Raw genomic sequence first — 922,746 nt, forward strand, 5'->3', positions numbered from 1 at the left:
GGGGCCGCCCGCGCGGTAAACGGCCTGCCAGGGGGGGAAGTTCGGTGGCAGGTTGCGCCATTGAGTGCCGGTCCGTAGCAGCCACAAAATAGCATCCATGACTTGCTGAAGATTGTGCTTACGCTTGCGTTGAAGCTCGAAAAAAGGCGAAATTGTGCCCCATTGGAGGTCGGTCAGTGGCTCCCACTGTTTGGTCATGACTCTGTAGTTTGGCAACCACAAAGTTGGCACGACCTTCATGCTTCTTAATTCCTCAACACGCTCTAAGAGATTATTCTAAGATTACACGTCCAATATGAGTTGTCAAAAAAGATTGAATTGTTCTTTGGAAAGGGGACAGAAGAGAATGTGTTATGTTAACTTATTATTTTTAGATGAACGCCATCATTAGAAAGTAAAGCACCTATAAAAACGACTTCTAAATAGTAACAAAGATTCCTCAATCCTATTCTATGTTGTCATTCAGAAAACTCCTGGTCGATTTACAGCTTGCTATCTTCATCTTCTCGAGTAAATATGAATCGGTTGAGCAAGCTAGACAAAATAACACCATGCGGTTCTTGCTTTTGATGTTTCTTTATTACTTCTCTTTTTCGCTTTTGACAATGGGACTAGTAATGAAAAGAGTCGGCCCACTGCATTTAAATCGCTTTCAAGCTCTGATACTGGTGGTTGGTGTGCCCTTTACGTTATACAAGATCTTTTTAGAATCTTTAATCGTCCACGAATTTGATTTTAGCCTGGACCAACTTCAGCGAGCTAAGTACATTCGGCTCTACTGGTATGGAGCAATAGGAGGATTTGGCGCTCTTATTGGTACCATAGCCCTATTGATTGTATTACAAAATGTTTGAACCTAGGTCAACATAATGCCACTTATACAACAGACGTTTGAGCAACCATGGTACCTTTGCTTTGCTCAACATTAGTATCCTACATGACCATTACACCACAAAATTTACGGTTCTGCTATCTAGTCGCTTGCTACTTCGCTACCTTCTTACCTGGTTGGGGTCAGTCTCAAAAACAAGATAGTCTTCTAAACCAATTTGAAAGGCAAACCGTCCACTATTATATCAAACCAATAATTGGAATGCACTGGTCCTCCATGACCCGCCAAGGAGACGAAGGTTTTGCTGATGCAGATGCTTTTGATTTACGTAATCCCCGTTACGGCTTCATGGTTGGTTATCATACTGGACGAGTAACAATTGAAAGTGGGGTCACTACTCTACACGTTTATACGGGGCATCTATTTGTGGCTGATCCTCGTTTTACATAAAAATAGTTATAAAACACAACTAAATTTATTGATAAAAACTACCCTGATAGACTATCTTAAATTTTTTGTATTATTTAATTTTTTGTCATCTTGTTTCAGCTAACAATTTAGGCCATGAGAATTAAATACATTACTTCTGTAGTTTTAACGGCTTGCACTTGTTTATGCTTTACTGCTTGTAATAAAGCAGGTTCGGGGATTGTGCCAGTAGCACCTTTACAGATGACAATCAACGATCAGCCTCATTCTAAAATTAAGCCGCTTATTGTAGTTGACGGTGTTGTCTTTGACGATGTTATAAAACTTAAGGTTAGCCCCAATGATATCAAAAGCATGACTGTCTTGAGGTCAAGCGCAACCAATAATCTAGTAGACACATACGGCCCAAAGGCTAAAGATGGTGTAATTCTAGTAAGTACGAAAAAAAGTAAGTGACTGGTTAAAATTCATAAAGTAAAATGCCTGGCTACAGATTCCAATAGTCAGGCATTCTACTTTATAAAGGGGAGTTTTATAACTATTTTTATGTAAAGGGATAATAGCAAGAATCAGCTTTCTTCCTTCCGCTTCAAATTTGAGTATACAATAGCACCGGCTATAGCTAAATAGGTGAAAGGTATTTTATAATGCTCAATAGTTTGTGTGAAATTTTGACCTTGAAAAAGTTTGTATCCTGATTCGATCAGCCAGTCGATGAATACGATAACAACAAAAGTTATCAAAGTCCTGATATAAAAATTCTTATTCCTCCAAATACTCATAGAGATGAACTGTTATATAAGTGGCATTATGTTAGGCAAAGTCAGCAAAAAAAGGCTTTACATCGTAGTTAGCAATAGTTAAAGCCAAATCATAAGGGCTAATACCTAAGTGATTCTTTAGATAGGGATTGGCCCCAGCTTGTAATAGCAGCTTGATCAAGTCCCCTACTCCCCTTGAGTCAAAAGTAGCTCGCCAAAGTGGAGTATTTCCATACTCGTCTTGGAGATCAACCGCCGGATGCACAGATAACAAGACCTCTAAAATTGAAGCCTGATGCCCTTGTGCAGCATAATGTAAAGCCGTCCATCCCAGTTTATCGCTATGCTCGATATTAGCTGCATTTGCAGTTAACCAGCTCACTAGAGCCAAGTGCTTAGCCAGCACTGCATGGATTAGAAGGGTTCTTCCGTCTTTATCAGTTAGAAGGATGAATTCAGCAAAAGCAGTGAAATCGGATTTGGACAAGTCTAATGCATATACTCCGCTTACGACATCATTACTAAGGCGATCTTTTTTAACTACTGGCATTTTCGTGTAACTACTGGCATTTTCGTGTTGTATAATCAAACGTTATATTATTCAAAGTACAAACTTCAGGCAACATACCGTCTCACGAAACGCCCATTCAAGGAGATTGCTGTCGGCTCTTTTGTCGAGCTATACTTTGGTATATCGATCCGTCGCAGATAGCCATCTCAATAATCAACCGCAACGGCTGCCCGGATCTTTTTTGTCACTAGCAGATGAGTATGTGAGACTATTATAACGTAAATCATCCCGGTCTGTCTTCGTCCGCTTTTAGAGACAAAATTCAGGATGATTTAGGTTATTCTTGATTCGTAGCAAACACAGTCCGAGCTATTCGTACTCGCTACGAATCAAGATCTGGTCAACGCCACAAATCCCAGGCGAAGCGCATAATTGTAGCAGCAATGACGATGAGGAAAAAGATCCGGATAAATGAATTTCCTTTCAGAATAGCCAGCCGGGCACCCAGGAACGCGCCGGTCAGATTGGCAACGGCCATCGGAATAGCAACCGAGTAGAAAATTACCCCCTTATTAACGAAAAACAACAGACTGGCCAGGTTCGTCGACGCGTTAACCAGCTTAGCATGGGCGCTGGCTTTCAAAAAATCGAAGCCAATCAACGTAATGAAGCCAAGCACCAGAAAGCTTCCAGTCCCCGGTCCGAAAAAGCCGTCGTAGAAACCAACTACAGTCCCCATCAGCCACATCCGTATCTGTTGCTGCCGGGGTGACACTACCCGCTGGGGCATCTGCCCGAAATCCTTTTTGGTAAGCGTATAAATAAAAACACCGATCAGAATAACCAGTGCCAGCGGTTTCATGAAGTAGTTCGGCACGAGCGTCAGCGTGAGTGAACCCAGCCAGGACGCGCCAAACGCAATCGCCATCATGGGTCCGATAAACCGCCCGACGACCGCTACACGTCGGCTGTATTGGAAAGCACCCATCAGACTACCCGCCAGTGACGGAATTTTTGTTGTTCCGATCAGCGTTGGCACCGGATACTGCGGCAGGCTGAACAACATAGCTGGTGTCTGAATCAACCCGCCCCCACCAATAATGGCATCAATAAAACCTGCCACAAACGCAAATCCACAAAGCGTACCAACCAACTCATAAGCCATCGGCGGCAAAAGTAACCAAAAACAGTTCAGCCCTTTTCCTTACTCTTTCCAGGTTCTGATGTAAATTTGTGGTTTGAAACAAACCAGTCTCGTGGAATCAGTACGTCAAATGGGTGCCTTGATGCGGAAGGAATTCCTGCTGGAGTGGCGGCAACGTTACGCACTCAATGGCATGCTGCTGTACATCGTCGGATCGGTGTTTGTCTGCTACCTGAGTTTCAACGCCCGGCGGGGTATTCTAACCCCCATCGTCTGGAACACGCTGTTCTGGATTATCCTGTTATTCAGCGCGATAAATGCCATTGCCAAGAGTTTTGTGCAGGAACGCGCCGGTCGCCAACTGTACTACTACACGCTGGCGAGTCCACAGCAGATCATTCTGGCCAAAATTGCCTACAATACGATTCTGATGCTGGTTTTGTCCCTGCTGGGCTTTGGGGTATATGCTTTCGTGCTGGGCAATCCAGTGCAGGACATTGGCCTTTATCTGGTCAGTCTCGTGCTGGGCGCCATCGGCTTCTCCTCATCGCTGACGCTTGTTTCGGGTATCGCCAGTAAGGCCGAAAACCCGGCGACGCTGATGGCGGTGCTGAGCTTCCCAATTATCCTGCCGCTACTGCTGATGCTGCTGGAAATTTCGAAGAACGCCATGGACGGCCTCGACCGGAGTGTGAGCTGGGACGAAGCCGGTATCGTGCTGGCGATCGATGCCATCGTGCTCACATTATCCTGGCTGCTGTTTCCGTTTTTATGGCGGAGTTAAACGATTTTCTGGACGTACTGTCCAATCAATGCATGACTGCCGGGTCACCGGCACACTGATATGAAAAAAAATTGGTGGAAGGCCTTCGCCGTCCTGATTCTAACCTACGTTGTGCTACAGGGTCTGCTGGGTACAGTTCCCCGGCAACCGATTCTGAACGAGAGTATCCGGAACGTATACTTCCATGTGCCGCTCTGGTTTGGTATGATTGTGCTGCTGCTGACTTCGGCCGTTTTTTCAATCAAGTACCTACGCTCGGGCAAGTTTGATGACGATCTGATTGCCGTTGAATTTGCTAATACGTCGATTCTATTCGGTCTACTGGGTTGCCTGACGGGTTCGCTCTGGGCAAATTTCACCTGGGGAGACCCCTGGCCAAATGACCCGAAGCTGAACAGTGTAGCCGTTGGCATGCTGCTTTACTTCGCTTACCTCATTCTGCGCGGGTCTTTCGACGACGAACAGCGCCGGGCCCGGATCTCAGCTGTTTACAACATTTTTGCCTTTGCCGTTTTCATTCCACTTATCTTCATTGTCCCCCGCCTGACGGATTCGCTGCACCCCGGTAACGGTGGCAACCCGGCCTTCGGGAAGTATGACATGGACAGCCGGATGCGGATGGTCTTTTACCCAGCCATCATCGGTTTCACGCTGCTGGGCGTCTGGATTACCGAACTACGCGTTCGGATGCGTCGTCTTCGGGCGGCCCTGGAGGAATGATTTAGTATTATTTTTCGTTACTTTATTGATTAATCCGCCCGCAAAAGCCTGGGTTGATTAACCTGACTTAGCTAAAGCCAATGAGTCTATTTATGAATGTCCTGACAGCCTTACAGCAACCCGTTGAGGAAGGCGTCGCCATGGCCGATCAACTGCGGGCCGACGGTAAGATCTGGGTTGTGGTCGCGGTGATTGCGGCCGTCTTTGCGGGTATTATCGTGTACCTGATTCGACTTGACAGTCAGCTCGGCAAGCTGGAAAAAGAAGTGACTTCTCACACGAACGATACGCGTCGTAAAACGCAGGGTATCAGCTAATAGAACTTGTCTTTCCCGTAATTCAATGAAAATCACTCATATCCTCGGTATCATCGTCATTGCGATTGCCATTGGCATCATTGTCTCAACAGCAGGTGACGCTAGTGCGTACGTCAACTTCAAACAGGCCTCCGAACTGGCAAAGGATGGCAATGATAAACTGATTCACATCGTCGGCAAAGCGCCCAAAGACGCCCAGGGGCACGTAACGGATGTCGTTTATAATCCCCAGATCGACCCGAACTACTTTGAGTTCACGCTCATCGATAATGACAACCATTCGGAACGGGTCGTCTATAACAGCCCCAAACCACAGGACTTTGATCGTTCGGAGCAGATCGTGGTAGTTGGCAACATGGAAGGTGATCACTTCAAGTGTAATAAGATCCTGCTGAAATGCCCATCCAAATACCAGGACGGCAAGCTGGAAACAACCGAACACGAAGTCAAAACGGCCCAGTTATAAAGAGTGGAAGAACAATAGAGCGATAGAGCAATACGCCAATTCTCTTTCGCTCTATCGCTCTTTTCCCCTTTCCCTCTTTACATTTATGATACACACTACAGTCGGTCAACTCGGCCATTTTTTCGTCATTCTGTCGTTTGTTACGGCATTGGTGGCAACAGTGGCTTATTTCTTATCGTCACTCGGTCTGCGCCGGGCGCTGGCGGCTCAACCTGCCGCTGAACGTAACGAGGAGGCAGCTCTGGACTACGAATCGGGCGACACGCTGACTCTACAGAAGCCCAAAGTTCGTCGGAACGTAGCGACGGGCGGAAAAGCTGGCGCTACAGCACCTCCCAAAGACGATTGGCGGACGCTGGCTCGCTGGGCGTTCTATATCCACGGCGCGGCTGTAGTTGGTATTGCGGCTTCGCTGTTCTATATCATTTACAACCATTACTTCGAGTACCACTACGCGTGGAGCCACTCGTCGTTGTCGTTACCCGTGCATTACATGATTTCGTGTTTCTGGGAAGGTCAGGAAGGTTCGTTCCTGCTCTGGCTATTCTGGAATGCGGTGCTGGGCGGCATTTTGATTCAAACCAGCGGCAGCAAGTGGGAAGCGCCCATGATGACCATCTTCGCGCTGGTGCAGGCGTTCCTGGCATCAATGATTCTGGGGGTTGTCTTCGGTGACTGGCTCAAGATCGGCTCCTCGCCGTTCCTCTTGCTGAAAGAAGCGATGCCCGATGCGCCCATCTTCACGATGAACCCTGATTATGTTCCAAAAGATGGTAACGGCTTAAACCCACTGCTGCAGAACTACTGGATGGTGATTCACCCACCCACGACATTCCTGGGATACGCCCTAACGCTGGTTCCTTTCTCGTACTGCATTGCCGGTCTGTGGCGGAATCAACCCCTTGAATGGATTCGTCCCGCGCTTCCCTGGACGCTGGCCGGCGGCATGATTCTGGGAACGGCTATCATGATGGGTGGCTACTGGGCCTACGAAACCCTGAACTTTGGTGGTTACTGGAACTGGGATCCCGTCGAAAACTCAGTTTACGTACCGTGGCTGGTGCTGGTCGGTGCTTTGCACACCATGCTGATCGCCAAGAAGAGTTCAACGGGTCTGAAAACGTCGATCATCCTGACGATTGCCACCTTCCTACTAATTCTGTATTCAACCTTTCTGTCGCGCAGCGGTATCCTGGGTAACGCATCGGTCCACTCGTTTACGGATCTTGGTTTATCGGGCCAGTTGTTGATTTACATGCTGGCGTTCCTGGTCTTATCAGTAGCGTTGGCGGTCAGCAAGTGGAAGTTTATTCCCAGCGACGAGCAGGAAGCATCAGTATATACCAAAGAGTTCTGGCTATTTATCGGCGCTACAGTACTCTGTCTGGCTGCTTTTCAGGTAACGGCGACTACCTCGATTCCCGTCTACAACAAGATTCTGGAGTCGTTCGGAAAGGTATCGAACCTAGCTCTACCCGCCGATCAGGTGGCCCATTACAGCAAATTTCAGATCTGGTTCTTTATTGTTATCGCGTTGCTAACGGGCGTTGGCCAGTACATGTGGTGGCGTAAAGTGGATAACAAAAAGTGGGATGCGCTCATTACCCCCGCTATCATTACGTTGTTGATCAGCGCGGGTGTTATTGCTTTTGGCTCAATCACGAACCCGGTTTACATGGCGTTGCTGGTAGCCGCAGTTTTTGCTCTGGTCGCCAATACAACCATTATTCTGGATATTATTCGCGGCAACTATCGCCTGTCTGGCGGGGCTATTGCTCACGTTGGGATGGCGTTAATGCTACTAGGCGTTCTTTATTCGGCGGGTTATTCGCGGATTATTTCGATCAATAATAGTGGTCTGGCCATCTCGAACCAGGCAGAGTTCACGAAGAACGACAATAAGGAAAACAAAGAGAACAAGCTTCTGTGGCTGAACCAGGGTGAGCAGATGGGTCCTTATCAGCTCACGTACCGGGGTCGCCGGATTGAGGCCCGCGACGTACCGGGTTATCTTCCGCAGAAAGCGGTTTCGGTCATCGAAGGTGACTTCCATGGTATTGCTCAGCAGAACATTGAACAAAACGGTAAGCTGTACTACAAGAAAGGTGATACGCTGGCTCTCTATCCAGAAAACACCTATTACGAGGTGGAATACCGGGAGCCCAGCGGCAAAATCTTTACGCTTTATCCACGGGCGCAGGTAAACGACCGTATGGGCCTGCTGGCATCACCTGATATTCGGCACAAAATGGACCGGGACATGTATACGTTTGTCTCATCAGTACCAGACCCAGGCTCGGAGCGAAGCTGGGGAAAAACCGAAAATTATACGATAGCCGTTAAGGATACCTTCTTCCTGAACGACTACGTCGCCATTCTGGATAACGTGACTCGGACAAATGATGTCGAAGGGATGGAGATTGGTCCCAATGATGCAGCCGTTCGCGCCCACATTCGGGTATTGGATAAAAACGGCGAACACATTCTGAAGCCAGCCTTCATCATCAAAGATCGGATGGTTGGTCGCCGGGCCGATACGAGTGACGAGTTGGGTATCCGAATTCAGCTCAATGCCATTGATCCCGCAAGCGGTAAATTTACCTTTGCCGTCAACCAGACGCAGCGCGATTATATTGTACTGAAAGCGTACGAAAAACCACTCATCAATGTTCTCTGGATTGGTACGTTGCTGGTCATTGTCGGGTTCCTATTGGCTGGCATTCGGCGGTACCGCGAATTTTCCAAAATGAAACATAAAGGTCTGGCTTAATCGAATCAAACCACCAAACGGCTAACGTAACGATTTACGTTAGCCGTTTGGCTTACTTCGCTTATGAAGCTTCCTGAAACGCTCACACTAGCCGCTGCGGTTGGCTTTCTTATTCTCTGGATCGCGGAGTATCAGCGTACAACATTCGCCGACAGTTACTGGTTGCTGATGTTGTGCCTGTCGTTTCTGCTGCTGTTCCAGTTTATTCGCAATCGACGTATCGAAAGCGATAAAGAAGTTTCGCCAACCATCAAACAAATGGCGGCTGATCGTCAGAAAAAGAAGAAAAAATAAGCAGGTATCTTGCCTGCATTTGTCAAACTACCTTACCATTTGGAAGCCTACGCCCTACTTTTCGGAGCCCTACTAACCCTGGTCCTCGCCGGGTTCTTCTCGGCGGTTGAGATGGCGTATCTGTCGGTCAACCGACTGTATTTTGAGCTGCACAGCAAACAAGGACCTTTGGGCGAAAAGCTGGTTTCCAGCTTCCTCAAAAACCCAATCCTGTTTATTGGTACGACGCTCAGCGGAAATACGCTCTTTCTGGTGCTTTATGCGGTACTCGGCGTATTGATTCTTAATCCGATTCTGATTGAGCTACTGCCCGATTCGTACACGCACCCGTTCTGGCTCATTGTGATCGAAACGGTCGTACTAACGGTCGTTTTCATGCCGCTGGCTGACTACCTGCCCAAGAGCCTGGCGTTGATCCATCCTGACCGTTTCCTTGAAAAACTAGCCGTACCGCTCTGGGTGATCTATAAGATTATTGCCCCCATCGTTCGGTTGCTGGTGAGTACGGCTCGTTTCATCATTCGCTACGTATTAGGCAAGAAAAACCCGGAAATTCGGCCTGTCTTCGGCCTAACGGATCTGAACCAGTACCTCCAGGAGCTCAACCAAACGGCTGATCCATCGGAGGAAGTTGAAGTAGATTCACGCATTTTTAACAATGCCATTGAGTTTCGGGAAGTCCGGGTGCGGGATTGCCAGGTTCCCCGAACCGAAATTGCGGCCGTCGCTATCGATGACTCTCTGGAAGAGCTCCGACAGGCGTTTCAACAAAGCGGCCACTCCAAGATCATTGTTTATCGAGACACGATCGATGATGTACTCGGCTATTGTCACGCACTGGCGCTCTTTCAGAAGCCGACCAGTCTTGAATCGATCGTAACCCCTATAATCGCCATTCCAGGAACTATGCTGGCGCAGGACTTATTGCTCCGGTTTCTGGCCGAGCGGAAAAGCCTGGCGCTCGTCGTTGACGAATTTGGCGGTACCTCCGGGTTAGTCAGTGTAGAAGACATCGTTGAGCAGATATTTGGTGAAATTCAGGATGAGTTCGATACGAACGAAGACTGGGTAGAACGGCAAATCGATGATAAGACCTGGGTGCTGAGCGCACGACACGAAATTGATGATCTAAATGAAAAATACGGCTGGAACATTCCCGAAGGCGATTATGATACGCTGGGCGGATTGATTCTGGCGGCCAATGAAGACCTGCCTCGTGTTGGCGAGGTAATTGAATTTTTCCCGTTTACGTTTACCATTATTTCGATGGACGGTACCCGGATCGATACGGTTAAAGTGCATATCTCAGGCAAGCGACCGGATTAAGTTACGAACCTTCTATCTCCCTACTACTACTGTGGATCAACTGACTACCCAACAGGCCATTGCCCGGCATCTGCTCACCGTTAAAGCCGTACGGCTCCAACCCGACAGTCCCTTTACCTGGAGTTCAGGCTGGAAATCGCCCATTTACTGCGATAACCGCGTTACGCTGGCCTACCCCGACGTACGGACGTTCATCAAAAATGCGCTGGCGGATGCGATTCGGGAGCGTTTCCCTGACGTAGAAGCCATCGCTGGTGTGGCCACGGCGGGCATTCCGCAGGGTGTTCTGGTCGCCGACGTCTTAGACCTGCCCTACTGTTACGTTCGTCCCGAGCCAAAAGCACACGGTATGGGCAAACAGATTGAAGGGCAGTTGAACGAAGGCCAGAAAGTAGTAGTCATCGAAGACTTAATTTCAACGGGTGGCAGCTCACTAAAAGTGGTGGACGCACTGCGAAAAGCGGGCGCCGAAGTGCTGGGAATGGCGGCTATTTTTACATACGGCTTCCCGGTTGCCGACCAGAATTTTGCCGAACGTAATGTCGAACTGGTTTGCCTGAGTAACTACGATGCACTTCTCCAGGAAGCCCAGGCACTCAACTACATTCCTGCCAACGCGCTGGACTCGCTGTCGACCTGGCGCCAAAACCCGGCGGAGTGGGGCAAATAATAAATTGTACTAAAGCCAGCAGGGCGCCGAAATTCTCGGCGCCCTGCTGGCTTTAGTACAATTATTCTCTCGGCAGCATCGACGACAGATTTGAGGCATGCGTTGGATAGGCCATCAATGTACTCGCCAGTTCTTTGGCTGGAATCTTATATTTTATTGCCAGCGTAAAGACGTTGATCAGCTCGTCGCTGCCGGCGCCCAGTAGATGCGCTCCTACGACCAGTCCGGTCTTTTTGTCAACCAGCGTTTTAAAACCGGAAACGGGCTCGTTGATACGTTTCGAACTGTACCAATCTTTTGTTTCCTCGCAGGTTACCGTTACGTCCAGACCTTCCTCGCTGGCCTGTTCTTCCGTCAAGCCGACAGCGGCCAGTGGGGGCAACGTAAAGACAGCCGATGGTACCGGATTATCCGTGTACGTCTTCGATTTTTCTTTCAAAACATTACTCCCGACAATACCCCCTTCGTACGAAGCCAGGGGAGTTAGCGGTTTCCCTTTGTCGTTAACGTCACCACAGGCGTAGACAGCTGGATTGGAAACCGATTGTAAGTATTCATTGACGACAACGCCCTTTTTGCTTACCTCTACCCCTGCTTTATCAAGCCCCATATCAGCGACATCAGCTACCCGGCCCGCAGCATGCACCACCAGCTTAGTCTTCACTGACTGCTTTGCTCCCTCCTGTTTAAACTGAACCGTTAGTTGATTGCCTTCGCCATCGATTCCTGTCACTTTGGCTTCCAGCAGCACCCGGATACCTAAATCTTCAGTAGCCTTGGTGAGCATCGTTACCAGGTCGGCGTCGAACTGTTCAAGCGGCCGTTTACCTTGATGGATAATTGTTACGTGAGCCCCCGCCCGGGCGGCAATGTGGGCAAACTCAAAGGCGATATAACCTCCACCAATCATTACAATCTCGTCCGGCAACTGGGGCAAGTCTAAGAACCCCGTACTATCAATTAGCTTATCTTCACCAGGAATGTTTATCGGTTGCGGGGCGGCTCCAGCTGCAATCACAAACTGCGTAGCCGTTAGTGTTTCTTCACCAACCTTCAGTTGATTCTTCGACACGAACGACGCTACGCCATGAAACCGGGCAATCCCCTGTTCCGCAAATTTCTCTTCGGTGTTTTCTGGAATAGATTCGACAAAGGTTTTCTTGAATGCCATTAGATCAGCCCAGTTAATTGCGGCTGACTGACGTATGCCTTTGCCCTGAAGGTCGGTGGAGCGACTTACGATTTCGGCGGCCCCGACCAGCACTTTTTTGGGATCACACCCGCGCTGCGAGCATGTACCACCAAAGGGCAACTTATCAATAATAGCTACGGATTTTCCAGCGGCACGGACCTCTTCGGCAACCGTTTTTCCCGCCGAACCAGTCCCAATAACAACAACGTCAAATGTTTGCATAAAAAGTGAAGCGAAGGCAGTTCATAGATGTAACCAGAATTAAGCTGCTCTAGCTAAAAAAACTGATTATTCACTGCGTGGTTGCTGACGTACTGATTATTAACAAATCAATAGGTGTATGCCGTAAACTCCACTCGTCCGTAGGTCGTGTCAGTGTGATTGGGTGGACAACGTGGCGAGAGCCCGCGTTTCCAGATTTAGAAACTGCTGAAAGCGCTCCTGTAAACTGCGGTAATACGCCAGATACCGTTCTCCTTCCGGCGTTATAACGGTTCCACCGCCCTTTTCACCACCGGTTTGGGTACTGACCAGTGGTTTGTCAGCCTGTGCGTTCATCGACTGGACCAATTCCCAGGCTCGCTTATACGACATCTGCATGGCTTTTGCTGCCTGATTAATCGAGCCAGTACTGGCGATATGATCCAATAACTCCAGCCGACCGATCCCCATAAATCGTTCGTCCGTTTCGAGCCATATTCGTCCATTTACCCGTAAATCTTTCATGCTAGTCAGTACAATAAAAAACCACCGTTCGTACCGGCGAAGGTAACAAACGGTGGCTTAAAATGAATAACGGCCGTTTACGCTACAGCTGCGTACAGTTCCTCACGCTGTTGCTTGACCCGATCGTCGGTCAGGAACTCGTCGTAGGTCATCAGCTTATCGAGCACACCAGCCGGCGTTAGTTCAATAATCCGGTTGGCAACGGTCTGCACGAACTGGTGGTCATGCGACGTGAACAAAATAGGCCCTTTGAAATCGATCATCCCGTTGTTCAGCGATTCGATCGATTCTAGGTCCAGGTGGTTGGTTGGCTCGTCGAGCATCAGGGCGTTAGCACCCGACAGCATCATTTTCGACAGCATACACCGCACTTTCTCACCCCCACTGAGCACCGTCGCTTTTTTGAGTGATTCTTCGCCCGAGAACAGCATCCGGCCCAGGAAGCCCCGGATAAAGCTCTCGTCTTTCTCTTCCGAATACTGGCGCAGCCAGTCAACCAAGTTCAGGTCGGTCTGGAAGAACTTGTCTTTCTCCGTATCGTTCGGGAAGTAGGACATCGTAATCGTAATACCCCACCGGAACGTACCAGAATCAGCTTTCCGCTCACCCGCCAGAATATCCAGCAGCGCCGAAACGGCCAGGCCATCACGGCTGTACAGGAAGATTTTGTCGCCTTTGTTTACCGTGAACGACAGGTCTTCGAATAGTTTGGTACCGTCTTCCGACGTATACGTCAGGTTTTCGACCGTCAGGATCTGATCACCGGGTTCACGCTCAGGTTTGAAGTGAACGTATGGATATTTCCGAGACGACGGCTGAATATCATCAATCGTGAGTTTTTCCAGCAACTTGGCGCGGCTGGTTGCCTGTTTCGATTTAGACGCGTTGGCCGAGAAACGACGGATGAATTCTTCGAGTTCTTTCCGTTTATCTTCGGTCTTCTTGTTCTGATCCTGGCGTTGTTTCAAAGCCAATTGGCTTGATTCATACCAGAACGAGTAGTTACCAGCAAACAGCTTCACTTTGCTGAAATCAACGTCTACAATCTGCGTGCAGACCTGATCCAGGAAGTGACGGTCATGGCTTACCACAATCACGGTATTATTGAAATTGGCCAGGAAGTTTTCGAGCCAGCTAACCGACTCTACGTCCAGGTTGTTGGTTGGCTCGTCAAGCAGCAGCACGTCAGGGTTACCGAACAGCGCCTGCGCCAGCAGTACCCGCACTTTTTCCGAACCGTTCAGGTCGCTCATCAGCGAATAATGCAGGTCCTCTTTGATACCCAGACCCGACAGCAGACTGGCGGCATCCGATTCGGCGTCCCAGCCGTTCATTTCGGCAAACTCGGATTCAAGTTCAGCGGCCCGTTCACCGTCGGCATCCGTAAAGTCAGTCTTGGCGTACAATACGTCTTTTTCCTGCATGATGTCATACAGGCGTTTATTACCCATGATGACCGTTTGCAGAACGGGGTATTCGTCGTACGCGAACTGGTTCTGGTTCAGCACCGACATCCGTTCGCCGGGGGTCATACTGACCGAGCCAGTTTGTGGTTCGATTTCGCCCGACAGTATTTTTAGAAACGTTGATTTACCCGCTCCGTTGGCGCCGATGACGCCATAACAGTTGCCGGACGTAAATTTTATGGTGACATCGTCAAACAGCACCCGCTTACCATAGCGGAGCGAGACGTTAGATACGTTGATCATTAGGTAATTTCTGTTCTAGATTAGTGATACAAAGGTACGAAATTCTTGCGGGATGCCTAGAGCGTCAGTTGCACTGACCGAACAGCTTCTCCGTAAAATATGGCGACCTGTCGATCAAAATCGGCGGTTGAGTCCGTTGTCAGAAACGTGCGCTCACCGTGTTTACTGCATTGTTGATCAATTACCGGGTGTCGTTGCAGATAATCCGCCAAACTATCCGCAACAAGTTCACCCTGGCTAACGATGGCCATACCAGCTGGAGCTGCCTGTCGGATCTTGTTGATCAATAATGGATAATGGGTACAAGCCAGGAGCAGCGTGTCGATGTCGGGCGACTTCGCCAGCAAGCGGTTAATGTGCTGGTTGACGAAGTAATCAGCTCCGGGGCTAGCGAACTCACCATTTTCGACCAGCGGCACCCACATGGGGCAGGCTTCCTGAAATACGTTCAGTTCCGGAAAGAATTTCTCAATTTCAACGACATACGATTCCGACGTAACAGTACCGCGGGTCGCTAATATACCAACATGCCCCGTCCGCGAATAGTTGCCAATGACCTCGGTTGTTGGCCGGATGACACCCAGCACGCGTCGGTCCGGTCCGTCAGATCCCATATCAGTCATTCCAGGTAAATCCAGTTGCTGAATATTACGTAATGCCTTCGCGGAGGCTGTGTTACAGGCTAGTATCACCAGCCGACAGCCGCGCGCAAACAGGTGCCGAACGCACTCCAACGTGTACTGGTAGACGGTCTCGAAGGAACGGTTCCCGTACGGCGTTCGAGCGTTATCGCCCAGGTAGAGGTAGTCGTACTCAGGCAGCTTTCGAACAATCTCGCGCAGAATGGTCAGACCACCGTAGCCCGAATCAAACACGCCAATGGGTTGATGCATACAAGTAGATTATTACTAACAGCCAGCAGTCGGCTGGAGGCTCTTCCCATAACTCAGTGCCCGGCCGGTTGAGTTCATTGGCACCGCTTATCCTTTGCATAAAAGCTCACCAGGCCATTTTTCAATCAGTAGCGAAACTAGTATCTTCGATACTCATCCTTTCACTCTTATTTTCTTAGGCCATGAAAAATTCCCTATCCCGACGTCAGTTTATGAACAGCGGCTTGACGGCAGCAACTGGTCTGGCCGTGTCGAGTCTTCTCCCCACCCTGGCCTTGGCAACCGGTTTTCCTCCCGACAAAAATTTGCTTGTCGTCGGTCCGGTAGACGGCTACTCGCCGATGATTGGCACCCTGGTTTCGATGATGCGCTACAACCGCGAAACAATTATCAATTCCATCAAGAATCTGACCGTCGCCCAGCTCGACTTTCTATTTGATGGGAATGCCAACACCATTGGCGCGCTGGTCATGCACCTTGGTGCAACGGATAAATTCTACCAAATCAACACGTTCGACGGTCGACAGGAGTTTAATGAGGTTGAAAAGAAAGAGTGGGGCTCGGCCATGGAACTGAACGATGCTGGACGGAAAGAAATCAAAGGACACGACGCGCAGTATTACATTGATAAGATCACGGCCGTGCGGGATGATACGCTGGCCAAACTCAAAACCAAAGACGATGCGTGGTTGCTGGCGCTCGACCCGATCTGGTCAAAGCAGCAGCCAGTCAATACGTACTGGAAATGGTTTCACGTCTGCGAGCACGAATCAAACCACCGGGGTCAAATCACCTGGTTAAAGAGTCGACTACCGGGCGCTAAACCGGCGAAGGACTAACGTAAAAGATGCCCGAACAACAAATGAATACAGCGTTCGGGCATCTTTGCATTGTTGTCTGGTTACCGCGTCAATCGATAGAGTAAAACGGCCGTCCGTTGAATCAGGAGCGGGTACTCTTTGCTATTCATACTTTCTTCAATGCTGTGTGCTCCTTTGCCCGATGCCCCCAGCCCATCAAGGCAGGGCAGGTATTCGGCGATGAACGATACATCGCCCGCGCCCCGTGATCCCGGATCGCCAGCAGCAACGGGACCAAGGCCCATATCCCGGCTTACTTTATCTACTTCCAGACGCAATTTGTCATTAGCTGCTGTAGGCTCCATCGACGGAATTCCGTCGGCAAACGTAATTTTTGAGCCAGTCAGCGGCAGGCTTTTGCTAACGATCTCGCGCATCCGGTCGCGGGCTTTTTCTTTCTGCGCTTCACCTAAGAACCGTAAATCGCCTTTTACCAGCGCTGAGCCAGCAATAATATTCGTTTTGCCGACAGCACGCGCTTCGGCCGTTTTATCGTCGTATTTTACGTCGGCCCCACCCACGATCAGGCCGGGGTTGAAGGTCAGATACTGCTCCTGGCCCAGCACCCGCCGAAACTCGGTCAGAATTCGGGCAGCTTCGTAGATGGCTCCGTAGCCCAGGTCACTAAAAATCCGCGACGAGTGGCCTGAGCGCGCTCGTACATCCAATGTCCAGCTACTCGATCCCCGCCGACCAGTCGTGACGAGGTTAAGTCCCTGCGCCGTTTCGAAGGCCAGTGCTAGATCACACTTTTTAGCCCGCTCGATGAAATCCAGGCGACTTGCTATGCCTCCTCCGCTTTCTTCGTCGCCTGTCAAATATACTGTGATATTGGTATCATCCAGCAACTTCTGCTGCTGCATGGCTTTCAGTGCGGCAATGATCATGACATCACCACCCTTTATGTCGTTGACTCCCTGCCCCGTCACGGTCGAATCGTTGGTGTGCGTGTACGGCTCCATCGGCAGGCTTTTTTCAAAAACCGTATCCAAGTGACCGATCAGAAACAGCTTTTTTCCTTTCTTACCGGGCCGGGTCGCCACCAGATGCCCCGCCCGGTTGAGCGAATCGGGCAGGTTTACCCAGTCAACCGTAAAGCCGAGTTTCTTAAACTCGGCCCCCATCAGGTCGCCCACTTGCCGGACGCCTTCTTTGTTGAGCGAGCCACTGTTGATGTTAACGACTTTTTCCAGGAATGCTTCGGTTTCCGGCATCTGCTTTTTCACCGTTGTAATCAGTGTCGACTCGGTTTTGGTAAGCGACTGGGCGTAGGTTGAATAGCCACCCAGCAGCAGGAACAGGATAAGTTTTTTCATAGCCAGTTGTCAAGAGGCTGTATATCTTGCTAAAATAGGGAGAAGATCATCGGCGGAAAAGCGTCGATGATAAACAGGCGTACGTTGGGAGGAGATACTTGCATACAAACAAAACCGCCAGGCAACCTAATGGCTACCTGGCGGTTTGTCGTATTTATGTAGTGAATGGTACGATTGGCAGGTGTTTATTTCCAGCCGCCCCCCAATGCCCGGTATATATTGACGGTAGCATTGATCTGCTGCATTTTGGTCTCAACCAGGTCGAAACGGGCTTCCAGGGCGTCCCGCTGGGTGAGCAGCACTTCCATGTAGTCAGCCCGGGCTGATCCAAACAACGTATTGGCAATGTCGGTCGACTGCGTCAACGCCGTCACCTCCTGCGTTTTCAGGTTATAACTATTTTCGAGGTTGCTGATATTTGCCAACTGATTGGCTACTTCTACGTAGGCGTTCAGAATCGTCCGTTCGTAGTTGTAGACGGCCTGTGTCTGCCGGGCATTAGCACTAGCATAAGCAGCTTTTATGCCGTACCGGTTAACCAGCGGTGCGGTCAAGCCACCCGCCAGCGAATATAGAATGGACTGTGGCGTCGACAGCAGGAAAATCGGATTGAAGGCTTCAAAACCTGCCCCGGCTGTAATATCCAGTCTAGGATAAAAGTTAGCCCGAGCTACCTGTACGTCAAGTTTAGCTGCCGCCAGATCCAGCTCCGCCCGCTTGATGTCGGGGCGATTCGCCAGCAATTGCGCTGGTACACCCGCCCGAACGATCGCTGGCGTCAACGTTGCAAACGACTGCGAACTACGAACGACTGGCTGTGGAAACCGACCCACCAGGAAGTTAATCCGGTTTTCTGTTTCGACGATTCGTTGCTGAACCGAGTACTGCATCTCGCGGGTATGAAGCACCTGGGCTTCGAACCGACGTACGGCGAGTTCAGTCACCCGGGCCGATTCTTTCTGCAACCGGACAATCCGCAGGGCGTTGTTCTGAATATCGATGTTCTCTTTCAGGATAGCCAATTGGTTATCATACGCCAGCAGTTCGTAATACGACGTAGCAATTTCACCAATCAGGTTGGTCATCATGAAATTACGTCCTTCGGCGCTGGACTGGTAGCGGAGTACCGCTGCCTGCTTGGCGTTACGTAGCTTCCGCCAGATATCGACCTCCCAGCTGGCAAAGGCCCCAAACATAAAGTTGGGTAATGGATCGGGAACCCGGCGCTCTTTGATAGTAAGGGCTTCTTCCGTTGCCCCTTGCAGCGTATAGCGGCCCGGGCGTTCAAGACCTGCTTCACCGCGTAGTCTCAGGAAGGGAAGATACTCCCCCTGACGAGCCTGAATCTCATTTCGGGAAATCGCAATTTCCTGCGTCGTGATGTTCAGTTCCTGGTTATTCTGTAGCGCCGTACCGATCAGCGTATCCAGGTTCGGGTCAGTAAAAAACTCTCGCCACGTCACCGGTCCTGTCGTGCGGGCCGTATCCGTTGTGTTGACATAACTCACCGGCACGGCTCTATTCTCTGTCTTCGTTACTAAAGCAGGGGTTTTGCAGGCCGTATTGATCAAGGCGACAGACAAGGTCACCCCGACCCAAGTGGCTATTTGCTTACTTCTCATTGACTTCACTTTCTTCTAGGTGGGAGAAACTGTCTACGGAATGAACCAGGTTTTCGGTTAGCGAATCGCTTTCTTCATCCCGGATCATCTTACGACCATCGGCCAGACTACCGAATATATAATATAGGCCGGGGATGATGATGACACCGAAGATGGTCCCGAACAACATGCCGCCAAGTGCTGAAGCACCGATGGTTCGATTACCAATTGCACCGGCACCAGAGGCAACAATCAACGGAATCAGTCCGGCCACGAACGCGAACGAAGTCATCAGGATCGGGCGGAAACGAACTTTAGCTCCCTCGATAGCCGCATCCAGAATTGTGGCTCCCTCCTGCCGTTTCTGTACGGCAAATTCCACAATCAGTACGGCGTTCTTACCGAGCAGACCAATCAGCATGATCAGGCCAATCTGCGCATAGATATTGTTTTCTAGCCCCATTGCCTTCAGCATGAAGAACGAGCCAAATACCCCAACCGGTAGCGAGAATACTACCGCCAGCGGAATGATGAAGCTTTCATACTGAGCGGCCAGTACCATGTATACGAAGGCCAGTACAATCAGGAACACGTAGAGCGACTCATTCCCCCGGATGGCTTCGTCATACGAAAGTCCTTCAAAGGCAATGTCGTATCCTTTCGGCAGCGTCTTGGCTGACACTTCGCGGATGGCCTGGATGGCATCGGCCGTGGTGTAACCCTTAGCTGGCTGCCCCTGGATAGCGGCCGAATTATACAGGTTGAAGCGGGTAATCTCGTTTGGCCCCTGCCCTTTCTTCAGTTTCATGAACGCCGAGTACGGTACCATTTCGCCCTCGTCGTTTTTCACGAACAGGTTCAGCAGGTCAGAAGGCAACCGCCGGAAACTAGGATCCGACTGGACGTATACTTTAAAGAACTGGTTGTACTTGATAAACCCTTGTTCGTACGTACTACCGATCAGGATGTTCAGGTTATCCATCGCTTTTCCGATCGATACGCCTTTCTGCATCGCCAGCTTGTTGTCGATCTCCAGTTCGTACTGCGGATAGTTGGCGGCAAAGAAGGTGAACAGGCCCGTCAGTTCTTTACGTTTGCTCAGGTTCGCCAGGAACTCTTTATTGATCTTGTCGAATTCGCTGTAATCCGTATCGGTGTTTTTGTCCAGCAGACGCATCGAGAAACCGCCCGACGTACCAAAGCCGGGAATCGCTGGTGGCTCGAAGAATTCAACGGTCGCGCCGAGGTTTTTCGTTTTCTCTTCCAGCTCTTCCATGATCTCTTTCACGTTCTTGTCGCGATCCGACCACGATTTCAGGTTGATCAGACAGGTACCGGCGTTGGAACCCCGACCTTCGGTCATGATCTCGTACCCCGCCAGCGACGATACCGATTCAATACCCGGCACCTCTTCGCAGATTTTCTGGAGATTGCGCGAAACCCGGTTGGTTTGTTCCAGCGTAGAGCCAGGGGGCGTCTGAATGATGGCGTAGATTGTACTCTGGTCTTCGTTCGGAATGAATCCGGCTGGTAGTATCTGGTTTTCGTACGCAATGCCCACGCAGAAAGCAATCAGAACACCAAACGTAACGACACGCCGACTAACGATTAAGCGGAGCAGGCCTACGTAACGGCCGGTCAGTTTATCGAAGCTCCGGTTGAACGCGTCGATACCTTTGTCCAGCAGGTTTTTCTTACGGGGATGTCCATGATGATTTTTTAGCAGCATGGCACACAGCACCGGCGTCAGCGTCAAGGCGATCAGGGCCGAAATCACAATGGAACTGGCCATCGTAATCGAGAACTGACGGTAGAACGTACCAACCGGACCGGTCATGAATGAGATTGGCAGGAACACCGATACCATCACCAGCGTAATCGCGATAATAGCGCCACTGATCTCACCCAGTACTTCCCGAACCGCACCGAACGGTGTCAGCCGCGGCTTTTCTTCCATCTTGGCGTGCACGGCCTCCACCACCACAATGGCATCATCGACCACGATACCAATAGCCAGTACGAGAGCAAAGAGCGTAATCAGGTTGATGGAAAGGCCAAACGCCTGAATCACGAAGAACGCCCCCACCAGCGATACCGGTACCGCGAGGATCGGGATCAGTGTTGACCGCCAGTCACCCAGGAAGATAAATACAACCAACGCAACCAGGATGAACGCATCGCGCAACGTATCAATTACCTGCTCGATCGACGCGTCCAGGAAGTTCGACACGTCATAGCTGATCTTATAGTCCATCCCCGGCGGGAACGACTCTTTCATCACGGCCAGTTTTTCTTTGACTTCGTCGATTACGTCGCTGGCGTTACTACCGTAGTTCTGGCGCAGTACGATAGCGGCCGATGCATGGCCATCCAGGTTCGAATAAATATCAAAGAATTCGCTACCCAGCTCGACCCGGGCGATGTCGCGCAGGTGGATGCTCTCCCCCGCCGAATTGGCCCGGATAATGATATCTTCGTACTGTTCCGGTTTGTCGTACCGGCCCTTGTAGGTCAGTACGTACTCAAGCGACTGAGCCGCAATACCGGAGCTTTGCCCGATCCGACCCGGACGACCGATGATACTTTGCTCACCAATGGCCTTCATCACCTCTTCCGTCGAGATATTATAGGCCCGCATACGCTCCGGATTTAACCAGACGCGCATGGCGTACCGGCGGCTACCCAGAATCTGCGCCCGGGCAATCCCTTTGGTCCGCTGGATTTCGGGGATCATCTTAACCGTCGCGTAGTTGAACAGGAATTTTTCGTCAATGCTCTTCTCTTTCGAGTAGAGATTAACGTACATCAGCATACTGGGCTGAATTGGCGTAATGACGACCCCTTCACGCTGTACCAGTTCAGGCAGCAGCGGCATAACCTGGTCTACCCGCGTTTTCACCCGGATAACGGCGTCGTTCGGATCGGTGCCCGGTTCGAAAATAATCCGGAGAGTTGCTTCACCGGCGCTGGTCGCATCGGTAGCGATGTACCGCATGTCCTGCACCCCGTTGATGGCCTGTTCCAGCGTAATCAACGTTGATTTAACCAACACGTCAGCACTGGCCCCAGGATACGCAATAAAGATATTGACCGTAGTGGGCGCAATATCCGGAAACTGAGAAATTGGTAACTTCTTGATCGCCAATATCCCGACAAAAACGATCATGATCGATATCACAATCGCGAATACGGGCCGACGTATGAATTTACTGAACATATCTTCCGCTTGTTAGAGAGTGGGATTACTCGGCATACAGCCCCAGATGGGAGATGACGGAGGCAGGCTTCTCGAAGTTGTACTGTATTTTTTCGTTTTCTTTTACCTGACGTAACCCCTCCAGCAGGATCTTATCGTCTTTATTCAGCCCAGCGCTCACTACGAAAATGTGCGGCATCTCGGCAGCTACCGTGATCTCTCTCGACCGAACTTTGCTGTCTTTGTCGATCACATAGACGTATTTCTTTTCCAGCACCTCGAACGTAGCTTTCTGTGGAATGATCAGGGCATTTTTGAGAGGTACCGTCATCCGCACATTACCCGTCTCACCGTGACGTAACAGTCCTTTGGGATTGGGGAACGTGGCCCGGAAAGCGATGTTTCCCGTTTCACTGTTGAAGTCAGCTTCGATGGTTTGCACCACGCCTGGGTACGGGAACAGCTCGTTATTCGCCATCACCAGGTGAACATTTTGTGGTCCGTTGGCGCGGGCTTTGAAATTGAGGTATTCGGCTTCCGGCACGTTGAAATACACCCACATCTTGCTGTTATCCGACAGCGTCGTCAGCAAATCGCCCTCCTCGACCATGCTACCCAGCCGCACGCGGAACTGGTCCATCATACCGCTGAAGGGCGCCTTGATCGTGGTAAATTGCAGGTGCGTCTGCGCCAGGTTCACATCGGCTTTTGCCTTGTCGAACTTCGCTTTGGATAGCGCCAGTTCGGTTGGTGCAACGATCTTACTATCAGCCAGTTTTTTGGTGTTCTGGTACTCGATGTCGGCATAGTTGGCTTCGGCCTGTGATTTTTGCAACTCGGCCTGGTACACAACCGGCGTAATCTGAAACATCAGTTGTCCCTGCCGAACGGCCTGTCCTTCGTCCACGAAAATCTTCTGGAGGTAGCCTTTTTCCAGCGCCCGTAGTTCGATGTGCTGAATGGCGTGAATCTGCGATACATACTCTTTTGTAACCGTCGTGTCTTTCTGCAAGGGACTGGTTACCGAGAACTTAACGACTTCCTCCTGTTTCTCTTCCTCGTGCTTCGTGCAGCTTGTAACGCTCACCAGAGCGCTTAGGCTCATGAGCATAAAAATTTTCTTGGCATTCATCTTAGTTGAAGCGGTGGGCGTCGGCCCTATTAATTTACTGCTGGAATAGGTTGATTGTATACTCGGCATTTGCTCGCTCCGGTCAGGCCTTATCCAGCTACCAGAACTTGTTGAAAGGGGTTTCATAGTATCACGGAGACGGTTGTTGAACGGCAATGGGTTGACCGGGCGGAACCTGTTCCAGTCGGCGAATTAGGCTATCCTGCTGGCGGTTGGTTCGTTGACAATCGGAAAGTTGCTGTTGCCAAACGATCTGCTCTACCGGATGCGCGGAGCTGCTTAATTCGTACTCATAAAGACCTTGCTGATGGCTCTGTTTATACAACAAAAACCCATTAAACACCAGCGAAAGAGCCAGTGCCAGCCCAAAGCTGTACAGCAAAATCGAGGGGAAAGTCCGGCGTTGCATAGCAGGTGTCTGTCTTAATTGACACAAATCAACTACCAGGACATTAGAACGACGTGAGAAGGAAATTTATAAGTTGTTAAAAAGGTACTATAGCCTCCCACATTTCTAAGCTTACAGACCTGCCTTATAACCAAAAAATACTATTTAAAGCTTAAATAAGTAAACTCCAGCTTGTTACTTCTTCTTCTTAATAGACTGGTTAACCTATGGTAATACTTCGCATAAATCCTCTGTTTGTACTCCTCTTTATAATCTTGTGCCGCCAGTCCATTAGCAGCGCCCAAGTAACTGACTCACTACTCAACGAGGCTCGAAAACAAGGACAGGGACGGCTGCTGCTTGTAGAAAACAAGTATCGACTTTGGGTAGAAGAAGCCGGCACCGGCGACACGGATTTACTCATTTTACCCGGCGGACCCGGTGATAGCCATAAGGGATACGTACCTTTTCTTCGTAACATGGCTGATCGGGGTGTTCGCGTCCATATTCTGGACATAGTCGATTGTGGCTTATCAGATCGAACACAAGACTCGAACTACTGGAATATAGCAAATTACATCCGGGACATAGAAAGCGTCCGTAAGCAGTTAGGTTTGAAAAAACTTTACCTGTTGGGCCATTCATTCGGTGGCTTAGTTGCTTTGGAATACGCCAAACAACATCCAACCGTTTTACAGGGTATTATTGTGTCGAATATGACCGATAGCTGGTCTGGAGTAATCCAAAATGCAGGTAACTATCTGGATAGCTTATTATTTCATAATCCTGAAGGTCAACAGATTATTCGACAAATGCAGTCGATTGACAGTACGTCAGCCATGTTTCGTCAACTGACGAATCGATATGATAGCTTATCCGGACAGTTGTTTAATCAATTTACTAACCTAGCCAAATCGGACGTAACCCCAGCGCTGCAACCGCTCTACTCCTCACCGGATACACTGATCGGAAAAAACCTAGACGTGTACCAATACTTTTGGCAATCGCAGGAGATTAACGACTGGGATTTCAGACCACATTTAAGCCAGCTCCACCTACCTGTTTTAGTAATGGGTGGCGGCCGGGACTACGCACTTACGATCAAAGACATGACTCGCATGAAGGCCAGTTTACCGAACGCTACCTTAGCTTTTTGTCCGCAAGGAGGTCATGTTCCATTTTGGACGGAGGACGACCTTTACTTCCAGCCGTTGTTGACGTTCCTAAAAACCAAAAGGTAAATCAGCGCTTACCCATCGGCACTCAGGCAATACGTTTCCCGCAAACGAGTCTGCTCGATCAGGAAGTTTGGCTGTATCGTGGCAATGTAATGGTCACTGTCGTTCCCTGACCAACGCTGGAAATAATTTGTAGGCTGCCCTGGTGTAATTCTATAATTTTCTGCGTGACCGCCAGACCAATGCCGTAGCCGGGCACACTCCCTACGTTTTTCCCCCGGTACAATGGATTTAGAACATGCGCGGCATCTGTTTCGGCAATACCAACTCCCTTATCAGTTACGACTACGGTAATCTGATCATTTTTTGTCTCCAAAAGAACTGAAACTGCATCGTTGGAATATTTACAGGCGTTGTCGAGCACGTTCAGGAACGCCGTTGTCAGCAGCATCATGTTGCCTTTTATCGTAAATGCTTCTTCTTCAGTTGCCACGAATTGAAGCGGTAGATTACGACCCGGGTATTTCGACTGCACTTGACCAATCGCCGTTAGCAGACAATCATCCACCTGCGTGCTGGTGAGCGTAAGGGTACTACCCGTGACCTTGGCGAGGCCCAGTAACCCATTGGTCAGAGCAATCACCCGTTTTAGTTCATCGACGGCAACTTCCATACTTTCCCGCCAGTCGGTTGGATTTTTGTCGTAACGCAGGGACGTTTCCAGCGTTCCCAGAATGTTGGTCAGTGGCGTGCGCAACTCATGAGACGCATGAGACACAAAACTGCGCTGAGACACAAACGCATCCTCCAGCCGAAACAGCATCTGGTTGAAGGTCATAGCCAGCTGCGCGATTTCGTCGCGCCGGTTCCGCTCATCGACGCGCTTGTCCAGCCGGGTGGCCGTAATCTGTTCTACTTCATCCACAATCTGCGAGATGGGTTTCAGCACCCGCCCCGAGAAGTACCAGCCGGCCAGCACGATCAGCGCAAACCCAAGCAGGTTAGCGAGCAGTAGAATCTGCTGCAGCGTCCCTAGTTTGGCAAAGCCGATCCGGTCGTAGCCCGAGGCAAAGATGTAAAACCGCTGACCCCGATCCTGAAAGGGCAGCATGATTGATTCGAGATGACCATTTCGGAATTCGACCAGTGAGTTACTGGTTACCAGGTTCGCAATCTTCTCTTTGTAGTACTCACTGTCCTTCAGCTTTCGATTGGTAAAGACCAGGTTATGCCGACTGTCATAAATACTAATCTGCTCCTCCACGATTGAAAGCAGGTCCGTACGAACCATATTCTTAAAGAAATCATCATGCAGATGCCGCCGGGAAATCAGAACCCGTCCCGTAACGCGCGCTTTGGCCTCTAGTCGGCTGTAGAACTCCTCCTGCCGGTACAACGAATAAAAATACCAGACCAACAGCGACAACGTCACCTGAATAGCCATTGCCAGCAACGTAAAAATAATCGTCAGTCGATTTCGAATAAGCATGGTCGCAGGCCGATTACAGCCTTTTCTACGCCTTACGGCGATTCAGGAGAAACGATCAATCTTCGCGGAGTACGTAACCCATCCCCACAATGGTATGGAGCAGTTTAGGCGAAAAATCTTTGTCGATTTTTTTTCGCAAATAGCTGATGTAGACGTCGATGATGTTGGTATTGTTATCAAAATTCAGGCTCCAGACCCGTTCGCTGATATCGACCCGCGAAATAATCTTGCCTTTGTTTAGCATCAGGTATTCGATCAGCGCATATTCGCGAGTCGTCAGATCGATTCGCTTGCCAGCCCTCGTTACGGTCTTAGCGTCCAGATTCAGCTCCAGATCAGCCAGTTGAAGGATCTGTTTCTGCTGCCGGGAACCGTTCCGACGGGTCAGCGCCCTGAGCCGCAACAGTAATTCCTGAAACTCGAACGGTTTGGCCAGGTAATCATCGGCTCCCGCGTTAAATCCGTCTGATTTGTCGGCCAGGCTATCTAGCGCGGTGAGCATCAGGACGGGGATGGATTCGTTCTCCTCCCGAATCAACCGGCACAGGTCAAACCCGTTGATGTGTGGAAGGTTAACGTCCAGAATGATGATGTCGTAGCTGTTTCGGCGAAATAGTGATAGGCCGGTACGTCCGTCGAAAGCCACGTCCACTTCGTAGCCTTCCGCCGATATACCTTTCCGAATAAAGGAAGCCAACCGCTCTTCGTCTTCAACTAAAAGGACTTTCATGAAACTGCTATGGATTGGTTCAAGCCTTCCGCCGACTTCCTGTTCGCCGTTGCCTGGTGAGCAAAGATACGTAAGATTCCTTTCCTGGTCTGGCCACCGGGGGCGGGGCTGAGTCCTTACGTGTATACAACGTCTCCTAACCAGTTTCTCCTATGGTGGTTCCTGACATTAACCCCCACACCCTATTTTACTCCTTGACTATCGCCGTATTACCGCTCGGTTAATCGGTTGAAATCGGGAATCTGTCGGTATTCCTCTTGTATCCATCTATTTCGTTTTTACTATTGATTATTGGGTAGTTGCTTTAAGGATAGGTTCAGATCAATGAACCCGTTTCTAAACGGCTTACCATCCTTTACATGACGAATCGACGCCACTTTATCCGGCAGGCTGCCGCCTTAACGTTGGGCGGCTTTGCCCTACCCCAGCTTATCAACGCGGAAGGCTTATCTTCGCTGGCACCCTATCCGATTGGCATTCAATTATTCACCTTATTCGGCGCGATGAATGAAGATCCGAAGGGAACCCTTCAGAAGGTGGCCGCTGCGGGCTACAAGGAAGTAGAATCAGCCTTTAGCTTACGGCCGGGCAAGAATTACTACGGCTACTCAGTCAACGAATTTAAAGCGCTGGTCGAAGATATGGGTATGAAATGGCGGGCCCACCACGCGGGGGGCGCTCCCTTCCGGCCCCGTCCGGCAGCCACCCCACCCGCGGGCGGACCACCTACCGGCGGAGGGCAGCAACCAGCCCGGCCAGACATGGATTTTTCTAAAATGCCGCCCATGCTCAACCTCCGCGACAACTACCAGCAGTTAGTCGATCAGGCAGCCGAGGGCGGGCTGTCGTATCTGGTCTGCGCCAGTACGCCTGTTGGCACTATGGACGAGATCAGCAAATCCATTGAGGTATTCCAGAAAACCGGTGAAGCCTGCAAAAAAGCGGGTATTGGTTTCGCCTACCACAACCACGCGACTGAATTCGACGCAGTCGAAGGGAGTAATAAAACACCTTATGAACTGATCCTGTCGCAAACGGACAAAGACCTGGTGAAGATGGAGTTGGATCTGGCTTGGGCCGTCAAGGCGGGTAAAGACCCTGTTGCCTTGTTCAATGAGCAGCCGGGCCGCTTCCCGCTCTGGCACGTAAAAGACATCAAGGATGATAAAAAGACCATTACTGAAGTGGGAAACGGTGTTGTCGATTTCAAAAAAGCCTTCGCGGCCGCAAAAACGGCGGGCCTGAAGTATTTCTTCGTCGAGCAGGACATGGCCGCTAACCCCATCGACAGCATCACAACGAGCTACAAGAACCTGAATAAAATACTGGCCTAACCTGAGTATGAACAATAACTATTACGTGCCCCGCAGCTGGTCTGCTCGTTGGCGTACCGCCTTTTCGCTGGGTGCATCAACTCTGTTGCTTACCGGCTTAGCCTCGTTTATGGTGCAGGACGACTCCGGCAAACCTGACGAAACCCGTTTTACGCCCGTTGTTGTGGCCGAAGATCTGGACGAGCCGATGGTGTTTGAGGTCGCCAAAGACGGTACAGCGTACATCATTGAGCGAAAAGGTGGTATAAAAAAATACGACCCGACCACGCAGACGGTCAGTCTCATTGGTACGATCCCGGTCAATACGAAGTACACATCCAAGGAGGGCAAGGTGTCAGAAGCCGAAGAGGGACTGATGGGTTTGTCACTTGACCCGAACTTCGAGCAGAATCACTGGGTGTATCTCTACTACGCGCATCCCACCGAGAAGAAACACCTGCTCACCCGCTGGGAATTGCGCGACGATAAACTGATGGAAGCCTCCCAGAAAGTTGTGCTGGAGGTACCGACGCAACGCGAAGTGTGCTGCCACACGGGGGGCGGTATGGTTTGGGACCGGACCGGGAATTTGTACCTAACCGTTGGCAACAATACCGGCAACCAACAGGCTGCCCAGACTGACGAACGGGAAGGCCGTAGCAGTTGGGACGATCAGGGCCACGCGGGGAATACCAACGACCTGCGCGGAAAAATCCTGCGTATCCACCCCGAAGCCAACGGTAGCTACACCATTCCGGAGGGTAATCTGTTTCCCAAAGGCACGGATAAGACCCGGCCGGAGATCTATTCGATGGGACATCGGAATCCCTGGCGTATCAGTATCGACAGCCAGACCGGCTACCTGTACTGGGGTGAGGTTGGCCCCGACGCGACCAACGACTCCGAGATTGGTCCGCGCGGGTACGACGAGCTGAATCAGGGACGTAAACCAGGTAATTTCGGCTGGCCCTGGTTTGTGGGAAACCGACAGGCGTTTCCGGTATACGACTACGCAGCCCAGAAGCCACTGGCCAAAAAAGACCCGGACAAAACCATCAATTCATCCCGCAATAACACTGGCCTGACCGAGTTGCCCCCCGTCGCGCCTTCGTTTGTCTACTATCCATACGGGACCTCGGAAGAGTTTCCGATGGTGGGCACCGGCTCGCGGTCGGCAACGGGTGGACCAGTCTACCACCAGACTGACTTCAACGGAGCGAAACGCCCGTGGCCTGCCTACTACGAAGGTAAATGGTTGGCGACTGATTTCTCGCGGGGCTGGATCATGGCCATTTCGATGGACGCTGACGGTAACTACAAGAGCATGGAACGCATTCTGCCCAGCTACCACCCCGTCGAGCCAATCGATATGAAGTTTGGACCCGATGGCGACATGTATGTGCTGGAGTATGGCAGCAACTGGTTCCGTAAAAGTGATAATGCCCGGCTGGTGCGTATCGAATATAACGGCGGCAACCGAAAACCGCTGGTGCAGGCTTCAGCCAGTAAAAAAGGCGGCAACGTTCCCCTCCAACTGAACCTATCCGCCGATGGTAGCAAGGATTTCGACGGCGATGCCCTGACCTATCAGTGGACAATTACGTCGCCCGGTCTGGCTCCTCGCAAGCTAACTGGTATGGCCCCTGCCGTTACGTTCGACAAAGCGGGTGTTTACACGGCCCGGCTAACCGTCACCGATTCGCACGGAGCGGCTAATAGCCAATCGGTCCGAATTATTGCCGGTAACGAAGCTCCAGCCGTAGCACTCAACCTGGGCAGTAATCGCACGTTCTTCTTCCCGGATCAGCCCATTCAGTACGCGGTCAATGTTTCCGATAAGGAAGATGGCAGTCTGGCGGAATCGGGCGCGTCAGCGAGCAAGGCAACAGCCGGCAAGATCAGCCCGGCGCGGGTGGCAATGAGTATCGATTATACCTCGGAAGGTTTCGATTACGCCGAAGTAATGCAGGCGCAACGGAGCGTCGATGCCTCAACACAATACGCAGTGGCGCAGTCGATCATCAACCAGAGCGACTGCAAAGTGTGCCATCAGATCGCCACCAAATCCGTTGGACCAGCCTTCACGGCGGTGGCGGCTAAATACCGGGGGGATGCCAGCGCCGTTACCCGACTGGTTACTAAAATTCGGCAAGGGGGCGTCGGCACCTGGGGAGACGTAGCGATGCCGGGTCACCCCGCTATGCCAATAGCGGATGTGCAGACGCTGGTTCATTACATCCTTAACATTGACCAGAAGACGCTCAGCAGTTTGCCCCTGCAAGGGGCCTACGCCGTTAAACTGCCCGAGGGCGATAATGGAAAAGGCTCTGTGTTGATTCGTGCGGCTTATACCGACCGGGGCGGGCTCCCTAAAGGCGCGAAACCAGTTCCCTCGCAAACGTCGGAGCAGATGATCGTGTTGCGGAGTCCTCAGGTCAACGTAACAACCGCACCCATCAAACAGGGGGTCGACGTAAAAAGCGACCGGGCCGAAAAAATCATGGCCTACGCAAATAGCTACCTGGGCTTCCGGCAGTTCGACTTAACCTCGATTAAACGTCTCCAGTTAGACGCCACCGCACAACGGCGGGAAGGCAGTACGGGCGGCACCATCGAAATTCGGCTCGACTCCCCCACGGGGCCAGTCATTGCCGAAAAAGTTATTGAGCTGGCTCCGGAAGTAGACATGGCTAAACTAATGGCTCAGATGGAGTCTGGTAACAATGCCAAACCTGCCAGTGCTAGTGCTAATGCGGGCACGACGCCAAGTGCAGCTGGCGGCAAAGCCCCTGCTCCGGCGAATCCCTTTGCTCGCCCACCGGTCTTTTTGACCCTGAAACCAACCGACGGAGTCCACGATCTGTATGTGGTATTCAAAAACGATCAGGCCAAGCCCATTCAGCCGCTTATGTCGCTGGGGAACATCAAGTTTTTGAACAGCGACAAGTAGGCTCGCTCATTACGTACTATTCTTTACTAACTCGGCCCGACGAACGTTCGTCGGGCCGAGTTAGTAAAGCTTGTTTCAATGCCCTACTGAACAGCCGCCGGGTCCATCCACATCGTTTCCCAGAGGTGGCCGTCCAGGTCCTGGAAGCCATGTCCATACATGAACTCCTGATCGATGGGTTCTTTAATGATAGTAGCCCCGGCCTCAACGGCCTTCCTGACCAGCGTATCAACCTCCTCCCGACTTTCGGCCGCCAAACTCACGATGACTTCCGTGCTTTTAGTCGCATCCGCAAGGTCCTTGTTGGTAAACGTTTTGAAGAATTCCTCGACCAGCAGCATTACGTAAATCGTGTCACTGATCACCATGCAGGTCGCCTTCTCGTCCGTAAACTGCGCGTTGAACGTGTAACCAAGTTTTGTAAAAAACTCGACCGATCTGTTCAGGTCTTTAACGGGCAGGTTTACAAAAATCATTTTAGCCATAGCTACTTGTTGTTTAACGGGTTACGTAGTAAAGGATTATGAATTTGCTAGGAAGCGCTGCGCATACTTTGTCCAGAAAAAATACTGGATAAATAGTAACACAAGCATGAACAGGGGCGGCAGCAACGTAGTCCGGTCGTCGCTCACAAACGCCCAGGATGCCATAGCTCCGATGAAGTTGATTGTGAAACCGGCAAACGCCCACTCTTTGATCGTTCGAAACCAGGGTTGCAGCAGGGCAACGACACCCAGAATTTTAGCACTCCCCACAATGGTCAGTATGTAAACTGGGTAGCCTAGCTGTCGCATGACCTGCTGACCAGTTTCTTCACGAACAAGGCCCGCAATGCCGTCCATCAGCATCGCCAGCGAAAAGAGAATCGTCAGGCTCCAGTAGACGATTTTAATAGTCCGGGGTTTCATACCGATCTGCTGATGTACCTGTTCCATTGACATTCCTACACTCGTTTCCATAGTAAATAGGGGGTTGAACGTTAGTAAATAAGCCAGTCTTGCCTACGCAGCGGACTGTTACTTTCGCATTATCTACCTGACAAAATTGGGTATTTTTCGAGCAGTAAAACGGGGGGGATTGCGACCTTTTCCGGGTGGTTTGCGACAGTCAATTTATCTACTTTTACCCGATGAAACACGTATCGATTCTGGTACCGCAAGGAGTCGTTTTAGGGAGCGTTGAAGGCCCACGCCAGGTACTCACGGAGGTCAACAAGTATCTCATAAGCGTTGGTAAGTCCGCCCTATTCAAGGTCCAGTTAGTTGGCTTAACCAACGCCGTACCAGCCGCTGGCGGCAGATACACTGTGTTTACCGACGCGCTGACAAGCGACGTCCAGCAGACCGATCTGATCATTATTCCGGCGCTGGACGGCGACCTTCAAGCAAGCATCGAAACCAATCAGGCGTTTCTTCCCTGGATCATCAACCACCACCAGCAGGGGGCCGAAGTGGGTAGTCTTTGTGTTGGAGCGTTTCTGCTCGCGTCGACGGGTTTGCTGAACGGTCGGCAGTGCGCTACCCATTGGATGGCGGCCCATCAATTCCGAAGTTTATTTCCAGCGGTGCAGTTGGTTGAAGATCGGATCATCACCGACGAGCAGGGTCTATACTCCAGCGGGGGCGCTTTCTCCTACCTGAATCTAATTCTATATCTGATCGAAAAATACGCAGGTCGACAGGTTGCGGTGTTTATGTCGAAAGCGTTCCAGATTGAGATTGACCGTAACAGCCAATCGCCGTTTATCATCTTTCACGGCCAGAAAGATCATGGCGACGAGGCCATTCGCCAAGCGCAGGAACACATCGAAAAGAACATTGAGGAACGGATTACCGTCGATCAGCTGGCCGATCTATTTGCCATTGGCCGCCGGAATCTGGAACGGCGCTTCAAGAAAGCTACCTCAAACTCGGTGGTGGAGTACATCCAGCGTGTAAAGATCGAAGCGGCTAAAATGCAGCTGGAATCATCTCGTGAGAACATCAACGAAGTGATGTACAGCGTGGGCTACACTGACCCCAAAGCCTTCCGTAGTACGTTCAAACGCATTACGGGTCTGTCGCCCATTGAGTACCGGCAGAAATATAACCGCGAAGTGTTGATCGCCTGATTTCCTTACTATTTTTTGTCAAAAGAAACACCCGGTCCGCAGCGAAACGCTGTCCAGACCGGGTGTTTACTTAGCTGCACAATAACTACTCTACCAAGCTTACTGCTTCGGGTTCTTTGTTGGCGCGCTGCCAGCCGCTGGCGGGTTATAGGCGATCTCGTTATCCGGTACATCCCAGTAATCCAAGAAACCATACGTAATGGTTGCGTTCCGGCTAACAGCCCCGGTCCGGCTCAGCGCCACGGCCCCTTTCCGGCCATTTTCCAGGACGCCCCAGCGACGTGCATCATAGAACGACAGCGCCCGGAACAAAAGACCCACCCGCCGTTCACGACGAAGTTCTTCTTTGGCTTGATCCAGCGAAAGGTTCGCCCCGGCAACAGCGGTCAAACCAGCGCCCTGGTACTTACGCACCTCGTCGATTAGTGCCAGGCCATCTTCAGTTTTACCGGTGTACAGCAGCGCTTCGGCTTTCATCAACTGGTTTTCTTCGTACGAACTAGCCAAGTACAGTTCATAGCCGCCCGCGTTCGTATTAGAATACGTAATAACCGGCAAACTACCTTCTGAGCCGGCGTTGCCCCGGTTGATGAGTTCATACCGCGTGAAGAAGGCATTTCCTCGCGATGGCTCACCGATGTAGGGCGAAGTCCGTTGTTTGAAGTTATTCGTAAAACGCAGGTCGCCCGTCTTAAACTCCTGAATCAAACGCTCGGATATTTTATACGTGTTCGTGGGACCCGTCGTTTTTCCCGATACGGTTCCGGTAGTTGGCGACAGAAAGTCGCCGGTTGCGTTCGAACGCCCCGTAAACACCAGGTCAGACGAGGTAATACCCGAGTTGGTCAGCGTCAGGATACTGGCCCACTGTGCTGCGGTCATGTCGCTCAGGCGGGTGTTCACCAAAATGCTCCGGGCTTTCATCGTATTGATGTTCCGCGTCCACATGGCAGGCGTCAGGACACCCCCTTTACCGGTCCGGTTAAAGCTTGGAATCAGCCCCTGCATGGTCGTGATGTAATCGGCGCTGGCGCTCAGACTACTCAGCGCCGTGATGGCCGCGTCAAAGTTCTTGTTGGACTCGGTGATGATGGCTTCTTTCGTTACGTAGTTACCATTGGTACCGTTCAACATCTCGCCATTTGCCTTGTCGTTGATGATACCCGCGTAGTATATCGAGCCGATCCGGGCGTAAGCGTATCCTTTCCACCAGTACGCCCACGCTTTCAGCACATTTTTCTTCGTTTCAGCTTCGCCCGAGAACGTAACGCCGTCGATGTTAGCCAGCAACGTATTGGCCGCGTTGTTCATGTTGTACATGTACGCCCATTCGTAATACGTCGAGTTCTGGAAACCCGTCGAGTTCACATTAGCCGTAATGCGCAGGAAATCGATCTGTTTATTCGGCGAGTTGGGATTTAGTACGATGGTACCATCGTCGAGCGTAATCTGATTGGGCGCGCCAATCTGATTAATGAAGACGTTGGCGATATCAGTTCCGATGACGTCACCCATCAGTTCATGGTTACCAATAGCCCCCGACCAGAAATAACCCGGAACCCCATCGTAGTATTTCACATCCCGGAAGCCCGTGATATAAAATCCTTCGCCGAAGGAAATCAGTCCCGATTCTGTTTTTAAGGCTGGCGACGATGGCTGGTTCGGGTTCTGCACATCCAGCTGCTCTTTGCAGGATGCCAGCAACCCGGTCAGTGCCAGCGCGAATGCATATATTTTTAGCGTATTCATTCGATCAATTTTTTGTAACGAGTTTCCTTAAAATCCAATGTTCAGCGTAGCCTGATACGACTTGAAGTTCGGCATCGTGCTGTGATCCGTTCCCCGGTCCCAGGCCGAGTTCGACGTACCCGAGCTGATTTCCGGATCGAAACCGGTATACTTGGTCAGCGTCCAGAGGTTACGTCCCGACAGCACCAGTTGCAGCCGCTTTACGCCCGGAATGGTGAACAGCTTGCCAAAATCGAGACCGACCGCGATGTTCCGCAGGCGAACGAACGAAGCATCTTCGTAGAAGTAATCTTTCGTTCCGTTGGCCGTCCGCTGGGCGTAAATCCCACGGTAGAAAGCCGTCCAGGCCCCCGTCTGCCCGTCGATCGTGAACGGGTTTGTGTAGTCGCTGTGAATACCATCGCGGTACATCCACTCTTTCGTCTGATTGTACAGGTGGCTGCCATATACCCAGTCGAACTGCACGTTGAACGTCAGGAAATTTTTGTAGCTCAGGTCGTTGATGAACGACATATTGAACTTCGGATTTGGATCACCGAAGCTATATTTCTCCGCCGTGAAATACGGCTGCTTGGTTGCCTTGTTGACGACAAAGCCGTTGCTGGCCACGGTATACGCTTCCTGCTGGGCTGCCGGGATAAAGAAGTTGCCGTTCTGATCCCGGGCGTCAACGCTGCCAATGGTTTTATACCCGTACAACTGACCAATTTTTTCGCCAGCTTTCAGGACGTAGTTGGTGCTACCCGCGTTCGAAGTAACGATGATCGGCGCTCCACCCCGAACCGCTAGAATTTTCGATGACTGTTTGCCAAAGTTGACCGTCGTGTTCCATTTGAACGCCGTACCATTATAGACCGTTGAATTCAACGACATCTGCAGGCCGTTCGAACCCAGCGTAAAGGCGTTGTCCGTCAGCTTACCCAGCCCGATCGACGGCGCTACGTCGACCTGATAAATGGCGTCTTTGGTTTTCCGATTCCAGTACGTAGCCGATAACGCAATGGCGTTTAGCCAGCTCGATCCTTTGAAGAGGCTGAATACCATGTCGGTCCCCAGTTCTAATTCTTCCGACACTTCTACTCCCAGTGCGGGGTTCGGCTGCTGGTTGGCGTAATAAAACGCCGTCGTGTTGCCGACCGTTGTTGGCGTGATCGTTACGTACCGGTCGAACGGCTGGGGCTGAATACCCGCCTGTCCGTAGGCCGCCCGCAGTTTCAGTTCCGGCAGGAAGTTATTAACCGTGCTGTTTCCCCAGAATCCCAGCGACGACAGGCGCAGGTACGCATCCCCACGTGGGAACGTAAAGGGTTTGGATCCCCCACCGAAGGCCGAGGAGAAATCACTCCGGAAACCGCCCGAAATACCAACGAAATCACCGTACTCGAGTCGTTGGTTAACCAAATACCCATACGTGATGAATGGCTCCGTATAGTCCCGGTAGATCCGCCAAGACGATGCGTTCGTTGCGTTATAGGGCGCGAACGCGGAGGGCAAACCAAGGGCTACGTTCGTGTATTCTTTGTTTTTACTATTCCGATAATCAAATGCAACCTGGGTCACCGATTTGATCGGCAGACGTGACGCAAAGTCTTCTTTCAGATCAAAAACTGCCGTAGCCGTGGCGATGAAGTTCTGGAACACTTTGCTGTTCGCGTACTTCGTCAGATCACCGTTGGCATTTGTGTTGTAATTGGAAATATAATTGACCGTTCCCTGCGATAACCAGTACTTGATGTTTGCGTTGTTCGATTGGTTCGCGTACTGCAAATCCTGATTCTGGGTCTGAAAGTTCAGGCCGTATTTGGCATCCAGTTCGACAAACTTGGGAAATTTGTAATTCAGGTTCAGGTTCTGAATAATGTCAACTTTGTTGTCATTGTTCCGGGTGTATGCCTGCCGGTACGACGGATTCGACGCGTTGATACCGATCGTCTGGTTCATGTTCAGCGGAATAGAACCATCAGTCGTCGTCAGCGAGAAATCAGCCAGCGGATACGCATTCAGCATATTATACAGAATCGTCCGATCGCTGGATTTCAGCGTACTTTTTGTGTAGGCTAACTGCGTGATCGAACGCAGCGACAAGCCTCTGGCCAGCTGCGCGCCGATGTTCGCCGAGAGGTTGCTCCGATCCCAGTAACCATTGTTGATGATGTTACTTTCCTGGTGGCTATTCGATACCGAAATACCAAAGTCGGCCTTCTGGTTGCCACCCGAGATAGCGATGCTATTGTTGATCGTATTCGCAGGCTTGAAGAAGTAGGCGAAATGGTCGTGATATTGTAGGTTGGCATCGTACGCCTTGCTGTTCGTCGCCGTTGGATCGGTCGAGTTGTATTGTACGTTTTCCGTATAGAACCCGTTCGTCGCATCGAACGTAATAGGCCGTCCCGACGAGCCAATGATGTTATTATTGGCATCGGTCGCGAAAGCGTGGAGTTTCGCTTTGCTCAGGCCGCCCACGTTCAGGTAGGTGTTCTGCGCGATGCTGGACGATATATCGATGTTCAGCTGACCGTTCTTACCTTTTTTGGTGAACAACTGAATAACACCGTTGGCCCCCTGCGCGCCGTAGATCGTAGCGGCAGCCGCCCCCTGTACGACCTCAACGCGCTCAATGGCGTTCAGATCGATGGTTTGCAGGCTGGTGGCTCCCATCTGGATACCATCGATCAGGATCATGGGCTGCGTCCCCCGGTTGATGGTGTTGATACCACGTAACAGAATATTTACGTCAGCTCCCGGCGTACCACCCCGGCTGGTGATCTGCGCCCCCGGAATTTTACCGATCAACGCCTGATCGACTGATGCTGATGGCGTTTGTGGCAGATCTTTAGCCGAAACGGATTCGACCGAGATTGCAATTTTCCGTTTATCCGTTGCTACCCCGACCCCGGTGACAACGACTTCAGAAAGCTGTTTGGTATCTGACCCCAGTTTTACGTCTATCACGGAACTCCCTCCTAGCTCGACCTCTTTCGTCAGCATCCCGATAAACGAAAACACCAGGTTTCCCCTTGTTGGTGCTGCCAGCGAGTAGGCACCATTGGCATCCGTAACTGCTCCTGTCGTTGTTCCTTTTACAACGACCGATACGCCCGGTAGCGGATTACCATCTTCAGCAGACGTTACCTTCCCGGTAACGGTCCGTCCCTGAGCCCAGCTTAATGCCCAGGTTGAGCAAACCAGAAATAAGCTCAACAGTAAACGTTTCGTCATATACAAGAAATTTAAACTACTTAGTCAAACAGGTTTAAACAAATGTATACCGATACCAACGCAACTCAAAGTTTTGATCAATATTTATAAAACAATATTTTATTTTGTTATATATAATTACATAAAATATTATATAATTATTATTTACAATTTCGAATTTATTTAAATAGTCAATTTTCAATCTGTTTATCGAAGTCGGCGCCATGATTTCCTCTACCCAATTCATTGGTCATGATACCTAGGCATGTCATAATCCTGGATACCCGTTCAAAGGCACCCTTACTGGCCAACTCGACAAAGCTTAGTCCCTGGCCCGACGCGAAACTGCTTCATCTGATGACTAGGAGGCAGGCGATAACAGACCTGATACCAGCCATTAAGTTTAAGTGATAACAGGGTACACGAACCGATTATCAACCGGACGACAGGGCCATCACCGCTTTCTTTTCCTCTGCGCAATCCTATCCGGACGGCCCACCCGTAACCAACAGGCAACTCCGGCAGGCCTACGAGAGCATTCAGCAGGTTATTAAACAGAAAGACAGGGCGTTAACGCCCTGTCTTTCCAGGAAACAGATCATGAAAAAGGCTACCGCAACTCACCGACCGGTTCGACTTCGGTTACGGCTGCTGCCTTATCCGCTTCGCCAGTTGTGTCATTTTCAGCAGGCGTAACCAGTAGGGCACTTTGGGCATCACGCACCCGCTTCGTGAATACGGCGGTCAGTATCAACGCCCAGGCCGCAGCCAATACCGCAACATCGTCGTTTTTGCCCCGTTGTTTTACCGCAATTCCCACAAAGGCGGTAATCAACGTAATGAGGTAGTAAGGATCGTTGAGCTGTTTGGAAACGAATATGCCCAATCCTCCCGTACCGGACAAAATAGCAACAGCCCAACGCCGGGCAACGGCCGTCGGGACCAGAACTCCCGCCTGTAACAGTAGATTAGACACGCTAACCACAGTAGCCGCGGTGAGCCAGCCGGTATACAGGCTGATCGACTTGCGAAGGGTATTTTCTGGCTCCGGTACTTCCGTCTTACCAATTTCCAGTTGCTGGTGCAGCGCCAGCGATGCAGGCAGCAAGGCAACGGTGGTCAGGCTGGCCCCTACCCGACTGCGAATGTCCTTGCGACTGAAGAAATAACCGAACAGGGCATTCAGCGTGTAATTGACAGCGAGCCACGGACGCGCCTTAGCGTAACGGGGATTGTTCTGCTGCGAAGGCAACGCCTGATGAACGGCCAAGCCCATCGTGCCGGTGTAGATAACCGGCCAGACCAGAGCGAACGTCGTATTAGCTGGCGTGGTCAGGTTTCGATCCAGCTCTTTCTGTTGCTCGTCGGCCAGGACAGCGCTGAACGATTTCCGACGTGGGCGACTCACGAAGTAGGTCCCTATAATGCTGGTGATAACGAATGTGGCAATGCCATATCGCTCTAACTGATTGTTTTTCATGACGATTGAACTAGTAACTTAACTCATTCACTAACGATTGAAAAAATAAATAACAGTCCGATTCGGCACACTGATTAAGCACCAGATCCGTGCTTAATCAGGCGCTGGTTTATATCAGGCGGAATCCTGACAGGATCAGGATAAAGTTTAAGTAGAGTTATTTTCTGCTCGCCCGGCGGGTGTAGATACCCATCAAGAATTGGCGACCAGCCCCCAGTGGCTACGGGCTGCTATCGGACCGATGAAGAATCGCATTCATGCTCATTGCAGATTGGTTTTATCTACAACAGCATACAATTCACATTGTTCAATAATGTACTACTTTTTACTATGTAATACTATTACGTACATTAACGTATTTTCATTTCCTGGATTAATGCATTTAGAGGACGGTCGCGCTGTTCCAGAAAAATTGGGTTATGAAACGTATGAAGCTTCTGGAGCAATCCTACCAGCACCATCTTCTCGGACAGGGTTAGTGTTCCGCCCATTAAAGCCGCAACCTGCCCCATAACGGGCCACATACTGTTCAAGAGCTGCTCCCCTTTTTCCGTCAGCTTTAGGCGTTTACTACGCTTGTCTACCTCATCCTTGTACTGTTCTACGAGGTTATTGGCGAGCAGACGCCGGATAATCTCAGTGCCGGTAGTTTTCTCCTGGATATTACGTTCAATGAGGTCGATTTTCGTCATCGGCTGATGCGCCCGTAGCGTAGCCAGGTACGTGAAATCATCGTAAGTGACCAAAGGTGTATTCTCAAGACCTTTCTTGGTATAAATGCGGGAGTACCGGTACAAGTACCCTATCAAAATGCCCAGCATGACATCCGGTGATTCGGCCGCGGTAGTCGTAGGTTCCTGGGGTTGCGGACGTTCAGCCACTACCTGCATAAGTTGTCCGTTCAGCCAAGTAACGAAGTTAAACAGCGTCTGCTGCTCAGCCTGAGGCTGTTCCTCTTCAAACGTTGCTACGTGGCTGATCAGATCCTGAATAAGCTGGTAGTTCTTCATAAATAGCTAGTTGCTGTCTCCGTTGATCAACAAAAGTACAAAATTGTACTACCTTATACAGACCACTCTACTAGCAATAGAATCAACAGCCGGCCCCCCCACCTGAGTGCTTTTTATTCGTTTCACCATCTAGCTATATAAGCCATTACCATTACATACCGATACGATATACGTTGGAGACAACTCTTTTCCCGTCTGGATCCGCGTATTCCAAAAAACAAATGAGAAACAAAAAAAACGTTTCTGAGTGAAATAAGACTTCACTCAGAAACGTAAACTTAGATGAATTGCAACGGCACTAAGTACCGTACACTACGCCAGTAACGCTTTCCCCTGCGCCAGGGCCGCATCCAGACCCGACGAATCAGAGCCGCCAGCAGTCGCGAAGAAAGGCTGTCCACCACCACCACCTTTGATATTTTTAGCCAGTTCTTTCACCACCTGACCAGCGTTAAGTTTTCGATCCTGAATCAGCGAATCAGGCAGCATCACGGCCAGTTGGGGTTTACCGCTGATATCGGCTCCCAGCACCAGCGCCAGGTTATCAACCTTCGCTTTCAGGTCAAACGCCAGTTGTTTCAGCGCATCGGCCGACGGCACGTCAACGCGCTCTACCAGGCGGGAATAACCCGATTCAGCCGTTTCTATTTTCGACAGCAACTGGTTTTTCACCTGCTGTACTTTCTCATTTTGTAATGTTTCCAGCTGCTTTTGCAGGGCAGTCCGCTCGGCCAGCAGATCCTGCACCGCTTTGACAACGTCCTTCGGTGCTTTCAGCACTTCTTTCAGTTCCGATACGATCGCCATCTGCTCGTTCACCAGCGTTTCGGCACCAAGTGCGGTTTTGGCCTCGACCCGACGAACGCCGGTTGACACCGACCCTTCACCCGTAAATTTGAACAGACCGATATGCCCCGTGCGATAAACGTGCGTTCCTCCGCAAAGCTCGACTGAGTAGTTAGGATCAAACGTAATGACACGAACAAAATCACCGTATTTCTCGCCGAACAGGGCTGTAGCGCCCATTTCCTTGGCCTGATCGATGGGGACGTTCCGTTTTTCGTCTAGCGGAATATCTTCCCGAATTTTCTCATTCACGATTCGTTCCACTTCGGCCAGTTGCTCGTCGGTCACTTTACTGAAATGCGAGAAGTCAAACCGCAGGGCATCGGGACCAACGTACGAACCTTTCTGGGCAACGTGCGTACCCAACACCTCACGCAGCGCCGATTGAAGCAGGTGGGTGGCCGAGTGGTTGCTGGCCGTCTGAGCCCGGCGAGCGGTGTTGATAACGGCATAAACTGATTCCGCTTCGGTCAGCAGGTCATCAATGCCCGTTACGTTCTGGACAATATGAATGACCAGATCATTTTCTTTCTTCGTGTCCAGCACCGTCAACGTACCGATCTGATCTGAACTTTTGAACAGTTCGAGTGTACCCGTGTCGCCCACCTGACCGCCGGACTCGGCGTAAAATGGCGTTTTGTCCAACACAACCTGAATCTGGGTCCCCTGCTTGTTCTGAATCTTACGATACTTGACAATCTGAGCGTATGCTTCGGGCTGATCGTAGCCAACGAACTGTACTTTATCATCCAGTTCGGCCAGTTCGATCCAGTCACCCGCCGACGAAGCCGCATCTTTCCGCGACCGGACTTTCTGCTCCTGTAAGGCTTTCTGAAATCCTTCTTCGTCAATCGACAGCCCTTTCTCGCGGGCGATCAACGCTGTCAGGTCAGCGGGGAAACCGAACGTGTCGTTCAGTTCAAACACCGTTTCTCCGGCGATCGACTCACTACCGCTAGCTTTCGTATCTGAAATGATCTGATCCAGACGACCCAATCCCGTTCCCAGCGTACGCAGGAACGCAATTTCCTCTTCCCGGATTACCGTCGCTACGAAATCGCGCTGGATATTCAGTTCGGGGAAAACATCGGCAAACTGTAGCGCCAAGGTCGGCACGAGTTTGGTCATGAACGGCTCGGTCATGCCCAGGTACGAATAGCCGTAACGAATGGCCCGGCGCAGAATCCGGCGGATTACGTAACCCGCTTTGCTGTTGCTCGGCACCAGTCCGTCGGCAATAGCGAACGACACGGCCCGGATATGGTCGGCAATCACACGCATCGCTACATCCTGCATCCCCGTTCCGGCCGAGTAATTCACGCTCGATAGTTCTTCGATGACGTTGATCGTACCCGAGAATACGTCGGTATCGTAGTTCGATTTTTTCTGCTGGATGGCCATGCACAACCGTTCAAAGCCCATACCCGTATCGACGTGGCGAGCTGGCAGCGGTTCCAGCGAACCGTCCGCTTTCCGGTTGAACTGCATGAACACCAGGTTCCAGATTTCAACAACCTGGGGATGATCAGCGTTGACAAGTTCCTTGCCAAGTTTCTCGGCTACCTCTTCGGGCGAGCGCAGGTCAACGTGGATTTCGGAGCAGGGACCACAGGGGCCCGTATCACCCATTTCCCAGAAGTTATCTTTCTTATTGCCGTAGATAATCCGGTCTTTTCCAACGATCGGCTCCCATAGATCGAAGGCTTCCTGATCAAATGGCACGTTATCCTTGGCGTCACCCTCAAAAACCGATACGTACAGTCGGTCTTTGGGAAGTTTATAGACCTCCGTCAGCAGTTCCCAGGCCCACTGAATGGCTTCTTTCTTAAAGTAATCACCAAACGACCAGTTGCCGAGCATCTCGAACATGGTGTGGTGATACGTATCGAAGCCAACGTCCTCCAGGTCATTGTGTTTACCCGATACCCGCAGGCATTTCTGGGTATCGGCAACGCGCTTTGAAGGGGGCGTACCATTGCCCAGAAAAAAGTCCTTGAACTGCGCCATACCCGAGTTGTTGAACATCAGCGTCGGGTCGTTTTTGGCGACGAGCGGAGCTGATGGCACAACCAGGTGTTGTTTCGAGCGGAAAAATTCAAGGAAATGACGGCGTATTTCGTGGGAAGTCATAGCAAACAAAACGAGCGTAGCGTTTCCTGGTTGTTAATGCATCAGTCAGCCAGAAACGACCGCTTAATAAACAAAATTAGTGTATCGCAAAATTACGGCAAAACTTGCATGTTTAGAGGAACGTCAGCAAGTTTGTCAAATGAATGGGTCGGGTAAGCTGTATTACGGCATCAAAGAAGTAGCAGACATGGTCGGCATTAACATGTCGAAGATTCGCTACTATGAGAAAAAATTTCCGTCGTTCAGCCCCAAGGTAAATCCTGACTCTGGCGAGCGTTCGTACACGCTGGCTAACATTGACCACCTCCGCGAAATTCTGGATCTGGTAGACAATCAGGGCATGACGTTGCAAGGTGCTCAGAAATTCCTGGAAAGCCGGAATGCCCGTCGTCGGGAAAACGCCCGGGTTACGGCTAAGCTGGTTGACATCAAAGATTTCCTACAGAAACTTCGCGACTCACTGGACGAGCAGCCCCAATCCGAAGATCAGCCTGCTGAGCCGTCATAACGTTTTTGAAGCACCAGTCTAACGGGGCAACCCTTTGATGACGATGATCTGGCTTGCCTGATTTTCGCCCGCTCGTTTCGAGCCGCCGTCCACCCCCCGATAGCGATTACCTACCCAGGTATGTGATTGTAGCCCAACGGTAAACGTATTGGGTACGCCAATGACGTCGGATACATCGATCATCCCGCTGATTTCCCAGCCACCAAGTCGCGAGGGTCCACCAACGTTATATTTAGCCGCGTCAGCTTCGTTTCGGCGGTGATCAATCATGAGGACCGGCTTCAATTCGCCTGTGCTCAGGTTATACTGATACAGGTAGGCATCGTGCGTTTCATTCCCGTACCCATTCGGGTCTTCCTGAATATAGGCGTAGTTTTCGGTAACGGTAATGTTGTCCGGGTCCTGAAACGTTTTAGCGACCCCGTTCCGATCGTCGCCATCGAGTACGACTTCCAGCGCGCCTTTAGTCGGGTCGGCCGCATCCAGCGTCATCCGGTAGATCCGGCCGTACATGGATCGGGAGTAATCGGCGTTGGGACCGCCAATACCCTGACCCGTTACGGTGAAAAACACCTCGCGGGCGTTGCTAGCTTTGTTGCCTTTCCGAAAGTCAACGTCCTCGACCCGGCCAAATTTAAGCGCATGCAGCTCGTTTACCCGCCCATTAATCTGATTGCCCGTCAGCGTCTTGTGGTTATCGATTTTGACAAACTCGACCGGGTATTTAGTGCCGATTTTCATGTCCATTTCCCGCTGATTCCCGTCCGTCCGTTTCAGCATGTACAGCGTTCCGTTTTCCAGATCGCCGACGGTATTTGATACGTACATCGCAACCTGGCCGCCCGTTACGTCGGCATTATCTTCACCGACCACGATTATAGTTTTACCGGGATACGCCAGTTGGGGTAAGGGAACCGCGTTTTCGGAACTCCAACGTCCTAGTCCGGCTACTTCTTTCGAGGTACCAGCCGTCGTCTTGGCATCGGCGTAGGGATTAAGTGCGTGGATCCGTGACTCCTCCCCGCTTTCGCCAGAAGTCAGAAACGTCGGTCCGAAGCCCTGCACCTCTGGAGTAGCCATTGTTGCTGAACACAGCCGCCACTGGCTCCCGTCTGAATTGAGCAGGTACTCGCCTTTGACGGGTCTGAAGGTTTTGTCCAGCGTTAGTCGCGACACGGCGAAGTTATCTTCGTGATTGACCAGCATCGTGTACGTACCGTCGGTATTTTTCAGCAGCCCTTCCCCATCTGCCGACCCGGCAAACACGTACGACGGCGACTGCTTGAGGGTATCATCGCTGCTGATGAGCGAATACAGTTCGACCTTCTCAAAGCCAGGCAGCAGCTTGGCTAATACTGGCGTTACCGACTGATTTTTCAGGATAACATCGGACTGAACAACGCCGGGCTCGGTACGGTCGGCACAGGCCGCCACACCCAATAAAATACCCGCCACGACCGACGGCAAATAAACTGATTTCAACTGCATAGTCTGATTACTGCGTCAACACCCAATGAGAGCCAGGCTACTGTACCCAACTCCCTTGCCGTTACGATCTTATCTACCCGACTGCCTTCTAATAACAAAAGAGATTGGATAGCTAATAGTACTAGTATGATGTGCCTAAATATACGTAAACTGGCTCAGTAATCCCTACCGTACGCTTCGTGACGCATAACTTACACCAGGTTGCCCTGACGCTTGTTCCCGGCGTGGGCAGTATTCTCATTCGCCAGTTGATTAGCTACTGCGGGTCCGCAGACGACGTGTTTCGGTCCCCGCTAGGTCGTTTATTAAAAATTCCGGGTATTGGCGAAGTAACCGCCCGCTCCATTCACAAACCCGATGTTCTGACAGCCGCTGAGCGGGTACTTAAGCAATTGGAAAAGCTGGACGCCCACAGTCTGTTCTTCATCGATAAAAACTACCCAGCCCGTCTCAAGAATCTGTACGACGCTCCCGCCATGCTGTACTTTCGCGGCTCCGGCGATCTCAACGCTTCTCGCACCATCGGATTAGTCGGTACCCGGCAAGCTACTGACTACGGACGACGAATTACCGCCGATCTGATTGAAGCGCTTGTTCCTTACGGCGTTACGATTTTCAGCGGTCTGGCTTACGGCATCGACATTGCGGCCCATCGGGCCAGCCTGACGAGTGGCTTACCAACCATCGGTGTTATGGCCAGTGGGCCCGATATTATTTACCCGCATGTACACCAGAAAACGGCCCAGGAAATGCTCGTCCAGGGTGGCCTACTCACCGAAAGTGTCCCCGGCACCAAACCCGACGCCCACCTATTTCCGGCTCGAAATCGAATTATTGCCGGTTTGAGCGATGTTGTGGTCGTAGTCGAAGCTGCGGCCAAAGGGGGAGCGCTTATCACAGCCGAATACGCCAACAACTACCACCGCGACGTATTTGCCGTACCCGGCCAGCTAAACCAGACGTTTTCGGCGGGATGCAATAAGCTGATTCGGGAAAACAAAGCGCAGATTTACACCAGCCCCCGGGACCTGATTGAAGCCATGAACTGGGACGCACCCGTATCCGAGCCATCGCCAAAAGGTATTCCACCGGCGCTACCACTCGACATTACAGAGGAAGAAAGCCAGATTCTGGCCCTGCTTCGCCAGTCGGCTACGTTGCACATTGACGACCTGAGCTGGCAGACGCAAATTCCAATGGGTCGGCTGGCGTCGGTGCTCCTTAATCTGGAGTTTCGGGGCTTTATTCGATCGCTGCCGGGGAAGACGTATGCACCAGTGTATGCGTAGGCATTTCGTCTTTCAGCGCAACGCCCGATAGCCGTCGCGCTTTCATTTCGGTGAGCAGGTAGAACAGTTTTTGAGCGGCCAGCTCGTAGGGATAGCCTTCCGGGCGGATGTTTGACACGCAGTTGCGTAGTTCGTCGGTCAGGCCGGGCCGGGGCCGGTACGTCAGGTAAGCCCCCAGGCTATCGGGCGAGGACAGGCCAGGTCGTTCGCCGATCAGAACAAGCAGCAGTTCGGCGCCAAAGGCGTGGCCTATTTCGTCACCCACGGCTACGCGCCCCTGCTCAACAACACAAAACGGAGCCAGTTGCCAGTTCTGCTGACGAACCAGTGGCAGCAGCGCCGTCAATAGGGGAACGACGTGCTGTTCAACCGCAAAAGCCGATAAGCCATCGGCGACAACAATGCACAAATCAATTACTGGCTGTTCATCCATTTCGGCCAGCCGCACCATCGATCCGTAAGCCAACTGTCTACCTAAATCGGGACGCTTCAGGTAGACCTGCCGATCAGCGGCCCGGCTGTGGAGTATAATGGAGTCAGCCTGAAGCGTATTCAGCTTGGTTAACAACGTATTGGCATCCAGTTGGGCGTGTACGGCATCGCGGGCGCGGGCGTGATCGAGTTGAAATTGCAGCAAGGCGTGGGTCGTCAGACTGTGGCCAGTACGTCCCTGCGCAATCCGGGCGGCCGTATGCTCGCTCAGAAAAGCCCAGGGATCACCCATGTCTTGTTTCTCGCTACCCTCGCTCATTGTTCTGTCAGTTAACGATTAGAATTCACTTGTACTGGGCGGTACCCATCGGGTCAGAGCGAGGTTACAGATTCTACCAGTCGATGTCCTGATTGTGCCGGCAGGAGTTGCAAGCGTTCGTTCATGATACCTATCTGTAGCAACCACTGCTCAAACTCGGGCGCTGGTCGTCGTTGCAGCACATTACGGAGATAGAGTGCGTCGTGGAAAGACGTGCTCTGATAGTGCAGCATCACATCGTCCGCGCCAGGTATGCCCATGATATACGTAACACCCGCGGTGCCGAGCAGCGTCAGGAGCGTATCCATATCGTCCTGATCAGCCTCAGCGTGGTTCGTGTAACAAACGTCAACGCCCATCGGTAAACCCAGCAGTTTCCCGCAAAAATGATCTTCCAGACCAGCGCGAATGATTTGCTTGCCGTCATAGAGGTATTCGGGTCCGATGAATCCAACGACTGAGTTGACCAGCAACGGCTCGAACGCCCGCGCCACAGCATAAGCCCGCGTTTCGGCGGTCTGCTGGTCCATGCCGTGGTGAGCATTGGCCGACAAGGCACTCCCCTGCCCCGTTTCAAAATACATAACGTGCTGGCCAACAGTCCCCCGATTAAGCGAGCGGGTCGCATCCAGTCCTTCCCGCAACAACGCCAGACTCACACCGAACGACGCATTGACGGCCTCGGTCCCCCCAATGCTTTGAAACGCCAGATCAACGGGAGCGCCTTGCTCAATGGCCTGAATGGTTGTAGTCAGATGGCTCAAAACGCAGGTCTGCGTCGGAATCGCAAACCGTTCCCGCACGGCGTCCAGCATCGTCAGTAATTGTACCGTTGTCTGCACATGGTCGGTGGCGGGGTTGATTCCAATCACCGCATCGCCGGAGCCGTACAGTAGGCCATCAACAAGGCTGGCGGCTATACCACGCAGATCGTCGGTAGGGTGATTGGGTTGCAGACGCGTCGATAAACAGCCGCGTAGGCCAATCGTGTTCCGGAATCGGGTAATGACTTCGCATTTGGCAGCCACCGTGATCAAATCCTGATTACGCATCAGTTTCGACACGGCCGCGACCATTTCGGGCGTCAGTCCCATCCGTAGGTTAACCAGGGTTTGTGGATCAGCTTTTTCCGAGAGCAGAAAATTACGTAGGTCACCGACCGTCTGGTGACTAATGGGCGAAAAGGCCTCGGCATTATGTGTATCAATAATCAGCCGCGTTACGTCATCCTGCTCGTAGGGGAGAACGCTCTCGGTCAGAAAGGTAGTCAGCGGCAAATTGGCCAGTGCCATCTGAGCCGCCACCCGTTCCTCGGCCGTTTCAGCCGCAACACCCGACAACTGATCACCCGACCGCAGCGGAGTCGCCCGCGCCAGCAGCGTTTTTAAATCGCTGAATACGTAATTTTTTTGGCGAACGGTATGGCGGTATGGCATACGGACGAATGAATGACGTAATGAAACGAGAGCTAGTCTTTTTTCAAATTGATGTGAATCCCACCCGGTTTCCCATTCTTCCCTTTCTGACCGTTTCCAGCTCCACTAAGACCACCATCTCCGCCGAGCCCACTGATGGATGCAGCGTGGTTCCTTTTTAGAATTTTGACCAAGTTGCTTCGCCGACTGGCAGCCCAGTGTAGCGAACACAACTCCTGGCAGTAACAGTGTTCTCATGTTGATTCCCGTTGTGATCAAATTTTCTGTTATAGCTGGCTGTCGATGCTTAAGGTACAAAAAATCCCCTGATCGAACAATCAATCAGGGAACACAAATCATTAGCGCGTTCTTGTTTTCGGCCCGACTTTCGATGGCTCCGGTGTGCTGGGAATCACCGGTTCGGGTACCAGCTCCGGCTCGGTTTGCCGGTTTCGGGTGACCCGGAAAATGACGAACGCGATCAGCGCGATCAGCAGGACGTTAAAGATCAGGTCGATGGTATCGCCAAGTTTGTTCAGCGGAGGAGCAAACGTAAATTCAATCGTGTGCTTTCCCGCCGGGATTCGCATGGCCCGCAGAACGTAGTTGGCCCGCAGGTGCGGAGCTGGCTTTCCGTCGATGGTCGCCTGCCAGTCTTCGTTACCCCGGTAATAGATTTCGGAGAAAACAGCCAGTCCATCGCGAGTAGCATTGGCCTGATAGACCAGCTTGTCCGGACGGTAGCTGGTCAGTTGAATGGCACTACCTGTATGGTCCATCACGGCAGGAAGATTACCCAGTTCTGTGGCAAACCGCTTGTCGACCACGGCCGAGTCGCGCGTACTCAGCGTTTTCATAGCCGCAATTTCGTCATCGGCGTTATTCACCTGACGCACATTGCCCACGAACCAGGCCGCGCCCATCACTTCCGGATTGGGCAGTGCTACGGGGCCCGACTGCTGTTGCGGATTAGCGGGATCCGGCTGACCTCCCTGAATCACGTATTTCGCGTTCAGCATGTTCAGGATGTTGAGCGTGTTCGGCTGGAAGGCATACGTAACGAGTTCCTGGTACCGGCGTAGTTTAGCCGCGTGGTAACCACCAATCGACCGGTGGAAATACGATGTTCGGTTGCTGTTCATGAAATCGACCGTCTGATCGAAGACACGATACCCCAATGATTTATCCCGTAGAATCTGTTCGTCAGCGGGTGTTGGCTGAAATACTTCAGCGACCTGCGTCTTGGTTACGAAGTCAGCATTGTTCAGGAATCGTTTGTCGACCCCAAACAGGTCGATTACGAGCAAGACCAGCAACACAGGATAAAAAATTCCCGCTTTGATTTTGTTGGTCACAAACGCCCAGACAACTCCAGCGGCCAGTACGATAAAGATGAATGAACGGATGGCATCGCTACGCAGCAGGGCCTGCCGATCGCGGATCAGCGCCGTCTGGAAATCTTTGGCCGCTTCGCCAAAATAACGGCTCAGTGAATCCAGATCGGTAGGCGTTTGAAACGAGAACAGTGAGCCACCCAACAATACCAGCACGAGCGCTAAACCACCCGTCAATCCGAAACTGATCAGCAGTGGTTGCTTGATTTGCACGAATGTCAGTTTTTGATTGACAATGGTCTGAATGCCCAGAGCCGCGCCAATACCCAGGAACAACTGCGCCAGACAAAGCGCCATCGTCATGGCCCGGAATTTGTTAAAATACGGCAGGTAATCAAACAAGGTATAGTTCACAATAGCCAGGTTTTTCCCCTGCGCCAGCGCGATCATCAGAACGGCCGCACTGAGCAGCCACCAGCGGATAGGGGTTCGGATCACGAACATACCCAGCACAAATAGGAACAACAGCACCGCTCCCGCGTAAGCCGGACCTCCCACCATTGGCTGATCGCCCCAGTAGGTCGGCGCACCCAACTCAGCAAACTGTTTAGCCGATGCCGGGTCAACCCCTTTTTCGGTCAGCGTTTTGTAAAATTCCGAATCGGTGGATAAGCCTCCGCCCGACGAGCCACCGAACGCATTCGGCACCAGCAGGGTCAGCGTTTCGGCTTTGCCGTAACTGTAGCTGAATGCATAATCTTTATCCAGACCACTTTTCGCTACGTTGCCCGACGATTTCCCGTCGGGATTAGTTGTCTTTTCGGTCAGCTCCGACGTACCGCGGATAGTTTCTTTCGTGTACTGATTCATGATCAGCAGCCGCTTGCCGAAACTACCGGCCGCCAGCACACCGGCCAGCACCAGAACGGTCAGCCCCATAGCCAGCTGTTTTGTCCGCCCCGCCCGAACTAAGGAGATTCCTTCGACCAGCACGTAGAGGCCGATCGCCATGAACAGGTAATACGTAATCTGGATGTGGTTGGCGCCCAACTCCATGCAGAAAAAATAGCCCGTCAGCGCAGCACCGATCCAGTAGCGTCCCCGTAAACACAGCACGACCCCGGCCAGGATACCTGAGCCAAAAGCCATAGCGTAGATTTTAGAAATATGGCCCGCTTCGAGACTGACGATACCGAACGTACCGAAGCCATATGAAATCGCCCCCAACGCTGATACCCAGGGATTACATCCCAGTACAACCAGTAGCAGATACGTACTAAGCATGAGCACGAATACTACGTTTGCGGTGTTTGGCAGTACGTTAATGACGGCCATCGTAGCCTTATATACCAGAATGTTCGGGTAATTGAAATCGATCATGTAACCGGGCATGCCACTGAAGACAGCGTCCGTCCAGAGTGGTTTTTCGCCGGTTTGCTGCGCAATTTCACGGATTTCGCGGGCTGACGCGGTACTTTGCTGTACATCGGCCATGGATAAGGTTTTGCCCTGCATGACCGGAGAGAAATAGGCAATCGCCAGCAGCAGCAGCCCCAGCACGGCAATTAGGTGCGGCAGATAGCCGCTCCGCTTTTGCGGTTGAGAAAGGGTAGGTTGATTCATACAAAAAACTGGTACGTAGCCCAAAGATAGGGGTTTACGCGCAAATGGGCAGAAGCCTTCTTCGGCTATCCAGTAGTTCTAAACGTAGCAATCAGGAAATAGATTGTCACGCCTGAATCAACTGACGTCGTTAGTTGAGGTAGGTCTGTGCGTAACCTAGCAGGAACTGCCGAATCTGACTGTCGTTGACCCGTAAGTTTTCCGCTAGTATTTGTTTTTGCATCCAGTACTTTTTCAGGGCTGGCGGTTCCGTTACGTCGATGGTCGCGATCGTCAGCTGAAGTTGCTGGACCGCCAACTCCCGATCAACTTCTTCGGCAGGTTTCAGATTCGTGCGACTGGTTTGCTCATCCAGCTGCCGACGTAACCGATTACGGTCGCGCAGCCGCTGCCGATGTTTTTTTAACTCGTCCGCATAGGCCTCGCCTATTGCCTGAATCTGCGACTGAATTTGCGCATTTTGTTGCGCCAATTGGTGACAGATAGCCTGCGGGGATATTCTTTCGGAAAAATCTCTCAAATTACTCACGACGATAGACGTATTATCCAGAGGAAACGAGTCGACTTACAGCCTGTAAACTACAAATAAACGAATAGCCGAATCCCAATGAACAGGATTCGGCTACTAAATACGTTTTTTATTGTCAGTTTTAGACCGCCAGGATGTCTTTTTCTTTCGCTGCGAAGGTTTCGTCGACCCGGGCAATGAACGCATCCGTCAATTTCTGAACACGCTCTTCGCCAATTTTCACGGCATCTTCTGATACGCCGTCTTTGGTCAGTTTACGAATACCATCGTTGGTGTCTTTACGGATGTTGCGGACGTTAACTTTAGCCACTTCAACCTCTTGTTTTACCCGCTTGACGAGGTCACGCCGACGCTCTTCGGTCAGCGGAGGAACGCTAAGCCGGATTTGTTCGCCGTCGTTGTTCGGTGACAGCCCAACGTTTGAGTTCCGGATTGCTTTTTCGACCTCGGCGATCAGTTTCCGCTCGAACGGTTTTACCACCAGCGTACGCGCATCAGGCGTCGTTACGGAGGCTACCTGATTGAGGGGCGTCGTTACGCCGTAGTATTCAACCTGAATGCCATCCAGCATCTGGGGACTAGCTTTCCCGGCGCGGATTTTAGTCAATTCAATAGATAGGTGCTTGAGCGCCTTTTCCATCGTGTCTTTTGCATCGTCGAGGTATAGCTCGATCTCTTCCATTGGTAAATACCTGATTTATTTAGTTGACGGAACGAATCGCGTTCAATAATACGAGTTTGCTTGTAACTAGTCTTTTTTCGACGAAACCAACGTGCCGGTTTCTGTATCGCCCATGATTACCTTCATCAGGCTACCCGATTCGTTCATGTTGAACACGATAATGGGCAGATCGTTTTCCTGGCAGAGCGTAAAGGCAGTCAAATCCATTACGTTCAATTTCTTCTCGTAAACGTCTTCGAACGAGATTGTCGTATAACGCGTAGCCGTTTTGTCTTTCACCGGATCGGCGGTGTAGATGCCGTCTACCTTGGTTCCCTTCAGTACAACGTCTGCTTCGACCTCAATGGCCCGCAAACTGGCCGTGGTATCGGTCGTAAAATAAGGGCTGCCCGTACCCGCGCCGAAAATCACCACGCGGCCTTTTTCGAGGTGACGCACGGCCCGGCGACGAACGTAAGGCTCGCATACCTGCTCCATCTTGATCGCCGACATAACACGGGTGTACATGCCATGTTTTTCGAGCGAACTTTGGATTGCCATCGCGTTAATTACGGTGGCCAGCATGCCCATATAGTCACCCTGCACCCGGTCAATTCCCGAGCGTTCGCCCGAAACGCCCCGGAAGATGTTTCCTCCACCAATGACAATAGCTACCTGAACGCCCAGGTCAACTACCTGCTTGATTTCCTGACTGTATTTTTCCAATACGGCTGGATCAATATTGTAGCCGCTAGGGCCAGCCAGCGCTTCTCCGCTTAGTTTAAGCAGGATTCGTTTGTACTTCGTTTGCGATGCCATGAAAGGAAATTTTGCGGCAAAGATAGGGAAAAGGCCGGAAGCTGAACAGCCATCCTGTCGGAAACCGCCGAATCTGCGCATTCTCTCCTACTCAGGGGTAACTCGCTGTCCTTGATACGGCCCTGCCCTAGATCGGCTTACCAGTTACCATCAGACGGCAACCGCTTCTGCGTATCGCTCCGCTATTTCATCTAGTACGGCGCTGGTTTCGACGTAGGTATTTGTCGTCACCAACTGTTGCCGGTATGGCTTGAAATCGGGTAAGCCTTTGAAGTAGTTCGCGTAATGGCGACGCATTTCAAAAAGACCAACGATTTCACCTTTCCAACGGATGGAAAAATCGAGGTGTTGTCGGCAAACGGCTACCCGGTCCGCAATCGTAGGAGCGCTTCGGTGTTCGCCTGTGCGGACGAAATATTTAATCTCATCAAAGACCCAGGGATGCCCAATACTGGCCCGGCCAATCATCACACCGTCAACACCGTATCGATTTTTGTACTCCAGCGCTTTTTCGGGCGAGTCAATGTCTCCATTTCCGAAGATGGGGATCTTGATCCGCTGGTTGTCTTTGATACGACCAATAAGCGTCCAGTCGGCCTCCCCCTTATACATCTGCACCCGCGTCCGACCGTGAATCGTCAGGGCCTGGATACCAATATCTTGTAGGCGTTCGGCTACGTCCTCGACGTTCTTGGTACTGTCGTCCCAGCCCAGCCGCGTTTTAACGGTTACGGGGAGATGCGTAGCTCTGACAACGGCGTCGGTCATACGGACCATCTTGGGGATATCCTGCAACAGTGCAGCGCCCGCCCCCCGGCAGGCCACGTTTTTGACGGGACAGCCGTAATTAATGTCAATCAAATCCGGATTCGCGCGCGTGGCAATTTCAGCGCAGGAACCCATTGTCTCCACATCGGAGCCGAAGAGTTGAATACCGATGGGACGTTCATACTCGAAGATATCCAGTTTCTGCACGCTCTTGGCGGCATCCCGGATCAGCCCTTCGGACGAAATAAACTCCGTGTACATCAAATCTGCCCCGTTGGCTTTGCAGACCGCCCGGAATGGGGGATCGCTGACGTCCTCCATCGGAGCTAATAACAACGGAAAATCGGGTAGTTCTATATTGCCAATTTTAACCATACTGCTTTCTATCAGTCACTATTCGAACGAATGAACGTTTGTTCGTTTATCCCTGACGCTAATGTTTTAGCACAATCCCAATGACCAAATAGTTCCTTTTTGCGGATTATGGGAATGCTTCAGTAAATTTACGCCAAATATGCCATCAATCTACGTACCACATCATACCGCTCCTCAGCCGCCAACTCTTGGTGGGCTAATCATGCTTATTGGTTTTGTGCTGGTCGGTGGCGTACTCAGTACGCTGCTGATTCTGCTGCTAGTCATGGTTAATCAAGGCATTAGCCCTGCTGAAGCCAGAGAATACATCACAACCCTAGCCGCGAATCCAGCTTCAGTCCGTGATGGATGGTACACGTTGATGATACTCCAGGCAGTCAATCACCTAGGTACATTTTTGCTTCCTGCCTTGCTGTATTGGTATGCTGTAGAACACAAAACCTGGTCCGTTTTTAATCCTCACCCGGTCACTAAGCTGACGGGACTTGTCGTTGTAGCGGCTGTCGTCATTGCTTTCATGCCGTTCGACGGACTGATTATTGACTGGAACCAGAACGTACATCTACCGCAAACACTGGCTCCGTTGGAACAATGGATTCGGGATAAAGAGAAAAGTCTGGAGGGAGTTACCAAGTACCTCACTACGTTTTCGAACACGGGACAATTACTCATCGCGATTCTGGTTATCGCTATCATTCCAGCTATTGGCGAGGAAACTCTTTTCCGGGGCATTCTGCAACGCAACCTGACGTACTGGACGGGCAACGTGCACGCGGGCATCTGGATTGCGGCCGCTTTGTTCAGTGCAATCCATGTTCAGTTTCTGGGTTTTGTTCCGCGGATGTTGCTGGGCGCGTTATTTGGCTACCTTTACCTCTGGTCGGGAAATCTCTGGATACCAATCCTGGCCCATTTCGTCAACAATGGGTTCACAGTTGTAATGGTTTACTTATACCAGCACAAACTGATCTCAATGGATATCGAAAGTCCCGATTCAGTACCTATGGCAACGGCCCTAGCGTCGCTGGCGCTCACGGCTGGTCTACTCTATTATTTTCGCCAACTCAATCAGCACAACAAGGTTCATTCCTCTGCCAATCCGTAGCAGGACAGAATTACGTTGCAACACTGACTGAATCACGTACAATCATCAATGACTGAAAACTGGGAATCTGTTTACACGACCCCCCTTCCTCACCGGGCCGAACTGGCGAAAGCGCTGTTGCTGGAACACGACATTCCGGCCGTCGTGATCAATCGGCAAAGCAGCAGTTACCCCGCCGTGGGATTGGGCAAAAGTGAAGTACACGTCATGGGCAAGGATGCGATTCTGGCCAAAGTAATTCTGGAGAATGAAGCAACGTTTAGCTAGTATGACTAACCTCCAGCAACGGGTCATTGCGGCCATTGTGGGGGTTCCGTTTATTCTTTTTATGATTTGGTATGACGCCTGGACCTTCGCGCTCCTGTTTTGCGTCATTAGCGCTCTAACCCAGCGTGAGTTCTATCGACTATTGGGCCTGGACGGCTTCGAGCCGCTGACAGCCTACGGTACGCTGGTTGGTGTCATGATCTGCGTACTGGCTTATTTTGTCGAAACCGACCAGCTCAGTACGGGCAGTTACTTTTTGATCTGTCCGGCCTCGTCAATGATCTTTCTGATCAAGCTGTACAAAAAACGCGATATGAAGCCATTCACCAACATTGGCTTCACCTTTCTGGGCATCATCTATGTCGCCATGCCCTTCGCGCTGCTAATTATTCTGGCGCTCCGCAATAGCTCATTCCATCCCATGATCATTACGGGCTGTTTGCTTTTGCTATGGGCCAGTGATATTGGGGCGTATTTTGCGGGTACATATTTTGGTCGCCGGAAGCTTTTTGAACGGGTATCACCGAAAAAATCCTGGGAAGGAGCCTTGGGTGGTGCAGCCGCTGCGGCCCTAATCGCGCTCGGTCTGGCCTTCTACGCTCCCGAGCTTCGTCCCTGGCAATGGTACTGCGTCGGTGGTATCATCGTCGTGACGGGTACCTACGGCGATTTGGTCGAATCGCTCTTTAAGCGCAGCATCGCCATCAAAGATTCGGGTAGCAGCATTCCCGGACACGGGGGCTTCCTCGACCGCTTCGACGGGCTCCTGCTGGCGGCTCCCTTCATCATTACGTTCCTGAAGCTGTTTGCCTGATTCTTGATAGACAGCAAATAGCCCTCACTGATTCTGAATCGATTCAAACGATCTGGATCAGTAAGGGCTATTTATTATCTGGTGATTGCTCAGCGTTTTTCGCCGAGTAACTCAGCAACTTTTTTGGTTAGTTCTTCTCCCCGGAGATCATAGCCCTGAATTTTCCCCGCCTGATCGATTAAAAATAACCGGGGAACGCTATGGATAGCATAGTTATTCATAATCTGGCTTTGGTCTGTCGCCATTAATTGTGTACCTACTGGTGTGTGGCGAGCGAGCGCACGCTGCCATTGGTTAGGATCTTTGTCAACGGAGATACCAACAATTTCTAATCCATCTTTAGCATACTGATTGTGAAGCGCTTTCAACGTCGGAAACTCTTTGATACAGGGGCCACACCAACTCGCCCAGAAATCAAGTAGCACCAACTTGTTATTTTTTCGAACCGACTCCAGACTACTGGTCCCCCCCTGGCTGGTCGGCAGTACAAATTCAGATGCATCCGCGCCAATAGCTATTTTTTCTCGCTCTGCTGCCCGTTTTGCCATTTCTTGTTCCAGTGCCTGAAACGTACGATACAAAGCCAACTGAGGTCTGAACTCATTGAGCATGTTCACGACATAGGCATCACCCATACCCGATGCCTGCAATAGGTATAGATTGAAAAAGGTGTAGGGTTTTTGCTCAATTGTTTTCCGCTGTTGAGTGCCAGAATAAATGCTTAACGAGTCATTCTGCTTCCTCAGTTTGTTAAATAGGACAGTATCGCCTTTTTGGGTTGCCGCCTGCCGCTGTTTAGAAAGCGATATGAGTTGCTCTCTAATCGGGTCAATAACTCCCGAGTTATAATTCTCCCACTGCTCGTGCAGCTTGGAACCAGATACCTGAGCGTTCCCTTTGTCTTTTAGTTCCACGCGGATCGGTGACGCTTCCAGAAAGACGGGGTAGCTCAGATCGTCAGTATTTATCCTGATCCAGTGCAACCCAGGATCTTCCAAGGCACCCTTGAACGTAAACTGTCCTTGCCTGATACGGGCAGAGTCGATCGCTACGTCGTTTTGCTTAAGCAAATACACGGTTCCGGTTACCGAAGGAAGAACCTCTCCAGTCAGTACAAACGTTTGCGATGGTTTTGTCTGGGCCATCGCAACATGGGCAAGCTGCCATAATAAGAGTAATGAAAACAAAGAACCTGCCCTAAACTTATTCGGGTAAAATATCGAATCAGTAGTCATTATTTAAACAGTTTAAGGTGCGTGGTACTACTAAAGCCAGAAGGCTTTGCTAAAGTAGCGAAGACCCAATTAGATTAAAATAGTTATAATTATAAATAAAAAAAGACTATCAACCGGATTACTTTGTACTATGTTCTATCGTTGCTTAGCGATGGTAATGTCGTTTAAACCCTCGGTTCATTCCTTTAATTATTCTTAAATTATTGGGGTAAATGCGGCTGACCTGTAAATCATTCGTTATTTTGTGTGGTTAAGTAGAAAAGGGCCTGTTTTCGGGCCGGTCAGCATGAAGCAATTACGAATTTATGTACTGCTGGGGCTGAGCCTGTTTCTGTTAGCGGGGCTATGTACGGAAACCCATGCGCAAGGACAGGATCGGCAGGTAACGTTTACAGGATTTATCACGGGTGGTAAATCGAACGAAGCTCTCCCTGGCGCTTATATTTACATACCCAAAGCTGGTCGTGGCGTTTTGTCAGCCCCGAATGGTTACTTTGCGTTGCCCGTATTCCCCGGCGATAGTGTTATTTTCAGCTACGTTGGCTTTCGGACCCAGTACCACGTGATCCCCCGCCGACTGACCGAACAGACGTACTCGGCCGTCGTAGCGTTGCAGGAAGACGTAAAAACGCTGGCTGAGGTAAAAGTTTACCCCTACGCTACTGAGGAATTGTTTAAAGAAGCGTTTGTCAACCTAACGTTGCCTGACGAGAAAGAACGGCAGAATTTAGCTAAGAACATGGATCCGGCGGCCATTATGCGGCAGGCGGCTACCATGCCAATGAGTGCATTGGCCAATCACCAGAACTTTGTCAATAATCAGTTCTTTGGCCGCGAGTCCATTGTTGGCCGGAGTCAGGTGCCCACGTTTGCCTTCACCAACCCGTTTGCCTGGGCAAATTTCATCCGATCCGTCAAACGAGGAGATTTGAAAAACAAGGAATGGCGAAGCGAGGTCAATAAAGCGCCCCGCGAGAACGTATCCCGAAAAGATATTTTACAGCAGGAAAATTAATCCTGGCCTTATTTACTTATCAATCCACGCAAAGTAGGCGCTCCACACGAGTTGCCTACTTTTGTTTTTATACAGATACCGGCGACCAGGTTTTTAGTGTCAGTTTGTCTCCGTCGAAAACACCGTACGTTTTAGCGTGCACCCATTCACCTAGGTTGATGTAACGACTGATGGGCGAAACAGCTAGATCGAGCGGCAAGTGTCGGTGTCCAAATACGTAATAATCGTGGTGCTGGCTGGCTTCGACTTCCTGACAGTAGAGCATAAGCCATTCCCGGTCCTCACCCAGAAACTCCTCTCCTTTTTCCTCGTTACTGATCCGGCTCCGACGCGACCAAGCCTGTGCCAGACCAATCCCCAGATCAGGATGCACGTACCGGAACAGGCGACGCGCTAAACCGCTCTCGAATACGCGTTTTAATCGCTTGTACGTAAAATCACCGGGACCAAGCCCGTCGCCATGACCAACCAGAAATTTCTTGTCACCAATGGTATACGTTCTGGGCTCACGATAAACCGGAATACCCATTTCCTGGGTAAAGTAATCGTTCATCCACATGTCGTGATTTCCCGTGAACAGTTCAATTTGCATACCAGCATCCGTCAGCTCAGCCAGTTTGCCTTGTAACCGGATAAAGCCTTTGGGAATGCTGCGCTTGTATTCGAACCAGAAATCAAATACGTCACCCACCAGAAAAATCACTCCCGCGTCAGCACTAACCTCGTTCAACCAGGACACAACCGCCTGCTCGCGGATACGGCTTTGTTCGGGAGAAGGGGTACCCAGGTGAAAATCAGACGCGAAATACGCTTTTTTATTGGGAGCGAGCGAAATGGTATCAGTCGTGGACATGCAGAAAAATAATCAGCTACAAACTTACGGAGTGATTGGTATCGTATCACGCCCACTCGCTAGCGATCTTCTGAAATTAGACGTCGGTATACAGTTTAGTCAAAATATAACGTGTTTAAACACCGAAGCAGCGAAGTTTGTATTCGATGAAATACTAATTTTGGGTTTTCGACGATACATCATGAAAATTAAAACTCTATTTCTGGTTTTACCCGCCCTTTTTCTGGCCTGTGGAACGAGCAACAATACTGATGATGCTAACGACGCAGCCGGAACGGGTGGCGCCGACCTGGCGAAACGGGTAGTAGGTGTTCAAATCCTGAGTACGGAAGGCTTTTATGACCAGCCCTGCGCCATGCTGGGCGAAGAATACATCCGTAGCACCTTCAACGTTGCTGAAGACGTTGCCATCACTGAAGGTGAAGGGCACGAAGGAAAAGGTTGTTCTTACGAATGGGCTGGAAATAAAGTAGAGTTGTCGTTTGTTGGTATTCGTCCATTCGAATCGATTTTCCGGGCCGAATACGTGTTCGACGTTCGCTATCAGAACAAGCCTAAGGTGGCTGAAGCTCCAATTGAAAAGCCAGAACCCGTAGCTACGGAAAATGCTGAACAGACGGCTACTGCCAGCGCTGAAGCAAAACCGGACGCATCGGCAAACGGATCATCCGAAGGAGATTCGGTTTCGTTACCAACGCCAATGGCTGAGCCAGCTGTTAACACAGGTCGTTTTGCGGCTGTTACGGGCTTGGGCGATAAAGCCGTTTGGGATGCCAGCACAGGTACGATGCACATTCTGTACATCAACCACATTTTCAGCGTACGCGTAGAATCGAAAGATGCAGCAGCAACGCGGAAAGACCGCGCTGAATCGATTGCGGAAGCCTTACTGGAAAAAATCTCCGAAGGCGAATACAAAAAATTCCTGTAGTAGGTAGCAGACTCTATTTCTACAAAGCCGGGATGATGTGATTTACACGTCATCCCGGCTTTTTTGTGTATCTGACCTACGTAATCTTCACCAATCCTGCCTTCAATCAAGACGCTATTGGTTTGAGATTACTTTCCCCAAAAAAGAAAAGGCCTGCGCAGAAACTGCACAGGCCTAATGGATTACAAACCAACTATTGCCGGGATATGAATCTCCACCAATTAACTAAGCAAACAATAACCTATTACTAATCAGATTATTCGCATTCTTTTATTTACCACTATTACAATTACCGAATTTTCATCTCAAACGGCAACCGGGCCTGAATACCTTCCAACGTCTTAAGCTTTTTCAGATATGTTACGTATGGCGCTAATTCGCCAACTTGTGCCTGAAGCTTGGTTTCTTCATCGCCACTGAACGAAGAAAGGATCTGCTCGATAAATGGCTTTTTGCGAGGCTGGTATTTCAGCCGGTAATCTCCTTCCTGTAGCTTTGCCGAACGAGCAGCTAGCTTGACAGCATCATCCAGGCCACCCAGTTGGTCGACCAGGCCAAGGGCTTTCCCCTGCGATCCTGTCCATACCCGGCCACCGGCAATGGCAAGAATGCTGTCGACGGGAATTTTACGTCCAGCCGCTGCCTTACTCGTAAACTCCGCGTAGATCTGCTCCGTCCGACGTTGCAGCTTCTGCTTCTGAAACGGGGTCATTTCGTGCGTTAGCGCCGGAAAATCAGCGTTTTCGTTTGTTTTCACCCGATCGAAGCTAACGCCTAGCTTGTCTTTGAAAAAGTTTTCGGTGTTAAACAGCAACGAGAACACGCCAATAGACCCCGTAATGGTGTTAGGCTGCGCTACGATTTTATTACAGCCCATCAGCATATAATACCCCCCCGAAGCTGCGTAATCTGACATGGAACCGATCACGGGTTTCGTCTTACGAGCCAGTTGGACTTCGCGGAACATTACGTCCGATGCTAAGGCACTTCCACCCCCTGAATTAACCCGCAGAACAATTGCTTTTACGTTATTATCCAGACGAGCTTTCTTCAGTTCGTCTACGATCGTTTCTGAGCCGATGCTATTATCGCCCCCTTTACCGGACACGATGTCGCCGGAAGCCACAATCACCGCAATTCGATTTTTGCTGGTATTTTCCGTTTCGTTGGTATCGTCAGCCTCTTGATAATCTTTCAACGATACGTAGTTAATTTTCTTCTTAGCCTCAACGTCCAGCTGTTTGTGCAGCAAGGCATCCAGCTCATCTTCGTAAGCTACGTTCGTAACCAGCTTTGTGCGCAGCGCATCTTTGGGTTGCTCGATCGTCAGATTATCCGCGTACCGTTTCAGCGAATCTACCCGCAGATTACGGCTTTGCGCGATCCGAACCAGCATGTGATCGTTGATGGAGTTCAGAAACGAGGTCACCTGCCGTTTGTTAGGCTCACTCATGTTTTCACGAATGAACGGCTCAACCGCGCTCTTAAACTCACCCACTCGGAAAATCTCCGGCTTCAGTCCCAGTTTGTCGAGCGTTCCTTTAAAGAACGTCAGCTCAGCATCCAGCCCGTTCCATTCCATATCGCCTGCGGGGTTGAGGTATACTTTATCGGCAACGGAGGCCAGATAGTATCCTTTTTCATCCATCGTTTCAGCGTAGGAATAAATGAATTTCTTCGACTGTTTGAAATCGATCAGCGCGTTACGTATCTCTTCGACCGACGCCCAACCGGCCTGCGGATGCTCACTCTTCAGATAAATTCCCTGGATATTATCATCCGTTTTTGCTTTCAAAAGCGCCTTTTTTATCTCGACCAGACCGATTGTGTTATTTGGTCCACTAAAGGCACCAAACCCAGCAAACGGATTTTCACTGCCGCGCTCTTCAATTGGATCGTCCAGATCAATCTTCAGTACCGAATTCGTTTTTACCTGTGTAGACCGATTCGCCGTCGACGAAATAGCCGCACTAAATCCAATCATTAGAATAAACCCAATGACCGAAAACAACACTAAGCCAACCAGCGTGGCCAGAACGTATTTAAAAAACTGTCGCATGAATCACAAAACTTGGATGTATCAATACACGGTAAACAAATTTACGTCAGAACCGGGGCAATTGGGTTCGATAAATGTTAAGTGCGCCAATGACCGGATAAATGGTCGTATAGCAAAACGACCCGGCTGGGCCAGGTCGTTTGTATTAATTGTCAGTATCTTATTAACGAGGCATCGCGTCGTAATCCTCCATCGATGCTCTGATGACATCACAAGCTTCTTCGCGGCCGTAGATCGCTGCCAGTTCCATTACAGCTGGCTCATCGGGCAACGTTTTATAGGTCAGGAAGTAGTGACGCAGGCGTTTTACGACTCCTTCTGGCAAATCAGCCAGTTCGCGAAAATGACCGAACATCGCATCCCCCTTCAGAACGGCAATGATCTTATCGTCAGCTTCGCCTTTGTCGATTAGGCGAAAACCACCAATAGGAATAGCCTGCAACAGGATGTCGCCATGAGTAATTTCCCGCTCGGTCAGTACGCAGATATCCAGAGGATCGCCGTCTCCTTCAGCAATCGTCCGTCCAGCCCGCTCCGATGCCAGTTTCGCAATCCGGTCTCCACAGAACGTACGTGGCACAAACCCGTACAGCGCTGGGATAATGTTTGAGTACTGCTGCGGCCGGTCAATTTTCAGATAGCCGGTTTCCTTATCAATTTCGTATTTTACCGTATCGGTTGGTACAATTTCAATAAACGCTGTAATAACATCGGGCGCAAATTCGCCCGGAGAGATGCCGTGCCAGGGGTGTGCTTTAGATGGAGTCTTTGCCATTTTGTCAGATTGAGTCGGCTCGGAAAAAGCTTGCATACAAGTAAAAGAAAAACCTGGAATAATCCAGTCAATGACAGATGAAATAACGATTCCGTTTTTTCTGCCGCTCTGTCTCTAGAAACACAGCAGAAAAAACGGAATGGTTGTAAATATACAATCCAAAAATCACACCAAGTATTTTTTCGCTTAAACGGACACGGACCCCGAAAAGCCAATCCGCTCGGCAATCTGGTGTTCGCCCGAGTGGTGCATACTTTGCCGAACCAGCATCTCACCGATGAAGCCTGCCAGGAAAAGTTGAACACCCAGAATGATGGCAACCAGGCCAAAGAAAAACAGAGGGTTGTCAGTCGCGTTTCTGAACTTGACGCCCTGCGAAATATTGATCAGCTTTTCAATGATCAGCCAAACAGCCAGTACGGATCCAATAAAAAACGACAGCGTGCCGAGCGTGCCGAAGAAGTGCATGGGCCGCTTACTGAACCGATGGACGAACCCAATGACCAGTACATCCAGAAAGCCGTTCACAAAGCGTTCCAGTCCGAACTTCGTCGTCCCGTACTTGCGGGCGCGGTGCTGCACGATCTTCTCGCCAATTTTGCTAAATCCATTCCAGTTGGCTACGATAGGCAGATTTCGGTGCATATCGCCGTAGAGTGATGGCGCGATGGTTTTAACCACCTTTTGCCGATACGCCTTCAGGCCGCAGTTGAAATCGTGTAATTGTACGCCCGAAATCCAGCGTGATACGGCGTTGAACAGCTTGGTCGGCAGCGTCTTCGTTAGCGGATCGTAACGTTTCTGTTTCCAGCCCGACACCAGATCATACTTGTCCTCTGCGATCATGCGGTACAACTCGGGAATTTCATCAGGGCTGTCCTGCAGGTCAGCGTCCATCGTGATAACCACCTTACCGCGGCAGGCCTGAAAACCGGTTTGCAGTGCCGTCGTCTTGCCGTAGTTGCGGGTGAACCGAATCCCCCGAACGTGCGGATTACGTTCCGACAAGCTTTCAATTACGTTCCAGGAATCGTCGGTACTACCGTCGTCCACGAACAGGATTTCATATGTATAGTTCTGTTCCGTCACCACCCGCACAATCCAATCGTGCAGTTCAGGCAACGATTCGTCTTCGTTGTAGAGTGGGATCAGAACGGTTAATTGAATTGATTCAGTCATGGAGTGTATTACCAGTTCCCCAGGTTACGCAATTTCTGGATGAGTAACGGCAGGCCAAGCACAAAGGTATTCAGAATATCAGGTAAAAATCACGGAGTAAATGCTGGAAAGCGTTCGTATACGTCCGACCGTCAAGTTCGTAAACCGCCAACGTTTCGTCCTGACAGGTATTCTGTTTGTAAGCGAAGCCAGTAAGTATCCGAAAAACCGGTTTCTGTTCATGATGCTGCAAGGCCAGCCTCCGAACGGGTAACAAGTTGTACGATCGGGCTAGTTTGGCTAATTGACCCGCTTCGTAGGGAGGGAGTAAAACCCACCATTGCCCACCGGGTTTCAATAACCGATTGACGGCCGTCAGCAAGTCGGAGAAAGATAACTCGTCGGTGTGCAACGCCCGATTCACGGCGGCATTCGGAGAACGTAGGTGATTGGTGTAAAAAGGCGGATTGGTCAGAATGTGATCGTAGCGCTGCGCTGGTTCAAAGTCTTGGATGCGGGCGTTACTTACCGTTACTCGATCAGCAAACGGACTGGCGGCTACATTTTCCGTGGCCTGCCCGGCTGCGACCGGGTCGATCTCAACAGCATCAATCAACGCTGTTGCGTTACGTTGGGCGGCCATCAGCGCCAGCAAGCCCGTTCCGGTACCGATGTCAAGAATTCGGACATTGGGGATATCAGCCAGGCCCGACCAGGCGCCCAGTACGCAGGCATCAGTGCATACTTTCATCGCCGTGCGATCCTGCTGAATGGTAAATTGCTTAAACCGAAACATTATTTTCTGCCAAAATCCGCCGGGTTTTCGCCCCAGACAGTCGTTTCCCACTTCAACACCGGGTTGGCAAACCGGTGCGTTTTCAACCAGTTTTCAGCCCGTTCGATCAAATCGAACAGCTCGGCGTTACGTCCCGTTTCTTCCAGTTTTGTATTCGCCCGCTTATTCTTCACCCAACTGATCGCCGTACGCGAATCGGAATAGATGGGAATATTGCTGTTCTTCTGGTGTAGCAATGCCAGCGCATGAACGATCGCCAGAAACTCACCGATGTTATTGGTCCCGTCGGCGTACGGCCCTTTCAGAAAGAGTTTTTGCCGGGTGGCCAGATAAATGCCCTGGTACTCCATGTCGCCGGTAGCTGTATTCCAGGCCGCATCGACGACCAGACTGTCTTCGATGGGCTGCCCAACCAGCTCCGACAGTTTCCCCTGCTTGCCAACGGGTTTAGGTCCCTGTCCAATGTGCAGGTGTGGTTTTTCTTTGAATGCTTTAAGAGCGGCAGGCTTACTATCAAAGGCTTTAAACAACGCTCCGTCGAAACCCGCCGTCTGCCGCTGACAGTCGGCCCAGGAATCAAACACACCCGCTTCCCGACCTTTCCAGACAACGTAAAATTTAGGTTTCTTCGCCCCCATACCATTTATTTTTCCGCAAAAGTAAAGACTATTCGTCTGATCAGATGATTTCTGACCAGCTTCGCTCATCTGTCTTTTACTGACAATCATACGTTGCTAACGCAGAAGCGGGTTCGACGTTTAGTGTCGAACCCGCTTCTGCATTTCTTGTTATTCGGTCTTTATCGCTTATTAGACAAGAAGAAAAAGGCTACCAAACCCAGGACCACACCTGCACCAATAGCCCTCGCTACGTTATAGGACGTTGGCGTTGGCATATCTACGATGCCCGTTTCGTCGGTTATCGCTGGCTGTTTTACGTAACGCCCCTCCGATGGAATAGATAACTTCTTGAAGTCATGCGCCAGCCTGTTCAAACCTAATTCGAGGTCAAGTCCCCGCACGGATACGCCGTGCCCTGTACCTGCGGCTTTGGGATTCAGGTTATTTAGCAGTTCGACCGATTTCTGGGCCGCTTCCCAATCGCAGGTAAAGTAAGCCGGTGGTCCGTGAAACTCTTCGCGCTGTGTGGCAACGGCTGTAACTTCATTTTGGTTCGTTGTTACAAAGGCGTCACCGGCAATGAGCGTACGGTCCCGATCCCGGAACAGCGAGACATGGCCCGGTGCGTGTCCCGGCGTATGAACTACCCGCCAGTCAGGCAGTTCCGGAATTCGTCCATTGTCGGCAATTGCTTTAATTTTATCCCCAAAATCCGTCGGTCCGATCGGGAATACCCAGGACATATAGGCCATACCGCCCCCACCAATACCTGGATCTGGTGGCGGATAACTTGATTTTCCCTGTAAGTAAGGCAGTTCAAGCGGATGGGCGTAGACTGGTACGTCCCAAGTTTCCAGGAGCGTCTTCAGGCTACCAACGTGGTCAGCGTGCCCATGCGTCAGCACAATGGCATCGGGGCGTGCGCCGGGCCCAAACAATTCTTCCGCTTTTTTCCGGATTGAGTCAGCGTAGCCAAAGAAACCAGCATCGACCAGTACCCAGGGATTTCCTATACCCGGTTCACCAATAAAGAATACATTAACAAACAACGTTTTCAGTCCAGCAACGTCTGCAGTGACATCATACGGCGACGACAGACCCGTTCCTACGGGTGTATCCAGTTCAAGTTGGCTTTCCATACGCGTTGAGATTAGTTTGCCATTCAACCTAGTCAACCGATAGATTGTTCAGTACAACCATCAAACGCCTGCTGCCCGTTAGCTACGCTCTTCCCAGACCTGCGCTACGTTGACAATCACCTCCACGGCTTTCTGCATGTCCTGTACCGATACCCATTCGAGCCGCGAGTGAAAGGCGTGCTCACCCGCAAAGATATTGGGACAAGGCAAGCCCATAAACGACAACCGAGAGCCATCCGTCCCGCCCCGGATGCTACGCCGTTCGGCGTTCAGCCCTGATCGACGTATCGCTTCCAGCGCGTTATCGACCACCGCCGGATGCTGATCCAGTATTTCTTTCATATTCCGGTACTGCTCTTTAACGGCGAACTGCGCCGACGAACCGGGGTAATTTTTCAGCACGTCGTTGAGTTGGTTTTCCAGATACGTTTCCTTCTCCTGGAGACCACCTTCGTTGAAGTCACGGATAATGAAGTCCAGCACCGCCTGGTCCTGATTGCCTTCCAGTCGGGTCGGGTGAATAAAGCCGTCCTTCTGATCGGTCGTTTCGGGAGAAATAGCGTTTTTGGGCAGCAGTGCCAGCAGATCAGCCGCAATCTTGATAGCGTTTTCCAGCTTGCCTTTGGCAAAACCGGGATGCGTGCTGACGCCCTGAATCGTGATCGTTACGCCATCAGCCGAGAAGGTTTCATCTTCCAGCGTTCCCAGCGCTTCGCCGTCGATGGTATAGCCAAAGTCGGCGGCCAGCTTTTCGATGTTAACCTTTTCGGTTCCCCGGCCTACTTCCTCATCAGGGGTGAACAGCAATCGGATTTTCCCGTGCTTTACCTCCGGATGCGTTACCAGATAATGAGCCGCGTCCATAATCTCGGCAACACCGGCCTTGTTGTCGGCACCCAACAGCGTTGTGCCGCTGGCCGTAATAATATCGTTGCCCAGTTGCTCCCGTAGATCGGGATGATCGGCAACGCGGATGACTTGCGCCGGATCGTCCGGAAGAACAATATCGCTTCCATCCCACTGGGAATGAATAATCGGCTTCACCCCCGCCCCCGTTACGTCTGGCGACGTATCGACGTGGGAGCAGAAACAGATCGTGGGAACGTTCGTTTTTTCCGTATTGGCTGGCAGGGTTGCGTACACGTAGCCCCATTCGTCCATTTCGGCATCGTCAATCCCCATGTCAATCAGCTCCTGCACCAGCACTCGGCTCAGGTCTTTTTGTTTTTCGGTACTGGGGTTCGTTATCGACTGTGGATCCGACTGCGTATCAATCTGTACGTATCGCAGGAAGCGATCGACTGCGGTAAACTGATAGTGTTGCATTTGATAAGAAAGCAATGAAGTAATTCTGGCCGATACCCCATTATTCCAGTATGCCGGCTAAATCAGCGGGTGAGTAGTTAACGCTTTTCAGCGTTTTATGGTCAGCGTCGCGGTAGACAAGGTATTTGCCGTCCGATTCGACGTAATGACAAGGAACTCCCTTCGCCTGATACTGCGCTACCGTTGCTTCAGCATCGGCTACGGTCAGGCAGGCTTTGCTCATGTTCGACCGCTGCACTTCGTCGAATAAGGTTTTGAACTTGTCTCCCAGGCCGAACTCAAGTACCGCGCCGGACAGTACATATTGTAAATCGCAGAGGGCATCCGCTACCGCAACAATATCCTTCTCGGCAATGGCGTCCCGTAGTTCGTCCAGTTCTTCGGCCAGCAGCGAAACCCGCAACTGACAGCGCGCTTCGCCCGGAATCTGTGGTGTATCGAGAACGGGGGCATGAAAGGTACGGTGAAATTCCGCTACCTGATTAAGTGAATCCAGTGGTTGCATGGGGCTAAAATAATCAAACGTCCGACAGGCTGCCCCACCGAACGTTTGGTAAACTCTTCCGGACGGACCGGTTCTAATTTTCTTCGTCTTCGCTCGTGAACGAATACAACGTATCGTCCAGCGACAATGTGTTGTTCGTAAAACCCTGAACGAACTCTTCTACTACGTCGTCCGTGATTTCTTCTACGTTAATGCACACATCCAGACTGATGCCGTATTCGAAATCGGCGTCTACGTCAATGTTTTCCTTTACTTTGACGGTTTCAGTTTCTTCGATTTCTTCGATGATTTCGGTTAGTGCGGTCTCCGCTTCCTCTTCTAATTCAGGAGAAATGGTATAACCGGGCTCCCGATCTTCGGGTGGTACGTAGGTTGGGAAGGTTTTCCGAACTTGTTCCAGCGCCATTTCATACACCAGGCTGCTGTGGTGTAAACGTAGGGTATAAACCAGAGCGTCATAAATAACTTCCTGCCCTTCATAGGTTCCAGGGAACTGAATATGAACACATTCGCCCGATTCGAGTACGTCCAGGTCGTCATCTTCAACGTAAATAAACGACTGTCCTTCCTGACGGCATTCTTCCTTCAGCTCGTTTACTTCTTTAGGATCAAATCCTGCGTTCTTGTAGTTTGCCATACGGCAAAGCTACGGCTTATTCCTTAATCAGCGACAGAAATCGTGTGGCGCATGGACGCACCAACAGGCCCGACTTTCAGGGTGATGATGAACTCTCGACGACCTCAAAAAAGGAAAAGCCTGTCTACAATAACGCAGACAGGCTTTTCTATAGTAACAGTAACTCGCTTAAGCGACTTCTTGAGCGACGTCAGCCGATTTGACAGTTTTGATAATCTGGGCTGCTACTTTGTACGGATCAGCCGCCGAGTTTGGACGACGATCTTCCAGCCAGCCTTTCCAGCCGCGCTCTACCGTAGCGATTGGGATACGGATCGAAGCACCGCGGTCAGACACACCGTACGAGAACTGATCGATCGACTGGGTTTCGTGCTTACCCGTCAGGCGCATTTCGTTATCGGCACCGTATACATCGATGTGGGCTTTAATAACATCGGGCGAGCTGCCAAATGCCTGGCAGATTGTGTCGTAGGTTGCTTTATTACCAGCCGTACGCAATGCCGTGTTCGAGAAGTTAGCGTGCATACCCGAGCCGTTCCAATCGGTGTCGCCCAGTGGTTTGCAGTGCCAGTTGATCGATACGTCGTACGACTCACCGATACGCTCCAGCAGGTAGCGCGCAACCCAGATCTGATCGCCAGCTTCTTTAGCACCTTTAGCGAAAATCTGGAATTCCCATTGACCAGCGGCCACTTCAGCGTTGATCCCTTCAACATTCAGACCAGCATCGAGACAAACGTCGAGGTGCTCTTCTACAATATTTCGGCCAAAGGCGTTCTGAGCGCCAACCGAGCAGTAATAAGGACCTTGTGGACGACTTGGGAAACCTTCAGCCGGGAAACCAAGTGGCTTGTCGATTTCCATATCCCACAAGAAGTACTCCTGTTCGAAACCAAACCAGAAATCGTTATCATCATCCTCGATAGTAGCCCGACCATTTGTTGGGTGAGCCGTACCATCCGAGTTAAGAACTTCACACATAACCAGAAACGCGTTTTTACGCTGCGGATCAGGGCAGATAAAAACAGGTTTCAACAAGCAGTCAGATGCGCCACCTGGAGCCTGTTCGGTTGACGAACCGTCAAACGACCACATAGGACAGTCTTCAAGTGCCCCAGAGAAATCGTCTTCGATTTTAGTTTTAGAACGCAGGCTTTGCGTGGGCTTATACCCATCGAGCCAAATGTACTCTAACTTCGACTTTGCCATGATGTACGGGTGAGTTATCTCTTTTTATTCGGATTGTATTGAATATCCTCAGCAAATATAAAGGCCTTGACAGATATTTCTACCTGCCAATGACTCCCTTCGCCTTATTTTTTATGGTTTCTCCGAAAATATTATACTATTTATTCGTTCGGTACACGATTCATCAGTAAAGTCAGCAAATCTACCTACCATTGGCTGATCGATGTAGTTACATTGTATCACACCTATACAGGAAGATCACTAGAACACACTACATATGCACCAGGATCAATAGACAATCTTGCTTGTGTTTCTCTACGCAGGGAATCATTCGTTGTTCAGAATGGAGGCAGGCTATCCCCCTTAGCCATCTATACCAATAGAGCATTATTAGTAACAACTAGTGAACGGCCTCTAATTGGTATACATTTTGATTTCTCAACTAGATAGAATCTTGTCTGACTGCTGCAATAATTACTGATGTTGTTCGCTTTAAAAGGAACAATACCGCTTAATCAACAAACGTCGGTATAAGCGGTTAAGCTCTGTGCAGGTTTGATTGAAGCTGAGGTAGGCAGATATACTAGAAAAAACGCAGGTTCTACCTACAATAGCACAGTTTGGTCTAATACTTGCCAACTAAGGTATAAGTTACTCATAAATGTATACTTAATCCTATTGTTATATGATCTCAACGATTATCAAGATAGTATCTGGTTGATCCCTGCGTCAGTATTGCAGGTCTTCAGAGAAATCCTTACAGCATTCAACAATGCCAAATTCACCCACGAAAACACTCACTTTTGGCCAGTACAGGGTTCTCGTCGCCATTCGACAGCTCATAACGACTGATCAGTTGGATCTAGTTACTGGCTTTCAATACCCTATGATTAAAAGTTATCTTCATTTTCTACTCAGCAACCAGTTAATAAGTGCAAGCGTTGAACCGAATAATATTCGCTACGAACTAGCAGAAGCAGGGTATCGAGCCATCATGCAATACGAAGCCAGTAATCCTGAATTAGTCATACGCCAGCAGACTGTCAGTTCTGTTCGAAACCACCATTAACTAGCAGCATTACCGAGGAGCGGCTTCAAACAATTTGTGATTCTTCGGTGCATTTCGCGCAAACGGCACTACTTCCCTGACCGAAAGTAAGATATTTGCTTTCCGTTCGACGAAGAACCAGCATGAGTAGTGACCCCAACCCACCGGCCGAAGAACTGGCTCTGGCCAGTGAACGATTTGCGTTAGTAACTAAAGCCACCCACGATGTGATCTGGGATTGGGATATATCTCGCAATACGGTCTGGTGGAACGACAATCTCTATCGTCAGTTTGGCTTCAGCCCCAACGAGGTACCGGATGGCATTGACTTCTGGTACGACCACATTCATCCCGACGATCGGGATCGGATTCGGAACGCTATTCAACAGGCAATTGACCTGAATAAGTCGGATTGGGCCGCGGACTATCGGTTTCAGCAGGCCAATGGCGCGTATGTATCCGTTCACACGAAGGTAGTGCTAGCCGGTAAATATGGGACCGTTACGCGGCTGGTTGGTGCCATAACTGATCGTTCAAAAGGGCAGGAGCCGGAAGGCATTGTCCAGGAACGAACGCTTGCCCTCGAAGGAACGGGCTTTGGCACCTGGTTCTTTTACCCGATTGACAATGTTATGCATTGGGACAGCAGTTGCCGGGCTATGTTTGGCGTGCCGGGTAGCCTACCTATAACACTAGACGTAATACTATCCTGCATCCATCCTGACGACAGAGCCGCTTTTGTCGATGCTTTTCAGGATGCGCTCAATCCCGATAAACAGGCTTATTTCAGCTTCGATTGCCGCATCATTCACCAGCAGACGGGCGAGGTGCGTTGGATTCACTCTCAGGGAAAAGCTGACTTTAACCAGCAGAACGTAGCGTATCGCTTTGCAGGCATTAAAAAAGACATTACCCACGATAAACAGCGGGACGAAGCCCTGCACAATGTCAGCCAGCGCTATCAGGTTGCATTTGATAATGCGTCGGTAGGTGTGGCAATTCTTGATTCCGATGCCCATTTTCAGCTCATCAATAAGACCTTCAGCGCCATGATTGGCTACGAGCAGGACGAGCTGGTAGGCGTCCACTTTTCGACCATAAGCCACCCGGACGAACTACCCCTCAATAGAACGTTGATCAAACAGCTTCGGGATCGCACGATTCCTTCATACGTGCTGGACAAACGCTACTTCCGCAAGGATGGTAGTATTATCTGGGCGCGCCTTAGCTCAGCCCTCGTCTGGAATTCTGACGGCACACCCAACAGCCTGATTAGTATTATCCAGGACATTACGGCCGAGATGCTGGCCCGGCAACAACTTAAAGAAACCGAGGAAAGCCTTCGGATGGCCGTTGAGCTGGCCCAGTTGGGCACCTGGCGTTTTAGTCTTATTAGCGACGATTGGTCAGTTTCCAACCGGGTAAAAGAATGGCTGGGTTTTCAGGCCAGCGAATCGATCAGCAAGGCCGACTTGCTCCAGGGCGTGCCAGACCATGAGCTTTTTGCGGAGTTCGTTGCGGATGCCAGTCAACTCCGGCAGCATCTACTGGATGTCGAGTACAAGCTTACAAACCATAGATCAAAGCAACAGCGGATTGTGCATTCGCGGGGGCAGGTGTTATTTAACGAGGACGGCCTTGCTTATGCGATTGCGGGCACGACTCAGGACGTAACGAACCAGCGCCAGACAGAGCAGGAATTGGAACAGCAGGTTCTGGCCAGGACTCAGGCGTTGCAGCAAGCAACCGACCGGGGTAATAAACAGGCCGAACAACTACGACTCGTTACGGACAGTGCGCTCACAGCTATCAGCCTGTATTTTATCGTTCGCGATGACGTAACGGGCGAGGTGATCGATCTGCGCTACGAATTAATGAATCAAATGGCGCTGCGCCTGACGGAGCGGCAATCCAGCGATCTGATCGGAAGAACAATGCACCAGGTTTTCCCGGGCATTGCCGCCAGCGGTCTGTGGTTGCAGTATAAGGCGTTGGCGGAAGGTGAAAGCGGCCGCAGCGTTCGTTTCCAGAATCACTACGAACACGAAGGCTACGACATCTGGTACGAAGTACAGGGCGTGCGCGAGGGCGAATATATTGTCCTTTCCTTCCTGGATATTACCGAGTTAAAGCTGGCCCAACTGAAGCTGGAAGCCCTTAACCTGGATTTGCTACGCTCAAACGAGAACCTGCAGCAGTTCGCCTACGTAGCTAGCCATGACTTACAGGAGCCCCTGCGTAAAATTGAAGCATTTGGCAACATTCTGAAGAGTCAGTACGCCGATACGCTCTCCGAAACGGGCGTTGACCTACTGACTCGAATGCAGACTGCCTCAACCCGGATGGCAATCCTGATCAGAGATTTGTTAGCGTATTCCCGTTTGACCAGCAATCAGCAGACTCAGAAACCCGTCGCACTGGACCGGGTACTGGATTGGGTGTTGAGCGATCTGGATGTAGCCATTACGGAGTCAGATACGGTGATCAACCGGACTCCCCTGCCCACCGTAACCGGCGACGAATCACAGCTCCGGCAGTTGTTTCAGAATTTGTTATCGAATGCCATTAAATTTCGTCGGCCGGACCAGACGCCCACTATCACCATTGCGGTCGATCAGATCCCCGCCGAGGAACTCCCAACGGCAGAACGACCGACCCGGCTTGCCGCTTCGTATTATCGAATTCGGATTTCGGACAACGGGATTGGCTTTGATGAACAGTATAGCAGTCGCATTTTCCAGGTCTTTCAGCGACTACACAGCCGTAGTCAGTACGCCGGTACGGGTATTGGACTGGCCATCGTGCAAAAGGTAGCCGAAAACCATAATGGGATGATCTCCGCTACCAGCGAACCCGGCGAGGGGGCTACCTTCTCGGTTTACCTACCCGCTTAATCCAACAAAAAAAGCAGGCTGACGGCTCCCCCCAGTTCAATTTGGTCACCATCCTGCAGGGGATAGCTTAATCCGGCAATATCAGCCCGCTCCAGTTGGTCGTTCGCGCGGAAAATCTTGGTCTTGTTACCACTGGCCGGTAAACCGCCCGGATCAACCAGTAACACGTAGCGTTGTTTGACCGCGTCGTATCGAATGGTTGCATGCGACCGGCTCACGGCTCCGTTGTTACGTCCCAGTTCCGCATCAAAACCGGGCTCGTCGGGGTTCAGAATCACAACATCGTTCGTTCGCACCCGGCCCGAAGGGGTCTCCGCGGTTTGCCCCCGGCCAATGCAAAAACTAGTCTTTTCAGCTGGGTCCAGCCGGTATTCAGGCTGAGCCAGTTGTCCTTTAAGCGCCCGAAGCCGAGCAACAGGCGTATGGCCATCGGTTGGCGTATCTTTCCTGACAACAGTCAACCCCACCTTATCCTGTTGGTAGGATACTGTTGGAAGCGATCCGGCCACTAGTTCGTGGGTCAGTGACCAATTGCCGGGTAACGTAATATAGTTGTCCAGTAAGAGTCGGTTCAATTCCTGCTGGAACCGGCCTGGTTGATTCTCCCACAGTGCCACCCGGAATTCATCAGCCTCTTCGGGAGTCTGGTAAGCAACAAACAGGCGTAAACCGGTTATCGCCGAAGCCGACTCGTTCTGGTAAGGGCGCAGCTTGTCTACGATGAAGCGAAGTATTTTATCGCGCTGTATTGCCGCCGGCGGTGGCCCCGCACTGACCTGCGTGGTTTGGGGCTGCTGCTGCCCAGTGGGTCCCGACTCAGCTGATGTCACCTGGTTAAGGTCAGTAGTATTTTGCTCGTAGGATGTAGCTGCGGGAGCGAACCCAAAAACCTCTTTTATTTTTTCCAGAATCCTCATCTCGATTTTCGGCTTAAAAAGTCCCCAGATACCCACGTTCTTTCAGAATCGGTGCAACAACGCTATTGGCTAGTTGCACAGCGTCGCCGGATGACTCACCCAGCTCGATACGTATACTTACTACCGTTCGGGAACGACCGTCTGGTGTTGGAGCAAAAAATACGTACCAGCCATCGTTTTGCCGGACGCCCCGCACCATTCGTTCTGGCGTTCCGGTTTTACCCGCTACGCGCGCGACGCTGATTTTCGAACGCCCCGTATTCGATTGATCAATCATGAACTCCGTTAGCTCCTGCGCGTAAGCCGGTTGTCTGGCCAGTCGTTCCCCAGCCGCTACCGGCTGCGCTTTCCTAGCCTGAGTCAGGACGTAACGGGAGGGCTGTAACACACCTTTATTCGCAATTGCCCCCGCCATCCGGGCCAGCGACGCGGGTGTGGCCGTTAGTTGCCCCTGCCCCCAGGCCAGTCCCGAAAACTCGCTCCGGTACCGACGCGGGTATTGCGTTCCTTTGTATAACTGTCGCCGGACAGCGAAAGCGGAATCCTGCCAGTGTTTGCGGATTTTCAGCTTCTCCTCGTCAGTATGCGTGTCTGAAAACGAGTACCCACCCACAAAGTCGATGTTCATGCCCGTGGCCAGGTACAGATCCGCCAGCTGGGTATCGAGTTTTTCTTCGTTGGCCAGGCGGATGAAATAAACGTTACTGGATCGGACGATGGCTTTCCGCATATCAACCGATTCATTGCAGGGCTCCGACTCGCGGGCACCCCGTCGAATGATCTCGTCGCAGCCAATCTGGTAACTGGTTTGGGCCGCGGCAATGCCCTCTTTATTAAATGCCGCCATGGCCGTCAGGATTTTCGCCGTCGAGCCGGGCGCTGTCGGATAGGTCATACCCAAATCCCGCTCAGTCACCAGATACGACAGTTTCTGACGATCCCGGTCGGGTAAGAGCATGGCCTCCGGCGTTTTTAGATTCGGTAGCGGGTGCATCGCCGACGCCAGTACATCTCCAGAACCCGCATCCAGGACAACCACGGAAATACGTTTGTTCCGGTAACCGGACCGGGCCAATCCCTGTTGGATAGCGACTTGGAGCTCGGCGTTGACGCTCAGTTTCATATCCCGGTTCTGCGTTTTACGCTGGGCTACCTCCCGGCTATCAAGGCCAGCGCGCAAGGCTGGAGCCAGTTCACTATAGTCGTACATCGCCAACGCTCGGGTCTGCTCTACCGACGGGCTAAACCGATCTGCCCGGTAGTCAGTTGCCACCAGTTCACTTTTACGCGGGCGACTGTTGAACCCACGTAATTCGCTCAGGTGGGTTGCTTCGGCGTAGTACCCATTGCTCTGTCCCCAGAAAAGCTGGGTATTTAGATCGCCTACCCAGAAAAACAACTGTTCACCAAATGGATAATACCGCTGCTGCCGTTTCTGAGTGAGAGTCGTCAAATCAGTTGCTTTGAGGCCGCTTTCCCGCAACCGGGGGGCCTGTCTGGTCACCTCGCCCGGTGTGCTGGTGGCCAGCACCAGTCCGTTTCGATCATAGATCGTACCGGCGGCCAGTTCGCGCACCAACCGGCCAATACGGGGATTGTAGCTGTACACAGGATCGCCATTCCGGGTAATAACCCGCGCCGGTCGAACGACGTACTCGCTGCCTTTCCAGCCAATAATGGGCAGCAATCGACCAATCAAAACCACCACACCGATCAGAAAACCAGCAATCCCAGCCATCAGCACCAGATCGTAATGTTTTTCCAGGTACTCGCGCTGAGCAGCCTGCCCCGGCCGGCTGGCCACGCCGAACACGATGCCCATCGCCACAAGATTAATGATCAGCGAGATTTTGCCGTAGCTCAGAAACGGAACGCTGATCCCCGTTAGGGGCAACAAACCAATGGAGCCACCGGCAATGATCAGGAACTGGACACCCGTCGCAATAGCGATACCGGCCACCAGGAAAAAGCTGAACGGCTGACCAGCGCGCCGGGCGTGCAGAAAGGTACGGTGCAGCAAAATACCGATTAGGATAAAGACGCAGATTACGCCCAGTCCACCCAGTTCTTCGCCCACACTTGGTAAAATCATATCGGTATGCGCGGCAGGCATGGCGTTGGCAAATCCTTTCCCCAATCCCTGCCCTGTCCAGCCGCCCGACGAGAGCGTCCAGAACCCGTGCGCCAGGTGGTCGCCACCGTACACATCGTTGTTCCAGGGACTTAGCCACATGGCCTTTCTGTCAGCAAGTCGGTCACCGACAAAAGGCAGCAAATCGCCGAACGCAAACATGGCCATCACCAGCAGCAGCAGCACGGGCGCTTCGGTCAGCAGGGCAGCCCAACCCAGGCCCGACTGAGAGCGAGCCTGCCCGGTAAAATATAAATAGCCAACCAGTGACAGCAGCGCGACCAACGTAGCAATAGCACCCGGCAGCAGCCATAAGGCCAGCCCGTACCCCAGTCCCGTTGCCAGCGTTACGGCCAGATTCCCCCGGGCAATGCTATAGAATAGCAGGAACGTAAAGCAAACGACCAGCGCCGGCCCCATATCGCCCAGCAGCAGATACAGCAGCATCAGCAGACCCGCTCCTGCCAGTGCGCCAACGCTAACCGCAAAGCGCCAGCGCAGGTCCGGCAATTGGCGTATCTGCTGCTCGTTGGCGGCAAAGAAACCCGCAAAAAAGAGGAGCAGCAGATACTTTGTGATTTCGCTGGGCTGGAACGTCAGTCCGAGAAGCGACAGATTTACACGTACACCACTACCTTCCGGGCCTGTCCCGGCGAGCAAGGTTAGTAACGCCAGTCCGATGGCCAGCACCAGCCAGGTCCAGCCCGACAATCCGACCGAATTACGGGTTCGGTACGTAGCCAGCCAGTCAAACCGCCAGTCGGCGTAGAAACGGCCAATATTCAACTGCGATACAAGCGCCATTCCTACCAACCCCAGCGCAATACCCTGCATGGTCTGGCTGGCGTACAGAATGTCCTGCAACGGGTTCTGAATAGCGAGCAGCGTCAGCACCGACAGACCCGTCAGTACCATCAGGATGGGCAGGAGCAACGGGTCGGTCTGAAACCGACGTAACGTCCAGAATCCCTGCACTGCCCAGAATAAACCTAAAAACAACGTAACAATCCCCCAGAAACGCCAGGTAAACGCACTTGGTGACCGAACCAGCAGCGCGTGATCCGTTTTAAGCTGACTGTATACGGTCGTTCCAATAAGTCGGATCTGGTGAGGGTGCGCCGTGAATGTATAGTTTTCACTTCCCATCAACCGGCTCGTCCCCCGACGGCTCCCGAACTCATGACCCGGCTTGAGCGGTACGACGCTGTACCCCGCATCTTCCGCCAGACCGGTAAAGGAAAAACGGCCTTCAGCATCCGTACGAGCGTACGTCAGCAAGTCGGGCAACGTATCGGGCTGGGCCGTGGCCGGGTGACGTTTCAATTGCACCAGTACGTCGCCCATTGGTTCATTGTTGTACTGCACCCGTCCGGTGATTTCCGCGTCGCCCTTACCCGTGCTGACGGAACTGGCGTACTGACGAGGATTTTTCCGCTCCCGGATGTACAGCACCGAGTCAAATCCCATCTGCTCGCGTGATACCTGCAACCGACTCTGAAAATCAGCACCACCGATAGTGCTGCGCCAGGCAACGGGGGCCACTATCGAAAACTGCCGTTTGTTGATCGCCCCCAGATTATCCGGTGCGTCGTTGTGAGCTAATTTCGCAGCCAGCGAATCAGCTACTAACCGGGCGTCGCGGGGATCAGTGTAGTAGTTACCCGTTAGTAGTAGCTTCTGAATGGCCTCGGGCTTGAGCGCCGGTTCCAGAATCAACGCCCGACCGGCAGCCGTGTCCTGACGGGCTTTCTGTAAATCGGGCAGTAAGTTGACGTATAAACGTACGAACAGCAGTAACAAGACAACCGTTACGGCGAGCAGATAAACGCGGTTGGACGTCGGGGGTGAATTCGTGGGCAAACCAGCTGATTAAGTTTGATGAACGTTAATGATATCACTCAACGCGGCATGTCCGTTTCCTGGACGGTGTCAGCTTTAGCGGTCGAATCAATCGATACGCTTGAATCAGTAGGCACTTCACTATCGACTTCGGGCACCGTTTGCACGTCGAGCAAGCGAGGAATACTCGGCGACTCGTAGCCAATGATTTCGCACCGAACCTTCGTACCGCGGTCGCTGTTGGGTGCGGCCCGCATGGGCGAGGAAGTCGGCTCTACGTTGTTGAAATAGACCCGTTCGGATTTGTAGACCCCTCCCTGATCTTTGATGTAGTCTACCCGCACCAGCACGTACGTAAAGGAAATCCGGCTGGGGTTACTCAATTGCAGCTGCAAGTCCTTGATGCCGCCGAATAATCCTACTTTGAAGTCTGTCGCTTTTACAGACAAGCTTTTCACGGCCGCCATAGCTTCCTGACGTAATTTCTCCTGTTCTTCGGCTTCTTCCTCCGCCCGACGTATCGAATCGGCGACGGGATCACCGGTCACCAATTCGTCGTTCACCGGGCCATTCATCAGTGTTTTCGTTTCAGCCTTGTCGGCTTGTCTGAAAGCATAGTATAGTCCGGCTACGCCCAATAATACCGCCAGCGTCAGGGCAATCAATTTCGGCGTAGTCCAGAACGGCGGGGCCTCACTAACTGGAGTAGTCGATGTGGTGGCCTGTCTGGGTTCGGACGCGGCAGCGACCGTCCGAACCGGCGCAACCTGGGTTACATTCTGCTCGATTGGGGTCGGCGACACGGATGTGCGCCGGGCCTGTAACAGTGCCAGTTCGGTTTGTTTGAGCAACCAGGTCAGTTCATCGGCGTCGCGGAGCCGGGCGTTGGCGTCTTTCACCAGCAGCGGTTCAACCGCGTTCGTAAAGGGCGTCAGCGATGGATCGACCGTAGCCAGAGGCACGGGCGTTTCGGTTAACACCTGCGTCATGAACGTAACGATGCCCGCATGCTCGGCCATGCTGAAGGGCACCCGCCCCGTCAGACATTCGTACAGCACGACGCCGAGCGAATAGTAGTCTGTGGCCAGTCCAACGCTCTTGGGGTTATTGAACTGCTCGGGCGACGCGTACTCGTAGGTTAGCAGCGATTGACCCGTAATGGTGCTGGACTGCTCATGCAGCCGGGCCACCCCAAAATCAGTCAGCAGAAAATGCAGTTCGCCACTGGGTAGCAGTCGGTAGAGAATATTTTCCGGTTTGATGTCGCGGTGAATGATCCCGGCCGCGTGAATGGCTTTGAACGAACTTGCCATCTGCAATCCCAGCCGAATAACCGTGGCATGATCGAGCCGTTCCTGTTGCTGCAACAGATTTCGTACGCTGCCACCCTCGATCAGCTCCATCACAATATACGGCATCTCGGCTTCCAGCTGCACCTCACGTACTTTCACGACGTTAGGATGCTGAATGCCGGTCATAATTTCCGATTCGCGCTGAAACCGCCGGAGCGTTTCGGCGTCGGTATTAAGGGCAAAGTGTTTGATTGCCACCAGATCGCCCGTTGCCAGATGCCGGGCTTTCAGCACTCGGGCATTGCTACGCCCCAGTTCGCCCAGGATTTCATAGCCCGGAAATAAGGTACTAAATGGAACGGTGGTCATCGTGAACGTTTTGATTTAACGGGTGCAACCACGGGCTCTTTGACCGTCAGGGAAATCACCGCATTCGGAATACTATCTTGCTGCACCGTCGCCAGCATTGGTTTGTCAACGTCAGCGAAGTACAATTTCTTGGCAATGAGCTGCCCGCCACTGGCCGCTTCGATACCAGTTCTGAAACCGCTGATCACCAGGTTTTCCAGGCGAACGGCTCCTGACCGGTTGATCTGCACGGCCACCGCAGCCTTTGTCGAGTCGATCGGCATGAGTACGGTTAGCTGCCCATCGCCAATGACGGCCAGCATCGAATCTGTCAGAATTAACGGTTCCCGGAGCCAAAACGTATCAGCGGGTAACACGAGTCGATGGTCAGTACGTTGGTAAGCGGCCAGTTTGAGCGAGTCCAGCAACGTATCGGCCGCCGTAAAGGCCGCATCCGTGGGCGTTACCGCCGTGAAGCCCGTTACGCGGGCGATACCTTCGTTACTGATCTTAATACTATCGACTGCAACGGGGCGCGGAGGTCGGCTGGTTGGTTGATTCTGGTACCAGATCAGCCCCAGAATGAGTGCCACCGCCACCAGTGCCCCCAACCCTAAACCCCAGCGCCCGGAACCAGACGCTTTTTCGGGCTCAACCGGGGTTGTTAATACGGCTGCTGTCGTATCAGCTGGCTGTGGATGTTGCTCCGCCAAGGGCGCAGCCTTATTAACCACGGGTGCGGTTACTTCGCCCATGTTTAGCGCCAGCACGATCGTAATGTTGTCCTTACCGCCCTGCTGGTTAGCGAGCTGGATCAAATCCCGAATCTGCTCCTCGGGCGATAGGGGGCGGTTCAAAATTCCCCGGATCTGCGATCGGGTTAGCATATCGGTCAGGCCATCGCTGCACAGCAGCAACAGATCGCCCGGCAAAAAATCGGTTTCGCCCGAATCCATAAACTCGGGATCGTCAATGCGATGCATCCCCGAGCCTACGGTACGCAGTACTACGTTCCGGTGGGGGTGCTCCATAGCCTCTGCTTCCGAGAGCTCATTGGCGTCTTCGCGCTCACCCACCAGCGAGTGATCCAACGTAATTTTTTCGAGTTCGTCGTTCCGGTAGCGGTACATACGCGTATCGCCCACGTGAACGTAATACACCTTTCCGGCAGCAGCGTCAGCAAAGGCCGCCGTCAGCACACAGCACATCTGATCCAGTTCCGGTTTCTGCTGCCGCTCGGCGTCAATCTGGTTATTGGCAAACACAACGGCCTCGCGCAGCATCGTCAGCGTATCGCCTTTGGGCGTTGCCATGTACTGCTGAATGGACTCCTTGGCAATTGCCGATGCCCGTTCGCCACCCGCGTAGCCACCTACGCCATCGATCACAACCAACAGCGCGCTCGTTTCTGCCCAAAGTGGAGTACAGATAAACGTATCCTGATTATCCTGACGACGTTTGCCGACATCAGTCTGGCCGGCGATGGTTAGTGTATGCATGCAGAAACAGCTAAAGTTGATCGGGTAATCTGTTGATCACAGTACCCGCTATGTTAACGGGGCAGGTCCTGAAAATGCCGGATCATCAGAACGATGACCAGCAGAAACAGCACTCCCACCAGCAAAAAGTCGATCATTGCCTTACAGGTTACGGCTGAACTGAAGCGTGACCATGCTGTTCAGCAGGATCTGCGCTTTGTCGGGCAGTTCGTGCCACTGTGGATTGGCGGGTTCGCTCCGGGGAACCACGCGCTCATTAATACGGGTCTCGTTCCGGCTGAACGAGGCCAGTTCAAACCCCTGCGTCGTTTCGTTATACCGAATCCGGGCGTGGGGGTTTGATACATAGACTGATTCCAGCAGCAGATAGTTTGAAAACTGTTGGTTGTCGGCCTCTCTACGGGCAATCACAATCTCGCGGTCACGCATCAGGTAGATTGCATCCTGATTCTTGTCGGATACGTAATACTGGATCTGCGCGAGTCCGTCTTCCAGACTGCGCGGCAGCGGTGGTCGCTGGTTTACAGTGCTGTTTGCCTGACCAATCGGTTTTACCGGTGTCTCGAACGAAAATTTAACCACGAACGCACCCGGCTCCCGAAAGTCAATGTGTTGAAACGCCCGCTGGTCGACATCAATTTTTTCGTAACGGTTCGTCTGCTGAACCCGCTGCGTTACGTGCATGGGGGCCGCTCCTGACGCCATGGCCTGATTTCCTGACAAGATTCCGGTGAGGGCACCCACTACCCGAACGTCAGCCGGCTCCACCGCTTCGCCATTGAACTCACGCCCAGCACCAAATTTAAAAAACCAGCTCGACGCAACCGGAGATACTCGACCGTAGTTGGCTTTGTAGGCATCAACAACCTGATTAAAGGCACTGACAGCTTCGTTGACAATGACCGGAAACGCGTTTAACCGATCCTCGTAGACATCCGGGTGCAGAATGATCAAGAAATGCGCGTTAAAGAGCATGCTCGCCCCTACTGATTCCCGCGAAATGGAATCCTCGAAACAGGCAACGAGTTCGTTTAAGATACGGGTGTTGGTAACGGCAGGCGCTGGGGTCGCTGTTGTCTGGCTGGGGGGAACAAGCAGGTCACCCAACTTCCGGAGCCAGCCACCGGACTGATTGGCCATATAGAATTGGATTACGGACAGATTGCCTTCCTAACGATGCACTCTTCCGGTTTCGTTTGAGGTCAGGAGTGCTTTTATTGTAAGCGTTTCAATGGGGCCTTTGTTTACCCACACCGCTCCTCTACCCAACGTACTGGCGAATCCCGACTGCTGGTTTCTTTGAATTTTGTAACTTCGTGGTATGATAAGCACCGAGTCGATCGAAGAGTTTTACCAGAAGAAGTTCAACTGGATGCCTGATAACCTCCAGTACGATCTGTCACATTTCAATGTGTTCCGGCTGGAAGACTGCTTTGTGCCGGGGGCACCACCCATGAATTACAGCCGCCGGGATTACTACAAAATTTCGCTGATCCGGGGCAAAAACGTGTATCATTACGCCGACAAAAGCATCGAGATTGAAGGCTCTACGCTGATTTTCTTCAATCCGCAGGTGCCCTACACCTGGGCATCGTTATCCGATGACAAAACGGGCTTCTTCTGCATTTTCCGAGATGCGTTCTTCAACGAGCGGATGCGGGGCAGCTTGCATGAACTGCCTATGTTTCTACCTGGTGGCAAACCGGCGTACTCGCTCACACAGGAACAGGATGAACAGATTAGCCAGCTGTTTCAGAAAATGCTGGACGAAATCAATTCGGAGTATCGCTACAAGTATGACCTCTTGCAGAGCTACCTCACCGAACTGATCCACAGCGCGCTGAAAATGCGCCCGTCGGAAACGCTGTACCAGCATCCTGATGCCAAGTCGCGGATGACAGCGGTCTTTACGGAATTACTCGAACGGCAGTTTCCAATTGAATCCCCCAGCCAGCGCTTTATGATGCGGTCGGCGAAAGATTTTGCGGATCATCTGTCCGTGCACGTCAACCACCTCAACCGCTCTATTCGGGAAACAACCGGTCGTACTACCACTGACCACATTGCCGGACGTATTCTGAGCGAAGCCAAAGCGCTGCTGAAGCATACAGACTGGAACGTTGCCCAGATCAGTTACAGCCTTGGCTTCGAGGAACCGGCCCATTTCAACAATTTCTTCAAGAAACAGACGCAGCTTACTCCTACCGCCTACCGAATTGTTTGAATTTCGCAAGTATCGGTTTGTCTGACGCAAGCCTTGCCCGTCCCGGTCCCACTACTTTTGTCGTACCAAAACGAACAGACGTATGGACAACAAAAAAGTATGGTTTATTACCGGCGCGTCTAAAGGCCTGGGCCTGTCGCTGGTCAACCAATTGCTGGCAGCGGGTTATAACGTAGCGGCCACGTCGCGAAACGTAACGGATCTTAATCAGGCCGTTGGCCAGACGACCCCTAATTTTTTAGCTCTACAAGTCGATCTCGCCAACGAGCAAAGCGTTAAGCAAGCCATCGATCAAACACAGTCAACCTTCGGCCGGATTGACGTGATTGTCAATAACGCGGGCTATGGCATCGGCGGCAGCATTGAGGAACTTACCGACGAAGAAACCCGGATCAGTTTCGACGTGAACGTCTTCGGGACGCTCAACGTCATCCGGCACGCTATGCCCCATCTACGCACGCAGGGATCGGGCCACATCATCAACATCTCCTCCATTGCGGGTATTTCCGCCAACACTGGCTGGGCCATTTATGGGGCCACCAAATACGCCATCGTAGGGCTTTCGGAAGTGCTGGCCGACGACGTAAAGCAGTTTGGTATTCATGTGACGGTGGTGGCACCGGGTGCTTTCCGAACCAGCTTTCTCACGCCCGAATCGCTGGTGCTGGCCAAACAACCGATCAATGCCTACACCGCCGTTCGGGCGTCGCACAGTAAGTACGAGCAAATGAACGGCAGCCAGATCGGCGACCCGGAAAAGGCTACGGCTGCGATGATCCAGATCAGCGAGACCCCGAATCCACCCCTGTATTTACTGCTGGGCAGCGATGCCTACAAACGGGCGATGAACAAAGTCGAGCGATTGCGCGATGAGTTTACGGCTAACGAAGTACTGACGAAATCCACCGATTTCCCCGTCTAGTCTATTTCTTCCATAACTGATTTCCAACAACAATGAGTACACAAAAAGTATGGTTTATCACCGGCGCGTCCAAAGGCCTGGGTCTATCGCTGGTTAAACAATTATTGGCCGCCGGACACAAAGTAGCGGCTACTTCCCGCCGACTTGATGACCTGAGTCGGGCCGTGGGCCCAGCTGACGATTTCTTACCACTTGCCGTTGACCTAACGACCGAAAGTAGCGTAGCGCAGGCCATCACCCAGACTATAGAGCGCTTTGGCCGAATCGATGTTGTCGTTAACAATGCGGGGTATGGCCAGCTCGGCAGCCTGGAAGAATTGAGCGATGCCGAAGCCCGGACTAATTTTGACGTAAATGTTTTTGGCCCGCTCAACGTCATCCGGCACGTCATGCCGCAGTTGCGTAGCCAGCAGTCGGGGTATATTATCAACCTATCGTCCATTGGCGGCTTTGTCGGCAACTTCCCTGGATTTGGCGTTTATTGCGCGACTAAGTTCGCGGTAGAGGGCTTCTCTGAAGCGCTGGCGGTCGAAGCAAAAGCATTTGGCATCCGCGTGACGATCGTCTCCCCCGGTTATTTCCGGACCGAGTTTCTTACGTCAGGCTCCCTCGGGACGCCCGCCAATCCCATCGACGCCTATCGGTCCGTTCGGGAATCGCAGCAGGCGCACCAGGAGCAGATCAATGGCAATCAGCCGGGTGATCCCGAAAAGGCCGTTGCCATTTTGATCCGTCTGGCCGACGAGCCAAATCCGCCCACGCATCTGTTTCTGGGTCAGGACGCCTTCGATACGGCTATGGGAAAAATTACTACGTTACAACAGGAGATGACTACCTGGAAGGACGTAACGGTATCAACCAATTTTGATACGCCAGCGACAGTTTAAGCAGACTCAACCACAACGGGCCAGCTTCAATACGAAGCTGGCCCGTTGTGGTTAGCAACTATAAGAAAATGGTCTAAGCAATAAAATTAGGCGATACGTACGGCCCCTTACACGTAGAAACAGGCTCCGAAAGTCGGAGCCTGTTTACCGGTTATTTTCTCTAACTCATGTGAGTTTGGGTCACAAATGAAGGCAAAATTGCGTAGGTAGAAAAGCAGCAGGTAACAAAAAAGGACTCCAGAAAAACCGGAGCCCTTTTACACTTATAAAATAAGCCCCTTTGCGTGGGACAGACATATAATCTAAATCGCTCGCGGTTTGTTGCGAAATTCTACCTAAGTACCAGCCTGTAAACAGCTAGAGTAATCTAGGGCTTTTTTTGTGATGTACCCCTTAAATACAGGCTAACAAATTCTTACTGACGGATGTAAAACAAAAAAGCTCTGGAAATCCAGAGCCATTTGGTATACCAAAACTGTGTTTGTACTCTATAAAGAACGAAAAGTTGTCGATCTACTTGCTTCAATGAAGCGCATTGCGGTTCGCCACCTATGACTACACGCACTTTGTTAGCTGATTCTATTTCCTGCTACGCCGAGCTGGTCAGCTGTCGCAGTCACCAGCGGCCACAGGATTGCCGAAGGTAATACCAGATAAAGTCGCGGAACTGCTACGACCGGCTCTGCGATTGGCACTCATCATTCATCATCGGCGCAAGCAGAAAGGTCACCACCGACGATGAATGGTGGGTCCACAGAAACAAGACCTTCAATGATGAGTGGCGGGGAAGGTTGTTAAGAACCCTGAGCAGTCGAAAGGATTTACTTCGACTACTGTGTTTACTCTGCGCGGAGCCTACGGCCGTGACCAGGTTAACGACTCAATACCTGAGCGCGCTGGAGATCATGCTATATCTAGAAACAAAGGCCAACAATTGCAAGCGAACTGCGGACAGCATACACCTGTGAACCCGGTGACCTGGCTAAAACGATCATTCCTGCAACTGCCTGAATCAGGACATTCTGATAACTGGTATCTATTATCTGAATGTATTCAGCGCTGATGCGATAAGCATAGGTCAGTTCATATACATGGCCCCGTCGCTGAATGAAGTTCGGCCTGGCAGAGAAGTTACACGAGTGTATACGGTATCGACTTTACCAGTCGTTTCACCAAAAGGGACTGTTTGCTGGTCGGTCAAGATCGGTCAGCAAACAAGGGACCAATATGGGATACGACTGAGGGGTAAGATACGCATGAATTCAGGACAAGCATTTGAGTTTTTAGTGAAACACTTTCCACATAAAATGCCTTTGGGGAGTGTCTCGTTTGAGTTAGAGATTGACTTTTCGATTGCCCGGCAAATATACTCCCAACCCAGTTTTTCAGAGATGGTTTCAGGAGTGGCGCAAGAGCCGAAGTATGATCAATACAGCCTATCAGCGGCAGAGAAGCATCGAATTTTTCGGTTTACGAAAGAGGGCGTTATTCCGTCCTGGCCAGTAGGCATTGATGTTGATGAGGTTATACCCTATGAGCAGCTCAAGCGAATCATACCCAACGAACAATAGCTGCTCAGCCTGTGACGAACGACGAGTTACTCAATACGCTAACGAACCATATTGACGAGATCCTGCCCCGTCTGGCCTGGCCCGTAGAACGGTATCGCCAAACAATTGATGGGCTGGTCAGCTGCAACGTGGCGACTGATCAGGCGTACCGACGTAACTTCATCCGCTTCTACCAGATGCGGTTGCCCAGAGCCAAAGCCTACGATGACTACTTCGATATATTGGAACGGCTGAAAGGTCAGCAGGATATCGATACCACGGAGGTACTGGCGGTGGTGTTGGAAGAACTGCAGATCAAGACGGGACGTATCGAGTCTTCGTTCGCGTCGAAACTGATTGCCACGCTCAATCCAAATCTGCCCGTTGTCGACAGCATCGTTCTAAGTAATATGGGAATACGGCTACCTGCTTACAATGCGTCTGCTCGTAAAGAAAAGGTGATTGCAATTTACCGAGAGCTCACTACTCGGCTTAACCAAATGATACAGGACAAGCGGTTTATTGGTCTCAAAACTCGGTTTGTCTTAGCTTATCCGGATTACAGTTTTACGGATCTGAAGATTCTGGATCTACTGATCTGGCAGTTGAGATAAGTCTACATTCTCGCTTTGCCTGGCTAAATAGTGGGAAGCTCTCTACCAATCAACCTGATACGCTGGACGAGGACTGTTTTTGCTTTTGAAGCTCTTGCTTCTGTTGTTTTATTACCTGCTTTTGTAAGGCAATGAATTCCTTCGTGCGCACTAACGTAAAACCGTTGGGGATTCCAGTCGATACTATACCGGCATCCTCCCCAATGCCGTCAACTAGCCAGGCGGCTGTAGTATCGAGTAGTTTCGCTAGCTTTCGAATATCTAAGAGGCAGGGCGCTGTTCTGTTTTTCTCCCAGGCTGAGATAACCGCTTTACCGCTTTTCTGCATCAACCCCGCTAGTTCATCTTGCGTTAGTCCTTTACTGACTCGCTTTTTCTTTAATCTGGCTCCAAACGACTCCATTACTTAAGGCATTAGGTGTACGCATTGAATCAACCGCTTGTGACGAGGGGAAGATGAATGCGCGACAAAAGGACGCGTTCTATCTCCGGTTAGTTGCACGGGTAGAGGAAGAGCGTCATATATTTTCTTCGATAGCAGCATTTTGAGCCACTTTGGCCCTTTCAAAGGCTTTCTATCCCAAAGATGCACTAGAACGTAGGAGCAGTGTGATTTGATTCTATCGGTGGTCGATGACCAGTCATTGACGGCAAAAAAACAGCGTAAGCGGTTGAGCGATCTAAAGAAAAGAGCTCTCTGAATTAATCCAATGTATAGTTCGACGTTACAATTATCATTCCGACCGTGCGGAACCACATACTAACTACTTAGTAGGACAGACAAGCCTTACTTTCTCATATCACTTACATGCGTGGGGAGGATAATTACGCTACTGTTATTTCAGTGACCGCCCGTATCAACCTACGCCTTGCCCAGTTCGCCACTCATTTGCCCGAACTGGTGCGTATTTATAAGAGCGACTTAGTCAACCCTGATTACGTCGTAGAATGCTCTCATAAACGGACGACTGAAGCGCGCGTACTGATCGGAAAGCAGTGGCTACCCATAAGACGCAGACAAGTAACAGTGGTTTGCGTAAAGCTTATGGCCAAAACTGGAGAGTATAGCTGCTAACTTATTTCTAATTAGTCAATTAGGCGTACTAATCTCTTTGTAGTAAGCCCCAGGTTTAAGTCCTGGCTGGACTGATCACTTAACCTTGCTGTCATACGTAAGATGAGTTGTTAACTCCACTAAAATGTACACCAACAAAAGAGCCGGTCAGCAATGAAGCTAACCGGCTCTTTTGTTGTGACCCCGAAGCGATTCGAACGCTTGACCGTCTGCTTAGAAGGCAGATGCTCTATCCAGCTGAGCTACGGGACCCTTTCGTTATATCTCCAGACAAAATCTGGATCAAAACGTCCGCAAAGATACAACTGACAGTACCAATATTCATACTGATCCGCGCTAAAAAACGCAATCCACTACGCTGCCAGTAGTGAGCCGTAGTTTCAGTACCTGAGCTGTCTACTGTTGGTAGAAATTTGTTGCTCCCTGACGAACGTGTTTATGGCTCATCCTGAAAGACGAAAAGTCCCTCCGGATTCAGAAGGACTTTTCAGAAATGACTTTCAGCGATCAATTCGCGATCAGCGAACACGTGTTTGTCAAGAACTGGTTATTTAGAAAATTGCAGATCTGGGATCCGTTCTCTCTGGTCAGTGGCTTTCCCGAATTGATTTGACTTACGAGCAATCCCAAACTTAACCAAGTACCCAAGCCGACCTCATCCGCAGCCTTAGCGTTCAGGGCGATGATATACGTTTCTTCCATTTTTACTCCAATTCATAAATGTTAGTGAGAATATATGTAGGTGAGGTATACATTATGGGTGTCTCATAAACCAATCGATGAATTACTTGTTGATGGCTACTTCTGTATATTTACTAAAAGGTAGATCAGGTTTTACCGCTGCCTTATTGATCACAACTTACCCAAAGCGGCTCATCAATAAGTAGGAAGAGAGTACATGAACCATTCAAGATTAGTGTCACTTATCAGCTCGTTATACGGCAACATGTTCCGGGCAGTCAAGCCGCAGCAGATCAGCTTCCAGCGGTATTTTTAACAGGCCACAATAATGAATCTGCCCATCATACTGATAGTGCAGGCACGTTTTGCACATGCGCTGTATGGTGATCAGACCGCGTTGATGCAGGCCATAAATGAGCGTAAACAAACTCTCGTAAAGCGCCGTCTTGTGCGCAGGGTCTAGTTGCCCTACCAACTGACTCATTACGTTGGCGAAGCCACTCGTCTGGTCAACCACTTGCTGCCCAGCGGGCGTCAACTGCAAACTATGACTGCGACTGTCAGTGGGATCGACGATACGGATCACCAGCTCTTTCTGAGCCAGTATCTTAACGGCATCACTAATGGTTGGTTTCGTCAGATTGAACTCAGCGGCCAGGTAACCAATTTTACACTTGGCTGGCTCATGAAAAGCCAGAAAAAGAAGGAGTTGAATCTGGATTGGACTTAGACCTGTCTCGCGACTCTGCTGCCAGAGCAGGGTTCGAAATGTTTCGCCCAGTCGTTCCAGGCCCGCCACAATCTTGGCATCGACCGAGCGGTTTTGTTGGTCTACGTTAAATACAGAATCATTCATTCAACAATCGCAGGTTTCACAATAAGGCGCGTAGCCGTCGTAGGTTGGCGCAAACTGACCACCGGCACTGACGAACTTGTTCATGGAAATCACCTCCCCCGACGAAAGGGTGACGGTGAGGGTATCACCTTCTCCAGCAAGACGAACAACGAGCGCATGCAGGGTAACCAGCTCGTGAAACTCGGTAAAATATTGGACTTTTACATACTGCCGTTGCTGAATCAGGGTAGTCAGGTAGTCGGAAAATGCTGACGTAGTTTCCATACGAATGAGTTGGTTATTTGGTTGAGTCGACCGATCGAGATCGTTTTTTACGTATAAAACTGGCGGAACGGGACAACTAATCAAGTCTCCCATTCCGCTACTCCATTCTATTTTTTGGATACGGTGTAAGGAAGCGTTAGCTTACCCGACAGAACCCCGTATACGGCATAGACACCCAGCATCGGTTTATCGGCCATTTCGTGGTGTCCACCAGCCGCTCCGTGGTTGGTATGGTGCATCTGGAGATAACAGGTAACGGCATCGAACCGAAAATCTGTGTGATGCTTGATTCGGTATGCCTGAATCGCAACTCGAATGGTCTGCCCCGACGTAACGACTCCATAGCCCGGTGAGTCAAAATACAACGGTACACCAGGGGCAGTCTTAGGCAGTACGACCGTTTTATCATCCGGGCGAAACGCCTTGACGCTCAAACCACCGGGCACCCGTTTGTCTTCCTGGAGGACAACCCAGTGGGGATGCCAGACCACGCCATCGTTATCGAAGATACCGTCGTTATTTTCATCCCACAAGGGTGTATCGTCCATATCCGGGTGGGAGGTCAGCGCCAGCGCCACAATACCTTCCGTGGGCGAAAAACCCACATCCTGCGCGTTGAGTGTCGTCGGAAATACGTAGGCCAGTACAGCTGCGTCCTGCGTACCTCCGGCTGGCTTCGGCGTAGTGCGTCCAGCCTGTCCGCTCACCTGCATACTCATGACGACCATGTCCAGATCTGATTGATAGATGGCCTGCGTCGCTGTTATTTTAAAGTCGGCGTTGTTGTACGTTGCACCCGGCTGCGCAGTCTGGGCGATTGCCAGATTTGACAAAAGTACCCCTACGGCCAGTGTCATTAGCAATAAACGTTTCATAGTCTGTGTGTTAAGTTATTGGTAGGTTCTTGACTTGGAAAGCCGATTGGACCGACTCCTTTATTGACAGCCCTGCATTTCGATGATGTAAAATCCCTGATTGGCAATGCTCGTTTTTACCGGCTCGGTGGCCTCCTCAATGTGGCAGAAACGGCATTCTTTGGCCGTCAGCGGCTGCCCGGCCTGTCCTTTTGTAGCCAGATAGATTTGGCCGTAGCCATGAATGGTATCCAGGTTCGTTAGCGCTGTTGGCACCAGAATATCGAAGTGCATTATAGCACCGTCGGTACGGGTTACGTAGGTATCAAAAACAGAAACTTGCATGATTGGATGGATTAACTGGTGAATTAAAATTCGTCCTGATAAACGTAAGGATGGCTCCACAAAACGGCGGTGATCGTGACGGCTTTGAACCACGCGGCCTGCATGCCGGATACAGTGTCGGCATTATGACCTTTGGCCGCCAGGAAATCCTTCATGGTCAGCGTAAGGGGTACGATGAAGGCTAGAATGTAGCGCAGATGGATAATTGGTTCGGCTTTGGCTTCGTCCGTCAGGTTTTTCTTGGCCGAATGATGACGTAAGGCAATCTCCTGTTGGTAGGCCAGCCAGGTTTCGTCGTAAGGCCGGGTGCAGGTGTCCTGAATCCATTGGCCGAAGCGTTGCCGCACGGCGGCCAGGTAATGCGAATCGGGATGTCCTTCCTGACTAAAGTAGCGTAACAAGTGAGGATGACTCCCCACGAATCCGTACCAGACATCCAGAATCGCATCTGTCTGATCGGCCAATACGTCACCAGCCGGCCGAAGCAAACGCTCATCTTCTTCAGAGAACAGAACGGTTTGCTTCAACAGAGCCAACTCGTCGATGGAGACCGGTGATGGTGTAACCCGCCAGTAGGTGTAACCCGGTAAGCTGTTATGTTCACTCATGAGTAATTCGGTTAGAATCCGTTACAAATATAATTAGGAATCCTAACTAAATGCATTTTGCTACTTTTTTTTACCTCTCTATTTATCGCCTAGAAATATTTATAGACGTAATGCCCGGTTCAATCAGTATTCATTAACCACTAGCTGTCAAGAGGGGGTATCTGGTCAACCGCAACGCATAGAGAGAGCGTTAACCGGACAGTTAGCAGTATATGATATGGTGACTGAACAATACAGGTGGTCTGAGGCAATGGCGCCGTTCTTCCCGTCGTTCATGGCATATGGTTCCTCCCGATTTGCTGAAACAATACGGGGCTGTTCAGCTCCACCTGCCTAAAGCCGCGATGCTTTTCAGTGAAGGAGACGAAGCCCAGTTCTACTACCAGATCATAACTGGCGAAATCAAAATGGTCAATTTTGGCGACGGGAAAGAATTTGTGCAGGGCATTTTCAGTGACGGTCATAGCTTCGGCGAACCTCCTTTCCTGGTAGGAAAATGTTATCCAGCCAGCGCGCTTACTACGCAGCCGACTTCACTGTGGCGCTGTACTCGTCATCAGTTTCAGCAGCTTCTGGCAGCTCATTTCGACGTTCATTGGCACATAACGCAACTCTTGAGCGAACGGCTTCTCAATAAAGCGCGCGTGCTCGAACAATTAGCCATCAAAGAAGCGCAGGAACGTCTGCTGAGCTACATCGATCAGCTAAAAGGTCAACATGGTCAACCCAATCAGCCGTATGCTGTGCCTTATACCCGACAGCAATTAGCCGATCTTACGGGCTTACGCGTGGAAACCGTTATTCGTACCATTAAGCGGCTGGAGCGCAATGGGGACGTTTCTATTCAATCGGGTAAAATCTGGCGTTAAGACTAACCTAGCGGTTCTTTTCATTAGAAAAGGTGTACTGAGCAACAGGGGAGTCGTTGCTCAGTACACCTTTTCGCTATTAGCTAGGCCACTTCAGACTCCAATTTCTCTTTCGCGCCGAGAACGAGTGTCTGAGGCCCAAATTCCTCGTACCGAATCGCTTCGGGCTGGACGCCTAGCGCTATTAAATCGACGAACTGTTTGCGGAGAAACGGTTCGGGGCCGCACAGGTAGTATATGGCATCGGGCTGAATAATAGAATCCGCGATACGCGGCACGGCTACCCAGCCCGGGATAATAGTCGGCCCCTGTTCAGCATCTTCGTTAAGCTGTTCGTAGAAATAAAAACACGATAGATTTTCGGTCTGCTGGCTCCACGTCGACACTACATCCCGGAAGGCGTGAACAGCCTCGTTTCGTGCCCCGTGCACCCAGCAGATAGACCGCTGGCTTTGGGTTCGGATTAGTTATTCGAGCATACTTATCAGGGGCGTTTGCCCCACTCCCCCGCTGATGAATACAACCGGCCCCTGGTGATCCACAGCCAACGTAAAACCGCCCGCCGGAGCTGTCAATTCAACCATAGAACCTTCCTGCATGCGATCGTGTAAGTAATTACTGACCAAACCGTCGGGGCGGAGGTTCGTACCATTTTCCCGTTTGACCGATATGCGATAGTACTGGCCGTTCGGCGCACTTGACAGACTATACTGACGCGGTTGAAGCAAATTAAGCGCTGGCAGGAAAAGGCGTATACTCACGAATTGACCGGGTCGATAATCAATGACCTGTCCCCCATCACTCGGGTATAGATAAAACGACGTAATCTCGCCGGACTCCCGAACCTTTTTTTGAATAACGAAAGGGCGCCAGCCACTCCAGCCTCCGGTCTGATTGATGGTCTGCCGGTATAACTGGCTTTCTACACCAGTCATTATGGCTGCTAACTGCCCGTAAGCAATTGTCCAGGCTTCCAGCAGGGGCGAATTGGCGGGCAGGTTCAGCACCTCGCCGATGGATGCCAGCAGATGGTGACCCACCACATCATACTGTTCCGGCCGAATATCAAGACTAACGTGCTTGTGCGCAATTGACGTCAAGGCTCCCACCAGCACCGATGGATCATCGATGTGCTCAGCGTAGCCCAGCACGGCCATCGCCAGGGCCATGGGCTGTTTATTGTTGTGCTGATTTCCCTGATTAAAGACGTGCTTTAGTTCTGGATTGTGCCGCAGCATTCGTTCGTAGAAATACGAGGTGAGAGCGACTCCGTTCGTGCGTAACACCGGGATTGTTGCTTTGATAGACTCTTTTTGCTGTATGGTAAGCATATGCGCAGTAGTTAGGTTATCAACCGCCCCGCTCCTACCCATCATGTAACTTATTCAGCTGACGAGTTTGTGGTTGTAGCGGGGCTGCACAAAGGTGTCTACGGGGGCTATGCTGAGTTTATGACAAAAGTCATAAGATCCCATAAGTTGTTGATTTGAGGACTAGACGAACCATTCTATCTAAACAAGAAGGGGCGCCTGTACAGGCGCCCCTTCTTGTCAATTCTTTAATTATCAATCATTAACACCATCGAACTACAGCAAATAGACTTGTATTAACTAGCTCAAGCGTCACGAAACAAACTGTCCTGCCTGTGTGAGTCACCTGACTAATTGTTACGTCTAGTAGCCAGGATTCTGTTTCAGCTGGGTAGATACATTCAGTACATTCTGACCAATTGGGAAAATGGCGGTGTGGTTGTCGGCATCCGGTTGCTTATCCCACCACGTTCCCGTATTGAACACACCCCACCGAATCAGATCTGTCCGCCGACGACCCTCAACCAGAAACTCTCGTCCCCATTCGTCCAGCATTTCCTGATCCGTTAGCTGGCTACCATCCGTTTTGTACAGACTGGTTGTGGTCGCCGGGTAGTTTCGTTTCCGAACGGTATTGAGTAATACCGCTGCGGCCGCTTTATCACCCGACCGATATTTACATTCAGCCAGCGAATAGTAGATCTCCGCTAATCGAATTTCTGCGTAGGCTGACGAAATCTTGTTCGCGTCATCACTTGGGTAATAAGGATATTTCACGGGAAAAATGCCCGAATTGTGGTCCGCGTGGTTCATATTGGATTCCTTATCGGCGATTTTGGTCCCCGGCTTGGCGTTCAGGAACATCCCTACCTGATCGCGGAAGTATAAGGCATAAGGCCCTTTGTTGCCCCGAACGGTATCGACCTTTCCGGTAGCGTTCGTGTAAGGTAGGTACCCGTACAGGAACATACCTTCCCGCTTGCTATTGCCCAGGTTACGGTATTTCTTTAGCCGTAAATCATCGGGGTATTTCTGAAACTTGATAAACGGCTTGCCCAGGCTGAACTGGTACTCAGTGCTATCAACATCACGACCGGGCTGCAAGGCGTACTTTGGATTAGCCGTACCGAAATCTGTGAACCCGAAGTAGTTGGTTGCCTGGTAAGGAAGCATCCAGAAATACATGCCACTATCGTATTGCCAGTGGGTCAGGGCGAAACTACCCGGAAACCCAAAGACCGTTTCAGCCGACGTACTGTTGGTGTAGTCAAACGGAGCGTCCCAGCGCGTTTCCAGCGCGTACTTCCCGTATTTACCCCCAATGATGTCCTGACAGATCGTGGCGCAGTCGGCGAAACGCTCGGTACCCGTGTATACTTTCGCGTTCAGATACAACCGAGACAGTAACGAAGCCGCTCCGCCCTGCGTCCAGCGTCCAACCGCATTAGCTCCCAGGCTTTGGCGGGTAGGCAGTTTGGGCAGCGCTTCCTTCAGTTCCTGCTCAATATAATCAAAGGCTTCCTGAGGGGATACCTGAGGACCTCCCTGCGATTCCCCCTTCACTTTTTTAACCAGAACGATATTCCGATAAAAGTCCAGCAACCGCAGGTTGAGCCAGGCCCGCAGGGTCCGTAATTCGGCGATCATCCCGTCCAGCTCAGCCTGGGTCATTTCGAATTTACCGGGATCGGATATTCCCTGCAAATCCTCCAGTGAGTTAGTAGCCAACGTAACACCTTGGTAAAGACCATTCCAGGCATCGTTTGTGTAGCCATCATTCGGCGTCCAGGTATGGTAATGCACGCGCTGAAACTGCCCCCCGTCGAACCAGTCCCCCTGCCGGTTGGGGGTCATCATTTCGTCGGTGCTGTTTTCCTGCAACATGAACGTAGCGCCTCCCTGGATGCTCCAGTAGCTGTGCTCGAACGCCCGTAGAAAATCCCGCGTTACGTCGGCCCGGGTTTGAAGAAAGTTTCCGGACGTAATGCGGTCATAAAGTACCTCGTCCAGATTCGTGCATCCGCTGGTCACTAAGAAAAAGAGCGAGACTGATGCACAGGTTAGGTGTTTAAAAAATTTATTTCGTTTCATGATCCGTATCGGTTAGAACGTGAGCTGAAGGCCAAGTAATAATTGAGTCGTAGATGGGTAATAGTTCAGTGTGCCGTTATTGTCACTGTTTGTTCTAATACCTGGAAACAGGCCATTCACCTGAACCAGGTCAGGGTCTCCTCCTGTGTATCCGGTGAAAGTAACCAGGTTACGGGTCGTTGCGTAAACTCTGACCGAACGCAGGAAATTGACCTTGAGCGGCTGCGTGTAGCTCAGCGTTACGTTGTCAATCTTGACAAAGTCACCGCGTTCCAGGAAATAGTCAGACAGCGACGAATACGTTGCCGTATTGGTCAACTTGGAATACTTGCTTCCATTATAGGCCGAAGTGAGCGTATTAGCATTCTGCTGCGTAGCGGGCGTACCGAGGTAAAAGGCGTAGGTATTGAAGATTTGATAGTCGAACGTACCGCGCAGAAAGACCGTCAGGTCCCATTTCCGGTATCTGAAGCTGTTCGTCAGGCCTGCCGTGAACGTCGGCAATCCGTTTCCGATGAATCGTTTATCATCGTTGGTGGCTTTGTTAGCGACGATGACGTCTCCGTTTTTATTGTACACCAGCAGCGCACCTGCTTCATTAACGCCAGCTGACTTAAGAGCGTAGAAGCTGCCGATCCGCGTATCTTCCTGCAAGCGCTGGATATTTCCGGGGCTTCCGGGAGCTGGCATACCTACTACGTCGATGTACTTCTGTCCTTTGTAGGCATCGCTGGAGAAAGAAACAAACCGGTTGCTGTTCGTCGCTCCAGCAAACGTTACGTTGTAGCTGAAATCCTTTCGGGAAACAACGGCCGCGTTTAGCTGAATCTCTAGTCCTGAATTCTGCATCGTTCCGACGTTGGCAAACGTCGATCCCTGAATGTTCGGTGGGTTTGGCACGTTGTAAGAACCCAGCAGATCTTTGTTCGTACGAACGTAATAATTTAAGCTACCTGACAGCCGGCTGTTTTTAAACACATCGAAATCAAGACCGACGTTGAAATTGATGGCTTTCTCCCAGCGCAGGTTGTAGTTGGTGTTCTGACTGGGTCCCCAGACCTGGTATGACGTGCCGTTGTACGGGTAGTACCCATAGCCATTATACGTATCGAGCGACAGGTAGTTACCGAAGTCCTGGTTACCCGTTTCCCCGTAATCGGCCCGTAATTTCAGCTCGTTCAACCAAGGAATGTTCTTCGCGAATCCTTCCTGTGTAATGCGCCAGCCTACTGACGCGGCCGGGAAATACCCCCACTTGTTGGTGTACCCGAATTTGGACGATCCTTCCCGGCGCAAACTGGCGGACAGGTAGTATTTCTGGTCAAAGTCGTAGTTGACCCGCCCAAAGAAGGCCGCTAGTTTCGAACTGTTGCGGTAAGAGCCAACGTTGTTGATTCCTTTCTCCAGATTCCACAGACCCGTTCCTAAGTTGTTATAGGTCAGTACGTCAGACGGGAAATTTTCGTTTGATGCGCTGAAACCCGAACCGGTAAAGAGCTGGTACGAGTATCCCCCCAATACTTTGATGGAGTGCTTCTGCGTATCTAATGCGTAGTTCCCAATCCATTCGAAGCTCTTCTGATCGTTTTCTTCCAGCGCCTGTCTGGCAGAGTTCCGCTTGGTTCCGTTGATGACTGTAGTCAGCGTAGAAGGCGTAAATCCTTCGTTTCGGAACGAAGAACTCACTTCACCGATGGTCACCATGGTATTCAGGTTCTCCAGCAGATTTAACTTGAAGGAACTGTTGATATCGAGGTACTTGATTTCCTGCTGCGAGAGTACATTCTTGGCCGTTTCAACGGGATTGTTGGCGAAGAAGCCCGTGGTGATGTAGGCATACCGACCTGAATTATCGTACACGTTTTGCGTCGGGTTGAGCGTCAGGGCGTAGTTGAAGCCACTGTAATCGGCCTGGTTTGTTTTCGCGTACCGGGGAGCCGCCGTAAACGTAATGGCGTACAAGTTGTTAGCCGAGGTATGATTGATGTTGACCCGGCCGCCATACTCCTGCTTCGACGAGCGCAGGTCGATACCGTTGGCGTTGCGATAATCAAGCGAGGTAAAATAGTTTGTCTTGCCATTACCACCCGAGAACTGCAAGGTGTGCTTCTGCGAAAAAGCGGGATCCCGGCTGACAACTTTCATCCAGTCCGTGTTACCACCCAGATCCACTCCTCGTTTGTTGGCGAGGAACTCATCTTTCGACAGCACCGATAACTTATTGGTAATGAAATCGAATGTGCTGTATCCGTCGTAGAAGATACGAGATTCTCCCGATCCTTTTTTAGTCGTGATAACGATAACGCCATTGCTCCCCCGCGTCCCGTAGATTGCCGAAGCAGCCCCGCCCTTCAGTACGTCAATCGATTCGATTTCATTCTGGTTGATGTTGTCCAGATTACCACCCGGCACCCCATTGATGACAAACAGAGGCCCGAGTCCGGCGTTACGCGACGAAACTCCTCGGAGCTGAATACTGGGGGTCGAATTGGGGTCACCGGCGGCCGTGTTGGTTACTGACAGACCCGCTACTTTCCCCTGAATGGCCATCAGCGGACTGTTGCTTCCGACCCGGAGCAGATCCTGGGAGGATAAATGCGTAACCGCGCTGGTTACTTCTTTCCGGTTCAAGGAACCGTAACCGACCACCACCACTTCATTAATGGACTTGATGTCGGTTTTCAGCTGGATTGCCAGTGTTGTCTGGTTTGTTACGGCAACTTCCTGCGTTTCAAACCCAACAAAGCTAAACACCAGCGTTTGGGCTCCATCCGGAATTGTCAGCCGATAAGCACCTTGCGCGTCTGTGACGGCACCACGCGTTGTTCCTTTTACCAGTACGCTAACACCCGGCAGACCTTCCCCCTTTTCATCCCGAACCGTTCCGAAAACGGTTCGGTCAAGTGGAACAGTGCCTTCATCGACCGGCTCCACGCTCTCAATGGTAATCACATCGGTTGTCGAGCGCGTTAAAATAATCTGCTCCCCGGATACACTATAACTTACCATCAGCGGAGCCAGTAGTTTTTCCAGCACATCTTTTAAGGTGCTGTTCTGAACACGCATGGAAACCAGTCGCCGGGCCGGTACAATCTGCGGACTGTACGAGAATTTTACGTTAGCGGCCTTCTCGATGCTACGAAGTGCCGCTTTGATATGCTCGCCCTGGACATTCAACGTTAGACGCCGGTTAAGAAGCTCCTGAGCCGATACGTCATTGGCCCAGGACACGCCCACAAACAGAAGCGACAACAGGATGTGCATGCAGGTAACCCGTATGCAGTTCCAAAAAAGAAGAAGTAATGGTTTCATTCGTTTAGGTTATTGGTTTAGGCAATTGATTAAATAATCCCTGGCCAGATGAGCCGGGACGGTAGCAGGGTATTCGGTTTCATCGTAAGGAATAACAATTGAGAGGGGCGTTGAAAAAGGGAATACGGTTGGCATCACTGGCAGCCAGTGCCACTTATAACCACTTGACCATCAATGATCTCATAGGTAGCCTCGACGGTCTTACAAATGATGGCGAGCTTTTCTTCAAAGGTTTCGCGGGCGAGCGATGCCGTCAGCTGGCACTGGGCAAACGCTTCCTTGTTGTAGCGGATATTGATCCCGTACGCGTCTTGCAACTCCTGAAAAACTTGCGAAATTGGGGTCTCGTTGTAATTGAATGTGGCTAGCTTCTTCCTCGGCGTAATGGGTTTTATCAGCTGCGGCAAGTCAATCAGTGTTTTGTCAAACCGCTCAGTCTGGCGCGAGAAAACCACCTGTTGATTAGGCATTAGCAGGACTCCTGTCTGCTTTGTTGGGGTAGCAGCGGTTCGAACGTGATAAACGGATACCTGACCGGTCAGCACCTGAACCCGTACTTCTTCTTCTTTGGCGAAAGCTCGCACCAGAAACTTAGTTCCGAGTACCTTCGTAACGAGTTCGTTGGCGTGAACCAGAAATGGCTTATGGGCGTCTTTGGTAACCTCGAACGTCGCTTCGCCTGACAGGTATACCTGCCGGTTCTGCTTTCCAAAGCTGCTGGGGTAACTCAACCGGCTCTCGGGCGCTAACCAGACCACGGAATTATCCGGTAGCTTGACGGTTTGGTGCCTGTCTGTCGTATTGACCGTTTCGTGAAACGATTTTTCAAATGTCGCCAGCTGCTGCTCGTACAGAGACGACTGACGGCTTGTCCATAGCCAAAAGCCAATTCCCAACAGTAACAATACGGAGGCAGCAGCTACCCAGTATATCCTGGTCAGTGAACGTACAGGCGAAAGAACTGGCGTTGGTACTGCATTGGTTTGCTTGATCCGGGTCAGCAGCTGACGAATGATCTCATCGGATACGTACGTCCGGGCATAGCTATCGAGACCCAACCGAATTGCGTCGAGCAAATCGACAGCCTGCTGCCATTCCCGTTGACGATGGGGAAAAGTCTTCTGCCAGTCGTCCCAAAAGGCTATCGACTCAGGCGTCGGAGTGAGCTGGTGATTAACAAAAAAATCGTCGGTTAGGAAATCAGCGGTTGTAAAGTTTTCGTATAGCGGGTGCACAGTCTACTGGATTTGTCAGTAGATGACACTTTTCGAAAAACGTACTCACTTAAACCTAAAAAAATATTGAAATAAGTAAAGAAATATACATAATCCAGCCTCTCAGTTTCTCAACAGCCCTGAATACCAGGTTCTTGGCCGATTGTTGGTTTACGTCCAGTATTTCGCCAATCTGGTTGTAATCCATGTTTTCGATAAAACGTAACTTAATGGCTTCCTGCTGACGGGGTGGAAGCTGGGCTATAAGACGTTGCAGACGTTCTTGTCGTGACTGAGCCGCTTCCAGCTCCTCCAGTATTTCCAGGTCGTTGGGTTCGGCCCAGAGTACTTCGTAATCGGTTTCCTCCAACGGCAAGTAGGGTCGTTCCTTACGTTCAAGCAGGTGCATGATCCGCGTCCGGAGAGCCCTTAGCAGATAATGACGGACATTGTCTGGTATAGTAAGCCGCGTTCGTTTTGCCCAGATCTCCGTGAAAACGTCGTGAACACAGTCCAGCACAAAAGCCTCTGAAGCTGATACCAGACTCATACCGTAACGGTACATAGCCCGTACGTGCAGGCGATAAAGCGCTGCATAAGCCTCCTCATCCCCTAACTGAAACGATTGCCAAAGTTGCTGTTCATCCACGTATCCGCTTAACAACAGCTTATCGTTTTATGCTCCCTATAAGGCGCAAAAAAACTTAACTCTGGTATTCGTCGCCTATGCAGATTGGTTCAGATAGAAACCGGAGTCCATCTACGGACAGTCGTATCGTGTTTGTCTTTAAGGCAGTAAGATGAAATCGCTTTCGACAGAACGCGACAAAGGCCATACTGCTCGTTAAGCAATAGGCAGATAGATGTAGAAGGTCGATCCCTGGCCGAGTTGGCTGGTAGCAGTGATGGCGCCCCCGTGGTTTTCGACAACCCGCTGGCAGATGGCTAGTCCGATACCCGTACCGGCATACTCATTTTTACCGTGCAGCCGCTGAAAAACGCGGAAAATGCGGTCGACATATTTATCATCGAAGCCAATGCCGTTATCGGCTACGGTAATTTGATAAAACCGCTGAGCTGAGCTGTTGAGTTGTAGCTGGGTGGGAATATCGTCCTTATCACGTTCTTCCGAACGAATACTGATCACCGGGGACCGGTCGAGCGGAGCAAACTTCAGGGCATTGCTCAACAAATTCTGAAACAGTTGCCCCAGTTGCGTCGCATCTCCTTTGAGACTGGGTAAGGGACGAACATCAATTTTGGCACCGGCCCGCTCAATCGCCATATCCAGCGTATCCAGCACCCGCTCCACGATCTGTTGCAGCGACACTTCGTCGAACGATTCCTGCTGTGTCTTAATTCGCGAGAACGTCAGCAGATCGCTCACCAGCTTAGACATACGACTACCGGCATCCACCATGCGTTGCAGCATGTAGTTACTCTGCTCATCAAGGGGCATAGTCGGCTGCTGCAGGAGCATATCCCCGAAGGACTGGATCTTCCGTAAAGGCTCCTGCAAATCATGACTGGCCACGTAAGCAAACTGTTGCAGGTTTTCGTTGGAGCGTCTTAAATCCTGGTTGGCCTGCGTCAACTCCTGTGTCCGCTGCGCCACCCGAACCTCTAATTCTTCGGATAACAGGCGATACTGTTGTTCACTTTGCTGTAAGGCTTGTTCGGCCTCCGCCCGCGCTACGGCAATGATCAGGCGGGCGCTAACTTCATCCAATAGGGTCAACTCATCATCCGTCCAGTCGTGCGGTTGTTGATAATGGACAAACAATACGGTCTGGGAACCCGTTGCAGCAACCAACGGTTTGTTGACGGCGGCTGCTATTCCTAGTGTTCGATACGCTTCTTTCTGTTCTGCCGTAAGTGTATGATCAGTCGCTACGTTATAGCGAACGGTATTACCTTCCTCCAGGAAATCAGCCAGTAGGTGGTTGTAATCGGCGTACTGGTGTTGGCCCTGCCAGTCGTCTACCCCGTCGGTGTAGTTACGCCGGACGGTAATTGTCTTTCCATCCGGATGTCTCTCAACGTATCCTACCCGGCTAGCCCCTAAATAGGCTCCTAACTGACGAGCGGTTTGGTAATAAACTTCGGTCGGATCGGTTAGCGCACGCAGATGATCGGTCAGTTGCAGCAAAAAGGTTTTTTGCACTTCGCTACGCTGAATCAGCTGCTGAGCCCGTACCTGCTTCGTCACGTCCGTAGCCATTACCAGAATGGCATAGACTTCACCCTGTTCGCTGAAGAGTGGTTTGGCCGTAAAATCGACGTAATACGTCCCAACGGAGTCGTCAACTAACAAATCAGCCTGAGCCCCCTGCGCTGAGTAGGGAGTTCCGGTGTCGAATATATGGTTCAGGACAGCCGGGAAAGGCTGCCCCTGTAGCTCAGGCAGAGCCTCGAGCAGGGGCAGTCCCAGTACCTTGTTTTCTTTGTGAAAGAAAGCCAGTACGGATTCGTTCGCTACCTCGATTCGCAGCTCGCGCCCCATTAGTAGACAGGTCGCCACGGGGGCTTCTTCAATCAACGCCCGAAAACGAACTTCGCTACGCTGCAATTCCTTGAGAGCCAGTACTTCCTTCGTTACGTCTGTAGCCGTGTTGATAAGGCCAATCAGCGTTCCATCCTGCGTATAAACGGGATTGTACGAAAAGTTGAACCAGGCATTCTGCCACTGACTATCGATGACCACGCCAGCTTTTCTTCCGCTGCCATGGCTATTGTAAGCTTCTCCGGTGTCGTAAACGCGCTGCAACAGATCCAGCAGGGGTTCATTCACTAGCTCAGGCATTACCTGATACAGTGATTTTCCCATCACCGACTCGTCCTTCCCCCAGATCTGTAGCATGGGATTGTTGACCGTATCGATGACCATGTCCCGGCCGACAAAGAGAACCGTGGGCGTGGGCGAGTTGAGCACGATACTACGAAAGCGAGCTTTGCTAACTTCCAGTTGTTGGTGCAACTGTACCTGAGCGGTGATGTCCCGAGCTACTCCCGACAGGCGATAGGCAGCCCCCAGTACGTCTACATAAGCTCGTCCCTGGCAATGCAGCCACCGTACCTGCCCATCCTGCGCGCTAACCGTACGAAACTGCATGTCGTAATAGCCAGCCGACGAAGGATCAAAAGCAGCTCTGAGCGCCTGATCCACCCGCTGCCAATCCTCTTCATGCACTAAGGAAATAAACTCGCTATAGGCAATGACGTCCCCCCCCCGAAAGCCGTAGAGTTCCTGGCAACGCGCATCCCACCACACCTGCTGCTGGCTGATGTCGAGATGCCAGGTACCAACCTGGGCTGCCTGAATGGCATACCGAAGTCGTTCCTGTTCGGCCTGTCCACCCAGCGAGAAGGGAAAGGGGATTGATTGATCAGTCATGAATACAGCTTAACACATCATACCACTTAATACACAAACGATCAACGACTCAGTTTAATCCCCTTTTTGCTAAAATTAGTTGACAATCAAGAATGGATAATACCGTGCACGGTACCGTATGGAGCTTTTCCCGGCTTACGGACGATGGTTTACGTCGAAGAAACGTTTTAGCATGCGTAAGATGACCGGCTGTTCTGGGTCCACAAATGCTTCCTCTTTAGGCTCGGTGGAAACAATGTTTTCTACCTCTTCGTACTGTTTAGTCGTTATCGTCTCGTAGCCCATGTACCATTTATCAAACAACCGCTGGGCGATGGGGTGGCTGATTACTGTTTTTACGTCCCGGTGGCGAGGATCGGCCTGGATGCTTTTGTATAGTCCTTCTACCGCTTCCTGCTGCCCTTCCAGTACCTGAACGATCTTACCGTTGACATATAGCAGTACGCCAGTAATACCTAGCCGGGCATTCTTGGCTCGGCTAAACTCAACGATGTCCATTATGTCCTGTTCTGTCGTTGACTCGACGGAGGTACTAAAATAAGTTATGCAATAGTCCATTCAGAGTAGACGGATAAAAGTATAATTGTTTTACTGGATGCCTGTTTGTGCTCCACAAACTTTGGGTCCCAAATTTACGTGAATCTTTTTACTTAGTGACAGACTCGACCGGCTCAGTAGATTTAACTTATTTTAGTGGCCTCTTCACTCGTTAGGTATCTCTTACTTTTCAGACCGGTCTACTTTATCTCCTTGGGGGGTCAACTAAGTAAATATCCTTATGTCGTTGAGTTTTATACAACTATTCCGTCTAAATCTTATCAAAGGACCTATTATTTACAGATTTCCCTGGTTGACAGCGCAGACAGTACTCCGCTAACTCCTTATCTCTATTACTTCTCTTTCGGGGAACAATACCTAATATACCAAGCGCGGAGGGGGAAACTCGATTAAGCCTCCCCCTCCGCGCTTGGTGGTACCTACTTAGTGACTAGACTGAGCGGATGGGCCGGTCAATCGAGCTCGCTTCGTCTTTCGATTCGGTTCCCATCTTCGCTCCGAAACCAGCGGCTACCACACCAATCAGCAGGCCAAAGAACCCGAAGATGGCGGCTTTAGATGCAGCTCCCGCTGCAGCATCCGCTGCGTGCCGTGCCTGTATGGCAGCTTCTTTCTTCGTCTGTTCAAACTTGGCGGCTGCCTGTTTGTAGGTGTTGATCCAATTGTCAACAATCTGCTCTGATTCGGCACGGCTCTTTCCGGTCCGCTTCATCACTACGTTGACTGCGTCCTCGCGGTCCACACTGCTAACAGTTGATTGTCCCTGTTTGAACAGCCGATCGAACAAACCGCCAGCGATATCATCCGCAGCCTGTGGGTTTGTTGCAGCCTGTCCAGCAGCGTTTTTTGCCTGCTGACCCGCCTGATCCGCCTTACGTTCCAGTGCGTTCGGGTTCAGGTTAGCGTTGCCCGTCTGCCGCAACAGTTTGTTTGCTTCTTCCCTCAGATCTTTCAGATCCAGATTCTTCAGGTCAATGCCGTTGTCTTTCAATTCTCCTTGCACAGCATCGCCAACCGCAGGCGCGGCAGCAGCAACGGCTGATCCTGCGGTGCTGACCAGACGACCAAGCATTCGGCTTGCCCCGCCGATAATGCTACCCAGCGTCGTCGTTAGAAAATAAATCGTTAGTAGCGTAGCTAGACACCAGGTTAGAACGCCATGAATGATTCCATCGAACAGGCGGGGGGCACTCGCTAACCGCCCAGCGATCCATCCGCCAAGAAACAAAGAAAGTAAGCTGCTGATTGCGTACCACACGGCGCTCCCCGTACCCAGCCCAGCGGCTGGATTCTTCTCCGTTACTGGATCAATAGTGCTCAATCCGATACCTAACCCCAATAGGGTGAACAGCATTTGGCTGACGATTGCTACTAATACCCCGGCGAACACGGCACTCCAGGAGATGCGTTTGATAAAGTTGTCGCGGCCGTAAATCACCTCGGTTGAATAAGAAAGTTGACGTTCCATCTTTTGTTGAGTAGTAAGAAGTTGTAAAATATAGCGTCTGGTTCGATCCTTTTAAGAACATCGTGGAGAACCAGCGTGCTCAAAGCGAATTCTTTATCCGCCCATGGACGGGAACTCTTTCATAGTTGTTGAGTAAATCAGAGTAAGCATTTCTCTTCTCAGCTAATTTTTGCTGCGCTCTCCAGGCGATCTACACCCGAGTTGACCTTATCGGCCACTTTTTCCGCCTTTGTTTCTGCTTCGTCGGCGTAGCTGTCGAACTTGTCTTTTGCTTTGTCAGCAACCGAGCTTGCGTTCGCTTTGATGTCACCTATCGTTTCCTTAGCCTGCGACTTGGTTTTATCCCACTGGTGATGAACTTCTTTTGTCTGGTCGTCTACCGTGTCGGCGATCTTCTTGCGTAACTCCTTTCCAGACCGGGGAGCAACAAGCAACGTAACGACTACACCAACAGCCAAACCTACCAGTGCCCCAGAGATGAATGATTGATCTTCTAGGTAGTCCAGTGGCTGTTTTTTTCTTCCGAGCAGTGTATTGAATGATGTAAGTGACATGATAGTGCTATGTTTTGTGACTGCCAATCTGTAGACAAATAATCATGCCACGAAACAGCCACCCCCTTAATGTACTGACTATTAGCGAACTATTAGTCCAATAAATATGTACATACATCTGTAGTTGTGGGTAATTTTACTCAATCATGTAGCAACACTTACTCATATTCTTTCTAAGTAATTTACACACAGATCGCATTGGAAACATACTTAGCCTAGTACCCTAGCCACTGAATCAGTCTGTGATGCGATTAGCGAACGGGACTAAACTGGTATTCACCGTAAAGGGATGCGCAGACGACACAGCGGATGGTTCAGCAAGTAGTTTACTCACTTGATAAACCGCGTTAGGGTGGTTAAAAGCGCATTTACGTTTACCTTAGCCTACACAAAGGCTCTTCGGCTCTTAATCAACAGACCTTTGTATAACGATGCTCGATCAGTACCAAAAACAGCAACCCATGTTGCTGGCCCTGGATTCTATCATTTTTGGGTTTGACGGTGAAGCCCTGAAAGTACTGCTTGTCAAACGGGGAGTGGAAGAAGAAACCTGGTCCCTCATGGGCGGATGGCTACAGCCCTTCGAGAGCCTGGAAGAAGCCGCAGCCCGAATCCTATACGACCTGACCGGCCTATCTAATGTGTATTTGGAGCAGCTTTATGCATTTGGTGCCCCCCATCGAGATCCAATTGTGCGGACGGTATCAGTGGCTTACTTCTCGCTGGTCAAGATAGCCGATTACGAAGCAAAAATAACGGAAGCCTTCCAGGCTCGCTGGTTCTCCATTTACGATCTCCCTCCGCTCCTGTTTGACCATGGAGATATGGTAGCTCTGGCACTTAAGCGGCTTCGTTACAAAGCCGCTCAGCATCCAATTGGCTTCGAGTTACTGCCCGAGAAGTTTACGCTCCCCCAACTTCAGAAATTATACGAGGCCATCTACAACGCCGAGTTCGACAAGCGCAACTTCAGCCGGAAAATCCTATCAATGAATCTGTTGATCAAGCTCGACGAGAAGCAGAAAGGATTTTCCAAGCGGGGAGCTTACTTCTATCAAGTTGACCACCAGAAATACCAACAGGTCAATAACGCCTTTTTGAACTTCATTCCTACGGCTGAACTCGCTCTATAGACCGGTCTCTGCGGTTCTTTCCCAGTAATTCCTGCCAGCTAACTAGTTCACATACTTTTTTAACTATTAATGAATGTCATATTGACATTTAATTAATCAAGACACATCTTTGCTCTCGCAAATAAGTGTCAAACTAACACTCATAACCATCTTCCTTACAATTCAACAAACACCTTATGAATAGAGTACGGGCATGGTTCAAGAGTAGCTGTTGACAAAACCTGCTCAGTATTGAACGGGCGAGACCAATCAACGCGCGGCCCTAACGGCCCTTGGCTTACGTTGACACATCAATGCAATGACATTATTCCTAACGATTAATAACTGAACCAATTTTCTCATGACAACGACATCTGCCATTACCCTGGGCGACAAAGAGTTTTTCCCCGGTGTGGGATCAATCGCCTACGAAGGCCCCAAATCCAAAAATCCGTTGGCGTTTAAATGGTATAACCCTGAGCTGGTTATCGGGGGCAAAACCTTACACGAACAACTTCGCTTTGCGATCAGCTACTGGCATACCTTCTGCGGAGCTGGCGGTGATCCGTTCGGCCCAGGCACTCGCCTTTTTCCCTGGGACCAGGACAACGACGCAAACGTACGGGCCCGGCTGAAAATGGATGCCGCTTTTGAATTTATCACTAAAGTGGGAGCGCCTTACTACTGCTTCCATGATATCGACCTGGTCGACGAAGGTACATCGGCGGGCGAGTACGAAAGCCGGTTGCAGAAGATTGTGGAGTACGGCCAGCAAAAGCAGCAGGCAAGTGGCGTAAAACTGTTGTGGGGCACGGCCAACGTCTTTTCGAATCCGCGCTACATGAATGGTGCCTCGACTAATCCGGATTTTGCCGTGTTGGCCTACGCGGGCACCCAGGTAAAAAACGCCATTGACGCCACGATTGCGCTGGGGGGAGAGAATTACGTATTCTGGGGTGGTCGTGAAGGCTATATGTCGCTGCTGAATACGAACATGAAACGGGAAGTTGAGCACCTGGCTCAGTTCCTGACCATGGCCCGCGATTATGCCCGTCAGCAGGGTTTCACCGGTACGTTCTTTATCGAACCCAAACCGATGGAGCCGACCAAACACCAGTACGACTACGATGCCGCTACGGTAATCGGCTTCCTGCGCCAGTACGGCCTCGATAAAGATTTTCAATTAAATATCGAAGTAAACCATGCTACCCTGGCAGGACACACCTTCGACCACGAATTGCAGGTGGCCGCCGACGCTGGTATGCTGGGCAGCATCGATGCCAACCGGGGTGATTACCAAAACGGCTGGGACACCGATCAATTCCCGATCAACCTCTACGAACTGGTCGAAGCTGCGTTGGTAATTCACCAGGCGGGCGGCATCAAGCCGGGCGGGATCAACTTTGACGCCAAAGTACGCCGGAACTCAACCGACATGGAGGATCTGTTCATCGCCCACATCAGCGGTATGGATGCCTTTGCCCGCTCGTTCATTGTGGCCGACGCCATCCTGCAGGATTCGGACTACCGCAAATTCCGCCAGGATAGGTATGCCTCGTTCGACAGCGGCCAGGGTAAAGCGTTCGAAGAAGGTAAGTTGACGCTGAATGACCTGCGCAACTACACGTTTGAACACGGTGAACCACAACTCCGCAGCGGTAAGCAGGAGTGGCTCGAAAGCATTATCAATCAGTACATCTAATTTCCCTTCTATCCCACACGTGCGATTAGTCGTGCCGCTCAGGCGGTACGGCTAATCAATTTGCCGTTTTGGCTAAGCACCCATCATTGCTTCACAGAAATTCTACCACCATGAAGTTTTTTATTGACACGGCCAATCTGGCCGAGATCCAGGAAGCCGCTGACCTGGGCGTACTGGACGGCGTAACTACTAACCCATCGCTGATGGCGAAGGAAGGAATTGCCGGTCAGGACCGCATCCTGAAACATTACGTTGATATCTGCAATATCGTTGATGGGCCGATTTCGGCGGAAGTCATCGCCACTGACTTCGACAACATCATTCGGGAAGGCGAAGCCCTGGCCGAACTGCACGACAATATTGTCGTGAAAGTCCCGATGATTCGGGATGGCGTCAAAGCCATCAAATATTTCACGAAGAAAGGTATTCAGACCAATTGTACGCTGGTTTTCTCGGCGGGGCAGGCGCTGCTGGCCGCCAAAGCGGGCGCTACGTACGTATCGCCGTTCGTTGGCCGACTGGATGATATCTCGACGGATGGGATGGCGCTGATCGCCCAAATCCGGACGATTTACGACAACTATAAATTTCCGACCCAGATTCTGGCCGCGTCGGTTCGTCACCCCATGCACATCATCCAATGTGCTGAAATCGGTGCTGACGTGATGACCGGCCCGTTAAGCGCCATCACTGCCCTGCTGAAGCACCCATTAACCGACAGTGGTCTGGCGAAATTCCTAAGTGATTATCAGAACGTAAACCAGTCCGTTGCCGCATGAAAACTCCTTCTTTAGAAAACGTAGCGTCGCAGGTACGCCGGGATATTGTGCGCATGGTCCACGGCGTAGCTTCCGGGCACCCAGGTGGATCGCTGGGTTGTACCGATCTGCTGGTCGGTCTGTATTTCGACATCATGGACCTGAAAACCGATGACCAGGGATCAGTGGTGTTCGACATGAGCGGCTCCGGCGAAGATATGTTCTTCCTGTCCAACGGCCATATCTCTCCCGTTTTGTATTCCGTACTGGCGCGCCGGGGCTATTTCCCGGTTTCGGAGCTGGCGACATTCCGTAAACTGGACTCTCGCTTGCAGGGTCACCCCGCCACGGCCGAGCATCTGCCCGGTATCCGTATCGCGTCGGGCTCACTGGGCCAGGGCCTTTCAGCCGCGGCCGGAGCGGCTTACGGCAAAAAGCTACGTAACGATCCCCACCTGGTTTACTGCCTCATGGGCGACGGAGAGCAGCAGGAAGGGCAGATTTGGGAAGCGGCCGCGTTCATTCCGCACCGTCAGCTCGACAACCTGATCGCCATTGTCGATTTCAACGGACAGCAGATCGACGGACCAACGGACGTCGTGCTGAACAACCGGGATTTGGGCAAGAAATACGAAGCATTCGGCTGGAACGTACTGCACATGGACGGTAACGATCTGAGCGACGTAACGGCAACCCTGAAAAAAGCCAAACAGGTGTCGGGCAAAGGAGTTCCTGTTTGCATCATTATGAAAACCGAAATGGGACAGGGCGTCGATTTCATGATGCATACGCACAAATGGCACGGCACGGCTCCTAACAACGAACAGTTAACGGCCGCCCTGGCTCAGCTGGACGAATCTCTCGGCGATTACTAACCCCGACGCATCATGAAGACTTACACGTTTACCGAAAAGAAAGACACCCGTTCTGGCTTTGGCGCGGGTATGGCCGAACTGGGCCGCAATAATCCCGATGTCGTAGCGCTGTGCGCCGACCTGGTCGCATCGCTCAAACTCGATACCTTTATCAAGGAAAATCCGGAGCGGTTTATCCAGTGTGGTATTGCCGAGGCCAACATGATCGGGGTAGCCGCAGGCCTGACGCTGAACGGGTTAATCCCGTACGCCACTACCTTCGCCAATTTCGGTTCCAGCCGGGTGTACGATCAGATCCGGCAGGCGGTGGCATACTCGAACAAGAACGTAAAAATCTGCGTATCGCACGCGGGCCTTACGCTGGGCGAAGATGGGGCAACGCACCAGGTCCTTGAGGATATCGGCATGATGAAATCACTGCCGGGCATGACCGTCATCAACCCCTGCGATTTCAACCAGACCAAAGCCGCCACTATCGCCATTGCCGACTGGGACGGTCCGGTCTATCTGCGTTTTGGTCGGCCGGTAGTACCCAACTTCACCCCTGCTGATCAGCCATTTGAGATCGGAAAAGCCATAACGCTGAACGAAGGTGCGGATGTGTCCATCTTTGCCACCGGTCATTTGGTATGGCAAGCGCTGGAAGCCGGCAAGATACTGGCCGAGCAGGGCGTCGACGCGGAGATCATTAACATCCACACCATCAAGCCCCTGGATAAAGAAGCGATTCTACAATCGGTTCACAAAACAGGCTGTGCCGTAACGGCGGAGGAACACCAGATGAACGGTGGCCTGGGCGACAGTGTATCGCAGGTATTGTCCCTTAATTATCCGGCTCCGCTGGAAATGGTCGCCGTAAACGATTCATTCGGCGAAAGCGGTACGCCCGATCAGCTGATGGAGAAATACGGGTTGACGGCGGCCTCCATTGTCGCCAAAGCGCTGGCCGTCATTCAACGAAAAAAATAATCATTTCCCTACCCATGAATCGAAAATTAAGAATGGGCATGATCGGTGGCGGCAAAGATGCCTTCATTGGTGCCATTCACCGACATGCCGCCAACCTCGACAGCACAATTGAGCTGGTCTGTGGTGCGTTGAGTATCAACCCGGATGTTGCCATCGACAGTGCTCAGTCCTTGTTTCTGCCTGCCGAACGGACGTACCTGACCTACCAGGAGATGCTGGAGAAGGAAAGCCAGCTACCGGCCGATCAGCGCATGGATTTTGTTACCATCGTTACGCCCAACTTCGCTCACTTCGCCCCCGCGATGCTGGCGCTGGACAAGGGTTTTCATGTGGTTATCGAAAAACCGATAACCTTTACCCTGGATGAAGCCAAACAGCTCAAACAGAAAGTAGAGGAAACCGGGCTGCTGCTCCTGCTGACGCATACGTACGCGGGTTATCCCATGGTCAAACAGGCCCGGCAGATGATTCAGGCGGGTGAACTGGGGAAAATTCGTAAGACCTGGGTGGAGTATCCCCAAGGATGGTTGAGTCAGCTGACCGAGCGGGAAGGAAACGCCCAGGCCGCCTGGCGGACCGATCCGAAACGTTCCGGAAAAAGTGGGTGCATGGGCGATATCGGTACCCACGCAGCGCACCTGGCCGAATACGTATCGGGCCTGAAGATTACGGCTCTTTGCGCTCACCTGTCGATTATGGTTGACGGCCGGGCGCTGGATGACGACGGGAACGTTCTTCTCAAATTTGGCGAAGAAACAACGGGCGTTCTCATGGCATCGCAGGTAGCAGCCGGAGAGGAGAATGCGTTGAAAATCCGGGTGTACGGCGAGAAAGGCGGACTTGAATGGGCGCAACAGGAACCGAATACCCTATTGGTAAAGTGGTACGACCAACCAACGCAGATTTACCGGGCGGGCGCGGGTTACAAAGATATTCTGTCCCCCCTGGCGCTGCATAACACCCGGACGCCAGGCGGCCACCCAGAAGGATACTTGGAAGCGTTCGGTAATTTATACCGCAACTTCGCGCAGGTCCTGACGGCTCGCATCGACGGAACCACCCCAGCCGCTGAATCGCTGGACTACCCATCCGTCGACGAAGGGATTCGTGGTATGGCCTTTATCGATAACGTTGTGAAAAGCCACCAGAGTGAGTTAAAATGGACTCCCTTTGAGGTGTAGACCAAGTTATTACGTTTGTTTTCACTGTGTTTGAGCTATCGAACGGACGAAGCCCGGATAACCAACTCTGAACTGAGAACAAGTGAGTTCGTCGTCTGACTATCGGGAACCCCGTTCAGCAGGTTGATGAGACTACGCATAGCCACCTCCCCCATTGTCTCGCCGTCATAGTGAACGGTGGTGAGGGAGGGCTCGATAACCTGTGCTACCGGATCGTCGTTAAAACCGACTACGGCTACATCGTGCGGAACGGAAACGCCCGCCTGCTTAAGCGCCGTAATGCATCCGGTAGCACAGAAATCATTGGCTACGAAAATACCGTCGGGCCGTTCAGCCAGCGCCAGCAACTGGTGGACCGCCTGAACACCAGCCTCAAAGCTTAGATCAGACTCAATAGTTAACGCATCGTCAGCGGGTAGGTTGTAGTCAGCTAACGCTCGCTGATAGCCCAGCAGGCGATCCTGATAAACGTTTCGACGTGCCGGACCCGTTACGTGAGCGATACGAGCGCACCCCTGCTCAATGAGGTGTTGGGTAGCCTGGTAGCCCGCCCGACTATTATCGATAACAACACTGGTGCATTGCGGATGAGGCATGGCCCGGTCGAAAAAAAGCACGGGTATTCCCTTGCGTACAAAGGGCTCGAAGGGCTCCGTTGAATTCGTTTCGTAAGACGTCGACACCAGCAACCCGTCAACCCGACTATCAAACAAGGTTTTTACGTTAGCCATCTCTTTATGAACCGACTCCAGCGACTGTGTGATGATCAGGTTATAGGCAACTTCGTTCGCAACCTTTTCCATACCAGCCAGTACCCTCGACATAAAGTTACTGTTGAGCCGCGGCACGATTACGCCCAAGATCGACGTTTTCTGACGGCGCAGATTACTGGCTAACCGATTGAACCGGTAGCCCATCTGCTCAGCTGTCACGCTGATCAGTTCTTTGGTATCAGGCCGAATGGCCGGGTGATCGTTCAGCGCCCGGCTGATCGTAGCGGGGGAATATTGTAAGCGTTTAGCTATGTCGTAAATGGTTATTTCCTTATGCATATTATCCGTTAGCGGCCTCTTACCATTACAGAAGCAGATCTTCTGTTAGCTCTGTCCCCCCAACTGAGCCATCCTGCCATTCTAGTAAGATATAGTACAACAATTAAGATATAGTACAACAATAGAAATAAATCAGATACATGTGGCGAAATCGTTTGACTTCGACTACATATTTCCGGCGCGAAGATCACCTATGTAATTCTGTTTTTACACGCTTGCAGTTATTTTTTGCAATCGATTGCATTTTTACATTTACTTGAAAATATTTGTACAATAATACTATCATGACCGAATTATGCCTTACGCGCTGACACGACTTTCTTTATAAAGCCTTATCAAGAAAGTTACTTAAATCGTAGCTCGGCAATTGTGAGGAATCAATAGCTAGACCTGTCAATTCGCAGTCAGAGCAATCCAATCGGATTATTCATGACGCGAATGAATTAACACCGGAGATCAATATCGTTTGTCGAATGAAACAGTTGCTGCTTGTTTTTTTGCTCTCCATTTTATCCCGTCAAAGCTTTGCCGTTGACCCTACCAGCTACGTCGCTACGCAGCCGGGAAAAGGCCGGTTTCCGCTTACCACCAACGGACAGGTAGCGTTCATGGTAACCGGTCATGACGAATATGCCGGGGTGCGTCGGGCTATGAACAGCCTGGAGGCCGACATTATCCGGGTAACGGGGGCCAAACCAGCGCCATCGCCTGATCAGAAAAACCCCAAAGAACTGATTCTGATCGGTACGCTCGGCAAAAATCCGCTGATCGACAAGCTGGTCAACGATAAGAAAATTGATCTTTCCAGTCTGTCCGGCAAGTGGGAAACGTACGTGACGCAGGTGGTCGACAAACCCATGCCGGGCGTCGACCGGGCGCTGGTCATTGCGGGTAGCGATAAACGGGGCACTATCTACGGTCTTTATGATCTGTCGGCGCAGATCGGCGTATCGCCCTGGCACTGGTGGGCCGACGTGCCGGTGCAATCCCAAAAGGCGCTGTACGTACTGCCGGGTCGGCATACGGCGGGTACGCCGGCGGTGAAGTACCGGGGCATTTTCATAAACGACGAAGCTCCGGCTCTTTCGGGCTGGACGAAAGCCAAATTCGGTGGGTTCAACCATACGTTTTACGAACACGTATTCGAGTTGATTCTGCGCCTGAAAGGCAACTACCTGTGGCCTGCCATGTGGGGAAACGCTTTTTACGACGACGATCCGCAGAACCCTAAACTGGCCGACGAATACGGCGTCGTGATCGGTACCTCGCACCACGAGCCGCTGATGCGGGCGCACGACGAATGGCGTCGGTACGGCAAAGGGCCTTGGAATTACCAGACCAACGATTCGACATTGCGGGCGTTCTGGCGCAAAAGCGTTGAGCGAATGGGTACCAACGAAAGTGTGCTGAGCGTCGGGATGCGGGGCGACGGCGACGAACCCATGAGCCGCGAAACCGCTACCGCCCTGCTCGAAAAAATCGTTGCCGACCAGCGCACTATCATCAGCGACGTAACGGGCAAACCGGCATCCGAAACACCCCAGTCATGGGCGCTCTATAAGGAAGTGCAGGACTACTACGACAAAGGCATGCGCGTTCCCGACGACGTGACGCTGCTGCTCTGCGACGACAACTGGGGTAACCTCCGCAAGTTGCCAGCCGTGGGTACGCCGAAGCGCAAAGGCGGATACGGCATCTATTACCATTACGACTATGTTGGCGGGCCCCGCAACTACAAGTGGATCAACACCAACACCATTGCCCGGACGCGGGAGCAAATGCACCTGGCCTATGAGCACGGCGTCGATCAGCTCTGGATTGTGAACGTGGGCGACATTAAACCGATGGAGTTTCCCATCGAATTTTTCCTCGACTACGCCTGGAATCCCAATGCCTGGCCCGCCGACAAACTGACGGACTATACCCGCATCTGGGCTGAAAAGCAGTTCGGGCCGAAACATGCCGACCCCATTGCCCATATCCTGACGACCTACACGCAGTACAACGCCCGGCGCAAACCCGAACTTCTCAGTCCGGATACATACAGCCTGACCCACTACCGCGAAGCCGAGCGCGTCGTGGCTGACTATAACCAACTGCTGACCGAAGCCGAGCACATCGGAAAAGACTTACCTAAATCGTATCAGGACGCTTATTTTCAGCTGGTACTGCACCCCGTCAAAGCCAGCGCGACGCTGAACGAACTTTACGTAACGGCGGGTCGTAACCGGCTGTACGCCAAACAGGGCCGGGCCGCGACGAACAGCCTTGCCGACCGGGTGAAAACGCTGTTTAAGCGGGATGCGCAGATCACACGCTTCTACAACGATACGCTGACCGGTGGCAAATGGACGCACATGATGGATCAGACCCACATCGGCTACACCTACTGGCAACAGCCTAACCAGAACACCATGCCCAAAGTCGAAACGATCAGCGTACCGACGGCGTCCGACATGGGCGTTGCCATTGAAGGCAGCGACGACTGGTTTCCCGGTAGCGCGGGCAGTGCGCTGACATTGCCGACGTTCGACAAATACAACCAGCAGACGTACTACATCGACCTCTTCAACCGGGGTCAAACACCGTTTGCGTTCCAGGTCAGCGCCGGTGCTCCCTGGCTTACGTTGTCGACGACTGGCGGAACCGTCGGTCAGGAGACGCGACTGCTTGTCGGTGTCAAATGGAAACAGGTACCCGCCGGCACGCAGCAGGTACCGATCACCCTGACCGGCCCCAACGGGCAACGGGTTGTCGTGCAGGCAATCATCAATAATCCGGCCTCCCAGCCCGATACGGCGGTTGGTTTCGTGGAAAGCAACGGCTACGTGTCCATCGACGCCGAACACCCGACGCATGTGATTGAAACCGCCACGGCCACCTGGCAGCGACTACCTGACATTGGCCGCACGGCGGGGGGCATGACCATCACGCCGGTCACAGCGCCCGGCGTTGAGCAACCCGGTGGACAGTCGCCCCGGCTGGCGTATCAGGTGGCTCTGGCCGACAGCGGTACGGTACAGGTACAGACCTACGTTTCACCAACGCTGAATTTCAACGACAACAAAGGCCTGCGTTTCGCCATCTCCTTCGACGATGAAGCGCCCCAAATCATCAACATACACGCCAACGAAACCGGGCGGGTCTGGGAGCAGTCGGTCGCCAACAACATCCGTATCCTGACAACGAAACACCGCTTAACGAAGCCGGGGGAACATACGCTAAAGTACTGGCTGGTCGATCCGGCAGTTGTCGTGCAGAAATTCGTCATCGACCGGGGCGGTGTCAAATCCAGTTACCTGGGGCCACCTGAAAGCTTCCGGCGCGATGCAAAAACCATGAGTCACAAGTGAGCCAAGCGTTTTTGCCTGTCGTCGGGATGACAGAAAATAAGAAAGTAAAGTCCAACAACAACCGCTACTATACCCATTCATGAACCGACTATTGCTGATTGGCCTGCTGCTCCTGACCCACGTCACGTTTGCCGACGATGGGTACCGGCTCTGGCTTAAATACGACCGACTTACTGATGCTACCGTCCGATCGGGGTACGCCCGTTCGGCTCAATTTATCGCGGTCACCGGCTCGTCGCCTGTCCTGAAATCGGCGACCGATGAGTTGCAGTTGGGTCTACAGGGGTTGCTCGGCACCACCGTGCCTACTCTTGCCCGCGCCGGGACCCGGCAGGGCGGTATTGTACTGACGATGGGCGCGTCTGGCGCCGATGCTAATGGCCTGAACGAGGAAGGCTATCGGATCGTCAAGCGACAGGGAAATATCGTGGTGATGGGCAAAACCGACGTGGGTGTGCTGTACGGTACGTTTGCGTTGCTCCGTCAGTTACAGACCGGCCAATCGCTCGACAACATCAATCTGGTGAGCAGTCCGAAAGTAAAGCTGCGGATACTGAACCATTGGGACAATCCAAACGGTACCATCGAACGGGGCTACGCGGGCGGTTCGCTCTGGAAATGGTCGGAATTGCCCGAAACCATCGACCCCCGCTACAAAGACTACGCCCGCGCCAACGCGTCGCTGGGCATCAACGGCACCGTTGTCAACAACGTCAACGCCAGTGCGCGGATGCTGACGGGCGAGTACCTGCAAAAGGTAGCCGCCTTGGCCGGCGTTATGCGACCCTACGGCATCAAGGTGTACCTGTCGGTCTATTTCGCGGCCCCCAAAACGCTGGGGGGTCTCAAGACGTCCGACCCCCTCGACCCGGAGGTGCGGAAATGGTGGGCGGATAAAACCGCCGAAATTCACCGCTATATCCCGGACTTCGGCGGTTTTCTGGTGAAAGCTAACTCAGAAGGCGAACCCGGCCCGCAGGACTACGGCCGTACGCACGTCGACGGAGCCAACATGCTGGCGGCTGCCATGAAGCCGTTTCCGGGCGTGGTGATCTGGCGGGCGTTCGTCTACAAGGCCGACCCGAAAGCCGATCGGTTCAAAGCCGCCTACGAAGAGTTTACCTCGTTCGACAGACAATTCGATCCGAAAGTAATTGTGCAGGTCAAGAACGGACCGATCGATTTTCAACCCCGCGAGCCCTTTTCGCCCCTGTTCGGGGCCATGCCCAAAACTCCGCTGGGTATCGAATTTCAGCTGACGCAGGAGTACCTCGGCTTTGCGACCCACCTTGTCTACGAAGCACCTTTGTTCAAAGAATGCCTGGAATCGGACACCTACGCGGCTGGCAAGGGATCGACGGTGGCAAAGGTTGTCGACGGGAGTCTGCACGGCTATTCACAAACGCTGATGGCGGGGGTAGCCAACACCGGTTCCGACCGCAACTGGACGGGTAACCCGCTGGCGCAGGCCAACTGGTACGCCTTTGGCCGGCTCGCCTGGGACCATACGCTGACTTCGGCGGCCATTGCCGACGAGTGGATAAACATGACGCTAACCCGTCAGCCACAGGCCGTTTCACACGTCAAAGCTATGCTGCTCCGCTCGCGGGATATTTACGTGGATTACAACGCACCCCTCGGCCTGTCGCGCCCCTGGACGGGCGTTCACTTCGCCCCCGAACCCTGGCAGAACAAAAGCCCCCGCCCCGACTGGACAGCCGTCTATTACCACCGCGCCGACTCCATCGGACTGGGCTTCGACCGGACGGCGACGGGCAGTAATGCGCTGGCACAGTATCGACCGGAAGTCCGTCGACAGTGGGAAAACGCGAACACCTGCCCCCTACCCTACCTACTATGGTTTCACCATGTTCCCTGGACCAAACAACTCGCGACGGGTCGCACGCTCTGGGATGAACTCTGTACCCGGTTTTACACCGGTGCCGATTCCGTACGCTGGTTGCAACAGGAATGGACACTGGCGAAACCCGCTATCGACCCGGCGCTGTACACCGACGTAGCGGGCCGGCTGGCAACGCAACACCGGGAAGCCATCTGGTGGCGCGACGCCTGGGTACTGTACCTCCAGGAATTCGCCCAAAAGCCCATACCCGCGCCGTTCAAGCAACCCGAACAGACGCTGGACGACGTAAAAAAATCAGTTGACATTTACCTATTACGCTAGATGATTACGAACGAACAGGCAGCCGACACAGCGCTGCTGACACCCACACCATCCGTTTTCTCGCTGGAAGGCAAGCGCGCCCTCATCACCGGCGGGGGCAGCGGCATCGGCTTCGACATTGCCCGGTGCATGACCCTGGCCGGGGCAGACGTCATCGTGACGGGCCGGCGGGAACAACCCCTGATCGACGCGGTCGAGACGCTGGGTTCCAAAGCGAATTATATGGTCAACGACGTGACGGTACGCGCCGAACTGGATCAACTTGTCGACACCATCGAACGTCAGTACGGCCCCATCGATATTCTGGTCAACAACGCGGGTATCAACATGAAAAAGCCCGCGCTGGAGGTCACCGACGAGGAATTCGATCGGGTCGTACACACTAACCTGAACGCCGTTTTTTCGCTGACACGCGCCTGCGCTACCCGCATGGTCGAGCGAAATAGCGGTGTCGTCATTATGATTTCGTCGATGGCGGCTTATTACGGTATCGATCGGGTCGCGGCCTACGGGGCGTCGAAGTCGGCGGTGGAAGGCATGGTCAAAATTCTGGCGTCGGAGTGGTCGGGCAAAGGGGTACGGGTGAATGCCATTGCGCCGGGTTTCATCGAAACGGCCATGAGCAAAACGGCGATGGGTGGTGACCCTGACCGCTTCGCCCGCGCCATGCGCCGGACGCCCATGGGTACGTTCGGTCAGCCGGCGGATATTGGCTGGGCGGCCGTTTTCCTGGCGTCGGAAGCGGCCCGGTACATCACCGGTGCGTCGCTCCCCGTCGACGGCGGCAACTCAATTGGCTTTTAGGCTAGGTCACTATTTTTATAGTGTTCTGTCAACGGCCCTACCCCCCGCCCCCTAAAGGGGAGTGGTTTATTTGCGGAATGCTCCCCCTTTAGGGGGCGGGGGGTAGGGCCAGCGAAAGTACCGCTGACAAAAAACACACTGACAATCAGTTATCCAAAACAACTCATTCACAGTCAAAACCCACGCATGAAACATATTCGCATTTCACTGGCGCTAGCCGCGCTGACCTGCTTTTCACTATCGGCGTTTGCCCAGACCAATAACGGTAAAAACCCCATTTCGCAGCCGCTGGTATCGCATATCTACACCGCTGACCCGTCGGCCCACGTTTTCAACGGTAAAATCTACATCTACCCGTCGCACGACATCGACGCGAAAGACGTGAAGGAAGATGACGACGGTGGTCACTTTGCCATGCGCGATTACCACGTACTGTCGATGGATAAGGTCGGCGGTCCCGTAAAAGACAATGGCGTGGCGCTCGACATCAAGGATATTCCCTGGGCGGGGCGGCAACTTTGGGCACCCGATGCTGCTTACAAAAACGGGACGTACTACCTGTATTTCCCCGTCAAAGACAAGCAGGACGTGTTCCGGCTTGGCGTCGCAACTAGTAAGAGCCCGGTTGGTCCGTTCAAGGCCGAACCGCAACCGATGAAAGGCACCTACAGCATCGACCCCTGCGTTTTCCAGGATACCGATGGCAAAGCATACATCTACTTTGGCGGCATCTGGGGTGGTCAATTGCAGCGCTGGGACAACAATCAGTACGACGCAAAAGGGGCACTGAAGAAGCCCGATGAAGTGGCGTGTCTGCCCCGCGTAGCCCGACTGAGCAACGACATGAAAGAGCTGGCCGAGCCGGTAAAAGCCATTCAGCTCCTAGACGAAAACGGCAAGCTCTTCACCGAGAAAGACAATGACAAACGCTTCTTCGAAGGGTCCTGGCTGCACAAATACAAGGGCAAATACTACCTGTCGTACTCGACCGGCGATACGCATAACCTATGCTACGCCATGGGCGACAGCCCGTACGGACCGTTCACGTACAAAGGTGTGCTGCTGAAGCCGGTACTGGGCTGGACGAACCACCATTCGATCGTTGAGAAAGACGGCAAATGGTACCTGTTTTACCACGACACGCAACTGTCGGGCAAGACGCACCTACGTAACGTCAAAGTCACCGAACTGACCTACAACCCTGACGGAACGATAAAAACAATCGACGCATACCGGTAATTTTTTAGGACAGGATTACAGGATGAACAGGATTCATCACTTAAAAAACAAATCCTGTTCATCCTGTAATCCTGTCTAGAAAAACCCCACTCAATCGTATGAAAAAACTGGTTTCCTGCTTTGTGATAGCCCTGTCGGTAGCGTTCATCGCACCAGAGAAAGGGCTGAAGGATTACTACAAAGACTACTTTCCGATTGGTGTCGCCGTGAATCCGCGCATGGTGCAGCCCGGTCCGGATGCGGAGTTGGTCAAGGCGCAGTTCAACAGCATGACACCCGAAAACGCGATGAAGATGGGGCCAATCCACCCCGAAGAGAATCGCTACAACTGGAAAGACGCCGACGCCATCGCTGACTTTGCCAAGCAGAACAACATCAAGCTCCGGGGCCACACACTCTGCTGGCACAACCAGACGCCAGCCTGGCTGTTCGTGGATTCGACCGGCAAAGCCGTGAGCCGCGACGTGTTGCTGGCCCGGCTGAAACGGCACATCACCGACGTCATGACCCGCTACAAGGGTACGATCTACGCCTGGGACGTGGTCAACGAAGCCGTCCCCGACACGAGCACGGCCATTTATCGGAAGACGCGGTTTCTGGAAATCATCGGCGAAGATTACATCGAGAAAGCATTTCAGTACGCGCACGAAGCCGACCCTAACGCGCAGTTGTTTTACAACGACTACAACACGGAAAACCCGTCCAAGCGGGAGCGTATTTTTCAACTACTGAAGAAGCTGAAGGCCAAAGGCGTACCCATCAACGGTGTAGGCTTGCAGGCCCACTGGTCGATTTACGAACCCACGCGGCAGGAGCTGGAAGAGTCGATTACGAAGTTCGCCAGCCTGGGGCTGAAAGTGCAATTTACGGAAGTCGATGTGTCGGTGTACCCCAAGGAGCACGAACGACGGGCGCGACGACCAACCGACAAAAGCGAGTTTACACCCGCCATGAACGACAAGCAGGCAGCTCAGTACAAGAGGCTGTTTGAGGTGTTCCGCAAGCACCGCAACACGATTACCGGCGTCACGTTCTGGAACCTCACCGACCGCTATTCGTGGCTGGATAACTTCCCGGTACCGGGCCGCAAAGATTACCCACTGTTATTCGACCAGAACGGTGCCCCCAAAAAAGCCTACGAAGGCGTGGTTCGCTTCTAGCGCTTTTTCTGTTTCGACCTTTCTTTATCATTCCGAGCCCACAATCTCAAGGCTTAGCCACACCCCCCGCCCCCTAAAGGGGGAGGAGCTCGTTTGCGAATTTCTCCCCCTTTAGGGGGCGGGGGGTGTGGCCAGACGAAGGTACTTTGGCAATTACCAAAGTCAATTCAAGAACTCAACCCCTTCCCCATAACCCGTCTTTCCCCGATGAAACAGTTCGTCTGGCTTTGTCTACTCCTGCTGATTAACCTGACTGCGCAGGCTCAATTGCGCTTACCCAGTCTGATTAGCGACGGCATGGTGTTGCAGCGCAACACGCCCCTCACCATCTGGGGCTGGGCCGCTCCCGGCGAAAAAATTACGGTGCAGCTGAACCGGAAAGCATACAAAACCACCACCGACGCGAGTGGGAAATGGCAGGTCAAACTCCCGCCGATAAAAGCCGGTGGACCGTTCACGATGGACATTGCAGGCAACACGCAGCTTAGCGTCAAAGACATTCTGATCGGCGATGTTTGGTTTTGCAGTGGACAAAGCAATATGGTGCATCAGCTGAACATCCACGACATCACCTACGCCAACGAAATCGCGACGGCCAACTACCCGCAAATCCGGCAGTTCTGGGTGCCCACACTAACCAACCTGCAAGGACCAAAGACCGACGTACCCAACGGACAGTGGAAAAAAGCGGTCGGTCAGGACGTCCGGCCGTTTTCGGCAGTTGCGTATTTCTTCGCGAAGAAAATTCACCGGCAGTACAACATACCGGTGGGGATCATCAACGCCAGCGTCGGTGGCACACCCATCGAAGCCTGGATCAGCGAAGGTGGGTTGAAAGAGTTTCCAGCACTAGAAGCAACGGTAGCCAAAAACAAAGACACCAGCTACGTCAACGGCCTGACGCGCCGGCAAGCGGCCATGCCCCGACCCGCTCCGCCCATTGATCTGGGCATGACGGGCGCGACGAAGTGGTACGATCCAGCCTACGTACCAAAAGGCTGGCGACCAATCAACGTGCCGGGCTACTGGGAAGATCAGGGCGTGAAAGATCTCAACGGCATTGTCTGGTACCGGCGCGAAATCGACGTCCCGGCAGCTATGGTCGGTAAACCCGCGACGGTTTTTCTAGGCCGGATCGTCGACGCCGATGAGTTGTACGTAAACGGTAAATCGGTGGGCCGAACGACGTACATGTATCCCCAGCGCCGGTACAAACTACCCGCCGACGTATTGAAAGCCGGAAAGAATGTGCTCGTTGTACGGGTCACCAACAACGGTGGCAAGGGCGGCTTCGTCCCCGACAAGCCGTACAGCCTCTTCGCCGGAGCCGACACGGTCGATCTAAAAGGAACGTGGCAGTACAAAGTCGGCGTGGCATTTCGGCCCATCGAGGGGGGCGGTTTTCCAGGCGGCATCAGCGCGCAGAATCAGCCGACGGCCCTGTACAACGCGATGGTTGCTCCCGAAATCAGGTATGCCATCAAAGGGTTTTGCTGGTATCAGGGCGAAAGCAACGCCGGAAAGCCGGCCGAATACGCCCAACTACTGCCCGCCCTGATCGCTGACTGGCGCAGTAAATGGCAGCAGGGCACGCTACCCTTCCTGTACGTTCAGTTACCCGGCTTCATGGACTACAGTTACCAGCCCTCGGAAAGTGGCTGGGCGGTGCTTCGCGAATCCCAGCTTAGTGCGCTGTCGGTACCGAACACGGCGATGGCTGTAGCAATCGACCTGGGCGAGTGGAACGACATTCATCCCGACAACAAAAAAGACGTGGGTGACCGGCTGGCACTGGCCGCGCTGAAAACAGCTTACCATGAGAACATCGTTGCATCGGGACCGCTCTACCAATCAGCCAACGTCAACGGCAACAAAATCACGATCAGCTTTACCAACACCGGCAGCGGCCTGACAACCCACAACGGCGAAGCGCCCGGCGACTTCGCCATTGCCGGTGCCGACAAGAAATTCGTCTGGGCGAAAACTAAAATCGAGGGAAACACCGTCGTTGTGTCGAGCGACGACGTACCGAACCCGCAGTACGTCCGCTACGCCTGGGCCGACAACCCGGTCAACGCCAATCTGATCAACAAAGAAGGCTTACCCGCTTCACCGTTTCGCACGGATAAGTGATGGCTCGTCGGCCCAAACCCTAAACCCCCTGAAGGACGGTCGGCCGCTGCCGGACTTTCCTCACGTTGTAAAAAAAGTCCCCTTCAGGGGATTTAGGGGTTCGCAACCCGCTGATAATAACCTCTTAACCCTATGCGCACCTACCAGTTAGCCGCTCTACTCGTTAGCTTACCCGTTTGGGTGATAGCGCAGAAGGTTGTCATTGATAGCAGCCGGTACCCGGCCCTGAAAACCATGACGGCCGCTCAGGATCAGGCAATCATGATGCAGCAACTGGGTATCAAAAAATTACGCCCTGGTCCGAGCGGCAACGAATCAGATCCTAATCATGCCAATTACGACGAGGCAACGGCAAACCCATGTCCCCAACTGCCCGACGCACTGACAACAAAGAGCGGCAAAAAAGTAACTACCCCCGCGCAGTGGTGGCAAGTGCGTCGGCCGGAGTTAATTGAGAGTTTCGAGCAGGAGATGTACGGGCGGCTTCCGAAAACCATTCCTGCCGTAACGTGGCGGGTGAAGGTGACAGACAACGAGCTGGTCGGCCGCATTCCGGTGGTGGCGAAGCAACTGATCGGCCACGTAGACAACTCGGCCTACCCGTTGATCGACGTCAACATCAATATGGTGCTGGTCCTGCCACAAAACGTAAAAGGGCCTGTGCCGGTCCTGATGATGTTCGGCTTTCTGCCCCCCGCCTTACCGGCCCCGGCTCAGCCGTCGCCCGCCGATATGGAAACGATCAACGCGACTTTCAAGGAAATGATGATCCGGCAAAACCCGGAGATGAAAGCTATTTTCGATCGGTATCCGGCCTATGCCCCGATTACGCGCCTGCCCAGTCCGAATTTCTTTGCCCCCGCGCCAACCGGCGACTCACCCCCGACGGAGCAACTGCTGGCCGCTGGCTGGGGCTATTGTCTGCTGGAAGCGGGCAGCATTCAGGCCGACAACGGCGCAGGCCTGACGAGGGGCATTATCGGCCTGACGAACAAAGGGCAAGCCCGCAAACCCGACGACTGGGGCGCTTTACGGACCTGGGCGTGGGGGGCATCCCGCGCGCTCGATTACCTGGAAACCGAACCTCAGGTCAACGCTAAACAGATTGGTATCGAGGGCGTTTCCCGTTATGGTAAAGCGGCACTGGTTACGATGGCGTTCGATCAGCGTTTTGCGATGGGCCTGATCGGCTCATCCGGGAAAGGTGGGACTACCTTGCAGCGCCGGGTCTTTGGCGAAGCCGTCGAAAGTCTGGCGGGTAGCGGAGAATATCACTGGATGGCGGGTAACTACCTGAAATACGCAACGGCGGAATCGTCATTTGGCAGCAAGACGGGTTGCGACCTGCCCGTCGATTCGCATGAGCTGCTGGCTCTCTGCGCCCCACGACCTACGTTTGTCAGCTATGGCATACCCGAAAAAGGCGACGCTAAATGGCTCGATCAGCTGGGGAGTTACAAGGCAACCGTAGCTGCCGGCCCCGTTTTTACGCTACTTGGTACCAAAGACCTGAGCGTAAACAGCGCGTACAACGCCAACCAGATGCCCCCCGTACTGACCGGCTTACTGGACGGCCAACTGGCCTGGCGGCAACACGACGGCGGCCATACCGACGCACCGAATTTTCAGTACTTCATTCCCTGGGCCAGTAAACAGCTCAGCTACACCCGAATGCCTAAATAGCCCCTCATCCTGCTTGTTAACTAGTTGGAATAAACCGCAAAAGGGGCGTCTGGAATAATTACCAAACGCCCCTTTTGTATAGCTAACTGGCCTGTTACTTATCCAGCTTCACCACGCTATAAAAAGCTGGTTCAGCTTGTCGTTACGTTCGAATCTTTCTTTGTGCCTAATCTATTTTTAAAGACAATTTGAAATTTTCCGGTTAATCAATCATCTTGACCGAACTGACGACGTCGCTCTGCTTCAGCTTCCTTTTCATGAATAGCGATGTACCACTCTAAATATTTAACATGCTCCAAGTAAGGCAACTTCTTAGGCATTTGTCGAACCTGCTGTAATACTTGCTTCAGCCGATCGGCTCGTACCTGATCAAAGTTCATTTTCCCTGAACCGGAGAGTGAGTTGGGAGCCCAGCTAATTTCCTTGAATGCTTCAACGGACTGATTATAAGTCAAAAAGTAACGAACACACATCAGCCATTCGTCATACTTGTGGCTATGTTGAAGAGCTTGCACCATACTTCCAATTTCACTCACATCATCTGCGTATGTCTTTATGTACTCATCAAGGAAGGCATATGTAAGTTCTTTATGTTCTTCGCTTACGTCTTGGAAAAGAGGTTCGTAATTATCACCATACAAGCTAAATCGTTTGTGGCTCTTCATAACGTTGACTATTTGCATAGCCCACTTAACTGCATCGGGCAGTGCCCAGACGAAAGCTAAACTTTCTATTTGGGGATGGCCTATTGAGTTTTCATCTAGAAGTTTATAATGAGCTTCTACAAAGTCGATCAAAAACGAAGGATCTCGCGACAGTAACGCTTTCAAGTTTTTTTTAGAGTAGTCAAATTCGCCCGCTGATGAGCGCTCCATTTTCAATAGCTGCAGGTAAACCTTCTTGAGCAGGAGCAAGTCTGAAATGCCGAACAAGTCGATCCGATCTTCAAAAAAATCGTGCCACAACGAATACTGTATACCAGTGCGCTCATATCTATCGGCCAAAACGGTCAGTATATCCGGGTAAATAGTTGGACGTACTGATTGATAATTCTGCCACCATTTGTCAGGCAAATAAAATCCATTAATGTTCTGTTCTTGAAAATATTGGATGAGTTTATCCGACCAATCTTTGTTCACGGTAGAGGCCGGTATCATGCTAAAGAAGTTTAGTTGCCATTCAGAATTGCGATACTTAGCACCAACAAATACTTCATACCACTCTTCAGGCACTGCAATTTCATTATCAAAAGCCTCTCTAACTACATAGCCCACCGGAACAGTTGACGGCCATTCACGTGCCGAAAACGCTATAACCGTCTCTTTGAACAAGGCAGGGTTGCGTTGTTTAATTCCGCTCAATATTGCTTCTATTGGTTCGTGAAACATAGACAAAATCTTGACCGGCTTGTTCATTAAGTCCAGAATATCATCGAATAACTGTTCCACGTCTGACAATGAATCAGTACGTATCTTTTCCAACAACTCGTTTCGTTTCTTTACCTTATACTGTTCCGGCTTTTCCCACAACTCGTCATCGATATCACGGCCTCGACGTCGACTCCAGTCAAGTAGCAGATAAAGAGAGTACTCACGATTTTGAAAGCGTTCTGCCAATTGGTCCGTTTGGGTAGATTGAAGACCGCTACGATTTAAAAAACGTACGTATTCGTTTACAAAGTGACAATCTTCAAAATCGTTTGGCGTCAAATGCTGTTCGATCAACGGGAGGATATGAGCCTTGTCGAATTCACGCAAGAGCTTGTTATCACGTGGTGAATAAGTTGAGCTATAAGAGAGTAAAATAGATCGACATTCTTCAGGATACTTTGCAAACTGGTCGCCAACAAACTTCCACAGCCTACTGCGAAATGAACTAAAGGGCTCCTGTACCGGATATGGCATTGTGGTAATCGTGATACCTCGCCCTTTTGACGTTGTACTCTGAAATTCAGAATGCAGGAATGAAGGTAAAACGGAAAAGAGCAGTAGGCGGGCAGCTTCATTTTCAGTATTCGTTTCATCAATAAGAAACTGGAGCAGCCGCTCCTGCCTCAACTCTGCATATTGAGCATCTTCCGGTCGAAACGCTAGTCTATCTTTGATTAAACTAGATAGTAATGCAACTAGATTAGGCGCACTTTCTGCGAACTTTATAAGTAATTCAAGGGCGGCATCAAAATAATCATTGAATCCACTAAAAAAATGGAACAGTAGGCGTAGCCGATCTTTTAGTGGTCCCTCCTCTGTTCTCAGCTCCCAGAAAGTATCTTTCTCACGCCATTCTTTTTGTGTAGATTCTAGATTTTCGGCTAGTGTCAATAAATAGTCGAGTGTTTCAACCGGTAAGGCTACAAAGAAAACGTCTAAAAACTGATATGCTTTATTCTCGTCTTTTTTGATTGAGTTGTAGTATTGATTTGTAATGATTTTGATATCGTTGACAATCCGTTCCTGATCGAACGCATTTATAACCCCATAAAATGCATCACGGATACGATGCGGGTAATCTTCAAAAAACTCCGCTAACAAGGCTTCTACACTAAGAAGTTTCTTGTCTACAAAAACTTGGTACACGGAGTAAATGGCCAGATTCTGATCAGATAAGCGAAAAAAGCTTTGATCGGTCATGTAGACGTCGGCCAGCTCGTCTTTTTCTAGACTTGCTAACTCGGCTGCTAGTGTATCACGGTTTAAACCAAAGGCTGCAGTTAACCGACTAACGAATGGCTCTTGTAACAAGTCAATTTGCCTGAATACAGCGAGCAGGCCAAGCACTTTCAAACGAATTGGATCAACTAGCAAGGATCTATTCTCACTGTCAGTCAGATTATCGTAATAGCTGACGTACAAATCGGTAGCATCACTGAGAGCGTATAAATTCTGCTCTTTTAAAGCCAGTTCGGCCGCCATAATTGCTAGACGAGGATTACCATTTGATAAGTCACGAATGCGCTGTTGAAATCCAGAATGTCCAATTTTGAAAGGCTCATCAGCAATCAACTGCACAATCTGTTCATCAGTAAACTTTTCAATGGAATACGAGTCCCAGCGGTAAGGTCTTAGGTGATTTCTTACCACGTCAAACGCATAATCACGAACCGTTAGAATAATTTTAAATGATATGTCCTGTCTTGCGTACAGGTTTTCTAGTGTTTCGAGCAGGATGGGCGTCTGTCTGTTTGCGTCGTCGATTAGAAAAATATATTTATTTTTTGACCGAACAAGGTCGTTCAGATCTTCGAGGAGTGGTGTGTATTTGTTGGCTATGCAGAACGGTTGATAGCCTAAGTTGGTTTGACAGTATTTCTCGAGAGCGGCCAAGGCTAAACGAGTCTTCCCTACGCCCTGGCCTCCAGTTAGAACCGTTATATCCTGCTTGCCTATTTTGTCTAACAAGAGCTGTAACTCATCTTCTCGATGTCGGAGTGGGTTGGATAGAGGATTGTTCTCTCCTACCGCTTTACGAGCTTGTTCTGCAACGAATTCGTCAGGTGTTTGTAGCTGTAACGTGTCATAAGATATGTCTAAGTAACGCCTAGCTAATTGACGAAAATCATTATGAATAGCCAGCGCTAGTGCATCTAATCCGATTACTTCCAAGTGTACAGCACAACTATCACGCAGAGTTCTATCCTCGTCGGTGGTCAGTCTTCCAGCGTGTATTATGATAATCCGCTGTATTTGATCCAGCTTTAAGCCCGTCTTGTTGAAGTCTAGACATTTAGCTACATCGCCTTGCAGCTTTTTGAGCAGATCCGTCTGTTGCTTCGTATATTCAATTAATACGTATTGATTACTGGGCAGCACCACGTAAGTATCTGGCGTTCCTTTCGTCGTCTGCATTTTGCCTGGTTGTGTTCCTGTTCGTGTTATGTGCCGAAAATCAGCTCCATATCGGCAATACAAGTATTCATCGCAGGTACGCTGGAACGTAGCTCCATCAATACGTAATAGCGCGGTTTCAATGTCAGTAAGCTTTTGTTTCATACTTTCAATTTAGCTCCGCTAGTCCATTTGATTTATATAAATACGAAAAGGTAGCCCGCTCCTATTTAAAACTAAGAGCGGGCTACCTTTTTGTATTTACTTACCCAGCTTTACCACGCTATAGAAAGCGGGTTTGGGCTGGTTCTTCCGGTCGAAGAGAAGCGGGTAGTTGGTCCGGCCGCGAACAGGCCAGCCATTCAGCCAGCTATCGCCGTCGTTGACGCCCCAGAACGTAACGCGACTAACCTTGTCCTTATGCTTGAGAAACAGCTTGAACAGGGCTTCGTAATCGGCAGCTAATTGCTGCTGTACGCTGTCGGGCAGAGCCTCAGGGTACGGGTTCGACGTGGCGTTGGCCGTCATGCGTTGACCCACGTCGGCTCCTTGGAAGTTGCGGGGCAGCACCTCGATATCTAGTTCGGTAAACATCACTTTCAGGCCCAGGGCCGCATACTGATTGATGCTTTCTTCGATCTCCGCCAGCGGTACCCGGCCGACATGCCAATGCCCCTGAATACCTACCCCGTCGATACGTACCCCGGCGTCTTTGATCTTTTTGATAATGGCGATACAGCCGGCCCGTTTGGCAGGTTGTTCGTTGTTGTAGTCGTTGTAATACAGTTCCGTACCAGGTGACGCTTCCTGCGCGAGCCGGAACGCATCGGTGATGTAGTTATCGCCCAGGTATTGCAGAAACACCGACTTCCGCAGCGTCCCGTCTTCGTTGAGCGCTTCATTTACTACATCCCACGAATAGACCTTGCCCTTGTAGCGCCCGGCTACGGTTTTGATATGACTGGTGAAGAACGTACGGAGCGAATCCTGACTGTGAATACCCCGAACGAAACCGGGCAACTGACTGTGCCAGACGAGCGTATGACCGTTGATTTTGATGTTATGCTTCTTTCCGAACTCGACCAGCTTATCGGCCATCTCGAAGGTGTACGTGTCCCAGCCCGGATGCAGCAGCGCCGACTTCATGACGTTCTCGGGCGTCGCCATGTTGAACTGGCTGGTAATGAAGGCCGTCGTTTTCGGGTCGCGCTCTTCGATCTGCGCCACGTTTAGGCAGGTACCGATACCAAAATCTTTTTTGAACGCGTCTTTCAGCGACGGAATTTTCTGGGCGAATAAACTTCCCGACTGAGCAAAGGCCGTAAGCAACAGGGCCGCTACGCGTTGATTAAATCGTACCATTTGTTGAGTAGAGGTTATGGGTTTGGCTTGAGAGGTCTTCTATTATCATTTACGCTTTTACCCCCCGCCCTGAAGGGAGCCCGCTGGCGCAAGAATATTGCTGACGCGCCAGCGGGCTCCCTTTAGGGCGGGGGGTCTTCTACTGAAACAGCAGCGGTGCGAACATGTAGAGATCGTGCCGCCAGACGGGCCAGCTATGCCCACCGGCGTATTCACTGTACTCGTATTTGATGCCCATATCGTCGAACTTTTTCAGCATAATCTGACCGTTCTGGTGGGCAATATCTTCCTTGCCTCCCTGCGAAATCCAGAGGTGTTTCAGGTTGCTGTTGATCGTGCTGGCGTTATCTTTCATGAACGCATACTGCGGGTCCGACAGCTTGGGGTTGTTGGCGAACCAGCCCGAACTGAACACGCCCAGATTCGAGAACATATTCGTGTTTCGGATACCCGCGTACAACGTCTGCAAACCACCCATTGACAGACCCGCCAACGCCCGGCTTTTAGCATCAGCGTCGACGCGGAAGTTGCTCTCGACGAAGGGGATAACCGCCCCTTTCAGCTCGTTCTCGAAGGTTTTTAGCACATTCTCGTTGAAGCCAGCCAGTCCACCGGCGTTCGCAATGTTCCCGTCCATCATCACGATCAGCATGGGCTTTGCTTTTCCGGCGGCAATCAGGTTATCCAGAATCAAATTCGTCCGGCCCTGCGTCGACCAGCCGCGTTCGTCTTCGCCCCCGCCGTGGAGCAGGTATAGCACCGGGTATTTCTGACTGGCATTCTGGTCGTAGCCCGGCGGGGCATACACGTACATCTCACGCCAGGCGTTGAGCGGTTTTGAGTAGTATCGTTTAATGCGAATGTCTCCGTGGGGTACGTCGCGCAGGGCGTAGTACGCTTCGTCGCGGTCAGGAATCTCGATGCCGCTCGCCATCCGGCCCATTCCGTAGAAGCTTTCACTGGCGGGATCGGCTACGGGTAGTCCGTCGATCAGCAGCGAATAGTAGTGAAAACCCCGGCTGATGGAATCGGTCGTGACGGTCCAGACGCCCGCCGTGTCTTTCACCATGTCGTATTTCTTGCCGAGATCTACCTGCACCTTTTGCGCACCGGGAGCTTTCGTACGAAAAACCACCCGATTATCGGGCAGAATCTGCGGGTACTTCGCCGACCGGATGTTAGACGACGCGGGCGTACCCAGCACCGTGTACTTGTTCAGCGACGCCACATCGACGGGTTTGAACAGGAACTGCGAAAACATGTACAGCCCGTTTTTCCAGACCTTGAAATCGTGCCCGCCCGGCTCCACATAGTACACGTGCGGTACGTCGTGCTGGTAGAGGTAGTCGTGCGTGCGCTTGCTGAACGAGATTAGTCCGTCGGCATCACCGCACGAAATCCAGAGCAGTTTCAATTGTTTTTTCGCGGCTTCCGGATCGGGTATCAGTTCCTGTGGCGTTTTCGTGTTGGGGGCCGACGAAAAGCCACCTACCCACGCGAACTTGTTCAGATTACCCAGTCCGAAATTGAGCGACTGCCCTCCGCCCATCGATAGGCCCGCGATGGCGCGGTGCTCACGATCTTTCAGGGCCGGGTACGTTTTCTCGACGTACGGAATCAGGTCGTTGAGCAGGTCTTTTTCGAAGGTTGCGAACGCTTCGACTTTGTCTTTGTCGAAGATGTTGCCTACCGCCCGGTCGTCTTTCATGGCGCGGCCGTTGGGCATCACCACGATCATTGGTTCCAATTTTTTGTCGGCATACAGATTGTCCAGAATCACCTGCGGATTACCACCCCGGAGCCACTCTTTTTCGTCACCACCGATACCGTGGAGCAGATACAGCACCGGGTATTTCTTCTTTTTCGAGTAGCCGGGGGGCGTGTATACCAGCGCTTTCCGGTTCGTGTCGACTGTTTTCGACGCGTACTGCACGCTATCAATCCGGCCGTGGGCAATGTCCGTGCGGGCAACATCGAAGCCCTTGGGCATTTCTTTATCCGTTGGCTGGGCGTAGACTGCCGTTCCGAACAGCAGCGCCAGACCAGCCGCTAGCGTTAGTTTTGTTAAAGGTAATTTCATCGGTATTGTGGGAAAGGGGAATGTACTTCTTTGTCATCCCTCCTGCCCGCGCCGGCGGGCAGGAGGGATGACAAAGACATATCGGTATTAATTAAACAGCATGGGAGCCAGTTCGTACAGGCTACGACGCCAGGTCTGGAACTCATGTCCTGTATTTTCGGAAACGTACGACACGGCTTTGTACCCGGCGGCTGTCAGATCGGTGGCCGCTTTTTTCACACCATCGGGCCGTTCCCGGCTGCCGCAGCTAATGAAAACAAGCTTCGGCTTAGCCTTGCCGCTGAGGTCTTCAGGATTGTAGAGACCACCACTGAGCAGGCCGTAATACCCAAACGTTTCCGGTTTGTTAAGCGTAATCATTTTGGTTTCCATACCGCCCATCGACAGGCCAGCCATTGCGCGGTTGTCGCGGTTGGCGAGGGTGCGAAAATTCGCGTCGACGTACGGGATCAGCTCGTCGGTCAGGACGGTCTGGAACGGGTCGATTTTGAACTCCCGGATCTTGCCAAATTTGACTTCGTTGGTCATGCCGTAGGTCATCACGATGATGAACGGCTTGGTCTTGTTTTCGGCGATCAGGTTGTCCATAATCAGGTTAGCGTGGCCCTGATTACTCCAGGCAGTTTCGTCTTCGCCCCAGCCGTGTTGCAGGTACAGTACCGGGTACTTTTTCGACTTGTCTTTCTCGTAGCCCGGCGGGGTGTACACAAACGCCCGGCGCGACGTACCGGTGCTTTTCGAGGGGAACAGAATCTGCTGCACGTTGCCATGCGGTACCGCTTTCAGTTCATAAAACGCCTGATCGTGGGCCGGAATCTCGATACCGCTTTCCCACCGCACCGAGCCGTAATAGTTCTGTGCACCGGGGTCGTTGAACTTGCCGCCGTCGACGGTGACGTTGTAATAGTGAAAGCCCTCGTCCATCGGCCCTTCGGTAGTGCCGGTCCAGAAGCCGTCGGCCCCTTTGGTGAGCTTCGTCCCCCCTCGTCCGCCCAGGCCCAGACTTACTTTCACGCTGTCGGCTTTGGGCGCGTTGATGCGGAATCGGGCGTACCCCTGCGAATTGACCTGCGGGTACTCCTGCCCCGGCTGATTCAGCACGGAGGGTTTGAAATCGTCGGCAATGGCCGAGGAATTTGTCTGAGCGAAGCTATTCGCGCTCAGTAAGGCAGCTGCGAACAGCAGTGCGGTTGTTGTACGTGTCATTGGTTTTTATTGATTAAGGGTGAATTAGATTCTGAGATTATAGAGATAACCCCTGAGAGGTTGTTTGGGAAGCGTCTTTGTCATCCCGACGCCAGGAGGGATCTTCGGTAATAGGCTGTTTTGAGCGTTGACTGGTTAGAGCCGACTGCTAGCGAAGATCCCTCCTGGCGTCGGGATGACAAAGACGCGGGACGACAAACATGCTGGTAAGACAGCTACCTGAATAACTGCGGCAGCGTATTCGCCAGGTACAGTTTGCAGTTCATCCAGGTGTGCCCACCGGGGACGATAAGCGGTTTGACGACGACCTTCTTCTCGTTGAACATGGCGATGTTCTGCTTCACCGGTTCGTACAGAAAATCGCCCGTGCCGACGCTGATGGTGAAGAGTTTCAATTGCTTGTTCAAGGCATTGGCGTCGGGCGACCAGTTGGCGAAGTTCTTTTTAAACTCGTCGGTGGCGGTGTAGGGCGCGTAGGAACAGACGTAGGCAAATTTATCGGGGTTCGTCAGGCCGATGTTCAGCGTCTGCCCCCCACCAACCGAAAATCCAGCCACCGCCCGATTTTTGCTATCAGCCACGACGGGGTAATTGGCTTCGATAAACGGCACGATGTCGCTCACCATATCCTTCGTGAAGTCGGCCATCGGCGCGGGGCGCACGTTGCCGTAGGGCATCACAATCAACATCGGTTTGGCCTTGCCCTGCGCGATCAGGTTATCGGCGATGAGGTTGGCCCGACCCACTTTGGTCCAGGTTTCTTCGGTGTCGGAGCCGCCGTGAATCAGGTACAGCACCGGGTACTTCGTTTTGCCGTTGGGGTCGAAGCCGGGGGGCGTGTACACCAGCAATTGGCGCGACGTACCCAGCGTTCCCGACTTGTAGAGCCGGTAGCTGATTTTGCCGTGCGGCACATTCTGCAACGAATGCACCAGCGGCTTGTCGCCGGGGATGTCGACGATACTGCGCTTAAACCGCTCGTTGGCGAAAATGTATGTGTTGTTGGGGTCGGCCAGTTCAACGCTGTCAACCCGGAAACTATACGGGTAAATATCGGGTGTAACGGGCGGCACGGTCACACTCCAGATGCCCGATGTGTCTTTCGTCAGGGCAACGGGCGCTTTCAGAAATTCGCCGTTCAGCGTCACCTTGTTGGCTTTTTTTGAAAAGTAGCGGAACGTAATACTATGGTCGGGATGTACGTCGGGCGAGCTAATGGCCGGGGGGCGCTGCGCCAGTACCGTCATCGACAGACCGAGCAAAGCTGGTAGTAGGAATAAGCGATTTTTCATGGTCGGGGCAGGTTAGCGGAAGAGTAAAGGTGCCGTGTCGGCTACGTATTTTTTAACGTTCATCCACGTATGTCCCCCGTCGGTAATCAGGCTTTTGTAAGCCACCTTTTTCGCCTTCAGGTAATCCATAAATTCAGTCGTGCCTTTGTAGAGAAAATCGTCACTTCCCACGCTGACCCATAGCAGCTTTAGTTGCTTATTCGTCCGGTCGGGATTGCCGCCGATCTGACTGAAGCTGCCGTCCATTTCCTGGGGCGACAGGTACGAACTGTAGCTGCACACCCAGGCAAACTTATCCAGATTACCGAACGCCGTACGCAGGGTTTGCCCACCGCCACGCGAGAACCCGCCGATGGCACGATTCTCTTTGTTGGCGATGGTGCGATAGTTTTCCTCGATGTACGGAATCACGTTACCAGTCAGATCCTGGCCAAAATCGTTAGCCCGTTTCACGGCATCGGCCCCGTCGCGCACGGTCGGGTCGGCGGGTTTGGCACCGCCTTTCTGCTCGGCAATCCGGGCTGCGATGTTCCCGTAGGGCATCACGATAATCATCGGTTTGGCTTTTCCAGCGGCAATCAGGTTGTCGAGAATCAGGTTCGTTCGTCCTACCTTGAAGAAGGTTTCTTCGGTATCGGTGGTCCCGCTGATGAGGTAGAAAACAGGGTACTTCTGACCCGGATTCTTGTCGTAGCCCGGCGGGGTGTACACGACTAGCGAGCCCATCGTTCCTTCCAATGAGGGATAATATTCGTAGTTCACCGAGCCGTGGGATACGTCCTGCAAGCTATGAATCAGGGGCGTATCGCCGGGGATGTCGACCAGGCTGGCTTTGAAACGTTCGTTCGGAAAAAAATCCTCGTTGGCCGGGTCCATCACCGTCACGCCGTCGACCTGAAAGCTGTACGGATAAATGTCGGGTTTGATGGGCTGCGTCGTCACGCTCCAGATACCCTGCGCGTCTTTGGCCATGGCAAGCGGGGCTTTCTCAAACTGCGCGCTCAGCTTTACGTCGGTAGCCTTCGGCGCGAGGTAGCGGAACGTGACGGACTTGTCGGCGTTGACCTGTGGCGACACGACCAGCGGGCCCCTCGGCGGCTGGGCCAACGCCAGGCTACCCAGGCAAAGCAAACACCAGACGAGCAGCCATTGCGGGCCGGAATACTGATTTACGTTCATGTTTCGAATTGAGTTTAGGCACATAAATTACTACTGATAATCAATTATTTAGCCCAAGCTTCACCTTCGGGCGTTCGTCGCCAGTTGAAGTACCTGTCCAGCACGTTCAGCGCGTCGGCACTGGGTACGGGTCCGGTATATAGTGTCTGGCTGAAGTACATCACGGCGGGATTTGCTTTTCTAAAGACAGGCCACTGAGGTACGCCCGTCCCGTTTGGATCGCCGTGTTTGGCAAAGTTGGTCCAGTACGTACCCATCGCATCCGAAATGGCGAGGTCCGTTTTGGTCGTTTGCGGATTGGTCGGGTCGATGTGCCCAAATACGTAGGACACTTCCTGCCCATGCCCGGAACCATACCCTGACCGGGGCGAATCAGCGGGGTAATCAGGATGCTGATCGAAATAATAGTAGAACACCTTCGCCTTGCTGGTCTTGGCCTGCAAGTTGGCCCAGCTCCAGGTTTGCCAGCCGAAAGCCGCATCGCGCATCAGGTCGCGGGCCGTTTTCGGAACGGTGGTCGCACCGACCGGGTAGGCCTTGATCAGCTCATCGGCGTACGGGCCGTACCGTTTCTTCGTGCTCTCGATGTATTCAGCGGGGGTTTTCGGTGGGGAAAAACTGGCTCCTTCGTCGGAGTTGTAGCCAACCAGAATAGGCGTCTGATTGTAGTTACCCGCTTCGTACAGTTTATGCTGATCGTCGGGGATTACGTAGCTGTCGACAATGGGCCAGGAAGAGCCGACGCCCCAGCCGCCCGGCAGTTTGTCGGCCTCGATCTTGCGCAGTTCGGCGAGCGACGACGCACCGGCTTTCTGCGCGTAGGCTTCACCCGCTTTTTCAGCTTCGTCCAGCCGCTTCATGTTTTCACCCGGATACGTGGTGGGGCGCGTCGGCCCGAAGGAACCCCCGCTTTGTGAAATAGCCCCGTGGAACAAGCCTTTAGCCTGTGGAGACGCGCATAACATGCTGACCGCAATACCGCCCGCCGACTCCCCGAAAATGGTCACTTTGGCAGGGTCACCGCCGAACGCGGCAATGTTTTGCTGCACCCACTTAAGCCCGGCAATCATGTCCAGCAGCCCGTAGTTGCCCGACACATGCTGCGGATTTTCGGCACTCAGCTGCGGATGCGCCAGAAAGCCCAGCGGCCCAACCCGGTAGGCGATACTGACCACCACGACGCCCTTCTGCGCCAGCTTCTCCCCGCTGTAATTGGGGTCGGAGGTGGCACCGAAACTAAAGCCCCCGCCGTAAATCCAGACCAGCACAGGTATGCGTTCATTAGCGGTTTTGGCCGGACTCCAGACATTCAGATACAGACAGTCTTCGCTCCTGCCCGACAGCGTATTGCCACCCTGCACGGCTGCGGGGGCGAACTTTTTCGTATCGCGCACGCCCTCCCATTTAGTTACCGGCTGGGGCGCTTTCCACCGCAGGTCGCCGACAGGCGGAGCCGCAAACGGAATCCCCCGGTAGACGGTCAGCCCATCTTCAACGGTTCCCCGAACCTGGCCATCCTTGATCTTGACAGGGGCAGGCTGCTGGGCGAAGGTGATAGCACTGGTCAGCAGCAACGTAAGCGCAACGAACGGATTTACTTTTTTCATAGTGTATGGATTTCTCTGTAGAAGGTGATTACCCCAAGCGAACGTCTCTGTTTTGCGATCACTTGATCAAGTTGTTCCGCTTCATCCAGTCGAAGAGCGGGTCGGTCCAGCCGGGTTGACGAAAAATGAAGCCGTGGTCGCCTTTGGGGTAGATGTGCATCTCGACGGGGATCTTCTGGTGCCGCAGTTTTTCGAAATACACGATGCTATTATCGACATCAACCACCTTGTCATCGGCCGCGTGGGTCAGGTACGTCGGGGACGTGTTGGCTCGTACCTGCAATTCGTTGGAATAAAGTTCGATGCTTTGCTGCGACGGGTTCTTGCCGAGCAGATTGTCTCGTGAGCCCCGGTGTGCCAGACTATCCCGCAGGCTGATTACGGGGTATACCAGCACCTGAAAGTCGGGGCGCAGGTTGGTGTTTTGGGGGTTGTCGATCAGCGCTTTTTCGAAATGCGTTGCTTCTGTCGACGCCAGGTGACCACCCGCCGAAAAGCCCATGATACCAATTTTTCCCGGATCGATGCCCCACTGAGCAGCGCCCTCACGCACCCGTTTTATGGCCTGCTGCGCATCCTGCAACGGCCCGATGGTTTTGTCGACCATACTGGAATCGCTGGGTAGCCGGTACTTAAGCACGAAAGCCGCCACGCCTTTCTGAACCAGCGCTTTCGCCGTACCGATTCCCTCGCCCTGGTACACCACAACGCTGTATCCTCCACCGGGAATAACGACGACCGCCGTACCGGTGGCAATGGCTTTGTCGGGCAGGTAGATTTCCAGCGTCGGCTTAGTAATGCCCCGGTACACACCCGGCGACGATTGCACTTCCTTCACCGACGATGGCTTCGCATTGGGCACGGTGCCGGGGTACAAGGGAATGATTTCCTGCGCTTGGGTAGACAACCCGGCCGCAAGCAACAATACTGAAAACAGACAGGTCTTTTCCATAGAAACAGGGTAGCTATTTATCGGCTTTGACGGTGTATCCCAGCAAGGTCAGCATTTGATTGGCGTACCGTTTCCCCAGCTCCCGATAACCGGCTGCGTCGAAATGCAGGTTGTCGGACGAATCCGTGCAACCCGCCGACGAGATGACGTGGGCCGTTGGAATGGTCTGGGGCAGCGTGGCGATGATCTTATTCATACTTGCGCAGATACCCCCCTGATCGGCGTTGACCGTTTCGCCAGCCAGCAACGGGACAGAGTTGGGCGGCAGGTTCAGATCGGCCAGGAGGTTGTCGTAGACCTTTTTCACTTTCTTTGTCCACAGCGAATCATTGGTATTCGATTCGCCCTGATGCAGCAGAATGCCTTTAATCACGCCGTCCTGCTGCGCCCGTTTCCCCATCTCGACCAGCCGGGCGTAGGGGTTACCGTCGTATTGGGAAATGAAATTCTTCATCCAGCCCGGCACCGTCGCGACATACGATTGGTACGTATCCTTATCGAACAGTTCGATTTTGCAGCCACCTATGGCCACGTCGATCACGCCCACTCGCGTGGTCGGCGGCAGGTAGGTCAGCAGGGTACGGCCGAAATAATCGGCGGGAGTCAGCCCCGTTCGGCAGCGGCACAATGGGGGAATAGCCGTGTACCAGTTGCCTTTTGTCCGGCCGAGGTCGGGGCAGTCGACGGCTTCGAGCACCTGAAACCGGGGATCGACGCCTACCGTATCCTGCGGCTCAAACCGGGCATTCCCCTCCATGTTCGACTGACCCAGGCAGAGATAAACGTGAAAATTAGGATCCTGCGCCAGGGCGGGCAGCGCCAGCAACAGCCCCATAACTAAGCATATCAGTAGTCGTGCGTTCATAAGTGAAGCGGTTAGCAGTGGTTGTACTTTTGTTGTTTGTGCTTTTTGTCATCCCGACGTTAGGAGGGATCTTCGGCAGGAACCATTAAAACTGCCTATACCAGAAGATCCCTCCTGACGTCGGGATGACAAAAACAGACTCTTTTACGTATCACATCAGCAGAAAATTAAAAACCAATCACTGCACTCGAAACCAATCAAAATCGGCGTATCCACCCGGCGTTTGCGTAGCGTAGTTGAACAGGCCGAAGCGGTAGCCCATGAAATGCGGAATGGTGTACGGCATCTTGATCGGCTCCCCAATGGCGGTCCACGTTTTGCCGTCGAGACTGTAGAAGAAACGGCCGGTGTCTTTTCGGTCGCGGAAATCGCATTCAGCTTTCAGGTAAACAACCGATGCCGACAGCGGCACCCGCTGCATCTCCACGGCTTTGCCCGACGCGGCACTGACCATCACGATGGCTCGGGTTCCGCCGGTTTGCTTCACCCCCACTAAACCGTATTGCTTCTGCAACAGGCTCAGCCCCGCGAAGTCGCCGTCACTCAGCTTCGTCACGTCGAGCCGGGTCGAACCCACGGATTGAGGGCCGATGGTTCGCTGCGTCAGCGTGTTGCGGGCCATCACGAACGAGGTATCCGTGCGGCCGGTTTTCAGGCGTAGAAAGCCCTTCCGCTCCGTTACTGACCACAGCGCATTATCGGGGTTATGATTCCACTGCCATACCAGCGGCAGTGCCGGTTCGCCCTTTTTGCGGGTAAACTCATCCGACGCGACGATACCGGGAATCAGTCCCTTGCTGGCGGGCAGGTCGAGCGTCTGCGGCACTTTCCCGTCGACACCCAGCACGGGCCAGCCGTCTTTCCACGTCACCGGCACCAGGTACGGAATGCGCCCCACGCCCCCGAAGTCGCGGAACAGGTACGAAAACCACCGACCGTCGGGCGTGTCGATCAGCCCACCCTGCGCGACGCCCAGATCCTGCAAGCCGATCCGGCCTTCCCAGGGACCGGCGAGTTGGTCGGCGCAGTGGATCACGACGGTTCGCATGCCGCCCTGTGGCCAGGTGATATTGAAGAGGTAGTATTTGCCGTTGACCTTGAGCAGTTGTGATCCTTCGGCGGGCAGCCCCCGGCCCGTACCCGACGGCTCACTGGCATTTTCGATGAGTACTCGCTCGGTACCCGGTTTCACGCCCGACACGTCGGCGGTAAGCTCGACAATGCGAAGTTTACCCGCGCCGTAGACCATATACACCCGGCCATCGTCGTCGAAAAACAGGCTGTGATCGTGGAGAGACGGCTTGAACGACACGGCTTTCCACGGGCCTTTCTCGATGTTTTTCGTGGTGTAGATGTGCGTTCTGCCCGTTGTCTGGGCGAAGGTGGTAGCGTAATAGGTACCGTTGTGAAAACGCAGGCTGCTGGCCCACGAACCCCGCCCGTAGGTACTTTGGCCGTTGGTCAGGCTCATGGCGTCGACGGTGGCCAGCGTATCGTATGCGTAGCTGACCAGCTTCCAGTTGACCAGATCCGTCGATTTCATGATCGGCAGGCCCGGACTCAGGTGCATGGTCGTACTGCTCATGTAGTAGGTCTTACCCACCCGGATCATGGCCATGTCCGGCACGTCGGCGAAAATGATCGGGTTGGTGGCTTTCTGCGCCAGGGCCGACGTACCTACCAGCAGCCCTACCCAGAGCAGCATCGTTCGGCAAAAACCGGGTTGTAGTGTGGTCATGTACTTGTGTTGGTTTAGGAAGGTGGGGTTACTCGAAAACAGCCACAAAGCCATCATTACCCGTCAGTTGCACCGGCATGACGCCGTTCGCCGGAACAGTCATCGCCCGAATATCGAAGGCAGGATTGTCGCTATCGTACGGAACCGACGTGAACACCCGGCCTTTGCGATTTTTCAGGAATGACAGATCGACCGACAGCGCCTTGTCGTTTTTTTCGCCGTTGACACCCGCTACGTACCATTTGTTGCCGGTCTTCCGGGCGATGATGAGCTGCTTGCCGGGTTCGCCGTCAATAAACCGCACGTCGTCCCAGCTATTGGGCAACTGCCGGAGAAACTCCTTCACGTCAGCCGGTACGTGCGTCATGCCGTCGGCCGTTTCGGCAAAATGCTGGATACCCGACAGGAACAGCACCGAGGTAGCCAGTTCGAACGCCGGGGTAGTGGCCCGTTTGATGCGCGGAATTTTGTAGAGGCACATGGGCGTAAAATCCATCGGGTCGAAGGCGTTGCGGATCATGGCGCAGTTGATCATGTGCGCCGGGGCCGCGTTGGCGGTCTGCTGGCTGAACGTAATCATTTCGTAGCCATGCACGGCTTCGGTCGTCATCAGGTTCGGGTACGTGCGGGCCAGCCCACGCGGCAGGGTCGCCCCGTGGAAATTGATTAGAATCTGGTACGCAGCTGCGTCGGTCAGTATGTCTTCGTAGTAGTTGATCATCGACTGACCGTCGCCCCCGAAGAAGTCGATTTTGATGCCTTTGATGCCCATGTCGCGAAGCCGGGCGAACTCCTGCACCCGGCTTTCGTGGGTCAGTAGCTTGTTGCGGGGCGTGAACGGCACCGTGTTCCAGCTCCCGGCCGAGTTGTACCAGAGCAGCATGCCGACGCCCTTCGTTTTGGCGTAATCGGCCAGCACCTTCACCGAATCGTAGCCGATGCTTTTGTCCCAGTTCGCGTCGATCAGGCAGTACTGCCAGTGCATGTCGGCGGCATAGTCGACGTATTTTTTCTGCACCGGGTAAACGGTGGCTCCGTCTTTTTCGAGCACCCAGCTCCACGACGCTTTACCGGGTTTGATAAATGACGCGTCCATTTTCCGCGCCGGCCGCGCCAGGTCGGTACCCAGCGTCGATTCCATCACTGTTCTCAGATTGCCTACCACCAGAATCCGCCAGGGCGTCTGCCACGGGAGCGTCGATTCAGGGTTCAGCGCGCCGTTCTCGATTTTCTCGGGCGTCTGTGGGAAGTTGATCCGGTACTCGCCCCCCGGCGATTGCTGTTGCAGGGCCGTGCCGCAGTAATGCCGCCCCAGGTCGGCTTCGGTCAGCATTACCCACGTCTGGTTGTGGCGAAACAGGGCCGGGTAAATCCAGCCGTTTTTGCCGGGCGCGGGCGTACCCACGGGGATGTCCATTTTGTAATGAGCCTCGTACGACGGGTTGGAATGCTCAAACCCCGACTGGGCTTCCGTTTTTTCCTGCATCCACGCTCGCGTGCCTTCGTTGAAGTGGAAGGTCGTGGTTTCAGCAGTGATCTTCTTGACGTCGGTCGACCGATCCGGGAACTCGTACCGGAAGGCAAGCCCGTCGTTCGAGACCCGGAACACGATATTCATCCGCTGCCCGCCTGCGGTCTGGGTCTCGACGGTGCGCTGGGTGGCCGTGTAGCGGATGTTTTTCTTCTTGGCGTTGACCATCGTGTAGTTGTCCGTGATGGTCGTGGGTGCCGATACGCGCAGCAGTTTCAGCCCTTTGGAAAAATCAGCGTCCTCGCGTACTAGCCCCAGCGCCGACGGCGCCAGCACCGATTCGCCTTTGTAGCTGACGGCATAAGTCAGCCGGGCCGGGTCGTAGGTGGCAACGATCTGCTTGTCGGGGCTACTGATGGTGTATGTTGCTTGTGCGTACGTTCGTGCTGCCCCACCGAGCAACAGACCCAGCGCTGCCAGTGCCAGCCAGCTACTCCGCGAGCGGAATTTATTCGTTTTACGATCTTGATAAACAGACTCTTTCATAGCGTTCAGGAATAATTTTGCCCACTTATGGCGGGGCAGAAAGCCGTTACTCAAGTGGGCCGATGAGTTCGATAAACGTACCATCGGGGTCCTGCACCAGTACGAAATGCGCCTTGTCGTTGAGGGGTATCGGCGTGCTGCCCCGGAAGGATACGTTCATCTTCGTCAGCCGGTCGATGATTGGTTTCAGCGCCTTCACGTTGATGGTGATGTACTGCATGCCGGTGTCGTCCTGAATGAATTTCGGCCTGGGGTGCCCCGCTTTTTTGCCGAAGCTCATCAGCTTCCAGTCGGTGGCATCGGGGCTGTTTTCCAGTTTCAGGATCGTCACCTGCGTCGCGGTTCCATTGGCCAGACCCGACCGTTTCGAAAACTCGTCGTTGATGGTGAAGCTCCCGGTTTTAACCATACCGATGCCGTTGACATAGAAATCAAGCGATTTGTCAATGTCAGCCACGACTACACCGACGCCGATCACTTTACTGGTAAAATTGGACTGGGCTAACCCTAAGTGACTCAGCAGTAGAGTGAGTATAAATAAAGAGACTGTTTTCATCGATGCGTTCGTTTTTGTGTTTTGGATTTACCCCCCGCCCCCTGAAGGGGGAGCGTCCCGCGAATGAGCTTTAGCCCCCTTCAGGGGGTTGGGGGTCGGCCGCTTCCGGGTAAAGCATCACTCCTTTTTCACTAACCGGACGTAATACACCGGACCGGCAGCACTTTGTGGCAGGGCCTGAAACTTCACCCGGACAGCCTTTTTTCCCTGCACCATCGACGCCGGGATGGGGTACGTTACGTCCTTGAACGCCGACTGATTCCAGCGCCCCGTATTGTCTTCCGTCACGAGTTTCTGGTCATCGATGTAGATGTCGAATTTGTGGTTGCCCCACTCCGCCCCCCAGTACCGAACCATCAGACTCAGATCCGTAGCGCCCTCGGTCGCCAGATTATAGCTGAAATAGCCGCCGTTGCTCGCGTCGCGCCAGAACGCATCCTGCGATGAACCTTTCCGCGACTTCTCACTTTGCATGGCATGGTCAACTTCGGGTTGCTGCTCACCGGGGGCGACCGCGTCGACGGTGCGTTTTTGCAGCGCCAGCTTTTCGCGTTCAATACCAGCGATGGAGTCGAGATACGTCCGGTAATTGGCGTTGCTCAAGGCCATCCAGTACATCATGTAGCGGGCGTCGTGGATACGGTAAAACGGCTCCAGCACCAGATTCGACGCGTTGACCAGTCGCTGTTTCGGCAGCGTATACGTCAGCGGCTTCCCAGCTACCGGCATCAGCTCGTCGGTAATGGCCGACGAATTATCGGCAACGAGAATCGGGGCTTTGTCGACGGGCAGTCGTTCGCCACCGGCGATGTGCCCCCACCGGCTATCATCGGCCAGCAGTCCCTTCATATTCTCGGTTCCGGTTTTGGCACCCAGCAGAATCGGGCCGTGCAGAATCGCGACGTAATTGGGTACGTTGGGCATCTGCTCCAAGGTGTTATGCATTGGTAAAGAAACCGTTAGCACATCGCCTTTTTTCCAGCTTCGTTTCACCGCAACGTATGATCCCGGCTGTGCAGAGTAGGCGACATTCTTCCCGTTGACGGCTAGTTTCAGCGCCCCGGCCTTGACCCACGACGGGTACCGAATCAACATCGGAAACGTACCAGCCCCCTCGGTGATAGTGAGTTTGGTCTGCTCTTCATCCGGGAAACGGGTCGTCTGCCGTAGTTTGATTTTCTTGTCGCGCCAGTTCAGCTCCGACGCCACGAACAGGTTCACAAACAGCGAGTCGTGCTGATGGGTGTAGATGAACTGCCCGTACTTGCCGTGGTTTTCCATGCCGCTCCCCACGCAGCACCACATGGCTTCGTCGGGCGTAGAATAGACCCGGTAATGGCGCGGCCGGGCCGGGGTAAAATACACGTATCCCCCGTTATCAGGGTGCTGCGTCGACAGGATGTGGTTGAACAGCGCGCGTTCGTAAAAGTCGACGTACCGGGCGTCCGGTTTCGCGCGAAAAACGTCCTCCGTCAGTTTCAGCATGTTGTACGTATTGCACGACTCCGGTCCTTCCACGTCGCTGACGAAATCGGTACTGGCAGCTTTGCTGGGGAAAAACTCGCGCCGACTGTTGCCGCCCAACGCCAGACTTCGGCGCTGCGTAACGGTCTCCCAGAAAAACGTACCTGCTTTGGTATACTGATCATCGTGTGCCAGCTCACCAATACGGTGAAATCCAATGGCTTTAGGCACCTGCGTGTTGGCGTGCTTATTATCCAAGTTGTCTTTACCAACGGCCATCGGGTCGAGGAGTTGATGGTGCGAAAACCGCCGGGCCGCCGTCAGGTACTTCTCGTTGCCGGTCATCTGGTAGGCGTCGGCAAACATCTCGTTCATGCCGCCATGTTCCGTGTTCAGCATCGACTCCATCTGCGCATCCGACAGCGCCGACGTAATAGCGATGCCCCAATCGCAGAAATTCAGGAATACCCTTTTGGCGGTTTCGTCGCCGGTGTAGAGCCAGGCGTCGCGCAGACCGCTGTATAGTTTATGGACGTTGTACCACGGCACCCAGGCGTTGTGGTACGCCTTGAAATCACCCGTTTTGAACGTCGACCAGACGGTTTTGCTATCGGGGACGCCCCCCACGTAGCCCACGCCCCAGCCCGGATTATTTTTCGCGCTGGCTTCCTGGCAGGCCTTTAACTCCGCCAGCATATAGGCCATACGCTTTTGGCAATCGGCATTACCCGTAGCCGCGTTCATCGCCAGCGCCGACAGGTAGTGGCCACCGACGTGCCCATCCAGCCCCGCCCAGTTTTTGTAGTCGGCGGCTTTCGATGGCAGTCCGGCTTCCTTGCGAAATGGAGCCAGCAGCCGATCGACGTCGTATTCGAGCAGCGTTTGCACGTTCAGGTCCTGGGCGTGCCTGAACGGCCCGTCGAGCAGCGTTACGTCGCGCAGCGGAAACTCGTTGGTATACAGCTTACTCTGCGCATTCGTGTCATAAGCACACAAACTAAGACAGGCACAAATCAGCCCAACAAAAGAGCGGTTCATCGTTGATTGCGTATTGGTTATTTACTGAAGAGCACTTTTTGTCATCCCGACCGGTCGGGATGACAAAAAACCACGGAGACAAAAACAATCCCCTACCTGTACATCGGGTCGTTACCGCTGTACCGCAGATAGTTAAAAGACGCACTGTTGTCTGAGTTACTTCCCGACGAGGTCGCGTACATCCCGAATACGCAACCGATGAAGCCCCCCGCCACCTGTGTACTCAGAAATTTCCCGTCGACCCTGTCTTTCAGTAGCTTCCAGTCTTTCGGTTTGTCGGCTACGTAGAAATCGTAGGCATCACCTTTGGCGTCGATACGGAGCATCACCTTCTTCGCGTCGGCGGCAACGGGCGTCTGGGCGAGCAGTTCCAAATTTTTATCGTTGGTGCTCTTGAAGAGCTGCACCACGGGCTTACCCTGATCGGTCGATTTGGCCAGGAGATAGAAGTGTTTCTCGTCCTGAAAAATCACTAATCCCGCTTTTTCGTCGGCCGACTTAGCCGTGAAATCCAGCGCGGTTTCGGCGGTACAGTTCAGGTGCTGCTGCCGCTTGCCGATGAAGGCCGGGTTGCCCATTTCCGAAATGGTTTCCGGCTTGAGCTTCATCGTCAGCCCATTGGCTTTACTGAGGCTGAACGACTTGTCGTCGCGGGTACGCAGGAACAGCAGGGCCGGATCGAGCGTCTTATCGAAGTTAATCGTGTAAGCGAAGTTGCCGTTCTGGGGACGGGCGTCTTTCTGCTTTACCTCCTTAAAGTTGCCGACGTAGCTATAGGCAATGGGTTTCTCGCCATGTTCGATCATGGGCCAGTCATTGGTCCAGGTCAGGGGAGCGATAAACGTTTCTCGGCCGGTATTGTAGAAATTACCCTCGTACGGCCGGACCGCCAGAAAAATCGAATACCACTTACCATCTGGTCCCTCCACAAACTGCGCGTGTCCCGCCGACGTGACTGGATCTTTGCGGTCGGCGGGTAGTCCTCGCTGGGTCAGAATCGGGTTCCCCTCGTAGGGAACATACGGTCCCCAAACGTCTTTACTCCGCAGCACGACCTCCGAGTGATTGACCGACGTACCGCCCTCAGCCGCATAGAGGTAGTACCAATTGTTACGCTTCATGATGTGCGGCCCCTCGATCCAGACGGGTTTCTTGCTCAGATCGACCCCGCCGTTGACGAGTTGCTTTTCCTCGCCTAAAACCTTCAGGTTTTTAGCGTCGAACTCGTACATCCGAATCGTCCGGTGGCCCGGATAGAGGGGCTTACGGTCGGGGGCGTCGCTATTATAGAGGATGTACGCCTTGCCGGTCGACTCGTCGAAATACAACGACGGGTCAATACCCTTTACCTCCGGCAGCTTCACCGGATTACTCCACGGCCCCGCCGGATTCTTTGCCGTCACGACAAAGTTGCCGTCGTGGTCGATGTCGGTGCAGGTAACGTAATAAGTGCCTTTATGGTAGCTGATGGCGGGCGCAAACAGGCCCCGCGTCATGCGTTCACCCATAAAATCCATCTGCTCGGGCCGGTCGATGACATTACCGATCTGCTTCCAGTTTTTGAGGTCTTTGCTGTGCAGCACCGGGATGCCGGGGAAGTACGAAAACGTAGAATTGATGAGGTAATAGTCGCTGCCCACCTTCACGATGCTGGGATCGGGATAAAACCCCGTCATGATGGGGTTGACCAGTGTCGTCGTTTGTGCCAGCGATACTTGGCTCATGCCGGCGAGCAGTGCCGCACAGACTGCCGTAATAATGCGTTTTTTCATAAGGGTTTGGTCAGGATTGTATGTGTTTTTGTGTCAGTTTTTTTTGTCATCCCGACCGGTCCGCCGGTGTGGCAGGAGGGATCTTCATTAGCAGGCAGGTTTATTTGCTCTTACAGAAAATACCTCCTGCGTCGGGATGACAAAAAACGCTCTCATTACAACGCAACCAGCGTGTAGGTCTTGCCACGTTGTGTGGGTATGTCGTAGAGCCAGGTTGGTTTCAGGGGCGGGGTGGCCGGGGCCGGATCAGTCAACGTGGCAACAATGGGCGTGGGCGTTTCTTCTGTCTGGTAGAACTCATTCGGGTTTGTGCCCGATGCCGTTGCCAGCGTCCCTTTGCTCCCTTTCAATTCGTTCGGCGTGCGGATGCGCAGGTTGCCGCCCAGGTTCGACCGGATTTCAATCTTCGTCAGCTTACCGCCGGTCCATTCCATTCCCACGACCTCAAAGCCGCCCCGCGCCCGTAGGCCACTGATACTGCCCGTCGGCCAGACGTCGGGTAAGGCGGGCAGCAGGTGGAGGGCACCGTCATTGCTTTGCAGCAGCATTTCGGTGATGCCCGACGTGCAGCCGAAGTTACCGTCGATCTGGAACGGCGGGTGCGCGTCGAACAGATTGTTGTACGTGCCGCCCCCTTCTTTGTTGACACCCAGCGGAGTCAGCTGATTCTGAATAAGCGTGTACGCATGGTTGCCGTCCTGCAATTTGGCCCACCAGTTTACTTTCCAGCCCATGCTCCAGCCTGTCGATACATCGCCCCGGTGGGTCAGCGTCGTGCGCGAAGCATTGAACAGGTTGGGCGTGCGGTAGGCCGAAATCTGGTTGGACGGGAACAGGCCGTAGAGGTGCGAAATGTGCCGGTGTTTGTCGTTCGGATCATCAATATCATCGAGCCACTCCTGCAACTGCCCGTGCTTTCCGATGTGCATGGGCGGCAATTTGGCCCGCATCTGCCGGAGCGAATCGGCAAAGGATTTATCGGTGTTCAGCAGATCAGCCACGCGGATGGCGGTACTGAATACATCGAATACGATCTGGTTGTCCATCGTCGTACCGGCATCCAGCGACGAGCCCCCGTGCGCCTGGGGGGCATTTTCGGGCGACGTACTCGGCGTGACGACCAGCCACTTGTACTTCGGATGCTCGACCAGGAAATCGGCATAGAACTGGGCCGCGCCTTTCAGAATCGGGTAGGCCGATGTCAGGAACGCCCGGTCGCCGGAGTAGAGATAATGTTCCCACAGATGCTGGCTGAGCCACGCGCCCCCGGCAGTCCACATGCCCCAGAATGCACCGTCGACCGGGCCGTTGATGCGCCAGATATCGGTGTTGTGGTGGGCCATCCAGCCGCGCGCGCCATACATGACCCGCGCCGTCTCCTGCCCCGTCTGCGACAGGTCGCGGATCAGGCTGAACAGCGGCTCGTGCATCTCGGGCAAGCCCGTTTTTTCGGCGGGCCAGTAGTTCATCTGTGTATTGATATTGATGGTGTACTTGCTATCCCAGGGTGGCCGCATACTCCGGTTCCAGATGCCCTGCAGGTTAGCTGCCTGCCCATTGGGCTGTGACGACGAAATGAGCAGATAGCGCCCGTACTGGTAATAGAGGGTAACCAGGTTCGGGTCATTGACCGAGCGGAAGTTTTTCAGTCGTTCGTCGGTGGGTAGTTTGGCCGCGTCGGTCGACGTAAGATCGAGACGGACCCGGTTGAAATAGCGTTGATAGGCGGCAACGTGCGGTTTCAGCAGGGCCGCGTACGACTGGCGAAACCCTTTGTCAAGCGTAGCCACTACACGTTCGCTTTCATTACCGCTCAGGTCGTTATAATTGACAAAGTTGGTGGCAATGGCGAGGTAGATAGTAGCGGTCGTGGCCCCGTCGACGACCAGCGTCTGTCCGTTGGCCGATACGGTACCTCCCTTAGTTTTGATACGGGCCAGACTCTTGAATTTCACTTTGCCCGGTATGCCTTCGTGGTCGGCGGTGACACCGGACAGCATCAGCTCGTTGCGGTTGGTAGTGTTGATGACAGCGTTGGGGTGCAGGCTGGTAAACGACGTAACGAAGGAGAGTTTGCCGGGTTTGTCGGCCGACAATTGTATCGCCAGTACGTTAGTGGGCAGCGACGTAATGACTTCACGGGTGTAGGTCACATCGCCGACTTTGTAGGTCGTTTTGGCAACGGCCCGCTCAATATCGAGTTCGCGGTAGTAATCTGTATAGCTATCGTGGCCAGCGAACGTCAGCAGCAGATTCCCCACCGGCTGAAACATTTGTCCGTGCGATTTCTTGGTCAGGATCGACTTGTTGGCCAGTTGCTCGGCTTCTTTCTGTTTCCCGTCGAAAATCAGCTGGCGAATTTCGGGGAGCACTGCTTTCGCGTTGGGGTTATCGTTCCGGTTAGGACTACCACTCCAGACGGTGCCTTCGTTGAGCTGAAGGGTTTCCTGGGGTACGTTGCCGTAGACCATCGCCCCTAGTCGACCATTTCCAACGGGTAATGCGTTCTCCCAAACGGTTCCCGACGGTTTGGTGTACCACAGCTTCAGTCCGGGTTTGTCCTGAGAGAATCCGACCGTCGTCGTAATCAGCAATAAATAAAGAAACCGTTTCATACAAATTAGACACTCTTCGTAGGCTGATAAGTAAGCTGCCTGCCAGTTCAATTGGTAGTAATTGAACTCAGGCAGGCAGCTTATGCGGCTAATATATGACTTAATATCCCGGGTTCTGCGGGAACTTAGGTCCCTCTACCACGCGGTCAATCTGCGACTGTGGAATAGGGCGCAACATGTTGAAATCCTGTACGTAAGGAGCAGCCTCTGGATTCCAGGCTTTTACGCGACGAACAAGCGAACGAGTCCGTACCAGATCGTGCCACCGTTGCCACTCACCGAAGAATTCACGGCTCCGCTCGTCGAGAATGAAATCCAACGTAACATCGGAGGGCTGGATCGTCATGGCCGTTACAGCCGCAGCATTCTGAGCCGCCGTGTTGGTTTTACGGTACGCGGCCCGTTGTCTGACCGTATTCAGCAGCGCGGCTGCTTTGGTAGCGTCACCCGCTTTGAAGTACGCTTCGGCTCCGGTCATGTACACATCCGAGAAGCGGTATAACACAGCCGGACGAGTCGATGGATCGTTGAAATTAGCTCCCCGGCTTGGATCCATAAATTTCTTCAGGGCTGGAAAAATTCCATTATCCCACAGGCTTGGTGGCACCACCAGCCCTTTGAAAGGACGCGTTCCGACAAACTGAGGAGCCCCTGCCACTTCGTAATCAGGCAACCAGACGGCGGTATCTGCCCCAACCACGGTGGTGTAGCCGATACCCCGTTTGTTATTGGCAGCCGTGGCCGTGTTGGTAACCGAAGTATTGGCAATGTAAACCGTGTAGAACGAATTCATGAATCGCGAATCGGAAGTCCGGTTCGTAAACGCCTGATCCAGGAAGTAATTCTTTCCTGAATTAGCGCCCGACGTCCACTTATAACTGTTCGGACGCATCCGGACGTAAGGCCGGCCATACTGCGAATCCCGGATCATCAAGGCCGTTCCGCTGTTCACGTAAGCTCCCGCGGCACTCTTGTACGAGTTGATACCGCTATTGTTGGGGTAATTCCAGTTCGTAAACCAGGGCGACAGGTTGTTGGCAAATCCACCTCCTTCAGCCGCGCCTACTCTATAGTAGCCATATTTAGGGTCCAAGACGTGATCGCTGACAAACATGGTTTCTTTACCGTAGTCATTGGCCGGAACGAATGCATCGCCATAATCCTGCCACAGGTCCAGTCCGTAGGTGGCTTTATTAGCAATTACCTGATCACAAAGAGTAGCGGCCTGCGTGAAATCCGATGCCGTGTTGTTGAGCCACCCACGGGTTAGATATGCCTTCGCCAGCAACAACTGCGCTACAGGTTTGGTAGCCGCTTTACCCAGAAACGGCGCCGTAGGCGTGTTCGGCAAATCAGCAGCAGCTTCGGTCAGATCTTTGATGATCAACTCATACACCTGCGCTACGGGCTGACGGGAAGCCGCCTGCGAAGGGGTTGTGATGAATTCAGTGCTGAGCGGTACGTCCCCCCAGGTCTGCACGAGATAGAAATACCAGAACCCACGTAAGAATTTAGCCTGTGCCAGATACTGCTTCCGGGTAGCTTCGGGCAAATCAATTGTCTGTCCGTACTTGAGTACCCCGTTCAGCGTGTTAATATCCTGAAATGCTGTCCCCCAAGCCGCGCCGAAGTTACTCCCGTTCAGACCGTTATACGTATACGGAACGGGTGTTCCGGCACTGGCTCCCTGCAAGAACTCGTCGGTTCCCGCCTGCATTTCCACGGTAAACCCTTCGGTTCCCCACTGCCCCCGGAGATCATTGTACACACCGGCGATTCCCCCTAGCACCCCGGAAGGGCTGTTAAAGTACGACGGTACAATCTGCGACTGCGGGTTCTCCTCCAGGATTTTTTCACAACCCGAGCTGAATGCGGCAACCAGACCGGCTGCGAACCATATTTTTATCGATTTCATCGTAGTGTCGAAAGATTAGAATTTGAGATTTACCCCCAGGGTGAATTGCCGTACGGGCGGGTTATTCAGGTTGACGGCGATCTGACGCTCTGGCGTACCGCGATCGCTGGCTCCCTGCGGGTTCAGGGTCGACTGACCACTGGCGTAGCTGTTTCCTTCCGGATCAACAGCCAGGTTCTGGCTCACCAACGGCGAGTAGATAATAAATGGGTTCGTAGCGTTGAAATAAACCCGGGCCGAACTCATCCCGATCTTCCGGACCAACTCATTGGCAAAGGTGTAGCCCAGGTTGATACTTCGGCACTTGATGAATGATCCGTCGTAATAACCCAGCGTCGAACCAAAGTAAGCAACGGCACTGGCCGCGTCAGGGGCCGGGAACGCATTGGTAGGGTTCGTGTCGGTCCAGTAATCGGTTTTAACCTGATTAACCCGACCCTGGTTGAAGAACGCAAAGCCACCCGAACCCGTCGAGTTACCCGTCAGATACGGCACGATTACCTTCATTCCCATCCGGGCAAACGTTACCACCGACAGATCGAAGTTTTTGTAGCTGAAGCGGCTGGTAAACCCACCTTCCCATCTAGGCTGGAAGTTACCCAGGATTTGGCGATCGTTGGCGTCAATTTTCCCGTCGCCGTTTACGTCTTCCACCCGAATCTGTCCGGGAAACTGAACGGGCGAGGTTTGCTTGGCCAACGTACCATTCTCCTTGTCAGCAGTTTGCCAGATACCAACCTTTCTGTAGTCGTAAATAACCGAAAGGGGTTGGCCCACAAACCAGCCAGCGCCAATGTTGGCCTGTTCGCTCGGCGTCGTTAACTGCGTAATTTTCTCGCGGTTGAAGAAATACGTAATATCAGCACTCCAGTTAAATCCTTGCGGGTTGCGCAGAATGTCAACCGTCAGCGCGGTTTCCAGACCCCGGCCTTCGGTACGACCCAGATTTTTCAGCGTTGAGCTGGCTCCATTACTTGGTGGCAGTGGAACAGATAGCAGAATGTTTTTTGTCTGCTGGTTGTACCAGTCGATCGAACCCGTAATCCGGTTATTCAGGAAGCCAAAATCGACCCCGATATCCACCTGTGAGGTCGATTGCCAACCCAGACTGGTAGCCGGCAAACTGGTAACCGTATAAGCGAGTTGCTGACCGGCAGTACCCGTTCCGAAGTTATAATAACCGGCTGAAAGTGCACCCAGGGTCGAGTAAGCCCCGACGTTTCTGTTACCGGAGAGCCCCCAGCTACCACGCAGTTTCAGGTTCGAAATAGCCGGAACGCCTTTCATAAACGGCTCTTCGATGATGTTCCAGCCCGCCCCAATAGCTGGATAGTTGAAGTACTGATTACCCGGTGACAGCGTAGACGATCCATCTCGTCTTAGCGTTAAGGTCAAGAGATAGCGATCATTGTAGCTATAGTTTACCCGACCCATGTAGGAAAGTAGACCCAGTTCCGAAAATGAGTTGCCGAAGTCCGAGTTGGCAACGGGTGTCCCGGAAGCCAGCGAGAAATTCGACGTCTTAATGTAATCGGCCGGTACGCCGGTTATCGAGAATCGGCTGCCCAGCGAGTGGTTTTTCGTGATTTCGTACAACCCCGTAAAGCCAATCTTGTGCTTACCGATTGTCTTATCGTAGTACAGCAGATGCTGGAGGTTGATATCCCAGTATTCAGTGTTTCTAATCTCGGCAGAGGACGACGACTGAACCGTAGCATTGTTGAAGTAAGTCAGTGGTCCACCGTATCCATTATAGTTCGACTGGCTGAAGTTCAACCCGGCATTGAACCGATAACGTAAACCCGGCAGGATGTTCCACTCGGCGTACAAGCTATTAAAGGTACGTAACGACCGGGTACGCCCCAGATACGCATCCTTTTTGGTGATGATCGTCAGCGGGCTGACCGAAGCAGCATCAATCGACCCTTCCGCAGGGAATAGGTTCACCGTTCCGTCTGCATTGTACGGCGCAGCCAACGGTGTCAACCGCACTAAACCGCCCGGAATACCGCCACCACCCGGTGTATTTTCGTAAGTCAGGGTATTCAGGGTGTTCAGACCAATCTTGATGTGCTTGCCGATACGTTGATCGATAGTCGCCCGGATGGTGTATCGCTCAAACTTTTGACTGGGGATAATACCCGTCTCGTTGAAATAGCCGAGTCCCAGCGAGTACTGCGTATTTTCAACCCCGCCTACCAGGCCCAATTGGTGGTTGGTGTTGAAGCCGGGCTTGTATAACAACCCTTGCCAATCGGTCGAGATACCGGCTGCCAGCGCGTCTCTTTCTTTTGGTGTCAGCGGGTAAGCGGTTGTGCCAGGGCTGGTGCGGTTGTATTTGGCGGCATCATCTTTAAACTGGGCGTACTCCGGGCCATTCATTACGTTGAATTTGCCCATGATGTTGGTTACGCCGTGGTAGCCATCGTAGCTGAACACCGGCTTCCCAATTTTACCCCGCTTGGTGGTGACCAGAATTACCCCGCCCGATCCCCTCGATCCGTAGATCGCCGTAGCCGATGCATCTTTCAGGATTTCAAGATTGACGATATCATCGGGGTTGATGTCATTCAAACCACCGTAGGGAATGCCATCAACCACGACCAGCGGACCGTCTAAGCCATCACTTGAGCCAGAGTTAGTAGTTAGTGTCCGGTTCCCCCGAATCCGGATCTGTCCCTGCGAACCAGGCGTAGATCCATTACTGATAACCGTTACGCCAGCGGCCCGGCCTTTCAGCTGGTTAACCAGGTTAGGCGCAGGCACCTCCTTCAGCGTTGCTTCATTCACCGAAACAACTGATCCGGTGATGTCGCGCTTGCGCTGTACCCCGTAGCCTACTACGACTACTTCATCGAGCGTTTTATTATCGGGTGCCAGATTAACGTTAATAACAGCCTGTGACCCGACCGTAACTTCTTTAGCTGTGTAGCCAACCAACGAAAATACCAGAACAGCACCGTTCGCTGCAGTCAGCTTATAGTTACCGTTCGCGTCCGTCGTGGTCCCCCGCGTTGTTGACTTAATCTGTACGTTAACGCCGGGTAGTCCGTCTCCTTTCTCATCAACGACGCGACCAGATACCTGCACATCCAGGGTGCCTACATCCATCGTCCGACGGGTGTGTAAGGATAAATCAGGCCAGGCGTTCAGGCGCGGTTTCGCGTTGTTAGAACTGGCGAAGCTGTTTGTTGCCAATCCCAGTAGAAGCAGGCTAGGCAACCCTACCGCCCAGGTAACTTTGCCCCATAACTGGGCAGGTTTTGATTGATAAAATAGATTCATGCGATTGATGTAATTACGTGGTTCAGGAAAATCAATGACGCAATGTCCCAGAAAAGAACAATGTGTCATAAGTACACATTTACCGATAAACGAAATTAATTACTGCCAGTAGCGATCTACCCGCAGGTGAAAAGTTCATCTAATACATGGCTGGAAACGATTAAAAGGTGATTGGACTAGTTTATACTGTTAAGCTGAGGAATCTATAAATTCATACGTTATTTTGACCTTTGCTTTCTTGCTTTATGACGTATTTATCTCATTATTATACGCAGACAGAACACATTTTGCTACTATTTTCTGCAACCGATTGCATAAAATTTAGTACAATTATAAAGGGATATAATTATAAAAGTTTAACTGTTTTTATCATAATCTGACTACATTTTGATATTTTTTCTATATCTATCAGAATATAGTTTTATAAGTGTCGATTTAACACCTGTAAAGTTGTTTTGCCGGAAAAATTACTGCGAAAAAAGAGGCAACTGATTGTCGTTTCACCACCTGTTTTGTGTACTTATTATGTAATTCAGGTGCTCCTTCTCATGCATTTGTTCACTAGGCAATCTTTCAGTAGAAAATTCTGCAAGAAGAAATCCTTCGTGCTCATCACGCTTTGTAGTGGGTCTATTTGGCTAATTGTACAAAACAAAGCCCCGACCTAGATTGCTTGTGTGCAACCAAGTCGGGGCTTAACAAACTTTGTATATTATCTTACAGATCTCGACTCACCTTATTTTCTAGACGAAAACTTGTATACGGTTGTCGTGCGATACGTTTCGCCCGGCTTTAACGTAGTCGTTGGAAAGGCTGGCTGATTAGGCGCATCTGGGTAGTGCTGGGTTTCAAGGCAAAATCCCGTCCGCTTTTTATAGACTCGTCCCTCTTTGCCCGTCAGCGTACCATCCAGGAAGTTACCGGTGTAAAACTGAACGGCAGGTTCAGTTGTGGACACTGTCATTACCCGACCTGTAGTAGGCTCATAGACCGTCGCTACCGATTTCAAACTCCGGCTGCTGTCGGCAAATACCCAGCAGTGGTCATACCCTTTCCCGTACCGAAGTTGCGTGTCGATTGTATCGTTGATCCGGCTGCCGATCACACTCGATTTAGAGAAGTCAAAAGGCGTGCCCGATACGGCTTTCAGTTCGCCGGTAGGAATAAGTGTCTGATCCACAGGGAGGAAGCGGTCTGCTTCCAAGGCCAATTCATGGCCGAGAATATCGGATGATTTTCCCGCCGACAGGTCAAAATAAGAATGATTCGTCAGGTTAACGACAGTTGGCTTGTCAGTGGTTGCCTGATAGTCGATACGCAAGGCATTATCTTTTTGCAGGGTATACGTCACTTCTACCTGTAGCGTACCGGGATATCCTTCTTCGCCGTCTTTGGCCGTATACGCCAGTTTCAGTGCCGGCTCATCGCCCTCAACGGGTGTGGCCGTCCATAGCACTTTGTCGAAGCCTTTTTTACCACCGTGCAGGCTGTTGGGGCCATCGTTGACAGGTAAGGTGTACTCCTTGCCGTCGAGTGTAAATTTACCCTTGGCGATTCGATTCCCGTACCGGCCGATTAAGGCACCGAAGTATGGATTTTTGGTCGCGTAAGTGTTCAGCGAATCAAAGCCTAGTGTTACGTCCGCAAACTTCCCCTCTCTGTCGGGAGCGGTAAGTGAAACGACAATTCCACCGTAATTTGTGATTTTAGCTTCCATACCCTCGGCGTTACGTAGTGTGTACAGGTCCGCCGACTGACCATCGGGCAGTTGACCATACGCAACTTTAGTAATACCAGGTTTAGCCTCGGAACTTTCTTCTTTTTTCGTCGATGTACACGCACTCATAGTCAGACTACCCGTCAGCAAAGTCAGGGCGATAAGTTTAGTTGACAGATTCATGAAAAGGTGGTTTATGTTGAAAGGGCAAAGTAATTGGTTCATACTATCCATTCATCAGCAACCGCTACGTCAGCACCCGTACGACGGACCGCCTTGTCCGTAGTAAGCGTCTTTGCCGTGCTTGCGCTCGTAGTGCTTCAACCGCAGCGTGTCTTTAATGCGGGGCGTATCGGGGTTGATCGCCAGCGTCATGTACGCCATACGGGCGACTTCTTCCAATACGGCTGCGTTGTAAACTGACTTCTCAGCCGTTTTTCCCCACGTAAACGGACCGTGATTTTGCAGCAGCACCATCTCGACTTCAGTGTGCGACAGCCCCTTTTCCCGGAACACGTCGAAAATCTGGTTGCCGGTCTCGTGTTCGTAGTCGCCCTGAATCATCGCGTCGGTCAGGACCGGAGCGCAGGGAATATCCTGGTGAGTGTGGTCGGCATGGGTCGTTCCGAAGATGGGAATATCCATCCCAGCCTGCGCCCAAGCTACGGCATAGGTGCTGTGGGTGTGCGTGATGCCGCCAATGTCGTCCCAGGTTTTGTACAGCAGCGCGTGCGTTTTTGTATCCGACGAGGGGCGCATGGTTCCGGCGACAATCTTCGCGTCGTAGTCGCAGATAACGATGTCTTCTGGTTTGAGCAGCGCATACGGTACCCCGCTGGGCTTAATAGCAAACACGGCTTTGTCGCGATCGACAGCGCTGACGTTGCCGAAGGTAAACAGCACCAGGCCCAACTCCGGCAACTGCATGTTAGCCTCGTAGCACTCCTGTTGGAGATTCTTGTAGGTATTCATCATTGAGAGCGGTTTCAAAGAGTGAAAGAGTGAAAGAGCGAAAGAGTGAAAGAGCGATGTTCCGGATGGCCGCTCTTTCACTCTTTCATCCTTTCGCTCTTTACATTTCCAATACCACCACCGACACGGGCGGTAGCGTAACCGTTAATTCGTCGCCGGCAAGTTTAGCACCGGAGAAAGGCGCGGGTTTCACTTTGTTCGGCTGGGTGAAGGTGTTGTAGTCCTGCACTTTTGCCGACGTCAGAATCCGGCCCGACACGCTTTTCGCGCTGATTCCTTTCAAGTTCACGGTGATGGTCTGCGGCTTACCCGCATCGATGTTGACCAGCGAAATATGCGTTTTTCCGGCTTTGTCGCGCGAAGCCGAAACCGACACGGCGGGGAGTTTGTACTCACCCACTTTGTAGTCGTCTGCTTTTACGTCGACAGGCAGCATGGTCGCATCCTGATGCACGTTGTACATCTCCAGCACGTGATAGGTCGGCGTCAGCAGCATCTTCGGCCCGTCGGTCAGGATAACCGCCTGCAATACGTTGATCGCCTGCGCCAGGTTGGCCATCCGAACCCGTTCAGCGTGTTTGTGGAAGATATTAAGCGTAGCCCCCGCTAGTACGGCGTCGCGCATGGTGTTCTGCTGGAACAGGAAGCCCGGATTTGTACCCGGCTCGACGTTGTACCATGCCCCCCACTCATCGACGACCAGCGCGACCTTCTTCTTCGGGTCGTACTTGTCCATGATGTCCGAATGCTTCTGTACAAACTCGTCCATTTTCAGGGCCTCATTCATGGTATGGGCGTAGTTGGTTTCGGTAAACTCCGTGGCCGACCCCTTCGCGTTTTCGCCCCAGCCAAACACCGAATAGTGGTGCATCGCCACGCCTTCGAGCATGTTGCCGGGAATGTTCTTCATCAGCGTTTCGGTCCAGTTGTAATCGTCTGAACTGGCTCCTGATGCGATGCGGAAGATTTTTTCCTTACCAACCTGACTATTCATGAACGTGCTGTACTGCCGGTAGATATTGGCGTAATAGTCGGGTTTCATGTTTCCTCCGCAACCCCAGGCTTCGTTGCCGACACCCCAATATTTTACGTTCCATGGTATCTGGCGCCCGTTCTGCTGCCGCAACGCCGACATGGGGCTATTGCTCGGAAAATTGACGTATTGCACCCATTCGCTGAGGTCCTGCACGGTGCCGCTACCGACGTTACCCGCCAGATACGGCTCGGTGCCCAGGAGCTCGCACATGTTCAGAAAGTCGTGCGTACCGAAGCTGTTGTCTTCCGTAACGCCCCCCCACCAGGTGTTCACGATCTTCGGGCGCTTGGCTTTTGGGCCAATACCATCTTTCCAATGGTACGTATCGGCAAAGCAGCCGCCCGGCCACCGCAGATTCGGAATTTTCATCTTCTTCAGCGCGTCGACCACGTCAAGTCGCACCCCGTTTTTGTTCGGGATCGTCTTGTTGTTATCGCCTACGTAAAAACCACCGTAGATACAGCGACCCAGGTGTTCGGCAAAGTGACCGTAGATGTGCTTGTTAATCGTGATGCTGGCTCCCTCAGCATTGATGGTAGCCTTGTTCTGCGCCAGCGTGGGTATGGCGAGGGAGGCAAGTAGTAGCGTAGTAAGCAGTTTTTTCATGGGGTAACCGATTTTTTATCTTACCGATTTACCCCCACCCCCTGAAGGGGGCTTTGCTCGCAAGTGAACTAAGCCCCCTTCAGGGGGTGGGGGGTAAATCGGCCTACAACAGTAGACATGCCTGATTCAAAAGATTGATTAGCGAAGGGTGCGTCAGCAACTATTCGCTCATTCACTCAATCACTCATTCGCAATTACTTATACGCTACTTCGCTCCAGCGAAGCTCGTTTTTGAGTTGGCGCAGGGTTGTGTTTTTGTCGATCACGACGAGTTCGACGCCAAATAGTTCGGCGAAATCTTCGACATGTTCGGTCGTCAGATTCTGGCTGTAGACGGTATGGTGTGCGCCACCCGCGTAAATCCAGGCGGCACAGCCGGTTGCCATGTCGGGCATGGGTTTCCAGAGCGCACGGGCAACGGGCAGCTTGGGTAGCGACTGCGCCACCTCGACAGCTTCGACTTCGTTAACGATCAGCCGGAAGCGATTACCCATGTCGACCAGCGAGACGTTGATTGCCGGCCCCGCGCCCGCGTTGAATACCAGCCGAACGGGATCTTCTTTACCACCGATACCCAGCGGATGAATTTCGCAGGTTGGTTTATCAGCCGCAATCGAGGGGCAAATCTCGAGCATGTGCGACCCAAGTACGAGCGGGTTCGACGGGTCGAAATGGTACGTGTAGTCTTCCATAAACGAGTTACCGCCCGGCAGACCAGCCGCCATTACCTTCATCGTACGAACCATCGCCGACGTTTTCCAGTCGCCTTCACCGGCGAAGCCAAAGCCATCGGCCATCAGCCGTTGTGACGCGATGCCGGGCAGTTGTTTCATGCCGTGCAGATCTTCAAACGTGTCGGTAAACGCGCCGAAGCCGCCGTCGGTCAGGAAAGCACGCATGCCGAGTTCAATCCGGGCGGCATCGCGCAGCGATTCGTGCTGCGCCCCGCCCTTCACGAGCGACTCCATCAGCGTGTACGTGTCAGCGTACTCCTGCACGAGTTTATCCACATCAGCGTCGGCCATTTGGTTGATAACCGCCACCAGATCGCCGATGCCGTAGGTGTTGACCGACATACCGAAGGTCATTTCGGCGGCTACCTTATCGCCTTCGGTCACGGCTACCTGCCGCATATTATCGCCGAAGCGCGCTACTTTCAGCGTTTTCAGTTCGTAACCGGCGACCGCTACCCGCGTCCAGGCACCGATTTGCGCCAGTACGGTTTCATCCTGCCAGTAGCCAACGACTACTTTCCGGTTCATGCGCATCCGAGAGACCATAAACCCGAACTCCCGGTCGCCGTGCGCCGATTGGTTGAGGTTCATAAAGTCCATGTCGATATCAGCCCAGGGAATATCGCGGTTGAACTGCGTGTGCAGGTGCAACAGTGGCTTTCTTAGGATCGTCAGGCCCCGAATCCACATTTTGGCGGGCGAGAACGTGTGCATCCAGGCAATCACACCGATGCAGTTCGGCGCTACGTTGGCTTCCTGACAAATGGCGTAAATCTCGTCGGGCCGGGTAACGGTCGGCTTGAAGACAACCCGTACCGGCACAGCCGCATTGCTGTTCAGGAATTGCGCAATCTGCGTCGAATGGTCGGCCACCTGCCGCAGGGTTTCATCGCCATAAAGGTGCTGACTGCCGGTTACGAACCAGACTTCGTACTGTTTTAAATCAAGCATTGTATTCGGTTGTAGAATGATTTTTGATGATCCGCTCTAAATTCTTTGCTGGTCGGATTACCCCAACCCCCTGAAGGGGACTCTACTTACTCGCGGTCTAAGCCCCCTTCAGGGGGTTGGGGGTAATCCACCGGTGCGGTAAAGTTTATGCACTAATGAACTCGGCGTTTTTTGCTAATTCGCCTTCCACAAAGCCACCCAGTTTCCGATATTTCTGATACAGCGTCTCATATACGGGTACCAGCTCCGGGCGGGGGTGGTATTCGGCGTCGAAGCCAGAACCCATCGCCTGCTGCGCGGCTTCCATGGTCGGATGAACGCCAGCCGCAACGGCCGCGCACATGGCAGCGCCCAGCGCACACGCCTGATCGGCCTGCGCGACCTGAATGGGTTTGTTCAATACGTCGGCCAGTGTTTGCATCACGAACGCCGATTTCTTGGCGACGCCACCGATGGCGATTACTTTCTTGATGGGGACACCTTCTTCGATAAAGCGGTCGACGATACTGCGCGAACCGAAGGCCGTGGCTTCAACCAGCGCCTTGAACACGCGGGAGGCATCGGTACCCAAGTTCAGCCCGGCAATGGCCGACTTGAGCGTGTGATTGGCGTCGGGCGTACGGCGGCCATTGATCCAGTCGAGGGCGATCAGATCGGTTGGGGTGACGGGCAACTGTTCAGCCAGTTTGGTCAGGTGCGGAATCAGTTTGGCGGCCATTGTATCAGCGGCTTCATCGCCTAGCAGTTCCCGAACGGGCTTGGTAATTAGCCGGGCAAACCAGGCATAGACATCACCAAAGGCCGACTGACCCGCTTCCAGGCCCAGCATACCCGGTGCTACCGACCCATCGACTTGCCCGCAGATACCGCGAATCAGTCGGTGACCGATCTCTTCATTAGGTGCCATCAGAATATCGCAGGTCGACGTACCGATGATGCGGACGAACGCGTACGGTTCGATCTCGGCACCAATAGCACCCATGTGTGCATCGAACGCACCGACACCCACGACCACGTCCGGCGACAGACCCAGCTTGTCGGCCCATTCCGGTGACAGCGTCCCCATTGCTTGGTCGGAAGTGTAGGTATCGTGGAACAAGCGGTCACGCTGACCGGCTAGCAGGGGATCAAGTTTAGTCAGGAACTCCTCGGACGGCAATCCATCGAAGTCGGCATGCCAGAGGGCTTTGTGCCCCGCTGCACAGCGCGACCGTTTCAGTGTCAGCGGGTTTGTGTTTCCCGTCAGTACGGCCGAAATCCAGTCGCAATGCTCGATCCACGAAAACGCTTTTTCCCGAACGGCCGCATCGACGCGAATGGTACGGAGCATCTTGGCCCAGAACCATTCCGACGAATAAATACCGCCGACGTATTTGGTGTAGTCGGTATCCCAGTGGTGCGCCAGGTTGTTGATTTCTTCCGCTTCAGCGTTGGCGGTGTGGTCTTTCCAGAGAATGAACATACCGTTCGGATTCTCGGCAAAATCAGGACGCAGTGCCAGCGGCAGGCCTGTTTCATCGACCGGGCCGGGTGTCGACCCCGTTGTATCGATAGAGATGCCGACGACCTGCCCGCGCACCTCCGCCGGAGCCTGCGCCAGCGCGCCCTTTATTGCCGCTTCGATGCCTTCGAGATAGTCGAGTGGGTGCTGCCGGAACTGCGACGTAGCCGGGTCGCAATACAGCCCCTGCTTCCAGCGGGCGTACTCGTGCACGTGTGTACCAACCGCCTGACCGGTTTGGGTATCAACGATCAGCGCCCGGACCGAGTCGGTACCGAAATCGACGCCAATTACGTAAGGATGATTCATGACTGCCTTGACTATTAATGAGGAGAATACAAATTGAGCCGTTACGTAACCTTATTCGATCAGGCGTACAAGCTCGGTTAAGTGTCACAAAGAAAAATTAGTAAACTCAGGCAGAAACGCCTGATAGCCATTTAGATAATGCTGAAATTTCTGCTGATCTAATTTATAAAGCTGTGCCTTCTTGGTCGCCGAACTCTGGTCCTTCTCGCCCGTTGCGATCAGTAGTTCGGTCCCCAGAATCTTACGGCTGAAATTTCGTCGATCAAGCTTGATGTCATAAATGGCCTCGTAAAGCTTTTGCAGCTGGGGTACCGTAAATTTTTCGGGTAAGAGCTCAAACCCAATTGGGTAGAGAGCGGCTTTGTAACGCAGTTGGCGAAGGGCTGCTTCAACCATACTATCGTGGTCGAAAATCAGGTCCGGTTTGCTGGTCAGGGCGATCCACGATGCATTGTGCTCTTTCAGCGTTACGGGGTCTTGGTCGTTTATATTGACGAGGGAGTAATAAACTACCGAAATAGTCCGCTCAACGGGGTCCCGACTGACCGTACCAAACGTCTGAAGCTGCTCCAGATAATTGTTGTGCAGGCCCGTCAGTTTGAACAGTACCCGCGTAGCCGCATCTTCCAGATTTTCCTCCACATTGAGAAAACCACCCATCAGCGACCATTTGCCCGATTCCGGCTCGAAGTTTCGCTTAATCAACAACAGCTTCAACGATTCGCCGTCAAATCCGAAGATGATACAGTCCAGAGCAACCAGTATTCGGCTATCATGGGAATAACTCAGCATAGTCAGAAACCTAGATTGTGTACAAATTACATGATTTATGTGTTAGATATACACAAATACCTGACGAGCCAAAGCCCTTTGGCTTGACTATCTACTTTTGTCCACAAGAAAACTGATAAAAATTTAAGCAGTGTTACGAGTACCACTAGTTTTGCATATAAGCTTTTCAACGATTAACTAGTTAGTAATCAGATCTAATTCGGCGTATCCAACCGCGTTATCATCCTGCGTGTTGCGTACAGCCCGTAAGCGGACGTAGCGCGCTTTTGCCGATTTGAATGTCTTTACCTGCCACAGGGGATTGTTTTTGATGTTGGCGAACTCGCCGGTGTCTACTACGTTCCACTGCTGATTATCCGGCGACACGGCAAACTCATAGCTGGTGATGATGCCAGTTGTCCGACCCTGACCGGGCAAGTATTTAAAACCGGTCAAATCTTTCTCTTCGCCCAGATCAATAATCAGGTCTACTGGCATTTTCTTTTCCTGAGGCTGATACCAGGCGGAACCTGGATTTCCGTCGATTACGGCGATTGCGCGCTCGTCCGTGCTGCTGATGACTTTCCACTTGGCGTGGGCGATATCGTATTTTTCCCGCACAGCCAGGCTGCTTTTGCCGGATTCAGCGTCGTAGGCAATGGCTTGTATATCCACTTTTCCAGTCGTTGAGATGGGCCCTGCGTACCGCTGGGAATTCTTCGTCGGAATGCTACCGTCCAGCGTATAGTAAATGACGGACTCCTTGTCAGCGGGTTTGATTAGTACGTCCCCCACTTTGTTGCGGGTGATGGTTGGCGCAACGAGCACCTGGGGCGCATTGTAGACGCTTACATTGGCAATTACCGGATTACTTTTGGCGTCGGTTATCGTAAACCGAAGCTGCGTCGCCGTCACGGTTGGGAGAACCAGAATGCGTTTGTAGCCGATGGTTGTTTGCTTGGCCAGTTCTTTCCACTCTCCATTTACCAAAGCCTCCACCGTAAAGGCCTTTACGCGCTGCCCCAGGCGGATATATTCCTGCGCCAGAAAGCGATTGAACGTCGTGGGTTTATTGAAATCGATGGTTAGAGAAGCGGTTTTTACCTGATCGTCGGTCGTCCAGCACGTATTCTTATCGCCGTCCAGCGCTTTATCAGCCCCAAACTGCTTAGCATTTCCCCGTACGTTCGACGCGCTCGCGGATTTCTTCGCGGCTAGATTGACCGCAAAGGCTTCCTTTACGGCCTTAGCCAGACCGATTGCGGCTTTTTCATCGGTTTCGTGAATGAGTCCCCGTCGGTCAATGGGGAAATTAAGCAGTAGTGTCCCGTTCCGCCCGAACGAGCTGTAATAGGTGGTCAGCAGTTGGGGCAGCGTTTTTACCCGACTGTCTTCGTATTCGTGGTAGAACCAGCCCGGCCGGATCGATGTGTTCACCTCACCCGGCACCCAGGAATCGCCGTTTTCCAGGCCGTGACGTAACATATCTTCGGGCACATCGCCCGTAGCGTTCAGCAGGCTCCAGTTGGTTTCGCCAACGTAGCCTTCTTCAGTACCCACCCAACGAAGATCGCCCCGATCTCCGCCGTCGTTCCAGATGACGATGTTCGGCTGAAGCTGGCGGATAAGCTTGTACGTGTTTTTCCAGTCATAGTAGGTAGTGCGATCAATCTTCCGGGTTTCCCGGGTACCACCGTAGTATCCCGAACCGCCGTTGGCTCCGTCAAACCAGATTTCGAAAATATCGCCGTAGTTAGTCAGCAACTCTGTCAGTTGATTTCTGAAGTACGTAATGTACTCCGGCCGGCCGTAGCCCGCGTAGTTTCTATCCCAGGGCGACAGATAGATGCCTAATTTGAGGCCATATTCCTTACAGGCATTTGCCAGATCACGCACAATGTCTCCTTTGCCGTTTTTCCAGGGCGAGTTCTTAACCGAATACTCGGTGTATTTCGACGGCCACAAGCAGAACCCGGAATGGTGTTTTGCCGTCACGATAATTCCTTTCATCCCCGCTTCTTTGCAAACCCGTGCCCACTGGCGACAATCAAGTTTGTCTGGGTTAAAAATCTTGGGATCATCATCGCCGTAGCCCCATTCCTGGTCAGTAAAGGTATTAGTCGAAAAATGGACAAAGGCGTAATATTCCATCTCCTGCCACCGCATCTGATTCTCGTTGGGTACTGGACCGAAAGGCTTGGGGGGCGTTACCTGGGCTTGTACGGTATTGATTAACCAGGCGACAAGTACGAGTGCTACGACTAGTTGTTTATTCAGTACACGAGCGACGATTGAACCGTTGCGGTTGGACTTCATGGCGATTGTCATCAAATCAGAACGTAAAAAGGCGGGGGTGACCAGCGTGTTTTTTTAGATAGCCTAGCGCCAAAGGTACAGAGCACTATACGTTCACAAGATCAAATTGCTGCGTTTATAATCCCGCAAACTTGATTTAGTGGAGATTCGGGCCCATTTGGGGTTGTAAATAGGTGAAGCGAGTCAATTTTCCGGTTTAGTAGTCCGTAGGCAACACGGTTATCCGAATGGGTCTAATGTCGCAGCTTAAACTTTCTTAATAGTAAATTAAGGTCTTACTTATTCTCGCTCCTTACCTTTCCCGCTCATGAACTGGCTAAGAAGCTATCGATACACATTTATAGGACTCTTCTGGACACTTACACTAGCTGCTCAACCTACGCAATCGCTGTCGGGGCGGGTACTGGGCTATCTGGCAAACCAGGTCGGGGACTACGATGGGCTGCGACTTCGCACGACCACCGGGGTCACGTGGTTCCACTTTCCGCCCCATACGGCTGCTCAGGTACTGAAGCTGGCCCCCGTCGGGCAGACGGTCGTTGCCACGGGAATCAGGTATTCTCCCCCGCCGGCACGGACGTCTGATGGGCAGGAAGCGGCCCCAGTGTACCGGCTGACGAGCTTAGTCAACCGATCCAGGAAAACCAGCCTGCAGATTGCCGATCTTCCTCCGCCCCCACCCGCGCAGGGGAAATTGGCGAAAGCCGAAGGTCCGCTGACCGGCGAGTTACGCGACGACGCCGGTCGCTTGTCGGCGCTCGTCACCGACCAGTACGTAATTGATTTGAAACCCCATCAGAGCGAATCCATTCAGGCACTACTGGAGGGAGTTCATCGGCTGGGTGTGGTCGGGTACGAGCGAACGGCGGTGGGGTTCGTTAACAAGACGGGGCGAAAGCTGATTCACCCAACAGCACTAACTATCAACGGACAAACTTTTGCGTTGTAAATGCGAATACTACTAATCGACGACGAAGAAAAGCTGGCATTGCACCTGCAAAAAGGCCTGAACCAGGCTGGTTATTCGGTCGATGTGGCCCTATCAGGAACTGCCGGACTAGAACAGGCAGCGCTGGGCACTCACGATTTGATTCTGCTTGATTTAATGTTGCCCGGTACCACTGGCTTTGACCTGCTGCGGAACCTCCGCGACTTCGGCATCGACACGCCGGTGATGATTCTGAGTGCCCTCAACCAGTCCCAGCACGTCGTGCGGGGGCTCGACTTGGGCGCCATCGATTACCTGCGTAAACCGTTTGAACTGGACGAATTACTGGCCCGCATCCGGACCGTACAGCGGGGGCAGGCCGGGAGCCGCCTACCCGTCTGGCGCGTGGCCGACCTGACCATGGACCTCGCCACTCGAGAAGTGAGCCGGGCCGGCAAAACGATCACCCTCACTCCCCGCGAATACCAGTTACTGGAGCAGTTCATGCGTCAGCCCGGGCGGGTATTATCCAAGGCGCAGCTAACCGAGAAAGTATGGGATTCAGACTTTGACCGGGGCAGTAACGTAGTCGAGGTCCATATGCATCAGCTACGCAAGAAAATTGACAAAGGGTTCGACACCCCACTCCTGGAAACGGTAGTGGGTGTGGGCTACCGACTGCGCGGCACGCTGACCAACGCTTAATCCGGCCTATCGATACTCATGATGACCGCCTTACGTCCGGCCCGGAGCATTCGGTTTAAAATCGGGCTGGTTTTTGGTGCTACATTTTTTCTGGGGTTTACCGGGGCCGCCGGCTACCTGTTCAGCCGGGTGCGCACGGTCCTGATCGACCAGGATAACCGGACGCTGACCGATCGGGCAGGGCGGCTTTCGGAACGCACGTCGGTCTATCCGCTGGTGATCCCCTTACCCGACCGGGGTGAGGTTATGGCACTGTGGTTTTCCAGCGGTACGTTTCGCAAACGACTGTACAAGTCGCCCCACTTCCCCGCGGATTCGTCCTTTTTAACCGCGAAAAGCGCGGTAGAAGTGGATACCTTTCGACTAACAAAATTCGTACGGCCAGCCGACGATGGATACGGCAAACTTATTACGGTAGTCGGCCACAGCAGTCGTCCCCTACACCGCGAATTGCGTGGTATAGGTGTGTTGTTATTGCTGACGCTTTTGGGAAGTATCGTTGTATCCGGAATAAGCGCCTGGTGGCTGAGCGGTTGGTTATTACGTCCGTTGCGGTCGATCATTACCTCGGCGCAATCAGTCAGCCGCGCCGAACAGACGACGCCCATTCCGATTCCTGATTCGGGCGACGAGTTACAGGAACTGGCCGAAACCATCAACCAGATGCTGGCCAGGATCGGGCAGGCGGTCGAGACGCAACACACTTTTTTTGCCGCAGCCTCACACGAACTTCGAACGCCCCTGAGCATTCTTCGAACGGAAATCGAAGTGGCCCAGCGCGAAGCTATCAATGATCGCGAGCGGAAATTTCTCCATAGCCAGCTCAGTGAATTACGTCGGCTCAGCCGCCTGGTCGACGATCTGCTGGCCATGAGTCAGCTGCGGGCGGGCACCCTGCAATTACGCATCGAACCCATCGACCTTGACGATCTGACGCTTCACTTGGTCGAACGCTATCAACGGGCCATCAACGAGCGCGATTTGTACCTGTCCATTTCACTGGATGAAACCACCGATCAGTTGACCGTTCGGGCCGATCTCGACAAGCTGACGAACGTACTACTGAATCTGCTTGATAACGCCGTCAAGTACGCTACCCCCGCTACCCGACTCGACCTGACTCTGAACAGACAGGGTCACCAAATTATCTGGTCATTAACAAATCAGACGACCGCCCCACTCCCCGATCCAAACCGGCTAAGCCGCCAATTCTACCAAGCCGATCCCCAGCACGATGGGTACGGGTTAGGTCTCTGGATTAGCCATCAGGTTACGCGGCTGATGGGCGGCACGCTCCAGGTGTCCGGTACCGGAGGAGAATTCAGGGCTGACCTTCAGCTGCCAATAAATGAGGGAAGCCCGTCAGACGGACTTCCCTCGAACTAATCACGAACGATCGGTTGGAATTAATTGCGGGCTTCGGCCATTAGCAACTCACCAGCTGACGTCAAGCGAACCTTGTATAGTTGCTTACCGACTGCGACATCAAGCATGTATTCGCCCGTAGTCCCCGTTGGCGGGGTGTTTAGCTCGGCCGCCAGGAAGGTGTACCCGCTGAAATTCGTCTGCAAATATGACCCGACAGCCGACGGTAGCTTGCTGCTATCCAGGATGAACGACCGGTTAGCTGGCGCTGGCGGAGCTGGGGGCGTTGCGGTACCTGACACGGGAGCCGTGGCCGTTCCCGATACAGGGGCCTTCGGCACGGGTGGTGCGGGCGGAACCGGGGCGTTAGTCGTACCAGACACAGGGGCAGTAGCCGTTCCCGATACAGGAGCGCCCGGACCAGCAGGGGGCGTTGGCGTAACGACGGCTCCGCTAGCGTTCAGGTGCAGGGTTGTCGGCTGGTTATTGCTAAAGAGTTTTACGTCGTACTGCGTTACGCCGTCGTGCACATGTAGCTCAGTCCAGCCGTATGTGTACGATGCGTACGTACTACTGCTGATCACACCGGCCACCGCAGCCGGAAGTTCAGATTTTGCTACGTAGCTAACCGCGTGGTCACCGGCGGGCGCAGGTGGGGGCGTTGGCCCACCCTGTGGCCCGGTGGGTTTTGCCACCAGCGCGTTGTTGGCGTCAAAATCCAGGTCAACCAGCGTTCCGTTTTGTACGAATTTAACCTTTGTCCCCTCAAAAGTTGTTGTACCAGGCTGGCGTTTGCGGTCTACTTTTATCAGCGAATAGCCAGCATACTTCTGATCCAGATACGTTTTCACGCCAGCAGGCAATGTCGACGTGGGCAGTGGAGAAATCAGCGTAACGGCTTGCGTTGATGAGCCGACACGGGCGTTAGCTACCGAAAGCTGATCGGGGCCAATTGTACCATTTTTACTGCAACTGGTCACGATCATCGTAGCCAGTACGGAGGCCGTCAAAATTATTTTCTTCATTGGATTTGTGTGTTTTACAATCCAAAAATGCCTGACCGATATGAAGAAAGGCTTAAGAAAGAATTAATTCGGCCACAGGTGCTCAACGTCGTGGCGTCCGATCTTTTTGCTGACTTACAATCTCGTTCAGCAGGATGGTCAGGTCGTTATTCATCAGCTTGATTTCGGTTTCTAACTCACCCAGCATCGTCGCGCGCAACGTCAGGGCTTCGGCGTCGTAGTCATCACCCGCACCGAAATAATCGACTTCGTGATGGAGCTTTTTCGCTCGTTTCCCGGCGGCATCGAGTGATGTTAATACCTCCCAGCGTTCCCGCAATTCGGTAACTACCGTCTGACGGTTGCCAATGCGGGGCTGATTGAGATAATACCAGACCAGCGGAGCAAACAGAGTCGATCGGGCTGTTCCATCTGAATTAGACCTATTCAGACTAGCTATATCTTGACCGGTTCTATCCTGACCAGATCCATCCGGCCCAGGTCCATCCTGACCGGGCCGCTCCCAGATGTCGCGCAGCGGATTGCGAACGTGTGAGTAATTAATACGAGGTGGTTTCTGGCGAAGGGCCAGCACACCCAGCGCGCCCTCTCCTACTCCCCCGGCAACGTGCAGCCAGTCGGCCGTTACGTGTTCTTCGTGCAGATTTAGTATACTGGCTCCGATGATGGCCACCGCCCCGATCGTGATCGCGCTGATAGTCATACGCTTCTCGCGGATGTTTTCCCGACGGGTCAGCAGGGTTGCCGTTAACGTAGCGCGTTTGGTATCGCAGTCAAGCAGGGCAGAAGCCGTAGCAATGTCAGCATTGGCGAGTTGAATCTGATCAGTAATACGTTGCCGGACGGCCAGATACGCCGTTGACGGCATCCCACTCGCTGGTGCTGCGTTGGCTTCCTCAGCTTCCAGTTTGGTCAGCTGCGCCAGCAGGGGGATCAGGCCTACCGCCTGTGCCATTCGCAGAGCCCGTGGCCCGTAGCGTCCCTGCAATAACGTTTCTTCGGCCGAACCGACCTGAATGGAAGCCGGGCGAAATACGTAGCCAGATGTATGGCTTGAATCGATCTCGCAGTGATCCTGCGCCACCCGTTGCAGGGCTTCCGACGCGCGCCGACTGCTCATACAGCCAGTTGCCAGCCAGGTAACGGAGAGGCCCAACAAAACGTAAAACCTCGATTTGTCAAGGAGCGTATTCATGAAAAGAAGTTGAGTGATTAATGGAATTAGCCCACTGAAATCAGGCCGTTTTTTTGCTGGTTTCGGGGACAAAGAACCACAGCACAGCCACGGCGGCTACGGCAATGCAAGAAAGCACCAGAAAGACCGTGTTGTAGCTACTCCGCAGCAGAATCCCTCCGGCGAAAGCATTGCTTAGTGAGGCTCCCAGCCCTACGGCGGTGGCGATAGCGCCCTGTGTGGTATTGAACAGACCACTGCCCCGCGTAAGATCAGACACTACCAGAATCGATAGTACGCCGAAAATCCCTGCGCCTACGCCGTCGAGAATCTGGATGGCTACCAGTAGCGTCGGTTCGTTGGTCAACGTGTACAATACCCCCCGAATGGGCAGCACCGCGAACGCAATCAACAGCAGCCGTTTACGTCCAGATGGTGCCAATTTCCCGGCCCAGTGACTGACAGGAATCATCACAACCTGCGCTACAATAATGCAGGCCGACATGTAGGCCGACGACGTCCCGGCGTCGATACCCTGGGCCAGTCGCTGCCCCAGCAAGGGAAGCATAGCTGCGTTAGCGAAGTGAAAAAGCACACAGGCCAACGCAAAAAAGAGGATAGAACGATTACTCAAGATAGCCCTCCAGCCCGACGGTTTATCATCCGTTCCAGCATCTTCGCCGTCGGGACAACCCCGCGCCAGATCGTGATCAATGTCTTTCTCCTGAATTCGCCAGATCGCGAAGCTGCTGATCAGCGACATCACCGACAGCAAGACGAAAATACCGGCGCTGCTGACGTAATACCCAATCAACCCGGCCAACAGAGCCGCAAATACGTTCCCGGCGTGGTTGAAGGTTTCGTTACGTCCCACCCGTCCGTCCAGGGCTTTAGGTCCCACAATCCCCAGTGTAATAGCCGCGACAGCGGGCGTAAACCAGGCGGCAGCAATACCCATCGCCACTTGTCCACCAATAATCACCCCGTAGGTAGGAAACGAGATGGTCAACAGGGCGGCCGATGCAATCAGCATGGACGCCACCACCGAAAACAGGCGTTTATAGCGGGTTCGGTCAACGAGCGCCCCCGCAGGCGTCTGCGTCGCGACGGTGGCAATACCCATCACCGACATTGCAATACCGATGCTCTGGGCGTCCCAGTGCAAGGTTGTAAGCAGGTAAATGGCCAGATACGGGCCGAGGCCATCGCGCACGTCGGCCAGAAAGAAATTAGCTGCGTCGAGCGCGCGCAGGCTTCCTTTGCCCGGTTGCCGGGTACGGGGAGCAGGTATAGTGTCAACCATTTTTCGTAACGCTGAAGTAATTAATTGAGTAAGTCTTGTTGCAACCCAAAACTGGGTGGCATGCATCGGTAATCTAGTATCGTAAAACGTGTTTCATCGGGATGTTAAGTAAGAAGAAAAACCGGAGCCAATCTGGTACGAATGACTCCGGCTCCCTCGGTTATTGAATAAGATATGACTGGCCACCCACCGTCAGCACCGACGCACGCACCGTGGCATGTTTTTGCAATTGTACCTGTCCTTCACCCAGTGGCTGGGCGTAGCCGTCGATAGTAACGGTACTGCCCTTCGGAGCCAGTGTCGCCAGTTGTCCGGCCACGTGCGGGGGCACTTTTACGACCGTCTGATCACTCATGATCAACCCATTTACCTGCCCTTCCCGGTTAAGCTGATAATCTGCCACTTTACCACTGATGCTTTGCCGCGTTGGCGTTACTGGGTTCTGGGGCTGGGATGGCGGAGCATCAACGACTTGCGCTTTGCCCGCGTCGAGCTTCACGAGTTTGAACGTCGCTTCGCCCATTGGGCTAACCTCGCTGTAGCCCGTTACGGTTACGCGGTTCCCCGCTTTAACAGCCGCGTTAACCTGCTGCCCCAGGTGCGAACCAAACCGTACGGTCTGCGGAGTGGTGTTGGCGTTTATCGTAAAGCCGTTTAGAATACCGTCCTCGTTAGCAGTCAGTTGCCCTACCGTACCCGACAACGTCGTCAGCGACGTGATGGTCTGAGCCTGAGGGCCTCGCGGTCCCCGTGGCCCACCGGGCATGGGTGGTCTTGGGCCGGCATCGGCTAGTTGAACCGGAGGAGCAGGAGTCCCGGCTGGAATCTGAGCGTGAAGCAATGGAGCGACTAACGTACCTAGCAGCAGGGCGGTGTATAGGGTTACCTGTTTCGTTTGCATGACTTTTGTTGTTTTGTTACGCTGGCAAACCTACGGGCACCAGCTAAGTGCAAACTGAAGATGGAATTAAGTTTTCTTAAGCTTCGGCGTTACGTCTCCTTACACCACACAAGGATCATTTTTGCTATTGTCACTAGAATTGATACTGTAACCACACAACGGCCAGACTCGCCAGTAAGGCAATCAGCATCACTGGTATGCCCAGTTTCAGGAATTCCCACGCACTGACCCGTATTCCCTCGCGACGTAACGCGACCAGCCACAGAATCGTAGCCAGCGAGCCGGTAACGGATAAGTTAGGGCCGAGATCGATCCCGATCAGCAGAAAGCTCTTGACCATGTCCGGAATATCACCGGTCTGCACCACCGAGCCTACGATCAGGCCTGCCGGGAGGTTATTCATCAGGTTACAGACCAGCGCCAGCCCTACCCCACTCAACCAGGCCGCCTGCGTGACTGAGCGAGCCGTTTCCTGCTGCAACAAAGTGGCTAACTGATCGACGAGTCCCGTTTTATTCAGGCCTTCGACCAGCACGAACAGCCCGGCAACCAGTGGCAGCACCGACCAGGATACTTGTTTGATAACACTCCATGGATTGGTTCTTGTCTTCACCATCACCACGATGGATGTCAGGATACCCGCAACGGCGGTTGGCAAACCTAATTCAGCGTCCAGAGCCGATGCACCCAGCAATACCAACGCCGTCAGGGCGATTCCTATCAGGGCTAATTTACCCCCCGTCGACAGGGTAGGTACGGGAATATTACACGCGACGGGCTCCTGTAAACTATCCCGCTGGGTAAAGCGAAGTACAGCGTACGTAATCCCAATCGATACGATTGAGGGCAATCCGTACTGGGCTAGCCAATGCACCAGCGACGGCATGTGCGTACCATAGATAACCAGATTGGCCGGGTTAGAAATTGGCAGCACGAACGAGGCCGCGTTCGCAATGAACGCGCAGATGAACAGGTACGGCAACGGCTTCTTTACGTCGGCTGCCTTTACCGCAGCTGCCACTGCCGGGGTCAAAACGACCGCCGTGGCGTCATTTGACAGAAAGGCCGTAACAACGATACCGACGAGATAAACCAGTCCGAACAGTCGAATGGCTGACCCGTCGGCCCGATTGGTCGCCTGAACCGCCAGCCAGTCAAACAATCCCTGATCACGGGCTGTCTCAGCCAGCAGCATCATACCGGTCAGAAAGAGGTACACGTCAGTCCCTTTCCTGACGCCCTCCAGCGCTTCGGCGGGCGTAATCAGTCCAAGAATAAGCAGCAAACCAGCCCCGGCGATGGCCCAAACAAATTCGGGCACATTGAACGGGCGAATAATAATACCGGCAATGGCAACCAGTGCAATGATCCAGATACTACTGATGACCATGTTGATTAAGAGAAACTGTCTAAAAACCCCTAAATCCCCTGAAGGGGACTTTTCTCTTGTTAGAACCAAGTCCCCTTCAGGGGATTTAGGGGTTTTTAGACCTACTGCTAGTTAACTTTTAGGCAGTTTGTAAGAATAAATAACATTACCACGCGCTACCGTTTCGATTGGGTCCCAGCTGCGTTCCCAGAATACCATTCTGAAGCCAGGCACCAACTGAGTCAGCATCGCTCCCCTGCTTGTGTCGCATTAGCTGCGACGTAAAGGGGGTTTTCAGGTCTATAGTATGACGACCGGGGTGGCCTCGCTCGTCAGCGGCCTCGACCGTGAGCATCAGGATTGGCTGATCGACGATGTCCAGTTCGGCCTCCCAGTATTTGCCATCCGGCGACATTGCCATGAGTACTGGCAACCCCTGATTTAACTGACAAGTAACGTGCCTCAGCGGCTGGTTTCCCAGCACGACAGCCCGCACTATCGTTAGCCCGCCAACAGGTGGCTGATCGTCCTCCCGCCACAGTCGATAGTCAGCGGGTGTCGTTATCAAAACGAACGGAAACGCGTCGTGCAAGCCCTTGAAGCGCCAGCTGACCTTCCCCCGATCGATACTAACGAGTGAATACCCAACGGGGCCTTCCTCAATTTGGCCGGTCGAGCGCGTTGCCGCAAAAATAGTGTGTCCGTCGTTCGCCAGCTCATTGTAATGTGTATGACCCAGGTCGACCAAGACTACCCGGTGGTCAGCAATCAGCCTATTCAGTGCATACGTTTCCTGTTCGTCTACGCAGTCAGCCGGATACGTGTGCATAAACAAAACGACCGATTCCTGCTGATCCCTTGCCTGACCGAGCTGATCGGTTAACCAGGCCAGTTGCTCCGCGCCGAATTTGAAATCGGGGCCGCCCGTCCCGCTACCGCACATATCCAGAAATACGCATCGAATGCCCTTCACGGTAACCGCCATCGGCAGCTTACGCGTCATGGGCATCGAGTAGAAAGCATCCAGGTTCCCCGACGCCATGTCGTGATCGCCCGTGATGATGTACACGGGACTGCTCAACAGTTTCAGGCCCGTCGCCACCAGCTCGTATTGTTCGGGGAGGCCATCGTCGGCATTGTCGCCGGGGAGCACCATAAAATCCGTGTACTGGCGACATTCGGTCTCCAGTTGTACCAGGATCAACAGAAAATCGAGGTAGTTCTGATCGATAGCCTTCTTGATGTGCAAATCGCCCAGATGAGCAAACAATAGTGGTTCGTCTGTATCCATCAGCAAGCGGTTCGTAGCGATCAAATTCGGGAGAGTGAACTAAATCAGTATTTAGAAACCAGATAGATCCCCCCAATTAATAGCAAGGCTCCGGCAATCCGGCCCATGCTCAGCGGATGCTGTTGCATACCAAACCAGCCGTACTTATCGATCAGCAGCGACATCAGGATGTTGGCCGTTATCGTCAGACCCGCCAGCGTTCCGGCTCCAACCTTATTGACAAACATCAACCCTACCACAACCGCCACGGCTCCTACCAGACCGCCCAGTGGTGCCCACCAGGGCATTGTAGCCAAGCCCTCTCCGGTCGGCAGGGGTTTGGGCAAACATAAAAAAACGCAGCTCAGCAAGGCTACGATCGGCAGAAATGAAATAACGCTGGACAGCCACGGATTAGTGACTGATTTAAGCAACGCCCCGTTCATGGGCGGGCCCCAGGCTTGCAGCGCGCCAGCTGCAAGAATTAGCGGGTAAAGCCAGGCTTGATTCATAATTTATGTGTCTTTTGGTGATTCAATTCGACTCGTGCGCCCCGATAGCCAGGCACGTCGTCCTCTCAATTAACTTACGCCAGATGTGGACTTCTATCTGTTTTATGAACGCAACTACTACCCTTGTTGCGCGTCTGTAACCAGGTGATTACTCTCCTTAATACCACAGTATATATACTGATTCATAAATCAAATGGTTTTTGATATCTTCGATTGGACATTCGCTCATAAGTACAGACCCAACTCAACTCAATCCTTTAATTATCAGAACTTTAAAATATAAGTAGAAATAAAAATTACTATTTCTAAACAGCGTTACTAATCCATAAATTAATCCATTTTTAACAGCTTTTACCTATACTACTTTCCTCGCTCTATAGAATGGACTAAGAAACATATATTACCGCGAAAGCCAGAATTGAACCGGATACACTATCTATAGGACGAACAAGGACAGTATCTCGCTGGGCGTTGATTAGGATACTGACTCTATCGTGGGGACGATAGCCTTTATCAGCCGTGTCAACGCACGGTCTATCCGGTGCGGTAAATAGTTTGATAGGAACTGCGCAGATCAAAAAACAGATAAAGAGCCGAGAAACCCTTATCGGCCCCTGCGGACATACAGTAACAAATGCGCAAAACGTATAAGTATAGCACAAAAATTGCAAGCTCAACTTGACGGTCAGTAAACGCAATTTGAGCTATGATACACTCTACTTTTTTACGTGTAAAATATCTATCGGCCCTGCCTTTGTTGATAGGGTTATTGAGCTTTAACGCATCAGTACCTCTCCCAGCCGGGATTAACGGCGATTTCATTGGTGATCACAACCAGCAATCCAGTATTTGTTCTCACCCGATTCAGTTTAGCCTCTCCAACAGCGACTCAACGACGTCGGATTTATTGGTAGTCAAGTTCTTGGGCAATGGCGGTAAAGCCGAAGGAATAGAAATAACGGGCGTTGACGGTGGGTCGGTTACTAAGACTAGCCGTAACGAAGTGGGAATACGCCTGGCCAGCGGAGAATATGCAACAATCAATCTTAAGGCGCACTTCACGAACGTAGAACAGCGGGTGACCGGCTACATCAACGGGGCCAACGCCGATGCCGTTAACGTTAGCTTTGGTTCACAAGCCCAAACAGCTTGTAAATAGTTAAGAAGTTATCGTAGACAACTACCGGTATGAATGAAATGCGGGGTCCAAAGTAAACGTAGATAGACCAGCTCGTTACGGTAACACCCAATTAAGCTCCCCCAGTACCCGAAACCGATATGTAATATATATACACATAGTAAGGGCGAATAGTAAGGGCGAAACATGTTACCTAACAGTGTGGCTCACCTTCGTTCACTTTGCCGAAGAGCACGGACTGGGTAGCCCGACAGTGCTTGAATACTGGATCAGTCAGACCATCGTTCAGGCCAACAACATTCGCACTTTCTTATATAAATATTCTCGAAACCAGAGTTTTTTCGAAAATCCTTGACAAACCACAATTTTTTGCTTCCTCAAACACTTCTTGTCATCGCTGCGAATTGAGACGAATTTTCGAGCTTGCAATAAAATAATAGGTCAGATCCTTTTCTATATGTTCACTAACCTACTTTGTATTCTGCATATCGTTTTAACGAATCGAAGAAATAGCTTTTACAATCTCTTTAAATACTTCTAAAAACTTTTTATCCCGATCTCCAATTACTAATGGTGGCGTCGACCCCAGATCAACATCAAATGTCTCTTCGTACTTGTTACCCAAGACGTCAGAGTATTCTAACCTTAACTTCATGTCCTTGGGGAATGATTTCCCAGATGTAGCGAAAAGGTCAACGTCAAAGAAGAAAGGGTTTTGCATGTCTATTAGGGGAATACTTATTGGGAAATCATGCGCCCGCTTTTCAAGAATTTCTGGATATGCACTTAGCGATATTGTTATGTCTGTCGCTGGTGCATTTGTTATAGCTACTACGCCAAGCTGTAGCACCTGTTGATAATCAGGTTTAAGTCTTAGTAGATAGGTTAGCTTTGGCTTTGCGTTATAGCGTTTAGCACGTATGGCTTCAACAATAAAGTGCCTAGCTGGCACCGTATGGCTTCCTGCACGTATATAATAGCAATGATCCGAAGCCATATGGGGACCTACATTACTTTCTTCAACAAATACGCACAGGACAGCATGTTCCTCTTTTAAAAATCCCCTTCCCTTTATATCTTCTAATAGTATTACGCTGTAGATAGGTCTGGGCTCGACCAGATTCATGATGTTGTCTACCCAATCCTCTATTGGTCTTTTCCCATATATCTTAGAAATTCCGCCATCAACATCGCCTGATTTATCATCTATGCCTACTACAAAGTAGCCCCCTCCTGTATTAGCAAAAGCCGATGCTGCCTTTTGTAGCTTTTCCTTTATCTTATCCCAACTGGTTAAGCTAGACTTGTATTCATAATAGTCATTTTCTTTGATGGGGAGCTGATCAATATCAATAGCCTGTGAATTCATGCCTTACAATTGCTTATAGTGGGAACCTTCCAATTATAATCATATCTATCAGGTACTCAGCCTCCCTTCCTAAACAGAAAAGTTTTGTCCCAAGCAGAAAAGTCGTTGTAGTCTGCCTTGAAGATTTCGGCAACACTAACCTCGCAACGACGGCTAGTAGATTCCGCAACGAAAATGTCCTCTAGCCAGTGTCGAAGAAAAATACCTTTTTGTGCCAAGCTTCATCCGGTGTTGTTCGCGATTTGCTGCCGAAAAACTACCAGCAATCCAGGCAAAAACAAAAAATCCTCAAATCAGATCGATTTGAGGATTTTGTTGTCGGGGTGGCAGGATTCGAACCTACGACCTCCTGCTCCCAAAGCAGGCGCGATACCGGGCTACGCTACACCCCGAATTTTGTGAGTGCAAAGGTAATCAAAATTTTTGATGTTCCTAATTACTCGTGAAAAACTTTTTTCAAGTTTCTCAGCGGAGAGAGAGGGATTCGAACCCTCGGTACCGTTACCAGTACGACAGTTTAGCAAACTGTTCCTTTCGGCCTCTCAGGCATCTCTCCAGGCAATTATCCGCTTCCGGACGATTGGGACACAAAGATATGGTGATTCGGCGTTTTCGTCAAGGGGTAAGTTCTAAAATCTTTTTTGAAGCCGTATTTTCGCCTCAGCAACGTATTCAGCCAGAATCGGCATCTGGTTCTGTTTCAGTCTGGTTAGCATCTGTATGAACTGGCTCTATCAATTTTCAACCACCGAATTTATTTTTATTGGCCTGTTCGTTCTACTGTATGTGCTCTACATAGGCCGCGTTTTCTGGGTAGCCCGTCAGCTTAACACGTCGGCCTGGGGGGTAGTCCCCAAGTTTTTTCTGCGGGGTAGTTATTTAGTGCTTCTGATTGTTGCCTTACTGGGTCCCTCCTTCGGCGAAGCCAGCGAAAAACTCGAAACCACCGCTCGCGACGTCTTTATGATCGTGGACGTGTCCCGATCGATGGCGGCCAATGATATTGTTCCTTCCCGGCTCGAGCGGGTCAAATACGACGTACAGCAACTTAGCGATACGTTGCTGGCCGATCGCTTCGGGATCATTCTAACGGCGGCCGAACCGTTCGTCCTGTCGCCCCTCACCGCCGACCATAACGCGCTTAAACAATTCGTGCAGCATATTCAGCCTAACCCAGCCTCGTCGGGAGGAACCGACCTGTGTAGCGCTGTAGCGCTGGCTCGGCAAAAATTCGTCACTGATTCAACGACCCGGCAGAGTACCCGGGCGCTTATTCTATTCAGCGACGGCGAAAACTTTGGCCCCTGCGAACGGGCTGAACTGGGGCGGCTTCGGCAGGATAATATACCACTGATCACCGTAGGGATTGGCACCGAAGCCGGCTCGTCGATTCGGGATGGAGCCGGTTTTGTACGGGACAATGACAATCAGATTGTACGCAGTCGTCTGAACCGCTCGTTTCTACAGAATCTCGCCCGCGACAGCCGGGGCCGTTACGTGGAGGCCGACGCCGACGGTCGTTACGTCTACGAATTAGCTGGTATACTACGGTCGTTGCAGGGGCCGTTTACCAACCAGCAGCAGATTGCCATTTCGACAAACAAGTACTACTATTTTCTGCTAATTGCCCTAGGACTCATTCTTATTGACCTGTTAGTTACGTTCCGAACATTTCGATTGTGAGCGCATCTCACCGATTCCGCTTAATTTTGGCGACTCGTCCGTTCATCCGTCTATGATTTATCTGTTCATTGCCGCCTGGTCCTGGCTAACCAACCCACTGTTGTCGAATCAGATTTCGCGCAACAACCAGGCACGGCAGCAGGCGCAGAAGGCCTATGACGCGGGCAATTACCAGGAAGCGCTGACGCTCTATACGTCCCTGACCCGGACAACAGCGCTCGACCCGGCGGTCCGGCTCAATATGGGCCATACGTATTTTCAGTTGAGACAATATCAGAAAGCCCGTCCCCAGTACGAGGCTTTGCTACGTTCCGATAAGACAGCTTTACGTTCGGTAGCGACTACCCAGTTGGGTGTCATTGCGTGTATGCAGGAAGACAGTGCAACGGCGTTGATTTTATTTCAGCAGGCGCTGCTTGAAGACGCAAACAACGAATCGGCCCGTTATAATTTTGAACTGATCAAAAAGACCTTTTCGGGAAAAGCTCCCGCCGGTAAGCTCCGCCAGCAGCAGGTCAGTCGGCAAAAGCAGCAAGCTAGTCCCAATCAGTCGATGAGCCAGCAACAGGTGGAGCGGTCCGACGAGCAGGACGAACTGCTCCGTCGGTTCCAGCGGCTGAACCTGAGCGAAGCCCAGGCCCTGCAACTACTCGACGCCATGCAGAACGATGATCTGCCGTACGCCCTGACCCGGTCGGCCCGCCCCACAACGACGAAAGCCGCAGCGGGTGGGAATCGCTGGTAAACTCAACTACTAGAACTTATGAACGAAGTTGTCATTGTTTCGGCCGTCAGAACCCCCATCGGGAGTTTCGGGGGCGCTCTGGCCCCGCTGTCGGCTACCGATCTGGGAGCGATTGCCATTCGGGGTGCATTGAGCCGGGCGGGTGTTCAGCCGGATCAGGTGCAGGAAGTGTACATGGGCAACGTCGTGTCGGCCAACTTAGGACAGGCCCCTGCCCGGCAGGCTGCGCTCAAGGCGGATTTGCCAGCGACGATACCCTGCACAACGATCAACAAAGTATGTGCGTCGGGCGCGAAAGCCATTATGCTGGCCGCTCAGACGATTCAACTGGGCCAGGCCGACGTAATCGTTGCCGGCGGCATGGAAAGTATGTCGAACGTACCCTATTACGTTCCCCAGGCTCGTTTCGGTTATAAATACGGCAACGCCGAGTTAGTTGACGGCCTGGCACGGGATGGGTTGGTTGATGTGTACGATCAGTGCGCGATGGGCGTTTTTGCCGACCGCACGGCTCAGGAATACAGCATCAGCCGCGACATGCAGGACGCCTTTACGGTACAGTCCTATAAACGGGCCGAAGCCAGTACCAAGACGGGGCAGTTTGGAGCGGAAATTGTTCCGGTTGACGTAGTGGGGCGTAAAGGCACGATTACGGTGAACGAAGATGAGGAGTATGCAAACGTCGTGTACGACAAAGTCCCGAAACTCAAACCAGCCTTCTCGGCGGATGGTACCGTAACAGCCGCCAGTTCCTCACCCATCAGCGACGGTGCGTCGGCACTGGTGCTGATGAGTCGCCGGAAAGCTGACGAACTAGGCGTCAAGCCGCTGGCCCGGATTCTGGCCTACGCCGATGCCGAGCAGGAGCCGCAGTGGTTTACGACGACTCCGGCGAAGGCCGTACCGCTGGCGCTGGAGCGGGCGGGTTTATCGGTAAATGACGTCGACTTTTTTGAGGTTAACGAAGCGTTTGCGGTCGTGCCGCTGGCGTTCAGTCAGCTGCTGAATGTGCCGCAGGAAAAACTGAACGTGCTGGGAGGAGCTGTAGCGCTGGGGCATCCGCTGGGTGCATCGGGAGCCCGGATCGTAACAACATTGACAACCGTATTGAATCAACATAACGCCCGCTATGGTGTAGCCGGTATCTGCAATGGTGGTGGTGGAGCCTCAGCCATTGTCCTAGAAAAACTCTAATTCGTATACTCGTGCCTATTTCTAAAACAAACTTTCAATTTCCTGGCCAGACGGCTTTTTACCGGGGTAAAGTCCGGGACGTTTACTCGTTTCCCGACAAACTGATCATGATCGCGTCGGACCGGATTTCGGCCTTCGACGTCGTACTGCCCCGGCCGATTCCGTTCAAAGGCCAGGTGTTGAACCAGACTGCCCAACATTTCCTGAAAGCCACTGCCGACATCGTTCCCAACTGGCTGCTGGACGTACCCGATCCGAACGTCAGCGTAGGGCTTCGTTGCGAGCCCTTTGCCGTGGAGATGGTCGTTCGGGGATATCTGGCTGGTCATGCATGGCGGCAGTATCGCGACGGACACCGGACGCTGTGTGGTGTTTCGCTGCCCGACGGTCTGCACGAAAATGACCAGTTGCCTCAGCCAATCATCACACCAACGACCAAAGCGCACGAAGGACACGATGAGGATATCAGCCGGGAGGAAATCTTGCGGCAGGGCATCGTTAGCGAGGACGATTACGTTCAGCTGGAGAATTACGCGTTGGCCCTTTTTGCGCGGGGTACCGAAATGGCTGCCGAGCAGGGGCTGATTCTGGTTGATACGAAATATGAGTTTGGTAAGCTGGACGGAAAAATCTACTTGATCGATGAGGTGCATACGCCTGACTCGTCACGCTATTTTTACGCGGCTACTTACGCTGAAAAACAACAGGCTCAGGAGCCCCAGAAACAGCTCTCGAAAGAATTTGTACGGGAGTGGCTCATTGCCAATGGGTTTCAGGGAAAAACGGGACAGACGATCCCTGAGATGTCCGACGAATGGCTGAATCAGATTTCGGCCCGGTACATCGAGTTATACGAAACCGTAACCGGAAAATCCTTCCAGGCGGCTGAGGATACGGCCCCGCTCCAACGAATCGAAACGAACATTCTTAAAACTCTAACGATTAATTGAGGTTCGACAGTAAGGCTTGTTGCCAGCATGCATTGTTTGACGGTGGCAACCGGTCTTCCTTTACCTGATCTACATCTTAGACACTATGAACTATTCCATCGAAAAAAACGAACAATACGCGCTGGTTCGACTCGCTGAATCGGCGTTTGAAGGCGACGTTCCCACGACCTTTGAAACGCTGAGCCGCTCGCTGTTCCGGGAAGGCTACAGCAACATCATTGTGGATGCTGCATCGGTAGAAACTATTGACGAGGACGGCATTAGCGCCATACGTAAAGTCAATCGTCAGTGCACCAACGAAGAAGGGTTACTGATCGTAGTGACTAAAAATGAAGACCTGATCGACGAGATCGACGCGTCTAACCTGGGCGACTTAACCATTCTGCCTACAGTTGAGGAAGCGGTTGATGCCGTCTTTATGAATGAATTAGAAAATGATTTCCGGAGCGAAAGCGATGACGAGTTTGATACCGGCAGCGCTTTTGGTCACGACTAAGTACACTTTTTGATGACCGACCACGAATCCGATACGCACCGATCCGCCAGTCAGCCGTTTGCCCTCACTATTCTGGGGGCCGGATCGGCTACGCCCACGCTGAACCTCCACCCCACCGCCCAGTTACTGACAATTGGCAACGACTATCTCCTGATTGACTGTGGCGAGGGGACGCAGCTGCGGCTGTTGGAAAAACGAATCCGGACGAGTCGGTTACGGTACATTTTCATCAGTCACCTCCACGGCGACCATTATTTTGGCCTGGCCCCACTCCTGTCGACCATGAACCTGGGCGGGCGCACGGAGGATTTGTACCTTTTTGGTCCGCAGGGGCTGGACGAGGTGCTGACGACGATCTTTCGCGTATCTGACTCACGGCTGGGGTATAAGCTGCATTTTCAGGCGGTCGACCCGCTCCAGTCAACGTTTCTGCTCGATCATCCGCTGTTTACCGTTACGTCGATTCCGCTCCAGCACCGGATTGCCTGTAGCGGTTATCTTTTCCGGGAAAAGCCGCACAAGCCGCATCTCCTCCGCGAGAAACTGCCCGACGACGTGCCGGTTCACTACCTGAAACAGCTCAAAAATGGACAGGATATTCTCGGAGCCGATGGTCAGATTCTCTACAGGGCGGATGAGTTTACGCAGCCTGCTCTCCCGCCCCGCTCCTACGCGTTTTGTTCCGACACCCGTTACGTAGCCGAACTAGCACCCTTACTTCAGGAAGTCAATTTACTCTACCACGAAGCAACCTTTCTGGACGACAACGCTCAGCGGGCCGCCGAGGTATACCACAGTACGGCCCGACAGGCCGCTACACTAGCGGCTCAGGCTCGGGTAGAGCGGCTGCTGATTGGTCATTTTTCGTCGCGGTACAAAGAGTTCGACAACTTCCTCGTTGAAGCTAGGTCGGTCTTTCCGGAAACGTATCTGGCCGTAGAAGGTGAGACCTGGAACGTTTGACAGCCTAACCAGTGATGGGCGGCAGATTCATCAATACCAGTGGATAGACTAACGGAGCAAACAGGCCGGATATATCTTTATATTTACCCCCGAACATTACCCATTGATGCATGCTGGCTTTTCGCCTGGGATTTTTGAATATCGGCTGGCTCGACCTGATCGATATTGGATTAGTTGCCCTGCTTATTTATCAGATTTATAACCTTGTCCGGGGTAGCGTTGCGAGCCGGGTTTTTATTGGTTACCTGCTGGTATATTTTACCTACTTGCTCGTTAAAGCATTAGGCCTGCATCTGCTCACCACCATTCTGGAGTATTTTATCAGCGTAGGAGCCCTGGCGCTGATTATTATTTTCCAGCACGAAATCCGGCGTTTTCTGCTGTTCGTTGGTAAGTCCACCAATTTCATCAACAACCGCTGGATTCGGCGGCTGGTACTCCGTCAACCTCGCCCAACCGACACTCAGACGCCCCTGAAGCCGCTCATAGAGACATGCAAAACCCTTAGCGCCGAGTTCTCGGGCGGTCTGCTGGTGCTTCAGCGGAATGACGATCTGGAAAAATTTATCCAGTCGGGCGAAATCGTCAATGCCAACGTATCAAAACTGTTGCTGCTGTCTATTTTTAGTCAGTACAGTCCACTACACGACGGAGCCGTTATCATCAGCGGAGGGAAGATTTTGGCGGCTCGCTGCATTCTGCCCGTTTCGGAAGACGACGATTTACCACCGGCCATGGGGTTCCGGCACCGGGCGGCACTGGGTATGAGCGAAGCTACGGACGCGGCTATCATTGCGATTTCAGAAGAAAGCGGTCGTCTGTCACTGGCAATCAATGGCGAGCTGCACGCCAATCTTTCCCTTACCGAACTCGAAAATCACCTGGACAATTACCTGCGCGAAGCCAAATACTAATCCTCGCTCATTCTTCCAGCAGATCGGGTAGTGTTTTGGCTTCCGCCACAAAAGCCCGAATCTGCTCCAGTGACGGAGGGCGCTGGGTGAACTGCCGGACCGCATTGACCGTAATAAGCTTCGGATGCAGCTCGTCGGCCTGCTGCTGGGCCAGCTCTTTAACAGTGTTTACGTTTATCTCTTCCAGTAAATCGCAGTATACCCGACCAATCCCTTTAATGCGGGTCAGATCGGCCCGGCGAGCTAATTGCAACAGCGTGGTTGCGTTTAGTCCCGTTGAAGCGGCCAGTTTATTCCGCTGCTGACGGGTTCGAGTAATATCCAGCAGTGCTGTCGTATCAGTTATGCCCTGTTTTTTCAGAGTCTTCTGAATGGAATCTGTCAATCCTCGGAGTTCTCCCAGTGTAGCGCTCATGGTCAAAACATTTAAAATGTCGACTGACGATTAAACGGGAGCAAAACCTACCGTCTAACATACTTGTTAGCGCACAAGATATTTTCTACGGGTATCGTTGATGAGAAATTTTTTCTGAACGGTAAAACTTTCTGGATGCACCTGCTCAAATTCTCGCTCCCACTGACTATAGCGATCTGGTTCAGCCTGTTTGAATTGGTCGGCGTTAATCTTCTTCTGGGTCAGATATTCCTCGAAACTCATCCTTTTTTGGGTAGTCGTTAACAAAACAGGGGCCGCCAAAACGGTCGCTTACGGGTCTACAAAAGTACGAAAATGTGTTACGTTCAGCTTGTTCACTTTTTCACAATAGTCATACAGTAGGTATTATTCAATTATCCCATTCAGTCACTTATCGCATCATCAATCAGTTGTTAGGGCGTATACTTGCAGCTCATTAAATCCATGTATCAATGAGACATCTTTTCCTAACGTTGTGCCTGTTAGCGGGCTTTGCTGCCCATGCGCAGACGTTCAAGCCTTTTAAGGTCAACCTGTCACTGGGGTATGCCAAGCCACTTGGCTCATCCGTTTCGGGTGGATTCCTGGCTTCAGTGGAGCCTAAATATGGTTTGAATGACAATATTGATCTGGGGCTTCGGCTGGAAGCAGCGATCGTTGCCCGGGGAGTCGTTGTTAATGGCAATACTACATCAGGCGATGTTGGCTTCTTCGGGTCCTACCTGCTAACCGGCAACTACTTGTTCGGGCAGGGAAACACACGTCCGTTTATCGGCGTTGGGGCCGGGCTCTATAACGTGGCCTCGGCGGGCACCATCGTTGTCGTTGATGGGCAAACCAGACAGGATGTTACGCTAACGGGGGCAACGAAATTTGGTTTCATGGGCCGGGCCGGCCTCAAGACTGGTCACTTCGTGGTTGGCGTTGAGTACAATGCCGTCCCTACTACCCAGAATCGGGGCACAACATCGACCATCGAAAGCCAGAATACGTATCTGGGCGTTAAACTTGGGTTCGATATTGGCGGGGGACGTCTTTAATTGCAATACGCAACGGGGCCATTCGGCCCCTTTTTTTATCCATTCGTCGGGATCAAACGGGCATTTAGCCGATAAATAGCCTGGTCGATTAAACGCAGCGGGTGATTTTGTCTCTAACGATCAGTAAACACTAAACAATACCGATCATGAAAAAGACAATCATTGCCGCCTTTGCTTTCGTACTGATGACCGCTGGTGCAACCATGGCGCAACGTGTATATTCGGCTCCTTTTGATAACCGTGGTCCTCGCGGTGGTACGTACTACGACAGGGACCAAGCTCAGGATGAATTAAAAATTGACCGGCTGGACGCCCTGGTTGGTCTAAGTCGCAAACAGCAACGCGAGCTACACCGCATCGAAGACCGGTACGATCAGCAGATTGCCCGCACCCGGATGACGCCCGAAGGCTACCGCCGGTTCAACGAGCAAAAACGCGTGGAATTTCTATCGGTACTCACCAGCTCACAACGCGAGCGGCTGTTTGCGCTGCAACAAAACAACCGACGTAACAACGCCTACGGTTACGACCGTCGGGATCGCCGGGGGTACTAAATAAAGCAAGTGACGTACATTGAGCCGGTCGGGGTTTGTGAAGTAAATGTTAATTTATGTCACAGACCCCGACCGTTTTTAATGAGGGCCGTACTTTTGGCGTAGTCATCATCAGTAGCTTGCCTGACCGAGTACGTATGCCAGTTGATACGCCCATTTTTGATCGCCATGCGTTCGGGAAGAATTTTGTGTGGGGAACAGCCACCGCAGCTTATCAGATTGAGGGCGCGGTAGACCGCGACGGGCGGGGACCATCCGTGTGGGACACGTTCTGCCACCAGAAAGGACGTATCAAAACCGGCGAACATGCCGACCAGGCCTGCGAATTCTACGACCGCTACGAATCCGATCTACAGCTCCATAAATCATTAGGTTTCGACGCCTTCCGGTTCTCCATCGCCTGGTCCCGCATTTTACCCGACGGCCTTGGCCCCGCGCAGGGCGGTCGGATAAACGAGGCAGGGCTGGCATTCTACGACCGTTTGATTGACCACTGTCTGGCGCTGGGCATGACGCCCTGGATTACGCTCTACCACTGGGATTTACCGCAGGCCCTTGAAGACCGGGGGGGCTGGCCTAACCGGAACATTGTTGGCTGGTTCGCTGAATACGTAGACGTCTGCACGAAAGCGTTCGGCCACAAAGTGAAGAACTGGATCGTGCTGAACGAACCACTGGCCTTCTCGGTACTCGGCTATTTTACCGGTCAGCACGCTCCCGGACGACGTAGCTTCCGAAGCTTATTACCAGCAATTCACCATACAACACTGGCTCAGGCAGAAGGCGGTCGGATTGTGCGGCAAAATGTACCCGATGCGCAGGTAGGCACTACGTTCTCCTGCTCGCCCGTCCATCCGTTTACGGATTCGACCCGCGACCAGGCCGCTGCTGTCCGCGTCGATGCCCTCCTTAACCGGCTCTTTATTGAGCCTTCGCTCGGCCTCGGTTATCCGGATAAAGAGCTGCCCTTTCTGGCGAATATCAAAAAGAAAGTGGCCCACCCCGGCGACATGGAGCGGCTTGCCTTCGACTTCGACTTCATCGGCTTACAGCACTATTTCCGCGCGGTCGTTGAATCTTCCTACTTCATGCCTTACCTCTGGGCTAAAGATGTGTCCCCCCTGCGCCGGGGCGTTGACAAGATTACCGAAATGGGCTGGGAAGTGAATCCGGAGAGTATGTACCAGATCATTCAGCAGTTTGCGCGGTACGACGGTGTCAAAAAGTTATACATCGCCGAGAGCGGGTCGGCCTTTTACGATACGGTTCAGAACGGTGTCGTTCACGATCCCGACCGACTGGATTACCACCGGCAATGCCTGCATCAGGTATTACGTGCCCAGCAGGATGGTGTTCCCGTCGCGGGTTATTTCGTCTGGACCTTTCTGGACAATTTCGAGTGGGCCGAAGGATACCGGCCTCGCTTTGGGCTGGTTTACGTTAATTTCCGTACCCAACAACGTATCGTTAAGGCGTCGGGGCAATGGTTTCAGCAACTATTGGCGGCTCCTAACCCAGCAACTATCTACTAGTAAGCCTACTAACTTTACCCCAATATTCTAAACCCCTGCCTTGATCAGGGAGTTGTCTGCATACTAACCAACCAAGTTGATCAACGTTATGCAGTACCCTGAATTTATTCACGCAGCCAAAGAAAAGCTCGGTGTTGAGTCCGAGCAGGAAGTACTTGATATTACCCGCGCTTTTCTGCACACGCTGACCGAACACCTAGCCGGTAATGCCGCCGATAATCTTGGCGCTCAACTGCCAGCTCCCCTGCTGGACATTATCCGGGAAATTGATCCGGAAGACCGCGACCAGGGCGAGCGCTTCAAACTAACGGAGTTTTATGAGCGGGTTGCCGATAAGCTGGGCGTCGACGACGAAACCGGCAAGCAGCGCACTCACCAGTTCATGGAGGTCTTTAGCCAGATGGTGACTGAAGGCGAGCTGCACAAGATTAAAATTACTCTGTCGGACGATTACGCCCCTTTATTTGACGGTCAGCCTTCGACCCAAAATACTCATCAGTAATCAGCACCCAATCTTTGTGTAAATCGGAGGGACTAGCACAGGCTATTCCCTCCGATTTACACATTTTTTATAAGCTCCTCTTTATGATACACCTCCCCATTACTACTCCCGAAGGGGCTGTTTCCAGCATACAGTCCGGCAATCGGGTTTTTATTCACAGCGTTGCCCAGACCCCCCATGTCCTGATCCAGGCAATGGTAGCAAGGGCCAGCGAACTGCGCGACGTCGAAATCTGTCACATGCACACCGAAGGGCCACTGCCCTATCTGGATGAGCACTATCAGGGCTCATTCAAGCCTAATTCGTTCTTTATCGGAGCCAATATGCGGAAGCAACTCAACCAGGGTATCGGTGATTACGTACCTATCTTCCTGAGCGAGATTCCGCTATTGTTTCGGCGTAATATCCTGCCCATCGACGTGGCTCTTATCCAGGTGTCGCCCCCTGACCAGCATGGCTACTGTTCGCTGGGACCGTCGGTCGACATTTCTCTGGCGGCTATCCAGATGGCTAAATACGTGGTGGCTCAGATTAATCCCAATGTGCCCCGCACCCACGGTGATGGTTTGATCCCAGTGTCGATGCTACACGCAGCCATCGAAGTAGATGAACCAATTTACGAAGTACCCTTGCCGCAGATTTCGGCTACGGACCGTAAGATCGGGCAGTACGTAGCCAGTCTGGTCGACGATGGCGCTACGTTGCAATTAGGTATCGGCGGTATTCCCAATGCAACACTAGCGGAACTGGTTCATCACAAAGGGCTGGGAATTCATACGGAAATGTTCTCCGACGGCGTCCTTGACCTGGTTGAGCGGGGCGTCATCACCGGTGAACACAAAGCTGTACTCCCTCACCGAATCGTATCAACATTTGTGATGGGCAGCAAGCGAGTGTATGACTTCATTGATGACAACCCAATGGTGACGATGAAGCAGGTAAGCTATACCAACGATACGTCCATCATCCGGCGCAATCCCAAAGTAACGGCTATCAATTCCGCCATCGAGATCGACCTGACAGGGCAGGTATGTGCCGACACAATTGGCACGTATCAGTACTCAGGAGTGGGTGGTCAGATGGACTTTGTGCGGGGCGCATCGCTGTCAGAAGGCGGTAAGCCAATCATTGCGCTGGCTTCTTCCACGAGAAATGGTCAGAGTAAAATCGTCCCCTTCCTGAAAGAAGGAGCTGGCGTAACGACGACCCGCGCCCACGTTCACTACATTGTTACCGAATTCGGTATTGCTGATCTGTACGGCCAGAATCTCCGTCAGCGGGCTCGGGCGCTCATTAACATCGCCCACCCCGACCATCGGGAAGCGCTGGAACGGCAGGCCCACGAGCGATTTGGGCGTTATTAAACTAACGTACCAATGCGGCTGCGTTATTCTCATAGCCGACTAACCGGCTGTTTTTGACCAGTCTGGCGGGCTCTTTTCAATTGCGTAGACAAATTACACAAGGCTATGAAGGATGAGATAGGGTCGTAACGTAGCTTTGTCTACTACGATCCTATTCGCTACTCTTATGTCTTCCTTCTGGCTGTTTTTAAGCTGGTTTTACGTTCCTGTCGTTACGGGTAGTCTTCCAGCTCCCGATCCACTTCAAACTTGCTGGAATAAGCAGGTCAAGCCATTACAAAATCAGTTTCTGACGCTTACTTACCAGGAGCAAAAACAGGAGATGGAACATAGTGCGGAGCCGTGGCAGCAAACGCCCTATCAGGCCACCGGAACCGTATGGGTTAACGCGTCTCAGTTCCGCCAGGCGGATACCCTTCTCAGCCCTACCCGCAACAAGACATACTACGCCAAAATCCAGGCTACTGAGCAGACGATACTGAAACTGGATCACGGTCAGGAGAAGCTGGCCTCTGTTACGCGGCAGATGCTGACCGAACAACTGCTGCACGAAGCGCGCTACTCGCCCGTTCGGCTTATCGAATACGCCTACCAGCATCACATCCGTCCCGACTCAAAACGGAGTACAGCGCAGCGTACCTGCTACCCTCTTTCCATTAATGAGACGACGGTTTGTCTCTTCATCCGCCGGTCAAATGGATTGCTTGACCAGATCACGCTTTTGGCGCCCGATGATATGCTGGGAGATTTGCTGACGACCATCCGGTATGAGAATTATACCTCAGCCAATCAGAGCTGGCAACCAACCCGGGTCACTATCGACAAAGTAAACGGGAAATTGCACGACCAGGTCCAACTCGTCCGCAGCACCATCGTTCCAACCGCGCCGAAATTACTTGATGCACCGGCTGACTATCAACTAGCTTCGAGCACTGCCCCTACCCCCACCGCCATACCGGAAAAATACAACGAGCACATCCATTTTGTTACGTTGCCCCACACCGACGACCGGGTGATGATCGTCGAATTCAAAGACTTTCTGCTCGTTGCCGAAGCTCCGCTCAGCAGCCAGAATGGCGAATTAATCATCCAGCAGGCTCGTCAGTTAGCGCCAACTAAACCCATTCGCTATTTCGTGTTTGGGCATCACCACCCGCATTATCTGGGTGGTGTGCGCCCTTTTGTCCATAAGGAGGCCACTATTTTGTGTAGTCCGGGTAACGAAGCGTACGTGCAGCAACTGGTTCAGGCGCCACACCAATTACGTCCAGACAGTCTGCAACTATCGCCCAAACCGCTTAAACTAGAGTCCGTTGGTGCGCACAAAACGATCAGCGACGGCGAATTCAGCTTGGATATTTACCACATTGGCAAGCTATCGGCGCACACGAACGATTTTTTGATTTTTCATTTTCCGAGCGAGCAGTTGCTATTTGAGGACGATCTGGTGTGGATACCCAAAACGGGCAAGCCAGCCCGGGTTAGCGCCCGGCAAACCGGATTGTATAAGGCAATTAAGACGCTGGAATTACCGGTACGGACTATCGTTCAATCCTGGCCGGTTGCTGATATGGGCGTTAAAACGACCATATCATTTTCCGAACTGGCAGCTTCTGTAGAGGGTAAGTAAGGGCGAAGGCTTCTTCAAACTGGTTTAGAGCAAGGCCTTCTGAAACGTAAAAGGGGGTGGGAGACCTATTTGATCCCCCATCCCCTTTCTACTCTTTTCCGAAAGTGACTACACTTTCAATTTCTCAATATTCTTGTAGCTGATCGCAATTGACTCCAACGGGGGCAGTTTGCAGACATCCTGTTCTACGAAGTAGTGTGTCATACCTGCTGTCTTCTTCGCGTCGAAAATGCGCTGAAAATCAATAGAACCCGTTCCAACCGGAGCGAACGCCCGTTCAGCCGTTTTTTCCATGTCTTTTACGTGCCACAGCGGGAACCGGCCCGGATGCTTTTTGAACAGCTCGACGGGGTCCTGCTTGGCAAACGTAGCCCAGTACAAATCCAGCTCGAACTGCACCAGTTTCGAGTCGGTCCCTTTAGCCAGGATGTCGTAGGGTAGTTGACCGTCCATTTCCTGGAATTCGAAATCGTGGTTGTGGTAGCAGAACTGAATACCTGCTTTTTTACACGTTTCGGCCGACTTATTAAATAGTTCGGCGAACATCTTGTAGTCGTCCAGCTTGGTACGTTCCTGTGGGAACAAGTACGCGCAGACCATGTATTTCTGCCCGATGGCAGCCGCATCGTCAACGGCCCGTTGCCATTCGTTGGTCAGCGTACCTTTCATATTCGGCATTGTTTTGCCGGACGTGTAGTGGCCGCTTGGTGCTTTTAGGCCCAGTTCTTTCAGAAGCGCCGAAAACTCTTTGGGCGTTTTTCCAAAAAATTTACCGTCGTTATACCCGAACGGTTCCACCTCCTTATAGCCAATCTCAGCAACTTTTCTCAGCGTACCGTCCGCGTCTTTCCCCATGGCTTCACGCAACGTATACAGCTGAAGGCCAACCTGCTTGGGAGCAGCCGCGAACACATTCATGGTAGGCAGCATGGCCGCCGAAGCAGCCAACGCACCCAGACGCAGAAACTCCTGGCGGGTGATTTTAGAATTGTTATTCATGTGAGAGAATCAGGTTATTCGGTACGTATCTAATGTCCATACCGTAGATGGACGAAAGGTACGTAGAGTTTAATTTCGACTCACATAAAATCGGGCAATACTGAGATTTTTTTGTCTGTTTCGGGGCAGAAATTGCGAACTGGAACGACTACACAATGCCACCCAAAGGTAGAAACGGGCAGTTTTGAGCAATAATCAACTTATCTACAACTCAGCCAGAAGGGTCTGGGCAATCATGAAATAAACACCAATACCAATCAGGTCATTGGCAGTTGTAATAAACGGCCCTGAGGCCACGGCAGGGTTAATCCCTATCTTATTGAGGAGCAAGGGCGTTACGGTTCCCATGAAGGATGCCAGCAACACAACGGCTAAAAGGGACATAGCCACAACGAAAAACAACCGGGGCTCGCCAATCAGGAAGGTGTACGTACCGGCAATCAACCCGACGACCAGTCCATTGATGATGGCTACCAGCAACGTCCGTAGTAGCCGTCGACCCAGCGTAGTACTCAGGCCGGACGTATCGGCCAGGCTTTGCAGAATCAGCGAAGAAGTCTGTATCCCGACGTTCCCACCCGTTGAGCCAATGATCGGTATGAAAGCGGCCAGCGCGGCCACTTTGCCTAGTTCACTCTGAAAACCATTGATGACGGTAGCCGCCAGCAGACTGCCCACCGCCCCGGCAACGAGCCAGGGAAGCTGCACTTTTGATCGCGCCCAGACGCTGTCGTCTTCCTCAACCTCCCCCGACAGACCGGAAATCACCTGAAAGTCCTCTTCGGCCTGCTCGGTAATGACATCGACGATATCGTCAATCGTGATCCGCCCCAGCAACCGCTGCTGAATGTTAACCACCGGAATCGCATCCAGGTCATACCGCTGCATCACCTCAGCCACTTCGTTGACGGGCCGGTACGTTTCCACGAAGACGACATCATCTTCGTAGATATCCGCAATTTTCGTTGTCTTACGGGCCAGTACGATCTTCTTCAACGAAACCAGCCCTAGGAGTTTCCCCTGATCGTCGACCACGTAAATGGCATAGACGTTTTCAACATCCTCGGCCTGCTGCCGGATCTCCTCAATACAGGCGTTGACGGTCAGATTAACGTTGATTTTGATCAGCTCTTTCTGCATTAGCCCACCCGCTACGCTGTCATCGTAGTGAAGCAGGTCAAGAATAAAGCGAGCCTGTTCGCGGTCTTCGAGTAGGCCAATGACCTCCTCCCGAATCTGAATCGGCTGTTCGTTCAGTACGTCTACGGCATCATCCGAATCCATCTGGTTGATAAACGGCGCCAGTTCTTCGGACGTAAAGGTTTTCAACAGACTGGTTCGATCAGTAGGATCAAGATTCGCCAGGATCTCCGCCCCCACCGATCGATCCAGCAGGCTCAATAAATAATGAGCGGACTGGGATTCCAACTCATAGAGAATCTCCGAAATATCGGCGGGATAAAGCTCTCCCATCTCCGCTCGAAGCTGGGCATCATCACCCGCTTCGATAGCCGTCTGGAGTTGCTCAAGATATTCTTTAGTCAGTTCGAAAGTCATTGGGGAAGGAGGAAAGGGAGAAGAAAGGGAGGAGGGGGAGGAAGGGGGCCGACTATACCCCTTTTTTCCTTCCTCCTTATTCTTTTTCTTCCATCAATTTCGTTAGTTCAACGAATTCGGCTACACTAAGTTGTTCGGCGCGTTTGTCCATAAACCGGCTGGCCAGCGCGGCCTCTGACGGGTTCAGTGGCTTCAGGGAGTTCCGCAGCGTTTTTCGCCGTTGTCCGAATCCATGCTTAACGACCTGTGTAAACTTCCGTTCATCACACCCCAGGTCAGTTACGTTATTCCGACGTAACGAAATAACGCCCGAAAACACTTTGGGGGGAGGATTAAAGACCTCGGGCGGCACGGTAAACTCGTATTTGATATCGTACCAGGCCTGGAGCAGTACGCTCAGAATACCGTAGTCCTTGTTACCCGGTCCCGATGCGATACGCTGCGCCACCTCCCGCTGAAACATTCCTACAACTTCGGGGACCCGCTCACGTATGTCCAGCACCCGGAACAAAATCTGGGTAGAGATATTATAAGGGAAGTTGCCAATCACGGCGAACGGCTCCGTACTAACCTGTTTTGTCGGCAATAAGTCGGTGCGAATATTCAGGAAATCAGATGCCAGTATCCGTCCTTCCAGAGCCGGGAAATTCTGATTCAAATAATCAACGGACTCTCGGTCGATTTCAATGACGTAGGTCTCAAACCGCTTATCCTGAAGCAGAAACTGCGTTAATACGCCCATGCCCGGACCAATTTCCAGCACTTTGGTATAGTTCTGCCCATCGGCGGTGGGGTGCCCCGTCAGCAAACCGGCGATGCGCTGGGAGATGCTGAGATCGGTCAGAAAATGCTGGCCAAGTTCTTTTTTAGGTTTTACGGACACAATCGGGCGCGTTAAATTTCTGCCGCAAAGGTACGGGGATGAAGGAAAACAAGTAGCGCTTGTTTTCTCCCGGCCCCTGTGAATTATTTATGAACAAGCTATTGCTCGATAATACGTAAAGGATAGTAGTTTGCTAAAGCGACAACAAAGCCTGTGTAAGCTATGTAATGTCAAGGCCGGACCAGCCATCATAGCCAAACCGGACTAGAATCATCATCCAGTCTGCTAGTAAGTTTACCTGTAGCTATAGAAAAATCCATGACACAACTAACAATAGACAAAGCCGATCTTAGCGACCTACCAGCTCTACAACTAATCGGAAGAGAAACATTCTTCGAAACCTTTGCTCAGAGCAATACAGCGGCCGATATGAAGACGTATCTGGAGGAAAGTTTCAGTGAAGAAAAAGTGCGGGATGAACTGACCAATCCCGACTCTATTTTCTTTATAGCTCGTGAAGCAGGAAATCCTATCGGGTACTTAAAAGTAAACGTGGGGCAGGCCCAGACAGAGCTGCGGGACGAAACCGGGCTCGAAATCGAGCGGATTTACGTGAAGAGCAGTCATCACGGAAAGAAAGTTGGTGCTCTACTCTACAAGAAAGCGCTGGCAGTTGCCCAGCTGATGAAGAAATCCTACCTGTGGCTGGGAGTCTGGGAAGAAAACCCCAGAGCCATCCGATTCTACGAAAAAAATGGGTTCATTACGTTCGACAAACATCTGTTCAACGTGGGCAACGATGAGCAAACGGACATATTAATGCGAAAATACCTGAAATGAACGATTGCCTTTCCAGAGAGGACAGCGGCCTACCGTTTATCGTCCGTCAGTTTTCTAAAGAGTACAGGCATCGTGGCGGCATCTAAGGCATTCATGTCAATTAGCTTCAACGACTTTACCATGTTGAGCGTAGTAGTCTTGTACCGTTGAAAATGGGCTGTTTTTAGGTGTTGCTCATAAGCCGCTTTGCTGGCGTAAATTTCCAGAATCCTTACCTGCGTCGGGTTTTCTTTCTGGTACATAGGAAAGATTGAAATGACGCCGGGTTCCAGCTTTACCGACGCAGCCGCTTCCTCTGTCAGTATGGCTTTGTATTCGTCCAAAAAGGACGGGACTATATCAATTTCGGCAATACGTACCATCATGTCTTTTTGCTGGGCCGAAATGGTACAGCAATTAATCAGCAACAGAACTAAAATCAGTAAGAAAGGAAGTAAGGCCTGGGCTTTCATAGAGTTCACTGGGGTGTTTGATACGATTTCCACTAGGAAGGAGAGCGACGAGATTACAAGGTCGCTCTCCTTCACAATTTATTGCGGCTTAACGCCCTACCATTTTTTGTAGTTGTTCAGGATAACGAGCTCCCTGTACATCAATCGCACCAATGGCCTGCGTGATTTCGGCCAGGTCATCCCCACTTAGCGTGATGGCAGCCGCACCAAGGTTTTCCTCCAGTCGATGCAGTTTAGTTGTACCCGGAATGGGAACAATCCACGGCTTCTGAGCTAATAGCCAGGCAAGGGCGATCTGGGCAGCTGTCGCATTCCTTTCTTTAGCCAGCTTACTCAATAAACCAACGAGAGCCTGATTGGCTTTTCGGTTCTCTTCCGAAAAACGAGGAACAACGTTGCGAAAATCGCTCTGATCGAACGTTGTGTTCTGATCAATTTTACCCGTAAGAAATCCCTTGCCCAGCGGACTGAATGGCACAAAGCCAATGCCTAACTCTTCCAGAGTTGGCAGAATTTCGTTTTCTGGCTCTCGCCACCAAAGTGAGTATTCGCTTTGCAGGGCCGTTACCGGCTGAATCGCATGCGCTTTGCGAATGGTACCGACGCCTGCTTCGGAAAGTCCAAAGTGCTTTACTTTCCCCTCTTTGATCAACTCCTGAACGACCCCGGCTACGTCTTCGATAGGCACAGCCGGATCAACCCGATGCTGATAGAATAGGTCAATAACATCGGATCTCAGTCGTTTCAGAGAAGCTTCGGCAACAGCTCGAATATTTTCTGGTCTGCTATCCGTTCCCAGTGCCGTTTTCCCTTCTTTGAATCCGAATTTCGTGGCAATCACTACGTCCTTCCGGAACGGTTCCAAAGCCTCTCCTAATAGTTCTTCGTTTTCGTTCGGACCATACGCTTCAGCAGTATCAAAGAACGTAACACCCCGCTCGAAGGCATTACGAATGAGATTAACTGCATCTTGCCTACTGGTGGCTGGACCAAGGCCAAAACTCAATCCCATGCAGCCCAGACCAAGGGCTGAAACGTTCAGGCCGCTTTTACCTAATTCTCGTTTTGGTATCATGATCTATAGTTGAGTTATCTTATTCTCTTAATTGTACATAACCATTTCTGAACGGCTTTTCCTACATCGATTGCCTTTGCGGTCGTATTCATTCTATCCATGAATGATTCAGGCGCGTGCCTTTGTTGAATCGGAATACCTATACACTCAACCCATTACTGGTATCCGTCGTTTGGCTACCTTCTAAAGTGACGATCTCCCCAATCTGTTTTTTTGATATTATTAAGCAAAGGTCCCTGCTTCTTCTTCACTGAATAGTATACAGATTACGGATTTATCTACCAAGATTCCTGATCGGGACGTAATCATCCGCAAACGGACTTATAAACGGAGCGCTTCATTTATCCGAACGTAGCAAAAGTTAATGTACGCCCGTGAGGATGACGTGACTTACGCGGAGTGGCCTATTTGTATGCCTTGTACAAGACCTAGGCAAACGGCATTACAGTCAGCCGTTCTTGGGTGAGACAATCAAGACTAAAGCATCAGACGAACAAAGCCAGACTAATGAAGTAGTCTGGCTTTATAATTTTCGGAATAGGCAACTAGGCAATACGTTAGAAATCAGTATCAGTCAACTCAAAGTTCTGTTTAAGACGAATAGAGCCATCCTCTTCAGTACCAGGCTGATAAATTATAGTTTCCGGCTGGGTCCCTTTCTGTACGTTGCCGATGTCGCGCTTACCGTTTTTGTTGGCATCCACAATCAATCGAACACGGTATTTGCCGGGTTTAAGGCGGGCGAAGCTATAACTCCCTGCTGTCCTTGACGTCCGTAGTACGGTGTATTTTTCGTCCAGCAGTTCAACTATCGTGTTTGCTCCGGGCGGTATGGCCGCCGACGGATTGATCTTGCCAGCAATCAGGCCGTAGCTATCCTCTTCAGCAATAGTGTATTTAGCAGTGTAGGCGGCCAACGTATCACCCTGCACACTAATGAACGCCCCTTTTCCTAACTTAAATAGCAAGCTATCCTTCAGGTTTGTCGACTGCTTGATTGATAACTGCGAGAAGTTGTTTGACCATCTCAAATTCTCAGCGGTCAACTGAAGTGGTTTGGTGCTATCAGTGCCAATGACAATTCGTGTCAGATCAAATTTCAGGATGGGTTTCGTAAAGGTGAGCGTAAAATCCAGGTTGTTGTCAATAGGCTCACGGGTTTGTGGCAGAACCTGAACGTTGAGCGGCCTGCGATCTTTTTCGCGCGTTTTCAGGGGCGAAAAATAGATGCGCTCTTTCAACTCAGTCCGATTACCTACCGAGTCAGCAACCGCGATAACAACATTAATCGTATCGTTAGCCGCCCGGGTAGCTGGCCGGAAAATCCGAATCATCTTGGACGACTCCAGAAACGAAATTAACGTATCACTGCTGTTCTTCGCGGTTGACGCCGACGTGGAAACAGCCGTTGTGGAAACAGCCGACGTAGATGCGGCCGTTGCTGCCCTTGTACTGTCCGTAGAAGTGGCCGACGTGGATGCGGCCGTCGTGGAAACAGCCGTCGTGGATGCAGCGTTTTTGCCAGGATAGGTTATCCGATATGAGGCAATTCCACTATTAAGCTCTAAGCCCAAGGTCTCGTCCGTCCGTTCGCGCCGGGTTACCCGCGGCTTGGTCGAACCCCGGAACGCCACCATGTTGACGTCCGTGTAGTTTCGATTCAGATTCAGTACGCTATCCCGGAACGCGACCCGCTCGTTGGGCGTATTGTTCACCAGATTCAGGTCTTTATCGTCGAAGCCATATACTTTGTACGGCCCTGCTTTGATGTTCTCAATGCGATAATTTCCGTTGCTGTCCGTCCGGGCGAAATACTGCGGTCGTTTGCGGGTGATGGGTAACGTATCAGTCGACGCAAATAAACCTACCAGAAAATTCAGCAAAGGCCGACGGGTTTCATCATCAACTACGTTACCGGTTAGATTCAACGAGTCGATCGTGCCACCCGTACTAAAAACGATTTTGGTATCCTTGGCAATGTTACGTTCCGTGATGTCTTTGATCCCATCAGCAAAGTTGATGGTGTAGGTCGTGTTTTTTTGAAACGGCCGTGAAAACGTAAGCCGAACGCCCTGTGGCAGCGACTTCGCAATAAACGTGTTGCTATCCTGGGGCGTCACCGTAACCTTTTGCTGTAAATTTTCGGTATTAACGTATTCATCAAATTCCAGCTCTACGATTTTTCCCTCGTAGTTCAGCTGGCGCATTTTGGGTACGCTACTCACAAGTTTCGGAGCAAGGGTATCTTTTTTTCCACCGGGTGGCTGGGCTACCTGCGCGCAGTTTTGTAACAGGATCGGAAGAGCAAAAAGAATGACAAAAAAGAAATGGCGGAACGTCATGTCAGTACACTAAGGCTACAAAGGTAAACGTCCGTTCATCGTTAAACTGTACCGGCTGTCATAAAATGGGTAGGGCTTTCGTTACGTTTAGAAAGAAATTTAGGAAAATTTAAGGCACCCGACAGGCTTATTGGCGCTCAACTCAGTTGTGCATGAGTAAATCCACGTTGTCTGTCACTACATAACCAACCCGTTACTACCTAAAAACCATTCATGCTTCGCATCCGCTTTTATCTCTTTTCACTCCTGATTTCTTCCGCCGTCTGGCTGACGAGTTGTTCCAGCCCCGCCGAAAAACTGGACACTCAGGTCAGCGATGCGCTCGATGATGAAAACATTGACAAAGACGAAGCCGACGCGCTCCGGGTGTACATCGAACAGGAAACAGACGCCCTCGTCGACGACAAAAAAACAAAGGCTCTGCTAACGCCTGACGGCAAAATTAATGAGTCGGCGCTGATCACTTTCGTCAAACGGAACCGAACGTATCGCAAGCTGGCCAAAGAAGGCAAGGAGCCTCCTATTGCCCTGTCAGGCGCCGTGGCCACGAGTGAGCCCCTACGGCTACGCCTGTACCTCGAAGCTAGCGGTAGTATGTTCCCCTACGATGCACCGGGCGGCAACGGCACGTTCAAACGAGCGCTCAACGACGTATTGACCGACTTTGAGGCTACTGCCCCCTACCAGGGAAAACTATTCGTCGTTAATACCGAGGTCAATCCGCTGGGCCTGTCCCTGCCGCAGTTTTTCAAGGAGAAAAATATCTTCACGATTGCCAAAACCAAAGGAAAAACGACGAGTACGGACTTCGAGAAAATCTTTCGGACGATTCTGACCGAAACGTCGGGCAGCGACTTGAGCGTCCTGGCGTCGGACCTGATTTATTCCGACCCAAGCTTAACCGGGATGAGCGCTCAGAAAACACTTGATGCCGCTAGTTCGCTGCTGACAACGGTCTTTACGCCCTTCGCCAACACCCATTCGATGCTGGTCCTAAAACTCACCGCCGATTTTGACGGAGTCTATTACAGTTCAAACAACGCCAAGCATCCCTACAAAGGGCAGCGTCCGTATTACCTCTGCCTGATTGGCCGCAACGAAGCCATGCAGAAATTCTACAGCGACCCGGCTTATCAGACGATACGTCAATTCGATCGACTGCCTGGTTACGAAAACTCCTGGTTTTTCGGTCGGGATACGAAAGCAACTACGCCGTATTATACCGTTCTGGTTAGTGATCCGGCCAAGAAAGGGCGCTTCAAAAAATCAAGCGAAGAAGTGCGGGAGAAAGCTAAAGCGATTCATTCACTTGACGATGTACAACCCGACGTATCCGATAAGCAACTGGCCATTCCCGTTGCCGTCGATCTGTCGGCTTTACGTTTGCCCGCTTCGCTGCTGACCGACCCAAGCCAGTACACCGTTGAAGGCAAAGACAATTTCAAGGTATCATCGGTACAAACGTATTCGGGCGCGAACGGTACGACGCATAAACTACTGCTTACGTCGGTGCAACCCGCCCGTGGCAAACGTACCGCGACAATTCGCTTACGTCGGCAGTTCCCACCCAAATGGATTGCGAACACCACGACAACCAATGATGCCGCGCCCGACGCTACGTCGACATTTGGCCTGCAAAACCTCTTACAGGGCGTCGAACGCGCCTACAATCCCAACAACCAAACCGAATATTTCACGCTAACACTCAATTTAGAATGAGCGAAAGAATGAAAGAGCGAAAGAGCGGCTGCACACTGCGACTGTTCTTTCACTCTTTCACTCACTCGCTCTTCCACTCTTTAAACCATGGAAGAATCGCTCTATAACTTTTATAACCTGTTCGTAAACAGCAGCCTGCTGGAAGATCTGTATCAGGAAGAACTGCTGTCGCCCCTGACCTGGACAGCGATTGGACTGGCGTTTGTTGTCGCCTTTGCGTTTTACATCTGGCCCTTTAACCGCGTTAGTTTCAGTGGGCTTGAACACTGGCTGACCATGCTGGGCGTGAGCGCCCTCCTGCTGTTCGTTATTACGTTGGTCACCTGCTATCAGAAGGCAGGTCAGGAAATTCCGCGCGACGAAGCCGATCCGGAACAGGGCTATCTGTTCGACCAGGGAGTTAGTACGTTCCTAAGTTTTTCCTTTGAAATGGCGCTACTGACGGCAATCATTTTCTTCGTAATCTCGATGGTAATGAAGAATTCCAGCAAAAACGCCAAACATCGGCCTATGCTCTGGCCATCGAAATAATACTAATCTCACCTCTGACCCTCCCGCGACGGCGGATCGCCCAAACCTGATCTTGTAGGGGCTTTGCTCTAACCACCCCCTCCTAAAACAGGGGGGGTGGTTGAAAGAATTTCTTCTAATTCTTCCCCTCCTGTTTTAGGAGGGGGCAGGGGGTGGTAACTGGCGGAAAACAGAAGGGACCGCTGCCGTGGGGTAAACCACATAAACCAAAAACTTATGGCTAAATTATTTGTGTTCGCCATTGGCGGAACCGGCTCGCGGGTGCTGAAGGCCCTAACCATGCTGCTGGCGTCGGGCGTTAAAATGAATAACACCGACGAGATCATTCCCATCGTACTAGACCCCCACGCGACGAACGATGATCTGTTACGGACGAAAGAGCTGTTACGTGAGTACGGTAATATCCGGGCGGGGCTGCAAACGAAACCGACCGAAGGATTTTTCAGCACCGAAATCAAAACGCTGAATCGGGCAATCGGCGGCAACGCAACCATCGCTGATACGTACGTCTTCGAGCTTCAGGGGGTGCAGCAGGAGAAATTCCGGGATTACATCAACTACGAAGGGCTGGACGCTCCGTCAAAAGCGCTGGCTGGTTTGCTATTCTCGGAAGAGAACCTGGAAACGAAAATGGACATCGGTTTCGTCGGCAATCCCAATATTGGGAGTACAGTTCTGAACCAGTTTCGGTACTCGGACGTATTTCAGGCGTTTGCAGAGAATTTCGGTGCCAACGACCGCATCTTTATCATCAGCTCAATCTTTGGGGGTACGGGCGCGGCCGGTTTCCCGATTCTGCTCAAAAATATCCGGGCCGCGCAGTCCATCGGCCAGATTTCAAATCCTGCCTTTCTGCGCGACGCTAAAATTGGGGCCGTTACGGTCATGCCGTATTTCAGCCTGACAACCAATGACAACAAGCTGATCGATCCGGCGTCGTTCATTGCTAAAACCAAAGCCGCGCTGAATTACTACCAGAAAGGCGTCAACCCGTCGGTCAACGCGCTATACTACATCGGCGACGACCAGACGAAAGCCTACGCTTACGACCCCGGCGCGGGCGGGCAGAAAAATGAAGCGCACTTTGTCGAAATGGCATCTGCGCTGGCCATGGTCGACTTCATGAATATGAGCGACAGCGAACTGGCCGTCAGCAACGGTCGTCCCAATAACCCGGTTTTCAAGGAATTCGGTGTGGAGCAGGACGGCACATCCTTCCAGCTCGGCAATCTGGCAGCAGCAACCCGGCAGATTATCAACCTACCGCTGGCCAAGATGGCGCTGTTCAGTACCTATCTCAACCAACGGCTGAAGTCGGCGGCCGGGAGTGTACAGTGGGCCAAAGCCAATCCGCCTATTTCGACGTCCTTCCTGAACTCGTCGTTTTTCAACAGCGTCAAAAACTTCGATACGGGCTTTCGGCAATGGCTGTCGGAGATGGGTGCCAACAAGCGGGGATTCGACCCCTTCCTGCTCGACGCGGGGAACCTGGGCCATACGGTGCGCGGCTTCGAACCCAAAAAGAAAGGAATCTTCGGTGGCGAGTCGGACGTAAAACTGGACATCGTCAACGATTTCGACCAGGTGCTTAACAAAACGGCCGAGGGCAAAGCCTACGTCAGTGAGCCCGATAAATTTATCCAGCTTTTCTCGGAAGGCACCGACCACTTCGTGCGCGAACGCCTGCCCAAAGTTATGGATTACTAACCCCCATCGCTCAGCCTTATGCCAACAACACTTAGTTTACATAACCCAACACCGGGCCTGCACTGGTACGTCAGTCGCCCGATGGGTACCGACCAGATTGCGGCCATCCGCGACCCGCAGGGCGGGCAAACCGTCAAGCAACCGACCTCCATCCCCAGCCCCTTCGCACGAATGGACCTGGTTCGGTCGGCGTTTCTGAACCTGGCCATGCGCCCGGACCTGAGCGGCACCATTAACGATCAGCGCGTGGTGTCTGACTGCCTGGATGTGGGCGAACTCTTTTTCAACTACGACAAGCTCAAAACGTTCGTAACCATTACCCCTTTCGACGTACGAACCAACCTTGATCAGCTTCGAAATTCATCGAATACCGGCCACCGACGGCTGGGTGATGCGCTGAAGTTGTTCCTGGATCAGGACGCACCGGAGTATAACTTCAACGACATCAACCGGCTGTTCATCCTCAGCTACCGGGGTCGTGTTGTGGGTGGTACCTCGCCCAAAACGCTATTTTTTAGTTCGGGCAATGACCTGAGCTGGGTAGACGTATCGATGGGCAACGACCGGCTGTTCGATCAGGCCACAACACCACTATACCAGCGCGACATCGAGTATCAGAAATTCTGGTACGCGATCAAGCAGTTCATGCCCAACTTCCGGGAGCGTTTCCGGGAGGTAGATGACTATCTGAACCGCAGCCGTGCCCTGTTGCAGCAGCACAACCCAACCCTATTCTACGAGCACATTGAACTACCAAACGGGCAACCCTTGCTGACCCGGGAGAAGTTCGACGCCGACTTCGACGAGCTAACGACTGGGCCGGGCGACATTGTGGAGGTACTGGGCTTCCCCTTGCGTAAGAAGAAATCTGACGTACGAGCCATCGATCAGGTCAGTGATTTCATTATCAAATCGGACAAGTACGCGCGGTTGCACCCGAACCAGCCGCGCCCGATGGCGTTACAGAACCGCTTTTTCCGGCAGTTCACGTATGTGCCGCAGACGCAGTGGAATCCGAATACCTCGGTACCTTATTACGTCCGCGAGTCTTGGAAGGAGAACCAGCGGTCGCTACCGGGGCAACCGGGCAACTACCCCTGGCTAACAGTCAGTGACATCCTGGAGCCGTACCTGATTCGGCTGCCATTTCCCACGGATCGGGGTCGTTTCTTCGACGGAAATTTGCAGACGCCTGCTACCGACAAAGGCTTTTTGTTGCCGCTGAAGAAAGATTTCTTCGACTTCTTCGACGTCGACGATCTGCTGACAGGCAAAGTCCGGCTGCGGATGATCCCACAGGGCAACGGCATCAACGTAACGCTCGACATTCCCGTTACGGCACCGGGGCAACCGGGCAACCAGTTCGTTACGTTCGAACGGGTGTACGCGCCCGTTGTTGGCAGCGCCACCTCGCCAAACGAGATTACGAACGAGGGGATCATTCTGGAAAACTCGTTTACGGTTAACATCTTCCCGTTCGTCCGGTCGGGTTCGGTAACCGTCCCCGCTGATTACCGGGTGCAGTTGATTGAATCCGGTTTTGACAACCAAAATCAGTACCAGCTGACGTATTTCCAGGCGTATGACAACGTAGCCGTTAAACCGGAATCAACGCACCAGCGTACGGTTCGTCAGCAGAACACGGACGGTTCGAGTGTGTACGACGTACTGCGTCAGGAGTTCGATTACGTTCAAACCAATATTCGCGCCGACGGCAAGGAGTTGAATGGCATCATCATTCCTCGCTGGAATGAGTACAACGGCGGCAGCAAGCAGTTTTCGTTCTCGGTCGACTTCGGAACGACTAATACGCACATCGAGTACAGCGTAGACGGCGGTACACCCCGCCCGTTCGACGTTGCTGACGTAACGCCCCAGGTCGCTACGCTGGTGGCCCCGGCGCAGTACAATCCGGCCCTGTTCGAGCTGTTCCTACTCTACGACCTGGAGTTTGTGCCACCAACCATTGGTCCCGGCAAGCCGGACAGTTTCCCAACGCGCACGGCCATTGCTGAACCACTGAACCTGAGTTTCAACCAGCAGACGCAGGCGCTAGCTGACTTTAACATTCCGTTTTACGTCGAACGGCAGCCCGCTGGCTCGAATCGAATTACGACCAACCTGAAGTGGGCGAAAGACAACAACCAGACTGAACGGCGGGTCGAAGCCTTCCTGGAGGAACTGTTAATGCTGATCAAAAACAAAGTACTGACCGAAGGCGGCAACCTGAATCAGACCACCGTGTACTGGTTCTACCCAGCCAGTATGACCCCCGGACGCGTCAGTCAGTTGCGTAGCGACTGGCAGAACCTGTACGAACGCTACATCGGCGGGGGCGCTGGTCGTCTTCGTGAAGTATCGGAGTCTGTCGCGCCGTTTTATTACTACAAACAAAATCCCACGCTCAGCGCATCGGCCCGGCCGGTGATCAACGTGGACATTGGCGGGGGGACCTCGGACGTGGTCGTCTACGAACGGAACGAACCTCGTCTGCTGACCTCGTTCCGATTTGCCGGCAACGCGATTTATGGTGATGCATTCAGCGAGTACGGGGCCGCTAGTCATAACGGATTTGTGCGCAAGTACGCGGATCGGATTCAGACGTTGCTGGATAGCCAGAGTCTGGGCAACCTCAGCGACAACAACCGACGCATCCTGGAGACCAACCGCTCGGAAGACATCATGGCGTTCTGGTTCTCGATTGAGAAGAGCAACGACGTAAAGGCGAAAAGTATGCTGTCGTTCAATGGCATGCTGTCGAAGGACGAAGACATGAAGATCGTCTTTGTGCTATTCTACACCGCGCTGTTGTACCACGTAGCCCGCCTGATGAAGCATAAAAACATCGGTCTGCCGGGCGCCATTACGTTCAGTGGAACGGGATCGAAGCTGCTCACCATTATCAGTTCCGACGACCAGATGCTGGGAAAACTGGCGCGCGCTATTTTCGAGAAAGTGTATGAGCAGCCGTACGACCTGAATGGCCTAACGCTGTTCTACGAACGCAAAGGGCCGAAAGAGGTAACCTGTAAAGGGGCCCTGATGCAGCCCGGTAACAGCCGCCCCGTCGATACGGAAGCGATCAGCTACATCTACCCCGCTACGTTCGAAGACGAATTTCCGGCGCTGACGTACGCCGATCTGCGCAAACCGGACGTGGTCGACTCGTTGCTGAAAGAAACCAATTCATTCATTGATTTCTTCTTCGCCCTGAATCAGCAGTTCAGCTTTATCCGGAACCTGAACGTATCGGCCCGGTCGCTGGCTATTGCGCAACAGGAATTACGGACGCACCTGGACACGTCGCTGATGGATGGTATCCAGCGCAAAGAAAGCGACGTTGCCGCCGAATACACCGGTATGGCTGACGCCCTGGCTGCGCCCATCGAAGAAACGCTGTTTTTTTACCCGCTCATCGGAGCGATTAACAAACTGGCCAACGCGCTGGCGTAATTATGCGGAAACCACCTCATACAAGTATACCGGTAGCCCTTGGATTAATTCTGTCTGCGTCGCTCGTAACGGCGCAGACACCCAATCCTAATGTGCAGGCTGTCGATACGCTGACCAAGGAAGTTGCTAAAGCCGTTTTTTCCAGAATTAACCAGCCTAAAGCGCAGGAAATTTTAACTCAGCTCGAGGACTGCGGGGATGGTTGCGATGCCCAACAAGTTATTCGCGGAGTGGGCGGCTGGGACGCCGTTGGGGTAAAAATGGAAGAGCTAAGCGTTCTGAAAAACACAGCTCAGTTTCAGGCAATGTCGCCAGCCGACGCCAATCAGGCTATCCGACGGGAACTCGAACAGTTTTATATTCGCTACAAAAGCGATCGAAACTACGGCTCCCCTCTAAGTCCCTCTGTTCGGTCAGCGATCATGACAAAAATTGACCTGCTGCTCCCGCCAGCGCCAGCAACAGTTGAGGCTCCCGCCCAGGAAAATCCAGCGTCGTCAACTGCTCTGGCTGCCCAGACCGATGGCGAAACCGTCATTGCCCCCGCCGACCTGCGTATCAGTCAGTTGGAGCGGGCCGTTAAAGACGAACAGGAAAAACAACGTTGGATGAGTATTTTGAGCGCAGTAATTGGACTTCTGGTAGGAGCTGTTGCGGCTTACCTGCTGTTGAAAAATCGGGCAAAATCAGAAATTGATGATCTGAAACGGCAGAATAGTCAGCTCAGCCAAGAGAACGATCAGCAACGCAGAGCTACGGGTAATACGGCTCGAAACGCATCGTCAGATCTTCCTCCCCAAATCAAACAAAACCTGGCGACGTACAATGCGATGCTGACCGAACTGGGCGCCGAATCTGACCCGGTTGCTGCCATTCGGAAGCTGAAACAAACCAACCAGACGAAGCCAGCCCCGGTGCCCCGGGCTCCTTCGCCACAGCCGTTACATTCCGGGGGGCCGCTTATCGAATCGGCCTCTAAACCAGCGGTACCGCAACCCTCCCAGACGCAGGCCATGCCGCCCCCGGAGCCAGTAGCTCCGGTGACTCCTCCACCAGCGCAACCATCGGCTCCGCGCAGTGAAGTGTTTTACTGCCCTCCACCTGATCCAAATGGGCAGTTCGATATCAATCAGAAAAGCGCTACGTTATCACCTGAGTCGGCCTACCGATTTAGCGTGAGCGCCGAGAAACCTGCCGTGGCTTCTTTCCGTTTTGAAGCCGAACCAGGCCGGGTCTCGCGCTTTCTGACGTATCGTAATTACATGATCGAACCCGCCTGCGATAGCGAAAACAGTTATTCGTCGTCGCATACCCGGATCATCATACGTCGGGACGGCGAAGCTGCGCTGGAGAATGGTGTTTGGCGCGTCAAAACCAAAGCCCTGATTCGCTATGAATAAATTACTGGTGCTGCTTTCGCTGATTGCCCTGCTTTACCTGTCCGGCTGCTCGGGCTGCTCGCGCTCGGGCAGCCACCAGCCCCGGCGGGGAAAACGGGCGCGTACGGAACAATCAGCCCAGACACCAGCTGCTACTCCACCCGCATCAACCAGCCCCACAATGACACAGATTGGGGACGGCCCAACGGAGGTTGCAATGGAAAAAGAGAACGGCGTGTACAAAGTACCCGTTACGGTGAATGGCGTACCGATGAATTTTATTCTCGACACGGGTGCCAGCCTTATTTCCATGTCATCCACCGAGGCTGAAAAGCTGTACCGGCAAGGGGCCATCAGCGAATCGGACATTATCGGAAAATCTCAGTTTCAGGATGCCAAAGGTGATATCTCACCGGGCGCCATCGTTCGGTTAAAATCGGTGCGAATTGGCGATCGTGTCCTGGAGAACGTAAACGCCAATATTGTCGGCAGCGCAAAAGCTCCTCTCCTGCTGGGTCAGTCTGCCTTATCGCAATTCGGTAAAATTTCGGTGGATTACCGCCGAAATGTGGTGACGTTCGATTGATCTTTGGTGTTTATCGGATAGGGTATTTGTTTTGCAGTCCCCTGAAAAAAATAGCCAAAATAACGAACGCAACCCATGACGGAAACTGAACTCACTGACCGACTCCGAGAAACCATCGTACTGGATGGTCCCGATGCCTGGCAGCGTACCAGTTACCTTCAGGATGCGCAGGCTGCGGGTATCCCCCTGGCAACAGCCCTGAAACGAGCTGCGGAGGTCAACCAGGAAGTGGCCAACAATAGTCTGTTGTACCAAAATATTCGGGCGCGTATTGCCCGGATGGCCCAGCCCTCGCGTAGTCATCTGATTGAGCAGGATCTCCACCAGATCCTCAACGCGGCCACTTCGCTGAATCTTTCGCCCGATTTCGTTCGGAATCGGTGGGTGCCGGCCGTGCTTCAGCAGCAGGCTGTGGTGTCGGCCCCCGCGAAACCTGTCATTGATGAAACCCCGGCTCCTGTCGAATCCGTTACGCCAGAGCCGAAACCCGTTTTACCCGTTCCAGAACCCACGCCCATTCCGGAGCCGGAACCCATCAGGCAACCCGATCCACCCGCGCCGAAGCCAGCGCCTGAACCGGTCATCTCGGTTACCGAACCTGCGCCAATTTATCGGCCTGAGCCGAGCCGTATCCCCGAGAACCCGCCCGTTGTCCGCACGTTCACGGCGTCGCCCGCCCGGGTATATAAAGGGCAGAGCGTTACACTTACCTGGGACGTAGCGAATTTGTTAGCGGTTACGATTGATGATCTGGGCGAGGGTCTGTCACCCCAGAATCATGGCTGGGTCAAGCCCACTAAAACAACCGAATATACCTTATTCGACGCGAACAATACACCCTTGAGTACGGTTCGCGTCGAAGTGATCAAGCGAGATCGTAGCGGTATCTATGGTGTCTTATTTGCCGTGGCGTTGCTGGCGCTGATCTATTGGTTTATCAAGAACAACAACAGCCCACAAAAGACCGAGCCGGAGCGAAAGTCGCGCAGCGAACGACTCAAAACTTCCGAAACACGAAGCCAGTGGACAGAAACATCGTTGCCAGCGCCCCCGGTCGCTGAATCACCGGATACTACTGGCAAAATAAACAATGCCATGGACCTCAAGCCCAGCCTGGCGGACGAAGCCACGCCGGACGAGACGCCTGCGGCCGATCAAGCCTCAATGAAACAGGAGGCTACCGTAGCTGATGCCAGGCAGGGTAAATACGAAGAGTCTTTTGGGAACAAACCTTACGACAAAGTAGAGCTGGGAACCGATGACCGCGGCTGGCGCCGGGCCCGCAGCAATGGCCGGTGGGGATATATTGATGCCAACGACGAGTGGGTCATTGAACCCGAGTACGAAGCCGTTACGCCTTTTCGCGGCAACACCGCCGGTGCTTTTCTGAACGGGCAGCTAATTACCATTAACCGCTCGGGCGAGCAGGTCCGTACTCCCTGATTTAGAGACCCGTTGTTACAGTTAATTTCTGAAAGGATGTCCAGTACCCGCTGGCCGTTACGCCAATCCCATTACCCGATAACATTCTGAATTCGTACGGGCTGGAGCGTATTTCCTGTTCGTTGACGTAGAAACGCAGTGCCCCCCGATTACGCCGAATGCTCAGGCGATTGCGGTTTTTAGCGAGTGGAACTCCCGGACTAACGGGTACCTCCGACATGTAGTCACTCAGTGGTCTTCCGTTCACCACCCGTACAATAGTAACCTGTCCTGCCTGATTCGTGGTGAATGCACTGTAGTTCAACGAATCTTTCACCCCAAACAAAATCCCCCCCGTTGCAACGCGGCCCGAATCGGCGACGACATCGACTTTAATCGTGAACTGGTTTGACTGATTCAGGTCAATGTTAGTAGGCAGTTCGACGTAGCTGAACGCAGCCTGCTGGGTACGCACGTCCTTCTTTTGAATTTGATACGTCCCATTACCAATCTCGTAGTAGTATCCGCCAAACCGACCCGCCTTCCAACCGTTTCGGTTCGTGACAAAATCGCCCGTAAACGCCGGGCGGTACCCTTCGGGATTGGCTGGAGCCGTGCGTGACGACCGGTAAACAGTCGATGACGTAATGGCCGATGCCGGAGCAGATCGGGCGGGGGCATCAATCTTTACGTGCTGCCACGTACTGGAGCTTGACTGGATAGTAGGCTGTGGTCCAGTTGGTAATGATTGCCCCCAGGCTGTAAGGTTGATAACGATCAACCCAAAAAGCAGCACCCACGGAACATTCCAGCCCTTACGTATCATTCACTACTATAATAATATGCTCCTCAAAAGGAGTACGTCAGCACAGCCGTTGGTTGCCCAACCTGCCAGCCCGGCCGTACGATAAGTCCGGATAACTGGTTTGGCTGCCGACCGTTACGTAGCCCCCGCACAAAGGTAAGCACTACATCGATAGCGGTAACCAGGACAGCGCCCCTCGTCGCCAGGTAATACCGCTGATGGTGTTGATTGGCGGTCTGGTAATACGGTTCACCAGCCGTCACGTTCTTTTGTTCGAGGTACGTGTCGTACACGTCCAGCGACTTCTGGCGTTCCATCAGTCCGTAACCAAGCAACCCATAACAAGTCAACGTAATTAATGGCCGAAATCCTATTCTGGGGCGGGGTGTTTGCACGAAAATATTTCCAATGCCCGGAGCCACTGCCGATAACAATGCCCAGGCCGGACCAGCGTAACGTGTGCGGTTTACAGAATTAACGACCGGCTGGTCGGCTACCGGGTACGGTTGTGGAGCCGGGCGGTTAACGGGCGGTGGTGGCGGGGGAGATTTGATCAGGACAGTTGCCCGAATCTCTTCGTTCAAACTGTAATTATTTCCCAAAACGTCCCAGACGATACGACGATCTGATCCGGCTAGTACCCGCGTCCCCACGTCCCCCCGCACGAAACGGGGCAGAATGTACAACTCTCCCCGTAGTTGACTGCGTACCTGCAGGTAAATTGAATCCCCCGGACGAGCCTCCAGTAGATCGTAGCGTATTTCGAGTTCCAGCGAATCGGTGACGCGAAGCCGCACGTTCTCGACTCGCTGCTGAGCCAGGCCAGACCGCGTTAGTAAGAGAAATAAAAAAACAATAAAAATGTGGCGCATTATTCGTTCGTTCATCGACGCTATCTGGGCGTAACCGTTACTTGCTGGCTTATGGTGTACGTGTCATCACAGGTATTGACTAATACCAGCTTAACAGTATATGTACCGGCTTCCTCGTAATTGTACGTAACGCGGGAGCCGGTTCGAATGACGTTTTTGCCGTCACCGGGGTCCCAGGTTGCAATATCAATGGTTCCTTCCGGCTCCCGGAGAAAAAACGTGACGTCCAGGCGATCCTTTGTGACCCCAATGGCAGCTCGTGGTTTGGCACAGACCGGAAAATTTTTCCGCTCCAGGTCAAACGATTCGCAGCTGGCCAGCAGCACGACAAGAAAGCACCCGATCAAACGTTGTAGCATACAGTCAGCAATAAAGTTCGTGAGACTCACGCGAGCCCGCAATCTAATAGTAGTGATCGATCCGGCCCCCACGGAGCCCCTCGCATTAAAATTGACGAAAAACTATCTTTTTTGTAAATTTACTTATTCTCTACTGGCTTCAAGCCACGGCGCATACGATGACATTGTCAAGCGTATTTTCTATATCACAAATCGCGCCACTGCTGACGCTTAGCGTACTATTTACCCACCACTCATCCAGACCGACAAATCTGGTTCAGGCTTATTATGGAACGGTCTTCCCACGATAACGACGCTTTACCCTTTTCGTCCGGTACGGATGGCCAGGCCCTGATTCAATCGGGTATTCCGGTCGACGTCCGCCAAACATACGACCAACTGAATCTAATCGTTTTTACGGTCGACCCAGATGGTACGTTGAGCTACATCAACCCGTATACGTATCGCGTAACGGCCTGGCAGGCGGAGGACATTCTTGACAAGAATTTCTTCGACATTTTTGTCCCGGCTGCTGAACGGGCTCGCCTGGAACTCGAACTAGAAGAGGCAATCAACCGCGGCACCCTGCCTGAGTCAAAGGAAGTGAATCTGCTTACTCGAAGTGGCGCCTTTCGCAATGTTCGACTCAACTCGTTCATTACGAACCGGACCTCGGCTGCGGAACCGGCGTCGTTCACCATCATCGCGGAAGACGTAACAAACAAACGGCGGGTTGCGTCGGCGCTCTCGAACACCAACGCGCAGCTACAAGACCTGGTTGATAACACGTCGGATATTATTCAGCTGCTGACCCTCGACGGTAAATTTATTTTCGTTAATCGCGCCTGGCGGGAAGCCCTGGGTTACAGCTCGGACGAAATATCAGCGCTGAACCTAAATGATATTCTGCATCCTGATGCTGTCGACAGCACCTGGGCTATGCTGAAACGGATCGAACAGGGCGAGAAGCTACCGTACGTCGAAACCGTTTTTCAGGCCAAAAATGGCAGAAGCCTCTTTCTTTCGGGTAGTATCAACTGCCGGTTCGATAACGGCCGCCCAACGGCATTTCGGTGCATCATGCACGATACGACCGAAAAGATCCGGGCCGAAAAATCGCAGAAGCTATATTACAGTATCGCCAACTGGACGATCAACGCGCCAACGCTGGACGAGCTCTATCAGAAAATTCACGAGGAGCTGGGACACATCATTGACGCCCGCAACTTTTTTATTGCCCTCTACGATTCCGGCAAATCGTACCTCTCCTTCCCGTATTACGTTGATGAATATTTCAATGGTCACATGCGGTTTACCAAACGCAAACTGGGCAATGGGCTGACCGAATACACGATCCGGGCGAATAGGCCGCTGTTTCTGTACGAAAAAGATATTCGGCAGCTCGCCGATGCCCATCATATCGACCTGTATAACCAGCTCCAGCCCGCCGTCATGTTAACGGCTCCACTCCGGATTGGGGATGAAATTACGGGGATCATCGGGGTGAAGTCGTACGACAACCCACAAACGTACGGTCCCCGCGATCTGGAATTGCTCGAGTTCATTTCGGGGCAGGTAGCGCTGGCTATTGCCCGGAAACAGTACGAAACGATTCTGGATAAGCAGAACGCCCGGCTCAACGCCATTTTTGACAGCAGCACGTACCTGATCTGGTCGGTCAATAAAGGACTTCAACTGACCTCATTCAACCGCAATTATGTCCAGATGATTGAGACGCAACTGGGCGAAGCGCCAACGCTTCAAACGAGCGCGTCGAAGCTAAGCTGGCGTATGATTGGTGTCGATAACCAGCGTTTGCTGGAAGAACGATACCGGCGGGCCTTCCGGGGCATTGCCCAAAGCTTCGAAATGCATTTTGTTACGTCCAAGGGCGAAACCTTCCTGGAATGCCATCTGAACCCTATTACGCTGGCGGGGGGCGTTATTGAAGAGGTGTCGTGCATCGCCCGGGACATTACGAATCGGAAGCGGGCCGAAATTTCCACCCGCCGGAGTGAGGAAAAATTCCGGGGCATTTTCGAGAACCTGCAGGATATCTACGCCCGCGTTGACCGGCAGGGTCGCATCACCATGATTAGTCCGTCGGTTTACAAGCGCATGGGCTACGCCCCCGACGAGGTCCTGGGTCAGGAGGCTCTGCAATACTTTGTCGACAAGCAAGTCCTGTTCCGCGCTCTCATCAAGCTCCGCAGTAACCATAGCCTGCGCAATTTTGAGGTCAGCATGCGCCGGAAAGACGGCACGGTCCGCCAGTTCATGTTCAACATGCTGATGCTCCAGGACGACCAGGGCGATTATTCCGTTGTGGCTGTGCTGGCGCGCGACATTACTGAATTGAAGCGTCAAGCGGCTGAATTGGTTAAAGCCAAAGACGAAGCCGAACGGTCGCTGAAAGTGAAAGAGCGTTTCCTGGCCAATATGAGCCACGAAATCCGGACACCAATGAACGGCGTGATCGGCATGATCGACCTGCTCAACGATACGTCCCTGGACGAGGAGCAGCGGAGTTACGTAAAAACGATCAAACGCTCTTCGGAGACGCTGCTAAACATTCTGAACGATATTCTGGATCTGTCGAAGATCGAAGCGGGAAAAATGGTGCTGCACGAAGCGCCGATTGCCTTCCGGGAAATTTTCGACAAGCTGATTGCGCTATTCGGGCAACAGGCTAATTCAAAGAACAATACGTTAACCTATCACCTTGGCCCCGATCTGCCAACCTTCGTCATTGCCGATCAAACACGGCTGCTGCAAATCCTATCAAACCTGACCTCGAACGCAATCAAATTCACCGAAAACGGAGCCGTTCGGGTAGAGGCTAATTTGCTTAGCAAACGCGGTAAATTTAATCGTATTCGTGTCGACGTAACCGACTCTGGCATTGGCATATCACCCGAAAATATTAATCTGCTCTTTAACTCGTTCAGTCAGGTCGATACATCCTCCAGAAAATCGTTTGGCGGCACAGGACTTGGCTTGTCGATTTCGAAAGAACTGGCGCACCTGATGAAAGGAGAGGTCGGCGTTGATTCGCAGGTTGGCAAAGGAAGTACATTCTGGTTTACGGTCGAGGTGAAGGAAACGGCCATCAGCCCGTCGCAACAACCAACCGAAGCTGCCGAAATTTCACTGGCCAACTTCTTCAGCGAGTATCATCCAAACGTATTACTGGTCGACGATAATGCCGTTAACCGCAAGGTAGCCAGCGAAATTCTGCGCAAGGCCGGCTGCGTAGTCACAACGGCCGACAGTGGCGCAGCGGCCATTCAGGCAGTAGAGAATCGGGGAAACGAAGTTAATCCGGTGTCCCCTGACCAATCCCCTTCGCCCCCCTTCGATGTCATTTTCATGGACATCCAGATGCCCGATATGGACGGTGTTGAAACCACGCGTCGCCTGCGCGATCAATTTGGTAAGCAATTACCAACCGTCGTGGCGATGACCGCTTATTCGATGCGTGAAGACCGGGAACGGTTCATCAGCCAGGGCTTGGATGATTACATCGCTAAACCCATTCGGGCCCAAAGTCTGATTGCGAAGGTCAAAGAAATTTCAGATGCAAGCCGGGCCAAACGTAACGCCCAGCCGGTTCCAGCTCCGAAACCAGCCGAGCCCGTTGTTGAAACAGTTTTACCCATCATTGATGAAGAAATTGTTGGCCAGTTACGCGATATTGGAGGGCAGGAGCTGGTCGACAGTATCATGGAAGAGTTCGTCACCGAGGCAACCGAACTGGTTACGGGGTCTGTCGATGCCTATGCGCTGGGCGATATACCAACCGTAAAAAGCCATTTGCATACGTTAAAGGGGAGCGCAGGCACCATTGGTGTCTCCCGCGTCGCCGACATTTCCCGTACCGCTGAGGGCAAACTCAAAGTCAATGATACCAGCGGCCTGAAAGAAGCCTTGCAGGCCCTCGAAAAAGCGTTTGCGGAATTCAAACAAGCATGGCAAAAATAAAGAGAGGGACTAAATAGTCCCTCTCTTTATTTTTTGTTCCAAAAATCGCTCGAAGGCTATAGAACAGCAAAGCCCGCTGGTGGGCGGGCTTTGTGCTTCCTTCAGTGGAATGTTAGTGACCGATACGGGAATCGAACCCGTGTTACCGCCGTGAAAGGGCGATGTCCTAACCGCTAGACGAATCGGCCGTCTTGTTAAAAGACCCACCGTTTTAGCTTTTGCAGCTGCCGTGGTGGCGAATCGTGGTGCAAAGGTAAGGCGAAGTTTTATTAATGCAATACCTGGTCTAAAAAATTCTCAAAAAATATTTCAGAGACGTTTTCGGCTTATTTTTGTCAGGATTGCTTTCTCTCTTTTACTCCATCAATTCATGAAGTACATTCCGCTGTTAGTGGGCCTCTTGTTTAGCTCGCTATCCGTGTCGGCCCAGACGCCCCCCCCAGCGGCTGGTCAACCGCGTCCCAGTGCTATTGATTCACCCGCCAAGTTTCTTGGATACCAGATTGGCGAGCGATTTACGCCCCACTATCGTGTGGTGGCTTATGCTGAGCAGGTGGCGAAGCAGGTTCCCTCAAAGGTTAAAGTACTTCCCTATGGTACTACGCACGAAGGGCGGCAAATGGCCGTCGTCATCGTTTCCTCCGAAGCGAACATAAACCGGCTGGAAGAAATCCGAACCAATAATCTTAAGCGTATTGGTATGCAGGATGGGCAACCTACCAGTGCGAAGCAGCCAGCTATTGCCTGGCTGAGCTACAACATTCACGGTAACGAAGCGGTCAGCTCCGAAGCCTTTATGGACGTGCTGTACCAATTGGTTAGTCCGACCAGTAGCCAGTCGGCCCTATCGCAGAAGATTCTGAATTCGGCGGTTATTATTCTCGACCCAGGTCTAAACCCGGATGGACATGATCGTTACGTTAACTGGTACAATCAGATGATGGGACGTAATCCAGACCCCACCCCATCGGCGCGAGAACACAATGAGCCCTGGCCGGGCGGTCGCTACACGCACTACTTGTTTGACCCGAACCGGGACTGGGCGTGGCAGACGCAGGAGATTACCCAACAGCGCATGTCAGTTTACCAGAACTGGATGCCTCAACTGCACGGTGATTTTCATGAAATGGGTTACGAGAGCCCTTACTACTTCGCTCCGTCGGCCAAGCCTTACCACGAAGACATCACGGCTTTCCAACGGCAGTTTCAGCAGATTATTGGTCAGTACTGCAGCAAAGCGTTTGACAAGAATGGCTGGCTGTACTACACCCGGGAGCGCTTTGACCTTTTCTACCCCAGTTACGGCGACACGTATCCAACCTATAACGGCGCTATCGGTATGACGTACGAGCAGGGAGGCAACAGCCGCGCGGGTCTGGCCATTCAGCGCCGGGACGGCGACACATTAACCCTGCGCCAGCGAATCGATCACCACGTAGCGGCCAGCATCGCCACCCTTGAATCAGTCGCTGACCGATCGGATGAAGTAGTAAAAGAGTTTGGGCAGTTCTTCGACAAGGCACGTAACACACCGATCGGTCCTTACAAGAGCTACGTCATCAAATCAAACGGCGATGCAGGGCGATTGAAGTCATTGCAGGAACTGCTGGAACGTAACAAGATTACGTATGGCTACGCCGATAAGGCACAGAAGCTGTCGGGCTTTAACTACACAACGCAAAAAGAAGACAAGAACGTCTCAGTGGCTTCAGGCGATATGGTCATCAGCGCTTATCAGCCCAAATCGACGCTGCTGAAAATTCTGTTCGAACCGAACTCCAAACTAGAAGACTCGGCTACGTACGACATCACGGCCTGGTCGCTGCCTTACGCGTTCGGCTTACAAACCTACGGGCTAGGCTCGCGTATCAGCGCGGGCGGTACGGCTCCGGCCGTTCCAAAGTCAACGTCAATGGCGTCGGGCACGAAGGTATACGCTTATGTAGTCCCCTGGCAGTCGGCTCCGTCGGCTCAGTTGCTGGCGGGTTTGATGAAAAAGCAAGTCCGGGTTCGGGCTGCGGAGAAACCATTCGAGCTGGAAAACAAAAATTACCCTTCCGGAACACTGATCATTGCGCGGGCGGGTAACGAGCGTTTCGGCGACCGATTCGACGCTCTGGTGCAGCAGGAAGCCAATCGCTACGGTGTTACGCTGACACCCGTTCAGACGGGCTTCGTGGCGAAAGGATCCGACTTCGGTTCTGATTTCGTAACCAGTTTAAAAGCACCCCGCGTTGGGTTGGTCATTGGCGACGGCACCCCTCCCCCATCAGCGGGCGAAGTCTGGCAGTTCTTCGACCAGGAACTAGACTATCCTATCTCTCTGTTCGATGGCAATTCGCTCGCTACAGTTGAGTGGAACAAGCTGGACGTATTGATTCTCCCAACGAACTACAGCTACGGGCGTTTCCTGAACGATAAAGTGCTGGCTTCCATTCGGGAATGGGTTCGGGCCGGGGGCAAACTCATCGCGATGGAGCGGGCCGCTTCGTTCCTGGCGGGTAAGGAAGGTTTCTCAATAAAAGAAAAGGACAACAAAGCCGCGGATAAGGACAAGCCCAAAAAGGATAATCTGGACGAGTCCACGAAGATCTACGCGGATCGCGAGCGAAGCGCTATTTCAGATGATATCCCCGGAAGCATCTATCGCGTGAACATCGACACGACCCATCCACTAGGCTTTGGTCTGGAAGGCGGTTACTACACGCTGGTTCAGAATGCCTATGATTTCGATTTCCTGAAGGACGGCTGGAATGTTGGCTATTTAAAAGATAACAACTACGTAGCCGGTTTTTCGGGAAAAAACGCCAAAGACAAACTCAGAAATACCCTGCTGATGGGTGTCCAAAGCTACGGCCGCGGCAGCATCGTATACTTAGCCGACGACCCATTGTTCCGAGGCTTTTGGTACAATGGAAAGCTTCTGTTCAGTAACGCCGTATTCATGGTTGGTAACTAAGTAAAACTACCGATAAGTCCGTATTTTTTCGTAACTATGCAGAGACGCAATGATCGCCATATCATTGCGTCTCTGTGTTATTAAGCAGTAGTAACCTGCTAATAATGAACCTCTTTCCCAAACCGAAAACTATTCTCCTTGGTGAAATCTTTACTTAACCTTTTGGTAGGGTACCTATTACTGATTCCCTTCTGTAGCCTGGCCCAAAAGAAAAATGAAAGCTACCAGCTCCACATCAGCCGTGCTACGTCACCTATCGTCCTGGACGGTGTTGTTGATGAACCAGCCTGGCGGTCAGCTGAAGTTGCCACTAATTTCTGGATGGTATTGCCCATGGATACCAGTCGCGCCAACGTACGCACGGAAGTTAAAATGGCCTATGATGCGCAGCATATCTACCTGAGTGCTGTCTGTTACCACGGCGATGTAGAGGGCCCGTACATGGTTGAATCGCTACGGCGCGACTGGTCCTTTCCCAAAAACGACAATTTTATTGTCTTCATGGATACGTTCGACGACCAGACCAACGGCTTTACGTTCGGTACCAATGCCGCCGGAGCACAGTGGGATGGCCTGATTTATGAAGGCAGTAAGGCCAATCTGAGTTGGGATAACAAGTGGGCATCGATCGTCAAAAATTATCCGGACCGCTACGTTCTGGAGATGGCGATTCCATTCAAAACCATCCGCTACAAAAAAGGCATCACGCGCTGGGGGATTAACTTTAGCCGCCAGGATCTAAAGACTACGGAGAAATCGTCGTGGACGCCCATCCAGCGGCAGTTTCCGACGGCTGCGTTGGCTTTGACGGGGGTGCTAGTTTGGGATCAGGCACCACCGCAACCCGGTCCTAACATTTCCCTCATCCCTTACGCGCTGACGGGCCTGAACCGTGACTATCAACGCGGTATTCCTACTGAGAATCGATTTGATGCGGGACTCGACGCTAAAGTAGCCGTTACGTCATCGCTGAACCTTGACCTGACGGTCAACCCCGATTTCTCGCAGGTGGACGTCGACCAGCAGGTGACGAACCTGGATCGATACGAGTTATTCTTCCCCGAAAAGCGGCAGTTTTTTCTGGAGAACGGCGACCAGTTTGCCAACTTCGGCTATTCGACCATCCGTCCATTTTTCAGCCGCCGAATCGGCCTGGGTGGGGTACCCATACGTTTTGGGGCGAGGCTTAGTGGCAAACTCAACAAGGACTGGCGGCTCGGCGTCATGGATATGCAGACGGGCCACGTTGACGCGACGGGGCTGCCCGCTCAGAACTTTGCGGTTCTGGCCCTGCAACGACGCGTATTTGCCCGCTCGAATATTGGCTTCATGTTCGTCAATAAGGAAACGATCAATTACGAATCAGTAGCCAATAAAAGCCAGTATTCCCGATACAACCGCAATTTCGGCATCGAATACAACCTGGCTTCGGCCAATAACTTCTGGAGCGGCAAAGCCCTGTATCTTAAATCGTTCAGCCCCCAGCCGGTTCGCACTACGCCCGAAACGCCGGGTTTAGCCCCGGAGCGATCAGCAGGTGACGATGCGGTCTACGCGGCTAATCTGCAATATACCAGCCGCCGATGGCTGCTCAGTGGACAGTTGGAAGCCGTTGGGCAGAATTACACCGCCGAAGCAGGGTACGTACCACGCCGGGGGTACGAGCGCGGCCTGGCTACGGTTGGGTATACTTTTTTGCCCACCGGCAGCCGTGTGTTAAATCACGGTCCAACGCTGACTTCGATGTATTTTTTCGATAAGTCCTGGAAGCAGAGTGATAACGAAAGTGTAGTTAGCTATGGAGTTACGTTCCGCAGCCGAAGCGTCCTGACGGCCTGGGCAGCCACCGATTTTGTGCGTCTTCTTCAACCGTTTGACCCCACCAACACCGGCCGAGAAACCCTGGCAACCGGTACTTTGCACAACTGGACAGCCTGGGGCACCAGCTTCGTCTCAAAACCACAAAGCGTCTTTACCTACGGTTTTTCGACTCGATACGGTGGTTATTACGCTGATGGCACCCGGCTGAACCTAACGGCCGATATTGGTTACCGCTTTCAGCCCTACGCCAGTCTGGCAGCCAGTGTGAGTTACAATGATATCCGATTACCTCAGCCCTGGGGACGCACTACGTTCTGGCTGGTTAGCCCCCGTTTTGACCTGACGCTGACCAACACGCTCTACCTGACCACCTTCGTGCAGTACAACGAGCAGCAGAAAAATATGAACCTCAACGCCCGGATTCAGTGGCGTTACAAACCGGCGTCCGACTTCTTCCTCGTCTACGCCGACAACTATTTACCCAACGCTACACAAATTGGTCAGGACGTTCCCGGTTTCTTTTCGGTAAAAAACCGGGCATTGGTGCTGAAATGGACATATTGGTGGAATTTGTGACGGAAACCGCCGAAAACAAAGCGGGCTGAACACCGGTTATTTGAGCAACCCGCCCTGATCAGCGGCATCTACTACTACACGTAAACTACTCCTGTTATGAAATCCTTATTGCGTTTTTTCCCACTTGCGTTCGTTGCCTTGTTCATGACGCTGTTTCTGACCAGCTGTGAACTAGCCGGTGATATTTTCAAAGGCGGTGTTTACACGGGTGTCATTCTGGTTGTTGTCGGCATTGGTGTCGTTATCTGGCTCGTTGCCAAGCTGTTTGGTGGAGGACGTTCCCAATAAACTATATGCACAAAAAAGCCCGGCTTTATAAAGCCGGGCTTTTTTGTTACCGAAAATTCCGGGTGGAGTTATGCCACCAGTTCCAAAAGGCTATCCCGTTGCAGAACAGCCCGCTGCCGTTCGTTCAGATCGTCAGAAGCTTTCATCAACGGCAACCGGACCTCGTTCGAAACTAGGCCCATAATATCCAGAATATTCTTCACGCCGACAGGATTGCCTTCTTCGTACAGCAACGGATCGATTCGTAAGAAATGACCCAGTTCTTTCTGCGCGAACGCGAAATCGCCCCGCAGCGCTGCGTCAATCATGCCCGAAAACTTAGCTGGCAAGGCATTGGCAATAACCGACATGACGCCAACGCCACCAATGCTGATAATGGGAATCGCTTGTACGTCATCGCCCGAGATCAGCAGGAAATCGTCGGGCTTGTCGCGCGCAATTTCCATGCATTGCTCAATCACGCAGGAGGCTTCTTTTACGCCGATAATGTTTGGGTGCTGCGCCAGTTCGCAAATTGTTTCGGCGGACATGTTGATTCCGGTCCGGAACGGAATATTATACAAAATAACGGGTACCGGGCAGGCATCAGCCACGCGCGTAAAATGCTCAATGACACCCCGTTTCCCAGGTTTATTATAATATGGACAAACCGATAGGATAGCATCGACTCCATCGAAGTCAATGTCTTTCATACCCGCTACGACATCAGACGTTACGTTGCCGCCAACACCATAAACGATGGGCAGACTCTTCGGGTTATTTTCCTTGAGGTACTGAAGCAGTTGTTTCTTTTCCTGCTTGGTCACCGTCGGCGATTCGCCGGTAGTACCCTGCAGAACGATATAACGGACGCCCCCTTCGGAAACGTGCCGGACAAGGCGGCCAAAGCCGTCAAAGTCAATGGACAGGTCGGCATTGAACGGCGTTACAATTGCGACGCCGGTGCCGTGGAAACGAGTGCTCATATTGCTGTGAACCATATTGGTACGCAAAGTTAGGGGAATTTAGCGGGGAAACCGTTACTCACCCAGCATTGCCAGAAACTCTGTTTCGTTAATCATTGGTACGTTAAGCTGCTGGGCTTTGGCCACCTTCGACGGCCCCGCGTTTTCACCAACAATCAGGTAGTTCAGCTTCTTGGAAACACCATTGAGCAGTTTGCCGCCGTTAGCCGCAATCTTGGCCTCCAGTTCCTCCCGATCGAAGCTGGCGAACGTCCCAGTGTAAAGGAATGTCTTTCCCGTCAATGCATCTCCTTCGACGGCAATCTCCTTACGAGTTCCGACAAACTGTAAACCAGCGGCCCGCAACCGCTCGACCTGTTGTACGTTATCTGCGTCTGCAAACCACTCCAGCAGGCTGTCCGCAATTCGGGGTCCGGTGTCAGGAACGGCTAATAGCTGCTCCCTGTTGGCTGCCATCAGTGCGTCCATCGACCCAAAGTAATCAACTAGCTTTTCGGCGGTCGTATTGCCAACGTAACGGATCCCTAACGCGAACAGTACATTGGCAAAGGACTGATTTTTCGAGCGTTCGATAGCCGTCAGGATATTATCGACCGTTTTCTGACCGAATTTCACCGTGCGCGTTTTGCTGGCATCATCCGGATCAACATATGTTTTTTGCAGACCCAGCAACTGTTCGTTCGTCAGGTCGTACAAATCAGCCGGGTTCAGAACTAAATTTCGGTCGATGAGCAGTTGAATTTTCCCTTCGCCCAGGCTTTCGATGTTCATCGCCCGGCGCTGGATAAAGTGTTCAAACCGAGCCTGCCGCTGGGGCGGACAGTATTTTTCGTTGGGGCAATAAAAGTGCGCTTCCCCTTCTTTGCGAACCAATGGCGTACCGCAAGCCGGGCATTCTGTCGGATAGACGATAGGCTGTGCATCGGCAGGGCGTCGGCTCAGGTCTACACTTGTGACCTTCGGGATAATCTCCCCTCCTTTCTCCACGAATACCGTATCGTGCAACATCACTCCCAGCCGTTCGATCTCGTTGGCATTATGCAGCGACGCCCGTTTCACAATGGTACCCGCCAGTAAGACTGGCGTCAGCATAGCGACTGGCGTTACAGCGCCGGTTCGACCAACCTGATACTGAATCGCGTTGAGCGTTGTACTAGCGGCCTGGGCTTTGTATTTAAAGGCAATGGCCCAACGGGGGCTCTTGGCGGTGTATCCCAATTCACGTTGCTGATCATAGCGGTTGACCTTGATCACGATCCCATCAGTTCCGAGCGGCAGCTCGAAACGTTTGGTATCCCACTCGTTGATATACGCCATTACGTCGCGAATGGTCGCGCATTTTTTCCAGGTCGGCGATACGTTGAAGCCCCACTCCCGCATGGCGACCAAACTATCCTCATGGGTGTGAAAAATAGCTTCGCCTGAGGGATCGGGATCAGCCAGGAACGAGTATAGGAAACAATCCAGTCGGCGCTGGGCTACAGCGCCGGAATCCTGCTGCTTGAACGTACCGGAAGCCGCATTCCGGGGATTGGCAAGCAAGGGTTCGCCGATATCTTCGCGTTCTTTATTAATACGATCGAACTCCGCCAACGGCAGAAAGCCTTCGCCCCGCACCTCAAACAAAGCCGGCACGCTGAGAGGCCCTTTACTCGGGCCGATACGTAACGGCATCGAGCGAATCGTGCGCACGTTATGCGTAATATCATCCCCCCGGACACCGTCACCCCGGGTAGCCCCCTGTATCAATACCCCGTTTTCGTAGGTCATACTCAAAGCTACTCCGTCAAATTTCAGCTCACAGATGTACTCGTAGGGCTCATCGCGTAATCCTTTACGCACCCGGTTGTCGAACTCAACCAGGTCCTCTTCCGAGTACGTATTACTAAGTGAAAGCATCGGAAAACGGTGATACACCGTCGGAAACTCCTTACTGATTGTGCCTCCAACGCGGGCGGTGGGAGAATCAGGCTGGCGAAATTCCGGATATTGTTTTTCAAGACCAGTCAGTTCCTGAAGCAGTTGATCGAACGTAAAATCATCGACCTCGGAAACACTGTTCTGGTAATACTGGTGATTATAGAAGGTTAACTGAGTCGTTAACTCTCGGATGCGTTCCTGGGGTGTCATATACTAAAGCCAATAAGTCGGGGAAGTAGCCGAGTTTATCAGATGATCATTACTCACTCTAAACTACCCCTAACTCCCTACCGACAATATTGGTTTTGTTTCTCCATTCGGCCAAAAAAAAGTACTTTTACGAGTTAAAAAAATAACGATCCGGTCGTCAGTGGGTTTTAACTTTCTGAAAATTCACTGATTTGGTACCGCTTCACGATTCACTAACTATGTCTCGACCACAGATCGCCCCTTCGCTGCTGGCCGCCGATTTTCTCCATCTGGAACAGGCGCTTGATTTGATTAACCAGAGTGAAGCCGATGCGCTGCATTTTGACGTAATGGACGGTGAATTCGTGCCTAACATTTCCTTTGGTTTTCCGCTTCTAAAAGCCGTGCATGCGTACTGCCAGAAGCCGCTTGACGTGCACTTAATGATTAATCAACCCGATCGGTACCTGGAAGCGTTTGCAGAAGGTGGTGCGTCAACGATCCATGTTCATTACGAAGCCTGTCCTCACCTGCATCGCACGCTGACTCGCATCCGTGAATTGGGTTGCCGGGCGGGGGTTGCCCTGAATCCACATACGCCAGTTACGTTGTTGGAGGACGTATTGGACGTCATTGATGTCGTATTGATCATGTCGGTAAATCCAGGATTTGGGGGGCAATCGTTTATACCACATACGTTGCCTAAAATTACCAAGCTGAAGCAGTTGCTGCTGACCGGGCAAGCCAGCGCGCAGATTGAGGTGGATGGAGGTGTGGGGCTCGACAATGCCCGCTTGCTGTTGAACGCTGGCGCCGATATTCTGGTGGCTGGCAGTTCTGTTTTTGGCGCCAGCGACCCGGCTGCTGTCATCCGCCAGTTAAAAGACAGTCAACAACTAACGATGGCGTGAGTTTCTAACCACTCACCGACATGTTGACTTCGTAACTAGAAATTCATGAAGAAATTCCATTTGGCTGTCATTCTTTGCCTGCTTTTCTTGGCAGCAGCCTGCAAAAGTACCCAGCAGAATCAGGATGTATCGACCACGTTCGTAGGCGATACCTCTACGTCTGCCGCCCCCCCTAACCCAGAATGGGCAAAGTCCGCGTCAATTTATGAAGTGAATGTGCGGCAGTTTTCGAAAGCAGGTACGTTCAAAGCCGTTGAAGATCAATTACCCCGTTTGAAAGAAATGGGAGTCGATATAATCTGGCTGATGCCCATCTTTCCAATTAGTCAGACCAACAAAAAAGGAACACTGGGGAGCCCTTATGCCATTGCCGATTACAAGACTGTCAATCCGGATTACGGTACCATGGCGGACTTCAAGTCGCTGGTTACCCGGGCTCACGCGCTAGGGCTGCGGGTTATTCTGGACTGGGTGGCTAATCACACGGGCCGGGACCATATGTGGGCCAAATTTCATCCCAACTGGTATACACAGATCAACGGCAAGTTTGTCGCGCCAGTCGATCCGGCGACGGGCAAGCCAACCGACTGGACGGACGTCATTGACTTGAACTACAACAACGCTGAGATGCGCATCAACATGATGGACGCCATGCAGTACTGGGTAAACGAGTATGACATCGATGGCTACCGATGCGACGTAGCGGGTTACGTTCCGAATGACTTCTGGGCCGAAATCCGTCCTAAGTTAGACAAGATTAAGCCCGTGTTCATGCTGGCCGAATGGGAAGATGACCCCGCCCAGTTCAAGTACTTTAATATGAACTACGGCTGGAGTACGTACAATATGATGAAAGCGATTGCTAAAGGGGCTCGGACGGTTGACAAGCTTGATTCACTGCGGGAGGCAAATCAGCAACGGTTTCCACCCTGGTATTACCAGATGCTGTTTACCCAGAATCACGACGAAAACTCCTGGCACAACACGCTGGAAGAAGCCTTCGGACCAGCTGCCAACGCTTTCATTGTGTTGAGTTGTACACTGGAGGGGATGCCTCTGATATACAATGGTATGGAGTCGAATCTGAACAAACGACTATCTTTTTTCGAAAAGGACACGATTGCTTGGGGAAACTACCAGAAAAATGATTTCTTTAAGGTATTACTAACCCTCAAACACAGAAATCGAGCTCTCTGGAACGGTCGTGATGGTGGTAAAGTCGTTAAAATACCAACAGATCACGACGATAAAGTGTATACATTCTATCGCCAGCGCGACAATGATAAAGTAGCTGTCATGCTCAACTTAAGTAATCAAGAACAGACGGTACACCTGTCTGGTGATGGCTACGAAGGGATGTACACCGAAGTATTTAGTCATCAACCGACCGAATTACGCTCCGACCTGACGATCACGCTTAAGCCCTGGGAATACCGGGTTTTCACCAACTAACACGACCAGAACGTACGTCTATGCTGCTTATTCCGGTTCTTTTCAGCCTTACGCTTTTCTCAGCCGGTAAGCCGTCGTCGTCCGTCTATCCTCCTGAGCGCGTATCCGTACAGTGGGCCAATCGAGTTGTTGGTGTCTCTTCGGAGAGAAAAGGCGAAACAAATGGTGAGCAGTATCGGGCTTCGCAAGCATTGGGAACGCCCAGCAAAGGTCCGCAACTGGGCGAAACCCCCTGTGCCTGGGCTCCCGCTTCGGCCGATGGGGCAACCGACGAATGGATTCGCGTGGCTTTTGCCAAACCGCAACACGTTCGGCAGGTCGTCGTTGTGGAGAACGTCAATCCCGGAGCGGTTACGCAGGTCGTGCTGATTGACGAGAAAGGCACCGAGCATGCTATCTATCAAAACCGTGGGACCGCTCGTACCGGGACGGCATTACGTATTTTCCCTACCGACTATTCGTTTACCTGTCAGGAGCTCAAAGTAGTATTAAACGGAGCCGCCATTCCCGGCCCGAATCAGATTGATGCCATCGGTATTTCTGAGGAAGCGACGCCCGTACCTATTGGGATCAACGTATCCCCCGATACTCCCAAAGATATCCAGAAGGAAAATTTGGGCACGGCGATCAATTCGCCGGGTCAGGAAGTAGCGCCGGTTATTTCGCCGGATGGGAAGACGCTTTACTTTACCCGAAATTTCAACAAGGCGAACCTCGGCGCTTACGATCATCAGGACGTCTGGTACGCCAATTACAACACTGCTACCCGAACCTGGGGGGCAGCCGTCAACATCGGCCCACCCATCAATAACGCGGGCGACAACGCGATCAGTGGCATGGCCCCCGACGGTCGGACAGCCTACCTAATTAATGTTTATCAACCGGACGGCACGTTGTCTTTCGGCATTTCCCGGTCTGTATTGACCAAAGCTGGCTGGTCGCAACCTGTCGAATGCAAGATTGCCAACAACTACAACCTCCACGACAAAAATCAGCTGGAGTTTTGTGTATCCCCCGACAATCGGGTGATTATTCTGGCGGTACAACGTAAGGACACACAAGGTAACCGTGATCTGTATGCGGCCTTCCGACGGCCTGACGGAACCTGGGCCGAGCCTGTTTCATTGGGTAAAGTTGTTAACTCGGCCGATTTCGAAAGCTCACCTTTCTTGGCTGCTGACAACCGGACGCTTTATTTCACGTCGGGAGGGCATCCGGGATACGGCAACGGAGATATTTTCGTATCCAGACGACTGGACGATACGTGGACGAACTGGAGCGAACCCGAAAATCTGGGCTCTGCGATCAACACGCCTGAGTGGGACGGTTACTTTACGATCCCGGCTTCGGGCGACTACGCTTATCTGAGTTCTCGGGCGGGCTCGATGGGTGAGGATGATATCTTTCGACTGAAATTGTACCCAGCCATCAAACCCGATCCGGTGGCTATCATTTCTGGAATCGTACTCGACGCCGAGAGCAAGAAGCCCATTGCCTCAGAAATAATCTCCAGCGTGCCGGGCGAAGATAAAGAAACAGCTAAGGTTGACTACAATCCTGAAACGGGCGAGTATAAGTTCATCGTACCCGCCAAAAAGAGCTACGTAATAAAAGCGATTAAAGAAGGGTACTTTCCTACTACCGAAACACTCGATTTAAGCCGGGAAAAACGGTTTCGCGATATCCGTAAGAACTTGTACTTGACCAAGATTCAGGCCGGAAAGAAAATTGTTATGCGGGAGGTGCTGTTTCAGCAAAGTCAGTACGAACTTTTGCCTGGTGCCGATACTGAATTAGATTATATGGTGGAGATGCTGACCAAGTACCCCGCTATGGAATTGCTTATCGAAGGTCATACTGATAACCAAGGCGATTGGGAGCCAAACATGAAGCTCTCCGAAGATCGGGTCCAGATCGTTAAGGATTATCTGGTGAAAAAAGGGGTTGCTGAAAGCCGACTTCAAACCAAAGCCTGGGGGCCCAGCAAGCCGGTAGCCAGTAATGAAAGCGAAGAGAAGCGTAAATTGAACCGGCGCGTCGAATTCACGATCTTAAAGCTGTAAAACCCAGATTTTGCCTTTAGTTTTGGGCCAATGTTTAGTTTCTCTTCCCGCAATTCCACCGTTTTATTGGGTGTACTGCTCGTTCTAGGGCTTGTACTTCGTTTGTACAGACTGGATACGTACGGCATTTATTTCGACGAAAAATCAACGCTTCTCGTCAGTCAGGGTGTTGTTTTAGAAGGCTTTAACCAGAAGGACGTTTTCGAAAAACCTTATTTCACCCCCGCCGAATTCTGGAAACCCAAAACGTTCAACGATTTCATCGAAGCGAACATTCGGGGCGATATCGGTAATAGTCCCGCTTACTACGGTGTCGTCTGGCTCTGGATGGAAATCTTTGGCCGCAGTGATGCGTCCTTACGGATGCCCTCGGTTATTTTCAGCGTATTGATTATTGGCTTATTGTTTGTCTTTGTTCGACGGCATTTTCGTTTCTTGGGCGACGAAGAATCAAATAAGCTTGCCCTACTAAGTGCCGCCATCGCGACGATCGAGCCCTTTTTTGTGGCGTATAGTCATATTGCCCGCAACTATTCGATGACGTTTTTCATGACGTTGCTGGCAACTCATCTCTTTCTGCTCATTATGGAGCGCGTTCGAGCCAGCCGACTCCTCAACCATCCTATCGTTAACTCGGGAATATCGCTATCCAGCCTTTATCTGTGCTATGGGCTGGTTTTTATCACGGCGGTCTTGTGCCATTACCTGACGGTTACCGTTTTCCTGTGTCACGGTTTGTACGCGCTGCTGTACCTACGTAACGGCCGGGCGTGGCTGACACTAGCTTTTACGTGCGCTATTGGATTAGGCCTGGTATCGCTCTGGTTTATTTTTGGCGGAGGGAAATACACGTTCTATACGCTTAATTACCAGCGTGATTTTTACCGAAACATTGCCCTTACAAACCCAACGGGAAGTTCGTTTGGAATTATCCTGCCCGCTACCCTCCCGAACATTGCGAAGCGGGCTGTTCCCATTTTTTCTGATTTATTCATCTTCACAAATGGTCTAGGAGCCGTTTTAGTAGGTATTCGTAATTCGGCGCTGGCGCTGCTTTTGGGCGTGGGGGCTACGTTCATTATTCATCGTTACGCTCCGGTTAGTCGGCCACCAGTCTGGGTATACGTTGCCGTACCTGTCCTGCTGCTGATCGGCCTTCCGATTTATACCGTCGAGCCGCTGCATTTATTGGTTCTTTCAGTAGCTATCCCATTCGTTTATTTGATTGGTCAATACTTAACGAACAAGGTTCAGGCCAAAGACAACCACCTGATTGTTCTGCTGGTCTTATTAACTTTCGTCCCAACCTTATTTCTGCTATTTATGGCCTGGCGGTCGGGACACACGTTCGGCATTACCCAGCGGTATTCGGGGTTTTCTTTCCCGTACGTCTGCATCTTGGTCGCTATGGGTTTGATCCAGTTACCCACGCTACGCCCCTGGTTTAGCTTACCAATTGCGGCCGTGCTACTTATTCAGGCGGTCTTCATTATCCTACTCCTGAAAGATATTTACGCCGACGTAGCCCCCAAGTATACGTATTTCGACAAACCGAGAATCAGCAACCCTTATTGGTCCTCAGCTCAGGAATTAAAGAGACTCTATGCGCCAGGGGATACAATCTTATATCCGAATCAGAAACGCGTCATTTACTCGGAAAAGATTGACAAAACGTATTCAAACGTTTCTTTGCTGGACGCTCAATTAGTGAACGTCTATCTACCGGAGGACGCAACCTATATTCAGCGCATTGATCCAAATGAACACGATCGAATTGTGCTGGTTAAAGGTAACTCCGGACAGAAAATCCTTATTTTTGATTTGAAAGGGACAACCTATCGCTACGGACAGTAGTGATAGTGCTTCCTTATAAGCGTATACATGTTATGGAAACAACTGATCAACACCAGTTACAGGGTCAGCTTCGGCTAAAAATTCTGGGCCTCTATAATCAGGCTAACGCCGGCCACATTGGTTGCTCACTGAGTTGCGTTGATCTGATGATTGCTTCGCTGGTGATGCGGAAACGGGAACAGGACACCTTCCTGCTGTCGAAAGGCCATGCGGCTGCCTCCCTTTACGTATGCCTGCATCATCTGGGCGAAATTTCGGACGAAGACTTGGCAACCTTCTACCAGAACGGTACAACGTTACCCGCGCACCCGGCCCCCCGAAAACACCGCGGTATTCCCTTCGCCACGGGTTCGCTGGGGCACGGGCTTCCTATTGGTACGGGCATTGCTATGGCGGGAAAACTACAGGGCGACGACTCTCGGGTCTTCGTACTCATGTCCGACGGGGAAACCAACGAAGGTACAACCTGGGAGGCCGCCCACTTTGCCATTCAGCATCAGTTGGACAATCTGATTGTGCTTATTGATAAGAATGGGCTTCAAGGCTTCGGTCAGACAAATGAAGTCATGGGTGATACCGCCGATGTACGTACTTGGGAAGCGATGGGCTTTGAGACGGCAACAGTTGATGGCCACGACATTGAGGCCGTCCTTACGACAATCGATCAGTTGACAGCGTCCACTAGCGGCAAGCCCAAAGTGATTGTTGCCCACACCGTTAAGGGCAAAGGTGTGTCGTACATGGAAAACCGGCTGGAATGGCATTACCTACCCATGACCGCAGCTCACTACGAGCAAGCGCAGCAGGATGTTCAGGAGCGTTATCTGCTCTCTTCGGTTGCCTGATTGATTCCATTCACTAGTAAACGGTCGGTTGACACAGGCACATCCGACCTTTTCTTCTAATATTGCAGCCTGAATGAATCAGTCTGCCCCCACATTGCTACCAGATAAAATTAGTCGGCTTCAGGGCCCAATCGTTGTTTTCGGCGCCAGTGGCTTCATCGGCGCTAATCTGTTCGAACAGCTTTTTCGTACGCGTCAGGATGTCTACGCCTTAACGCATGATGCCACGAAAGCCTGGCGGCTAAAGCTGCTGGATGTTCCTGCCGAAAACGTTATCCACTGCGATATTCTTTCGAATACGTCAGTTCAGGACGTTTTTGGGCGTGTTAAGCCGAAGACAATCTTTAATCTGGCGGCCTATGGGGCGTACAGCAAGCAAAAGAACGTAACCCTTACTTACGAAACCAACGTACTGGGTACTGTCAATATTCTGGAAAATTGCACGCCGGACATGGTATACATCCACGCTGGTAGCAGTTCAGAATATGGGTTTAATTGTACGGCCCCGAAAGAAAGTGATCCCGTTGAGCCCAACAGTCATTACGCCGTGTCGAAAGTATCGGCCGCTTACACGTTGGAGTTTTACGCTAAACTTCACCAGCTAAAAACGCTGAATCTGCGGCTCTACTCGATCTACGGCGGCTGGGAGGAACCCGACCGGCTGATTCCACGGCTAGTAGAAGAGACTCGAAACGGCAAGTTCCCTCCGCTGGTTTCGCCTGATATCAGCCGTGATTTTGTGTACGTTGATGACTGCGTGGACGCGTTCGTCCAGGCAGCTCTGCGCGTTAATCCTGAGATCAGCGGTCGCTCGTACAATATTGCTACAGGTCAGAAGACGACCATGCGCGAGCTAGTCGACGTAACGCGGGGTACATTCGGTATCACGCAGGAACCCGTCTGGGGCAGCATGGCTAACCGTAACTGGGACCTGGCCGAGTGGTATGGCGACCCAACCGCTGCTCAGTTGGATCTGGGTTGGCAGGCCACGACCAGCCTGAGCGATGGATTGCGTAAAACTGCCGACTGGCAGGTGACTCATCAATACGAAGAGCGAGTTATTCCAGCCTTCAAGACGCCAACGCTGAATCCAGTTATCTCGCCCATCATCGCTTGTTACCGGGATGCGCAAGCCATTCCCTACATGTACGAACGGCTGGTGAAAACCTTCAACGAAATGAAGGTTCGGTACGAGATCATTTTCGTGAATGATAACTCGCCCGACAATACAGACGAAGTACTGGAAGCCATCTGCGCCAAAGATCCGAATGTGATCGCTATTAAGCACTCGCGGAATTTCGGCTCGCAGTCGGCATTCCTCAGCGGGATGGAAATTGCGTCGGGCGACATGGTCGTGCTAATGGACGGCGACTTGCAGGATCCGCCGGAAGTGATTCCAAGCTTCTACGAAAAGTGGCAGCAGGGATTCGACGTCGTCTACGGTGTTCGGGTACAGCGCGAAATGCCCGCTCACGTTCACTTTTTCTACAAGCAGTTTTACCGGCTTTTTAAACGAACAGCTTACATCAATATTCCAGTCGACGCCGGTGATTTTTCAATCATTGACCGTAAGGTGGTGCGAGAACTGGTAAACCTACCCGAAACTGAGCAATTCCTGCGGGGCTTGCGAGCCTGGGTTGGTTTCAAGCAAACGGGCGTGGATTACGTCCGGCCGGAGCGGATGTTTGGCGTATCGACGAACAACTGGACCAAAAACATCTGGTGGGCCAAAAAGGCTATTTTTTCATTCAGCTTTGCGCCCCTGGAACTGATGACCTATGCTGGTTTCGTTCTAACAGGCTTGTCGATGTTGGGCATTATCTGGCAGATTGTGGCCCGGCTGTTGAATTTTGATCCGAATACGCCATACGGCATTTCAACCGTTCTGGTATTGATCATGTTCTTCGGTGGTATCAACTTACTGGGCATTTCGTTCCTGGGTGAATACATTAGCAAGATTTTTGAAGAAACGAAAAAGCGGCCCAAATTCATCCGGACGTCGGTTCGAAAGGGTTCAAAAACGTACCGGACGGCCGCTGAGATAAAAACACTGGTCGACCAGCGGAGTAATAAGTAAGTTTACAACAGTTACTTCATCGACTTACAAACAGATTACGGTCTGCAAGTACTATGCGTAAAGAATTTTCAGCCGCCATCGAACAACTGGCGCAGGAGGACGATAAACTGATTTTCATAACGGGCGATCTGGGATACAGTGCCCTTGAAAACGTAGCGGAGGTGCTGGGACCTCGGTTCATCAACGCTGGTGTAGCCGAGCAAAACATGGTAGGCATGGCGGCTGGCCTGGCTTATCGTGGCTACAAAGTGTTTTGCTACAGCATTGCTCCTTTTGCGGTATACCGCTGCCTGGAACAGTTTCGAAACGACGTTTGCCTGCATAACATGCCCGTTTTTCTGGTAGGCAACGGCGGTGGCTACGGCTACGGGATCATGGGTAGTACGCACCACGCTATTGAAGATCTGGCCTGTCTGAGTGGACTACAGAACGTTAATACGTATATCCCAGCTTTTGCGGACGAAGTAGCTCCGATGCTCGGTCAGATTCTGGCCGAAAGCCGCCCCGCTTACCTGCGTCTGGGTGCTGGCCCCAAAACCCCTGACGATTCGGAAACCATTGGCACCTTCAAGCATATTGTCCGTAGTCAGGAATCCTTGGGCACGGTAGTCGCTCTGGGGCCCGTAGCTGCCAACGTATTGACGGCTCTACAGGACGATCTGCTGGCGAACCAGTTCGACGTCTTCACCGCCACCAATCTCCCGCTCGATCTACCCACTGAACTCGCGCACCGCTGGGCTGGTAAACCCATGCTGGTGGTTGAAGAACACGTCTCTATAGGTGGCTTGGCACAACAGTTGTCCGTTAAGCTGCTGGCCGACGGAGCCGCCCCCAGCCATTTTGTAAGCTTATCGGCGCAAGGATACCCTAACGGGTTATACGGTGATCAAAAGTATCATCAGCAATTGTCGGGTCTTGATCCCGCCAACATAGCTCGTCAGTTAGCCGGGTTTACGTTTAATTAGGGTAATTCGTCGTTTGCAATATACTACGTCTATACCGCCCACTTATACCAGCCAGGCCCCTATCCGGACGAACGACTCGGTGTTGAGCTACTTGTTAGTAGCCTTGCCAATTCTGGTATTTACCCTAGTCTGGCAAGCCTATGCAGTTAATGTAGCTAAGTGGGATGACCATGCTCTGCGCGAATTTCTGTACAACTTCGATCAGGCTTCTGGGGTATCAGAAAAAATCTATCAGCTCTTTAAGCAACATAACGAGCACCGAATTGTCTATGATCGAATCATAACGGTGCTGGACTATTACCTAACTGGTAAGCTCAATTTTCGGCATTTGATGTTGGTCGGTAATCTGAGTTTGGTAGGCCTACTCGTTCTATTTGGGGTTATTCTTCGTCGCGAGAAACGGCCCATTTTGTACGCATTACCGGTTTCTTTGCTGCTGTTCAACCTCTCTCAGTGGGAAAATATGTATTGGGGGATGGCCGCTCTCCAGAACTTTTCGGTGGTCTTGTGGGTACTGGGAAGTCTTTATTTCCTGAGTTATACGAACTGCTGGGCGGTAGCTTTCCTGCTAGCTGTTCTGGCTACGTTAACAAGCGGCAACGGTATGCTTATCTGGCCGTTAGGCTTTATGCTGCTAGCGCTACAGATAGACGGATCACCAGCACGATTGCGCCAGTTGTTATTCTGGGCGGGGGGCGCTATTATAATCGTGGCGCTGTATTTCACTGGTTTCGCAAAACCTGAAGGTAACCCGCCCGCGCGGGGTACCGTACCGGCACTCACCAAAAGCTGGCTGGCCTTCAACGGCGCTGCCGCGGAGATTGTACCGGGGCCGGCAGCTTTACGTAATAGTATACTACTGGGAGGAGCTTTGGTCCTACTGACATCGATCTTGGTAGGCGTCTATTTCTGGAAATATCGAACAACCATCCTGGCAATACCCGGTCGCTTCCGTCGCCCATCCTTAAACACCTCCCGGCCTATTCCAGCCAGTACGTTATTCTTCTGGAGCTCGGCAGCCTTTCTGTTGTTGACAGCGGCCGTTGTCGCCTGGGCACGCACAGGTTTTGGGGCCGATTTGATTATTACCAGCCGATACAAAATTTACGCTCTTACGTTGCTGGCTCTGCTCTACACCTATAGCATTGTTCTAGCGAATAAACTACTTTCCAAACTCTTCTTCGCAGGAAGCCTGATTGCCAGCCTGGTGCTGGCTGGTTTATCGTACCTGACTGCCTTGGACGAAACTCTATGGTGGAACCAATGGCTGCTCAGTAATCAGTTTAACTGGACGCATACTGGACCGACACCTTTGTTCAGTCGCGATGCGATTAGTCAGCAGTATACCGATGTTGCACCTGCTTTTTACGATGGGCAAGCAGCGGCCTTATACCAACAAGCTACCCAATCACCCTATTACTTGTCAGTTACAAGGTCTCCGATAGGATTTCGAGTAACGAGCAAAACGGTTCCACCTTCGAGTCTATCCGAGCCTGGCAATTTTGTGGTCGCTCGCTCATCTAAACGATTCTACATGTTTCCGGTCTGGCAACAGAAACAAACCGTAATTCAGGCTCGCTTTTTGCCACAACGTCTGTTTACGGCTGGCTTCAGCGCCGATATTGTCACTGCCGACATGGAAGCGGGCGCGTATAGTCTGTTCGTGCTGACTACAACAAACGGGCAGGCGGCATTGCATCCGACAAACCGCTCAATTGTTGTAAAAACGACGCAAACAGACACGTTCAAGAAAAACTGGTAGTCATGGAAACGCAGTAGAGTGCGTATATTGTCCCTGTTTTGGTTTGTTGAAGGCTCAACCTTCGACACTACTATCCATCATCAGATCACGCGAATCACCTCATAGACAGCTTGCGGTTTTAGGGTCTACCTCTATAGATCAACCGCAGGATTTAGTGAACAATGGTAAACGAAACCTTATCTCCTACTACGTCCCGTCCCGCTTTAAATCACCTTCTGCAGCTGGACGGTGTTCGCTTTATTGCGGTTGGTCTGGTTCTATGCGATCACTGGCTGGCTGGCCGAGTTGAATTGCAATTGGAACTGGGGGCACTGGGCGTTACGATCTTTTTCGTCCTGAGTGGTTTTTTGATTACCCGGATCCTTCTGTCCAGTAAAGATAAATTCAGCCATCTACCCGGCGGAGGGCTGGGAAGGTATCTGAAGATATTTTACATCCGCCGAACAGTGCGAATTTTCCCTATTTATTACCTCACGCTGTTTGTCCTTTACGCGCTCAACGAACCCCCGGTCCGGAAAGTTATTGGCTGGCTGGCTCTTTACGCCACCAATATTTATATCGTCTATAATATGACCTGGCTCGGCACGGTCGACCATTTGTGGTCGCTGGCCGTTGAAGAGCAGTTTTATCTGTTTTTTCCCCTGCTGCTTTTTTTTGTTCCCCGGCGCTGGGTGCTGACTACCGCCATGATTATGATTGTTGGCGCAGTCGCCCTGCGCTATGCAGTCGATCAAGCCCATCTACCTTGGTTTGTAAACTACGTCAGTACGCCAACCTGCCTTGACTCCTTCGGTCTGGGGGCTATTATGGCCTACTGGTGGCTTTACCAACGGGAGCAATTCGAGCGCTTCTTCCGAAACAACATTGGTCTAATCGTGAGTATACTGCTCTTATTACTGGTCGTATACCTGGTCGATATCTTACCCGATGCGCCCAGCACCGTGCGGGTATACGGCCACCATAACGTTATGTCCAATGTATGGGAGCGGCTAGCGGGTTCGTTGGTAGGTTTTTTTCTGATTGGTCGAGCGGTACTAGGCTTTGGGGGGCCAATGAAATGGTTACTCGAAAACCCGGTTAGTCAGTACATGGGCCGGATCAGTTATGGCATCTACCTGTTCCATAATTTCGTGTACAATGCCTACCACACACAGCCAACGCATTTTACGTTACGGGCTTGGCGTCGCATCACCGACGTACTACCGGTGTTGAACAGCTCCTACTTCTTCGAATTCTGTTTCTTCCTGTTCCTGACCGTTGCGCTGGCTACGATTTCCTGGTTTGCAGTCGAAAAACCGATTAACAATTTAAAGGATCGGTTTACTTATTGAGACTATAGCTGACAAATCTTAGAGGTGATCATACTTTCTGCGTTCCCACTGAATAAAGTCCTATTCGGTTCGGCTACCGACGACTAACAATTTCCTATATTTGCAAAGTTTGCAATCATAATAAACTTCGTTGACGAAGTCATTTTGTCAACATTCATTAACACGACGGCTGATCTGTCGCCAACCTTTTAAAGTACACTGCATGAGCCTCCTGCTGTCAATTGTAATGCCGGCCTATAACGAAGAAGAAGTTATTGAAGTCGTCGTCAAGCAGTGGACTGATTTGCTGAATCGTCAGTTTCCTACGCAAAATACGCGCCTGATTGTTGTCAACGATGGCTCACGGGATAACACGGGAGCAATTCTTGATCAGATTAAAGATCGCTATCCTAAATTGGTTGTTGTTCATCAAGCCAATGGTGGTCATGGCAATGCGGTTGTCAACGGCTACTGGCAGGCAGTCGCTTTAGATTCGGAATACGTTTTTCAGACGGACAGCGACGATCAGTTCGTTGCCGATGATTTTGTCAAACTCTGGGAAAAGCGGGACGAATCACCGTTTATTTTAGGATACCGGGAAGAGCGTTACGATGCTCCAGCCCGATTAGTGATCACCCGTATTCTGCGGATGAGCATTGCGGCCATTTACGGGACGTATATTATGGATAGTAATATTCCATTCCGTCTGATTCGTGGCTCGTTCCTGCGTAAGCTGTTGAATCAGTTGCCAAAGCCAACTCCCTTCGCCCCTAATATCTTCCTGGCTGTCATGGCCAAAAAAACAGGATTCAACACATTTGACATCCCCATTACGCATAAAGAACGGCAAACGGGCACCGTCTCTATTCTCAAATGGAAGCTACTCAAAGTTTGCATTCAGAGTTTTCAGGAACTGGCCCAGTTCCGGTTTGACTTGAGCAGTAAGGTGAAAGCACTGAAAAAGCCCGAACCGATAGCCGCCTAAGTAGCAGTACATTACTCGTCTTATTTATTTTTGATTAACTCAAACGTTATACTCTGCGGTAGTCCCAATCCATGAATTATAAGTATGTCATTATTGGCTCCGGACCAACGGGCCTTGGAGCAGCGTATCGCCTGAAAGAACTGGGTATCACCGACTTTATTGTACTGGAAAAAGAAGATCGGATCGGTGGTTTGTCGAAGAGCTTTATCGACGAAAAAGGATTCACCTGGGACGTAGGCGGGCACGTTCAGTTTTCCCATTACAAGTATTTTGATGACCTAATGCATAAAGCATTGGGGGCAGATGGCTGGCTTAGCCACCAACGTGAATCCTGGGTCTGGATAGAAAAGCGTTTTGTTCCGTATCCGTTTCAGAACAACATCAAGTATCTGACGCCGGAAACCATGTGGAAATGCCTCGATGGTATTATCCAGAACTACAAGTTTCCGACCAACAAGAAGCCAGCTAACTTCAAAGAGTGGATTCTCGCGACCTTCGGACCAGGCCTGGCTGAAACGTTCATGTTCCCGTACAATTTCAAAGTGTGGGCTTATCCAACGGAGGAAATGAACGCCGTCTGGGTTGGAGAACGTGTAGCCGTTACTGACCTTGGCCGGGTAACCAAAAACATTATCTTCGATCAAGACGATTTTTCCTGGGGACCTAACAGTACGTTCCAGTTTCCGAAACACGGTGGAACGGGTGGAATCTGGGAAGCCGTTGGTGACCTTGTCGGCCGCGAAAATATCAAACTGAATACAACCGTTGAGAAAGTTATTGGTCCGGAGAAAAAGATTATTCTGGCCAACGGAGAAGAAATTCAGTACGAGTATCTGATGAGTACGATGCCGGTGGACATATTCACCAAGCGCGTAGAAGGTCTTGACCCGGAAACGGTGCAAACCGCGCAGGGCCTGAAACACTCGTCGACTAACGTAGTTGGTATTGGTCTGAAAGGCAAACCCAAAAAGAGCCTCGAAACCATGTGCTGGATGTACTTCCCCGAGTCGAACAGCCCCTACTACCGCGTCACGGTATTCTCGAATTACAGCCCGAACAACGTACCAACGGATTCGCCGGATGGCGAACAGTATTGGTCGCTGATGACCGAAACCAGCGAATCAACTGCGAAACCGGTCAACCGCGAAACGCTGATTGACGACACGATCCGGGCGCTGCTGGAAGACGAACTGATCGAGTCGGCCGACGACGTTGTCTCAACGTTCCACATGGCGTTCGAATATGGCTATCCAACACCGTCGGTTGAGCGGGATGGTATTCTGAAAGCGGTATTGCCTAAACTAGAACCGTTTGGCATTTATTCGCGTGGCCGCTTTGGTGCCTGGAAATACGAAGTAAGTAACCAGGATCACTCGTTGATGCAAGGGGTAGAATGGGCGAATCGCGTCGCTACCAACGTTCCGGAACTGACGTTGCCGTTCCCCGAAACGGCTAACGCGATGTGGGGAAAATAATCGCTTTTTTCAGTAAACTTGATGCACTGATTTGGTCGATCAGGGTGCTGTTTCCGCAGCTACCGGAGCGATCAAATCAGTGCTTCGCGTTTTAGCCCTTATGAACAAAAAGATCTGGATTGGCCTTGCTGTTGTCGTAGCCCTACTAGGTGGCTGGCTGGTTTACCGACATCTGTTTACCAACGAGCGTACTTTAGGATTGCTTGTTCCACCGGGTGCGTTGCTGGTCATTGCCAGCGACCGGTTGCAGGATACCACTTCAGGGCAGGCGTTACGTACACAGATCGCTCTACGGCAGATTCCTGTCTTTGACGAGGCCCGGCAACGGCTTGATCGGTTTCTGTACGCCACTGCTGATACGGCCACGGTTTTAAAGTTTATAACCGGCAAAGACGTTCATTACTCACTCCACTCGATTACCCGAAACAATCTCGATTTCATCTTTTATATACCGCTGGCCAACGCCGACAAACAATTTCTTCATCATCTAACGAACCCAGACCCACGGCAGTATCGGATTTTGAATCACACGTTTTCGGGGCAAAAGATTCTGGATCTGGTATCACGCTCGGGCGACCCTATTGGCTCGTTCATCCTCACCGATACGTTTTTGGTTGGCAGTACATCCGGTATTTTAACCGAAAACGTAGCCCGCAACATGAACCGGTTGTTTCCCCAGGCTCAACCGACCCCGTCGTTCAAAACGGGCACGGATTTACTGGCTGGTCTATCGGTACGTCCCGAAGTGCTGGAGTCTTTATTCAGCAACGTTGGTTCACTGGTGAAGTTATTTCTACCGGAGCAGATGAATCTGCTATTTCGCCGATCAAGTTCTCAATCTCATCTAATTGGCTACGCTGTTGATGACATTGGGGGCCGTCGTGACGTAGCGGCTCTGTTTGCGGGACAGACACCCCGGCGTATTCAATCCGCGAATCTGATCCCACGTACGACAGCAACGTTGTACCATATCGGTATCAGCGATGCATCCCGATTTGGTCGTTCGCTGAGCCGGTTACTCAGCTCTGCTTCCAGCGACTTTCTGAAAGAACGATTCAGTCAGATCGAACCGGCCACCGGCCCTCTTTATAAAGCGCTTGGGCCTGATATCATGCTCTGTCGTATGGAATCCCCAACGGGAGGGCTCCGACAGGTGCTAGTGCTTACTTCTCAAAACGGGAAGCAACTCGTAGCGGCATATCAGCAGGCTGCTTTTCTGGCAGGCGCGGGAAAACCTCAGGCTCCCCGAAATTTTCTGGGTCACAAAACCTTGTTACTTCAAGTGCCCGAGCTACCGGCCTCCTTGTTCAGTAATTTGTTCAACGGTTTCTCCCAAAGCTGGATTACCCAACACGGCTCATCCCTCATCGTGGCTAATAGCGAAGAGACGATGCTGGATTACCTACAACAAATTCAGCGCGGGGCGACCTGGGCATCTGATGAGCGCCAGGCGGATCTCTTAAAAGGTACATTACGCCCTGCTAACTTCACTGCCTTTGCTCGTTTAAACCGCTCCGAGACGGTTATTCCAACATCCTGGCCTCTAGGGTGGCAAAACCTGCTTGACCATCCGGAACCTGCCCTGACGAACCTGGAGAATATAGCGTATCAGGCCAGCTATGGCAACGCTAATATTCTCTCTACTGTTGTGCTGGGCCGAACAACTCGCCGAGCCAGTCAGGCTTTGCTGAACAAACTTCTGCTCGTCAAAAAAACCGAGCTAGATGCTACGTTAGTAGCTGCCCCGATTGCGACCGGCAGCTTGAGTGAAGGAGCGGCCCAGTTCTACGCTCACACGAATACCGGCCAGTTCTGGCTAGTCACCCCAGACGGCGAAAAAACGGGGCAATCGACTCTTGATGGTCCCATACGTAGCAATGCGCTCGCGATCGACTTTCTAAACAACGGTCGTTTGCAGTACCTGTTCATGACCGACCGGACACTCTACGCGTCCGATCCAGGAACGCAAGACGCTAAATTACAGCGCATCCCGCTGCCTCGTGGTATCAATTCAACGTATCTGATACGTCCTCGCGGGAGCCAGCAGCGAAATCTGGTCGCACTCGTGAGTCACGAAGATGGCCATATTTATGCGCTGGACCGGCAAAAGCAGGCATTTGTCCAGCTTATAACGTCGCCGAAGAAAGCACCTCTGCTTCCTCCTTTTCAGGTCGTACCGAAGCCAACGGGTATGCATATTCTGGCCGCCCAGGCCGATGGTACATTACATTTCTGGCAGGAGACTGGTGCTGAACTCCCTCATTTCCCCGTGCGTGTTGAGCGAACAAAACCCGACGAGCCCGATGTTCGGTTCGCGGGTCCGGCTCTTGTTTCGACCAGACAAACGGATAACGACATCCACACGATTACGGACGAAGGGCAATTACTGGCGCTAAAACAAACCGGAATGATTGCCAAGCGAACGCAGCTTTATCGACCCGTTCGCCAGGGTGTTTTTCAGCTCTTACCTGATGTCGATCAAACTGACTGGCTTCTGTTACGTACTACCGATACAGAAATCGCTGTTCTGGATCAGCAGGGGCGTCGCCGTTTCGAAGTGCGAGCCCTGCTGTCAGGTCAGAATGACGTACGCTACCATCGCCTGGGGGCAGGTATTGAATTGATCAGCGTAAAATCAGGTAATTTTACAAGCCTATATAATCTGAACGGGAAGCTAGCCTGTGATCGACCGATCCCAAGTGACTTTCCAATTACGTTGCAGTTCGACGAGCGTACAAATGAACTCTTCGCGTTAAGCAGCTACCGACAATCTGTTCTACTGTATAGCATCCGACTCCGGTAAGCAGCATTGTTTGTCAAATTAATTTCAAAAATATCCATGCGATTCGTTCGTTACACCGCACTACTGATTGCATTAATTCTTTGGGGAGGGGGCTTATCAACAACTGTCTCTCACTGGCTGTATGATATCGGATTTATTGCCGACGATTACAAGTTTGGAGACCTGTACCGCATGTCGGCACTTTCCCAGTTCAAAGAAGAAGCCGTTCCGCGCCCAGCCAGTCATCTAGCCAGCGACACGTCAAGTACGCATCTATACATCATTGGTGATAGTTTTACGGAGCCGCAGCGGCTTAGCAAAGATGATTTCCCCGTTAGTCACTACCAGCGTGTGGCCTGGGAGCATACGCAACGCGCTCAACTAAATCCGACCAAACGTAACGTTTTGCTCCTCGAAACGGTTGAGCGCCACTTTCGCGAACACTTTGCTCGGCCAGTTCGCGAATTGGTTGTCCAAACTGACACAACGGTCATGCCACCACCTAAGGTCACGCTGTATCGTCAGCTTGGCCAGGAGTTTCATCGAATTGATGTAGAAGAGCGATTGGAATCAACGCTGTTTAGTGGTTCGTGGGCCTTCTGGTTCAAAGAACTGAAAGCTCGCCTTACGTTAGATTGGTTCAATCGAACCACGGGTAACGTGAGCTTATCGACGGACAAGAAACATGTGTTTACCAACCTGGACACTGACACAAGTAAGAAACTCAACTCGTCATTTGCTCCGCTGTCGGATCAGGAGGTTAGTGCCCTCGTTGACAGCGTTAATGCTACGGCAGCACGTTACAAACGACTCGGCTTCGACGATGTTTATTTATCGATTATACCTAACAAAGCTACCATACTAGAGCCTGATCTGGCTGCCTATAACCACCTGATTGAGCGTGTACAGCAGCATCCAAAGCTACAGCTACCGGTGGTTGACGTTTACAACTCATTCAAAAATGCGCCCCAGTCACCTTATGCCCAGGGTGACACGCATTGGACGTGCGCCGGACGAGCTATGTGGCTTGATCAAGTACAAGCGCTTTTACTTGGGCGCGCAACTCCATCTGTAGGAACAAGGGCTTTATAGTGCCCTTGCTTAGCAGCAGATTTAACTATAGAAATATTAGCTCTTTCGCGGGTATTCTAGCCATACACCCAATTAATCAAGCCTTTTAGCATAAAAAAAAGGCTTGATTAATTAGATACACTGTATCATTTATACCAGCTCAAACAGATCCTTTACGCCCAGCATTCGTTTGGTGATAAATCCTTCGCCGAATTCCGCTCCAATCATGTGCCCGTGCTCACGGGTACGGGCTTCCAGAAACTTCATGAACGGTTCACCAGAAATATAGCTCTGTGGCTCCTCGCTGTCTGGGTTAAAAAACTGGCTTTTATATGCCTTGATTGCCGCTAATTTCTGCTCCCAGTAAGGCGTAATATCGACGACAAAATCCGGCATCAGCGCCCGATCCTGAATGAAATGGTAGATATAAATCGGGCGGTGTGCTTCCTGCGACTGACCGCTTTCGTCGGTTGTTTTAATCTGTCGTAATCCGGCATAAAAACAGGCCTCAACCACCAGTTGAGCAGCCCGGCCATGATCGGGATGACGATCGTCGGGCGTGTTAGTTAACACAATTTTAGGCCGGTATTTTCGGATTAGCGGAATAAGTGCCATCTGATGTTCCTCGTCATTGGCAAAGAAACCGTCCCGAAAACCCATATTCTCCCGAGCCGACAGCTGCATAATCCGAGCGCCTTCGGCCGCTTCCTGGGCCCGGATCTCGGGCGTACCACGAGTGCCCAACTCGCCACGGGTCAGGTCAATAGCGGCAACTGTTTTACCTTGGTTGATCAATGAAAAAATAGTCCCCGCGCTTGTCATTTCGATATCGTCGGGGTGAGCGCCAATGGCTAATACGTCAACAGTCATGTACGTGGTTCTGGAGGTATTTAATTGACCTCAATTCATTTTCTACGATAAAGCTCGTTCGAAAGTTTCGCTTTTCCAGTCAAATCCGTCTAACTCACTAAGAAAGTATCATTCAGGACCAACTCTTGCCTGACTTTACACCCTCGAAGGCGTCAAATTTGACCGAAAGTGGTATTTTGCACCCGTTCTGCCCATAAATATCCCTCGTATCTATAACCCCACTTACCTGTAGGAACGCATTAACGTATACCTCACCAATGTCATACAAAGCACTTGCTCTTCAATTAAACTGCCAGTCGATTACCAACACTCAGACTCGGGACGAAGCCGAATCGATGATGCTTCGCTCGATCGAACGAATTGAAAGTCAACTCGCAGCCTCAATTGGCCATATTGGGCGCGATACGTTGCTGGTTGTAGCACCAGAGTCCTTTCTGACCGGGGTTCCAACGCGCGAAACAATTCATGAATGGCGCGAAAAAGCGGCTTTAGAAATCAATGGGTCTGTTTACGAAGCATTAAGCGCTATGGTGCAGCGGCAGCAGGTGTATTTTTCGGGAAACGCTTACGAACAGGATCCTTTTTTTCCGGAGCTCTATTTCCAGACGAGCTTCATCATTGGGCCAAATGGAGACGTTCTGTTACGCTATCGGCAGTTAAATGCCATGTATGCCCCTACCCCGCATGATGTGTGGGAGCTTTATCTGGATGCTTACGGCTATGACTCCTTATTTCCGGTCGCTCGAACAAACATTGGGAATCTGGCCTGCCTGGCTTCCGATGATATTTTGTTTCCTGAAGTAGCCCGCTGTTTAACCATGCGTGGTGCCGAAGTCCTGTTACATTCCGCTTCGGAAATCGCTAGTCCACTTTTAACGCCAAGAAAAATAGCCAAGCAGGCACGGGCGGTCGAGAACATGGCTTACGTTGTTTCTGCCAACTCTGCCGGTGTATCAGGCAGCCTGCTCCCCGCCGAAACTACCGATGGCCACTCCCGAATCGTTGACCACAAAGGAACGGTTTTGGCTGAAGCAGCTTACGGCGAAAGCTTGGTTGCCAATGCTGACATTGATCTGGCGGCATTACGCGAGTTTCGGCAGCGACCAGCTCTGGCTAATCTACTCGCCCGACAACGGTATGAACTTTACGCCAACAGCTACGCCCAGCACAGCGTTTACCCTCCCGATACGCTCTTGAGCCAGCCTGCCGAGCGTGCCTTCTTCGTTCGCACGCAACAGGAAGTTATTAAAAAGCTGTACAACTAGCCGTTCAGCCCTTATTGAAGAATTACAGGCCCACAAGACCTATACTCCCAAGGTAGCTTCTGTCTAGTCTGTAATTCTTTACTAATACGTTGCTTTACGCCCGGCAGTGATACCTTGTCGCGTACTAGCCTCAATCTCCTGGCGGTGTTTTTATAAACTTGCTGTATTTTTGCGGGTTATTTAGCTATGACCTTAAGTATCCGCGATACCGCTTATCAGCTCCGACAGGGCTACCTGATTGCTCTTGCCGACGAAACGGGCTGGTCGATTGCCGCCGATCCAACCAACGATTCGGCAGTCGATGCGCTACTTCCGTTTTTACCGGTGGGTTTTTTCCCAACTATTGTTATTCAGAACACCGATCAGCTCGGCTTGTACGTAGCGCAGATGCCCGACGTTGCTTTCGATCTGGTGGAGTTTGCTGATAAACCCCTGACGGTTGTGTACAACCAGGGCAAAAATATTTCAGCTAAGCTGTGGGCTGCCAATGCCGATACCCCTACAGCAACCGTCGCCATCCGGCGTAGCCTGAATGGTGAGGTTCAGCGGTTGATTGGTGGTTTCGGGAGAGGTCTTCTTACGGTTCCTTTCGAATCCTTGAGCCTGCCTGAGCTGCCAGAAGGGCTGATAATCGGTCATTACGGTACGCTACCAGCAAAACTGGAACGTCCCCGTATTATGGCGCTGGAAGTCGATGGTGGCGTTCGTTTCATCAGAAAATAATTACCTGACTCCGAGGGCTGTATTTTAGTTCGGACTAGTCAGCAAGCGCATGAATTTCAGCGACACTTTACATAAAAATCCCATTTTCGACCAGATCGCCCAGGAAGCGGACGCGTTAGGCGTGGACGCTTACGTTATTGGCGGCTTCGTGCGTGATCTGATTATGGGACGTCCTTCCAAAGACATCGACATAGTTTGCATCGGTAGCGGTATTGCGCTCGCCGAGGCAGTAGGCCGTGCATTGCATACAAATGTATCAGTTTTCCCCAGTTTCGGGACGGCTATGCTCCGGACCTCTCCGGATCTTGATTCTAATACTGAACAGCCTTGGGAGGTCGAATTTGTTGGCGCTCGCAAGGAATCATACCGTAGTGATTCCCGCAAACCCATTGTTGAAGACGGTACGCTTACAGACGACCAGAACCGGCGTGATTTTACGATCAACGCCATGGGAATCAGTCTCAACCAGAAATCAGGAATTGGCTTCGGCGAACTGCTCGATCCGTTTAACGGCCTAGCTGATATTAAGCGAAAAGTTATCCGGACGCCACTTGATCCGGACGTTACGTTCTCCGACGATCCGTTGCGCATGATGCGGGCCATCCGTTTTGCCTCTCAGTTGAATTTTGACATTGAACCCGATACGTTCGATGCCGTTGTTCGCATGAACGAGCGAATCAGCATCGTTTCTCGGGAGCGGGTCACCGACGAACTCAACAAAATCATTCTATCCCCTACGCCTTCTTACGGATTCAAGCTCCTTTACCACGCTGGGTTACTCGACCGGATATTTCCGGAACTTGTTGCTCTTAAGGGTGTGGAAACTATTGAGGGAAAAGGCCATAAGGATAACTTTTACCATACCCTTCAGGTACTGGATAACGTAGCGAATAGGACGAATGCGCCCGATTCGCTACGTGCGGATGAGCTTTGGCTTCGCTGGGCAGCTTTGTTGCACGACATTGCCAAACCAGCTACGAAGCGTTTCGACCAGAAGGTGGGCTGGACGTTTCATGGACACGAAGACATGGGAGCACGTTGGACGCCGGGTATTTTCCGGACAATGAAACTCCCCCTCAACGAACACATGCGCTATGTGCAGAAGCTCGTTCGCCTACACCTCCGCCCTATTGCGCTCACGAAAGAACAAATCACGGATTCGGCGTTACGTCGACTGTTGGTCGATGCTGGGGACGATCTGGACGGGCTGATGGCACTTTGTCGGGCAGATATTACGTCGAAGAATTATGAGAAAGTACAGAAGCACCTCCGCAATTTCGACAAAGTCGAACGGAAGCTCCACGATCTGGAAGAGCGGGACAAACTTCGCAATTTTCAGCCTGTTATTACGGGCGAACTGATCATGGAAACGTTCGACCTGGCACCTTCCAAGGAAGTTGGCGAATTAAAAACCGTGTTGCGCGAAGCCATTCTGGATGGATTAGTGCCCAATACGCTCGAAGGCGCTTTTCCTATGCTTCTTGAGGAAGGCGGGAAACGTAATCTGACAGCCGTTAAAACCTTAAACGAACTTCAACTAACAGCTACTGAGAATCAGCCTAGCACATATAATGGATAACAATACCAATTTCCGACGTTTTTTTGGCGCTTCGCTCACAATCCTGGGTGTGGTCGTCATCCTCTTCGCCTTGATTGCTTTTCTATCGGACGGGAAACCTGTACTGGGTTTACGCGTCTCACATGGAGAAGCGGCTGCTCCATTTATCGTGGGAATGATTTTCCTGATTACGGGCGTAAACCTTGTCCGAGAGTCGTAAGGTCTCTGTTTACTTAGAGAGTCGAGCCGTCAATAGCCAAGGGTACGTGTTGATTGGCTCAGGCAAGCCGTTCGGCTGAATTTGAAGATACATCAGGTGTAGATGGGTTGGCGAACGGGTCTTATAAGCATTGTAGCCCGTTCGCCCCATATCCGCCAGCTTGTCACCCGCCTGTACCCACTGTCCAGGCGTTACGTAGACCTCATTGTTATGTGCATAGTAAAATAGGCCATGCAGTGTGGGATCGTACACCCATATCCAGTTTCCTCCCCGGTATTCTGAACCGGGTTTCCAGCCGGTTTCAATGGCTAGTACCAGTCCATTACTCATGGCCAGCACGTCAGCGGGTTTGCTGGTTCGATCATCCAAGGCGTCCTGATTACGGTCGGCAATGAAAATATCCTGCGCAGGGTGACTCCCCCGCACATTGTAATCAAACAAGTCGAAGCCCTTTCCCCGGTAGCCTTCGCCGTGAGTGCCGCCAATGGCACTGGTAGCATACCCCCGGATTGGAAAGGCAAAGTAATGGCCGCTACGGTACAAGCTGTCGCGCTGCATCGAATCTTGCTTTGCATTCGCGCGACTCCGAAAGCGTTCTTGGAGCCCATGCATGATCTGGCTAAATTCCAGCCGGGCTGAATCGGGCGTAATACTCTGTACCCGAATTTGGGTATATAATGTCTGAAATTGCTGGCAATATGTGTACAGGGTGGGCTCTTCCGAATGGCGGTTAATGACCTGTGACGAAGCGGCATTAAGCCCCCCGATCAACACTGCCCCTAAAATTCCCATTAACCGCATGCACGAAGTTACGTCAATCTTCACCGGATCGAATATGGCTTACTCAATGCGCCAAAATTACGCAAAGTAGCCAGACAGGCGAAAATTCACTAGTTAATACGTGATTTCTGGTCGGTAAAGTGACCGAATACGGCCAGCATCAGGGATTAAGGGCAAACTAATTTATAGAAGGTGTAACTCAGCGTAATCGCTGTGTAGGTGTAGCTATCCCGCAGAGCAGGATTTCCCTGGGCCAGTTTACCGGTCGTCGTACCAAAAGTTCGCTCACCCAGCCCATCCAGGTAATCGTTGTTGGTGAACCGTGTTCCAAACTCGACCCCAACGCTCCAAGGACGTTTTATCTCATATTTAAAACCGATACCAAGTGGGAAGTTCAGGATTCCCCTTGCCCGGATAACATCATTCCGAAAGTTACTTATACCAACCCCACCGAATACGTACGGGGTCCAGTTTTGTGCTTTAGGAGATGGCTTATAGTTCAGAAAATTATATTCCATATCAACCGTGACTTCGCCCAGGTTCGTGCGAAATGCAAAATCACGTGCCTGTTGAAACGGATCATTGCTCAGACGATCTTCAGCGCGTAGTACCCCCAAACCAACTCCCGCCCGCAGCGAGAATGATCGGGTGGCGTTATATCGAAAAAACAGATTTGCTCCTGGTGAAATAAACCGCGGATTCAGGCTTGGCGATACGTCTCCTTTGTATAGCATCCCCCCAAGACCACCGCCTACTTCTAGTTTCTGCGCCTGGGCCCCTGTGGTGATAAAAAGCCCGGCTATAAAAAGCCGGGCTAGTTTATGTCGAAATTGATTCATAAATGAGACCTAAGTAAGGACAAATGCTTACACGGAGATTACCGGATTGGAGGACATTTAATCTTACTAGGGATAACATACTGAATGGAAATATTAGTCAGCATATACCCATCATTCAAATGACCATCCGCACCACGGGCGGGCTCGGTCGTTAACGCACTCTGAACAGCAGCCTGTTGATCTGGCGTGCCATTACTAAACAAATCAGTTAATGCCTGGTAACGATTCGGCGGGTTGTTTTTGTACCGGGCAGCATTCTGCTCGAAACGCCGATCGGCCATAACACGAGCTAGGCCCTCCAGGCTAACAGGATCTGCGTAAGGACCACCAACATCGTCCAGATAGTCCGTAAAGGTGTATCGGAAACCTATTTCAAAACCAACGTTAAACATATCGTTGATCCGATAACGGGCACCAATGCCAACTGGAACAGAGGCCGTTACTAGAGAATACGGTTTATCCTTACCAGGCTGACCTTGTCCCTCCGTATGCAAAGGCTGCAACTTTACCCATTGCTGCGCTTCATACGGCTCATTATTGGGTGCTGCTGGTGTGCGGGCTTCGGGGCTATGCGCCACCAAGGCTAAACCGGCAAAAACGTACGGTGTAAACTTAGCCCGTCGCTCTGGACTGCGTCCGTCAGGAATGATATTGTAGATACCTGTTACCGCGAATTCTTTCAGGTCATTGCGAAAGTGCAGGTTTCGGGCGTATTGAACCAAGTATTTTTCAATATCGTCCCGATAGAATGTGTAGTCATCACCAACGATACGAGCCCAGGTGAACGAAGCGCGGGCGGCAAAATTAGGCGTAAACTGACGCGTGTATCCCAGGCCGACATTCCAGCGGGGCAGGATGAAGGTGGCGCGTAAAGGCCGTTTGTAACCCGCCAAGTCACCGTAGTAGTGCGATGAACCAGCACCAAATGAAACGGATGAATACGGTGTAAACTGCGTGTTAGGTTTTCGTTGAGCCAGACTGATGGTAGCCGAACCAGCCAGTGCCAGCGCTGTGGCCATGCCAGCTACCAGATACTTATATTTATTCATATGCGTCAAATACGTGAATCAACTTCGTCTGAGCCCGAAGCCAGCCATTTCCGAAACGGCCGCTGAGTATATTTTATTGGCTCAAATACGAAAATTTGTACTCCAGTTTGTGTAACTGATAGGCAAAGTACGTTACATTTTTCAATCCTGGCCTTCAGACAAAAGCTCAAATGAAAGTTTTATCCATCAATTACGAATATCCCACCCCCAGTTCAACTTACTCCGTAACGTATTCAGAAAATTATCGTCATTCAGCTTAACTAGCCGAGCTTTGAACGATTCTTTCTGTACACTGATACGTACCGACGTATCAACTGTAAACGAGCGCGAGTCCAGGGCCGCCAAAAAATTTCCACTCCGACTTTCCACTTCGAATGACAGCTTGCAGCTATCCATAACGATCATGGGCCGGACGTTAAGATTATGCGGACTGATCGGCGTAATAATGAAATTATTTGTCTGTGGCAACAGCACTGGTCCTCCGCAGCTCAGCGAGTATCCTGTCGATCCGGATGGCGTGGAAATGATCAGGCCATCTGCCCAATACGAATTCAGAAACTCGCCATCCAGATACGAATGAACCGTAATCATGGACGATGTCTGCGTTCGGGTGATGGTAAAATCGTTCAGGCCAAACGGTAGCTGACCGAAAATATCCTGGCTGGACTGGACACTCACCAAGGTTCGTTCGTCAATCGAATACTGCTCGTTAAAGAGTGAATCGATCATTAGCCGAATCGAAGCGGGGGCTACGGTTGCTAAAAAGCCAAGCCGTCCAATATTGATGCCAATAATTGGGATCTGATGCGGCCCAACATGCGTAACGGCGTCCAGAAGGGTTCCATCGCCCCCCAGGCTAAAGATAAAATCGGCATCCGATACGCCTTTATCAATGCTGTATATGTCCTGGCTGTAGTGCGTAACACCCGCATTGTCTAGAAAATCGCGGTAGTCCTGAGAGATAATGACGCTGGCCTGCCGCTTAGCCAGCTCATCAAACATAGATTGAATGTAAGGACGGGCTGATTCGGGAAAGTTGCGCCCGTGAATGGCAATTTTCATTCGTGACGTGATTAGTGCAAAGCCATTTACACAGGCCCTCTATTTATGACGCTGCGCTAAATCCAACAGGACACACTACGTACTTAAGTAACGTAACAGCGAGTCAAGCCGCTCCTGATCGATACTTTCGACAGGTACGTTGGCAAACGCGGCTTCAATCTGGTACCCGAATCGTTCGAGCGTTGATACAACCGGGGCAATTTCGCGACGATTCAGTTTCAGTGTCAAGCGGGAACGGTCGGGCATTCCGTAGGCGGCACTAGCGTAATAGCTGCTGATGATTTTAACGTTGTTAGACTCAACCAGACGGCTTATTTCGGCCATGGAGTAATCCCGCTCGTTCAGATTCAGAATCAGAATAGCACCGGCCTCCTGTACACCCAGTTCGTTGGCAAACTGTTTGAGTAATTCAGCCGTCGAAATTGTTCCCGTAAATTCACCGCCTTCGCTGAGCACAGCAATGACATCCATCCGGTTCTTGAGCGCTATACCCAGGATCTCGAACAGATGTTGTCCTTCGTATACGTACAGTTGATCGAACAGGCGCATAACACTGCCCAACGGCTGTTCGTCATTCACGACATCCATCAGAAGTTCTTCGCTGACAATACCCTGGTATCCAGTTTGATCGGTGAGCACAAGTTGTCCGATACGATGTTCCTGCATCCAGTCGAGCGCCTGTCCAACCGTATCCGTTGGTTTCAGGGCTGGGAGCATCGGGTCTATAAGTTCGGCAGCCAGCATAATCAATTAGCTTAGGAGAACGGTATATGAAAAAACTACGGATAGTCGGCCTTAGTTTCCGAAACTTAGCGAAAAAGCGGATTCCTCACCGTTTTGTGTGGTAAATCCCTTTCTTTTTGGTTATCCTAGCTCGAGCTGACCCCTATTGATTAAACGGCGAGTTCAGTTACGGGGTGCCGAACGAGCCAGTTCTCCAGCAATGCATTGAACTGGTTAGGGCGCTCCATCATGGGCGCGTGACAGCACTTATCGATAAAATGTAGCTCTGAGTCAGCGATCAGCCGATTGAACTCGTGGCCTACCTCCGCGGGAGTAATCGTGTCGTTCAATCCCCAGACCAGCAGGGCTGGGACCTGAATCTGATACAAATCTTTGGCGACGTTATTCCGTTGCGCTGATTTGGCTATCCCAACAATGCTCATACATTTAGGGATACTGCTCGTTATTTCGAAAACCTCATCGATCAATTCTTTCGAGGCTACTTTCGGATCATAGAAGGTGTAAGCAACCCGCTCGGCGATGTAGTCGTAACTCCCCCGTTTCGGGAATGAGCCACCCATGCCGTTCTCGAACAGGCCCGAGCTTCCGGTAAGTACCAGCCGCCGAACCTGATCCGGATTTTTAAAGGTATAGAGAAGAGCCAGGTGCCCTCCGAGCGAATTGCCAAGCAACGTCATGTCGGTCAGGTCTTTCTGCGTAACAAACTTCTCAATGAACGCCACCAATCCCTCCAGACTAGCCTGCCGGATGGGCATTTCGTAAATGGGAAGCATGGGAATAATTACCCGGTATCGGTCCGAAAACGTAGTGATCACGCTATCCCAGTTACTCAGGGCACCGAACAACCCGTGTAATAGCAGCAATACTTCACCCTGGCCTTCATCTACGTACCGGAAGCCAGCCTCCTCACGAATTTGATAGTTCATACTCTTCTACCTTTCTTAACGCGGTGGACACGTTTTTTCTGGTTAATAATACAATGTCAATCCAGTTTTTCAGCAGCTGAATCCCGTATTCGGTCAGGGCTGCCTCGGGGTGAAACTGCACCCCCCATATGGGAAGCGACCGGTGTCGCATAGCCATTAATTCATCTGCCTCTGTTACTACCAGCGGCACCAGTGTGTCAGGCAGGTCTCTCAGCAGCAACGAGTGATAACGCGTTACGTTGAACGTAATGGGCAAATTCCGCATTAGCTCATCCTGCGGTTCCAGCACCCGCACCGCCGATACTTTTCCGTGCATTGGCTGCGACGCCCGCTGCAGCTTTGCACCGAAAAATTGACCTAATGCCTGATGCCCCAGACAAACTCCTAATAAAGGCACCTGCCCCTGATACAGCTCAATCAAGTCAAGCAGCTTCCCCGCCTGGTGTGGTGTTCTCGGTCCGGGCGATAGCACCACACCATCAACAGGTTCTTCGACAAACGTCCTCATTGACGCATTGTTTCGTACCACCCGGCACGTAGCTCCTGCCTGGTGCAGATAGTCCACCAGCATATAGGTAAACGAGTCAAAATTGTCGACAACCAGCAGGTTCATGCCCCTATAACACAAACGAACAGCACAAAATTAATGCTTTACTAAAAAAATCAACAACCAAAGAAACTTACTAATTGACTAACAGCATATTATCTTTTTATTAAATTCAAAAAGTGCAAATTTTATAAAAAAAATACTACCTCTACCCAAATAGCTAAGTGAGTAAGGAAAGCACAGTCGCTAATTTTGGCGTTTATTCATGGTATCGAATCAAACCACTTGCCCTATGACTACCCATTACCCTGTTATCATTGTTGGCGCTGGCATGGCTGGCCTTACCTGCGCCGTATACTTAAAGCAGGCGGGTATTGATGCCCTACTTCTCGAAGCGGATGATGCAGTCGGTGGTCGGGTCCGGACGGATGTGGTAGATGGTTTTCAACTTGACCGGGGCTTTCAGATTTTATTGACGGCGTACCCGGAAGCGCAGCGACTGCTGAATTACACGGCGCTTGACCTGAAGTCATTCCGCTCGGGAGCGCTGATTCACCAACCGGATACAACTAAATCGCAACCCTGGATCAGCCTGATCAATCCATTTCAGGAGCCCACCTCCGTGTTTCAGACGCTGGCGTCACCGGTTGGCACGCTGAGCGACAAGGTGCATATTGTCGAACTACTCAGAAGAACACAGGAGCTTCCTATTGATGATCTATTCTACCAAACCCCAGCAACGACGCTAGACTTTTTGCGGTCGATTGGTTTTTCCGAACAGATTATTGATCGTTTCTTCCGGCCTTTTTTCGGGGGCGTTTTTTTGGAAGATGCACTCAACACCTCAAGTAACTTCTTTGAATTTTGCTTTCGGATGTTTTTCGTGGGTGATGCTGCCATTCCCGCTAAGGGTATTGGCGCTATTCCGAACCAACTGGCCAATCGACTTTCGCCCGATCAGATTCAACTTAACAGTCCAGTTCAGCGACTGGAGGGTCGTACCCTTACCCTCGGTAACGGACAGTCGGTTTCGGCAGATCACGTTATTCTGGCGGTGGATGCCACACAGGCTGCTCGGCTCACTGGTCATGCCACTCCAACGGATCGAGCCTTCACGCACACGACCTGTACGTATTTTGCCGCCCCAGGCAGCCCGAACGACAAACAACTGCTGATGTTGAATCCACATCGGGCTTCTGCCGTTCACAATCTGGCCGTAATGAGCGACGTAGCGCCCGCTTATGCTCCCACCGGACAATCTCTGATTTCGGTTAGTACGCAGGAACTGGAAACCATTAATGAAGAAGCTTTGACCGAGCGAATTCTACGCGAGCTAACCAACTGGTTCGGCGAGGAGGTTAGCCAATGGCGTTATCTGCGGACTTATCATATTCCCAAGGCGTTGCCCGCCTACACGCCGTATTCAGTTCATCAGCCGCTGCGACTGGGTAATAATATGTACCAGTGCGGAGACTGGACCGCTTATCCATCACTGAACGCAGCGATGCAGACTGGTCGGCAGGTTGCCGAACTGATTATTGAGAAGCAGAGTTGACGTTACGCCATCACCGCTCCGTTCCTTTGCCCACCCGATTGCTTGTTCTATGCGCGTCTTAGTTCGTTACGTTTTACCCCTGCTCATTGCGGTTCCTGTGGCATTCGCGCTGTTATATCCACATGTGATCCGTTGCATTTGGGTGAGTCAGTCGGCTGATTTTAAACGACTAACTGACTCTACCGGGCTCTACGTATCCAATACCGCAACGACTCATCAACAGGCCCAACTCAAAGCGCACATTGCAACCGCGCGGCAACGTATTCGAACGTTCTGGGGCGGCCTACGGGGACAAGCCATTTTGATCTACTGTCCGCAACAGGAGGTTTATGAGCAATATTGCCTGGGGGGCGAAGGAGCCGGTTGTAGCCTGGGAACGCCCTGGGGAACGTCTTATCTGGTGTTGGGACCCGACGGCAACAACTCGGATGTGATCGCGCATGAACTCTGCCACGACGAGCTTTTCGCTCGGCTGGGCTGGTGGCGCGTGAAGCGTCAGATACCACAATGGTTCAACGAGGGGCTGGCGCTGATGGTCGACTATCGATTTACCGACCCAGCCGTCTGGCAAACGGACAGTTTCTCAGACGAAGAGACAATTCCTCCGCCAAGACGCTACTTACACCGGGCTCCCATGCTGAAGTTAACGGAACTCGAAACAACCAAAGAGTTTTTCGGCGGCAGTTACCGGCACGTTATGCTGGCGTATCAGACGGCGGCCGACGAAGTGGCGCGCTGGTTACGTATCGTTGGCCCAATCGGTGTTACCCGGCTCAGCCAAGCGATCGTAGACGGCACGGACTTTAATACTGCCTACCGACAACTGGAACGCGACCGTCGTCAGGCGCTCAAAAGACGTCCTTAAATCAGGACAGGGCCACAACCCGGTTTGCTTTCTGCTTTTTCAGTAGTTCCTGTGGTAACCGTAATAAGATCTCGTCCCGCAAGGCATTGATCAGTCGTCGTTTCAGAAAACTCCGATGAGTAACCAGACTGACCTCCCGAACCGGCACGGGCGCGTTGAAAGACCGCAGCCGTTCTTTCCGGGTCGAATCCAGATCAAGCGTAGCCAGATAAGGTAGCAGCGTAAAGCCCTCCTGCCGATCAATTAATTTAATCAACGTTTCCAGGGAGCCCGTTTCGTAACGTAAACCAGAGTAACCGGTCGGCAGGCGGTCGGTGCCACACAGATTGATGACTTGACTACGAAAACAATGCCCTTCGGTCAGCAGCCACAGTCCATCCGTGTCCAGTGCTTCTGCGCTTACGGTTTCTTTTTTAGCCATCGGATGCGAGCCGGCCGTGTACACAACAAACGGTTCCTGAAAGAGAGGAATTTCGGTAATGCCGTTCTCCGAGAGGGGCGTAACAACCAGCCCTACATCAACCAGCCCATTTTTTAATTGATCAATGATCTGCTCCGTCACCAGTTCCTGGATCTGAACCGATACAGCCGGGTATTTCTCGACAAATTCCGTGATAAAATACGGCAGCAAATAAGGAGCCAGCGTAGGAATAACACCGATGCGCAGATCACCCCGGAAATCTTCTTTCGACTCGCTGACAATTTCAGGAATGCGCTGGGCCGCCCGCAAAACTTCCCGCGCCTGCGCCAGAATTGCTTTTCCGGCTTCTGTCGGTACAACCGGCTGTTTGGACCGATCAAATACCAACACGCCCAGCTCATCTTCCAGCTTCTGAATCTGCATGCTGAGCGTTGGCTGCGTTACGTGGCAAGCATCGGCCGCCGTAGAGAAGTGGCGGTACGTATCAACAGCTACGATATAATCAAGTTGGGACAGTGTCATCGTACAAGAATAGGTTTATGAACAGCTCCAATCGCTAACATCATCAATAAAATTGATACAAACATAGATTCTATCAAACCAAACAAGACGATTCCTGTTCTAATTTTGTCGCAGAATCGTTGACGTATATGAGAACACGGTTACTTATTCTTGTTTTCTGGGCGATTGGTAACACAGCTGCACTGGCTCAACTCGCCAACTCGCCTAATCCGGCAGCTCCGGGTTTTAACCGGGCCGGTTCAGACCACAGAGCTATTCAGATTGCCGACCAGGTCATGGCTGCCATGGGCGGACGACAGGCTTGGGAAGACACTCACCTCATTGCCTGGACTTTTCAGAACATACGCCGACTCGTTTGGGATAAGTGGAACGGCTTGGTACGAATTGACAATTTGCAGGATGATCAGACAGTGCTTTTAAATGTCAACAACGATCAGGGGCGCGTCTATCGTAACGGGCACGAAATTTTAGCGACCGATTCCCTCGGTTTTTTTCTGAGACAAGGCAAGAATCGCTGGCTAAACGATACGTATTGGCTGGTCTTACCGTTCAAGTTGAAAGATCCGGGCGTAACCCTCAAGTACCTGGGCAAACGGCCCAATCAAACGGGTAAACCAGCGGATTTGCTACAAATGACGTTCAAACAGGCGCCGGACAAATTCTGGATCTGGGTTGATCCGAAGCAGCATCTGGTAAACCAGTGGGCGCATTTTGCCAAAGCGACCGATGCGCAGCCGATGTTTACGGTTCCGTGGTTGGACTATAAGCAATACGGCAGTATTCTGTTATCCGGCGAGCGGGGGGTACGGGATATCAGCGATATCATGGTTTTTACGGGTCTACCCGGCGAGGTGTTCAGCGACTTTACCCGAACCGATTTAAGCCGCTATCCACAGGCCCATTAACATAAGGTTCATACTCCGCAACTAACTCAATTCGATCACTGTTTTCCTCGCATGGAAGCATCTGTTTTACCAGTACCTACCGTCGACCAGCCAACCCGATTCGGCAAAACGGGCGTGTTAATTGTTAATCTTGGTACCCCCGACAGTCCATCGGTTCCGGACGTTCGCAAATATCTGCGCGAGTTTCTGATGGATGGTCGCGTCATCGATATCCCATTTGTCCCTCGTTTTCTGCTCATCAACGGTATAATTGTTCCCTTTCGGGCACCGAAATCCGCTAAGGTTTACAAGCAGTTGTGGAGCGAAACTGGGTCCCCGCTGAAATATTATGGCCAAGTCGTCGAGCGGGAACTGCAAAAAGCGCTGGGCGACGATTACGTCGTCAAACTGGCTATGCGCTACCAGAACCCCAGCATCGACGTAGGGCTACAGGCGTTTCAACAGATGGGCCTGACGAATATCATCGTGATCCCATTCTTTCCCCAGTACGCGTCGGCTTCCACCGGATCCGTTTACGAGAAGGTAATGAACATTGTGAAAGACTGGCAGGTCATCCCGGAGATTCGCTTTATTAATCGTTTCCTGGAACACCCGAAGTTCATTGAGGGATTTGTCCGGCTCGGCCGCAAATACATGGACAGCTACGACTACGATCATATTCTGTTCAGCTACCACGGCTTGCCCGAGAGCCAGATCCGAAAGGGAGACGTAACGCGAAATGTCTGCAAATTCGGTGATTGCTGCGGTTCACTACACGCCACGAACCAGCATTGCTACCGGGCGCAGTGTTTTGAAACGACCCGCCGACTGGTGAAGGAACTAGGCATTCCCGAAGGAAAATACACCACCAGTTTCCAGTCGCGGCTGGGCAGCGATCCCTGGATCAAACCCTATACGGACGACGTCATCAAAGAATTAGGAGCGAAAGGAGTTAAAAGCGTACTGGCCTTCTCGCCCGCGTTCGTAGCCGACTGCCTGGAAACTACCATCGAGGTGGGCGTCGAATACAAAGAGATGTTCGAAGAACACGGGGGACAGCACTGGCAACTGGTCGAAAGCTTAAACGACAGCCCTATCTGGATTGAAACGTTGGTTGATCTGGTAAAAACGGCTTAATTATCAAAGGCACGTAACAAAAGAGGGATGATCACTAGATCATCCCTCTTTTGTTACGTGCCTTTGCAATTTATTTACCCGTAGCGGTCGTCGCTTTAGCCATTGGCTTGCCCTGTTCCATATAGTCGACAGCCAGATGACAAAGTGATTTCATACCCAGCACGAAACAGCTTTCGTCAATCTGAAAATCGGGGGTGTGGTGTGGTGCAGCATCCTCCAGCTTTTTGCCTTTGCTCATTCCGCCCAGAAAGTAGAAGAACCCTGGAATTTTTTCCTGATAGAAAGAAAAGTCCTCCGCTCCGGTCTGAGCAGGCGTAATTTTTACGTTGGCTTTACCGGCTACGGCTTCCAGCGTCGGTACCATCTGGTCAGTCAGTTTTAGATCGTTATACGTAGCCGGGTACATGATATTGATGTCTACGTCAGCTTTGGCTCCAGCACTTTCGGCAATGTTCGTAGCAATCTCATTGATTCGGCGGTGAATGGTTTTCTGCATGGTAGCGTCCAGCGATCGGATCGTACCAATCATACTTACCTCTTCGGGAATAATGTTTTGCCGAATCCCACCGTGAATAGCTCCGACTGTCACGACGGCTGCGTTTTCGGTGAGTGGCAAATTGCGACTCACTATAGTCTGAAGGCCCATTACAATCTGCGATGCGGTCACAATCGGGTCAACCCCCGACCAGGGCGACGCACCATGCGTTTGTTTTCCTTTCACCTTGATAGCGTACGAATCGACGGCGGCCATGGTCGCACCAGGGCGATACTTAATCGTTCCGACTTCGGTTTGGGAGTTGATGTGCAAACCGAAAATGGCGTCAACTTTCGGGTTTTCCAGCACGCCCTCTTTCACCATTAGGTAAGCTCCGCCTTCTTCGCCGGTTGGTGCGCCTTCTTCGGCGGGTTGAAAAATAAATTTCACCGTACCTTTCAGATCATTCTTCATGGAGGCTAGGATTTCGGCAGCCCCCATCAGCATTGCTACGTGAGTATCGTGGCCACAGGCGTGCATAACGCCCGTTTGCTGACCATTGTATTCCGTTTTTACGGCTGATTTAAACGGCAGGTCGACACGCTCCGTTACGGGCAAACCATCCATATCGGCCCGCAAAGCAACCACCGGCCCAGGGTGCCCTCCCTTCAGTAACCCAACGACGCCGGTTTTACCAACGCCCGTTTTTACGTCCATACCCAGCGATTGTAGATGAGCTGCAATTTTGGCCGCCGTCTGAAACTCTCGATTACCCAGCTCAGGGTGTTGGTGAAAGTCCCGTCGCCAAGTAACTACCTTTTGCTCAAGGCTTTCCGCTAATTTATCGATACGTGTATTTGTCGATATAGTCTGACCAAATAAATAGATAGGCGACAACCCTCCAACTAAGAAAAATGAAATACATACACCCTTTAGTATCATTTTATAAATAATTATATTTTAAGAAGTAAAGATTGAAAATTAAATATAAATCAAAATAAAATATTGACACGCATTAATACACGATTAATTTTGTAGCCTTACTTTCTTAACTCAAAACAATACATCAGCAAATCTTATGAGAAAACTTCTATTAGGAAGTTGGCTGCTATCTGTACTGTTCTGCTTACCAGTTCTGGCGCAGGATATTACAATCAGTGGTAGAGTGACTTCATCAGAAGATGGCTCAGGTCTCCCTGGCGTGAGCATCCAGGTAAAAGGGACGACTCGTGGTACGACCAGCGACGCTGAGGGTAACTACAAGATGAGTACCTCAGCAGGCAGTCGGCTCGTTTTTAGCTTTATCGGCTATCGTTCTCAGGAAGTTACGGTTGGCAATCAGTCGAGCCTTGCGGTCCAACTGGAACCTGACGCAGCTAATCTGGACGAGGTCATCGTAACCACCTTCGGTACAGCCAAGCGTGCCAATTTTACCGGTTCCGCCGGAACAATTGATGCGAAAGCGATTGCCGCCCGTCCTATATCCAACGTTGTTCAGGCGCTTTCAGGCTCAACGCCCGGTGTACAGACTACAGTTGGCAGCGGTCAGCCGGGTTCCGCTCCTGATATCCGTATTCGGGGATTTGGCTCGATTTCGTCCGGCAACGACCCCCTCTACGTAGTGGACGGCGTTCCTTATTCAGGAAACATCGGCAATATTAGCCCTAACGATATCGAGAATATCTCAGTTCTGAAGGATGCTGCTTCGACCGCTCTATACGGCGCCCGAGCTGCTAACGGCGTTGTGGTTGTGACAACAAAGAAAGGTCAGAAAGATCGTAACGTTATCAACGTTCGGTACACGAAAGGGATCAGTACCCGCGGCATTCCCGAATACCATCGTGTTGGTGTCGGCGAATATTATCCGCTGATGTGGGAAGCCTACCGGAACAGCGTTGCCTACCGGGCTACTAATCCAGTCCCACTTGCTACGGCGAACCAGCAGGCGACGGATCAATTGATTAGCCTAGTTGGGTACAACGTCTATAACGTACCGAATAATCAGGTCGTTAATACAGATGGCCAGCTTAATCCAAATGCAACGCTACTCTATTCGGCCGATGACTTCAACTGGCAGAACCCGATCATGCGGCAGGGAAACCGGGATGAGATCAACCTCACTATTTCTGGTGGTCAGAACCGGTCCGATTATTTGATTTCTGCATCTTATCTAAATGATAAGGGATATCTTATCCGCTCAGATTTTGATCGGTTTACGGGTCGCCTGAACGTCAATTCTCAGGTTAAACCATGGTTCCGCGCTGGTGCCAACATTGCCGCAACCATCACCCGGTCAAACCAGGCGGACGCCGACGGTAGTACCAGTTTTGTTAACCCTTTCTACTTCTCTCGTAATATCGGTCCCATTTATCCTGTCTACGCGTATGACCCAGCTAACCCTGGTCAATTCCTGAGGAACGCTGATGGTAGCCGCGTTTGGGATCTAGGAAACCTGACATCTCAGGGGCTACCTGCCCGCCCAGCTTTCGGTGGTCGCCATTCGGTTGGTGAAACGACGCTGAACCAGAACTACTACCGCCGGAACGTGCTTAGTGCACGTGGTTATGCCGAAGTAACTTTCCTCAAAGATTTCAAGTTTTCGACCAACGTCGGTACTGATATCACAAATTACAACGAATACACCTACGGCAACCCCATTGTTGGTGATGGGGCGCCCGCGGGTCGTGCGTCGCATGAGTTCCAGAACATTTCGAGCTTCAACCTGAACCAGTTATTAACCTACGATAAGTCAATTGGCCGTCACAACTTTGATGTGCTGGTGGGCCACGAAAATTATCAGGTGAACGATAACAACCTGACTGGCTCTCGTTCGCAGCAGATTTTGGATGGTAACTATGAACTGATCAATTTCACGACGACTACGAATCTATCATCGGTGTATAACACCCGCCGTATCGAAGGTTATTTATCTCGTTTCAATTATGATTACGACCAGAAGTACTTTGTGTCGTTCTCAGCCCGTCGCGATGGTTCCAGTAAATTCTATCGGGATGCTCGTTGGGGTAATTTCTATTCGGTCAGTGGTGCCTGGCGACTGGATCAGGAAAATTTCATCAAAGCGATACCTTCCGTCAATCTGCTGAAATTACGCGCTTCTTATGGTCAGACGGGTAATGATGGCGGAGGCAATACGGGCCAGTTCGCACAGAATAATACGATTAGCTATTACGCCTGGCAACCTTTGTTCAACCTGAACTGGAACAACGCTACAGAAGCGGGTATCCTTCAATCGAGTCTGGGGAACCGGAGTCTGGAATGGGAATCAAGCAATGCGTTTGATGTAGGTGTCGAGTTTGGCCTGTTTAACGGGCGCGTTTCTGGTTCGGTCGAGTACTTTGATCGTCGGTCTTCCAACCTGCTTTTTGCCGTTCCACTACCGCTATCGGCAGGTATCACGACCGTTACCCGCAACATCGGTACGTTATATAACCGGGGGGTTGAACTGGAACTTGGTATTGAGCCAATCCGGACGAAGTCATTCACCTGGCGATTGGATCTGAATGCAACCCGCATCAAGAACCAAATCACGAAGATGCCAGAGGAAACGCCTGAAATTATTGACGGTACCAAGAAATTGGCAGTGGGCCGCTCTATTTACGACTATTGGCTGCGAGAATTTAAAGGCGTGAATCCACAAACGGGCGAAGTGTGGTACCGGGCGATGAATTACGTTGCATCCAATTCCACGATTACCGAAGCGGGCGATACGCTGACGACCAATGTAAACAACGCTCGTTATCGTTATGCAGGCACATCAATTCCAGCCGTATCAGGAGGCTTCACAAACACGTTCCGTTACAAGGGGCTGTCTTTATCGGCGCTGTTCGTTTACCAAATTGGTGGCAAGACCTACGATGGCGCTTATGCTGCGCTAATGAGTTCCGGAGATTACGGAAACGCGAAACACGTTGATATTCTGAATCGCTGGCAAAAGCCTGGCGATCTGACCAATGTTCCTCGGATGGACGCGGCTCGTACCTCTGATTTCAACGCAGCTTCGGATCGTTGGCTGATTGATGCCAGTTACCTAAGTCTTCGTTCAATCACTTTGTCCTACCAGATCCCTAATACAATATCGCGCAAAGCCTTCTTGCAGAACGCACAAGTATACGTGAGCGGAGAAAATCTGCTTTTCCTATCACGTCGGATCGGTATGAATGTTCAACAGGCGTTCTCAGGTGTTACCAGCAATTCCTACAGCCCAGCTAAAAGCTTAGTTATGGGAATTTCCTTCGACCTATAAGCATCAACAAGACAATGAAAAAAAGATATTTATCGATACTGCTGGCGGTAGGTCTGCTGACGGCCTCATGCGAAAAAGATTATTTAGAAACGGCTCCCACCGGTAGCGTTGATGCTAATGCCGCGTACGCGACCACCAAGAATGCCACGGCGGCCATCAATGGTATCTACCGGGCTATGATCGTTCGGTACCTGAGTTCGCAAGGCCACTTCGGTCATCCAGCTATGATGATCATTCTCGACGTATTGGGTGAAGATGTTATCATACCAAACACGGCCAATAACTGGCATCTGGATGAAACCCGTTGGCAAGCGCACCGTAGCGCAACCTCTAACGGTAATCAATTACCTTATCAGTTATATTACCGTCTGATCGGTAACGCAAACATTGCTGTTGCCAATATTGACAACGCAACGGGCACACAAGCTGAACGTAACCAAATCAAAGGGGAAGCGCTTGGCATTCGGGCATTTTCTTACTTCAACCTGGTTCAGTTGTATGGCAAACGGTACGACGCCAGCGCTAAGCCAAACGCTCAGCCAGCGGTACCACTGGTTCTAACACCTATTACCGACGGACTGCCCCGTGCGACGGTGGAAGAGATTTACACGCAGATCAATAAAGATCTGGCCGAAGCGGCTACGTTGCTGACCGCTACCCGGACGTATAAATCGCATATCAATCTGGATGTGATTAAAGGATTTCAGGCACGAGTAGCGCTGGCGCAGCAGAACTGGGCCGATGCGGCTAAATACGCGAACGAAGCTCGTAAGAGCTACTCGCCGATGACGGTCGCTCAGTATCAGGAAGGCTTCTCGGATATTCAGAATCCCGAGTGGATGTGGGGCTTCGACCACCTCGAAGATCAGACAGAGTATTTCGGGGCTTTCTTCTCGTATATCTCCTCTAACTTCAACTCGACTAATATTCGGGTTGATCCCAAAGTGATTAACCGCGTTATCTACGATCAGATTCCAACGTCCGATGTTCGGTCGAAGATGTGGGTCAAAGCACCAACGACATCCAACTCCATCGTTCCGACGGGTGGCGTTCGGGTAGCGTACATGACGCAAAAATTTCGTCTGCCAGGCACACCATCAACCAGCACCATGGGTGACGTTCCCTACATGCGAGCAAGTGAAATGTATTTGATCGAAGCCGAAGCTTTGGCTCGTCAGGGCAATAGTGCCCAGGCTGCTACGGTTCTTTTCGATCTGGTCGGCAAACGTGATGCCACGTATGCGAAATCAACGAAAACGGGTACGGCGCTGGTCGATGAAATTATGTTTCAGCGTCGTATCGAACTATGGGGAGAAGGCTTCCGCTTTACGGACCTGAAACGACTGAACCAGCCTTTGAATCGAAACAATACCAACGCGAACTCAGCCGTGGCGGTTCTTTTCGACGTAGCCGCTGGCGATAAGCAGTGGGAGTTCTTGATTCCTCAACGGGAGATTAACTCCAACAAAGCGATCGTGCAGAACCCGCTGTAAATAGCCTAGGTCATAGGTATATAAAAGCCTGATTACGTGTTGTAATCAGGCTTTTGGTTTATTCCACGTTATTCCATCACTTATCCATTGGTAAACAGCGCATTAATTAACTTTTAATCAACTTATCATACTTCGTAACAATAGGATAACATATAGGCAATATTACTCAGTGACATTTGCAGCGTCAACAATTCGACTCTCGAATGAAACGCTGTAGCTTTACTCTATTTATCTGTTTATTTGTCACTACGTTAACCTGGGCTCAGGTGACGACTAGTGCCCTTAGTGGCCGCGTCACTGATGCCAAGAAAGAAAGCCTGATCGGCGCTACGGTCCAGGCGCTATATACCCCTACGGGCGCGAAGTACGCTGCCGTTACCGACGCGGATGGTCGCTACCGGATTAACAACATGAGCGCGGGTGGCCCTTACGAAGTCTCTGTTTCTTACGTTAGCTACAAAACCGCGACCCGCTCTGACGTTACGTTGCCATTGGGAGAAACGACCACGCTGAACGTTGTGCTGGAAGATGCCAGCGCCACGCTGAAGGAAGTAGTGGTAAAAGGCAACCGGGGTGGTGAACGCGAGGGCGCTGGTATCAACGTTGGCAGCGAAACCATCCGCCGACTGCCGACCATTTCGCGCAGTCTGACCGATATGACCCGGCTAACACCTCAGGTCAATAACCAGAACTCGTTTGCCGGAACCAACTTCCGCTATAACAACGTCACCATCGACGGCGCTATCAACAACGACGCTATTGGCTTCAGCCCGTCGTTAGGTGGCTCGACTGGTACATCGGGGCAACCCGGTTCGAGCACGCGGACGAACCCGGTCAGCCTCGACGCTATTCAGGATATTCAGGTAGCCGTGGCCCCTTTCGACGTTCGGCTGGGTAACTTCCTGGGTGGTTCGGTTAATGCCGTAACGCGCAGTGGTACGAATAAAGTAACGGGTTCAGTTTATGGTTTTGGTCGCAATGCCGCGCTGACGGGTACCTGGAACGGCGCAGCTGGGGCAAAAGAAAAACTACCCAGCACTTTTCACGAATACCAGACAGGTTTCCGGGTTGGTCTGCCACTGATCAAGGACAAACTGTTCTTCTTCACGAATGAAGAAATCACCAACCGCCAGGATCCCGTCCAGTTTCAGACCGGCTCTGCTTCGTCACTGATCAAAGACGTAGCCGTCGCTCAGCAGATTTCGGACTTTGTTAAAACCAACTATGGCCTCGACGCAGGTTCGTACGGGGATTACTCGATCTACTCGAAAAGCACGAAATTCTTCAACCGGCTCGACTGGAATATCAACGCCAAGAACCAGTTGAGCATTCGGAATAACACGGTCTTCTCGGAAGCTACCAATCTGGAGCGCGACGCGGCCAACTTCCGTTTCGGCAGCATCGACTTCCGGCAGAATAACAACCAGAGCAGCACGGTAGCCGAGTTGAAAACGCAGCTTGGTGGTCGCGCATCGAACAGCCTGATCATGGGCTACTCGACGGTACACGATTACCGCACGACGCTATCAAACGTACGTACGTTCCCTCAGGTAGAAATTGCCTACAACGGAGGCACGATCTTCCTGGGTAATGACCGTGAAGCTTCAGTATTCAACCTACGCCAGAAGACGTTCGAAATCACCGACAACTTTACGTTCTATAAGGGAATCAACACCTTTACGGTGGGTACGCACAACGAGTTATACACCATCGATTACGGTTTTGTCAACTCGCCTAACGGGCGAATCTCGTATGCGGGTACGGCGGCAAACACGACGACTAATACGCCCGCTCGCGATGGTGTGCAGAACTTTCTGATCAAGTTGCCCAACCGGGTGCGGGGTTCGTATCCGTTCGGGGATGCCAGCAACAGCCTGGACGCCCAGTTCAACAATCCATACGCGCACTTCAATGTCAACCTCTTCAGCCTCTACGCGCAGGACGATATTCAGCTAACCGACCGCATCAAACTGTCGCCGGGTATTCGTCTTGATTACACAGGGTTGCCCAACAAACCGACGTTGAGTTCGCAGGTAACGTCGTCGACCGGAGATCCAAATTACGGTACGACGTACACCTATACCCCACTCAATAAAATCACCAACTCGTACCTGAACAACGTACAGGTGTCACCCCGACTGGGTCTGTACATCGACGCCAAGGGCGACAAGAGCGTTGTGATTCGTGGGGGCGCGGGACTGTTCACCGGCCGAATTCCGTTCGCGTGGCTGGGCTATGCCTTTTATAACAACGGTGTTGGTTATGGAGCGTATGACTTTAACAACAACGCAACGGCATCGACCAAACTCGTTGGTGATCCATTGACACCGGGCGGTGCGCTGGCCATCAATAACAATTCGGCCAACGGTGGTGTCCGGCGGACACAGGTCGACCTGATCGACAATAATTTCAAAATGCCGCAAATGTTCCGGGCGAATCTAGCCGTTGACTACACCATCGCTGGCTACAAGCTTACGCTCGAAGGCCTATACACGAAAGTTATTCATGACCTAAAATTCCAGCAGGTCAACACGAAAGACGTGGTCCGTTACTACAGCTACGACACGCAGAAGCAGCAGCCAATCTACGTGTCATCGACGGGTGCGGCCGGTGCGCAGCGAATCGACAACAACTTCGCCAATGCCTACCTGTTGTCGAATACCAACCAGGGATACCGCTACAACCTGACGGCGCAAATCCAGAAGAACTACTCGGCGGGTTTTGGTTTCTCGGCGGCTTACACGTATGGCAAAGCGTTCGACCTGACCAACGGGATTCGTAACTCGATGGAATCGAACTGGCAGCTGAACCAAGCGCTGTCACCGAATAACCCGTCGCTGGCCTACTCGAACTTCGACATCCGCCACCGCATTGTTGGTACGGTTAACTATCGCCATACCTGGAATCCAAGCAACGCCACGACCGTTACGCTGTTCTACTCCTTCCAGTCGGGATCACCTTATTCCTGGGGTTTTGTGAACCGTACTATCGATGGGACCGGACAGGCCAACAGCCTGGCGTACATTCCGAAAGATCTGACCGAAGCGCAACGGCTAATTCCAAACAGCACACAGGCGCAGGAATTTATGGCTTTCGTTCAAAATGATAAATACTTGAGCAGCCGGATGGGACAGTTTACCGAACGTAACGGTGGCAGGACGCCCTGGAACAACACGATGGACCTGCGCTTCCTGCATGAAATCAAGCTGCAGAATGGTCATTCACTTCAGTTCTCCTACGACATTCTGAACTTTCTGAATCTGGTCGACAAGAAGCTGGGCTATTACTACTTCTCGCCCAATACGTTCAACTCGACCGCATCGATCGGTCTGACTCCGGCCAGCAACCCGACATCGGGTGATCCGACTTATACCTGGAGCCGGCCAACAACACCCTACTCGATTGATCCGCTGGGATCGCGCTGGCAGATGCAGCTTGGTGTCCGGTATTCATTCTAAGTTGACAAGAATCATTTCTCTATCCACCCAACGTAACGAGCCCCGTTCCTAATTAGGATCGGGGCTCAACGTTTACCAACGACTACACCAACTTTAGAACTGGCTACCCATGCCGATCAATACGGTCGACAGGATAATAAGCGCCAGCCCGGTGTAAACAACCCGGTACGTAGCGGGACTAGCGCCTTTCCACTCTTTCAGGGCAAGGCCCCAGATGGTACTGAACGTAATAATAAACGCCATGTGGAGCGTCCAGCCCGCAAAACGGAACTCGTCGCCCAAATAGGCGTCGCCCATACCATAGAAAAAGAATTGAAAATACCAGGTCGTTCCGGCCAGAATGGCCCAGAAATAATTACGCCCCAGCGGCTTGTCGGAGGCCAGGTAATCACCGAAGCTGTTGTTACGTCGGTTCAGAATCAGGCACCAGATCAGGTTCGTCGTGAAGCCGCCCAGCAGCAGAACCGGATAGATGGCATTGTTTTGAAACAAAGGATTAGTACCGTTCTGGAGCGCCAGCTGGGCAATGGGCTTACCCGCCGTCAGGCCAAAGGCAAAACAGGCACTCAGAATCCCCGATACGGTCGCAACACCAATACCTTTCCGTAGGTCGAACTCGGCAACGGTTTCTTTCTGCTGGTCGGCGTCCAGTTCCTTTTCTTTCCGGAAACCGGCCCGGCCGCAAACGGCAATTCCTAGCAGACAGACAGCTACCCCAGCCAGCGTAAACTGCCCGGAACGCGTATGTAGTAATTCATCGAACTTGCCTTCCCACAGGGGCGGCACCAGCGTGCCAAAGGCCGAACAATAACCCAGTGCGACGGCCATACCCAGCGAGATCCCCAGGTACCGCATCGACAGCCCAAACGTCAGTCCGCCAATGCCCCAGAGCAGCCCGAACAGGAACGTCCAGCCCAGTGTCGAACCATCGGCGTTGCTGATCGCCTGGGTCATGTTGATAACCGTCAGCGACCCCATCACCCACGGAACAATGATCCACGAAGCCAATCCGCCGACAATCCAGGCGCTTTCCCAGGACCAGCCTTTTACCCGTCGGAATGGAATATAAAACGTCCCGGATGCGTAGCCGCCGAGTGCATGAAAAAAAACGCCTAGTAATGAACTCATACAGGTTTAGGAAGTAAACGATTAAAGGGATTTTCGAACAATGAGCTGAAAAGGATTTTTGAGTTGCCGGATCGTATCGCCCCGCACGAGTTGAGCCGCCGTACGACCCATCTGAGCAAAATCAGTCGAGATAACCGTGATCCCGTCCAGGAGGACTTCTTTAAGCTGGGTTTCGTTGTACGACAGAATTCCGACCTCCTGCCCAACCTGATACGTCGTATCTTTGATACACTTGATCAGCGTGACTAAATCTTCTTCGACCAGGTTAATAAACGCATTTCCGGGTTGAACATCCACCTGTTGCAGGTCATGCACGACCCTGGCCCCAAAGCCGTATTCCGAACAGAACCGGTGGAACCCGTTCAGAATAGCCGTTGGGTGATAGGTATAGGCTGGAAAGAGAATATTGAGTGTTGTGTACTTGCTCAGCTGCGGCAACGCATCGCGGAGGGCCTGATATAGATCGTTCTCAAAGTCCTGATACACGGCTGAATACTTCCCCGTCAACCCGCCGATCAGCTTGTCCATCACGATCAGTTTATGCTTAGGCAGGGTATTTAGCAGATCAATGACTCGTTCATCGCCGTCGAAAAAGTGGGCTATGATGACGTAATGGGTGTAGCCGTGAGCGTGGTTCAGCAATAGATTCTTGAACAGCCGAAACTCATTATTGTAGATAAAAAAATCAATCGACACATCGGCACCGAGCTCGGCTACGAAGGCGTCATAGATGAGTTTTTTGTGAGCGCTGAGTTTATTGAACAGGAGAAAAACCTTGAGCTGCCGATCCAGTTCCAGGTCGTTGATGTACGAACCTTTGCCCTTCGTTGAATCAATAATTTTCTTTTCCTTCAGCAGGTCATAGGCCCGCTCCACGGTGCGCTTCGACACATCGAATTCGGCACAGATCTCAAAAATAGACGGCAGCTTATCGCCCGGCAGAATGTCTTTATTCCGAATACCCTCCACGATCGAATTGTAAATCTGAACGTACTTGGGTGTACTCGAAAAGTCATTGATAGCGATTTGCTGAAGCATATACTACTGAAGCTAGACCGGAGTACGGACCGGTAACGACTGGGACGTTGCGTACGAACGAAGCATAATCAGATCGGCGGGAACCGGCAGTGGATTCCACTCACTATGAATAGCCAGAGCCGCACCCAGCGCCGTTGCCTGCGCTACCGAGGCTGCTAAAACCGTGTGTTGCGGAAAAGCAGCCGCCAGCAGATTCATGTACAATAGGTTATGACTGAAGCCGCCATCGACGTAAATTCGCGACAGCGCAGTACTATTATCCGTTAGCACCAGCGCGACCGAAGCTACTTGCGCGGCCATCAGGTCAATCATAAACTGATGATACGCCGTTTCATAATCCGGAAACTGCTCCAGCTCCCGTTCGCCAAAACCAGAGTCACGGACGATTCCCGCCCCGTCCTTCCAACGAATTGGCTCATTCTGGCGAAGTTTCTCGACCAGTGATTCGTCGTAGCAGACCTGCTTGTAATAATCCGCCGATACGGTAAAATGCGCGGCCAGTCGTTTCGTCTGCTGCTCATGCTCATAGCCCGCAAACAACCGGCTGGCTTTAACGGGCTGACCTTTATATTGCAGGAAGCAGAGGCAATCGTTTTCCAACTCCTCGGCCGTCAGCGGATCAGCGTTGAATGGATTCAGGCTAATGCACCAGGTTCCGGTCGAAATCAGCAGAAAAGGCTCCGGAAACGAAGCCAGATACGGAATCAGGGCGGCCGACGAATCATGTAATCCCCCACCAACGCGCACCTTCTTTCCCAGCATAGTTCCCGCAACCTGATCGGCGGGAAGCAGGTTTCCGAACAGACGATCGAACCCTTCGGTCGTTACCCAGTCATGGTACCGCTGCCGGTTAAAATCCCAGAGCAGTGTATGGCAGCCAATACTCGTTACGTCCGTTACCACCTCCCCCGTAAACAGATAGCTTAAGTATTGAGGCAGGTGTAAGGCGTGCTGTATCTGGTCGAACACCGGTGGTTTGTCGTGTCTAATCCGGTACAGCATCAATCCCGAATTGAGGCTATCCATTAAGGGTGATGCCGTTTGCAGCGCCAGTTCCCCCGCCGGATCGTACTGTTCCACAAACTGTCGACGTAACGACTCAGGAAAGGGTTTCAGGTAGTTATACAGCTGACCGACTGGCTTCCCTTCAGCATCGAGATACACAAAGCTAGCCCCGTAGGTCGAGAAGTTTAATGCCCTTACGTCGAACTCGGGTAATGCCAGTACCTCATTCATCACGCCCCTCACCCACTGAGTCAACCCACCAACGTCCTCACAGGCGTCACCGTCTTCGTCCACCGTTTCGGGTAGCTGCTGACTTTTTTCCCACACGATCCGGTACTGCTGATCGAACAGAAACAGCTTCTTATTGGTCTTACCAACGTCAATTACGGCGATTACGGGAAAGGGCATAGGCGAAAGAGTGAAAGAGCGAAAGGATAAAATCAGACTATTAAAGCAGAGCGCAAAAGCGATTTATGCGTCAGCCATTTTTCGCTCTTTAATTACAGTCCCGTTGCTACGGTTTTGAGGCCGCGCTCGTTGATGAGTTGCTGACGGACATTAAGGTGGCGGAACAGACCCAGCGGATTCAATGCCCCACCGGCCCGCAAGCGCGCTTCGGCAACTAAGGGCCGAACATCCGTCCGGAAGGCTTCCTGCAAAATTTCCTGCGCTGTTACGACATCATTCGCGTCGCGAGCCTCTTCCAGCGCCGGCCGATCAACCAATAGCGCCTGGGCATAGGCCAGTTGGATGGCTTCGACACTTTGCAGCAGATCTTCCAGCGGATCTTTTACGTTATGGCTGGCATCGATCATCCAGCCCAGGTCTTTCGTATGACTCATGCCGCGGGCATCCATACCATCGACCAGTTCGTTGAAAATCAAAAAGAGCTGGTAAGGCTTGATACTGCCTGCCGTCAGATCGTCGTCACCGTATTTGGAGTCGTTGAAATGAAAACCACCGAGCTTGCCTTCATTCAAAAGGATTGCTACGATCTGTTCGATATTGGCGTTGGGCAGATGATGACCCAGGTCAACCAACGTGTATGCTTTCGGCCCCAGCTTGTTGGCATAGAGGTAGCTGCTGCCCCAGTCGCCAACCGTCATCGAATAGAAATTGGGTTCGAACGCTTTGTATTCAACGAACATTTTCCAGTCATCAGGCAGGGCGGCATAGATTTCTTGCAAGCCGCTGAGAGTTCGCTCGAAGGCTTTACGGAAGTTGAGCTGCCCCGGAAAGCATGATCCGTCAGATAACCAGACGGTCAGCGATTTTGACCCGAGTGAAATTCCATGCCGAATGACCTCGATGTTGTGATCAATAGCCTGCTGGCGAACAGCCCGATCAACGTGTTGGAGCGAGCCAAACTTATAGCTATTTGCCTGATCCGGCTGATCCTGGAACGTATTGGAGTTAACAGCATCAAACACTAACCCATGTGAAGTTGCCTGCTGTTGAATAGCAGCTACATCACCCGGAATATCCCAGGGAATATGCAGCGAAATAGCACCACTAGCTCGGTTGAGGGCATGTAGCAGCCCTACATCGTCAATCTTTTCTTCCAGACTACGCGGCTCCCCACCGCCCCCGAAGCGGCCAAAACGGGTACCGCCCGTGCCAAGCGCCCAACTGGGAATAGCGATCTGAAAGTCGATCAGTTTCTGAATAACGGGTTCTGCCGTCGCCACTTCCTGCGTCCAATAAGATAGTTTGCGTTGGTGCGCGGTCAGGTGGCGGCTATTATAATCGGCAATAAAGTTAGGATCGAGGGTCATAGGAAAAGGAAGGAAAAGGAACAGGGAGGAAAGAGGAAAGGGAAGAGGGGGCGAGTAGAGTTGAATGGAAGGAAACAGTTGCGTCTAGACTTTTCTTTGTTCCTTCCTCCTCTCCTCCTCCTTCTTTTTTTATCTCACAAACGCCATGGCGACACCACCATCGACGTTCAATACGTTACCAGTTGATTTACCAAGTAGGCCTCCCACAAAGGCGAAGCAGGCGTTGGCAATATCATCGGGCAGAATGGCCTCGTTCAGCAATGTGCGTTTGGCATAGTAGGCGGGCAGTTCCTCAACGGTAATACCGTAGGCTTTCGCCCGGCCTTCGGCCCAGCCGCCCGCCCAGATATTGGAGTCGGCAATGACAGCATCTGGGTTCACGACATTGACGCGAATACGATCGCCACCCAGCTCAGCCGCGTTCAGGCGACTCAGGTGCAGTTGGGCGGCTTTTGCCGAGCCATAACCCGCGTTATTGGGTCCTGACACCAGCGCGTTTTTACTGACAATGTTTATCACATCGCCCCCAATGCCCTGCTTACGCATTACGTCCACGGCCGCCTGCGTCACCAGGAACTGGCCTTTCACCAGAATATCATACAGTTTATCCCAGTCGGTCAGCGTGTGATTTTCAATGGGTTTAGAGATGCTGATCCCTGCGTTATTAACGATAATATCGACGCCACCAAACGCCAGCGAAGCAGCTTCCATAGCGGCCACAATACTGTCGGCGTTCGTTACGTCCAGCAGGGTTGTCGCCACGGCATCGCGACCGAATTTCTTGGTAAACTCGTCTTTTGCACCCGCCAACCGCTCTTCATTAATGTCGTTCAACACCACTACGGCTCCTTCTTCCGCAAATTTCTTTGCGATGGCTTTACCGATACCACCGGCGCTCCCCGTCACCAAAGCAACCCGGCCCGACAAGGATTTCGGCTTCGGCATCCGTTGCAGCTTGGCTTCTTCGAGCAGCCAGTACTCGATATTGAAGGCTTCCTGCCGGGGCAGGGCCGTATATTCCGACACGGCTTCGGCCCCTTTCATGACGTTAACGGCATTGATATAATACTCCGATGCCAGCCGGGCCGTGGTTTTATCCTTAGCAAAGGTGAACATCCCCACCCCCGGATACAGAATCACCACCGGATTTGGGTCGCGCATGGCCGGGCTATTCGGGTGCTTGCAGGCATTGTAATAATCCGCGTACATAGCCCGATACGTCTCGAAAGCTGGAGTCAGCTTCGCTTTCAGCGCTGCCACATCCGATAAATCCTCGTCGGAAGTCAGTTCCAGCACCAGCGGGCTGATTTTGGTACGCAGGAAATGGTCGGGGCAGCTCGTCCCCATCGGAGCCAGTCTGGCTAGATCTTCCGAGTTGATAAATTCGAGTACCCGTTCGTCGTCAGTAAAGTGGCCAACCATCGTCCGCTCGGAGGAACAAAACCCCCGAAGCACAGGAGCCAGTTGACCCGCCTGTTTCTGCCGGTTGTCAGCTGATAAGCTTTCCAGTTTCTGCCCCCCGAATACAGGGCGCTTCTTACCAAAATTACTTTCCAGGTATTCCGCGCAGAGCTCAATCACCTCCAGCGTGTTCACGTAGCTTTCGTAGGACGTATCGCCCCAGGTGAACAGGCCATGTGAACCCAACATGATACCTCGGAGGCTGACGCCCCGCGCGGCTGCTTCGTCCAGGCAGGCCCGCAGTTTCAGCCCCAGATCGAAACCGGGCCGCTGCCACTCCACCCAGCCAACTTCTCCGCCGAACAGGTCGTCAGTAATACGTTTGCCATCCTTGGCAGCCGCAATGGCAATAGCTGCGTCAGGATGCAGGTGGTCAATGTGTTTAAACGGCAGAAAACCGTGCAAAGGCGTATCGATGGACGGCGCTTTCGACGCCAGATCGAAGATCGAGTAGTTGAATAACTCAACCATTTCGTCTTCAAACTCCAGTCCCCGATATACTTTCTCCAGACTCCGCAGCCGGTCCAGATACAGAGCAGCACAACCTGCTTTTGTCAGCGTACCAATATCGCCCCCGGAGCCTTTGATCCACATGACGTCGACGTTCTGTCCGGTCAGCGGGTCTTTGTCGACAATCTTCACGGATGTGTTGCCCCCGCCGTAATTGGTTAGGCGCAGGTCGGCGCCCAGGATATTGGAGCGATAGATGAAGAGAGCGACTTCATCGCCTGCCAGCTCAGCGGCTTTAGCATCGTCCCATAAATAGCTAACATGCTTGAAATCGGAGGCTGACCGACGTTCGGCTAATGTATTGGAATTACTTATCATAGTCTCATTCTAAAGGCTCGGGACAAGCCGTCGCCGGATCTGCTATACGTTTGGGTTAAAAGTAGGTAGGGCAATTCAGACGGGTTTCCTCCACTTACCTACTTCCCTCTTACAAACTTCATGTCGGCCTAATAGCTACAAGGCTGGCCTATTCTACCTGACCCAACTACATCGATAGTGATCACCAACGGCTACTACCCATGAAAGAAATTTAACGCTCCCGCCTACTAATCAGGTCCTGGTTTGTGACACCTAACAGAAATAAATGCCCACTCACAACGATGACTAAAAACAGAAAAAGCTATCCAGGTTCGGATAGCTTTTTCTGTTACGTAAAAAACTGAATGCTATTGATTACGTGTCATCAATCTGTTCGTTGCCAGTTCCGTTGATGGGATCGGCCACACGTACAAAATATTAGATGGCGGTATGGCGCTAACAGATCCTTTTCCGGGGATCGTTGCATTGAGTCGTAGCAGATCTCCGTTCCGCAACCCTTCTCCTAAGAACTCGATACGCCGTTCTGTCAAGATAGCTGTAGCCATCGCATCAGCACTAGCAAAACTAGATGCAGTATACACGCCCGCTGAATTCGACCGCCCACGCACGGCATTCAGTAGCGCAAGTGCCTGTGCATCGACAGACGATGTAGATCGGACACGAGCTTCAGCCAGATTCAGCAGCACTTCAGCGTAGCGGATCACAGGTGCTTTGTCAAGAAAGGGCGTCCTTTCTTTGTACTTGGTCAGGTAGACTTCTGTACCAGATGTCGCAACGAAATTTACGCGTCTGGCGTCCGTAGTGGCAAAGGCGGTTGTGTTGGCCAGGATACCAGCGGGATTCAGGCTATACTCACCATTTCCACCCAACGAAGCTGGCAAATAGTAGTAGCCAAGCTGGTTTTGTGTACCGGCCGCGTTCTGCGCCGTAAACGGAAAAGACAGAATACTTTCGGCAGTCTCTTCTGGGAACGTAAATACAGCCACAATAGACGAGTTCAGTTCGTGAGCGACCCCTGAAGCCGCTCTGAACGGAGCCGTAGTCGGTACGATCTTGTTCGCTTCGGTGATTACATCCGCATAGCGGCCCATCGACAGATAGACGCGGGTTTTCAGAGCGATCGCTGTGTTACGATGAGCCCGTATAATGTTCAGTGCCGCTCCACCGTTTGTAAGCGGCAGATTCTGTTCGGCAAAGGTCAAGTCGTCCAGTATCTGGGCGTACACTTCAGCCACAGTACTTCTCGCTAGATCATTACCCGTCGCATCGATTTCGGCCTTTAACCGCAATGGCAGACCTGGCCGGCTTCCGTTACCATCGATGTACGGACGGGCATACAGCTGCAACATAGAGTAGTAGCACAGAGCCCGTAACAGACGCGCTTCGCCTTTGTAATTGTTTACTTTCGTCGTTGCAAAGTCAGATGTAAACGTTGGCACTACGTATTTAGCTGCGTTCGCATCAAGCCCCGCAAGAAATACGTTGATCTGATTGATCGCAGCGTATCCAGCCGTCCAGGTGTTAATCACGTCGTTCTGCGACGTTTCATTTATGGTATGGTTCCATACGCCCGCCCCCGTTACACCATTCGATGTACGGTTTAGAAAATCGTCGGCCCGGATATCTCCGTAAACTTGATAGCGTCCTCCCAGAAAAGAACCAGCTTTAACGTAGGTATACAGGTTATTTACCTGAAGTTCAATACGAGCGGGGGTATCAAAAACAACCTGATCCGAAAAAAGCGTCTCAGGCGTCGGATTTAGTAAGTCAGTCTGGCAGGAGAAGGATACGGCTGCTACGACTGTAGAGCAGATCGCTACCCTGACCTTCTTCATAAGTATAGTATTCATTTTAGATAAAAAGCTTTTAGAAACCAAGATTGATGCCTACTGTGAACGTTCTTGCCTGACCAACCGAGTTACGGTCAACCCCGGCTCCTGTGTTACTGGCGCTACCCGATGCGTTCGTCGATATCTCAGGGTCAATACCTTTGTATGCAGTAAGTAGGGCTGCATTTTGCACCTGGGCGTAAATGCGGGCTGTTGCTATGTTTAGCTTGTTCAGCAGGGAACGGCTAACAGTGTAGCCCAGGGACACGTTACGTAGACGGGCAAAATCACCCTTAAAGACGTTGGCAGACATAGCCAGAGCAGAGCCGTTTGATACGTTGTCCGTATAAACAACACGCGGATACGATCCATTTGGATTTTCAGGTGTCCAGCGATCCAGGATATCAACGGTGTTGTTCCAGAAGCGCATGTCTCCCAGACCAGCCCGGGTTCCGTTGTAGATGTAATTACCACCCGAGAACTGAATGAATACGCCCAAATCAAACCCCTTGTAGCGGAACGTATTGTCGAAACCACCGTACCATTTTGGCAGCGTTGGTCCGTAGAATACGCCGTCAGCCAATTGAGTTGGCGCAGATGTCGCCCGGCCTTCAAGTGTTGTCCAACCCGTCCCCAAGTGATCATACTGAACGACCGTACCATCGATTTTACGAATCAATCGGCGGCCATTGGCAGGGTTTACGCCTAATGAAGGAACCAACAATAACTCACCGACCGACCGGCCAACTTCCGTATAGTTCACGGTTTCGAGACCGGACGTAGCAGTACCAATCCGCTGTCCTTCGGTGGCGAGTGACAGTACGTTATTTTTCAGCGTCGTTACGTTCGCATTAACGGTCCAGCTGAAATCGTTGGTACGAATGGCGTTGAACTTGATATTGAACTCAATCCCCGAGTTTTCCATCGACCCGACGTTGGCCGGAATCGTATTGTTGGGAACCCCTTTCGAAGGAGCTAGAGGCACGTTTAGAATCAGGCCATCGACCAGGTTACGGTAGTACGAGAAGTCGCCCTGAATACGGTCCTGTAGAATACCGAATGTTAAACCAACATCGGTTTTCTTGCTGGTTTCCCAGGTAAGCGCCGGGTTACCGGCTCCGCTGAAGCCAAGCGTCGCATTGGCACCGTATAGTCCGGACGAATACGTTTGTAGTGAGGCAAAATCATCAATACCCTGGCTGTTACCAACCTCGCCGTAACTACCCGTAAATTTCAGGAAGTTGATCTTACTCAGGACGGCGCTGTTTTTCCAGAAATTCTCTTCCGAAATAATGTAGCCAAGCGAAGCGCCGTAGAAATTACCCCACTTGTTCGCCCAGGCCGAGTAACCATCCCGGCGTACGTTGATCGAGGCCAGATACTTCTTGCCAAAATCGTAATTCAACCGGCCGAAATAAGAGACAAGGTAGTTTTCACCCTGGAAGTTACCGGATGCCGCAATGTTGGTGAAGTTCCCCTGGAACGATTCAAAAAAGTTGTCAGCCACCGTGGTCCGGTTGGCACCCCAACGTTGTGTAACCGTATGCTGCTCTTCTGTCCCTACTAAAAGTGAGACATTATGATTCGTTGCAATAGTCCGGTCGTACTGAAGCGTGTTTTGCCAGTTCCAGCGATTATTTGTCCGAAAGAAGTTCGACGCCGAACCACCCGTTGAGAAACCGTCCCCTGCAATAGCTGTAAAGAATGATTTATCCTCGAACGAAATGTTGTTGATCCCGTAGTTTGTCCGGAGGTTCAGTCCTTTGATGATCTCCCAGTTTGCATAAACACTACCCTGTATCTCGTTGCTATTGGACGTAAAGTAGTTGTTGTCCAAATCGACAACCGGATTGTAGTAGCCAGGCAGCAACGGAGCACCCGTCGTCGACTGTGGGTTTAAGTTAGCCCCAGGACCAATCCCCGCACCGCTGATATTATAGCTTCCATCCAGATTGTAAGCAGGTACGTTCGGTGGTAAGACCAGTGGCAGGCGACCCAGACCCGCTGTTCCGAAAGCAGCATCGCCTACCGAACCCGAGTTCGGTGATGAGTTGTAGTTATTGGAGTAGCCAATTCGAGCGCCGACCGTAAAGTTCTTGTATACTTTATGATCCACGTTCACCCGGGCCGATGTCCGCTTGAATTCATTCTTCTTCAACATCCCTTTCTGGTCCGTATAGCCCAGCGACATGTAATAGGATGTCTTATCAGTACCACCCGAGAAACTCAGGTTGTTCGAACTCGAAAAGCCGGTTTGATAAATGTAATCGTACCAGCGGGTGTCAACGACGTTCCCGTTGGCGTCCAGCGTTGGGCGAAACCCTTCAACGTTTGATGCAGCCTGTCCAAGCGCGACCCGGTTTGCATTCAGGTTACGGACGGACTCGTTCTTGATCATCATGTACTGATCGGCATTCAGAATGTTATAGAGCCGAACCGGGCTGGACCAGCCTACCCATGAATCGAACGTAAAGCGTCCTTTTCCTTTTACTCCTTTTTTGGTCGTTACCAGAATAACTCCGGCACTGGCGCGTGATCCATAGATGGCGCTGGCAGAAGCATCTTTCAGCACTTCCATGCTTTCTATATCAGCCGGATTGAGGTTACTAAGCGGGTTGTTCGGTACGCTGCCAACGGCTGAGTTGTTACCGGTAAATGCCGGAATGCCATCAATAACGATAAGTGGCGACGAGCTCAGGTTGATTGAGTTAACCCCCCGGATCCGGATGACAGGCGGGTTGTTCAACACACCATTCGGTGTCGTAATATTAACCCCCGGAGCGCGGCCTTGTAATGCCTGATCGAAGCTTTGAACCGGAACGTTGGCAATATCTTTTCCGCTTACGGAAGTGATCGAGCCGGTCAACTCACGCTTCGACTGCGTACCATAACCAATGACGACAACTTCGCTCAGATCCGTTGAATTAGCGATCAGCGTTACGTTGATCTGCGATTGGTTGCCAATGACCACGTCTTTGCGGTCATAGCCGATGAACGAAAAAACCAGTGTACCACCAGAAGCTGGCGCGGCAATCGAATACTTTCCACTAGCATCAGTGGACGAGCCCTGCGTGCTCCCGCTGATAACTACGTTTACCCCCGGCAGTGGCGAACCATCATCCCCTACCACCTGTCCTGTTATAATCCGACTTTGCGCATAGAGCTCATAGCCAGTACAGGTCATCAATACAGAAAGACACAACAGTATAAACTTCCTCATCTGTAAGTTTAATTGAATTTTAATGAAGGAGTCAAATATAAGATTGCCTGATTGTGAAAGTCAAATATTATTTCTTCAAAAAACAGAATAGCTTAATAATGTACCGCAAAAATACCTTTATCTATAATTTTAATCTACTAATCAGCTTTCTAATGAAAAAATTACCATATAACTAACAAATGGTTACATAATAGAATATTAGAGTGTCTATGGTTTTAGTTCGTCAATTGCCGACTGATATACTACGAGAAGCTTGACTGCGTGATTAAATCTGTCCATTCGAAAAAGCAAATATCTTATTTTGTAAGGTCAAATTTGATTTATATAAAATACTGTATAGTCTACTTAATCTAGAATATAGAGATAATCTAATTTCTTAATTTAGATTAATAATTTATTAAATTAGGTAATGGCCCAATTTTATAGATCGGTAACGAATTTGTCACCATGGGTTACTTAACAATTATTTGAATAGTACAAAAAATTTAGTTCTAGGAATTCTTTGTAAAACAGGTAGCACCGGCTTACATTTGTTATTACGTAAGTATTATTTTCAGTATTAAGCTTAATAACAATTCCAGATGCAAAGAATTTTATTTGGAAGCTGGTTGCTTTCCATCCTGTTCTGCCTGCCTGTTCTGGCTCAGAATGGAGGAGTTAGTGGCCGCGTCACTTCATCAGATGATGGCTCAGCCCTGCCAGGTGTGAGCGTACAGATTAAAGGAACGAATCAAGGAACGACAACTGACGCTGATGGAAACTACCGCGTCAACGGAGCAGCGGGCAAGACGCTGGTATTTAGCTTTATCGGTTATGTCTCGCAGGAGGCTGCCGTTGGTAACAAATCGACGGTGAACGTCGTGCTGGTGGGTGATTCTCAACAGTTGAATGAGGTTGTCGTTACGGGTTATGGTACGCAGCAGCGTCGGGACGTAACGGGATCAGTGGGTACGATCAAAGGAGAAGGTATCAAGAACGTTGCCGTACCTAGCTTTGATAAATTCCTACAGGGACAAGTAGCTGGCGTTCAGGCTTCTGTACCAGGTGGTGTCCTTGGTCAGGCCGCTCGTGTACGTATTCGGGGGACAAACTCGATCTCGAACAGCTCTGATCCACTTTATGTTGTCGATGGTGTCCCATACATCACCGGTAACCAGGGCGCTACGGCAAACAACCCGTATAACCCACTTGGCGACATCAACCCCAATGATATCGAAAGTGTAGAGGTGCTGAAAGATGGTTCGGCTACAGCTATCTACGGTTCGCGGGCAGCCAACGGTGTAATCCTTATCACCACTAAGAAAGGGAAAAAAGGGACACCTCGCTTTTCGTATGACGGTTGGTTTGCACTGGCTCAGCCTTCGAAGCGTTTCAACCTGTTGAATGCAGACGAATTTATTACCATTGCTAACGAGAAGCTTGCCAACGCAAACATTGCTGCTGCAGCTTTCCCGACGTCAAATACGGCAACAGGTCAGAACTATAACTCGGACTGGCAGGACGTTATTCTAAGAACGGGCTTTCAACAAAACCACGCTCTTTCGTTCAGTGGGGCATCTGATCAAACCAATTATTACTTCTCGCTGGGTTATGCTAACCTGGAAGGTAATATTGCGGCCAACAACCAGAAGAAATACAGCTTCCGGGCTCGGGTTGACCAAAAAGCGTTTAACGACAAGGTTACTTTCGGTATCAACGCGTTTGCTACGCACACGACGAATACAGGTCTGAACCAAGGAACGAATGCACTTTCGGGTAATATCGCCGGTGCCATTTACGCTTTTCCTAACGTAGCCATTCAGTTTCCAGACGGCAGCTATAACATTGAAGGGCAGAGCCTGGGACGTGGTGCTAATACGCGGGCAATCTATGGTAACTATACTAACCAGAAGTTTATCCTTGACAACAACATCTACCGGAACCAGAACCTTAATCTAACGGGGAACTCGTACATAGACGTTGAAATTGCGAAAGGATTGAATGCCCGTACTCAGATTGGTGTCAACTATCTGATCAACGAAGACTTTACGTATCAAAACCCAGATCATGGCGATGGCGTGTCTGTACGTGGTTCGGTAGACCAGATTTACTCAAACCAGTTCCGTTACAACTGGCAGAATACACTGAGCTACAATCGCACGCTTGGTCAGCATAAAATTGGTGCTGTAGTTGGGTACGAAGCGCAGAAAACAAACTACCGCTTTTTCGAAGCGTATGGTACCGGCTTGTCGGATAAGTACTTCGGTGTAAACAACATCATCAGTGGATCGCTGACGAACCAGCAGATTTTCGGTACGGCTAACCAACGGGCGTTCGAATCTGTTTTCGGCCGGGCGAACTATTCGTACGGTGACCGGTATCTGATCAGTGCTACCCTGCGTCAGGACAAAATTTCGTCGCTTCCAATTGGCAATCAAGGTGCCTTACTACCCGGCGTTTCTGTGGGCTGGCGTTTATCGGAGGAAAAATTCCTGAAGTCAGCTACCGTACTGAGCGAGCTGAAACTGCGGGGGGGTTACGCCGTTGTTGGTAACGTTGAAATTGGCAACTATCCATACGCCGGTACTTTCTCGGCTACGCAGTATGGTGATGTTACTGGTATCCGTTACAACCAAGTCGGTAACAACAATCTACGGTTTGAAACCAGTAAGAAGCTGAACCTTGGCTTAGACGCTTCGTTCCTGGCTAACCGCATCAGCTTTACGGCTGAGTATTTCAGGAACAACATCGACAATCTGATTCTGCAGGCGCCAACACCACCATCACTTGGTGTGCCGTCAAACCAAATTGCGCAGAACGTTGGTAAAATGTACAACCAAGGGGTAGAGTTGTCGCTGAACACGGTTAACTTCCAGAAAAACGAGTTTACCTGGCGTACGAACTTCAACCTGACCTTTGTTCAGAACCGGATTCAGCAGTTGGTCAACGGTAGCGATGTTCCTTACACGTACAACATTCTGCGCGAAGGGGAATCCATCGGTGCGTTCTATGGCTACGTTAGCCGTGGCGTAAACGCGTCAAACGGTAACCCAATCTTCGAAAAGGGTGATGGCACGCTGGTACAATACCTGATCGGTAAGACGACGACGTCAACCAACAACTTCCTATGGGCTCGTTATGATCCAGCTAACCCAAGTGCAGTTTCGACGGCAGCAGCAGCGCTTACGAACAGCGATAAGCGCGTACTGGGCGTTGGCAACCCAACCTGGTACGGTGGTCTGAACAACTCGTTTACCTACAAAAACTTCGACGCGACAATCTTCCTGACCTTTGCTGGTGGCAACAAAATCTACAACGTTACGCGCCAAGAGCAATTAAACAACCAAGTGTTTGCGAACGCTGGCCGGGAATTGCTGAACAGATGGACGGGAGAAGGACAGGTTACGGATGTGCCTAGACTTTACTTCAACTCGGACGCTGCTGTACTGCAAAACGGTAACCTGAACAGCCGCTTCCTGGAAGATGGCAAGTTCCTACGGGTACAGAATTTGAGCCTGGGTTATACGCTGCCAAACGGCATCCGTCGTGCTGTCCGCGCAAACAGCTTCCGGGTATACGCTCAGGTACAAAACGCCTTCGTCTTTACCAAATACACTGGACTGGATCCAGAACTGGGTAGCAGCGTGACAACAAACGTTGCTCCAGGCGTGGATAACCGGACGAACCCAATTCCAAGAACGTATACAGTTGGGCTTAATCTGAACTTCTAAGTATTGAATTAATGCAGTAGCTGTGCTGGAAAGAAGCAGCGCTATGTTTTATCAACGATTCTGATAAGTACAGCGCACACTCGTTCAACACAACTACTGCTTGATTGACAGACATCCATGAAAAAGACCATAAATAAATTCTGGAGCCCGGGAAACCTTACCAAGGTTTCTCTTCTAGGAGCAATGCTCGTAGTCTCCTCTTGTAAACAGTTTACGGAGTTAAATCCATTAGCGTCGTTAGCTGAGAATACAGCCTTCAACTCAACCAACAGTATCGAGTTGGTAGTCAATGGCGTTTATCAGTCAGCAGCTATCGGTAACTATGCGGGCGGTGCTGGTCGTGGTTATCCTTTCGGAGCTGCCTCCATCGAACAGGCGGAAATGCGGGGTGAAGACATGATCAACCTGCAGGCCTTCTACGATATTACGTACCGGGCGCTTTATTCGACAACGACCGCGAATAACGTCAACCACTGGGAGCAGCTTTACGCCTTGGTCAACCAGGCTAACATCATGATCAATGGGGTTAGACAAGCCGGTACTAGCGGTGTTCTTACGGCTGCGGCTGCGGCTCAGTACGAAGGAGAAGGACGGTTCCTGCGGGCGCTTGCGCACCACGAGTTATTGATTCATTTCTCTCGTCCCTACGCAGATAACAAAGGCGCTAATCCAGGTGTCCCCTACCGCGAGAACCCGATCAACTCAGTTCCTTCTGTTCAGGAAGGACTTGCTCAGGGCCGTGGTACTGTTGCCGAGACCTACGCAAAGATTCTGGCGGACCTTGATTATGCGGAAACGAACTTGCCTGCTACGCGCTCTGTCATAGCAACATCAATCTCCCGCGCTACGTCAGGTGCAGCTATTGCCCTCAAAACCCGGGTAAAACTGCACATGCAGGATTGGGCCGGTGTCATCACGGAAGGGGCAAAACTGGGTACGTCGGGAACGTCAGGAACGTTTACGAGTCCGATTGGTAGCTACAAGCTGGAGACCAGCCCGGATGCGCCATTTGTTAACTATACCGGCAACACGGAGTCTATCTTTTCGATTGCGAACAGTCTCAACTCGAACCCCGGTGTTAACGGAGCCCTGCCTAGCATGTTTGGCCCAACCTCGTTGGGTAGCCGTGACCTGATTGCGACCAGCCCCAATCTGTACAACGCATCTTTCTGGGTAGCCGGCGATACCCGCCGTACGCTGCTCCAAGTAGCACAGACAACGGGTAGCTATCCGTTCTATTTTAACTACAAGTACCGCCAGTATACGACCCGGGCCGACTGGGCCCCTATCCTGCGCTATGCAGAAGTACTGCTGAACGTATCTGAAGCACAGGCTCGTCAGGGCAACAGCGCGCAGGCTCTGTCGCTACTCAATGCTGTTCGTAACCGTGCGGTTCCCGCAGCGTCCCGTTTTACGGCTGCTCCCGACGATCTGATTCAGGCGATTCTGAACGAACGTCGGATTGAGTTCACGGGCGAAGGTCGTCGCTGGCCAGATATCCACCGGTTGGCGCTGGATACCAAGTATTCAACGAATGGAATTCCAGCTAAACTGGATGTATCGCAAATCAGAAGAACGAGCTACGATCTGACAAGTCGTCCAACCATCAATGGTATTGTAGCCGCTATTCCGTACAACGATCCACGTTTCCTCTGGCCAATTCCTACGTCGGAAACTGCGCTTAACCCAACTCTGGCTCAACAGCAGAACCCTGGTTATTAAGCATACGTAACTTTTTAGTCAAAAAGCCCTTCGGTGAACCGAAGGGCTTTTTTCATTTCAGTCATTTTACAATTCAAGGCGTATAGACAACTTATTTTTAGACCATTAAGCAGTGTTTCTCCTCTACGTCTTGAAAATTTTTACGTAGTCTTAAAATATACCAGCCTCGTTTTGCGACTATCCTAGTAAGAGCAGCAGTTACAGCATTGGCCGACGCATGGCATGCAATCGCTAGGCCGATACTGTGATCAGCCGCTCTTCATTGATCATCTCTAAACAAGCAAATCTATGGCAATCTGGCGCATAACAGGTCTGGTTCTTCTGGCAGGGCTGGCCCTATTTCTAGTCTCACTTCTTATTAAACTATTGCTGGTAGCACTGGCCGTTGGGCTCATTGTTCGGATAGCGGGTGGTTTCATTGCTGATCGGTTCTTCGGATCTCGATTTCAGAGCCAAGGGCGGTGGCAGCAACCGCAGATTATTTCAATCGATAATCCGACGCCCACTTATCAGGCCATTCCCGTTAAAGCTGTTTATGGCCGCGTTATCCCAATCAGCTAAGTGAGCAAAACAGAGCAAAAACTAATTGAACAAACACACGTAAAGACAACAGTCATGTATAATAAACAAGCTTATCAATCTGAATTTAAAGGTAATTGTGGCCCAATGGGTCGTGGTAAATTTGGCGGTTTCTGGGCCCGACACGCAGGCAGCTTTGGTCACCCCCCGGTGAACATTGAAGAAAATGACTCTGAATACATCATTTCTCTGTTCGCAGCTGGACTACGTAAGGAACAGGTAACTCTTACGGTAAAAGATGACGTACTACGGATTGGCTACTCGGGAGATACGACTAATGGCTCCGCAAAATATACGTATCAGGAATTCAACCAGAGTGAATTTGACCGCTCGTTTCAACTGAATGGTAAAGTACTGACGGATGGTATTTCTGCCAGTTACGCCGACGGGATTCTTCGGGTTACACTCCCTAAGAACCCGGAAACCAACGCGCCAGCGCAAACGATCAACGTCGCCTGATTCTGAGTACCGGCGAGGTCTTTGCAACCTCGCTGGTACCTCTTAACATACGCTTACCAACCATCCACCCAGTTTCTACACCACCTATCCAGAAACCATCATAGCTGGGCACTCCTTACGTCTAATTTTCCTTTTATTCCTGACGATCTCCTTTTTATTCGCCAATTACCGGTGTCAGCCGTGAGTACTTTACCTGCTAACATACCGACTACCTACCGTCTGGCGCTGGCTATGAGCTCGGCCGATCAGCAATCATCTGCCCGCAACTCCAGGCCGGACGCTCGTCAACTCAGTGAAACTATTCGTCGAGAGCAGGGCCGCCTGTTGGCATTTATCCGCAAACGACTCCCAGCGCCGGAAGATGCCGAAGACATCATGCAGGACGTATTGATGGAATTGGTCGAAGCGTACGAATTGGCTAATCCAATTGAGCGCGTAGCATCGTGGCTATTTGCGGTGGCTCGAAATAAAATCAGCGACTGGTACCGACGTTCCCGCCCCAACGATGCACGTATGGTGTCGCTGGATAAACCTATTGGCGATGACGACGATCCGGAGTCTCCCGTGCTGATGGAATGGCTGGCCGTGGTTGACGAAGGTGGTCCCGAAAGCGAGTTCTTTCGGGAAACGTTTATGGACGCGCTGACAGATGCCCTGGCGGAACTTCCCAGCGATCAACGCGAGGTATTTGTGCAGCACGAACTGGAAGGAAAGAGTTTCAACGAAATGGCCGACGCCTGGAAAGTTTCCGTCAATACACTCCTTTCCCGGAAGCGATACGCTGTTCTTCACCTCCGCAAACGGCTACGTGATCTCTATGACGATTTTTTAACCGACTAATGTCACTCCTTTCAAAAGGACGTAATTTTGTCTTCCTCACTTCTTCAACAAATACGAACGCATCAATCCCCGCAATCAGATGAATCGACCTCGTTTTCGTCGGGCATTACGTATTACAGCTTTTGTTATCCTATTTGTCGGGCTGGCTGGCTTTGCCGTGAAAACGCTATGGAACGCACTTCTCCCCGACATCACGGGCGTATCAACAATTACGTTCTGGCAGGCGCTGGGCCTCTTGGCACTCAGCCGAATTTTGTTTGGCGGTTTCGGGCGGGGTCCGGGTGGCTGGCACAATTACGGAAAGTTTACGGCTGAGGGCCAGGACTTTCGGAATGGCTGGCGTCGTAAAATGGCGGAACGGTGGCAGAAAATGACACCCGAACAACGAGCCAAAATGCGACAGCACTGGTGTGATCGGTGGCAGGGCGAAGGCCACTGGGGTAATGATAAATCGGATGACAAGGAAGAAGCTAACGTTTGATGCCGACTCATACCTGTCCCCCAATCAGTATACTTCATTAAAACCATAGTCAGTTACCAGTTCTATTCATCTACAATGCCTCACGCCCTTGTCACCGTTTCCCAACGGGCCCCTTCGTTAAAATCCTCCTTGGTATTTCAGATTACAGGAACACTGCCAAATAAAGACAAGTAATTTAACAGTGACCAGGAATGAAGTAGTGACTACGGCTTCAACCAGATGGTGTGGTCACTGAACCCGATTTTCCATTTTATAGGCTTTGAGAAAAATTAGCTCGGCTAAGTTTTCCTGAATTGAGCTAATACACAGGTAACGTTCTTACTAGAAGTCATCATTGATTGTGAGAAACTTTTACATTAGATTTACAGTTGTAAAAATAAAAGCGCAATCTTATGACGTATATCAGTTCACAACCGGAGATAGCGACTAACTGGGATGACATCTGTTTTCCGATAGAGCCGGTGCTGCTTACGGATCTATTACCCGACTACGACATCATCGCTACCGATCGCCAAAAATTAATTGTGGGTCAACCGGCAGGCGGGCGCAAGACGTTGTTTGGTATTCAGAGTGCTGACTATACAATTATCCCCAATCGAGCTATTCAGGAGGTCGTTGACGAGCTAATTCCGAATTACCAGCTCCTTATTAAACACACCAACACAGGTGAGTTCAGCATCAGTATTATTCTGCCTTCATCGCTTTCGGTGGGCAGTGAGCAACTACAGCGGAGCCTGACTATTACCAATAGTTACAATGGAAAAACGCCGTTCAGTATCCAAGGAAAACCGTTAACGGCTCTGTTAGATCCATCAACGCATCTGGGCAGTAGCGTGTACCGTAACGTCTGCCAAAACGGGCTACTGGGCTGGGCTGATACCTTTGTCGATCTGACTACCTATCAAAACTGGCTGGGGCATCTCACCAAGGGACCGATCAAAACACCCTCGGTAAAGTCGCCGTCCACTTCCCGGTCACTTCGGATAGCACCGGATATCCGCAAGCTTCACCAAAGTGCGCTGACAATCCCGCTATTTCAGCAGCAACTGCGCGAATTACTGCTTGATCATCTGGCGACTGGTGTTACGCTAACGGCTGCCGTGTATGACCATTTTCAGCAAACGAACATGGTAGGAAATTACGAACACGTCCTTCGACAATTGCCCGTACCTGTTCAACTTGCTAAGCAGGCGCGCGATCGGCTGCGGCTGGAAGAGCGGCTCTTGAACAAACCAGCCTCCTACTGGCTACTGTACAATGCTGTCAATTATGCCTTGTTTACCAGCCGGAGCAGCTTAACACTCAACGATCGGTATCGTCTGGACGAGCGGGTGTTTCATCATTTGGCTACTCAGGCTTACGCCTGATCGCTGTTTCTACCCGCCGTGAATGTACCATGTTACGTACCATTTAAACTCAACCGATATGTATTCACCTGATGTAGCCCTGGGATTAGGTAGCGTCGTTTACGCGCTAGCTAAGTTGGACGGAAATTTCCACAGAAAAGAAGCCCAGACTGTTCGCGATCTGCTGGCTGATGAGCCGTATAGCGACTTAGCCATTTGTGCCTGTTTTTTACGGGATAACGCGGGTGAGTCTATTGGCGAGGCCCGTGCGTTTGGCCTGCGCCGGATGAGCGATAAACGCGTGGAATTAAACGCACAGACTAAAAAGCGGTTCATTGCTATTCTACTGCGTGTGGCTCGGGCTCATGAAGGCATATCTCGGGAAGAGCGGTCTTTCATTCGTCAGTTCTGGCGGGAATTACAACGGATTTAAGGACACCCAACTGGTTTATTAATGCCCGTTACGTAATACGTACCCAATTGACTATCAGCCATTCCACTGTACGACGACAGTGCTGGCATGAGTTCAGTCGATCCTGTTAACGTCTATCGCACATGTCAACCTTCATACATCATGACACCTTCTGCCAGTACTCGTTCGCGCACGCGCTCTGTTTTGCTGATTGTTTATTTGATCGGCCTAATTCTGACCAGTATCTTTTTGAGTCGTCGGCGGGCTCATAACGTTCAGGAAACCTCCTCATCCATCTATAAGGATCGACTGCTACCAACGAACATGCTGGTTAATCTAACGGCAACTGTCTATCGCAAACGACTCCTGTTAGAGACCTACGTGTTAGCAACTCCTCAACCGGATATAAACGCGACGGGGACATCGCTCAACCGACTCAACCGGCGAACGGATTCTTTACTGACAGAATTTAGCAAGACTTCGCTAACGGCCAAGGAAGCCGATCAGCTCCAATTATTGAAACGGCAGTTGGTCGTTTATAATCAATTAGAGAGTGAGTTAGCCACTCAATTACCTGATCAACAGACGGCCCAAAAGGCTCTGTTTGTCGGGAGTGGCAGTACGGCGTTTGGGCAGGTAGCTCAAACGCTCGATGAACTGGCTAACCTACAGGTCCAGGTTGGTGAAGAATTGCTGGCTGAATCACGCGGGGAAACCAATTACATATACGTCCTTACGGCGTTGCAGATCGGCCTAGTACTACTGATCGGGCTGAGCTTATTCTGGTACCGTTTCTAACAAGGGCATAAAAGGGAAGGCCAATGTTGGCCTTCCCTTTTTACGTACTTACAAAGTCGGATCAGGTGAAACGAGCAGTAGTGCTACCGGGTCGCATAAAAACGGGGCCTTAGTTTAGCATCCGTTCGTATTTTTGCCCTCCATGACTAGACCGTATCTCTCCTTCTGGCTGGTGTTGCTGTCGCTATGCGTCGCGCAGGCGCAGGATTTGGCCCAGCGTTACCCACTTATCCCCTACCCTACGTCGCTTACGCCCGCCCAAGGGCAGTTTTCACTAACGACACAAACGGCGTTACTGGTGCAGGATAAGCGCTTTACCAACGAGGCCGACATGCTGCAAATGCTGGTGCAGCCTAGTCTGGGGAAACGACTACCTACAACGGGAAGCAGTTCGATAATTGTGTTACGTCATGATCCGACAATCACCACGACTGAAGGGTATAAGCTAACCATTACGCCCCGACAGGTTACGCTATCGGCCAAAGAGCCAGCGGGTATGTTCCGGGCCATTCAGACAATTCGGCAACTGCTGCCCGTTTCAATCGAGCAAAAAAGCGGGAGAACAGTTTCATCGTTGGTCCTGCCAGCGGTTCAGATTCAGGATCAACCGGCTTACGCATGGCGGGGCATGCACCTTGACGTATCGCGGCACTTCTTCTCGATGGATTACCTACGTACGTTCGTTGACTGGCTGGCGCTTTACAAGTTCAACAAGTTTCACCTGCATTTGACCGACGACCAAGGATGGCGTCTGGAAATCAAAGCCTATCCCAAACTAACCAGCGAGGGGGCCTGGCGGACGTTCAATAACCAGGATTCGGTTGTGTTGAAACGGGCCGTTACCAACCCGGACTTTGACCTACCCAAACAGCATCTGCGCCAGCAGAATGGCCAAACGCAGTACGGCGGTTTCTACACGCAGGCTCAGATGCGTGACCTGATCGCATATGCAGCGACGAAACACATCGAGATCATTCCCGAAATCGACATGCCCGGTCACCTGACGGCGGCCATCAAAGCGTATCCGTTCTTAAGTTGCACAGGACAGGAAGGTTGGGGCAAGACTTTTTCGGTCCCAGTCTGTCCCTGCAATGAGCCAACGTATCAGTTTACCGAAGCCGTTCTGAGCGAGATCATCGCGCTTTTTCTCAGTCAATACGTTCACATCGGCGCGGATGAAGTGGAGAAAACGACTTGGGCCCAGTCGTCCGCCTGCCAGGAGCTAATGAAACGGGAAGGGATCAAAAACGTTGAAGAACTTCAGAGCTACTTCGTACGACGGGTAGAGAAATTCGTCCAGTCGAAAGGAAAGAAACTACTGGTCTGGGATGATGCGCTCGAAGGTGGCCTCGACAAATCGGCGACGGTGATGTACTGGCGGAGCTGGGTTAAAGATGCTCCGTTAAAGGCGGCCAAAAACGGTAATGAAGTTGTCATGACACCGGTCAGCACGTTGTATTTCGATAGTCCACCGGGCATTCAGTCGGTCGAGAACGTCTATAATCTGAACGTTGTCCCTGAAGGTATTACGTCCGAGCAACGAAATCTGTTCAAGGGGGCGCAGGCCAACATCTGGACGGAGTACATTCCCAGCCAGAACCGGGTCGAATACATGATGATGCCCCGGATGACGGCCTTATCAGAAGTGGTCTGGACCAGTAAGAAAGACTTTGCTTCGTATCAGCAACGGCTATTGCAGCATTTTCTGCGGCTGGAAGCACTGGGCATTCACTACCGGCTCCCGGACCTGACCGGCTTCGCGGAAGAGAACGTGTTCGTTGACAAAGCGACGCTGCGTATCAAGAAGCCGCTACCCAGCTACACACTCCGCTACACAACCGATGGCTCGCAACCGAAAGTCGGTTCGACCGAGCTGAAAGACGAGCTGACAATCGCGAAGCCCCAGACGATCAACGTAGCGGCCTTTACTCCGTCGGGACTACGCGGTGATGTGTATACGCTTCGCTATCAGCAGCAGGCCTATGCCGAGCCTACAACACTTTCCAGTCCCAAACCGGGCCTGCAATGCAGCTATTACAAAAAAGCGTTCAAGGAAACTAAGCTAATGAAACAGCAGCAACCAGACAGCACGTATACGATCAACAACATTGTCGTCCCTAAGTCGGTCAATGCACCCAGCTTCGGCCTTCAGTTCCGTGGCTATCTGAACGTACCAGAGACGGGCGTTTATAGCTTCTTCTACACCTGCGACGACGGAGGCATCCTGCGCATCGCTGATCGGATGGTCGTCGACAACGACGGAAATCATTTCCCCATCGAAAAAAGCGGTCAGGTTGCGTTGTCGAAAGGTGCTCATCCCTTCGAAGCTGATTTCATCGAAGGGGGCGGTGGCTTTACGCTGAAGCTGAAATACAGTCTAAACGGCTCAGCCCCGGCTGATATACCGGACAGCTGGTTCGTTCGTTAAAAGAACGTATGTTGATACGCATCCTTTCCTTTCTTAGTCTATCCATCGGCCTTTGGATTACGTCGGTCGCCAATGCGCAATCGACTCGTCCAAAGGCCGATACGATTCGGCACGACTGGTCCTACCTTGACCCCAAAACGGATTTAATAGCAGGTATCAGCCTTTACAAAGCTTACGAGCTGCTGAAAGGAAAACCATCGAAACCAGTAGTTGTGGGCGTACTGGACTCTGGTGTTGATCCAACGCACGAGGACTTAAAAAACGTGCTTTGGGTGAACCCTAAGGAAGTTGCCGGTAACCAGACTGACGACGATAAAAACGGCTATATCGACGACGTCAATGGCTGGAATTTTATGGGCGGCCCCGGTGGCTACACGTACGAATTCGGTCAACCCGAGATTACGCAAACCTATCTTAATCTGCGCGCTAAATACGACAGTTTGTCACCAGATCAGGTTAAACCGGCCGATCAGCGGCAGTATGATACGTATCAGCGTGCGAAGAAGCAGTTTTTGCAACGTTACCAGGCGGGTCAGGCCAAGCGAACAATTTTTACGGACACATCCCGGTTCTGGAACATTGCCCGGCAGCTTCAACAGCAATTACCTGATTCAGCTACCACACAACAGGCTATTCGTAGCGTTACGTTACCAGATGATACACTGGCCACTACAGTGCGCGATTTATTAGCGGGAGCTTACTTTCCACAATACGGTTCGTTCAGCGCGTATTTGGCTATTCTCCGACTCAACTGGAACCGGTTTCGGTTCGCCGTCAACAGTGATGCAGATATTGCTTTCAACCCCGCCTATAACCCACAGGCGTCCGTTGGTGATAACCCAGCCGATCCTACTGAACGGTTCTACGGCAGCCCAACCTTACAAGTACCAAAAGGCTCTGATCTAGCCGTTCACGGCAGTCATGTAGCGGGAATCATCGGCGCACAACGTAACAATGGCGTTGGTATTGATGGCATTGCCGATAACGTCCGGATTATGTCGGTCGCCGTTGTTCCGGCGAACGGAGACGAACGGGACAAAGACGTAGCCAACGGTATTCGTTACGCGGTTGACAATGGTGCCAAAGTTATTAACATGAGCTTTGGGAAACGGCTGTCTCCGTTCAAGGAGCGGGTCGACGCGGCTATCCGCTTTGCCGAAGATCGGGATGTGCTGATCGTTATTGCCGCTGGCAATAACGGGCAGACGACGGATACGTTACCCACTTACCCGTCGGCCCGCTACGCCAATGGACAAATAGCGCGGAATGTGCTGGTCGTCGGGAACAGCACGCCCTTTCTAAATGAAAAGTTAGTGAGCCGGTCGTCCAACTACGGTATGCAAACAGTCGACTTGTTCGCTCCTGGTACCGACATTTTATCGACCATCCCTGGTAACCGCTACGCCCGCTTCTCGGGCACCAGCATGGCGGCTCCCTGCGCAACGGGCGTAGCGGCTTTACTCCGATCTTACTTTCCGTCGCTGACGGCAGTTCAGATACGGACCATTTTGATGAATAGCAGTTACAAACCAGCACTGCTGGTTAACAAACCCGGCCGGATAAGCCAACAGATTTCGTTTACTACCCTCAGTCGTTCAGGCGGATTGTTAAATGCGTACGAGGCCGTTAAATTAGCGCAACGCCAATCCGCCAGGTAAACCTACCAGTCGCACTCCTGCTTATCACACCAGAATTTGCCGGTTTCTGACGCATCTATTTCGTCAGCCAGCCATACGATGGTTTCAGCCCCCTGCTCAACCGAGCGATGAGCATCAGGCCCTCCAATATTGGTACGCACCCAACCGGGGTCGGCGGCATTAACGGTAATTTTGTCTTCCTTGAGAGCCGCAGCAAACTGTTTCGTTACTGCGTTTAGGGCTGCTTTCGAAATACTATAGGCCGGATACTCATCATCCATCCGACTAATCGATCCCAGGCTGCTCGATACGTTGATAATTCGACCACCATCGGGACTGTTTTTCAGGTGGTCCAGAAAGTCCTGAATTACCATAATAGGACCGCTCAGGTTTGATTTCAGCGTGCGATCCAGCATTTCGGGGTTCAGCTTCAAAATACTCTCGCCATGATCTTCCAGAATGGCCGCATTATTAATCAGTACATCCAGATGATCGGCTTTCTGCGAGAACGTCCCACAGGCCGTTTTGATACTTACCGGGTCCGTTACGTCAAGCTGAATGAATGTGGCTTCGTAGCCATCATTGCAAAGTTCTTCGGCAGCCTCCCGACCTTTTACGATGTCGCGTGAGCCGATGAACACGGCATACCCCCGCTGCGCCAGTTGGCGAGCTGTTTCCTTGCCGATTCCTTTATTAGCTCCGGTAATCAGAGCCGTGCGTTGGTGTTCCGTTTTCATAGTAATACTCCTACTCAGCCCGCCCCCAAAATGTTTGACGAAGCCCCCTGTTTGGGTATGATTTACACTTGCCTTAGCGCTCCATCTGATGTCCTATCCCACCAAATCCGTAACAAAACCCTCTGATAGCACAACGGGGCCGTAGTTATGCTACGGCCCCGTTGGTTGTTACTATGTATGATTACGTCATAAATATTGGCTTGTTCGTTCCCAAAGCCAGGCGGCCTTCTCGTTGGTGATGTCTCGATTACGAGTTCGTTTCGGTGCGCTGTCAGCAAAGTAACCGCCGTTATTAGACGCACCGATGGACTTAAGTGGAGCCGACGCCAGGAAAACTGTCGTCTGTGCACCTTTTTCTGGTGTTCGCATAAACGGCCGGATTAACGCAAATACTTTTCCGCCCAGCCCCGCGGTATCGCTGGCGAAGTTCGTACGAACAGCGCCCGGATGCGCGGAATAAGCCGTGATGCCAGTTCCAGCCGTCTGCTTAGCCAGTTCCCTGGCGAAGAGGAGATTAGCTAATTTATCGTCACAGTAAGCTAGCAGGGTCGATAAATTATCGAGCTTCCGAAAAAATCGGGCTGTTCGTCCACCAATGTAAGCTCCTGATGACAGACTAATAACCCGGGCATCGCCCGTTGCTGCCCCAGCCGCTTTGAGCGAGTCCATGAGCCGGTCAGTCAGAACAAAATGGCCAATGTGACTAGCGAGGAACGATTTTTCGATGCCATCCACAAATTCAAGTTTTGCGGGTGTGTAGCCAGCGTTATTGATCAGTACATCAATTTTTGGGTAGGCCGCCCGGATGGTGTCTGCCACCTGCCGCACCGAATCAAGATCGGCCAGATCGACAAGAAACAAATCGACCTTGACGGCAGGATTAGCCTGTTGCACAGCGGCCTGCGCCTTCTTGCCCCGGTCTTCGCTCCGGCATACCAGGATCAAATCAAACGATCGTTGCGCGAGCGCTTTAGCGGTGGCAAGCCCTAGTCCAGCGTTGGCGCCGGTAATCAATGCTGTCTTAATTCCCATGCGTTACGTTAGTTGGTAGTGATGCGTAATGCTATAAGCAACTATTTGCCAGTACCTTTAGTTTGTACCCATCAACTAAGAGTCTGCTGACTATGTCAACTGTAGCCAGTCTTAGAACAGTAATTTCCAGCCGTTGAAGAACAGATCTTCTCCAGGCTGACCCGACCAGTGTTGATCAGATTCGACCTCCTTTGTTACCGCGGCAACCGTTTCTTTTTGTTTGATCATTACGGATACGCCCTCTTTGGCCAGCGACCGGCACAGGTCTTTAGTTGCGTTATCTCCTTTGCCTACCAAATAGCAGAGTGTTTCGTCTTTCTTTTTCATGGCTCCTTCTATTTTTGCTTGCACATACAATAAAATCAAACAAATTTTTTTTAGGCATCTCCTAATGCCTGGGCGGCTTTGAGAACCTGTTTTGTCAGCTGACACATGTTCTCTTCACCAACTAATTTCGCGCACCGATCGCCTACCCGGTCCCAGGCGCTGGCAATATCTTGCCGGAGGGACTCACCCTCACTGGTTGGGTATACCAGCGTCTTCTTCCCTTCCGACTCGCGCCGAACAAATTGTTTTTGTTCCAGCTTTTCCACCAATCGAGTTACTGTCGATGGCGTCAGATACAGGGCTGAACTCAGTTCCGTTGGCGTCACTCCCGGCTGGTCGACAACCAGACAAAGTAGATACGCGTGTGAATAGGATAGCCCGTACCGCCCAAACTCCTCATCCCCAATGGCTGTGACGGCACGCGATAGCGCATTGGCCGAAAACAGCAGACAGGCACTGAACCGTGAAGTAGCCTTCTCGCATTCTCCTGTCTTAACTATGGTATCGTCGTTCATTAGTTTATTCGGACATTAATGAGACAAAGGTACGATATGATATTTGTATGTGCAAGCAAAATTCAAATACTGAGGAATTATTTTCCTCAGTAGCTATAGTTCTTTTATCTCAGCGGTAAGTGGACTTCGGCCATCATGCAACGGGCCGAACCGCCCCCGTTAGCTTCAATGGTCGTCAGATCGAAGTGAAACAACATGCTATAATCGTCCAGTAAATCAATCTGTTTGGGCGTCAGTGAATTGAATGCCTGATCGGACAGAACGAGCACTTTTCGCCCCTGCGTCGTCATCACCAACAAGACATTTCCCGCGAAGTTAGCTATCTGCTCAGGCGTAATCTCGACCACCCGTTTGCCAAGACTCTCCAGCTCCTGACGAACCATTAGTCGTTCATCGGGATCGGCGATGGCGGCCAGACAGATAATTGCTAGATTATCAGTGATGCTCATCAGGACGTTGGTGTGGTAGATGGCCCGCCCGTTAGCATCTACCGCGTGGAAAGCAACCGTTCGGTAGCCGGTCTGACGGGCGAACTCAGCTAATACGTCGGGGTGCGTGCGGGGCGACAGGCAGGCAAAAGCAACGCGGTTCATCCGATCTAATACCAGACTCCCGGTTCCTTCCAGGAATTTCCCTTCTGCCTCAAAATACGTTAAGTCAATGATTTGCTCTATCTGGAATCGACTTTCCAGCTCACTGATCAGTTCGGGCCGCCGTTCTAATCGCCGGTTCTCGGCTTGCATGGGATATAGAATCACCTTCCCACTGGCGTGAAACGATACCCAGTTGTTCGGAAAGATGGAATCGGGTGTGTGCGGTGCTGTTGTGTCATCAAAAACCATAACATCGACTCCACTGGCCTGTAGTTGCCGAACCATATCCTCGAACTCCCGTAACGCAGTCGATTGGGCGGATTCCTGTTCCTGTGCCGTCAGTTGCTTTGTCTGAAACGCATTCGTCTCCGCCGTTTCAGGGTTGAACCCAAATTGCACCGGACGAATCATAAGAATGTGAGAAGTGGCCTGAGACTGCATAGTATCTTAAAATTTAGGGCAAATTATCACCAAACTAGTAATCGACGTAATGCCTCGTTTGTTACTGATATTTTTTTGAACCGACGACTGTTACGCTATACGTCATCCCGAAGTAGGGGTAAACTCATGCAATGCGAACCACCCCTGGCCCGGCTTAACTCGGCCGAGGGCAGCAGTATCAGCGTATTTTCAATAGTATCAGGCGACGATTCCCCCCGATCAAACCGGTCCAGCAATTGTGCCGCCCCTACCACGTCGAAACCGGCCTGCCGGAACGCGTCGGCTGTTTTCTGATTACGGTCGTACCCCACCACGACCCCGTCTTTCAGCGCCAGCAAGTTGCAGGAATCCGTCCATTGCTCGCGGGCACCAAACGGGAACTCATTATTACCCGAATAAATAAATTGAACTGGTTCGGTTGCGCTTAGGTCAGATTTGCTGATATCCGTCAGTAAGTCTTCCAGATTGTCAATTTCAATGGGTTTGTGCTCGACCCCCTTAATAAACTGCATGATTTTGAGTTCTTCGGCCAGGTCTCTGGGAGCAAAAAAATGCAGCACGTCCCGCTTTTTCATCTCATCGCCCGTGCGAGCCAGCGATCCAAGCAATACCCACACGTTTCGTTTCACCTGCGTAAAAATCGTGTCGATGTGCATGTAGTCTCGCTTCTTCGGAATCTTGATAATCGTGACTTTGTCAACCAGATTCTTGCCGAAAACCAGTTTCATTACCTGCTGAGCCGCGTACAGAGTTGTCCGCTCACTGACGCCAATCATCAGGTGCCGTTTAGCAATCATCATTACGTCCCCCCCTTCTAAGGTTGAGCGGGTTACGTCCCGGTTCGTATCGGCGTCGGGTAGCAGGAACGCGTATTCATTATCCTGAATTTCCAGAATTCGATCCTGATAGGCAGCGAACAGCGGGTGGTTAAAGAAAATGTACTGCGCCAGAAGAGCCTCGCGGGTGCGGGCTTGCTTGGCGGGTTTGTTCAGCAGGATGTGATCATTAATGACGATGCCAATGTCGCGGGTAAAGATGAAGTTGGGCAGGGGCGAAAATAGCATTGTTTGGTCGGGCAACGACCCTGAAATCATGATCTTGGCCAGCTCAGCCGGCTCATATACCTTCAGTTGCTGTTGCGTACGAAACGGGGTTCGCTCAATGCCACATATAGCAGCAATCAGCTGGCCCCGGATGAATTCATCGACTAGGACGTCGGCCAGTAACGACTGAATATCAACCACTTTGTCCGAGTGGAAATAATCGGCATGGTCAGGCTTGTAGAATGATCGATCAGTATCTTTACCTATCCGGGCAACCTTTCCCCGGATTTTGTCCGAGTCCAGAAAATATAACAGAATCTTAACGTAATAGTCGTACTCATCCCGGCGCATCATATCCAGATGCACGATATCTTCAAATAGCCAGTCCTGCGCTTTGGATGGTATTACCTTACCAAGCCCCCGATCCGGGCTGTGAATCAGCAGCCGTCGAAGCCGACCAATTTCCGACGAGACTTTAATGAGCTCAGTTGCTGTTGATTGGTTATTATCTCCTCCTTTTTCGATCGAAAAAATTTCATTTTCCATACCAGAATTGACCTGAACAAGGGCCAGGTACAGCGCACAAGGTACATTTTTGACATTGGAAATGAAATTACCGTTGCTACATACCGAACAACATTAAGCGAACGTCAACTTTTAAACCCCCGTTTTTGTTGTGCTAACAGACTAGCAATGAATTCATCTGTTACCTTTGCTGTTTAAATAAGGCTGCATACGAGACAACCTATCATGTTATCCATCAGGAATTTAAAAGCCTCAATCGGCGAAAAAGAAATACTTAAGGGACTCAACCTGGAAGTCAACCCCGGTGAGGTTCACGCAATTATGGGCCCGAACGGTGCGGGCAAGAGTACGCTGGCTTCTGTTCTGGCAGGTCGTGAAGACTATGAGGTAACGGACGGAAGCGTAACATTTGATGGACGGGATTTGCTGGACATGGCTCCCGAAGAGCGGGCAGCTGAAGGTATTTTTCTGGCTTTCCAATATCCCGTTGAAATTCCTGGTGTCAGCACCACTAACTTTCTAAAAACAGCCATGAATGAAATCCGCAAGCACCGGGGGCAGGACCCACTGGACGCGGTGCAGTTTCTGAAGCTGATGAAAGAAAAAATGAAGCTGGTTAACATCGATCAGTCTTTGTTAAGCCGCTCCCTGAACGAAGGATTCTCGGGCGGTGAGAAAAAACGGAACGAAATCTTCCAGATGGCCATGCTCGAACCGAAACTGGCAATTCTAGATGAGACCGATTCAGGGCTGGACATTGACGCATTACGTATCGTGGCCGAAGGCGTTAACAAGCTTCGCTCACCAGAGCGCTCTACGATCGTTGTTACTCACTATCAGCGCCTGCTGGATTACATCGTTCCCGATTACGTGCACGTCCTTTACAAAGGCCGCATCGTCAAGTCGGGCCCGAAAGAGCTGGCCCTCGAACTGGAAGAAAAAGGATACGACTGGATTAAAGCGGAAGCCGAAGCTGTCTAATTGCTGATTCTTTTGCGGACGTACTGTTTTTTGCAGTAACCGAATGCCTAACGTCGCAATGACACCGGTGTGAACCGTACCAGATATTTTTAACATGACTCCTTCTTTTTCATCATATACCGATTTCAAAGACCAGTTGCTAGCGGCTTTCCGCTCCAACGAGGAACTGATGAACGGAGAAAGCAAAACTCCGCTTCACCAGCTTCGCCGGGCAGCCCTGCAAAAATTTGAACAATTAGGTTTTCCAACCATTCGTCACGAAGAATGGAAATACTCGAACGTCACCAACTTCCTGAAGGAAACTTTTGAACTAGGCAACTCGTCTGCTTTGACGGCAGACGACCTGACCTCGCTACAGATCCCAAGTCTGGAAGGCAACATCCTGACGTTCGTGAACGGCATTTTTAAAGCCGAGCTGTCGCGCATTATCAGCCCAGCCGAGCAGGTTCAGATTACGAATTTCGCCGACGCACTGAAGAATAACTCGGAGCTGCTGGGAGCGAACTTTGCCCATTACGCCGATTATCAGGAGAATGCTTTCACGGCGCTCAACACGGCGCTTGCCAGCGATGGGGTGGTGATTCAGGTGCCCGCCAACGTAACGGTCGAGCAGCCAATTCTCCTGCGATTTATTACCGATGCCCGTGAGAGCAACGTAGCGTCGCAGCCCCGAAATCTGATTCTGGTTGGTAAAAACGCCGAAGTTACCGTTGCCGAATCGTTCCGGACGCTCGGTGAGCGGGCCAGCTTCGTCAATATCGTCACCGAAATCGTGGTTGAACGCGATGCCCGGATGCAGTATTACAAAGTGCAGGACGAAACGGAAAAAGCGTATCACATCGGTACAACACAAGTGCAACAGGCCGACAATAGCCATTTCTATTCGGCTACGGTTACCCTGAACGGTAACTTCGTTCGCAATAACCTGAACATCGTCCTGAACGGGCAGCATGCAGAAGCCTTCATGTACGGTCTGTACATGCCGAACGGACGCCAGCACGTGGATAACCACACGCTGGTTGATCACGCCATGCCGAACTCGTACAGCAACGAACTGTATAAGGGTATATTGGACGACAATGGCACGGGTGTTTTCAACGGAAAAATCTTCGTTCGTCCTGACGCGCAGAAAACCAATGCGTACCAGTCCTGCAAGAACGTAGTCTTGTCGTCAGGTGCGACAATGAACACCAAGCCACAGCTGGAAATCTACGCTGACGACGTAAAATGCTCACACGGCACTACGACTGGCCAGCTCAACGACGAAGCCTTGTTTTACATGCGGTCACGGGGTATTCCAAAGGACGAAGCCCGTACGCTGCTGCTGTACGCGTTCGCTCAGGACGTATTGAGTCAGATCAAGATTGAGCCAATCCGCGAATACCTTAACCAGGTAGTTACCCAGAAGCTGGCCAAATAAGAATAATTCCTTCAGTGAAGCGCCGGATGTAACAACCCGGCGCTTTTTTTTGCACCTTTCCCCGGCCTCCGTTGTTAGTTTATAGATAATCTCCCGCTTACGTATGCAATCGGCTTTAGATACTACCTTCGATATACAGCAGATCCGTCAGGACTTCCCAGTACTTCACCAGGAAATCAACGGACGACCTCTGGTCTACTTTGATAATGCCGCCACGACGCAGAAACCCTCGTCGGTTATCCATGCGCTGACGAACTATTACGAAGGTTACAACGCTAATATTCACCGGGGTATTCACCATCTGGCTGAACAGGCTACGGCCGCTTTTGAGGCATCACGTCGGGCGGTTCAGTCGTTTATTAACGCCAAACACTGGCAGGAAGTCATCTTTACGTATGGCACTACGGATGGCATTAACCTAGTCGCCCAAACCTACGGGCGCCGGTTTCTGAACGAAGGCGACGAGATTATCATCTCGGGCATGGAGCACCACTCCAACATCGTTCCCTGGCAGATGCTGTGCGAAGAGCGGGGTTGTATCTTAAGGGTCATTCCCGTTGACGACAACGGCGAATTGATCATGGAGGAATACGAGAAGATGCTATCAGAACGAACGAAGTTCGTTTCTGTCGTCTACGTATCGAATTCACTTGGCACGATCAATCCGGTCGAAACAATCATTCAAAAAGCCCACGCCGTTGGTGCTGTTGTGCTGATCGACGGCGCACAGGCCAGCTCACATCTGGATATTGACGTACAGGCGCTGGACGCTGATTTCTTTGTGCTTTCGTCGCACAAACTCTACGGTCCAACGGGTATGGGCGTGCTGTATGGCAAGCTGGACCTGCTGGATAAAATGCCGCCTTACCGTGGTGGCGGGGAGATGATCAAGGAGGTGACGTTTGAGAAGACGACCTACAATGATTCGCCCTATAAGTTTGAAGCGGGTACACCTAACATTGCAGATGTTATCGCGGTAAAATCGGCGCTGGAGTTTATCAACGGTCTGGGCAAAGAGGCTATTGCCGCTCATGAAAATGATTTGCTGCAATACGCTACCGAGCAGCTCAGTGATTTTGAAGGGTTACGGATTATCGGTCAGGCGAAGCAAAAAATTGGTCTGGTATCGTGGGTTATGGATGGTATTCACCATCAGGATATCGGCGTTATTCTGGATCAGCAGGGCATTGCCGTCCGGACGGGTCACCACTGCACCCAGCCGCTGATGCAACGCTTTGGCATTGCCGGAACTACCCGGGCTTCTTTTGCGGTTTATAACACCAAAGATGAAGTCGACCGGATGATTCAGGGTCTGCGCCGAGTTCAGAAGATGATGCTTTGATTTTAATCTTACGACTATGTCTCCTGACGAAATTCTATTGGACAAGAACCAAGTCCTCGCCAGCCTTAGTAAGCTACCAGACAGGGTATCTTCGGAAGATTTGATCGAACGTATTTTGTTCATCAAATTAATCGAAAGTAGGTTACTCGAAGCGGCCGAAATTCCTAACGAGCAGGTCATGCAGGAGTTAAAAGATCTAAAGCAAAAGAAACTGGCCGCGTTAAAGAAAAACGAATGATTGCCTGGAAAGAATCAGCAAGAGAAGAAGTCCGGGAAATTTATGAGTACTTGTTTGATCTGTCAATTGCGGTAGCCGATGAATGGTCAGACGAGTTAGAAAAGAAACTAAGCCTGATAGCTCAATTTCCAGAAATGGGGCGAATTGTACCAGACTTCTATATTTCATTTATTCGCGAAGTATTTGTGGGTAGGTATAGATTGGTTTATAGTACACAGGAAGAGACGCTAAAAATACTTGCCGTTCGTCTGATGGGACGGCCTCTAGGCAGCTTATAAGAATGACGATCAACGAAAAACAGGACGAGATTATCGAGGAGTTTGATCTGTTTGATGATCAGCTCGATAAGACACAATACATCATTGACCTGGGAAAGAAACTGCCGCCAATGCCTAAGTCAGCCAAGACGGACGAGAACCGAATCATGGGCTGCCAGTCAAAGGTTTGGGTTGATGCCGAACTAAAAGGCAATCAGCTTTATTTTTACGGAGACAGCGAACCAACGGCCCAGATTTCGAAAGGACTCATTGGCTTGTTGATTCGCGTTTTGTCGGGCGAGAGTCCCGAAGCCATTGCCAATGCTGATCTGTACTTTATCCCACGGGTAGGCATGGGCAATCTGATTACGTCGTTGCGGGCCGGTGGGTTAGCATCGATGATCGAACGAATGAAAGCATACGGGCGGCAATACGCCAACCAATCAACAACCGCGTAGCCAGGTACAATACGTAACAACCATGACGGACGAAGAATTAAAAGAACAGGTTGTGCTTGCCCTAAAAGGGGTTTATGATCCGGAAATCCCGGTCGATGTGTACGAACTGGGACTGATATATGACATCAAAATATTCCCGGTTAACAACGTGTATATCCTGATGACGCTCACTTCGCCTTCCTGCCCATCGGCGGGTTCGATTCCAGCGGAGATCGAAGAGAAAGTCCGGGCGATTGACGGGGTAAACGACGTAAGCGTTGAATTAACGTTCGACCCTCCCTACTCGACCGAACTCATGTCGGAAGTAGCGAAACTAGAACTCGGGTTCATGTAACCTTTGCCACTGCACTTAAATAGTCACGTATAAACTTCAACTATTTCATTTATGTATCCTCCACATTTGCTGGTTCCCATGCGGGAAGACCTGACGAGCGTCGGATTTGAGGAATTAACAACGGCTGATGACGTTGTCAACGCCATGGACAATGCCCAAGGTACTACCTTGGTTATGGTAAACTCGGTCTGCGGTTGCGCAGCTGGGGCAGCCCGTCCGGGCGTTAAAGCGGCACTTGCGCTCAGCGCGGCCAAGCCGGACAAACTGGTGACGGTATTTGCTGGTGCCGATCTGGACGCTACGGCCAAGATGCGGGAATACCTGCTGCCTTATCCGCCATCGTCTCCTGCAATCGGTATTTTCAAAGACGGCGAGCTGGTTCATTTCATCGAGCGGCACCACATCGAAGGCCGGTCCGCGCAGATGATCGCTCAGCACCTGGAAATGGCGCTGGACGAATTCTGCACGCCCGCTAACGCTTAATTCAGCGTTCTCACATACAAGAAAAGCCTGCTAGCTACTATACTGGCAGGCTTTTTCTTTTACATGGCATTTGGTCTTAGTTGCTCACCTTGACCAGATCAATCTCAAAAACGAGAATCGAATTGGCTGGAATACCCGATTGCTCCTGATTACCGTAGGCTAAGCTGGGCGGTAAATACAACGTAACGCTGCCGCCAGGCGCCACCAGCGGAATGCCCACTTGCCAACCCAGAATAAGCTGATTCAGGTAAAAGCTTACGCTCTCTCCATCATCAAAAGATTCGCCGTTGGTTAGTGTTCCTTTGTAGTTGACCGTTACGTTCGAACAAACCGTTGGTTTATCGCCCGAGCCGGGTTTCTGAATCGTATAGTAAAAGCCGCGTTCATCGGCCGTAGCTTTGATGCCCTTGGTGTTAATGTATTGCTTCAGCGCGGCTATTTCCGTTTGAGGAACATCCGTTACCACGGGGGCAGGATCGCAGGGCGGACGTTGGCCGAGCTGGCAACCGCTGGCAAACAAGGTTAGGAGCAACAGGAAAACGTATGGTCTCTTCATAATTCTATACGGTCGCTGGCGAACAGCGACGAAACTTACTTTGTCAGGTAGCTATAGTGAATAACGACCGGCTCTTCTTCCGGATAAAAATCGAACAGGGGCGGATTCGTTAGCTCCTCAATGTCGATGCTTACCGTATCGATTCCCTTTTTCTCAGCGGCTTCTATAGCAAAATCTTTTGCAGTCTGGTGCACAAGCGCCAACCGGGAAAGAACGCCCGTACCGACCTTGCTTTGTTCTTCCGTAATTCGATTTAGCCGCTGCTGAAATGTCGGCACCGAAACCGCTACTGTTGCCAGCAAGCGTTTGTTCTGGGACTCTTCCATTGGCAAAATGTATTTGCCAATGAACCTACGTCACGGCAAAGAGTTTGGCGAGCAAACGCGATAACGGGAGCAGGCAGAACACCAGCAATGCTAGTGGAAAGGAAGCAAAGGCCGCCACCCAGGCCGCATTCATAACAATGAGTGACAACACGCCCGCTTTTACTGCGATGCCAATGTTACGTCCAACAGGCTCAGAGACGGCCCGCCACAAAGGCGGAAAGATGTAGTAACCGAATAAAATTAGAAACGGCAGTGCTGTTCCTAATTGTTGTCTGGATTGCGCCAGAGCGGCCAGACAACCAATGACGAGCGCATACAACAAACCGGCGAGACGTAGCGTCGTCGAACTACCGCCGTGCACTTCACCCCGGCTAATCATGGTGATAGCCCCAATGTAGACAATAGGTACCAGGCCCACCCAGGCCCAGGGCAGTACCTGCTCGGGCAGAATACTAATACCCAGTAATAGATTCAAACCCCGGCATAGGCCCATATTCACCGGTCCGAACAGATTGTGGTGTTTACCATATTTGTCGTAGACGAGCGAGGCAACAGTTATAGCGATAGCGAGACCACCCGCTACCAGATTCACCCCGAAGGACGCGACAATCCCAATCCCGAATAGGATAGCCCCCAGTATCGTTGCCGCATTTTTACTGACAACTCCGCTGGGGATGGCCCGCTCGGGACGCTCTATAGCATCTAACTCTGCATCGAAAACATCGTTAAAAACGACCCCTCCCCCATACAGTCCTACCGTGGCCAAGCACAGCAGACCTACCGGAGCGGGTGCCGGATTTGGCAACAGGAAATAACCCGCAATGGCCATTCCCGCCAGTACGTCCGCAATGGCCGTAACCAGATTCGCGGGCCGCGTCAATGACAGTAGTGCTTTGATCATAATAAATCAATGGCGAATGAATGACTGATAGAATGAGTGAATAATTGATAGAGAAAGTACCGTACAACTTCTTTTTTATTCACCCATTCTATCAGTCACTCGTCCACAATTATTTGATTATCGTCGATTCTTTATCCACTCGTGGGGCCTGACCGCCACGTAATACAGAACTGCCATTGTATCGCTGGCTCTGGTCGATACCCAGGGGCTGGGTCAATTCGTCAAGACTCAACTGCCCGCTTTGGGCAAAGGCCGTAACCGCATTCGTGAACGTAACGAGTCGAATATCCTCATCAGAAATACCACGCTGTTTCATCAGAGCAGCCGTTTTAGGAACAGCCAGTGGATCGCTGATACCCCAATCGGCGGCCGAGTTGATCATGATCCGCTCTGAACCGTATTGCTTCACAATGTCAACCATTCGTTCGTTACCCATTTTGGTGAACGGATAAATGGTGAAGCCAGCCCAGAAGCCACGGTCCAGCACTTCCCGTACAGTTTCTTCATTATTGTGATCAACGATTACCATGCCGGGGTCGATCCCGTGCTCGATGGCAATGTCCATGCTCCGCGACGTTCCCTGTTTTTTATCCCGGTGGGGCGTGTGAATCTGTACGGGTAGGTTAGCTTCTTTAGCCAGTTCGAGCTGAGCGCGGTAATATTTGTCCTCGGCAGCAGTCTGGTCGTCGAAGCCAATTTCACCCACGCCCACAACCCCTTCTTTATAGATGAATAGCGGCAGAATTTCCATGACCTGCTCGGCCAGTTCTTCCTGATTGGCCTCTTTTGAATTCAATCCAATGGTGCAATAGTGCCGGATACCGAACTGCGATGCCCGGAAGCGCTCCCACCCCACCAAACTGGCAAAATAGTCCCGAAAAGAGTCAACACCGGTGCGAGGCTGACCCAGCCAGAAGGCAGGTTCAATCATAGCGACTACGCCCGCATCGGCCATTGCCTGATAATCGTCGGTGGTACGGGACGTCATATGTACGTGCATATCGAAAAACGACATACCACGAATAGAATCCATAAAATCCATAAGAACTACACGGTTAAATAGGTTACCGAAACCGCAAAGGTCCGCAAAAAGGTGATTTATGCGGACCTTATTTGATCACATTTTAATGCACAGTTGTATAACCCAAAGACGAGCCTACTCGTTTTATAAGTAACAAGACAACAAATACCGTTATGAAAACGCTGCAACAGCTAAAACGAAGTAAAGCGAGTTTATTCATCGCCTTGCTATTGACTTTGGGTGGTGGGTTATCCGCCTGTCGCGACAATGCGCTTGATAATCTAAGTCCGGAAGACAGTAAGGTCTATATCACCAACTACGACCGCTCCGTTAACTTCAGCCAATACCGGACATTCAGTATGCCGGACTCCGTCGTCATCGAATCCAACGACGGTTACCGCCCTTCGTTGGGTGCGCTTGAAGGAAGTTTTACGTCGGGCGTGGCCAGTGCTCTGACGAGCCGTGGTTTCCAACGGGTGAGCCGCGGCCAAAGCGCGGATCTTGGTGTAGCTGTTATTCGGGTTGACAACCAGTATACTGGCGTTGGCGTTGATCCATATGCGTACTATGGTGGATACTGGGGTGGCGGTTTTGGCGGCTTCGGGGGACTTGGTGGTTTCTACCCTTACTATCCCAGCTACTACACGTATCAGGTTGCCGAAAAATACTGGGAAATTCAGGTTGTCGACCTAAAAAATCGTCCAACGACCAGCACAGGCAACGGCCAGACCCAGTTGAATGTCATTTACAACGCGTCAATCCGGGGCGGTGACATTGTCGATACGCAGTCCATTAACACGGCGTTGAATGCTATTTTTTCTCAATCGCCTTATCTGACTACAACTCGTTAATACGTTATGAAACGGATCTTAATTTTATTCGCCCTTGTGCCGCTGGTAACGGTGTCCTGGGCGCAGGTCGTCACTACCCCTGATTATTCAAACGTCTTTCAATCGCCTTACGAGCAATATGTAACGTTTAATTTTTCGGCGCGCTACGGCGTTTCGTTTCCGTTCGGTGGCCAAAAAGGGTACATCGACCGAATTGGACCAGCTAATGTGGCCGTTGATGGTGAGTGGCTGTTTCCCAAACGCTTCTCAATTGGTCTGAAAACGGGGTATCAGTATACTCAACAACGGCTACCCCGCGGTTTGTACGAAGCTACGTACGATGGTAGTGGCCAGACGATTTCGGCGGTTCAGACTCGTACGCTGTCCATCATTCCAGCCATGGCTTCCTTCTCGTATTACTTTGCCGATAACGCAGCTGCGGTACGTCCATACGTGCAGATTGCAGGCGGTGGTGCATACGTAAATTACACGAACTACTTCGGAACGCTGGCCGATCAGCAGGCCAATTTCAAAGGTGCTTTTGCGCCAGCGATTGGCCTAAAATTCTACGGCAAGACGGAAAACAAACTGGGTGCAGAGATTCAGGCTCAGTACCAGAATGTGTTCTTCAACTATGATCAGTTACGGGGCAGCAGCCCATCGCTGATGCTATCGGCGGGTATCATATATCGCTGGTATTAGCAGTCAGAATAATGAGGCAAGCCGTAAGAAGAAAAATTCTATTAAGAACAGCCTTTCTTCTTACGGCTTGCCTCATTATTCGTTTATGCCATCAACTCGTCAATATGAAGTGGCAAGCTACGTCCGGCGGCCCGGCGCTCGGCAGCATAGTCAGCCAGCGTCTGCGCGAGTCGGGCGTTTTTGCGTTCCTGCCAGCCAATAATCTGGGTAATATCTTTATCCGTAAAAAAAGCTTTCAGAATCAGTTGGTTCCACGCAGCTTCGTCAAACTGATCCGCCGGATACGGATTATGGAGCATGATTGCCGATTGTACATCCGCGATGTTGTTGCGGATGCCTTCCGTAGCCTGAAACTGCCAGGCCTCCGGGTAAGCCAGTACCGGCAGCGCTGAATACAACGCTACCAGTTCATTCATTTCGGCCGCCCGAAATAGTTCGGTAATGGTTTTTACGTAGGCCGTTTTGTCTTCGATGGGCAACTGGAGTAACCACCATACCCTCGCCAATCGGTCGAATGTCCATCCTTCAACCATGAAACCCGTCCGGCTACGCTCCAACGCCAAGGCCATATCAGCGGGTACATCAAGCACCGCTTTTCCGGTAAAGCGCGGCAGGGCCGTAAACACCCGATAAAACTGAGCAGTCTGCGGATTAGCCTGAAACTGGTCGGCTTGCTGACGGAGATAAGTAGTCGCTTTTCCAGCATTCGGTTGCTGCTCCATCAGGTAGAACAGCGTCTGACTCATGGCAAGAATATTCATAGAACAAACTTACGCGAATCAGCGGGATAACGACTCGTTCCAGCTACTCCTTCTTCGCCTTTGGATGCGCCTGATCGTACGTTTTTTTCAGTTGCTCCAGGCTGGTGTGCGTATAGATCTGCGTAGCCGCCAGACTGCTGTGCCCCAGCAGGTCCTTGATGGCGTTGAGATCGGCCCCACGGTTCAGCAGGTGTGTGGCAAAGGTGTGGCGCAGGACGTGGGGGCTTTTCTTCTCCAGCGTCGTCACCAGCGTCAGGTGCCGTTTAACGATCCGCTGAATGAGGACGGGATAAGCGGCAATGCCTTTATCGCTGACAATCAAAACGGTTTGGTCAGCCTGCCCCGAGAACTCCTGTTCTTTCAAACGCTGGTATTGTTGAACCAAGTCGAGCAACGGTTGCGTCAGTGGAATGATCCGATGCTTGTTACGCTTACCCAGCACTGTAATCGTCTTGTTGTAAGGATTGATATCAGTTGTTTTCAAACCGGTCAGTTCGCTCAGTCGAACGCCCGTTCCGTAGAGCAGTTCCAGCACCAGCTTATCCCGAACGCCTTCGAACGTATCCGGAAATTCGGTCTCGCTCAGCAGCGTTTCCATGGGCTGCTCCTCGACGTACTGCGGCAAACGCTTGCTGGCTTTTAGCGCCTGTATCTTCGTTGTCGGATCGACGGCAACAACTTTATGACGTAACAGAAACCCGTAATAATTACGTAGCGTCGCAATTTTTCGGTTTACCGACGACTTATCCAGCCCGGCTTCGATCATACTGACAATCCACGACCGGATATGCCGAAAGTCAGCCTGCGCAGGTTGATCGAGGGCACATTCGGCCAGGAGAAAGGCCGTAAACTGCTCCAGGTCATTTTTGTAAGCGGTTACAGTATGGTGGCTCAGACGTTTCTCGAAACGGATGTGCTGAAGGAAGTCGTCTATCGTCATAGGGGGCGTTGTCTACTGTAAACTTACGTTGCTGCCAACAAAAAAGCAGCAAACATCGCTGCTTGCTGCTCTATATGTACTACTGATACTAGCCTTACTGACTGCGCAATCACCAAGGCACGAACCAGAATTCGTGATCCGGCAGGGCCTACTGCTCGGTATGGTTACCGTACATTCTTTCTTTGTAGGTAGCCTTGATGATCTCGGTGCGACGCTTTACCGACGGTTTTTCGAAAGCCGTCCGCGCCCGCAACTGCCGCAACACGCCCGTCTTCTCGAATTTCTTCTTGAAGCGTTTCAGGGCTTTGTCGATCGACTCGTTGTCTTTTACGTTAATGATAAGCATGTGTTAAATGTTGTGTTTTAGCTAAAACGGGTAGCAAAGGTAGTAGATTTGCCGATATGAAACAAGCCATTATTGACTTAGGTACCAATACATTCCATCTGTTGATTGCCGAAAAAGGTCCCAATGGGTATCAAACCCTGTTTCGGGAGAGCCATCCGGCGAAAATCGGGCAGGCTGGCATCAACCAGGGTATCATTACCGAGGATGGCATCAACCGAGCGTTAGGGGTATTGACCTACTTCCGAACTGTACTGGATCAGTACCAGGTACCCCAGGAACAGATTCTGGCTACCGGAACCAGTGCCATCCGGGTTGCGCGCAACCAGCAGGAATTTATTGACCGGGTCTGGGCAGCTACGCAGATTCCCATTCGGGTGATTTCAGGCGACCAAGAAGCCGAATACATTTATTACGGGGTCCGGGCGGCCGGAGCGCTTGACGATCAAACCGCGCTGATTATCGACATTGGCGGGGGCAGCGTGGAGTTTATTCTCGGCAACCAACACCGTATCTTCTGGAAACAAAGCTTTGAGATTGGTGGCCAGCGCCTGCGCGAACGGTTCATGCCTGACACAAGCGGTTTCGACGAACCAATCAGTCCCGGCAACGTGCGTCGGCTACAGAACTACGTACAGGAACAACTCTTACCGCTCGCTAACGCCATTCACCAATATCAGCCCAGTACGTTGGTTGGCTCGTCGGGCTCGTTCGATACGCTGGTCGACATGTGGTACATGCACGAACGGGGTCAACTACCTGACCCGGCAGATACAGCTTTTACGCTACCCCTCACTGAGTTTTACCGGTCCTACGAGCAGTTGCTAACCCGAAACCATGCCGAACGAATGCAACTGCCCGGCATGATAGAACTTCGCGTCGACATGATTGTCGTAGCCGTTTGTCTGATCGACTTTATTCTGAAAACGTACGGTATTCAGCACATCAAAACGTCAACGTATTCGCTGAAAGAAGGAATTCTAAGTAGTATGTCTCAGAATTAGCCTACACGGCGGTTTTTGCTTCGTTCCAGTACACGTCCATTTCGGCCAGCGTCATGTCCTTTAGGGCTTTACCGCTGGCTTTTGCCTGTTCCTCTAGGTACTGGAAGCGTTTAATGAATTTCTTGTTGGTACGTTCCAGCGCGGTTTCTGGGTTGAGATCAATGAAGCGGGCATAATTAACCAGTGAGAATAGCAGATCGCCGAACTCCCCCTCTGCCCGGTCTTTGTTGATGGCATCGTTATCCTCTACGTTAAACTCATCCCGGAACTCCTGCATTTCCTCTTCAACCTTCTCCCAGACCTGCTGTTTCTCGTCCCAGTCGAAACCGGCACCACGCGCTTTTTCCTGAATCCGCATGGCTTTTACCAGGGCGGGCAGCGAACCCGGCACCCCGCCTAGCACCGACTTATTGCCTTCTTTTAACTTTAGTTGCTCCCAGTTGGCTTTCACCTGTTCTTCGGTATCCGCCACAACGGTTTGCCCGTTTACGTCACCGTAAATATGCGGATGCCGGCTAATGAGTTTATCACAAACGCTGTTCAGCACGTCGGCCATATCAAACCGCCGGTTATCGTCCAGACCCAACTCTGACGCAATCTTCGCGTAGAACACCAGGTGCAACTGAATATCACCTAACTCCTTTTTTATCTCCGTCAGGTCTTTCTCCAGAATCGCGTCTGATAGTTCGTAGGTTTCTTCAATAGTCAGATGCCGCAGGCTTTCCAGCGTCTGCTTGCGGTCCCAGGGGCACTGTTCACGCAGCTCATCCATAATGGTCAGCAGGCGATTGAAGGCCATCAGCTGCTCCTGACGGCGGGTTGGCAATTGATCAAATGTCATAGAGTAAAGTTAAAAACAAATGCTGGAAAAGCACTTTGCTCCTAGTTTCTGATCGCTGATAGTCTCTTCTATTAGAACTGTTTCTTTTGGCAGCACCAAATCGCAGGTTTTTGCTATGCCGATGAAAGTCCGTACACAAATTTCTTGCTGAATCGCTTGTTTATACGGTTTCCATTCTATTTACTTTGCTAAACAAAGTTCTTTTTCATGAGAAATCATTTCTATTCACCCACAATTGCCTTCAGAGAACCGCGTAGCGTCAGCCGCGGGTTTGTTGCTCTACTTGGATTGACTACCGTCAGCCTCAGTCTGGTTGTGACTCGGGGAGTCGTGACTGATAACTGGTGGTTCTTTATCATGCTAACCTGGAACCTATTCCTGGCCTTTTTTCCGCTGGGCGTTGTACTGATACTCCGCGATATCCGCTCGTCAGAGGATGGGCCAAGTTGGTTTCAGAGCGGCAGACTGCTCGTGGCTGGTTTGCTGGCCTGGCTCGCCTTTCTACCCAATGCTCCTTACATTATTACTGACCTGTTTCACATCAAAAGCGTGCAACAGCCCCTGCTCTGGTTCGACACGATGACAATCTTTATGTTTGCCCAGACGGGTTTGCTGGCGGGTCTGTATTCTACGCTGGTGGTTCACCGAATGATTCGGCCGCTGCTGGGGTCGCTGGTGACCTGGAGCGTTGTTCTAGCCAGCCAGTTTCTGTCAGGCTTCGGTATTTATTTGGGTCGATTTGGCCGCTGGAACAGTTGGGACGTACTGGCAAAGCCGTCTTCCTTGTTTCAGGCAATTACTCAATCGTACCACGATCACCTCAGTATTAAACTAACTTTGGCGTACGGTTTTGTGCTGGTGGTCCTGTACGTATGTTTTCACTGGTACGTCGATTATGATAGACGTTCGTAAGGTTCTACGTAGTTTTCGGTTCGCGGCCCAGGGAATTATCGACCTATTCCGCTTCGAGAACAACGCTAAAGTTCATTTGCTGATTGCCGTAGCAGTCGTTGGTTCTGGTTTTTGGTTACGGCTCAGCGCCGTTGAATGGGCAATCCTTGTTACGCAGATTGGGCTGGTCTGGGCCGCTGAAGCGGTCAACACCGCCATTGAAAAACTTTGTGATTTTGTGTCGCCCGGCATTCACCCACAAATCAAGGCAATCAAAGATCTGGCTTCCGGCGCGGTGCTGATCCTGGCGCTTACGGCTGTAATTACAGGCCTACTTATTCTAGGCAACCGATTACTCGACACATACTATTACTAAATTATTCTTGTTCTCTACTTTCTTTTCTGGTTCCCAATGCACGAATCGAACGAGCATTTACAAACCCTGACAGAGATTCGCGGCCTGATGGAGCGGTCTTCCAAATTTCTGTCCTTAAGCGGTTTATCGGGCGTATCGGCCGGTGTGATTGCGCTGGCGGGTGCAGCTGTTGTTCATCTTCGCCTACGTACTGACTGGTTTTCGCTGATCAACTACCAGCGGCTGGAGTTATACGATAGTGCAACTCACCGGCAGATTCAGCAGTTTCTACTTTTAGTTGGTGTTACGGTGCTAACGCTGGCGTTGATCTCCGGTACGTATTTTACCGTTCGCAAAGCGCGTCGGCAAGGGCTTGGTATCTGGAACACGGCTTCCCAGCGGCTGGCCTGGGCACTGGCAGTACCTTTGGTAGTGGGCGGTCTGTTTTGCCTGGCGTTGTTTTACTACCAGCTAATTTGGCTGACGTTTCCGGCAACGCTTATTTTTTACGGCTTAGCCTTGCTGAACGGTAGTAAGTACACAATCCGTGATGTCGAGTCACTGGGCTACTGTGAGGTAATCCTAGGGCTTATTGCTCTATTCTGGCCTGGTAATAACCTCCTCGCCTGGGCACTCGGCTTTGGCGTACTGCACATTGCGTACGGCTTGGCGATGTACTATAAATACGAACAAAATACCGCATGAGAGACCTGCTTCTTCATTTTAATAAAGCCTTCGAAAGCAAAGCACGGCTCAATATCATGTCGGTTCTGATGGTCAATGACTCTATGAGTTTTAACGCGCTGAAGGAACTCCTTGGTCTTACCGATGGCAACCTGTCAACCCACCTGCGGGCGTTGGAAGAGTCGGGCTATGTACTGATCCAGAAACAATTTGTGGGCCGTAAACCGAATACAACCTACTCGGCAACCGACCTAGGGCGACAGGCCTTCACCGATCACCTGAACGCCCTCGAAGAGTTTATCAAGAATCTGTAATCTCTGTTCCCTCTTTCTCGCTAGCTGACAGCAGAGCCGTTTTTTAACGAGCCGGATAGGCCGTTTAGCTCACTAATTCATTTTTACTTTACAAAACAAAGTACTTTATGATACTTAATAATGAATCGTCTACACTATCACCCGATCAGGTCAAGCCTATCGATACGTCAGAGCCCCCCATATCGTGGAGCGATTTCTGCTCTCGGATAGCCGAGCCCTTCCAAAACCGTGTGCTCAAAACCGGTCTGATCCTGCTCACGTTTTCGGTCGTGGTCTATGCCCTATTTGAGTTAGTTGCGGATCGGGCTCGAGTTCGGGACACGGATTTTTTACTATTCATGTTTCGCTACGCACTCACGGTATCTTTTTCTATAATTCTGATTGCTCATGGCCTCTTCCGGTGGCGTTCGGCTACGTACGCAGCTATGCGCCCGGCTCGCTGGGTTGGTCTGGTCCTTTGGCTGATCAGCGCTTTTGCGCTAAATCGGAGCTTCCTGATTTTTCAGCAATCGACCGAGTGGCTTTGCTGGGCGATTGTGCTGGCGGCTGCTTCGGTAGCCGCCTATGGCTGGCGAGATATACTACCTATCCGGGGCCGACAGGTTCTTTATGCAGCCCTAGCCATCAGCTGGTGTCTATTTACCTACCAGGCCATCTACCTTGTGGAACTGTACCCAACCAGTACAATAGTGGCAGTCGTACTGGGAATTTCCCTGCACACCTTCATTCCGCTGGCTCTATCGATCGTTGTTGGCAAACGGCTCTGGCATGATGCCCAGCAAGAACCGTATCTCCGCCCGTGGATTCGTTTGGGTCTGTTAGTGCCCTTGATTGCCATTGGTTTGTTTCTTGTAGGTTGGAAAATAGCCGTAAACCGCGTCGATAAAGCTCGTATGTACGCAGCAACCCGTCGTACTACCGACCTGCCAGACTGGGTACTGGCCGCGCAGCAACTCGAAAACAACTGGCTGACGAACCGTCTGCTACGCAGTGGGCGGGTGTATGATAAAGGCCGCTTTTTTGACGGATCAGGCTGGGGGATGGGAAATTTAAGCGCTCAAGACGACACCAAACAGCATGATCCACTGGTGGTTATTGCCTCCCGCCTATTTCCACTCAGCAACACATCCGACGATGAACAGCTTAAACTACTACGGGTAATCAGCAATGAGCAACATGGTACCGAAGAAAAGTTTTGGACAGGACGACATCTGAGCGTTAAAGACATCGTTTCGCAGGTGCGTATCTGGCCACAGTTTCGGCTGAGCTACGCCGAAAAAACGATTCGCATCCGGAATCAGCAGCGATTCGGCTCCGAGGAAGCGCTGTTTACGTTTCATCTGCCAGCAGGGTCCGTTGTCTCATCCATGTCATTGTGGGTAAACGGCAAGGAAGAACCCGCCCGGCTGACAACGGTGGCAAAAGCCGACTCCGCCTACCGAACGGTCGTGAATGTTGAGTCGAAGGTCCGTACCCGTGACCCATCGGTGGTGTACTGGCAGGAAGGTAATCGCGTCACCGTCCGTGTGTTTCCGTGTCAGGCCAGCGAAGATCGACGAGTCAAGCTGGGCATTACGTCGCCATTACGTTTTGAGGAAGGCGAATTAATTTATCAGAATCCTTATTTCGAAGGGCCTGATGCCAGTTCGTCAGATGAACTCGTACACATTGACTTTGCCGAATAGCCGGCTGACCTGGACTCCCCCTGGCTGTTTGACCGACTTACGGGCAATACACTTACCCACGAAGGGACCTACGATCCCGACTGGCAGCTACGCTTCAAAGCCCCACCCATTTCCTCGGAGTCGTTCGTCTTGGACGGACGGGCTTATCAGATGGCGCGTTTTCAGCCGGACAGCGAGCGTTTTGTGCCAACCGACGTTTATCTGGACCTGAACAAAGCCTGGAAGAAGCACGAGTTCACGACCGCTTTCTGGATAGCCAAGCAACAATATAACTGTCGGGTGTGGGTCTTCGATGATGGACTCCGGCAACTGGACTCCGCCAGCCTGGATGCTACGTACCAGCAGCTGGCCAGTCAGCGTTTCAGTCTCTTCCCAATTTATCAAATTGCTCACCCGGCTACGGCGTTGCTCATCACCAAAGGCACTCCGTCATCACTGTCATTGAGCGATTTGAAGAACAGTACGTTTGCTGACCGGACGAAGCAGATGGGGTCCCAGTCGACGCCAATCCGCACGTTCTGTTACGGCAATCAGTTGTCAACTTATTTAAAAACGCTGGCCGAGTTGCAGGTTCTCAACGTAACGCAGGGGAACACCTGCACGCTGATCCATGATGTGGCCATAAAGCACCAGTTCCCCCGCCAGCCCAATCGCCCAGACCAAATTGCGTTATTGGATGCGCAGGTCAGCATCCGGACAATGCCTTCACCAGTACGTTCAGGCAAGGAGGTTCAGCAGGCGGGTATTGGTCAGCAAGCCAGCGCCCCCGATCACCTGGCGCGGCTGTTCCTCTACAATCATTTGTTAGGGCGAATTGGTCGGAATTATTTTACCAATACGCACAAAACACCCACCCTGATCGAGGAAGCGCAGCAGGCGCACGTGGTCTCTCCCCTCTCCAGCCTGATCGTACTCGAAACACAACGAGATTATGAACGCTTCGGCATTCATAAAGACAAAAATGGGCTCGATAACGCTACGTTGAAAAAAGACGGAGCTGTCCCTGAACCGCACGAGTGGGCTATGTTGCTGATGATTGTCATGCTGGTGGGCTGGCTAATTATTCAGAAACGACGTAGTACGCCAGCTGCCTCCAATCGTTGATACTTCCCGCTTCTATTCCACTATGACCATTTCGTTCGATCTGACAACCGCCCTGTCCGTAGCGCTCGTCCTCTTTGTTCTGGTGCAAAAAAGTAGCCGGAACCGCTGGGCAGGGCGGTTGATAACCCTACTTCTCCTTTCGCCCGGTCTGCGTTATTTATCCGCGCTTTTTACGTTTCCTATCCGACTAAAGCTGAGTGCCTGGGCCGGACTGTTGCTGCGGGCAGCGGGGCTAAACGTTGAGACAGTAGGTAATGCAATCATTCGCCAAACCGCAACGGGCTCGGTTGAGATGGCCGTCGATCCCGCCTGTATGGGCTTGCAGATGACGGGGGTTTCGCTGCTAGTAGCCTTGTTTTTTCTCATCTGGCAGGAGCAACAAACTCAGAGGGCAGTGCCAGCGCCCTGGATAATAGGCTACAGCCTAACAGCTTTCGGAATAACCATTCTAAGCAACCTATTTCGGATTTTGTTACTGGTCGTGTTCGGCGCTATGCCCGGCACGGTTTCTCATGAATTGATCGGCTTAGTCTGCCTGGCGGCTTACACCTGGCTACCCACCTGGTTTCTGGCAAAAGCGCTGGTATATCGATTTAGCCAGCCCGTTGGCGTGTCGGCGACTACACTGTGGCAACGGGCGTGGGGAGTTGGCGTGTTGACGATTGGTTGCGTGACCATGTTCCTGGCCGCTCGTCCCGCCGACCAGCGCAGGCTACACCCTGCTGACCACCTTAATCCGGCCGGTTATGCTCCAAAGCAACTGACCGAAGGTATTATTCAATTAGCCAAACCTGGTGTTCTCGTTTACTTAAAACCCCAGACCGATTGGTTCAGCGTGGGTCACAGCCCGGTAGCCTGCTGGACCGGCAGTGGTTACGAACTCCGGCAGGTTCGGGAAACAAGAATAAATGGCGTTCCGGTGTACGTAGGTCAGTTGAGGCAACCAGCTCGCGCCGGACAGACTCATGAACGAAACGTCTTGTATACAGCCTGGTGGTTCAGCAACGGATCGAGTATAACGACCAGCCAATTCGCCATGCGGAGCGACATGGTTCGCAACAATGCCGCTTACGTATTAGTCAATGTTACGGCTACCAGCCAGGCGTCACTGATTGACCAATTAGAGTACGTACTGGCTTCGGTGAAAAAGCCGCGGGTTTCGGCGTAACGACCAAGCTTCTTAACACGTGTAAACAAAAATCGGGGTGCCTGGTCACGTGTTACGTAACAGACACCCCGATTTTAAACTTGACTTAGCCGATTATGCCAACCGGTTGATGCAGTTCAAATCTTCGAACGCAACTTTCAGGCGCGCAACCATGCTTTCTTCACCCTTGCGCAGCCATACGCGTGGATCATAGTATTTTTTGTTCGGCGAATCTGGTCCTTCTGGGTTACCCAGCTGCGATTGCAGATAGCCTTCTTTCGATTTATAGTAATTCAGGATACCTTCCCAGGTTGACCATTGAACGTCGGTATCGATGTTCATTTTCACGGCACCGTACTGGATAGCCTCCCGGATTTCGGCGCGGGTTGAGCCCGATCCACCGTGGAATACGAAGCTGACAGGCAGCGGACCGGTACCGAACTTCTCCTGGATATGATCCTGCGAGTTTTTCAGGATGATCGGCGACAGTTTTACGTTACCTGGCTTGTACACGCCGTGTACGTTACCGAAAGCAGCCGCAATCGTGAAGTTCGGCGAAATTTTCTTCAGTTCTTCGTAAGCGTAAGCTACTTCCGAAGGCTGGGTGTATAGTTTCGAATCATCAACGTCCGAGTTATCGACACCATCTTCTTCGCCACCCGTTACGCCTAGCTCAATTTCCAGCGTCATGCCCATTTTGGCCATCCGCTCGAAGTATTTGCAGGAGATTTCGATGTTCTCTTCGATTGGCTCTTCGGACAAATCCAGCATGTGCGACGAGAACAGCGGCTTACCTGTTTTGTCGAAATGGCGTTCGCTGGCTTCCAGCAGACCGTCGATCCAGGGCAGAAGTTTCTTGGCACAGTGGTCAGTATGCAGAATAACGGGAACTCCGTACAATTCGGCTACGGTATGTACGTGCTGCGCGCCCGACACCGAACCAGCAATGGCTGCCTGTTGCTTGTCGTTCGGCAGGCTTTTACCCGCGTAAAAAATACCGCCACCGTTCGAAAACTGAACAATTACCGGCGAATTAACAGCCTTAGCCGCTTCCAGAACCGCGTTAACAGAATCAGTTCCAACAACGTTGACCGCCGGGAGGGCGTAATCGTTTTCGTTGGCATGACGGAAAATATCAGAAACGCCATCGCCAGTAATGACGCCGGGGGCGAATCGGGTTGCTACTTCGCTCATAAGTGTTATAGAAAAACGGTTTTATTGATTATCAAGAGGGGGACATTGACCGTCAATCCCTTTCAGCCGGTAAAGTTGGGGATATTATGGAATTAATGCTACTGTCTCTCTCCTCCCAAAACAACATTATGGCCGACTTCCGTTCTTCACTAGCCTGGTATATCAACCTGTTCCTCTAAATAATTTACGGTCTCGGCAAAGCCATAATTCGAAGCAGAATAGTTTGTATATTTATAATCAGGATGTTTTAGGTTCAACCTGCTTTGTCCTGCACTAAGGCTAATCAGACAGTGGTGGCATTTACGTCGCGTAAATCAGCCCCGAATTCATTGAGTCCGTTATGAAGCACGTTCTCCTATTACTCCTTCTGCTCGCAGGGCCGATGGCATTAGCACAGCTAACGCAGTCTATGCGCCTGGAAATGCCGGCAAACCCGAACGAAATCGAGTCGTTCGACGTAACACCGCTTGCCGAGCAGGGGGTGCTGGTCACGACCCAGACGGGAGGATTATTCTCAAACGCCCCCACTCAGTACCTCTACCAACGCCTGAACTGGAATCTGAAATTAATATGGTACAAAATCTATAAGCAGGATATCAAATACCGTCAGATTCAGGCATACCGCAACGAACAATATCTCTACCAGCTCTTTCGCGAATACGACACGAACAAGTATCAGTTCTTACGAATTCATCTCGATGATGGGACAATCGAAACGTTCGAAGGTGCCTTGCTTGAGCAGTTCGACATCCGCCAATTCAAGGTCATGGACAGCCAGGCATACATTGGTGGTGTTTACCACAATCGGCCTATCGTTATGGTTTTCTCCTTGTTTGATCGTTCGACGAAGGTATTGCCTGGGCTGTACGCCAATAATCTGGAACTAAGCAGTATAGAACTGGACGAAGCCCGCCGGGAGGTCAACGTATTGGTCCACTCCTCCAAGCGACGTTGTCAGTTTTCTATCCGGACGTATAATTACGATTCCCGACACCTGCGTACCATCGACTTCTCCGACGCTCAAAACAACCTTATTACCGGTAAACTTCTCCCCGTCAACGAACGCGAATCCCTGCTGGTTGGCAATTATTCCACCGATTGTACGCCCTACTCACAGGGTATCTACGTAACGCGTATTCACCACGATGAGCCCGCTACTGCCGCCGATGATGCGATCAAGGACATGAAGTTTATCGAGTTTTCGCAGCTTCAGAATTTCTTCAATTACATGAAACCCGAACGGCAGCAAAAAATACTGGCTCGGGCAAAACGTAAAAAGGAAGAAGGGAAAGATTACAAGTTCCGTTACCGACTGCTTGTCCACGATCTGCAGCCAACTCCCGACGGGCTGACGCTTGTTGCCGAAGTCTATTATCCGCAATACCGGGGCAGTACCTTAACGAATACAGCCTATGTGCGCGGAATGGACCGGTACGAAGGCTACCATTACACCCACGCCTTCGTTTGTGGATTTGATAAAACAGGCCAATTGTTGTGGGACAATTGCCTGCCGATTAAGCAGCTTCTCAGCCGGGATCTGACACAGATGGTTCAACTCTCCCAGCAGGGTGACCGTACGATTCTGGCTTATCCTAATGAGGGGGCTATCAACATGGAAGTGATTCAGGGCAACAAAATTCTGCGGGAAACGGAAAAGATCAAACTTGGTACCAGCCGGGAGAACGAGAAAGTGATGTTCTCTGCGCAGGACAACTTAATGGCCTGGTATGGGCGCCATTTTCTGGCCTTCGGTTTTCAGAAGATTACCTCCACTAATTATACAAATCCAAGAGAAGTCTTCTACCTGAATAAACTTACGTACGACCCGGATCAGCAGCCCAGCGGTACTGCTGATGCCTCTATCCGAAAAAGCGCCGGATCAGTGCGAGAATAATATTGAGGAGAATACTGACGATGATACACGTCACAATGGGAAAATAGAAGCCACCACCGTTTTTATTCTCGACCCGGATGTCGCCTGGTAGCCGCCCCAACCAACTTAGCTTATCACCGAAGAAGTAGACGATGCTTCCAATTAGTACGAGCGCCAGCCCCACCAAGAGAATGTATTTTCCAATTGCCGGATTCATCAGTTACACGTAACGGTTTCCATTAGCAACAGTGCTTGGTCGATTCCTGTTTCCATAAGGAGACAAGCTATGGCTAGACAGTGTATATCACTAAACCCGTTTTCTGCAATAAATACAATTTAATACAGCGCTGACTTGCTTTTTGCAAATAGTTTGCTTACTTTTGCACTAGATTTTACAAGCGACATCCGTCGCACTTCTGTTTCTCTCCTTTTTTACACGCTGAGTTGGGTCTGACAGAGTCCGGATGTATAGGATGGGTTTTCTGTGTGGACGCTCCTGCGGGAGCAACCGAGATTGAATTCTCGCGCGTGGGCTAATCGTCAAGTTGTTACGTAGTGCTTTCCCCTGGTTAGGTGGGGATCAGACCGTTAAATTGGGTGGTCGTTTGGGTACTCCGTCCGTTGGGCAATTTTCACAATACCGCGCTTTTACTCGCACACATATCTCGTCTTGCTTGGAGGGTTTCATGATTTATCTTTCCAATAATGCAAACGAACGAAACAAACATCGTTGACCAGGATATCGACCTGGCAACACCACAACAAGAAATTACTGTCCAGGCTGAGGACAACGCACCGGAAGTAGTAACGAGCCTCGTTGCTAACCCAAACCAAGTTCTTTTTTCTGATTTAAATATTTCGGAAGACCTGCTTCAGGCCGTTACCGAAATGGGCTTCGTTAGTCCATCGCCGATTCAGGCGGAAGCGATCCCGCCTATTCTGGCTGGTCGTGACGTAATTGGCCAGGCGCAGACGGGTACCGGTAAAACGGCTGCCTTTGGTATTCCAGCGCTTGACCTGATCGACGTACAGGATCGTGCTGTACAGGCGCTTATCCTTTGCCCAACCCGCGAACTGGCGCTACAAGTATCGGAAGAAATCCGGAAACTGGCGAAATACAAACGTGGTGTACGTATCGAAGCTATTTACGGTGGAGATTCCATTGAACGGCAGATCCGCTCGCTCAAAGGTGGTGTACACATTGTTATCGGTACACCAGGCCGCGTAATGGACCACATGGAGCGTAATACGCTTAAACTCGACCACGTTAAGATGATGATTCTTGACGAGGCTGATGAGATGCTGGACATGGGCTTCCGGGAAGATATCGAAAGCATTCTGGAAGAAATGCCCGAAGAGCGGCAGACGATTCTGTTCTCGGCGACGATGTCGAAGCCGATCATGCAGATCACCCAGAAATTCCAGAAAGATCCGGTGCTGGTGAAAGTCGTTAAGAAAGAATTGACGAACACCAATATCGAGCAGGTTTACTTTGAAGTAAAACCAAAAGCAAAAGTTGAGGTAATGTGCCGTCTGATCGACATGTACGACCTCAAACTAATGCTGGTCTTCTGTAACACAAAGCGGAAAGTTGACGAAATCGTTGAAGACCTACAGATTCGTGGTTACTCGGCCGAAGGCTTACACGGTGACCTGCGTCAGGCGCAGCGGAACAACGTAATGAGCAAGTTCCGGGCCGGTACGACCAGTATCCTGGTCGCTACGGACGTAGCCGCTCGGGGTATTGATGTAGACGACGTGGATGCCGTTATCAACTTCGACATCCCACTCGACGAAGAATATTACGTACACCGGATTGGCCGGACGGGCCGCGCTGGCAAATCAGGCCGGGCGTTCTCGATGGTTGGTCGCGACGAAAAATATCGTTTCCGCGAAATCCAGTCGTATACCAAAGTGAAAGTTGAAAAAGGCGTTATTCCTTCCTTCGAAGATATCGTTGGAGTTCGGAAAGCCCGCTTCATCGAACAACTGAAACAAACGGTTCAGGATAGCTCGGATCTGAACCTGTACGATGATATCCTGACACAACTGCACCACGCTGGCCTGTCGACCGAACAGGTTGTAGCCGCGCTGGTAAAACGCAGTATGGGTCTGGAGAAAAATGAATTCGCCGATCAGAACCTGGGTCTGGAAGATGACCGTCGTCGTGAGCGGGGTGGCGAACGTAACGATCGCTTCGGTGGCCGTTCGGATGATCGCCGTGGCTCGACGGGTTCACGCTTTGGCGACCGTGATGGTCGTGGCGAAGGCCGTTTCGACCGGGGTGGTTCGCGTTTCGGTCGGAACGAAGGTTCGGACCGGGGTGGTAACCGCTTTGGCGACCGTGAGCGGGGTGGTGACCGCAATTTTGCCCCCCGTGATGGTGGCCGTGGTGAAGGACAAGGAAAATACGTTGACCGCGATAACCAACGCGCTCCTCGCGAACGGGATGCAAACATGACGCGTCTGATGGTAAGCATCGGCCGTCGGGATTACGTTCGTCCGGGCGATATCGTGGGCGCTATTGCTGGTGAAGCCAACATTCCAGGCAACACCATCGGCAGCATCGACATCTTCGACAAATTCACGTACGTTGACGTACCGAAAGATATCGCCAACCGCGTTGTTGACGCCATGGAAGGTAACACCATCAAAGGTCGTCGCGTAAATATTGAAGTTGCCCGCTAAGGGTGACTCGGTAAAAGTCGTTCAGCGATAATAAAGAAGGCCCCGACAGCGAACTGTCGGGGCCTTCTTACGTTAAAAATTTTCAGCTCCTATTCTTCGTAATAATAGCCAAAGATAATTCCCATCTCATCTTCGCTTGTTAGTCCGAACGAGACAGCTTTCGAAGTCGTATTATTATACGTAATCTCCGAAGTCAATCCCTCTCCTTTCTGAAGAATAATTGGTGTTTTGAACGTAATAATATCAGGATGTGCCCAATCGGTTGACGTGTACACAACCTCACCATCCCGCGAGCCACCTTTGATTTTGATGACAAACTTCTCACCCAGCTTGTGCATGTGTGAGGTTAACGCCAAGACTTTAGTCAGCTTATTCCTCGTAAAGGATCTTGTCATCGTTACCCGACTATTAGCGGGAATAGCAAGATTAGTGTTACTCAAATTAAGGGTCTGAACGACATGCTTCACCGTCGACGCGTCGACGGTGTATAGGTTAATCTGAGCCTCTCCTTTTGTGGTTGTATTGGTCTTATTCACGTAGTGCGAATTCAGATCAAGCGACATTCCAGCGGGGAGCAGCAGCGCTGTTCCTTCAGGAAAGGTATAATCCTGGTACTGTGCCTGCGAACCAGCCAAGTAGATATGGTTCGACATACTCAGCGCTGTTATCCAGTTAAGTGTATTATCGGAGTTACGTAAATCCCGAATGTCGTTCAGGTTGGGAAGTATATTTTTGTCATTAAAATCATAGGCCACAAAGTGATGACTTCCCGACCGCATGTTGATTTCAAATCGATTCACATATACATCCTTCGTGTTACCTACTAACCGACGAGTAAACAGCTCCCGCTCGAAAGTTGGCGCTACGTCGAATAAGGGTATAGCGAGTTGAAATCCCTTTCCTGTAGCCGGCACAGGCAACGCTTCGTACGTAGCCTCCGTCATCTTTGTGCTACTCAGCAGAGTCATATCAGCAACCGTTCCGGTTTTAGGAGCACCTGCATCAATCCAGCGCCGAATAAACTCGATTTTTCCATCGGACAGTGGCTGCCCTCCTAACGGCATCAGATTGCCATATTGCTTGCCTGTATGGTGGCTAGCCAGCGAATTGAGCTTATGATACAGTAGGCTCTCTATCGAAGCGAAAGCCCTGACGCGTTTCAGCCCATCGGCTTTGGCGCTACTGTTTTTAGGATCGACCTCGACCAGATTCTGGTAAGCTAGTCCTGCGGCTAGAACTAACCCATGCTGAGCAAAACTAGCGTCCTTCTCGGATGCATGACAGCCCGATGTCGCACAGGAAGGCGTTAGGATTTTTTGCTGAATAAGCTCAAAAGTGGCAGCTGCCTCAGGTTCCTCCTGCGCAACTTCATTTTTTTGGCAACCTGCCAGCTGAGTTAGTATGGCGACTAAAGAAAGGATCACCAATAAATTCTTGTAAACCAGAATCTTCATACACGACAAGACTGCTAGAACGGACACAGAAAGGTAACGAAAACTTAGCTTTTTCTGGTAAGAAATACTCACTTAAAAGCGAAGTATGAAATCCTGACGAGGTTGCTCCTGGCGAAAGAATACGAGTCCGACCCAGAATAGATCAACTGTTACAGTAACAGCGGGATGCGCTTTTATATATTGCCAGGCCTGCTCCATCTCAGCCGACCAGTGAATATCGTCAAAAACGAAAATCGTATCATTTTGAATATTCGTGAGGCAGGTCTCGAAATAACGTATCGTTGGCTCGTAGCGGTGATTAGCATCAAAGAAAACGAAGTCGAGGGGCGGCAGTGAACTGACCTGCTCCACCAACGTTTCATCCAGATTCCCGACAACGATGGTCACGTTCTGAATTTTTAGCTGGTCGAAATTCTGCTGCGCCACGGCGGCCGTTTGTGGACAGCCTTCGAACGTAATAACTCGTCCGCCCGTGTTTTTTGCAGCTTCGGACAGGTGAGCTGTCGTAACGCCCAGCGATGTTCCTAAATCTAGAATAGTCCGGGCTTGAGCCCGACGGATCAGCCGGTATAGTAGACGCCCAAAGCGGGCTGGTTTCTGCGAGTTCCTGGCAATATCCTGAATCGTTCGCTGCCGGGATGCATTCACTTTCGATCCCGCACCCAAATCAGTAATATCAACCAGTTGGGTATTTCGACGCAGTTCTTTCCGTAACTGTCGGATAGGACGAAACACCTGTTCGCGCCGGTTATCCGTTCGAATCGTGTTCGTGTACAGTGAAAACAAAAAAGGGGAATGCAGCGAATGCTCGTCGCGGGCGCGACACAAGTATCGCAGGTAAGCGGAAATCAACAATTAATTCAGTTTATACGGAACAATCATCGTGAACTCAGGGATGTTCACGCGCACCTGTTTCCCGTCAATGATACGTTCAACCAGGTAGGTACCAGCCATTTTACCCATGCTAGACCGCAGGTTGCAGCCCGATACGTATTCATGGACTTCCCCCGGCTCCAGAACAGGCTGCTGCCCGACCACACCTTCTCCTTCGACTTCCCGAACGGTGCCGTTGGAATCGAAGATCATCCAGTGTCGACGAAGCACCTGGATGGTGTACTCGCTGGAGTTCTCGATAGTTATTCGGTAGGTAAACACGTAATGCGCTTGAAGCGGACTTGAGTAATCCGATTGATACTCAGTCTTTACGCTAACTTTTACGCCCTCTGTGACTGACGAAACCATATATTTAGTGTCGTTTGGCAACCTTAGAACGAAAATTAGGTTGATTAGTTTTGTTACGCAAGAACCGGTCTCAAAATATTTTATTCGAGATTGTATCCAGCATCTGTAGGCCTATAATGCCATTTTAATCTTATCAGTTCCATCCATGAATGTATCTATCGCTGAATCGTGGCAAACACGGTTGCAGCCTGAGTTCGATAAGCCTTATTTCCGCGAATTGGCCGAATTTCTCCGGCAAGAGTACAGCACGCAGCGCGTCTACCCACCCGGACGGTTAATTTTCAACGCCTTTAACACGTGTAGTTTTGATGACACGCGCGTAGTGATTCTAGGACAGGATCCGTACCACGGCGAGGGCCAGGCCAATGGGCTCGCGTTCTCCGTAGCCGACGGTATTACCAAGCCACCGTCCCTGGTCAATATTTTTAAAGAAATTCAGGACGATCTGGGTAAACCCGTCCCCAAGTCAGGTAATCTTGAACGCTGGGCAAATCAGGGTGTTATGCTTCTTAATTCGACCCTGACCGTTCGGGCGGGACAGGCGGGTTCACACCAGGGCAAAGGCTGGGAGACTTTTACGGATACCGTTATTAAGCTCATTTCCGACGAGAAGCAGCACGTCGTTTTCATGCTCTGGGGGGCATACGCCCAGAAGAAAGGTGCGGTAATTGATAACAAAAAACACCTTGTCCTCAAGTCCAAACACCCCTCTCCTATGGCCGCTCAATGGGGTGGCTGGTTCGGCAATAAACACTTTAGCCAGGCAAATGAGTACCTGGCTAGTAAAGGGCTTCCGCCGATAGAATGGTAGGGATATAATGCGTAGAGACGCAAAATTTTGCGTCTCTACAACCTACAGTCGTTTTAATCAATCGTCCGGAACAGGCGATTCCAGCGAATCTTGTTCCAGATGTTGGCTGGGTTTGGATCAAGTGACATCCAGACAAATACGGCTTTACCAACAATATGATCCTCGGGCACAAAGCCCCAGAAACGGGAATCGAGCGAGTTATCCCGATTATCCCCCATCATAAAGTAATAATCCTGCTTGAATGTGTACGACGTAATAGGCTTGCCACCAACAGTAATGCTCGTTGGCGTCACCGTTACGTTCTCATTGCCTTCGTATAGCTCAATTACCGGGCCGTACAGCGCGATCGTCTGTGCATTAATGGAAATTGTCGCTCCCTTTTTAGGAACCGTAATCGGACCGAAGTTATCGTGGTTCCACTTAAAGGTTGGCGTTCCATAAACCCCCGGCGACATTTCGCCCGGCTTATCCATCATCGGTTCAACGCCTTTTACCCAACTAAAACCTTTGAACTGGTCAATAACAGCCTTTGTCGTGTTGACGCTATAGCCGACCATCGTAGATGATTTCGTAGAGTCGTTATACTGCTCCAGCGGTTTCCAGTTTTCGGTGGGTTGGCTTGGATCGCGGTAGTCGTTGACAATGTCATACTTCCGGAAGAAGTTGGCGTCCAGTACTTCCGTCGTTTTGATGAAATACCGCTGTTCTGATCGGGGGGGCGCCGGAAAAGGTTTTCCGTTGATGAATACTTCCCGCTCCCGAACTTCCAGTACATCACCAGGGATCCCAATGCACCGTTTGATGTAGTTCGTCTTCAGGTCGACGGGGTAGTCAATATTCTCGTTCAGGTATTTAGGCGGTACGTTAAAGACGACCACATCCCCATTTTTAACGTGCGTAAAACCAGGCAGCCGGTAAGAGGGCAGCTGAATAGCCGTGCTGTAGGACGGAATGTTCGTTCCCCATATTTTCTGATGCGTCAGCGGAACCTGCAACGGCGTCCGGGGCGTCCGGGTGCCGTAATGCAATTTGCTTACGAACAGAAAATCGCCGACCATCAGACTATTTTCCATGGATGGAGTCGGAATGGTGAACGCTTCCATAAACAGCCAGCGGATCAACGTAGCGGCTACGACGGCAAACAAAACAGAATCGAACCACTCACGAATGGGCGACTTTTTGGGTTTAGCCGATCTGGTTGCGGCTTTCGTGCTTATTTCAGACACAGGAACTTCGTTAGAAAATGAGTACTCGTTACTACTTGACAGCGGCTTTATCCGATTTATAATCGGGCCTTTGTCTATTCGGCGTTTAAATTTAATAAATCATCCATCCCAAAAACACCTTCCCGGCCAATAAGCCACTCAGCGGCTACCACAGCACCCAGGGCAAATCCCTGCCGACTATGGGCTACGTGACTAATTTCAATCCGATCGACATCCGATTCATACCGGATTGTGTGCGTACCTGGGACTACGCCTTCCCGCACCGATTCGATAGCAATGGCATCCGTGGACTCAATCTGCGCGCTGGATTCTTCTTTCAACACCCACCGATTCTTAGTATCGATGTGATCCATGATCCCTTCAGCCAACGTAATGGCAGTACCACTCGGCGCATCTTTCTTTTCGGTATGGTGGATTTCCGTCATTGAAATCTCGTACGACGGATAATTATGCATGAACCGGGCCAGCACCTTGTTTAACTTGAAAAACAAATTGACACCAATGCTGTAGTTCGATGCGTAAAAGAAAGCGCCTTTTTTCTCGCGGCACAACGCTTCGATTTCAGCTCGATGACTAAGCCAGCCCGTTGTTCCACAAATCAGCGGCCAGCCCCGCTTTAGGCAGTACGTGATGTTTTCAACAGCCGCTTCAGGCGAGCTGAATTCAATGACCACGTCAACACTATCGTCGGTCAGCGCATCCAGTTCGTCACGGTTGTCAATATTAATGCGGCCAGCGATCTGATGACCACGCTCAAGGGCAATCTGCTCGATCGCTCTGCCCATCTTCCCGTATCCTAACAGAAGAATATTCATACTAAAGGAGGAAAGGAGGAAAGGGAGGAAGGAGGAAAGGAATAAGTTACCATAGTGTCAAGCAAGCAATTTTTACTCCTTTCCTCCCTCCTCCCTTTCCTCCTCTTTTTTATCATTTAAACGTAAAAGCAACCCGAACACCCGGTACAATGCCCGTACCGGGCATCGGCAGTACATTAGGGTGAACCTTCATCGAGATATCGTCCGACAAATCAAATGTTTTCATGTGAGCCGCAACATTAGCTTCAACGGCGTTCAATGCCCAGCCAACGGCCGTCAGAATAACCGTCAGATCGCGCTGCCGCTGAAACTGATCAGTAGCTCGCTTTAGTTGTTGTACTGTCAAAGGACGATCACGTACCGTGGCAACCTTGGCCTGATACAAGGGGTTGATCGTCGTTGAGTTGTACGCTTCCCGGTAACCAGCCAAGTATTGATTATACAGGTTTTGATTCCACTGAAACGAATAAACAGCGCCAATTAAGCCACCATAAATAAAGGGGAGTTTCCAGAACTGGCGATTGTATATCTGCCCGAGACCGGGAAAAATCAGTGACCGAATGGTGGCTTTACGCGGAACAATCTTGCGGATTTTGGCTTCCTGCGCGGCAGTGACCTGTCCGGTGTCCAGCGTTGCAGACCCGTTTTCGGGTGTCAGCGTAGACGTACCAACGCGAACGCCGTTACGGCGAACCGTTTCAGGGATCGTGTCGGCTGCCGAACGAATTTGCCGGGTCGAGTCCGTCGGCGCAGGAGTTACCGCTGGTGCAGCAGCCGGCTGCTGCGCCAATAAGGATCGTGCTGAACTAACGATTAACAGACACGCGATCAGGAACGTGAAAAACTGTTTCATGCTTTCGCAACGCCCAATACCCGCTGTTTGTCTTGCCCGATCAACTTTTTAGAATAATTTAACACCACTAGGCCTGCGAATTCAGCACTTCCAGGATTTTGGTAAGTTCCTCCTGCGACGTGAATGGTATTTTAATTTCTCCCTTGTGCCGCTCGTCAGCCTTGATGGACACCTTGGTGCCGAACATCGACGAGAGTTTGAACTGCAAACTGCGCATTTCCTGCTTAGGCAACGTAACGCGACGCTCAGTAGCCGTGTCCTGTAAATTGTCCGACAGATTACGTACGGCTTCTTCTACTTTACGGACCGACCAATCCTCATCAACCGTTCGGTTGAACAGGCGAATCTGCACATCCGGATTTTCGATGTTGATGATGGCACGGGCGTGCCCCATCGAAATTTTGTTATCGCGCAGCGCTGCCTGAATAACGGGCGGTAGCTTCAGCAAACGAATGTAGTTATTTACCGTAGTCCGGTTTTTTCCCACTCGCTCGCCCAGTTCTTCCTGCTTCAGACTACATTCGGTGATAAGCCGCTGGTAGCTCAGGGCAATCTCGATTGAGTTTAGATTTTCTCGCTGAATGTTCTCAATCAGCGCCATTTCCAGCATCTGCTGGTCATTAGCCGTGCGAACGTAAGCGGGAATATGAGTCAGCCCGGCAATTTTAGACGCCTGCAAGCGTCGTTCTCCCGAGATAAGCTGGTAACGATCTTTACCCTGTTGCCGAACAGTAATGGGCTGAATAATACCCTGCGTCCGAATCGAATCGGCCAGTTCCTGCAGTGCTTCCTCGTCAAAGCGGGTACGTGGCTGAAACGGATTTGTTTCAATGTATGACAACCCAATCTCGGTCATCGTACCAATTGACTCAAACGGCGACGATTTTGTCTGCCGGTTGACGGCTTCGCTGTCATGCAGCAATGCACCTAAGCCTCGGCCCAGTCCAATCATCTTCTTATTCGGCGCTTTGGCGTTTGCGTTATCCATGAGCAGTTTTTTTTAGCGATTGACCTATGCTATATGGTGAGCAAGGACACCCAATCAGGAACATCCCAGTTGTCCATCAAGTAGCCCGGATTATGTACGCTTGATTATACTTCGTGGGGCATCAAGCCATTTTTGGCAAGAATCTCGCGGGCCAGGTTCAAATAGCTTACAGCCCCTTTACTGTCGGCATCCTGCGCCAGCGCGGGCACGCCAAAACTTGGTGATTCGCTGAGTCGGATATTTCGTGGAATAATGGTACTAAAAACCATTTGCTGGAAATGGCTTGTTACTTCACCCACGACCTGGTTCGACAGACGCACCCGGAGGTCATACATTGTCAGCAGGATTCCTTCGATCGCTAGGCTCGTGTTCAGCCGTGACTGAATAATCTTGATCGTGTTCAGCAGCTTACCCAGCCCTTCCAACGCAAAATATTCACATTGAACTGGAATAATGACGGAATCAGCGGCTGTCAGGCTGTTGATTGTGATCAGTCCAAGCGATGGTGAGCAGTCGATAATGACGAAATCGTAACTATCCCGAATTGAATCCAGCGTTACTTTCATTTTATCTTCTCGATTCTGCAGGTTGATCATTTCGATCTCCGCTCCTACCAAATCGATGTGCGATGGTAACAGATCAAGATTCGGAAAATCCGTCTGAATGATAGCATCCTGCGGCCGAATTCCTTCAACCATGCATTCGTAGATGCTGTACTCGATTTCTTTTGGATTATACCCCAAGCCTGACGTCGAGTTTGCCTGTGGATCGGCGTCGACTATCAGTGTTTGAAATTCGAGAGCGGCCAAACTAGCGGCCAGATTAATCGTTGTTGTTGTTTTACCGACGCCCCCTTTTTGGTTGGCGATAGCAATGACTTTACCCATTGGTCTGTGCGTTGCAGACCCAAATATGCCGGATAGTTTTCACGAATCCAAGCACTGTTCCACGGAATGTTCCACAAAAGGTAAAGAGCGAAAGAATGAATGAGCGAAAGAGCGATCCTTTCAGAAGGTACTCTTTCGCTCATTCATTCTTCCGCTCTCTAAATTAATCCGCCCACACCTTCGTTCCTTCGGTACAGTTGCGGCACATTTCTATTTCAGAGCGGGATCGTAGCAATGTCTGGCGGAAGTTATTGTAGGCGTCGCCATGCCAGAGATCGGCGAAAGACTCCGTTTGCAGATCGCCGAGTCGATGATCCGCGTCTTTGTCAAAACAGCAGGGAACGACCAGGCCATCCCAGGTAATGACGCAGGAATGCCACATCTTCCAGCAATGGTCTCCAAAGCCGTTCTTGATTCGATACGAACCGTCGTCCTGCGCGGCATACCGGCTGTACTGGTCGATGGTTGGAATTAGATCTGAACCTTGTTCGTAGTCATAGATCTGCGCTGTTTTCAAGCCAACTTCATCAACCCCTAACTCACGAGCCAGTTCTTTCACTTCAGCAATCTGATGCTCGTTGGGCTTGACGACCAGAAACTGAAATACGACGTGGGGGGTCTTAGACTTCAGTTCCTTCTTCCAGCGGATGATATTTTTTGTCCCCTCCAGCACCTTTTCGAGCTTCCCTCCTACCCGATATTGTTGGTACACTTCCTGCGTGGTTCCGTCGATCGAGATGATAAGCCGGTCCAGGCCCGACTCGACGGTTTTTTTTGCGTTAGCGTCCGTCAGGTAATGTGCGTTGGTGCTGGTGGCCGTGTAGATATTGCGATCGGTAGCATAGCGGACCAGCTCCAGAAACTGCGGATGGAGATAAGGTTCTCCCTGAAAGTAGAAGATCAGATACAGCAGCGTTTCGTGCAGTTCGTCAATAGTCCGTTTGTATAGGTCTTCGCCTAACATACCCGTTGGCCGGGTGAACGACCGCAGACCACTAGGACATTCCGGACAACGCAGGTTACAGGAGGTTGTTGGTTCAAACGAGATTGACATGGGTAGCCCCCGTTGTAAAGGACGACCTTGTTGCCGCGACGCGTAGTAACTATACAGCACCTTGAGCGCATTAGCGACGCGCTTGGGCGTCAGCTTGGAAGCAAAGTTAAGCCCGTCGGACAGGTTGCGATTCATGCAGTAAAGATACGGCAGTCTGTCAGCATCACTACTTCGACGTAGGAGCAAACGACATAGCCACACCATTCATACAGTAACGTAGCCCCGTCGGTTCCGGTCCGTCATTAAATACGTGGCCCAGATGCGCATCGCAGACAGAACAACGTACCTCCGTTCGAGTTCCGTCAGGTTCTGTGTAGATAGCGTTCTTAACCACGGGCTGGTAGAAACTTGGCCAGCCCGTACCCGACTCAAACTTAGTCTTGGACGTAAAAAGCGGGTTTTTACAGCCAGCGCAAACGTACGTGCCGGACCGATGCTCATGGACTAACTGGCTACTATTTGGCCATTCAGTTCCCCGGTCCCGCGTGACCCGATACTGAGCGTATGGCATCAGTGATCGCCACTCATCGTCCGTTTTCTCTACCCGCCGACCGTTGGGCGATGTTGCACCAACGGGCAAATGATGCACAGGCCGGGGCGTCGCGAAGTACGTTCCGTACAACCAGAGTAGACCAGCAACCAATAACGCGATCAGGAGGAAAATTCGGTTTTGCGACATACGTATAGGTGGCAACTATCGGACTTTAAGCTGCTTACCTAAATCTATAACGTAGGCTCCTACTGAAAAATTCGCCCGTGCTCGATCATCAGATCGGTAACACCCTGACAGTCATGACGCCAAACTCTTTATCGCCCAATGGCAACCTTACGCAGAATAGAATCAATGACCTGTAAGGTCGTTACTCCATCGGCTTCTGCTTCGTAGTTGAGCATAATCCGGTGATTGAACACGTCGGGCGCAACTTCCTTGATATCTTCGGGTAGGACGTAATCGCGCCGATCGAAGTAGGCCATCGCTTTGGCTGCCAGATTCAAATTAATACTGGCGCGGGGTGATACGCCGAACTGGATGTATCGAGCCTCGTCACGCAGGTTGTATTCCATAGGTCGGCGCGTCGCGAACACCAGTTCGATAATGTACCGCTCCAGTGTCTCAGAGATCGTGATGCCGTTGATCTCGTTCCGGATCGCTACTAGATCTTCCTTTCCCAGAACCGGCTGCACTTCGTAATCGAAGTTCATGTTCGACATTCGGCGCATGACGGTTAGTTCATCCTCCTTGCTCAGATAATCGACGAACACCTTCATCATAAACCGGTCAACCTGCGCTTCGGGCAACGGATACGTTCCTTCCTGCTCGACGGGGTTCTGCGTCGCCAGCACCAGAAAAGGCTGATCCAGCACAAATGTTTCCTCGCCGATCGTCACCTGTTTTTCCTGCATGGCCTCCAGCAAGGCTGCCTGCACCTTTGCTGGTGACCGGTTAACCTCATCGGCCAGAATCAGGTTGGCGAAGATAGGTCCCTGTTTTACGTCAAAATCAGCCGTTTTCTGGTTGAAAATCATCGTGCCAATCAGGTCGGCGGGCAGTAGATCGGGCGTAAACTGAATCCGTTGAAAATCAAGCTCCAGCACTTTCGACAATGTACTGATTGTCAACGTTTTCGCGAGTCCTGGAACACCTTCTAGTAGAATGTGCCCCCCGGTAAAGAGTCCGATCAGCAGCCGATTCAGCAGCCGATCCTGCCCCACGACTACCTGACTCATTTCGTTCAGAACGTCCCGAATTTTTGTATGGTAGGCGAATGAAGTCGTCGATTGCATGTCAGAACGTTGCTCGGATGCTCCGGTCTTTACCGTGAATATCTTTATAAACTTGAATCTTCGTAAAGCCCCGGTCAGCGAACACTTCCCGGGTTGCCTCTCCAAATCGCTCGTTGATTTCTACGTAACAAGCTCCGTCTTTCGTCAGGTGCTTTACGCAAAAATCAGCCACGGCTTTGTAAAACACCAGCGGATCATTGTCTTCCACAAACAAGGCCAAGTCGGGCTCATAATCCAATACGTTCCGGTCCATTTCCGCGGCCTCCGAGCGGGTAACGTAAGGCGGATTACTTACCACACAATCGAATTTCGCAATGCCTTCGGCCGGCACATCCAGAATGTCCTGAATAGAAAAATCAACGTCGGCGTTTAGATTTTGCGCATTCCGCCGAGCCAGATCCAGCGCGTCTTCTGATACGTCCCAGCCCGTCACGACCGACTGTGGCAGAAATCGAGCTAACGTAATGGCAATACAACCGCTGCCAGTACCAATATCCAGAATGGGCACATCGTCGGTTCGGTCAGAAAAATCGTGCATGATTAATCGGACCAGATCCTCCGTTTCCGGGCGGGGAATCAGTACATCGGGAGAAACGTCAAATTCAAGGCCGCAGAAGATTGTCGTCCCAATCACGTGCTGAATGGGTTCCTGCCGGTTTAGCCGCTCCAGGATCTTAAACCAGTCGGGTTCGGTCCGGTTGGGTGGCAGGGGTTTGTCGGTCAGCACATCGGTTTTGCGCAGCCCGAAGTAATGATCGAGCAGCATAAACGCCATTTCACGAGCCTCTTCGGTTGAATAGGCCGTAATGTTTTTGCGCAGGCGGTCGTATAGCGGTTTGGCGGTTGCCATTTGATTCAATCAGGTAATTTTGCGTAAAACTAACCAAGTTTATGATTTTCGGCGGAACTCCGTATTGTTCTGACAGGATTAAGGGCTGAGCAAATTCTCATGCTGCCCCCATAAATCACGCCCGCTCGGAGACATAGTCTATACGCTTAACGTTATGCACGAACGTTTCATGTTACGCGCCCTCGAACTAGCCGCATTAGGTCGTGGTCAGGTCAGCCCTAACCCCATGGTAGGCTGTGTTATTGTTCATGAAAGTGAAGGTGGTACACGGATCATCGGTGAGGGCTGGCATAAGCGCTACGGTGACTGGCACGCTGAAGTAAACGCTGTGCAGTCGGTACAACCTGAGGATGTACATTTGCTACCAGAGTCAACGGTGTATGTCACACTCGAACCTTGTTCGCACTGGGGGAAAACGCCACCCTGCGCTAACCTTCTCATTGACAAGCAGGTAAAACGTGTTGTCTGCTGCAACGACGATCCTAATCCGCTGGTCTCGGGGCAGGGGTTCGAGCGCCTGCGCGCGGCAGGTATCACCGTTGAGACAGGCATACTGAACGACTTAGGTCGACAACTGAATGCCCGCTTTTTCACTTTTTTTGAGAAGAAACGCCCGTACATCATCCTGAAGTGGGCTGAAACAGCAGACGGCTTCATCGCTGGCCCTGGTAGTCAACCGATCGCCATAAGCGGCCAGCTTGCCCAGCGGCTAGTGCATCGGTGGCGGAGCGAAGAAGATGCGATCATGGTCGGTACAACTACCGCCCGAACCGATAATCCTCGGTTAAACGTACGGTACTGGCCCGGCCGGAATCCGATTCGCATTGTTATCGACAGATCGTTACAACTCCCTCCCTCCTTGCATCTATTCGATAATACGCAACCGACGCTGGTCTACAATTGTCAAAAAACTGAAGTCAGTGATCAGGTAACTTATCAACAGCTACGTCCAGATCAACCTTTCTTACCACAGCTTATTACGGACCTACACGCTCGACGTATTCAGTCTGTTTTTGTTGAAGGCGGAAGTACACTGCTGAATTCTTTGCTTGACGCAGGTCTGTGGGATGAATTACGCGTTTTTCGCAGCCCCAAGCTGGTCGGCGATGGTGTCAAATCCCCAACGATACGCGGTGTTATTCGAAAAAGGGAGTTTGTTCGCCAGGATGAATTAACTTTCTACCAACCACTTCGCTAGCTAAAGTAATAGTCTGGCCTTCCGCCCGAAAAACGATGATGTTTTGTAAACAGCCACGTGTTTTTTCCGTTAAAAATTGATAGCTTACATCGAGTAAAGTACGTTCGCTATGCATACTTCTATCGCCTTTCTTTTTAGCGCTTTGCTTCTAACGGCCTGTGCAACAAATCGTCCGTCGGCCACTAATGCTCCTGTCGATGCAGCCGAATATTACCAGCCGAATCAGGCGTATGCCCCCACTCAGCGATTGTACCCAGATCCGACGGGGGGGCTTGGTCATTCTGAAGATCCTGATATTCGAGTGACCGATGTTCGGCTGACGGCTTCCTACACAATTCTCTACATGACTTTTGCGAAGGACCCGAATGATCGCGGCTATTATAATTCTACTAGTAGTGTTTCTTTTAACCCCAAGGCGCTCCTGGGCACACACGGCAGCAAGCGAACGTATGCTTTATTAAAAGCAGAAGGAATTCCCCTCTCGCCCGAATCCCGCGACATATCGGGGAACGAACCCGTCAAATTTACGCTCTATTTCGAACGACTGGATGAAGGGGTAGAACGGTTTGATCTGTTTGAGTGTCAGAGCGACAATCAGAACTCTTGTTTCAACGTATCGAATATAACCGTCGAAAACGCTGTAGCAAAAGCGAAATAACGTCATCGACTATCTACTTTTTTCTATTTCCCACACACAGAAGACGAGGATCAGGGCGTTACACAGGTAGTGCCCATATTGTTCTTAGTGCGTTTATGTCCTTTCTCTCTTTGAAAAACTGGTTTCGAATCTCCCGAACTACACTATTTTTTTGCCTGTTTTCGGGGCTGAGTTTGCTAACGGTAGCCCAAGTCACGTTACGATACCGATTACTTTCTGATTACGTCCTGGCACCGGAAGCCAGCGTCAACAAAACAAAGACATCCCTTTACCTATTTGAGGACGCCGAATCATTGAACAAGCTTTTTACGCGGGCCACACCAGTCAGCAAAAAAACGATTGCGCCTAACTTTACGAAAGAAACCGCCATTGGAATCGTATTAGCCTCTACTAGTACGCCCCCTAAAATCTCCGTCAGCCGCGTGTTCGTGCAGGACTCTACGCTCACGATACGGTACATTCGCATGAAGGATACTTCCCAGACGAAAATAGTACAATCGGAGAAAATTCAGCCCACTTTGTTACTAACCATTCCTCGGCAGACAGTCCTGAAAACCCGACTAATCGAAAACGGAAAGTTGATTCAGACTATCCGAAGCGACGACGAGAAATAACGACATTTAGATAGTTTCAACCCGCCACTCAGCAACCTAGTTGAGTGGCGTTTTTCGTTATGGGGCCGTTTCATAAATAAGTTAGCTACTTAGCTATATTGGTTCACATTCTCTGACTGCACAGTAGTAATTCTGGGTGAGTCGGCTACTTTTGGTAATGTCTTTTATCTACCTTTTCCGGAGGATATATGATGACTCTACCACTACCAGCCTCGGCCTTACTACGATTTTTTTTCTACTTACTATCCATATCGACTGGCTACGCTCAGACGATACGGTACGTCAAATTCAATGGTGGTGGTGACGGCAGTTCATGGGCCAATGCCTCACCTGATCTACAGGCAATTATTAACACGTCGTCATCAGGCGATCAGGTTTGGGTCGCAGCAGGCACCTTCAAACCAGGAGGTAACAACAATACTGATCGCCTAGTCAGCTTCAGTATGAAGGATGGTGTTGCCATTTACGGAAGCTTTGTCGGCACGGAAACAACACTGAGCGAGCGCCCGGCTTCGATTACGTCTGCTCAACCATCCACTATTCTGAGTGGAGAATTAGGAGCATCAGACAATTTTTTTGACAACTTCAACAACATCTTTGTCAACAACAATCTGAGCAGCACAGCTATTCTGGATGGCTTTGTCATAACCGGCAGTTACGTAATCGCCAATGGTGGCGGGATGCTCAACCAAAATAGTAGCCCAACGGTACGAAACTGTCATTTTCTAATCAACAGGGGTAGTTCCGGTTCAAAAGGCGGAGGGATGTACAATGATGCGACAAGTAACCCAACACTAACGAACTGCACATTTATAAGTAACACTGCGCGTGAAGGTGGTGCCATCTTCAATCAGCCAACCAGTACATTAACTGTTACACGTTGCACCTTTAGCACCAATTCAGCCTTCGACAATGGCGCTATCGTTGGTGGAACCTTAAAAATAACTAACAGTACGTTCGACAACAATAGAGCAGGACCGGGTCCTGGGGGCGGGTATGGTGGCGCTATAAACATTAGTAGTAACTCTGTCATTACCAACTGCTTGTTTAGTGCTAATCAGGCGATCGGTTTTGGGGGAGCTGTTTTCGTTTCAGCAGGTAATCCTGTTCTAATCAACTGTACATTTAGAGGCAATCGGGCTACCGATGGTGCCGGAACCCGTTATGGCATTGGGGGGGCTATGTACATAGGAGGAATAGAGAATACGCCAACCCTCATCAATTGTAGTTTTAGTAATAATATAGCCAAAGGGCTAGATGGGAACTACGGCAAAGACGCTCATGGGGGCGCTATTTATACCCGCCGTAGTATTCCCTCACTGATTAATTGCAGCTTTGGTCTGAATAACGCCCAGGGCCAGGGTGGTGCGATTTACAATGAGTCAGGCACTACTACTCTAACCAATAACATCCTTTGGGGCAACCTACCAAATGGAATCAGTAATACTAGCAATGCTAATACGGTCTTAACTTATACTGACACGCAGGATAACACGTCCGGCACGGGCAACTTCTCCCTCGATCCTCTCTTCGTTGATGCCGCAGGCGACAATCTCCGCCTGCAGGCCTGCTCCCCCGCCCTCGATAAAGGAAACAATAGCGTTAACCCAACCACCACTGACCTCAATAACACCCCCCGCCTGGTGCGCCAGATTGATCTGGGGCCCTACGAGTTCCAGGGTACGCCAAAGGCACTGGTCACTATCACTCAGCAACCCAACGCCTACTTCAGCATTCCCGAAGGCGGTACGCTGACGGCTACCGTTGCGGCCAGCGGTTCCGCGAGTTCTTATCAATGGTACAAAGATGGTACCCCCGTAAGCGGGGCTACTTCAGCGACGCTGACCGTAAGCAATCTCAACGCCGGTAGTGCCGGTCGCTACTATGTAGTGGTGACGGGGTCTTGTGATAGTGACACTTCGACCGAATCGGTCCTGGTTGTCAACACAGGGATGTATACAGTGAAGGCGGGTCGTTGGGACGACGCGTCAGTGTGGTCGATGAATCGGGTGCCTATTTCCAGCGACGTAGTACGTATAAAGCATCTGGTGAGTATACCAACTGGTTTCGTAGCCGAGGCCCGTCGCCTAAGCTACGATCCGGGGCAGACCTCGCAACTAGGTACAAGCAGCAAAATCAATCTTACTCAGTAGATTAAGTCAACTTCACGATTAATATCTTTGCTTTTAAGTTTTTCCACTACCTTATGAAACAACTTCTCCTTTCCTTATTATGCTGCCGTTTACGCCATTTATTGCCTTTGATGGTATTCTATGTAATGGCAGTTGGCAGTATTCACGCCCAGACAATACGTTACGTAAAGCCCGATGGTAGCGGCAACGGTAGTTCCTGGGCTACAGCCTCTGCCAACCTTCAAGCCATCATCAACGCGTCTTCAGCTGGTGATCAGGTCTGGGTAGCGGTAGGTACCTACAAACCAGGTGGCAACGCTAACACCGACCGTGCTATCAGTTTTAATATGAAAGATGGCGTTGTCATCTATGGAGGCTTTGTTGGTACCGAAAGTACCCTTAGTGAACGCCCGACTTCGCTCACAATATCACCCTCAGGTAGTATTTTGAGTGGTGAGCTTGGCAGCCCTGATGTGTTAACTGATAATAGCGAGCACGTCATAGTTAACACTAATCTGAGCAGCACAGCTATTCTGGACGGTTTCGTCATTACAGCTGCTATACTTCCTAAACTGACAACTGGCGGGGGAATGCGCAATGTGAACAGTAGCCCAACGGTGAGGAACTGTTATTTTACCAATCATACGGAAACGCCGGGTTTCGATGGTGGGTTCGCGGGCGGTGGCGGCATTTACAATGATGCCAGCAGCAACGCCCTAATCATCAACTGCACGTTCGACAATAACAAACTATGGTATGGCACGGGTGTCTTGAGCGAGAGCAATAGCCTCACCTTGGTCAACTGTACGTTTACCAATAACACCGGAGGCTCGTCGGGAGCGGTTATTGGCAAGGCAGTCACCATGACGAACTGCGTTTTCAGCAATAACTATTCATCATCTGGCAGCAGTGGTGGTGGGTCAAGTGGTGGTGGAGCACGAGTTGGTGACGGTTCATACGTAGCCAACTGTTTATTTTCAAATAATACAGCCTTAGGATACGGTGGAGGTCTTTCTGTCGGCGATAATGCAACGGTCGTTAACTGTGTATTTCGGGGCAACAAGGCAACGGGTTTTGGCGGAGCCGGAAATTCAGCCGGTTACGGGGGCGCCGTTTCAGCGGGGAGTTCCTTATTTGTTAACTGTAGCTTTAGTAACAACGAAGCGGGTGGCCGAAACAACTCGGGGGGAGGAGCTGTCTTCTCAACCCCCACCACGAATTTTGTCAACTGTAGTTTTGGCGGTAACAAATGCGACCGGCCTGGTGGTGCTATTGCCCGGTGCGGCCTGCTCATTAACTGCATCATCTGGGGAAATAAGCCTGATGGAGTTTATGGCGTCGTTACCTCATCATTGAAGTATACGATCACGCAGGATATTGCTGCTGGAAATAATTTCATGCAGGATCCGCTTTTCGTTGATGTGGCTGGCGACAACTTACGACTGCTTCCGTGCTCCCCGGCCATTGATCGCGGTATCAACATGTATGATGCAAACACCAAGTACAACAATACCACTACCGATCCGGATAACAAGCCTCGACTGGTACGTCAGATCGATATAGGCGCTTATGAGTTCCAGGGAACGTCACAGCCGCTGGCAACGATTACACAGCAACCGGCTTCTTCTCGCGAAATTCCCCTAGGCGGTACATTAACGGTAACCGTATCGACCAGCGGCACGGTCAGCAGCTACCAGTGGTACAAAGACAACGTAGCTATTGCCGGTGCTACGTCGGCGACCCTGACTGTTACAGGGCTTACAACGGCCGATGCAGGTCGGTATAAAGTCATAGCAGGTGGCATATGTAACAGTGTTACGTCGAGCGAACTGGTTCTGGTCATCAACACGGGTATGTATACGGTAAAGGCCGGTCAGTGGGACGACGCGTCCATATGGTCGATGAATCGGGTGCCCATCAGCAGCGACGACGTACGGATCAATCATCCGGTGACAGTGCCGAGCAACTCCATAGTCAGAGCCCGCCGGATCAGTTACGCCCCCGGGCAGACCTTGCAATTAGGTACGGGTAGTCGGGTTAGTTTAGCTCAGTAGAAAAGATTTCTCAAACGCTTAGTATTTGCGCTCAGTCAATATTATTCCACATAATGAAACAACTTTTTCTTTTGCCCTCTTTTCGCCACCATCTGAGTCTACTTGTTCTGGTGGGGGTACTCTGCGTGTTGGCAGGCAATGTAGCTTACGCGCAAACAATACGTTACGTCAAACCCGATGGTAGCGGCAACGGTAGTTCGTGGGCTACAGCCTCAGCTAATCTACAAGCCATCATCAACGCTTCCTCAGCTGGCGATCAGGTCTGGGTAGCAGCCGGTACGTACAAGCCCAGCAGTTGCACCACCTGCAGTGTAACTGATCGTATGATGAGTTACAGCATGAAAAACGGCGTAGCTCTCTACGGCGGCTTTGTCGGTATGGAAAGCGCCCTCAGCCAGCGACCTGCCTCGCTATCATTGGCACAACCGTCGAGTACTACCCTAAGTGGGTATCTGGGAACAACCAATAATCGAAATGACAGAAGCGTTCACGTCATTGCAAACAACGATTTGAACAATACGGCATTATTAGATGGCTTTGTTATTACAGGCGGTAATATTGACGCTGGAGGCAGCGGAGTCGATTACAACACGCTCCAGGGCGCTGGCATGCGTAATCTGCACAGTAGCCCTATCATTCGTAACTGCTTTTTTTCAGACAATATAGGTACGTTTGGTGGTAGAGGCAGTGGATTATACAGCGACGCCACTAGTTTTCCACAACTCACAAATTGCACGTTTGAGCGAAATGCAGTATCCGAAGGAGCCGCGATTTATGGCGATTCTATTTCTTTGACGAATTGTACCCTTAGCAATAACTTTAGTACAGGCTATTCAGCCGTCATTGTCAGGAAAACAGCCATCATCAACAACTGTACATTCAGTTCTAATAGCGGGGGCTCCGGTCCAAATGGAGGGGCAACTGGAGGAGCGCTGAATGTTGGGGCAGGTTCCGTATTAACAAATTGTTTGTTTGTGCTAAACAGCGTCATTGGTGATGGGGGTTCATTGGCCGCTTATCAGGCAACTGTCGTCAACTGTACTTTTCGTGGTAACAGGTCGTCCAGCGGAGGAGCAGGCATTCAAAATACGTATGGAGGAGCCGTCTACGCCAGAAATACCAGTTTCATCAATTGTAGCTTCACCGGCAACCAAGCCACAACACGGAGTAATTCGGGGGGCGGAGCAGCTTTCACAACTGGTGGCCAATTTGTCAACTGTAGCTTCGCGCGAAACTTTTGCGATCGTACTGGCGGTGCCGTTTTTAGTACCAATACCTCTTTTGTCAATTGCGCTATCTGGGGAAACACGCCGAACGGCATTGTTTCTGACAGTGCAATTGCGATGACGTACACCGATACGCAGGACAACACCCCTGGTACCGGCAACTTCTCACTCGATCCGCTCTTCGTCGATGTCGCTGGCGACAACCTCCGTTTGCGGGCCTGCTCCCCCGCTATCGATAAAGGAAACAACGCTGCTAACTCAGCCACTACCGACCTCAACAACAGCCCCCGCCTAGTGCGCCAGATTGACCTAGGAGCCTACGAGTTCCAGGGTACACCACAGTCGCCATTGACCATTACTCAGCAACCCGTTTCTTATTTCAGTATCCCCCAGGGAGGCACCTTCACTGCCAACGTCAACGCTAGTGGTTCAGTGAGTGCGTACCAGTGGTACAAAGATGGCGCTCCCATCAGCGGGGCCACATCGGCAACTCTTTCAATAAGTAACCTAAGCGCCAGTAACCAGGGGCGTTATTACATCGTGGTAACAGGAAACTGCAACAGTGTTACCTCAAATGAGATTGTCCTGATAGTCAACACGGGGATGTACACCGTGAAGGCGGGCCGGTGGGACGATGCATCTGTGTGGTCGATGAACCGGGTTCCCGTTAGTGGTGATGCGGTCCGCATTAAGCATCCGGTGACAGTGCCAAGTAATTACATAGCCCAGGCCCGTCAGCTAAGCTACGATCCAGGCCAAACAGTGAAACTGCAAACTGGTAGTAAACTTGTGGCTCAGTAGGTAACCATCAAAACTGGTACGTAAACAAACGCACTTAACTTTTTGCTCAAATAACTAAATAGTCTTTTCTTTAAACATGAAAACATCTACACGTCAACTTTTTCTTGCCAGCCTGCTTACGTTTCCCATTGCAGCGCTTCAGGCTCAGACTATTGAGCCAACACCGGGCACATCGCTCACGATAACGGAGGATGTCAATCTAAGCCTTAATAAGTCGCTGCGGTCGGCCGACACAGTGCTGCTAAAGACCTCTTCCTCGAGGATTGGTAACTTGTTTTTAGGGCTTCGCGCGGGTGCGTCTACGTCTACCGGTAACAACAACACCTTTCTGGGGTCCAATGCTGGTCTTAGTTCGAATGGGTCAGCGAATACATTTGTTGGTTTTTCGTCGGGGCGATCAACAACTAGTGGAGCCTTCAACACGTTCATGGGTGTGCAAGCCGGTTACAGCAATACCACTGGTAGCTCCAACTTCATTATGGGTACCAATGCGGGGGTTAATAACACCAGCGGCAACGCTAATTTCTTCCTGGGAGACAACACGGGTAGTGGCAACACAACAGGCGGCTATAACGTATATCTTGGTACCAACGCCGGAAGCGGCTCGGGCGTGAATGGTGATAATAATACAGCCATCGGTTTTGAGACCGGACGTGGCAACGCAGGTGGCGTTAACAACACATTCATCGGTTTCCGGGCTGATGCTGGCGCTAACGGTCTACAAAATGCAACGGCGATTGGTAATAACGCCCGCGTAACAGCGAGCAATGCCCTGGTACTTGGTAGCGGTGTAAACGTGGGGATTGGCAACACCGCCCCTACCGCCCGTCTACATATCACCAGCGGCTCCGCTAATCAGTCAGGCTTACGTCTGGAGAACCTGACATCGGGAACTACGGCCTCCATCAATTCGAGTAAATTTCTGACTGTCGACGGTAGTGGTAATGTCGTGCTGGCTAACTATGCCAGCGGTGGCCGGGTAGCCGCGCAGGACAATGCAGATTTACTTTGGGAACGTAAAGGCGGTTATCTACAAAGCACAAAGGGCGAACCGATCGTTATTGGCTCGGCACTCGCGAAAACACCCGCTGGCTATCGGCTCTACGTAGAAGATGGCATCCTGACCGAGAAAGTGAAAGTAGCTTTAAAAAGCACAGCTGACTGGTCTGACTACGTCTTCGCGCCAACCTATAAATTACGTTCGTTGAGTGAAGTGTCTCAATACGTACAGGCGAATAAGCACCTACCTGGCGTACCATCGGCTTCTGAAGTTGTCGAGCAGGGAATTGACGTTGCCAAAATGGATGCCAAACTGCTGGAAAAAATTGAAGAGTTAACGCTCTACAGCATCGAACTGGAAAAAGAAAATAATCAGCAGCGTACAATCAGCCAGGAACAAGGTAAAAAGTTGGAAAAACAACAGGCTGAAATTGACGAACTCAAGAAGCTGGTTCAACAACTGATCGATCGAAAATAACGTAACGTAATGAATTAATTTGTCAAAGCCCAGGTCTCCAAGTCCTGGGCTTTGTTTATTTAAACTTTTACCGCTTCGTACGGAATATGCAGCCGGATCAGCGTTCCGTTCTGTCGCGAAAGTTCAAGTTTACCTTCCAATTGCTCGGTCAGTAAATAGACAAGCCGTTTCCCGAACGATTTCCCTTTATCAGTCGGCTGCCAATCCGCTGCGAGAATCCCAGGACCGTTGTCCTGCACTTCCAGCGTGATCCCGTCGTGGTTGCGCATTCGGATGATTAGTTGTGGGTGCTGGGACTCGGAGAAGGCATACTTAAGCGCGTTGGTAAATAACTCATTAGCAATCAGCCCGAGCGGAATAGCCACGTCAACCTCTAATTCTTCCACTTCGACATTGATTCGTAGATCCACTTCGTTGGGTCTGTAGCCATAAGCGACAATCAGGCTTTCAGCCAGACTACGTAAATAATCGCGCATGTTCACGCGGGTCACGTTATCCGTTTGGTACAATTTCTGGTGAATCAGCGCCATGGCTTCTACCCGCTGCTGTCCGGTTCGAACGGCCTGAACGGCCTTCTCGTCGTCGAGCCGGGTCGATTGTAGCTTCAGGAGGCTGGAAATGACAGCCAGGTTGTTTTTCACCCGATGGTGGAGTTCGCGCATCATTAATGCCATCTGGTCCGATTGCGCTTGCACCTTTGTCTGGCTTGTTCGCAAGCGTTGCGACTGCACATACAGCACGCCGGCTAAACCAGCTAGAAGAATTATCCCGCTAATACTTGCCCAGATCCAGCGGCTCTGCTGCTCATTTTTGTCGTCCAGTTGTCGAATTTGTGCTTCTTTTTCCTGCGTCTGAAATCGGGTTTCCTGCTCTGAGAGCTGACGCTTCATGGTTTCATTCTGCAGGCTGTCCCGGTTAGCAATCTGCTGCTTATAATAATTTAGGGCCAGTTTGTAATCGCCCCTGGCTTCGGCAATATGATACAAGTGCCCATACACTTCTTCCTGCATAGGTAGCTTATTAGCACCTGTTTTTTTGACCCAGGCCAGTGCCTGCTGGCAAAACGTTTCGGCTTCACTTAACTTGCCCTGCGGAATCAGCGCACTGGGTATGTTGACCAGGCCATAGCCATACAGCGTCTCGTCGCCACCGGGTCGTTTACTAAAGCGTAGTAACTGGCGAAAACCTTGTTCCGACCGGGCGAACTGGCCCATGTTTTTGTAGAGCAGCGATGCGTTGAGCAGTGATATATGGTACGCAAGCGAATCTTTTTGCTTCGCGTAATAGGCCAGGACCCGGTTTGTGTAGCGCTCCGCTTCGTCAAATTGCTTCCGATGCCCGCTGATTTTGGCCAGTTCTTCGTAGAAAGCTATCACCCATTTTGTCTGTCCGTATGCTTCAGCAAGTTTCAGCCCCTGCCGGGTGTACTGCTCGGCCTGCTTATCATTTCCCAGCTGCACGTAACAAAAACTAATGAATGACATCGTCTTCGGTATTTCTCTAGTGTATCCTGCCTGCCGGAATAAACGAAGCGCCTGCTGGTAGTTTGTAATAGCCCGCTGATAATCACCAATGTTTTCATACCAATACCCAAGCCCTCGGTAGCAGATACCAATATCAGGCCGGTTTCCACTTGCCCGTGCGATGGCCAGTGCCTGATCGAACGCTTGTTTGGCCAGCGGAAAATTAATCGCGAAAATCAGCGAGTCACCGATCTCGCGGAGGTTCCAGGTTTTAACGCTATCAGGCGCATTGGCGAGCGAATCGGGCAATAATGACACCTGTGCCCTTGCGTTGCCACTTGAGAAACTAAGTAGCAAACAGAGAAGGGATAGACGAAATTGGTTCACGGCAATAGCGGGTGGAAATTAGCTAACAAACCTACTGGAATAGCGTGATTTTTCCCGCAGTGCCGGCCCCCGAACTTCTTTATTTTCAGTAACACCTCGGCTAATGCTCGCATTGTATTAGTGACGGAGGTTTTGTTACCAGAACCAATCGCAGTCCGAGTTAACAGACACCTGTTTGCCGTCAGAAAATAACCTTAGTAAATTTGTGCATCAAAAACGTACTACGATGAATCGCTTTTTCTTTATCCTTGGTCTGTGTTCATTGGCGGTAGCGGCTTCGGCCCAGGTAACGCCCCCGGCTGCGTCGACGGCGGCTGGCGCAGTAGTTTTATCGAACTCATCCGATCAGGCTCCCGCATCCGTAGAATCTGAGGCCAAAGCCCGAGATGCGGAATATGCTCAATGGAAGACCCGATACGCTACGAACCGAGCCTGGGTTGCCAATGAAATTAAAGAAATCCGCAGCGAAATTGCTACGCTGAAACAACGTAAACCAGGGGTTGAAGAAACCTATTCCGATCTGCTCAACGGCTCCATCAATAACTGGAACCGCGACCGCACCGACTACGGCGATCCCGAGCAATTTGCTGACTGCAAAGAAGTTCTTGTGAATCTAAAAACTTCTATCCGCAACGAACTGACCAAAAAATAGTCTGCTTCGCTACGTAGCAATGGGACGTTTGTGGAGGCAAGGCCAAGCCGCTTTACCTCCACAAACGTCCCATTGTTTTATTAGTCCTCCCGTCCTTCTTTCCGATTCGCATCAGCCATGCGAACGATTTTGGGCGAAAACTTCGCCAGCACTGTCACTAGATCACGCTGGGCGTCAATGACGGTTTCGATGTCTTTGTATACCATTGGCGCTTCGTCCAGGTCACTCCCGATGAGCTGAATACCAGCATCCCGGAGAGCCTGATCCAGCATGGGCCGCGTGATCGAGGAAAATGCTTTAGTGCGCGACATTAGCCGCCCGGCTCCGTGCGAGGCCGACTGCAATGAGTCCGGATTGCCCAGCCCGCGCACCACGAAGCCCGGTTGCGTCATCGAACCCGGAATAATGCCCAGTACGTTCTTCCCTGCCGGGGTTGCCCCTTTGCGATGAACGATTACATCACGGCCGTTGGTCAATTGCTCTTTCCAAGCAAAATTGTGGTGATTCTCGATCCTCACCAGCGGTCTCTCATTCAGCGCTTTCGCCAGTTTATTGTGGATTTCGTGATGGTTCGCCGATGCGTATTCACCGGCCAGATTCATCGCGATCCAGTATTCCTGTCCTTCTTCGGTATTTAGATCGAGCCAGGCCAGGTGTGCAGCTTCTTTCGGTAAGCGGGTTTTCTGCATGGCCAGCTTAGAGTAGTAATTTGCTACGTTGCCGCCAAAGCCGCGCGAACCCGAGTGCGACAGCAACGCCAAGTACGAGCCCGGCGGAAGCGCCAGCCCCGCGTGGTTGGCATCCGTTTCGTGCTCGTACACATCGATGACGCCCCACTCGACAAAGTGATTACCGGTACCGGAGCTACCCAACTGTCGATACGCTTTATCCTTCAGATCGCGGATAACTTTGGTGGCCTGCCACTCCGGTAAATCCATGACGCTCTCATCAAATTTCTGCCGCGTTTCGCCCCCCATCCCGAACTTGGTCTGCTCCACCAGCGACTTTTTCAGCAACTGAGATTCTCGTTCCAGAAAGGCCGGCGGCAGATCGAACACCGACAGGCACATCCGGCAGGCTATGTCGACCCCCACTGCGTAGGGACTGACGGTATTGGCCTCCGTCGCCAGAACGCCCCCGATCGGCAAACCATAGCCTTGGTGCGCGTCCGGCATCAATGACCCCGCTACCGAAATAGGTAAGCTCGCAGCCGTTCGCATCTGCACCAGCGCTCCCTCCTCAATCTGCTCCGCACCAAATACTGTATAAGGCAACGGTTCCGGTCGCAAGTTGAAGGTATGCTCTGATTGCTTATCCGACGTGTTGAGGGCGTAAGGCGCTGGTTCGGTTGGCAGGTAAATAGCACCGGTTTCGCTGAGCGGAACAGCAATCCCCTGTTTGTTCAGGTCATAAATTTGCCGGGCCAGGTTAGTCACTTTGTTTTTCGAATACGCGAACTTCTTCGGGTTATGTAGCATCTGCGCCAGCAACCCCATGACTTTTTCTTTAGGGTAGTCAGCCCGTTGTATCAGGCCATTGGCTACCCGCAGGAAAGCCGGATGCAGGGAATCAGGAATTGGCCCCAGCAAGAGAATATCATCAATCTTAATCAATGTTCCCATGGAGAAAAGTTGAATTTAGGATTTACCAGCCGCTCGTTCGCGGACGAAAAGATGCTTGAGTTGATCGACCATTGAGCTGCCGTTCGACACTGAGATTGAACTGATTTTATCAGCGATCTTCTCAACATACTCCATCTCTTTCAGCTTCCAGAGCATTTCGTTGTCTTCCATCACCTTGGCCGTGTTGAGCAGACTGCGAGTCGACGCGGTTTCCTCCCGACGCATGATGCTGTTAGCCTGCGCTTTCTTTTCGGCCATCAGCACCTGGTTCATGATGTCACGCATATCACCCGGCAGGATGATGTCGCGAACGCCACCGCCCCGCAACTCAACGCCCAGGCGATCGACTTTCTCCGCCGTGGCGTTCAGAACAAAAGCGGCCAGTTCGCTCTTACGGTCAAGGAGTTCGTCAAGGGTCATCCCACCAACATACTCCCGCAAGGCCAGTTGAACAGCTACGTAGAGCTGCTTATCGTACTCCCGGTTTTCGACCAGCGCTTTCGTTACGTCCTCCACCTGATATTGGAGATAAAAACTCAGCCGCAGCGAGGCTTTGTCTTTGGTCAGCATTTCCTGCCCCGATACTTCCATCTGCTGCTGCCGCGTGTCGACTTTTTGGACCTGAATGGGTATGCTGTTTTTCCACCAGTAGTACGTTCCCGGCGTTAAGATCTGGTTGAATTTTTCGTCGATAAACAAAACACCCCGCTCGTGGGCTTCGACCGTAAACACCCGGATGTAGGTGGACAACGATGTGGATAAAAGCGACGGCAAATTGATGCTGGTGGGAATAGCTACTTGACTCAAGTCAGCTTTGACGTGCTCATACTGCTTAATGCCTTTCCAGAACGCCCACCGCCCAGCCAGCAGCACGCCACGAAACAGCCGGGCGAAATCCGTCACTTCATATTGAAGCGCGATTTCGTTATCGGGTACGGTAATCACATCCAGTACAGCAGCTACGTCCGGGTACGTTAGCAGCACGGCCAGATCGACCGGCGGATTCTGCAACCGCTCCCCCCGGTTGTAGACATGTACCATTTCGCCCGGCCAGAGCCAGTGAGTTCCTTCCACCAACAGTCGTTTGTAGCTTCCTTGCTTAAATACCAGGCCGATTTGCCAGGTTTGTACGTGTACCATTTTCATCGTCTGCTTTATTTATCTGTAGTGTGTTCGTCTTGTTGAAATCAGGTAGAAGCTATCCGTTCAGCCGGGGCGGAAGCCGGTTTGGCGCCCGTTTCGGTACCGGATTCTGTGCCGTGTTGCCAATTGATTTGCCCTCGACCCTGGCGTTTGTCAGGCTCTCAGAACAGCTCGCATCGCTGGTACGACGCAGGTACCGGTACGTCCGCGGACGCGGTATCGGCCTGCTGGCTCGGGTTGACTTGTTACGTCGTTGGGCGTGCCAGCAACGTAACGGGATAGCTTCTAACCAATTCCTATGGTGGCCTTTTTAGAAGTAGCCGTCTTCGCTGGAGACCTTTTTTAGAAGTGGTCAGCTTCCCATCCACCGGAATCAACGTGTGGGTTGATGCAGGAGTCGAACCTGCGCACGTCGACAGCAACCCGTCATCATCAACAGCATACCAAAATCAGCCAGGGGCTGCGGCACTCCGGGGCCTTCTGAAACCCGCGTCAGGTTTGACAAGACTATTACTGTCGCGACGGCCCGTTACCGAACCGCCGTGACAAAGGTTACTGGCTACTGCGCAGTGTTTTTGCGCAGTTCAGAAAGTTTTATCACTTTTCTAAAAAAAAATGAGCTAAGTCTTTATGCCTGCCAATCGGAATGCTCTCATTCGCTACAAAACGCTCGATACCTGCCTGCGCAATCGGCAGCGCAAGTGGACACTCGATGCTCTGATTGAAAAAGTCTCGGAAGCACTGTACGAATACGAAGGCCTCGACAAAGGCATTAGCCGACGCACCGTTCAGGCTGACCTGCAACTAATGCGAAGCGATAAACTGGGTTACTACGCGCCCATCGTTGTTACGGATAAAAAGTACTATACCTATAGCGATCCAACCTATAGCATTACCAACATTCCCCTGTCGGATAGCGACCTGGCCCGGATCAATGAAGCCGTCGAGGTTCTGAAGCAGTTCAAAGGGTTTTCGCATTTTACGGCGCTCAATGAGGTCGTGCAGAAGCTGGAAGGGCAGGTGTATTCGACCGCGCAGAAATCGGTGCCGGTCATCGATTTTGAGAAGAACGAAAGCCTGAAGGGGATTCACCTGCTGGACGAACTGTACCAGGCCGTTATCCAGCAGCGGGCCTTGCGGTTGACGTACCAATCCTTCCAGGCTCGTCATCCCCAGCAGATCGTTTTTCACATCTGGTGGCTGAAAGAGTACAAAAACCGCTGGTTTGCGGTGGGCGTATGTGAGGGCAAACGATACATTATGAATCTGGCGCTGGACCGAATGATTACGATTGAACTGGCTCCCGATGTCACGTATCGCCCGAACAAACAGTATGATCCGGAAACGTATTACCGGGACGTTATTGGTGCAACCGTCAGCCCAACGCTACGGCCTATGCGGGTAAAGCTTTTTGTCAGCCAGCCGCAGGCACCCTACGTCGAAACGAAACCGCTCCACCACTCGCAGCAAGTTCTCGAACGGACCAACGATGGGATTATCATTGCGCTTCACGTACAGCATAATTTCGAACTGGAGCGCGAGATACTTTCCTTCTGTGAGTACATTACGGTCCTGGAACCCGAACGACTTCGCCGGACGATTCAGCGCCGGCTCGGCGCCGGAGCCACCAATTACACCGACCCGCCCCGTTCGCCAGAACAAATCGTCAGTTGAAAACCTCAATCCCTTATTTCTGAGTTATTGATGTAAATACAACGTTATGATTCTTCAACCACAGATCAGGGATTTAGCCGTCATCAGCGATCAGCAAACCTGCGCGCTGCTCGACAAACAGGGAACGATAAGCTGGTTCTGCCCGACGCGCTTCGACGCCGATGCCGTTTTCTCACTCCTGCTCGACGAGCAGAAAGGTGGGTATTGGTCGGTAGAAGCCGAAGGCAAGACCTTTGTCAGCCGGGCCTACGAAGATCGAAGCAGCATTCTGACAACGAACTTCACGGCTGGTGGAAAACCGTTTTCGATTACAGACTGGATGCCGACCCAGGCTAAGCAAACCCAAGCAGGGAAAAATCAGGTTGAACCCGCTGCGGCAGTGATTAACGGCATCTGCCGGCAGTTCTCGGCAGCCCCCGTCAACATTACTAGTCGCATCCGGCTTAAACCCGATTATGGTCTGCGAAATAGTGTGCCAATCCTGACTGACGATAAGCTCTCGGCCACTTTCTCCTCGGTCAAGCTGTGCCTGAAAACGTCGCACCCGTTAACGAAGGATGACAATGGCTTGGTATTTCATATTCCGGCTGGCGAAACCGGCTGGGCCGTTCTCGTTGAAGAAAGTGAAAGCCAGACCGACGTAACACCCCAGCTTCTGAACGATTTACTGCAACATACCCGAAAAACCTGGGCCCATCTGGCATCATTGCTGATCTACAAAGGTCCCTACGAGAAAGAGGTCAACGAATCTATCCGGGCTATTCAGCAGCTGACCTACGAAAAAACCGGTGGAATTATTGCTGCGGCTACTACGTCATTACCGGAGGTTATCGGCGGAGAGCGGAATTATGATTACCGTTACGTCTGGATGCGCGACGTGGCCTTGATTACCGGCGCGCTGGCGCAGGTGGATGAAGTGGGTGAAACAGAAGAAAATTTCCTGTCGTTTATGTGCGGAGCCTTGGGTGAAAACAAGCAGGTTAATCTATCACCATTCTACAGCGTTGAAAAAGAAATTATTTCCAGCGCTGAAGAACTGGAATTGGCGGGTTATAAGGCTAGCGTTCCCGTTCAGATTGGCAACACAGCTAGCAAACAACTCCAGCTCGATAGCGACGCCAACGTACTGCTGGCAGCAAAACTGATCTACGACCGGTTCGGTAAAAAACAGCATTGGGACGCCGTCTGTAAAGTAGCCAACTTTCTGGCCGAAAACTGGCAGCGCGAAGACAACGGCATCTGGGAAGAATCAACAACGCACCAATACACAACCGGCAAGGCCTACACTGCCCGTGGTCTGGAGTTCATGGCCAAATACGCCGACACACCCGCTCAGGCCCAATACTGGAAAGATACGGCGGCTAAAATCCGAAAATTCGTGCACGATCATTGCCTGACCAAACAGGGGGCTTTTGCCGTTTACGCGGGTTCGGAAGACGTCGACATTGCGACGGCTTTATTCACGCCCTGGTCGTACGTTGAGCCGGATAGCCCCGAAATGAAAGCGACAATCCACGCCCTCGAAACCAACTACTGCCGCGACAACCTGTACTGGCGTCACCTGGAAGAATTTGATTCGAGCAAAGAAGGGGCGTTCCTGGCCGGTACGTTCTGGATGTCACACCACTACGCTATTGTGGGCAACTTGCCCAAAGCCAAGGCCATCCTGGAAGCGGGCATGAAGTACCAAAACGACCTGGGTTATTTCAGCGAGGAAGCGGGCGTACACACGGGAGAAATGCTGGGCAACTTCCCACAGACGTTTGTGCATTCGTCCTTTGTCTGTGCAGCCAATGGTATCAAGATGGCAATGGCCGGCAAAGATAGTCGGGCATTTTAGTAACAGCTGAGTGATAGGTTGATTGATACGTTCAGCCTATCACTTTTCCTTGCCGCGCGATTGATCGACGCAGTTCGTTAACGCCCGATACGTATGGTAGGCGGCTTTCCAGATATGCCCTTTCTGAGCAGTCTTACGTTCGGGATTTTTATCGAGCCCTTCTTCGTACCAATCGCCGTGCTCGTGGTCGATCAGGTAGGTCTGGCAATACGTCCACAGGCGTTTGTACTGATCGAAATACCACATGGAATCGTTCGGGAAGCGATTAGACATGAGCAGTAACGTGTTTGGTCCTTCAGCTTGCGACCACCAGTTTTTACTATCCCGGATGATAGTCATCCCAGGTTTGTCTTTAAAATAGTATCCCTGATCGTAGAAGCCACCCACTTTTGCGTCCCAGCCGTTTCTCAACGCCTGGTCGACCATTCGTTTGCCCACCTCTAAAGTTTTAGCATCATTTTTCAGCCCCAGAACGTGCGACGCTTCTAGCATGAGGTAAGCCGTTTCGACATCGTGCCCAAACGAGACATGATCTATGTTTCGGTGCTTCAGGATAATGGTTTCGGACGAATCCCGAAACGAAACGGGCGTCCAGTCAGGTTGCAGAAACAGGAACAGGTTACCCTTAGGTGTCGTAATTACATCACGAACCAGATTGAGCATTTCGTCCAGCCGCTCGCGCACCAGCGGATTGGGCCACACGGTGTATAGTTCGGTTAGGGCTTCCAGCAGATGGATTGAGCTGTTCTGGTCTTTGTAGCCCACGGTAGACGTGGAAGGCGTGGACGCATCCCGCTTGATGGGCGTACCGTCCCGGCGCAGGTTCTGAAAATAGCCTTTATGCACAGGATCGTGGCTGTGCTGTTCGAGCCAGGCGAATGACTTCTTTGCCAGATTCAGCGCAGCCGTGTCGCCTGACATGTGGTAATAGGCACTCAAGGCATAGAGCCCAAATGCATTGCCGTAGGCTTCCTTATCACCGCTACTTTTTACGTTGCCCTGCCGGTCGACCAGGTGATAAAATCCGCCGTACTGCTTGTCCCACATGACGTCCCGCAGAAACCGGAATCCGTGCGCGGCATTGCTTTTATAGTGAGCCACGGCGGGATACCGCTCGGCGGCTTTGGCGGTGGTCCAGGTATGCCGAGCCTGCGTCACAATCATTTTGTCCTGCGACCCAGTGGGCTTAAAGTCGTAAGTGAACGTGCTCAGGAAACCACCATACAGCGTATCGATGGCCTGCGGATACCAGCGATTGAGCATTTCCGTCTGCACCGATTTTTCCATCTCGGCCGAAATACGCACCCGGTCGTTCATTTCCTTTTGCGCCCATCCTGCCTGCGCCAGACCGATTCCCAGTAACAGGTAGACAGCTCGAAATACGTACCTAGTCATAAGCCGAAGGGTTAAAAAAGTTTACCGGCGTAGATTCTGATTCATATACGCCTGCATCAGTCGTTCGAGGAATTTGGGCGTATTGATGTACGTACCGATTTCGGCGTTGGGTGGCTGATTGAGGATCAGTCTTGTGTAGCCAGCATCATCAACCGTCACGTTCCCTGGTTGCGTTTTGAATAGATCTGGCCAGAGCACCATTCCTACCGCCACAGCATCATAAAGAACAGGGTCTCTGTCGGACGCGGTCCGGTCGTAATTCCACAGAGGCTGCAGGCCACACAAGGCGCTCGTCAGCGGACTTTGCCGCATCAATAATTTCTGGCGGAAAGCGGCATCGGCCTTAACAAAAGTCGTTACGTCCAGCCCGGCATAAGTGATCGGTACCCCACAAGTAACAAACTGTTTGGCCGCCGATACGTCAACAAACACGTTCCATTCTTTATCGGGTGTGGGCGAGCCGTTATAGCCGATGTAGAATGAACCAAACATGGCCACGATGCGCTTGGCCAGCGTCAACGCATCCGGATCGCGCTTGATCAAATCGACCATGTTCTGAACCGGCCCCACCGAAATGACGGTCACCTGACCGGGGTATTTGCGCAGCTGTTCGCGGATGAAGTCTACGGCTGGTTGCTGAATCGGCTTTTTGTGGGTGAAATTTTTAGCGTAATGAAATTGATCGGCGTACCAGTTAGCGCGCTCATTCATCTGCCGGGTATCGCGCCCCACAGCCACTGGAATAGCTTCCAGCCCCCAGTCGTACAATAGTTGGCAAGCCAGTTGAGCGCGGTCGTCGGTACGTCCATAACAGGTCGTTACGCCCAGTACTTCCAGATTCGGACTGGCACAGAGCAGTGCCAGCGCGTAGGCATCATCGATGTCGTCGCCCAGATCGCAGTCAAATAGTACCCTCATCCGGCCTGGAGGAGCATCAGTTCGTGGCTGCGCCGTTGCCGCCAGCAAACCAGATCCAATCATAAACGCCACTAGAAAACCAATTTGTTGAACCAGTCGTCGCATATCGGAGCAGGTAAAACCGGAAAAGAGTAGAACAAGGCCAAGCTACTGACCCACTGCACAGTAGTTTCCTGATCGTCGCGGCTTCTCGACTCGTCATTACCTGATCGCCAGTTCAATGATTTGGAAGTTGGTCGACGCCCGTCGTTTTATCGCCCGCAGCAGGCTGGCCTTACTGCCAACGTGGTTTCTATTTTTCCTGTTTCTTGTCCTGGCTCATCCATCAACCGGCCAGGTTCCAGCCTACTCATTCACAAAGACGGATACTATCCGGGCCATTCAGCGCCTGTTTGATTACAAGCGAACGGGCGGGCGAATCTATACGGCTATAGGCGTTCCGGCAGCAATTGGCGGAGCTGCAGCGGGATTCGTGGGTAGTGCTCTCATGGTAGCCATTACGTTGGGGAAAAATAAAAATTCGATTCTTCCGATCACCTTACTTGGTGGAGCAATCGGACTCACCCCGACGGGAGTCGGTATCGGTCGACTAATTCGCTACAGCCGACGGCGGGAAGACGTACTGATTGACGCGTACGAATCCGGCGTCCCCCTACCGGGTTTTGTTCGCCGTAAATTGAGGGACAGGTACTTTGAATTTACGGCAGGCGCTGCCAGCAGCCCCCCAGTTTCAGGCAGGTAAATTCGCTACGCTACAGCAAGTGATCGTTTTCATTCCGAAAAACGTTCTCCTCTTTACCGATGCGCAGGTCGCCGACCCCGGTGATTTTCGTATCTTTGCACTTATTTTTTAGCCACCTTCCGGCGCGAACTGTGCGCCGTTTGATTCTATCTGGCGTGACTTATCAGCAATACGAATCCCTCGACTATGCTAAACTGGCAGCCGAGGTCTTGACTTACTGGAACCAGAACCAGGTCTTCGAGCAGTCAGTCGCCATCCGCGATGGCAAACCCTCTTTTACGTTTTACGAAGGCCCTCCTTCCGCCAACGGCGCTCCGGGCATTCACCACGTAATGGCCCGGACGATCAAGGATATTTTCTGCCGCTACAAAACCATGCAGGGTTTTCAGGTGGAGCGGAAAGGCGGCTGGGATACGCACGGCCTGCCTATCGAACTACAGGTGGAGAAAGAACTGGGCATCACTAAAGATGACATTGGCAAGACGATCAGCGTCGAGGAGTACAACCGCCGGTGCCGCGAAACGGTGATGCGCTTTACGGATCAGTGGAACGACCTGACCCAGCAAATGGGCTATTGGGTCGATCTGGAGAATCCGTACGTTACGTACAAAAACGAATACATTGAGTCGGTCTGGTGGCTGCTCAAGCAGTTATACGACCAGAACCTGCTCTATAAAGGGTACACGATCCAGCCTTACTCGCCGAAAGCGGGGACGGGTCTGAGTTCGCACGAGCTAAACCAGCCGGGGACGTATAAGGACGTGCGCGACACAACCATCGTAGCGCAGTTCAAGGTGAAACCGACGGGTAAATCGGCCTTTCTGTTTTTCGATTCAGCCGACGCCGATATTCATATCCTGGCCTGGACGACTACGCCCTGGACGCTGCCCGCCAACTCCGCGCTGACGGTTGGCAAGGACATCGACTACGTACTGATCAAAACATTCAACGCCTACACCTTCGAGCCGATCAACGTCATACTGGCGAAAGCGCTGGTCGGTCGCTGGTTCAATGAGAAAGCGAAAGTTGACTCGGCTACTGATCCATCCTTCGACGCGTATCGGCCAAACGATAAAGTAATCCCCTGGACTATCCTGTCCGAATTCAAAGGTGAGCATCTGGAAGGCATCGAATACGAGCAGTTAATGCCCTACGTGCAGCCATCTACCCCAGCCTTCCGGGTTATCCTGGGTGATTTCGTCACGACGGAGGATGGTACGGGTGTCGTTCATACATCGCCAACCTTTGGTGCCGATGACTTCCGGGTTGCCCAGGCGGCTGGTATTCCGGCCATCATGGTGCAGGACGAAACGGGCAAAGAGGTCCCAATCGTAAACAAGCAGGGTCGTTTTGTGAACGAGATCACGGACTTTGCTGGCCGTTACGTAAAGGAAGAATATTACTCCGACGAGGAGCGTGAAGATCCGGAGTTTAAGCCAACGGACGTCTTGATCTCGATCAAGCTGAAGCAGGAAAATAAAGCGTTCCGGGTGGAAAAATACGAACACCCTTACCCGCACTGCTGGCGGACCGATAAGCCAATCCTGTATTACCCACTGGATAGCTGGTTCATCCGCACAACGGCGAAGAAGGATAAACTGGTCGAACTAAATAAAACCATTAACTGGCAGCCCGAAAGTACTGGCACTGGTCGTTTTGGTAACTGGCTCGAAAACCTGGTCGACTGGAACCTGAGCCGGAGCCGCTACTGGGGTACGCCCCTGCCGATCTGGCGTAGCGAAACTGGCGAAGAAGTGTGTGTGGGTTCGGTTGACGAACTCGTTTCACTCAGCGCTAGTGCGAATGAGCGAATGAGCGAGTGGGTAGCCCAAGGCCAGTCGGAATTCCAGGCATACATTGACAAAAACCAGGCGTTTCTGGATAATCACGCCCGTGGAGACTATGATCTGCACCGCCCTTACTCAGACGAAATTTACTTCCTGTCGGAGTCGGGTAAGGTGATGCAACGCGAGCCAGATTTGATTGACGTGTGGTTCGATTCGGGCGCTATGCCGTACGCGCAGTGGCACTACCCATTCGAGAACAAGGACAAAATCGACAACGGTCAGGCGTTTCCGGCTGATTTCATCTCGGAAGGGGTCGATCAGACGCGGGGCTGGTTCTTTACGCTCCACGCTATCGCCGGGATGCTGTTTGAGAAAGTTGCGTTCAAAAACGTCGTATCGACGGGTCTTGTCCTCGACAAGAACGGCAATAAAATGTCGAAACGGCTGGGTAACGCCGTCAATCCGTTTGAAACGCTGGCTAAGTACGGTGCCGACGCAACGCGCTGGTACATGATCACCAATGCTGAGCCCTGGGATAACCTGAAGTTTAACATCGACGGTGTGGGCGAAGTGCAGCGGAAGTTGTTCGGGACATTATCAAACACCTACAACTTCTTCGCGCTCTACGCCAACCTGGATAACTTCTCGTTCGAAGGGCGTACGGTTCCCGTAGCCGAACGTCCGGAACTCGACCGCTGGATTCTGTCCAAGTTGCAGTCGTTGGTGCTGGAGGTCGAGCAGCAATATGATACGTTCAACCCGACGAAAGCGGGCCGGGCGGTGCAGTCCTTCGTCAACGATCAGTTGTCGAACTGGTACGTTCGGCTGGCGCGCCGGCGTTTCTGGGCGGGCACGTCGGAAGCGGGTGAACTGACCGCCGACAAACGGGCGGCTTACGAAACCTTATTCGAGTGCCTGACAACGGTAACGCAGTTAATGGCGCCAATCTCGCCGTTCTACACCGATTGGTTGTACCGTAACTTAAGCAACGGCGATGCGTCTATTCACCTGACCAACTTCCCGAAAGCTGACCAAACGTTGATCGATAACGAACTGGAAACGTCGATGGAGTTGGCGCAGGAAGTGTCCTCACTGGTTCACTCGCTCCGGAAAGGCCACAAGCTGAAAGTTCGTCAGCCGTTGAGCCGGGTGCTGATCCCAGTTTTGAGCGTCGATACGCGTCGGCAGATCGAACACGTAGCACCCCTGATCATGTCGGAGGTGAACGTAAAAGCGATTGAGTTCGTCGACGACGCCAGCGGTATCCTGAAGAAACGGGTAAAACCAAACTTCAAGGCGCTTGGACCCCGCTTCGGCAAGCAGATGAAGGACGTAGCCGCTCTCATCACGGCCATGACTGATAGCGAACTAAAAACGCTGGAGCAAACAGATGCATTACATCTGGGTGAGTTCGATCTTCGTCTATCGGACGTTGAAATCCAGACGGAGGATATTCCAGGCTGGCTGGTCGCGAGCGAAAACGGTCTAACCGTTGCACTCGACGTAACGGTGACCGACGAACTACGCCGGGAAGGGATTGCCCGCGACTTCGTGAACCGGATTCAGAACCTGCGTAAAGACCTTGATTTCGACGTGACGGACAAGATCACGATCGACCTCGAACGGAACAACGAGCAACTGGCCGAAGCCGTCGAAACCAACAGCGATTACATCCGCCAGGAAGTACAGGCCGTTTCGCTCAACCTAGTGGCGGGACTGAACGGCGAAGCCGTTGAGATCGACATGGACGAGTTTACGCTTCGGGTCAAGATTGCCGTGTCGTAGTACAACCGTTTATAATTATACCAGAACAGCCGTCGGCAAATGGGCCGACGGCTGTTCTGTTTTGGTAGCCCTTCCCGTCTACCCTTAGAAAGACTATTCTACTTTTTAAGCCAGGGGCTTATACGGGTCTTTTTTCAAATCTGTCTGATGGCATGAAACTTGTAACATGCGATAGGACGAGCAATCTTTATCAGACAGCAAAATTTCGGGTAGTTAGTTGCATGCAGTGTACCGGTCTCTCGGTCGGTGCGCTGTATTAGCGCCCAGAAAAGCGGGTCGTTAAGATTAGCGTCGTTACGTAATTTATTTGGTTAGTAGTCTATCTACCAACCTCTTACCCTCAAACGACTGTACTGCCTTGGTAGAACATTTACGCGACATCTTGCACACGTTTGCCAATAATTACCAGTCCGTGATGTGGCGCCTGCGAGAATGCCCACTCAACGACGAACAGCTGGGGGCGGCCCTCGGTATCAGTGGCAACGCCATCCGGAGTCGCCGGGCAAAACCGGATCTCTGGAAACTGTCGGACGTTGAACGACTGGCCACCTATTTTACTATTTCAGTAACGGCCTGTACTCAGTTACACAAGATTTTGAATGAGCTTCCTACGCACATGAAGGAGCTAACGTCCAGCGAACGTCGTCGCATCGAGCGGATGTTACTCATCAAAATTGCTCAGTTGGAAGCCTACAATAAAAGCGACTGGCCCGTTAAGCATTTGCTTCGCATGCACCAGTCGCTCGTGGCCGTCGCTCAGCAGTCAGCCTAATACTGCTATATTGATTATCAGCCGATAGGATTACCCTATCGGCTTTTTTATTTTTGTGGTGACACCTCTACTTCTGATGAAATCACCACGATACCTGGTTACTCTGCTTTATTTACTGGCCAGCCTTACTACCTACGCCCAGACGCTCACCCAGGGACCTTATCTACAGGTTGTCACGCCGACGTCAGTACAGGTGCGTTGGCGAACCAGTCAGCCTACAGTTGGCCGAGTCTGGTTTGGCTCCAGTGCCAGTCAGCTTAGCGATAGCCAGCGTGAAACGCAGCCAACGCAGGAGCACATGGTGACCCTCACGGGTCTGCAACCCGCTACCCGCTATGCGTATGCCGTTGGTCAGGACGAAACCAAGCTAACGACCGGGGCAGATTATTACGTTCAAACGGCCATCCCAACTGGCGACAAACGCCCGTTCCGAATCTGGTCATTAGGTGATTTTGGCGACGGATCCGACAACCAGCGTAATGTGTATCAGGCGTACCGCAATGCTACCGCCAGCCGCCCGGCCGATCTGTGGATATGGCTTGGCGATAACGCCTATTGCTGTGGCACAGACGCCCAGTTTCAGCAGTATGTCTTCAATCTGTACGGTCCTCACTTCCGGAACACACCTTTTTTCATGACGCCCGGCAATCACGACTACGCCGATAACAGCAACAATTTCAATATTGATTATTACAAGTTGTTTTCGATGCCACAGCGGGGCGAAGCGGGTGGTGTACCATCGGGCTCTCAGTCGTACTTCTCGGCAGACTACGGCAACGTTCATCTGGTGTCGCTGGATTCGCAGGGGAATGAAGCTGATCAATACCGCCTTTATGATACCACGGGTACCCAGGTACAATGGCTGAAGCGTGATTTGGCCGCCAACAAGCAACCGTGGACGATCGTATTTTTTCACCATCCACCGTACAGCAAAGGCGGTCACGATTCGGATACGGAGTTAGCCATGAAACTGATCCGGGAGCGGCTCACACCTATTTTGGAACGGTACAAGGTTGACTTGGTCATGAATGGCCATAGCCACAATTACGAACGGCTGTATCGGATTAAAAACCACCGGGGTTTAGCTAATACGTTCGACCGAAACACACAGTTGGCGGAGGGAACAACGGCCCGTTATGACGGCACGCCTAATTCCTGTCCCGTGCTAACCAAAGGTGAAGGGATCGTTTACGTGGTCAATGGCTCGGGCGGAGCGCTGGGGCCGCAACAACCTGACTACCCCCTTCCCGCCATGGTTGCGGGTACGAAAGGAACCGCGGGAGGCTCTATGATTCTGGACGTATCGGACAATCGGATTGATGCGCAGTTTATTGCCGCCGACGGTGCCATTCAGGATCAGTTTACGATTATGAAGGAGGTTAATAAATTGGCCTCCCTCACCGCAGAATACGGCGATACGCTTCAACTAGTCGCTTCCTGGCCGATTGCTCTCAATAAATCGGGGGATTATAAATGGTCGGGCGGGGAAACCGATCGCACCATTCGTTACGTAGCCAACAAGCCTGGTACGTTTCCAGTCTCGGTAAGCGACAGTCGCCAGTGTTTGATGGATCAGTACACTGTAACAGTACAGGCACAACCTCGTCTGACGGCTAAAGCGCCTGCTTCGGCCTGCGCTGGTAAGGCTATTGCCATTACGGCAACGCCAGAGAATACAACCAAAGCAAGTGGGTGGCAATACGATGTGTTACTTTCGGATGCGACGGGTAGTTTCGCCAGCGAGCAACTTATCGGTTCAGGGACATTAACTGCCTTACAGACTACCCTACCCGCCACACTTGCGGCAGGAACGGGTTATCGGTTACGCATCCGCCCAAGAAATGTCTCGTACGCTGAGTTGATACCCAGTGCTACAATTGCAGTTGGTACACCACCCACAGCGACACTCACCGGCTCGGCAACCGTAGCGCAGGGACAATCCAGTACGCTAGCCCTGAACTTTACGGGTAGCGGCCCGTGGCGAGGAACCTTGTCCGACGGCACTGCTTTCTCTGCAAGTACATCACCAACAACACTGACGGTTCAACCGGGTCAATCAACGCAGTATACGATAGCTTCCGTCGAAAATAGTTGCGGAGTTGGTACCAGCACTGGTCAGGCAACGGTAACGGTATTGATTCCGACCGAGGTGGAGTCGTTCGCGGGTGGGCAACTGCGCATTTTCCCCAACCCTACGCAGGACGTGGTACACGTTGATCTATCAATTCCGCAGCGAAAGGAAATCGTTGTAAGCTTACGCGATGTACAGGGGCGATCTGTTTATCAGAAACAGACGGGGCTAGCCAACCAATTCAACGAAGTCATTACGTTACCCGCCAGTAGCGGCACATATCTGTTGACAATTCAGGTTGGTAAAGACGTAATTACCCGAAAAGTGTTGCGGCAGTAACGGACCGGCGGATGGTTACAACACCTGCCCGACTCCAAACAGAATGACGAACAGCAGGGTAGAGAGCGCGAGTTGGCCCAGCCGAGCGTTGAGTTCGGCGGGTTTCTTGTGCGTAGCCACGGCACGGCCGTTCAGAACGAACAAGGGAAAGGATAGAACGTAAAGATACCCAGTTAAGGGGGTATCGGCCAGAAACGAGTAAGCCAGTGCGCAGACCATCCCCGTTAACAGCAATCCCCAGTGGTAACGGATGGCCAGCGGTAAACCCAGCCGCGCCGGAATCGATTTCTTTCCGGTCATGGTATCGGTCTCGATGTCGCGAATATTGTTCACGTTCAGCACCCCCGTCGCAAACAAACCGACGCTTGTAGCGGGCAACAACAGCAACCAGTGAAACGACAGCGTGTGGAGAAAATACGTTCCCAGTACCCCCACCCAACCGAAGAAAATCAAGACGGCAATGTCGCCAAATCCAGCGTATCCGTAAGGGCGCTTTCCGTTGGTATAGCCAACGGCAGCTGCGATACTTAACAAGCCTAGAATCAGGAAGAACCAGAAGATCGTCGCGTCGGCATCCCGGAATGCCAGTACCAGCAAGCCAATACCGCTGATGAGCGACAGAATCGATGTAATGATGATTCCCCGGAGCATGGCCTCGCGGGTAATATCGCCGGTAGCCACCGCCCGACGTGGACCGACGCGCAACTCCGTATCCTTTCCTGATACTGCGTCGCCGTAGTCATTGGCGAAGTTGGAGAGAACTTGCAGAAAGATGGTTGTCAGTACTGCTAGCAGCGTAATTGACCAGCTAAAATGCTGACTGGCCACTGCCAGAAAACTCCCTAAAATAATACTAGCCAGTGACAGCGGCAGCGTGCGCGGCCGGGCAGCCGCAAGCCAACTCTTTACCATAGTAGTGAAAGAGCGAAAGAGCGAAAGAGCGAAAGGCGAAAATCCATCCGGACAACCGCTCTTTCACGCTTTCGCTCTTTCGCCATTGATTTAGATGCCTACTGCTTTCTTAAACTCGTCGTCTTCGGGTTTTACTTTCGAGCCGAAGAAGTGGGTCAGTTCGCCTTTCTCGTTGATGACGTATTTGCAGAAATTCCAGGTTGGCACTTTGTCATTCCAACCATTCATATCTTTGGTAGTCAGCCATTTGTACAGCGGAGCCTGATCGTCGCCTTTCACGCTGATCTTCTCGAACATTGGGAAGGAAACACCGTAGTTCTTTTTGCAGAATGACGCGATTTCTTCATTGCTGTCCAGCTCCTGATTAGCGAAGTTGCCGGCGGGGAAGCCAAGTACAACGATTTTATCGCCGTGCTCTTTGTAGAATTTCTCCCAATCGGCGTACTGAGGAGTAAAGCCGCACTTCGAGGCTGTATTCAGTACAATGACTTTCTTGCCTTTGAAGCCGCTTAACGCTACGGGTTTTCCATCCAGGGACTTTACCGTGAAATCATACAGCGTTTTTGTGGGCGCAGCATGGTTAGCAGGAGCAGCGGCCACTTCATTTTTGTCGCTGAAAATACCTTTGACAATGTCTCTAAACATAAAGCCAGAAGAGAGTATGATCAGCGCTGCGGCTGCCAGTGTAAGTGAAACGTGTTTTTTCATAATACTAGGTTTGGGTAACTGTCTGGCTACCTGCCGACGTACCCCTCAACGGTTTGTCAAAAAAAATAGTTTAGTCCTTCCGTGTAACCAAAAACATTTCAATCAACCGCGTCGCGAATGTACACTTTTACACCCCCAACCCGAGGAGCTATTACGTTATAAATGAACGCAAAAATGGCTCCAAAGACCAGACCAATGCCGCCGTAGAACAAGGGGAGTAGGATCAGCGTAACAAAACCGCCCCCCATCATTCCGCTTACACTCGTTTTGCCCATCATGGCCCCGAACATGGAGCCAAAAAAGAAGAAGAGTAAAGCGAAAAACAAACCTAACAGTGCCAGTGATGCCCCGTACATCACAGCAACAGACATAACGTCCAGCCGCGTAATCTCTCGTTTCATTTCGTGAAGGTTTATGGTTTACGTCCTGAATGTAAGCAGGATATCAACCTTACCAACACGAGCTAATTACATTTTTTCGGGAACAGAGATACCCAACAGATCCATCGCTGAACGGATCGTCCGGCCAACAGCCTGCGCCATTACTAGTCGGTTCTGCAACTTGACCGCATCCGTCTCTTTCAGAATCGATAGTTTGTCGTAGAACTGATTGAACGTTCGGGCCAGTTCATAGGCGTACTGTGCGATGTACGACGGCGCATAATCAGCACCGGCATCAGCTACCCGTTGCGGGTACTGACTCAGGAGAAATACCAGTTGCTGTTCAATATCATCCAGTTCAGTACTGGTGACCGAGCTGTTCGGAGACAAGCCCATGTCTGCCGCTTTACGTAGTACTGACTGAATTCGGGCGTGCACGTACTGAATGTACGGTCCTGTGTGCCCATGTAGATCGACCGATTCGGCCGGATTGAACTGCATCCGTTTTTGCGGATCAACTTTCAGCAGGTAATATTTCAGCGCGCCCAGGCCCAGCATGTGGAACAGGTCGGTTTTTTCTTCAGCGCTGAACTCCTCAAGTTTACCCTTCGCGGCTTCGTCAGCGGCCGAAGCGGCAGCTTCAGTCGTTTCTCGAATCAGGTCGTCGGCATCAACGACGGTCCCTTCGCGCGATTTCATTTTACCCGTTGGTAGATCGACCATACCGTAAGACAGGTGATACAACCCATCAGCATACGGCCGCCCCAACCGGCGCAGAATGGCAAACAGCACGTTAAAGTGATAGTCCTGCTCGTTACCCACTACCCAGATCTGGCGATCGTTATGAAAATCCTGGTATTTCAGGTCCGTCGTACCTAGGTCCTGGGTCATGTACACCGACGTTCCGTCGGAACGTAATACCAGCTTCTGGTCGAGCCCTTCTTCAGTTAAATCAATCCAGACCGAGCTGTCTTCTTTGCGGTAAAAAACACCTTTTTGCAGCCCCTCTTCTACTATTTCTTTACCCAGCACATAGGTATTTGACTCGTAGTAGGTCTTGTCAAAGCTCACGCCGATGTTTTGATACGTAGCGTCGAACCCGGCGTATACCCAACTGTTCAGCTTCTGCCAGAGCGCGATCGTTTCGGGATCACCTTGCTCCCAGAGCCGCAACATCTGTTGCACTTCCAGCATGAGCGGAGCCTTTTTCTCGGCTTCCTCTTTCGCTACGCCTTCTGACACTAATTGCTCAATTTCGGCTTTGTACGCCTTGTCGAATAAAACGTAGTATTTACCGATCAGGTGATCCCCCTTCATACCCGACGACTCGGGTGTTTCATCGTTACCGTATAGCTTGTAAGCCAGCATCGACTTACAGATATGAACACCCCGGTCATTAACGATACAGGTTTTTGTTACGTCGTAGCCGTTAGCTTTCAGAATTCGACTGACCGAATCGCCCAGAAAGTTGTTCCGCAGGTGGCCCAAGTGAAGTGGTTTATTGGTATTCGGTGAGGAGAACTCCACCATCACCGACTGGTCTTTCTTCGGCAGTTGACCAAACGTAGGATTAGCCGATATGTCACTTAATACGTCAATCCAGGCCGCATCGGCAATGCTGACGTTCAGGAAGCCCTGTACAACATTGAACGCACTCACAACAGGGCTATTTTCGGCAAGCCAGGTCCCGATCGCCTGACCGATCTGCGCGGGCGGTTGCCGTAACGCTTTCGTCAACGAGAACGTAACGAACGTATAAAGTCCTTCGAATTCTTTTTTGGTGGGTTGTAGCAGTACGTCGGCGACTTCCTGCTGATACAGCTCGGTGATGGCGCGTTGAATGGCGCCTTTTAATTCTTCCTGAATATCCATCGGTTGGTGGAATCGCGCGAACCGGCGATTTCTAACCGCAAAACTACGAAAAGTACGGGCTTATTAGCCGATCTACGGCCATCTACCGGACACGGGCGAACTTGTGAGGAAAAAACGCAGCCTAATTATGGATAATCAGCGCTCCATATTTTAGTTTCGCCCGTGACTGTCCCGACCTCATCTTCCGCTCAACAATGAAGCTTCTGGTTACACTTTTCGCCCTTAGTACAATCTTCCTTACCGGTTGCGCCACGAACAGGACAACTACGAACGTATTTACTTGCGATAAATGGTGGTAGCGGCCGCTTGAGCGCTGGCCAGAATGGTCAGGTCGGCGATGGTGACGTGAGCCGGAGCCGTCACGGCGTAGACGATGGTATCGGCAATATCCTCGGCTTTCAAGGGCGAGAAACCTTCGTATACTTTCGAAGCCCGTTCGGTATCCCCCCGGAAACGAACCATCGAAAATTCGGTTTCAACGGCGCCCGGAGCAATGTTGGTCACTTTTATACCGTGCTGCGTTAGGTCCAGCCGCATGCCCGTACTGATGGCTTCAACGGCGGCCTTACTGGCGCAATAGACAGTGCCGTTGGCGTAGGTCTGCTTGCCAGCAATCGAACTAAGGTTAATAATATGTCCTTTTCGGCGAGCTACCATACCGGGCGTAACCGCTTTCGATACGTATAGAACACCCTGCACATTTCCATCGATCATCTGATCCCAGTCGTTGACATCGCCTTCCTGAATGGGTCCCATACCGTGCGCATTGCCAGCGTTATTCACCAGAATGTCGATTTCTTTCCAGTTTTCGGGTAATGAGTTGATGGCTTGTTCAACTTCATCCCAATAGCGCACGTCAAACGATAAGGTCGTTACGTCAGTTTGGGCTGACAGTTGTTCTTTTAGCTCGTCCAGCCGTTCCTGACGACGACCGCATAAGATCAGTCGGTACTCCATGTCCGCAAATGCTTCGGCAGTAGCGCGACCAATGCCCGAGGTGGCGCCAGTAATTAGTGCAATCATAAACTAGTCGTTGGTAATACACGAAATGCAAAAGTAAGACAATCCCCATCCGGCAATTGTTTTCGGCTTAGTCCATACTATATATAGGACAAATCCGCGAAAATGGCGGTATTTAGAGTCAGCGGGCAAAAAGAATGAACTATAAACGATTGGGTTGTATTTTTGAAAGATGAAAGCCCTTTCATTATCTCTCGTTACTTGTTCATGAATACCTTGAATCAAGCCTTTAGTGTACATTTCTCGTACAGTGTCTTTTTTACTGACCAGCTTTTTAACCCAACTAACGACGTACTCGCTACTTTTTTCGATCAGCAGTCTACGGGCGCGACTCGAAAAAAAGTGCTTTTTGTGCTCGATTCGGGCGTCGTAGCAACTCACAAGGAGCTACCCGCAGCGATTAAAACCTACATCACAGAACGGGTTGCTTCGGTTGATTTAATCGCAGAATTGATCATTGTTCCGGGTGGCGAAGCGGCCAAAAACGACCCAAACCTGGTTCGTGAACTGGTTGACGCGGTTGATCGGTACGGTATTGATCGACATTCGTTCGTTGTTGCAATCGGTGGCGGTTCCGTCCTCGATATGGTTGGTTACGCAGCAGCCATTTCGCACCGGGGCGTTCGTCACGTTCGGATTCCAACGACGGTACTCTCGCAGAACGATTCAGGTATTGGCGTCAAGAACGGCGTCAACTATCGGGGTAAGAAAAACTTCCTGGGTACCTTTGCGCCCCCCGTTGCCGTCTTCAACGATAGCCAGTTTCTACACACGCTCGATGACCGCGACTGGCGGGCGGGTATTTCCGAAGCGATCAAAGTCGCGCTTATTAAAGATCATACGTTCTTCGCCTGGATTGAAGACAACGCGCAGGCATTGGCTCGTCGCGATATGGATGCGATGCATTACCTAATCCACCGCTGCGCCGAGATGCACATGCAGCACATCGCTGGTGGCGATCCATTTGAAATGGGGTCCTCCCGGCCGCTGGACTTTGGCCACTGGAGCGCGCATAAATTAGAGCAGCTTACGAACTTCGAGCTTCGTCACGGCGAAGCGGTTGCCATTGGTATCGCGCTCGATACGCTCTATTCCAACCAGCTCGGCTGGCTCAACGATACCGACACCAACCGGGTGCTGACGACCTTACGTACGCTGGGCTTTACGTTGTACCAGCCTATGCTCGACGCCGACAACAGCGCAGGTATTCTGAAAGGGTTGTCTGAATTCCGCGAACACCTCGGTGGTCAGCTGACGATTATGCTGTTGCAGGGACTTGGTCAGGGCGTAGAAGTCCACGAAATCAATGCAGATGGCGTGCGTCAGGCAATTGAAACGTTAAAACAGCAGGAATCTCACGTGCAAGCCGTATGAAAACGCCTTTAGGACACCTTGGCTATTGCACCAACATTCACGCGGGCGAAAGCTGGGCCAATCATTTCAAGGCGTTGCAGGAGGCTATTCCAGCCGTCAAACAGCGTCTTTCACCCGATCAGCCGTTTGGTCTGGGCTTGCGACTATCCAACCAGGCCAGCGAAGAACTGGAAACGACGGAGAATCTAATCGCTTTCCAGCATTGGCTGGCCGAAAACGATTGTTACGTCTTTACCATGAACGGCTTCCCGTTCGGAGGCTTTCATAATACGGTTGTCAAAGATCAGGTTCACGCGCCCGACTGGACCACTGAAGCCCGGGTTGAATATACCAAGCGGCTCTTTCGGATTCTGTCGGTCCTACTACCGGTTGACGAATTGGGCAATGCCATTCAGGGTGGTATTTCGACGTCACCTCTCTCCTACCGGCGCTGGTTCGAATGGGAGCAGCCTGCCGCCCGGGATTACATTTTCTCGCAGACCACCCAGAACATACTGGAAGTAGTTGCCGAACTGATTCAGCTTCGGAAACAGACCGACCGGCTGATGCATCTGGATCTGGAGCCCGAACCCGACGGCGTTATCGAAACCACCGACGAATTCATTACGTGGTACACTGATTATCTCCTGCCCATGGGCATCGAGCAGTTGACCGAGCAGTTCAGCCTGACCGACGAAGAAGCGGAAGCTGCTATCTGTGAGCATGTCCGGCTCTGCTTCGATGTATGCCACGTAGCCGTTGGGTACGAAAACCCCGCTGAAGTACTGGCCAAGCTGAAAGAATTTGGTTTGCGGGTCGGCAAAATTCAGGTCAGTGCGGCTCTTAAAGCCGAGTTTCCGGATGATACCGACGGACGGGAAGCCGTCCGGCAGGCATTTGCTCGTTTTGATGAGCCGACATACTTGCACCAAGTTATTGCCCGCACCCGTTCCGGCGAATTACTTCGCTTTGCGGACCTGCCTGACGCGCTGGCTGCTTTCGATGATACGCATATGGAGTGGCGGGCTCACTTTCACGTGCCAATTTTCGTTTCAGCCTATGGGTCTTTGCAATCTACCCAGGACGATATATGGAACGTGCTACGGTTGCAGGACGAACGCCGGTTTACGAACCAGCTCGAAGTCGAAACCTACACTTGGGATGTCCTGCCGGATACGCTCAAACTCGATCTGGTCGATTCCATTGAGCGGGAACTAAGCTGGGTCCTGGCGGCCGAATTAACGAACCTATAACGTATTCGTCGTTCCTTATAACTTCCTCTAAACGTATGAAAAAGACTGTAGTACTCGACGTAGTTGGTTTGTCGTACTCGCTGATTAGTGAGCACACGCCTTTCCTGAAACAGTGGTTTGCCAGCAAGCATCAGGCAACGATAGATCCCATGCTGCCAGCGGTAACAACGGCAGTGCAGTCTACCTACGTAACAGGAAAATGGCCCAGCGAAACAGGAATCGTCGGTAACGGCTGGTACGATCATGCTGCCTCTGAAGTCCAATTTTGGAAGCAATCGAACAAGCTCGTATCGGGCGAGAAGATCTGGGACCGGGCCCGTAAGGTAGACCCTAATTTTACGGTCTCGAAGATGTTCTGGTGGTATAATATGTATTCCACCGCTGATTTTTCAGCAACCCCCCGCCCGCAGTATCCATCGGATGGCATGAAGCTGGCTGACTGCTACACCCAGCCCGGCGACCTGCGCGATCGACTTCAAAAAGAACTGGGTACGTTTCCCCTTTTTCAGTTCTGGGGGCCGGCCACGACCATTGCCAGCAGCCGCTGGATCGCCGATGCGTCGATGCTGGTCGACAAGTGGCACAACCCAACGCTAACGCTAATCTATCTGCCTCACCTGGATTATTGCCTGCAGAAAGTTGGCCAGGATATGGCTAAAATCGCCAAGGATCTGCGCGAGATTGACGATGTCTGCCGCGATCTGATTCAGCACTACGAAAAACAGGGAGCCGAAGTTATCGTCCTGTCGGAATACGGCATCACAAACGTTAGCAAGCCTATTCACCTGAACCGTATTCTGCGCGAAGCGGGCATGATTCGATACCGCGAAGAGCGGGGACTGGAACTGTTTGACGTCGGTGCGTCACCGGCTTTCGCGGTAGCCGATCACCAGATTGCGCACGTGTACGTCAACGATCCAAAAGTCTACAACCAGGTTCGGTCGATACTTGAGCAAACACCGGGTATTGAGCTGGTACTGGACAAAGAACAACAGAAAAAATACCACATCAATCACGAACGGTCCGGCGACTTCGTCGTCATGGCCGATGCTGATAGCTGGTTTACGTACTACTATTGGCTCGATGATGCTCGTGCTCCGGATTTTGCCCGGCTGGTGGCTATTCACCAGAAACCAGGTTACGACCCCGTCGAAATGTTCATGGATCAGACGAACCCATTTGTCAAGCTCAAGGCGGGCTACAAGCTGGCCCGGAAGAAGCTGGGCTTCCGGTATTTAATGAACATTATTTCACTGGACGCGACGCTCGTGAAGGGTTCCCACGGTCGCGTTGGCACCGCCCCTGAACATCATCCGGTTTTTGTTAGTAGTCAGAATGTCGGCAAGCGGATTCTGGCAACGGACGTTTATGAGTCGATCTGGAAAACGATGTCGGCTGAAGTTCTTGCTAATTAGGACGTAAAATAAGAGACAGCTCGCTCAATGAACGGGCTGTCTGCTAAACACACCTAATTAACTAATATCCCTGATATCACTACCAGGTTAAGCTCCTATATACGAAAATTCCGGCTCTTTTAGTTTTCTGGCCTATTCAACCAAACGAGTCCAAACGATCTTGGCTCACCTATGGACTTATCGCTGCATCAATTAAATCCTGATCCCAATTAACTGATTATTTGCCAGTTAATGAATAGTATATGAAATAAATCAGCTACAGCAATTAACGTTATTGATTGTCTATTTACTACTTATACTATAGAAAATCTATAAATTTAATATTAGTCAACGTATATAGGTTTGTTCGCTAGATATATTCATTCTCAAAACCTACTACGATAGCTTCTTTTCCTCGTTTCATTCGGTTCGCCAGCACCTTTGTGAGGCCTTATCACAGGCTGATTTACGGTTTATGAGCTGGCACTTTTTGACTATACGGTTGATCCTCACGTGGTAAATTGGGCTGCACATTAACTTTCCCAATCACAAACATCGGAGAATGTAAACATCGTCTATCTTTGCTTCGTTATACGACCTCGCAAATAACAAGGCGAAAGCCTGTTGTATGGAAGATAAGAAGCATTTAGACGCCGTAACGGCTGCCGGTTTACTGGTTGCCATGGGTATTATCTACGGTGATATTGGTACGTCACCACTTTATACACTTCGAGCCATTATTGGCGCCCAAAATGTTGTCCGGGGTGACGTTGTTCGAGGAGCTCTTTCCTGCATCATCTGGACGCTAACGCTGCAAACCACCGTTAAATACGTTATTCTCATCCTCCGGGCTGACAACCGAGGGGAAGGTGGAATTTTCGCGCTTTACGCGCTTATCCGTCGGCACGCTCGCTGGCTGACCGTCCCGGCCATTATTGGCGGATCAGCCTTGTTGGCCGATGGGATCATTACCCCCCCGGTCTCGGTCTCCTCAGCCGTAGAAGGGCTAACGCTGATCTATCCGAATATTGAGACAGTCCCCATCGTTATCGCTATTCTGACTGTTCTGTTTCTGATTCAGGCTTTTGGCACCAGCGTCGTTGGCACCGCCTTCGGGCCCATCATGCTGGTTTGGTTCCTGATGCTGGGAATGCTTGGTTTTGCCCAAATCATTCACGCCCCAGGTGTACTGGCAGCGCTGAATCCTTATTACGCTTGGTGGCTGCTTACGCAGTATCCAGACGGTTTCTGGCTGCTTGGGTCGGTTTTCCTCTGTACAACGGGGGCCGAAGCGCTGTATTCCGACATGGGACACTGCGGCCGGGGAAACATTCGGGTGAGCTGGATCTTTGTCAAAGCCTGTCTGATCCTGAATTACCTGGGCCAGGGCGCCTGGTTATTGAGCATTGAAGGGCAGGTCCTGAAGACCCGAATTCCTTTCTACGAGGTGATGCCCCCCTGGTTCCTGACCATCGGTATTGTTATCGCCACAGCAGCTACGGTAATCGCCAGCCAGGCCCTGATCAGTGGCTCGTTTACGCTCATCAGCGAAGCCATTCGACTAAATTTCTGGCCTAAAGTACGGCTACGGTACCCCAGTGTTCAGAAAGGGCAGCTTTACGTTCCCAGCGTCAATCTGCTGCTCTGGGCCGGTTGTGTGGGCGTCGTACTCTATTTCCGCGAGTCGTCAAATATGGAAGCAGCGTATGGTCTGGCCATCACGATTACGATGTTGATGACGACCTTGCTGATGTCTTATTACCTCTACACGCATAAATATCAGGCCTGGGGGGTTGTGCTCTTCCTGACGGTTTATTTGGGTATTGAAGGCTCATTCCTGGTTGCTAACCTGATCAAATTCCCGCATGGTGGCTGGGTATCAGTGCTGATTGGGGCATCGATTGCCAGCATCATGTACATCTGGTTGCAGGCCTTCCAGATCAAGTTGAGACTGACGGAATACGTCCGGATTGATCAATACATTCAATCCATCAAGGAGCTGAGCCGCGACATCAGTATCCCGAAATACGCTACGCATTTGGTCTTTATGAGCAATGCGGCTCGACAATCGGAGATTGAGTCAAAAATCATTTATTCTATTTTCCAGAAACGGCCCAAACGCGCGGACATCTATTGGTTTGTACACGTCGACACGACCGATGATCCGTACACAATGGAATATAAGGTAAATACGATTGCGCCGGATGATGCGTATAAGGTAACGTTTAAACTCGGATTCCGGGTCGAACAGCGTATCAATCTATTCTTCCGGAAGGTGATTGAGGACATGGTGAAGAACAAAGAGGTGGATATCACCAGCCGTTATGAATCGCTTAGCCGCCAGAACGTAATTGGCGATTTCCGCTTCGTCGTGCTGGAGAAATTCCTGTCCTTCGAGAACGAGCTTCCCACGCGTGAGCGCTTCATCATGAACCTGTACTTCAACATCAAGAGCTTTACCACATCCGAAGACCGCTGGTTTGGCCTAGATAGTAGCTCGGTCAAGATCGAGAAAGTACCGCTGGTTATTCGCCCCGTCGAAAACGTCAAATTAAAACGTATAGCAACCTAGTAAGCGAAAGAATGAAAGAGCGAAAGAGCGTCCTGTCGTTGTTATGCATTTGTATAAACACAAGCCATTCTTTCGCTCTTTCGCTCTTTCGCTCTTTCGCTCTTTCGCTCATTACTTATGAAAATCTTAATTACCGGTGGTGCCGGATTCGTTGGCTCGTCGCTGGCCATTTCGCTCAAACAGAATTACCCATCTTACGAGATTTTCGCGCTCGATAACCTCAAACGGCGCGGCTCAGAATTGAGCCTGGCCCGATTGAAAGCAGCTGGTATTGAGTTCCTACACGGCGACATTCGCAGTAAAGAAGACTTTGATGCTTTGCCTGCTGTCGATACGGTTATCGAAGCATCGGCTGAGCCTTCAGTGCTGGCCGGTCTGGACGGCACGCCTGACTACCTGATCAATACGAACCTGTTCGGTACAGTCAACTGCCTGAACTATGCGCTGAAGCACAAAGCCAGCTTTATCTTTCTGTCGACCAGCCGTGTTTATCCGATCAAAACCATTGAAACGCTGAATTTCGACGAGGATGCTACACGATTCGTCTTAACCGATGATCAGCCCGTGCTTGGTGTTTCGTCAAAAGGTATTGCAGAGAACTTTCCGCTCGACGGAGCGCGGTCGCTTTATGGCACCACGAAGCTGGCGTCGGAGCTGCTGATTCAGGAGTACAATGAGTTTTACGGCCTGAAAACTGTTATTAACCGTTGCGGTGTCATTACAGGCCCCTGGCAGATGGGCAAAGTCGATCAGGGAGTGATGGTCCTCTGGATTGCTAAGCACTATTTCGAGCAAAAGTTGGCGTACATCGGCTACGGCGGCACGGGCAAACAAACCCGCGACATGCTGCACATCGCTGACCTGTATCGTCTGATTGACTGGGAATTGCACAACTTAGACAAAGTGAACGGTGAGATTCTGAACGCCGGAGGTGGTACGGAAAGTAGTGCGTCGCTTCAGGAGCTAACTGAAATCTGCCAGGAGGTAACAGGCAAAACAATTCCCATTAGCGAGGTTACTGAAAACCGGGCGGCTGACATTCGTCTGTACATCACTGATAACACCAAAGTGACGCAGCTGACGGGCTGGAAACCCGAGCTGGGTATCCGTGAAATTGTTACCGACATTCATGCCTGGCTCGCCGAAAACCGAGCTGCGCTGGAGCCAATTTTGAAGTAGACGGTTGGGGCGTTTTCTGCTATCCGTTACGCTATCCTTGGCGCATCGCCGAGTTGTTATTAAATAAATTTAAAAAAGCGTCCTTGCCGGGTATAAAAACAGGTAAGGACGCTTTTCTTTGTGGAATATATTGACTCTTTCCTATATGAACCAATCTGATCACTCAACGTCCGACGCTCAGCCAGAAAAACTGGGGAATGCCGGCGCTACCCGCCGTCAGTTTCTGCAGTCTGGAGCACTGGCAGCCGCGGGCTTTTTGATTGTTCCTCGCCACGTATTAGGCGGTAAAGGATTTATCGCGCCAAGCGATAAACTTAATATTGCCGGAGTTGGCTTTGGCGGTAAAGGATTTAGTGACACAAATAATTCGTTCAACAACGGCGCTAATAACATCGTAGCTCTTTGCGATGTTGACTGGGGTCTGAACCGGGTAAAAGAAAACTTTACGAAGCACCCGAACGCGAAGCGCTACAAAGACTTCCGCGAGATGCTGGATAAAGAAGGCAAAACTATTGATGCCGTTACGGTATCGACTGCCGACCACACGCACGCCGTCGTAGCCATGGCCGCTATGCAGCGTGGTAAACACGTGTACGTTCAGAAACCGCTGACCCATAACATCCACGAAGCCCGGATGCTGACCGAAGCGGCCCGCAAATACAAAGTGGTGACGCAGATGGGTAACCAGGGGTCGTCAAACCCACAGCAGAAGCAGATGGTTGACTGGTTCGACAAGGGGCTGCTCGGTACGGTTAATACGGTTCACCTATGGACCAACCGGCCCGTTTGGCCACAGGGCATTCCCGTTCCACAGGCAGCTGGTGAAACGCCCGTTGATCTGGATTGGGATCTGTGGCTCGGACCCGCGCAGAAAGTCGGCTACACCCCCGCTTACCACCCCTTCAAGTGGCGCGGTTGGTGGAACTTTGGCGCTGGCGCGCTGGGCGACATTGGTTGCCACGTAATGGACGTACCCTTCCGGGTGCTGGGTCTCGGTTACCCAACGGAGGTGGAAACCAGCGTTGGCGCTGTATTCCTGAAAGACTGGACGCCAGAATACATTCCCGAAGGTTGCCCACCATCGTCGCGCGTTGAGCTGAAATTCCCTGCCACGGCGAAAAACAAATCAGCAGTAACGATGACCTGGTCGGACGGTGGTATTCGTCCGTTCCGCCCTGAGATGCTGCCAGAAGGCGAGCCATTTCCAGAAGGTGGCGAAAACGGCGTGTTCATCATCGGCGATAAAGGCATGATTGCCTGCGGTATGTATGGCGATGATCCAATTTTCTACTCGAAGTCGGGACAGAAAATCGTTGGTGATCCAAAACCCAAAAGTGGTCCGAACGGTATCGCCCTCCCAGAAAACGGCCACCAGGTTTACTGGACCGAAGCCTGCAAAGCGGGTTTCAACAGCAAAGAGCACAAGGCACTAACCTCATCGTTTGATTTCGCTGGCCCGCTGACGGAATCGGTTCTGATGGGTAATCTGGCGATCCGTAGCTACATGCTCCGTACGCCTAAAGCGGACGGAAAAGGCTTTACGTATCCAGGCCGGAAACGTATGACTTGGGACGGTAAAAACATGAAGATTACCAACTTTGACGACGCGAATCAATTCGTTTCACGCAAATACCGCGATGGCTGGGCATTAAACGCCTAAAAAGCCCAATAGAGTTATTTGTAAAAAGCCATTCTCGACCTGAGAATGGCTTTTTGCGTTGGCAGACCACACTTTTACTTTACCATGCGGGCGCAACGGTCATTCAGGATAAAATACCGGCACGTATGACACGGGAGTTTCAGCACCGAAAGGCCAGCGTTCCGTCAACACTGGCCTTATTTCTTACTGACTGATTTAGTTACTACGCTCTTTTCATGAAGAGTCCCTGCGCCATTGCCCGAAGCCGGTTGTTAGCAACGTAGGCCCAGATTAGCAGCATGTACATCGAGAAATCCTGGTAAGAAACAGGAAACGCTACGTTATTCAGATAATAGTAGGTAGCGGTAAAATCGAGAGATGGCGTAAAGCCAATCAGGTTTTCGTAGCCTAGTACCAGCGTAAGGCCTAGCGCGTAAAACAAGTACTGCGGTTTGCGAAAGAACCAGAGCATTCCAGCAAGAAACGTCGCGCCAAAGCCGAGGTAATGCTGCCAGCTAAGTAATAAATCGCCTGTGGCAGCCAGATAAATTGAGTACCCTTGAACCAGGGCTAATACGATTAAAATAAGGCCGTAGCCATAGAATTCCTTCAGTTGGGTACGCTGCATACGTAGGTTTGTTACGGAAAGAAAATGAACCAGATACTAAAATTAAACCCAAAATTTGTAACTATACAGAACAAGTCGAATATTTTCTTGTCAGTTATGGCCTGATAGCCACTGTCTTGGTTAGATAAGTGCCTTCCGATACGCACTCGGCGTCTGCCCCGTTATCTCCCGAAATGTCTTGTTAAAGTGCGACAGGTTGTTAAATCCGACCGCAAAGCCAACGTCTGCAATGGGCCGGGCTGACTGTAATAACCAACGAGCCTGATTAACACGGTACTCATTGACAAAGTCCGTAAAGGTCAGGTGAGTCATCCGTTTGAAGTACCGACAAAAAGCGGGCACACTTAGATTGACCAGATCGGCCACCGCCCGTACATCTACCGGATTCTCGAAATGCTGTTCGACGTAGCGACACACCCGGTTGATGCGCTCCTGTTCCTTTGGATTAATGTCAAACTGTACGCCGTCGGCATGAAGCGGTTTTACGTCCGTTGCCTGCGCTAATTCCTGCAAAACTCGTAGCAGGGTCAGCAATCGATCAAAGGGAGGCTGGTTGCTCATCTCCAGTAGCCAGGGGGCCACACGAGACCGGGTTTCCATGCCAAACGTTAATCCGCGGTGAGCCTGTTCAAACAATCGCCGGACAGCGGCCAATTCGGGACGTTTTAAAAATGGCTCGCCCATAAAATCATCACGTAATTGAATGACCACTTCTTCGTACTCATTTTCCCGCCCGTGGCTGAAATTAAGGTGTGGTACATTGGGGCCAATAAATGTCAGCTCTCCGGCTTCGTACCGGGACCGGTGCGTTCCTACCTGACGAGGGCCCGTTCCGCCTGGTACGTACACAATTTCGTATTCCGGATGGTAGTGCCAATAGACCCAGCAGGCATTCGGTTCGGTGTGATGAGCAACCCGGAACGAGCTGCCTGTTTCGGGTTCTATTTTCTCAAATTGAAGCTTCATAAAACTCACCGGATCAATAGACCGACAGGGAAACCGAGCGTTGCTTTTAAACGTTAATATACCATACGGATTATAAACAACAGAGCGAATGAAACGAATTCACATGTATGTACTTAGCCTGCTTCTGCTAGTGGGTTGCGTACAGGGCCAGTCGCAGGATACGGCACCCGCTAAGTTACCAACTCTTAAACCCGGCGAAGCTGTAGCCACCTTTGCGGGCGGCTGCTTCTGGGCCATGGAAGAAGGCATGAACCAGTTAAAGGGCGTTCGGGAAGTCGTTTCAGGCTATGCGGGCGGCATCACTAAAGATCCAACCTACGAAGAAGTAGGAACGGATCAGACGGGCCACGCCGAATCAGTTCAGGTGTATTATGACCCAAAAGTCATTAGCTATTCGCAATTATTGGATGCTTTTTTTGCCGGACATGATCCAACGACGCTGAACCGTCAGGGTCCCGACGTTGGCCGCGATTATCGCTCAGTGGCGTTTTATCGCACTCCAGCGGAGAAGGCTGCCATTCAGGACGCGATCAAGCGTACGAACGAATCGAAACATTATAAAAACCCGGTCGTAACAGAAGTGACACCAATCAAGGTGTTCTACCCCGCCGAGCAATACCACCAGAATTATTTCGCCTTGCATCCCGATCAGCCTTATATCCAGCGTGTTTCGTTACCTAAAGTGGAGAAACTACGTAAAGCCATGGCTGGTCATCTGAAAAATAACAATGCATTGACCATGAATTAAGGCATTGCCGCATCTTGTTGATCAATACGGCATTAATTGCTGTCAATAGGTAAGAAAATAGCCAGCAGTTGCTGGCTATTTTTGTGTTATGAATACCGCAAATCCTACGCAGCCACGTCCTATCTTCCGGCTTGGCCGCTCGAGCTGGAATCGCTTTGTCCAGAACTTTACGACTTTCTTTCTGAATCCCCGGGCGCTAGCCATTGGCTTCGTCTTTGCCTCCGATAATGTTTTGTTTGGCAGCTGGGGCGCTCATATCCCCTACGTCAAGGAAAAGCTTCATCTGTCTGACGCGGCTCTGGGCCTTCTCCTGTTTGCGCAGCCAGTGGGCCTGATGGTGATGAATCCGCTAACGGGCTGGATCATTGCCAAACTAGGCGAAGCGCGTGCCTGTTTCTGGTCAGCCATTGTGCTGGTACTGGCCATCAGTATTCCGGTCAATGCGCCGAATACGATTGTATTGGCTTTTGGCCTGTTTATGCTGGGCCTAGCAGCGGCTCTCATTAACGTAGCCATGAACACGGCAGCCACCAACCTGGAGCGCGCCGAGGGGATCGTTATTATGTCGTCCTGCCATGGTATGTGGAGTCTGGGCGGACTACTGGGCGCTGGCGTGGCAGGGGCGGTTATTGCGCTGCATGTCCCGCCTACGATCCACATTTTAGTAATATCAGTCCTGATTCTCGTACTGACGATTGCAGTCCAACCGGTTCTGGCACGAATTCCGTCCAGTAGCCGAACCGAGTCGGGGGAGAAAGCCGGGTCATCGTTCATCAAACCAAACCTGGATCTCATGCTGATGATCCTGATCGGCTTGGCTTTGGCCATGGGCGAAGGGGCCGCCTTCGACTGGAGTGCGGTTTACCTTCACGAAACACTGGGTGCCAGCAAACAGATTGCCGCGCTGGGCTTCGCCAGTTTCTCGCTGATGATGACTTCGTTCCGCTTTCTGGGCGACGCCATCATACCCAAGATTGGTGCCCGACGCTGGCTACAAATTGGTGGTATACTAGGCGCTGTCGGTTTGTTTATTGCCATTCTCTTTCCCTACCCGCCTACCGCACTGATTGGCTTCGCGCTACTTGGTATTGGTTGTTCGCTGGGAGCTCCCATACTTTACGGTGCGTCGATGCGGATACCCGGCATTCCGCCCGCAGCTGGCCTCGCTACGTTTGCTACGTTTAGTTTTGTTGGTTTCCTGGCAGGTCCACCGGCTATTGGCTTCGTTGCCGAAGGATTCGGACTGTATTATGGCCTGGGAATGGTAGCGGTTATGCTACTGATCTCCGCGGGCTTATCCCGGTTAGTCAAGCAGTTTTAAATGCTGTTGTGTTCGATTGACGGAAAAAGCCCGACGATACGTATCGTCGGGCTTTTTCCGTCAATCGAACTTAATCTGGTTACCTAATTACCGAATGAAGTGAGACCATTACTTTTGATTTACTCATCTACACATGTTCTCCTTTTTGTACGAAAAAGCATTACGTTCTATTTATTGCTTTACTGTTTTCCGTTTACTCGGTTAGCTTTGGGCAGATTGGTGCTAAAACCCCTGTCTCTGACTGGAAAGCGGTGTCGGTATCGCAGCATCAGAAAGGGCGCTAGCTCGTTGGTCTCGGGCCGACTTTTCTGGTCGGAACGGCTAAAGCGGGGCGCTTTGTGGCTAATCGAACGTGGATTGGCGTAGAAGGTTAAATTCACTCGCTGCTCTCAGACCGTCAGGAAATCGGGACATCTGCCCGCTATTATTTGTGGAATGGAGGCTTGCTTTCCGGTTTTGTTTCGGTGGGTATTTCGTACGGACGCTTCCGGGCCTGGGATTGGGATTTTGATGGTGACCGACCTGAACCAGAAACGTACCGCCAACCAAAAGTTAGCACCATACTTGGCCTGGAATATTCACTCGGCTGACAAGTATCGCTTGAAGGTGCCGTTAAAGTAGGACGGCTGATTCGAGAAAACTGGACACAACCCAGTCTGCAAATCTCATGTAATGCATCCTTGGGGAAGTAACCCTTCTGCAATACTATCGCTACAGAAGGAAGGTAACGTTCTGTAGGCGTTACTCCTGCAACAGAAAATGGTCGCGGTGGTATTGCAGAAATTGCGGATCAACCCGATGACTAGTTCGTACGAACAACTTGCCAGCAAGTCCAATGAGGGCCAGATCGTTATCGATTCCGAAACCACCAAAATCGAACATGACATGATGATTGGGGCACAAACAAAGTAGATTCGCGAGCGTATCGGGGCCATCATGGGGACGACCCAGCGGCTGAATATGGGCCGCTTCGGCGTATAGGCCTGCACTCGTCGTAACCTGCGTACGGCACACCTGACAGTGATAACCGTAGATTTCTTTGACCTGAATAGCTAGCTCGGCATTGCGAACAATGCGTTGAGTGATAGTCTCCACGCGCTTTACTGTTCCATAATCGGGCGCTGCTTCTTCGACCCGATTTGTTACGTTAATCGTTACCAGTTTTATCAGTCGAAAGCGCCATACGAGAAAGCCAGATCGGCCTCGCTCCCGCCAATATGAATCGACCCGATACAAACCATCGTAGCGGTAGCCTTCCGATGGCGAGTAAGGCGATTGATGCTGGCATCCTCGAATTACGCGCACCGGAAGTCCCCGCTGACAGTTGAGGGCTAATGCCAGATTCTGACTTACGAGCTGCTGATCGGCCACTTGTACCCCAGTTTCTGTGCTGCGTCCGCCGTGACCCGTATATATAATTTCGTCGCCCAGGTCCTCATCATCCTCGTACCCACCCGACAGCACAATTGAGTCCGCCCCTTCCGTCTGCGATCCGCTAATACCAGCCTGCAACGGTTTGTGTACGCCATACTGAGAAAGCATAATTCGATTCTCGAACTCGCTCCCTTCTGATATACCAGGAATATCGCCGAAGATGCGGTTTGGTGTAGGCATGATATAAACAGAAAAAGGGCTGGGCAATTGCCCAGCCCCCAATTACGATCTCTTGTTACGTTTACAGTCCTAATACTTTCTTGTTAAACCCTTCATCGGCTCCGGTGGCAGCGAAGTCGTCGAAGGCGCGTTCGGTTACGCGAATGATATGGCTGTCGATGAACGGAGCGCCTTCAGCGGCCCCCTGTTCAGGATGTTTCAGGGCACATTCCCATTCCAGCACCGCCCACGAGTCGTAGTCGTACTGCGCTAGTTTAGAGAAGATCCCGCTGAAATCAACCTGCCCATCGCCCAGCGAACGGAAGCGTCCGGCACGTTCCACCCAGCCCTGGAAACCACCGTAAACGCCCTGCTTACCCGTAGGGTTGAACTCCGCATCTTTTACGTGGAATGCGAAGATACGATCGTGGTAGAAATCGATGAACTGCAGGTAATCGAGCTGTTGCAGCAGGAAATGGCTTGGATCGTAGTTGATACCCGCCCGTGGGTGATTACCCACTTTTTCCAGGAACATTTCAAACGAAACACCATCGTGCAGGTCTTCGCCGGGGTGCAGCTCATACCCAACGTTTACTCCCGCTTCGTCGAAAGCATTCAGGATCGGCGTCCACCGGTTTGCCAGTTCTGTAAAGCCGGTTTCTACCAAACCTGCTGGCCGTTGTGGCCACGGATACATAAACGGCCACAGCAGTGCTCCCGAGAACGTAACGTGCGCTTTGAGCCCCAGATTCTTGGAGGCTTTAGCCGCCATAATCATCTGATCAACGGCCCAGGCCTGCTGCTCTTTGGGTTTACCCGCCAGCTCAGACGGCGCAAAGGCATCGAACATCGTTCCATATGCTGGATGCACCGCAACAAGTTGTCCCTGTAAGTGGGTCGACAACTCCGTCACTTCAACGCCAATATCCGCCAGTTTGCCCTTCAATTCATCGCAGTACGTCTGACTTTCGGCAGCCTGTTTGAGGTCAAAAATCTTTGGATCGCTCGTTGGAATCTGGATGCCTTTGTAGCCGAGGTCGGCCATGTATTTTGCAATGGACTCCAGCGTATTGAACGGAGCCTGGTCACTCAGAAACTGGGCCAAAAATATGCCCGGACCTTTCATGGTTTTCATGGGAACAATGTTGAATGAGTGAATGATAAAATGAGCGAATAGATTTACCTGGCTCATTCTATCGTTCTGAATTACAATTTCACGTGTTCTTGCGAGCTTTTGCCAGCACTTTTACAATCTCGTTAGACTCCATCATCAATCCTTCAAGGCGCTTGAGCGGAATAATGCTAGATTCACTTAAGACTTCCATCCAGAATAGAGCCTCATCTGCCTCTTCTATCGTAATGCTGATTTTGGCGTAAAATTCAGCTCTACTCCTTGCTCGACAAGCAGCACGATAGTTAGCACCGGTTGACGACGCGGCACGAAGAAATTGCTTACCAATTATCCGAGCTTCTTCGGTTTTAGGTAACGCCTGAAATAATCGAATACTGCGCAGGACGAACTCCTTCGTCCGTCGTTTGAATTCTTCAATAAATAATTCTTTATCCGAGAAGTCAGACTGCGAATCCATTATTCGATCATTCTATCATTCAGGCATTCACCATTAGATCTCCACCCACGCCTGCTTCCGGTTGCTTTCCAAGATCTTCTCACAGATCAGGAGTTCGCGGTAGCCGTCGGCGAAAGTCGGGAACGTTGGTTTGTCAGGTTGCTTACCTGCGGCAACGGCGGCATAAACCTCTTTGAAAAGTTGCTTCGACGTATCCGGGAAGCCCTCGTTGTGACCGCCAGGGAACGTAATGAGCGACCGTGCATCGGGATACACCAGCGCAGGATCACGCATCAGACTCTCGTTGTAGCCATCGCGGTTACCGATCCACATTTCGTTCGGCGCTTCGGAGTTCCAGGCAAAGGTTTTCTTCGAACCGGCAATCTCCAACTTCAGCTGGTTCTTACGTCCCGCTGAAACCTGCGATACCGTGATGACACCCCGATTACCGTTGTCGAAACGAAGTAGTACGTTGGCGTGATCCTCCGTGTTGATAGGGACATCAGCGTAATCATCCGGTTGCAACATCTTGCCCGAATACGTTTCAACGGGCTTGAGCGGCTTCTTGCGTGTTTTGTGGATCGTGTTGAAATCGGCCATCACAGCAACGGTTTTCAGACCCGTGATGTATTCTGTAATGTCCATCAGGTGGGAGCCAATGTCAGCAATGGCCCGTGAGTCGCCCGATTTATCTGGCTCCAGACGCCAGTTGTAATCTGTTTCGTAAAACAACCAGTCCTGCAGGTACGAACCCATAATCGAGTAAATATCGCCCAGGTCACCGTTCTCCCGCATCGCTTTCATCTGCCGAGCCAGCGGATAGTAGCGTAGGTTGAAATGCACCGCATTCACCAGACCGGTTTCTTTAGCCAGCTCAACCAGCTCGGCGGCTTCATCCAGATTGGTCGCTAGTGGCTTTTCGCAGACGACATGTTTACCCGCCAGCAGAGCCGCTTTCGATTGCGAGTAGTGCAGGAAGTTCGGCGTACAAATATGGACAACCTGAATATCGTCCATTTTCAGCATCTCATCGAACGTAGCAGACCGCTCAATACCAAGCTGATCGGCCTTCTGACGAGCCAGCTCAGGGGTTACTTCGCAAAGGGCGAGAACATTCGTGTTGGGTAGGCGACGCAGCGCTTCAATGTGAGCGGGTCCGATGAATCCGGTGCCAACGACGGCAACGTTAATTTTTTGCATGAATTTAAAGAGCGAAAGAATGAAAGAGCGAAAGAGCGAAAGATTAGCTTGGTACCGCTCTTTCACACTTTCGCTCTTTCGCTCTTTGTATCAGTCGCTCACTGTTTTACGGGATTTAGATAAAATTTTTACCAGTTGATAGCCCTCGTCGATCAGATCGACTAGACGTTTTTGAGCAATCAAGTCGAGGTCAATTAATGTTTCGAGCCAGAATAACGATTCGTCTAACTCTTCAAGCGTTATGCTTAATTTGGCATAATACTCCTTCTGACTTCGGCTTCGCCGAACTGCCCGAAAGTTAGCCGCAGATGAGGAAGACGAACGAATAAGCTGCAAACCAAAATGTCGCCCTTCATAGGTATCAGGTAAAGTCCGACACACTTTAACTGCACGAAGCATAAAGGTTTTGAGCCGACGCTCGATATCGTCCAGAAACTGGCTTTTCGAATGGGTCGAATAATCGACCCAAGCCTCATAAACCACGTCGCCCAACTCATCGGTAGCTATCGCTCTTTCACTCATTCACACTTTCGCTCTTTGAAACTACTCTTTAAACTTCGTCCACTTCTCCGTCGAGTTGTTGGAAGCAATGCACGTTTCTATAAAGGCGAGGCCACGTATTCCCTCCTCAATACCAGGAAAATCTGTGTAAATCGGATCGATTTGTTCGCCGTTCATTCGGGCACGTAACGTCAGGGCGAAGTTGCGGTAAATATTGGCAAACGCTTCCAGAAAGCCTTCGGGATGGCCCGCTGGGATCCGGGTAGCCGCTTTCGACTCAGGCGATAACTCGCCAACGCCCGTCCGGATACGACGCGCGCCCGCTTCGTTGGTTTTGTAGATAAGTGTATTCGGTTCCATCTGGAACCATTGCAGACCGCCTAACTCCCCATAAACCCGTATGTTGAAGTCGTTTTCTTCACCGTTCGCAATCTGACTCGCGTGTAATACCCCCTTCGCGCCATTCTCGAAATGAAGTAGTACATTCCCATCATCATCGAGTTGGCGACCCGGTACAAACGTCGTCAAGTCAGCGCACATTTCGGTGATCTTCAGCCCCGTAATGTATTCGGCCAGGTTCTCCGCGTGGGTACCGATATCACCCATACAGCCCGCGGCTCCTGAACGCGATGGATCCGTACGCCAATCGGCCTGCTTATTCCCTGACGTATCCGTCATGGTAGCCAGCCAGCCCTGTGGGTACTCAACAATGACCTTACGGATCTCACCGAGCTTACCCGCCTTGATCATAGCGCGGGCCTCCTTAACCATCGGATAGCCGGTGTAATTGTGCGTCAGACAGAATAGCAAGCCAGTTTTTTCGACGATGTTGGCCAGTGCTTTGGCTTCTTCCAGGTTGATGGTCATGGGCTTATCGCACACGACGTGAAACCCGTTTTCGAGCGCCATCTTGGCCGGTGGAAAATGAAGATGGTTAGGCGTAACAATCGATACGAAATCCATGCGCTCACCTTCGGGCAGTTCCTTTTCCCGGAGAATCATCTCTTCGAATGAATCGTAAATACGATCGGATGGCAGGTATAGGGACTGACCGGTTGCTTTTGACTTTTCAGGATTGGCACTGAACACTCCGCAGACAAGTTCGATTTCGTGGTCCATGGTAGCAGCCCGACGATGAACGGCTCCGATGAAGGCGTCAAGCCCCCCACCGACCATACCCATTCTCAATTTTCTGTGCATGAGTAATTATGGTTACTTATTCGTTAAGTATAATTCCCGACAGCCATAATGGGGGCCGGACAACGGGGCAAATATGCCAGTAAATGAAGAAACAATTGGCCTGTCAGGTACCTTATTTCAGGGCAGAAAATTAACTATTTTCTCTTATTTTGCGGAAAATTTGCACGAAAACGGTTCCAAACTCAGTAGTTTGTGCCGTATTTTGTCGTTTCATTTAAAATCAGAGTCAATTAATAAACCCCCTCTTCTGCAGAAATGGACTTAACCATTAATCGTTCGCGGCTGTTCAACGCCAGTTGCTTTGCGATCATTACTACCGCCATGGCTTTTGCCATCCGGGCGGGTGTACTGACTCAGCTTGGTACCGAATTCAACCTGAATGCAAAAGAACTCGGCTACGTTAACCAGATGGCGTTTCTGGGCTTCCCCATCGCCATGATTTTTGGCGGTCCACTGTACAATGCGCTGGGTCCGAAGCGAATCGTCTGGTTTGCCTTCGCGGCCCACATTATCGGTCTGGTTACGACCATCACCGCCAGCGGTTTCTGGAGTCTGTTGATTTCGACCTTTTTCGTTGGCTTTGGCAACGGGATGGCCGAAGCAGCCTGTAACCCTATGGTAACAGACATGTTCAGCGGTAGTCAGAAGACCAAGATGCTAAACCGCCTGCATATGTGGTTCCCCGGCGGTATCGTTATTGGTAGTTTGGTCTCGAAATTCATGACCGAAGCCGGACTCGGCTGGCAGCTGCAAATCGGCTCGATCCTGATTCCAGCTCTGATCTACGCCTTCATGTTCTTTGCTCAATCGTTCCCTGACAGCAAAGTAGAAGGAGCCGCATCGACGGGAGAAAACCTGAAATCCATGCTTTCTCCGTTGTATTTATTCATGCTGGCTTGCATGGCAATTACCGCCATTTCGGAGTTTGGTCCAGAGCAGTGGATTGATCCAATCATGCGTAATGCCGGAGCTAATCCAATGATTATCCTGGCGCTGGTAACAGGTCTGATGGCCGTTGGCCGCTACTTCGCGGGTCCAATTATTCATCGCCTGAACCCAACGGGCGTTCTTTGGGGGTCATCTATCATGGCGACCATTGGTATCTACCTGATGAGTAACGCAACGGGGGGAATGGTGTATTTCTCGGCCATTATCTTTGCGATCGGCGTTTGTTACTTCTGGCCAACCATGCTGGGTTTCGTAGCCGAGTACATTCCAAAAGCGGGTGCCTTCGGTCTGTCGATCATGGGCGGTATGGGTATGTTCGCTACGTCGATCTTCCAGCCGATTATTGGTGGCTGGCTGGATCAGGAAGCGGCCAAACGTGGACTGACTGCCGAAACCGCCGATCTGGCTACAGGACAAGCAACGTTGGGACACATGATCGTTTTCCCGCTTATTCTGATCGTTGCGTTCGCGATTTTGTTCTTTGTGATGCGTAATCGGAAAGCTGTTGACGAAAGCGTATCGCTGGAGCAACCACAGCTGTAAGTACTAGTACTCAGACGAAACAGGAAAGGCTTCGAAAGCAGATTTGCATTCGAAGCCTTTCCTGTTTTCTAGCAATTCATTAAAAGTCAATTAACTAAACCTCACAATCAACTTTACTCCTTATCTTTCAACTTACTTAGTTAACCCAGATCAACGCCTGTAAACATACTTGTTGCTATGGCGCTTCTTGATACATATACTCAGCCTTTGTCGGCGGCACAAGCCGCACACTTGTTACGTCGAGCTACGTTCGGTCCCACCCCAGCGCAGGTGAAAGCCTTCACGGGCAAGACGCCAGCTCAGCTCCTACCAACCCTGTTGGCGGAGCAATCGGCACCGGCCCCTCCGCTTGATCCGGCAACGGGCAAGACCTTTCACGACCTGGCCTTTGATAGCGTCAATGCGGGCAAGTTAACTGCTTACGTAAAATACTGGTGGGCGGGACTGCTGCTCAACCAATCATCGTCGCTGCTCGAGAAGATAACTCTGTTCTGGTCCAACCATTTTGTGGCAACCCAGGCGACTGTTAACGACTACCGGTATTTGTATCGGTATAATGCTTTGTTACGTCAATACGCGCTGGGCAACTTCCGTACGTTCGCCATTGCCGTGACGCAGGACCCGGCAATGCTCCGCTATCTGAACGGCAATCAGAATATCGTCAGCAAACCCAATGAAAACTACGGCCGTGAGCTACAGGAATTGTTCACGGTAGGACGTAACGGCGGCTACACCGAGAACGACGTCAAAACTGCGGCCAAAGTACTGACTGGCTGGACGGACGTAGGGTACCGGGACGAAACGAAGGCCGACATAAGCAGTACGTTTCGTCCTTCCCAGCACGACACGACCGACAAACAGTTTTCGGCGGCTTACCAAAATACAGTTATCAAAGGACGTTCGGGTACGTCAGCCGGGATCGACGAGTTGAATGATCTGGTAGATATGTTACTGAAGAATCCCGAAGCGCCCCGTACCATATGTCGGAAATTATACCGCTGGTTTGTTAACGCAGATATTTCATCAACCATCGAAGCACAGGTTATCCAGCCGCTGGCTACTATATTTCAGAACAGTAAGTTCGAGTTAAAACCGGTACTGACGGCGCTGTTTCAAAGTCAGCATTTTTACGATGAAAGCATACGGGGCGCTATCATTAAATCACCGACGGACCTGGTTGTCGGCACGCTCCGATTCTGGGGGACGCAAGCTCCCGACTTGACAAAAGACGTCAACGCATTCTATCAGGTAAGCAACTACGCTTATGCCCGCGCGAAGGAGCAGCAGCAGGATTTGCTTGACCCACCCACCGTTTTCGGCTGGACGGCGTATTACCAGACGAATTACTACCAGCAATGGATTAATTCGACTACGCTTGGACTGCGGGGCAGCTTCAGCGATATGTTGACGACGGGTGCCCTGAAGCTGAATAGTAAACTGGCCGTTGATAGCCTGGCCTATGTAAAAAGCCTGAGTATGCCCACTGATGCCGCTAAAGTGGTTGACGAGTTGACGAATCAGTTACTGGCCTTACCACTTTCGCAACAGCAGAAGGATTTTCTCACTGACACCGTCTTTCTGGGATCAATTCCCCGTTACGAATGGACCGATGAATGGAATGACTACGTCAGTAAACCAACTGATGCCGCCAGGAAGCAGGCCGTCCAACTCAAAATTACGGCGCTTCTGAATTACATCTTCCGCATGGCCGAATACCAAATAACCTAAAGAGCGAAAGTGAGAAAGAGCGAATTGCCAGCGCTGTCACTCTTTTACCACACCAGTGGAACGCTCTTTCATTCTTTCGCTCATTCACTCTTTGATGTATGAAACGTCGTGATTTTTTACAGTACGCGGCTTCGTCGCTTGTGCTGCCGGTGCTGATTGATGGCTACGGGGCCAAAGCTTACGCCCGTCCTTCGTCGTTTATCCGGTCATTGATTGATCTGGCAGCTCCCACGGATCGGGTGCTGGTTATCATCCAACTGCAGGGCGGCAACGATGGACTCAATACCGTCGTTCCACTCGACCAGATGAGCACCTACACCTCGGCGTCATTCCGGGGGAACATTGCCATTCCTGAAGCGCAAGTACTGAAACTCAAAAATCAAACCGCCACAGGACTTCATCCCGCCATGACGGGTATGCAACAGTTGTTCAACGACGGACGATTGAGCATTGTCCAGGGAGTTTCGTATCCAACGCCCAACTTTTCACATTTCCGGGCTAGCGACATCTGGATGACAGCCGTTGATTCGTCACAAACTGCCACCAGCGGCTGGACGGGGCGCTATCTCGATCAGCGCTTTCCCAATTTTCCCAACGGCTACCCCAACGCTACCCTGGCCGATCCACCTGCTATCCAGATCGGGTATGTAGCTGCAACAAGTCTTTTGGGAACGACACAATCGCTGGCCACCGTGCTACAAAATCCGGATACGTTCGCGCGGCTAGTCGGTGATACGCCCAACAATCCGGTCAGTACCGTATCGGGTTACGCCGGGCAGCAATTGGCGTATATTCGCCAGCAGCAGGCTAGCTCAGTCAGTTATGCCGGACAGATAAAAAACGCAGCTGACAAGGGCAAGAACCTGGCTACTTACCCAACCAACAACGCCCTGTCCGATCAGCTCAAGATTATTGCCCGGCTCATCAGTGGTGGGCTGCAAACCAAAGTATATTACCTCACGCTCGGTGGCTTTGATACGCACGCTAGTCAGGTGGACGCGACTAATTCCGCCACCGGTGTTCACGCCAATTTGTTACGTACGCTGTCGGATGCCGTTTTCGCGTTTCAGCAGGACCTGATTCAATTAAAGGTTGATGACCGGGTCGTCGGCATGACGTTTTCCGAATTCGGCCGCCGGGCGATGTCGAATGGGAGCCGGGGTACTGACCACGGTACGTCCGCACCAATGTTTGTCTTTGGCTCCGCGGTCAAAGCTTCTATGGTTGGCAAGAATCCAAGTCTGACGGATTTGGACAATGGCAACCTCAAAATGCAGACTGACTTTCGGCAGGTGTACGCAGCCCTGCTTACCGACTGGCTGGGCGCGGATTCGGCCACTGAAGCCAAAGCGCTGTTTCGGGACTTTCCGGCAGCGCCGATTTTCCGATCCGCGCAGGTCGTGACGGCAACGGAAGAGCTGGCCTCCGCCGTCCAATTGTATCCCAACCCAGCGTCTTCGGACGTAGTGCTGGAATCTGATCTGATGTTACGTAACACCGCGTCGGTCCTACTGGCCGATATGCAAGGACGACAAATGACACTGCCTACAAGTCAGCCAGCCCCCAACACGATTCACTTTAACGTCAGTCATTTGCCAACGGGAACGTATGTGCTCCAACTTCGCACCGATCAAGGCACGTTTACGAAGCGACTACTCGTTTCCCGGTAAACGCTAAGCCAGCGAATGCTAATCCTTCTTAAAGTCAGCTAGCGTACCCCGGATTGTCGCGTTCATTTTGCTCTCGTTAATCGAAGGATCGCCGTCTTTGCTCACCAGTTTGCAGTGAAACGTAACCAGAAACGGCGTGTCTTTTTTGTCGAATAGCATTTTGGGCAGCAGGCCCAGCGTTTGCCCCGGCTTCATCGTTACGGGAAAGACAACGGGTGTTGTCGCCTGCTTTCGAATCTGAATCGGGTCGGGCTGGTAACCATCCGCAATTTCTTTCCCATCGATCGAAACCGTATAACGGGTGTCCGTGATTTCGAGAGAAAAGGCGTTTTTGTTCTGTATGTTTACTTTCGCAGCTACGTCGGTCCGCTTGAGTCCTAACTTGCCAAAGTCAATATCGTCGACCTTGATTTTAGGGATGTAGATTGTAGGGCGTTTGGTTTCAAATGATTGCGTAAACGTCCGCTCACCCAGGATTGGTACGTCCAGGTCAAAGACCGCTCGAACGCCGTAGGTTGTGCTGTCAACACCTTTCTGTTCGAGCGTTTTCAGGACAGTGTTCAATTTGCTGATAAGCAGCTTGGCCGGTAACGTAATCAGCGTACTATCGCCCGATTTCACTTCGATCGGTTTTTCATAAATCTCTTCGACAACGGGAGTCCGGGCGATATAGACCGTATAACGCAGTTTATTGGCCTTGAAGCCGATCGGCAGCGGATTATCGACCAGCAGCTTCATCATCATATCGATCTGGTCGTCGTCAATATTGGTAATATCGACCGTACTCATTTCCAGGCGAGGTTTCAATGTATCGTCGTAAGCCCCTGACTCCTGCTTTGTTCCAGTATACCAGACATAGGTACCAATAGCAACCACCAGCAGCAGTATAATACCAAGGGCAATCATCCATCCTTTTTTCATAACCTCTCGTGTCGCGTTCACTGCGTAACCTTTCCCAGAAGCAGACTGTTTATAGGTTGGCTATCAGAGCCCATTAACTCACTACGTTATGCGTACCTTATTTTTGTGTCTGCTGGTTCTTGCCGTAGCCTGCCGACGCCCATCTTCTCAACTCCGGGCCACGCTGACGCCCACTGACTCGGCCAAACTACTTACCAGTACCAAGCTTGCTTCCTACAACGAACTTCCTGATTACGGCCGCCATCTGATGGCGGGTAACCAGCTTATTGCGATGGGCTACGAACCCGACTGGTCGTTGATCGTCAATCCGTCCCACAATCAGCTTCGATTCCGATTTTCGGCAACGGATTCGGTTGTGAGTCAGGTTCCGGAACGGCTGGTCGATCCCGACGGGTCGTTTCGATACAATGCCACAATAGGCGACGATCAGCTTCGGGTGCTGTTTGCGCTCGACAGCTGTATCGACAAGCGGTCGGGTAAGCGGCTCGACTACCGCGTGGAAATAAGTTTTCGCTCGAAAACGTATTCGGGCTGTGGTGTTTCCTTACAAAGGCTGGCTTTGCTGCAGGACAACTGGGTATTGACGATGCTAGGCGACAAACCCATCAAAGCAACGGAAACACGTAATGAGGTCCCCCGTCTGGAAATCTCACTGACCGAGGGGCGGGTCACGGGTACTACCGGTTGTAACCGGCTGAGTGGTCCCGTTCGGGCGGATACCCGTCGGATTCGTTTTGGCGCGCTGGTTACCACACGAATGGCGTGCCTGGGAGAGGGAAACCAGTTGGAAAGTGCTTTTGTCAAAGCGCTCGATGCGCCATTAACCTATCAGGTAGGCGACAGTAAGCTGATTTTTTTCCGGAACGACGAACCCGTAATGACCTTTAAAAAAGTAGATTGATCAAGAAAGTAGATTACCATCCAGGCAACCTTCTTAAAAGCGGGCACTTTATCATATGTGTTCGCTTTTTTGATTATATATTTCCCAATAAAAGCCAATTACGTAACCGAATAAGTTAATCAAAGCGTATCTTTACAGATAGCTTACCCAACTTTCTTTGCAAACCCCTTTCTTCTATGAACTATCTACGGCTACCCTCCCAGGCCTTGTTGCTGGCAGGTATGCTAGCAAGCGCTGTGCCCGGTTGGACGCAGACAACAGCCCGAAAAAGCACGGCTAGTACGTCAGCCAAATCGACTACGCAGCAGCCGGTGGCACTGAATCGGGTACTGGTTTTTTCCAAGACAGCGGGTTTCCGGCACGCGTCCATTCCAGCGGGCAAACGCGCCCTGATGAAACTAGGTCAGGAGAACGGTTTTGCCGTTGACACAACGGAAGATGCCTCTAAATTCACGGACGATAACCTAAAGCGTTACGGTGCCGTCGTCTGGCTGAGCACCACTGGCAACGTACTGAATGACCCACAGCAGGCCGCCTTTGAACGCTATATTCAGGCGGGGGGCGGCTTCATGGGTATTCACGCAGCGGCCGACACAGAGTATGACTGGCCATGGTATAACCAGCTCGTAGGTGCCTACTTCCTAAGTCATCCCAAACAGCAGAATGTTAACATTGACGTCGTGGACAAAACTCACCCGTCGACCAAAATGCTGCCCGACGTCTGGAAACGGTTTGATGAGTTGTATAACTACAAGAGCTTCGCCAAAGGCATTAAGGTCCTGGCGAAACTGGACGAAAGTTCGTACCAGGGCGGAGCCAACGGGAAAGATCACCCGTTCATCTGGTACCGTGATTTCGACGGAGGAAAATCATTCTACACGGGAGGTGGTCACACGGATGAATCTTACGTAGAACCTCTGTTCGTGCAACATCTGCTGGCGGGTCTGAAATCCGTTATGACCAACGAGCTGAAATACAGCCAGGTCAAAACGCAGCCTTTCCCCGAAGAGAATCGCTTCATGAAAGACGTGCTGGTTTCTAAGCTGGACGAGCCAACGGAACTGGCTGTACTGGACAATGGTAAAGTGCTGTTTGCTGAGCGCAAAGGCGACGTAAAAATCTACAATCCCAAAACAAAAACGACCAAGATAGCGGCCCGTATCCCCGTTCACTCCGAGCGTGAATATGGCCTGATGGGGCTGAACATCGATCCTAAGTTCGAGCAGAACAAGTGGGTTTATTTGTATTACTCTCCTACGAAACCCGATACGGCGCAGCGACTGGTTCGGATGAAATACGACGACGCCCGCGACACGCTCTTAATGAACACGGAACAGGTGCTGTTACGTATTCCGGTAGATCGTATCGGTGGCCGGGACGATTGCTGCCACACGGGCGGGTCGATTGCCTGGGACCGGCAGGGGAACCTGTATCTATCGACGGGTGATGACACCAACCCGTTTGCGTCCAAAGGTTTCTCGCCGAGCGATGATCGGCCAGGCCGTACAAAGTGGAACGCGTTACGTAGTTCAAGCAACACCAACGATCTGCGCGGTAAGATTATCAGGATTAAACCACGCGATACTGAAGGCTACGACATTCCGGACGGCAACCTGTTTCCGAAAGGCACGCAGGGCGCCCGGCCCGAGATTTATACAATGGGACACCGTAACCCGTACCGGATTTCGGTCGATCAGCGTACTGGCTATCTGTACTGGGGCGAAGTCGGTCCAGACGCGGGGGAAAACAGCGAAACCTTTGGTCCACGCGGCCACGACGAAGTGAACCAGGCCCGGAAGCCTGGTTACTACGGTTGGCCGCTATTTGTAGCAGATAATAAGCCTTACAAACAGTTCAACTTTGCCGATAGTACGTCAGGACCGGCCAACGATCCAGCCAAGCCAATTAACTATTCGAAGCTGAACACGGGTCTGCGCGAATTACCACCTGCTCAGAAAGCTTACATCTATTACCCTTACGCCGACTCACCGGAATTTGGGCCAATCGTTGGTAAGGGCGGCCGGAATGCTATGGGTGGTCCCGTTTATTACTACGACGATTACCCAGCCGATTCAAAGGTCAAATTTCCCCAGCATTACGACGGTAAGTTCTTTGCTTACGAGTGGATGCGCGACTGGATTCATCCGGTTACGATGACGCCAGAAGGTGACTTCGTGAAGATGGAAGAGTTCATGCCAAGCTCGAAATACAGCCACCCGATGGACATGCAGTTTGCCAAAGACGGTTCGCTCTACGTACTGGAATACGGCGCGAACTGGTTTGCGCAGAACGCCGACGCTCGTCTGTCACGAATTACATACAACGCAGGCAATCGGATGCCGGTTGCCGAAGCATCGGTTAGCAAAACGGTTGGCGCGGCTCCGCTGGCGGTGAAATTTGACAGCAAAGGCACGATGGATTACGACGGTGATGCACTGACCTACGAATGGACGTTTGGGAAAGGGTTACCGAAAAGTAAGCAGGCCAATCCAGCCTTTACGTTTACCAAGCCCGGTGTTTATCACCCTGTGCTCAAAGTGACGGACGCTGCCGGAAACGTAACAACGAAAGAACTGGAAGTTAAAGTCGGTAACGAAACGCCTAAAGTAGATGTAGCTCTGAAAGGTAACAAGACGTTCTATTTCGTCGACAAGCCAGTTCAGTACGAAGCGAAGGTAAGCGACAAGGAAGACGGAACGCTGGCCAAAGGGATCAGCCCCGAGGACGTAATGGTGACGGTTGATTACCTGGAAGGTTTTGATAAAACTATCCTGGCGCAGGGTCACCAGATGAATACCAGCTTCTCAACGGGCAAACGGCTGATGGATCTATCAGATTGTAAAGCATGCCACTCGATCGACAAGAAATCGGTCGGACCGGCTTACATTGATGTGGCGAAGAAGTACAAAGGTCAGCCCAAAGCAGTAGCCCAACTGGCGCAGAAAATCATCAAAGGTGGTGGTGGTGTCTGGGGCGAACAGGCTATGAGCGCCCACCCACAACTGAAGACCGACGAAGCTGAAACCATTGTCCAGTACATTCTGTCGCTGGCTGATGAGAAAGCAGCTAATCGGCAACCACTGGCGGGTAATTACGTTCCAGCCAAGCAGAAAAAAGAGGGCTCTTACATCTTCACGGCTTCCTATACTGACCGCGGCAATGGCGTTATTGGCCCCATCACAGGATCAAAATCGGTGGCGTTACGTTCTCCGGTGCTGAAAGCTACGGCGGCTGATGCCAAGCAGGACATTTACCAGTACGACATTCCAAAACTTGGACCAGCGGCTGTTGGCCTGAAATCGGGAAGTTACATCGCGTTCGACGATCTGGACATGACCGGTATTCAGGGTCTTTCGGCCAATGTTTTCAACGCCAGCGATCAGACGGCGGGTGGCAAACTCGAAGCCCGGCTTGACTCGCCAACGGGTACGTTACTGGGCCAGGCTGACGTTAAAACCGGAGCTATGGGTCCCGTGAACATTGCCTTCTTGCAGCCAGTCAGTGGTACGCACAAGCTCTATTTCGTTTTTGTCAACCCAAGCGCCGGTCCTAAGGCCTTGTTCGCGCTGGACAAAATTCAGTTCATGCAGTCCGCCGGTAGCGACTCGGGACAAGGCAAGTAGTAGAAATCAATAGAAAAGCAAAAATCCCCGACCAGAACTGGCCGGGGATTTTTGCTTTTAATCGACATCCTAATATCGAATCTCCCAGTATGGATTCTGGTGGGCGGTCATCTGTTCTTTGATGTGCTTATCAATTAACCCATCATAGGCTACATCGTTGATCTTGCGCGTTTTCAGTTTGGGCAATTTCAGATCAGCGGGCGTTAGCGGACGGAACGTTACGTTGGTGGCTTCGACCGTTACGGCTCCATCGTCTATATCCAGTTCTAGAATCAAGCCCGGAAGCCCGTTAACCCGCTCTGGTCCCGCCGATACGGGAATATCCTGCGCAAACCAGGCCGTTATTTTCTGCTTCTTGATCGGGTCTTCGGTTTCAGCTTTCATGCAGACATAGCCAGCCACCTCTTTGATCTGGTTACCAATTTTCCAGCGTGGCGCGTGAACCGAATCTTCAATGGCATACGTCCGGCCCAACATTTCAATAATGTCCGTCTTCTTATCCTGCTCGAAATTCCGATACAGGTAAAATTCGGACTTACGCCAGGAGTAACCACCCGCTTCGGGTTCATCACCGTCGTAGGTGTACAGACTTTCGTTTGGACTAAAGGCTAGTTTCATTTTTACGCCCTTATTATCTTCCTCGAAATTCTTCCAGGTCTGCGCCATCCGGTCTTTTTGCTCCTGACTCAGGAACGTTAGACGATTGGATATCTTCAGCCAATACTCCTTACGTACGTACGTAGCAATCCCTTCCGTTTTCTGTGCTGTCGCTGACAGACTACAGAATAGACATAGTATTAAAAAGATCTTTTTCATCGCAAAACGAGTAAAGTGAGTTGATTATCAAATAGATCAGAAGAAACCATCCCGGCGCATTTTTGCCTGAACGCCCCGCATGTTGTACGTAAATCCAATGGTGAAGTAGCGGGCCAGCGTCTGAATGGTTTCCGACTGCGTGTAGTTAGCTCCACGGTTCAACGTAACGGCTACGTTCCGATTGAGTAGATCGTAGGCCGATAGCCTGATTTCTGCCCGCTTAGCTTTACCTAAAATGTGGTAAAGCGACGAGTTCAGAATTGGAATTCGTTGGTCGAAGTTCAGTACGGCATTGCGACTAACGCGGTAGTTCAGGCTGCTGTTGATGTACCAGTCATGGGGTAGTTTCAGTGTTAGATCGCCACTAAAGTTGTTGTTGACGTACGACTGATTCTGGCTGGTATTGATCGAAAACTGAGAGTTCGTTACGTTTAGGTTCGCATTGGCGTAGAACGTCAGCCAATCAACCGGCGTCAGACTCAATCGCGTTCCTACGCCATAGCTCTGATTGCGAGTTTCGTTCAAGACTCTATTAATCCGGGTCGGGTTATTACCAAAATTCAGGTTTCCGTTCAGATCCAGCGTTGCTTTAGTTTTCTTTAGCGGGAAACCAAAACCCAGATAAGACCCCAAGTTGCGGCCACCTGATATGTTCTCAGGCATAATCGTCGTCACCAGCGTCTGTAAATCAGTATCCTGGCTATTAACAATCTGGTTCACGAATTTTGTAGCATTCAGCCCGATATACATATTAACAAAGCTACCGGGATTGAAGTAGTTGAAACCCAGGTTGACACTGTGTCCCAGTTCGGGTAACAGGTCCGGGTTTCCCTTGTTGATAAAAAGGGGGTTGCTGTTGTTCACAACGGGCTGTAGGTCACGCGACGTCGGAATACGTACGTTCACACTATACCCCCCCCAGAGGTACCGATTATTTTTTAAGTCAAAGTTCAGATCAACGTTCGGAATTAACGTTGTGAACACCCGGTTGATCGCCTGCCGGTTTGGAGCGGTCTGATCGCGAGCAAATTCGCCATCAAGCGTAAAGCGCTGCCCGGCGGCCCCCACCGATATATTCAATCCCTTGTTCGAATAACGGACGCTGCTACCTAAGCGGTTGTAGATATAGTTGTTCTTATAATACAGACTCAGGGTATCGTTCCGGGGTCGGCTGTCACCAAGATTCAGATCGAATACGTCGCGGTCCACCTCATCATACCGCAGACTGAAGTTGTAGAATGTTTCCCAGGTAAAGCGCTTAGCAAACGGCTCTATAAATTGCAGACTGGCTTTGTACTCGCTCCGGAGCACATCGTTATACTGATCCTGACGCACGTTCGGAATACGATTAGCCGGGTTGGACGACGTATACGTATTAACCGAATTCAGCAACAGCGACGCATTGCTGGAGTTTACTTCATGCGTAGCGCTGGCCGCGAAGCTCCGACCTTTCTTTTTCATCTTCAGCCGGTAAATCAATGAGTTCGCCATAGCAAATTGCTCCTGCTCACTACGGTTGCCGGTTATGTTTCGCGTGGTATCCCCCACACCACGGATGATATTCTGCTGTCGGGCTAGGTTGGCGTTGCCGGTTCCATAGCGGGTATTGTTCAAGAAGACCAGCGTACTCGACGAGTCAAGCTGAGCCTCATACCGCAGACTTGCCCGGTGGTTTCCGTTGAAGTTTATCTGATTACTGGTTTCGTTAGTCGCGTAATTTCCCTGCGGCAGAATATTTTCCCGGCTCCGCTGAGCATCCAGCTCAATCCGAGTCTGGTTGTAGTAATAGCTACCGCTTATTTTCTTCTTTTTAGTATCGTAATTATAGTTAGCGCCACCAGCCCCGTTGTTGGAGAAACCAACCCCCTGCCGACCGCTCACCGGAATACCCAGCCCTTCGTCACCACTATCGGAGTAATAGAAGAAATTACCACTAAAGCCAAAGTCGGCGTTCTGGTTGGAATTATATGCGTTACTACCCCGGAAATCCTGATAATCTTCCCGCGAAAGCCCCTGCTGATTTGTGTTGTTACCCAGACCGACAAGCGAAAACTGGTGCTTCGAATTGAACTTGTTGTAGTTACCTTTAATCTCGGCGCGGGGCGATACGTTATTGGAGGCCGGGCCAGCCGCGGCTGTTACTTTTCCAAAACCGCCCTTTTTAAATTCTTCCTTCAGTTCCAGGTTAATGGTTTTTTCTTTTTTTCCGTCGTCAACACCCGTTAGCTTAGCCTGTTCGGTTTTGTCGTTGAAGACCTGCACCTTCGTAATGGCTTCCGCCTGCAGGTTTTTGGTAGCCTGTTTAGGGTCACCTCCGAAAAAGTCTTTTCCATCCACCCGGACGCGCTTAACTTCCTGCCCCTGCGCCCGAATATTACCATCCTGGTCGACCTGAACGCCCGGCAGCTTCCGTAAAAGATCCTCGACGGTGGAGCCCGGTGGCACTTTAAACGAGCTGGCGTTATATTCAATCGTGTCGCCCTTGATCGTAAGTGGCGCTTTCGCGGTCCGTACCACGACCTCAAATAGCTCCTTGGTAATGGGTTTCAGCTTCAGGTCCCCCAGATTGACCACAGCGTCGCCCGTGGGTTTTACCAGCAGGTTGTATGGGATGTACCCAACAAATGATATTTTCAGAATGTAGTTACCCGATCGTAGATTCTTAAACGTAAAAACCCCCTTTTCATCCGTTCGGCCAAAGTTGACCATCGATGAATCTTTGGGGCTTAACAACATGACTGTCGAGGAAGGAAGCGGAGCCGACGCCGTATCGACTACATGCCCTTGTATTGTAAAACGAGCCGCGCCGGGCGTTTGGGCGTGTGCACTAACCGCTACCAGGCACAATATGGCCAGTAACCAGAAAAGGTTTTTCATAGGGATGGAAAAGGAAAGGTTGACTTAGGATATTGGGCAAAGCTAAACACTGTAGCATATGCTCATCAACTCGTTAACGATTTTTAACTACGTTTATAGTAGCTTATTTAGTAAACGGTTAATCTTCCTTTAATGAGGCTTGTTGAGCTTAAACAGTTGCACAGCTTTACCGGAGAAGAGTAAAAAAAATAGGCGATTCCACACGAAAAGGCCCTTTTTTCAGAAAAAATGATTGGCTGGTTTTCACTGCCCAGTCAATACATCCCGGATAGCACTGGCTTTCAACAAGCATTCAGCCCACTCCTGTGCTGGATCGGCATCGTAGGTGATGGCACTCCCTACGGAAAAAGATGCGATTTGTTGCTGGACGTCGTAGAGCAACGTCCGGATTACGACGTTAAAGTCAAAGTTATTATCGGGCGTTACGTAGCCGATAGCCCCGGAATAAACCCCACGCCGACTAACCTCTAGCTCGTCAATAATTTCCATCGCCCGAATCTTGGGGGCACCGGTCATGCTCCCCATTGGGAAGGCATTCCGAATAACATCGGTCCAGGGAACATCACTACGCTGCCACGCTGATACGGTAGAAATCATCTGATGAACGTACTGAAAACTATAGATTCCGAACAACTCATCGACCTGCACTGACCCCGTCTCGGCACTACGAGCCAGATCATTTCGTACCAGATCAACAATCATCAGGTTTTCGGCCCGCTCCTTTTCGGAATTCAGCAGCTGACTTCGCAGCATGGCATCCTCATCGGGTGTATTTCCCCGGCGGGTGGTCCCTTTAATCGGTTGCGACAGAACTCGTTGACCTTCTTTTTTCAGAAATCGTTCGGGCGATGCCCCCATGATGTATTGATCACCGAGTTTCAGAAACGTCGAAAACGGCATTGGTGATCGGCGATTCAGCGCCTGATACGTACTTAGTGGGTCAAGCTGACATTGCTCGGCAAAAAACTCGATGCAGTAATTCAATTCGTACACGTCGCCCGCCTGAATATACTCCTGAATCCGGCGCACGTTGCTTTGGTACTCATCCGGCAAAACACGACACTGAATCAGTGTTTTTTTATCGACTGCAACAGCGGTTGTCGCTGTATACTCAAACGCCCTGATTGCATTAAGTACCACCTGTGCCCCATCTCCCTGCACAGTAATCTCCTGTTCTAAAAAATCAATTATCCACTTCGGTTCTACCAAATAGGCGTCAGGAAAATGAAGTCGGTATGGGTTGCGGCTGGTAAGTTGTTCAAGTTGATTCTTGAGATCGTACCCCAAATACCCCACCCAATGGGAAGGTCGCTCCTGCTGCGCTTCATACAGTTGCTGGAAAACATCGGGGCCTACTCCATAAAGAGTTGTACACGAAATAACCCGTTTCGCCCCGACGAAAAGTCGGTTAGGAAACGGGTCATTAGGGTACTGAATATGATTATTGTTTAGGAGAGCGACAAACTCAGTTGATGCTGAAACGGCCCAGGCTAACGCCCGCAAGCGCCATTCGTCTACGTTCTCAACCATCAACCGAACTGACTCCATCCTTACGACCGCAACAGACGTACGTCAACGGCAATGTCTTTTCCTTCTGGATTCTGACCTACTGTAAACTCAATTTCGTCATCGATATTCAGCTCTTCGAAATCGGTATCGATCAGGCTGGTATAATGAAAGAAAAGGTTGTTGGGCGGGTAGTTGATAAAACCATATCCATTCTTTAGGCTTCGAATAGTACTGATTTTCCGGCCAGTCGGATCGGCATCAGGCGTATCGGCCAGGTTATAATTTGGCTCATCCGACGTATCATAATCATCGAAAAGGCTACCCGTTGTGTAATTCGTATCATACGAGTCATCACTGTCTTCAAAGCTGCCACTGCTCAGCGCCGGAGCGGGAGTAGCAAAAGCGGGTTTAGCCGTTTGTTTGACAAACAAATTCTGAATCGTCGTGTCCTTTTTGCGAATACCAGCCTCGATCTTATCGTGCATTGGTACCGGGTACGATACTTCGGCCAGCAAATCCTGCGATGTGCGCGTCACCTGCTTTTCGCCCTGTTCGTTCAGAAACTCGAAGTCCCAGCTCAGCACCATGATACGCGATCCCAGTGTATTCAGCTTGCGAACCAGGGGAACGTAATCACCGTCGGACGTAATAAGAACAACGACGTCAAATTTTTTGTAGAGCGCCAGTTCATAAGCCTCCAGTGCCAGCCAGACATCAATGCCTTTATCCTGACGATAGCCCTGATAAGTTTTAACAGGAAGATAGTGCGTAATAACTCCCTCCGACATCAAAATATCGTCGAACAGGCGGTCGTAAAATAGTTGATTACCACGCTGATTTGCTTCGTGGGCATTGAGCCGCCCCCTGAAATAATGAGCGTCAACAATCTGACACAAACGCTCATTTACTTCTTCTTCCTTAGCAACCTGTTGCCTGATAAATGCGTGCAGTCCGGAAATACTTAATCGACTGCGCCGTTCGTGAGAATAATTGTAATAGTTACTTACGTGTAGAAAATAGTTTCCGTCATAAAAAACGCCAATCCGGGTCAACCGGGATGAATCTGCTGACATACGTGAACTTTAGATAAACAATAAACAGTAAGTGAGAAATTTTGAGATGGTCTACAATCAGATAATCTTTCGGTATGGATAGCAACAAATAAACAATCGTATTTACGGGTAGGCTTTTTGTATAAATCTTATAACAAGAAAAAGCAGAACTGGTAGTGGCTTTACCGGAAAAACTCGGGTAGAACTGTGGCGCAAAATTAACACATTTTCGCGTGGAACCCATCGGAAATGTATCTTTGTGGCTTCTCGAAACGCAATTATGCAAAAAGTTTTATTCGTTGATCGCGACGGTACGTTGATTCTTGAACCGCAGCCCGATCAGCAAGTCGACTCCCTCGCCAAACTCGATTACATACCCAAGGCTATATCGGCAATGCGCCGGATCGCGCAGGAAACAGATTTCGAACTGGTCATGGTCACGAACCAGGATGGACTGGGTACAGCCTCGTTTCCGGAAGATACGTTCTGGCCGGCTCACAATAAAATGATGGCCACCTTTGCCGGAGAGCAGATCGATTTTGCGGCCGTTCACATTGATCGTCATTTTCCGCACGAAAACTCGACAACCCGCAAGCCTGGTGTCGGCATGCTGACGCAATACTTTTCCGACATGTACGACCTGGCGAACAGTTACGTTATTGGCGACCGGCTCACCGACGTGCAGCTAGCCGTCAACCTTGGCGCTAAAGCCATCCTGTTTCTGCCACCGGGTGGCTTATCAGCCGTGCAAATGGCCGACGTGAGTGGTATGAGCGACGAGATGAAAAACGCGATTGCGTTCACCACCGACGACTGGGATCAGATCTACACCTTCCTTCGGTTACCCGCCCGCACCGCCACGGTCGAACGTAACACCAAAGAAACGCAGATTCGGGTAGAGCTGAACCTCGATGGTACCGGCCGCGCTGATATGCATACGGGCCTGGGGTTCTTTGATCACATGCTCGATCAGGTAGCTAAACATTCAGGCGCCGACCTATCAATTCATGTCAACGGTGATTTGCACATCGACGAGCACCACACCATCGAAGATACGGCCTTAGCCTTGGGAGAAGCCTACCGACGTGCCCTCGGCGATAAGCGGGGTATCAGTCGCTACGGTTTCTTACTCCCTATGGACGAAGCCTTAGCTCAGGTAGCTATCGATTTTTCGGGGCGCCCCTGGCTGGTCTGGGAAGCCGATTTTCGGCGGGAAAAGATTGGCGATATGCCCACGGAAATGTTCTTTCATTTCTTCAAGTCATTCTCCGATACAGCGCAGTGTAACCTTAATATCAAAGTCGAAGGTGACAATGAGCACCATAAGATCGAAGCGATTTTCAAGGCTTTTGCCAAGGCGATCAAAATGGCCGTTCGACGTGATCTGAATGAGCTGGATAACCTTCCCAGTACCAAGGGAGTTTTGTAAAAGAGACTTGAAGCGCGTTGTGGAGCCAGTTAACCGGCGTCCATAATTGATCATTCTTGCGCTAAGAAATTGTGCAAACAATGCACAAGATCGTGGGCAAACCGTTTTTACAGTGTATTTTTGTAGCAAATTCAATTGAGACTACTGACATGGATTTATCAACTCCGTTAACAATCCTCTTTTACGTTGTTCTGCTGACGGCTGCCTATATCACCGGCAAATGGCTTGTTCGTAAGGACCGTAATTACTAAGGGGCCGGTGGTTAGAAGCCAGCCGCCGATTTCTCGATCTTCTGTTTTCTAACCACTCATTTTTTCTTCGGTACCATGCTTGGCGCTCTGACCCGCTGGTTGTTTAAAGCCTGGGGCTGGCGGATCGCTGGCTCCGTTCCAAACGTCCCCAAAGGTATCTGGGTCGTTGCGCCCCACACCACTAATTGGGATTTTCTTATTGGTCTGGGTATCCGTCCTACCATCCACGTTTGGATCCAGTATCTCGCCAAAAGCTCCCTTTTCACTTGGTATGCTGGCTGGCTCTTCCGGCTTTTAGGCGGCAAACCTGTTTACCGCGATAAATCGCACAATCTGGTTGACGCTACGGTCGACGCATTCAATCAGAACCAGCAACTCCATATTTGTATTGCCCCTGAGGGCACCCGCAGTGACGTATCCCGGTTGAAAACGGGCTTCTATTACATCGCTCTAAAAGCCAATGTTCCCCTCATTCTGGTTGGCTTCGACTGGCCCCGAAAACTCGTTCTGCTAAGCGAGCCGCTCTACGTCACGGGCGATTATGAACGGGATATGCTTCCTTTCTACGAATTCTTTTCCCAAGTTCACGGGAAAAAGAAAGACTGGCTTATTCAGTGGGAGCGCACAGGCGTCATCGAGAAACCGGTGGCACGTTCCTAGCCTCCTGCTTGGCGCACCAGTTGGCTTAACTCTACTTCCTAAACCTTTTTGTTATGAACGTATCACTACGTCTGCTGAGTCTGGTATGCCTGCTGTTCAGCCAGACCTTGTACGCACAGGATGTTTTCCAGCAGCAGCGCGCCGGATGGCTGCAAAAAGCCGAGCAGCTTAAGCCGAAACTTACCGAAACGATAAAGAAGCCCCTCTATTTGGTATCGCTTGTTCAGGACCAGGCTTCCTTCCAGGGCTGGAAAGCCGTAAAAAGCCAACCAATCGATACACTATACCAATCATCGCTGAAAACGAAGTCGGGTGTTGTGGCTGATTTCGGGGAGCACCTCACCGGCACCGTTACGTTCACGCTTGAGGCCCGGCGTGGTACACCCGACGCGCCATCACGGGTAAAACTCACCTTTGGCGAAGTACCCGCCGAACTGGCTACCCCCTTTGACCCCTACCCGGGCGGCTTGAGCCGGGCCTGGTTGCAGGACGAAGTCTTTACGGTAGTGGACCTCCCCGCGACAATTACCATTCCCCGACGCCTGGCTTTCCGTTACGTTAAAATAGACCTTCTAGGCGCGTCCAACTATTTTGATCTAAAGCTCTCGGACATTACCTGCAAAGCAACCACGTCAGCGAACACAACACCCCCGGTTCTGGCTCAGAGCACTCCTCCCCTGCTGGCCGATATTGACCGGGTGGGTTATACAACATTGAAGGAGTGTATGCAGACCGTCTACGAAGATGGTCCCAAGCGCGACCGCCGGCTTTGGATCGGTGATTTATACCTGGAATCACTGGCCAATATGTACTCGTTTAAAAACTTTGACCTAACCAAACGCTGTTTCTATCTGCTGGCTGGGCTGAGCAACGAACAGGGCTACCTTCCCTCCAACGTATTCGAAACACCACAACCGCATCCACAGAAGGGAGCGCCTTTTCTGTTTGAATATTCCCTGTTATACAACGCTGCCCTGAACGAGTACTTGGCCGCGACGAATGATCGCACAACGGCGCTGGAGTTGTGGCCTATTGCGAAAAAACAGCTGGAAAACACAACCCGGTACGTCGACGCAAACGGCTTATTCGATACCGAAGCCGCGGCCAAAGACCGTTGGTGGCTGTTTGTCGACTGGAAGGAAGGTCTCGATAAACAAGCTACCATTCAGGGGCTGATTCTATTCAGTCTCCAGCAGACGTATGATTTAGCGAAGCAGCTTGGCAAGGAAAAAGAAGTCGCCAGCATACCAGCTCAAATCAAAAAGATGACTGCCGCGGTGCGAAAAACGCTGTATGACCCAAAAACGGGATTAGCCGTAAGCGGCCCAGCGAAACAGATCTCGTATGCATCGCAGATATGGCTGATTCTAAGTAACGTATTGACGAAAGAAGAAGGCCAAAAAGCACTTAACAAGCTACCCTCCGTAAAAGAAGCTGTTTATCCCGGTGGCCCTTATCTGTACCATTATCTGGTTGCGGCCATGATCCACTGCGGCATGAATCAGGAAGCAAAAAATACGCTATTGACGTACTGGGGCGGGATGGTAAAAAAGGGAGCCGATACGTTCTGGGAAGTTTATGACCCTACTAACGAGAAGCTATCGCCCTACAACTTTTATCCAGTCAACAGCTATTGCCATGCCTGGAGCTGTACGCCGGTTTACTTTATCCGGAAGTATCCTGACATTTTCCAGCGTTAGTAATACGTTATCCCTGTTGTAACGCCTGTACTATAGCCCGGCCAGCTCGTTCAGATGCGCCGGGCTCTCCCATTTTCTGCTGTACGTCGGCGTAACCAGTTAACAGGGCGGTCCGTTTTTCTCCAGCAGGCAGAATCGCTGTCAATTCGGCGTTTACGTTGGTCGGCGTAAGCTCCGTCTGAATCAGTTCTTTCACCACCTCGCGACCGGCAATCAAATTAACGAGCGAGATAAACGGAACAGCAATTAACTGCCGGGCAATGGCGAAGGAAACGAATGTTGTCTTGTAGCACACCACCTGCGGTACGTTGAACAGTGCCGTTTCGAGCGTAGCCGTTCCCGACGTAACCAGGGCCGCCGTCGCTAGATGGAGCAGATCATAAGCCGCATCGTTCACTCGCCGTACGTGCGGGTAGTTAGCCATCAATGTATCGTACAGATTCGCTGGCAGATTACTCACTGTACCCACCGCAAATTGATACGCATCAAACCCGTTGGTGCTACTCATCATCGTCGGCAGAACCGATACAATCTCCTGATGGCGACTACCAGGCAGAAGGGCTATAATCGGCCGCTCGTCCAAACCGTTTTTCTGGCGAAAGTCCGAATCGGGTTGGAAAGCCGCCAAAGCGTCGAGCAACGGATTGCCTACGTAATCGACTTTGTACTCGTATTTAGCAAAAAACTCGGTTTCGAACGGCAGGATTGTAAAGAGCCGGTCGACGCTGGCTTTGATGTTCAACGCCCGACGCTGATTCCAGGCCCAGACTTTGGGGGAAATATAATAAAATACCCTGATGCCGTGCTTTTTGGCAAAACGAGCCATCCGCAGATTGAAACCTGCATAATCAATCAGGATCAGGACATCAGGCCGGTGGGTTAGCAGATCGGACTGACATTCGCGCAGAATACGTCGGATAGTCCCCAAATTCTTGACGACCTCCAGAAACCCCATGAATGCCATCTCCCGATAATGGCGTACTACCGTCGCCCCGGCGGCTTCCATTTGTTCTCCGCCGTACGCCCGGCACTGAGCCTCCGGGTCGCGTTCTCGAATCGCCTTGATCAGATTGGCTCCATGCAAATCGCCCGAACGTTCACCGGCAATCAGGTAGTAAATCATTGGTTGTTGAGATGGGCCGTCGAAGGTTATTTATTCGCCAAAGTAATCCACGAAATTTTTTGGCGTTTCGTACAACCGAAGCTGGTGCAGCCGGGCCTTCGTACGGTGGGCTTCGGTTACGTCGCTCAGCGCGCGTTCGAGAATTTTCCAGATTTCCATAATAAAAATCTCACAGCTCGCCATCTTCCCCTGCATGAAGTCGACATCCAGGTTCAGGTTTTTATGATCAACTTTTTCAATTACCTCGCGCTTGATAATATCCCCCAGCACCTTGAGATCGATAACAAATCCGGTGTCTGGATCGGGTTCACCCTTTACGGTAACGATCAGTTCGAAGTTGTGCCCGTGCCAGTTCATGTTGGCGCAGGGACCAAAAACTTCTTTATTACGCTCTTCCGACCAGTTTGGGTTGTAAAGCCGGTGGGCCGCGTTAAAATGTTCGATTCTGTTTATATAGACCATTTCTCTGGTTTAGATAAGGCGGTTGCCAGAAACGCCGGTGAAAAATTGGGTGCAAAGATACGAACTATATGAGCCATATAAAACGGTTGACTAAAAGTCCAGCCGCTTAGTATAACAATAAAGCTTCCTGGAAAAAATGCAATTTATTCAAAAAATAGGCTATTCATTTGTACCCGTCTAAAGCTGTATCTTTACAGCCCATTTAGATTTATTCTAGTTGATATTTACCTCTTTATAGAAACCAAAACGTTTACGGCCAATAAAATATGATTATCGTTACGGGGGCTGCAGGCTTTATTGGAAGCTGTTTGATCAATCATTTGAATGCAGAAAATTTCAATTTCATCGTTGCCGTTGATGATTTTTCTGATTCCCGTAAACAAGCCAATCTAGTCGACAAACGTATCCAGGAATACGTCGACCGGGAAGCCTTTTTTGGCTGGCTAGATCAAAATTATCAGGAGGTCGAGTTCATTTTTCACATCGGTGCCCGCACCGACACGACCGAGTTTAATTGGGCGATTCTGGAGCACCTTAATCTGGAATATTCCAAGCAAATCTGGAATCGCTGCATCGATTATCAAATCCCTCTCGTATACGCTTCTTCGGCCGCTACGTACGGACTTGGCGAACACGGTTACGATGATAACGAGTCAGTCATTCCTCATTTACAGCCATTAAATCCGTACGGTGAGTCGAAGAATAAATTCGATATCTGGGTACTAGAGCAGGAACGACAACCTTTCTTCTGGGCGGGTCTGAAGTTCTTCAACGTCTACGGCCCTAATGAATACCACAAAGACCGCATGGCGTCGGTTATTTTCCACACGTATCAGCAGATTCTAAAGACGGGGCAAATGAACCTGTTCCGATCGCATAATCCGGATTTCGCTGACGGCGAGCAGATGCGGGATTTTATCTACGTCAAGGACGTAATTTCGGTATGCAGTTTCCTGATGCACCACCGGCGTAATTCAGGTATTTATAACCTCGGCAGTGGAAAAGCGCGTACTTTCCACGACCTGGCATCCAATACGTTCCGGGCGCTGGATCTGGAGCCCAACATTGGCTTTATTGATACCCCCGCTGATATTCGCGATAAGTACCAATACTTTACGCAGGCCAACATAGCCAAGCTCCGGTCAATTGGCTACGACAAACCATTTTTCTCCCTGGAAGAAGGCATCCACGATTACGTGGTCAACTACCTCAAAAAGGACGCGTATTTCTAACAGACAGCTACTCCCAGATCACTTCGATCACCTCGTTTTTTAGGTCTATCGTAGTCTGCTTTTCGTCTTTGCCCCGCCGAAGCGTTAATTTCCCTTTGTTCGGCTTTAATGAATCCTGGCTCAGTACGTGCGTGGCGTCTTTCTTACGAAAAACGGAAACCAGGGGCTCCGTAGTTGATACGGGCAATTCGACCGATCTACCCTGCACTTTTACCGAACGACTCGTCACGGCCAATGGCTCTTTACGTAATAAGGCAAGGGCGCGCGACGCCTGGGGTACACCGTACCCTACGTAATTATTTCCGTATGGATACAAATGCGAGGACTTCTCGATGATCTCCATCACCTCTTTGTTAGTCAGCTTTGGGTTTGCCTGCATGATGCAAGCGGCAAATCCGGTGATGATGGGCGCGGCCAGCGACGTTCCATAGAGCGAGAAGCACGATACATTTGGTTTGATATAAGGCAAATTTTCGGGGCCAATGCTGCTGTAGCCAATTCGGTTCCAGAGCCGGGCGTTAGTAGCACCAATCGCCAGAACCCCCTGCGCATCAGCCGGAGTGCTGACCACCCGCCATTGCCGGTCATCTCCCTCGTTACCGGCCGAAACGATGATCAGAATTCCTTTCTTATCGGCTGCCAGTTGAGCCGCCCGACTAATCAGACTCGTTTTGCCATCCATCTGGCTGGGCATGTAGTTTTCCTTGGGATTACTCATCCCTTTGGCGTACCCCAATGACGTATTGATCAGCCGAACCCCCAGGCTATCCATCCATTCCATAGCCGCCACCCAGTTATCTTCTTCGCCCCGGTACTCACGGTTACCCTGATCAGTTCGCGCCAGGTAAAACGTAGCGTCGGTAGCCAACCCATACTGCATCGTATCGACCGGATCATTCCCGGCAATGGCCGCCATAACTTCCGTCCCGTGCGTATCAGCCATGGATTCCAGTGTGCGGAGCAGGTTTTTGGGCGCGGTATTCCGGCGAACGTAATCCCGAATTTCTTTAACCCCCTGCCGCTCGAATACGTGTTTGAGCGCATTTACCGAGTCAGCACCGAAGAAGCCGGCATCGATCACGCCAATTGTCACAAAACGCCCGTTCAGACCAGCTTTCATAAAATCAACGGCCTGAATCTGCCGCATAACTGGTGCCAGTTGAGCCCGGGTCGGCGTTCCCAACGACGTAACAACGATAGCCGGGTCAATCGGCTCAATACCCATCACAAACGGAAGCGCACGCACCTTCTTTGCCTGCTCGGGAGTCAACCGTGCCGACACGGCATTTAACCAGCGCGATCGAGCGGCAATCTGTATACCTGTTCGTTGCAGTTGCTGTATGTATTGACTGGATACGGGCAGATCCGAATCATCGAGCGGTAGTTGCTGCGCTACTCTTCGGGCCACCGATTGGACTGACAAAGCAGGTTGATCCGTTTGTTCTTTGTCGGCAAGCAGAATCCAGTATTTGGCGTCGCCCGTGTTGATTAATGAAGAAAACGACTGAGCGGAGCAATGCAGCGACAGTATGGAAAAAAGGAGAAACAAACGAATTGACATGGGTATTAACGCGCAATTTCGATTTGATGCGCTGGGAATAGTCTAGCTATGTAAACGCGAAAACGGCTGAAAACTCTTACGCTTTTGGTTTTACTTTGCAAAACTAATTAGAAAGACGGCTCTGGCCGGCATACTATGCGCTACTTACCTATTGATAATCAGCTTTTCGTTCAGAACCGGCAGCGGCTAACCGCTTTACTGAAGCCAAAGTCGCTGGTGATTGTGAACGCTAATGACATTATGCCAACGAACGCCGATGGCACTATGGTTTTTCGGCAGAACAACGATCTATTTTATCTAACCGGCGTTGACCAAGAAGAAACCCGTCTGGTGTTGTTCCCAGACCATCCCGACCCTAAATTTCGAGAAGTCCTTTTTCTGCGCGAAACCAGCGAGCTAATTGCCATCTGGGAGGGGCATAAATTAACGAAGGAAGAAGCCGAGAAAACGACAGGTATCTCACAAAAGCAGATTTACTGGACGCATCAGTTCGAGCAGGTTTTCATTCAGATGATTTTCGAAGCGGAGAATGTATACCTCAATACCAACGAGCACACCCGCGCCAACATAGTTGTTCAAACGCAGGACAGCCGTTACATTAATGAATTCCGGCAGCGATACCCACTGCATCATTTGCAGCGTTTGGCTCCACTAATGCACCAGTTACGGGCGATCAAAGCCCCGCAGGAAATTGCGCTCCTGCAAACAGCCATCGATATTACGGACAAAATGTTCCGGCGGCTGCTGACGTTTATTAAGCCAGGTGTCTGGGAATATGAGATTGAGGCCGAGATGATGCACGAATATCTCATGAATCGTTCGCGCGGTGCTGCATACACACCTATCATCGCATCAGGTGCCAATGCTTGCATTCTGCACTACATCGACAACAGCGCGCAATGTCAGGATGGTGACGTGATTCTGCTCGACATTGGCGCCGAGTATGCCAACTACAATGCCGATATGACCCGTTCGGTTCCGGTCAATGGACGGTTCACCGAACGGCAGCGAGCGGTTTACGATGCCGTTCTCCGAGTGCTGAATGAGTCAAAGCAAATGTTACGCCCGGGGAATCTCTGGGATGAGTACCATCGGGAAGTTGGCAAAATCATGGAATCGGAGTTGATCGGGCTGGGTCTGCTTGACAAAAACGACGTAGCAAAGCAAGATCCGGATGCCCCTCTCTATAAGAAATACTTCATGCACGGAACGTCTCACTTCCTGGGGCTTGATGTACATGACGTAGGCAACAAATACCGCCGAATGGAACCAGGCATGGTATTCACGGTTGAACCGGGCATTTACATTCCGGCGGAAAAGCTGGGAATTCGCCTGGAGAACAATGTCGTCATTACCGAATCAGGCTGCGACGATCTAATGGACAATATCCCACTGGAAGCTGACCACATTGAAGAGTTGATGAATTCATAATCAAAAAAGAGGGCTGTCTCCTAACAAGAAGACAGCCCTCTTTTTGATCAACATATAACCTATTTAGGCATTTTGCAATTTAGCCCCCTCTTTAGCTCCTTCGCGCTCCAGAGCAATGCTTAGCCCAGCGTAAATTCGCCGAATTGCCGTCTCGATACGCTCCCAGCCAGAATCGTTTGTCAGATCAATATCTGCAATCTGCCCCCGCTGCGTACTAGTCAGAACCATATGCGTAACTGCCGAAATCATTAGGCTAGTAATCGCGATCGGATCAAATTCAGAAAAGGGAGCCAGTTTATCCGTCAGGTTTTTGTAGGACTGATCCCGGAATTCAGCAAGCCGGCGTGCTAGTTCTGTTTGCCCATTCGACATCTCCCACCGGATTAGCTCCTGCGATGGCTTCCGACTCCGGAACTCACGCATAAATTGGATCGTGTAATCCGACCAGATCTTACTACGTCCCTCTGCAGGTAAGTTAGCAGGTACTGAATCCAGGAATGATTCGTTAAACATTGACAGAAAGAAACCTCGCTGCACATAAGCTTCCAGTAATCCATTCCAACCACCGAAATAACGGTAGATCAATACTTTATTAACGCCTGCCCGTTCGGCAACGGCATTAATACCAGCTTTTTCTGTACCGCGCTCAGCCATGACTTCGCCCATGGCCCGCAGAATGCGTTCCATAGTCATCTGGCGATTCCTGCGTTTGACAACTTTCATACTCGTGACCGGTTTTATATAGTAATTAGGTGATATTGCACTACACTACGACTACAGACTTCGCACAACTCTACAAAATCCGTAGCTTATGACACAAATATGAATAATACAATCGATGTTACCAAGCGGTAACGTCACCAAAATTCAGGAAATTTGATGAATTGATTAACTAGCTGATGAACGGCGTTAACTAGTTTTTTCAGAGTAATTACAAATAGCCCGGAGGCCAAAAGTAGACGTTAATATGTCCTCTTTCACTAAATTCCGGCAAATCAGAGGCATGACCGATTCTATGTGCACGCCTTTACATCTTCTATCTGTAAGTTACTACACTCGAATATAAAAGACAAGTCCTGAGCACTTGTATACTCAGGACTTGTTTTAGAATATATATACTCAATTATCCCTCTACCGCTCTGGGTAGACAGCTGCTTGACGCGCTAAGTCGTTAATGGCAGTTTGCAATTGTGTACGGCTGAGCAGCATATCCATTTGCAAAGGAAAATCCGGGTAGGCATGCCAGTTGGGCGTTAACGCGTTGTTCAACTGGATTTGTAATCGGTATTTGTTGTTGGGCATCGCCACAGCCTCCAAGCTCAGGCCCGATTCGGCAAAAGTCATCACCAGATGGTCAGCGGCTTTTTCCCAAAGCGAACGTAACCCTCGTAGCAACCGACCAACTTCCCACGTTTGTAAAGGCGTCGCCTGGCTGTCGGCTTGCTTCGACCATTTCGTTGATACCTGGCATTGCAATCTGTTACGATCGCGCCAGTTTGACGCTTTCTGGCCGTATCCTAGGATAGCCAATTCAAAAGTACCGGTAGAGGAGCTGAGTTTCATGGGTCTGTACTAGGCGTCAGTTTTCTATAAAACTAGTCTACTAACTATTTGTTTGATCTTTTTTTAACAAGTCCCTCCTAAGTTTTTGGTACTGTATCTCAATTGGTTTGCTTGATGAACGTAGGCCATTTTGGGGGTTATGTTAAGATAAAAAGAACTTGTGCTGCCACGACCTAATCAGGAGAAGAGTGACTGTCTGACTTTCCCTATCTTTGTGCCCAGAATAGAATTTCGAACTCTAATAAGCAGATCAATGGCAAAAGTGCTCATTATCGGAGCAGGTGGGGTCGGTAGCGTTGTCGTGCACAAGTGCGCGATGAACAGCACGATCTTTACGGATATTATGCTGGCGAGTCGTACGAAAAGCAAATGCGACCGGATTGCCAGCGAAGTTCAGGAAATGCACGGCGTAACGATTCAGACGGCCCAGGTCGATGCTGACGTTGTACCCGAGTTAGTGGCCCTGATTCGTTCCTTTAATCCAGTACTGGTTATCAACGTAGCGCTCCCCTATCAGGATCTTCCGATCATGGATGCCTGTCTGGAAGCTGGCGTCCACTATATGGACACCGCCAACTACGAACCTAAAGACGTCGCGAAGTTCGAATACAGCTGGCAATGGGCTTACAAAGAGCGCTTCGAGCAGGCTGGACTAATGGCTTTGCTGGGTTGTGGATTCGACCCTGGTGCTACGCAGGTATTCACGGCCTACGCAAACAAGCACCAGTTTGACCGGATGGATTACCTGGATATTATCGACTGCAACGCCGGGAATCACGGGAAAGCCTTCGCCACCAACTTTAACCCTGAAATTAATATTCGGGAAATTACTCAGCCTGGTCGTTATTGGGAAAACGGAGAATGGGTTGAGATTCCAGCAATGAGCATTCACAAGCCGATTGATTACCCGGAAATCGGCCCGCGTGAGTCATACGTACTGTATCACGAAGAACTGGAATCGCTGGTTAAAAACTTCCCGACTCTGAAACGCGCCCGTTTCTGGATGACGTTTGGTCAGGCCTATCTGACGCACCTGGAAGTACTTCAAAACGTGGGAATGACGCGCATCGACGCAGTCAAGTTCCAGGGTATGGATATTGTTCCCCTGGAGTTTCTGAAAGCCGTATTACCCGCTCCCGAGACCCTCGGCGAGAACTACACGGGCCAGACCAGCATCGGGTGTCAGATCAAAGGTGTAAAAGACGGGCAGGATCGCACGTATTACATTTGGAACAACTGCGACCATGCAGAAACCTACAAAGAAGTCAAAGGACAGGCGGTGAGCTACACCACTGGCGTTCCGGCAATGATTGGCGCCATGCTGATGCTGACCGGTGTCTGGATGAAACCTGGCGTTTGGAACTGCGAGGAGTTGGATCCCGATCCGTTCATCGAGCAGATGAACAAGCAGGGACTTCCGGTTCAGGAACGGGTTAATATTCCGCTACCGCACGAATACTAAGCTTTACTACTCCTAAAACAAAAATCCCGTCACCTCCTCTGACGGGATTTTTGTTTAACCCACTTAAACTAGCCTCAGTCAAATCAGGTTGAACTTACAGAGACCGTACTTTTGCTCCATGAAAACGACTTTATTACAGCATACGCATACAATCCCCTCTCCATGTTACGTCCTGGAAGAGGCCAAACTCCGACGAAACCTCGAACTGATCAATTCCGTCCAGAAAGCAGCCGGAGTTACCATTATTTTGGCGCTCAAAGGATTTTCCATGTATAGTGCTTTCCCACTGGTGCGTGAGTACCTGAGCGGAGCAACGGCTAGCTCTCTGAACGAAATCAAGCTCGTCAATGAGTACATGAATGTCAAAGCTCACGCATACATTCCGGCCTATCGTGATGATGAGTTTGATGAAGTAGTCGAACGCAGTAGCCATCTGACGTTTAATTCGTGGAGTCAGTGGGAGCGATTTAAAGATAGGGTAGCCGGGAAGCCTGTTTCCTGCGGAATTCGGGTTAACCCTCAGTATTCAGAAGTTGCGACAGATATGTATAACCCCTGCGTACCCGGTTCACGGCTGGGTGCTACGCGAAGTCAGCTACCGGATCAACTGCCAGAAGGGCTAGAGGGGATTCATTTCCATACCCTTTGCGAAAACGATTCCTTTACGTTAGAGCGCACGCTCAACGCGCTCGAATCTCGCTTTGGCGATCTGCTTCATCAGGTTAAATGGGTCAACTTTGGCGGAGGGCACTTAATGACCCGCGAGGGCTACAACACCGAGCACCTTGTTGGTCTACTAAAAGCCTTCCGGGAGAAATACAACGTCGACATAATCTTGGAACCCGGTTCCGCCATTGCCTGGCAGACGGGCGTGCTTGTCTCAACTGTGTTAGACGTATTGGATAGTCAGGGTATTCAGGTCGCGATTCTGGATACGTCCTTTGCTGCTCACATGCCTGACACGCTCGAGATGCCTTACAAACCCCGAATTCTAGGCGCTTATCAGGAACCCGTTGCGGGTAAACACACGTACAGGCTGGGCGGTATGACCTGTCTGGCGGGTGACTTTATGGGCGATTATTCCTTCGATAACCTACTTCAACCAGGTGATGTTATCGTCTTTGATGACATGATCCACTACACGATGGTCAAGACCACAACCTTCAATGGTGTCAACCTGCCCAGCATTGGAATCTGGCAGGAAGATGAAACATTCCGCCTGGTCCGGTCGTATGGTTATGAAAGCTTCAAAGATCGATTGAGTTAATCTGGCCGGTGAATCAAGAGCTGTCAGGTCGATCTCATGTAGCACAATACAAAAACGCTTTATGATACTAGCCTTCATTCTCTTATTAATTTCTCCTCCCGGGAGCGCCGTTGATAACACCAAAACACTGCAACAGCTTCTTAATAAAAATGCAGGGAAGACGATTACTTTGCCAACGGGTACATTCAATGTGAGCACACTGAATGTACCTAAACAAACCAAGTTGACTATTGGACCTAAAACGATTCTGCGGGGTTTGCCCACAACAACAGCGCTCCCCGTGCTTCAACTCCAAGCGGGTGTTACGTTACGTGGCACAGGCATAGTTGACGGTAACCGAAAAGCGCGTACACGCGGCATGGGCGTTTTGGCCAGCAAGGCCAACAATCTAACGATTGATGGCCTTCGTATTCGGGAAGTAGCCGAGCAAGGTATCCACGTTGTTCAGTCAAAAGGGGTTATTTTGCGCAACCTGGTCGTTACGGGTTGTGGTGCCAAGGGGATCGATCAGTTCCAGGGTATTCATTTAGTGATTTCCCAGAATATTCAAGTCACCAATTGTCGGGTTGAAAATGCTCAACATGGTATCCAATGGTGGGGTGACGCAACGAATGGCTTCTGCGAAAACATGACAATTCGTAACAATGTCATCCGCCGGGTCGACGGTGGTGGTATTTGGGGGTACAAGGGACGCAACATTTCCGTAGCTACTAACACTGTCTCGGAATGTGGTGATGTGGGAGTCGATTTCGAAAACTCATTCAACTCTACTGCCACGGGAAACACGGTCCGGGACTGCAAGAACTTCGCCCTCGCGATCTATTTCGCCTGTGAGAATGTAAAATTTATCAATAACATTGTTACACAAGGGCCTTCTTACGGCAGTGGAATTGGTCTGTGTGCAGAAGGTATCAGTAAAAATATCTCATTTATAGGTGGTCGAATTAATACAAAAGGTCCAGATGCCGGTGGCCTGAACACTGTGGGAGCCAACGTTGCACAAAATATATTGGTGCAAGGAGTTCGTATTGTTACGGAAGGCAAAAATGGAATTCCGATTCGTGTCCTTGATAATAATCAGTTCCGAATTATCAATAACCCACTGATTTCGGGGGTTAGCCCCACTGGTATCAGTCTGGAGGGTTGTAGTCGTAGCCAAGTTACAGGCAATACCATTGTTCATCAAGGGGTAGATAAATCTCCGAACAATGATCGAGGTGGAATCTTTCTTTTCTTTCGATCAGCGGACTATCCAGCAAGAGACAATAACATAGCAAATAATACCATCCGCGGCTTCAAAACAGGCATCAACGACGACTGCTGGGGCGATGTTAACTCGAACAATATTATCAAGCAGAACGTAACGCCCAACGTAGTTCACCGGCAGAGTAATGGCATATGGGGAGGTCAAGCGCAACAAAACGTAACAGCCACCCGGTCGGCGGCCCCCGTTCAGATCAAACAATAAACAAAAAACCTGCACCCAAAATGGGCTGCAGGTTTTTATCAGACAGCTAAATGCTAACTCTATCAAATAGTTAGCTAGTAAATTTACTAAGAAATAAAGGAAAGTACATACTTTCCTTTATTTCTTAACGAACTCCCGGTGATAGGCTGCCCGGTATAATTCTTCTTCAGGTAAGCTCTTAAAGTACTCGTACGTAATCCGTAGGCCTTCCGCCCGCGATACTTGGGGTTCCCAGTTCAAGATAGCTTTTGCTTTCGTAATATCAGGCTGCCGTTGCTTTGGATCGTCCTTAGGAAGGTCTTTGAGGACCAGCTTCTGCGACGTTCCCGTCAGTTTGATAATCTCCTCGCCAAATTCCTTAATCGTAATTTCGGATGGATTTCCAATGTTAACCGGATACGGATAGTCGCTTAATAACAGGCGATAAATTCCTTCAACCAGGTCGTCGACATAGCAGAATGAGCGGGTCTGGCTGCCATCGCCGAACACGGTTAAATCTTCGCCACGCAGTGCTTGTCCAATAAATGCTGGCAGTACCCGGCCGTCGTTCAGGCGCATCCGTGGACCATACGTATTGAAGATACGAACGATTCGGGTTTCCAGTCCGTGATAGGTATGATACGCCATCGTAATGGCTTCCTGGAAGCGTTTAGCTTCGTCGTATACCCCCCGAGGACCAACGGGGTTAACATTTCCCCAGTATTCTTCTGGCTGTGGGTGAACCGTCGGGTCACCGTATACTTCTGACGTAGATGCAATCAGAACACGGGCGCCTTTCACCCGCGCAAGACCCAGACAGTTATGAATGCCCAGCGAGCCTACTTTCAGCGTCTGAATCGGGATTTTCAGATAGTCGATTGGACTAGCTGGTGAAGCAAAGTGCAGAATGTAATCCAGTTCGCCCGGTACGTGGATGAACTTGGACACATCATGGTGGTAAAATTCGAAGGTGGGCAGGTGGAACAGGTGCTCAATATTGCGAATATCTCCCGTGATTAGGTTGTCCATCGCAATAACATGGTAGCCTTCTTTGATAAATCGGTCGCAGAGGTGGGATCCCAGAAAGCCGGCTCCGCCCGTGATTAAAATACGCTTCATTCAGTGTATGGTTTTCGGCTGGTAATTCGTCAAAACGGCAACCTGTCCGGGTTGCCGTTTTGACGAACAAACTAAACTTTTTGTTCTACAGGAGCCAGAACAGTCTCGCGTCCTACGCTGTAATAGGTATACCCCTGATCACGCATGTGCTCCGTTTCGTACACATTACGTCCGTCGAATATCACTTTGCCTTTCAGCAACAGGTTCATTTTGTCAAAATCCGGTGTGCGGAACAGTGGCCACTCCGTTACAATGACCAGCGCGTCAGCGTCATCCAATGCTGCGTATTGCGTGTGTGCATACGTAACGATGTTGCCGATTTGTCCACGCACATTGTCCATCGCTTCGGGATCATATACCGTCACTTTGGCGCCCGCGTCGACCAACGCTTTGATATTGTCCAATGCTGGAGCTTCCCGGATATCGTCAGTATACGGTTTGAAGGCAAGTCCCCAGACGGCAATCGTTTTTCCTTTCAGATCACCACCAAAATGGTTCATGATCTGCGGAATCAGCTTTGTTTTTTGTTCGTAGTTGACCTCCATCACCGATTTCAGTACCTTGAAATCGTAGTTGAAATCTTGTGCCGTTTTGGCCAGTGCCTGCACATCTTTTGGAAAGCAGCTACCGCCGTAACCAATACCAGCGAATAGGAAGCGTTTTCCAATCCGGCTGTCCGTTCCAATGCCCCGACGAATATCGTCAACGTTAGCGCCAGCCCGCTCGCACAGATTAGCGATCTCGTTCATAAACGTAATTTTCGTAGCCAGGAACGCATTGGCTGCGTACTTGGTCATCTCAGCCGAACGCTCATCCATGAAGATGATTGGATTTCCCTGACGTACCAGCGGAGCATAAAGCCGATTCATAACCCCTTTGGCTCGCTCGGACTTCGTACCAATAACTACGCGGTCAGGCTTCATGAAATCTTCAACGGCAACACCCTCCCGCAGAAACTCGGGATTGGATACAACGTCGAAATCAACCTTAGCGTTGTCGGCAATATGCGCGTGAACCTTTTCGGCCGTTCCAACAGGTACTGTGCTCTTGTCTACGATAACCGCATACTGGTCCATGATCGGTCCCAGATCACTGGCGACTTTCAGGATGTATTTTAGATCGGCAGATCCGTCTTCGCCCGGAGGAGTTGGCAGCGCGAGGAAGATAACTTCTGCTCCCTTTATCCCCTCTTCCAGATTGGTTGTAAAGAGCAGACGGCCTTCTTCAACATTCCGGTGAAACAGCGTGTCGAGTCCTGGCTCATAGATAGGAATAACCCCATTCTTTAGCTTCTCAACCTTTCGCTCATCAATATCTACGCATGTCACCTGATTGCCCGTTTCGGCAAAACAGGTACCCGTAACAAGGCCCACATACCCGGTCCCTACGACTGCCAATTTCATAAATCGAATATTAAATAGTTGCGACTACTTGTACAAATCAATGTTCTGAGAATCATCAACTGATTCTCGCAAAAATAGGAATTTTTCAATGATACTGTATTGCTAGCTAGTAATCCAGACTGAACGATAATAGGATCGGTCACTGCATCGTACCATTTTTTGCTAGTGCCTATATTTTACCGGCTTCTTGACTTCTGACTACATACATGTTACTTAAAGACTGTTTCTACAATCAACTAGTCACTAAAAAAATAAATTAATCAAATTTAGAGCCGATTCACTAACTCTGAAAACGGCACAAATCGCTATCAATTTGTTTATTCAACGGCCCAGATCCACTTATTGAAGGAATAGAAAAAAACCAAGCAATCTACCAATAGTACTATAAAAGAAGAGGGAGAACACCGAAAGGCATTCTCCCTCTTCTTCAAAACAAAAAATATGTGTTACAAACTACGCCGTTTTACGTGCACCCTTGATCAGAGCCGCGATACCTAGAATAATAACCGCTCCGACAAAAGATGTCAGTACGCTGTCCAGGAAGCTACCGCCAGCACCAAAAATCCAGCCACCGACGAAACCGCCTGCTATACCTAGTAAAATTTCAACGAGCAGGGAGAACGAAAACCGTTTAAAAACGAGATCAGCCAGCCAGCCGGCAATGGCTCCTACCAGAATTGTTATTAAAATGCTCATGACTTTTTTTACGTTGAGTGAATTGATTTTTAAATCACATACATAACTTCAACAAGGGCATTTTGTTCATCCTCTGACACCGATAACTGCTAGCATTCGTCCCGTTTGTCCGTGTTCCGCCCGATACGAAAAAAATGCATCGTTATTCAGAACTGTGGAGTACGTCGACAAACAAATCTGGCGACTCGGCACACCGGCCTCCAGCAGCAATTGACGGTTGACGGCTTTTAAATCGATATAACTCTTCGTTGTTCCTGGTTGCGCTCGTCGGAACGCAGGATCGAACAAGTCGGCGACATCGGGCCCCACCTCAAATGAACATTCATCAATGCAGGTTCCGATATAGGCGTAACATACTGTAGGATCAGTACCGAACTGTTGTTGCAGGGCTTCCATCGTTTTAGCCAGCAGCTTTCCTACCGTTCCCTTCCAGCCAGCGTGAACAGCGGCTACGGCCTGTTTTATGGGATCATAGACTAGTATAGGAACACAATCGGCAACGGTCACGCCAATCAGAAGGCCAGGTTGATTGGTTATCAGAGCGTCGTAGCCATCGTAGCGCCCCGCTTCTGTAGCCGTCAGAATTTCTAGTCCGTGCACCTGATGCGACGAAGCAAACGTAAAATTCTCCGCTCCGATAGCTGTCAGGAAACGTCGACGATTTTCGTTCACATTTCCGACTTCGTCGGCAGTGTTGATTCCCAAGTTGAGCGAGGAAAACGGCGCAGGGCTCACTCCTCCATGCCGGGTACTTTCGGCGGCAACCACCTTCGCAAAAGAAGAAAAGATAGGGGGACTTACGTAAGAAGCAGTTAAATCAATAGTCTGCGACATCGCACTGGTATCGTCTGGTTTGTTCATCAAAGGTACAATCTGATCAGTCCGTTCCCTCAGTCGTCCAATTTTCCGTCCATTCATCACAGGAAACAACCGTTCCGGTAGTTTGCAATGCATAGTACCGTCCTAACCCTATATCTTTGTTTCACCAATCAGCCGAAACACGGCAGATTTCAACTCAGACAAATTATTTAAAAATCCATAGTCATGAAATCGTTCGCTAAATTCTTCTTTTTTGCTCTGACGTTAGGCGTCGCTACTTCATTCGCATCATTCGCTGGTGATAAAAATCCAGAACAGCCTACCGAAAAAACACCGTTCAAATCAGGTATTTACACCTCCGTTGACGGCAAACTGCACGTGGCTCTCGACAAACAGGCAGGTAGTACCGTTACGATTCAGTTAAAAAACAATATGGGCGTTACGTTGTACACGCAGCGACTGGGTAAAAAAGCGGAGAATTGTCGCCTAGTCCTCAATGTTGACAGCCTGCAGGACGGTATTTACCAACTGGATATCACCAATGGCACAGACACTATCAGCAAAAGTGTTACGCTGACTACGAATCAGCCACAGGCCCCTAAACGTCAGGTACACACCGAAGCTTTGGCCAGCAATTAAGTTCATCCCACCTGTTCATAACCAGCCGGACCGATACAATCGGTCCGGCTTTTTTATTGTTGAATGAATTTCCAACTTACTGCACCCAATCTGACTGTATGTCTATGAGTCGTACAATTGTTACTCGTTCCAGCATCCCTGCATCAGGTCCACTCGCCGATGGGCCCGTTCTACCCCGAGAAGTTAAAGCTGATAGTTATCAGACTCAGTTTCTAAAGCTAATGCCGATGGAAGTCATTAGCGCCTACATCACCATTGATGGATTGCTTCGAGGCAGTATTCTTCCATCGACCAGTCCAGTCGTTTATGCCTGGTTACTTTGGATCGTGTTTATTGCGCTGGCTGTCATCAATCCATTCTACTTGCGATACGTTGGTAAAGTAGACAGCAGACGGCAGATTGGTTTATCGGCGGGGGCTTTTGTCGTTTACGCCGTTAGTCTGGGGGGACCTTTCATGACCATTGGTTTGGACGAAGCTATTGTTCGACTCATTGGCTCGATATTGATACCCGTTTATACGTTGATTGCGTTAATTGTGCTGAATCGGTAAATCTCTTTTCTGCTTTTTTCATGGCCCAGTCTCCCACTCAGAATTATATTCTGTTACCCAAACCAGACCTGCGCTTTTCGGCTGAATCGCTCGCTACTGCTACCCGGCAGACCTTTTCTCGATTAACCGTCGACGCCCATCTGGACGATGTGATCGACAGTGATCTCAATTCGCAGGCTGTTGTTCTTGACACGACCCGCCATAGCGGTGCCAAGTTGGTACGAGTTACGGCCGATGACTTACCCAATCTACGAGCCCAGTTACCAGGCGTACGTATTGTGCCGGAGGTTTTTTATTACCCGCAGCGCTGGATGCAGGAGATACGTAACAAAGTCAAACCCCTCCAGGGGCAGGCGCGTGTTACGGTCAAATTGCTGCTGAAAGAAGCGAAAACCGGAAAACCAGTTGCCGATGCGACTGTGGTAGCCTTTACCAATTTTGATCAGCGCGAGGGCGAACAGGCTACCTCTAATGCTCAGGGCGTAGTACAGTTCAGAAACATCGGCAATCGTACCCTTGATCAAATTTACATCTACCCTAAAGCCGGGCACTGGAGCTTCTGGAAACAGAACTTCACCATTAAGACCAATGACACGATTACGCTCCAGCCGGTTAAGCTGGATTACGTTGACGCCAAAACGTTTTTCTACCCCCCAACGCCCGCCGAACAGCCCAACGGAAAAGGTGTTCGCGTCGGTGTTATTGATACGGGCGTAGGTCCCCATCCTGACCTGACCGTTACTGGTGGAATCAGTACGGTGACGGGCGAAGACTCCAGCAATTTTGCCGACGTCGACGAGCATGGTACCCACGTAGAGGGAATTATTGCCGCTCACGGTATACCACCGACTGGGGTTCAGGGGGCAGCTCCGCATGCTGAGCTTTACGCGTATCGAGTATTCAGCCAGAACAACGCGGGGGCATCAAACTTTGCTATCATTAAAGCAATCGAACAGGCCGTTGCCGATGGTTGCGATATCATCAACATGAGTCTGGGTGGCGGCCCGAGCGATGATGCAACCGAGGATGCCATCAGTTTTGCGCACGAAAATGGCACCGTGTGCTTCGTCGCTACAGGTAATGATGGACGCCAGCCCGTTAGTTTTCCGGCATCTTACTCCCTCTCGCTGGCCGTGGGGGCTATGGGGCGAAAAGGTACATTTCCTGCTAATACAACCGATGCCCCCAACGTATTGGCTCCGTTTGGTAGTGATCGAAAGAATTTTGTTGCTGCTTTTTCAAACATCGGCCCCGAAGTGGACTTCATCGCTCCGGGCGTGGGCATTATTTCGTCGGTACCGGGTGGCTATGCCCCGATGAGTGGTACGTCGATGGCGTGCCCACTAGCGGCAGGTGTAGCCGCCCGGCTTCTGTCAAATTCACCCAATGTATTGGACATGCCCCGTACGGCCGACCGTTCCGAAGCCATCATCCGCTTATTGGCGGAACACGTCCAATCACTGGGATTCGGGTCGTCTTTCGAAGGCACCGGAATGTTGTTTGTATAAAATTTGTTGGCTAACTATGCGTAGCAAATCGCAACTTAATGACAATCAGCATTATGGCATACGGTCGATACATATTCAATTTTAAGGGCATACTTCCACTGCCTGCCGATGACATAAAACTGATTCGTTCTAAAACGCAGTTGGTCGATGCCAGCCGGAAAACCTTGCTGGTTGAAGGAAGCGAGGATACGGTGATGAATGAACTGGCGCAGAAGCTCCCCCAATGGACGGTTAGTAAAGAAACATGCTATAATGTTCCTACCACAAGGCCCAACGTGCTGAAATCACCTAAATCGTAGCTGATTACCTATTATCATGATTAGTCAAGCCAGTTCTGAGTTCGCAGAGCTGGCTTTTTTTATATGGGTCTGGGCGCATTCGGGAATGGCGGCCAACATTACTTCTATGATTTTGTTTTTCGGTAAAGAGTTTTGACTTTCTCGAATCGTAAGAGCCAGTCTTGTGTATCCTCTCCGGCTCAATCGTTTATGCTATATGACTACCCTTGCCCCGATTACCTCCTCCACTTCCTGGAAAGATCTGTCGACGGACACTACGTTCTGGGCTGATTTTTCGCAAACCCTGATTCCCCCTTTTGTCAACATATGCCGTTGGTTTGCGGGTAAAGCACGCCAGCAGAGTGGCTTTTCAATCGACACGATTCATACGCTGCCCCTAACGGACGATGACGTTGCTTACTTATTAATTCTGCGGGCAACCTATGCCGATGGTGAGCCCGAGCGGTATTTGCTTCCGGTTACGTTTATTGCCGACGTCCTCGCCCATGACCCCTCGATCGACCTGGCGTTGATTCCAGCAACAGGCCGTATTGGGGAAGTGGCCTTGGCCGATCAGCCGGGTACTCTGATCGACGCCATCCACGATGAGCGTTTTCGGCGGACATTGTTTGCTGACATTTACCGGGACGTAGTATTGACGCAGCCAAATGGACAACTGACCTTCCAACGAGGCAAAGGACTGGACGAAGGTGACGAATTTCTGCCATCAAGGGTACTAGGCGTCGATTCAAGTAACTCGGCGATGATATTCGGCGAGAAGTATTTTCTGAAGCTTTACCGGAAACTATTCGAAGAAACAAACCCGGAGGTGGACATGGTCGCTTTCCTGACCGATGAAAGTGACTTTCGGAATATTCCCGCCTTTGGTGGTAGTCTGAGCTGGCAGCAAGCGGGTGTTCCCGACGTAACGCTGGGCATGGTGCAGCGCATGGTGCCAAATAACAAAGATTCCTGGATGCAAACCGGGGATTATCTGAATGACTTTTTGTACGCTGTTCCCCAACGTCTCTTTGCCATTCGGGAAGACGTGTTCGAGCAGGTAGCCTTACTAGGCCAGCGAACCGGCGAGATGCACTTAGCCCTGTATAAACCAGAAGCTGAGACTGCTTTCGCTCCTGAAGCGTTGACGGATGAGTACCGGCAGTTTCTGATTAAACGCTTTGAGGACCTGCTTGAACGGCGATACGCGCTGCTCGTTGACAACTACACCAAACTCGACCTACAGGCCCAAAAACTAGCCTGGGTCTTTATGGAGGCACGCGAAATGATCGAAGCCTTCATTGATGATTTTCGGTGTCGGCCGCTGGAGTCGCTCCGCATCCGGATTCACGGCGACTATCACCTCGGACAGGTGCTGGCCATTGCTACCCCCGGCGAAGGTATTGGCTCTGATTTTGTCATTATTGATTTTGAAGGCGAACCGGAGAGCAGCATCTCCGACCGAAAAATTAAACACTCTCCCCTCAAGGACGTAGCAGGTATGATCCGGTCATACCATTACGCCGTTTCGGCCAAACTGTTCAACGCTTCTGAAACCGAAGGCCTCAGCGCCGAATATTTGCAACGTATTTCTGATCGCTGGTTCAAGCTTATCCGCGACACCTATCTCAATGCTTATTACGATACCGTCGGGACCCCGCATCCGCTCTTCCACAATAACAATGAAAGCAATTTCCTGCTGCTGATTTATTTGCTGGAGAAGGCAGTGTACGAACTGGGGTATGAAATCAGTTATCGTCCCTCTTGGGTAAAAATACCACTCAAAGGTATTATCGACGTCATCCGTGAAATCGAGAAAATTCGCCTAAGTGAAAACAAAAAAGGTGATAACGTTCCAATGTTACAGACGAAAATACTGGACTAAGCGATCTGTTACTTACCTTTCAGAGCCGAGTACTTCCTGGTACTTTTTCTAACTTTCCTACCCTTAACGCGTTCACTAACGAAGAGATTACTGACACATGGCAAAACGTAAAACTGCAATACCCGCAGCCGAAGCAACTCCGCCGGCTTTTGTTGAACAACCAACTACCGAAATTATAGAAACTTCCCAGGAAACCAGTGATTATTACTCCCGCTTTACGGATTTTGATATTCATCTTTTCCGGGCTGGGAAACATCATCGACTCTACGAGAAATTCGGTTCACACGTCGTTGAGCACAATGGCGTTGTGGGTACGTATTTCGCGGTCTGGGCTCCCTCAGCAAAATACGTATCCGTGATTGGAAACTTCAACGGCTGGGACAAGGGTAGTAACCCACTCAACGTCCGTTGGGATTCGTCAGGCATCTGGGAAATTTTCGTTCCCAACACGGGTCGGGGTGAAGTGTACAAGTATTTTATCGTCCACGAAAACGGCCGCGAACTGGAGAAAGGAGATCCATACGCCCACCGCTGGGAAGTGCCGCCCCAAACGGCTTCTGTTGTCTGGGACACGTATTACGAGTGGCAGGATCAGGACTGGATGACGAATCGGGGGCCCAAAAATGCCCTGAACGCTCCGGTTTCGGTTTACGAGGTGCACATGGCCTCCTGGCGCCGGGACCCATCCGATCCGGATCGGGAGCTAAGCTACGGTGAAATCGCCGATGCACTCGTACCCTACGTGAAGGATATGGGGTTCACGCACGTCGAGTTCATGCCCATCATGCAGTACCCATACGCACCTTCGTGGGGCTATCAGATCACGGGTTACTATGCGCCCAGCAGTCGATTCGGTACCGCGCAGGAATTCATGGCGCTGATCGAAAAGCTACACCAGGCGGGAATCGGCGTTATTCTGGACTGGGTTCCCTCCCACTTCCCCGGTGACGCACACGGGCTCTACGAGTTTGATGGATCGCACCTCTACGAACATCCGGATATGCGGAAAGGCTATCATCCGGACTGGAAGAGCTACATCTTCAACTATAGCCGCCCGGAAGTACGCTCATTCCTACTGTCTAACGCTTTATTCTGGTTGGATCGTTGCCACGCCGACGGTTTGCGAGTCGATGCCGTAGCGTCGATGCTTTATCTGGATTATTCCCGGAATGCGGGTGAATGGGAGCCAAACATATTTGGCGGTCGGGAAAACCTGGAAGTTATTTCCCTCTTCAAAGAACTCAACGAGGCCATTTATCTGGAGTTTCCGGATACGCAAACTATAGCCGAAGAATCGACGGCGTTCCCTGGCGTATCACGACCCGTATTCATGGGTGGCCTTGGCTTCGGTATGAAGTGGATGATGGGCTGGATGAACGATACGTTACGGTACTTCGAGCGCGATCCGGCTTACCGCAAATTCCACCAGGACGAGCTGACGTTCAGTACGGTCTACGCCTATACGGAAAATTTCATGCTCCCTCTCTCCCACGATGAGGTCGTATACGGCAAACATTCGTTGATTGGGAAAATGCCGGGTGACGAGTGGCAGCGGTTTGCCAATCTGCGTCTGCTGTTCTCCTACATGTTCACTCACTCGGGCACGAAATTGCTGTTTATGGGTGGTGAGTTTGGACAAACGTCAGAGTGGAAATTCGACGCTAGTCTGGACTGGCACCTGCTGGAGTTCGCGCCCCACAAGGGCATGGCGAACTGCGTGCGCGCGCTCAACGAGTTGTATCGTAACGAACCTGCCATGTACCAGCGGAACTTCTCGGCTGAGGGTTTTGAATGGATCGATACAGGAGACCGCGAAAACAGCATTATCACTTACGCACGTAAAGGCGACAACCCGGATGATACGTTGCTTATCGTTCTGAACATGACTCCCATACCTCGATCGGACTATCGCATCGGTGTCCCAAGCGCTGGTACATATTACGAAGTGTTCAACAGCGATAACGTTGACTTCCATGGTAGTGGGGTTGTCAACGCCAATGCGCTGCCGAGTGAAGACGTAAACTGGCAGGGCCGAAACCAGTCGCTCCGGCTCAATATTCCCCCATTGGGCGCCGTGGTGCTGAAACGCAGCTAAGACCAACGGATAAAAAGATAGGCGGAAAGGCGAGGACGGCAATAGCTGTTCTCACCTTTCCGCCTATCTTTTTATCGCGGCTTATATTACAATACATAGTCGATATATTCTGTTTATTGGGTAGAAAATCCGTTGATTCAAGCATCGAATACGGCGTTCACTGCCTCCGGTTAATCAATTAACCTATCTTTGCGCGCAAGATCAGTAAATGTCTGCATGAAGAAATTTCTCGTCACCCTGTTCACTCTGATTTCCATATCTGGTTTTGCTCAGTCACCCGTATCCGCTCGATTGAGCAGCGGTTTTGATTTAGGAATGGCCTACACCAAAAACCGGTACAATCCATCGATCGCTTACTACCAACTGATTAATATTCGCGAAAGCAAAATCTTTTCGCTGGGATGGACAGCCCGACTAGGGGCTTTTTACGGCGACAACATCGATTTCTACACTGCCCCCCCCCGACTGACCCGCGAAAAATCGGGATTAGGTGCGCTTTGGTCTCCACTTGTTGACCAGAACATTGATAGGGTCCGTTTTGACTACATGACCGCTACGTCCCTCAACTTCGGTATACGGGGGCGAATTAAACTGAGCTGGATAGAGTTAGGCGCCAGCGCCGACCTGCTGGGACTGACACTGGGCAAAAGCCGAACGGGTATCTACCAGTCGGCAGCAGGTCGCTTTAGTAAGGATCCAACAATCACCATACCGTTTTCTGGCACCAACGCGCTGCAAAACGGCTCTCCGGCTACAGGAAACCTACGGCTGCTTGGCGACAATGACCAGGGGTCACTGTCAACGGAAGTGTTTGCCCGCTTCTATATTAACCAGCGAGTAGCCATCAAAGCCGGTTACCAGTGGCAGACCACCGAAATGCGAATGGCAAATCGAGACGTAATAGCCGATAACAACCGCTTCCGTAACCGGACAGGCATGCCTTACCTCGCCGTTACATTGCCGTTATTTTATTAACAACTAGTTAGAAAAGGCGAAAGCGGGCAAAATGATGATCTAGTCGTTTTGCCCGCTTTCGCCTTTGTGTTTTTTTACGCTTCGACTGGTTTCAGATCGAAATACGTTTCGAAAATAGCGGTTCCTACTTCGTTAGTACGGGTCTGGAAATTATCCAGGTACTGATGCAATCCCATTTTGAAGATGTCAGCCGTTTCTGTGAATTCAATGTCCGTCCGAAGCTTGCTGAGCGTTCGCTCCGCGGCATTGCCAAACCCCTGAGCAATATTATTACCCGAGACCTCGTACAGCGATAATTCGGCCTGCCGAACACAATGGGCCACCGAGCGCGGAAACATTTTGTCCAAAATCAAAAACTCAACGATACTGGATGGCGTCAGCGATCGATACTGCTGGCGGTGCATGTTATACGCACTAACAGACCGCAGTACCGCCGACCAAATCATCAGATCGAGTGTCGAGCCAACCGACCCCACTTCCGGTAGCAACGTAAAATACTTTACGTCCAGAAAACGCGATGTTTTATCGGCCCGCTCCAGAAACCGGCCTAGCCGTCCGAAATGCCAGGCATCGTTCCGGGTAATCGTCGCATCGATGATACCATAGAACAATTGAATACTGTTTCGAATTTCGTTGAAGAAGCTTTGTGTCTGGCTCTGGCCCAACTGTTGCTTTGGGGCCGTATCCCGCACCATCAGGTAAAACTGATTCAGGTGTTCCCACATCTCCTTCGAGATCGTCTCCCGTACGGTACGAGCGTTTTCCCGGGCATTGCTTAAGCAGGCGACAATGGAATTAGGGTTTCGTTTGTCAAACGTCATAAACTGAATGACATTCTCACGCGTAGGCTGCTGATAGTACTTGAAAAACAGGAAGTTATCGGCAGTAGCGGTTAGCAGTGGTTCCCATTGCTGATCTACGTTTGGCGGAAGATCCAGCTCCAGATTAAAATTGACGCTCATGAAACGGGCGTAGTTCTCGGCCCGTTCGATGTAACGGTGCATCCAGTAGATAGAATTGGCAACGCGGCTCAGCATAAAAAAAGTAAACGGACTAGCGTAGAGAATTAACAAAAATAGGGCGTTCGCTTAGTTTTGCAATATTTTATATGTGGTGGCCTCCCTAGTTAGCTATAATCATAAAAAAATATAGGTTATTTGCTGCTTTACCTCTATACCCTGTTCCATGTTAAAGCTTTCTTTTCTGCTCCTCTGTAGCACCATGCTGGTCGGCCTGACAACCCAAGGCTCTCCGCATCCGCCGAAGCCAGATTCTCGTTTTTATGAGATGCGCATTTATTACCCAAACCCCGGAAAATACGAAGCAATCGTTGATCGATTCCGCCAGCATACGCTCAAACTGTTTGCCAAACACGGCATGGAAAATATAGGCTACTGGACGCCTACGGATACCAGCCGAAAGGAACTGATCTATATTCTGGCCTACCCAAACCGGGAAGCGCGCGACGCATCCTGGAAAGCCTTTGGCAACGATCCGGAATGGGTAAAAGCTCGGGATGCCTCAGAAGTAAATGGAAAACTGGTGAACCACGTCGATCAGATTTTCATGACCGAGTCTGACTTGTCGCCAGCCATTAAAACAAAGGCCGGCAAGAAGCCCCGCACGTTCGAGTTACGCTCGTACACAGCCGCTCCCGGTAAGCTGGAGGCCTTGCTCACCCGCTTCCGGGATCATACCCTGAAACTGTTTAGCAAGCATGACATGACACATATTGGTTACTGGATCACGCAGGAGAAGGATGGCGTCCAGCCACGGCTGTTATACATTCTGGCGCACCCCAGCGAAGCAGAAGGGAAGCAGCACTTCAAGGAATTTGCAAACGATCCCGTCTGGCAGAAAGCGCTGAAGGAATCGGAAGCCAACGGCAAGCTGACCGACAAAGTGGAATCCGTTTACATGAACGCTACGGATTATTCGCCGATCCGTTGATGAATTACGCTACGACAAAAAAAGCTCCTGTTATTTACAGGAGCTTTTTTTGTCGGTATCTATTTGTCACCTGCCGCTGGCGGATTAATCATGATATGGGCGCGGTGCGTACCGGGGTCCATGATCCAGGGCATCCCCGGCGCTTCGGGTTTAAGCGGTAAGCCGGTACTCTCAGCAGTGGCATACGGAATGTACACGACGTAACGCAGGTAGCCATTTTTTACGTCGCCCGTTTCAGCAGTAAAGTCTTCCGCTTTGGCGGTATACGAAAACAGCGACGACGGATGATCCGGCATTTTCAGCTTCTTCTCCTTTACCTCCTGCTCGCGAATCTTCAGAATTTCGTCGGGTTTCTTCCCCTCTCCTTTCAGTACTCGTCCACGATCCATGAACGGCTCCAGATCGCGATGATAGCAAGACACGTTCAATCCCTTCTGCCGAGGATCGTCGGCCAGGCAAACCAGCTCGTTTGTGCCTTTACGCAGTAAGATGAATTCGTTTTTAGGCGAATAGCCATAGACGGCAGCTCCCGCGCGTTTATCTTCCGGAGCCGCCAGCACCGCCGTTTTTATCTGCATCTCGGGCGACGGAACGGCGGGCGTCTGGGCCATCGAACTGATGCACAATCCATGTAAGGCAATGACGAAGGAAAAGGTAGCTTTCATACTAGTATCCATCTAGGTTTAGGAGAACGAACGCAAAGTACCAAAAAACACTCGATTGCGGCCTGAATACATAAAGCATTCGGGCTGCTACTGATATCCCCGCGCTTGTAGTTTGAATAACTCAGCGTAACGGCCATCCTGACGTAACAATTCGTCGTGGCTGCCTATTTCGAGCAACGTACCCTTGTCCAAAACTAGAATTCGATCGGCCATGCGGACTGTGCTGAACCGGTGCGAAATGATCACTGACGAGTGGCCTTCTGTTAGCTTGGCGAATCGCTGAAATACGTCATATTCGGCACGGGCGTCGAGCGCGGCCGTGGGTTCGTCCAGAATAACCAGCTGAGCGTTGCGCATATACGCTCGCCCCAACGCTACTTTCTGCCATTCCCCACCCGACAATTCAACACCTTTGCCAAACGAGCGCCCCAATTGCTGGTCGTAGCCGCCCTCCAGTTTGGCAATGACCGTATCAGCCAGCGACTGCTGCGCTGCTGTTTCAATTCGCGACTGATTCATCCGTTCGCTCACGTCCCCAACGGCAATGTTGGTTCCGGCCGACATCTTGAAGCGGGTGTAATCCTGAAAAATGACGCCGATATTCTGGCGCAATACCGTCAGATCATACTCGCGTAGATCGTATCCGTCCAGTAGTATCCTGCCTTCCGTCGGGTCATACAGCCGGGCCAACAGTTTAACCAGTGTAGTTTTGCCCGCCCCGTTCTCACCCACCAATGCCAGCTTTTCACCCGCCCGAAGCGTAAATGATAGATTACGTACCGCCCAGCGCTCCGAGTTTGTATACTTGAAACCAACATTTTCGAACGTAAAGCCTTCTCGTATGGGGTTCGGAAAAGGCCGGAACGTAGCAGGCGAATAGATCAACGGCTTGATGGCAAAGAAGTCGAAGAGATCCTGTAGGTAAATTGCTTCCTGTGTCAGGCTACTGAACTGTAACAGAATCCCCTCCAGTGAAGCGCGAACCTGCCGGAACGAGCCAGCCAGAAAGGTGAGGTCCCCCAACGAAATGGTTCCATTGACGGCTCGCGCCACAATCCAGACGTAAGCGCCGTAATAACCAGCGGTCCCTAACACCGTTAGCACGGTTCCCCATATCGTTCGACTGATGGACAAGGACCGGTTTTTGGTGAAGTACTCCCACGAAAGTTTACGAAAACGATCAATCAGAAAATCAGACAGGCCAAAAATCTTGACTTCTTTGGCCGTTTCGTCACTGGCCCCAACGTAACGTAGATAATCCAGCTCCCGCCGTTCGGGTGTCCAGGAACGAGACAACGAATAGCTGCGCTGATTGAAATAATTATCGCCGATGAATGAGGGGGTAACGGCAATCAGAATCAGTAACAGCAGCCACGGGTTGTACACTGCCAGACCTGCGGCCAGGAAGCCCACCGAAATCAGTTCCTGTATTTGCCCAAATACGCCGGACAGCAGCACTGTCCGCCCGTTCGACTGCCGGCGGGCGCGTTCGAGTTTATCGTAGAACGTCGCGTCCTCGAACTGTTCGAGGTCAAGCGTAGCTGCGTGCTCCATCAAGCGAACAGAGGTCTGATTGGCGAACAGATCGCCTAACAAGCCATCCATGAGCGATACAGCCCGGCCCAGGGCCGTCGATAGAACAGCCAGACCGAACTCGGCGGCTACCAGCCACCATAGGAAAGTTGTATCCCCCGATCCGGCATTATTCGTGAAGGCGACCACCTGATCAATGATCAGTTTACCAACGTAAAGTGTTGCGGCTGGCACAGCCGCCCGGATCAGGCGCAGGGAAGCATTCCCCAGGAACAGGCCCGGCGATACTTCCCATATCAGACGGAAAAAGGCGGGTAAATTTCCGAGAGCGGCAAAGCGCTCACGCCAGCTTACTTCTGGCTTACTATCAGCGGTATTAGCATTTGATTTTTTCTTTGTTGTCATACATAAAAAAGACAAGTGCACGAGGGGATTAGTTCGCCGAAAATTTCCTGGACGGCAACCACTGTTTTGCTTCTCTTTTTATCTTTCCGCCCTGTTCACCTTCTTTATTTCTAACAAACAATCCTCTATGAAACGGTTACGTTACGTATTCAACCGCACCCTCCTTTTTATTCTGCTTGCAGCCTCTTTTGCGGTACAGGCTGAAGAACCAACAGGCATCCGTTTTTTCAAAGGTTCCTGGAAGGCAGTCCTGAATGAAGCCCAAAAACAAAACAAACCCGTCTTCATCGATATCTATACAACCTGGTGCGGTCCCTGTAAGCAAATGGCCAGACAGGCGTTCCCGGATGCGAAAGTGGGTGAGAAATTCAACGCCAATTTTATCAGCTACCAGCTCGACGCCGAACGGGGTGAAGGCGTTCAAATCGCCAGAAAGTACACTGTTACGGCCTACCCAACGACCCTGTTCGTATCTCCCGACGGTGACCTTATCCACCGGGTTGTTGGCTACGGTGGCATCCAGGCCATGTTGACAGAAGCCGATAAAGCTATTGCGGCAGCGGCTGATCCCAACCCACTGTCGGCGCTGGAAAAACATTACGCCAGCAACAAGAACAACCCAGCCTTTGTCGCTCTCTATCTAACCAAGCGGGGGCAAGTTGGCATGCCCGATCCGGAAGCCTTAGAATCGTATATGCAGTTGATACCCAACGCCGACTGGTTCACGGCGGAGAATCTAACCATTCTTAGTGGCAATATCGGTTCAACCAGTTCCAAAGCCTATGACCTCCTCATCCAGGCTATTCCTAAAATAAGACTGGATCAGGCTAAACTAGCTCTATCTCGGTCAATCATCAACGGGCTGCAGCGGGCCGAACGAAAAGACTATCAGAAAGCGATTCAGCAAGGCGACGAAAACTTACTAAACACGATGCTTCAGAATCGTCGGCGACTAACGGCGGTTATTCCTATTGACGGCAATGTCAGCACGGATGAACGTGAAAGCACGTATCGCCGGACATTCTATCTGCAGACCAAAAATCTGGATGGCTACCGAAAGTTGGCGTCTCAAGAAGGTACCCGCCTGCTGGCTATTCCCTCCGACTCGTTGAAAGCCAAGGATGAATTTCTCCTCAAACGTTTTCAGCTACAGTCTGCTTTTACGCCCGATTCAATTAAACAGCAGGCCGCGTTCAAGCAATACGCGGCCAGTATGCAAAACGCCGAAACGAATCGGATCGCAACGCAATTGAACAGTCTGGCATGGGATTATTTTCAGAACCTATCCGAACACGCCGATTTGAGACAAGCGCTACTCTGGTCAGCAAAATCGCTGGCCTACAGCCGAAGTAGTGCTAATCTGGATACGTATGCCCACTTACTCAGTAAGCTAGGCCACAAAGCGGAGGCAATCAAAGCGCAGGAAGAAGCCATTGCTCTGGTGAAAGCTGAAGGCGGTGAACTGGCTGAGTACGAGAAGGGCTTAGCTGAAATGAAACAGAAGTAATTCCTTAGATATAGGTCTAGCAGTTTTAATGGGAGCATTTATCTTTCATGCCATGACGGTGGGTCGTAAAATCCGTCATGGCATGAAGGGTACACATGACATAAATAGAGCCATTGTCGAGCCGAATCAACAGTGGCATTAACCGGATACGGGGGTACATATCTAAACCAAACTAAGGTTGTTATATGAGCAAGACAAAGCAGGACTGACACAATACCGGCCCGCTTTAGCCAAGGTCTGCTACTGGCTTTAGAAAACACCAGACTTAGCACATACACTAGGTTGATTGTAACCCCAATGAACACAGCTCCATCCGGATGCTTACGAAAAATAGGATACAGCGTTGCCGAAAACAGGTAAAAAAGGCTGGCAAACGTCGTAACCAAGGCCAATAGTCCAGTCCAAAAGGCAACCTGATAGTTTTGGTGGCGATAGTAAGTTAGAATGAGAAGGGAAGTAATGAAGGAGATAACGTTCGTTGCCAAAAACCAGCTACGAAACGAGGCCAGCGTGTAGATATCGATGCCCGCTTGGGCATGAAGCCAGCTTTGGAATAAACCAACTACGAAAGTGATCCCTAAGCCAAAGAAAACACTACGATAAAAATCCTGTTTCATGCTGCCAGTTGGTCAAATCCATGACCTGTTACGAAACAATTCCGAACAAAGAAGTTTTTAAGGCTTGGGTTTTACTCCCATACCAGTCGATCGTCTTACTGGCTGATCCGTTTGGGGAAGTAGATATAAGTAATCTCCTCCACTTCACGGGAGAGCGTTACGGTGGAATAGTTGTACAGACACCTTGGACCTGGAGCTAAGACCACCAATGCAATACGTACCCGTTTCTATTCTGTGATTGCTGGCAGTCCTTTTCAAGTACCATCAAGCAAAATAGAGCCAGTCAAAAGTGAAGCCGTAGTCACCTTGTACGGTCCAACCAACTGATTATTTCAACACCGAAGCTTTAGTGGCAAAGAGCTTTTTTAAGAAAAACAGATACTCGGCTTTAGACAGATTTCGACGCTCATTAAGCTCGTTATTGCACCTTACAAAATATGTTCTGCCAGGAACAAATGAGCCGTACAAGCAAAATATATGAGCCGTACAGGCAAATAGCGCGCGTCGTAAAGTTGGATTTTTGCTTCATGGAAAATATCACAAAAATTCGACTGGGTCAAAACGGTCCACTCGTCTCAAAGCTTGGCTTAGGCTGCATGCGCATGTCTTCAATCTGGGGCGGGGCTACGCCCGACGAAACCGAAAGTATTGCCACCATCCATGAAGCCATGGAGAGAGGGATTAATTTTTTGAACACGGGAGACTTTTACGGGGCTGGCCATAATGAACTGCTGATCGGCAGGGCTATCAAAGGAAAACGCGACGAGGCCTTCATCAGCGTAAAGTTCGGCGCCATCTTTCACAACGGTCAGTGGCTGGGCATGGATCTGCGCCCCATCGCGATCAAGAATTTCATCAATTACTCCCTAACCCGTTTGGGTATTGAAACTATTGACCTCTACCAGCCTAGCCGAATCGACAACAGTGTGCCGCTGGAAGACATCATTGGCACGATAGCCGACTTGATCAAAGAAGGGAAAGTACGTCACATTGGCGTCTCGGAAATTACAGCGGATCAACTTCGTAGCGCCAACCGTGTTCACCCCATCAGCGCGCTGGAGATTGGCTATTCGCTGGCCGACCGGCAAATAGAAAGTGTGCTGCTACCCACCGCCCAGGAGTTAGGCATTGCCGTAGTAGCCTTCGCCAATACGGCTGAAGGCTTGTTGACCGGTGAACTAAAAGCTCCGCTGGCCCCAAACGATTACCGTAAACACTTCTCTCGTTTTCAAGGAGACAACTTCATCCATAATCTGGCGAAAGTCGACGTCCTGAAACAAGTAGCCAGCCAGAAAGGCTGTACGCCAACCCAACTGGCCATTGCCTGGGTGAAGGAACAAGGTGATCAGATTATGCCGTTAGTGAGCATGAGTCGTCGGTCGCGCTTGCCAGAGAACATTGCAGCGCTGGATATTATATTTACCCCAGAAGAGATGAACACCTTAAACGCCACGTTTGCCATCGGTGCAATACGTGGCAGCACTTACTTACAGCGCTAAATGGACAGTCCAGCAGAAATCCTTCCAGGCGTTATCTTCTATTCGTATCACTCGGCTGAGCGGAAAGAGAAAGTGTGTTTATGGAACCACCATACCTTGATACTGCAGGTTTCAGGACAGTTTATCTTGGAAACCTCCGGGCAAACCGTTTCGATGAGTGGGGGAGACATGTTGCTGATCGGCAAAAATCAACTGGGTACGCTCACTAAAACCCCGCCATCCGGAGGCAACTATGAAACCATCGTCATATCGCTGCAGGAGGATCTCTTACGCAGGATTGCGTTAGAAGAAAAGCTTCAAGCAAATCAGACCTATATTGGTTTGCCCAATACGTTAATTCCCTCTAATGACTTTTTAAAAGGCTATTTTCAATCGATTGTTCCCTACGCCCGTAGCTCGGGAGCGAGCCTGACCGACGCACTGGGTATCCTCAAACTGAAAGAAGTCGTCAAATTACTTTTGCTTGCCCTGCCCGAGCTTGGCGACTTACTATTTAACTTTTCCGCCCCTGGCAAGATCGACCTGGAGAAGTTCATGCTCAGTAACTTCCGGTTCAATGTTCCCATTGAAAAATTTGCGCAGCTTACCGGCCGCAGCCTGGCGGCTTTCAAACGCGATTTTGTGAAAACTTTTGGTGCTCCGCCCCGTCATTGGCTACAGGATAAACGGTTGAGCGAGGCCAAATATCTTATCGAAACCAAACAACAAAAGCCCTCGACGATTTATCTCGAGCTGGGGTTTGAAAGTATTTCACACTTTTCTAATTCCTTCAAGAAAAAGTTCGGGAAGGCGCCAACTGCCCTTACGTATGGCCATTCGCCAACGTAAGGGTTCAGGACTAGTCTCTTCGAATCCCCAGTTCTTGGCTACGCTACATGAATGCCCCTTGGCTCACGGGGAGTCTTGTTGGCGATAACTACGCAAGTCGTCGTACAAGAAACGGTTAAAAAGGATTAGCTACTACTTGAGATCAATTGATCTTTTTCCACTCAAAACGCTGGCCATTCTCCTCAATAACACAGCCAATCACTTGGCCTGCGGCATTACGTCGGAACGTCACCCGACTGTTGTACATCCGGGGGAAAAAATGGTCCGCACTACTGGCAAACAGGCCTAATTCCGGTAGTTGATTTTTATGGTGTCCCAGCGAGTATAAGTGTCCATCCCGAAGAACAATATCCGCTCCATAACCGCTTGGATGATCCGCTACGTAGCGACCGACGTACTGCGTTAATAGCTTCGGCTCCAACAGCACCTCCTGCTTAGGTAGCCACAGATCATCAGCCATCCCAAACACAATCACCGATAAACTTTGTACAACGGGAAAGATTGAATCGGCATAATTACCAAAATTATTGAACAGGACGATAGTGAGATCCTCCTTCGGATAGTAGACGAACTCCGCCATAAAGCCTGGATAGCCACCACTGTGGCGCAGGTAAGGTCGGCCCCCAAATTGATCGTTTTGCCAGCCGTAGCCGTAACCGCTTAGACGGGGGGTAAAGGCCAACTGCCAGGAATGAGCCGATAGCAGTTGTCGGTGGGCAACCGCTTTGGCCCACCGCAGCATATCGCCGGTTGTGCTGTAGAGGCCGCCCGCGGCATATAAAACGGTTGAGTCTGGGTGAGGATAGGGCGAGTAGTAACCCGCCGTCAAGGTGTCATAACCCCAAGCCCGGTTTTGAGTGGGTAGATTGATAAAATCGAAGCCCGACTGACGCATGCCCAGCGGCTGCAAGATCAGCTCGCGCATGGCCTGTTCGTAGGGTTTACCGGTGACTTTCTCAATCACCAGGCCCAACAGAAAATAGCCTGAGTTACAATAACTGAATTGCGTACCCGGACTAAACGACAAGGGTTTATCCCGGATGATGTCGACGATACGTTGTTTGGGCACGGGATGGCAGACCAGCGCGGAGTCTGCTTCATCGATCAACTCCGTGTAATTGAACAAGCCTGATGTGTGAGTCAGTAATTGGTGGATGGTGATCGAATCCCCCTTGGCAAAACCAGGCAGGTACTGACTTAATTTGTCGTTGACCGATAACTTGCCCTGCTCCTGTAACTTCAGAATCAACGCAGCCGTGAAGGACTTGGTAATGGACAACAGGGGAAAACGGGTGGCAGTATCATTAGGCGCTTTGGTGGCAGCATGGCGCACCCCATATGCTTTTTGCAGTAAGACCGTTCCCCGGTGAAGCACCAGGGCAGCGCCATTGAAGCGGTCGGCTTGTTGAGCCGCCGTTAGGTAGTCATCTAATCGTTGGGGGATCGAGCCTGAGTCTGGAGACTGAGCAGAGAGCGAAAACAGGGGCCCCAGGATCGTCAGGAGCAGCGAACAAATCGTCTTCATACGTGATTACTTTTGGCTCGCAATACCGCCATGAATACCCCCAATAGCTACTCAAATCCGGATTTGAGCCTTATTTTTTACCGGCTGCTCGTTTTGCAGGTACTGTTTTGGGGTCAGTCCTGTCACCCCCCGGAAGGCCCGCTGGAAGGTCGCCTGCGAATTGAAGCCACACGCGAAGGCGATACCCAGAATCGTTGAGGTTTGGTAAGCCGGATCGAGCAGCTTCGTTTGAACGGCGGCCACCCGGTACTCATTGATAAAGGCGTTAAAGCTTTTGCCCAGGTGCTGGTTCAAGGCAGCCGAGATGAGTTTGGGGGCCACCCCCAGGTGCTTGCCAACCCGTTCGACACTCAGTTCGGCATCCAGGTAGAGTCCATCCTGCTGCATCGCTTGCCGAAGCTGCTGGAGGGTTGTCTCGATCAGGGGAGCGGGCCAGGCCGAAGTGGTGGCCTTCCGTTCCTGAGGTTCGCCCGTACGTAGGGAGTGGAGATAGCCACGCAGCCCAATCCAGTAGATGAGCCCGGCCAGGGGAATGTAGAGGGGATAATAGCCCACCTTACTAAGCAGGGCATCCCGAAAAGTCGGCAACTGGTAAGGAATTAGAAAAAGAAGCCACAGGAGTTGAAAGCCACACCAGACGCTTAAAAGCGAGTGCAGCCAACGCAGCTGAACGTTTCCTTCGGTTGAGGGGGATAGATTAGCCCGTTTATGCCGGTTTACCAAGCGCAGAGCTAAACCCAGGTAAATCGTTAGGGATAGCCAGCCCGGGATATCAACCAGGGTATCATAGCTATTTTTAAGGTCGGCCCACCAGCCTCGGTTTGCATAGCTGGTCAGGTTCAGCCACAAGGCGATCAGGTAGACCCAGACAATGCCTTGTTTGCCGATGTCGAGTAGGGCGGTCAGAAAGTGGAGCTGTTGCCGACGGCCTAGCCGGAAGCTATCGTCAAGTAAGGTCTGGGTGTAGAAATAGATGATTGGCCCGATGGGCATAACAATAATCAGGGGCACCACATCGATCAACAGACTGGTCCACGGGTTTAAGGGTACGCCAACGGAAAAGCAGGCCGCGGCTAGTAATGCCATTAGCGTGGCTAATAACCGGTTGGCGAGGGGACTACCCTGCCGGTTTCGCCAGAGAAGAATCGCCAAAATAATCCCCTGTAGAGAACCTAGTAGAACAAGAAGGTCGAAGACAGAGACATTCATTATCGAGCACGCAGGAAGTACTACTTCTCTAAACGGGATAGTCTGGTCTACCTACTTAATTTCAAATTTCTTTGGAGAAAATTGGTAGCGGCCTTCACCGAGAAGTAATCGCTTTAAGCCCTTTACGTGGGACGAAATACTCATGACTGCTGATCAGGGAAACTGTCTGCTTCTAACCCTGTCTTGACGACTATCAATGATTTCACCTACTAATTATTTTGATCATCGGATGATCAGTCAGGATGTCTAGGATCATGTCAAAATACGTTTCCCCTTGACCACGCTCCAGCGCTGCTAGCTTTTCTTGGAACAGTTTTTGGTTGTATGGCGATCCGGGTCTGAGCTTATCCAGATAGTAATCTCGAGTGGTTTGGTAACCTAGCGCTTGTCGGCTATGGTCCATATGGTGCCAGATAATTTCAACCGATTCTGCGCCTTGTAAAGCGCCATAGCCTCCGTACAATAAATCCCCAAAGGCATCTAGACTCTGGGCGATCAACCAGCTTTCGTCCGCCATGAAGACTCGGTTGATCTCCTCGTAAAAGGAGGCAATGTCATTAATTACGTTCCCCTCGATCTCAAATTGTTTGACCATCGTTTAATGCTGAACCAGTAAGTACTAGAGCTCTGGCTGGATTAGGAGTTACTCCTTTCAAAATACATAAAAATCAAGTTGGCGTCCCCAGCCCATCTTATCCCGGCTTATTGTACCAATGTACACAAAACGTAGCGCGTTACCGAACCAATTTTGGTATGAGGATAGGCTGTTTTGGATCAGAACAGCAGGAGTTTCTCCACATGAAATTTTATGCCCCGCTATAGTCAAAAAGCAAGACCTTAGTTCGCATTACGAATCAAGGTCTTACTTTTTGATCGTTAAGTATATTGGTACCTGTACACGCTGATACGAGCCGATTATATTTTAGCCAAGCTTTCCGGTATTTTTAACCTTATTCATCGCTGATCTAGCTTCATCCGCCAGCCGGTCGGCTTCTTTAAGGGCCTTATCCGCTTCTTCGTCAGCTTCTCTAGCTTCTTTGGTTGCCTGATCGGCGTATCGGCTGTGTTCGTCCTCCTGCATCCCTACGTTGGCTTTGATGTTACTGACGGTTTCTCTGGCCTGGGTCTTTGTTTTATCCCACTGATCTTTTAAGTCTCGGGTCTGGTCACCGACCGAGTTAGTGATTTGTTTACGAAGCTCCTTCCCTAATCGGGGAGCAAACAGTAAACCGGTGACTACACCAGCCACCAGGTACAAATTCTCAATTACGTAGAATATGTGCTCGGCAAAGTTGGACGTATTGATTTGTCCTGAACACTATCAGCTACTTTGGTTTTCTCTCATCGTATCTTGTCAATAGAAACTACCAGAACCGGCCAACAAACAGGCTATAATCATTAACTTGGTAGATGTACGCGTCCCAGATTATAAACTGCTCCGAGCCGTAGACCTCTGTGCTCTAATGAATATCAGTAGTCCGGCAGGTCGATACCTTCTTTTTCTTCCTCGGCATCGTTGGAAGTGAATAGACCGACTACCTTCTGAACGGGTTTGCTAGCCACAATACCAGCCACCGTATTGAGCACTGACACGCCAAATTTCGTTTCGGGGTACACCAGTTTAGGGGTGCCCGGCGGCAGTTTCTGCACCTCCTCTACGTAAGGGCGCATCAGCTTTTCGTAGGCCGCAAAGGCGTCCTCGTACCGTTCGTGCCGCGATAGTTCACCAGCCAGTACGTAAGCTCCCACGATGGCTAGGGTCGTCCCTTTTCCGCTAATGGGCGTTGGGCAATAAGCTGCATCACCAATCATCGCCATTCGCCCCGCTGACCAGCGCGGAGCTTTGATCTGACCGACTTTATCAAGGTACAGGTCATTCGTTCCATCGATGGCCTGACGGATGCGGTCGGCTTCCCAACCCGCACCGGCCAGTTTGGTTTTCAATACGTTTTTCTGCTCATCAGCCGGACGTTGCTCGTAGCTTTCACTACTATCTTCCAAGAAAGCCACCGACGCCCGGATAGTACCTTTGTTGTCAGGGCGGAGCATGAGCACCCGGCGATCGACAGCGGTGTACCAACGCCACCAGTCGTTATCGTTTTCTTGCCGAGGAATGGTCATGTAGGAGACGTAAAGGCCCAGCGACTTGAACTGAGGTTCGTCACCAAACATAAGCTGCCTGGTCTTCGACCGGATACCATCGGCCGCGATGACTAGATGAAACGTTTCGGTTTTGCCGCTGGCGAACGTTACTGATACATCGTCGGGGTGCTGATCCAGGGCCGTTATCGAATCGCCGAAGCGGTAATCGACGTGCTCCTTCGAGCAATCATAAAGAATCCTGACCAGGTCGCCCCGCAGAATTTCCAGTTCACGGGTTCCAGTGATCGATGCATCTTTGGGGAACTCACCCGCTACCTGGCCATCCTGCCCGATAATCTGCAAACCAACTTCGGTTGTATTTTGGCCCAAAATAGCGGCCTCAATGCCCATTTTTCGGACTATCTTCCGGGCCGGACCATTGACGTCGATATTCTGCCCGCCTAGGCGCAGGGCCGGTGACCGTTCGACAACGGTAACGGCAAATCCGTATTTGGCCAGCCAGAAGGCCATCGTCGGGCCGGCAATGCTTGCTCCGGACAGCAGTACTTTCTTGGCTACTGATGTAGGCATAGGTGAAAGTTTAATATTGGCTTACAAAGAATTATGGCTTTACGTCTGTTGTCATTGGCAAACAACAAAATAACCATTTCGTATCATTATTGTTTATCTAGTACGAAATTAAAGTAATTATGTCTCAACCATCGGCTATCCCCGTTCTGACGGCCTGGGAGCGTTTCTGCGATGATCAGCCGCAGGGCAGTCTCCGTGAGTTTGCCGGCTGGCTGCTCAATCACCTTGACCCGTTGCGTCAAGCCCCTTCCCTACCCGACTCCGAACCCATCATGAAGTCGGGGAAGCGGCTGTCGGAAGCGTTCGACAACGAGGATTTTTTGGCTGGTTTTTATATCGGGCGACTTAGCCGGTACGCCAAATCCTACGGCAAGTCGATTATGGCCGAGCACGGTTTTGCCAGCGCCGACGAGTTTCTGTTTTTGTCGCTGATTGCCCGGATGGATCAGCCGACCAAGAAAGAAGTGTGTATCGCCAACGCAACGGAACTCACTACCGGCATGGACATCCTGCGCCGGCTGGTCAAAAACGGGCTGATTCAGGAAACTCCCGACGAGCGCGACGGCCGGGCCAAACGCTTATTGCTGACCCACCAGGGACAAGCCATGATTGATCGGATTTATGCGCAGTTCGAGCAGATTCCCAACAGCGTTATGGCCGACCTGGACGAGATAGAGCGCCGGCAGTTTATCCAAACGCTGAAATACCTCAACAACTACCATTTCCAGTTCTACCAACCCTGATGCTGGTGAGGCTACGGTAATTCCTCGATTCCTGTACGTTGGCCCATACAGCCGCACCCGTCCGCTCTTGCCTAATAATAAGCAAGGAGTGTTTGGTTAGAATCTGGCTGAACCGGGACTGGCAATACTGGCAACAATGATGAACCCAGTCGGCGGGGTAGACCTAGTCGCCAGTTCCTTATTGAGAGGAAAGGGCGGCTTAGGTGGACTTCAGAAAATCTCTCGCTACTAAGCAGGTAACCAACACGGTTAGCTACTAGAAAGCATTGTCTCTAGAATTCTTCTTTACAACATTTAGTCAACAATAAACAGCTGTGGACAGTACAACCACCAGCTTCAAAGCGGCTTGTTTAAACCGTTTTTTGTCGTAATACCGCCGTTGGAGGGTAACCGTAATACTTCTTAAAAGCAAATGAAAAATGGGACAGATTTTCAAAGCCCACTTCAAGATATATGTCGGCTGGTTTCCGTCGGTTTTGGGCTAGGTGGTAATAGGCTAGCTCTAATCTCTTTTGAGTTAGCCACTTTTGTGGTGTGGTATTAAACGCTTTCTGAAAGTCCCGCTTAAAGGTATTCAAGCTACGCCCGGTCAAATGACCAAATTTGTCCATCGTCATATTAAACATAAAATGCTTTTCCATGAAGTCGGCAAGGTCAATTTTGCCTGGATCAGAAAAGTCGGACAAGACATCATCAATTTCGCTATCCAACGTGCGTAAAATGGCTATTGTCTCCTCCAGCTTTAAGGAAACAAGGTTTTCTGGTAATTCGCTGGCTAGCTCAAAATAGGGCTCCAAAGAGGCAAATACACTGTCCAACAACGGATGCTTTGAAAAGGACCGGATTTTGTGCGTGTGCGGTTTTAGGGATTTAAAGCTGTCAGCAGCGTATAGCTTCTTCAACTTTTCGGTCGTGAAAGTCATCATCACTGACCTGAATAGCTCCCCTCCCCTAGGCTTTTTAGTGATCATGGAGAGCTGATTTCTGGGTAGCAACACCGTATCACCGGCCACAAAAGAGCAAGAATTATCTGCTTGAGTCACACTCATTTCGCCCGAAATTATTCTTACCAAGGAGTGGTGTTTCAAAATAATTTCTCGTCGTAGATACTGCTCCTCCAAACACGACAGAACAATATCGGCATAGTTATTTTGTTGCTTCTGTGCCATACTATCAAATCTACCGAAGCCAAACTAGAAAGACCTTACCAAGCCTTTTTACTCCGCTACCCTAAAAATGCCAGTTCTTCTAAAGATAGCGATATGTGAGCGGCATTCATATTTTCAACCAAATGCTGGATTGACGTTGTCCCCGGAATAGGCAGCATGGATGGCGATTGATGAAGCAACCAGGCAATGTTGAGCTGTGCTTCAGAAACCCCTTTCGACGTAGCGAGTTCCTTCATTTTATATTGCTCAACAGGCAACGATGTCTGAAGGGAAAAGAACGGGATAAAGGGTATTTGGTGTTGCTCACATAAGCTCAGTACCTCCCCCCCCTGAAAGCCATAAGCACTGGCGGGATCCGTGACCCGTTGCGTATAGCTGTACATATTTTCAACACTGGCCACTTTTCCCATGCTGATGGCAGAGTTAAACTGGTCAACGGTTGCATTGGTTAAGCCTAGATGCTGGATTTTACCCGCTTCTTGTAAGGCCAACATGGTCACCCATCCTTCTTCAAAATTGTCTGAACTGTTGACGCCCTGACCAAAATGAACCAAGGTCAACTGCTCGAGCTTCAACTGTTTCAGATTGTTTTCCACACTCGCTCTTAGTTCGTTTGGCTTGCCGAAAGGCAGCCAGCTTTTATCATTTCCTCTTTTGGCACCAACCTTTGTAGCAATAATCAGGTCATGCGAATAGGGATACAAGGCCTCTACCAACAGTTTATTTGTAACCCCAGGTCCGTAAAAATCGGCTGTATCAAAAAAATTGACTCCCAGCTCAGCAGCTTTTCTCAGCAGAGCAATAGCTCCTTGCCGATCGTGAGGCTCGCCCCAGAAATCATTACCTGTTAGACGCATAGTTCCATAACCGATTCTTTTGGCAAGCAGTGGGCTAGTCGAGTCAGCCCCAATAGCGATTGTGTTTTCTTGTCTCATTATCAACGTTTTAATGAGACAAAAGTAACTAGTTCCCTGACGAGTGATTTTGTTTTAAAGTCCAACTTTACGTTGTTCTAAAGCCCATTTTCATCCTGAATCATGTTAGCAAACCTAATTCAGGGTGAGAATACGTTGAAAGAAAACTTGCTTATTTGAGCCGATCCAAGTCTCATAAAACCCTCTAGGGCACTTACACGAAACCCAGGCGGACTTATTCAACGCTATCAGTCAAACCATCAATTGTAATCTGGCAAAGCAATCTTTTTCGAATCGCGTAGGTAAATCTGGTTGAACGCCTTGCGCAACGCTGGTCTACCTGCTAGCCACATTAAAGCGCGAAAGATCCGTAAACCTAGTTGGCTGTGGGGCCATAGAAAGCGTACAAACGGTTTAGGAACACTTTGACCCTCTTTGACAAATGGTCGCATGATCCGCTCGTAAGCCGCGAAGGCCGCCACGTGATCGTCCGTCTTGCTTAGCTCCCCGGCTAACACATAGCCCCCCACGATGGCCAGGGTTGTTCCCACCCCTGACAGGCCAGTCGGGCACCAGGCCGCATCACCCGTCAGGACAATTCGACTTTTGGACCAGTGCTTCATGCGCACCTGTCGAAACACATCAAAATAAAAGTTGTCGGTCTCAGTCATGCCTTTCAGGATACGCGGGAGTTCCCAGCCATCCCCCGCAAATTGCCGACGCATAAACGCTTTCTGTTGTTCAACGTCCCATTTATTCTCACCAGCCGGCTTCTTATGTACACCGAGATAGACGTGAAGTTTACCATCACGACCTGGCTTTAGGGTCACACCCCGCCCCCCGATTGTGTTATACTGACGCGCAAACTCGCTATCCGTTTCTTTTTTTGGTATATCGAAAAAGGCAACCGTCAGATCCATGGAACGAATCTGGTTCTCCCCTGGAAAGATCAGCTCTCGAGTCGAAGAGCCTACGCCCTCTGCCACCACAACAAGATCGTAACGCGCTTGTCGACCCGTGGTGAAGGTAACCGTAACGCCCGAATCATCCTGCTCAAACGCCGATATACTCTCACCAAAAACGTAATTGGCCTGCTGACGGGCGGGCTCATAGATAAGCCGGGCAATATCACCCCGCATAATCTCCAGCTCGGCGGTCGGTCCTTCGGCACCTAAATCGGCAATTGCGAACCGGGCGATGATGTTATCATTGTCATCAACCCAGTCGGTCCCAACTTCACCCGTGTTTAAGTCAAGCGCAGCCTGTTCAAGTCCCATACGACGCAAGACTTCCCGTCCGTTACCCCGCACGTCAACGTTCTGTCCACCTTCACGGAAGCAATTGGCCTTCTCGACGACTGTTACCTCAAAGCCTTTCCGCGATAGCCACCAGGCTACGGTGTTACCGGCGACACTAGCACCAGCCACCAGTATTTTCTTGCTTCTCATAGTTTGATCCATCTGAGCGATATCTGTTTTTTTACTTTAACTGCGATATGACTATTTAGTTCGGAACAAAAAGAACCAAAAGCGCAAAAAAATTACTGCTTCTGTTTTTTCTCCCATTCAACGAGAGCAGTTTCCATAGCCCCGAACATGTGATCGGTAAACTCTTTGGCTTGCTGCAACACTTGATTGGCTTCAGGATACTGATCTGAGCGTATGGTCAAGGCTTTGTCGATGACTTCGACTAAGAACGGTCGCTGCGTGCGAACGATAGTTTTCATATATTCATACCAAGCTGCTTTGTGAACTCTAAAGTAGCGCTTTCGATCACCGCTCACCGTAAAATAGTCGATCAGCCCCCTTGATTGTAGTAATGACAAGCCGTTACTGACCGAGCTCTTGCTAAGGGTGAGTGTTTGTTGCAACTGCTCAAAGGTTAGGTAAGGTGGATCGGACAGCAACAACAGAGCAAACAGGCGGGCGGCCGCTGGCGGAAACCCGTCCTTCTCTGCCTGGACTCCCATTGTTTCCACTAATTCTAATAGCTCCTTCTGCCCGTTCATGGGGCAAAATTAACTATTCGTTTCCGATAAAAGCTAGATAGACGGAGTTGACTGTTGTTACCACTGGTCAACGCTATCAGGCCGAATAAAAGGCTGCCGGACAAGCAAAGCTACTGTCAAGATTGTAGATCAGTCAAAGCTGATAAGAGGGCACTGACGGGGATGTTAAGCCAATCGATTACAAAATAAGAGCACGCTCTATCTCCTTAAGTACTCTTACGTCAGACATTTATCGGTGGAGTATTAGGCCTTCTGGGGCACATACCAGGATGTCCCCCAGAAGGTCACGATCAGTGAACGAATGACGTTATAAACTCCAGGCTTGTTGTCCAGGTGAGGTCCTTATACCGTTCATTAGCTAAGTGGCTGTGCTGGGTGGTGAACATTGAATACATGTATTGCCCCTGTTGCCATCTGGCGTACAACTCGTTTTCTCCTGCTGGATAAGCAGCTCGCTGGTTTTTTATAAATTGAGCGAAATCGTCAAGGCTAGACAGCTGGTGAAGCCTAAACTCCTGGCCCGTTGCCGCCTTTACGTCCTGCCACAGCATCGTAGGGCTAACCTGAAAACTGGCAATCTGTAAGTCTCTGGGAGCCTCCTCGTCCAGCGCCACTTCGGCGGTGAAGGCGGCCGTATCATCCATAGTGGTGAAGTCCAGTTTCCAGTCTGCCTTATCGCCCCAGTATCCGATACTCTTCTCTTTCAGGTTCAGAATTGGTGTATTATATTGGAGTATGTCAGCAAAAGCCCCGTTAAAAATCGAAGAAGCCTGTATAGGCGTACGATCGAGATAGTCTCGAAATGCTCTGCGTAAATCAAAATTCCGGTTTTCGCCCGGCACCAAATCCGTATAATCGGTGCAGAAGTCGGAAGGAATAAAGCGGGAAACACCGGCCTGAAGGGCACCATCCAGAATCTTTTTCTGTAAGTCAACAATCACATCGCCCAAACCTGCCAGGGCAGACACTACACAACTGGCATCCCTACTCGCTCTGGCAAGAGCCTCGACACTGTCCAGATTGACTTCCTCCACGGTAGCTCCCATCTGCTCCAGTGCTTTAATTTTCTCGGTATCGGTGGCCGTTCGAACCACCGCCCGTACGTTCGCTCCCCGTTGGCGCAATTCGCGGACAATCCGGTTACCTAAATTGCCGGTACCACCGAATACAACAATCGTTTTGTTCATGGTTGATTCATTTTAACGTTTTTATATACTTCGTTAGGCCAGGAAGCCCAAAACGGCATCGAGCACCTGGGTAGGCTGCTCTTCAAACAAATAATGACCACTTTCTAGGATACCAACCAGTTGCAGGTCCTTAGCTACGTAGGGCAACCCCATCTTCATATAGTTATAACTGATGTAGCTACCAATCCCTAATACCGGCATCGTTAGCGGCTGATAGGTTTTTGCATCGTCTATATCCTGTAGAAACGTTTGATACCAGCCATTCGCTGCTCGAATGCTCTCCGCGTCATTGTACGAAGCAGCGTACACCGCTCTTTCCAGAGAAGTCATCTTACTATCGTCAAGCATGACATACTGAAAAAGCCAGTCGAGTAAATACTGGAAACGTCCAGCCAATAGCTTTTCCGGTAACTCCTTCACCTGATTGAACCCCATCCACCAGGCGTAGGGTCTATCGGCATCCATTTTCTGATTAAACGTACCCGGCGCGGTAATCAGGCTCATCTGCAACATGCCCTCGCCCGGATGCGACCCATCCAGCACAATCAGCTTTTCGGTGAACTGGGGATAGTTAAAGGCAAAGCTCATGGCGACCATCCCGCCAATGTCGTGGCCCATGATGTGCACTTTCGGCAAACCCAGTTGTTGCAACAGGGCAACAACATCGGCCGCCATTGTCTTCTTATCGTAGCCAGACTGCGGTTTATCCGAGCTTCCCATCCCTCTTATGTCGACAATAAGGACACGGTAGCTTTTAGCAAGTTCCAGCGCAACCGACTGATACGAATACCAGGTCTGCGGCCAGCCGGGTAAACAAACCAATGGCATGCCATTACCGCCTTCTACGTAGTGCAGGCGAACCCCATTGACCGTTGCATACTGATTGGTAAAACCAGGAAAATTATTGATTAATACTTCGTCCGAATACGGATTCTGAGGTTCCCTTTGGTGTTGGTCGTGTTGAGTCATCGTTGCTTGTTTTGATGGCTCAAAACTACAAGGGCAGTAGCCTGGCGAAACTACCAAATGGTAGGGAATGACGATCAGCGAATTTTCTTACGAATCCGGCTTAGGGCGTTGGGGGTTATGCCCAGCACGGCGGCTACCTGCTTAACGGGTGCTTTCTGGATGAGCTGAGAATTGGCGAGGAAAGCCAGATACCGTTCTTCGGCGGAGAGCGTCTGGAAATTCATGATCTGATCGATCATTCGTATGGTGGTTGCCTCCCATATTTTTCGACCGAACTCTTCCCAGGCCGCTACCTGGCCATACAAAAAGTCCATGTCCTTCTTGTCAATTACGATCAGCTTCGTTTCGTCAATGGCTTCAATGGTGAATCGGGAAGGCTTTTGGGGATGAAGGCTGGAAATTTCCGTAAAAAACTCCTGCTCAAACATCACCCAGGTAGTCATCTCCTGGCCCTGGAATTCATAAAAAAAACGGACGCCCCCCGATACAATGAAGAAGTATTGACTGGCAATCTGTCCTGTTCTTAGCAGCAGTTTGTTTTTGGCAATCTGTTTTTCACGGCATCGGGAAAGCACCAATTGCAAATCCAGCTCGTCGATCCAGATGACACTTCTTATAAATCTCACAAATTCTTCCATTGTGCTCCTTCATTTATTGGTTTGCGATGACTGCTCATACAATGCAAAAGCAGCATACGTTTTTGTGCTTGTTGCCTTAAACACTGATTAATCAGTAACGAATAAATCTGTTCATGTCTTTAAGCACTAAACAGCCTCAATGGATCGCGCCATTCTCACTGTATTTCTTTCGCAATTGACTGATGTAAGCGATACTCCTGGCAGAAAATAGAAACGGCTTGCTGGCATCCCGTTCAGCGGCCTTTTGATAGAGCAGAAAAAAGTAAAATGGATCGTTTATGCGCTTGACCAGTTCCGCCTTGAGCCCGTTTTTTTCAATGTAATGAGCCATGTACGTACCAGGCACATGCCCCCCCGTAAAGACAGTACCCTTCAGAAATTGGCGGACGGTAAATGTCGATCCGCGACTGGCCGTGAGCTGCAGTAAAGAGTCAATCTGGGGTAGTATCGCTTTGCCTTCCTCATAAAACGTCTCAAAGTAGCGCTGAAACGGAAGCAAGACAGTATCCTTTTGAGTCATGTACTTCTTATCAATCAGATCAGCACTCCCCTCGTTCAGGGTGATCTCTAGCAGGGCAACTACCTGCTCATCATTGGTTGAGATCTTATTATAATCCAGCCGGGGGCGAAGAATGTGATGCAACTCGTGCCCCCCCAGTACACCGTAGTGGTTTTTATCATTGAGGTAAGCGCACAGCAGGGCACAGATGATCCAGTTATTTTCCGCGTGGGCATCGTAGTGGATCGGTATGATGGAAAAGAGTTGCTGTGGTACTTCCCGCTGGGCACTTGGGGGCAGAACGGGGTAGGTGTAGCGGTAACAGGCCGCGAAATAAACCGCTGGATTGTCGCTCAACTGCCGCAGGTAAGCCCGCATACCAGGCTCATTTTTCTTATATTGGTAGAGGATATACGTCAGCCAGTACTGGGTTGAATCTTTCAGCCTGCTTTGCAGGATCGCTTCGTTCTGGGGCATATAAACGATCTGCATGGTTCGTCGGTAACGCTCGTTGTAAGCCGGATCAACGCCCTGGTCTTTGAGATAGATTTGAATGGCCTTGTCCTGCATAAATGTATTCCAGGTCGCCCGGTCCAATGTGTCGCCCTGCCGGAGCTTATCGGTGATCTGGAAGTAGCGAGTACAGGTTGAATCGATCAGAGACTGAGCGAGTGAGGGCAGGGTAAGCAGCGTCCCCAGTAATACGAGAAGTAGTTTCACGCCAAAAGCAGCTAATAAAAGAAGGCAAGTTACCGCCAGGTAACGAGATAACCAGCTAATATTAACGTCGGATCGTTCGTCAAAACCCGAAATGATATCAAGCCGGCGTACCGGCCATCATCGACCCAATAATATAACCCATGCTGCCCAGAAGAAAGGCGCAGGAACAAACGCCAGGCAAGCGCCTAAGAATGATAATAACCGCCGTGTGGCATTCATGCTCTCAATACTACACAGGTCCGGCAAGAATTACGCTCAGCTGGCATCCGAACCAAACCGGAATGGCTATCGAACGTCAAGAGGGGACGAGTTTTGGGCTACTTAGATCATGGGGCTGCTCAAGCGGAAAGCAATTTGGTGGAAGCCTAAACGCAATCGCCATTAATTCTAAACACGTACGTAACTTTGTTTAGTTACTTAGCCTGATTCCCTAACCCAGTGGTGCCTGTGGACGACGACCAGCAGCCTTTTGACTCAACCAAGAAACTTACTGAGCGACTTGATATCGACTTTGCTCTCCAAGCGGCCGGACTTGGTATTTGGGAAGTCGATCCCGCTACCAATCTTGTCGTCTGGGATAACCGCTGCCGGGAGCTGTTCGGACTAACCAAAGATAACGACCTGCCTTATGAACAGGCCATTCAATATATTCATCCTAGTGATCTTGATCGGGTCAACCAGGCCGTTCAACGGGCCACGAAACCTGAGTCGGGAGGTATTTACGATGAAACCTATCGAACCATAGGTGCCGACGATGGAAAGCTACGCTGGGTTCGCTTTACGGGCAAGGCCTATTTTACGTCAGCGGGTGAGCTGCAACGCTTTTCCGGTGTGGCTCAGGACGTAACGCTGCAAGTACTGGATCGTCAGCAGATTCAGGAAAGCCAGCAGATGTTGCGAGCGGTGATTGACAATATCCCCGAAAGCCTGTCGCTTTGCCTGCTGGTGGGACCGGATTTTATTATCCAGGCGCCCAACAAAGCCTTTACGGATACGCTGGGAAAGGGTAATGATATCGAGGGAAAACCGCTGCAGCAAGTAATGCCCGAACTCGCAGGACAGCCCTTTCTTCACCTGTTAACTGATGTGTACACCACCGGACAAACCTACCAAAGTTTTGGTGTCCCTGCCCTGATTGATCAACAGGGTAATTCGGTTCAACAGTATTTTAATGTCTCTTATACCCCTTTACGGGATACCTCCGGCCGTATATACGCCATAGTAAACGCTTCCTTTAATGTTACTCAGCAACTGCTGACCCAGCAAGCGCTGAATCAGCAGCAGGAGCAGCAGCGCTTTCTGTTGCAGCTTTCCGACTCGTTACGTTCCTTGAATGACCCTCTGGATGTGTACTACCAAACGGCTTGTCTGGTTGGCGAGTATTTGGGAGCGAATCGGGTCGGCTATGCCGAAGACCAGGGCGATGGGAACACGATTGTGGTGTTACGTAATTACGTCAATGGAGTAGCTGATTTACAGGGCACTTACCAGTATGCCGACTACGGCCCCCTACTAGCTGAGTTTCTGGCGGGCCGCACGGTTGTTCGGTCTGATATTGCTCATGACCCTATGCTGACCCCAGCCGAGAAGGAAGCCCATCGGGTGCTTCAGCTAGGGGCTACTCTGAACAAACCTCTGACAAGGAATGGCCGATTGGTGGCCGTACTATTCATTCACTACCAGGAAGCCCATACTTGGTCGGATGACGAGCTTAGCCTACTGGAGATGGTGGCCGAGCGACTGGTGGCAGCCGTTGAACGGACCCAGGCGGAAGCCGTAGTGCGGCAAAGCGAAGGGCGCTACCGCCAGTTGTCGCAGGAGTTGGAGAGCCTGGTGCAACAGCGTACTCAGGAGTTAGCCGAGTCCAACGAAAAATTGGCGATCATCAATGAGGAGCTCACTGCGAATAATGAAGCGTACTCGGTCACCAACGAAGAACTGGAAGAATCTAATTCTCTGCTAAATCGCTCCAACGAGAATCTTCAGCAATTTGCCTATATCGCTAGCCACGACCTGCAGGAGCCGCTGCGCAAGATCCAGCAGTTTGGTGATCTGTTAAAAGCTCAATACGCCGACCAGCTGGGCGATGGGATCACCTTTCTGGAGCGGATGCAATCCGCGGCCAGTCGTATGTCTACCCTGATTCGGGATCTGCTTACTTTTTCCCGCATTGCTACCCAGCGCGATACCAGCACGCCAGTCGCTTTAGGTGACGTTGTCAGCCGGGTGTTGGTGACCCTGGAGCTGACCATTGAGCAGGCGAAGGCCGAGCTTACCGTCGATCATTTGCCCACGCTGGCTGGCGATGAAACTCAACTGGGGCAACTGTTTCAAAACTTACTCAGCAATGCGCTCAAGTTCCGTCGCCCAGACAGGATGCCCATCATCCGAATCCGGTCGAGTGTGGTGAACGACACCGACTTGCCGACGTCGGTGAAACCGGCTCGCCCGGCCAGCCACTATTACCGGATCGATGTGATCGACAATGGGATCGGCTTCGATGAGAAGTATCTGGACCGCATCTTTGACGTATTTCAGCGGCTGCATGGCAAGAATGAATTTGCCGGTACGGGTATTGGGTTGGCCATTTGTGAAAAGGTTGTCACCAACCACGGGGGCGCTATTACGGCGAGCAGCCAACCGGGTCAGGGGGCTACATTCAGCGTGTATCTGCCTGCCTAATCCGGTCGAACCAACATCGTTTTTTGCTTTACCGGTAGGCAATATTTTTTTGCAGAGAGGCTTGCCAGCAAAAACCACCTGTCCATCAGCAACAGCCAGGGTTACTGATAGACAACGGCTCGTAACGTATGAGTGATCGACCAGGCGTTTGCCTAGTTATTTACGGTTAACCGCTTTCGCGGAGGACCGTCCTTCTACCCGGTCGAGCCAGTTGGCGGACCCAACCCTGGTTTATTCCGGCCTGATAAAATGACCGGACCCGCCAATCAATATTGGAAAACAGGACGTAACAGTAGGAGTCGAGCCATAACGGAGAGGCTCCCAGAAAGGGCGTTCGGCGCTATCTAGCTAGCTTGTTACAAACCCTTCCTTCGTTTCATAGTTTAGCTACAAATCATTTTCCTGCACTCCCATGGCTAATGATAATGACCCTGGTGTCAACCTTAAATTTCAGCAACCAAACAAGGCAGACTCTGCTGGGCCAACGGACTTTCCCCGCCCATCCGACGACCAATCAGGATGCCGAATACATCGTTTTTGTCAGGGACAGAAAAACCGGTGATACTGCTTACTCTACGATTGTTGTCAAAGCACCCGTTGACAAAGAAAGGCACCTGATTCGGATGCCTGGCGGAGATTATAAAATGAAGTTTTGCTACATGGCAACGGGTGCGCTTCCAGCCAACCCCTCCAGGAAGTAGCTAGACTACCCACTCTCGGATCGTACACTACTGAAACAGCTTGACTAAGAGTCAAGCTGTTTCAGTAGTGTACGATCCGAGAGTGGGTTCAACAACGTTGCCTGTTTTTACAAAAATTCAAACTGTTAGCTGGTCGGAGTTGCCCCCCGCTGATCTTCGTTGGTCTAACGATGCGGTTAGACGTACCTCACTGACAACTTTCTGAAGCGAATTAGATCGGCTTAAGGCAAGTAATTAACGGGGATAGATGACCTTAAAACGGCCGCTTACACTCGCCGAAGCCGGTAGATTAGTCCCTCTTTTTTCGTACAACGGTGCGTCAACAATGGTATAGGTGCCTTCGATTAAGTCGGGGGTAACGCGCTGTACGTTGACCTGCCACTTTGTTGTTGAACTGGCTAGTAAGTATGGCCTGATGCTCCAATAGTCACCGTTGGGCTGATTATTGAAATTCTTGGCAAACGTAAGTTTGACCTGGTCACCTGTGTAGGTGCCTACCCCCGTAAAGTTGGGCCAGACGATGGTGATCGCATTGCTGCCCGTATCCGAATAGGTAGTGCCAGCCGCGTACTCAATCTGGGTCGGCGACTGAGCGGATCGGGGGCGGTAGAGCGAAATGGACTGCGAGTCGACCGACTTGGTTTTGCCCTCATAGGTAAACTCGCTGACGGGTGTCTTGATAGCGAATTGGTTGATCAGCACCTGAGTCACCGTTGGGGGGGCCAGGTAGTTGGTCGGCGTGCTGGCTGGATGGGCCCAATAGCCCCCCGCTTCAATCTTGCGGCTCATGTTGGTGTAGTCCCAGAAGGGCTCCCCCGCCGACTGGGTCCGTAAATTCAGGTTCTCGTTGATCTGATTCTTGATCCGGAGGTTGAGTCGCTCCTGAATCGCCCCTTGTTTTTTGATGGTAAAGAAAAACTCGATATCGATGTACTCAGGCGTGATGGCCGTAATGCGCATCTGGTTGTTCGGGTCGGCCAGGTTGAGAACATCCTGACCGATCTGACCTGGCCCCCGGGGAATGCGGACGTAAGGGATGAAGGTGTAGGGGTCGTCTTTGGAATCACCATTGTCGGAGGCAACGTCATAGACCCTGTAGTTGCGGCCGGCCTCGAATGGACCTCTGATAAACATAATGAATTGGTACTGGGTGTTGCGGGCATCCAGAAAAAGGGCGGTCGCTTTCGTACCGACGTTATCTAATCCGGTCCGGACTTGCAGGGGGAAAGCCTGATCGGGGCCGAAGTTGACGGGCTGGCCATCGACGGAGCCGACCATCGTGCCGTCAATGTCATCCAGGATACTGTTGCGTATGCCGGGCGAGCCGGTAAACAGATAAGGGCCGTTCTGGCTGGCAGTAGCCGTTTTGGTCGGCGCAATTACGTCATCAACTTGCTCAGGCGACTGACAAGCCAGCAGCGCCAGGGTGAGCGCGCTGCTTAGGCAAAGGGGAATAGATAATGGGCGCATAACGATTGAGAATTAAAAGGTTGAACAGAGTATGAAAAATCATTGATGGAGAGCCGCGCCCACCGGTAGGCACTGTCGGCTGTCTGTCGAGGTCATAGACAGGCAGACGTTGATCGATTGTTGCACACGGCCAAATTATTTTCGCTTGGGCGCTATGCCTATGTCTCTTTGTCGAAAAAAATGATGGGTCATGCAACAGGTGGTTGTGCTTTTCCTGTCTGTAGCTATGCCAGCGGTCACCCGACTACGCTGATACGACGAATCCCCATGCATTTTATCAATCGATACGTCTGGATTGGCTTGCTGCTCGGCTGGACCAGTAGCTGTAACCGCTTTACGGATCAGCAGCCAACGCCCGACACGGGTCCTTCGGCCGTGACTGGCCAGGCGATTGCCCGGGAATATCCTCAGGTTCAGAGTATGCTGTTCACGACCCTGGTGGCTAATCAGCTCTGGCAGGCTGACTTTACACAGCAGCGCCAACGTTACCAGGCACTGGTTAGTCCCGGGCGACTGATAACGGTTGATCAGTTAGTTGAAGGAACACTTCCTGATTCGCTCACGCGTATTCTACGGTCGACAGCGGTCGCGGGTGGTACGTTTAGTAATCCTCGTTCTCGCCAGTATACTGGTTGGTACACCACTCCTCGCCTGAGCGGACCACCCTCGTACGTATACGCTGATTACACCTGGCAGCAACAGGCTTACACGGCCCGTTGGTATATTGTCCGGTCGGGTTCCAGCGCGCCATTCTATTACGCCGAGCTGCTACCGTTCCAGCAGGCCAGCTATGAAACCAATACCCTGACTGACCTGCCGGAATCGATGCAGTCCATCCTACGTGAGCAGGGTTTGACGTTTACGTACGCGACGATTACCATTGAAGGTTTTAATAAGCGGCAGTATACGATATGGGTAAACCGCCAGAATCAGGCCTGGGAACTTACCTACGATAACGCGGGAGAGGTAGTTGCTGCCACTAGCCCTCAGGCAACGCAGCAAATTCGGCAGATCGATCAATTACCATCGGTGATTCAGACGTATCTGCGCCGGTCCGAATTGGCTGGCTTTGATTTGAACCAGTCGGGGGCCTTATACGGCTATACCACCCGCCACACCTACGGCTCGCTGGACACGTATCGGGTGAGTCTGATCAAGGAAAACCAGGGCTGGCTGTTCGTATTTTCGGGCAATGGTCAACTTATCAGTCGATCCTTTATGACAACTAGCTACTGACAATCGGCTCCCTTCCTAAACAGTACCCTTCATCCCTGACCCGTCTTCGTACATGGCGCTATTCGGTCATAAGTCTTACCGAACTCTTACCGAACTGGTCATAGGTTGTCAGCAGGGGCAACCGCGGGCGCAGCGGGCGTTTTACGAACGGTACCAGGCGCAGATGCTGGGGGTTTGCGTCCGGTACGCCCGGACGGTGGCCGAAGCGGAAGATATCTTTCAGGAAGCGTTTGTCAAAGTGTTTGCCCATATCGACGAACTGGTCAAACCCGAGTCGGCTGACAGTTGGGTGAAATCGGTTGTGGTGCGCACGGCGATCAATTATTATCACGGCGTTACCCGCCATCAGGAACACCTGACCAGCTACGAGGCTATCAGCGAGCCACCTGCCAGTGATGATCACCTGCCGCTGGTGGCCGGTTACGACCACGAAGCCATCCTGGGACTGCTAGCCCGTCTACCCGACGCGTACCGGCTAGTTGTCAATCTTTACCTGATCGAAGGGTATACGCACGCCGAGATCGCTCAGCTCACCAATGTTCCCGAGGCTACGACCCGCTCCCGTTTCAGCCGGGCCCGCCAACTACTCTTGACACTCATTGATCAACATGGCCTCAAACGACATGAATTTATGGGATGAAGATCCCGATGAGCTGCTGCGCCAGGACTGGCAGCAGGCATTTGCGGGTTTTAAGGTGCAGTCCAGGCCTGCATTGCGCCAGCGCATCCTCCGCCGGGTAATGGGCCCAAACCGTCCCAAAATGACGGCTTGGCTGGTAGGAAGCCTGCTCCTGTTGCTGATCAGCACTGCCCTGGTTTACACGATTCGCCGAATCAACCGCCCCGCGTCGGGCCAAAGCCGTATAGCCAAAATTCAGCCTGCGGTTACTGGTCATTCGGAACGGGCTACTGCTCATCAACCAGCGACACCGGATAGGGTGGCTAGACCAACAGACCAAGCTCACACCGGTCCACGGAGCAATAGGCCGGGGACTAGTCAGCGGCTAACGGATCATCAGCCAACTGTAACCAGTGCAGAAACCGCAGTCGTAGACGGTTCATCCAGACGTAACAGGCTGCTACCGAATCGAAATTCGCTTCGTCTACGCGCGGGATCAAAGCTGTCGCTGGCAGATACTCATCGCCCAGGTCAGCCCTTGGCCAAATCGTCTCGTTTTTCTCATCCACGCTTTCCAGTTACGTTGGCTCCCTCGCTCAACGCCAGCCATCGTGAGTGGACAGAACCTTCGGAGGAACATCTGGGTAACGACATTGGTAATCCTACGGTTGAGGCTCATGTGTTAGTTAATCCGCCAGCAACCTCGCCCGTCGTGGTCGCGCGGCTTACCTCCCCGGCAATTGCTGCGCTCCCCTCCTCACTGCATGCGCTACCCGACCGCCTTCCCACTAATAAATCCGTGGCCTATCCGGCTGATGCGGTAGAGAATCGCGTTCGCCGGAGCAAACAGTGGTTTGTCGAAACGGTGCCGCTGAGCAGCTTCCAGTGGATGAGTACCACGTCTACGTCAACCGTCCATCTCTCACAAGTCAATGCCCCGGCGGCTTTTTCGCCAGCTACCTGGGGGTATCAAATCAACGGGGGCGTCCGCTGGCAGCGCTGGCAGGCTTATCTCTCCCTAGGGCAACTTCGGCGCTGGGCTTATTACACGGTCAACGAGAACCGGTTTCGCATGGATTTTGGTCCAACTAACTCCTTTCAGCAAGTCCAGGAAAAGCACATAGTGGCTGAAAATGTCGCCCTGCCGATGGTGGGTGGTGGCCTAAGCCAATACCGCTTCCTGGGGCAGGGCCGTTACTCGGTCGAGCTGGGCGGTCAGGTCGCATATTCGTTAATAGATGGGCAGACTCTGGCCAGTTTGCGGGGAGGAGCTGGCCGTCGACTGCCCCTAAGTCCACATCTTGAGTTACAGGCTGGTTTACTGGTTGAGTACGGGCTGACTCGATTGATGAGCGAACAGCAGCAGTTGACCATTCACCCCTTTGTGGTAGGCGTAAGTGTCCGACTTCGACCCCGGCTGAATCCACCGAAGCGGTGAAGTATAAGGGTATGCTCCTGAAAAGCAATCCGCCCTTAAATACTGAGGGTGACGAAGAGATTAGAATAAGGTTTGCGATAAGCTGGGTATGTTGAACCTACCAGGCAAATATTGCATTATTCATTATTTCTTGAGGTTAGATTCCTGCATCTTTTTTATGGTTTCTTATGAGACTGTAGGCCCTCATGACCTTCAAGTCCGGCGTTCCATCTAATTCCACTTTGTACGTAACACGACCGTTTGCCTCCTGCTTGTCGGCTCCATCCGGACGATACGCCGGAAATTGCTTGGTTACGGCTATTTTGACCAATGCGGGTAAATCAGAATAAGCAATGTCATAATCGTGAGAACGTAGCTGTCCCGATGCGGTGAACACGGCATCATGGTCGACTTTACTCATGTCGAACGAGGCTTTGTACTGGCTACCGACTTTCTTCCAGTCACTATCAGTTGTACCAGGAAACTTGGCTTTTGGTGCATTTTTAACGGAGACCGGAACAGCCGCTGACGGAATCTCCTGCGCTTGCGAACTGAATGGGCTAACCAGTGCCAACATAAAAAACGAGGTACTTCTTCATGGGATCAGTTGTTTAAGTGATCAACAATGAACGAGTACGGGTTTTATCATAGGCAATCCGGGTTAGCGTCGACGGGGTTCATAGATAAGCCGGACAAACGAGCTGGGGCCTTCTGAGCCCGTCAGCGGTAGGCTGGCCACTAGGCCCACAAGCAGGTTATTTTTCAGGGCTACCCGAACCTGTGGACGAATCAGTCGCTCACGCTGCGGTCCGTTTTGATATTGATACAGTTCGACTCCCAGAAACGCTTTATTTCGGGGAATAACGTAATGAAGCGCCAGATTAAGTTCGTACCCACTGGAGCGGAGCGCCCCCTGGTGGGGTAATTGCCCGCCTAGTGCCGCATAGACCAGCGTGTTCCAGCGTTGCCCCCATTTTTTAGCCGCGACCAGAAACGGATGCCCTTCCTCGGCCGTGAATACGGACTTTCCCGCCTGCCCCCCCGCGTTGACAACCAGTTCATTGGTATACCCGACTGCCAGTGACGTTTGCCAGGGAACAATCACCGCATATGTCCATTGTATCGACGTTTTAACGCTGTGTAAGCGGAAGGTAGCCGTCGCGGGTGTTTCCGGGTTATCGGCTGGAACGGTAAGCTGAAAGGGTAATTCAACCTCCATGCCGAGTCGATTGATAGGCGCAAATTCATATTCAACAAACGGATGCCAGGCGGTGCCACCCCCACGCTGACTAAACTGCGTGCCTACATTCCATTCCCGCTCGCCTTTACGGGCACCGAGATCACGGACTAAATCCAGATACAGTGGCTCCGCGTGCGAAATCTTAGCGGGTTTGACGATGTGTGAAGTATCCCCCACAGCTGCAGTGGGTTTAGATCTGGATTGAGCCTGACCGGTTGAATAGCTGGTTACTAAAATAAGAATCCAGTAAAATAGCGCCTTTTTCATGTCGCTTGCCGTTTGGTTAGGGCAAAGCTCCGGGGCGTTTCTGGAACGAATCTGGAATGTTAGAACTGAATAGATATACAAAACCAGTTTTCGGGTTGTGTGATATGAGGGATAAACCCATACGTATCGCAGATCGATTTAACAATGGCCAATCCTAGGCCAAGTAACTGGGATTGATCACTTTGCTTGGTAAACCGACCAAAAAGCGTTTCGGGCTGGTCGATTCTCGAACTAGCCGTGTTCTCAATTTGTAACGACCGATTGACCAGTTGGATGGTAACAGTACCAGTAGCAGGCGCGTGAATCAAGGCGTTTCGGATCAGGTTGCGAACGAGTACCGCCATGAGGTGTTCATTGGCCGATACGTCGACATCATCCAGTTCCAGTAGCTGAACGTGTAATTCTTTGTGCTCAGCCATGAATTCATACTCCTCCACGGTTTGACGGATCAATGCGCCCAGCTTGACAGACTGCGTCTCGCTGAATTGCTGATTATCGATTTTGCTCAGCAGCAGCAACGCTCTGTTGAGTGCCGACAAGCGCTCCAGTTGCTGGTTAAGTAGTTCCAGTGCCTGCGCATCAGTGGTTGTCAAGGTCGGGCTCTGAATGAGCTGTTCGGTCTGATGCAACGCGATGGCAAGGGGCGTCTGGATTTCATGCGAAGCATTCTCAACAAATTGTTTCTGGTGCTGATAGGCCCGCTGACTGACCGTCGTCAACCAAGTAATTGTCTGGTTCAGTTCCGTAAACTCATGCACTGAACTGACCGGTAAGCGCAGCGCGTCGTTCTGATCGATTTTGAATGTCCGCAGTTGAGACAAGGTGGAATAGAAGGGGCGCCAAAGTCGTTGCTGGAGAAAAAAGTTGAGCAGAAAACTCAGGATGAGCAGGCTGGCAATAACCGCGCCGGTACTGAGCGCAATTACTTCGCCCATATCCTCCAGATCCAGCAGCGACATATGGATACGTAGTCGATAATACGTACCCTCATGAATAAACTTGGCGACTAATTGACGATGTGGCTCGTATTCTTTTTCCACCAGTTCATACATAGGTATATCCTCGGTATGTTCACGTAACGCCGAGTACGCAGCGGCACTGATGGTATCTAATTGAAAATCCGTGGTAATACCCGGCTGAATGATCGGCAGGTTTGGTTGCGCGGCAATACTGGCCAGAATCTCCAGCTTTCGGTTTTGGAGTTCTTCATCGATCTCGTCGTGTACTTCCTGACTGACCTGGTCGAAGACGTAAAATCCGCTAGCAATCAGCGCCATAAAAAAAACCAGAGCGCTACTAAGGGTACTACGGGTGAGAAGTCGCATGAGCGGGAAGGCATTTACTCAGCAGTCAGGCGAGAATTTATAGCCAATTCCATAAACCGTTTGAATATCCAGTTCATAGCCAGCCTGACTGAATCGTTTACGTAGATTCTTTAGTTGCGAATAAATGAAATCGTAGGAGTCGGCCTGATCCGCCTGATCCCCCCAGACATGCTCTGCGAGCGCCGACTTTTTGATCACTCGATTCTTGTTGGTAACAAACAAGAGCAGCAAATCGTATTCTTTTCGATTCAGGCTGATGGGCTGCTCATCGACAAATACGGTTCGGGCCTCGGTATCAATCCGTATGCGACCCACGTCCAGGCTCGCCGACCCCTCAAATTTCATTCGGCGCAGGATTGATTTGATCCGGGAATTAAGCTCCGCCAGATGAAAGGGTTTGGGCAGGTAATCATCAGCTCCCAGATCCAGCCCCGCCAGTTTATCATCCAGCGAGTCTTTTGCCGAGATAATGATAGCCCCGGTTTGCGGGTGGTCCTGTTTAAGGCGCTTCAAGATGTCCGGCCCATTTCCCCCTGGTAACATCAGGTCAATCAACACACAGTCGTAGGCATACACCCCTATTTTTTCGTCCGCCTGCTGGTAGGTGGTGGCCGTTTCGCAAATATGTCCCTGACTTTGCAGGAACTGACTGATGGTCTGACTGAGTCCAGGCTCATCTTCGATAAGCAATAACTTCATGGGGCAACTGATCTGTGTACAAAACAAACCGGCAATTCTGGAAAAAGTCTGGATAAGTCACTAACACGCAGTCTGGCTGCCCCAAAAAGTCTGCTTTACCTCCGAAACAAGTTACTGGTACTGATTCTATATTCCGGGTTAGAAGAGACCGGGTCGCTTTACTCTTTCGTCCCCTCGGGCGGCCACCGTTTCTAAACTGATAAAGGGGCATATGACAATGGGGTAACATTGGACTTTTCTCGGCTTGGCAAGTTTATCGATAACCCATTTATGGGCTGGACTCCAGCGCGGTCGTTTAATGGCAGCCTCCGTGATGAATGCAATAATCTGTCATTCCTATTGCTGTATGATATAAACGCGCATTACGTCGATATCCGAGATATGCTGCCTTAGGTTCCGCTTTCCAACCAATAGGATTTATGGTCGCAGCGTAGTCAGTTTGTAACTGGCACAGGGTTTTAGACCAGAACAACTCTTTGGCATTAAGCCAGTTGTCAGGGACATCAGTGTGAATACGGGGCATTTTCTTATCCTAGTGCGGTGCGAAGGCAATAGGTTATCCGTAGTACTGTTGCATGAAGGCTAGGGAGCTTTTAACCGATTGGACTCTCGATAGTCACCAGCGACCTGACTAGCCTAGTCGAGTTTGAAAGCCTCTGGGCTCGCAGTAAGAATGAAATCCATACCCTCAACTGCATCCTACCTGACGCGATGACTGTTGGTATTGTCAATCAGGGCATCTATGGCATTGCCCAGTGTTTCATAGCTGAGCACATATTTTTTATCCAGGTGTTAGCGATCAGGATCAGCGTTAGGTACCTAACACTGCTGATAATTATAGTCTGATTTGCCGCTAATGCTACCAGCTTCTTTGACCTTTTCGATTCGACAAATTACGTTTATAGTTGAAAAGAAAGTCTCATAGGGGCAAAGTATGATCAGTACTTTTTGCAAGGGCGGTCCACGCATCAGCTTACTTATAAAAGTAGGGAATTATCAGCTTTTAGTATCTGTTTAATACGTAAACTAATGTGTGTTTTATAATGAATTTAATGAAATTAGCAATTGTTTTTGGCTCACTATTATTCTCAATTTCTGGTTGTAAGAGTGATGAGCAGGTTGAAGCCGATCGTGTATCAGGTGGTTGGCGAATATCAAAAATTGATTACTTTCAAAAAGGAAATTCTACACCCGACTCTTCGGTTAACTATAGCAAATCTTCATTTGAATTTGGTACGTGTAAATTAACGGCATCAAATCGTGAATGCTTTGGTTATTATTCTATTAATGGTCTTGACAGATCAGCGGTCATGTACAGTATCGCTCCTCAAGGTGACAGAATGAGCTTGTCTCTTGTAGATCAGAATAATAAAAAAGGTATTGATTTGACTGGTAGTTTTCAGATCCAAGAGAACAACCCCAACACACTTGTACTGTACGGCCCAGCAGGATATATTGACAAAAACGGCCAGTTCCACTCGCAAGCTTTAGATGTTAGACTAACTTTAAACCGCTAACACTCGTGCAGTTGGGGTGGGGGATGGGCTAATAGTTTATTGATGAAGTAACTGCTAGCAGACTTATTATTTTCGGAAACACATAGCTACTGGTTCCAACCTAAGCATGTTTTAAACAGTAAATTTGTCTTTACTAGACGCAAGAATTTTAGCCTAACATAACCAAAACTATCTACCCTGCTGGCAGCAATCATCTACATCGGGGCCTGAATAAGCGCGACTTTGGCGACATCCCAAAACTTAAAAGAGTGGGCTTGTGAGCGCACTGCTTTTATCCCAGTGTTTTCCAGGCGGCAGAACGCATACCTCTTGTTTAGGCTAGGGACTTTGCGCGGGCTAGCCGTTGGTACTTGTCAATAGCAGCCTCTTTTCCTGCCTGAAGTTCTTCCAGTATGCCCGGATCGACGATAGTGGAGCAATGCTTGGTTCCCCACAGAATGAGCTCCATAAGAATGGGGATGGTATCAACACCTTTTTCTGTCAGGCGGTAGGTGAACTTCGATTTCTTATCCGCAGCCACAGTCTTGGTTAAGATGCCTTGCGACTCTAGGACCGATAAACGATCGGCTAGAATGTTGGTCGCCATTTTTTCCTCCGACTGCAAGAATTGTCCATAAGTAGACTTCCCCGCAAACACCATATCCCGTAGAATGAGCAGGCTCCATTTGTCCCCTAGCACGTCGAGCGACGTACTGATGGGGCAAGTGGATCGCTGTTTTAGCTCTTTCATAAAACTAATTTACTTTTACTTGCAATTTAAAAGCAAAAAACTTTACCTTTACACTTGCAATTCGCAAGTAAATATACACGAATTTTTAGTTTTTTCATCATGATCCTCGTCACTGGAGCTACTGGTGGGTTAGGCCACCAAACCATCGACTTTCTTCTTACAACCACGCCAGCTGCTCAAATCGCGGCCCTGGTGCGCGACGTCAGCAAAGCCACGGACCTTGTGAAGCGGGGCGTCGACGTCCGGCAAGCCGACTACTTTGACTATCCCGCGCTGGTGCAAGCCTTCCGGGGCATCGATAAGGTACTGCTGGTTTCCGCCGTGGCCTTTACCGACCGGGGGAGCCAGCATCGCAATGTCATCGACGCGGCTAAGGAAGCCGGAGTGAAACACTTATTTTACACCAGCATCCAGCGTAGCTCACATTTTGTCCTGACGGAGGTCACCGAAAGCGACCTAGCCACGGAAGCCTACCTCAAAGCGTCCGGACTGATATACACCATTCTTAGAAACGGCTATTACTTTGAAGGCCTTGAGTACTTGATTGGGAGTTCAGTACCGGACACCGAGATAGGTTTCCCGGCGGGAGAAGGTAAGATAGCTTTTGTCAAGCGGAGCGAACTGGCTGCTGCCACGGCGGCCCTGCTGACCAGCGAAGGGCACGAGAACAAGGAGTATACCCTATCGGGGAGTGAAGCCTATTCGTTTGACGATATCGCCCGAGAATTCTCCGCGTTAGCGGGCCGGCCCATCGCTTACAAAAGCAGCGAGCTGGCGCCCTATATCGCCCAGAAAGTAGCCGCTGGCTTCCCCGAAGTAGTCGCCAACTTCTTTGCCCAGTGGGGTGCAGCCACCAAAGACGGTATGCTGGCTGAGACGCATGATACCGTCGAGCGTCTACTGGGCCATAAGCCAACTTCGCTGCGGGAGTATCTGAAAACAACTTATTTCCCGGGTACTTAACCGCTTGTAGTGGTGGCTCATAGCCCAATCCCGAGCAAGTGACTTCCATAGGAGTTCATCTGCTTAATTCAAGCTTGGCCATCCTAGGCAGTTTCTCCTATCTTGCAAGTGCGTTCGCCCCTCACCCAAGATTCCTACATGCCCCTATAATAATCCATTATCGAATTTGTCGGGCGCGGCCACATTGGCAAGACCCTGGTAGCAACGACCGGGCAAGCGGGTAAAAGAGTTAGCTTCAGTAAGCAACAAAGGTCCCGCTCGCTTACCCGCTATGTTGCCGAACTAAGCCTGTTAGTTTCGGTGATTACCAATGCCAAGTCGGTTCAAGCCGAGGTAATATTCCGGCTGCTACACGGGGCTGATATTGGCTAGACCCTACCACGTATAGTCAACACGTCTGTATATCAACAATGAATGATGTCTCTCAGGGAGAGGAGCATTTCAATAGACGGCTTCTTTATGACTATTAAATTGCCAGCAGCGGTTGACCGTCGCCACTGCGATCCAGTTCGTAGCATATTACGGTGTTACCTCCTTTCTCTACATCACTGACCTAGGTAACCATATACGCTGATCGCAAATCGATAACCCTAAGAATTTTCTCTCTCAGTCTCAATTGTTTCACGTTCGAGACTGGGAGAGAAAATTTGCTTAACGGACCTATTGATAGACTGACGAGGGGACCGAAGAAGCGTTTTTTACGGTATCAAAGCGCTTTGCCTGTATACGATCATACTCATCTACGTAATTCGGGTTCTCCGTCTTCAATAGTCGATCCCAAAAACGAAAATACAAACCATAGTTACCCTTGAACTTGCTATGGTGTAAGTTGTGATGGACAGAAGTGTTGAGGATCTCAAAAAGGAAAGAATGCCGAAACCAGCGTGGAGCTATTTCGTAGCCCAGGTGACCATATACGTTGATCACAAATCCAACTACCGCAAACAATACTATGGTCAATTGATGCATCGGTATCAGGCAAACAATGATCACCAGGACCGCTCCTTCCGCGAAGGATTCCAGGAAGCTAAATGAATAGGAAGTCCAGGGTGAGGGATTTATTGACCGATGATGCAATAGATGAGTTAACCGAAAGAGTTGTTTGTGATGTAACAACCGGTGCATCCAATAAAAATACGTATCGTGAATAACTAAACTGATCCCCAGACTCGCCACTACCCACCAGCCCGGATAGTCGGCTAGATGATCGTAGACCAGGGTGTAACTTTTGAAGGGCGTGCGCAGGACTAGATACGAAATAAGCGCGAACACGGCCGTGGATTGCAGGGAATGCAGAATTTCGCGGATAAAGTCCTTATTAACGGCATTTCTGGGCTGAATTTTCGACTTAGCAAAATAGGGGGTAAAGACTAAGTAGAAAATAAGAAATGGGAGACCCGCTAAAACGAAATACCGCAGGCTTAACATGGTGAATGTACCCCCTAAGATTTTCAATGAATGCTCCATGACAGCAGGGTTCTAATGATAATACAAACCTACTACCTCGGGCCTTTTTGGCTGGTTAACTTAAGATAATTACCGCTCGTGCTTGGTGGCCATCCGTCTTCTCAACCGACTCAGTGAAACGGGTGTGATGCCCAGAAAGGTGGCAATATATTTGTTGGGAACCCGGTTGATGATATTGGGTTTTTGCTCAACTAATTGGCGATAGCGCTCTTCGGGCGAAAGCAATACGAAGGACTCTATCCGGTCCATTGATTGAGCGAGCATATTCATCAAAAAGTACTTACGCGTACTCTCTAACTTGGGTGTACTTTCGAGCAGCGCTTGCAGCGCATCGTACTCGATCTCCAGTAAGTCGGTATCCTCCATCGCCTGATAAGTGAACCGGGATGGTTTATTGAGGAAAATGGCGTCCTGGCTAGCTACGATCTGATCTTCCCAGTTTAATTCCGTTGTAATTTCATCTCCGTTTTGCTTGACCAGATACACGCGGATCAATCCCTTTAAGATTAGCGCGATTTTGCGATGGGTACTGTTCTCCTGAATATACACCTCTGAAGCCGCTAGGTGCCGTGGTTTGGCTAATTGTAACAGACTTAGTAAATCTTCATAAGTCAGGTTTTCAAAGCTCTGCAGGTAAAACAGCACTCGTTCGGAGTGGGGGTCAAAAGCCAAGGGTGGAGTTAGGCTATCCATGCGTACTAATGCCAATCAATTGGTAAGACTACGTAAAAATAGGGTTTCAACAGCGGGCATGCTCGTGCTACCCTAAAGTATAATACCATAGGGAACGGAAATAGATCTGAAATAACCTCCCTGTACTAATCGCCCCTGCTTGAGATCAAGCGAGAGTCCTCATGCTGTTCCTTAGACGGGATTGTTTATTGAGAATAAGTGAGTTAGTGTGTATCCACATAAATACACATCGGATATGGAAAATTATCAGTAGCTACCTCAACTAAGCTATCTACTCTGGCAACCATGTCCCATGAAATCCGAGAGGAATATTATGGGGAAGCCGCAGCCGGGCGATGGTGTCCAAACTGCCGGCATCGGCCACCAGAAGATCCGTTGTGCGTGTGCGGTCGTCGAACCGCAGATACAGGAGCCAGGCATCATCTTCGGCACTACTGCCGGGGCGCGGTACAACGATGGGCTCGCTAGGCAGGCAATAGTCGTCTCCCGTGTGAATGCCTTGCCCGGTTGTTACGTCGATTTTAACGAGTTGATCAGCTAGTGGGCGGCTGTGACTCAGCGGCCGGCCAATACTCCAGGCGTAGCGATACGGTTTCCCCTGCCGATCCGGATGAGTCTCGGGCAATTCCCCTTCGTAGTCGACCAGCGGCCGGTGGATGACCTGTCCGCTTGTCAGATCAATCGTGTAGCGGGTGAAGCGAGCCCCCCTGCCGTCGTCGGCCACATCGCCCTGCAAGTAGGCTTTCATCAACTCGGCGGCCGGAAAATAGTCCAGCATCAGGCCATCGACGATCAGTTTACCATCTGAGTCCTGATACCCGTTGACAAAATGAAAGACAAAACAAAAGTCGGTGGTCAGCCGGTGAACCTGCCCCGACGGATCAATCACCAACACTAGTGTCGGTTTATCGCGATTGACCCGAATCGAAGCTGCGGGTGAGGTCAGCCCAAGCAATGCACGGGGCATATCGAAGGCCACGGGTGTCAGAAAAAAAATTCGATGACCCTGTTGCGTCAGCACAAAGTCGTGCGAAAAAGTCATCTCGTCCATCTCGATCACTTGATCGATTGTAGCCTTGCCATTGCAATCCACTGCGTACAGTACTAGCCGCTGCTTGGTGCCGGCCACCGTACCGAAATTATGGAGAACACCCGTGTCAGGGTGCACCTTGGGGTGCGCCGAAAAAGGCATCTCGGGCATGATTTGACGATCAACCCATGAAAATGGATTCTTCAGTACCCCATCGTAATCGTAGCGATCGACCGTGTCCAGTGTGACTGGATCGACCCGGTGCGGCCAGCCTCCTTCCCAGAGGGCCAGTAGTTGCCCACTATGCCACATAAGACTGGTGTTGGCCGCGTTCTTGAATTGCAGGCGAAAGATATTCTTCAGCAAACCACCGGGCAGGTTGGTACCGAAACTCCGGTGCAGCATTCGCCCGGCCTTTTCTTCCTCGACGAACTCCCGCGTCCGTACGTATCGGTTCCGGTAGCGTACCCGTTGCCCGTCAAACTCGAAACGCGCAATCATACCGTCGCCGTCAAACAGGTGGTCATACCAGACCCCTTGGTGGGCGAATCGGCCGTTCCCATTACGGTACAGTACGCCCTTTAAATCGGCGGGCAACTGGCCTTCCAGCAGCACTAGTTCAGCGTCGTCGTATTCATCCTCTACCGTTTCATTGGCCCGGACGTAATTGTACAATACATTGTAATGCTGTATGGCCATGGCTGTAGGAGAGTTATTGGGTTATTAACCGATATCCAGGCTGATAACCTACTGGAATTTGGTTTGGTTGATAAAAAAGAACACTCCCCCCCTCCAGAAGGGGATAGTGTGCCCTAACCGCGTCCGTAGACAACCGATTTCATCGACTCTTTGGCTGGTTCGTAACCTTCGTCCGCGCTCAAACGGGTGGCCAGTTGGCTGAGCATGACTCCAAAAATTACTTTTGAGGTAATGTCGGCGATGGTGTACAGGATCTGCCGGGCAACCATTCCATTAGGTGTTGGCGATAACCAGGGCATCAGGTAAGCGATGGGGTACAGCGTCCAGGCGACAATCATCAACCAAAAAATAGCCTTAGCTTGGCTGGCCGCTTTGGGTGGCATGCCAACGTGAGTCTCGGCAACTGAGATGCCAACGATATAGCAGATATACACCATAAATACCGTGCTGATAGCCCCCCATATCAACAACTTAGACGTATCATTTGCCTCGTAAAACTGACCTACGTATCCGGTGTAGATCATCAGCAGACCAGCGATTACCAGACCGATCCAGCGACGACGAAAACTGGCTCTTGATACTCCAAGTACGATAATTAGCTGAGTAAGCAGCATGGGTACGTCGATCGACCAGTTCACGTACCGAAAGCCATTAGAGAAGGTAGCGTTACCGGGCTTCCATTGGTTGCCATCCCAGGTAAATGCATGCTGCCAGCTTTGCTGCTGGTTAAAAAGAATTAATGCTGCCGACACCATCACGACTGAAGAGATGACAGCCGTTAACCGATATTTGGGCGAGCTATCTTTGATCGTTAGAATAAAGTAGACGAGGCCTGACAGCATTGCGCCCGCTCCCAGTACCAGTACGTGATTGACAATGTCAAACTGGACTGATGAGTAGTTGAACTGGTTCTCCATGTTTTCCATATCCGTTGCTTTAATCTTATTTTAATGTCCTATCGCGAATATGTAACTCATGTATGTACATGTTGTTTTTTGACTACTTAAGAAAAACACTTAAACTCTTTTGCTTAAGTAAATACTATTACATTTTTCTGGTCAGAACAAGATAGAGCCGGGTCGTTCTATTCTATAGCCAATCTATCCTATCAGCCTATATATTGCCATAGCTTCTTGATGGTATCCTCCCACTCATTTAGTGACTCACGAAGGCAGGGTACAGCTATCGGTATAATTGTAGAGTGGCGTTCTTTTTAGAATGGGTAACCTACTAATTATGCGTGGCTCGTTCTTCATCGTCCGAATAACCATCGTTCTACTGCTGGGATCGACCCGGCTGGCTCATAGCCAATCGACGGCCACACTGACCGGCTCCGTGACGGATGCCACGACGGGAAAACCCATGCCGTTTGCTAACGTTTACGTCAATGGATCAACGCGGGGAGCCGTAACCGACGAGAAAGGATCATACACCCTGACTGGCATCCCACTGGGCACAGTCGAAATAGCCGCTTCCTTTGTTGGTTATCAGTCCGTTACGCAAACCTCTCGATTTGATAATACGACACCGCAGAAGGCGAATTTCCGGCTGAAGCCAAGCGAACAAACGCTGGATGCTGTAACCGTGAAAGGTAATCCGAAGCAATGGGAAAGGCACTTACGGCTGTTTAAGAAGCAACTCTTCGGCGAGCCATTTGGCGGGCAGTGCCTGCTTGTCAATAGCGACGTTCTCAGTTTCAACGAAAATAAAGACCATTTGTACGCGACAGCTAGCGAGCCTTTGATTATCGAAAATCAAGCGCTGGGGTATCGGCTAATCTATGCGTTAAGCCACTTTGATGCAACTACGTCGGGTGGTGTTTACTACGCAGGTACGGCCCGTTTTGAAGAACTAAAACCCCAGCACGAGCGACAGGCCAACCGTTTTCAGCGTAACCGACTAACGGCTTATAAAGGGTCCATCCGGCATCTGATGGCCAGCCTGATAGATAATACGTTCGAGCAGGCTGGCTTTCTGATTTATCAGGAAGACGTTACGAAGCCGGTCTCCCTCGAACGTCGGTCCATTACGTTGTCCGCTGCAGTTAATGACGACAAGCGGCTGATTCCAGTTAAGGTTTCTCAGTTGATTCAGCCCGGTCGATTAGCGACCGAACGCCGATTGGTTTCGTCCATGAAACTAATTGTCTTCTACACGAACGCGGTCTCCGGTTTCTCACCCTATCCCGATGCCCGATACGCATATACGGAAATGAGATTACCCAGGGGGCAGCTACAAATGAGTATCAATGGGGTTGTTACGCAGCCGGAAGGAATGGAACTGAAAGGGTCGATGAGCAGTGATAGACTATCGACGATGCTGCCTGCCGACTGGGCCCCCGAAGGGAATGAGAAGGAGTCACTAATAACCGGTCCGTTGGCTACCCAGGGTAAACTGGCCCCACCAGACGCCCGCCTGGAACGGATCACTACGGCCTTCAACGAGCGTTTTAAATGGCTGTCTCCCAGCTTATTTATACACATCGACAAACCGGTTTACGCCACAGGCGATCGGCTCTGGATGAGTACCTATCTGCTCGACGCGGCTAGTTACCAGCGAGCCAGTGGCGAAACGGCTATCCATGTTGACCTGCTGACGTCAGCCGGGAAACTTGTGCAGCACCAGTGGGTACGTATCACTGACGGACGGGGTGAAGGCAATTTTCGTCTGTCGGATACCCTTATGACGGGAACGTATCGTCTGCGCGCCTATACCGACGAAGACGATGCCCAGCGACGCCCCGCTTTCGAACGGTCGGTGGCAATCTATAATCTGTTACGAAACGAGGGCAGCATACGTAGTGATTCGGTTCATCAGCCAGTCGACGTTCAGATTCTGCCGGAAGGGGGGCGTTGGATTGCGGGATTACCCGCGCGTCTGGGCGTAAAAATTGTCAGGCCCGATGGTCATGGCTTATCCATTGAGGGCCGTATTGTCGATGACCTGGGTACTGAAATCGTTCGGTTCAAGACTAATCGGCAGGGGATGACCAGCGTATCTGTGCAGCCAAAGCCGCAACGGACGTATTATGCCGACGTAGTGCACAACAACCAGCCACAACACGTTCCATTGGTCAAACCCGAAACGGAGGGAATTTTGCTTTCGGCCGATGCCATCGGCGATACAACCCGGCTGGCGTTAACCATTCTAAGCACTAACCGCACTGCTACTGACTCCGTGTATATTCTGATTCAACAACACGGCCGGTTGGTTAATGAACGAAAAATTCTCCTGCAAAATGGGGCGGCAAAGCTAAGCCTACCCATGATGAACTGGTTGCCGGGCCTGGCACAAATTACCTTATACGATGTCAGTGCCCGGCCACAAGCCGAGCGATTAATTTTTGTGCCCGAATTTGTGGCACCGGTACAGGTGGGATTGAAAGTTAATAAACCCCGCTATCGGCCCCGCGAGCAGGTTACCCTGAGCGTCAATCTGATGGATAACGGGATACCGACTTTAGCTGCTTTTTCAGCCTCAATTACCGATGCTGGCAACGTGCCCGCTGATACCACTGAGGCTACGTTGTCAGCGCATTTGCTGCTAACGGGCGAGCTTCGGGGACGTATCGAAAATCCCAACCAGTACGTCGTGAATCACACGGCCGAAACCCGTCAGGCGATGGACGATCTGCTGTTGACGCAGGGCTGGCGACGAGTCAGTGGTACACCCGAAACGGATTCGCTGGGTGGCTTATCGCTTAGGGGCCGCATTGTGAACGCAAAACATCAACCCATACCCGGCGCGCAGCTTATCGTGACGTCGATAGCAGCCAGACAATCGTTCGTAAAATCGGCGGGTGCTGACGAGCAGGGGCGCGTTCGACTGGCGGGGCTGGCCATTGCCGATACGGTGCAGTTACTGACGCAGGTAGCTGATCGTAAGCTAAAAATTATTCCGGCCAACGAAGCTTTTCTGGTTCAGGAAGCACCCGGCAAGCTTTGGGAATCCGGTCAACTACCGGCTGTGCCAAGCTGGTCGACGTTGCGGGTCCAGCTGGAAGGCGCCCGGGTTCGGCAGGAAGCAAACGCCGATGTTTACCGTGATAAAACGGCCAAAGAGCTGAACGAAGTAACGGTTCGAGCGCGGAAATTCGATAAAAGACCCGAGGATGTTCAACAGCGTAGTTTGCACAATGAGGCTGATGCCGTTCTGGTAATCGATGAGAAATCGCCCGTTTATACGAATTTATACGAAATGATTCAGGGCCGCCTGGCGGGCGTGACGGTTACGCGAGAAGGGGCCGCGGTAGCACGTAGCTACAAGGTATTCATACGAGGGGTGAGTAGTTTCAAAAGTGGGATGCAGCCCTTGTATTTGTTGGATGGTCTGCCCATTGAAGATCCTTATGGGACTGCTTTGCTGATCTTTAATCCAAGCGATGTTGAGCGGATCGAATTGCTAAAAAGTGCGATTACGACTGGTACATACGGGGCTCGAGGGGGAAATGGTGTTATTGCTTTTTATACAAAAAGCGCTCGGTCTATGCAGGGAAGTAAGAAACCCCAAGAGATGATCACACCGATTCAATTCATCGGTTATCCGTCTGTGCAGCGCGAGTTTTACGTTCCCCGCTATACGACGGACGTACCAACCGACTCCATTGCTGGTCCCGTCGATTACCGGGACGTATTGTCCTGGAAACCACTCATGCAAACCGACAGTCAAGGACACAGTCAGCTAGGTTTTGTCTTGTCGGACGTAGTGCGAACGGTGCGCGTAGTGATCCAGGGCGTTACAGCCGATGGTCGACCAGTACTAGGCGTTCAATTGGTTCGGGTGCAATAAGCTAGCAGGCCCCTTACTCCATCCAGATGGCGTTTCACCTTTCATTAAAAAGACGTTTCTATTATCTGATCGACCTAGAGGAAAGTGGAAAACTTACCAGAAATAGTGAGTACTAAATTGCCTAATTTCGGGATATGAGAATCCCGGATGTCTCAGGCAGGGCCTTTTCTTGAGAATAGGCGGTACCATTACAAAGCTTTTATGGTGTTCTATCGCGAAAGGTCGTTTATATTAGAGCAACAAAAAAGCGGTGATTGCCAGGCTATAAACGTGAATTTGCTCAGCAAGCTGTGCCGCTCACGAATTGGCTTTTGTCTTGTCCATACTTCCTCCTTAAATGCACGCTAAGTTTAACATACTTCTTGTCGATGATGACCCTAATGTACTGGATATTATTGAGCGGGCCTCTAAACACGTTTTTCCCAGCGCGGCATTTTCATGGGTCAAAAGCGTTCAGGAAGCCTCAACCTATCTCGACAAGATGACCGGCAAGGAACCTGAGATCATATTACTGGATATACACTTACTGATTGAACCAAACGGACTGGAGTTTTTGACCTTGCTAAGAAATCATGCCCTCGGCAAACTAATTCCTGTCATTGTGTTAACGGCTGCGAGCAACAAGGAACTCACCAACCAGGCCTATGAGCGTGGGGCTAATGCCTTCACCATCAAACCAGACACATACAGCGGTTGGAAATCGTATGTAGAGGAACTTCGGCTATTTTGGTTTGACACGGTGAAACGACCCGCTGCTTATGGTGAGTTAACGTAGGTAATGCGCTATTCTTTGTTTACCTTGTTGATCGATTTATGATGGAAGCTCAAAAACCGTTTCAGATTTTAGTAGTGGATGATGAGCCGCCTATCTGCGAACTCTTGACACGAGTAGCGAAAGATATTTTTCCGGAAGCTTCGTTCGTCAACACAAGATCCCCCCAAGAGACACTCGATAATATTGATGCGCGTCTGTATGCTCCCCCACAACTGATTTTGCTTGATATTGACTTAGGTTCATCAATCAGCGGCCTGGACTTGATCCCTGAACTGATTTCACGCCTACAAGGTCAAACTCCTATTATCATTCTATCTAATCTGAGTGAGGATAGCAAGATTCACAAGGCATACGAACGGGGGGCTGTTGCCTACACCGAGAAGCCTTATGATTTGCAGGGCTGGCAGGCGTATGTGACAAGGCTGCGCTCCTACTGGCACGGAACCAGTTTATTGCCAACAACGGCTAAGCCTTAAGCACAAAACATGGCTGTATGTTGATCGGCGGCTCTATTTTTAGGGCCTGGTTTGTCAACTTCAAGTAGCAGCTTCATAAGCGCTTCTTATTCTCACAGAGATCGTTCTTTCGTCCTTCGTTCTAACTGTATTTTGTCAGTCATATCCCTGAGTCCTCATGTATTGGGTTCATGGTTACCATATAACAGATTATACGCCAGAAACAACGGTTGTTCCAACTGTCTTTGCTCTAAAATGGTCCATGAAAGCAAAGCTGATTTGTATGCGACTGACTTATCTAATTGTACTATTTCTAGTGCTCTGCTTATCCTGTTCGAAAGAAGAATTAGCGCTTAATGGGCGACATGTAAAAGCTCGAGTACTCTATAATTCCTGTGCAGGAACGGTTATTCAGTGGGTTCAGGCTCCAACTAGTAAAGGCAAAGAATGGCTATGGTTCACCAATCTTGGTGGCCCTTTTGACCAGTCTAATCCGGCCAAGACTTACCCAGATTGTGTTACTGCTTTTGATATTCCTTTTGATAGGCTGACAGTAAACGATACCATAGAGTTTAGTTATCAAGAGTTGTCTAGTCCTCCAGAAGTCGTTTGTGCTATTGGTGGATTACCAGCCAACTATATTTCAGTTAAAGGCTTAAAGAGCAAATAAATGGTATTAGGGTAACGTAACGTTTACGTCAAAGCATTGATCTATACTGATTCCTCTGATGAATTTTTCATTTGAGTTGTCTCATTAATTAATCTCTTTGCACCCTCATTACCAAATCTGTTTTACGCTGACTGATTATCTAACGTAAGAAAACTTCCGGATTTGGTTGGCCAGAATCGGGGATACAGAGACCTTTCTTCGTCTTACGGGAAAGCGATTAATAAGATTCAGCGAGACAACGACTATCCGCTGTTTCTACCGGGTGAAGTAGAAGTTGATGGAGCCCTGAAAACTTGGCTGAACCCAATTAGCCGCCGTCAATTGCCCGAGCCTGGATACGCCCTCTAATGACACCCGTCGATAAATGGGCAATTCAATGCCAAAACCAGCCGTCAGTTTGGGACTGTATAAATGCCGGGCAGGCCCAACGTCGTCACTGTCTAAAATTTCGCGAAATTGCCCGTACGAAACCCCAGCTTCGGCGAAGCCCGAGAGGAAACCGCCTTCCCATAAGTAGTAGCGGGCAAAAGCTCCCAGTTCAAGACGCGCTTCAGAAAAAACAGTCGCTTCTCCGCTTAGACCAATCCACGTACGATTAGCAACGAACTTACCGGCCTTGGCGGTGAGACCAACCACGGAGCCTCCACCGCCAACCAGCCATTGGCCCTTTTGGTGATTAGCTACCGAAATAACTCGCCAGTCTTCGTCGGTATCCCCAATCTGGGCGAAACTATCTACATGCCAGCCAAAAACTAATCCGAGGATCAACCAATAAACGTGTTTCATGAATCAAAAATATAAGTGGATAACAACGATCAAAATCTGTCATATGATAAATAGTTTCCCAATATAAGAACTCTCAGCTTTGATCGGTATCCAACAGTCGAAAAGGTATCTCTTAAAACGCCTAGTTTAAGAAGTACTTCTATCGACCGAATTAATTTAAGCCGCACCTAATTTCAAGTCATTATCTCATGAATCAAGCTTTCTCTTTCCAGCTAGTTATTGAGTTAATGATGTATCATAGCCTACCAAGTGACGACTTTTACCGTCTGCTGTTAGGTTAAGAAACCTCCAAATTATGATTCGAGACCTCTCTTTACTAATCTAGTGATCCTATATTAAAGTGAATTAATACCCAAAAGCTGCGTCAGAATCGTTTATGGTTTTACCTGACACTCATCTTTTTCACTATGAAATCATTCACGCAGTTTTTCGAAACATTTGCCTCCAAAGCCACTCGTGCCACAGGCTCATCGACGGCTTTTATCATTGCTCTGCTCACCGTCATTATCTGGTTGATTACAGGGCCAATTTTTGGTTATTCTGATACGTGGCAGTTGATCATCAACACGGGAACGACAATTATTACGTTCCTCATGGTTTTCCTAATCCAGAAATCCCAGAACAAGGATTCGATGGCGATGCAGATCAAACTCAACGAATTGATTGCTGTCAACCGAAAAGCCAGTAACCGACTCCTTAACGTGGAAGACCTTAGTGAAGCGGAGTTACGTTCTCTGCACGAATTTTTTGGCCGCTTAGCCGAAAAAGCAAAAGCCGAAGCTACCTTATCAGAATCGCACTCGATTGAGGAGGCCGAGGAGATTCACGAAGAGAAAGTTGAAGAGCTGGAGAAACGACAACAGACACGCAAACATCGTACAAAGCCCAAAACGGCTACTTCTCAACACTGACCTTATTGGGTAAGCCTAGCAACCCATTCTTTAAAATGAAGCTGGCTTTCGTTTATACGTCTCATCAGGCAGTCCAGTAGCTAGCCCATTTTCGGCTCCGACCACACTTCCGGGATGAATACCAAACGAAAATGAAGTCATGCGTTTTCATTTGTTGTTTCAACAAACGAAAACGCCGAAAATGACGAACACTACTTAGGCTGGTACTTGAAAACAGTACCTTTGGCGCATGAAATACATCTGGGCTACGCTTTTACTTGTTGCTTTCCTGATACCGGTTCAGGCCGAAGAGCCAGCAGGCGTTCAATTTTTTCAGGGTTCCTGGCAGCAGGTATTGGCTGAAGCGCAGCTACAGAATCGCCCCATTTTTGTGGATGTCTACACAAACTGGTGCCCCCCCTGCCGGCGGATGGCGCGAGAAGCCTTCCCGAATCCGAAAGTAGGCACAAAATTCAACACGTATTTTATCAGTTACCAGATCAATGCCGAGTACGGCGCAGGGCTGGATGTGGCGAGGTTATATAGCGTGCAGAGCTATCCAACCTCGTTATTTATGACACCCACCGGCGAGCTTGTTCACCGGGCCGTTGGTTATGGGGGTGTTGAGGCCATGATTACGCAGGCCGATCACGCCCTGCATCTACCCAAACTCCGCCAGTTCCGGAAATTGAAAAACCGAAAGCAACCGGCTGATTAATTAATATGTAAAGGCCAAGGCGTTTGGCGTAAAACGCAGGGTTACCTCGTGCGTACTTGGTTGAAAGTACAGATTAGCCGTCGGGTTTTCGGGGGTCTGCGAGTAGAACGTATAGCCTAACCGAATCGAATTACTGACCTGAAATTCGGCCAGCGCGTACAAATAATTGGCAGGAATCAGTCCAGGGCTATTGTATCGGTACGATAACCCTAATCCTAACTGTTCATTAATCCATACGCGGGCGTTCAAATCAACACCCGGCGACCGATCAGCAATCTTCGATACCAGCACCGACGGAATTAAAACCGTCTTCTCGCTCAAGTCGATTCGGGTACCCGCCTGCACCATGACGGGGCGTACGCTTTGATACAGAAATCGCTCCGATAAATCCAGCGCTCGGCCGACCAGCTCAGGGACTGATATACCTCCAAAGAACCGATCGCCTTTGTAATAAACGCCAAACCCCAGACTAGCTACCGGACGGTTAATACTTATAGCCGTGCTGTAATCGTACAGCGGCAATACACTTACCCCGCCCTGTACACCAAAAGACAGTTTTGCCAAAGCAGGCATGTTAAGCCGGTATGCTACACTCCCGTAAGCCCCCGTAGCGGCAAACAGACCCATGCGATCGTTCAGCGCCTGAAAGCCCAAACCAACGCGTCCGTTCGCAACGGCCCCATCGACCGTAACACTTTGCGTTAGGGGGGCGTTACGTATCCCGAACCATTTACGGCGCAGCGAGGCCGATAACTGGAACGTTTCGTTGCTGCCAGCTGCGGCTGGATTGATACTGATCGGATTAATCAGATACTGCGAATAAAGTACCTCTTTCTGAGCAGATGCAGTTTGTACTACGGCGCATACGAGAACACATACAGCTCCCCAGAAACTACCTGACTGATAACGAATTCTCATAACGGTTCGAAATAGCCGACAAATTGCGGGCTTTTGGCCTAAAAACCTAATGGTAAGCCTTGGCTAGCTAACCCACTAATTCAGGCTCAAAATTTTGATTTCGGTCCGGCGATTCTGCTCGTGCTCCTCCTCCGTGCAGGTCACCCCGTCCTTGCATTTGTTGAGCAGTTCACTCTCGCCGTATCCTTTGGCGATAATTCTTGTGGGCGAAATTCCTTTTAACCGCAGGTATGCAACGGCCGACTTAGCCCGGTTCGTCGACAACGTTTTATTGTGCTGTGCCACGGCCCGACTATCCGTATGCGACCGCAGTTCGATCATCATAGCTGGATATTGCTTCAGTAGCGTCGCTACTTTGTCCAGTTCAGCAGCCGCAGCAGGCGTAATTGTTGCTTTGTCCTTGCTGTAATAAATGTTATTGATCTTTACCACATCCCCTTTGGTAAACATGACCAAGTCGGGCGATCCTACTCCTTTACTGGTAATTAGGGACGACATAGCAGCCATGCCTTCTTTGGTACTCTCCAGTTGGTAGTCACAGCCAGGTAGCACCATCAGTTCGTATTGCCCATTGGCGTCGGTTGTTGTTTCCTGCACAATGCCGTCGCACAGGTTAGTCAGCCTGATTTTAGCCCCCACGACTCCCGTCTTTGTCGCTTGTGTAGTTACCCGCCCGCGCAGAGTCGTTGTCGATGGGCCGAACACTTCACTGGAACGAAGCTGTGGTTTTGCCAGCGAGATGTCAATCCGATACGGCTGGTCATCAGATAGGTTCTTGGTCGAGAAACCGATTTTGTTTGTCAGATACCCCTCACGACTAGCCAGGAACGTAGCGTCGCTTTCAGCGTCCAGACAAAACCGTAACAAGCCATCGTTGTTGGTTTTCATCTGTTTTACGTCCTGCCCATTAGCCGCGTTGATGGCAACGAACGTATTGTCCAACGGCGTATTCGAATCAGCATCGAACACACTCAACGTAAGTTCACGGCAGGGATACAGCGAACTCTCGCGCGTAAATCGGTAGATATCATCGTCCGCACCACCGTTTCTACGGTTGCTGCTCAGATAGCCGCTCTGCCGGGCTGCGTCCGTTACTATACCAAAATCGTCTTTGCTGGAATTGAAGGGTTTGCCCAGGTTATTAACGCTTTTTACCTGGTCGCCCCCGCTGAGCTGGGCGTAAAACAGATCAAGTCCACCTACCCCTTTCAGCCCGTTCGAGGAGAAGTACAGCCCTCCGTTCTCGTCGACGAAGGGAAATAGCTCATTTCCTTTCGTATTAATTTCTTTACCCAAATTAATGGGTGTCCCCCATTTACCGTTGGTCCAGCGCGATACGTAAATATCGGTACCACCGAATCCGCCCGGTCGGTCTGAAGCAAAATACAACAGCTGGTCATCGGCTGACAAAGCGGGGTGCCCTGTTGAATACTGATCGCCGTTAAAGGCTAGTTCCTCGGCTTTACTCCAACGTCCATTAACCTGAGTTGCTGTGTATAGCTTTAGTTTATTGACCCGGTCCGTGCTCTGCTTATACCGCCCTTCGTTGTAATTATTACGGGTAAAAATAATGCGTGAGCCATCCTTCGTAAACGTAGCGGGCCCTTCGTGGTACTTCGTGTTCAGACTTTCATAGAAGCGCTCGGATCGACTGGTAGGCTGCTCTTCGTACCCTAAGTGCAGCTGTGTTCCAGCGTACACGCCCTGCATCTTTGAGTCGTTGGCGGTTGGACTGGTGTATGAATCTTTTCCCAGAGGTAGCTGCTTTAGTTTGCCCTTCGCCGTTTGCTCGTCGGTGGGCAAATAAAACAGATCCAGGAAGGGCGTGTTTTTGGCGAATGCTTTCTTGAGCCGGTTCTTTCCCCCCGTTGATACGAATACCAGTCCCTTCTGGTAAACCATTGGGCTAAACTCAGCATTCGGCGTATTCATCGGTAGAAAGTCGAGTTTGTACGTACCAGCCTTCTGTAGCATCTCCGCCGTATTACCATACCGACTATTGGCTACATTTCCCTGTTTTTCCTGCTGTTTCAGACGGCCGTACTTGTCAAAAGCGACTTCTGCCTCTTTGTATTTACCGTTGCTTGCCAGCGCCTGTGCGTAACGCAGATAACACTCGGCATCCTCCGGCAAAATCGATTCAGAGTGGAGTAACTCCCGAAAAACCTGCTCAGCTTTTTTGCTGTTGTGCAATTGCTGATAACTGTATCCCAGATTTCGTTTGGCCGATAGCCGGTTTTTTTCGGAGAGTTGATCGGGTTTTGCCAGCACCTGTTCGTAGAGTGCGGCCGCATTGTCGTAGTAGGATTGGTTGAACTGGCGTTCCGCTTCGGCAATAAGCGACTGAGCCATGAGTGGTTTACCCAACAGACAGGCTATACCCAGCAGCAGGCAGAGACGATAATTCATAGTACGGGCTGTTACAGGAGTACAAACACAAAGTACCTCCTCCAAGGATGGAAAAGGTACTTTAACTCTAGCAAATACTAGGCCGAATTTTAGAAGTAACGGGGGGTTAGAATACGGTTTTTACCGAAACCAAATTCGTAACGCAGCAGAATTTCGTGCGTACTCGGCGCTACGGTGCGTAAATCGTTCATGGTGTGGTCATAAGCGTAGCCAAACCGGAATTGATCGGTTAACTGCAGCTCAAGTATCCCGACGATGGCATCGGTGGTATACGGCGTCCAGCTCGAAAACTGGTTTTTCCGTACCGACGCGCCGATCGCCACCCGGTCCATAAACCAAACGTTTACGTTGCCATCAAAGCCCAGGGGCGCTCCCTCAGCATATTTGGCCAGCATGGATGGTTTGATTTTTACGGCCGGACTCACGCCAATGACGAATCCCGCAGCCAGATAAGCATGACGAACCTGCCGCGACCGGATTCGATCAGATTCGTAGTCGTTCAACCGGTTTTTGATCAGTCGGGGTACCGACAAACTGATGTAAGCCCGGTCGTTGCTGATGTAGATACCAGTCCCGAAGTTGGGCAGTACTTTCGATACGTTCTGCGAGAAGGCGGGATCAGGTTGTGTCGTTCCGGTTGGACTTATCTGTAGATCAGTATAGTTCGCTCGGTAGCTGGACGCGCCGGCCTGTAATCCTAGTGACAGGGTCGTACGTTCACCCGCCTTGATCCGAAAGGCGTAGGAAGCAAAGGCTCCTGCTTCTTCGAAGATAGAAACCTTATCGCCGTACAATTGTAATCCTACGCCGATACGCTCTTTGTTCAGCGGCATATCCATAGTAAACGTTCCCGTTTGTGGCGAACCAGGCAGACCGGACCACTGGTTTCGGTACAGGGCCGACATGCTCAAGACATCACGACTACCAGCATAAGCCGGGTTCAACGCCATCAGGTTGAACATGTACTGCGAAAACATTTTATCCTGCTGCGCCCAGACCTGACTACTGCTTAGCACAAGCAGTAGTCCAACAGTCCAGCGTCTTATTCCTGAAAGGTTTCCCATTCCTCTTAACGATTAATTATCATATAGTGCACAAACCGGCGTCCATCACTTAGCTTGATCACATAGTAGTACGTACCACTTGGTACACCGTTGGCATCTCCTCCTACAACGATACCAGTATTTGGCTTACCATCCCAATCATTCTGGTAATCTTCATTCTTATAGATCATGTGTCCCCAGCGGTTGAATACTTCCAGACTTACCGTGAGGCCGGTTGCTCCCCGTATGACGAACAAATCGTTAATGCCGTCACCATTTGGCGAGAATCCTTCTGGTATAAACAGCGATTGAGCAACGACCTGCAACGTCAACGGCGTTGGCTCGCCTTCGTTACTGTCCGATGGATTACCGTTCCCGTTTAGGTCTGGCTCCAGCCCGTTGGTCGACGTATCACTAATGCGCACGGTTCCTGCTTTCGCCGTTACCCGTACCGTGTTCCAGAACGTAGCGTTGCTGCCATCCGGTACCACGTTTACCGTAAAGAGCAACGTATCAATCTTGCCGGCAGCCAGCGTACTGGTGCTATCGTCAAGCGAGAGACGCGGATCTTCCCGACCGTTGAAGCGTGAGTTAAGTACTAACGCACAACCCGTCGATATCGCTACCGGTGGTCTGGTTACCCGGTAAGTAGCTCCGGTTTGCTGGTTAAATACGTTCCCCAGCGAATCAGTCAGCGTAACATTTCGTAGCGTAACTCCGCTGTAGTTTTTCACAACAACCTGGTACGTTACGTTGTAGCTACCATCAGCCTGCCGGGCAGTATCGCGAACGGCGAGTGCCACCCCAATGCGTGGTAACAGCGATCGGTAGTTCAGCGTAACTGGCGTTGGCGTGCTGTTGTTTCGTGGGTCCAGATCATTGTCAGGGTCAGGATTGGTACCCGACGTCGACACATCCTGAACGACTTCGTTTGTTGGGGTCAGTGCGGTTGCCGTTGCCTGGTTCGTAAAGACCGTCGTATCCGCATTTTTCACGTCAACGCGAACAGTGAACGTCAGTACCCGGCTGGCACCAACGGCCAGCGTACTCATCGAGTCGATCAGCATTTTTGTGGTCAATCCCTGCCCCGTGTAACTTGGATCAACCCGAAGTCCTGAATCACCTTTCACCGCAATCTGATTGTTTACGATCAGTGCACCGCGCCGGAATGTTTGGGACAGGTTATCGACAACCTGTACCTTTTTCAACGGTACGGTACCCATGTTACGTAGATGAATGGTATACGGTACGTCGTAGACGCCCTCGCTACCCGTCACAGCAACTGGCGTGCCAACCGATTTCGCTACGCCCAGTAATCCGCCCGGCAGACTGAACCGAACGGCGGTTGAACTGGCCGTATTCATAATTGGCTCCAGACCGTCATTCGATACATCACGTACCGTCTGACTGCCATTCGCGGTCTTGCCCGTTACCGTAGCACTGGTAAAGAACGGTCCATTATTGCCGTTTGGCAGAATCCGCACGATGAACATGAGCGTGTCCTGTTCACCCGCCGAGAGGTAGCTGGCCGACGTCAGCAAGTTTGGCTGCGAGCTACCGTTGTACGTGCTGTTGCCGACCAGATTGCTTCCTGTTCCAACTTTGGGGACGCCCACTACCGTGAACGACACGGGCGATGCGAACGCTTTTGACAAGCTATCCGTCAGCGTGAGGCCGAAGAGCGAAACATCCCCGACGTTCTTCACTGTTGCCCGGAAGGTGACCAGGTAACTGTTGTCCGACTGTTTCTGATTATTGGTCACCGCCAGCGCTAGAGCAATCGCGGGACCCTTTTGTTGCGATGCGCCTAGCGTAAACGAAGTGTAGCCACTGTTGTTAGTCGGATTTCCATCGTTGTCCGGATCGGTATTGCTACCATTCACCGACTGATCAGATACGGTCGTCAGACTGTTCATCGCGGTCGCCACAGCCATGTTTCGGTACGTCCGGGTTGTGTCACCTTTCAACCGTTTCACCGTTACGTTGAGCGAGAACGTCTGCGAATGACCCGGCAGCAAGTAGCTGGCCGATGTCAGCATACTGGTCGTAGCTGCTCCCGTGTAGGCAGGGTTCACCGTGATCGTCCGGCAGTTGGCTGATGTACAACCAGCAGTTACACTGGTTGACACAACCTGACCAGGTGCAAAGACGCCGGCCAGATTATCCGTTACCTGTACGTTGCGCAAGGTATCGTCACCGAAGTTGGTAACTACGAACCGGTACGTCACTTTCATCAGCGAATCGCCCACCAGCGTTGGGGCGCCAACCACCGCTTTTGCCAGACCAATCAGACTTGGCTTGTATGGCGTCAGGTCGGTCACCGTCACGCTCGATGTGTCGTTGGCGGGATTGCTATCACGCATATCGCAGTACGTAATCTCCGCTTTGTTGACGATCCGGCCCTTTGACAGGATTCGAGCGTTGAACGTAAAGCTCGTTGCCTGTTTTGCTTTCAGACTATCAATCCGTTTGGTGATTACACCGCCCGATATACTGATTCCGCTTTCGGTTACCAGCTCCAATCCTTTCGGCAGCACGTCGCGCACGTCGATATTTTTCGCTGTATGGTTACCGTTATTGACTACCTGGATGGTATAGGTAACGATGTCGCCTTGCTGCACGGCTGTTTTACTCACCGTTTTGGTAACAGCCAGATCGGTCGTCAGCGAATCAGCAGTACAATTGAAAATACTCACCGTCACGGCAACCGGCGCACTCACGCAACCCAGATTCGACCGCGAGACTACGTAGTAAGTACCCGCACCAACCGAGTCCGTCCGGAGAACCAGCGGAGAAGTCGATGTTTTGCCTAACCGGAACTCATACGTATGTCCAACTGCCGTGTACGACAGGGCATCCGTTAGATTTACCGTTGGCGACGGACAGGTATTGCGCAGGTTCTGTACCACTGGAATATCAGCAGGCAGCGCTGCCGTCAGCACTACGTCTTCTGATTTAACCGACGTACAACCAGCCGCGTCAATCAGTTGAACGCTATACGTACCGGTGTTTTTCAGCACAATAGTCTGAGTGGTGGCCTTACTATTCCAGAGATAGCCCGCAGCACCGGCTGGCGCTGTCAGAATCACCGAATCGCCGTAGCAGAAGGTGGTTTTACCAGTCACCGCGATCGTTGGCACCGTTTTAATACCACCAATTGTCAGTACCATATCGTCTTTAGCTACCGGGCAGGCCGCATTATTCAGACTCACCGACAACGTCAGTGTAACCTTACCACTCGTAACGTCTTCGGCACTAGCGGTATAGATTGGATTAGCCGAGAACGGGTTATTGAACGTACCCGTACCGCTCGTCGTCCAGTGAGCCATAGCTCCGGTTCCACCGATAGTACCGTTCAGCTGATAGGTTTTAGCGGCACAGATGGTTGCATCAACACCCGCGTCAGCCGTTGCAGGTTTTGTTGGATCACAGGCAATTGGCGTATCGCATGGCTTGATCAGCACGTGAATCGTCGCGGGTAGGCCAGAACACCCATTGACCGACCGCTCTACGACATAATACGTACCCGTACCTACGGTAGCCGGATTCGCAACTTTCGAATCGGCGCTCAGCGACGCGCTGGTGTAGTACTCAAATACGCCACCAACGGTGCTCACCTTGCTCGTTACGCCCGATGCCAGATCTACTGTTGTTGCGGGACAACTGTTGGTTCGATCAACTACTGTCGGCGTCGATACTTTTGGCTGGACCGTTATCGTGATCGGGTTCGAAGCCTCGCTCTTACAGAATTCGGAGCTGCCGCAACGGGCCGTGTAGGTACCGCTTTTCGCCAGTGAAATTGTAATCGAGTTACCAACCTGATCGTTCGACCAGGTTACGTATGAGCCTGGTCCACAACCCTGCGCTGTCAGCGTAACGGGATCACCAAAGCAGGCCGTAACGCTACTACCGGTACCAGTAGCTCCCGATACCGTGATCGTTGGCGGAGCCGGTGAACCGACTGTAATAGTGCTATATGGTGACCAGCTACCCTCGCAGTCGGCTACCTTGCATCTTACCCGGTATTGCGTTGTTACGTTTGGTTTTACCGTCAATGTATTCCCCGTTGACCCATCCGACCAGACGTAGTTTCCAGCTTCGCAGCCCGTTGCGGTCAAGATCACTGTCTCTCCGGGGCAAACGTTTGGTTTACTCACGGCGAGCGTCGGCATAGCGGCCGTACCCAGAATTACGCCGATGTGTTCTGATTCTTCACTGGTGCAGCCATCGATGGTACAGGTGGCCGTTAACCACAAATCGCTGGTGATGACTTTCGTAATTTTTGCACCAACCGTACCATCCGACCAGGTGACGATGCCACCCGTACAGCCGAGCACTTCGAGCGTTGCGGTATCGCCATAGCATACGGTTAGCGACGAACCAGCCGTGAATTGCGGTGGGTCAACGTGAGTGACCTTCACTGCGGCCCCCGCTACGTCGAGCGCGGCACATAAATTCCGGCTGCTGATCAGCAGTAATACGTCCTGTACTGTTGACAAGCCGGGCCGGATCGCCGACACGTCCAGGTAATTTTTATCCGATGTATTGGCGTTGTACACCAGCGTATGAATCGTGTACCCCGCTGACTGAGCCGGTACAGTAAAGCTTGGTGTCGTACTGGTTTGCTCAACAGTCTTGCCGGCACCTTTCGTCAGTATGTATAATACGGAGTAGCCGGTTGGCAGAACCAGTCCACCGTTCGAGCGGGCCGCTACCGTTGCCGTGTTTGAATCAGCGCAAACGGTTGGGCTCACCGCGATGAGTGTACCGGCACTAACGATGCAATCTGTGTTCGTGTTAACCGTGACCGCCGTTGACTGATCACTCAGGCAAGCTCCTACGCGACACTGGGCGTAATATGTCTGCGTACCGGTTGGCCGCACGACGATGCTGTTGCCCATGTTGTTTCCGTTGATGTCGTTCGCCGACCATAGTACCGTACCGTTACAGCCGGTCGCGGTCAGCGTGACTGTACTGCCCGGCGCGACCGATGTAGCCGAAGCGACAATAGTTGGTGCAGTAACGGGGACCACTGTGACGGTAACCGTACCGGCCGTTGCACTGCGGCAGGCACCTACCTGACAATAGACCGAGTAGGTCGTTGTTGCAGTTGGAGTCACAGTGATCGATGACGTAGTGGCACCCGTATTCCAGACTGGCGTCCCCGCGCAGTTGCCAACGTTCAGCGTTACCGGCTCTTTGCCACAGGTTGTGCTGGTGCTAGCCACAACGGTTGGCGCTGGCAGTGGCGTTACGTTGATGTCGATCACATTCGACCGACCACTACCACACTGCGTACCTACTTTACAAACGGCATAGAACTGGTGATTGGCGGCCGTTGCTGTTACCGACACAACTGGCCCCGTTTGCCCATCCGACCAGATTACCGAACCATTACAGCCCGTTGCCGACAGCGAAACGACTCCTCCATCACAGGTTGTTATTGCTGACGCGGTAATCCGTGGAGCGGTACCCGCTGTATTTACGGTTACCCGAATTCGGTTGGAAACGTCGCTCGTGCAGTTTACCAGCTGACAGGTAGCGAAATACTCTTTCGTTTCTGTCGGCATGAACGTAATGGTGGAGCCGGTTAAGTCCACTCCAGACCACTTCACCGTACCGGTACACCCTTGGGCCGACAACGTAATAGATTCTCCGCTACAGACGAACGTTTTATTCGCGCTGATAATTGGTGCCGATGGTATCAGTACAGTAACGGGCACCGATGGTGATGCTTCGCTCAGGCAGGTGCGAACCCGGCACTGCGCGTTGTAGCTCGTTGTTGCCGTTGGTTTTACGGTAATGCTGTTTCCCGTAGCACCCGTACTCCAGACGACGGTTCCATTGCAACCCGTTGCCGTCAAAACGACCTGACCACCCAGGCAGATGGAATCAACACTGGCGGTTACGGCAGGAATAGCTGGACTTACTACGTTAATAACGACTGGCGCTGAGGCTGGACTGGTACAGGCACCGCTCCGGCAGAAGACCGTGTAGCTGTTGGTACTGCTTGTTGGCCGCACGACCAGACTAGCTCCCGTTTCGCCTGTACTCCAGACTGACGTCCCCACGCAACCACCCGCGGTCAGCGTAACAGATTCACCCGGACAAACCTCCGTTGCCGTGCTGGCAATTGTTGGCGCGACCAGGGTAGGCGTTACGTCTATGGTTTGCGTAGCTGGCTGACTTAAGCAACTCCCGATCCGGCATTGTGCTGTGTACGTTGTCCGTACAGTGGGACTTACATCAATAGACGCACCCGTCTGGCCCGTCGACCATTGAACCGTACCGCTGGCGCAGGCGCTTGCCGTCAGGGTAACAGGCGTACCTGCGCAAACGGTGATCGCACTTGCCGTGATCGTTGGCGTTTGCGGATCGTTGACCTGTATTGTGATCGGGTTCGACGACACACTTACGCACCGATCAACAATACAAGTTGCCGAATAGGTCGTTGTGACTGCTGGAGATACGCTAACGGAAAGGCCTGTTTGACCATCCGACCAGCGGACGGTTCCACCCGTACAACCCGTTGCCTGTAATGTTACCGATGCTCCCCGACAGATTTCGCTGACCGAACTAGCAATGACCGGTGGTTGAACGATACACTGATCAATCAGAATGATTGCCGTTGATGTATCGTTGGTCATTTTCCCAGGATCGTTGTTGTCCCCGTTGATCGTAGCGGTATTACGAAGCGTTCCAGTTGCATTGATCGTCGCTTCGATCAGAATATTCCGGTTCGAACCTGGAGTCAGGGAACCAACCGTCCAGATACCCGTAGCCGGATTATACTCCCCTACTGGTGTCGAGCTCACATACGTCAGCGTGGCTGGTAATACATCGCGTACCGTTACGTTCGTACCGGTGATCGGCCCATTGTTCGAGGCCGTAATCGCATAGGTCACTTTCTGACCCGGCGTGTAAGGGCCTGGTGTTACCACGCGCTTGTTCACTGCCAGATCAGCTCGGCACTGACCAACCGTAATGGTTAGCGATGTACGGCTACTCACGCAATTGTCAGCATTAACAGCCTCGGCTGAGTAAATGATAGCACCGATACCAGCAGGCGTAACAATTAATTTCTCGCCACTTTCCGTTGTCGCAATCAGCTGATTGTTCTGATCGTACCAGTTGATGCGGGCACCCGGCGCAAAACCAATGAGCTTGGTGCTACTACCCTGGCAAACCAACGTATCGTCGCAGGCAACACCAACCGGTGGCACTGGCCGTGGATTAATCTGAGCAATGAGCGAACTGCTGGAAGCCGTACAGTTACCACCCGGATTGTTGGTCGTTGCCGTTAGTAGTACTGTTCCGGCAGCCAGGTCGGCGGCTGATGGCGTATAGATTGTTTCGAGCGCGGTCGTACTGGCAAAAGTACCAGAACCATTGGTCGACCAGGTAACGCTCATTGCCGATCCAGACAGGATTGCCCGCAACGGAATAATGTCTCCGGCGCATACCGCCACACCAGGACCGACGGTTACACCGGCTGTGTTCTGGCAGTTGCAATCAACAATATTCACGGATAAGACCGTCGGAGCACTATAGCAGTCTCCCGACCGGGCGAACAGATAGTAGTTTCCGGTACCAACCGAGGTTAGATTGGTTACCTGCGTACCCGGCACCCGATTGGCACTAGTGTACCATTCGTAGCTCAGCCCCGGTAACTGGTTCGTAATTTGAATGGTCGTCAGGTTGACTGACGTGGCTGGACAGGTATTTTGAGCAGTCCCGGCAATAACTGGTGTGGACAGATCGGCAACCGTTACCGTTACAGGCAAACGCGGACTAGCGCACCCGTCAGCCGTGATCGCTTCGGCATAATAGTTCGTCGTAGCAACGGGAATTACCACGAATGCAACTCCACTAGCGACAGTGTCAACGGCCGTACCACCAGTGGGCGCTAGATACCAGCGAATCGAAGCACCTGGTACCGTTGTCGACGCAATCAGCGATGCCGCATCGCCTTCACAAACGGTTGTGTTCGATGAAACAACCAGATTGAAGTTTGTTGCGCACCGTGGTGCCAGCCCCGCGTCAGCCGTCAGCCGGACTTCACCCGGAGTCAGTACATAAATTGGCGTACGACCAGTTACCGGATCAGCAACGCTGTTAGTCCCATTTGTCCCCTGTCCAGCTAGGGTCAGCTTCAGATTACGCGCGCCCAACCCGGTCGTGTCGAAGACAACGTAATAGGGAGTCCCAGGTATGAGATCAGGGAACAGATACTTCCCATCGTTACCCGTTACCTGGCTCGCGACAGCCGTTGGCTGGCCGTCTATATATAAGGATACACGTACTCCTGACACGCCGGTTTCTGTACCGCCATCCTGGATACCGTTTCCATTGTTATCGTAGAAAACAAAATCCCCTAAACTCGCGACCGGGGCAGCATCCACCTGGATGTTACAACAGTTCGACACGGGGCAGCCATCCATATACAGGACAAACCGGTACGTACCTGGGCTTTTTATCGTCAACGAGAAATCGCTGTTCACCTGAGCCAGATCGGCCGAAACAGCAGTAGTACTGATTGGTGTCTCGTTGCGGTACCAGACGATCTGATTGTAACCAGTCGGAATTGTAACGGTGTATTCTTCCCCGGCATACCAGAGTAGCGGCACCGAAAAACAAACCGAGCTATAATCATCTTCGAGTAAATGCTGATTGTTGGGAGAAGAATCGTAGTCCTGTTGCCCCGCGCTAATAATTTCAGCTTTGCTAAACCAAACACCGCGTTCTTGCACGGTAGCGCTCAACGTCAGTACTGCCGAATCTAACGGAGCAATACTGCTAATTGTCCAGGTGCCTGTAGCGGCATTGAACGATCCTCCACCACGGAGTACATTCGCCGAACCCGGTACGTAGGTAACCCCACCCACCGGTAGTTCACTTTTGACGACCACATTTGTTGCGGCTAAGGATCCTGGCGCGTTAGCAACGACCAGCGTATACGTAACGGCATTACCCAGTGCTGGACTCTGGCTGCTGATGCTCTGCCGGAGACTAAGGTCGATGGTCTGCATCTCCTGCGCCTGTACAGTTGAGAACAAGCCCGTCAGGAAGACCGCCCAGAATGCACAAAAGCCCTGTAGGGCGGGGAACATGGTAACCAGATAAAATAACCGGAGCAATAGCTTATCGGCCAGTGAGGTTTGTCGATTCAATTTTGTCCTGAATCGCCTGAAAAAATTAGCTTGTATTAACTCAGGTAAGCCATTAAAAGACCACTTGCTTTGTAAAGGTGATTCATTCATTGACCGGTTGGATGAACGCGTAATGCATACGGAATTGGAAGAAATAGGATGAGCCTGTAGTGCGGTTGCAGTATTTGTTCCCTGTTCAGCTTCAGTTATACGCTCACCAGTCTCTTCCAAAGTGACATTGGTTAGCGCAGCCATGACCGGTTGAAACGAACTGGAATTTAAAAACGGCAGCAACGACGCGCCCAACTGATAGTCAGGGGCATACGTACCAGGAGCTAGCCGTAACTGGCAGATTATTCGTTGAAAAAAAAACCGTACCCATTGCCAACAGGCTATGAGACGAGAGCTATTTGTACTATATAAAGAATGTAGCGTAGAGCGTACTGCCATCTGGTACTTAGTTTAGGGCGGTATACAATGCGGACTCCCCTCCTACTTAGGAGTAATGAAGCCTGCAGACCCATGATAAGTCGCAGCTTGTTTTTCTAGGAAAGACAAGACGGTGCTAATCAGCCAGAATTCAACGAAAACTATGCCAAACCCCTGTTTTATGAGGTTGGCAGTGCGAAGCCAGAAGGAAAGTACAAGTTATCTATCCCGCGTGGTTAGCCAACGGAGAATCACCCGTACTGGCACGAGCTGCAGCCTGACTGCGAAAATTATGCCAACCAGGATGTAACTACGAAACACGCCTGTATTTATTAGTATACTATATAAATAGCTTTTTCTACGACGGAGGAGCCTAAAAACAACAAAACCGCCCTTGTTAAAAAGGCGGTTTTGGCATTATTAAGAAACCAGTTTCTAACTTAGAAATCGTACCCCAGAGTCAAGTAAGCAATTGGGGAATTGACGACTTTATCTTCAAGGCCCCAGGCGTAATCCAGCTTAACGAAGTAACCGAATAACGTCGTCCGAACGCCGGCTCCATAACCGATCAGGAAGGGATTTTTAAAGTTGGTCACCACAGCCCGGAATGGAATATTACCCCCTCCTACTACTTCAGTATTTAAGCTGTTTTGCTGACTGAACGGTCCCGAACCGGCCCAGGCCGTACCAATATCCGTAAAGGCCACCAATTGTAGATTTCGCAGAAAGTTCGACGTGATGTTTCCTTTGTATAAGTATTGAATGAACGGTAACCGGAGTTCGGCGTTAAACAGCATGTAGCTATTTCCAGTTAGTTTACCCTGCCGGAATCCGCGCAGGGGAGCGGCAAAGTCAAGGAAGAAAACATCCCGGTAATCATACGGAATTTCAGCGGGCACGTCGTTAGGAACCAGCAGTGGGTTCGACGCAACGCGCTCCAGGCGATTAGCGGCAATCCAGTTCTCCATTCCTCCCAGCGTTGCCTTCTTGGGCGCCGGACCGCCTGATTGACTCACGGCAAAACGGGTAGCCAACACCAGGTTGCGATGAATTTTCTGATAATGCCGGATGTCCAGCGAGAGCCGACGGAAGCTTTCCGCCGATGAGCGAATACCGGCGTACTCCTCGAAACGAATTTTCAGCTTCGTACCGATAATTGTATTCAATCCACCTGCTTTCGTGTTATCAAAAACAAATTCGCCCCGCAAGCCTGCATAATCTGAAACCCGGTCGGGTTCGGCCGTGGTCGTCATATCAATCAGTCGGGTGATTGCGTAGAACGGCGAGAGCGAGAAACGGCTATTGACCGATAGCGGATAAGATGCGGTCAGGTCGACTCGATTAAACCGGTATTTCTGAGTCAGGCCAATTCCGTCCGCGAATAGCGTGCGACGCTCAACCCGCGCCCCCACGTCGATCCGGTGTGTATAGTTCATGTACTCCGCGAACAGATTGCTATTGCGAAGCATAGCAGTTGTCGATAGGAAGCCTCCCGCCCGGATCATGTGATTTTCCAGTAGATCTGTCAGCGTTACGTCCTGCGCGTAGCCGAAACCCAACAAGGGGTCGATGCGCCAGTTCGACGTGGCATCGTTTACGCCAAACTGGCCTTTGTAGTTGAAGGGGCCGCGAATGGTGATGTTCTCCCGGCGACGATTGCGGGGCAGCGTCGGCGTCAGATTGGCCGTCGCACCCGTGATCCGCCGTTGCCGGTTCTCGGTTGCTTTAACAACATCCGGATCGAACGTGTAATTATCCGTATCGACCTCGCCCGGTGCCAGAGCCAGTTTACTCCGCATAGAGTCGGGCGTAGCGGGTTTCGGAATGGTATCCGTTTTCGCCACCTGACTTGTAGTATCGACCTTAGCGGCTGGGGCCGTCTGTCCAGCGCGTCCCTTACTCACTACCGCTGACTGGCGCATGACGGCGCTGCGCGGTGTTGGTGTCGTTGCCAATCGTTGGTTCAGATTAAGTTCTGACTTGTAACCAATGTATTCTTCTCCATTCCGCAGGCTGCTGTACACAAAGCCACCATTACCTGGCACCAGATCGTATAGATTGATGCTCTGCTGGAAGGCCGTCACCTGACTGATTGAACCACTTTCGGCGTTGAGACGATACAGATTTCGGATACCACTTACTTCGTTCAGGAAATAAACAGTGTTTTCGCCCGCTGGAATGGGCTGTAATGCGTGCGAGAGCGAGTCGGTCAGACGCTCGACGTTCAGATTGCGGGCGCTACCTTCGTGTGTGAACAGGCTAAGCTGATCGCGAATAGTTTTATACGATCCTTTGTCAACCCCCAGTGTATCCTGCTGTCGGTTCGAGCTAAACACAACTTTCTGCGCATTTCGGCCAACGAACCGTGGGTATACATCGTCGTACAAATCGTTGGTGAGCTGCTGGTATGAACCGCGGTTGATACTGTACAGAAACAGGTCATTCTGCCCCTGCCGATCGGCGCTAAGAATAAGACTACCTCCATCTTCCGAGGCATCCATCCAAACCACCTGCGACAAACCATTCACCTGACGTTTGAACCGTTGCTTTGGTTTTTTCTCGAAGTTGATGAACTGATACAGGTTTGTTTTCCCCAGCTCATTGGTCATGACCAGCAGCTGGTTATCCTTTTGCCAGGCCAGCAGTGGTGTACTTGTCCGGTCGGCCTGCCCATCGAGTCGGTAACCTCCCGATAAGACGCCTATTTTTTTCCGGTTTGACGTATTGACCACCTCTACGCTGAATTTCCCGTCGCGCAAGACCGAGTACGCAAAGAATTGTTTGTCCGGGCTCAATTTCAGACTCGTCAGCACCATTTTCTTGTCGAGCGCTCCTACTTTAATCTGAAAGTCTGGAGCTCCTGCCTGATACGCCTGCGCCACCGTGTTTGCCATACCCGTGTAATAGTCGCGCCATTCCCGCAGAAACCGGGAGTAGGAAATACCAACCGTACTGGAAATACTACGATTTTCGTCGCGTATGATCCGGGTTAGGTTGAGAATGTTGGAAATGTTATCCCGACCGTAACGCTGTACGATGTAGTTCCAGATCGATTGCCCAATCCGTTCCGCTTCGATCCCCGACAGTAATTGTGGTTTCTTCACCGGGTGCGTCAGCGATACGTCGCGCATGTAGTCGTCCAGCTCAATACTGTTGCCGTCAGCAATGTACGCAGCGATACCCGGCATGAACCAGTCAGGGAGCGTGAGCAACAGCGAACTTTGCAGCGCGTCTTTCAGGCTTCCGCCGTAGAGCATGTCGTAGACGAACAGCATCGAAATGTCACGCACGATCTGCCGCCGGAAACTGACCTGATCGCCCGTAAACGCTAGCTCAATGCGGGATTTTGAGAGGTTTACTTCGTTGCTGTTTAAACCTCCCTGGGTCGTCAGACCAATGTTACTCTGCGCCAACTCCTGGGGGGAGTTGTACAAAAAGATTTTTACCCGGTTGTAGGGCGTATAACCCAGCATTTCGGTGATCCGATCAAACTCCGACTCAGCGTACTGCGCTGTCAGGTTCGCGATCTGGCTACCGTTCTGGTTATAATAGATTTCAAAATTCGATGTACGAACAATCTTCCAGTCGAAATTCTTGTACTGAATTCGATTTTTCCCGAATCGTTCGAGCGATGGATAGTTTTGCGCCACGCCCACGCGCATTCCCCCCAGCAACAGGGCCAACAGCAGAAAGTATTTGTTTCGCATAACAATCGGTAATGGTATTTGACCGGTTCGCCGGCACGACTGATGTCAACCCGTAAAACGGCGACGTTTTACCTCAGTTTCAGGCTAAAGTGGACAGTAATTTACGTAACGATACTATAACGAAACACAACGACTAATATTCGCTTCCGAATCTAATTCTTCCCCGTCTAATAAATGACGGGCAAATTGCTCGGCCAGGTAGGGTGCCAGCGATACCCCTTTGGTACCCATACCCCCGAAAATACCCGCTACCGGCTTCCCCTGATGAAGTCCGACGAAGGGCCGCCGGTCTTTGGTCGAGGGTCGAATTCCAGCCTGTTGATTCACAATTTCATACGGTGTTTTTAGAACGGCCCGCACTTTGGCTTCCAGATACTCGCGTCCGTCGTCGCTGATTTGCCAGTCGATGTCGTGCCAGCTATACGTAGCGCCAATCCGGATTAAACCGGGTCGAACGGGCAAAATAAACACCCCCTGATTAACGATGTCGGGAATAGAATAACCTTCAACCAGTGCCGTCAGTATCTGACCTTTTACGGGGTTGAACGGCAACCAGTTGAATAGCGGATTTTGTTGCGCCTGCACACCATCGCAGAAGATAACCCGGTTGAACGTAATTCCTTTCCAGGCCGCCGACGTATCGCCGATGACCAGCTCATTCTGCTCCACCCGCCCCTCGTAATACTGATTCTTTTGGATGAAATAGCCTTTGATCAGGCGGACAAACTCGTTCAGATCGACCCAGCCCGCCTGAGCGACCCTGAGCCCCCCAAACGGGTTGTTGATCCACTGGCTGTAGGCTTTGTCTTCCTTCGACTCTGTTACGTAAGGACGCACTGCCGGATCAGCCGTAAGTTCTTGATACGTCTCTCGTTCTTCTTCGGAGCGAAAGGGTCGGTAAATGGTTTTGGCGTTAAAAAACTGTACTCCCAGTTGCTGTTCGATGGAGCGGTAAAACTGGTACAGAAACGGAAATAATTCGTCGGCTTTCCAGGTACGGACTAGTTTGCGACCCGTCAGGGGGTTAACGATGCCCGCAGCCACGGCCGAAGCCGAAGGTAGGCCAGGATCATCAGCCAGGATTACTGAGCAACCTCGCTGGTCGAGCGTCCAGGCCAGCACTGATCCGGCGATCCCCTGGCCTACAATGAGAAAATCGGCGTTCATGCCTTCTTTGTTTGCCTATCCGATAACCGATGGATTTCGGCGAGTCGGCGATCGGCCCGCTCGATAACCCAGTCGACCTGCTCTTCGATGGTCATGTGCGACGTATCGAGCAACTCCGCATCGGGTGCCTGAACGAGCGGACTTTCGGCACGGGTCGTATCGATTTTGTCGCGCTTCTCCAGGTTTTGGATGATCTCATCCAGATTAATCATTTCTCCTTTTTCAAGCAGCTCCTGCTGCCGACGCCGGGCGCGCGTGTACGTATCAGCCGTCATAAAGACTTTCACCTCGGCGTCAGGAAATACTTTCGTCCCAATATCACGCCCATCCATGACAACACCCCGCCGACGGCCCATTTTCTGCTGCTGCGCTACCATGGCCCAACGCACTTCCGGAATGGCACTAACCTCGCTGACGACGTTGGAAATGTACATTTTCCGAATTTCCTCTTCAACGTTCAATCCGTTCAGGCAGGTTTCGTTTTTGCCCGTGCGTTTGTTGTGATTGAAGGTGATATGAATTTCGTCCAGCGCAGTCAGTACTTCCCGCTGATTGGATAATGAAATGCGTTCACGGGTGAAATACAGGCTAACGGCGCGGTACATGGCACCAGTATCAATGTAACCGTATCCCATGCGGGCGGCCACGGCCTTAGCGGTCGTACTTTTACCGCAGCTGGAGTAGCCATCAATGGCAATAACTATCTTGGGCATGAAATTTAGTCCGTCAGTGCGGCAAATTTTTGACAAAATAACCACAAAATGAGCCAGGGTCCGCCAACAAGTACTTGTTGCTATACAATAGGAGCCAGCATCTTACTCATTGCCAGTGCATTCTTCACGAAGAATTGCGAAGATATGCTCATCCATAAACTTATTGTTTTTCGTAGCAGCCTGCCGTAATACCGCTTCGTGACGGTAGCCCGCCGATTGCAGAACGTGCATCGATCCCACGTTTCCGGCCAGCACGCAGGCAAATACCCGGTTGACCTGAAACTGATCGAAAATATAGCGGGTCACGAGTGGTACGGCTTCACTCATGATTCCCCGACCCCAGTAATCTTCGCTCAACCAGTAACCAATCTCGGCGTTGAACCGGTAAATATCATCTTTAACCGTAAACCCTATGTTGCCAACTGCCTGTCCATCAATTTCAACAGCGAAGTTGGTTGGCTGGTGGTAGGATTTGTTGGAACGGACCCAGGAATGTGCATCCCGGGGCGTATAAGGATACGGGAAAAAGTCGCGGACGTTGTTCCAGATGTGTCGATTACTGGCGTGTCTGGACAATGAATCCTCGTCGCCCTCACGCCAGGGACGGAGTCGGCCAGAAGAAAGTGCAAACGTGATCAACGTAGTTGTCAAAGGGAGCGTAGAAGTAGTAGGGTATCAGAATAGTAACCAAGATTGAGGTCAAATGTTGATAGGTAACCAGACAAGATAATTTATAGCCCTCACCTACGATTCCGTTTTACCGAACAGTCCCTCAGCAGCCACTTCTGAATGAAGCCAATTCATCCCCTGATTTACTTTGTTCATCACGGATACGGGTAGGTTTACGCTCGTTTTATGGTCCAGGGTAATGCATTCAGCTAAGTTTGAGACTATAATCTCTTTTGGCTTAATTAACTCTTGGTTATGAGTTACTTATCTGACCTCCTTCTGCTTCTTTTCATCATCAACCTGGGCACCTCATTTGGTGCTGGTTTGTATGAAACGAAAATCATTCTGCCGCGCTGGTTCTCCAAATCAGCTATGTCGGGATACGCTATCCATACGGATGTAATGCAGCAAACCGACGTAGGACGTAGCTTCTGGGCGTTTGTGACAACCGGACCGCTTACGCTGCTTACACTGGCCAATCTGGCCGTAGCCTTGCAGGCTACAGCCCCCCGGCACGACTGGTGGCTTGCGACTGCGCTGGTTACACTTGTCGAACGGATTAGCACGTTCGTTTTCTTTATCCCGAACGCTATTCGCTTTCAAAACGCCAACACCCAGCCGCTCATCAACGCAGATCGGAAAGTGCGGACCTGGATTCGTTTAAATTACGTTCGCCTGGCGCTTACGCTGCTTGCCTGGTTATTAGCCCTGAAAACGCTCATGGTGTAACCGAATGCTGGCTGTTACTTCGCGGCAGCAGTCTCAACTTTGATTACTTTACCCAGGCTTTTGGCGTAGGCAATGCGATTTTCGGACGTACCACTAGCAGGGTACGAAAAGCAAACGACTCCGGAGTCAGCCTGTACTGTTTTCCAGGCAGTTTTCAATGAATCGGGTGTTGACGATGAGGTTAGTGCTACAGCGCTGGCTGGCGCGAAATGTTCATCGCGAAAAAACGCTCGTAGCCGTTTGGTCACCATCTCTTCGTCCTGATCGGGATTAACAGGGCCATCGTGCGTTACCAGATTACTTGCTGGAAACATGGTGGAATAGATATCTTTCCCCGTATGGTTTTTGATCTGCAAGTAGACCTCCCCCGTCAGAATCGATTCTCCGTTCAGGGAAACGGTCATCGTGTCGGCTAGCTTTGCGTCCGAGAAAGGCCGTACGGCCGTATTGATGTATAAAGGTGCGCCTGCTGCCTGGCTTCCTTCGCCCGATTGCTTGGTACGGTTACAAGCCATTAAACAAACAGCCAGGGCGGCTCCAATTGCTAGTTTGATAGTCATTTCTATAATCAGCATTTGTAAAAAGAATACGCCTGAGTGGGTTGGCCAGATTTACGTCAACATCACCAGCAGGCTGCGTGCCCCGTGGGCTCCTACCACCAACGACTGTTCGATATCGGCGGTTTTGGATGGTCCCGCAATAAATACACCGTAGGATAGCGACTCCCGGTCGATACGTTGATAGGCCACGTGCATGTTCGGCACGAGTTGGTCTTTCGCTACTACCAACACCAGGTGCTGGGTAATAAACGGCAAAGCCCGGTGCAGCATGTTAGCTTCGGGGAGCCAGATCGCAGCATTCTCGGCTACCGCAAATTCCCCTGCCAGCACGGCCAAATCGATCTGTTCGAGTACAGCCTTGTCCGTTTCGGCATTGATTGGCGTCAGATCAATCTCCGGTAGCGTCAATGATGACGCAATCCGTTTGGCTTCGGGAAACGTCTGCCGAATCAAATCGCTCAATGACGTATCGGCACTCAGTTCCAGTAATGTTCCCCCGACGAAGGCGAGCGCTTTCTGGAACCGATCCAGTAAATCATCCTCTTCGCGGACAAAGGTAGGCACTTCCGGGAGTGGCTGTAGATCGGGTTTGTTTTGTCGCGCCCGACTAAGAATTTGATCGCGGCTAGTCATGTCTATGTATTCCGTTTGGAGAGCCAATACTACAAAATAACTTCATCCGAATCTGCCACCGGTTCACTCCTCGTTTGGAGGAGTTGGTCAGAAAAGGGAGTTGTTCTCTTCTGATCGCAGTTAGTTTTGTTTCGATCGCGTTGGTTGACACCAGGTAGTGAGCGGTCAATCAACGATCTACATTCGAAAATACGCTAGATTTAAATCGACTGATCACCAGGTTATCATGCTAGGCAAGGTACTCGGTACGTAAGTGGTTGTGAATCGAAGTGGCAACAGCTCAATTTTATTGAAATTTATGACCCGCGAACAATTAATTGGCACCATTTCCCGCAACGGTCGGCGCATCAGCATGCGCGCTTCGGATCTGTCTGATTTTGATTTCAGCGGACTCGACCTAACGAATGCCGACCTGAGTTTCTCGAATCTATCGCGGGCCAATTTCCGCGGAGCCATTCTGCGGGAAGCCAATCTAAGCTTTTCAGAGCTGAAAGGCGCCGACTTCACGGATGCAGATTTGTACGAGGCTAACTTCAGCTTTTCTGGTCTGCGCAACGTAAATCTGGCCGGTGCCAATGTCGAAGGTGCCCGGTTCAACTTTTCCGGACGTAGTGACTACAAACCGGAAGCGCCCGTCCGACCCGAGCCAATTACGCTCACGTCTGTTCTGCAAAAGCCCGGCTGGGGCACGCTCATCGGGGCCATACTCGGCGCTTTGCTGGTGTATGGGTGCAGCGGCATCATTTACTTCACCAATCTGATCCTGACTGCCCAGGACCGTACGGTTGCGGGATTGTATCGGTTCATCATCATTCAGAACTGCGTCGATGGTATATTGTGCTTTCTGATTACCTGGTCTCTGTCCGGCTGGCTTACACAACGGTTTTCAACGGTCTGGAAGCGCCATGTCATCGTCAGCATGGCCGTTTTGGTCAACTTTTCCGTCGTCAATCTGATTCTCTTTTTTTTCCTGGGCAGATCCTTCGTCGAACAGCTGGCCCAACGGCCAGATTATATGGATGACAGTGCCCCCTGGCCCCTGTATGGGCTTGGTAACATTGTGATTGCTAACGTCTTTCTCTACGTCTTGCAACAGGGGCGCCAGCTTACGCGTAAGCTCTCAGATCAGGAGTATCAACTGCTTAACCTGGAGAAGCTGAAAACCCGTGCGGAGCTTGATGCGTTGCAGGCAAAGATTAACCCTCATTTCCTTTATAATTCGCTTAATAGCATTGCCAGTCTGGTCCACGAAGATCCGGACAAGGCCGAAGAAATGACACTGCTCCTGTCGAAGCTTTTCCGCTACTCAACCGGACGTAACGGCGACTTATTTGCGACGCTTACCGACGAATTGGAAATGGTCCGTACCTACTTACAGGTCGAGCAGGTGCGCTTCGGTAACCGGCTGGTGTTCAGCGTTGAGGTCAGCGACCCTACGCTAAATAATCTAAAGTTGCCACAGTTTCTTCTTCAGCCTATCGTCGAGAACGCGATCAAGCATGGCATCGCGAAACGAGCCGACGCGGGTCGTATTGACATTCGGATTTATGATAAGAATGACGAGTTATATCTGTGCGTCCATGACAATGGCCCCGCGTTTCCCGACGACATGGGCGGGGGCTATGGCCTACGTAGCATTCAGGATAAGCTCAAACTGTTATACGGCGACGACGCCCGGATTGAGCTTCAGAACTGGCCGATCAAACAGGTTCTTTTGTCTATTCGACTGGATAAAATTCGCACGAATACGTCTATACCCTTTTCCGCTGTTTAATTAAGCTACGTTATGCAATTCCCCCTTAAAACAATTCTCATTGATGATGAGCCCTTAGCGATCAGCCGGTTACGGCGCTTACTGGCTAAGCATGCTGACACGTTTGACATAGTTGGCGAAGCGGCCAACGGCGCCGAGGGCCTAACGCTCGTGGAAGCCCAGCAGCCCGATCTGATTTTTCTGGACATCGAAATGCCGCTCCTAAACGGATTTGAGATGCTGTCGCGCCTGACGATTATGCCGCTGGTTGTTTTTGCCACGGCCTTCGATCAATACGCCATTCGCGCTTTCGAGGAAAACTCCGTCGACTATCTACTTAAACCTATTGAAGCTGACCGCCTGACCCGAACCGTCCAGAAGATAAGAACCCTAGTCGAACGTAACGACCATGCTCCAGCGGGCACCTCCGTATCGACGGAGAACGTCATGCGGTTACTCGCGCAGATGCAGCCGAAGAAAGAAATCTACTCCATCTCCGTAAAAACTGGCGATAAAATCCGGTTGGTTCCCCTTTCTGACATCGCTTACTTTGAAGCGGAAGACAAATATGTTTTTCTGGCCACGCTGGATGGGCAGAAATTTCTGACGAACTATACGCTCACAACACTAGCCGAGAAACTCCCCGACACGTTTACGCGTGTTAGCCGATCAATCATGGTTAATCGCCATAAGATCAGCGAAGTTCACAAGCATTTTGACGGTAAATTTCAGCTGGTGATGACCGACAAGAAAAACAGCCGCCTGACTACGGGTAGCACCTACAGCGATACGGTTCGCCAGCTTCTCGAACTCTGATGATTCGCGTGTAGATACCAATCCTAGCTCTTCCCCGTCAGAAAGCACGTTACGTATCTGGGGAAAGGCCGTATTTTTGCCGGAAACGTTTCTGGTCATGAGCAAGAAAAAATTCAGCGGTATTGTTTACTCAACAGATCCCGACTTTAATTACCAATCCGATGAGCAGGCCGAAGCGGTAACGCTCGCGCCAGCGCAGCAACAGCTGAAAATATGGCTGGTAAAGCTAGGAGGTAACAAAGTCGTTACGGCCGTACGGGACTTCATCGGTACAGAGGCCGACCTGGCAGATCTGGGAAAACAACTAAAAGCCGCCTGCGGGGCAGGCGGCTCGGTAAAAGACAAGGAAATATTGATCCAGGGTGACCACCGTGATAAGGTACTGGCGTGGCTTACGGGCAAAGGATACAAAGCGAAGAAAGCAGGAGGGTGATCGTTACTGAATCCCTCCCATCCACTTGCGCAATGGCTTAACGAATAGCAGCATCAGAACACCAGCTCCCAGCGAGAAGATGGCCACGCTTTGAAAGAGAGAGGGCATTTGCGCTATGTTTTCTTCGTCAAAGCCACCCGCAAATAAGCCGGCAACCAAGTTACCCAACGATGAGCCCACAAACCAGATGCCCATCAGCTGACTGGCGTACCGTTTTGGGGCCAGCTTGGTAAACGAACTCAACCCAACCGGGCTCAGAAATAACTCGCCGAGGGTAAAGAGTAGATACGTAAAGACCAGATACAACGGCGAGGTACGCGTCCCCGTTACCGCCAGTTCCGACGCGAAGATCATCACGACGTAGGCCATACCCAGCAGCAACAGGCTCGTTGCCATTTTAGCAGGCACGGAATAATTGATGTTTCGATTCGCCAGGAAAATCCACAAGCCAGCCAGCACTGGTGAAAACAGGAGAATGAAACCAGAATTCAGATTCTGAAACCAACTGGATGGAATCTGCCAGCCGAAGAATTCCAGGTCGGTGTGTCGGTCCGCAAAGATTTGCAGCGACGATCCCTGCTGCTCGTTACCAGCCCAGTATACAGCCGCAGCCAGGAAGAAAATGAACAGGACAGCAACGCGTTTCGTCTCGACCTGGTCCAGACCACCCGCCAGTAAGATATACGCAAAATAGCCCAGCGCCGTCAGCGAAATGATAGCGCCCATTGCTTGCGCCAGGCCCTGTGCCGTTGTCAGGTCAAGTACACCGGTTAGTTGCAACACCACGAGTATAGCCACGACAGCGCCCATAAATCCAATCAGGGTTTTACTGCCGCCGGATGTTGTAGCCTCGCTGGTTTCATCTTTTCGGGGCTCGTTCCCGTACTGACTTAAATACCGTTGCCCCAGGGTACGGAACGTGATTATTCCTAATCCCATACCAACCGCAGCTGCGCCGAAGCCGTAGTGCCAGCCAATCTTCTGGCCCAGATAGCCAACAATGGTAATGCCCAGTAACGAGCCCAGGTTGATACCCATGTAGAAGATCGAGAATCCCGCATCCCGGCGTGCGCCCCCTTCGGGATATAGTTCACCAACGATGGTACTGATGTTTGGCTTGAGTAGGCCGGTCCCCATGGCGACTACGGCTAACCCCAGGTAAAAAACGATTTTGTCGGAGGGAAAAGAGAGGATTATATGGCCCAGCATGATAATCAGCCCGCCGTACCAGATGGATTTACGCTGACCAAGCAGGTTATCGGCAATCCAGCCGCCGGGCAACGAAAGTAAATAGACTGACGCGGTATAAATGCCGTAGATAGCCGCTCCCTCGCTGGTTGTCATCCCCATCCCACCCCGGACGTTATCAATTAAAAACAGTAACAGGATGGCCCGCATACCGTAATAACTAAACCGTTCCCACATCTCGGTAAAAAACAGTACATACAGGCCGGTTGGATGGCCAGAGCGGGTACTCGGTTTATCAATAGCAGCTTCCATGAATGTCAGTTAAGTGGTCAGTTGACGAAATAATGTATAGTACTAACAAGGAAAATAGTTGTAAATATACCGACGTCGGTCGACACCAACAACTAATTTGCAACCCCAACTATGGCCCCTTATGCTCTTACCCGTTGATTTTCAGAACAATCGTTTTCTTATCCTCGACTTCTCCGCGGCCAATCCAGACCTGCTGATGCTCGACCTGACGAATACCGAGTCATTCACGAATTACGTGTTCGGGCAATTGAACGAAGCCAACGCGGTTGCTGGTGTAGGCGGGTATAATGAGCACCGCATCATTTACCGACGCAGTGCCCATTTTCAGCAGGAGCCAACCGACCCACGGGAAATTCACTTGGGGATTGATCTCTGGATCGACGCGGGCACGCCCGTTTTTGCTCCGCTGGCCGGCGTCGTTCACAGCTTTCAGGACAACGCCGGTTTCGGTGATTACGGCCCGACCATTATTCTCGAACATGAGGTCGATGGGAAACCACTGTACAGCCTATACGGTCATTTGACGCGCCGGTCGCTAGACGGGTTATACGAAGGAAAAACCGTTCAGGCAGGCGAGAAAATAGCCGAAATCGGTCCTTATCCCGAAAACGGCGACTGGCCACCTCATCTCCATTTTCAACTCATGACCGACATGCTTGGACGTAAAGGCGATTTTCCGGGTGTGTGCTCCGTCACCGATCGGGAGCAATTCCTGGCCATTTGCCCCAACCCGAATGTACTGCTCTCCATTCCAGGGCTCTCGTGAGTTGTTTCAGTTACAGGATTATTTTTCTTTTCAAACTTTCAAAATATTTTGAAAGTTTGAAAAGAAAGAATTACGTTTGTCCCATGACATTTGAGGAAGCGAAAGATACATTTATTCATACTTGGGGTACGCTGGCCACGCAGTGGGGTATCAGCCGTTCGATGGCGCAGTTACACGCACTATTGCTGATCGCGCCGGCTCCCCTCAGCATTGAAGAAATCATGGAGCAGCTTCAAATTTCGCGGGGGAACGCCAGTATGACGCTACGGGATCTCATGGACTGGGGACTGATCTTTAAGCAACTCAAACCTGGTGAACGGAAAGAGTTTTTCTGGGCGGAAAAAGACATCTGGAAAGTAGCTCGCCAGGTAGCCAAAGAACGTCGTCGCCGGGAAATCACCCCTGTTGTCGAGGTGCTGAACGAGCTGAAATCCATCCCTACCGATACGCCCGAAGCGCAGGAATTTCAGCGGGTTATGACCGGGCTGAGCAATGTTGTTGGCTTTGCCGATTCTACCTTAAACGCGGTCATTAAAGCGGAGGAAAACTGGCTGATGAGCCAATTTATAAAGGTTTTTAAATGACTATTTTTTGTCCTTTTATTTCAATTGTTTCTGAAAGTTCATGATTATGGAAAACTACTTTGAGATTTCGTCGGAGGACAAACGTTCCTACCTGTATTGGGTGTTCGCTCCTGTAATCGCTCACTGGGCTAGCTGCATGACGGGTTTGTTCGCAATTATTACGTTCCCGGTTTTCGTAACTGTAGCCTACTACTTGTTTTTTCGAGCGCAATCTGCTTTCACTCGCCCCAAAATCTGGCTTGCAACCATACCCTTCATGATGACCGCTTGGATAAAATGGGGACCATACATAGACTATTCTAGTCCCGGCGGCATTGTTAACGGCGTGATCGCTTATTACGTCTGTCAACTTATCAACACCTTATTTATCTCATCTATGAGTGATGAAAATACTGTTGACAATAGTATTGGCTGGTTTCTCGGCCATCTGATGGCGCTGGCAATCTGGTTGATCCTTTACAAAACTTTTGACGGCGCTTTTTTCTCTCTTGGCCACTCTGCCTCTGGTTTTGCCTTGTATCTATTTTACCCGTTCATCAGTCTGATAGCCAATAGTATAAGCGGTTTTCTGTTATTCAGACGCTACTCCGATTATATCTTAGGATTGTCTACCGTAAATTCGTTCAGAGTTAAACCTCACTTCAAAAACTCAACCACGGCTTTCGCGAACTCCGGTCTGTGCATAGCTCCGTTGTGGTCGCCCGGAACGATGACCAGTTTGGCACCGGGTATCGCGTTGACCAGAATCTCGGATTTGGGATTATCGACGTCCTCCTGCCCATTAAGCACCAGCACCGGAACGTGTACCCGCGCCAGTTCCGTCAGAGGAGTCGATGGTTGATATTCCTGCAACCGTGCCATAGCGGTCAGATCAGCTCCTATTTTTTGGGCGTAACGCACCGCACCCTGAAACTCCGGATGAGTGGTGGAATCCGTAAAAACTTCCTGAAACGCTTTACGTCGCGGCCAGTTGGGATCGGTAAATTCAGCGTTGACGCCCCCCATCACCGCGCGTTGTATACGCTTGTCCAGCGTCAGCATTCGGGCGGTCAGGATGGCTCCCCGCGAGTAGCCCACTACGTCGTAGTTGGCCAAACCCAGGTGGTTCATCAATGCCATTACGTCCTTTAGCTCGGCGTTATCCCGATACGCTTCTGCCGAGTGAGGTTTATCTGACAGTCCGTTCCCACGGAGGTCAAGCGTTACGACTTTGAAACCGGCATCGATTAAGGCCTGCCGTAACGGAGAGCGCTTCCAGGTGTCACCGGTGTTGAGAAACCCATGCAGGAGCACAACGGGTTGCCCCGCTCCCGCTACATCATAGTGAATATTCGTGTTGTCAAATGAGACAAATAAGGGGTTCCGGTTTGTCTGTGCATGGCTCGCGAAAACCAGGAAACACAAAACAACAACGAGGGATATTTTCCAGAAATGGTTCATGTATAGTCAAAAGGGTAAGGTACAGCAATGTATCTAACTTTTCGCCTGTGCATGAGTTAATTTAGCATAAACCAAACCTTACCGTCATGGAAGCTTTACTCGATTTTCCAGCCGTTCTCAATGCGGCTTCCACCCAGTCCCGGCTTTCTCGTGTTCATCCAGATACGTTTCGGAACCAGAGCGGTGCCGCTATCGAAGACGAAGGCGACCTAATTAACGACGATGAGGAGGAGAACACATTAAATGATGAGCCGACGGATGAAGATGGTGACCCAACCGGCGAACACGATCATCACCAGGATGACAACTACGCGCTGGGTGGCCACGTAACCCGTTCGGGTAGCGTTTAACAAAATCTCAAATCAACCACGGTATGAATCCAAACGATAACAGCGAATACAATCCGGCAGACGACGACAACCAGGGCGTTGCTCAACTGCTGGCGCAGGGAGAAGAAGCGAATCCAGGAGTGGCGCAGGTCGAACACATGAGTCCCGTAACCGCGCAGGGCCCAGAACCGATCAAAGAAGAAGTCAACGACTCCGATGTTGCGGATCTTGGCGTTAATGACGACGAATTAATTGAGGAGGACGTAGAAAACAGCAACGTAGAAATAGACGAAAATTAATCGTTTTGTACGAAACGATACGTAAAATGCAGGACTGAGTGTTTCAACCTGCATTTTACGTTTTATACGTTCACCATGAACTTCTCTCCGAATCAACTCGCCCAGCTTGTCATTCGTCTTGGTATCGGCATTAATATGCTGATGCACGGCTTTACGCGTATTCCCAACCTGCATGGCTTTGTGGCCAAGATGGCCCCCGGCTTTGCCGAAACTATTTTACCCGCGTCCCTAACGCGAAGCTTTTTATTCGCTCTTCCTTTCGTCGAGGTAACGACGGGGCTGTTGATTTTGCTGGGCGGTCGGACAATTAAGTGGGGCTACTTTCTGGGTGGACTGATCATCAGTAGCTTACTTTTCGGAACTACGCTCAAGCAGGACTGGGCTGGAGCCGCTACGCAGATGATCTACCTGATCGCTTTTTATCTGGCACTGCGGGGGCTGGAACCAATAGAAAGGAACCGTTAAATCAACAAATTTTCGTTCTGATTCCAACGAATGGTAATCCGGCAGGGTCATCAGAACAAACCAATTTAGTAAGTAATGAAGTCAACGTTGTTTCAAGTAGCCACTCTGGTAAGTAGTCTATTTTTCGTTTCTGCCTGCAATACTCCCGACGATACGGTGATTCCGTCCGATCTGCCGTACGAGTCCTACTTTCAAACAGGTGCCGATGGCTGGACAGGTGGGATCGTTGATTACGGTACAGCTCAGGATAGCATCATGCAATTCAAGTTTGAGCGGAGTAAGCTACCTACTCCGCTTGATACGACTCGTCAGTCGCTGATGCTGACCAGCATGAACCGCAGCGATGATGCCTTTACATACGTGACTAAAAAACTGTCAGGTCTGCTACCCAATACCGACTACTCGCTTGTCTTTGACATCGAACTAGCTTCCCAGTATCCCGGCAATTCTTTCGGGATCGGCGGTTCGCCGGGCAGTAGTGTGTACCTAAAAGCGGGGGCCGTACCGTTCGAACCCAAGAAAGTTTTGAAGGACGGTTTTTACGAACTGGAGAATGTTGACAAAGGAAACCAGTCGCAGGGCGGAAAAGATGTAGCCTTACTGGGCAACATCGGTACGGACAATAACTCCAATGGCTACCAGCTCATCACCCGGACGAACACCAGCGCACCGGTTACCGCTCGGTCCAACGCCAACGGCGAGCTTTGGCTGATTGTAGGAACGGATTCCGGCTTCGAAGGACAAACGACCTTGTATTACAGCAAAATCAACGTAACGGCCAGATAATAGTCTTTCTCCCCGTTAGTTACTCAACGCCATCACGCACCGTGATGGCGTTTTTTGTAATCACTCTAAACTAGTGCAGCTACCCCTTCAATATCCAGAATAGGCGAAAGTTTACGATATTTGTACAGACTGCCCGGAACGTACCTACCTGGCCAATTGTTAAAACAGTACTGCATCGGCGCAATTAACCACGCGACCAACTGACTATGAGCAAGGACGTTGAGATTTTAGAAAGTATAACCAATTCCGAATATAAATACGGATTCGAAACCCTGATTGAAGCCGATGAGGCTCCAGTGGGTTTAGATGAAGATATTATCCGGTTTATTTCTGCCAAAAAGAACGAACCCGAATGGCTGCTTGAAAACCGCCTGAAGGCTTATCGGATGTGGCAGGAAATGACCGAACCGCACTGGCCGAACGTCAAATACCCTAAAATTGACTACCAGGCGATTAAGTATTATTCGGCACCCAAACAGAAGAAAACGGTCAACTCGCTCGACGAGATCGACCCCGAGTTGCTGGATACGTTCAACCGGCTCGGTATTTCGCTAAGCGAACAGAAACGGCTGGCGGGTGTCGTTGACCCCACCATCGGCGATACGTCTATGGGCGAACGTCCACAGGTAGCCGTCGACGCCGTTATGGACTCGGTTTCGGTAGCGACTACGTTCAAGAAAGATCTGGCCGAACGGGGTATCATCTTCTGCTCCATCTCGGAAGCCGTTCATGAGCATCCCGAGCTGGTTAAGAAATACCTGGGCTCTGTTGTACCGGCTAAAGACAACTATTATGCCGCGCTAAACGCAGCGGTGTTCACCGACGGTTCATTTTGCTACATTCCAAAGGGCGTTCGTTGCCCCATGGAATTATCGACTTATTTCCGGATCAATGCGGCTGGTACGGGTCAGTTCGAGCGGACGCTGATCATCGCCGACGAAGGATCCTACGTAAGCTACCTGGAAGGCTGTACGGCCCCAATGCGCGACGAAAATCAGTTGCACGCAGCTGTTGTCGAATTGATCGCTCACGCCGATGCGGAGATCAAATACTCAACCGTTCAGAACTGGTATCCTGGTGACAAAGACGGTGTAGGTGGTATCTACAACTTCGTGACAAAGCGTGGTATCTGCGAGGGCGCGAACGCCAAAATATCGTGGACGCAGGTAGAAACCGGCTCGTCGATTACCTGGAAATATCCGTCGGTTATTCTGAAAGGTGACAACTCGATTGGTGAGTTCTACTCGGTTGCGGTTACGAACAACATGCAACAGGCCGATACGGGGACCAAAATGATCCACATCGGCAAAAACACGAAAAGCCGGATCGTATCGAAAGGTATCTCGGCGGGTAAGAGCCAGAACTCCTACCGGGGTCTTGTACAGGTGCTGAAACGCGCCGAAAACGCCCGGAACTACTCGCAGTGCGATTCGCTGCTGTTAGGTGATAAGTGTGGTGCACATACGTTCCCGTACCTGGAAGTTAACAACCCATCGGCCACGGTTGAGCACGAAGCGACTACGTCGAAAATTGGAGAGGATCAGTTGTTTTACTGTAACCAGCGCGGTATCCCTACCGAACAGGCTGTTGCGCTGATCATCAACGGATACGCTAAGGAAGTACTCAACCAACTTCCGATGGAGTTCGCCGTTGAAGCCCAGAAACTACTGGCTATTAGCTTGGAAGGTTCAGTTGGTTAATTCGAATTGAAGCTTCTATACTTACGTAGCCCCGGCCTGTTGGCTGGGGCTATTTTTATTTATTCTACAGTAGTACGTAAATCACACGCTTCTTCATTTATTTATTATTTGTAGTCATCTGTTGATAGTAAACTGATAACACCACCGTCACATTGGGGTAAAAGCTGGCCGGTACTTTTGTAGCTTATTCAGGCTATAAATCCTCTGGTATCTATGCGTTTGCCTAATTTTTACCTTTCCTCTGCGGTACTACTGTCGCTGTTCGCTGTAGCTTCCTGCGCCGACCACACGAATCCTGGTGTTCCCCAGTCAGCCGTGGTGCTGCAAAATCGGTCAGTGACGCCTGTGCTGGCGAAGCTACAACCAGGTTTTGAGAACGTAAATCTTTATTCGCTCGTCAGCAGCGACGACGTTCTGGAGCAATCCCCCAAATACGTCTTTGGGGGATCAGCCGATGGTGCAGGTCTGCTGAAAAACACCGACGGTACGTATACCATGCTGGTAAACAACGAAGATAACTTCGCCGTATCGCGCCTGATTCTGGACAAGACCTTCAAACCCGTTAAAGGCGAATACCTGCTCAACTCTGACGGTGGTCAGTGGCGGTTATGCTCCGCTACATTGGCAACCCCCGACGTACATGGATTTGGTCCAACTTTTCTGACCTGCGGTGAAAGCGGTCAGGAGTCCCGTACGCACGCACTCAATCCCTACGCGGACATCAGCTCGGCGGGTATCACGAAAGAAGTAGCTGGTCTGGGCCGCTGGAGCGCTGAAAACGCTGTTCCGCTGCCAAAAACGGCGTACAGTGGCAAAACGATCGTCATTATCGGTGACGATGATTCGGACACCTACGGTGGTCAGGTTGCGATGTACATGTCAAACTCAGTTGGTGACCTAGAAAATGGTTCGTTATATATGCTGAAACGGACCGACGGCAACCAGAAAGAAATGGACATGAAAGCGGGCACGAAATACCCGGTTGAGTTCGCAAAAATCGACAATCAGAAAACCCTGACCGGCAGACAGATCAACGAGAAAGTCAACGACCTGAAGGCCATCAAGTTTGGGCGCGTCGAAGATGTTGACTACGGTAAGGGAAGCGATGCCGCGAAGGGCCGCGATGTGTATTTTACCGTAACGGGCCAGAATACCAGTGGTGCCAATGCTGATTATTCACGCTCCAAATACGGCCGGATTTACAGACTAACGATGGATGCCGCTGATCCGACGAAGGGTACGCTGGAGGTGCTGCTGGACGGCGACGATCGGAACGGTGTCGCCAAAACCTTCCAGGACCCAGATAATATCACGGTTACGGAAAATTACGCGTATATTCAGGAAGACCCGAACGGCTACGGCGACGAGAAACATGATGCTTACCTGTATCAGTACAATCTGAAAACGGGTGAGTTGAAACCAGTATTCGTTATTGATCATCGCCGGACCGAAGCCGACGCGGCTAAATACAATGTAGGCGGTACGTCGTCGCTGGGCTCCTGGGAAATCAGTGGTATGATCGACGTATCGGACGTCATTGGCGTACCGAACACGTTTACTGTCGGCTTGCAGTCGCACACCTGGACCGGCGACAAGTACAAAGGCGTTGATGGCGGGTCCAAGCGGCTTAGCGAGAATCAGGCCAGCCAGCTTATCGTTATCAAGGGTCTGCCCCGATAAAAATCTGTTCCTTATTCCTAAACACCTGACTAGCTCTATCTGGTCAGGTGTTTAATTTTGTTACGACTTAATTATCCTGTTTCAGTTATGATTACCAAGGAAACGCAGCTAATGACTACCACAAAACCGACCTTTCGCGTCTGGCCGCTCGTTATATCCGCGGCCATCGTCCTCTGGCTTATCGGTTTATACGGCTTCCTGCGCCCTCGGCAAACACCCCTGGAACAGGTGAAGACCCAGTACCTGGACGATATCGCTCAACTGGATTCGGCAACCCGGCAGCTTCAGCGGAGTATTCAGACGAATCAGACGCCCAGCGTTCTTCAGGATCAGTTTCGGAAAGCTCGTCTCCGATACAAACGCGTCGAGTTCCTAACGGAGCTCTACTTTCCGGAAACGGCTAAAAGTATAAACGGAGCCAATATCCCGGAAGTCGACGAAGCGGACCGTAAGGTAGAGCAACCTGAAGGATTTCAGGTGCTGGAAGAACTGCTGTTTCCCTACGATCCGGCCCAACACGACGAAACTGTTCATCAAGCTTCGGTACTGGTCTCGAACATAGGTCGTCTCGGCAAAATAGCGGCCACGAACGAACTGACCGACAGCCATGTCTTTGACGCCATGCGACTCGAAGTCTTCCGGCTGATCTCGTTGAGCATTACGGGATTCGACTCGCCCGTTTCTCACCATTCCCTGCCCGAAGCCAGCGCAGCCCTGACAGGTTTACAACAATACTTAGCCTTTTATAACCTGGATGACCAGGATATCCAACTGGCGCGTCGGCTGGACAGTACGTTCACGGCGGCCATCGACCAATTGACACAGGCACCAGACTTCAATCGGTTCGATCGGCTGAATTTCATTACCCACCACGCCAACGTCCTCAGCAGCCTGTTACTGGATGCTCAGCAGCGTCTGGCGATTCCGGTGTTCAAGGAAAGTCGGCTTCTTTCTCCATCGGCCCGGACGCTGTCCGATCCTGATGCGTTCAATCCGAATCACTTTGTCAGCTCAACCGACGACCGCTCCACCCCCGCTCGGGTATCCTTGGGCAAGCTGCTGTTCTATGATCCAATTCTGTCCGGCGACGGCCAACGCACCTGCGCGACCTGCCATCAGCCTGATAAAGCCTTCACAGATGGGGAATCCCGAAGTCTGGCCATCGGCGGTCAGCGGGTTAAACGTAACGCCCCTACATTAATGAATTCGGCCCTACAGGCTACTCAATTCACTGACTCGCGCGTTGTTTTTCTGGAGGATCAGGCCAGCGACGTCATTCAGAACGTTGCTGAAATGCACGGATCATTGCCGGTAGCCGTACAAAAATTACAGCAGCAGACAACGTATCAAAAACAGTTTGCCAGCGCTTACAAAGAAGGAATTACGGAACATACTCTTAAAAATGCGCTGGCCAGCTACGTTCGTTCATTGACTCACCTCGATTCGCGAATCGATCGTTACCTCCGGGGCCAATCTGCCAGCTTGACGGCGCAGGAAAAGCTGGGGTTCAATCTATTTATGGGGAAAGCCCAGTGTGCTACCTGCCATTTCTATCCGCTTTTTAACGGCACCGTCCCGCCCGGGTACGAAAAAACGGAGAGCGAAGTGCTGGGGACACCCACGACGTCAGCCAACCGACAGCTCGATCCGGACCTAGGCAAGTTTCACACAACCACGATGGACCCGCACCGCCACGCCTTCAAGACACCCACTGTGCGGCAGGCGGCCAAAACGGCACCTTACATGCACAACGGCGCTTATCAAACTCTCGAGCAGGTAGTTGATTTTTATAACCAGGGCGGTGGTAACGGGCTGGGATTCAATCTTCCCAATCAGACGCTGCCTGACAACAAACTTAATCTGAGCAAGACCGAGCAGGACGCCCTGGTCGCTTTCATGAAGGCGCTTTAAAAGCATCCTCTCCAAAAGGACGTTTGAAAACAGAAAGACGTCTCCGATTCTAGTAATCATTACCACCACTGAGCTTATCAACGTTAGGTGTATTCAGTAACGTATCTTTATCTGATCACCTATTTTTTAGTCCTGTAATACAAAACTCCCCGTCCACACTCGGTTAGTCGAACCGATGCGGACGGGGAGTTTTGTATTACAGGTTTTCTCTGTCGAGACGCTTAGCTTACTGCTTCACAATCTTGACGGTCTGTTTTTGCGTCAGGGTACTGACCTGAAGCAGATACGTACCAACGGTTTTACCCAGTCGGAAAGTTGCCCGCTCAAGCGTGTTAGCTTTCTCAATGGTTTGCTCGCTCATCACTTGTCCCTGGCTGTTGACTAATTGAAACTGGACGGTTTGGTCCGCAACGCCCTGGATTTCTACGTCTACCGTTTCGGCTGGCGTTGGGTTACCCAGTACCAGTACGGATAGATTTTCCATCGATTCCGCGGTCAGGCGCGCATTGCCGCTGCCACAGTTTCCCAACCAGTTGTAGCTGAACTGGCTGACAACCTCCCCTTGACGAGCCACCAGCGTGATGACTGAATTGTCTGTGTACAAACGTAATGAGTAAGGGCCGCCCGATGTGGTCGGGGCCAGCTCGTTGGCGACCGAGAAACTCACCGGTTCGCCCGTTAGCCCCGTGTACTGGGGCACGAAGCTCACCTGACGAACACCCGCCGACACGCTCTCGCAACTCACACTCGTCACCCCTGTCAAGGCGAAAGGCTGAGTGGGTGGAGTGGTACTAGCAGGACTCACCGTCAGCGTGAAGCTGGTGCTGGCAGACAGGTTGCCCGGATCGGTAGCTGTTAGCGTAATGGTGCTTATTCCGCTCATCGACGGGGTGCCCGAGATGGTGGTCGGGGCCACAAAGCTCAAGCCAGCGGGCAGGCCACTCACCGACAGGGTGAGTTGGTTGGGCGTCTGGGCATCAGTGAACACGTTCGCTAAAGACAGCGTATAAGCTTGACCGACAGTAGCGTTCTGCAGGGCGATCGCGTTGGCGACCGTTGGTGGGGTGTTGCCCGGCGTTACGTTACCACAGTTGGCCAACCAGTTGTAGCTGAACTGGCTCACCACTTCACCCTGACGAGCCACCAGCGTGATGACCGGATTATCTGTGTACAAACGTAATGAGTAAGGGCCCGCCGAGTTAGTCGGAGCCAGCTCGTTGGTAACCGAGAAGCTTACCGGCTCACCGCTTAGACCCGTGTACTGGGGCGCAAAGCTGATCTGACGAACGCCCGCCGACACGCTCTCACAACTCACACTTGTCACTCCTGTCAAGGCGAAGGGCTGGGTGGGGGGAGTGGTGCTGGCAGGACTCACCGTCAGCGTGAAGCTGGTACTGGCAGACAGACTGCCGGGATCAGTGGCTGTCACCGCAATGGTACTCACTCCACTCACCGACGGGGTGCCCGAGATGGTGGCCGGAGCCACGAAGCTCAAGCCAGCGGGTAAGCCACTCACCGATAAGGTTAGTTGGCCGGGCGTCTGGGCATCGGTGAACACGTTCGTCAAAGGCAGTGTATAGGCTTGACCAGCTGTCGCGCTCTGCGGAGCGATCGCGTTGGCGACCGTTGGTGGGGTGTTGCCCGGCGTTACGTTACCACAGTTCGCCAACCAGTTGTAATTGAACTGGCTCACTACTTCACCCTGACGAGCCACCAGCGTGATGACCGGATTATCTGTGTACAAACGTAATGAGTAAGGGCCGCCCGACGTGGTCGGGGCCAGCTCGTTGGCGACTGAGAAACTCACCGGTTCGCCCGTTAGCCCCGTGTACTGGGGCACGAAGCTCACCTGACGAACGCCCGCCGACACACTCTCACAACTCGCACTCGTCACGCCCGTCAGCGCAAAGGGCTGGGTAGGCGGAGTGGTGCTGGCGGGATTCACTGTCAGGGTAAAGCTGGTACTGGCGGACAGATTACCGGGATCGGCGGCTGTCACGGCAACGGTGTTCACTCCGCTCACCGACGGTGTGCCCGAGATGGTAGCCGGGGCCACGAAGCTCAGGCCAGCAGGTAGACCTCTCACCGACAGGGTTAGTTGGCCGGGCGTCTGGGCGTCGGCAAATACTCCCGCGAGCGACAGCGTGTAAGCTTGACCGACCGTAGCGCTTTGCGGGACGATCGCGTTGGCGACCGTTGGTGGGGTGTTTGGCGCAGCGCCAAGTACTACGACCTCTGAACGGAACTTCTTGAAATTATTCTGGTTTAGTTCTTTCGCAATTACCCCATCGTTGTAATACACCGCATCTCCATTATCAACCAGCAATTGAATCGAGCTGGCGTCCGTCAGCGGACTTGGTACGTCGACAATGGATTCAAAACTACCGTTAGCATTCAGCGCTGTCAGGTTTGCCGTCCGGGCCATAGGAGCATCGGCCGCATTACCCGTCCAGGTGTACAAACGAAAGTCGTTGGGTGCAGCGCCAGCGTCTCCCGCTGCACCAGCGATAATGATGTATTCGTTATTGGCATTCTTACGCATCTCCCGAATCCCGCGACCACCCAGGTCAAGTTCAATCGGCGCTCCGAAAGTAGCACTTCCCTGCGTACCGCCATTCGACGATACCGGTAACGTTGTGAAGTTGGTCACCGGAATGATCAGGGCATTCCTGCGATCCGTCGGTGGAACCTGTGGAGCCCGAAAGGCGACGTACGCCGTTGCATTGTCCGGGGCTAACTCAACTCCTTCAATGTTATAACCCGTCGCCTGTTTCGACCCCACACCAGCCGTACCACTAGCAGCTAACCCGTAGTAGTTGGCTCCTTTACCGTGGCTGTTATTGACATCCCAGGCAATGATGTCGTTCCGTAAATAATCATACCGCCCTACGTAAGTCAGTGTAGTAGCGGCTCCCGTTCCCGCTACGTCCGTGGCGAAAACCCGGTTCCGGTTAGGTCGGTTATTACCGCCATCGGCATTACTCTGCGAGCCCATCCAGAAAATACGGTTGCCCAAACGAGTGGACGCTTCCATATCCACTTCGCGAGGTACCCCACCCGATATATCTGTCAACGCCAGCGAGGACGTAAAATCAAACCCCGCTACGGGCAACCCGGAATTCTGCCGGTTATATAGTCGAATGACCTGATTTTCATCATCTGCCACCAGCGTATGGTTCTCATCAATCCGGATGGCCGTCGATGCATCGCTGGTACCGGTGTGGAAACGGGTAGCCGCCGGCGTTACGGAAGCCGCCGAAGCAGCGTAGTTGATGATATACGTTCCCCGGTTGGCCCCATCGGTTACCGTCAGAGTAATCGTCGAATACCCAACCCCAACTGGTGTAATTTTCAGATTACGCGCGGCATCCGTTCCCATCAAAGCTAGCGTAGACACCACCGCCGAATTACTGCTGCTTGCCGTGACTGTCAGACTACTGATTGGACTATCGCTATCAGCCAACGTAAAATTAATGCCGAGCGTAGCTGCCGGGTCCGTAGGATCATTGATGACTCCGCTAACGTAACCCGCCCCGGTAGCCGACAGACTCAGGTAAGACGTTGTCGACGTAGCAACCTGAATCGTCGGTGCGACCGTTGCGGGATTATCGTTATCCGTAATTGTTACGCTAACCGGGTTAGTCGCAATACCATTGTAGGCCTGATCCGTGCTGTTGGTACTATGCGTAACCTGCGCGGTATGAATTCCCTCAACTAGATTATCATCAATAGCCGCCACGGTTACGATCTGGGCCGTGCTGTATGAGGTTGGCGTAAACGTCAGAGCAGCCGGCGTTGTTGTGAGCTGGCTACCTGCATTGATGGTTACCGTTACGTCAGCCGCAGGACGACTGTTCAGAGCGATCGTATACGTATCCGTAGCTCCCCCTTCTGCAACCCGTGTGTTACCAGCGGATTCGACAACCAGGACCCGGTTTAAGGGGATAAAATATCCCCCCGGATTACCCAGGTTGCCAGTCGTTGCCGAATACGAATTCTGCGCATCAGCAACCGCCGACAGCTTATAACTAACAGCCAGGTTCTGACCCAGATTAGCGCGTTCCACCCAGCCGCTGACATCGGCCGTGCGTACCGACCCTGCAATTCCTTGGTCATTATAGGTTAGGCGATCTACCAGCGTTCCGGTAGCATCGTAAATATTGATCTCGTCGCTACGTCCCAAGCCCTGGTTGCTACCGCCTACCACTTTTACCGACGTGGGCAAATACCAGGCTGTCCGGAAGACGCTGGCATCCGATTCCGTAAAGACGACCGACTCACCGGGTTGTACAACGCCAAACCCGCTGAGCGAGAACGATCCCGCAGTCCGGCTGTTGTCATCATAGCTCCAGCCCGTCAGGTCAACAGGCGCATTGCCTACATTAGTCAGTTCGACGTATTCGCCCGGCGTACCGTTGTACATGTATTCCGTAATCCGGATCTGCCCGGCGGGAGCCGCATTGACCGATAGTGAAAACGTTGCTGCTGCGAATAGGCTACCGGGATCGGTGGCCATAACGGTAACGCTCGACACACCTGTCGTTGTTGGTTGTCCTGAAATAACCCGCGTGGCCGGATCGAACGTAAGCCCATTAGCTGGGTTGATTGTTGCGGTATACGTTAGCGTCTGATTTTCGGGGTCGGTGAAGACGGGCACTGTATAGCTAAACGACTGACCTACCGTAGCGGTCTGATCGCCAATCACCGGTGCAACAGGTGCCTGGTTCGTTGCTCCGACCGTCGTCGTAATTGTTGCGATCGAACTGTTGTTGGTTTCGTTGCTCTCGGCAATCGTGTTACCGGGATCGATAACAGCCGATCCGGGTGTTGCCGTAATCGAACCGCTGTTCTGCGCAGATCCCGTAACGGTCAGCGTGGCGCTAGTGCCGGGCGTAAGCTGCCCCCCCGTAAAGAGAACAACACCGCCCGTTTCGGAGGCTGTAAAACTGTTGGCTACCCCAGCACCAACGTACGTAATGCCCGCGGGCAACGTAAACGAAAGTGGCACGTTCGTAGCCGCAGCATCGCCCGTATTATTAGCGACTAATGTGTACGCAAACGGCTGACCCGTGGTCGCCGAAGCAGGTCCCGACAAGGCAACGGTCAGATCGGGCTGGGGCGTTGCCAGGGCAGTTCCTCGCACAGTGACCATGTCGAAGCGCCAGGTTCCCGAGGTTCCATAAGTCGACGTGGACGTAGCGGCCGTATAACTGGTCGGATTGCTGGTCGGGGTCGAAAATTCGGCAACAATCCGGAAGCGGACGTCAGTGCGGTTATTCACCTCCGTGATTCCCGATAGATCATATACATTACCGTTGTAGAACCGATCTCCCGCCGAAACGGTAAATGGATTCGCGACATCCGTGTAGTTCGTTCCGCCGTCGACGGAATACTGCAACCGGGATCGGTTGGCAGCCGTGTTGCTGAATCGCTGATCCCAGGAAATCGTCAGGCTCTGGAATCCTGTCGTGCTCGTCCGGAATTCAATACCGGCAGTTTTGTTCCGAAGGGTAGCCGCCGGGAAGCCTGTGATGTTGTACCCGCTATTGTCGGCGGATACTGACGTTGGATCACTGGAACCGCTAGTACCCGAGGCCGATGCAAACGAAGACGTTGTGCCGCCTACGGTAGTCAGGCTCCCGACACCAGTTGACGGCGCCGTAGTTCCCGTCGACGCAGCATTATCGGGCGGGTTCGAGTTGAAGTTCCACTGAACGAGTGTTGTCTGCGCTAAACCAGCCGTGACCGCCAGCAGCAGTAGCAGCATCAGATGACAAACCCGTAAAACGCACCTTTGTAAAACGTGCTTCATAAAAGGAAATTGAGTTAGTTAATGCCACAGACTGGCGTGCTTGACGACATCTCCAGACGAGCATGGCTCGGCAAAAATAGTAGGCTGTTTTTGTCGGCCTGACCACTTAACAATCTGTTAATACGGCGCTTACATAATTCACATTCCCCTAATACAAAACTGTCTATTTCATAACTCTACGCTGCGTTTTACCAGTAATTATTGTGTCAATAATTATCCCTAGCGAACACCCCAACAGGACACTCTCTTATAATCGAAACTGCTTTGCAATCCTGCTCGTTTAGTTGTAAATTAGCCAGATTCCAAGCAGCACTAATGAACTTCAACATAACTTCAGACTTTCGGCCAACCGGCGATCAGCCCGTCGCCATTGAGAAGCTAACGGCGGGTCTCAAAGAGGGCGAGCCGTCGCAGGTATTGCTCGGAGTAACGGGCAGCGGTAAGACGTTTACGGTGGCTAATGTTATCGCCCAGCTCAACCGCCCCACCCTGATCCTGAGCCATAATAAAACGCTGGCAGCCCAGCTATACGGCGAATTCAAACAGTTTTTCCCCGACAACGCCGTCGAGTATTTTATCTCGTATTACGACTACTACCAGCCCGAAGCGTTCATTGCCACGACCAATACGTACATTGAAAAAGACCTGGCTATCAATGAGGAAATCGACAAACTACGATTGTCGGCTACGTCGGCCCTGATGAGTGGACGGCGCGATGTCATTGTGGTCGCGTCGGTATCCTGCATCTATGGCATGGGTAATCCCGAAGAATTCAAGCGGAACGTAGTACGCATTGGGGTTGGTGAGCAAATGAGCCGGAATCAGTTCCTGCATCAACTGGTTGGCATTCTCTACAGCCGGACCGAAGGCGATTTTCAGCGAGGAAACTTCCGCGTTAAAGGCGACACCGTTGACCTTTACGTTGCCTACGCCGATTTTGCGTACCGGGTTATCTTCTTCGGCGACGAGATCGAGACGATTCAGCGAATCGACCCGTCAACGGGAAAGAAGATTTCCGAAGAACGTCTCGTCACCATCTTCCCGGCAAACCTGTTTGTAACGGGGCGTGATACGCTCAATAACGCTATCCACGAAATTCAGGACGATCTGGTGGCGCAGGTTCGCTACTTTGAATCGGAGTTTCGGGAGCAGGAGGCCACCCGGATTCAGGAACGTACTGAATTCGACCTGGAAATGATGCGCGAGCTGGGCTATTGCTCGGGTATCGAGAACTACTCCCGCTATTTCGACCGTCGCCAGCCCGGCCAGCGTCCGTTCTGCCTGCTGGATTACTTCCCGGACGATTTTCTGCTGGTCGTTGACGAAAGCCACGTAACAATTCCGCAGATCCGAGCCATGTGGGGTGGTGACCGCTCCCGCAAGACAGCGTTGGTGGACTATGGTTTCCGGCTTCCTTCTGCCATGGATAACCGGCCGCTGACGTTCCAGGAGTTCGAAGATTTGTCGGGTCAGACGATTTACGTATCGGCAACTCCCTCTGATTACGAGTTGCGGAGGAGCGAAGGCGTCGTGGTTGAACAGCTGATCCGGCCAACGGGTCTGCTAGACCCTGAGATTGAAGTACGTCCCAGCCTGAACCAGATCGATGATCTGCTCGAATCCATCGACGCCCGCATCAAGCAGAACGAGCGGGTATTGGTAACGACGCTGACGAAGCGGATGGCTGAGGAATTGACCAAATACCTAGAGCGGGTGGGGATAAAAACCCGATACATCCACTCCGAAGTTAAAACACTCGACCGGGTAGAAATTCTTCGTGACCTGCGACTGGGCAATTTCGACGTGCTCGTCGGCGTAAACTTGTTGCGGGAGGGACTTGATTTACCCGAAGTGTCGCTGGTAGCCATCATGGACGCGGATAAAGAAGGCTTCCTGCGCGACATTCGATCACTGATTCAGACGATTGGCCGGGCCGCCCGGAATTCGAATGGCAAGGTTATCATGTATGCCGATACCATCACCGGATCCATGCAGAAGGCAATCGATGAAACGAACCGGCGTCGGGCTATTCAGACGGAATATAATACGGATCACGGCATCATACCACAGACGGTATTGAAATCACGCGAAGCCATCATGGGACAAACCAAAGTAGCCGATTCAAAAGTCAAACAGTTCTACGTTGAACCGGAAGACATCCGCATCGCAGCCGACCCTGTGGTTCAGTATATGGGTAAAAACGATCTGGAGAAAGTTATCAACGAAACACAGGCTAAAATGGAGCGGGCTGCCAAAGAACTCGACTTCCTCGAAGCCGCCCGTCTGCGCGACGAACTGTTCCAGCTACGCGACAAGCTAAAGAAGGAAATGGCGTAAATCCATCAAGCAGCGGGATTCTATCCCGCTGCTTTCTTTTTATCGGCGAAAACTCTCCGCGATAAATTTTAATGCATCCGGCAGTCCCGTCCGCCAGTAAGCCCAGGTATGAGCTCCATCACGGGCCCGGTATTCGTGCGTGATTTTACGATCCAGAAAGGCCATATGCAGTACCGCGTTTCCCATAGATAGTGCATCGTCGTCGCCACAATCCAGGTACCAGCGAACTCGTTTCAGATCGTTTTCGGGTGCCGATCGAGCCAGTATGATTGGACTGTTACGTTTCCAGGTAAGTGTTAATCGGTTCTCCCCTTTTACCGGGCCGCTGAAAACGGGCCCGTAGACAGTATTGTATCGTTCATCCGGCACCGCGGCAAAGGTTTCGTCGGTCCGTACAGCCGCGCTCAGAGCCGCGCAGGAGCTAAATAAGTCTGGGTGATGCATAGCTAACACCAGCGAGCCATATCCCCCCATCGACAAACCCGATACAGCGCGGTACTCCCGCTGAGGTCGGGTCCGGTACATAGAATCGATATGGCCGATGAATTCCTGCACAAACATATCCTCGTAACGTACCTTGCTTTGATAGTCATTGATGTACCAGCTGGCACCAGCGTCGGGCATGACAATAATCATAGGAGGCAATTCGCCCGCCTGAATCAGATCGTCGGCAATGCGATTGGCTTCCCCAAACTGTACCCAGCTGGTTTCGTTATCGCCGTAGCCGTGCAGCAAGTAAACCACCGGATAGCGTCTATTCGATACGTAATAATCGGGCGGCAGGTAGATCGAATACTTAATTGGTCGGTTCAGCAGAGAGCTACTCACCTGCATGCTTTCCAGCAACCGAATCTGCGGGGGCGTCATAACCGGAACGGGACCGGTTTCCTGAGGAGCTGTCAGCTTCTGCCGCCGACGCGACTGCGCTGAGGCATCGATCAGTACAATCAATAAAAGCAGATTGATTAGTAAAGTGCGCACAAACATGGGAGTAAAAGTCACCTGAAGGCTAAACAAATAAGTATACTGACGTAACGAACAAAAACATGCTTCGGTGCACCTATATTTATACATCGTATCTCTTTCGACACACAACTAGACATGACGGGATTATTTTTTAGAAATAATCCTGCCGAAAGGAGTTACTTTGGCAATGGTAACTCGTCTTTTAGAGGTTTCTATTGGAGCCGATTGTGCAAATATTTAATTACCGTTCCTGGCACAATCGATCCCATTACGTCAAAAAATTTTAAATTTTGGTCATACCCGGTTGTAGTTAAGATAGGAAAACGCCTACTTTCGGGGTATACTAACCCATATCTCTAAATATATAGCTTCTTTATGGCCAAACTGATTATCGTGGACGATGAGAAAAGCATTCGGGCAGCTCTACGCGATATTTTAGAATACGAAGGCTACGATGTGGACGAAGCTAAAGATGGCGAAGAAGGGTTTGACATGATATCACGCACAACCTACGACGTAGCCTTATGCGATATCAAGATGCCTAAAATGGACGGTCTGGAGCTGCTGCTGAAAGCCAATGAAATGGGAACAAACGCCCAGTTCGTTATGATTTCAGCTTTCGGCAACGTCGACAACGCCGTCGAAGCGACCAAACGGGGCGCCTTCGATTTTATCACGAAACCACCGGATCTGAACCGGTTACTGATTACGGTTCGCAATGCTATTGAGCACGCCAAACTGGTTCAGGAAACCAAAACGCTTAAAAAGCAGATCTATAAGATCAACGAAATCGTTGGCGAGTCGGACCCGATCCGGCGCGTCAAGGATACCATCAACCGCGTAGCACCAACCGAAGCCCGCGTATTGATTACCGGTGCCAACGGCGCCGGGAAAGAAATGGTGGCCAAGCAGATTCACGAAAAAGGCAACCGGGCCAACATGCCTCTGGTTGAAGTGAACTGCGCAGCCATTCCTGGAGAACTTATTGAAAGCGAGTTGTTTGGCCACGAAAAAGGAGCCTTTACGGGCGCTAGCGCGAAACGAGTCGGTAAGTTTGAACAAGCCGACGGTGGTACACTATTTCTGGACGAGATTGGTGATATGAGCCTGTCAGCTCAGGCGAAAGTGTTGCGCGCGTTGCAGGAAAATAAGATCACCCGCGTTGGTGGCGATAAGGAAATTAAAGTCAACGTGCGGGTCATTGCGGCTACGAATAAGGACCTGCGTCAGGAAATTGCCAACGGCAACTTCCGCGAAGATTTATTTCACCGCCTGAGCGTAATTGTTATTCACGTACCGCCCCTGGCAGAACGTCGGTCTGATATTACGCTGCTGGCGAATAAGTTCCTGCACGACATTGCGCGGGAATACGGCTCACCAGCCAAGAATCTGACGCAACCTGCTATGACTTATCTTCAGTCACTGCCCTGGACCGGAAACGTTCGCGAACTGCGTAATGTAGTAGAACGTCTGGTCATCATGTGCGGAGACGATATCACGCTGGACGACGTCAAGTTGTACGCCTGATAAAAAGAGCGAAAGACAGAAAGAGTGAAAGTGCGAGTCTTGCGTCAGCCATTTTCTCACTTTCACTCTTTCTGTCTTTCGCTCTTTAAGAAATCATTAGATTGCACCCCCTTACATCGGAGTTGTCAAAGCGGCCAATAACCCGAAAGCTACCGTCGGCCTCTACGTATTGTCCCAGGTCCTGCGTTTCGATAAAGGAACAGGAATCCAGGTTGGCCAGGTCAATCACATTGATTCCTCCCGACCGGCGCCCCTGCCCTACGTCATCCAGTGAAAAGGGATCGTTAATATCCCGTAGCAACACGCGCAACGTAGCGCTGTTGTGAAAGACTCCGCTTCCGGTTGAGTACGCCTGGGATAGCAACTCTGTCATTCCGTACTCAGAATGGATAGTTGGTATGTTTAGCTGTTGAGTCAGGATTTCGTGTACTTCCTCCCGCAGTAGCTCCTTCCGGCGGCCTTTCATCCCTCCCGTTTCCATAACGATCAGATCAGGCCCAAACGCTGATAGAAACGACAGGTCATTCACGGTGTCTTCAGCCCAGTCCAGTAGTCCAAATGTTACGCCAATCAGCAGAACTCGTTTTTGCTGGCCGGGTTGTTCAGTGCGTTCGCTCGCTAGTCTACGTAGCTCTGCTGTCAGCTCGTCGTAGTTATTCAAATAAAATCCAGCCGTATTTTCAGAGTTTATCTCCGTCATAAATCGCTGAACCATATACACCAGCGACGAATTATTTCGTTCAAGATAGGACGGTAATAAAGCCAGGATATGAAAATCCCGGAGAGGTCCGTACGTTTCCTCAAAAATCCGAATACTGACGGCATCGTACAGGGCTGAATCGATCACCAGATGGCGACTGGTTTGTTGACCGGTGGTACCACTGCTGGCGAACGTCAGCGAAATGTCCAGGCTCTGTTCATCGGTTTGCAACCCTGTGAGAACAGTATGGGTCTTGAAGAAACCGATGGGCATGAACGGAATCTGACGAATTTGTGTCACCGTAGCAGGCGATATATTCAGTAAACGAAGATATTCGCGGTATACAGCGTTGTTGGCAGCCTGGTACTGAAACACCGCCAGCGCCAGTTCATCGAACGTGGTGTCGGTAACGGCCAGAATCTGATCTCGAAGCGATTGCCGCCGGGCCAGTACGTCAGCTGGAAGCGTTGATAAAAAAGACAAAACAGTAAAAGCGTTTTATTGCAACACGATTACAACAGTATGCGACGGCAACTAATTCAACCCTCTCTTTTTATCCTGGGTATTGCTCTGCTGGCAACGGGCTGTTTCAATGAGCCTAATTACTCGAACACGCCAGAAATTACGAGTGCCGCCATTTTTCCCTATAAGAATTTGGCGGGCGGAACGGGCGTTGGACAAAGCCGCCGGGACTCGGTGGTTATTACCATTGGCTTCCGTGATGGCGACGGCAACCTTGGCAACGATTTACCGCTGCCTAAAGCCGACTCAGCCCGGTATGCCTCTAATGGCGGTTGGGGAAACTATAAAATCTCCACTCTACGGCTGGTCAATAACCGATACGAGGAAGTGAATCTCGCCGTCAACCAGACGTTGATTTTCCCTAATCTGGCAAAAGGGCGTCCCCCTGGCCCGATCGAAGGGACTTTGGATTTCAACTCGACGTTTCAGTACGGTTCTTCTTTCCGGCTTTACCCGGTTAAATTCCGAATTCAGATTCGGGACCGGGATTTGAATGTCAGTAACGTCATTGAAACGGATACGATTACCGTTCCTTTCCAACGGTAGCTCAACTACTACTTTTCGTAATCAGGGCTGCTCTTACCGGCAGTCCTTTTTTTATGCCTGGTCCAGTACGATCCGGAACGTAGTGCCTTTGCCAACCTCGGAACTTTTGACAAAAAGCTTTCCATTGTGGTACTCTTCGACAATCCGCTTGGCTAATGTTAGTCCCAGCCCCCAACCCCGCGTCTTGGTACTAAATCCAGGCGAAAAGACCTTTTGTATATTCGCTTTCGAAATGCCTTTGCCTGTATCGGTAATATCGATTGCCACTTGTTTGTTGGGCAGGATCATCATATTTAGCCGCAGCTCCCCTACGCCTTTCATGGCATCGACGGCATTTTTACAGATGTTCTCGATAACCCACTCGAACAGTAGTTTGTTGATCTTCACCTGGTGGCCCGCTGGAATCTGACTGGCCACACTCATCTTGACTTTGGTCGAAATACGCTTGGATAAGTAGTCAGCGAACTGTTTCACTACGTCATTGATCGTTTCCTCCTTCAACGTCGGCACCGAACCGATGCTGGAAAAGCGGGCCGTAATTGTCTCCAGACGCATGACGTCCTTTTCGATTTCGTCTGTAATCGACGCATCATATTGACCGGGATCGGATCGAAAGTATTCAATCCAGGCCATGAGCGACGACATAGGGGTACCCAACTGGTGGGCAGTTTCTTTCGCCAGGCCCACCCAAACCCGGTTCTGTTCGGCCCGGCGGGAAGAACTGAACGCCAGGTAAGCCAATACACCCAAAACAGTCAGGATAACCAGCAAGGCGTACGGAAAATAGGTTAGTTGCCGCAGCAGTTTGGAATTATTATAGTAGACTAATCCGCGTACTCCGTTACCCATATCAACGAGCAGGGGCACGTGCCGCTTCCCCATTTCAGCGATCTTTTGCCGCAGAAACAGCTGCAATTCCTCGTCGTTGATGTTTTCGGGAGTTTCGACATTCCGGTACATGGCAATATGGCCGTCCGGATTGAGGTAAATAGCCGGTATCGACTTGTTGGCCTCTAAAATTTCGCTGGTCACAAACGTCAAATCGCCCGCATCGGAGTGAGCAGGATCAACCAGGTAGGCTATAGTTTTAGCGTATAACTGAACGTATTGCGCTTCCCGGGATTCCAGTTGGTGGATCAGCCGATTCGTGTACAATAACGACCCTGTCCCAATGAGTAGCAGATTGAGGGCTACAATGATCTTGAGTATATTATTCTGACTATAAATGTCGAATGACTTCAGCATACTAATCGTGTGGTTAGGGAACTTGGCAACCGTTGACTAAAAAGCAACAAGCCATTTTCATAAAAGATTGACTGCCGTGCTGTAAACCTAGCCAGCGTCGATCTGTCTAACCGACAAATTTATCCCCTTGATAAACGAAAAAAGAGCTCATTTTGATGCAAAAGCAGAACGCAGCCTCCCTAAGTCGTGTTAACCAGACAAATAGGATTGAGAAGAGAAAGAGCATCGTTATTTGGATAGCTTCTAAATAATAAAACCAACGCAGGCCAGCGTTTCTATCTCCGGGATTGCACCGTATTTTTGTACTGGCTACTGCCGTTTCTTGTGATTTTCTGCAATGTTAGATACGTTCAAATCGATTAGCCTATCCCACAAAACGGCACCTCTCCGGGTGCGGGAGCTAATTGCACTCAACGAAGACGAAGCGAAGCGGCTCATGCTGCGTCTGCGCGACTTTTTTGGGCTTTCGGACTTGCTGGTTGTCTCAACCTGCAACCGTACGGAGGTATATTACGCGTTTGATCAGGATCTCAATACCGAGATTGCTCAGCTCCTTCTTATCGAGAAAGGACTGACGGACACCGACCAATATTTACCCTATTTTCAGTTTTTCAGTGCGCACGATGCAGCCGTTCGTCATTTGTTCGAAGTCTGCGTTGGCCTGCATTCGCAGGTCGTTGGCGACATGCAGATCCCGAATCAGGTAAAGCAGTCCTACCAATGGTCAGCCGATTTGGACATGGCAGGTCCGTTTCTGCACCGGTTAATGCACACCATATTTTTTACCAACAAGCGCGTTGCTCAGGAGACTTCGTTCCGCGACGGAGCGGCTTCGGTTTCGTACGCAGCGGTTGAGCTGATTGATGAGCTGGTTGGCAATCACCACCGTCCCAACATACTTATTGTTGGCTTGGGTGAAATTGGTGCTGATGTTTGTAAGAATCTGGCCGCGCATGCAGCTGCCGGACAGGATTTGAGTAACATCACCCTTTGCAATCGCACGCTGGCAAAATCCGAATCGCTGGCCAATGAGCACGGTTTTCGGGTAGCCGACTTCGCTGATCTTACGGACGAAATTCGCCGGGCTGACGTCATTGTGTCGTCGGTAATGCGTGATGAACCACTCTTTACGCCGACTTCGCTCAGCGAGATTAACGTACTGACGTATAAATATTTCATTGATCTGTCGGTTCCACGTAGCGTAGATGCAGCCGTTGAACAGATTCCGGGTGTGCTTGTCTATAACATTGACCACATTCGCAACCGGACTGACGAAGCGCTAAATCAGCGCCTAGCCGCTATTCCGCAGGTGGAAACCATCATTGGTCAGGCAGTTAACGAGTTTGGCGACTGGTCGAAAGAAATGATCGTTTCGCCAACGATCAACAAACTAAAAAATGCGCTGGAGCAGATTCGTCGCGACGAAGTCGCTCGGCACATGAAGCACCTCACCCCCAACGAATCGGAGAAGATCGACAAAATCACGCGGGGCATCATGCAGAAAATCATCAAGCTACCCGTACTGCAACTCAAAGCAGCCTGCAAACGCGGAGAAGCGGAAACCTTGATCGACGTGCTGAACGATCTGTTTGATCTGGAAAAACAACCCGCCTGATTGGCAAAACGAATACGAATCAACCGTGTTTCTTACACGTTCCGGACTCCCAAATCGTTATTGATTTGGGAGTCTTTTTTTTCCCTACTGTTAATTCCTTTCTACGGCTAATGTCCAGATTGATTCTTACGCTGCTTCGGATATTCGTTGCTATTCTGCTGGTGATTGGCCTGATTGCACTTTGGGAATTGGTTCGCAGCAGCGACGCCCTAAGCCGGTTTAGACGAGGGGATAATACTACGCAACACATTGTTCTCAAAGAAGTGACAGCGCTGGGCAAGCTAGAGCTGGTTAAATATACGTTCAAGGATATCGTTGAGCACGAGCAGATTAATACCTTCCTGCCGAATGGCAACGCGGTCTTAATCATAGAAGGAGAAGCTACCGGCTGTATCGATCTGACAAAAGTTACGGCTGATGACATTGACCTCGGTACTGATTCGTTAACGATCCGGTTACCAGCGCCGGAATTGTGCAGTTGGCGCATTAACCACGATCGTTCCCGGGTGTATGATACGCGGTTTACCTTTCTGGAAGAATCCAAACTGGTAGACAAAGCGTATAAACAGGCAGAAAAGCAGATCCGGCAATCGGCATTGAATGGAGGGATTCTGGAGCAGACTCGGCAGAACGCCAGTCGTATGCTGCTCCCGCTATTGAGTCAGCTGACCGGTAAAAAGGTAGGGCTTCTTTTCACGAAGTAGCTCCGATTCAGGTACAGTTTTTGAATATGTCCGTAGATCGGACACCCGATCAGACATCATCTTGTATCCATGTGACACCTAAACACACGTTTACCTATGAACGCCAAAGCTCCTCGCATCAAAAATGGTAACCTGTTAATTGCTGAGCCATTCATGGGTGATAATAACTTCGACCGTAGCGTCGTACTGGTTTGTGAACACAGCGATGCTGGTACATTTGGTTTGGTTTTGAACCAACCAACGGACATTCATCTGGGCGATGTAATCGACGAAGTGCAAGCAGACCTCCCGCTGTTCATAGGCGGCCCGGTGCAGCAAAACACCCTGCATTTTATTCACCGACGCCCCGACCTGATCGACGACTCTATTCGCATTGTAGAAGGGTTATACTGGAGTGGTAATTTCGAACAGATCAAACGTGCCGTCAACTTAGGCACGCTCACGGAGCACGACATCCGCTTTTTCATCGGTTATTCGGGCTGGAGCGAAGGGCAGCTGGAGGATGAGTTACTGAAAAAATCGTGGATCATCAGCCAAGCCGATGCCAGTTTCCTGTTCGACACGCCCGTTGATCAGTTCTGGCGGGGGGTGCTCAAACGGATGGGTGGTGAATATAAATCCATTGCGCATTACCCGGTTGATCCCCGGCTCAACTAACCTTCGGTTAGAGAGCTTAGCGGCTTCTTAACTTTTTTTAACCAATTTTACGGGCGTTTTGGTAGCATCTGGCGGGCTAGGGATAGCAAACCGTCCAATGTTTCCGGGTATCACGCGTTATCGGAAGGTGAGTTATCTTCCAACCAAAGCCTGTATGCATTTTTTTCGACTACTTCTTCTTTCTTCTCTTTTTGCCTTACCACTTTTGGCCAACGCTCAGAGTGACAATCCAGTTGGAGGCCATTTCGGCTTGAAAATTGGCGCAGCCCTGAGTCAGATCAACATTACAGGCGTAAACACTAGTATTCCCAAACGAAGTCTTCAGCCGCACATAGGGGCTATGTATCGCTATCGGTACCATAAATTTGTGGCACAGTCCGAACTTCTGATAGCCATGAAAGGCGCTACGTTCAAAACCCCAGTTGCGGGTCAAGCTGAACCATCAATAACCGGTGTCAACTATTATTACGTCAACGTTCCGCTACTAGTAGGGTATATCCCAACTGAAGGGTTGACATTGCAGGCCGGACCGGAGCTTGGTTACGCGCTTAACGCCGGCAAGACCAACGGACCAGGAAACAGATACGATGTGAGTCTGGCCGTCGGTGCACATTACGACTTTCTGGATATGTTGAACAAGTTCAGTCTGCACGTACGATACGTGTACGGATTTGCTAACGTATCGCCCGTGGCGCAGGCCACGTATTTGAACCGGCAACTACAGGCTTCCATTGTGTATAACCTGTACCCCAAGAAAAAGAAATAACCATCGGGGCAATCAACTTGTCTCGGCTTAGCGCGGCCTATGTTATCTGACTTCGGCGTCATCCTGCTGTTTATTTTAGCAGCTTTTGCTTTCCTGAGCCTTATCCTGTTCGGGGCGAAACTGCTGCGCGTTGATCATCCGAACGTAGAAAAGAACAGCACCTATGAGTCTGGCGAGGAACCCATTGGCAACGCCAATATTCAGTTTAACATTCGCTTTTACGTCATCGCGCTGGTCTTCGTTTTATTCGACGTAGAACTGGTTTTTCTCTTCCCCTGGGCTACGGTGTTCGGACAGGCTGACCTGATCGCCGAAACGAATGGGCTTTGGGGCTGGTTCGCCCTGTCCGAAGCCTTTCTGTTCGTCATTATCCTGGCCCTCGGGCTGGCTTATGTCTGGGTCAAGGGCTATCTGGACTGGGTAAAACCTCGCCCACAAATTCCGACGACAGATACGCGCGTTCCGACTACTCTCTACGAGCAAGTCAACAAAAAATACGAACGACGCTAGAGTTGTGATCAGGAACCGATCCACACTCGGTTGTCGTTGCCAGAGAGGACGCTTTTTTACGTAATCGATCGACATGGATAAATCCGGCGATGCGGGTGTCATCTTGATGCACTCCGAAGAACTTCTGAACTGGTCACGGGAAAAATCCTTGTGGCCTATGACATTTGGCTTGGCCTGCTGCGCCATCGAAATGATGCAGTCGTTTGCATCCTCCTACGACCTTGAGCGATTTGGTATCTTTCCCCGCCCTTCCCCTCGTCAGTCGGACATTATGATCGTGTCGGGTACCGTCACCTACAAAATGGCGGATCGTATCCGACGTCTTTACGAACAGATGCCCGAGCCACGTTACGTTATTTCGATGGGCTCCTGCTCCAATTGTGGTGGCCCTTACTGGCAGCATGGCTACCACGTAGTAAAAGGCGTTGACCGGATTATTCCCGTGGATGTATACGTACCGGGCTGTCCACCCCGCCCCGAAGCGTTGATTGATGGTTTCCTGAAACTCCAGGAAAAAATCAGAACAGAACATCCGCTTTCAGGAGCCAAAGATGTTGTACATTCGGCGGAGTAACTCCCCGAATTCATCATCCCGGCGCCTTATCGATGAACGCCCTGTCTGTCTCTTTCCGCCAACTCCTTGGCTCGCTGCGGCTGGTGAGCTTTCTGTATGCTGTTACACTGGTCTTGGGCCTGCTGGCTGCGCTACCGTTTTATAACACGCTGAAAATAGAGTACCACGACTCGCTGGAGTATTTAAAACTGCTTGACGGCTTCGATTATACCGTCTTCTCCGATTTCATGCGGCAGAGCCAGCAAACTATCTACCCGTTGTTCAGTGTCGGCCGCTGGTTGGGTCTGCTTCATTTGTTTCTGAGTGTTTTCTTCGCCGGGGGAATTTTGTTCTGCCAATCGCAGAACGGCACTCGCTTCCACATCGGTACGTTCTGGCAGGCCTGTAGTCATTACCTGGGCCGGTTTCTGAAAGTCGCGGGTGTTACCATCCTTTTTGTGCTCGTTAATACCGTCATCTGGCTCCTAGCCGGTAGCCTGTTGATTATGGCAGTGAGCGATTCATTAACCGAGCGTGGTCAGTTCTGGATTGGAATGACCGCCTTTGCGCTGTTCATGCTCACGACGACGATATTACTCTGCGTCGGCGATTACGCCAAGGTAATTCTGTTTCAGGAAGACGACCGGCGAGCTTTTCGGGCCTTCGGCCGCGCTGGGCGACTGGTTCTGCAACATCCCGGAAAAACATACGGATTTTATTGGTTACTGATTCTAAGCGGTACGGCTGTTTTTGGTCTCTATTTTCTGGTTGATGAAGCCGTAATGATGAGTAGCTGGTTGACAATCCTGCTGGTCTTTCTAGTGCAGCAACTGGTTATTTTCGTGCGGGCAGGTCTAAAAGTCTGGTCATTGGGCTTAGCCTATACCCTATACAAAAGCTTACCCAAGCCCGTGCTCGTTAGCCAACCAGTACCGGCTCCTTCCCCAGTTTCGGATACCGATGATTCTTCTTTCTTCACCAGCAACATACCGGGCAAAGCAGCAGAGCCAGATAACGACGGGTTAGGAAAACCAGAAACCGGTACGCCAACCGATAAAGAGTAGTGCTTTCTTTGGTCATTTCGTATTATTGCAGAATTGTCGCGTGTCCTCAATCAATTCTGCCGCATGGCTGTTCCAACTTTCCCGCAAAAATCCGAGACCGTCGAAGCCGGTCTGTTTAGCTTACCCGTCATTGTAGCCGCTCTGGGTTACTTTGTCGATATCTACGATTTGCTTCTGTTTGGCATCGTACGGGTACCAAGTTTGCAGGATCTGGGACTGACCCCCGAACAAATTTCATCCGTCGGCACGGCCATTATGAATTGGCAGATGGGTGGCCTGCTCATTGGTGGCATTCTGTGGGGTGTTATCGGTGATAAGCGCGGTCGTTTGTCGGTTTTGTTTGGCTCGATTCTGACCTATTCAGTGGCGAACATTGCCTGTGGCTTCGTCAAAAACGTTACGTTCATGGAACCGGCCATGTACTACGCCATTATGCGTTTTGTAGCCGGCGTGGGTCTGGCGGGTGAACTGGGCGCGGGGATTACATTGGTCAGCGAGATTCTACCGAAGGAGAAACGCGCTATTGGTACTTCGCTGGTTGCTGGTATCGGTTTATCGGGCGCAGTCGTCGCTTACTTTACGGTGAAGCTATTTGACTGGCAGATGGCCTTCTTCGTGGGCGGATTGCTGGGAATAGGCCTGCTGCTGATGCGGGTTGGCGTTGTCGAGTCCGGCATTTTCAAAGACGTAACCGAGCAGGTAGGCGTTAGTCGCGGTAATTTCTTTTCATTCTTTACGAACGCCAATCGCCTGGGTCGGTATCTCCGCTGCATTGGCATTGGTCTACCCACCTGGTTCGTGATTGGCATTCTATCGACATTTTCCAATGAGTTCGGCGTGGCACTCGGCATTCCCGAGGAAATTCAGCCGGGTCTGGCCATTATGTGGTGTTACGTTGGGCTTGCCATTGGCGACCTGAGCAGTGGCTTCATCAGTCAGGCGTTACGTTCACGGAAAAAGGGGGTGGCAGTGCTTATGACTGTGGCGCTGTTTTTCAGTGTGGCTTATCTCTTTTTTGGCATTAAAACCTCTGCTATGCTGTATGGTTTATGCTTAATCATGGGATTTGGCATTGGCTACTGGGCCATGTTCGTCACCATTGGCGCCGAGCAGTTCGGCACGAACCTTCGCGCTACGGCCGCCACGACAGTTCCAAACATGGTACGTGGACTGGTTATTCCCATGACCTTAACGTATCAGGTTTTAAAACCTTCTCTGGGCGTTATCAATTCGGGGGCGATTGTCGGGTTGATCACGTTTCTCATCGGCTTTTATTCCATTGCCAGTATTCCCGAAACCCACGGTAAGGACCTAAATTACCTGGAAGAGTAGACTTGTTTGCCGTTCATCCGTTGTTTCTACCGTTGCTCACGAACAGCAGCGGTGCACCGGTCAAACTGCATCATTGGAGTGAATTCAGTTCAGTCTCACTAACTAAATCTTACTCCCATGAAAACTTATTTTCGCCTGATTACCAACAGCCTAGCTCTCGCATTTGCCGTTTTTTCATTCGCATCAGCTACGCCAACTGACGGTGCTCCAGCAGCCCAAAAATCATTCGCAGCTGTCATGTATCCAGCCGCGGCCGCTTCTAAAGTGTGGTTACACCTCGAGAAATTTAAGCCAACAGATAAAATCAACGTTGAACTCTACGACGAACGGGGCAAACAACTTTTCCGCGAAACGCTTCCCCAAAGAGCAGGTAAACGCAACACGTACCGTCAACAATTTGACCTGAGCGAAATCGCTGATGGCAAATACACATTTCGGCTCTCCAGCGGCAATCAAGTCGAGGAAGTTACGTTCAACCTGACAACGCCAACGGTAGTCGAGCAAACAGCTACCCGTTTCGTTACCATGAAGTAGTTACTGCTTCTTATTTGCTTATCAGCACGGGGCTCTGTTCCGTGCTTTTTTATTGTCCTGTTTTTACCCGCTAACTAGTACGCCAGTTCCGGCATTAGTATATACTTACATATATTCCAGATCGGCTGAAAAGCAGAATTATTGGGAAATGATTTCGCCGAACCTCGTCTTTTTCAAGAAATAATTGCTTTTTTACCGTCTATTATCCAAACTCATTTCTGCGTGCCGCAATGAACCAGCTAAGCCTGATTGATTACATTATATTCCTTCTTTACTTTATTGGGGTATCCTCGTACGGATACTGGATCTACAAGAAAAAACAGACAACCAATCTCGATACTAAAGATTTCTTTCTGGCCGAAGGGTCGCTGACCTGGTGGGCCATCGGCGCATCCATGATTGCGTCGAATATATCGGCGGAACAATTCATCGGCATGTCGGGTAACGGGTTCACCTTCGGGGTGGCCGTAGCGGTGTATGAATGGCTGGCGGCCATTGCACTGATCATTGTGGCGGTATGGTTCATGCCCATCTACCTCAAGAACCACATCTACACCATGCCGCAGTTTCTGAAGACGCGGTACAACGAGACGGTGAGTCTGATCATGGCCATTTTCTGGCTTTTTTTATACGTATTCGTCAACCTTACCTCGATTCTGTTCCTGGGTGCGCTGGCCATCAGTAACCTAGCCGGTCCGGACTATTTCCACCCTATTGTTATCGGTCTCAGCATTTTTGCCCTGCTGATTACGCTGGGCGGTATGAAAGTAATCGGCTTTACGGACGTAATTCAAGTGCTGGTACTGGTTGTGGGCGGTCTCGTTACCACCTACATCGCTATGACGCTGGTTAGCGAAAAATTTGGCCTCGGCAACGACGTTATCGCGGGCTTCAAAGCCATGATGAACGACGCGGAAGACCATTTCCACATGATCTACGAGAAGCCAGGACCGAACGCGTCGCAGGCCGATATCAACAAATACCTGACTCTACCGGGTATTGGGATGTACGTCGCTGGTATCTGGATTGTCAACCTGAACTACTGGGGCTGTAATCAGTATATCACGCAGCGGGCGCTGGGCGCGGATTTGAAAACAGCCCGGACGGGTATCCTTTTCGCGGCCCTACTGAAAATTTTCATGCCGCTCATCGTAATGGTTCCTGGTATGGCGGCTTACGTATTGTACAAGAACGGTAGTCTGCAACAGGAGATGGCTCCAAACGGTGTCTTACTCGCCGATAATGCTTACTCAGCAATTTTATCCTTCCTGCCATCGGGCTTGCGGGGTATGTCGCTGGCCGCACTGACGGCGGCTATTGTGGCTTCTTTGGCCGGTAAAGCCAACTCCATCTCGACGATTTTCACGCTTGACATTTATCAGAAGTACATTCGTAAAGATGCGTCTGAGAAACAGCTTGTTTGGGCGGGACGCGTTACGATTCTGATTGCTATGCTGGTGTCGATTGCCTTGACCTGGCAGGATACACTGGGTATCGGTGCCGAAGGCGGCTTTACGTTCATTCAGAAATATACGGGTTACTTGAGCCCCGGTATCTTCGCAGTCTTTATTCTCGGTTTCTTCTGGAAGCGGACTACTGGCTCAGCCGCTGTGATCGGCATTCTAGCCAGTTTTGCGTTGGCCATTCTCTTTAATAACTACGCTCCAGCTCTGTTCGGCAATGATACATTCCTCTACACCGCCTACCCAAATGGTAACGGTGGTTATGAGATTCCGTTCCTGATTTGCATGGGCTGGACGTTCGTATTCACGATTCTGCTGATGGTGGCTATCAGTCTGACCGGTCCGGCCATTAGTGCCAAAGCGTTTCAGATCGACGCCAGCATGTTCCGTCTGGCACCCAACCACATTGCACTCATCACGGTCGTGATGTTGATCATCTCAGCACTTTACGTTCGGTTCTGGTAGTTACCTGTTAATCCTTGACAAGAGCCTCAAAAGCCCATGCCGTAACATGCATGTACTTTTGAGGCTCTTGTCTGTTCTTTATCCTTCGTTTTCGCTCGTTATCATGCTTCAGCCCGCTCCATCATCTGTTTCGCTACGTCCCCTGTTTTCGCTACCCATCATTGTAGCCGCTCTGGGCTACTTCGTTGACGTATACGACTTGTTGCTATTCAACATCGTGCGGGTTCCCAGCCTAAAGGAACTGGGGTTATCCGACGCGGAGATTTCGTTGATTGGCGGACGAATTCTGAACTTCCAGCAGGCGGGTTTGCTACTGGGCGGAATTCTATGGGGCATTCTGGGTGACAAGCGCGGGCGGCTATCTGTTTTATTTGGGTCAATCCTGACGTATTCGCTGGCGAATATTGCCTGTGGCCTGGTCCACGATCCTACGCTGTATTCAGTGCTGCGCTTCGTGGCAGGTTTCGGTTTGGCGGGAGAATTGGGCGCCGGGATTACATTGGTCAACGAGATTTTACCCAAAGAATTACGTGCTTATGGCTCTTCACTGGTAGCCAGTGTCGGACTGTTTGGGGCGGTGGTCGCTTACTTTACCGTAACCCTGTTTACCTGGCGTACGACCTACTTCATCGGCGGCAGTCTGGGTCTGGGCTTATTGCTGCTACGAGTTAGCATTCTTGAATCAGGCATGTTTACTCATGTTCAACAGACTACCACGAGTCGGGGCAATTTCTGGGCCTTATTCAGTCCCCGCGAACGCCTGCTCCGTTATCTCTACTGCATGGGTATTTCCTTACCAACCTACCTCATTATTGGTCTACTGGCAACGTTCGGCAATGAGTTTGCTCAGGCGATGGGGCTGGAAGCCGCTGTTCCGCCCGGCCGCTGCGTAATGTTTACGTACATCGGTCTGGTCGTTGGCGACTTACTGAGCGGGATCATCAGCCAGTACCTTCGCTCCCGCCGGCAGGCAATCGGTTTGCTGATGGGCCTGACCCTGATCTTCGTGGGCGTTTATCTGTCTGGTGTACTTAAAACGACGGATGCGTTTTACGCCACCTGCGTAGGCATGGGTTTCGGGATTGGCTATATCGCTATGTTCCTGACTATCACCGCCGAGAGTTTTGGCACAAACCTACGCTCCACGGCGACGACCTCCGTAGCCAATAACGTACGCGCCACAACCCTGATCTCCATTCCCGCTTTTCAGGCCATGAAACCAATGATCGGTGTCCTGGGGGCGGGCGCTGTCGTATCGGTCGTCTGCTTTGCCATCGGCTTTTGGTCCCTGACTCAGCTCAAGGAGACATTTGGCAAAGACTTGGATTATGTAGAACTTTAGGACATTATTTCATATAATCAATTGCCCAACACCATGCGTCCAGCCTCTCCGGCACAGGTGTATTTTCCTAGTTTCAACGGTATCCGTTTCATCGCTGCGTCGTCAGTCGTGTTTCACCACATCGAGCAGTTTAAATCGCTTTTCGGCTTTTCGGATGCCTTCGATCGTACTAACGACTATCCGCAGATATACCAGGCTGGTCGACTGGGTGTGGCCTTGTTTTTTGTCCTGAGCGGTTTCCTGATTACGTATCTGCTTCTGGCCGAAAAGCAATTCGCGGGTCGGATTGCAACGGGCAATTTTTACGTACGTCGGATTCTGCGCATCTGGCCGCTCTATTTTCTGGTTATTGGGCTCAGCTTTTTTGTTTTCCCACACATTCCGGCGCTCTACATACCGGGTTGGTCGGAGCATACGTACGAATCGTTCTGGCCTAAATTGGGATTTTTCCTTCTGGTGATGCCCAACATTGCCATTACGTTGTACCATGAAATGCCATTCAGTTCGCACACCTGGTCGATTGGCGTTGAGGAACAATTTTACCTCATCTGGCCGTGGCTGATTGGCAGCGTCCGCCCGCGCCGAACGTTGCTTATACTAGGCAGCATTGCCCTCCTCCTGGCGGGTACTTTCTTCTGGCTACGCTTCGGGCCTGATTCGACGCAACCTTCCGCTGGCACCACACAGTTGCTGATTTCCGACTTCCTGGCTCATTTTCGCATTGGTGCCATGGCAATCGGCGGCATTGGTGCTTACCTGATCTTTGTCGAGCACCCTATTCTGACGTTTCTTTACAAGAAGTGGGTGCAGGCTGTCGTGTACGCCCTACTGGCGTACCTCCTGGCAACAGGCTACCGAATCCCTGGTCTGAACTACGAAGGCTACGCGCTGTTCTTTGTGTTCCTGCTTATGAACCTGGCCCGTAATCCGGATTCGATCATTAACCTCGAAAACCGGCTTTGTACGTTTATGGGTAAGATTTCGTACGGAGTTTATATGTATCACCCCGTCGTCATCGTCCTGTGTCTGTACATCATCCGGCAATTTATGCCTTACAGCACGACGTTTTCGGTGCTGCTATACGTATCAAGTTACGCCCTGACGACGCTGGTTGCCTGGCTTTCCTACGAGTATTTTGAGAAGCAGTTCCTGAAATTGAAAGACCGCTTTGCCCCCGGCGACAAACCTGTTAAAGTCGCTAATCCGGAGCGGGTGTGAGAATCCTTACTTAGCCGCCGTCAACTGATCATAAGCCGACAGTAGCTTAACGGCATCTTCTTCGCTGGTAACGACCCGTTTGCGGAGATCACCGATGGATTCGGGCACCTTGGTATCGACATCACCGGTTACCGCGGCTAGGAGGCTTTTTGTCGACAGTTTTACCTTAACAATACGACGATCAGAATTTAGCACGTAGTAAGCTGATTTATCGATAAACGCATCGTAGCGAATATCCGGGGAGTACACGTCTTTGTAGTTCGCCGGACGGAACTGCTTACTGATACGTTGCAGCAGTGGGTGGCTACCGCTGTAAATTACCCGATAGTAGCTGTCTAGTAATTCCTGGTCGTTACTGCGCAGATTGGTAAAATGCCGGAATACAATAGCCGATCCGCTATCCGCTGGTTGTATCACAAACCAACTAATCCGTTCCCGGTCGATAACGATCGAATCCGTCTTGGCGGGCGGCTGTATCATGACCAACTCCTGTTGATAGGCATTGAACTTAAGCAATCCCCGGTCATAGCGTTGTCCATTCGTTAGCATAACGTAACCTTTTGCCCAGTAGGGCAGCAGATAGGGAGTCCCTTTCATCCCCTGGTAGCGATGGTCGAACGTACGAACATTGCCAACAACGGCTTCTGGCTGAGACGCCATGTCGACAATCTGCCGCAATTCCTGATGACCAATAACGTAGCCGCCTTTCGCGGTTTTCGCTGGCGGTGCAACAACCGTATCGGCCCGCTGCGACATGGCGACCAGAGGAGCTAATAGACTGAAAAGTAGAACGTAACGCATAAGAATACCTGGATTACCAACTAAACTAAAGGTACGATTTTCTTCTTTTAGGCCAATTCTTCCATCAATTTTTCACATCAATACTCATTGTCTACTCACACTATCTATGCTCGGGCGCAGTTGACGCATCAGATGGACAGAAGGCTGTTTGTCCCTGGGGCGGTTGCCACGCCTGATAAGGCCGACGAGCAGGCCTGTTTGCCACGTTCGTAGGCACGTACCCACTCAGTCCAAGGTATTGACGCATTAACTCTACCTGCTCATACGTGAAACTGTTCTGATTCACATAGTAATCCATGACGTAGCGGGACTGGAATGGCACGCCGTCGCAACTTTGCTTTATTTCTGTACCCGCAGCGGGGTAGGCCAGTACGTGACTGGGCGCATCGAGAATCTGCCGCTTGCCGGAGCAACCAGCCGCAAACGTATGCTGGAGACCCAGAAAATGCCCCAATTCGTGCGCCAGCACCGAAAATGATGCCTGATTGTAGATGTACACAGCGGGTATGCTTTCAGCCTGAAAGTTTGCTGTGCTGAGATCGCTACACGTAAAATCGGCGGTTTTAAACAAGGGCGAAGGCAGGTACGAATACGAGTAACCAGCCGCGTACGTTCGAAGCCAGTCGACGCTCACGAATACATTGATGTAGCGCTGAGGACACCACCGTTGAACTACCTTCGTGACGCTCAGTGCCGCATCGACGACATCCCCCGGATTATCAAAATCGAGCTGATGCAAGCCTGGCTTGGCAAGCGGCTGTCCGTCAGGGTCAGTCGTTGCCGGGTAAAACTCGATAAACGTATCAGCCTGGTTCGGATCGTCAGCGGGTCGCCCTTTACGAAATGTCCTGTTCACATCAGCCAGTATACTAGCCGGATCGACACCAATGGAGGACATACTTTTAGGAATGTGAATAATCACGGGAAGCCGTACCAGTGGATAAACCACCGGCCGACGGGCCTCAATGGTTAACTTTTCCGACCGAATCCCGAAAAAGTCCGCCTGGATCACGTACTGTCCGGGCCGGGCGGCCGTCAGCGCGTTTGATTCGGTTTGGCTGACATTGTTCACCAGCAGCGTAGGTCGGTAAAAAGCTAGATTGAGGAGATTATCCTGTTTATCGACGATGTCGTACAGCAGCGGTAATCGACTTGTCGAGTCCGCGTTCACAAATGGAACAGCCGTTCGCACTCGAACCTTTCCGACGTAATCCTGGACGGAGGCCACCTGTATCGGACCAAGCGTGTTGTCGCTGGTTCGCGTACCTATCTTCGCCGAGAAGGTGTATTGACCAGCCTTATCGAATCGATACGTATCGCCAGTGAAGGGTTGCCCATTTACGAAAAACTGCGGAGTTTCAGCAACAGTAACAACGGACTTGCCTGCGTCATAATATGTCAGGCGCAACCGAATCGTGTTGTTGGCCGCATCTTCCAGCAAGTAAAACTTTTGCTGGTTATTTTCGGCAAATAAGCTGATGGACGCGATCTGCGGTAATAACTGTTCATCCTGCTTTGGTCGGCAGGCGGAAACAAACAGCCCAATAAGGATCAGCCAGCCGTAGATTTTCATGGTAACAGACGAAGCTATACGTTGCGCGAAAAGCATGGCTTCGTCTGTTGTTACTTACTGGTGAACGTCAGCTAATTACGACCAGTGGCAAAGGTGAACTTCGCTAAAGTTAAACGGCTTCGGACAGGGATTATTTTGACTTCTTTATAGCTCACAACCCGGTCAAAATTGGAACAGTCACCAATCTTACGAAAATATGATTAGACTAGGGCACCGGATTTTTAGAGATATAGACCACACCTCGGCCGTTCTTGCTATTGCAGAAGGAGAATTGTTCGCCCGAATGACCGCGTCCGCAAACGGCATCCGAACCGGAAATATACAGCCGCTGCCGATCGTCTAAGTACAAGCTTCTGAGCTGATGAAGGTGCGGCAGATCAATCCGACGCCCCGTAGACGTAACAACGCCGGGGGTCTCGAAAGCACCGATTGTAGCCGTTGGCCCGTCCAGATATACCTGATTGATTTTGTATGAAACGCCCGTTGAACTGACGACGGGATCAATCATAAACCATTTCTTTACCCGATCCGGCATAGTGTTAAATCCAAGATCAGGGTTAAAACGTCTGTACGGTTTCCAGGTTTTGCCATCGTCAGTACTATAATTTGTCGGATCCACTAAAGCGCCACCGTACCGCCCCGTCATTGTATAGAGCGTATCTTTATACTGAATGATCCCAAACATACCGAGCGTCTGAGAGGGTAATACTTCCTGCCAGTTATTTCCCCTGTCCGTCGAGCGGTAGACATTGGTAATGGTCGTAATCAGCAGTGTTCTATCCAGGCTACCCCATACCCCCTGTATCTCCGCATCGACGGGAGCTTTCACCGTGTACCACTCCGGATATTCGGGCGCTACCGTGTCCGGCTCTATGACTTGACAGGATAATACCAGGGTCATCAGGACCGAATAAATCAATGCTTTCATAATCGTTGATGCGCGTAAAATGACTTTTCTTAGACTTGGTGGAAGAAGGCTCAGCCGGAAAATTTCTAACGGTACGTTCAGAACATCTGCTGTGACTTTCGGGCAATTGCGAGCTGTACAGCGTTACAAAAATAGTCGATTCCTGACAGCACTCGGTTAGTCAACAACGCCCGTTGACCAGCATTTCCTTATTTTTGAGTACGGAATCCTATTTCCGCTGCCCTTTTGTATGACTGGTCCGCTGCGCTGCGCCATTATTGAAGACGAACCTCTGGCCCAACAATTACTCGAAAAATACGTCCGGCGTGTTCCCTCGATTCATCTGATTGCCACTTTCGATGATGCGATCAGCGCGTTTGAGCAATTACCTGCTCAGCAGCCCGAGGTTATCTTTCTGGACATCAACATGCCCGAAATGACGGGTCTGGAATTTTTACAGGCTTACCCCTCGCCCCACCCCCTGGTGGTCATGACCACGGCGAATCCTAATCATGCCCTGGAAGGCTTTGACTTAGGCGTGGTAGATTATCTACTGAAACCCATTGCCTTTGATCGATTTCTCAAAGCCATTGGTCGGGTTAAGGAACGACTTCCTAAAACGGCGCTGGTCTCGCCAGCCAACAATCCGTTGACCAGTGAGACCAGCATGTCCAATCCCAGCCCGGTAGCAATGGAATCGCCAGCGGCTGATTTTATTTACCTCAAAACCGATAAGAAGCTCGAACAGATTCACCTCAATGAGCTGGTGTACGCCGAAGCACTGGGCGACTATATCAAGGTGTTCCTGCCGGATCGATTCGTGGTTACGCACCTCACCATGACGAAGCTTGCCGAAACCCTGCCCCCCGACCGCTTTCTGCGGATCAACCGGTCGTTTATTATTCAGCTTCGTCACGTCAAGGTGCTGGAAGGCAACTCGGTCCGACTATCGACCGGCGACAGTCTGATAATCGGGCCGAGTTATCGGGATGCGGTTAAAGAGCGTATCCGGCGGGAGCAGATTGGCTAACGACAGCTTAGCGCATCCGGCTTTTTTCTTCGTCGTTGCCCAGACTCCCTGCCCGGGCTGCTTTTACAGTCTTTTTACCAAAGTTGTAGCTGAACGATACTTTGATGCGCTGGCTGTCATTGTAGCTGCGCATGGTAAAGTTCACCTGACCGTAGTTCGATTCCAGTCGGCTGGCCATCGTCCGGAATACGTCACTCACATCGATTCGCAGGTTGGCTTGTTTAGCCATCAATGATTTCGTCAGGCTCATCGACACCCCGCCGAATCTTTTCTGCGTGAACAAACCCATCCGGGCGGGCGACATGTACTGTCCCGTCAGTTCGTATTTCCAGTCGCGGGGTAGAGAAATGATATTCGACGACGTCAGCATCACCCACAGACCCGTCGCCCGGTACTGGCTTAATTCATTGATGGCCGTACTCGTTTGATTGCCCATCCCCATCAGCGTCGTATTCGTCTGCCAGATTTTCGTTACGTTTTTGGCGTAGGTTGCTCCTACGTAAAAATCATTGCCGTTCCGTAGGTTGTCCATCACCTGCGTGTACCGTAACGTAGCCGGGTCAGCGCGCAGCACTGTGGTAATCTGATCACGGATGTACGAATAGTTGGCGAATAGGTTCAGGCTACCGAGTGCGTAAAAGGCATCCAGTGTGTGCGCAAAAGATGGCCGGATCATCGGGTTTCCTTCAATGATAGTGTATGGATCGATCAGGTTACGGTACGGAACCAGGATGCTCAAGCTGGGGCGGCTCACTTTCCGACTGAGCGTAACACCCCACGAGTGACCGTTTGCCAGACTCCGGTTCAGCCCCATACTGGGAAACAGGCCCGCGTAGGTACGCGCCAGCGCCGACTGAGCCAGATACTGCTCCGTACGTTCGATGCGTAGGCCCCCCTGCCACGACCAGCCCTTACCCCATGACCGGCTCAGGTTTGAATAAGCCGCATACGTGTGCTCCTGGTATAGTCCTGACTGGCTGAATGTAGGATCAAACTGGTACTGGCCGTTGACGAAGTTGTCCTGCTGAAGGGTATTGTCGTTTCGAACGAAGACGTATTTCGTTCCTACGTCCAGCCGCCATTTTTTACCCAGTACTGGGGTAGCGTAGTCGAGCTGACCAATCAGATTACGCTGTTGACCCGGGTTCAGGATACGGAGACGGGTTACGGGACCATCAGCGGCATCATTCACCCCAATTCGCTGGTAGTTAATGAACTGAGAGGCATCTTTATCAAGCAGGGATTCGGTTACGAACACGGTCAGTTCCTTTGACTTATCCGAACCCAGTGTTGCCTTGTAGCTCAAGTTCAGATCATACACTTTTGTCTTTTCCCGTCCGAAGTTTTCCGTCCGGATTGTCGAGTCAGCGAAGGAAGCCCCACTGGACCGGGTGCGCGTATCGGTGTCCGTATTACCTCGGCGCCAGTTGCCGTTCAGCCGCAGGCTCAGTACGTGTCGGGCATTGATGGCGTAGTCGGCGTTCAGATTAGTGGCCAGCGAATGATACGTATTCAGGGTCAGTAAGGTGTTTTGCTGGGTAGCACCGGGAAAGTTTCGATCGAGCGTTTGTGTCGAATAGGCTGTTGAGGGCAGCGTCGCGTTCAGACTGCCGAAGATGGTCCATTTGCCCTGCCGAAGCGTCAGCGATCCATTGGCCGACGAACGACTGTATTGCCCCTGTGAGTACGTCAGCGTCGATCGCCCGCTGATGCCCTGCTCCCGGCTCTTTTTGGTAATGATGTTCACCACGGCGTCGACGGTCGCATCATAGCGGGCTGATGGGTTCGTAATTACCTCGATCCGCACAATATCTTCCGCTGAGAAGGTTTGTAGAAAACTAGCCAGGCTTCCCTGGCCCATCTGCCGACCATCGACCTGTACCAGGACGTTTGATTTATTGCCGACGCTGATCGTACCGCCCTCGTACCGGACACGGGGAATATACCGTAACAAGTCTTCGGCTTTGTTACCCCGCGTGATGACGCTGCCTTCTACGTTCAGTACGAGCCGGTCGGCCTGCTGACGCACCAGCGACGGCTGGGCTTTTACCGTGACTTCAGCCAGGTTTCGGGCGCTGGCTTCCAGGGTCAGGACACCGGCGTCAGCCACTGGCGTTTCGGCACTCAACGTAACAACTGATGAGTAAACGTCTTTGTACCCAACAGCGCTGATTCGTGTGCGGTACGTTCCTGACGCAAGCTTATCCATCGTGAATCGACCCGACTCATCAGTGATAGCACCTTTGACCACCGTCGAATCGGCGGCTCGTAGCAGGGCTACGGTCGCATAGGACATGGATTGATTGGCCGCGTCTGTAACCCGACCGGTTAGACGATGCTGCGCCAGTGCCTGTAACGAAAAAAGAAAGAGGAAGAAGGTTAGCCGTGCGTTCATGGGGCAGTTTGTGTTGCGTGATTGATGATGCAAACCTAGCCCTGCCCTACCGGCTACCTGTAGTTATTTCGGCGAACCGGCTGTCCTTTTCGACCAATACCGTTCGACCATTTTCATCGAAAAAATGAGCACTTTCATCGAAAAACCGTCCATAACTCAGGGGAACGTTCGATGTTTGAGGCATGAAATTTCCAGCCATTCAGCTGCCCTTCCTCACCACCCCAGTCCGCCGGATGCTGCTGCACGGTATCGTCGTTCTTGCTTTATACATACTGGTGAGCGCAGATGGGTTGTTTTCCAGCCTGACGTATCAATACGGCGCTGCCGGGCGGTGGTTTACGTACGGGCAGTTTTTACTTCAGCTGCTGGTCTACTATGGGTGGGGCTACTGGTTATTTCCCCGTTATCTCTACCGCTTCAAACCTGTTCCGTTACTGGCGGTTATTCTTCTCTCGTACACCATTGTTTACCTGGTGAACTACGCAGGATTTACCTGGCTTCACCAGACAGTCAACTTCCCGGACAACACACCTGCACTCCCGTTTCGCGCCAATTCCTGGTCAAACACCGTCGCTATGTGGCACCGGATGGAGCAATATGGTCCGCTGGGTCTTTTTGCCAATGTTTCGTTGTTTGGCTGGAACTTCCTGCTTTCATTCACCTACCCAGCGCTGCTGCTAGCGTTCAAGGGCCTGTACGACAACATGTCTTCACAGGTCAGTAATGCGCGGTTGAAAGAGCAAAACATGCAGCTCGAACTCAATTACCTGAAAAGCCAGATCAACCCGCATTTTCTGTTTAATGTCCTCAATAGTGTTTACTCCCTAACGGAAGAAGACTGTCCGCCAGCGGCCCGACTAGTTCATCAATTGTCGGGGTTGATGCAATACACGCTGTACGAAACGACCGAACCGACCGTGGCGCTGCACAAAGAGCTTCAGTTTATCCAGGATTATATTGCTCTGGAAAAAACCCGAACAGGCAAACGAGTCGACCTCCGGGTATCACTTCCGGATACGGTCGACGAACGCATCCAGATTGTACCTTTTCTGCTGATTCCGTTCGTGGAGAACGCCTTCAAACACGGTGTGCAACGGAGTGCGCGTAAATCCTGGGTTAACCTGACTGTTGCGGTCAACGAGACAACCCTGCAACTAACCATCAGTAACAGCAAACCCGCAACACCCGATGTTAGTGTCGGCGGGCTGGGGTTAACAAACGTCCGGAAACGGCTAGATCTATTGTATCCTGCACACACACTACGGATTACCAACGAGCCAGATCAGTACAGTGTTGATTTGACTTTGCCGTTCGTGGCTTAATCGGCTAAAGCTGTCCAGAAAGGCTCAGATAGTTGGGCGTTTGTCAAACCAGGGACGTGCCTGCTCCAGTTGTCCAGCCAGTCGGAACAGTGTGGCTTCGTCGCCGAGTTTGGCCGCGAACATAACCCCAATCGGCAAGCCGTCGGGCGACCAGTGCAGCGGCACTGACATGGATGGTTGCCCCGTCATGTTGGTGATGACCGTAAAGGAAATGTAACCCAGCGACCGCTCGGCCAGTTCTTCCACCATTTTGCTGCCATTCAGGTACTTCAAGCCCCCAACCGTGTCGACCAGCTTAAGCAGGCGCTGTTCCGAAGCCTTGTTTTGAAAGGTACCAATGGCAATTGGCGGACGGGGCAGCGTGGGCGTGAGAAATACGTCATAGGTTTCGTGCAGTTGCCACATGCTCCGGTTGAGCGTATTCCACCGACGCTTTTGAAAAGCGAGGTCCGTTGCCGAGAAGCCTTCGGCCAGTCGAGCCTGTGCCCAGGTGTTGAGTTCAACGTCGTCACGTCGGGCGGGGCGGCCTAAGTAATGCCCCAGTTCACGTAACGTAGCGGCTGTTTCACTCAGCACACTGAGAAAGAAGGCTTCCGTTACAATCGTCTTTTCGTATGGCAACGGGATCTCCTCGACCGTGTGTCCCAGGCTTTCGAGCAATTTGATGGTTTCCTGCACGGCTTTGCTACATTCAGCATCGGTTGTCTGCGAGGGCATTAGTGATTGCGTCGAAAAAGCAACCCGTAACTTGCCCGGCTCCCGTTTTACTTCCTCAACGAAAGGTCGCTCGGGAGGTGCAATACCGTACGGATCACCTGCCAGTGGACCAGCCGTCGCATCCAGCAACGCGGCACTGTCGCGAACGCTACGGGTAACGGCATGTCCCACGACCGCACCGTTCCAGAGTTCGCCGAAGCGAGGCCCCAACGTAACGCGTGCCCGCGAGGGCTTTAGACCAAACAAGCCACAGCAGGAAGCGGGAATCCGAATCGAACCGCCCCCGTCCGAAGCCGTAGCTGCGGGTACGATCCCAGCGGCAACAGCAGCGGCCGATCCGCCACTCGACCCACCCGGCGAGTGGGTCAACTTCCAGGGATTACGTGCCGGTCCGTACAGTTTTGGTTCGGTATAAGGCGTCAGGCCAAACTCGGGGGTGTTTGTCTTCCCAAAAAAGACGAGTCCAGCTGCTTTAAGTCGTTTAACAATCTCGCTATCCGCCGATGAAACGTAATTCTGATACCCCCGGCTACCTGATTTCATGGGCGTTCCACTCCATTCAAATTCGAGGTCTTTAAGCAGAAATGGTACGCCCCCGAATGGTTTATCGTCGGGCGATTGTCCGGCCATGGCGCGGCCCTGCTCGTAAAGGGGCGACACGATGGCGTTGATTTGTGGATTAACGGCTTCGGCGCGGGCGATGGCCGTCTCCAGCAGTTCGGCTGGTGTTACGTCACCCGAACGAACCAGTTCGGCCAGCGCCGTAGCATCGCGCGTTACATAGTCAGCAAAGGATAAGGCAGTAGCGGATTGGGTAGGCATAAACAGGTTGAGAAGAAAATCTACGTTACTGCTTTGCTTCGGCTACCGCAATTTTCGAATCGGCCGTACCGTAGTACAAAAACCATTTGCCCTTGAAGGGGACCATCCCTTCCAGAAAACAAACCTGGTTCACCTGTCCTGTAATCTCGTAAGGTTGATCGGGCCGGATGAAATAATTCTCCGAGCGATCCGCCAGCCGGGTTGGGTCTTTCGCGTCAAAAAGCAGTTGACCACCTGTGTACGCCCCTTTTGGCAGGTCTGGATCGCCGTTTTGATCAGCGTTCATTCCATTGTAAATGAGTAGAATCCCGGCGGGGGTTATCATTCCAAAGGGACCTGGCTCAATTAGACGAGAATCGTGCTTGCCCCGGCGCGACTCGGCAGCGACCAGGAGTTTCCCCTTTTCATCCTCCAGGGGCGTCCAGTGAATCAAGTCTGTCGAAGTAGCCATGTACAGTTGTGCCTGATCACCCCAGTACATCCAGTACTTTCCGTTGACTTTTTGAGCAATCAGCTTACTACCAACCCGTTTACAGACGATAGCCCCCGATTTCGACCAGAGATTCCGGTATTTCCCGTTGTCGTATGTATCAAACGCCAGTCCTTGTTTTGTCCAGTCAGTCAAGTTTTTTGACGTAGCCACGCAAAGTCGCGCTTTATCGCCATCGTAGGCCGTGTAGGTCATGACGTAAACACCATTCGCACTCTCGGCGATGCGTGGGTCTTCACAGCCGCCCTCCCATTCGTAGGTTTTCATGTCATCGTTAGCCGGGTAAAAAACGGGCTTAGGCAGTCGCTTAAAACGAACCCCATCGTCGCTAATGGCCAGTCCTAGCCGCGACGTACCAGCGTGTTTACCAACGGTGTCCTCAGCCCGGTAGATCATGTACACTTTCCCGTTACGTACCACCGCAGCTGGATTGAACACATCTTTCTCCTCCCAACGAACGGTGTCTTTACGTATCGGGCAGAAAAATGTGGTATTCGCCTTAGCATCCAAAATGGGATTATCAGCGGTCTGCTTCTGAAATGGACCGATCATCCACGATTTTTCGGGAGCGACCTGCGCCCATCCAGATGACAGGCAGGCCGTGACAAGCAGAAATAAGTACGAAACAGTAAGGCGACGCATTGATAAAAAGGGTTGACAAGTTTTATGGGTAAGCAGGTCGAACATCGTTTTCTACCTGTCTATTTAACAACTACGTTTTGATCAGATTTCTCGGGCGACCCCTGCCCTTCGTTCGGGAGTTCAACGGATCGTCCCTCAAACCAGCGTGCCCGCTGCTGCCGCCCGTCTTCGTCGTCCAGTTCGAGCAACCGGATACCACCGGGCTGATCGGGCGTGGGTTCTTCGTATACAACCTGAAGCCCAACCCACGATAAATAGCTGTTCAGCGTTCGTTCGAGCGGCTGGTTACCGAAAATGCACAGGTCATAGTACCAGCCAAGCGACTCACCCGCCACGGTTTCAGTAGCCTCCCGGTAGTCGCCCAGTGTATACCCCTTGAACGGCTTTCCAAACTGTTGCCACATGTGCCGCATGACATCATCCAGCGATCGCTCGTGGTTGGTCAGTTGGCGAATGTGCAGATCCAGAATCAGCGCGGCAATGGCGCCTTTGTGATATACCGACACCTTCCGATCGGGAACGCCTTTCTCGTAGCCATCAAGCCACAAATCCCACGAGGACTCCACCAATGACTGAAACGACCGCCCATTACTTTCGAAATGGCGCTTGAACAGCACCTGTAGCTCTTTCAGATAGGCCGCATCGTCAAACACGCCCGATTGCCGCAGCATCAGATCACCGTAGTAGGTCGTGACGCCCTCGGCGACGAAACAGGTAGGGAAGTAGTTTTCTTTCGTGAAGTCGTACGGAAGTAATTCTGTCGGCCGGATTCGAATGATGTTCCAGGCGTGGAACAACTCGTGCGAGGCTACGCCCAGCAGATCCTGATACAGACCTTCGCCTTCGTCGTTCGGCCCCAGTACCAGCATGGTCGAGTTACGGTGCTCGACACCGTGGTAGTACGCTACCGGCAGGATAATCGTCAGGAAATGATAATCGCGTTCAGGAAACTCGCCAAAGAGAGCAATCTGCTTTTCGGAGAAGCGCGTGAAGTCCTGTATGATTCGGTCGGCGTCGAAGGTCGGATCCCCATTCGTCCGGCGTCCACCCTGGATCCAGACGTGAAAGCGCGTCTCGCCAATGCTGTACTCAACGTGCTGCATCACCGGGGCCGCAATCAGCGGACAATCGACTAACTCATAAAAATCACTGGCTCGCCAAGTTCTAGTATTGACCTGTTCTAGCCCACAAGCCACCGTCCAGGTATCCGGGATGGCCAGTTCGAGCGTGCACGGATCATCAATACGCCCTTCGGCGTAAAGACAGAGATTAACCGGATTGACGTACAGTAACGTATCGCTGATAAAACTGCTCCCCGCATTAAGCAGATTTGGCGTGGGTATCAGCGCGTAGTAGTTGTAGTGTACAGTCAATTCCGTAGCCCCTCCCATCTCTACCAGCCAGCGGTCTTTTGTCAGCTTCCAAAAGGGCAGTGCCCGTCCCGTACCGTCGACCACTGTAAACCGCTGAATATTTTTGGCAAAGTGCTGAAGTTCGTACCGCCCCGGTCGCCAGGCGGGTAACTGTAATTCAACAGTCGGCGTAGTAATGCTCGTTAACTGAGCCTCAACGGCGATGTAATGCGGGGCACTGGTACGGTCAGCGGACAGGCGATAATGCATAGGACTTGATTCTCTTTCGAATACAAACGTAACGGCTTCTAATCAAAATCGTTTTTCTTAAAAACGAGGCTTGATAAACTCCCTTTATTGGTCTATCTTTGCGGACTCATTTGGAAAACAAGGGTTTTAGGAACTATAGATCATGAAAAGAACGTACCAACCATCGAACCGGAAGCGGAAAAACAAGCACGGCTTCCGCGAGCGGATGTCAACCGCTAATGGCCGCCAGGTGCTGGCCCGTCGTCGCGCAAAAGGTCGCCACAAACTGACCGTTTCAGACGAGAAAAAAGGCGAACGTTTCAAACTGTAGTAACCGGTCTGTGCCGGTTTTATCCCCGGCTCACCCGTTATTCCTTATTGATTACGTTTTCATGCGGCAAACCTTCAATAAATCCGAGCGGCTTTGCAGCAAAAAAGTACTGGGAGAGTTATTTAAGAAAGGTAGTACGTCCGGTCCCGATGCGACCGTCCAGACGTTCTACCTTTTTCCGTTTCGGGTGCTTTATCGCCCACGCCCGACCGACGCCCTGCCCCCCGAGCCCCCTCTCCCCGCCATTGTCATTACGGTCTCAAAGCGAAACTTCAAACGCGCCGTTGATCGCAACCTGGTGCGCCGTCGTATTCGCGAAGCTTACCGCCTGAATAAGCACCTGTTTCCGGCCGACAAAGTACCACCGGCTAACATTGCCTTTTTATATACCGCCAAGCAGATAATTTCGTTTGAAGAGATAGAAAAAGGCATGAAATTAGCCTTAAGAAAAATCTAAGCCCGGCTACGCTCATGCGCTTCCCCAAACGAATTTCGCTCTTGGCTTCTGCTGCTCTGGTAGCAGGCGGCATTGGCTTCTTTTCTTTCAAAACCGACGATCGCTTTTTCGAGATCGCCCGGAACCTGGACATCTACGCGACGCTCTTCAAAGAGCTGAACCAGTATTACGTCGATGAGGTCAATCCGAACCGGATGGTGAAGACTAGCATCGACGCCATGCTGAAAGCTCTCGATCCATATACCAACTTCTACGCCGAAGACGATATCGAGGACTACATGACCATGACCACCGGCCGCTACAACGGCATTGGTGCACTCATTGGTCAGCGGCAGGGTAAGAGCATTGTCCTAATGATTTACGAAGGTACGCCCGCCGAAAAATCAGGTTTACAGATCGGCGACGAAATCCTGAAAATTGACGGCGTTGATATTAAAACCCGCAAGGAGCGCGATGGCAGCATTGATACGGGCAAACTACTAAAAGGCCAGAACGGTACCGCCGTTAAACTAAGCGTTAAGCGCTTTGGGCAGCCCTCGCCCGTCGACCTCAACGTTAGCCGCGACGTGGTAAAAATGACCAACGTGCCGTATTACGGCATGGTGTCGGAGGATGTTGGCTATATCGACCTGAAAGATTTTACCGCCACCGCTTCGCGTGAGGTACGTACAGCGTTCCAGGATTTGAAGGGGAAAGGCATGAAAAAGCTTATCCTTGACGTTCGCGAGAATCCGGGCGGGCTACTGAACATGGCCATTGACATCTCGAACACGTTCATTCCCAAGGATTCGGAAGTCGTTACGACTAAAGGTAAAGTGACCGAGTGGAACAAGACCTATACGGCGCTGAACGCCCCGTTAGACCTGGAGATTCCAATTATTGTCTTAACAAACAGCCGCAGTGCATCGGCCGCTGAGATCGTATCCGGTGTGATTCAGGATTATGACCGCGGTGTTCTGGTTGGTCAGCGGACGTACGGTAAAGGACTGGTGCAGGCTACCCGTGAATTGTCATTCAATACGAAGCTTAAGATCACCACGGCCAAGTATTACATTCCCAGTGGCCGTTGTATTCAGGCCATCGACTACAGTCACCGTAACCCCGACGGCAGCGTTGGCAAGATTCCTGATTCGCTTAAAACGGCGTTTAAAACCAAAGCTGGACGTGTCGTGTACGACGGAGGGGGTGTTTTGCCCGACGTAGTGGTCGATGCGCAGACGCCAACGCCCATCGCGCTTAGTCTGACTAATAAAGGGTTGATTTTTGATTACGCCATCAAGTACCACCACGACCACCCGACGATCAAACCGGCCCGCGAATTCCATCTGACCGACGCGGAATACGCTGAGTTTGTGAAGTGGACGGCTGATAAAGAGTACGATTACACCACGCAGGTGGAGAAAGATCTGGGTACGCTCGAAGCGTCGGCAAAAAAAGAAAAATACTTCGATCAGATTCAGGATCAGTTAAAAGCCCTGAAAACGAAAGTATCGCACAGCAAAGACGCCGACATGATGACGTTCAAGCCAGAACTACGCGCCCTGCTGGAACAGGAAATTGCCGGTCATTATTACCTCCAGAAAGGGATCAAAGAAGCTTCATTTGCGACCGACCCCGAAATGAAATCCGCCCTCGCCCTCTTCAAAGACATGGACCGGTATAATACGATTCTGAAGAAGAAATAATTTTAGAGGGAGTAAGGAGGAAAGGGAGGAGAGGAGGAAAGGAATTTCACGGATCAAGTGGTTTCCCTTTCCTCCCTCCTCCCCTTCCTCCCTTTCCTCCTTACTTTTATGCTCCTCCTCTCCCTCGATACGTCAACGGCTGCCTGTTCGGTGGCACTGCACAAGAATAGTACGTTACTCGGCTGCTACGAACTCTTCACCGAGCGCACCTCGGCGGCTATGCTCACCACGCTGATTGATGACGTGGTCAAACAGGCTGGGTTCGAGTTGAATCAGATCGATGCGATCGCCGTCGCCAAGGGGCCGGGTTCGTACACAGGGCTACGTATCGGTGTATCGACGGCCAAAGGGCTTTGCTTTGCGCTGGACAAACCCATGCTGGCGGTCAATACGCTGGCCGCTATGGCCGCTCAGGTTCAAGCGTTCTACCCAGCTAACTACGTCCTATGCCCTATGATCGACGCTCGCCGGATGGAAGTGTACTGTGCGTTTTACGGTATGGATGGCCGGGAGATTCGTGCTACGTCAGCGGAGATTATTGATGAGCAGTCATTCAGTCATGAACTGGCCAAGGGACCGGTCGTCTTTTTTGGTGACGGAGCCGCTAAGTGCCAATCTACCCTAGGCAACAACCTTAATGCAATTTTTCTTGGTAAACTGATTGTGCCCTCCGCCCGAACGATTGGCGCGCTGGCGCCCCCGCTTTATGAGCAGGGACAATTTGAGAACGTGGCTACTTTCGAGCCGTTTTACCTCAAGGAGTTCATGACGACGGTACCGAAAAAACCGCTGGCGGTCTGAACGTAAGCGTGATCGCCCATTTCCTCTGTCGGTGCCAGTTGCGGGAATGTGCCCTTTTTCTGCGTACTTCGCCCCGACAACCGTCTTTTCGCTCCTGTGCAGATTATTGTTGACATTGGCAATACCGATGCCGTTTTCGGCCTTTATGACCAAACCGGCTGGCGTTACGTCTGGCGAACACCTGCCCGGCGCGAGGAAAGTCCCGAGTCGTACGAAAAGCGGCTACGGCTGTGGCTACTCGAAGCAAACGTATCGTTGAGTGCTGTTCAATCGACTGTACTCAGTAGCGTTGTCCCGGACCTGACGCCTACCATGCGGGCCATGTTAACGGAGTTATTCGGGTTCACGCCCGTCGTTGTTGGACCGGGTATTTACCCGCTGCTTCCGATAGAAATATTACGTCCCCACGAAATTGGCAGCGATCTGGTCGCCAACGCGCTGGCGGCTTATAGCCGCTACCAGCGGACCTGCGTTGTTGTCGATTTTGGTACGGCCTTGACGTTCACAACGGTGTCGGGCGAGGGAAAAATTCTGGGTATTGCCATTGCCCCGGGCCTGCGTACTGCAATTCGCTCCCTCTTTGCCAACACGGCCCAACTACCAGAGGTACCTATTGAAGTCCCAGAATCCGCGCTGGGTACGAGTACAACTCATGCTATTCAGGCGGGAGTTATCCTGGGGTATGAGGGGCTGGTCCGCTCGATCGTCAGCCGGATTCAAACGGAATTGAACGGTGACTGCATCGCCGTAGCCACGGGTGGCTTATCCGGTCGTATTCCGTCGCTCCGGGATATTTTCACCGATATTGTCCCTTCTCTGACGTTGGAAGGCATCCGGCTTATTGGCGAGAGCGTCACGGCATCGACTCAGTAGCCGACTCATCTGATTTATTCTGATCTCGTTTCTTACGTTTCCGCAGCGCATCATTGAGCAGGTATTCAATCTGCCCGTTCACGCTCCGAAACTCATCCTGCGCCCAGCGTTCCAGTTCTTTCAACGTCTCGGGCGAAATCCTCAGGACAAAAGCTTTTTTTTCAGTGGGCATAAGAGATAAATAGAACAAGGAAAAAAGGAACAAGCAAATGAGCGATGCATCATCTCCTTGTTCCTTTTCTCCCTTCTCCAACTTTTAGTTATATAACGTCCCCGCATTCACCACGGGGCTGACGGATTTTTCGCCACAGAGGACAACCAGCAGGTTACTAACCATAGCGGCTTTACGTTCCTCATCCAGTCGAACGACACCTTTTTGTTCGAGTCGTTCGAGGGCCATTTCAACCATACCCACGGCGCCTTCGACAATCTGCTTCCGGGCCGACACTACCGCCGTTGCCTGTTGGCGCTGTAGCATGGCCCCCGCAATTTCGGGCGCGTAGGCCAGATGGCTGATACGGGCTTCGGTTACCTGAACGCCAGCCTGCCCCAGCCGTTCGTCTAATTCCTGCTCCAGAAATTTATTAATCAGGCCTGTGTTGTCACGTAGGGTAGCCCCTTGCTGGCTGTTTTCGTCTTCCATGTTGTCGTAGGCATGGGAGCTAGCCAGAAAACGAACGGCTGCTTCGGACTGAATCTGCACAAACGTCTGATAATTATCTACTTCGAACAGCGCTTTGGCCGTATCGGCGACCTGCCAAACCACCACAGCTGCAATTTCGATGGGGTTACCCATTTTATCGTTCACCTTGATCATCTGCCCGTTCAGGTTGCGGGCGCGCAGGCTAATTTTCGTTTTATTGTACAGCGGGTTAACCCAGCGCAGCCCCGATTCTTTCATCGTCCCAACGTATTCACCAAAGAACGTAGCGGCCATGGCCTCCTTCGGATAAATGATCACGATGCCCTTAAAAATAAAGACACTCAGGCCAAACAGCACTATTGCGGGGAATGGCCCATACTCTCGAAACGACGTGATAAGCGTCAGCACGGCAAGGCCAAGGCAGCCGAAAGCAAATAACAGGAATATGTATCCAGAAACGGAGGTAAGCTTCTTTTCTTGCATGGTTGTTAGTGTTAGGAAAAGGAATGATATCAAAATGATAGCATAAAGTTAGCATCTACTTGCTTGATAACCTGTAGAAATTGGATGAGTGGTATCCAGATTCTACAGGAGGCTTCTTTATGGGCCGGTCTGCAAACGCCAATCCTTTTCACTATTTTTGCCCCTTAAAACACAGGCCGTTCTGGCCGACTGTCTGACGATCATGCTGCTTAGCGAACAAGAGATAAACCGCCGGCAAAAGCGGGAAGAATTAATGCGGATGGGCATCGACCCCTACCCTGCCGAACTATTTGACGTAACCGCCACCGTTTCCGACATCCGCGCGGCCTTCCAGCCCACTCCCGGTGCGTCGGTTGAACCCGAAATGGACCTTTCCGGCGACGAACGCTGGGGTAATGTTCAATTGGCGGGACGCCTGATGGTGTTCCGGGTGAGTGGCAGCGCTTCCTTTGCTGAGATTCAGGACGCTACGGGCCGAATTCAATTGTACTTCCGACGCGACGACATCAGCCCCGGTGAGGACAAGACGCTGTACAATACCGTTTTCAAGAAACTACTCGACATTGGCGATATTATCGGCGTACGCGGTAACGTTTTCTCGACCAAAACCGGCGAGCTGTCTATTTACGTGCGGGAGTTCAAACTGCTGAACAAATCGCTGCGTCCGCTGCCGGTTGTGAAAGAAGTGGTGAACGAACAGGGCGAAAAAGAAACCTATGACGCCTTCACTGATCCTGAGCAACGTTACCGCCAGCGTTACGTCGACCTGATCGTGAATCCGCAGGTGCGCGACGTATTCGTGAAACGTACTAAGCTGGTTAATTCCATCCGGCAGTTTCTGAGCCAGAAGGGCTACCTGGAAGTGGAAACCCCAATCCTACAGCCTATCCACGGCGGGGCAACAGCGCGTCCGTTTCAGACGCACCACAATACGCTGGACATGACGCTGTACATGCGGATCGCCAACGAGCTGTACCTGAAACGGCTGATCGTGGGTGGCTACGATGGCGTATTTGAGTTTGCGAAGGACTTCCGGAACGAAGGCATGGACCGGACGCACAACCCCGAGTTCACGCAGGTCGAGTTTTACGTAGCCTATAAGGATTACATCTGGATGATGGATACCATTGAGGAGATGGTCGAGAAAGTAGCGCTGGACGTAGCCGGCACGACGAAAGTAACCGTCGGTGAGAACGTCATCGATTTCAAACGCCCCTGGAAACGTCTGACCATGTTCGAGGCTATCCAGGAATATACGGGCGTTGACGTATCAGACATGGGCGAAGATCAGCTACGCGAGGTAGCTGAAGGCCGGGGTATCAAAACCGATTCGTCAATGGGTAAGTCGAAACTGATCGACGAACTGTTCGGCGATGCTTGCGAACCTAACCTGATTCAGCCGACATTTATTACGGATTATCCCGTTGAAATGTCACCCCTGACCAAAAAGCACCGTAGCAAACCGGGTCTGGTTGAGCGCTTCGAGGCAATTTGTAATGGTAAGGAAATCGCTAACGCTTATTCCGAGCTAAACGACCCCATCGATCAGCGTGAGCGCTTCGAGGAGCAGCTGCGTCTGGCCGAGCGGGGCGACGAAGAAGCGATGGCGCTGGACGAAGATTTCCTACGCGCACTGGAATATGGTATGCCGCCAACGGCAGGCGTCGGGCTAGGTATCGACCGGCTAGCGATGATCATGACCAATCAGCCTTCGATTCAGGATGTATTGTTCTTCCCACAAATGCGCCCGGAGAAAAAGCTAGAACAATCGGACGAAAGCGATTTTGTGGCCGCTGGCGTACCCGCCGACTGGGTACCCGCCGTACAGAAACTTGGCTTTATGACGGTTGATCAGTTACGCACAGCCAGCCCCAACAAGCTGTTCAACGACCTGGGCGGTATGCGCAAAAAGCTAAAGCTAACCGTAGCCATGCCGAGTCTGGACGACGTACGCGGCTGGACCGGCAATTGAGCAGACGTAAAAAAACCCCATCCATCAACGGGTGGGGTTTTATATAGTTAGGTAGATGCTGCTTAATAGTCGGAGTCTATTTTTTTTACTTTTACAGCGTTGAGTCCTTTTTTGCCGTCAACGACTTCAAATTGCACCCGATCTTTTTCGCGGATCGTGATGCCATTCAGACCCGTAATGTGGACGAAGATGTCCCGATTGGTATCGTCTTCAACGATAAATCCGTAGCCCTTACTTTCGTTAAAGAACTTTACTACACCTGTTTGCATAAAACGTAACAATTAGACAATAAAACAATTAAAGGGTCAGTTTGCAGTAAAGGACGCTGAGTAATACCAAACACAACTACGGCAAGGGTATTTAGCTGAAAATCAACGGACTTCACCTAGCAACGGGCATAAACTTCGTTTACGAACCGTCGCATTGCAAATAAAATAAAAATGTTTAGACTTCGTCTAACGAAAAAGAAAGAATTTATTAAATAACACCTAATTTATTCTGACTTTATGAGCAAATGGCAAACAATCTGCAACATCATTTCGTTAGCTTTGCTTATAGAATAGGAGCTGTCCTTAAAAAACCACCCATGGAAAAGATTAGATACTTCGTTGAAAAACAGGCCTTCGGTGTCTGTACTCTGCTGGGGGAACGCATGAATATATCGGCCAGCAGCATTCGGCTTTATTTCATCTACACATCATTCCTGACACTGGGCTCTCCGGTTGTTCTGTATTTAATTATGGCTTTCTGGATGGAGATGAATAAACATTTGCGTCGCCACGCCCATCCTACCATCTGGGAATTATAAAGCGGGCCAACGTATTCTTTACTTATTTCTCCAGTTCACCATACGTCTTTTTCCCCTGTCCGAAGTATTGCCAGACTATACTGTGCGGATACAACGTGACTGCTTTATTTTGTTGTTGCTGTAACATACGACGCTGACGAATCAACCGCGGGAGGTGACCGTAGAAAGTAAAATGAGCTCGTATAATCGCCCATACGTCCTTCCACTGTCCCTGCTTAAGAAATAATAGTGACGAAACCCCGTCCAGCACCAAGCGCAGGAGAATTTTACCCCACAACCAGCCATCAGCGGGCCAGTTTTTGTAGAGCATAAACAGGCTATTTCTGTAGTTCAGATACGTTTTGTGCGGATTAGCTTTAGGCAGCGTCCCCCCGCCAACGTGGTACACGGTTGATTCACCACAGGCCCATACCTGATAGCCGAGTTGCTGCACGCGCCAGCACCAGTCGATCTCCTCCATGTGAGCGAAGAAATCAGCATCAAAGCCACCCGTCTGGTGAAACACGTCAGCGCGTATAAACAGGCAGGCCCCCGTCGCCCAGAACACAGGTCGGTTATCGTCGTACTGTCCCAGGTCGGATTCAAAGGTGGCGAAAATTCGACCCCGGCAAAATACGTAGCCTAGCCAGTCGACAAAGCCACCAGCGGCTCCAGCATGTTCGAACTGATGACGATCCTGATAGGATCGAATTTTAGGTTGACAGGCGGCAATCTGCGGATTGGCCTGCATGAGCGTCAGCACCGGCGCGAGCCAGTTAGGCGTTACTTCAATATCTGAGTTGGGTAATACGTAATAAGTAGCTCCACCGTACTGGCTGCGAATCAGGTCAAGCGCCTGATTATAGCCACCCGCATACCCTTCGTTGCGGGGGAGTTCGAGTACACGAACCTGAGGAAAATTAGTCTTTACGAACGAAACAGAATCATCGGTTGAGGCACTGTCCGCTACGTAGACCGGATGATTGTCAGAATAGGCAAGAACGGTCGGGAGAAACGTTGCTAAAAATGCCTGACCGTTGTAATTAAGAATAACAATTGCGAGGGTATCCACAGAAAGGTACGGTTGGTAGTCGGCCGAAGCCCAACACAAAGGTAGCGTTCCGTCGAGGCACCGGCTACCAACCTCATCGCTTTTTACATCAGACCGTCCAGATTCAGGCCCGGAATATTGGGTAATAGCCCCTGAGTCGCCTGACGAATGTGTTCTTTTGCTTTCGATTCGACACTGTTCATGGCTTTATTCGTAGCGGCAACGATCAAATCCTGCAACATTTCCCGATCATCAGCTGATTTCAGCAAGTCAGGATCAATTTCAACTTTTTGTACGTTTTTCAGGCCGTTAACGGTTACGCGCACCAAGCCAGCACCCGCTTCGCCTGTTTCAGAAATGGTGCTAAGCGTAGCCTGAGCCTCCTGCATTCGGGATTGAACTTCTTTCATCTTCCCGAACATATTCATCATATCCATACTAGTTCTGTTAGTTAGTACCTGTATCAGGTAATGTTAAAAGGAGTGCACTACTGCCTCCGTATCAATAACACAGAGCCCGACCGAACGGTTTTTTCGCCTGTCTGATCCTGGGTTTCGATGTGGTACGCATATTTACCATCTTGCGCCATTGTACCGTTGATGGTCCCATCCCAACCAAGGGTTCGATCAGTCGTACTATAAATTACGTTGCCCCAACGGTCAAAGATCGTCATCCGGAAGCGTTCGACAAAAATCCCTTTCGGTACGAACGTATCGTTCATTCCGTCACCATCGGGCGTAAACGCATCAGGCACCAGAATTCGGGATGATCGGCGGAGCGTAAAATAGTTTGAATAGCTGAACACCCCCGCGCTCGACGTAGCCACGATCCGGTACTTTTGCGACTGCTCATTGGGATCAGGTCTGTAGTCGGTGTCTGAACCAACCTGAATTACGCGCGTAGTCCCGTTCAAGTCATCAAGTATTTCGACGGTATAGCCAGCAGGCGGGGCACTTGAAAACGGCGATGCACTCGTCCAGTCAATTCCGCTTGACGAATTAGACGACAAATAAACTGTACAAGCTGGCTGCGACGGGGGTGATACCTGACCACAGGTATTTTGATACGTTACCTGATAACAGTAGGAGTTTGTATTCGGGTTAGCATCCTGATCGATGAACGTATTATTATTGAATTGCTGATTCACTTGTGCGAATGAACCGGTAGGACTGGTAGACCGGCTGATGGCAAGTGTGTAGCTGGTAGCCGTTCCCGTCAAAGGCAGTGTCGTAACCAGCCGGGGACGGTTATTCTCGATGGAGACGAGCGTATTACCCGGCGCGTCAGGAACTTCTCCGCTAACACCGGTTACGCAGATTGGTCCTGACGTAATTTCGGCCGGTCCCACGTCGGCGACCAGACTGTAACAATACTGTACACCACACTGAATGTTATTGGCATCCGCATATGAACTACGACTCTGGTCAGCGATGGTTCCCCCAGTCGGTGCACCATTTCTGAAGACCCGATAGGTTCTGAAGGGCTTGCCTGGCGTTACGGTTCCCGCGTAAGGCTGCCAGCTTAAATCGTTCTCTTTGCTATTTGCCTTCGCCGTCAGCACAAGGCTGCACACATCATCGGAATTGATAGGAGTCGCCGAGCAAGCATCCTTCGCCACTACCCGAAAGCACTGCACCTGCCGGGCATCGGTTGACACGATAAACGGTGTTGTTCCGGTACCGCCCTGCCCTGTAGTGTTGTACATCCCGCTAGCGTCCCGCTGATAAAGTTCAACTGAGGTTGCTCCGCCGGTATTATACTGAATCGAAATCGAATTATCGCTGGTGGTCGTCAGCTTGGTAATTGTCGGTTGATTTGTTGAAGCTGTAAATGAGAACGGAAGCGCACTGAACGTTGGACTTGTACAGCCTTCAATAGCCCCATTACCATTGCCATACGAACCCGTGATTGAGATAGTATAAGTGCTCCCAGTAGTTCCTCCTGCATAGGTGTACGAAAAGGTGGATGACACCTGCGCTCGGGTTTTCGTTTCTACGCGTCCATCTCCCCAGCGAACGGTATAGAAATCATACTGACCCAACGTCGCCGGATCCAACGTCACCTGGACCTGCCCCCCGGAGCAGGGTTTTACCGTATTGATCTTGACCGGATTGAGCGGCAGTACTTCAATAAACTGGCAGGACGTAAAACCGGTTCCGCCGTTATTACCGCTTCCAGCCTGCAGAATCGTATACGAGCCAGGTTGTGTATAGGTATATTGGTTATTGGCAGGCTTTGGTACCAGCGAAACGCTACCGATGGGCGTTACCCCGTTATAATTAAAATTGTAACTAGTGTTGGTAACACTAGCAGGTTCGGTAATAGTAATTGGTGTTCCAACGCAGATACGGCTGGCACTAATAGAAAATCCAGGCACCGACGTACCCGGAACAGGACACTGCGCATGAACCGATGGTGCACATACCCCTATGAGTAGATAGACCAGCCCAGCAAAACACCAACCCAACCGTTCGCCCCTCCTACTGTTTGCATCAGGCCACCATCCTTGTAAAATTCGCACAGAGAGTAAAGATTTTCGTTACCAGAGATTTATGGGATTCTTTCCGTAAAAACGCTAGCTCCGACATTTTCGCGCCTGGCGAAACGTATCTTCCTGAAAAACAGTTTTTCAGTCAAAACAGCATTTCTTTGCGCGTTTTTAGTAGAGCACAACGTAGCACGGCGCTGCGTATACTTGCGTCCAAACTGGATAACAAAGTTAATTCCGCCGACACGCATCGACCAAGAAGATGAGCAATAATAGTACCAACATCGCCGGTTCTGCCGCAAATCAGGGAGATCCCAGCCCGATCCACTTAGACCGGATCGAGGACGCCATCGCGGATATCAAAGCGGGGAAAATCGTTCTGGTAGTAGACGATGAAGACCGTGAAAACGAGGGAGATATGATCTGCGCGGCAGAGATGATCACTCCCGAAATGGTCAATTTTATGATTCGTGAAGCCCGTGGACTCATGTGTGCTCCCCTGACGCAGGAACGCTGCGACGAGCTGGGGCTGGACATGATGGTGAGCAGTAACACGTCAGTACACACGACACCCTTTACGGTATCGGTTGACCTGCTCGGCAATGGTTGCACTACGGGAATCTCGGCTTCGGATCGGGCTAAAACAATTCAGGCGCTGGTCGATCCCAACACCAAGCCTGATGATCTGGGCCGGCCAGGACACATTTTTCCACTACGGGCCGTCGAGGGGGGCGTAATCCGCCGGGCGGGCCATACGGAAGCAGCCGTCGATCTCGCACGGATGGCCGGTCTCTCGCCAGTGGGCGTTCTGATTGAGGTCCTGAACGAAGATGGCACCATGGCGCGGCTGCCAGAGCTACGTAAAATGGCCGATCGCTTCGGTATGAAGCTGATCAGTATCCAGGATCTGATTAGCTACCGACTCCAGACCGAATCGCTGATTCGGCGGGAAATTGGCGTCGATATGCCCACGGAGTGGGGTCATTTTGACCTGATCGCTTATAAACAGAGTAATACGGGCGATACACACCTGGCCCTCGTTAAAGGGAGTTGGGAGCCGAACGAGCCGGTTATGGTGCGCGTCCATTCATCCTGTATCACCGGCGACATTTTTGGCTCGTGCCGCTGCGATTGTGGCGCACAGCTCCATAGTGCGATGAAACTAGTGGAAGCCGAAGGCAAAGGGGTAATCGTTTACATGTTCCAGGAAGGTCGGGGTATTGGGTTGCTCAATAAGCTGAAAGCCTACAAACTTCAGGAAATGGGGCGCGATACGGTCGAAGCAAATCTCGATCTGGGTTTACCGATGGACGCCCGTGATTATGGTATCGGTGCGCAGATTTTGCGAGACCTGGGTATCCGAAAGCTCCGACTGATTTCGAACAATCCTAAGAAGCGGGCAGGGCTAATGGGCTACGGACTGGAAATCGTGGAAACCGTACCCATCGAGATCCCATCAAATCCGTACAACGAACGGTACCTGCGTACCAAGCGCGACAAGATGGGACATACCATCATGACCGAGCCGGTTAATCAGGAGCAGCAACTTTAATCGAATGCGAATGCTGTTATGAATGCGGATCAGGGCGTAGAACCCTGATCCGCATTTGTGCGTTTATGGAGTAGCTGACAGTAATCAGCGCTTAACGCCATGGCCAAGCAAGCATTCGGAGATATTATTAAAGGCGATACACCCGTTCTGGTCGATTTTTACGCTGACTGGTGCGCCCCCTGCCGCCAGCAAGCCCCTATCCTCAAACAACTCGCCGAACGTAACGGGGACAAGATCAGGATACTCAAAGTTAATGTTGATCAGAGTCAGGCGGCCGCACAACAATATCAGGTACGGAGTATCCCGACGATGATTCTGTTCAAAAACGGTAAGGTTGTCTGGCGTCAGTCAGGTGTTCAGTCCTTGCAAACGCTGGAGGGACTGACGCGGCAGTACGGAGCGTAATTAACTGGCTTACCGTCCAGTAACTACTATACCGGTCTTGAACATCCCCAGATCCGGGTATTGCAGACCGTTAGCTAAGCGCCTAATTTCCAGGCATCAACTCCGCTAACCTGACTGACCATGCCTACCCGAATTGCTATTGCCCACGATTATCATCTCCTGACCGAAGCGCTCGCCGATCTGGTCCGTAAATCAGGTGACTATACTGTTAGCTGCACTGCTGAGACCTACGACCAGGTACTGAATCAATTTCGGCAGGGTCTTCCTGATGTGCTGCTGCTGGACTTTAGTCTGATCCGGGATTTTGATGCCGTTAGGCAATTATGCCGTCGTTATCCAGCTTTACGGGTGCTAGTTCTTTCCCTTCCTAGCCACGACGTGTTCATTACCCGGCTGGGTAGTAGTGGCGTTCATGGCTATCTGCTTCGCGACAGCCGCTTTGATCAGTTTCAGCAAGCTCTCCGGGAGTTGATCACGCACGGATTTTATTTCCCCAAGCCTCCCGTTCGGCTGTTGCTGCCAGCAGTAGCCACTTCATCTCAGCTTAACAACCGCGAGTACAATTTTCTGCGCTGGGCGTGCAGCGAACTGACGTACAACGAAATTGCGGACCAGATGTGCGTCAGTCCGCGGACGGTCGATGGATACTGCGAGGTTGTTTTTCAAAAGATGAGCGTTCGCACCCGGGTCGGTATGGTCATTAAAGCCATGCAGCAGGGGCTTGTTACGTTATAAATCAAGTCTATTTCTTCGTCATTACGTAGCGCCAGCCTGTCGACCAGACGGGCTGGCGCTTATATTTGTTGAAATGACGATCCGATGCAACTGATTTTCTATCCCGTTACGCTCCGTCTCACCCATACCTTCACCATCGCCCACGACAGCCGCGATGAGCAACCCTCGCTGATTGTCGAACTGCGTGATGGTACGTATCGCGGTTTTGGAGAAGCCACGGCGACGAATTATTACGGCATCACGCTGGAAGGAATGATAGCTGCGCTGGACGCTATTCGGGCGCAGATTGAAGGGTATGACCTGACCGATCCGGAAGCATTCTGGAAGGAGATGCAACCCCATCTGGCTGACAATCCGTTTGCGCTTTGCGCCCTCGATCAGGCCGCGTGGGATCTCTGGGGCAAAAAGCAGGGGCAGCCACTCTACAAACTCTGGCAACTCGACCCGTCCAAGAGCCCAATCACGGACTACACCATTGGTTTCGATACGCCCGAGCGCATGGTCGCTAAGATGCAGGAAAAACCCTGGCCACTTTATAAAATCAAACTAGGACGTTCAACGACCGATCCGGATGAATCTGACCTGGCGCTGGTTCAAACGTTACGTAACCATACGGACGCGCTGTTCCGGGTTGACGCCAACTGCGGCTGGCAACCTGATGACGCGATCAGTAAATCGCGCGAGTTGGCAGAACTGGGCGTCGAGTTCATTGAACAACCCCTCCCCGCCAGTGATTGGGAAGGCGCAAAAATCGTTTTTCAACAAGCCGCTTTGCCGATCATAGCCGATGAAAGTTGTATTATCGAAAGCGACGTTGACCGTTGTGCCGGCTATTTTCACGGCGTCAACATTAAACTCACTAAGTGCGGGGGAATAACGCCCGCCCGCCGGATGATTGCCCGCGCCCGGGAGCTAGGCCTTCAAGTAATGGTCGGCTGCATGACCGAATCCAGCGTAGGTATCTCGGCCATTGCCCAATTGCTTCCACTACTTGATTATGCCGATCTGGACGGGGCTATGCTTATTAATAATGATCCCGCTACGGGTGTTACGTTTGCCAACGGACAGGTCGTTTACCCCGCCGAGCCTGGTACCGGCGTTACATGGCTCTTGCCAGAAGGAGAGGAAATTCAATGAATAGCAGTTTCACGATCGATCACTTACCCGGCCGCACTATAACGCAGGGCGGGAAGGAATATCTATTTTTCAGCGGTACGGCCTATCTGGGCTTACAGCAGAATCCTGCGTTTCAGCAGTTGCTTCTCAAGGGCATTAGCCGGTACGGGGCTGCTTTCGGTAGCTCACGGAATGGCAATTTACAACTGGCGATTTACGAAGTCGCCGAAACAGAACTGGCCCGACGTATCAGCGGTCCCGGTACGGCGGCTTTAACTGTCTCATCTGGAATGATGGCTGGTCAGGTCGTCGTTCAGGCCTTCCGGGCGCGAAACGCTACGTTTGTCTACGCTCCCTGCGCTCACCCTGCCCTTTGGCACACGCCCGCCCTTTTGTTGCCAAACATTCCGTTTGCTGACTGGACTAAACAGCTACCCGAACAGCTAGGCGCTATTACCTCAACGGCTCCTATCGTTATATTGACCAATACCATCGACGCGCTTCATTCGAAGCATTACTCATTTGACTGGGTGAATGACCTGCCGGACAATCGCCCTATCACGCTCGTTGTCGACGATTCGCATGGGCTGGGTGTGTTGAACGGCGGACGCGGTATCTGGCCGCAATTGCCGAAGAGAGATAACGTGGAGTTGCTGGTAACTGGCTCCTTGGCCAAAGCCATGGGGCTACCGGGGGGCGCTATTTTCGGTCAACCGGATTCCCTGGATCGACTACGTAAGACTTCCTTCTTCGGAGGCTCCTCCCCCATTCCTCCAGCTTACCTGGACGCCTTTCTAAAAGCAGAATCGCTTTACAGGGAAGCCTTCGACAAGCTCCAGCAGAACATTTTACTGGCGGAGAAGCTTCTGAACGTAACGGCGTTGTTCAGCCAGGCAAAAGGCTATCCTGTCTTTTTCACCGAGCAGGACAAACTGTACCCATACTTACTGGAGCAAGGAATTTTTCTTTACTCCTTTGCGTATCCAACACCTCAAGATCCTGCCAATACCCGTATCGTCATCAGCACTTTTCACGAACTGGCCGATATTCAGCAACTGGCCTACCGCATCTACGACTATATGTTTTAGCCGTCGTGCCTACTTAATCAAGCTAAACAGACGATGCCAGCGGATTTTGTGCCAGGCATCAGCTGGAACTGGATCGATCGACATCCAGACGAAGATTGCTTTCCCAACAATATGATCTTCGGGGACAAAGCCCCAGTAACGGGAGTCCTCCGAATTGTGGCGGTTATCACCCATCATAAAGTAATAATCCTGCTTGAATGTGTAAGAGGCAATGGGTTGATTGTTTATCAGGATCTTGTCGGCCGTAACAGTCACCTGCTGATTCGACTCGTACCGCTCGATAACAGGTCCATATAGAGCAATTGTCTGCTTGTTGATCGCTATGGTCATTCCTCGCTTTGGAACCGTAAGCGGACCGAAATTATCCTGATTCCAGGCAAAGGCAGCGCTCCCATAAATACCTGGCTCCGTTTGTCCCGCTGGAGCTGTTATGGGGTCAATTCCTTTCACCCAGTCAAAGCCTTTAAATGTAGCAATGACTGCTGCCGTCGTGTTAATTCGGTATCCAACCAGCGCATTGGTTTTCGTTAGCGTATCATACGCTTCGAGCGGCTGCCAATTGATGAATGGTCCTTCGGGCGATTTGAAATCATTCACGATCTCAAACTTCCGGAAGAAACGCTCGTCAAGTATTTCAGTCGTTTTGATGAAATACGTTGTCTCCGACCGAATAGGCACAGGAAGTTGCTTGCCGTTTATGTACACCAGCTGGTCCTGAATCTTAATAACATCGCCTGGGATGCCAATACAGCGTTTGATAAAGTTGGTTTTTAAATCGGTTGGGTAGTCAGGCTCACCGGGTTTGTGGGGCGGGTAGTTGAATACAACAACATCGCCGTTTTTTACCGAAGAGAAACCAGGAAGTCGAAAGCTAGGCAACTGAATCGCCGTACTATAAGAAGGAATATTGGTCCCCCATATTTTCTGATGTGTCAGAGGGACTTGTAGGGGCGTTTTGGGCGTACGAATGCCATAATGCAGCTTACTGACAAATAAGTAATCACCTACCATCAGGCTGTTTTCCATGGAAGGCGTTGGAATAGCAAATGCCTCAACCGTCAGAAACCGGATTAACGTAGCAGCTATCACCGCAAACAATACCGAATCCAGCCACTCGTGAAGGGCTGACTTTTTAGGACTGGCCGACCGTTCGGTGGTCTTCTTTTCTCGACTGAACATTCTTCGTACTGGCTAAAGGTGATAACCGCTCCTGGCGGGCTAGAGTATCTAACAAAGGAAACCCTGCCCCATCCCCTAAAACTAGGAAACAGAACAGGGTACAGAATACCTATTACACAGATGGTTAAATGCGACAGTCTAGCGGAAGGCGATGCCCTTTACGTATCGACTAACCAGCTTTCAGGGTCAGGTACTACATCTTCAAGCTTTTCAGGTAAGCCACGCTTTGGGGCACCTGTATGCTTTCCTGGTTACTTTCGTCCTCGATGAAGTAATGTTTAATACCTACCTTTTTCGCGGCTTTAAGTACAGCAGGCATATCGATCTGTCCCTGCCCCAGAACTACGTCGTTCTCGGGCGGAGTTCCTCCACTCAGGTCACCTTTAATGCCTTTTTTTAGGTCTTTCAAGTGCATGAGTTTCCAGCGACTCCCGTACTTATTCAGCAACACTACCGGGTCAGCGCCACCGAAGGTAGTCCAGAGAATATCCATCTCGAACGATACGTATTTTGGATCGGTATTTTTTACAATATAATCGAATAACGTCTCGCCCTGACTAGGTCCAGCCTGGTAGGGTTGAAACTCATAGCCATGATCATGATAGCAAAAAGTCAGACCGTTTTCTTTCAGCACCTTACCTACCCGGTTAAAATCCGCTACGGCCTGTTGGGCATTGGCTAACGTAAAATTGCTTTTCTGATGAGGAATCCAGGCCACCATAACGTACGAAGCCCCCAAGGCTTTCGCCTGCTTCACAACGGCTATCGGATCTTTGACAATTTCTTCATACCCAGCGCCCGTAGCGGGCATACGTATACCCCGCTCATCCAGCATCTTTTTGTATGCCTCAGCCGTCAAGCCTTTGGGAACTCCTCCCTCCATCTCCGTAAATCCCTGCGCTTTAATGGTATCCAGTGTAGCCACTACGTCCTTGGGAAACGTATGCCGGTACGTATACGCCTGTACACCAAGCGGAAAGGTATAAAGCGGTTTCCCCGACTGAGCCAACCCAGTTTCTACGCCTAAGCAAACCAGCGACAGACTTAATATGATAGATAGTTTAGCAATCATAAGTAAATGAATATCTTTTGTGAGCCGATAAAATCGGTAAGGTGGAACATAAAGTCACTATCTTAGCGATGTTACTCGCACGTACAGGTACGGTTTTAAGATTATTTTTAGATTAATCGATACAGTTTAAAGATTACAATACTTCTGGGAAGTACTCGCATACAGTCGAGTTAGTATCAGACATTGTCGTAAATTATATTTGTCAGTTACGTAGCTATCCATGACCATACTTCTAACAGGTTCTGCGGGGTTTATTGGGTCTCATCTGGCTGAACGACTGTTGTCATTAGGGCATACGGTAATCGGGCTGGACAATTTCGACGAACAGTACTCAGTCGCTCAGAAATACGCAAACCTTCAATCTTGTCTCTCTCATTCTTGCTATACATTTGTTCAGGGAGATATTCGGGATCAGAAACTTGTCGCCGATCTACTTCGACAGTTCGCGTGTGACACGGTTATTCATCTGGCGGCCCGGACGGGCGTTCGCCCGTCGGTAGACGAGCCTGGTATCTATCTGGATGTAAATGTCAACGGGACACTGGCTATTCTCGAAGCAATGCGAATGACTAATGTCAAACGTATCATTCTAGCTTCTTCGTCGTCCGTTTACGGCAACTCTCCTCATCTTCCTTTTCGGGAAGATGATCTGGCGGCCCAGCCACTCTCGCCGTACGCTATGTCTAAACGTTCGGCCGAATTACTGGCCTATACGTACCATCATCTGCATGGATTCTCGGTCAGCAATCTGCGTTTTTTCACCGTTTACGGACCACGGCAGCGCCCGGAAATGGCGATCAGTCAGTTTACGGACAAAATCTTTCACGGCTCTCCCATCACTCTATATGGCGATGGAAGTACGGCTCGGAACTACACATATATTTCGGATATCGTCCAGGGGATTGTTCAAACGCTCCGGCATTTAAAGGGTTATTCCATTTTCAACATCGGTGGCCCTGGTTCCGTTAGTCTGCTTACGTTGGTTCACAAACTGGAAGTTACGCTGCAACAAAAGGCCGTTATTAACTGGCAGCTAGAGCAGGCCGGTGACGTTGTTCGGACGGAAGCAAACACAGAATTGGCTGCGCGTTGCATCAATTTTCACCCGTTAGTCGAATTGTCCGAAGGAATACGTCGATTCGTTGACTGGTACCTAATGATGAAACAGTCTCCTAATCACGCGCCTGTTTTTGCGGATGTCCTCTCATCGTCAACAATTGACCTTCCTGTTACTGCCTTTCGTTTCAGTCGATTTTCGTAAAAGTTGCACACGACGAAGCTCAGTAGACAGCAACGGTTGAAAAAGCGTACAAACACGATGGGGGCGAAGCTTATAATTGACAAACGTTATGGCGGCAACTTGTCCAGTTCGATTACCTCAATATCATACACTAAAGTTTATTTATAGATCAGTGGTACCGTGTAATCATTACGTATCCAACTCAATGAATGTTACTCAATGCGTTTGATCTTTCTACTAGTTATGAGTTTGGGGGCTTCTGCTTTTGGACAGTCCTCTTTTAACGACTCAACGCCCAGCAATTCCTTAGCTCGTTCGGTTAGCCTTCAATTAGGCACAACAGGACCTCGCCTGTTTTTCTACCAGGAAATTAGTAAGCCCAAGCGTTTACAAGTACGCATTGGTGGCCAGTACATCGCCTACCAAAAACCCATTCGCGTCAAAGTATCGTCAGAATCGGCCCTAACGCTGGAGCCTGATTTTATGATTGGTATTGCTCAGGCGGGTCTCGTCTGGCAACCTTTCCGGCGAAACTCCTTTTTCCTGACTGCTGGAGCTGGCTATACTTGGCATCCAAACCTGTCGGTTGTCATGACGGCGGAAAACCAACTTGATCTCGATGGCCTTATCCTAACGCCTGAAGATGTTGGCCGTGTAGCACTCGACTTGCGATGGAGCTCAGTCGTTGGCTACATCGGCGGTGGCTTTGGCCGCATTATTCCTCGCAAACGATTCGGAGTTGGTGTTGAACTCGGTATGTACTATCTGGGAAAACCCAAGGTTAATCTTACGTACGAAGGGTTCCTGGAGACAACGACCATTGACGAGCAGGTACCTAAGCTCGAGCGTAACCTGCGGAATTATCGTTATCTCCCGGTTCTTAATCTAACGCTGACTTACCGGCTTTCTCGGAACCCCTGATTGCTTCATTATGAAATCACTACGTAATCTTAGCTGGTTATTGATACTGATGTTGCTGGTTGACGCATGCCAGAATCCGCTCGAAGATTTGGCAATTGGCTTGAAAGACCCTATTCAAGCAGGCGTCATTGAATGTCGACTGTATGACCCGGCGGGCAATCCGTTACCTAAAGACGCCCGGGTAACTGTTGCTGGTCCTGACGCGGCAAAAATAGTTACTACGTTAAATTCGACCCGTTATAGGGTCAACACAGAAGGGGTTGTTCTTCTTGCTGTTGCGCCAGGTAATGTTGCGTCTATTCAGCAACCACTCCGGTTTACAGTCGTGGTTGAAGCTACTGACTATCTCACAATCGTTCAACCGGTCGTGATGACCAACATGGACCGGATAACGCGATACATTCGGTGGATCAATACAAAGAAACCACCGCGTACAATGGCCGCTATCCAAGCTACTGGACGCGCCAGTAACACTGGAGCAACAACGGAAGCTTTTCAAACGACAAGCCCTTCCCCTGCTAACTCATCGGATATTGCCACTGTAGTCATTCCTGCGGGAGCTCAGTTAACCGACCGCGACAATCAAGCCGTCGGCAATAATTTAACGATGAATCTTCTTTATACCAATGCTCGAGAGGAAGGCTCTACCAGCCAGGTTCCGGGTGGCGGAATTTTCTCGAACGTTATCGGCAAAAACGGAGCGAACCTAGGCAACTTACGGGTCATTTCGATAGCGGGTTCAGTTTCGTTTGAGGTATACAACCAAACGTATCAGTTAGCAGACGCATCGTCTCAGCCCATAAGCTGGTCGATGTCACTCAATCCAAATACGATAAATGGTCAGAACGGCCGTAGTATACAACCTGGTGATTCAATTCCGCTTTATAGTTATGACGGATACACGGGAATTTGGCGTCAGGAGCCGCAGGGAGTGGTTGTACGGAACAGCCAGAGCAATAGTTTGGAACTTCGGGCAGCGGCACGTCGATTTGTTACGTATGTGGCAGCGTGGACTGATAATGTCTGCGCATCCGGCCCTATCTTTCAGGTAACAAGTGATCTGAAAAGTGTCGATGTCAATTACCTCTGTAAACTCATCGACGCAACGACTAACCAACAGGTTGGGGCTTTCTATGCAAACGTCAACAACGGGGCATACATCGGGGTATACAACCAGCCGCAGGGTCGAAAATTGAAGATTCAGGTCTTTGATGAGACAGACGCCTGGGGTAAAGGGTCAAATGGTGGGATGATTGCGGAATCTGGTGTGGGCGAATCCTGTAGCCAGACCCCTATTGCTATTAATTTGAAAGCGCTTCCAGTTCCTCCTGTCATGAATCTGGAATTTGCCTTTTCGTGCCCAGGGGGCACTCAATTAGATGAATCGCTACTTCCCTCTCTCCTAAGAACTCAATACAGCGAAGCTGGCAAAGAACAATGGCGCGATCTTATTACGGCGACCCGCACCGAACGGCGCGTTGAATCATACAAGATCCAAATTGGTCGTACGTATGACTTCCGGGCCAGTACTGATGGCGGGGCAACATGGCCACTACGTCAAAATAATTATCTGGTCGACAAGCCGGAATGGGTGTTGAAGATTCGATCCGAATCGTACTGTAAGTAGCTCGTACAGACTAGAATTCCACTAACTGTCTTGATGCTATGCAGCGCTTATTTAATGCGGTCGCTATATTTGACAAAAATCTAATTACGCATGCAGCCTGTGGGCTTTGATTAATTAAACTTTACCATCAATCAAGTATGTATTCCTTTCTAGTGAGTAAATCTTTTTTCAAATCCACCCTGAAGCTGTTTGCCCTTCTAGTACTATTACAGAACAGCGGCTGCATATCATCAAAGAAACTGGTGTATTTCCAGACGTTACAGGATAGTTCAGCCAATAATGTATTACAGAGCGCTGAACGGTATACCCCAAAAGTGCAGGTGGGAGACGTACTCTCAATTCAGGTTAACAGTTTGAATCAGGAGGCTTCGGCATTTTTCAACCCGTATGCTGCTATTTCGGCAACTAACAACCAGCAGGTAAATGCAAACACAGCTCCCATTGCCAGCAACTATGGATATTTAGTAAGTCCACAAGGTACAATCACATTACCCCTGATTGGCGATCAACCAGTAAAAGATAAAACAACAGGGCAGATTGCGGATATGATCCGGGAAAAATTGAAATCCTACCTCAAAGAGCCAACCGTTAGCGTCCGTAACCTGAACTTCAGGATCTCCGTATTAGGAGAAGTACAACGACCTTCTTTATTTACGATCCCAAATGAGCAAATTACACTACCAGAAGCTCTGGCGCTGGCGGGCGATCTGACCGTTTACGGTCAACGAAACAACATCTTAGTTATTCGTGAGGAGGGTGGCCAAAAAACCTTTGCTCGCCTTGATTTAACCAAACGGGACCTTTTCTCTTCTCCTTACTATTATTTACACCCGAACGATATTGTCTACATCGAACCGGGTAGCGCGCGCGCAGCTAGCGTGGACAGATTCAATCAAATAACCCCGCTTGTGTTGAGCGCCCTGTCTTTTGTTGCGATTATTTTTTCGAATGCTCTTCGGTAAATATTGGGGGTACTACCATTTGATATTTTACGTGGTAGTACCCCTCGATATTTATTTATAGATACGTCTAATTTTATAATTCAGCGATTTTTTCAGTATTGATATCCGATTACGAAGCATAGTTTCCAGTACAATACCGAAAGCTATTAATTGTATTCCACTACATAAAATAACTACAGCACTATTTACGTAAGATTCAAAGCTTATTAGCGCTCCTACTACTCCCAAAAGGCCAACAAGCACCATTAAAAATCCAGCCGTTCCGAATAAGTGCATAGGCTTTGTTGCGTATTTTTTTAAAAAGATCAACAAGATTAAATCACTTATTACCTTAAACGTTCGGCTTATTCCATATTTTGATTGTCCAATTTGACGCGGACGATGATTTACGGGTAACTCCCCCAATCTAGCGCCTTCCATTTGCGCCAGCACGGCCAGAAAGCGGTGTAATTCGCCATACAAACCCAGGTTCTGAGCCGTTTCAGAACGGATTACTTTGAGGCCGCATCCCAGGTCCTTCAATTTTACGCCGGTGACTGATCGAATTAGGCTGTTAGCTAAACGACTGGGAAATTTACGTAGCCAGAAGCCATCCTGCCGCTTAGCGCGCATACCAGACACAAAATCTAGATCTAGCTCGACACAATACGTTAGCAGCTTTTGAATATCTGCAGGATCATTTTGTTGATCGCCATCAAGTGTAGCAATAAATTCTCCTCTAGATACATCAATGCCTGCTGCCAAGGCTGAGCTTTGGCCGTAATTCTTCTGTAGATCTACTATAGTTAGATGGGAATCATTCAAAGACCGTAGCTCATTCAGTGTTTGATCGGATGAGCCATCATTCACATAGATAATCTCATAAGATACGTCAAGTAACGCTTGCTGAATCTGTGTGACCAATGGCTGAATATTACCAGCTTCATTATACACACACACGACAACAGACAAATACGGCGTAGAAACTTCAGGAGAGGGCATTCGTAATTAGGGGTCAAAGCGAACAACGTAAGCCGAGTGCTTGTCAAATAGCGTATATTTCCCTAGTATCTGGTATCGCTCTCCAACTAAACTTACTGAATCGGCAATGTAATAAGCACCTGGTATCTTCTTGTATGTCTTTGGAAGAATTTCGCCACGAGTAGCTTCAATGTGGAATGAACTAACATCGGTGGCCTGTCCATTTCCAACTGTCTTTTTATAGCCATACAATGGATGACCTTTTGTCAAGCGAGCAGCTTGTTCAGCGCTGTTTTTATAAAATTGCCGTGTCGCTACCCGACCAGGTAAAACGATCCAGTTGATTCCCAGCCGGACAACGATCATCACGCCAATCATCAACCCTAATCGGTTGGCTGACGGTTGGTACATCCACCAAGTCAGGATAGCCGACAAAGCAGATACAACTGCCGTTTTCCATAATATGCCTGGAATAGTTTGCGTCGCTGGATGAAAAACGGCGACCCAGACTCCTACCACCAATAGTACGACCAATACTAACCAAATACGTTCTATCCACCAGCGAGGCCGTTCATTGGGAGCTGTCTGTTCATAATAAATCCAGGCCAGAACGGTTAGCAACAAAGGCATCAACCCAATTAAGTATCGGCCATACACATTGGGCGATGTCCAGTAAACTAATACATTGACGCCGAAAGCTAAGGCATTGAACAGTATAAATGGTTTAACACGTATTGACGCCCACGCTGACCGACGAGCCAGTAAAATCAACAGGAACAAGTAAGGAAGAAAATGATAAAATGCTTCAAACGGAAACGTGACCAGATGCAACAACGTTTTACCTAAGCCGTAATGTAACCCCGTCCGTTTAGCACTTTCGGTGAATAATACGCTGGCTACATTTTGCATAGGTATAGAATTCCTGTCAAAATAGAGCCAGTAATAGCCTCCAACTATCAGTGTAAACAGACTAATACCAACTAGGTGCGCCGGATGAAATAGTCGTTTGTATTGTTTTGTGTACAGTAACCAGCCTCCCAATGTTAGTACCTGAAATGCTAATGGAGGAAGTCCCTTCAGCATAAAGCCTATCGCTGTTAGCCCGTATGTAGTAATGAACAATAACCAATACTGGCGCTTTTGGCTAAAATGAAACACGCACAACATGGACATGTACGTGACCCAGCCAAATGTAATCTCAATCAGCCCCAACATGGAGTCATATAACAACACTCGCCCATTTGTCAAGGTCATCATCGCAGCAGCGAAGGCGACTACAGGATTGACGTATTTTCGAACAAATACGTAGACGGTGAAGCCAAACATCAGCAGCGACACCAACATGGGAAACCGTAACGCAAACGAAGAGTAATCCCCAAATACATGGTACGACGCTGCGATTACCCAGTTATAAAGGGGAGGTTTATTGAAGTAACGTTCTCCATTAAGCGTGGGAGTGATGTAATCCCCAGATAGCATCATCTCCAGCGCTACCAGCGCTCGACGTGGTTCATCAGAACGAGTATCCAAGGGCATATAGCCCAAATGCGATACCAGTACGACTACTAATCCAGCGACTAGCACCAACGACCAGCCAAATCCAAACGGTGGCTTCGTTGTTTTTTCTAGCCCATTCTTCAATTCATAGAAGTTTACCATAACATACCTTCCCAGATTTTTCCACGGGAAGCGTCTTAGTAAGGTCACATCAAGAGGTTTATTTGTCTACCGTAAATGTGAATGGTAGCTCCTGCATGCATTTAAAATGGCCCTTCGGACATTTCTCAAAACCAATCTTCGAGCATGGCCGGCAGGATAGCCCTTCTGTTTGCAAATTAACATGTGGGGTTTGATACGGATACATACCCAAATCCGGTGTCGTGTTTCCCCAAATAGCAAACACCCTCTTTTTCAATGCTGCAGCAATATGCATCAAGCCCGTATCATGGCTAAACACTAGCCGTGCTTGCTGGAGTAATGAGGCAGATTGATTAAGATTAAATTCCCCACAAGCATTATATATAACGTCCGTACCTAACGACTTGACTACTAGATCACCCGCTTCTCTATCTTCTTTTCCTCCTAGTAACACTATAGGGGAGTTAATCTTGTGGCATAACTCAATCATTCGTTCGACCGGCAGCCGTTTTGTGGCATGTTGCCCACCAATAGCATAGGCAATGTACCCCGCCTGATGCGCTGCTGGCAGCTGATCGAGCTTAATCTGATCTTTTTCTGGAATGCAATAGTCTAGCCCTAATCCATCATTCGTTACGCCTAGTGGAGCCACCGTAGCCATGTACCGGTCAACGATATGCAGTTTAGGCATTCGATTGATATGTAAGCGTACATAAAGCCACTTATGCCAGTTTAGCTTATCCACTTTGTAGGATCGAACACCCAACGCTCGCTTGATTATACTGGTCCGGAGGTTGTTATGCAGATCAATTATGTAGTCATACCGCTCAGAACGCAGTTGGTTGACTAACTCATTCAGTTTCTTGTCAAGATAATGACATTGATCGATGTATGGATTCTTCTCGATCAGTGTAGCGAATGATCGCTTGGTGCAGAAATGAATTTCGGCATCGGGCATCTGTTGTTTTAGACAACGCACAACCGGCGTAGTCAGTACGATATCCCCAATGGACGAAAAACGTAGAATTAGTATTTTGGCAGGAGCTGCCATGTGCGGTACTTGATAATCAGAAAAATAATTAAGTAAAAAAGTGAAAAAATTGCTTGTCTGCCAACTCTACTAAGAAAATCAACATAAGAGATTAGAAATTTATCAATTTCTATTAGTGTATTTTCTTCTCTAACTTCCTATAATACCAGTAGTACCAGTCTTGAGGTGTTGACCTAAAAAATATCCCCTATAGAGTACAGCGATGCCTCTCACTATCTATTTGCTTGCCGCTAAAATTATTAACTTGCGTATTATTTCAGTAAATCCTCGCCTGTTAGGCGAGTCCTTTCTAAAGATGCTTCGTGCATCCTGTACTTATGTGGCAACAGTTACGGCGCTGGTTGAAGCCAATGTCCTCACAATCAGTTAATAGTACTCCTAACGATGCCGCCCTCATCTGGAATGTAGATATGCATAATCATCTGATTCCGGGAATCGATGATGGCGTAAAGACACTTGAGGATTCAATGACGTGTCTGCGTCAGTACGCTGCATGGGGTATTCATCGGGTGATTTGTACACCACACGTTAGTCAAGACTACTATCCTAATACCGCGGAACAAATCTTAGAAGCGGCCAAGCTAGTACAAGAAGCTATTAGCAGCGAGCAACTTCCTATTGAACTAAGCGTAGCTGCGGAATACCTGCTGGACGAGGGCTTTGAGAAATTAATGCACGAAGAGAAACTACTGTCCTTCGGTCCAGCTCGTTACGTCCTGATTGAAACAGGCTGGGCATCGGCCCCCTATCAGCTTGACCAATGGCTCTTTCAGATGCAGTTGAAGGGGTATACACCTATTCTTGCGCATCCCGAGCGCTATACTTATTACCAGCAGGAGCCCTACCGCTTGACCCAAATCCGGGAACAGGGCTGTCTGCTTCAACTCAACATTATGTCGCTGGTAGGGCGCTACGGTAAACGCGCGCAACAACTGGCCGCTCACCTACTGGAGGAACACGCCATTAGCTTCGTGAGTAGCGACTTGCACCGCCCCGCCGATTTACCTATTCTACAATCCGTATTTTCTACCTCAACCTGGCAGCAACTGCATGAGCAGCCTCTGCTAATGGAGCAACTTCTATAAAGCAGAGAAATTTGTGTCTAAATCAATTAATAAGCTCATTATTTGAAGTAGAGCCAATTAAACGAATTCACTTTCTAAAGATTTAGAAATCAGCTTCTTTTTTATAGATTTTTTCTTTATTGCTTGACTAATTTTTAATTCAATATGTATATTAGTAAAACTTGCTACTTTGTAAACAATGAGTAAATATAGACCTAAAGCAATAATCTGTATTGGTATTGAATCTATAGAAAATCTTTTTACAACGCCTTCGAGTAAACTAATTATAAGCATGTGCGTAATAAATATTGAATAAGATAAATGTCCTAGTTTTTTCAAATATTGATTTGATAAATAACGTGAAAAACTACCTTTTTCTAAAGCAAATACAAAGATACTTGAAGCATATACAATAGGCAATAAAGCGCTAATCTCGACGGGCAAATACAAGATTGAAAATAAACAAATTAGTACCGTTAATAATTCAATTATTGCAAATGTTATTTTACTACCAAACTGCTTATTATATGACTTATACATTTCATATGCGATGCAGCCAATAAAAAAACAAAATACACATTACACTGCGCCCCTGAAACCGGACCACTTTTTCGAATAACGAAATTGTTAGTTATTGTTTTTACCCACTTGGTTTGTGCTACTTTTCACCCCTTTAGTACCTGTTCTGGCGTTTGATAGGCCAGAGCCTGATGAAAGCGTCGACAGTTGTAAAACTCGAAATAGGCCCGTAAACCAGCCTCCAACTGCCAGCCATCGGCGTAGGCTTTCAAGTAAATGTCTTCATATTTCACCGTTCGCCAAAGGCGCTCCACAAATATGTTATCCAAGGCTCGCCCTTTACCATCCATCGAGATTTGAACATTAGCTTTCAATAATAAAGCCGTGAAGACATCAGCCGTGAACTGACTTCCTTGATCCGTATTAAAAATGGCGGGCGTAGGGTAAGTGGCCAGCGTTTCACTCAGTACGCGACTACACCACTCAACCGCCATTGTGTTGGAAACGGACCACTTAAGCACATACCGGCTATGCAGATCAATGATCGCCATCAGATACATATAACCCGTCTGCATGGGTACATAAGTTATGTCAGTCGCCCACACCTGATGCACACGGTCGATAGTCAAGCCGCGCAACAGATAGGGGTAAATGCGGTGACCAACTGCTGGTTTAGACGTATTGATCCTGGCATAAATAGTCTCTATACCAATTAGTTGCATCAGCCTGCGTACCCGCTTGTGATTCACCAGATAGCCTGCTTTAGTCAGGACGAGCTGCATTTTTCGATACCCGTGAAAAGGGGTTAGCAGGTACTGCTCGTCCAACAAACGCATTAGCAGCAAATCTTCCGTGTCAGCAGCGACAGGCTGATAGTAATAGGCTGAACGATGTAATCCAACCCACTGGCATTGCTCCCGCAAACTACCTGGGGCGGCTAGGTCAACCAGCGCACGACGTTGAGATAGGCTCATTGGGGTAACTTTTTTTTAAAGAAAGTTAGCTCCATTTGTAGTCGGCCAATCTGCTCGTAAAGCAGAGCGACATCGGGTTGCGTCGAAGCCATTACAGGCTTATGAGCGGCCTCGAACAGCGTCGAAGCGGAGTCCATGAACTGTTTTTTCCAATCACTGATCTGATTAGGATGGAGTTCATGTCGTTTGCTGATGACGGCTAATGTATCCTTCTCTTTGAGGACTTCGAGAACGACTTTGAGCTTGAAGTCTGCGGTAAACTTGCGCTTGGTCTTGCCTTTCATACGGGTCTAAATTTAGCCCGTTATCCAATTTAACAAGTGGTCCTAAATATGGGGCGCACCATAAGCTAACACGTTGATTCGTCAATATATATAATAACACTGTCCTGAACCCAATAAAGTGAGCCAGTGAGAAGTAGAGTAAAACACTTAAATTTCACTAGCAATTGGAAAGGGAAATGAAAGCAGGACGATTCACGGAATCGCAGATCGTGGCGATTCTCAAACAGCAAGACAGCGGCCAAACCGTCGCTCAAATTACCCGCGAACATGGCGTCAGTGAAGCCACCTTTTACAATTGGCGAGCCAAATACGGTGGTATGCAAGTTTCCGAAGTGAAGCGGCTTAAAGAGTTGGAGGACGAGAACCGTCGACTTAAGAAAATGTATGCCGAGCTGAGTTTGCAGAACGAAATCATCAAGGAGGCCCTAGCAAAAAAGTGGTGAGGCCCACTGAGCGTCGAAAGATTATCAGCTGGATGATTGATCAGAAACAGATCAGTCAACGCAAAGCCTGTCGTTGGGTGGGTCTCAGCCGCAATGCCCTTGTTGAACCAATTGTCATCAAGCACAAGGACGAAGTACTGGCAAGCCAGATCGAGCAGTTGGCTCGACGGCATAAACAGTGAGGTGTCCTTAAGATTTATCGCCGGTTGCGCAAGCAGGGAGAGTTGGTTAATCATAAGCGAGTCAGACGTTTGTACCGAAGTTTAGGTTTAAGCCTACGGCGAAAAACGAAGAAACGACTACCTGATGCTGTGCGTAAGCCGCTGCTCAAAGCAACAGCTTGTAATCAGTGCTGGTCACTGGATTTTACGTCTGACAGCTTAACGGGTGGGCGGAAGTTTCGGACATTGAATGTAGTTGACGACTATAGTCGGGAAGCCTTGGGTATTGAGATCGATTACTCCTTACCTACCCGCCGAGTTACCCGATTGTTAGATCAACTGGTAAAGTGCTATGGCAAGCCGGAGCGGTTACGGAGCGATAATGGCCCTGAGTTTATTAGTCAGGCTTTTCAGGATTGGTGTAAAGATCAGTCAATTGAATTGTGTTGGATTGAACCGGGTAAACCTACCCAAAACGCGTATATTGAGCGTTTCAACGGAACCTTTCGCCGAGAGGTTTTGGACGCTCACATTTTCACAAGTATTAGCCAGGTACGGCTCGTGGTGGATGAGTGGCTGGTAGAATATAATACCGAACGGCCTCACCAGGCTTTAAAGTTTATGACGCCCGTTGAGTACCGACAGGCGGCTTAAATTCCAGCCAAAACTGGCTCACCGAACGGGGTAAGGACAACACGCCCTTCATTTTGAGCTCGGGTGAGCACTCCTCTCGCCAGTGGGCGACTTGCTCAGATTTCTGCTGCCAGGCCTTGGTCTACGGCTTTTAGCGACTCCAGCCTATCGTCTTCAAAATTCACCCCACTTGAGAGGGATGGTAGCTAATGACAAAGAACTTTTTGATGACTTCATTGACTCGAGACCGGGTCCAGATATGACCAGGAAAGCCATGATATTCAACCCCTTTTCGGCTTGTTTGTCGCTTTCCATAGTCGGCACAAGATACAAATATTACAAACCTATGCACGGATCAATATTTAATTAATTTTTTATAAGAAAGTAAAATTGCAAAGTTTATAAGTAAGTACACATTAATATTACTTAGTAGAACTAGAAGCTTTCATCCACTTTGATCTGCAACAACTTGCAAGAACCTATCGATTTGCCTATTTTGCAATCTATATTGGCCATCCTGACCTAATACTATCCAAGTTCAACTCATCAATTTGATAGCACTAATCGACTAATAATATTTTTCGATGAAAAACTCTTTAAGCATCGTCTTACATATATTTTTTAGCATAGCGATCACACATATAATCGATGGGCAATCTGTTCCTGATACTATCACTGCCCGTCAAACTATTTTCGCAGAAATAAGTGGCTTGGGTTCTTCAGTAACCCAAACACCTTTTTGGTTTCGCTCCCGTCAATACGGCATTATTCCGTTGACTAGCCCGGCGGGAATCGTACAAACTGGTATAACTAGGCAATTTGGCGATTATCGTAATCCACAAAAAGCGCATGTAAAAGTAGGCTTTGAAAGTGTAGCTAACTTTGGTAGTAACTCTAGACTAATTCTTCCTGTTGCCTACGCCAGTTTACTTTTAGGGAAGTTTGAACTATACGCAGGACGGCGTCGAGAAGTATTTGGCTTAGTTGATACCCTACTTACTTCAGGCTCTTATGCTTGGTCTGGTAACGCGTTGCCGATTTACAAAATACAATTGGGAACTCGGGGTTATGTGCCTATTGGATTTACAAAAGGAGTAATTGCTATAAACGGATTATATGCTCATGGCTGGTTTAACAATACTGATTCAATAAAAAACTCTTTTCTACATCAGAAGGCACTATTTGCACGAATCAGTCTATTCAAAAATAAAGTGCGGTTGTATGGAGGAGTAACTCATTACGCACAGTGGGGAGGCTATTCTAATGCTTCTAGTAACAGTGTGACTACTGTTAATGGAAAAATTCCGAATTCATTGCAGACATATAGGGACATAGTTCTTGTTAGGCAGCCTTCTGGTGATTCTACACTAAATAGTGCGTTCGATCTATCCAATCAAGCAGGCAATCACCTTGGATCAATTGATGTTGCGCTCGAGCTTGATAAAGTTGAAAGCAACTGGTACTTGTATTATCAACATCCTTTTGAAGATAAATCGGGAGTTGCTTTTCAAAACATGCCAGATGGTCTTTATGGAATAAGATGGAAAAACAAGGCAAAAAAAGAGTATTTCCACGTAGAACAAATTACTGTTGAGTTTCTAACTACTTTAAATCAAAGTGGATTTGATTTTTATATTGGAAGTCGCTTGTACAACGGAGCCGATGATTACTTCAATAATTATCAATTCGTAGATGGCTGGACTCATAACAAGCTTGTAATAGGCACACCTTTCTTTACAAAAAGGGTAGATACCCGTCCAGAACTGCGAAACTTGAAAGGAGGTTTTGAGGGAGTGAGACCACTCACGATAAGCAATAACCGCATTCAGCTGGGACATTTTGGAATACTAAGTGCATGGAATAACGGCAGCCAATTTCGTACTTTGATCTCATTCAGCCGTAATCAAGGTCGTCCTATTACAAAAGACCCACGTACTCCACTCTATCAGTTATCATGCATGTCAGAACTAATGTTACCAGTCAAATTTTTACATGGAAGCGAAATAAGATTTATTGTTGCGATAGATAGAGGGCAACTACTACCCGAAAACATGGGAGGATGGATAAGCTTTCGAAAGACAATCACTAGGATTTAAAAATCATAAAGTCTTCTTATAGAGAATACTTTTAAAAAAATTCTCGTATTGATTCGTGATCAAAGGCCAATGATATACATCATGTATTTTTTTTCGATTACTTTCTAAAAAATGATCGAAATCTCTCTTAAAATAGGAGCCTAACGCAAAGGCTACATCGGTAGAATTTCTAAAATAAAATGCTTCCTCGCCGAGTATAGCTCGGTTAAAAATATTATCATATGCGCAAATTAGTCCGTTAGACCCCATTGCTTCTAAAAGCGAAGGATTTGTTCCTCCGACTCGGTGACCATGAAAATACAGATTCGAAAAGTAACGTAAATTATTTAATTTTTCTTGATCATATACCCCACCAATAAATCTTATGTTCTTCTGACTTTCGTATTTATTCCGTAAGTATCTTCCATATTTCGTATTATTATTTCCTACTACAAGAAATATATCTTTATTACCTGATTCAACGATCCCTTCCAAAATTACATCAACACTATTATCAGATTGAAGACGTGCAATAAGCATATTGTAGCTTAAAGGAGTCAGATCGTACTCCATCAAACTTTCCTTGTCTGGATGCTCAAATACGTAAGATCCATAAGGTATAAAAATAGACTTTTTAGCGTATAAGTCTGATAAATGCTGTTGAATTCCAATAGAGTCAGCAATTAAATAGTCATTAGTATTAGTAGCCCATCTCTCAGCATGTTTAAGAAACCATTGTACAATCTTTGGATATTTACTACGCATCCATTCGACGCCATCCATGTTGATTGCTAATACCGGCTTTTTTGGCAACATCCACCCCCAAACGGAACTAGTGGTATAGCCTAATTGGAGTATGATATCAAAGTCACGCTTCTTCGCATCACTTATACAATTGAAATCATATATAAATTGACCTGCCAAACCGATATGATCTTCTGGATCATAGCAATGTACAAGTTCAACACCTTTGTATTCTTTTCCTTTATATGGATGAGAATGCGAGTTGTAAACTATCACATGATGACCTTTTTCTGCCAAGTCTACAGCTAAAAAGTCAGCAAATTGCTCGAACCCACCGTAATTATTCGGGATTCCTCTCGAACCAGTAATAGCTATTTTCATTATTTAATTTTTAGTACTTCCTTATAAGCACTCAACGTTTGATGAGCTGTTTCTGTCCAAGTATATGTTTTCAATATATAATTTTTTAGATCTTTATTTACTTCGTCATTGTAAGCCCGTAATATACTCTCTCTAATAGAATTTATATCGTCAGGATCACAATAGTAAGCCATATCTTTGAAGTACTCTTCAGTATCTCCTTTTCTAGTGATTACCAAATTACAATCCATCACGCCTGCTTCCAAAGAACTTAAACCTGTTGTCTCGAACCAACTAGCTAATACATGTACTTTAGCAGCTTTATACAATTTAGCTAATTCCTTATGGTTTAAATGGTCTATAAATACGACATTTCCTGATTGTATACCTTCATCGAGACATCTTTTATAATATGTAGCATGATTAGGAGAGAACTTACCAACAATTACAAGCTTAATAGAAGTATCTTTTAAGGCTCTGATTACATTTAGCTGGTTTTTTCGCCCTTCTATCCTACCTACACAAAGAATACAATTTTTGTACTTTTCATCTGGCTCGACAAACTTAGAAAAAAGATCAGGATCTATAGCATTTACAACCTTTTTATACTTAATCTCGACATTAAAATCGTCAGAGAATCGTTTATACTCACTATCAGAATTAGGTAATATAGCTAAAGCCCTATTTAAAATAAACTTTATAGAAGATTTATGCCCATGAAACAAATAACGACTAGATTTAAGACTTTTCCTTTCTTTTATTGATCTTGCTAAAGCTTTTAAGTATTCAATTTTGTTAGCGTCAAGCATTCTGAAAAGAACAGATGTTAATCCTGTTCTATGCTTTCTCTCGTATTCGTAGTAGTTAACATAAATCGTTGAGACCACAAATGATTTGCCGCTTTTTAGATGTGGTAATATGTCATCAGGTCTTATAATGTTAAAAAAATGTATTAAATCATACTTGCTATAATCTATGACTTCATCTGCCAACTTTATATCAACACTAACATTTAGAAGACGTAGATATTCTGCAGTTTTAATTATCTGTATTGAATCTCCACCGGGAGAAGTATTCATGTTACTTCTTCCCACCATTAGAATGCTCAGTAGTTTGTCAATACTCATTATTAACATCTAGGTTTTAAGAATTTAGCCGGAACTCCCCCATATATGCTATTGGCTTTGTATTGCCCGGCTACAACCACAGAACCTGCAGCTATGATACATCCATCTTCGATTACAACACCATCTAAGATGGTAACCTTTGCCCCGATCCAGCAGTTTTCGCCAATATTTATTCCTCTATGATTTACTCCCTGTAAACGTATAGGTGTATCAGATCTATCAAAATTATGGTTTTCAGCATGCAAACTGACAAAATTACCAATTATTGTATCTTGCCCTATCTTTATTCCACCCGCGCATCCGTAAAAGCAATCCCGGCCTAACCCAACGTTTTTCCCAACATCTAATCCCTTACCTATATGTTTCAAGCTTCCCGTACACTCTATCACTGTTCGCTTTCCAACAGAAACATTGTCACCTAATATAACACCGTCAATAGAAACGCAGTCTAAGTAACAGTTATCGTCTACTGTCACCCCCCGTCCTGCAAAAAACTTTGTTTTCGCTTTTAACGTTGCATTCTTTCCGATAAAGAGTGCTCCCTTTCTATTCGTAAATAAAAAGATCCCTTTAATCATCATAAATATTCTTTCTAATACTTTACTTAAAATATAGGAGACTGGAATTCTTGAATCTAAAGTATAGATCTCCCCTTTAAGCCTCGTCAATAAAAAGTTAATGAAGGCCATTATTTCTACGGTTGAAATTTACCCCGAACTTCCTAAAATTTTTATTAATACGACTTTTTAAGAAAACATACGAACAAAAGAAAAAAGTCAACAATTTATTAGCGTCGCCTGTCTTAGTGGATGCATAAAAGTGCTCTATTACGGCATTCAAGGAGTCACTTGCCCCTCCTTCGGTCATTTCTATTGTAATTCTATTCAGATACTCTGCTTTCAGATTATTACCTGCTCTTAACAAGAGCTCATAGTCTCCTACAACTTTATAATGTAAATTATATAAGCCGTATTTAATATAGATATTCTTCGAATGAAGTGAACCAGGATGAGCGACCATCATTTTGCGCAAAAACTTGGGCCATTCCCATCTATCACCATTGACCCATAAGCCTTTTCCTTCTTCACTAACTATTAATGCTTTTGATGAAATATAATCGATACTCTTATCTGAGTTCTTCAGGAAAGAGTAATAACTAAATAAAGCATCAGGAAGTAAAAAATCATCAGCTCCTACAAAAAGAATCCATTGACCTTTTGAAGCATTTATACCCTTATTCCAAGCGTCATATATGCCCTTATCATATTCGGAAATCCAATAGTCTATCTCTAATTGATATTTTTTTATAATATCCAAAGTTTTATCAGTAGAGCCACCGTCAATTATAATTAATTCAAGGCAGACTTGCTTCTTTTGAATTAATACAGAATTTATCGATTTCTCTAAAGTTTTATCTGCATTATATGTTGCTATTATGACTGAGCAGAACAGACCTTCTTTCATTATATAAACTGAAGTTACTGTAATCAAATAATTTGTACAAAAAACCTATCATTACTTGCAAAAAAAATAACTCTCCTGAATGGAAACCGGGTATAAAATAGCTGGTCACTAGAATACTTCCTAGGCATCCAAAGTATATATGCGTCGTGGCAACGCTATTATTACTTTCAAGCCTATACCGTTTGTAACCAGCGTAAAATGTCTTGTAAATTAAAATAACGAAAACTAATATACCAGCGATTCCATTTTTGATTAACATGTATATATAGCTATTATGAAAAATAGGTATGTATCTCATTCCCCCTTCCTGTAAGCCCATTACATTTATTTCTAAATCGACAAGACGTCCTAACCCACCGAATATAATTTCAGTAATTGATCCATCATTAAATTCTTTTAAAGCCATAAATGTCTCATATCCTCTGTAATTACCATTTATTTCTTCTTCTGTGGAGTAATTTAATACATTAACTTCATTGAGCGAATTCAGACTCTTATCAATAAATGCGGAATCGGTAGTGATACTAAAACTTTTCACTACACCGTAACTAATAACGAAAAATATTAGTATTGAAGCAACCTTGATCTTCGTCTTATAATTTGAAAATAATAAAACAGATATAACAAAAGAAATGGCAATTAAATAATCTATTCTTGATGCCATTAAATACATTCCATAAAAATTAAGAAAAAGGATAAAATTATTTACCTTATATGTTTTATCTTTCACTATTTTCATAGTAACAAAAATACTTACTAATAGGGCAGGTGCTATATCATTTAAAAGACCTGAATTGTATCTTGATCCTATTGGATTAATTAAGCCATCTATTCCACTAGATAAAAAGTTTAAATATATTTTTTTAAAAGTTATGCACGTGCTATAGAAAACTAATGCTCTAATCAGATCAATAAACATTACTTTTCTTGATATAACTACGCCAGCTAAAAAAAACAGAATTGGACACACTAGATAAAATATGTCTTTATATATATCATATTGGTTATAGTCAAACGATATACAGAGACTTAGCAAAACTGGTAGTAGTAGAATTAAAAATATATTACTAAGCGTACTCTTACTAAATAGATATGATACTATAGTTACTCCAAATAAAAAGTCTACAAAAGATGACTTGTCGAAGAACAGGACAACACATAAATACACAGCAGATATTATTCTTAATAATTTATTATGAGATAGCATATATCTAATATTATTAGAAGTGTAAAAGTTTAACTCTTTCTTGCCAAGTATTATCTGACACTACGCGCTCGTAGTTTTTTTCAATTAAAGGAATATATTTGTTATAATTTGAAAGTATTTCCTCTAATTGCTTAATTGGGTTACTAATATCTATTATTATAATAGGATTGTAATCGAATAAGTCTTTCATTTCATCTGGTAACACACCTAAAATCAAACATTTTGATGCCATGGATTGCCAATACCTCATCGTAACAGTCGAAATTCCACCGGATATCTCAGGATGTGTCACAGATGCAGGAACACATATTGATATTCGAGATCTGGCTAATCCTTCTACAAAAGTTTCCCTAGTTGGAAAGATGATCGATTTACTATTTTTCTGATATATGTATTTATAACCTTTTTCTTGTATTGCATATTCAATTAAATTATGATATAAATCATACTTTCTCCCTAATTGAATAATATCAATGTCTTTATTTTCATATGGATACCATTTATATCTATCAGGATTTATACCTTCAGGTATCCATCTAACTTGTATGTCTAAAAACCTCTTGCCATATATACTTGCTACTTCTTTTGAAGAAAAATATAAATATTTTATATTAAACAACTTTATCATTTTATCAATATGACTATGCGTATGTGGCCAAGCATCATATATAAACAATCCATTATTTTTTGAATGTAGCATTAAGGGAAAACACTTTGCAAAATGTGGACCCATTAATATCGAAAAATACTCTGAATCTGTACGAAAAATTCTCTGTAATATAGGTAGTATTAAACTCTCTAGTTTAAGTTTTTCTATTATCTTAAATACTAAATAATAGGCATTTATTTTATGTTCAACTACTTTTGTAGACTTTTCACTTACTATCGTATCCTCAAACTCTTCTAGAGCATCTAAAGACACGTGTTTTTTTCTACTTCTATTATTAATTAGTAGTTTCATGTTGGATACGTAAAAAGTCTAAATAATCGTACTACTTAGCTTCATCTTTTTAACTGTACGATTGCATTCTTTCCATAAAACTAAATTCATAATTGAAGTAATTATGAACGTTGCAAAGACGATACCGGCTGTTCCATACATCTCCCCCAGTTTAAAACTTAAGGGAATATTAGATACGCTAGATATTATGTATAAATATAGTTGAATTTTTAAATTGCCTATGCCATTTAGAAAATAACTACTCAATGAGAGACAGCACTGAGATATAGTATATAAAGCTACTATACATAGCAGCTTTTCCTCAATATTGATGTCATCTCCTAACCAGTAATGAAATACAAAATTCGAAAGTAAAAATAGCAATGGTACAAATACAAAAGAAAATACAAGCCAAATCTTTCTAAGTAAAGAAAGATTTTTCTCCACCCAGTCACCATCATTTTTAGAAAAAGCTTCAGTAAATGCACTCCAATAAGGGGTAATTATTACTGCGAAGGCGATTGATAAAGTAGAGAAAAGTCTTGTAGAAACATTAAATTTTGTCACTTCTTCTGGTCCAGCGACTTTATTTATTATAAAGCTATCTGTATACATTAATATAACAGACCCAACCTGTAAAAGAAAGAATATTAAACCTTTATTTATAATTGTGTTTGATAAACTCAGATCAATCTCTTTCATTGAAGGAGAGATATGTATTAAATCTTTCGTAAAGAAATATAGGGTAAACAACAAATACACTATGTTTGGAATCAATGCATATACGAATGCAATAACTTCAATATTACCTTCTACATTTTTCTTTAACGTGCATATTACAATCAAAATGCTGAATTGACTAAAAAAAACTATAAAATTTGCCGTTGCAACTCTTTGAAAAGAAAATAGTATACTAGTTATAGTCTGCATTATCAACTGGGCGCAAAGCCCAAATAACAAGACAGTATTTACTTTTTGTATTATTGACAGGCTTATACTTTTTACACCATATATTTCATTCCAGTTTAAAAGGTAGTTTATAGGTAAGAATACGACAAGCACTGTGGAAGATATTACGATTACCCAGCAATAGGTTGTGCTTACGTATTTCCGAGCTGTTTTATAGTCACCTTCTGATATTGCAATTGTTAGCTGATTTCTTAGACCATTTCCTAGCCCAATATCAAGAATACCAATCCAGCTAATTACAGAGCTTACTGTTATCCATATTCCGTATTGGATAGGGTTTATATAATCAATAAGTATTGAGACCAATCCGAAGTTTACTATAACGCTACCGATTTTAGTAATTAAAGATTTTGCAACATTACTTTTAATCTTGTTAGATAAATTATCTGATGAGTATATTTTCTGTTTTATTTTCTCTGTTATTAACATTTTATGCGACTGTTGACTATACGAATATGTTAAGAAAGGCATTATTGTTAACAATCACGTTTATTCATGTCAAATTTTCTTATGAGTCAATAATGATATGTCTTAAAATCGTGTCACCAATTTATCACATTGGTACCGCACATTTATAAAATTTTCCATTACATTGGTGATTTAATCGCCAATGTAATGGAAAATTTACTTTTAATTAGTGTAATAACCCTTACTGTTGTACCCGTAACTGTAATATTGATCTTCTCCGTCACCAACACCATTCAAAATAATATTGAGCTTATTAAAACGTTTTTCTTGATATAACGTCTCAATCATCTTCATCGAGTTCTTTGGCGTCACATCATGACGTACAATGAACATTGTTGCATCCGAGAAGGGGGCGATAATTTGTGCATCAGTAACTAATCCAATTGGTGGTGCATCAATTATTACGTAGTCAAACTGATCTCTCAACTCTGATATAAGTTTTTCTAATCGTGGGCCACTTAACAGCTCAGCAGGATTTGGAGGAATTGGACCGGATGTAATAATGAAATAATCATCCCGGTCAGGTATTGGTTTAACAACTTCGTTAAGCTCTACTTCACCAGATAGATAGTTGCTCAAACCCATTCCATTAGCCATATCATTCAATGAGCTACGTAAACGAGGTTTACGCAAGTCCATTTCAAGGATAACCGTACGCTTACCCACTAATGCCAGACTAGCTCCCAGATTCAGGGATACGAACGATTTACCTTCACCGCTTATACTAGACGTAAAAAGCAAGACCTGACTACCTTCTCGACTATCGCGCAAGAACTGAAGGTTAGTGCGTAGCGTACGAATCTGCTCAGCGATGATTGACTGACTTTGGTTTCCAACAACTAAAGATTCTGCCTGACGTTTTTTGACCACTTCTCCTAGAATTGGCACGTTAGTATATTCTTCAACTTCCGCCCGTCGCACAATTCTATTGTTTAGCATATCACGACCTGCCATTACCGAAACAGGTATTAATAGGCCGCCCAAAGCAAACAGCAAGAAAATCATTTGCTTCTTAGGCTTTACCGGGTCTTTATACGTGCGAGCCTCATCAATGATACGAGAGTCTGATATAGTAGAAGCAAATGAAACCGCCGTTTCTTCGCGCTTCTTCAATAGGTATGTATAGAGATTATTTTTGATAGATTGCTGTCTTGTTATGTCCATCAACACACGCTCTTTTTTAGGAATAGTGCGCATTACTCCTTCCATCTTATTATTTGTTGATACGTATTGTTGTTTAGCTGTTGTCAACATCTTCTTCATCGTTGAGACGTTCTCAGCAATGCTACTCTTAGCCGTTTTTATTTGGCTATCGATAGTTTGTAGCATTGGGTTCATTTCTGATGTCGTGCGAGCTAGTTCATCCCGTTGAGCTTCCAGCTTTGTTACGTTTTCAATTAAACCTAAGAGCGTAGGATCGTTTAAACCTAACGTGGCTGGCGTACCACCTCTGTTGCCAGGCTGTTTATTAACGTAACCTTCTAAATCTTGTAGGGCACCTAATTGCACATTTACTTGATTGAGCTGTGCATCATTTTCCTGAACAGCTTTTAAGAATGTTTCGGCCTGCGTCCCCAGATCAGTAATACCTTGTGATGACTTGTATTCTTCAACACCTTTCTCGACAGAAGTTAGTTCTCCTGAGATAAGGTTAAGACGATCTTCAATGAACTGTAGTGTTTTGGAAGCAACTATATTCTTATCATTTACTGCTGCTTCATTGTAAGCCATGATTAAACGATCCAAGATCGCAACTCCTTTATCAGGCACAGCTGTTTCGATCCCTAATACGATAACTGTCGAGGCTTTGCTGGTTGGTTCAGCCGTGAAACTTTTTAGCAAATCAGTCACCACTTCGACTCTATCAGTCACTTCAACAAAGAGAGGTTCTAATTTATTGTTGATAGGCTTACGAGTAAAAACACGTAGCCGACCGTATGGTGTATCAACACTTGTGTTTACAGGGTATTGTTTACCGTTAATGACAACTGTTTGATTGTTGGCAAAAGTAATTTCTAATGGGTCTTCGTACAGAATGGGAGTACTTTTCTCCACAATTAGCCGTATGGGGGACTGCTCGTAAATTTCTCGCTTTCCGTATGGTGTATCGTGGAAATAAGAAACTGTTAGATTTAGTTGTTGTGCTACTCGATCCATCAAAGTATATGACTTGAGGATTTCAATCTCATTCTCAACTACCTTTTTAGGCGCAAAGATTTCAAGCTCCTGTAATGCGCTTTCCTGATCCAGACCTTTCTTCTCATCTTTGATCAGCACACTCGACTGACTTTTGTAAATAGGTGTCTTGTAGCGTAGGTAAAAGAAAGCTGCTACACACATTAATCCAATAGAAATCGCGAACCAATACCAGTTCCTTAGATAGCGAAATAAAATAGCTCTGATATTTATCCCGTCCTCTATCTCGACGTTCTGGTAAGGTACATAAGAATAATTGTTGTCCTGAGTTTTCATAGTAATCGTTTACAGGAAGATATTGGTGAATTTCTATTAGAAAAAAGTCAGTGAATTAATTCGCAACATTTTACCAAGCGTTCACTTTACCAGTTAACATAGGCTTTACCGTTAACCAGCATAAGCTTACATCCGTCGATAGCGATTGACGTTTCATATAGTGTAGATCGTAACGAAGGCGATGTTGCATCTTTAACAGAGCATCAGTTTCACCACGTGCTCCCCGCACTTGCGCAAGTCCTGTGATGCCTGGCCGAACTGTGTATCTAAACTCATAGTTATTGATTACATTCCAGTATTGACTGTCGTGTTGTAGCGCATGAGGTCGAGGCCCTACAATACTCATATCGCCAATCAGGACGTTCCAGAACTGAGGCATTTCGTCCAAGTTTGTTTTCCGAAGAAATCGGCCTATGCGTGTTACTCGAGCATCACCTTTCGTTGCCTGCGCAAACTCAGGATTACGCTCAAAATACATGGTCCGGAATTTAAAACAGGCGAAAGGCTTTCCACGACGTCCCGTGCGCATTTGGATAAAAAGAGCAGGACCTGGGGAAGTCATCAAAATGATGATGCCAAGAATAGGCACTAACCAGCTAAGTACGAATAAGCTTACTAGTAACGATATGCATACATCAAAAGATCGTTTACCGTATTGGGTATACCAGTTTTGATTACTCGTTATGGTGCCTAATTCGCTTAACTCTGAATTGTAGGTGGTTGGCTGTATAGAAATCATTTATAGGACTGTTCAAATAGTTAATCGGTACCTCATGTGTTCATGAAGTACATCTTGTTCAGTGAGGACCTACTCATATACAGCGTGGCAAGTAAATTTCTTCTTTTCATTCATGTCTATGTGGTCTGGATTAGTGTATAATATTCTTTCTAAAGAAAAAGTACAAAAACAAAAGAACGTTGACTCTTAGAATTCCTAATTGATCTTGCACATAAAATAAGAATAAGCTATTAATTCGTTTCATAGGCATATTCTTATACACATTCTTACAAAAAGCTCACTAGCTACTTCATTATGGCACAAATACAATCTTTTATTCTGTATAAAGATCATATTTGTTAATAACTATTGTGCTGATTACTGATTGCTGTAGGGGCATGTAAAAGCATACAAATATATGCAAGTGGTATATAAGTTCAATCCATCGTGAAAAAAATTTGTATTATTCTTCTTTTTCGGCGTTTTAGGGGCATTTGAATGATCTTTTCTCTATTCCTATTCTTTCTAAAAAAAATACAAATATAACGATGCTGATATTACTTGTAATTATTTTCACAACAAACAAAAAGGCCGCTGGATAAGCGGCCTTTTTGTTTGTTGTCACTATTCTTCTCTTCTATGAGTCAGTTTAGCTTCTCGAATCATTTCCATTAGGCGATTCCAGCAGCGGCCAACCGCTTTGGGGTCATGCTTTTTCGCGGTTCTATCTGGTGCCGGGTTCATCTTCAATGTAGATGGTACTATGACAGCTTCAGACGGAGGTACTGTGTTTCGTGCCAGCGTTGTACTAGCCCTTGAGTTATTCATCTGGCCGTGAGAAACCGACTTCGTGTCGCTGTAAGTTGCTCGTTTGGTTGCTGATTGAGCTAACACGTCAACTACAGGCGCCGATGTCAATGATCCTGTAATACATAAACTAACCGCCAAGCGGCTTAAAATGACGAAGGTTGCTAAGGTTTGCATGAGGAACAGCCAATTAATATTGTTGCGCTTGTTTGTAATTGTTATCCTGCTTTACACATCCTGTTTTGCGTACTTGAACAATTGTAAAAGGTCTCACCCTTTAGTTTAAGACGATATTCCTTTATAATAGTAAATCATCAAGTAGTTGACAAAACTAACGAAACTAGCATTATAATAGTATATTTTAGAATACAACTAAGGTAAAATTTCGTGGTCGTCTATTAATAGCGTATGACTGCCGAGGCAACTATCGATCAATCAAATTGTTTAAGATTTATACATGAAAGAGTACTAAGATTTTCATACGGTATGTATATTGCCCCGTTTTTTGAAAAGTAATACGTTCCACTTATTCATGTTCACCTTTCCGTTTTGGTTACGGGTGCTATCCGCACTCAGTCTTAGTCTTGCTCTGTCCACTGCATTTGGTCAGACCCCTGCCGTTCAGGCGCCATCTATTAAGTTCGGTAAAATTGATCCTGGTCAATTCGTTAACACAGCTACCGACTCAACAGCCGAAGCTGTCGTCCTTTATGATTTAGGCGATGTGCGGTTTGAGGTTAGTAACAACGAAATATGGACAGTATTTACCCACCACATCCGTACATTGATTCGGAAAAAGTCGGGTTATGAGCGGGCTACACTTTCGTTGGGAGCCCGACGCACAAAAGCGGGAAAGCACGAAGTCGTCAGCAGTATAGATGGATACACGTATAACCTGGTTGACGGGGTGGTTAAAGTTGACCGGCTGAACAAATCAGGTCGCTTCACGGAACGAGTATCCGACGCTTATCTTCTGGAGAAATATACGTTACCAAACGTACGCGAAGGGTCTATTATTGACTATCAATATACCATTCGTACACCATTCAGTGTGTCCCATAGCCCGCGAACGTGGCGATTCCAACGCGATATACCGGTTAACTGGAGCGAGTATCGAATTGCTATCCCAGATTATTTTTACTACAAGATGATCATGGGCGGATATCTTTCACTAGCCCTTAACGAACGTAAAACCCGGGAAGACCGTCTCCTGCCGGGCTACGACGGTTCGGCTTCTATCTATCGCTTTGCGGTTAAGAATGCTCCTGCCTTTCGGGATGAGGCATACATCACAACCGACGAGGATTATTTATCGAAGATTGACTTTGAGCTGGCCAGCTACACTTTCCCGACACAACCTACCCAGAACTTTTCGCTGGATTGGGACTCACTCGACAAAACTTTGCTTGCTGACTCTGACTTCGGACGACAATATAACCGAGCTTCTTTCTTACGCGAAACGGCCAAGTCAATTCTGGATCAGCACAAAGATTCTCTGGCTCGGATAACGGCGGCTTATAATTTCGTTCGACAGTCGATCAAGTGGACTGGCGAATCGGCTTTCTCGTGCGAAAGTTTGAAGAAAGTTTTTGACAACAAGAAAGGTGATGCAGGCGATATCAATCTACTACTCGTTGCCCTGTTACGTGAGATGGACGTAGATGCGAATCCAGTCATCTTGAGTACGCGAGATCATGGTCGAATCAGCGAGGCTTACGCATTAATCAAACGCTTTAATTACGTGGTTGCGCATGTCAGCATAGGAGGTAAAGACATGTTACTGGATGCTACTGATCCTTATTTGAAGCCGGGGGTGTTGCCCATTCATTGCCTGAACGGAATGGGTCGACTTATCAGTGCTACGGGTTCCCGCTTTATTCCTTTAACTCCGGTTGATCGGGAGAGCGAAGTTCATTCGGGACGCTTTTCGATTAGTGAAGACGGCAATATGGTTGGTACGCTGGATCACGTAAAAGGTGGTTACGATTCCTGGCGCGCCCGAAAGGGATTTGCTACGCAGGGCCAGGCGAAATATTTGGACGATATCCGAAAAGAACATTCGAATTGGCAGATCGACAAAGCGATCTTTACAAATGCCAGTCCAATGGACGATTCGTTTAAAGCAACATATACACTAACGATTCCGGAAGCCTGCTCTCAGGCTGGTGATCGCCTGTACTTCCGGCCAATGCTCACTGAAGGTCGTTCGAATAATCCCTTTAAGGAGCCAAAACGGCTTTACCCAGTTGATCTGGCCGTTCCTATGGACGAAACTTACTCCGCGGTCTACACACTTCCTAAAGGATTCGAAGTAGAAGAATTACCGAAAACAGCCTCCCTCACTTTACCTAATAATGGAGGTAGATTCATTTATCAGATAGCCCTTCTTCCTGACAATCAATTGCAGGTTGTTAGTCGATTCTCCCTGCGTCAGCCGGCTTACTCAGCTGATGACTATCCGGCGCTACGAGAACTGTTCAATCTGGTTGTGGCTAAACACGCGGAGCAGGTTGTATTGAAGCGTACTACGTTGGCTGAGAAGAAGTAATTCGATACAGGAAATGAAACGGTATTTATTACTACTAGGCCTCTGTTGCCAGACCGCGCTGGCGCAGATCGACTATAGAGCCACTTCGATTCCGGCCGCTTTACTAGAAAACGCGCATGGTGTGGTGCGGCATCACGAAACAACGTTTACAGTCCGATCCGTTGGCGAGGCTGTGCAGCGAACGCATAATGTTATTACGGTATTAGACCAGGAAGGCGACGAACACGCTACCATGACAGTTCCCTACGATAAACTGTCAAAAGTCACGAGTTTTGAGGGAGCGCTGTATGACGCAAATGGGCAATTGATCAAGAAGCTAAAAAAGGCAGACATTGAGGATTATAGCACTTATACAGACTACAATCTTTTTGATGACCAACGTATTAAAGCGGCTCGTTTCCCCAAACAACCGACATACCCCTATACGGTTGAATTTATCGTTGAGACCAGCGAGCGTAATCTGATGTTCTATCCAACCTGGATACCACAACGTGAAGAACATTTGGCTGTCGAGCGGGCTCTATTTACTGTGACAATGCCTCCATCCATGACGTTACGGTACAAGGAAACGAACTTACCTGGATCAGTCGCGGCTAAACCCACTGTGGAGGGCGGCAAACAATATACCTGGCAGGTAACGAATCTTGCGGCCATTGAACTGGAGCTGTTTTCTCCGCCCGGCCGAGAACAACTTCCAATTGTGTACACAGCCCCAGCCGAGTTTGAGGTTCAGACTTACAAAGGGACGCTAACCTCCTGGAACGATCTGGCGCTGTTTTATCATAAGCTCAACGCTGAACGGGATCAGATTCCGGAAACACTGCGTAAACAGGTTTTAGAGCTAACGGCGGGAGAAAAAACAACCGCCGGAAAAGTACAGAAGCTATATCGTTTCCTGCAGGATCACACCCGTTACGTTAGTGTCCAGCTGGGCATTGGCGGCTGGCAGACAATCGAAGCTAGTCAGGTAGCAAACAGCAAATATGGTGACTGCAAAGCGTTGACGAATTACATGGCCGCGCTACTGAAAACGGCAGGTGTGACAGCTTACCCAGCGTTAGTTCGGGCAGGAAACAACACCCCGGATGCGCTGACAGATTTTCCGAGCTTTCAATTTAACCATGTCATTCTTTGTGTCCCCGATGGCCGTGATACGACTTTTCTAGAGTGTACAAGCGGTCATGGAACGGCGGGTTACGTTGGCGACTTTACTGGCAATCGCCATGTTCTGCTGATTACTCCATCAGGAGGAAAACTTGTCAAAACGCCCGCTTACCAAGCTTCCGAGAACCGTCAGCAACGGCGTATCCTGGTTAGTGTTACTGATCAGGGCGATGCCACTGCCGATGTGCACAGCCGATACAGTGGCTTGCAACAGGATGATTATGTACAGCCAATCCACCAGATGAGCCAGGATGACCAGCGAAACTGGCTTTTGAAACGTATTTCCATTCCCGCTTTTGACTTAACGACCTATTCACTGGCGGAACAGCCCGGTTCAGTTCCAATTGTTACCGAAACCATGAATCTTGCGGTCCGTCGCTGGGCAACGACCAGTGGTTCCCGGTTATTTCTGCCACTTAACCTGTTATCGGCGCTACCATCCGTTGCTCCGCTGACAAAGGACCGTAGGACGCCACTTGATCTCGGAACTGCTTATGAATTTGAGGATAGCGACACCATCACGTATCAATTACCCAAAGGCTATGCGCCGGAATACCAGCTAGCCCCCCTCACGATTGAATCAAAATTCGGACGTTATTCTACCCAGGTCAGTATGGTAGGTGAACGCCTGATATACGTTCGTCACCTAACTATGCACCAAGGGCGTTATCCAGCATCAGCTTACAACGAGTGGGTTGATTTCCGAAAGAAGATCGCTAAAGCGGACCGGGCACAAATGGTATTCGTGAAAAGTAATTAAGTCCACTTACGCACAAAGTTGCCTGATTAACGGCGGTACTAGGTACTGAACGACGGTTGCCCGCTGGAAACTGTTATCTTTGTGGTATTGTTAGGAATACACTATGTTCGAGAATCTTCAGGATAAGCTTAATAAGGCCATCAAAACCCTAAAGGGACAGGGCCGCATTACTGAAATTAACGTTGCCTCAACCATCAAAGAGGTACGTCGTGCCCTGACGGATGCCGACGTAAACTACAAGGTAGCTAAAGAAATTACTGATCGTATCCGTGAAAAGGCCATCGATCGTAAAGTACTGATTTCGGTTGAGCCAGGCCAACTCTTCGTTAAGATCGTACAGGAGGAACTGACCGAGTTAATGGGTGGCGAAGCGCAGGGGATCAACATTAAAGGGGATCCCGCTGTCATTCTGATTGCTGGTCTGCAAGGATCGGGAAAAACAACGTTCTCGGGCAAACTGGCTGCATATCTGAAAAAGCAGGGACGTAACGTTTTGCTCGTTGCGGATGATCTATATCGTCCAGCTGCTATTGATCAGTTGAAAGTACTCGGTGAACAGGTTGGCGTAGAAGTTTATTCGGAACCTGACAGCAAAGATGCGGTCAGTATTGCGAGAAACGCCGTCGAACATGGTCGTAAGACGGGCAAACGCGTCGTGATCGTTGATACCGCTGGTCGTCTGGCGGTGGACGAAGCAATGATGCAGGAGATTGAGGCTGTCAAAAAAGCTATCAATCCAAGCGAGACCCTGTTTGTCGTGGACTCCATGACAGGACAGGACGCCGTCAACACAGCCAAAACATTCAACGACCGGCTCAATTTTGATGGTGTTGTCTTGACCAAATTAGACGGCGACGCTCGGGGTGGTGCTGCACTATCGATCAAAACGGTCGTGAGCAAGCCGATCAAGTTTATCAGTACGGGCGAAAAAATGGAAGCGCTCGACGTCTTCTACCCCGACCGGATGGCTAGCCGGATTCTGGGTATGGGCGACGTAATTTCGCTGGTTGAGCGGGCACAGCAGGCCTTTGACGAGGAAGAAGCGCAGCGCATCAACGCCAAGATGCGAAAGAACCAGTTCGACTTTGACGACTTCCTTTCGCAACTCCAGCAGATCAAAAAGATGGGTAACGTCAAAGATCTGCTCGGCATGATCCCGGGAATGGGTAAGATGGTGAAAGATCTCGACATCGATAACGATTCGTTCAAGCCGATCGAAGCCATCATTAGCTCGATGACGCCCAAAGAGCGCAGCAAGCCCGAACTTATTGACGGAAGCCGTAAAAAACGCATCGCGGCTGGTAGCGGTACGAGCATTCAGCAGGTCAACAACTTGCTGAAGCAGTTCGACGAAATGCGAAAAATGATGAAGAAAATGAATACAATGCAGGCATCCGGCAAACTAAATAAGCTTATGAAGTAAGCTGGCTGTTCTAATTTCAGCGATACGTAAAAAGCTGGATAGTGTACACTATTCAGCTTTTTCTATTTTCGTGTCTCCCCTCTCCCATCGGAATGAAACAATTTATACTTCTGCTTTTCTTCCCAATCGTTACGTTCGCCCAATCAGCTTATCTACTCAAGCCCGACCGTGTTTTCGACGGAGAGCATGTACACGAAGGCTGGGTAGTTCGAACAAACGGTGACAAGATTGAAGCCGTCGGACCAGCCGGTTCGGTTTCCGCTACGGGTGCTACGGTGCTGGAACTGAAAGGTACTACGTTACTGCCGGGCCTGATCGAAGGTCACTCGCATTTGCTGCTTCATCCGTACAACGAAACCTCCTGGGATGATCAGGTGCTGCGCGAGCCTCGCTCGTTACGTGTCTCGCGGGCAACCGTTCATGCCCAACGTACTTTGTTGGCGGGATTTACTACCGTTCGTGATCTCGGTACCGAGGGCGCTGACTACGACGATGTAGGTATTAAGCAGGCCATTAACCAGGGGATTATTCCTGGTCCGAGAATGATCGTTGTGACGCGGGCGCTGATTGCATCGGGCAGCTACGGCCCGAAAGGATTTAGTCCTGATCTTGATGTGCCGCAAGGAGCCGAAGAGGCCGATGGGCAGGATGCACTGATTCGTGCCGTTCGTCGACAGATTGGCAAGGGTGCCGACGCCATCAAAATTTATGCTGACTACCGCTGGGGCCTTATGGCCGAGGCTAAACCAACCTTTACACTGGACGAGCTAAAACTCATTGTTGACGTAGCTAAGAGCAGCGGCCGGGGTGTAGTAGCTCATGCCAGCACAGCTGAAGGTATGCGCCGGGCAATTCTCGCAGGTTGCGAGACAGTAGAACACGGTGACGCCGGAACGCCGGAAATCTTTGCTTTGATGAAACAGTACGGTACGGCTCTTTGCCCTACTTTGGCGGCAGGCGATGCCGTGAGTCAGTACCGCGGTTGGAAGAAAGGCCAGGAACCGGAACCAGAACGTATCAAACAGAAACGCATTACATTCAGGCAAGCGCTGGACGCAGGAGTCACTATCTGTGCTGGAGGTGACGTAGGCGTATTTTCACATGGCGATAATGCGCGCGAACTGGCGATGATGGTTGATTACGGGATGAAACCTTTGGATGTTTTACGTTCGGCGACGGCGACCAATGCTGACGTATTTCATGTAAACGACCGGGGCCGTATCAAGCCAGGTTTGTTGGCCGATTTAGTTGTTGTGGGTGGAGATCCTACTAAGCAAATTGAAGCGATCCGATCGCAGGCCGTGAAGTTGGTTTTGAAGGGAGGACAATTGTACGAACCCACAACGACTCGCTAAACGCATCAACAGACGTAAATTATTTTCCCGTTAATTAATTTCTAAAATATAGCGTTAGACAGACTTTATAGCACTCGTAATAGTACTAACAGGGGTTTTTTACCCCGCTTTCGTCTGTTATTGGGCTTTTTGGACTAACTTTCGCCTTTTAGTGCATTCAACTGCCTATTCTTTATCACAGCATATTCTCTACCCATTTTTTTGTATGGCAAACGCTGCTGAATTAACCGTCGATGGTAAATCGTATTCGTTTCCAACCTTAGAAGGAAGCGAGCACGAGAAAGCCTTCGATATCTCTAGCCTTCGCGATCAGACAGGTTACGTTACTCTTGACCGGGGGTATAAAAACACCGGCGCTACCAAAAGTGCAATCACGTTCCTGAATGGCGAAGAAGGAATCCTGCGGTACCGCGGCTATTCGATTGAAGATTTAGCTGCCAAAGCATCCTTCTTGGAGGTGGCTTATCTGCTCATTTACGGTGAATTGCCAACTCAGGAACAGTTTTCCGAATTCGAAAACGCCATTCGTCGTCACACGCTTGTGAACGAGGGCATGCGGAAAATGCTGGAGGGTTTCCCCATCAATGCGCATCCAATGAGTGTACTGTCATCATTGGTGAGCGGAATGAGCGCTTTTTATCCGGATTCTTACGAAGGCACGACTGATACGTCGGACCGGGACATTATCCGGTTAATGGCGAAACTACCAACCATTGCCACCTGGTCGTATAAACGCTCACTGGGTCACCCGATCAACTACCCTCAGAACCACCTCGATTATATTCAGAATTTTCTGCATATGATGTTTGCGCTGCCGGTAGAAGAGTACAAAATCGATCCGGTCATCACCGAAGCGTTGAACATTCTTCTGATTCTGCACGCTGATCATGAGCAAAACTGTTCGACCTCAACGGTACGGCTGGTAGGCTCATCGCAGGCTAATCTGTACTCGTCAATATCAGCGGGTATCAGCGCTCTTTGGGGTCCACTGCATGGTGGTGCCAATCAGGAGGTGATCGAGATGTTGGAAGAAATTAAAGCCGGTGGTGGTGATGTAGCGAAATACGTGGATATGGCGAAGAACGCGAAAACAACAGGCTTCCGGTTGTTTGGCTTCGGTCACCGCGTGTATAAAAACTTCGATCCCCGCGCTAAAATCATCAAGAAAGCTGCCGACGATGTTCTGAGCAAGCTTGGCGTGAACGATCCCGTATTGGAAATCGCCAAAGGTCTGGAAGAAGCTGCGCTGAACGATGAATATTTCATCTCGCGTAAACTTTACCCGAACGTTGATTTCTATTCGGGTATCATCTACCGGGCGCTGGGTATTCCAACGAACATGTTCACGGTGATGTTCGCTATTGGTCGTCTTCCGGGCTGGATTGCCCAGTGGAAAGAAATGCGCGAAACGAAAGAGCCGATCGGCCGCCCCCGTCAGATTTACGTTGGCTCGGAACTACGGGAGTTCGTTTCAATGGAAAATCGCTAGGCGTTAATACATCAGCTTATAAAAAAAGGTCAGGATGTGAATCCTGACCTTTTTTTATCTTTTTGTCATTCCAGCGGAACAAGGGATGATAAAAACCAGTACTAATCTTCGATTTCACCTTCGTCGTCAGCCTCGGTACCGGCCAGGACGGGATCAAGGAGCGCATTTTCGTCCTCACTGATTTTCGCCCGAATTTTGCCTTCGATTTCAGCCATCAGCTCTGGATTGTCGAGCAACAGTTCTTTCACTGCATCACGACCCTGCGCCAGCCGGCTTGCACCGTACGAGAACCAGGAACCGGATTTCTTAACAATCTCCATTTCGACTGCCAGGTCAAGGATTTCACCTACTTTCGAAATACCCTGTCCGTACATGATGTCAAACTCGACAACTTTGAACGGAGCTGCCAATTTGTTTTTTACGACCTTCACTTTCGTGCGGTTACCGATTACGTTATCAGCACCTTCTTTGATCTGGCCAATACGGCGGATATCCAGTCGTACGGACGCGTAAAATTTCAGAGCGTTACCGCCGGTTGTCGTTTCAGGGTTACCGAACATCACACCAATCTTCTCACGAAGCTGGTTGATGAAAATGCAGCAGCAGCCTGTTTTGTTAATCGTACCGGTCAGTTTACGTAGCGCCTGCGACATCAAACGAGCCTGCAAGCCCATCTTACTCTCGCCCATTTCGCCTTCGATCTCAGCTTTAGGCACCAACGCAGCAACGGAGTCAATAACGATAATATCGATAGCACCTGAGCTGATCAGATGCTCGGCAATTTCAAGGGCCTGCTCGCCGTTGTCAGGCTGAGAGATCAGCAGGTTTTTGGTATCAATGCCAAGTTTCTCAGCATAGACCCGGTCGAATGCGTGTTCAGCATCAATGAAAGCTGCCAGACCGCCCGCTTTTTGCGCTTCGGCGATGCAGTGCATCGTCAGCGTAGTTTTACCCGACGATTCAGGACCGTAAATTTCAACGACACGTCCCCGAGGCATACCACCGATCCCTAGTGCCAGGTCCAGCCCCAGCGAACCAGTTGAAATAACTGGAACGTCCACAACTTTGCTTTCGCTAAGCCGCATTACGGTACCTTTCCCGAATGCTTTATCTAGTTTTTCAATGGTAGTCTGGAGAGCCTTTAGTTTATTGTCAGTAGCAGATGCTGTGGCTTGCGCCGTATCCGATTTTGCCATGTTAGGATGGTTGTTTAAGCATTTAAAATTACCCAAAATTGGCCGCATTTCCAAACGCTTATTGCAAATAATCAACCCCTTTGGCCCACTACTCACTAGCGTTTCACCGAACGCCAAGAACAACAAACAAACACCTGTTTATCAGTACATTATAATACAGAACAAGAACTTATTCCGATTACGTCTCCCACAAAAAAAGAAGGAAAACCGAAGAATTTACCATTTCGGCTTATTCCTCCTTTCCCTTCCCTATTTTTTACCCCCAGAATCGGGTTTTAAAGCTACAATACTGAGTCGGCGGGCATCTGTTCCTGCGGGGCTGGCGTAGGCTGCGTGGCTGGTGGCTGCATCGGTTGGTTGCCAGGATATGCCGATTGATTCCCGTTTTGTTGTGGATAGACTGGTCCCAGTTCCTCGACATTGGTGATGTAGTATTTCGTCTCACCGTTCCACGGGAATTTAATGATCTTCTCTTCGTAATGAAGCGTTACCCGCTGCCCCGTTTTGACAGCATCGGTGATTTTATTGGCTACCTCGTCGTCCTTCACCGAGAAATCGAAATACTGCGGTGTCAGCGAACCGGTCTCACCCGAAAAGCCACCCACATTCAGCACTCCTTCGTACGTCTTAAAAATAAATCCGCGACGACTGAATTTGGATATGGTCCCGGCGCGTTCGCCATCGCTGTAGCTCCAGCCTGATAGACCGTAGAAGATACCGAAAACAATGAGTAAGAAAAGTAAGAAGTAGAGAATACCTCGCATGGCGGTGGTTGATTTAAGAACAATTTCTGTCGTCGCAAATAGACAACTTTTTCGAACGACTTCCGTTTAGAACGCCCCTCCGCGTGAATTGTTTCTGGGTAGCAGCCGGGGAAACGCGTCTTTTCCATTTTGCTGACTGAACTTTTGCCCTGTATTTCGTTACTTTGCCCTCGGTAAGCCAACCAGCCTAATGGCTTGGTAGTCACAACCCAAAATTTGGCTTTTCGTTGTTAACCCCTTTTTATCTCTGCAATGAGTACCATCCAAAGCATTCATGCCAGACAAATTCTGGATTCGCGTGGTAACCCAACGGTTGAAGTAGACGTTCGTACCGAAAACGGCTTTCTGGGCCGGGCCGCTGTGCCATCAGGAGCCTCTACGGGTACCCACGAAGCTGTTGAGCTCCGCGACGATGACTCGAGCGTGTACGTCGGTAAAGGCGTTCTGAAAGCCGTTTCAAACGTTAACGAACTGATTTTCCCGGAACTGGCAGGCATTTCAGTTTTTGACCAGAGCCTGATCGACAAAATCATGCTCGAACTGGACGGTACGCCAAACAAAGGCCGGCTGGGCGCTAACGCCATTCTGGGCGTATCGCTGGCCGCATCGAAAGCTGCTGCGCAGGAAGCAGGCCTGTCCCTGTACCGCTACATCGGTGGCGTTAATGCTAACACCCTGCCCGTTCCGATGATGAACATTCTGAACGGTGGCTCGCACGCTGATAATTCCATCGATTTCCAGGAATTCATGGTAATGCCTGCTAACGCAGCGACGTTCTCGGATGCGTTACGTATGGGTACCGAGATTTTCCATACGCTCAAAGGTGTCTTGAAAAAGATGGGCCTGGCTACCAACGTAGGTGACGAAGGTGGTTTTGCGCCAAACATCAAATCGAACGAAGAAGCTATCCAAACGATTATCCAGGCTATTGAGAAAGCGGGTTACCGCCCAGGCGAAGACGTTTGGATTGCGATGGATGCCGCTTCATCGGAGTTCTATAATGCCAACGAAGGTGTTTACCACTTCAAAAAATCGACAGGCGACAAGCTGACCTCGTCGGAGATGGCAAATTACTGGAAAGAGTGGGCTAACAAATACCCAATCCTGTCGATCGAAGACGGTATGGCCGAGGACGACTGGAATGGCTGGAAGCTGCACACCGACGCGCTGAAAGGCAAGAAAGTTCAGTTGGTTGGTGATGACCTGTTCGTAACGAACGTAACGCGTCTGCAAGAAGGTATCGATAAAGGCATTGCCAACGCAATCCTGGTGAAAGTAAACCAGATCGGTTCGCTGACCGAAACGATCGATGCGGTTAACCTGGCAACACGTAACTCGTACAAAAGTGTTATGTCGCACCGTTCGGGCGAAACCGAAGATGCAACCATCGCTGACCTGGCCGTAGCACTGAATACAGGCCAGATCAAAACGGGTTCGGCTTCGCGGTCAGATCGGATGGCTAAGTACAACCAATTACTGCGTATCGAGGAAGAACTGGGCGAAACCGCTTACTTTCCCGGCCTGAAGTTTTAGGTTTTGGGCGAAAGGCTTGGGGCATGGGATTTAGGGGATATCACCCGAGAGTCCTTCACCCCAAGCCCAAAACCCCACTCCCTTCGCATATTTTCTACCCCTATGCTTCCTAAACGCTTCCGTTTCCTACAGAATTTTTACGTAGCAACCAGCCTGGGTTTGCTCGTCTGGATGACGTTTATCGATGCCAACGATCTGCCCATGCAGGTTCGCAACTGGTGGAAGCTTCGCGAGCTGGATCGCGAAATCACATTTTACAGAGACCAGATTAAGACAGTACAAACCGAACGACGTGAGGTGTTAGGCAACGACCAGCTCCGGGAAAAATACGCCCGGGAGAAGTACCTGATGAAAAAGCCAACTGAAGACGTTTTCGTAGTGGTTGACGAACATAATGAACCGCTCGAGAAGTAAGTCACACTCAGGCTGCTTTTGTACGTGGCTGGTTTGCGATACGTCCTCGAAACTCACCAAGCCGAATGATCCGTGTTCTTTTCGTTTGCTACGGTAATATTTGCCGATCACCCGTTGCCGAAGGTGTATTTCGTACGTTAGTTGCCGAAGCCGGACTTAGTGACCAGATTGAATGTGATTCGGCGGGTACTGCCTCTTTTCACCTTGGTCAGCTCCCTGACCGGCGAACCCGGGAGAATGCGCTGGAACATGGGATAACGCTTACCCACCGGGCTCGCCGTTTACTAGGTGAAGACCTTGCCCAGTTTACTTACTTCGTGGCGATGGATGAAAAGAACCTTGAAGCCATCGAAAAACTCAATTACCGCAGTACAGGTCTGCATACGGCCGATACGATTTTTCTGCTCCGTGAGTTCGATCCGCAAGTAAGCGATGAACCTAACGTACCCGACCCCTATTACGAAGGCCCGGAGGTATTCGAAGAGGTCTATCAAATTGTCCTTCGCTGCTGCCAGCAATTATTAGTGTATATAAAGAGAGAAAGAACGAAAGAGTGAAAGAGCACTTTCTCCGACGGAAACGCTCTTTCACTCTTTCTCTCCGCTTCGGCGGTCCGATTTCACTCGTTGAAACTTATGAACAAAAAAGTCATTCTCATCATTCTGGACGGCTGGGGTATCCCACTAAAGCCTGAAGTATCGGCCATTGAGGCCGCTAGTACGCCGTTTATGCGGTCGTTGTACCCCAAGTATCCGCACAGCACGCTAGAGGCTTCCGGTTTAGCTGTGGGATTACCAGCCGGGCAGATGGGCAACTCCGAAGTTGGCCACATGAATCTTGGCGCAGGTCGGGTTGTCTACCAAGATCTGGTCAAGGTCAATCAGGCTGTTATCGAACATACGCTGGAGAAAGAACCTGTCTTAGCGGATGCACTAGCTTACGCGAAAGCTCAGGGCAAGAAAGTACACTTTATTGGGCTGGTATCAGACGGCGGTGTACACGCGCATATTGATCATCTTAAGGGATTACTATCGATTGCGCATGACAACGGCCTGACGGACGTATACGTGCATGCCTTTACCGACGGACGTGACACCGATCCAAAAGGTGGCGTTGGCTATCTGACCAATCTGGAGCAACACATGCGTATTACGACCGGGAAGATTGCCAGTGTAGTAGGTCGTTATTACGCCATGGACCGCGACAATCGCTGGGAACGGGTCAAAGTAGCTTACGATGCCATGGTACACGGTGAAGGGCTGCAAGTTTCGCCCGCTGGCATCATCGGTGCGCTCCAGAATTCGTACGACAACGACGTAACGGATGAGTTCGTTAAGCCAATCATTGCCGTCAACGAAAATGGCTCGCCAGTGGCTGTCATCGAAGAAGGCGACGTCGTCCTTTGTTTTAACTTCCGTACCGACCGGGGCCGCGAAATCACGCAGGCACTGACCCAGAAGGATTTCCCGGAAGTGGGCATGAAAAAACTGTCATTGTACTACATTACGATGACGAACTACGACAGTGAGTTCACGGGCGTAAAAGTCATTTACGATAAGGACAACCTGAATAATACGTTAGGTGAAGTAATTGCTGGCGCAGGACGTAAACAAATCCGGATTGCCGAAACAGAGAAATATCCGCACGTTACGTTCTTTTTCTCGGGTGGCCGCGAAGAACCTTTTGCCGGCGAAAAACGCCTGTTGTGCCCATCCCCCAAAGAAATGACGGTGTATGATGAGCAAGGGAATGCGATTATCGTACCCGTAAAAACGTATGATCAGAAACCTGAAATGTCAGCCTTCGATATTCGGGACGCCATCATTCCAGAAATTGAGAAAGAAGAAGTCGACTTTATCTGCCTCAACTTCGCTAACACTGACATGGTAGGCCATACGGGCGTGTTCGAAGCGGTAATAAAAGCGGCTGAAACCGCCGATGCCTGCGCTCAGGCCGTGACAGAAGCTGCGCTTGCCCACGGTTACGCAACAATCATTATCGCTGATCATGGCAATGCAGAGTTCATGCAGAACGAAGATGGATCACCTAACACGGCGCACACAACTAATCTGGTTCCCTGCATTCTGGTTGACAACGATTATCATCCTGAACTAAACGACGGTAAACTCGCCGACATCGCTCCTACAATTCTTCAGTTGCTGGGCGTTCCCCAACCCGCCGAGATGACAGGCGTAAGTTTGATTAAGGGATAAGCGTTACGTATATCTCATCGACTCTTCACCAAAAAGGCCGCCCCGAGATTCGGAGCGGCCTTTTTGGTGCTATAAAAAAGCGAAAGCATTACACTTACATATCGAACAGAATACGAGCGGGATCTTCCAGAATCTGTTTCACACGAACCAGGAAGCTAACCGACTCTTTACCGTCGATGGTCCGGTGGTCGTACGACAGTGCCAGATACATCATCGGGCGGATAACCACTTCACCATTGATGGCAACCGGCCGCTCGATGATGTTGTGCATACCCAGAATAGCCGACTGTGGCGCATTGATGATCGGCGTCGACAGCATCGACCCAAACGTACCACCGTTAGTGATCGTGAACGTACCACCGGTCATCTGATCGATGGTCAGCTTGTTATCACGAGCCAGTCCAGCCAGTCGACCAATTTCTTTTTCGATCTGCGCGAAGCTCATTTGCTCGGCATTCCGAATGATCGGCACGACAAGACCACGGTCCGTTGATACGGCAATTGAGATGTCACAGAAGTCGTTGAAGACCATCGAGTCACCATCAATCTGCGCGTTTACGGCTGGGAAGTCTTTCAGCGCTACGCAAACTGCCTTTGTGAAAAACGACATGAAGCCAAGGCCCACACCGTGCTTCTCCTTGAATTTATCTTTGAACTTGTTCCGCAAATCCATGATCGGCTTCATGTCTACCTCGTTGAAGGTAGTCAGCATGGCCGTTTCATTTTTCACCGCTACCAGACGACGAGCGATGGTGCGACGCAGCGAGGTCATTTTCTCACGACGCTGACCACGTTCGCCCGAAGCCGCTGGAGCTGGTTGTGGTGCCGGAGCAGCTTTAGCCGGGGCGGGCTGCGCTGGGGCTGGTGCGGCTGCCGGAGCAGGTGCCGATGGCTGGGTAGCCTTCATCGCATCTTCCTTAGTGATCCGTCCACCAACGCCAGTACCTGGAATGTCCTGCGACGAAATTCCTTTTTCGCTAAGAATCTTGGCAGCAGCAGGCGATGCGTGATGAGCCGCGTAGCCGCTTCCGTTTTGGCTAGCGCCATTCGAGCCGTTGTTAGCTGGTTGTGCCACAGCCGGTGCTGGCTGAGCCGGAGCAGCTGCTTGGGCTGACGAAGCACCTACTTCGATCTTCGCAATCAGCGCACCGATCGGCAGAGTTTCGCCTGCCTGCGCCACGATACGTAACGTACCGGCTGCTTCGGCAGGTAGCTCAAACGTAGCTTTATCCGACTCCAGTTCACAGAGGACTTCGTCCAGTGCGACCTGATCACCGTCTTTTTTATTCCATGAAGCAATCGTCACTTCCGTTACTGACTCCCCTACCGCTGGTACCTTCATTTCGATAACGCTGGTACTGGCGGCTGGCGCTGGTGCCGGCGCAGCTTCCACAGGAGCAGGTGTTTCGGCGGCTGGTGCTTCAGTTTTGGCTGGCTCGGGCGCCGGAGCGGCTCCGCTACCATCCGTATCAATGCTGCAGATGCTGGCACCAATGGGCAGGACATCTCCCTCCTGAGCCAGAATATGCAGTGTTCCGTCCGCTTCGGCTGTTAGTTCAAAGGTTGCTTTGTCTGAGTCGAGTCCGCACAGGACATCGTCCATCTTTACCTGGTCACCTTCTTTCTTGTACCAGGTACCAACCGTCACCTCGGTAATGGATTCCCCTACGGCGGGGATTTTCATGTCAACAGCCATATTTTCAGAGTAGATATACAGGTTACCCGGTTGATTGTGTACCGACGTATCAGTGCACAGTCAACCGGGCTGAATTGGTTTTTAGTTATTCGAACGCTCTCCGGACAATGTCAGCTTGCTCCTGCGTGTGCATTTTGGCGTAGCCAGTAGCGGGCGAAGCAGCAGCTTTGCGGGCAATAATCGGAAGATTCATGCCAACCCGCAACAGGTATGTCCAATAACCCATGTTTTCGGGCTCTTCCTGTACCCAGAACACCTTCGCATTTTTGTACTGTTCCAGAACGGCATCCAGTTGCTTCTTCGGCAGTGGAGCTACTTGTTCCAGCCGGACAATGGCTACGTCGTCACGCTGATCGGCCTGTTGTTTTTCCAGCAGATCGTAATAGATCTTCCCTGTGCAAAGTAGTACGCGTTTTACCTTCTTCGCTTGTGCGTAGTTATCACCCAGCACTTCCTGGAAACTACCGCTGGTTAACTCTTCCAACGGCGATACGCACTTGGGATGACGTAACAGCGATTTCGGCGACATCACCACCAGCGGCTTCCGGAACTGCCACGCCAACTGACGACGCATCAGGTGGAAGAAATTGGCTGGTGTCGTTACGTTCGCCACGATCATATTGTACTCAGCATAGAGCTGCAGGTAGCGCTCAGGGCGGGCATTTGAGTGCTCTGGCCCTTGGCCTTCGTAGCCGTGTGGCAATAGCATCGTTACGCCGTTCATGATACCCCACTTCGACTCGGCAGCGGCAATAAACTGATCGATGATCAGCTGAGCACCATTCGAGAAATCTCCGAACTGGGCTTCCCAGATAACCAGCGCGTGTGGGTTGGCCATGGCATAGCCATATTCGAAGCCTAGTACGCCGTATTCTGACAGAAGCGAGTTATAAACCTGAAACTTCGCCTGGCCCTCTTTGATGTGGTCCAGCGATGAGTAATTCTGGTTTGTTTCGACATCGTGCAGCACGGCATGACGGTGCGAGAATGTTCCTCGCTGTACGTCCTGTCCGCTTAGCCGAACTGGTTTGTTTTCCAGCAGCAGTGAGCCGTAAGCCAGCAATTCAGCCGTGCCCCAGTTCACCATTTTGGTATCGTTGAGCATCGTCTGCCGGTCTTTCAGCAGTTTGTCGATCTGCTTCAGCGGTTTAAATCCTTCAGGAAGCGTTACCATTGCTTTACCAACCGTATCGATTACTTCCTGCGACACACCTGTCTCCGGAGATTTATCGAAATCCTGCGGCTCAGCGAAACGCAGTTCAGACCAGTCGCGGTCAAGCCGGAGCGGTTTGTACGGGATTTCAGCTTTCTGTTTCACTTTATCAAGCCGGTCCTGCAGCTGCTTTTTGAACTCGCTATCCATTCGTTTAGCTAGTTCAGCATCTACGTCGCCCCGCTCGATTAACAGTTTGTTGTACAGTTCGCGTGGGTTGTCGTGCTTATCGATGATGTTGTACATCGTCGGCTGCGTGAACTTCGGTTCGTCCGACTCGTTGTGACCATACCGACGGTAGCAGACCATGTCGATAAATACATCCCGTTTGAATTTCTCCCGGAACTCGACGGCTAGCTTCGAGCAGAAAACGACCGCTTCCGGATCATCCCCGTTCACGTGGAAGATCGGCGCGTCAATGATTTTAGCAATGTCCGAGCAATAGATCGACGAGCGGGCGTCATCGAAATCGGTGGTGAAACCAACTTGGTTGTTGATCACAAAATGAACTGTGCCGCCGGTTTGATAGCCGGGTAGCTTGGCCATCTGCGTCACTTCGTAAACAATACCCTGTCCGGCTACGGCAGCGTCACCGTGAATCAGAATCGGTAGAATCTTGGTGAAGTCACCCGAATATTCTTCATCGGCCTGCGCCCGTACGAATCCTTCGACTACGGGATTTACCGCTTCCAAGTGCGACGGGTTAGGAGCTAGTTTCAGGCTAACTTTCTTACCTGCTTTGGTTTCAATTAAGCTTGAATAGCCAAGGTGGTATTTTACGTCACCATCGCCGTGCGCTTCCTGCGGAATATTACCCTCAAAACCATCAAAGATGGCTTCGTACGATTTCCCTAAAATGTTAGTCAGCACGTTCAGACGACCGCGGTGGGCCATTCCGATCATCACTTCCTCAACGCCGAAATCAGCGGCATGACTGATGATGGCGTCCAGGGCCGGAATAGTTGACTCTCCCCCTTCGAGCGAGAAGCGCTTCTGACCCAGGTATTTTGTTGCCAGGAAGTTTTCGAAAACGGTGGCTTCGTTCAGCTTTTCGAGAATACGCTTTTTCTCATCTGCTGCTGGTGAGAAGGTCAGGGCTTCTTTCTCAATTTTGTTCCGTAGCCAGTTTTTTACGTCCAGCTCCCGGATGTACATATACTCAAAGCCAATGTTACCCGAGTATATTTTCTTGAGCGAATCCATGATGGTCCGCAGCGTAGCGGGTCCAATTCCCAGCAGCTTGCCCGATTCGAACACCGTATCCAGATCTGCATCCGACAAGGCGTAATCAGGCAGGTCAACTCGTGGCTGGCGGTCTTTACGTTCCCGCAGTGGGTTGGTTTTGGCCAGCAGGTGGCCCCGCGACCGATAGGCTTTGATCAGGCTGGCAACAGAAACTTCTTTCTCAGCGTGGCTGGCGTTTGGCTTGGCCGATGCCGTCTGGCCATTGCCATTTGGTGTTGCACCGTTGGTCCCATTGGCGGTTTCGCCGTAGGTGAGGGAAAATTCAAATCCCTTAAAAAATTGCTGCCAGCTCTCGTCAACGGCTTGAGGATCTTGCTTGTATGCCTGATAGAGTTGATCTACGTAGGCCGCATCGGAATTGGCTATGTATGAATACTGGTCCATGACGGGGGCGCGTCGTTGTTTTAAACCGCAAAGGTAGCTTATCAGTCAAACACTTGACCGCAAAATTTAGGGTTTTTATCCTATTCTGCTTGGGTTGCGACGTCCTTCTTTATACAACAGCGCAAACGGCGGTTTAGTTGAGCTTGTAGTCAATCGGTTAAATAGCCCAGTTGTGTTCATTTGAATAAGTAGATTTTGTCAGTTTTCTCCCCTCTGCGCTACCATCAGCCCCTCATCTGTGCCGACAATACCGTCGGGGGCTACCGCTACTCATCGGCTGGTGCTTATATTTGACCTATTATCCGCAGCTCTATTGCTTATGTACGTTGGTACAGACCAATCTTACGACACTTCTACGACGCCACGCTGGCAGCGTCTCTTCGGTATTCGACCGGGTGAAGCGCGAACGGTAGGTTTGTTTTTTACGCACAACTTCCTTCTTGGTATCGGTACGATTCTCATCTACGTATCCGCTAACGCGATCCTGCTTGAGAATCACCCAGAATCCAGCCTCCCTATTGCTTACATCGCGTCGGCACTAGCCATGATCGGTTTAGGGCAGGTATACGCCTACTTCGAGCATCACCTTCCTCTTCATAACCTGGCGATTCGAGTATTACTTGCCGTTATCGTCATGACGGCTATTGTGGCGGTTCTGGTCGTCGTTGGCCACTCGGTAGCGGCCGCCATTTCCATCATGGTGGGATATCGACTCATCTATCTACTAAGTAATCTAGAGTTTTGGGGGGTATCGGCGGTAGTATTTGATACCCGTCAAAGCAAGCGACTGTTTAGTGTGATCAGCTCCGGCGACATGCCCGCCAAAGCACTGGGTGCCGTTCTGGCTGCGCTCGTTCATGCTCATGCCGACATTTTACGTCTGCTCCTGCTTGCCTTTGCCACGTTTCTTGGCGCTCTGTATACCCTGCGTCTTACTATTCAATCGCACGAAGTGCACGCACCCCACAGTTCGGCCCGGCCGGTTCGACCGCCATCTCGATTACTGGGCGAGGCTTTTGGCGGTAGCAAGCTGGTATTCTTCATGTGTCTGAGTATGGCCACGCTAGCCGCCGTCGCTACCGAGATTGAGTACAATTTCTTTGTCAACGTCAAACACCGGTTTCACGACCAGGCCGAGGTAATTTATTACGTTAGCGTGGTACTGACGCTGACATATGGGGTGGCTATGGTGGTCAAACTGCTGCTTTCACGGCAGGCACTCGACCGGTTTGGGGTTCGGCGGTCGCTGCTGGTATTGCCTTCGGTAGGACTGGCGGGAATTATTGGGTTGGCTCTGCTGAACCAGTTGACGACCGACGAAACAACGCTGGTAATCTATTTCTGCGGTTTATATCTACTCTTCGAGGTTGTCCGACGGGCGTTGTTCGACCCGGTCTTTCTGGTTTTGTTTCAACCATTGGCACCTGCTCAGCGGCTGACCGGCCATACGCTGGCCAAAGGATTGTACGAGCCCGTTGGTTTGGGCCTGGCGGGTTTCTTCCTGTACCTGCTCCATTCAGCCCCATCGTTGGAAAAGCTGATGCCGTTTATCTGGATTAGTCTGCTGGCTACGGCACTGGGGCTACTTATTTATACGTATCGCTACTACCTACTGGAGTTGAATGACGCAATTGGACGTCGTTTCCTGGAACGCGATCAGTTGGCAATGCCTAAAGCCGCTCAGGCAGGGCTAATAAAACAACTGAGTAGTGGCAATTCGGAGGAGATTCTAACGGCCCTAAACTGGCTTGCTGTTAACAAACCCGACGAACTGACTGGTCACCTACCCACCTTGTTGAGCCATACAGATCCGGCCATTCGGCGCCGGGCAATAGCCAGTTTGGATAAATCGAATCAGAAGTTATCAATCAAAACACTGTCGCACATTGCCCTAACTGACGCAGAACCCGATATCCGTCAGCAGGCATCTTACTTGCTGGGCCGTCGGATTGACGCCGGCCCAGGTGAGCTTGGTACGTTACTCCATCATACTGACCTGGCCATTCGACTGGGCGGTATCCGGGGCGCGCTGGAAGCGAACCGCAAGAGTCCCGTTGCTCGCCAAAGCTTGCTGGAATTGGTCAATAGTTCGAACCAGACGGAACAGCAGGCGGGTCTGAAGTTAATTGCTACGTTGCAACTCACTGACTTATCAGCGCTGGTGAAACAGCGGCTGACCCGTTCGGAACCAGCTGTTGTTCACCAGGCTATGCTGACGGCGAGCCAACTGGCTACGCCAGACCTTACACAGTATCTGGTCGACCAGCTCACCCACGAATCGCTGGGCCGGCCAGCATTGACAGCGCTGAAATCAGGGCACCCTAGCACGGTTCCTGTCCTGAAGCGAGCCCTCGGTAACACGCCAAGTCGTCTACTAATTGAGCGAGCGGCTGCAATCTGTGGTAGCATCCGTACGGCTGAGAGTCGTCAGATCTTGAACAAACTTGTCCAACAGGCTGACCTTGGAATACGGGGAGCCGCGTTACGGGCGTTACGTCGATTTCCGAATGATCCTGATGATGATGCTATATTCCAAGCGCTCCTGACCGATGAGCTTTCCCTGGCTCAGCGACTTCTACACGGAAGTCTGGCAGTTCCCCAACTCGCACAAACGCTTGACTACGAATTGAGCGTATTAACCCAGCGATTGTTCGACATTTTGGCTCAGTTGTATGACACCGATACCATAAACGGAGCTCGTTTAGGTGTTAGTCATCCCGCCCGGGAACGTCGGGCTAACTCCCTCGAAATGCTTGACAACCTGATTCCGCGTCGGGTGTACCAAACAATGCAGGTATTAATCGATGACCTGCCACGCGCCGAACGGGTCCGGACACTTGACGTGGAACTGGGTGCATTCGACGCGCAAGAGTCTATTCAGACCTACGTAACGCGCGTTGGCGAAGCTGTTTTTTCCAGCTGGACCATTCACACGGTGCATCGCCTTTTCTTCAACAATGAGACGTCAACTCAGCAACAAGCGCTGCTTTCCTCTTCCCCATTGCCCATGAGTCACTCCGCTCACCACGCTCCTTCCATTCCTGAATATGATCGGGTGCTGCTGCTGGCCAACACCAGTTTATTCGCCCAAACACCCGAAAACGTTCTGGCCAGTATTACGCCCATCATGAAAGAAGAACAGCATCGGACAAACGACGTCATTTTTCACAAAGGCGATCTGGGAACCGGGATGTACGTCATCTATTCAGGCGATGTCAGCATTCTGGACGGCGAAACCGAACTGGCTCGTTTCAGCCGCGGTGACTTCTTCGGAGAACTAGCCCTGCTGGATACCGAATCTCGATCAGCAACGGCTCAGGCACTGACCGACGTAAAGCTGTTACGCCTGGATCAGGATGACTTTTTCGATCTGATGGAAGAGCGCAGTGAAGTGCTACGAAGTATCGTACGAAGTTTGTCAGGACGTATTCGGCGGCAGAATGATTTACTGGCGGGGCGGAGTAAATCAGATGTAAAGTAGACTCTGACAGGCGTGATCCGCCTATCGATCAGCCATGTCTAGGGCATTTACGGGGAATACTGTATTTTGGCAGTCTAAACCTTTACGCGTTCATCAGTATGTCGGTTCCCGAAGGTATCGGTTCACTTATCGTCGTGGGTGTTCTTGTCCAATACCTACGCAAATTTCTGGACACGAAGAACCGCCTTCCCTATTGGGATAAGCTACTGTCTCAGTTCTGGCCATTTGTTGGTATCCTATATGGTGTCGGCACGATTTTCCATATTAGAGATATAACGGCCTGGTGGTTCTGGGTAGTGGCCGGTACAATTATTTGTTACGTTGTCTGGCAGGCTCGTGACTTCCGGCCGACTCGCTCGCTCTTGACGGCTCTGGTGCCTTATTTCAGTATTCTGTTTTTGAACAGCCTGATTGCTGCTATTGCACCCAAATTTCACAGAGTCAACAACGATTACTTCCAATCAGGCACCACGTTTATTTATTTTTGGCTGGCTGCTTTCATTTACATTGCTAATCGGCAGAAAAAAGCCGAAGAACTCCTGCAACAGGAACGCCAGCAGGAAGCCGAAGCCCGACGGATCATCGAAGCACGGCGATCGGAGCTGGAGATATTGGTTGCTGAGCGGACGGCCGAGATTACCAAGCAGAAAGAAGATCTCGAAAAAGCGCTGACTGAATTGAAGGCAACGCAGTCCCAGCTTATCCAAAGCGAAAAGATGGCGTCGCTGGGTGAACTGACGGCTGGAATTGCCCACGAAATTCAGAATCCCCTAAACTTCGTCAACAACTTCTCCGAAGTCAGCGCGGAGTTGATTGAAGAATTGGAAGAAGAGCGGAAACAACCCAACCGCGATCCGGAACTAGAAGCCGAAATCCTAGCGGATCTCAAGCAGAATCTCGAAAAGATTACTCACCACGGAGGACGGGCTGCCAGCATCGTCCGAGGCATGCTACAGCATTCCCGAACAAGTACAGGACAACGAGAACCAACAGATCTGAATAACTTGACGGACGAGTACCTACGCCTGGCGTATCATGGACTGCGCGCCAAGGATAAAACGTTCAACGCTACGCTGGTCTCTGAACTGGACCCGTCCTTGAAACCCATTCCACTGTTGGCGCAGGACATGGGCCGGGTGCTGCTAAACCTGTTCACCAATGCTTTTTACGCCGTTCATCAACGACAAAAAAAGGGTGCATCAACTGATTACAAGCCTACCATTACGGTCCGAACGCAGGGAACAGCCAAGCAGGTCAAAGTCACAATCAGTGATAACGGAACGGGTATTCCGGACGACGTAAAAGCCAAAATTTTTCAGCCCTTCTTCACCACTAAACCTACCGGCGAGGGTACTGGACTAGGGCTCTCTCTCGCGTACGATATTGTCACGAAAGGGCATGGCGGAAACCTGACAGTCGACAGTCAGGAAGGCCAGGGGACGACTTTTGTTATTACGCTGCCCCTTTAGTTTTTATCCCACCCCGGCCACTATCAATCCGTGTTTGTGTCATTTTACAAGCATCATACGGCCGACGGGTTAGGCTAAATTACTTATCTTTGATCATCCCAGACTAGCCTTACATGAAGATTTTAGTAGTTGACGACGAAGCCGATATAAAGGATTTGTTCGAACAACGTTTCCGACGCGAAATCCGAGCCGGGGAATTCAACTTAGCTTTTGCCACTTCGGGTGAAGAGGCTCTGACCTATCTAGAAGGCCATCCCTCAGAAGTCATTCTGATTCTATCGGATATTAATATGCCGGGGATGAGCGGATTTGAACTGCTTCGCCATATTCGCAGCGATTACGTTAGTCCGCCCCCACCTGTTGTTATGATGATTACGGCCTACGGCGATACTAGCTCGCACGAACAGGCGGTGGCCCTGGGTGCCAATGATTTCCTTACCAAACCGCTCGATTTTGCGGTCCTCAAACAAAAACTTCGTGATCTGGCATGAATGCTAAAGTACTGGTCGTTGACGATGAAACCGATCTTGAACTGCTGATCAAGCAGAAATTCCGGCGGCAGATTCGGGAGAAGCAGTACGAGTTTGTCTTTGCGCACGATGGGCACGAAGCGCTCAGCCTGCTCGATCAGCAACCGGACATTGATCTGGTTCTTACGGATCTGAACATGCCCGGCATGGATGGTCTGACGCTGTTGCTACGTCTGCACGAGAGTAACCCCATGATGAAGGCGGTTATCGTTTCTGCTTATGGCGATATGGACAATATCCGTACGGCCATGAACCGGGGGGCTTTCGATTTTTTGACCAAACCCGTCAACTTCGACGATCTCGAGGTAACGATGCAGAAGACGCTGGCGCACGTGGCTCAGCTTCGGCAGACGTTGCAGGCCGTCAAGGAAAATAACATTCTGCGAATGTACGTCGACGAATCCGTGCTGACGTTCATGAGCCGGAGCGAATTTGAAACGTCGCTCTCAGCCAGCGAGAGCGTTGTGGCCACTGTCATGTTTATCGATATCTGCGGTTTCACCGCCATCGCCGAACGCGAATCCGCTGACCGGGTAGTGAAGCTGGTCAATCGCTATTTCGACGTAATGGTCAAAGAAATCCTGGCGCAGAATGGCCACGTCGACAAATTCATGGGCGACGCTGTTATGGCTGTTTTTCGGGGCGAGTACCACTTTGACCGGGCGCTTGAAGCGGCAATCGGGGTGCGGACCCAGATTGGCCAATTAGAAGATAACCTGCCCGGCCAAGCTGGCTATCACCCGCAGGTAGCTATCGGAATTAACACCGGCGAGATGATCTCCGGAAATATCGGCTCGGCGGCTCTAAAACGACTTGATTACACAGTCATCGGCGACGCAGTGAACACGGCCCAGCGGCTACAATCCGTGGCCCGGCCCGGACAAATCGTTATTTCCGAAAAAGCTCAGCAAAGCATCGCCGAATCATTCACCTGCGAGCGGATTGGCGAAGTCACGTTGAAGAATAAAACGGCTCCCGTCATTGTATATAACGTAGTGGGATAAGCTGTTTCCAACAAGCAAAAGGGGACTATCTACGTAGATAGTCCCCTTTTGCTTGTAATGCCAGCCGGGATGGTTAGTCCTCAGCCAGCGTTTTAGAAATATTCATGCGATAAACGCCCACGGCTGGCAAAGCCGCAGCCAGTAGGCCAATCAGGATGGCAACGCCTAACAAAATCCACTCTTCGGGCAGGATACCGAACGCAGCCAGATCGTAATGGTACTCCGACGAAACGCTGTTGGAGAATAGCCACAAGCCAACGCGGCTGGCCAGAATGCCCAGCACAAAACCAATCAGGGCCAGCACTAATCCTTCCAGTAATAGCATACCGAATAACTGCGCGCGCGTTGCTCCCATTGATAACATCAGCGCCATTTCGTAGCGTCGTTCTTTCAGAGAGTTGTAGAGCGATACAAAAACGCTGATTCCCGAAATCAGCATAATGACGATGGCCAGGCCACGTAACGTTTCGATACCAACCCCGAACAGCGAGAACAGGCGGTTGATCTCGATATTGGGTAATGCTGCCTGTAATTTGGAGTTACTATTGATGCCCCGGGCAATCATCATCCCCAACGGGTTCCGGAACTTGATCAACATGCTAGTAATCTCACGCGGTGCTTCCTCTTCGTGGTCGTGCTCCTCGTGAGCCTCACCTTCTTCATGGTGTTCGTCATGCTCCTCGTGCGCTTCGCCTTCTTCATGCCCGTGATCATGGATGGCCCAGACGCTAGAAACAGGTGTTAGTATCAACTGATCAGCTACCGTATTACTGGCGTTGAGCACGCCGACTACTTTATACTTCTTATCCGCGTGAACATCGCCCCCTTCGTCGAGCCCGTGCGAACCAGAAAACGTATCACCCAGCTTCAAGCCCGCCACCTGCGCCACGCGTGGACCAATGACAACGTCCAGATCCTGCTGAAACAGTCGTCCCTGCCCTACTGTAGCGCCGAAGTGATCAAGGTATTTTTTGTTAGTGCCCACAATTCGGAACGACCTATAATTGTCACCCATCGCCAGCGGGATGGCGGTTTTGATCATCGGGTTCCGGGTCAGCTTTTCCGCTTCTTCCATCGGAATATTTCCCGTTGGTGAATCAATCTGGTAAATGCTTGACAAGATCAACTGCAACGGGCTTCCTTTCGCGCCCAGCACCATGTCGATTCCCCGAATGTTCTTACGAAACTGATCGTCCAGCTGTTTATTCAATAGCAGTAACAGCGAGATAATAGTAATACCAAACGTCATCAGCAGTCCACTCAGAAAGCTGTTCAGCGGTTTGTCTTTCAGGTTACTCCAGCTAATTCGAAAGAGATTCATTGGGTTTGATCGATCGACAAGAATTGGATAATACGCGTTACGTTATAAGTCCAGTTTAAAGTGGTGACTGGCGATGTTAAAGCGCTTGTTCAGGTACAGACGATGGGCATCATACCGGGCCGGGTTCTGCCCCGAATCCAGCGATACGCTCTGGTACCCTTCCTTTCGGGCAAAATCGATGATGAAATCAAGCAGCGCTCCCGCATACCCTTTGCCCCTAGCTTCGGGCAACGTTGACAGATCGTCGATATACAGCGTCTTGCCGCTGTACAGCAAGTTCATTGTCCGATAGCCCATCACTGCTGGCGCTACTTCATTCCCATCATCCACGAAGGCCAGGTCAAAATGATCGTTTCCCTGTTGAAAACGGATTCGTTCGAAAGCCAGCTCCTCGCTTAACTGTGACCGTAGCGCCAGCATGGCGGGTAAACATCGACGAATTTCTTCATCGGTCCGGGCGATACAGATGGTCATAACGTAGCCCGGATGTTTTGCAGTAACTCATCCCCCCCCCGTTCCAGAATCGCTTCGGCCAGTGAGTGTCCGAGCGCGGGCGCTTCGATCGGTGCCCCGGCAAACGTTTCCCGCAGGAACTCACTACCGTCCAGACTGACCAGACCACCCGTCAGGCTGATTGTTTGCTCGTTAGTCCAGGTAGCCAGCGCAAACGAGGGAATACTGCACCCACCCTCCAGCCGCGCCAGGAATGACCGTTCGGCTAACAGGCAGTCTTCGGTGTCCTCGTGATTGACCAGCTGACGTATCATCTGCTTCAGCTCGGCGTTCATACCGACCGAAGCCTCAATGGCAACACTTCCCTGACCAACGGCGGGCGTAAAATCGGTTACCGGAAGATGCTCAACAATCAGATCATCGTAACCCATTCGGTGCACACCCGCAAAGGCCAGCAACAATGCATCACATTGTCCTTCGTCCAGTTTGCGCAACCGTGTCTGTAAGTTTCCCCGCATATCGACAGTAGCCAGATGCGGGCAGAAATGCTTGAGCATTGCCACTCGACGCGTCGATGATGTACCAATCCGGAAGGCTTCTCCGCTGGTCAGCGACAGGCTTTTATTTCGGCTAACCAGTACGTCATTCGCTTGCTCGCGTTCGGTAAAGGCGATGATTTCCAGATCAGAGGGTAAACTCGATGGTAAATCCTTGGCGCTGTGGACCGCTATATCGATTGAGCCATCGCGCAGCTGATCTTCCAGCTCCTGCGTGAAAACACCCTTAGAGCCAATTTTAGATAAGGAGCGATCCAGAATTACGTCTCCTTTGGTTTCGATAATGACCAGTGACGTTTTAATTCCGCCCGCTTCCAATAAACGCTGAATGTATTCGGCTTGCCAGCGAGCGAGCAAACTCCCCCGCGTTCCAATGTTCACATGCATAATACCGCAAAGGTACGACCTAAATAGCGTGAAAAACAGGCTCAAGCTATACTACTTGTTGTGGAACCTGAGCCCCACAAATACCCAAAATAGCAACAGTACTTTCTACAGTCAGAAAACGAAAATTTGTGAAATAGAGACAAAAAGTCGCAATATGAGTAACATACTACCCTCTTTTCTGCCATCCTGACCGATAAAAAGACATTTTTTAATCAGGCACGTAGTTTGTTTATTATTTGTCATCAGACAGTAAACAGCAACTCCTATGAAAGCAATAGAAAATGTGTTTCAGGGTACGGGCGGGCAGATCGATTTGCTCAACACGCTCTATGGCGGTTCTAGTCAGACAACGATGAACATAGAGCGTGAAGACGAACGTCTACTCGTCACCCTGTTGGCCCCGGGCGTAAAGACAAACTCTTTCAACGTCCTGGTAGAAGGTAATAAATTGGTTTTATATACACTATTGGTTGGTAGTTCAACAAACCAGGACGGTGATGGCATCAGCCAGCGACTAGCCGTTCCAATGTTTTTAAGGGCACTGGATATTCCATCCTTCGTGGATGCAGATAATATAGAAGCTGTACACGCACCTGGTAAGGTTACGGTCTCGCTACCCTTTAAAGACGAAGAGCACTTGCACCGACGCATTGATATCAAAGATCTTTTCTAATCATTTCCTTCCAGGGTATTTGCCCTGCTGCCTATAGATCCCAAGGTCGTTTCCACGGAAACGGCCTTTTTTGTTTTCGGCTCTAACCCAGCATTTACCGTCTTCTTCAGGGCCATTGATTCGTGGTCAAAAAAGTTTTTAGTCAGTAAATAAGTTGAGAACGTAATATTATCTTTATATATAATTTTCTTTTATATATTTGTTTTAAACATAGTTAGCAAACGAACTACTAATATGGACTCTGCTAATCAGGAATTTTTACGAGGAACACTCAAAACTATAGTACTTGGCCTATTGGCTAACCAAGGCCGAATGTACGGTTACGAAATCACGCAGGCCGTTGAAGAACGTACTGCCGGTGAGATAACGCTCACGTTTGGCGCACTTTATCCTGTGCTTCACAAACTGGAGGATGAAGGATTACTAACCACGCAGAGCCAAGAGGTTGACGGACGACTACGCAAATACTATATGCTGACGGCCACAGGCAGCGAGACGGCGGTTCGAAAAACCGGCGAATTTGAGCGGTTTGTTCACCTTATGCAGCTGTTGATCAAGCCTACACCGGGCATGGCCCTGGGTCAATAGTTTAGACGGTTTCATAGCTCCACTTTCCATCCCCTTACCGATTTATGAACAAACTATCGCCCGATCAACTCGATCATATAGCGCGGCACATTCAGCAAACCAATCCGCATCAGGCATTACAGGCCGAGTTGCTGGATCATCTGGCGTCCCAAGTTGAGCAACATATGACTCAGGGGCTGGACTTCCAAACCGCTTTCGATCAAGTCAAACAGCAGGCTAGCCCACAAGCGTTGACCCAGTTGAAGCAACTTTATCTGCGCGAGTTCATTCCCCAGTCAGCGGTTCATTTATCGTCTGGGCGGATTGGTGCACGAGCCAGACGACGTTCTGCGGCCAAACCATTTCAGTACATGCTGCTGTCTAACATCGTCGCATTTGTTATTTTAATGAGTAGCCTCATCTGGATTAGTCGCCCATTGGCCGTACCGATTGGCGCTTTTCAACGCGTGTGGGGCGCCGGTATCATCATACTAGTTGGTCTACTCGGTGTATTCCTCGTTCGATGGTGGACAACGCGCCGATCCCACAAACCAAAACCGCTGCGCACCATCTGAGCCCCACAGACGATCAGGTTTTCGCTCTTTCCTAAACCCCTTTCCTGATGGTTACTCATTACCTCACAGTGGCCCGGCGCCACCTGTGGCAGCATTGGCATGTCAATCTTATTAGCGTACTGGGCCTGTCGATAGGACTAGCCAGCGGCCTGCTTATTTTTCTGGTCGTCAACTACATGTTTAGCTTTGATCGGTATCATCCGTATCTCGATCGTACTTATTGGATCGTCACGGATGTCAAGCGTGCATCAACAATGCCCACTGATGCGGCACCCCGACCACTGGCGGAAGTTCTCCGGCGGGATTATTCATTCGTCGAAAGCGCTGTCCGGCTCGAAACGTTCTTCGGTCGTACACTAAGCGTACCCGATGGCAAGGGAGGCTGGGTTAAGAAATTTGCCGAAGCCAGAACTGTCTGTTTTACCGAACCTCAGTATTTTGACTTATTCGGGGTGGAATGGGTGAGCGGAAACGCGAAAACAGCTTTGGCCACTCCTAACACGATCGTATTGAGTGAACGATACGCTCGCAAGTATTTTGATACAGCACCGGCTATGGGCCGAACGATTCGGTTAGACAACCAGACCGACCTGCTGGTAACGGGAATTGTCAAAGACCCGCCGGCCAACACCCAGCTTCGGTACGACGCCTTTGTTTCCTACGCTACTATCCCAGCGCTGGAAGGGGCGACCTCGCTTAGCGACTGGCAGGGTTTGCAGGCTATGTGCTTTGTACGTTTACGAGAAGGAATCGACCCCACTTTACTGGAGCGTAGCTTACAAGCTATTCGGCAGAAGAACCTGCCTCCTCAGGAAGCATCTCATTTTAACTATCAGGTTTTACCGTTAGCTGACCTCAATCACGAACGTAGCGGCACAGCTCCCCGGCCAATTCTTTACGCGCTGATTAGTGTGGGCGTGCTTCTGGTCATGGCAGCTTGTATCAACTTTATCAATCTGGCAACCGCCCGGGCGCTTAAACGAGCGCGGGAAGTAGGCGTTCGTAAGGTAATGGGTAGTACGCGCTGGCAATTAATCAGTCAGTTCATGCTGGAAACTACCCTACTGGTTCTTTCGTCAATGGTTGTCACGCTTCTCCTGACTCAGCTAGCGCTTCCGCTCGTCAATCAAACACTGGCGGACAGCATTGATATGTTACGTCCAGATCTGTCTATCATGGATGTATTCGATCGACGGGCTATCGTTTGGTTTCTGGTCCTGCTTGTTAGCGTCATTATTCTCTCGGGTTTGTATCCAGCGTTTGTTCTGGCTCGTTTCAACCCAGCGATTGCGTTTACCAATCAGTCATCTAGCCGGTATACCGGTCGGTTTGGTATTCGGCAAGGCCTCATTCTGGGGCAGTTTGTCCTGATGCAATTTTTCATTCTGGGCGTCCTGGTCATTACGGCACAACTTCTTCACATGCGACAGGCCGACTGGGGATTTCAGTCCGATTCGACGCTGGTCGTTTTTCTGCCACAGCGCGGATCCATTCCTTTCTCAGCGTTACGCGAACGTTGGAATCAGATTCCGGGTGTCGGAGAAGTTGCTTTTGGCAGCGATCCACCTGCTTCACCCTACAATCACCCCAGCCCCTGTAGTTATCACATGGCTACAGAACCCGAATCGTTCGAAACCCGTGTGCGGGCAATCGACGAACGGTACGTATCGGTGTTTGGCTTGGCGCTGGTAGCCGGCCGAAACGTCCAGGCTTCCGATACGCTCGGTCGGGAAGTCCTGGTTAATGAAACACTGGTAAAACAACTCGGTATCACTTCTTCAGCCAGCGTAGTAGGTAAACCCTTACGAATAAAGGACGCAGACCGAACTATTGTCGGCGTCGTACGCGACTTTCGTAGTAGCGATTTACACCAGCCCATTCTTCCCATAACGTTAATTCATGACCTACCGCACAGTCGAGTGGCTATGCTCCGGCTGAACTCTGGGCATTCTTCAGAGACTCAAAAAGCCATACAAGAAGGCTGGGATAGCGTTCTACCAGATCAGGTCTACCACGCCGAAACGCTGACCGATTTACTAGACAGTTTTACCGAAACGGAGCGTTTATTGGCAGGCCTTATTCAGTCCTTTGCCTTGGTTGCCATTGGCCTGAGCTGTCTAGGTCTATATGGATTGGTTACCTTTTTGAGCGAGGCAAAAGCTAAAGAAATTGGCGTTCGCCGGGTATTGGGCGCTCGTACCGTACAACTGCTTTGGTTGCTGGGTCGCGAATTTGGCAAACTCCTTGGCCTAGGCTTTCTGATTGCAGCACCGGTCGGAGCGTGGTTGCTCTCCCACTGGCTCCAGCAGTACGTATACCGCATCTCGTTAACCGGCTGGTTGCTACTAAGCACGCTGATAGTCACTGCGTTAATTACCATTCTAACCATTTACCGCCAGGCCCTGCATGCTGTCCACATCAATCCGATCAATTACCTAAGACGTGAATAACTGACCTCAACCGTCCTATAACGACCTGACCCATCTTACGTTCGTCAATTCTATCACCTATTCCTGCTTATGAAATTTCTTACGGTTTGTTTATTACTGGTTAGCCTGATCGGAACGGCGCAGTCTGTTACACGTAAACGTCCGACAACAGTTCGATCGGCCACGTCCACAGCTGAGATTCTATGGGACAACGCCGGTGTGCCCCACATCTATGGGCAGACATTAGAAGCTATGTATTATGGTTTTGGCTACGCCCAGATGGAAAACCATGCCAACCTGCTGCTTCAACTCTACGGACAAGCCAGAGGTCGGGCGGCCGAGTACTGGGGAGCCAACTACCTGGACTCAGATAAGATCGTTACCTTGTTCGGCCTACCCGAACAGGCGCAGAAGCAGTATGCCCAACAGCCAGCCGACTACAAGCCCTGTCTGGATAACTTCGTCAGTGGCCTGAACGCTTACGCCAAAGCCCACCCGGAGGCCATTGGGGATGAGTTCAAACAAGTACTACCCATTAAGCCCCAGGATATACTAGCCCACATTAGCCGGGTGCTTTGCCTGGAATTTGTCGGCGGTAGTGAAGCCGGAGCTGCTCGGGTAATGCTTCCTGGGTCAAATGCCTACGCTATTGCCCCCGCTAAGTCGGCGTCGAAAAAAGCGTTGCTGCTGGCAAACCCCCACCTGCCTTGGGAAGGTTTCTTTCTATTTTTTGAAGCCCATCTGAACGGACCGGACTTTATGGCCTATGGGGCGTCCTTGATTGGCCAGCCTGTACTGAACATTGCGTTCAATCAGGATCTCGGCTGGACGCATACGGTAAACACCATTGACGCAGCGGATCGGTACGCACTCACAGTACAGAATGGTGAATACGTTCTGGATGGTATTAAACAGCCGTTTGAGACAAAAGCCATTACGTTACAGGTTCGCCAGCCCGATGGGAAACTCAAGCCACAACCACTGACCTACCGCTACAGCAAGCATGGTCCAGTCATGGAAACGAAGGACGGAAAAACGTACGCATTTCGATTCGCGGGTTTAACGAATCCTTCTACTGCCGCTCAGCACCACGCGATGGCTAAAGCCAAAAACCTGGCGGAGTTCGAGAACGCCCTTCAACGAATGCAGTTGCCGATGTTCAACGTCATTTACGCTGACAAAGCTGGCAATATTATGTACCTCTTCGATGGTAATGTACCCGTTCACGCAGAGGGCGACTGGCCTTTCTGGCAGGGTGCGGTTGATGGTTCCAGTTCAAAATACATCTGGACAAAAACCCATCCCTACACCGATTTGCCAAGAGTCTTAAATCCACCATCTGGCTTTGTGCAGAACGCTAACGATGCACCCTGGAGCTGTACGTATCCGGTTGTCCTGAATCCAAAGACATTCCCCGCGTACATGTCTCCGATCGGTATGCCCCTGCGGTTACGTCCCCAGCGGTCGATAAACCTGGCTAAGGATGATGCGTCCATTAGCTTCGATGAGTTGGTTGGTTACAAACTGAATACGGGTCTGGAATCAGCCGACCGTTTTCTGGATGATTTGCTGACCGCCGTTGATCAACACCCGGATTCATTGGCGCAACAGGCCGCTACCGTGCTCAAAGCCTGGGACAAAACAACCAACCGGGATAGCAAAGGGGCCGTCCTGTTTACTACTTGGTTTGACCAGTTCCGCCCAAACATGGCAGCGGTTGGCTGGGATCCCGAACGACCAAGCAGTACGCCCGATGGGCTAAAAGATCCTAAAAAAGCGGTCGAGATGTTACGTAACGCAGCGCAGCAGGTCCGCCAGCGCTATGGCCGACTGGACATTGCCTGGGGCGATGTGAATCGGTTTGGGCCAGCCGGACAGGATTATCCAGCCAACGGTGGCTCCGAGCAATACGGTATTTACCGGACCATTCATTTCGTACCCGATCCCAAACAGCCGCAGCAGAACCGGGCCGTTGCGGGTGATACGTACGTTGCGATAACCGAATTCGGTGAGAAACCGCGAGCGCAGGTTTCCCTCAGCTACGGTAACGCCAGCCAGCCTGGTCATAAACACAATGGCGATTCCTGGAAACGCATGTCGGATAAAACGCTACGGGAAGCGTTGCTTGACAGACCAGCGATTATGCAGCAACTGGAGAAAAAAGAAAGGCTACAACTCAATCAAAAGCCATGAGTGAGTCCGGCAGCAGCTACTGATAAAAGCAAGAAGGCCGCCTTACGTAAGGCGACCTTCTCTTATACAACCAGTTTTCTAATTCGTCATTTTTCCGTCGATCAGACGCCAGATGTGTAATGGATTGCCAGCCTTCAGTTCGTCCGGCAGTAACGCATCCGGAAAGTTTTGGTAGCAGACGGGTCGAGCAAATCGGACGATAGCATTCGTTCCTACCGACGTCGACCGGGAATCAGTCGTGGCCGGATAGGGCCCGCCATGCTGCATAGCATGACTTACTTCTACTCCTGTTGGGAACCCATTGATCAGCAATCGGCCAACTTTTTGCTCCAGGATCTCCAGAAGATCAGCATAGTCGAGCAGTTCTTCGTCGGTGCCATAAACCGTCGCCGTCAAGTGACCTTCCAGCCCTCTCGCTACATCCAGCAACTGCTCCCGACCATTCGCCTGAACGATGACGCTACTTGGCCCGAACACTTCTTCCGCGATATCAGCCTGCGCCAGCAACGCATCAGCGGTTGTTGTCAGTAGCGTTGGGGTACCGTTGGCAAATCCATCCGCTTCCGTAGCCTGCGCCAGTACGTCTACGCCGTCTACCTGCCGTAATCTGTCAAGACCTTTGGTGAATGCCTGGTGAATCCCCTGCGTCAGCATGGCCGCTGGTGCCGCCTGTGCTACGGCTTTCCCAGCTTCCTCAATGAACGTATCGGCTTCGGGAGCCTTCTGTAATACCGACAAACCAGGATTTGTACAAAACTGCCCAACGCCCAGTGTCACCGAACCAACGTAATTCTGGGCCAGCGTGGTACCTTTTTCTTTCAGAATACCCGGCAGAAAAAATACTGGATTCGTGCTGCCCATCTCCGCATAAACTGGAATAGGTTCAGGACGACGGTTAGCCGCATCGAATAAGGCTTTTCCACCCCGTAATGACCCTGTAAAACCAATCGCTTTGATGGCTGGGTGTTCAACAATCGCCATGCCCACCGCCGTAGTACGACCGTGTACTAGTGCGAACGTACCAGCGGGCATACCGCATGATTCAACGGCGCGTTGAATTGCATCGCCTACGAGCTGTGACGTTCCCGGATGAGCCGGATGCGCTTTCACGACCACCGGGCAACCAGCAGCCAGCGCCGACGCGGTATCTCCCCCCGCGACTGAAAACGCCAACGGGAAATTACTGGCTCCGAAAATCCCAACTGGCCCTAACGGACGTAACATCTGCCGCAGGTCAGGCCGGGGAAGCGGTTGCCGCTCGGGCAAAGCCGTATCGATGCGGGCGTTCACCCACGAACCTTCGCGTAAATAGTCAGCAAACAGACGGAGCTGCCCCGTCGTACGCCCCCGCTCACCGGTCAGTCGAGCTAGCGGCAGACCTGATTCCGCCTGAGCTCGCATCAGCAGCTCGTCACCGAGGGCTTCGATTTCGGACGCAATTGCTTCCAGGAACTGCGCTTTATCGACGCCTGATTTTTTACGGTACTCAGCGAAGGCTTTCGCGGCCTGTTCACAAGCCTGGGCCACCTCGTCGGTAGTAGCTTCGTCAAAAGATCCGGGCAGAGCCTCGCCCGTAGCGGGGTTGATTCCATGAAATGTATCGGCCGACGATTGTGTATCGATCATAATGAGTAAAGGTTAGGTTGTTTCTGGTAGCCGCATGACGTGACTGCCGGTAAAGTTAGAACCGATCAGGACTAAAAGCGGCTATGTCCATGCTGGATACTTGGTCGGCCACGGCTTCACTAACCAGTTTTCCCGTAGCCGGTCCCAGACTCAGCCCCATCATACCGTGTCCCGTTGCCAAGACTACGTTGTCGTACCGATCGGTATGACCGATATACGGCAAACCATCAGGAGAACAAGGACGTAATCCCCGCCACACTTTATCAACGGCGGGCATCGCAACCGGGATATCCGGATAATATTGATTAATCGACTGCACGATTCCCCGCACCCGGTTCATGTTTATGGTCATATCTGTACCAGCCACTTCCAACGTACCAGCGAAGCGGAGGTCCTGCCCCATGGGCGTTGCCGTGGCCCGGGCTTCGAGCATGATAGCCGGTACCCGAACGTTATTCGTTACGTTCTGTAGCATGAAGCTATAGCCTTTGCCCCCTTGCATCGACAAACTAACACCTAGCTGCTCCGCAATCGTTGGTGACCAGGCACCACCGGCTACCACGACAATGTCTACCGGAAACGCACCCTGTGCGGTCTGAACCGACGTAACGTGTGAACCCGTTTTGCCAAAGCCTGTAACAGCCTGATTTTCGAGTATCTCAACCCCGTTCTGTCGAAGATATTTCACCAAAGACCGGACTAATTCACCGGGATTGATGTGAGCATCACCGGGATACCAGATTCCTCCGCGCACATCGACCCGCGTATCAGGTTCAAGTTCCTGTACCTGTTGTCCATTCAGCAGCCGGGCTTCGATACCTGATCGGTTTGCCAGATCAGCTTCTTCCGCCATTTCGTGCTCAGCCGACGCGGTTTTATACAGCATCAGCAAACCCCGCTCCTGCCATTCGAAGTTGAGATCGTCGTTAGCTGCCAGATCCTGGTACAGCGTTTTGCTAAGCAAACTCAGGTCCCGCAATATCGGAATCGAGCGTTCAACGTGTTTGGTGGTTGAATGCTGATAAAATAGCCAGCCCCAACGCATCAAGTCCAGATTCAGCCGGGGCTTAACGTAAAACGGGCTGGTTGATTTAAGCATCCAGCGCATTCCCTTGGCAATCATGCCGGGCTGCGCCAGTGGAATAATATGACTCGGCACGATCATGCCCGCATTGCCGAACGAACAGCCATCGGCAATAGGCCCCTGATCGAACAGCGTCACCTGATGCCCAGCTTTATGCAGGTAATATGCCGAGCATAGCCCAACAATACCCCCGCCAACAATTCCTACGTGCATTTTTATAAAGAGCGAAAGAGTGAATGAGCGAAAGAGCGACTCTCAGCGTCAGCAGCTTTTCACTCTTTCGCTCTTTCGCTCTTTCGCTCTTTAGATTACCTGAAATCCGTGAACGTAGGGGTCTGCCTCGTCCAGGATGATGTGATTATAGCCGTGAATCCGCGCCCAGCCTTCGATGCTCGGCACGATGGCAGACTTACCGTCCAGTTCGGTTTCGGCTTCGATCCGCCCGTTGAAAATAGAGCCAATGATGCTTTCGTGTACGAACACATCGCCCGGTTTCAGTAACCCTTTGGCGTACCACTGCGCCATCCGGGCCGATGTACCCGTTCCGCAAGGCGACCGGTCGATGGCTTTGTCGCCATAGAAGACCGCGTTCCTGGCCGTTGATGTATGCGCCAGCGTTTTCCCCGTCCAGAGAATATGGCTCAGTCCGTTTATCGTCGGATTTTCGGGGTGGACAAACGTATAGTGTTCGTTCATCCGCTCCCGCATTGTACGAGCCCAGCCGATTAATTGTTCGGCCTTGAAGTGCTCCAATCCCGGGAAGTTTGGTTGTGGATCAACAATAGCGTAGAAGTTTCCACCGTACGCTACGTCCACGGTCAGCAGACCCAGATCCGGACAGTCAACGGTCAATTGCTCCGCAGCCAGATACGATTTGATATTCGTAATCTTCACCGACGTCACCTTTTTTCCTTCCTGTTCGTACTCAGCCCGGACCAGGCCAGCGGGTACTTCCAGATTCAGAACACCGGGCGTCTGTGGGACAATCAGGTTTTGCTCGATGGCAACCGTGACCGTACCAATGGTACCGTGGCCACACATCGGCAGACAACCCGACGTTTCAATAAACAAAACGCCCGCGTCATTGGCCGGATCAGTAGGCGGATAGAGAATACTACCCGACATCATGTCGTGCCCGCGTGGTTCGAACATCAGCCCCTTGCGAATCCAGTCATACTCCCGCAGGAAATGCTGACGCTTCTCGCTCATGGAAGCTCCCTTCAAAAACGGAATACTTCCCCCCGTAACCACCCGAACCGGGTTGCCACAGGTGTGCGCATCAATACAAAAAAAATGAAACTCAGACATGGGTAAAGAGCGAAAGACCGGGTCGCCGGTGCGATGAATGAGCGAAAGAGCGATCCGCTAGAGCGGAGAGTGATTGCGTCAGCTTACTCGCACTTTCACTCATTCACCCTTTCGCTCTTTATTTACACAAGTACCGGTCTCTTAGCCAGTGCGGTTTCGATGACGTTCAGCACTTGTTCGCGCTCAGCGCCAATGAGTGGCAAACGGGGAGCCCGTACGTGTTCCGAGCCAATGCCCGTAGCCTGAGCGGCCAGTTTGATGTACTGAACTAGCTTTGGGTGAATGTCCAGTTCCAGCAGTGGCATGAACCAACGGTAGATCGATAGCGCTTCGTCAACCCGACCCGCTTTGGCCAAATCGTAAATGGAAACGGTCTCCAGCGGGAACGCATCGACCAGACCGCCTACCCAGCCATCACAGCCCAGCAATAATGCTTCGAGCGCCAGTGTATCAACACCGCCCATCAGTTTGAACCGATCGTCGAATGCGTTACGCATGCGAGTAATGTTGGTCAGATCGCGGGTTGACTCTTTTACCGCCTGGATGTTCGGCAGTTTGGCCAGCTCTTCGAACATAGCTACCGTTGTCATAATCTTGTAATCATACGGATTGTTATAGATCATGATCGGCAATGACGTTTCCTGTGCTACAGCCTTGAAGAACGTAACGGTTTCACGCGCGTCAGCCGGGTACCGCATGGGTGGCAGCAGCATTAGCCCATCAGCACCGTTCTTTTCGGCTTCCTGAGCCCGGGCAATGGCTTGCTTTGTAGCCTGCTCGGCAATATTGACCAGTACAGGTACGCTACCATCGCACACTGACAACGCCGACTCGAGTAACTCGATTTTCTCTTCGCTCAACAACGTACTCGCTTCTCCTAACGAACCGCCAATGATGAAACCATGCACACCCGCGTCAAGCTGAGCACGAAGATTTTTTTCGAACATCGGCAGATCAAGTTGATCATCGGCCGTAAACGGTGTCAGCAAAGCGGGATAAACCCCTTCCCATTGGACAGAAACGTTCATAAAATTTCGGTACAGTTATTAAGTTTTTGAATACAGAGTAAAATTACTTTTCTAACTGTAAAAACAATTTTCGACAATTCGTAAATTGTGGTATTTTTTTCACTAAAATAGGCCCACTAACCTAGAGAACTTGTAAAAAATCTACCAATGAAACCGCTTCTCTTCAAAGTTCCTACCGTTGACGACCGCTCTTTCCGCATTGAGCAGGATAGCTTTTCGCATTTTTATGGGCATTTACATTTTCACCCGGAAATTCAGCTTACGTTGATTCAGGAAGGTGAGGGCACCTTAATTGTTGGCGACAAGATCGACCGTTTCAGCCCAAATGATGTGTTAATGCTGGGGTCGAATCTTCCCCACGTGTTGCGTAGTGATCCAGATTACTTTTTGCCGGATACAACGTATCACTCGGCCTCCGTTTCTGTCCTGTTTCACAGTGAACAGCTGGAGCCTAACGTATTGAATCTTCCCGAAACCCGGCATTTACTCCAGTTGCTCCAGGAGTCGCAGCATGGTATTCGTTTTCGTTGTAATGAAGGGCACCCATTAACGCAGAAGTTTGAAGCACTACCCAGCCAGCGTCCCTTTGAGCAACTCATGACGCTGCTGTCTATTCTGGATTTCCTATCAACTCACGCCAGTCGGGAAATACTATCGGTAACGGCTTACAAACAGCCGCAGCGCCCCGAGGATCACCAGCGGTTAGAGCGGGTTTTCTCGTACATTCTGGAAAAATACCATTCACCAATCTCACTGGAAGACGTCGCTAACGTAGCGAATCTAACTCCGGGGGCATTCTGTCGCTTTTTTCGTCAGCACACGCGCAAGACGTTCTCGACCTTACTAAACGAGGTACGCGTCGAACATGCCTGCCGGTATCTGCGGGAATCCAAACAGTCGATCAGCCAGATTGCCTTTTCCTGTGGTTACACGAACCTTTCCAACTTTAACCGACAGTTCAAGGACATTATGGGTATGCCGCCCGGTGAGTACATTCGAAAATACCATAGCTGATATTACTTCGGCAGAAATCATAGTAACAGCCTGCTAAGACTTTCTGATAATTAGCAGAACGTATCAACCTTGTTAATCCTTTTCGTTATACGCAACATAGGTGTTCGTGACTGAGCCATCATCGTATAAATCGACGAGTGCATAACCAGCACCCGTGTGATGATACTTTCCAAACCACCAAGCGCCACTTACGGCTCCGTTGCAGTAATAACTAACATTGTTATAATCAACCCGGTCAAGTAAGTGGATATGTCCACTCAGCGCTGCTTTTACATTCGGATATTTAGCGAACAAATTGGTGAGCCTGACCGTATCACTGTGCATCCAGCGGGCAGGAACGGTCCAGTTGTCATCCGCAAACCGTGACCCATCGAAAAAGACACAGGCGGCCAAAATAGGGATGTGCGAAACGATCAACACGGGCTGCTCCAGCGGTATAGCTTTCAGCTCACTGTTGAGCCAGTGGAATTGTTCATCGTCAAGATGGGCTGTATACCAACTTCCATCCGCTTTAGGCTGCACACTGTCCAGCATGATAATGTGCCACCCGTTTCGAACGAAGCGATTGTAGCGACGATTCATCTGAAGTTCGTCCATCGCCCATTGGCGCCCGTCCATAAAAGCGTCATGCGTTTCTTTCTTGCACCAGATGTCATGGTTGCCAACGCAGTTCAGCAACGGCAACGCGTTTTCGCTTTTCAGTACATCCTGGTAAAGTTGCCATTGGCGCTTGACGCTATCTTGCCCACGGCCATGGGCCTCCATAATAGCATCTCCCCCGTTTATAATCAGGTCTGGCTTTTCGGAAAGTCCCTGAATGTGGTGCAGGCATCTTTCGAATCCTTTAGCGGCTCCCACCAGCGGCTGCATGTGCACATCCGTTACGTGTGCTATCCGCAGCAGTCGCCTTTTGGTCGGTACCAGGTGTAGTGCTGTCTGATCGTTAGCAGAAAGGGCAGCCAGCCCTGCTCCCATCCGTCTAACTACGTCTCGACGATTCATGCCTTCGTTTGTTTGCACAAAGAAAGCCGAAGTATATAACTATATTATTACCAGAAGATTATGGTTCAATTAAGCCTCGAAAGGCAGGTAGATATGGCGATCATTTTGCAGTAAAACACTGGTTGAACTGCTACCCAAATCACCGGTCTTCTACTCAGCAGATTATTTCCAGATAGATAGTCCAGGCTGTAAGACCTATCTGTTTGTTTCGGCAAAGTGATCGTAAGCTATTTTAGCGATGTCGGCGATGATCCGCTCGTTGGTCTCCATGCTTTCGGTTGAATTACTGACGAATACACTGATCGCCACATACTTACCGTTTGGCAACGTAATAAACCCCACATCGTTGACAGCACCAGTCAGCCCGTCTTTATTAGTACCTGATGTACCCGTCTTATGCGCAACTACCGTACCGGCAGGAAGCAGTTTCTTCAGCCGATCTTGTCCTGTGGTTGTCCCAACCATTACGTTCCACAGAAAATTATGACTGCTTTCTGACAGAATTTTACGCTGGTAGAATAACTTTAGTAAATCGAGCATTGCCGTTGGTGTTGTCCAGTTGGCATACTGAACATCCCAATTCCCTGTCGCCTGCATCATTTCTTCCGTATTCCGAATAGCTACGTCCTGAATGCCAAGCTGATGAATAAAAGCCTCAACCTGTTTTGGCCCACCCAGCAAGCGGAAAAGATAGTCGCAGGCGCTGCCGTCACTGTCGGCGACCATATACCGAATCATATCAGCTAAAGGTAGATCCACGTTCCCATTCGGATAATCTTCTCCCATTGGACTGTGCAGGCCGGGTACGATGTCGCTTTTTTTCACGCGCATCTTCTGCGTGAGCTTGAACCGCCCTTTGTCTACTTCATTCAATACCGCTAAAGCAAGGTGAAACTTATATACACTTTGCATCGGCACATGTTTATCGCCGTTGACAACAAGTGTTTGCCGACCGCCAAACTCATAGACACCTACGCTAACAGTAGCTTTCTTCCCTCGGGTAATCTCTTCAATCTGAGCCTCTAGTTGTCCAATCTGAGCGCGAATTGGTGAAGTGATAATAATTAGGCTAACAAGTAGCAAAACGGTTTTCATGGTTACGGCATGTAGTAAAATACGATCTCATTGCAAAGATGTACGTGTTGAGCACTCTGTTGCAAACTTCTCTATTGCCACAACTCATGAATTGATACCGAACAAGAATGAAAAAAGGCCACTGATAATCAGCGGCCTTTTTTCATTTACCTCATTCAGAGGCTTATGTACCAGGAGCGGGAGTCGAACCCGCACGGGCTTGAGGCCCACAGGATTTTAAGTCCGGCGTGTCTACCGATTCCACCATCCCGGCGTTTACGAAAAAAGCACCGTTGGTCGGTGCCTTTTTCGTGGAGCGAAAGACGGGGTTCGAACCCGCGACCTCGACCTTGGCAAGGTCGCGCTCTACCAGCTGAGCTACTTTCGCATTTGACAATTCGCTGTATTCCGTCGAATTGTGATGCAAATCTAGGGGTATTTCTGGCGCTTGTCAAGGGCTGTCGCCAAAAAAATTTTCAACAGTTCATTAATCAGTTTTCTACAATCTGATTACGAATGAGTTAAAAACACAAGAATCAGAAAAAAAATGTTCTGACATGTTCCGGCAATCCACATCATGCGCATCGTCATCCTGTAGTTTGCTTGGCTGGCATCCCGATAGACTTGCCAGAACCAGCGTAAAAAGAATAGAATGGCCGGCGCCAAACACAGCAGATATAGCAGAAACAGTGTTCCTCCGTCAAAGTATATATAAAATGATACTGCTGCCAATAAGTAGATGATTGCTGCCGAGAAAAACGTCCCCCGAATACCCATCAGTCGACTAATGGTCATGTCACCCCGACGCGCGTCTTCCTCGTGCTGATAAACTTGCGTCACGGGATAGAGCGCCAATAAATTTAACGTTCCTAGCAGGCCCCCGAATAGTACACGAGGCTCCGCTAATGAAGAAAAGGGAAGATCGCTAATGGATACATACGTCATGATGTACGTAATACCTCCCTGGAGAATACTGATCAGCAACCAGCTGACGACGGGGTACTTCTTCAGACGAATGCGATCGTGACTATATGCTTTTGTCACGAACCCGTAAACTAACAGATACACGATAAAGGGCCAGTTGACAAACATGCCTAGCAACAGAGCCAGGATGTCAAGCGCCCAGGACACCCAATACAGCGTTTCGGTCACCGGCGGGGGCTTCTCCAACCCACCGATACTATCTTCGTCTTTGTCAAAATAACTGTTATATGCGTTACTGGCCGGGTATAATAGTAAATGAACGATTAACAGTACGGCGATGGCGTGGCCTGCGTTGACATTAGGCGACTGACTAAGCGCGAACCAATAGATGGGTAATAGGAAAAAGGAGAATGGCACTCGCAGGTGCAGCCATATTGTTCGAAGCGTCATCAGGTAGGGGATTGCAGCAGCTAAAATATAACTTTCAGCGTGGGTACAAGTTATATGTTTTGTATGTTATATGACGGACCCAACGGCTAATTAGGCATCGGTCTAATCAAGTTAGGTCAGCTACCCACGTAATGAGACAGCACCCAGGCAGTTATGTTAATGCAATAGGTACGGCTGTGCCAGACTATACTATCTCTCAGCAGCAGGCGGTGGCTTTTATGACAAGCGCTATGGAGCTGGACGAACGAGAAAGTCGTCGGCTCAAAGCCTTGTATCGGCAAACAGCCATCGATCAACGACATTCGGTGCTGGAGGACTATACTTGTTCCCCCGGCGAGTTTTCTTTTTACGCCAATACGCCCGGTCTGGAGCCATTCCCAACGGTAAGTCAGCGAATGGGCGTTTATCGCCAGGAGGCCGTTCCGTTGGCGGTTAAAGCCGTGAAGGACTGCCTGCAACACTATCCTAATTTTGACCAGCAATCCATCACGCACCTGATTGTGGTGAGCTGTACGGGCTTATACGCACCAGGACCTGATATTGAACTGATTGAAGCGTTAGGTCTCTCTTACACGACGCAACGTCTGGCGATCAATTTTATGGGCTGCTATGGTGCGTTCAATGGCCTAAAAGCTGCCGATGCAATCGTTCGTGCTGATCCGGAAGCTCACGTATTGGTTGTTTGTGTAGAGTTATGTACACTCCACTTCCAGAAGAAAAAGGATTTAGATCAGTTGCTTTCCAATGCCCTGTTCGCCGACGGTGCAGCGGCTGTGTTAATCGAAAGCCGCCCGCGTCCAGAGCAAGCGTTTCGGTTACAGTCTTTCTATTGTGACCTTTTGCCCGAAGGCAAGCATACGATGGCCTGGCACGTCAGTGATTTTGGCTTCGAAATGACGTTAACCTCCGAAGTTCCTTCGTTTATTCAACAGGGTATCGGGCAGCTAATGGAACGTCTGTTAGTCCAATCTGGACTTACCGTGGACGAACTGGGTTTCTATGCGCTACATCCCGGAGGCCGGCGAATTTTGGAAGTAATCGAACAGCAACTCGGGCTTAGTACTTACGATAACCGATACGCCTATGATGTTTTACGTCAGAATGGCAACATGTCATCCACAACCGTGCTTTTCGTGCTGAAAGGTATCTGGGAGGACTTAGCCAAGGGAGCAGCTGAGGTCAACCCTGAGCAGCCTAATATTCTGAGCTGTGCGTTTGGCCCCGGTTTAACGTTAGAATCAATGATTCTTGAGGTAATCATGCCAGAGCCAGTCTTTACTGAGTCAGAACATTCCAGCGCATCAGTCCTAGTTTCGTAAAAAGATACAAGAACGAAGTACGTAATACGCCTAGTCCATAGATAGAGCTTCGGCGGAAATTAATCGATGAAGCTTCTTCAAAATATTTGGTCGGGCAGGTGACTTCGGCAATGTCATAACCCTTATAGAAAATCTGGGCAATCATTTCATTGTCGAAAATAAAGTCATCGGAATTATGCGTAAAATCCAGATTACGTAATACGTCACCCGAGAAGGCACGATACCCCGTATGGTATTCCGACAGTTTTTGATTCATTAGCAAGTTCTGCGAAAACGTCAGAAAGCGGTTAGCGACGTACTTATACATTGGCATCCCTCCTTTCAACGCTCCCTTTCCCAGAATCCGGGACGCAAATACTACGGGATACAGACCGTTACCAATAATACTGATCATGGCAGGCAGTAGCATAGGCGTGTATTGATAGTCAGGATGAAGCATAATTACAATGTCACCACCTAATTCAAGAGCCTTGGCGTAGCAGGTTTTCTGGTTGCCTCCATACCCTCTGTTTTTGTCGTGTCGGATAACATGTTTTATCCCCAGCTGACGGGCCACCTCAACTGTATTATCAGGACTGGCATCATCAACCAGGATCACGTCATCAACTAAGTCGAATGGAATTTCGCGGTAGGTGCGTTCCAGGGTAAGCGCGGCCCGGTAAGCCGGCATGACAACAATTACTTTCTTGCCGTTAAACATGGTTCAAAACTAAGGGGTCAGGGTCAGTATGCCAATATTTTTAGAAACAGAAGCCAGCTGATTCGGCTATTAGCTAGTAGATTTGCCTGTTCTTCTGTGCGTTAAGCACAAGACATTCATTTAGCGTTCATCATGCTTTCTAACGAGACAATATTTTTTCTCTGCTTCGCAGCATTTGTTTTACTCATCATGGCCCTGGATCTAGGGGCTTTTTCTAAGCGCCAGAGTCACGTTGTTCATTTTAAAGAAGCGGCCCTCTGGAGTGCTGTCTGGGTGGCCTTGTCAGTTGCCTTCTACTTTTTTCTTAAGTATTACGGTTATCTCGTTCATGGCATCGACAACATGGCGAGATTAGAAGAAATCAGACATCGCTACGCCGAGCATGTTGCTATGGTTCCCGGCAATTTTGCAGCCAGTTTGGCTCGATTCCAGAATAATATGTCGGTTGAATACATCACCGGCTACCTGGTTGAGTATTCCTTATCAGCCGACAATATTTTTGTTTTTATTTTGATTTTCAATTCGTTCGGGGTTCGTGAACGTTATTATAAGAAGATCCTGGTGTGGGGTATTCTGGGTGCTATCGTTCTCCGCTTTGTTTTCATCTTCCTTGGTTCGGCTCTGATCCAGCGGTTTGAATGGATTATGTACATCTTCGGGGCTTTCCTGGTCTATACGGGAGTCCAGTTATTTTTCCAGAAAGACGAGGACGAGGAGATTGATACTAACAGTCACCCGGTTGTGCGTTTTACGCGTAAATACCTGAATGTATTTCCGCGTAACGTAGAGGACAATTTCTTTGTCCGTGATAAGAAGAGTCACAAGTTATTCGTGACACCACTCTTTATTATCGTAATCGTTATCTCGTTCACGGATTTGATCTTTGCGGTCGATTCCATTCCCGCCATTTTCTCGATCACCAAAGACCCGTATATCGTCTTTTTCTCGAACGTATTTGCCATTATGGGTTTACGGTCGATGTTCTTCTTCCTATCGAGTATCATGGAACAGTTCCGTTTCCTGAAGGTAGGGCTGGCAGTTTTATTAACGTTCATTGGCGCCAAAATGCTGGCAGAACCCTGGCTGCATGACATTGGCTTCAAGCCTGTTTATTCGCTCTATATAATTATCGCTATCTTGGCAATAAGCGTATTGGCGTCTTGGCTGATACCAGAAAAGAAAGATAACCAAACCGGCACTCCGGTTTAAGCACCCGCGCATCGGCGTTGGTTTGATGCATGAACTCATTGTCGGGCTTATCGTTGCCGCAGGGCGTACTAAAAACCTTCCGTCGGCGGTTGACGAACCTCAGCAGCCGCAATCGGTCGCTTCTACTGACGACCTTACCAGCCAGCCAATTTATGGATCTGCATGCAACAGATCATGTGCTGGGTAAATCGTCATTTAGTATCGTTACTGATTTGATTCGTCAGCGGGCTATGATTTCACTCTGCGACGTTCTTGACCCGCGTCAGGAACGAAGTAACCAGTTGAGTCAGCAAATTCGACGAATTCAGCGCACGGCTCAGTTTATCAGCGATGAGCGGGGGACTGACGATCTATACGTAGGCTGGCCTTTTGTGCGAGGTAAGTTCCTGGACGATACTGTCATTCACGCACCACTGCTGTTTTTCCCGGTTTCTATTGAACAGGCGGGTAAGACATGGCAGCTTATTCGTCGGGGGGATGAATCGGTGTTCTTTAATTCAACGCTGGCCCTTGCCTATGGACAGTTCAATCAGATCCGACTCGAGGAAGAGTTTATCAATCCCTCGTTCGAATCGTTTGACAGAGATCCTCTTACCTTTCGCACCCAGTTGTATGAATGGCTCAAAGCCAGCCCATTTGACATCAATTTCAACCAAGATCTCTTTACCGATCAGCTTGTCATCTTTGATCAGCTAAACCGAAAAGGGCTTGATCAATTGGAACGTATTGGTGAATTGAAGCTTTACCCGGAAGCGGTCCTGGGCATTTTTCCCCAGGCAGGGTCATTTCTCGTTCCTGACTATGATGAACTCATTGAAGAAGCAAGAAGAAAGGGTGAAAAAGAGGAAGAAAATCTGGAATCCGAGTATTTTCTTGCCCCTTCCGATCCTCCCTCCATCCCTGAGAGACTAATTCATACGCCCTTGCCAATGGACGCATCGCAGGAAGTGGCGTTACGTTCCGTTAAGGCGGGGCGGTCGATAGTAGTACAGGGACCACCAGGAACAGGAAAATCGCAGTTGATCGCTAACCTGATGGCCGACGCAGCTGCTACAGGTAAGCGGGTTTTGCTGGTCTGTCAGAAACGGGCTGCGCTCGATGTAGTGCAGGCACGGCTTCAACAAGTGGGCATGGCTCCATTCATGGCGTTAATTCACGATTTTCAGGATGATCGCCGATCTCTTTATGATCAGATTGCGGGGCAAGTTGACCAACTTGACGTATACAAACAGCAAAACAACAGTTTGAACGCTGTTCTGCTGGAACGGGATTTCGACGTTGAAAGTCGCCAGATAGACAAGACAGTTGCCGCTTTACAAGCTTTTAAGCAGGCTCTGTTTGATTCGACTGAGTGTGGAGCTTCTATCAAAGAGCTTTATTTAACCAGCGATCCGGAAGCATCTTCTATTCCACTGGATGATCAATATTGGCAGTTTCGTCTGACTGAGATTGAGCCATTTGTACGGCGCCTAAGTGATTATTCAGCGTATCAGCAGCGATTAGGCTCAACCCATGTTTGGCATGATCGTGTTTCCTTCGCTTCGTTTACTGTATCTGACCAATCTAAGATCGATCAGGCATTAACTGCCTGGACACAACTAGCGCATCTTGCGCTAGAGCAGACAAATAAGTTAATCGGTCGAAGTTTTACCTTGAAGGAACTGAAACAGTGGCTAGATTTCCAATCAGTCATTCGTCAGCTCAGTACGTTGCTTAGCGTAACCAGTCAGCGTGTCTGGGATATTGTTCAACAACTTCGTCATCAACCAAACCATCCTGCCTTAGCGGATAATAGTATACAGTTAGATCTACTGGCCGATCAGTGGAAGTCAGCGCTTAATTCGCCCGGACCAGCCACCGGTATTGCGCTAGCTGAAGTCGATCGATTTCGGGCTGTTTTATCCGACGCACAGCGTGTCCGGGAGGAGTGGTTACAATGGAATTGGTGGTTAATGACCAACGCTGAAAGAAACTGGCTCCGCCAATTGGTATCAGCCAACAAGCTGACGCTATCAGCTACCGATCTCCATACACTGTACATTCAGCTTGATAAGCGTGAGCAGTTGGATAGTATTCATCAGCGCGCGGCCCCTTTATTTAGTAATTTATCCTTACCTCATGAGCCAGATAGTTTACGTATCGTTCAGCAGGCTATCAAGTTAGCACAACTGATAGGATCAATTACTATTCCGTATCAGCTCCCCGAATCAGTATGGCAGTCTGCGGCTCAGTTCGGTTACGTACTAGAACGTTTGTTATATATTGCCGAACAAGTTGACCTACAACAGAATCAATTATACCTGACTCATACACAACGCGAACTGCTCTGGCAGAATCCCTCCTCTCTCGCAGCATTACGTCAGTCGCTCAAGACCGACTTTGATCTCATGGTCGAATCTGATCGGTTACACACCCAATTTTCAACAGCAGAACTGGGTGTTGTTAATCGATTATCAATTTTTCCTCATACCAGCTGGCTAACTGTTTTTCAAAATTCCTTGCGGTTAGCCTGGATCAATCATCTTGAGCAGAAAGAACCTGAACTACGTAGCGTTTCTACGCTTCGGATCACTCAATCTGAGCAAGCCCTTCAGACCAGTATTCAACGCAAACAAGCGTTAAGCCGTGATATCTTGCTGATGAAGCTGCGCGAGCAGACGTACCGAAACCTCACTATTAATCGGCTAAATAACGTCATTACGTATCGCGATCTGCATCATCAGACAACCAAAAAGAGGAACGTCTGGCCCATTCGAAAGCTACTTAGCGCCTTCTCTGACGAGATCTTTAAATTGATCCCTTGCTGGTTAGCGTCGCCGGAATCGGTTTCGGCCATCTTTCCATTGCGTGCAGACCTGTTCGATCTGGTTATTTTTGATGAAGCTTCGCAGTGTTTTGCTGAGAATGGAGTTCCTGCCATCGCTCGTGCTAAGCAGGTAGTCATTACAGGCGACAGCCAGCAGCTTCAACCAAGCGATCTTTATCAAACCCGTTTGGACGAGCCCGTCCCTGACGACGAATTGGCCAGCGCTCTGGAAGTTTTATCATTGCTCAATTTAGCTACCCAACGGCTACCACAGCTGTTGCTGACTGAGCATTACCGAAGTCGATCCCTCGATCTCATTACGTTCTCTAACCAGTATTTCTATCGAAATAAACTTAACCTGCTCCCCTATTTCGAGGACGTCAATCAGTATCAACCAGCTATACGTTACCAAAACGTTGGTGGTGTGTGGCACCAGAATACAAATACTCCTGAAGCTATTGCCGTAGTTAATATGCTCAAACAACTGCATCAGGAAATGCCAGCCTTTTCGGTTGGTGTCGTTACGTTCAATTACGCGCAGCAGCAACTTATTCAGGACCTATTAGAAGAAAACTCGTCCCTCTTCGCAATCCCCCAGTTGTTTGTCAAGAACATCGAGAACGTGCAGGGTGATGAACGGGACATCATTATTTTTTCTGTCGGTTATGCTCCTGATTCAAAAGGCCGATTATCTATGCAGTTTGGTAGTCTAAATGTTAGTGGTGGAGGTAATCGTCTAAATGTAGCCGTTACCCGGGCTCGGGAGCGTATCTACGTAATAACTAGTCTGTGGCCCGAGCAGTTGCAGGTCGATGCGTCGGCTAACGATGGGCCCAAATTGCTGAAAGCGTATCTCGCCTATGCTTTAGCCGTCGATCAGGGGTACTTCAAACCAGTGATTGCAAATACAAGCCCATTATCAGCTGCTACACTACTTAAAACGAAGCTAAGCCACCGTCATCCTGATTGGCTGCCGGAACTACCGTTTGCCGACCTGGTTGAGAAACAAAGAGACCAATATAAATCACTTATTTTAACGGACGACGATGCCTATTATGAACAGACCATAAAGCAAGCACACGCGTATCTTCCTTTATCACTTCACCAACGAAACTGGCCTTTCCAGCGTGTCTGGAGCCGGGAATACTGGCGCAGGTATTTAAAACAATAAAGCCTGACTTTCGCCAGGCTTTACGTTTATTCGTTCATCATTCCCACAAACTGATCGAACAAGTAGTGCGAATCGTGCGGGCCCGGCGATGATTCCGGGTGGTATTGCACTGAAAAAGCAGGTTTGTCTTTACGACGAATACCTTCAATCGTTTTGTCATTCAGATTGACATGCGTCACTTCCACGTTGGCATGGTTCTTCACCTCATCGGCGCTAACCGCAAAACCGTGATTCTGCGACGTCACCTCGCAATGACCCGTAATCAAATTTTTTACGGGATGGTTAAGACCACGGTGGCCGTTGTGCATTTTGTAGGTCGAGATACCACTGGCCAGCGACAGAATCTGGTGCCCCAGACAAATACCAAACAACGGTTTCTCCGAATCGAGTGCCTGCTTCACTGTTTCAACAGCGTAAGGCATAGCAGCCGGATCCCCGGGACCGTTGGCAATGAAATATCCATTAGGCTTCCACTCGGCTAGTTCGCTGTAAGGCGTCCGAGCGGGGAATACTTTACAGAATACACCCCGGTCGTTGAAATTGCTCAGAATGCTTTTCTTGACACCTAAATCCAATACCGCTACGCGCAGGCTGGCTTCCGGATCGCCCTGTTCATAAGCCTCCGACGTACTAACAAGAGACGACAGTTCTAGACCTGACATGTCAGGTACTTCGTTCAACTTGGCGAGTAATTCAACCGGATCCAAGATTTCCGACGAAATAATACAGTTCATTACGCCTTTCGACCGGATATAACGAACCAGTTGGCGTGTATCAATTCCGTGGATACCTACAATACCTGCGCGCTCAAAGTAGTCCTGAAGCGAGCCGTCAGCCGTATAACGAGAGTGAATATCCGAGAAGAAATTGCACACCATACCCCGGATCTTAATGCCGTTCGATTCCTGCTCAGCATTATTTAGGACACCATAGTTGCCAATATGCGAAGTTGTGTTGATAACAATCTGCCCGTAGTACGAAGGATCAGTATAGATTTCCTGATAGCCTGTCATGCCAGTGTTGAAGCAAATTTCGCCACCTGCGGTACCAATTTTACCTAGGGCTAATCCTTTATAAACTGAACCATCCTGTAAGACTAATAGAGCTTCGGGTTGCTGCGTATGTTTCATGCTATGCTTGATTGTCTAAAGATTTAAAAAAAAGGGCTAACCATTGCTGATTAACCCTTTTTTCTATAAAGTATCTGGTATCACGAATGCGTCCGTTATTCTTTTCCGCCTTTCAAACGGTCTTGTAACGCTTTCAGTTCATCCATTTTACCGTCACGAGCCAGGGCAGCTTGCTCGTTCCAGGTGGTAGCGTCATGTACATTAAACCGTGGACCTGCTTCTGTCAAGACCTGTTGTACGGTAGCGTCGTCAGCGTCAGCCAATTGAGCAAACGTTGTAATCCCAGCCGCAATCAGTAATTCAGCAATTTTTGGCCCAACACCTTCAATGATCGTCAGATCATCGCCAGCATTTGATTCGCTTTCTACCGACTTAGCAGTAACGGGTTCTACTGATTCAGCAGCGGCAACGGGAGTAGTAACTTCCGCTTCACCAGCAGCTTTCGTTGTACCACGGCGGCTACGACGGGTTCTTGTAGTAGCCGTTGCTTTTTCAGCAGCAGCTGCCAGCAGAACTTCGTTGAAGTCAACCAATTCGATAAGGCAGGTTTGTGCGTTGTCACCCAACCGGTTACCCAGTTTAATGATCCGCGTGTAACCGCCTGGGCGGGTAGTGATTTTGTCAGCTACTGCTCCGAACAGTTCTTTCAGCGTTTCTTTATCGTTCAGATATTGGAACGCAATCCGGCGATTCTGGTACGTATCGTCCTTAGCCCTGGTCAGGATAGGCTCCACGAATTTGCGAAGCTCTTTCGCTTTCGCTACCGTCGTCTCAATACGCTTATGCAGGATGAGCGATGAAGCCATGTTCTGCAACATCGCTTCGCGGTGCGAGTGCGTCCGGCTTAGGTGATTATCTTTTTTACCGTGTCTCATTGTCTGGTGAAGGGAGGAAGGGAGGAGGGAGTAAGGAGTAAGGTAGTTAACCCGTTCTCCATTTATCCCCACTCCTTTCTCCTTTGTGTTTTAATCTTCGTCTAGTCTGTACTTAGCAACGTCCATACCGAACGTCAGGTTTTTCTCAGCAACCAGTTGCTCCAACTCAGTCAGCGATTTCTTACCGAAGTTACGGAACTTCATCATGTCAGAAATCTCCAGACGAACTAGGTCACCTAGCGTACGTACGTCAGCCGACTTGAGGCAGTTGTACGCCCGAACGGACAGATCCAGATCCGCCAACGAGGTTTTCAGAAGCTTCCGCATGTGCAGTACTTCTTCGTCAACCACGTTTTCTTCTTCAGGCTTCGTCGTTTCAAACGTCATTGTTTGATCCGAGAATAGCATGAAGTGCTGAATCAAGATATAGGCCGCTCCTTTAAGTGCTTCCTCTGGGTGGATCGAACCATCCGTTTCGATGTCCAACAACAGCCGCTCGTAATCCGTTTTCTGTTCAACCCGCGTGTTTTCAACGCTGAACTTAACGTTTTTGATTGGCGTATAAATGGCATCAATCGGAATGTGCCCAAACGGCAGTTCGTTTGCCCGAGGCTCGTCGGCAGGAACGTAACCACGACCCTTTTCGACGAAAATTTCCATTTCGAGATCACGCGTATCATCGATGTGGCAAATCTCCAAATCGGGATTCAACACTTCGAACGAAGGCGAGAACTTCGATATATCACCGGCTTTAAGAACCGATTGTTTTTTAATGTTGACTGTAATTTTGTTATCAACCATGTCCGAAATCTTTTTAAACCGAACCATTTTCAGGTTCAGAATAATTTCGGTCACGTCTTCAACAACGCCCTCGATCGAGGAGAACTCGTGTAACACACCCGGAAATTTTACGCTAGTGATGGCGTATCCTTCCAGTGATGACAACAGAATACGCCGTAGCGCATTACCGATGGTTACACCGTATCCTTTTTCAAGAGGTTTAAATTCAAACACCCCGTGAAAGTCGTCGGCTTTCTCCACTACGACTTTGTCGGGCATTTGGAACGCTAAAATTGACATACGTTTCGTATTGTTTACAGCAGTTCTCTGCCTGGGAGTGAAGACTGAAACAAGCTTCGACTCTGTACGCCGACAACGCTTTAGTGAATAGTTGGCGGCAAATTACTGATCGAACGCTATTTATACTAAAGGCGGCAGAACCCACGAAGAGTTCTGCCAGCTTGATTACTTCGAATACAATTCGACGATAGCCTGCTCGTTGAAGTTCTCGGGGATCTGATCCCGCTCGGGATAGCCGATGAACTTACCTGTCATTTGCTGTCCGTCCCACTCAACCCAGTTGTAGCGCTTAGTACTACGAGCTGACAGACTTCCAGAGATAGCTTCCAGCGATTTCGATTTTTCACGAACGCCGATCAGCTGACCAGGTTTCAACGAATAAGATGGGATGTTAACAACTTCACCGTCAACGATGATATGCTTGTGAGCAACCAACTGACGAGCTGCCCGACGCGATGAAGCAATACCCAGGCGGTAAACCGTGTTGTCCAAGCGAGCTTCACAAAGTTTCAGCAGGTTTTCACCGGTGATACCTTCACGAACTTGTGCGCGGTGGAACAGAGCCCGGAACTGACGCTCCAGAATACCATAGGTATATTTTACCTTTTGTTTTTCCATCAACTGGACGGCGTATTCGGACTGTTTCCGTTTACGACCGCGACCGTGCATACCCGGTCCATAATTCTTTTTTTGAAGCGCTTTGCTGGTGCCTAGAATTGGCTCACCGAACTTGCGCGAGATTTTGGCTTTTGGCCCAATGTAACGTGCCATTCTTTAATGAATGAATAATTGTGAAACATCGGACAGACACAACTAAATGTCGCCTGCCCTTATTCATGCCATCCGTATATTATACACGACGACGTTTTGGCGGCCGGCACCCATTGTGCGGCAGCGGGGTAATATCGCGGATCGTAGTTACTTCGATACCCGAGTTCTGAATGGTACGGATAGCCGATTCACGACCTGACCCTGGACCTTTCACGAACACTTCTGCTTTGCGCATTCCCAGATCGTGGGCAACGGCAGCACAGTTAGAAGCGGCTGTCTGAGCAGCATATGGCGTGTTTTTCTTCGAGCCACGGAAGCCCATCTTACCCGCCGATGCCCAGGAAATAACCTGGCCGTTCATGTTGGTGATCGAGATAATGATGTTGTTGAACGTAGCCCGGATGTGAACCTGACCTACAGCTTCAACAACTACTACCCGCTTTTTCGCTTTGTCTTTGCGTTTTGCTTGAGCCATTGTTGTTAGGTAATCGTCAATGTGTCACCAGCCTTCATTACTTGCCATCCAGAAACCAGATGACCACAAATGCGCCGTATGACGATGAGCGACCGATTAATTATTTCGTTACTTTCTTCTTGTTAGCAACAGTTTTCCGTTTCCCTTTCCGGGTACGTGAGTTATTCTTCGTATGCTGACCACGAACGGGCAGTCCTTTCCGGTGACGAAGGCCCCGGTAGCAACCGATGTCCATCAGACGTTTGATACTCAACTGAACTTCAGAACGCAACTGACCTTCTACCTTGTATTCGTTCGAGATCGCGTTACGTACGGCGCTCGCTTCGTCGTCCGACCATTCGCTGGCCTTTTTGTCAACACTGATACCAGCATCGGTCAAAATTTTCTTTGCCCGGCTGCGGCCAATGCCGTAGATGTAAGTCAGCGCGATTTCACCACGCTTCTTATCTGGAATATCAACACCTGCAATACGCGCCATGCTTAACCTTGTCTTTGTTTATAACGGGGATTCTTTTTGTTGATCACGTACAGTTTCCCTTTCCGACGGATCACCTTGCAGTCTTCGCTGCGCTTCTTAATAGACGCTTTGACCTTCATGTGATTTACAATTTATGACCCTTGAAGTACGGTCTCTTGGCCATTCGGTCAAGAGTTACGCACTTATTTATACCGGTACACGATTCTCGCCTTACTCAAATCATAGGGCGACATCTCCAACTTAACTCGGTCACCAGGTAAAATCTTGATGTAATTCATCCGCATTTTACCCGATATGTGAGCGATTACTTCATGCTTGTTTGCCAGTTCGACCCGGAACATTGCATTTGATAACGCTTCCAGGATGATACCATCCTGTTCGATAGAATTCTGCTTTGCCATGTTTACGTTAAGCCGCCGTCAGTTCCTGTGTGTCAACCATCAAACTGGTATTCGCAGTGACAGCTTCAATGTATTCGAAAGTAGTCAGAATCTCAGGCTTCCCTTTTCGTACTGCTACTGTGTGCTCAAAGTGGGCAGAAGGTTTCCGATCTACCGTACGGATTGTCCATCCATCACGCTCCTGAACAACGCCCTTTTTACCGAAGTTAATCATTGGCTCAATGGCCAGAATCATACCTTCACGTAGCTTAGGACCTTGTCCCCGTTTACCATAGTTTGGCACTTCAGGCGCTTCGTGTAAATCCTGACCTACGCCATGACCCACTAGTTCTCGCACTACTGAGTAGCCAAACTTTTCCGTATACGTCTGGATTGCGTAACCGATATCACCTATCCGATTACCGTCAATTGCTTTATCAAGACCGATGTACAAAGACTCCTTTGTCCGGGCCAGCAATTTTCGAACTGACTGATTAATCTCCCCGACAGGATACGTATATGCACTGTCGCTGTGATAACCATTCAGTTTCACTCCACAATCGATGGAAATAATGTCGCCGTCTTTAAGTTCGTATCCACTAGGAAAACCGTGAACAACGACTTCATTCACTGATATGCACAAAGAAGCAGGAAACTTATTGTAACCCAAGAATGACGGGGTCCCCCCGTTGTCTTTAATAAACGTTTCTGCTACTCGATCCAGTTCCTTGGTTTTCACACCTGGTTGGATCAGCTTTGCTACTTCAGCATGAGCCTTTCCCAGAACCTGAGCGCTAATTTTTATCAGGTCGATTTCTTCATCGCTCCGAATAAAAATTACTTTATCTTTTTTGTCAGAACCGGCCATGTAATTAGGCTGCTACAGTCTCGCTCGTACGTCCTTGTATACGACCTGACTTCATTAGTCCTTCGTAGCGACGCATGAGAAGATAACTTTCTACTTGTTGCAGAGTATCCAGTACGACACCAACCATGATCAGAAGCGATGTCCCACCGAAGAACTGTGCAAATCCGCTGGTCATACCGAACAGATTAGCAATAGCAGGTAGGATAGCTACGATAGCAAGCATCACAGCGCCTGGTAACGTAATCCTATCTAGAACAGTACCGATGTATTCCGATGTCTGAGCACCAGGTTTAACCCCTGGAATAAACCCACCGCTCCGTTTCATATCGTCCGCTATCTGGTTAGGATTAACCGAAATAGCTGTGTAGAAGAACGTAAAGACAATAATCAAGAACGCAAACAACAGGTTGTACTGCCAGGTAGTATAGCTCTGAAACGCGTTCTGCACACTAGCAGCAAAATCGCTTTTCTCAGCAAACAAACCTGCTACGTACGTTGGAATAAACATCAGCGCTTGCGCAAAAATGATTGGCATTACACCAGCAGCATTCAACTTCAGCGGTAAATACTGACGTTGCCCGCCCACTACCTTATTACCAATTACCTGCTTAGCGTATTGGATTGGGATTCGGCGTACAGCTTGAGTCAGTACAACAGCACCCATTACAACGAAGTAAAGTGCAACTAACTCGAGGACGAAGATCAGTAACTGAGACGTACCGCGCGACAGGCCTTCACCATAGATGGCGCCTGGTAGCCGTGATACAATCCCGATCATGATGATCATCGAAATACCATTTCCAATTCCTTTGTCTGTGATGCGCTCACCCAGCCACATGCAGAAAATAGTACCTGCCGTCAGAATAAATACAGATGCAATTCTGAACAACGCACGATCAATCAACAGAGCTTCCGGTGGAATGGTTGTGCTTACATACGTGATCGCCTGTACAGCTGTTACACCAATCGTTAAAACGCGGGTAATCTGATTCAGTCGTTTACGGCCAGATTCCCCTTCTTTCTGCATTTTCTGAAAGTAAGGTAATGCCAGCGTTAACAACTGAATGGCAATCGACGCCGATATATAAGGCATGATGCCAAGCGCGAAAATAGACGCCTTGCTGAATGCACCACCAAGAAAGGTGTCCAGCAGACCAAGTAATCCTTGAGGATTTAGATTCAGTCTGCTCGGGTCTACGCCTGGAAGCACGATAGCCGAACCAAGACGAAACGCCGTGATAAACAACAACGTGTTGAGGATACGGGTCCGCAACTCGTCGATTGCAAAAATATTCTTAAACGTGGTGATGAGTCGGTTCATGGAATATAACGGCTGCTGCCGTGCTCACGACTTAGTTCGCTGCTTCTTCTTTCGTTTCGTTAGCAGGTAAGATCGCCTTACCGCCTGCCTTTTCAATGGCTTCTTTCGCGCTTACTGAGAAGGCATGAGCATGCACTTCAATAGCAGACGTCAGTTCGCCACGGCTTAGCACTTTAACGAGATCTTTTTTACCAACAAGACCGTGTTCACGAAGAAACTCGATGTTCACGACGGTCGTGCTTGTTGCATCAACCAGTGCCTGAATTGCATCCAGATTCAGTGGTTTGTACTCAACCCGGTTGATATTTTTAAAGCCAAATTTCGGTACACGACGTTGAAGAGGCATCTGACCACCTTCAAAGTGAACTTTACGACTGTACCCGGAACGCGATTGCGCTCCTTTATGACCACGCGTAGACGTACCGCCCATGCCTGATCCCTGCCCGCGTCCGACTCGCTTGCGCTCTCTGACGGAACCTTTTGCCGGTCTAAGGTTGCTTAAATTCATTATTGTATAGATATAAAAGATGATTCTTCTGGCTTTCTAGAGGGTCACAATAAGAAAACCCAAAACATAGAAAACCAAAAGAATCGCAAAGATACTTAAATTTCTTCAACCTTCACTAAGTGTTGAACTTTGTTAATGGCACCACGTAGGGCATCATTATATTCCAGTTCAATACTCCGGTTGATTTTGCCCAAGCCAAGTGACTTGATAGCGTTTTTCTGCGTTTGCGGACGGTCAATCGTGCTTTTGACCTGTGTAATACGTACCCGTGCCATAAGTGATGTCGTTTAACCGTTAAACACTTTAGCTAGACTTACCTGCCGCTGGAACGCTACCTGGTGAGGCAGACGCATTTTCAGCAGGGCATCAAGCGTTGCTTTTACTACGTTGTGTGGGTTCGATGAACCCTTTGATTTCGCCAGGATATCACGTACGCCGGCTGATTCCAGCACAGCACGCATAGCACCACCAGCGATCAGTCCCGTACCGGGAGCGGCTGGTTTCAGCAGGACGAATCCGCCACTGAACTTACCTTCCATTTCGTGAGGTACGGTATGCTTCAGAAGAGGAATCTGCACCAGGTTTTTCTTAGCATCTTCAACTCCTTTAGCAATAGCGTCGGTTACTTCATTGGCTTTGCCCAATCCGTATCCAACAACTCCATTACCATCACCGACGACGACAATCGCCGAAAAACTAAACCGGCGACCACCTTTTACTACCTTAGCGACCCGGTTGATAGCAACTACCTTTTCCTTCAGGTCCGCTTCGTTATACTTTGTCGGTCTTGCTGCGTTCGTTACCATTGCTTGCTTAGAACTTGAGGCCGGCCTCACGGGCTGCATCGGCCAATGCTTTTACTTTACCATGATACAGATAGCCGTTGCGGTCAAACACAGCACTGCTGATGTTTTGAGCAACCGCTTTCTCGGCTAACCGCTGTCCTACTTTTTTCGCAGTGTCAGCAGTGTTTCCTTCTACTTCGCTTTTCAATTCAATCGATGAGGCAGATGCGACCGTGCGGCCAGCTACGTCATCAATCAATTGTGCGTAAATCGCTTTGTTCGAACGGAAAACGGATAGCCGTGGACGCTCAGCCGTTCCAGAAACTTTAGCCCGGATGCCGTACTTAATCCGTTGTCTTCTCTCTTGTTTATTCGTTGCCATGTTATTTGATTCCGACCAAATTGGCTTGTTAAATGATCATTGGTAGTTCACAGTAGCCATCAATTGTCAGCTCCAGCAGACGTAGCCAGATCCTGACAACCAATGACCCGATGACCTTATTTCTTAGACGAAGATTTACCAGCTTTCCGGCGAACTTGCTCACCAATGAAGCGGATACCTTTGCCTTTGTATGGCTCAACTTTACGCAGCGAGCGGATTTTAGCCGCTACATCGCCAAGCAACTGTTTGTCAGATCCTTCTAAGTAAACTTTTGGGTTCTGTCCTTTTTCTGTTACAGCTGTAACTTTTACTTCCTGCGGTACTGCCACATAAACGTTGTGCGAGTAACCCAGTTGCAGTTCAAGTACATTGTTGTTAACCGACGCTTTGTAACCAACCCCGATTACTTCCAGATCAAGTTTGAAGCCTTCGCTAACACCCGTAACCATGTTGTTTACGAGGGCGCGGTACAGGCCGTGCAGCGCTTTGTGACGTTTCTGCTCCGTTGGTCGCGATACGTGAATCTGACCATCTTCAACGGCAACCGAAATATCCGGATCGACCGTTTGTGTCAGCGTACCTTTTGGTCCCTTAACCGTTACGATATTACGATCATCAACAGACAACGTAACGTTCGAGGGCAGGGCAATTAATTTCTTACCTATGCGTGACATTGTTGTTCAGATTAATACACGTAACACAAAACCTCACCACCTACGTTAAGCACTTTGGCTTCTTTGTCCGTCATCACACCTTTTGAAGTCGAGATGATTGCAACACCCAGTCCGTTGAAAACACGCGGCAGGTGGTCAGCTCCGCGGTATTGACGCAGACCTGGACGGCTGATGCGCTGTAGATCAACGATAGCAGATTGCTTCGTCGTTGGATTGTATTTCAGAGCAATTTTAATGCTGCCCTGTGGGGTGCTATCATCGAACTTGTAGTTCTGGATGAACCCTTTATCATACAATACTTTCGTAATTTCCTTTTTTATATTCGAAGCAGGGATCTCCACAATCCGGTGTTTAGCGCGGATGGCGTTTCTGACGCGTGTCAGATAGTCTGCTATTGGATCTGTATTCATTCTTAGCGTTGCGTTACTTGCAAACCCTTGTTTTTAAATAAGTTCGCAAAATTACGGAAACTGAATTACAAATAGAAATGATGCTGAGATTACCAGCTCGACTTGGTTACACCTGGAATTTTCCCTGCTGATGCCATTTCGCGGAACGTTACCCGAGAAATACCAAACTTACGCATGTATCCCCGTGGACGGCCGGTTAATTTGCAGCGGTTATGTAACCGAACAGGCGAAGCATTTTTAGGAAGCTTGTCTAGTCCGATATAATCACCAGCGGCTTTCAAGGCAGCCCGCTTAACAGCGTATTTAGCTACCAGCGCTTCGCGTTTCCGCTCACGTGCTTTTATTGATTCTTTTGCCATGTCGATTGGTTATTTCTTGCCGGTGTTTGCGAACGGCATTCCCATTGCTTTCAACAATTCGTAGCTTTCGTTATCGGTATTAGCGGTTGTTACGAACGTAATATCCATACCAGAAATGCGGGCTACTTTATCGATGCTGATTTCCGGGAAAATGATTTGTTCCTGAATACCAAAAGTATAGTTACCACGACCATCGAATCCTTTGTCGCTGATGCCTTTGAAGTCACGAACCCGTGGAAGTGACACCGCAGTCAGGCGATCAAGGAATTCATACATTTTTACGCCACGTAGCGTAACCTTCGCACCGATCGGCATTTTCTCCCGCAGTTTGAAGTTCGATACCGCTTTCTTCGACAGCGTCGGAACGGCTTTCTGTCCCGTGATCGTCGTCAATTCTTCGACACCTACGTCAACCAGTTTTTTATCTGCGACAGCGGCTCCGATCCCTTTGTTGATAACGATTTTGCTCAGACGCGGTACTTGCATTACCGACTTATACTGAAACTTGTCTTTCAACTGAGGTACGACCTCACTCAAATATTTATCTTTCAGTCTTGGCGTTGCCATTTTCTTAGACCTGTTCTAGTGTTACTTACGAACATCCGGGATAAAGCTGCCGGTCTTCTTCGAGAAGCGCTGCAGCTTACCTTTGTCATTCAACTTGCGGCCCGTCCGGGTTGGTTCACCCGTTGCTGGATCAATCAGTTTCAGGTTACTGATATGAACTGATCCTTCCGTTTTTACCAGGCTACCCTGTGGATTCGAAGCGGTTGGCTTCACGTGTTTGGTGATCATTGCGACACCTTCAACGCGAGCCCGATCTTTTTCAATGATCACCTCTTTTACTACCCCACGCTGGCCTTTTGAGTTCCCACCAATTACAAGAACCGTATCGCCAGTCTTGATGTGGAATTTGTGCTTTGGGAGTGTTACTTTCTTTTCCATTGCTTACAATACTTCCGGTGCTAACGATACAATTTTCATAAATTGCTTTTCGCGCAACTCACGAGCAACAGGTCCGAAAATCCGGGTCCCCCGTGGCTCATCGTTGTTGTTGAGCAGAACGGCCGCGTTGTCTTCGAACCGAATGTAAGAACCGTCTTTCCGACGTACTTCTTTCTTCGTGCGAACAACAACAGCTTTCGATACTGTGCCCTTTTTCATGCTGCTGGACGACAGCGCTTGCTTCACCGTCACGACAATCTTGTCACCGACTGATGCATACCGCTTGCCTGTACCGCCCAGGACGCGGATAACTAGCACTTCTTTAGCACCACTGTTATCGGCTACTCCTAATCTTGATTCTTGCTGTACCATGGCTTACTTCGCCTTTTCGATGATTTCGACTAATCTCCAACGTTTATTTTTGCTCAACGGGCGGGTCTCCATGATGCGAACCATGTCACCGATACCACACTCATTTTGCTCGTCATGCGCGGTCAGTTTCTTTGTCTTGTGTTGAAACTTACCGTACAGTGGGTGTTTCACCTTGCGTTCGATGGCAACGGTGATGGTTTTCTGCATTTTATTGCTGGTCACCCGTCCAATCCGCTCCTTCCGGGCGTTACGCTCTGAAGCAGTTGCTTCGGTTGCGGCAACGCTCGTAGTTTGCGGCTGCTCAGCGGCTGCTACCGGTGTAGGTTCCGCCTGCGGTGCTTGTTGCTCTTCCATTGTCGTGTCTTATTAGGCTTGTGCTAATTTAGCCGTCAGTTCCGTGTTCAGGCGAGCAATCCGTTTACGGCTCTCGCGAATGCGCATCGGATTCTCGATTGGAGAGACAGCATGCGCAAACTTTAATTTTAACAGACGATCCTGTTCAGCACCAATCTCAGTGCGAATCTCGTCGGCTGACAGTCCTTTCAAATCTTCTTTTTTCATCTTGTTCGTTGCTTGGGGGATTACACGCTTTGCTGCTCTTGGTAATCACGACGAACCACAAATTTGGTCCGAACTGGCAATTTCTGAGCAGCTAAACGCAGGGCTTCCTGCCCCGTTGCTAAATCAACGCCCGTTGCTTCGAACATAATCGTGCCGGGCTTTACTACGGCAACCCAGTATTCTGGAGCACCTTTACCTTTACCCATCCGTACTTCAGCCGGCTTTTTCGTGATCGGCTTATCGGGGAAAATACGAATCCAGACTTGACCTTCCCGTTTCATTGCACGGGTTACCGAAATCCGGGCGGCTTCAATTTGACGGGCCGTAATCCGACCCGGCTCCAGCGATTTGATACCGAAGGTACCGAAGGCGATTTCATGGCCGCGCGATGCGATACCAGGAATCCGGCCTTTCTGCTGTTTGCGGAATTTAGTTCTTTTTGGCTGTAACATGGCCTTTGCTTACTATATAGGGCTTTTAGCCGTTAAGATTATCGTCTTTGTCCACCACCACGGTTTCCACCGCCTTGGCCGCCACGGTTTCCACCGCCTTGACCACCACCACGGTTTCCGCCACGATCATTGCCGCGTTCGTTACGGTTCCGACCACCACGGTCGTTGCCATCGCGATCACCACGTGGGCCACGACGATCACCACGATCATTAGCACCGGCGCTACGTTCGCCAGCTTGCGCCTGGCTCATCATTGCTGCTGGAGACAGATCACGCTTACCGTACACTTCACCTTTGAAAATCCACACCTTAATGCCGATTTTACCATAGACGGTTTGTGCTTCAGAGATAGCATAATCGATGTCCGCCCGTAGCGTGTGCAGAGGGACACGGCCTTCTTTGTACTGCTCCGAACGAGCAATCTCAGCACCACCTAACCGGCCAGATACTTTCACTTTAATACCTTGAGCACCAACGCGCATAGCTGACTGAATAGCTTGCTTCATTGCACGACGGAACGAGATCCGAGCCTGTAGCTGCTGAGCAATTGCTTCACCAACTAGTTTAGCATCGATTTCAGGCCGTTTGATTTCGAAGATATTGATCTGGACATCTTTGCCCGTGATCTTTTTCAGCTCTTCTTTAATCTTATCAACTTCACCACCGCCTTTACCGATAACGATACCTGGACGGGCCGTGTGGATCGTCAGCGTAATACGTTTCAGCGTGCGTTCGATAACAACGCGAGCAATGGCGCCTTTTGGGATACGGGCTGCTACGTATTTACGGATTTTCTCGTCTTCGACGAGTTTTTCCGAAAACTCTTTACCACCGTACCAGCTCGATTCCCAGCCCCGAACAATACCAAGTCGCAGGCCAACTGGATTTATTTTTTGTCCCATTTCTTTCTATTGTTCGTTTTCAGGGGTTTCTGCTTCTGCCTGGCTCAATACGGGTTTGGCAGCACTGTCTACAACGATCGTGATATGGTTAGACCGTTTCCGAATCCGGTGACCACGACCCTGAGGTGCAGGGCGCAGACGTTTCAGCATCGGACCGCCATCAACGAAGATCGTTTTTACGTAAAGATCAGCGTCTTCAATCCGCTCATCTTCGTTCTTTTGCTGCCAGTTGGCAACGGCCGACAACAGTACTTTCTGCAGAGTTGCGGCACCAGCTTGTGGCTGATATTTCAGGAGACCCAACGCCCGGCTAACGCGCTGACCACGGATAAGGTCGGCGATCAACCGCATCTTACGGGGAGACGTGGGCACATCTTTAAGTTTTGCTACTGCTTCCATAGTTTCATGGCTTGAGCTTGGGGTTCGGAATTAAGGGTAAAACACCCCCATCCTATGCCCGGCGCCCTGCGCTAAATTTATCGTTTGCCCTTGTCTTTCTTCGCGGTGTGTCCCCGGAAGTTACGCGTTGGAGAGAATTCGCCCAGTTTGTGACCAACCATGTTTTCGGTTACGTAGACTGGGATGAATTTGTTGCCGTTGTGCACAGCGAAGGTATGGCCTACAAAATCTGGAGAGATCATCGAGCGACGCGACCAGGTTTTGATAACCGACTTTTTGCCCGATTCGTTCTGCGTCTGTACTTTGTTATCCAGACGAAAATCAATGTATGGGCCTTTCTTAAGTGAACGTGCCATTGTTATCTATTACTTTTTGCGTCGGCTGATAATCATACTTTCAGAAGCCTTGTTCTTGTTCCGGGTCTTCTGACCTTTCGCGAACTGGCCATTCCGTGACCGTGGGTGACCACCGGATGCCCGGCCTTCACCACCACCCATTGGGTGATCGACAGGGTTCATAACTACAGCACGAACGCGAGGGCGACGGCCTAACCAGCGTTTCCGACCAGCTTTACCAATCACAACGTTCATATGGTCTGAGTTCGATACCGAACCAACCGTTGCCATACCGATGCTCAATACCCGGCGGGTTTCGCCCGATGGCAGACGCAGGATAGCGTATTTATCTTCACGACCTACCAGCTGTGCGTATGTGCCAGCCGAGCGGGCCATCGAACCACCTTTACCAGGTGTCAGTTCGATATTGTGAATGATTGTACCAATCGGCATCGCCGACATTGGCATTGCGTTACCGACATCCGGCGTTACGCCTTCACCCGATTGGATAGTTTGGCCTACCGTAATGCCTTGTGGTGCGATAATGTAGCGTTTTTCACCGTCGGCGTATTGAACCAGAGAAATGCGGGCCGAGCGGTTTGGATCATACTCTACAGTCAAAACTTCGGCTGGTTGGCCGACTTTATCGCGCTTGAAGTCAATAACACGATAGTGCTTCTTATGACCTCCACCAATGTAGCGCATAGTGCGGTGGCCTTCATTGTTCCGGCCGCCGGTTCTCTTCAGGGGCTCCAGCAGGCTTCTTTCCGGCGTGGAGGTGGTTATTTCCGCAAAGTCAGGTGCCACGCGAAAACGGGTACCTGGCGTTATTGGTCTTAGTTTTTTAACTCCCATGACTGATTAATTGGTGCAATGTGTGGTTTACAGGTCAGCGTAGATATCAATTACTTCGCCTTCTGCCACCGTAACAATTGCTTTCTTGGTGGTTGGGGTTTTACCAGTTACAACGCGTCCGTTGATGTTTTTGCTCCGGCGCTTACCGAAGACGCGCATCGTGTGTACAGCTTCTACGTTAACGCCGTACATTTTCTCGATGGCTTTGCCGATCTCGAGTTTGTTGGCTTTTAGTTCAACCTCAAAAGCATACTTCCCTTGCTTGTTAAGGCCCGTCATCTTTTCAGTGACGATTGGTCGTTTCAGTACGCTCATGATCTTATTTGTCGAACAACGTTTGAATGGTTGACAGCGCTTCTTCACTGATCAGCAGTTGATCTGCATTCATCAGGTCATAGGTATTTACCTGACCGGCCGTCGTTACTTTCGTTTTCTGTACGTTCCGGCTCGACAGGACTACATTTGCGTCTACGTCAGGCAGAATCAGCAGCGTCTTATGACCAGCTACATTCAGAGCGCTCAGGAACTGGATGTAATCTTTCGTACGAGGAGCTTCCAGCGTCAGGCTATCGATAACCGAGATCTTCTCAGCCTGTGCTTTTACAGCGAAAGCTGACTGGCGAGCCAGCGCTTTTACTTTTTTGTTCAGTTTGAAGCTATAATCACGAGGGCGAGGTCCGAAGATCGTACCACCACCAACGAAAACTGGCGATTTAGCACTACCAGCACGAGCGCCACCGGTTCCTTTTTGCTTCTTCAGTTTGCGAGTCGAGTGCGCGTTTTCAGCCCGCTCTTTCGCTTTGTGCGTTCCCTGACGTTGGTTAGCCAGGTACTGTTTCACGTCGAGGTAAATCGCGTGTTGGTTTGGCTGGATGCCGAAAACCTCCTCCGACAGGGTGACCTTTTTGCCTGTGTCTTCCCCCTTGCTGTTATATACGATTACTTCCATGACTATTTCTCGATAATAACGTAAGAATTTTTAGCGCCGGGGATCGAACCGCTAATAACGAGCAGGTTTTGCTCAGGCAGAACACGCAGGACGCGCAGGTTTTGAACCGTTACGCGGTTACCGCCCATACGGCCGGCCATGCGAAGGCCCTTGAACACGCGTGATGGAAATGAACACGCACCGATCGAACCTGGGTGACGACCCCGGTTGTGCTGACCGTGCGTCTGACCGCCAACGCCACCAAAGCCATGACGTTTCACAACGCCCTGAAAACCGCGACCTTTAGCCGTTCCGACTACGTCAACGAATTCCTGCTCGGAGAATACATCGGCTACCGTGAGAACTTCGCCAAGGTTCAGTTCCTGTTCGAATTCTTTGAATTCAACCAGTTTACGCTTGGGTGTGGTGCCTGCCTTTTTGAAGTGGCCCATCTCCGGCTTGTTACTGTGCTTTTCTTTTTTGTCGCCATAACCCAGTTGCACAGCTTTGTAGCCGTCTTTCTCGACGCTACGAACTTGAGTTACGACACAGGGACCCGTTTCAATCACTGTACATGCCAGAGCCTGCCCGTCCGCATTGTACACGCTGGTCATCCCGATTTTCTTGCCAATTAAACCAGACATTTGTGTTTGTTTAAAGTAAGCAGGTAAAAAATAGGTACATTCCCGCACCCAGTCCTTCCGGGTATTCGGGCCGCAAAAGTAGTCAGAATATCAGACGAATCCTATATCTGCTTCACAATCAAGGTCCAAAAGACATAAAAAAAGTCAGACGCGCTGCACCTGACTTCCTACGGACAGACAATACCCAGCATAGCAGGGATTGTTTGCCCAAAAGTCAGATGTGGTTTCTACCGGATCGTACTGATCGCAGCGGACCTTCATCCTCATATGTCTTTACTCGTAGTTTCGAGTTTGGGAGTGCAAAAATAGAAATTTATTTCTGCTATCAAAAATTTTCTCTGAAAGAAAGTTTTGATTATCAAGAAACAAGCAGCAAAATCAGAGTAGCCTCGGTAAGTCTTTGGCGCCTTATACAAACTTGTCACAATGTGCTTCATAAAAAATCACCGTCAGTCAACAAAATTTGGTGTTGACTGACGGTGATTTTTTTATTTCTGTCTTTTCCTAGAGGTGAATTGCTTCGCCGTAGGCCGCTTCGGTGGCATCTTTAATAGCTTCCGACATGGTTGGGTGCGGGTGAACAGCTTTCAGAATTTCTTCGCCTGTTGTTTCCAGCTTACGAGCGGCTACTACTTCAGCAATCATCTCAGTTACGTTGTTACCGATTAAATGAGCGCCGAGAAACTCGCCGTATTTCGCGTCGAAGATGACTTTCACAAAACCTTCTGGCGTGCCAGCGGCCTTGGCTTTACCCGATGCCGTGAATGGGAACTTGCCAACTTTCAGTTCGTAACCTGCTTCGCGAGCTGCTTTTTCGGTATATCCTACTGACGCAATCTCTGGTGTGCAATACGTACAGCCGGGAATGTTGTTGTAGTTCAGCGGTTCAACGTGTGGTTGACCAGCGATCTTCTCAATACAGATGATCGCTTCAGCCGAAGCTACGTGTGCCAGTGCCTGGCCTTTCGTTACGTCGCCAATCGCATAGTAGCCTTCTACGTTGGTCCGGTAATAATCATCCGTAACGATTTTACCGCGATCCAAGGCAATGCCTACTTCTTCCAGACCGATATTTTCAACGTTAGCAACAACGCCAGCTGCAGAAAGCACGACGTCTGCATCAAAAGTTTTCTCACCATCTGGTGTTTTTACGAACACTTTGCAACCGTTGCCGCTCGTATCCACCTTTGTCACCTCCGATTTGGTAAAGATATCGATGCCTAACTTTTTATACTGCTTAGCCAGTTCTTTCGAGATGTCTTCGTCTTCGACGGGTACTACATTCGGCAGGAATTCAATGATTGTCACTTTCGTACCCATACTGGCGTACACGTAAGCGAACTCAACACCAATAGCACCCGAGCCGATAACCAGCATGGTGTCGGGCTTTTTCTCCAGCGTCATTGCCTTCCGGTATTCGATGACTTTTTCGCCATCGATCGGAACGTTTGGCAACTGACGAGCACGACCGCCCGTAGCGATAATGATGTGCTTCGCTTCGTATACCGTTGCTTTACCATCTTTATCAGTTACCTCAACCTTCTTGCCGGGCTGAACTTTACCAACGCCACTGATGATGTCGATTTTATTTTTTTTCATCAGGAACTGAACGCCCTTGCTCATGCTGTCAGCAACGCCCCGGCTCCGTTTGATCACTGCGCCGAAATCGGCTTTTGATTCACCCTGAACGGTAATGCCATAGTCGGCGGAGTGCTTGATATATTCGAAAACCTGCGCCGACTTCAGCAGCGCTTTAGTAGGGATACATCCCCAGTTCAGACAGATACCGCCGAGGCTTTCGCGCTCAATAACGGCCGTTTTTAACCCTAATTGCGATGCCCGAATAGCGGCCACATAACCGCCCGGCCCGCTACCCACAACGATTACGTCGTATTGTGCAGCCATTATATTTCTATTGACTTATATGGATTAAACAGGTGTACTACCTTCAAAAACAGAACGCAAAGGTAGGCGGAAAAGTTGATACCGGAGCCAAACCCATCGAGGTCCTTCTTTTGTTCTATCTTTGTCAAGTCTAAATTTTTAACAAACGACAAGTTCATGACAACTGATCAGTTGGCCGACTTGAGAGCCAGAGTAGAGGCTCTAAGGGGGTATCTTTGACTACGATAATAAAAAAACTCATCTAGCCGAGCTTGAGCAACAGACGTTCCAACCCGAGTTCTGGACCGATGCTGCCCGGGCCGAGGGTGTAATGAAACAGGTACGGGCGCTGAAAGGCTGGACAACGGGCTACGAACGCCTGAAGGGTCAGTTTGGCGACTTGGAAACGCTGTTTGAATTCTACGAAGCGGGCGACGTAGGTGAGGAAGAAGTTGATGCCGAAGGAGAAAAAGTTAACGCTACACTCGAGGAGTTGGAGCTCAAAAAAATGCTCGGTAATGAGGAGGATCAGCTGAGCGCCGTATTAGAAATCAATGCGGGGGCCGGTGGAACCGAAAGCCAAGACTGGGCCGACATGCTCTACCGCATGTATATGCGCTGGGCCGAAAAACACGGGTACGCGCTGAAACAGGTCGATTACCAGGAAGGGGATACGGCAGGTATTAAATCGGCGACAATTGAAGTTGATGGCGCCTTGGCCTACGGATTCCTGAAATCAGAAAACGGGGTGCACCGGTTGGTACGCATCTCGCCATTCGACTCAAATGCCCGTCGTCATACGTCCTTCGCGTCTGTTTTTGCCTACCCGTTGGTTGATGATACGATCCAGATCGACGTAAACCCGGCCGATATTGACTGGGATACCTTCCGGTCGGGTGGTGCCGGTGGGCAGAACGTGAACAAAGTAGAAACTGCCGTTCGGTTACGACACAAACCCTCGGGGCTGATTATTGAGTGTCAGCAGGAACGAAGCCAGCTTCAGAACAAAGAGGTGGCGATGCGCCTATTGAAGTCAAAGCTCTACGAGATCGAGGTACAGAAGCGAAACGCAGCCCGCGCCGAGGTAGAGGCCGGAAAACAGAAAATTGAGTGGGGCTCGCAAATCCGCTCGTACGTCCTGGATGATCGTCGGGTGAAAGATCACCGGACGGGGTATCAGACGTCCAACACGGAAGCGGTGCTGGATGGCGACATTGATCCATTCATCAAAGCTTTTCTGCTTGAACAGGAGTAAAATAAATAAGTAACTAAAAGGGACCGTTGATTTAAGTATCAGCGGTCCCTTTTAGTTAATAACAAGTTAGAATTGTTAATCCCGGAAAACAAATTTCGTTGGCGCAACTCCGGTCATCACAGAATCAATGAGCGCCCCTCCCGGCTGATAGCGTAGGACGTAACCAAACTGACCGGATGTCACTGTTGATCCCCCATAAATCACGCCGGTTTTGGGGTCGGTTCCCACACCCGAAAACACGCGCTGAATAAGGGGCACAGGTGGCAGACTCGTGTCATTCACGGATACTCGGTAAGTAGTCCCTCGAAGTCGATTCACGGCCGGATCGAAGTAGGCGTTTACCACGTAAAACACTTGTTTGTCAGCGCTTAATGAAATTGACACCGGATTCTGGTTACCCGTTCCCACTACGAACCGGGTTTCAATTGTTTTGGTACCGGGATTGATACGTACCATTTCCCGGGTTGACGGAACATAAGCCCATAGTTTACCATTAACATCGACGGCAACAGGGTTCACGTTAGCTCCGACTACGATACCAGGTTCCTTTACAACGTCTTTTTCCGTATCGATTACGGTTAGCGACGTTCCTCCCTGCGAGTTACCGACGAACGCTTCGTAATTAGCAGCTACAACGCGCTCGGCTCCGGCGGCTAACGTAATTTTTTTCGTTACGGTTCGCGACGCTAAATCGACGACCAGTACATACGAAGACCCAGTACTTCCTGTCCCACGGCAGGTGATATATGCTTTATTAGGTCCAGCCGCCCCCACGTATCGAGGATTCTCAACATCAGGAGCGCCCAGCGTAGCCAATTGAGTAAACGTACCCACACTGACAATTTCGACTTTGTCCTGGCCAGTAGCGTTGTTATCAACTACTATAACGCCTTTGCCGTTGATTTCGGCGTAGTCCTGTATTGACCCGTTCAGTGTTCTGGCATTAGCGGCATTGAATACGTCAAGCTCGAACGGGCCGGTGCTTCGCGGTATGAACGTAATCGAACCGTTGTTGGCCTGTGAATTACCCGTATTAACAACGTAAGTACCCGATTCATATGGCATTACTTCGGGTTCGCTTACTCGACAGCCCGTCAGGCAAACGATGAGTAGTGCTGGTAACGATTTGAACAACTCTTGTTTTTTCATGAAAATGACGCCCCCTGAGAGTCTCTAGTTTTCCAAGCAGGCAGTAAAATGTTACCTGTCGTGAGGAATACAAAGATAGAGGTGGTAGGTTTGCTTTTGTATCATAGTAATAAATCGACGGGTTGCCCCGGCTCAGCCATCAGATGAAAAAGGCATTATGGTCTCTTGCAGGACAACGCGCATTAGTTACAGGTGGCACCAAAGGCATCGGCGAAGCAATAGTCCAGCAATTTCTCAACTTTGGCGCGTCCGTGTTCATTGTGGCGCGCAACAATGATTTATTGCAGGAGCAACTCGACCTATATCGCCAAGAAGGTCACATCGTGTCTGGATTGGCTGCCGACATGAGCCAGCCTGGCGTAGCTAGTCAGGTTATTCAGGCCGTGAATCAGGAATGGGGCAGTCTGGATATCCTGGTTAATAACGTTGGCACCAATATTCGGAAACCTACGATTGAATACAGTCCCCTTGACTATGACCACGTTGTCACGACCAACATGCGTTCGGTTTATGAACTTTGCCAGGCAGCCTATCCTCTATTAAAAACATCCGGCAACGGCAAAATTGTTATGGTCTCGTCGGTGTCCGCCCTGACACACACCAGCAGCGGTTCGCTCTATGGCATGACAAAAGCTGCTCTGCTACAACTGACGCGTAATTTAGCCGTTGAGTGGGCCGTCGACAACATCCGCGTCAATGCCGTTGCCCCCTGGTATATCAAAACGCCCCTGGCAACTCCCGTTCTGACCAATCCCGAGAAAATGGCCGGAATCCTGTCTCGCACGCCCATGAAGCGGGTGGGTGATCCTGAAGAGATTGCCTCCATTGTTTCGTTTCTCAGCATGCCCGCTTCCAGCTACGTAACGGGCCAGACCCTCGCGGCCGATGGTGGCCTGCTCGCCTGGGGTTATTAATTTTCAACTCTTTTTTTCAGACGACGCAACCCGATCCGACAATCGTCCGTATTGGCGAATGAACCGGTTCAACTGTTCAGTTTTTCATTTCTAACGCAGTTGACACAATGTATTCATTCATCGATTCCATTCGTCTGATGGTAGTAGCTAGTACACTGACCGTTTCGCTCTTTTCTTGTCGGCAAACCGATACAGCGCCTGCGCCGGATCTGGCCATTGGCAACACGTCGCTCGGCAACGTACTGACGGCCGAATCAGGCCGAACGCTTTACTTTTTTGCTCCCGACGCCAACGGTAACGCCAATTGTACGGGAGCCTGCCGGGACACATGGCCTGTCTTCTACCAGGAAACACCCACACTAGGCGCTACCTTAAAAGCTGCTGATTTTACGACCATAACCCGGACGGACGGAGCTAAGCAGACAACCTACAAAGGCTGGCCGCTCTACTATTATAAAAACGATACAAAGGCCGGGGATGTAGCCGGGGAAAATGTCGGTAATGTCTGGTACGTAGCGAAACCTAATTACACAGTACTGATCGGCTCGGGTCAGCTCGTTGGGAAGGACGGCAAGAATTACACGAGTGATACGAAAGAAGGCACCGGCAATTCCTTGTTTTTAACGGATAGCCTCGGCGTTACGCTGTACGCTTTCGTCAATGATAAAAAGAATAAAAATAATTACACTAAAGCCGATTTTAGTAATAACCCCACCTGGCCATTGTTCGAGAAATCAGTCGGCGAGGTTCCTTCTGCGCTGAGCAAATCGGATTTCAGCGCGGTTTCGGTCTTTGGCCGTACGCAGCTTACGTATAAAGGCTGGCCGCTTTATTATTTTGGCGACGATCAATTCAAGCGGGGAACGACCAAAGGAGTCAGTTTCCCCAGACCCGGTGTCTGGCCGGTAGTTTACAAGACTACCGCAGAAGCTCCCGCTAGTTGAACAAGTATCCCTGACTTAAGTCGCGCCGATGGCTACCGCTCCGAACATGCCTCCCCTACCCGACCTGCTTGCTGGTTGCCTACGCAATCAGCGACAGAGTCAGGAACTGCTTTACCGGCAGTTTTACGGGTATGCCATGAGCGTGTGTCTGCGGTATGCGCCTACGCGCGAGAGTGCACTGGAAGTCCTGAACGACGGCTTTCTGAAGGTCTTTACCCGACTGGATCAATATGATGCTGCTCAGCCATTTAAGGCCTGGCTCCGACGAATTATGATTAACTCGGCCGTTGATCACTACCGTCAGGAGGTACGGCATCATAACCAGGATAGCCTCGAACAGGCTGAACAGCTCAGCGCATCAGATGCTGTGGATGCGTATAGCCAATTAGCCCATGAAGATTTGCTGATGTTAATTCAGCGCCTGTCGCCAGCGTATCGGCTGGTATTTAACCTGTACGTTATGGATGGATTTACGCACGAAGAAATTGCCGGGCAATTGGGAATTTCGGTAGGCGCGTCTAAATCAAATCTGGCCCGAGCACGAGAGAATCTACGCCAATTATTGAAGCAGATTAATCAAGACGAGTATGCAAGAGCTAACCGATGACCAATTGGACGGACTCTTCAGAAAGTCAGCTGAAGAGTTTGAACCCGCATTCGATGCAGCCGCCTGGCAGGCGATGCAGCAACAACTGACTGAACGTGACAAAACGCTATTCTGGGGAAAGCTATTACGTTGGAGCATTCCGGTAATCTTACTGCTCTTAGTAACGGGTAGCAGCTGGTATGTATACAGGAGCCGTCTGACGAGTTCCGGTTCCAAGGCCAGTGCGGTTCCTAAAGCATATAGCAAACCATCAGCTAAGCTACCAGGAATAGCTTCGGCTCGTGCGAATAAGCCGTCATCTGACCTGGAGTCTCCAGGCCAACCAGCATCGATCCATGCGGAGTCCAGACCGGTAACTGAAACGATTCGAACAACTCAGCAGAATCCACAAACAGACGCGGCTTTAGATGTTGAGAAAGTAAAAATCAGTCCCGCTGATGCTGAAGAAGGAAATCAGTCTGTAACTGAATTGGGTGAACAGCCTTTCGCTAAGCGCCCTTTTGGTACGTCAGTGAATCGTTCGAAACATACAGCTTATTCAAGGGGTAGTCGTAAAGGATCCAGTACGTCATCAGCTAGGCCAGCCGAGGTTACCACACTCTCCTATGCAAGCCAGCTACCGGCTGAGTCAGGCAAAAACGTAGCTGATATCCAGACGGGTAGTGTACCGGAAGCACTACTCCCTGTCGCTTTACCCGATTTAGCGACGCTAGCTGGTAAGCCCGCAACATGGCCTTCGTCGAATACCTTGTCGCAGCATGACGTTAATCAACCAACCATCAAAGCGACAGAAGTGCTCTCGTCGGTTCCGCAAAAAGGATTGAGCGTACGGTTTCTGGTAGCGCCCGATTTGAGCAGCGTTGGCTTGAAAGACTTTCAGCGCCCTGGCACGAACCTTGGTGTTTTGCTTGAATACCAGTTTGCCTCTCGCTGGCGAGTGCAGACGGGTTTGCTACGTAGCATAAAAGTGTATGAGTCGTCGGCAGCGCGCTACGAATGGGGAAGTACTACCTGGCCAGTTCAGCCAGAAAGCGTATATGGACGCTGCAACATGCTGGACATACCGCTCAATTTACGGTACGATTTCGCACTTCAGGCCAGACCCGATGGTCGCCAGAATCGCTGGTTTGTCAGCGGGGGGCTCACAACGTATGTGATGCTTCGGGAGGATTACAGCTATAAATATGCTAATCCGGACGATCCCAGGATCAACTATAAAGCCCGCGAATGGAGCACCAGCACCGGCAGCTATGGTTTTAGTCACTTAAATTTATCAGTTGGATACGAACGAGCATTCAGCAAACGTTTATCGTGGCAGGTTGAGCCCTTTCTGAAAATACCTATGAAGGGTGTCGGTTATTACAAACTTAACCTGGTAAGCACCGGAGCTTTTTTCTCGCTGCGGTACAAACTTCGCTAAGCAATCTTCAGTGCAACATCAGCTTCATTTTATACGTATCAACAACTGTAATCAAATCAATCCCATGAAGACCAATCCAACTACCGAATCGATGAACCGTGGTGAATTTTTACGTAGCCTAGGGATAAGCAGCACGGCCTTGATGGCCTTCTATTGCATGGGACCCGCTCTGACGTCGTGCTCTAAAGGCGACAACAATACACCTACGCCGGCCCCAACGCCGGGAACGACAACGAGCATTGATTTAACCTCGTCAACGGCCAGCGCGCTGAAAAATGCGGGCGGCTATATCTACCAGGGAAGTATGATCGTAGCCCGGGTTAACGGGGGTGGCTACGTAGCTTTGTCCCGAGCCTGCACGCACCAGGGAACAAACGTGGTATACCGGCTATCTCAAAATGATTTTTACTGCTCGAATCACGGCTCAGAGTTTAGCACGTCAGGAGCCGTTGAAGTTGGCCCAGCGACGCAAGCGCTCACTGTCTACAGAACATCCGTGAGTTCGGACGGGAACACGCTGACCATCACGGCTTAATCAACGGGCAGTTTCATGAAACATCTCTTTGTCATTCTCTTTGCCCTGTTAGCCACGGAATCGTCGTTACGGGCGCAGGACAGCACGGCCGTACGGCAGGACTCTGCCCAGACAGCAACCGACGCCGATGCGCTACTGGCGAGCCTGTCTGATTCAGCTGAAGCGCAGCCTTTGTTGCCCCATAAGATGATTTTCACGCAGCGTGCGTTATGGGGCAAGAAAGGGTTATTACGCACGATGAACGTCGCCCCGCTGACGCCAGAAGGACGCACCAAAGAGCTAAAGATTCGCCGGGGAATGCTGACTGCTCACCAGATTGGTGGCTTTATTACGCTGGCGAGTTTCGTGGCTCAGGGAATCCTGGGGGCTAAACTCTACAATGCTTTTGGGGAAGACTACACCCGGCTCAAGCGATTGCACGAGGGTACGGCCACGTTCATCAACGTTTCCTATGGAACGACGCTGGCCCTGTCGCTAACGACCCCACCGCCTATCGTTGGTGCCAAACGTGGCTTCACGACCATTAAACTGCACCGGTACCTGGCTGTAGTGCATCTAACGGGTATGATTGCGACGAACGTACTGGCGAACATGATCCAGACGAATCACGAACTTAAACCGTATCACCGGATAGCGGCCTATACCACATTTGGTGCATACGCAGCTTCAATCGTTGCGCTAACCTTTTAAACGTATGAAAAACTATCTTTTCTATGGCTACATCCTAGCCATTGGGCTTCTCGTTGCCTTCAAAAATCCAACGGCCAAACGTAAAATCATGGCAGATAAATCGGTATCTACCATCACCTATGCAGCAACGCACCCCCTCCACAAATGGGAAGGCGTTAGCCGGGACGTGAACTGTGCCATGACGTATAACGACGAAACTAAACTCCCCGAAAACCTGGCAGTCTCCGTCAAAGTCGCTTCGTTCGACAGCCAGAATAACAACCGGGACTCCCACGCCATAGAAGTGCTGGAAGGGATAAAGTATCCAAACGTAACCTTCGTCAGCTCCGACATCAAAGCGGGTGACAACGGAAGTCTGACGGCCAAAGGCAACCTTACCTTTCATGGCGTCACCAAACCCGTTACGTTGCAGGCAACCCGGAAAGACGCCGGCGGTAAAATGACCATTACCGGAGAGTTCCCCGTCAGCATGAGTACGTACAATATTGAACGACCTTCGCTGATGGGCGTCAAAACCGAAGATCAAATGGTACTCAAATTCAATGTCGTCTTTCCGGTTAATTAAACGAAAGACTTCCGCTAGGTAGCCATGGACCGGTTCAGGCCACGCCGGGATAGGAAGGCGCTGATAACCACCAGCACGGACGCCAGATAAAAGGGGGCTCCGGGTAGATAGACCGGGGCGGCTGGCGACGTAAAATAGGCGAACAGATTCGTCATGATGAGGGGCCCAAAAATAGAGGTCGTGCTAGTCAGGCTAGTCAACGCCCCCTGTAATTCGCCCTGTTCGTTGGCTGGTACCTGATTGGAGATGATACCCTGAATGGATGGCCCGGCGATGCCTCCCATGGCATAGACCATCATAAAGGCAAACATCATCCAGCTTTTTGTGGCGATGGCAAAGAGCAGAAAGCCAACCGCGCTGAATAGCAGACCAACATACACCGACCGCTGTTGACCCAGTTTCGGAATAATAATCCGGCTCAAGCCGCCCTGTACAATGGCAAACGAAAGACCGATGGCGGCCAGCGACAGGCCAACCGTTTTCTCGTCCCACTTGAACTTCTCCATCGAGTAGAACGTCCATGTTCCCTGCACCGCAAAGCCAGCAATATAAACCAGCACCAGTGATGCCACCATTCCGAGAATTACCGGGTATTTCCCCAGTCGCATTAGCGAGCCAATCGGGTTCGCTCGGCGCCAGTTGAACGGACGTCTGTTTTCGGGGGCAAGTGACTCTGGTAGAATGAAAAAACCGTACAGAAAATTGACCATTGTTAGGCCAGCCGCCACAAAAAACGGCACCCTCGGGCCGTATTGGCCCAAAAATCCGCCAGCGGCTGGACCCAGAATAAAGCCCACACCAAAAGCAGCCCCGATCAACCCAAAATTCTGCGCTCGCTTTTCGGGTGTACTGATGTCGGCGATGTAGGCCGTAGCGGTCGTGAAACTGGCCCCAGTCACGCCGGCCAGCAAACGGCCAACAAAAAGCCATTCGATTGTGGGGGCAAACCCCTGAAGGATATAGTCAAGCCCGAATCCGAAGAGCGAAAAAAGCAACACGGGTCGACGTCCGAAGCGGTCACTCAGTCCGCCCAGAATAGGCGAAAAAAGAAACTGCATCGCAGCATAGGAAAACGACAGCCAGCCGCCCCAGCTTGCCGCCTGACTGATGTTACCGTGGATGAGCTGCTCGATTAACTTCGGAAAAACCGGGATAATGATACCGAGCCCTGTTACGTCGATCAGCAGCGTGATAAAAATAAAGACGAGCGCCGGGGCGGTAGTGCGTTTAGCCATAAATAAAAAAAGGGGAAAAGGAGGAGGGAGGAAAGGAGAAAGGCATTTTGTTTTTGCTTCTTTCTCCTTTCCTCCCTCCTCCTTTTCTCCCTAACTATGCGTACGTATTCAGCATCACTGGCATGACCAGCATCAGAATATCTTCATTTTCTTCTTTGTCAGCCGGAATCAGCAGACCAGCCCGGTTGGGCGCCGACAGTTCCAGGCTAATCATTTTCGCACTCAGGTTACTGAGCACTTCGGCCATCAGCTTAGCGTTGAAGCCAATCTCCATGGCATCGCCGTCATAATCGCAAAGCAGCTTCTCGTTCGCTTCGTTCGAATAATCCAGATCCTCAGCGGAGATGGTCAGCGAGTTTGTTTTCAGCGACAAACGAATCTGGTGCGTCGTCCGGTTGGCGTAGATCATAATCCGCTTCAGTGAGTTCAGCAGATCGGTCCGGCCAATCGTCATGACGTTCGGATTGTTCGTCGGAATGGCGTTTTCATAATCCGGAAAACGCTCGTCGATTAGGCGACAGATCAATTGCGTTGGTCCAAACGAGAACGACGCATTTGCCTGACTGAACTCAGCCGTAACGGGAATTCCTTCTGGTAACGACGCTTTCAGCAATTGCAGAGCTTTCCGGGGGATAATGATCGACGAGCTGGCTGCAGCATTCAGATCCGTCCGACGGTAGCGAATCAGCCGGTGGCCATCCGTTGCCACGAACGTAGCGTTATCGGCGTTCATTTGCAGAAATACACCCGTCATCGCTGGGCGCAGGTCGTCGGTGCTCGTCGCGAATACGGTATTGTTGATGGCCGCGAGCAGAACCTCCGACGGCATCTCAACACCCATCGTTTTACTCACAGTCGGCAATTTCGGGAAGTCGATTGGGTTTTCGCCCGACAGTTTGTACCGGCCATTATCGGTCAGAATTTCGGTGCCGAACGTATCGGTATCGATATTTACCGTTACGGGTTGTTCGGGCAGACTACGTAACGTATCCAGTAGCAATTTCGCTGGGATAGCGATCGAACCGCTCTCGCTGGCTTCTACCGGAATCTGCGTCGTCATCGTCGTTTGTAGATCGGATGCCGTTACAGTCAGGGTTCCGCCAGTCGCATTTTCGTCAACGTCGATACGAAACAGGAAATTTTCGAGGATTGGTACGATGGGGTTCGTTGCCACCACACCATTTATATTCTGGAGGTTCTTGAGCAGGACAGAAGAAGAAACGATAAACTTCATATATCGATCGTTTGAAGGAGTGCTTATAATTTAGACTAGTTGACAAAAGTAGCAAAAAAAAGCCGAGAGACGGTGTCTTTCCACGATTCGATAAGCAGAACCTTTTGCGTTTTAATTGCCGTTATCTATCCGACGTTTAAAAAGCAGTCAGTAGCTAGCTAGTTACTGATTATCAGCCAGAATTATGGAGACAGAAATCATTAACCGGGTAGCCAACAGTGGCCTTATTACCCTGAACCTTGAAGAGTATTACGCTCCCGGCGACCGAGTTCAGTATGATCTGAAAGATAATCTGTTCATGGGGCTAATTTTGAAGGAAAAAGATTTTCGGGCCTTTCTGAAAGAACATGACTGGAATCAATATACTGGCAAACACGTAGCCATCACCTGTTCCGAAGACGCCATTATTCCGACCTGGGCCTATATGTTACTGACGCTGCAACTGCAGCCCTACGCCAGCACTGTTGTTTTCGGCACACTTACTGACCTGGAAGAGAAGTTATATTTTGACGCCATTGCCCGAATTGACGTAACCGATTATCTGGATGCTCGTGTTGTGGTGAAAGGCTGTTCGGACGTACCGGTCCCGGTAGCCGCGTACGTAGAAATTACCCGGCGGTTGCGCCCTGTTGTACAAAGTCTGTTGTTTGGCGAGCCCTGTAGCACGGTCCCATTGTATAAGCGCCCTAAGCAAGCTTAGTAAAGGATGTTTGTCCATCGAAGAACAACAGGTATACCAAGTCCTTGGTTGTTCATACCGAAAAGTTAATAATGTACCCGAACAGGAGCATTATTTCTACTTCTCTGCTTTAGCTGTCGGTGGGTCATATATATTTGGTCATGCCGTAACTCATTCATACTGTTTAGAATGAGTTACGGTCACTGCCGTACTTGACCTTACCGATATGATTTTTCTGCTCCCCACTGAGGTGCTGAGCCCAATGCCATTATGCCTATCCGTTTTGACGATTTGTCTTGGCTACTGGCTTCACTCGCCTGCCCTCCCGTTTACGCATTTCATCGACCTTACACGCCGTCAACAAAGACTGGAACGCCCCCCTTCCTCTTGGCAGTCTCAGCAACTTCTTATTCAACCAATTGATCAGCCGCAACCGCAAGACTTTATTAGCGGTCGCATCGTACTTATCACGGGCGCAGCAGGGTCTATTGGTAGTGAGTTGGTTCGCCAGGTATTGCCATACAATCCCAAGCAAGTCATTCTTATTGATCAGGCGGAGTCAGCCTTGTACACACTTGTGATGGCACTAGGTCGGGAATTTAGTAACACTGACAACATCGCAACGCAAATTGCCAACGTCAGCGACCTTAGTCGAATGCATTACGTCTTTGCTTCGTATCGCCCAGATCTTGTCTTTCACGCAGCTGCCTACAAGCACGTTCCGCTGATGGAAGCTCATCCCTACGAAGCCATTAAGGCGAATGTACTGGGTACACAGATCGTTGCCGATCTCGCCGTTCGCTTCACTGTTCAGAAATTTATTCTGATTTCTACTGACAAAGCGGTCAATCCGACTAGCGTTATGGGCGCGACCAAACGTCTGGCTGAAATGTACGTACAGGAGCTTAATCACCACTCGTCTACCCAATTCGTAGTTACGCGATTCGGCAACGTACTGGATTCCAGTGGATCGGTGATGCCGTTATTCCGGGACCAGATTGCCAATGGTGGTCCAGTCACCGTCACACATCCCCACATCACCCGCTACTTCATGACTATTCCAGAAGCCTGTCAGCTAGTACTAGAATCGGTTGTTTTAAGTCATGGAGGGGAAGTACTCGTATTTGACATGGGTAAGCCAGTCCGTATCGCCGATCTGGCTCGCCAGCTAATTCAGGATGCCGGTTTTCGAGTCAATACGGATATTAAACTGACGTTCACGGGACTACGGCCAGGCGAGAAACTACATGAAGAGATATTTCATACCGGTGAAATGGCGTATCCGACTCAGCATCCGCGCATTTATGCGGCCCGCCTAAAAGCACCAAATGGTCATCGAATTCAGCGCAAACTACGAGAGCTAGACCGGATGCTACCATACGCTGAAGAATCAACACTGATCAAATTTCTTCAACAGATTATACCCGAATACACGACTCAAAATCCGTTGTGTGTTCAGAACGATCCTGTTCTATCGGCTTATGAGCCCACGTAACACAGCCTGATACCAATTTCCTCTACATGAACGACATAACCTATTGTATCTGAACCGGTATCGGCATCCGGGAAGAAGTATCTTTCTTAGCTTAGTCTTTTCTAGTCGCTACTTTGTACAGCCATATTTTCCAGTAACTATCCGAGTCATTGATGATCTGCGCCAACACGAGTCTGTTTTGACTAGCGTTTCGGATGGGGACCGCTGAGATAAGGTATTGCCCTCCCATCTCAGCCAGCGCCGACGTATTAATCTGCAAACGCTCGACCTCTATATTCTCCGTTTTACCAAACAGGTAATTCATGCCCAACTCAGCCGTATATAGATAGGCACGGCAACCGTATGCGTCATAATACGCCCGCATTTTAGGTGTCCCTTTTGCCAGTTCTGTCGCAATGATCCGGCGGAAGGCATGCTTATAAGCCAGTGGGTAATTATTCTGATAGCTGTCCAGCGTGTAAAAACCGTTGTACTGCGCTATTGACGGGTGCATTCCCAGACAAATAACCCGGTAGTCGGATTGCGGTCGGGCAATATAGTTTCTGATTCGGGCAAACTGTCGCTCGGCGAAAAACGCCCGGTAAGACGGGTATTGCGCTTCAGTGACAGTACCTACCAATTTCCCCACGTTGATTCGCCATTCTTTGTTAGCAACGATCATCAAAACTAGTTGTCCTGCCAGCACCAGTTGGATTGTCGTCCGCTCGTTTCTGAACTGGCGCAACGCTAGCGCAAACAAGTAAAACCAGAGTGTGGGCAACATGAAGTAAAACCGGTCAAACTGAAATACCCGCAGTTTCAACCCCAACCAGCTATCGCCCAGGCCGACGACCAGGTAATGGTAAAAGCCGTGAATCAGGCAGAAAATCCCGGCCAGAATGGGCAAGCCAATCAGCCATTTCAGGGTCTGTCTGTCCTGCTTTTGATAGGCCCGCCAGGCGCCAGCCAGTGCCACCACCAGGATACCCGACGTTAGGAAAGCTCCCGTGTTGAACATTGGCCAGACGAACAAATCGGCGCTACGTCGCAGACTATCAACAATTCGCATCGACCGTAGTCGACTATAATCAAACTCGATTCGCTGTGAGATATAACGTTCGTGAACAAAGCCATAAATTAACTCCCATTCGCTCACCAGGTAAAAGACGGATAGTAAAACAAGGCCCACTACGTAACGCCACTGCACGGTCCGACGTCGGTACATCACTACGCCACCAATTCCCGCTAGTACGATGCAAATAAACAGCCCGGCCCAGACAAAAAACGAATAGAACGGAAACAGGATGATAATTAACCAATCAGTCCAGCGCGGCTTTGTTGACAGGGAAAGCAGATTTAGGAAGGCAAATAGTAACAAAGGTTGTCCGCTCACCGATGCGCCGTGAACAATGTAACCGGGTACCAGCGCAAACAGAAAAGACAGCGCTACGCGTGCCAGTTCCCAGCTGGTTTCGGGCAGGACATGCCTGCGCAATAACAGAAACATCCCCAAGAAACCGATACCGTGTACAGCAATGAAGTTGACGACCTGCGCCGTATAGGGCGGCATTAGGTAAAACGAAAGAACTTCCAGATTTAAACCCGTCCGGAAAGCTGATCGAGGAATTCCGGCTGAAGGGCCGCCACTCATTACGTTCGGGATGATCGTGTTCAGATCAAAATCAAAGGCGGTGTTTGTAATCTTCAGTAGGTATAAGTACAAAAAATCACTATCCAGGTTGTCGTGAATCGTCAGGTGAGCGCCTTCCCCGAGCCAGATATACGGTAATACATACAAACTCAATAGGGCAAGCGCAACAAACAGATAGGTCTGTTCGGAACTGGTTATTTGGGTAGACTGCCTGGCAACAAAGGATGAGCGGGACATAAGCAAACGTTGACCCGTGTACTACGTTTTGGCGGGTGGTACATTCAAGTCGATTTTGGCCACGAAAATACTGAAATTGGCCCATACCGGCAGGTAGACATTACGATCTACCTTTTTCGTAATTTTACAGCTAATTCAATTCCCTACTATGAACCTAACCCCTGCCTTGCTTCTGCTGGCGTCAATTCCAGCAACGCTAAGCGTAGCCCAGCCTCGGCCCAAAGCATCCACCTCGCTCCCTGAATATACCATCAGCCGTGCCGACGTCAAAGCACACACCTACTTTCTAGCCTCCGACGAGTTGATGGGCCGTCGGACTGGCGAAGCCGGAAACCGCGTAGCTGCCCGATATATTGCCGAGCAATTTCGGCTCTACGGTCTCAAGACACCGCCGGGTCAGGAAGGATACATGCAAGTGATTCCGTTCGAAAAAATCAAAGCGGCCAGTTATGCCACATTGCTGGTCGGGTCCGACACGTTGAAACTGGGGAAAGAGCTGGTTGTGATGGCAGGTAATCCCACCAACGTAACAGGCGAAGTGGTTTACGTTGGCTACGGCCTGACTGATGGTGAAGATGGCTACAAAGGTCGTGATCTGAAAGGTCGCATTGTTGTAGCACAGGGGGGATCGCCGGATGCCAAAAGCCCACGCGAGATTTTTACAGCCGCCGAAGCTAAACGTAAACTAGCGACAGAGAAAGGCGTTGCTGCACTCATTGAACTCTACAGCGAGTCGATTCCCTGGGGTTTTGTCAACCAATATTTCAACCGGGAGCAGATCACCGCTGCTATGCCCGCCGGGCCAAACGCACCCGCTCATCTATGGATCAATAACGCCAATAACAAGTACAAGCAACTGAAAGAAGCGGGGCAGACCGTTACGTTGCGTACGTCGGGGCGCGAAAAAGTAGCTGCCCCCTCGGCGAACGTAGCGGGTATTGTTGAAGGCACTGACCCCAAATTAAAAGATGAATACGTCATTCTATCAGCGCACTACGATCACGTTGGTGTTGGCAAGCAAGGCGGCAGCGCCTATGAGCCCAGTGATAGTATTTTCAACGGAGCGCGAGATAACGCCTTTGGTACGGTAGCGATTCTGGAAGCAGCAAAGGCATTAGCGCAGCAACGCCCGAAGCGATCGGTGCTGGTTGTGGCTTTAACGGGCGAAGAAGTAGGCTTGCTGGGCAGTCGCTACTACGCTGAACATCCGCTGGTACCACTAAAACAAACTGTTTTTGATTTGAATACCGACGGAGCTGGCTACAATGACACAACCATCGTTTCAGTGATCGGTCTGGAACGTACCGGCGCCAAAGCCGAAATTGAAGCGGGAGCCAAAGCGTTTGGGTTGAATATCTTCGCGGAACCAGCTCCCGAACAGGGTCTATTTGATCGGTCGGACAACGTAGCGTTTGCGGCAAAAGGTATTCCGGCTCCGACATTCTCGCCCGGCTTCAAGACGTTTGATGACGCCATTGGAAAGTATTACCACCAGGCGATCGACAACCCTGAATCGTTGAATTACAATTACGTACAGCGATTCTGTCAGGCATTCGCTCACACAGCCCGTCTGATTGCCAATCGGACCAGTCGGCCACAGTGGATAACTGGTGATAAGTATGAAGCGGCCGGGAAGGCGCTTTACGGCCAATAAACCATTCAGCCGCTCACCAGTCCGTTTGTGGCGGCCGGTGAGCGGCTGATTAAGTAAAGCCGCACCAGTAAACTAATCACTTATCCCCTACGTTAATTACTCTATAACGACTCTGCTATGCTGCTCAAATATCTGTTCATCATTACGCTCATCATCCTGTTTGTACCGCCCGTTCGCCGGTTCGTGTTCTACTTGCTTGTTGGACGTCAATTGGTTAATGAGCAGAAGCAACAGAATATCAAAAATCAGCGTCGGGAAGGTGATGTCCGGGTAGACCGTCAACCTGGCAAAGGCTCTGACCAGCGCTACAAGGGTGGTGAATACGTTGACTACGAAGAGGTCAAGTAATCAGAAATCGTCTTTATACTTTACGGCCAGTCCGGTCATTACGTAGCCGTTCTCGGACGTACTCGTAAAATACGTGTATTTTACTGCGACCAGGGCATCCGCCCCAAGCCGGTCAGCCTGAGTAGCTAGTCGGCTTAAGAGCACCTGTTTCTGCTCAACGTTATTGCCTCGACTCAGCATCATTCCGTTTTTCGACTGGCGATCTGCCAGCGGTACCTCCTGGCGCATCTGCAACTCCTGTAGAGGCAGATACGGCCGCGTTGGCCGGTCATCACCGTAGAAGACATCCACCGCGTACTTCCCCCATTTCTTACTGCTTATGGGAATTGCCGATTGAAAGCAGCTCGTCAGCACACTCATTACTACGAAAAGAAGACCTGCTTTTCTCATGCTGCATTGTTTTTTAAGCCAGTAGTTCAGCAACCACGCGTGGGTAATGCTGGTGCTCCAGCACCTGTACTTTCCGGGCAACGTCTTCCGGCGAATCAGACGGCGTCACGGGGCAACTAGCTTGAAAAATAACCTGTCCTTCATCGTAGTGTTCATTCACGTAATGAATGGTAATGCCGGATTCTTTCTCGCCAGCGGCCACAACGGCTTCGTGCACGAAATGTCCGTACATACCTTTTCCCCCAAATTTGGGTAACAAGGCCGGATGAATGTTAACAATTTTGTCCGGAAACGCCTGTACCAGCCCAGCGGGCATAAGCCACATGAATCCAGCCAGCACGATCAGGTCTATTTTCTGATCCAGGAGAAGCTGCGTAATGCGGTCCGTTTCATAAAATGTCTTCCGGTCAAACAACAGGACCGGCACGTGTTGTCCGCAATCAAATCCACGACGCGCCCGGTCAATTACGCCTGCTTTGGGATTGTTGGACAGAATGAGCGAGATCGTAATAGTGGACTGATTGGCCAGATAAGCAGCAATTTTTTCGGCGTTACTACCGGAGCCAGAAGCAAACAAAGCAATTCGTTTCACGGGTAATTCAGGAATCGTGGAAGCAGGCAAAGAGACTGGTCCGAACGATTCTGCGGATCAGCAACGCCTGTCGATTCGGGCGAAATTACAACTTTTACCTATTTTTGTGGGTACCTGACCGAATCCGATGCTGTCAACTCACCAACTTACGTTTGCGTACGGCCCTACCAAACAGTTTGCTTTTCCTGATGTTCACTGCGCCAACCGCGAAGCGCTGCTGATTCTGGGCCGGTCAGGCACGGGTAAAACAACCTTTCTTCACCTGCTGGCCCTATTACTCCGCCCCAACAGTGGTTCTGTTACCATCAACCAGACCGACCTGACGCAACTCAGTGCAGCCGAAACGGCGGCCTTTCGCGCCAAGCACGTAGGGATTGTTTACCAGAAACCCCATTTTGTCAGTTCTTTATCCGTCATGGACAATCTGCTGATGGCCAATTATCTGGCCAGCAAACCGCAGGACCGCGAACGAGCTCGCAGTCTGGCGCAGCAACTGGGCTTTGCGGATCACCTCGATAAGCGGACGCACCAGCTTAGCCAGGGAGAGCAGCAGCGGGTTAGCATTGCCCGTTCGGTAATGAACCAACCGGATCTTATCCTGGCCGATGAACCAACATCCAGCCTTGACGATGAAAACACGAATCGAGTCATCAAGCTGCTTACCGAACAATCCGAGCAGATTGGCGCTAGTCTGGTAGTAGTCACGCACGACCAGCGCCTAAAAGATGTTTTTCCGAATCGTGTTAACCTCTGACCGGCTCACGCTATGAAACAACTCATTTTCCTTTTTCTGCTGGTTCCGATGCTCTCACTGGCACAGAACCGCAAAAAGAAAGATTACCTGGTTACGCTCCAGACCGACTATGGCCCCGTCCGTATGGTACTGTACGATCAGACGCCCAAGCATAAAGAAAATTTCATCAAGCTTGTTAACGACAAGTTCTACGATAGTCTCCTGTTCCACCGGGTTATCACGGCTTTTATGATCCAGGGGGGTGACCCCAAATCTAAGCAAGTGAAAGCTGGCGAGCCGCTTGGCAGCGGTGACATTGGCTACCGGATACCGGCCGAATTTGTGCCGACACTCTTTCACAAAAAAGGTGCTCTGGCAGCCGCTCGTGACAATAATCCAGAGAAGGCTTCCAGCGGTTGTCAGTTTTACGTCGTGCAAGGTAAGATCTGGGACGATGCAGGCCTACAAAAGCAGATCGAGCGTATTCAAAGCCTGAAGGGGCACGTACCCACACCCGAGCAACAACAGGTTTACAAAACCCTCGGCGGAACGCCCCACCTCGACGGCAACTACACCGTTTTTGGTGAAGTCATCGATGGACTGGCTGTTGTCGACAGCATTGCCAAACAACCCCGCGACGCGCAGGACCGTCCGAAGAAAGACATTCGAATGAGTATGACGGGTGACTGGGTCCGGAAAAAGAAAATCACCAAGCAGTTCAACTATCAATACAAGTAGGTTATACACGAACCAGAATATGAAAAAACGGATTCTTCTTACCGGCTCAAATGGGCTCCTAGGTCAGAAATTAGTTGATCTACTTATTCAGCAACCCACTATTGAGCTTACGGCGACCGCCCGAGGTGACAATCGTCTCCCTTATTCGGAAGGTTACACCTACGAGTCGATGGACATTACCGACCGGCAACAGGTACTTGATGTAATCAGCAAAGTGCGTCCGGACGCAGTTATCCACACGGCCGCCATGACCGACGTGGATAAGTGTGAACTACAGAAAGATGCCGCTTGGGCGCAAAACGTCCAGGCGGTGGAATATCTGGTTGAAGCCTGTGGTAACACGAATGCTTTTCTGCTGCACGTATCGACCGACTTTATCTTCGATGGTACGGCCGGGCCTTATGACGAAACCGCTGAAGGCAATCCAATTAGCTTCTACGGCTGGAGCAAATACGCGGCTGAGAAAGTAGTTACTCATTCGAATCTACGCTGGGCCATCGCCCGTACGATGCTGGTGTACGGTATCGCTCACGATATGAGCCGCAGCAACATCATTTTGTGGGTGAAGAAATCGCTGGAGGACGGCAAGAACATCAAAGTTGTTACTGACCAGTGGCGTAGCCCAACGCTGGCCGAAGACCTGGCCATGGGTTGCTACTTGATCGCGGATAAGGAAGCGGAGGGTATTTTCAACATTTCTGGGAAAGGAGTCCTGACCCCTTATGAAATGGCGATCAAAACAGCCGATTATTTTGGCCTGGATAAATCCCTTATTGCCCAGGCCGATGCGTCGACATTTACGCAGACAGCCCGTCGTCCACCCCGTACCGGTTTTACGCTGGATAAGGCTCAGCGCGAACTAGGCTACGATCCGCATACGTTCGAAGAAGGTATCGCTGTGCTGGCGGGTCAGTTACAGCAGCCGGCATGATTCTGTCCGTAAAAGTGAAGCCCGGCAGCAAAGTAGATCAGCTATTCTACGATGCTGCCGGGCTTCTTAACGTTAAAATCAAAGCGCCCGCGCAGGAGGGCAAGGCGAATGCTTATTTAGTCGAGTTTCTGGCCAAACGACTAGGCGTAGCCAAGGCGAACGTAACAGTCGTGGCAGGCTTCACCAATCCGCATAAGCGGATCGAGCTAGACGTATCGACTCAAGCATGTGAGCGTTTTCTGGCAACAATTGACCGAACGTAAAACGGACCTGCAATCGTTGTCGAGAGACTAGTTGTTGTCTACACAGCTTCGATTGGCTCCTCATTTCTGACGGCCGACTCCCGGCGCGGAATGTAATGCCGGAAGAAGCTACTAATTTTCATTTGTAGCACGCCCAAAATAGCTTCCTTGAAGATTTTCGATGACATCTTCGAAACCCCTCTCGTGCGATCCGTGAAGATGATGGGAACTTCAGTGATGCGGAAGCCGTATTTCCAGCAGGTAAATTTCATCTCGATCTGGAAAGCATACCCCACGAACTTGATCGGGTTGTGCAGGATTACCTCCAGCACCTCGGCCCGGTAGCAAACAAAGCCCGCCGTCGGGTCCATAACTGGCATCCCCGTAACAAAGCGAACATACACCCCAGCAAAATACGACATCAGTACCCGCCCCATTGGCCAGTTCACTACATTGACCCCACGGATGTAACGTGATCCAACCGCAATGTCGGCCCGGTCCGGACCAGCGTCGGCGCAGGCGTGGTACAGTTTAACGAGATCATTCGGATTGTGCGAGAAGTCAGCATCCATCTCGAACAGATACTGATAACCCCGTGCGAGCGCCCATTTGAAGCCATCAATATAGGCGGTGCCCAGTCCTAATTTCCCCCGACGCTCGAGCAGATGCAACCGGTTTATAGTTCCGTTTGCCGGGTATTCTTCTTGCAACTCCCGAACCCGGCGGGCGGTTCCGTCCGGCGAGCCGTCGTCAACAATTAGTACGTCGAACGGCTCCACAAGACTAAACACCTTACGGATGATTGCTTCGATATTCTCAATCTCGTTGTATGTCGGAATAACGACCAGGCGCTCTTTCACAGGCTTTCCGATAAGTTAGTGAGGTATTATTTGTAGAACAGATACGAGTGCACCTTTTGTACAAATAAACCATTAAAAATTGTTAATCACGGATTTTCCGGCCAGTTCGGTAGCCAGTTTTCTGGCTTTTCCGATACAATCAGACAGGGAAATTCCACCATACCAGTTCGCACAAACGAACAGATCATCTTTTTCAGCCTGTTTTACCCAGGGCTTGACGGCACTGATCTTGGCGTCATACTGCGGAATGGCTCGTTCCCAACGCGTAATCGTCCGATGAACGGGCGTCGACGCACAAACCCCGAAGCCAGTTTCCAATTCCTGCTGCACACCTTTTGCAATCTCCTCGTCGGATAGCCGGGCGTTCTCTGGGCTCTGCTGACCACCCACGAATGTTGTGATCAGAACTTCGTCATCAGCACAACGTCCGTCGAATACCGAACTACTCCAGATATGACCAGCGGCAAACCGATTTTCTTTCTTCGGGTTGAGCCCGCCGAATCCGTTGAGCGGGTGCATTACGTCAGTCCGTTTGAATACCGAGTGTACCGCCGTCATAGGAGGATACGCAATCTGACGCAAAGCTGTGGCAAAGCCATCCTGATAACTAGTCACCAACCGGGCAGCTGCATCGGTTCCAACAGCCAGAACAAGCTGATCGACCGTTACGGTACCCGATGTACTCTCTACCTGCCAGCCAGACGACGTATGACTGATTTGTCGAACAGGGTTGTTTAAAGACAGATTCGTCAGCTGCTTAGCCAAAGCCAGCGGTAACGCCTGCATGCCTTCCCGAAAACTGAACGATTTCTTTCTGGCTCCCCCCTGCTGTTTTATGAAGCCGCGTAGTACAGACCCGTACTCTTTTTCGAATACCAATAGACTCGGGAATGTTTCCGCCACCAGCAGTTGCTCGGGATCTCCGGCGTAAATACCCGCGACAAAAGGGCCCAGCGCGTAATCGACGATTTCGTCGGAAAAGCGACGCCGGAAAAACTGACCTAGCGTTTCACCGGGAGGTGACAGCGTCCGGTTGTTACGTTCGCGCCAGATCGCCAGTTTGGTCTTCCAGCTAAAGAAACTCCCAAACAGTAGCGATAACGGTCCCGAAGGCAGCGTGCGATACTGGCCATCACGAAATATGTAGCGGGCTTTACTAACGGGTTTGCTGAATGTTAGTTCGGCCGTCAGGCCCAGCTCGTCCAGCCAGTTTAGTAATGCCTCGTCTCCCAATAACGAGTTAGGACCCAATTCCCGTAAATACGTCCGGCCATTCTCTGGCCCGGCTTCCCGGCGCGACTGAATATAACCACCGGGCTGATCAGATGCTTCCCAAAGGTGATAATCGATTCCGAGTTTTTGCAGTTCATAAGCTAGTGTCAGCCCAGAAATTCCTGCACCAATAATGCCTATACTCATGACTTGGTCGGTTTTCTAGCCTGGTCGAGCTTCTTTTGCAACCTTGCCGTAATTACTTTGTACACAGCCTCCATCTCGCGGGGATGTGTCGAGTAATACCGATAACTGGCGTTATACCGGGCCGTGTCAAGCTTGTACTTCTGGAAAATCTGCTTTTCCAGGCGCATATACACGATGTTGGACGAGTCCTGCGACCGGAGCCCCATCTGACCAACCCGTGCTTCGGCCAGGTGAATATCAGTGAGCACATTGACCATGGTTTCTTCGGGCAACAGATTGTCGGGTTTGGTATCGTCGACGCCGGAACAAGCCTTCATCAACCACACGCCCAGCAGTGCAATGAATAAGACGCCAGCGTTGAATACGTGTCGAAGCATAGGTTTATATCGTAATTTTGTAAGCTGCTCCCGCCCGGCAAAGTTCGGGATTGGTTGTTAAAAAAGTATAACGCCACTTGCTAATGGATGAGTTCTTGGCCCGGATCCGCGATTTCGATATTCGTATCCGAAAGGCAGTAAACTCGCAGATGCGCGGCAGCTTCCGATCCGTTTTTAAAGGAACGGGGCTTGAGTTCAGCGATTTGCGAACGTATCAGTACGGTGATGATGTGCGGGTTATCGACTGGAACGTATCGTCGAAGGGACACGGTACATTCGTTAAGGTGTTCCGGGAAGAAAAAGATCAGACCGTTTTTTTTGTGGTCGACGTAAGTGCCTCGCAACAGGTAGGGCCGCGGCAGCGCAGTAAACTCGATGCTACTAAAGAAATCTGCGGTGTTTTGGCCCTTTCCGCCATCCGCGAAGCCAGCCACGTTGGTTTATACTGTTTTTCGGATCGAAAAGAACAGTACATCAAACCGGCTAACGGAATGAAAACCGGCTATCAGCTCATCATGAGTCTGTATAAGTCACAGCCCGAATCGAGCCGGACGAATATCTCGGATGCGCTATTGTTTACGCTTAACAGCCTGAAACGGCGCAGCGTCGTCTTTCTGATTTCTGATTTTATCGATCAGCCGTATGAGCATAATCTGAAAGCGTTGGCGAAGAAACACGATCTGGTCGTTATCCACCTGTTTGATCAGCGCGAGGTCAATTTACCCCGGCTGGGAATCGTCCCGGTACACGATACGGAAACCGGGCGTACTGTCTGGATGAATACATCCTCGGCGCGGTTTCGGCAAAGCCTGCGCGACTCGTTTCGCCAGAATCAGATTCAGCTTGAGCGGTTGTGTAAACAGTACAATGCCAATTACCTTGCTATTAACTCGCAGGAAGATTTTGTCCCCAAACTTGTTGACCTGTTTCGGGTAAGAAGATATCAATGATCCGATTTGTCGCCTGTCTTTTCCTGTTTTTTTACGTATTCTGGAGCTCCCTCCAGGCGCAGCAAATGCCTGTTGGTCGTTTTCTGACCGATAGCATCGAAATCGGTCGTCCCTTTCAGTATTCCCTTACGTACTACCATCGTCCCACGGTCGATCTACTTTTCCCTGACACGGTCCGTCACTTTGCTCCCTACCGCGTTGAAAACGTGGAAACGTTTACGACCCAGACGCTTGGCAGCGGCTCCAAAGCAATTAGCCGGGACAGCGCGGTTTATACGTTGGTATCATTCGAAACCGACTCTGCTCAGTTATTGCAGGTCCCCGTACGCATCATTAGTAACACCGATTGCACAGCCCTCTTCACCGCCGTTGATACCGTCTTTCTCCGGTCACGGCTTCCAGCCGTTGATTCGGCTGGCGTCCGCTCATTGACATTGGCCACCGAGACTTCATTGACGCCTTTGCGGCAGCAATTCAACTACCCTTTGTTAGTGTCGAGTCTCTTAGCTCTTACTGTACTGGCCACGCTCTTTTACTGCCTTTTCCGGCGTCCCATTCAGCGGCTCTGGTGGCTCAATCGGCTCGATCGGCATTACCGTCGGTTTCAACAGCAGTTCAACCGTCTGAGCCGGAGTATTAACGCCCAGAACGCTGCCGAGAACGCTAATCAGGCCGTTGTTCTTTGGAAAAGGTATCTGGAAGAGCTGGATGAAAGATCGTATATGTCACTTACGACTTCTGAGCTGGCCGAGCGATTCAATGAAGAACACGTTACAGCGGCTTTACGTGATGCCGATCTGATGATCTACGGTAACGTTTTTCTACCCCAATCGCAATCATCCCTTCAGGTCTTGAGCGATCTGGCCGATCGTATGTATCAACGTCGTCGCAGTGAAGCTCAGTCAACTCCGAGCCTACCACCATCAATAATTAACGAAACCAGCGAGTCCAATTCCTTTTCTTCCTGACTATGACGCCCTGGTATTCACTCAATTGGTTCAGCCCGATCCAATGGCAGCAGTTCCGCTTTGCCTATCCCCTGGCGTTGTATTTGATCCCTGCTGTTCTGTTGTTGTTTGCGTTACGTTACTACCTCTACCGCAATGCTCAGCAGCGACTTAACATGTCGCTGAATCCCGTATTTACCACCCGATCATCAACGGGCTGGTCGTTTTTCGGGCGATACCTGATAAGCGGCCTTCGCTTTCTGTTGCCTATAAGTATGTTTTTGGCCGTTGGGCTACTGCTTGTCTCGCTGGCACGTCCGCAGACTGTTCGGGAACGACGTGATGAACAAGCACAGGGAATCGACATCATGCTGGCGATGGATGTGTCGTCTTCCATGAGCGAAACCGACGTGTCTCCAAATCGGCTGGTTGCGGCCCGAAGGGTGGCGCAACGTTTCGTTAAAGGTCGAAAAAATGATCGCATCGGCTTAGTCGTCTTCGCTGGAGAAGCATTTTCGCTTTGCCCACTCACTACTGACTACGCGTTGGTGCAACAGTATTTGACGAGCCTCAATGACCAAATGATTCGTACCTCGGGAACAGCCATCGGCGATGCGCTGGCCCGTTGCATCAACCGGATGCGGGATCAACCTGTAGCCGACAGCACTCGCAACGCAGTTTTAGAATCTGATTCGCAGCGCAGTAAAGTAGTAATTTTGCTGAGTGATGGCGATAATACCGCCGGCAATCTTGATCCCGTAATGGCAGCCCGGCTGGCGCGGGCCTTTAAAATACGTATTTACACGATTGCCGTAGGAAAGCCAGAAACGACCCGAGATGAAACGATCTCGGTCGACGAAGGCATTCTTAAGACCATAGCCACGATTGGTCAGGGGAGCTTTTTCCGAGCTACCGACGCAAATCGGCTAGAAACCGTTTTTGCCCAGATCAACCAACTGGAAAAAGCGCCGGTACGGGTTCAAATCCACGAAGATGTGCAGGATTTTTACCGGGTTTACCTTTACTGGGGGATTGTTTTCCTGCTGGTTTCGCTGTTTCTCAAAGTAACGATCGTGGGGAATATTCTCGAAGATTAACAATGCTCAAATCCTTTTACAACGCCGATGCGATCGAAGCCGGACTGGACGAAGTGGGCCGGGGCTGCCTGGCTGGCCCCGTTGTTGCCGCTGCGGTTATCCTGCCCCACGATTACACCCATCCTTTACTGAACGATTCCAAACAGCTTTCCCGGCTCCAACGCGAAACGATCCGGCTAGATATTGAGCGAGACGCGCTTGCCTGGGCCGTTGCCGAAGTGTCGCACGAGGTTATTGACCAGATTAATATTCTGAAAGCAAGTTTTCTGGCTATGCACCGCGCCGTCGATGCCCTGACGTTACGTCCAGAGCACCTGCTGGTCGACGGAAATCGGTTTACCCCTTATCCCATGCTTCCGCATACATGCATTATCAAGGGCGACGCCAAGTTTCTGTCAATTGCGGCCGCGTCGATTCTGGCGAAAACGTATCGCGACGACCTGATGGAACGGTTGAGCCTTGATTTCCCGGCTTATGGCTGGGCGAAAAACGTAGGTTACCCAACACCACTTCACCGGGCTGCCATTCGGGAACTTGGCCCAACCAAACACCATCGTATGAGCTTCCGGCTTGTCTGATCTTGCTCAGGCTTCTCGGTTTGCCTGGCTTCGCAGTTGATCGGTCGGCCGGAACCGCTCGCCGAACGTAGCTGCCAACTGATTACAGGTTTCGACAAACAGAGAAAGACCGACGAAGTCAACGAATGATACCGCCCCGCCTGTGTATGATGGAAAACCCCACCCCAGAATAGATCCCAGATCGGCTTCTAATTTTGTACCGATTACACCTTCTTCCAGGCAGCGCACGGCTTCCAGCGCCTGTCGGAACAATAGGCGGTTTTTGATTTCATTCTCCTTAGTTGGCTCGGTAGTGCCGGTCTCGGTACTGTCGGTATCTGGTACCGGGCTGGTGGCCATCCCCGCCTGCAAACCAGCCGCGTGAATGAGTGATGCAGCAAACCCCTCGTCCAGTAATCGCTGTCCTTCGTCCAGGTACGTAGCTGAGCAGCGGGCCACGTATTGCCCCGGCGAATCATGAACAACGATAGGCGTTTTCCTCAACTTCCTCGCTAGATCGACTGCCACGGCCAGCGCTTTGTCCGACGTTTGTGAATTCTTTATAATTTCAACGAGCACGGCCTTTTCTGCCGACGGAATCCAGTTCATGCCTACTACCTGTTCCGGATTGTTAGACGCAGCGACCAATTCGACAAGACGTTGTTCGGGTGACGTAACAATCTGAATTATTTCAGTTAGCTCAATTGGTATCTTTTGAAAAAAATCGCTGGCTACTACTACCAAATCACAGGTTACACTGTCGTTCAGATTCGTCGTTTCCAGATTGATTACGTTAATGCCCGCTTTCGCTGCGGCACCAGCAATTCCTATGCTATCCCCCCGAACAGCAATTGTCGCTATGTCCGTTCGCGGCTGGTCTTTGGGACGACTAATGCCTTTACTGGCTTCGTTCATGCCCAGGAACATCGTCTTGATTAAATTCCGGGCGACTTTAGACGTTGCTACGTTTACAAAATGCTGCGCTTCAATCTGAATACCTTCATCAATAGGTACGCGCAGCCCTTCGTCAACGCAGGCCAGGATTTCGAACGGAGCCGGATAATTGCCCTGCGTCTGCTCCCGCACAGAAGCAGTTGTCATTTCGATCAACAAGGCCAATGTCTGTCCACTGGCTCTTGGTGCCTGGAAGTCATCTTTCCCGATAATACGTCCTGAATGCGTATCGATTTTATCCCAGGGTTTTAGTGGTGTCGGGTTAGCCAATATCCAGGCTCGTGCTTTGGTCATCAGCTCGTCCGGACTATCAGCTACGTCGTCGACCATACCCAGTTGCAAAGCCGTCTGCACGTTGACTTTCCTACCTTCCAGCATGAGCGGCAGAGCTGTTTTGACACCAATTAAACGAGGCAGTCGCTGGGTGCCACCCGCTCCCGGCAACAGACCAATTGTTACTTCAACCAGCCCAATGAGCGCTTTTGGGTTGTTAAGAGCAATACGGTGGTGACAGGCCAGGCAGATCTCATATCCTCCGCCCAGTGCTGTTCCGTTAATAGCAGCTACAGTTGGTTTGCCAGAGGTTTCCAGACTGCGGAAAATCCGGTTTAGCTCGGTAGAAATTTTCCGTATCTCTTCCGGGTCTTTATCGCTGTTCCGCAGAATCATCTTTAGATCGGCTCCGGCCACGAACTCCGGCTTTTCCGACGTAATGATCAGCCCACTAACGGTATCGTCGGCATAAGCCCGTTGCAGAGCCGCTTCAAACTGCGGGATCGACTCATCGTTTAATACGTTCATGGGTGCCGACGTCATGGCCCAGCTAATGATAGCAATGTTCTGATCAACGGTGTAGTGTATCATGCTAAACGCTTTTGTACATTTACGTAAACAACGACTGCAATGGGAGCTATTCGCCTTATTCAGAAACCTCAGAACGGCCAGATCACTTTCACGGTCCCCGAGGAGATGCGTGACGAGACAATTGTCATCGAATTTCATCCGGTCCGGGAAGATACGTCAATGACTTTGACAGAATTATCAAATGAGTTTTTTAGTAAGCTTGAACGCAAAAAAATAGATTTCGACGAATCAGATTTTAATGTTTATGAGCAGTAAAATCTTTCTCGACAGTTCAGTCTTAGTAGAGAAAACTAAAGGAACCAAACCAGATCTATTCGATTTTCTTTTTGCTTATCGTAGTCAGGATTTGTGTATCAATCAGACTGTTTTAAGCGAATACACTTTTTATCTACTCATTATTGAAGGAGGGAAATCGCCTGTTACCCTGAAAAGAGACGCAGCTATATCCTCAATCATTCGCGATCATAATCCTTCTAGCTGGCTGAAAGCTATCAGCTATCTGGAACCGGATAATAGCATAATCACTGAATACATCCATTTAATGGAGCAATACAACTTGTTGCCAAATGATGCACTGATTCTGGCAACTTGTAAACTTCATGGTATTACGTACCTTGCCAGCTACGATAGTGACTTCAAAGAGGCTTGTGCAGCAGAAGGCATCAAGCTGATTCAACAGATTGAAGATTTTGAATAACGTTCAGTTTCCCCTATAACGCAACACGGCGGCAAAGAGCTTTCTCTGCCGCCGTGTTGCGTTATGGAGTTAGGGCTTACTTATCAAGTACGATTGTCTCGCCGATCAGGTAGGCACCGGATTCGGTAACCAGATTGTAGACTTGCTTCGTTGACCGAACCGCTTTCTCGACCCGAACAACGTTATAGGCTACTACGCCCTTAGCCGTTGCCTCGTAACGGTACAGCACATCGCCCGCTTTGACGTCGCCCAGGGCTTTCCGGCCGGTAGCTGTCAGAACCGGATGGTTGGCCGTTGCTTCCAGCAGAACGGGTGCCGTTAGCGACGGGCTTGAACCAGCCGTCAGTTCATTCATCGATACCAGCCAAACGCCTGCTAGTTTAAACTCCCCAGTGTGGCTTTCTACTTTCGTGACGCGGGTTGGCACGAGAGTTTTCGTGTTAGAATCGTATCCCAGTACGACATCGCCAGCGCTTACTTCTCCAATTGTTTTTGCGGTCCCGTCAGGTAGTGTTACGGGAGCATCGGCTGCGAAGCAGAAGTTATATTCTTCTTTTTTCTTATCGCCGTCCTCCGATTTACCACCGCCACCGGCCATTAGATTGACCATTTCGCGCGAGAGCACAAAAGTCAGCGCCGACATCAGGCCAGGTTCTTTTTCGCCAACGTATTTCAGGTCATCAATGTACGCGTCCCACGCTTTACGATCGCCGTTGGCAGCAGGAATAACGAACGGCTTTACGTCGTTGGTCTTACCGTTCTGGTAGATCGCCAGTAGGCCCAGCTCTTTGGTATCAGTCGCCGAAAATATTTTGTAGAGATAGATTTTCCGGGTGATCCCGTCACTGTACGTAAAGACGTAGGCCGGACGTTCTTCGTATCGATCCAGAATAAAGCCGCCCGACTTGACGTACGTGTCTTTATCCAGGTTGGCAATCTTGATTGTTTTAACAGCATTTGCCTGCTCCAGTGTCATACCCGCCGACGCGGTTTGCGCCCACACTCGCTGGGAGCATAGCTGCGTGATGATTGCGCAGCAAACAAAACAAAGAATGGCAAGGATATTATTTTTCATGGGCTTTTGGTCAGGCTATTATCGACCCTTCGGGCTGGTTATTTCTTCGTGTATTCTCCTACGCGAACGTGGATGGATTCGACCGCCCGGCGCGCCGAGGTCAGGGCACCCGCCATCCAGGCCGTCAGGTACGTGGTATGTTCACCGGCAAAATAAACGTTTCCGTCGGGTTCGAGCAGGGCTGGATAATATTTTTTCCGGGTTGACTCGTCATAGGTAGCCCAGCCCCCTTCATTGTACGGAATCCGGTGCCAGGCCAGTGAGAACGAATTTTCAAACTCAGCCGGATACTGCGGGTGAATTTTGGCTCCCTGCGCCAACGCCATTTTTTCGCGTTCGGCAATCGATAAAGCACCAACGGCTTCCCCCCGGCTGTAAAAATTATAATAGCCGATCAGAACACCTTTCTTACCATGAAACCCAAACGACGGGTACCAGATCTGATTGATGTCCATGTTCGTGCGGGAGATACCGCCGTAAATCCAATCGTCTTCTTCCCAGAAGCGCCGTTTGAATTGCAGACCGATTTTACCGGTTTTGATATACGGCACGAAATCAGCTGCCCGTTTGATGGTTCCTGACAGGTCGGAATCCAGATTTTTCAACACCGGCAGCGGCAACGTACACACACAAAACTCCGCAGCTATAGCAACGGGTTTACCGTCCTTCTGGTACGTAACGTTTACACCGTTTTCCGTTTTCCGAAGCTGCGTAACGGGGGCGTTGAATAGAATTTTACCCGTTAGCTTTTTTTCCAGTGCTTTGGGAATTGCATCCATCCCGCCGACGGGCTGCATCAGGGTCGTTTGCTGCTCGTAGATGTAATCACCCACGTTGTAAAACACGGGCTGCATAAATCCGGAACGTAACAAATCGGTCAGGCCGTAGGGGTCAGTAGTTTCGCCGGGCAGCGTACCGGCACCGGGCTCCATTCTACTTTTGTATCCCCGTCGGTTGGTTCCTTTGTAAAGATGAGCGGTATTCAGATCGCCTTCGTTTTTCAGGAAGTCGACCAATTTTTCTACGTCTTCCTTAGTCAATTGTTGGTCCAGCGCCGATTGGTCGAGGGCTTTGGTCAGCAACTCCGACGTATAGCCACGCATGTCGTTATGATACTCTTTGATACGTAGTCGGCGGTTCGCCAGATCTCCCGTGCCTCCGTCGTTGTAGAGGTAGGCCGCTTCGTTATTTCCGTTGAAAATTTCGAGGGGGACGCCCAGTTCGCGGCAGTATTGGAGCGTCAGTTGATGATGGTGAGGAATCCGGGCTGCCCCACCGTTGAAGTAAAGGCCATTCTCGAAGGAACAGCTTTGTGGCGTACCACCCATTTCGGTTTCTTTCGTTCCGCCCCGAACGGTCCAGACGCGCCCACCTGACCGGGAACGGGCCTCCAGTACCGTGCAATCATAACCAAGTTTCCCCAGTTCATAGGCCGTGGCCATCCCCGCCAGGCCGGCACCCAGAATAATGACCTTTCTGGCTTTTCCGTCAGTACGCTGGCCATTCGCCGGTAAATTCAGCGCCGAAGCCGGAGCCGGTTGTAACATACCCCACGCCAGCAGGCTGGCATAACTCGCACTCGTTGAATTAATAAAATCGCGTCTTGTCATAAAAAGAGGAAGGAGAAAAACGCGGGAAAGCAACGTAACGGCACAGGCCGGCAGCTATGTACCGTTACGTTGTTGTGTACTTACCCAACTACTTTCTTGAAGCTGTCGACGAACATGGCCATTTCGTCCATGGTCCCAACGCTAACCCGGCAAAATGGCTGCCCATCAAAGTCGCGGGTTTGAATCCCGATTCCGTTCGCGAACATCTGGCTGGAGAATGTTTTGGACTTCATTCGGATTGGAAAGAGAATAAAGTTAGCCGACGACGGAATTACTTCGTATCCCATATCGGTCAACGCTTTCGTCGTGTATGTACGGGCTTTGGCGTTTTCGGCGCGGCAGTGGTTCTGCCATTCCTTGTCTTTGTAGCTGGCAATCCCAGCCATCAGGGTTGTAATGCTTACCGCAAACTCACCGTTGGTGTAGGGTTTCAACGCTTTCAGCATCTCGGGGGGCGCAATAGCATAACCCAGACGCAAACCAGCAAACCCGTGAATTTTCGAGAATGTGCGGGCCAGAATCACGTTTTTACCCTCGGCAACCAGTTTACCTAGTTTGGGCCGGTCAGCGGGTTCGTAGAAATCGATATAGGCCTCATCAATGAACACCGGCACTTTAGGCGATATCTCCCGGCAGAACGCTTCCAGATCGGCGGTGGGTAGAATGGTGCCGGTTGGGTTATTGGGATTAACGATATACACCAGTTTTACGTCGGGCGTCAGTTTAGCTTTGATCGCTTCCAGATCGAAGGTATAATCCTTTTTCATGGGCAGTGCCACGATTTTGGCACCAAACTTCTCGGCCCGGCTTAGCAGATCGTCGTAGGTCATAGCGCTGGTCAGAATCGTACCGCCCCCTTTGGCGTAATAATCCGCAGCGGCCATCAGAATATCCGACGAACCCGGCGACATCATGATCGTTTCGGCGCCAACGCCCTCATCCGCAGCAATCAGTTGCTTCAGCTGACCGAACTCCGAAAAGGCGTAGCGGTTCCCGCTGTCAGCCGCCTTAATAATGGCTTCTTTGGCACTTGGCGCAATGCCAAGCGGATTCTCGTTAGCCAGTAGCCGTGCCCGCAGTTTGGGCATTTCGGGGGGACTGGAGAACTCGAATTCGTCAACAAAACTCGCTTGTGTCATCTCGTCTGGCGTGGCCGCCGACGAAGGTTCAACTTGACCTATTGTGAGACTAGCTGTTAACAGGCCGCTGGCCCGAAGCCATTCCCGGCGCGAAAGAGAGAAAGACATTTTCGTAGTTTTTGAACTTTATGGAGAGAAACTTCAACTTTTCGACCAAGCAATAGTCTATTGACTACTACGTGGTGAAACTACACCAAAATCTTAATAAAACGGCAATCCATAGTATGGATTGCCGTTTTATATTCCGCCAAAATAACGTATCGCCAAATAATGACTATTCAGCTCATCGCGCTTTTGCTTTTACAATTGGTTCAGCTTTTACGCCCTCAACCGTAATTTTTACCGGCTTGATCATCCCCTGTTCATCAAAATACATAGGGTCGATGCAGGTTTCACGATGGTTACCATCCGTCTCGGTCAGCGGCCGACGGTGATACACGATATACCATCGATCAGTGCCCGGTACCTGAATAACAGAGTGGTGCCCGGCACCGGTAGCCACGGTCGGATCCTGTTGCAAAATCTTACCAACCCGTTTGAATGGCCCGAACGGTGAATCAGCAATGGCGTAGGCCACGGAATAATTCGGCCCTGTCCAGCCCCCTTCCGACCACATGAAGTAGTATTTGCCGTTACGCATGAACATGAATGGACCTTCGACGTAACCCTCCGGCGTGATTTCCCGGAATGTATTACCGTCGTCAAACGGCGTAAAACCAGTAAAATCGGACTTCAGCTTGGCGATGTTACAGTGCCGCCAGCCACCATAGATCATATAATACTGACCGTCTTTGTCCTTGAAAACAAACTGGTCGATGGGCTGCGCGCCATTGTGAAATTTGTCAATCAGTGGCTTACCAAGAAGATCTTTGAAAGGCCCCTCTGGCTTGTCGGCAACAGCAACCCCAATGCCTCCTCTTTCCTTATCGCTCTGAATGTCGTTTGCCCCAAAAAACAAGAAATAACGCCCATCTTTTTCCAGCACGGCGGGTGCCCACATGGCTCGTTTCGCCCATTTGACCGACGTGGTATCAATAATGTTGCTGTGTTTGGTCCAGTTTACTAGGTCAGGCGATGAGAATGCATCCATATGCACCTGCTTTTCATATGGCGCTGAATAAGTCGGATATACCCAGTATTTATCCTTGAAAACAATCCCTTCCGGATCAGCGTACCAGCCGGGGAAAATTGGATTTCCGCTTTGTTCTTTTTTGCCAGTCTGCTGCGCGAACGTCGGCAGTGTCATTCCGATGAGTAGCAGGCTAACCCATACTTTTTTCATAACTACAATGTATTTGATTAAGAGTTTATCCAGGAATTAACGCAGGTTTGGTACGGGTAGAACGGGTAAACTTTCGTTTCCGTCTTCGCTAACCGCCTGTACAGCAAAGTAGTAATTATCTTTTGAGTACGGCAGCGTCATGCCCAGCTTCGTCGTAAAGAACTTTTTTTGCCAGAACGGCCAATACGTCTCGCGCATCAGAACGTAATATCCTTTGACTTTCCCCGCTTTGGGGGCCTGCCAGTACAAAGCCGTTGAGTTTGTTAGATTTCGTACATCGACGGTGACCTGTTGCGGTACGACGGGAGCTTTCGCCAGGTTAGCCAATGTAGCCAGATTTACCGCTGTGTTTTTACGGAGATACTCGAAGTCCATAAACTTGGCATAATCGCCAAACTCGGTACCCTTTTCGGTGCGAAGATCCTGGTGCTGGTGGTTGTAGTTTTCGTTCATCTCGGTCATCCGGACGGCGGCAAACCCGCGCTGTACGTAGGGTGTATGATCCCCCCCACGCAGGTAACGGTCGTTGCGATACACCATCACTACCTCTAGATTATCGACGTAACGTTCACCAATTTCTTTCAGGTAACGGGCCAGCGTTCGGGCTTTTCCATCGTTCTCATTACCGAACTGCCGAATTCGGGCGATGCGTCCCGTTGTGTCGTTCGTCAGGTTACCGGGTAGCCCCTCGCTGAACACGCGCAGTCGGGTGTTGTCGATGATGTTGGTTTCGTTGCTGTGGTTGCTGCCCATGATGTCGTTGTTCAACACCGCTTCGACGTTCCACTTCTCTTTGACCGCCCGCTCAGCCAGATGCTCGGCACCGAGCAGCCCCTGCTCCTCACCCGTCAGCGTCGTAAAAATGATAGTCGCTGGAAAAGACGCTTTGCTCATCACCCGGCACAGTTCGATGACTGCCGCCGTACCCGATCCATCGTCATTAGCGCCTGGCGCATCGGCCTCGCGATTCATGACGTTGGTCACGCGGCTATCCATGTGGCCCTGCACGATGAAAATCCGATCATCGCTGGGGTCGGTGCCTTTTAGCGTCGCCATTACGTTGCCCATGTCGGCGGGTTTATCAATGCGCCGACCATCGGGTTGCAGTGTCCACGTATCGAGCGTAGCCGTCATGCGCCCCCCCGACTGTTTCGCGTATTGAGTAAACTTTCCCAGAATCCACCGCCGCGCGGCACCAATCCCTTTTTGTTTGTCCGACGTGGTACTCAGCGTGTGCCGGGTACCGAAACTAACTAATCCGTTGACGTGCGCACGTAGACTGTCCGCCGATAGCTGGCTAACTAATTCGGTAATCTGCGGATCGCGGTTAACGGTCGTCTGGGCGATAGCCGAAAAAGCGGACGCAGCAAGTATTAAAGAAAGGAGTCGTTTTTTCATGAGATGATAGTTGGGCAGGCGAAACTAACAAAAAAGCACGGACAAGATGCCCGCGCTCATGGATTGTTCTTCATATGTTTTAGAACTCCCAAGCCACCCCCGCTCCTAGTGCAGCTTGCCCCGTCAAGGGCACGGGCGAAACCGATAAACCAACGCGTGGCTGCCGTAACAATTCATTGTACCGGGTGACCGCTTTGTTAACGTGCCCATTCCCGATTACTGCCAGCACGACTGACGCGGCAATAGACCCACCGTATACGGTCCAGTAAACGCCCCCCCGCTGCCGGTCAAAGAGGAGATATACCAACGTGGCTACAGACGTCAATCGGCTAATGCTCGTCATGGTCCGGAAGGTCCGAAAATGGTGCGTTACGATTGGATCGTCTATTTCGTAAAACGGAACTTCGAGCGAGTAAGGCGAAGAAAGCCGTTTGCCTCCGTAATAGTAAACGCTGCCGAAGGCCGAAGAACCGTATCCTCGCTCAATAGGACTAAGGTGGCCTGGAATGGGTTCATTCCGGTAATGAGACGTGTCGTCCGATCGCCAGCTTTGCGCTTGAACAGCCGAGAAACAACCTAACAAAAAAAGCGTGATCAGTAACGTTGTGCGCATAAATGGTAGATACTTGCGGTAAGGTGGGCAGTCTCGACTCAATACGTAAGCTGCCGCAGTCAAAAGTACGTAAGCTAACATACTTCCTGCTAACGCTCACAAACTTTCGGCAGTACGTCTCCGTTTATCGAATTGTTTCTATATCCCTTTATACCTCTGTCAAATACTGAACATGACCCCATCATTACTTTTTCTACTTTTGGCAGCGACGCTAACTTTGCCCCTGCCCGAAAAGCCGGTTAAGCCAGTTAGTCCGCCTGCTCTGCGAACACAAACCACTATTGCTCCCGATCCGGATAATGGTGGGCTCAAGTTAACCAGCGGGTTCAGCGCCTTGATTTTCGCTGATAATCTGGGGAAAGCCCGGCACGTAGCGGCAGATCCTAAAACAGGGACGCTTTTCATTAAACTTGACCGGCTTAAGGAAGGCAAAGGCATTGTACAGCTTAGCGATACCAACGGCGATGGCAAAGCCGACCAGACTGTTCCGTTCGGCACTTATCCTGGAACGGGTATTGGCATCTACAACGGCTACTTGTACGCGTCAGCGGACACGGCGGTATTTCGGTACAAGCTAACAAACGGCAAAGTAATGGCAACAACCCAGCCTGAAACAATCGTTACGGGTCTGACGCTACAACGCCAGCACGCATCCAAATCGCTGGCAGTTTCGCCTAGTGGCAAGCTATACGTCAATTTCGGCGCTCCCTCGAACGCCTGCCAGGAGAAAGACCGGCAGCCCGGCTCGAAAGGTATGAACCCCTGCCCTATTCTGGAAAATTACGCGGGTATCTGGGAATTCGATGCCAACAAGCAAAACCAGAAACAGTCGGATGGCAAACGTTACGCGACCGGAATCCGAAACGCCGTCGCCCTCGACTGGAACGCAACAACCAATACGTTATACGCCCTACAGCACGGCCGCGATAACCTCAACAACTGGGGCGGTGTGTTTACTGACTCCGTGAGTGCGGAGCTTCCTTCCGAAGAATTTCTGATGATCAAACCAGGCAGTGATTTCGGTTGGCCGTACTGCTACAACGACCATTTTCAGAACAAGAAATTCCTGGCCCCGGAATATGGTGGTGACGGCAAAACACAGGACCGTTGCGCCACGAAGGAAAAACCAATCATGGCGTTTCCTGCCCACTGGGCTCCCAATGATTTACTTTTCTACAAAGGAAGTAACGGCGCAAACGCCTTCCCAGCTAAGTACCGTAACGGCGCTTTCGTTTGTTTCCACGGCTCCTGGAACCGCGCTCCGCTGAACCAGGGTGGTTATTTCGTCGCGTTTATTCCGTTTGGCAAAGACGGTCGGCCGTCGGGACAGTACGAGGTATTTGCCGAGAATTTTGCGGGTGTCGCCGAGCAGGGAAAGCCTGGCGAGAATACTAACGCCGGGAAGCTTGAACTAGCAAGTCCCGGCGATGCCAAACACAGACCAGTTGGTTTAGCCGAAGGCCCCGATGGCTCACTGTATATTACGGATTCGGTCAAAGGCCGCGTCTGGCGCGTGATGTACACGGCCAAGAAGTAGACTATCTAATCGATCGTTTTAAACAGGTTCAGTGACGCTAGTTACTGAGCCTGTTTTGTTTATACCCACCAACGACGGTGGACGAATGAAGTGGGTAAAATTCACTAAAATTATCCTGTTTTGAGACGGGTCAACTCAGCATTCAGTCGTACCTTTCGGCCGATAGTTTGCTCGCCGAGCGTACCTGCTTTGCCGCTATCTGCGTATGTCTTCTTTCTAACCTCGGCGACTTGTCCAGCTATCCCGCACGTATGGACAATGTTGAGTTACTCTCTCGAATCCAGTTCGCGTTTACGATTGCCTTCCATTACATCTATCCGCCCCTGAGCATCGGCCTGGGCGTTTGTCTGGTCGTCATGGAAGGCCTGTATCTAAAGACCAAAAACAAGGTTTATGAAGAGCTGACCCAGTTCTGGGTTAAGATTTTTGCGCTCATTTTCGGTATCGGCGTAGCTACTGGTATCGTCATGGAATTTGAGTTCGGCACCAACTGGGCTACGTATTCGCGTTACGTTGGCGACATTTTTGGTTCAGCCCTGGCGGCCGAAGGCATTTTTGCTTTCGCCCTGGAATCGGCCTTTTTAGGCATTCTGCTTTTTGGCTGGAATCGGGTTAGTCCGGGCGTTCATTTTATGGCGACAGTGCTGGTTGCGCTAGGCTCTATTTTTTCCGCACTGTGGATCGTCATCGCCAACTCCTGGCAGCAAACGCCGTCGGGTTACCGGATTGAAGGCGAAGGTCTAGAAGCCCGTGCTATCGTGACCGACTTCTGGGCGATGGTGTTCAATCCGTCCTCGCTCGAACGGTACTCGCATGTATTGATCGGGGCTTTTCTGGCTGGGTCATTTCTGGTATTGAGTGTCAGTGCGTGGTACATTCGAAAAGGACAGTATCTGGTTCACGCCAAGGCTGCCTTTCGCATTGCGCTTTGGGTGGCGACGGTATCGGCTTGGGGTCAGTTGTTTACCGGTCATAAATCCGCCGAAGTCGTGACCGAACATCAACCCGCAAAACTGGCAGCTATGGAAGGACATTTTGAGAAATCAGCTCCGGCCGATATGTATCTGCTGGGCTGGGTCGACGCTAAGAATCAGACAACAACAGGGCTCAAAATCCCCGGTGGACTTTCCTTTCTCGTCCATCAGGATTTTCACAAGCCGATTCCCGGTTTGAACAGCATTGCCCCGCAGAACCGCCCGACGGCCGTCAATTTTGTGTTCCAGACGTATCACCTGATGGTCGCTATCGGTATGGCAATCATTGGCCTGACCCTGTTCAGCATGTATCTGCTTTACAGAGGCAAACTGTTTCAGACGCGCTGGCTGATGACCGTATTTGTGTTCGCGGTCTTGCTGCCTCAGATCGCCAACCAGGTAGGCTGGTACACCGCAGAAGTAGGGCGTCAACCCTGGGTTGTGTACGGACTGTTACGTACGTCCGATGCCTTATCACAGGCGGTCAAAGCGGAGCATGTACTGACCTCTCTGATCATGTTTACACTAATCTATCTGATGTTGTTCCTACTGTTTCTCTACCTGCTCAACAAGAAAATCCAGCACGGCCCCGACATAGCTAATGATCAGGATGAAACAACGTCCCGCATGAACCCGTCGCTCTCACCAATTATTACGGGGTAAAAGAGCGAGAGACAGAAAGAGCGAAATGCTGACGCAACAAACAGTCGCTCTTTCACCCCTACTCACTCTGTCGCTCATTCACTCTTTCGCTCTTTATCTGATGGATACAGTTCTTGGTATAAATCTTCCGACCTGGTGGTTTTTGCTGATTGGCGCGCTGATCAGTGGTTATGGCATTCTGGACGGCTTCGATCTGGGTGCGGGTGCTGTGCACCTATTCTTTCGCAAAGAAGAAAGTCGCCGGATTGCGCTCAATGCAATCGGTCCCGTTTGGGACGGTAACGAAGTATGGCTGGTAATCGGCGCGGGTGCCCTATTTGCCGCGTTTCCGATGGTTTATGGCACGATTCTATCTGTCTTTTATCTACCGTTCATGCTGTTTCTGATGGCCATTATTTTTCGGGCTATTTCTATTGAATTCAGGAGCAAAGAAGAAATGGCTTGGTGGCGTAAGATGTGGGACATCTGTTTCTCTATCTCCAGCATTGTCATCTCCATGCTGCTGGGACTCATTCTCGGGAATTTGATTCAGGGAATTCCGCTGAACGCCAAGCACGAATTTGTCGGGCGACTCCGGGATTTCTTTAACCCCTACGCGATCCTGACCGCCGTTACGGTCCTGGCTTTGTTTTCCATGCATGGATCTATGTACCTGATCATGAAAACGGAAGATCGGATTTACGCCCGTTTAACCATCATCGCCAATAACGCCAGCAAGTTTTTCATTCTGTGTTTCATGGCAACTTCACTGGCAACGCTCATTTACGTGCCGCACATGACCGCTATTTTCAAATCCCATCCAGAGTTATTTGCGCTTCCCTTAGCAGCGGTGCTGATTGTGCTAAACATTCGCCGGAGCATTGAAAAGCGGCAGTACGCCCGCGCGTTTACCTCGTCGGCCATTACGACGGCGCTCTTGCTGATTCTCTTTGCGATGGGATTGTATCCAAATCTGGTACTGTCGAGTATTGACCCGCGGGGCCATATCAGCATCTATCACGCAGCCTCGTCAGATGGGTCGTTACGTACCATGCTGCTATTCGCGGCCATTGGTATGCCACTAGTCGCCACGTACACCATCTTTATGTTCTGGACATTCCGGGGCAAGGTGAAACTGGAAAAGCACAGCTATTGATTGGCTTCGCGTTCTCCCCGACGTAACGCATTAACCAGATTATGCGCCCGGCGGGTTGGCTCAGGAATGCGATAACCGCCGTTACATTGTAGTGTCAGGGCAATGGTGGTGTCCAGATCAATCAAGTGGCCGGGCGATACGTAGACGGGGTTAACCTTGTTCTTGGTTCGTAATGCTGCGCCAATGACCTCGTTATAGTGCCGCATGGGTGACCAGTTACCGCGTTCCAGCGCTGGTTCGTCATACTTACCAACCAGCACGGACTTACCACATCCAAACGTTGGACGGTTTAGAAACAGACCACCGTGGGAAGCAATACCGATTCGGCGGGGATGAGCCGTTCCGTGACCATCGAACATAACGACGTCGGGCTCGACAGTTAGTTTCTGCCAGGCTTCAAGCAGCGCCGGAATTTCCCGAAAAGAAAGTAATCCCGGAATGTAAGGAAACGGTGCCGTGCTGATCACGCCCGACTCGGCAATAGTTTCCAGTGTATCGAGTCGCAGCACGACGATACCTGCATACACCGTTTCTTCGAACTTATTGAAGGAAATATCGCAGCCCGCAATCGTTTCGGGCACTTTCGACAGTGGCTCAATCCGTATCTGCGTGCGGAGTTGCTGTTGTAGCGCTATCGCTTCGGCTGGCGTTACGTTCCAATCGTGAAGCGCCTGATAGTGCGCCATGGTAAAGGATCTTAATACACAATCTTCACCCGAACCTGGTGAGGAGCCGGCTGGTTGCCGCCAAAGTAAAGACCCGTCTTGTAAGCAAATGTTTTGCTGTGCGTGAAAGCAATGGGTTTGCCACCCATGATCTGGTACAGCTTCCGGTCGTAATCGACTTTGATCGTTAGCTGCGTTGGTTGATTGATCGGCGTCTCGGCGATCTTGAATGAGGTCAATTGTCCGTTGATGTAGACGTAAGCCCCCAGGTCGATACGTTGGCGTTGTGGGTTCCAGCGCCAGCCAATCCGGGCACCGTCAATCTGATGCGGAGGCACACCACTGGTAATATCATCCGTGCTCGAACCAACAAAACCCAGCCCGATTACTTTGTTCCAGTCCTGTTCGTCGACCGCGCCAATATCATAGATGCAGGTACTATCGAACGTAACGGTTGCCGATAATTCCGTGGGTTTTAAGTCAACTCCAACCTTGCGTTTAGGCAGCGGCTCATGGTCACCGGCTTCAATCGTCACCCATTCTGGATTAGAGACAAGGAAGTCCGGAATGCAGGCATTCATCAGGCAAATCAGGCTGGTAAGCAGCGTGGTTGTGATGATGAGTGAATACCGGCGGGACTGACGATGATGAAGCATATAAGAAAGGCGAATAACTAATTCTACTGCGAATAACGCTGTAAATCAAGTATGTTATTGCTCCGGTTGGTAAAATATTATCAACCCGCTCCAGTGCATTCTACTGCCTGACCCGTCTCCCCAGCAGCAGCTTATAAACTGATTTTTAGCTGGTTCGCAGCAAACAATCACCGTAACTGATCAACTTTTTTTACTTTTAGATTCTGTATTCCTAACTGCTTCTAACGAGTTATGCAAACGGCCCTTCCTCATGCCAACGTTATAACGCCCGGCACACCTACAACGCGCACGTCGGAATCATCAACCACCTCGCTAACCCAGTCTGTCCCGGTCTACGTTTACGCGATTGTCTTCGCATCTCTCTGCGTCGTCTGGGGCCTGCTTTGGGATATCATGTGGCACCTGAGCATTGGCCGGGATGGTTTATTTGCGCCACCGCACCTGGTCATTTACGTAGGTGCTGTTGTCTCAGGCCTGTTTTCGGGTTATCAGATTCTTCGTCTGACGCTTCAGAAAAATAATCCCGAGCGAGCCGGTGCGGTGCGCTTCTGGGGCGTATTCTATGCTCCACTGGGTGCTATGTTCTGCGTTTGGGGGGCATTGGCGATGTTGACCTCCGCTCCGTTTGACGACTGGTGGCACAATACGTTTGGCCTCGACGTTCAGATTCTAACCCCACCGCATACAATTCTGATCATTGGCATTATGGTGCTTCAGTTCGGGGCTATGGTAGGGGTACTCGCCTTACAGAATCAGATTGTAGAGACTTCTAAGAATCAGTCGACCAGCAACAGGGTAAAGATTCTGTTCGCAGTGGCGGCTGGCCTGGTCCTGTGTATGTTGTTTACCCTGTTTGCGGAAACTATTACCAGAAGCCGATCTCATCACTCCTCTTATTACCTGTTTGCGGCTATTGTTTTTCCCTTCTTTCTGTTGGCGGTTGGGCGGGCCTCGAAGCTACAGTATCCCATCACAATCATTGCGGGTATTTATATGCTTGCCATGCTGATTCCAAGCTGGGTCTTGCCTCTTTTCCCGGCTACACCCCGACTAGGTCCGGTTTTAAATCCAATCACCCATTACCAGGCCTTCATGTTTCCTGTAGTCCTGATTGTTCCCGGCTTTCTCCTGGATAAACTGCTACACCACTTCGACGGTACAGCCAACCCGCGCAAACTCAACGACTGGTGGCTGGCCGCTCTGGCGGGCATGACGTTCCTACTGGCTTTACTCGTCGTTCAGTGGCCTTTCGGCGAATTTCTGCACACGTCGCCCTATGCGCGGAACTGGTTTTTCCTGAGCGAATCCTGGCCATATGGCAATGAACCCGACTGGAAATACCGATATGCGTTCGCTCCCCGGCGCTTACAGGCTCCGATTGACTTTATGATTGGCTTTGGCAAGGCCGCTTTGTTTGCAATGCTGTCGGCGCGGGTTGGCTTATTGTGGGGGAACTGGATGAAACGGGTACAACGATGAAACAGCATACTAACCAATTACCCGGCAGCAGGCGTCAACGTCTTTTTTTACTTGTCGTTACGTTCCTGCTATTGAACGGCCCTTTAGTTTTTGCCCATATTGGTAGCTCGGGTGTTATCGTGCAGAAAAAAGCAGGTCCTTACCAACTGCTCGTCAGCGTTACGCCACCTGACGTCATACCAGGAACCGCCACCGTCACCGTTTTTGTCGAACAGGGGCGAGCCAACTCCATACAGGCACGGCCCATCTACTTCGATTCCGGCGATGAAGGAGCTCCCAACCACGATATATTGACGGCTCAGGGCGGTAATCGTTACGAGGGCGTCGTCTGGCTGATGGATTCCGGCTCGTCCAGTGTTCAGTTAGCCATTGATGGCCCTGATGGAAAAGCTCAGGTTATCGTTCCGCTGATGTCAGTGGCCACGGCACAGCGCGACATGCCCGCTGGAACGGGTGCCCTCCTTGCGGTACTGGGTTTATTGCTGGTCGTGATGATGGTTACGATCATTGGTGCCAGCAATGCCGATGGGGTTGTTCCACCCGGCCAGCCGCTACCGAAAACGTTTCAACGTCGTCGGGTTGTTGGTATGAGCATCGGAACCGTGGTACTGGCGCTGATGCTAACGGGCTGGCGTTCGTGGTGGGTCAGCTCGGCCGAAGAATATCGAACCGAACAACTGTACCAGCCCATGCCGATTCATACATCGGTCCAGGCTGTAGGCTCCCAACAGAAACTGACCATTCAATTTGATACAACTGGCTTTGCGCGTAACTGGCAAAAGCGACGAACACTCAGCTACGTCCTGCCTGACCACGGCAAGTTAATGCACGCTTTTTTGGTTCGGACGCCGGGGCTTGATGCATTCGCCCATCTCCACCCCAACCGGCGGGATACGCTACATTATGACGTAACGCTGCCATCCCTGCCCAGCGGCAAATACCTGCTTTATGCCGACGTAGTATACCGCAGTGGATACGCGGAAACGCTCACCGACACAGTCGACATTCCTACCGTCAAAGCGACGACTGCCGTTACGCCGAAACCTTCCGATCCGGATGACAGCTGGCTTGTAGCCGAACCCATGGGCGTTAAAGCGAACGCGGTGAATGTGCCGCACCTGGACAACGACATGGTGGTTTGCGGTAAACCTAGCGCCAGCGTAGAACTAGCCGATGGGTCAACGATGGTCTGGACCGACAAACCCAGCAAAATTCTGGAGTCAGGAAAATTGTACACGCTGAAGTTCGCCGTGGCAGATGCGCGGGGCAAAGCGGCTCCAGTAGAGCCATACCTGGGCATGAGTGGTCATGCGGCCATCCTCCGTTCCGACGGCTCAGTGTATATTCACCTGCACCCCATTGGTACGTATTCAATGGCGGCCGAAGGGTCACTAACCAGCCGCATTGCAGACACCAGCCGAACGTTTCATTACCCCGATGCCAGTAAGTTCCGGGATAGCATCGATACGTACGTAGCGCGGCTTAAAAATTTGCCGGAAGCCGAGAAGAACAAGCTTCTGATGGCTGGCATGCCCGACATGAATCATAAGATGACGGTCAACAACATGGTGCAGTTTCCGTACGCCTTTCCGAAAGCGGGCCATTACCGCATCTGGGTTCAGGTGAAACGTAACGGGCAGGTGCTGACGGGCGTTTTCGATACACAGGTTGACGATCCGCTGATGTAATCAGTAGAAATAGGCTCATTATTTCATTTACCGTACTGCAACCGGGTACTTTCTTTTCCAATCAGCCCCGCAGGTTTCGTTTCATGACTACACGTTTTTCCCGTCGGCAGGCCCTGGCCGCTTTAGGTTCCTTACTTGGTACGTCTGCCGCATCCACCTTACCCATTTCCAGTGCTGCCGCTGGAACAGCGGCTTCCGCTCCGTTCATACTCTGTCTGAACATGAGTACCATTCGGGGTCATAAACTCGGTTTGGTGAAGGAGTTGGAGACAGCCGCCAAAGCGGGTTTTCCGGCCGTCGAAATCTGGATCGATTCGTTGCAGGAGTATCTAAAAAACGGCGGTAAAACGGCTGAGCTAAAAAAGCGCTTGACCGACCTGAACGTTCGGGTAGAAAATGCAATTGGCTTTGCGCCCTGGATTTTGGACGACGAAAGCGCTCGTCGGAAAGGTGTTGATCAGTTAAAACAGGAAATGGAGCTGCTGGCTCAGATTGGTTGTAAACGTATTGCTACGCCCCCCGTTGGCGCCCAGGCCCCCGATGCTTCCGTTATCGAATTACCTAAAGTGGCTGAGCGCTATCGTCATATTCTAGAGTTGAGTGATCAGACGGGTGTTGTTCCGCAACTGGAGCTCTGGGGATTCTCTAAAAACCTGAACAAGCTAAGCGAGGTCATGTACGTAGCCATTGAGAGCGGCCACCCATCCGCCCGGCTTCTGCTTGACGTCTATCACCTGTTCAAAGGCGGCTCCAGCCTGGCGAGTCTACCACTGGTGGGCAAACCGGCCATTGAGATTTTTCACGTCAATGACTACCCGGCCAACATACCCCGCCAAACCGTTACCGACGGAGACCGGACATTTCCGGGCGATGGGATCGCTCCGATCAAAGAGATTCTGAAACAGATCAAACGCCCCGACCGGCCGATCATTCTCTCACTGGAGGTGTTCAACAAAACGTACTACGCGCAGGACGCGCAGACGGTTGCGAACACAGCAATGACAAAAATGAAGGCCATGATTACCGGAGTTTAGCCTACTCCTTATCGGCTTGCCGGTCAGCGCGAATTTCGGGAATGGTGTCCGAGTCAATTAGTCCGATGGTAGCTGCGTGCTCGGCGGCTTCAACCGTATCAGCTACCAGCAGCATCGGCACCTCGAAAGCACTTGTCGTCCGGATTAGCTCCCGTACGGCTTCGTCGCGCCGGTCTTCGGCTGATACGTCGCGGATATAAACGGCTTTAATGCGACCGGGATTATCACGCACGACCTGTGCGTAAATTTCCGGGTCCTGCTGGCCACTGTCGCCAATGAGCACAAAAGGCAGCTGCGGATTTACGTCCAGCACTTTTCGAATCATACCTAGCTTGTGCGTGTGGTGCGACCGTGATGAAAGTAGCGACGGATCAAGCCCTATGTCACGCAGTAAAATTGGCCCCTTTGGAATCCCCTGAATCCGGAAAAAGTCGACCAACAAATCGTACAGATTCCACGGGCTGCTTGACACAAAATACAGTGGATTAAACAGCGTCGTTACGGGTCCACTCTGCAATGCCCGGTAAAAAGCCGCTACGCCCGCAAACGGCAGCCGTGTGTACGCATTTCCCAGAAACGTCAGCCGGGCGGTTTGCAGCAGATTTGTTGCTCCCGTTACCAGCACCGTATCGTCAATATCCGAAATGATCCCGAACTGGCTATACGTCGGCGAAACCATTAGATACCCGTCTTTGGACACTGGCTCTCCGGTCGTTGGCTGGGTCATGCCGTCCAGCGAGTACCGCACCGGAAACCAGACCCGGCCGGGTGGCAGATCGTTGGGCGGATTGATAGTCACCTCGAAGTAACCTTCTTCATCGGTCACCGTCGTGTGCGACTGGTCGAAGGCCTCGACCCGAACCGTTACGCCTGGCACTTCGTCGCTCTCAAACCGCTGATACGTTGCCAATAGGTTCTGCCAGAACGTATCGTTATCGGACGGCGTGCTCAAGTCTCGCTCGCGCAATACGCGCCCTTTGAGCCAGACAGCCGAAGGGCTGCCAAAACCGCGATAGTACACAATTCGATACGGTTTGTTTTTATCAAGCCGCCCAAACAGGCGGTTTTTGAGCCGGTCAAATTGCTGTTCGGCTTCTACCGATGTATTGATTAAAAAGTCTTTCCAAGTCGTCATACACGTCTTTTTACGATCACCCAAGAGCCCGCGCCTGGTTAATCTACCTGCCTACTCTGCGAGACAGGTCCGGGAGATTTGGCTTATCGTAGGTTTGTTGGACCGCCGAAGCGGTGGTAACTTGCAGGCACAATTTACGATTGGCAGGGCGACAGCGTCCCCGCCGATCAACTCACTAAAAGAAGCAATGAGCAAGCAAATTGTTTTTACCGATAAGGCCCCCGCTGCCATCGGCCCTTACAGTCAGGCCGTCAAAATAAATATCACGTCGCCAGCAAGTATGTTGTTCGTATCAGGCCAGATTGCCCTGGACGCAGCCGCTACGGGCGACATTCAGGCCGAAACGCAGCAGGTAATGGAGAATATCGGCGAGATCCTGAAAGCGGCCGGTTTGAACTATTCAAACATCGTGAAAGCCAGCATTTTCGTCAAAGACATGAACAATTTCGCGGCCATCAACGAAGTGTACGGCCGTTTCTTCCTGTCGGAGCCACCCGCCCGCGAAACCGTCGAAGTCGCCCGTCTCCCCAAAGACGTTAATGTTGAAATTTCTGTAATAGCGATCTAAAGAGTGAAAGAGCGAAAGAGTGATTGTTTATCGCATTCACTCATTCGCCATTATTCTGCCATTATTCTTATGTCCAAACCTGTTCGCGTTCGGTTTGCGCCTAGTCCAACCGGGCCGCTGCACATTGGCGGAGTACGTACCGCCCTATACAATTACCTGTTCGCCCGGAAGATGGGTGGTCAGATGCTGCTACGCATCGAAGATACGGATCAGAACCGTTTTGTACCCGGTGCCGAAGAGTATATTCTGGAAGCCCTGAAATGGGTGGGCATTACCATCGACGAAGGTCAGGGCATTGGCGGTCCGCACGCGCCCTACCGCCAGTCGGAACGTAAAGACATCTACCGCAACGATGCCGAGCGGCTTGTGTCGGAGGGGAAAGCGTATTATGCCTTCGATACGGCGGAAGAACTGGACGCTATGCGGAAGCGGCTCGAAGAAGCCAATGCGCCGGCGGCTCAGTACAATTCCATCACGCGGATGCAGATGCGCAACTCGCTGACGATGTCAGCCGAGGACGTAAAAGCGCGGATCGATGCCGGAGATCCGTATGTCATCCGGCTAAAAACACCCCGTAAGGAAGAGGTTCGGTTGAACGACCTGATCCGGGGCTGGGTAAATGTGCACTCGTCGGCCATTGACGATAAGGTGCTACTCAAATCCGACGGTCTACCCACGTACCACTTGGCAAACATAGTGGACGATCACCTAATGGAAATTACGCACGTCATTCGGGGAGAAGAGTGGTTACCCTCTGCGCCCCTGCATGTACTGCTGTACCGCTATCTCGGCTGGGAGGATACTATGCCGCAGTTTGCCCACTTGCCTCTATTGCTGAAACCAGAAGGTAATGGTAAGCTCAGCAAACGCGACGCCGATCTGGGCGGCTTTCCGGTATTTCCGCTGGAGTGGAAAGATCCGTTTACGGGTAACGTAGCGCGTGGTTTCCGCGAGGACGGTTACCTGCCCGAAGCCACGGTTAATTTCCTGGCCCTGCTGGGCTGGAATCCGGGTACCGAACAGGAACTGTTCTCGATGGACGAACTGATCGCCAGCTTCGACATTGGCCAAGTACACAAAGCCGGTGCGCGGTTTGACATTCAGAAAGCGCAGTGGTTCAACCACCAGTATATTCGTGAACAATCGGATGCTACGTTAGCGCCCGCCGTTCAGCAGCAGGCCGAAGCCGCTGGCTTCGACTGCTCTCTGGAAAAAGCGGAGAAGATTGCGGCCTTGTTGAAGGGCCGCGTTAACTTCGCCCACGAAATTTTTGGCGAAGCGGCCACTATTTTCTACGCGCCGACGGTGTACGACGAAACGGTCGTGGCGGCCAAATGGAATGCCGATGCGGTGAAAGCCGTTACTGCTTTTCACGATGCCCTCCAATCATTCGAAGGTAACTTTGTAGCCGATGATATCAAGCATCTATTGTCGGACACAATGCAGCAAGCGGGTATTAAGCAGGGTAAGATCATGCAGGCCATGCGGGTAGCGCTAACGGGCCTGGGTGCAGGACCAGACCTGATGCTCACAATGGAAATTATCGGTAAAGAAGAGACCATCGGGCGGCTGAGCAACGCACTCAATACGCTAAAAACACCGACTAACTAGAATTTTGACCGTTGACAAAACGGTATCTTGCCCGACTTGCCCAATCGATTACTTTTGGCGGGTCGGGCATTTTTTTCGAGCTTTCCGTAACTCATTCAGCCCAGCAGGGTTTTGAGTAACAACAGTATTCGAACTACAACTATGGCTAAGAAAAAAATAAACCCCGACGAAAACGAGAAGCCCCGTGTTCACAAAGAATTGGAAGGCTTCGACATTCAGATCAATTCCTTTGGCGAGATCACAACGAGCTTTGACATCGACAAGATCAACCAGTTTCTAAACAAAACCGTTGACGACAAGAAATTACGGCACCGGACCGATCTGAATCTCAAAGGTGATCCAGAACCAGACGAAGAAACCGAAAAAGAGTCAGACGATGACCTGAACCTCGACGACGACGATATGGACATGGACGAAACACCCCGAAAAACGCCTAAGCGACGCTAACACGTACTAAATACCCCTTTAACCATTTTTTACCATGTATTCTCACGAGATTGATTACAAAATCATTGGTGAAGACATCCAGATTGTTGAGATCGAACTAGACCCCAGCGAAACCGTTATCGCCGAAGCCGGTGCCATGCTATACATGGAAGATGGCATTCAGTTTGAAACCAAAATGGGCGATGGCTCTCAACCCGACCAGGGCTTCATGGGCAAGATTTTCCAGGCCGGTTCTCGGCTGATAACGGGCGAATCGTTATTCATGACGCATTTCACAAACCGTGGCCACGGGAAGCGGAAAGTGGCTTTCTCAGCCCCCTATCCCGGTACGATTATGCCCATCAACCTGGCTAACGTGTATGGCAATACGTTGATCGTGCAGAAAGATTCTTTCCTATGCGCGGCACTTGGCACCAAGCTCAGCATCCAGTTCAACCAGCGGCTGGGTTCTGGTTTCTTCGGGGGCGAAGGGTTTATCCTACAAAAGGTACAAGGTGATGGTATGGCCTTTGTTCACGCAGGCGGGGTCGTTATTGAGCGGACGTTAAATAACGAAATGTTACGGGTTGATACGGGTTGTGTCGTTGGCTTCGAACCAAGTATCAATTTTGATATTCAACGGGCCGGCGGTCTGCGCAGTATGGTCTTTGGTGGCGAAGGACTATTCCTCGCTACGTTACGTGGCAGTGGTAAAGTCTGGATTCAATCAATGCCAATCTCCAAACTCGTACAACGGCTCTCCCCCAACGGTGCCCAAGCGCACAAAGAAGGTGGTTCAGTGTTGGGTCAATTAGGCAATCTGTTCGAAGACTAACGGGAATCAGTTTGCCCCATAAACTGTTGTCCCCCTACGTAAGAAAAAAGTTTATGGAAGTTATCTGCACAAACGACAATTTTCCCGCGCCGGTGCTGGCATTCTACGCCGAGTTCGGCGTTCAGACACCCAAGCGCGATCAGCTTTACACCATCCGTCAGGTGAAGCGGCACACAACCGGCGATACGGGCGTGCTGCTACAGGAGATTCAAAATCCTGAAGTACCTGTTAAACACCCGGTTATGGGTGAGGTTTGGTTTGAGCCAACGTTTAACGTAAATCGTTTCGCTACGCTACTAGGGCAGCCCGTGATGAAGGAAGAGTTGGAAGACGTTAACGTGTAATTCGACCATATACGTAATACAAGAAAAGCCTGGTACCAAACGACCAGGCTTTTTCGTTCTTTGCGTAATTGATCTACGTCAATCTGCCGTTTTTCTCGCTATCTGTCTGAGTTCCGTGTTACGCTATTCGCTTTTTCTGCTACTGGGTTTGATGGCTGCTGCCTGCGGAAGCAGTTCGTCGGACAATTACGTTCCCAAACCGAAGGGATATCCTCGTCTGGACCTGCCGCCCCAGGACTACAAACAACTGGAGCCAACGCACCCATATACGTTTGAATATAACAAAGCCGCCAGGATTCTACCTGATACGTTTGCGCGTTCGGAACCCGACTGGATTTTTATCAACTATCCCGCCTACAACGCCAGTATCCAACTGACGTACAAACCGGTAAACAACGACGTAAATCGGCTACGGGCTATGTTGGAAGATTCGTACAAACTAGCATCCCGTCACCAGATCCGGGCTACGTCTATTGAGCAACGTAAAATTCGGTTGAAGTCAGGATTGGAAGCCAGTATCATTGACCTAACAGGTGAGGTACCCAGCCAGGTGCAGTTCGTTACTACTGATTCCACAAAGCATTTTCTGCGGGGAGCCCTTTACTTCAACACCGCAACGGAAAACGACTCCTTACAGCCGGTTATTGACTATATCCGTAAGGACATCATGCACATGATGAATACGTTAAAATGGCGAAACTAGCTGGTTTTATGAAATTCAACTTGTCATTTCTGGCTTCTTTGTTTTTACTGAGTGCGCAGGCTCAGACTCCATCGCCAGCCGCAAAAACTGCAAAATCACCCGGCCAGTTGGTGTACGAGCAGCATTGTCTGACCTGCCATCAGGTCAATGGTTCGGGTGTACCAAACCTGAATCCCCCGCTGCGTGGCACAGACTGGGTAACGGGCGACAAAAATCGGCTTATCAACGTATTACTGAAGGGGTTACGGGATCAGGAGATTGACGGAGAGCCCTACGATAACGTGATGCCCGCCCATGATTTTTTAACAGACCAGCAGCTGGCCGATGTGTTGACCTATATCCGCAGCAGTTTTGGTAATAAAGCTTCTGCCATTACCGCTGACGAGGTAAAACAGCAACGATCAGCGAAGTAGCTACTTCTTCTCTACCAGCAACAAAAAGCGCTCATCGGCCGGCCGATGAGCGCTTTTTGTTAGATTGTTTGGTTTATCTGCTGCCCGTTGAATCAACAGTAGTTGTGGTCACCGTTGTTACTGTCGCGCTTCCAGGTCTAGCTGGAACGGGTGCTGATTTGTCTTTACGGCCGAATAATGAGAAGTGAACGTATCGTTTTGGGTTCTCACGAAGGTCGGTCAACAGACGTTCGAGGCTGGCAGTAGTCGCATTGACGTTGCTGTACAGTTTATCGTCGGAGGTTAGTTTCCCCAGCGACCCCTGCCCGCTATTGATGCTGGCCAGAAGTTTTTGGAGGTTATCCACCGTTTTGTTCACGCTACCCAGCGTCTGCTTCAACTGAAGTCCTTGCAGCGAATCAGCAAATGTGTCGGCCTTCGCTAGAATAGGCTTCAGCTGACGCTCAGTTTCAATCAGAGATGCCGACAGCTTATTTACGTTCGCGAGTGTTGTACGCAGACCAGCGCGGTTCTCGGCAATAGTCAGATCAAGCGTTTGCAGCCCTGCATTAGCAGCACGCAACGTCTGATTTAACGTAACCCCCGTCTGGTCGAACTGAGCGACAACTTTATTAAGCTGGTAGGTCAATGAATCTACATTGTTCAGAACCGGCAGCGTTTTTTCCCGAATCAACGCCGATAAGGCAGACTCTTTAGCCGCCACCAACGTACCGCCGTTTTCCAGTTCTTCGCCCTTAGTGTTGATTCCCAGTCGAATAGCCTTACCGCCCAATAAACCGTCATCGGCCAGGACCGCCCGGCTTCCCCGTGTAATCCGAATTCCTTTATCGATATCCAGCGTAACCAGCAGTTTATTGCCCTGATCTTGTAAGATGTCAATTCGATCAACCTTACCAACCGCTAATCCGTTGATTCGTACCGGATTCGAGGTTGTCAGTCCGTCAATGGTATTATAAATAACCTTGTACTTACGGGACGAAGAGAAGAAGTCGGTTCCCTTCAGAAAGTTAAATCCGAAGTAAAGCATCAGCAACGTGACAACGGCCAACAAACCAACTTTTACTTCCTGAGAAATTTTCATGCGTGTATCTAGTGAACAACTATTAAGTTGCTCCAATCAGTATGGCTTGAACGTATAACCAACATTGGCGGCTATTTGTCTCAAATGGATACTAAAAAGCTCTAAGCCGTTGCGCGCCAAAACAAAACGAAGAGAGCCATCCGGACCCTCCTCATCTGTCTTCATACCGGCTGTATGACTCAACCGGCGTTATCTATTTCTTCTTTGTACTGCTCGAAAGCTTTGTAAATAGCTTCTGTAATCTGAATCTGTCCTTCCGGCGACATCAGAAAATTTTCTTCGGTTGGGTTTGTCAGATAACCCGTTTCAATCAGCACACTGGGCATCGTTGTCCGCCAAAGTACGAGAAACCCAGCCTGTTTCACACCTCGACTGGTCCGTTCGGCGTTACGACGGAAACTACGCTCGACTTTCTCGGCAAAATTGATACTACTACCCATAAACGCGTGCTGGTAGTTCGCCAGCATGATGTGCGCCAGTGGCGAGTTCGGGTTAAAGCCTTTGTAGGTCTGCTGATAATTATCCTCTTTCAGAATAACAGCATTTTCGCGTTTGGCTACGTCCAGGTTTCCTTCTGTTTTGTGTAACCCCATGGTATACGTTTCCGTCCCATACACACGACTAGAGCTTGGACTAGCGTTACAGTGAAGTGAGATAAATAAGTCAGCCCGGTTACGGTTAGCAATAGCCGAACGTTCGGCTAATTCAACAAAGTGATCCGACGAACGAGTATAAATAACGCGTACCTTAGGCAACTCTTGCTTGATTTTCCGACCCAGTTGTAGAGCCAGCTTCAGCACAACCCATGACTCCCGCGTTCGCCGTCCGATACAGCCTGGATCTTTGCCCCCGTGGCCCGCATCGATCACAACCGTACGCAACTGAGTAGGCGTACTACTTTCGGTAGCATCAGCCTCTGCGCGTCGAACAGTATCTTGAGTTAGGTCGGGCGAAAAGACATTTGGGCCGGGCACAACGGTCAACGCCAGCAACGGAATTGTAGCCAACAACAGGGTTGTCATTATTCCGGGAGCTGGTACCGGTAAATCAGTACCCGTTGATTTTAATTTTTTTAACAGGGGAAACAGTTTCAAAGCAATGAAGGGATAACTGTTCGTGAATAACTTTGTAGTACTGTAAGGTTAACGGCCTTATAGCAAATGTAATTTTTTTGATAGAACAGAAAAAGGGATACTTTATTTTGCGGCCCTTCCGACTATACCCCATGTTGATGCGTTTTTCTTTCTGCCTGCTCTGGCTCCTCTGCGCACTCAACGTACTGGGACAGAGCGATTCAACACGTACTTTATCCGGACAACAGACCGTTCCTAGCTCACAGACGGCCACAGTTCCTACTCAGGTTAAGCCTTCATCACCAGCTTCTACAACCAATCCTACCGGCAACGCCACCGAAGAAAGTGATTTAGAGCGCCAGCTCAACCGTCGGTATTCGCGTCCCAATCGCTTAGGGCCCAGCCCTAGTCGTCCGGAGCAGATCTCGCCTAAACTTGCCAGACCAGCCCGACGAGATACCAACCGAACCCGGCAGGTTCAGTCAGTTCCGATAAAACGAGATCCAGCAAAGGCAACAAACAAACAGCCCCAGGTAACAGCCGGAACCTCATCAACCGCTATAACGCCCACCGAGTCGCGGACGGTAACGGCACCTAAGGCCAGCCCAGTTCCAACTCAGAACAGCACACCTGTTCAGGCAAAACCTCAATCAACGACTAGACCATCGTCGGCAACCATAACACCGGTAGGTTCTCGAACTGTTACGCCCGAAAAAACAGGTCCCATTCCGGCTCAAGGAACTGCACCGGTTCAGGCAAAACCTTTACCACAGGAGCCAGGCAAAGGCGGTATTCCACCCGCTACGGTTCCATCGCAACGCGTTCCAGATGCGCCATCGGGAGCGCCGTCCGGCAATTCACCAGCAATGACAACACCCGCGGGTAATCCGGCTTCGGGTAGTACGCCAACCAGCACGACGGCATCAAGTACCACAACGACACCAGCCTCGCAGACGACAACTGCACCAGCCTCGCAGACAACAACGACACCAGCCTCGCAGACAACGACGCAGCAGCGCATTCTACGCCCGGGTATCGTTTCGCCAAACATCGTTCAGCCACAGAGCCGCACCATTCTGAACGGCGATACGTTGCGGATTGCTACTCGGGATTCGGCCGCGACTGACTCCGCGAAATCGGATGACGCTTTCAAGACAACAGTTAAGTACCAGGCCCGTGACTCTACGATCTACGCGGCCGATGGTCAGACGGTTGAGCTTTTCGGCGACGCCAGCGTGATTTATGGCGACATCTCGCTCAAAGCGGATTACATTCGACTTAATTACCTGACCAATGAGGTTTACGCCCGTGGTCGGTTTGACTCCACCCAGAACAAACTAATTGGTCGGCCGGTTTTCCAGGATGGCGAGGGGAAGTACGATTCCAAAGAGATCCGGTATAATTTCAAGTCCAAGAAGGGGAAAATCCAGGGTGTTATTACGCAGCAGGGCGAAGGAAATATCCGCGGCCAGAACGTAAAGAAAGACTCGGACGATAACCTTTACATTGGTAAAGCCATTTACACAACCTGTAACCTGGCTACGCCCCACTTCCACATCAACGCCAGTAAACTCAAAGTTATCCACAACAAACAGGTAGTGGCTGGGCCGTTCAATCTGGTTATTAATCAGATACCGCTTCCCTTAGGACTTCCGTTTGGTTTCTTTCCTTTCCCCAAGCGGAAAGAAATCGGTGTGTCGGGAATTCTCATGCCGCAATACGGCGAAGAACCGAACGGACGTGGGTATTACCTACGCGACGGCGGCTATTACTGGGCGGTTAATGAAAACCTTGGTCTTCAGTTCAAAGGCCAGATCTACTCGCGTGGGAGCTGGGGAGCTGGTATTTCGTCAGCCTATAACAAGCGATACACATATAGCGGTGGAGTCAATCTACAATTTGCCCGTAACCGCATTGGAGACCCCGTTGACACTACCCAGTCTCCACGGAATGATTTCTCTTTTACGTGGTCGCACACGCCCGTACCACGCGGTCGGGGTAGCTTCTCGGCCAACGTAAACGTCAGCAGTAACAGCTACAACCAGACTAACGCCTATACTGGTACGAATGCTTATATTTCCAACGTAGCGGGATCTTCAATTCAGTACAGCCGTACGTTAGGTCAATATGCCCGGGCAGGCGCTAACCTACGGGTTAATCAGCAGTTTGGTCAGTTGGACCTCGTCACCAATCGGCGTTACAACGGTAAAACAGATGTTTCGTCTGATTTCAACTTTGGGTTAAACCAGATTGCCCCTTTTGCACTGCGGGGCGGTTCAGGCCGTTGGTATGAGAGTTTCCGTTTTGGTTTAGATTTGAGTGGTTCGATTACGGTTAATAATACCATCCGGACACAGGTCGATACAACGGGACTTGGTTTTCCAGTCATTACCCGTCTGTCTGCCACCAACGCTGTTCAACGAGCGCTCGATAGTGCAGCTCGTGTTCAGGCCGTTCGGGAAGGTCGCGTCATTCAGGACCCAACGCTGATTCCATTCAACGGACAGAATTTAAATCGGCTGTGGAACAATCGCTTGGTTCAGGCTCGCTACAGTATCCCGATTACGCTACCTAATATAAAACTGCTTCGATATATCAACGTTACGCCAGGCTTCTCTCTGCAAGGAAATATCTACACCCAAAAGCTGAATTACAGATACGTTCCAGGTCGCAATGGGGCGCCTGATTCCGTACGAGCCGACACAGCCAAAGGATTTTTCCCATCGTATAATTTCGCGGTCAACGCCAGCATGAATACGCGTTTTTATGGAACGTATTTCATTCGAGGCAAACGAATTGAAGCAATTCGGCACACCGTAGCGCCCTCGATTTCATTCAGCTACGTACCCGATTTTACGAATGAAGCTTTTGGGCAGTTCCAAACAATCAGGGGACCTGAAGGTGCTCAGATTAACTCAATTCCTCTCTATCGACGTACATTATCCGTATTCCGGGGTCTTAACGGCACGGGCACCAGCAGTGGGACAAGCACCCAGGCAGCTTTCATCTCGTTCGGGGTTGTAAATCAGATCGAAATGAAAGTCAGATCACGAAGTGACTCGACGGGTAATGATTTCAAAAAGATACCAATCTTCGATAACATCAGCCTGAACGGTAGCTACAACTTCTTGGCACCGGAGTACAAACTATCGCCGATCACAGTAAGCGCGAATACCCAGATTTTCAAAAACATCAGCTTTAACTTCTCCTCGACATTCGATCCGTATGCGCAGGTAGCTTATGGAGGCACAGGCGTCTATAAGCTAGACGCCTATACTGTCACTGGCCCGACGTTTACACCTACGCCACTAACATATTCTCCTGCGATTTTACGCGTCGTTGATTATACAGGTCAGCAGTACGCTCGGGTTAACCGGTTTGCCTACACCGAAGGCCAGGGGCTTGCACGGCTGACTAATCTACAGGCGTATCTGAGCGCCCGATTCGCGCCCAAACAGTCGCAGAAGCCTAAAACGAGCAACAACGCGACGGACGCCACGATGAAAGCAATCAATAATAACCCTGAGTTGTACGTTGATTTCAACATCCCCTGGTCGTTCAACGTTAGCTACACGTTCGGTCTAACCAAACTAACGCCGGAAGTATCGCAGGTCATCCAGGCACTGACCCTAACCGGCGACCTGAGCTTAACGCCGAAGTGGAAAATAACGGTTAGTACGGGTTATGATTTCCAGTTCAAGAGTCCAACGCTGACGACCATCGGCATCAACCGCGATCTCCATTGCTGGGAAATGGCGTTCAACTGGACCCCTTATTCCGGCAGTAATATCCGCTCGGGGAACTACTCGTTCGACTTACGGGCTCGGTCGTCAATCTTACAGGAACTTAAGCTCAGCCGTCGTCGGAGTTTCTACGACACCGGTGGTTTCTACGGACGCTAATTGTTTCGTTACAGCTACGCATGAAAGCGACAACCCTTCGCACGCTTACGGTCGTGGCGGCTTTAGTAGCCGTCAATATTCTATCGGCCTTTGTGTTTTTTCGGCTCGACCTGACCGAGGAGAGACGCTATACGCTGTCGGAAGCCACCCAGTCGCTGCTGGCGGGGCTGCCCGACGACGTACACGTCGATGTATACCTGACAGGCGACATCCCTCCGGGCTTCAAACGGCTCGAAAACGCTACGCTTGAAACGCTGGCAGAATTTCAGGCAACAGCGGCCAAGCAGATAACGTACCGCACGATTGACCCGTCCTCAATTACCAACGCGGAAGCGAAAAACAAACTGATTGACAGGCTCCAGCAGCTTGGCCTGCTACCAACCAATGTTTTTGCCAACGAAGGAGGCAAACGCACCGAGAAACTGCTTTTTCCGGGCGTAGTGATTTCTTACAAAGGTAAAGAAACGGGTGTGCTGTTACTTAAAGGCAACAAAACAGCTTCGTCGGAAGAGCAGCTCAACCAATCGTACGAAGGAGTAGAGTTTCAGCTGGCTTCCGCCATTCGTCGGTTAACGCAGACAGAAGGCAACCGACGCCGGGTTGGTCTTATTTTTGGGCATACGCAGGTTCCCCCCTCCCGTTTCGCCGACCTGCTGGCGTCGGTTCAGGAAAATTACGACCTCTTCCTGGTCGATATGACCAAACCTGACCCCATCGCCAATGTAGACGCCATCCTCGTTTTGAAACCCGACTCGCCCTTTTCGGACGACGAGATTTTCAAACTCGATCAATACGTAGTAAAGGGAGGACGAGCCTTGTTTTTTGTGGATGGGCAGCGCGTTGATAGCGTCAATACCGAAGGGACGTACGCCCAGCCACTCAATTTGAATCTAGACAATCTATTTTTTCGCTGGGGCGTTCGTATCAACCGCGACGTTGTCAAAGATATGTACTGCGCGCCCATTCCACTCAACGTTGGCAACACCGGCGACAAACCTAACATCCAGCTTCTTCCCTGGCGCTTTTATCCACTACTGAATAATTTTGGTAGTGGAAAGAACCCCATTGTACGAAATCTGGACGCAGTACTGGCCCGGTTTGTTAGCACACTGGACACGGTACAGGCCAGTGGGATCAAAAAAACGCCATTGCTTCTTACCTCTCCCTACACGAAAATTCTGAAAACACCGGCGCTGATCTCTTATAACGAAGCCCGCCAACAACCCGATCCTAGTACGTACAACGACGGCCCACGTCTGGTGAGCTGCTTGCTGGAAGGTCGGTTTCAATCAGTCTACGCAAATCAGATTATACCCGGTGATCCACGAGCTAACGGGTTTCAGGCACAGGGCAGTTCATCGCGCGTGTTGGTTTGCTCCGACGGCGATCTGGTTGTTAATGATGTTGACTACAAACGGAATACGCCCTATCCCCTGGGGTTTGATCGCTTCACGCGCACCACGTTTGCCAATAAAGATTTTGCTTTGAATGCGCTGGATTACCTCGTTGATCCAAACGGCGTCATTGCGGCCCGCACCCGTCAGGTAACGTTACGTCCACTGGACAAAATTCGCGTCGATGCCAATCGCACAGGATGGCAGGCGTTGAACGTCCTTGGGCCGTTGGCATTGCTGGGCCTGGCTGGCATGATCTGGCAGATTGTCCGTAAGCGTCGGTATAGTTAATTGCTTGCCACATATTTTGCCACCTCCCCCGAGTCAACTACTTCTGTCAACAATTCCTGATTGCTTTTCTTCAAGATTGGATGCACGAAATCCGGCGCTATTTCGGCAAGCGGAACCAGCGTAAAACGTCGCTGGTGCAGGTATGGATGTGGTATAGTTAGCGTAGTCGTTTGCCAAACGAGTTGATCGTAATACAGTACGTCGATATCGATTACCCGAACTCCCCATTTTTCGAGTCGCACCCGTCCCAGCTCCTGCTCAATTACCTGCGTCTGACGTAATAATTCTTCTGGTTTCAACTCCGTTTCAACTGCCAGCACCTGATTCAGGAACGACGGCTGGTCGGTAACACCCCAAGCCGCTGTTTCATACAAAGCCGACTCCCGAACGACGACACCCACCCGATCATTGATTAGGTTCGTCGCCTGCTTCAACGTAACCACCCGATTACCAAGATTAGCACCAAGAAGGAGATAGATCATAAGGAAAAAAAGAGGGAAAGCATGACTGAGCGAAAGAGCGAATCCTACAGAAAATCGCTCTTTCGCTCAGTCATGCTTTCTCTCTTTAATAATCTTTGATAGGCTGGATATCGTAGTACGCTTTGATTTCTTCAGCGCTGGGGGTTTTGGCAGGCCGCACGATTCGGAAGCCAACGAACGAGGCCGACGTCAGCCACCAGTCGCTTTTAGGGCTTTGCGGATCGATTACTTTCCAGGCTGGTGCCGATGGGGTCCGGGCTGCCGACCGTAACACTTCTGGTTCATCGTCCCAGGAACCACCCCGGACCGAGTTGGGGTAAAGCTGAGTAGTTGGCGCATAGGGTTCTTTCACGGCACCGCTGGCTACCTGCTTGTAATAGTCGGCAATGTACTGATCCTGCGTCCATTCCATTACGTTGCCATGCATATCGTACAGCCCGAAGGAGTTCGGTTTCTTCGTCCCAATTTTTTTGTACGATCCGTTACTATTGCCTTTGTAGACAGCGTACTCGCCCAACAGTTTGGCATCATTCCCAAACGAATAAGCTAACGTTGCATTTTTGTCGTTCCCCCGGCAAGCGTATTCCCATTCGGCTTCGGTGGGCAGGCGGTAAAACACACCCGTCTTGGCATACAGCCATGCGCAAAACTTGATGGCAGCATACTGCGTCATATTGATGGCGGGATAGCCGGAACGTCCCATCCCAAACGACATATCGACGTAGGGCGGACTAGGTCGGGTAGTCGCATCCGTTTTACTCAAATTCGCATCGGCTTGCGTATACTTGGCCGCCATTTCCTTCTCCATGTTCGTGAAGGCAAATAGATCATACAAGTCCCACGTCACCTCGTATTTCCCCATCCAGAACGGCTCGATCGTTACACTATGCACGGGTTCTTCGTCGGCCTGGTGTCCTTTTTGATCAGGTGTGCTCCCCATCAGTCCTTTCCCGCCTGGGATGGCGACCATCGCGTAGGTCTGGTTACTGCCAGGAACAGTCTGCGTATATGATTTAAAGCTGGTTGTCGTTTGAGCGGTTGACTTTGTTCCCCATAACGTCGTTATGAGTATAGCTATCAGGAGCTGTTTTGGTTGCATTTTTCGTTTCAGATAAAAGGGTAACGTCCTTTAAAAGCTAAAAGTACGAACGATCTCCTTTGTTGTACCTTTGTAAAAAATAACCAGAATACCCGAACTCTTCAGGTTTTGTGGAATGCGGTAGGCTTACCTTCCGCAAATAAATAATTATGAATTACCTCTCAGCCGAAAATTTAACCAAGTCCTACGGCGACCGTATTCTGTTCCGGAATCTCACGTTTGGGGTCAACCGGGGCGATAAAGTCGCAATCGTCGGTGCTAACGGCTCCGGCAAAACTACGCTTTTGTCCATTCTGGCCGGGTCAATCCCCCCCGAAGAGGGCCTTGTCAGTCACCGGAAAGACATCAGCATTGGCTACCTTGATCAGCAGCCCGATCTGAATGATGCCCTGACCGTCATGGAAGTTGTGCTGGCAGGTGAAAGCGCTCAGCTAGATGCCGTACGTGCTTACGAAAAGGCGCTGGCAACAAACGACACGGACGCACTCGAACGGGCCATGAGCGACATGGAAAAACTCGAAGCCTGGGACTACGAAGCGCAGATCCGACAAATTCTGGGTGAACTCGGCATTCAGAACGTCGATCAGCGCGTTGGGTCGCTATCGGGTGGCCAACGAAAGCGGGTAGCGCTGGCGCGGGTGCTGATCCAGAATCCAGATTTACTTATCCTGGACGAGCCAACCAACCACCTTGATCTGGAAGCCATCGAATATCTGGAAAACTTCCTGAACACCAACAACGGCACACTGCTCATGGTCTCCCACGACCGCTATTTTCTGGATCGGGTCTGTAACCAGATTGCCGAGCTGGACGGTGGGCAGCTGTATACCTATAAAGGGAACTACGCCTATTTTCTCGAAAAGAAAGACGAGCGCGAAGCAGCAGCGGCCTCCGAGCTGGCAAAAGATCGCAATACGTTCCGGCGAGAGCTGGAATGGATGCGTCGCCAACCCAAAGCACGGGGTACTAAGGCGCAGTATCGCATCGACGCTTTTGACGATCTGAAGGAAAAAACCAGCGGCAAACGTAACGACGGCGAGCTGGACCTGAATCTGCGGATGACCCGGCTTGGCAGCAAGATTCTGGAGGTTGAAAACCTGAGCAAACGTTTTGGTGATAAGGTACTGCTTGATCATTTCACCTACACCTTCAAACGTTTCGACCGTGTTGGGTTGATTGGGAAGAATGGTATGGGTAAAACCACGTTGATGAATATGCTGACGGGCGAGCTTCGTCCTGACTCGGGCAAGATCACGACGGGGGGAACGGTTAAGTTTGGGTACTACACCCAGAGTGAATTAGACCTGCCCGAGAACCAGCGCGTAATCGACGTCGTGCAGGACGTAGCCGAGGTTATGAAACTGGCTAACGGCGATACCGTTACGGCAACTCAGCTGCTTAGCCGATTCCTGTTCGACCGGGCTAAGCAGTATGATTACGTAGCGAAACTGAGCGGGGGTGAAAAACGGCGGCTTCAGTTGCTGCTGGTACTTGTCCAGAACCCAAACTTCCTGATTATGGACGAGCCGACCAATGACCTCGACATCACGACGCTGAACGTACTGGAAGACTTCCTGCTGAGCTTTGGGGGCTGTGTATTGATTGTTACGCACGATCGCTATTTCATGGACCGGCTGGTCGATCATGTATTTGTGCTGGAAGGCGAAGGCAAAGTGCGCGACTATCCCGGTAATTATACCGATTATCGCGAATGGCGCGACAGTCAACCCAAGCGGGTAACCACCCCGGCAGAAAACAGTCGAAAGGAGCAGGCACCGGCTGCCAGCGGTCCGAAAACACAGACTGTGGATTCAGTTACGCCATCGGCAGGTAACGGCGCAAAAAAGAAGTTGTCATTCAAGGAAATTCGGGAGTACGAAACGCTTGAGAAAGAAATCGAGTTACTGGAACAACGTAAAGCCGAAGTCGTCGAGTTGCTTAACACGGGTGGGCACCACGAACAACTAACCGCCTGGGCTCGGGAAATCGAGCAGATCGACCAGGACGTTGCCCAGAAATCAGACCGCTGGCTGGAGCTGGCAGAATATATTTAATGAGCGAAAGAATGAATGAGCGAAGGAGCGAATGATCTAATCTCTCCAGATCTACTTGTTGACCCGCTCTTTCATTCTTTCACTCTTTCGCTCTTTACCAAATGGATCAGATTATTGAGTTTTTCCGGTACTTGCTCGACTCTGAGGAAATCATCCAAACGGGTGGGTTAGTGCTGATTACGCTTATCATTTTCATTGAGAATGGGATCATTTTTGGTTTCTTCTTACCGGGCGATTATCTGCTGTTTTTATCCGGTGTTTTCGCGGGCACCCGTCTTCTGGACGTCCCGCTTTGGCTGCTACTAACCTGCATCTTTGGGGCCGCCGTTCTGGGATCGCTAACCGGCTACCTGACCGGTTACTACGCTGGCGGGCGACTGCAAAACCGGCCAGACTCGCTACTATTCAAAAAAGAATACATCACGAACACGCGGGTTGCTTTCGAGAAGTATGGCACTAGTGCGCTTATCGTGGCCCGTTTTCTGCCGATTGTCCGCACGTTTGCGCCGGTCCTCGCGGGGCTGATTCACATGGATTTCCGCCGTTTCCTGCTGTATAACATTACGGGAGGGGCCATCTGGGTGCTGACGCTGGTCGGTGGCGGTTTCTTCTTCGGCGAGCAATTTCCCTGGATCATCAATTACGTCCACTGGATTATCATCTTCTTCCTGGGGATTACGACCTTTACCGTTATCCGCGGTTACCTGAATGCCCGACGCGAACGGCGGGCAGAGAAGGCAAAAGTAGAATAAGCAAAAAGACCAGCTCATCGCTGGTCTTTTTGCTTAGATGTGATGTTTGATACGTTGTTAATTCCGCAATGGTTTTCCACCCGTCAGCAAACTTTGAATCCGTTCCAACGTCTTCTTCTCGCCACTAAGTGACAGAAAGGCTTCCCGCTCCAGATCCAGCAAATATTGTTCTGATACGTTTTGAGGAGCGCTTAAATCACCTCCACAAATTACGTACGCCAGCTTATCAGCAATTTTGGCATCATGGTCCGAAATATAGCGGCCCATTTTCATGGCCGTTATTCCGGCTTTGAAGAGCGCGATTCCCGTTCTACCCTGTACTTTGATGTCGGCGCGAGGCTTCGGCTGGGTGTATCCATTCTCCGCCAGTTCGATAGCGGCTTGTTTGGCCTCAGCGATCAGACGACTACGATTCAGTACAATCTGATCGGTTGACCGCAGATAATTCATTTCCAACGCTTCCTGAGCGGAGGTAGACACCTTCGCCGTGGCTATGTTCATGAAGATATTTTGCAGGATGTTCAGCTCGGGATCACCAGATTGATAAAGATCCGACGCCCGGGCCGCCATTTCTTTCGTACCGCCCCCAGCTGGAATCAGACCAACCCCCACTTCGACCAAACCCATGTACGTCTCGGCGTGCGCAACGGCCCGATCGGAATGCAGAACAGCTTCGCAGCCACCACCCAGCGTTAATGTGTGGGGCGCTACGATAACCGGAATGGATGAATAGCGAATGCGCGTAATCATCTTCTGGAACTGCGCAATCATCAGGTTTACCTCATCGAACTCCTGCTCGACAGCGAACATGAATAACGCTCCGAGGTTGGCTCCTGCTGAAAAAGCTGCTGTATCGTCGTTCCCAATCACCAATCCCCGGAAGTCTTTCTCGGCCATCGCGATTCCTTTCATGACCGCTTCCAGTACTTCGGCTCCGAACGTATTCATCTTGCTCCGGAACTCGACGTTCAGGATTCCGTCGCCTAGATCGATGATGCTGGCCCCTTTATTTTTCCAGACAATGTTGTTAGACAGATTCTCGAGAATCGTGAACGACTCGGTACCGGGAATTGCTTTGTAGCTTTTGGTTGGAATATCGTAGTACTTGAGAATGCCGTTTTCGATCGTATAAAAACTCTCGAAACCGGCCTCAAGCATGTCGTAGACCCAATGGGCGGGTTTCTGTCCCTGCGCTTCAATCAGTTCTACACCCCTGCGAACGCCAATAGCATCCCAGGTTTCAAACAAACCCAGTTGCCAGCCAAAGCCGGCCGTAATGGCAGCATCAATGCGATACAGTTCATCTGAGATTTCGGGAATCCGGTACGTAGCGTAACGGAACGAATCGGCAAACGTGCGACGGTAAAATTCGCCCGCTTTATCCTTCCCATCGATTAAAACAGGAAAGCGTTTTCGAAGATTATCAATCGTCTTGGTACCCTCCAGCGTAGCGAATTTAACTTTTTGCGATGGCTTGTACTCATAACTCTTGAGGTCCAGCGCCAGAATTTCGGTTTTACCACTGGCGTCTTTCGTCTTCTTGTAGTATCCCTGCCCTGTCTTGTCGCCAAGCCACTTGTTCTCCATCAGCTTGACCACCGACGAGGGTAATTCAAACGATGCTCTCGACTCGTCGTGTTCCATCTTGACGAGGTTGCTAGCTACGTTCACGGTTGTGTCCAGGCCCACTACGTCCGATAGCCGGAATGTACCCGATTTCGGGCGCCCTACGACAGGCCCGGTCAATTTATCCACTTCTTCAACGGTTAACCCTAGTTCTTCGGCCACCCGAATGGTCTGGATCAGGGATTGAATACCCAGCCGGTTAGCGATGAAACCCGGTGTGTCCTTGCACAAAACCGTTGTTTTGCCCAGATACAAGTCGCCGTATTTCATCAGGAAATCGACTACGGCCGGATCGGTATCCGGGCCGGGAATGATCTCCAGCAGACGTAGGTAACGGGGCGGATTGAAGAAGTGCGTTCCGCAGAAGTTTTGTTTAAAATCATCGCTCCGGCCTTCCGTCAGTAGATGCATCGGAATACCCGAGGTGTTCGACGTAATCAGCGAGCCCGGCTTACGATATTGCTCAACGCGTTCGTAAACCGATCGCTTAACATCCAATCGCTCTACCACGACTTCAATAATCCAGTCGTACGAAGCAATTTCTTTCAGGTTATCGTCAAAATTACCCAGCTTGATTCGGCTAGCGAATTTAGCGCTGTACAATGCCGCCGGACTTGCCTTGAGCATCGTTTGAAATGCGTCGTTCACAATACGGTTACGTACCAGCGGGTTTTCTACGGTGAGGCCTTTCGCTTTTTCGGCGGCATTCGGCTCTTTCGGCACAATGTCCAGCAGCAGCACATCAACGCCAATGTTAGCAAAGTGAGCCGCAATACGCGAGCCCATAATTCCCGACCCCAGCACGGCCACGCGCCGGATAGTACGGTTCTTTACTTGGGTTTTAGGTTTTTCCAGGGTTGCTTCCATAATAAATGGATTCATCGATCAACGTTCAATACTCAACTGGAAACATAACGCGTCGTAAACTGCGTCATGCAAATCCGATTCGGTAATAACTCCATATTCGATAGTTAGCCGTTGTTTGTCAAGCGTTCTGATCTGGTGACATAGAACGATTGATTCATTGGCTAAATCACTGCTCCCAACCGGCAGTAAAACTTCATTCGGATAGATCTGTCGCTCTGGCTTCCGCGAGGTGATTGGTAAGACATTTACTGTATTCAGCAAATAATTAATATCGTTATCGCTGATTACCAGAACCGGACGTGATTTCCCCTGCTCAGAACCTACTACTGGATCAAGGCTAGCCCGATAAATATGCCACTGCAAAATTGTCATAGCCCTTCTCCATCAACGGCTTTGAAATCCGCTCGAATTTCTTCTATATCAGCCAAGAATAATGGATCTGATGATGCCTGCTTCAAGCGGGTTATTTTTTCAGCCTTAGACTCGCCTATGTCTTCTACCACAACTAACACCTTCTTTTGTCTAAAGTCGGCAGGCAAATTGATCACAATTTGCTGATCGTGTACATCAACTATTCGCTTCCAAGTCATCGTTTATCCATTTAATAAGTGATGTCTTAATCTTTTTTAGCTGATATCTAGAAACGATTATACTACCACTTGTCAGTCCAGCGGCAGCTCTTCGGTTTCAGCGGTTTTAATCTTGGCGTTTTCGTCTTCAACCAGGCGGTTAATGTCTTTGATGACTTCGAAAAACGTCACTAGCTTATCGAGTGGAATATTTTCCCGAACCAGATTGTTAAATTGAATAACCCCGGCCCGAGCCATTTCCCGTTTTTCCTTGCCAGCGTCGGTCAGGTAAATACGAACAAATCGCTTGTCGTTCCCATCAATTTCCCGCCGGATAAGCCCCCGCTCCTCTAGGCTCTTAAGCATTCTGACCAGCGAACGCGGCTCCATACCGAGCAGCGGCCCAATTTTCGTGGCTGGTGTTCCTTCGTCTAGGTCAATATTGAGCAATACGTACCCAATCGCCATCGTAATGTCGAAGCGCCCCGCGTGAGCATTGTACATGCGAGAAATGGCATGCCAGGCCCATTTTATATGGAAATCAACGGTCTTTTCCTTTTTCATAGTAGATGTCGTACGTCCTGTTCAGACGTGTAAATCTACCATTTTTTTATAATAGTATGCAAGCATACCATTTTTATTCTGTCAGTAGTTTGTCGATCAAACGATTGAATTCGTCGACGTATTGATCGTAGTATTTGCCGGTACCAGGACCAGAAAACCCAGTATGGATGTGGCGTACCTGCCCTTTTTTATCAACGAAAATCGTCGTGGGGAACGCGACCACAGCGTTCAGTTCGGGAAGTACTTTGGCGGCTTCGGTTTTGTTATTGGTACCAGCCAGCGCAACCGGATAGTCGATAGCAAACCGGTTTTTCATCCGTTCGATTTTAGGTCCCGAGACCGCCATATCCGCTGAACGTTCGAAGGCCAGACCAATGATCTCCACGCCCCGTTTTTTGTTGCGCTTGTACCACGGACTTAGAAAATTGGTTTCGTCCATGCAGTTTGGGCACCAGGAACCCATGATCTGAATAACCGTGACTTTTCCCTTAAACTGAGGATCAGATAGTGATACTGTTTTGCCTTCAGGTGTAGGAAACGAGAAATTGAGAGTTTTAGCGCCCGGTTTCAGATACGTTAGCTTGGCCGGATCAGGCAGTTCTGCTTTGGGGTCCAGCTTCGCCACCCATGACTCGTAGCCAGCAATCCCCGCCCAGAGGCCACCCGACAGCGTCTGACCCGCCGGATTATACTTGGCTTTGAAGAGAAAGACATGTGATCCATCGAAGCAGGACAGAAACAGACTGTCGCCCACCACGTTGCCGTCCAGATAGCGGTAATCACCCGTTGGGGTCAGGAACGTTCCTGATACACGGTTTCCTTTCTGGTCGAATACGCCAATGGCATTAACCGTGTCAACCTTTCCACTTTTGCTGTCGAACTGGGTAGCCCACTTTCCCGTCAAATGCGTCGCGGCTTGTTTACTATCCGGTACGAATCGATACGTATCGCCTAGCTTCGCTTCAAAAGGCAGGCTCTGATACTGTTTTGTTGACTGCCGCCGGCGCCAGACGCCCCGCAACGTTGCCACGCCGGACGTATTCTCGTCTATCTTTGCCACCAGTTCTGAATCGAACAACGACATGGGAATGTAGATTGAATCACCTTTCACCGTCGCCTGATCCATGGGTAATTTCTCGTTACCGTTGATGGCCAGCACGGCATACGTATTTGCCTGACTCGCTTTCTGAATCGACAAACCGAACGGAAGAATGCCGCCACGGGTTTTCAGCGTAGCCCGGTAGGTTCCCGGTTGAACAGTTGCCGGTTTCGACTGGCCAGCGCAGCCCGTTAACGTAGCGAACAGCACACTGGCTGCAAGGAAAAGCTTTTTCATATCACAAAAGAACGAATACGTTTGTAACGAGCACTGTATTAGCTTAGTTTCTGAATGACCAATTACCACGATCCCGTTTTATTACAGGCCTGTATCGAAGGGCTTGACCTGAAACCCGGCGGCACTTATGTTGATATTACCTTCGGCGGTGGTGGACATAGCCGCGAAATTCTGCGGCAGCTTGAAGAAGGTCGCCTATTCGCCTTTGATCAGGACCCCGACGCCCGCGCCAACGCACAGGCCATCGATGATCCACGCCTTACATTCATTGCCTCCAATTTTCGCAACATCAAGCGTTACCTGAAGCTGTACAAAGCCGAGCAGGTAGATGGGATTCTGGCCGATCTGGGTATTTCGTCACACCAGATTGATACGCCCGAACGGGGCTTTTCGACCCGCTTTGACGCTGACCTGGACATGCGCATGAACCAGCACGCCGACAAGACAGCCCGGGACGTAATAAATGAATACAGTGAAGCCGATCTACACCGAATTCTGGGTATGTACGGCGAAATTACCAACGCCCGCACGGCTGCCACGGCGCTGGTAGCCGCCCGCTCGAATCGTCCCGGAGGCCTGAAAACCGTCAATGATCTGAAAGCAGCCCTACAACGACTTGCCCCCCGCGGCAAGGAAAATAAGTACTTCGCGCAGGTTTTTCAGGCATTACGTATTGAAGTAAACGAAGAAATGCAGGTGCTGGAAGAGTTTCTGGAACAGGTTCCTGACATCCTGAAACCAGGCGGCCGGCTAGTTGTCATGTCCTATCATTCGCTGGAAGATCGGCCGGTGAAGAACTTCATCAACAAAGGGAAATTTCTGGGCGATGTCGAGAAGGATTTATTCGGTAATGAGCTGAAACCGTTACGTTCGGTGACCCGAAAACCCATCGAAGCAACTCCCGACGAGATTGCCCGGAACCCACGCGCCCGAAGCGCCAAACTACGTATTGCCGAGAAGATTTAAGGAGCGCTTTTTTACCCGCAGTCCAGACCGTAGTTTTGGCACATATCGCCCCTAACCGTTTACTTGTAACTGATCATGCTTGCCAAAACCTATGGCGCTGCCGTTTACGGCGTCAACGCTAGCCTTATTACCATCGAAGTCGCCGTTGCTCAAGGCCTTCATTTTCACCTGGTCGGTCTTCCCGATAGTGCCGTCAAGGAAAGTGAACAACGCGTCGAGGCTTCACTTAAGTTTTTTGGCTACAGAATGCCCCGGCAGAAGGTAGTCGTTAATCTAGCCCCGGCCGACGTACGTAAAGAAGGCTCGGCTTACGACCTACCGATTGCGCTTTGCGTCTTACAGGCCTCCGAACAAACCAGCGCACAGCGCAGTCTGGAAGACTACGTCATTATGGGTGAGCTGGCCCTCGACGGAACGTTACGTCCCATCAAAGGTGTGTTGCCTATTGCCATCGAAGCGCGGAAACGTGGTTATAAGGGGTTTGTACTACCAGCCGAAAATGCGCAGGAAGCGGCTATCGTCAACAATCTGGATGTTATTGGCGTAACGACCATGCAGGAAGCCGTCGAGTTTTTCGAAGGAAAAAAAGACATCGATCCAGTAGTCAGTGACACGCGTGATCTATTTCTGAGTCAGATTAACGCTTATGACGTTGACTTCTCACACGTGCAGGGACAGGAAAACATCAAACGAGCGCTGGAGATCGCGGCCGCTGGCGGACACAACGTCATCATGATTGGTCCACCGGGCGCTGGTAAGACGATGCTGGCCAAGCGCCTGCCAACTATTCTCCCTCCGCTCACCTTACAGGAGGCTCTGGAAACAACCAAAATCCATTCCGTAGCGGGCAAACTGGGAACGCGCGCCAATCTGATCGCAACCCGGCCTTACCGCGCCCCTCACCATACTATCTCCGATGCGGCTCTGGTGGGTGGCGGCAGTTTTCCGCAGCCGGGCGAAATTTCTCTGGCGCACAATGGCGTCTTGTTTCTAGATGAGCTGCCCGAGTTCAAACGGTCGGCGCTGGAAGTGATGCGCCAACCACTCGAAGATCGCAAGGTCAGTATCTCACGGGCAAAATGGGCCGTGGAATTCCCGGCCAGCTTTATGCTCATCGCCAGCATGAACCCCTGCCCCTGTGGCTATTACAACCATCCCGAGAAAGAATGTGTCTGCGGACCGGGCGTTGTCCAAAAATACCTGGCTAAGATTAGTGGCCCCCTACTCGACCGGATTGATCTGCACGTTGAGGTCACACCCGTCTCATTCGATCAGATGACTGCTAACCGACCCGCCGAGTCCAGCGAGGTTATTCGCGAGCGGGTCATTCGAGCGCGGGAATTGCAAACCGTCCGCTTTGCTGAGCAGCCTGGTATTTATTCCAACGCCATGATGCCCTCGCAGATGGTCAAGGAAGTGTGCCAGATCAATGACGCCGGACGGGCTCTACTCAAAACAGCGATGGTGCGTCTAGGACTCTCAGCGCGTGCCTACGACCGAATTTTAAAAGTTTCGCGCACCATTGCCGACCTGGCGGGCAGTGAGGATATCCGTATCGAACACTTAGCGGAAGCCATCCAATACCGTAGTCTGGATCGGGAGAGCTGGGCAGGGTAGCCACTGTCGTTCAGAACCATACGATCAATTGGCGACCGGTTACTACAAAAGAATTCCTTTTTATTGAATTGTTGCGATAGTTTACGGCTCAACCTCATCGATCTGGCTTTCAGTTACTGAGACCAGTCGGCTACTCTACAAAGTCGTATGCATAAACTTCTCAATTCTGTTCTGATTGCTAGTCTGCTTTTCCTGGCTGGTTGCCTGGATCACCGCGAACTGACCTCCCCTTCGCAACTTCGGGTGGAGGATTTCGCCACCGGGTTAGCAACGCCCATCGGTATAGCCGTGGATACCAGGGGTTGGCTCTGGGTCACGGAAGTAGCGACCGGTCGGGTTTCCGTCGTTACGCCTGATGGTAAGAGTTATCCCGCCATTACTGGTTTTTCCGTTGCGGTTAGTCCAGAAGGATTACCGGACGGTCTCAACCACCTTGCTTACCGCGACGGTATGCTCTATATCCTGCACGGCGTGGACGATAAGCTTTACAAAGCCAACGTTAGCTCGTTTAAACCGGGCGATCAGCCGCTAACGGCCAGCAGTCTGGCCAGTGAACCCATTGGTCAGTTCGTAGTCGACTACAAATTTGCGGACGATACCGGCGAGTCGAATTTATACAACCTGACGTTCACGCCTAACGGCGATATGTACATTGCCGACGCAGCGGCTAATGCTGTTATCAAACGGACCCCAGCTGGTGCCTTGAGCGTTCTGGCTCCAATTCCAGGCATTACCAACCCAACGCCGGTTGGCCCACCCAACGTGCAGGCCGTACCCACCGGCGTTGCTTTCGACGGACAAAAACTGCTGGTAACGACACTACTTGGTTTCCCGTTTCCGGCCGGTAAAGCTCGCATTTATCAGGTCGATTTGTCGGGAAACGTATCACTTTATCAGGAAGGATACACCAGCCTGGTCGATATCTTGCTGGGCGCGGACAAACGGCCAATCGTACTGAGCGTTGCTCAGTTTGGCCAGACGGGTCCAACCCCGAACACGGGTACGATCACTCAATTTGTCAACGGACAAAATACCACGTTGATCAGCAACTTGAACCTACCAACTGACCTTGAAGTCGGGGCCGCCAACACGTACTACGTGACGAGCCTGGCTTCCGGGAAGATCCAGAAAATTACGTATTAATCGTCCTGTTTAATCTTTCTCAGCCGATACGTTGCGCAAAAGGCACGTATCGGCTGATTTTTTGAAGGTCTGTTGACGAATGTTGGGGTAGCACGATCGGACAACTGGTGCATTATTAATTCCCGGCGCTTACGGGATCAAGCGATTATTAACCGGTAAATAAAGACAACCTACGACTTTGCTACGTATACGTTTAACTCCTTTCGTTCATGCAGTCTTCCTCTCGTCGCTCGTTTATCAAAACGCTCTCGGCGGCTTCGGCCTTAGTAACCACCGAACGAGTAGCCCGTCCTTTTCACGATTTACTGCCTGCTTATATTCCTAACCTGAAAAAAGCCAGCCCCAACGACAAGATTCGTATTGCTACGATCGGTATGGGCATTCAGGGTAACTACGATACGCAGGCGGCCTTACGAAATCCAGACATTGAACTGGTAGGCGTAGCCGATTTATATGATGGCAGGCTTACCCACGCAAAAACGGCTTTTGGCAAAGACAAGGAGCTTTTCACTACCCGCGATTACCGGGAAATCCTTCAGAGGAAAGACGTCGACGCAGTGCTTATCGTTACCCCTGATCACTGGCACGACCGCATCACGATCGCAGCCCTGAACGCCGGGAAGCACGTATACTGCGAAAAACCGATGGTCCAGAACATCAACGAAGGAAAACCAGTGATCGACGCCTGGAAGAAATCGGGCAAGACCATGCAGGTTGGTAGCCAGCGTATCAGCAGCGCGGCTTTTCAGGAAGCAAAGCGGTTGGTTCAGGCGGGCGAAATCGGCGCCATCAACTACATTGAATCAAACAGCGACCGCTTCAACGCCATTGGTGCTTGGCAGTATTCTATTCCGCCCGACGCGTCGCCCGACACCCTGGACTGGGACCGTTTTCTGGGTGACGCCCCCAAACATCCGTTTGACCCAAAGCGCTTTTTCCGCTGGCGGAACTACCGCGACTACGGTACGGGCGTAGCGGGTGATTTGTTTATTCACCTCATCACGGGCGTTCATTTTGTTACGGGAGCAATGGGACCTAACCGTGTCTTTGCGTCCGGCAATCTGGCGTATTGGAAAGACGGCCGCGATGTCCCCGACGTCATGACCAGCATCATGGATTACCCCAAAACCGATCAGCACGATGCGTTCCAGATGGTGTTGCGGGTCAACTTTGCCAATGCCGGAAAGATTAGCAACGTAACCCGGATTATCGGTAATGAGGGCCAGATTGAGTTTTCCGAGAACAACCTGATCCTGACGAAAAAGAAGCTCCCGCTGGCCCCCGGTTATGGCAATTACGACAGCTTCTTTACGTTCTCGGAGCCCGTTCAGCAGGAGTTTGTTAAGCAGTACGACGCTCAATATCCGGAAGAAAGCCGCAAAGCCGAACCGGCCAAAGAGTTACGCTTTGATGCTCCCAAAGACGACGATGCGCACGCCAAACACTTCGCCGACTTCTTCACGAACGTTCGTAATGGTAGTCAGGGAACCATCGAAGACCCGGTCTTTGGCTTCCGGGCCGCAGCCCCCGTTTTGGCCAGCAATCTGAGTTATTTCGAAAAACGCGTTGTCAACTGGGACCCCGTCACGATGACCCAGAAAGGAGCAACATCGGCCTCAAAGCCAACGGCTAAAAAGGCAACGGCCCATTCAGTTAAGAAATAGGACTAATGCGTTAGGTGGCAGAAGCACAATCATATTGACTTGAATTCCAGGCTTTTTACGAATTGATTCATTCTTAAAGTGACCATTTCGGTCAGAAAGTCTTATTTTTGTGGAATGGTTTAGCCTGCTTACTGGGGTGAATACCAGTCAAACCTAACTTTCGTTACCCTTCTAACAAGTCCAATTTAACTGTATGAAACGCGTATTAGTAGCTTTGGCCGCTGTGGCAATGCTTTCTTCTTGTGGTAGTAAGAAACGGCTGGCTGAAATCAAATCTCTTCAGGAAGCTCGTGATAAAGCTGTTGCTTCGTTAAACGACTGTGACCAGCGCACGGCCGATCTGCGTTCGCAACTGACGACCAAAGATGCCGATCTACAAGGCAAAACGAAGCAGGTTGGCGATTTGCAGGCGCAAATTGACTACCTGAAAAAGACGAACACCAACCTGCTCGACCGTATGTCTGATCTGTCGATCGTGAGCAAGTCAGGTGCGGAGAGTATTAAAAAATCGCTCGAAACGCTGAACGAGCAAACCAAATACACCAACAACCTGAATGCGTCGATTCAGCGGAAAGACTCGATCAACCTGGCGCTGGTCATGAACCTGAAACGGTCGCTGGACGATATCAACGATCAGGACGTAACGGTTGAGGTAAAGAAAGGCGTTGTTTACGTGTCGATCTCCGACAAACTGCTGTTCCGTTCGGGTAGCTACGATATCACCGCGCGGGCCGAAAACGTGCTGGGTAAGGTAGCCAAAGTCGTCAACGACCACAAAGAGCTGGATATTCTGGTTGAAGGTCACACGGACATCGTCCCTATCTCAACGGCATCAATCAAAGACAACTGGGATTTGAGTGCCCTGCGCGCTACGTCGGTTGTTCGGACGCTGCAAACCAAATTTGGTGTAGCGCCATCGCGGATGACAGCCGGTGGCCGGTCGGAGTTCTCGCCCAAAGATGATAACTCTACCTCGTCAGGTCGTCAGCAGAACCGCCGGACAGAGATCATCATCACGCCGAAACTCGATCAGTTCTTCAACCTGCTTTCGAACGGTAAGTAATCGATCGAATTGCTGATAAAAAAGCCCCGCTGGCAGTGCCAGCGGGGCTTTTTTATATTAGGTTTTTGCGTTATAGCTTATCTTCTTCTTTTGTTTTTGGCTCGTCCGTATCGACCGAGGAGGCAGACGTAACGGTACTATCGTCTGGCTCGGTGGACGGTGCCTTTTCCCCTTCTTCCTCAGCCAGATACTCGGCCGTTGGCAATACCTCAGCTTCGGCAGCATCCGGGCCAGACGCAGGCAGCAACCCGCCCTCTGCCGACTGCTCGCCAAAGAACCGACGCTGGAAAAACAGAATGATACAAACGCCGATGAAAATACAGGCGTCGGCAATATTGAAGATCGGCGTCGAGTAATATTGCCCCCCCCAGACGGGTACCCATTCTGGAATGAATCCCTCCCATACATCAAAGAAGATCATATCGATCACCTGACCATGAAACCAGGGCGTAGGGGAACCATAGGGTGCGTTATTCAGAAAAACCCCGTAGAACGTACTGTCAATTACGTTGCCAACCGCGCCCGCCAGAATCATAGACATAGCCCAAAGCAAACCGTTGGGCGCTCCCCGGTGCGCCAGATGAACCAGGTAGTAGCCAATACCCACCATAGCGAACAACCGAAAAACACTGAGCAGCAACTTGCCGTATTCGTAACCCAGCTGCATACCAAACGCCATGCCGGGGTTCAGTACGTAATGCAATTTCAGCCAGTCGCCAACTAGACTGATCTGCCCGGCAAAACCGGGGGCCATATAAAAGTGAACGGCAAGCTTAACGCCCTGGTCCACAGCAATCAATAATAACGTCAGTAAAAAAAACTTGAGGGGATTTTTCTGAATCATAATGCAAAGATAGAAGACCCGGTTTGGAAAACCCGGCCTGGAAAACACAGCCTGATGGTCACTAAAAGAAATACGGAGGGTCTGGCTTCGGCGTTGATCCGGAAAATCCGTTGATCAGCTCCGGCAACCATGCCCTCCGTATGTGCGTACCTGTCTAATAGATTACTTGCAGCTTTTACGCCGGCATAACTCGTTGGCAACCAAATTAAACTCACGACTGCTCTGACCAGCAATAGACTTGTTTTCATCGGCACGCCGGAAGAGGTATGGCATTACTGCTTCGACTGGCCCGTAAGGTACGTATTTAGCTACGTTGTAGTCAGCACTGGCCAGGTTGTACGAGATGTTGTCGCTCATACCCAGCAACTGCGCGAAATAAACGTGCGGATCATTGGCCGGGATACCCAGTTCCTGCATCCGGCGGATACAGTAGAGGCAACTGTACTCGTTGTGGGTACCTAAGCAAATCGACAGCACATCCCGATTTTCCAGTGCGTACTCGATAGCCGCATTGAAATCACGATCGGTATCCTCCTTCGTCGCCTGGATTGGATCCTGGTATTCCTCCTCGTGGGAACGTACCCGTTCTTTCTCCATGTAAGCGCCCCGGACCAGCTTAGCCCCCAGGTAATACCCTTTGGCACGGGCTTCTTCGATATCCCGACGCAGGTGAGACAGGCTCTCCCAACGGTACATCTGATACGTATTGTACACAATGGGCCGCTCGTGGTTATAGCGATCCATCATCTCATACGCCAGCGTATCAATGGTATCCTGAATCCAGCTTTCCTCGGCATCAATAAAGATGCGAACGTTCCGCTCGTAAGCCCGGCGACACAGTGTGTCCACCCGCTTCAGGACCCGGTCAAATTCGGCTTTCTGCTCCTTGTTGAGCGAATCGCCAATTTGCACGGCTTCCAGCAGCTCGGTCGACGCCAGGCCCGTTACTTTGAAGACAGAAAACGGAATATCGGTGGATTCGCTGGCCCGTTCAATGGTCCGCAGAATTTCGAGCGTGGTCTCATCAAAGCTTTTTTCGGTTTCCTCCCCTTCCACCGAATAGTCAAGAATGGTCCCGATGTGACCCTTATGCAGATGCTGAATAGTATGCTCTGAATCGCGAATACTTTCGCCCCCGCAGAACTGCTCAAAAATGGTATTCTTAATAAGGAATTTGATGGGGAGATGTAAACGTAGGGCAATCTTTATAAAAAAAGTGCCTAAATTTACCAGCCATCCCTTATTCATCAACGCAAATAACCAGTACGTTTTTCGAAGTTTGGAATTCGACTGGGCAGAAAAAGCAATCGAGGTGTCTTCAAATGAAACTGGCACTGCTTCCGTGGGCCGTTCGACGGTTTCCGGAAAAAGATTACTTCGGTTCGACATATCAGTGCTCCGTTTTGACGGTGCTACGTCCATAGCGTTAGGTGCGTGTCGGTTAACACGGTCGAAATATATAACGAAATTTCGGCCTATCCGTTAAGCTCACCGGCGCGGCTTGTTCGACAAATTAGAAACAACGTTAGAAAAATAAAGGAACTGACCTGAAAAACAGTCAATTCCCTTCGCAAATATACCATAAATTTGCATCAAAAAGTTCCCAATAGAGTACCTGGTTACTGACCAATTACGCGTTTTGTATGAAAGTAGAATTAACCGTAGAACCGCTTGGATCCTGGATAGATACCAACGGCAAACCTCTGATTATTGCTGGTCCGTGTAGCGCTGAAACCGAAGACCAGTTAGTTGAAACAGCCCGCCAGTTGAAAGAGTTGAACGCGGTGCATGTTATTCGGGCGGGTGTATGGAAACCCCGTACCCGGCCGGGCAGCTTCGAGGGTATGGGCGAAGCCGCGCTGCCCTGGATTCAGCGGGCGAAAGCGGAAACGGGACTGCCGTTTGCCGTTGAAGTAGCAACGCCGGAGCACATTGAGCTGGCGCTGAAATACGGTGTTGATATTCTATGGGTGGGTGCCCGGACAACGGTAAACCCATTCAACGTTCAGGAAATTGCGGACGCTCTGCGTGGCGTTGACGTACCTGTTCTGGTTAAAAACCCGGTTAACCCGGATCTGGCTCTGTGGGTTGGTGCTTTCGAGCGTCTGGCCGGAGCGGGTATCACGAAGCTGGGCGCTATTCACCGCGGATTTGCTACGGGCGAAGCGACTAAATACCGCAACGTACCGATGTGGCAGATGGCGATCGAACTGAAATCAATCTTCCCACAACTGCCGATCATTGGCGATCCTAGCCACATGGCCGGTAAGCGGGCTTACCTGAACGAGCTGGCACAGATGGCGATGGACCTCAACTACGATGGTCTGATCGTTGAATCGCATATTGATCCAGACAAGGCATGGAGTGATGCTGCCCAGCAGCTGACGCCTGCCGCGTTCGGTGACATGCTCGACCATCTGCAAATCCGGCAGGTTGAATCACAGAACCTGGAATTCCAGAGTGTGATGGAGCAGACACGTCGGAACATCGATAACGTCGACCGGCAGATCGTTGAGATGCTGGCGGCTCGGATGGCCCTGGTTGAGCGGCTGGCCGAGTACAAACGCGATAACAACGTAACGTTGTTCCAGCCTGACCGCTGGAAGGAAATCCTGCAATCGCGGGCCGACCTGGGTAAGAAACTGAACCTGTACCCAGAACTGGTGGAAGAGATCTACAAAATCATCCACATGGAGTCGATCCGGAAGCAGACCGAAATTATGAACAGCTCGGTGCAGAACGCGTAACCGACTACTCATCTTCACAAATCCCTCAATTCTAATCGAGTTGAGGGATTTTTTATGGCCTTACGTTTGGGGGATGCCTATTGATGTAGCTCTATCGGCTTAACCGTAGCCGCATGGTAGAGCGGTTATAGCCAGCAAAACACCCCAGTCCGCCCTGTATGTTAGACGGAATCAGTACAGGCTCCGCAAACGGATTTCCCGAGGACTGCGCCTGCAAGCCAGCGGACATCTGGTACTGATAATACGTTTTTTCGATGTTCAACAAGTTTATCGTGACCATCGCATCCCGAAACCGGCTTGGGAAACTGCGCTGGGCCGCCGGACTACTCACGTCAATTCGGCTAACGTACGCACGTTCGGAAAAAAGTTGGCTACCGTCCTGACTTTCATCAGTCATCAGGCTACCGTTCGAGGAGTCAAAGCGAATATTACGGTACTCACGTCGACCGGCAGAATCCGCATTGATGAATTGGAACAATCCCGTTACCTGGTAATAATTCGCCTGACGTGGCTGGTCGGTCCAGTACGAACGGACGAAATACCGCTTCTGCTGATTGAAAAATTGATTAACGATTGCTGAATCGAACACGATGCCATCTAGTCGAACCGGCGATGGAATGGTACAGCTGCTCTCTGCCCGTTCGCCACCGGGCGTCTGGATGATAAGCTTGTAGGTGCGTCCGGCGATTATGGGTAGATACCGGGCTTCGATACCGTAGTAGTCTGCGGTGTTGTTTTTGTTGTTCAATGCAACCATCCGATCGCCCTCCTGAATGGTCACTACGGCGTTCGGGATGTTCATCGTCGTTCCGGTGTCAACACTATCGCCTAGTACGGTTCGGGAACGGGATACTTTTACGGCTAACACGGTATCCTGGGGGGATAGGAACCCTGTAATAACGAGCTTACCGGTTTCCCGATTCAGGAACTCCGGATTAACCTCCGTGCGCAGACTGCCGCACCCCATTAGCAGGCATAAGCAACCGATCAGCCACCAGCTCTGTTGTTGTTTCATCAAAAGGTAAAGTTATAGCTGACAGAAGGAACAATCGGGAAAACGGAATACCGGTACAAGGCCGTTCGCGGAGCTTTCCCCGTCTGACTGATCGATTCGAGCTGATAGAAAAACGGGTTCCGGCGATTGTACAGATTGTAGACACTTACCTCCCAGGTGCGTTCGTGGCGTTTTTTCTGTTTATGAAATTGCAGGCTCAAATCCATTCGGTGATAGGCTTCCGCCCGAAAACTGTTTTTTTCGATGCCGTAGTCCTGCACCTGACGATTGCGCTGCAACAATCGCTGAATCAGACCGCTGCTTGTACCAAGGGGCGTTCCACCCGGCTGATACGTATCATATAGCCCAACCGGTACCGTCAGCGCCTGCCCGGTACCGTATACCCAGGTCGACGAAATCGTAATTCCCTTACTCAACTCGTAAATGCCCACCAGCGAGATATCGTGCCGCCGATCGTAACGGGGGAAATAAGGGCGTCCCCCGTTCAGTTCGGCGAACTGCCACTGCGTCCAGGATAGTGTGTAACCCGCCCAGCCGGATAGTCTGCCTACTTTCTTCTGCAATAACACTTCGGCGCCGTAGGACCAGCCGCGCCCCGTTGTTACGTTGTCTTCCCAGCTTACCGGCTTTGTCGACGTCGGATCCGAAATCAACAGAAAGCTAGCTCCTTCGCGGTAGTTGATGATGTTCCGCATGGTTTTGTAGTACCCTTCAATGGTCAGCGTCAGCCCTTTGGTCAGGGCGCTGTTGCCAGCGAAGTCTTTAGCAAAGCCCGCAGCTACCTGCTGCGACTGCTGCGGTTGGACCCGCCCCGTGGTAGGCACCCATAGATCCGTCGGCAAGCCGATTCCCGTATTAGAAAGCAGATGTACGTACTGATTCATCAGGGCATAAGACGCTTTGACAGACAGGTTAGGACGTAGCGTGTAGCCCATCGACAGGCGTGGTTCGGGACGAAGATAACCAGCGTTTTTCTGCTGAAAATGGCTTAATCGTACCCCGCCGTTGATCCGCCACCGATCCGTTGGCCGCCAGTTGTCTTCAACGTAAATACCAGACTCAACGGCGTCAATGGCCTCAACGGTTGACGTAAATTCGGCGTCACCCGCGTTTTGAAGCACCACCGCGCTGGGCGTAAACCGGTGATAAATGGTTTGTACGCCCGCCCGCACCGAGTGCTGGGGCGCTGGGTAAAAATCCAGATCGTATTTCAGAGCGAAGTCCCGGATTCCCGAACTATACCGCAGGGAAAACTGATCCGTAGCCGTAGCCTGCGTACTGGGTTGATCCGATGAGATCTGAAGTTTGTAATCACTAAAAATGAGCGACAGGTTCGAAAACAGTTTCTGGCTGAACAGGTGATTCCAGCGGAAGGTGCTAGTTGCGTTTCCCCAGCCCAGGGCAACATTGGACCCGGCCGACTGATCGCGGGCGTAAAAACGATCCCGTCCGAAATAGCCACTCAGGTAGATTTTGTCCTTCGGGCTCAGGTCATAATTGGCTTTTACGTTCAGGTCGTAGAAATAGTAACCGGCCTGCGTCTCGCCGTTGCTCTGCGCCCGGATGATGGGCGCGGTGATGGCGTCAAGGTACGTCCGCCGGCCGGAAACCACGAATGAGCCCTTTCGATTTTTGGTCAGTGGGCCTTCCAGCATCAGCCGTGATGAAATAAGCCCGATACCGCCTTCTCCGTGCAGTTTTTCGCGGTTCCCATCTTTCATGTTCAACTCAATTACCGATGAAAGCCGACCGCCGAACCGCGCGGGGAAACCGCCTTTAGTCAGTTCGACGCTTTTGATGGCATCGCCGTTAAAGACCGAAAAAAAACCGAACAAATGGTTTGCGTTGTAAACGATAGCGTCGTCCAGAATAATCAGATTCTGGTCGGGTCCTCCCCCGCGCACGTAAATCCCGGTTTGCCCTTCCGAGCCTTTCTGCACGCCCGGCATCAGTTGCAGGACTTTCAATACGTCTTTTTCGCCGAGGAAAGCCGGAATTTTCTTGATCTGCGTTACCGGAATGTCGATCTGGCTCATCTGTGCCGTTTCACTGACTTTCTCGTCGCTCGATTGCCCCGCTACGTTGACCTCGGCCAACTGCTGACCCGGTTGCAGGCTGACGTTCAGACTAACGTTTTTCCGGAGCGCCACCGTTTCCTGCCGCGTGTTGTAACCCACAAAGGAAAAAGCCAGTCGCACGCTGTCGCGGGCGGGTAGCGTGAGCGAATAAAATCCGTACGTATTGGTAGACGTCCCCGTTGATGTGCCCGGAATATAAACGTTGACCCCAATCAGTGCTTCCTGGCTTCCCACTTCCCGAACGTAACCGCTGATTGTGTTTCGGCCGGGAGGAGACTGCGCCCAGGACACCTGCGCAGCGAGCAGAACCAGACTCGCAAAAAGTATTCGTATTGGCATGCTAAAGGGCGAATCGACACGGCGTGATTAAAACGACTGTAACCGGGTCATTTTGTTGGGCTAACGACTTTGTTTATTAGTTAACAGCGCTTATAGAAGTATTCGTATAACAAAACAAAGGCTGGCTGGGTGAATTGCTCACTTTTGTGGAATATGCGGAACAAAACAACTAGTTACCAAGTACTATTATAAGAATATCTGGCATGAATACAGACGAAATTGCCATGCTTCAATACGACAAACTATCACTGAACATACCCGACACTACTAAGCCCCGCGTTGTCATCATCGGCGGAGGATTTGGTGGTATGAACCTGGTCAAAAGCCTGCGTGACATGGACATGCAGGTTGTCCTGTTCGATAAACAAAATTACAACGGTTTCTGGCCATTACTTTATCAGGTAGCTACGGCGGGGCTGGAACCCGATGCTATTTCGGAGCCATTCCGGAAAATGTTCGACGGCTATGACGACTTTCATTTTCGGATGGTACGGGTTAACAAAATTGACCCAGTCAACAAGACGGTAACGACACTCATCGGCGATCTGACGTACGATTACCTGATTATCGCCAGTGGCTCTAAATCCAACTTTTTTGGCAACAAAGAAATTGAGAAATACGCCTTCCCGCTGAAAACGGTTCCCGAAGCGCTCGACGTACGGAGTCAGTTTCTGCAATGCTTCGAACAGGCCGACATTACGCGTGATCCTGAAGAGCGGCAAAGCCTGCTGAACTTCGTTATTGCCGGTGCTGGCCCGACGGGGGTTGAAATGGCGGGGTCACTCGCCGAAATGCGAAGACACGTCCTGCCGAGCGACTATCCAGGGCTGGATTTTGCCCAGATGAACATTTACCTCGTTGAGGGCTTGGGCAAAGTCCTCCCACCGATGTCGGACGAAGCAGGCAAGAAAGCTCAGTCATACCTCGAAGGACTGGGCGTCATCGTGAAGCTGAACACAATGGTCGAGTCATACGATGGCACGACGGTTACGTTCAAGGGGGGTGAGCAGATCAAGACGCAGACACTTGTCTGGAGTGCGGGGGTTACGGGTGCGCTGATCGAGGGGATTCCCGAAGCCGCTATTGAACGGGGTAAGATCCTGGTCGATCCCATCAGCCGGATTCAGGGAATGGAAGATGTGTTTGCCATCGGCGACATTGCCATGATGAAGCTGGAGAAATACCCGAAAGGACACCCTGGCGTAGCACAACCCGCCATTCAGCAGGCACAGCACCTGGCCAAAAACATTCGCCGGATGCGTCGCAATGAAAAAACCGAGCCATTCGAGTATTTCGATAAAGGATCGCTGGCCATTGTCGGCCGGATGAAAGCCGTAGCTGATTTACCCGGCAATCTGACACTGGGTGGATTCTTCGCCTGGATGGCCTGGCTCTTTGTTCACATCTGGTACCTGGTTGGTTTCCGCAGTAAGCTGATCGTGTTCAGCAACTGGATCTACCGCCTGTTCACGTACGAGCGGGGCACACGGATCATTATCCGGCCTTACGTACGTAAAGACGACAAGGCTGGTCAGGAGTTCGTTGTTAAAAACCAAATGAGTTAAATTTAGCTTTATAGGGCGTAACCAGCCCATCGTTGTCCTTGCTGGCAGCGATGGGCTTTTTTTGTTTCATTCCTATGCACATTCCTCGCTATCGCCCTGCGCTCCTGCTGGGCTTTTTGTTAACGGGCGCGCTGTCGTCGGTCAGCGCCCAAACCTCGCCTTACGTCACCAACGATACGGTCAAAGGAAGTCCGCTCGATCTGGGCAAGATGTGGACGTTCGACAATCCACCGAAAGACTTTTTCCGGAAAACCTACAACTTCAACGCTGACCAGAAATGGTTCGACGAATCGCGGCTGGCAGCTTTGCGCTTTGCCGACTACTGCTCGGCCTCGTTCGTCTCGGCCAACGGTCTGGTTATGACCAATCACCACTGCGCGCGTGAGTCTGGGACGGCCGTAACGCGCAAAGGCGAGGATTTAAATGCAACGGGTTTCTTCGCCAAAACCCCGGCGGAAGAGCGCAAGGTGGACGGTCTATTCGTTGATCAGCTGGTCAAAATCGAAGACGTTACCAAACAGGTGCAGGAAGCTGTCGCTAAAGCCGGCACCGAAGCGCAGGCTCAACTGGAGGCCCGCGAGCAGGTGTTTACGACCATCAAGCAGGAATACGGCACAAAAGCCGACTGGCAGGGGCTCGAACTGCAAACCATTACGTTCTATAACGGTGGCCGCTACGCCCTGTATGGCTTCAAACGGTATACCGACGTGCGGCTCGTCTTTATGCCTGAGCTGCAACTGGGTTTCTTAGGGGGCGATCCCGACAATTTTACGTACCCCCGCTACGCCCTCGATTGCTCGTTTTTTCGAGTGTACGACAACGGAAAACCGTTACAGACAACCCATTTCTTTAAATTCAATCCAGACGGAATTCGGGAGAATGAACCAATTTTCGTGATCGGTAACCCTGGCCGTACCGAACGGCTGAAAACCGTTGCCGAGCTGGAGTTCGACCGCGACCTGCAAACACCCGCGACTATTCAATTGATCAAAAATCGGTCGGCAGCGTTGCAGGCGTATAACGCAACGGCGAAAAGCGACAGCGTTCTGAATGAGATTTTCAGTTACGAAAACAGCCTGAAGGCGTACAATGGTCAGTTGGCCGGCTTGCGCGATCCGGCGTTGATGGCCCGTAAAACCACCTTTGAGCAGCGATTCCAGGCCGATGCCAAAGCCAAAAACCTTCCGGCTGACCAGCTGAATACCTGGAGCGCCATTGCCAATAACACGGCGCAGCTACGTAGCCTGTTCCGGGATGCCAACTACCTGGCTCCCAGCGAGCGCACAATGGGCGAGCTGCTTACCTTCGCCAACGTACTGACGCAATACGGTCAGCTGGCCGCCACGCGCCCGCAGGATGCCGACCGGGCGCGTTCGCTGATCGTTACGCCGAAGGTCGTTAGTATGAAACTGGAAGAAGGCTACCTGGCTGCTCACCTGGCCGAAGCGTTGGCCGGCCTGGGCAGTGACGATCCCTACGTAAAAGCGGCCCTGACGGGACCAAATGGAAAACAGCAAACGCCCGCTCAGGCGGCCGCCTACCTGCTCAAGACCAGTAAACTCAACGACCCCGCGTTTGTGAGCGACCTGGCTGTCCGCACGGGGGCTATCAACTCGTCCAGCGATCCGTTGCTTGTTCTATCCCGCATCGGGTTTCCGCGCTACCTGGCGGCCGCCCGGCGGGCCCGGCAGATCGCCCAGCAGCAGGAAGTGTTACGTGGTCAACTGGGACGAATGCTGTATGATGTGTACGGCACGGCGGTTCCACCCGACGCTACCTTCTCGTTACGTATCAACGATGGTATTGTTAAGGGGTATGCCTACAACGGCACGGTGGCTCCCATCAAGACAACCTTCGCCGGATTATACGACCGTAACTACTCGTTCAACGACAAGGCACCCTGGAATTTACCCGAGCGCTGGAAAAACCCGCCCCTGGCGTTGCTGAAAGAACCCATGTGTTTCATTAGCACCAACGACATTATTGGCGGCAATTCGGGCAGTCCGATGATCAACAAAAACCGGGAAGCCGTTGGGCTAGTGTTCGACGGAAACATCGAGAGCTTACCGGGCGAATTTATTTTCGTACCCGACGCTAACCGCAGCATATCGGTTCACGCGGGTGGTATCATTGCCGCCGTGCGGTACATCTACAAGGCCGACCGACTGATAACCGAACTGCTGGGCACGTCAGCTAACAAGACAGGTGCTGCACGTAAATAATCTTCGATTTCCGGCAGTGAAGTAGTGTAACGGTCACCTCACATTAGTCGGCCCCTGTCGCGAAGGTTTGCTCTGACCACCCCCTACCCCCTCCTAAAACAGGAGGGGGACGCGCAGAAGCGACTTTTTAACCTCCCCGTCCTGCTTTAGGAGGGGGCCGGGGGTGGTCCTCTCCCGAACAACCACAGCGTAGCGTTTTGGCGGTCCACCATTGCCTTGAGGGAGAAAGCCTTATTTTGCCTCACCCATTAATTCCCCTACCCCATGACAAAAGCTGACTTACCCGGTATGCCGCCGTTTTTCGATCGGTACATCAATCAGGTTGACGACATCAATGTACTCGATGCGCTGACCCAGACCGCTACGTTCGATAAACTGATTGGGCAAGAAACGCTGGAAGCCCTTGGTGATCTTCGTTACGCGCCCGGCAAATGGAGCGTGAAAGACATTTTACAGCATATTATCGACACCGAGCGGATTATGAGCTACCGAGCCTTGCGGATTGCCCGTAACGACAAGACGCCGTTGCCCGGTTTCGAGGAGGAGTTCTTTGCCGACAATACGCTGGCAAGTCAGCGATCCGTTGCCGACCTGTACGATGAGTACGCAGCCGTTCGGCATTCGAGTATTTTGCTTTTCCGCTCTCTGGATGCGACGATGCTGATCCGGGAGGGAACGGCATCTGATAAGCCAATTTCTGCATTGGCGCTGGGCTATGTGCTGGTTGGCCACGCCAGGCACCACGTTACCGTCATTCAGGAGCGATACGTTCCGCTTCTCTCCTGACCAAACAACGACAAACGGGCTGCGAAAACCAAAATTCGCAGCCCGTTTTTTTGTAAGTTCGCCGGAATCTACCTGAAGAGCCATGTTAAAACGAACTACCTTCATCCTCCTGCTGGCGACGCAGTTTGGCTACGCCCAGACGAAATCAAAGGTACTGGTAACCGATCTGCTCCGCATCAAGCAGGTTGGCAGCATTGAGCTGTCGCCAGACGGGAAACGGGCCGTGTATACGCTCACGACCATCGAACCCAATACCGATGCCAAACCCGAAGAGTACGACTACCGGACGCACATCTACCTCACCAACCTGAAAGCGGGTGACGCCAAGGCACTGACCCACGGTGCCGAATCAGCCCGACAGGCGGTCTGGTCGCCGGATGGGCAGCAGTTGGCCTTTGTGCGATCGATCAAAGGCAAGAGCCAGATTTTTATCATGCCACTGACCGGTGGCGAAGCCTGGCAGCTTACCAACGGCAAATACAGCGCGTCGAACCCCGTCTGGTCGCCGGATGGCAAGCAGATTGCGTTCTCCTCGAACGTAACGATGGCCGAGATGATGAGCGATTCCATCCTGAACCCATCGAAAGGTGGTCCGGCCTGGTCGCTGGAGAAACCAGGTTTTGCCAACAACAACTTCGTTAAGGCGGATAAAAAGACCAAAGCCAACCCCGACGGATCGCTGGCCGAAATCCGCGCGTACCTGCAAAAAGACGTTGAGGACAAGAAAGCCAAGGTCATTAACCGCCTGAATTTCCAGGGTGAGTTCACGACCGAACCCGATCCTAATTTCACCCACCTTTACGTTATTAATGTGCAGGAAGATGCCAAAGCTAAAGCGCTGACCCGTGGCTTTGCTTCCTTCCAGGCCGGAAACTGGCTCCCCGACGGCAAAGGACTGCTGGCCGTAACGGACCGTGACTCGCTCAAGCACCCGGACCGGGAGCAGGACAATGCGATCATCTTCGTTGCCGCCGACGGATCGGGCAAACGCAGCACCGTGCTTTCCGAAGAAGGCAAAAGCTACGGTTCACCCGTGCTCTCGCCCGATGGTAAACAACTGGCGTTTCAGGTGAGCCCGTCGCAGGGCGTCAACTTTGCGCAAATGGGTCTCGCTACGTTTACCGGTACCAGCGCGTCGGGCGTGCAGCTCGTTACGTTCGACCGGGCCGCCAGCAACCTGACCTGGACCAGCGCGCCGGCTAGTGGCAAAGGCAAAAAAGCCGGTACGGCCTACGCGATCTATTTCACAGCGTCGGCCAACGGCGGGGTGCCGCTGTACCGGCTTGATCCCGCTACGCGGCAGGTGACCCAGCTCACGGATTTCACGAGTGGCGTAACGGCTTTCGACGTGGTAGGCAATCAGATGGTTTTTGCGAAAACCGAAGTCGCGAATCCATCCGAACTATACGTAGCCAACGCGCAGGCTAAAGAGCAGACCAAGCTGAGTAGCCACAACGACTGGGTCGCTCAACGGCAGCTCAGCCTTCCGGAGAAACGGACGTACAAAAACTCCCTTGGGCAGACGGTCGATTACTGGATTATGAAGCCGACGGCGGTGGCCGGTAACAAGAAACACCCATTGCTGCTGAACATGCACGGTGGTCCAACGGCGATGTGGGGCCCCGGCGAAGCATCGATGTGGCACGAGTTTCAGTACATGGCGTCGCAGGGGTACGGCATTGTCTACGCCAACCCACGCGGGTCGGGTGGTTACGGCATCAACTTCCAGCGGGCCAACATCAAAGACTGGGGCACCGGCCCCGCCGAGGACGTATTGGCAGCCGCTACGGATGCCGCCAAAGAAGCCTGGGTCGACACCAGTCGGCAGGTGATTACGGGTGGTTCGTATGCGGGTTACCTGACGGCCTGGATCGTGGGTCACGACAACCGGTTCAAAGCGGCTTTCGCGCAGCGCGGTGTCTATGACCTAACGACGTTCATGGGCGAGGCCAACGCCTGGCGCCTAGTCCCTAACTACTTCGTGTATCCCTGGGACACCGATGCCAAGGTACTGGACGCGAACTCACCCTACAGCTTCGTGCAGAACATCAAAACGCCCCTGCTGATCAAACACGGCGAAAACGACCTCCGCACGGGCGTAGCGCAAAGTGAGATGATGTACAAGAGCCTGAAAATTCTGAATCGCCCCGTCGAATACGTCCGGATGCCGGGTGCTACGCACGAACTAAGCCGCACGGGTAACGTTCGCCAGCGAATCGACCGGCTGCTGCGCATCTACGAATTCTTCGAACGTTACGTTGGCCCCGACGCGCAGGGCGTAACGCAGAAGTAGTCTTTATTTTTCAACACAGAGGCACGGAGAACGCAGCGATTGCACAGCGATTGTAGGACGGAAGAGAAAAGAGTGGTGCCTTTTTGTCATCCCAACGTTAGGACCGGGCCGCCGTTGCGGGGATCTTAAAGCATCCTATCCTGAGAGTCGAGAAACATTAAGATCCCCGCAACGGCGGCCCGGTCCTAACGTCGGGATGACAAAAAACACTGAAAAGATAAGATAAGAGTGCCTCGATTATCACTCTTTTCTCTTCCGTCTCTCTTCTTCCGTCTCCGTGCCTTTGAATCCTTTTTACGAAGCAGATACAGTCAATTCATGAGTGATAAGCAAAAACGCGAGGCATTACAGGATGCCCCTAAGTTCAAATTCTGGAAATCACAGGCCGAAGCGAATGGCCTGAAAATTAACGACATCAAAGACTTCTACATTCGCTACCGGAACAACGGCGAAGTACTCTTCGCGATGGTCGAAGTGGATGCCGACACCCCCGAGGGCGATAAGATCCCCCCGGCGCTCTTCCTGAAGGGACACGCGGTGTCGATGCTGGTCTGCCTGATCGAGCAGGAAACCAAAGAGAAATTTGTAGTGCTGGTGCGGCAACGGCGCATTTCCGACGGTTCGCACACGTACGAGCATCCGGCGGGCATGGTCGACGCCAGCGATGATCCAGCCGACGTAGCGGCCCGCGAACTGGGCGAAGAAATCGGCCTATTTGTCGAGCCATCGGTGCTGACCAAACTCAACCCTACGCTCTGGTACCCCAGCACCGGCACCAGCGACGAATCCATGCACTTCTACTACCTGGAGCAGGAAATGAGCCGGGCGGACATCATGGCCTTTCACCACAAGAATATGGGCAGTGAATCGGAGCACGAACGCATCACGACCGTCGTGACGACCCTACCGGAAGCCCACAAACTGGTGACGAACGTCAACGGCCTACTGATCCATTTTCTGTATCTGAAGCACGTAGACGACTACGACACGATGCGGCTCTTATAATCCTATGACAAAAAATAGTAGCCGACCTATTGCCTTTTAGCGTAACGTATTGCTATCTTTGCACTCCCAAAGGACATGCTTCCGTAGTTCAATGGATAGAATTTCGGTTTCCGGTACCGACGATAGGGGTTCGAATCCCTTCGGGAGCACAAGCAAAAGCCTTCGTACACTATGTACGAAGGCTTTTTTGCTTGGTTTATCAATTTGTTGGGTATCAGGAAACATTCTAGTCTTCCAACGATGCGTATAGTAGGCCAGCCGGTTTGCGAGGGATTTTACTTATTTTGCGGGTAGTCACCGACCACTCTAACAGACATTCCCGTACGCTTGCTGCACGACCATCATGGCCGAATTAGATCCTGTTCAACCCACCCTCCCGCCCGATCAACAAGAAAAATTACGTGAGCTGACGGCTCAAAGCTGGAACCTCGAACTAGTCATATCGGGCGCGGCCCTGTTTGCCGTCTTGCAGTTGCCCGACCTACTCGACCAGGCATTCGATTATTTCCAGTATAATGTCGCTTCTGTTAAGGCTGGTGGTGTGCAGGGGTCGTTGCCCCTGCTGGCTTACAGCCTGATGAAGGCAATGTGTTACGTGCTGTTTCTGGCCTTCCTGACCAACTTTGTGATGCGGGCGTTCTGGGTAGGGTTGGTCGGGCTGCTCGCCGTCTACCCAAGCGGTATTCATTACGACCGGATTCCGTTCTCGACCCCTTACACACAAAAACGAATGGCCGACGAGATGGGCCCACTTGACCGATACATTCTACGGCTCGACCAGCGGTGCAACATTGTTTTTGCCGTCGCCTTTCTGTTTGTCATATTCCTGATTGCCGTTGCTGGCGCTTATATCCTCGTTGTGCTGGTTTCTTCGATTCTCCGCCCAATGATTCCGGCGGAAATCAGGCATACGCTTGAACTTATTTCATACGCTTTATTCGCCATTTATGTCATTACCAGCACCATACTGGGCCTACCAGCCATTAAAGCGCACCCAACCGGAGAGAAACTGCATTACAAACTTACGGCCGCTGGAAAGGTAGCTTTCTGGGGTATGCACGTTCCTTTCAACTTTATTGTCAATACCTTCTACAGCCATCTACCCTACAAAAAAATTATACGGGCCATTGGGATCTTCTGTCTCGTCTTTGTTGTGATTATTGCGGTTGAGGTTTGGTCTAACTTGTCACGGGTTGACCAACGCGTTTCGTTTGACCAGCGGCATTTATACTCAGCACGGCTCGATAGCCTGTTTAGCAATCCATCTTCCTACGACAACCAGTTAGCCGACGGAGAATACGTATCAACGGCCTCCATTCAGTCCGATATAATTCGTGACCCATTTATCCAGGTTTTCATCGCTTACCCCAAGGACCTGGATACGCTTCTGAGGGAAGTGGCCCCAAAACCCGTTTGGAACGACACCCTGTCCAGGGCAGAAACCCGCCGTCGATTTGCGCAATGGAGCCATCAACAAATAACCAACATGATGGAGATCGCCGTTAACGATTCCGTGTATCGTCGCCCGGATCTGTTATTCGCGCAACGGGGCACCCAACAGCAACGCGGCTGGAAAACGGTATTGATTCCTTCCAATCTAAGAACTGGAAAAAACATGATTCGCATCAGCTTACGGACTGACTCCCTGGCCAAGCCGCAAGACATAACAACAATTCCGTTCTGGTACGTACCCGACAAATAGCGACGAAAAAACGCCAAGCTGGCTCAAGCCAATGGTCTGGTTATAGCAAATGTCTGGATTGACCTGGCTGGATTGAATATACCCTGATAGCCAGGTGCGATCACTGGCTACGCGTTCAGGGGATCAGGAATACAACGGGAAGCCATAGCAGCTTACTAGGAACGAAGTAGCCTGCGCTTAGAGTATGGTCTGCATTTCCCGGGCCAGCCACTCGTCAACAATCTGGATCGGGGTAACCAACTCAAAGCTACTGTCGGTCCCAGGCTTCACCCGGAACAAAAGCGTGTGTCGGCAGTAGGCGGGGCCGTACAGTTCTTCGGTCAGCGATACCGCTTCAAACGATGGTACAGTAACTTCAACCAAAGGCATGTTAGTCCGTATGCCCTTCAATTGATCGACGGCTGATTTTAGTTGTAAATCAGTCAACCAAACTCTTTTCATGTGGATGCTTCCTTAACCTACCTGTAATCAGGAACGACTCTGTTCTGGGAGCAAATACTACCAACTTTTATGCCACTCAAGCGCAACTAGTTATATAAGTATATTCTTGGATACATTCACTTATGCAGCGGCCCAGCCTCGTATCTTCAGCGCCTGATACGTAAGCACTGCACACTGAGCTACCAAAGTCAGTGCCTAAGCTCGGCACCATAATAGCTTACTTACCGACCGGCCCAGGTATCTGCTCCGGTCTTCAGGTCAGGAAACGGCCATACGTTGCGGAGTTCAATCCGGCTCCCCGCTACATGCTTAAAAATCCCAAACTAATAGGAAGGATTGCTCATACTTTGATAAGTTTGACGCTCATACCACGTCAATCTTATTTATGAAAAAGTTTTTCGCTACACTCGTTGCTTCCATCTTTCTTTTCACGGCATCAGGCTACGCCCAGGATTCTCTCCCCCGAGTTCGTGAAGTTGGTCTGCGAACCGATGGCTTCAACAACCTCGGTATGATTTACAAGAAACAGATCAGCGAGAACACATACCGGCGGTACCGAGCCGCCATTGGCAACGTAAGCGCTACGTTTCAGGAGCGTCTCATCACCGTTGGTTTGGTGGCCGGTGGGGCAATTGGTAAGGAAAAGCGGAAGAACCTGACCGAAAAATTACAGGCGGTCTATGGTACTGAGTTTATTGCCAATCTGGGTATTACGTCGGTTGCCGTCAGGCCAAGCACGTCAAACGGAGATAGGGACAGTTATCATATCATAAATCCCTCCGTTGGTGTTGGTCTGGTGCTGGGCGCTCAGTACAATTTCAACTCAAAATGGTACGTCAGCACAGAATTGAACCCTTCTCTGACCGTACATGGTGTGTTTTCGCAAGGCACATCGGTCTACAACGTTAACGCAGGATTCAGCTCGTCGTCCGTAGGCATTACCGGCGCGTATCGGTTCTGATAACGTATCACTCGTTCACAAACAAAACCGGGTTCTGGAGAAGCTCCAGAACCCGGTTTTGTTATTTTGTCCCTTGTTTAATTTACGTGTATGGACATTAAAAATAGCTTAGAAGATGAATAACGAGCATGACTGATAAGGGGTCAACGGGTCATAATATTTGTATAGCCGCTACTGACTGTCAAGCACTAACAAGCTGAAAAACAAATCAGTAGACAGATTTACCAACGAAGTAACAACTGGCTGTATGTATTAATGTATCCAACTACTTAACTGGCGTGATATGACACCACCATCGCCATTTCGACAACTCCTGTTCGATCATCTGTTGTGGTCACATCCACTACGCTGGTTGAGACAGGTACTGGCTGAACTTCGGCGCCTTGTGCTGACCAGGGGAATTCGTGGCGTGTATCGGTTATTAGGTATCCAGTTTTTGACGAACGACCAGACGGAGAATTTTCTGGCTCCCTATGAACTGGTCGCGCACCCTGTCGATGCTGTCTTTCTGCCCGAAGTAGCCGATGCCGGTCAACCCGACAAACTATACTTTCCGGCTACGCTGGCCGAGCCCGAAGCAGTCGCCGTCTGGCAGTATCGCGTACCGGATAAACAAGCGTATCAGCTGCCATACGGCAGCATCGTGGCGCAACGAAAAATCCTTTGTCTGGACGTAAATGATGTCGACTTTTTCCGGAATACGTTACACCGTCGGCAGCGTACTGTGCGGCACACAACGACGCTGATTGCGCCCTGGAGTCATTATCACGATGGGTTCATGTGGGGCGGGTATTATGACTTTGTGCTCCTGGTGCTGGGCAAACTATGCCGCATTAAAGAAACACTCCCCGAGACCACCTTCAACGAAGCGCTCATCGCCTATCCACTTTTCGATGCACCCTACGAACGGGAGTATATGGCCATGCTGGGTATCACGCCCGACCAGATCGTCGACAGTCGGACTACCAGCGTTACGTTCGAGAGCTGCGTACTGGCTAATGTCGGGCACTGGTTTTACCCCAACCCGGCTGATATTCACGCCCTCCGCAAATACGTTCTGGCGCAGTTCCCGGCGCCGGAGGGAAAGCGAAACCGGATTTATATCAGCCGCGCCGGTCGGCGGAGTATTCTCAACGAAGACGAATTGATTGCGCTGCTACGAACCTACGACTTCCAGATCATTGAGGACGTTCCCCGATCGGTAGCCGAACAGATTGCGATCTATCAGCAGGCGGAGTTCATTATCGGCCCCCACGGCGCGTCCATGACCAACGTGCTATGGTGTCAGCCGGGTACGCACCTGTTCGAACTATTTTCGTCGGCTTATTACCCGGAGTTCTTTCGTTACCTGACGGGCCTGCTGGGACTTCAATATTCGGCTTATTTCCACGGTCCTGCCGAAACCGACGATTGGGCACTGGGACTAACCGATAACATTCTGGTGTCGATTCCTGAGGTAGAAAAGTACCTATCTATGTACCTGACAGCCAGTGTAGCGCCGAAAGCGAGTTAATCCTTCTACGTTATTTACTGGCGATCCCCAGGCGAATAGCCTGCTCAACGGGCGAATAAGCCCCATCGGGCCGTTCGAGTTGAAACGGCTGGGCGGGCAACAGGGGTGGCTGGGCCATGAAACGAGGATTAGTGCCGCGATGCGCCTGCGCACCGTGCACTAGAAACGGGTGACACAGGTAGACCGTTCCGGCCTCGCCCACAGCCGTTACTTCCGGACAGTTTGCCGTTTCATCGAAATTATTGGCCGCCAGTTCGCGTAATGACAAGCCCGCTTCACCAGCAGGGGCCAGCAGCCGGGCGATGGTCAGGTGCGAACCCACCCGAATACGAGTCGGCGCATCATTTGACCCGACGTCTGAAAACAGGAATAGCATCAGCAACGCCCGCCCGGTTGACGTAACGTTAGCGCGCCATTCCATAAAATCGGGATTATCGGTACCAAAGCTTACGTCAATGTGCCAGCCAGCGTCTCCTGGCTCATCGGGGCTGGGAAAACGTATCGGAAATGTCCCAAGACTAGTTCGGGGCACCCATCGGCCAGCGCCAACCAGCTGGTCATAGGCCGAAAGTAGTTTGGGAGAGTTAGCAGCCTGTCGAAAGGGAGCCTGCCCGTAATTACCCAGCCGGATAACGGGTTGCTGCCAGGTAGCCGTGTTGTGCGGACTGAGCCCCGTATCCGCCCATAGAATAGCCCGGCCTTCGTCGGTCAGCTCACGCGGGAACGCCTGATCAACCCGCACAAAGCCATTCTGAACAAACGCCTGAATCTGCGTTTTTGATAATACTGGTCTCATATGGATAGTTTATACGAGGTGTGGTTAAATACCAGATTAAAAAATAGAATTAGACGCTTGAAATGGCTCAAAAAAGGATGTCACCGGCCGATTCAGGCTGTAACTTTTGCCATAAAATATGTATTTTTCGGCAACATTTATGCCTCTTTTTAGCTAACCATTGAGTAAGTATATGTTTACGTTAGGAGCTGCCAAGCACTGCTTCGCTTTGGACGTGCTGGATTACCAAGACAAGAACTCACCGTACCGACAGGACAAAAATCAGCTACACGTCAGTATCCAGGTAAAAGACGAGGATCGATCCTCCATGATAACCGCTGGTCTGCTGGCCACGCATGAATTATCAACCTTGGGAAACTGGTTCGGTCAGGTTGCTTCGGGTGCTTCGCTTGCCCCCGTGGTCTTACTTGAGCCAGGCTTGTTATTCACTGCGACCATGTCGGACGAGAATCAGTTTACTGTCCGAATTACCATGTCGGCCCTGGCCTCCCCAACCTGGGCTGAAACGCCATTCTACGCGGAGCCATTCGACATGCAGTTTCACATATCCTACGATGAGATGATACTGGCAGCTCGGCAACTTCAGGAATTACACCGCCAATTTCCTACGCAGTAAACTACCAGCTCTTAACGAGTTTCGTATACGGGCAGGTAGACAGAGAACGTAGCGCCGAGGCCAGGCTTACTGCTCGCCGTAATAGCTCCTCCGTGGTTGGCTACCACTTTTTCGCAGATTGCTAAGCCGATACCCGTACCAGCAAATGCGTTTTTCCCGTGGAGTCGCTGAAATACCTGAAAAATGCGATCCAGGTATTTTTCGTCGAAACCGATTCCGTTATCAACTACCTCAATCTGATGGTACGTGTGCACAATTCGCGCTGGCCGTATCGACGCTGGCAGACTGGCTACGTTAACCTCCCGGGCACGGATTACTACGCTCGGGGGCACTGATATACCAGACGGACTGGTTCGATGAAACTTGAGCGCATTCGAAATTAGATTTTGAAAGAGCTGCCGTAATTGCGACGCATCGCCCACCACGGTTGGTAAAGCCTCTACCCGTACAACCGCATCAGTTTCGTTGATTGTCAGCTCCAGATCAGCCAGCACCGCCTGCACCGTTTCTGACAGCGGTACCGCCGAAGCGGCTTCCTGCCGGGTGGATATCCGGGAAAAACTTAACAGGTCCCGAATCAGGGTGGACATTCGCGTAGCGGCCACCTGCATCCGCGTCAGGTAATCAGACCCTTCGCCTAACTCGGCCGCGTACTGCCCCATCAGCAAGTCCCCAAACGATTGAATCTTGCGCAGCGGCTCCTGCAGATCATGGCTCGCGACGTAAGCAAACTGCTGTAGGTTATCATTCGAGCGCTGCAGGTCAAAGACCGTAGCCTGTAGTTCAGCCGTGCGGTGACGTACCTGCTCGTCCAGTTCTGCCGACAGCTTCCGGTAACGGGCTTCGCTGTTCGCCAGTGCTTTGCTGGCCTTTACCTGCTCGGTTACTTCGGTGCAGATTTCCAACACACCGGTCAATTTGTCGCCTTCGTAATAGGGCGTCAGCAATACGTTAAAGTAGCCTGTTTCCAGCTTTTTGTTTCGGTAAACGGGTATCTCTACCGCCCAGCCCTGATCGGCCACGCCCGTCTGGTAGACTTGGCGGAAACGGCCGACAAAGGTCTGCTCAGTCAGTTCCGGGAACACCGACAGTAATGGTTTGCCCAGTGCGTCTGTATCACGCTGAACGATCGTCTGCATGGCTTCATTCATCAGCTCAACGACCAGGTTGTCTCCCTTGGCCAGCATCATGGCTACCGGCGCGTGCTGCACCAGATTTCGAAGTTGATTTTCGGCTTGCCGACGTGATTGATTCAAGCTAATCTGCGCCCGTACTTTCGTGAGCAGCTCCTGCCCCGAAAAAGGTTTTACCAGATAATCGTCCGCACCCGCTTCAAGCCCATCAATACGAGCTTCCTGGCCGGCCCGGGCAGACAGGAAAATCAGGGGGATGTGTGCCGTGGCGGGGTTTTTCTTGAGCGAACTCAGCAGTTCTTTGCCGTCCATGACCGGCATCATGATGTCGCTCAAAATCAACTGAGGTTCGTATTGTCCTAGTTGGTGCAGCGCATCGGCTCCATTTAAGGCCGTGTGCACCGTAAAATAAGGCTCCAGCAACCGGCTCAGGTACGCCCGCATGTCGGCGTTGTCGTCTACCACCAGAATTTTCGTTGCCTGATCGACCTCTATTTCGTCCGGCTCAGCCGTTGAAACGGGCCTTTCCTCTTCGAGCATGGTGCTGGCTTCCTGAATAAACGAATCAGCCAGACGACTCATGGTACTTTGATGTTCGCCTTCGATAATCTGACTGGTGGGCAGGTGCGCCTTACCCAGCGGCAGTTGTACCGTAAACGTACTTCCTTCGCCCTCAACGCTCGTTACGGTGATGCTTCCGACATGCAATCGCACCAGTTCATGGACCAGCGACAGCCCGATACCAGTTCCTTCGTAGGTGCGCCCGCCCGCGTTTTCGACCCGGTGAAACCGCTCGAACATATGCGGTAGTTCCCGTTCAGGAATACCGACGCCCGTATCAGTAACCCGCAACACGGCGTTATCATCCTCGACAACCAAGCTCACCCGAATGCCGCCTTGCAGCGTGTATTTAAAGGCATTCGACAACAAGTTGAGGACGATCTTCTCCCACATTTCGGCATCGGCGTACACGACCGATGATAAGGGCTCGCAGTCGACAGTAAATGTTAAACCCGCTCGTTCGATCAGCGACCGAAAACTGCTGGCCAGATCCACCGTTAAACTGACCAGATCAACTGGCCGGAAACTGGCTTTTACCCGATTGGCTTCAATCCGACTAAAATCGAGCAGGTTATTCACCAGTTTTAGTAGACGGAGCGCATTTCGGTTTGTGGCTTCGATGGGAGCTTTATAGGCCGAGTTCAGCAAGTCAGGATCACGCAACAATTCTTCCAGCGGCCCCAGCATCAACGTCAGGGGCGTCCGGAATTCGTGGCTGATGTTGCTGAAGAAAGCCGTTTTTGCCTGATCGATGGCGGCCAGTGCTTCCGCTCGCTTCTGCTCCTCCTGATACGCGTGTACGTTGGAGAAGGCCGTACTGATGGTATTGGACAGCAGCGCGTAAAAATTCTGGTAATCCTGATCCAGCGCCCGATGGGGACTCACCCCGGCCAGTAGAAAACCAATCGGCTGCGTACGGGTCGACAACGTAATGGGCAAGTACATCGCCGTATGGGGTGACTCTTCGTACGGTCCACCTTTCAACGGTCCAATCCGTTGCACTACCTGATCAATCATCCGCGACTGACTCAAGTCGCTTAACCATTCGGTTGTGGCTACGTCCAGTTCAGTAAGCTGTACGGGAAAAGGCTGATCGGCCGACAGGCCAGCGTCGCTTACCAGTCGAGCGGTTTGCCCCTCGTTGTCAAATTCGTAGAAAAGTAAGTAAGGCAGATCAAGCGCAAAGTCGGGGGCTGCGGTCGTCAGGTTGGTATAAATCTCCTCGTTCGTTTTTGCCTGACCGGTCAGGGTAGCTACGTCCCGCAGCACCTGCGTTCGGCGGGCACTCAGCATTTTGTCGGTCGATTCAGTAATAGGGTGAAAAATGCCCCCTACCTCACCCGACTCATCCCGGATTGGCGCGAAGGAGAACGTCATAAACGCTTCTTCCAGATACCCATACCGGTCGAGGAACATGCGCTGGTCCTTGATGTAGGTACCTTCTCCCTGCTGTCCTCGGGTGAAGGCATCGCCCACGACGGGCAGGGCTGTTTCCCAGCAGATCCGGAAGTTCTGCCCCATCGATTCGGGATGCTTTGCGCCACAGATGGGCCGGTAACTATCGTTATAAATCTGAATCGTTTCGGGCCCCCAGGCAATCAGTATGGGAAACGTTGACGACAGGCACAAGCTCACAGAGGTTCGTAAACTCTGGGGCCAGGTTGATGTTGGACCTAGTGGCGTTTTCGACCAGTCCATTGATCGAATTAACTCGCCCATTTCACCGCCCCCCGCAAGGAACTGCTCCGACGACTCGGCCTCAAGCATGGTATTATTTATGAATAGTATAATGTCAGGATGGACAACAAATGTACTAAATCGTCATTGTCTCACCGACGGTAGCCTTAACTTCTGCTCTAGTGGCCCACTTTTTTGTTAGTACTTGACTATCTGTTCATTTAAATACAGGTATACCCTTCCCACAGTACGCCGTTTTTGGTTGTGTACTGACTGACCCTTCCGATATGGCTACTATTACGTTTCAGTTTTATGGTATTCTAAACGATTTCCTGCCCGCCCGACAGCGGTCCGTTACTTTCAGTTGGGCCGTCAGCCAGCGGGTGTCGATCAAAGACGTCGTTGAATCGTTAGGCGTGCCGCATCCGGAAATTGGCCTGCTTCTGGCGAACGGGAAGTCCATTGATTTTACGTATCTGGTGCAGCCTGATGATTCGTTTGCCGTCTATCCGCTGGTTGATAACTCGTTAAAAATTGCCGTAGCGTCGCGGGTACAACCGCCACCGCTGCCCACGTATCAGTTTGTCCTGGATGCACACCTGGGGAAACTGGCTACGTATCTTCGCATGCTGGGTGTTGATACGCTTTACTGCAATGACTACACCGACCCGGAACTGGCGCAAATTTCGGCGACGACCAACCGGGTGCTGTTGACCCGCGACCGGGAGCTGCTCATGCGAAGTACTGTTACGTACGGCTACTATGTTCGGGCTACCAATCCCCGGCAACAACTAACTGAGGTTGTGGTTCGGTATCACCTGACCACTCAGGCCAGCCCTTTTCAGCGGTGTCTGGTTTGCAACGGACTACTGACTCCGGTCGAAAAAGCGGCTATTCTTGATCAGTTACCTCCGCTTGTTCGGGAGGGGCAGCAGTCGTTCTGGCGTTGTACGGACTGCGGCCGACTTTACTGGGAGGGAACGCACTTCCGACGGATGCAGGCGTTTATTCAGGAGTTCATGCATACGAATACGCCCTCGCTTTAGCGTTACCATTTAAGAAACCCATTATCCCTCATGCGAAAACTCATTTATCACGTTGCGGCCACGCTCGACAACTTCATTGCCCACCCCGACGGCTCGACGACTGGCTTCCTGACCGAAGGCGAATTCATTCAGGACTTTATTGCCGGAATCCGGACGTATGGCGCGGTGCTGATGGGCCGAAAAACGTATGAGTACGGCTATGACTATGGCTTACAGAAAGGGCAGCCCACTTACACGCAAATCAATCCCAGGCTGAAGAATTACGTTTTCTCCAGATCGATTGATTTCGAGTCCAATAGTCAGATTCAGTTGGTTTCGAACGACGAACTTGATGTGGTTCGCCAGCTTAAATCGGAAGAGGGAAAACCGCTCTGGCTATGTGGCGGGGGCGAACTGGCAGGCATGCTGCTGGATGCACACCTCATTGATGAACTGATCATCAAGCTGAACCCAATCGTTTTTGGTGAAGGCATCCGGCTGTTCGGTTCCAGCACGACGCAGGTCAGACTCAATCTACTGGAAAGCAAAGCATACGACAACGGTATGATGCGTTTGTCGTATGCCATTATGTATTGATTCGGCTCATTCGTTAACCGAATTACGATCTGTAATTTAGTCAGCCGAGTGCGTCTTTATCCGGCTAAGCTGCAAAAACGACTGAATAGTTGCTTCCGTGAAATCGGGCGTAGCTCCTCGCTGCGTGGCTACGTAAGCGCCCGTTGCGCAGGCAAACTCCAGAATCTGCTGCGGTGTATCTCCTTGCAGGTTTTTGTACAGAAATGCCGCTAGAAAGGCGTCCCCGCTGCCAATTGTGTCGGACACCTCGACCGGAAAACCACCCTGTCGTACGAAGCCGGAGTCGTCCATCAGAACAGCACCCTCCTCGCCCAACGTTACGCAGAGTGCGTCGAGCTGATACCGTTCCCGGAGTTGCTGCATCGTCTGTTCCTGATCGCTCGCGTCGCCGTACCAGCCTGCCAGTTCGGCCAGTTCATGCTCGTTCAGTTTAGCGATATCAGCCTGGTGCATCAGTGCTTCGACAACACCGCGCTCGTAGTGGGGGGCGCGCAGATTTACGTCAAACACTTTCTTCGGTGCTACATCCAGCAGTGATTGCAGGGTTTCGTACGTACGGGTGCTGCGGGCGGCCAGACTACCATATACAAAAATTTCACTCTGTTTCACTACGTCCACCAAGCTCGGCTCCAGTTGAATATAATCCCAGGCTACGGGTTGCACAATTTTGTACGTCACCTCATTCCGGTCGGAGATGTTAGCTTTGGCAACACCCGTCAGGTGGGTTTGTCCGATTTGTACCAGGTCGAGCGGCAGTCCTTTGTCTCTCAGGAAAGCCAGCATCTCGGTACCCAGTTCGTCGGTGCCAACGCGACTGATGATCTGGGCATTCAGGCCAAAATTGCGGAGATCGGCCGCTACGTTCATGGGCGCTCCGCCAGCCTGTTTGCTGGTAGGTAATACGTCCCAGAGTATCTCGCCAAAACAGGTTATTGTCTGATTCATGGGTAATTATTTTTGTGAGTAGGCGGTTCGGTTATGCAGTTCCACTGGTGGACTAACTAACCTGCACCATCTTTTTTCAATGACCAACAAAGGTACGTTCGATCTGCTCCAGACTGGTTCCTTTCGTTTCAGGCATCAGTTTCCATACGAACAGCAGTTGCAGGACCATCATAACCGTAAAAAACATAAACGACGCTGCGCCCCCGAACTGGCCAGTCAAATACGGAAAGGTATACGTAATGATCGCGGCCATGATCCAGTGCGTAAAGCTACCCAGCGCCTGGCCGCTGGAACGTACTTCGTTCGGAAAGATTTCGGAAATGAATACCCAGATAACGGCCCCCTGCGAGAAACCAAAGAAGGCAATGTAGCCAAACAGAAAGAAGGGAACGGACAGCCCATTGAATTCCTCCAGATAGAACGCTCGTGTCACTAACCCCAGCATGACGATTAACCCTACCGAACCGACCAGCATCAGCGTCCGGCGGCCAAAGCGGTCAATCAGGTTCATCGAAATCATTGTAAAGATCAGGTTAACCAGCCCTACGCCCGCCGATGAGAGCAAAGCCGAACTCTTGCCAAGCCCTGTCATCTCAAAGATGCGGGGAGCGTAATACAGAATGGCGTTGATGCCTGACACTTGGTTGAAGAACGCAAACAGCACCGCCAGCATGATAGGCGTGTTGTATTTACCCGAAAACAGGCTGGCCGTTTGTGGCTGATCGGCATGTTGCTGCAAACTGGACAACGTTGCTTCGGCGGTTTCCGGATCGATCATGTTCAATACGTCCCTCGCTTCGGCAACTTTACCTTTTTTCAGCAGGAGCCAGCGTGGACTTTCGGGAATATTCAGCACCGTCACCAAAAAGATCAGCGATGGAATCGCCTGCACCCCCAGCATCCAGCGCCAGGGTTCGGCTCCGAAATTCTGCAGGAAGTAATTAGATACGTAAGCAATCAGGATGCCCAGCACAACATTGAACTGAAACAAAGCAACCAGTAACCCCCGCGATTTGGCTGGCGAAATCTCGGAAATGTACATTGGAGCCGCTACCGACGAAGCTCCTACCCCTACCCCACCCAGGAAGCGAAAAACGAAGAAAATACCCCAGGTTGGCGCGAGTGCCGTCCCGAGCGAAGCCCCCAGGTAAATAACGCCAATCCAGAAGAGCGTTCGTTTACGTCCCAGGCGTTCGGCCGGGATGCCACCCGTCATTGCCCCAACGACCGTACCTATCAGGGCGACGGATATGGTCAATCCGTGTTCTGCATCGCTGAGCTTCCAGAGCGATTGCAGGGTTTGCTCGACACCAGAAATTACGGCGGTATCGAATCCAAACAGGAAACCTCCCAGAGCCGCCGTAATCGACCAGAGGAATATACGTTGACTTTGACTCATACGATAGGGTTGTCTCGCGCGACGGATTTGGGATAAGGTTACTCAGGAAAAGGACGTACTAACTCGTCAATCAACAGATAAAGGGTCAATGTACTTTACATTCATCAAATGCCTTCTAAACAGGTCAATATACTTATCAACCTACTTATTCATTAAAACCGGCCAGATCAAACCAGCCATCTACCAGGCTAAAATCAAATAGAAGCATCAAGTCAGTAAATTATCTCCTTCCTGCTCTTATCTACCTGGTATCAAGCGTATAAGGCAACTATCTACTCTCATCAGGCTCATGCGATTTATAGTCTTGTTCGTGCTTCTGGGTGGGCATGCGTTAACCGGATTCGGACAGAACCAATCCGGCCAGGTAAAAGCCAATGGTATTACGATTGCGTACGAAAGCTTCGGTCCAGTAAACAAGCCTACAATTCTTTTAATTGCCGGCACCAACGCTCAGCTCACGATGTGGCCGGTTGCTTTGTGTGATGACTTGGTCAAGCGCGGGTACCGGGTTATCCGGTTCGACAACCGGGACATTGGCTTATCGACCAAAATGGACAAAGCGGGGGCACCCAACTGGGCTGGTATTATCAAGGCCCTGCAGGAGAAAACGCCCCCGCCCCTGCCCTATACGCTGGATGACATGGCTGCCGATGCCGTAGGATTGCTGGACGCGTTGACGATTTCCAAAGCCCATATCGTGGGCGCGTCGATGGGCGGTATGATTGCCCAGCGCGTTGCCTACAACCACCCCGAGCACACGCTCTCCCTAACCATCATCATGTCGGGAGGTGGCAGACCCGATTTACCGGTAGTAGCCAAACCAGAGGTGGTTGGCAAAATTCCTCCACCTGGGTTGCCAACCGATACCACAGCCAACCTTAACCGGGAAATCGCTTCGACGATTGTGCTGGCAGGGACGACTTACCCGCCTGATTCGGTCATGGTGCGCAAGCAGGTCATGGCAGACTTCCGGCGATCATATTATCCGGATGGCTTTGGTCGGCAGGGAGCTGCTTCGCTGGCGGGTTATCACGCCGGACGTACCGATCAGCTAAAAACAATTAAGGTTCCTACGCTTGTCATCCACGGCAATGACGATCCGCTTGTGCCCATAGAGGCCGGTCGGGACGTAGCCGCCACCATCCCCGGTGCCCGGTTTGAGCTAGTCAACGGCATGGGTCATGGCTTCCCCAGTCCGCTGCTTTCTCGACTGGCGACACTAATCGCTGACAACGCGGCTAAGGCGCGCTGAAGCTAATTTTCGTACCTGAACAGCCAGTTTTGCTGTATTATTACTCGAAAACGCCCATCCGTCGGGCGTTTTTCTTTGTTAGCGCTAAGACAGCGACTGAAATTTTAATCACTGTACAGAAAACCTTCTCCCTTTCGTTTTATTTTTACCACAAAACATACAATTAACCACCATGGAAACGCAATCAGTGACGAAGTCCCACCCGTGGTTCCGCTTTTATCCCGAAGGCGTTCCTCACGAGATCAATCCGGATGCCTATTCCTCGATAGCCGCCCTGCTGGAAGATGGTTGCCAACGGTTCCACGACCGGCCAGCTTATAGTTGCATGGGGAAAGAGATTACGTTTGGCGAAGTGGATACGCTGTCGAAACAATTTGCCTCCTTTCTGCAAAACGATCTCGGTCTGAAACCCGGCGACCGGCTGGCGATTCAGATGCCGAATACCTTGCAATATCCGGTGGTGATGTTTGGCGCGTTGCGGGCGGGGCTGGCCGTGGTTAATACAAACCCGCTGTATACTCCCCGCGAAATGCAGCATCAGTTCAAGGACTCCGGTACAAAAGCCATCGTTATTCTGGCCAACTTTGCCAGCCATCTGGAGAAGATTCTGAACCAGACCGACATTCAGCACATTGTCGTTACCGAGTTGGGGGATCTGCTGGGCTTCCCTAAAAAGCAGATCGTCAATGCAGTAGTTAAGTACGTTAAGAAGCTGGTGCCATCGTATAAACTCCCTACTGCCATTTCGTTCGGAGACGCGATGAGCCGGGGGAAACGGCGGCCCTTTACGCCTGTAACTATTAAGAGTTCGGACCTGGCGTACGTACAGTACACGGGCGGCACCACCGGCGTATCGAAAGGAGCCATGCTGACGCACCGCAACCTGATCGCCAATGTAGAAGGCCAATATTACTGGATGCGTCCTGGCGGGATACCCGATGGCGAAGGAATCATCGTCGCGGCACTTCCCCTGTACCACGTTTATGCCCTGACGACCAATGCCCTGGCGGGTTTAAGAACTGGCGCAATGAACCTGCTGATTACGAATCCGCGGGATTTAAACGCCTTCATCGACGACCTCAAGAAACACACCGTTACGGCTTTCACGGGGGTTAATACGCTGTACAATGGTTTGCTGAATCATCCACGGATCAAAGAAGTTGATTTCAGCAAGCTGACGATTACGTCGGCCGGGGGCATGGCGCTGCAAACGAGCGTAGCCGAGCGCTGGAAGGCACTGACTGGTGTTACGCCCTGCGAAGGCTACGGTCTGACCGAAACCTCACCAGTACTGTCGTCGAACCCCACGGATGGATCGGTTCGGGTAGGAACGATCGGCTTGCCCTGGCCCAGTACGGACATGAAGATTATCAACGATGATGGCACGGATGCTGCCGTCGGTGAGCGTGGGGAAGTAGTTGCCAGAGGGCCACAGGTTTTCCTGGGCTACTACAACCGCCCGGAAGAAACCGCTAACGCCATGATGGGTGACTGGTTCAAAACCGGCGACATCGGCATCATGGACAAGGATGGATTTTTTAAGATCGTCGACCGGAAGAAAGACATGATTCTGGTATCGGGCTTCAATGTTTACCCAAACGAAGTGGAAGACGTGGTGGCTCAATGTCCCGGTGTGCTCGAAGTAGCCTGTATCGGTGTGCCGGATGAGAAATCAACCGAGGTAGTCAAAATCTGCGTTGTCAGAAAGGATCCGGCACTGACAGCCGAAACGATTAAGGCGTTCTGTAAAGAGAACCTGACGGCGTACAAAGTTCCCCGCATCATTGAATTCCGGGATGAACTACCGAAGTCCAACGTCGGTAAAATCCTGCGCCGTCCATTACGTGACGAAGCCTTAGCCAAGCTGGCGAAGTAATAATTCTTACTAATCGAGAAGCCCCTGAACGTTCAGGGGCTTCTCTGTTTTAGTAGTCTTACGATCAGGCAGCAACGGCCAGTTCGGGCTCGGGCTGCGTTTCCAGCAGAACAAGTTCTTTCTGAAAACCGCGTAGCTGCTGCATGAAGGCGGTAGCTTTCCGACGGGACACCTCCACCCGGTCGCCGTTCAGCAGGCTGACGCTCAACTGCTGACGATCGGGATTAATACGTTCCAGGTAGAGCAGGTTAATAATGTTCTTCTTGTGCGACCGAACAAATACTTTCGGCGAAAGCCGACTTTCGAGCTTTTTTAGCGTGAGAGACACCATCAACTGAGTGCCATCGGCGAAATGAAATACGGTGTAGTTGCCTTCGCCTTCCAGCCGAACAATTTGATGCATCGGCATTTTTTTGCGGTATCCCCAGAACGGTAATACCAGGTCGGACATGGCAAGTTGGGTAGCGATTTGCTCGCGACGCGCGCTGCTGAGCAGGCCGGGTTGCAGACTTGCTTTCATACAATGGATTAGCTATGGTGTGAATAAAATGTAAACTCAGATTAGGTCAGCGTGACTGACGGGTAACACTGACGGATAATCCAAAGCAAGTTTACATAATTTTCATTATCAACCGTTTAGCTTTCTGCTTTTTTTTACGTTTCCCCAGTTGGGCGATCCGGCCTAGCCTCTGGGTAGCGACTCAGCGTCGTTCCAGGCGAACTATTTGACCGCCTTTAACCTTGAAAAACAAACAGGTTTATTTGATTGCCATGGCTACCCTACTCGATTTGGTTGGAAACACTCCTCTCGTTGAATTGAACCGGCTGAATCCTAATCCCAACGTAACGATTTACGGCAAACTGGAAGGCAACAATCCCGGTGGCAGTGTAAAAGACCGGGCGGCCGCCAGTATGATTCAGGGTGCCCTGAGTCGCAACGAAATAAAGCCAGGTATGAAGCTGATCGAGGCCACCAGCGGCAATACGGGCATTGCCTTAGCGATGATTGCCCGGCTCTACAACCTCGAACTTGAGCTGGTCATGCCCGCAAACTCCACCCGTGAACGCGTTCTGACGATGGAAGCCTTCGGTGCTAAAGTAATCCTGACGGAAACAATGGAGGGAGCCCGCGACTACGCCGAAGCGCAGGTAGGAAAAGGCGATTACTACCTGCTTAACCAGTTTGCCAATCCGGATAATTATCGAGCTCATTATAAGACAACTGGTCCCGAAATCTGGCGCGATACGGCGGGTACTGTTACTCACTTTGTTTCGTCGATGGGAACCACGGGTACCATTATGGGAACGTCGCGCTATCTGAAAGAGCAGAATCCAGCCGTTCAGATTGTCGGCTGCCAACCAACGGACGGTTCGTCGATTCCGGGTATTCGTAAGTGGCCGGAGGAGTATCTACCCAAAATATTCGATCCATCCCGGGTTGATCGCGTCATTGAGGTTTCGGCCGAGGACGCCACGCAAACCACTCGACAGCTGGCCAGCGTCGAAGGTATATTCGCCGGAATGAGCAGTGGCGGTGCCGTCTGGGCTGCGTTGAAACTAGCGCAGGAACTGGAGTCGGGCGTTATTGTCTGCATTATCTGCGACCGGGGTGACCGTTATCTGTCATCAGACCTATTTGGCTGATTGTCGACCAGCATGTTACGTCCGGCGTCACATTTGCGTATTTTTGCCGCATGTACAAGCGTCTGTTTCTTCCGTTGCTGTTCCGCTTTGATGCGGAGTCCATTCACCATACCATTACGTCGTTGCTTCGCTTCGCGCTGGCTATTCCCGGCGTGTCGTTCCTTTGTCGGAAACTTTACGTTGTTGATGATCCCCGACTGGCTCGAACGGTTTTTGGCCTAACATTTCCGAACCCAATCGGCATGGCGGCTGGCTTCGACAAGAATGCGGAACTGGTGAGCGAACTAAGTGATCTGGGGTTCGGATTCGTGGAGATTGGCACCGTAACGCCCCGCCCACAACCAGGAAATCCACAGCCCCGTTTGTTCCGGCTCAAAGCCGACCAGGGGTTGATCAACCGCATGGGTTTCAATAACAAAGGCGCTGGCCCAGCGTCGGGACGCTTACGCGAATTTGCCAAAAACCGGGGCGATCGACGGGTGATCATCGGTGGTAACATCGGCAAAAACAAAGACACGCCTAACGAAGAAGCCCTGAACGATTACCTGCTCAGCTTCCAGGATCTATTTGATGTAGTCGACTACTTCGTTGTCAACGTCAGTTCACCCAATACGCCCGGCTTACGTGATTTGCAGGAGCGGGAACCACTGACCCGCCTGCTAACGGCCCTACAGAATGAGAATACGAAGAAGCCCGCCCCCAAGCCTATTCTTCTGAAGATAGCACCCGACCTTACGGACGGTCAGCTGGACGATATTATTGCAATTGTCAACGACACGAAAATTGCGGGCGTTATTGCCACGAATACAACCATCAGCCGGGAGGGGCTGGCTACTGAACCGACCGTTGTTTCGCAGATTGGCGCGGGTGGAGTTAGTGGGCAGCCGCTGAAAGAACGGGCTACGGCCGTTATCCGGTACCTGCATCAACGATCGGGCGGGGCCTTTCCGATTATTGGTGTAGGGGGTATTGCCACTCCGGCCGATGCGCTGGAGAAGCTGCAGGCCGGGGCCAGTCTGATTCAGGTGTACACCAGTTTTATTTACGAAGGTCCAGGGTTGGCCAAGCAGATTAACAAGGCGCTGCTCACTCAAAACGTGATTCCAGAAAAAGCCGTTCGCTCATAAATTCCATCTATTTTACGGTAGTAGTTCCATTCCGTCTGAATCGGGACATTCCTTCGCGCTTTTTCCGTAAAAAATGGCAAATTTACTTCTGACTTCGCTAGTCAGCGTTCACCAGCATGGCCCAACCAACAACATCCCCCCGTCAGAATACGCTTCGTCAACCGGCTCCCGAGCGGCCACGTGGCAATAGCCCCCGGACTAATCGGGATACTCAGCCCCCTCCAAGGGTGCCGAAACCTTCATCAGACTGGGCCATCAACTTCAATCGAATTCGCAGCGACCAGCGTTCGTCGCTGATACTGGGCGTGCTGTGCATGGGTATGGGGGTTGGCTTATTGATCGCCTTTGTCTCCTACCTGCTTCATGGTCCTGCCGATCAAAGCGTTGTTGGTGCAGCTATGTCGGAACCATTGGCGGAGTCGGGAACCGAAACGCGTAACCTGCTGGGCCTGGTAGGTGCGTCGGTGGCGCATGTTTTCGTCTTTCGCTGGTTCGGCATCGGGGCGCTGGCCTTACCGTTTATTCCGTTCCTCGCGGGCTATAAACTGACGTTACGTCGTGAACTGTTGCCGCTGAACCGGACCACCATGGGGCTGATTTTCGCGGCAGTCTGGACGAGCTTACTACTGGGTTACGTTGTCCTGGTGACGGATTCGGCAGAAACCGGCAGCGTCTGGTGTGGTGGCATCGGCTACGAAGTGAACGTCGCGTTATATAGCCTGTTCGGTTGGGGAAACCTGGCGATTATTCTGTTTCTGTTGTTCATCTTCCTGGTTTACTTCGCCGATATTCGTAACTGGAAACTGCCTAAGTTCTCCGTGGCGAAACGACCCCGTTTCTCTCCGGAGGTCGACAGCACGCTACAGACCTATGACGAAACTGAAAGAGTGAATGATACCGACGATGAGCTCGATCTGGTAGTTAACGCTGAGGACGACGAAGACGAAGAGCTGTCTGCTGCGCCAAGCACGACGGCTCCCGTCAACCAGTTTATCCAGCGCGATGTCGAACCCGAGCCTGTAGTCGAACCGCTTCCGCCCGTAACGGCTTATCCAGGCCCAACGCCCGATTCTGCGCCTATCGCTGTCAAATCGAATGGCGTAACGCTGACCATTAAAAATCGGGACGCTATTGATGACGTGGTGGCTTCAGAGCCGGTTAGTGTCGCTCCAGTATTTGACGTCGTCATTCCGGATGAAGACGATCTGGTAGCCCAGCATGGCCTGTATGATTCCAAACTGGATTTGCCGCAGTATCAGCCACCGACGACTGATCTGCTTACCGATTACCAGAACAACCGTAAAGCGCAGGTGTCGGACGACGAGCTGACAGCGAATAAGGAAAAAATCGAGACGACGTTACGTAATTTCGGGATTGAAATTGACTCCATTCAGGCGTCGATCGGCCCGACAGTTACATTGTATGAAATCATACCCGCCAAAGGCGTTCGGATTTCGAAGATCAAAAGCCTGGAAGACGATATTGCCCTGAGCTTGTCCGCCCTAGGCATCCGGATCATTGCGCCAATGCCAGGAATGGGTACCATCGGTATTGAGGTCCCCAACAAAAACCGGGAGATGGTGTCGATGCGATCGGTTATTACGAGCGACTTATTCACCAACAGCAAGTTTGACTTACCCATTGTCCTGGGCAAGACGATTTCCAACGACATCTACATTGCCGACCTGGCCAAGATGCCTCACCTGCTCATGGCCGGTGCTACGGGGCAGGGTAAATCAGTTGGGCTAAACGTACTGCTGACCTCGCTGATCTACAAAAAGCATCCATCGGAGCTCAAGCTGGTATTGGTCGATCCAAAGAAAGTAGAGCTGACGCTCTTCAACAAGCTGGAGCGGCACTTCCTGGCCAAACTACCTGATGCCGACGAGCCGATCATTACCGACACGAAGAAGGTTGTCAATACACTCAATTCGCTTTGTATTGAGATGGATAACCGCTACAACCTGCTGAAAGACGCCGGTTGCCGTAATCTGAAAGAGTATAACGCCAAGTTTGTTAAACGGCGGTTAAACCCAGAAAAGGGGCACAAGTTTCTTCCCTACATTGTCCTGATTATCGATGAGCTGGCCGATCTGATGATGACGGCTGGTAAAGAAGTTGAGCAGCCCATTGCCCGGTTAGCCCAGCTGGCGCGCGCTATCGGCATTCACCTGGTTGTGGCCACGCAGCGGCCTTCGGTGAACGTTATCACGGGGTTGATCAAAGCTAACTTCCCGGCCCGTCTGTCGTTCAAGGTGACGTCGAAAATTGATTCCCGAACCATCCTGGATACGGGTGGGGCTGAGCAGCTGGTCGGCATGGGCGATATGCTTCTGTCGTCAAATTCAGACCTGATCCGGTTGCAATGTCCCTTTGTCGACACGAACGAGATCGAAGACCTCTGCGATTTCGTGGGTGGCCAGCGTGGTTACGATGATGCCTATCACCTACCCGAGTTCATTGGTGACGACGGTGGACAATCTGAAGAGAAAGATGTTGATCTGGGCAACCGTGATCCCATGTTCGATGAAGCTGCCCGGCTGATTGTAATCCACCAGCAGGGTAGTACATCGCTGATCCAGCGGAAGCTCAAACTCGGCTACAACCGCGCCGGTCGGCTGATCGATCAACTAGAAGCCGCCCGCATCGTTGGCCCGTTCGAAGGCAGCAAAGCGCGCGATGTGTTAATTAATGATCTGCAAACGCTGGAAGAGGTGTTGAAGCAGCTGTAGGCACACCACCCAGCAAAACACGTAGCAACAATTAAACTTTTCGCCCTGTTTTTGGTCTAACTGATACATCAGTTAACCAAGACAGGGCGAAAAGCTTTTTAGCAGAATCGCTACCCAGTTTACATGGTACGAATGAAAAACCTTGCTTACATATTGGGGTTGATGCTGTTGATAACAAGCACAACTTTCGCGCAAAAAGACAAGCGCGCGCAAACTATTCTGGACGCTATGAGCCAGAAATACAAATCGCTGAACTCCTACAGAGCGGCCTTTTCGTACACCGGGGCCGAGTCGTATAAAGGTGATCTGACCGTTAAAAGCGACAAGTTCCGGCTATCGATGGGCGACCAGGAAGTATTCAGCGACGGAAAAACGATGTCGACCTACATCAAGGAAACCAACGAACTTAACGTACAGGATCAGGAAAAGGGTGCCAGTGAGCTCAACCCTACCGAGATTTACAACCTGTACAAACGGGGGTTTGACTATAAGTTTGTGAAGGAGCAGAAACAGGGCGGCCGCACAATGGAGATTATTCAACTGACGCCTAACAAAAAGAAAATCAATGTAGCGTCGGTACAGTTGGCGATCGATAAAGCCGATAAGTCGATTCGGAACTGGTTGATCACCGATAAAAACGGCAAGAAATCAACCTACACCATCACCTCATTCACCCCAAACGTCAACGTACCGGATACGTATTTTGTCTTCGACAAGGCAAAGCACCCGGGCGTTGAAGTGGTCGACCTGCGATAGAACGCGTAAACAACAACACTACTGAAGAAACGAAAAGGACGTAGCGCTGACTACGTCCTTTTCGTTTTATACTACACCTTCGGTCCGAAGGCGAGATCGCCCGCATCGCCCAGGCCAGGAACGATATAAGCGTGATCGTTCAGGTGTTGATCAATAGCTCCAAGCCACAAATGACATTGAGGAAGCTGGCTCTGCACGTAGCGGACCCCCTCTGCACTGGCAATCACGGCGGCAATGTGCGTCTGGGCTGGAATGCCATAGCGTAACATGGCATGGTACACCTTTTCAAGCGAGCGCCCCGTCGCCAGCATCGGATCGCACAGAATCAGTGTTTTGCCGCTCAAATCCGACGAAACGATATAATCCATTTCAATCTCGAACTGCTCTTCATCATCCGAAGCGTAACCGCGATACGCCCCCGCAAAGGCGTTCTCGGCCCGATCAAAACAATTCAGAAACCCCTGATGAAAGGGTAATCCCGCCCGCATGATTGTTGCTAATACCGGTTGTTGACGCAGTACCTGTGCTTCGGCTTTGCCCAGCGATGTTTCCACTAGTGCGTTGTTGTACGACAGCGTTTTAGAGATCTCGTAAGCCATCAACTCACCAATCCGTTCCAGATTCCGGCGAAAGCGTAGCGGGTCTTTCTGAACCGCTACGTCCCTTAATTCGGCAATAAACTGATTGGCAACTGAAGACTGCTGGGCAAATACAAACATGGATGTAAGGCTTCTTTCGCCGTAAATTAGCCCCGCCGTTACCGTATATCCAAACCAATTGCCTAATTTAACCGGCCTACTCGGCGCCCGGCCGCACAACTAATTTGTAGGGCGCCAACAGCTAGTAAAGTACATGCGTCACAACGTTTACCTTCTTTGCCTTTTCTTTTTTTCCCTGTCCGTCCGCGCGCAAAGTCCATTCGTACCGCTTAATTCCGATTATTACCATCTGATTGACCGGCTCGAAATCCGGCAGAATCGCTGGGCAGATGGCTTTCACAGCAGCATTAAGCCTTACAACCGGCAAAGTGTTATTCAGCTAACAGACAGTATTTTAGCTAATCCTACTCGCGACCTATCCGACTCGGACTATTTTAATCTGGATTACCTACGTAACGACAGCTGGGAATGGGTGAAGCCGACGCCCAGTGATCCCGAGCCGGGTAACAGCCGCGAGCCGCTGTTCCGTCATTTCTACAAGAAGAAAGCCGATTTTTATAATCTGCAGACGGAAGATATTGATTTGCACGTCAGCCCAGCGGTTTATTTCGGAGCGGGTCTTGAACGAGTATCGTATGAGGTTAATAATCCCGCGGATGGCCAGAAACTAAACTTCATCAACTCCCGTGGCATCGAGATTCGGGGATCGATTGGTAAAAAATTGGGTTTCTACTCCTTCTTCTCCGAAAACCAGGCCATCTATCCAGAATACATTCAGCAGTACGGGCAGACGTACAGTCGGTATGGTGGGGCAGAAGGTTCGGCCCCCGGCGAAGGGTTTACAAAAAATTACCGCACGAACGGAGTAGATTTCCTATCAGCACGGGGCTACATTACGTTTAACGCGCTCAAAGTCATCAACATCCAGTTTGGCCACGACCGGAATTTTATCGGTAATGGGTTTCGCTCGCTCCTGTTATCGGACAATAGCCCGCCGTACCTGTTCGCCAAGTTCTCAACCCGCCTGGGCAAACGGATTCAGTATACTAATCTGTTTACACACCTTCAGAATACTCAGAATTTACCCCCGGCTGCCGAAGAGCGTCTGATTCCGCCCAAGTTTGCGGCTATGCACCATCTTAGCATCAACGTGAGTGATCGGGTCAACATCGGTCTGTTTGAGGCTGAGGTATTCAGTCGTGATCGGGTCGATCTGAATTATTTGAACCCAATTATCTTTTATCGTTACGTCGAATCCAGCCAGGGTAGTGCCGATAACGCGCTGATTGGTCTGGATGCTAAAGTAAATTTTCAGTCACAGTTTCTGGTCTACGGACAGGTTATGCTGGACGAGTTTGTGTTGCGTGAGTTAACCCGCGGGCAGGGTAGCTGGACCAACAAATTTGCCGTACAATTAGGCGGTAAATACATCGATGCATTCGACGTACCGAATCTCGATCTGCAGTTAGAGATGAATCTGGCCCGGCCTTATACGTACTCGCATACCAAATCATCGACTGTTAGTGCGGGACAAACCAACTACGCGCATTACAGCCAGCCACTGGCTCACCCACTGGGCGCGAACTTTATGGAAGGGCTGGCTATTGTCCGTTTCCAACGCCAGAAGCTGTCCGCCAATGGTACGTTTGGGCTAATGATGTACGGCGCGGACCCATCGCCAGACCGGAACTACGGCGGTAATATTTTACAGGACTACTTCGATCGCGTGCGTAACGAGGGCAATTTCATCGGGCAGGGTCGTAAAACCATCTTAACCTACGGCGATGTACGGGCGTCGTATATGATCCGGCATAACGTATTTCTGGAAGCCCGGTATTTGTATCGCTTCCAGGACAGCCAGTACCAGCCCGCTCGATACAGTGATCAGGTGGCAAGTTTGGCCGTCCGGTGGAACATTCCCTACCGCAACTGGGTCTTCTAGCCCGAGTTTATTTATAGCTCATAACGTAAAAGGGCCCGGTCTAAAAGCCGGGCCCTTTTACGTTGCGCATTATTCTTTTAAGCCAGATAGCTGCCTATACTAACCAGATCAGCAAATACCCCCGAAGCAGTTACCTCAGCTCCGGCTCCCGGCCCTTTAACGACCAGCGGCCGGTCTTTATATCGTTCCGTTGTGAACGAAACGATATTATCTGAACCGGACAGCATGTAGAACGGATGATCCGGACCAACCGGACGCAGGCCAATAACGGCCTTGTTGTTTTCAAAACTTGCCACAAAACGCAGCTTCTGACCCGCTGCTTCAGCTTCGGCCAGCAGGTTCTCGAAGTAGTCGTTGTTACGTTCCAGTTCGTCGAAGAAAGCAGGAATCGTTGGAGCCAACAGACAGGATTCGGGTAACAGGTTGTTAATCGTTACGTCCTCGGGCTCCAGTGGGAAACCAGCCTCGCGGGCCAGAATCAAAATTTTCCGGGCTACGTCCTGCCCGCTCAAATCATCGCGTGGGTCGGGTTCAGTAAAGCCTTTCTCCTTGGCTTCCCGAACTACATCGGCGAAGGATACGCCTGGTCGGAACGTATTAAAAATGAACGACAGCGTTCCCGACAGGATCGCTTCTATCTTCAGGAATCGATCGCCGGAGGTCATCAGCCCCTGCACAGTATTGATGATCGGAAGCCCCGCGCCGACGTTTGTTTCGTACAGAAACTTAACGCCCCGGTTCAGCGCCGTACGTTGTAGCCGACGGTATTCACTGTACGGCCCTGAATTGGCGACTTTGTTCGGCGTAACAACCGAGATATTCGCATCCAGCAACGACTCATAGAACTGCACAATATCCTTGTCGGACGTACAGTCGATAAATACGCTGTTAGGCAGGTTATAGTCTTTGATTTTTTCAACGAAGGCTGGCAGCGAAGTCGTAACCCCCTCGGTCAGCAACCGCTCGGTCCAGTTGGTCAGCGACGTTCCTTTCGGGTCGAGCAGCATTTTTTTGGTATTGGCCATCCCGACGACGCATACCTTCAATAGGCGCTCGTCGCGCAGAAAGGCCGCCTGGTCGCAGATTTGTTGCATCAGCGTCCGGCCGATCAGCCCCGTTCCCACCAGGTAAAGATTCAGAATCCGCGCTTCGGACTGGAAGAAGATGTTGTGCAGCGCGTTCAGCGCCTTCGAGAGGTTGTTCCGGTTAATGACCACCGAAATGTTAATTTCCGATGACCCCTGCGCAACGGCCACAATGTTCACCCCGTTCTTACCCAGCACCGAGAACAACTTCCCGGCGATCCCCGAGCTTTTCCGCATACCCTCGCCTACTGTGGCGATGACTGACAGATCACGTTCGATAGAGATATTATCGATATAACCGTGTTGAATTTCAGTAGCGAACTCAGTTTCCAGAATCTCCTTGACGTCCTCGGCACCACGCGGATCGATAGCAAAACAGATCGAGTGCTCGGACGAAGCCTGCGAAATCAGAATAACACTGATCCGGTGTGCGGCCAGTACCCCAAACAGCTTAGCGGATACCCCCGCAACACCGATCATACCCGATCCCTGTACGTTCACCAACGCAATGGAATCAATGCTTGAAATACCCGTAATGGTGTATTGACGACGTTCAGCCGTACGACTGACCAGTGTCCCTTCGTGCTCGGGGTTAAACGTGTTCAGCACCCGAATCGGGATGTTCCGGGCAAAAGCAGGCTGCAAACTGGGTGGATAAATCACTCTCGCGCCAAAGTGCGACAGTTCCATCGCTTCGGCGTAGGTTATGGTCGGGATATTGAATGCGTTGGGGACTTTCCGGGGGTCGGCCGTCATCATTCCGTCAACGTCCGTCCAGATGTCGATGATTTTAGCGTTCAGAGCCGCCCCAATAATGGACGCCGTATAATCAGAGCCGCCCCGACCCAGCGTAGTCGTTTCATTTTTCTCCGTCGAACCAATAAAGCCCGTAATCAACTGGATGTCCGTTGATTTAGCGAAGTAATCCTGAATTAGTTGGTTGGTCAACGTATAATTTACTGCCGCCTGCCCAAACTGACTATCGGTTTTAATCAGTGTTCGGGCATCACAGTACTGCGCCGGAATTCCCCGACTTTTTACGCATTCGGTAATGACCGTTGTCGACAGGCGCTCCCCGAAACTGGTAATCAGGTCGAGCGTCCGGGCTGACAGTTCGCGGATGAGCGAAACACCCCGCAACAGATCTTCCAGTTCGTTGATAATGCCCCGTACCGTAGCAAACACTTTACTTTGCTCCTTAACCGGGATCAGCGCTTTTATGACGTTGAAATGTCGGTCTTCAATCCGGCGTACCAGTTCAAGATAATCGATACTGCCCGTAGCAGCCATCCGGCCGATTTCAATAAGTTGATTGGTAACACCCCCCATTGCCGAAAACACAACGGCAACCTCATTGTTTGCCTGCACGGTTTCGGCACGGCGCTGTTTATCAATGATCTCGATAACCTGTTTGATGCTTTCTACGGTACCAACTGAGGTACCGCCGAATTTCAGTACATACATGGGTAATAACCGGATCTCCGGCGTAAAATGAATGAGCAATCGGTAATTTATGAAGCCTGCAAAGCGCCGACAACTTTTGTTGTTTATCAAACGCATCAGCACGCTCTGATGAAGCCAGGGGAGCGACAAAGGTAACAATACGCCAACATTTCTGGGCTTGTTTCAGCAAAAAGGCGCACCCATCGGCGCGCCCTTTCACTTACGGATCAACTCAACAATTTGGCTCATACCTTTACCGACTTATCCCCCAGTCCATCGCGGATGTACAGTATTTTCACCAGTACCATGATGATCGCGACAACAGGCGTGGCAAAAATGACCCCAACAGCACCCGCAATCGTCCCAATTACTACCTGAGCCACGAGGATCAGAGCGGGTGGCATTTCTATGAGTTCCTGCTGTACTAGCGGAGTAATCAGATTACTCTCGACGGCCTGGACACCGATATAGAGTGCCGCTACATATATGACCTGTTCCGGGCCATTCACCAGCGCTACCAACACGGCAGGAATGAGTGAGAGCACCGGTCCAAAATTGGGAATGAAAGACAGTAAAGCGGCAATCAGCGCCAAAACACCTGCCAGTGGGATACCCATTATCCAGAGCCCAATCCCAGTCAGGACACCTACAACAGTCATGGAAAACACTTGCCCTGTCAACCAGTTCAGCAGCGTGTCGCCTAGTTTAGCCATCACTTCATGCGCCCGTTCGCGGCCAGATAGCGGTACCAGCAGAATAATCCCTTTATAATACGTGTCGGGGCTAACCGCAATAAACAGCGTGACAAAAAATACAATGTAGAAATTGCTCAATACACCGAACACCGAAGAAACAGCACCGAACGCCCGCCCAAACCAATTGCCTTCTTTGGCCATCTTCTCAAGATTGAATTCGTCGCTCGAGAGATCATTCGCGATACGTTGGCCAAGCTCCGACCGAGACAGTTGTTGCTGTGCGTTTTTGATTAACCCCGGTAGCTGGTCCTGTAAATCGTCTATCTGCTGCGTGATAGCGCCGGAGAGTAAGGCAAATACACCATAGATAACGGCTACGGTAGTTAACAGCACAACGGCCAGCGAGGCCCCTTCCGGTAATTTTGTTTTTCTGCTAAGCAGGCGAGTTCCGGCCCGAAGCGGCAAGGCGAGCAACACACTGGCCAACACCAGAAATAGAACCTGCATCCCGATATACAGCAGCGCTAGTACCAGTATGGTTAACGTAACCAAGGCGATAACTACCAGGGACCGTTTGACGAACGATGGATTGACGTCTCCGCTGGTAGATGAGTTAGAGTTTCCCATAGAATAACGTTGGATAAATCTAGTCGACGATATGTCTATGAAACTAACCCACCAGCGGTTGAGTGGTTTTGAAAGGCCTGTTTTAGATGATAACTTTTTCAATTATCACCTCGCGCTAGCAGATTATTCAGATTATACGTAAAAATACCCCCACTACTTCGAAGGAATTATCCGCTCACAATCAACCACTTACCCGAAAACCATCTGTTCGCCTGAAAAAAACTTTAAATTTTTTCACTATTCACAAATCCAGACTCGATCAGTCACCGTATATCTGTCTGTACGTTACTCGCAGACGGTCAACCAACGTACAAATACACAGTCATTGATCTGACCACAGTCAGTAAACATATTTCTCCACGAGGTTACGCCTTGGGAGCCTTCGGAAAGCCACTCGGTGAGCAAGTACAGGGAAAGAGTATAATGTTAGTTTGAGGAGCCGGGCAACCGGTAGATCATCAAAAGGCACCTGAGACGTTCTTGGGTGCCTTTTCGTTTGTGTACATTGACGAGTTTTCTGATAAAGGAAAATTACGGCTGTTACCTTTGTACTCCGGCCTACGCTGCTCCGAGCCGGGGTACTGTATGAAATTTCTTCGTATTTTATTGAAAGGCCTGCTTGGGCTGGTAGTTTTTCTGCTTCTGTTTCTAGCCGTGAGCCTGGCTCCCGTTGATGAGACGCCATATCAGCAGATGCCCTACTACACACAGACCAAACAGCGGCTGGCGCAACTGCCCAATCCCTTAACCGGGCAGGCTCCCCTACGGGCGGGCTGGGCTAAAGTCAACATTACGCCTGCTTATACCACCCCAACCGGTGGCTACGGCAACCGATTGGGGAAGCACTGGCGGCTCGTCAGCGATTCGATTTACGTCCGAACGATTGTACTGGATAACGGCACGACAAAAGCAGCTGTCGTCGGGCTGGACTTACTCATTACGCCACCCCCTGTCGTTGAACGGCTCAAGCAACGCTTGCCGGAAGTAGGACTTCGCTGGGAGAACGTATACACCGGGGCTATTCACTCGCATAACAGCATGGGGGGTTGGGTACCGGGTCTGGTAGGCCGGCTAATTGCTGGGAAGTACGACGAACGGATCGTTGATCAGATTACCAACGGCATTCTGGCGGCTATCAAACAGGCTCAGCAGACCGTAGCTCATGTGCAGATCGGCTACGCGCAGGTGGACGCTACCGATCACATTTATAATCGCATTGGCTTTTCTGGCCCGACCGGTCCGCTCGATGGGCAGTTTCGGATGATAAAGCTGCAAAAGTCGTCGGGGCAATCGGCCCTGTTGTGCTCTTTTGCCGGACACGCTACCTTGTTCGATATGCGTAATGGCGACTACCTCAGCCGGGATTATCCAGGCTCACTAGTCGATCGACTGGAAAAGAAATCGGCGGACTTTGCCGTCTTCCTGGCTGGAGCCGTAGGCAGTACGGGGCCACAGGCGCGCGGTACAACCGATTTTCAGGAGATTCGTAACTACGCGGGCGATCTCGCGTTACGGGTCGAGCACAGCGTTCCCCAGATGAAACTTCATCCGGATAGTACCCTCGCTGTGCAGACCTTACCGCTTGGCCTGCGGGAGCCACATCCACGCGTAATTGGCAACTGGCGAGTACGTCCGTGGTTGTTTTACGCCCTGTACGGCGATTATCCGTCCGACCTGAAAGCGTTACGGATTGGTCAAACCGTTCTGCTTGGTACGCCCTGCGACTTTTCGGGCGAACTCGCGGCCGAACTTCAGCCAGCGGCCCAACGAAAGGGGCTTAACTTGATGGTTACCAGTTTCGACGGTGGCTACATTGGCTACGTAACGCCCGACCGGTATTACAATCGGGCAACGTATGAAACTCGCGACATGAACTGGTTTGGTCCCTATAATGGTGACTACTTCAAGGAAATGATGGTAGGTTTACTCAACAAAATCGACACCCCGTGAAGCAACGACTGGCTCAGATTTCCCTTCTTGTCCGCGATTACGACGAAGCCATTCAGTATTATACCGATACGCTCAGCTTCGTTTTGGTAGAAGATACCAAACTCAGCGAGACTAAACGGTGGGTTCGCATTGCTCCGCAAGGAGACAGCTCCTTTACCCTTTTACTGGCCAAAGCTGATGGCGAGCACCAGCAGTCTTTCGTCGGTAACCAGACGGGAGGTCGCGTATTCCTGTTTTTATACACCGACGACTTCTGGCGAGACTATAAGGCTATGACGGAGAAAGGCGTCCGTTTCGTCCGGCAGCCCGCCACGGAGCCTTACGGGACCGTAGCGGTTTTCGAAGATATGTACGGCAACCTCTGGGATTTCATCGAACCCAGCCAGAAGGTTTGATCAGTTTGTCGGCTTATCGGGAACCGGGGCGGACGCGTGAAATTCCTGATAAATGCGGTGCATATACTCATCCAGTAACTGACGGATACGGTCGCGGTCATTGGACTGAACGATCAGACCAACGTGGTATTCTTTATTCATCCGCCAGAAAATTTCAGCGTCGGTAAATCCGGTCAGGTCGGGCCATTGCTGGCGCGCTAACGAAACAATCAACCCCGCCTGCTGCTCACTATCGACCGGGGGCACGTAATGTTCCTTACAGGCCATAGCCGTTTCGAGCTTGGCCCACTCCCGCCAGAGATTTACCCCCGAGGCCGCTTCAACCATTTCGGCAATATGGGCTCCCCCCACGCGGGAGGACGTTTCCAGAAAATACAGTTCACCGTCGTGGTCACAGCGGATGTATTCGGAATGCGACGCACTATAACGCATGCCAAAGGCTTCGAGCACCTGGTTATCGAACTGCTGCACCGCCTGCGCATCCAGCGAATCGATGGGTAAAGTCATGGTCCGGAACACCCCGCCCCCGTGCGACACTTCCATGGGCGTCGCCAGGTACTGACTAACGCGGGTAAATACCGCTTTACCTTCTACTGATAGAGCGTCGACGTGGTACACATGACCGGGCTTGAAGGTTTCAATCAGGTACTGATAGCGCAGATCGCCCAGCGTGTGGATCACCGCCCAGGCTTCCTCCAGCGAGTGTACTTTTTTTATTCCCGTTGCCGAAGCTTCGGAACGGGGTTTGATCAGCCAGGGGCCTTCGGTTCTCTGAAGAAAGTCGGTAATCGTTTCGTCGTGGAAAAGCGGGCTGAACGCAGGAACCCGGATACCAGCCGCGGCCGCCCGCATGCGCATAGCCAGCTTATCTCGGAAATAACGGGAAGTCGTCTGCCCCATCCCGTCGATGCGGAACGTTTCGCGGATCAGCGCACCTTTCTCTACGTCAAAATCGTCCAGTGCCACGACCCGATCAATCTGCCGCGAGCGCATTATGTGAGCCAGCCCAACGATCATCTGCTCCAGGTCTTCTGGCTCGTTGCTCGGCGATGGGAGATAAAAAACCTCATCAACGGCTTCGTGCGGCCATTCGGCATCGGCCAGTTTCTGGGTGGTGAGTAAGTAAACCGTATTGCCCAGCTCTTTACAGGTCCGCATAAATTCCTGTCCTTTGAAGAAGGTGGCAATGCACAAAAACGATAACTGGCTCATGGATCTGGATGGGTTTGGGTGGGAATATACGCCAATGATAGTATTCGGTACCGCTCCGTTAACGACTAATTGACGGTATGGTTCGCAAATAATGCACAAGCAGGCGTATGCCAAAGCCGGTCGCATTTTTTTGCGAGCCAAACTCCGTATCGGCGAACGCCACTCCGGCAATGTCCAGATGCGCCCAAGCGGGGTGTTTATCAGTGAAAAATTCCAGAAACTTAGCCGCGCTAATGGAGCCGGCTACCGGCTTGCCGCTAAAGTTTTTTACGTCGGCTACGTCCGATTTGATGTCTTCGTTATACACATCCCAGACCGGCATTCGCCAGAGCCGCTCCCCTGTCTGACTACCCGCTTCGATCAATTGAGTCGCCAACGTATCGCTGGGCGTAAAGAGTCCGGCCGCGTGATAGCCAAGTGCCGCAATTACGCTCCCCGTCAGCGTAGCCAGGTCGATCAGTACATCAGGTTGAAAATGGCGAGTCATGTAGGTCAGCCCGTCGGCCAGGATAACCCGTCCTTCGGCGTCGGTGTCAATAATCTCTATGGTTTTACCGCTGTAGGACGTAATGACATCACCGGGGCGGGTCGAGTTGGCATCGACCGAGTTTTCGGTAGCCGGCACAATCCCGATCAGGTGGACGGGGAGTTTCAGCTTAGCGGCTACTTCCAGCGTCCCTAAAACGGCCGCAGCCCCCCCCATATCACTCTTCATGAGGTGCATGTTCGTCGATGGTTTGATGGACAGGCCACCCGTATCGAACGTAACACCTTTGCCCACCAGCCCCAATTTGGGTAAGTTTTCTCCACCCTCGGGTTTGTATTCCATCACAATCAGTACCGGCGGCACGGCGCTTCCCTGCCCAACACTCAGCAAGGCTCCCAGCCCCTGCTCTTCCAGTGCGGCTTTGTCGAGCACCGTAACGTTATAGCCGTACTGATTACCCGAAGCAACAGCCCAGTCAGCCAGCGTTTGTGGGGTTTTGTAGTTGGCAGGAGCATTCATCAGGTTCAACATCGCTCGCTGGGTTCCGGCCAGCGCTTCGGCCCGATCCAGTGCATCCTGAGCGATTGCCTCCTGATCGGGCCTGACAACGATCGTTACGTGTCCGCTGTCCGAAAAGATCGTCGCCTTTTCTTCCTTACTGGTTTGATACAAACGTAAGTCATAGCCTCCAGCCCGGATGCCCAGCACGACGGCTTCGACCAGTTCGCCCGAGAAGCTCGTCAGATCGACGGTTGCCTGGTTTGACAGCCGCTCTTTCTGTTTAAAAAACAATAGTCGGAACGCTTTCAGCCAATCCATCACCTGCGGTTCGCAACCGAGACCTATTACATAGGTCCGGCGCCCATCCGACCCATACAAGGGCAATATTTCTTTGGCTTCGGCCGTAAAATCGCGCTGTAGTACATCGGCTGGTATGCCCAAGCGCTGGGATAGTTCGGTTATTCGGCTGGCCAGAGAATCGGACTGAGTGACCGGAATGAGTAGGTCACCGATTTGATTAAGTTGGGTTGCTAGGGTAATCTGCATAGTTAATGTTGTCCGTAAAATAACCATTCCACCGCCCGCGGAAACTCCCGGCTCCAGTGCTGTTCCTGGTGCGTTCCTTCCGGATCAATAGACAAATACATATCAATGGTATGCCCCCCGTACTGCTGCCGAACCAAAGCATCCTTGAATCGCTGTAAGTTCGGCACCATATAGGCCCCTTCGGCTTCGCCCCCGTACACAAAGATGCGCATGGGCACCGGAGCCTCGAACCGAATTGCATCAAAATAAATCTTAGGCGAAATCCAGAGTGAGGGCGAGAAAACCAGCAGTCGACCGAACACATCAGGGTGCCGCAGTCCGGCATAAATGCTGATCAGGCCGCCCAGCGAGCTCCCCCCGATACCCGTCTGTTCAGGATCGGGCAGTGTTCGAAAGGATGAGTCGATAAAGGGCTTGAGCGTCTGCTTAATAAACTCCAGGTAAAACCGGCCTTTTCCTTTCCCCGCCCGCGTCTGTTCCAGCGTAAATTCCCGGATGCGTTCGGCTTCGCCGTGATCAATCGACACGAGAATAACTTCGTGGTTACGCCGACTGGCCAGGATCGCCATTTTTTGCTCGATCTGCCAGCTCCCGTAGCCAGTACCTGCTCCGAAAAGATTCTGACCATCGTGCAGGTAGAGTACCGGGTAACGTTTGTCCGGATTGGCTTCGTAGTCATGAGGTAGCAGTACGTGAACGCGTCGGGTGGTATCCAGTTGAGGCAGGTTAAAATGGTCGCTGATCAGCTCAATCCGGGGCAGATAGTCCGAGTTGATCTGATTCCCATACCAGCGCCAGTGTGGTACGATGTCGGGTTCAACGTGGGCTACGCCAGCACAATGTCGGTTCAGAACTCCTTCACCCGTTGAGCCTAGTTCGACGTGATCCCAGCCACCTTTTGTGTATTTGTACTCAAACGATTCAGGCAGAGGTTCTCCCTCCGGAAACTCCAGTACGTATTGTCCTTCGCCAACCGCTTGCAATCGAAAGCGCTCATCGCAGGGGTGCCAGTCATTAATCGAACCCGCCAGAAATACCGGACGATCATCAACAACAGGGGTGTACAGTTCCAGACGTAGCGACGAAGACATAGTCATAAAAGCCCTGCTCCTTGCACTTGGTTCAGCCAAACGTGGAAAAGTTTGCTAAGCAGAATAGTTTACGATCCGCCAACAATCATACCCATAAATCCAGTTACTCTTACCAGGAACTTGTTACTAAGACTTGACAGCCAATAGTCTATGAGCGGCTTTACATTACTTATTCTTCTGATTGTCGTAGCAGCGTTGTGCGCTTACCTCAATACCCGTTTTTTCAAATTGCCCGATTCGATTGGCGTCATGGTCATGTCGATGGCCTTTTCGTTACTGATGGTGGGGTTAGACAGCGTCAACCCAGCCTTGTTCACAGTGGTCCAGGAAAGCGTAGCCCAGCTTGACTTCAACCGAATCGTCTTTGATATTCTGCTTAGCTTTCTGCTGTTTGCGGGGGCTTTCCATACCGATGCGGCCAAGCTTCGCGTCGAACGACGCTCGGTTATCATTCTGGCTATTCTGGGGGTGCTGCTCAGTACTGCGTTCATCGGCACGGGGCTTTATTACGTATCAAACTGGCTTGGTTTCAGCCTTCCACTTAGCCTCTGCCTGCTGTTTGGTGCTTTGATCTCCCCGACTGACCCGATTGCGGTTCTGGGTATTCTGGCCAAATTTAAATTGCCCGAAAACGTCAAGCTGAATATTGTCGGCGAGTCGCTCTTCAACGATGGGGTTGCAGTTGTTGTATTCGCGTCCGTCTACCGCATTGTCCTCAACGGTAGGGAAAGTGTCAACATTGGTGACTTTGCTCTTTTGTTTCTAGAAGAAGCAGGTGGTGGTATTCTGTTTGGTCTCCTGCTCGGCTATATCATGTACCGGCTCATCCGTACCATTAACCACTACCAGACCGAGGTACTTATCACGCTGGCAGGCGTAATGGGCGGGTACGCATTAGCCCAAGCGCTGCACGTATCGGGTCCTTTAGCCATGGTTGTCGCCGGTCTGCTGGTTGGCGATCGGGCCCGTGGTAGCGCCATGAGCGCTACGTCTGAAGATTATGTGGATAAATTCTGGGAACTGCTTGACGTAATCCTGAACTCGATCCTGTTTGTGCTGATGGGCGTTGAACTACTGGTTATTGACCTGCACCTCTCTTTATGGGTGGTCTATCTGCTGGTAACCCTGATCGTAATTGTATCCCGGTATTTCGCTATCGTCATCCCCTTCGGTCTGGCTCGGCGCTGGCTTGATCTCGACGAAAAGGCGCCACTTATGCTGACATGGGGTGGATTACGGGGCGGCATTTCTATTGCCTTGGCCCTATCCATTGATGACACCGTACCCCACAAAGATTTCATCGTAACAATTACGTATTCAGCCGTGCTCTTTTCCGTCATCGTCCAGGGACTAACGATGGAGCGACTCATCAAGCGGCTATATCCGGATGTGTAAGGACGGACATACTGCCAATCTGTGATTCTTCTCGACTACACCTCTTCCGTCTGCAACTGCTTTTCGTAGAGTTCGCGGTAGGCGCCGTTCCGGGCAATGAGGTCGTCGTGAGTACCCTGTTCGATGATTTCGCCCTCATCAAGCATAATGATGTGATCGGCTAGTTTGGCGGAAGACACTCGGTGCGAAATCACAACCGACGTCCGATTCTGCATGATACGCTGGAGGTTGTTCAGAATGATGTTTTCCGTGTTAGTGTCCACCGCCGATAGGCAGTCGTCCAGAATTAGAATCCGGGGGTCGCGCACGATAGCCCGAGCAATACTTAGTCGCTGTTTCTGACCACCCGATAACGTAACGCCCCGCTCCCCAACGCGCGTGTCAAACTGTTCGGGGAAGCCCAGTACGTTCTGATACAGATCAGCGTCACGGATGGCCTGCTCTACCCGCTCCTGCGACAGATCGGGTTTACCGAAGCGAACGTTGTTGCTGATGGTATCGGAGAATAGGAAAACGTCCTGCGGGACGTAACCCATTTGCTCGCGCACCGAAGTCAGATTGTAGTCCTGGATAGGTATGTTGTCGATGCGAATCTCTCCCGCCGATGCATCGTACATGCGGGTCAGCAAGTTGGCCAGGGTCGTTTTCCCCGAGCCCGTTGTGCCCAGAATCGCAACCGTTTCGCCCGCCCGGACGTGCATTGAAAAATTCTTAATGGCGACGATCCCCGAGTCAGGATACACAAACCGAACGTTCTCAAACAGGATCTCACCGTTGATGGGGCGCTCCAAATTCTTTTGTGAAACGATATTGGTTTTTATGTTCAGGAACTCGTTGATCCGCTGCTGCGACGCGGCTGCGCGTTGCGTTTGGCTCGTTGTCCAGCCTAAGGCCATCACGGGCCAGGTCAGCATGTTAACGTAAAGAATGAATTCCGTAATGTTCCCCGCCGTTAGTCTGCCCGCCATGATTTCCTGCCCGCCAATGTAAACGACCAGAATATTGCTCAGTCCAACCAGAATGGCGACAATGGGAAAAAACAAGGAATCGATGCGGGTCAGCCCCAGCGATTTATTCCGGTACTCGTTGCTTTCAAGCTCGAACTTAGCCGCAGAATTGGACTCCTGCACAAAGGCTTTCAGCACCCGAATACCCGAAAATGACTCCTGTACGAACGTCGATAGTCTTGACAAGCTCCGCTGAATTTCCTCCGACCGCCGAATAATAATACTGTTGACAAAGTAGATAGCTACGGATAGAATCGGCAGCGGCAGCAGTACGTAGAGCGACAGCCGGGCGTTGATACCCACCATGTATGAAATCACCAGCGTAAACAGGACAATCAGATTCAGCCCGTACATAATGCTGGGCCCGACGTACATCCGCACTTTGCTCACGTCCTCCGAAATCCGCGCCATCAGATCACCCGTGCTATGCTGCCGGTAGAAACTGAGCGGCAGGGTCTGGTAGTGGTCGTAGATTTCGTTTTTGAGGTCATACTCAATGTGCCGCGACATCACGATAAGCGTCTGCCGGACCAGAAACAGGAAGAACCCTTTCAGCAACGCCAGCGCCAGCGTCATCATGCCAAACAGCAGCAGACTAAAGGCGAAGACGTCGTACAGCTTCGCCTGGACGGGCGATTGATCGTACAGATAATAAACGTCTAGTGTTTCGCGCACCAGATCCAGTGCGTAGCGGACCAGTTGCGCCGGAAAAATACCGAACAGATTAGAAATAGCGGTAAACACCGTTCCCCAGATCAAGTACCATTTGTATTTGAGGAGGTATTTATTGAGATAGGAAAGTGCTTTCACAGAAACGCCTGACGCTTTCTATTCGTAACCCTCCGAATTTGCGAAAAGTTGCAGGTGCTCTCACCGCTGGATTAGTCGATCGGCTAATGCTAACTCCCGTTCCCTGTTGACCCATCTGCTTTTGCCGGGAACGCCTAAAGCATAAACACAGTTAAGTTTACTGGATCCATTGGCAAAACGGGTAAAAGCCGTAAATTTGCGCTCCCTTTGGGCAGTTCTTTTCCTTATTGGTCGATTTTATAGTTGTAGTAACATGTTGAACAGGCGATTACTCCGTATCAAAGTAATGCAGGCGCTTTATGCGCTTCGGCAGGCAGAATTTTCTAACCAGCAATTAGCTCTGGACGGTATAGCCGATCTGTTTCAGCCCGATCTGAACTCGATGGAGCCTCAGAACAAACGACAACTAGAAGGCTTTCGTAAGTTGGCTGGCGTTCTCTTCGAAGAAGCCGTTAAAGCCAATCAACCTGCCCAGGACGACGACGCGCCGACCAACGTTCTCAAAGCCGCCAACGACGGTTATCTTTTCTACCAGATCCGGTCCAAAAAAGACCGGCAGCATCTGGCACAGATGATGATCAAGCAGGTCAACGGCATCTACGAAGATTATATCCGGGTTCTTTCGCTGCTGGTTGAACTGGGTCACGCGGCTCAGATTGATAGCGAACGAAAATACCGCGACGTTGACGAAACGCCATTCCCGTTTGAATCCAATTTGAACAACAATACGGTAGTTCAGGCGCTGGCCAACCACCAGCCGTTACAGAATGAGATACTACGGCAGGGTATTACCTGGGCCGATGACCTGGGCTTTGTTCGCAAAGCACTGCGGGAAGTTCTGAAAACTGACGATACGTACCGGGCTTACTGCGAACAGCGGACGCATACCGAAGACGAAGATCAGGCACTGGCCCAGTACGTTCTGCGGACGCTTGTTTTCAAGAGCGATACCATCCGGGATTACCTCGCCGAAATCGACCTGAGCTGGACGGAAAACAGCGAGGTGGTACGCGGCTTAGCCATTCGGACCCTCAAATCAGCCCAGACGCCAACCGGCCTGAAACTGGAACCTCTTACCGATGACTGGGAGGAAGACGAGCGGTTTTTAAATACGCTGTTCAGTAAATCGCTGGAGAATGATGCCGACTACGAGCAATTACTGTCCGATCAATTAAAAAACTGGGACGTTGAGCGCGTGGCCGTTCTCGACAAAATTATTCTGAAACTGGCGGTCTGTGAGCTACTTAACTTTCCCGGCATTCCGGTTAAGGTGACAATTAATGAATATATCGAGCTGGCAAAAGCCTACAGTACGCCCAAAAGCGGTAAATTTGTAAATGGAATTCTGGATAACCTGTCCGAGAAGCTGCAAGCATCGGGCCGTCTAAGAAAGAGCGGACGTGGGTTATTGGATAATAAATAAAATATGAACGTTATATAATTGTGTTGTTATTAGATCGGACCTTTTGTCGACTTTTAACGCACAATTGTAGTGCATAAACCTTTTTCAGTTATGAGCAGAACTGGCCGCGACTTACTTTTTCTACTAGCCGGAGCCACCGCTGGAGTTGCTTTCGGCTTGTTATACGCACCTGACAAGGGCAAGATTACCCGGGATCGTATGTCATTCCGGCTTTCGAAGTACCGGGAGCAGATTGAACGTATGATCACAGACTTGATCGATTCGTCGGACATACCCGAAAATCTGTCAAGGAATGAAGGACAACGCGTTGTGAATGATGCTCGTGAGAAAGCAGAACGGCTACTGGAAGATGTAGACCGGCTGATGGCTCAGATCAAACAGCAGAACGCGTAAGGACGAATCACTGTCCTGCGGAAACAGCTTTGGCTAGCTCCGCAGGACTTTTTCAGTTAACCCATTATTCTCATCACATGCGGGCTACCCATTGGCTCCTTGTATTAGCTCTCGCTGGCCTGAGTGTCGGCCAGATGAGCTGCGACAACCGAAAGCAAGGCGAATCGGCGCAGGCAAGCGCGTCGGAAAAGATGCCCAAAATCACTTTCGCCGAAAAAGGCATTTATGACTTCGGTCAGATGACCGAAGGTGATACCGTCGAGCACAGTTTTGAATTTACCAACACCGGCGAATTCCCACTGATTATCAATAACATTACCGCTTCCTGCGGATGCACGACGCCGGAATGGCCTCGTGAACCAGTAGCTCCCGGCGCTAAAAGTTCGATTCGGGTGCGGTTCAACAGCCGGGGTAAACAGGGGGAACAGAGTAAAACGATTACGGTCTTTGCCAATACTGATCCGTCTATGACCGACCTGCAGTTCAAAGCGATGGTCAACCCCAAAGCCGACTCTACCAAAACATCATAAACTCACTGACGCATGCACGCTCTTTTATTACAGGCTTCCTCCGGTTCAACCACTTCCATGATTTACAATGTCGTGTTGTGGGTTGGTATTATCGGTGTTTTCTACTTTTTCATGATCCGTCCGCAGCAGAAAAAGCAGAAGGATCAGAAAAGCTTCGTTGACAACCTCAAGAAGGGGGATAGTGTCGTTACCATCGGCGGGCTCCATGGTCGCATTGTTGCCGTTGAGGGAACGACCGTAACGCTCGAAGTAGACCGGGGAGTTAAGATGGTGTTTGAGAAGACATCAATCTCGCGCGAAGCCACCGGCAAACCAACCGAGTCGGCCGAGAAATAGCCAACAGATCAAACTCATTTAAAGGGCGTTGCCGACAGTTTCCTGTCCAACGCCCTTTCTTTTCCTCTTTTTTCCGTTGTGATACCCAGCTCTAACGTTCGATCTTTTCAGCCTGCCCGGGCGCTGCTCTGCTTAGGAGCGGCTGCGCTTTTCTGGCTGCTGAACGCGCTCAACAAAACCGGTTACACCCGGAATGTAGCTTACCCAATTCACTTCGTTTACAACGACTCACTTTATATTCCCACTCAACCATTACCCCGTTCAGTGGTGGTTAATGTGTCGAGCGATGGCTGGGGTCTGCTGGGCCACACCTGGTTTCCCTTTCAGGTTCAGCCCGTGGACTATATCGTTAAAAATCCACTAACGGCCTCCCGGATTAACATGGCGACGCTCGCTAACGAGCTGGACGATCAGGTTAAGAAGATCAAAGTAAACTACGTCGTTTCCGACACCCTCGATATGGTGTTTGACCGGCGGGTTACCAAAACGGTTCGATTGATTGCCGACAGTACTCACATCAATCTGGCACCCCGTTTTATGGTCTCGAGCGTTATCAACCTGACGCCCCGAACAATTCAGGTAGAAGGCCCAGAACGGCTGATTAAGGGCGTACCCGATACATTAGTTGTTAAGGTTCCACGGAAACGAATTGCTGCCAATTATGACGAAGAAGTACTTCTGAATCAGTTCCGCCACCCACTGTTACGCACTAGTACCGACCGGGTTGGTGTCAGTTTTGAAGTAGGCGAACTCCTGTCAACTCCTTAATTCCCATGAAAACTCCACTTCAAATTGGTGTAACTGGGGGAATTGGTTCGGGGAAGAGCGTTGTTTGCCAAGTGTTTCAAATGCTCGGCGCGCCGATCTACGTGGCCGATGAGCGCGCAAAATGGCTCACAGAGCACGATCCCATCCTCAAGGCCGACATTGTACGGGTGCTGGGTCGGGATGCGTACGACGCAGCCGGTCATTATAACCGCGGCTGGGTAGCAGCTCAGGTTTTTTCAAATCCAGAGCTGCTGAGTCAGCTAAACGGTGTCATTCACCCCCGCGTCCAGGCTGATACAGCACAGTGGGTTCAGCAGCATTCGGGTAGACCTTACGTTGTTAAGGAAGCGGCTATCATGAAAGAGGCTGGACCAGCCAGCGGGCTAGACAAAGTCATTGTGGTACAAGCCCCGCTGAATGTACGCATTGCCCGCACTCGCCAGCGCGACCCCCATCGTTCAGAAGCGGAAATACGGAACATCATCCAGCGTCAGATCAGCGATGAGGAAAGGCTACTGTTAGCCGATTATGTCATCGATAATGATGAAAGTCGACTATTACTGCCACAGGTTTTGGCGTTGCACTCCCTTTTCTCCGGAACATCTCAATAGCGATACGTTTAGATCGTATTTTAGGCAGCTCATTAACAACCTGCTGCATGAAACGACTTTACGTACTACTAGCTGCCTGTACGGGCAGCTTCCTGCTCGGTGCTGCCAGTACCTCCGATGACAAAAAGCCAATTACCAGCGACATGGTGGCCGTCCTTGGTCAGATCATCGATCTGGACTTCACGCCCGCCGAGCGAGATTCGATGCTCGGTAACCTCAACAATTACCGGAAAGACTATGAAGCACTACGTAAAATCGATCTACCGAACGACGTAGCGCCTGCCCTGCTGTTCAACCCATTGCCCGATGGGTTCAAGCTTCCTTCGGGACCATCGTCCTTCAAGGCATCGCCAGTTAGCAAGCTGACGTTGAATCGCGCTGAACTCCCCTTTTACACGGTTACTCAGCTCAGTGAACTCATTCGGACGAAGCAGATTACGTCGCTCGAGCTGACGCAGTTCTTTCTAGATCGCCTGAAAAAATACAGTCCGCAGCTTTACTGCACCGTCTCTATTACCGAGCAACTCGCGCTGGAACAGGCCAAACGAGCCGACGCCGAGCTGAAACAGGGAAAATACCGGGGTCCACTGCATGGCATTCCGTATGGTGCCAAAGATCTGCTGGCTAAGTCGGGTTACAAAACGACCTGGGGCGCTACACCGTACAAAGACCAGACGATCAATATGGACGCTACGGTCATCCGGAAATTAGAAGAAGCGGGTGCCGTGTTATGCGGCAAAATGACGCTGGGCGCGCTGGCCATGGGCGATGTCTGGTTCGGTGGCAAAACCCGTAATCCCTGGAAACCCGAGACCGGCTCCAGCGGCTCCTCGGCGGGGTCAGCTTCGAGCGTAGCGGCCGGGTTGCTTCCCTTCGCTATCGGCACCGAAACACTGGGTTCTATCGTATCACCCTCCACAATTTGTGGCACGACGGGCTTACGGCCAACGTTTGGGCGTGTCAGCCGCCACGGGGCAATGGCCCTGAGCTGGAGTATGGATAAAATCGGTCCCATTGCCCGGTCGGTTGAAGATTGTGCGTTAGTGTTTAACGCTATTTACGGCCCCGACGGCCATGATTTAACCGTTCAGCACGTCCCCTTTCGTTACGCGACACTGACAACCCTGAAAGGCGTTCGGATCGGTTACGTGAAAAAAGCGTTCGACAGCAACTACGCAACCAAAGCAAATGACTCACTGACCTTACAAACGTTACGTCAACTCGGGGCCGAGCTTGTCCCATTTGATCTACCAACCAATGTACCAGCCGGCCGGATTTCGTTCCTGCTGGGCGTTGAAGCGGCCGCTGCGTTTGATGAACTGACCCGTTCTGGCCGCGACGATCTGCTGACCCAGCAGACAAAAAACGCCTGGCCAAATGCATTCCGATCGGCGCGAGCGGTTCCGGCAGTGGAGTACATACAGGCGAATCGGGCCCGTACCAAACTCATCAACGATATGGCAACGGTCCTCAAGACGGCTAAGGTTGATGTGTACATCTCCCCGACTTACGCGGGTGGCAATCTGACGTTGACGAACCTGACCGGTCATCCCTGTGTAGTGTTACCGAATGGTTTCAATCAGCAGCAGACGCCCAGCAGTATTACGTTCATGGGACAGCTCTACGAAGAAGGCAAATTACTGGCGGTTGCCAAGGTTTATCAGGACGCAACCGATTGGCATAAAAAGCACCCCACGCTACGGTAGATCAGCATTCTAAGCAACATCAAATACGCCCAGCAACCGGCAAACCTTTCCATTAACCATGTAGTTTATTAGACGAACGATAAACAACGTTATGAAAAGGATACTGATGATTGTTGGATTACTGAGCGTAATCTATGCCTGCTCACCCAGGGTGACAGTAGACAAAAACAACAGCGTAAATTTCGGCAAGTACAAGACCTACGCCTGGATGGATTCAGACATAAAAGCGGGTGAAAACCCACTTTATTACAACCAACTGGCAACCGAAAACGTCGAGAATACAATGTCGAAGGTGTTATCAGAAAAAGGCCTGAAGCCGGTTAGTGCCAGACCGGATCTGTTGGTAGGCTACCATTTCTTCGTAGAAGATAAAACACGTACGGTAGCAGCTCCAGCTTCGCCTATCTACGGTCCTTATGTGGGCTGGGGGCGTTGGGGCTACGGTGGCTGGGGACCCGGCTGGTGGGGCTTCGGTGGTCAGCAGTATTACCAGGAGCAATACAAGTCTGGAACGGTAGTTGTTGATATGGTCGACGCAAAATCTCGTCGACTGGTCTGGCGCGGATCGGTAGAAAATGCCGTTGGCAATCCAGCCCAGATCGAGAAAACATTGGCAAACCAGGTTGAGAAAATCATCGAAGAGTTTCCTGGCAAAGGTGAGAAAAGCGAATAGACTAATTGCATAAACGCAAGAGCCCCGATCAAACTGGTCGGGGCTCTTGCGTTTATAGACAGTCGGATTAGAACAGTTTTTCCGGGTATGCTTTTTCGTCGTATAGTTTTTGAAGAGCCGCCTGTACTTTCGGTTTATCATCCGGATACGTAACACCAAACCAGGTAGAGCTGCTCCGGAATACTTTGCAGCGCCCCGTCTCCGTCTGGATCAGGTTCGTCATGACGGTCGGAATATAAAACTCCGATTTTGGCGAATCGATATTAGCGTAAGCGAAGCTTTCGAACTGTTGCTCCAATAAGGGAAACACGCTAGGTTTGAAACCCCAAAAATTCATGGAAACGATTGTCTCTGGATCAAGATCTGTTAGTCCTTCGCCTTCTTCAAAGACAATCCGCCCGCTGGTTTCACCCGTTTTTTCTTCGTAAATCTTGGTCCGTTCGATCACTGACGCCAGGTTACCATCTTCCTGAACGCTGCAGATTCCCCGGGACACCGATCCGTTCTCCGATAGGGTCTTTTTCACCTCGTAGCCAACCATGGCGTGCAGCGAATCGTCGGTATCATTCTGGAGAAAATCACTGATGAGTTTAAAGGCTTCAAAGCCGTAGAAATCATCGGCGTTGATAACCGCAAAAGGCGTATGAGTATGGTCTTTAGCGCAAAGCATCGCATGCCCCGTTCCCCAGGGTTTCTTACGATCGATAACGGGAGCAAGTTCGGCGGGAACGAACGAGTCCAGTGCCTGAATAGCGTAATCAACCTCGATTTTACCGGCTAGTTTGCCAGCGAACACATCGTCAAAATCAGCTTTCAATTCTTCGCGGATAATGAAAACGACCTTACCAAAACCCGCCCGGATGGCATCGTGAAGGGAGTAGTCGATGATGGTTTCGCCGTTGGGGCCGAATTTGTCAAGTTGTTTAACGCCACCGTATCGGCTGCCGATACCAGCCGCCAGAATCAGAAGGGTTGGTTGCATTGTCTGTGTCAGAGATTCAGTTTGAAGCCTACCCGTACCAATGGATACAGGCAGTGCACCGTCAAAATTATAAAAAAGGCATTCGGCTACCTACAGCCGTGGCATTATCTAGCGACCGCCACGCTCATAGAGAGATAGGAAGCTTTCCTTTCTACTATACGGCCTCTGGCGGTAATTGTTCAGTTTCCCGAACAAGACGCGCGGGCAGCCGTTACGTTTACACGATTAACCATCAGAATCATGAAAAGCCATTTCTTAAGTCTGGCTCTGTTAGCCAGCACGATAACTCTCTATAATTGTTCGGGCAACAACAGCACCGACAAAGCGGAACAACTGAACGACGAACGAATCGAGAAGCAGGCCATTGCGATGGGATCAGACGCGAAAGAAGATGCCAAGCGTGTTGCCAAATACATAGTTCAGCTTTCGGCGGATCAAACTACCAGCCTGGAACTCTGCCGGATTGCCAGTCAAAAAGCGACAAACCCAGAGGTGCGCTCGCTCGCCCAGCAAACGATGCAGGCGCATCAGCAGGATGACCGTCAGCTTCGATTACTGGCGAAACAAATCAACGTACTTCTGCCAGTCGAGCAATCAAATGATGGAAAAAAGCTGATCGATAAGCTCAATGGTCTTGAGCGCGGTACGGCTTTCGATCTCGAATACTTAGACTACATGACGAAACTCACCGACAAAATGGTTGACGTTAGTGACGATCTGGCCGATACTGCACCAACCGACGACGTAAAGAAATTTGCCAAAGAAGCCAAGAGCAGCAACAAGGATCTTTATGACCGCGCCAAGCAGTCAAAAAACGCATTGGATTAAGCGCCCCCTATTTATTACGGAACCACCGGTTCCTTCTACAGCCTAGGCATAGTGTAGCCACAAACGACCCAGGAAAGATTTGTAAGCCGGCACAGGATGAATTATCCATAAAATACGATCTTTCAGACGGATGCACTGAAGCGTCACGTAATCTCCCTATTGCGGTAGCATGAAGAAAATATTGTTGACCAACCCGGCTAGCTTAACACCATTGATTGCTCGTCTGGCTCTAGGAATCGTGGTTTTTCCGCACGGAGCCCAAAAATTACTGGGTTGGTTCGGCGGCTCTGGTTTCGCCGGTACAATGGATTTCTTAACTGGCTCAGTTGGTCTCCCCTGGATCATAGCCTTACTAGTAATCCTTATCGAATTCTTCGGTTCGTTGATGCTCATCGCCGGGGCAGCCACACGAGTAGCCGCTCTGGGTATCCTGGGGAATTTTATCGGCGTCGTTTTGACCTCCCATTTAAACAGCGGCTTCTTCATGAATTGGTACGCCGAAGCCAACAAGGAAGAAGGCCTTGAGTATTTTATTCTGCTCTTTGGCTTGACCTTAATTACACTCATTGCCGGAGGAGGAAAAGCCAGTGTGGACGCAGCATTAACAAAAGATGCTGTGTAGTCACACGAGGGAACTCCGTTTTATAGTACAGCAAAAAGATCTATCTTATGCTTCATCGCCAGTAAGCCATCTCGGCTTGTTGCAGTACAAGTCTTCGGTTGCGACCATCAGCGTCAGCGACATACACGCTACGCTGCCCTGTTCCCGTGTTGTCTGTATTTGTAAAAATGAGGTACGCTCCGTTAGGCGAGAACTGGGGCTCCAGGTCGTTCGTCCCCGCCGGTTTGTTAGCCTGCCCCGACCCGCTGCTGCTCGTTTGCGAGCGCGATAAATCCGTGATGGCTGCTGAACTCAGGTCAAGCCGGTAAAGGCGGGCATCAAGCTGTCGCCCCTGCTCGTTCTGGAAATCCGTTGAGTCGGCAGAGAACACCAGTTGTCGACCGTTCACCGAAAACGCCGGATTGCCTACTCGGGCACGGCGTCGTGTATAAACAACCCGATTGTCGCTCCCATCGGGCGAGAAAACACTTAGTTCGTTATCGTACAAACCGGTGCCGGTAGAGCGAGCAGCAATCCGATTCCCCTGCGGTGTCCAGTCGCAACCAGCCCAGACACGGCCGCTACTAGCCTGCGCCACAGCCCGCAACCCTGTTCCGTCGGTGCGGACGACGTAAAGCCGGTCGTTACTGGGGTAGAGTAGCTGCGTACCATCGGGGGACCAGCAGAACGACAAGTCGGCCGCTGACAATCCGGCAATCGGTACCGACGTTACCTGCTGCCGACCACTTCCATCCAGATTCATCAGGTAGAGTTGCAACTCAGTATCTGTGTTGGAGATAAACGCAATTTTCTGCCGGTTAGGGCTAACAATTGGTCGCCAGTTACTGCCCTCGCGGGTAAGCTGATTGACAACTCCGTCCGCCGTTGCGCCAAAGATCTGAAACCGTCCGTTCATGCGTCGGGCAAATATGTAACTGTACTCCGGATACGTCCTCGTCTGGAACGACCAGATCGGACCGTTCACCGTGTTGATTTTATCGCTGACAATAATCTGCCATAGATAGGTCGTATTGTAATCAAGTCCACTAACGACAAGCGAATCCGCAGCCAAGCCTGTGTAAGACGCTGTGGGCGTTGCGGCTCCTGATTTGTACAGCAACACACTATAGGTCAACGTATCCCGATTAGGATCTGTCGACTGCCACTTGAGCGTAAGCGTTGTCGACTGAGCGGTGCTGTTCAGGGCCGGCGCTATCAGCGTTGGCGTGGTTGGTGGGCGGTTCTGCGTTTTGTCGTCGGTCAGGAGCAGCGTCACGATTGGCAATGTCCCCACCACTGCCGCCACCGTAGCGACCTGCGTACCGTAACCAGTTTTCGATGCTTGCACAGTGTAGTTACCAACCAAGACGCTGTCGAAGCGAAACGCACCGGCCGAGTCAGTTGCTACCACCCGATTGCCAGGCGTCAGTTTGATCGTGGCGTTACGTATTGGTTGCTGATTGACGCTATACAGCACCCGGCCCCGCACGGATGTCAGTTGAACGGGATCGATAAACGTTTCCTCGTTGCAGCCTAGCAAACCAAAAAGCACTACAAACAGAGTTAGAAATGAGAAAAGCGATTTCATAAGAGGCTAGTACAAGAGCGGAGGCTGATGAAGGAAATACAGAGCTAGTTCTTTCTCGTGATGCGAGTCGGTTTGGGGCGGAAGATGCTGCCGAGATTCAACGTGATCCCCAGCGTGCCCCGCAGGTAATAATCATTGCGCGTACCAGCCACCATACCGTCCAAGGCGTCCGTGAAAGGCTGGTTGTATGATATTGTCGACCGAAAGCCAATGAGGTCACCGGCTCTATATTGAACCCCTAAGCCACCCTGCGCCTGCATATGACGTCCGCCCTGCCAGTTGGTAAATGACGTTCCCGTTCGTGATATCACTCCGGCCCCCACAAAAAGCAGAGACGACCAGCGCTGAAAGGGCATAGGAACGAACACCAAGTTTCCCTCCAGCGAAGCAATACGCGTCGCGAAAGCGCCTTCACTGGACAGCAGGCCGGTAGCCCCGTTGATTTGGACGCCGAACTTTGACGTAAAATTCACGCCCAGCGACGCACCGTACATCCCTGTTATGCTACGCCGGGCGTAGTCTCCGTAGTAGCGCATAGCGCCGGCGTAGGGTTGTATTGTAAACAGGGGGGCGTTGATTTCGGGCCGCATTCCGTACACGTCGGTTTCGCTCATCCGTGTTTTCTCGCCCTCGTAAGCGTCGATCACTGTCTTCATCGGACCGGCTTCGTTATCAGCCGCAGCCCACAAGCCGTCACGTACGCCTTCTACGATCAATCCTTCCACGGCTTTCTCGATGGCTTCTGTCACGGCCATCTGCCCGGGTTCGGTGATCGTCAGGCCCGTTTCTGTTTCCAGCAGGCGTTTGAACGTAACATAGCGAAACAGGCTAGCGTTGACTGATTGCGACAGAATGGTTTTGGACGTGTAGATCGTCTTGAGAATCTTCCCGGTTTTTGTCGCTACGGCCCGCAGGTATACGGTTACCCGATCCTGCCGGTACTGAGCCGAACCACCAGCGCTGAAGTATTGCAGCCCACCACCACCGGTGATGATGTTGGCGTCGTAAGACACCACCCCGCCTTCCAGAATAATACCCGCAAAGAGCAACGGGGGCAGATTCTCGCCGTCTTTAAACTGCGCTACGCTCGACCGGACAATTTTACGTTCATTGAGCAGGTTGCTTACGTTCTCCCGCTCGATGGGTACAAACCAGCCGCTTTCTTCAAGCGCCTTCAGCAGAATATTCGTCGTGCCCTGGGTAACGGCGGTGGAGAAACCCGTCCCGGTTTCGGTCTGTTTGTACTGGCCTGTCAGATCACGGAATTTGTAGACAGCCGCGACGATTTTTTCCTTGGCGGGAGGCAACTGATGCAGGGTCTGGGTAGCGGGAGTTTCTTCACCCAACCGCGCCCGCCGGGGGCCGGTAGGCTGATAGAAAAATGCGGTGCAACTGCTCAGCAGACTCACGAGCGTAGTCATCGCCAGCAGACGGAGCAGGCAGTGGGTCAACATATAAAAAAGGTTATTATGGAGGAGAGGTTAGAGGTAGCTTACTCGGGAAACATCAGAAATACGGCACCGTAATGGAGGTTTCTCCCCCCTTTCCATCGACGATCCGTACGACCACACCATTGGTTCCGTTACTGATTTCTACCTGGAAATCGCCGAACGTGTAGCTACCCGGCTTTAGCGTTGACTCGCCAAACTGCTTGCTGATGAGGTTACTGGTGATGCGGCTCAATAACTGGCTTTGAAGGCTCTGCGCGTAGCTATCAAGCGTACTGGTTTGCGTCGTACCGATCGCGTTTTTCTTGGCCGTTGGGTCGGTGGTCCGGTCCTGCGCTTGGGCCGAGCTGAGTTGCCAGGCGTAATTGAACGTATTGCCACCGAAGTTGGGATTATTCGGCCGGTAGACGAAGCTCTGGCTGTAGCCGACGGTGGTCATTAGCGTCAGTCCCAGCAAAAGGAGCAAACATTTATGCATAGATGATACCTGTTTGACTGTTGATGATTGGTAGCTACGCACTCAAAAAATACCTGAGCCACGTTGGTCGTCGTTTTCGAGTGAGCGTTGCACCTCCTGATAATTCACGACGTATTGGTTGATCATCTCGGCAGCGTCGAACGCATAAGCCTCCAAAATGTCGGGGCGGGCCTGTACGTAATTCTGCCAAAGCACCTGCTCGTTAAGCGACACAACGATGACGGTGGTGCCAACGCCGAAAGCCGGTAACTCGTCAATCGTGACGACGAAAGCCGTTAGGTCAAGTTCGAGATTGGGTTCGATACGCTGGGTTGAGTCGGTTGGCGCAGGCAGGCCGGGAGCTTTGGGCAGTTCGGCGTAGCGTTTAAAAAAGGCTTCGTAAAAATCCCGGCCGATCTTACTGCGTGTCTGATCCAGCATTAGCGTCTGCGTTCCTTCCTCTTCCACCACCGTTTCGTCCATGACAGCTTCTTCGAGTCGACCCTCCAGATCAGGGTCCTGGGCGTAACATCCGTAGCCAAACAGCAGCAGCCAACCCGTAACTAGGCAAAAAATCCAGCGCATACGTCGTCTGTTATGGTCTAATCACCGGCCCGTTTTGGATGCGTACGGTTGCCCCACCCGACTGTTCGACTTTGAGATTGGCCACGCCCATACCTGCCGAGGGAACGGGAACGGTTAATCCATCGGCTATGATCGTGTTGTTACCGTTCCGTTGAATCAGGTCAAGGCGGGCGTTGCTGCCGGACAACCCCAGTAGGCTCACGACATCGCCCCCGCTCTGACTGACGCGCAGTTGGTTGTTGCTGCCGTCGAGCCCCAAGCTGAACCGATTACCACCACCGTCCTGGTTGAGTTGGAGCTGGTTAGCCCGACCCGTCAGTTGGACCGTAGCCACGTTCGCGCTGGCCATCTGCGTCAGACTGATTTGGTTTTGTGCGCCAAGGACTGCTATGGTAGCCTGATTGCCGGCCCCCGCCTGCTGGAGTGTGATCTCATTGGCCGGGGCGTTTGTGACAGGAGCACTGCTGTTCGTCAGTTGCCAAAATACCTCCGGCGACCTGGCGGGGTCGGTCTGAGCCCACCCCACCGAGCCTGTGACCAGTAACAGAAAGAAGGTGCGGAGGAGCATGAGATTAGCTGATACGTAAGCCTTGGTCGGCAGACTGCCTGCCGGCCAAGGCCTGTTTAGACCCGATAGTTACTAGTTAGTTCCGGTCTGGCTGATGGTGATCATGTTGCCGTTTCCGATCTGGCTGACGTTGGCAACGTTGGGAACATACCCACCGGCCGCACCCTGAATCCCCGAGTTCTGCGTCACAGTCAGAACGTTGTTATTACCCTGCTGGAGCGCATACGGGTTATCACCAAGTCCTTTGATCACATTATTATCGCCGATCATCTGCGTCAACGTCGCCTGATTCGTATATCCATACTGTTTCAACTTCGCCGTATTATTGCTATAATCCTGGTTGATCGTTGCTTTATTGCCGAAGCTATATTTGGCCGATGTACCATCGCCCTGCAGGATTTCGGCTGTGTTACCCCCCCCATTGGTCCGCACTAAGTTCTGGGTGATCGTGGCTGTGTTGTTATCCGCGTAAAACTCCGTGATGGTCGCCTTGTTCGAAATCCCCTTCTGATCGATACTCGCGTTGTTATCGAATGCATTCTTCTGGTTGATCGTTGCCTGGTTGGTAGTACCGCCCTGTACAATGGTGGCCTGGTCACGGCGGGCGTTATCCGTCTGATTAACAGTCGCCGTATTCTGTAGACCACTCTGCGTTACCGTCGCAACATTGTCAATTGCCTGATCCGTTTGATTCACGTTCACCGTTCCACCAGACGTACCCGCTAGCTGACTGACCGTGGCCTTGTTGCCAGTGCTGCTACGCTCCTGATGAATGTTCACAAAATCCCCAAAACCGCGCTGGGTCACGTCGACCATGTTGCTCGTCGCGTTCGCTCCCTGATACACATACGCACTCTCGTAAGACCCCTGAATCTGCTTGATGGTCGTCTGGTTCTTGTTCGACACGTCATCCTGCTTCACGAACGCGACGTTACCCGTTGTGGTCTGGATGATGGCCGCCTGGTTGTCATTACTCTTACCTTGCTGGCTAACAGTGGCCTGGTTTGCCGTAACCGGTGCGCTGGACGTTCCCTGGTCAATCGTAGCGACGTTGCGGGCCGACTCGTTCGACTGGTCAACCGATGTCTGGCGGCTGCTGCTAGCGTACTGATTGATTTTGGCCGAGTTACTGGATGAAGTATTGTTCTGGTAAATGTACGTGTTGGTATTGTTGCTGCCTTTCTGCATGATGTCGGCCCAGTTACCGCCCGCTTTTGTTACATCGGCTTCCGCAGTGGCTCCCGTCACCGCCAGCGAACCGCCACCACTGCCGTTGTTTTGCTGAACGGTTCCTTTGTTACCCGTGCCACCCGACTGCGAGACTGAGGCCCGGTTCGAGACCGCATTCAGGTTCTGCTGGATGGTGGCTTCGTTACCAGCCGACCCGGTACTGGTCTGGCTGGTCATGGCGTAGTTGCCCACGTTCGACCCACCCTGCCTGTCCTGGCTGATGGTCGATTTCAGATAGTTACCCGTTTGGGTCTGGGAAACCGTCTGACTATTGCCGACCTGGTTGGTGGTTGTGGTGTTGGTCTGGGCAAAGCCTGCTGCGGCAAAAGCCAGCAAAGCGGATCCGGTAAGAAGTACTTTTTTCATGAGTTAGAGAAAATAAATGGTAAAGAAGGTTACTGTTTCCGCCGATTTTTCCGATTAGACGACCGGTTTTTCGGCTGGGTAGATGAGGATGCCGGGAGTGAGTGAATAAAGTTTTCGCCCGTCTCAGACGACTGACTGATCGTCGCCGTCGCTTGACCCTCCTGCGAAATCTCGACCGTGTTAGGGCCAAACGGTCCGTCGCCACGGTTGTGCTGGCTGATCGTCGTTTCGGTGCCTTTCGGCACCCGCAGACTCACCCGGTTACCGGGCTTACTGCCATCGGCGACGGCACCACCTTGCTGGCTGATGCTGACGCTGTTCCCGTTGCCCGATTGGGTAACGGATGCCAAATTTCCTGAACCACCCGTCTGACTGATCGTGACACTATTTTGGGCGAGAACGGAAGTACCTGAGAGTAAGAGGAGCGGAATAAGTGTACGTTTTTCCATGCTTCATTACGGATTTAAGGTGTTCAATTCACTCATTGGATACTGAGTGGATCGAATACAAACGCTGTGTTTTTACGCTATTCAATTCCTTAGATAATTACTAGTTAATCATATGAGTATCTTATAAACAAGAATAACAGAACGTCCACTTGATGACAGAGAGTACGTAAAAAATGGGTTAGGATTTGCTCAGTTGATGAATCAAAATTATCTGACTCTCCGCTATCGTGCTGAAGAAAAGCGGTGAACGACGACCTGTGGTAAGTGAATGGTTGAGTTTTGGGAGGGAGTTGATCAGCGGTGTAGAAATTGACGCATGAAATCGTCTTTGCAGCTTCGACTCAGGGGGATAAACTGAGGTCCGACGCTTACCTCTACATCGTTGAATGACTCGACATAGTTGATATTGACAGCGTATGATCGATGAATGCGCACCAGGCATGCCTGATTTACCCGATCCAGGATATTACTCAGGGTCAACCTGATTATATACTTCCGGCCCGAGGTTACCAGCTTCGTGTAGGAGTTGTCGGCTTCCAGATAAAGTAGCTCGTTCATGTCGATCCGGACGAACTGGTAGTTTTGCCGGATATACAGGTAATTATTAATCTGGAGCAGCGCTTCTCGATTACTGCTATCGCGGTCGGCAGCAATCGGCGGTATCCGTAACGTAGCATTATGGATAGCTAGTTCAATAGCCGTCCGCAGACTCGTTAATTGCCAGGGCTTGTTCAGGTACGCAGCGGGGTACGTTTGTTTAGCTCGCTCCAGCGTATCACGATCGGTTAGTGCGGTCAGGTAAATAATGGGGACAGCGCGTTTAGCCGTTAGCTGACGAATGGTTTCAATACCATCCCACTCGCCTTTGATCATAATATCACACAGAATAAGATCAACCGACTGACTGTTAAACAGCTGAAGTGCCTTAGGGCCATTGTTAGCGACGCCGACCACGCAGTACCCCTCGGCCTCTAGGGTATCGGAAAGGTCCATCGCTAAGATGGGTTCGTCTTCAACGATCAATATTTGAATTCGTTCTACAGGATTCATGTGCGTTGTAAAGAAGAAAGTGATTATGTCTACGATGCAGTAGTCAGACGACTAGCTGGAAAGGACAGGCGAAAGAGTGTACCATTCTGTTTGAGCCATTCGCCCCGCCCGTCCAATTGTTCGCTGAGCGATATGATCAACCGTTTACCGAATGACCTGGGTTTGTTAGCGCCCTGCCAGTCGCGAGCTTCGATACCAGGCCCGTTGTCCTGCACTTCGAGCATCATACCACCGCCGGTGCTGTTTTTATTTTGCAATAGATTGATACGTAACAATGGCCGCTGATTATCGCAGTAGGCATACTTAAAGGCATTGGTAGCAAGCTCATTGACAATCAGTCCTAGCGGAATAGCCACATCAACGTCCAGTTCTGGGAGATCAACGTTGAGTTGAAGATCGAACTCATCGGGCTGATAGCCATAGGCCCGCATCAGGCTATCGGCGAGGTCGGAGAGGTATTCGGCCATGTTGACGGCTGTGAGTTGATCGGTCTGGTAAAGCCGCTGATGAATCAACGACATGGCTTCAACCCGTTGCTGGCCAACCCGCACGGCCTGAATCGCCTTTTCATCATCAAGTCGATTGAGTTGAAGCTTTAGCAGGCTCGAAACGATCGCCAGATTATTTTTAACGCGGTGGTGCAACTCCTTCATTAGCGTACGTAGCTGATCAGACTGATTCATCAGTTGCTGACTGTTAGCGGTAATGATTCCGTTTTGTACCGACAAACGAAGATTTGTCCGCCGAATGACGGTGTACTGTCCCACCAGCGCACTCAACAGAACGAACAGCAAACCCAGGCCACCGGTCATATACTGGATTTGCTGGGAACGCTCCTGGTTACGCTGGCCTAATTCGGCAATTTGCTGCACCTTCTTTTGTGTATCGTACTTAGTCCGTAATTCGGCCACGGCTCTTGCCTTTTCGACATCAGCCGCAGCTTTAATTTGAGCCTCCCGACGTTTCTCTTCTGACTGAATAGCGGCAATTTGCCTTGCTTTCTGAGCTTCCATCCGGGCGATTGCTTCCGTTTTGGCTAGCTCCAGATTGGCTTTAATGGTGGCGAGCGCGTTTGCCTGTTGGGTAGCGTATCGCCCCTGGAGCTGACTGATGGTACGTGTCTTCGCAATAGTTACCAGCGAGTCTTCTATTCGCTTGTTACGCACTAAAGATGCATAAGCCTTGTCGTACTGACTGGCATGGGCGTATACGGTAGCCGCGATGCAGTACACTGTACTAACTAGTGAAGCATCTCTTACTTCTCCGCTTAGTTTCAGGGCTTTTTCTACGTATACGATGGCTTTATCCGACTGCTTTAAGCGATCATAGGCCGTGGCCATATTCCTGTAATTATGAATAAGACTACTGGTCTTTTTAAGAGGCAGGTTTATAGCAAGTGCCTTTTCCAGATAAGTAATGGCCTTTTGGTGCTGGCCTTCCTCATTGTAATTCTTACCCAGATTATTGTAGAGTATGCGGGCATCTTCGGGCGTTACTTCTGTTTGACCAATGGGAGCCAGCGCTTTGTAGAAATAGTCCCGCGCCAGTTGGTTATCACCCAGGTCTTCATAGATGATACCAATGTTGATATAATTTAATCGCAGGGACTTAGGAACATTCAGGCGCTCATTGAGCGCAATTGCTTTCTGGGTGTAGACAAGCGCCTGTCGACTATACGCCTGAACGCCCTGAGTCTGCCCCATCATCTTGTAAAGTAATCCCAGGCTATTGTACACCATGGCAACGGATTTCAACGCGTTGACTTTAGCGTATTCCGTTGTTGCGCTTTGAAAAGACATCAATGCCTCCTCAAATAGCCCCTGGTGCATCTGAATGATCCCCGTGAGTCGGTTATAGTCGCCTAGCCCGAGTCGATAGTTTACCCGGAGACAAATCGGCCGCATTGCCTTTAGGTAATTGACGGCCGAGTCGGACTGGTTCTGCTTGTAAAAAATGTTCGCGATGTCATAATACGTCTGGGCTCGAATGGTATCTGGTAACCGGAGCGCCAGAACATTCTTCAAACTATCAATTTTCCGTTGCTGGGCCACCGTTGGTCGAGCCACCAGTAATAGTAACAGGACGAGACTGTGGATGAGTAAAAGGTACCCTTTCATAATAGGCGTAGTAGGATAAAAGATGATGTGGTAGAACCGAGGTCTTAGCCGTTATCTAGTTTTTACTTTTCACCAAGCTAATAGGCATTATTAATCTGACTCGACGGTAAAACGAAGCTGGTAGTACGTTAACTGACACACCCGTTTAGGACTGAAATAGACAGCTAAAAAGCGTCACCAACGTGCCAAAAAGCATCACCAGCGTGCCAAATAGATGGTTTAAGAGCTGAAACCACCTGCCTACCCTAGCGAGAGTAGCTTTGCAAAGGAGCCAACCTCCCCCATTAGCCTGAGTACTCATTGCGTTACCCTTTCATGCTCAGCCCATTGGCTCATACTTGATGTACCGTTTAGAGAAAAGCGTCTACTTTCGAATTTCAGCTCTATGTTTTCTTCGCTTTTTATACGTTCATTGACTGTATGTTGCTTGTAGACCGACAACATAGCTTCACGTTTCAGTATGCGCTGCTATATTTTCTATCCCTGCTTCTGGCTTCTCCTGGTAATTGGTTTAGTTCGATCAGTTAACCTCAGCGGGCAGTCAACGAAACAAGCGGAAAGCTGGGCTCCCACGCAACTCCTTGGCGTGGACCAGGGCTTACCCCAGGCCTTTGTTTCCGACATTGTTTCCGACGATGACGGTTTCATCTGGGTTGGTACCCGTGATGGGCTGGCGCGCTATGATGGCCATCAGTTTGTTGCCTTCCAACATCGGCCCGATGATCCTACATCCCCCATTGATAATGTGGTTGCCAAGTTGTGGAAGGGGCGACGTAACGAAATCTGGGTTCAATACGAAACCGGCGATATCGACCGGCTCAACCCGCAGACGGGCCACTGCTGGCACCTGACCCGTCAACCCGCCTTTGCAGCTATTCTCAAACTTCCTTTTTCCCTGGGAGGGGTACTCCAGGTCGATCAACAGGGTAATTTATGGGGCGCTCTGAAAAACGAAGGTGTATTCTGTTGTGATTTTAATCGGCAACGGCTCCTTCGATTTCGCCGGGCTACCCATAACCTTTCATCGGATACCGTTATGGCGATTACGTTAGATCGGCGAGAGCGACTCTGGTTCATCACTCAACAGGGAGTTAGCCGGCTGAACGTAAGCACGAACCGATTTGAAACTGTTCTGTTGCCGAGCCCGTACGAAACCCCTAAAGGGTACGATGGTCTACCAGTCGGAAAAATAAGTACACTGCTGCGTACCAACGGCGAAGTGCTTTTTGGCGATCGCACGCATTTGTTCTTTTTTAACCCGGACCGTCGAACCATCCGCTCGATTCAATCGCCCGTCGCCGGGCGATCAGACCTGCAGTTTATGGCTCACAGTCCATCCGGCCAAGACTACGTAGAAGCTAATGGAACGGTGTACCAATTAACCGACCAGGGGCAAGCTATACCGACATGGCGCTACGAGACCGGTAACGGAACGTTGTTGACGGGTGTCTGGTGTACCGGTATGCACTTCGACCGGGTTGGGGTGTTATGGATGGGCGGGAATACGCTGGGTCTGCTTCGAATCAATCTGGCAGCCGCTCCCCTACACTCGTACGCCTACCAGACCATTTTCTGTCAGGACGTTTTTCAGCAGGAAATGAACCTGTCGCTGGTGAAGGAACTGCATTGGCCATTTGACAAAGAGCTACCTCGTATGTATAGCTCGTACATGGTCCGCTCTGATTTTGACCGCCAGGGCCATTTGTGGATTGGTTTGGGTGATGAGGTTGGATACTATGATTTTCCTACTCGTCGTTTTACGCTGCTCCCACCAATTCCTGATCGGGTAAAGATTTCTTTGGAAGGCGGACAGCGTGGCTTGTCGATAGCCCCTGATGGTCGCTTGTGGATTGTTACGCAGGCAGGACAGCCGTTTTGGTATGATAGCCAAACAAGCCAATGGCGTTCCCTGCAAGGCCGTCGGATGAGTGCCCTGCCCCCTACGCTCACGCATGATCTGCTGGCTGACTCAACAGCACTGTGGATAAGTACAATAAGCAATGGACTCGTACGAGTAGGCATTTCAGATCGACGCGTGCAGTCCTTTAACTTTGGTTCAGCCGCCGATAACCAGCCTCGTCAGTCATTGATCGATCTTGAGCCTGATCCAACAAGACCAAATATTCTCTGGATTGGTAGTTATCAGGGGCTAATCCGTTTCGACAAAAAAACCGGGCGTTACCAACGATTTACTACTGCTCAGGGATTACCCAACAATACGATTTACTCGGTACTAGCTGACCGGCAGGGCTATTTGTGGCTCGCTACCAATAAAGGCTTATGCCGATTTCATCCCATCCGACATTCGATCTTAAACCTAAAAACGTCGGATGGGTTACTCGGTGATGAATTTAACCGGTTTCATCACCTGCGGCTGCCAGATGGCCGACTGGCCTTTGGTGGCCTAAACGGCTGGGTGCTGTTTGACCCAGCACTAATCAAAGCTGACCAATCGCAACCAACAATCGCGCTGACTGATTTACGAATCAACAATAAGCTCGTCGACCAGTACAGCATTCGCTCTCCATTGGCAGCTCCCGTCAACAAGCTATCTACGCTTGTCTTGCCATACGATCAGAACTATTTGACGTTCGAGTTTGCCGCCTTGAATACGCACCAGCCCGACCGGGTTACCTACCGGTATCAATTACTAGGCTATGATAATAATTGGACTATGGGTAGTCCGTCAACGGCTACGTACACAAAATTGCCGCCCGGTCATTATACGCTACAAGTCAACGCTGCCAACGGAGCCGGGGAATGGAGTTCGCACACAAAACGGTTAGCGATTGTCATAGAGCCGCCACTCTGGGCCAGCAAATGGGCGTATGGGTTCTATACCCTTCTGGCTATGTCGGCGCTGGTCGGTTTTATTCGATTCCGGACGCGTCAGGATCGCAAACGGCATGAACTTATTTTGCGAGAGCGGCAGGCCAACGAACTACAACATCTCGACCAGGCAAAAACCAGGTTCTTTGCCAACGTATCCCACGAGCTGCGGACCCCTTTGTCGCTGATGCTGGGACCTTTGGACAGCGTCCTGAAAAATCAGCAACTAACAAACCGGGACGAACAGCTCGTGCGAACAGCGGAACGGAACACTCGCCACTTGCTGAGCCTGGTCAATCAACTACTCGATTTCACTAAGCTGGATGCGGGAAAAATGGACGTAAATCCGCATCCTGTGCAGTTGAAATCACTGATTAATAGCACAATTGCCAGCTTCGACTCGCAGGCACAGCAGGAAGGCATCAAATTGACCAGCGACATGCCGATTGATGGCAACCCTGTCATCGAACTCGATGAGCGTAAATTTCGGCAGGTGCTCATAAATTTACTGGCAAACGCACTCAAGTTTACACCTACCGGCGGCTCGGTGCTTGTTACGGTGCATTATGAGCAATCCCAAGTACGCGTAGCGGTATCGGATACGGGACGGGGAATATTACCCGATGATTTACCGCATGTTTTTGACCGGTTTTTTCAGACCAAACAGCTAGATGCCTCCATTGAAGGCGGTTCGGGCATTGGTCTGGCGCTCTGTCAGGAAATCGTTCGTTTGATGCAAGGCCATATCTGGGCCGATAGTAAGTGGGGGAAAGGCAGCACGTTTACGCTGATTATTCCAGCCCCAGAACATATTCTGTCAAACGAAGCGGCCGCTGCCAGCGTGTCGGAAGCAGCACCCACGGCCATTACCGACGTTATTGGTTCTTTCCCAAAAATCAGGCAGTCAGTACCCGAAGAACACAAGGACAGCGTGTTGGTGGTTGAGGATAATCTTGATCTGCGGGAGTATATGACCACAATTTTGTCACCGTTCCTTATCGTGCAAACAGCTGGCAATGGTCAATTAGCACTCGACTTACTAGACAGTATGCCCCAGCCGCCTTCGCTCATCATTTCAGACATCATGATGCCGGTCATGGACGGTTTTCAGTTGCTGAAAACGCTGAAAGCGCATGAGTCATACCGTCGGATTCCGGTGATCATGCTTACAGCCCGAGCTGAGCTGGCGGATAAACTACAGGCTTTGCGCATTGGCGTTGATGACTATCTGCTGAAGCCTTTCGACGAAGACGAATTGACAGCCCGGATCAGTGCTTTATTACGTAATCAGCGTGAACGATCAGCAATGCTGGCGGCCTCCGTTAGCCCGGTAGAAAACGAGCCGACGGGGGAGCCAGTGCCCCCCGTTTCGGACGAGGATGCCCGTTTACTCCAACGACTGGAGGAGCTGACGATAAGTAGTCTGGACAACTACAATCTGACGGCTGATGAGCTGGCGGATTCGCTAGCCATGAGCCGCCGGACATTCTATAGAACAATCAAACGCCTGACGGGCCTAACGCCTACTCAGTACCTGACCGAAGCGCGGTTTAGGCAAGCTCGTTATCTATTGGAAACACGTCAGGTCTCGACCATTAAACAGGTTGCTCACCGGGTTGGCTTTCGGCAGGTCAGTCATTTTGCTCAGACCTACCAGCAACGCTTTGGTAAGCATCCCACTGAGTATTTTTAATTCTTCGCCAGTAATGGAGTAGGTTTAGCGTACTCTTACCACCCTGACAAACGCCATCGGCCCGGACGATCCGGGCCGATGGCGTTTGCTCAATATCCTCTCGCGGTATTGTCAGCTCTCGGGTCGGATGCCCCTTCCAGAGAACCGTCGGGACGCACCAGCACACAGTCCATACGACCTAAGGTATTCGTTAGTTTTTCGAGGATATAGCCACGTCCCTGCAACGCCTGAATAGTCGGCTCCGAAAAGGCCCCATTTTCAAAGGTCGTCTTGTCGGGTAGCCACTGGTGGTGGAATTTCAGCGCGTTGACCGCCTGCTGCATGGTCATGCCATGTTCGATTACGTTCAGGATGGTTTGGTACACCGACGTAATAATGGTGGAGCCCCCCGGTGTTCCTACGACCATGAATAATTTACCGTCTTTTTCCAGGATCGTCGGCGTCATCGACGAGAGCATTCGTTTGTTAGGAGCAATAGCATTCGCCTGATTCCCAATCAAGCCAAACATGTTGGGCACGCCCGGCTTTACGCTAAAATCGTCCATTTCATTGTTCATGAAGAAGCCCGCGCCCCCCACAACAACCCGGCTACCATACCCGCCGTTAAGTGTTGTCGTAATACTAACTGCGTTACCAGCCCCATCAACCACCGAAAAATGGGTTGTCTCCAGACTCTCGTAACCAGGAACCATGCCACCTTTTACGTTCCGGCTGTCAGTGGCTTTGGCGAAGGAGAAGTCCGTCCAGCGCGTCTTCAGATAGCTGGGACTGATGAGCTGCGCAACGGGGACTTTCACAAAATCCGGATCACCCAGAAACTTAGCCCGGTCGGCATAAACGCGTCGTTCGGCCTCGATCATCACCTGCACGGTCGAATCCCTGTTCCAACCCCAGCGTCGTAGCGGATATTGCTCCGTCAGCCGCATCAATTGCAACAGCGCAACGCCCCCGCTGGAGGTCGGCGGCATGGTAATAACATTGTATTCTTTATAGCTGGCTTTGAGAGGTTCCCGCCAGACGGCGTGGTAATTTTTCAGATCTTCTTCGGAGATAATACCGTTACCCCGCTTCATTTCGTCGACCAGCAATCGTGCGGTTTCACCTTCGTAGAAACCGGCCCGGCCCTGCGCCTGAATACGTTGCAGCGTTTTGGCCAGGTCCGACTGCACCATAATATCGCCTTTGTGCCAGGTCGTTGTGTCAGTAGGGACCGTCGCTTTCAAGAAGTACGTTTTTCCGGGATTAATCTGCGCCAAATCCGTTTTGATCCGATTCAAGCCAAAGGCATCACGCTCCGTCAGCGGGAATCCGTTCTGCGCCAGATCAACAGCGGGCTGCAACACCTGCGCCCAGGAGAGTTTACCAAACCGTTTGTGCGCTTCGGCCATGCCGTCGACCGAACCCGGTACGCCACTGGCCAGGTGACCGCTGGTGCTCAGACCTGCCCGGACGTTGCCCAGCGAGTCCAGGTACATATCTTTGGTCGACTTTCCGGGTGCTTTTTCGCGATAATCGAGCGTGTAGGACTGTCCCGCCTGATCGCGGTACACCATAAATCCCCCGCCCCCAATGTTACCCGCGTTCGGATAAACAACCGCCAGTGCGAATTGCACCGCTACGGCCGCATCGACCGCATTGCCACCGGCTTTCAAGATGGCGAGTCCCACCTGCGACGCTTCCGGGTGCGCGGAGGCCGCCATCCCATTTCGGCCAATGACCCCTACCCTGTCCGAAAAAAACGGACGGTTGGTCGGGTCTTCGTCGCGGTACTGGTAGACGCCCTGACTCTCACGAACGCGGCTCTCGTTCTTGCTGGTAGTCGATTGAGTTTTACAGCCGGCCAGCAACGTTATTGCCAGCAGGGGCGCCGTACGGAATAGGTGTTTCATGAATTCGGGTTATTCTCAGTGACCACTAAACTACAAAATTTGACCGAACGACCGGCGGTCTGCTCCAATTGGCCCAAATGATTTGAGGAGTTGCCTAATAGGCAGTAGATTTGTTAAAATGCGGTTCGTAGCCGCTTCCGTTCATCATCTCGTTTGATTCCCATGCGTTTCCTTCGTCAGGTTCTGGAAAGTTTTCGCTTTGCCTGGCAGGCCCTGCGCTCCAATCTACTGCGGACTACCTTGTCACTATTGGGTGTTACGGTCGGGATTTTTGCCATTATCGCCGTCTTTACGCTGGTCGATTCGCTGGAGCGTAACATCAAAAACAGCCTGAACTTTCTGGGTAGTAACGTCATCTACGTGCAGAAATGGCCCTGGTCGTTCGGGACGGGTCAGTATCAGTGGTGGAAATACTTTCAGCGCCCCGTCACCAACTATAACGAGTACCGGTTTCTGACCGAGCGACTCGAAAACGCCGAAGCTGTTGTCGCCCAGGCGTTCAAGACCAACGTTACGGTCAAACATGGCAACAACAGCATGTCGGCCCGCATCATGGGCGCTACGTTCGACTACGATAAAATAACCACCGTGCCTATTCTCCGCGGTCGTTACTTCACGCAGCAGGAAGTCAACATGGGGCGTAACGTGGCCATAATCGGCTCCGAGGTGTCCGATAACCTATTTCCAGGTGAGAACCCAGTGGGAAAAACGATAAAGATCAGCGGTCTCAACTTTATCGTCATCGGCGCGCAGGAGAAGAAAGGTGAGGGCTTATTTAATTTCGGTGGCAATCCCGACATTAAGTGCCTAATCCCGTACGAGGCCTACGCCAAAATGTTCCAGTCGACCAATCCCAGTATTGACATCATCGTCAAAGGGTACGACAGCGACCTGGGCCTCGTTGAACTGGAGAGCGAAGTACGGGGTCTGATGCGTACCCGACGCGGGATACGCCCCTTGCAGGATGATAACTTCGCCATCAACCGACCCGAAGCCGTAACGCAGGCCATCGGGCAGATTTTCGTAGTTCTTACGGTAGCGGGCTGGATCATCGGTGGCTTCTCGATTCTAATCGGAGGCTTTGGCATTGCTAACATTATGTTCGTGAGTGTCAGGGAGCGCACAAACATAATCGGCATTCAAAAATCGCTGGGCGCCAAGAGTTACTTCATTTTATTTCAATTCCTATTCGAGTCGATGCTACTAAGTCTGGTTGGCGGTTTGGGCGGAATCACGCTGGTACTTCTGTTAACGTTTGTGCCGTTAGGAAGCCTCAACCTGCAACTCTCAGCGGGTAATGTTATTCTTGGTTTGGGCGTATCCAGCATCATCGGGATTCTATCAGGTATTATCCCGGCTTACTCTGCGTCCCGACTCGACCCGGTTATTGCTATTCGGGCAAAATAAAAAGACGACCTTACGGCAACGGCCGATAATAAAAGCCCCTCTCCTAAAAACAGGAGAGGGGCTTTTACATTTTTACCAAAGTTGTTTACCTCTTAACCTAGATCTCGATGCGGAACAGGTGCATCGGCAGGACGTAGGGATCGAGTTCGACGTAATTCCATTCTCCCTTCCAGGTGTAATACGCTCCCGTCAGCAAATCATGTACCTGATAAGGTTGCTCGTGACCAATACCCAGTTGCCAGATCGGTACCTGCACCGACGCAGCCCGTCGGTTATAAGCATCGGTATTGACGATGATTAATAACTTGTTATCGCCTGATACTTTCAGATAGGCCATGATGGCGTCGTCGTGAACCGTACAGAACGTAATGTTATTGGTTGTCTGCAGCGCTGCGTTCTCTTTTCGAATCCGGTTCGTGATCGTGATCAGGTGCGTCAGCTTATTGGTTTTCTGCCAATCCCAATGACGAATTTCGTACTTCTCCGAGTTTAGATACTCTTCCTTGTTCGGGAATTGGATATGCTCCAGTAATTCGAACGATGGCCCGTAGATTCCGTAATTACTCGACAGCGTAGCCGCCAGGAAATACCGAATCAGGAACTGTGGCTCGTGGCCCGACTGCAACACGCCCGGATTGATGTCGTGCGTTGTCGGCCAGAAGTTCGGCCGAAAATAGTAACGCATGGCATCGGGCTGGCCGTTCGCCTGCGTCAGTTCGGTCATGTACTCCTGCAATTCGGCTTTCGAATTCCGCCAGGTGTAGTAAGTATACGAATGCGCAAAACCGCTCTTCGCCAGTTGCTGCATCACTTTCGGCTTGGTAAAGGCTTCAGACAGGAAAATCATGTCCGGAAACTCCTTTTTCACCTCGGCAATAACCCATTCCCAGAACGCAAACGGTTTCGTGTGCGGATTATCCACCCGAACGATGCGAACACCCCACGACGCCCACACCAGCAGTAACCGGCGGAGTTCGGCCCAGAGGTTCTGCCAGTCTTCGGTTTCGAAGTAAACAGGATAGATGTCCTGATATTTTTTGGGCGGATTTTCGGCGTACTGGATTGTGCCATCTGGCCGCTTCTTGAACCATTCAGGATGCTCTTTCGCCCAGGGGTGATCGGGTGAACACTGAATAGCCAGGTCCATCGCCACTTCCATTTCGTAATTTTTGGCAATGGCAATCAGATGTTTGAAATCTTCGACCGTACCCAGTTCGGGATGAATGGCATCGTGTCCCCCCTCGGGTGAGCCAATACCATACGGAACACCGGGCTCACCAGGCTGGCAAACAACCGAGTTGTTTTTGCCTTTGCGGTGCGCCGTACCGATGGGGTGAATGGGCGGCAGGTATAATACGTCGAATCCCATATTTGAAATTCGCGGCAGCAGCGCTTCAACGTCTCTGAACGTACCGTGGCGTCCTTCTTCCTGGGCCGCCGAGCGGGGGAACAGGCAGTACCACGTACTGAATCCCGCCCTTGCCCGGTCGACCTCTACCCCTAATTCATGCACGTACCGCGTAGGGTATTGTCGTTCGGGATAGTGGTTGGCATAGAACGTAAACTGGTCGCTCTCCGCAACAGAAACAGCCTCGTTATACCGATCATCCTCCACCGAAGCCGAGCCCTCCCGAAACAGTGTTGCCATGGCACGTAATGCCTGAATGTCGGGATTGTCGGACAGCGTTTCGATGGAAGCTGCTTTCGCTTTTTTGCCTTTTGCTTTGGGCTGCTCTCCGCCCCCCGCACGCGCCAGCATCCCATCGATATATTGCGCTCCGGCCAGCAACTCACTGGTAATCCGCTGTCCATCGGCAACTTTTAAGTGGATTTCGTGCTGCCAGGAAGCCGGATGATCAATCCAGGCCTCGATCGTGTAGACGTAACGCCCCTGTTTGTCAACAACGAATGAAGCTCCCCAGCGGTCGTTGTTGATCAGCGCCATACTTACCTCGGTCCAGGCTTCATCAGTACTATGCTTATACAATAACCGAACCGCCAGGTAGTCATGCCCATCAGCAAAAACATCGGCTTCAACGGCAATTACGTCGCCAGGTACGGCTTTGATAGGAAAACGCCCCTCATTTAGCTCAGGGGCGACATGTTGGATAACAACGCGGGTCTGGCCGACCTGCGGTAGATTGAGAGACGTTGGAGTTCCGCTCATGTATCGTTAAGTCATTAGGTCTATACTGTATAAGGCTCAACCAGTGAGCAATGTTACAAAAAAGGCCCGTTTCACTGACTTTATCCACCACGGTAGGTTTTTGTGAGTAAATCGCAGCTTCCTTCATACTTACACGGCTACCTTCACCTTTGTGCGCTTATCCATGAACGTTCAGTCCCCTATCCTGCTTCTTTATCTGCTGCTGGCATTGCTTATCTCCACTACGGCCCAGCCGGTTACTTCGGCCATCCGTCTGAACCAGCTTGGCTTTTATCCCAAAGCAGCCAAGGTTGCCATAGTGACGACTGGTGCCGATACGCTACGACGGCTTGCCACCTTCCAAATCCTTAATTTCAGCACGAAAAAGGTGGTCTTCACCGGACAACTTGGGTCCGCCCGAACAAACGCTATTTCCGGCAAGAAAACCCGACTAGCTGATTTCTCCACCTATACGAAAGCTGGACAATACACACTCCTCGTTCCGGGCCTGGGAGTTTCCTATCCGTTTTCAATTAGCCCTAACGTCCACCGGACACTCGCCATTGGTAGCCTTAAAAGTTTCTATTACCAGCGAGCCGCAACGGATTTGCCTGCCCGGTACGCTGGACAGTGGGCTCGATCGGCGGGCCATCCGGATACCAGTGTTTTGATCCATCCGTCAGCCGCGTCAACAGGACGGACGGCGGGAACGACGATTTCTTCTTCCAGAGGCTGGTATGATGCCGGGGATTATAACAAGTACATCGTGAACTCGGGAATCACGATGGGAACGCTGTTGTCGCTGTGTGAAGATTTTCCGGCGTATACCAAATCACTCTCGACCAATATTCCGGAAAGCACCAACGCTCTCCCGGATATACTGGACGAAATCCTTTGGAATTTGCGGTGGATGCAGACCATGCAGGACCCAAGCGACGGCGGAGTCTACCACAAGCTGACGAATCCCGGTTTTGATGGTATGGTCATCATGCCCGACAAGGCAACTAAACCCCGTTACGTTGTGCAGAAAAGCATTACTGCAACCGTCGATTTTGCGGCCGTCATGGCGCAGGCGGGTCGTCTGTTACGCGCCTACAACAAGCAATTACCGGGACTGTCCGATTCCTGCACCGCAGCCGCCGTCCGGGCCTGGAACTGGTCCGTAAAAAATCCGACGATGGCTTACAGCCAGCAGGCAATCAATCAGCAGTTTGACCCCGATATCAGCACGGGCACCTACGAGGACCGGGACGCCAGCGATGAATGGATCTGGGCGGCCGCCGAATTGTACGTAACGACTAAAGACGATGCCTACTACCGGGCGGTTAATTTGTTTCCCGATCAAGCCACGCCCCTGCCCGGCTGGCCACAGGTGCGCACGATGGCTTACTATACACTGGCCCGCTTTGGCAATACGTTAACGGATCTGGGGAAAAGAGACCTGCCGCGGGTTAAGCACCACCTACGTACCCTTGCCGACTCGTTGATTGATGGCGTAGCTAACCAGGCGTTTGCAACAGTAATGGGAAAATCAGCGAAGGATTTTATCTGGGGAAGCAGTTCCGTAGCCGCCAATCAGGGAATTGCGCTCCTCATGGCCTACCGCTACACTGATTCGCCAGTTCGAGACCAGTACCTGTACCACGCACTGGGAAATCTGGACTATCTGCTGGGTCGTAATGCCGTTGGGTATTCATTCGTTACTGGTTTCGGCAGCAAAACGCCCATGCACCCGCACCACCGTCCCTCTGTTGCGGATGGCATTGTTCCTCCAATACCGGGCTTTCTATCAGGGGGGACTAACGCGAGAGCCGCCAGCCAAGACAAATGTGCGGGTTACACAACGACCCTGGCCGACGAAGTATATCTCGACGCCGACTGCTCATATGCTTCCAACGAAATTGCCATCAACTGGAATGCCCCCCTGGTTTACCTGGTAACGGCCCTGGAAGCACTCCAGCAGGATCAACGTAACCGTCAGCCGTAACGTTTCTAGTTCGCTCCGTCTAACTTTGCCCGCGAGATGGACTGGGTACTAATAGCATTGCCCCACTGCGTACCAGCTTCAACACTGAACCGATATTGCGTACCAGCGTACAGAGGAGCCAGGGTTGCTTCTCCTGCCTGCCGGTTCAAGACGATGTTTTCCGAAGGAAACAGGTACAACAGAATCGACGTAGCAGCCGACGCATAAGCCGACCGCACCGACGGATAAGCCGGGTAGTTTGGAATAGGGGAAACCGTTTTAATGGTAGCGTCGATCTGCGACGGACGAGGCACAAAATACTGGTACTTCTGCCCCCAGCAGGCCGTAGTGACGTCCTGCAAGGTCCGGTTGAGCAACGCATAGGACCGGGCCGCCCGTAGTTCGTTCTGCCGTCCGTTACTAATTTCTTCTTCGGCGATCCGGTTCCAGTGACCGATGGCGGTGTACGTTCCTGAACCGTCCACCCAGGCCGTTGCAATTCGGTATTGATCACGGGTACGGGCATCCGAGATGGTCCGTACTTCAGCCAGCGCCTGTTGAAACGGAGCCGACGTCGTGGCGGGTGGCGCTCCGGGAGTCGACTGCGTACTGGTGGCGTTGTACCAGGTCGTTACGTTACCAGCCAGCGGCAGCAATGGTGCTTCGGCCGGCAGCGCCAGGCTAGTCCATTTCTGATCGTAAGCCGCGGACGTTCGTTTCGCTTGCCAGGTGTTGCTGGGGTCCGACGCCTGACCAAAACGGTCGTTCTGTACGCGGGTCAGTACCTTGGTCGCCACGGGTACAGCTAGTTCTTCGCCCGCTTTAACATCACTTGCTACGTTAGCTCCGGCCCAGATGCGGCTTTGTTTATGATCAGCGGCCTGACTTTGTAACCACGTAGCCTCGGCCGGAAAGAAGTAAGCCAGCACGCGGCTAGATACTTCGGCAATAGCCGCATCCTCGGACGGGTACGACGGTACGTCGGCGATAGGAACGCGCGGAGTAACGTCCTGCCGCAGTATCGACGGGCGATTGTACTGATATTTTGCGCGCCAGGCCACCACCAGTGCATCGTATTGCGCGACGCTGAGCAGGGCAAATAACCGGGCCGCCTGTGGGTCTGAGAACTGACTCGTAGGACTGTTGTAGGTCGGCGAGAGATTATATTTCGACACCAGTAATCGCGCAATCTGATTCCAGCGGATAACGCCCCCCGTCGCCCAATAATTGACGGACGTGCTTTGTGCGGGATCAATGCTGTACAGCTTGTTTTTGAGTTCGGCCAGTTCGTTCTGGTAGGATGTAGACGTAACCGGCAATGGGGCTGGTACACTGACCTCCGCCCCCGATGTCAGCACAATGGTTTGCCAGTTGCCGCCCCCCGCATCTACGGAAGAAGGTTCATAGATAGGCAAAATCCCTTCGTTGATGGCGGGTTCTTTACAAGCTGCTAAGCCAAGCAAAAGGCTACAGGCAAAAACAATGCGTTTATAAGTTTTCATGTGTTCCGGCTGCATCTCCGCTTAAATTCCAATAATAAGTCCCCCACTGAGCCGGGTTGTTTTTCCCGTATTTCGGCCATCAAGCGTTGTGCTGTACGTCCCCGTCAGCCCAAACTTCTTTACGATCGGCAGGTAGAGCGTAGCCCCTGCCCGCGTGAACCCAACGGCGTTGGTTGGGAATGGTATACCTGGTGCGATGTCGGTTCCGGCCGAGTACGGTTTCTGCCGTTGCACCCAGCCATCGAGGTACAGGTGTTTCGTCGTAATCCCTGCCCGCAAAATAGCTTCGGTTACGTCGGGCACGTTAACTTTCGACCCGGCATTGGGATTTACCTGCGCCGGATCATAATAGTTGATAACCCGGTCCAGCGTTACCTGCCCCCGGCGGATGTATCCGTATTGAGCCGTGATAAAAAACCAGCTCCCCTTAAAGTGCAGCATGGTACGTCCGTCGATATTCCGGGAACCGCGCCCCAGCGATACCATCGCGTCGGATACGTAATTTTGGAGCGGCATCTGGTAACCCAGGGCGAACAGCCAGGCCAACCGGGCTTTTTTGCCGAAGTTGAAATCGAATGCTTCCCAGCGTAGCGCGCCGTAAATGTCCTGGAAGCCTTCCTGTTTGGGTACGTAACCCGCACTAGCATCAGCGCGTGCGTACGAGGCCGATACAATAAAATCCAGGTCGTAGTCCAGGCCATAAACTCCGTATGCGTTTACCGCCTGGGTGGTGACGGTACCTAGGTTAGGGTCCCGAGTTTCGGTCGTGTTTACGTAGTATGAGTCAAATGTTTCCTGAGACGCGGTAACCGCCAGACTGGCTTTACGCTGGCCTCTCATGAAGCCGTCCATCATCCCCTGCCCCTGGCTCTGGTAAGTAGCCCCCAGTATCAGCAGCCCCAATGCCGCTATAAGTTTTTTCATGAAAAAGAAGTATCCAGTGGGTCAATCGTGGGCAAAATTAGCCATTATTTCTGCCGGCATTCGGGTTGGGCAGTTCGATCGTCAGGAAACCTATCGAACGCGTAACCACGTCTGCGCCTTTCTTCTCCAACGACCCCATTCCGTTTTTCTTTTAAAGGAACTTACGCAACGGCCTGCCCTGAGCGTAATCGTTACTGCTACACTGCAATCAAAACCCTTAGTTTTGTGTTAATCCAGCAGCCTATGATTTTTGACAATCACAATCGCCCCATCACCTACTTACGGCTGGCCGTAACGGATCGCTGCAACTTACGGTGCTTTTATTGCATGCCCGAAGAAGGGATAAAGTACTTGCCCAAGATGCAGTTACTGACTTACGAAGAGATGGAGCGGGTCGTACAGGTACTGGCTCGGCTGGGCGTTTCGAAAGTTCGGATTACGGGCGGTGAGCCCTTCGTTCGGGCGGGTCTGATGGATTTTATGCACCGTCTAGCGGCTGTCGATGGATTATCAGACATTTCGATGACAACCAACGGGGTGTTGACAGCTCCGCACGTAGCCGACCTGGCCGCGCTGGGTGTCAAAGCCGTCAACCTTAGCTTGGATACGCTGGACCGGGAACGCTTTCATAAAATTACCCGGCGCGATGAATTACCCGCCGTGCTCGATACGCTCGACAAACTATTGGCGGCTGGCATTCAGACCAAGATTAACGCGGTAGTGATGGACGGACAAAACACGCAAGACCTGATTCCGCTCACGGAGCTGGCCCGCGACAGGCCCGTCGACGTTCGGTTTATTGAAGAAATGCCGTTCAACGGTGAAGGCAGCCACTATCCCGTCCTGCACTGGACACACCGGCGTATTATCGATGAGCTACGGACGCATTTTCCTGACCTGGAAAAAATCCAGGACCCGGCCTTTTCAACGTCAGCGAACTACCAGATTCCTGGCTACCAAGGTACCTTTGGTGTCATTGCGGCCTTTAGTCGGACGTTTTGTGGTACCTGCAACCGAATCCGGCTCACGGCGCAGGGTACCCTGAAAACTTGTTTGTACGACGACGGTGTACTGGACGTTCGGGCGTTGTTACGTGCCGGGGCTACAGACGATGAGTTGACAGCCGCTTTCCTGAAGGCCTTTGCTCACCGCCCCGCCAATGGCTTCGACGCCGAACAAAAACGCGATACCGTCAGCGAATCGATGGCAACCATCGGTGGCTAGGCCCCTGTAACAAGAAAATCTTACGGCTAACGAACTTTAGCGGCTTAGAAAATTACCGTTGGCTGTACGGGGACCGTCGATTCCAGCAGATATTCGTTTGTGAACAGCTTCGCCGAATCCAGGTGCTGGATCAGTTCTTTGTGCTGATCTGTCAATAATTCGTTTCGAATCATCCAATTGGTGAATGAATTCCATACGTTACGGTGCATGAAGCCCCAACGGCCGTCGGCATCCAGATAGTAACTACAAGCCATTTGCTGGCTTTGTGCTAAGAAATAATTATCCGTGAGCAAGGGATCTTTTGCCGCTTTCACCAGCAGGTGGGCTGCGGCATCTGGTTTACGAGCAGCATATTGGTAACCGGCGGCCGTCGCTTTCAGAAATCGCCGTAGGGCATTTTCGTTTTCCCGAATCCAGTCGCAATGGCCCGTCAGTACCGGATTGTAGCCGTATGGAATTTGGTATTCGTCCAGCAGAAACTGATTTAGCTCGACGCCTTCTACCTCCGCTTTCACTCCTTCCCACGTAAGCCATATCCAGGCAGCATCGACTTCACCCGTTAGCAGAGCCTGCCAGATATTTCCCCAACCGGTCTTATGCGCGACAACCTTACCCTCCCCGCCGTCGTTTTGAATCAGCAACCGTACAATATCTTCCTCGAAACGAGCACCGTACGACGCATACGTTTTTCCGTCCAGTTCCCGCGGACGGCTGATACCACTCTCTTTTAATGTTACAATAGCGCTGATGTCGCGGGCAAGAACAGCGGCTACGGCCATCAATTCGATACCCTTCGTACGATAACTGATAATGCTTTCGGAAGGTGTAATGGCCAGCTCGGCCTTGCCCTGCGCCACGCGTTTGGCCGGAGCAACTTGAAAATCATCCTGATCCGGGCCAATAATCTGAACATCCAGGCCAACTTCTTTATAGTATCCTTTTGCCAAGGCCACAAAAAAACCAGTGTGGTTGGTATTGATCGTACGATCAATGGCCAGACGAATCTGCGTATCCATGCAAGTACAGTACTGATTATATTTTATTAACAAGCCCCGTTGGCAAAGGTTTTTCAGAAAACTATACAAGCCGTCAGCAGCTATCTCTGACCACAACTTCCTATCTACCAACGCCCTGCCGGTAGTTTTACATAAGTAATTATCAACAAAAATCCCCTCGATCTGCATTAGACCGAGGGGATTTTTGTTGTATTCTTTTTAGTCGAAGCTCTGTATCATATTGCGATACATGGTTGTAGCTTTCCACTGCCCTCCCGCAATAATGCGCCGAACGGTGTACAGCGGCATTTGATCATCCCGTTTGGTTGCCAGGGAGAAAGCAGCCAGGTAACCCCGCTTTTTCAATTCGGGCAGGGCTTCTTTGTTCCATAGGCCAAACGGGTAAGCAAAGTATTTTACGGGTTTGCCCGTAATACTCTGAAGTTTGGCATTTGGCTCGTCAATCTGAATTTTCCAGTCATCACCCTGGTATTTTTTTACGTTGTGATGATCCCAGGTATGCGCCCCAATTACGTGTCCCCGATCCGACAGATCTTTGATCTGCGCCTTGTCCATGTACGGCTGTTTTCCCCGGCGACCAATGGCCACCGTCATAATGAAAAACGACGCCTTAAAGCCATGTTTATCCAGCTCGGGGGCAGCAACGGTGTATTGCTCCAGGTCACCATCATCGAACGTAATCATTACGGGTTTCGACGGAAGCGGAGCGCCGGTCGCCAGATAAGCATACAATTGATCAGGCAGAATGGTGTGGTAGCCGCTGTCTGCCAGAATCTGCATGTGTTCCCGGAACGCAGCGGGCGGAATAATGTAGTCTTTCGCGCTTTGCGAATCTTTCGGACGCCAGTCGCGGATCTGGTGATAACACAACACAGGCACCTGTGGCCGGGCCAGGATGGTTGCCGCATCCGCCACCTTGTCGGCGGGAATCGATGCAGGAGCTGGCGTCGGGGTGGCGTCGCTTTTAGCAGCTTCCTTGTCCGCAGCCGGGGCGGAAGTGGTCGTTGCAGGCGCTTCGGTTGAATCCGAGCCTTTGGACTGGCAACTGAGCAGACCGCTACTCAGGCATACGGTCAGACTGGTGACCGTCAGAAGGGAAAGGGTATGACGCAAAAACATAATCAACTAAGTACACCCAAACTTAACAAAAACTTACCGGGCAATCCTATACCGTTTCTACAACCAATCCGAAAATATTATCTAGCGTTGATTGGTAACAAGCGTTGTTACCAATCCCTATCAAACAAAGCCGCCCAGACTTAGAGGTCCGGGCGGCTCATCAGGATTACGCTGCTAATTAGTTTGCTACGTTGATCCGGTAGTAAAATGGCGAGCTGTAAAAAGCGCCACCTGTGATATTAGCCCCTGTATTGCTGGCCGTGAACGTCCGACCATCCGTCAGACGCATCACGCCGGTTACCTCGAACCGATCGCCCGATGCGATGTCAGCGTTGGTCAGTCCCGTTGCCGTGAGTGCTTCCGCTCCTGTTACGGAGATAGTGGCCCGGGGGTACTTTGTCGTAGCGTCGGGTGTAAAGCCGGATGCAGGCAGGGATTTCAACGTCCTAGCGGCAACGTTCTTTGTGCCATTGGACGGGGTTGCGTCTACAAACGAAATAGACAGATCGTAGGAAGCAAAGTTGGCCCCATAATTGGGCGTCACGGCCTCGGCTACAAACTCCATTTTGGTGCCGCTCAGATTGGCTTTGCTGACGCTAAACGTAGAGTTCGAAACAGGATACGGCGATACCGTGCGGATGTAGCCTCCGTTGGTTAGTTCGTTGTCTTCGATGCGGTCGATCATGTCGGTTTTGCAAGCCATGACCGACAGACCAGAAAGCAAAAACAAAAATATTTTTTTCATAAATAACTGTCGTTAGAACGGGTATTTAGTACGATTAGCGCAGCATATTAGCGGCATTGTTATCCCAGAAAACCGGCGTCGTTACGTTCGCTTTCTGCTTGGCGTTGGCGTTGCGAGTAATGTATGTCGCTGGGTAGTACAACGACCGGGCAAATGCACCGGGGTTCGGATCAAGCGCGGGCTGCTGATTGGCAGGCTTGCCGGTCCGACGGTACAGATTGTAGGCTTCGATACCGTTGCCGTACAGCGCCAACCAGTACTCAGTACCGATCACGTTTAGCCGAGCGTCATCAGTCGTGGCGGCATCGTAGTTAGCCAGTACTCTGTTCACGTACTTCGTTACTTCGTCGGACCAGACAATTTTGTTATCGCTCTCGAATGAGGTGATCTTGCTGCTTTCCGTCGTACCCAGCGCTAGCGCCCGCACGTCGGCCATTGATTTTTCGACCGCTGATTTTAGCAGGTCACGTGCCGACCCACTGGTACCCAGTGTCAGCGCCGATTCAGCCAACATGAAATCGACAAACGAGCGCATCATCATCGGTTGAATCCCCGCGCCACCAGCACCAGCCCCGAGAGACACCGGTACTCCAGCGTTATTGTCATACAGCCCACCTGCCGGGTAAAGACCCCAGGCCGTCCGCAGCAGACCATCCGGTGGAATACCTTCGTTGCTCAGGTGATCGCGGCCCCAGTAACCTACCGTAGTTGGCAAACAGAAAATATCCGAGTCCGAGTAGTGGGTTGGCTTAGCTACCGTTATACAACGTAGCGCGTTCACGTCTGTCGGGTTCCGCACCGTTTGCCGGTAGAAGTAAAACCGCATCCGGGGATCAACGAAGCCTTTCGACTGGTACATCGTTCCCATATAAGAGTTCGACTGATAATCGCCACCACCCGTCGGCGAGTACTGACCTCCGTAACGGGGGTGCCGAGTATCCGGATTCGTCAGATTTGACCCATATTTGAACGTAAAATTCTGCGCGTTAGTCGAAATCAGTTTATTCCCGGCAATCAACGTATTGATGGCTGAGGTCGCTCCTGATTTGTCAATTAGTCGACGATTCAGATATGCTTTCAGCTTTAACGTGTTGGCTACCCGAATCCAGCTGTCGGTCGTTCCGCCGAAAATCAGGTCGTTCGACGCGCCCGTTGCTGACGTAGTTCCGAAGTTCTCGATGGCTTTGTCCAGATCGGCCAGAGCCGCCGTGTAAATGCTCGCGCCAGTATCCGTACCCGGGGTGAAGTTAGCGGGATCGATGGCCTGTGTGTAGGGTACATCACCGAACAGATCAACCAGATTGAGCAGCGCCGAGGCCCGTAGCGTCCGGGCAATGCCCGCATGGACGTACAGCTGACTCGCTTCGGCCAGAGGAATCAGCGTTTTTACGTCAGTCAACAAACCAGCGTAGGCCGTGTTCCAAAGTCCATCGTAGTTACCGGGCGATACGGCATTATCGTAAATAGCCGCGCCCTGGTTGAGCATCCGTGTTAAACGCATACCTGGATCACTTGCCTGACTGAAGTGATCTTTGTAGGTAAGCTCAATCGAATTGAGCAGGTAGTTGATATCGGTATTGTTCGTTGTTACGGCGTTCGGGTTATCCAGTAAATCCAGTTTACAGGCACTGACCACCAGCATACAAACCGCCAATACAAGTGAGCTTATGTATTTTCTCATTCGTGAAAGCCTTTATAATAATAGTTCCGACAGCAGTCGTCGATTAGAACGTAAGTTTTAGCGTGCCCCCAATCCGGCGCGAGCTTGGTCCGGTCAGGAATTCAAAACCAAGACCGTTGCCTACCCCGAGACCCAGGTTGTCCGTGTCGAAGTTGAGCCCTTTAGGGAAGTAGAGCGCCCGGTACCACAGGTTGTTCCCCGTCAGGGAGATAGACGCACCCTTAAATACTTTTCCAATTACACGCTTCGGCAGTTGATACGACAGCGATACTTCCTGCAGACGAACCGTTGAGCCGTCGAAGATCCGTCCTTCATCGCCGAAGAAGTAATAGTTGTTGAAGTAAAAGTCAGAAGCCGTAATCTGCGTAGTGTTTGGCGTTCCATCAGCCAATCTCACGCCGGGAATAATCATTGTCTGTGCCCGGTCAATACCGCGCTCCAGACCGTTATCAACCGTAAGACCACGTCCCAGCAGCGAGCCCGCCGTCGATGAGTACATCGCGCCACCGTGACGATACGATACCATCACTTCCAGCGACAAGTTCTTGTACGTAAAGTTGTTAATCAAACTTGACGTAAAGGCCGGGTTCGGATCGCCCAGTACAACCGGCGAGGTCGTAGCCAGCAGGTACCCACCACCGTCAATGATGTACTGTCCAGCATCGTTCTTGCGAAAACCGGTTCCTTTGATGACGTTGAATGGTTGTCCTACGATGGCATAGTTCCCCAGCGAACTACCGAAGCCAGCCACTTGCACTTCCGACAATGTACCACCGAGGTCCAGCACTTTTGGCCGGTTGCGCGAGAATACCAACGTCGGACTCCAGGCAAATGAGGCCGTTTTGAAGAACGTACCGCCTACGTTAATTTCGATCCCTTCGTTGCGAATCTTACCAATGTTAATCGTCGTAGCGGTGTAGCCCGTCGACGCATCCAGTGGCGTGTTCGTGATCAGATCACGCGTGTTCCGCTGGTAAACCGTCACGTCAAAATTCAGAATATTGTTGAACAGACGACCTTCGACCCCAGCTTCGTACTCGGTATGCAACTCAGGTCTCAGATTTGGGTTCCCCAACGTATTGTCTACGGAGTGGGTCTGTACGGTTGTTCCAGCTGATGTGAGCCAGCCACGGGCGTTCTGGTTCAGTACGTTCCGGGTGCTATATGGGTAAGGGAAACCAGCCGAGGTTCCAACGCCCGCTCGCAGTTTCAGGAAGTTCAGCATACCACCTTTCTGAATACCCTCGAAAGCCGATGTTGGCACGAATGATAAACTAAGCGATGGGTAAAAAATCTGCCGGTTCGCCATCTCTACCGTCGACGTCCAGTCTTTACGACCCGCCAGATTTAGGTACAGATAGTTGTTGAAATCTGCCGTTACTTCCCCAAAAATACCAAGCCGGGTCTGCTCAATGGTTTGGTTGTACGCTACGTTATCAATGAAGTTGCTGTGCCGGAACAGGTTACGGGCCAGCTGATTCTGGCTATTAACGAACAGGCGTTCCGTCTGGTCATTCCGCATGTTCCCGCCCAGGCGAGCCGATACCGAAAATTTATCGCTAACCGCTTTGTTGTAGGAAAGAATCATACTGTTGTCCCAAATCGTATTCCGAATATCGAAGGTAGAGTAGAACCCGTTGACGAAATCAATCCCGCCTTTGTTAAACTTATTCTGCTGATTTTCGGTGTACGTATCCAATCCGACTTTGTAAAGCAACGTCAGATCTTTGGCGATGTCATAGTTAACCGACGTCGTCGTGAAGAATCGGTTGACCAATCCGGTCGTCTTATAGTTATTTAGAATCCAGCGCGGGTTAGGAATGTCGTTGCCGCTCCGGAAGTAAACCGACCCACCCGTTACCGGATTTTCGTACGGCCAGCCCATCAAATCGACCTGACGTGGTGTGTACATGACGTTCGCCAGCACCGACGGAAATCCGCCCAGCGTATTGTTTCCCGTTCCGGCGTTGAGCGGTGGCGAGTATTGATCCGTGTTGGCGAAGTTGAACGAGGTTATTACGCTTATCTTTTTGCTCAACTGGGCGTTAAGGCCCAGGCCCAGGTTGAATTTCCGAAGACCATTTTCAGGAATGTACCCTTGCTCGTTATTAAAGCTGGCCGATATGTTATAGCTCACTTTCTCGCTCCCGCCTGCTATATTCAAAGAGGTAGTATTGATCTTACCGGTCCGGAAAAAGTCGCGGATGTTGTTTGGATACACCTGCATTGTGTATGGGCTTACCGATGCAACGTAAGGGGCCAGTGCGGACCGGGTAGCGGCTACGCTGAAGAATGAATACGGGTGGTTCGTCAGCGCCGTATTCGTATTCTGCGATGGATACGCATAGGCCTCAGCCAGCGTCGGACCGAAGTTGCTGAAGAAGTAGCCCAGATTCTGCTGGAAACCACCTACGTATTGATTCTGGTAGGTCGGCAAATTGGCGGTGTTGGTGAAAAACGACTGCGTGACCGAAACCTCCGTTGGGCGGGCTTTGCGGCTACCGTTTTTGGTCGTCACCAGAATTACACCGTTCCGGCCCTGATCACCGTAGGTTACCGTAGCGGCCAGCCCTTTCAGGACACTAACGTTTTCGATGTTGTTTGGGTCGAGATCCAGGAAGCGGCTCGATGCCGACTGTCCGCCACCTGTAAATCCATCGCGCGAGTTGGTGCTGGAATTAAACGGAACTCCGTCAACCACGAACAGCGGCTGCACTGAGCCGGTAATGGACGAGAAGCCCCGAATGGTAATGTTCGTTCCCGTTCCCGATACCCCGGAGGTTGCCGTGATATTGACCCCAGGAATTTTTCCTTGTAGGATCCGGCCAACGTCGGCCTGTGGGCGATCTTCGATCAGCTTCTTATCAAGCGACGTGACGGCATAACCCAGGGCTTTCTTCTCGCGGACAATCCCCTGCGCCGTAATAACGACCTCTTGTAGTTGTTTACTGTCAGACGATAGGGTTATATCAATCACCGACCGGCTGCCCACCTGAATCTCTTGGGCCTGCATGCCAACGAAGCTAAAAACCAACGTCGTTTTATCGTTAGGGACGTTGATCGAGTACATCCCGTCCGAATCGGTATTCGTTCCCGTCGTGGTGCCTTTAATCAGGACCGACGCACCTGGAATATCAGTCCCATCATCGCCTGAAGTGATCTTCCCCGTGATTCGTCTACCCTGCGCCATAGCAGATATACCGACCACGCACATCAGTAGTGTTAGTAATAGTTGCTTCATCGTACTCTGAGTAGTTTTAGGTTAAATAAAACTTAACTAGGCCGAAAGTTATAAAAAATGCAGACACAACCTTTAAGAGGTATTTAATCTTTTTTAAGAATTAAATTCTACATGTTAATTTAATATCAGAATTTTATTGATAAGTATCGACATAAAGCTTTCTTATTTTTTCACATACTTAATTCATAGATTAAATTCATAGTACCCCTAGTAGCTTAAGTATTTTTAACCAATAATTATAGATTTACATTTTCAATAAACGCACAAAGGCCGCCTGAGTAGCTACTCAGGCGGCCTTTGTGCGTTTATTGAAAATTATAAATAGCGAGTAAGTCGGTTCTGGTGGCTTGCCTTGTACTGCCCGTACCAGCGACAAAGTGGGTACAATAGCCCGATCAGTCCTAGCCAAATCAAGTAAACGATAGGCAACGTCACGCCGACCCCAGCTGGCCGTCCAAAACTAAGCGGTCCGATAACGAGATCACTCAGCGAGTATCCCTGCGCGACCATCATCCCAATCATTGCTCCTTTTACCAAATACCAGTGAACGAGGTAATAAAACAAAGGAACTTCCCCGTATACCATCAACCAGCGAGTCACCGGATTCATTACGCCATCGACGGCCCATAGCAGCATAAACATAATTCCCAGCATCAGCAGGGTGTACTGCAAGGACGGCGGATACTTGCTGACATTCAGGAAAGAAAGAACCGTAAAAAGTTTATCTTGTTGAGTTGACCACGGCGCAGCATCCCCGTAAACGTTGATGAAGCGAATCAACAGAAACAACCCGAGTGAAAGCATCCCCAGTTTAAGCAAACGTTGTTTTCGCGACTCAATGGGTTGTGCAAACACGGGACCGCAGGCGTAGCCCACCAGCATAATTCCGAACCAGGGGACGATCGAGTAAGCCACCAACAGCATGAACTCGGGGCTGATGGGAAAAAGCTGCGTTCTGAACAAGAGTGACCAGATCAGCTGCATCGCCGGGTCAGAGAAGGGCGGTACCCGTAGCAATAAATCGTGCAAAAAAACGATTCCTAATCCAATACTGGCCAACCAGCGGATGGGCAGTTTAGCCATTCCGGACAGGATCATTAAGCCGACACCGATAACAAAGATCACCTGAAGCATCAGCGTCCGAAACTGCAGGTCGGTCCAGAATGCGAAGTTGATCAGCGTCAGTTCGAGTACCAGCAACACCAATCCTCGTTTAAACAGCCAGAAGCGTCGATCGGCCGTGGTACGCCTATTGAGTGAAAGATAGGCCGACGTTCCTGACAGAAACACGAATGTTGGCGCACATAAGTGGGTAACCCAACGGGTGAGAAAGAGTGGAGCAGTAGTGGTCAATAGGTCCGTTGGGTCCTGTGTCAGGGCGGGCGTGTGTAATAAATCCCGAACATGATCCAGTGCCATGATGACCATAACCAGGCCCCGGATTATATCAATGGAATGGATGCGGCTCATCGTCAACTGATTTTCGACTATAGTAATACAACATACAAATAGGCTATTCACGGTGAAAGCATGTAATCTCCTCACTTTACCTTTAACCAGTTCCACAGTAACCCAATTCAAGTGTAACTAGGTAGCCATATTACGTCAGCGGGACGGTAGGGCAGTAACTATCACTGCGCCATTCGTTTAAAACAGGGAACGCCGACTACGTTGATAGCCGGCGTTCCCTGTTTTCATTCTAACAATAGCCTTCGTTCTGCTTACTGCTTCATCAGCTTGACGGCTTCTTGCTGACTCGGGGTACTTACATTCAGGATGTACATCCCCGGCGAGCGACCCAGTTTGATGTCAACCCGTTCTACAGCACCAGCCCGTTCAACGGTTACTGTTTGGATGTTACGTCCCTGACTGTCGATGCTACGTAACACCACGGGTTTATCCTGTACCCCACGCAGCTCAACCGAAACGGTTTCGTTCAGGACTGGATTACCCATAACCGTTACCGATAGTTTCTCGGAAGCTTCCTGCATGATCCGGGCAGGACTGTTGCAACTTGCCAGCCAGTTGTAGCTGAAGGTGGCCACGTCCGATGAGCCAGCCTGGGTAGCCTGCAGGGTCACCGTCGGGTTGTCGGTGTAGAAGACCAGCGAGTAAGGACCGGCCGCCGGGGTGGGGGCCGACTCGTTCCGCACCTGGAAGGTCACCGACTGGCCGTTGAGCCCACTGTAGACGGGGGTGAAGGTCACCCGGCGCTGATTAGCTGACACGCTCTCGCAGCTCAGCGTGTTCACGCTCGTGATGGCGAAGTTAGTGCTCACCGCCGAGGCACTCACCGTGATGGTGAAGATGGCGTTGCTCGATCCGACCGAGTTGGTACCCGTCACCGTCACCGACGAAACCTGGGCCGTGGTGGGCGTGCCGTTGATGAGGTGGTTAGCCGCGTCGAAGTTCAGCCCCGCGGGCAGACCAGCAGCCGAATACGTAATGGGCTCGGTGCCGCTGAAGGCAGGCACCACGTAGCTGAAGAAGCTGCCCACCGTCGCCGTCTGGTTAGGAATAGCCGGAGCCACGGGCGGGGTCGGGGTTGGGTTACCACAAGCCGCCAGCCAGTTGTAGCTGAAGGTGGCCACGTCCGATGAGCCAGCCTGGGTAGCTTGCAGGGTCACCGTCGGGTTGTCGGTGTAGAAGACCAGCGAGTAAGGACCGGCCGCCGGGGTGGGGGCCGACTCGTTCCGCACCTGGAAGGTCACCGACTGGCCGTTGAGCCCACTGTAGACGGGGGTGAAGGTCACCCGGCGCTGATTAGCTGACACGCTCTCGCAACTCAGCGTGTTCACGCTCGTGATGGCAAACGTACCGCTCACCGCCGAGGCACTCACCGTGATGGTGAAGACGGCGTTGCTCGATCCGACCGAGTTGGTACCCGTCACCGTCACCGACGAGACCTGGGCCGTGGTGGGCGTGCCGTTGATGAGGTGGTTAGCCGCGTCGAAGTTCAGCCCCGCGGGCAGACCAGCAGCCGAATACGTAATGGGCTCGGTGCCGCTGAAGGCAGGCACCACGTAGCTGAAGAAGCTGCCCACCGTCGCCGTCTGGTTAGGAATAGCCGGAGCCACGGGCGGGGTCGGGGTTGGGTTACCACAAGCCGCCAGCCAGTTGTAGCTGAAGGTGGCCACGTCCGATGAGCCAGCCTGGGTAGCCTGCAGGGTCACCGTTGGGTTGTCGGTGTAGAAGACCAGCGAGTAAGGACCGGCCGCCGGGGTGGGGGCCGACTCGTTCCGCACCTGGAAGGTCACCGACTGGCCGTTGAGCCCACTGTAGACGGGGGTGAAGGTCACCCGGCGCTGATTAGCCGACACGCTCTCGCAGCTCAGCGTGTTCACGCTCGTGATGGCAAACGTACCGCTCACTGGGGCTGCGTTTACCGTAATTGTAAAGACGCCATTTCCTGACCCGGCCGAGTTAGTGCCCGTCACTGTTACCGACGAGGTTTGTGCGGTGGTTGGGTTCCCGCTAATCGTCCGGCTTCCAGCATCGAAGCTTAGACCAGCAGGTAATCCGCTGGCCGAGTACGTAATAGGCCCGGTACCCGAGAAAGATGGAACAACGTAACTGAACGTAACGCCCACCGTCGCCGTCTGACTAGGAATAGCCGGAGCCACGGGTGCTGTGGCAGAAGGCGTATTTGGGACCACCGTAAAGGCAAACGTAGTACCAACCGTCAGACTGCCTGGATCAGTCGCAACCACCGTAACGGAGAATGGAGAGCCAACCGTTGTCGAAGGTGTACCGCTGATCGTTGCTGGAGCCGTGAAGCTTAGGCCGGTGGGTAGCCCACTAACTGAAACCACCAAAGAATTAGGCGTTTCAGCATCAGTAAACGTATTGGATGGGATCGTATACGTATAGGCCTGCCCTATCGTAGCCGACTGAGGTGGAATCGCATTCGCTACCGTTGGTGCCGTATTGCTCATCATCACCGCTTTGTCCGCCTGAACAAATCCAAAACCGGTTCTTGGATCATAGCCCGTATCGAAACCCGCCGTCAACTCGTCATCCATATCCAACGCGGTCTGCTCCAGGATTGACAGTATCCGATTTGGTGTTAACTGGTTACCGCTACGTTGCTGCATGAGTGCAGCAACAGCCGCAGCATTGGGAGCTGCGGCTGATGTACCAAAGAAATTTGGAAAACCATCCCCATCGGAGTCACCACCGAAGAAGGTATTGTTTGTCCCATCTGCCGCCGTAATTTCCGGCTTCTGGCGAGTAGTACTAGCAATACGCTGCCCGGCCGTATTGAACAGAATCGGGGTGCCACCCAATGACGAAAAGCCCTCAATAATCGCGGTGCTCAGCGTATTGTTGTAAATAGGCGTATTCCGATAGTAAGCTGCTCCAGTAGCAATAGCGCCGGCTGCGTTGGAATGCCCAACGCAGGTCGAGCTTTTTGTGTCGTACTCAGTCGTGATCGTATACCCGTTCGTGAAGGCAACCCACTTGATCACCGATGGAGCTGGACCTGCATATCTGGCTACGACCAGTTCAAAAGTTACAGCAGTCGATCCGTTATTGGTCAGAACAGCTATTTCAACAGGATCTCCTCCAATGTTGTTACTGTAACTGGACAAACTACCCTGGAACGCTCCACCCCGATAGACCAGCAAGTCCATATCGGTCTGTGCACCAGCCCCTCCGCTAACGGAAGCGAATGGATTGTCCCACTGTAAGCCAACATAAATACTGCTTCTTGCCGGAACCGTTACCGACTGAAACACGTCCCCTCCACTGAAGTTATGAGCACCCATATACGGATCACTAGCCCCAAACGGACCTACAAATGGCGTATTTGTATAGGTATTCTGGTAAGAGTTCCGGGCGTGGTTACCGGCGGATGAGAAGTAAGTTACATTTCGTGTGCTTTTTACTTCGTCAACTGCCTGCGCGATGATCCCGTCTTGAAAATAAGGTTCAGCAAAATAGAACACATCATCAACAATAATATTACAGCCAGCCACAGCCAGATCTCGAATCCCCTTGGCAAAAGCAGCCTGCCCCTTAAAAGCCGTATTAAAGGCACTAGCCGCCCCTGGTGCGATGTCGTAGATCAACTCAATCATAGCACGCCCTTCGTCGGTTGAACTTGCAACAAGGTTATCGTCAATCACCTGAACATTTGCCGGTAAATCACCAGACGTAACGCCTGCCGGTGCCCCACCGAGCGCGTTATACGAATCAGACAGAACGCCGATTTTAGAACCAGCCCCCGTTACATTGTATAACTGCTTAGCCAGATCGGCTTTCATGGCCCGGTCAGCTTGCGAGGTAACAGCACCAACGTTATGGATGGGCGCATAGGAAGGTCGGGCAAATCGAAGCGCGCTCAGATTTTTCAGCTCGTCGATCTTATCAACGGGAATATACCCCGTCACCATACGTTTCTCAACCAATCCTTCAGTCAGTCCCAGTGACTGCAACTGGGCAAGCAACGTATTCCCATCTTGACCCTCAACAACCACAGCCTCAATCGCTATAGCGTTATTTTTACGCACAAACTGAGCTTCTCTCTCTGTACCTTGTAACTCAGGTGGTAGATTAGCCGATGTTGTCATACTCTGTTGTTGAACGGCCAACAGATCAACCGTAATTTTTGCCTCGGCAGCCATCTGTTTCACAGATTTTTGGGCATAGGCTGTTACGGTGACCAACAACAGCAACGCTGTCAGCAAACCGTACGCACTTCTAGTAAAGTTGTTCATGGCTTTAAAATGGGTTAGTTAAAATGGTACGCATCTTAGCGGTTGTGCAAGCTTGCAAGATGCATAGGCGGAGGCCGTACCATATTGTAATATCTCATTACGTTCATGTACAATAAATTCTTAGACAAGTATAATTTTGACTCAATATTGCGCATATAGCCACAGCTATTAGTCATCATTATTAGCATATGTACCCCAGTATTTACCTAATGGTATGTGACTCCAAAAAAACTACTTAAAATACTTATAGTCAGATATTTATATAAGTATGATAAATACAAAAACAGTAACAACATGTACCCATAATAAGAATAGTAGATACCACGAATCCGATCCCCCCCAAATTGCGTATAGTATCTTGTCATCAGGTGTTACTATGTAGCGAACTGTCTCTTTGGGATGGGGCTCATGAATGGCGGATTAAACTTCTTATCAGTAGATCAGTTTATGGATTATTCGGAGACCTTTTACGTTACTACTCAGGAGTTGCCGACGAAGGTTGACGAAATATTACGATCCCCCAATCCAATGGCGAACAAGAGTCTGATTACCCGAATTCTAACCTCGATTTTCTTTAAGCGGGCCAATATTGGCGCCGTACGCTATGCGCGCAATGCCAAGAGCCTGTTTGGCCTGATCAGTGAAGCGATCAATAAAAGCGGTGGTCTGTCTGGCAAGAATATTTCAGCCTTTAAAGATCAGTTGTCAGTCGTGACCCGTCTGCTGAAAGCGTACGCATCCGGCGAATACCGACAAATTCCCTGGAAAACGCTGATTCGAATCATTGCGGTGCTGATCTATTTCGTATCGCCAATCGACATTCTGCCTGACTTTTTGCCGATTGTTGGCTTCACGGACGACATTGCGCTGATGCTCTGGCTCTTTAGTGGCCTGAAAGATGATCTGGATAAATTCAGTGAGTGGGAAACGGCGAACGTTACGGCCCAAAATGCCAATTTGAAGACGATTAAAATCGGCTAACTTTCCCTGGTAGCTAGTAGATTATCCAAAAAGAGTTATTTATATTTGCACATATTCAAATCCCAAAAAACATGATTTCATCAAGCATTTTTTTAATTATGGGTTTGGGCAGTCAGGAGATGATTTTAATCTTCTTGGCGTTGCTCCTGTTGTTCGGCGCGAAGAAGATTCCCGAACTGGCACGGGGCCTCGGTAAAGGTATCCGCGAGTTTAAAGACGCCACGAAAGACGTTCGTGACAACATCGAGGATAGCCTGAAAGAGTCGGAAACGAAATAATTATTGTAGTATAAACAAACAATCGAGTGGTCTCAACCAGGGGCCACTCGATTGTTTGTTTTCGCTTGTATCCAGTGGTAAGCGTATATCCAAGCTCAGCTTATTGGCTCGGCTGTTGTCGCTGCAAATCCAGACAAGCTTTTACTCCTTCCTCTATTTTGACTTTTTACCGAAGCTTTTCCAGCGTTCAGGCTGATCTCTCGACTGGACGTATTACCTGCCGCCAACTGGTCGATGACTACTTGATCCGCATCGACGAGCAGTTACATTTGAACGCATTCGTTGAGGTGTATGCGGATGAAGCCCGGCTACAGGCTCAGCTCGTTGATCAGAAACTACAGGCTGGTACCGCAGGTCGACTGGCCGGTATGGTCATCGGCATCAAAGACGTACTGAGTTACACGGGGCATAGTGTCCGGGCGGCCAGCAAGATGCTTGATACGTTCACCGCGCAGTTTACGGCCACAGCCGTGCAGCGACTGCTGGACGAAGACGCCATCATTATTGGACGCCAGAACTGTGACGAGTTTGCCATGGGTTCCTCGAACGAGAACTCAGCCTTCGGTCCCGTACGTAATACCGTCGACGCAGACCGGGTATCAGGTGGCTCATCGGGCGGATCGGCGGTAGCCGTTCAGGCGGGCCTGTGTCTGGCCAGCATCGGCTCCGACACGGGTGGTTCTGTCCGTCAGCCAGCGGCTTTCTGCGGAGTAGTTGGCCTAAAACCGACTTACGGGCGCATCAGTCGCTGGGGTCTGATCGCTTATGCCTCTTCGTTTGATTGCATCGGGCCAATTGCCAATACCGTAGACGACGTAGCTCTCCTACTGGAAGTAATGGCGGGGCCAGACGAATTTGACAGTACCGTATCCAGCCAACCCGTTGCACCTTACTCGCAAGCGCAACTTCCTGATCGCCCGCTGCGAGTTGCTTACCTGCGGGATGGCGTCGATAGTCCGGGAGTTGATGCAACAACCCGAGAAGTCACCCAACAAAAAATTGACGGGCTTCGGGCGGCCGGCCATACAGTTGAACCGATCGAGTTGTCGCTGCTCCAATACCTGCTCCCAACGTATTACATCCTGACCACCGCGGAGGCTTCGTCGAATCTATCGCGCTTCGACGGTGTTCGGTACGGTTATCGCAGTCAGACGCCCCCCAACACATCAGCCAATGCACTTTTGTCGTTGTACAAAAACAGCCGGACAGAGGGGTTTGGGAAAGAAGTGAGAAAGCGGATTCTGCTCGGTACGTTTGTGCTCAGCGCAAGCTATTACGATGCTTATTACACAAAAGCGCAGCAAGTACGCCGGTTAATCCGCGAGGAAACCGAGCGCGTGTTTGCCCAGTACGATTTCCTGCTCTCTCCAACCACGCCGAGTCCGGCTTTTAAGATCGGTGAGAAATCCGACGCAGCCGACCCGCTGCAGATGTATCTGGCCGATATTTTCACGGTACAGGCTAACGTAGTCGGTTATCCAGCCATTTCGGTCCCGAACGGCACCGACGCGAACGGATTGCCCATTGGCCTGCAGTTGATGGCCCCCCCATTCGCCGAAGCTGCGTTGGTCGCGTTCGCGAAAACGCTGTAGCCAGTGGCCATTGGCACCCGAAATTGATGCGTAACGTAATATGAACCTAGTTAAGTAAAACGACATGAAGTATCTGAACCGCTGCCTGCTGCTGGCAGCTCTGTTGAGTACGGCACTAAGTCTACCCTACCTGGTTCAGGCGGCCCACGTTGGGACAAGACCCGCCTGGCAATCCGAACAGGACACCACCATCGTCAAAAAAGACACCGTGGCGGTAGTCCCCACCGTTCCAGACAGTGTGTTGAAAGAACGGTTGACCAAATTGCAGAAAACGATTCCGCTCAATTACCACAAAGCCGTTCAGGCTTACGTCGATTACTTTACGTTCCGCAAAGCGAGCACGACCAAAACCATGCTCGAACGAATGCCGCTTTTCTTCCCGCTGTACGAGCGCGTACTCGCCGAATACGAACTCCCCGATGAACTGAAGTATCTGTCCATTGTGGAGTCGGCGTTAAATCCGCGGGCGATTTCCCATGCGGGTGCTGGTGGTCTCTGGCAGATTATGCCGGGCACTGGACGCGACTTGAAACTGTATCAGGATGAGTTCGTCGACGAGCGAATGGACCCGGTTAAAGCGACCGTAGCAGCCTGCAAATACCTGCGCGATCTGTATAACATCTTTGGCGACTGGGAGCTGGCGATGGCCGCTTACAACTGCGGGCCAGGTGCCGTCAAGCGGGCTATGCGCCGGTCAGGAGGAGACTCGTTCTACACGATTTACGATGCGCTACCGAAAGAAACCCGTGGTTACGTGCCCCAGTTTGTGGCGTTTACGTACATGATGAATCACGCAAAGGATCACGGTATTTTTGGCGAGAACTTCGACGCTCCCATCCCAAGCGACACGATTCACGTAACGGGTTATTTCAATCTGGAGTCGTTTGCCAGACACAGTACCATGCCACTGGCCGACTTGCAAAAGATGAATCCGGCGATCACCACAACGATTTTACCGGAATCGACGCAACGCTATCCATTACGGGTTCCTCGTCAGCAATACGCGTATTTCAACAGTCGCCGACGCGCAATCATGGATTCATCCAGCCGGCTGCCTGTGGCAATGCCGCATATTTTGCTGGCCAGCGTTGAAAGTCTGCCAATAGCTCCTAATGCGGGTACTGAATGGGCCGATTTGAGTAGCAATCCACTGGCACGCATTAACATGACCGATACCCCGACTCAGGTTACGGACCAGCTGGCCATGCAGGCAGCGGAGGCAGAATCGGATGAGGAACCTACCGAAGTGGTGGTTACCCGTAAGCCCACCAAGCAAACCTATACGGTGCGCCGGGGAGACAACCTGACCGCTATTGCCGATCGGCACCATGTTGACCTGTATGATCTCAAACGTTGGAATCACTTGCGGTCCAACGCGCTGCGGCAGGGCCAAAAGCTGACGATCCTGAGAGAAGTGGCCGAGACAGCAACCGAACGGTTAGCTGACCAAGGTACCGCCAAAGCCCAGAAAAAGGCCGAAGTAGTCGCTAAAACCAAACGGTATAAACCACGTTATCATAAAGTACAAAGTGGCGATACGCTCTGGAACATCGTGCAGCGGTATGATGGTCTCACCATCGAACGGCTGAAAAAGATGAATCACATGCATACAAATCAACTCCGACCAGGACAGAAATTACAGGTTGGCTGATTCATTTAACAAGGGGAAAATCCACGGCTTACTGGTTGAACAAGTCGTGGATTTTTCGTATATTTACCTATCATAATCAACTCTAAATCAGAGGATTTAAAGCATAAATGATTGCTTACCTAGACGGAATACTCTCGTATAAAGAAGCCACGCAGGTTATCATTGACGTTCACGGCGTTGGCTATCTGGTTCATATATCATTACAAACTTACTCGACGCTACCCGGCGGGGGCGATCGGGTAAAATTGTTTATTCATCACCTCTTCCGCGAAGACTCACAAACCCTGTATGGCTTTGCGTCGGCAGATGAGAAGTCTCTTTTCCTGGACTTAATCGCTGTGTCAGGCGTTGGTCCCAACACAGCCCTGGGTATGCTCTCGGCTATGCAGCCCGGCGACTTGCGACTGGCCATTCTGGGTGAAAACGTCCGGGCCGTTCAGGCAATCAAGGGTATTGGCGCGAAAACGGCTCAGCGTATCATTCTCGAACTGCGCGATAAGATGAAGAAAGCGGGTGTCGTTCCCGATGGGCCAACGTACCGCCAGCAACCAGCAGCCAATCCAGTTCGGGAGGAATCACTGGCTGCACTTATGGCACTGGGTTTTCCAAAACCGACAGCGGAGAAAAGTGTGGACGATGCGCTCAAAGCCGACCCTGCTCTTGGCGTTGAGGAAGTTATCCGGCAGGTATTACGCGGAGCAGCCTAGTCGTCTGCCCGCCATCGGGCTGGCACGAATATCCACCCGATGGCGGGCAAACTTTTTCAATATGTTTACGTACGAAAATTCACGCGGAACACCGTCCAGCCGTCGGCTTCGGTCTGGAGGGAGAACGTAAAACCGTGATTCAGTAGAATTTCCCGGGTCAACGTCAGCCCGATGCCCTGTCCGGTTGGCTTGTTGCTGTAGAATGGATTGAATAACTGTTCTGCACTCGCAGCTGGAATGGGATGCCCATTATTACGAACGCTGAGTTGTTGATCGGAAACCTGAACAACAACCGACTGACCCGGTTCGCAGGCCTCCAGCGCATTCTTTATTACGTTCACCAGCACCTGTTCTAGCTGGCCCGCATCCAGCATAACCATAACATTCTCAGCTGGTACAAACGTTACCGTAACACCCTTTGCTTCGGCTTGCGGGCGCATAAGCTGTACAACGTTCTGCGCTAAATCAGCAACGTTGACGGATGATACATTAGGCGTTGGCAGCCGGACGACATCAGCGAACCGGCGCATGAACTGATTCAGCCGATCGTTTCGGTCAATGGCTACCCCTACCGCCCGTTTTAAGTCTGGTTCGTCAACTTCGGATTCTGTGATCGTCAGGATCGAGTTGATAGCGCCAATGGAATTATTCACTTCGTGGGCCATCATCCGGATCACTTTCCCATACGCCTTCTTCTCCGTTTCGACGATTTCGGCTGTTAGCTCTTCGATCAGCAGAAACTTCCGGATAAATCCCCGGTCCATAAACTGCCCCCGCAGCAGGCGGTATGTTTCCATCCCGTTCGTTTTCACCGTACGCGTTTCGCCAACGGGCAAGTTATTACCATTGAGTGAACTAAGCAGCGGATGATTCACCTCCGTTAATGTTCTGGTAAGCAGCGAATCGAGGGGGTGCTGAAGGAGTTGCAACGCTTTCGGATTTGCATCAGCGATCCGTTCGTCATAATCAAAGATCAGGATAGCGATGGGTACGGCTTCGATGAGTTTATCAAGAAAAAAACGCTGCTCAACCTGTTTAGTACGCTCTTGCCGCAGCTGATCAATCATTATGTTGTACACGTTGATCAGCGTATCGACTTCGTAATTACCAGTCGGCACGAATTTGACCGTAAAATCCTGGTCTTTGATCGCTTCAATGCCTGACTCAATAAACTCCGACGGCTCACGGAACGCCTGGTAAATCCGAATTGCCAAATAGACAGAGGTCAGAATCAGTAGCTCTGAAACAATAAACCATACCTTTTTTTCCAGCAATACCAGCCACGTGAGCATCACCAGCACGAGATGGACGGCGATGATATAAATCAGGTAGCTGATACGTAGCGGGAGTTTCATTCGTCGGCGGTGTAGGGAATACCAAATTTTTCCAGCCGCCGGTACAGCGCGAATCGTGTAATACCCAGGGCGCGTGCCACGGTTACCACGCGATTGTTATAAAAAGTCATCGCTCGCGTAATCATTTGATACTCCATCTCTTCCAGTGTCATAGTACCAACGGGTGGCAATGAGCCGGTGGCCTTGTGAGTGGGGTTCTGGCTTAAGTGGCGTTCAAAATCAGCGACGGTCAGCGTATCGCTGGCCGACAGCAGAACGGCCCGTTCGACCAGGTTTTTAAGCTGCCGGATGTTACCCGGTAATGTCAGGGTCCGGAGCCACTGGGTGGCCTGTTTATCGACGCGCAAATCCGGACGAACGTATAACGTTTTCAGGTTCCGGATAAAATAATCCACTAGCTGGGAAATATCGCCGGGGCGTTCCCGTAACGCAGGCAACCGTACCGTAATGAGGTTGATCCGGTAGAACAGATCCTCCCGGAATTCTCCCTTCATGACCATCTCCTCCAGATTCCGATTGGTCGCGCAGATAACCCGTACGTCCGCCGTTTTACTCTTGCTGCTGCCCAGCAGCTCAAACGTTCGGTCCTGCAACACCCGTAACAATTTCACCTGACTGGCCGGGTCCAGATCACCAATTTCGTCCAGAAAAATGCTGCCTTTGTTAGCCAGCTCAAATCGCCCGATCCGGTCGGCTTTTGCGTCCGTAAACGCCCCCCGTACGTGCCCAAACAGTTCACTCTCAAACAGCGTCGCCGAGATACCGCCCAGGTTGACCTTCACAAACGGCTGTCGGCTGCGCCGGCTATTCTGGTGAATGGCTTCCGCAATGAGTTCCTTACCCGTTCCGCTTTCTCCCGTAATCAGTACCGGCGCGTCGGTTGGTGCTACGCGGCCAATGGTGGTGAGCACATCGAGTAACTGCGGGTCTTCGCCCACGATATTCTCGAAGTGAAACTGCTCATCCAGCTTCCGGCGTCCTACCGATGCGGTTGCAGGCTGAGCCAGTTTCAGCGCTGTCCGAACCGCCTGGACGAGGTAATCATTCTGCCAGGGTTTGGTAATAAAATCCTTCGCGCCGGCTTTCATGCCTTCCACCGCCAGTTCGATGCTGCCCCAGCCCGTAATCAGGATAACCGGTACGTCGGGTAGCCGTTCCCGCAGTTGGCGTAACAGCCGCAGTCCATCATCGCCGGACGTATCGATGGAGAAGTTCATATCCAGAAGAATAACCTCCGGCGTTTCCTGGTCGAGTATTTCGCGCGTTTCAAAAGGACCATCCGCAACGCGCACAGCAAACCCCTCCCGCTTAAACAGCAGGGAAAGTGAGGTTTGAACCGCGATGTCGTCGTCAATAACAAGGAGCATGGAGTGTTGGAAAAAAGTTAACTACTCACTCCTCATGCAGTGCGACGGCAGGTTGAACCGTTGCGGCCTGACGACTGGGATAAAGTGCGCATAAGCTGACGAGCAGATAAACGATAAGCGTTGCGACTAACATGGCGGTCAAATAAACTGCTGGATCAAGATCAAAGACCTTTAACAGCGGAAACTGACCAGCCAGTAGCAGCCCAACCAGTAAGGCAAAGGTAGCCAGCACCCAGATTTCACCCACGAACTGCCAGGAAATTCCGCCTTCGGTGGCTCCTAACGCCCGGCGAAGACCAATTTCTCCCCGACGTTTGGCAATACTGACGTTCAAAACGCCGAACAACCCCAGCGCTACGTTGATGAGCAGAAAACCGCAGACGATACCGGCAATAATGATAGGGACCAGCGTAAAGTTGTGCTGATTCTGGCGTGAATTCACCAGGTAATCCACTTCCACACTCCACCCCTTCGCGGCCAACGTAATATCTCTCACCAGCCGAGCCTCAAAGACAGCGTCCGTCCCTGGTTTCACCTTCACCAGAATAAGATTATCCCAGTAGTTATCCGCTTTGATCAGATTAAACATGGCGGGTTTGTTTGACGTAAACTCTCCTTTCGCTTTGAAGTTGCCAACCACACCAATTACCTTTTTATCATCATCGATCTTCTTGCCCAATGGATTCTCATCACCAAAAAGAACTTCGCGCGCGCGCTGATTGATTACGACAGGGCGAAATTTTCCGACGCTATCGGCCGCCCGGTACCATCGCCCGTCCGTCACGGTAATGTCCAGAGTCTTTGCAAGGGCTTCATCCGTATTATACAAATCGGCCATAACAGTAGTCTTTCCACGCGTTATACCACTATTCATCTGGGAGGAAGAAAACGGAAAGTTGCTGCTCATTCGTGAAACGGATTCAACGTCGGGATACGATCGGAGCCGCTGCATGATTGTCTCCAGTTTCCGGGGGACCTCGGTTGTATCCTGGTTGTTATTCAGGCTCACAGCCCAAACCTGTTCGTATGAAAAACCCAGTGGTTCAACGTAATTTTTAACGTTGAAAATAATCAGCGACGCCAATCCAAACAAGACCAGGAACGACGCCAGAATTTCAATGATTAGTAGCGTATGGGCTCCCTTCTGGTTCCACATAAGCCGGGTAAGATGACGGAACATAATTAAAGAGTGAAAGTGTGAATGAGCGAAAGAGTGATTAAAAAAGTGAAACCGGCGAATCAGCACTGAGCGAAAGTATATATGCACAAATATTGACGGGTGATCAATTGATTACCGTCAGAACTATCGCTCTTTCACTCTTTCTGTCTTTCGCTCTTTAAGATTTTAGTGCCGTGACTATGTTGAGTTTGGCCATACGGAAGGCGGGTAATACGCCCGACAAAAAGCCAAACAGAAGGCAGACCAGTAAGCTGATAGCGAGCACATTGAGATTAATGGTCAGATCGGCGTAGGCAATCCAGCCGCTCTGGTTGATCAGGTAGATGATACCAATACTCAGAATCAAGGCGATAACGCCACCAATCAACGTAATGAAAACATTTTCGACAATGAACTGCCAGAGTAATGTACTGACGGGCGCCCCGAACGCTTTTCTGACACCGATTTCGGATGCCCGTTCGAGGATACGACTGACGTTCAGGTTGACCAGATTCAGGGCCGGGAGCCCCAGCAGCATAAAGATGATAAACCCAAGTACACTATAGAACAGCGTTCGAATGCCAGGTCCATTATTCAGGAGTTGATCAAGCCAGGATTCCGTATAAGGCAGCATCTTTACCTCGACTTTCCAAAACTTAAATCCGTTCTCAACGCCCGGTAAGGGTATGCGGTCGATGCGGCTCTGAAACTCTTCCTGAATTGCTTTTCGATCAGCTGCGTTTTTAGCCAGTACCACAGCCGTGAAAGTCCCCCGAGAGCCTGTATTCTGATAGTTGCTTTTGGGATTGGTATAAGGAAGATACAGATCGCCGTAGCTGTAGGTACGGGTGACCGGAACGCCCTGCACAACCCCAATCACGCGATAACGGACATTTTCTACATCAATGGTTTTACCAACGACGGATTCACTCGTTTTGCCAAAGTAGTAGTCTCTGATCTTATCGGTAATGACGACGACCGGGTCCCCGTTACGGATCATTTGTTCGTCATATGGTTTCCCCTCCAGAAAAGCAAAGTCCATTACCTGCCAGAATTCCGCATCGGTGTATTTAGGTGTTACCTTGATCTTTTGTGAGCCCGCATAGATGTCGGTACTACTGCCCAACGCAAACGAATTGATCGTTACCCGCTCGGGCAGGGTGAGCGTTCGGACCTGCTCATTTAGGAACTTGTAGCTCATTGGCCCCTGGCTTCGACCAGTACCACTTGAATCGAGCTGGACCATAAATTGTAAGTATAGCGACCTGTCGCGACGACTTTCCGGATAATGCGTTCCGAACAGATGATCAATGAATGAGGTCAGCACCATCAGCACCGTCAACGTCAGACTGATGCCGAAGAGCGTAATGAAGGTATAGAACGGATGCCGTAGCAATACCTTCCAGGCAATTTTTATATAGTTGATAAGCATAGTCTTTAAGGGAGAAAGGAGGAAAGGGAGGATGGAGAAAGGATTTGGAATATGAGTGAAAGGGAGTAGCTTTTCACCCGTCCCTCTTCCCTACGCCCCAATCCCTTTGCCCACCGTTAATACCGAGTCCCCTACCATCGTTCCGTCGAAAAGCCGGACGAGCCGGTGGGTTTTCTTAGCCATGGATTCGTCGTGGGTTACCATCACGATCGTACTCCCATCAGCGTTGAGTTGCTGGAGAATATTCATAATTTCGTTACCCATTGCGCTATCCAGGTTCCCCGTTGGTTCATCGGCCAGGATGATTTCAGGTCGTCCAACAATGGCCCGGGCAATGGCCACGCGTTGCTTCTGCCCGCCCGATAACTGGTTCGGGAAGTGTTTCATCCGGTTACTGAGCCCAACGCGCTCCAGCGCTTCGCGGGCCAGTTCCCGGCGCGACGCCCCGGTTGCGTCACCCTTGCGGTAGAGCAGTGGTATCTCTACGTTGTCCAGAACAGACAGATCGTTGATCAGGTGAAAGCTCTGGAAGATGAAGCCGATCTTCTGGTTTCGCAAATGAGCCAGCTCTTTATCGCGATACTGCGTCACAGCATGTCCGCCAATGACTACGCTGCCTTTGCTAGGGGCGTCCAGTAAGCCCATCAGGTTCATGAGTGTGGATTTACCACAACCACTTGGACCCATGATGGACAGGAATTCACCCGCTTTTACGTGCAGGTTGACATTGATCAGCGCCAGCGTCTCGATGGTGCTGGTACGGTACACTTTTTCGATGTTCGTTAATTGGATCATGGCTTTATAAAGGAGTAAAGGGAGGAGAGGGGGATGGAGGAGAGGAAATAAGGGAAGCAGATCAATGAATCAGGATTAGGCCTATGCGCAAGCAATCCATTCCCTCTTTCCTTCTCTCCCCCTTCCCCCTTTATTTAATCTTTTCATTGATTTCAAAATCATACAAGGTCAGTAAACGTAGTGTGTAAAACGCTTGCCAGTAATCGCGCAGAGCCAGGATAGCATCACGTCGGGCGCGGTCTTTGTCCTGAGTGGCGATTCCCAGATCCGTTACGCTCAAGTCACTAAGTTTAAAGCGGTCCTGGGCAATCTGATAACGTGCCTGCGCGATCTGATCGGCTTCGGCGGTAAGCTTCACCTGCTGCCGGAGCATCTGAATGAGCGTTACCTGCGTGTAAATTTCCTGTTCAAACGTCCGTTTCGACTGCTCCACCGTTTGTACGGCCAGTTGCTGATTAGCGCGGGCGGTTTCTGTACGGGCTTTGGTGCGTCCCCAACTCATAACGGGTAGCGCAAATTTGATCTCTACAAACTCGCGATCCTGCGGCCGGACGTACACATCCGTAGGCCGGGCACCGCGATTGGAAAGGCCAAACTCCGCGCTAAGCATAGCATTGAGGCCATTCTCTTTCCGGGCTTTGTCAACTTCACTATCCGCTTCGAGCAGTTTCCGCTGGAACGTAATGGCTGCGGATCGATTAGCAAACGCCTGTGTCAGCGCCAGATTAATGTCGACCGGAAAATCGCTCAGTTGCACGGGAACGACTAAGTCCAGCAATCGATTCTCGCGAGCATTCAGGTACGACCGGAGCTTAAGCGAAGCCACTTCGGCCGTCTGACGCGCCGATGCCAGATCTTTCTGCGCGTTCAGCACGCTAAGTTGCAGTTGTAGCAGATCGTTACGTGACACTTTTCCCAGCGCCAGTTTATGCTCCGCTATTTTGTAAAGGGTATCATTGTTAACCCGGTTCGTTTCGGCAATCTGCAGGTTCACCTGTGCCACCAGCAGTTCGAAATACAGACTCGTAGCGTCGAGCGCCACCTGCTCCATAGCTTCGATGTATTGCTGATTACTTTCGGCGTATTTCAACGGCTCAATTCGACGATCCCACTTCATCTGGTTGTACCGAAACAGCGGCTGGTTCAGCCCGATGGCAAACGGTATTCCGTTGTAGAGCACCGTTCTGTTCAGGAAGTTATCAAATCGCTGCAACTGCTGCTGGGCGTAGACAGATCCTCCCGTCAGCGGAATATTCTGACTCAGCGATAGATTCAACAGGGAATTGTTGTTCGACACGGGTTGAAACGCAATGGTCCCGTCGGGCTGCACCACCTCCACGAACGACCGCGTAAATCCCGGCAAGACACCGTCCAGACTCAGCTGCGGTTTGTAATCAGCCAGAAACGACCGGTATTTCCAATAACTCGTTTTTCGCAGCGTGGCCGCCTGTTTCCCCGCGATCGACTGCTCACGGGCTAGTTGAATCACTTCGTCCAGCGTTACCCGCTGTGCCCATGCCGGAGAGAGTAAGCTCACCCAAAGAACCAGCCCCCACCCGATTAGAACAAGACCATTTCGCGTTAGCGCTCCGACTTCACTCGTTCGCTCGTTCATTGGTTCGAAATTGTTAATTCGGTCAGATACTCATACCGGCTCAGGTCGGTTAGGATTACCCGCTCACCCGCCTGGACACCGCTTTTAATCTCCACCCAGTCGAAGTTCGACAAGCCAAGCTCCACTTCCCGCCGGACCGCCAAATTAGGTGCACTCATGACCCACACCGATTGTTTCCGTTTCCCTTTAAAGGCCGGCCCGTTCGCTATCCGAACCGCCTGGCTGCTGCGCTTCGTCACGATAAACACCTCGACTTTCTGGTTGGGACGTAACGACGCATGCCGGTTGTCATTCAGTGATACGGCAAACTGAACGACGCCATTCTGCACGGCAGGTTTGATCTGGGTAATCTGCCCCCGTAACGGCGTCTCGTTTACTCTGACAATGACCGGCAGCCCCATTTTCACCTGTTCGGCGTACACGTCTGAACAGGATGCCTCAATTCGGAAACTACCCAGATCGGCCAGGCGGGCCAGCATCTCCCCTTCGTTCACCGCCGAACCGATACGTTCGTTTACCCAGGTCAGCACCCCTGCCCGATCGGTCAGGATATCCGCCTGTCGGAGTTTTTGAGCCAATACTTTCAGGTTAGTGGCTTCGATCTGTGCCTGGATCTGCGATTCTTTCAGGCTTGCCCCCATCGACTCTCGATTGTAGCTCAGATCGTTTTCGAGCTGTTTTTTTTCCAACTGGGCGATGCGTAGTGCATTCTCCGCGCGGGTTACGTCTTCGGGTGTTTGACCACCTACTTTCAGCAGCCGCCGGGCGTCTTCCAGCTCGGCTTTTAGTTTATTGATGTTGAGTGATTTGATCTGATCGTTGACATCGGCATCGTACAGATTCTTATTCAGCTTCATCCGGAGCTGATCAATACCGTTCTGTTTCAGCGCGAGCTGATCCTGAATTTTCTCGTATTCAATCTGCGTGAATGATTTGTCAAGCTCCAGGATGGGTTGCCCCGGCCGAACACGGGTACCGGGCGTGAGCAGCACCCGCTTGATGCTGGCGCGGATAGGACTGGTGATGATCTGTTCAAAGGCGGGGATGACTTCACCGGTGGCATTCAGCGTATTTTCAACCGGGCCAACCTGCGCAACGGCGGTTCTAATCTCACCGGCGTTGACAGACGTTTTCAGTAACGATTGCAGCCCTGCAACGATAGCAACCAGCCCACCCACGAGTGCTAGGCCAATAAGCCAGCCGTTTCGGCGCTTTCGGGTGACAAGTTCGGGGGCTAATTCGCGGTCCATAGATAGGTAAGGTAGTTTACCTACTATATGCCAAATGCCGTACCAACGATCAACTTACTACTAGTCAATCAGTTAACATAAAACTAGTAGTCGCAGCGGGTGCGATTTCGCAAAAGGTGTGCGGAATCGCACAATTACCGGTGAAGCTTCTAGTGCGCAACTCATTTATTCGTCAGTTTATTCGCTTTCAGTTCGACAATAACACGAAATAAAACTAAATATCCCTCATTACCGAGCCAATCATTTATGTGTATATTTCGCCTTTCTCTATCTATTTTTCATCTAGTCAACTTTCGTTTATGACCAATCTCTACTTGGTTGCCAGCCGGCATTTTTACCTGGTTTGGTTGCTCTGTCTCTCTCTCGTTGCTTCGTCAAATGCCCTTGCCCAAAGCCCCCCCTACACGTTGAAAGGCCGGGTGACCGATAATACAGGTGCCGGATTGCCGGGTGTTACGGTTCAACTAACTGGCACGACCAACGGCACGGCGTCGGACGCGAACGGTGCTTATCAGGTCAACGTAACCCAGCGTCCCGGCCAATACGTACTTACTTTCTCGGCAGTCGGCTACGGTTCTGTCAAAAAGGAGATTACGCTGGCAAATGCCCAGACAATCACGACCGACGCGACACTGGGCGAGGATGTCGCGAACCTGGACGAAGTTGTGGTTGTTGGCTCGACCATCCAGACAACCCGGCGCGAGCTGGGCAACACCATCAACACCATCCGGGCCGAAAACCTGGTGCAGTCGGGATCGGGCGGGCTGCTCAACTCGCTACAAGGAAAAGTACCAGGTGCGCAAATCACGCAAAACTCCGGCGACCCGGCGGGAGGAATCACCGTTCGGCTGCGGGGTGTCAAATCACTGGGCGGTCCATCCGATCCATTATACGTGGTTGACGGTGTTATTGTGAGCAACACCAGCCAGAACGTATCGCAACTGGCCGTCGGCGATCAGATTGGGGGCGCTAATCCCGGTACCAACCGTCTGGCCGACATCAACCCGAATGATATTGCGACGATTAACGTCATTAACGGAGCGGCTGCGGCCGCGCAATACGGGTCACGCGCCATCAACGGGGTTGTCCTGATTACGACCAAACGCGGACAGACAGGCGCTCCCCGCGTTACGCTAACCACGAGTGTCAATGTCAATGAGCTTCGGAAAGGCGTTCCGATCACGACTTACGGCAAGCAGTTTGGCTACGCCAGTCTACGTTTGCATCCCATTGCGGCCTTAACCGATCAACAGCTCACTACTTACTCACCCCAGCCCGGTGAAACGTTCGTTCGGCTTTTACGGGATGGTGCTTACGGGTCAATACGCACCAATCTGGTTGACGTAACCCGTTACAACTATTTCGACCAGATTTTCCGGACGGGCATCGGTACTGACAACAACCTATCGGTGTCGGGTGGCCGCGACAACACGCAGTATTACGTATCGTTTGGCTATCTTAAGAACGAGGGTATTATCAAAGGCACCGATTTCCGGCGCTACAACCTCCGCGCTCGTGTCGATCAACGGCTCACGAACTGGGCCAAGCTCTCGGTAGGGCTGAGCTACATCAACAGCTTCTCTAATGAGAAAGCCAACGGGAACGTATTCTACAGCCCGATCAACGCGGTTAACATCACCAACAACATCTACGACATCACTCAACGCGATGCCGCCGGGAACCTGCTGGCCGTCGAACCAACCCGCGTCAACCCACTCTCGACCATCGAGGATATGAAGTTTACGCAGGCCGTTAGCCGAACCATCAACGACGTACAGCTTAACCTAACTCCCTTACCGGGTTTGAGTGTCGACGCCGTTGTTGGGGTGGATTCCTATTCGCAATTAGGCAATAGCTACATCCGGCCCTATCCCTACCAGGCTACGGCTGGTCTGCCACTCGAACGATACCCCAACGGTTATGCCGCTACGGCCACGAACTCGGTATTACAGTTCAACTCCGATATCAACGCGACGTATCAGCGTGACCTGACTTCGGCGCTGAACCTGAAAGTGATCGCTGGTTTTAATTACCAGTACAACCAGCAGGATTTCAGCCAGCAGAATGGTCAGAACCTGGCCCCCTTCGTCGAAACGGTAAGTGGTGCCGCCAGCACGACCGTTCGGGCGGGTTACGGTCTGAATCGCTACAACCTGAGCGGGGTGTTCGGACAGGCGACGCTGGGCTTCCGCAACCTGGCCTTCCTGACGGGCGCCCTGCGACAGGACCGCTCGACGCTGTTCTCCCCGTCGGAAACAAACCAGCTGTACCCGAAAGTGAGCGGCTCTGTAGTCGTATCGGATCTGGGTTTCTGGAAGAATTCGGGAATTAGCAGCACCTGGAACAGTTTGAAATTACGGGCCTCGTACGGCGACGCAGGTGGTCTGACGGCCATTGGTCCCACTGATCGGTTCTACCAGTATAATCCGGTTCCCTTCCTGGGTAAGAACACGATCCTGCCCAGCTCAACGCTGTCAAACCCAGCCGTTCGTCCCGAGCGTATGACCGAACTGGAAGGCGGTGCTGATCTGTCACTGTTCGGTGATAAAGTCAATCTGAGCGTTACGGCCTATCGCCAGCGCATCCGCGACTTAACGGTACGTCGCACCCTGGCGGCATCGACGGGTGGCACAGAACTAGTGACAAACGTGGGCGAAATGGAGAATAAAGGCGTTGAAATCATGCTCGACCTGGTTCCCGTTCGCACCAAAAATTTCAACTGGGACCTGACGTTCATCTACAACCAAAACCGGAACAAGCTTCTGGCCCTGACCTCACCCCGTATTGAGCAAGCTAACGTAACGGGTGCCCCCGTATTCCAGATTGTGGGCCAGCCTGCCAGCGTATTTTTCGGTACGGCCTACGCTCGCAATGCCGACGGCTCGTTGCTGCTGACAGCGCAGGGGCTGCCGCAGCAGGAAAAAGGTGCGATCTACACAGCAACAGCAACGAAACCTGTAGAGCAGGTTCTGACCGAAGCCGGCGTAAATCTCAACAACCTGCCGGCCGGCTCGTACCAACTGGCCGGTACCTATTACATTCCGCAGCGTGACGCCAGCGGTCAGCCGACGGGTACCCTGCTGCGCAAGGTGATTGGTAATCCAAACCCCAAATGGACCGGCTCGATCAGTAGCGGCCTTACCTACAAAGCGGTATCGTTACGTTTCCTGGTTGATTTTGTGCAGGGCGTCGATGTGTTCAATGCTGACAAACGTACCCGGCAAGGCGTAGGAATTGGCGACTTTGCGGAAAAAGAAATGAAAGGTGAATTACAACGGGGGTATATCTATTCTATCTATCCCATTGAGGAATGGCGGATCGATAACGGTTCGTTCGTAAAACTCCGCGAAATATCGCTGTCGTACCAGGTCCCCAACTTTGTCAAAGGACTGAGCAACCTGCGCGTATCGGCCATCGGCCGGAACCTGATTTCATGGGATAAGTACAACGGCTTTGATCCCGAAACGAACGCGGGCGGCAACTCGGATTTACTGCGGGGAATTGATTTCGGAAACGTTCCTATTCCACGCACGTATCAACTGCAACTGACGGCTTCTTTCTAACGACTCAAAACACGATACGTAGCTCAACTTAACAGGCCTGTATCGTTCGTCCACTGACATCATGAAAAAAATCATCCTTTATAGTGCGCTACTGGCCTCACTCATGGGGCTGAATGCCTGCCAGGAACAATACCTGAACCCGAGCGTCGCCACCGAGCAGCAGGTTATCAATTCAACCGACGGGCTGATTACCCTCATCAATGGTTTACAGTACCGCTACACCGCCACCCGTGTCGGTGTGCTATATAACGCCGTCGCAGCTGGTGGCATAGCGGCCCGCGAGCTGCGGGTACTGAACGAGGGAAACACCGACGAAAGGAATCTGGAATTGGGATTCGGTAACGTAACGGGCAGTAATGCCGTCGTTCGGAATCTCTGGTCAACCAGCCAGATCGTTCGGGCCAATGCCGACATCGTATTACAAAACGCGGATCGGGTGGTTACGAACGCCAACGTAAAAAGCGGGATTGTGGCCTACGCGTCCATTTTTAAAGCGCTGTCGCTGGGCACCCTGGCTCAGTTCTTTGAGCAGACGCCCGTCACCACTGGCACCAATGCACCGTTCGTGACGCGAACGCAGGCATTGAGCGTAGCCGTACAGCAACTCGAAGCAGCGGCCACGACAGTCAGTTCAGCCAGTGTCTCAACCGACCTGACCACAAACCGACTGGTACCGGGCATCAACATTCCGAATACCATTCAGGCACTCATTGCCCGGTATAGCCTGCTGGCGGGAGATTATGATAAAGCCATCGCGGCCGCTGGCCGGGTGGATCTGACGCAGCGTTCGTTTTTCTCGTTCGACGACAATACGCGTAATCCGATCTTCGAAACGGCGTTTAGCAATGTCAACGTTTTCGCGCCCATCAATACGTCGCTGGGGCTTTTGGGTTCACTTGCGCCAAACTCCGCCGACAAGCGACTGGCGTTTTACATCCGCTCGAACCCGACGTCTTCGCAGAACCTGGGCACCGGTTTTTACACCGCTAACTCAGCGCCCATTCCGGTGTATCTGCCCGGCGAAATGCTCCTGATTCGGGCCGAAGCCTACGCCCGTAAAGGCGACGTAGCGAACGCAATAACCGAATTGAATAAGGTACTGACGAAAACAACCGACGCCTGGGGATTAGGCGCAGGATTACCAGCCTACAGTGGTGCGCAAACGGCCGATGCGGTCCTGACGGAAATCTATCGCAACCGGGCGATCGAGCTGGCGTTCCAGGGTTTCCGCCTGGACGATAGTCGACGCTTCAACCGCCCTGGCCCAGGTACGCAGCCCAGTTCGGCTGCCGAACGGACGCGTAACTTTCTGCCTTATCCGTTCACCGAACGCGACAATAACACAAGTACGCCAGCAGATCCGGCAAACTAAAGAGTGAAAGAATGAACGAGTGAAAGAGCGTCTTGGGAGCTGCGTCAGCCTTTTCGCTCTTTCATTCATTCTTTCGCTCTTTGGATTTGCTCTTTAAACAAGAGCCACTTCCCTATCTAATCCACAAGTTTCCATAAATTCATTCGTGAACACAGTACGGGTGGGGGCATCAAGCAGACGGTTCCGGGCGGCAATCCAGGCGTCGACGTTGGCGTCGGTGTACATTTTTCGGACGCGGTCGGCGTCGATGCCGAAATTTATTTTGCCCCAGTGCATCGTGAAGGGAATTCCCAACTCATCGAGTCGATTCCAGACCCGCACGAAAAATTCACTTGTTGGTTTGCAGTCTACGCCGTCCAGTTCCAGCACACAGGTTACCGGAAACTTAGTAAAGCCTAACGTAGCGGAGGTTATTTTTACCCAGCGCATCGCCAGAATACCCGGAAAAGCTTTCTTCTTATTGAGCGCCACAACCTCTTCCAATACGCGTGGACTGTCTTTTGCATCGATGCCGATGGCCGCGCTGGCGGCTTTACCCCGAATGCTTGTACTCCCGAAAAAGTCTTTTATCGTACCAACCCATCCGTTCGTGTGTTCGATGGCCTGCGGGTAAAGCACGTTGACCAGCGGGGGAATAAGTTGTTTGGGTACCATCCGATCGAGCAGCGTCTGAATCAGTCCCATCGTATCGTCGCCGTAGGTAAATCCGGGTTTGGTGGGTGGTATACTACCGGATGGCTTGGTTAGGTGTTTGTACAACACCCGGACATATGGACCTTTTGTCCCCTCCTCCCCCGTCAGATCCAGCTGGTGCGGATTGAAAATAAGCTGAAAATGATAGGGCTCAGCGCCGGGCTTAGGGGGTGGCATAGCCAGCGTTTTGGCCAGTTCCGAGAAATCGCAGTCGGTCATGGCTTTTTTCAGTCCCGTGTCATACGCAATACTCGTTTTGCTGTACGACTTGAGCCAGAACATATCGACTACCTCCAGCATGATGCCATGAATAAATCCGAATGACCCAAAACTAACCACGGCCGCATTGAATACGTCATCATCACGGATCACTTCCGTTACGTCCAATGTATCTAAAAACGCCTGTCCCGCTACAGGGTACGACGCCCGTTCCAGCCAGACATGCCGGTCAGGGCCGCAAACGAGGTGCAGACCAACGATGGTATCATGGACGGCTCCGAAATCAAACGCTCCGCCGTGGGTTCCCGTCGATGTGGCGCCCGCAATCGTCTGCCCGTTGCTCCCTCCCGACGCCCGTACCGATCTGTTACGTGCATCTAGCAGCTGCTCCAGAATATGAATTGTGGTGCCACATTCCGTAAAAAACAGGTTGTCGGCTAATTTGCCCGCGGCCAGATAAGCCGGCGCGACTGAACTGCTCCGCACGGCGAATGTTTGCATTAAGGCATTCGTGTCGACAATCCCCCCATTCGTAACGCCGACTTTGGCAAACGACCAGTTTTTGCCGATGGCCCGCAGGCGGATATTGTTGTCGATGGCGTGTTTGATCAGCCACTGGAAATTGGCCGTCGTCTGTCGGTACTCCGATTTACTGTCCGGCATCCCACCGGGAATGCTCAGTTTAAACGATGCATTCGGCGTGAGCGCCTGCGTAAAATTTTCGTGGCGATTCGTCAGACTATTGATCGCCAGCGGTTGAAGTCCGTTCGGGAAGCCCATAGTGGAGAGAAAATGAGTTGGTGAGATCAGATAGAGCCAGGTTGAGGAACGTAAGGAGCGCAGCACCAGCGCACACGCCGTTTGTTGACGATTCCTAACGTAACGGTCGTCAGCAGGTAATGCCCAAAGGTCGTTTTGACCGTCACACCGTTGAGGTGATTGAAACGGTCGTCGCAGGGCGGTTTGATGTCGTCGGGTTGCTTGAGTCCCCAGAAGTACGCCGTTACGAATGTCTCAGTGTAAGGAACATTATCGGGGTCTGGGCAGTCGGGCAATGTAGCAATACGGGTCGTTACGCAACTAGACAATGTCAGGCCAAGGACGCATAAAAAAAGGCTCGCGTATCCGAAAGGGATACGAACGAGCCAACTGGCAGATCGGGGAGAGTGCATGGCGAAAGTAGTTTGAGATTTACCTGCAGAGAAGTTATAAATCTCAAACCATAGCCAAGTCAACTCACTGATCGAACGGTAAATGCGACTATCGAAAGGACGAAAGAAATAAGCGTACTCCCCTTTTCTCCTTCCGCTATTCCTCTCCTCTTTTCACCACCTCTCCCGTTCTCGTCGATTCATAAATTGCCTGGAAGAGCGCGACGACGTTACGGCCATCCTCGCCGGTAACCAGCGGAGGGCGGTTTTCACGAATGGCGTCTCGGAAGTCGGCAATTTGCAGTCCGAAGAAATAGGACGTAGCGTCGATCTGGTTAAAGAAGTCGGTATCCTCGGCCACGAACTGCGCCAGCTGATTTTCTTCGCCTGGGATGGTCCAAAGGTCATTTACTGGTGGCTCGGCTATACTTGACCGCCCGGCGATAAACATTGCACCACCGTCGGTTTGTACGCCTACCGATGCGCCGTTCTGTCCGTGAACGTGCACTTTACCGAAGATTCCCGGCTTTTGTGAATTACTGACAACGATATTACCTAAACCTCCATTCTTGAATTTTACGATAGCCAGCGCCGTGTCGTCTACTTCGATGTACGGATGATTAACGTTCCGCCAGACGCCATAGACTTCCTCTACCTCGCCCATGTACCACAGCAGCAGGTCAAGCTGATGCGGAGCCTGGTTGACCAGGACACCCCCACCCTCGCCCGACCACGTACCGCGCCAGGGGTCACTCTGGTAATACGCTTCATCACGCCAGCCGTACATCTGCACGACGCCCAACGCGGGCGCGCCCAGTTTACCCGTGTCAATGGCCTCCCGGATACGTTGGCAGGGTGCGTAAAACCGGCGCTGACTGATTACCCCCAACTGACGATTACTACGTTTGGCGGCAGCCAGCATTGCATCGCAGTCGTCCAGTGAGGATGCTAGTGGTTTTTCGACCAGCACATGCGAACCGGCATCCAGCGCAGCCACCGTCGGATCGCAGTGGGCCGGGTGCGGGGTACAGACAAGGCACAGGTCTACCCGCTCGCGACTCACCATTTCAGCGACGTCGTTATACGCTGGAATAGCATATACCTGCGCGAAAGCAGCCGTTTTTTCCGGGTTTCGGCCATAAACAGCTACGAGTTCAGTACCGGGCGTTTGCAACACACCTTTTGCGTGAAGGTGAGCAACTTTACCAGGACCAATAATGGCAATTCGGAGGGGATGGGGCATTATAAAATTAATTTCGTCAGAAAGTGCTCAACGTTACCGGGGATGATAAGCAGAAATAAAGCGCACCATACTTAGTCAGTAAGTAAGCCTTCGTTTGATTTTGCGTACTCACTAATTCCTTCTGCCGGGTTAACACGACAACCAACTACTGAAAACGGTTCATTCGTTCGTTGTACCGATCAAGTAGGTCATCATCTACATCTCCAGTCTGCTGTAGGTCGAACCGGAGAAAATCAGCTCGGTCAGCGCCTTCGATCATTCCTTCAAATTTCAGTTCTTCATCTACCCAGTCTGCCGTTTTACGTAGTGTCACAGCCTGAGCCAGAACGGCCTGCACAATGGCAGTTGTTCGCTCCACACTTTGTGTCGTTAGCAGTAGCGTTCTCAGCGATCTGGTATAGTTTGAGCAGTCAAATTCCAGACTTGGCAACTCAGCATTTTCCCACTGTTGAGCCAGCGTTTGAACCGTTTCTCTATAAGGGGCTTGTTCCAGATCGTCAGGTCGTATGCGTAAATTCACAGGTAAAGTAAAGGTTGCGGGGGAAAATAATTCTTCGGAAAAGTATTTCCCTAAAACTCAATTAGTCAGGTTTATTGTTTGTGGCCTATCAACATTTGTAGGCAGACTTCTCAACAAAATACGCTTCTCCTTTTCCCGTGCAATTAAATAGAATTGCTTTCCAACGTAATGTATCCAATGCGGGTCTTCTGGGTAAAAATCGCTGGCAACCATGACCCGTTTCTTACTGCTGCTTACTTTCCTCCTAGCTGGAAGCTGTCATCGATCTGTCGATCCGGGCGATCCCTTATATCGAACCTGGCGTTGGTCGCAGCTACGCCTTGGCGACGGACGACTAATTGACCTAACCAGGGATGACAGATCTATCATAACCTTCCGTCCGAATGGTACTATTCTGTACGGAGCCAATGGTCGATACCAAGCTTGTTGTGCGCCGAATCGTTTCCACCGACAAACGGACACACTGAACTTTTTGCAGGTTGGCAACATACCAGTTCCGCCCGTCGACTATAATGAATTCTGTAGTCGGGTAGATTGCCTGCCTTTCGAAGCATCCTGGACTATCAAGGTCCTGAACACTGATACACTAGTATTACAAACGGGACAAGGTGAACGAATATGTATCCCCTATCTGTAACATGAAACACATTCTCGCATTCGTCATCCTGCTGTTCGTGTGCATCGCCTGCCAGAAGGACAGCAGTGTTGGTCCCATAAACTTACTATTTCAGCGCTGGCAATTGCTCCAAAGCAAACGTATCGGCGATACAGCGTGGATAGTGCATGATATGGATGGAGTTTACGATACCGAATACCGCCAGGACGGTACATTGATTTACAGACGAGACGGCGTTGTACTACCCCCGCAGTGCTGTGCACCTACCCATTTTAGCGGCAAAGGCAAAGAAATCGTCTACACAACTGTGACCAGTTGCCCGTATGCGCTCTGCGCAGGTACCGTCTCGCCCGCTGCTATTCAGAAACTGACCCCTGACCTACTGGAGTTGAATGACGGCACGTACATTAGACAGTATCGATCCGTTCAGTGACTGGCCGGTTACGGTTTCAGCACTACCTTGATCAAGCCTTTCTCTTTGTCATATAGCCGCTTAAACCAGTCCGCTCCTTCAGCCAGCGGCACCTCGGCGCTTAAAATAGCTTCGATGTTCATGCGGCCGGAAGCTATCAACGCCAGGGCGGCTTCGTACTCACCGTTGATGGCGCACGAGCCCTGCAAACGCAATTGACGCGTTACGACGGCCTGCAACGGAATCTCGACCGTAGGCGCTAGGTTACCGACTAACGTAACGGTGGCCCCCTTCCGAACGCAGTCGATGGCGGTTTTAACGGTTGGTCCGGCGCCTACTACCTCAAACGACACGTCAGCACCACGCCCGTGAGTAAGTGCCTGCACCTGCTGGGCTACGTCGGCCGAGCGGGCATTAATTGAGTGCGTGGCGCCGAGTTCTTTCGCCAACGCCAACCGGTCGTCGTCCAGATCGATGGCGATGATCGTTGCACAGCCCGCCAGCTTCAGTGCCTGAATCACGAACAGCCCGATCATACCGGCGCCCACCACTACGGCAGAATCGTTGATCTGAATGGGCGTCAGACTCACGGCGTGCAGCGCAACGGCAACGGGCTCGACCAAGGCGGCCTGGGTGAACGTAACGTTATCGGGAATGGCGTAGAGAATGTGCTGCGGCACGGTAACGTACTCGGCAAAGGCGCCCTGCCGTTTGAAATCCGGGGTCGATACGCCTACGACTTCCCGCCCATCGCTCAGGTTATACATTCCCCGGCGGCTGTACCAGTCGTCCAGCGCGTACACGGTCGAATCAAAGGTAACGCGGTCGCCAGTTGACCAGTCTTTTACGTCGCTACCCACTTCGGCGATGATCCCCGATGCTTCGTGACCCATGACGATAGGCGGAATTCGCCGACCGCTGCTGCCATCCATGCCGTGGACATCCGATCCGCAAATTCCTACCGCCTGTACCCGTACCAGTACCTCGTTGGGTTTAATAGTAGGTTTATCGACGTCCTGTAATTCAAAATGATTGTATTCCGTCAGAACCAGTGCTTTCATTGTCGTCATCCGGTTAGTCCGGACAGTTAAGTAGTTTAGGCTACCAATAGCGAGCCGTTCAGGCAGGTTGCTGTTGGTAGATTTTTATAAAAACGTCGGAAGGCAGCTGATCATACTCACCCCGCTGCAAATGCGGGTTAATTTCGTACGTAATGACCTCGTCCATAAACTCCGGCACCTCACCAAAAAGCCGACCAGCGACCGCAGGCGTATATTTCTTCTTCACCCGAACCAACCGCTGCTCCGGATCGCTGTTCCAGGCCGGATTGGCACCCAGCACTAGTTGAATTTTGGGCCAGTCGCCCACAAAGTACTCCTGCAACAGCGGAATGATACGTTCCCGAAATGCATTGCATAAGTCCTCGTGCGTGGTAACATTCACCAGGTAGGCGTGCCCTAGTTGATGATCGCGGTCGAGCAGGTATTCAATCCGTTCGTTCACGGTACGCAGTAACTGCGCCAAATCAACCCCATCAACCGTGCCCAGCAATGAAGGATCGGGCAATACTTCGCGGAACGCAAACCGACGACGTAGTGCAATATCCAGCAGGGCAATGGAGCGGTCAGTGGTGTTCATTGTACCGATCACGTGCAGATTCAGCGGCACACCAAATCGCTCCGTCGAATAGGGCAGCGTTAGCCACAATTCGTTTTCGGCCCCGAGCCGTTTGTCGGGCTCGAGCAACGTAATAAGGTCACCGAATACGCTGGCAATGTTGGCCCGGTTGATCTCGTCGATCAGCAGGTAGTGCGCTGGTGCTTTCAGTAGTTTCTGCCGCCGGTTATCAGCCTTATCGTTCAGGCAGTCGGCCATAGTCGCGTAGCCCGCCTGTTGCACCGCCGTCAGACAGGCCTTGTGAAAAATGCCCTTCCGGACGCGGTAGCTGATCTGGTTATTGATCGCTTCGGGGCGAATACCCTCTACGAACTCTTCGTAGCTGTACGACGGATGGAACGTAATCAGGTTGGCCCGGTCCGAGTTTTTGTCGGCCAAGTACGGTTGAAGAGCGTGCGTTTTCCCGGTACCGGGTGGGCCGAACAGAATCAGGTTCAGCGGTTGCCGAGCTGGTTCATTGTCGGGCGTATAGTCAACGCTGTCCTCCTCTACGCTGTTCTCGCGGGGTACGTAATCACCCAGTGTTGGGTCGTCGGCCAGGCGGATCAGTTCGCTCAGGTACGCTTCGTCTTCGGCAGCCCGGTAAATGTCGGGATTGTGCCGGGCTGAGTGCGGCCCCCGCCGGGTCGCTTCAACCAGTTCCGGCAGGCAGTCCAGCCAGCACTGCTGAATGGCGGGCTGGTAGAGCAAGTGCGCGTTGGAATGACCGATGATCGCGGCTATGTAGTTCGACTTTTCGCTAATTTGGCTAAAGTCAAGCTCCTCATAATCCAGCAGTTGTTCCTGGCACGATTTTTTGACAGTTAGCCAGTATTCAGCTTCCCCACGGTGGGGTTTGACCAATCGAAGCCCCCACACGAAGTTGACGTTCGCGGTGATGGCGTGCTGGTCCTTACGTACCGTAAACGCCAGTTTGGCGTCGCCGTTGGGCAGGTTAACAATATCGATCAGTTCTTTTAACAGCCCAAAAAATCGGCGGACGGCTTCGGGATGGCCAATGTCGCGAATTTGTTCGACCAGGGCTGATTGTTGCGAATCGGTTGACACAAATAAAGTAATGGGTCAAATAGTAGGGCCGCAGATAGACAACGTTTTTCGGGGTCACGGTTGCGTCGTTCTGGCCAATGTAATCACTGCGAAGCTACAACTTTTCCCTCTTTTCCGGTACATTCGTCTGACGGTTCGCCCGTCCTTTATTCAATTCATTATGCGTCTTTCGTTACGTTTTCTTCCGCTTGTTCTGTTGGTCATTTTGTCGGCTTGTCACAACGATGACAATGCCCAGCCAACGCCTACGTGTCAGCTTCTCAGTACCACCGATCAGCTGGTCGAAACCAGCGGCCGACTCACCGACGAGATGGCGCGAACGTTTACGTACTCCAATACGACGGTGACTGCCATCGGCGAGAAATCGTCGAACAAAGACGCGCTCTTTCAACTTACTTCGGCCAATCAACGCGTAACGCAGGCGGTCAACGGCCAGGAAATGATTACGCTGGGCTACGGGTCGGCTACAAGCCAGCCCGTTAGCGCGACGTTCACCCGCTCGGACGTGGTTCAATCGACGTTCGCGCTGGAATACAACTCAGGCGGAGCTCTAACCCGAATTGTCGAAAGTCGTCGAGTGCTGCCAACCAACTCGCTGACGACCGAACGGGCCTATTCATTTACTTACGACAATGCAGGAAATCTTACGTTAGAACGGGCCAAATTTACGTTACGTACCGGAGTGGTCTCGGAGCAGGAAACCGAATACGTATTTGACTCCCGGTCGTCAGTCTACGCTGGTTTCAGCGAACGGCCACTGCTTACCCTGATTGCCCTGACGCAGACGGTGGAAACCAAGCCGGGACGATTCTGGCACACCAAGACACCGCTCTCGTTCCAGACGTTTGATCTCACAACGGCCGGTGCCCGGTCGACGATGCGAGAAGCAACCACGTACGCACCGACCTACGACAGCAACGGCCATCTGACCAGCCAGGACCAAACCGCCCTACTCTATCAGTCCAGCGTTCCGGCTCCCACGACCAAGAAAAACCGCCAATCCTTTACGTATCAGTGTAACTGATTTCACTCGTCGCCAAGCTTGTTCTTACTAACCGAAACTGTTCAGGTGAATGGTGGATCACTCGTAAAAAAAGCTGTAGACCTAGAAACCGTCAAAACCCCTAAAGGGGACTTTTCTCCCACGCCAGGATAAAGTCCCCTTTATGGGTTTTGACGTATCAAAAACGAATTTCCAGCCAGTTTTTTAATGGAATGAGTACTCCGACTGCATCAGCATATTATTTCGGTTGTTTATCTTGCCAGCTCACATCACGTTCATCGTTTCATGAGAGTAGTTTGTACAATCACTATCCTGTTGGTCTTATTAACCAGTGGTTTGCTCCATGCCCAAGGCATCGTTTTTGAAAAGGGAAACTGGGCCAGTGCCGTCGCCAAGGCCAAGAAACAGAAGAAGCTTTTATTTCTGCAGTTTGACAATCCCACCTGCGGCTCGTGCGATGTCATGACCGCGCAGGCCTTCAACAGTCCACTAGTACGCGAGAAATTCGCCCAGCATTTTATCAGTTTCCGCATTGATGGTACGGCAGGTCTGGGAAAAGAGTTGGCCAATAAACTAGCCGTTGAGTGCACGCCCTCATCGGTGTATTTAGATACCGACGAAAACCCACTTGCTCGCTATTGTGGCGCTACGAGCTTCGACCGGGCGTACCTAGAAAAGGCGGAAGAAGCCATCGTAAAGAATAAGCAACGGCCCATGGCTTCCTTTTCGGAAGCGTACGCCAAAGGGGAGCGTTCGTCGACGTTCATGCGCAACTACATCACCCGGCGCCGGGAAACGGGACTCTCCGTGCAGGAGTTACTGGACGACTACGTAACGCATCTCCCTCAGGACTCCCTCCGGTCAGCGGACCTCCTGCGGTTCGTTTTTGAGCAGGGGCCCGTTGTTGGCAGTAAGCCCGATTCTATTTTTCGCTCGCAGTATTTCCGGGTAGACAGTTTGTACAAAGCGGTTGGCTGGAACAAAGCGATTGAGCTAAATAATCGAATTATTAATAATTCGCTCCGTAAAGCAATCAACGAGAAAAATAGCTTGCTGGCCCACCGCACAGCCGACTTTAGAAGGCGTACCTATCAGAATAATTACAAGGCTGGAATGGCCGCTCGAGACTGGGTCATGATGCGCTACTACCGGGAAACGCAGGATACACTGCGGTATCTTCGTCAAGCCTCCTCCTATTACGATGCTGAGTTTATGACCGCGCGCGTCGATTCGATCCAAAAGCTGGATGAACTGGATATGCAGCGGCGCATGCGGGGCGAAATGACCGGGACTGCTCCGTCAGGACCACCATCATCGAATGGCTCTTTTGCTCCTTATCCCAACACCCAACGTTACGTGTCAGCCCTGAACCAGGCCGCCTGGGATTTTCAGGCGCTTACCCGTGACTCTACCTATCTACAGAAAGCCCTGAGCTGGTCGAAGCGTAGCCTCGAATACCGCGAGGATGGTAGTTTACTGGATACGTACGCTCACATTCTTTACCGACTTGGCCGTAAAGACGAAGCATTGACCTGGCAACGAAAAGCAATCAATAAAGAGAAAGAACGGAACTCTCCTTTTGTAGCAACCCTGGAGGAAACGCTCAAAAAGATGCAGACGGGAACGCTTTAGCGGGCAAAAAGGCCCCTAAATCCTTCTGTATTCGACCTGTCGCCTGATGATGAGTGTGATTAAAGCAAGTATTGGTTTGACTGGCGCAAGGCGTCTGCTGCTCTGACGGCTTACCTTTGTCTCACTTCTACTGGCCTTGGTTAACCATTAGTCGTTCCAGACAATTAAGCGATTATGAACATTTCGAATAACAAAATTCTGATTACGGGTGGCGCATCAGGGATCGGGCTGGGCCTCACCGAGCGGTTTGTGCAGGAAGGAAATACCGTCATCATTTGCGGTCGCCGGGAGGATGTCCTCAACGACGTAACAGCCAAACACCCGTCTGTCATCAGCCGGGTTTGTGATCTGTCGCTTTCCGAAGACCGACAGGCACTTTACCAGTGGATTGCCGAGGAGCATCCAGACCTGAACGTATTGGTCAACAACGCGGGTGTCCAGCAATGGATGTCGGTATCGGATGATGATTTCTTTTCACGGGCAAAAGCGGAATTGGCTATCAATGTCGAAGCCCCGTTAGAACTGACGTCGCTATTCATCAACCTCCCCTCGCTGACGACCATCCTCAACGTAACGTCGGGCTTAGCGTTCGTGCCACTGACCAAAGTGCCTGTTTATTCGGCTACCAAAGCGTTTTTCCACTCGTTCACGCTATCGTTACGCGCGTTGCTAACTCCCAAAAACATTGAGGTCATCGAGGTAATTCCACCGGCCCTCAATACCGATCTGGGTGGCAAAGGACTGCACGACCAGGCTCCGCCCGTAAGCGCCTTTATCGACGCCATTTTCGAGCAACTCAAAGCGGGCAAGACGGAGCTAACGTTCGGCTTCAGCGATGTGATGGCGAAAGCGACGCCCGACGAACTGCGTACTACGTTCGCCCGTATGAACCCAATGGCTTAACGAACAAAACGGCCTGCGCTCACTGGAGCGCAGGCCGATAACCTGCCAAGGTCGAGGTAAAAGAAAAAGCCTGGGAAGAGCGCTACGTCCGCTTCTCCCGCTTCATATAGGTAGAGGCTCCCATCCCGCGACGAGCGCCCATTTTGCTTAACTGTTGAGCGTCGGCCTGCGACATAATCTGCAGCGCTGAATACTCGGTTTTGCCCGTAATCATCGGGAAGCCAGCCACGCGTTGCGCCTGCGAACAGTGTACGCAGGTTTTGGCCGTTGGCAACGCTTTCAGCCGCGCTTCGGGGATCAGATTACCACATTTACTACAGTACATAACGTCGATTGATTAGCTATTTATAAAACCCGTAACCAGCCTGTATAGTGCCCTAATTAGACAAAAATCAGCGTTATTACTTTTTACACAATCATCTGATAATCAAACATATACTTTCAAAAAAACCTAGCAAAGCTATACGAATTTTCATCTTAAAGAAAGTTGTGCCTGGGGCATATTTATCGACGCATTACCCGCGCGAAAGTCATGCTGCTATGAAGCTGTTACTAACTGCGGCAAGCATACGTTTTAGTTACTAAAGCCGGAGTGGGCGCAGCAATAGCTGGGTCAAACAGCATACCGGTACATAAGCAATACTTTTTACCGGTTCGGGCCAAGATGTCGCAGTTCTGGCAGGTATTACACTGCGCCCAGAAAGGGGTTTCTTGTGGCAATTCCGAAAAGGCTACCGGCCGGAAGCCAAGCTGGGTATTGATCGTCATCACAGCCTGGCTAGTGGTAATACTAAAGATTTTCGCCTTCGGAAAAAGTTGTCGGCTCAGCGTGAACAACGCGTATTTCAGTTGTCGGGCTACACCGTGTTGTCGACAGTCAGGATCGACGATCAGACCAGACTGCGAAACAAAAGCCCCTCCCTCCCATATGTCCAGATAAGCGAAGCCAGCCCATTTTCCGTCGGGAAGCATAGCGATAACGGCTTTGCCTTCCAGCATCTTCTGCCGCACATACGCTGGCGTACGCCCCGCAATACCCGTTCCCCGGCCCAGGGCACTCTGCGCCATCTGGCGACAAATTGACTCCGCCTGAGCAACGTGATCGCAGGAGGCAACCGAAATTTTACAGTCAGTATCCATTTGAATCAGTTGCGTAAGCAACTGGCTACAGGTTAATTAAGGAAGACAGTTTGTTAATTGACGACGGTACTCAGCACGTAGCGCTCGTGGTAAGAGATAGTTGAGCACTTCCGCCCGCGAATCTTTCTTGTCAAGCAGACGCCCCAGATATACGAGAAATACGTTTGAGACGGCATTCTTGATGGCCGGTTCGGCATGAAGCAGTAAGTCTTCAGCGACTAGTAGGCACCGTTTTACGGCTTTGAACTGGTTTTGGTGGGCTAAAATGGACGTAACTTCGTACAGTTTATGCAGCGTGGTGTACACACTAGCCTCACCGGGTAGAATACGGAATTCTTTCTTCGCTTCTGGAATCTGTTCGATCAACAAGCTGCGAAGGTTGGTTTGATTAATGACGATTTCCATAAGTAGCATACTTTTTCTGTACAAGTATGCCAATTGAATACCACCGTATTAACAACCAAGGCAACCACTTGACTGTCTACACGTTAACGAACTGACCTTATATAAAATAAATCCAAAAATCGATCCATATTGATAAGGTCGCTTTTCAAAATGAAAAAGCTTCGCCAGCATTCGGCGGGGTTTTACCTATCGCCAAACGGCTATCGACCAATCCAGTCGATAGCCGTTTGTAAGGCCCGGTCGGTACCAGTCAACACGTCATCACTGCTCGGTTTTGCCACGATATCGATGGGAACGCCTGGGCCTAGTACGAGTTGCCCATCCATTGTATAAACGCCCCGGCCACTGAAGCGAGTTTGGTATCCGCCCGGAAAACGAACGTAGCTCACATCCCCGTTGGCGCCCGCCGACTGGGTCCCAATAATTTTGGCGCGGGGTGCGGTTCGAAGGGCCATGCAGGTTGACTCCGCTGCACTTTGCGTGAAACTGTTGCAGAGAATGGCGACTTTACCCCGGTAGTAGTCCGCATTTTTCCGGCCGACATACCGAATTTTAGTCCATTTGAATAACCCGGGACGTAACAAATCAGGCTCGGTATAGCGCGCAAAACCGCGCGGTTCCGGATTCAGGTAGTCGCCCAACCGCTGAAACGTACCCTTTGGATAGCCCCGCATATCGAAAATGATTCCCCGATGGTTTCTGTACTGCTTCATGACCCGTTTCACGTCACTCACTCGTAACGTACTCAGGTCAACATAGCCGATAGTTGGGGGAACAACGTTGGCTTGAAAAAGCGACTGTGGTTGGTAGCCAAATTGATTGAATACGTACCGGTGCGCTACCCGGCGGAGTCGTTGCCCATCGCGTATTAATTCAACCTCAATCGATGGGTTAGTCCCTACCAGCAATCCTCGTTGAAGGTAATGAGCCAGCGTAGACCGATTTGAAGCGGAGAAATTCGGCGCGTGCTGATCAATGATGTCCGAAATAGACTGACCGTCCACCTGAATCAGACGGTCTCCCCGACGGATATCATCAAGGCGACTCAATGAATCGTTGAACGATTGGAGCACCAGCAATGTATCGCCTACTAGTCTCCACTCGAACGACGGCCACAGAACAGAGTGCTTTGGAGTAATTCGATAAGCCGTTGGAATAGAGAGCTCAGCGTGACCATCATGGATAGTACTGATGAGCTGCTGTAGGGCGTTCTGATAACGGAGCGTGTCGGTGGCCTGCTGAAACGTAGGGATAAACGCCGTCAGCACCTGGTCCCAATCGCGGGTGAACGTGTACTTAGCCGGGTGGAAGTACTCGATGATGTTCCAGTAGCGGAACAGGCCCAGCAGTCGATACGATGCGTTGGGCAACGCCATGGCTTCATATGCTCGCTCCGGAAAATCCAGTCGATTCCGAAACGAATTCCAGTGTGCGTATCGATTCTTCCGTTGGTTTCGGTTGGCGGCAAGGTAGGTGAGCTGCTGGCGGAGCGGTAAGCTAAAGAGCGATGAATCGGTCAGCCAGCTCAGGTCCAGATTTTGGGTAAAGTCAGTCGAGTCGGCGGACGAACAGGACCGACAGGCCGCAACAGAGCCTAGCTCATTGACTAATGAAAGCAACCGGGCAGATAGTGCCTGCTTAGACCGTATAGACGGCGCGTCCTCAATCAGTTGAATGAGCTGACCGTCCCAATCAATTTTCCCCGCAGCGATCCGTGGATGATGGTATTTAAGAAACCCCCAGACTTTTCCGATGGCCACTAAATTCCGGGTTTGGGTAGCCACAGAATCCGATTGACCAAATGAGAAGCAGGGCAACAGGCACAAACACAACAACCAAAAACAGCGAGCCATAATCTCCAGATAGACGTACTCAGGCAAGAAGCAGCAAACAGCGTATTTATCGTCAGGCAGCCATCGATTGTTAAGAATAATTAACCTTTCATGAATCGAAACGGATCAAGATTCAGCCTCTCGTGTTTACTGATGAAACCTACTAAGCCTACCAGATTAGCAACGAAAAAGCCACTATACGTTGAACGCGTAGTGGCTTTTTCGTTTTCATTTATCGTTGAATCAGCTCCGGCTTATTGCTCGTCTGGGTTCTTGGCCGGAGTAGGAGCTGCTTTCTTATCGGTTGCCAGCGAGTTGATCCAGGCAGCAATCTTCAGCGCATCGGCTTTAGGTACCTGCGGCATGGGCGGCATCTCGGTAGCATACTCGGGCCAGTTCTGTGGCTTTGGACTGTGGATCAGCTCGACAATCTGCTCGTTCGTGTACCCCCTCTTGGCGACATCCACGTAGGCCGGTCCGATCTGCCGTTTGTTAGCCTGGTGGCAGGCCAGACAGGTATGTTTAGCCAGCAGTCCTTTCACCATTTCATAGGTCGGCGCGGCTTCGGGTTTCGTAGCAGCGGCTAATGGCGTTCCTCCCTTAACGGATTTAGCCGTCGTCTTAGCGCCAGCTTTTGTCGCGGTTGCTTTCTTCGGCGCAGCCGCTGGCGAAGGAGCCGCCGTCTTTGTCGCTGAATTCGTCGTGCTCAGTTCAGCCATCGTCAGCTTGGTACCCTGCGGAATGTTGTTCAGCGTATAGTACGCCAACGGATGAACCAGCGAGTATGAACCTTCGGAACTCCGAACACCGTCCAGACGCAGACCGTGGATGTAGTATTGCCGCATGTTGTCAACAACGATACGGGCTTTCATACCATCAGCCGATACTTTAACGCCTTTAATACCGTTATCCTCCCGATTGATCGGTGGACTACCGTACACAGGATGGTATTTGTAAACAAAGCTTTCCACTGTGTACGAAGCGATATCCTCCGCTGATTTCCGGTCGACGGGCGACGTAAATTCGATTTCAAAGCCGTCGGGCATGGCGCGTACCGCTTTCATGTCAAACGGTGTTTTTTCGTTCCAGACCAGCCGCTGTAAGCCTTCAGCCGCTTCGCCCGCCGAGCCCCAGCCCCGGTTGGTTTCGCCCACGAACAACGAACCATCGTTGCCCCAGGCCATACGTAATACGCCCGACTGGAACCCACTGCGGAAATCAAAAGCTGCGCCCTGAAACTCACCGTTCACTTTCTCCATGAAGACACGCATGATCTTGCTTTGTCCCTGATCGCCGACCAGTAGCTGGCCTTCGAACGGACCAAAGCTTCCTTTCGGAATTTGAACGATCTCCGAGTTCGACACGCCAAAGATCCCGTGGGGTAACCAGACTGCTGGTAATTGCAATTCTGGAAACTCCTTCTTCATCTCAAACAGCGTCACCGGCGTTTCGTTGACTACGTTTTCGGGTTTGATAGCCCGCCCCTGCTCGTCGCGCCGACGCCGGGAATCGACTTTGGCGTACACCTGCTCAGGTTTGAGTTTTACCGGCGAGTTGGCCGCATCGGTCCAGCGCAGCCCCGCCGGGTGCCCGACCCAGGCTCCTTTTTTTAAATGCCAGATCCCACCCGATCCGATCCAGTCGCCCTGGTTATCGGTATAGAATAGTTCGCCGTCGATCATACCCAAACCGCATGGGGAGCGAACACCGGTTGCCCAGGGCTCCATCTTCCCGTCGGGGGTGATGTGCATGACCCAGCCCCGCCAGGGGACACGGCTTTCACCCGCCCACCATTCTTCGTCGCCGAACGCTACGTTACCCGATACGAAAAACGAGCCGTCTGGTGCTACTTTCGGACCGAAGCTGTATTCATGGTAGTGACCCGACAACGGCCAGGCAAATACGGTTTCGAGTCGGTCAACTTTGCCGTCCTTGTTCAGGTCCACCAGCTTCGTTAACTCGCCCCGCTGCGCGCAGTACAGAGCGCCGTCTTTATAAACCAGGCCCAGCACTTCGTGCAGACCCGAGGCTATTTTCCGAAAAAACGGGCGTCGGCTGGTTGGGTTTTCAACCAGAAAGATATCGCCCCTGCGCGTGGCAATGCCCAGATCACCGTTGGGTAAAACCGTTAGCCCGCCTACTTCGAGCAGGGTTCCTTCCGGCGCGGGCACCCGCATGACTTTGAAAAAATCTTCTTCCTTCGGCGACTCCTGCGCCTGGCTAAATGGAGCCGTTACCGCCAGCAAAACCGCCGTTGTTACCAACGATCCAAGCGTATGCCGTAGCCGACTTGTGTGTATAAACGTCATGGGTAAGTATAATCAGAATAAGATCGAATAACTCAGCGTATTATTCTTCACGGGTACGATCAGCTCCTGCCGATTACCTATCTGCCGAACGGTAGGTTTGATGCCTTTGCTGTCATCCAGCCGCAGGTAGTACGCTTTCCCATCAATCAGGTAACTGTTGTCGGCCATAGCCTCGATAGAACCTCCCTCTGCCAGTCGGGCGAACAGGCCATCAACCGGGCTTTTGAATGTCATCTCCCGCCGGATTCCTTCGCCGTTAGGCAGAACCCGAATTGCGTCTTCTACACTGACGCCATGCGCGGTGTACATAAACGTAGGCTGGTCGTTATCGTCCAGAGCGTAGCCCAGTGGCCGGAACTTGCTACCCGTCGTATCGGTAGGCCAGGCCGCCTGCGCGGAAGCCATCCGGCCAATTGCCAGCGTTGGGACACCCAGCCGCTGTACCATGCCCGTTGGTCGCGACGAGCCGTCGCCCCGGTTGTTCCACATGGGCGTAGCATCCAGAAACTGACCCCGCCATACCTGCACGATAGCCCCTTTGTCCAGGTCGTACGTATAATGGACCTGCTCAGGACTGCCCACCGATACTGCGTGTGTAACGCGCACCCGGCGTCCCTGTCCATTTTCATTAGGAACGTCCATGAAGCTACGCAGAACCGTCGTCTTCGGCGCGTCGATTAAGATTGGGCCTTCGCCACCAAATTCAACGCTATTATCGCCCACGATAAACTCACGCAGACCGTCGCCCTGCAACGACAGATTAATCGACGGGGTAGCCCGAGCCGACAGCTTAGAATACAGGATTTCGACCGGCTGATCACCAGCAGCCAGGGCCAGTTGGACACCCGGACGCCGACCCGCATTACTCCAGGGGATAACGACTTTATCCCCAATTTTTAACCGTGTGTAGCCACCAGCGCCGTTGAGGTTCAACGTGTATGTACCAGCCTCCTTTACCCGCATGGTGCCATCGTAGCGAACAAGGAAGTTATTTGAGTTGCGCGTTACGCCCGCCGACAGCCCATTGGCCGGCCCTTTTGCTTCGGGGGGCTTGCTGTCAGTTCCGGGTTCCTTCTCAAACTGCCCACCATATACCGCATACGTCAGGTCAACCAGTTCGGGGCGGGGTTTATCAAACGCGACGTAACGAATGTTCCGGAAAGCCACGGGGCCGTGATCTCCCTGAATCAGCAACGGGCCCTTCGCAGTTTCGTCGTTTTTCAGCGGCCCACGGGTTGGGCCGGTTAACGTAACGTTTTCGTGGATCGTTACGCCGTTCAGCTCAGCCCGGATGATTTTAGCATTTTCAATTTTCCGGCCACTCGCGTCGAAGCGGGGTGCCAGAAACGAAATACGCATGTGTTGCCAGAGGCCGGGCGCACGGCTCGCGTTCTGCCGGGCCGCTTGACCTTCGTAGCCCTGCTGCCCCGCCGGACGGCTGTCGTCCCAGCGCTGATAGATGGAGCCATTATCGCCGACTTTAGCGGTTTTACTGCCCCAGCTATCCATAAGCTGAATTTCATACCGTCCCTGCAGGTAAACACCCGAATTGGAGCCTTTCGCCATTAGATAGTCGAACTCAAGATCCAGGTCGCCGTGCTCAAGCTTCGTCAGCAGATTGCTGTTGTTTTTGCTATCGTTCTGGTTGACCAGTATGCCCGTTCCGGCTTTGGTCGTAATGCTATTCTCGCGACTCAAGTCGGCGTTAACGTCGCCAACGATGCGCCAGTTTTTGCCAGGCGAGTCATTGGATGAGGACCCGCCAGCTTGTCGAAAAGCCTGAAGATCCGTCAGTGGTATAGTGCCGGGCTGCGCTCCCGTCGGTTGTGGCTGGCCCGATACCGGACTCAGCAGACCGCTCAGGAGCAGTCCGCTGAGTCCGATTGTCCGGGCTGCAGATAAGTGAAACATTCTGTGAAAAGATTAAATAAACTAGTTGGACTACAAAGGCGACAAAGAGAGCTAGTTACCCTATTACCAACAATTCGCTCCGTTGTCAGCCGACAGGAATGAAACGCATCATTGGTAATAGGGTACTGAACTACATTATTGCGCCGGATAACCTGGGTTTTGAACCAGATTTGGGTTGGCCGCCAGCTGACGCTGCGGAATGGGGAACAGCCGTTTCGTTGGGTCGCTGGGTTGGTGATCCCACCAGCTTGCCGTCGTGAAAGTACCAAACCGAATCATATCCGTCCGGCGTTTGCCTTCGAAAATAAACTCGCGTCCACGCTCGGCCAGCAGCTCGGTCAACGTCAGGGTCGTTGGCGTGTAGGCCTCTTTCGTAAAGTCAGCCGCGCTAAATGCCCGCTTCCGACAATCGTTGACCAGTTGAACCGCTTCGGCCGTTGCTGCGCCACCGTTTTTCCGCATCAGTGCTTCGGCTTTAGCAAAGTAAATTTCGGTCAGCCGGTACAGCGACCAGTCGTTGCTCCAGTACTTGGCTTCCGTCTGGCGACCAGGCCGGTACTTGTTGAAGCGAGCGCCACTGTTTTCTTCACCATCAACCATCGTCGAGCTGGTTTTGCCTTCGCTGGCCCGCCGGATTTCCTTCACGAACACCAGCGGTTTATCCCGGTATTCTTCAGTGCCCAGTACAGGCTGCGTTGGGTTGGCCGCCTGATACTGCGTTCCGATCAACATCCAGGTTGATTTGCGCAGGTCATTGTCCTTGAAGGCGTCATAAGCGCTGGGAATAACCACTACCCCGTTGTTCCCATTGGCGTCGCCCCCGTAGATAAGCCGTTGCTGAAAATGGTAGAAATCACTGTTCCATCCACAGCGGGTCGGCGTTTGCTGAAAATCGTAGACTAATTGAAATAGGATCTCTTTTGAGTTGTCATTGGTGTTACTGTAGGTCGACAGCAGGTCGGCGTCCAGCGCTGGCGTACCATTTAGACCGCCCGTTTCGCCCCGTATGATTTTGTCGCAGGCCGCGATACAATCATCCCAGCGAGCGGTTCCGGACCATACCTCGGCATTCAGGTACAGTTCAGCCAGCATCGAGTAGCCAGCCGCCTTGGTGATCCGTCCGATCAGGCTTTTGCTTAGGTTAGGCAGCAGATCGACGTTCTCTTTCAGCTCCTTTTCCACGAAGGCAAATACTTCGGCCCGGGGTGCCGTTGGTGGGCTGAGTGGCGTTCCTACTACCGTCACGATGGGAATGTTACCATACATGTCCATGAGCCTCATGTAGTGGTAGGCCCGGAATACTTTTAGCTCAGCGATGAAAGCGGCCTTTTCCTGCTCACTCACGCCAGCGCGAGCAAAGTCGACGCGGCTGAAATCGCCCAGCGTACTGTTACAGAAACCAATCCCCGTGAACAGCAGCGACCAGGGGTTCCAGATGTTGTTTTCGGTGAATACCCAGCTATGCCCGTGCAGCCGAATCCACTGCGCATCATCGTAACCGTGACGTCCTTTCTGCGGCCAGGCCAGTTGGTCAGCCGACATCTCATTCATTCGCCAGGAGCCTTGCTGCCCGGTTGGTGCAGCCCAGGCATTGGCATGGGTATACGGGCGAAGAACGCCCGATAGAATTTCCTGGCGGTTATTATAAAACGCGTTGGCATCAATGGAACTGTATAGGGTCTCGTCCAGATCCGTACAGCCGTTTAATCCTAGTGACAGGGTGAGCAGGCCACCCGCTAATAGTCCTTTATAGAATCGGTTCATGGAAGTTCGAATTAGAAACCAAAGTTTATACCTGCCGTAAACGAGCGTGTACGTGGGTAGAAGCCACGACCGTCAATACCTGGCGCTAGTCCGGTGTCGTCCACTTCAGGATCGACACCCCGGTAGCGGGTAATGGTAACCAGATTACGCCCGGTTAGGTACACACGTAGATTACGAATCAGGGGCGTCTTGAATCTGAAATTGTAGCCCAGCGTTACGTTGTCCAATTTCACGAAACCACCTGGCTCCAGGTAATAATCGGAGAACTGAAGCGCGTCGTTGATCTGGTTATTACGCGTAATGGCATCCTGAAGGACGTTGTTCGGCAGATAAATTTTGTTGCCGAAGAATACCTGCTGCAGGTTCAGAATATCATAACCAAACTTACCCCGGAAGAAGGCCGTTAGGTCGAAGTTCTTGTACCGGAACCGATTGGTCCAAGACGCGTAGTATTTCGGAATACCGTTGCCGATGTACGCGTAGTCATCATTTGGAACGATCTTATCCGCCGTAACCGCTTCGCCCGTCGCTTTGTAGAACAGCCATTTCCCTTCGGGAGTAAAGCCCGCAAACCGCTTACCGTAGAAGCTACCCAGCGGACCACCTTCGATTGTCCGGATCGCGTTTCCAAGCGCACCAAAGCCACCAATATCACCAAAGTTCAGGAAGGTTACTTTGAACACGTCATCGGAGAATGATACCAGTTTGTTACTCTGCGTGCTGGCGGCTACGTCCATATCCCAGCTGAAGTTCTGCTTTTTCATCACTGAACCGCTCAGCGTCAACTCAACGCCGTTGTTATCAATCACCCCAACGTTGGTGTACAGCGTCGACTGCACGAAGGGTGGCAATTGCGTGTTGAAGCTGCCCAGCAGGTCAGACGTCCGGCGCTGGTAGACTTCAATGGCCCCCGTCAGACGATTATCGAACAGACCAAAGTCAAGACCAACGTTTACTTCCTGCTTGCGCTCCCAGCGCAGGTTTGGGTTTGGGTTATTGCTCGGACCGTATGTCTGCCGCCATACACCATCGTCGTTCAAGTAGAAGTTACCCGTGCTCAATCGTACCACCGACTGGTAGTTTGGAATACCCTGGTTACCCGTTACGCCGTAGCCGACGCGTAGTTTCAGCGTATTCACAAACTGCACGTTGCTCATGAAATTCTCTTTACTGATGGTCCAGCCTACAGAGGCCGCCGGGAAGTTACCGAACTTGTTATTGGCCCCAAAACGCGACGATCCTTCGCGACGCAGGATGAACTGCGCGATGTACTTGTCTTTATACGCGTAGTTCAACCGACCGAAGAACGCAATCAGCGTATTATCTTCTTTGAAACTACCCAGCGACGATTTACCCAGCGTCAGGAAGTTACCTGCTCCCAAGTTATTTTCCTCGAAGGCATCGTTCAGGAACCCACTGCTTGCCCCGGAGAACTCTTCCAATACGCCATATTGATAACTATAACCAACCAGGGCCCGCAGGCTGTGATCCTGCTTGATCAGCCGGTCGTATTCCAGCGTCGACTCAAACGTGTAGTTGTTGGCCAACCGATTGTATTTGCGAGCGTAACCCGTACCCGCCACAGCGGTGCCATTCAGCGTACCGATCTGCGAAAAACGAGACGCCCGGGAGCGGTATTCGTTATCATTCCAGGAATCGCGAACTACGGCTCCGAAAGCTGACGCCCGTAGACCATCGATCGGCTCAAGTGTCAGTCGGAAATCACCCGATGTCGTTTGTTGATTCCGTAGATTCTTTTCCTGATTCAGCCGACCAATTGGGTTCGTTGTCGAGCCTTCTTCGTAATACGTACCGTTCGGGTTGAACACAGGTTGCGTTGGGTTGCGGCCCAGCGCGTTCTCAAAATCGCCCCCCTGGCCACCCAGTAGGTTCGCGTTACTGACGTTTGTAGCTAGATTCATCTGCGCCGACAACCGATTATCGAGTCCACGCTGATTAAAATTCAATCGACCACCATACTGTCTCCGCCAGTTCTGCAACGTGATCGGGTCAGCTCCGTTGTAATACACCGACGCCCGGTAGCTACCATTGTCACCGCCACCTGACATAGACAGGTTATGGTACTGGCTCAAGTTATCTTTGTTGATGAGCTGACCGTACCAATCCGTTGATGCCTGCAAATCTTGCATTTGGCCGGCTTTCACGTTGGTTGGGTCGTTCCGGTACGCACGCCATTCCTCTGGAGTCAGGAAGCGGGGTTGCTTAGCTACGGATTCATGTTGCACGTAGGTTGAGTAATCATAACGAGCGGGGCCGGATTTGCCTTTTTTCGTAGTGATCAGAATAACGCCAGCGTTACCCCGGGTACCGTAGATAGCAGCAGCCGAACCGTCTTTCAGGACGTCGAATGATTCGATATCATCCTGTTGCAACAGATCCAGGTTACCGCCCGGAATACCATCAATTACAATTAATGGCGACAGAGTACCGTTGATCGACGTAATGCCCCGTAGCTGAATCGCGGGACTGGCGTTAGGGTTGTTACCCTGGGTACGGGTGATCTGCAGACCGGCTACTTTACCCTGAACCAGGTCCAACGCGTTCCGGGTACCGCCCTGATTGAAGTCTTCTACTTTAACCGTTGATACCGCCGACGTTACTTCCGACCGCTTCTGGGTACCATACCCAACAACGACGACTTCATTCAGTGATTTTACGTCCGTCGTCAACGTTACGTCAACGGTCGCCCGACCATTAACGGCCACCTCGCGGGCGGTAAACCCAATCGATGATACGACCAACGTTACATTCCCATCCGGTGCGTTCAAGGTATACGTACCATTCGCATCCGTAACGGTTCCCGTATTCGAGGTTCCTTTTACTAACACCGTTGCGCCCGGAATAGGCTTACCCAGATCGTCCAATACGCGCCCCTTAACCGTTATCGGCGGAGCAACCGCGGCAACGGCTGTGGCTGGTAAAACGACCGTCTGATTGAGCGTCTTTTCGGGCGCCCGAGTCAACACCAGTCGACTGCCAACGGGTTCGTATTTGATCTGCAGGGGCGTCAGTAATGTATTCAGCACCTGCGAAAGCGGTTCATTATTGACGGCAATTGATACCCGCCGACTCGCCTGAATCAGATCCGGACTGTAGGAGAATTTTACGTCGGTTAGTTTTTCGATGCGGCTCAGGACATCGCTAACGGGCCGGTTGCTTAGCTGAAGCGTAATTTTATTGCTCAGCATATCCTGCGCCCGGCTATCGTCGGCCAGCGAACCGGTGGTGAACGCGATAGTTAATACCAGTTGAAGCAGCATCCATCGCATCACTTCCCATCTGGTATTGATTTCTGATAAACGGTTACTCATAATGCGTAAAACAAAGGTTAGAATTTAATAAAATGTGGGGTAAGGCTTAGCCAATCTGGCCGTATTGCGTTAGCAGACAGTGCCTTTTGATGCCATAGTAAGAAGGTTAGATGAATAGTCTGTTCCCATCAATGAAAGTAGTGTGGTACAAAAAAACGCAACTTGCAACCTACGGCAATCCGTGATTCTACCAGTAATATTGAATCCCGCCGTTATGATAGAACGAGCCTTCGACAACGTTCGAACACATCGTAAAAGGCAAGCCAAGAAATCTTGCCTAACGAGAAGACATAGACTATTTAATGCAAGTCGACTGCCTAATTATTACCAGAAAAGTTATATCGGAGCTTTGAAAGTCACATCTTACAATCAATTGGCAGAAACAGGTCTTTTCAACTCACTGATCCGCACATTTTTTTCAATTTTTTGCAGCCTTAGGCTGCTGTTGTGGACCAGACTTGTTTTAATAGTTAGATAACCCCCTTGTTACATTCCTCCCGGTTGTTCGATTACTGTCCCGTTAGGCACGAAAAAAGGGGGAAGCAGTGCGCTCCCCCCTTTTTCGATCGCAAACCAAACCGACTACCAGCCCGGATTCTGAGTCAGACTACGGTTGTTATTGGTTTCGTATTGCGGAATACCCCACAGCAGATATTTCTCCGTGAATACGGCTCCGCTACTTTCGTTTTTGAACCCTACAGCGTTCACGAACGTATTGGTCGTTACGTCGTACGACTTACGCGTGCGTTGGGTATCGAAATACGCTTTGTTTTCGTAAGCCAGCTCATGATAACGCTCTTTCCAGATGGCTTCGCGGAACTGGTCTTTCGTCAAACCGGACAGTGGTTTCAGCTGCGCCCGCGACCGAATCTTGTTCACTTCGGCGTAAGCAGCTGCCGTTGGACCACTCGCTTCGTTACTGGCTTCGGCGTAGATGAGCTGAAGCTCTGGCAACCGGAGCAGCGTCCAGTTCTGGTCGGGCAGAATGTTCCGGTTCAGCGCGCTTTCCTTGTGGAAGTACTTGTACAGCGCATGAACCCCGAAGTTCACTACCTGCGACGTATCCGTAATGGACGGGTAGCTCGAGAAGTAGAACTGCCGCTCCTGCGTCCGCAGGTCACCAGATTCGTAGCTGTTGAAGAACGCGTTCGTCGGAATCAGCGCGCCGTATTCGTCGCCGTACACCGAGATACGAGCGAAATACGGAATCACCAGTGCGCTGATGGCGTTGGTGGCAATCCCCGATGCATACTGCGCCTGCAGGATGAATTCACTCTGGTTTTTGTGCGCGTTATCGTGCAGATATTCATACGATGGGAACAGCGAATACGTACCAGCATCCAGTACTTCTTTCGCCTTGGCCGCAGCCTTCGCATAGTTATCCGTTTGCTGTAATGGGTACCCCGCCATGGTCAGGTAGACACTCGATAGCAACGTTTTTACGGCACCGACCGTGATTCGGCCCGTCTGATCGTTCACGGGCAGACCAGCCTGTTCGGCCTGAGTCAGATCGCTCACAATCAGATTGTATACATCCGTCTGGGGTGAGCGCGATGGATACAGGTTTGGGCTCGATGCATCAATCGGGTCCGTAATCAGGGGAACATCGCCGTACAACCGAACTAAGTGGTAGTAGAAGAACGCCCGTAGAAAATGCGCCTGACCCAGCAGTGATTTCTTCTGCGCTTCGTCCATCGAAATGGCTGGTATACGCTGGATGGCCAGATTCGCGTTGCCAATGGCGTTGTAACTCCGTTGCCAGAGCGTCCGCGTAGCGGGGTTAGCCGCATCGGCGGTATAGTTGATGAACTGGCTGTTGAAGAAACTCTGGCCCAGCGTGGTTGCGTGACCGTTGATTAACTCCAGCGTTACCCAAGGGCGTTCGCCGTAGCCGTTGTCATCGTTGAACATCCGCAAGCGCTCGTAGATGCCATCGACGGCCGACTGCGCCTGCTGCGCCGACGTAAAATAGTTATCCTGCGTAAAATTCGACCGATTTACCTCTTCCAGGTAGTCTGAGCAACCGGTTGTGCCCGCGATCAGCGCGCCACAGAGCGCTAGTTTTCCAATCGTTTTTATGGTACGTATCATCAGATAGTCGTTTCAGAAGTCAATTAGAAGGAAACGTTCAAGCCAGCCGTAAAGACGTGCGCCTTGGGATAGTCGAAGAACTGAATCCCCTGAGCAAACGCATCACCGTAGGTCGTCACTTCCGGATCGTAGCCCGAGTATTTTGTCAGGACGAAGAAGTTCTGCGCCGATGCGTAAACCCGCAGCCGACTTAGCTTGATTTTCTCGATCATCGCCGTTGGGAACGTGTAGCCCAGCACCAGGTTCCGACCGCGCAGGAATGAACCATCCTCTACTTTGTACGAATCGATTTTCGAATCGTAGTACACGTATGATGGACGCGCCTGAGCGATGGACGTATTCTGGTTTTGCTCCGTCCAACCGGTCAATACTTCGCCGTAGCTGTTAGCCTGGCCGGTCCGGTCAAGCGCCGAGTGATGCGTCAGGTTCAGGATGTCGTTGCCGTACGAAAATTGCAGATCGAGTGTCAGGTCAAGTCCTTTGTAGCGAACCGTGTTGCTGAACGTACCGTAAGCCGTTGGGATACCTTTACCCATGATCACGCGATCGAGGTCGTTGATCTGACCATCGTTGTTCAAATCCTGGTATTTCAGGTCACCGGGCCGACGGCCGTAGCGAGCGGCTTCATCCGCTTCACCCGTGCCCCACGTACCGAGCCGTTGCAGGCCGAAGAACGAGCCTACCGACTGACCGACCCGCAGAATGTTGGTGTTGTTCAGGAAGTACGGACCGGGGAAGATATCGTCGTTGGCTTCACCCAGCGCCGTTACGCGGTTTTTCAGAAACGAGATATTGAAGTTAGTCGACCACGTAACGTTTTTCGTTTCAACGTTAATCGTGTTCAGCGCCAGTTCCAGACCCCGGTTTTCCATGCTACCTACGTTTTTGTAGATGCTGGCATACCCACTCGACAGCGGTACGGGTGCCTGTAGTAGCAGATCGCGGGTTTGTTTCAGGAACACATCAGCCTCCAGATTGACCCGTCCTTTGAACAGGCCCATCGACAGACCCAAATCATACTGCGCCGTTTTTTCCCAACGCAGGTTTGGGTTAGCCAGCGTACCAATGACCGTTCCTGCCGCCCGCTGGCCACCAAATACGTAATTGTTCGCGCTCAGCGACGCCTGCGACTGGTACGAGTTGATCTCCGAGTTACCGGTTAAGCCGTAGCTGGCCCGCACCTTCAGATCCGAAATGGTATTGTTGCCTTTCAGGAAATCCTCCTGCGACAACCGCCAGGCTACAGCTGCCGATGGGAAGAAGGCGAACTTGTTGTTTTGACCAAAGCGCGACGAACCATCGAAACGTCCCGTAGCCGTGACCAGGATCTTGTCCTTGTAGTTGTAGTTACCCCGCGCGAAGTACGACGCCATCTGGTAGGCGTTGTAAACCGACGTTGGTGGCAGCGGGTTGGCACTGGCGCCCAGGTTATAGTACTGGTAGTAATCGTCCGGCAGACTTTCTACGCCCGCGAACCACTCCAGGTAGTTATATTTCTGAAACTCTGCGCCCGCTACTACATTAATCGAGTTCGACGCATTGATCTGCTTGTTGTAGGTCAGGTAATTCTGCCACTGCAGGAACTTGATGTCGTAACTCCGGATTTCAGCGTAACCCCGGAATGACCGGATCAACTGCACCTGGCTGGTTTCTGACAGCGGGTTGTATTGACTATTGAAGTTCGTACCCAGCGTGGTCCGGAAATCCAGACCCGGCATAAAGTTGATGTTCGCGTAGGCATTAGCCCCGAACACCTGCTTGCGGTACTGACGGTTATCTTCGTTCGTCAGCGCAACTGGATTATCGCCACTCTCCATATCGGGGTAATCCTGCCGCTTGCCGTACGTCCCGTCTGGGTAGCGAATCGGTACGATCGGAACCATCTCGATCAGCATCCGGGGAATATTGTTACCGCCCGTTCCGTCATCCGCCCGGCGTTCTTCCGAGTTACTGTAGTTCAGCGTAGCGCCTACTTTCAACCAAGGTTTCAGCTGGCTGTCCATCACCAGACGACCCGTGTACCGCTTCAGGTATGTGTTTTTGATGATCCCCTGATTGTCGTTGTAGTTCAGGAACAGACCAAATGTCGTTTGATCGCCACCACCCGTAAAGCCCAGGTTGTGGTTCTGGCTGATAGCCGTGCGGGTAGTTTCGTCCTGCCAATCCACATCGTAAAGTGGGTTCAGGTTGGCATCGAACAATTTACCGATCAGCGCTGTCCGTTTGATGCGGGGATCCCGGTTGGCATACTTCCCTTCGGCCCATCCGGTCGGATCGTATTTCGCTACATTCTGATAGGCACGATCTTCCAGGTCCAGAAACTCGCGCGCGTTCAGTACGTCCCGTTTCCGGGCCAGCGTACTGCCACTCACGTACGTATCGTAGCTAACGGACCCTCCTTTGCGGCCCCGTTTAGTCGTTACCAGGATTACACCGTTGGCACCCCGGGTTCCATAAATAGCCGTAGCCGACGCATCTTTCAGGACGTCGATCGACTCAATATCCGACGGGTTCAGGGCATCGATACCAGCCGCCCAGATGATACCATCCACCACGTAAAGTGGGTTGTTGGTCGCGTTGATCGAGCTAAATCCACGAATCCGGATGTTGGTGTTTCCACCGGGCCGGCCTGAGTTCATCGATACGTTCACCCCCGACACACGGCCCTGTAAGGATTGTTCAACGTTGATGGCCGGGCGATCCAGCAGCTCAGCGCTTTTCACGCTACCCACCGAACCGGTCAGGTCCGAACGCTTCTGCGTACCATAACCAACCACAACCACTTCGCTCAGCGACTTGACGTCGGGAACCAGGGTTACGTCCAGCGTCTGGCGATTATTCAGGGCTACTTCCTGTGTCGTGTAGCCAATCGACGAAACGACCAGCGTGGCGTTGCCATCGGGCAGATTCAGCGTAAAGGCACCGTCCGCATCGGTTACGGTACCAGTAGTTGTCGCGCCTTTCAGCACAATCGTGGCCCCCGGCAGCGGCTGATTCTTTTCGTCCAGCACGCGTCCCTTTACGGTAACAGGTGGAGCAACGGCCTGTTCGGTTGCTACGGCCGAAACACCGTCGCCACGAGTCAGCACCAGTCGGCTACCAACCATTTCGTATTTGATCCGCAGGGGCGTCAACAAGGTTGTCAGCACCTGCGCCAGGGGTTCATTAACGACCGAAACCGAAACTTTACGATCAGCCTGAATCAAATCAGGGCTGTAGGAGAATTTTACGTCGGTCAGCTTCTCCAGCTGGACCAATACATCACTAACGTTCTTATTCGTAAGCTGAAGCGTGATTTTTTGATTCATCACGTCCTGTACTCTACCATCGCTGGCCAGTACATTACTCGAAAAAAGCATACCCAGTACCAACTGAAGTACGGCTAACCCCATTGCCCACCGACTAGTGGTCATCAAGGATATACGGTTGCTCATGTGTTTGGCAAAAATTAAAAAGATTGAAAAAACTGGGGGCCTGACAGGAACACATTGTTAGCTCACCCAGGCCGCGTCGAACGACGCATAAAGAAAGAATTCTCGGTGCTACATCAGCACCGGCTAAGTGGTAATTTTCATAAGAGACGCGTTGAGTTAGTTAATTTACTTTTCGTTAAGTAAGCTCTTTGCTCAAGGGCAGCCTGGCCCTGATACGAGTACAGAATTCTGATTGAGTGAATACGTGGCTTCGATGCTTTTGCAGATGACCGCCAGCTTGTTATTCAGTGTTTCGTCGGTCAGATCGGCGGTCAGTCGGCAGTTTCCCAATGCTGTCTTATCGTAGGATATCTGGAGACCATATACTTTTTCCAGCTCAGCAAACACGGTTGAAACCGGTGTTGCGTCGAACACGAAGCTGGCCGGGCTAAACGCCGGCACTTTGCGGGCCAGAATCAACGGGATAATTCGTTTCGGTGAAATCAGTCGATCTTCGCTACGGGCAAAGACAATTTGTTGGTTAGGTTTCAGAACGGTACCTTCCAGCGAAGGTGAGTTCATATTACGTTTCTGCACTTCTTTCTGCGTAAAGACGGCAACCCGGCCCGATCGAACCGTCACCGTTATGTCCTTATCGTTAGCATAAGCCCGGACGTTGAAGCTAGTCCCCAGCACCTTGGTCCATAATTCATTGGCATGTACCAGAAACGGACGCTGGCGATTTTTAGCCACCTCGAAGAAAGCCTCCCCCTGCAGATAAACGGTGCGCTGAGCTTTATCGAAGCGCCGTTCGTAGGTAAGTCGGCTGTTCGGTTGCAGAATAATGGAGCTGCCGTCGGGTAGATTCAACAGCTGTGGCTTCGTGCCGTCATTGTATTCATCAACAAACTGGCTCAGTACGGCTACTGGCTGCTGTTTACTTTCTGGGCTCGTAGCCGTGGTGCGAAAACCCCACCAGCCAATCCCGGCGATCAAACAGATGGAAGCCGCGACGGAAAACCAGCCCCACAACGAACGAGACTGTCCCAGGAATGAATTAACCGAGCGCTCCGGCTGACTGATACGTGCCTGAATAGCCGTCCAGACGGCATCCTGTTCAGCCCTTGTAACGGGTTCAATTAACTGCTCCGTAGCCGCCGAGAGAGATCGTAACGCGTCGGCAGCCTGGGCTACATTCGTACGGTGCTCCGGATGCTCGGTCAGGAAGGCTTCCCAGTACAGCGTCGACGCTTCGTCGGGTTGCTTGACCCATTGCCGGAAATAAGAGTCTGCTAAAAAATCTTTATACGTCTGGTACTGGTCGTTCATTATTGACGATGCTTCTCTTAAGGTAAGTAGCGAGAAAGACCGTTTTCAACTCATTGCGCTCAATATTTTTTTGCTTCCGCCGATTATTTTTTAGCTAAGCGGCCCCAAAAGGCAAGTCGGTCAGTGCTTCCACCAAAAGCCCTATCAAGATTGGCATATCCGTAAGCCGATCACGTAAGGTGGTCAATCCCCGGTTAAGGTGATTAATAACTGACTGGTGATTAATACCCATAATTCCGGCAATCTCTTCGTTGGTAAAATTGTCGTAAAAAGCCAGCATAATGGCTTCCCGCTGGCGCCCTGGCAGCTGACGTATCGACTGCTGCAACCGGGCCACCTGCTCGACGCTGGTCTCTTCCTGTACGATCACATCGTCGATTGCCGGACTAAATAAGCGTTGAAAGTCGAAAGACAATTCGTCTTCATAAACCAGTACAGCCGCTTTCTGATGCAGCCGCGCCAGCTTGTTGCGCATTATCCGGAAAAGGTAGTATTTGATCGTGTGCAGATCCCGGAGCGTAGCGCGTCGGGTCCAGATCTCGACGAAGATGTCCTGCACCGTATCCTGAACCAGATCGTGGTCGCTGCACAACCGTTTTCCGTAGGCAAACAGCGGGGCTGAGTGAATACGGTATATTTCCTCAAAGGCACTTACATTTCCTTTCTGGAACGAACTCCAGAGATCCGATTCAGATTCAAACATTGAATAATCCACGGTTAGCTTCAACTAATCCACGGTTGGCCACCTATTAGCAAATATATGAATATGATAAGATATAATAGGCATTACTACTGAATTTCTATAGACTAAATAATATCAATACATACCTGGCAACGTCGTTTGTTCGCATCTTACTCAAGCGTTGACATGTAATTGTGCATAGTTCTGCGCTGACCACCTGGCACGGGCCGACCCGCCTAGCCCCTCTTGAAACCTAACCTTGTAAAGATTTCACGAAGGGGTGGATCGGACTTATTTCTCGGCTAGTCACTACACCACCCCTACCCCCTCCTAAAACAGGAGGGGAACACGCAGAAGTGGCCTTTTCAACTTCCCCTTCCTATTTTAGGAGGGGGTAAGGGGGTGACAACTAATGGAAAATTTGATTAGCGACCTCTATTAACCTCCCCCTCCTAGAAAATAGGAGGGGGCCGGGGGGTGGTTAGTGAAGATAAACTCTTGAACTAAGAGCGAAGAGAACAGAGCTGGAGCGATTTATATGGTAATAAACCGCCCGCAGGCAAGCAACGACGTACTAATCTTTTCTATTTTCGCGGTCGACTGTTACGTCTCATCAAATGATTCGGCTTATCACTCTGATCTCCGCAGCGACGCTATTCCTTGGCGGAATTTCTTGTCAGGCACAGCTGACAAACTACCGAGTTGCCTTCGGGCTGACGACCCAAGCGCCCCAGCGGATTGTTCTTCGCCAGTGGCAGCAACAGGGCCAGATGCGTTACCTCACCGTCACCCCCCAGACGCTTGAAACCGCCGTCTCGGCGCTACCCCGCTCGGCGGTCCGTTCTGCGTCCTGGGCCGATCTTTCCCAACGATTTCGGCAGACGCCTTACGTGCGCGCCCTGCTGGCCGAACGCCAGCGCGACGGTTCACTGCAGGATGCGGGGCTGGAACGAGCCGACACTACAGAACGGGGCTTCAGTCTGACCATCGACTTGTGCCCATCCACAAAGCCGCTGACCCGCTCCGTGTTCGAGCAATTGATCAACGCATTCGGCCCGGAAGAAAAACCGATTCCGGTTACCATTACCATTACGGGGCTGTGGATGGCAAATCACGCGTCTGATCTGGCGTACCTGAAAAGTCTGGTTAGCCGGGGTGAGCTTGCCATTACGTGGGTCAATCATTCGTACCATCACCGGTTCAATCCGCAAAAGCCTTTACCCGTCAACTTTTTGCTGGAACCGAACACGAATCTGAACCAGGAGGTTCTGCTGAACGAGCAGGCGATGATTCAGAATGGTCTAATCCCCTCGACCTTCTTCCGGTTTCCGGGGCTGGTCTCCGACAAAGCCATTTTTGATCAGGTACTGGCACTGGGTCTGCTGCCCATCGGAAGCGACGCCTGGCTGGCCAAGAACCAGCAGCCCAAACAGGGAAGTTTCGTGCTTATCCATGCGAACGGTAATGAGCCGCTGGGGATTACCGACTTCGTCCAACTCATCAAACAACGCTCGGCCGCCATCCGCAACAAAACCTGGCTGCTCTACGAACTGCCGACCAGCGTGGCCGATGCGGAGAAGTAAATTCACTTCAAGCGCTCTTCCAGCTCTTCGATTTTGGCGCGGAGCTGGCGCACTTCGTCAATAAGGGTTTGCAGCTCGTTTTCTTTTGGTTTTTCGGCCTGTTCTTCCTCCACGAAAAAATTGGCAACGTAACCCGTAAACGTTCCGAACAGCCCAACCCCAACAACCATCAGAACAGCCGCAATCAATCGCCCGGCCGTCGTCACGGGAAACCGGTCGCCGTAGCCCACCGTCGTGATTGTCACGAACGCCCACCAAAGCGCGTCGGATGGCGTTTTAATGTTGGATTCCGGTACGCGCTCGACCGACAGAATGGCAATCGCCCCAAATACCATCAGCAACAGAGCACTGAGCAGCACCACCGCCAGTGTGCCATTAGCCCGATTGCGAAAGAAATAGCTAACGAACTCCCGCGACGTCCGAAACGCCCGGACCATGCGCAATAACCGGATGATCCGCACGACCTGCCCTAATCGTACCCAGGGCACCACGGGAATGCTAGCCAGCAGATCGACCCACCCCCACTGCAAAAAGCGCCGTTTGTCGGGAGCCTGGTACAGGCGCAGGAAAAAATCGTACAGAAAATACAGACAGATCCCTGTGTCGACATCATTGAGCAGCTGTCGCGTGTCTTCGTGAATGGGTACCAGTTCGCGCAGGAGCAGACCCAGGACCACAGCGACAGACAACACCAGCATAATAATCTGGTGCAACGTTGGTTTTTCGGAAGCGGACGGCTTCATGTTAGTTCGACAACCGGGGCTGGGGCGGATGCAATGGGGAAATACGGTCTTTTTTGGTAAAAAACCGCCATAGGTCGGTTAGCAACGCCGGGTATACAGTAGCCCCCACGCTGTAATACGTTCCGTTGAAATGCTGATCAATAGTCGTTTGAAAGACGGAATAGCGGTAGCCAACCTGGGCGCTCAGGCCAACCCAGCGGGTTGCCTTCCACTGGGCGTAAGCGCCTATTTGGGCGGGCACGAAAAAACTGCGCCGAGTACGGTCGATCTGTATGTCCTGCCGAAGATCGTGCGGAATGGCGTAGGCAACTCCACCGCCTACTTCCACCGGCAGGCTAATCATCCAGCGTCGGTTGTTGATGAAATTATGCCAGTATAGCAGACTGATAAACCACAGGTCGGTTTGGGTGTAATAATCCAGATTGATGCGCCGGGCGGCATCGCGTCGCCAGTTGATCAGCCGCAGGTACGTAGCGTACGTAAGCCAGTAATAGCCCAACGTAAGCTGGTGCCGTTTGGCACCAAATTCAATGCCAGCGTTGACGCCCCAAATATTAACGTGTTGTTTCTGAACGAATGAATCCCGAAAGTCGAGGTTAAAGGCCGGGATCAGACGGTTAGCAGGCAGCGCACCCGCTGGTCGAATCATAGCCGTATCAGGAGTTGGTAGGCTATCCAGGGATGTTAGCATTGACAGGACAACTAGTGCAGCGGCAATCATAATTCCTGGATAACTCGGAACAGTACAATTCAGTTATCAGGCGTTCCTCAAAATGGCCCCAGCTAACTTTTAATCCACTTTAAATTAAGCGCCAGAACGGTTCCGACCCGAGAACGATTAAGCATATATACTCAATGAAAAACTGAGCGTTTATGACTATTTTAAGAATCACTTAATAAAGCTTTAACCATGTGTTAACAAGCGGCTCACAATTTGCGGCCCAATTAATCAGGTTACTCAGTTTTAACACACTGTCTGTTCCACCACAATGTATAATCGATCAATAACCACCCATCGTTGGCTGGGTGTGCTGCTAAGCTGGCTTTTTCTCGTACCGGCGCTACACGCGCAAACCGCTCCACCAATCTCAAACCCGGCGCCAGATACCCTCCGTCAATCCTTGTCGCAGCTGGACGCGCAGTTTTTGGAACGTAATTTTCAGCTGTTAGCGCAGAAATACCAGGTTAACGTTGCCGAAGCGAATATTGTCCAGGCCGGTCTGCGCTACAACCCGAACGTTTTTTTCCAGACCAACTTCTTCAACCCGCAGACGGGTAAATTCTTTCAGTACGGACAGAACTCAGCCGCCGACATGGCCAACAGCCAGTTCAATAAAGGCGGTATGACCATCCAGGTCCAGCAGCTGCTGATGCTGGCCGGAAAACGAAGCAAGCTGGTGGCTGTCGCCGAAAGCAATCGCAACCTGGCTAGTCTGGCTTTCCGGGACGTTCTGCGGACGTTACGTTACCAGTTGTACACGACCTACGCCAACCTGTATTATGATTTGCAAGCGACTGCCCTGCTTCGCGACGAGGAAGTTCGCCAGGGGCAGCTGATCGAATCGTACCGGATTGCCCAGCGGACGGGCGGGGTTGCACCCTATGAAGTTACTCGTCTGGAAGCGGCTTTGCGTGATCTACGGGCCAATATTGCCGACTACCAGGGCCAGATTGCGGATGAGCAGGCAACGCTTCGGGTCTTGTTGCGGCAGACGGGTAACCGTTTTATTCTGCCGACCGACGTTCCGGTTGTCACGTTGGCCCTTCCCCAGATTAACGTAGCCATCGACTCGGCCCTGGCCAACCGCCCGGATGCGGCCATTGCGCAGGAACAGGTCAACTACGCGCAGCGCAGCCTGACGCTCGAAAAAGCGCGCCGTACGCCCGACCTCACGGCGGGATTCATCTTCGACAAGTACGGTAATGCCTTCAACAACTTTACGGGCTTGTACACGTCGATGGACCTGCCCATTCGTAACCGGAATCAGGGCGCGATCAGAGCAGCAGAATTCAACCTGAAAAGCGCTCAGGCTGGTACGGATAATCAGCAGACAATCGTACAAAGCGACGTACTGAATGCCTACGAGAAGCTGAATACGTACTACAACCTGTACAACACGCTGCCCGCCGACTACATCGCCCGAATTCAGAACATTTCGGTGGAGGCCACCCGTAGCTACAATGCCCGCGCGATTGGCCTGCTCGATTACCTCGACAAGATCCGGACGTATCAGCAGGCCCAGCTTAACCTGATCAACCTGCGCAACAATCTGTTCCAGTCGCAGCAGTTACTGAACTTCACCACCAACACAAAATTTTTCTAAAGAGTGAAAGAATGACTGAGCGAAAGAGCGACACGATCCGCTCTGACAGGTACAATTTCAGATTACCAGCCTGTTGCTCACTCGTTCGCTCTTTCATTCTTTCGCTCAGTCACTCATTATCATATGCGACAACTCCCTTTTGTTTTACTCATTGGCCTTGCGTTGGCCGCCTGTGGCCATTCTGAAAAAAAAGAAGAACAAGCGCCTACGTCAGCCGCCGATTCGTCCAGTAGCTTCCTGACCGACTCGGTTCGGCGGATGAATCCCGAAGACGAACTGACATTAAACGGTACCGTTACGTTCGACCAGGATAATGTCGTCCGGGTATTTCCGCTCGTCAGTGGAAACGTCGAGAAAACGACGGCAACCCTGGGCGCTTACGTACAAAAAGGGCAGGACCTGGCCCTGATCCGCTCGGGGGATATCTCGAATTACACCAACGACTACCAGGCTGACAAATCGGACCTGGAAGTTGCCCAGCAGAACTTCAAGAACACCGAAGCACAGTTCAAAGCCGGATTTGCCTCGCAGACCGACTTTTTAACTGCGAAAAACAACCTGAAAAAAGCGCAGGAAGAACTGGGGCGATCGGCCAATATTCTGCGGGTTTACGGCGGTAGTACGGCCGGAACGGGGCAGCCCTATTTCTCAGTCAAAGCACCGATCGCGGGTTACATCGTAGAGAAAAACGTCAACGCCGGACAGGATCTGCGTTCCGACAATCAGAACCCGCTGTACACGATTTCGAGCCTACAAAAAATCTGGGTACTGGCCAACGTCTACGAAGAAGACATTCCTGAGGTGAAACAGGGCGAATCGGTCGACATTCAGGTCCTGGCCTACCCGAACAAAACATTTCGGGGTACCATCAGCAACGTCAGCAGCGTCCTGGACGAGCAGGCCCGCGTCCTGAAAGTTCGGATCGTGCTGGACAACCCCGACGGGCTGCTCAAGCCTGATATGTTCGCAACGATTCATGTTCACCTGCCCAACCGCAGCACCCCCGGCTCCGATCAGGCCCTGGCCGTGGCTCAGAAAGCCGTCGTGTTTGACCGTGATCGCTACTACGTCATCGTCCAGACTGGACGCGACAAATACGAAGCCCGCGAGGTGAAAGTGCTCAAAAACACAACCCGTTACGCCTTTGTCACTGGCGGCAACCTCAAACCCGGCGACATCGTCGTCACGGAAGGAAGTCTGCTGTTGTACAACGACTTAACAGACTGATTCAATCAGTGAATGAGTGATTGCGCGAATGACCGGGCCGCCGGTGCGGTGAATAGCTAACGCTACCAACCTATTCATTCACTCAATCACTCATTCGCACAATCACTCATTGATATTATGAACAAGTTCATTCGCAGCATCATCACCTTTGCATTGACGAATCGCTTTGCCGTTTTCTTCGGTATTGCGCTGATCGTCGTGGCAGGTGTCGTGAGCTTTCTAAATACCCCCGTCGAGACCTTTCCCGACGTAACAAATACCAACGTCATTGTCATTACGCAGTGGCCCGGCCGTTCGGCCGAAGAAGTAGAGCGCTTCGTTACGTTACCCCTCGAGACCGAATTAAACTCGGTACCGCGCAAAAGCACCCTACGCTCGGTATCGCTGTTTGGGCTCTCGGTCGTAACGATGATCTTCGAGGATGGCGTCGATAATTTCACGGCGCAGACCAACGTAGCGAACCGCATTTCGGGCGTTGACCTGCCGGATGGTGTCGCAGCCGAAATTCAGCCGCCCTATGGCCCCACCGGCGAGATTTACCGCTTTACGCTGGAGAGTAAAACCAAAGACATTACGGAGTTAAAAACACTGCAGGACTGGGTCATCGAACGCCAGATCAAAAGCGTACCGGGTATTGCCGACGTGGTTAGCTTCGGTGGTAAGGTCAAAACCATCGAGGTCAGCCTGAATCCAACCCTGCTGGCCAACTACGGTTTTACAGCCCTCGACGTAGACGATGCCATCAGCAAAAGCAACATCAACGTGGGTGGGGATGTCATCAAGCAGGGTAACCAGGCGTTGGTGGTTCGGGGAATCGGTCTGCTGACCAAACCCGAGGACGTAGCGGGCATTATCATCGACAACGTAAATGGGGCTCCAATCCGGGTGCGCGACGTCGGTACTGTGCGGGAGGGCTTCCAGCCTCGGCTGGGAATCGTTGGTCGCGACAAGCAGGAGGACGTAGTGGAGTGTATCGTCGTGATGCGTAAGGGCGAAAACCCCAACGATGTTATCCCAGCGCTGAAGGCCAAAATCGACGAACTGAATAATCAGATTCTGCCGAAAGACGTCAAGATCAAGACCTTCTACGACCGAACCACGCTCAACAACTATACCCTTCACACCGTGGGTGAAAACGTTGGCATGGGGATTTTCCTGGTCACGGTCATTCTACTAGTCTTCCTGGCCGACTGGCGGACGACGCTCACGGTGGCCATCGTTATTCCACTGGCGCTGCTGTTCGCCTTCATCTGCCTGCGCCTTCGGGGCATGACAGCTAACCTGCTCAGTATCGGGGCACTCGACTTTGGGATCATTATCGACGGCGCGGTGGTAATGGTGGAAGGATTGTTCGTGATGCTGGCCGTCCGGGCCGAGCACACAGGCATGATGAAATTCAACGGTCGGGCCAAACTAAGCTGGATTGCTTCCACCGCCACGGAACTGGGCAAATCCATCTTTACGTCCAAGATCATCATCATCACGGCCCTGCTCCCGATTTTCACTTTCCAGAAGGTAGAGGGAAAATTGTTTAGTCCACTGGCCTGGACGATTGGTTTCGCCCTGCTGGGGTCACTTATCGTCAGCCTGACGCTGATTCCGCTGCTGTGTAGCATCCTGCTGAAGAAGAACGTCCGGGAACGGCATAATCCTATTGTCGAAGGGCTGGAAAAAGGGTACATCCCAGCGCTGAACTGGGCCGTTCGGAAACCGAAAGCCATCATTGGTATTGCGTTGGGTTCACTGGCGTTCTCAATCTATCTCTTCGTGTTCCACATCGGTTCCGAGTTCCTGCCGCAGTTGAACGAAGGTTCGATCTACGTCCGGGCCAGCCTCCCCTACTCCGTATCGCTGGACGAGAGTTACGCGTACACCCGTAAATTCCGGGCGATCTTCGACGAGTTTCCGGAGGTACGCGGGGTAATCTCACAGACGGGCCGTCCCAACGATGGAACCGATCCAACTGGCTTCTTTAACAACGAGTTTTTCGTGGATCTCTACCCCAAAGAGGAATGGAAACGTGAGATCACAAAAGATGAACTGATCGCCGAAATGCAGCAGAAGCTGGCCCGCTTTAAAGGGGTATCATTCAACTTCTCGCAGCCTATTTCCGACAACGTAGAAGAAGCCGTTTCGGGCGTAAAAGGATCGATGGCCATTAAAATTATCGGCCAGGACTTGAACGTGCTGGATAAGGAAGCGACGAAAGTGTATAACGTCATGAGCAAGATTCAGGGTGTAAGCGATCTGGGTGTCTTCCGCAACCTCGGTCAGCCTGAGTTCCGGATTGAGCTCGACCAGCAGAAACTGGCGCTTTACAACGTTCCTACCGACGTAGCCCAGTCCGTTATCGAAACGGCCATTGGGGGGAAAACCGTCACGCAGTATTACGAAGGCGAACGCCGGTTCGACGTCAAAGTACGCTACGGCGAGCAGTTCCGCTACTCACCCGAGCTGATTGAAAACCTGCTGGTACCCACGCGTTCGGGCAGTAAGATTCCGCTGAAGGAATTGGCATACATCGGCATCCGGTCGGGACCAGCGTTTATCTATCGGGAGAATAATGCCCGCTTCATCGCCATTAAATTCTCGGTACGGGGCCGTGATTTGGGTAGCACCATCGACGAAGCACAGAAAAAAGTGGCCCAGCAGGTGAAGCTACCACAGGGCTTCCAGATGCGTTGGGCGGGTGAATTTGAAAACCAAACCCGCGCCGAACGGCAATTGGCTATCGTCGTACCGATCAGTATCACGGTTATTTTCCTGATTTTGCTCTTTACGTTTGGCAGTGCCATTGACGCCACGCTGATCATCCTAAACGTACCGTTTGCGCTCATCGGGGGCATGCTGGCACTCTGGATCACGGGGATCAACTTCAGTATCTCAGCGGGGGTTGGCTTTATCTGCTTATTCGGCGTATCGGTGCAGGATGGGGTTATCCTGATCAACCGATTTAAGGAAAATCTGCATAATAACGTACCGCTGCTGGAAGCCGTGCGCGAAGGCGCCCAGACGCGGGTTCGACCGGTGGTGATGACGGCCCTGATGGCCTCGCTGGGTCTGTTACCGGCTGCTCTCTCAACTGGCATCGGCTCCGAAACCCAGAAACCTCTGGCTACCGTCATGATCGGTGGACTGATGACCTGTACGGTACTCTCCCTGCTGATTCTGCCTGTTACCTACGAACTGATTTACAGCCGTCGGGAACGGAAAGAAGAAGCCCGACGATTTGCGCAGTCGAATCCAGCCCGGCGGGTTTAGGCACTACTTACAAAAGGGAGGAGGCCATCGGGTCAGTATTCAAAACGCTGACTCGATGGCCTCCTCCCTTTTGTATGCTTCACTCCGTTTTGCGTAAGTAAATAATCCCGATTCCGTAAATGACTGCACAGAAACAAGTACTTCCTTTGTACATTATTTAAATTTATTCTAAATAAATCTAACACTGACGTATGTTCAGATCGGCTTATATCCTGCTCGTGTTGGTAGTTTTTGTTGGCGGTTTCCCAACACGGAGCCAGGCCCAATCCAGTCAGCGGATCGTTTCGCTGAACGGTACGGTTACGGAAATTCTCTGTGAATTAGGCTTACAAAGTCAGATCGTGGGTACCGACGTAACCAGTACGTATCCCGAAGCCATGGCCAAGAGTCCGAAAGTGGGCCACAACCGGAACATCGGCGCCGAAGCGGTTCTGGCACTCCGGCCTACGATCATCATTGGCACCAAAACCAATGGCGGTATGGATATAAAGCCCGAGGTGATTCAGCAATTTCAGAGTGCAGGTGTAAAAACAGTATTTTTCGATCAGACATACAGCGTTGCTGGTGCTAAAGACCTTATCAACAAAGTAGCCGCTACATTCGGCTTAACCGCCAAAGCGCCTGCTCTATGCAAGAAAATCGACGCCGATATGGCGAAAGTCCGGAAGCCAGCTCAGGCAAAGAAAGTCCTATTCATCTACGCCCGAGGAGCCGGAACACTCATGGTTGCCGGACAGGACACACCCGTTGAAAACATCATTAAGCTGGCGGGCGGTACCAATGCCGCTTCCGGTTTCACCAGCTTCAAGCCGTTGACACCAGAAGCGCTGCTAGCGGCTAACCCGGACGTAATTCTGCTATTTACCAGTGGCCTGGAAAGCCTGGGCGGCATCAATGGCCTACTGAAGGTGCCCGGTGTTGCGCAGACCAACGCCGGCCGGAATCGAAACGTCATCGAAATGGATGGCCAGCTACTGACGGGTTTTAGCCCACGACTGGGCCAGGCGGTGCAGCAGCTGAGCCAAAAACTGACGGCAGAACTAAGCATGACTAAATAATACGTTCGACTAGCCCAGCCCTACCCCATGTTATCCACCATTCACGAACCACCTACCGCTACGCAGCGCCCTAAACCCTCGACTCGCCGGTCTCGGGCGCGTGGCTGGTGGTTGATGGGGGCGCTGTCGATTGCACTGCTGGCGGTTGTCATCTGGTCGGTGGGCGTTGGAGCTATGCCGATTGCCGTGCCCGACGTCGTCACCATTCTATTACGTCAGCTGGGTTTATCCAGCCAGGTGGTTGAGCCGCAACAGGAGACCGTATTAACCGTCATTCGATTACCCCGTGTACTCATGGGCGTGCTGATTGGCGCAGTCCTGGGCGTTTCTGGGGCGTCGTTGCAGGGTTTGTTCCGGAACCCGCTGGCCGATCCAGGCCTGATTGGTATTTCGTCGGGGGCCTCGC

758 protein-coding genes, 7 tRNA genes and 2 pseudogenes (1 of these 767 only partly in view) are annotated in these 922,746 nt (G+C 51.0%); 363 read left to right on the top strand and 404 right to left on the bottom strand.

Annotation, left to right across the window (positions count from 1 at the left end; all coding sequences use genetic code 11):
• On the bottom strand, positions 1-198 hold a 198-nt coding region (locus tag ACYVAD_RS00005; protein ID WP_461137416.1), incomplete at its 3' end, for a transposase.
• A 254-nt stretch (positions 199-452) separates the two neighbouring features.
• On the opposite strand from ACYVAD_RS00005, the gene ACYVAD_RS00010 reads away from it, so the two are divergent.
• The 3 genes from ACYVAD_RS00010 (at position 453) to ACYVAD_RS00020 (ending at position 1,717) form a co-directional block, all read left to right on the top strand.
• Entirely contained in the window at positions 453-854 is a 402-nt protein-coding gene (locus ACYVAD_RS00010) for a hypothetical protein (protein WP_461137417.1), read from the top strand.
• 83 nt (positions 855-937) lie between these two features.
• Positions 938-1,282 (top strand): hypothetical protein, encoded by a 345-nt coding sequence (locus ACYVAD_RS00015; RefSeq protein ID WP_461137418.1) that lies wholly within the window; start codon positions 938-940, stop codon positions 1,280-1,282.
• 114 nt (positions 1,283-1,396) lie between these two features.
• Positions 1,397-1,717, top strand: coding sequence for a hypothetical protein (locus tag ACYVAD_RS00020; protein WP_461137419.1), 321 nt, complete (start codon positions 1,397-1,399; stop codon positions 1,715-1,717).
• A gap of 357 nt (positions 1,718-2,074) precedes the next feature.
• On the opposite strand, the gene ACYVAD_RS00025 is transcribed toward ACYVAD_RS00020, so the two are convergent.
• Positions 2,075-2,572 carry an ankyrin repeat domain-containing protein gene (locus ACYVAD_RS00025; RefSeq protein ID WP_461137420.1) on the bottom strand — a complete coding sequence of 166 codons (498 nt, stop codon included), beginning with the start codon at positions 2,570-2,572 and terminating at the stop codon, positions 2,075-2,077.
• Positions 2,573-2,933: 361 nt separating this feature from the next.
• On the bottom strand, positions 2,934-3,698 hold the full coding sequence (locus ACYVAD_RS00030; protein WP_461137421.1) for a sulfite exporter TauE/SafE family protein: 765 nt from the start codon (positions 3,696-3,698) through the stop codon (positions 2,934-2,936).
• 109 nt (positions 3,699-3,807) lie between these two features.
• Here ACYVAD_RS00030 and ACYVAD_RS00035 point away from each other — a divergent pair, with 109 nt between their 5' ends.
• From ACYVAD_RS00035 to pyrE, 8 genes are all read left to right on the top strand, one after another.
• The gene (locus ACYVAD_RS00035; RefSeq protein WP_461138496.1) at positions 3,808-4,461 is read left to right on the top strand and encodes a heme exporter protein CcmB; all 654 of its coding nucleotides are present in this window, start codon (positions 3,808-3,810) and stop codon (positions 4,459-4,461) included.
• 60 nt (positions 4,462-4,521) lie between these two features.
• Entirely contained in the window at positions 4,522-5,181 is a 660-nt protein-coding gene (ccsA, locus tag ACYVAD_RS00040; protein WP_461137422.1) for a cytochrome c biogenesis protein CcsA, read from the top strand.
• A gap of 92 nt (positions 5,182-5,273) precedes the next feature.
• Positions 5,274-5,498 (top strand): CcmD family protein, encoded by a 225-nt coding sequence (locus tag ACYVAD_RS00045; RefSeq protein WP_461137423.1) that lies wholly within the window; start codon positions 5,274-5,276, stop codon positions 5,496-5,498.
• 25 nt (positions 5,499-5,523) lie between these two features.
• Positions 5,524-5,964, top strand: coding sequence for a cytochrome c maturation protein CcmE domain-containing protein (locus tag ACYVAD_RS00050; protein ID WP_176568508.1), 441 nt, complete (start codon positions 5,524-5,526; stop codon positions 5,962-5,964).
• Positions 5,965-6,049: 85 nt separating this feature from the next.
• Positions 6,050-8,734: a cytochrome c biogenesis protein CcsA gene (gene ccsA / locus ACYVAD_RS00055; RefSeq protein ID WP_461137424.1), complete on the top strand. Its 2,685-nt coding sequence runs from the start codon at positions 6,050-6,052 to the stop codon at positions 8,732-8,734.
• 63 nt (positions 8,735-8,797) lie between these two features.
• Positions 8,798-9,028, top strand: a complete 231-nt coding sequence (locus ACYVAD_RS00060; RefSeq protein WP_461137425.1) for a hypothetical protein — start codon at positions 8,798-8,800, stop codon at positions 9,026-9,028.
• Between the two features lie 39 nt (positions 9,029-9,067).
• Positions 9,068-10,354, top strand: a complete 1,287-nt coding sequence (locus ACYVAD_RS00065; protein WP_461137426.1) for a hemolysin family protein — start codon at positions 9,068-9,070, stop codon at positions 10,352-10,354.
• 31 nt (positions 10,355-10,385) lie between these two features.
• Complete coding sequence (gene pyrE, locus ACYVAD_RS00070) at positions 10,386-11,024, top strand: orotate phosphoribosyltransferase (protein WP_461137427.1); 639 nt, start codon at positions 10,386-10,388, stop codon at positions 11,022-11,024.
• Positions 11,025-11,085: 61 nt separating this feature from the next.
• On the opposite strand, the gene ACYVAD_RS00075 is transcribed toward pyrE, so the two are convergent.
• The 4 genes from ACYVAD_RS00075 to murI all read right to left on the bottom strand — a co-directional run bounded on the left by ACYVAD_RS00075 (position 11,086) and on the right by murI (position 15,544).
• Positions 11,086-12,438, bottom strand: coding sequence for a dihydrolipoyl dehydrogenase family protein (locus tag ACYVAD_RS00075; RefSeq protein ID WP_461137428.1), 1,353 nt, complete (start codon positions 12,436-12,438; stop codon positions 11,086-11,088).
• Between the two features lie 150 nt (positions 12,439-12,588).
• Positions 12,589-12,942 carry a winged helix-turn-helix domain-containing protein gene (locus ACYVAD_RS00080; RefSeq protein WP_461137429.1) on the bottom strand — a complete coding sequence of 118 codons (354 nt, stop codon included), beginning with the start codon at positions 12,940-12,942 and terminating at the stop codon, positions 12,589-12,591.
• Positions 12,943-13,019: 77 nt separating this feature from the next.
• On the bottom strand, positions 13,020-14,651 hold the full coding sequence (locus ACYVAD_RS00085; protein ID WP_461137430.1) for an ABC-F family ATP-binding cassette domain-containing protein: 1,632 nt from the start codon (positions 14,649-14,651) through the stop codon (positions 13,020-13,022).
• A gap of 56 nt (positions 14,652-14,707) precedes the next feature.
• Complete coding sequence (murI, locus tag ACYVAD_RS00090; RefSeq protein WP_461137431.1) at positions 14,708-15,544, bottom strand: glutamate racemase; 837 nt, start codon at positions 15,542-15,544, stop codon at positions 14,708-14,710.
• 182 nt (positions 15,545-15,726) lie between these two features.
• Here murI and ACYVAD_RS00095 point away from each other — a divergent pair, with 182 nt between their 5' ends.
• On the top strand, positions 15,727-16,383 hold the full coding sequence (locus ACYVAD_RS00095; RefSeq protein ID WP_461137432.1) for a DinB family protein: 657 nt from the start codon (positions 15,727-15,729) through the stop codon (positions 16,381-16,383).
• 62 nt (positions 16,384-16,445) lie between these two features.
• On the opposite strand, the gene ACYVAD_RS00100 is transcribed toward ACYVAD_RS00095, so the two are convergent.
• The 5 genes from ACYVAD_RS00100 to ACYVAD_RS00120 form a co-directional block, all read right to left on the bottom strand.
• Positions 16,446-17,720, bottom strand: coding sequence for a M20/M25/M40 family metallo-hydrolase (locus ACYVAD_RS00100; protein WP_461137433.1), 1,275 nt, complete (start codon positions 17,718-17,720; stop codon positions 16,446-16,448).
• 185 nt (positions 17,721-17,905) lie between these two features.
• Entirely contained in the window at positions 17,906-19,342 is a 1,437-nt protein-coding gene (locus ACYVAD_RS00105) for a TolC family protein (RefSeq protein ID WP_461137434.1), read from the bottom strand.
• On the bottom strand, positions 19,332-22,538 hold the full coding sequence (locus ACYVAD_RS00110; protein WP_461137435.1) for an efflux RND transporter permease subunit: 3,207 nt from the start codon (positions 22,536-22,538) through the stop codon (positions 19,332-19,334). The genes ACYVAD_RS00105 and ACYVAD_RS00110 overlap by 11 nt, the downstream gene beginning before the upstream one ends.
• Before the next feature lie 25 nt (positions 22,539-22,563).
• Positions 22,564-23,649 carry an efflux RND transporter periplasmic adaptor subunit gene (locus ACYVAD_RS00115; RefSeq protein ID WP_461137436.1) on the bottom strand — a complete coding sequence of 362 codons (1,086 nt, stop codon included), beginning with the start codon at positions 23,647-23,649 and terminating at the stop codon, positions 22,564-22,566.
• Between the two features lie 130 nt (positions 23,650-23,779).
• The gene (locus ACYVAD_RS00120; RefSeq protein WP_461137437.1) at positions 23,780-24,058 is read right to left on the bottom strand and encodes a hypothetical protein; all 279 of its coding nucleotides are present in this window, start codon (positions 24,056-24,058) and stop codon (positions 23,780-23,782) included.
• Positions 24,059-24,312: 254 nt separating this feature from the next.
• On the opposite strand from ACYVAD_RS00120, the gene ACYVAD_RS00125 reads away from it, so the two are divergent.
• The gene (locus tag ACYVAD_RS00125) at positions 24,313-25,278 is read left to right on the top strand and encodes an alpha/beta fold hydrolase (protein ID WP_461137438.1); all 966 of its coding nucleotides are present in this window, start codon (positions 24,313-24,315) and stop codon (positions 25,276-25,278) included.
• A 58-nt stretch (positions 25,279-25,336) separates the two neighbouring features.
• Here the strand turns inward: ACYVAD_RS00125 and ACYVAD_RS00130 are convergent, their stop codons facing one another.
• Positions 25,337-26,704: a HAMP domain-containing sensor histidine kinase gene (locus ACYVAD_RS00130; RefSeq protein WP_461137439.1), complete on the bottom strand. Its 1,368-nt coding sequence runs from the start codon at positions 26,702-26,704 to the stop codon at positions 25,337-25,339.
• A gap of 55 nt (positions 26,705-26,759) precedes the next feature.
• Positions 26,760-27,434: a response regulator transcription factor gene (locus ACYVAD_RS00135; protein WP_461137440.1), complete on the bottom strand. Its 675-nt coding sequence runs from the start codon at positions 27,432-27,434 to the stop codon at positions 26,760-26,762.
• A gap of 359 nt (positions 27,435-27,793) precedes the next feature.
• Here ACYVAD_RS00135 and ACYVAD_RS00140 point away from each other — a divergent pair, with 359 nt between their 5' ends.
• Together ACYVAD_RS00140 and ACYVAD_RS00145 are read left to right on the top strand one after the other, a co-directional pair.
• On the top strand, positions 27,794-28,768 hold the full coding sequence (locus tag ACYVAD_RS00140) for a sugar phosphate isomerase/epimerase family protein (protein ID WP_461137441.1): 975 nt from the start codon (positions 27,794-27,796) through the stop codon (positions 28,766-28,768).
• Between the two features lie 7 nt (positions 28,769-28,775).
• The gene (locus tag ACYVAD_RS00145) at positions 28,776-31,697 is read left to right on the top strand and encodes a PQQ-dependent sugar dehydrogenase (RefSeq protein ID WP_461137442.1); all 2,922 of its coding nucleotides are present in this window, start codon (positions 28,776-28,778) and stop codon (positions 31,695-31,697) included.
• 83 nt (positions 31,698-31,780) lie between these two features.
• On the opposite strand, the gene ACYVAD_RS00150 is transcribed toward ACYVAD_RS00145, so the two are convergent.
• Positions 31,781-32,182, bottom strand: a complete 402-nt coding sequence (locus ACYVAD_RS00150; protein ID WP_461137443.1) for a VOC family protein — start codon at positions 32,180-32,182, stop codon at positions 31,781-31,783.
• Between the two features lie 36 nt (positions 32,183-32,218).
• Positions 32,219-32,656 carry a DoxX family protein gene (locus ACYVAD_RS00155; RefSeq protein ID WP_461137444.1) on the bottom strand — a complete coding sequence of 146 codons (438 nt, stop codon included), beginning with the start codon at positions 32,654-32,656 and terminating at the stop codon, positions 32,219-32,221.
• A gap of 170 nt (positions 32,657-32,826) precedes the next feature.
• Between ACYVAD_RS00155 and ACYVAD_RS00160 the strand changes: the two genes are divergently transcribed.
• Complete coding sequence (locus ACYVAD_RS00160; protein WP_461137445.1) at positions 32,827-33,807, top strand: GlxA family transcriptional regulator; 981 nt, start codon at positions 32,827-32,829, stop codon at positions 33,805-33,807.
• A gap of 99 nt (positions 33,808-33,906) precedes the next feature.
• On the opposite strand, the gene ACYVAD_RS00165 is transcribed toward ACYVAD_RS00160, so the two are convergent.
• The 5 genes from ACYVAD_RS00165 to alaS form a co-directional block, all read right to left on the bottom strand.
• Positions 33,907-35,556, bottom strand: coding sequence for a RagB/SusD family nutrient uptake outer membrane protein (locus tag ACYVAD_RS00165; protein ID WP_461137446.1), 1,650 nt, complete (start codon positions 35,554-35,556; stop codon positions 33,907-33,909).
• A 27-nt stretch (positions 35,557-35,583) separates the two neighbouring features.
• Complete coding sequence (locus ACYVAD_RS00170; protein WP_461137447.1) at positions 35,584-38,775, bottom strand: SusC/RagA family TonB-linked outer membrane protein; 3,192 nt, start codon at positions 38,773-38,775, stop codon at positions 35,584-35,586.
• A gap of 589 nt (positions 38,776-39,364) precedes the next feature.
• Entirely contained in the window at positions 39,365-40,234 is an 870-nt protein-coding gene (locus tag ACYVAD_RS00175; RefSeq protein ID WP_461137448.1) for a tryptophan-rich sensory protein, read from the bottom strand.
• 350 nt (positions 40,235-40,584) lie between these two features.
• On the bottom strand, positions 40,585-41,244 hold the full coding sequence (locus ACYVAD_RS00180) for a MarR family winged helix-turn-helix transcriptional regulator (RefSeq protein ID WP_461137449.1): 660 nt from the start codon (positions 41,242-41,244) through the stop codon (positions 40,585-40,587).
• Between the two features lie 312 nt (positions 41,245-41,556).
• Positions 41,557-44,220, bottom strand: a complete 2,664-nt coding sequence (alaS, locus tag ACYVAD_RS00185) for an alanine--tRNA ligase (protein ID WP_461137450.1) — start codon at positions 44,218-44,220, stop codon at positions 41,557-41,559.
• Positions 44,221-44,359: 139 nt separating this feature from the next.
• Between alaS and ACYVAD_RS00190 the strand changes: the two genes are divergently transcribed.
• The gene (locus tag ACYVAD_RS00190; RefSeq protein WP_461137451.1) at positions 44,360-44,728 is read left to right on the top strand and encodes a MerR family transcriptional regulator; all 369 of its coding nucleotides are present in this window, start codon (positions 44,360-44,362) and stop codon (positions 44,726-44,728) included.
• 18 nt (positions 44,729-44,746) lie between these two features.
• On the opposite strand, the gene ACYVAD_RS00195 is transcribed toward ACYVAD_RS00190, so the two are convergent.
• A complete protein-coding gene (locus ACYVAD_RS00195; RefSeq protein WP_461137452.1) occupies positions 44,747-46,216 on the bottom strand; it encodes a hypothetical protein in 1,470 nt (489 codons plus the stop codon).
• A gap of 179 nt (positions 46,217-46,395) precedes the next feature.
• Here ACYVAD_RS00195 and dprA point away from each other — a divergent pair, with 179 nt between their 5' ends.
• Entirely contained in the window at positions 46,396-47,505 is a 1,110-nt protein-coding gene (dprA, locus tag ACYVAD_RS00200) for a DNA-processing protein DprA (protein WP_461137453.1), read from the top strand.
• Here the strand turns inward: dprA and eutC are convergent.
• A complete protein-coding gene (gene eutC / locus ACYVAD_RS00205; RefSeq protein ID WP_461137454.1) occupies positions 47,459-48,256 on the bottom strand; it encodes an ethanolamine ammonia-lyase subunit EutC in 798 nt (265 codons plus the stop codon). The two genes, dprA and eutC, sit on opposite strands and share 47 nt — an antisense overlap.
• Before the next feature lie 53 nt (positions 48,257-48,309).
• Complete coding sequence (locus ACYVAD_RS00210) at positions 48,310-49,692, bottom strand: ethanolamine ammonia-lyase subunit EutB (protein ID WP_461137455.1); 1,383 nt, start codon at positions 49,690-49,692, stop codon at positions 48,310-48,312.
• Here ACYVAD_RS00210 and ACYVAD_RS00215 point away from each other — a divergent pair.
• Entirely contained in the window at positions 49,686-49,853 is a 168-nt protein-coding gene (locus ACYVAD_RS00215) for a hypothetical protein (protein ID WP_461137456.1), read from the top strand. The genes ACYVAD_RS00210 and ACYVAD_RS00215 overlap by 7 nt on opposite strands.
• 177 nt (positions 49,854-50,030) lie before the next feature.
• On the opposite strand, the gene ACYVAD_RS00220 is transcribed toward ACYVAD_RS00215, so the two are convergent.
• From ACYVAD_RS00220 to dusB, 5 genes are all read right to left on the bottom strand, one after another.
• Entirely contained in the window at positions 50,031-52,628 is a 2,598-nt protein-coding gene (locus ACYVAD_RS00220) for a YfhO family protein (protein ID WP_461137457.1), read from the bottom strand.
• A gap of 130 nt (positions 52,629-52,758) precedes the next feature.
• Positions 52,759-53,100: a hypothetical protein gene (locus ACYVAD_RS00225; RefSeq protein ID WP_461137458.1), complete on the bottom strand. Its 342-nt coding sequence runs from the start codon at positions 53,098-53,100 to the stop codon at positions 52,759-52,761.
• 178 nt (positions 53,101-53,278) lie between these two features.
• Positions 53,279-53,839 carry a ribosome recycling factor gene (frr, locus tag ACYVAD_RS00230; protein WP_461137459.1) on the bottom strand — a complete coding sequence of 187 codons (561 nt, stop codon included), beginning with the start codon at positions 53,837-53,839 and terminating at the stop codon, positions 53,279-53,281.
• 66 nt (positions 53,840-53,905) lie between these two features.
• The gene (gene pyrH / locus ACYVAD_RS00235) at positions 53,906-54,637 is read right to left on the bottom strand and encodes a UMP kinase (RefSeq protein WP_461137460.1); all 732 of its coding nucleotides are present in this window, start codon (positions 54,635-54,637) and stop codon (positions 53,906-53,908) included.
• 150 nt (positions 54,638-54,787) lie between these two features.
• The gene (gene dusB, locus ACYVAD_RS00240; RefSeq protein WP_461137461.1) at positions 54,788-55,780 is read right to left on the bottom strand and encodes a tRNA dihydrouridine synthase DusB; all 993 of its coding nucleotides are present in this window, start codon (positions 55,778-55,780) and stop codon (positions 54,788-54,790) included.
• A gap of 139 nt (positions 55,781-55,919) precedes the next feature.
• Between dusB and ACYVAD_RS00245 the strand changes: the two genes are divergently transcribed.
• From ACYVAD_RS00245 to ACYVAD_RS00255, 3 genes are read left to right on the top strand one after another with little or no spacing between them, the layout of a single operon-like run.
• On the top strand, positions 55,920-56,885 hold the full coding sequence (locus tag ACYVAD_RS00245) for a lysostaphin resistance A-like protein (protein ID WP_461137462.1): 966 nt from the start codon (positions 55,920-55,922) through the stop codon (positions 56,883-56,885).
• A 48-nt stretch (positions 56,886-56,933) separates the two neighbouring features.
• Positions 56,934-57,152, top strand: coding sequence for a putative signal transducing protein (locus ACYVAD_RS00250; RefSeq protein WP_461137463.1), 219 nt, complete (start codon positions 56,934-56,936; stop codon positions 57,150-57,152).
• Complete coding sequence (locus tag ACYVAD_RS00255; protein WP_461137464.1) at positions 57,133-57,966, top strand: phosphatidate cytidylyltransferase; 834 nt, start codon at positions 57,133-57,135, stop codon at positions 57,964-57,966. Before ACYVAD_RS00250 ends, ACYVAD_RS00255 begins: the two co-directional genes overlap by 20 nt.
• Before the next feature lie 89 nt (positions 57,967-58,055).
• Here the strand turns inward: ACYVAD_RS00255 and ACYVAD_RS00260 are convergent, their stop codons facing one another.
• Positions 58,056-59,111: a redoxin domain-containing protein gene (locus ACYVAD_RS00260; RefSeq protein WP_461137465.1), complete on the bottom strand. Its 1,056-nt coding sequence runs from the start codon at positions 59,109-59,111 to the stop codon at positions 58,056-58,058.
• A 376-nt stretch (positions 59,112-59,487) separates the two neighbouring features.
• On the opposite strand from ACYVAD_RS00260, the gene ACYVAD_RS00265 reads away from it, so the two are divergent.
• Positions 59,488-60,216, top strand: a complete 729-nt coding sequence (locus ACYVAD_RS00265) for a carboxypeptidase-like regulatory domain-containing protein (protein WP_461137466.1) — start codon at positions 59,488-59,490, stop codon at positions 60,214-60,216.
• A gap of 67 nt (positions 60,217-60,283) precedes the next feature.
• On the opposite strand, the gene ACYVAD_RS00270 is transcribed toward ACYVAD_RS00265, so the two are convergent.
• Positions 60,284-61,069 (bottom strand): UDP-2,3-diacylglucosamine diphosphatase, encoded by a 786-nt coding sequence (locus tag ACYVAD_RS00270; protein ID WP_461137467.1) that lies wholly within the window; start codon positions 61,067-61,069, stop codon positions 60,284-60,286.
• Positions 61,070-61,250: 181 nt separating this feature from the next.
• Here ACYVAD_RS00270 and ACYVAD_RS00275 point away from each other — a divergent pair, with 181 nt between their 5' ends.
• A complete protein-coding gene (locus ACYVAD_RS00275) occupies positions 61,251-62,000 on the top strand; it encodes a hypothetical protein (RefSeq protein ID WP_461137468.1) in 750 nt (249 codons plus the stop codon).
• 289 nt (positions 62,001-62,289) lie between these two features.
• On the opposite strand, the gene sppA is transcribed toward ACYVAD_RS00275, so the two are convergent.
• From sppA to ACYVAD_RS00325, 10 genes are all read right to left on the bottom strand, one after another.
• Complete coding sequence (gene sppA / locus ACYVAD_RS00280; RefSeq protein ID WP_461137469.1) at positions 62,290-64,059, bottom strand: signal peptide peptidase SppA; 1,770 nt, start codon at positions 64,057-64,059, stop codon at positions 62,290-62,292.
• A 163-nt stretch (positions 64,060-64,222) separates the two neighbouring features.
• Positions 64,223-64,834 carry an inorganic pyrophosphatase gene (locus ACYVAD_RS00285; RefSeq protein WP_461137470.1) on the bottom strand — a complete coding sequence of 204 codons (612 nt, stop codon included), beginning with the start codon at positions 64,832-64,834 and terminating at the stop codon, positions 64,223-64,225.
• Positions 64,835-65,020: 186 nt separating this feature from the next.
• Positions 65,021-66,013 (bottom strand): glycosyltransferase family 2 protein, encoded by a 993-nt coding sequence (locus tag ACYVAD_RS00290; RefSeq protein ID WP_461137471.1) that lies wholly within the window; start codon positions 66,011-66,013, stop codon positions 65,021-65,023.
• A gap of 70 nt (positions 66,014-66,083) precedes the next feature.
• The gene (locus ACYVAD_RS00295) at positions 66,084-66,788 is read right to left on the bottom strand and encodes a tRNA1(Val) (adenine(37)-N6)-methyltransferase (protein ID WP_461137472.1); all 705 of its coding nucleotides are present in this window, start codon (positions 66,786-66,788) and stop codon (positions 66,084-66,086) included.
• Positions 66,788-67,426 (bottom strand): ribonuclease H1 domain-containing protein, encoded by a 639-nt coding sequence (locus ACYVAD_RS00300; RefSeq protein WP_461138497.1) that lies wholly within the window; start codon positions 67,424-67,426, stop codon positions 66,788-66,790. Before ACYVAD_RS00300 ends, ACYVAD_RS00295 begins: the two co-directional genes overlap by 1 nt.
• A gap of 161 nt (positions 67,427-67,587) precedes the next feature.
• Positions 67,588-68,547 carry an MBL fold metallo-hydrolase gene (locus ACYVAD_RS00305; RefSeq protein ID WP_461137473.1) on the bottom strand — a complete coding sequence of 320 codons (960 nt, stop codon included), beginning with the start codon at positions 68,545-68,547 and terminating at the stop codon, positions 67,588-67,590.
• Between the two features lie 78 nt (positions 68,548-68,625).
• Positions 68,626-69,873, bottom strand: coding sequence for a peptidase T (pepT, locus tag ACYVAD_RS00310; protein ID WP_461137474.1), 1,248 nt, complete (start codon positions 69,871-69,873; stop codon positions 68,626-68,628).
• 40 nt (positions 69,874-69,913) lie between these two features.
• Complete coding sequence (locus ACYVAD_RS00315; protein ID WP_461137475.1) at positions 69,914-70,378, bottom strand: pyrophosphohydrolase domain-containing protein; 465 nt, start codon at positions 70,376-70,378, stop codon at positions 69,914-69,916.
• A gap of 73 nt (positions 70,379-70,451) precedes the next feature.
• Positions 70,452-71,015 (bottom strand): hypothetical protein, encoded by a 564-nt coding sequence (locus ACYVAD_RS00320; RefSeq protein WP_461137476.1) that lies wholly within the window; start codon positions 71,013-71,015, stop codon positions 70,452-70,454.
• A 168-nt stretch (positions 71,016-71,183) separates the two neighbouring features.
• Entirely contained in the window at positions 71,184-72,224 is a 1,041-nt protein-coding gene (locus tag ACYVAD_RS00325; protein WP_461137477.1) for a glutamine synthetase beta-grasp domain-containing protein, read from the bottom strand.
• A gap of 1,170 nt (positions 72,225-73,394) precedes the next feature.
• Between ACYVAD_RS00325 and ACYVAD_RS00330 the strand changes: the two genes are divergently transcribed.
• Positions 73,395-76,145, top strand: coding sequence for a PAS domain-containing protein (locus tag ACYVAD_RS00330; protein WP_461137478.1), 2,751 nt, complete (start codon positions 73,395-73,397; stop codon positions 76,143-76,145).
• On the opposite strand, the gene ACYVAD_RS00335 is transcribed toward ACYVAD_RS00330, so the two are convergent.
• The 5 genes from ACYVAD_RS00335 to ACYVAD_RS00355 all read right to left on the bottom strand — a co-directional run bounded on the left by ACYVAD_RS00335 (position 76,142) and on the right by ACYVAD_RS00355 (position 85,311).
• A complete protein-coding gene (locus ACYVAD_RS00335) occupies positions 76,142-76,975 on the bottom strand; it encodes an FHA domain-containing protein (RefSeq protein ID WP_461137479.1) in 834 nt (277 codons plus the stop codon). The two genes, ACYVAD_RS00330 and ACYVAD_RS00335, sit on opposite strands and share 4 nt — an antisense overlap.
• Positions 76,976-77,075: 100 nt before the next feature.
• Positions 77,076-81,053 (bottom strand): FtsW/RodA/SpoVE family cell cycle protein, encoded by a 3,978-nt coding sequence (locus tag ACYVAD_RS00340; RefSeq protein ID WP_461137480.1) that lies wholly within the window; start codon positions 81,051-81,053, stop codon positions 77,076-77,078.
• 38 nt (positions 81,054-81,091) lie between these two features.
• Positions 81,092-82,693, bottom strand: a complete 1,602-nt coding sequence (locus tag ACYVAD_RS00345; protein WP_461137481.1) for a serine/threonine protein kinase — start codon at positions 82,691-82,693, stop codon at positions 81,092-81,094.
• Positions 82,690-84,171, bottom strand: a complete 1,482-nt coding sequence (locus tag ACYVAD_RS00350; RefSeq protein WP_461137482.1) for a PP2C family protein-serine/threonine phosphatase — start codon at positions 84,169-84,171, stop codon at positions 82,690-82,692. Before ACYVAD_RS00350 ends, ACYVAD_RS00345 begins: the two co-directional genes overlap by 4 nt.
• Before the next feature lie 141 nt (positions 84,172-84,312).
• Positions 84,313-85,311 (bottom strand): FHA domain-containing protein, encoded by a 999-nt coding sequence (locus ACYVAD_RS00355; RefSeq protein WP_461137483.1) that lies wholly within the window; start codon positions 85,309-85,311, stop codon positions 84,313-84,315.
• Between the two features lie 181 nt (positions 85,312-85,492).
• Here ACYVAD_RS00355 and ACYVAD_RS00360 point away from each other — a divergent pair, with 181 nt between their 5' ends.
• The 5 genes from ACYVAD_RS00360 (at position 85,493) to ACYVAD_RS00380 (ending at position 90,368) form a co-directional block, all read left to right on the top strand.
• Entirely contained in the window at positions 85,493-86,395 is a 903-nt protein-coding gene (locus ACYVAD_RS00360) for a helix-turn-helix domain-containing protein (RefSeq protein WP_461137484.1), read from the top strand.
• Between the two features lie 82 nt (positions 86,396-86,477).
• Positions 86,478-87,317 (top strand): oxidoreductase, encoded by an 840-nt coding sequence (locus tag ACYVAD_RS00365; RefSeq protein ID WP_461137485.1) that lies wholly within the window; start codon positions 86,478-86,480, stop codon positions 87,315-87,317.
• A 32-nt stretch (positions 87,318-87,349) separates the two neighbouring features.
• Positions 87,350-88,204, top strand: coding sequence for an oxidoreductase (locus ACYVAD_RS00370; RefSeq protein WP_461137486.1), 855 nt, complete (start codon positions 87,350-87,352; stop codon positions 88,202-88,204).
• 1,256 nt (positions 88,205-89,460) lie between these two features.
• Positions 89,461-89,775, top strand: coding sequence for a hypothetical protein (locus ACYVAD_RS00375; protein WP_461137487.1), 315 nt, complete (start codon positions 89,461-89,463; stop codon positions 89,773-89,775).
• Positions 89,776-89,786: 11 nt separating this feature from the next.
• Positions 89,787-90,368 (top strand): hypothetical protein, encoded by a 582-nt coding sequence (locus tag ACYVAD_RS00380; RefSeq protein ID WP_461137488.1) that lies wholly within the window; start codon positions 89,787-89,789, stop codon positions 90,366-90,368.
• A gap of 49 nt (positions 90,369-90,417) precedes the next feature.
• Here the strand turns inward: ACYVAD_RS00380 and ACYVAD_RS00385 are convergent, their stop codons facing one another.
• Positions 90,418-90,771: a helix-turn-helix domain-containing protein gene (locus tag ACYVAD_RS00385; protein WP_461137489.1), complete on the bottom strand. Its 354-nt coding sequence runs from the start codon at positions 90,769-90,771 to the stop codon at positions 90,418-90,420.
• A gap of 396 nt (positions 90,772-91,167) precedes the next feature.
• Between ACYVAD_RS00385 and ACYVAD_RS00390 the strand changes: the two genes are divergently transcribed.
• The gene (locus ACYVAD_RS00390) at positions 91,168-91,443 is read left to right on the top strand and encodes a hypothetical protein (protein ID WP_461138498.1); all 276 of its coding nucleotides are present in this window, start codon (positions 91,168-91,170) and stop codon (positions 91,441-91,443) included.
• Positions 91,444-91,621: 178 nt separating this feature from the next.
• On the opposite strand, the gene ACYVAD_RS00395 is transcribed toward ACYVAD_RS00390, so the two are convergent.
• The 6 genes from ACYVAD_RS00395 to ACYVAD_RS00420 form a co-directional block, all read right to left on the bottom strand.
• A tRNA-Arg gene (locus ACYVAD_RS00395) sits at positions 91,622-91,695 on the bottom strand.
• Between the two features lie 682 nt (positions 91,696-92,377).
• Positions 92,378-92,980 carry a MarR family winged helix-turn-helix transcriptional regulator gene (locus tag ACYVAD_RS00400; RefSeq protein WP_461137490.1) on the bottom strand — a complete coding sequence of 201 codons (603 nt, stop codon included), beginning with the start codon at positions 92,978-92,980 and terminating at the stop codon, positions 92,378-92,380.
• Complete coding sequence (locus ACYVAD_RS00405) at positions 92,981-93,244, bottom strand: hypothetical protein (protein WP_461137491.1); 264 nt, start codon at positions 93,242-93,244, stop codon at positions 92,981-92,983.
• Between the two features lie 107 nt (positions 93,245-93,351).
• Entirely contained in the window at positions 93,352-94,119 is a 768-nt protein-coding gene (locus ACYVAD_RS00410) for a hypothetical protein (RefSeq protein ID WP_461137492.1), read from the bottom strand.
• Positions 94,120-94,179: 60 nt separating this feature from the next.
• Positions 94,180-94,443: a DUF2024 family protein gene (locus tag ACYVAD_RS00415; RefSeq protein WP_461137493.1), complete on the bottom strand. Its 264-nt coding sequence runs from the start codon at positions 94,441-94,443 to the stop codon at positions 94,180-94,182.
• Positions 94,444-94,466: 23 nt separating this feature from the next.
• Entirely contained in the window at positions 94,467-95,051 is a 585-nt protein-coding gene (locus ACYVAD_RS00420; protein WP_461137494.1) for a protoglobin domain-containing protein, read from the bottom strand.
• Between the two features lie 281 nt (positions 95,052-95,332).
• On the opposite strand from ACYVAD_RS00420, the gene ACYVAD_RS00425 reads away from it, so the two are divergent.
• Positions 95,333-95,920, top strand: a complete 588-nt coding sequence (locus ACYVAD_RS00425; protein WP_461137495.1) for a Crp/Fnr family transcriptional regulator — start codon at positions 95,333-95,335, stop codon at positions 95,918-95,920.
• An 83-nt stretch (positions 95,921-96,003) separates the two neighbouring features.
• On the opposite strand, the gene ACYVAD_RS00430 is transcribed toward ACYVAD_RS00425, so the two are convergent.
• From ACYVAD_RS00430 to ACYVAD_RS00475, 10 genes are all read right to left on the bottom strand, one after another.
• Positions 96,004-96,384 carry a hypothetical protein gene (locus tag ACYVAD_RS00430; protein WP_461138499.1) on the bottom strand — a complete coding sequence of 127 codons (381 nt, stop codon included), beginning with the start codon at positions 96,382-96,384 and terminating at the stop codon, positions 96,004-96,006.
• Positions 96,385-96,387: 3 nt separating this feature from the next.
• Positions 96,388-97,251 (bottom strand): globin domain-containing protein, encoded by an 864-nt coding sequence (locus tag ACYVAD_RS00435; protein WP_461137496.1) that lies wholly within the window; start codon positions 97,249-97,251, stop codon positions 96,388-96,390.
• Positions 97,252-97,593: 342 nt separating this feature from the next.
• Complete coding sequence (locus ACYVAD_RS00440) at positions 97,594-99,321, bottom strand: RagB/SusD family nutrient uptake outer membrane protein (protein ID WP_461137497.1); 1,728 nt, start codon at positions 99,319-99,321, stop codon at positions 97,594-97,596.
• Between the two features lie 12 nt (positions 99,322-99,333).
• A complete protein-coding gene (locus tag ACYVAD_RS00445) occupies positions 99,334-102,633 on the bottom strand; it encodes a SusC/RagA family TonB-linked outer membrane protein (protein WP_461137498.1) in 3,300 nt (1,099 codons plus the stop codon).
• Between the two features lie 134 nt (positions 102,634-102,767).
• The gene (locus ACYVAD_RS00450; protein ID WP_461137499.1) at positions 102,768-103,868 is read right to left on the bottom strand and encodes a FecR family protein; all 1,101 of its coding nucleotides are present in this window, start codon (positions 103,866-103,868) and stop codon (positions 102,768-102,770) included.
• 55 nt (positions 103,869-103,923) lie between these two features.
• A complete protein-coding gene (locus ACYVAD_RS00455; protein WP_461137500.1) occupies positions 103,924-104,511 on the bottom strand; it encodes an RNA polymerase sigma factor in 588 nt (195 codons plus the stop codon).
• A 180-nt stretch (positions 104,512-104,691) separates the two neighbouring features.
• Positions 104,692-107,241: a PAS domain S-box protein gene (locus tag ACYVAD_RS00460; protein WP_461137501.1), complete on the bottom strand. Its 2,550-nt coding sequence runs from the start codon at positions 107,239-107,241 to the stop codon at positions 104,692-104,694.
• Positions 107,242-107,376: 135 nt separating this feature from the next.
• Positions 107,377-107,799: a BLUF domain-containing protein gene (locus ACYVAD_RS00465; protein WP_461137502.1), complete on the bottom strand. Its 423-nt coding sequence runs from the start codon at positions 107,797-107,799 to the stop codon at positions 107,377-107,379.
• A gap of 430 nt (positions 107,800-108,229) precedes the next feature.
• A complete protein-coding gene (locus ACYVAD_RS00470) occupies positions 108,230-109,267 on the bottom strand; it encodes a hypothetical protein (RefSeq protein ID WP_461137503.1) in 1,038 nt (345 codons plus the stop codon).
• 158 nt (positions 109,268-109,425) lie between these two features.
• Positions 109,426-109,821 (bottom strand): YtxH domain-containing protein, encoded by a 396-nt coding sequence (locus tag ACYVAD_RS00475; protein ID WP_461137504.1) that lies wholly within the window; start codon positions 109,819-109,821, stop codon positions 109,426-109,428.
• A gap of 431 nt (positions 109,822-110,252) precedes the next feature.
• Between ACYVAD_RS00475 and ACYVAD_RS00480 the strand changes: the two genes are divergently transcribed.
• From ACYVAD_RS00480 to ACYVAD_RS00505, 6 genes are all read left to right on the top strand, one after another.
• Positions 110,253-110,954, top strand: coding sequence for an NUDIX hydrolase (locus tag ACYVAD_RS00480; protein WP_461137505.1), 702 nt, complete (start codon positions 110,253-110,255; stop codon positions 110,952-110,954).
• Between the two features lie 340 nt (positions 110,955-111,294).
• On the top strand, positions 111,295-112,635 hold the full coding sequence (gene xylA / locus ACYVAD_RS00485; protein ID WP_461137506.1) for a xylose isomerase: 1,341 nt from the start codon (positions 111,295-111,297) through the stop codon (positions 112,633-112,635).
• Positions 112,636-112,745: 110 nt separating this feature from the next.
• Positions 112,746-113,414: a fructose-6-phosphate aldolase gene (gene fsa, locus ACYVAD_RS00490; RefSeq protein WP_461137507.1), complete on the top strand. Its 669-nt coding sequence runs from the start codon at positions 112,746-112,748 to the stop codon at positions 113,412-113,414.
• On the top strand, positions 113,411-114,268 hold the full coding sequence (locus ACYVAD_RS00495; protein WP_461137508.1) for a transketolase: 858 nt from the start codon (positions 113,411-113,413) through the stop codon (positions 114,266-114,268). The genes fsa and ACYVAD_RS00495 overlap by 4 nt, the downstream gene beginning before the upstream one ends.
• A 12-nt stretch (positions 114,269-114,280) precedes the next feature.
• On the top strand, positions 114,281-115,237 hold the full coding sequence (locus ACYVAD_RS00500; RefSeq protein WP_461137509.1) for a transketolase family protein: 957 nt from the start codon (positions 114,281-114,283) through the stop codon (positions 115,235-115,237).
• A 32-nt stretch (positions 115,238-115,269) separates the two neighbouring features.
• Positions 115,270-116,418: a Gfo/Idh/MocA family protein gene (locus ACYVAD_RS00505; RefSeq protein WP_461138500.1), complete on the top strand. Its 1,149-nt coding sequence runs from the start codon at positions 115,270-115,272 to the stop codon at positions 116,416-116,418.
• A gap of 35 nt (positions 116,419-116,453) precedes the next feature.
• On the opposite strand, the gene ACYVAD_RS00510 is transcribed toward ACYVAD_RS00505, so the two are convergent.
• Positions 116,454-117,470 carry a LacI family DNA-binding transcriptional regulator gene (locus ACYVAD_RS00510; protein ID WP_461137510.1) on the bottom strand — a complete coding sequence of 339 codons (1,017 nt, stop codon included), beginning with the start codon at positions 117,468-117,470 and terminating at the stop codon, positions 116,454-116,456.
• A gap of 473 nt (positions 117,471-117,943) precedes the next feature.
• On the opposite strand from ACYVAD_RS00510, the gene ACYVAD_RS00515 reads away from it, so the two are divergent.
• The 7 genes from ACYVAD_RS00515 to ACYVAD_RS00545 all read left to right on the top strand — a co-directional run bounded on the left by ACYVAD_RS00515 (position 117,944) and on the right by ACYVAD_RS00545 (position 130,027).
• Entirely contained in the window at positions 117,944-120,823 is a 2,880-nt protein-coding gene (locus tag ACYVAD_RS00515) for a glycosyl hydrolase 115 family protein (RefSeq protein WP_461137511.1), read from the top strand.
• Between the two features lie 79 nt (positions 120,824-120,902).
• A complete protein-coding gene (locus tag ACYVAD_RS00520; protein WP_461137512.1) occupies positions 120,903-123,008 on the top strand; it encodes an alpha-glucuronidase family glycosyl hydrolase in 2,106 nt (701 codons plus the stop codon).
• A complete protein-coding gene (locus tag ACYVAD_RS00525; protein ID WP_461137513.1) occupies positions 123,009-123,812 on the top strand; it encodes an SDR family NAD(P)-dependent oxidoreductase in 804 nt (267 codons plus the stop codon).
• Between the two features lie 186 nt (positions 123,813-123,998).
• The gene (locus tag ACYVAD_RS00530; protein WP_461137514.1) at positions 123,999-125,051 is read left to right on the top strand and encodes a glycoside hydrolase family 43 protein; all 1,053 of its coding nucleotides are present in this window, start codon (positions 123,999-124,001) and stop codon (positions 125,049-125,051) included.
• 98 nt (positions 125,052-125,149) lie between these two features.
• Positions 125,150-126,211: an endo-1,4-beta-xylanase gene (locus ACYVAD_RS00535; protein ID WP_461137515.1), complete on the top strand. Its 1,062-nt coding sequence runs from the start codon at positions 125,150-125,152 to the stop codon at positions 126,209-126,211.
• 207 nt (positions 126,212-126,418) lie between these two features.
• Positions 126,419-128,344 carry a sialate O-acetylesterase gene (locus ACYVAD_RS00540; protein ID WP_461137516.1) on the top strand — a complete coding sequence of 642 codons (1,926 nt, stop codon included), beginning with the start codon at positions 126,419-126,421 and terminating at the stop codon, positions 128,342-128,344.
• 132 nt (positions 128,345-128,476) lie between these two features.
• A complete protein-coding gene (locus ACYVAD_RS00545; RefSeq protein ID WP_461137517.1) occupies positions 128,477-130,027 on the top strand; it encodes a glucuronyl esterase domain-containing protein in 1,551 nt (516 codons plus the stop codon).
• 206 nt (positions 130,028-130,233) lie between these two features.
• On the opposite strand, the gene ACYVAD_RS00550 is transcribed toward ACYVAD_RS00545, so the two are convergent.
• The 24 genes from ACYVAD_RS00550 to ACYVAD_RS00665 form a co-directional block, all read right to left on the bottom strand.
• Positions 130,234-134,016 (bottom strand): nSTAND3 domain-containing NTPase, encoded by a 3,783-nt coding sequence (locus ACYVAD_RS00550; protein WP_461137518.1) that lies wholly within the window; start codon positions 134,014-134,016, stop codon positions 130,234-130,236.
• Between the two features lie 96 nt (positions 134,017-134,112).
• Positions 134,113-135,213, bottom strand: a complete 1,101-nt coding sequence (locus tag ACYVAD_RS00555; RefSeq protein WP_461137519.1) for an endo-1,4-beta-xylanase — start codon at positions 135,211-135,213, stop codon at positions 134,113-134,115.
• 139 nt (positions 135,214-135,352) lie between these two features.
• A complete protein-coding gene (locus ACYVAD_RS00560) occupies positions 135,353-137,293 on the bottom strand; it encodes an alpha/beta hydrolase-fold protein (protein ID WP_461137520.1) in 1,941 nt (646 codons plus the stop codon).
• An 87-nt stretch (positions 137,294-137,380) separates the two neighbouring features.
• Positions 137,381-138,499, bottom strand: coding sequence for an alpha/beta hydrolase-fold protein (locus ACYVAD_RS00565; RefSeq protein ID WP_461137521.1), 1,119 nt, complete (start codon positions 138,497-138,499; stop codon positions 137,381-137,383).
• A gap of 215 nt (positions 138,500-138,714) precedes the next feature.
• Positions 138,715-139,791, bottom strand: coding sequence for an alpha/beta hydrolase (locus ACYVAD_RS00570; RefSeq protein WP_461137522.1), 1,077 nt, complete (start codon positions 139,789-139,791; stop codon positions 138,715-138,717).
• Between the two features lie 12 nt (positions 139,792-139,803).
• The gene (locus ACYVAD_RS00575; protein ID WP_461137523.1) at positions 139,804-140,970 is read right to left on the bottom strand and encodes an alpha/beta hydrolase; all 1,167 of its coding nucleotides are present in this window, start codon (positions 140,968-140,970) and stop codon (positions 139,804-139,806) included.
• Between the two features lie 44 nt (positions 140,971-141,014).
• A complete protein-coding gene (locus tag ACYVAD_RS00580) occupies positions 141,015-142,577 on the bottom strand; it encodes a carboxylesterase/lipase family protein (RefSeq protein ID WP_461137524.1) in 1,563 nt (520 codons plus the stop codon).
• 58 nt (positions 142,578-142,635) lie between these two features.
• Positions 142,636-143,529: an alpha/beta hydrolase gene (locus tag ACYVAD_RS00585; protein WP_461137525.1), complete on the bottom strand. Its 894-nt coding sequence runs from the start codon at positions 143,527-143,529 to the stop codon at positions 142,636-142,638.
• Between the two features lie 13 nt (positions 143,530-143,542).
• Positions 143,543-144,394: a sialate O-acetylesterase gene (locus tag ACYVAD_RS00590; RefSeq protein ID WP_461137526.1), complete on the bottom strand. Its 852-nt coding sequence runs from the start codon at positions 144,392-144,394 to the stop codon at positions 143,543-143,545.
• Between the two features lie 178 nt (positions 144,395-144,572).
• The gene (locus tag ACYVAD_RS00595; RefSeq protein WP_461138501.1) at positions 144,573-146,099 is read right to left on the bottom strand and encodes a glycoside hydrolase family 43 protein; all 1,527 of its coding nucleotides are present in this window, start codon (positions 146,097-146,099) and stop codon (positions 144,573-144,575) included.
• Positions 146,100-146,160: 61 nt separating this feature from the next.
• Positions 146,161-148,149 carry a glycoside hydrolase family 97 protein gene (locus ACYVAD_RS00600; protein ID WP_461137527.1) on the bottom strand — a complete coding sequence of 663 codons (1,989 nt, stop codon included), beginning with the start codon at positions 148,147-148,149 and terminating at the stop codon, positions 146,161-146,163.
• Between the two features lie 46 nt (positions 148,150-148,195).
• Positions 148,196-148,705, bottom strand: a complete 510-nt coding sequence (locus ACYVAD_RS00605; protein ID WP_461137528.1) for a VOC family protein — start codon at positions 148,703-148,705, stop codon at positions 148,196-148,198.
• Positions 148,706-148,822: 117 nt separating this feature from the next.
• Complete coding sequence (locus tag ACYVAD_RS00610) at positions 148,823-151,207, bottom strand: glycoside hydrolase family 127 protein (protein WP_461137529.1); 2,385 nt, start codon at positions 151,205-151,207, stop codon at positions 148,823-148,825.
• 92 nt (positions 151,208-151,299) lie between these two features.
• Positions 151,300-152,979 (bottom strand): glycoside hydrolase family 43 protein, encoded by a 1,680-nt coding sequence (locus ACYVAD_RS00615; RefSeq protein ID WP_461137530.1) that lies wholly within the window; start codon positions 152,977-152,979, stop codon positions 151,300-151,302.
• 155 nt (positions 152,980-153,134) lie between these two features.
• The gene (locus ACYVAD_RS00620; RefSeq protein WP_461137531.1) at positions 153,135-155,594 is read right to left on the bottom strand and encodes a glycoside hydrolase family 95 protein; all 2,460 of its coding nucleotides are present in this window, start codon (positions 155,592-155,594) and stop codon (positions 153,135-153,137) included.
• Positions 155,595-155,694: 100 nt separating this feature from the next.
• Positions 155,695-157,509 (bottom strand): RagB/SusD family nutrient uptake outer membrane protein, encoded by a 1,815-nt coding sequence (locus ACYVAD_RS00625; RefSeq protein WP_461137532.1) that lies wholly within the window; start codon positions 157,507-157,509, stop codon positions 155,695-155,697.
• A 15-nt stretch (positions 157,510-157,524) separates the two neighbouring features.
• The gene (locus ACYVAD_RS00630; protein WP_461137533.1) at positions 157,525-160,863 is read right to left on the bottom strand and encodes a SusC/RagA family TonB-linked outer membrane protein; all 3,339 of its coding nucleotides are present in this window, start codon (positions 160,861-160,863) and stop codon (positions 157,525-157,527) included.
• Positions 160,864-161,530: 667 nt separating this feature from the next.
• The gene (locus ACYVAD_RS00635; RefSeq protein WP_461137534.1) at positions 161,531-162,694 is read right to left on the bottom strand and encodes an aldose epimerase family protein; all 1,164 of its coding nucleotides are present in this window, start codon (positions 162,692-162,694) and stop codon (positions 161,531-161,533) included.
• Positions 162,695-162,763: 69 nt separating this feature from the next.
• On the bottom strand, positions 162,764-163,483 hold the full coding sequence (locus ACYVAD_RS00640) for an L-ribulose-5-phosphate 4-epimerase (RefSeq protein WP_461138502.1): 720 nt from the start codon (positions 163,481-163,483) through the stop codon (positions 162,764-162,766).
• A gap of 100 nt (positions 163,484-163,583) precedes the next feature.
• On the bottom strand, positions 163,584-165,125 hold the full coding sequence (locus tag ACYVAD_RS00645; RefSeq protein ID WP_461137535.1) for an alpha-N-arabinofuranosidase: 1,542 nt from the start codon (positions 165,123-165,125) through the stop codon (positions 163,584-163,586).
• 194 nt (positions 165,126-165,319) lie between these two features.
• Positions 165,320-166,810, bottom strand: coding sequence for an L-arabinose isomerase (araA, locus tag ACYVAD_RS00650; protein WP_461137536.1), 1,491 nt, complete (start codon positions 166,808-166,810; stop codon positions 165,320-165,322).
• 145 nt (positions 166,811-166,955) lie between these two features.
• Complete coding sequence (locus tag ACYVAD_RS00655; RefSeq protein ID WP_461137537.1) at positions 166,956-168,620, bottom strand: ribulokinase; 1,665 nt, start codon at positions 168,618-168,620, stop codon at positions 166,956-166,958.
• An 84-nt stretch (positions 168,621-168,704) separates the two neighbouring features.
• Positions 168,705-169,412: an NUDIX hydrolase gene (locus ACYVAD_RS00660; RefSeq protein WP_461137538.1), complete on the bottom strand. Its 708-nt coding sequence runs from the start codon at positions 169,410-169,412 to the stop codon at positions 168,705-168,707.
• 177 nt (positions 169,413-169,589) lie between these two features.
• Positions 169,590-171,707 (bottom strand): alpha-L-fucosidase, encoded by a 2,118-nt coding sequence (locus tag ACYVAD_RS00665; protein WP_461137539.1) that lies wholly within the window; start codon positions 171,705-171,707, stop codon positions 169,590-169,592.
• Between the two features lie 307 nt (positions 171,708-172,014).
• Here ACYVAD_RS00665 and ACYVAD_RS00670 point away from each other — a divergent pair, with 307 nt between their 5' ends.
• The 3 genes from ACYVAD_RS00670 to ACYVAD_RS00680 are packed head-to-tail and all read left to right on the top strand — an operon-like array spanning position 172,015 to position 174,726.
• Entirely contained in the window at positions 172,015-172,656 is a 642-nt protein-coding gene (locus ACYVAD_RS00670) for a hypothetical protein (RefSeq protein ID WP_461137540.1), read from the top strand.
• Entirely contained in the window at positions 172,657-173,340 is a 684-nt protein-coding gene (locus ACYVAD_RS00675; RefSeq protein WP_461137541.1) for a response regulator transcription factor, read from the top strand.
• 18 nt (positions 173,341-173,358) lie between these two features.
• Positions 173,359-174,726 carry a HAMP domain-containing sensor histidine kinase gene (locus tag ACYVAD_RS00680; protein ID WP_461137542.1) on the top strand — a complete coding sequence of 456 codons (1,368 nt, stop codon included), beginning with the start codon at positions 173,359-173,361 and terminating at the stop codon, positions 174,724-174,726.
• A 20-nt stretch (positions 174,727-174,746) separates the two neighbouring features.
• On the opposite strand, the gene ACYVAD_RS00685 is transcribed toward ACYVAD_RS00680, so the two are convergent.
• From ACYVAD_RS00685 to ACYVAD_RS00715, 7 genes are all read right to left on the bottom strand, one after another.
• Positions 174,747-175,730 carry a hypothetical protein gene (locus tag ACYVAD_RS00685; protein ID WP_461137543.1) on the bottom strand — a complete coding sequence of 328 codons (984 nt, stop codon included), beginning with the start codon at positions 175,728-175,730 and terminating at the stop codon, positions 174,747-174,749.
• An 82-nt stretch (positions 175,731-175,812) separates the two neighbouring features.
• A complete protein-coding gene (locus ACYVAD_RS00690) occupies positions 175,813-176,925 on the bottom strand; it encodes a hypothetical protein (RefSeq protein ID WP_461137544.1) in 1,113 nt (370 codons plus the stop codon).
• Positions 176,926-176,965: 40 nt separating this feature from the next.
• Complete coding sequence (locus ACYVAD_RS00695; protein ID WP_461137545.1) at positions 176,966-178,207, bottom strand: MFS transporter; 1,242 nt, start codon at positions 178,205-178,207, stop codon at positions 176,966-176,968.
• A gap of 160 nt (positions 178,208-178,367) precedes the next feature.
• On the bottom strand, positions 178,368-179,108 hold the full coding sequence (locus ACYVAD_RS00700) for a hypothetical protein (RefSeq protein ID WP_461137546.1): 741 nt from the start codon (positions 179,106-179,108) through the stop codon (positions 178,368-178,370).
• Positions 179,109-179,241: 133 nt separating this feature from the next.
• Positions 179,242-180,498, bottom strand: a complete 1,257-nt coding sequence (locus ACYVAD_RS00705) for an arsenic transporter (protein ID WP_461137547.1) — start codon at positions 180,496-180,498, stop codon at positions 179,242-179,244.
• A 145-nt stretch (positions 180,499-180,643) separates the two neighbouring features.
• Positions 180,644-181,768 (bottom strand): metallophosphoesterase family protein, encoded by a 1,125-nt coding sequence (locus ACYVAD_RS00710; protein ID WP_461137548.1) that lies wholly within the window; start codon positions 181,766-181,768, stop codon positions 180,644-180,646.
• Positions 181,769-181,812: 44 nt separating this feature from the next.
• Positions 181,813-182,259, bottom strand: a complete 447-nt coding sequence (locus tag ACYVAD_RS00715) for a DMT family transporter (protein WP_461137549.1) — start codon at positions 182,257-182,259, stop codon at positions 181,813-181,815.
• Positions 182,260-182,965: 706 nt separating this feature from the next.
• On the opposite strand from ACYVAD_RS00715, the gene ACYVAD_RS00720 reads away from it, so the two are divergent.
• Positions 182,966-183,418 carry a hypothetical protein gene (locus tag ACYVAD_RS00720; RefSeq protein WP_461137550.1) on the top strand — a complete coding sequence of 151 codons (453 nt, stop codon included), beginning with the start codon at positions 182,966-182,968 and terminating at the stop codon, positions 183,416-183,418.
• 472 nt (positions 183,419-183,890) lie between these two features.
• Here ACYVAD_RS00720 and ACYVAD_RS00725 read toward each other — a convergent pair whose 3' ends face one another.
• The 3 genes from ACYVAD_RS00725 to ACYVAD_RS00735 form a co-directional block, all read right to left on the bottom strand.
• Positions 183,891-184,766: an AlbA family DNA-binding domain-containing protein gene (locus tag ACYVAD_RS00725; protein WP_461137551.1), complete on the bottom strand. Its 876-nt coding sequence runs from the start codon at positions 184,764-184,766 to the stop codon at positions 183,891-183,893.
• Positions 184,767-185,084: 318 nt separating this feature from the next.
• Positions 185,085-185,158 (bottom strand) — tRNA-Pro (locus tag ACYVAD_RS00730).
• 77 nt (positions 185,159-185,235) lie between these two features.
• Positions 185,236-185,322: transfer RNA gene (locus ACYVAD_RS00735), tRNA-Ser, on the bottom strand.
• A 164-nt stretch (positions 185,323-185,486) separates the two neighbouring features.
• On the opposite strand from ACYVAD_RS00735, the gene ACYVAD_RS00740 reads away from it, so the two are divergent.
• From ACYVAD_RS00740 to cdaA, 7 genes are all read left to right on the top strand, one after another.
• Positions 185,487-186,449: a vWA domain-containing protein gene (locus tag ACYVAD_RS00740; protein WP_461137552.1), complete on the top strand. Its 963-nt coding sequence runs from the start codon at positions 185,487-185,489 to the stop codon at positions 186,447-186,449.
• Positions 186,450-186,501: 52 nt separating this feature from the next.
• A complete protein-coding gene (locus ACYVAD_RS00745; RefSeq protein WP_461137553.1) occupies positions 186,502-187,194 on the top strand; it encodes a tetratricopeptide repeat protein in 693 nt (230 codons plus the stop codon).
• An 18-nt stretch (positions 187,195-187,212) separates the two neighbouring features.
• Complete coding sequence (locus ACYVAD_RS00750; RefSeq protein ID WP_461137554.1) at positions 187,213-188,388, top strand: acetyl-CoA C-acyltransferase; 1,176 nt, start codon at positions 187,213-187,215, stop codon at positions 188,386-188,388.
• 11 nt (positions 188,389-188,399) lie between these two features.
• Entirely contained in the window at positions 188,400-189,338 is a 939-nt protein-coding gene (locus ACYVAD_RS00755; protein WP_461137555.1) for a phosphoribosylaminoimidazolesuccinocarboxamide synthase, read from the top strand.
• A gap of 85 nt (positions 189,339-189,423) precedes the next feature.
• Positions 189,424-189,834 carry an STAS domain-containing protein gene (locus tag ACYVAD_RS00760; RefSeq protein WP_461137556.1) on the top strand — a complete coding sequence of 137 codons (411 nt, stop codon included), beginning with the start codon at positions 189,424-189,426 and terminating at the stop codon, positions 189,832-189,834.
• A 12-nt stretch (positions 189,835-189,846) separates the two neighbouring features.
• Positions 189,847-190,797, top strand: coding sequence for a ribonuclease Z (locus ACYVAD_RS00765; RefSeq protein ID WP_461137557.1), 951 nt, complete (start codon positions 189,847-189,849; stop codon positions 190,795-190,797).
• A 110-nt stretch (positions 190,798-190,907) separates the two neighbouring features.
• The gene (gene cdaA / locus ACYVAD_RS00770; protein ID WP_461137558.1) at positions 190,908-191,711 is read left to right on the top strand and encodes a diadenylate cyclase CdaA; all 804 of its coding nucleotides are present in this window, start codon (positions 190,908-190,910) and stop codon (positions 191,709-191,711) included.
• A gap of 7 nt (positions 191,712-191,718) precedes the next feature.
• On the opposite strand, the gene ACYVAD_RS00775 is transcribed toward cdaA, so the two are convergent.
• Together ACYVAD_RS00775 and ACYVAD_RS00780 are read right to left on the bottom strand one after the other, a co-directional pair.
• The gene (locus ACYVAD_RS00775; protein WP_461137559.1) at positions 191,719-192,126 is read right to left on the bottom strand and encodes a DUF4332 domain-containing protein; all 408 of its coding nucleotides are present in this window, start codon (positions 192,124-192,126) and stop codon (positions 191,719-191,721) included.
• Between the two features lie 66 nt (positions 192,127-192,192).
• Positions 192,193-192,369, bottom strand: coding sequence for a hypothetical protein (locus tag ACYVAD_RS00780; protein ID WP_461137560.1), 177 nt, complete (start codon positions 192,367-192,369; stop codon positions 192,193-192,195).
• A 209-nt stretch (positions 192,370-192,578) separates the two neighbouring features.
• Between ACYVAD_RS00780 and ACYVAD_RS00785 the strand changes: the two genes are divergently transcribed.
• The 6 genes from ACYVAD_RS00785 to ACYVAD_RS00810 all read left to right on the top strand — a co-directional run bounded on the left by ACYVAD_RS00785 (position 192,579) and on the right by ACYVAD_RS00810 (position 198,748).
• A complete protein-coding gene (locus ACYVAD_RS00785) occupies positions 192,579-193,166 on the top strand; it encodes a hypothetical protein (RefSeq protein ID WP_461137561.1) in 588 nt (195 codons plus the stop codon).
• A gap of 146 nt (positions 193,167-193,312) precedes the next feature.
• Positions 193,313-193,720 carry a hypothetical protein gene (locus tag ACYVAD_RS00790; protein WP_461137562.1) on the top strand — a complete coding sequence of 136 codons (408 nt, stop codon included), beginning with the start codon at positions 193,313-193,315 and terminating at the stop codon, positions 193,718-193,720.
• 137 nt (positions 193,721-193,857) lie between these two features.
• A complete protein-coding gene (locus ACYVAD_RS00795) occupies positions 193,858-195,252 on the top strand; it encodes a GH1 family beta-glucosidase (RefSeq protein WP_461137563.1) in 1,395 nt (464 codons plus the stop codon).
• A gap of 88 nt (positions 195,253-195,340) precedes the next feature.
• Positions 195,341-195,754, top strand: coding sequence for a DUF2267 domain-containing protein (locus ACYVAD_RS00800; protein ID WP_461137564.1), 414 nt, complete (start codon positions 195,341-195,343; stop codon positions 195,752-195,754).
• 83 nt (positions 195,755-195,837) lie between these two features.
• On the top strand, positions 195,838-197,118 hold the full coding sequence (locus ACYVAD_RS00805) for an acetyl-CoA hydrolase/transferase family protein (protein WP_461137565.1): 1,281 nt from the start codon (positions 195,838-195,840) through the stop codon (positions 197,116-197,118).
• A gap of 166 nt (positions 197,119-197,284) precedes the next feature.
• Entirely contained in the window at positions 197,285-198,748 is a 1,464-nt protein-coding gene (locus tag ACYVAD_RS00810; protein WP_461137566.1) for an MBL fold metallo-hydrolase, read from the top strand.
• A gap of 108 nt (positions 198,749-198,856) precedes the next feature.
• On the opposite strand, the gene ACYVAD_RS00815 is transcribed toward ACYVAD_RS00810, so the two are convergent.
• The 3 genes from ACYVAD_RS00815 to rsmA form a co-directional block, all read right to left on the bottom strand.
• Positions 198,857-199,747 carry a sugar phosphate isomerase/epimerase family protein gene (locus ACYVAD_RS00815; RefSeq protein ID WP_461137567.1) on the bottom strand — a complete coding sequence of 297 codons (891 nt, stop codon included), beginning with the start codon at positions 199,745-199,747 and terminating at the stop codon, positions 198,857-198,859.
• A gap of 204 nt (positions 199,748-199,951) precedes the next feature.
• Complete coding sequence (gene mgtE / locus ACYVAD_RS00820) at positions 199,952-201,304, bottom strand: magnesium transporter (RefSeq protein ID WP_461137568.1); 1,353 nt, start codon at positions 201,302-201,304, stop codon at positions 199,952-199,954.
• 76 nt (positions 201,305-201,380) lie between these two features.
• Entirely contained in the window at positions 201,381-202,187 is an 807-nt protein-coding gene (gene rsmA / locus ACYVAD_RS00825) for a 16S rRNA (adenine(1518)-N(6)/adenine(1519)-N(6))-dimethyltransferase RsmA (protein WP_461137569.1), read from the bottom strand.
• Between the two features lie 258 nt (positions 202,188-202,445).
• On the opposite strand from rsmA, the gene ACYVAD_RS00830 reads away from it, so the two are divergent.
• The gene (locus ACYVAD_RS00830; RefSeq protein WP_461137570.1) at positions 202,446-202,967 is read left to right on the top strand and encodes a GNAT family N-acetyltransferase; all 522 of its coding nucleotides are present in this window, start codon (positions 202,446-202,448) and stop codon (positions 202,965-202,967) included.
• Positions 202,968-202,996: 29 nt separating this feature from the next.
• Here the strand turns inward: ACYVAD_RS00830 and ACYVAD_RS00835 are convergent, their stop codons facing one another.
• The 3 genes from ACYVAD_RS00835 to ACYVAD_RS00845 form a co-directional block, all read right to left on the bottom strand.
• On the bottom strand, positions 202,997-203,419 hold the full coding sequence (locus ACYVAD_RS00835; protein ID WP_461137571.1) for a putative quinol monooxygenase: 423 nt from the start codon (positions 203,417-203,419) through the stop codon (positions 202,997-202,999).
• A gap of 88 nt (positions 203,420-203,507) precedes the next feature.
• Positions 203,508-204,491: an aldo/keto reductase gene (locus ACYVAD_RS00840; protein ID WP_461138503.1), complete on the bottom strand. Its 984-nt coding sequence runs from the start codon at positions 204,489-204,491 to the stop codon at positions 203,508-203,510.
• Positions 204,492-205,051: 560 nt separating this feature from the next.
• Positions 205,052-206,836 (bottom strand): Ig-like domain-containing domain, encoded by a 1,785-nt coding sequence (locus ACYVAD_RS00845; protein ID WP_461137572.1) that lies wholly within the window; start codon positions 206,834-206,836, stop codon positions 205,052-205,054.
• A gap of 213 nt (positions 206,837-207,049) precedes the next feature.
• On the opposite strand from ACYVAD_RS00845, the gene ACYVAD_RS00850 reads away from it, so the two are divergent.
• The 7 genes from ACYVAD_RS00850 to ACYVAD_RS00880 all read left to right on the top strand — a co-directional run bounded on the left by ACYVAD_RS00850 (position 207,050) and on the right by ACYVAD_RS00880 (position 217,654).
• A complete protein-coding gene (locus tag ACYVAD_RS00850) occupies positions 207,050-208,555 on the top strand; it encodes a hypothetical protein (RefSeq protein ID WP_461137573.1) in 1,506 nt (501 codons plus the stop codon).
• Positions 208,556-208,642: 87 nt separating this feature from the next.
• Entirely contained in the window at positions 208,643-209,086 is a 444-nt protein-coding gene (locus tag ACYVAD_RS00855) for a hypothetical protein (RefSeq protein WP_461137574.1), read from the top strand.
• Positions 209,087-209,302: 216 nt separating this feature from the next.
• Positions 209,303-210,793, top strand: coding sequence for a hypothetical protein (locus ACYVAD_RS00860; RefSeq protein ID WP_461137575.1), 1,491 nt, complete (start codon positions 209,303-209,305; stop codon positions 210,791-210,793).
• An 18-nt stretch (positions 210,794-210,811) separates the two neighbouring features.
• A complete protein-coding gene (locus ACYVAD_RS00865; RefSeq protein WP_461137576.1) occupies positions 210,812-214,246 on the top strand; it encodes a hypothetical protein in 3,435 nt (1,144 codons plus the stop codon).
• 2 nt (positions 214,247-214,248) lie between these two features.
• Positions 214,249-215,646 (top strand): hypothetical protein, encoded by a 1,398-nt coding sequence (locus tag ACYVAD_RS00870; protein ID WP_461137577.1) that lies wholly within the window; start codon positions 214,249-214,251, stop codon positions 215,644-215,646.
• Positions 215,639-216,211: a retropepsin-like aspartic protease family protein gene (locus ACYVAD_RS00875; protein WP_461137578.1), complete on the top strand. Its 573-nt coding sequence runs from the start codon at positions 215,639-215,641 to the stop codon at positions 216,209-216,211. Before ACYVAD_RS00870 ends, ACYVAD_RS00875 begins: the two co-directional genes overlap by 8 nt.
• A gap of 75 nt (positions 216,212-216,286) precedes the next feature.
• Entirely contained in the window at positions 216,287-217,654 is a 1,368-nt protein-coding gene (locus ACYVAD_RS00880; protein ID WP_461137579.1) for a WG repeat-containing protein, read from the top strand.
• A 1-nt stretch (position 217,655) separates the two neighbouring features.
• On the opposite strand, the gene ACYVAD_RS00885 is transcribed toward ACYVAD_RS00880, so the two are convergent.
• Genes ACYVAD_RS00885 through ACYVAD_RS00895 form a run of 3 tightly spaced genes read right to left on the bottom strand, consistent with a single transcriptional unit; the run spans position 217,656 to position 219,669 of the window.
• Complete coding sequence (locus ACYVAD_RS00885) at positions 217,656-218,459, bottom strand: hypothetical protein (protein ID WP_461137580.1); 804 nt, start codon at positions 218,457-218,459, stop codon at positions 217,656-217,658.
• A gap of 23 nt (positions 218,460-218,482) precedes the next feature.
• Positions 218,483-219,325: a hypothetical protein gene (locus ACYVAD_RS00890; protein ID WP_461137581.1), complete on the bottom strand. Its 843-nt coding sequence runs from the start codon at positions 219,323-219,325 to the stop codon at positions 218,483-218,485.
• Positions 219,326-219,330: 5 nt separating this feature from the next.
• The gene (locus tag ACYVAD_RS00895) at positions 219,331-219,669 is read right to left on the bottom strand and encodes a PKD domain-containing protein (RefSeq protein ID WP_461137582.1); all 339 of its coding nucleotides are present in this window, start codon (positions 219,667-219,669) and stop codon (positions 219,331-219,333) included.
• A 267-nt stretch (positions 219,670-219,936) separates the two neighbouring features.
• Here ACYVAD_RS00895 and ACYVAD_RS00900 point away from each other — a divergent pair, with 267 nt between their 5' ends.
• Positions 219,937-223,629 (top strand): PAS domain S-box protein, encoded by a 3,693-nt coding sequence (locus ACYVAD_RS00900; RefSeq protein WP_461137583.1) that lies wholly within the window; start codon positions 219,937-219,939, stop codon positions 223,627-223,629.
• A 116-nt stretch (positions 223,630-223,745) separates the two neighbouring features.
• On the opposite strand, the gene ACYVAD_RS00905 is transcribed toward ACYVAD_RS00900, so the two are convergent.
• Positions 223,746-223,817, bottom strand: a tRNA-Glu gene (locus ACYVAD_RS00905).
• Between the two features lie 182 nt (positions 223,818-223,999).
• Between ACYVAD_RS00905 and ACYVAD_RS00910 the strand changes: the two genes are divergently transcribed.
• The 3 genes from ACYVAD_RS00910 to ACYVAD_RS00920 all read left to right on the top strand — a co-directional run bounded on the left by ACYVAD_RS00910 (position 224,000) and on the right by ACYVAD_RS00920 (position 229,273).
• Positions 224,000-226,588, top strand: coding sequence for a M14 family metallopeptidase (locus ACYVAD_RS00910; protein ID WP_461137584.1), 2,589 nt, complete (start codon positions 224,000-224,002; stop codon positions 226,586-226,588).
• Positions 226,589-226,729: 141 nt separating this feature from the next.
• Positions 226,730-228,985: a carbohydrate binding family 9 domain-containing protein gene (locus ACYVAD_RS00915; RefSeq protein ID WP_461137585.1), complete on the top strand. Its 2,256-nt coding sequence runs from the start codon at positions 226,730-226,732 to the stop codon at positions 228,983-228,985.
• A gap of 96 nt (positions 228,986-229,081) precedes the next feature.
• Positions 229,082-229,273, top strand: a complete 192-nt coding sequence (locus ACYVAD_RS00920) for a hypothetical protein (protein WP_461137586.1) — start codon at positions 229,082-229,084, stop codon at positions 229,271-229,273.
• 68 nt (positions 229,274-229,341) lie between these two features.
• Here ACYVAD_RS00920 and dapA read toward each other — a convergent pair whose 3' ends face one another.
• The gene (gene dapA / locus ACYVAD_RS00925; RefSeq protein WP_461137587.1) at positions 229,342-230,238 is read right to left on the bottom strand and encodes a 4-hydroxy-tetrahydrodipicolinate synthase; all 897 of its coding nucleotides are present in this window, start codon (positions 230,236-230,238) and stop codon (positions 229,342-229,344) included.
• 54 nt (positions 230,239-230,292) lie between these two features.
• Positions 230,293-232,368 (bottom strand): NAD-dependent DNA ligase LigA, encoded by a 2,076-nt coding sequence (gene ligA / locus ACYVAD_RS00930; RefSeq protein ID WP_461137588.1) that lies wholly within the window; start codon positions 232,366-232,368, stop codon positions 230,293-230,295.
• Positions 232,369-232,586: 218 nt separating this feature from the next.
• Here ligA and rpe point away from each other — a divergent pair, with 218 nt between their 5' ends.
• The 13 genes from rpe (at position 232,587) to ACYVAD_RS00995 (ending at position 251,920) form a co-directional block, all read left to right on the top strand.
• Positions 232,587-233,258, top strand: coding sequence for a ribulose-phosphate 3-epimerase (gene rpe, locus ACYVAD_RS00935; protein ID WP_461137589.1), 672 nt, complete (start codon positions 232,587-232,589; stop codon positions 233,256-233,258).
• 45 nt (positions 233,259-233,303) lie between these two features.
• The gene (locus ACYVAD_RS00940; RefSeq protein ID WP_461137590.1) at positions 233,304-234,710 is read left to right on the top strand and encodes an alpha-amylase family glycosyl hydrolase; all 1,407 of its coding nucleotides are present in this window, start codon (positions 233,304-233,306) and stop codon (positions 234,708-234,710) included.
• Between the two features lie 20 nt (positions 234,711-234,730).
• Positions 234,731-236,773: an OmpA family protein gene (locus tag ACYVAD_RS00945; protein WP_461137591.1), complete on the top strand. Its 2,043-nt coding sequence runs from the start codon at positions 234,731-234,733 to the stop codon at positions 236,771-236,773.
• 30 nt (positions 236,774-236,803) lie between these two features.
• Positions 236,804-238,627: a glycosyltransferase family 39 protein gene (locus ACYVAD_RS00950; protein WP_461137592.1), complete on the top strand. Its 1,824-nt coding sequence runs from the start codon at positions 236,804-236,806 to the stop codon at positions 238,625-238,627.
• Between the two features lie 32 nt (positions 238,628-238,659).
• On the top strand, positions 238,660-239,472 hold the full coding sequence (locus ACYVAD_RS00955; RefSeq protein ID WP_461137593.1) for a transketolase: 813 nt from the start codon (positions 238,660-238,662) through the stop codon (positions 239,470-239,472).
• 73 nt (positions 239,473-239,545) lie between these two features.
• A complete protein-coding gene (locus tag ACYVAD_RS00960) occupies positions 239,546-241,549 on the top strand; it encodes an NAD-dependent epimerase/dehydratase family protein (protein WP_461137594.1) in 2,004 nt (667 codons plus the stop codon).
• 53 nt (positions 241,550-241,602) lie between these two features.
• Positions 241,603-242,514: a transketolase family protein gene (locus ACYVAD_RS00965; protein ID WP_461137595.1), complete on the top strand. Its 912-nt coding sequence runs from the start codon at positions 241,603-241,605 to the stop codon at positions 242,512-242,514.
• 13 nt (positions 242,515-242,527) lie between these two features.
• A complete protein-coding gene (locus ACYVAD_RS00970) occupies positions 242,528-244,276 on the top strand; it encodes a hypothetical protein (RefSeq protein ID WP_461137596.1) in 1,749 nt (582 codons plus the stop codon).
• Positions 244,277-244,437: 161 nt separating this feature from the next.
• Entirely contained in the window at positions 244,438-245,607 is a 1,170-nt protein-coding gene (locus ACYVAD_RS00975) for an acyltransferase family protein (protein ID WP_461137597.1), read from the top strand.
• Positions 245,608-245,809: 202 nt separating this feature from the next.
• Positions 245,810-246,571, top strand: a complete 762-nt coding sequence (locus ACYVAD_RS00980) for a glycosyltransferase family 2 protein (RefSeq protein ID WP_461137598.1) — start codon at positions 245,810-245,812, stop codon at positions 246,569-246,571.
• 71 nt (positions 246,572-246,642) lie between these two features.
• The gene (locus ACYVAD_RS00985) at positions 246,643-248,046 is read left to right on the top strand and encodes a protoporphyrinogen/coproporphyrinogen oxidase (protein ID WP_461137599.1); all 1,404 of its coding nucleotides are present in this window, start codon (positions 246,643-246,645) and stop codon (positions 248,044-248,046) included.
• A gap of 100 nt (positions 248,047-248,146) precedes the next feature.
• On the top strand, positions 248,147-250,849 hold the full coding sequence (locus tag ACYVAD_RS00990; protein WP_461137600.1) for a hypothetical protein: 2,703 nt from the start codon (positions 248,147-248,149) through the stop codon (positions 250,847-250,849).
• Positions 250,850-250,885: 36 nt separating this feature from the next.
• On the top strand, positions 250,886-251,920 hold the full coding sequence (locus ACYVAD_RS00995) for a hypothetical protein (protein WP_461137601.1): 1,035 nt from the start codon (positions 250,886-250,888) through the stop codon (positions 251,918-251,920).
• A 129-nt stretch (positions 251,921-252,049) separates the two neighbouring features.
• On the opposite strand, the gene bshB1 is transcribed toward ACYVAD_RS00995, so the two are convergent.
• Positions 252,050-252,769, bottom strand: a complete 720-nt coding sequence (gene bshB1 / locus ACYVAD_RS01000) for a bacillithiol biosynthesis deacetylase BshB1 (protein ID WP_461137602.1) — start codon at positions 252,767-252,769, stop codon at positions 252,050-252,052.
• A gap of 257 nt (positions 252,770-253,026) precedes the next feature.
• Here bshB1 and ACYVAD_RS01005 point away from each other — a divergent pair, with 257 nt between their 5' ends.
• From ACYVAD_RS01005 to ACYVAD_RS01020, 4 genes are all read left to right on the top strand, one after another.
• Positions 253,027-254,034 carry a nitrilase-related carbon-nitrogen hydrolase gene (locus tag ACYVAD_RS01005; protein WP_461137603.1) on the top strand — a complete coding sequence of 336 codons (1,008 nt, stop codon included), beginning with the start codon at positions 253,027-253,029 and terminating at the stop codon, positions 254,032-254,034.
• A gap of 186 nt (positions 254,035-254,220) precedes the next feature.
• Entirely contained in the window at positions 254,221-254,757 is a 537-nt protein-coding gene (locus ACYVAD_RS01010; RefSeq protein WP_461137604.1) for an L-threonylcarbamoyladenylate synthase, read from the top strand.
• 49 nt (positions 254,758-254,806) lie between these two features.
• The gene (locus tag ACYVAD_RS01015) at positions 254,807-256,336 is read left to right on the top strand and encodes a CCA tRNA nucleotidyltransferase (RefSeq protein ID WP_461137605.1); all 1,530 of its coding nucleotides are present in this window, start codon (positions 254,807-254,809) and stop codon (positions 256,334-256,336) included.
• Positions 256,329-256,535: a hypothetical protein gene (locus ACYVAD_RS01020; protein WP_176568705.1), complete on the top strand. Its 207-nt coding sequence runs from the start codon at positions 256,329-256,331 to the stop codon at positions 256,533-256,535. The genes ACYVAD_RS01015 and ACYVAD_RS01020 overlap by 8 nt, the downstream gene beginning before the upstream one ends.
• 9 nt (positions 256,536-256,544) lie before the next feature.
• Here ACYVAD_RS01020 and ACYVAD_RS01025 read toward each other — a convergent pair whose 3' ends face one another.
• From ACYVAD_RS01025 to ACYVAD_RS01055, 7 genes are all read right to left on the bottom strand, one after another.
• Positions 256,545-257,336, bottom strand: coding sequence for a M23 family metallopeptidase (locus ACYVAD_RS01025; RefSeq protein WP_461138504.1), 792 nt, complete (start codon positions 257,334-257,336; stop codon positions 256,545-256,547).
• Positions 257,337-257,482: 146 nt separating this feature from the next.
• Positions 257,483-258,154 (bottom strand): type IX secretion system protein PorG, encoded by a 672-nt coding sequence (gene porG, locus ACYVAD_RS01030; RefSeq protein WP_461137606.1) that lies wholly within the window; start codon positions 258,152-258,154, stop codon positions 257,483-257,485.
• A 38-nt stretch (positions 258,155-258,192) separates the two neighbouring features.
• Positions 258,193-259,203 carry a hypothetical protein gene (locus tag ACYVAD_RS01035; protein ID WP_461137607.1) on the bottom strand — a complete coding sequence of 337 codons (1,011 nt, stop codon included), beginning with the start codon at positions 259,201-259,203 and terminating at the stop codon, positions 258,193-258,195.
• Between the two features lie 186 nt (positions 259,204-259,389).
• The gene (locus ACYVAD_RS01040) at positions 259,390-260,265 is read right to left on the bottom strand and encodes an NAD kinase (RefSeq protein ID WP_461137608.1); all 876 of its coding nucleotides are present in this window, start codon (positions 260,263-260,265) and stop codon (positions 259,390-259,392) included.
• A 75-nt stretch (positions 260,266-260,340) separates the two neighbouring features.
• Entirely contained in the window at positions 260,341-261,009 is a 669-nt protein-coding gene (locus ACYVAD_RS01045) for a CBS domain-containing protein (RefSeq protein ID WP_461137609.1), read from the bottom strand.
• 149 nt (positions 261,010-261,158) lie between these two features.
• Positions 261,159-261,935, bottom strand: a complete 777-nt coding sequence (locus ACYVAD_RS01050; protein WP_461137610.1) for an alpha/beta fold hydrolase — start codon at positions 261,933-261,935, stop codon at positions 261,159-261,161.
• Entirely contained in the window at positions 261,916-262,548 is a 633-nt protein-coding gene (locus tag ACYVAD_RS01055; RefSeq protein ID WP_461137611.1) for an anthranilate synthase component II, read from the bottom strand. The genes ACYVAD_RS01050 and ACYVAD_RS01055 overlap by 20 nt, the downstream gene beginning before the upstream one ends.
• Before the next feature lie 226 nt (positions 262,549-262,774).
• Here ACYVAD_RS01055 and ACYVAD_RS01060 point away from each other — a divergent pair, with 226 nt between their 5' ends.
• Both ACYVAD_RS01060 and ACYVAD_RS01065 read left to right on the top strand, forming a co-directional pair.
• On the top strand, positions 262,775-264,037 hold the full coding sequence (locus ACYVAD_RS01060; RefSeq protein WP_461137612.1) for an NAD(P)/FAD-dependent oxidoreductase: 1,263 nt from the start codon (positions 262,775-262,777) through the stop codon (positions 264,035-264,037).
• A gap of 49 nt (positions 264,038-264,086) precedes the next feature.
• Positions 264,087-264,902 carry a hypothetical protein gene (locus ACYVAD_RS01065; RefSeq protein WP_461137613.1) on the top strand — a complete coding sequence of 272 codons (816 nt, stop codon included), beginning with the start codon at positions 264,087-264,089 and terminating at the stop codon, positions 264,900-264,902.
• Position 264,903: 1 nt separating this feature from the next.
• On the opposite strand, the gene ACYVAD_RS01070 is transcribed toward ACYVAD_RS01065, so the two are convergent.
• A complete protein-coding gene (locus ACYVAD_RS01070; RefSeq protein WP_461137614.1) occupies positions 264,904-265,845 on the bottom strand; it encodes a LysR substrate-binding domain-containing protein in 942 nt (313 codons plus the stop codon).
• Between the two features lie 128 nt (positions 265,846-265,973).
• Here ACYVAD_RS01070 and ACYVAD_RS01075 point away from each other — a divergent pair, with 128 nt between their 5' ends.
• Together ACYVAD_RS01075 and hemH are read left to right on the top strand one after the other, a co-directional pair.
• Positions 265,974-266,750, top strand: coding sequence for a hypothetical protein (locus tag ACYVAD_RS01075; RefSeq protein WP_461137615.1), 777 nt, complete (start codon positions 265,974-265,976; stop codon positions 266,748-266,750).
• 51 nt (positions 266,751-266,801) lie between these two features.
• Positions 266,802-267,866, top strand: a complete 1,065-nt coding sequence (hemH, locus tag ACYVAD_RS01080; RefSeq protein WP_461137616.1) for a ferrochelatase — start codon at positions 266,802-266,804, stop codon at positions 267,864-267,866.
• Between the two features lie 70 nt (positions 267,867-267,936).
• Here the strand turns inward: hemH and ACYVAD_RS01085 are convergent, their stop codons facing one another.
• Positions 267,937-269,283 (bottom strand): amidohydrolase, encoded by a 1,347-nt coding sequence (locus tag ACYVAD_RS01085; protein ID WP_461137617.1) that lies wholly within the window; start codon positions 269,281-269,283, stop codon positions 267,937-267,939.
• A gap of 136 nt (positions 269,284-269,419) precedes the next feature.
• Here ACYVAD_RS01085 and ACYVAD_RS01090 point away from each other — a divergent pair, with 136 nt between their 5' ends.
• From ACYVAD_RS01090 to ACYVAD_RS01100, 3 genes are all read left to right on the top strand, one after another.
• Positions 269,420-272,605 carry a SusC/RagA family TonB-linked outer membrane protein gene (locus tag ACYVAD_RS01090; protein ID WP_461137618.1) on the top strand — a complete coding sequence of 1,062 codons (3,186 nt, stop codon included), beginning with the start codon at positions 269,420-269,422 and terminating at the stop codon, positions 272,603-272,605.
• A gap of 14 nt (positions 272,606-272,619) precedes the next feature.
• On the top strand, positions 272,620-274,098 hold the full coding sequence (locus tag ACYVAD_RS01095; protein WP_461137619.1) for a RagB/SusD family nutrient uptake outer membrane protein: 1,479 nt from the start codon (positions 272,620-272,622) through the stop codon (positions 274,096-274,098).
• A gap of 203 nt (positions 274,099-274,301) precedes the next feature.
• Positions 274,302-277,556: a TonB-dependent receptor gene (locus tag ACYVAD_RS01100; protein WP_461137620.1), complete on the top strand. Its 3,255-nt coding sequence runs from the start codon at positions 274,302-274,304 to the stop codon at positions 277,554-277,556.
• Between the two features lie 93 nt (positions 277,557-277,649).
• Here ACYVAD_RS01100 and rhaT read toward each other — a convergent pair whose 3' ends face one another.
• From rhaT to ACYVAD_RS01135, 7 genes are all read right to left on the bottom strand, one after another.
• On the bottom strand, positions 277,650-278,684 hold the full coding sequence (gene rhaT / locus ACYVAD_RS01105) for an L-rhamnose/proton symporter RhaT (protein ID WP_461137621.1): 1,035 nt from the start codon (positions 278,682-278,684) through the stop codon (positions 277,650-277,652).
• A gap of 21 nt (positions 278,685-278,705) precedes the next feature.
• Positions 278,706-279,722: a GntR family transcriptional regulator gene (locus ACYVAD_RS01110; RefSeq protein WP_461137622.1), complete on the bottom strand. Its 1,017-nt coding sequence runs from the start codon at positions 279,720-279,722 to the stop codon at positions 278,706-278,708.
• Positions 279,723-279,734: 12 nt separating this feature from the next.
• Entirely contained in the window at positions 279,735-281,135 is a 1,401-nt protein-coding gene (locus tag ACYVAD_RS01115) for an FGGY-family carbohydrate kinase (protein WP_461137623.1), read from the bottom strand.
• A 92-nt stretch (positions 281,136-281,227) separates the two neighbouring features.
• Complete coding sequence (locus ACYVAD_RS01120) at positions 281,228-282,502, bottom strand: sugar isomerase (RefSeq protein ID WP_461137624.1); 1,275 nt, start codon at positions 282,500-282,502, stop codon at positions 281,228-281,230.
• Positions 282,503-282,631: 129 nt separating this feature from the next.
• Entirely contained in the window at positions 282,632-284,791 is a 2,160-nt protein-coding gene (locus tag ACYVAD_RS01125; protein ID WP_461137625.1) for a bifunctional aldolase/short-chain dehydrogenase, read from the bottom strand.
• 347 nt (positions 284,792-285,138) lie between these two features.
• Complete coding sequence (locus tag ACYVAD_RS01130) at positions 285,139-286,626, bottom strand: RagB/SusD family nutrient uptake outer membrane protein (protein WP_461137626.1); 1,488 nt, start codon at positions 286,624-286,626, stop codon at positions 285,139-285,141.
• 31 nt (positions 286,627-286,657) lie between these two features.
• Complete coding sequence (locus ACYVAD_RS01135) at positions 286,658-289,840, bottom strand: SusC/RagA family TonB-linked outer membrane protein (protein WP_461137627.1); 3,183 nt, start codon at positions 289,838-289,840, stop codon at positions 286,658-286,660.
• Positions 289,841-290,421: 581 nt separating this feature from the next.
• Here ACYVAD_RS01135 and ACYVAD_RS01140 point away from each other — a divergent pair.
• From ACYVAD_RS01140 to ACYVAD_RS01190, 11 genes are all read left to right on the top strand, one after another.
• On the top strand, positions 290,422-293,550 hold the full coding sequence (locus tag ACYVAD_RS01140) for a SusC/RagA family TonB-linked outer membrane protein (protein WP_461137628.1): 3,129 nt from the start codon (positions 290,422-290,424) through the stop codon (positions 293,548-293,550).
• 117 nt (positions 293,551-293,667) lie between these two features.
• Positions 293,668-295,272, top strand: coding sequence for a RagB/SusD family nutrient uptake outer membrane protein (locus tag ACYVAD_RS01145; protein WP_461137629.1), 1,605 nt, complete (start codon positions 293,668-293,670; stop codon positions 295,270-295,272).
• A gap of 288 nt (positions 295,273-295,560) precedes the next feature.
• Positions 295,561-295,833 (top strand): hypothetical protein, encoded by a 273-nt coding sequence (locus tag ACYVAD_RS01150; protein ID WP_461137630.1) that lies wholly within the window; start codon positions 295,561-295,563, stop codon positions 295,831-295,833.
• 54 nt (positions 295,834-295,887) lie between these two features.
• A complete protein-coding gene (locus ACYVAD_RS01155) occupies positions 295,888-296,310 on the top strand; it encodes an Hsp20/alpha crystallin family protein (protein WP_461137631.1) in 423 nt (140 codons plus the stop codon).
• A 180-nt stretch (positions 296,311-296,490) separates the two neighbouring features.
• The gene (locus ACYVAD_RS01160; RefSeq protein WP_461137632.1) at positions 296,491-297,150 is read left to right on the top strand and encodes an RNA polymerase sigma factor; all 660 of its coding nucleotides are present in this window, start codon (positions 296,491-296,493) and stop codon (positions 297,148-297,150) included.
• A gap of 79 nt (positions 297,151-297,229) precedes the next feature.
• On the top strand, positions 297,230-297,631 hold the full coding sequence (locus ACYVAD_RS01165) for a hypothetical protein (RefSeq protein WP_461137633.1): 402 nt from the start codon (positions 297,230-297,232) through the stop codon (positions 297,629-297,631).
• 392 nt (positions 297,632-298,023) lie between these two features.
• Positions 298,024-298,998, top strand: a complete 975-nt coding sequence (locus tag ACYVAD_RS01170; protein WP_461137634.1) for a hypothetical protein — start codon at positions 298,024-298,026, stop codon at positions 298,996-298,998.
• 58 nt (positions 298,999-299,056) lie between these two features.
• Positions 299,057-299,410, top strand: coding sequence for a tellurite resistance TerB family protein (locus ACYVAD_RS01175; protein ID WP_461137635.1), 354 nt, complete (start codon positions 299,057-299,059; stop codon positions 299,408-299,410).
• A gap of 141 nt (positions 299,411-299,551) precedes the next feature.
• A complete protein-coding gene (locus tag ACYVAD_RS01180) occupies positions 299,552-300,187 on the top strand; it encodes an MCP four helix bundle domain-containing protein (RefSeq protein ID WP_461137636.1) in 636 nt (211 codons plus the stop codon).
• A 142-nt stretch (positions 300,188-300,329) separates the two neighbouring features.
• Entirely contained in the window at positions 300,330-302,615 is a 2,286-nt protein-coding gene (locus ACYVAD_RS01185) for a family 20 glycosylhydrolase (RefSeq protein ID WP_461137637.1), read from the top strand.
• An 8-nt stretch (positions 302,616-302,623) separates the two neighbouring features.
• A complete protein-coding gene (locus ACYVAD_RS01190) occupies positions 302,624-304,273 on the top strand; it encodes a S8 family serine peptidase (protein ID WP_461137638.1) in 1,650 nt (549 codons plus the stop codon).
• A gap of 2 nt (positions 304,274-304,275) precedes the next feature.
• On the opposite strand, the gene ACYVAD_RS01195 is transcribed toward ACYVAD_RS01190, so the two are convergent.
• The 6 genes from ACYVAD_RS01195 to ACYVAD_RS01220 form a co-directional block, all read right to left on the bottom strand.
• Positions 304,276-304,989, bottom strand: coding sequence for an SDR family oxidoreductase (locus ACYVAD_RS01195; protein WP_461137639.1), 714 nt, complete (start codon positions 304,987-304,989; stop codon positions 304,276-304,278).
• Between the two features lie 186 nt (positions 304,990-305,175).
• Complete coding sequence (locus tag ACYVAD_RS01200) at positions 305,176-306,021, bottom strand: SDR family NAD(P)-dependent oxidoreductase (protein ID WP_461137640.1); 846 nt, start codon at positions 306,019-306,021, stop codon at positions 305,176-305,178.
• Between the two features lie 111 nt (positions 306,022-306,132).
• On the bottom strand, positions 306,133-306,348 hold the full coding sequence (locus tag ACYVAD_RS01205) for a hypothetical protein (RefSeq protein WP_461137641.1): 216 nt from the start codon (positions 306,346-306,348) through the stop codon (positions 306,133-306,135).
• Positions 306,349-306,398: 50 nt separating this feature from the next.
• Positions 306,399-306,863 (bottom strand): MarR family winged helix-turn-helix transcriptional regulator, encoded by a 465-nt coding sequence (locus ACYVAD_RS01210; protein ID WP_461137642.1) that lies wholly within the window; start codon positions 306,861-306,863, stop codon positions 306,399-306,401.
• A gap of 104 nt (positions 306,864-306,967) precedes the next feature.
• Positions 306,968-307,897 carry a citrulline utilization hydrolase CtlX gene (gene ctlX, locus ACYVAD_RS01215; RefSeq protein ID WP_461137643.1) on the bottom strand — a complete coding sequence of 310 codons (930 nt, stop codon included), beginning with the start codon at positions 307,895-307,897 and terminating at the stop codon, positions 306,968-306,970.
• Between the two features lie 95 nt (positions 307,898-307,992).
• Positions 307,993-309,486 carry an arginine deiminase family protein gene (locus ACYVAD_RS01220; RefSeq protein WP_461137644.1) on the bottom strand — a complete coding sequence of 498 codons (1,494 nt, stop codon included), beginning with the start codon at positions 309,484-309,486 and terminating at the stop codon, positions 307,993-307,995.
• 204 nt (positions 309,487-309,690) lie between these two features.
• Between ACYVAD_RS01220 and sufC the strand changes: the two genes are divergently transcribed.
• From sufC to ACYVAD_RS01260, 8 genes are all read left to right on the top strand, one after another.
• Positions 309,691-310,446: a Fe-S cluster assembly ATPase SufC gene (gene sufC / locus ACYVAD_RS01225; protein ID WP_461137645.1), complete on the top strand. Its 756-nt coding sequence runs from the start codon at positions 309,691-309,693 to the stop codon at positions 310,444-310,446.
• Positions 310,447-310,540: 94 nt separating this feature from the next.
• The gene (sufD, locus tag ACYVAD_RS01230; protein WP_461137646.1) at positions 310,541-311,866 is read left to right on the top strand and encodes a Fe-S cluster assembly protein SufD; all 1,326 of its coding nucleotides are present in this window, start codon (positions 310,541-310,543) and stop codon (positions 311,864-311,866) included.
• Positions 311,867-311,969: 103 nt separating this feature from the next.
• A complete protein-coding gene (locus ACYVAD_RS01235) occupies positions 311,970-313,208 on the top strand; it encodes a SufS family cysteine desulfurase (RefSeq protein ID WP_461137647.1) in 1,239 nt (412 codons plus the stop codon).
• Between the two features lie 16 nt (positions 313,209-313,224).
• Entirely contained in the window at positions 313,225-313,446 is a 222-nt protein-coding gene (locus ACYVAD_RS01240) for a hypothetical protein (protein WP_461137648.1), read from the top strand.
• Entirely contained in the window at positions 313,443-313,724 is a 282-nt protein-coding gene (locus ACYVAD_RS01245) for a type II toxin-antitoxin system RelE/ParE family toxin (RefSeq protein WP_461137649.1), read from the top strand. The genes ACYVAD_RS01240 and ACYVAD_RS01245 overlap by 4 nt, the downstream gene beginning before the upstream one ends.
• Before the next feature lie 2 nt (positions 313,725-313,726).
• Complete coding sequence (locus tag ACYVAD_RS01250) at positions 313,727-314,161, top strand: SufE family protein (RefSeq protein ID WP_461137650.1); 435 nt, start codon at positions 313,727-313,729, stop codon at positions 314,159-314,161.
• A 22-nt stretch (positions 314,162-314,183) separates the two neighbouring features.
• Positions 314,184-314,495 carry a DUF59 domain-containing protein gene (locus tag ACYVAD_RS01255; protein ID WP_162387681.1) on the top strand — a complete coding sequence of 104 codons (312 nt, stop codon included), beginning with the start codon at positions 314,184-314,186 and terminating at the stop codon, positions 314,493-314,495.
• 51 nt (positions 314,496-314,546) lie between these two features.
• Complete coding sequence (locus tag ACYVAD_RS01260; protein ID WP_461137651.1) at positions 314,547-314,978, top strand: BrxA/BrxB family bacilliredoxin; 432 nt, start codon at positions 314,547-314,549, stop codon at positions 314,976-314,978.
• 76 nt (positions 314,979-315,054) lie between these two features.
• Here ACYVAD_RS01260 and ACYVAD_RS01265 read toward each other — a convergent pair whose 3' ends face one another.
• The 4 genes from ACYVAD_RS01265 to ACYVAD_RS01280 form a co-directional block, all read right to left on the bottom strand.
• Complete coding sequence (locus tag ACYVAD_RS01265) at positions 315,055-315,534, bottom strand: FKBP-type peptidyl-prolyl cis-trans isomerase (protein ID WP_461137652.1); 480 nt, start codon at positions 315,532-315,534, stop codon at positions 315,055-315,057.
• A 35-nt stretch (positions 315,535-315,569) separates the two neighbouring features.
• The gene (locus ACYVAD_RS01270; RefSeq protein ID WP_461137653.1) at positions 315,570-315,860 is read right to left on the bottom strand and encodes a hypothetical protein; all 291 of its coding nucleotides are present in this window, start codon (positions 315,858-315,860) and stop codon (positions 315,570-315,572) included.
• A 25-nt stretch (positions 315,861-315,885) separates the two neighbouring features.
• A complete protein-coding gene (eboC, locus tag ACYVAD_RS01275; RefSeq protein WP_461137654.1) occupies positions 315,886-316,761 on the bottom strand; it encodes a UbiA-like protein EboC in 876 nt (291 codons plus the stop codon).
• A gap of 109 nt (positions 316,762-316,870) precedes the next feature.
• Positions 316,871-317,803 (bottom strand): TatD family hydrolase, encoded by a 933-nt coding sequence (locus tag ACYVAD_RS01280; RefSeq protein WP_461137655.1) that lies wholly within the window; start codon positions 317,801-317,803, stop codon positions 316,871-316,873.
• A 152-nt stretch (positions 317,804-317,955) separates the two neighbouring features.
• Here ACYVAD_RS01280 and ACYVAD_RS01285 point away from each other — a divergent pair, with 152 nt between their 5' ends.
• Together ACYVAD_RS01285 and ACYVAD_RS01290 are read left to right on the top strand one after the other, a co-directional pair.
• Positions 317,956-318,633, top strand: a complete 678-nt coding sequence (locus ACYVAD_RS01285) for a DUF4136 domain-containing protein (protein ID WP_461137656.1) — start codon at positions 317,956-317,958, stop codon at positions 318,631-318,633.
• 6 nt (positions 318,634-318,639) lie between these two features.
• Positions 318,640-319,314, top strand: coding sequence for a hypothetical protein (locus ACYVAD_RS01290; protein ID WP_461137657.1), 675 nt, complete (start codon positions 318,640-318,642; stop codon positions 319,312-319,314).
• Positions 319,315-319,397: 83 nt separating this feature from the next.
• On the opposite strand, the gene ACYVAD_RS01295 is transcribed toward ACYVAD_RS01290, so the two are convergent.
• From ACYVAD_RS01295 to rpsU, 3 genes are all read right to left on the bottom strand, one after another.
• Positions 319,398-320,075 (bottom strand): EboA domain-containing protein, encoded by a 678-nt coding sequence (locus ACYVAD_RS01295; protein WP_461137658.1) that lies wholly within the window; start codon positions 320,073-320,075, stop codon positions 319,398-319,400.
• A 43-nt stretch (positions 320,076-320,118) separates the two neighbouring features.
• Positions 320,119-321,015 (bottom strand): tyrosine-type recombinase/integrase, encoded by an 897-nt coding sequence (locus ACYVAD_RS01300; protein ID WP_461137659.1) that lies wholly within the window; start codon positions 321,013-321,015, stop codon positions 320,119-320,121.
• Positions 321,016-321,163: 148 nt separating this feature from the next.
• Positions 321,164-321,361, bottom strand: a complete 198-nt coding sequence (gene rpsU / locus ACYVAD_RS01305) for a 30S ribosomal protein S21 (RefSeq protein WP_176566136.1) — start codon at positions 321,359-321,361, stop codon at positions 321,164-321,166.
• Positions 321,362-321,417: 56 nt separating this feature from the next.
• Here rpsU and ACYVAD_RS01310 point away from each other — a divergent pair, with 56 nt between their 5' ends.
• Positions 321,418-322,362: a Ppx/GppA phosphatase family protein gene (locus ACYVAD_RS01310; RefSeq protein ID WP_461137660.1), complete on the top strand. Its 945-nt coding sequence runs from the start codon at positions 321,418-321,420 to the stop codon at positions 322,360-322,362.
• A gap of 1 nt (position 322,363) precedes the next feature.
• On the opposite strand, the gene mazG is transcribed toward ACYVAD_RS01310, so the two are convergent.
• Positions 322,364-323,203, bottom strand: a complete 840-nt coding sequence (mazG, locus tag ACYVAD_RS01315) for a nucleoside triphosphate pyrophosphohydrolase (RefSeq protein WP_461137661.1) — start codon at positions 323,201-323,203, stop codon at positions 322,364-322,366.
• Between the two features lie 207 nt (positions 323,204-323,410).
• On the opposite strand from mazG, the gene ACYVAD_RS01320 reads away from it, so the two are divergent.
• The 6 genes and pseudogenes from ACYVAD_RS01320 (at position 323,411) to xrtN (ending at position 329,404) form a co-directional block, all read left to right on the top strand.
• Positions 323,411-324,115: a DUF1361 domain-containing protein gene (locus ACYVAD_RS01320; protein ID WP_461137662.1), complete on the top strand. Its 705-nt coding sequence runs from the start codon at positions 323,411-323,413 to the stop codon at positions 324,113-324,115.
• A complete protein-coding gene (locus ACYVAD_RS01325; protein ID WP_461137663.1) occupies positions 324,099-324,470 on the top strand; it encodes a diacylglycerol kinase family protein in 372 nt (123 codons plus the stop codon). Before ACYVAD_RS01320 ends, ACYVAD_RS01325 begins: the two co-directional genes overlap by 17 nt.
• Positions 324,471-324,506: 36 nt before the next feature.
• The gene (locus ACYVAD_RS01330; RefSeq protein WP_461137664.1) at positions 324,507-325,154 is read left to right on the top strand and encodes a hypothetical protein; all 648 of its coding nucleotides are present in this window, start codon (positions 324,507-324,509) and stop codon (positions 325,152-325,154) included.
• Positions 325,151-325,447 (top strand): winged helix-turn-helix domain-containing protein, encoded by a 297-nt coding sequence (locus ACYVAD_RS01335; protein ID WP_461137665.1) that lies wholly within the window; start codon positions 325,151-325,153, stop codon positions 325,445-325,447. Before ACYVAD_RS01330 ends, ACYVAD_RS01335 begins: the two co-directional genes overlap by 4 nt.
• A 107-nt stretch (positions 325,448-325,554) precedes the next feature.
• Positions 325,555-328,236 (top strand): annotated as a pseudogene (locus tag ACYVAD_RS01340) (XrtN system VIT domain-containing protein).
• Between the two features lie 22 nt (positions 328,237-328,258).
• The gene (gene xrtN / locus ACYVAD_RS01345) at positions 328,259-329,404 is read left to right on the top strand and encodes an exosortase N (RefSeq protein ID WP_461137666.1); all 1,146 of its coding nucleotides are present in this window, start codon (positions 328,259-328,261) and stop codon (positions 329,402-329,404) included.
• Positions 329,405-329,497: 93 nt separating this feature from the next.
• Here the strand turns inward: xrtN and fbaA are convergent, their stop codons facing one another.
• Positions 329,498-330,577, bottom strand: a complete 1,080-nt coding sequence (fbaA, locus tag ACYVAD_RS01350; protein ID WP_461137667.1) for a class II fructose-bisphosphate aldolase — start codon at positions 330,575-330,577, stop codon at positions 329,498-329,500.
• 340 nt (positions 330,578-330,917) lie between these two features.
• Between fbaA and ACYVAD_RS01355 the strand changes: the two genes are divergently transcribed.
• A complete protein-coding gene (locus tag ACYVAD_RS01355) occupies positions 330,918-332,471 on the top strand; it encodes a hypothetical protein (RefSeq protein WP_461137668.1) in 1,554 nt (517 codons plus the stop codon).
• Here ACYVAD_RS01355 and ACYVAD_RS01360 read toward each other — a convergent pair.
• Positions 332,437-332,667 (bottom strand): DUF2905 domain-containing protein, encoded by a 231-nt coding sequence (locus ACYVAD_RS01360; protein ID WP_461137669.1) that lies wholly within the window; start codon positions 332,665-332,667, stop codon positions 332,437-332,439. The two genes, ACYVAD_RS01355 and ACYVAD_RS01360, sit on opposite strands and share 35 nt — an antisense overlap.
• 488 nt (positions 332,668-333,155) lie before the next feature.
• Between ACYVAD_RS01360 and ACYVAD_RS01365 the strand changes: the two genes are divergently transcribed.
• Positions 333,156-335,138: a DEAD/DEAH box helicase gene (locus ACYVAD_RS01365; RefSeq protein ID WP_461137670.1), complete on the top strand. Its 1,983-nt coding sequence runs from the start codon at positions 333,156-333,158 to the stop codon at positions 335,136-335,138.
• Between the two features lie 89 nt (positions 335,139-335,227).
• On the opposite strand, the gene ACYVAD_RS01370 is transcribed toward ACYVAD_RS01365, so the two are convergent.
• The 3 genes from ACYVAD_RS01370 to apaG form a co-directional block, all read right to left on the bottom strand.
• Positions 335,228-336,592, bottom strand: coding sequence for a monooxygenase (locus ACYVAD_RS01370; protein WP_461137671.1), 1,365 nt, complete (start codon positions 336,590-336,592; stop codon positions 335,228-335,230).
• Positions 336,593-336,664: 72 nt separating this feature from the next.
• Positions 336,665-337,444 (bottom strand): O-methyltransferase, encoded by a 780-nt coding sequence (locus ACYVAD_RS01375; protein ID WP_461137672.1) that lies wholly within the window; start codon positions 337,442-337,444, stop codon positions 336,665-336,667.
• A gap of 3 nt (positions 337,445-337,447) precedes the next feature.
• On the bottom strand, positions 337,448-337,834 hold the full coding sequence (gene apaG, locus ACYVAD_RS01380) for a Co2+/Mg2+ efflux protein ApaG (protein ID WP_461137673.1): 387 nt from the start codon (positions 337,832-337,834) through the stop codon (positions 337,448-337,450).
• A 145-nt stretch (positions 337,835-337,979) separates the two neighbouring features.
• On the opposite strand from apaG, the gene ung reads away from it, so the two are divergent.
• The gene (gene ung, locus ACYVAD_RS01385; RefSeq protein ID WP_461137674.1) at positions 337,980-338,645 is read left to right on the top strand and encodes a uracil-DNA glycosylase; all 666 of its coding nucleotides are present in this window, start codon (positions 337,980-337,982) and stop codon (positions 338,643-338,645) included.
• Between the two features lie 53 nt (positions 338,646-338,698).
• Here the strand turns inward: ung and lepB (ACYVAD_RS01390) are convergent, their stop codons facing one another.
• The 9 genes from lepB (ACYVAD_RS01390) to prmC all read right to left on the bottom strand — a co-directional run bounded on the left by lepB (ACYVAD_RS01390) (position 338,699) and on the right by prmC (position 347,103).
• Positions 338,699-339,871, bottom strand: a complete 1,173-nt coding sequence (lepB, locus tag ACYVAD_RS01390) for a signal peptidase I (protein ID WP_461137675.1) — start codon at positions 339,869-339,871, stop codon at positions 338,699-338,701.
• Positions 339,872-339,945: 74 nt separating this feature from the next.
• The gene (gene dapB, locus ACYVAD_RS01395) at positions 339,946-340,686 is read right to left on the bottom strand and encodes a 4-hydroxy-tetrahydrodipicolinate reductase (RefSeq protein WP_461137676.1); all 741 of its coding nucleotides are present in this window, start codon (positions 340,684-340,686) and stop codon (positions 339,946-339,948) included.
• A gap of 112 nt (positions 340,687-340,798) precedes the next feature.
• Positions 340,799-341,539 carry a DUF5683 domain-containing protein gene (locus ACYVAD_RS01400; protein WP_461137677.1) on the bottom strand — a complete coding sequence of 247 codons (741 nt, stop codon included), beginning with the start codon at positions 341,537-341,539 and terminating at the stop codon, positions 340,799-340,801.
• A 67-nt stretch (positions 341,540-341,606) separates the two neighbouring features.
• Positions 341,607-342,527, bottom strand: coding sequence for a ParB/RepB/Spo0J family partition protein (locus ACYVAD_RS01405; protein WP_461137678.1), 921 nt, complete (start codon positions 342,525-342,527; stop codon positions 341,607-341,609).
• A gap of 104 nt (positions 342,528-342,631) precedes the next feature.
• Positions 342,632-343,414: a ParA family protein gene (locus ACYVAD_RS01410; protein WP_461137679.1), complete on the bottom strand. Its 783-nt coding sequence runs from the start codon at positions 343,412-343,414 to the stop codon at positions 342,632-342,634.
• A 163-nt stretch (positions 343,415-343,577) separates the two neighbouring features.
• Positions 343,578-344,603, bottom strand: coding sequence for an SPASM domain-containing protein (locus ACYVAD_RS01415; RefSeq protein WP_461137680.1), 1,026 nt, complete (start codon positions 344,601-344,603; stop codon positions 343,578-343,580).
• 31 nt (positions 344,604-344,634) lie between these two features.
• The gene (gene msrB / locus ACYVAD_RS01420) at positions 344,635-345,147 is read right to left on the bottom strand and encodes a peptide-methionine (R)-S-oxide reductase MsrB (protein ID WP_461137681.1); all 513 of its coding nucleotides are present in this window, start codon (positions 345,145-345,147) and stop codon (positions 344,635-344,637) included.
• Positions 345,148-345,275: 128 nt separating this feature from the next.
• The gene (locus ACYVAD_RS01425) at positions 345,276-346,253 is read right to left on the bottom strand and encodes an AAA family ATPase (protein WP_461137682.1); all 978 of its coding nucleotides are present in this window, start codon (positions 346,251-346,253) and stop codon (positions 345,276-345,278) included.
• A 1-nt stretch (position 346,254) separates the two neighbouring features.
• Positions 346,255-347,103 carry a peptide chain release factor N(5)-glutamine methyltransferase gene (gene prmC / locus ACYVAD_RS01430; protein WP_461137683.1) on the bottom strand — a complete coding sequence of 283 codons (849 nt, stop codon included), beginning with the start codon at positions 347,101-347,103 and terminating at the stop codon, positions 346,255-346,257.
• 154 nt (positions 347,104-347,257) lie between these two features.
• On the opposite strand from prmC, the gene ribD reads away from it, so the two are divergent.
• From ribD to ACYVAD_RS01465, 7 genes are all read left to right on the top strand, one after another.
• The gene (ribD, locus tag ACYVAD_RS01435) at positions 347,258-348,301 is read left to right on the top strand and encodes a bifunctional diaminohydroxyphosphoribosylaminopyrimidine deaminase/5-amino-6-(5-phosphoribosylamino)uracil reductase RibD (protein WP_461137684.1); all 1,044 of its coding nucleotides are present in this window, start codon (positions 347,258-347,260) and stop codon (positions 348,299-348,301) included.
• A gap of 109 nt (positions 348,302-348,410) precedes the next feature.
• The gene (locus ACYVAD_RS01440) at positions 348,411-348,959 is read left to right on the top strand and encodes a hypothetical protein (protein WP_461137685.1); all 549 of its coding nucleotides are present in this window, start codon (positions 348,411-348,413) and stop codon (positions 348,957-348,959) included.
• A gap of 110 nt (positions 348,960-349,069) precedes the next feature.
• Positions 349,070-349,573 carry a hypothetical protein gene (locus ACYVAD_RS01445; RefSeq protein WP_461137686.1) on the top strand — a complete coding sequence of 168 codons (504 nt, stop codon included), beginning with the start codon at positions 349,070-349,072 and terminating at the stop codon, positions 349,571-349,573.
• 188 nt (positions 349,574-349,761) lie between these two features.
• The gene (locus ACYVAD_RS01450) at positions 349,762-351,726 is read left to right on the top strand and encodes an immunoglobulin domain-containing protein (RefSeq protein ID WP_461137687.1); all 1,965 of its coding nucleotides are present in this window, start codon (positions 349,762-349,764) and stop codon (positions 351,724-351,726) included.
• A gap of 110 nt (positions 351,727-351,836) precedes the next feature.
• Positions 351,837-353,759: a right-handed parallel beta-helix repeat-containing protein gene (locus tag ACYVAD_RS01455; protein WP_461138505.1), complete on the top strand. Its 1,923-nt coding sequence runs from the start codon at positions 351,837-351,839 to the stop codon at positions 353,757-353,759.
• A 53-nt stretch (positions 353,760-353,812) separates the two neighbouring features.
• The gene (locus tag ACYVAD_RS01460; protein ID WP_461137688.1) at positions 353,813-355,786 is read left to right on the top strand and encodes a choice-of-anchor Q domain-containing protein; all 1,974 of its coding nucleotides are present in this window, start codon (positions 353,813-353,815) and stop codon (positions 355,784-355,786) included.
• 76 nt (positions 355,787-355,862) lie between these two features.
• Entirely contained in the window at positions 355,863-357,263 is a 1,401-nt protein-coding gene (locus tag ACYVAD_RS01465) for a bZIP transcription factor (protein ID WP_461137689.1), read from the top strand.
• Positions 357,264-357,322: 59 nt separating this feature from the next.
• Here the strand turns inward: ACYVAD_RS01465 and ACYVAD_RS01470 are convergent, their stop codons facing one another.
• Positions 357,323-359,083, bottom strand: a complete 1,761-nt coding sequence (locus tag ACYVAD_RS01470) for a tetratricopeptide repeat-containing sensor histidine kinase (RefSeq protein ID WP_461137690.1) — start codon at positions 359,081-359,083, stop codon at positions 357,323-357,325.
• A 256-nt stretch (positions 359,084-359,339) separates the two neighbouring features.
• On the opposite strand from ACYVAD_RS01470, the gene ACYVAD_RS01475 reads away from it, so the two are divergent.
• Positions 359,340-359,765, top strand: a complete 426-nt coding sequence (locus ACYVAD_RS01475) for a hypothetical protein (protein WP_461137691.1) — start codon at positions 359,340-359,342, stop codon at positions 359,763-359,765.
• An 80-nt stretch (positions 359,766-359,845) separates the two neighbouring features.
• On the opposite strand, the gene ACYVAD_RS01480 is transcribed toward ACYVAD_RS01475, so the two are convergent.
• Together ACYVAD_RS01480 and ACYVAD_RS01485 are read right to left on the bottom strand one after the other, a co-directional pair.
• Complete coding sequence (locus ACYVAD_RS01480; RefSeq protein WP_461137692.1) at positions 359,846-361,387, bottom strand: RtcB family protein; 1,542 nt, start codon at positions 361,385-361,387, stop codon at positions 359,846-359,848.
• A 15-nt stretch (positions 361,388-361,402) separates the two neighbouring features.
• The gene (locus tag ACYVAD_RS01485) at positions 361,403-362,527 is read right to left on the bottom strand and encodes a slipin family protein (RefSeq protein ID WP_461137693.1); all 1,125 of its coding nucleotides are present in this window, start codon (positions 362,525-362,527) and stop codon (positions 361,403-361,405) included.
• A gap of 633 nt (positions 362,528-363,160) precedes the next feature.
• Here ACYVAD_RS01485 and ACYVAD_RS01490 point away from each other — a divergent pair.
• Positions 363,161-364,204 carry a helix-turn-helix transcriptional regulator gene (locus tag ACYVAD_RS01490; protein ID WP_461137694.1) on the top strand — a complete coding sequence of 348 codons (1,044 nt, stop codon included), beginning with the start codon at positions 363,161-363,163 and terminating at the stop codon, positions 364,202-364,204.
• A 46-nt stretch (positions 364,205-364,250) separates the two neighbouring features.
• Positions 364,251-366,044, top strand: a complete 1,794-nt coding sequence (locus tag ACYVAD_RS01495; RefSeq protein WP_461137695.1) for a glycoside hydrolase family 15 protein — start codon at positions 364,251-364,253, stop codon at positions 366,042-366,044.
• Positions 366,045-366,083: 39 nt separating this feature from the next.
• Here the strand turns inward: ACYVAD_RS01495 and ACYVAD_RS01500 are convergent, their stop codons facing one another.
• Together ACYVAD_RS01500 and ACYVAD_RS01505 are read right to left on the bottom strand one after the other, a co-directional pair.
• Complete coding sequence (locus ACYVAD_RS01500) at positions 366,084-367,439, bottom strand: AGE family epimerase/isomerase (RefSeq protein WP_461137696.1); 1,356 nt, start codon at positions 367,437-367,439, stop codon at positions 366,084-366,086.
• A 21-nt stretch (positions 367,440-367,460) separates the two neighbouring features.
• A complete protein-coding gene (locus ACYVAD_RS01505; RefSeq protein WP_461137697.1) occupies positions 367,461-368,462 on the bottom strand; it encodes a nucleoside hydrolase in 1,002 nt (333 codons plus the stop codon).
• Between the two features lie 115 nt (positions 368,463-368,577).
• Here ACYVAD_RS01505 and ACYVAD_RS01510 point away from each other — a divergent pair, with 115 nt between their 5' ends.
• From ACYVAD_RS01510 to ACYVAD_RS01525, 4 genes are all read left to right on the top strand, one after another.
• Complete coding sequence (locus tag ACYVAD_RS01510; protein ID WP_461137698.1) at positions 368,578-369,099, top strand: hypothetical protein; 522 nt, start codon at positions 368,578-368,580, stop codon at positions 369,097-369,099.
• Positions 369,100-369,239: 140 nt separating this feature from the next.
• On the top strand, positions 369,240-372,671 hold the full coding sequence (gene ileS, locus ACYVAD_RS01515) for an isoleucine--tRNA ligase (protein ID WP_461138506.1): 3,432 nt from the start codon (positions 369,240-369,242) through the stop codon (positions 372,669-372,671).
• A 358-nt stretch (positions 372,672-373,029) separates the two neighbouring features.
• Positions 373,030-373,443, top strand: a complete 414-nt coding sequence (locus ACYVAD_RS01520) for a hypothetical protein (protein WP_461137699.1) — start codon at positions 373,030-373,032, stop codon at positions 373,441-373,443.
• A gap of 76 nt (positions 373,444-373,519) precedes the next feature.
• On the top strand, positions 373,520-375,853 hold the full coding sequence (locus ACYVAD_RS01525) for a metallophosphoesterase (protein ID WP_461137700.1): 2,334 nt from the start codon (positions 373,520-373,522) through the stop codon (positions 375,851-375,853).
• A 15-nt stretch (positions 375,854-375,868) separates the two neighbouring features.
• Here ACYVAD_RS01525 and ACYVAD_RS01530 read toward each other — a convergent pair whose 3' ends face one another.
• The 5 genes from ACYVAD_RS01530 to ACYVAD_RS01550 all read right to left on the bottom strand — a co-directional run bounded on the left by ACYVAD_RS01530 (position 375,869) and on the right by ACYVAD_RS01550 (position 380,748).
• The gene (locus ACYVAD_RS01530) at positions 375,869-376,765 is read right to left on the bottom strand and encodes a 1,4-dihydroxy-2-naphthoate polyprenyltransferase (RefSeq protein ID WP_461137701.1); all 897 of its coding nucleotides are present in this window, start codon (positions 376,763-376,765) and stop codon (positions 375,869-375,871) included.
• A gap of 90 nt (positions 376,766-376,855) precedes the next feature.
• A complete protein-coding gene (locus ACYVAD_RS01535; protein ID WP_461137702.1) occupies positions 376,856-377,473 on the bottom strand; it encodes a glutathione peroxidase in 618 nt (205 codons plus the stop codon).
• 98 nt (positions 377,474-377,571) lie between these two features.
• Complete coding sequence (locus tag ACYVAD_RS01540; protein WP_461137703.1) at positions 377,572-377,874, bottom strand: hypothetical protein; 303 nt, start codon at positions 377,872-377,874, stop codon at positions 377,572-377,574.
• A gap of 66 nt (positions 377,875-377,940) precedes the next feature.
• Entirely contained in the window at positions 377,941-379,725 is a 1,785-nt protein-coding gene (gene argS, locus ACYVAD_RS01545) for an arginine--tRNA ligase (RefSeq protein WP_461137704.1), read from the bottom strand.
• A 276-nt stretch (positions 379,726-380,001) separates the two neighbouring features.
• The gene (locus ACYVAD_RS01550) at positions 380,002-380,748 is read right to left on the bottom strand and encodes an SDR family NAD(P)-dependent oxidoreductase (protein ID WP_461137705.1); all 747 of its coding nucleotides are present in this window, start codon (positions 380,746-380,748) and stop codon (positions 380,002-380,004) included.
• A gap of 204 nt (positions 380,749-380,952) precedes the next feature.
• On the opposite strand from ACYVAD_RS01550, the gene ACYVAD_RS01555 reads away from it, so the two are divergent.
• The 6 genes from ACYVAD_RS01555 (at position 380,953) to ACYVAD_RS01580 (ending at position 390,156) form a co-directional block, all read left to right on the top strand.
• Positions 380,953-382,119, top strand: coding sequence for a 3-dehydroquinate synthase (locus tag ACYVAD_RS01555; RefSeq protein WP_461137706.1), 1,167 nt, complete (start codon positions 380,953-380,955; stop codon positions 382,117-382,119).
• Positions 382,116-383,351: a metabolite traffic protein EboE gene (gene eboE / locus ACYVAD_RS01560; protein WP_461137707.1), complete on the top strand. Its 1,236-nt coding sequence runs from the start codon at positions 382,116-382,118 to the stop codon at positions 383,349-383,351. Before ACYVAD_RS01555 ends, eboE begins: the two co-directional genes overlap by 4 nt.
• A gap of 35 nt (positions 383,352-383,386) precedes the next feature.
• Positions 383,387-384,766: an alkaline phosphatase family protein gene (locus tag ACYVAD_RS01565; RefSeq protein WP_461137708.1), complete on the top strand. Its 1,380-nt coding sequence runs from the start codon at positions 383,387-383,389 to the stop codon at positions 384,764-384,766.
• Positions 384,767-385,373: 607 nt separating this feature from the next.
• The gene (locus ACYVAD_RS01570; RefSeq protein WP_461137709.1) at positions 385,374-387,317 is read left to right on the top strand and encodes a KUP/HAK/KT family potassium transporter; all 1,944 of its coding nucleotides are present in this window, start codon (positions 385,374-385,376) and stop codon (positions 387,315-387,317) included.
• Between the two features lie 117 nt (positions 387,318-387,434).
• A complete protein-coding gene (locus tag ACYVAD_RS01575) occupies positions 387,435-388,496 on the top strand; it encodes an NAD-dependent epimerase/dehydratase family protein (protein WP_461137710.1) in 1,062 nt (353 codons plus the stop codon).
• 145 nt (positions 388,497-388,641) lie between these two features.
• Positions 388,642-390,156, top strand: a complete 1,515-nt coding sequence (locus ACYVAD_RS01580) for a Gfo/Idh/MocA family protein (protein WP_461137711.1) — start codon at positions 388,642-388,644, stop codon at positions 390,154-390,156.
• A gap of 202 nt (positions 390,157-390,358) precedes the next feature.
• Here the strand turns inward: ACYVAD_RS01580 and ACYVAD_RS01585 are convergent, their stop codons facing one another.
• Together ACYVAD_RS01585 and ACYVAD_RS01590 are read right to left on the bottom strand one after the other, a co-directional pair.
• Positions 390,359-390,763 carry a hypothetical protein gene (locus ACYVAD_RS01585; RefSeq protein WP_461137712.1) on the bottom strand — a complete coding sequence of 135 codons (405 nt, stop codon included), beginning with the start codon at positions 390,761-390,763 and terminating at the stop codon, positions 390,359-390,361.
• Between the two features lie 120 nt (positions 390,764-390,883).
• The gene (locus ACYVAD_RS01590; RefSeq protein WP_461137713.1) at positions 390,884-391,729 is read right to left on the bottom strand and encodes a helix-turn-helix domain-containing protein; all 846 of its coding nucleotides are present in this window, start codon (positions 391,727-391,729) and stop codon (positions 390,884-390,886) included.
• An 88-nt stretch (positions 391,730-391,817) separates the two neighbouring features.
• On the opposite strand from ACYVAD_RS01590, the gene msrA reads away from it, so the two are divergent.
• Positions 391,818-392,477 carry a peptide-methionine (S)-S-oxide reductase MsrA gene (gene msrA, locus ACYVAD_RS01595; RefSeq protein WP_461137714.1) on the top strand — a complete coding sequence of 220 codons (660 nt, stop codon included), beginning with the start codon at positions 391,818-391,820 and terminating at the stop codon, positions 392,475-392,477.
• Between the two features lie 88 nt (positions 392,478-392,565).
• Positions 392,566-393,798, top strand: a complete 1,233-nt coding sequence (locus tag ACYVAD_RS01600; RefSeq protein WP_461137715.1) for an MFS transporter — start codon at positions 392,566-392,568, stop codon at positions 393,796-393,798.
• Positions 393,799-394,539: 741 nt separating this feature from the next.
• Here ACYVAD_RS01600 and ACYVAD_RS01605 read toward each other — a convergent pair.
• The 6 genes from ACYVAD_RS01605 to ACYVAD_RS01630 form a co-directional block, all read right to left on the bottom strand.
• Entirely contained in the window at positions 394,540-395,412 is an 873-nt protein-coding gene (locus ACYVAD_RS01605; protein WP_461137716.1) for a YDG/SRA domain-containing protein, read from the bottom strand.
• Positions 395,413-395,473: 61 nt separating this feature from the next.
• Positions 395,474-396,526, bottom strand: a complete 1,053-nt coding sequence (locus ACYVAD_RS01610; RefSeq protein WP_461137717.1) for a sugar phosphate isomerase/epimerase family protein — start codon at positions 396,524-396,526, stop codon at positions 395,474-395,476.
• A 79-nt stretch (positions 396,527-396,605) separates the two neighbouring features.
• Complete coding sequence (locus ACYVAD_RS01615; RefSeq protein WP_461137718.1) at positions 396,606-396,980, bottom strand: four helix bundle protein; 375 nt, start codon at positions 396,978-396,980, stop codon at positions 396,606-396,608.
• A gap of 33 nt (positions 396,981-397,013) precedes the next feature.
• Positions 397,014-398,159 carry a Gfo/Idh/MocA family protein gene (locus tag ACYVAD_RS01620; RefSeq protein ID WP_461137719.1) on the bottom strand — a complete coding sequence of 382 codons (1,146 nt, stop codon included), beginning with the start codon at positions 398,157-398,159 and terminating at the stop codon, positions 397,014-397,016.
• 90 nt (positions 398,160-398,249) lie between these two features.
• Positions 398,250-398,681, bottom strand: coding sequence for a four helix bundle protein (locus ACYVAD_RS01625; RefSeq protein WP_461137720.1), 432 nt, complete (start codon positions 398,679-398,681; stop codon positions 398,250-398,252).
• Between the two features lie 21 nt (positions 398,682-398,702).
• A complete protein-coding gene (locus ACYVAD_RS01630) occupies positions 398,703-399,842 on the bottom strand; it encodes a Gfo/Idh/MocA family protein (RefSeq protein WP_461138507.1) in 1,140 nt (379 codons plus the stop codon).
• A gap of 273 nt (positions 399,843-400,115) precedes the next feature.
• Between ACYVAD_RS01630 and ACYVAD_RS01635 the strand changes: the two genes are divergently transcribed.
• From ACYVAD_RS01635 to ACYVAD_RS01645, 3 genes are all read left to right on the top strand, one after another.
• The gene (locus ACYVAD_RS01635) at positions 400,116-401,351 is read left to right on the top strand and encodes an MFS transporter (RefSeq protein WP_461137721.1); all 1,236 of its coding nucleotides are present in this window, start codon (positions 400,116-400,118) and stop codon (positions 401,349-401,351) included.
• A 177-nt stretch (positions 401,352-401,528) separates the two neighbouring features.
• Entirely contained in the window at positions 401,529-403,079 is a 1,551-nt protein-coding gene (locus ACYVAD_RS01640; protein WP_461137722.1) for a DUF1800 domain-containing protein, read from the top strand.
• A 98-nt stretch (positions 403,080-403,177) separates the two neighbouring features.
• Entirely contained in the window at positions 403,178-404,749 is a 1,572-nt protein-coding gene (locus tag ACYVAD_RS01645) for a DUF1501 domain-containing protein (protein WP_461137723.1), read from the top strand.
• A gap of 18 nt (positions 404,750-404,767) precedes the next feature.
• Here the strand turns inward: ACYVAD_RS01645 and ACYVAD_RS01650 are convergent, their stop codons facing one another.
• The gene (locus tag ACYVAD_RS01650) at positions 404,768-405,670 is read right to left on the bottom strand and encodes an LEA/WHy family protein (RefSeq protein ID WP_461137724.1); all 903 of its coding nucleotides are present in this window, start codon (positions 405,668-405,670) and stop codon (positions 404,768-404,770) included.
• Positions 405,671-405,758: 88 nt separating this feature from the next.
• Here ACYVAD_RS01650 and ACYVAD_RS01655 point away from each other — a divergent pair, with 88 nt between their 5' ends.
• Together ACYVAD_RS01655 and ACYVAD_RS01660 are read left to right on the top strand one after the other, a co-directional pair.
• The gene (locus ACYVAD_RS01655; protein ID WP_461137725.1) at positions 405,759-406,571 is read left to right on the top strand and encodes an META domain-containing protein; all 813 of its coding nucleotides are present in this window, start codon (positions 405,759-405,761) and stop codon (positions 406,569-406,571) included.
• A gap of 176 nt (positions 406,572-406,747) precedes the next feature.
• Positions 406,748-410,194, top strand: a complete 3,447-nt coding sequence (locus ACYVAD_RS01660; RefSeq protein WP_461137726.1) for a ThuA domain-containing protein — start codon at positions 406,748-406,750, stop codon at positions 410,192-410,194.
• Positions 410,195-410,263: 69 nt separating this feature from the next.
• Here the strand turns inward: ACYVAD_RS01660 and ACYVAD_RS01665 are convergent, their stop codons facing one another.
• The 4 genes from ACYVAD_RS01665 to ACYVAD_RS01680 form a co-directional block, all read right to left on the bottom strand.
• Positions 410,264-411,010, bottom strand: coding sequence for a GLPGLI family protein (locus tag ACYVAD_RS01665; RefSeq protein WP_461137727.1), 747 nt, complete (start codon positions 411,008-411,010; stop codon positions 410,264-410,266).
• A gap of 36 nt (positions 411,011-411,046) precedes the next feature.
• Entirely contained in the window at positions 411,047-413,887 is a 2,841-nt protein-coding gene (locus ACYVAD_RS01670; RefSeq protein WP_461137728.1) for a TonB-dependent receptor, read from the bottom strand.
• Positions 413,888-414,130: 243 nt separating this feature from the next.
• Positions 414,131-415,417, bottom strand: coding sequence for an aminodeoxychorismate synthase component I (pabB, locus tag ACYVAD_RS01675; RefSeq protein WP_461137729.1), 1,287 nt, complete (start codon positions 415,415-415,417; stop codon positions 414,131-414,133).
• A gap of 20 nt (positions 415,418-415,437) precedes the next feature.
• Positions 415,438-416,469 (bottom strand): NYN domain-containing protein, encoded by a 1,032-nt coding sequence (locus tag ACYVAD_RS01680; protein WP_461137730.1) that lies wholly within the window; start codon positions 416,467-416,469, stop codon positions 415,438-415,440.
• 259 nt (positions 416,470-416,728) lie between these two features.
• Here ACYVAD_RS01680 and hisB point away from each other — a divergent pair, with 259 nt between their 5' ends.
• From hisB to ACYVAD_RS01695, 3 genes are all read left to right on the top strand, one after another.
• A complete protein-coding gene (gene hisB / locus ACYVAD_RS01685) occupies positions 416,729-417,877 on the top strand; it encodes a bifunctional histidinol-phosphatase/imidazoleglycerol-phosphate dehydratase HisB (RefSeq protein WP_461137731.1) in 1,149 nt (382 codons plus the stop codon).
• A gap of 326 nt (positions 417,878-418,203) precedes the next feature.
• Positions 418,204-418,788, top strand: coding sequence for a 1-acyl-sn-glycerol-3-phosphate acyltransferase (locus ACYVAD_RS01690; RefSeq protein WP_461137732.1), 585 nt, complete (start codon positions 418,204-418,206; stop codon positions 418,786-418,788).
• A gap of 53 nt (positions 418,789-418,841) precedes the next feature.
• Entirely contained in the window at positions 418,842-420,488 is a 1,647-nt protein-coding gene (locus ACYVAD_RS01695; protein WP_461137733.1) for an alpha-L-rhamnosidase-related protein, read from the top strand.
• Positions 420,489-420,495: 7 nt separating this feature from the next.
• Here ACYVAD_RS01695 and lpxB read toward each other — a convergent pair whose 3' ends face one another.
• Both lpxB and ACYVAD_RS01705 read right to left on the bottom strand, forming a co-directional pair.
• A complete protein-coding gene (lpxB, locus tag ACYVAD_RS01700) occupies positions 420,496-421,611 on the bottom strand; it encodes a lipid-A-disaccharide synthase (RefSeq protein ID WP_461137734.1) in 1,116 nt (371 codons plus the stop codon).
• A 30-nt stretch (positions 421,612-421,641) separates the two neighbouring features.
• Entirely contained in the window at positions 421,642-422,073 is a 432-nt protein-coding gene (locus ACYVAD_RS01705) for a 6-pyruvoyl trahydropterin synthase family protein (RefSeq protein WP_461137735.1), read from the bottom strand.
• A gap of 266 nt (positions 422,074-422,339) precedes the next feature.
• On the opposite strand from ACYVAD_RS01705, the gene rfaD reads away from it, so the two are divergent.
• Positions 422,340-423,305 (top strand): ADP-glyceromanno-heptose 6-epimerase, encoded by a 966-nt coding sequence (gene rfaD / locus ACYVAD_RS01710; RefSeq protein ID WP_461137736.1) that lies wholly within the window; start codon positions 422,340-422,342, stop codon positions 423,303-423,305.
• Between the two features lie 7 nt (positions 423,306-423,312).
• Here rfaD and ACYVAD_RS01715 read toward each other — a convergent pair whose 3' ends face one another.
• A complete protein-coding gene (locus ACYVAD_RS01715; RefSeq protein WP_461137737.1) occupies positions 423,313-424,866 on the bottom strand; it encodes a S8 family serine peptidase in 1,554 nt (517 codons plus the stop codon).
• A gap of 135 nt (positions 424,867-425,001) precedes the next feature.
• Here ACYVAD_RS01715 and ACYVAD_RS01720 point away from each other — a divergent pair, with 135 nt between their 5' ends.
• Positions 425,002-426,297, top strand: coding sequence for an aminopeptidase P N-terminal domain-containing protein (locus ACYVAD_RS01720; protein WP_461137738.1), 1,296 nt, complete (start codon positions 425,002-425,004; stop codon positions 426,295-426,297).
• A 63-nt stretch (positions 426,298-426,360) separates the two neighbouring features.
• Here ACYVAD_RS01720 and ACYVAD_RS01725 read toward each other — a convergent pair whose 3' ends face one another.
• Positions 426,361-426,990, bottom strand: coding sequence for a TetR/AcrR family transcriptional regulator (locus ACYVAD_RS01725; RefSeq protein ID WP_461138508.1), 630 nt, complete (start codon positions 426,988-426,990; stop codon positions 426,361-426,363).
• Between the two features lie 438 nt (positions 426,991-427,428).
• Positions 427,429-427,860, bottom strand: coding sequence for a WapI family immunity protein (locus tag ACYVAD_RS01730; RefSeq protein ID WP_461137739.1), 432 nt, complete (start codon positions 427,858-427,860; stop codon positions 427,429-427,431).
• 253 nt (positions 427,861-428,113) lie between these two features.
• Here ACYVAD_RS01730 and ACYVAD_RS01735 point away from each other — a divergent pair, with 253 nt between their 5' ends.
• The 3 genes from ACYVAD_RS01735 to ACYVAD_RS01745 all read left to right on the top strand — a co-directional run bounded on the left by ACYVAD_RS01735 (position 428,114) and on the right by ACYVAD_RS01745 (position 432,057).
• Positions 428,114-429,322 carry a saccharopine dehydrogenase family protein gene (locus ACYVAD_RS01735; protein ID WP_461137740.1) on the top strand — a complete coding sequence of 403 codons (1,209 nt, stop codon included), beginning with the start codon at positions 428,114-428,116 and terminating at the stop codon, positions 429,320-429,322.
• A 118-nt stretch (positions 429,323-429,440) separates the two neighbouring features.
• Positions 429,441-430,589, top strand: coding sequence for a carboxynorspermidine decarboxylase (nspC, locus tag ACYVAD_RS01740; protein WP_461137741.1), 1,149 nt, complete (start codon positions 429,441-429,443; stop codon positions 430,587-430,589).
• Positions 430,590-430,650: 61 nt separating this feature from the next.
• Entirely contained in the window at positions 430,651-432,057 is a 1,407-nt protein-coding gene (locus ACYVAD_RS01745) for a right-handed parallel beta-helix repeat-containing protein (RefSeq protein WP_461137742.1), read from the top strand.
• 117 nt (positions 432,058-432,174) lie between these two features.
• Here the strand turns inward: ACYVAD_RS01745 and ACYVAD_RS01750 are convergent, their stop codons facing one another.
• From ACYVAD_RS01750 to pgeF, 4 genes are all read right to left on the bottom strand, one after another.
• Positions 432,175-433,155 carry a UDP-glucuronic acid decarboxylase family protein gene (locus tag ACYVAD_RS01750; protein ID WP_461137743.1) on the bottom strand — a complete coding sequence of 327 codons (981 nt, stop codon included), beginning with the start codon at positions 433,153-433,155 and terminating at the stop codon, positions 432,175-432,177.
• Positions 433,156-433,226: 71 nt separating this feature from the next.
• Positions 433,227-434,558 (bottom strand): UDP-glucose dehydrogenase family protein, encoded by a 1,332-nt coding sequence (locus ACYVAD_RS01755; RefSeq protein ID WP_461137744.1) that lies wholly within the window; start codon positions 434,556-434,558, stop codon positions 433,227-433,229.
• Between the two features lie 453 nt (positions 434,559-435,011).
• Positions 435,012-435,254 (bottom strand): GlsB/YeaQ/YmgE family stress response membrane protein, encoded by a 243-nt coding sequence (locus ACYVAD_RS01760; RefSeq protein WP_461137745.1) that lies wholly within the window; start codon positions 435,252-435,254, stop codon positions 435,012-435,014.
• A gap of 66 nt (positions 435,255-435,320) precedes the next feature.
• On the bottom strand, positions 435,321-436,115 hold the full coding sequence (gene pgeF, locus ACYVAD_RS01765) for a peptidoglycan editing factor PgeF (protein ID WP_461137746.1): 795 nt from the start codon (positions 436,113-436,115) through the stop codon (positions 435,321-435,323).
• Positions 436,116-436,298: 183 nt separating this feature from the next.
• Here pgeF and ACYVAD_RS01770 point away from each other — a divergent pair, with 183 nt between their 5' ends.
• The 7 genes from ACYVAD_RS01770 to ACYVAD_RS01800 all read left to right on the top strand — a co-directional run bounded on the left by ACYVAD_RS01770 (position 436,299) and on the right by ACYVAD_RS01800 (position 444,004).
• Complete coding sequence (locus ACYVAD_RS01770; protein WP_461137747.1) at positions 436,299-436,712, top strand: hypothetical protein; 414 nt, start codon at positions 436,299-436,301, stop codon at positions 436,710-436,712.
• A gap of 104 nt (positions 436,713-436,816) precedes the next feature.
• Complete coding sequence (locus ACYVAD_RS01775; protein WP_461137748.1) at positions 436,817-437,263, top strand: hypothetical protein; 447 nt, start codon at positions 436,817-436,819, stop codon at positions 437,261-437,263.
• Positions 437,264-437,283: 20 nt separating this feature from the next.
• Positions 437,284-438,771: a S8 family peptidase gene (locus ACYVAD_RS01780; protein ID WP_461137749.1), complete on the top strand. Its 1,488-nt coding sequence runs from the start codon at positions 437,284-437,286 to the stop codon at positions 438,769-438,771.
• A 38-nt stretch (positions 438,772-438,809) separates the two neighbouring features.
• The gene (locus tag ACYVAD_RS01785) at positions 438,810-439,070 is read left to right on the top strand and encodes a hypothetical protein (protein ID WP_461137750.1); all 261 of its coding nucleotides are present in this window, start codon (positions 438,810-438,812) and stop codon (positions 439,068-439,070) included.
• A 196-nt stretch (positions 439,071-439,266) separates the two neighbouring features.
• Positions 439,267-440,934 carry a maltokinase N-terminal cap-like domain-containing protein gene (locus ACYVAD_RS01790; RefSeq protein ID WP_461137751.1) on the top strand — a complete coding sequence of 556 codons (1,668 nt, stop codon included), beginning with the start codon at positions 439,267-439,269 and terminating at the stop codon, positions 440,932-440,934.
• 97 nt (positions 440,935-441,031) lie between these two features.
• The gene (glgB, locus tag ACYVAD_RS01795) at positions 441,032-443,029 is read left to right on the top strand and encodes a 1,4-alpha-glucan branching protein GlgB (RefSeq protein ID WP_461137752.1); all 1,998 of its coding nucleotides are present in this window, start codon (positions 441,032-441,034) and stop codon (positions 443,027-443,029) included.
• 216 nt (positions 443,030-443,245) lie between these two features.
• Positions 443,246-444,004 carry a hypothetical protein gene (locus ACYVAD_RS01800; protein WP_461137753.1) on the top strand — a complete coding sequence of 253 codons (759 nt, stop codon included), beginning with the start codon at positions 443,246-443,248 and terminating at the stop codon, positions 444,002-444,004.
• 74 nt (positions 444,005-444,078) lie between these two features.
• Here the strand turns inward: ACYVAD_RS01800 and ACYVAD_RS01805 are convergent, their stop codons facing one another.
• A complete protein-coding gene (locus ACYVAD_RS01805; RefSeq protein ID WP_461137754.1) occupies positions 444,079-445,041 on the bottom strand; it encodes an alpha-E domain-containing protein in 963 nt (320 codons plus the stop codon).
• A gap of 148 nt (positions 445,042-445,189) precedes the next feature.
• Between ACYVAD_RS01805 and ACYVAD_RS01810 the strand changes: the two genes are divergently transcribed.
• Positions 445,190-445,954, top strand: a complete 765-nt coding sequence (locus tag ACYVAD_RS01810; protein WP_461137755.1) for an NIPSNAP family protein — start codon at positions 445,190-445,192, stop codon at positions 445,952-445,954.
• Between the two features lie 59 nt (positions 445,955-446,013).
• Here the strand turns inward: ACYVAD_RS01810 and ACYVAD_RS01815 are convergent, their stop codons facing one another.
• Entirely contained in the window at positions 446,014-446,619 is a 606-nt protein-coding gene (locus ACYVAD_RS01815) for a hypothetical protein (protein ID WP_461137756.1), read from the bottom strand.
• An 87-nt stretch (positions 446,620-446,706) separates the two neighbouring features.
• Positions 446,707-448,557, bottom strand: a complete 1,851-nt coding sequence (locus tag ACYVAD_RS01820; RefSeq protein WP_461137757.1) for an ABC transporter ATP-binding protein — start codon at positions 448,555-448,557, stop codon at positions 446,707-446,709.
• A 127-nt stretch (positions 448,558-448,684) separates the two neighbouring features.
• Between ACYVAD_RS01820 and ACYVAD_RS01825 the strand changes: the two genes are divergently transcribed.
• Complete coding sequence (locus ACYVAD_RS01825; protein ID WP_461137758.1) at positions 448,685-450,064, top strand: thioredoxin family protein; 1,380 nt, start codon at positions 448,685-448,687, stop codon at positions 450,062-450,064.
• Positions 450,065-450,102: 38 nt separating this feature from the next.
• Here ACYVAD_RS01825 and ACYVAD_RS01830 read toward each other — a convergent pair whose 3' ends face one another.
• Positions 450,103-450,681 (bottom strand): hypothetical protein, encoded by a 579-nt coding sequence (locus ACYVAD_RS01830; protein WP_461137759.1) that lies wholly within the window; start codon positions 450,679-450,681, stop codon positions 450,103-450,105.
• 527 nt (positions 450,682-451,208) lie between these two features.
• Between ACYVAD_RS01830 and ACYVAD_RS01835 the strand changes: the two genes are divergently transcribed.
• Both ACYVAD_RS01835 and ACYVAD_RS01840 read left to right on the top strand, forming a co-directional pair.
• The gene (locus ACYVAD_RS01835) at positions 451,209-452,180 is read left to right on the top strand and encodes an aldo/keto reductase (protein ID WP_461137760.1); all 972 of its coding nucleotides are present in this window, start codon (positions 451,209-451,211) and stop codon (positions 452,178-452,180) included.
• Positions 452,181-453,008, top strand: coding sequence for a helix-turn-helix domain-containing protein (locus tag ACYVAD_RS01840; RefSeq protein WP_461137761.1), 828 nt, complete (start codon positions 452,181-452,183; stop codon positions 453,006-453,008).
• Between the two features lie 142 nt (positions 453,009-453,150).
• On the opposite strand, the gene ACYVAD_RS01845 is transcribed toward ACYVAD_RS01840, so the two are convergent.
• From ACYVAD_RS01845 to ACYVAD_RS01865, 5 genes are all read right to left on the bottom strand, one after another.
• A complete protein-coding gene (locus ACYVAD_RS01845) occupies positions 453,151-454,533 on the bottom strand; it encodes a serine hydrolase (protein ID WP_461137762.1) in 1,383 nt (460 codons plus the stop codon).
• Positions 454,534-454,584: 51 nt separating this feature from the next.
• Positions 454,585-455,742: a helix-turn-helix domain-containing protein gene (locus ACYVAD_RS01850; protein ID WP_461137763.1), complete on the bottom strand. Its 1,158-nt coding sequence runs from the start codon at positions 455,740-455,742 to the stop codon at positions 454,585-454,587.
• A gap of 202 nt (positions 455,743-455,944) precedes the next feature.
• Positions 455,945-456,337: a barstar family protein gene (locus ACYVAD_RS01855; RefSeq protein WP_461137764.1), complete on the bottom strand. Its 393-nt coding sequence runs from the start codon at positions 456,335-456,337 to the stop codon at positions 455,945-455,947.
• A gap of 327 nt (positions 456,338-456,664) precedes the next feature.
• Positions 456,665-456,991: a YtxH domain-containing protein gene (locus ACYVAD_RS01860; protein WP_461137765.1), complete on the bottom strand. Its 327-nt coding sequence runs from the start codon at positions 456,989-456,991 to the stop codon at positions 456,665-456,667.
• A 221-nt stretch (positions 456,992-457,212) separates the two neighbouring features.
• Entirely contained in the window at positions 457,213-458,415 is a 1,203-nt protein-coding gene (locus ACYVAD_RS01865) for an FAD-dependent monooxygenase (RefSeq protein ID WP_461137766.1), read from the bottom strand.
• 119 nt (positions 458,416-458,534) lie between these two features.
• On the opposite strand from ACYVAD_RS01865, the gene ACYVAD_RS01870 reads away from it, so the two are divergent.
• Positions 458,535-459,158: a MarR family winged helix-turn-helix transcriptional regulator gene (locus tag ACYVAD_RS01870; protein WP_461137767.1), complete on the top strand. Its 624-nt coding sequence runs from the start codon at positions 458,535-458,537 to the stop codon at positions 459,156-459,158.
• Positions 459,159-459,508: 350 nt separating this feature from the next.
• Here the strand turns inward: ACYVAD_RS01870 and ACYVAD_RS01875 are convergent, their stop codons facing one another.
• The 8 genes from ACYVAD_RS01875 to ACYVAD_RS01910 form a co-directional block, all read right to left on the bottom strand.
• Positions 459,509-460,327: a helix-turn-helix domain-containing protein gene (locus ACYVAD_RS01875; protein ID WP_461137768.1), complete on the bottom strand. Its 819-nt coding sequence runs from the start codon at positions 460,325-460,327 to the stop codon at positions 459,509-459,511.
• Between the two features lie 56 nt (positions 460,328-460,383).
• Entirely contained in the window at positions 460,384-461,262 is an 879-nt protein-coding gene (locus tag ACYVAD_RS01880; RefSeq protein ID WP_461137769.1) for an aldo/keto reductase, read from the bottom strand.
• Between the two features lie 239 nt (positions 461,263-461,501).
• Positions 461,502-462,689, bottom strand: a complete 1,188-nt coding sequence (locus ACYVAD_RS01885; protein WP_461137770.1) for an FAD-dependent monooxygenase — start codon at positions 462,687-462,689, stop codon at positions 461,502-461,504.
• Between the two features lie 92 nt (positions 462,690-462,781).
• On the bottom strand, positions 462,782-463,249 hold the full coding sequence (locus ACYVAD_RS01890) for a GbsR/MarR family transcriptional regulator (RefSeq protein ID WP_461137771.1): 468 nt from the start codon (positions 463,247-463,249) through the stop codon (positions 462,782-462,784).
• 290 nt (positions 463,250-463,539) lie between these two features.
• On the bottom strand, positions 463,540-464,436 hold the full coding sequence (locus tag ACYVAD_RS01895) for an NmrA family NAD(P)-binding protein (RefSeq protein WP_461137772.1): 897 nt from the start codon (positions 464,434-464,436) through the stop codon (positions 463,540-463,542).
• A 33-nt stretch (positions 464,437-464,469) separates the two neighbouring features.
• Entirely contained in the window at positions 464,470-465,405 is a 936-nt protein-coding gene (locus ACYVAD_RS01900) for an alpha/beta fold hydrolase (protein WP_461137773.1), read from the bottom strand.
• Positions 465,406-465,479: 74 nt separating this feature from the next.
• A complete protein-coding gene (locus ACYVAD_RS01905; RefSeq protein ID WP_461137774.1) occupies positions 465,480-466,031 on the bottom strand; it encodes a Crp/Fnr family transcriptional regulator in 552 nt (183 codons plus the stop codon).
• A gap of 148 nt (positions 466,032-466,179) precedes the next feature.
• Positions 466,180-467,262 (bottom strand): DUF5700 domain-containing putative Zn-dependent protease, encoded by a 1,083-nt coding sequence (locus ACYVAD_RS01910; RefSeq protein WP_461137775.1) that lies wholly within the window; start codon positions 467,260-467,262, stop codon positions 466,180-466,182.
• Positions 467,263-467,709: 447 nt separating this feature from the next.
• On the opposite strand from ACYVAD_RS01910, the gene ACYVAD_RS01915 reads away from it, so the two are divergent.
• Positions 467,710-469,944, top strand: a complete 2,235-nt coding sequence (locus ACYVAD_RS01915) for a PAS domain-containing sensor histidine kinase (protein WP_461137776.1) — start codon at positions 467,710-467,712, stop codon at positions 469,942-469,944.
• 434 nt (positions 469,945-470,378) lie between these two features.
• Positions 470,379-470,645 (top strand): hypothetical protein, encoded by a 267-nt coding sequence (locus tag ACYVAD_RS01920; RefSeq protein ID WP_461137777.1) that lies wholly within the window; start codon positions 470,379-470,381, stop codon positions 470,643-470,645.
• Positions 470,646-470,879: 234 nt separating this feature from the next.
• On the opposite strand, the gene ACYVAD_RS01925 is transcribed toward ACYVAD_RS01920, so the two are convergent.
• Positions 470,880-472,115: a hypothetical protein gene (locus tag ACYVAD_RS01925; protein WP_461137778.1), complete on the bottom strand. Its 1,236-nt coding sequence runs from the start codon at positions 472,113-472,115 to the stop codon at positions 470,880-470,882.
• Positions 472,116-472,382: 267 nt separating this feature from the next.
• Here ACYVAD_RS01925 and ACYVAD_RS01930 point away from each other — a divergent pair, with 267 nt between their 5' ends.
• Genes ACYVAD_RS01930 through ACYVAD_RS01940 form a run of 3 tightly spaced genes read left to right on the top strand, consistent with a single transcriptional unit; the run spans position 472,383 to position 475,408 of the window.
• Positions 472,383-473,351 (top strand): hypothetical protein, encoded by a 969-nt coding sequence (locus tag ACYVAD_RS01930; RefSeq protein WP_461137779.1) that lies wholly within the window; start codon positions 472,383-472,385, stop codon positions 473,349-473,351.
• Between the two features lie 52 nt (positions 473,352-473,403).
• Positions 473,404-473,991, top strand: a complete 588-nt coding sequence (locus ACYVAD_RS01935) for an RNA polymerase sigma factor (RefSeq protein WP_461137780.1) — start codon at positions 473,404-473,406, stop codon at positions 473,989-473,991.
• Positions 473,975-475,408 carry a hypothetical protein gene (locus ACYVAD_RS01940; protein WP_461137781.1) on the top strand — a complete coding sequence of 478 codons (1,434 nt, stop codon included), beginning with the start codon at positions 473,975-473,977 and terminating at the stop codon, positions 475,406-475,408. Before ACYVAD_RS01935 ends, ACYVAD_RS01940 begins: the two co-directional genes overlap by 17 nt.
• 136 nt (positions 475,409-475,544) lie before the next feature.
• Here ACYVAD_RS01940 and ACYVAD_RS01945 read toward each other — a convergent pair whose 3' ends face one another.
• From ACYVAD_RS01945 to ACYVAD_RS01960, 4 genes are all read right to left on the bottom strand, one after another.
• Positions 475,545-475,964: a hypothetical protein gene (locus ACYVAD_RS01945; protein WP_461137782.1), complete on the bottom strand. Its 420-nt coding sequence runs from the start codon at positions 475,962-475,964 to the stop codon at positions 475,545-475,547.
• Positions 475,965-476,048: 84 nt separating this feature from the next.
• Positions 476,049-476,894, bottom strand: a complete 846-nt coding sequence (locus ACYVAD_RS01950; protein ID WP_461137783.1) for an HAEPLYID family protein — start codon at positions 476,892-476,894, stop codon at positions 476,049-476,051.
• Positions 476,895-476,953: 59 nt separating this feature from the next.
• A complete protein-coding gene (locus ACYVAD_RS01955; protein WP_461137784.1) occupies positions 476,954-478,219 on the bottom strand; it encodes a sensor histidine kinase in 1,266 nt (421 codons plus the stop codon).
• A gap of 18 nt (positions 478,220-478,237) precedes the next feature.
• Entirely contained in the window at positions 478,238-478,918 is a 681-nt protein-coding gene (locus ACYVAD_RS01960) for a response regulator transcription factor (RefSeq protein WP_461137785.1), read from the bottom strand.
• A 198-nt stretch (positions 478,919-479,116) separates the two neighbouring features.
• Here ACYVAD_RS01960 and ACYVAD_RS01965 point away from each other — a divergent pair.
• Positions 479,117-479,269 (top strand): annotated as a pseudogene (locus ACYVAD_RS01965) (IS3 family transposase); the annotation flags it as partial.
• Positions 479,270-479,961: 692 nt separating this feature from the next.
• Positions 479,962-480,435 (top strand): hypothetical protein, encoded by a 474-nt coding sequence (locus tag ACYVAD_RS01970; RefSeq protein ID WP_461137786.1) that lies wholly within the window; start codon positions 479,962-479,964, stop codon positions 480,433-480,435.
• Positions 480,436-480,748: 313 nt separating this feature from the next.
• On the opposite strand, the gene ACYVAD_RS01975 is transcribed toward ACYVAD_RS01970, so the two are convergent.
• Entirely contained in the window at positions 480,749-481,165 is a 417-nt protein-coding gene (locus ACYVAD_RS01975) for a winged helix-turn-helix transcriptional regulator (protein ID WP_461137787.1), read from the bottom strand.
• Between the two features lie 99 nt (positions 481,166-481,264).
• Here ACYVAD_RS01975 and ACYVAD_RS01980 point away from each other — a divergent pair, with 99 nt between their 5' ends.
• Together ACYVAD_RS01980 and ACYVAD_RS01985 are read left to right on the top strand one after the other, a co-directional pair.
• The gene (locus tag ACYVAD_RS01980; protein ID WP_461137788.1) at positions 481,265-482,128 is read left to right on the top strand and encodes an SDR family oxidoreductase; all 864 of its coding nucleotides are present in this window, start codon (positions 481,265-481,267) and stop codon (positions 482,126-482,128) included.
• A 159-nt stretch (positions 482,129-482,287) separates the two neighbouring features.
• Positions 482,288-482,500: a hypothetical protein gene (locus ACYVAD_RS01985; protein ID WP_461138509.1), complete on the top strand. Its 213-nt coding sequence runs from the start codon at positions 482,288-482,290 to the stop codon at positions 482,498-482,500.
• A 288-nt stretch (positions 482,501-482,788) separates the two neighbouring features.
• Here ACYVAD_RS01985 and ACYVAD_RS01990 read toward each other — a convergent pair whose 3' ends face one another.
• From ACYVAD_RS01990 to ACYVAD_RS02005, 4 genes are all read right to left on the bottom strand, one after another.
• Entirely contained in the window at positions 482,789-483,595 is an 807-nt protein-coding gene (locus ACYVAD_RS01990; RefSeq protein WP_461137789.1) for a sterol desaturase family protein, read from the bottom strand.
• A 69-nt stretch (positions 483,596-483,664) separates the two neighbouring features.
• Positions 483,665-484,288, bottom strand: coding sequence for a Crp/Fnr family transcriptional regulator (locus tag ACYVAD_RS01995; RefSeq protein WP_461137790.1), 624 nt, complete (start codon positions 484,286-484,288; stop codon positions 483,665-483,667).
• A 271-nt stretch (positions 484,289-484,559) separates the two neighbouring features.
• On the bottom strand, positions 484,560-486,017 hold the full coding sequence (locus ACYVAD_RS02000; RefSeq protein ID WP_461137791.1) for a carotenoid oxygenase family protein: 1,458 nt from the start codon (positions 486,015-486,017) through the stop codon (positions 484,560-484,562).
• Between the two features lie 113 nt (positions 486,018-486,130).
• On the bottom strand, positions 486,131-486,943 hold the full coding sequence (locus ACYVAD_RS02005; RefSeq protein ID WP_461137792.1) for a bacteriorhodopsin: 813 nt from the start codon (positions 486,941-486,943) through the stop codon (positions 486,131-486,133).
• 310 nt (positions 486,944-487,253) lie between these two features.
• On the opposite strand from ACYVAD_RS02005, the gene ACYVAD_RS02010 reads away from it, so the two are divergent.
• The 4 genes from ACYVAD_RS02010 (at position 487,254) to ACYVAD_RS02025 (ending at position 492,705) form a co-directional block, all read left to right on the top strand.
• Positions 487,254-490,805, top strand: coding sequence for a carboxypeptidase-like regulatory domain-containing protein (locus ACYVAD_RS02010; RefSeq protein WP_461138510.1), 3,552 nt, complete (start codon positions 487,254-487,256; stop codon positions 490,803-490,805).
• 337 nt (positions 490,806-491,142) lie between these two features.
• Positions 491,143-491,580 carry a response regulator gene (locus ACYVAD_RS02015; protein ID WP_461137793.1) on the top strand — a complete coding sequence of 146 codons (438 nt, stop codon included), beginning with the start codon at positions 491,143-491,145 and terminating at the stop codon, positions 491,578-491,580.
• Positions 491,581-491,618: 38 nt separating this feature from the next.
• Positions 491,619-492,056 carry a response regulator gene (locus ACYVAD_RS02020; RefSeq protein WP_461137794.1) on the top strand — a complete coding sequence of 146 codons (438 nt, stop codon included), beginning with the start codon at positions 491,619-491,621 and terminating at the stop codon, positions 492,054-492,056.
• 241 nt (positions 492,057-492,297) lie between these two features.
• Positions 492,298-492,705 (top strand): hypothetical protein, encoded by a 408-nt coding sequence (locus tag ACYVAD_RS02025; protein ID WP_461137795.1) that lies wholly within the window; start codon positions 492,298-492,300, stop codon positions 492,703-492,705.
• Positions 492,706-492,960: 255 nt separating this feature from the next.
• Here the strand turns inward: ACYVAD_RS02025 and ACYVAD_RS02030 are convergent, their stop codons facing one another.
• On the bottom strand, positions 492,961-493,491 hold the full coding sequence (locus tag ACYVAD_RS02030) for a hypothetical protein (protein WP_461137796.1): 531 nt from the start codon (positions 493,489-493,491) through the stop codon (positions 492,961-492,963).
• Positions 493,492-493,898: 407 nt separating this feature from the next.
• On the opposite strand from ACYVAD_RS02030, the gene ACYVAD_RS02035 reads away from it, so the two are divergent.
• Both ACYVAD_RS02035 and ACYVAD_RS02040 read left to right on the top strand, forming a co-directional pair.
• The gene (locus tag ACYVAD_RS02035; RefSeq protein ID WP_461137797.1) at positions 493,899-494,402 is read left to right on the top strand and encodes a low affinity iron permease family protein; all 504 of its coding nucleotides are present in this window, start codon (positions 493,899-493,901) and stop codon (positions 494,400-494,402) included.
• Between the two features lie 229 nt (positions 494,403-494,631).
• On the top strand, positions 494,632-495,099 hold the full coding sequence (locus tag ACYVAD_RS02040; RefSeq protein ID WP_461137798.1) for a thioredoxin family protein: 468 nt from the start codon (positions 494,632-494,634) through the stop codon (positions 495,097-495,099).
• Here ACYVAD_RS02040 and ACYVAD_RS02045 read toward each other — a convergent pair whose 3' ends face one another.
• From ACYVAD_RS02045 to ACYVAD_RS02080, 8 genes are all read right to left on the bottom strand, one after another.
• Entirely contained in the window at positions 495,100-496,017 is a 918-nt protein-coding gene (locus ACYVAD_RS02045; RefSeq protein WP_461137799.1) for a PorP/SprF family type IX secretion system membrane protein, read from the bottom strand. It lies immediately after the preceding gene.
• Between the two features lie 75 nt (positions 496,018-496,092).
• Complete coding sequence (locus ACYVAD_RS02050) at positions 496,093-498,426, bottom strand: OmpA family protein (protein WP_461137800.1); 2,334 nt, start codon at positions 498,424-498,426, stop codon at positions 496,093-496,095.
• A gap of 89 nt (positions 498,427-498,515) precedes the next feature.
• Positions 498,516-499,490 carry a PorP/SprF family type IX secretion system membrane protein gene (locus ACYVAD_RS02055; protein ID WP_461137801.1) on the bottom strand — a complete coding sequence of 325 codons (975 nt, stop codon included), beginning with the start codon at positions 499,488-499,490 and terminating at the stop codon, positions 498,516-498,518.
• Positions 499,491-499,495: 5 nt separating this feature from the next.
• Entirely contained in the window at positions 499,496-508,639 is a 9,144-nt protein-coding gene (locus ACYVAD_RS02060) for an Ig-like domain-containing protein (RefSeq protein ID WP_461137802.1), read from the bottom strand.
• An 848-nt stretch (positions 508,640-509,487) separates the two neighbouring features.
• On the bottom strand, positions 509,488-512,754 hold the full coding sequence (locus tag ACYVAD_RS02065; protein WP_461137803.1) for a hypothetical protein: 3,267 nt from the start codon (positions 512,752-512,754) through the stop codon (positions 509,488-509,490).
• A gap of 114 nt (positions 512,755-512,868) precedes the next feature.
• Positions 512,869-513,921 carry an NAD(P)/FAD-dependent oxidoreductase gene (locus ACYVAD_RS02070; protein ID WP_461137804.1) on the bottom strand — a complete coding sequence of 351 codons (1,053 nt, stop codon included), beginning with the start codon at positions 513,919-513,921 and terminating at the stop codon, positions 512,869-512,871.
• The gene (gene cmk / locus ACYVAD_RS02075) at positions 513,918-514,634 is read right to left on the bottom strand and encodes a (d)CMP kinase (protein WP_461137805.1); all 717 of its coding nucleotides are present in this window, start codon (positions 514,632-514,634) and stop codon (positions 513,918-513,920) included. Before cmk ends, ACYVAD_RS02070 begins: the two co-directional genes overlap by 4 nt.
• A 102-nt stretch (positions 514,635-514,736) precedes the next feature.
• Positions 514,737-515,285 carry a GNAT family N-acetyltransferase gene (locus ACYVAD_RS02080; protein WP_461137806.1) on the bottom strand — a complete coding sequence of 183 codons (549 nt, stop codon included), beginning with the start codon at positions 515,283-515,285 and terminating at the stop codon, positions 514,737-514,739.
• Between the two features lie 273 nt (positions 515,286-515,558).
• On the opposite strand from ACYVAD_RS02080, the gene ACYVAD_RS02085 reads away from it, so the two are divergent.
• On the top strand, positions 515,559-516,032 hold the full coding sequence (locus ACYVAD_RS02085) for a DUF1772 domain-containing protein (RefSeq protein ID WP_461137807.1): 474 nt from the start codon (positions 515,559-515,561) through the stop codon (positions 516,030-516,032).
• 14 nt (positions 516,033-516,046) lie between these two features.
• On the opposite strand, the gene ACYVAD_RS02090 is transcribed toward ACYVAD_RS02085, so the two are convergent.
• Positions 516,047-516,592 (bottom strand): hypothetical protein, encoded by a 546-nt coding sequence (locus ACYVAD_RS02090; RefSeq protein WP_461137808.1) that lies wholly within the window; start codon positions 516,590-516,592, stop codon positions 516,047-516,049.
• A gap of 51 nt (positions 516,593-516,643) precedes the next feature.
• Positions 516,644-517,225, bottom strand: coding sequence for a LutC/YkgG family protein (locus ACYVAD_RS02095; RefSeq protein ID WP_461137809.1), 582 nt, complete (start codon positions 517,223-517,225; stop codon positions 516,644-516,646).
• 298 nt (positions 517,226-517,523) lie between these two features.
• On the opposite strand from ACYVAD_RS02095, the gene ACYVAD_RS02100 reads away from it, so the two are divergent.
• The 3 genes from ACYVAD_RS02100 (at position 517,524) to ACYVAD_RS02110 (ending at position 520,227) form a co-directional block, all read left to right on the top strand.
• On the top strand, positions 517,524-518,999 hold the full coding sequence (locus ACYVAD_RS02100; RefSeq protein WP_461137810.1) for a histidine kinase: 1,476 nt from the start codon (positions 517,524-517,526) through the stop codon (positions 518,997-518,999).
• Positions 519,000-519,011: 12 nt separating this feature from the next.
• Positions 519,012-519,794, top strand: a complete 783-nt coding sequence (locus ACYVAD_RS02105; protein ID WP_461137811.1) for a LytR/AlgR family response regulator transcription factor — start codon at positions 519,012-519,014, stop codon at positions 519,792-519,794.
• 97 nt (positions 519,795-519,891) lie between these two features.
• Positions 519,892-520,227 (top strand): translation initiation factor, encoded by a 336-nt coding sequence (locus ACYVAD_RS02110; protein WP_461137812.1) that lies wholly within the window; start codon positions 519,892-519,894, stop codon positions 520,225-520,227.
• Between the two features lie 3 nt (positions 520,228-520,230).
• Here the strand turns inward: ACYVAD_RS02110 and ACYVAD_RS02115 are convergent, their stop codons facing one another.
• Positions 520,231-521,727, bottom strand: coding sequence for a peptide MFS transporter (locus tag ACYVAD_RS02115; RefSeq protein ID WP_461137813.1), 1,497 nt, complete (start codon positions 521,725-521,727; stop codon positions 520,231-520,233).
• A gap of 121 nt (positions 521,728-521,848) precedes the next feature.
• Here ACYVAD_RS02115 and ACYVAD_RS02120 point away from each other — a divergent pair, with 121 nt between their 5' ends.
• Both ACYVAD_RS02120 and ACYVAD_RS02125 read left to right on the top strand, forming a co-directional pair.
• Complete coding sequence (locus ACYVAD_RS02120) at positions 521,849-522,493, top strand: peptidoglycan DD-metalloendopeptidase family protein (protein ID WP_461137814.1); 645 nt, start codon at positions 521,849-521,851, stop codon at positions 522,491-522,493.
• 83 nt (positions 522,494-522,576) lie between these two features.
• A complete protein-coding gene (locus ACYVAD_RS02125) occupies positions 522,577-523,077 on the top strand; it encodes a GbsR/MarR family transcriptional regulator (protein ID WP_461137815.1) in 501 nt (166 codons plus the stop codon).
• A 636-nt stretch (positions 523,078-523,713) separates the two neighbouring features.
• On the opposite strand, the gene ACYVAD_RS02130 is transcribed toward ACYVAD_RS02125, so the two are convergent.
• Positions 523,714-524,517 carry an alpha/beta fold hydrolase gene (locus ACYVAD_RS02130; RefSeq protein WP_461137816.1) on the bottom strand — a complete coding sequence of 268 codons (804 nt, stop codon included), beginning with the start codon at positions 524,515-524,517 and terminating at the stop codon, positions 523,714-523,716.
• A gap of 86 nt (positions 524,518-524,603) precedes the next feature.
• Between ACYVAD_RS02130 and ACYVAD_RS02135 the strand changes: the two genes are divergently transcribed.
• From ACYVAD_RS02135 to ACYVAD_RS02165, 7 genes are all read left to right on the top strand, one after another.
• Positions 524,604-524,867 (top strand): hypothetical protein, encoded by a 264-nt coding sequence (locus tag ACYVAD_RS02135; protein WP_461137817.1) that lies wholly within the window; start codon positions 524,604-524,606, stop codon positions 524,865-524,867.
• A gap of 23 nt (positions 524,868-524,890) precedes the next feature.
• Positions 524,891-525,145 (top strand): hypothetical protein, encoded by a 255-nt coding sequence (locus ACYVAD_RS02140; protein ID WP_461137818.1) that lies wholly within the window; start codon positions 524,891-524,893, stop codon positions 525,143-525,145.
• 75 nt (positions 525,146-525,220) lie between these two features.
• The gene (locus ACYVAD_RS02145) at positions 525,221-525,610 is read left to right on the top strand and encodes a DoxX family protein (protein WP_461137819.1); all 390 of its coding nucleotides are present in this window, start codon (positions 525,221-525,223) and stop codon (positions 525,608-525,610) included.
• Positions 525,611-525,685: 75 nt separating this feature from the next.
• A complete protein-coding gene (locus ACYVAD_RS02150; protein WP_461137820.1) occupies positions 525,686-526,396 on the top strand; it encodes a hypothetical protein in 711 nt (236 codons plus the stop codon).
• Positions 526,397-526,602: 206 nt separating this feature from the next.
• Positions 526,603-528,096: a Fe-S cluster assembly protein SufB gene (gene sufB / locus ACYVAD_RS02155; protein ID WP_461137821.1), complete on the top strand. Its 1,494-nt coding sequence runs from the start codon at positions 526,603-526,605 to the stop codon at positions 528,094-528,096.
• Positions 528,097-528,309: 213 nt separating this feature from the next.
• Positions 528,310-529,776: a PhoX family protein gene (locus tag ACYVAD_RS02160; protein WP_461137822.1), complete on the top strand. Its 1,467-nt coding sequence runs from the start codon at positions 528,310-528,312 to the stop codon at positions 529,774-529,776.
• Positions 529,777-529,863: 87 nt separating this feature from the next.
• Entirely contained in the window at positions 529,864-531,687 is a 1,824-nt protein-coding gene (locus ACYVAD_RS02165) for a cytochrome c peroxidase (protein WP_461137823.1), read from the top strand.
• Positions 531,688-531,913: 226 nt separating this feature from the next.
• Here ACYVAD_RS02165 and ACYVAD_RS02170 read toward each other — a convergent pair whose 3' ends face one another.
• Positions 531,914-537,499 carry a putative Ig domain-containing protein gene (locus ACYVAD_RS02170; protein WP_461137824.1) on the bottom strand — a complete coding sequence of 1,862 codons (5,586 nt, stop codon included), beginning with the start codon at positions 537,497-537,499 and terminating at the stop codon, positions 531,914-531,916.
• Positions 537,500-537,814: 315 nt separating this feature from the next.
• Here ACYVAD_RS02170 and uvrB point away from each other — a divergent pair, with 315 nt between their 5' ends.
• Positions 537,815-539,836 (top strand): excinuclease ABC subunit UvrB, encoded by a 2,022-nt coding sequence (gene uvrB, locus ACYVAD_RS02175; RefSeq protein WP_461137825.1) that lies wholly within the window; start codon positions 537,815-537,817, stop codon positions 539,834-539,836.
• A 39-nt stretch (positions 539,837-539,875) separates the two neighbouring features.
• Here the strand turns inward: uvrB and ACYVAD_RS02180 are convergent, their stop codons facing one another.
• Positions 539,876-540,823: an alpha/beta hydrolase gene (locus ACYVAD_RS02180; RefSeq protein WP_461137826.1), complete on the bottom strand. Its 948-nt coding sequence runs from the start codon at positions 540,821-540,823 to the stop codon at positions 539,876-539,878.
• A 354-nt stretch (positions 540,824-541,177) separates the two neighbouring features.
• On the opposite strand from ACYVAD_RS02180, the gene ACYVAD_RS02185 reads away from it, so the two are divergent.
• Positions 541,178-542,329: a sigma-54-dependent transcriptional regulator gene (locus tag ACYVAD_RS02185; protein WP_461137827.1), complete on the top strand. Its 1,152-nt coding sequence runs from the start codon at positions 541,178-541,180 to the stop codon at positions 542,327-542,329.
• Between the two features lie 85 nt (positions 542,330-542,414).
• Here the strand turns inward: ACYVAD_RS02185 and ACYVAD_RS02190 are convergent, their stop codons facing one another.
• Positions 542,415-543,512: a LuxE/PaaK family acyltransferase gene (locus ACYVAD_RS02190; protein WP_461137828.1), complete on the bottom strand. Its 1,098-nt coding sequence runs from the start codon at positions 543,510-543,512 to the stop codon at positions 542,415-542,417.
• Positions 543,513-543,551: 39 nt separating this feature from the next.
• Here ACYVAD_RS02190 and ACYVAD_RS02195 point away from each other — a divergent pair, with 39 nt between their 5' ends.
• Complete coding sequence (locus tag ACYVAD_RS02195; protein WP_461137829.1) at positions 543,552-544,097, top strand: hypothetical protein; 546 nt, start codon at positions 543,552-543,554, stop codon at positions 544,095-544,097.
• 51 nt (positions 544,098-544,148) lie between these two features.
• On the opposite strand, the gene ACYVAD_RS02200 is transcribed toward ACYVAD_RS02195, so the two are convergent.
• The gene (locus ACYVAD_RS02200; RefSeq protein ID WP_461137830.1) at positions 544,149-545,342 is read right to left on the bottom strand and encodes an ATP-binding protein; all 1,194 of its coding nucleotides are present in this window, start codon (positions 545,340-545,342) and stop codon (positions 544,149-544,151) included.
• A 337-nt stretch (positions 545,343-545,679) separates the two neighbouring features.
• Between ACYVAD_RS02200 and hemA the strand changes: the two genes are divergently transcribed.
• The 12 genes from hemA to ACYVAD_RS02260 all read left to right on the top strand — a co-directional run bounded on the left by hemA (position 545,680) and on the right by ACYVAD_RS02260 (position 557,565).
• Positions 545,680-546,957: a glutamyl-tRNA reductase gene (gene hemA / locus ACYVAD_RS02205; RefSeq protein WP_461137831.1), complete on the top strand. Its 1,278-nt coding sequence runs from the start codon at positions 545,680-545,682 to the stop codon at positions 546,955-546,957.
• Between the two features lie 110 nt (positions 546,958-547,067).
• On the top strand, positions 547,068-547,661 hold the full coding sequence (locus tag ACYVAD_RS02210; protein ID WP_461137832.1) for a DUF4230 domain-containing protein: 594 nt from the start codon (positions 547,068-547,070) through the stop codon (positions 547,659-547,661).
• Positions 547,662-547,757: 96 nt separating this feature from the next.
• Entirely contained in the window at positions 547,758-548,318 is a 561-nt protein-coding gene (locus ACYVAD_RS02215; RefSeq protein ID WP_461137833.1) for a YqgE/AlgH family protein, read from the top strand.
• 154 nt (positions 548,319-548,472) lie between these two features.
• On the top strand, positions 548,473-549,084 hold the full coding sequence (locus tag ACYVAD_RS02220; protein WP_461137834.1) for a porin family protein: 612 nt from the start codon (positions 548,473-548,475) through the stop codon (positions 549,082-549,084).
• A gap of 39 nt (positions 549,085-549,123) precedes the next feature.
• The gene (locus ACYVAD_RS02225) at positions 549,124-549,594 is read left to right on the top strand and encodes an NADH-quinone oxidoreductase subunit A (RefSeq protein ID WP_461137835.1); all 471 of its coding nucleotides are present in this window, start codon (positions 549,124-549,126) and stop codon (positions 549,592-549,594) included.
• A gap of 73 nt (positions 549,595-549,667) precedes the next feature.
• Positions 549,668-550,168 carry an NADH-quinone oxidoreductase subunit B gene (locus tag ACYVAD_RS02230; protein WP_461137836.1) on the top strand — a complete coding sequence of 167 codons (501 nt, stop codon included), beginning with the start codon at positions 549,668-549,670 and terminating at the stop codon, positions 550,166-550,168.
• Positions 550,169-550,200: 32 nt separating this feature from the next.
• Entirely contained in the window at positions 550,201-551,211 is a 1,011-nt protein-coding gene (locus ACYVAD_RS02235; RefSeq protein ID WP_461137837.1) for a hypothetical protein, read from the top strand.
• Between the two features lie 63 nt (positions 551,212-551,274).
• Entirely contained in the window at positions 551,275-552,543 is a 1,269-nt protein-coding gene (locus ACYVAD_RS02240; protein ID WP_461137838.1) for an MFS transporter, read from the top strand.
• Positions 552,544-552,660: 117 nt separating this feature from the next.
• Positions 552,661-553,077 (top strand): hypothetical protein, encoded by a 417-nt coding sequence (locus ACYVAD_RS02245; RefSeq protein ID WP_461137839.1) that lies wholly within the window; start codon positions 552,661-552,663, stop codon positions 553,075-553,077.
• 230 nt (positions 553,078-553,307) lie between these two features.
• Entirely contained in the window at positions 553,308-555,005 is a 1,698-nt protein-coding gene (locus ACYVAD_RS02250; protein ID WP_461137840.1) for a sodium:solute symporter family transporter, read from the top strand.
• A gap of 103 nt (positions 555,006-555,108) precedes the next feature.
• Positions 555,109-556,347 (top strand): MFS transporter, encoded by a 1,239-nt coding sequence (locus ACYVAD_RS02255; RefSeq protein WP_461138511.1) that lies wholly within the window; start codon positions 555,109-555,111, stop codon positions 556,345-556,347.
• 33 nt (positions 556,348-556,380) lie between these two features.
• Positions 556,381-557,565 carry an acyltransferase family protein gene (locus tag ACYVAD_RS02260; RefSeq protein ID WP_461137841.1) on the top strand — a complete coding sequence of 395 codons (1,185 nt, stop codon included), beginning with the start codon at positions 556,381-556,383 and terminating at the stop codon, positions 557,563-557,565.
• 6 nt (positions 557,566-557,571) lie between these two features.
• Here the strand turns inward: ACYVAD_RS02260 and ACYVAD_RS02265 are convergent, their stop codons facing one another.
• The 3 genes from ACYVAD_RS02265 to ACYVAD_RS02275 form a co-directional block, all read right to left on the bottom strand.
• Entirely contained in the window at positions 557,572-558,366 is a 795-nt protein-coding gene (locus ACYVAD_RS02265; RefSeq protein ID WP_461137842.1) for a hypothetical protein, read from the bottom strand.
• A 100-nt stretch (positions 558,367-558,466) separates the two neighbouring features.
• Positions 558,467-559,939 (bottom strand): M43 family zinc metalloprotease, encoded by a 1,473-nt coding sequence (locus ACYVAD_RS02270; protein WP_461137843.1) that lies wholly within the window; start codon positions 559,937-559,939, stop codon positions 558,467-558,469.
• Positions 559,940-560,144: 205 nt separating this feature from the next.
• Complete coding sequence (locus tag ACYVAD_RS02275; RefSeq protein WP_461137844.1) at positions 560,145-560,867, bottom strand: hypothetical protein; 723 nt, start codon at positions 560,865-560,867, stop codon at positions 560,145-560,147.
• 229 nt (positions 560,868-561,096) lie between these two features.
• On the opposite strand from ACYVAD_RS02275, the gene ACYVAD_RS02280 reads away from it, so the two are divergent.
• A complete protein-coding gene (locus tag ACYVAD_RS02280; RefSeq protein ID WP_461137845.1) occupies positions 561,097-561,876 on the top strand; it encodes a LytR/AlgR family response regulator transcription factor in 780 nt (259 codons plus the stop codon).
• Between the two features lie 7 nt (positions 561,877-561,883).
• Here the strand turns inward: ACYVAD_RS02280 and ACYVAD_RS02285 are convergent, their stop codons facing one another.
• Positions 561,884-564,271 carry an outer membrane beta-barrel protein gene (locus ACYVAD_RS02285; RefSeq protein ID WP_461137846.1) on the bottom strand — a complete coding sequence of 796 codons (2,388 nt, stop codon included), beginning with the start codon at positions 564,269-564,271 and terminating at the stop codon, positions 561,884-561,886.
• Positions 564,272-564,453: 182 nt separating this feature from the next.
• Between ACYVAD_RS02285 and ACYVAD_RS02290 the strand changes: the two genes are divergently transcribed.
• A complete protein-coding gene (locus ACYVAD_RS02290) occupies positions 564,454-565,593 on the top strand; it encodes a sensor histidine kinase (RefSeq protein WP_461137847.1) in 1,140 nt (379 codons plus the stop codon).
• A 24-nt stretch (positions 565,594-565,617) separates the two neighbouring features.
• Here ACYVAD_RS02290 and ACYVAD_RS02295 read toward each other — a convergent pair whose 3' ends face one another.
• From ACYVAD_RS02295 to ACYVAD_RS02305, 3 genes are read right to left on the bottom strand one after another with little or no spacing between them, the layout of a single operon-like run.
• The gene (locus ACYVAD_RS02295) at positions 565,618-567,132 is read right to left on the bottom strand and encodes an amidase (RefSeq protein ID WP_461137848.1); all 1,515 of its coding nucleotides are present in this window, start codon (positions 567,130-567,132) and stop codon (positions 565,618-565,620) included.
• Positions 567,133-567,157: 25 nt separating this feature from the next.
• Entirely contained in the window at positions 567,158-568,264 is a 1,107-nt protein-coding gene (locus ACYVAD_RS02300) for a glycoside hydrolase family 130 protein (RefSeq protein ID WP_461137849.1), read from the bottom strand.
• A 59-nt stretch (positions 568,265-568,323) separates the two neighbouring features.
• Positions 568,324-569,886 (bottom strand): M61 family metallopeptidase, encoded by a 1,563-nt coding sequence (locus tag ACYVAD_RS02305; protein ID WP_461137850.1) that lies wholly within the window; start codon positions 569,884-569,886, stop codon positions 568,324-568,326.
• A 142-nt stretch (positions 569,887-570,028) separates the two neighbouring features.
• On the opposite strand from ACYVAD_RS02305, the gene rpmH reads away from it, so the two are divergent.
• The 5 genes from rpmH (at position 570,029) to ACYVAD_RS02330 (ending at position 574,012) form a co-directional block, all read left to right on the top strand.
• Complete coding sequence (rpmH, locus tag ACYVAD_RS02310) at positions 570,029-570,196, top strand: 50S ribosomal protein L34 (RefSeq protein ID WP_080241397.1); 168 nt, start codon at positions 570,029-570,031, stop codon at positions 570,194-570,196.
• A gap of 61 nt (positions 570,197-570,257) precedes the next feature.
• Positions 570,258-570,653 carry a ribonuclease P protein component gene (locus ACYVAD_RS02315; protein WP_461137851.1) on the top strand — a complete coding sequence of 132 codons (396 nt, stop codon included), beginning with the start codon at positions 570,258-570,260 and terminating at the stop codon, positions 570,651-570,653.
• Between the two features lie 14 nt (positions 570,654-570,667).
• Positions 570,668-572,338 carry a S41 family peptidase gene (locus tag ACYVAD_RS02320; RefSeq protein WP_461137852.1) on the top strand — a complete coding sequence of 557 codons (1,671 nt, stop codon included), beginning with the start codon at positions 570,668-570,670 and terminating at the stop codon, positions 572,336-572,338.
• 108 nt (positions 572,339-572,446) lie between these two features.
• Positions 572,447-573,139, top strand: a complete 693-nt coding sequence (tsaB, locus tag ACYVAD_RS02325; RefSeq protein WP_461137853.1) for a tRNA (adenosine(37)-N6)-threonylcarbamoyltransferase complex dimerization subunit type 1 TsaB — start codon at positions 572,447-572,449, stop codon at positions 573,137-573,139.
• Positions 573,140-573,235: 96 nt separating this feature from the next.
• On the top strand, positions 573,236-574,012 hold the full coding sequence (locus ACYVAD_RS02330) for a type III pantothenate kinase (protein ID WP_461137854.1): 777 nt from the start codon (positions 573,236-573,238) through the stop codon (positions 574,010-574,012).
• On the opposite strand, the gene ACYVAD_RS02335 is transcribed toward ACYVAD_RS02330, so the two are convergent.
• Positions 573,993-574,184, bottom strand: coding sequence for a type II toxin-antitoxin system antitoxin (locus tag ACYVAD_RS02335; RefSeq protein ID WP_461137855.1), 192 nt, complete (start codon positions 574,182-574,184; stop codon positions 573,993-573,995). The genes ACYVAD_RS02330 and ACYVAD_RS02335 overlap by 20 nt on opposite strands.
• Before the next feature lie 84 nt (positions 574,185-574,268).
• Positions 574,269-575,138: an SPFH domain-containing protein gene (locus ACYVAD_RS02340; protein ID WP_461137856.1), complete on the bottom strand. Its 870-nt coding sequence runs from the start codon at positions 575,136-575,138 to the stop codon at positions 574,269-574,271.
• A 202-nt stretch (positions 575,139-575,340) separates the two neighbouring features.
• Here ACYVAD_RS02340 and lysS point away from each other — a divergent pair, with 202 nt between their 5' ends.
• Positions 575,341-577,110 carry a lysine--tRNA ligase gene (gene lysS, locus ACYVAD_RS02345; RefSeq protein ID WP_461138512.1) on the top strand — a complete coding sequence of 590 codons (1,770 nt, stop codon included), beginning with the start codon at positions 575,341-575,343 and terminating at the stop codon, positions 577,108-577,110.
• Positions 577,111-577,172: 62 nt separating this feature from the next.
• On the opposite strand, the gene ACYVAD_RS02350 is transcribed toward lysS, so the two are convergent.
• A complete protein-coding gene (locus ACYVAD_RS02350; protein ID WP_012930831.1) occupies positions 577,173-577,379 on the bottom strand; it encodes a cold-shock protein in 207 nt (68 codons plus the stop codon).
• A 317-nt stretch (positions 577,380-577,696) separates the two neighbouring features.
• On the opposite strand from ACYVAD_RS02350, the gene ACYVAD_RS02355 reads away from it, so the two are divergent.
• Positions 577,697-577,918, top strand: coding sequence for a PspC domain-containing protein (locus ACYVAD_RS02355; RefSeq protein ID WP_460974701.1), 222 nt, complete (start codon positions 577,697-577,699; stop codon positions 577,916-577,918).
• 22 nt (positions 577,919-577,940) lie between these two features.
• Here ACYVAD_RS02355 and ACYVAD_RS02360 read toward each other — a convergent pair whose 3' ends face one another.
• From ACYVAD_RS02360 to ACYVAD_RS02370, 3 genes are all read right to left on the bottom strand, one after another.
• The gene (locus ACYVAD_RS02360) at positions 577,941-578,969 is read right to left on the bottom strand and encodes a glycosyltransferase family 2 protein (RefSeq protein ID WP_461137857.1); all 1,029 of its coding nucleotides are present in this window, start codon (positions 578,967-578,969) and stop codon (positions 577,941-577,943) included.
• An 83-nt stretch (positions 578,970-579,052) separates the two neighbouring features.
• Positions 579,053-579,385, bottom strand: coding sequence for a YbaB/EbfC family nucleoid-associated protein (locus ACYVAD_RS02365; protein WP_461137858.1), 333 nt, complete (start codon positions 579,383-579,385; stop codon positions 579,053-579,055).
• A 50-nt stretch (positions 579,386-579,435) separates the two neighbouring features.
• Complete coding sequence (locus tag ACYVAD_RS02370; protein ID WP_461137859.1) at positions 579,436-581,325, bottom strand: T9SS type B sorting domain-containing protein; 1,890 nt, start codon at positions 581,323-581,325, stop codon at positions 579,436-579,438.
• 373 nt (positions 581,326-581,698) lie between these two features.
• Here ACYVAD_RS02370 and ACYVAD_RS02375 point away from each other — a divergent pair, with 373 nt between their 5' ends.
• From ACYVAD_RS02375 to ACYVAD_RS02395, 5 genes are all read left to right on the top strand, one after another.
• Entirely contained in the window at positions 581,699-582,988 is a 1,290-nt protein-coding gene (locus ACYVAD_RS02375) for a bifunctional 3,4-dihydroxy-2-butanone-4-phosphate synthase/GTP cyclohydrolase II (RefSeq protein ID WP_461137860.1), read from the top strand.
• 99 nt (positions 582,989-583,087) lie between these two features.
• A complete protein-coding gene (gene trxA / locus ACYVAD_RS02380; RefSeq protein ID WP_461137861.1) occupies positions 583,088-583,393 on the top strand; it encodes a thioredoxin in 306 nt (101 codons plus the stop codon).
• A 120-nt stretch (positions 583,394-583,513) separates the two neighbouring features.
• Positions 583,514-584,128 (top strand): LuxR C-terminal-related transcriptional regulator, encoded by a 615-nt coding sequence (locus ACYVAD_RS02385; RefSeq protein WP_461137862.1) that lies wholly within the window; start codon positions 583,514-583,516, stop codon positions 584,126-584,128.
• 84 nt (positions 584,129-584,212) lie between these two features.
• Complete coding sequence (locus tag ACYVAD_RS02390) at positions 584,213-585,265, top strand: dipeptide epimerase (protein ID WP_461137863.1); 1,053 nt, start codon at positions 584,213-584,215, stop codon at positions 585,263-585,265.
• Positions 585,262-586,332, top strand: a complete 1,071-nt coding sequence (locus tag ACYVAD_RS02395) for an aminotransferase class I/II-fold pyridoxal phosphate-dependent enzyme (RefSeq protein ID WP_461137864.1) — start codon at positions 585,262-585,264, stop codon at positions 586,330-586,332. The genes ACYVAD_RS02390 and ACYVAD_RS02395 overlap by 4 nt, the downstream gene beginning before the upstream one ends.
• 9 nt (positions 586,333-586,341) lie before the next feature.
• On the opposite strand, the gene lepB (ACYVAD_RS02400) is transcribed toward ACYVAD_RS02395, so the two are convergent.
• Both lepB (ACYVAD_RS02400) and ACYVAD_RS02405 read right to left on the bottom strand, forming a co-directional pair.
• Positions 586,342-587,511, bottom strand: coding sequence for a signal peptidase I (gene lepB, locus ACYVAD_RS02400; RefSeq protein WP_461137865.1), 1,170 nt, complete (start codon positions 587,509-587,511; stop codon positions 586,342-586,344).
• Positions 587,512-587,704: 193 nt separating this feature from the next.
• A complete protein-coding gene (locus ACYVAD_RS02405; RefSeq protein ID WP_461137866.1) occupies positions 587,705-588,583 on the bottom strand; it encodes a sugar phosphate isomerase/epimerase family protein in 879 nt (292 codons plus the stop codon).
• Between the two features lie 220 nt (positions 588,584-588,803).
• Between ACYVAD_RS02405 and ACYVAD_RS02410 the strand changes: the two genes are divergently transcribed.
• From ACYVAD_RS02410 to ACYVAD_RS02425, 4 genes are all read left to right on the top strand, one after another.
• Entirely contained in the window at positions 588,804-589,844 is a 1,041-nt protein-coding gene (locus tag ACYVAD_RS02410) for an NAD-dependent epimerase/dehydratase family protein (RefSeq protein ID WP_461137867.1), read from the top strand.
• Between the two features lie 198 nt (positions 589,845-590,042).
• Complete coding sequence (locus ACYVAD_RS02415) at positions 590,043-590,744, top strand: hypothetical protein (RefSeq protein ID WP_461137868.1); 702 nt, start codon at positions 590,043-590,045, stop codon at positions 590,742-590,744.
• Positions 590,745-590,754: 10 nt separating this feature from the next.
• Positions 590,755-592,371, top strand: a complete 1,617-nt coding sequence (locus tag ACYVAD_RS02420) for a hypothetical protein (protein ID WP_461137869.1) — start codon at positions 590,755-590,757, stop codon at positions 592,369-592,371.
• Between the two features lie 137 nt (positions 592,372-592,508).
• Entirely contained in the window at positions 592,509-593,333 is an 825-nt protein-coding gene (locus tag ACYVAD_RS02425; RefSeq protein WP_461137870.1) for a polysaccharide biosynthesis/export family protein, read from the top strand.
• Positions 593,334-593,384: 51 nt separating this feature from the next.
• Here the strand turns inward: ACYVAD_RS02425 and ACYVAD_RS02430 are convergent, their stop codons facing one another.
• From ACYVAD_RS02430 to ACYVAD_RS02440, 3 genes are read right to left on the bottom strand one after another with little or no spacing between them, the layout of a single operon-like run.
• Positions 593,385-594,314: a glycosyltransferase family 2 protein gene (locus ACYVAD_RS02430; RefSeq protein ID WP_461137871.1), complete on the bottom strand. Its 930-nt coding sequence runs from the start codon at positions 594,312-594,314 to the stop codon at positions 593,385-593,387.
• A gap of 6 nt (positions 594,315-594,320) precedes the next feature.
• Positions 594,321-595,952 carry an ArnT family glycosyltransferase gene (locus ACYVAD_RS02435; RefSeq protein ID WP_461137872.1) on the bottom strand — a complete coding sequence of 544 codons (1,632 nt, stop codon included), beginning with the start codon at positions 595,950-595,952 and terminating at the stop codon, positions 594,321-594,323.
• A 58-nt stretch (positions 595,953-596,010) separates the two neighbouring features.
• A complete protein-coding gene (locus tag ACYVAD_RS02440; RefSeq protein WP_461137873.1) occupies positions 596,011-596,982 on the bottom strand; it encodes a glycosyltransferase family 9 protein in 972 nt (323 codons plus the stop codon).
• Positions 596,983-597,332: 350 nt separating this feature from the next.
• On the opposite strand from ACYVAD_RS02440, the gene ACYVAD_RS02445 reads away from it, so the two are divergent.
• Positions 597,333-598,067, top strand: a complete 735-nt coding sequence (locus ACYVAD_RS02445) for a tyrosine-protein phosphatase (protein WP_461137874.1) — start codon at positions 597,333-597,335, stop codon at positions 598,065-598,067.
• Between the two features lie 57 nt (positions 598,068-598,124).
• Here the strand turns inward: ACYVAD_RS02445 and ACYVAD_RS02450 are convergent, their stop codons facing one another.
• The 3 genes from ACYVAD_RS02450 to ACYVAD_RS02460 all read right to left on the bottom strand — a co-directional run bounded on the left by ACYVAD_RS02450 (position 598,125) and on the right by ACYVAD_RS02460 (position 599,823).
• The gene (locus tag ACYVAD_RS02450; RefSeq protein ID WP_461137875.1) at positions 598,125-598,586 is read right to left on the bottom strand and encodes a hypothetical protein; all 462 of its coding nucleotides are present in this window, start codon (positions 598,584-598,586) and stop codon (positions 598,125-598,127) included.
• A 125-nt stretch (positions 598,587-598,711) separates the two neighbouring features.
• Positions 598,712-599,539 carry an IS3 family transposase gene (locus ACYVAD_RS02455; RefSeq protein WP_461137876.1) on the bottom strand — a complete coding sequence of 276 codons (828 nt, stop codon included), beginning with the start codon at positions 599,537-599,539 and terminating at the stop codon, positions 598,712-598,714.
• The gene (locus tag ACYVAD_RS02460; protein WP_461137877.1) at positions 599,536-599,823 is read right to left on the bottom strand and encodes a transposase; all 288 of its coding nucleotides are present in this window, start codon (positions 599,821-599,823) and stop codon (positions 599,536-599,538) included. The genes ACYVAD_RS02455 and ACYVAD_RS02460 overlap by 4 nt, the downstream gene beginning before the upstream one ends.
• A 176-nt stretch (positions 599,824-599,999) precedes the next feature.
• Between ACYVAD_RS02460 and tnpA the strand changes: the two genes are divergently transcribed.
• From tnpA to ACYVAD_RS02480, 4 genes are all read left to right on the top strand, one after another.
• Positions 600,000-600,266, top strand: a complete 267-nt coding sequence (gene tnpA, locus ACYVAD_RS02465) for an IS66 family insertion sequence element accessory protein TnpA (protein WP_461137878.1) — start codon at positions 600,000-600,002, stop codon at positions 600,264-600,266.
• A gap of 32 nt (positions 600,267-600,298) precedes the next feature.
• Positions 600,299-600,448, top strand: a complete 150-nt coding sequence (locus ACYVAD_RS02470) for a hypothetical protein (protein WP_461137879.1) — start codon at positions 600,299-600,301, stop codon at positions 600,446-600,448.
• A gap of 12 nt (positions 600,449-600,460) precedes the next feature.
• A complete protein-coding gene (locus tag ACYVAD_RS02475; RefSeq protein ID WP_461138513.1) occupies positions 600,461-601,081 on the top strand; it encodes an IS3 family transposase in 621 nt (206 codons plus the stop codon).
• Positions 601,082-601,644: 563 nt separating this feature from the next.
• Positions 601,645-603,156 (top strand): capsule assembly Wzi family protein, encoded by a 1,512-nt coding sequence (locus ACYVAD_RS02480; protein ID WP_461137880.1) that lies wholly within the window; start codon positions 601,645-601,647, stop codon positions 603,154-603,156.
• A 3-nt stretch (positions 603,157-603,159) separates the two neighbouring features.
• Here ACYVAD_RS02480 and ACYVAD_RS02485 read toward each other — a convergent pair whose 3' ends face one another.
• The 9 genes from ACYVAD_RS02485 to ACYVAD_RS02525 all read right to left on the bottom strand — a co-directional run bounded on the left by ACYVAD_RS02485 (position 603,160) and on the right by ACYVAD_RS02525 (position 613,625).
• Positions 603,160-604,260: a DUF1972 domain-containing protein gene (locus ACYVAD_RS02485; protein ID WP_461137881.1), complete on the bottom strand. Its 1,101-nt coding sequence runs from the start codon at positions 604,258-604,260 to the stop codon at positions 603,160-603,162.
• The gene (locus tag ACYVAD_RS02490) at positions 604,260-605,318 is read right to left on the bottom strand and encodes a glycosyltransferase (RefSeq protein WP_461137882.1); all 1,059 of its coding nucleotides are present in this window, start codon (positions 605,316-605,318) and stop codon (positions 604,260-604,262) included. The genes ACYVAD_RS02485 and ACYVAD_RS02490 overlap by 1 nt, the downstream gene beginning before the upstream one ends.
• A 50-nt stretch (positions 605,319-605,368) precedes the next feature.
• On the bottom strand, positions 605,369-606,055 hold the full coding sequence (locus ACYVAD_RS02495; RefSeq protein WP_461137883.1) for an acyltransferase: 687 nt from the start codon (positions 606,053-606,055) through the stop codon (positions 605,369-605,371).
• The gene (locus ACYVAD_RS02500) at positions 606,042-606,830 is read right to left on the bottom strand and encodes a glycosyltransferase family 2 protein (RefSeq protein ID WP_461137884.1); all 789 of its coding nucleotides are present in this window, start codon (positions 606,828-606,830) and stop codon (positions 606,042-606,044) included. Before ACYVAD_RS02500 ends, ACYVAD_RS02495 begins: the two co-directional genes overlap by 14 nt.
• The gene (locus ACYVAD_RS02505) at positions 606,787-607,749 is read right to left on the bottom strand and encodes a hypothetical protein (RefSeq protein WP_461137885.1); all 963 of its coding nucleotides are present in this window, start codon (positions 607,747-607,749) and stop codon (positions 606,787-606,789) included. Before ACYVAD_RS02505 ends, ACYVAD_RS02500 begins: the two co-directional genes overlap by 44 nt.
• Positions 607,750-608,050: 301 nt before the next feature.
• Positions 608,051-608,998, bottom strand: a complete 948-nt coding sequence (locus tag ACYVAD_RS02510) for a hypothetical protein (protein ID WP_461137886.1) — start codon at positions 608,996-608,998, stop codon at positions 608,051-608,053.
• Positions 608,999-609,016: 18 nt separating this feature from the next.
• Positions 609,017-610,375, bottom strand: coding sequence for a lipopolysaccharide biosynthesis protein (locus tag ACYVAD_RS02515; protein WP_461137887.1), 1,359 nt, complete (start codon positions 610,373-610,375; stop codon positions 609,017-609,019).
• A 201-nt stretch (positions 610,376-610,576) separates the two neighbouring features.
• Positions 610,577-612,886, bottom strand: a complete 2,310-nt coding sequence (locus ACYVAD_RS02520) for a GumC family protein (RefSeq protein ID WP_461137888.1) — start codon at positions 612,884-612,886, stop codon at positions 610,577-610,579.
• 70 nt (positions 612,887-612,956) lie between these two features.
• The gene (locus ACYVAD_RS02525) at positions 612,957-613,625 is read right to left on the bottom strand and encodes a sugar transferase (protein ID WP_461137889.1); all 669 of its coding nucleotides are present in this window, start codon (positions 613,623-613,625) and stop codon (positions 612,957-612,959) included.
• Positions 613,626-614,943: 1,318 nt separating this feature from the next.
• Here ACYVAD_RS02525 and ACYVAD_RS02530 point away from each other — a divergent pair.
• From ACYVAD_RS02530 to ACYVAD_RS02550, 5 genes are all read left to right on the top strand, one after another.
• A complete protein-coding gene (locus ACYVAD_RS02530; protein ID WP_461137890.1) occupies positions 614,944-616,959 on the top strand; it encodes a transglutaminase domain-containing protein in 2,016 nt (671 codons plus the stop codon).
• A gap of 13 nt (positions 616,960-616,972) precedes the next feature.
• Complete coding sequence (locus tag ACYVAD_RS02535) at positions 616,973-618,883, top strand: DUF3857 domain-containing transglutaminase family protein (protein WP_461137891.1); 1,911 nt, start codon at positions 616,973-616,975, stop codon at positions 618,881-618,883.
• 103 nt (positions 618,884-618,986) lie between these two features.
• Positions 618,987-620,306: a signal recognition particle protein gene (ffh, locus tag ACYVAD_RS02540; RefSeq protein ID WP_461137892.1), complete on the top strand. Its 1,320-nt coding sequence runs from the start codon at positions 618,987-618,989 to the stop codon at positions 620,304-620,306.
• A gap of 92 nt (positions 620,307-620,398) precedes the next feature.
• Complete coding sequence (locus tag ACYVAD_RS02545; protein WP_461137893.1) at positions 620,399-621,661, top strand: metal-dependent hydrolase family protein; 1,263 nt, start codon at positions 620,399-620,401, stop codon at positions 621,659-621,661.
• Between the two features lie 205 nt (positions 621,662-621,866).
• Entirely contained in the window at positions 621,867-623,150 is a 1,284-nt protein-coding gene (locus ACYVAD_RS02550) for a citrate synthase (protein WP_461137894.1), read from the top strand.
• Positions 623,151-623,251: 101 nt separating this feature from the next.
• On the opposite strand, the gene recA is transcribed toward ACYVAD_RS02550, so the two are convergent.
• Entirely contained in the window at positions 623,252-624,346 is a 1,095-nt protein-coding gene (gene recA, locus ACYVAD_RS02555) for a recombinase RecA (protein ID WP_461137895.1), read from the bottom strand.
• Between the two features lie 281 nt (positions 624,347-624,627).
• Complete coding sequence (locus ACYVAD_RS02560; protein WP_461137896.1) at positions 624,628-625,110, bottom strand: hypothetical protein; 483 nt, start codon at positions 625,108-625,110, stop codon at positions 624,628-624,630.
• A 252-nt stretch (positions 625,111-625,362) separates the two neighbouring features.
• Here ACYVAD_RS02560 and eno point away from each other — a divergent pair, with 252 nt between their 5' ends.
• The 4 genes from eno (at position 625,363) to gpmI (ending at position 629,270) form a co-directional block, all read left to right on the top strand.
• Positions 625,363-626,643 (top strand): phosphopyruvate hydratase, encoded by a 1,281-nt coding sequence (gene eno / locus ACYVAD_RS02565; RefSeq protein WP_461137897.1) that lies wholly within the window; start codon positions 625,363-625,365, stop codon positions 626,641-626,643.
• A 102-nt stretch (positions 626,644-626,745) separates the two neighbouring features.
• On the top strand, positions 626,746-627,057 hold the full coding sequence (locus ACYVAD_RS02570) for an FtsB family cell division protein (protein ID WP_461137898.1): 312 nt from the start codon (positions 626,746-626,748) through the stop codon (positions 627,055-627,057).
• Positions 627,058-627,122: 65 nt separating this feature from the next.
• Complete coding sequence (locus ACYVAD_RS02575) at positions 627,123-627,614, top strand: low molecular weight protein-tyrosine-phosphatase (protein WP_461137899.1); 492 nt, start codon at positions 627,123-627,125, stop codon at positions 627,612-627,614.
• 78 nt (positions 627,615-627,692) lie between these two features.
• Positions 627,693-629,270: a 2,3-bisphosphoglycerate-independent phosphoglycerate mutase gene (gene gpmI / locus ACYVAD_RS02580; RefSeq protein WP_461137900.1), complete on the top strand. Its 1,578-nt coding sequence runs from the start codon at positions 627,693-627,695 to the stop codon at positions 629,268-629,270.
• Positions 629,271-629,364: 94 nt separating this feature from the next.
• Here the strand turns inward: gpmI and odhB are convergent, their stop codons facing one another.
• Both odhB and ACYVAD_RS02590 read right to left on the bottom strand, forming a co-directional pair.
• Entirely contained in the window at positions 629,365-630,966 is a 1,602-nt protein-coding gene (odhB, locus tag ACYVAD_RS02585; RefSeq protein WP_461137901.1) for a 2-oxoglutarate dehydrogenase complex dihydrolipoyllysine-residue succinyltransferase, read from the bottom strand.
• A gap of 85 nt (positions 630,967-631,051) precedes the next feature.
• Positions 631,052-633,808, bottom strand: coding sequence for a 2-oxoglutarate dehydrogenase E1 component (locus ACYVAD_RS02590; RefSeq protein ID WP_461137902.1), 2,757 nt, complete (start codon positions 633,806-633,808; stop codon positions 631,052-631,054).
• Between the two features lie 319 nt (positions 633,809-634,127).
• Here ACYVAD_RS02590 and ACYVAD_RS02595 point away from each other — a divergent pair, with 319 nt between their 5' ends.
• From ACYVAD_RS02595 to ACYVAD_RS02610, 4 genes are all read left to right on the top strand, one after another.
• Entirely contained in the window at positions 634,128-637,289 is a 3,162-nt protein-coding gene (locus ACYVAD_RS02595; protein WP_461137903.1) for a cyclic nucleotide-binding domain-containing protein, read from the top strand.
• Between the two features lie 98 nt (positions 637,290-637,387).
• Positions 637,388-638,758, top strand: a complete 1,371-nt coding sequence (locus tag ACYVAD_RS02600) for an ATP-binding protein (RefSeq protein WP_461137904.1) — start codon at positions 637,388-637,390, stop codon at positions 638,756-638,758.
• 113 nt (positions 638,759-638,871) lie between these two features.
• Entirely contained in the window at positions 638,872-639,249 is a 378-nt protein-coding gene (locus ACYVAD_RS02605; protein ID WP_461137905.1) for a response regulator, read from the top strand.
• Complete coding sequence (locus ACYVAD_RS02610; protein ID WP_461137906.1) at positions 639,246-640,292, top strand: adenylate/guanylate cyclase domain-containing protein; 1,047 nt, start codon at positions 639,246-639,248, stop codon at positions 640,290-640,292. Before ACYVAD_RS02605 ends, ACYVAD_RS02610 begins: the two co-directional genes overlap by 4 nt.
• A gap of 73 nt (positions 640,293-640,365) precedes the next feature.
• Here the strand turns inward: ACYVAD_RS02610 and ACYVAD_RS02615 are convergent, their stop codons facing one another.
• The 3 genes from ACYVAD_RS02615 to hemC are packed head-to-tail and all read right to left on the bottom strand — an operon-like array spanning position 640,366 to position 643,010.
• Positions 640,366-641,613 carry an ABC transporter permease gene (locus ACYVAD_RS02615; protein ID WP_461137907.1) on the bottom strand — a complete coding sequence of 416 codons (1,248 nt, stop codon included), beginning with the start codon at positions 641,611-641,613 and terminating at the stop codon, positions 640,366-640,368.
• Positions 641,614-641,655: 42 nt separating this feature from the next.
• Complete coding sequence (locus tag ACYVAD_RS02620) at positions 641,656-642,087, bottom strand: GNAT family N-acetyltransferase (RefSeq protein WP_461137908.1); 432 nt, start codon at positions 642,085-642,087, stop codon at positions 641,656-641,658.
• The gene (gene hemC, locus ACYVAD_RS02625; protein WP_461137909.1) at positions 642,084-643,010 is read right to left on the bottom strand and encodes a hydroxymethylbilane synthase; all 927 of its coding nucleotides are present in this window, start codon (positions 643,008-643,010) and stop codon (positions 642,084-642,086) included. The genes ACYVAD_RS02620 and hemC overlap by 4 nt, the downstream gene beginning before the upstream one ends.
• Positions 643,011-643,275: 265 nt before the next feature.
• On the opposite strand from hemC, the gene ACYVAD_RS02630 reads away from it, so the two are divergent.
• The 5 genes from ACYVAD_RS02630 (at position 643,276) to ACYVAD_RS02650 (ending at position 649,447) form a co-directional block, all read left to right on the top strand.
• The gene (locus ACYVAD_RS02630) at positions 643,276-643,683 is read left to right on the top strand and encodes an Hsp20/alpha crystallin family protein (RefSeq protein ID WP_461137910.1); all 408 of its coding nucleotides are present in this window, start codon (positions 643,276-643,278) and stop codon (positions 643,681-643,683) included.
• 234 nt (positions 643,684-643,917) lie between these two features.
• Positions 643,918-644,271 (top strand): PadR family transcriptional regulator, encoded by a 354-nt coding sequence (locus tag ACYVAD_RS02635; protein ID WP_461137911.1) that lies wholly within the window; start codon positions 643,918-643,920, stop codon positions 644,269-644,271.
• A 44-nt stretch (positions 644,272-644,315) separates the two neighbouring features.
• Positions 644,316-644,825 (top strand): hypothetical protein, encoded by a 510-nt coding sequence (locus ACYVAD_RS02640; protein WP_461137912.1) that lies wholly within the window; start codon positions 644,316-644,318, stop codon positions 644,823-644,825.
• Between the two features lie 47 nt (positions 644,826-644,872).
• Positions 644,873-647,275 carry an ABC transporter permease gene (locus ACYVAD_RS02645; protein WP_461137913.1) on the top strand — a complete coding sequence of 801 codons (2,403 nt, stop codon included), beginning with the start codon at positions 644,873-644,875 and terminating at the stop codon, positions 647,273-647,275.
• Between the two features lie 69 nt (positions 647,276-647,344).
• Entirely contained in the window at positions 647,345-649,447 is a 2,103-nt protein-coding gene (locus tag ACYVAD_RS02650; protein WP_461137914.1) for an acylase, read from the top strand.
• Positions 649,448-649,525: 78 nt separating this feature from the next.
• Here ACYVAD_RS02650 and ACYVAD_RS02655 read toward each other — a convergent pair whose 3' ends face one another.
• From ACYVAD_RS02655 to ACYVAD_RS02670, 4 genes are all read right to left on the bottom strand, one after another.
• The gene (locus ACYVAD_RS02655) at positions 649,526-651,073 is read right to left on the bottom strand and encodes an aldehyde dehydrogenase (NADP(+)) (protein WP_461137915.1); all 1,548 of its coding nucleotides are present in this window, start codon (positions 651,071-651,073) and stop codon (positions 649,526-649,528) included.
• 55 nt (positions 651,074-651,128) lie between these two features.
• The gene (locus ACYVAD_RS02660; protein WP_461137916.1) at positions 651,129-652,370 is read right to left on the bottom strand and encodes an NAD(P)/FAD-dependent oxidoreductase; all 1,242 of its coding nucleotides are present in this window, start codon (positions 652,368-652,370) and stop codon (positions 651,129-651,131) included.
• Positions 652,371-652,460: 90 nt separating this feature from the next.
• Positions 652,461-653,465, bottom strand: coding sequence for a 4-hydroxyproline epimerase (locus tag ACYVAD_RS02665; protein WP_461137917.1), 1,005 nt, complete (start codon positions 653,463-653,465; stop codon positions 652,461-652,463).
• A 122-nt stretch (positions 653,466-653,587) separates the two neighbouring features.
• Positions 653,588-654,493 carry a dihydrodipicolinate synthase family protein gene (locus ACYVAD_RS02670; RefSeq protein WP_461137918.1) on the bottom strand — a complete coding sequence of 302 codons (906 nt, stop codon included), beginning with the start codon at positions 654,491-654,493 and terminating at the stop codon, positions 653,588-653,590.
• A gap of 147 nt (positions 654,494-654,640) precedes the next feature.
• Between ACYVAD_RS02670 and ACYVAD_RS02675 the strand changes: the two genes are divergently transcribed.
• On the top strand, positions 654,641-655,507 hold the full coding sequence (locus ACYVAD_RS02675; RefSeq protein ID WP_461137919.1) for a helix-turn-helix domain-containing protein: 867 nt from the start codon (positions 654,641-654,643) through the stop codon (positions 655,505-655,507).
• 72 nt (positions 655,508-655,579) lie between these two features.
• On the opposite strand, the gene ACYVAD_RS02680 is transcribed toward ACYVAD_RS02675, so the two are convergent.
• The 5 genes from ACYVAD_RS02680 to ACYVAD_RS02700 form a co-directional block, all read right to left on the bottom strand.
• Complete coding sequence (locus ACYVAD_RS02680) at positions 655,580-656,509, bottom strand: metallophosphoesterase family protein (protein WP_461137920.1); 930 nt, start codon at positions 656,507-656,509, stop codon at positions 655,580-655,582.
• 195 nt (positions 656,510-656,704) lie between these two features.
• Positions 656,705-657,604, bottom strand: a complete 900-nt coding sequence (bla, locus tag ACYVAD_RS02685) for a class A beta-lactamase, subclass A2 (protein WP_461137921.1) — start codon at positions 657,602-657,604, stop codon at positions 656,705-656,707.
• A 168-nt stretch (positions 657,605-657,772) separates the two neighbouring features.
• Positions 657,773-657,857: transfer RNA gene (locus ACYVAD_RS02690), tRNA-Leu, on the bottom strand.
• A gap of 38 nt (positions 657,858-657,895) precedes the next feature.
• Positions 657,896-657,971, bottom strand: a tRNA-Gly gene (locus ACYVAD_RS02695).
• 122 nt (positions 657,972-658,093) lie between these two features.
• Positions 658,094-658,957, bottom strand: coding sequence for a UbiA family prenyltransferase (locus ACYVAD_RS02700; protein WP_461137922.1), 864 nt, complete (start codon positions 658,955-658,957; stop codon positions 658,094-658,096).
• Between the two features lie 131 nt (positions 658,958-659,088).
• Between ACYVAD_RS02700 and ACYVAD_RS02705 the strand changes: the two genes are divergently transcribed.
• Entirely contained in the window at positions 659,089-660,276 is a 1,188-nt protein-coding gene (locus tag ACYVAD_RS02705) for a type III polyketide synthase (RefSeq protein ID WP_461137923.1), read from the top strand.
• Here ACYVAD_RS02705 and ACYVAD_RS02710 read toward each other — a convergent pair.
• A complete protein-coding gene (locus ACYVAD_RS02710) occupies positions 660,233-660,976 on the bottom strand; it encodes a glycosyltransferase family 2 protein (protein ID WP_461137924.1) in 744 nt (247 codons plus the stop codon). The genes ACYVAD_RS02705 and ACYVAD_RS02710 overlap by 44 nt on opposite strands.
• A 132-nt stretch (positions 660,977-661,108) precedes the next feature.
• On the opposite strand from ACYVAD_RS02710, the gene ACYVAD_RS02715 reads away from it, so the two are divergent.
• Together ACYVAD_RS02715 and ACYVAD_RS02720 are read left to right on the top strand one after the other, a co-directional pair.
• The gene (locus tag ACYVAD_RS02715) at positions 661,109-662,185 is read left to right on the top strand and encodes a TerC/Alx family metal homeostasis membrane protein (protein ID WP_461137925.1); all 1,077 of its coding nucleotides are present in this window, start codon (positions 661,109-661,111) and stop codon (positions 662,183-662,185) included.
• A gap of 29 nt (positions 662,186-662,214) precedes the next feature.
• Complete coding sequence (locus ACYVAD_RS02720) at positions 662,215-666,162, top strand: AAA domain-containing protein (RefSeq protein ID WP_461137926.1); 3,948 nt, start codon at positions 662,215-662,217, stop codon at positions 666,160-666,162.
• A 26-nt stretch (positions 666,163-666,188) separates the two neighbouring features.
• Here the strand turns inward: ACYVAD_RS02720 and carA are convergent, their stop codons facing one another.
• The 31 genes from carA to lpdA all read right to left on the bottom strand — a co-directional run bounded on the left by carA (position 666,189) and on the right by lpdA (position 684,956).
• On the bottom strand, positions 666,189-667,292 hold the full coding sequence (gene carA / locus ACYVAD_RS02725) for a glutamine-hydrolyzing carbamoyl-phosphate synthase small subunit (RefSeq protein ID WP_461137927.1): 1,104 nt from the start codon (positions 667,290-667,292) through the stop codon (positions 666,189-666,191).
• A 95-nt stretch (positions 667,293-667,387) separates the two neighbouring features.
• Positions 667,388-668,167, bottom strand: a complete 780-nt coding sequence (rplQ, locus tag ACYVAD_RS02730; protein WP_461137928.1) for a 50S ribosomal protein L17 — start codon at positions 668,165-668,167, stop codon at positions 667,388-667,390.
• 90 nt (positions 668,168-668,257) lie between these two features.
• Entirely contained in the window at positions 668,258-669,247 is a 990-nt protein-coding gene (locus ACYVAD_RS02735) for a DNA-directed RNA polymerase subunit alpha (protein ID WP_461137929.1), read from the bottom strand.
• Positions 669,248-669,412: 165 nt separating this feature from the next.
• Positions 669,413-670,018: a 30S ribosomal protein S4 gene (gene rpsD / locus ACYVAD_RS02740; protein WP_461137930.1), complete on the bottom strand. Its 606-nt coding sequence runs from the start codon at positions 670,016-670,018 to the stop codon at positions 669,413-669,415.
• Positions 670,019-670,097: 79 nt separating this feature from the next.
• Positions 670,098-670,493 (bottom strand): 30S ribosomal protein S11, encoded by a 396-nt coding sequence (rpsK, locus tag ACYVAD_RS02745; RefSeq protein ID WP_461137931.1) that lies wholly within the window; start codon positions 670,491-670,493, stop codon positions 670,098-670,100.
• Positions 670,494-670,593: 100 nt separating this feature from the next.
• Positions 670,594-670,971, bottom strand: a complete 378-nt coding sequence (rpsM, locus tag ACYVAD_RS02750) for a 30S ribosomal protein S13 (RefSeq protein WP_020603978.1) — start codon at positions 670,969-670,971, stop codon at positions 670,594-670,596.
• 2 nt (positions 670,972-670,973) lie between these two features.
• Positions 670,974-671,090, bottom strand: coding sequence for a type B 50S ribosomal protein L36 (ykgO, locus tag ACYVAD_RS02755; RefSeq protein WP_018618719.1), 117 nt, complete (start codon positions 671,088-671,090; stop codon positions 670,974-670,976).
• A gap of 63 nt (positions 671,091-671,153) precedes the next feature.
• Positions 671,154-671,372 carry a translation initiation factor IF-1 gene (gene infA / locus ACYVAD_RS02760; protein WP_018618718.1) on the bottom strand — a complete coding sequence of 73 codons (219 nt, stop codon included), beginning with the start codon at positions 671,370-671,372 and terminating at the stop codon, positions 671,154-671,156.
• 7 nt (positions 671,373-671,379) lie between these two features.
• Complete coding sequence (map, locus tag ACYVAD_RS02765; protein ID WP_461137932.1) at positions 671,380-672,219, bottom strand: type I methionyl aminopeptidase; 840 nt, start codon at positions 672,217-672,219, stop codon at positions 671,380-671,382.
• Between the two features lie 4 nt (positions 672,220-672,223).
• Complete coding sequence (gene secY / locus ACYVAD_RS02770; protein WP_461137933.1) at positions 672,224-673,540, bottom strand: preprotein translocase subunit SecY; 1,317 nt, start codon at positions 673,538-673,540, stop codon at positions 672,224-672,226.
• Positions 673,541-673,571: 31 nt separating this feature from the next.
• Positions 673,572-674,048, bottom strand: a complete 477-nt coding sequence (gene rplO / locus ACYVAD_RS02775) for a 50S ribosomal protein L15 (protein ID WP_461137934.1) — start codon at positions 674,046-674,048, stop codon at positions 673,572-673,574.
• Positions 674,049-674,143: 95 nt separating this feature from the next.
• On the bottom strand, positions 674,144-674,323 hold the full coding sequence (gene rpmD, locus ACYVAD_RS02780; protein ID WP_176568952.1) for a 50S ribosomal protein L30: 180 nt from the start codon (positions 674,321-674,323) through the stop codon (positions 674,144-674,146).
• A gap of 12 nt (positions 674,324-674,335) precedes the next feature.
• A complete protein-coding gene (gene rpsE / locus ACYVAD_RS02785; RefSeq protein ID WP_176568953.1) occupies positions 674,336-674,854 on the bottom strand; it encodes a 30S ribosomal protein S5 in 519 nt (172 codons plus the stop codon).
• A gap of 7 nt (positions 674,855-674,861) precedes the next feature.
• Entirely contained in the window at positions 674,862-675,215 is a 354-nt protein-coding gene (gene rplR, locus ACYVAD_RS02790) for a 50S ribosomal protein L18 (protein WP_461137935.1), read from the bottom strand.
• A 116-nt stretch (positions 675,216-675,331) separates the two neighbouring features.
• The gene (rplF, locus tag ACYVAD_RS02795) at positions 675,332-675,889 is read right to left on the bottom strand and encodes a 50S ribosomal protein L6 (protein WP_461137936.1); all 558 of its coding nucleotides are present in this window, start codon (positions 675,887-675,889) and stop codon (positions 675,332-675,334) included.
• An 11-nt stretch (positions 675,890-675,900) separates the two neighbouring features.
• A complete protein-coding gene (gene rpsH, locus ACYVAD_RS02800; protein WP_461137937.1) occupies positions 675,901-676,299 on the bottom strand; it encodes a 30S ribosomal protein S8 in 399 nt (132 codons plus the stop codon).
• Positions 676,300-676,388: 89 nt separating this feature from the next.
• Positions 676,389-676,658, bottom strand: a complete 270-nt coding sequence (rpsN, locus tag ACYVAD_RS02805; RefSeq protein WP_461137938.1) for a 30S ribosomal protein S14 — start codon at positions 676,656-676,658, stop codon at positions 676,389-676,391.
• Positions 676,659-676,667: 9 nt separating this feature from the next.
• A complete protein-coding gene (gene rplE, locus ACYVAD_RS02810; RefSeq protein WP_461137939.1) occupies positions 676,668-677,225 on the bottom strand; it encodes a 50S ribosomal protein L5 in 558 nt (185 codons plus the stop codon).
• A 21-nt stretch (positions 677,226-677,246) separates the two neighbouring features.
• Positions 677,247-677,603, bottom strand: a complete 357-nt coding sequence (rplX, locus tag ACYVAD_RS02815) for a 50S ribosomal protein L24 (protein ID WP_461137940.1) — start codon at positions 677,601-677,603, stop codon at positions 677,247-677,249.
• A 3-nt stretch (positions 677,604-677,606) separates the two neighbouring features.
• On the bottom strand, positions 677,607-677,975 hold the full coding sequence (rplN, locus tag ACYVAD_RS02820) for a 50S ribosomal protein L14 (RefSeq protein WP_018618706.1): 369 nt from the start codon (positions 677,973-677,975) through the stop codon (positions 677,607-677,609).
• A 3-nt stretch (positions 677,976-677,978) separates the two neighbouring features.
• Positions 677,979-678,329: a 30S ribosomal protein S17 gene (gene rpsQ / locus ACYVAD_RS02825; RefSeq protein WP_461137941.1), complete on the bottom strand. Its 351-nt coding sequence runs from the start codon at positions 678,327-678,329 to the stop codon at positions 677,979-677,981.
• Positions 678,330-678,341: 12 nt separating this feature from the next.
• Positions 678,342-678,536 carry a 50S ribosomal protein L29 gene (gene rpmC, locus ACYVAD_RS02830; RefSeq protein ID WP_461137942.1) on the bottom strand — a complete coding sequence of 65 codons (195 nt, stop codon included), beginning with the start codon at positions 678,534-678,536 and terminating at the stop codon, positions 678,342-678,344.
• A gap of 20 nt (positions 678,537-678,556) precedes the next feature.
• The gene (gene rplP / locus ACYVAD_RS02835) at positions 678,557-678,988 is read right to left on the bottom strand and encodes a 50S ribosomal protein L16 (RefSeq protein WP_461137943.1); all 432 of its coding nucleotides are present in this window, start codon (positions 678,986-678,988) and stop codon (positions 678,557-678,559) included.
• Positions 678,989-679,026: 38 nt separating this feature from the next.
• Positions 679,027-679,890 (bottom strand): 30S ribosomal protein S3, encoded by an 864-nt coding sequence (rpsC, locus tag ACYVAD_RS02840; RefSeq protein ID WP_461137944.1) that lies wholly within the window; start codon positions 679,888-679,890, stop codon positions 679,027-679,029.
• A 6-nt stretch (positions 679,891-679,896) separates the two neighbouring features.
• Positions 679,897-680,289, bottom strand: a complete 393-nt coding sequence (gene rplV / locus ACYVAD_RS02845; protein ID WP_176568963.1) for a 50S ribosomal protein L22 — start codon at positions 680,287-680,289, stop codon at positions 679,897-679,899.
• 77 nt (positions 680,290-680,366) lie between these two features.
• Positions 680,367-680,645: a 30S ribosomal protein S19 gene (rpsS, locus tag ACYVAD_RS02850; protein ID WP_176568964.1), complete on the bottom strand. Its 279-nt coding sequence runs from the start codon at positions 680,643-680,645 to the stop codon at positions 680,367-680,369.
• 9 nt (positions 680,646-680,654) lie between these two features.
• Positions 680,655-681,479 carry a 50S ribosomal protein L2 gene (gene rplB / locus ACYVAD_RS02855; protein ID WP_461137945.1) on the bottom strand — a complete coding sequence of 275 codons (825 nt, stop codon included), beginning with the start codon at positions 681,477-681,479 and terminating at the stop codon, positions 680,655-680,657.
• A gap of 27 nt (positions 681,480-681,506) precedes the next feature.
• The gene (gene rplW, locus ACYVAD_RS02860) at positions 681,507-681,794 is read right to left on the bottom strand and encodes a 50S ribosomal protein L23 (RefSeq protein ID WP_461137946.1); all 288 of its coding nucleotides are present in this window, start codon (positions 681,792-681,794) and stop codon (positions 681,507-681,509) included.
• A gap of 4 nt (positions 681,795-681,798) precedes the next feature.
• On the bottom strand, positions 681,799-682,428 hold the full coding sequence (rplD, locus tag ACYVAD_RS02865; protein WP_461137947.1) for a 50S ribosomal protein L4: 630 nt from the start codon (positions 682,426-682,428) through the stop codon (positions 681,799-681,801).
• Between the two features lie 2 nt (positions 682,429-682,430).
• Positions 682,431-683,051: a 50S ribosomal protein L3 gene (gene rplC / locus ACYVAD_RS02870; protein WP_461137948.1), complete on the bottom strand. Its 621-nt coding sequence runs from the start codon at positions 683,049-683,051 to the stop codon at positions 682,431-682,433.
• Between the two features lie 504 nt (positions 683,052-683,555).
• The gene (gene lpdA, locus ACYVAD_RS02875; RefSeq protein ID WP_461137949.1) at positions 683,556-684,956 is read right to left on the bottom strand and encodes a dihydrolipoyl dehydrogenase; all 1,401 of its coding nucleotides are present in this window, start codon (positions 684,954-684,956) and stop codon (positions 683,556-683,558) included.
• 156 nt (positions 684,957-685,112) lie between these two features.
• Here lpdA and prfB point away from each other — a divergent pair.
• Positions 685,113-686,190 (top strand): peptide chain release factor 2 gene (prfB, locus tag ACYVAD_RS02880; RefSeq protein WP_461137950.1). Its coding sequence is split into 2 segments (ribosomal slippage): positions 685,113-685,172 and positions 685,174-686,190, totalling 1,077 coding nucleotides; the frame shifts between segments, so codons are not numbered across the junction.
• 75 nt (positions 686,191-686,265) lie between these two features.
• Here prfB and ACYVAD_RS02885 read toward each other — a convergent pair.
• A complete protein-coding gene (locus ACYVAD_RS02885) occupies positions 686,266-687,339 on the bottom strand; it encodes a YncE family protein (RefSeq protein WP_461137951.1) in 1,074 nt (357 codons plus the stop codon).
• 143 nt (positions 687,340-687,482) lie between these two features.
• On the opposite strand from ACYVAD_RS02885, the gene ACYVAD_RS02890 reads away from it, so the two are divergent.
• From ACYVAD_RS02890 to ACYVAD_RS02920, 7 genes are all read left to right on the top strand, one after another.
• On the top strand, positions 687,483-688,253 hold the full coding sequence (locus ACYVAD_RS02890; protein ID WP_461137952.1) for an SDR family oxidoreductase: 771 nt from the start codon (positions 687,483-687,485) through the stop codon (positions 688,251-688,253).
• A gap of 107 nt (positions 688,254-688,360) precedes the next feature.
• Complete coding sequence (locus ACYVAD_RS02895) at positions 688,361-689,197, top strand: hypothetical protein (protein WP_461137953.1); 837 nt, start codon at positions 688,361-688,363, stop codon at positions 689,195-689,197.
• 28 nt (positions 689,198-689,225) lie between these two features.
• The gene (locus ACYVAD_RS02900; RefSeq protein ID WP_461137954.1) at positions 689,226-689,804 is read left to right on the top strand and encodes an RNA polymerase sigma factor; all 579 of its coding nucleotides are present in this window, start codon (positions 689,226-689,228) and stop codon (positions 689,802-689,804) included.
• Entirely contained in the window at positions 689,785-691,224 is a 1,440-nt protein-coding gene (locus ACYVAD_RS02905) for a porin family protein (RefSeq protein ID WP_461137955.1), read from the top strand. The genes ACYVAD_RS02900 and ACYVAD_RS02905 overlap by 20 nt, the downstream gene beginning before the upstream one ends.
• A 64-nt stretch (positions 691,225-691,288) precedes the next feature.
• Entirely contained in the window at positions 691,289-691,759 is a 471-nt protein-coding gene (locus ACYVAD_RS02910) for a QcrA and Rieske domain-containing protein (RefSeq protein ID WP_461137956.1), read from the top strand.
• A gap of 15 nt (positions 691,760-691,774) precedes the next feature.
• Positions 691,775-692,449, top strand: a complete 675-nt coding sequence (locus ACYVAD_RS02915; RefSeq protein ID WP_461137957.1) for a hypothetical protein — start codon at positions 691,775-691,777, stop codon at positions 692,447-692,449.
• 4 nt (positions 692,450-692,453) lie between these two features.
• Positions 692,454-693,014: a YceI family protein gene (locus tag ACYVAD_RS02920; RefSeq protein ID WP_461137958.1), complete on the top strand. Its 561-nt coding sequence runs from the start codon at positions 692,454-692,456 to the stop codon at positions 693,012-693,014.
• A 14-nt stretch (positions 693,015-693,028) separates the two neighbouring features.
• Here the strand turns inward: ACYVAD_RS02920 and ACYVAD_RS02925 are convergent, their stop codons facing one another.
• Both ACYVAD_RS02925 and dnaN read right to left on the bottom strand, forming a co-directional pair.
• Positions 693,029-694,249, bottom strand: coding sequence for a TCR/Tet family MFS transporter (locus ACYVAD_RS02925; RefSeq protein WP_461137959.1), 1,221 nt, complete (start codon positions 694,247-694,249; stop codon positions 693,029-693,031).
• 94 nt (positions 694,250-694,343) lie between these two features.
• Positions 694,344-695,483: a DNA polymerase III subunit beta gene (dnaN, locus tag ACYVAD_RS02930; RefSeq protein ID WP_461137960.1), complete on the bottom strand. Its 1,140-nt coding sequence runs from the start codon at positions 695,481-695,483 to the stop codon at positions 694,344-694,346.
• Between the two features lie 184 nt (positions 695,484-695,667).
• Between dnaN and ACYVAD_RS02935 the strand changes: the two genes are divergently transcribed.
• Positions 695,668-696,183 (top strand): DUF2480 family protein, encoded by a 516-nt coding sequence (locus ACYVAD_RS02935; RefSeq protein ID WP_461137961.1) that lies wholly within the window; start codon positions 695,668-695,670, stop codon positions 696,181-696,183.
• Between the two features lie 205 nt (positions 696,184-696,388).
• The gene (locus ACYVAD_RS02940) at positions 696,389-697,657 is read left to right on the top strand and encodes a UDP-N-acetylglucosamine 4,6-dehydratase family protein (RefSeq protein ID WP_461137962.1); all 1,269 of its coding nucleotides are present in this window, start codon (positions 696,389-696,391) and stop codon (positions 697,655-697,657) included.
• A gap of 91 nt (positions 697,658-697,748) precedes the next feature.
• On the opposite strand, the gene ACYVAD_RS02945 is transcribed toward ACYVAD_RS02940, so the two are convergent.
• Positions 697,749-699,524, bottom strand: a complete 1,776-nt coding sequence (locus ACYVAD_RS02945) for a DUF6044 family protein (protein ID WP_461137963.1) — start codon at positions 699,522-699,524, stop codon at positions 697,749-697,751.
• Between the two features lie 148 nt (positions 699,525-699,672).
• Here ACYVAD_RS02945 and ACYVAD_RS02950 point away from each other — a divergent pair, with 148 nt between their 5' ends.
• Positions 699,673-701,178 (top strand): M20/M25/M40 family metallo-hydrolase, encoded by a 1,506-nt coding sequence (locus tag ACYVAD_RS02950; protein ID WP_461137964.1) that lies wholly within the window; start codon positions 699,673-699,675, stop codon positions 701,176-701,178.
• 117 nt (positions 701,179-701,295) lie between these two features.
• Positions 701,296-701,526 carry a DUF4834 domain-containing protein gene (locus tag ACYVAD_RS02955; protein ID WP_461137965.1) on the top strand — a complete coding sequence of 77 codons (231 nt, stop codon included), beginning with the start codon at positions 701,296-701,298 and terminating at the stop codon, positions 701,524-701,526.
• Here the strand turns inward: ACYVAD_RS02955 and ACYVAD_RS02960 are convergent, their stop codons facing one another.
• Both ACYVAD_RS02960 and purN read right to left on the bottom strand, forming a co-directional pair.
• On the bottom strand, positions 701,527-701,916 hold the full coding sequence (locus ACYVAD_RS02960; protein ID WP_461137966.1) for a hypothetical protein: 390 nt from the start codon (positions 701,914-701,916) through the stop codon (positions 701,527-701,529). It abuts the gene before it with no gap.
• 13 nt (positions 701,917-701,929) lie between these two features.
• Entirely contained in the window at positions 701,930-702,508 is a 579-nt protein-coding gene (purN, locus tag ACYVAD_RS02965) for a phosphoribosylglycinamide formyltransferase (RefSeq protein WP_461137967.1), read from the bottom strand.
• 127 nt (positions 702,509-702,635) lie between these two features.
• Here purN and ACYVAD_RS02970 point away from each other — a divergent pair, with 127 nt between their 5' ends.
• From ACYVAD_RS02970 to ACYVAD_RS02985, 4 genes are read left to right on the top strand one after another with little or no spacing between them, the layout of a single operon-like run.
• Positions 702,636-703,262, top strand: a complete 627-nt coding sequence (locus ACYVAD_RS02970; protein WP_461137968.1) for an ABC transporter ATP-binding protein — start codon at positions 702,636-702,638, stop codon at positions 703,260-703,262.
• A gap of 12 nt (positions 703,263-703,274) precedes the next feature.
• Positions 703,275-703,979 carry a peptidylprolyl isomerase gene (locus ACYVAD_RS02975; RefSeq protein WP_461137969.1) on the top strand — a complete coding sequence of 235 codons (705 nt, stop codon included), beginning with the start codon at positions 703,275-703,277 and terminating at the stop codon, positions 703,977-703,979.
• Positions 703,980-703,998: 19 nt separating this feature from the next.
• Positions 703,999-704,910, top strand: coding sequence for an SDR family oxidoreductase (locus ACYVAD_RS02980; protein ID WP_461137970.1), 912 nt, complete (start codon positions 703,999-704,001; stop codon positions 704,908-704,910).
• Positions 704,907-705,173 carry a DUF167 domain-containing protein gene (locus ACYVAD_RS02985; protein WP_461137971.1) on the top strand — a complete coding sequence of 89 codons (267 nt, stop codon included), beginning with the start codon at positions 704,907-704,909 and terminating at the stop codon, positions 705,171-705,173. Before ACYVAD_RS02980 ends, ACYVAD_RS02985 begins: the two co-directional genes overlap by 4 nt.
• Positions 705,174-705,211: 38 nt before the next feature.
• Here ACYVAD_RS02985 and ACYVAD_RS02990 read toward each other — a convergent pair whose 3' ends face one another.
• The 3 genes from ACYVAD_RS02990 to ACYVAD_RS03000 all read right to left on the bottom strand — a co-directional run bounded on the left by ACYVAD_RS02990 (position 705,212) and on the right by ACYVAD_RS03000 (position 707,808).
• Positions 705,212-706,012, bottom strand: coding sequence for a polyprenol monophosphomannose synthase (locus ACYVAD_RS02990; RefSeq protein ID WP_461137972.1), 801 nt, complete (start codon positions 706,010-706,012; stop codon positions 705,212-705,214).
• A gap of 72 nt (positions 706,013-706,084) precedes the next feature.
• The gene (gene hemG, locus ACYVAD_RS02995) at positions 706,085-707,431 is read right to left on the bottom strand and encodes a protoporphyrinogen oxidase (protein ID WP_461137973.1); all 1,347 of its coding nucleotides are present in this window, start codon (positions 707,429-707,431) and stop codon (positions 706,085-706,087) included.
• Positions 707,428-707,808, bottom strand: coding sequence for a DUF4296 domain-containing protein (locus ACYVAD_RS03000; protein ID WP_461137974.1), 381 nt, complete (start codon positions 707,806-707,808; stop codon positions 707,428-707,430). Before ACYVAD_RS03000 ends, hemG begins: the two co-directional genes overlap by 4 nt.
• 83 nt (positions 707,809-707,891) lie before the next feature.
• Here ACYVAD_RS03000 and ACYVAD_RS03005 point away from each other — a divergent pair, with 83 nt between their 5' ends.
• The 4 genes from ACYVAD_RS03005 to ACYVAD_RS03020 are packed head-to-tail and all read left to right on the top strand — an operon-like array spanning position 707,892 to position 711,380.
• Positions 707,892-708,758, top strand: coding sequence for a DUF58 domain-containing protein (locus tag ACYVAD_RS03005; protein WP_461137975.1), 867 nt, complete (start codon positions 707,892-707,894; stop codon positions 708,756-708,758).
• Entirely contained in the window at positions 708,755-709,726 is a 972-nt protein-coding gene (locus tag ACYVAD_RS03010) for a hypothetical protein (protein WP_461137976.1), read from the top strand. The genes ACYVAD_RS03005 and ACYVAD_RS03010 overlap by 4 nt, the downstream gene beginning before the upstream one ends.
• A gap of 2 nt (positions 709,727-709,728) precedes the next feature.
• A complete protein-coding gene (locus ACYVAD_RS03015) occupies positions 709,729-710,802 on the top strand; it encodes a VWA domain-containing protein (protein WP_461137977.1) in 1,074 nt (357 codons plus the stop codon).
• Positions 710,803-710,804: 2 nt separating this feature from the next.
• Complete coding sequence (locus ACYVAD_RS03020) at positions 710,805-711,380, top strand: ribonuclease HII (RefSeq protein ID WP_461137978.1); 576 nt, start codon at positions 710,805-710,807, stop codon at positions 711,378-711,380.
• 6 nt (positions 711,381-711,386) lie between these two features.
• On the opposite strand, the gene ACYVAD_RS03025 is transcribed toward ACYVAD_RS03020, so the two are convergent.
• Positions 711,387-713,177 (bottom strand): enoyl-CoA hydratase-related protein, encoded by a 1,791-nt coding sequence (locus ACYVAD_RS03025; RefSeq protein WP_461137979.1) that lies wholly within the window; start codon positions 713,175-713,177, stop codon positions 711,387-711,389.
• A gap of 39 nt (positions 713,178-713,216) precedes the next feature.
• On the opposite strand from ACYVAD_RS03025, the gene ACYVAD_RS03030 reads away from it, so the two are divergent.
• On the top strand, positions 713,217-713,432 hold the full coding sequence (locus ACYVAD_RS03030; RefSeq protein WP_461137980.1) for a hypothetical protein: 216 nt from the start codon (positions 713,217-713,219) through the stop codon (positions 713,430-713,432).
• Positions 713,422-713,874, top strand: coding sequence for a type II toxin-antitoxin system VapC family toxin (locus tag ACYVAD_RS03035; RefSeq protein ID WP_461137981.1), 453 nt, complete (start codon positions 713,422-713,424; stop codon positions 713,872-713,874). Before ACYVAD_RS03030 ends, ACYVAD_RS03035 begins: the two co-directional genes overlap by 11 nt.
• Before the next feature lie 76 nt (positions 713,875-713,950).
• On the opposite strand, the gene ACYVAD_RS03040 is transcribed toward ACYVAD_RS03035, so the two are convergent.
• From ACYVAD_RS03040 to ACYVAD_RS03065, 6 genes are all read right to left on the bottom strand, one after another.
• Entirely contained in the window at positions 713,951-714,949 is a 999-nt protein-coding gene (locus tag ACYVAD_RS03040) for a Hint domain-containing protein (RefSeq protein ID WP_461137982.1), read from the bottom strand.
• 38 nt (positions 714,950-714,987) lie between these two features.
• On the bottom strand, positions 714,988-716,559 hold the full coding sequence (locus ACYVAD_RS03045) for a flavin monoamine oxidase family protein (RefSeq protein WP_461137983.1): 1,572 nt from the start codon (positions 716,557-716,559) through the stop codon (positions 714,988-714,990).
• Between the two features lie 80 nt (positions 716,560-716,639).
• Positions 716,640-717,806, bottom strand: a complete 1,167-nt coding sequence (locus ACYVAD_RS03050) for a pyridoxal phosphate-dependent aminotransferase (protein WP_461137984.1) — start codon at positions 717,804-717,806, stop codon at positions 716,640-716,642.
• A 175-nt stretch (positions 717,807-717,981) separates the two neighbouring features.
• A complete protein-coding gene (locus ACYVAD_RS03055) occupies positions 717,982-718,980 on the bottom strand; it encodes a glycoside hydrolase family 43 protein (RefSeq protein WP_461137985.1) in 999 nt (332 codons plus the stop codon).
• Between the two features lie 36 nt (positions 718,981-719,016).
• Complete coding sequence (locus ACYVAD_RS03060; protein WP_461137986.1) at positions 719,017-720,378, bottom strand: M20/M25/M40 family metallo-hydrolase; 1,362 nt, start codon at positions 720,376-720,378, stop codon at positions 719,017-719,019.
• Positions 720,379-720,457: 79 nt separating this feature from the next.
• The gene (locus ACYVAD_RS03065; protein ID WP_461137987.1) at positions 720,458-720,991 is read right to left on the bottom strand and encodes a hypothetical protein; all 534 of its coding nucleotides are present in this window, start codon (positions 720,989-720,991) and stop codon (positions 720,458-720,460) included.
• Between the two features lie 172 nt (positions 720,992-721,163).
• Here ACYVAD_RS03065 and ACYVAD_RS03070 point away from each other — a divergent pair, with 172 nt between their 5' ends.
• From ACYVAD_RS03070 to cydB, 3 genes are all read left to right on the top strand, one after another.
• A complete protein-coding gene (locus ACYVAD_RS03070) occupies positions 721,164-722,528 on the top strand; it encodes a PQQ-dependent sugar dehydrogenase (RefSeq protein ID WP_461137988.1) in 1,365 nt (454 codons plus the stop codon).
• 251 nt (positions 722,529-722,779) lie between these two features.
• Positions 722,780-724,165: a cytochrome ubiquinol oxidase subunit I gene (locus ACYVAD_RS03075; protein ID WP_461137989.1), complete on the top strand. Its 1,386-nt coding sequence runs from the start codon at positions 722,780-722,782 to the stop codon at positions 724,163-724,165.
• Positions 724,166-724,265: 100 nt separating this feature from the next.
• Positions 724,266-725,300, top strand: coding sequence for a cytochrome d ubiquinol oxidase subunit II (gene cydB, locus ACYVAD_RS03080; protein ID WP_461137990.1), 1,035 nt, complete (start codon positions 724,266-724,268; stop codon positions 725,298-725,300).
• On the opposite strand, the gene nfi is transcribed toward cydB, so the two are convergent.
• Positions 725,294-725,986, bottom strand: coding sequence for a deoxyribonuclease V (gene nfi, locus ACYVAD_RS03085; RefSeq protein WP_461137991.1), 693 nt, complete (start codon positions 725,984-725,986; stop codon positions 725,294-725,296). The genes cydB and nfi overlap by 7 nt on opposite strands.
• A gap of 11 nt (positions 725,987-725,997) precedes the next feature.
• Positions 725,998-726,621 carry a hypothetical protein gene (locus tag ACYVAD_RS03090; RefSeq protein WP_461137992.1) on the bottom strand — a complete coding sequence of 208 codons (624 nt, stop codon included), beginning with the start codon at positions 726,619-726,621 and terminating at the stop codon, positions 725,998-726,000.
• A 231-nt stretch (positions 726,622-726,852) separates the two neighbouring features.
• On the opposite strand from ACYVAD_RS03090, the gene ACYVAD_RS03095 reads away from it, so the two are divergent.
• The 3 genes from ACYVAD_RS03095 to ACYVAD_RS03105 all read left to right on the top strand — a co-directional run bounded on the left by ACYVAD_RS03095 (position 726,853) and on the right by ACYVAD_RS03105 (position 730,822).
• A complete protein-coding gene (locus tag ACYVAD_RS03095) occupies positions 726,853-728,100 on the top strand; it encodes a hypothetical protein (RefSeq protein ID WP_461137993.1) in 1,248 nt (415 codons plus the stop codon).
• Complete coding sequence (locus ACYVAD_RS03100) at positions 728,097-729,788, top strand: hypothetical protein (RefSeq protein WP_461137994.1); 1,692 nt, start codon at positions 728,097-728,099, stop codon at positions 729,786-729,788. The genes ACYVAD_RS03095 and ACYVAD_RS03100 overlap by 4 nt, the downstream gene beginning before the upstream one ends.
• Positions 729,789-729,871: 83 nt before the next feature.
• Positions 729,872-730,822 carry a sugar phosphate isomerase/epimerase family protein gene (locus ACYVAD_RS03105; RefSeq protein WP_461137995.1) on the top strand — a complete coding sequence of 317 codons (951 nt, stop codon included), beginning with the start codon at positions 729,872-729,874 and terminating at the stop codon, positions 730,820-730,822.
• A gap of 1 nt (position 730,823) precedes the next feature.
• Here ACYVAD_RS03105 and ACYVAD_RS03110 read toward each other — a convergent pair whose 3' ends face one another.
• Positions 730,824-731,957, bottom strand: coding sequence for an App1 family protein (locus tag ACYVAD_RS03110; protein WP_461137996.1), 1,134 nt, complete (start codon positions 731,955-731,957; stop codon positions 730,824-730,826).
• A gap of 187 nt (positions 731,958-732,144) precedes the next feature.
• Here ACYVAD_RS03110 and ACYVAD_RS03115 point away from each other — a divergent pair, with 187 nt between their 5' ends.
• The 7 genes from ACYVAD_RS03115 to ACYVAD_RS03145 all read left to right on the top strand — a co-directional run bounded on the left by ACYVAD_RS03115 (position 732,145) and on the right by ACYVAD_RS03145 (position 736,857).
• Positions 732,145-732,525 (top strand): Rid family detoxifying hydrolase, encoded by a 381-nt coding sequence (locus tag ACYVAD_RS03115; protein ID WP_461137997.1) that lies wholly within the window; start codon positions 732,145-732,147, stop codon positions 732,523-732,525.
• 69 nt (positions 732,526-732,594) lie between these two features.
• Positions 732,595-734,136 carry a glutamate--tRNA ligase gene (gene gltX, locus ACYVAD_RS03120; protein WP_461137998.1) on the top strand — a complete coding sequence of 514 codons (1,542 nt, stop codon included), beginning with the start codon at positions 732,595-732,597 and terminating at the stop codon, positions 734,134-734,136.
• Positions 734,137-734,277: 141 nt separating this feature from the next.
• Entirely contained in the window at positions 734,278-734,583 is a 306-nt protein-coding gene (locus ACYVAD_RS03125) for a hypothetical protein (protein WP_461137999.1), read from the top strand.
• Between the two features lie 34 nt (positions 734,584-734,617).
• Positions 734,618-735,397: a TIGR00266 family protein gene (locus ACYVAD_RS03130; RefSeq protein ID WP_461138000.1), complete on the top strand. Its 780-nt coding sequence runs from the start codon at positions 734,618-734,620 to the stop codon at positions 735,395-735,397.
• Positions 735,398-735,450: 53 nt separating this feature from the next.
• On the top strand, positions 735,451-735,741 hold the full coding sequence (locus ACYVAD_RS03135; RefSeq protein ID WP_176569019.1) for a hypothetical protein: 291 nt from the start codon (positions 735,451-735,453) through the stop codon (positions 735,739-735,741).
• 151 nt (positions 735,742-735,892) lie between these two features.
• On the top strand, positions 735,893-736,444 hold the full coding sequence (gene gldD / locus ACYVAD_RS03140) for a gliding motility lipoprotein GldD (protein WP_461138514.1): 552 nt from the start codon (positions 735,893-735,895) through the stop codon (positions 736,442-736,444).
• An 8-nt stretch (positions 736,445-736,452) separates the two neighbouring features.
• Entirely contained in the window at positions 736,453-736,857 is a 405-nt protein-coding gene (locus ACYVAD_RS03145) for a c-type cytochrome (protein ID WP_461138001.1), read from the top strand.
• 73 nt (positions 736,858-736,930) lie between these two features.
• On the opposite strand, the gene ACYVAD_RS03150 is transcribed toward ACYVAD_RS03145, so the two are convergent.
• The gene (locus tag ACYVAD_RS03150; RefSeq protein WP_461138002.1) at positions 736,931-737,938 is read right to left on the bottom strand and encodes an MlaD family protein; all 1,008 of its coding nucleotides are present in this window, start codon (positions 737,936-737,938) and stop codon (positions 736,931-736,933) included.
• A gap of 179 nt (positions 737,939-738,117) precedes the next feature.
• Positions 738,118-738,960 carry an N-acetylmuramoyl-L-alanine amidase family protein gene (locus ACYVAD_RS03155; RefSeq protein ID WP_461138003.1) on the bottom strand — a complete coding sequence of 281 codons (843 nt, stop codon included), beginning with the start codon at positions 738,958-738,960 and terminating at the stop codon, positions 738,118-738,120.
• Positions 738,961-739,169: 209 nt separating this feature from the next.
• Between ACYVAD_RS03155 and ACYVAD_RS03160 the strand changes: the two genes are divergently transcribed.
• Both ACYVAD_RS03160 and gldG read left to right on the top strand, forming a co-directional pair.
• Positions 739,170-742,913 (top strand): putative LPS assembly protein LptD, encoded by a 3,744-nt coding sequence (locus ACYVAD_RS03160; protein WP_461138004.1) that lies wholly within the window; start codon positions 739,170-739,172, stop codon positions 742,911-742,913.
• Between the two features lie 20 nt (positions 742,914-742,933).
• On the top strand, positions 742,934-744,598 hold the full coding sequence (gene gldG / locus ACYVAD_RS03165) for a gliding motility-associated ABC transporter substrate-binding protein GldG (RefSeq protein WP_461138005.1): 1,665 nt from the start codon (positions 742,934-742,936) through the stop codon (positions 744,596-744,598).
• On the opposite strand, the gene folK is transcribed toward gldG, so the two are convergent.
• Positions 744,595-745,080, bottom strand: a complete 486-nt coding sequence (gene folK / locus ACYVAD_RS03170; protein ID WP_461138006.1) for a 2-amino-4-hydroxy-6-hydroxymethyldihydropteridine diphosphokinase — start codon at positions 745,078-745,080, stop codon at positions 744,595-744,597. The two genes, gldG and folK, sit on opposite strands and share 4 nt — an antisense overlap.
• 85 nt (positions 745,081-745,165) lie before the next feature.
• Complete coding sequence (locus tag ACYVAD_RS03175) at positions 745,166-746,179, bottom strand: formylglycine-generating enzyme family protein (RefSeq protein WP_461138007.1); 1,014 nt, start codon at positions 746,177-746,179, stop codon at positions 745,166-745,168.
• A 149-nt stretch (positions 746,180-746,328) separates the two neighbouring features.
• Here ACYVAD_RS03175 and ACYVAD_RS03180 point away from each other — a divergent pair, with 149 nt between their 5' ends.
• Together ACYVAD_RS03180 and ACYVAD_RS03185 are read left to right on the top strand one after the other, a co-directional pair.
• The gene (locus tag ACYVAD_RS03180) at positions 746,329-748,233 is read left to right on the top strand and encodes an ABC-F family ATP-binding cassette domain-containing protein (RefSeq protein WP_461138008.1); all 1,905 of its coding nucleotides are present in this window, start codon (positions 746,329-746,331) and stop codon (positions 748,231-748,233) included.
• Between the two features lie 101 nt (positions 748,234-748,334).
• Complete coding sequence (locus ACYVAD_RS03185) at positions 748,335-748,985, top strand: DedA family protein (RefSeq protein ID WP_461138009.1); 651 nt, start codon at positions 748,335-748,337, stop codon at positions 748,983-748,985.
• A 57-nt stretch (positions 748,986-749,042) separates the two neighbouring features.
• On the opposite strand, the gene ACYVAD_RS03190 is transcribed toward ACYVAD_RS03185, so the two are convergent.
• The 5 genes from ACYVAD_RS03190 to ACYVAD_RS03210 all read right to left on the bottom strand — a co-directional run bounded on the left by ACYVAD_RS03190 (position 749,043) and on the right by ACYVAD_RS03210 (position 753,947).
• Positions 749,043-751,478, bottom strand: a complete 2,436-nt coding sequence (locus ACYVAD_RS03190; RefSeq protein ID WP_461138515.1) for a 3-hydroxyacyl-CoA dehydrogenase/enoyl-CoA hydratase family protein — start codon at positions 751,476-751,478, stop codon at positions 749,043-749,045.
• An 18-nt stretch (positions 751,479-751,496) separates the two neighbouring features.
• Positions 751,497-751,850 (bottom strand): type II toxin-antitoxin system PemK/MazF family toxin, encoded by a 354-nt coding sequence (locus tag ACYVAD_RS03195; RefSeq protein ID WP_461138010.1) that lies wholly within the window; start codon positions 751,848-751,850, stop codon positions 751,497-751,499.
• On the bottom strand, positions 751,847-752,068 hold the full coding sequence (locus ACYVAD_RS03200; RefSeq protein ID WP_461138011.1) for a hypothetical protein: 222 nt from the start codon (positions 752,066-752,068) through the stop codon (positions 751,847-751,849). Before ACYVAD_RS03200 ends, ACYVAD_RS03195 begins: the two co-directional genes overlap by 4 nt.
• A gap of 72 nt (positions 752,069-752,140) precedes the next feature.
• A complete protein-coding gene (locus ACYVAD_RS03205; protein ID WP_461138012.1) occupies positions 752,141-752,611 on the bottom strand; it encodes a MarR family winged helix-turn-helix transcriptional regulator in 471 nt (156 codons plus the stop codon).
• Between the two features lie 73 nt (positions 752,612-752,684).
• Positions 752,685-753,947 carry a peroxiredoxin family protein gene (locus ACYVAD_RS03210; protein WP_461138013.1) on the bottom strand — a complete coding sequence of 421 codons (1,263 nt, stop codon included), beginning with the start codon at positions 753,945-753,947 and terminating at the stop codon, positions 752,685-752,687.
• A gap of 54 nt (positions 753,948-754,001) precedes the next feature.
• Here ACYVAD_RS03210 and rsmH point away from each other — a divergent pair, with 54 nt between their 5' ends.
• From rsmH to ACYVAD_RS03235, 5 genes are all read left to right on the top strand, one after another.
• Positions 754,002-754,913 carry a 16S rRNA (cytosine(1402)-N(4))-methyltransferase RsmH gene (rsmH, locus tag ACYVAD_RS03215; protein WP_461138014.1) on the top strand — a complete coding sequence of 304 codons (912 nt, stop codon included), beginning with the start codon at positions 754,002-754,004 and terminating at the stop codon, positions 754,911-754,913.
• Positions 754,914-754,988: 75 nt separating this feature from the next.
• Positions 754,989-756,530, top strand: coding sequence for a YifB family Mg chelatase-like AAA ATPase (locus ACYVAD_RS03220; RefSeq protein ID WP_461138015.1), 1,542 nt, complete (start codon positions 754,989-754,991; stop codon positions 756,528-756,530).
• 147 nt (positions 756,531-756,677) lie between these two features.
• The gene (locus tag ACYVAD_RS03225) at positions 756,678-757,673 is read left to right on the top strand and encodes a ScyD/ScyE family protein (RefSeq protein ID WP_461138016.1); all 996 of its coding nucleotides are present in this window, start codon (positions 756,678-756,680) and stop codon (positions 757,671-757,673) included.
• A gap of 209 nt (positions 757,674-757,882) precedes the next feature.
• Positions 757,883-759,337, top strand: coding sequence for a Gfo/Idh/MocA family protein (locus ACYVAD_RS03230; protein ID WP_461138017.1), 1,455 nt, complete (start codon positions 757,883-757,885; stop codon positions 759,335-759,337).
• 193 nt (positions 759,338-759,530) lie between these two features.
• A complete protein-coding gene (locus ACYVAD_RS03235; protein WP_461138018.1) occupies positions 759,531-760,400 on the top strand; it encodes an OmpA/MotB family protein in 870 nt (289 codons plus the stop codon).
• 70 nt (positions 760,401-760,470) lie between these two features.
• On the opposite strand, the gene ACYVAD_RS03240 is transcribed toward ACYVAD_RS03235, so the two are convergent.
• Together ACYVAD_RS03240 and ACYVAD_RS03245 are read right to left on the bottom strand one after the other, a co-directional pair.
• Positions 760,471-761,244 (bottom strand): lipoprotein signal peptidase, encoded by a 774-nt coding sequence (locus tag ACYVAD_RS03240; RefSeq protein ID WP_461138019.1) that lies wholly within the window; start codon positions 761,242-761,244, stop codon positions 760,471-760,473.
• Positions 761,245-761,406: 162 nt separating this feature from the next.
• Complete coding sequence (locus tag ACYVAD_RS03245; protein WP_461138516.1) at positions 761,407-762,633, bottom strand: proline dehydrogenase family protein; 1,227 nt, start codon at positions 762,631-762,633, stop codon at positions 761,407-761,409.
• Positions 762,634-762,887: 254 nt separating this feature from the next.
• On the opposite strand from ACYVAD_RS03245, the gene ACYVAD_RS03250 reads away from it, so the two are divergent.
• On the top strand, positions 762,888-763,991 hold the full coding sequence (locus ACYVAD_RS03250; RefSeq protein WP_461138020.1) for a chorismate mutase: 1,104 nt from the start codon (positions 762,888-762,890) through the stop codon (positions 763,989-763,991).
• A 91-nt stretch (positions 763,992-764,082) separates the two neighbouring features.
• Here the strand turns inward: ACYVAD_RS03250 and ACYVAD_RS03255 are convergent, their stop codons facing one another.
• The gene (locus ACYVAD_RS03255) at positions 764,083-765,006 is read right to left on the bottom strand and encodes a DUF4249 domain-containing protein (RefSeq protein WP_461138021.1); all 924 of its coding nucleotides are present in this window, start codon (positions 765,004-765,006) and stop codon (positions 764,083-764,085) included.
• Complete coding sequence (locus ACYVAD_RS03260; RefSeq protein WP_461138022.1) at positions 765,006-767,423, bottom strand: TonB-dependent receptor; 2,418 nt, start codon at positions 767,421-767,423, stop codon at positions 765,006-765,008. The genes ACYVAD_RS03255 and ACYVAD_RS03260 overlap by 1 nt, the downstream gene beginning before the upstream one ends.
• A gap of 224 nt (positions 767,424-767,647) precedes the next feature.
• Here ACYVAD_RS03260 and ACYVAD_RS03265 point away from each other — a divergent pair, with 224 nt between their 5' ends.
• The 7 genes from ACYVAD_RS03265 to ACYVAD_RS03295 all read left to right on the top strand — a co-directional run bounded on the left by ACYVAD_RS03265 (position 767,648) and on the right by ACYVAD_RS03295 (position 776,996).
• Positions 767,648-768,988 carry an NAD(P)/FAD-dependent oxidoreductase gene (locus tag ACYVAD_RS03265; RefSeq protein WP_461138517.1) on the top strand — a complete coding sequence of 447 codons (1,341 nt, stop codon included), beginning with the start codon at positions 767,648-767,650 and terminating at the stop codon, positions 768,986-768,988.
• Positions 768,989-769,062: 74 nt separating this feature from the next.
• Complete coding sequence (locus tag ACYVAD_RS03270) at positions 769,063-771,210, top strand: S46 family peptidase (protein WP_461138023.1); 2,148 nt, start codon at positions 769,063-769,065, stop codon at positions 771,208-771,210.
• A 264-nt stretch (positions 771,211-771,474) separates the two neighbouring features.
• Positions 771,475-771,996: a DinB family protein gene (locus ACYVAD_RS03275; RefSeq protein ID WP_461138024.1), complete on the top strand. Its 522-nt coding sequence runs from the start codon at positions 771,475-771,477 to the stop codon at positions 771,994-771,996.
• Positions 771,997-772,078: 82 nt separating this feature from the next.
• Complete coding sequence (locus ACYVAD_RS03280) at positions 772,079-774,289, top strand: S9 family peptidase (protein ID WP_461138025.1); 2,211 nt, start codon at positions 772,079-772,081, stop codon at positions 774,287-774,289.
• Between the two features lie 318 nt (positions 774,290-774,607).
• Positions 774,608-775,294, top strand: coding sequence for an NUDIX hydrolase (locus ACYVAD_RS03285; protein ID WP_461138026.1), 687 nt, complete (start codon positions 774,608-774,610; stop codon positions 775,292-775,294).
• A 77-nt stretch (positions 775,295-775,371) separates the two neighbouring features.
• Positions 775,372-775,443, top strand: a tRNA-Arg gene (locus tag ACYVAD_RS03290).
• A gap of 194 nt (positions 775,444-775,637) precedes the next feature.
• Positions 775,638-776,996, top strand: coding sequence for a hypothetical protein (locus tag ACYVAD_RS03295; RefSeq protein WP_461138027.1), 1,359 nt, complete (start codon positions 775,638-775,640; stop codon positions 776,994-776,996).
• Positions 776,997-777,173: 177 nt separating this feature from the next.
• On the opposite strand, the gene ACYVAD_RS03300 is transcribed toward ACYVAD_RS03295, so the two are convergent.
• Entirely contained in the window at positions 777,174-777,437 is a 264-nt protein-coding gene (locus ACYVAD_RS03300) for a hypothetical protein (RefSeq protein ID WP_461138028.1), read from the bottom strand.
• 385 nt (positions 777,438-777,822) lie between these two features.
• Between ACYVAD_RS03300 and ACYVAD_RS03305 the strand changes: the two genes are divergently transcribed.
• Both ACYVAD_RS03305 and ACYVAD_RS03310 read left to right on the top strand, forming a co-directional pair.
• Positions 777,823-778,398, top strand: coding sequence for a hypothetical protein (locus ACYVAD_RS03305; protein ID WP_461138029.1), 576 nt, complete (start codon positions 777,823-777,825; stop codon positions 778,396-778,398).
• 283 nt (positions 778,399-778,681) lie between these two features.
• A complete protein-coding gene (locus tag ACYVAD_RS03310; protein WP_461138030.1) occupies positions 778,682-779,911 on the top strand; it encodes a glycosyltransferase family 61 protein in 1,230 nt (409 codons plus the stop codon).
• A gap of 10 nt (positions 779,912-779,921) precedes the next feature.
• Here ACYVAD_RS03310 and ACYVAD_RS03315 read toward each other — a convergent pair whose 3' ends face one another.
• Entirely contained in the window at positions 779,922-780,707 is a 786-nt protein-coding gene (locus ACYVAD_RS03315) for a phytanoyl-CoA dioxygenase family protein (protein WP_461138031.1), read from the bottom strand.
• A 172-nt stretch (positions 780,708-780,879) separates the two neighbouring features.
• Here ACYVAD_RS03315 and ACYVAD_RS03320 point away from each other — a divergent pair, with 172 nt between their 5' ends.
• The gene (locus ACYVAD_RS03320) at positions 780,880-781,323 is read left to right on the top strand and encodes a WapI family immunity protein (protein ID WP_461138032.1); all 444 of its coding nucleotides are present in this window, start codon (positions 780,880-780,882) and stop codon (positions 781,321-781,323) included.
• A gap of 11 nt (positions 781,324-781,334) precedes the next feature.
• Here ACYVAD_RS03320 and ACYVAD_RS03325 read toward each other — a convergent pair whose 3' ends face one another.
• Complete coding sequence (locus ACYVAD_RS03325) at positions 781,335-784,784, bottom strand: ATP-binding protein (RefSeq protein WP_461138033.1); 3,450 nt, start codon at positions 784,782-784,784, stop codon at positions 781,335-781,337.
• A 197-nt stretch (positions 784,785-784,981) separates the two neighbouring features.
• On the opposite strand from ACYVAD_RS03325, the gene ACYVAD_RS03330 reads away from it, so the two are divergent.
• Positions 784,982-785,740: a Mut7-C RNAse domain-containing protein gene (locus ACYVAD_RS03330; RefSeq protein WP_461138034.1), complete on the top strand. Its 759-nt coding sequence runs from the start codon at positions 784,982-784,984 to the stop codon at positions 785,738-785,740.
• A 30-nt stretch (positions 785,741-785,770) separates the two neighbouring features.
• Positions 785,771-786,316, top strand: a complete 546-nt coding sequence (locus ACYVAD_RS03335) for a dihydrofolate reductase family protein (protein WP_461138035.1) — start codon at positions 785,771-785,773, stop codon at positions 786,314-786,316.
• Between the two features lie 36 nt (positions 786,317-786,352).
• On the opposite strand, the gene ACYVAD_RS03340 is transcribed toward ACYVAD_RS03335, so the two are convergent.
• Positions 786,353-787,261: a carbohydrate kinase family protein gene (locus ACYVAD_RS03340; RefSeq protein WP_461138036.1), complete on the bottom strand. Its 909-nt coding sequence runs from the start codon at positions 787,259-787,261 to the stop codon at positions 786,353-786,355.
• A gap of 76 nt (positions 787,262-787,337) precedes the next feature.
• Entirely contained in the window at positions 787,338-788,660 is a 1,323-nt protein-coding gene (locus tag ACYVAD_RS03345; RefSeq protein ID WP_461138037.1) for a sugar porter family MFS transporter, read from the bottom strand.
• Positions 788,661-788,949: 289 nt separating this feature from the next.
• Here ACYVAD_RS03345 and ACYVAD_RS03350 point away from each other — a divergent pair, with 289 nt between their 5' ends.
• A complete protein-coding gene (locus ACYVAD_RS03350; protein WP_461138038.1) occupies positions 788,950-789,912 on the top strand; it encodes an alpha/beta fold hydrolase in 963 nt (320 codons plus the stop codon).
• Positions 789,913-790,084: 172 nt separating this feature from the next.
• Entirely contained in the window at positions 790,085-791,788 is a 1,704-nt protein-coding gene (locus ACYVAD_RS03355; RefSeq protein WP_461138039.1) for an AMP-binding protein, read from the top strand.
• A gap of 64 nt (positions 791,789-791,852) precedes the next feature.
• Here the strand turns inward: ACYVAD_RS03355 and ACYVAD_RS03360 are convergent, their stop codons facing one another.
• Positions 791,853-792,308: a LytR/AlgR family response regulator transcription factor gene (locus ACYVAD_RS03360; protein WP_461138040.1), complete on the bottom strand. Its 456-nt coding sequence runs from the start codon at positions 792,306-792,308 to the stop codon at positions 791,853-791,855.
• A gap of 251 nt (positions 792,309-792,559) precedes the next feature.
• Between ACYVAD_RS03360 and cysM the strand changes: the two genes are divergently transcribed.
• The 4 genes from cysM to ACYVAD_RS03380 all read left to right on the top strand — a co-directional run bounded on the left by cysM (position 792,560) and on the right by ACYVAD_RS03380 (position 798,047).
• A complete protein-coding gene (gene cysM, locus ACYVAD_RS03365) occupies positions 792,560-793,432 on the top strand; it encodes a cysteine synthase CysM (protein WP_461138518.1) in 873 nt (290 codons plus the stop codon).
• Positions 793,433-793,482: 50 nt separating this feature from the next.
• Positions 793,483-794,559 carry a quinone-dependent dihydroorotate dehydrogenase gene (locus tag ACYVAD_RS03370; protein WP_461138041.1) on the top strand — a complete coding sequence of 359 codons (1,077 nt, stop codon included), beginning with the start codon at positions 793,483-793,485 and terminating at the stop codon, positions 794,557-794,559.
• 116 nt (positions 794,560-794,675) lie between these two features.
• On the top strand, positions 794,676-797,291 hold the full coding sequence (locus ACYVAD_RS03375; RefSeq protein ID WP_461138042.1) for an FtsK/SpoIIIE family DNA translocase: 2,616 nt from the start codon (positions 794,676-794,678) through the stop codon (positions 797,289-797,291).
• Positions 797,292-797,423: 132 nt separating this feature from the next.
• The gene (locus ACYVAD_RS03380; protein ID WP_461138043.1) at positions 797,424-798,047 is read left to right on the top strand and encodes a LolA family protein; all 624 of its coding nucleotides are present in this window, start codon (positions 797,424-797,426) and stop codon (positions 798,045-798,047) included.
• A 71-nt stretch (positions 798,048-798,118) separates the two neighbouring features.
• Here the strand turns inward: ACYVAD_RS03380 and upp are convergent, their stop codons facing one another.
• The gene (upp, locus tag ACYVAD_RS03385; RefSeq protein WP_461138044.1) at positions 798,119-798,766 is read right to left on the bottom strand and encodes a uracil phosphoribosyltransferase; all 648 of its coding nucleotides are present in this window, start codon (positions 798,764-798,766) and stop codon (positions 798,119-798,121) included.
• Positions 798,767-798,899: 133 nt separating this feature from the next.
• On the opposite strand from upp, the gene ACYVAD_RS03390 reads away from it, so the two are divergent.
• Positions 798,900-800,648: a hypothetical protein gene (locus tag ACYVAD_RS03390; protein ID WP_461138045.1), complete on the top strand. Its 1,749-nt coding sequence runs from the start codon at positions 798,900-798,902 to the stop codon at positions 800,646-800,648.
• 77 nt (positions 800,649-800,725) lie between these two features.
• On the opposite strand, the gene thrA is transcribed toward ACYVAD_RS03390, so the two are convergent.
• Together thrA and ACYVAD_RS03400 are read right to left on the bottom strand one after the other, a co-directional pair.
• Entirely contained in the window at positions 800,726-803,197 is a 2,472-nt protein-coding gene (thrA, locus tag ACYVAD_RS03395; RefSeq protein ID WP_461138519.1) for a bifunctional aspartate kinase/homoserine dehydrogenase I, read from the bottom strand.
• A 224-nt stretch (positions 803,198-803,421) separates the two neighbouring features.
• On the bottom strand, positions 803,422-804,498 hold the full coding sequence (locus tag ACYVAD_RS03400) for an AI-2E family transporter (RefSeq protein ID WP_461138046.1): 1,077 nt from the start codon (positions 804,496-804,498) through the stop codon (positions 803,422-803,424).
• 585 nt (positions 804,499-805,083) lie between these two features.
• Between ACYVAD_RS03400 and ACYVAD_RS03405 the strand changes: the two genes are divergently transcribed.
• Together ACYVAD_RS03405 and ACYVAD_RS03410 are read left to right on the top strand one after the other, a co-directional pair.
• On the top strand, positions 805,084-806,448 hold the full coding sequence (locus ACYVAD_RS03405; protein WP_461138047.1) for a neutral/alkaline non-lysosomal ceramidase N-terminal domain-containing protein: 1,365 nt from the start codon (positions 805,084-805,086) through the stop codon (positions 806,446-806,448).
• The gene (locus ACYVAD_RS03410) at positions 806,445-806,843 is read left to right on the top strand and encodes a VOC family protein (RefSeq protein ID WP_461138048.1); all 399 of its coding nucleotides are present in this window, start codon (positions 806,445-806,447) and stop codon (positions 806,841-806,843) included. The genes ACYVAD_RS03405 and ACYVAD_RS03410 overlap by 4 nt, the downstream gene beginning before the upstream one ends.
• Here ACYVAD_RS03410 and ACYVAD_RS03415 read toward each other — a convergent pair whose 3' ends face one another.
• Genes ACYVAD_RS03415 through ACYVAD_RS03425 form a run of 3 tightly spaced genes read right to left on the bottom strand, consistent with a single transcriptional unit; the run spans position 806,844 to position 810,680 of the window.
• Positions 806,844-808,055 carry an ATP-grasp domain-containing protein gene (locus ACYVAD_RS03415; RefSeq protein ID WP_461138049.1) on the bottom strand — a complete coding sequence of 404 codons (1,212 nt, stop codon included), beginning with the start codon at positions 808,053-808,055 and terminating at the stop codon, positions 806,844-806,846.
• A 58-nt stretch (positions 808,056-808,113) separates the two neighbouring features.
• A complete protein-coding gene (locus ACYVAD_RS03420) occupies positions 808,114-809,589 on the bottom strand; it encodes a leucyl aminopeptidase family protein (RefSeq protein ID WP_461138050.1) in 1,476 nt (491 codons plus the stop codon).
• 2 nt (positions 809,590-809,591) lie between these two features.
• Entirely contained in the window at positions 809,592-810,680 is a 1,089-nt protein-coding gene (locus ACYVAD_RS03425) for an alpha/beta hydrolase (protein ID WP_461138051.1), read from the bottom strand.
• 150 nt (positions 810,681-810,830) lie between these two features.
• On the opposite strand from ACYVAD_RS03425, the gene ACYVAD_RS03430 reads away from it, so the two are divergent.
• Positions 810,831-812,075, top strand: a complete 1,245-nt coding sequence (locus ACYVAD_RS03430; protein WP_461138052.1) for a cation:proton antiporter — start codon at positions 810,831-810,833, stop codon at positions 812,073-812,075.
• 35 nt (positions 812,076-812,110) lie between these two features.
• On the opposite strand, the gene ACYVAD_RS03435 is transcribed toward ACYVAD_RS03430, so the two are convergent.
• On the bottom strand, positions 812,111-813,892 hold the full coding sequence (locus ACYVAD_RS03435) for an ABC transporter ATP-binding protein (RefSeq protein ID WP_461138053.1): 1,782 nt from the start codon (positions 813,890-813,892) through the stop codon (positions 812,111-812,113).
• 286 nt (positions 813,893-814,178) lie between these two features.
• On the opposite strand from ACYVAD_RS03435, the gene nusB reads away from it, so the two are divergent.
• The 8 genes from nusB to ACYVAD_RS03475 all read left to right on the top strand — a co-directional run bounded on the left by nusB (position 814,179) and on the right by ACYVAD_RS03475 (position 820,332).
• Positions 814,179-815,315 carry a transcription antitermination factor NusB gene (nusB, locus tag ACYVAD_RS03440; protein ID WP_461138054.1) on the top strand — a complete coding sequence of 379 codons (1,137 nt, stop codon included), beginning with the start codon at positions 814,179-814,181 and terminating at the stop codon, positions 815,313-815,315.
• A gap of 90 nt (positions 815,316-815,405) precedes the next feature.
• On the top strand, positions 815,406-815,708 hold the full coding sequence (locus ACYVAD_RS03445) for a YtxH domain-containing protein (RefSeq protein ID WP_461138055.1): 303 nt from the start codon (positions 815,406-815,408) through the stop codon (positions 815,706-815,708).
• Between the two features lie 77 nt (positions 815,709-815,785).
• Positions 815,786-816,238 carry a DUF1573 domain-containing protein gene (locus ACYVAD_RS03450; RefSeq protein ID WP_461138056.1) on the top strand — a complete coding sequence of 151 codons (453 nt, stop codon included), beginning with the start codon at positions 815,786-815,788 and terminating at the stop codon, positions 816,236-816,238.
• Positions 816,239-816,250: 12 nt separating this feature from the next.
• Positions 816,251-816,574, top strand: coding sequence for a preprotein translocase subunit YajC (gene yajC / locus ACYVAD_RS03455; protein ID WP_461138057.1), 324 nt, complete (start codon positions 816,251-816,253; stop codon positions 816,572-816,574).
• Between the two features lie 78 nt (positions 816,575-816,652).
• Positions 816,653-817,342, top strand: a complete 690-nt coding sequence (locus ACYVAD_RS03460; RefSeq protein WP_461138058.1) for a hypothetical protein — start codon at positions 816,653-816,655, stop codon at positions 817,340-817,342.
• A gap of 5 nt (positions 817,343-817,347) precedes the next feature.
• Positions 817,348-817,953 (top strand): dephospho-CoA kinase, encoded by a 606-nt coding sequence (gene coaE / locus ACYVAD_RS03465; RefSeq protein ID WP_461138059.1) that lies wholly within the window; start codon positions 817,348-817,350, stop codon positions 817,951-817,953.
• Between the two features lie 47 nt (positions 817,954-818,000).
• Entirely contained in the window at positions 818,001-819,659 is a 1,659-nt protein-coding gene (locus ACYVAD_RS03470; protein ID WP_461138060.1) for an amidase, read from the top strand.
• Between the two features lie 91 nt (positions 819,660-819,750).
• Complete coding sequence (locus ACYVAD_RS03475; protein WP_461138061.1) at positions 819,751-820,332, top strand: DUF4136 domain-containing protein; 582 nt, start codon at positions 819,751-819,753, stop codon at positions 820,330-820,332.
• Positions 820,333-820,399: 67 nt separating this feature from the next.
• Here ACYVAD_RS03475 and ACYVAD_RS03480 read toward each other — a convergent pair whose 3' ends face one another.
• Positions 820,400-821,314: a nucleotidyltransferase family protein gene (locus ACYVAD_RS03480; protein ID WP_461138062.1), complete on the bottom strand. Its 915-nt coding sequence runs from the start codon at positions 821,312-821,314 to the stop codon at positions 820,400-820,402.
• A gap of 240 nt (positions 821,315-821,554) precedes the next feature.
• Here ACYVAD_RS03480 and ACYVAD_RS03485 point away from each other — a divergent pair, with 240 nt between their 5' ends.
• The gene (locus tag ACYVAD_RS03485) at positions 821,555-822,142 is read left to right on the top strand and encodes a DUF4142 domain-containing protein (RefSeq protein WP_461138063.1); all 588 of its coding nucleotides are present in this window, start codon (positions 821,555-821,557) and stop codon (positions 822,140-822,142) included.
• A gap of 169 nt (positions 822,143-822,311) precedes the next feature.
• Positions 822,312-822,764 (top strand): DoxX family protein, encoded by a 453-nt coding sequence (locus tag ACYVAD_RS03490; protein WP_461138064.1) that lies wholly within the window; start codon positions 822,312-822,314, stop codon positions 822,762-822,764.
• A gap of 52 nt (positions 822,765-822,816) precedes the next feature.
• Here ACYVAD_RS03490 and ACYVAD_RS03495 read toward each other — a convergent pair whose 3' ends face one another.
• The 9 genes from ACYVAD_RS03495 to ACYVAD_RS03535 all read right to left on the bottom strand — a co-directional run bounded on the left by ACYVAD_RS03495 (position 822,817) and on the right by ACYVAD_RS03535 (position 832,601).
• Entirely contained in the window at positions 822,817-824,331 is a 1,515-nt protein-coding gene (locus tag ACYVAD_RS03495) for a carboxypeptidase regulatory-like domain-containing protein (protein ID WP_461138065.1), read from the bottom strand.
• A gap of 44 nt (positions 824,332-824,375) precedes the next feature.
• A complete protein-coding gene (locus tag ACYVAD_RS03500) occupies positions 824,376-825,785 on the bottom strand; it encodes a CsgG/HfaB family protein (protein ID WP_461138066.1) in 1,410 nt (469 codons plus the stop codon).
• A 52-nt stretch (positions 825,786-825,837) separates the two neighbouring features.
• Positions 825,838-826,257, bottom strand: a complete 420-nt coding sequence (locus ACYVAD_RS03505; RefSeq protein ID WP_461138067.1) for a curli production assembly/transport component CsgF — start codon at positions 826,255-826,257, stop codon at positions 825,838-825,840.
• A 42-nt stretch (positions 826,258-826,299) separates the two neighbouring features.
• Positions 826,300-826,821, bottom strand: coding sequence for a CsgE family curli-type amyloid fiber assembly protein (locus ACYVAD_RS03510; protein ID WP_461138068.1), 522 nt, complete (start codon positions 826,819-826,821; stop codon positions 826,300-826,302).
• 10 nt (positions 826,822-826,831) lie between these two features.
• Positions 826,832-827,389: a hypothetical protein gene (locus ACYVAD_RS03515; protein ID WP_461138069.1), complete on the bottom strand. Its 558-nt coding sequence runs from the start codon at positions 827,387-827,389 to the stop codon at positions 826,832-826,834.
• A 72-nt stretch (positions 827,390-827,461) separates the two neighbouring features.
• Positions 827,462-828,985 (bottom strand): hypothetical protein, encoded by a 1,524-nt coding sequence (locus ACYVAD_RS03520; RefSeq protein WP_461138070.1) that lies wholly within the window; start codon positions 828,983-828,985, stop codon positions 827,462-827,464.
• Positions 828,986-829,014: 29 nt separating this feature from the next.
• Positions 829,015-829,434 carry a curlin repeat-containing protein gene (locus ACYVAD_RS03525; protein ID WP_461138071.1) on the bottom strand — a complete coding sequence of 140 codons (420 nt, stop codon included), beginning with the start codon at positions 829,432-829,434 and terminating at the stop codon, positions 829,015-829,017.
• Positions 829,435-829,728: 294 nt separating this feature from the next.
• Positions 829,729-830,484, bottom strand: a complete 756-nt coding sequence (locus tag ACYVAD_RS03530) for a response regulator (RefSeq protein WP_461138072.1) — start codon at positions 830,482-830,484, stop codon at positions 829,729-829,731.
• Between the two features lie 29 nt (positions 830,485-830,513).
• On the bottom strand, positions 830,514-832,601 hold the full coding sequence (locus ACYVAD_RS03535; protein ID WP_461138073.1) for a sensor histidine kinase: 2,088 nt from the start codon (positions 832,599-832,601) through the stop codon (positions 830,514-830,516).
• 460 nt (positions 832,602-833,061) lie between these two features.
• Between ACYVAD_RS03535 and ACYVAD_RS03540 the strand changes: the two genes are divergently transcribed.
• Entirely contained in the window at positions 833,062-837,123 is a 4,062-nt protein-coding gene (locus tag ACYVAD_RS03540) for an ATP-binding protein (RefSeq protein WP_461138074.1), read from the top strand.
• 89 nt (positions 837,124-837,212) lie between these two features.
• On the opposite strand, the gene ggt is transcribed toward ACYVAD_RS03540, so the two are convergent.
• Complete coding sequence (gene ggt, locus ACYVAD_RS03545; RefSeq protein WP_461138075.1) at positions 837,213-839,012, bottom strand: gamma-glutamyltransferase; 1,800 nt, start codon at positions 839,010-839,012, stop codon at positions 837,213-837,215.
• Positions 839,013-839,174: 162 nt separating this feature from the next.
• Here ggt and ACYVAD_RS03550 point away from each other — a divergent pair, with 162 nt between their 5' ends.
• Positions 839,175-840,419 (top strand): ABC transporter permease, encoded by a 1,245-nt coding sequence (locus ACYVAD_RS03550; RefSeq protein WP_461138076.1) that lies wholly within the window; start codon positions 839,175-839,177, stop codon positions 840,417-840,419.
• 97 nt (positions 840,420-840,516) lie between these two features.
• Here ACYVAD_RS03550 and ACYVAD_RS03555 read toward each other — a convergent pair whose 3' ends face one another.
• Positions 840,517-842,586, bottom strand: a complete 2,070-nt coding sequence (locus ACYVAD_RS03555; protein ID WP_461138077.1) for an alpha-1,4-glucan--maltose-1-phosphate maltosyltransferase — start codon at positions 842,584-842,586, stop codon at positions 840,517-840,519.
• A gap of 163 nt (positions 842,587-842,749) precedes the next feature.
• On the opposite strand from ACYVAD_RS03555, the gene ACYVAD_RS03560 reads away from it, so the two are divergent.
• Positions 842,750-844,552, top strand: a complete 1,803-nt coding sequence (locus ACYVAD_RS03560) for a glycoside hydrolase family 9 protein (RefSeq protein WP_461138078.1) — start codon at positions 842,750-842,752, stop codon at positions 844,550-844,552.
• Positions 844,553-844,557: 5 nt separating this feature from the next.
• On the opposite strand, the gene ACYVAD_RS03565 is transcribed toward ACYVAD_RS03560, so the two are convergent.
• Positions 844,558-846,033 (bottom strand): vanadium-dependent haloperoxidase, encoded by a 1,476-nt coding sequence (locus ACYVAD_RS03565; RefSeq protein WP_461138079.1) that lies wholly within the window; start codon positions 846,031-846,033, stop codon positions 844,558-844,560.
• 21 nt (positions 846,034-846,054) lie between these two features.
• Positions 846,055-846,957, bottom strand: coding sequence for a hypothetical protein (locus ACYVAD_RS03570; protein WP_461138080.1), 903 nt, complete (start codon positions 846,955-846,957; stop codon positions 846,055-846,057).
• 243 nt (positions 846,958-847,200) lie between these two features.
• Here ACYVAD_RS03570 and moaA point away from each other — a divergent pair, with 243 nt between their 5' ends.
• Complete coding sequence (gene moaA / locus ACYVAD_RS03575; protein ID WP_461138081.1) at positions 847,201-848,181, top strand: GTP 3',8-cyclase MoaA; 981 nt, start codon at positions 847,201-847,203, stop codon at positions 848,179-848,181.
• Between the two features lie 44 nt (positions 848,182-848,225).
• On the opposite strand, the gene ACYVAD_RS03580 is transcribed toward moaA, so the two are convergent.
• The 7 genes from ACYVAD_RS03580 to ACYVAD_RS03610 all read right to left on the bottom strand — a co-directional run bounded on the left by ACYVAD_RS03580 (position 848,226) and on the right by ACYVAD_RS03610 (position 861,703).
• Positions 848,226-849,197: an ABC transporter substrate-binding protein gene (locus tag ACYVAD_RS03580; protein WP_461138082.1), complete on the bottom strand. Its 972-nt coding sequence runs from the start codon at positions 849,195-849,197 to the stop codon at positions 848,226-848,228.
• A gap of 198 nt (positions 849,198-849,395) precedes the next feature.
• Positions 849,396-850,316 (bottom strand): polysaccharide deacetylase family protein, encoded by a 921-nt coding sequence (locus ACYVAD_RS03585; RefSeq protein ID WP_461138083.1) that lies wholly within the window; start codon positions 850,314-850,316, stop codon positions 849,396-849,398.
• A gap of 178 nt (positions 850,317-850,494) precedes the next feature.
• Positions 850,495-851,061, bottom strand: coding sequence for a hypothetical protein (locus tag ACYVAD_RS03590; protein ID WP_461138084.1), 567 nt, complete (start codon positions 851,059-851,061; stop codon positions 850,495-850,497).
• Positions 851,062-851,095: 34 nt separating this feature from the next.
• On the bottom strand, positions 851,096-852,742 hold the full coding sequence (locus ACYVAD_RS03595; protein ID WP_461138085.1) for a SusD/RagB family nutrient-binding outer membrane lipoprotein: 1,647 nt from the start codon (positions 852,740-852,742) through the stop codon (positions 851,096-851,098).
• Positions 852,743-852,785: 43 nt separating this feature from the next.
• Positions 852,786-855,983, bottom strand: coding sequence for a SusC/RagA family TonB-linked outer membrane protein (locus ACYVAD_RS03600; RefSeq protein WP_461138086.1), 3,198 nt, complete (start codon positions 855,981-855,983; stop codon positions 852,786-852,788).
• Positions 855,984-856,298: 315 nt separating this feature from the next.
• Positions 856,299-857,453: a DUF1624 domain-containing protein gene (locus ACYVAD_RS03605; RefSeq protein WP_461138087.1), complete on the bottom strand. Its 1,155-nt coding sequence runs from the start codon at positions 857,451-857,453 to the stop codon at positions 856,299-856,301.
• Positions 857,454-857,704: 251 nt separating this feature from the next.
• A complete protein-coding gene (locus tag ACYVAD_RS03610) occupies positions 857,705-861,703 on the bottom strand; it encodes a putative Ig domain-containing protein (RefSeq protein WP_461138088.1) in 3,999 nt (1,332 codons plus the stop codon).
• A gap of 408 nt (positions 861,704-862,111) precedes the next feature.
• Between ACYVAD_RS03610 and ACYVAD_RS03615 the strand changes: the two genes are divergently transcribed.
• The 5 genes from ACYVAD_RS03615 to ruvA all read left to right on the top strand — a co-directional run bounded on the left by ACYVAD_RS03615 (position 862,112) and on the right by ruvA (position 866,912).
• Positions 862,112-862,684 (top strand): YkvA family protein, encoded by a 573-nt coding sequence (locus ACYVAD_RS03615; RefSeq protein ID WP_461138089.1) that lies wholly within the window; start codon positions 862,112-862,114, stop codon positions 862,682-862,684.
• A 71-nt stretch (positions 862,685-862,755) separates the two neighbouring features.
• Positions 862,756-862,962 carry a Sec-independent protein translocase subunit TatA/TatB gene (locus tag ACYVAD_RS03620; RefSeq protein WP_461138090.1) on the top strand — a complete coding sequence of 69 codons (207 nt, stop codon included), beginning with the start codon at positions 862,756-862,758 and terminating at the stop codon, positions 862,960-862,962.
• Positions 862,963-863,120: 158 nt separating this feature from the next.
• Positions 863,121-864,554 (top strand): Asp-tRNA(Asn)/Glu-tRNA(Gln) amidotransferase subunit GatA, encoded by a 1,434-nt coding sequence (gene gatA, locus ACYVAD_RS03625; RefSeq protein ID WP_461138091.1) that lies wholly within the window; start codon positions 863,121-863,123, stop codon positions 864,552-864,554.
• Between the two features lie 64 nt (positions 864,555-864,618).
• Complete coding sequence (locus tag ACYVAD_RS03630) at positions 864,619-866,205, top strand: lytic transglycosylase domain-containing protein (RefSeq protein ID WP_461138092.1); 1,587 nt, start codon at positions 864,619-864,621, stop codon at positions 866,203-866,205.
• A 107-nt stretch (positions 866,206-866,312) separates the two neighbouring features.
• A complete protein-coding gene (ruvA, locus tag ACYVAD_RS03635; protein ID WP_461138093.1) occupies positions 866,313-866,912 on the top strand; it encodes a Holliday junction branch migration protein RuvA in 600 nt (199 codons plus the stop codon).
• Between the two features lie 65 nt (positions 866,913-866,977).
• Here ruvA and ACYVAD_RS03640 read toward each other — a convergent pair whose 3' ends face one another.
• The 7 genes from ACYVAD_RS03640 to ACYVAD_RS03670 form a co-directional block, all read right to left on the bottom strand.
• Entirely contained in the window at positions 866,978-868,267 is a 1,290-nt protein-coding gene (locus ACYVAD_RS03640) for a sensor histidine kinase (RefSeq protein WP_461138094.1), read from the bottom strand.
• The gene (locus ACYVAD_RS03645; protein ID WP_461138095.1) at positions 868,264-869,634 is read right to left on the bottom strand and encodes a sigma-54-dependent transcriptional regulator; all 1,371 of its coding nucleotides are present in this window, start codon (positions 869,632-869,634) and stop codon (positions 868,264-868,266) included. Before ACYVAD_RS03645 ends, ACYVAD_RS03640 begins: the two co-directional genes overlap by 4 nt.
• A gap of 25 nt (positions 869,635-869,659) precedes the next feature.
• Positions 869,660-870,814, bottom strand: a complete 1,155-nt coding sequence (locus ACYVAD_RS03650) for an ABC transporter permease (protein ID WP_461138096.1) — start codon at positions 870,812-870,814, stop codon at positions 869,660-869,662.
• Positions 870,815-870,971: 157 nt separating this feature from the next.
• A complete protein-coding gene (locus ACYVAD_RS03655; protein WP_461138097.1) occupies positions 870,972-872,225 on the bottom strand; it encodes an ABC transporter permease in 1,254 nt (417 codons plus the stop codon).
• 90 nt (positions 872,226-872,315) lie between these two features.
• The gene (locus ACYVAD_RS03660; protein WP_461138098.1) at positions 872,316-873,020 is read right to left on the bottom strand and encodes an ABC transporter ATP-binding protein; all 705 of its coding nucleotides are present in this window, start codon (positions 873,018-873,020) and stop codon (positions 872,316-872,318) included.
• A 130-nt stretch (positions 873,021-873,150) separates the two neighbouring features.
• The gene (locus ACYVAD_RS03665; RefSeq protein ID WP_461138099.1) at positions 873,151-874,635 is read right to left on the bottom strand and encodes a TolC family protein; all 1,485 of its coding nucleotides are present in this window, start codon (positions 874,633-874,635) and stop codon (positions 873,151-873,153) included.
• Positions 874,632-875,885 carry an efflux RND transporter periplasmic adaptor subunit gene (locus tag ACYVAD_RS03670; protein ID WP_461138100.1) on the bottom strand — a complete coding sequence of 418 codons (1,254 nt, stop codon included), beginning with the start codon at positions 875,883-875,885 and terminating at the stop codon, positions 874,632-874,634. Before ACYVAD_RS03670 ends, ACYVAD_RS03665 begins: the two co-directional genes overlap by 4 nt.
• Positions 875,886-876,184: 299 nt before the next feature.
• Between ACYVAD_RS03670 and ACYVAD_RS03675 the strand changes: the two genes are divergently transcribed.
• The gene (locus ACYVAD_RS03675) at positions 876,185-879,448 is read left to right on the top strand and encodes a SusC/RagA family TonB-linked outer membrane protein (protein WP_461138101.1); all 3,264 of its coding nucleotides are present in this window, start codon (positions 876,185-876,187) and stop codon (positions 879,446-879,448) included.
• Positions 879,449-879,509: 61 nt separating this feature from the next.
• Positions 879,510-880,820, top strand: coding sequence for a RagB/SusD family nutrient uptake outer membrane protein (locus ACYVAD_RS03680; RefSeq protein ID WP_461138102.1), 1,311 nt, complete (start codon positions 879,510-879,512; stop codon positions 880,818-880,820).
• 93 nt (positions 880,821-880,913) lie between these two features.
• On the opposite strand, the gene ACYVAD_RS03685 is transcribed toward ACYVAD_RS03680, so the two are convergent.
• From ACYVAD_RS03685 to ACYVAD_RS03700, 4 genes are all read right to left on the bottom strand, one after another.
• The gene (locus tag ACYVAD_RS03685) at positions 880,914-882,512 is read right to left on the bottom strand and encodes an FAD-binding protein (protein WP_461138103.1); all 1,599 of its coding nucleotides are present in this window, start codon (positions 882,510-882,512) and stop codon (positions 880,914-880,916) included.
• A gap of 26 nt (positions 882,513-882,538) precedes the next feature.
• Entirely contained in the window at positions 882,539-882,904 is a 366-nt protein-coding gene (locus ACYVAD_RS03690; RefSeq protein WP_461138104.1) for a hypothetical protein, read from the bottom strand.
• 136 nt (positions 882,905-883,040) lie between these two features.
• A complete protein-coding gene (locus ACYVAD_RS03695) occupies positions 883,041-884,126 on the bottom strand; it encodes a Gfo/Idh/MocA family protein (RefSeq protein WP_461138105.1) in 1,086 nt (361 codons plus the stop codon).
• A 145-nt stretch (positions 884,127-884,271) separates the two neighbouring features.
• Positions 884,272-884,646 (bottom strand): hypothetical protein, encoded by a 375-nt coding sequence (locus tag ACYVAD_RS03700; RefSeq protein WP_461138106.1) that lies wholly within the window; start codon positions 884,644-884,646, stop codon positions 884,272-884,274.
• Between the two features lie 211 nt (positions 884,647-884,857).
• Here ACYVAD_RS03700 and ACYVAD_RS03705 point away from each other — a divergent pair, with 211 nt between their 5' ends.
• Both ACYVAD_RS03705 and ACYVAD_RS03710 read left to right on the top strand, forming a co-directional pair.
• The gene (locus ACYVAD_RS03705) at positions 884,858-885,283 is read left to right on the top strand and encodes a hypothetical protein (protein WP_461138107.1); all 426 of its coding nucleotides are present in this window, start codon (positions 884,858-884,860) and stop codon (positions 885,281-885,283) included.
• A gap of 1 nt (position 885,284) precedes the next feature.
• On the top strand, positions 885,285-885,695 hold the full coding sequence (locus tag ACYVAD_RS03710) for a hypothetical protein (protein WP_461138108.1): 411 nt from the start codon (positions 885,285-885,287) through the stop codon (positions 885,693-885,695).
• A gap of 8 nt (positions 885,696-885,703) precedes the next feature.
• On the opposite strand, the gene ACYVAD_RS03715 is transcribed toward ACYVAD_RS03710, so the two are convergent.
• Entirely contained in the window at positions 885,704-886,735 is a 1,032-nt protein-coding gene (locus ACYVAD_RS03715) for a galactitol-1-phosphate 5-dehydrogenase (protein ID WP_461138109.1), read from the bottom strand.
• Between the two features lie 58 nt (positions 886,736-886,793).
• Positions 886,794-888,398 (bottom strand): McrB family protein, encoded by a 1,605-nt coding sequence (locus ACYVAD_RS03720; protein WP_461138110.1) that lies wholly within the window; start codon positions 888,396-888,398, stop codon positions 886,794-886,796.
• A gap of 160 nt (positions 888,399-888,558) precedes the next feature.
• Between ACYVAD_RS03720 and ACYVAD_RS03725 the strand changes: the two genes are divergently transcribed.
• The 3 genes from ACYVAD_RS03725 to ACYVAD_RS03735 all read left to right on the top strand — a co-directional run bounded on the left by ACYVAD_RS03725 (position 888,559) and on the right by ACYVAD_RS03735 (position 891,936).
• Positions 888,559-889,422, top strand: a complete 864-nt coding sequence (locus ACYVAD_RS03725; RefSeq protein ID WP_461138111.1) for a hypothetical protein — start codon at positions 888,559-888,561, stop codon at positions 889,420-889,422.
• Between the two features lie 264 nt (positions 889,423-889,686).
• Complete coding sequence (locus tag ACYVAD_RS03730; protein WP_461138112.1) at positions 889,687-891,033, top strand: thioredoxin fold domain-containing protein; 1,347 nt, start codon at positions 889,687-889,689, stop codon at positions 891,031-891,033.
• A 174-nt stretch (positions 891,034-891,207) separates the two neighbouring features.
• Positions 891,208-891,936: an SDR family oxidoreductase gene (locus tag ACYVAD_RS03735; RefSeq protein ID WP_461138113.1), complete on the top strand. Its 729-nt coding sequence runs from the start codon at positions 891,208-891,210 to the stop codon at positions 891,934-891,936.
• 82 nt (positions 891,937-892,018) lie between these two features.
• Here ACYVAD_RS03735 and ACYVAD_RS03740 read toward each other — a convergent pair whose 3' ends face one another.
• From ACYVAD_RS03740 to ACYVAD_RS03795, 12 genes are all read right to left on the bottom strand, one after another.
• Positions 892,019-892,261: a TraR/DksA family transcriptional regulator gene (locus ACYVAD_RS03740; protein ID WP_461138114.1), complete on the bottom strand. Its 243-nt coding sequence runs from the start codon at positions 892,259-892,261 to the stop codon at positions 892,019-892,021.
• Between the two features lie 227 nt (positions 892,262-892,488).
• A complete protein-coding gene (locus ACYVAD_RS03745; RefSeq protein WP_461138115.1) occupies positions 892,489-893,076 on the bottom strand; it encodes a GNAT family N-acetyltransferase in 588 nt (195 codons plus the stop codon).
• A 36-nt stretch (positions 893,077-893,112) separates the two neighbouring features.
• Positions 893,113-893,481: a DUF7674 family protein gene (locus ACYVAD_RS03750; RefSeq protein WP_461138116.1), complete on the bottom strand. Its 369-nt coding sequence runs from the start codon at positions 893,479-893,481 to the stop codon at positions 893,113-893,115.
• 200 nt (positions 893,482-893,681) lie between these two features.
• Positions 893,682-895,334 (bottom strand): S41 family peptidase, encoded by a 1,653-nt coding sequence (locus tag ACYVAD_RS03755; RefSeq protein ID WP_461138117.1) that lies wholly within the window; start codon positions 895,332-895,334, stop codon positions 893,682-893,684.
• Positions 895,335-895,567: 233 nt separating this feature from the next.
• Positions 895,568-897,622: a c-type cytochrome gene (locus tag ACYVAD_RS03760; RefSeq protein WP_461138118.1), complete on the bottom strand. Its 2,055-nt coding sequence runs from the start codon at positions 897,620-897,622 to the stop codon at positions 895,568-895,570.
• Between the two features lie 12 nt (positions 897,623-897,634).
• Positions 897,635-899,533, bottom strand: coding sequence for a family 16 glycoside hydrolase (locus ACYVAD_RS03765; RefSeq protein WP_461138119.1), 1,899 nt, complete (start codon positions 899,531-899,533; stop codon positions 897,635-897,637).
• Positions 899,534-899,668: 135 nt separating this feature from the next.
• On the bottom strand, positions 899,669-901,297 hold the full coding sequence (locus tag ACYVAD_RS03770) for a RagB/SusD family nutrient uptake outer membrane protein (protein WP_461138120.1): 1,629 nt from the start codon (positions 901,295-901,297) through the stop codon (positions 899,669-899,671).
• Positions 901,298-901,308: 11 nt separating this feature from the next.
• The gene (locus ACYVAD_RS03775; RefSeq protein WP_461138121.1) at positions 901,309-904,629 is read right to left on the bottom strand and encodes a TonB-dependent receptor; all 3,321 of its coding nucleotides are present in this window, start codon (positions 904,627-904,629) and stop codon (positions 901,309-901,311) included.
• A gap of 582 nt (positions 904,630-905,211) precedes the next feature.
• Positions 905,212-906,720 (bottom strand): RagB/SusD family nutrient uptake outer membrane protein, encoded by a 1,509-nt coding sequence (locus ACYVAD_RS03780; protein WP_461138122.1) that lies wholly within the window; start codon positions 906,718-906,720, stop codon positions 905,212-905,214.
• Between the two features lie 23 nt (positions 906,721-906,743).
• Complete coding sequence (locus ACYVAD_RS03785) at positions 906,744-910,154, bottom strand: TonB-dependent receptor (RefSeq protein ID WP_461138123.1); 3,411 nt, start codon at positions 910,152-910,154, stop codon at positions 906,744-906,746.
• Between the two features lie 192 nt (positions 910,155-910,346).
• Positions 910,347-911,462 carry a FecR domain-containing protein gene (locus ACYVAD_RS03790; protein WP_461138124.1) on the bottom strand — a complete coding sequence of 372 codons (1,116 nt, stop codon included), beginning with the start codon at positions 911,460-911,462 and terminating at the stop codon, positions 910,347-910,349.
• A gap of 94 nt (positions 911,463-911,556) precedes the next feature.
• Entirely contained in the window at positions 911,557-912,165 is a 609-nt protein-coding gene (locus ACYVAD_RS03795; protein ID WP_461138125.1) for an RNA polymerase sigma factor, read from the bottom strand.
• Between the two features lie 596 nt (positions 912,166-912,761).
• Between ACYVAD_RS03795 and ACYVAD_RS03800 the strand changes: the two genes are divergently transcribed.
• Positions 912,762-913,727, top strand: a complete 966-nt coding sequence (locus tag ACYVAD_RS03800) for a polysaccharide deacetylase family protein (RefSeq protein WP_461138126.1) — start codon at positions 912,762-912,764, stop codon at positions 913,725-913,727.
• A 2-nt stretch (positions 913,728-913,729) separates the two neighbouring features.
• On the opposite strand, the gene ACYVAD_RS03805 is transcribed toward ACYVAD_RS03800, so the two are convergent.
• Positions 913,730-914,470: a potassium channel family protein gene (locus ACYVAD_RS03805; protein WP_461138127.1), complete on the bottom strand. Its 741-nt coding sequence runs from the start codon at positions 914,468-914,470 to the stop codon at positions 913,730-913,732.
• 1 nt (position 914,471) lies between these two features.
• Positions 914,472-915,161, bottom strand: coding sequence for a hypothetical protein (locus tag ACYVAD_RS03810; protein ID WP_461138128.1), 690 nt, complete (start codon positions 915,159-915,161; stop codon positions 914,472-914,474).
• Positions 915,162-915,459: 298 nt separating this feature from the next.
• Between ACYVAD_RS03810 and ACYVAD_RS03815 the strand changes: the two genes are divergently transcribed.
• From ACYVAD_RS03815 to ACYVAD_RS03835, 5 genes are all read left to right on the top strand, one after another.
• The gene (locus ACYVAD_RS03815) at positions 915,460-916,794 is read left to right on the top strand and encodes a TolC family protein (protein ID WP_461138129.1); all 1,335 of its coding nucleotides are present in this window, start codon (positions 915,460-915,462) and stop codon (positions 916,792-916,794) included.
• Between the two features lie 123 nt (positions 916,795-916,917).
• Positions 916,918-918,021: an efflux RND transporter periplasmic adaptor subunit gene (locus ACYVAD_RS03820; protein ID WP_461138130.1), complete on the top strand. Its 1,104-nt coding sequence runs from the start codon at positions 916,918-916,920 to the stop codon at positions 918,019-918,021.
• A 117-nt stretch (positions 918,022-918,138) separates the two neighbouring features.
• A complete protein-coding gene (locus ACYVAD_RS03825; protein ID WP_461138131.1) occupies positions 918,139-921,282 on the top strand; it encodes an efflux RND transporter permease subunit in 3,144 nt (1,047 codons plus the stop codon).
• Between the two features lie 191 nt (positions 921,283-921,473).
• Complete coding sequence (locus ACYVAD_RS03830; protein ID WP_461138132.1) at positions 921,474-922,340, top strand: heme/hemin ABC transporter substrate-binding protein; 867 nt, start codon at positions 921,474-921,476, stop codon at positions 922,338-922,340.
• A gap of 27 nt (positions 922,341-922,367) precedes the next feature.
• Positions 922,368-922,746 carry the 5' end (the start) of a FecCD family ABC transporter permease gene (locus tag ACYVAD_RS03835; protein WP_461138133.1) on the top strand. 728 nt of this gene lie beyond the right edge of the window, so 379 of the gene's 1,107 nt are visible here — the first part of the coding sequence; its start codon is at positions 922,368-922,370; the stop codon falls past the right edge of the window.

It is taken from the genome of Spirosoma pomorum (assembly GCF_054776615.1).

Bases quoted from the DNA above. Each gene is read 5' to 3' on its own strand.
- ACYVAD_RS00010 (WP_461137417.1), top strand. From the start codon at position 453: ATGTTGTCATTCAGAAAACTCCTGGTCGATTTACAGCTTGCTATCTTC.
- ACYVAD_RS00015 (WP_461137418.1), top strand. From the start codon at position 938: ATGACCATTACACCACAAAATTTACGGTTCTGCTATCTAGTCGCTTGC.
- ACYVAD_RS00020 (WP_461137419.1), top strand. From the start codon at position 1,397: ATGAGAATTAAATACATTACTTCTGTAGTTTTAACGGCTTGCACTTGT.
- ACYVAD_RS00025 (WP_461137420.1), bottom strand. From the start codon at position 2,572: ATGCCAGTAGTTAAAAAAGATCGCCTTAGTAATGATGTCGTAAGCGGA.
- ACYVAD_RS00030 (WP_461137421.1), bottom strand. From the start codon at position 3,698: ATGGCTTATGAGTTGGTTGGTACGCTTTGTGGATTTGCGTTTGTGGCA.
- ACYVAD_RS00035 (WP_461138496.1), top strand. From the start codon at position 3,808: ATGGGTGCCTTGATGCGGAAGGAATTCCTGCTGGAGTGGCGGCAACGT.
- ccsA (WP_461137422.1), top strand. From the start codon at position 4,522: ATGAAAAAAAATTGGTGGAAGGCCTTCGCCGTCCTGATTCTAACCTAC.
- ACYVAD_RS00045 (WP_461137423.1), top strand. From the start codon at position 5,274: ATGAATGTCCTGACAGCCTTACAGCAACCCGTTGAGGAAGGCGTCGCC.
- ACYVAD_RS00050 (WP_176568508.1), top strand. From the start codon at position 5,524: ATGAAAATCACTCATATCCTCGGTATCATCGTCATTGCGATTGCCATT.
- ccsA (WP_461137424.1), top strand. From the start codon at position 6,050: ATGATACACACTACAGTCGGTCAACTCGGCCATTTTTTCGTCATTCTG.
- ACYVAD_RS00060 (WP_461137425.1), top strand. From the start codon at position 8,798: ATGAAGCTTCCTGAAACGCTCACACTAGCCGCTGCGGTTGGCTTTCTT.
- ACYVAD_RS00075 (WP_461137428.1), bottom strand. From the start codon at position 12,438: ATGCAAACATTTGACGTTGTTGTTATTGGGACTGGTTCGGCGGGAAAA.
- ACYVAD_RS00080 (WP_461137429.1), bottom strand. From the start codon at position 12,942: ATGAAAGATTTACGGGTAAATGGACGAATATGGCTCGAAACGGACGAA.
- ACYVAD_RS00085 (WP_461137430.1), bottom strand. From the start codon at position 14,651: ATGATCAACGTATCTAACGTCTCGCTCCGCTATGGTAAGCGGGTGCTG.
- murI (WP_461137431.1), bottom strand. From the start codon at position 15,544: ATGCATCAACCCATTGGCGTGTTTGATTCGGGCTACGGTGGTCTGACC.
- ACYVAD_RS00095 (WP_461137432.1), top strand. From the start codon at position 15,727: ATGAAAAATTCCCTATCCCGACGTCAGTTTATGAACAGCGGCTTGACG.
- ACYVAD_RS00100 (WP_461137433.1), bottom strand. From the start codon at position 17,720: ATGAAAAAACTTATCCTGTTCCTGCTGCTGGGTGGCTATTCAACCTAC.
- ACYVAD_RS00105 (WP_461137434.1), bottom strand. From the start codon at position 19,342: ATGAGAAGTAAGCAAATAGCCACTTGGGTCGGGGTGACCTTGTCTGTC.
- ACYVAD_RS00110 (WP_461137435.1), bottom strand. From the start codon at position 22,538: ATGTTCAGTAAATTCATACGTCGGCCCGTATTCGCGATTGTGATATCG.
- ACYVAD_RS00115 (WP_461137436.1), bottom strand. From the start codon at position 23,649: ATGAATGCCAAGAAAATTTTTATGCTCATGAGCCTAAGCGCTCTGGTG.
- ACYVAD_RS00120 (WP_461137437.1), bottom strand. From the start codon at position 24,058: ATGCAACGCCGGACTTTCCCCTCGATTTTGCTGTACAGCTTTGGGCTG.
- ACYVAD_RS00130 (WP_461137439.1), bottom strand. From the start codon at position 26,704: ATGCTTATTCGAAATCGACTGACGATTATTTTTACGTTGCTGGCAATG.
- ACYVAD_RS00135 (WP_461137440.1), bottom strand. From the start codon at position 27,434: ATGAAAGTCCTTTTAGTTGAAGACGAAGAGCGGTTGGCTTCCTTTATT.
- ACYVAD_RS00140 (WP_461137441.1), top strand. From the start codon at position 27,794: ATGACGAATCGACGCCACTTTATCCGGCAGGCTGCCGCCTTAACGTTG.
- ACYVAD_RS00145 (WP_461137442.1), top strand. From the start codon at position 28,776: ATGAACAATAACTATTACGTGCCCCGCAGCTGGTCTGCTCGTTGGCGT.
- ACYVAD_RS00150 (WP_461137443.1), bottom strand. From the start codon at position 32,182: ATGGCTAAAATGATTTTTGTAAACCTGCCCGTTAAAGACCTGAACAGA.
- ACYVAD_RS00155 (WP_461137444.1), bottom strand. From the start codon at position 32,656: ATGGAAACGAGTGTAGGAATGTCAATGGAACAGGTACATCAGCAGATC.
- ACYVAD_RS00160 (WP_461137445.1), top strand. From the start codon at position 32,827: ATGAAACACGTATCGATTCTGGTACCGCAAGGAGTCGTTTTAGGGAGC.
- ACYVAD_RS00165 (WP_461137446.1), bottom strand. From the start codon at position 35,556: ATGAATACGCTAAAAATATATGCATTCGCGCTGGCACTGACCGGGTTG.
- ACYVAD_RS00170 (WP_461137447.1), bottom strand. From the start codon at position 38,775: ATGACGAAACGTTTACTGTTGAGCTTATTTCTGGTTTGCTCAACCTGG.
- ACYVAD_RS00175 (WP_461137448.1), bottom strand. From the start codon at position 40,234: ATGAAAAACAATCAGTTAGAGCGATATGGCATTGCCACATTCGTTATC.
- ACYVAD_RS00180 (WP_461137449.1), bottom strand. From the start codon at position 41,244: ATGAAGAACTACCAGCTTATTCAGGATCTGATCAGCCACGTAGCAACG.
- alaS (WP_461137450.1), bottom strand. From the start codon at position 44,220: ATGACTTCCCACGAAATACGCCGTCATTTCCTTGAATTTTTCCGCTCG.
- ACYVAD_RS00190 (WP_461137451.1), top strand. From the start codon at position 44,360: ATGAATGGGTCGGGTAAGCTGTATTACGGCATCAAAGAAGTAGCAGAC.
- ACYVAD_RS00195 (WP_461137452.1), bottom strand. From the start codon at position 46,216: ATGCAGTTGAAATCAGTTTATTTGCCGTCGGTCGTGGCGGGTATTTTA.
- eutC (WP_461137454.1), bottom strand. From the start codon at position 48,256: ATGAGCGAGGGTAGCGAGAAACAAGACATGGGTGATCCCTGGGCTTTT.
- ACYVAD_RS00215 (WP_461137456.1), top strand. From the start codon at position 49,686: ATGGCATACGGACGAATGAATGACGTAATGAAACGAGAGCTAGTCTTT.
- ACYVAD_RS00210 (WP_461137455.1), bottom strand. From the start codon at position 49,692: ATGCCATACCGCCATACCGTTCGCCAAAAAAATTACGTATTCAGCGAT.
- ACYVAD_RS00220 (WP_461137457.1), bottom strand. From the start codon at position 52,628: ATGAATCAACCTACCCTTTCTCAACCGCAAAAGCGGAGCGGCTATCTG.
- frr (WP_461137459.1), bottom strand. From the start codon at position 53,839: ATGGAAGAGATCGAGCTATACCTCGACGATGCAAAAGACACGATGGAA.
- pyrH (WP_461137460.1), bottom strand. From the start codon at position 54,637: ATGGCATCGCAAACGAAGTACAAACGAATCCTGCTTAAACTAAGCGGA.
- dusB (WP_461137461.1), bottom strand. From the start codon at position 55,780: ATGGTTAAAATTGGCAATATAGAACTACCCGATTTTCCGTTGTTATTA.
- ACYVAD_RS00245 (WP_461137462.1), top strand. From the start codon at position 55,920: ATGCCATCAATCTACGTACCACATCATACCGCTCCTCAGCCGCCAACT.
- ACYVAD_RS00250 (WP_461137463.1), top strand. From the start codon at position 56,934: ATGACTGAAAACTGGGAATCTGTTTACACGACCCCCCTTCCTCACCGG.
- ACYVAD_RS00255 (WP_461137464.1), top strand. From the start codon at position 57,133: ATGAAGCAACGTTTAGCTAGTATGACTAACCTCCAGCAACGGGTCATT.
- ACYVAD_RS00260 (WP_461137465.1), bottom strand. From the start codon at position 59,111: ATGGCCCAGACAAAACCATCGCAAACGTTTGTACTGACTGGAGAGGTT.
- ACYVAD_RS00265 (WP_461137466.1), top strand. From the start codon at position 59,488: ATGAAGCAATTACGAATTTATGTACTGCTGGGGCTGAGCCTGTTTCTG.
- ACYVAD_RS00270 (WP_461137467.1), bottom strand. From the start codon at position 61,069: ATGTCCACGACTGATACCATTTCGCTCGCTCCCAATAAAAAAGCGTAT.
- ACYVAD_RS00275 (WP_461137468.1), top strand. From the start codon at position 61,251: ATGAAAATTAAAACTCTATTTCTGGTTTTACCCGCCCTTTTTCTGGCC.
- sppA (WP_461137469.1), bottom strand. From the start codon at position 64,059: ATGCGACAGTTTTTTAAATACGTTCTGGCCACGCTGGTTGGCTTAGTG.
- ACYVAD_RS00285 (WP_461137470.1), bottom strand. From the start codon at position 64,834: ATGGCAAAGACTCCATCTAAAGCACACCCCTGGCACGGCATCTCTCCG.
- ACYVAD_RS00290 (WP_461137471.1), bottom strand. From the start codon at position 66,013: ATGACTGAATCAATTCAATTAACCGTTCTGATCCCACTCTACAACGAA.
- ACYVAD_RS00295 (WP_461137472.1), bottom strand. From the start codon at position 66,788: ATGTTTCGGTTTAAGCAATTTACCATTCAGCAGGATCGCACGGCGATG.
- ACYVAD_RS00300 (WP_461138497.1), bottom strand. From the start codon at position 67,426: ATGGGGGCGAAGAAACCTAAATTTTACGTTGTCTGGAAAGGTCGGGAA.
- ACYVAD_RS00305 (WP_461137473.1), bottom strand. From the start codon at position 68,547: ATGGAAAGCCAACTTGAACTGGATACACCCGTAGGAACGGGTCTGTCG.
- pepT (WP_461137474.1), bottom strand. From the start codon at position 69,873: ATGCAACACTATCAGTTTACCGCAGTCGATCGCTTCCTGCGATACGTA.
- ACYVAD_RS00315 (WP_461137475.1), bottom strand. From the start codon at position 70,378: ATGCAACCACTGGATTCACTTAATCAGGTAGCGGAATTTCACCGTACC.
- ACYVAD_RS00320 (WP_461137476.1), bottom strand. From the start codon at position 71,015: ATGGCAAACTACAAGAACGCAGGATTTGATCCTAAAGAAGTAAACGAG.
- ACYVAD_RS00325 (WP_461137477.1), bottom strand. From the start codon at position 72,224: ATGGCAAAGTCGAAGTTAGAGTACATTTGGCTCGATGGGTATAAGCCC.
- ACYVAD_RS00330 (WP_461137478.1), top strand. From the start codon at position 73,395: ATGAGTAGTGACCCCAACCCACCGGCCGAAGAACTGGCTCTGGCCAGT.
- ACYVAD_RS00345 (WP_461137481.1), bottom strand. From the start codon at position 82,693: ATGACCACCGTTCCATTTAGTACCTTATTTCCGGGCTATGAAATCCTG.
- ACYVAD_RS00350 (WP_461137482.1), bottom strand. From the start codon at position 84,171: ATGCATACACTAACCATCGCCGGCCAGACTGATGTCGGCAAACGTCGT.
- ACYVAD_RS00355 (WP_461137483.1), bottom strand. From the start codon at position 85,311: ATGGCCAATCAGTCCGGTGGCTGGCTCCGGAAGTTGGGTGACCTGCTT.
- ACYVAD_RS00360 (WP_461137484.1), top strand. From the start codon at position 85,493: ATGATAAGCACCGAGTCGATCGAAGAGTTTTACCAGAAGAAGTTCAAC.
- ACYVAD_RS00365 (WP_461137485.1), top strand. From the start codon at position 86,478: ATGGACAACAAAAAAGTATGGTTTATTACCGGCGCGTCTAAAGGCCTG.
- ACYVAD_RS00370 (WP_461137486.1), top strand. From the start codon at position 87,350: ATGAGTACACAAAAAGTATGGTTTATCACCGGCGCGTCCAAAGGCCTG.
- ACYVAD_RS00375 (WP_461137487.1), top strand. From the start codon at position 89,461: ATGAATTCAGGACAAGCATTTGAGTTTTTAGTGAAACACTTTCCACAT.
- ACYVAD_RS00385 (WP_461137489.1), bottom strand. From the start codon at position 90,771: ATGGAGTCGTTTGGAGCCAGATTAAAGAAAAAGCGAGTCAGTAAAGGA.
- ACYVAD_RS00400 (WP_461137490.1), bottom strand. From the start codon at position 92,980: ATGAATGATTCTGTATTTAACGTAGACCAACAAAACCGCTCGGTCGAT.
- ACYVAD_RS00405 (WP_461137491.1), bottom strand. From the start codon at position 93,244: ATGGAAACTACGTCAGCATTTTCCGACTACCTGACTACCCTGATTCAG.
- ACYVAD_RS00410 (WP_461137492.1), bottom strand. From the start codon at position 94,119: ATGAAACGTTTATTGCTAATGACACTGGCCGTAGGGGTACTTTTGTCA.
- ACYVAD_RS00415 (WP_461137493.1), bottom strand. From the start codon at position 94,443: ATGCAAGTTTCTGTTTTTGATACCTACGTAACCCGTACCGACGGTGCT.
- ACYVAD_RS00420 (WP_461137494.1), bottom strand. From the start codon at position 95,051: ATGAGTGAACATAACAGCTTACCGGGTTACACCTACTGGCGGGTTACA.
- ACYVAD_RS00425 (WP_461137495.1), top strand. From the start codon at position 95,333: ATGGTTCCTCCCGATTTGCTGAAACAATACGGGGCTGTTCAGCTCCAC.
- ACYVAD_RS00435 (WP_461137496.1), bottom strand. From the start codon at position 97,251: ATGCTTACCATACAGCAAAAAGAGTCTATCAAAGCAACAATCCCGGTG.
- ACYVAD_RS00440 (WP_461137497.1), bottom strand. From the start codon at position 99,321: ATGAAACGAAATAAATTTTTTAAACACCTAACCTGTGCATCAGTCTCG.
- ACYVAD_RS00445 (WP_461137498.1), bottom strand. From the start codon at position 102,633: ATGAAACCATTACTTCTTCTTTTTTGGAACTGCATACGGGTTACCTGC.
- ACYVAD_RS00460 (WP_461137501.1), bottom strand. From the start codon at position 107,241: ATGACTGATCAATCAATCCCCTTTCCCTTCTCGCTGGGTGGACAGGCC.
- ACYVAD_RS00465 (WP_461137502.1), bottom strand. From the start codon at position 107,799: ATGGACTATTGCATAACTTATTTTAGTACCTCCGTCGAGTCAACGACA.
- ACYVAD_RS00470 (WP_461137503.1), bottom strand. From the start codon at position 109,267: ATGGAACGTCAACTTTCTTATTCAACCGAGGTGATTTACGGCCGCGAC.
- ACYVAD_RS00475 (WP_461137504.1), bottom strand. From the start codon at position 109,821: ATGTCACTTACATCATTCAATACACTGCTCGGAAGAAAAAAACAGCCA.
- ACYVAD_RS00480 (WP_461137505.1), top strand. From the start codon at position 110,253: ATGCTCGATCAGTACCAAAAACAGCAACCCATGTTGCTGGCCCTGGAT.
- xylA (WP_461137506.1), top strand. From the start codon at position 111,295: ATGACAACGACATCTGCCATTACCCTGGGCGACAAAGAGTTTTTCCCC.
- fsa (WP_461137507.1), top strand. From the start codon at position 112,746: ATGAAGTTTTTTATTGACACGGCCAATCTGGCCGAGATCCAGGAAGCC.
- ACYVAD_RS00495 (WP_461137508.1), top strand. From the start codon at position 113,411: ATGAAAACTCCTTCTTTAGAAAACGTAGCGTCGCAGGTACGCCGGGAT.
- ACYVAD_RS00500 (WP_461137509.1), top strand. From the start codon at position 114,281: ATGAAGACTTACACGTTTACCGAAAAGAAAGACACCCGTTCTGGCTTT.
- ACYVAD_RS00505 (WP_461138500.1), top strand. From the start codon at position 115,270: ATGGGCATGATCGGTGGCGGCAAAGATGCCTTCATTGGTGCCATTCAC.
- ACYVAD_RS00510 (WP_461137510.1), bottom strand. From the start codon at position 117,470: ATGCATAAGGAAATAACCATTTACGACATAGCTAAACGCTTACAATAT.
- ACYVAD_RS00515 (WP_461137511.1), top strand. From the start codon at position 117,944: ATGAAACAGTTGCTGCTTGTTTTTTTGCTCTCCATTTTATCCCGTCAA.
- ACYVAD_RS00520 (WP_461137512.1), top strand. From the start codon at position 120,903: ATGAACCGACTATTGCTGATTGGCCTGCTGCTCCTGACCCACGTCACG.
- ACYVAD_RS00525 (WP_461137513.1), top strand. From the start codon at position 123,009: ATGATTACGAACGAACAGGCAGCCGACACAGCGCTGCTGACACCCACA.
- ACYVAD_RS00530 (WP_461137514.1), top strand. From the start codon at position 123,999: ATGAAACATATTCGCATTTCACTGGCGCTAGCCGCGCTGACCTGCTTT.
- ACYVAD_RS00535 (WP_461137515.1), top strand. From the start codon at position 125,150: ATGAAAAAACTGGTTTCCTGCTTTGTGATAGCCCTGTCGGTAGCGTTC.
- ACYVAD_RS00540 (WP_461137516.1), top strand. From the start codon at position 126,419: ATGAAACAGTTCGTCTGGCTTTGTCTACTCCTGCTGATTAACCTGACT.
- ACYVAD_RS00545 (WP_461137517.1), top strand. From the start codon at position 128,477: ATGCGCACCTACCAGTTAGCCGCTCTACTCGTTAGCTTACCCGTTTGG.
- ACYVAD_RS00550 (WP_461137518.1), bottom strand. From the start codon at position 134,016: ATGAAACAAAAGCTTACTGACATTGAAACCGCGCTATTACGTATTGAT.
- ACYVAD_RS00555 (WP_461137519.1), bottom strand. From the start codon at position 135,213: ATGGTACGATTTAATCAACGCGTAGCGGCCCTGTTGCTTACGGCCTTT.
- ACYVAD_RS00560 (WP_461137520.1), bottom strand. From the start codon at position 137,293: ATGAAATTACCTTTAACAAAACTAACGCTAGCGGCTGGTCTGGCGCTG.
- ACYVAD_RS00565 (WP_461137521.1), bottom strand. From the start codon at position 138,499: ATGACACGTACAACAACCGCACTGCTGTTCGCAGCTGCCTTACTGAGC.
- ACYVAD_RS00570 (WP_461137522.1), bottom strand. From the start codon at position 139,791: ATGAAAAATCGCTTATTCCTACTACCAGCTTTGCTCGGTCTGTCGATG.
- ACYVAD_RS00575 (WP_461137523.1), bottom strand. From the start codon at position 140,970: ATGAACGTAAATCAGTATTCCGGCCCGCAATGGCTGCTCGTCTGGTGT.
- ACYVAD_RS00580 (WP_461137524.1), bottom strand. From the start codon at position 142,577: ATGAAAAAAGTAAATCCGTTCGTTGCGCTTACGTTGCTGCTGACCAGT.
- ACYVAD_RS00585 (WP_461137525.1), bottom strand. From the start codon at position 143,529: ATGGAAAAGACCTGTCTGTTTTCAGTATTGTTGCTTGCGGCCGGGTTG.
- ACYVAD_RS00590 (WP_461137526.1), bottom strand. From the start codon at position 144,394: ATGAACGCACGACTACTGATATGCTTAGTTATGGGGCTGTTGCTGGCG.
- ACYVAD_RS00595 (WP_461138501.1), bottom strand. From the start codon at position 146,099: ATGCTGCTCTGGGTAGGGCTGCTGGTAGGTACGTCGGCCCTGGCGCAG.
- ACYVAD_RS00600 (WP_461137527.1), bottom strand. From the start codon at position 148,149: ATGAAAGAGTCTGTTTATCAAGATCGTAAAACGAATAAATTCCGCTCG.
- ACYVAD_RS00605 (WP_461137528.1), bottom strand. From the start codon at position 148,705: ATGAAAACAGTCTCTTTATTTATACTCACTCTACTGCTGAGTCACTTA.
- ACYVAD_RS00610 (WP_461137529.1), bottom strand. From the start codon at position 151,207: ATGAACCGCTCTTTTGTTGGGCTGATTTGTGCCTGTCTTAGTTTGTGT.
- ACYVAD_RS00615 (WP_461137530.1), bottom strand. From the start codon at position 152,979: ATGAAAAAACGCATTATTACGGCAGTCTGTGCGGCACTGCTCGCCGGC.
- ACYVAD_RS00620 (WP_461137531.1), bottom strand. From the start codon at position 155,594: ATGAAACGGTTTCTTTATTTATTGCTGATTACGACGACGGTCGGATTC.
- ACYVAD_RS00625 (WP_461137532.1), bottom strand. From the start codon at position 157,509: ATGAAATCGATAAAAATATGGTTCGCAGCCGGTCTGGTTGCCGCATTC.
- ACYVAD_RS00630 (WP_461137533.1), bottom strand. From the start codon at position 160,863: ATGACACATTGTTCTTTTCTGGGACATTGCGTCATTGATTTTCCTGAA.
- ACYVAD_RS00635 (WP_461137534.1), bottom strand. From the start codon at position 162,694: ATGAATCTGTCAACTAAACTTATCGCCCTGACTTTGCTGACGGGTAGT.
- ACYVAD_RS00640 (WP_461138502.1), bottom strand. From the start codon at position 163,483: ATGAATACCTACAAGAATCTCCAACAGGAGTGCTACGAGGCTAACATG.
- ACYVAD_RS00645 (WP_461137535.1), bottom strand. From the start codon at position 165,125: ATGAAAAAACTGCTTACTACGCTACTACTTGCCTCCCTCGCCATACCC.
- araA (WP_461137536.1), bottom strand. From the start codon at position 166,810: ATGCTTGATTTAAAACAGTACGAAGTCTGGTTCGTAACCGGCAGTCAG.
- ACYVAD_RS00655 (WP_461137537.1), bottom strand. From the start codon at position 168,620: ATGAATCATCCTTACGTAATTGGCGTCGATTTCGGTACCGACTCGGTC.
- ACYVAD_RS00660 (WP_461137538.1), bottom strand. From the start codon at position 169,412: ATGCTGAGTTATTCCCATGATAGCCGAATACTGGTTGCTCTGGACTGT.
- ACYVAD_RS00665 (WP_461137539.1), bottom strand. From the start codon at position 171,707: ATGAAGTCCAACCGCAACGGTTCAATCGTCGCTCGTGTACTGAATAAA.
- ACYVAD_RS00670 (WP_461137540.1), top strand. From the start codon at position 172,015: ATGAACTGGCTAAGAAGCTATCGATACACATTTATAGGACTCTTCTGG.
- ACYVAD_RS00675 (WP_461137541.1), top strand. From the start codon at position 172,657: ATGCGAATACTACTAATCGACGACGAAGAAAAGCTGGCATTGCACCTG.
- ACYVAD_RS00680 (WP_461137542.1), top strand. From the start codon at position 173,359: ATGATGACCGCCTTACGTCCGGCCCGGAGCATTCGGTTTAAAATCGGG.
- ACYVAD_RS00685 (WP_461137543.1), bottom strand. From the start codon at position 175,730: ATGAAGAAAATAATTTTGACGGCCTCCGTACTGGCTACGATGATCGTG.
- ACYVAD_RS00690 (WP_461137544.1), bottom strand. From the start codon at position 176,925: ATGAATACGCTCCTTGACAAATCGAGGTTTTACGTTTTGTTGGGCCTC.
- ACYVAD_RS00695 (WP_461137545.1), bottom strand. From the start codon at position 178,207: ATGGTTGACACTATACCTGCTCCCCGTACCCGGCAACCGGGCAAAGGA.
- ACYVAD_RS00700 (WP_461137546.1), bottom strand. From the start codon at position 179,108: ATGCAAACGAAACAGGTAACCCTATACACCGCCCTGCTGCTAGGTACG.
- ACYVAD_RS00705 (WP_461137547.1), bottom strand. From the start codon at position 180,498: ATGGTCATCAGTAGTATCTGGATCATTGCACTGGTTGCCATTGCCGGT.
- ACYVAD_RS00710 (WP_461137548.1), bottom strand. From the start codon at position 181,768: ATGGATACAGACGAACCACTATTGTTTGCTCATCTGGGCGATTTGCAC.
- ACYVAD_RS00715 (WP_461137549.1), bottom strand. From the start codon at position 182,259: ATGAATCAAGCCTGGCTTTACCCGCTAATTCTTGCAGCTGGCGCGCTG.
- ACYVAD_RS00720 (WP_461137550.1), top strand. From the start codon at position 182,966: ATGATACACTCTACTTTTTTACGTGTAAAATATCTATCGGCCCTGCCT.
- ACYVAD_RS00725 (WP_461137551.1), bottom strand. From the start codon at position 184,766: ATGAATTCACAGGCTATTGATATTGATCAGCTCCCCATCAAAGAAAAT.
- ACYVAD_RS00740 (WP_461137552.1), top strand. From the start codon at position 185,487: ATGAACTGGCTCTATCAATTTTCAACCACCGAATTTATTTTTATTGGC.
- ACYVAD_RS00745 (WP_461137553.1), top strand. From the start codon at position 186,502: ATGATTTATCTGTTCATTGCCGCCTGGTCCTGGCTAACCAACCCACTG.
- ACYVAD_RS00750 (WP_461137554.1), top strand. From the start codon at position 187,213: ATGAACGAAGTTGTCATTGTTTCGGCCGTCAGAACCCCCATCGGGAGT.
- ACYVAD_RS00760 (WP_461137556.1), top strand. From the start codon at position 189,424: ATGAACTATTCCATCGAAAAAAACGAACAATACGCGCTGGTTCGACTC.
- ACYVAD_RS00765 (WP_461137557.1), top strand. From the start codon at position 189,847: ATGACCGACCACGAATCCGATACGCACCGATCCGCCAGTCAGCCGTTT.
- cdaA (WP_461137558.1), top strand. From the start codon at position 190,908: ATGCTGGCTTTTCGCCTGGGATTTTTGAATATCGGCTGGCTCGACCTG.
- ACYVAD_RS00775 (WP_461137559.1), bottom strand. From the start codon at position 192,126: ATGAGCGCTACACTGGGAGAACTCCGAGGATTGACAGATTCCATTCAG.
- ACYVAD_RS00780 (WP_461137560.1), bottom strand. From the start codon at position 192,369: ATGAGTTTCGAGGAATATCTGACCCAGAAGAAGATTAACGCCGACCAA.
- ACYVAD_RS00785 (WP_461137561.1), top strand. From the start codon at position 192,579: ATGAGACATCTTTTCCTAACGTTGTGCCTGTTAGCGGGCTTTGCTGCC.
- ACYVAD_RS00790 (WP_461137562.1), top strand. From the start codon at position 193,313: ATGAAAAAGACAATCATTGCCGCCTTTGCTTTCGTACTGATGACCGCT.
- ACYVAD_RS00795 (WP_461137563.1), top strand. From the start codon at position 193,858: ATGCCAGTTGATACGCCCATTTTTGATCGCCATGCGTTCGGGAAGAAT.
- ACYVAD_RS00800 (WP_461137564.1), top strand. From the start codon at position 195,341: ATGCAGTACCCTGAATTTATTCACGCAGCCAAAGAAAAGCTCGGTGTT.
- ACYVAD_RS00805 (WP_461137565.1), top strand. From the start codon at position 195,838: ATGATACACCTCCCCATTACTACTCCCGAAGGGGCTGTTTCCAGCATA.
- ACYVAD_RS00810 (WP_461137566.1), top strand. From the start codon at position 197,285: ATGTCTTCCTTCTGGCTGTTTTTAAGCTGGTTTTACGTTCCTGTCGTT.
- ACYVAD_RS00815 (WP_461137567.1), bottom strand. From the start codon at position 199,747: ATGAATAACAATTCTAAAATCACCCGCCAGGAGTTTCTGCGTCTGGGT.
- mgtE (WP_461137568.1), bottom strand. From the start codon at position 201,304: ATGACTTTCGAACTGACTAAAGAATATCTTGAGCAACTCCAGACGGCT.
- ACYVAD_RS00830 (WP_461137570.1), top strand. From the start codon at position 202,446: ATGACACAACTAACAATAGACAAAGCCGATCTTAGCGACCTACCAGCT.
- ACYVAD_RS00835 (WP_461137571.1), bottom strand. From the start codon at position 203,419: ATGAAAGCCCAGGCCTTACTTCCTTTCTTACTGATTTTAGTTCTGTTG.
- ACYVAD_RS00845 (WP_461137572.1), bottom strand. From the start codon at position 206,836: ATGACGTTCCGCCATTTCTTTTTTGTCATTCTTTTTGCTCTTCCGATC.
- ACYVAD_RS00850 (WP_461137573.1), top strand. From the start codon at position 207,050: ATGCTTCGCATCCGCTTTTATCTCTTTTCACTCCTGATTTCTTCCGCC.
- ACYVAD_RS00855 (WP_461137574.1), top strand. From the start codon at position 208,643: ATGGAAGAATCGCTCTATAACTTTTATAACCTGTTCGTAAACAGCAGC.
- ACYVAD_RS00860 (WP_461137575.1), top strand. From the start codon at position 209,303: ATGGCTAAATTATTTGTGTTCGCCATTGGCGGAACCGGCTCGCGGGTG.
- ACYVAD_RS00865 (WP_461137576.1), top strand. From the start codon at position 210,812: ATGCCAACAACACTTAGTTTACATAACCCAACACCGGGCCTGCACTGG.
- ACYVAD_RS00870 (WP_461137577.1), top strand. From the start codon at position 214,249: ATGCGGAAACCACCTCATACAAGTATACCGGTAGCCCTTGGATTAATT.
- ACYVAD_RS00875 (WP_461137578.1), top strand. From the start codon at position 215,639: ATGAATAAATTACTGGTGCTGCTTTCGCTGATTGCCCTGCTTTACCTG.
- ACYVAD_RS00880 (WP_461137579.1), top strand. From the start codon at position 216,287: ATGACGGAAACTGAACTCACTGACCGACTCCGAGAAACCATCGTACTG.
- ACYVAD_RS00885 (WP_461137580.1), bottom strand. From the start codon at position 218,459: ATGATACGTAAGGGCTGGAATGTTCCGTGGGTGCTGCTTTTTGGGTTG.
- ACYVAD_RS00890 (WP_461137581.1), bottom strand. From the start codon at position 219,325: ATGAACGAACGAATAATGCGCCACATTTTTATTGTTTTTTTATTTCTC.
- ACYVAD_RS00895 (WP_461137582.1), bottom strand. From the start codon at position 219,669: ATGCTACAACGTTTGATCGGGTGCTTTCTTGTCGTGCTGCTGGCCAGC.
- ACYVAD_RS00900 (WP_461137583.1), top strand. From the start codon at position 219,937: ATGGAACGGTCTTCCCACGATAACGACGCTTTACCCTTTTCGTCCGGT.
- ACYVAD_RS00910 (WP_461137584.1), top strand. From the start codon at position 224,000: ATGAAGTACATTCCGCTGTTAGTGGGCCTCTTGTTTAGCTCGCTATCC.
- ACYVAD_RS00920 (WP_461137586.1), top strand. From the start codon at position 229,082: ATGAAATCCTTATTGCGTTTTTTCCCACTTGCGTTCGTTGCCTTGTTC.
- dapA (WP_461137587.1), bottom strand. From the start codon at position 230,238: ATGAGCACTCGTTTCCACGGCACCGGCGTCGCAATTGTAACGCCGTTC.
- ligA (WP_461137588.1), bottom strand. From the start codon at position 232,368: ATGACACCCCAGGAACGCATCCGAGAGTTAACGACTCAGTTAACCTTC.
- rpe (WP_461137589.1), top strand. From the start codon at position 232,587: ATGTCTCGACCACAGATCGCCCCTTCGCTGCTGGCCGCCGATTTTCTC.
- ACYVAD_RS00940 (WP_461137590.1), top strand. From the start codon at position 233,304: ATGAAGAAATTCCATTTGGCTGTCATTCTTTGCCTGCTTTTCTTGGCA.
- ACYVAD_RS00945 (WP_461137591.1), top strand. From the start codon at position 234,731: ATGCTGCTTATTCCGGTTCTTTTCAGCCTTACGCTTTTCTCAGCCGGT.
- ACYVAD_RS00950 (WP_461137592.1), top strand. From the start codon at position 236,804: ATGTTTAGTTTCTCTTCCCGCAATTCCACCGTTTTATTGGGTGTACTG.
- ACYVAD_RS00955 (WP_461137593.1), top strand. From the start codon at position 238,660: ATGGAAACAACTGATCAACACCAGTTACAGGGTCAGCTTCGGCTAAAA.
- ACYVAD_RS00960 (WP_461137594.1), top strand. From the start codon at position 239,546: ATGAATCAGTCTGCCCCCACATTGCTACCAGATAAAATTAGTCGGCTT.
- ACYVAD_RS00965 (WP_461137595.1), top strand. From the start codon at position 241,603: ATGCGTAAAGAATTTTCAGCCGCCATCGAACAACTGGCGCAGGAGGAC.
- ACYVAD_RS00975 (WP_461137597.1), top strand. From the start codon at position 244,438: ATGGTAAACGAAACCTTATCTCCTACTACGTCCCGTCCCGCTTTAAAT.
- ACYVAD_RS00980 (WP_461137598.1), top strand. From the start codon at position 245,810: ATGAGCCTCCTGCTGTCAATTGTAATGCCGGCCTATAACGAAGAAGAA.
- ACYVAD_RS00985 (WP_461137599.1), top strand. From the start codon at position 246,643: ATGAATTATAAGTATGTCATTATTGGCTCCGGACCAACGGGCCTTGGA.
- ACYVAD_RS00990 (WP_461137600.1), top strand. From the start codon at position 248,147: ATGAACAAAAAGATCTGGATTGGCCTTGCTGTTGTCGTAGCCCTACTA.
- ACYVAD_RS00995 (WP_461137601.1), top strand. From the start codon at position 250,886: ATGCGATTCGTTCGTTACACCGCACTACTGATTGCATTAATTCTTTGG.
- bshB1 (WP_461137602.1), bottom strand. From the start codon at position 252,769: ATGACTGTTGACGTATTAGCCATTGGCGCTCACCCCGACGATATCGAA.
- ACYVAD_RS01005 (WP_461137603.1), top strand. From the start codon at position 253,027: ATGTCATACAAAGCACTTGCTCTTCAATTAAACTGCCAGTCGATTACC.
- ACYVAD_RS01010 (WP_461137604.1), top strand. From the start codon at position 254,221: ATGACCTTAAGTATCCGCGATACCGCTTATCAGCTCCGACAGGGCTAC.
- ACYVAD_RS01015 (WP_461137605.1), top strand. From the start codon at position 254,807: ATGAATTTCAGCGACACTTTACATAAAAATCCCATTTTCGACCAGATC.
- ACYVAD_RS01020 (WP_176568705.1), top strand. From the start codon at position 256,329: ATGGATAACAATACCAATTTCCGACGTTTTTTTGGCGCTTCGCTCACA.
- ACYVAD_RS01025 (WP_461138504.1), bottom strand. From the start codon at position 257,336: ATGCGGTTAATGGGAATTTTAGGGGCAGTGTTGATCGGGGGGCTTAAT.
- porG (WP_461137606.1), bottom strand. From the start codon at position 258,154: ATGAATCAATTTCGACATAAACTAGCCCGGCTTTTTATAGCCGGGCTT.
- ACYVAD_RS01035 (WP_461137607.1), bottom strand. From the start codon at position 259,203: ATGAATAAATATAAGTATCTGGTAGCTGGCATGGCCACAGCGCTGGCA.
- ACYVAD_RS01040 (WP_461137608.1), bottom strand. From the start codon at position 260,265: ATGAAAATTGCCATTCACGGGCGCAACTTTCCCGAATCAGCCCGTCCT.
- ACYVAD_RS01045 (WP_461137609.1), bottom strand. From the start codon at position 261,009: ATGCTGGCTGCCGAACTTATAGACCCGATGCTCCCAGCCCTGAAACCA.
- ACYVAD_RS01050 (WP_461137610.1), bottom strand. From the start codon at position 261,935: ATGAACTATCAAATTCGTGAGGAGGCTGGCTTCCGGTACGTAGATGAA.
- ACYVAD_RS01055 (WP_461137611.1), bottom strand. From the start codon at position 262,548: ATGAACCTGCTGGTTGTCGACAATTTTGACTCGTTTACCTATATGCTG.
- ACYVAD_RS01060 (WP_461137612.1), top strand. From the start codon at position 262,775: ATGACTACCCATTACCCTGTTATCATTGTTGGCGCTGGCATGGCTGGC.
- ACYVAD_RS01065 (WP_461137613.1), top strand. From the start codon at position 264,087: ATGCGCGTCTTAGTTCGTTACGTTTTACCCCTGCTCATTGCGGTTCCT.
- ACYVAD_RS01070 (WP_461137614.1), bottom strand. From the start codon at position 265,845: ATGACACTGTCCCAACTTGATTATATCGTAGCTGTTGATACGTACCGC.
- ACYVAD_RS01075 (WP_461137615.1), top strand. From the start codon at position 265,974: ATGAGAACACGGTTACTTATTCTTGTTTTCTGGGCGATTGGTAACACA.
- hemH (WP_461137616.1), top strand. From the start codon at position 266,802: ATGGAAGCATCTGTTTTACCAGTACCTACCGTCGACCAGCCAACCCGA.
- ACYVAD_RS01085 (WP_461137617.1), bottom strand. From the start codon at position 269,283: ATGATACTAAAGGGTGTATGTATTTCATTTTTCTTAGTTGGAGGGTTG.
- ACYVAD_RS01090 (WP_461137618.1), top strand. From the start codon at position 269,420: ATGAGAAAACTTCTATTAGGAAGTTGGCTGCTATCTGTACTGTTCTGC.
- ACYVAD_RS01095 (WP_461137619.1), top strand. From the start codon at position 272,620: ATGAAAAAAAGATATTTATCGATACTGCTGGCGGTAGGTCTGCTGACG.
- ACYVAD_RS01100 (WP_461137620.1), top strand. From the start codon at position 274,302: ATGAAACGCTGTAGCTTTACTCTATTTATCTGTTTATTTGTCACTACG.
- rhaT (WP_461137621.1), bottom strand. From the start codon at position 278,684: ATGAGTTCATTACTAGGCGTTTTTTTTCATGCACTCGGCGGCTACGCA.
- ACYVAD_RS01110 (WP_461137622.1), bottom strand. From the start codon at position 279,722: ATGCTTCAGCAAATCGCTATCAATGACTTTTCGAGTACACCCAAGTAC.
- ACYVAD_RS01115 (WP_461137623.1), bottom strand. From the start codon at position 281,135: ATGCCCTTTCCCGTAATCGCCGTAATTGACGTTGGTAAGACCAATAAG.
- ACYVAD_RS01120 (WP_461137624.1), bottom strand. From the start codon at position 282,502: ATGACCCTCGATCCTAACTTTATTGCCGATTATAATAGCCGCCACCTG.
- ACYVAD_RS01125 (WP_461137625.1), bottom strand. From the start codon at position 284,791: ATGATAAGTAATTCCAATACATTAGCCGAACGTCGGTCAGCCTCCGAT.
- ACYVAD_RS01130 (WP_461137626.1), bottom strand. From the start codon at position 286,626: ATGAAGAAGGTCAGGGTAGCGATCTGCTCTACAGTCGTAGCAGCCGTA.
- ACYVAD_RS01135 (WP_461137627.1), bottom strand. From the start codon at position 289,840: ATGAGGAAGTTTATACTGTTGTGTCTTTCTGTATTGATGACCTGTACT.
- ACYVAD_RS01140 (WP_461137628.1), top strand. From the start codon at position 290,422: ATGCAAAGAATTTTATTTGGAAGCTGGTTGCTTTCCATCCTGTTCTGC.
- ACYVAD_RS01145 (WP_461137629.1), top strand. From the start codon at position 293,668: ATGAAAAAGACCATAAATAAATTCTGGAGCCCGGGAAACCTTACCAAG.
- ACYVAD_RS01150 (WP_461137630.1), top strand. From the start codon at position 295,561: ATGGCAATCTGGCGCATAACAGGTCTGGTTCTTCTGGCAGGGCTGGCC.
- ACYVAD_RS01155 (WP_461137631.1), top strand. From the start codon at position 295,888: ATGTATAATAAACAAGCTTATCAATCTGAATTTAAAGGTAATTGTGGC.
- ACYVAD_RS01165 (WP_461137633.1), top strand. From the start codon at position 297,230: ATGAATCGACCTCGTTTTCGTCGGGCATTACGTATTACAGCTTTTGTT.
- ACYVAD_RS01170 (WP_461137634.1), top strand. From the start codon at position 298,024: ATGACGTATATCAGTTCACAACCGGAGATAGCGACTAACTGGGATGAC.
- ACYVAD_RS01175 (WP_461137635.1), top strand. From the start codon at position 299,057: ATGTATTCACCTGATGTAGCCCTGGGATTAGGTAGCGTCGTTTACGCG.
- ACYVAD_RS01180 (WP_461137636.1), top strand. From the start codon at position 299,552: ATGACACCTTCTGCCAGTACTCGTTCGCGCACGCGCTCTGTTTTGCTG.
- ACYVAD_RS01185 (WP_461137637.1), top strand. From the start codon at position 300,330: ATGACTAGACCGTATCTCTCCTTCTGGCTGGTGTTGCTGTCGCTATGC.
- ACYVAD_RS01190 (WP_461137638.1), top strand. From the start codon at position 302,624: ATGTTGATACGCATCCTTTCCTTTCTTAGTCTATCCATCGGCCTTTGG.
- ACYVAD_RS01195 (WP_461137639.1), bottom strand. From the start codon at position 304,989: ATGAAAACGGAACACCAACGCACGGCTCTGATTACCGGAGCTAATAAA.
- ACYVAD_RS01200 (WP_461137640.1), bottom strand. From the start codon at position 306,021: ATGGGAATTAAGACAGCATTGATTACCGGCGCCAACGCTGGACTAGGG.
- ACYVAD_RS01205 (WP_461137641.1), bottom strand. From the start codon at position 306,348: ATGAAAAAGAAAGACGAAACACTCTGCTATTTGGTAGGCAAAGGAGAT.
- ACYVAD_RS01210 (WP_461137642.1), bottom strand. From the start codon at position 306,863: ATGAACGACGATACCATAGTTAAGACAGGAGAATGCGAGAAGGCTACT.
- ctlX (WP_461137643.1), bottom strand. From the start codon at position 307,897: ATGCAGTCTCAGGCCACTTCTCACATTCTTATGATTCGTCCGGTGCAA.
- ACYVAD_RS01220 (WP_461137644.1), bottom strand. From the start codon at position 309,486: ATGGAAAATGAAATTTTTTCGATCGAAAAAGGAGGAGATAATAACCAA.
- sufC (WP_461137645.1), top strand. From the start codon at position 309,691: ATGTTATCCATCAGGAATTTAAAAGCCTCAATCGGCGAAAAAGAAATA.
- sufD (WP_461137646.1), top strand. From the start codon at position 310,541: ATGACTCCTTCTTTTTCATCATATACCGATTTCAAAGACCAGTTGCTA.
- ACYVAD_RS01235 (WP_461137647.1), top strand. From the start codon at position 311,970: ATGCAATCGGCTTTAGATACTACCTTCGATATACAGCAGATCCGTCAG.
- ACYVAD_RS01240 (WP_461137648.1), top strand. From the start codon at position 313,225: ATGTCTCCTGACGAAATTCTATTGGACAAGAACCAAGTCCTCGCCAGC.
- ACYVAD_RS01245 (WP_461137649.1), top strand. From the start codon at position 313,443: ATGATTGCCTGGAAAGAATCAGCAAGAGAAGAAGTCCGGGAAATTTAT.
- ACYVAD_RS01250 (WP_461137650.1), top strand. From the start codon at position 313,727: ATGACGATCAACGAAAAACAGGACGAGATTATCGAGGAGTTTGATCTG.
- ACYVAD_RS01255 (WP_162387681.1), top strand. From the start codon at position 314,184: ATGACGGACGAAGAATTAAAAGAACAGGTTGTGCTTGCCCTAAAAGGG.
- ACYVAD_RS01260 (WP_461137651.1), top strand. From the start codon at position 314,547: ATGTATCCTCCACATTTGCTGGTTCCCATGCGGGAAGACCTGACGAGC.
- ACYVAD_RS01265 (WP_461137652.1), bottom strand. From the start codon at position 315,534: ATGAAGAGACCATACGTTTTCCTGTTGCTCCTAACCTTGTTTGCCAGC.
- ACYVAD_RS01270 (WP_461137653.1), bottom strand. From the start codon at position 315,860: ATGGAAGAGTCCCAGAACAAACGCTTGCTGGCAACAGTAGCGGTTTCG.
- eboC (WP_461137654.1), bottom strand. From the start codon at position 316,761: ATGATCAAAGCACTACTGTCATTGACGCGGCCCGCGAATCTGGTTACG.
- ACYVAD_RS01280 (WP_461137655.1), bottom strand. From the start codon at position 317,803: ATGGATTTTATGGATTCTATTCGTGGTATGTCGTTTTTCGATATGCAC.
- ACYVAD_RS01285 (WP_461137656.1), top strand. From the start codon at position 317,956: ATGAAAACGCTGCAACAGCTAAAACGAAGTAAAGCGAGTTTATTCATC.
- ACYVAD_RS01290 (WP_461137657.1), top strand. From the start codon at position 318,640: ATGAAACGGATCTTAATTTTATTCGCCCTTGTGCCGCTGGTAACGGTG.
- ACYVAD_RS01295 (WP_461137658.1), bottom strand. From the start codon at position 320,075: ATGAATATTCTTGCCATGAGTCAGACGCTGTTCTACCTGATGGAGCAG.
- ACYVAD_RS01300 (WP_461137659.1), bottom strand. From the start codon at position 321,015: ATGACGATAGACGACTTCCTTCAGCACATCCGTTTCGAGAAACGTCTG.
- rpsU (WP_176566136.1), bottom strand. From the start codon at position 321,361: ATGCTTATCATTAACGTAAAAGACAACGAGTCGATCGACAAAGCCCTG.
- ACYVAD_RS01310 (WP_461137660.1), top strand. From the start codon at position 321,418: ATGAAACAAGCCATTATTGACTTAGGTACCAATACATTCCATCTGTTG.
- mazG (WP_461137661.1), bottom strand. From the start codon at position 323,203: ATGACATTTGATCAATTGCCAACCCGCCGTCAGGAGCAGCTGATGGCC.
- ACYVAD_RS01320 (WP_461137662.1), top strand. From the start codon at position 323,411: ATGAGAAATCATTTCTATTCACCCACAATTGCCTTCAGAGAACCGCGT.
- ACYVAD_RS01325 (WP_461137663.1), top strand. From the start codon at position 324,099: ATGATAGACGTTCGTAAGGTTCTACGTAGTTTTCGGTTCGCGGCCCAG.
- ACYVAD_RS01330 (WP_461137664.1), top strand. From the start codon at position 324,507: ATGCACGAATCGAACGAGCATTTACAAACCCTGACAGAGATTCGCGGC.
- ACYVAD_RS01335 (WP_461137665.1), top strand. From the start codon at position 325,151: ATGAGAGACCTGCTTCTTCATTTTAATAAAGCCTTCGAAAGCAAAGCA.
- xrtN (WP_461137666.1), top strand. From the start codon at position 328,259: ATGACCATTTCGTTCGATCTGACAACCGCCCTGTCCGTAGCGCTCGTC.
- fbaA (WP_461137667.1), bottom strand. From the start codon at position 330,577: ATGAGCGAAGTAGCAACCCGATTCGCCCCCGGCGTCATTACTGGCGAT.
- ACYVAD_RS01355 (WP_461137668.1), top strand. From the start codon at position 330,918: ATGAAGCACGTTCTCCTATTACTCCTTCTGCTCGCAGGGCCGATGGCA.
- ACYVAD_RS01360 (WP_461137669.1), bottom strand. From the start codon at position 332,667: ATGAATCCGGCAATTGGAAAATACATTCTCTTGGTGGGGCTGGCGCTC.
- ACYVAD_RS01365 (WP_461137670.1), top strand. From the start codon at position 333,156: ATGCAAACGAACGAAACAAACATCGTTGACCAGGATATCGACCTGGCA.
- ACYVAD_RS01370 (WP_461137671.1), bottom strand. From the start codon at position 336,592: ATGAAGATTCTGGTTTACAAGAATTTATTGGTGATCCTTTCTTTAGTC.
- apaG (WP_461137673.1), bottom strand. From the start codon at position 337,834: ATGGTTTCGTCAGTCACAGAGGGCGTAAAAGTTAGCGTAAAGACTGAG.
- ung (WP_461137674.1), top strand. From the start codon at position 337,980: ATGAATGTATCTATCGCTGAATCGTGGCAAACACGGTTGCAGCCTGAG.
- dapB (WP_461137676.1), bottom strand. From the start codon at position 340,686: ATGAATATTCTTCTGTTAGGATACGGGAAGATGGGCAGAGCGATCGAG.
- ACYVAD_RS01400 (WP_461137677.1), bottom strand. From the start codon at position 341,539: ATGAAACAGTTTTTCACGTTCCTGATCGCGTGTCTGTTAATCGTTAGT.
- ACYVAD_RS01405 (WP_461137678.1), bottom strand. From the start codon at position 342,527: ATGGATAACGCAAACGCCAAAGCGCCGAATAAGAAGATGATTGGACTG.
- ACYVAD_RS01410 (WP_461137679.1), bottom strand. From the start codon at position 343,414: ATGGGTAAAGTCATTGCTATCGCCAACCAAAAAGGGGGCGTCGGTAAA.
- ACYVAD_RS01415 (WP_461137680.1), bottom strand. From the start codon at position 344,603: ATGAATCGCAACCTGTCCGACGGGCTTAACTTTGCTTCCAAGCTGACG.
- msrB (WP_461137681.1), bottom strand. From the start codon at position 345,147: ATGTCGCAAAACCGAATTTTCCTCCTGATCGCGTTATTGGTTGCTGGT.
- ACYVAD_RS01425 (WP_461137682.1), bottom strand. From the start codon at position 346,253: ATGCAATCGACGACTTCATTCGCCTACCATACAAAAATTCGGGACGTT.
- prmC (WP_461137683.1), bottom strand. From the start codon at position 347,103: ATGGCAACCGCCAAACCGCTATACGACCGCCTGCGCAAAAACATTACG.
- ribD (WP_461137684.1), top strand. From the start codon at position 347,258: ATGCACGAACGTTTCATGTTACGCGCCCTCGAACTAGCCGCATTAGGT.
- ACYVAD_RS01440 (WP_461137685.1), top strand. From the start codon at position 348,411: ATGCATACTTCTATCGCCTTTCTTTTTAGCGCTTTGCTTCTAACGGCC.
- ACYVAD_RS01450 (WP_461137687.1), top strand. From the start codon at position 349,762: ATGATGACTCTACCACTACCAGCCTCGGCCTTACTACGATTTTTTTTC.
- ACYVAD_RS01455 (WP_461138505.1), top strand. From the start codon at position 351,837: ATGGTATTCTATGTAATGGCAGTTGGCAGTATTCACGCCCAGACAATA.
- ACYVAD_RS01460 (WP_461137688.1), top strand. From the start codon at position 353,813: ATGAAACAACTTTTTCTTTTGCCCTCTTTTCGCCACCATCTGAGTCTA.
- ACYVAD_RS01465 (WP_461137689.1), top strand. From the start codon at position 355,863: ATGAAAACATCTACACGTCAACTTTTTCTTGCCAGCCTGCTTACGTTT.
- ACYVAD_RS01475 (WP_461137691.1), top strand. From the start codon at position 359,340: ATGAATCGCTTTTTCTTTATCCTTGGTCTGTGTTCATTGGCGGTAGCG.
- ACYVAD_RS01480 (WP_461137692.1), bottom strand. From the start codon at position 361,387: ATGGGAACATTGATTAAGATTGATGATATTCTCTTGCTGGGGCCAATT.
- ACYVAD_RS01485 (WP_461137693.1), bottom strand. From the start codon at position 362,527: ATGGTACACGTACAAACCTGGCAAATCGGCCTGGTATTTAAGCAAGGA.
- ACYVAD_RS01490 (WP_461137694.1), top strand. From the start codon at position 363,161: ATGCCTGCCAATCGGAATGCTCTCATTCGCTACAAAACGCTCGATACC.
- ACYVAD_RS01495 (WP_461137695.1), top strand. From the start codon at position 364,251: ATGATTCTTCAACCACAGATCAGGGATTTAGCCGTCATCAGCGATCAG.
- ACYVAD_RS01500 (WP_461137696.1), bottom strand. From the start codon at position 367,439: ATGACTAGGTACGTATTTCGAGCTGTCTACCTGTTACTGGGAATCGGT.
- ACYVAD_RS01505 (WP_461137697.1), bottom strand. From the start codon at position 368,462: ATGCGACGACTGGTTCAACAAATTGGTTTTCTAGTGGCGTTTATGATT.
- ACYVAD_RS01510 (WP_461137698.1), top strand. From the start codon at position 368,578: ATGATTTGGAAGTTGGTCGACGCCCGTCGTTTTATCGCCCGCAGCAGG.
- ACYVAD_RS01525 (WP_461137700.1), top strand. From the start codon at position 373,520: ATGAAATCACCACGATACCTGGTTACTCTGCTTTATTTACTGGCCAGC.
- ACYVAD_RS01530 (WP_461137701.1), bottom strand. From the start codon at position 376,765: ATGGTAAAGAGTTGGCTTGCGGCTGCCCGGCCGCGCACGCTGCCGCTG.
- ACYVAD_RS01535 (WP_461137702.1), bottom strand. From the start codon at position 377,473: ATGAAAAAACACGTTTCACTTACACTGGCAGCCGCAGCGCTGATCATA.
- ACYVAD_RS01540 (WP_461137703.1), bottom strand. From the start codon at position 377,874: ATGAAACGAGAGATTACGCGGCTGGACGTTATGTCTGTTGCTGTGATG.
- argS (WP_461137704.1), bottom strand. From the start codon at position 379,725: ATGGATATTCAGGAAGAATTAAAAGGCGCCATTCAACGCGCCATCACC.
- ACYVAD_RS01550 (WP_461137705.1), bottom strand. From the start codon at position 380,748: ATGATTGCACTAATTACTGGCGCCACCTCGGGCATTGGTCGCGCTACT.
- ACYVAD_RS01555 (WP_461137706.1), top strand. From the start codon at position 380,953: ATGAATACCTTGAATCAAGCCTTTAGTGTACATTTCTCGTACAGTGTC.
- eboE (WP_461137707.1), top strand. From the start codon at position 382,116: ATGAAAACGCCTTTAGGACACCTTGGCTATTGCACCAACATTCACGCG.
- ACYVAD_RS01565 (WP_461137708.1), top strand. From the start codon at position 383,387: ATGAAAAAGACTGTAGTACTCGACGTAGTTGGTTTGTCGTACTCGCTG.
- ACYVAD_RS01570 (WP_461137709.1), top strand. From the start codon at position 385,374: ATGGAAGATAAGAAGCATTTAGACGCCGTAACGGCTGCCGGTTTACTG.
- ACYVAD_RS01575 (WP_461137710.1), top strand. From the start codon at position 387,435: ATGAAAATCTTAATTACCGGTGGTGCCGGATTCGTTGGCTCGTCGCTG.
- ACYVAD_RS01580 (WP_461137711.1), top strand. From the start codon at position 388,642: ATGAACCAATCTGATCACTCAACGTCCGACGCTCAGCCAGAAAAACTG.
- ACYVAD_RS01585 (WP_461137712.1), bottom strand. From the start codon at position 390,763: ATGCAGCGTACCCAACTGAAGGAATTCTATGGCTACGGCCTTATTTTA.
- ACYVAD_RS01590 (WP_461137713.1), bottom strand. From the start codon at position 391,729: ATGAAGCTTCAATTTGAGAAAATAGAACCCGAAACAGGCAGCTCGTTC.
- msrA (WP_461137714.1), top strand. From the start codon at position 391,818: ATGAAACGAATTCACATGTATGTACTTAGCCTGCTTCTGCTAGTGGGT.
- ACYVAD_RS01600 (WP_461137715.1), top strand. From the start codon at position 392,566: ATGAATACCGCAAATCCTACGCAGCCACGTCCTATCTTCCGGCTTGGC.
- ACYVAD_RS01605 (WP_461137716.1), bottom strand. From the start codon at position 395,412: ATGCCTACACCAAACCGCATCTTCGGCGATATTCCTGGTATATCAGAA.
- ACYVAD_RS01610 (WP_461137717.1), bottom strand. From the start codon at position 396,526: ATGAAAACCATGAAAGGTCCGGGCATATTTTTGGCCCAGTTTCTGAGT.
- ACYVAD_RS01615 (WP_461137718.1), bottom strand. From the start codon at position 396,980: ATGGATTCGCAGTCTGACTTCTCGGATAAAGAATTATTTATTGAAGAA.
- ACYVAD_RS01620 (WP_461137719.1), bottom strand. From the start codon at position 398,159: ATGCAAAAAATTAACGTTGCCGTCGTTGGCACCGGATTCATCGGACCC.
- ACYVAD_RS01625 (WP_461137720.1), bottom strand. From the start codon at position 398,681: ATGAGTGAAAGAGCGATAGCTACCGATGAGTTGGGCGACGTGGTTTAT.
- ACYVAD_RS01630 (WP_461138507.1), bottom strand. From the start codon at position 399,842: ATGGGTATGGTCGGTGGGGGGCTTGACGCCTTCATCGGAGCCGTTCAT.
- ACYVAD_RS01635 (WP_461137721.1), top strand. From the start codon at position 400,116: ATGGACTTAACCATTAATCGTTCGCGGCTGTTCAACGCCAGTTGCTTT.
- ACYVAD_RS01640 (WP_461137722.1), top strand. From the start codon at position 401,529: ATGGCGCTTCTTGATACATATACTCAGCCTTTGTCGGCGGCACAAGCC.
- ACYVAD_RS01645 (WP_461137723.1), top strand. From the start codon at position 403,178: ATGAAACGTCGTGATTTTTTACAGTACGCGGCTTCGTCGCTTGTGCTG.
- ACYVAD_RS01650 (WP_461137724.1), bottom strand. From the start codon at position 405,670: ATGAAAAAAGGATGGATGATTGCCCTTGGTATTATACTGCTGCTGGTG.
- ACYVAD_RS01655 (WP_461137725.1), top strand. From the start codon at position 405,759: ATGCGTACCTTATTTTTGTGTCTGCTGGTTCTTGCCGTAGCCTGCCGA.
- ACYVAD_RS01660 (WP_461137726.1), top strand. From the start codon at position 406,748: ATGAACTATCTACGGCTACCCTCCCAGGCCTTGTTGCTGGCAGGTATG.
- ACYVAD_RS01665 (WP_461137727.1), bottom strand. From the start codon at position 411,010: ATGAAAAAGATCTTTTTAATACTATGTCTATTCTGTAGTCTGTCAGCG.
- ACYVAD_RS01670 (WP_461137728.1), bottom strand. From the start codon at position 413,887: ATGAAAAACCTTTTCTGGTTACTGGCCATATTGTGCCTGGTAGCGGTT.
- pabB (WP_461137729.1), bottom strand. From the start codon at position 415,417: ATGGTTGAGAACGTAGACGAATGGCGCTTGCGGGCGTTAGCCTGGGCC.
- ACYVAD_RS01680 (WP_461137730.1), bottom strand. From the start codon at position 416,469: ATGTCAGCAGATTCATCCCGGTTGACCCGGATTGGCGTTTTTTATGAC.
- hisB (WP_461137731.1), top strand. From the start codon at position 416,729: ATGCAAAAAGTTTTATTCGTTGATCGCGACGGTACGTTGATTCTTGAA.
- ACYVAD_RS01690 (WP_461137732.1), top strand. From the start codon at position 418,204: ATGCTTGGCGCTCTGACCCGCTGGTTGTTTAAAGCCTGGGGCTGGCGG.
- ACYVAD_RS01695 (WP_461137733.1), top strand. From the start codon at position 418,842: ATGAACGTATCACTACGTCTGCTGAGTCTGGTATGCCTGCTGTTCAGC.
- lpxB (WP_461137734.1), bottom strand. From the start codon at position 421,611: ATGATTTACTACCTGATTGCCGGTGAACGTTCGGGCGATTTGCATGGA.
- ACYVAD_RS01705 (WP_461137735.1), bottom strand. From the start codon at position 422,073: ATGGTCTATATAAACAGAATCGAACATTTTAACGCGGCCCACCGGCTT.
- rfaD (WP_461137736.1), top strand. From the start codon at position 422,340: ATGATTATCGTTACGGGGGCTGCAGGCTTTATTGGAAGCTGTTTGATC.
- ACYVAD_RS01715 (WP_461137737.1), bottom strand. From the start codon at position 424,866: ATGTCAATTCGTTTGTTTCTCCTTTTTTCCATACTGTCGCTGCATTGC.
- ACYVAD_RS01720 (WP_461137738.1), top strand. From the start codon at position 425,002: ATGCGCTACTTACCTATTGATAATCAGCTTTTCGTTCAGAACCGGCAG.
- ACYVAD_RS01725 (WP_461138508.1), bottom strand. From the start codon at position 426,990: ATGACTATGGAACGCATTCTGCGGGCCATGGGCGAAGTCATGGCTGAG.
- ACYVAD_RS01730 (WP_461137739.1), bottom strand. From the start codon at position 427,860: ATGAAACTCAGCTCCTCTACCGGTACTTTTGAATTGGCTATCCTAGGA.
- ACYVAD_RS01735 (WP_461137740.1), top strand. From the start codon at position 428,114: ATGGCAAAAGTGCTCATTATCGGAGCAGGTGGGGTCGGTAGCGTTGTC.
- nspC (WP_461137741.1), top strand. From the start codon at position 429,441: ATGAAAACGACTTTATTACAGCATACGCATACAATCCCCTCTCCATGT.
- ACYVAD_RS01745 (WP_461137742.1), top strand. From the start codon at position 430,651: ATGATACTAGCCTTCATTCTCTTATTAATTTCTCCTCCCGGGAGCGCC.
- ACYVAD_RS01750 (WP_461137743.1), bottom strand. From the start codon at position 433,155: ATGAAGCGTATTTTAATCACGGGCGGAGCCGGCTTTCTGGGATCCCAC.
- ACYVAD_RS01755 (WP_461137744.1), bottom strand. From the start codon at position 434,558: ATGAAATTGGCAGTCGTAGGGACCGGGTATGTGGGCCTTGTTACGGGT.
- ACYVAD_RS01760 (WP_461137745.1), bottom strand. From the start codon at position 435,254: ATGAGCATTTTAATAACAATTCTGGTAGGAGCCATTGCCGGCTGGCTG.
- pgeF (WP_461137746.1), bottom strand. From the start codon at position 436,115: ATGAACAAACCAGACGATACCAGTGCGATGTCGCAGACTATTGATTTA.
- ACYVAD_RS01770 (WP_461137747.1), top strand. From the start codon at position 436,299: ATGAAATCGTTCGCTAAATTCTTCTTTTTTGCTCTGACGTTAGGCGTC.
- ACYVAD_RS01775 (WP_461137748.1), top strand. From the start codon at position 436,817: ATGAGTCGTACAATTGTTACTCGTTCCAGCATCCCTGCATCAGGTCCA.
- ACYVAD_RS01780 (WP_461137749.1), top strand. From the start codon at position 437,284: ATGGCCCAGTCTCCCACTCAGAATTATATTCTGTTACCCAAACCAGAC.
- ACYVAD_RS01785 (WP_461137750.1), top strand. From the start codon at position 438,810: ATGACAATCAGCATTATGGCATACGGTCGATACATATTCAATTTTAAG.
- ACYVAD_RS01790 (WP_461137751.1), top strand. From the start codon at position 439,267: ATGACTACCCTTGCCCCGATTACCTCCTCCACTTCCTGGAAAGATCTG.
- glgB (WP_461137752.1), top strand. From the start codon at position 441,032: ATGGCAAAACGTAAAACTGCAATACCCGCAGCCGAAGCAACTCCGCCG.
- ACYVAD_RS01800 (WP_461137753.1), top strand. From the start codon at position 443,246: ATGAAGAAATTTCTCGTCACCCTGTTCACTCTGATTTCCATATCTGGT.
- ACYVAD_RS01805 (WP_461137754.1), bottom strand. From the start codon at position 445,041: ATGCTGAGCCGCGTTGCCAATTCTATCTACTGGATGCACCGTTACATC.
- ACYVAD_RS01810 (WP_461137755.1), top strand. From the start codon at position 445,190: ATGTTAAAGCTTTCTTTTCTGCTCCTCTGTAGCACCATGCTGGTCGGC.
- ACYVAD_RS01815 (WP_461137756.1), bottom strand. From the start codon at position 446,619: ATGAAAGCTACCTTTTCCTTCGTCATTGCCTTACATGGATTGTGCATC.
- ACYVAD_RS01820 (WP_461137757.1), bottom strand. From the start codon at position 448,557: ATGACAACAAAGAAAAAATCAAATGCTAATACCGCTGATAGTAAGCCA.
- ACYVAD_RS01825 (WP_461137758.1), top strand. From the start codon at position 448,685: ATGAAACGGTTACGTTACGTATTCAACCGCACCCTCCTTTTTATTCTG.
- ACYVAD_RS01830 (WP_461137759.1), bottom strand. From the start codon at position 450,681: ATGAAACAGGATTTTTATCGTAGTGTTTTCTTTGGCTTAGGGATCACT.
- ACYVAD_RS01835 (WP_461137760.1), top strand. From the start codon at position 451,209: ATGGAAAATATCACAAAAATTCGACTGGGTCAAAACGGTCCACTCGTC.
- ACYVAD_RS01840 (WP_461137761.1), top strand. From the start codon at position 452,181: ATGGACAGTCCAGCAGAAATCCTTCCAGGCGTTATCTTCTATTCGTAT.
- ACYVAD_RS01845 (WP_461137762.1), bottom strand. From the start codon at position 454,533: ATGAAGACGATTTGTTCGCTGCTCCTGACGATCCTGGGGCCCCTGTTT.
- ACYVAD_RS01850 (WP_461137763.1), bottom strand. From the start codon at position 455,742: ATGAATGTCTCTGTCTTCGACCTTCTTGTTCTACTAGGTTCTCTACAG.
- ACYVAD_RS01855 (WP_461137764.1), bottom strand. From the start codon at position 456,337: ATGGTCAAACAATTTGAGATCGAGGGGAACGTAATTAATGACATTGCC.
- ACYVAD_RS01865 (WP_461137766.1), bottom strand. From the start codon at position 458,415: ATGCCTACATCAGTAGCCAAGAAAGTACTGCTGTCCGGAGCAAGCATT.
- ACYVAD_RS01870 (WP_461137767.1), top strand. From the start codon at position 458,535: ATGTCTCAACCATCGGCTATCCCCGTTCTGACGGCCTGGGAGCGTTTC.
- ACYVAD_RS01875 (WP_461137768.1), bottom strand. From the start codon at position 460,327: ATGGCACAGAAGCAACAAAATAACTATGCCGATATTGTTCTGTCGTGT.
- ACYVAD_RS01880 (WP_461137769.1), bottom strand. From the start codon at position 461,262: ATGAGACAAGAAAACACAATCGCTATTGGGGCTGACTCGACTAGCCCA.
- ACYVAD_RS01885 (WP_461137770.1), bottom strand. From the start codon at position 462,689: ATGAGAAGCAAGAAAATACTGGTGGCTGGTGCTAGTGTCGCCGGTAAC.
- ACYVAD_RS01890 (WP_461137771.1), bottom strand. From the start codon at position 463,249: ATGAACGGGCAGAAGGAGCTATTAGAATTAGTGGAAACAATGGGAGTC.
- ACYVAD_RS01895 (WP_461137772.1), bottom strand. From the start codon at position 464,436: ATGAACAAAACGATTGTTGTATTCGGTGGTACCGGCAATTTAGGTAAC.
- ACYVAD_RS01900 (WP_461137773.1), bottom strand. From the start codon at position 465,405: ATGACTCAACACGACCAACACCAAAGGGAACCTCAGAATCCGTATTCG.
- ACYVAD_RS01925 (WP_461137778.1), bottom strand. From the start codon at position 472,115: ATGCGCCCATTATCTATTCCCCTTTGCCTAAGCAGCGCGCTCACCCTG.
- ACYVAD_RS01930 (WP_461137779.1), top strand. From the start codon at position 472,383: ATGCATTTTATCAATCGATACGTCTGGATTGGCTTGCTGCTCGGCTGG.
- ACYVAD_RS01935 (WP_461137780.1), top strand. From the start codon at position 473,404: ATGGCGCTATTCGGTCATAAGTCTTACCGAACTCTTACCGAACTGGTC.
- ACYVAD_RS01940 (WP_461137781.1), top strand. From the start codon at position 473,975: ATGAATTTATGGGATGAAGATCCCGATGAGCTGCTGCGCCAGGACTGG.
- ACYVAD_RS01945 (WP_461137782.1), bottom strand. From the start codon at position 475,964: ATGTTGGCACTGGTTAGCCCATTCAGTTCGCAAGCGCAGGAGATTCCG.
- ACYVAD_RS01950 (WP_461137783.1), bottom strand. From the start codon at position 476,894: ATGAAAAAGGCGCTATTTTACTGGATTCTTATTTTAGTAACCAGCTAT.
- ACYVAD_RS01955 (WP_461137784.1), bottom strand. From the start codon at position 478,219: ATGCGACTTCTCACCCGTAGTACCCTTAGTAGCGCTCTGGTTTTTTTT.
- ACYVAD_RS01960 (WP_461137785.1), bottom strand. From the start codon at position 478,918: ATGAAGTTATTGCTTATCGAAGATGAGCCTGGACTCAGTCAGACCATC.
- ACYVAD_RS01970 (WP_461137786.1), top strand. From the start codon at position 479,962: ATGAATTTAATGAAATTAGCAATTGTTTTTGGCTCACTATTATTCTCA.
- ACYVAD_RS01975 (WP_461137787.1), bottom strand. From the start codon at position 481,165: ATGAAAGAGCTAAAACAGCGATCCACTTGCCCCATCAGTACGTCGCTC.
- ACYVAD_RS01980 (WP_461137788.1), top strand. From the start codon at position 481,265: ATGATCCTCGTCACTGGAGCTACTGGTGGGTTAGGCCACCAAACCATC.
- ACYVAD_RS01990 (WP_461137789.1), bottom strand. From the start codon at position 483,595: ATGGAGCATTCATTGAAAATCTTAGGGGGTACATTCACCATGTTAAGC.
- ACYVAD_RS01995 (WP_461137790.1), bottom strand. From the start codon at position 484,288: ATGGATAGCCTAACTCCACCCTTGGCTTTTGACCCCCACTCCGAACGA.
- ACYVAD_RS02000 (WP_461137791.1), bottom strand. From the start codon at position 486,017: ATGGCCATACAGCATTACAATGTATTGTACAATTACGTCCGGGCCAAT.
- ACYVAD_RS02005 (WP_461137792.1), bottom strand. From the start codon at position 486,943: ATGGAAAACATGGAGAACCAGTTCAACTACTCATCAGTCCAGTTTGAC.
- ACYVAD_RS02010 (WP_461138510.1), top strand. From the start codon at position 487,254: ATGCGTGGCTCGTTCTTCATCGTCCGAATAACCATCGTTCTACTGCTG.
- ACYVAD_RS02015 (WP_461137793.1), top strand. From the start codon at position 491,143: ATGCACGCTAAGTTTAACATACTTCTTGTCGATGATGACCCTAATGTA.
- ACYVAD_RS02020 (WP_461137794.1), top strand. From the start codon at position 491,619: ATGATGGAAGCTCAAAAACCGTTTCAGATTTTAGTAGTGGATGATGAG.
- ACYVAD_RS02025 (WP_461137795.1), top strand. From the start codon at position 492,298: ATGAAAGCAAAGCTGATTTGTATGCGACTGACTTATCTAATTGTACTA.
- ACYVAD_RS02030 (WP_461137796.1), bottom strand. From the start codon at position 493,491: ATGAAACACGTTTATTGGTTGATCCTCGGATTAGTTTTTGGCTGGCAT.
- ACYVAD_RS02035 (WP_461137797.1), top strand. From the start codon at position 493,899: ATGAAATCATTCACGCAGTTTTTCGAAACATTTGCCTCCAAAGCCACT.
- ACYVAD_RS02040 (WP_461137798.1), top strand. From the start codon at position 494,632: ATGAAATACATCTGGGCTACGCTTTTACTTGTTGCTTTCCTGATACCG.
- ACYVAD_RS02045 (WP_461137799.1), bottom strand. From the start codon at position 496,017: ATGAGAATTCGTTATCAGTCAGGTAGTTTCTGGGGAGCTGTATGTGTT.
- ACYVAD_RS02050 (WP_461137800.1), bottom strand. From the start codon at position 498,426: ATGAATTATCGTCTCTGCCTGCTGCTGGGTATAGCCTGTCTGTTGGGT.
- ACYVAD_RS02055 (WP_461137801.1), bottom strand. From the start codon at position 499,490: ATGGGAAACCTTTCAGGAATAAGACGCTGGACTGTTGGACTACTGCTT.
- ACYVAD_RS02065 (WP_461137803.1), bottom strand. From the start codon at position 512,754: ATGCGAAACAAATACTTTCTGCTGTTGGCCCTGTTGCTGGGGGGAATG.
- ACYVAD_RS02070 (WP_461137804.1), bottom strand. From the start codon at position 513,921: ATGAACGCCGATTTTCTCATTGTAGGCCAGGGGATCGCCGGATCAGTG.
- cmk (WP_461137805.1), bottom strand. From the start codon at position 514,634: ATGCCCAAGATAGTTATTGCCATTGATGGCTACTCCAGCTGCGGTAAA.
- ACYVAD_RS02085 (WP_461137807.1), top strand. From the start codon at position 515,559: ATGAGTTACTTATCTGACCTCCTTCTGCTTCTTTTCATCATCAACCTG.
- ACYVAD_RS02090 (WP_461137808.1), bottom strand. From the start codon at position 516,592: ATGACTATCAAACTAGCAATTGGAGCCGCCCTGGCTGTTTGTTTAATG.
- ACYVAD_RS02095 (WP_461137809.1), bottom strand. From the start codon at position 517,225: ATGACTAGCCGCGATCAAATTCTTAGTCGGGCGCGACAAAACAAACCC.
- ACYVAD_RS02100 (WP_461137810.1), top strand. From the start codon at position 517,524: ATGACCCGCGAACAATTAATTGGCACCATTTCCCGCAACGGTCGGCGC.
- ACYVAD_RS02105 (WP_461137811.1), top strand. From the start codon at position 519,012: ATGCAATTCCCCCTTAAAACAATTCTCATTGATGATGAGCCCTTAGCG.
- ACYVAD_RS02110 (WP_461137812.1), top strand. From the start codon at position 519,892: ATGAGCAAGAAAAAATTCAGCGGTATTGTTTACTCAACAGATCCCGAC.
- ACYVAD_RS02115 (WP_461137813.1), bottom strand. From the start codon at position 521,727: ATGGAAGCTGCTATTGATAAACCGAGTACCCGCTCTGGCCATCCAACC.
- ACYVAD_RS02120 (WP_461137814.1), top strand. From the start codon at position 521,849: ATGCTCTTACCCGTTGATTTTCAGAACAATCGTTTTCTTATCCTCGAC.
- ACYVAD_RS02125 (WP_461137815.1), top strand. From the start codon at position 522,577: ATGACATTTGAGGAAGCGAAAGATACATTTATTCATACTTGGGGTACG.
- ACYVAD_RS02130 (WP_461137816.1), bottom strand. From the start codon at position 524,517: ATGAACCATTTCTGGAAAATATCCCTCGTTGTTGTTTTGTGTTTCCTG.
- ACYVAD_RS02135 (WP_461137817.1), top strand. From the start codon at position 524,604: ATGGAAGCTTTACTCGATTTTCCAGCCGTTCTCAATGCGGCTTCCACC.
- ACYVAD_RS02140 (WP_461137818.1), top strand. From the start codon at position 524,891: ATGAATCCAAACGATAACAGCGAATACAATCCGGCAGACGACGACAAC.
- ACYVAD_RS02145 (WP_461137819.1), top strand. From the start codon at position 525,221: ATGAACTTCTCTCCGAATCAACTCGCCCAGCTTGTCATTCGTCTTGGT.
- ACYVAD_RS02150 (WP_461137820.1), top strand. From the start codon at position 525,686: ATGAAGTCAACGTTGTTTCAAGTAGCCACTCTGGTAAGTAGTCTATTT.
- sufB (WP_461137821.1), top strand. From the start codon at position 526,603: ATGAGCAAGGACGTTGAGATTTTAGAAAGTATAACCAATTCCGAATAT.
- ACYVAD_RS02160 (WP_461137822.1), top strand. From the start codon at position 528,310: ATGCGTTTGCCTAATTTTTACCTTTCCTCTGCGGTACTACTGTCGCTG.
- ACYVAD_RS02165 (WP_461137823.1), top strand. From the start codon at position 529,864: ATGATTACCAAGGAAACGCAGCTAATGACTACCACAAAACCGACCTTT.
- ACYVAD_RS02170 (WP_461137824.1), bottom strand. From the start codon at position 537,499: ATGAAGCACGTTTTACAAAGGTGCGTTTTACGGGTTTGTCATCTGATG.
- uvrB (WP_461137825.1), top strand. From the start codon at position 537,815: ATGAACTTCAACATAACTTCAGACTTTCGGCCAACCGGCGATCAGCCC.
- ACYVAD_RS02180 (WP_461137826.1), bottom strand. From the start codon at position 540,823: ATGTTTGTGCGCACTTTACTAATCAATCTGCTTTTATTGATTGTACTG.
- ACYVAD_RS02185 (WP_461137827.1), top strand. From the start codon at position 541,178: ATGGCCAAACTGATTATCGTGGACGATGAGAAAAGCATTCGGGCAGCT.
- ACYVAD_RS02195 (WP_461137829.1), top strand. From the start codon at position 543,552: ATGCGACGGCAACTAATTCAACCCTCTCTTTTTATCCTGGGTATTGCT.
- ACYVAD_RS02200 (WP_461137830.1), bottom strand. From the start codon at position 545,342: ATGCTGAAGTCATTCGACATTTATAGTCAGAATAATATACTCAAGATC.
- hemA (WP_461137831.1), top strand. From the start codon at position 545,680: ATGTTAGATACGTTCAAATCGATTAGCCTATCCCACAAAACGGCACCT.
- ACYVAD_RS02210 (WP_461137832.1), top strand. From the start codon at position 547,068: ATGTCCAGATTGATTCTTACGCTGCTTCGGATATTCGTTGCTATTCTG.
- ACYVAD_RS02215 (WP_461137833.1), top strand. From the start codon at position 547,758: ATGAACGCCAAAGCTCCTCGCATCAAAAATGGTAACCTGTTAATTGCT.
- ACYVAD_RS02220 (WP_461137834.1), top strand. From the start codon at position 548,473: ATGCATTTTTTTCGACTACTTCTTCTTTCTTCTCTTTTTGCCTTACCA.
- ACYVAD_RS02225 (WP_461137835.1), top strand. From the start codon at position 549,124: ATGTTATCTGACTTCGGCGTCATCCTGCTGTTTATTTTAGCAGCTTTT.
- ACYVAD_RS02230 (WP_461137836.1), top strand. From the start codon at position 549,668: ATGGATAAATCCGGCGATGCGGGTGTCATCTTGATGCACTCCGAAGAA.
- ACYVAD_RS02235 (WP_461137837.1), top strand. From the start codon at position 550,201: ATGAACGCCCTGTCTGTCTCTTTCCGCCAACTCCTTGGCTCGCTGCGG.
- ACYVAD_RS02240 (WP_461137838.1), top strand. From the start codon at position 551,275: ATGGCTGTTCCAACTTTCCCGCAAAAATCCGAGACCGTCGAAGCCGGT.
- ACYVAD_RS02245 (WP_461137839.1), top strand. From the start codon at position 552,661: ATGAAAACTTATTTTCGCCTGATTACCAACAGCCTAGCTCTCGCATTT.
- ACYVAD_RS02250 (WP_461137840.1), top strand. From the start codon at position 553,308: ATGAACCAGCTAAGCCTGATTGATTACATTATATTCCTTCTTTACTTT.
- ACYVAD_RS02255 (WP_461138511.1), top strand. From the start codon at position 555,109: ATGCTTCAGCCCGCTCCATCATCTGTTTCGCTACGTCCCCTGTTTTCG.
- ACYVAD_RS02260 (WP_461137841.1), top strand. From the start codon at position 556,381: ATGCGTCCAGCCTCTCCGGCACAGGTGTATTTTCCTAGTTTCAACGGT.
- ACYVAD_RS02265 (WP_461137842.1), bottom strand. From the start codon at position 558,366: ATGCGTTACGTTCTACTTTTCAGTCTATTAGCTCCTCTGGTCGCCATG.
- ACYVAD_RS02270 (WP_461137843.1), bottom strand. From the start codon at position 559,939: ATGAAAATCTACGGCTGGCTGATCCTTATTGGGCTGTTTGTTTCCGCC.
- ACYVAD_RS02275 (WP_461137844.1), bottom strand. From the start codon at position 560,867: ATGAAAGCATTGATTTATTCGGTCCTGATGACCCTGGTATTATCCTGT.
- ACYVAD_RS02280 (WP_461137845.1), top strand. From the start codon at position 561,097: ATGACTGGTCCGCTGCGCTGCGCCATTATTGAAGACGAACCTCTGGCC.
- ACYVAD_RS02285 (WP_461137846.1), bottom strand. From the start codon at position 564,271: ATGAACGCACGGCTAACCTTCTTCCTCTTTCTTTTTTCGTTACAGGCA.
- ACYVAD_RS02290 (WP_461137847.1), top strand. From the start codon at position 564,454: ATGAAATTTCCAGCCATTCAGCTGCCCTTCCTCACCACCCCAGTCCGC.
- ACYVAD_RS02295 (WP_461137848.1), bottom strand. From the start codon at position 567,132: ATGCCTACCCAATCCGCTACTGCCTTATCCTTTGCTGACTATGTAACG.
- ACYVAD_RS02300 (WP_461137849.1), bottom strand. From the start codon at position 568,264: ATGCGTCGCCTTACTGTTTCGTACTTATTTCTGCTTGTCACGGCCTGC.
- ACYVAD_RS02305 (WP_461137850.1), bottom strand. From the start codon at position 569,886: ATGCATTATCGCCTGTCCGCTGACCGTACCAGTGCCCCGCATTACATC.
- rpmH (WP_080241397.1), top strand. From the start codon at position 570,029: ATGAAAAGAACGTACCAACCATCGAACCGGAAGCGGAAAAACAAGCAC.
- ACYVAD_RS02315 (WP_461137851.1), top strand. From the start codon at position 570,258: ATGCGGCAAACCTTCAATAAATCCGAGCGGCTTTGCAGCAAAAAAGTA.
- ACYVAD_RS02320 (WP_461137852.1), top strand. From the start codon at position 570,668: ATGCGCTTCCCCAAACGAATTTCGCTCTTGGCTTCTGCTGCTCTGGTA.
- tsaB (WP_461137853.1), top strand. From the start codon at position 572,447: ATGCTCCTCCTCTCCCTCGATACGTCAACGGCTGCCTGTTCGGTGGCA.
- ACYVAD_RS02335 (WP_461137855.1), bottom strand. From the start codon at position 574,184: ATGCCCACTGAAAAAAAAGCTTTTGTCCTGAGGATTTCGCCCGAGACG.
- ACYVAD_RS02340 (WP_461137856.1), bottom strand. From the start codon at position 575,138: ATGCAAGAAAAGAAGCTTACCTCCGTTTCTGGATACATATTCCTGTTA.
- lysS (WP_461138512.1), top strand. From the start codon at position 575,341: ATGCTGCTTAGCGAACAAGAGATAAACCGCCGGCAAAAGCGGGAAGAA.
- ACYVAD_RS02350 (WP_012930831.1), bottom strand. From the start codon at position 577,379: ATGCAAACAGGTGTAGTAAAGTTCTTTAACGAAAGTAAGGGCTACGGA.
- ACYVAD_RS02355 (WP_460974701.1), top strand. From the start codon at position 577,697: ATGGAAAAGATTAGATACTTCGTTGAAAAACAGGCCTTCGGTGTCTGT.
- ACYVAD_RS02365 (WP_461137858.1), bottom strand. From the start codon at position 579,385: ATGGATATGATGAATATGTTCGGGAAGATGAAAGAAGTTCAATCCCGA.
- ACYVAD_RS02375 (WP_461137860.1), top strand. From the start codon at position 581,699: ATGAGCAATAATAGTACCAACATCGCCGGTTCTGCCGCAAATCAGGGA.
- trxA (WP_461137861.1), top strand. From the start codon at position 583,088: ATGGCCAAGCAAGCATTCGGAGATATTATTAAAGGCGATACACCCGTT.
- ACYVAD_RS02385 (WP_461137862.1), top strand. From the start codon at position 583,514: ATGCCTACCCGAATTGCTATTGCCCACGATTATCATCTCCTGACCGAA.
- ACYVAD_RS02390 (WP_461137863.1), top strand. From the start codon at position 584,213: ATGCAACTGATTTTCTATCCCGTTACGCTCCGTCTCACCCATACCTTC.
- ACYVAD_RS02395 (WP_461137864.1), top strand. From the start codon at position 585,262: ATGAATAGCAGTTTCACGATCGATCACTTACCCGGCCGCACTATAACG.
- lepB (WP_461137865.1), bottom strand. From the start codon at position 587,511: ATGTTCAGTCGAGAAAAGAAGACCACCGAACGGTCGGCCAGTCCTAAA.
- ACYVAD_RS02405 (WP_461137866.1), bottom strand. From the start codon at position 588,583: ATGATTGCTAAACTATCTATCATATTAAGTCTGTCGCTGGTTTGCTTA.
- ACYVAD_RS02410 (WP_461137867.1), top strand. From the start codon at position 588,804: ATGACCATACTTCTAACAGGTTCTGCGGGGTTTATTGGGTCTCATCTG.
- ACYVAD_RS02415 (WP_461137868.1), top strand. From the start codon at position 590,043: ATGCGTTTGATCTTTCTACTAGTTATGAGTTTGGGGGCTTCTGCTTTT.
- ACYVAD_RS02420 (WP_461137869.1), top strand. From the start codon at position 590,755: ATGAAATCACTACGTAATCTTAGCTGGTTATTGATACTGATGTTGCTG.
- ACYVAD_RS02425 (WP_461137870.1), top strand. From the start codon at position 592,509: ATGTATTCCTTTCTAGTGAGTAAATCTTTTTTCAAATCCACCCTGAAG.
- ACYVAD_RS02430 (WP_461137871.1), bottom strand. From the start codon at position 594,314: ATGCCCTCTCCTGAAGTTTCTACGCCGTATTTGTCTGTTGTCGTGTGT.
- ACYVAD_RS02435 (WP_461137872.1), bottom strand. From the start codon at position 595,952: ATGGTAAACTTCTATGAATTGAAGAATGGGCTAGAAAAAACAACGAAG.
- ACYVAD_RS02440 (WP_461137873.1), bottom strand. From the start codon at position 596,982: ATGGCAGCTCCTGCCAAAATACTAATTCTACGTTTTTCGTCCATTGGG.
- ACYVAD_RS02445 (WP_461137874.1), top strand. From the start codon at position 597,333: ATGTCCTCACAATCAGTTAATAGTACTCCTAACGATGCCGCCCTCATC.
- ACYVAD_RS02450 (WP_461137875.1), bottom strand. From the start codon at position 598,586: ATGTATAAGTCATATAATAAGCAGTTTGGTAGTAAAATAACATTTGCA.
- ACYVAD_RS02455 (WP_461137876.1), bottom strand. From the start codon at position 599,539: ATGAGCCTATCTCAACGTCGTGCGCTGGTTGACCTAGCCGCCCCAGGT.
- ACYVAD_RS02460 (WP_461137877.1), bottom strand. From the start codon at position 599,823: ATGAAAGGCAAGACCAAGCGCAAGTTTACCGCAGACTTCAAGCTCAAA.
- tnpA (WP_461137878.1), top strand. From the start codon at position 600,000: ATGAAAGCAGGACGATTCACGGAATCGCAGATCGTGGCGATTCTCAAA.
- ACYVAD_RS02470 (WP_461137879.1), top strand. From the start codon at position 600,299: ATGATTGATCAGAAACAGATCAGTCAACGCAAAGCCTGTCGTTGGGTG.
- ACYVAD_RS02480 (WP_461137880.1), top strand. From the start codon at position 601,645: ATGAAAAACTCTTTAAGCATCGTCTTACATATATTTTTTAGCATAGCG.
- ACYVAD_RS02485 (WP_461137881.1), bottom strand. From the start codon at position 604,260: ATGAAAATAGCTATTACTGGTTCGAGAGGAATCCCGAATAATTACGGT.
- ACYVAD_RS02490 (WP_461137882.1), bottom strand. From the start codon at position 605,318: ATGAATACTTCTCCCGGTGGAGATTCAATACAGATAATTAAAACTGCA.
- ACYVAD_RS02495 (WP_461137883.1), bottom strand. From the start codon at position 606,055: ATGGCCTTCATTAACTTTTTATTGACGAGGCTTAAAGGGGAGATCTAT.
- ACYVAD_RS02500 (WP_461137884.1), bottom strand. From the start codon at position 606,830: ATGAAAGAAGGTCTGTTCTGCTCAGTCATAATAGCAACATATAATGCA.
- ACYVAD_RS02505 (WP_461137885.1), bottom strand. From the start codon at position 607,749: ATGTTTATTGATCTGATTAGAGCATTAGTTTTCTATAGCACGTGCATA.
- ACYVAD_RS02510 (WP_461137886.1), bottom strand. From the start codon at position 608,998: ATGAAACTACTAATTAATAATAGAAGTAGAAAAAAACACGTGTCTTTA.
- ACYVAD_RS02515 (WP_461137887.1), bottom strand. From the start codon at position 610,375: ATGTTAATAACAGAGAAAATAAAACAGAAAATATACTCATCAGATAAT.
- ACYVAD_RS02520 (WP_461137888.1), bottom strand. From the start codon at position 612,886: ATGAAAACTCAGGACAACAATTATTCTTATGTACCTTACCAGAACGTC.
- ACYVAD_RS02525 (WP_461137889.1), bottom strand. From the start codon at position 613,625: ATGATTTCTATACAGCCAACCACCTACAATTCAGAGTTAAGCGAATTA.
- ACYVAD_RS02530 (WP_461137890.1), top strand. From the start codon at position 614,944: ATGTTCACCTTTCCGTTTTGGTTACGGGTGCTATCCGCACTCAGTCTT.
- ACYVAD_RS02535 (WP_461137891.1), top strand. From the start codon at position 616,973: ATGAAACGGTATTTATTACTACTAGGCCTCTGTTGCCAGACCGCGCTG.
- ffh (WP_461137892.1), top strand. From the start codon at position 618,987: ATGTTCGAGAATCTTCAGGATAAGCTTAATAAGGCCATCAAAACCCTA.
- ACYVAD_RS02545 (WP_461137893.1), top strand. From the start codon at position 620,399: ATGAAACAATTTATACTTCTGCTTTTCTTCCCAATCGTTACGTTCGCC.
- ACYVAD_RS02550 (WP_461137894.1), top strand. From the start codon at position 621,867: ATGGCAAACGCTGCTGAATTAACCGTCGATGGTAAATCGTATTCGTTT.
- recA (WP_461137895.1), bottom strand. From the start codon at position 624,346: ATGGCAAAATCGGATACGGCGCAAGCCACAGCATCTGCTACTGACAAT.
- ACYVAD_RS02560 (WP_461137896.1), bottom strand. From the start codon at position 625,110: ATGCGAGGTATTCTCTACTTCTTACTTTTCTTACTCATTGTTTTCGGT.
- eno (WP_461137897.1), top strand. From the start codon at position 625,363: ATGAGTACCATCCAAAGCATTCATGCCAGACAAATTCTGGATTCGCGT.
- ACYVAD_RS02570 (WP_461137898.1), top strand. From the start codon at position 626,746: ATGCTTCCTAAACGCTTCCGTTTCCTACAGAATTTTTACGTAGCAACC.
- ACYVAD_RS02575 (WP_461137899.1), top strand. From the start codon at position 627,123: ATGATCCGTGTTCTTTTCGTTTGCTACGGTAATATTTGCCGATCACCC.
- gpmI (WP_461137900.1), top strand. From the start codon at position 627,693: ATGAACAAAAAAGTCATTCTCATCATTCTGGACGGCTGGGGTATCCCA.
- odhB (WP_461137901.1), bottom strand. From the start codon at position 630,966: ATGGCTGTTGACATGAAAATCCCCGCCGTAGGGGAATCCATTACCGAG.
- ACYVAD_RS02590 (WP_461137902.1), bottom strand. From the start codon at position 633,808: ATGGACCAGTATTCATACATAGCCAATTCCGATGCGGCCTACGTAGAT.
- ACYVAD_RS02595 (WP_461137903.1), top strand. From the start codon at position 634,128: ATGTACGTTGGTACAGACCAATCTTACGACACTTCTACGACGCCACGC.
- ACYVAD_RS02600 (WP_461137904.1), top strand. From the start codon at position 637,388: ATGTCGGTTCCCGAAGGTATCGGTTCACTTATCGTCGTGGGTGTTCTT.
- ACYVAD_RS02605 (WP_461137905.1), top strand. From the start codon at position 638,872: ATGAAGATTTTAGTAGTTGACGACGAAGCCGATATAAAGGATTTGTTC.
- ACYVAD_RS02610 (WP_461137906.1), top strand. From the start codon at position 639,246: ATGAATGCTAAAGTACTGGTCGTTGACGATGAAACCGATCTTGAACTG.
- ACYVAD_RS02615 (WP_461137907.1), bottom strand. From the start codon at position 641,613: ATGAATCTCTTTCGAATTAGCTGGAGTAACCTGAAAGACAAACCGCTG.
- ACYVAD_RS02620 (WP_461137908.1), bottom strand. From the start codon at position 642,087: ATGACCATCTGTATCGCCCGGACCGATGAAGAAATTCGTCGATGTTTA.
- hemC (WP_461137909.1), bottom strand. From the start codon at position 643,010: ATGCATGTGAACATTGGAACGCGGGGGAGTTTGCTCGCTCGCTGGCAA.
- ACYVAD_RS02630 (WP_461137910.1), top strand. From the start codon at position 643,276: ATGAAAGCAATAGAAAATGTGTTTCAGGGTACGGGCGGGCAGATCGAT.
- ACYVAD_RS02635 (WP_461137911.1), top strand. From the start codon at position 643,918: ATGGACTCTGCTAATCAGGAATTTTTACGAGGAACACTCAAAACTATA.
- ACYVAD_RS02640 (WP_461137912.1), top strand. From the start codon at position 644,316: ATGAACAAACTATCGCCCGATCAACTCGATCATATAGCGCGGCACATT.
- ACYVAD_RS02645 (WP_461137913.1), top strand. From the start codon at position 644,873: ATGGTTACTCATTACCTCACAGTGGCCCGGCGCCACCTGTGGCAGCAT.
- ACYVAD_RS02650 (WP_461137914.1), top strand. From the start codon at position 647,345: ATGAAATTTCTTACGGTTTGTTTATTACTGGTTAGCCTGATCGGAACG.
- ACYVAD_RS02655 (WP_461137915.1), bottom strand. From the start codon at position 651,073: ATGATCGATACACAATCGTCGGCCGATACATTTCATGGAATCAACCCC.
- ACYVAD_RS02660 (WP_461137916.1), bottom strand. From the start codon at position 652,370: ATGCACGTAGGAATTGTTGGCGGGGGTATTGTTGGGCTATGCTCGGCA.
- ACYVAD_RS02665 (WP_461137917.1), bottom strand. From the start codon at position 653,465: ATGTCTGAGTTTCATTTTTTTTGTATTGATGCGCACACCTGTGGCAAC.
- ACYVAD_RS02670 (WP_461137918.1), bottom strand. From the start codon at position 654,493: ATGAACGTTTCTGTCCAATGGGAAGGGGTTTATCCCGCTTTGCTGACA.
- ACYVAD_RS02675 (WP_461137919.1), top strand. From the start codon at position 654,641: ATGAAACCGCTTCTCTTCAAAGTTCCTACCGTTGACGACCGCTCTTTC.
- ACYVAD_RS02680 (WP_461137920.1), bottom strand. From the start codon at position 656,509: ATGAATCGTCGAGACGTAGTTAGACGGATGGGAGCAGGGCTGGCTGCC.
- bla (WP_461137921.1), bottom strand. From the start codon at position 657,604: ATGAAAACCGTTTTGCTACTTGTTAGCCTAATTATTATCACTTCACCA.
- ACYVAD_RS02700 (WP_461137922.1), bottom strand. From the start codon at position 658,957: ATGACGCTTCGAACAATATGGCTGCACCTGCGAGTGCCATTCTCCTTT.
- ACYVAD_RS02705 (WP_461137923.1), top strand. From the start codon at position 659,089: ATGAGACAGCACCCAGGCAGTTATGTTAATGCAATAGGTACGGCTGTG.
- ACYVAD_RS02710 (WP_461137924.1), bottom strand. From the start codon at position 660,976: ATGTTTAACGGCAAGAAAGTAATTGTTGTCATGCCGGCTTACCGGGCC.
- ACYVAD_RS02715 (WP_461137925.1), top strand. From the start codon at position 661,109: ATGCTTTCTAACGAGACAATATTTTTTCTCTGCTTCGCAGCATTTGTT.
- ACYVAD_RS02720 (WP_461137926.1), top strand. From the start codon at position 662,215: ATGAACTCATTGTCGGGCTTATCGTTGCCGCAGGGCGTACTAAAAACC.
- carA (WP_461137927.1), bottom strand. From the start codon at position 667,292: ATGAAACATACGCAGCAACCCGAAGCTCTATTAGTCTTACAGGATGGT.
- rplQ (WP_461137928.1), bottom strand. From the start codon at position 668,167: ATGAGACACGGTAAAAAAGATAATCACCTAAGCCGGACGCACTCGCAC.
- ACYVAD_RS02735 (WP_461137929.1), bottom strand. From the start codon at position 669,247: ATGTCAATTTTAGCGTTCCAAATGCCCGACAAAGTCGTAGTGGAGAAA.
- rpsD (WP_461137930.1), bottom strand. From the start codon at position 670,018: ATGGCACGTTACATTGGGCCAAAAGCCAAAATCTCGCGCAAGTTCGGT.
- rpsK (WP_461137931.1), bottom strand. From the start codon at position 670,493: ATGGCTCAAGCAAAACGCAAAGACAAAGCGAAAAAGCGGGTAGTAGTT.
- rpsM (WP_020603978.1), bottom strand. From the start codon at position 670,971: ATGGCGCGTATTGCAGGTGTTGATATTCCAGATAAGAAGCGTGGTGAA.
- ykgO (WP_018618719.1), bottom strand. From the start codon at position 671,090: ATGAAGGTCAAAGCGTCTATTAAGAAGCGCAGCGAAGACTGCAAGGTG.
- infA (WP_018618718.1), bottom strand. From the start codon at position 671,372: ATGGCAAAGCAGAATTCTATCGAACAGGATGGTATCATCCTGGAAGCG.
- map (WP_461137932.1), bottom strand. From the start codon at position 672,219: ATGGCCGGTTCTGACAAAAAAGATAAAGTAATTTTTATTCGGAGCGAT.
- secY (WP_461137933.1), bottom strand. From the start codon at position 673,540: ATGAACCGACTCATCACCACGTTTAAGAATATTTTTGCAATCGACGAG.
- rplO (WP_461137934.1), bottom strand. From the start codon at position 674,048: ATGAATTTAAGCAACCTTAGACCGGCAAAAGGTTCCGTCAGAGAGCGC.
- rpmD (WP_176568952.1), bottom strand. From the start codon at position 674,323: ATGGCACGGGTACGTATTACACAGGTCAAAAGCACGATTGACCGTCCG.
- rpsE (WP_176568953.1), bottom strand. From the start codon at position 674,854: ATGGTAACGAACGCAGCAAGACCGACAAAGTATAACGAAGCGGACCTG.
- rplR (WP_461137935.1), bottom strand. From the start codon at position 675,215: ATGGCAACGAATAAACAAGAGAGAAGACAACGGATTAAGTACGGCATC.
- rplF (WP_461137936.1), bottom strand. From the start codon at position 675,889: ATGTCACGCATAGGTAAGAAATTAATTGCCCTGCCCTCGAACGTTACG.
- rpsH (WP_461137937.1), bottom strand. From the start codon at position 676,299: ATGAATACAGATCCAATAGCAGACTATCTGACACGCGTCAGAAACGCC.
- rpsN (WP_461137938.1), bottom strand. From the start codon at position 676,658: ATGGCAAAAGAATCAATAAAAGCACGTGAGCGGAAACGCGAAGCGCTG.
- rplE (WP_461137939.1), bottom strand. From the start codon at position 677,225: ATGGCAACGCCAAGACTGAAAGATAAATATTTGAGTGAGGTCGTACCT.
- rplX (WP_461137940.1), bottom strand. From the start codon at position 677,603: ATGGAAAAGAAAGTAACACTCCCAAAGCACAAATTCCACATCAAGACT.
- rplN (WP_018618706.1), bottom strand. From the start codon at position 677,975: ATGGTACAGCAAGAATCAAGATTAGGAGTAGCCGATAACAGTGGTGCT.
- rpsQ (WP_461137941.1), bottom strand. From the start codon at position 678,329: ATGGAAGAGCAACAAGCACCGCAGGCGGAACCTACACCGGTAGCAGCC.
- rpmC (WP_461137942.1), bottom strand. From the start codon at position 678,536: ATGAAAAAAGAAGATTTGAAAGGACTGTCAGCCGACGAGATTCGCACT.
- rplP (WP_461137943.1), bottom strand. From the start codon at position 678,988: ATGTTACAGCCAAAAAGAACTAAATTCCGCAAACAGCAGAAAGGCCGG.
- rpsC (WP_461137944.1), bottom strand. From the start codon at position 679,890: ATGGGACAAAAAATAAATCCAGTTGGCCTGCGACTTGGTATTGTTCGG.
- rplV (WP_176568963.1), bottom strand. From the start codon at position 680,289: ATGGAAGCAGTAGCAAAACTTAAAGATGTGCCCACGTCTCCCCGTAAG.
- rpsS (WP_176568964.1), bottom strand. From the start codon at position 680,645: ATGGCACGTTCACTTAAGAAAGGCCCATACATTGATTTTCGTCTGGAT.
- rplB (WP_461137945.1), bottom strand. From the start codon at position 681,479: ATGGGAGTTAAAAAACTAAGACCAATAACGCCAGGTACCCGTTTTCGC.
- rplW (WP_461137946.1), bottom strand. From the start codon at position 681,794: ATGAGCGTACTGAAACGACCAATCGTCACTGAAAAGATGACGGGCCTT.
- rplD (WP_461137947.1), bottom strand. From the start codon at position 682,428: ATGGAAGTAATCGTATATAACAGCAAGGGGGAAGACACAGGCAAAAAG.
- rplC (WP_461137948.1), bottom strand. From the start codon at position 683,051: ATGTCTGGTTTAATTGGCAAGAAAATCGGGATGACCAGCGTGTACAAT.
- lpdA (WP_461137949.1), bottom strand. From the start codon at position 684,956: ATGGCTGCACAATACGACGTAATCGTTGTGGGTAGCGGGCCGGGCGGT.
- ACYVAD_RS02885 (WP_461137951.1), bottom strand. From the start codon at position 687,339: ATGAAAAAACAAGAGTTGTTCAAATCGTTACCAGCACTACTCATCGTT.
- ACYVAD_RS02890 (WP_461137952.1), top strand. From the start codon at position 687,483: ATGAAAAAGGCATTATGGTCTCTTGCAGGACAACGCGCATTAGTTACA.
- ACYVAD_RS02895 (WP_461137953.1), top strand. From the start codon at position 688,361: ATGTATTCATTCATCGATTCCATTCGTCTGATGGTAGTAGCTAGTACA.
- ACYVAD_RS02900 (WP_461137954.1), top strand. From the start codon at position 689,226: ATGGCTACCGCTCCGAACATGCCTCCCCTACCCGACCTGCTTGCTGGT.
- ACYVAD_RS02905 (WP_461137955.1), top strand. From the start codon at position 689,785: ATGCAAGAGCTAACCGATGACCAATTGGACGGACTCTTCAGAAAGTCA.
- ACYVAD_RS02910 (WP_461137956.1), top strand. From the start codon at position 691,289: ATGAAGACCAATCCAACTACCGAATCGATGAACCGTGGTGAATTTTTA.
- ACYVAD_RS02915 (WP_461137957.1), top strand. From the start codon at position 691,775: ATGAAACATCTCTTTGTCATTCTCTTTGCCCTGTTAGCCACGGAATCG.
- ACYVAD_RS02920 (WP_461137958.1), top strand. From the start codon at position 692,454: ATGAAAAACTATCTTTTCTATGGCTACATCCTAGCCATTGGGCTTCTC.
- ACYVAD_RS02925 (WP_461137959.1), bottom strand. From the start codon at position 694,249: ATGGCTAAACGCACTACCGCCCCGGCGCTCGTCTTTATTTTTATCACG.
- dnaN (WP_461137960.1), bottom strand. From the start codon at position 695,483: ATGAAGTTTATCGTTTCTTCTTCTGTCCTGCTCAAGAACCTCCAGAAT.
- ACYVAD_RS02935 (WP_461137961.1), top strand. From the start codon at position 695,668: ATGGAGACAGAAATCATTAACCGGGTAGCCAACAGTGGCCTTATTACC.
- ACYVAD_RS02940 (WP_461137962.1), top strand. From the start codon at position 696,389: ATGATTTTTCTGCTCCCCACTGAGGTGCTGAGCCCAATGCCATTATGC.
- ACYVAD_RS02945 (WP_461137963.1), bottom strand. From the start codon at position 699,524: ATGTCCCGCTCATCCTTTGTTGCCAGGCAGTCTACCCAAATAACCAGT.
- ACYVAD_RS02950 (WP_461137964.1), top strand. From the start codon at position 699,673: ATGAACCTAACCCCTGCCTTGCTTCTGCTGGCGTCAATTCCAGCAACG.
- ACYVAD_RS02955 (WP_461137965.1), top strand. From the start codon at position 701,296: ATGCTGCTCAAATATCTGTTCATCATTACGCTCATCATCCTGTTTGTA.
- ACYVAD_RS02960 (WP_461137966.1), bottom strand. From the start codon at position 701,916: ATGAGAAAAGCAGGTCTTCTTTTCGTAGTAATGAGTGTGCTGACGAGC.
- ACYVAD_RS02970 (WP_461137968.1), top strand. From the start codon at position 702,636: ATGCTGTCAACTCACCAACTTACGTTTGCGTACGGCCCTACCAAACAG.
- ACYVAD_RS02975 (WP_461137969.1), top strand. From the start codon at position 703,275: ATGAAACAACTCATTTTCCTTTTTCTGCTGGTTCCGATGCTCTCACTG.
- ACYVAD_RS02980 (WP_461137970.1), top strand. From the start codon at position 703,999: ATGAAAAAACGGATTCTTCTTACCGGCTCAAATGGGCTCCTAGGTCAG.
- ACYVAD_RS02985 (WP_461137971.1), top strand. From the start codon at position 704,907: ATGATTCTGTCCGTAAAAGTGAAGCCCGGCAGCAAAGTAGATCAGCTA.
- hemG (WP_461137973.1), bottom strand. From the start codon at position 707,431: ATGAGTATAGGCATTATTGGTGCAGGAATTTCTGGGCTGACACTAGCT.
- ACYVAD_RS03000 (WP_461137974.1), bottom strand. From the start codon at position 707,808: ATGCTTCGACACGTATTCAACGCTGGCGTCTTATTCATTGCACTGCTG.
- ACYVAD_RS03005 (WP_461137975.1), top strand. From the start codon at position 707,892: ATGGATGAGTTCTTGGCCCGGATCCGCGATTTCGATATTCGTATCCGA.
- ACYVAD_RS03010 (WP_461137976.1), top strand. From the start codon at position 708,755: ATGATCCGATTTGTCGCCTGTCTTTTCCTGTTTTTTTACGTATTCTGG.
- ACYVAD_RS03015 (WP_461137977.1), top strand. From the start codon at position 709,729: ATGACGCCCTGGTATTCACTCAATTGGTTCAGCCCGATCCAATGGCAG.
- ACYVAD_RS03020 (WP_461137978.1), top strand. From the start codon at position 710,805: ATGCTCAAATCCTTTTACAACGCCGATGCGATCGAAGCCGGACTGGAC.
- ACYVAD_RS03025 (WP_461137979.1), bottom strand. From the start codon at position 713,177: ATGATACACTACACCGTTGATCAGAACATTGCTATCATTAGCTGGGCC.
- ACYVAD_RS03030 (WP_461137980.1), top strand. From the start codon at position 713,217: ATGGGAGCTATTCGCCTTATTCAGAAACCTCAGAACGGCCAGATCACT.
- ACYVAD_RS03035 (WP_461137981.1), top strand. From the start codon at position 713,422: ATGAGCAGTAAAATCTTTCTCGACAGTTCAGTCTTAGTAGAGAAAACT.
- ACYVAD_RS03040 (WP_461137982.1), bottom strand. From the start codon at position 714,949: ATGAAAAATAATATCCTTGCCATTCTTTGTTTTGTTTGCTGCGCAATC.
- ACYVAD_RS03045 (WP_461137983.1), bottom strand. From the start codon at position 716,559: ATGACAAGACGCGATTTTATTAATTCAACGAGTGCGAGTTATGCCAGC.
- ACYVAD_RS03050 (WP_461137984.1), bottom strand. From the start codon at position 717,806: ATGTCTTTCTCTCTTTCGCGCCGGGAATGGCTTCGGGCCAGCGGCCTG.
- ACYVAD_RS03055 (WP_461137985.1), bottom strand. From the start codon at position 718,980: ATGAAAAAAGTATGGGTTAGCCTGCTACTCATCGGAATGACACTGCCG.
- ACYVAD_RS03060 (WP_461137986.1), bottom strand. From the start codon at position 720,378: ATGAAAAAACGACTCCTTTCTTTAATACTTGCTGCGTCCGCTTTTTCG.
- ACYVAD_RS03065 (WP_461137987.1), bottom strand. From the start codon at position 720,991: ATGCGCACAACGTTACTGATCACGCTTTTTTTGTTAGGTTGTTTCTCG.
- ACYVAD_RS03070 (WP_461137988.1), top strand. From the start codon at position 721,164: ATGACCCCATCATTACTTTTTCTACTTTTGGCAGCGACGCTAACTTTG.
- ACYVAD_RS03075 (WP_461137989.1), top strand. From the start codon at position 722,780: ATGGACAATGTTGAGTTACTCTCTCGAATCCAGTTCGCGTTTACGATT.
- cydB (WP_461137990.1), top strand. From the start codon at position 724,266: ATGGATACAGTTCTTGGTATAAATCTTCCGACCTGGTGGTTTTTGCTG.
- nfi (WP_461137991.1), bottom strand. From the start codon at position 725,986: ATGGCGCACTATCAGGCGCTTCACGATTGGAACGTAACGCCAGCCGAA.
- ACYVAD_RS03090 (WP_461137992.1), bottom strand. From the start codon at position 726,621: ATGCTTCATCATCGTCAGTCCCGCCGGTATTCACTCATCATCACAACC.
- ACYVAD_RS03095 (WP_461137993.1), top strand. From the start codon at position 726,853: ATGCAAACGGCCCTTCCTCATGCCAACGTTATAACGCCCGGCACACCT.
- ACYVAD_RS03100 (WP_461137994.1), top strand. From the start codon at position 728,097: ATGAAACAGCATACTAACCAATTACCCGGCAGCAGGCGTCAACGTCTT.
- ACYVAD_RS03105 (WP_461137995.1), top strand. From the start codon at position 729,872: ATGACTACACGTTTTTCCCGTCGGCAGGCCCTGGCCGCTTTAGGTTCC.
- ACYVAD_RS03110 (WP_461137996.1), bottom strand. From the start codon at position 731,957: ATGACGACTTGGAAAGACTTTTTAATCAATACATCGGTAGAAGCCGAA.
- ACYVAD_RS03115 (WP_461137997.1), top strand. From the start codon at position 732,145: ATGAGCAAGCAAATTGTTTTTACCGATAAGGCCCCCGCTGCCATCGGC.
- gltX (WP_461137998.1), top strand. From the start codon at position 732,595: ATGTCCAAACCTGTTCGCGTTCGGTTTGCGCCTAGTCCAACCGGGCCG.
- ACYVAD_RS03125 (WP_461137999.1), top strand. From the start codon at position 734,278: ATGGCTAAGAAAAAAATAAACCCCGACGAAAACGAGAAGCCCCGTGTT.
- ACYVAD_RS03130 (WP_461138000.1), top strand. From the start codon at position 734,618: ATGTATTCTCACGAGATTGATTACAAAATCATTGGTGAAGACATCCAG.
- ACYVAD_RS03135 (WP_176569019.1), top strand. From the start codon at position 735,451: ATGGAAGTTATCTGCACAAACGACAATTTTCCCGCGCCGGTGCTGGCA.
- gldD (WP_461138514.1), top strand. From the start codon at position 735,893: ATGGCTGCTGCCTGCGGAAGCAGTTCGTCGGACAATTACGTTCCCAAA.
- ACYVAD_RS03145 (WP_461138001.1), top strand. From the start codon at position 736,453: ATGAAATTCAACTTGTCATTTCTGGCTTCTTTGTTTTTACTGAGTGCG.
- ACYVAD_RS03150 (WP_461138002.1), bottom strand. From the start codon at position 737,938: ATGAAAATTTCTCAGGAAGTAAAAGTTGGTTTGTTGGCCGTTGTCACG.
- ACYVAD_RS03155 (WP_461138003.1), bottom strand. From the start codon at position 738,960: ATGACAACCCTGTTGTTGGCTACAATTCCGTTGCTGGCGTTGACCGTT.
- ACYVAD_RS03160 (WP_461138004.1), top strand. From the start codon at position 739,170: ATGCGTTTTTCTTTCTGCCTGCTCTGGCTCCTCTGCGCACTCAACGTA.
- gldG (WP_461138005.1), top strand. From the start codon at position 742,934: ATGAAAGCGACAACCCTTCGCACGCTTACGGTCGTGGCGGCTTTAGTA.
- folK (WP_461138006.1), bottom strand. From the start codon at position 745,080: ATGATCTATCTCCTTCTTGGTGCTAATCTTGGTAATCGGGTGGTTACG.
- ACYVAD_RS03175 (WP_461138007.1), bottom strand. From the start codon at position 746,179: ATGCAACCAAAACAGCTCCTGATAGCTATACTCATAACGACGTTATGG.
- ACYVAD_RS03180 (WP_461138008.1), top strand. From the start codon at position 746,329: ATGAATTACCTCTCAGCCGAAAATTTAACCAAGTCCTACGGCGACCGT.
- ACYVAD_RS03185 (WP_461138009.1), top strand. From the start codon at position 748,335: ATGGATCAGATTATTGAGTTTTTCCGGTACTTGCTCGACTCTGAGGAA.
- ACYVAD_RS03190 (WP_461138515.1), bottom strand. From the start codon at position 751,478: ATGGAAGCAACCCTGGAAAAACCTAAAACCCAAGTAAAGAACCGTACT.
- ACYVAD_RS03195 (WP_461138010.1), bottom strand. From the start codon at position 751,850: ATGACAATTTTGCAGTGGCATATTTATCGGGCTAGCCTTGATCCAGTA.
- ACYVAD_RS03200 (WP_461138011.1), bottom strand. From the start codon at position 752,068: ATGACTTGGAAGCGAATAGTTGATGTACACGATCAGCAAATTGTGATC.
- ACYVAD_RS03205 (WP_461138012.1), bottom strand. From the start codon at position 752,611: ATGAAAAAGGAAAAGACCGTTGATTTCCATATAAAATGGGCCTGGCAT.
- ACYVAD_RS03210 (WP_461138013.1), bottom strand. From the start codon at position 753,947: ATGAAAAAGCTTTTCCTTGCAGCCAGTGTGCTGTTCGCTACGTTAACG.
- rsmH (WP_461138014.1), top strand. From the start codon at position 754,002: ATGACCAATTACCACGATCCCGTTTTATTACAGGCCTGTATCGAAGGG.
- ACYVAD_RS03220 (WP_461138015.1), top strand. From the start codon at position 754,989: ATGCTTGCCAAAACCTATGGCGCTGCCGTTTACGGCGTCAACGCTAGC.
- ACYVAD_RS03225 (WP_461138016.1), top strand. From the start codon at position 756,678: ATGCATAAACTTCTCAATTCTGTTCTGATTGCTAGTCTGCTTTTCCTG.
- ACYVAD_RS03230 (WP_461138017.1), top strand. From the start codon at position 757,883: ATGCAGTCTTCCTCTCGTCGCTCGTTTATCAAAACGCTCTCGGCGGCT.
- ACYVAD_RS03235 (WP_461138018.1), top strand. From the start codon at position 759,531: ATGAAACGCGTATTAGTAGCTTTGGCCGCTGTGGCAATGCTTTCTTCT.
- ACYVAD_RS03240 (WP_461138019.1), bottom strand. From the start codon at position 761,244: ATGATTCAGAAAAATCCCCTCAAGTTTTTTTTACTGACGTTATTATTG.
- ACYVAD_RS03245 (WP_461138516.1), bottom strand. From the start codon at position 762,633: ATGTCGAACCGAAGTAATCTTTTTCCGGAAACCGTCGAACGGCCCACG.
- ACYVAD_RS03250 (WP_461138020.1), top strand. From the start codon at position 762,888: ATGAAAGTAGAATTAACCGTAGAACCGCTTGGATCCTGGATAGATACC.
- ACYVAD_RS03255 (WP_461138021.1), bottom strand. From the start codon at position 765,006: ATGAAACAACAACAGAGCTGGTGGCTGATCGGTTGCTTATGCCTGCTA.
- ACYVAD_RS03260 (WP_461138022.1), bottom strand. From the start codon at position 767,423: ATGCCAATACGAATACTTTTTGCGAGTCTGGTTCTGCTCGCTGCGCAG.
- ACYVAD_RS03265 (WP_461138517.1), top strand. From the start codon at position 767,648: ATGCTTCAATACGACAAACTATCACTGAACATACCCGACACTACTAAG.
- ACYVAD_RS03270 (WP_461138023.1), top strand. From the start codon at position 769,063: ATGCACATTCCTCGCTATCGCCCTGCGCTCCTGCTGGGCTTTTTGTTA.
- ACYVAD_RS03275 (WP_461138024.1), top strand. From the start codon at position 771,475: ATGACAAAAGCTGACTTACCCGGTATGCCGCCGTTTTTCGATCGGTAC.
- ACYVAD_RS03280 (WP_461138025.1), top strand. From the start codon at position 772,079: ATGTTAAAACGAACTACCTTCATCCTCCTGCTGGCGACGCAGTTTGGC.
- ACYVAD_RS03285 (WP_461138026.1), top strand. From the start codon at position 774,608: ATGAGTGATAAGCAAAAACGCGAGGCATTACAGGATGCCCCTAAGTTC.
- ACYVAD_RS03295 (WP_461138027.1), top strand. From the start codon at position 775,638: ATGGCCGAATTAGATCCTGTTCAACCCACCCTCCCGCCCGATCAACAA.
- ACYVAD_RS03300 (WP_461138028.1), bottom strand. From the start codon at position 777,437: ATGAAAAGAGTTTGGTTGACTGATTTACAACTAAAATCAGCCGTCGAT.
- ACYVAD_RS03305 (WP_461138029.1), top strand. From the start codon at position 777,823: ATGAAAAAGTTTTTCGCTACACTCGTTGCTTCCATCTTTCTTTTCACG.
- ACYVAD_RS03310 (WP_461138030.1), top strand. From the start codon at position 778,682: ATGACACCACCATCGCCATTTCGACAACTCCTGTTCGATCATCTGTTG.
- ACYVAD_RS03315 (WP_461138031.1), bottom strand. From the start codon at position 780,707: ATGAGACCAGTATTATCAAAAACGCAGATTCAGGCGTTTGTTCAGAAT.
- ACYVAD_RS03320 (WP_461138032.1), top strand. From the start codon at position 780,880: ATGTTTACGTTAGGAGCTGCCAAGCACTGCTTCGCTTTGGACGTGCTG.
- ACYVAD_RS03325 (WP_461138033.1), bottom strand. From the start codon at position 784,784: ATGCTTGAGGCCGAGTCGTCGGAGCAGTTCCTTGCGGGGGGCGGTGAA.
- ACYVAD_RS03330 (WP_461138034.1), top strand. From the start codon at position 784,982: ATGGCTACTATTACGTTTCAGTTTTATGGTATTCTAAACGATTTCCTG.
- ACYVAD_RS03335 (WP_461138035.1), top strand. From the start codon at position 785,771: ATGCGAAAACTCATTTATCACGTTGCGGCCACGCTCGACAACTTCATT.
- ACYVAD_RS03340 (WP_461138036.1), bottom strand. From the start codon at position 787,261: ATGAATCAGACAATAACCTGTTTTGGCGAGATACTCTGGGACGTATTA.
- ACYVAD_RS03345 (WP_461138037.1), bottom strand. From the start codon at position 788,660: ATGAGTCAAAGTCAACGTATATTCCTCTGGTCGATTACGGCGGCTCTG.
- ACYVAD_RS03350 (WP_461138038.1), top strand. From the start codon at position 788,950: ATGCGATTTATAGTCTTGTTCGTGCTTCTGGGTGGGCATGCGTTAACC.
- ACYVAD_RS03355 (WP_461138039.1), top strand. From the start codon at position 790,085: ATGGAAACGCAATCAGTGACGAAGTCCCACCCGTGGTTCCGCTTTTAT.
- ACYVAD_RS03360 (WP_461138040.1), bottom strand. From the start codon at position 792,308: ATGAAAGCAAGTCTGCAACCCGGCCTGCTCAGCAGCGCGCGTCGCGAG.
- cysM (WP_461138518.1), top strand. From the start codon at position 792,560: ATGGCTACCCTACTCGATTTGGTTGGAAACACTCCTCTCGTTGAATTG.
- ACYVAD_RS03370 (WP_461138041.1), top strand. From the start codon at position 793,483: ATGTACAAGCGTCTGTTTCTTCCGTTGCTGTTCCGCTTTGATGCGGAG.
- ACYVAD_RS03375 (WP_461138042.1), top strand. From the start codon at position 794,676: ATGGCCCAACCAACAACATCCCCCCGTCAGAATACGCTTCGTCAACCG.
- ACYVAD_RS03380 (WP_461138043.1), top strand. From the start codon at position 797,424: ATGAAAAACCTTGCTTACATATTGGGGTTGATGCTGTTGATAACAAGC.
- upp (WP_461138044.1), bottom strand. From the start codon at position 798,766: ATGTTTGTATTTGCCCAGCAGTCTTCAGTTGCCAATCAGTTTATTGCC.
- ACYVAD_RS03390 (WP_461138045.1), top strand. From the start codon at position 798,900: ATGCGTCACAACGTTTACCTTCTTTGCCTTTTCTTTTTTTCCCTGTCC.
- thrA (WP_461138519.1), bottom strand. From the start codon at position 803,197: ATGTATGTACTGAAATTCGGCGGTACCTCAGTTGGTACCGTAGAAAGC.
- ACYVAD_RS03400 (WP_461138046.1), bottom strand. From the start codon at position 804,498: ATGGGAAACTCTAACTCATCTACCAGCGGAGACGTCAATCCATCGTTC.
- ACYVAD_RS03405 (WP_461138047.1), top strand. From the start codon at position 805,084: ATGAAATTTCTTCGTATTTTATTGAAAGGCCTGCTTGGGCTGGTAGTT.
- ACYVAD_RS03415 (WP_461138049.1), bottom strand. From the start codon at position 808,055: ATGAGCCAGTTATCGTTTTTGTGCATTGCCACCTTCTTCAAAGGACAG.
- ACYVAD_RS03420 (WP_461138050.1), bottom strand. From the start codon at position 809,589: ATGCAGATTACCCTAGCAACCCAACTTAATCAAATCGGTGACCTACTC.
- ACYVAD_RS03425 (WP_461138051.1), bottom strand. From the start codon at position 810,680: ATGTCTTCGTCGCTACGTCTGGAACTGTACACCCCTGTTGTTGATGAT.
- ACYVAD_RS03430 (WP_461138052.1), top strand. From the start codon at position 810,831: ATGAGCGGCTTTACATTACTTATTCTTCTGATTGTCGTAGCAGCGTTG.
- nusB (WP_461138054.1), top strand. From the start codon at position 814,179: ATGCAGGCGCTTTATGCGCTTCGGCAGGCAGAATTTTCTAACCAGCAA.
- ACYVAD_RS03445 (WP_461138055.1), top strand. From the start codon at position 815,406: ATGAGCAGAACTGGCCGCGACTTACTTTTTCTACTAGCCGGAGCCACC.
- ACYVAD_RS03450 (WP_461138056.1), top strand. From the start codon at position 815,786: ATGCGGGCTACCCATTGGCTCCTTGTATTAGCTCTCGCTGGCCTGAGT.
- yajC (WP_461138057.1), top strand. From the start codon at position 816,251: ATGCACGCTCTTTTATTACAGGCTTCCTCCGGTTCAACCACTTCCATG.
- coaE (WP_461138059.1), top strand. From the start codon at position 817,348: ATGAAAACTCCACTTCAAATTGGTGTAACTGGGGGAATTGGTTCGGGG.
- ACYVAD_RS03470 (WP_461138060.1), top strand. From the start codon at position 818,001: ATGAAACGACTTTACGTACTACTAGCTGCCTGTACGGGCAGCTTCCTG.
- ACYVAD_RS03475 (WP_461138061.1), top strand. From the start codon at position 819,751: ATGAAAAGGATACTGATGATTGTTGGATTACTGAGCGTAATCTATGCC.
- ACYVAD_RS03480 (WP_461138062.1), bottom strand. From the start codon at position 821,314: ATGCAACCAACCCTTCTGATTCTGGCGGCTGGTATCGGCAGCCGATAC.
- ACYVAD_RS03485 (WP_461138063.1), top strand. From the start codon at position 821,555: ATGAAAAGCCATTTCTTAAGTCTGGCTCTGTTAGCCAGCACGATAACT.
- ACYVAD_RS03490 (WP_461138064.1), top strand. From the start codon at position 822,312: ATGAAGAAAATATTGTTGACCAACCCGGCTAGCTTAACACCATTGATT.
- ACYVAD_RS03495 (WP_461138065.1), bottom strand. From the start codon at position 824,331: ATGAAATCGCTTTTCTCATTTCTAACTCTGTTTGTAGTGCTTTTTGGT.
- ACYVAD_RS03500 (WP_461138066.1), bottom strand. From the start codon at position 825,785: ATGTTGACCCACTGCCTGCTCCGTCTGCTGGCGATGACTACGCTCGTG.
- ACYVAD_RS03505 (WP_461138067.1), bottom strand. From the start codon at position 826,257: ATGCATAAATGTTTGCTCCTTTTGCTGGGACTGACGCTAATGACCACC.
- ACYVAD_RS03510 (WP_461138068.1), bottom strand. From the start codon at position 826,821: ATGCGCTGGATTTTTTGCCTAGTTACGGGTTGGCTGCTGCTGTTTGGC.
- ACYVAD_RS03515 (WP_461138069.1), bottom strand. From the start codon at position 827,389: ATGCTCCTCCGCACCTTCTTTCTGTTACTGGTCACAGGCTCGGTGGGG.
- ACYVAD_RS03520 (WP_461138070.1), bottom strand. From the start codon at position 828,985: ATGAAAAAAGTACTTCTTACCGGATCCGCTTTGCTGGCTTTTGCCGCA.
- ACYVAD_RS03525 (WP_461138071.1), bottom strand. From the start codon at position 829,434: ATGGAAAAACGTACACTTATTCCGCTCCTCTTACTCTCAGGTACTTCC.
- ACYVAD_RS03530 (WP_461138072.1), bottom strand. From the start codon at position 830,484: ATGAATCCTGTAGAACGAATTCAAATATTGATCGTTGAAGACGAACCC.
- ACYVAD_RS03535 (WP_461138073.1), bottom strand. From the start codon at position 832,601: ATGAAAGGGTACCTTTTACTCATCCACAGTCTCGTCCTGTTACTATTA.
- ACYVAD_RS03540 (WP_461138074.1), top strand. From the start codon at position 833,062: ATGCGCTGCTATATTTTCTATCCCTGCTTCTGGCTTCTCCTGGTAATT.
- ggt (WP_461138075.1), bottom strand. From the start codon at position 839,012: ATGAAACACCTATTCCGTACGGCGCCCCTGCTGGCAATAACGTTGCTG.
- ACYVAD_RS03550 (WP_461138076.1), top strand. From the start codon at position 839,175: ATGCGTTTCCTTCGTCAGGTTCTGGAAAGTTTTCGCTTTGCCTGGCAG.
- ACYVAD_RS03555 (WP_461138077.1), bottom strand. From the start codon at position 842,586: ATGAGCGGAACTCCAACGTCTCTCAATCTACCGCAGGTCGGCCAGACC.
- ACYVAD_RS03560 (WP_461138078.1), top strand. From the start codon at position 842,750: ATGAACGTTCAGTCCCCTATCCTGCTTCTTTATCTGCTGCTGGCATTG.
- ACYVAD_RS03565 (WP_461138079.1), bottom strand. From the start codon at position 846,033: ATGAAAACTTATAAACGCATTGTTTTTGCCTGTAGCCTTTTGCTTGGC.
- ACYVAD_RS03570 (WP_461138080.1), bottom strand. From the start codon at position 846,957: ATGAAAAAACTTATAGCGGCATTGGGGCTGCTGATACTGGGGGCTACT.
- moaA (WP_461138081.1), top strand. From the start codon at position 847,201: ATGATTTTTGACAATCACAATCGCCCCATCACCTACTTACGGCTGGCC.
- ACYVAD_RS03580 (WP_461138082.1), bottom strand. From the start codon at position 849,197: ATGGATACGCAGATTCGTCTGGCCATTGATCGTACGATCAATACCAAC.
- ACYVAD_RS03585 (WP_461138083.1), bottom strand. From the start codon at position 850,316: ATGTTTTTGCGTCATACCCTTTCCCTTCTGACGGTCACCAGTCTGACC.
- ACYVAD_RS03590 (WP_461138084.1), bottom strand. From the start codon at position 851,061: ATGAAAAAAATATTTTTGTTTTTGCTTTCTGGTCTGTCGGTCATGGCT.
- ACYVAD_RS03595 (WP_461138085.1), bottom strand. From the start codon at position 852,742: ATGAGAAAATACATAAGCTCACTTGTATTGGCGGTTTGTATGCTGGTG.
- ACYVAD_RS03600 (WP_461138086.1), bottom strand. From the start codon at position 855,983: ATGAAGCAACTATTACTAACACTACTGATGTGCGTGGTCGGTATATCT.
- ACYVAD_RS03605 (WP_461138087.1), bottom strand. From the start codon at position 857,453: ATGAGCCGCATCCATTCCATTGATATAATCCGGGGCCTGGTTATGGTC.
- ACYVAD_RS03610 (WP_461138088.1), bottom strand. From the start codon at position 861,703: ATGAACAACTTTACTAGAAGTGCGTACGGTTTGCTGACAGCGTTGCTG.
- ACYVAD_RS03615 (WP_461138089.1), top strand. From the start codon at position 862,112: ATGAATGGCGGATTAAACTTCTTATCAGTAGATCAGTTTATGGATTAT.
- ACYVAD_RS03620 (WP_461138090.1), top strand. From the start codon at position 862,756: ATGATTTCATCAAGCATTTTTTTAATTATGGGTTTGGGCAGTCAGGAG.
- ACYVAD_RS03630 (WP_461138092.1), top strand. From the start codon at position 864,619: ATGAAGTATCTGAACCGCTGCCTGCTGCTGGCAGCTCTGTTGAGTACG.
- ruvA (WP_461138093.1), top strand. From the start codon at position 866,313: ATGATTGCTTACCTAGACGGAATACTCTCGTATAAAGAAGCCACGCAG.
- ACYVAD_RS03640 (WP_461138094.1), bottom strand. From the start codon at position 868,267: ATGAAACTCCCGCTACGTATCAGCTACCTGATTTATATCATCGCCGTC.
- ACYVAD_RS03645 (WP_461138095.1), bottom strand. From the start codon at position 869,634: ATGCTCCTTGTTATTGACGACGACATCGCGGTTCAAACCTCACTTTCC.
- ACYVAD_RS03650 (WP_461138096.1), bottom strand. From the start codon at position 870,814: ATGTTCCGTCATCTTACCCGGCTTATGTGGAACCAGAAGGGAGCCCAT.
- ACYVAD_RS03655 (WP_461138097.1), bottom strand. From the start codon at position 872,225: ATGCTTATCAACTATATAAAAATTGCCTGGAAGGTATTGCTACGGCAT.
- ACYVAD_RS03660 (WP_461138098.1), bottom strand. From the start codon at position 873,020: ATGATCCAATTAACGAACATCGAAAAAGTGTACCGTACCAGCACCATC.
- ACYVAD_RS03665 (WP_461138099.1), bottom strand. From the start codon at position 874,635: ATGAACGAGCGAACGAGTGAAGTCGGAGCGCTAACGCGAAATGGTCTT.
- ACYVAD_RS03670 (WP_461138100.1), bottom strand. From the start codon at position 875,885: ATGGACCGCGAATTAGCCCCCGAACTTGTCACCCGAAAGCGCCGAAAC.
- ACYVAD_RS03675 (WP_461138101.1), top strand. From the start codon at position 876,185: ATGACCAATCTCTACTTGGTTGCCAGCCGGCATTTTTACCTGGTTTGG.
- ACYVAD_RS03680 (WP_461138102.1), top strand. From the start codon at position 879,510: ATGAAAAAAATCATCCTTTATAGTGCGCTACTGGCCTCACTCATGGGG.
- ACYVAD_RS03685 (WP_461138103.1), bottom strand. From the start codon at position 882,512: ATGGGCTTCCCGAACGGACTTCAACCGCTGGCGATCAATAGTCTGACG.
- ACYVAD_RS03690 (WP_461138104.1), bottom strand. From the start codon at position 882,904: ATGCACTCTCCCCGATCTGCCAGTTGGCTCGTTCGTATCCCTTTCGGA.
- ACYVAD_RS03695 (WP_461138105.1), bottom strand. From the start codon at position 884,126: ATGCCCCATCCCCTCCGAATTGCCATTATTGGTCCTGGTAAAGTTGCT.
- ACYVAD_RS03705 (WP_461138107.1), top strand. From the start codon at position 884,858: ATGACCCGTTTCTTACTGCTGCTTACTTTCCTCCTAGCTGGAAGCTGT.
- ACYVAD_RS03710 (WP_461138108.1), top strand. From the start codon at position 885,285: ATGAAACACATTCTCGCATTCGTCATCCTGCTGTTCGTGTGCATCGCC.
- ACYVAD_RS03715 (WP_461138109.1), bottom strand. From the start codon at position 886,735: ATGAAAGCACTGGTTCTGACGGAATACAATCATTTTGAATTACAGGAC.
- ACYVAD_RS03725 (WP_461138111.1), top strand. From the start codon at position 888,559: ATGCGTCTTTCGTTACGTTTTCTTCCGCTTGTTCTGTTGGTCATTTTG.
- ACYVAD_RS03730 (WP_461138112.1), top strand. From the start codon at position 889,687: ATGAGAGTAGTTTGTACAATCACTATCCTGTTGGTCTTATTAACCAGT.
- ACYVAD_RS03735 (WP_461138113.1), top strand. From the start codon at position 891,208: ATGAACATTTCGAATAACAAAATTCTGATTACGGGTGGCGCATCAGGG.
- ACYVAD_RS03740 (WP_461138114.1), bottom strand. From the start codon at position 892,261: ATGTACTGTAGTAAATGTGGTAATCTGATCCCCGAAGCGCGGCTGAAA.
- ACYVAD_RS03745 (WP_461138115.1), bottom strand. From the start codon at position 893,076: ATGGATACTGACTGTAAAATTTCGGTTGCCTCCTGCGATCACGTTGCT.
- ACYVAD_RS03750 (WP_461138116.1), bottom strand. From the start codon at position 893,481: ATGGAAATCGTCATTAATCAAACCAACCTTCGCAGCTTGTTGATCGAA.
- ACYVAD_RS03755 (WP_461138117.1), bottom strand. From the start codon at position 895,334: ATGGCTCGCTGTTTTTGGTTGTTGTGTTTGTGCCTGTTGCCCTGCTTC.
- ACYVAD_RS03760 (WP_461138118.1), bottom strand. From the start codon at position 897,622: ATGACGTTTATACACACAAGTCGGCTACGGCATACGCTTGGATCGTTG.
- ACYVAD_RS03765 (WP_461138119.1), bottom strand. From the start codon at position 899,533: ATGTTTCACTTATCTGCAGCCCGGACAATCGGACTCAGCGGACTGCTC.
- ACYVAD_RS03770 (WP_461138120.1), bottom strand. From the start codon at position 901,297: ATGAACCGATTCTATAAAGGACTATTAGCGGGTGGCCTGCTCACCCTG.
- ACYVAD_RS03775 (WP_461138121.1), bottom strand. From the start codon at position 904,629: ATGAGTAACCGTTTATCAGAAATCAATACCAGATGGGAAGTGATGCGA.
- ACYVAD_RS03780 (WP_461138122.1), bottom strand. From the start codon at position 906,720: ATGATACGTACCATAAAAACGATTGGAAAACTAGCGCTCTGTGGCGCG.
- ACYVAD_RS03785 (WP_461138123.1), bottom strand. From the start codon at position 910,154: ATGAGCAACCGTATATCCTTGATGACCACTAGTCGGTGGGCAATGGGG.
- ACYVAD_RS03790 (WP_461138124.1), bottom strand. From the start codon at position 911,462: ATGAACGACCAGTACCAGACGTATAAAGATTTTTTAGCAGACTCTTAT.
- ACYVAD_RS03795 (WP_461138125.1), bottom strand. From the start codon at position 912,165: ATGTTTGAATCTGAATCGGATCTCTGGAGTTCGTTCCAGAAAGGAAAT.
- ACYVAD_RS03800 (WP_461138126.1), top strand. From the start codon at position 912,762: ATGATTCGGCTTATCACTCTGATCTCCGCAGCGACGCTATTCCTTGGC.
- ACYVAD_RS03805 (WP_461138127.1), bottom strand. From the start codon at position 914,470: ATGAAGCCGTCCGCTTCCGAAAAACCAACGTTGCACCAGATTATTATG.
- ACYVAD_RS03810 (WP_461138128.1), bottom strand. From the start codon at position 915,161: ATGCTAACATCCCTGGATAGCCTACCAACTCCTGATACGGCTATGATT.
- ACYVAD_RS03815 (WP_461138129.1), top strand. From the start codon at position 915,460: ATGTATAATCGATCAATAACCACCCATCGTTGGCTGGGTGTGCTGCTA.
- ACYVAD_RS03820 (WP_461138130.1), top strand. From the start codon at position 916,918: ATGCGACAACTCCCTTTTGTTTTACTCATTGGCCTTGCGTTGGCCGCC.
- ACYVAD_RS03825 (WP_461138131.1), top strand. From the start codon at position 918,139: ATGAACAAGTTCATTCGCAGCATCATCACCTTTGCATTGACGAATCGC.
- ACYVAD_RS03830 (WP_461138132.1), top strand. From the start codon at position 921,474: ATGTTCAGATCGGCTTATATCCTGCTCGTGTTGGTAGTTTTTGTTGGC.